Below are 909,030 nucleotides of genomic sequence, written 5' to 3'. Positions count from 1 at the left end.
CGTTCCCCCGCTGGGAGGATCACTCCCGGCCACGGGGGTCGTAGCGTCGATGTCATGACGCAGACCCTGTACGGCCGGATCTACCTGACGGCCTACGACACCCCCGCCCACGACCTCTACGACCGTACGAGGACCGGATTCCTGCTGCGGGCCGCCGTCCTGGCCGAACTGGCGATCCGGGGGAACCTCGTCGCCTCCGACGGCGATGTGTCCGTCGCGACGCCGGGACCGACCGGGGACCCGGTCCTCGACCTGACGCTCGACCATGTCGCGCGCGACCGGCGCGGCTGGAAGTCCTGGATCAGGCACGACCGCAAGGAGACGCTGCACGCGGTCGAGGACCGGCTCGTCGCCCAGGGGGTCATCGCCGTCGAGGAGAAGAGGTCCTTCGGCCGGTCCCGGCGCGAGGTGACGGTGCGGGACGCGTCCGCCGTCACCTCGCTCCAGGCCACGGCGGCCGGGCTCCTGCACGGCACCGAGCCCGCCGCGCGGATCGCGCCCGCCGACGCCGCGCTGGTGGCCCTGGCCGCCGTCGGCGGCATCCGGTCGGTCGTCTCCCGCGCGGACGCCCACGCCCGCAAGGAACGCATCGAGGAACTGACAGGGCGCCTCGACGCCGTGGCCCCCGGCCTGGGCAAGGCGATCGGTGGCCTCGGCATGACGATGGTGGCCGCGCAGGGTGGGATGGGCGGCGGCTGACCCGTCACGCCGGGCGGCCCACGGAGCGCGGCCCGTCGGGCGTCCTACGACTGCGGCGGCTGGTTGATCGAGAGCCGTTCCCCGGCGCGGACGATGTACTTCGCGAGATAGGCCGCCCGGCCGCCGTGCTGGGCGGTCTGGGTGAGGATCAGCAGCGGGGCGGAGGGGGCCAGGGACAGCAGGCGTCCGCGGGTGGCCCCCGCGACGCCCGCCGTCATCGCGCACTCGCCCGGGCCGAAGACGGGGCCCAGCACGTCCGTCATGACGGCGAAGAGGGTGCGGCCCGGATCCTGCGGGTCCCGCAGGCGCTCGGCGAGCAAGGGGCTGATGTCGCGCAGGTCGCGTCCGGCCGGGATGTGTTCCTGGACGAGCGCCACCGGCTCGCCGTCGCGCGTGAGGCGGGTCTCCCAGAACCACGTGTTGGCATCGGGGTCCAGCTTGAGACCGCCCGCCACGAAGTCCGTCGCGTGCTGGATGGTCGCCTGAAGGTTCTCCACACCGACCGTCTGGCCCTGGGAGGCGAGCACCTCTTCGAAGGGCCGCAGCCGTTCGAGGCCCGCGCGGGGCAACTCGGGTGCCACGAAACGGCCGACACCGCGCCGCGTGTGGATGAGCCCGTCCTCCTCCAGGAGCATCAGGGCCTCCCTGACGACCGTACGGCTGACGCCGAGGCGGGTGCCGAGGTCGCTCTCCTTCGGCAGGAGCGAGCCGAGCGGGAAGACCTGCGCGCGGATGCCGGCGGCGAGGCGTGAGTAGACCGCCACCCGTCGCGGCTGCCCGAGGGGAACCGTCAGGGGCTGATCGAAGAAGTCGCCGAAGTTGTCGACGGTCGCGACCACTGCACCTCACTAGGCCGTGCTGGCTGGATGGGGCACCAGCGTAGCCCCAGAAATACGGCTCTGGACGCATGTCGGACCGAGAGGTATAACATCACACATCAACCGGACGGCGACGCTACGAAATCAAGGTGTCCAGCATGGTTACTCACGGTGTGCAGAACAGAGAGAGCGCCGGCCCCGCGGCCGCGTCCGACGCGCCGCCCCTGCGCGGCGCGCGGGTCGTGGGCCTGGTCGCCACACTGCTGCTCGGTGTGATCTCGTTCCAGCTCAACGCGAGCATGGTCACGCCCGCCCTGCCCGACATGGCCGAGCGGCTCGGCGGCAGCGTGGACGGCATAGCCCAGGTGTCCTCGCTGTTCTTCCTGGCCGGCGCCATCGGCGGTGTCGTCCTCAGCCGGATCAGCGACTTCGTGGGACGGCGCAAGGTCCTCGTCGCGGTGCTCGCCGTGACGGCCGTCGGCACCCTGATCTGCTTCCTGGCGCCCAACCTGCCGGTCCTGCTCATCGGCCGGGTCCTCCAGGGCGCGTCGAGTGCCGCCTTCCAGATCGCGTACGTGATCCTCAACGAACGCCTGAGCGCGAAGGTCTTCGGCACCGCACTCGGAGTCCTCACCGCCATCAACGGCGGTGTCGGCGGTGTCGACGGATTCTTCGGCGGCGCACTCTCCGACCGCTACGGGTTCCGCGCGATCTTCGCCGTCATCCTCGTGGTGGGTGTCCTCGCGGCCGTGTGCGTCGCGGTGTTCATCCCCAAGGACCGGCCGTCGGTCACCGCGGGCCGCATGGACTGGTGGGGCGCGGGCGCACTGTCCGTCGCGCTGTACTGCGTCACGTACTTCGTCTCGCACGGCTCGTCCGACGGATGGACGAGCCCGAGCACCCTCGGCTACCTCGCCGGAACCCTTGTCTCCGCCCTCGCCTTCGGCCTCGTCGAGCGCGGCCGGGCCACCCCGCTGGTCTCCCTGACCCACCTCAAGTCCCGCCGCATGTGGCCCCTCGTCACGACGACGGTGCTCGTCCTGTCCGGCGTCTTCGCCGTCATCAACTTCACCGTCGTCGTCATCAGCCAGAACCCCGACACCGGCTTCGGCCTCTCCGCGACCGACTCCGCGCTGCTCTTCCTCACCCCGGCCGCGCTCATCGGCCTCGGGGCCGCGCCGATGGCCGGGTGGCTCGCGGGCAAGCGGGGCTGGCTCACCACGCTGCGCGCCGGCCTCGTCCTGAGCGTCGTGGCCCTCTGCGCCGTCGCGGCCTTCCCGCTCGACAAGTGGCTCGTCCTCGCGGCGGTCGCGTTCCTCGGCATCACGTACAACGGCCTGGTCCTCACGACGCTCAACGGTCTCGGTGTCCTCCTCTCCCCGAAGGACGCGCCCGCGGCGCTCCCCGGGCTGAACGGCGCCGCGTTCGGCATCGGCGCGGGCCTCGGCATCGGCATCGTCGCCCCGTACGCGGCCCGCGCCACGGCCGGCGGCTACGCCACCGCCCTGTGGATCTCGGTCGCCATCACCGTGCTCGCCCTCGGGACCAGCCTGTTCATCGCGGCGCCCCGCACCGACCACCCCTGACGTCCTCACCCCGCCGAACTCCCCACGTACACAAGAAAGTCGAGAACCCCCATGAACAACGCACCGCAGCCGCTCTACTTCGACTGCGACACCGGCATCGACGACTCGATGGCCCTCGCCTATCTCCTGGCCTCGCCCGAGATCTCCCTCGTCGGCATCGGCACGGTCAGCGGCAACGTCGACTCGACGCAGGCCGCCCGCAACACCCTCGCGCTCCTCGAACTGGCGGGACGGCCCGAGATACCCGTCGCCGTCGGCGAGCACGACCCGCTCGCCGGCACCTTCCCCGGCGGCGTCCCCCACATCCACGGCGTGAACGGCATCGGCGACATCGAGGTGGCCGACGCCCAGGCCGCCCCCGAGGCCGAGAGCGGCCCCGAGATGATCGTCCGCCTCGCCCACGCCCACGGCGGCCGCCTGCGGCTCCTGACCACCGGCCCCCTCACCAACATCGCGGCCGCCCTCAAGCTCGACCCCGAACTCCCCTCGCTGGTCCAGGACATCACCGTCATGGGCGGCGCCGGACTCGTCTCCGGGAACGTCACGCCCGTCGCCGAGGCGAACATCTACAACGACCCCGAGGCGGCCAACGCCGTCCTCGCCGCGCCGTGGGACATCACCCTCGTCCCCCTCGACGTGACCCTCTCGCACACCCTCGAGGAGTCGCACCGCACGCAACTGCTGGAGTCGGAACGCCCCCTGGCGCGCGCACTCGGCGAGATGCTCGATCTCTACTTCGCCTTCTACGTCCAGACGTTCGGCCGCCCGTGCTGCGCCGCGCACGACCCGCTGGCCGCCGCCGTCGCCACCGGCGGAGTCGCGGCGAGCCTCGCCCCCCGCGTGCACGTGACGGTGGACGACACCGACGGCCCCGGCCGCGGTCAGACCATCTGCGACCTGCGCGGCGCCCACCAGGGCTTCCCGGACCAGCCCGGCGCCCGCTGCCGCGTCGTCCTCGCCACGGACACCGACGTGGCGGCCCATCTGACCGAGCGCATGCTCGCGCTCTGATCACGACGGGGTACACCATGCTGATCAACCTGCACACCCACCTGGAGGGGCGGGTCCGCCCGTCCACCGCGGCCGAACTCGCCGGGCGCGCCGGCCTCGTGGAACCCGAGCAGGGCTGGGAGACGGCCATCCGGCTCGACGGCCCCGCCGACCTCACCGTCTACCTCGCCAAGGTGGCGGCGACGTACCCCTTCTTCGACACCGGCGAGACTCTGGCCCGTATCACCCGCGAGGCCGTCGAGGACGCGGCGGCCGACGGCCAGGACTATCTGGAACTGCGCTTCGGGCCCGCCACCCACGTCCGGCCCGGCTTCGGCCTCGACGACGTGATCGCGGCCGCCTGCCAGGGGCTGCACGAGGGCGTCGCCGCCACCGGGATGCCCGCCGGTATCGTCGTCGCGGCCCTGCGCCACCACGGGGCAGAGCTCAACGAGGACGTGGCCCGCGGCGCGGCCCGCCGGGCCGGCGACGGTGTCGTCGGCCTCGACCTGGCCGGGGACGAGGCGCTCCACCCCGACGTACGCGCCCACGCGGGGGCGTTCGCCCTCGCGGGCGCGGCCGGTCTCGGGCTGACCTGCCACGCCGCCGAGGCGGGCCCGGCCTCCGCCGCGCGGGAGGCGGTCGAGCAACTCGGCGTCACCCGCATCGGTCACGGAACTCACATCGCGGACGACGCCGAGACGATGGCGTGGGCCGCGGACACCGGCCTCACCGTCGAGGTCTGTCCCACCTCCAACTGGTACACCGGAGCGACGAGTTCACTCCACGACCACCCCGCGCCCCGCTTCCGCCGTGCCGGTGTGCGCGTCGTCCTCGGCGACGACAACCCCATGCAGACCCGCTCGCTCCTGAGCGACGAGTACCGGCTCCTCGCGCGTGACCTCGGCTTCGACGCACCCGCGCTCGAGGCCCTCGACCTGGCGGCTGTCGAGGCCGGATTCATGGACGACGGGACGCGCGCCGCACTGCGCCGACGTGCCTCCTCAAGTCGTGCGGCCTGAGGAGGCCTCCCCGCGTCACAGGCCGTGACGCCGGCTGCCGAGAACCCGCTCGGACACCCGGCGTTCGGCCTCCGGGGAGAAGCCGGAGACGTCTGAGACATCGGAGACGTCCGAGGCATCGGAGAAGTCGGCGCGCCGCGCCTCGACGGCGGCCCGGGTCTCCGCCGCCATCAGATCCGCGTTGATGGCCGCGGCCGCGCGCAGCCCCGCGGCGGCCGAGCCGATGACCTGCTCGGTGAGCTCGGTGACGTTGCCCGCCGCCCACACGCCCGGCACCGCCGTCTGACCGGTGGGACCGGCGGGGATGCGCGTGCCGATCACCATGCCGTTCATCTCCTGCTCGGAGGCATCGAGTCCCAAGGAGCCGAGGAAGCCGGCGCGCGCGGTGAACCGGGGCGCGACCACCAGCGCCTGGACCGGCACGAGCGTCCCGCGCTCCAGGCGCGCCCCGGCCAGCCGGCCGTTCTCGCTCTCCAGCGCGCTCACCGTTCCGTCGACCACGCTGATGCCGCGGGCGGCGAGCTGCTCGTATTTCTCGTCGGACGGCTCGGGCGCCGTGTGCAGGAGGAGGGTGACGCTCTTGGTCCACTGCCGCCACATCAGGGCCTGGTGCACCGCGGCCGGTCCCGTTCCGAGGACGCCGACCGCCTGGTCGCGGACCTCCCAGCCGTGGCAGTACGGGCAGTGCAGGACGTCCGAGCCCCACAGTCCCGCCAAGCCGGGCACCTCCGGCAGCTCGTCCACCAGGCCCGTCGTGACCAGCAGGCGGGCGGCCCGCACCTCGCCGCCGTCGTCGAGGACGACCCGGAATCCGTCGCCGTCGCGCTCGGCCGTGACGACGCGGCCCGCCACGATCTCCCCGCCGTACCGGAGCATCTCCCCGCGGCCGGTGGCAAGCAGCTCGCCGGGGGGTGTGCCCTCGTGGCCCAGGTAGTTGTGCACGCCGTCGGCCGGGGCGTTGCGCGGCTCGCCCGCGTCGATCACGAGGACCGAGCGGCGTGCCCGGCCCAGGGTCAGGGCCCCGCTCAGCCCGGCGGCTCCACCGCCGATCACCACGACGTCGTAGCGCCGCTCGTCCTGCGAAGGGTGAACGCTCATCGTCGTCTCCATCTGCTGCCTCGTCCGCCGGCCGGCCTGCTCGTTCAGGTGATTACTCATGGGGATTGCCTCCATTCGTCACCGAGACTGCGCCGACCCCGCCCCGATTGACAAAGTTCTTTGCCGTAAGAGCAAAATCGAGGCATGAGCGAAGACGAGTTCACCCCGGTCCTGGCCGGCGTGGGGCCGCGACTGCGCGCCCTGCGGCACGAGCGCGGGACGACCCTGGCCCAGCTGAGCGAGGAGACCGGGATCTCGCTGAGCACCCTCTCGCGCCTGGAGTCAGGGCAGCGCAAGCCCACGCTGGAACTGCTGCTGCCGCTGGCCAAGGCCCACCACGTGGCGCTCGACGAGCTGGTCGGTGCTCCCGACACGGGCGACCCCCGGATCCACCCGCGCCCCATCACCCGCCACGGCCACACCTTCATCCCGCTGACCCGGCACCTCGGCGGCCTGCACGCCTACAAACAGATCATGCCGGTGCGCGAACTCGGCGAGGGCGTGCGCCCCGAACAGAAGACGCACGAGGGCTACGAGTGGCTCTACGTGCTCACCGGCCGCCTGCATCTGGCTCTCGGTGAGCACGACCTCGTCCTGACGGCAGGCGAGGCCGCCGAATTCGACACGCGCACCCCGCACGGCTTCGCCAACGCCGGGACGTACCCCGTCGAGTTCCTCTCCCTGTTCGGCCCCCAGGGGGAACGGCTTCACGTGCGGGCGCGGCCCAGCGAGGGATGAGTTCCTACGCGGGCTTCGCGTCGTCGGCGCCGAACCGGGCGTAGTACACCAACACCGGGCGCAGGCCGCGGCGTTCGTAGAGGCGCTGCGCCCCGGTGTTCGCGGCCAGTGTGCCGATGAGCAGGTCGGCGACGCCCATGCGGTCCAGTTCGGCGTCGACCAGGTCGAGCAGGAGCGTGCCGATGCCGTGGCCGCGCTCGGCGGGAAGGACGGACAGCGTCTGGAGCTCGGCGATGCGGGTGCCGGTCACCCAGGTGTCGTCGGGGCCTTCCTCGATCTGTACGAAGGCGTAGCCGACGGGCTGTCCGTCCCGTTCGGCGAGCAGGACGAACGAGCCCTCGTCGAGGATCCAGCGCCGGTAGCAGTCGCGGCGCAGCTCCCAGGAACTCCCGTCGGGGAAGTAGGTGAACCCGGGCTGGACGGACTGGTGATGGGCGTGCAGGGCGAGCCACAGGGGCGCGAGGCGGTCGATGAACTCGCCCGCTCCCTTGCGGACCGTGATGTCGCCGTCGGTGTGCCGGGCCTGGCTCGTGTCCACGGACTTCTCGCCTCTCGTGTGCCGGTGCGGGGCGGACGGGCGCGCCCTTTTCGATGTGAGCGGTTACTACCCGTCAGATCGCCGCCGCCATAGTAAAAGACAGAAACATTCCGAGCCCTCTTGCGAGTGGGTAGCAAACGCTTACATGCTGTCGCGCAGCCCGCACACCACCGAGTACGAGGAGAGACGATGAAGCCGCTACGTCTGGCCACAGCCGCCGGAGCCGCCGTACTGCTCACGCTGGGTGCGGCGGGGGAGAGTTGGGCCTCGACGCCCACCGTCCGCTGGACGACGGGCGCACCGACGCCCGTCACCGAGCTGACCCTGCCCATGTCGTTCGAGTCGGCGCCCGACGCGTCCGGCATCTATTTCGCGTACTACACCACCCTGGAGAGCGGGACCCGCCCGTACGCGGGCTTCCAGCCCAAGCCGGCCGTCAACGGAAAGCCCACCCTCCAGGCCATCTTCAGTTCCTTCAACGCCAACGCCACCACCACGGACAGCCACTGCACATACGGCGCCGACGGAGGCGCGGGCGTCAGCTGCGCCGTCCAGTTCCCCTACACGAAGGGCACGATGTACGCCGTCGAGCTCTCGCGGGTCAGCGACGACGGCACGACGCAGCTGATGAACGGTGAGGTCGTCAACACCGAGACCGGCGCCGACGTCGCGCACATCGGCAGCTTCAGGCTCCCGGTGGCGTCCGGCCGGTTCAAGGCCGCCGACCAGGGGTTCATCGAGCCGTACCTGACGGCGGGCTGCTCGCAGCAGGTCACCGTCACCTACGGAAAGCCCGTGGGGACGGAGGGAGGCGACACGTACACGGGAAGCCTCCCGACCGTCACCGATCCCGCGTCCGGCAGCTGCCTGAGCAGCACGTCGACCGACACGGCGGCCGGACGCCAGGTCACGGTGACGGGTGACAACTTCACGCCCGCCGGCTGAACACGTCACGCGGGCGGGGCGGACATGACCCCCTATCCTGGGGCCATGTCCGCCCCTGAACTGATCCGTATCGTCTCCCGCGACTCGCCCATGGCGCTGGCCCAGGTGGAGCGCGTACGCGCCGAACTGGCCGCCCTGCACCCGGAGATCCGCACCACGGTCGTCCCCGTCAAGACGACCGGCGACAAGTGGATGGGCGACCTGTCCCTGGTCGAGGGGAAGGGGGCGTTCACCAAGGAGGTCGACGCCGCGCTGCTCGCCGGTGAGGCCGACCTCGCGGTGCACTGCGTCAAGGACGTGCCCGCCGACCGCCCCCTGCCCGCCGGAACGGTGTTCGCCGCGTTCCTCAAGCGGGACGACATCAGGGACGCCCTCATCCACCCGGACGGCCTGACGCTCGATCAACTCCCGCCCGGCACGCGGATCGGCACCTCGTCCGTGCGCCGCATCGCCCAGCTCGCCGCCGCGTACCCGCACCTGGAGTGCGTACCGATGCGCGGCAACGCGAACAGGCGCCTGGACAAGCTCGCGGCGGGCGACGCCGACGCGCTCCTCCTTGCCGCCGCCGGCCTCGAACGCATCGGCCGTACGGATGTGATCACGGAGATCCTGTCGGCCGAGGTCATGTGCCCGCCGATCGGCGCCGGGATCCTGGCTCTCCAGTGCCGTGAGGGCGACACCGATCTGATCGACACGATCTCGGCGCTCGGTGACCCCGACGCCCATCGCGAGGCGAGCGCGGAGCGCATGTTCCTCCACGTGCTCCAGGGGCACTGCAACAGCCCCATCGCCGGGTTCGCCAGGGCGGAGCGCAGCGGTGATCTGTCGCTGCGGGCCTGCGTGTTCACCCCCGACGGCAAGACCGTGCTCAACGCGCACGAGTGGGCCGGCCCCCTCGACCCCGCCACCCTCGGCACGTCGGTCGCCGTGGCCCTGCTGCGTCAGGGAGCGCGTGAGCTGATCGACTCGATCGCGCACTGAACACCCGGCCCGTCACTGCCCGGCGAGCCACTCGCCGTACCACGCGAGGGTGTGGTCGAGGGTCTCGCCGAGCGGTGTGGGGCGCGTGCCGAAGGTCGCCCCGAAGGCGGCCGCCCGACGGTCAGGCGGTCTCGGCGGCCGTGTACCGCCAGAAGTCGCGCATCAGCGCGGGCGGGGTCGGGCCGGTCATCTCCACCTGCGTGAGCAGGATGCCGACCGCGCCCGTGGACGGCGTGAGGTGCGCCGAGGTCCCCGTGCCGCCGACCCAGCCGTAGCGGCCCATGACGTTCCACGGATCGACGGGTGCCACGTCGACCGAGCCGCCGAAGCCCCAGCCCTGGCCCTCCGTGAACAGGCCGCTGGCTTCGCGCTGGGCAGTCGTCAGATGATCCGTCGTCATCTGCCGTACCGCGTCGGACGACAGGAGCCGCCGCCCGCCCGCGACCCCCTTCGCGAGCAGCATCCTGGCGAAGGCGTACCAGTCGTCGGCGGTCGAGACGAGCCCGCCCGCGCCGGACGGGAACTCGGGCAGGCTGCTCCACTGTCCGTCCGGCGCGTCCGCCGGTTCGAGGCCGCCCTCCTTGCGCGGGCGGTAGGACGTGGTGAACCGGTCCAGCTTGCCCGCCGGTACCTCGAATCCGGTGTCGGTCATCCCGAGCGGCTCGAAGACGCGCTCGGCGAGGAAGTCCGGCAGGGTGCTCCCCGACACCCGGGAGATCAGCACCCCCTGGATGTCGGAACACGTGTTGTACAGCCACGTCTCACCCGGCTGGTCGAGCAGCGGGATACGGGCCAGATGCTCCATCCACTCGTCGGGCGGCGCGACGAGCTGGGGGGAGAGGCCGCTCTTCTGGAGCCCGAACAGTGCCTGGACCGCCGGCAGCGAGAAGTCGGACGGGAAGCCCCACCCCGCGCGGAACGTCAGCAGATCGGACACCGTGATCGGCCGGGCCACGGGGACCACGTCGTCGACCGGAGCGTCCGGCGTGCGGACCACGACCGGTTTCGCGATCTCGGGCAGCCACCGGTCGACCGGGTCGTCCAGCGCGATCCGTCCCTCGTCGACCAGCATCATCACCGCGGCGGCCGTGAGGGGCTTGGTGATCGAGGCGATCCGGAAGATCGAGTCCCGGGCCATCGGGGAGCCGCCGCCGAGGGCGGCCGTGCCGGCCGTCTCCACCTCGACCCGGTCACCACGGGCCACCAGCGCCACCGCCCCCGGCAGCGAACCGTCACGGACGTGCGGCGCGAAAATGTCCTGCAAGCTGGTCATCGATCCACCTTCTCGAGTGTGGTGTCGAAGGGGAGACTCCCCACGCGGCGCGGAATCATCGGCCGGGGCGCCGCCGACGCACCCGAAAGACGGCGGGGAGGAGGCCGGATGACCGAAGAGGCGACAGCGATGAGGCCCTGGCGGTTCGTGGTCTGGTTCGGCATGGTCAGCCTCCTCGCGGACTTCGTCTACGAGGGTGCCCGCTCGGTGACCGGCCCGCTCCTCGCCTCGCTCGGCGCGTCCGCGGCCGTGGTCGGCGCGGTGACGGGAGCGGGCGAGGCGGCGGCGCTGCTGCTGCGCCTCGGCTCGGGACCGCTTGCCGACCGCAGCGGCCGGTTCTGGGGGTGGGCGATCGCCGGTTACGCGCTGACCGTGGCCAGCGTCCCCCCGCTCGGCGTGACCGGAGTGCTGTGGGCGGCCTGCGCGCTCGTCATCACCGAACGGGTCGGCAAGGCGGTGCGCTCGCCCGCCAAGGACACGCTCCTCTCGCACGCGGCGGCGGCCACCGGGCTCGGCAAGGGGTTCGCGGTGCACGAGGCGCTGGACCAGGTGGGCGCGTTGCTCGGCCCGCTGGCGGTGGCGGGGATGCTGGTTCTGACGGGCGACGACTACGGGCCCACGCTCGCGGTCCTCGCGGTGCCCGGCGTCGCCGTACTCACCCTGCTCGTATGGCTGCGGCGCCAGGTCCCCGACCCGGCGGCCTACGAACGCGCGGCCGCACCCGGGAGCGAGCAGCCGCAACCCGGCGCCCGACTGCCGCGCGACTTCTGGGTGTACGCGTCCTTCACCGCCGCGACGATGACGGGCTTCGCGACGTTCGGCGTGCTCTCCTTCCACCTCGTCGCGCGCGGGCTCGTCCCGACCGCCGCCGTCCCCCTGCTCTACGCGGCCGCCATGGCCGTCGACGCGCTGGCCGCGCTGGCGACCGGGTGGATGTACGACCGGGTCGGGCCACGCGTGCTGATCGTCCTGCCGGTCCTCTCGGCGGCCGTGCCCGCGCTCGCGTTCACCGACTCGCTCACGCCGGTCGTGCTCGGCGCCCTGGTGTGGGGTGCGGCGACCGGTGTGCAGGAGTCCACCCTGCGCGCGGTCGTGGCCGATCTCGTCGCGCCGGGCCGCAGGGCGACGGCCTACGGCGTCTTCGCCGCGGTCGTGGGTGTGGCCGCGTTCGCCGGAGGAGCGCTGACCGGGGTGCTCTACGACATCTCGATCCCTGTGCTGATCGTCGTGGTGGCGGCGATCCAGGCGGCGGCCGTACTCCTGCTGGCCGTCACCGGTTTCAGGGTCCGCCACACGTGACGGTCCGGTCAACACGCTTGTGATGTGCGTCAGTTGAGCCCGAACGCCGGTCGTGGAACCCCGATCCGCGACGCGCGAGGTCCCGATTCGGCCGCACGTCTCGGCGGGCGGAGGGAGTTGCGCATAGGCTTCGCGCCATGCTGCGCCTCGTCGATGCCTGTTCGGGCCTTCCTGTCGCTCCGGTGATGCACCGGAGCGTGGTGCGCATCGGCGTACCCCTGGCCCTTCCCGAGGGCGGCGAGGCGCTTTCCGACGTACGGGCGATGCTCGTCGCCGACGTCCTGACCCGCGTACTGGAACTGTCGGGGACCATCGCGTACACAGGGCTGATCTGCCCGGACGGGGCCGACGCGCGACGGGCGGCGCTCCAGGCGCGGGCCGGCGAACTCGGCATGCACCCGGCCGCCGCCCACGGCGACGAGCGGGGCGTGGAGGGTGAGCTGGGCGGGCCGTTCGCCGTCCGTCTGAGCCGGAGCGAGGAAGCACCGGAGGAGGCGGACGGGGACGTCATCCGGCTCGCTGTCGCCGACGCCCACGCCGCTGACGGTGTCGCGGAGCGGGCCGACGACCCGCTGGCCCTGCGGCTCGCCCTGCTGACCGAACCGCGCACCGAGACGCTGCGCCTCGCTCCCGCGTCGGTGTCCGCCGCCCATCACACACTTCTGCGCTGGCGCCACGCGGTGGCCACCTGGGCGGACAGCCCTTCGCGGCCCATGCCCGGGCCTGCCCGCGACAGCATTCGCGACTGTCTGGAGGACGACCTCGACCTGCCCGGGGTGCTGCGCACGCTGCACCGCCTGGAGCACTCGGGGGACGCCCCGACCGGAGCGCTCTTCGAGACCTTCGCGTACGTGGACCGGGTGCTCGGCCTGGACCTCGTACGCGACGTCGGCAGGGGACCCGCGCCGCCGCGGCCGCTGATGTAGCCGGCCGCCGGCGTCGCGGCTTCTCACATGTTCTCGGCGCCCGCCCTGATGGCCTCGCGGATGCGGGTGTACGTGCCGCAGCGGCAGATGTTGCGGATCTCGTCGAGGTCCGCGTCGGTGATGTCGCGGCCGTCCTCGGCCGCGCGCCGGACCTTGGCGACCGCCGTCATGATCTGGCCCGGCTGGCAGTACCCGCACTGCGCGACGTCGAGGTCGAGCCAGGCCTCCTGCATCGGGTGGAGGTCCTTGCCCACGGTGGCGGGCAGCCCCTCGATGGTGGTCACCTCGTCGTCGGGAGCGATCTTCGACACCGGCACCGAACACGGGTTGAACGCCTTGCCGTTGATGTGCGACGTACAGGCCTGGCACACGCCCAGGCCGCAGCCGTACTTCGGTCCGGTGACGCCGAGCAGGTCGCGCAGGACCCACAGCAGCCGTACGTCGTCCTCGGCCTCGACCGTGATCTGCTCGCCGTTGAGCTTGAAGGTGTGACTGGGCATGGCGGGGCTCCTCAGAAGGCGCGGTCGAGACCGTCGGTGGGGGACTGGGGCGTGGACGGTTCGAGCGGCAGCGGGTCGAAGGAGAGGGTGGCGTGGTTGATCGGGAAGCTCTTCGGCAGCGTGCCCGTGGCACGGGCGTAGGCGCAGGCGATGGCGGCGAACGCGGGCGCGACACCCAGCTCGCCGGCTCCTGACGGCTTGTCACCGGTGGACGGCATGACGATGACGCGCAGGTCGGGCGGGGTGTTCCACTGCCGCGTGTAGAAGTAGTGGTCCCAGCTGCCCTCCAGCGGGATGCCGTCCTTGATGTGCAGGCTGGACGTGAGGGCCATGGCGAGCGCGTCGTTCATCCCACCCATCATCTGGGCTTCCAGACCACGGGGGTTGATGGCGAAGCCGGCGTCGACGACCATCAGGGCGCGGGTCACGCGCGGGCCGGTGACACCGTCCCTGACCTTGCGGTTCACCGTCTCGGGCCGGCAGTCGATCTCGACGAGCGAGGCGACCGCGCCGCGGTACTCGGTGTGCAGGGCGATCCCCTGCGCGACACCGGCGGGCAGCGCCCTGCCCCACTCCCCGGCCTCGGCCGCCTTGTCGAGGACGGCACGCAGCCGTTCCTCCTTGAGGAACTCGCGGCGGAACGCGACGGGGTCCTTGCCCATCTTCGCGGCCAGTTGGTCGACGACGAGTTCACGCGCGCACGCCACATTGGGCGAGTAGATGTTGCGCATGCTGCCGGTGTTGAACTTCAGCGGCACCTCGTTGAGGAGCTGCGTGGTGACACCGAAGTTGTACGGCGTGGACTGGGTCAGCTGGAAGATGGTCTCGGCGAACGTGAGGTTGCCGGCCACGGGCAGCTTCGCCGCCGTCGACGTGATCATCTCTCCGAGCCCGTGCCCGAAGTCGGTCTGCGAACTGGTGTGGCGCTGCTCGTAGCTGACGACATTGCCGAGCGCGTAGGTGGCACGCACCCGCGAGACACACATCGGATGGGTCCTGCCCTGCCGGAAGTTGTCGGTCCGCGACCACGACAGCTTGACCGGCTTGCCCATCTTCTGCGAGATCTCGGCGGCCTCTGCGGCCACGTCGTGGAAGAGGTGCCGCCCGAACGAGCCGCCGCCCTCCACGACATGCACCGTGACGGCGGTCTGCGGCAGCCCGAGCCGGTCGGCGATGTCGCGCTGGGCCACGATGGGGACCTTGAGGCTCGCCCAGATCTCGGCGCGGTCGGAGCGCACGTCGGCTATGGCGTTGTCCGGCTCCAGCGGGCTGTTGCTGGCGAACGCGAAGGTGAACTCGGCGTCGATCTTCTTCGTGAGGAGCGGCGGCACGACCATGGGCAGCGCCGCGGCCCTGAGCTTGGCGAGGACGGTGTCGTCCGACTCCTTGTCCACGGTGCCGGGGCCCCAGGTCACCTCGAGCGCGCGCAGTGCGTCGATGCACTGGCCGAACGTCTCGCCGCGGACCGCGACACCGTGCTCGACGGTGGCGACATCGGTGATGCCCGGCATGTTCCTGACGGCCTCGGCGTTCGCGACGGAGACCACCGTGCCGTTGACCGTGGGCGGCCTGCGCACCATCGTCGGCTTCGCGTCCGGCACGTGAAGGTCCATGCCGAACTTCTTGGCGCCGGTCACGATGTCGCGTGCGTCGACACGGTTCTGCGGCGTGCCCAGGATCGTGAAGTCGGACGTGGACTTGAGGTGGGCGGAGGCGGTGACGGTCCGCGCGCTGGCGGCGGTCTCGGCGAGCGAGCCGTACGTGGCGCTCTTCGCGGCACCGTGCGTGATCACGCCGTCCCGCGTGGTCAGTTCGGACTCCGGTACGCCCCACTGCTGTGCGGCCGTGGCGACGAGCCGCTGCCTGGCGACGGCCGCCGCGGAGCGGACCGGGAGGTAGATGCTGCGCATCGAGTTGGAGCCGCCGGTCAGCTGGTTCATCAGGAGTTCCGGGCGGGCGTCGGCCAGGGACACCCGCACCTTCGCCAGGGGGAGGTCCATCTCCTCGGCGATCATCATGGCGACCGCCGTGGTCATGCCCTGGCCCACCTCGGCGCGCGGGACCGCGAACGACGCCGTCCCGTCCGCGTGCACCTGGACGGAGATGAGACCGGACGTGGGCGCCGCCGCGAGAGTCTGCATGTCACCGAGGTCGAAGAGCTCCTCCGGCTGCGGCAGGGAAGGCACCGCGGCCTCGGCGGAATCGGCGCCCACGGCGTCCAGGCCGAGGCGCGCGCCGACGGCGAGCGTCGGAGCGGCGAGCAGATACGCGAGGACCCTGCGCCGTCCGGGACCCCCGGGACGATCGGGACGTTCAGATGGCGCGGCTTGTGCGGCTTCTTCCACGGGGTCGCGTGGCGAACGGCTCTGTTCTGCCATGGGGGTGCCTCCCGGCGCACGGATTGAGTTGATCAACCGGGGAGCCTAGGGCGCGGGAGGCGGACGGGGCACACGGTGCGGGCAAACTCCACATGACTGCCACACACTCGCGTATGCGAGGCAGTCGAGACGCACGGCTCGCGGGTGCGAGAGGGGCGGGCCGCCGGGACCCGCCCCGCCCGGCCGGGCTCAGCCCAGCGGTACGTCGAGCCGCGCCTTGCGGTGGCTGAACGTCGCGATGGAGTGCGGGCCGTGGTAGTTGCCGAGTCCGCTCTCGCCGACTCCGCCGAACGGCAGCTCGGGGACCCGGAGATGGGCCATCGGCATCCCGAATCCGATGCCGCCGGAGGACGTCTCGTCCGCGAGGCGGCGCCGGGTCTCCTCGCTCTCGGTGAAGCCGTAGAGGGCGAGCGGCTTGTCGCGGTCGTTGATGAACTCGATGGCCTCGTCGAGCCCGGAGACCTCGACGATGGGCAGAATGGGGCCGAAGATCTCCTCCAGCATGACCGGCTCGTCGGGCTTCACGCCGGTGAGGACGGTCGGCGCGATGTAGGTGTCGTCGCGGTCGGTCTGCCCGCCGAAGGCCGTGGTCCCGGAGTCGAGCAGCGCGGACACCCGGTCGAAGTGCCGCTCGTCGACCATGCGGCCGTACGCCTCCGAGGCCTGCGGGTCGATGCCGAACATCGCCTCGACCGCCTTGGCGAGCGCGTCGGCGAGCGCGGGGGCGGTCTCCGGGTCGGTCAGCACGTAGTCGGGGGCGACACATGTCTGCCCGGCGTTGCGGAACTTGGCGCCCGCGAGACGCTCGGCGACACGGTTCAGATTGACGTCACGGTCCACGAACACCGGGGACTTCCCGCCCAGTTCGAGGGTGACCGGGGTGAGGTGCTCGGCGGCGGCGCGCATGACGATGCGGCCGACCACGCCGTTGCCGGTGTAGAAGATGTGGTCCCAGCGCTGGGCAAGCAGCTCGGTCGTCTCCGGGACGCCCCCCTCGACGACGGCGACGGCCTCCTTGTCGAGGTACTCGGGCACCAGACGGGCGATCAGCGCGGACGTCGCCGGAGCGACCTCGCTCGGCTTGAGGACGACGGTGTTGCCGGCCGCGAGCGCGCCCACGAGCGGCACGAGCAGCAACTGCACCGGGTAGTTCCAGGGCGCGATGATCAGGACGGTGCCGAGCGGGTCGTACTGCGTTCCGGCGACCGATCCGTCGGGCAGGCCCGCGAGGGCACCGGACGCCACGGGCCGGGGGCGCAGCCACTCGGCGAGATGGTTCAGGGTGTGGTCGATCTCCCGTACGGGGAAGTCGATTTCGGTGGCGAAGGCTTCGGCGCGCGGCTTGTGCAGATCGGCGTGCAGCGCGTCCGCGATGTCCCCGCGGTGCTCCGTGAACAGGGAGCGCAGCCGGGAGAGCTGCTCCTTCCGCCAGGCGAGCGGCTTGGTGCGGCCACTGGAGAAGGTGGCGTGGAGGCGGGCGACAAGGTCTTCGATGTCGGTCACGAGGGATCTCCTGCGAGGGGGTGCCCGGCGGGTGTCGAGCGGGAGGTCAGGGGTGGGGGAGAGCGCGGCGGTGGCCTGCGGTCGGCACAGTGTGGCCGGTCACGCGGGGTGCGTCGCGGAACCGGACGGCGCCCCGCCGGGCGTTGTCACCCGCGAGGTGCACTCGGACACGGGGCCGGCGAGGAGCCCTGCGAGCAGCGCGTCCGAGGCCGGGGTGAACAACTGCCGCGCGTCGGACACGGACTCCAGGCCGACCACCAGGGCGATGCAGATGCCGGCGGCCTCGGCGGGTTCCACGGCGGCGGGGGTGCCCGCCTCCGTGAACAGGCCGGTCAGCAGCCGGCGCAGATCGGCGGTGAACGTGTGGCAGATGTCGCCGAACAGCCGTGCCTTGGCGTCGAGCAGCTCGGCGGAGTGCGGCGAGTCCCCGGCGAGGCGAAGCACCAGTTCGAGCTTGGCGGCCAGGACACCCCGGACGCGCTCGGCCACCGGGGTGTCCTCGGCGGCGGCCGCCCGCCGCGCCCGCTCCAGCGCCTGCGTGTGCAGACGCTCCGCGAGCCGGCGGAAGGCATCGTCCTTGTTGCGTACGTACTGGTAGACCGCGGACCGGGACACGCCCATCGTGGAAGCGATGTCGTCCATCGTGGTGCGCCGAACGCCATACCTGGTCAGGCAGTCGTAGGCGGCGTCGAGGACCTCGTCGAGCCGGTCGGCGCCCATCGTCAGGCCAGCTTCTCGAGGAGCTCGGCCGCGAGCGGGGCGGCGGAGGACGGGTTCTGGCCGGTGACCAGGTTGCGGTCGACGACGGTCTTCGGGGCCCAAGGCTCGCCCTCCTGGAAGTCCACGCCCGCGTTGACGAGTCGGTCCTGGAGCAGCCACTTCGCCTTGTCGGCGAAGCCGGCCTGGGTCTCCTCGGTGTTGGTGAAGCCGGTCACCTTGTATCCGGCGAAGGCGTTGGTGCCGTCGCCCTTGATCGCGGCGAGCATGGCGGCCGGGGCGTGGCAGACGATGCCGAGCGGCTTGCCCGTCTCCAGGGCGAGGGTGAGGAGCCTGCCCGAGTCGGCGTCGGCGGAGAGGTCCTCCATGGGGCCGTGGCCGCCGGGGTAGAACACCGCCGCGTAGTCGTCGAGGTGTACGTCCTCCAGCCTGACCGGGTGCTGGAGTTCGCCGAAGGAGGCGAGGGCCGCCGCCACCTGGTCCGCGCCCGCCTGACCGCCGTTGAACTCGGGTGCGAGGGAGCCCTTGTCCACGGTCGGGACGACGCCGCCGGGCGTGGCCACGACGATGTCGTGGCCCGCGGCCTTGAAGGCTTCGTACGGGGCGACGGCCTCCTCGGCCCAGAAGCCGGTGGGGTGCAGGGTGCCGTCGGCCAGCGTCCAGTGGGTGGCGCCGGTGACTACGAAAAGGATCTTCGACATGATGATGTGCTCCGAGGGTGCGGGCCCGCGGGCCCGGAGGACGGGTTCGGATCGCGGAACCTCTGACGCTGTGTGCCCAGATCGTCAGTGTGTGGCGACGGCACCGACCGTAGGGCGGGGCTCCCATAGGAATCCAATAGGGTGGCCAATATGAGAAATAGGGATTCGAATGGGTCTCCGGGAATAGGCCGGACGGCGCACACGGGCCCGCTGGACCTGAATCTGCTGCGTACCTTCCTCGCGGTGTACCGGTCGGGTTCCTTCACCGCGGCCGCGCGACTGCTCGCCCTGTCGCAGCCGACGGTCACCACGCAGATCCGCGCGCTGGAGCGCCAACTGGACCGCGAACTGTTCGAGCGGCTGCCGCGCGGCGTCGCTCCCGTCCCCTTCGCGGACGAGCTCGCGTCCCGCGTGGTCGACCCGCTCGACGCCCTCTCGGCCGTCGCCGGACAGGGCGGCGCCGGCACGGACGCCGCCGCCGAGCCCGTCCATCTGGCGGGACCGGCCGAGATGCTGTGCCACTGCGTCCTGCCGGCGCTGGCACCCCTGGTCGAGAAGGGGCTGCGGCTGCGCGTCACCACCGGGCTGACCGGCCCGCTCCTGGAGGAGCTGCGCACCGGCCGGCACGACCTCGTCATCGCCACCACCCGGCCCCGCGGCCGCAATCTGACGTCGGTGCCTCTCGCGGACGAGGAGTTCGTCCTGGTCGCCGCCCCGACCTGGGCGGACCGTATCGGCGGCCCGGACCGGATCGCCGCCGACGGACCCGGGATGCTGCACACCGTCCCGCTCATCACGTACGCGGAGGAACTCCCGATCGTCCGCCGGTACTGGCAGCACGTCTTCGGCAGGCGACTGACCTGCAAGGCCGCCGTCACCGTGCCCGACCTGCGCGGTGTCGTGTCCGCCGTGGCGGCCGGGGCCGGATTCAGCGTGCTGCCCCGCTATCTGTGCCGCGAGCTGCTGGCCGCGGGCGCGCTCGTCCTCCTCCACGCCCCGGAGGACCCGCCGTTCAACACCGGTTACGTCGTCCAGCGCCCCGGAACGCCGGACAACCCGCACATCGCCCTCGTCCGCGACCACCTCCTGGAGGCCGGCCGGGGCTGGTGAGCCCGGCCGGCCCGCACACAAAGGCGGCTACGCGCCCGCGGCCTCCTGCCGGATACGGTCGAACTGCGCCCCCATGGCCTCGGACAGCGCCTCGGCGCCGGACAGGGGGCGCACCATGACGGTGAGATCGTCGATGAGCCCGTCCTCGTCGAGGTGGATGAAGTCGCAGCCGTTGACCTCGCGGTCGCCGACACGGGCGACGAAGACCAGGGCGTGGTCGCGGCCGTCGGCGCTGTTGATCTCCCGTACGTAGCGGAAGTCCTCGAAGACCCGCGTGACGCCCCGCAGGATCGCAGCGGTGATCGCCCTGCCCGGGTACGGGTGGAAGGCGACCGGACTGGTGAACACGACGTTCTCGGCGAGGAGCGCCTCGACGGCGTCGGGGTCGTTCGCTTCCACGGCCTTGCGGAATGCCTGCATGCGCGCGCTCCATAGTCAATTTGTTGAATAGGTGCGGCCGAGATTAATCGTGCCGGTGTTAGCGTGTCCAGATGTCTCTGAAACACGCGGTCCTCGCGGCTCTCCTGGAGGGCGAGGCGTCCGGGTACGACCTGGCCAAGGTGTTCGACGTGGCGGTGGCCAACTTCTGGTCCGCGACCCCGCAGCAGCTCTACCGCGAACTGGAGCGCCTCGCCGGGGACGGCCTGGTCGAGGCGCGGGTCGTGCCGCAGGAACGCAGGCCGAACAAGCGGATGTTCACGCTCACCGACGCGGGGCGCGCCGCCCTGGACGACTTCGCCGTGGCCCCGCCGCGGCCCACCGCCATCCGCGACGAACTCATGGTCAAGATCCAGGCCTCTGACGGCGCGGACCCGGACGCCGTGCGCGCGCTCGTCGAGGAGCGCATGGGGTGGGCGCGCGGCAAACTGGCCCGCTACGAACGCCTACGGGAGCGGCTCCTCGACGGGCGCGACGAGGACACGTACCTGCGCGACGCCGAACGCATCGGCCCGTACCTGACGTTGGTGCGCGGCCGCTCCTTCGAGGAGGAGAACCTCAGGTGGGGCGAGCGTGTCCTGGACATCCTGGCGCTACGCGCCTCACATGCCGGCCGGTCCTGAACTCCCTCACGGATGTAGGTGTCACCTTTTGATCTTGGCCAGTGCTCCGGCGTTCACGCCGGGGGTGAAGGCCCGCTCAGGACTTCTCTGACTTGCGGGTGAGCATGGGTCGGCACTGTTCACCTCGGCCTATGGGGCGCTTCTGGTTCTCGATGTATTGGCGTGCGACGGTCAGGGGCCTACCGCCGCAGCTTCCGGTGAAGTAGGGGCCGGACCAGAAGTGGCGGCCTCACAGGTGGCTGCGGATGTGCGCGTCGTACTCCTGGCGCAGACGCCTGGAGGAGGCGGAGTGGACCAGTTTGGAGAGCTGGACCTTGGGCGGGTAGTGCGCGAGCAGGTGCACGTGGCCCTCCTCGTCGTTGAGCTGCTTGAGTTCGGCCCGGAGTCCGCGCACATCTCCCGGATGATCTCTTCGCAGCGCTTCGGCATCTTGTCCGTGAACGCCTTGCGCCGGTATGTGGTGTCGAACGCCAAGTGGACGTGCAGGTTGTAGACGATGTGCCGGCCGGTTCTGACATCGGGGTTCGGATTCCATCACGGTGACATAGACACACTGTAGGATCATGGTCACCATGGGTGAACTCGGCTTGGAGAAGCGGCAGTTCGGGCACCGCGCCCGACTGGCACTGTCCCCTGCCGAGCATCTCCTCGCCGACGAGCAGGCGCACGCCGCCCGCACGGTGTGGAACTGCCTGCACGCGTGGTGGCAGATGATGCCGAAGGACAAGCGGACTCTGGCGAACGCGGACGCCGCGATACGCCAGGCCCGCAAAGAGATCGATTTCCTCGCCGTCCTTCCTGCGCAGGCCGCGCAAGCGGTGCTCAAGACGTACTTCCATGCCTGGAAGAACTGCTGGGACGGCCGTGCCGGCGCTCCGAACTTCAAGGGCCGGTTCCGGTCCGTGATGAGCGTGGACATCCCGCAGGGCCGTGATCTCCAGATCAAGCGGGTACACCGCCGCTGGGGCATGGCCAACATTCCCAAGGTCGGCCGTGTCCGCTTCCGCTGGACCAAAGATCTCCCCGTGGGCAATAAGGCGAATGCCGACAACCGGATCACCGGGGCACGGCTGGTCAAGGACCACCTGGGATGGCACATCGCCTTCCGTGTGCAGAGCGTCGAAGCCAAGCCCGCATCTCACCAGGGGGCGGAGGTCGGAATTGACGCCGGGGTGAACCTGCCCCTCGCCCTGTCGGACGGCAACCACCAGGATCACGGGCGTGCGCCTCACCTCCCGGATGGCAGCGCCGACCGTGACAAGTGGCTGAACACCGAGGAAAAGGGCAAGCTCCTGCGCCTTGAGCGCCGGGCCGCCCAGCGCAGGACACACCGCAAGCCTGGCGAGCGCACCAGCCGCCGCCTGCACCACACCTATGACCAGATCCGGGGGCTGCGCGCTAAAGCCACGCGGCGGCACCAGGACTGGCAGCACAAGACAACCACCACCCTCGCCCAGAAGTACGGCGTCATGGTGGTCGAAGCACTCACCATCACGAACATGGTCAAGTCCGCTCGGGGCACCATCGCCGAGCCGGGGACGGGCGTCGCGCAGAAGGCCGGACTCAACCGCTCCATCAGTCAGGAGGCATGGGGCAGGACGGTCACGATGCTGACGTACAAGGCCGGCCGGTACGGCGGCACCGTGCACAAGGTGCCCGCCCCGAACACCTCCCGACGCTGTTCCACCTGCGGCTTCATCACGCCCGGCAGCCGGGAGGACCAGGCCACGTTCGTGTGCAAGAACCCGGACTGCGGATGGTCGGGCAACGCCGACCACAACGCGGCCCGGAACATCTTGCACCTGTACCGGATGGGCCACGCGCTCATCCCGGCTGCCGGGAGGGCAGTCGTCAGGCGTGACAAGCGCGTCAAGCCCGCCACCGCAAGGTAGACGGGAATCTCCTTCCTAAGCTTGTGAAGGGAGGAGGGCACTTCAATGCAGGCGCATGTAGGTGTGCGCCGGATCGGCGGGCGCGGTGTGCGGGTCGCCGTCGACCACCACGTCGGCCCGCTCGCGTGTCCCGTCCTGGGCGAAGTGCTCGTCCTCCGCGGCCATCCACGTACGCCACAGCGGCAGCGCGTCCTCACCGTCGCGGTCGAGGCCTCGGCGCAGACGCACCGCGCGTCCCGTCTCGACCCACACGGCGCAGGTGAGACGGTCGGCGACGGCCCGGCGTGCCGTCGACACACCTTCGAGGACGAGGGTGTGGCCGACGGGAACGTCGTGCCACTCGGCGAGTTCGCGCCGTACCCAGTCGTAGCGCTGGAACCGGCCGGCCACCCCGCTCCCCAGCGGCTGGAGCACCTGCTCCTCGAGGCGGGGCCACCAGCCCAGCGGGTCGTCCCACGAGGCGAAGTCGTCCGTGTGCACGATCCGCGCGCTGCCGAGTGCCCCGGCCAGGCGCTCGGCGAACGTGCTCTTGCCCGCCCCCGACGGGCCGTCCACGGCGACGAGCCTGACCGGTCCGCACCGCGGCTCCGCCGCCCGGATGCGGGACGCCAGTGCGGTGTAGGTCTCAGGGGCGGGTGTCATGAGGGTGCACGATAACGGTGGTTGTGCGGTGCCGGGAGCGGATGTCTCAGGCGTTCGCCGGAGCGTCCTTCTTGCCGGCGTCCTCAGGGGTGGCCGCCGGGGCCGGAAGGGCGGTGTAGAACACGGACTTGTTCTGCTTGGTGCGCTCGGCCTGACCGCGGGCGACGAGGGACTCGAGGGTGTTGCGTACGACCGTGCCGCCGGCCTTGCGCTCCGGGTGGGACTCGGCGAGCGTCGTCGTGACCTCGGCTGCCGAGCGCGGCTCGGTGCTCGTGGTGATGAGGTTCAGGACCAGTTCCCGCAGGGTGGGGGAGCCGGGGGTGCGGGGCTGTGCGGTGGCCGCCTTCTTCGCGGCGGGCTTCTTGCCGGCCTCCTTCTTCGCGCGCTGCTTGGGTGCCGCGCTCTCGCCCTTCGGCTTGCGTGCCTTGGGGAGTTCGACGGGGGACTCCGCCTTCGGCGCGACCGGTGCCTCTTCGGCCACCGCCGCCGCGCCTCGACTCGAGAGTGTCTCGCGCATCCCCACCAGCAGGGTGCGGTCGTGGTCCAGCGTCTGGAGCTGCTCCTGAAGTGCGGCCAACTCGGCGGCGACGCGTTCCTGTTCCTTCGCGTTGCGCTCGAGGTCGGCCTCCACCTGGGCGGAGTACTGGGACTTGAGCGTGTTGCTGTCCGACATGACTGCCCGCTTCCTGTTGCTGTGGGGCTGTGTGTGTTGGTGCCGAAGGGTACTCACACCACACACACTTGTGCACGGTTCTTCGGTGCATTGCTCCTGCCCAGTGTTGGTGGGGTGACACCATGTACGGCCGTGCGGGCCGCTTCGGACGGTGTCGGACCCGGATGGGAACACCTCTGCGTGGGATGGCAGTTGGTCGCATCAGGTGGACGTGGCGCCTGTGCGGTGGCCGTCGGCAGTGACATTTGTACCGGCCGGGCGACGACATCTCGCTCTGCCGGGTGCCATCGGCCCCTGACATGCTGAGGTCACCCGCCGGGTCGGCGGCGTCGAGACCGACGGAGGTCATGGTGGCATCGCGAGTGGGAGAACATCCTGTGCCGGAGGCCGGCACGTACGAGATCGATCCGGCGGCGTCGAGCGTGAACTTCCGTATGCGCACGGTCTTCGGGCTGTTCCCGGTGCGGGGGAGCTTCCGGATCACGCGGGGACGGATCGACGTGGCCGGACCTGTCGAGAAGTCCACGGTGGACGTGAGGATCGGAGCGGACACGTTCGAGTCGGGTGTGGCACGGCGCGACGAACACGTACGGTCGGCCGACTACCTCGACGTGGCCACCCATCCCGAGTTCGTGTTCCGTGGTGACGGCGTCGAGGCCGGGTCCGGCGGGACTGTCCTGACGGGGGAGTTGACCGTCCTCGGTGTCAGCCGGCCGGTCGACGTCACCGTCGAGAGCGTGACGGTCGAGGGTCGCGGCCTGACGGTCGTGGCGTCGGCCGTCGTGGACCGCTACGCGTTCGGTGTGACCACCGCGAAGGGGATGACCGGCCGCCGGCTGACCGTGCGCCTGGATGTCAGGGCGACGCGTTGACCTGCCGTGACAGCTGGTGGGGGGTCACGGAACGTCCGTGGTGGACGGCCTGGGTGTGTGCGGCATCCCGTTGATCAGTACCCGCAGGCCCCAGTCGAGGCGGGCCCCGCCCGGCCCGGACAGCAGCTCGTCACCCAGCGCCGCGAGGCGGGGGTGGGTCGTCGCGGACACGTCGCGCAGCGCGGTGGTCAGCGCGTCCCAGTCGCCCTGGGCGTCCTCGTCCCGGTCGCGGGTGGACTGCTCGGCCGCGGTCGAAGTGGCGTACTGCAGAAGGGCGTCCACGCCCCACGCGGCCTGCGCGTCCGGGATGCCGCCCTCGGCGAGCAGCGCGAGGAGGGCTTCGAGCAGATCGAGGTAGTGCTCGCCGGAGGGCATCGCCACCAGCGCCGACCGGGCGAGGCTCGGATGCTCGAACAACACCGCGGTGTACGAGGACAGGATCCGCACGAGGCGGTCCTGCCAGTCACCCGGAGCGGTGGCGGGGGAGAGGTCGACCTCGCCGAGCAGCTCGTCCAGGATGGCCGCGTGCAGCTCGGCGGTGTTGCGCACGTACACGTAGAGCGAGGCCGGGCCCGTGTCGAGCTCCTGCGCCAGGCGGCGCATGGTGACGCGCTTGAGGCCCTCGTCGCGCATGATCGCGACGGCGGCCGCGACGATGCCGTCCCGGGTCAGGGCGGGCTTGGCCGGACGCTCTCGGCGGCTGCGGGGTGCTGCGGGCTGGGGGGACACGTGTTCACCGTAACGAGCCGGGTTCGTGACGAACAAGTTCGTCACGAACCCGTTCCCGCGGCTTCCGCCTCCTCGTGGAAGGACGCGAACATGTCGAGCAGACCCTGCGGGGCGTCGGGGTGGAAGATGACGTCGAGGTTGTCGGCGGACTCGGCCGCGGCGTGCTCGCTGCGGGGGAAGAGTGCCTCCTCGTAGACGGTGAGTGCCTTCTCGGTCTCGCCGGGGTGCGCCAGGATCGCGGCGGCCAGCTCGGCGCCGTCGAGCATCGCCAGATTGGCGCCCTCGCCGGCGAACGGCGACATCAGGTGGGCGGCGTCGCCGAGCAGGGTCACACCCGGGACCCGGTCCCACCGGTGTCCGACGGGCAGGGCGTGGATGGGCCGCGGGAAGAGCGCGCCGTCGGCGTCGCCGATGAGTCCGCGCAGCGCCTCGTCCCAGCCGTCGAAGGACGTGAGGACACGGGCCTTGGCCGCCTCGGTGTCGGTGAAGTCGATGCCGCTGGTGGTGAACCAGTCGGCGGGCACCCTCAGCGCGCAGTAGATGTGCAGCCGTCCGTCGCTCTCGCGGTGGGCGAGGAAGCCCTTCTCGTCCCCGAGCGCGAACAGCGATCCGCCGCCGACGACTTCGGCGCTCTCCGGGTGAAGCGTGTCCGCGTCGTCGAGGTGCGCCTCGACGAACGAGATGCCGGAGTAGGCGGGGCGGGCGTCGGAGAGCAGCGGGCGGACCTTGGACCAGGCGCCGTCGGCGCCGACGAGCAGGTCGGTCGTGAAGGTCTCGCCGGACGCGAGGGTCACCTCGTGGCGGCCCCCGGCCAGCGGGCGGGCGCCGGTGACCTTGGCGCCCCAGCGGATGGTGTCCTGCGGCAGCGAGGCGAGCAGCATGTCGCGCAGATCGTGCCGGCTGACCTCCGGCCGGCCGTCGGTGCCGCCGTCGTCGCCCTCCTCCATGCGCACGGTGCCGTGCTTGTCCAGGATCCGCATGGCCTCGCCACCCGGGTGGATGGCGGCGAGGAACTCCTCGTGGAGGCCCGCGGCGCGCAGTGCGGCCTGGCCGGACTCGACGTGCATGTCGAGCATGCCGCCCTGGGGGCGGGCGGCGGCGGAGGCCTCCAGGTCGTAGACGGCCGCTTCGACGCCGCCGAGGTGCAGGACACGTGAGAGGACGAGGCCACCGAGGCCTCCGCCGACGATCGCGACGGGGTGGTGGGGGGTGGTCATGGCGTGCTCCTTCGGATGGGGGTGGCGCCCCGCCGTCGCGGGGGCCTCCTCGACCAAGGTAACGAACATGTTCGTCACGAACAAGTTTTTAACGAACATGTTCGCCCTGCGTCATCGTCGACCGGGCCCGGGGGATTGCGAAACGTCCCGGCCGCGCCTCGCATAAGCTGCCTCGATGAGCATTCTTGATGACGCCCGCCCGGGTATGAACCCCGAGATCCGGCCGCAGGACGACCTGTTCGGCCACGTCAACGGCCACTGGCTGGACACCGAGCCGATCCCCGAGGACCGCTCGAGCTGGGGCCCCTTCGTGCAGCTCGCCGACACCGCCGAGGAGCAGGTCAAGGCGATCATCGAGGAACTCGCGGCCGGGACCGAGTCGACCTCGGCCGACGCCGGCGAGGCGCACAAGATCGCCGCGCTCTACGCCTCCTTCATGGACGAGCAGGCCATCGAGGCGCTCGGCCTCGCGCCGGCCCGCCCGCTGATCGACGAGGTCGCGGCCATCGCCGACCTCCGGGGCCTCGCGACGTTCCTCGGCCGCTTCGAGCGCGTCGGCGGCTCCGGCCTCTTCGGGTCGTACGTCGACACCGACGACCGCAACTCCGACCGCTACCTCGTCAACGTCGTGCAGGGCGGCCTCGGCCTGCCCGACGAGTCGTACTACCGGGACGACAAGTTCGCCGAGATCCGCGACAAGTACGTCACCTACCTCACCGATCTTCTGACGCTCGCCGAGCACGCCGACCCCGCGGCCGCCGCGCGGACGGTCCTCGCCATCGAGACCAGGCTGGCCGCGGGCCACTGGGAGCGGGCCGAGACCCGTGACGTGCAGAAGACGTACAACCTCACCGCCCTGGACGAACTCAAGTCCCTGACGCCGGAGTTCGACTGGCACGGCTACACCGCCGGGCTCGGTGGCACCGACGCGACCATCGCCGAGACCTGCGTCCGGCAGCCCTCGTACTTCGCCCACCTCTCCCAGGTCCTGACCGAGTTCCCCATCGAGCAGTGGCGCGACTGGGTGCTGGTGCGCGTGCTGCGCGCCGCGGCGCCGTACCTCTCGGACGCCTTCGTCCAGAACAACTTCGACTTCTACGGGCGCACGCTCAACGGCACCCCGGAGCTGCGCGCACGCTGGAAGCGCGGCGTCGCGCTCGTCGAGAGCGCGATGGGCGAGGCCGTCGGCAAGGAGTACGTGGCCCGGCACTTCCCGCCGGCGTCCAAGGCGATGATGGACGAGCTCGTCGCCAACCTCCTGGAGGCCTACCGCCAGTCGATCGCCCAGCTCGACTGGATGACCGACGAGACGAAGGAGCGGGCGTACGAGAAGCTCGCCACGTTCCGCCCCAAGATCGGCTACCCGGACAAGTTCCGCGACTACTCGAAGCTCCAGGTCACCGCGGACGACCTGGTCGCCAACGCGCAGGCGGCCGCGGCGTTCGAGACGGACCGCGAGCTCGCCAAGATCGGCTCGCCGGTCGACCGCGACGAGTGGTTCATGCTGCCGCAGACGGTGAACGCGTACTACAACCCGGGCACCAACGAGATCTGCTTCCCCGCGGGCATCCTGCAGAAGCCGTTCTTCGCGCCCGACGCCGACCCGGCCGAGAACTACGGCGGCATCGGCTCCGTGATCGGCCACGAGATCGGCCACGGCTTCGACGACCAGGGCGCCCAGTACGACGGCGCGGGCAACCTCAACGACTGGTGGACCGCCTCCGACAAGACCTCGTTCGAGGCCAAGTCGAAGGCCCTCATCGAGCAGTACGACGGCTTCTCGCCGCGCAACCTGCCCGGCGAGTCCGTCAACGGCGCGCTCACCGTCGGCGAGAACATCGGCGACCTCGGCGGCCTGACCATCGGCCACAAGGCGTACGTCATCTCGCTCGGCGACACCCCGTCGCCGGAGCACGAGGCCACGACCGGTTCCCAGCGCCTGTTCCTCAACTGGGCCTACTGCTGGCGCACCAAGCGGCGCAAGGAGCAGGAGCAGCAGTACCTGACGATCGACCCGCACTCGCCGCCGGAGTTCCGCGCGAACATCGTGCGCAACCTCGACGAGTTCCACGACGCGTTCGGCACGTCGGACAGCGACGGCCTGTGGCTCGACCCGGCGGACCGCGTGCGCATCTGGTAGCGCGCCCGTGACGCGTGGCCCGTACCTTCCTGGAAGGTACGGGCCACGGCTGGTTCAGGACGGGGTGACGCCGAAATCGGCGTGCAGCCTGCGGGTGTGATCCACCGCCCGCACGGGACCGGTGAGCGTCACCTGCGCGGTCAGCCGGACATCGGTGCTGGACGCCCCGAGCCTCAGCTCCAGTTCGCCCGGCTCGACGATCCGCCGACCGTCCCGCCCGGTGAACGAGGCGAGATCCGCGGGCACCGCCACCCCGACCCGCGCGGCCTGCCCCGGCGCGAGTGCCAGGCGCACGAACCCGACCAGCCGCTGGACGGGCTGCACGACCGAGGCGACCGGGTCGTGCAGATAGAGCTGCACGACCTCGGTCCCGTCCCGCTCACCCGAGTTCCGCACGGTGAAGGCGAGTTCGGCCTCGCCGTCCGTGCCGACCGTCGCGCGCTCCACGGTGAGATCGGACCAGTCGAACGACGTGTACGTCAGACCGTGTCCGAAGCCGAACGCCGGAGTCGGGTCGATGTTCGACACTTCGTTGACCTGCCCGAGCCGCGCCGCCAGATACGTGGACGGCTGGGCCCCCGGGCCGTTCGGGATGCTGACCGGCAGCCGTCCCGACGGGGCGACCCGCCCGCTGAGCACACCGGCGATCGCGGGGGTGCCCTCCTCGCCCGGGAAGAACGACTGGACGACGGCGGCCGACTCCCGTACCGCACGGCCGAGCGCGTACGGGCGCCCTGCCAGGAGCGTCACCACGACCGGTGTGCCGGCGTCCAGGAGCGCGTCGAGGAGCTGCTCCTGCACGCCCGGCAGCGCGAGCGAGTCCGCGTCGCAGCCCTCGCCGCTGGTGCCCCGGCCGAAGAGGCCGGCGCGGTCGCCGAGCGCGAGAATCACGACGTCGGCGCCACGGGCCAGCTCCACGGCCTCGGCGAAACCGTCGGTGCCGGTGTCGTCGATGCCGCACCCGGGCGCGGTGACGACCTCGCTGTCCGGGAACTCGGCCCTCAACGACTCGATCAGGGTGGGCAGTTCGATGCCGGCCGGTACCTCGGGGTGCCTCGCGCCCACGTGCACCGGGAACGCGTAGCAGCCGAGGACGGCCGTCGCGGTGTCGGCGGTCGGGCCGACCACCGCGATCCTGGCGGGCCGGTCCAGGGGGAGTGTGCCGTCGTTGCGGAGCAGCACGACGGCCTGTTCGGCGACCTCCCGGGCGAGGGCGCGGCGGTCCGCGGTGTCGAGGGCCACGGTTCCGCGCAGCGCCCGGGGGTCCCCGAGGTCGGCACCGGCCAGCGCCGGCGGCACCGCGTCCCACCCGCCGTCGAGAAGGCCCAGCTGCGCCTTCTGCACGAGCACGCGGCGCAGCGCGCGGTCCACGACGGCCTCGGACACCCGACCGTCCGCGACCGCGTCGAGGAGCGGCTGCCCGAACGCCTTGACGGTGGGCAGTTCCACGTCCACCCCGGCGCTCAGCGCGGCCCCGGCGGCCTCGCCCCACGTGGCGGCGACACCGTGCAGGGTCTTGAGGAACCCGACACCGAAGTAGTCCGCCACCACCGTCCCCGTGAAGCCCCAGGTGTCCCGCAGCAGCCCCGTGAGCAGTTGTTCGTCGGCAGCTGAAGGGACGCCGTCCGTGTCGGTGTAGGCGTGCATCACCGAGCGGGCTCCGCCCTCCCGCAGCGCCATCTCGAACGGCAGCAGCATCACATCGGCGCGCTCCCTGGGTCCCATGCCGACGGGCGCGAGGTTCCGTCCCGCACGGGAGGCGGAGTAGCCCACGAAGTGCTTCAAGGTGGCGACGATCCCGGCGGACTCCAGGCCCCGGACGTAGGCGGTGCCGAGGGTTCCGACGAGGTACGGATCCTCGCCGATGGTCTCCTCGACGCGGCCCCACCGGGCGTCGCGCACGACGTCGAGCACAGGGGCGAGACCCTGGTGCACACCCACGGAACGCATGTCCTGCCCGATGGCCCCGGCCATGCGCCGCACCAGCGCCGGATCGAACGTCGCGCCCCACGAGAGCGGGACGGGGTAGGCGGTCGCGCCCCAGGCGGCGAAGCCCGCGAGGCACTCCTCGTGGGCCACGGCCGGGATGCCGAAGCGGTTTCCCGCGGCGATGCGGCGCTGGGTGCGCAGCAGGGACAGCGCGCCGAGGGCGGGGTCGACGGGCGCGGTGCCGAAGGGCCTGGTGAGCTGCCCGAGCCCGTGCGGCAGCAGCGCCTCGAGGTCGACCACCTCCTCCATCTCGTGCTGGTACGGGGCGACTTCGCCGCCCTCGTCGGACGCCCCGACCCACACGCCGAACAGCTGGGCGACCTTCTCCTGGAGGGTCATCTCGGCGACGAGGGCGTCGGCGCGCGTCTCGTGGTCGAGGGTCGTGTCGCGCCACAGGGGTGTGGTGGTGGAGTCTGTCGTTACGGCCACGTTGTGGGTCACTTTCCTCCCACGCCCATGAGCCCCTGGACCAGGGTGCGCCGGGCGAACAGGTAGACGAGCAGGACGGGCACCATGGAAAGGACCACGGCGGCCAGCAGCCCCGGGACGTTGATGCCGTACTGGGTGCGGAAGTTGTAGAGCCCCAGGGTGATCACCTTGGTGGAGTCGGACTGGGTGAGCACCAGGGGGAACAGGAAGCCGTTCCACGCCTGAAGGGCGGAGAAGACCGCGATCGTGGACAGCCCGCCCCGCGACAGCGGGAGCACGAGCTGATGGAACACCCGCCAGGACGACGCGCCGTCGATGGCCATGGCCTCGTAGAGATCCGGGGTGATGTCGCGCATCACGCCGGTCAGGACCAGGGCGCACATGGGGAGCGAGAAGGCGGCGGTCGGCAGGATGACGCCGATGAGGTTGTCGTAGAGCCCGGCCTTGCTGATGACGTAGAACATCGGCACGATCACCGCCTGCGCGGGGATGGCGAGACCGAGCAGGAAGAGACGGAAGACGGCGGTCGTGACGCGGCCGCGACTGCGGACGATGGTGTACGACAGCGGCGGCACCACCACGAGGACGATGGCGACCACGCACACGGTCACGATCACCGTGTTGAGGAAGTACCGGCCGAAGCCGGTGGAGAAGTCGTCGAGGTAGTTCCGCAGCGTGAAGTGCCGCGGCAGGCTCAGCGGCCCGCTCGCGCCGTAGTCGGCGCGCGACTGCACCGAGGCCGAGACCAGGACGTAGAGCGGTGCGCCGACGATGATCAGCCAGGCCAGGGAGCCCAGGCCGGCCAGGTAGTTGGGGCGTTGCTTGCTCACAGGCCCTCCACCGAGCTGCGCATCTTGTCGTAGCCCGAGACCCGAACGACGACGAGGGAGATGACCGTCGCGACCACCACCAGAAGCAGTGCGATGGCCGATCCCGCGCCGAAGTCGAAGCTCTTGAAGGCCTTTTGGTACATGTAGTAGGCGCTGATGGTGGTGTCCGTGCCGGGGCCGCCCTGGGTCAGGATCAGGACGGTGTCGAAGGTGGTGAGGCCGCCGACGACCATCAGGATCATCGACGTGATCATGGTGTTGCGCAGTTGCGGCAGCGTGATGTGGAAGAACTGGCGCACCGTGCCCGCCCCGTCGATCTGCGCCGCCTGGTAGAGGACTTGAGGGATGGCCCGCGCCGCGCCCTGGTAGATCAGGGTGTGGAACGGGGTGAACTGCCAGGCGCCCACGAAGACGAGCACCCCGATGGCCCCGCTCTGCATACCGAGCAGATTGCCGTCGCCGAACAGCCACTTGGCCTGCGACGGCACACCGAAGTTGGGGTCGAGCAGGGTGCGCCACAGGACGGAGACCGCGGTGGCGGACAGCAGCAGCGGGACGAAGTAGATCGCGGACAGGATCGCGCGGTTGCGCTGGCGGCCCGCCGCCCAGACGCCGAGCAGGATGCTCAACGGCGTCTGGACGAGCACGCCCAGGACGGTGACCAGCACGCTCAGCCAGAGGCTGTTGAGCATCACCGGGTCGTCGAAGAGCTTGGTCCAGTTGTCGAGCCCGGCGAACCGGGGCGAGCCCAGACCGTTCCAGCTCGTGAACGACAGCACGGCGACGAGGACGAGCGGGATGACGGCGAACAGGACGAAGAACGCGGTGGCGGGCAGCGCCCAGGCGAAACCCGGGCGCCCCACACCCCCCGTGCCCCGCTTCGCGGGCCGCCGTTCCGCCACGACCGCGGCCTTGGAGACAGTGGTGGTCATCTCGGCAGCCGGGCTCACGCGGTGGGCAAGGCCTGCATGGCCTTGATGAAGCCGTCGGTGTCGAGCCCGCCGTTGAAGAACTGCTGGACCGCCTGGTGCATGGGCGTCGAGGCGGACTGGGGGTAGGCCTGGTCCCACGAGAGCTGGAACGACGGGGCCTTCTTCACGAGGTCGAACTGGTACTTCGAGTACGCGGGGCTCGCGGAGGCGCCGAGGAACTTCTCCGTGTTGGTCGTGGTCGGCAGATTGCCGATGCCCAGCTGCGCCTTCACGAACTCGTCGGAGTACTGGAGCTTCAGGAACGCGGCGACGGCCTCGGGATGCTTCGTCTTCTTCATCACGGAGTAAAAGTTGTTGGTGTTGCCGACGAGGTTGCCGGCGTCACCCGTGCCGCCCGCGACCGTCGGGAACGAGGAGTAGCCGAGGTCCTTCTTGGCGAACGCGGGGTGGGAGTCCTGCTGGGTCGAGTACTCCCACGAACCCATGAGCTCGAAGCCGGCCTTGCCGGTGGCGAGCAGCGTGGGCGAGCCCTGGTCGGTGAACTTGACCGAGTCGTAGTTGGTGCCGAAGGCGCCCGCGTCGACGAGCTCCCTGATCATGCCGAGCGCCTTCTTGCTGCCCGCGCTCTCCCAGGCGCTCTTGTCTCCACCGAGCGCCTTCTCGAAGACCTTCGGGCCGGCGACGCGGTCGTAGAGGTACTCGAACCACATCAGCGTCGGCCACTGGTCGCCGCCGCCGAGCGCGATCGGGGTGACGCCCTTGGCCTTGAGCTTCTTCACCGCCCCGATCAGGTCGTCCCAGGTCTTGGGCGGTGTGACACCGGCGTCGGCCAGGACCTTCTTGTTGTTGAAGAGCAGCACCGGCTGTGTGCCGCGCATCGGGACGCCGTACGGCTTCCCGTTCACCGACGCGCTGTCGAAGACCGACGGCAGGAAGCTGGACTTGAGGGCCGGGTCCTCCTTGATGAAGTCGTCGAGCGGCAGCAGCAGGTCGGCGTCGACGAAGGGCTTGATGCTGCCGCCGCCCCAGTTGAAGAAGATGTCGGGGGCCTGCGGGGTGCTGATGATGGTCTGCAGCTTCTGCTGGTAGTCGGCGCCCGGGATGGTGTCGAGGACCGCCTTGACCTTCGACGTCTTGTTGAAGGTGGCTACGAGCTGCTTCTCGACCTTGTTGGCCGCGTCCCCGTACACCAGCACGTGGATCTTGTCGGAGTCTCCGCCGCCTGCCGAGTCGGAGGAGCCGCCGCCACAGGCCGACAGGGTCAGGCCGAGGGCGAGCGCCACACCTGCGGCGACGGCGCGGGAGATCCGTGCGGGTGTCTTCATCTTTGAAGCCTCTCGAAAGTGTCGGTCAAGAGAGCGAAATATGCTGGGCGGTGTGACGGTATGGCGCGCCGAGGGGGCGGTCAACCCTCGGAGTGCGGGTTTCCGAAGCGTTATCGGTGGAGCGCCTGGCAGGGATCGGCCCTTGCGACGAAAGGGCATGACGGCGGGACGGCCCGGTTCCGGCCGCCGAAGGGGTGCGAATGATGCGCGCCGACAGTTTCGAAGATCGCCGCCGGGCGTGAGGGGCGATGAGCGTCGGGGCGGGGGCTAGCGCTCGGCGGGCGCCGCCGTGCTGCTCCGCACGACGAGACGGGTCGCCAGGTCCATGCGCAGCGTCGGGGGCTTCTTGCCCCGTGCCAGGTCGAGGGTCAGCCGTGCGGCCGCCTCGGCCATCTCGACCAAGGGCTGGCGCACGGTGGTCAGCGGCGGACCCACCCAGCGGGCGAGCGGCAGATCGTCGAAGCCCACGACGCTGAGGTCGTCCGGGATCCGCAGGCCCAGTTCACGGGCCGCCTCGTAGAGACCGAGCGCCTGGAGGTCGTTGCCGGCGAACACCGCGGTCGGCCGGTCCGGCAGGCCTAGCAGTTCGAGACCGGCCGCGTGGCCGGACTCGTGGTGGAAGGTCCCCTCGCGGATCAGCGCGGGATCGAACGCCACCCCGGCCGTCTCCAGGGCCGCCCGGTAGCCGTCGATCCGGGCACGGCTGCACATCATCCCCGCCGGGCCGGCGATCACACCGATGCGGCGATGGCCCAGTTCCAGCAGGTGCCGGGTGGCGGCCAGGCCGCCCTGCCAGTTCGTGGCACCGATCGCGGGCACGTCCTCCCCGGGGTCGCCCGCCGGGTCCATGACCACGAACGGGATGTCGCGGCTGGTGAGCTGTGCCCGCTGGGCGGCGTCGAGCCCCGACAGGACGACGATCACTCCGGTGGGGCGGCGGGCCAGGACGCCGTCGACCCAGGACTGGCCGATGCTGAGCTGCCCGGTGTGCTCGGACAGGACCAGGCTGAGCCCCTCCTCGCGGGCGACGTTCTCGACGCCGCGGATCACCTCCATCGACCAGGAGCTGTCCAGCTCGTGGAAGACCAGTTCGAGCAGGGGGATGGCCGTGGTGTTGGCCCTGCGGCGCTGGTAGCCGTGGTGACGGAGCAGTTCCTCGACCCGCTCGCGGGTGCCCGGAGCGACGTCGGCCCGGCCGTTGAGGACCTTCGAAACAGTCGGAGCGGAGACCCCCGCTTCGCGGGCGATCTCGGCAAGTGTCGCCGCGCCGGCCTCGGGGGCCTCCTGGGACGCCGGCCTCTGCTTCTTCTGCACCGCTGAGGAGTTCACGGTACGGATCGTAACTTCTAGGGGGTGAGACGGGGCAAGAGGATCAGTGGACCTCCGCGCCTTGACGCACCGGCAAGATCCTTCTAGTTTTTCGCAACATGCGTCATCGACGTCGAAAGGTGAACGCGAACTCCTTGAGACCGGGGACGTGAAACCCTCAGGGCCTGAGACCTGAGACCTGAACCCCTCGGGACCCGAGACGCGAACCTCTTGAGAACGGACATGCGTATGCCGGCGACCGGTACACCGCTGCGGAACTGGGCGGGAAACGTCACCTTCGGCCCGGCGCGGGTCCACCGTCCGGTGTCGGAGGCCGACCTGCGCCGGACCGTCGCCTCCGCCGAGAAGGTACGGGTCCTCGGCAGCGGACACTCGTTCAACCGCATCGCGGACACGGACGGCGACCTGGTCCTCCTGGACGGGCTCGCGCGCCCGGTGCGGGTGTCCGAGGACCGCGCCACCGTGAGCGTCTCGGCGGGCATGCGGTACGCGGAGGTGGCCTCGGCGCTCCAGGCGCAGGGTCTCGCTCTCGCCAACCTGGCCTCGCTGCCGCACATCTCGGTCGCGGGATCGTGCGCCACCGGCACGCACGGTTCAGGAAACGCACTGCAGGGTCTGGCCTCCGCCGTGACCGGGATCGAGCTGATCGGCCCCGACGGCACGCGGGCGACGCTGAACCGCGCCTCAGACCCGGACCGCTTCCCGGGCGCCGTCGTCAACCTCGGCGCACTCGGTGTCGTCGTCGACATGACCCTCGCCGTGGAGCCCGCGTTCGACGTCGCCCAGTGGGTGTACGACGACGTGCCGCTCGACCGGATCGCCGAGGACTTCGACGCCGTGTTCGGCGCCGCGTACAGCGTCAGCGCGTTCACCGACTGGCGCGCGGACACCGCCACGGTGTGGCTGAAGCGCCGCACCGACCGGCTGCCGACCGGCGCTCCGGAAGACCACTGGATGGGCGGGCGTCTCGCGGACGGCCCGCGCCACCCCGTCCCCGGCATGCCACCGGCCTTCTGCACCGAGCAACTGGGCGTCCCCGGACCGTGGCACGAGCGGCTTCCCCACTTCCGCCCCGACTTCACCCCCAGCAACGGCGAGGAGCTCCAGTCCGAGCTGCTCCTGCCGCGTGAGGCGGCGGCCGACGCGATGGCGGCCCTGCGCGCCCTCGGAGACCGGATCGCCCCGGTGCTCCTCGTCTCCGAGATCCGGACGGTCGCCGCGGACGACCTGTGGCTCAGCCCGAGCCACGGCCGCGCATCCCTCGCCCTCCACTTCACGTGGGTGCGCCGCCCCGACGACGTACTCCCGGTCATCGGCGCCATCGAGGAGCGACTGCTGTCGCTCGGGGCGCGCCCCCACTGGGGAAAGCTGACGGCGACGGCTCCCGGTACCGTCGCCGCGCTCTACGAACGAGCCCCCGACTTCCAGCGGCTACGGCAGGAACTGGACCCGGCGGAGAAGTTCGGCAACGCCTTCGTGACGGAACTCTTCGCCGGTCACTGAACGTGAGCCCATGCCGGGCGCCGCGGGGCTGGTCCGTTCGGCGGCGCCCGGGTCGCTGCGGTCCTGCGCCGAACCTAGCGTTCCCACAGTCAGGGGGGTTTTCTGTCTGGAGGGTCCACTGTGCGTGCCATACGTTTCGCTTCCGCAGCGCTGTTCGGCGCCGCCGCGCTTCTGTCCGTGACCGCGCCGGCGTCCGTGGCGGACGACGGTGGCGACAACACGACCGCTTACGAATCCGACAGCGGCACCCTCTCCGGCGGCGGTATCGACTCCGGTGCCGGTGACTCCGGCGGTAGTGATTCCGGTGGTACCGACACCGGCGTAAAAGACGCTGGTGGTATCGACTCCGGCGTTGAGGAGTCCGGCGTCAAGGACTCTGGTGGTACAGACGCCGGCGTCAAGGACTCCGGTGGTACAGACGCCGGCGTTAAGGACTCAGGTGTTGTCGACCCCGGAATTGAGGACTTCGGTGGTACAGACGCCGGGGTCAAGGACGCTGGTGGTACAGACACCGGGGTCAAGGACACTGGTGGTACAGACACCGGCGTCAAGGACTCCGGTGGCACCGACTCCGGTGTCAAGGACTCCGCCGGTGTCGACCCCGGTGGTGACGGCCGCACCGACAGCGGCGGGCACAACGTCACCTCCTTCGGATACACGGTCTCCCCGACGACCGTGTCTCCCGGCGGGACGGTCACCATCAATGCCACCAAGTGCCAGACGCCGACCGTGCGTGTCACGGCGCCGGTCTTCGACGACGTCACGCTCAATGGGGGCCGTTCGGCGAAGGCCAAGGTCTCCCCCGACGCGAAGCCGGGTGCCCAGTACGACGTGACGTTCGACTGCAAGGGGGAACGGGGCACCGCCAAACTGACGATCTCCGGAGGCGGCGCCCGCCCCACGACGCCGACCACGCCGACCGTGCCGAGGGGCGTGGAGGCCGGTAACGGCGGCAGCCTCTCCAACCTCGACGCCACGCAACTCGTGGCGGGCAGCGCACTGGTGGCGGGCGCTCTGGGCGCGGGTGTGTACACCGCCTGGCGCCGCTCCGGCTCGCGGGGCTGAGACGGGCCGGTCACAACCAGACGGGCCGGTCATAAGCAGACGGACCGGTCACAACCAGGCGGGCCGGTTACGACCACTGCCGCGCCGCCTACGACCAGGCGGGCCGCTTACGGCCGCTCCCGCACCGCTCACGACCTCTGCCGCGCCGGAGTCGCACGGTCGCGTGCCGTCCGGGCGGCCTCGCCCACCGAACCGCGGTGCAACGGGCCGTGCCCGGGCAGCACCATGTCGCCCGACAGCTTCTCGAACACGTCCAGGGAACCGCGGGTGCGGTCGCGGTCCCTGTCGAACATGGTGGGCAGGAGCTGCGGCCCGCGCGTGCGCGAGATCGGGTGGCCGGTGACCAGGCCGTCACCGGAGATGACGATGCCCGCGCCGGGGAGATGGTAGGCGCAGTGGCCGGCGGTGTGTCCGGGGGTGTGGACCGGGACCGGGCGGCCCGGCAGGTCGAGGGCACCCTCAGTGGGGAACGGCTGGGGCCGCTCGACGCGGGCGTCCGTCGTCCCGCCGGAGCGCAGGGCGTGGACGGCCCAGGGCAGGACGCCAGGGCGCCAGCTGTTGCGCAGGACCCGGCCGAGCGAGACCTGGTGCAGGAACTCGCGCCGGGCGTGCGGGACTTCGGCCTCGTGCGCGTACACCGGGGCGTCGAAGGTGCGGCTGAGATACTCCGCGGATCCGAGGTGGTCGTTGTGTGCGTGGGTGAGCAGGATCGCCGTGAGCGCCTCGGGGGAGTGGCCCGCCGCGGCCAGTGAGTCCAGGACCTGCTGCCGGTCGCCGGGGTAGCCGCAGTCGATGAGCGTGACGGCGTCGCCCTCGCTCAGGATGACCCAGTTCGTGTTGCTGCCGTGGACCAGATGAACGCCGGGGGCGGCGTGAACGAGGGTGCCTTCGCGCATGACGGACCGCATCTCTTGAGGTATGCCACTGGGGGCCGGGAAGCAGGGGGAGCTGAGGGTACGGCGGTGACCGGTCTGCTGCAGCGGTCGCAGGCAGGGTAGTTGATCGCCTCTGCCGCCCGGATGCCTTCGACGGGGCATCGAGAAGCCGATGCGTGCAGCATCTCTTGACAGTCATCCGATGAATTTATAGCTTCCGTGGCCAGACGCTCCTCAATTGAGCCAACTGTCCATCAAACATTGGATGTTCGGTCCGTAGATCGATGGTCAATCCCGACCTGCCCGGCCTCAGGAGTCCCCGTGCGTACCGTCCCAGGTTTCCGCAAGAACCGAAGATCCCCGCTTCCCGGTCTGCTCGCCGCGGCGGTGGGTGTCAGTTTGGGGTTCGGCGCCGCCGTCGCGCCCACCGCGTCGGCGGCCGAGGGTGGCAAGACCGTCACCCTCCACGTGGCACCCACCGGCAGCGATCGTGCCAACGGCTCGGCGGCCAGGCCGTTCCGCACGGTGGAGCGCGCCCAGGAAGCCGCCCGCAAGGAAGTGCGCAAGCACCGGGCGCGACCCGTCGACGTCGTGGTGCACGCGGGCACCTACCGCCTGGACCACACCCTGACGTTCGGCCCGAAAGACTCGGGCACGGAGCGCGCCCCGGTCCGCTACCTCGCCGCACCCGGTGAACACGTCGTCATCAGCGGCGGCCGATCGCTGCGGCCCGAGTGGACCTCGTACAACGACACCGTCAAGGTCGCCGACATAGGCGCCGGTCTCGACTTCGACGGTCTCTTCCTGGACGGGGAACGCCAGGTCCTCGCCCGGTACCCCAACTACGACCCCAAGACCGCGATCCTGGGCGGCTACGCGGCCGACGCCATCTCGGCGCAGCGTGTCGCCCGCTGGAAGAACCCCACCACCGCGCTCGTACGCGGCCTGCACCAGGGGGAGTGGGGCGGCAACTCCTACCGGGTCACCGGGCTGAAGGCCGACGGCACCCCGCAACTCGACTGGGTGGGCGACAACAACCGCGGCAGTGGCCTGCACACCACGTACCGCATGGTGGAGAACGTCTTCGAGGAGCTCGACGCCCCCGGCGAGTGGTTCTACGACAAGGCGGCCGGCAAGCTCTACTTCTTCCCGCCGAAGGGCGCCGATCTCGCCTCGGCGCACATCGAGACCGCCGAACTCGACGAACTCATCAGGGTGCAGGGCGGCGGACCGGACGATGCCGTGCACGATCTGAGCCTCTCCGGCTTCACGTTCGCCCGCACCCACCGCACCCTCTTCGACCAGCCGTACGAGAAGCTCCAGCTCGGCGACTGGGCGATCGCGCGCGCCGCGGCGGTCCACCTCAAGAACACCGAGAACGTCGCCGTACGCGACTCGCTCTTCGACCAGGTCGGCGGAAACGCCCTCTTCGTCGACGGCTACAACCGCGAAGACACCGTCTCCGGCAACGAGTTCAGCCACTCGGGCGCCTCCGACGTCGCCGTCGTGGGCAACCGCGACGCGGTACGCGAGCCGTCCACCTGGGACAGCATGCGCAAGACCATCACGGACACCACACCCGGCCCTAAGTCCGAGAACTACCCGCGCGACATCCGCGTCAGCGGCAACTACATGCACGACAACGGGCAGTTCGAGAAGCAGACCTCCGGCGTGCAGATCTCGATGAGCCGGCGCGTCACCGTCGACGGCAACACGATCCACGACGGACCCCGTGCCTGCGTCGACATCAACGACGGCACCTGGGGTGGACACGTCATCGAGAACAACGACATCTTCAACTGCGTCAAGGAGACCTCGGACCACGGGCCGATCAACTCCTGGGGCCGCGACCGGTTCTGGCCGCTGACCGCCGACGACGCGACGAAGAAGTCGTACGCGAAGCTCGACGCGACGGACACCACCGTCATCCGGCACAACCGGATCCGCCACTCCTCGCACTGGGACATCGACCTGGACGACGGAAGCTCGAACTACCTCATCGAGGACAACCTCCTCCTCAACGGCGGGGTGAAGCTCCGCGAGGGCTTCCACCGGACCGTGCGCAACAACATCTTCGTCAACGGCGGCGCCCACTTCCACGTCTGGTACGCGGACAGCGGCGACACGGTGGAGAAGAACATCTTCGTCACCGGCACTCCCTACAGCCTGATCCAGGCCGACATGGCGAAGAGCAGGCCGTCCGTCGACAACAACCTGTTCTGGAACAACGGCAGGCCGGTCACCGGCGTGACCGACGCGTGGCGTGCCCTCGGCCTCGACACGCACTCGGTGACGGCCGACCCCGAGTTCACCGGAGCCTCGCCCTTCACCGACCCGAAGAAGCTCGACTACACGCTCCAGGCGGACTCCCCGGCGCGCGCCCTCGGCTTCCGTCCCTTCGCGATGGACGGCTTCGGAAAGGCCGGCAGCCCCACGCCGCCCCCGCTCGAATGGGTCGACGACACCCCCACCGACACGCTCGACGCGTTCCAGGAGCCACTGCTCGGGGCCTCGGCCACACGTATCTACTCCGACGCGGTCAAGTCGGCGACGGGGCTGACCGACTACGACGGTCTGCATCTGCCCACCGTCCCCACCACGTCGGAGGCGTACCGGCAGGGCCTGCGGACGAACGACGTCATCCGGGAGATCGACGGCAAGAAGGTCACCGGCCGCGACAGCTTCTGGAGCGTCTACAACCGCTCGGCCCCGGGCGCCGACGTCCCGCTGACGATCTGGCGCAACCAGGCCGCCACGCAACTCACCGTCCGCAAGCCCGAGTCGGGCGAACAGATCAACAACACGTCCGGGGTCGTGTACACCGGCTCGGGCTGGGACTGGAAGAACGCCTCGCGCGGCGGCGGGGGCGGCTGGGCCGACGACGTGCACGCCACACAGAACAAGGGCGACTCCTTCGAGCTCACCTTCAACGGCACGGCGATCGACGTCATCACCCAGATCAACAGCGACGAGGGGCAGGTCGACCTGTACGTGGACGGGCAACCGGCGGGCACGATCGACAACTCCAGCCCCACTCGGCAGCATCAGCAGACCGTGTTCACCAGGTCGGGCCTGACGCCGGGCGAGCACACCATCAAGGGCGTGATGAAGACGGGCAGCTATCTGATCGTGGACAGCTTCAAGATCCGCTAGACCCTGTCGGGGGTTCGATCTGCCGCTGGGTGGGAGCAGCGTCCTCGTCGAGCAGGGGGAACAGCCGCGCGACGGCCGCGACCGCCACGGTGTCCGCCGGGCGCGTCGCGGCCCTGTCGTGACGCGCCTGGAACTCTGTCATCAACTGACGCATGGACACGGCCAGTTGGGTCACCTCGTCGGGGCTGAGGCGCAGCGCCGCGCTGAACGAATCATCGTGCCGCCACGCCGCCGGAGCCTGTTCCAGGTGGGCGAGGCGGCGACGGTAGCTCTCGTCCTCGAGGCCGTGGGCCGGCGCGGTGAACTCCACCCCGCCGGCCTGGTCCGTCAGGTGGTCGGCCTCCCAGCGCAACTGCCACGGCCGGGCCCGTCCGTCCGTGGGGGGCGCCTCCTCGATGAGGCCGTAGCGCGCGAGCTGGCGCAGATGGAACGAGCAGAGGCCGGAGCTGTGTCCGAGGCGGGCTGCGGCCTCGGTGGACGTGACCGTGCCGACCTCGGCGAGCAGATCGAGGAGCGCGATCCGGACCGGGTGGTCGGGCAGGGGCCGGCGCGCTCCGTGCTGCGGGACCCACGGGCCGGAGCCGGAGCCGGAGCCGGAGCCGGAGCCGGAGCCGGAGCCGAGGTCAGGGCCGGCGGGCGCTGTGCGTCGTTCCTTGTCGCTCATTTTGCAAAGAGTGCTACTTTGCAAAGTGGTTGGTCAAGTCGGTCAAGTTTGCCGAGCCGGTCCGAGGGCGCGCTCCCGGTCCTCCTTCGGCGTGCTCAGGAGGCGTCAACACCCATGTCTTTTCGGCTGAGTGACGGAACATCACAAGATCTCAGGGTGCGGGTGCAGGGTGTTCCGGTGGACTCCTACCCGGCCCTTCCGCCGGAGGTCGCGCGCGGAACGGTGCGCCGCATCACCGTCGTGGGGGAGGAGATCCTGCACCGCCGCTGCCGTGAGGTGACGGAGTTCGGAACTCCCGAACTGGCGTGCCTGATCGACGACATGTTTGCCACGAACGCTGTCGCGGACGGCGCGGCCATCGCCGCCAACCAGGTCGATGTGGACCTCCAGTTGTTCGTGTGGGACATCACGGACGACTGGGGCGTGCGTCATGTCGGACACATCGCCAACCCCGTCCTCGACGAACTGCCCGCCGCGCAGCGCGTCCTGGCCGAGGAGTCGGAGGGCTGCCTGTCGGTCCCCGGCCCCTACAAGCTCGTGCCCCGGCCGGACCACGCAGTCGTCCGGGGCCGCGACAAGGAGGGAGATCCGCTGGTGATCGAGGGTCGGGGCTACTTCGCACGCTGCCTCCAGCACGAGACGGATCACCTCTACGGCCGCACGTATCTGGACCGGCTTGCCCGACGCGAACGCAAGGCCGCGCTGGGCGAGATGGACGAAGCGAAGGACAGTGTGTTCGCCCGCCGGGTGGCTCGCGCCGCCGAACTGGGCAAGTGACGCACCGGCCGGTCGGCGGAGGGCGGCACTTAGGATCGCGGCCATGGCACTGTTCGTACACCTGACGCCCCAGGCCAACGCGGCGCGCATCAGGCGGGCGGGTATCCGGGCCGCCGGCAAGCGCCACGACGGCAGGCGCGGGGTGTTCTGCTTCCCCGTGCTCGCGTCGTACACGCTCACGCACCAGTGGCTGCGGGAGCTGGCACGGCACGGCGGGCCGCGCGGGCTCGTCGCCGTCCAGGTGCGGCTGCCCGACGACGAGCCCGTCACGGTCGGCCGGTACCACCGCGAACCGCTGGCGACGACGGCCGGCGACGCGGTGCGCCGCCTGGCCGCGATGGACGACCCGCGCGGGTGGGAGGTGTTCGTCCCCCGGGCGGTCGCCAAACGCGAGGTGCAGCGCGTCCGCGCCGTCCGCCAGGTGACCGGCTGGCGTTACTTCCCCGACGCGCACGGCGTCGTGCCGTGCACGTGCGCGGGCTGCCGGGTGCGAGGCGAATACGGGTCCCGGCGGCTGCGTGAACGCAGGCCGCACCCGCACGACGGCCCGCCGCCCCCCGCGCCCGTCCTGCTGCGACGCGTGGAGGCGGCCGGAGATCCGGGCGACGCCACGGCGCTGTGCGAGGCGCTGCACTGGTTCGGCCTGCGCCGGCGGGGCCCGGTGGAACGCCTCTCGCCGCTCGCCGACCACCCGGAGCCGGCGGTGCGCGAGGCTCTCGCCGACGCGGTCGCCGGCTGGTCGACGCCCGGGGTCGACGCGCTCCTCGACCGCCTCGTGGCCGACCCGGACCCCGACGTGCGGGAGCTGGCGGCGGCGGTCGCCGAACGGCGGGAGGAGAGACGCGCGCATCGATGAGCGGTGGTGGGAACACCATGCGTGGCGCGCTCCCCCACCTGCGGAGCCGCGCCGTCCAGGATGGGCGTCATGAACCCACGCATCACCTTGATCACCGGAGCGACCCAGGGCCTGGGCCGTGGCATCGCGCTAGACCTCGCCACGCGCGGCGACACCCTCCTCCTGCATGGCCGCGACACGGGGCGGCTCGAAGCGGTGGCCGCCGATGTGCGGAGGGCCGCACCGGACGCCACGGTCCGTACATACCTCGCCGACCTCTCGGACCTCGACCAGGTGCGTGCCATGGCCGACCGGATCCGCGATGTGGAACCCCGTCTCGACGTGCTGGTCAACAACGCGGTCGCCAGTGCCGGCGCGGAGCCGCTGCGGCGGGAGTTGAGCGCGCAGGGGCACGAACTGCGGTTCGCGGTCAACCACTTGGCCCCGTACGCCCTGATCCGCGGCCTCCTGCCCCTGCTCAGGGCCTCCGCCCCCGCCCGCGTCGTCAACGTCGCGTCCATGGGGCAGGAGCGCATCGACTTCGACGACGTCATGCTGGAGCGGGACTACGAAGGGCTGCGGGCGTACTGCCGCAGCAAGCTCGCCCTGATCATGGCGACGTTCGAGCTGGGCGCGGAACTCGACGGCACGGGTGTCACGGTCAACGCCCTGCACCCGGCCCATCTCATGGACACGGAGGGCGTGCGAGCGTACGGCTTCACCCCGATGACGGGAATCGAGGAGGGCGTAAGGCCGACGGTGCGGCTGATCACGGACCCTGAGCTCGGGTCCACCACAGGCCGGTACTTCGACCGCTTCACGGAGACGCGCGCCCACGAACAGGCCTACGACAAGGAGGCGCGCCGGCGCCTGATGGCGCTGACGGACGAGCTGACGGGGTACGACCCCGCGGCACCGTGAACCAGACGTCGTCGATGTCCCGGGGCGGCGGGTCCGTAGGACACCGGCCGCCCCGGGACATCACCCCCTGTTTACTGGGTGGTGACGTGGACGTAGTCCACGACGAGCTGCTGGGGGAAGCTCGTGCTGCCGTCGGGGTCGCCCGGCCAGTAGCCGCCGACCGCGAGGTTGAGGATCAGGAAGAACGGCTTGTTGAACGCCCATTGGTTGCCGCCGACGTCGGCGGGCGTACGGGTCTGGTAGACGTTCCCGTCGACCGACCATTTGACGGAGTTCGGGGCCCAGTCCACGGCGAACGTGTGGAATCCGTCCGCGAAGGCCTGTCCGCCGGGCAGCGAGTAGGCCGCGCCGATGCCGCCCGAGCCCGAGTATCCGGGGCCGTGCAGCGTGCCGTGGACCGTACCGGGTTCGAAGCCGACGTTCTCCATGACGTCGATCTCGCCGCTCGCCGGCCAGCCGACGCTGCCGATGTCGTCCCCGAGCATCCAGAACGCGGGCCACATGCCCTGTCCGCGCGGCACCTTCATCCGGGCCTCGACATGACCGTAGGCCTGGGTGAACTTGCCCGAGGTGTTGAGACGGGCCGAGGTGTACTCGCAACGCCCGTACCAGCACTGGTAGTTGTTCGGGTTCTCCTTGCGGGCCGTGATGACCAGGTTGCCCTGGCCGTCGAGCGCGGCGTTGCTGTTGCCCGCGGTGTAGTACTGCCGTTCATGGTTGTTGACGTTGTCGCCGGTCTCGATCTGCCACTTGCCGCCGTCGACGGCCGAGCCCGCGGCGCCGTTGAAGTCGTCGGTGAACGTGGCCGCGGCGGCGGCTTTCGCGGTACTGCCGACGGGCGCCGGGGCGGCGGACGCGCCGGTGGGGACCGCCGCCAGGCTCGCGGCACAGCAGGCAAGGGAGGCGGCGTACAGGGAGGCGCGGCGGCGCCAGGATGAGCGCACGGTCATCACATCGCTTCACGGTGGGGGTCGTGTGGGGGGTCGAGTGCATGACAAGAAGGCGAATGAAGCATCTGGAAGTGAACGCCGACGGCGGCCACTTGAGGCACTTCCTTCACTTCTTGATTTAAAGGAGTGGCCGCCGTGGCGTCAAGGCATTGGCATGTACCTAGTGACGGGAGCGGCTCGGCGACACGTTCGAGCGTCGATGCCGACCGGGGCGAGCGGGCAGGCCCTCACGCCTGCGGCAGCCCGCTGATGTCGAGCGGGACCGCCCCCGCGTGGTAACCGCGCTCGTCGAGCAGATGGCCGTTCAGCTTCATCGGCCACAGGGCCACCGCCCGGTCGGCGACGGTCAGCCCCGGCACGCGCTCGGCGAGCCGCACCTCGAAGCGCTGGGCGTCGTCGAGTGAGCGGACCCAGGCGACGAGTTTGAGATTGTGGCGGGCGATCACCGCTGCGCACAGACGTACCTCGCGCATGCCGGTGACCTGGGCGGACACGGCCCGTAGGTCCCCGGGCGCGACCTGGCCCCACAGATACACCGACACGGGCCACTCCGACAGAGGACGCGCCACCTCGCAGCGCGTCTGCACCAGGCCCGCCGCGAAGAGGCGGGCCGTCCGGCGACGGACGGTGTCGGCGCTCACCCCGCAGACGTCCGCGAGAGCGCGATACGTCGCGCGGCCGTCGACCGACAGCGCGGCGACGAGGCGGTGGTCGAGGGAGGTCAGCGGGAATGCCGGCGCGTCGGAACCCGGTACCTCCTCCGCCGCGAGGCGGGAGATCTGGTCCCCGTCGAGCGCGCGCAGCCGCCACCGGCTCCCCTCCGCGTAGACGGTGCTCGCCAGATGAGTGCGGGTGGTGACGATGCCGTCCATCGCGCCGAGCCGGCGGGTCACCCAGCGCGTGAGCGCGACCGGGTCCGGCGCCATGACGGTCAGGAGCAGGTCACGCTCGCCACTGACGTGCGCGACGGCGGACACGTGCCGCTCCTCGGCGAGTTCGCGGGCGACCGACAGCAGGCTCCCGTTCGCGCAGTCGACCTCGACGAACGCCAGACATCCCTGGCCCGACGTGGCCAGGGCCGGAGCGGGGTGGCAGCTGATCCAGGCGGCGCCTGTGTCGGTGAGCCGGCCCCAGCGCCGGGCGACCGTCACCGCGTCCATGCCGAGGGCGGCGCCGATCCGGGCCCAGCCGGCCCGTGGCGCGATCTGGAGCGCGTGCACCAGTGCCTGATCCACATGGTCCAGCGCATGCACGGAATCCTGCGTCATCACGCTGCCTCTGCGTCTTTCCTGGGAGTTTCTGCTCCGAAATGCCTCATGGCGTCAGTCTGACCTCGTTACCGCCGGCACCGTACCAGGAGGTTCATCCAGCATGTCGACCACGGAACGCGCCAAGGAACTCCAGCCCGAACTGGCCGGGCTGCGGCGCTCCCTGCACCGCGAACCCGAGCTCGGACTCCAGCTGCCCCGCACCCAGGAGAAGGTCCTCGCGGCCCTCGACGGTCTTCCGCTGGACATCACCCTCGGCAAGAACCTCAGCTCCGTGACGGCGGTCCTGCGCGGCGGTCGGCCCGGCGGCGCCGTGCTGCTCCGCGGCGACATGGACGCCCTCCCCGTCACCGAGAAGACGGGGGTGGACTACAGGTCGCGGACCCCGGGCGCCATGCACGCCTGCGGTCACGACCTGCACACGGCCGGGCTCGTCGGCGCGGCCATGCTCCTCGCCGAACGCCGTGAACACCTGCGCGGCGACGTGGTGTTCATGTTCCAACCCGGCGAAGAGGGCCACAACGGCGCCGGCGCGATGATCGAGGAGGGTGTACTCGACGCGGCGGGGAAGCCTCTCGACGCGGCCTACGCGCTGCATGTCGCCGCCAACCGGGTCCCCGGCGGCATGATCGCCTCCCGTCCCGGCACCATCACTTCCGCTTCCGACCTGCTCCGGGTGACGGTGCGCGGCAAGGGAGGGCACGGCGCGACCCCGCACAGCGCCAAGGACCCGGTCCCCGTCGCCTGCGAGATCGTCACCGCCCTGCAGAACTGGGTGACCCGCCGCTTCGACATCTTCGATCCGGTGGTCGTCACCGTTGGCAGCTTCCACGCCGGTACGAAGCAGAACGTCATCCCGGAGACGGCCGAGTTCGAGGCCACGGTGCGCAGTTACTCCGAGGGCAATCACGAGCGCCTCATCGAGGGCCTGCCCCGACTGGTCCGCGGCATCGCGGACGCGCACGGCATCGGGGCGGAGGTCCACTACGACGTGGCCTATCCGGTCACCGTCAACGAACCCGGCGAGACCGCCTTCGCCCTCGACACGGCCCGCGACCTGTTCGGCGCCGACCAGGCCTGGCAGGCCCCGCACCCTGCGAACGGCTCGGAGGACTTCGCGTTCGTCCTCCGGCGCACCCCCGGCGCGATGCTCCTCGTCGGCGCGGCCCCCGAGGGCGTGGACCTGGAGGAGGCTCCGATGAACCACTCACCGTACGCCGTCTTCGACGACCGGGTCCTGTACCGCCAGGCCGCGCTCCTCGCGGAGCTCGCCGAGCGTCGCCTCGCGGCGGGTGCGGCGACATGACGGCGCCGGAGAAGCCCGGCGGTTGCCCCACGTCGCGAACCACCTCGCCGTCCGCCCCGGCCAGGGTCACCGCCGTGGTAGGTCTGCTTGTCGCCTTCGAGTTGGTCAGCGGACTGTTGCAGGGCGCCGCGCCGCCACTGATCCCGGAGGTCGAGAAGTGGCAGCACCTCAGCACGGCGCAGGCCCAATGGTTCACGACGGCCCAGTTCCTCGCGGCCGCCGTCAGCGTCCCGGCCTTCGGCCGCCTCGGTGACCTCTACGGCCACCGGCGCCTTGTCCGCGTAGCGCTCGGCTGTGTCGCCGTGGGCACCGTCCTGGTCGCCGTCGCGCCGAACCTGCCGGTCCTGCTGCTCGGCCGGGCACTCATGGGCCCGTTGGCCGCGCTGCTGCCGTTGGAGATCGGCCTGGTGCGCGACCGTCTCGACGTGGACGGCGGCCGCCGCGCCGTCGGGCTCCTGGTCGGGGCGCTCACCCTCGGCTCACTCCTCGGCCATGTGCTGGTGGGTCCGGTCCTCTCGGCCGTCGGCGGGCTGCGTCCCACGCTCGCCGTACTCGCGGCGCTGGCCGTCGGGTGCCTGGTCGTGTCCTTCCTCGCCATCCCCGAGTCGGCCACCCGGGCGACCGGCCGCATGGACTGGGCCGGTGCCGTTCTCCTCGCGGTCGCCCTGGTGACGCTGCTCGGCACGATCTCGCGCGGCACGGCCTGGGGGTGGCTCTCCCCGCGCACACTCGCCGCGGTGGCGCTGTCCTGCGCTCTGCTGTGGTGGTGGACCCGCATCCAACTGGCCCGGCCGCACGCCTTGGTGGACCTCCGGGCGGTGGCCCGTCGCCGAGCGGCTCCCCACTACGCCTCCGGGTTCGTTCTCGGCGCGGTGATGATGGGAGGGCAGGGCGTGGCCGTCAGCTTCCTCGCGGCGTCGCCGGGCGACGAGGGCTACGGATTCGGCCTTGCCACCTGGCAGATCAGTGTCTGGGGCGCGATCCCGCACGTCATGGCCTTCCTGGGGTCGGTGCTGTGCGCGGGAATCGCTGCCCGGATCGGGTACGCGCGCACGCTCCTCGGCGCGTTCGCCCTGATCGCGGTCGGCAACGCCGGGCTGATGGCCGGCCACTCCGCGCTGCCGCTGTTCGTAGGGGCGTACGGGGCGGTGGGCATCGGCATGGGGCTCGCCCTCGGCGGGCTGCCGTCGGTCGTGGTGGAGGGGAGCGCTTCCGACCGCACGGCGAGCGCCGCCGCCGTCTACAACAACCTGAAGACACTCGGCGGCAGCGTCGCAGGGGCGGTGTTCGCGGCGGTCCTCGGCACGTTGGTCGTCGGGACGACGGACACCCCGGCGCTCACCGCGTATCTGACCGTCTGGGGCATAGGGCTCGGCCTGAGCGTCCTGGCCGCGGGCGCACAGCTACTTGCGCGTAGCAGTACGGGGCGACGGGCGGGCACGCTCGCGGAGGCCCGCAGCGCGCCCTCTTGACGGTCCCACTGGGCCCCTGCCCCGACTCTCTCGGTCCCCGTCACGACGGCGGGGACCGAGGTATGTCCGGTACCTGCTACCCACCTCGCTTCGTACGGCCCGTGTCAGGCGCACGCGAACGGACCCCACGGCCGTGAGGCCTGTGGGGTCGTCGGGCGCCGGGTCGCTCGGTCAGGCAAGGAACGCCAAACCCTTGGCGATGCCGTTCTTCTGGATCTCGGACGTGCCGGTCAGGACGCGGAACATCCGGATCTTGCGGAACAGGAACTCGACTTCGTTGCCCTGAGTGAGGCCCTCCTTGCCGTGGATCTGCACGGCCTGGTCGAGAATCCGGAACGCGGACTCCGCGACGAAGAGCTTGCACATGAACGCCTCGGTCCGCACCTGGCCACCTTTGTCCAGGGCGGCCAGGGCCGCGTACGTCATCGAGCGCGCGGCGTAGAACTCCGTCGCCATGTCGGCGACCTTGTGCTGGACGGACTGGAGCGCCAGCAGTGGCTGTCCGCCGGCGGCCTTGCGGTGACGGGTGCGCTCCAGCGTGAGGTCGAGGGCGCGCCGGGTGGCGCCGAGCACGCTCGGGCAGTGCAGCAGCCGATTGGTGGTGACACGGCCCAGCGCGATGCGCATGCCCTCGCCCTCCTCGCCCAGGAGGTTGGCGGCGGGCACGTGGCAGTCCTCCAGGACGATGTCGCTCTCTATGTGCTCGCCGGACATCGGGGTGGCACCGTCCAGGACCTGGCACCCAGGACTGTCCAGATCGACGAGGAACGCGGAGAACGAGGGCTTCGGGTCCGCGTCCCCGCCGGTGTCCGCCATGCGGGCCACCACGATCGCGAAATCGGCGAAGGGGCCGGCCGAGCTGAACACCTTGTGCCCGGTGAGCCGGTAGCCGTCACCGTCCCGTACGGCGGTGGTGCGCATGGAGCGTACGTCGGAACCCGCTTCGGCCTCCGTGAGCGAGAAGCAGCAGGCGCGCTCGCCCCGGACCAACGGCAGGAGATACTTGTGGAGTTGGTGGTCCGTGGCGTGCCGCAGGATGTCACCGGCCCGCAGCGGACCGCCCATGTCGCCGAGCACGCAGTGGCCGAGGGCGCGGCCACTGGCGCCTATCTCCTCCTTGAGGGAGGCCAGTTGGGTGTACGAGAGGGCCTGACCGCCGAACTTCTCGGGCAGGTGGATCCCGTAGAAGCCGAGTTCGCGGCTGCGCCTCCAGACGGGTTCCAGGTCGGCACGGGTCAGCCGGGAGGTGTGGGTGATGCCGCGGTTGCGTTCGTAGTCGGCGAGTTCGCCGTCCAGGTAGTCGCGGAGCGCGTCGACGAGGGCCGCGAGGCGCGGTTCGTCGTAGGTGGGGCGCAGGGAGAACGTCATGTGCGGGGGCCTCGTTCCGAGTTCCGGGTTCTGGGTCCGGGGTCTGGGTTCTGGTTCTGGTTCTGGTTCTGACGTTCTGGGTCAGTTCACGCGGCGGGCTGTGCCGGCCCAGAACGGCTCGCGCACCGCCCTGCGGTCGAGCTTCCCGTTGCGGTTGTGTGGGAGTTCTGCGACAAAGTCCACGGAGCGTGGCTTCTTGAGGCGGTCCAGGCGCTGTGCGCAGAACGCGGTGACCTCCTCCGCGCTGAGGGAATGACCGGGGCGCGTGACGACGACGGCCTTGACCGCCTCGCCCCACGTCTCGTCCGGCACGCCTACGACACAGGCCTCCTGAACGGCGGGATGCTCGTAGAGCGCGGCTTCGACTTCGGTGCAGTAGATGTTGAACCCGCCTGAAATGATCATGTCCTTCTTGCGGTCGACGAGAAACAGATAGCCGTCCTCGCGCATCCATGCCAGGTCGCCGGTGTGCACCCAGCCATCGCGAAAGGTCTCGGCGGACAGCTCGGGCTCGTTCCAGTACGCGCGGACGCAGTCGGGTCCGCGCACGATGATCTCGCCCACCTCGCGCGGCCCGAGCTCGCGGCCCGTGTCGTCCACGATCCGGATCTCCGTGTCGTACACGGCCCGCCCGCAGGACTGCAGGAGTTCGGGGTCACTGGCCACGGCGCGGGCCGTCTCCGCGCTGCTCAGTCCGGCGACCACGCTCGTCGTCTCGCCGAGACCGTAGCCCTGCGCGACCACCGGGCCGAACAGCGCGACGGCATCCCGCAGTCGCCGAGGTGACACCGGCGCGCCGCCGACGCGGACGCTGGTGAGGCTGGAGAGGTCGCGTCCGGCGGCGCCGGGGTGGGCGAGCACCATGTTCAGCATCGCGGGCACGAGGAAGGTGGTGGTGATGCGCTCCTTCTCCACACTGTCCAGGAAGGCCTCGGCGCTCCAGGCGGGGAGAACGTACGCCGTCGAACCCGCGAACACACCCGCGAGCAGCCCCATGCCGGTGGCGTGGGTGATGGGACCGCACGCGAGGTAGCGAGTGGCGGGCCCCGGCCGGGACTCGTCGCTCATCAGCTGCTTGCGCATGTTGGCCAGGCGGTTGCCGACGCTCTGGACGGCCGCCTTGAGCGTTCCGGTCGACCCGGACGTGAAGTTGAGGACGCACGCGTCGTCCTCGGACACGTCGACGGTGACCGCTTCGGTGCTGCCCTCGGCGAGCAGCTCGCGGTACCGGACGGTCCCCGGGGTGTCGGTGGCGGTATCCGCTTCGGTTGATGTGTCGTCCAGGAGGACCGGTACGCAGCCCGTGCCCGCCGCGGCGATCGCCGCCAGAGCGTCCTCGCGGTGCGCGGCGTCGAAGAACAGGACGCGTACGGGCGCGTACCGCAGGATGTGCTCGATCTCGCCGCGGCCGAGCCGGGCGTTGACAGGTGCCCTGGTCAACCCAGCCTTGTAGAGGGCGAATTCGACCTCCACGAGTTCGCCCCGGTTCCAGGCGAGCGAGGCGACCGCGTCCCCGGGGCGCAGGCCCCGTGCGATGAGGGCGGATGCCAGACGGTTGGTCTCGCTGTCGAGTCGCGAGTAGGTCCATGTGTGTTCGCCGCAGACGAGGGCCGTTGCGTCAGGCCAGTAGCGGGCGCTGCGGGAGAGGTAGGTGCCGAGGTTCATCGACGTACTCCAGAGCTGGAAGATCAACACTCTGACCACTGTGATCAGTCTGTTCAATACGAGACAGCTTGTTCATTAACGCATTGACTGTCAAGGCTCTCCTAGACTGGGCGGACGTGAGAGCGGGCCCGGAGACGCCGAGTACGGCGACGGCGGAAGACGTGGAAGGCAGCGATGGCTGAGGACAGAAGGACCAGGCGCACGCGGCGCGCCCTGGCGGACGCGTTGGTGGAACTCGTCCTGGAGCGCGGCTTCAGCGCGCTGAGCGTGGAAGACATCACGGAGCGCGCCGACGTCGGCCGCGCCACCTTCTACAGCCACTTCAAGGACAAGGACGCCCTGTTCGCGCGGGTGACCGCCGACCTCCTCGACGAACTCGGCCGGCGCCTCGCCCCGTCCGTCGCGGGGAGTGCGGTGGGCTTCACGGGGAAGCCCCTTCTGGAGATGCTCCGCCACGCGCGCGACGAGCGTGACCTGTACCGGATCGTGCTGCGCGGCGAGGGTGACGGGAAGCCGCTCCAGATGTTCACGGACGTGTGTGCCGCGAACACCGCGCAGGAGTTCCGCGCACGCGCCGAACGCAACGACGTGAAGCCGCGCATCGACGCGGAACTGCTCGCCCGCGTCTGGGTCGGGGAGCAGGTCGCCGTGCTGCGGTGGTGGGCCGAGAGCGAGACGCCTCCCGCGCCCGCCGAGGAGGTCGTGCGGATGCTGCTCGACCTCGCGCTACGTGGTCGTTACTGGGCGAGCGGGTTCGACGCGCCCGAGTGACCCCGGCGCCGCACGGCGCACCCCGAGACCCTTGTCGGCCCCGCCGCCTCCCCGGGCGACGGGGCCGACTGCTGTCCCGGAGGCGGCGCTCCTCGCCTGCTCTTCCCCGCTCCTCCCTCTTGAGCGGGGCGGCACCTTGACCTACATTGCTGATCTCATCGCAAAATACTGAACAACGTGTCCGGTATCGAAGAGTCGCCCACGGGAAGAGCCCGCATGTCCGTGCCAGAGGTGTTGTCCGTCGTCCTGCTCGTCTCCGCGTTCGGCCTCGCGATGTGGCGCGACGTCAACGTGGGACTCGTCGTGCTGCCGGCGGCGTTCGTGATGTCGGCGATCGCCGGCATCCCCAAGGAGGAAGTGCTCGCCGGGTTCCCCGCAGACCTGGTCGTCCTGATCCTCGGCGTGATGTACATGTTCGGCCACGCCCAGCGCAGCGGCGCGATCGACCGGGTCGTCCGTCTCGTGGTCCGGCTGTCCCGCGGCCGTGACTGGTTCCTGCCCTGGGGCATGTTCCTGGTCGCGGCGGCACTCAGCGCCATCGGGACGCTGCCCAGCGCGACGGTCGCCGTCGTGCTTCCCATGGCGATGCGTATCGCCCGTACCAGAGACGTCGACCCCGTGCTCATGGCCGTGGTGGCGTGCGGCGGAGCCGGTGTCGGGGGGTTCTCGCCGCTGTCGCCCTGGGGCGCGCTCGTCAAGGAGCTCGCCAGGAAGCTCGACGTCACCTACTCGCCCACGGCACTGTTTGCCGGTCTCGCGATCCTCAACCTGCTCCTGGCGCTGGTCGCCTTCTTCGCCCTGGGCGGCCTGCGGCTCGTGCGCGCGTCCCGGGTACGCCGGGCTGCCTCGCGGGACAGTGAGGTGCCGGTCCTGCGAGGCGCCGCGCCGGTCACCCCGTACGAGACCGGTTCGCTCATCGGTTTGAGCGTCTTCGTGGTCGCCGTCCTGGGATTCGGGGTGTCCGTCAGCTTCGTGGCACTCCTGATCGGGCTCTCGCTCCAGCTGGTCTTCCGCCCCGACTCACGGCGGGTCGTCTCCGAACTTCCCTGGTCAGTCGTCCTGTTGACCAGCGGCATCATGGTGTACGTCGGTGTACTGGAGCGGACGGGAACGCTCAAGGCGATCGCCGCGCATCTCGGCGGCATCGACAACACCCTTCTCGCGGTGCTCTCCGTCTCCTACCTCGCCGCGGTCTTCGCGACCGTGGAGTCCTCGACGGTCGCCGTGCTCGGCGTGGTCGTCCCACTGGCCGCCGCGGTGCTGCCGCATGCCGACTCGGCACGGTTCACCGTGCTGCTGATCGCCGTGTGCGCCACCATCGGCGCCGTGGCGATCAGCCCCCTCCACCTGGGTGGCGGCCTGATCCTGGCCAACACCGAGGAGGCGCACGCGCCGCGCGTCTTCCGTCGGCTGATGGCGTGGTCCCTCGGGGCGGCGCTGCTACTGCCCCCGGCTCTTCTCGTTCTACCGCTGGCGACAGGGCTGTGACCTGTCGCCAGCACACCCCGCAGCGTCACCTGACTCTCACCCAAGGAGCGCAAAACTGATGGCAGTCGAGAAACCAGGTTCTGAACGCGTCGAGCAGGCCGAGACACCCGAGACGGCAGATCCTGCCGAAGCCGCTGAGTCCGCCCGCGACGCACACGGCGGACCCCCGGACTGGTCCTTCCTGACCGGCAAGCGCGTGCTCGACCTGTCCCGGCTGCTGCCGGGCCCGTACGCCACCTCGATGCTCGCCGATCTGGGCGCGGACGTCATCAAGATCGAGGAGCCCGACGGCGGGGATCCCGCGCGTTCGGCCCCCGCGCTGTTCGAGGCGCTCAACCGCAACAAGCGCTCCGTCACCCTCGACCTCCGCGACGACACACACCGGACCGAGTTCCTGCGCCTCGTCGGTACCGCCGACGCCGTCGTGGAGAGCTTCCGCCCCGGCGTCCTCGACCGGCTCGGCCTCTCCTATCCCGTCCTGCGCGAGGCGAACCCGCGCATCGTCCTGTGCTCCCTCAGCGGATACGGCCAGACGGGACCGTACGCGAACAGGCCCGGTCACGAACTGAACTTCCTCGGCCTGTCCGGGTTCTTCACCGTCCCCGGGCGCATCGACGGGGCGATCACCCGGCCGGGCGTGCGGGTGGGTGACATGGCGGGCGCGATGCAGGCGGCGTTCGCGCTGACCGTGGCGCTCGCGGGCGCGGCCGCCACGGGACGGGGACAGCACATCGACGTCTCCCTCACCGAATCGATCGCCGGCTGGTGCGCCCTGTTCGCTCTGCCCATGGCCGATGCCGGTGACCCGCTGGAGAGCGGGCTCGTGCAGGGCGACAACGACGTCTTCCGTACGGCCGACGGACGGCTGCTCTCGCTCGCCACGTTCGAGGACAAGTTCTGGCGGGAGTTCCGCACCGCGCTGGGTACGGAGTTCCCGGGTCTGGACACCGACGCGTACGACCGTCGGCCCGCCCGTACGGCCGCCAAGGAGAAGGTCCACGACCTGCTGACCGCGGTGATCGCCACCCACGACTACGCGTGGTGGGAGCGCACGCTGACCGGGATCGGCGCGCCATGGGCACCCGTGCTCACCGCGGCCCGACAACTCCTGGAGGACCCGCATCTGACGGAAAGAGACCTGTTTTCCCAGACGTCCGGTCCGGCGCCGCAGGCACGCTTCCCGGTCCGCTTCGGGTCCGGCCTGAACACCTTCCGCACGCCGGCACCCGAACTGGGCGCGCACACACAGGAGGTGCTGGAAGCCATACCCGCCGCCCCGATCACCGCGGCATCGGGGCCACGGCCTCCAGCGCGTCCACGGAGCCGGACATGACGGTGCGCACGTGCTCGGTGAGGTGTTCGGTGGGCCAGTCCCACCACGCGAGGGCGAGCAGGCGCTCGACGTCCTCGTCGCAGTAGCGGCGGCGGATGAGCTTCGCCGGGTTGCCGCCGACGATCCCGTAGTCGGGCACGTCGTCGACGACCACGGAACCCGAGGCGATGATCGCTCCGTGTCCGATGCGTACGCCGGGCATCACCGTGGTGCGGTAGCCGAACCACACGTCGTTCCCGACGACCGTGTCACCCCGGCCGGGCAGCCCGCTGATGAGATCGAAGTGGTCCGCCCACGAACCGCCCATGATGGGGAAGGGGAACGTCGACGGGCCGTCCATACGGTGGTTGGCCCCGTTCATGATGAACCGCACGCCCTCGCCCAGCGCACAGAACTTCCCGATGACCAGCTTCTCCGGCCCGTAGTGGTACAGCACGTTGCGCGTCTCGAAGGCGGTCGGGTCGTCCGGATCGTCGTAGTACGAGAACTCACCGACCTCGATCAACGGCGACGTGACAAGTGGCTTGAGCAGCACGACCCGCGACTGCCCCGGCATCGGGTGAAGCACGGTCGGATCGGCGGGCACGGATGGCATGACGGGTCGACTTCCTCACGTGGCAACGGGCGATGGACGGGCATGTTCTCAGCCGCGCCGGGTCTCGGACTCCAGCGCGGCCCGCGTCTCGGGACCGTACACACCGGCGTCCTCGTCGATGCCGCGGGCCACCTGATAGCGGTGGACCGCGTCCGCGACGTCGGTCGAGTACGTGCCGTCGGCCGGCCCCGTGTACAAGTTGATCTGCGTCAGCCGTCGTTGGAGGTCTTTGACCTGACCGCCGTGGCTGCCGGTGGACAGGACTCGGCCGCCGGCCACCGGGCGGGCGGCGGAAGACGTCGTGGGCGCGGGCGCGGAAGGCGTCGACGCGGAGGACTTCGCCGAGGCGGACGCGGGTGCGGTCGCCGAGGTGGACGCCGTTCCGGACACGGTCGACGACGGGCTGGGGGAGCGGGTCGCGTCCGCGCCGCCGTTCCCGGGGGAAGGCGCCGCCGACCGCGACGAGACGGATCCGGACGGCGCGGGCATGGCCGAATCGTCCGCCGCCGACACGGTCCGGCTCGGGGCGCTCCCGGAGCTGAAGGCGCCACTGGCCACGGCGATGACGGCGGCCGCCCCGACACCCAACGCCGCGGTACCGGCGATCACCCATCGGCGCCTGCGGCGCCCGGGTGGCCGACGACCACGACCGGCGGTGACGACATGCTCCGACGTGCGGACCGACATGCCCTCGACGGCCGGCCCGCCCCCGACCGGCCCCTCGAAGAGCCGCAGATCCTCCTGAGCCACCGTCCCGGCCGACTGACCGGGTGGGGTCACCTGCCCGAACACCGGGTTGGCAGGCACCGCCGGTGCGGACGTCGCGCAGCCGCAGGCCGGCTGCTGGCCGGCTATCGGTTCGGACCCGCACAAGGGGCATCGCTGTGCACTCACGTGAATGGCCCCTCCTCCGGGCGGCCACAGCATATGCCGATGACCAGGTGAAGTCCGACTTACGTCCTCGCCCGACCGCCACCCGACCGGTGGAGCCCGCCGCGGTCGGCCTGTGACGACTGGATATGCGAAATGGGTATCGCTCGATACAGTCGTCCCTTTACAACTGGTTGTGGGGACAACCGGAGCGCCTTGGGGAGGGCCAGCAACACATGAGTCGACGCTCCAGTGGCCCGGTCGGCGTCTGGGCCGAGATGCAGCGGCAGCAGCAGCGCCAGATGGAGGCCGAAGCCAGACGGCAGAGGCAAGAAGCGCAGCAAGCACGTGCCTATCAACGGCGAGCGATCCAGAACCACCGCGAGTACCGGCAGGCAGAGGCCCTGCGCCGCACTGAGGAACTGGACGCGCAAGTCACGTCGCTGCAAGGCCTTCTCGCCTCGGGTTGTCAGGCTCCGCCGTTCAGGGCGCCCTCTCTCATGCGCCCTGAGGATGTCCAGCCCTTCGCGCCGGGCCCCTTGGCGCAGCCCGTGCCCATGCCGGACTTCCGGCACTACCAGGCACAGAGCGGGTGGACTGCCACGCGGCGGGCCCAGGCGCAGGCCGAGGCCCGGGCGCAGTTCGAGAGGGACTGGCAGTCGGCCCAGGCTGCGGAGGCTCGACGGCAGCAACAACTGGCGTCGTACCAGCGGGAGTACCAGCAGTGGGCCGATGCCCAACTGGCCGATGTACGCCGGCACAACGCAGGCATCCAAGAACTGACCGAAGCGGTCAGGCGCCGCGAACCCGACTCCGTGGTCGAGTACTTCTCCGCCGCTCTCTACGCCTCGACCGCATGGCCGGAGGGATTCCCGCGTCAGGTGGCGGCCGCCTACGACTCGGCGGCTCGCCAGTTGGTGCTGGACTGGGAGCTGCCCGCCTACAGCGTCGTCCCCGAGGTCAAGTCCGTCCGGTACATGTCCGGGTCGGACCAGGACAAGGAGACGGCCCGCCCAGTGGGCCAACGTCGGTCTCTGTACCGGGAAGTCCTCGCGCAGTGCATGCTGCTCGTCCTGCACGAACTCTTCGCCGCGGACGAGATGGGCACCCTCGAGGCGGTGACCCTGAACGGGTTCGTGGACGGGCACGATCCCACGACGGGCCGACCGGGCCACATCTACCTGGCAACCGTCATGACGTCGCGCGCGACGTTTCGCGACCTGTACCTGGCCCAGGTGGACGCCGGCAGCTGCCTGTCCGACGCCTTACGTGGGCAACTCTCCACCCGCCCCGACCAGCTCACGCCGGTACGGCCCAGCCGTCGGCCGCAGGAGGTCGGAAACCGCGTCGTCACGCACGGCAGCGACGAGGAACCCGACCTGTACGACATGGATCCGATCGCCTTCGAGAATCTCGTCGCCGAGCTCTTCAGGGCCATGGGAATGCAAGCGGTCACCACCCAACGTTCGAACGACGGCGGGGTGGACGTCGACGCTCTGGATCCGACACCCATCCGGGGCGGCAAGATCGTCGTGCAGGTGAAGCGCTACCGCAACACGGTGCCGCCCACCGCCGTTCGCGACTTGTACGGAACCGTGCAGGACGCCGGCGCCAACAAGGGTGTCCTCGTGACGACATCAGGGTTCGGCCCGGGCTCGCACACCTTCGCCAACGGCAAGCCGCTGGAACTGATCTCCGGCACCGAACTCGTCGACCTGTTGCATCGGCACGGGCTACGAGGGCGGCTGGGCGATGGCGCCCGCCGCCCGGCAGCGCAGCCGACTCCGACGGTTCCCGACTTTCGGCTGCCCGACGACTACAACATCCTGGGCATGTCGTGGACCGGAGGCGTCGCCCTGGACGTGTGTGCTCTCGTCTGCCGTGGCAGCAGCATCCTCAGTGACGATCACTTCGTCTTCTACAACAACCCGCACACCGCGGACGGATCCGTACGCGTTCTGCCTCCGACCGCACCGGACAAGGCCGCCATCTGCGTCTCCTTCGACGCGTTGCCGGACGAGGCCGACCGGTTCGTGCTCGTGGCCGCGATCGACCCGGAGGTGAACCCGGACGCCGACCTCTCCGGCTTCACGGACGCCTCCATCCGCCTGCTCGACCCGAGTCTGGCCGACCTGGGACGGCTCGAGGTCTCCGACGGCCGCCCCGGCGAAACCGCCTTGGTGCTGGGCTCCTTCCGCCGCAGACCGAACGGGGACTGGGACTTCGTGCTGGGCGGCAAAGGCTACGCGGGGGGCCTGGAACAGCTCGTTCAGGACTTCGGCATCGAGGTGGAGTAGATGAAGCGCGGCCCGGGCCGGGGACGGGGCTTCGCCCGGGGGCGTGACCGCGCCGAGACCCGGGAGGCGCTGGCGTTGCGTATGTGCGTGGGTCCCGGTCGCGGACGTACCGTCGTGCACGTCAGGGCCAGACTCGCCTCTCACCGAAACGGCAGGAACGCTCCATGAGTACCACGCACTACGACGTCGTCGTCCTGGGTGCCGGACCCGGTGGCTACACCGCGGCCGTACGCGCCACCCAGCTGGGCCTTCGTACCGCGGTCGTCGAGGGGAAGTACTGGGGCGGTGTCTGCCTGAACGTGGGCTGCATCCCGTCCAAGGCGCTGCTGCGCAACGCCGAACTCGCGCACATCTTCACGCAGCAGGCCTCGACCTTCGGCATCCACGTCGAGGGACAGGTCAGCTTCGACTACGGTGAGGCCTACCGGCGCAGCCGCAAGGTCGCCGACGGCCGGGTCGCCGGCGTGCACTACCTGATGAAGAAGAACGACATCACCGAGTACGACGGCCGCGGCATGTTCATCGACGACCGCACGCTCCGGATCGACCTCACGGCCGGCGGCACCGAGACCGTCACCTTCGGGAACTGCATCATCGCGACCGGAGCCACCACCCGACTCCTGCCGGGCACGGCCCTCAGCGACCGCGTGGTCACCTACGAGGAGCAGATCCTCTCCGAGAAGCTCCCCGAGTCCATCGTCATCGCCGGTGCCGGAGCGATCGGCGTCGAGTTCGCGTACGTCCTGCACAACTACGGCGTCAAGGTCACCGTCGTCGAGTTCCTGGACCGCATGGTGCCGACCGAGGACGCCGACGTGTCCAAGGAACTCTCCCGCCAGTACCGGAAGTTGGGCATCGAGGTGCACACCGGGACCCGGGTGGAATCCATCGACGACAGCGATCCCGCGGCCAAGGTGCGTGTCACCGTCTCCAAGGACGGGCAGCAGCGCGTGATCGAGGCCGACAAGGTCCTCCAGGCGATCGGCTTCGCGCCCCGCACCACCGGATACGGGCTCGAGAACACCGGCGTACGGCTCACCGAGCGCGGCGCGATCGACGTGGACGGACGCGGGCGCACCAACGTGCCCCACCTGTACGCGATCGGCGACGTCACCGCGAAGCTGATGCTGGCGCACGCGGCGGAGGCCATGGCCGTGATCGCCGCCGAGACGATCGGCGGCGCGGAGACCATGGAGGTCGACTTCACGATGATCCCGCGGGCCACCTACTGCCAGCCGCAGATCGCCAGCTTCGGGTGGACCGAGGCGCAGGCCCGCGAGCTCGGCTTCGATGTGAAGGTGGCGAAGTTCCCGTTCTCCGCGAACGGAAAGGCCCATGGCCTCGGTGAGCCGACGGGCTTCGTCAAGGTCATCAGCGACAACCGGTACGGCGAGCTGCTCGGCGCCCACCTCATCGGCCCCGAAGTCACCGAACTGCTGCCGGAGTTGACGCTGGCTCAGCAGTGGGACCTGACCGTCCACGAGGTGGCGCGCAACGTGCACGCCCACCCGACGCTCGGCGAGGCCGTGAAGGAGGCGGTGCACGGGCTGGCCGGACACATGATCAACATGTGACGGCCGTCCGGGCGGCGCCTCCTCCGGCAGCCATGCTTCTTCGGTCGGGTACCGATCGACGTCCGACCGTCACGCGGTCGCGAGCGAGACCTCGGTCGACTTGATCAGCGCCACGACGGAGGTGCCGGGGGCCAGGGCCAGGTCGGCGACGGCGTCCTTGGTGATCGCGGACGTCAGTTCGCCGCCCGGGACGCTGACCTTGACGGAGGCCATGGCGCCGCCCGTGGCGATGTCGTCGACCGTTCCGGCGAGCTGGTTGCGGATGGACAGCCCCTCGACCTTGCCCGTGGCGAGGGAGATCTCCGTGGACTTGACCAGGGCGCGTACGGCGGAACCCTCGGTGAGGCCGAGGTCCTTGACGGCATCCAGGGTGATCGCCGCGGTGATGTCCTGGCCGCCGTCGAGGCGGACCTTGACCGTCGCCATGGCTTCCCCCGCGGTGATGCCCGTAACGCTGCCGGGAAGCTGATTGCGGATGCTCAGGCTCATGCGGAACGCCGCACAGAAAAGGTATGGAATGTCAGGCTTTGGGCCTGCGTAGGCCTCACCGTAGCCGGGTTGGGCGTGGCTGGTGCGAGGCGCGTCGCATCTGCGAGGAGAAGGGGTGTGGGCGCCTGGCAGGTCGAAGGCGCCCAGTTCGTCACGGGGATGCCGGGGTGTGGCTTGCTGCCGGATGCGGGGACGCGGGGGTGCGGCGTCAGGCGGGGTACGCGTGCGTCTGCGTCGCCTTGACCGTGGCCCAGACGGGAGCGCCCGGGTGCAGGTTCAGCTCCGCGGCGGCGACGGTCGTGAGGTCGGCGGCGAGCGTGAGTTCACCCGTGAGGTCCGCGCGGATCTGGTCCCCGTGCGTCTCGAGCCCGGCGACCTGGCACCGCCACAGATTGCGGGCGCTGGCGCCGGTGGGCCGGTCCCGGTACAGGGTCACGGCGCTCGGCGGGAACGCCACGAAGGCGGGTCCCGACAGTTCCTCGCTGGTCGCGATGTCCGGCCCGGAGTCGATCTGCACCACGTGCCCGTCGGCCTGCCCCTTGTAGAGGTTGAGGCCGACCAGCTGGGCGATGTAGTCCGTACGTGGATGACGGGCGATGTCGGCGGGGGCGCCCTCCTGGACGACGCGGCCGTGCTCGATGACGACGAGTCGGTCGGCGAGCACCATCGCGTCCAGTGGGTCGTGTGTGACCAGTACGGCGACGGCCTCGAAGTCGGCCAGGTGACGCCGGAGTTGGGCGCGTACGTCGAGACGGGTGCGCGCGTCGAGCGCGGCGAGCGGCTCGTCGAGGAGCAGCAGCCGGGGATGAGTCGCCAGGGCGCGGGCCACCGCGACGCGCTGCGCCTGGCCGCCGGACAGCCGGCGCGGCTTGGCGCCGTGATGGTCGGCGAGCCCCATGCGGTCCAGCCACTCCGCGGCCTGCTCACGCGCCTCGGCCTTGGACACGCCGTGGCAGCGCGGGCCGAAGGCGACGTTGTCCAGGGCGCTCAGGTGAGGGAAGAGGAGGTAGTCCTGGAAGACCACGCCGACCGGCCGGGACTCGGGCGCGATGCGGTCCAACGCGACGCCGTCCAGGTGCAGATGACCGCCTGTCAGAGGCGTCAGGCCGGCCAGGGCGCGCAGGGCTGTGGTCTTGCCGGCGCCGTTCGGCCCGAGCAGCGCGACCACGTCGCCGGGGGCGGCGCGCAGCGTGACGTCGAGGCAGAAGGTGCCGCGGTCGACGACGAGGCGGGCGTCCAGGCCGTCGGCGTGGACGTCGTCGGCGGGGACGCCACCGGTGACGTGGTCGAGGTGCGTCATGAGGCGGTCATCCGGTGGTCGGACGGTCCGGCGAGGACCGTGTGGGGGAGGGCAGGGCCGGTCATGATGCCGTCACCCAGCGGTCCCGCAGCCCCGCGAGGACCGCGATCGACACGGCGAGCAGCACCAGGCTGAGGGCGATCGCGGCGGCCGGGTCGTTCTGGAGCGCCAGGTACACGGCCAGCGGCATCGTCTGCGTACGGCCGGGGAAGTTGCCCGCGAACGTGATGGTCGCGCCGAACTCGCCGAGCGCGCGCGCCCAGGCGAGCACGGCACCCGCGGCGATGCCGGGCATGATCAGCGGCAGCGTCACCCTGCGGAACGCCGTGAAGCGGGAGGCGCCCAGCGTCGTGGCGGCCTCCTCGAACCGCGGATCGGCGGCCCGCAGCGTGCCCTCCACGCTGATGACGAGGAACGGCATCGCCACGAACGACTCCGCGACCACGACCCCCGCGGTGGTGAACGGCAGCGTGATCCCGAACCACGAGTCCAGCACCTGTCCGACGACGCCGTTGCGTCCGAGGGCCAGCAGCAGGGCCACACCGCCCACCACCGGGGGCAGTACGAGCGGCAGCGTCACCAGGGCCCGCACGAGGCCGCGCCCGGGGAATTCCGTGCGCGCGAGCAGCCAGGCGAGCGGCACCCCCAGAACCAGGCTCACCGCCGTGGCCGCCGTCGCGCAGATCAGCGACAGCTGGAGGGCCTGCCAGACCTCCGGACTGGTCAGCTGCTCGGGCAGGCTGCGCCAAGGGGCCCGTACGAGCAGGGCGATCAGGGGCAGCAGCAGGAACGCGAGGCCGACGAGGGCGGGCACCAGAAGCGGCAGCGGCACCCCGCGGCGCCGGGCGCCCGGCCGGGCACGCCGACGCCGCGGCCCGGCCCCACGGGTGTCGCCACCCGTGAGGACCTCGGCCGCGGCGCCGGACTTGTCGAGCTCGGTCACGGCTTGAGGAACCCTGCCGCCGTCAGGACCTTCTGGCCCTCGGAGGACTGCACGAGCGCGATGAACTCCTTCGCCGCCTCCGCGTTCGGCGCGTCCTTCAGGAGCGCGATCGGGTAGTCGTTGATGGCGTTCGTGGACTCGGGGAACTCGACGCCCTCCACCTTGCTGCCCGCGGCCTTCACGTCGGTCTTGTAGACGACGGCGGCGTCGGCCTCCTTCAACTCCACCTTCGTCAGGGCGCTCTTGACGTCCTGCTCGTACGAGACCGGGGTGAGCTTCAGCTTGCTGGCGTCCAGCGCCTTCTGCGCGGCGGCGCCGCACGGCACCGTCTTGTCGCAGAGCACGACCTTGAGGCCGGACTTGGTGAGGTCCTTGAGGGAGGCGACCTTGTCGGGGTTGCCCGGCAGGGTCGCGATCTCCAACTGGTTGCGCACGAACGTCGACGGGGCGGTGGCCGCGTCCTTCTTGTCCGTCACGATCGCCATCGTCTTGGGGCTGGCGGCGGCGAACACGTCGGCCGGCGCGCCACCGGTGATGCTCGCGGCGAGGGTGTCACTGCCGCCGAAGCTGAACGTCACCTTCGTACCTGGGTGGGCCTTCTCGAAGTCCTTGCCCAGGGTGGTGAAGCTCTCCTTGAGCGAGGCCGCCGCGAAGACGGTCACCGTGCCCGTGAGCTTCTTGGCGGAGTCCTTGGACGCCGAGGAGGAGTCCTTCTTGGACGACGAGTCCGAGCCGGAGGAGCAGGCGCTGAGCGCCAGCAGCGCGGCGACGCCTACGCCGGTCACCTGCAGGGTCCGGCGGGTCCGGCGCGTGTAACGGGTCATCACGGGGTTACTCCCTAGGGCTCTCTTGGGAAGAATCGGGCTGATTCTCGGCGAAGCGTCCGGCGGACGCTTCAAGGACTTTCGACGACCACGTTGGTCGATTTGATCACGGCGACGGCAGGCACACCGGGTTCCAGCTCCATCTCCTCGGCCGACTCCCGGCTGACCATGGCCACGACCCGGAAGGGTCCGGCCTGGATCTCCACCTGCGCCGACACACCCCCGAGGACCACCTCGGTGACGATGCCGGAAAGGCGGTTGCGCGCCGAGGATCCGTTGTTCGTCCGCTCGGTGCGGTGCAGCTGTCGGGCGAAGGACGCCAGGTCCGCCCCGGGGATGATCCGGCGGCCCAGCTCGTCACGCTCGGCATGCAGCCTCCCGCCGTCGACCCAGCGTCGAAGGGTGTCGGCGCTGACGCCCATCAAGGCGGCCGCCTCCCCGATCCGGTAGGTGCGCATGCACGGATCATACTGCCGCAGATGCGAGGGGGAAGTCTCTTGTTGCATCGCATGAGCTGGATCATGTGCGGATGGGGGTAGGCATGTGCGTTTGTATGAGAGTGCTGTGGCGGCGGCCCGGGTACGGTCATTCGGGAGGTGGTAGTCCGTGCGTCAATCTCTTACGGCCGCCGATCCGGTGGCAGAGCTCGCCCTGACCGGCGATGTCGCTCGCCCGGCCCGGCTGACGGTGCCCGATCTGCTCGAGTGGCCCCAGCACACGGCCCGGGTCAGCTTCGAGTGCGCCACGAGCGGCGTCCAGGAGCACAGCTTCGCGGGCCCGCTGCTGCACGACGTCCTGCGGGACGCCGGGCCCGGCTTCGACCCCGCCCGCCGCAAGGACCGGCTGCGGTTCCTGATCGCGGTGACCGGAGCGGACGGCCATCACGCCCTGCTGTCCTGGGCGGAGATCGACCCGGACTTCGGGCGGGCCCCCGTCCTGCTCGCCGTCACCATCGACGACACGCCCCTCGACCGGGCCGGACCCCAGCTCGTCCTGCCCCAGGACCGCTGCGGGGCGCGGCACATCAGCGGCATCAACGCGATCCGCGTGGACGGCCGCTACGCGCCGTGGGCGTGACACGGCGGGAGCACCACCGGCACACCGGACCCCCCGACCGCCCACGGAGTGCCGAATGCTGCTGCGCCGGCGCGAACACCTCGTCGCGCTCACCCGTGAGCGGCACTTCGCGCGGGCGCATGGCTGCACATGTTCGGCGTACCGGACGGGATGCGGGTGGCGCCGCTGGACGGGCAGGCGCACGGCCCGCGGGTCGGCCTGGGGGTCGCCCGGCACGACCCCGCGTCCGTCCTGGCCGAGGCGCTCCTGAAGGTGGCGCGCGAGGCGGGCTTGCGGGACGCGCTGGGCGACCCGCTGAGGACGTACCTCAAAGACGCGTAACGGCCCGTGCCCTCTCGCGGCGGCCTTGAGGGAATCCTCCTGTCCCGGCATGGCAACGTTCCCTTGGACCGGTCGCGTTCACCGTGAGGATCGTTGAACGGCACCTTGCGGAAACGGGGTTGAGGAGTCCCACGTCATGGCCAGAGTGCTCTGCGCGCGGCACGACGACCCGACCGACGGATACCCGAAGACATACGCCCGCGACGACCTCCCGCGCATCGACCACTACCCCGGCGGCCGGTCCGCCCTCACGCCCGAGGCGATCGAGTTCACGCCCGGCCGGCTGCTCGGCAGGGTCTCGGAGGAGCTGGGCCTGCGCCGGCCTTGCTCGACGGCGGCCCGATCCGTGACGACTACCTGATCGTGGAGGGTGGCGCGCCGGCCGGCGCGGGCGCGCACTCCTGCTCCACGGCGACCGGTGACTCCTGAGGCCGGTGAGACGGCCGCCGCCCGCAGACGTCAGGTGCGGTCGATGTGCACGTTCGTCGACTTCACGCGGGCGGTGGCCTCCGCGCCCACCTCAAGTCCCAGCTCCTCCACGGCCTCACGCGTGAGCAGCGACACCAGCCGGTGAGGGCCCGCCTGAATCTCCACCTGGGCCGCCACGTCACCCAGCTTCACGGCGGTGACGATGCCCGGGAAGGCGTTGCGCGCGGAGGTGTACGAGATGTCGTCCTCGCCACCGGTCCTGGCGACCTCGACCGAGAGGGCGGCCAGGTCCCTGCCGTCGATGAGCCGCCGCCCACCCGCGTCACGATGGGTGGCCACTCTGCCCGCGTCGGCCCATCGACGTGCGGTGTCCGGGCTCACGCCGAGGAGCCGGGCGGCCTGGCCGATCGTGTAGGACTGCATACGCGCCAAGATAGACGAATACTCAGGTGAGCCCGTCCTCGGCGAGTCGCATCGTGAACCAGAGGGCGGGGTCCTCCGGCAGCACGTATCGCTCCACTTCCACGAACCCGTGCTTCTCCGCGAACCGCACCCCGGCCACGTTGGACGCCAGGATGACCGTCTCGATGACGGCGGCGTCCAGGGTGCGCGCGTGCTCCAGGCCGTGCCGGTAGAGGACTTCGCCGAAGCCCTTCCGGCGGTGGTCGGGGAGCACACGGGCGATCACCGTGGCCGTGGCGGTGTCGTCCGTCGGCGGGCGCACCGTCGTGCAGCCCACGAGGGTGTCGCCGAGATAGGCGACCTCCAGATGGTTGCGCCCCACCCGCTCGCGCACGTCGTCGAGGGACAGCGGGTCGGCCGGGATGATCAGGTTGTGGACGTGACGCCAGTCCTCGATCAGGGCGTCGCCCTGCACCTTCTCGATGCGGAGATCAGTCATCGCAGTAGGAAATCGTGCGCATCGCCGCACGTCAACTGCATACCTGCGCACCGTCGTCGGCGATCGGGCGACCTCTTCGCCGACCGGCGTTCCTGGCGCGGCGCTGCTTCAGCGCGTCGTCGCCGGGGGCGGTCCGTCGGCCACGTCGGCCGGTTCGTCCGTCTCCTCGGTGAGGGACTGTTCGGCCCAGATGATCTTCCCGTCGAGGGTGTAGCGCGCTCCCCAGCGCTGGGAGAACTGGGAGACGAGAAACAGGCCGCGCCCGCCCTCGTCGGTGGTGCGGGGGTGCCGCAGATGCGGAGCGCTGGCGCCCGCGTCGGACACCTCGCAGATCAGCGCACGCTCGACGATCAGACGCAGCCGGATCGGCCCGGAGGCGTACCGGATCGCGTTGGTGACGAGTTCGCTGACGACGAGTTCCGAGGTGAAGGCGAGTTCGTCGAGCCCCCACTCGGACAGCTGCCGTGTGACCTTCTTGCGTGCCTCGGCGACGACTGCCGGGTCGCTCTCCAGGTCCCAGGAGGCGACCTGCCCGGCGCCCAGGCGGTGGGTGCGGGCCATCAGCAGGGCCACGTCGTCGTTCGGGCGCGCGGGCACCAGCGCGTCGACGACGGCCACGCAGAGGCCGTCGAGGGAGGGGTCGCACCGCTCCAGGACATCGCGCAGGCGCTCCCGGCCCGCGTCGAGATCGGGCTCGCGGCCGGGTTCCCTCGGGTCGACGGCGAGCAGTCCGTCGGTGTGCAGGGCGAGCACAGTGCCCTCGGCGAGACGGAACTCGGCCGCCTCGAAGGGCAGACCGCCCGTGCCGAGCGCCGGCCCGACCGGCAGGTCGGGGAAGGAGACCGTGCCGTCCGGCGTGACGAGCGCGGGCGGGGGATGCGCGGAGCTCGCCATGGAGCACTGGCCGCTGACCGGGTCGTACACCACGTACAGACAGCTGGAGCCGAGGGCCTCGACCGCGCTGAGGGTGTCGTCCTTCCGCCTGCTGACCAGGTCGTCGAGGTGGGCCAGCACCTCCTCCGGCGGCAGGTCCAGATCGGCGAGCGTCTGGACCGCGGTGCGCAGCCGTCCCATGGCGGCGGCGCCGTCGATGCCGTGGCCGGGGACGTCGCCCACGACGAGGGCCACCCTGGCGCCTGACAGCGGGATGACGTCGAACCAGTCGCCGCCGAGGCCCGTCAGCTCGTCCGCGGGCCGGTAGCAGGCGGTGACGTCCACCGCGTCCTGCTCGGGCAGGTGGCTCGGCAGCAGACTCCGCTGAAGCACGAGTGCGGCGTCGCGTTCGCGTGTGTAGCGGCGGGCGTTGTCCACGCAGATCGCGGCCCGGGCGACGAACTCCTCCGCGAGCGCCAGATCCTCCGCGTCGAACGGGTCGGGGCGGTCGCGCCGGAAGAAGCTGGTGACACCCATCGTGATGCCGCGCGAGCGGATCGGCACGATCATCATCGAGTGCAGCCCGAGCTCGACGAGAGAGACCCCCGGGCGGCCGGGGTCGGTGGCGGTCCAGTCCTCGTCCCCGGGATCAACCTCCTCCGCGTACCAGGACTCGCCACTGGTCAGGACGCGTACGGGGGGTGATTCCGTGCGGTAGCGAGCCGTCTCCCCGATGCGGACGAGGGTCTCGGGGACCCCGGCCCGCACCGACCGGTGGCCCGCGCGCCGCAGCGTGACCATCTCCGAGTCGCTCGGCGGCCCCGCCGTCGGCTCGGCCCCTTCGAGCACCGACTCCAGCAGATCCACGGAGACGAAGTCCGCGAGGCCGGGCACCGCCACGTCCGCCAGTTCCTGCGCGGTCTGTACGACGTCCAGACTCCGGCCGATGTGCTCACCGGCCCGGTCCAGGAGGGCGAGCCGCTGCCGGGCCAGATAGCGGTCGGTGATGTCCATCGCCGTGTAGTACACGCCCAGGGGGTACCCGTTCCCGTCGTTGAGCCGAGAGAACGACATGGCGTGGCAGCTCTGTCGGTGCGGCGTGGACTGCAAGCGGCCCACCTGCTCGTACCCCACGACCGCTTCGCCCGTCTCCAGGACCTCGCGCATCTTCGCCTCGAGCCGCTCGGAGTCGAGCCCCGGCTGGATGTCCGCCAGCCTGCGTCCGAGGCGTTCCTCCGCCGGACCACCGCCGAACTGGGCCAGCGCGTCGTTCGACCACACGTACCTCAGGTCCGTGTCCACGATGGCGATGCCCAGGGGGGAACGCGTGGCCATCTGCTCCAGGACGGAACGGCTCATCTCCCATCCGGGCGTCCGCGCCAGGTCCGTCACGAGCGCGATCCAGCGCTCGGGATCCGGGCACAGCTGTGCCTCGACCACGCGCACCATCAGGGGGACGGGGTGCCCGTCGCGGTGTTTCGCCGTCAGGATCCCCGACCATCCGCCGCCCCGCCTGCACTGCTCGGCGAGCGCGGGAAGACGGGCCGCGTCCTCGGGCGTCAGGAGCTCGGCCACCTTGCGGCCCACCACCTCGGCGGCCGCGTGTCCCAGCAGTCGCTCGCCCCCGCCGGACCAGCCGGACACCACTCCGTGTGTGTCGAGCAGGACCGGCGCGGCGTCCGCCGCGTCGAGGCGCTGCTCGGTGGCATCGCTGTGTTCGCTCGTCCCCACGGCGCCCGGCTCCGTCCTGAGGGTGGTCTGCCCCTCTCGTCCATTCTTCACCTCGTGTGACGATGACGGCGGCTGTTCGCCACGCGCACGCCCCCGCGCCGGGAAAATCAGGGGCGCCCGCCGAGGTTCCTTGCGAGGATGACCGCCCGTCGTGCCCGCTCCGAAGGGAATCCACGTGCCCCGCGCCGTCTCGCTGATCCGCTCGTCCTCGCTGTCCGACGTCGCCGAGTACGCCTACGCGGCCACGGCTCCCGCCGAAGCGCGGCTGATCTTTCTCGCGGGGGCCTGTCCGCTGAACGAGGACGGCTCGACGGCGGCCGTCGGCGACTACGCCGGACAGGCGGCGAAGGCCGTGGAGAACATGCGGACGGCGCTCGCCGAGTCCGGCGCCACCCTCGACGACGTGATCAGCACCCGCGTCCTCGTCGCGTCCACGCGACAGGCGGACCTCGTGACGGCGTGGGAGGTGGTCCGTGACGCGTTCGGCGACCACGACGTCCCCAGCACGTTGATGGGGGTCACCGTGCTGGGGTACCACGACCAGCTCGTGGAGATCGAGGGCGTCGCGGCGGTACTGGACTCCTGACGGGGTGGGCCGATCGCGGACGGCCGCCGGGGCCCGGTTCCGCGGGCGGCGGCAACGCCACTAGAGTGCGTCCATGCCCGGTGAAATGGTGCCAGACCGCCGCGAACTGCGCGCGTCGCACGAGGAGCGCGACCAGGTCGTGGAGCGGCTGACCGTCGCCGCCGGTGACGGCCGGCTGACCGCGGACGAGCTGGACGAGCGGCTCGAGGCCGCTCTGACGGCCCGTACCCACGGTGAGCTGGCGGCCCTGCTCGCCGACCTGCCGGACGCCGGTCCCGCGTGGGCCGCCGGCGTCGCGGCCGCCGCTCCGAAGGATGCGTCGCGGATCGTCGTCGACAGCGCGAGCGCGAAGCGGGACGGCGGCTGGGCCGTCCCGAGGCGTCTGGAGATCGAGTCGAGGAGCGGTTCCGTCGTCCTCGACTTCACCCAGGCCGTCATCGCGGCGCCCACCCTGGAGATCGAGGTCGCGGTGCGCAGCGGGTCGGTGACGCTGCTCGTGCCGCCGGACGTCGTCGCCGACGTCGACGACGTGGCCGTACGCAGCGGCAGTGTGCGCCATCAGGCGCGGCCCGAGCCCGCGACACCGGTCAGACTGCGCATCCAGATGACGGGGGAGGTGCACGGCGGCAGCATCGCGATACGGCCGCCCAGGCCGCCCCGCCGCGGCTTCTGGCAGTGGCTGCTGCGGCGCCCGCGACCGGTGGCTGCGCTCCCTCGCTGACCGGGTCCCCTGCGAGACCTCCGGCTGAGCTTGATCATGGTCCGTCCCCGGGGGCTAAGGTCGGCCCCAGCGTTCGCTGCGCGAGGAGGACCGGCCATGGAAGCCGCCGATGTGAACACCCCTGCCGACGACGGCTCACCAGGACGGGCGGGATACCGGCGGTCGGCCGGGTCGCCGCGCGGCGAGGCCCGGCGGCGGGAGCTCCTCGCCCTCGTCACCGACGACCTAGAGGTCAACGGACTCGTGGACTTCTCGCTCCGGCGCGCGGCGCGCGCGGCCGGCACCACGCACAAGGTGCTGCTCTACCACTTCGACGGGGCCGACGACCTGCTCACGCAGGCGATCGTCCAGCTGCGTGAGCGGCGCATCGCGAAGGCGCTCGCGGCCGCCACCGAGGGCCACGACCGCAGGACGCTGGCGGACTGGGTGCGCGCGGTCTGGCCGATCCTCGTGGGAGCGGAGGCGCGCGTGCTCGACCAGGCCATCGGGCTGGCGATGTACGACCCGGAGCGCCACGCGGCGCTGGGCCGTGAGGCGTCGCAGCAGTATCTGCCCACTCTGCTGTCCGTGTGCCCCGGGCACTGGTCCGACCGTCGCAAGCTCGAGGTCGCCGAGATGGTCCTCGCCACGCTCCGGGGCTTTCTGGTGGACGCGAGGACCAGCGGTGACGCCGAGGGCGTCGCCGCCGGGTTCGAGGCGCTCGCCCGCGCGCTGGAGCGGGAGGAGGCCGCGGAGGCGTGACCCCGGCGCCGGGCCGCATCCGATCCGGCCGGACTCCGTGGCCGGAGTCCGTGGACAGGTTGTGAACCACGTGGTTCACTTTGGTGAGAGTGCTTCTCATCCACTCGGATCCACGCGGGTCCACTCGGAGGCCGGTCATGCGGATGCCCATGGAGCGGGAGAAAGTCCGATTCCCCAGCGGCGGCACCGAATGCGCCGCGTGGCACTACCCGGGGACGAACGGTGCGTGCGTGATCATGGCGCCCGGCGGCGGCGTGACCAAGGAGCCGGGCACCGACCCGTTCGCGGCGCGCTTCCACGGCGCCGGGTTCAGTGTCCTCGCCTTCGACTACCGGCGCTTCGGTGAGAGCGGGGGCGCGCCGCGCCAGATCCTGGACGTCAAGGAACAGCTCGCCGACTGGCGGGCCGCGATCGCGTGCGCCGCGGCCCTGCCGGAGGTCGACCCCGCACGCGTCGCGGCCTGGGGGTTCTCGGCCTCGGGCGGTCACATCTTCCAAATCGCTGCGCGCGCACCGCAGTTGGCTGCGGCGATCGCGCAGACGCCGCTGGCCGACGGGCCCGTGGCGTCGCGAAGGGCGATGGCGTATCAGACGCCATGGGGGATGCTCCGGCTCACCGTGAGGGGTCTCCTCGATGCCGCCGGTGGTCTCGTCGGACGTGAGCCCCGGCTGATGCCGCTCGCCGGTCCGCCCGGGACCGTGGCGATGCTCACCACGCCGGACGGGAACGAGGGCGACCGGGCGCTCAACCCGGGCAACCGCTACCCGGACTGGCAGCAGGAGGTCGCCGCCCGCTCGGCGCTGGGCCTCAGCTTCTACCGGCCGGGCCGCCGGGCGTCCCAGGCTCGGTGTCCCCTGCTGGTCGTCGTCTGCGACCAGGATCGGTCCGCCCTGCCGGGGCCGGCCGTCGACGCGGCGCGGCGAGCACCGCAGGCAGAGGTGGTCCACCTGCCGGGAGGGCACTACGCGCCCTTCATGGAGGCGCACGAGCCGGCCGTCGAGGCCGAACTCGCTTTTCTGCAGCGCCACTTGCTCGGTGAGACGCCACCCGTCGGCCATGGTGCCGCCGTCACCGCTGATCCTTCGGCCCGGAGCAGGTCATGAGGGAGATCGAGCTGACCGCAGGGACCGTCGAGTACGAGGACACGGGAGTGCGGGGCGACGCGGACGCGGACAGCGGTGGCCCCACGGTCGTCCTCCTGCACGGCCTGATGATGGACGCCTCGCTCTGGGACGGGCCGATCGCGGAACTGTCCGGCGAGCACCGGTGCGTGGCGCCGACGCTGCCCCTGGGCGCGCACCGCCGCGCGATGCGCGACGACGCCGATCTGTCGCTGCCCGGGGTCGCCCGACTCGTGGTCGAGTTCCTCGACCGTCTCGACCTGCGCGACGTCACCCTCGTCGGCAACGACACCGGCGGGGCGCTCGTCCAACTGGTCATCGCCGAGGGCGCCGCCGAGCGCGTGGGCCGCGTGGTGCTGGTCTCGTGCGAGGCGTTCGACAACCTTCCGCCGGGGCTGACCGGCAGGACGCTCGCTCTCGCGGGGAAGCTGTCGCCAAGGATGTTCGGGCTGTTCATGCAGCAGATGCGCATCGGCGCGGTGCGGCGGCTGCCGGTCGCGTTCGGGTGGCTGACCAAACGGGGCGGCGCCGCGACCGGCCGGTGGATGAGGCCCGTCATCACACAGCCGGACATCCGCCGCGATGCCGTACGGATGCTGCGCGCGGTCTTCGCCGACACCCGCGTCCTGCTCCGGGCGGCGGAGCGCCTGCCGGTGTTCGACCGGCCCGCGCTCGTCGTCTGGGCGCGCGACGACCGCGTGATGCCGCTCGCCCACGGGCGGCGCCTCGCCGAACTCCTCCCGCAGGGGCAGTTGGTCGAGATCGGGGACAGCTACACCCTCGTTCCCTTGGACCAACCCACTGAACTGGCCTCGGCCGTAAGGGAGTTCACGCGCGTACCCGATCCGGATCCCCGCCGGTGACTCCCGGCCCCGCCCAGCGGGCACCAATCCGCTTGCCATGATCGGCGCGCGGACCGAGGATGACGCCATGCCCGCCTTCACCGCACCCGACGGCACCCGGCTCGCCTACCACGTCGCGGGAGAGGGTGAGCCCCTCATCTGCCTGCCCGGTGGGCCCATGCGCGCCTCCGCCTACCTCGGCGATCTAGGCGGGCTCTCGAAGCGACGGCGCCTCGTGCTGCTCGACCTGCGCGGCACGGGCGACTCCGAAGTCCCGGCGGACCCGTCCACGTACCGCTGCGACCGGCAGGTCGGCGACGTCGAGGCGCTGCGCGTCCGGCTCGGCCTGGAGAGCGTCGATCTGCTCGCGCATTCGGCGGCCGGTGACCTCGCGCTGCTCTACGCGGCCAGGTACCCCCGGCGCGTCCGCACCCTCACGATGGTCGCCGCACGCGCACGCGCCCTAGGCGTCGACTTCACCACGGAGCACCGACTCGAAGCGGCCGCCCTGCGCGCCGGCGAACCGTGGTTCGCCGGCGCGCGTGGGGCGTACGGACGGATCTGGGACGGCACCGCGACCGACGCCGACTTCGACGCGGCGATGCCGTTCTTCTACGGGCGCTGGGACGCGGCCGCCGAGGCGCACGCCGCCGGAGAGGTCGAGCAGACCAACGAGCCGGCGGGGGACGCCTACGCCTCCGCCGGAGCCTTCGACCCCGCCGCGGCACGCGCCGCCCTGGCCGGGTGGGACGCGCGGATCCTGGTCCTGGCGGGCGAGCGGGACGGCGGCCCGCTGCCCCGGGTCGCCGCCGCTGTCGCGGAGCTGCTCCCGCACGCCGAACTGGTCGTCCAGGAAGGCGCGGGCCACTTTCCGTGGGTCGACGACCCCTGTCGCTTCACGGAGGCGGTGGCCTCGTTCCTGGGATAGCCGCTGCCGTGTGTGCCGTGCCTGCCGTGTCAAGATCGGTTTCATGATCTATCGCTGGGCGACCGAGGCCGACGCTCCCGTCATGGCCGCGCTCTTCGCCGCCAATCACCGCGACTCCCTGACGGAACGTCAGCGAAACGAACAGGGCTTCGTGCAAGGGGGGTTCGACGTCGTCGCGCTCCGGTCCATGGCCGCCGCCGGGACGTTGCTGGTCGCCGACGACGACGGGCAGGTGGCGGGTCTCCTCGCCCTCTCGGGCCCCGACGAACTGCCCGCACCGCCGCCACCGGTCGCCGGTCTGCTCGCGGCCCAGGACACGCTGCGCTGGGAGGGCCGGCCGCTGAGCGAGGTGCCCTGGCTGCTCTACGGCCCCGTGGTCGTCGACGCGGCCTACCGGGGGCGCGGGGTGGCGCGCGGCCTGTTCACCATGGCCGTCGAGGCGGCCGCGGCGCGGGCCGACGCGGTGGTCGCGTTCATCGAGTCCACGAACCGGCCCTCCTGGCGCGTCCACGTGGACGGGTTCGGCATGCGGCCCCTGGGCGAGTACGTGGTGGACGGCCGCACCTACAGCGCCGTCGCGGCGGCGGCGCGCGCGCCGGATGGTGCCTGAGGGGACAGGATCCGGGTCTACGGCCGCGCGGCGGAAGACGTCTCCGTCGCCAGGATCAGCGGGACGCCGTCGCACGGCAGCAGGCGCAGCCCGTCGTGGTCCGTGCCCTCCGCCGGTCCGGCCAGTACCGCCGCGAGGTCGGGGCCCTTGCTGAGGGAGCCGACGAGGTGGCGGGGGTCGGTGGAGGCGGCGACGCGGCCGCGCGCGTTCACCAGGCGGGCGGGTCCCGGGAGTCGCTGGAGCAGCGGCATGACGACGGACTCGAAGCGGCGCAGGTAGACGTCGGCGGCGGCCACCCCCATGAAGCGTCCTCCGACCGTCACGGGCGCGGAGAGCGTGAGGCTGTACTCGTCGGAGCAGAGGTAGTCGACGTAGGGGCCCGCGACGGCTCGCTGCCCGGTGTCGCGGGGGAGCGTGAACCAGTCCCAGTGGGTGTAGTCCGAGTACGCGGAGCGCTGCGGGTCCAGGTCGAGCAGTAGCGGCTGCACGGCGCCGTCCGCGGTCCGCTGCCACCACTCCAGCCAGGCGGGTACGTCGTCGAGGAGGCCGGGCGCCGCGACGAAGCCGATTCCCGAGACGAGGTCGTAGCGGTCGAGCCGGGTGTGCAGTCCGGGGCGGAGCGCGGTCAGGTCGTCCGTGACCGGGCGGCGGCCCTTCGCGGCGACGGAGGAGAGCACGGACTCGATGTCCACGGCGGTGGCGCCGACGGCGTCGAAGACCCCTTCGAGCGCGTCACGGACGCGGGCGGCCGCTTCGGCCGCCGGCCGGTCGTCAAGCAGCGCCGATCCGGCGTGTGCGGGGCGGGGGTTGCTGCCCATCGGGGGCCTCCTTCGGACCGGGACCGCTCGCGCCGCCGGCCGGGCCGAGGCGGAGTTCGATCAGGCGCGCCATGGAGGTCTGCACGCATTCCTCGGCCAGGGCCCTGGCGCGGTCGTCCGCCCCATCATGCACGGCCGAGATCACGGCGCGGTGACGGTCCGCGGCGTCCGCGAGGAGTCCGTCGTCGTGCAGCACGAGCCGTAGCAGCGCGCCGACTTCGGTCTGCAGAGTGACCTCTTCCCTGGTCAGACGCGCGGACTGGGCGGCGGCGGCCAGCTCGACATGGAAGCGCCCGTAGATGCGGCTGCGGGCTCCCGAGTCCTTGGCGTCCATCAACTCTCCCAAAGACCTCTGCAGTTGCCGCAGATCGGCGGGCTCCGTGCGCCGGGCCGCGAGACGGGCGGCGGCGCCGGAGACGGCGGCCCAGTGGTCGGCGAGATCGCGCAGTTCCTCGGTGCTCCAGTCGGCGAGGCGGGCGAGGAGCCGGTCCTCGGCGGGGCCGTCGGGGACGGTCACGAAGCTGCCCCCGCCGCGGCCTCTGCGGGTGGTGACCAGGCCGCGCTGCCGCAGCGCCATGAGCGCCTCGCGCAGGGTCACGGTGGAGACGCCGAGCTGGGCGGCGAGGTCGCTCTCGCCGGGCAGCTGCTCACCGTCGGCGAGCAGCCCGAGGTCGATGGCGTCACCGAGCCGCCGCACCACGGCGTCCACGCGGGCGAGCGTGTCGACGGGTGTGAAGACGGCTCTTCGGACGCCGGTTTTGTCTCGGTTCACGGTCACCACCTTGCCACTTGACGCAGCCTTTACCTTAGCGGGGCCTTGAAATTAGAACTATGGCTTCATATGTTTACCGCCAACTCCCGACAGCACCAGAAAGGTTCCCGCCCATGGAGGGAATGGCCATCCGGCTGCAGAGCCTGCGCAAGTCCTTCGGCAGGACGGAGGCCGTGGCCGGGGTCGACCTGGAGATCGCGGACGGCGAGTTCTTCTCGATGCTGGGGCCGTCCGGCTCGGGCAAGACCACGGTGCTCCGGATGATCGCGGGCTTCGAGGCCCCCACCGCCGGAACCATCGAGCTCGCGGGCGCCGACGTCACCCGCCGGGCCCCCTTCGAGCGTGACGTGCACACCGTGTTCCAGGACTACGCGCTGTTCCCGCACATGACCCTGGAGCAGAACGTCGCCTACAGCCTCAAGGTACGCAAGGTGCCCAAGGCCGAGCGCCTCGAACGGGCCAGGGAGGCCCTGGCGAGCGTGCGGCTCGAAGGCTTCGGCGGGCGCCGGCCCTCTCAGCTCTCCGGCGGCCAGCGTCAGCGCGTGGCCCTGGCCCGCGCCCTCGTCGGCCGCCCGAAGGTGCTGCTCCTCGACGAACCGCTGGGCGCCCTCGACCTCAAGCTCCGCGAGCAGATGCAGGTCGAACTCAAGGCGATCCAGCGCGAGATCGGCATCACGTTCGTCTTCGTCACGCACGACCAGGAGGAGGCGCTGACGATGAGCGACCGCATCGCGGTCTTCAACCAGGGCCGGATCGAACAGGTCGGCACCCCGGCCCAGATATACGAGCGTCCCGCCACCCCCTTCGTCGCGGGGTTCGTCGGCACCTCGAACCTGCTGTCCGGTGACGCGGCGGAGCAGGTCGTGGGGGACCGGGCGACGTACAGCATCCGCCCGGAGAAGATCCACGTGCTCAAGGAGTCCGCCGCCGCCGAGCCGGAGCACGCCAGCGCGACCGGCACCGTCGCGGAGGTCGTCTATCTGGGGGACGCGACCCGGTTCCTCGTCGACCTCGACGCCGGGGGCCGGCTCACCGCCCTCCAGCAGAACCTGGAGACCTCGTCCGAGGACGTGGCCGCACTGCGCGGCTCCCGGGTCAGACTCCAGTGGCACCGACGGCACAACTTCCAGGTGCCCGAGGCGAGTTGACTCCCGGACCGCCACGCTCCTGACGCACGCACGCACGCACGCCCGCACGCCCGCACGCCCGCACGTACACGCGCACACGCCACGCATGCGTCGCCGCAGACCCCGTACGACCGTTACCGCCCGTCCGTCCCCTCCCCGTGGAGATCCCCGTGCGACTGACCCGAACGTCCCGAGCGGTGGCCGCGCTCGGCGCCCTGCTCCTCGCCTCCGCCTGCGGTTCCTCGGACACCGCCGGATCCTCGCCCGGCGGCAGCGACTTCACCCCGCCGAAGCTCTCCGCGCAGAAGACCCTCGGCAAGACGGAGGGGCAGGTCAACCTGATCGCCTGGGCCGGCTACGCCGAGGACGGCTCGAACGACCCGAAGGTCGACTGGGTCACCGACTTCGAGAAGCAGACCGGCTGCCAGGTCAACACCAAGACAGCGGGCACGTCCGACGAGATGGTCAACCTGATGAAGACCGGCCAGTACGACGCGGTCTCCGCCTCCGGCGACGCGTCGCTGCGGCTGATCGCCTCGGGTGACGCGGCACCCGTGAACACCAAGCTGGTGCCCAACTACAAGGACGTCTTCGCCGGGCTGAAGAACCAGCAGTGGAACTCGGTCAAGGGTGTCGCCTACGGCATCCCGCACGGCCGCGGCGCCAACCTCCTCATGTACAACACCAAGAAGGTCTCCCCGGCGCCCGACTCCTGGTCCGCGGTCTTCGACAAGGCCTCCGCCCACAAGGGGAAGGTCACCGCGTACGACTCGCCGATCTACCTCGCGGACGCCGCCCTGTACCTGATGAAGTCCAAGCCGTCCCTCGGCATCAAGGACCCGTACGCCCTGGACCAGAAGCAGTTCGACGCGGCGGTCGCCCTGCTCAAGGCGCAGAACTCCAACGTCGGCGAGTACTGGAGCGACTACCTCAAGGAGGTCTCCGCGTTCAAGAGCGGCGACTCCGTCGTCGGTACCAGCTGGCAGGTGATCCTCAACACCGCCCAGGCGGAGAAGGTCCCGGTGAAGGGAGTCCTGCCCAAGGAGGGCGCCACCGGCTGGTCCGACACCTGGATGCTCTCCGCCAAGGCCAAGCACCCCAACTGCGCCTACAAATGGATGAACTGGATCATCTCGCCGAAGGCCAACGCGCAGGTCGCCGAGTACTTCGGCGAGGCGCCTGCCAACGCGAAGGCCTGTGCCCTGACGGCCGACAAGAACCACTGCGCCACGTACCACGCGGCCGACGAGGCGTACTGGAAGAACGTCCACTTCTGGACCACGCCCATCGCCCAGTGCATCGACGGCCGCACGGACACCAAATGCGTCCCGTACGCCAAGTGGGTCCAGGCCTGGACCGAGATCAAGGGCTAGGACCTGCCGCCGATGACCGACACCGCGCCTGCCGCCGGACCCGTCCGGCGGCTCGCCGGGGCCCTGTACCGCCGCCCCCGGCTACAGCTGTCCCTGCTGCTCTCCGCACCGACGGCCTGGCTAGTCCTCGCCTATCTCGGCTCGCTCACCGTCCTGTTCCTGTCCGCGTTCTGGACCACGGACTCCTTCACCTCGAACGTGGTGAAGATCTGGAACACGGACAACTTCACCGCGCTGTTCACCACCGACGTCTACCGGCAGGTGGCCCTGCGCAGCGTCGGCGTCGCTCTCGCGGTCACCGCGCTGTGCGTACTGATCGCGTTCCCGATCGCGTTCTACACGGCTCGCATCGCGAACCCGCGGTGGCGGCCGCTCCTCGTCGTCGCCATCCTCACCCCGCTGTGGGCGAGCTACCTCGTCAAGGCGTACGCCTGGCGGCTCATCCTCGCCCAAGGCGGGCTGCTGGACTGGGTGTTGGGACCGCTCGGCCTCAAGGGACCCGGCTACGGCCTCACCGCCACCGTCCTCGTCCTGACCTATCTGTGGCTGCCGTACATGATCCTTCCGATCCACGCCGGACTCGAACAGCTCCCGGACAGCCTCCTCGACGCCTCCGCCGACCTCGGCGCCCGCACGGGCCGCACCTTCCGGTCCGTCGTCCTGCCGATGATCCTGCCGTCCGTCGCGGCCGGCTCGGTCTTCACCTTCTCGCTCAGCCTCGGTGACTACATCGCCGTACAGATCGTCGGCGGCAAGACCCAGCTGATCGGCAACCTCATCTACTCCAACATCACCCTCGACCTGCCGCTCGCCGCCGCGCTCGGCACCGTGCCCGTGGTGATCATCGTGCTCTATCTGCTCGCGGTACGCCGCACCGGCGCCCTCAGCAGCCTGTGACGTCCGGAGCCCTCCGGTTCCTCCGAAGCCCTGACGACCCGGGCCGCCGCCCGCCCCCGCCGACCCTCCGGATCACGCACAGCGAAGGTCCCTCCGATGAATCTCTCCCGCCCCGCGCGCATCACCCTGCGCATCGCCGCCGCGCTCGGCTTCGCGGTGATCTACGTCCCACTGCTCCTGGTTCTCGTCAACTCCCTTAACCCGGACCGCAGTTCGGGCTGGCCGCCGCCCGGGCTCACCTTCGACTGGTGGGCCGACGCCTGGCACAGCTCCGGCGCCCGCGACGCGCTGTGGACGTCGGTCAGGGCAGGGCTCGGCGCGACCGCCATCGCCCTGGTCCTCGGCACACTCATCGCGTTCGCCTGCCAGCGCTACAGGTTCTTCGGACGCGACGCCATCTCCTTCGTCGTCGTCCTGCCGATCGCGCTGCCCGGCATCGTCACCGGCGTCGCCCTCAACACCGCCTTCCGCACGGTCCTCGAACCGCTCGGCGTGGGCCTCGGTCTGTTCACCGTCATCGTCGGCCACGCCACGTTCTGCGTCGTGGTCGTCTTCAACAACGTCATCGCCCGGCTGCGGCGCATGCCGGGGTCGTACGAAGAGGCCGCGATGGATCTCGGGGCGCACAGCTTCCGCACGTTCGTCGACATCACGTTCCCACTGGTGCGCTCCGCGCTGGTCGCGGGCGGCCTGCTCGCCTTCGCCCTCTCCTTCGACGAGATCGTCGTGACGACCTTCACCGCCGGACCCGGCATCCAGACACTGCCCGTCTGGATCTTCTCGAACATGGCGCGCCCGCAGCAGGCCCCCGTCGTCAACGTCGTCGCCGCCGTCCTCGTCCTGCTGTCCGTCATCCCGATCTACCTCGCCCAGCGTCTGTCCTCGGACACCGCGTCCGGGAGCCGGATCTGACCCCGGCGCCGCGGGCACCCGTTGCCCGCTTGGGAAGGCGCATCGTCCGGCCGTGGTGTTCGATTGCGGTGTGAGGCACAACAAGCCGCCGGACGACCCGCTCGCCGCGCTCCTGGACCGCGTCCGCATCCGGCTGCGCGACCTCACGGAGGGGGAGCCGGCCTCGTACATCCCGGAGCTGAGCAGGGCCGACCCGGACCTGTTCGGACTGAGCCTGTGCGCGCTCGACGGGCAGGTCTACAGCTGCGGCGACAGCGAGGTGCCGTTCACCGTCCAGTCCGTGTCCAAGCCCTTCGTCTTCGCGCTCGCACTCGCCGACCAGGGCCTGGAGGAAGTCCTCGCGCGCGTGGGCGCCGAACCGAGCGGCGAGGGATTCAGCTCGATCCGCCTCGAACCCGGCACCGGGCGCCCGCCCAACCCGATGGTCAACGCCGGTGCCATCGTGACCAGTTCACTGGTGGCCGGAGCGAACCCCGACGAGCGCTTCGCCCGCATCCTGGCCGGCCTGGGAGCCTTCGCGGGCCGGGACCTGACCGTCGACGACGCGGTGTTCGCCTCCGAGCGCGCCACCGGTGACCGCAACCGCGCCCTCGCCTATCTCATGCACAACGCGGGATCGCTCACCGGCGACGTGGAGGAGCAGCTCGCGGTCTACTTCCGCCAGTGCTCCGTGCTCGTGACCTGCGACGACCTCGCCGTGATGCACGCGACCCTGGCCGGCGGCGGCACCAACCCGCTCACCGGCGAACGGGTCGTCGCCTCCCACCACGCCCAGCACGTCCTCGCCGTCATGGCCACCTGCGGGATGTACGACGCCTCCGGGCAGTGGATGCTGCGCGTGGGCCTGCCGGCGAAGAGCGGAGTATCGGGCGGGATCGGCGTCGCGCTGCCCGGCCAGTTCGGCATCGGCGTGTTCAGCCCGCCCCTGGACGAGAAGGGCAACAGCGTCCGCGCCATCGCCGCCTGCCACCTCCTGTCGGAACAGTTCGGGCTGCACCTGATGCGCGCCACCGGCAGCAGCGGCCGTCCGCTGCCGCCGCGCTCCCTCGACCCGGGCCCACTGCGCTCGCTGCGCCACCGCCCGCGCGACCAGCGCGCCGCACTCGACGAACGGCCCGACCGCATCCGCGTCCACGTCCTCCAGGGCGACCTGGACTTCGCCACCGCCGAACAGACCCTGCGCGCGGCCCGCGACCTCCCGAAGGCCGCCCGCTGGTTCGTCCTGGACCTCGCACGGGTCGGCCGCATCGAACCCGTCGCCGCCGACCTCCTGCGCGCTCTCGGCCACGACCTGCGCGAACGCGGGATCCGCATGGTGATCGCCGACCCGTCGGAGCGCCCCGTCACGCACACCAAGGACGAATTCGCCGACCTCGGACGCGCCATCGAGTCCTGCGAGGACGAACTCCTGACCGACCTCGGACTCGACCCCTCCGAGCCCGTTCCCCTGACGGACAGCGACCTCTTCGGGAGGGCCGGCGAGCAGGCGGCGCAGGCCGTCTCCGACTGCTTCGGCACCATGTCCCTGTCCGCCGGCCAGACCGTCGAGCCACCCCGCGCGGAGCCCGTGGTCCTCTGGTACGTGGAGGCGGGGCGCCTGGCCGTGTGCGCCCACAGCTCGCGGCCCACACCCGCGGGCCGCACCTGGTCCGCGGGGCCCGGCGCGGCCCTCACCCCCGCCGATTTCCACGCTCGCCTGGGCCAGCGCGTCATGGCCGAGGAGGACTCGGTGTGCCGCACCCTGACCGCCGCCGGACTGCTGCGTCTGCGCACGGCCGTCCCCGCGGCGGCGGCCTTCCTGGAGCGCAGCCCGCTCGACGGCGCGGAGACGGTCGACCGGCCCGAGGGGGCTTGAGCCGAACGGCGGAGCGCCTGGCCGCCCGCCACCCCGCCGCTCTTCAGCTGTGAGCTCTCAGCTGTCGGCCGTCGTGTCGGCGGGCATCGCGCCGGACTTGTCGACGACGGTGCGGCGCAGGATCGCGTTCGTCCCCGCCAGTTTCATGCCCTTGCCGTCCTTGTCCAGGTACGAGCGTGAGCCGAGGTAGGTGAGGGTCTCGCTGTCGAAGATCCACTCGCTGCGGCTCGCGGACCTGGCGTCCTGGCGCGCGAGGCCGACCCCGTGGCGCCCCGCGGCGTCGACGGCGTCGGGGATCCGCTTGATGCCCGGGATCCGCGCGACGGCCTTGTAGAGCGCCGCGGCGTTCTTCGGCGGCATCACCGTCTCGTCGAGGAGGGACCCGATCTTCTCGAAGACGGCCTGGTCCTTGGACTCGCGGCCCCAGGTCCGGGTCCCGGCGTAGAGCTCGTCGAGGAGCCGGTCCGGGTCGGTGGGCAGCGAGGCCAGCCAGGCGTACGTCGGACGCTCCAGGCCGGGGGCCAGTGCGGTCGTCGACTCGTAGGGGAGGCGCTGACCGGACATCGGGACGCCCTTGCCGGTCTCCCTCATGGCGCCGAGGGTCTTCACCGGCTTGGACGTCTGCGCCGTCCAGACCTCGCGCCGGTGCGGGGCGCCGAGTTCGACGGGCCCGGCGAACGTGCCCTCGTTCGAGCGGACCGTGCTGCGCACGTACACGTACTGGCCGTCCTTGACCGGTGCGGTGTCCGTCCTGAGGGACGCGTCGGCGATCTGGTTCAGCAGGACGGTGGCTCCGCCGTCCGACGCGGGAGCCTGCGCAACGGGCGTCGCTCCGTGGTCGTCGCCGGTGAAGGTGAGGGTGGCGGCCAGCGCGCCCGCGAGCACCAGGGCCGCGACGGGGAGGGCCACCGCGGGGCGCAGGAGACGCCGCCGCGGCGGGGTGGTGGCGGCGCCCGCCCGGCCGCGCGGCGGAGTGGTGGCTGCGACGCTCTCGTGGTGGCGGTCGATGTGCTGCATCAGGATGTCCTTGTGGTGGCGGTGTCGCCCCCGCGGCAGATCCCATTCGGGCGCCTCGGGCAGTAGCCGGGACACCTCCTGGGCCTCCTCGCGGTCACTCCCGGAGGGATGTGCTGCGTTCATCGGGTTTCCTCCCGCAGGGGCAGGGCCGCGAACGCGGCCTCACTCGATACCTCTCCGCGACCGGGGCGCGGTTCCGGTGCTTCCTGCTGACTCAGGCGCTGCAGTTTGGCGCGCGCCCGGGACAGCCGTGAACGGACCGTGCCCACGGGGACGCCCAATGCGTCCGCCGCCTGCGCGTAGTCCAGCCCGGCCCAGACACACAGGGCGATCACCTCCCGCTCGGGGCGCCGCAGTTCTGCCAACGAGCTGTGGATACGGGCGAGTTGGCGGGCGTCGTCGATACGGCCCGCCGTCTCCTCCGCGAAGTCGTCCACGTCGGGTGCGGCGGGCTGGCGGGCCAGGAAGACGAGCCGGCGCCGCAGGCCGCGCCGGGCGTTGTGGGCCTTGTTCGTGGCGATGCCGTAGAGCCAGGGCCCGAGGGGCGCGTCGGCGTCGGGGTCGAGACGCTCCCTGGTCGCCCACGCGGTCAGGAACGTGTCGGACATGACCTCCTCGGCGAGCGACCAGTCGCCGGTCAGGCGCAGGGCGTGGTTGTAGATCGCCCGCGCGTACTCCTCATACAGGTCGGCGAACGCCTCGCGGTCCCCTGCCCGGATCCGTGCACGCATCCGCACTCCTTCTCATCGCGCTTCACATCCGGTACCTCTCCGCACCCCGGTACGCGTTCCGGTGACCTGTGCCACACCGGCAACTCGCGTTGGACGCACGGTCGGTGCTGACGGTGATGGGAGCGGCCGCACTCGCGGCGGCCACCGCGGGGACGGCTGCGGCCGATGCGCGGGCGCGTCGGACGGCCCGTCATATCGTTCATGCGGCTCCCTCACCGGCAGTGGAACGTGGGGCGGATCAGTCATCGACACTGGCATCGAGGGAGCGGCGGCGACAGGCCCCGAACACGATCTCGGACAGCTGCACCTCGTCGACCGTTCACGCCGGGACCCGTGGACCTCGCCCCGGCCGCCGGGCTCCTCCCGCTCGCCCAGGTCGCCCCGTGAACTCATGGTGACCCTCTGGTATCCGGCCCGCTGCCCCACGCACGGCCGCGCACGCGCCCCCTGGCTCCCGCCAGAGGCGGCGGCGCTGTACAAACAGAAAGTGAGCCAACAGCTTCACACGTCCCTGGACACCGTGGATCTGCCGCTCACGCACGCGTACACGAACGCCGCCGTCGAGGAGTACGGCCACGGGCTGCCGGTCGTGCTCTTCTCCCCGGGCTACCGCGCGCAACGCGCCCTCGGCGCCGCGCTGGTCGAGGACCTGGCCAGTCGCGGCCACGCGGTCGTCACCATCGACCACACGCACGAGAGCGACATCGTGGAGTTCCCGGGAGGGCGCCTCGAACCGGGCCGGCAGCCGGGCCGGCCGACCGACGAGGACATCGCGAAGGCGCTGCGGGTCCGCCAGGACGACACCAGGTTCGTGCCGGACGAGCTGGCCGGCCTGAACGCGGGGAGGAATCCCGATGCCGAGGGCCGCCCGCTGCCCCACGGCCTGTGCGGTGCGCTCGGCCTGCGCCGGACCGGCATGTTCGGGCACTCGCTCGGCGGGGACACCGCGGCGGAGGTGATGGCGGCGGATCACCGCGTCATGGCGGGCGCCGACCTGGACGGGAGCATCAACGGGTCTGTCGCCGCCACGGGCCTCGACCGGCCCTTCCTTCTGATGAGCAACGCGAGCCACGGCCGCGAGAACGACCCGTCCTGGGAGGAGTTCTGGTCGCATCTGCGTGGCTGGCGCCGGAGCCTGCGCCTGCGCGCGTCCGGACCAGACCTACACGGACCTGTCCCCGCTGATGCAACAGCTGGACATGGCGGTCCCGCTCCCGCCCGAGGTGGTCGACGCCATGACCGATGCCATCGGCACGATCACCGCGGACCGCGCCGTAGCCGCCGAGCGGGCCTGTCTGGGCGCCTTCTTCGACCTTCACCTGTGGTGCCGGGACCGGGACAGGCGTCTCCTGTCCGGTCCGTCCCCGCGCTTCCCCGAGATCGAGTTCGTGCCCTGACGGACCGGAGGTGAAGCCCGGAGAGATCGGTCAGGTGGGGTGGTCAGGCAGGCCGGTCAGGAACGCTGGTCGCCGGACTGCTCGGCGCGCTGCGCGTTCCGCTCCTTGATACGGACGGCTTCCTTGCGCACCGCGGCCTGGGTGGCACGCTCCTGCTGGAGCCACTCGGGGCTCTCGGTCTTCAGGGTCTCGATCTGCTCCGTGGTGAGCGCCTCGGTGATCCCGCCACGGGCGAGACCCGAGATCGAGATGCCGAGCTTGGACGCGACCACGGGCCGGGGGTGCGGGCCGTTGCGCCGCAGCTCCTGGAGCCACGCGGGCGGATCGGCCTGCAGCGCGTTGAGCTCGCTGCGCGAGACGACACCCTCCTGGAACTCGGCGGGAGTGGCCTCGAGGTACACACCCAGCTTCTTGGCCGCGGTCGCGGGCTTCATGGTCTGGGTGGTCTGGTGCGACGTCATGGTGTCCAGGGTATCGACTGTGTGCGATACCTCCGACCACGACCGGTAACCTGGCGGAGTGACAGGCTCGGATGTACCCCCTTCGTTCCGGCTCGCGTATGTCCCGGGAGTGACGCCCACCAAGTGGGTGCGGATCTGGAACGAGCGGCTGCCCGGCGTTCCGCTGACCCTCCTCGCGACGCCCGCCGGCGAGGCATCCGACGTATTGCGGGACCGTGGGGCGGACGCGGGCCTCGTGCGGCTGCCGGTGGACCGGACCGTGCTCAGCGCGATCCCCCTCTACACCGAGACGACCGTCGTGGTGATCCCCAAGGACCACGTCGTGGCCGCGGTCGACGAGGTGTCCCTGGAGGATCTGGCCGACGAGACCGTGCTGCACCCCCTCGACGACACCCTCGTCTGGGAGCAGCTTCCCGGTGAGCCCGCGTTCGAGCGCCCGGAGACGACGGCTGACGCCGTCGAGCTGGTGGCCGCCGGGATCGGTGTGCTGGTGGTCCCGCAGTCGCTCGCCCGCCTGCACCACCGCAAGGACCTCACCTACCGGCCGGTGACCGACGCCCCCGAGTCCCAGGTCGCGCTGTCGTGGCCGGAGGACGAGACCACCGATCTGGTGGAGGAGTTCATCGGCATCGTCCGCGGGCGGACGGTCAACAGCTCACGTGGCCGCACGGCGACCCCGCCGCAGCCCAAGGCCGCGCGTTCCGACAAGAGCGGGGCGGCTCGGCAGAAGCCGGCCGCCGGGAAGAACCCGCGCGGCGGCGGCGCCAAGGGTGGCGCCAAACCCGGGCCGAAGGGCGCCGCGAAGGGCGGTCCCAAGGGTGGTTCCAAGGGCGGCGCCAAGCGCGGGAAGCCGCGCCGCAGGCCGTAGTCGCCACGGCGTCCGCGGGCACGGATAATCCGTTGCCCCGTACGGCTTCCGGGCGTGATGATCCCTGAATGGCATCGACTCCGAGTCCTTCCGACGGCCGTGCCGGAATCACCGCCGCACTCGTGGAGCGGTTGATCGCCGCCCAGTTCCCCCAGTGGAGCGGCCTCCCTGTGACACCGGTGGAGGTCGACGGATGGGACAACCGGACGTACCGCCTGGGTGACGCGATGACAGCCCGTCTGCCCACCGGAGAGGGCTACGTTCCCGCGGTCGCCAAGGAGAACGAGTGGCTGCCGCGGCTCGCGCCGTCACTGCCCGTGGCCGTCCCGCCCGTCCTGGCCCAGGGCGAGCTCGGCGAGGGATACCCCTTCCCGTGGTCCGTGCGCGGCTGGCTGCACGGAGAGACGGCGGAGAGCGGCCGCATCGACGACATGGCGCAGTTCGCGGTCTCGGTGGCCGAGTTCGTCCTCGCGTTGCAACGCTGCGACCCCACCGGGGGACCGTCGGCCGGGAAGCACAGCTGGTACCGGGGTGCGTCGCTCACTCACTACGACGACGAGACCCGCCGCTGTCTCACGGCGCTGGAGGGCCATGTCGACACGCGCCGGGCGGCCGCCGTGTGGGAGGCCGCGCTCGCGGCGCCGTGGCAGGGGGCGCCGGTGTGGTTCCACGGAGACATCGCCACGGGCAACCTGCTCGTCGCCGACGGCGCACTCACGGCCGTCATCGACTTCGGTACGTCGGGCGTCGGCGACCCCGCCTGTGACCTGGTGATCGCCTGGGGCATGTTCTCCGGAGACAGCCGTGAGGCATTCCGGCGCACCGTCGCCCAGGACGCCGGCACCTGGGCCCGAGCCCGCGGCTGGTCCTTGTGGAAGTCCCTGCTCGTCATGTCGCAGTCCCTCGACGCCGACCCGGAACGCGCCGCGTCCAACCATCGTGTGATCGACGAAGTCCTGGCCGACCACGACCGATTCGGCGGAGCCGGCGACTGACCGCCCGCGCGCGGTCACTGACGTCCGCCACCAGGCCGGGCAGCTCAACTTCTCAACTCTTCTCCCCGATCGGCCGGTTCACCACACAGCCCGGTCCGGCGCCGCAGCCTGCGGTGGGGTGGCCTTCGGGGAGAGGTTCTGGAGCTCGGACACGTCGACGGACTCGTCCTTAGACGGAGTCGCGCTCGGCACCGGCCGGTTGTAGTCCGTGAGTTTCATCGTCGCGCTCAGATCGCCCATCTTCTCGGTGGCACGCACGAGACGGTGCGGATCCTTCGCGGTGATGAACAGGACGACTTCACTGCCGTCGTTCCTGCCGCTCACCGGCACGACGTCCGTGCCGTCCACCTTGGTCTCCTTGCCCTTGGTCAGCTTCTCCGGGGGCGCACTGGAGGAGCCGCCGTTCACCTGGGCCTGGAACGCGTTCAGGTCACATGTGTCACCCAGGCTCTTGAGCAGTCCGTCGTTCGCGTTGCCGTGCACGTAGCGCCCGTTGAAGAGCTGGGCCGCGAGCTCGCCCGCGCCGCCGGTGACCTGGGACTTCCAGAACGTGGTGTCGGGTTTCATCCACAACTCGCCGCCGCGTTTGATGAATTCGACGCTGCCGCCCTTGGCGCCGCCCGTGCCCATGGTCAGTGATCCGGCGCAGTTGCCGTCCTGGTCCAGGGCGAGATCGAGGACCGCGGGGGACCGGGCGTCGGCGGGGCCCGTGGAGTGGTTCGTCAGGAGTATATGGAGGGACTTCGCGTCCAGCAGTTCCTTCTCCGCGTCGTCGGCGAGCTGCTGCGCGCTCAGCTTCGACGCGTCGCCCCCGTCGTCCGCGAACGCGGGAACTCCCGCCAGAGCGGTCACGCAGGCGACGGCTGCGCTCACCGGGAGCAGCGCGGCCTTGCGATGTCTCGACAGACACGACTCCATGGCGTCACCTCGCGAACGGGACCACCCACACGTTGAACGCCATTAAATTGTACATTTCGGACCGATGGCCGTCGCGGCGACGGTACGCTGCGCCCCATGGACGGGACGGGCGGGGTGTACGAGGCCGACGGAGTCGAGATCATCGCCTTTCCGGATGCCGAGGCGTTCGAGAGCTGGCTCGGCGAGCACCACACGCGGCAGGCAGGTGTGTGGGTCAAGGTCGCCAAGAAGAGGTCCGGCATCCCGTCCGTCACCGACGGCGAACTGGTGGACATCGGGCTGTGCTGGGGCTGGATCTCCGGCCGGCGGCGCTCCCTCGACGAGCGGTACTACCTCCAGCTCTATGTGCCGCGCCGGGCCAGGAGCCTGTGGTCCCGGGTGAACGTCGACAAGGTCGCCATGCTGACCGCCGCCGGACGGATGCGCGAGCCCGGTCTCGCCGAGGTGCGCAGGGCGCAGGAGGACGGGCGGTGGGTCGCGGCGTACGAGTCGCAGAAGACGGCGACGGTGCCACCCGACCTCGCTACGGCGCTCGACGCGGAACCCGAGGCCAGGAAGGCGTTCGACGCACTCGACAGGTCGGGGCGCTACCAGACGATCCCGCCGCTGCTCCAGGCCCTCACTCCCGAGGCCCGGCGCGCTCGGCTCCGAAGGGCCGTCGACAAGCTGCTCAACGGCGAGTCCGACTAGCCCGACTCCACTGCTGGACCGGTCACTTGGCGAGTTCACCTGGTGCGCCCCGCGCCCCATGACGAGACCGCCGGGCGGACCTGGTGAGTTCAAGGTCCGCCCGGCGGCGGCAGGCCACGTCACATGTGGTGGCGTGTCAGCAGCTCAGGTTGTCGCCCGGTGTGGTGCCCAGGATCTGGACGAACGCCTTGTACCGGTCGATGCGGCTCTGGACCTGGCCGGGGTTGCCGCCGTTGCACTCCAGGCTGCCGTTGATGGAGCGGATCGTCTCGCCGAAGCCGGCGCCGTTCACCATGGCGTTGTGCGGCGTCATGGTGCCGGGTCCGCTCTGCGTGTTCCAGTACCAAAGGCCCGTCTTCCAGGCCACGGCCGCGTCCTGCTCCACGAGGTACGGGTTGTGGAGGAGGTCGATGCCGAGTGCGTCGCCCGCGGCCTTGTAGTTGAAGTTCCAGCTGAGCTGGATCGGTCCGCGGCCGTAGTACGCGGCGGTGCCCGCCGGGCAGCCGTAGGACTGGCTGCTGTCGCAGTAGTGGGGGTAGTTGGCGGTGTTCTGCTCGACGATGTACACCAGGCCGCCGGTCTCATGGCTGACATTGGCCAGGAACGCCGCGGCCTCCTGGCGCTTGACCGTGTCGCTGCCGGTGTTGGCGAAGCCGGGGTAGGCGCTGAGCGCGGCGGTCAGTCCGCTGTAGGTGTAGAACGGATTCCGGTTCGGGAACATCTGGTTGAACTGGGCCTCGCTGACGACGAAGCCGGACGGCGAAGGGTCACCCGGGTTCGTCTCGCCACCGCCGCAGGCGCCCTGGTCAGCCCAGACGTCGGAGGTGCCCGGGGTCTCGTTCTGGGTCCACCACTTGGCGTTCCAGTTGTGCCCGTTGTACGAGGCGGACCCGCCGCCCGTGTAGACGGACGAGGAGTTCCAGGGGGCGGCGCACTCGGCCGCCGATGCCGTGGTGGCCGGGCCGATGACGACCACGGCACCGACCGCGGCCAGGGTGGCGACAAGACTCGTGACGCGTTTGATCATGCCAACGCTCCTTCGCGCGGCGCGAGTTGGGGAGCTCGGCGCCGCCATGGGGGGGTGCCGGTCACTCAAGCGAACCTGGTCTGGACCTGTCAAGGTCTAGACCAAAAATGGCCGCCGTGGTGGCACGGTTTCGGCCTAGGCTGCGGCGCGGCAGCAACCCGTACCGAAGGAGCAGGATGTTCGCGATACCGCTGGGTGACGACGGCGTCGAGCTGCGGCCCCTGGAGCCGTGGAACGCCGAGGAGTTCCTCGCCCACATGAACCGGGGTCGCGAGCACATCGGCCGGTTCGTCGAACTCCCGGACCACGTGACGGACTTGGTGTCCGCCACGGCGTTCCTCCAGCGCTACGCGGACAAGACGGCTGCCGACGCCGGTCGCCTCTACGGCATCTGGGCCGACGGCACGCTCGTCGGCGGGGTGATGTTCCGGCTCTTCGACACCGCGGCCGGGAACTGTGAGGTCGGCTGCTGGCTGGAGGCGACGATGGTCGGCCGGGGCATCGTCACGCGCGCGATCCGTGTCCTGCTCGACTGGGCCTTCGACGTGCGCGGCATGCACCGCGTCGACTGGGTGGCGGGGGCCGACAACACCGCCAGCCTCAATGTGGCCCGGCGCCTCGGCATGACCCGCGACGCGGTGCTGCGGGAGAGCTACCTGTACCGGGGCGTCCGCCACGACGAGGAGGTCTGGTCGGTCCTGGCCCCGGACTGGCGCAAGCTCGGGGGCGCCTCGGCGAGGTAGTCCACGGTCTCCTGATCTGCGGGAACACGGGCACGCCAGGGTGGCCCACGTCACCCTGGCGCGAAGAGGCGTATGGGATGCGTCAAGGCCGCGCACCCCGCCGTATGAGAGGCGTCAAGGGGGGCCGTTCCGGTCCTGAACGGAGGTTTCCTCTAAGCGTCCGTTCAATTCCGAACCTCATTCAGGAGCTCACGATGGCCGACGTGGCCTTCGTCGTCACCACGATCGCGGTTTTCGCGCTGGTGGCTCTCATCGCCAAGGGGGTCGCAAAGCTGTGACTGCCGAAACCGTCGTCGGCCTGATCGTGGCCGTCGCCCTCCTTGGCTATCTGGTCCTCGCCCTCATCTACCCGGAGAGGTTCTGAGTACCGATATGAGCCCCGTACTCGCTGGTGTGCTCCAGCTCCTCGCCCTGATAGCGGCGCTCGGCCTGGCCTACCGTCCTCTGGGTGATTACATGGCCCGGGTCTACTCCTCCGACAAGCACCTGCGTGTGGAGAAGTGGATCTACAAGGGCATCGGCGCCAATCCGAACGCGGAGATGCGCTGGCCCGCCTATTTGCGGAGTGTGCTTGCCTTCTCCGCGGTGAGTGTTCTCTTCCTGTACTTGTTGCAGCGTGTCCAGGGCAGTCTGCCGGGTTCGCTGGGCTTCAAGTCCATCGACCCGGATCAGGCGTTCAACACGGCTGCTTCGTTCGTGGCGAACACCAACTGGCAGTCGTATTACGGCGAGCAGGCCATGGGCCACGTCGTGCAGACGGCGGGTCTGGCGGTGCAGAACTTCGTCTCCGCGGCGGTCGGTATCGCGGTGGCGGTGGCGCTGGTGCGGGGTTTCGCTCGTTCCCGTACTGGTGAGCTCGGCAACTTCTGGTCGGACCTGGTGCGCGGCACGGTCCGTATCCTGATCCCGATCGCGGTGATCGGCGCACTCGTCCTGGTGGCGTGCGGCGCGATCCAGAACTTCTCCGGGATCCACGAGGTCGGCCAGTTCATGGGCGGCTCGCAGCAGTGGAACGGTGGCGCGGTCGCCTCGCAGGAGGCCATCAAGGAGCTGGGCACCAACGGTGGTGGCTACTTCAACGCCAACAGTGCCCACCCCTTCGAGAACCCGAACGGTTTCACGAACCTCTTCGAGGTCTTCCTGATCCTGGTCATCCCGTTCGCGTTGACGCGCACGTTCGGCCGCATGGTCGGTTCCCTGAAGCAGGGTTACGCGATCCTCGCGACGATGGCCGCGATCTGGATCGGGTTCACGGCGTTGATGATGTGGACGGAGTTCCACCACGGTGGTCCGGCGTTCGATATCGCGGGCGGGGCGATGGAGGGCAAGGAGAACCGGTTCGGGGTCGGCGGTTCGTCGATCTTCGCGGTGGCCACGACCCTCACCTCGACGGGTGCGGTGGACTCGTTCCACTCCTCGTTCACCGGGTTCGGCGGGGGTATCACGATGCTGGGTATGCAGCTGGGTGAGATCGCGCCTGGTGGTACCGGTTCCGGGCTTTACGGGATGCTGATCATGGCGATCATCGCGGTGTTCATCGCGGGTCTGATGGTCGGGCGTACACCGGAGTATCTGGGCAAGAAGATCGGCACGCGTGAGATCAAGTTCGCGGCGTGCTACATCCTCATCACCCCCGCGCTGGTTCTGGTGTTCACGGCGCTGGCGATGGCGCTTCCCACGCCGCCGAACTCGATGCTCAACTCCGGGGCGCACGGGTTCTCGGAGATTCTTTACGCGTATACGTCGGGTGCGAACAACAACGGTTCGGCGTTCGCGGGTCTGAGCGCGGACACGCAGTGGTTCAACACCACGATCGGGCTCGCGATGCTGCTGGGCCGGTTCCTGCCGATGGTGTTCGTCCTCGCCCTGGCCGGCTCGCTCGCAGAGCAGCGGCCCGTCCCCGCCACGGCCGGCACCCTGCGCACCGAGAAGCCGCTGTTCACCGGGCTCCTCGTCGGCACGATCCTGATCATCGCCGGTCTGACGTACTTCCCCGCCCTGGCCCTCGGCCCGCTCGCGGAAGGACTGGCGTCATGACCACCGGAACCAGCAAGTACGACTCGAAGAGGTCACAGGACTCGATGTCCACAGCCACTCCGCCCCGGGCGCCGCACAGCGACGTACCGACCGGGCACAAGGACGAAGGACGTGTCGGCGCGGGTGTCTTCGACCCGAAGCAGCTGTTGAAGTCGCTGCCGGATGCCTGCCGCAAGCTCGATCCGCGGGTCATGGTCAAGTCGCCCGTGATGTTCGTGGTGCTCGTCGGTTCGGTCCTGACGACGGTGTTCTCCTTCAAGGACCCGTCCGACTGGTTCGGCTGGACGATCAGTGCCTGGCTCTGGCTCACCGTGATCTTCGCGAACCTGGCGGAGGCCGTGGCCGAGGGCCGCGGCAAGGCGCAGGCGGACACGCTGCGCAAGGCCAAGACCGACACCGTCGCGCGCCGGCTGTCGAAGGACGGCACCGGCGAGGAGCAGGTGCCGGGCACCGAGCTGCGCATCGGTGACCTGGTGGTGTGCGAGGCGGGTGACATCATCCCCGGCGACGGTGACGTCGTCGAGGGCGTCGCGAGTGTCGACGAGTCGGCCATCACCGGTGAATCGGCTCCCGTGATCCGGGAGTCGGGGGGTGACCGGTCCGCGGTCACGGGCGGTACGAAGGTCCTCTCCGACCGCATCGTCATCAAGATCACGACGAAGCCCGGCGAGACGTTCATCGACCGGATGATCGCTCTGGTCGAGGGCGCGGCCCGCCAGAAGACCCCGAACGAGATCGCGCTCAACATCCTGCTCGCGTCCCTGACGATCGTGTTCCTGCTGGCCGTGGTGACCTTGCCGCCGTTCGCGGACTACGCGGGCAAGCACCTCAGTATGGTCGTGCTGGTGGCCCTGCTCGTCTGCCTCATCCCGACGACGATCGGCGCGCTGCTCTCCGCGATCGGCATCGCGGGCATGGACCGTCTGGTCCAGCGCAACGTCCTCGCCATGTCCGGCCGGGCGGTCGAAGCCGCCGGCGACGTCTCCACCCTGCTGCTCGACAAGACGGGCACCATCACGCTCGGCAACCGTCAGGCCTCCGAGTTCGTGCCGGTGAGCGGTGCCAGAGAGGCCGATGTCGCGGACGCGGCGCAGTTGTCCTCGCTGGCCGACGAGACCCCCGAGGGCCGCTCCATCGTGGTGCTGGCGAAGGAGAAGTACGGGCTGCGCGAACGTCACCAGGGTGAGCTGGCCGGCGCCGATTGGATCGCCTTCACCGCCCAGACCCGCATGTCGGGTGTCGACGTGGACGGCCGCAAGATCCGTAAGGGTGCGGCCGGTTCGGTCATCACCTGGGTGAAGGAACAGGGCGGCACCGTCTCGGATGACGCCGACAGGCTGGCCAACCGGATCTCCGAAGCGGGTGGCACGCCGCTGCTGGTGGCCGTGGACGACGCCGACGGCGCGCGCGTCCTCGGTGTGATCCATCTGAAGGACGTCGTCAAGGACGGTATGCGGGAGCGGTTCGACGAGCTGCGGCGTATGGGTATCAAGACCGTCATGATCACGGGTGACAACCCGCTGACGGCGAAGGCGATCGCGGACGAAGCGGGTGTGGACGACTTCCTCGCGGAGGCCACTCCCGAGGACAAGATGGCCCTCATCAAGCGGGAGCAGGCGGGCGGCAAGCTCGTCGCGATGACCGGCGACGGCACGAACGACGCCCCCGCGCTCGCGCAGGCCGATGTCGGCGTGGCCATGAACACGGGCACGTCGGCCGCGAAAGAGGCCGGCAACATGGTCGACCTCGACTCCAACCCGACCAAGCTCATCGAGATCGTCGAGATCGGCAAGCAACTCCTCATCACCCGGGGCGCGTTGACGACGTTCTCCATCGCCAACGACGTCGCCAAGTACTTCGCGATCATCCCGGCGCTGTTCGCGGCGGTCTACCCGGGCCTGGACAAGCTCAACATCATGCACCTGTCCTCGCCCGACTCCGCGATCCTGTCCGCGGTCGTCTTCAACGCGCTCGTCATCATCGCGCTCGTGCCCCTCGCTCTGAAGGGCGTCCGGTACCGGCCGGTGAGCGCCGACAAGCTGCTGCGGCGCAACCTGGGGATCTACGGGCTCGGCGGTCTGATCGCGCCGTTCATCGGCATCAAGCTCATCGACCTCCTCATCTCTCTCATCCCCGGGATCGGCTGATCACCATGAACAACTCGGTTAAGAACACCGGCCGGTTGCTGTGGGCCGGCCTGCGGGCCCTGCTCGTGCTGACCGTCGTGTGCGGCGTCATCTACCCGCTCGCCGTCACCGGGGTAGCCCAGGCCCTCTTCCACAACAAGGCGAACGGCTCCGAGATCAAGTCCGAGGGCAAGGTCGTCGGCTCGTCCCTCATCGGCCAGCGCTACGACCTGCCGCTGAAGAAGGGCCAGGAGACCGCGGAACCCGACCTCAAGTGGTTCCAGCCGCGCCCCTCCAACGGTCTGGGTACCAACAGCGTCAACACGCAGTACAAGCTGATCCTTTCCGGCGCCACCAACCTGGCCGGCGACAACAAGGACCTCATCGGCCAGGTGGAGGCCGCGCAGAAGGCCGTCATCAAGGACAACTCCACGGCCACGTACAAGGTCAAGAAGTCGGATGTGCCGGCCGACGCCGTCACCTCCTCCGGCTCCGGCCTCGACCCGGACATCTCCCCGGCCTACGCGGACCTCCAGGTCCACCGCATCGCGGAGAAGAACCACCTCTCGGTCGCCCAGGTGCAGAAGCTGGTGGACGAGCACACCGAAGGCCGTATCGTCGGCTTCATGGGTGAGCCTCGCGTCAACGTCCTCGAACTCAACATCGCGCTCAAGGGCTTGGCCGCGAGGAGCTGATCGCGGACCGGACACGACGGAAGCCGGCGGCTCGGGAAGACTTCCCGGTGCCGCCGGCTTCCGTGTGCGCTAGAGCGAGCCTTGCCCGCCGCTGTTCAGCGCGGGGGCGTGCGTCTGCGGCGTCGGCATGGCGCGCGGCAGCGGCGCCGGCATCACCCGTTCCAGATCCCGCAGGGTCTGTTCGGCTGCGGCACGGACCTGGGCGGGGATGTCGCCTCGTTCCTGGATGAGCCGACTGTAGATCGGAGCTTCGTGCTGTGCGGCCCACACGTCGAGACTTCCCTCTTTCCTTGGCTGGCGACGCCCCCGGCACCGGAGGAATCAGCCAACGAGTCTACCGGTGACCTCTCCGGCTTAGGCAAAGTGTCCATATCGGGGGACGCGCGCTCCTGAAGAGGGTATGGATCGTCGGGACGTTTCCGGGCGCAGGCTTCGACGCGGCCCGGGCGAAGAGACTCGACGTGGAGGTTGAGAGTGCGCTACCGCGAGCTGGGCCGCAGCGGAATGTCCGTGTCCGAGATCGGCTACGGCGCCTGGGGCATCGGCGCGTCCGGGTGGGTGGGCGCCACCGAGGACGAGTCCGTACGTGCCCTGCACCGGGCCGTCGACCTCGGGGTGAACTTCATCGACACCGCCCGCGGCTACGGCGAGAGCGAGCGGATCGTGGGCCGGGTCGTGCGCGAACGGGCAGGCGACGAGGTGCTTGTGGCGACCAAGGTGCCGCCGATGAACAGGATCTGGCCCGCGCCCGAGGGCGTCGACCCCGCCGAGGCGTTCCCGGGCGCCCACATACGCGAGAGCGTGGAGACCAGTCTGCGGGTCAGCGGCCTCGACCACTTCGACGTGGTGCAGTTCCACGTCTGGAGTGACGAGTGGGTGGGCCGGGGTGACTGGCTGCAGACGGTCGAGGAGCTGAAGAAGGAGGGGAAGATCCGCCTGTTCGGCGTCTCCATCAACGACCACCAGCCGGACAACGCGCTCGCCCTCGTGCGCAGCGGTGCCGTCGACACCGTTCAGGTGATCTACAACATCTTCGACCAGGCACCCGCCGACGCGTTGCTGCCCGCCTGCGAAGAACACGGCGTCGGCGTCATCGTCCGCGTGGCGCTGGACGAGGGCGGGCTCACGGGCCGGGTCACCGCAGGGGCGACGTTCCCCGAAGGCGACTTCCGCGCACGCTACTTCCGCGACGACCGGCCGGCGCAGGTCGAGCGGAAGGTCGCCGCCATCGTGGCCGACCTCGGCATCGCGCCCGACGAGATCGCCGAGAACGCGCTGCGCTTCGTGCTGAGTTCGCCCGCCGTCTCCACCGTCATCCCCGGCATGCGCACCGTACGCAACGTCGAGCGCAACACGGCCCTGAGCGACGGACGGCCGCTGACCGCCGACCAACTCGCCGTGCTGGCAAGGCACCGCTGGCAGCGCAACTTCTACGGATGATCCCGAGGGAGAGGCTTCACGAGGTGCATCCCGCGACCGACGCCGCCGTCGACACCATCGCAGAAGGGATGGTGCGCGTCGCCGGTGGCACCGTCGACCTACGGGACGACCGGCGCGGCGCTCGCTGGACGACGGACATCGCGCCCTTCCGGATCGGCCGCCACCCCGTCACGGCGGACCTCCTCCGCTCCGCCACCGGCGCCGACACCGCTCCCGCCACGAGCGGTGCCACGAGTGGCGCCTCGCCGGTGACGAACGTCAGTTGGCTCGACGCGATCGACATCTGCAACGCCCTCTCGGCGCGCTCCGGTCTGACCCCGGCCTACACCCGCGAGGCGGACGGCGGCGGGGTGTCGTGCGACTGGGACGCCGACGGCTACCGCCTGCCGACGGAGGCCGAGTGGCAGTACGCGTGCAAGGCGGGAACCGAGGGATACCGGTACGGGGCGATCGACGACATCGCCTGGTACGCGGACAACTCCGGAGGCGGAGTCCACGACGTCGGCGGAAAGGCCCCCAACGCGTGGGGGCTGCACGACATGCTCGGCAACGTCTGGGAGTGGTGCTGGGACCTGTACGACGAGGAGGTCTACGGCTCGTACCGGATCTTCCGCGGTGGTGGCTGGGCCGAGTCGGAGCGGGGCTGCGGGGCCTCCGTGCGCCGCCGCAGCCACCCGACGTTCGCGATCGACGACCTCGGCTTCCGGCTGGCCCGCAGCGGGTGACGGCAGGGGGAAGCCCCCGCGCAGCACGCGCGGGGGCTTCTTCGAGGCTCGGTCAAGAGCCGTCGCGCTGGATGGAGTCGTGGACTCCGCGGGCGCGGTCGTGGGCATCGCCCATCGCCTTCTTGGCCTCGCCCTTCGCCTGGTCGGCGCGGCCCGAGGCCTCCTTGCGGCGATCGCCGGTGACCTTACCGGTCATCTCCTTGGCCTTGCCCTTGACCTTGTCCATGCCGCCCTTGTCAGCCATTACGACTCCTTTGTCTTGTACGGGTCTTGCTCGACCAACGTAGAACGGCGGCACCGAAGCCGCGCGGCGGACGACTACGCTCCGTGAGGCTCGCGGCAATTCGGCAGCTCAGGGGGTGTCCAGTCCGCATGGCGCAGGATCGCGCGGACGGTCACACGTGCCGGGGCCAGGCGAAGTGCGGTGTCGCGCAGGGGGATGGCCAGGGGATGCGTCAGCTGCTGGCCATCCGGCCCGCCCGACGGGCGGCGCGGGCGACGGACCGGCTGCGTGGCCGGCGTTCCCCGTCGTAGTGGGCGAGCGCCGCTTCGACGGTGGGTTCACCGGCGACGGCGGCGGCGAGCACGGCCGCGTCCGCCAGCGTCTGAAAGGCACCTTGGCCGGGGTTCGGCGTCATGGCGTGGGCGGCGTCGCCGAGGAGGGCGACGCGGCCCACCGCGTACGTGGGCAGAGGCGCGACCAACTCGTTGATGTCGTGGTGCAGTACGGCCGCGGGGCGTGTCGCGTCGAGCAGTGCGGGAATCAGGTCGTGCCACCCGGCGAACCGGCGCCGCATCGCCAGTGATCCGGATACCGCACGCCTGCGGGCGAGTTGAGGACGGCGTGCCACTCCGTTCGGCCATCGACGTACTCGCCGAGGACGGCGTGCGGGGCCTGACGCACCGGGCCGTGGACAAAGCGGCCGACATGCCCGCGGGCACCACCTCCGCGTACTGCCGCACGCGGCAGGCGCTGCTCACGGCGCTGGTCCGGCGGCTCGTGGAACGCGACCAGGCCGAGCTCCACGCGGCGGGCAAGGAGCTGACGCCGCTGCGCGACGCGGACCAACTGGCCGGGCTGATCGCGGAGTTCGTCGAGCGGCGGCTCACGGGGGAGGGCCGGCGGCGATCCCTCGCGCGCCATGCCTGTGCCGTCGAGAGCGTGCGCCATCCCGAGCTGCGGGACATCCTCGTCCCGCGCGAGAACGCGGCAGGCGACGCCGTACGCGCCTTCCTGGCCGCGCACGGCGTGGCGGACGCCGAGGACCGCACCCTCACCCTGCCGGCGTGCGTCGACGGGCTGGTCTTCGACCGGCTGCTGTCCGGCGGCCGGGTCTCCGAGCGGGAGATCCGTGGGCTCGTCGAGACGGCTCTGCGGTGGATCCCGTCCGCCGGGGTTCACCGGGATGTGCCCGCGGTCGGTCAGCCGCGGGCTGTTCCGCGAGGGCGTGCGGTCCGGGTCGGACATCAGAAGGCCTGCATCCCTGCCGAGCCGTCGCTGCGCGTGACGGTCGGTCCGCAGGATGGTGCGCCGGGAGCCTCACCTCGTCACGAGCAGGTGGCATGCGCGCCACTGACTCGCGTCCGACCCGGAGGGTGTCCGCCCTCGCTTCCCGATCAGCCGCCCACGTACGCCGCGAGGTGCTCACCGGTCAGGGTGGAGCGGTCCGCGACGAGTTCGGCGGGTGTGCCCTCGAAGACGATCCGTCCGCCGTCGTGACCGGCGCCGGGACCGAGGTCGATGATCCAGTCGGCGTGGGCCATGACCGCCTGGTGGTGCTCGATGACGATGACGGACTTGCCGGAGTCGACGAGCCGGTCGAGCAGGCCGAGCAGCTGCTCGACGTCGGCGAGGTGGAGGCCGGTCGTCGGCTCGTCGAGGACGTAGACCCCGCCCTTCTCGGCCATGTGCGTCGCCAGCTTGAGCCGCTGCCGCTCGCCGCCGGACAGCGTGGTGAGCGGCTGTCCCAGCGTGAGGTAGCCGAGTCCGACGTCGGCCATCCGCTGAAGGATCTTCTGCGCGGCCGGCGTGCGTGACTCCCCGGCGCCGAAGAACTCCTCGGCCTCGGCCACCGACATCGCGAGCACCTCGCTGATGTCGCGCCCGCCGAAGTGGTAGTCGAGGACCGAGGCCTGGAACCGCTTCCCCTCGCACTCGTCGCAGGTGGAGGCCACACCGGCCATCATCGCCAGGTCGGTGTAGATGACGCCCGCGCCGTTGCAGGTGGGGCAGGCGCCCTCGGAGTTCGCGCTGAACAGCGCCGGCTTCACACCGTTGGCCTTGGCGAACGCCTTGCGGATCGGGTCGAGCAGCCCGGTGTACGTCGCCGGATTGCTGCGCCGCGAGCCGCGGATCGCGGCCTGGTCGACCGTGACCACGCCTTCCTGCCCGGACACCGAGCCGTGGATCAGTGAGCTCTTGCCCGAACCCGCGACGCCCGTGACGACGGTCAGTACGCCGAGCGGGATGTCGACGTCGACGTCCTGAAGGTTGTTGGTGCCCGCGCCGCGCACCCCCAACTTCCCCGTCGGCGTCCGGACCGCGGGCTTCAGCGTCGCGCGGTCGTCCAGGTGCTGCCCGGTGAGCGTGTCACTCTTCCGCAACCCCTCGACCGTGCCTTCGAACACCACCTCGCCGCCCTCGGTGCCCGCTCGCGGGCCGAGGTCGACGACGTGGTCGGCGATCGCGATCGCCTCCGGCTTGTGCTCGACGACCAGCACCGTGTTGCCCTTGTCCCGCAGCCGCAGCAGCAGGTCGTTCATCCGCTGGATGTCGTGCGGGTGCAGCCCGATCGTCGGCTCGTCGAAGACGTACGTGACATCGGTCAGGGACGACCCGAGGTGGCGGATCATCTTGACGCGCTGCGCCTCACCGCCCGAGAGCGTGCCCGCCGGGCGGTCGAGGCCGAGGTAGCCGAGCCCGATCTCCACGAACGAGTCGAGGGTGTCCCCGAGCGCCTTCAGAAGCGGGGCCACCGACGGCTCGTTCAGGCCCCGCACCCACTCGGCGAGGTCGCTGATCTGCATCGAGCAGGCGTCGGCGATGCTGATCTTCTTAATCTTCGACGACCGGGCCGCCTCGCTCAGCCGCGTGCCGCCGCAGTCGGGGCAGGACGTGAACGTCATCGCCCGCTCCACGAAGGCGCGGATGTGCGGCTGAAGCGAGTCGATGTCCTTGGACAGCATCGACTTCTGGATCTTCGGGATCAGACCCTCGTACGTCAGGTTGACGCCGTCGACCTTGATCTTGGTCGGCGCCTTGTGGAGCAGGTCGTGCAGTTCCTTCTTGGTGAACTTGCGGATCGGCTTGTCCGGGTCGAAGAAGCCGCAGCCGCGGAAGATCCGGCCGTACCAGCCGTCGACGCTGTAGCCGGGGACGGTGAGCGCGCCCTCGCTGAGCGACTTGCTGTCGTCGTACAGCGCCGTCAGGTCGAAGTCCGTGACCGAACCCCGGCCCTCGCAGCGCGGACACATGCCGCCGACGATGCTGAAGCTGCGTCGCTCCTTCACCTTCTCGCCGCCGCGCTCGACGGTGACCGCACCCGCGCCGCTGATCGAGGCGACGTTGAAGGAGAACGCCTTGGCCGAGCCGATGTGCGGCTTGCCGAGCCGGCTGAAGAGGATGCGCAGCATCGCGTTGGCGTCGGTGGCCGTGCCGACCGTGGAGCGGGCGTCGCCGCCCATCCGCTCCTGGCCGACGATGATCGCCGTCGTCAGACCGTCGAGCACGTCGACCTCGGGCCTGGCCAGCGTCGGCATGAAGCCCTGGACGAACGTGCTGTACGTCTCGTTGATCATCCGCTGCGACTCCGCGGCGATCGTGCCGAAGACCAGCGAACTCTTGCCCGAACCGGAGACACCGGTGAACACCGTCAGCCGGCGCTTCGGGAGCTCGACGCTGACGTCCTTGAGGTTGTTCACGCGCGCACCGTGCACGCGGATCAGATCGTGGCTGTCGGCAGCGTGCAGCGCAGGTGACTGCGCCTGCGTTCCCTTGGCCATGCTCATCGTGTCTCCATCTGTTGCGCGGGACCGCCCTCGCGGGCCCCGTCGGCGTCGCCCGGCTCGATCTAACCAGTTTCGAGCCGTCCGCCTGATGCTGTTCGTCCACTGGCCGGGACCCGGTAGGCCGGGCCGTCCGTCAGCTGTCCTGGAGCAGTCCGAGGACGTTGCCGTCGGCGTCGGTGAAGGTGGCGACGAGGCGGCCGCCGCCGACGTCGTGCGCGGCCTCCTTCACCACGGCACCCGCGGCCGTGACCTCGGCGAGCTTCGCCTCGATGTCGGGTACGTGCCAGTAGGTCACCGGCGAGGTCATGCCACCGCCACCGGGAACGAGCCCGATGTGCTGGCCCGCGACGTCGAAGCCGACGTAGTAGGGAGCGTCGGCCGTCGGCTCCGCGCCGAGCAGGGCGACGTACACCGCCTTGGCCTTCGCCAGGTCGGAGACGGGGTGCAGCACGGTCTTGATCCCCTGGGTGGAAGAGCTGGTCATGATGACTCCTGAAGGTCGTGGGTGTGGTCGCCGTCGTCCGGTGCGAGGCGGCGGGAGAGCTGCCGTGAGGGGCGCTGTCCACGGAGTTCAGGCTAGGCGGGGCTCAGGACCGGCGCTTCTCCAAAACTGCTCACTTCGAGTGGCCTGCGCCCCACCGTGGAGTCGGGCGCGCGTTCGACTGTTCCGCGCGAAGGGTGGACCGTCGCCCGGCGACGACACCCTGGGGCCGCTCAGGCGTTGGGGTTGCCGTGGCGCAAGTGCAGTGACGGTTCTGCACAGACTGGGCGCGGGCTGCGGACGACGGCGGCGGTCGACGGACGAGGGGCAGGAATGTGCGGAGCATGGCGGACGTGTGGACACGCAGGGGCGGCGACAGAACGCCGTCGGCGGAGGACCGCGGCCACGTGCCCGGTCCGCTGGTCGGCCGGGAGCGGGAGTCGCAGGACCTGCGCACGCTCCTGGAGAACCATCGACTGGTGACGGTGGCCGGCGAGGTCGGCGTGGGCAAGAGCCGGCTCGCAGCGGAGGCGGTCGCGGATGTCGTGGCGCTGGGCGCGAGGCCGGGGGAGCGCGTGCTCGGCGTGAGCGAGGGGCGGCTCACAGCGGGTGCGGTCGTGGGCGTCGGCGCGCAGGGGGCCGGGCCGCGCGTCATGGTCGTCCGCTGGTCGGAGGGCGGGCAGGACGCCGGGTCCGGTGCCGGGCCGGGCACGCCCGCCTCGCTTGCCGCCGCCGTCATGGAGGCGGCGGCCGGGATCCACGGGAGGCGCGGAGCGGCCGGTGTCGGCGCCATCGCCGACCAGTTGCGCGCCGCCGACGTGCTGCTCTTCCTCGACGACGTCGATCCGGTCCAGGCCGAGTGCGTGGGGATGGTGCAGACGCTGATGGAGTTCGTGCCGTCGCTGCGCGTCCTGGTGACCGCGCGCCGGCCCCTCGGCCTGGGCGGCGAGGCCGTGCTGCGCCTGGCGCCGCTCAGCTCCGAGCCCGCGGACGGGCGCGGGACCGCGCCTGCCGCGGCGCTGTTCTTCGACCGGTTCCTGGACCGGTCTCTGGAGCAGGCGGGCGCCTTCGACGCCGACGAATCGGAACTGGGCTCGGTGGCGGACATCTGCCGGTACGTGGGCGGGCTTCCGCTCGCGGTCGAGCTGGCCGCGGAGCAGGCCGCCAGAAGCAGCGTGGGGGAAGTCGCGGAACGGCTCAAGGAACACCAGTGCTGGCTGAGCGCACCGGACATGGCCGCTCCCCGGCACCGCTCGCTGCGGGACGCCGTCGCCGCGGTCTACGTGCTGTGCGACCGCGACGAGCGGATCGTGTGGGCACGGGCCAGCATCCTGGCCGGGGACTTCGACGAGTCGACGGCGGCGTTCGTCTGCGCCGGCGGCGGCCTCGCCCCGGCCCGGGTGCCCGCATGCCTGACCCGCCTCGCCGCGGTCGGCGTCCTGACTCCGGTACGCGACCCCGGCGGCATCCGCGAACCCCGCTACCGCATGGCCCCCGCCGCCCACGACTTCGGCGGCGAACGGCTGCGTGAGGCAAAGGAGTTCGAGGTCGCCGCCGAACGCCGCGCGATCCACTTCCACCGGGTGGCCGCCCTCGCCGAGAACCTGTGGAGCCTCGGCAGTCAGCCGCAGGCCGTACGGCTCGTCCTGGACGAGGCCGAGGGGCTCAGGGCGATGCTGGAGTACGCGCCCCGCCAGCCCGAACTCGCGGCGGCGGCCCTGGAGTCCGTACTGAACCTGTGGTTCTGGTGGGCGGTCTACGACGCCGCCGACGAAGGGCGCCGCCATCTGCTGCGGCTGCTTCCGATGTGCCGCTCGGACACCCTCCTGACCGCGCGCGCCCTGTGCCTCGCGGCCTGGCTCACGGCGTACGGCGACCCGTACGGGGCCAGTGAGCTGCTTCAGCACGCGTGGCCGGCCGCGGTCCTGACCGGGGACGACGCGACCGTTGGGCGGATCGCGCACGTCCAGGGCATGCTGGCGCTCCACGAGGGTGACCTCGAACGGGCCACCGAGCAGTTCCAGGAGGCGGCGAGCATGATCCCGCCCCACGTGTCCGGCGGTCTGCCGCCCGCGGTGAGCCTGGCCGCTCTCGCCGTGGCACAGGCGGAGCAGTCGCCGCGGGCGGCGCGGCGGAGCGCCCGCCGCGCCCTGAGCCAGCCCGGCATGCGCGGTGACGCCTGGGCCTGTCTCGTCGCCCGGTACGCCCAGGCGTTCGTCGACCACAGTGACGGCCGCACCGGCAGGGCCCGCCTGCGTGCGCACCGCGCGCTCGCCGCCCTGGACGGCCGGCTGCCGGCACCGCACGGCTGCGCCGCGCTGCGGGACCTGATCACCGACATCGACCGGGGGAGCCGTAGCGGCCTGCCGACGGCGACTGTGCCACGGGGGCTCACGGGGGTGGCGATCCCTGAGCAGCCCGGCAGCGGCATCCTGGGCTGAGCCGGCGCGAGAACGCCTCAGGCCGTCGGCACCCCGGGCACCCGGCGGCTGCCGCCGTTGCGCTCCTGCCACAGCCGGTACACGTCGACGGCGCTGTCCCGCGGCTCGTGGCGCATGGGCAGGCGACGCTCGGTGTAGTCCTTGGCGAACTCGCCGTAGAAGGAGTCGAGTTCGAAGTACCTGCGGTCGTCGACGTAGTGCGGCTCGTACGCGTCGCGGGTGGTGAGGAAGACGACCTCGTCGGGGGAGCAGTAGTACAGCGAACCCAGGCACATCGGGCAGGGGTGGGCGAGTACGTAGATGGTGGCGCCGACCAGGTGCTCGGTGCCGAGCTTGCGGCAGGCGTCGCGGATGGCGAGGATCTCCGCGTGCGCGGTGGGGTCGGAGGTCTGGGCGACCCTGTTGGGGCTCTCGGCGAGGATCTCGCCGTCCTTGACGATGACGGTGGCGAAGGGGCGTCCGCCCTCTTCGACGTTCTGGCGGGCGAGGTCGATGGTGCGCTGGGCGAAGTCCATGGAGGTCCTCCGGGGAATTGCGTGACCGGCTCCGGTTTGTGACCGGCCGTGGTGTCTGTCCTGGCGAAGAATCAGAAAGGCTTTGTGGGCAGGTACTTGCCGTCGAGGGTGATCACGGCGCGCTCGCCGCCCTCGGGGTCGGCGACCTTCTTCACGTCGAGCTTGAAGTTGATCGCGCTGATGATCCCGTCGCCGAACTGCTCGTGGACGAGGGCCTTGAGGGTGGTGCCGTAGACCTGGAGCATCTCGTAGAAGCGGTAGATGGTCGGGTCGGTCGGAATGCCGCCGGGGATCGAACCGCGCGTCGGGATGGTCTGCAGCAGCAGGGCCGCGTCCTCGTCGAGACCGAGGAGTTCCGCGACGGCCTCGGCGGACGGCTGCGGAAGGGCGTGCTGGCCGAGGACGGCCGCGGTGACGAAGGCCGGCGACAGTCCGGCGACGTCGGCGATCTGCTGCCAGGTCAGGTCCTTGCGGGTCTTGGCGTCGACGGCGGCGACGGCGAGGGTCTCGCGGGCGGTGGGGTCGAACTGGGCGTGTGCCATGGGGAGTTCCTCTTTCGGAAGGGTTGGGCGTTTCTTGGTTCCGGTCGGTGCGGTCAGGCCGCGATCGCGGCGGCGTCGACCGGATCGACTGCTCCGGTGGCGATGTCGAACACCCAGCCGTGCAGGGTGAGCGTCCCTTCGGCCAGAGCTCGGGCCACGGAGGGGTGGGTGGCCAGGTTCCGCAGTTGCGCGGACACGTTCGCCCGCACCAGGGCGGCGACCCTGCCGGGACCCGACGCTTCCGGGGCCGCGGCGACCCGGGCCCGCGCGGCGTCCGCGTGCCGCAGCCAGCCGGAGACGACCGGCGCGGCGCCGAGGTCGTGCCCCTCGGCCAGCGCGGTCATCGCCCCGCAGGCCGAGTGACCGCACACGACGACGTCGCTCACGTGCAGCACGGCGACGGCGTACTCGATGCTCGCCGCGACGCCGTCGGGGTCCGAGGAGTAGGCCGGGACCAGGTTGCCCGCGGTGCGGACGACGAACAGCTCGCCGGGTTCGCTCTGTGTGATCAGTTCGGGGACCACGCGGGCGTCCGAGCAGCCGATGAAGAGCGTCGTCGGGCGGTGGGTCGTGGCCAGGTGGGCGAAGAGCCCCGCCTTCGCGGGAAAGACGTCGCGGCGAAAGCGCGCGAGACCGTCCGAGAGGTCATGCATGGGTCACTCCCTTCGATGACTGCCGGCCCGTCGGGCTGACGAGATCCACCATGCATGACCAGCTGCTATAGCGTCCAAGACGCAATGACCATGACTCCTATCGATGACATCTATGATTCGGCCTATAGTCGGGTCATGGGCCCCGAACTTCGTCATCTCCGCTATCTGATCGCGGTGGCCGAGCACGGCAACTTCACCCGTGCGGCCGAGGAGCTGCGTATCTCCCAGCCGACGCTGTCGCAGCAGATCAAACAGATGGAGCGCGTCGTCGGCGTCCAGCTCCTGGACCGCAGTGGCCGCACGGTACGCCCCACCGACGCCGGCGAGGCCTACGTGTACTACGCGAAGCGCGTGCTGAGGGACCTGGCGGCCGCCGACCGCGCCGTGCTCGACGTCGCGGACCTCTCGCGGGGCCACCTCCGGCTCGCCATGACGCCCACGTTCACGGTCTACCTCATCGGCCCGCTCGTGGACACGCTCCGCAGCCGCCACCCCGCAATCACGGTCGACGTAAGGGAGATGACGCAGGATCACATCGAGGCGAGTCTGCTCGCGGACGAACTCGACCTCGGGATCGCCTTCGAGGGGGCGCAACAGACGGGCATCGCGGCCACAGCGCTGTTCACCGAACACCTGAGCCTCGTCGTGAGCGCCGACGGCGATCGGGTCCGGGGCGACCGGCCGCTACCCGTACGCGAGCTTGCCGAGCGCCAACTCGCCCTGCTCAGCGGAGATTTCGCGACCCGAGGCCACATCGACGACTATCTCGCGGCGTGTCGTGTCGATCCGACCGTCGCCGTCGAGGCCAACAGCATCCTGGCGCTCACCGAGATCGTGCGCCGCTCGTCGTCGCTGGCCACCGTGCTCCCCGACGCCATCGCCGACGATCACCCACACCTTCGGCCCGTCCCTCTCGACCCGCCGCTGCCCACCCGTACCGCCGTGCTCCTGCGCAGGGAGAGTGCCTACGAGAGCGCGGCCGGGCGCGCGTTCGCCCGCCTCGCGCACGACCTCGTCGAGGAACGAGGCTACCGGCGGGCCTGACCGCGCCGGGGCGCACGGGGCCTGTCGCCCGTTGCTTACCGGGGGGTAGGCCAACGCGCCCCCTTGTTATACGGTCTGTCTAACAAGCGGGCGGGTGGCCTCTGCAGAGCCCCCGTCCACCTGTGCTGACCTGGTGCCTTCGCGCAGCCCGCGGAGCCGCCAGGCGGCGCCCCGCCGACGGGCCGCGACGGGGCGACGGTCCGTGGCCCCGTGCGTGTGCCCGCACGGTGGCCTCCGCGAGCAGCCCCGCGTACCGCCGGGCGCACTCACGGACGGCGACGGACACGGCAGTGCAACGACAGGGAACGCACACGTCTGATCCAAGGAGCCGCAGCATGGCAAGCAGCACTGTTCGGCCGGAATCGCACGAACTCCCCGACGAGCGCGGCGTCTCGCGGCGGCTGCTGGAGTCGGCTGCCGTGCTGGCGTACGACCCGGCGACCGAGGTGGACTGGGAGACGCCGCTGGACAGGGACTTCCACGGCGCGAGCCCGGAGTGGAGCACGCTCTACGGCACCGCGTACTGGGCGGAGTTGACCGAGGAGCAGCGCAAGGAGCTGACGCGGCAGGAAGCCGCGTCGGTGGCCAGCACCGGCATCTGGTTCGAGATGATCCTCCAGCAGATGGTGCTGCGGGACATGTACGCCAAGGACCCGACGAAGGCCGACTTCCAGTGGGCGCTGACCGAGGTCGCCGAGGAGTGCCGCCACTCGATCATGTTCGCCCGCGGCGCGGAGAAGCTGGGGGCGCCGGCCTACCGGCCGCACCGGCTCGTCATCGAACTGGGCCGCGTCTTCAAGACACTCGCCTTCGGCGAGGCGGCGTACGCCGCGATCCTGGTGGCCGAGGAAGTCCTCGACGTCATGCAGCGCGACTGGATGCGCGACGAGCGGGTCGTGCCGTTCGTCCGCACGATCAACAACATCCATGTCGTCGAGGAGTCGCGGCACATGAAGTTCGCCCGCGACCAGACGCGCAAGCGCCTCGCGGGTGCGGGGCGGATCCGCCGGCACATCAACGCCTTCGTGGTCGCGACCGCGTCCTACTTCATCGTGACGAGCATGGTCCGCCGCCAGGTCTACGAGAGCGCCGGCCTGGACGTGCGGCGCGCCGTGGCCGAGGCGGGGGCCAACGAGCACCACAAGTCCATGATGCGCGCGAGCTGCTCGGGCCTCATGGAGTTCCTGGCCTCCGCACGGCTGCTCACCAAGCCTGCGCTGGCGTTCTACAAGCGTGCCAACCTCATCTGAGCCGACGTGAGTTGACGACATGACGTACGCCATCACCCAGACCTGCTGCAGTGACGCGACCTGTGTCGCCGTGTGTCCGGTCAACTGCATCCACCCCACCCCCGAGGAGCGGGCGTTCGGCAGCACGGAGATGCTGCACATCGACCCGGCGTCCTGCATCGACTGCGGCGCGTGCGCCGACGCCTGCCCGGTCGACGCGATCTTCCCGGTGGACAGGCTGTCCCCGGCGCAGAAGGAGTACGCCGCGATCAACGCCGCGTACTTCGAAGACGGTCACAGGCCTGCGGATTCGGGTGCGGACGCGATCGAGGACGGCCCCAACTTCCATTCCTGGGGAAGCCCTTCGTTCCCGCGTGTCCTGCCGTCCGACCTCGTGCCGCTCCGCATCGCCGTCGTCGGTACCGGACCGGCCGGGATGTACGCGGTGCAGGACCTGCTGCTGCACACCAACGCCGAGGTGACCCTCATCGACCGGCTGCCGGTGGCCGGCGGCCTCGTGCGTTACGGCGTGGCGCCGGACCACCCGGCCACCAAGAAGGTCGGCGAGACCTTCGCCAGGTTCCACACGCATCACCGGGTACGCATGCACCTCGGCCTCGAAGTGGGCGACGACGTCAGTCCGCAGGAGCTGGCCGAGCACCACGACGCGGTCGTCTACGCCGTCGGGGCCGCCGCCGACCGCCGCCTGTCCGTCCCGGGCGAGGACCTCGCCGGCAGCATCTCGGCACGCACCTTCGTCGCCTGGTACAACGCCCATCCGGACGTCGCACACGACGCGATCGACCTCTCCGCCGAACGCGTCGTGGTCGTCGGCAACGGCAACGTCGCCCTCGACGTCGCCCGGATCCTGCTCGCCGACCCGGACGCCCTCGCCCGCACCGACATCGCCGACCACGCCTTGAAGGCGCTGCGCGCGAGCTCCGTGCGCGAAGTGGTCCTGCTCGGGCGCCGTGGCCCCGAGGACGCCGCGTACACCACGCCGGAACTGCTTGCGCTCAAGCACGTGCCGGGCCTGCAACTGCTCGTGGACGACCACGATCCCCGTATCGGCGTGGCCGTCGACGCGGCCGGTCCGAACGACAAGGCCGCCGTCCTGAAGGGGGTTCCCCGAGGCGCCTTCGACACAGACGTGGCACCGCCGCCCGGGCGGCGCATCGTCCTGCGCTTCCACAGCTCGCCAGTAGAGCTGCTCGGATCGGATCAGGTCGAAGCCGTGCGCGCCGAAGGGGCGTCGGGGGAGCGGGTGATCGCGGCCGGCATGGTGCTGCGTGCGATCGGCTACCGCGGAGGACCGCTCGCCGGCCTCCCCTTCGACGAGGTCACCGGCACCGTGCCGCACGAGGGCGGGCGCGTCACCGGCATGCCCGGAACGTATGTCGTGGGCTGGATCAAGCGCGGCCCCAGCGGTGGCATCGGCGCCAACCGCACCTGCGCGGCCGAGACGATCGCCACGCTGCTGGCCGACGCCGTCTCCGGCGCGCTGCCGACGCCACCGCGCGCGCCCAAGGCCTTCCACCGGCTGGCCAGGCGCCGCAACCGGCGCGTCCTCGACGCGAAAGGGCTGGCGGCGATCGAACGGGCCGAGGCCGCGCGGGGGCGCGAGGCCGGCCGGCCACGGGTCAAGCTGGCCACGGTCGATGAACTGGTGGCGAGCGCACGGCGCAGGCGTGTCCTCCGGTGAGGTGAACGGGTGGGCCCGGCGCGGGAGTTGGCTGCGCCGGGCCCCGGCGTGCCCCGGAGGTGGGGTGTCGGGTTACCCGCGCCGGGCCTCGGCGGGCCGGTGCACGCGCATCATGGCGACGTACACGGCAGCGGAGACCAGGATCCCGACCGGCAGGGAGAGGTCCGTGCCGCCCGCCGCCCGGGCGATGGGGCCCGTGTACATCTGTGTGTCGACGCACTGGGACGCGATGCCGGTGGCGACCACCAGGGCGGTCACGCCGGCCCAGTTGACGCCGCCCGCGTACCAGAACGCGCTGCCCCGGGACTCATCGGTCAGTTCCCTGCCGTCGTAGCGGTTGCGGCGCCACAGGATGTCGGTGGCGTAGATCGCGATGCTCGGGCCCATCAGCGCCACCATGAGTTCGAGCATGTTGCTCACGGTGTCGAGGAAGTTGGAGACGAGCAGCGCGTACAGCGTCAGTGCCACACCGAGGGCTCCGTCGAGGGCGACGCTGCGGGACCTGCGGATCCGGACCCCTATGGACTGCAGGGCGAGGCCGGAGCTGTAGGCGGTCATGGCGTTGTTGCAGATCGCGCCGAGGATGACGGCCAGGAGGAACGCCGGCTTGAACCAGCTCGGCAGGATGGTCTCGAGGGCGGTCTGCGGGTCGGACATGTCGAGCGAGGTACCCGCGAGGGCGCCGAGCGAGGTGAACAGGACGCTGGGCACGTACGCGCCGAGGGTGGTCCAGCCGGCGATCGCCCACGGCGAGGTGGTACGGGGCAGGTAGCGGGCGAAGTCGGCGCTGTTGCTGTACGAGAGAGGTGCGGAGGCGACGAGGGTGATGCCGCCTATCATCACGGCCCACAACTCCGTGCCATGGAGCTGGTGTCGGGGCGCGTAGCTCCAGTCGACGTGGCCGAGCACGTACCCGGCCAGGACGACGAAGACCGCGGTCAGGGCCAGGGTGAACGGAAGGTAGAGCTTCACGATGGTCGCGTGGCCGTAGACGCTGATGGCGAGCGTCGCCGCGGCGAGCACCACGATGACGACGACCTTGACGCCCGTCGTGAGCGCGATGCCGGCCTTGTCGACGAGGCTGAACGCGGAGAGCGAGGCCGCGGCCCAGCTGAGAGCCAGATAGCAGACGGACACGAACCAGCCGGTCAGGGCGATGTTCGCCCGATTGCCCCGGATGCCGAACATGGCACGCGTGATCACCTGGCTCGGGGTGCCGGCCGCGGGACCGCTCACGGCGACAAGACCGACCAGCACCCAGCACAGGTTGCCGGCCGCGATCACGCCCAGCGCCTGCCAGAGGCCGAGGCCCATCAGGATGAGGGCGCCGCCGACCACGAGGCTCAGGTAGCTGACGTTGGGCGCCGCCCACACGGCGAACAGCTCGCGGGCGCGGCCGTGCCGTTCGGCTTCGGGGATGAAGTCGATGCCGTGCGCCTCCACCCGCCCGGCCTGGTCGGCAGGGGGTGCGGCAGCTGGTGCCGAGGGGTCTGGGATCGTGGGAGCCATGCAGTCCTCCGAACAGGCGAGCACGGGAGCCGACTTGTCTATTGGCCACGAATCCAATAGTGAGCAGGGGGTGCCGTCAAGCACCCGGCCGAAACGGGTGCGGAAGAATCCGGAGGCCCGCCGCGCCGAGATCGTGTCCGCGGCGGCGGCGATCGCCCTCGCGGAGGGCCTCGAATGCATCACGATGCGCCGGGTCGCCGACGAGCTCGCGGTGCGCCCCGGCCTGATCAGCCACTACTTCCCGGTCGCGGAGGACCTCGTCGCCGAGGCCTTCGGCGTGGCGGCGACGGCCGAGCTGGACGAACTGATTCCCGTGGATCGGCCCGAGGGCGAGACGCTGGAGGACCTGGCCCGCTTCTTCCACCTGACCACGGGGGAGCGCTTCGACGGCATGAGTCGCCTGTGGCTCAACGCCAGGCATCTGAGCCGCTACCGCGACAGGCTCCGCGACCGGGTGGGTCACCAGGAGGCCCAGTGGCGCGCACGCCTGACCCAGCTCATCCGCGACGGTGTAGCGGCCGGAGCCCTGCGTACCGAGAACCCCGAAGTGGCCGCCATCCAGATCCTCGTGGTCCTGGACGGCCTCGGGGCCCACGCCAACACGGAGCGCGCCAACCGTCCCCCGGTGGTGACGGCCATGGCCGTCACCACCGCCGAACGCGAACTGGACGTGCCTGCCGGGACGCTCGCCGAACTGATCGCGGCCCGGCATGATCCAAGCGAGAGGCCTTAGTCGAGCCTGGGCGCCCCCATGTCGTGACCTGACCGTCGCGCGGGGCGGATCAGCCGTGACGGGAGGCGGCGCAGCGCGTGCGCCACTGAGGGTCCGCGGCCAGGCCGAGGCCCGTCCAGGCCATCGCCAGTGCCCCGACCAGTACCACCTCGTCCCCGGCCGCGCCGGATACCTCCTCGGCGAACTGGCGGGTGTGCGGCATGCCTTGGGCGCCCGGCACCCCGATCGCCGGGTGGCTGAGGGACATCGCGTGCGTGATGTTGCCCATGTCCGTGGAACCTCGCGGATCCACGACGTCGAGGGGCGCGGAGTGCACCATCATCGCCACGGTCACGTCGTCGAAGGCGCCGCGTTCCAGCATCAGTACCTTGCCGCCGCCCTCCTCCTCGGCCCGGGTGCCCTGCAGCTTCACCCGGAAGCCCAGCTCGTCGGCGGCCGCCGCCCGCGCCCGCCGCGCAGATGATGTGGTGTCCGCAGGCGTGGCCGATCCGCGGCAGCGCGTCGTACTTCGCGCGCACCCCGACCGTCAGATCGCCGCTGCCGTACGTCGCCGTCGCGGAGTGAGTCCGGGCCGGTGACCGGGGGTGCGGGAGGTCACGGGTTGTTGAGGTGGAGCTGGACCTCGACCTCCTGGTCGCCGGCGACCTTGCCGACCTTCTCGACGGCGAAGGCCGCGTCCAGGGTGCGGCAGAGGCGTTCCACCGCCACCGGGCAGCCCTGGAGATCGGCCGTGACCGTTCCGGCCAGCACGGTGCCGGAGACCTCGGCGGGGGCGTGCTCCACGAGGAAGTGGCCCGTCCACGCGGCGGGGCGCGGCCCCTCGTTCGCGTGAGGGACGGCCTCGCCGCGGTCGGAGTCGAAGTGGTCACCCAGGAAGTGGAAGATCGCGTCGGCGTCCGGCGCGGAGCAGTCGCCGAGCACGACCTCCACCAGGTCCCGGGACGAGGGGGCCTCCGCGGGGAAGGCTGTCGAAGCTGATGTGCCGTTCACGTCGTTCTCCGTGTCTCTAGGTCTCTGGGTCTCTGGGGCTCTGGGTCTCTATGGGAACGGTCTCCGCGGGAAGCGGTGCAGCGGGCCGGCACTGTCATGGCCCACTCGTCGTGGCGCCTCCTTCCCCGTCATCCGGGGCAGGCGGCGTATGCGGCAGTCGTACCGGCGCTAGTGGCCGCATGGCCGGTCCCTGAAGGACCGACCCGTCCGTGGCGAAGCGCGAACCGTGACAGGGGCACTCCCACGTCGTCTCCGCCGCGTTGAACGCCACGATGCAGCCCAGGTGCGTGCAGCGCGCCGAGACGGCGCGGACCGTGCCGTCCTCGGCGCGGTAGACGGCGCACCGGTGCCCGTCCACACGCACCACCGCGCCCGATCCCGGCGGGATCTCGGTGACGGAGTCGACGTGGGCGGTGTGCAGCCGGTCGCGGACGAAGTGCCGGGCGACATCGGCCTGTTGGCGCAGCAGAGCCGGTGCCTCCCGCATCGTGCTCCACAGGCGGCGGGGGTCGTACAGCTCGGCCCAGGGCACCTCGTCGCCGGTGATCAGCCCGCTCAGCAACTGTCCGGCCAGGACGCCGCTGCTCATGCCCCACCCGCCGAAGCCCGTCGCCACATACGCGTGCCGGGCCCCGGGGTGCAGGGGCCCGATCATCGGGATCCCGTCGCCGGAGTCGTTGTCCTGGGCTGCCCAGTGGTACGCGGTGTCCTCGACGGCGAAGTGCTCGCGCATCCACGAGTCGAGCCGTGCGAAGGACGCCGCCGCGTCGCCCGTACCCGGCGTGAAGCTCTCCCCGGTCACGATGAGCAGCCGCTGCCCATCGGAGCCGTACGGAGCGGTGCGCACCGAACGCCTGCCCTCGTCCTCGGTGATGAACATGCCAGGCGGGCCCGGGTCGGAGGCGAGCGGGGCGGCCACGACGAGTTCCCGGCGCGGCTGGAGGCGGGCGAACAGGAGCGCGCGGTCGAAGATCGGGTAATGGGTGGTGACGACGACGGCATGCGCGGTCACCGTGTGCTGCGCCTCGGTGGTCACCGTGCACGGGATGCCGCCGAGCATCTCGGTCACGCGTGACCGCTCGAAGATCACGCAGCCCTGCGCCACCAGATCCTCGGCAAGGGCCAGCAGATACCTGCGGGGGTGGAACTGCGCCTGGTCGTCCACGCGCACCGCCCCCGCGACGGCGAAGGGCAGGCCCGTGTCCTCCGTGTACCGCGCCGGGAGCCCGGCCTCACGGGCGGCCTCGGCCTCGGCGCGCAGGATGTCCGTGCCTTCTTGGCGGACCGAGTAGGTGAAGGCCGGGACGCGCTCCAGGTCGCAGTCGATCGCCACCCCGGCGCAGATCTCGGCCACGCGCTCCACCGCGCCCTGCTGCGACGTCGCGTACAGCCGGGCGGCCTCCTCGCCGTGCGTGCGGCGCAGGCGGTCGTACACGAGCGTGTGCAGCGCGGACACCTTGGCGGTGGTGTAGCCGGTGACTCCGGCGGCGATGCGGTCGGCCTCGAGCACGGCGACGGTCAGGCCTGCGTGCGTCAGTTCCCAGGCCGTGCTGAGCCCGGCGATTCCGCCACCGACCACGACGACGTCGACCTCGACGTCCTCGGTGAGCGGCGGGTAGGTGGTCGTGCCGCTGGTGTGCATCCAGTACGACTCGCCCCGTCCGGGCAGTTGCGGTCTCGGCGCCACGGTCATGGCCTCCTTCCCCCGCGACCCCCTAAAACATGGTGACCGCGATGCCGGTGAGGCGCTCGTCGAGTGCGGGAAGGCGGGAGGCGGGAGGCGGGCGCGAGGACACCGCGGAGGGGAAACGCTCGTCCCCGCGCCCCACGGCCGTCGCCCAAGCCATCCTGGCGGCGGCCGCTCCCCGCCGGCCGCCACCCTTGCTCCCACCGGGAGCCGGGGGCAGGGGGCGGAGTGCAACCCCTGATCCCAGTGTCCTCCCCCTGGCCGTGCAAAGCGCCGGGTGTCAGGCGGCCGGCAGGCCGTCGGCCGCCCCGTACTCCCGCGCCGCCTCCGCGCGTACCCGTGCACAGCTCAGGTGGATGAGCCGGGAGACGTGCATCTGAGAGATGCCGAACTTCTCGGCGATGCGGGCCTGCGTCATGCCCTCGAAGAAGCGGAGGTAGAGGATGGCGCGCTCGCGCTCGGGAAGGTGGCGCAGACCCGTCTTGGCGGCTTCGCGGTCCGTGATGAGGTCGTACGCGGTGTCGGGTGCGCCGAGCGCGTCGGCGAGGCTCTGTCCGTCGTGACCGGACGGGGAGAGCTCCGCGTCGAGGGACAGCGCGCTATAGCTCTCGATCGCCTTGAACCCGTCCCGGACCTCCGCCTCGGTCAGTCCCGTGTACGCCGCGATGGCGCCGATGCCGGGCTCGGGGCTGCCGGGGCACTCGGTGAGGTCGCGGCGGGCCGCGCGGACCTTGTTGCGCAGGTCCTGCACGCGGCGTGGGACGTGCACGTCCCACATCCGGTCCCGGAAGTGCCGGCGCAGTTCGCCGGTGATGGTGGGCACGGCGTAGCACTGGAAGGGGCCGCGCTCGGGCTGGTAGTGGTTGATCGCCTTGACCAGTCCCATGGCCGCGACCTGATCCAGGTCCTCCGTGCTCTCGCCCTTGTTGCGATATCGGCGGGCGATGCGGTGAGCCATGGGCAGCCAGGCCTCGACGAGCTCCTCGCACAGGAGATCTCGCTCGGGTCCCTCGGCGAGACCGGCCACGCGTGCGAAGGCGGCCGTCGTGTCGGGGGCGTCGTGGGCGCGGCGCGAGGTCCGACGGTGGTGGGTGGCGACCGCAGTGATGTTAGTGAGCATCGGGATTCGCTCCTCAACGGTGTGCCGGCGCGGGCCGCGGGAACGGGCGCCGGCATCCATCAGGAGCGGTACGCCGCTCGCAGGTAAGTGCCTCCGGTCCGAAGCATCGACATGCGACTGCACTACGATTCTCCGGCCGCACGTCCCCGGATGCGACTCGGCGGGCGCCGCGTCACGGCAGGTCATCGGAGCTCGGCGGACGGTATTTCCTCCAGGACGTGGTGTGTCGGCCGCGGTGTCACGGGTACCCGGTCGCCGCCAGGGCCCTGACCGAGCCCCCCGGGCGAAAGGGGGCGGCCTTTCATGAGCAGCAAGCTGATCTCCAGAACCGGATCGGAGGAGGCCACGTCGCATCACGCGATCCTCGGCTCTCCCTGCTGGGTGAGCCTCGCGGCGCGTGACCTGTCGGCCGCGGAGTCGTTCTACGGCGCTGTCCTGGGCTGGACGTTCCGCGCGGGCACCCTGGGTGAGCGGTTCGTGGTGGCGCTCGCGCAGGGGCGGGCCGTGGCGGGGATCGGAGCGGTCGCTCCGGCTCTGCAGGTTCCCGTCGCGTGGACGCCCTATTTCGCGGTGGCCGACGCGGACGAGACGGTCGGCCGCGTACAGGAGCGCGGTGGCACGGTCGGCGTCGGTCCGATCGGCTTCCCCACCGGGCGGGCGGCCCTCGTGTCCGACCGCGCCGGCGCCGTCTTCGGGATCTGGGCCGGCGCGCTCGTCCGCAACTTCGGCGCGTGGCGCCGGGACGCCCCCCTGTGGCTGCACCTCGTCACACGTGACGCGTTCGACGCCGCGATCTTCTACGGGGAAGTCCTCGGGTGGACGAGCCCGGGCTGCTGCGACGTGCGGTACGAGGACGAGGAGGTCGTCCTCGTCTGTGCGGGGCAGCCGGTGGCCGCGCTCGGCGGCGGGACGCCGGGATCGGCCCCCGACCCGCAGGTGCGGCCGCACTGGCGGGTCCGCTTCACCGTCCGCGATGCCACGGCGTGCGCGCGTGCCGCCGTGGCACACGGCGGAGCGGTCGTGGGCCGGGACGCGGACAGGACGGGTGACTGCGTGACCCTGCTCGACCCCGAGGGCGCCCGGTTCACGGTCTTCGCACCCCGACCGCACGCGGACAGCGGCGCGGAGCCGACGCCGGAGGAGCCCGCGGACCGTCCGTGACCGACGGTCCGCGTCATCCCCGTAGCGCCGCCCCCAGCCGTCCGAGGCCCTCCCGGATCACCTCCGGCGTCTCGCTGACGAAGCACAGGCGCAGCGTGGCCGGGTCGGGCTCGCCCGCGTAGAAGGGGGCCCCGGGCACGTACGCCACGTCGTGGCTGATGGCCGTGCGGAGCAGAGCCGTGGCGTCCGCGCCCCGCGGCAGCCGCGCCCACAGGAACATCCCGCCCTGCGGACGGCTCCACTCGGCGCCGTCCGGCAGGGCGTCCGGAAGCGCCGCGAGCATCGCGTCGCGCCGCTCCCCGTAGGCCTGCCTGACGGTGGCGATGTGCGCGTCGAGGTCACGGTCCGCGAGATAGCGCGCGGCCGCGAGCTGGGTCACCGTCGGCGTGTGCAGGTCGGCGGCCTGCTTGGCGACGGCGCAGGCACGAAGGAGCTCCGCGGGCGCGCGCAGCCAGCCGATGCGCAGGCCGGGCGCCATCACCTTGGAGAAGCTCCCCATGAGCACGGTCCGGTCCTCGGCCCCTGGGTACGAAGCGATCCAGCCGGTCGCCTCACCCTCGTATCGCAGCTCGCCGTACGGGTCGTCCTCCACGATCCACATCCCGCGCCGGGCCGCGACCTCGGCCACCGACGCGCGCTGTGCGTCGCTCATGGTGCGCCCGGTGGGGTTCTGGAAGTTCGGGACGGTGTAGAAGAACTTCGGCCGCTCGCGCCGGACGATGTCGTCCAGGTCCGCGAGGTCCGGCACGGGCACCACGCGGGCGCCCGCGAAGCCGAAGACCTGGAGCGCGGCCAGGTAGCAGGGGTTCTCCACGAGCACGGCGTCGCCCGGCTCGATCAGCGCGGAGGCGAGCAGCGAGAGTCCCTGCTGGGACCCGGTGGTGACGACGAGGTCGTCGGGGGCGGTCGGCAGCCCGCGCGCGCCGACGCGGGCCGCGACGGCCGTACGCAGACCGGGGTCACCCTCGGTCGTGGAGTACTGGAGCGCAGCCTTCGGCTGCTCGCCCAGGACCGCACGGAACGCCTCGGACACGCCCTCGGTGTCGAAGAGTTCGGGTGCGGGCAGCCCGCCCGCGAAGGAGATCACTTCGGGCCGTGCGGTGAGGGCGAGAATCTCCCGTACGGGCGAGGCCGTGACCGTGGCGGCGCGGGCGGCGAGCTGAGGCGGGAGGACCCGGGTGAGAGCAGGTGACATGTACGCACCCTAGAAAGGCCTGTGGCGTGCGCACCGGCTTTTCCAGCATGCGAGAACGCAGGCGAGAAGGGTGGTGCGGTCCCGGCCTCGGCAGCCATCTCGGGTCCGGGTGCCGCCGTCACCGCGTCCGACGCCGCAGGAAGTTCATCGCGGACAGCGTGAGTACGGTTTCGCCGCGCTGGTTGACCACCTCGATGTCGGTGTGCACGATCCCGCGGTCGGGCTTGGACTGCGAGGGACGTGCGGAGACCACCGTCGTACGGATCGACAGGCTGTCCCCGGGCCGCACAGGGCGGGTCCAGCGCAGCTCGTCGACGCCGGGCGAGGCGAGGCTCGCGACCTTGCTCACGTAGTGGTCGGCGTACATGCGCATCATCAGGGAGGCGGTGTGCCAGCCGCTCGCGATCAGCCCCTTGAAGGGGCCCTGCTCCGCGGCCTCGGGATCCGTGTGGATGTCCTGCGGATCGAACTCGCCGGCGAACCGGAGGATCTCCGCCTCGGTCACGGTGACGCTCCCGAACACATAGCTGGACCCGGGAACATAGTCCTCGAAGTAGCGTTCGTGGATAGGGGTGTTGAAGTCCGTGCCGATCGCTGTAGTGGTCATCGAAGGCACGGTAGCCGACCTCCCGGGTCAGGCGGGGGAGCGCGCGGTGGTGACGCGGCGCAGCCCCCGGTCGAACACCGTCAGGAGCAGGAAGAGCGCGCCGGCGCCGAGCATGAACCACGCGAGCTGGTGCATGCCGCCGGTGTCGGCGTGCTGACCGAACGCGGTCGCGGAGGCGGCGGAGGCGACCATCGAGCCGAGGTAGATGAACGTGCGCAGCAGCCCGGACGAGGTGCCGATGCGCTCCGGATCGGCCTGGTAGTACACCGAGTTCTGCAGGGCGAGGCTGTTCAGTCCCTGGGGCACGCCGAAGATGAGGGCGACGGCGAGGAGCAGCCAGATCGGGCTGGTGCCGCCGAGCCGCAACAGCAGTGTGCAGGCGGCGAGTTGGAAGACGGCTCCGATGAGCAGCTTGCCGCGGATGGCCTGACGGCGGCCGGTGAGGGTGGAGACGGCGATACCCATGAGGAAGATCGGCAGTTGTACGAGGCCGGCCTGGGAGGGCGAGAGCCCACGGCCCTCCTCGGCCCATTGCGTGAAGCCGTAGAGGAAAGCGTACGAGACCACGTAGGCGACCAGGGCCCGGGCGTAGGTGGTGAGCAGCGGGGTGTTGCCGGCGAGCACCCTGAGGTCGATGAACGGTACCGGGGCGCGCAGTTCGCGTACCGCGAATGCCGCGGCCGCCGCGGCGGCGATGACGAGCAAGTACCACGTGTCGGCGTGCAGGTTCATCAGGAACAGCAGGAGCGAGAACAGCAGCGCGGCGAACAGCGCCATTCCGGGCAGGTCGAGTTCGGACGCGATGCTCCGGCCGCCGCTGCGGCGCGGGCGGGCCTGCACCGGCAGGCGGCGTGCGCCGAGGATCAGGGCGGCCGCCGCGAGGGGGATGTTGAGGGCGGACGTGGCGCGCCAGCCTCCCACGTCGATGAGGAGCCCGCCGAGGGAGGGCCCGATGACGGCGATCGTCTGGCCGGACACCGCGAGGGTGGTGAGGATGGCGCCGGGACTGTCGCGGCCGGTCCGTTCCGCCTCGCTGCGCAGCAGGGACATCGAGGCGGGGTAGCCGGCGCAGGTGCCGAAGCCGAGCAGTACGCGTGCGGCGATCAGGGAGCCGAGGTTGGGGGCCAGCGCGCCGGCGATGCCCGCGATGCCGACCAGGGACGTGCTGACCAGGAAGAGGCGGCGCGGTCCGAAGAGGTCGATGAGACGTCCGACGACGGGCTGTCCGAGCGCGGTGGCCAGATAGAGCGCCGAGACGAGCCACGCGGTCTGCGAGGGAGGCGCCCCGAACGCCACCCCGATGGGGACGAGGGCCACGGCGACGATCGTGGAGTTGATCGGGTTCAGGACCGAGCCGATGACCATCGGCGGGATCAGCCTGCGGTCGAAGTGGGGCGCGGGGGTGTCGCGCTCGCCGGGGTCGGAATCCGCCGCCGGTCCGTCGGTCGCCCGAGCGGGTATGTCGGGGTTGCTCATGGGCGGGTCAGCCGCTGGCGGGAGTGCGGCGGGGTCTCGGCGTGCTTACTCATGTCTCCACCGTAGATTCGACAGTTTCACCTGTCCAGTTTGAGCTGAGCAGTTTTACTTCCCTTTTGTGCGACGGGTGGCGGCCCGTGCTCTTCGGGTGGGTGGGGGAACGCCTGGGCGGCGCATCCGTGCCGGGGAGTGATGCGCCCGGTGCGAGCGGTATTCGCGCAGGTCGCAGGGGGTGTGGTGGGCGCCGGAGAGTCGTCCGTGCGACAGGGCGCCGATGCCGCCCGGGTATGAAATTCCCCTGTGAGATCCCGGCGATGGTCGGTGAGCAGCCTCACCCACCACCTGCTTCGCCCGCTCCTCAAGGGCCACCCCATGTTCGCCCGCTTCTCAAGGGCCACCCCATGACGGACCGGGCCGACGCACATCCGACGGAGCGCCGCCGTCGACGGCTCGCAACCGTGGGATCCGAACGGCCCCGGGACGGCCACGACCAGCAGGCTTCGGGCTGCCGACCTGGCCCTGGACCTGGACCGAGACGTGGACTGAGACCTGTACCTGGCCCTGGATCGAGACCTGGATCGAGACCGGGACCGACACCTGGACCTGGCCCCAGCGCGCCGGTGATCCGGCGGGCCATCAGGCGGCCGAGCAGGAGTCCGCTGCGGGTGCGGTGGTGTCGGGCCGGCCGTGCGGCAGTCGGCGTACGGCCTTGGAGGCCAGGGGTATCAGCATGGCCGCGGCGGAGACGGCGCCGGCGAACGCGGTCACCTGGAACGCGCCGAACGCCTCGGCCAGCGGGCCCACGCAGAGCTGTCCGACCGGAATCGCGACGTACGACAGCAGGTCGTCGTACGACGAGACGCGCGACAGCACCTGCGCGGGGACGTGCTCCTGGAGCGAGGTGTCCCACGCGACCGCGGTGACGGAGGAGCCGAGCCCCGCGACGAACGCCGCCGCGATCAGCCACGGGGCGTGCGCCTGTGCCCCCAGCGCGATCAGGGGCAGCGCGCCCAGCACCCCGGCCAGCTGCCCGAACCGCAGCAGATGCCGCACCGTCAGCCGGTACATCAGCACACTCGACACCAGCATGCCGACGCCGCGCACACTGAGCACGAAACCCCAGGTCGTCTCGCCGCTGAGCTGCCGGGTGAGCTGGGGGCCGAGGATCTGCCACGTGCCGGTCTGGACGAGGTTCAGCAGGCAGAAGGACAGCGTGCCGACCCACACCCATCGGATCGCGCGGAACGCGCTCCAGCCGTCACGGATGTCGGCCGGCACGGTGCTGTGCGGTGATGCCTCCGAGGCGCCGGCGCGGGGGAGCCGTGCGAGGAATCCGGCCGCGACGAGATACGTGAGCGCGTCGAACGCGATGGCGGGCCCGCTCCCGACCGTCACGACCAGCACGCCCGACAGGCTCGGACCGAGGATCTTCGTGGCGTTGCGGGCCGACCCGAGGAGCGAATTCGCCTGCCGCAGAAGGGACTTGGCGACGAGCTGAGGAACGACGCCGCGCAGCGCCGGGGTGGTGAAGGCGGCGAGCGCGCCGTTGAGGAACTCGAGGGCGGCCACCAGCGGCAGCGAGTAGTGCACGGTCAGCAGGAGCGCGGCGACGGCGCCCTGCGTGAGCGCGGCCCCCAGATGGGCGGTCACCAGGACGGTCCGGCGCGGGAACCGGTCGGCGACGGCGCCGCCCACGAGTAGGAACGCGAGCAGCGGCAGCATGTGGGCGGCGAGGACGAATCCGAGGTCGTGACCGCTGCCCGAGGCATCGAGGACGGCGAAAGCCAGCGCGACCGGAGCCATCGAGCTGCCGAGCAGGGACACCAGACGTCCGGCGAAGAAGGAGCGGAACGCGGCCTGTTGGAGGAGGGAGGAACGCACCGGCCCGAGTGTGCGGAGTCGTCGGCGCGCACGCTAACGTTTCGGCAGGAGGCGAAAGATGGTGCTGCTGCGGTTGAGCCCGATGGCCCTGTCACAGTCCCGGTTCGCGCTGTCGCCGAGCGCCGAGACGCTGGGGTCGATGAGCGTCCTGATGAAGCCCTGCTCCGACCCGTGGCTCATCCCCTGGTACACCCGCCACCACGACGCCTTCCACGCCACGCTCGACGCGGACCCGTTCGCCAGAGGCCTCGTCGAGCTGATCTGCTCGACCAAGTACCTTCCCGGCTACGTGAGCCGCCCGCCGTCCGGCGGAATGCGCACCACGCTCGCCGACGAACTGAAGGCCGTCGCCGCGGCCCGTGACGACGACGTACGCGCGGACCTCGACGCGGCGGTGGCCCGCAGCTGGAAGCGGCACGACCTGGCGTGGCTGACCGGGCACGGGTGGGGAGCCCGGACCGCCGAACTCTTCCGGCAGGTGTGGACGACGCATGTGTCGCCGGACTGGCCACGCCGCCGTGCCCTGTTGGAGCGGGATGTCACGTACCGGGCGGGGCTGCTCGCCGCGTACGGCTGGCCCAGAGCTCTCCAGCGCATGAACCGGCGCAGTGCGTGGGTCGGCGCCGACGCCATCCGCTTCAGTGACCAGCCGGGTCCCGACTGCATCGTCGGCGAGGGCGGAATGCTGTTCGTCCCGGTCTGTGTGACCAGCGGCACCTGGCTGGCCGAGGCGCCTCCCGACCGGTACGCCCTGGTGTACCCGGCCCGTGGCACGGCCGAGAAGTCCGGGCGGGCGCGAGCGCCGCGGGCTCTCGACCGGCTGATCGGCAGCGGCCGCGCCGCCCTCCTCCGCGAACTCGAACGCCCGGCGACCAGCAGCGAACTCGCGGCGCACCTGGGCCAGTCGCTCGGCACCGTCGGCGGCCACCTGGCCGTCCTGCGCGATGCGGACATGGTCGTCGGTACGAGGGTGGGGCGACGGGTGGTCTACCGGCGCACGGAGGCGGGCGACCGCCTCGCCGGTCGCGCAGACACCCCGGATGACTGACCACGGGATCGACGAGGGAATCGACGAGCCGGTCGACGAGGCCATCGGCGAAGCGATGGTGCGATCGCTGCTCGAGAAGCGGTGTCCGGACCTGGCAGGGCTGGAACTCCACCAGCCGGTGAGGGGCTGGGATGCCCAACTGTGGCGGCTGGGCGTCGAGTTGGCGGTACGTCTGCCACGCACGCCTCGCGCCCCGGACCTGCCGCGCAAGGAATACCGCTGGCCGGCCGGCTGACCCTCGACGTGTGCCGGCCTCGTGCCGAGCGCGACACGTTCGCCGGCGCTCGGTGCGACGGCGCGGTGGCGGGTGCACCAGGGCGACCGGCGCGTCTCGGCCGCCTGCGCCGTCCGCACGGCAGAGTGGACATGTGGACGCAGATGATGTCGCCGAGGAGCTCTACCGCCTGCCGCCCGTACAGTTCACGGCCGCGCGCAACGCGCAGGTCGCCGAGGCGAGACGCGCCGGTGACGCGGCCACCGCGCGGCGCATTGCCGCCTTGCACAAGCCGACTCTCGCCGCCTGGGTGTCGAACCTGCTGGCTCGGCAGAAGGAGGAGGCGCGGCAGCTCCTCGAGCTCGCGGAGGCGCTGCGGGAAGCGCACCGTACGCTCGACCCGGAGCAGTTCCGCACCCTCAGCCATCGGCAGCACGTGGTGATCGCGGGCCTCGCGCGACAGGCGGGTGGCCTCGCCAGGCAGGCCGGCCTGCCGGTGAGCCCGAGCGTTCTGCACGAGGTCGAACAGATCCTCCGTGCGGCGCTGGCCGATCCGGAGGTCGCCGAGCAGTGGGCCACCGGCAGGCTGACGAAGGTCCCTGCCATGTCCACGGACTTCCCCGGTGCGGCGCCTTTGGCACAGGTGTCGACGAAGGGCGCGAAGCCCGAAAAGCCCACCCCGGCTCCCGCGATCAGAAGGGCCCCCGACGCCGCCGAGGAGAAGCGCCGCGCCCGCCTCAAGGAGGCGATGAAGGCGGCCACCGAGGCCGCGGCCGAGTCGAGCCGCCGCGACGACGACGTGCGGCGGGCCGAGGAGGAGCACGAGCAGGCCACCGTCCGCCGGTCCGCGGCGGACGAACGCGTCGCACTCCTGACGGCCCAGCTCGGGGAGGCCGAGGAGGAGCGGCGCACCGCTGCCGAGGCTGCGGACGAGGCGTCCGTACGGGTCCGGGACGCCGCACGCGAACAGAAGGCCGCCCGGCGGAAGTCGGCGAGTGCGTCCCGGGCCGTCGAAAGGCTCTCCGGAGGCGATTCCGGTGGCTGAGCGCGAGGGCGGCCCCCTTCGGATCACGAACTGGTCACGCCACCCACCCGTACCCATGTTCTATTGGATGCTGGCGACCGAGATCACGTCAGGGGATACGTGCTCGCGAAACGGAGTGAGGACATGACCGATCCGGCCGCCGCACCACTGGAACTGACCCACACTCAGATCGACGATGCGTCGCACGGACACGGCGTACCGCTGGTGCGGGCGACGCTCCCGGGGACCACGACCCCCGTGTGGCTGGCCACGCGCTACGACGTGGTGAAGGCGGCGCTCGGCGACACCCGTTTCGTGCGGGACCTGGCGAGGGTTCCGGGTGCGCAGGGCGCAGGTGTGGGCGCGGAACTGCTCGACGACGCGGGGCTGCCGCCGGAGTACCGGCAGTACCTGGAGATCCTCGTGATGGTCGACGGGCCCGAGCACACCCGCCTGCGCACGCACGTGATGCGGGCCTTCGCGCCGCGCCGGATCGCCGCGCTGCGTCCGCGCATCGAGCGCATCGTGCAGGACGTGACCGGTGAACTCGCCTCGAAGGGCGACCAGTTCGACCTCCTGAGTGCCTTCGCGTACCCGGTCATGACGGACGTCATCTGCGAGATCATCGGCGTGGACGTGGCCGACCGGCCGAAGGTGAGCGGCTGGATCAGGGACTACGAGTCCGGTGAGCCGGACCGGTTCCTGCCCGGCATCGACCACCTCGCCGAGTACATCGGCGAACTGCTCGACCTCCGTGGCCCGGCGCCCAGGGAGGACCTGGTCTCCGATCTGCTGCGCTCCAGCGCGACGGTGGCAGAGGGGCAGCGCCTCACGCGCCAGGAGATGATCGCGCTCGTCTTCCTGCTGATCAACACGGGTATCGCGCCGCCCGCGTTCTTCATCACCGACGCGGTCCTCACCCTCCTCGACCACCCGCAGGAGGCGGCCCGGCTGCGGGCGGAGCGCGACCTGCTGCCGCGCGCCGTCCAGGAGTTGCTCCGTCACGTGTCCGCGGTGCGGGTCGGCGCCACCCTGTACGCCACCGAGGACGTGCGACTCGGCGGCGTCCTCGTACGCCAGGGGGAGGGCGTGACGAGCGGTCTGCTCGCCGCCAACCGCGACCCGGGAACCTTCGACGACGCCACGCGGCTCGACCTCACGCGCGAGGTGGCGCGCGGAGCCGGGCACATCGCGTACGGGCACGGCGCGCACCGCTGCATCGGCGCCGCGCTCGCCAACCTCCAGACCGAGGTGATCCTCGACGAGCTGTTCCTGCGCCGGGACGGTCTCAAGCTGGCCGTCGACCGGGACGCCGTCGAGCGTGTCGGATTCGCGGGCGACGGCACCTACCCGATCGCGCTGCCGGTCCGCATCTGAGTCAGGCCCGGACGCGCTCGGGGCGGGACCCGGTCACAGTACGGCGATGCCCAGCGGCCGATGACCTGCGGGCAGCCGGTGGGTGTCCCCGCTCTTCAGGTCCACGACGGTGATCCCGTCCCAGAATCCGTCCCGGGTGAAGCCCCCGGTGACGTAGGCGGTGCGGCCGTCGCGTGACGTGGCGACGTCCTCGTGCGGGCCGTCGAGGGGGACGACGCGCTCCTTCCCGTCGGTGGTGCGGATCGTCAGCGAGGCGTCGTTGTCGCCGGCGCTGATCGGTCCCGTGCCGACGGCGAGCAGGGTGCCGTCGGGGGTGAGCCGGGCGCCGTGCTGGTGCGTGTCGGCGGTCATCGGTTCGACGGCGACCTTGCCGGTGCGCGGGTCGAGTACGGCCAGCTTCTCGCCCTCGAAGGGCAGCAGGAGCTTCCCGTCGTCGCGCACGGCGGCGTAGTGCGGCTTCAGCCACGAGCCGAGTCCGCCCTCCGTGCCGTACGGCGCGACCTCGAACCGGCGCGGGGCGAGCGTGTCGGCGCGTACGGCGGTCACGTCGAACGAGTCGTGGCCGGTGGCGTACACCTCGCCGCCGTCGCGCGAGACGTCGACATCGAAGGGGCGACGGCCGACCGGGACGGTGTCCGTGACCTTCCGTGTCGCCGTGTCGATGACCTCCAACACCCCTTCCTCGTCAGGGACGTTGACGCCCACGTAGACATGCTTTCCATCGGGCGCCAGGGCGATGCCCATGCCGCCGCCGCGGTACTCGCCGGTCGTGGCGGGGCCGGTCTCCGTCGTGTACGGGATGCGGCCGACGTTCTCGCGCGTCTCGGTGTCGACGACGGCCACTCCTTCGGCCGTCGCCACCCAGGCCCGGCCGTCCTTGCCGACGGCGAGCCCGTACGGTGCCGTGCCCACCTTCACCGAGCCGAGTGTGCCGCGCTCCGGATCCACGAACGTGACCGTGTCGCTGCCGAAGTCGGCCACCAGCAAGGTGCCCTGAACGGTGCGCGCGGGCGCCGGCGCCGAGGGGGTGGCGGTGGCGGCCGGGGGCGCGGACGCCGTGGAGCCGGCGGCGCCGGTCGCCGTGCACCCCGCCGCGAGGAGGACGACGGCCATCGCCCCGAGCGCGCCGCGCGCGCGGGCCGTCACGCCGCCGCCCTGAGCAGCGCCGCGAGCGCGTCGAAGCCACGCCGTTCCGCGTGTTCCAGGGCCGTGACGCCGTCCGCGTCCGCGAGGTCCGGGCGGGCGCCCGCCGCGAGCAGCAGCTCCACGATCTCCTGGTGCGCGCGGCCCCCGTCGCCGAGGATCACGGCTTCCAGGAGCGCGGTCCAGCCGAGATCGTTGACGTGGTTGACGTCGATGTCCGTCTCCCGGAGCACCGCCCTCACGTACGCGACGTGACCGCGCTCGCTCGCGGGGATCACCGAGACGCCACCGTAGCGGTTGCGCAGAGTGACATCGGGGGCCGCCGGGAGGAGGACGCGCATCATCGCGACGCTGCCGGTCACGCCGGTGACGAGCCACGGGCTGTCGTGCCGCCGGTCCTGGGCGTCCGGGTCCGCACCGGCCGAGACCAGGACCCGCGCGGCCTGGACGTGATCATTGAGAGCGGCAAGGAGCAGCGGGGAGCGCAGTTCCTCGTCACAGGTCGCCACCGAGGCCCCGGCGTCAAGGGCCGCGCGCACCTCGGCGGCGTCACCGCGCCGGGCGGCCTCCAGGAGTCGGCGGTCGCGGTCGTGCATCTCGGTGCTCCAAGTCCGTAGGGAAGGAACGGGGGCGCCTGCGATGTCCGTTCCGGAGTCCATTCTCCGGCCACGTCCCGCGCTCACCGGTCGGCCTGCCGTCTGCGCCGAGGGACCTCTACGGACGACACCGGGGTCCACCGATCGGCTGATGCCCACGGGGCCGGCCGACGGACGGAACGAAGAGGAAGGCCCCCTCCGTACCCGGCGGGGGAGCGGAGGGGGCCGTGATGGAGGCCCGCCCTCAGGGTGTGCACCGGTTGCCGTCGCCACGACAGGAACCCGAAGACGTCCTCGGGTATCTCAACGAGCCGGCATGTGCCATGTTCTGCCATGGGCGCGCAGGGCACCCGCACGTGGCCGATCGGCGTGTCACGTTGACGCGTTGTGCGGGCTCTGTAGGTTCGGCGGGATTCCTGACCGCGCGGGGCGCGTGATCGATAGGTTGTTCCCCTACATCGGCCGTCATCGAGGACGGTGATGTCCGCAGTGGTGCAACGTGGGAGGTCAGATGCGTTCGCGAGTCTCGGCGTATGCGATCGCTGTCATGGAGGAGCAGTTGCTGCTGACCCAACTCGCGGACAGCTCACCGGTCTTCGAGCCCGGCCTGTGGCACCTGCCCGGTGGCGGGATCGACCCGGGGGAACAGCCGCACGAGACGCTGGGGCGCGAACTGTACGAGGAGACGGGCCTGGAACTCCTGGACGCCCGGCTGGTCGACGCGCGGGCGTACACCGCTCACCGGCTCGGCATCGACTGGCATCTGGTGGGGCTCTTCTACCGCGTCGACCTCAAGCCCGGTCCCGTCCGAGTGACCAAGGCGGACGACTCCACCAGCGCCGTCACCTGGATGCCCCTGTCCGGCTTGCGGGAATCGCTGCTGTCCCCCGCGGCGGTCGACAGTCTGGCGATGATCGGCACCCGATAGATCCACCGGCCCTGCGTGGGTACGGCCCACCAGCAGCGGAGGAAGCGAACATGACCTTCCCCGGGAAAGGGGCATAAAATGCCGTGGGGAGTCTGGAGGCAGCATGGCCGAGAATCTGGACCGCGCCACACGCCGGGGCTCCGGCTGACAACATACTCGTCCTCGATGGAGTCGATGACATCCCGAACCGGGCTGATCTTCTTCAGCCGTCCCTCGGACCCCGGCGATTCTGGGGAGGTGTCTGGATGGATGCGATCGGATCGTCGCGGACGAGCCTGACGGCGGGCACGGTATCCGAGCCCGGCGGCCTTCTGGATGCCCTGGCGGTTGCCGCGGTGATGGTCGACGCCGAGGGCCGGATCAGCCTGTGGAGCCCCCAGGCCGAGGAACTGTTCGGGTTCAGCGCCGACGAGGCGCTCGGGCAGCGGGCCGCCCAGCTCCTGGTCGCCCCGGAGAACGTCGATCTCGTGCTCAGCCTGTTCGCCGAGGTCATGGAGAGCGGCCGGAGCTGGGCAGGTGTCTTCCCCGTACGCCACAAGGACGGCAGCACCCGCCTGGTGGAGTTCCGCAACATGCGGCTCCACGACGAACTCGGGGACGTCTACGCCCTGGGCATCGCCAGCGACCGCGCCCTCCTGCGCAGCGTCGAGCGGGACCTCGCGCTGTCCGTGCAACTCGTGGCCCAGTCACCGATCGGCCTCGCGGTCCTCGACACGAACCTGCGCTACGTGATGGTCAACCCCGCGCTGGAACGGATCAACGCCCTGCCCGCCGAGCAGCACATCGGCCGCGGTGTCGGGGAGGCCCTTCCGTTCCTGGACACCGAAGCCATCACGTCCACCATGCGCCAGGTCCTGGCCACCGGCGTCCCGCTCCTCAACGAGTTCACCGTCGGCCGCCCCGGCGGCGCCACCGACGTGGAACACGCCTGGTCGGTGTCCTACTACCGGCTGGACGACCCGGTCGGCCGGGTCCTCGGCCTCGCGATCTCCGTGGTGGACGTGAGCGAACAGCACCGGGCCTCGCAGGAAGCCGCCCGGGCCCGCCGGCGCCTGGCCGTCATCGCCGACGCGTCCACGACCGTGGGAACCACCCTGGACGTCGAACAGACCGCGCACGAACTGGCGTCGGTGGTCGTCCCCGAGCTGGCCGACCTGGCGGCGGTCGACATCCTCGACGCCGTGCTCCTCGGCCGGCGCCAGGCCACCCCCACTGCAGGAGGACCCGCTCTGTTCCGGGCGCTGGCGGTCACGGCGGCCTACTCCACCAACGCGCTCCACGCCGCCGACACCCCGGGGCAGATCGCCAGCTACGCGGCCGACCGGTACATCACGCAGTGCGTGACGTCAGGGCGGCCGGTGCTGGTGGAGCACGTGAGCGAGGAGGACCTGGAGCGCATCGCCCCCGATCCGGAGGCCGCCCGGGTCCTGTCCCGCGCGGGACTGCACTCCTATCTGGCAGTGCCGCTCATCGCGCGCGGCGAGGTGCTCGGCGCGCTGGACCTGGGCCGCGCCAGGAACGCGCTGCCGTTCGACGAGGACGACGTCGTCCTCGCCGGTGAACTGGCCGCCCGAGCGGCGGTCTGCATCGACAACGCCCGCTCGTACCAGAGCGAACGCCGCACCGCCCTGACCCTCCAGCGCCACCTGCTCCCGCCCAGGCCGCCCCGCAGGCCCGGCCTGGAGATCGCCTACCGCTACCAGCCCGCCCAGTCGGCCAGCGAGATCGGCGGCGACTGGTTCGACACCATCCCGGTGGCCGGGGACAAGACCGCCCTCGTCATCGGCGACGTCATGGGCAGCGGCATAAACGCCGCCGCCACCATGGGCCAACTGCGCACCGCCACCCGCACACTGGCCGACCTCGACCTCGCACCGGCCGAAGTGCTGCGCCATCTCGACCACACCGCCGCCGAACTCGACCCCGCGTTCGCCACGTGCATCTACGCCGTGTACGACCCGCACAGCGGCGAGTGCCGGATCGCCGTCGCGGGCCACCTGCCGCCCATCCTGGTCAAACCGGGCGGGCGCCCCGAACTGCTCGACCTGCCCTCGGGAACACCCCTCGGCGTCGGCGACATCGCCTTCCAGGAGACGACCGTGAGGATGGAGTGCGGCGACCAACTCGTGCTCTACACCGACGGGTTGATCGAGACGCGCTCCGACGCGATAGACGCCCGCATCAACACCCTGCTCGCTCTGCTCTCCGACCCGCAGGGGTCCCTGGACGAGGTCTGCGACCACCTCCTGGTCGCACTGCGCGATCAGGACGACCACGACGACGTGGCCCTCCTGATCGCCCGGGCCCGCCCGCTCGGCACCACGGGGTAGGGGCACGGTGCCCAGCGGTCACAGCAACTGCCGCCTGCGGCCGAGCCACGTCTGCGCGATGACCACGACCGCCAGGAACGCGCCGCTGACGACCTGCTGGTAGGAGGAGTCGAGGGAGCCGATCTGGTTGATGACGTTCTGGATGACCTTCAGGAGCAGTACGCCCACCAGGGAGCCGCTGACATAGCCGAGGCCGCCGGTCAGCAGCGTGCCGCCGATGACGACCGCGGATATGGCCTCCAGTTCCATGCCGTTGCCGAGAATCGTGACGCCGGAGGCCAGCCAGGCGGCGTTGAGCGCGCCGGCCAGGCCCGCGAGGACGCCGGACAGCGTATAGACGATGATCTTGGTGCGGGCCACGGGAGCACCCATGAGAGCGGCCGCGTCCTCGTTGCCGCCGACCGCGTAGACATGCTGGCCGAAGCGGCTGCGGCGAAGGACCACCGCGCCCGCCACGAACAGGACCAGGGTGATCCACACGGGGTTGCCGAGGCCGAGGGTCGTGCCCTGGCCGAGCTCCGCGAGGAACGAGCCCTTGGCGACGAGATAGGTGTCGGCGCCCTCGTCGGTGAGGGACAGCATCAGGCCGCGCGCGCCCAGCATCGCGGCCAGCGTGACGATGAAGGGAGCGAGCCGCGAGCGGGCGATCAGCAGGCCGTTGACCACACCGATGAGACCACAGACCGCCATCGGCAGCAGGAGCGCCACCAAGGTGCCGTACTGCGAACCCCACGCGGCCAGAACGCCGCCCAGAGCAAAGAGGGAGCCGACGGACAGGTCGATGCCGCCGGTGATGATGACGAAGGTCATGCCGAGCGCGACGACCGCCAGGAACGCCGAACTCGTCGCCATGTTGGACAAGTTGTCCCCGGTGGCGAACGAGTCGAAGCTCAGTGACGCCACCGCCGACACGATCACGAGGACCGCCAGCGCGCCGTGCTGCTGGACCAGCGCGCTCAGCCGCTCGGAGCGACTGCTGCCCACGGGATCGGCCGCGTCGAGGAGTTCCTTCTCCGTACGGGCCACGGCCTCTTCCGTCTCCGTCCTGGTCGCCGTCATCGCTTCCCCCGTCCGCGCGCCGCGTACACCGCCAGCACGATCACGATGGCCTGCGCGATCTGCGTCCACGAAGGCGGCAGATCGTGCTTGATGAGGGTGGCGGTGAGCAGCTGGATGAGGACGGCGCCCGCCACCGTTCCGGCGATGTTGACCCTGCCGCCGCTCAGGGGGGTGCCGCCGACCACCACCGCGGTGATCGCGGACAGCTCCATCAGATTGCCCAGCGACGTGGGATCGCTGGCCTGGAGCCGCGCGGTCGCGAGCACACCCGCGACGGCGGCGAGGAGCGCGCACGCCACGTAGACGAGCATCAGGACCCGGCGCACCGGCAGCCCCGCGAGCTTCGCCGCCGCCCGGTTGTCGCCGATGGCGAGCAACTGCCGCCCGAAGGTGGTGCGCCGGATGACGAAGGCCACCAGCAGCGCGAGCGCGGCGGCGATGACGATGAGGTACGGGATGCCGAGGACGTCACCAGAACCGAGCGACGCGAGCGCCGGGTTGTGCAGGTCCTTGAGCTGTGGCAGCAGCACCAGGGCGATGCCGCGGCCGCCGACCATGAGGGCGAGCGTGGCCACGATCGGCTGGACGCCGACCCAGGCGACCAGCGCCCCGTTGGCCAGGCCCACCACGGCGGCGAACACGGCCACCGTGAGCAGGGCCGGCACGAGCCCGTACCCCAGATAGAGGGCCGTGACCGAGGCCGCGAGCGCCATGACGGCGCCCACGGACAGGTCGATGCCCTCGGTGCCGATGGCCAGGGCCATGCCGAGCGCGACGATGATCACGGGCGCGACCTGCACGGCCTGCGTCCGGAAGTTCTCGGCGGACAGGAAGTGCGGGGTGACGGCGACATTGACGACGAGCAGCACGGCCACGCCCGCGTACACGCCGTACGTCTGCATCCACTGCAGGACGCGGGCGCGGTCGAGGCCGGCCGGCCGTATCGCGGCCTCAGCCATGGCGGGTCACCTCCCTGGCGGCATCGGGGGCGGGGCTGCCCGCCGCGATGGTCTGCATCAGCTTGTCCTCCGTGACGTCGTCGCCGGTCAGTTCGCCGACGACCGCGCCGTCCTTCAGCACGACCACGCGGTCGGACCCTTCGATGAGTTCCTCCAGGTCGGAGGAGATGAGCAGGACACCGAGGCCGTCCTCGGCCAGTTCGTCGACCAGCTTCTGCACCTCGGCCTTGGCGCCCACGTCGATACCGCGCGTGGGCTCGTCCAGGAGCAGCACCTTGGGGTTCATGGCCAGCCAGCGGGCCAGGAGCACCTTCTGCTGGTTGCCTCCGGACAGCTCGCCGACCTTCTGGTGCGGCGAGGAGGCCTTGATACGGAGCCTCTTGACGAAGGTGTCCACGATCTTGTCGACCTGGGCCTCGGAGACCAGACCGAAGCGGGAGAGCCTCGGCAGCGCGGCCAGCGCGATGTTCTCGCGCACGGAGAGCCCGGGGACGATGCCCTCGCTCTTGCGGTCCTCGGGCAGCAGGCTGATGCCGGCGCGGATGGCGGCGGGCGTGGATCCCGCGCGCAGCGGGACACCGGCCACCGTGACGCTGCCCGCCTTCGACGCCAGCGCGCCGGAGATCGCCTTCGCGGTCTCCGTGCGCCCCGAACCCAGCAGCCCGCCCAGACCGACGACCTCGCCGGGACGGATGTCCAGCGAGACCCCGTGCAGCTTGTGAGGAACTGTCAGATCCCGTGCGCTGAGAACGGGTTCGGAGTCGGCGGCATGGTGGTCGCCGGTGAACTTGGTCAGGCCCTCACTGCGGACCTCGCCCAGGTCACGCCCCAGCATCGTGGACACCAGGGTGAGACGGTCCAGATCGGCGAGCGGTCCGGTGTGCACGCGGCAGCCGTCCCGCAGCACCGTCACCGTGTCGCACATCGCGTACAGCTCGTCGAGCCGGTGGCTGACGTAGATGACGGCGATCCCGTCTGCGCGCAGCCGGCGGATCACCTCGAACAGGGTCTCCACCTCACGCGGTTCGAGGGAGGAGGTCGGCTCGTCCATGATGACGACACGCGCGTCGGTGGCGACGGCCCGGGCCAGGGCCACCATCTGCTGGGCGCCGACGCCCAGCGTCCGCAGCGGCTGCCGCACGTCCACCCGCACCCCGTACGCGCGCAGCGTCTCCTCGGCCTCGCGGTGCATGCGGCCGAAGTCGAGCAGCCCGAACCGGTTGCGCGGCTCGCGCCCCAGGAAGAGGTTGCGGGCCACGCTCAACAGCGGGATGAGGTTGACCTCTTGGTAGATCGTGGAGATGCCCGCGTGCTGGGCCTCCAGCGGCGTGGCGAAGGAGACCGGGCGGCCCTGGAAGGTGATGTCTCCCGCGTCGGGCCGGTACACACCGGTGAGCACCTTGATGAGCGTCGACTTGCCGGCGCCGTTCTCGCCGATCAGGGCGTGGACCTCACCGGCGTGCAGCGCGAGGTCCACATCGTCCAGGGCCCGGACACCGGGGAACGACTTGCTGAGTCCGCGGACGGTGAGGACTTCGGCGGAGGGAGCCACCTGTGCCTCCAGGGTGGGTGAGGGCTAGGGCAGGGGAGGGGAGTGGATCAGGGGCGGGGGTGGGCCGGTTCGGGCCCACCCTCCGCCCGCCTGAAACTGCGTCAGAAGGCCTTGCCGATGTCCGACTTGGCGTTCTTCGCGTCGTAGGCCCCGTCCTGGATGATGACGTCCTGGGGGACTTCCTTGCCCTGGGTGAACGTGTCGAGGGTCTGGAAGGCGAGCGGGCCGAAGCGCGGGTTGGACTCGATGACACCGCTGATCCAGCCGTCGACGATGCCCTGGACCGCGTTGCGCGTTCCGTCGACCGTCACGATCTTCACGTCACCGGCCTTCTTGCCGGCGCCCTTGAGCGCGGCGACCGCGCCGAGGCCCATCTCGTCGTTCTCGGCGTAGATCCCCTTGATGCCGGGCTTCGACTGGATCAGCTGCTCGGTGACCTGCTGGCCCTTCTCGCGGGCGAAGTCGCCGGTCTGCTGGAAGACGACCTTGAGGTCCGGGGCCTTCTCCTTGATGCGGTCCTTGAAGCCCTTGGTGCGCTCGGTGGTGACGTTGTTGCCCGCGGCGCCGAGCAGGATCGCGACCTCGCCCTTGCCGCCGGTCGCCTCGATCATCTGGTCGGCGGCGCGCTTGCCCTGGTCGACGAAGTCCGACGCGATGAAGCTGACGTAGTCCTTGCACGCCGTGGCGTTGATCTTGCGGTCGATGGTGACGATCGGCACCTTCTTGGCCGCGGCGGCCTTCAACACCGGCTCCCAGCCGTCCGAGTTGAGCGGGGCGATCACCAGCAGGTCGGCGCCCTTGGCGAGAAGGTCCTGCACATCGCTGATCTGCTTGGAGAACTGCGACTGGGCGTTGGCGGTGAGCAGCTTCAGGCCGCGCTTGCTCGCCTCGGCCTTGATCGAGGCCGTCTCCGCGATCCGGAAGGGGTTGGCCTCCTTCTCGGACTGCGAGAAGCCGACCGTGGCGTTCTTGAGGTCGAGCTTCTTCCCGCCGTACGCGTCGATCGTGCAGCCCTTGCTGCCGGGCTTCGGCGTGACGACCTTCTGGCCCGCGTCGGCGGCGGACGCGGAGGAGTCGGACTTGTTCGCGGCGTCGTCCTCGGACTTGGCGCAGCCGGAGGCGGTGAGGGCCATGGCGGCGGCCAGGGCCACGATCACAGGGCGGGCGGTGAGGTGACGGCGGTGGGTGAAGTGCTTCATGGTGACCCCGATCCGGGTGGCGCGGCGACGGAGGGTTGGCAGGAGCAGCGCGGGCGGCGCGTATGCGGCTCGACGAGGCGAGAGCCTCGACTGGTCCGCCCGCAGGAGTTTTTACATCGTTGAAAGGAGGGTGTAAAGCCTTTGTGCGGGACGTGACCGCCCTGTGATTCGGGCGGGCCGTCCGACCGTGGTCAACGTGCGACCGCTGTGAGGTGCGGAAAGCCGAGCACGGTCCGGCTGCGCAGGGCCCGGTCCGGGCGCAGGACGGTGCTCGGATAGTCGGGACGGTTCGGGGAGTCGGGGAAGTGCTGCGTCTCCAGGCACAGGCCCGAGTGGGCGCCCAGCCTGCGCCCCAGCAAGTCGCCGAACGTGCCGTCGAGTTGCTGTCCGGCGTAGACCTGGAGCCCCGGCTCGCTGGTGTGCACTTCGAGCACGCGCCCGCTGCCGGGGTCCTCCAGGCGGGCCGCGCGGCGCAGGCTCAACTCCCTGTCTCCGAAGCCGGGCGAACGGTCGTGGTCGTCGAGCACCCAGCAGTGGTCGTAGCCGCCGGCGCGCGCCAACTGCTCGTCGGGCTCGGTGATCCGCGCGCCGATCCGTCGTGCCCGGGTGAAGTCGAACGGCGAACCGGCCACCGGTGCGGGCGCTCCGGGGAGCGGGAGGCCCGTCTCGTCGATGGGCAGATACGCGGCGGCGTCCACGGTCAGCAGGTGGTCGAGCACCCCTCGGTCCGGGTTGCCGGAGAGGTTGAAGTAGGCGTGGTGCGTCAGATTGACGGGCGTGGGGCGGTCGGTGACGGCGTGGTAGTCGAGCGTCAGGGATCCGTCGGACGCGAGGGTGTAGGTGACGGACACCTGGAGCGAACCGGGAAAGCCCTGGTCGCCGTGCGGACTGTCCAGGCTCAGCCGCACACTCGCGGCGCCGTCGGGCCGTTCGCACGGCTCGGCACGCCACAATCGGCGGTCGAACCCGTCGGCTCCGCCGTGCAGCGAGTTGCCCCGGTCGTTGCCGGGGATGCGGTGCCGCGTTCCGTCGAGGGTGAACGTGCCCGCGGCGATGCGGTTGGCGAACCGCCCCACCACGGCGCCGAGATACGCGCCGTGGGTGGCGTAGTGCTTCACGTCCGGGAGGCTCAGGACGACCTCGGCGGGCGGCCGGCGTTCGGGGCCGGGGACACGCAGGGAGTGCAGTACGGCGCCGTACGTCAGCACGGCGGCCTCAACTCCGCTCGCGCTGCGCAGAGTCCAGCGCTCGACCGGGAGGCCCGAGGGGGTGGCACCGAAGGGTGCCGGGAAAGGGGCGGCGAAGGACATGGGCTCCTCGCGGGGGTGAGGGCCGGGCTCTGTCCGGCGCCGGACGCGGGCGATGCCGACGGGGCGCGGACGGAGCCGGAGACCGGCAGCTGCGGATGCCTGGACATTACAACGTTGTAAGGAGCCGGTACAGGTATCTGCTCAGGTCTTTCGGATATCCGGCGGTCATCGGGCGGCTGCCCGGTCGGGGATTTCGGCGGGAAGTCCCTTTACCGGCCGGCACGGGCACGCGGTCCCGCCGCCCGGCCTACGTGCTCCGCCCGGCCTGCGTGCTGCGCCCCAGCGTGCTCTCGCGCGCGATGAGCCGGTAGTCCGCCCAGACGCGGCGGGGTTCGGGCGCCTGGCCGCTGAGCCGGGCGAGGACCGACTCCACCGCCATCCGCGCGATGGCCTCCTTGTCCGGCGACACGGAGGTGAGCGTGACCGCCCCGAAGTGCCCCTCGACGACGTCGTCGAAGCCGACCACGGCGACGTCCTCGGGCACGCGCATGCCGCGCTCCGACAGCACCCGCATCGCCCCGATGGCGATGGGGTCGTTGTACGCGAACACGGCGTCGGGCCGGCGCCCGGTCTCCAGGATCCGGGTCATCGCCGCCGCGCCGTCCGCGTGCCCCCACCCCTCGGTCGTCGCGATCAGCCCGTCGTCCACCGACAGGCCCGCCGAGAGAAGCTCCTCGCGCCACCCCTGAAGACGCAGGTGGGCGGGTTGGCTCTGGCCGCGGCGGGCGCCGATGAACGCCACCTCGCGGCGCCCCAGATCGATGAGATGGCGGACCGCGGTACGGGCCGCTGCGACGTTGTCCACCGCGATGTGGTCGTAGGGCAGGTCGTAGTGGCGCTCGCCGAGCAGGACCAGAGGCACGTTCTCCGTGCGCTCACGGAGGTCCTCCGCCTCCAGCTCGATGGGGCTGAGGATCAGGCCGTCGATGACGCGGGCGCGGAATCCCTGGCTGACCAGGACCTCCTGCTCGCGCCGGCCGCCCGTGTGGTCCAGGAGCACGATGTAGTCGTGCACGGCGGCGGCGTCGATCACCGCGGCCGCGAGCTCGGCGAAGTACGGGTTGCCCAGCTCGGGCAGGGCGAGGGCGATGATGCCCGTCCGCCCCTGACGCAGGTGCCGCGCGGTGAGGTTGGGCCGGTAGCCGAGCTCGTCGATGGCCTGCTGCACCCGCTCGCGCATCGCGGGGGTGACGTGCTGGTAGTTGTTCACCACATTCGAGACGGTCTTGATCGACACGCCCGCACGCGCGGCGACGTCCTTGAGGCTGACCCGCACAAGATTCCTTCCGGTGGCCTGCCGGGCGCCGGGACCGGTGCGTGCCCGCACGGCGCCGGAGCCATGGCCCCGGCGCAAAGGCTCTGGAGCCGGGCTTGCAACGTTATACGTCCGCATGGTGAAAGGTGGCAAGGGGAACGGATTCACCCGTCACCGGCAGCCGGACCAGCAGGGGAACGGGACCCGGGGGTACGGGACTCTCGCGCACCGGACCCCGGCGTACGGGACTCAGGAGGCACAAGAGCGCCGATGTGCAGGAGTCTCGACGTGTAGGAGTCCCGACGCACACGACCCCCGACGTACGGGACTCACGAGGCACGAGACCACCGAGGTGCAGGACTCCCGGCGTGCACTGCCCCCGACGCGCAGGACCCCGCCACATGCGACCCCCGACGTGCAGGACCCCGCCACACCGCCCCCTGACACACAGGACCCCGGCACCGACACCGTGGCGCGCCGCGGATACCCCCGGCGCGCCACGAACGGTCACGACGTCAGAGCAGCCGCCACAAGTGGTCGTCCGTCCCGTTGTCGTTGAACTGGACGACCTGCGCGCTGTCCGCCGTCGACATCCCGTCCACGCCGAGGACCTTGCCGCTGTTCTTGTTGCGGATCCGGTACCACCCGTCGCCGCTGTCGACGAGCGCCCACAGGTGGTCGGCGGTGCCGTTGTCCTCGTACTGGACGACGTGTGCGCTGTCCGCCGTGGACATCCCGTCGACCCCGAGGACCTTGCCGCTCTGGCCGTTGCGGATCAGATGCCAGCCGTCACCCTTGTCGACGAGCTGCCACGCGTGGTCGCCCGTGCCGGAGTTGGCGAACTGGACGACGCGGGCGCTGTTCTCCGTGGACATGCCGTCGACCGCCAGAACCTTCCCGCTGTGCTTGTTGGCGATGCGCCGGAACGCGGGCTCCGGCGTCCATGCCCTGCCGTCGGGCGAGGCCTGGGGAAACGCCGTGATCCGCAGCCGGGCCGCGCCCATCGGGACGAGTGTCACGGTCTCGACGGGGGCGTCACTGCGGGCCGGTCCGCTCTGCAGGGGCGCGACGACGTGCTCGTCGTCGGCGACCCACTCCTCGATGCGACGGGCGCGCGCGGTGATGTGCACCGGTGTCGTCCCGTGGGTGAACGGGTTGTCCCCGACCGGCCCGTCGTCGCGCCGGAACGAGAGCCCGGCGTCGGGCGACAGACCGTAGTTCCAGGCGGAGGTCGCGTGCACCTCGTAGTGGGGGAACGTGTCGTCGCCCGCATAGCGTTCGTACTGCTCGCCGATCTTCAGGGAGTAGGTGAGCGGTCCGTGGTCGACGCTGACGGCGTCGTGGTTGTCGGGCCAGTGGCGTACGGAGGTGCGCTGCGGCAGGCGCAGCGTCACCACGTCCCCGTCGTGCCAGGTGCGCTCCACCTCGGCCCAGGCCGGACCGTCCTTCGCCGACGTGCGCTTGCCGTTGACGAGGAGCTCGGGCCCGCGGCACCACCCCGGGATACGCAGCTGGAGCGGGAAACGCACCGGCTTCGGGGTGGAGAGCCTGAACTCGACCGTCTCGGTGAAGGGGTAGCCGGTCTCCTCGACGATGGTCACCTCGGTGCCGCCGGCGACCCGCGTACGGACCGTGCACGGGGCGTACATGGCGGCGGCGAGGCCGTCGCCGGGCGTCGCGAGCCACAGCTCCTCGCTGAAGTAGGGCCAGCCCATGCCGTAGTTGTGCGGGCAGCAGCGGTACTGGTCGACGCCGGGCTGCAAGGACTGCATGGCGAAGCCGTTCTGGAACTGCCCCTGTGTCTTCGGGGTGTTGTCCAGGTCGATGCTGTTGGCGCTGGTGACGTAGTGCAGCGACTTGCCCTGCGGGTCGAGTGCCGCGGGCAGCATGTTGAACGCGAGTTCCTCGCAGCGGTCCGCCCACACCGGGTCACCGGTGATGCGGGTGAGCAGTTCATGGCTGGCCATGAATTCGACGATGCCGCAGGTCTCGAAGCCCTGACGGGGGTCGCCGAAGCCGGGACGGTAGTTCTCGTCGCCCGCCATGCCGCCGCCGGGGAACTGGCCGTACGCACCCATCACGGCGTCGTAACCGCGGTAGGTGGCCCGGGTCAGGTCGGCCGAGCCGGTGAGCTGTGCGTACTGTGCCGGCTCACGGAATCCCTGGGCGATGTTCACGTTGTGGCGCGAGGGCGTGCCGCCCGTCCAGTCAGCCCCGAGGGTGTGCATCTTGCCCGCCAGATCGAGGAGGAACTTCTCCCCGGTACGGCGGTACAGCCACACCACGATGTCGAGCCCGTCGCCCCAACGGAAGGAAACCCAGCTGGAGTTGAAGGCTCCGGCCCCCTGCGCGTTCATGAAGCGCAGGAAGCGCGTGACGAACGGGACGACGCGCCGGTCGCGCGTGTACTCCTCGTAGGTCCGCAGCGCCATCAGCAGCGGCAGGAACGGCCAGAAGTCCGGACCGCCGTTGAGTGACGTACGCAGCGCGCGCGGGCCGAAGAAGCCGTCGCTCTCCTGTGTGGCGAGGATCGCGTCGATCCACTCGCGCGAACGGGCGAGGGCATGCTCGTCACCGGTGGCGACGGCGAGCGGGACGTAGCCGCGCAGCCAGTACGGCAGTTCCTCCCATGCGCCCCGCTCGGGGTGCACCCAGCCGGTGTTGTCGAAGTCCAGGAAGTGCGAGAGGTCCTCGTACCGGCCGCACAGCCCGTCGAGCTGGAGCTTCAGCTGTCCGGCGAGCCAGCCGCGGGCGGTGACACTGCCGGAGGGAAGCTTCCGGAACGCGTCCGGGAGCAGCGTGCCGGCCGACGGGCGTGAAGCCGCCGCCGCGGACGTGGCGAACGGGCCGCCGAGGGCCGCGGCGCCCAGGCCCAGGGCGCCGGCACCGAGAAGAGCGCGTCTGCTGACAGGCATGCGGATGCTCCTGTTCGGGGGTACGGGGAGGGGGATGAGAAGGGCCGGCCGCGCTCGCGCAAGAAGGGCGAGCCGCGCCCCGGTCCCCCTTCCGCGCCCTGACGGAGCGCGGAAGGGGGACCGGGCACATGCCGGACCGTGCTCAGCTGCCGGAGCAGCCGGCCACGGTCGCCTGCGAGGCGTCGCGGATCAGCGCGTCCTGCGCCGCCTTCACCCGCTTCACATCCGGCTTGACGATCTTGCGGTCGTACGTCACCAGGCCGTTGAGCTCACCCTCGACGTCCGAGATCTGCGTGTACACGGCGCCGTTGCTGCCCTGGCAGGCCAGCTTGTGCACCTCGGCGAGCCGTGCGAGGTAGTCGTCCGTGTACTTCGCCGGGTCGACGTCCACGTACGACTGCTGCACAGCCCACGCGTGACCGGGTACCGCGAGGCCGAGGCCGCCGTACTCGCCGCTGACCAGGGCGCGCTTGCCGTCGGGATGCGGCGGCAGGGCCGGGCTCGGGTAGCCGTGCTCGTCCATGATGTCGCCGGTTCCGCCGTCCGCCCCGAGGTTGAGGCCCGACATGTTGTTGACCAGCCGCGTCGGGTCCCAGGCCTTGGCCTGCTCGGCGATGCGGCCCACGTCGTACTGGCCCCAGCCCTCGTTGAAGGTGACCCACATGACCACCGAGGGGTGGCTGCTGTGCTGGTCGATCATCGTCTTCATCTCGCGCTCGTACTCGGCGCGCGCGGCCGTGTCCGGCGCCGCGCTCATGGCCGGCATGTCCTGCCACACCATCAGACCCAGCTTGTCCGCCCAGTAGAACCAGCGGTCGGGCTCGACCTTGATGTGCTTGCGGACCGAGTTGAAGCCCATCTGCTTGTGCATCTTCAGGTCGTAGGCCAGCGCCTCGTCCGTCGGCGCGGTGTGCAGCCCGTCGGGCCAGAAACCCTGGTCGAGCGTGGCCATCATGAAGACGGGCTTGCCGTTGAGAAGGGTGCGCGGCGTGCCGTTCACCTTCTCCACGGAGATGGAGCGCATCCCGAAGTAGCTGCCGACGCTGTCCTTGCCGACGTTCACCTTGAGGTTGTAGAGGAACGGGTCGTCGGGCGACCACAGATGCGCCTTGTCGATCTTCAGGGTCAGCGGCGCGCCGGTGACCCCGCTCGCCGTGGCGACCCTGCGCTTGCCGTCGTACGCCGTCGCCGTGACCGGCACGCCGTCCCGTACGCCCTTGGCCTCGACGGTGGCCTGGCCCGCCTTGACGTCCGGGGTGATCTTGAGGTCGGCGGCGTGGTCGGCCGCGACCGGCTCCATCCACACGGTCTGCCAGATGCCGGAGGAGGGGGTGTACCAGATGCCGCTCGGGTCGAGGCGCTGCTTACCGACCGGCGGGTTCTCGCCGCCCTGCGCGTCCGTCGGGTCGTAGACGCCGACGATCAGCTCCTGGGTGCGCCCCGGCTTCAGCGCGTCCGTGATGTCGGCGCTGAACTTGTCGTAGCCGCCCTTGTGGTCGGCGACCTTCTTGCCGTTGACGTACACCTCGGACTGCCAGTCGACGGCGCCGAAGTTCAGCTGGAGGCGCTTGCCGTCGCCGACCTTCCAGCCCTTGGGGACCGTGAACGTGCGGCGGTACCACATGCGGTCCTCGTGGCGCTCGATGCCGGAGAGCTGTGACTCGACCGGGTAGGGCACGAGGATCTTCTCGCCGAGCTGCTTGCCGACCGGCGGCTTGTCACCGGACTTCGCCGCGGCGAACTGCCACTCGCCGTTGAGGTTCTGCCAGGCGTCCCGGGTGAGCTGCGGGCGCGGGTACTCGGGGAGGGCGTTCTTCGGCCCCACCTCGTCGGCCCACTTGGTGCGCAGCTCGTACTCGGAGTCGTTCGGGCCGCTGCTCCAGAACTGGCCGACGGCCTTCTCGCCGGTGCTGGTCAGCCCGCCCTTGCCGTCGTACGTGACATCGGCCTGGCCGGACGCGCCGCCGCCCTTCTTGCCCACGACCGGCTCCTTGAGCCCGACGAGCAGGGTGCGGGGGTCGGCCGGGTCTGCCTTGATCGAGGACAGCGGCCACTGGGCGCCGCCGATCACGGCCTGGAGGTGATCCGCGAGGCCGGCCGGCGGGGCCGCGAGGGACTGCGCGAAGTCGAGCTTGAGGGTACGGCCGTCCTTGAGGACGGTCGTGGATATCGCCCCGTCGTAGTCCCAGCCGTCGGGGAGCCGGAAGGCGGAGGAGGGGATCGCCTCCTTGCTCTCGCCCGGCTCGGTCCAGCGCAGATGGAGGTTCGAGCCGCCGAAGTGCTCGAAGTACTCGACCTTGATGTCGTACGCCTTGCCGGCCGTCAACTCGACGGGCTGGGAGGTCTGTTCCTTGTCCCAGTCGTCGACCCAGTGGTCGATGGCGAGCTTGCCGTCGACCCAGAGCCGGAAGCCGTTGTCGCCGGTGATGGAAAACGTTGTCGCGCCGGTCTTCTCCGGTACGACCTTGCCCGTCCAGCGCACACTGGCGTCGTCGGCCTGGCCGGTGGCCGTCCGCAGCCGCGGCTCGAGGGTGTCGAAGTCGAGTTTCGGGTCGAAGCCGGTGGCCTTGAGCTCGGCGAAGTCGAAGGCTCCGGAGGCGGACTGGGTGTAGTACTCGCCCTTCAGGCCGTGGGGTTCGACCGGGTCGTCGGCCGCTGTCGCCGACGGCGACACGGTGAGTGCCGCGAGGCCCAGTCCCGCGGCCAGCAGCATGGCCAGTCGGCCTCTGAGTCGTTTGGTGCGCACGAATCCTCCTTGACTGAGGAAGGGGGGCGGCTCGTTGCCTGCATCTGTACAACGTTGGAAGGAACGGGCAGTTGGCATGACAGCACGCCCTCAGGTGCGCTGTCCAGGGTCATGACAAGACGACCCTCGGTGACCGCGAGGGGATGGCCGTGCTCAGCGCACGCCGCGCAGCAGCTTGCCCTCGGTCGAGAGATAGCCGGTCCCGTAGTCGTAGCGCGGGGCGGCGGCGAAGATGAGGTAGAGGTACTTCATGTTCTCGGCGAACCAGTACGCGGGAGTCAGGTCTCCGAGCGCCATCGGCGAGACGGTCACGTCCGACGCGATGGTGTAACCCCCGTCGACGCGCAGGTTCTTCATCCCCTGGAAGTACGTCCACGCGGTGTCGCGCCACTCCTGCCGGCCGTTCAGCTGGAAGAGGTTGAACGCCGAGTTCACGTACTCCGGCCTGAGCTGATTGCCCTTCTGCGTCGCCGAGAAGTCGGTGTAGTCGATCTCTTCGGGCAGGACGGCGTAGCGCTGCATCACCGCAGACCAGGACCGCTGGTACGCCTCGCCCTGCGCCTGGTCGCCGCCCATCGCGAGGAGGCCGCCGTAGAAAGAGGCGAGCTCCGAGGCGCGAGTCCCGGTGGTCTTTCCGGTGTTCATGTCGACCTGGCGGAACCACAGATGACCGTCTACGGTCACCGACTGGCGCCGCAGGATCGCGCGCGTGGTCTCGCGGTACCAGTTGAGCAGGTCCCGGTCACCGAACAGCTCCCAGCCGCCCCACAGGTACTCGTAGAACGAGTCCACGGGCGGGTTCGGAGCCGTGTCGGTCCCGTCGGCCCACTTCCCGGTCTCGACGTTCAGCGACGTACCGAGCAGGCCGAGCGGAGAGATCCGTCGCATCGTCTCGCGATAGGCCTTCTTCGCTGCCCGGTAGTACTTCTGATCGCCCGTCAGCTGGGACAGCATCCCGAACTCGAGGATGTTCGTGCCCACTTCGGCGAGCGGCGGCGTGTTCCCCGAGACGGCACCGGTACGCATGTTGACCTGCGTGTACGGAATGCCGGTCGGCGACTTCGTGAACGCCGGGAGCAGCCGGTCCGCCGCCTCTCGGGTCAGCTCCAGGAGCTTCGGCCTGCGGGTCACCAGATAGCCGGACAGCAAGCCGCCGACCACGCGGATGATCGCCTCGAAGACATGGAAGTCGCCGTCGATGTCGAGGTCGAGATGCTTCTCCAGGTAGTCGCAGCTCGACTTCAGCTCGTCGTCGAGCTCCATCACGTAGAGCGTGTCCAGCGCCTCGATCACCGACAGCGCGACGGGACGGCCCGGGACGAAGAACTCGCTGCTCGTGCCGGACACCGGCTTGACCTCGTCGTGCCCCCAGGCGGCCTTCTTGTAGCCGTTCCAGCCGTGGAGGAACTCGGCGCGCACCTGGGCCGCCTTCGCGCGGTCCGCCGGGGGCAGATGGCGGCCGCCCGGACTTGCGGCGGGCCTCGTGGCCGCTCCGGCGAGCGGGGAGCCGAGCAGCCCGGAGGCCGCGGCGGTGGCGCCGATCAGGGCGGAGCCGCGGAGGACACCGCGGCGGCTGAGGCTTTTCCTGTCGGGGGAGGAGGGGGAGGGGAAGGTCGAAGTCATGCGGGGATCTCGCCTTCTGCCCGGCAGTCCAGGGCTGCCGGGGCAATTGATAACGTTGTCACCCGTCACGGGGGCGCTGTTTCCGAACACGGAGGCGCCTCAGGGGGCTGACGGGCTGTCAGAGAAGGTAGCGCTCGGCGCTCTTGTTCGCGGCCTCGACTCGCAGCCGCGCGGACCGCAGGTGCGGAGGCGGTGCTTCACCGCGTGTGCTTTACAACGTTATATGGGCCGGGTGGCCCAGAGGCAAGAGTGCGGTCGCGCCCAATTCCGCCTGGACTATGAGGCCCTGACGGATGGGTGGACACGGTGCCGCACCCGTGTTGTCATGCTCCACGGCGCCGCAACCTCCGATCGAGTGCAACCGGCCGTGTGACAACGATGTCATCTCTACTTCTCCCAAGGAGCAGTGATCGCCGATGGTGTCCCGAAGAAGCCTTCTCCAGGCAAGCGGTGCGGCCCTCGCGGCGGGAGGGCTGGGTGTGGGCCTGCCGAACCCGGCCGGTGCCGCCGAATCCGCCGCCGCCCGCCCTCTCCTGCCGTCCTTCGGTCGCCCCACCCACCTCGACGTCGCGGACGTCAGCACTTTGGACGGCCACGACCAGCTGCTCCTGACTACCCTTCAGGGTGTCGTCAACCGCCGCCGCCCGCGCCTGTACTTCAACTTCGACAGCGGCGACGTGGACCTGCGCTGGCTGCCCGGAACCGGTGCCACCGTCACCCGTCACGACCACGCGACCGACCTCGTGCGCCGCTACCGCGACGACGTGCGCGGAGCCGTCCTCTACGACCCCGACGTCCCGGACTCGGTGAACATCGCCACGACCCTCGCCGGCCTGGAGAACGCCGTCGCCGCCACGGCGGACCGCGCCCGTGACCACGGCCTCGCCACCGTCGCCGACCTGCGCGGCCGGTTCGACGCCGACGACGTACTCGCCACGTACCGCTGGCAGTTGGACCGCCTGTTCCCGCGCTGCACCCACACACTTCTGGCCGGGCTGCCGCCGACGAGGACCGTACGGGCCGACGGCGTGCAGTGGCGCGAAATCGCCCGTGAGACCGAGCGCGTGCGCGACTCGTCGAACCGGCAGGTGCGCACCTTCGACCTGAGCGCGGAACTCACCGGCAAGGACGGCGTCCACCTCCGCTTCCAGGACTCCTACGGAGACGATGGCTGGGGCGCGTCGGTCGGCTCGGTCAAGGTGAAGGCGGACGGGCAGGTGGTCGCCTCCTTCGCGCCCGGCACGGACGCCGAGACCCCGTACCTCTTCGACGGCGTCAACTCCTCGATGGGCGGGGACGCCAACCGGTTCTGCGACGGCGGCGGTTACTTCATCTACCGGTTCACCGCGCCGGCAGGCACCCGGGAACTCGTGGCCGAGGTCGACGTGTGGAACCAGTACCTGGTCACCGCGACGACGACGCCACCCACGCGCGTCGAACCCTTCCCGTACTTCCGGGACTACGCGGTCGCGAGCCGCGCGATGGTCGTATGGCTGCCGCCGTCCGGCGGGACGGGCGAGCTCCTCGACGAGATCTTCAGCCGCGTCGAGCCCACCACCCCGTACGCCGGCTGGTTCTCCAACGACGTGGCGGGGGAATGGGGTGGGGTCGACCGGGCCTCGCAGCACGGCATAGAGGTCGTGCCCGCCGACTTCTACATGAACGGCACCGTGCACGCCGGCGTCCCGGCGAAGGTCTCCGCCAAGATCCGGCCCCGGCAGAAGTCCACCCTCCGCAACCGCGTCTACCTCACCCTCACGTTCGGGGAGGGCGACAACGTCCAGTACTGCCAGCGCCACATGCGTGACATCTGGGACGACCCGAAGCGCGGCGCCGTCCCCGTCAACTGGACGGTCAGCCCCCTGCTCGCCGACATCGGACCCGCACTCCTCGCGTACTACCAGAAGACCGCCACCGGCAACGACCTGCTGATCGCGGGCCCCTCGGGCGCGGGCTACACCTATGCCGGTTCCTGGCCCAAGAAGGCGCTCGACGCGTACACCGCACTCACCGGACGCTTCCTGCGCCGCACCGGCCTGGATCTCGTCTACGCGTACAACCCCCGCAACGCGGCCGGCGACGGATGGGTCCCGTTCGACGAGCGCGTCGTCCGCTCCTACCGGGACCACACGCAATTGCGCGGCATCATCCAGTCCTGGGAGACGGGGGATCTCCGGATCCGGCCCGCGGGGCTGCCGGTGATCGGCAACTTCTTCCCCCAGGGAAAGGCGGCCGAGTACCGGGACGGGCTGCTGAAGCACATCAAGGACTGGGACGGCGGCTCACCGCTGTTCATCGCGGGTGCCGTGAACGCCTGGAGCTGGACCCCGAGTGATGTCGCGGAGCTCGGCGAGCTGCTGGGGGACCCGTTCGAGATCGTCCGCGGTGACGCCTTCTTCGATCTGCTGAACCGGGCCGGAAGCCAGGAGGGCTGAGCCGGTCGGGAGTCCCCTCGGTGGTCCGGCCACGCCGCGTCGTAAGGGTGGACCCTGCCGCCGCGCCACTTCACCCACGCCGAGTCGTCGAACAGCATCTCCGCGTCCGGCAGCCCGGCCCGGTGCAGGAACTCGACGACTTCCAGGCCGCAGTGCGCGAGGCCGAGTATCTGTCCGCGCGTCCTCACCCTGCGCCCACTCGTGGGTGAGGGGCGGTGCACGACTATCGGCGCGACGTCCACAAATGCAGGGTCATCCGAATGCTGGGCGCGTGCATCCGCTGGCCAGGCGTTTTTGCTGGAAGATAGAGACAGAGCCCCGCTCGGCCCACCCCCCCCGGCCGGGCGGGGCTCGCTCTGTGCGAGCCGTGCGGGCTCCCGTAGAGGTTGTGCGTGCGGGCTTCCTCCCAGTGGCTATTCGTCGGCGGCATCACGCAATCCTCTTGCTATTGCAAGTAATGTGCAAGAAGCTGTTCCGGTCCTTACTGCCTGCCCCAGGACGCGGAGCCTCGACATGCCCGTCATGCCCCAGCTGATGCCCGAAGCGGGACCCCGACGCGTCATCGCCGCATCGAACTTCGTCAACACCGTCGGCAGCGGCCTCTACCTGACCGCCGGAGTCCTGTACTTCACCCAGGACGTCCGTCTCCCCGCGACGCAGGTGGGGCTCGGACTCGGTGTCGCCGGCTTCGCCTCGCTCGTCCTGGGCATAGCCGCGGGCCACCTCGCGGACAGGCGTGGAGCGCGCGGCGTCTACGCGGCGACCATCGTCGTGCAGGCGCTGGCGACGGCGGGCTTCGCCCTGGTGGACAGCTTCTGGCCGTTCGTCCTGGCCGTCTGTGCCGCGACCGGGGCGCAAGCGGCGGGGCGGGCCGCACGCAGCCCGCTCATCAGGCACTTCGGCGGGGACCGGCCACAGGAGTACCGCGCCTACCTCCGGGCCGTGACCAACATCGGCATCTCCCTCGGCGCGCTGCTGGCCGGCTGGGCCCTCCAGGTGGGCACCCACACCGCGTACCAGCTCCTCGTGATCGGCAACGCGATCGCCTTCGGCGCCTCCGCGGCCATCCTGCTCCTGCTGCCGCCGGTCGCTCCGGAACCCACGGCCGCCGGACCCCGCTGGATCGCGCTGCGGGACCGGCCCTACCTCCTCCTCACGGCACTCGACGGCATCATGGCGATCCAGTTCAAGGTGCTCACCGTGGCCATTCCGCTGTGGCTGGTCGTCGCCACGAGCGCACCGCACTGGCTCATCTCGGGCACGATGCTCGTCAACACCGTCATCGTCATCGCCCTTCAAGTGCGGGCCAGCCGCACGATCAACTCCCCGGCAGCGGGTGGCGGCGCGTACCGGCGGGCAGGCGTGGCCTTCCTCGTCTCCTGCTCGCTGATCTCGCTGTCCGCGGGTGTCCCGGCGTGGGCCGCCGTGACGCTCCTCATGGTCGCGGTGGTGGTCCACACGGTCGGCGAACTGTGGCACTCCGCCGCGGGGTTCGAGGTGTCCTTCGCCCTCGCCCCCGACCGGGCCACCGGCCAGTACCTCGGCGTGTTCGGTCTGGGCGCGGGCCTGGCGGACGCGCTCGGACCCAGCCTGCTGATCGCGCTCTGCATCACGTGGGGCAGGCCCGGCTGGTACGTCGTCGGCGCCCTGTTCACCGTCACCGGACTGGCGGCCCCCTTCGCCGTCCGCTGGGCTGAACGGCCCGCGCCCGCACGGGAGATGTCTCTCGAAACGGTGCGGCCTGTCTCTCAGGTCTGAAATCCGACCGGGCCGTCCCGTCTGAATTGCGGCCGAGCAATTCCGGTGGGCCGAGTGATCCCGAGGGCGACCGTCTGACCGGCCGGGTGAATCGAATGACTACCTTCCTGGGGCGGAAGCATCCGGGGAGGAAATTCTCCCCCTCACCCGGCGCGCGGCCGGTGCGAGACTGGTGGTCATGACCCGCGACGCACACCTCAATGAGCTGGGTGAGTTCCTCAAGGCCCGGCGCGCAGAGCTCAGCCCCCGCACGGTCGGGCTGCCCGAAAGAGGTGGGCCGCGGCGCGTGGCGGGGCTGCGCAGGGAAGAGGTCGCGCAGCTGGCCTCGATCAGCACCGACTACTACACCCGCCTGGAGCAGGGGCGCATACAGGCGTCGGCGCCCGTCCTCGGCACGCTGGCGCGCGTCCTGCACCTCGACGACGATCAGCGCGACTACCTGTTCGGGCTGGCGGGGAAGAGCCCCGGTCGGACCCGGACGCGCACGCGGCAGAAGGTCCAGCCGCAATTGCAGCGCCTTCTGGACGACCTGAATGCCACCCCGGCCGTTGTGATGGGCCGGCGTATGGACGTTCTCGCGTGGAATGCGCTCGCTGCCGCACTGGTCACGGATTTCGGCCGGATCCCGGAGAAGCAGCGCAATTACGTCCGGATCATTTTCACCGACCCGGCGATGAGGACCTTGTACGCGGACTGGGAGACGGTCGCGCGTACCAGTGTTGCGCAGCTGCGCATGGAAGCCGCCAAGTATCCCGACGATCCGCGGCTGACGGCTCTGGTCGGTGAACTGTCGGTGCAGGACCCGCACTTCCGTCAGTGGTGGGCCGCCCATCACGTCGCCACGCTGCGGGTGGGGACCAAGGTGCTCCACCATCCCGTCGCCGGTGACCTCACGCTCGACTGGGACACCCTGACGGCGAGCACCGACCCCGACCAGCAACTCGTGGTCTGGACTGCCGAGGTCGGCACGCCCAGCCATGACGGATTGCGCATTCTCGCGTCCTGGGCGGCGGATCACCCGGAGGCCGCCTCGGAACGGGCGCGCTGACGGGCGCCCGCCGCCGGGTCAGTCCAGCACTCCGAGCACCCCGTCGGGGTCGCAGTGCGGGCAGGCCGGTACCTGTTCCCACAGCGCGCGGCGCGCTTGGTCGTTCGTGACGCCTCGCGACCGCTTGCCCGCCATGTGGCAGCCGCCGACGTGCACGTACACAGGGGCGCGTCCGCCGAGCCCCATCTCGATCAGCCAGTCGGGGGCCGGTGGCCGGTCCCGTTCGCCGCGCTGCTTCTCGGCCTCCTGCTGCTCCGCCTCCGCGATCTTGCGGCGCACCCTGTCCAGGGACAGCACGAGCCATGTCTCCAGCGTGCGGAGCCTTGGCAGGTCGGGTGGCAGTTCGGACATGTGTTCGAGTCTACGACGGTTTCCGGCCAGGCGGTGCGCCCGGTAAATGGCCCATGCGCAAGGCCAAGAATTGCCCCACAAGGATGGGCCGCCATGCGCGTACCGTCCATGACATGCCGAACCTGCTGCCGCCCGCCGGCCCTCAACGCACCCTCGCCCTGGCCCAGTTGAGCAACTCGCTCGGCGACGGCGCCTACTACGTCACCTCGGCGCTCTACTTCGCTCACGTCGTCGGCCTCGCGCCCGCCAGGATCGGCCTCGGCCTCACCGTCGCCTGGGCGGTCGGCTCGGTCGTCGGGGTGCCGCTCGGCAGGATCGCGGACCGCCGGGGCCCGCGCGGAACGGCGGTGCTGCTCGCTCTCGCGACCGGCGCCGCGGTCGCCTCCTTCCTGGCCGTACGCGATTTCCTCCCCTTCCTCGTGGCCGCCTGCCTCTACGCGAGCGCGCAGTCGGGGCTCGCGGCCGCACGTCAGGCGCTGCTCGCCGGTCTCGTGGCCAAGGAGGACCGCACGGGCGCGCTCGCCCACCTGCAGTCGACACTCAACGCGGGTCTGGCGGTGGGCGCGGCACTCGGCGGCCTCGCACTGTCCGCCGGGACGAGGTCGGCGTATCTCGCGGTCTTCGCGATCGACGCCCTGAGCTTCGTCCTCTGCGCGCTCGTCCTGCTGCGGCTCCCGGCCGTCGCGCCGGCGCCGGCCGTCCGGGGAGCGAAGCTCGAAGTGCTGCGGGACCGGCCCTACGCCGCCGTGACACTCCTCAACACCGTCCTTCTCCTGCGGATGCCGCTGCTCAGCCTCGGGCTCCCGCTGTGGATCAACGAGCGCACCGACGCCCCCACATGGCTCGTCTCCGCGCTCTTCATCCTCAACACCGGTGCCGTGATGCTCTTCCAGGTCCGCACGGCCCGCTCGGTCAGCGGCCTCCCGACGGCGGCCCGCGCCATCCGCCGGTCGGGCGTGCTCATGCTGCTGGCCTGTGCTGTCTTCGCCGCCTCGGCCGCCGGCTCGGTCTGGGCGGCCGTTGCGGCCCTGGTCGTGGGATCGGTGCTCCTGGTCGCCGCCGAGATGCTCCAGTCGGCCGGATCCTGGCAGCTCGGCTTCGACCTCGCCCCGGCCGGACGCATCGGCGAGTACCAGGGCTTCTTCGGTACGGGCGTCACCGTCGCCCGCACGCTGGGCCCGCTACTGCTCACCGCGCTGCTGCTGGGGATGGGCACGACGGGATGGCTGCTGCTCGGCGGCCTGGTCCTGGCGGCGTCGTGCGCGCTCGGGCCGGTGGCGCGGTGGGCGGCGAAAACGCGCCAAGATCCGGCGCCCGTACAGATCGCGGCCTCGACGGCGTGACCTCGACGCTGCTCACGGGTAGGCCCACGTCGTCCGGCGCGGCAGGCGTGACCGGCGCTCCGTCACCGCACAGTCTCCCGAACGCTCTCCCGAAAGGAGACCGGCCCAACCATGACCGAACTCGACTCGCCGATCCCGCGGTTCCACCTGGCCATGCCCGTGGACGACCTGGCCGCCGCCCGGCACTTCTACGGTGAGGTACTCGGCCTCGAGCAGGGCCGCAGCGCCGACACCTGGGTGGACTGGAATCTCCACGGCCACCAGTTCGTCACCCACCTCGCGCCCACCCGCGCCCAGCACGTCCACAACCCTGTCGACGGACACGACGTGCCCGTACCGCACTTCGGCCTGATCCTCGCGATCCCCGCGTTCCAGGAGCTCGCCGAGCGGCTCCGCGCCGCGGGCACGAAGTTCGTCATCGACCCCTACGTACGCTTCGCGGGCGAGCCCGGCGAGCAGTGGACGATGTTCCTGCTCGACCCGGCGGGCAACGCCCTGGAGTTCAAGGCGTTCGCCGACGACTCGCAGGTCTTCGCCACCTGAGAGCGCTATGAGCCTGAGCCGTCACCCGCCTTCGCCTTCACGTCCGCCTCGACGTCGTTCCTGGCGAGGCCTTCGTCCTTGGCGTACTCGGTGACGGCCTCCTGGACGTCGCGGGCCAGGTCGCGCCAGGCACGCCAGGCCGTCTCGTACGTCTGGGTCTGGGACTCGCTCCGCGGCTCGAGCCCCGGCGGTCCGTAGCCGTCCCGCAGTCTCAGGACCTCGTGGTGTGCCGCGTTCGCGGCCTGCTGTCTCTCGACGAGTTCGTCGAAGGTGTGTGCCACGCAGCGGATCCTAGGTCGCCGTGAAGGCGATCCGGGTCAGCGCTCGCGCGGGTGACACGAATGCCGGAGAGGTGTGGGCGAAACGGGTCAGGGGCGGCGCCGTCCGGCGCCGCCCCCGACCCATCCGGCGAGAGCCCTCAGGACTGGGGGCGCTTGCCGTGGTTCGCGGCGTGCTTGCGGCGGGCCTTCTTCTTGCGGCGTCGCTTCGAGGACATTGCTACCTCCCAGGTGTCGCTTCTCTTCGGTCCTGCCTGGATGAGCGCGCCCACCCAGACGATCATCAGGCCGCCTACCCAGGGGCGCGACCGGTAATGACGTGGCCCATGCCACCACTCCCGCCCCCGATCGGCCGGGCGGCGCGCCGCTGCGGCGATCCGCGCTGTGGGCCGTCCTCTCCCTCGCCCACGTTCCCTAAGATGCATGCACATTTGCCTAAAGCTATTAGGCATATGCATACTCGCTTTAGTTGATTGGGGTGCAGGTGATGGTGCGCGTAGGGCTGACCAGGGAACGCCTGATCCGGGCGGGTGCCGAGCTGGCCGACGAGGTCGGGTTCGACAAGGTGACCGTCTCGGCGCTCGCGAGACAGTTCGACGTCAAGGTCGCGAGCCTGTACTCGCACCTGAAGAACTCCCAGGAACTCAAGACCGGGATCGCGCTGCTCGCCCTGGAGGAACTCGCCGACCGGGGAGCGGCGGCGCTGGCCGGGCGCGCGGGCAAGGACGCCCTCGCCGCCTTCGCGAACGTCTACCGGGATTACGCCAGGGAACACCCCGGTCGCTACGCGGCGGCCCAGTTGCGGCTCGACCCGGAGACCGCGGCCGCCAGCGCCGGCGTCAGGCATGCCCAGATGACGCGGGCGATCCTGCGGGGCTACGACCTCACGGAGCCGGACCAGACCCACGCGGTCCGACTCCTGGGCAGCGTCTTCCACGGCTACGTGAGCTTGGAGATGCAGGGAGGGTTCAGCCACAGCGCACCCGACTCGCAGGAGAGCTGGTCGCGGATCCTCGACTCGCTCGACGCCACGCTGCGGAACTGGCCCGCACCCTGACCGCGGCCCCGCGCCGACCGCGGACGCATCGGGGACGGCGGAACGACTCCAGCCACTCAAGCATATTGATCAACAGGTTGAGGCAATGCACATGAACGACAACTGGACGACCACTCGCGTCACCGCGGACCTCGTGCGGGGTGCGTACGAGGTGGAGCACACCGAGCACGGCCTGCTCCCGCACCGGCTGCCCGCGCGGGCCCGCGCACAGGGCTCCGACGCGCAACTGGCCATGGCGGAGGCCCAGCCCTCCGGCGTACGACTGGTGTTCCGCACCCGGGCCACCGTCATCGAGCTGGACGCGCTGCGCACCAAGATGGCCTACAAGGGCGCTCCGCCCCGTCCCGACGGCGTGTACGACCTGCTGGTCGACGGCCGCCTGGCCGCGCAGGCCGGCGTCACCGGCGGCAACGTGCAGACGATCGACATGACCACCGGCACCAGGGAGACCAGGCCCGGCCCCGTCGGGACCGTGCGATTCATCGGGCTGCCCGACAGCATGAAGGACGTCGAGATCTGGCTGCCGTACAACGAGATCACCGAGCTGGTCGCCCTGCGCACCGACGCTCCCGTCGAGTCCGCGCCGGACAGCGGGCGCAAGGTGTGGCTGCACCACGGCAGTTCGATCAGTCACGGCTCGGACGCGGCGAGTCCCAGCACGACCTGGCCGGCGCTGGCCGCCTCCCTCGGTGGGGTGGAGCTGGTGAACCTCGGTCTGGGCGGCAGTGCCCTGCTCGACCCGTTCACCGCGCGTGCCCTGCGGGACACCCCCGCGGACTTGATCAGCGTCAAGATCGGCATCAACATCGTCAATGCCGACCTGATGCGCCTGCGCGCGTTCGCTCCGGCGGTGCACGGCTTCCTCGACACGATCCGTGAGGGGCACCCGACCGTGCCACTGCTGGTCGTGTCGCCGATCTACTGCGCCATCCACGAGGACACTCCGGGCCCCAGCATCCCGGACTTCAGCAACCTCAGTGCGGGCCGGCTCCAGTTCGTGGCCGCCGGTGACCCGGCGGAGCGGGTGGCGGGGAAGCTGACGCTCAACGTCATCCGGGACGAGCTGGCACGCGTCGTGAAGCAGCGGGCGGCGGAGGACCCGCACCTGTACTACCTCGACGGCCGCGACCTCTACGGCGAGGCGGACTTCGCCGAGCTGCCGCTGCCCGACCAGCTCCACCCGGACGCCGCCACCCACCGGCGCATGGGCGACCGCTTCAACACCCTGGCCTTCGGCACGGACGGGCCGCTCGCCCTCCCGGCGGGCGACGGCGCCTGAGGCTCATCCCTGCAGACGGGGGAGCGGCGTCACCTCTGGCGCGCGGAGTCGAGCCTCTGTTCCGTCAGGCGCATCGCGACGCGTACCGCCGCGACCGCGCCTACGGACAGGGCGACGGCGAACCCCGTCATCGTCGCCTCGACGCTCGTGTGCCGGATGATCACGCTGAGCAGGATCGCGGGCAGTCCCATGCCCAGATAGGCGATCGTGAAGAAGACGGCGAGAACGCCTGCCCGTGACGCGGGCACCGCGAGGGCGCCGGCCCACCCGATGCCGCTCTTGAACAGCAGCCCGGCGCCCGCTCCGGCCACTGACACGGCGGAGAGGAAGAGCGGCAGCGTGGGGAAGTAGAGGGACAGTGCGACCAGGCCGAGGCCGAGCGGGAACACCACCGCGCCCGTCGCCGCGAGCCGGCGTGACGGGAGAGCCCCGAGGGCGAGCTGGCCGAGGGCCGAGGCGGCGAACATCAGCGTCGGGGCGAGGCCGCCGATGATGTGCGAGTCGATGCCCAGCTTCGTGCGGACCACGATGGCACCCAGGGCGCTGATGACGCCGAGCAGAGCGAACGCGAAGGTGCCGAGGGCCGAGGCCGCGGCGAAGGCGGCTCCCGTTCCGTGGCGGAGCGCGAAGCGCGGGGGCCGGTCGTCGCCGGCGCCGGCCCGGGCGCTGCGGTCCACCGTCTCCGGCGTGGCCAGCACCAGGACCAGGCTGACCGACAGCGCGACGGCGAACACGGCCTGAGTGGTCGTCAGCGGATCCGGCGCCCACTGCGCGATGAGTCCGGCCGTCAACGGGCCGAGCGCGAGACCGCCGAGGTTGGCTGCCGCGGCGACCGCACCGGGCACGGCGGAGCCGGGGCGGTCCGGGTGTTCCTGCTGGTACAGGTCGTGCAGATACATGGTGGCGGTGGAGGCCATGAGGCCCACGCCGACGCCGTTGAGGAAGCGGCCGACGAGCAGACCGGGCAGCTCGGGCCAGATCAGGTAGACCAGTGCGGCGACGATCGCGACGGCCAGCGCCGGGACGACGATGCGGCGCCGACCCAGCCGGTCCGAGAGGTGGCCGAGGGTGAGGAAACCGGCGGTGGCGCCGACGATCATCATCGCGAACGCCACCGTGACGGTCGTCGTGCCGAACCCGTCACGGGCCTGGTACATCGGCCACAGCGGCGTGGGTTCCGTGCCGAAGGCCATGAGAACGGTGAAGGCCACAGCCGCGAACCAGAAGCCGACACCATGGCCCACGGCGGCCCGCCGTTGCCGGCGCGCCACGGGGGCGCCGTGCCGCTGCGGTCGAAGGGCGGTCGGCGAAGGGGACGGGCCCACAGTCGGCGCGGTGGGCGGAGCACTGGGAGCGGACATGAGATTCCCCCTCTGACGGTCGTCGGCGCCATGTGCTGGTGCGCCGACGACCAGGGTGCGTTCCGGGGGGTATTACGTCCAACGATCTTCCATGCTGGTCATCATCAGAATGACTGATGATGGATCCATGGAACTGCGTCACCTCGAATACTTCGTCGCGGTCGCCGAGGAGCTGAGCTTCACCGGAGCGGCCCGGCGCCTGCACGTCGTCCAGTCCGGAGTCTCGGCCACCATCCGTGACCTGGAGCGCGAGGTGGGGGCCGCACTGTTCGACCGTTCCCCGCAGCGGGTCGAGCTGACGGGCGCGGGCGCGGCCCTCCTCCCCGAGGCGCTGGCCACCCTCGACGCCGCCCGGGGGGCGCTCGACGCCGTACGGGCCAGCCGGGGAGTCGTGCGCGGCACCCTGCACATCGGATACCTCACGGCGGTCCGGCTGCTGGATCTGCCCAGCCTGCTCGAGTCCTTCCACACCGAACATCCGGACGTGGCGCTGCGCCTGCGGGTGTCGCCGAGCGGGTCGGCAGGACTCGCCCGGAGCCTGCTCGCCGGGCGTCTCGACCTCGCGATCCTCTCCCTGCCCGGCGCCCCCGGGAGGCCACCGGCGGGGCTGACGCTGCGGCAGGTGGCCTCGGTGCCGATGGTCCTGGTCGTCCCGGCGGGCCACCGTCTCGCGGCGCGGGATGCCGTCTCGCTCGCCGATCTCGCCGACGAACAGTTCATCGACTTCCCCGTCGGCTACGGCAATCGGGATCTGATCGACCGGGCCTTCGCCACCACCGGCATCGAGCGCCGCGTAGCGCTCGAAGTGACCGACATCAGTGCGGCCTCCGCCTTCGTCCGCCATCGCCTGGGCATTGCTTTCCTGCCCGAGTTCGCGGCGCTGCCCGACGAGGCGGGGGTGCGCGTACTGAGCCTGCTGGACGCACCCCTGCGCTTCGACCTCCATGTCGCCACGGCCACCGCCCGCCGGCCGAGCGCGGCACTGGAAGCGCTGCTTCAGCATGTGGAGCGGCTGCTGTAGGCGGCGGGGAGAGGGCCTGCGGCCTGTGGCCAAGCCGAGCGCTCGCTGAGGGGGAGGGCGATGCGACAGCTGCACGAATGATCATTGTGGTGGCGGTGACCTGGGTTGCTCTGACGGCACTGGTCCTGGCGCCGTCGGCGCTTCCGGCTTCGTGGCAGTACTACCTCTACTCGCCTGCGAGCGTCGGCCTGTGGGCACTCGCCATGTTGTTCGGATCCGTGATCACGGTCTTCGTGAAGTGGAACTGGATCAGGCACGGCTGACCGGGCGGGCGACATTTCAGCCATTGCGTCGGCGGGCGGTTGATACAGCAATTCCACAACCGATGCCCATGGTTTGACGGTCCGTATGCATAATGCTCGGCATGAAGAAGTTGATCTCCGCGGCCCGGGCCCGGTCGGCCCGGGCGCGTCCGCGTCCGCACCCGGACCCCTGACCAGGGGCTGACCGAATCTGGCCGGACAATCGGCGAGCCGCGGGGGGCTCGCGACTCTCTTAGACGTGGAGACAGTTAATCGATGCGCCCCCGGACGCTGTTGCGGGCCTTGCTGACGGAGCGGGGCTGCGGCCACTTCGCTACGTTCGAAGAAGAGTTCACCCGGTCCGCCCAGCTCGCAGCCGCGAAGCTGAACCGCCCCGACCTGGCGACGGTGACCGCCTCCCAGGCCACCTGGAAGCGCTGGCTCTCCGGCGACCAGGTACCCCGCAGTGACGCCGGCGCTGTCCTCGAGTTCATGCTCGGCGTCGACGTCGAGACGCTGCTGCGGCCCGCGGTGGAACGCGGCGTCGTGCTGCCGCAGATCGCACCCAGCGCCGCGCGCGACGCGGCGCGCCTCCTGAACGCCATGTTCGACACGTCCTACCTGGACCCCATGGGCCGGGCGTCCGGCATGGAGGGAGTGTGGCACCTGGACGGTCAGCGGTTCTTCGACGGAACCTCCGTCGCCGTCCAGCTCTACGAGGCCGACGAGCAGGACGGCCGCGTGGTCATCGGAGCCCACCATCACGCGCATGTACGGGCCTTCACGCGGGCCACCCGCCGCGCGCTGGTCCTCGGCACACTCGGTGACGACGGCCTGTATGCCATCGATGCCGCCCACGCCCGCCGTCAATTAGCGGTCACCGCCGAGACGCTGCCGATATCGACCCCGTACAAGATCGACGACCTCACCTACGGGCTGCTGTGGGCGATGCTGAACCTCGACGACAGCCTGCTGGCCAACGACCATGTGCTGCACGCCGAACAGCAGACTTTGGAACCCCTGTGGGCGCAGCGGCGTTCAGCGGTCGCGCGGTCCGCCGTGCCGGATCTGACCAACGTCGGCAGTGCCTGGCTCGGCATGTACTTCTGTGCCGAGCACATCATCCGGCGCCTCGACGAGGGCAGCTCGCCGCCGGTCTTCTGGAGCCCGGTGCGGACGGGGGAGGAGGCCGCGGTGTGGCTGTTCTTCGCGTCGTGGACGCAGTTCCGCCACGCGCTCCAGGAGCGACTCGCCGACGGTGGAGCCGCTCCCGAGCGGGTGTTCTGCATCCCGGCGACGGACGCCGGGGCGAGCCAGCGCTACGAGCGGATCCTGCTGTGGCTGGCCGTGGCGATGATGGAACGCGACGGGCAGACGATCTCGGTGTGCGCCGAGCCGGAGTACAAGCGCATCGACGGCTTCGTGCTCGTGCCCGGACGCCGGGTCATCTCCGCCAACTGGCTCGGCTCCGAAGGCATCTGGCACGTCGACACCACCGACAGTCTGGCCGAGGTCAGTGCCTACGCCCAGGTCGTCGACCACGCTCGCAGCCAGAGCGTCACCAAGGGCGACAGCTCGGAGGAGCGGCTGCGGTCGCTCGCCCACCATCTCGACCTCGACTGGGGCTGGCTGGTGCGGCGCTGCCGAGAGCTGGGCGCGTACGGCATCGCGGGGATGCTGCGCCCGCGCAGCCGCCTCATCTCCGTCGAGGAACTCGAACGAGTACTGCGCTTCGCGGGCGAGTTCGACGACTGAGGGTGACGGTGGCGTCGGGGGACCGGGCCCGCGATCGGGCCCGGTCTGGCCGCCGGGGCGGGCAGGGTCGTTTGCGGGTCGTTGGGCGTGTGCCCCGGGCCCGGGGGAGTGGTGCCGCATCGGGCTACCCGGTGGTAGGTGGGCCGGGCGGGTGTCGGTCTCACACCTGGAAGAGGGAAACGACCCCGGAACGACCCTGGTTTCCCGTAGCTCCGCCCGGGCCGGACCGACAGAGTTGATGTTCGTCGCGGAGGCCGTTTTGCCACGCGACAGCCACCCTGGACAAGATGCACGCGAGTCACAACGAGCCTCCGTCGCAAGGAGGTTCGGACGACCGCGGGCGCGGCCGACACGTACAAGGACGTCGGCGCGCCGGCGCTGCCCCCCGCTCGTCTTGAGGACGCCTATGTCTCACTACTCGTCGGACGCCACCGCATCCGGCGCCCACCGCAGCGGCCGGAGAGCCGGCAAGGCCGCTTCGGCCGACCTGAGGACCGAGCGTGGCCTGCGCCAACGCACCACGATGCTCGGCATGGCCCCCGCCGGAACGGTGGCCGTCCTCGCGGGCGGAGCGTTCGCCGTCTCCGCGGCGGGGGCCTCCGGACCGCTGGTGTGGGGCGCGGGGGTCTCGGCCGGGGTGTGCTGTGCGGCGGTCCTCGCCGTCGCACGGCGGGCCGCGCACAGCACCGCTGACGCGCTCACCCGCCAGCGGGCCGAGAACGACGCGGCGGTCGGTGAGTGGATCAAGCATCTGACGTCGCTCGCCGCCGAAGGGCACCAGAGCGTCGCCCGGACCGCTGAGCAACTGCGCAGCGGCGACCGCCCCGACGCTCCCGTGCCTGTCCCCGAGACGGCCGCGACGCATGCGTTCGGCGCGCTGGAGCAGCACCTGAGGCACTTCCAGCACACTGCGCAGACCGCCGTGATCCACGCGGGCACACGCCAGCAGGTGGACGCCTTCGTCAACATCGCCCGGCGGCTGCAGCTCCTTGTGACGCGCGCGCTGAAGCAACTCGACGACGCCGAGCGGGTCGTCGAGGACCCCGAGCACCTCGACCGGCTCTACACCATCGACCACCTCGTCACCCGCGTGCACCGTGCGGTGGAGAGCCTCGCGGTCCTCGGCGGCGCCGTGCCCCGCCACTTCAGCTCCCCGGTCCCGCTCGCGACGGTGCTGCGCCAGGCCGTCGCGGAGATCGAGCACTACCCCCGTGTCCGCGTGCTGCCGCCGCCGTCCGGCTACGAGGTCCTCGGCCACTCCGCCGTCGAGATCATCCACCTCATCGCCGAACTCGCCGAGAACGCCACCAAGTTCTCGCCGCCCCACACGCAGGTGATGATCCGCGCCCAGATGGCCGCGTCCGGCATGGTCGTGGAGATCGAGGACCGCGGCCTCGGCATGCCTGCCGAGGTGCGGGACGAGATGAACCGCCTCCTGGCCCAGCCCGAACTCTTCGACGTCGACAAGCAGTTGCAGGACGGTCGCACCGGCCTGTTCGTGGTCGCGAAGATAGCCAGGCGGCGAGGTCTCGCCGTACAGCTCCAGGAGAACCTCTACGGAGGTGTCCAAGCGGTGCTGATCCTTTCGCACTCGGTGCTCAGCGAGTCCCGCGCCGGGCAGAAGGCGGCGGCGCAGAAGCCCGCGGCTCCGACGGCCCCCGCCGAGCCGGAGCCGGCCCGCGAGCCCGCCCCGGTCGCGAGCCGCCGGGCGCAGCCGTTGCCCGCAGCCGTGGACCCCGCACGGCCGCACGCACCCCGGGAGGCCACGGCCGTGACCACGCAGCCGCGCCTTCCCCAGCGGCAAGTGCCCGCCGCGCCCGCCGCCCCCGCCGCCGCGCCGACCGAGGACCCCACAGGGCGCCCGGTCCTGGCCCAGCGGAACAAGGAACGCCGCTCACACCTCTCCCCCCAGCTGCGCGAGCAGGGGCCGGCCGCCGACCCCGGCGACGGCGAGTCGATCGACGCAGGCCTGCTTGCCCGCTTCACCGCGGGACTTCAGCGGGCCGAGCAGGACGACGGGGCCACCCCCGGATCCCCGGTGGCACCCACTCAGCGCTATGACTCCCAGGAGTACCGATGACCCAGCCATCATTCGACCAGGACCTGGACTGGCTGCTCGCCGACCTCGCCGCCAGGGTGCCCGCCGTGACAGGCGCGGTCCTGGCCTCCAGCGACGGCGTGATGCGGCACAGCCACGGTCTCGGCTACGACGACGCGGACCGGCTGAGCGCGATCACCACCGGCATGTGCTCGCTCGGCGGCGGTCTCGGCACCATCCAGCGGGCCTTCGGCGGGGTCGAGCAGGTCATCGTGCAGGGCGAGGGCGGCTACCTGTTCGTCTCCCGGGCCGGCGTGAACGGCGTGCTCGGCGTGCTGACCGACAAGAGCGCGGACGTCGGCATGGTCGGCTACGAGATCGCGATGCTCGTGAAGAGCGTCAGGGGCCATCTCGGCACGCCCGCGCGCACCGCACCGGGGCCCTCCGGCGCTCTGGTCGACTAACGGTGCCGGACTTCACCGACGAGCCCTGGCTGGCCGAGGACACCGCTCAGCTGCGGCTCTACGCGCTGACCGGTGGCCGCACCCGCCCGGCCCGTGCCCTGGGACTCGTGTCCCGGGTACGGGCTGCCCCCGGCCTCGCCCCCTCGACCGTGGACAGGCTCGGCCCCGAGAGCGCCCAGGTGCTCGAACTGTGCGGCCGGGAACCGCGGTCGGTCGCCGAGATCGCCGGCCGGCTGGGGGTCCCCGTACAGGTCACCAAGATCCTTCTGTCCGATCTGCTCGACTCCCACGTACTCGTTCCCGCGCTTCCCCCGCGAGAGGCGGACGGAAGCGACCCACTCCTCCTGGAGGCGGCACTTGAAGGCCTTCGAAGCCTCTGACGACATCCCCCTGACCGCGCTGAAGATACTCATCGCCGGCGGGTTCGGCGTGGGCAAGACCACGATGGTCGCCACGGTCAGCGAGATCGAACCGCTGACCACGGAGGAGATCCTCACCACGGCCAGCGCGGCCACCGACAGCCTGGTCGGCGTGGAGAACAAGACCACCACGACCGTGAGCATGGACTTCGGCCGCATCACCCTGTGGCGCCAGCAGTTGCAGCTCCTGCTGTTCGGTACCCCCGGTCAGGACCGCTTCTGGTTCATGTGGGACGACCTGGCCCTCGGCTCCATCGGCGCGGTCGTCCTCGCCGACACCCGCCGCCTCGACGACTGCTTCAGCGCCGTCGAGTTCTTCGAGGACCGCGGCGTGCCCTTCGTCGTGGCCGTCAACGAGTTCGACACCGCCCACCGCTACACGGCGGAGGAGGTGCAGTCCGCGATCGAGCTGAACCCCGACGTCCCCGTCATCATGTTCGACGCGCGCGCCCCGTTCTCCACCCAGCAGGTCCTGATCAGGCTCGTCGAGTACGCGCTCACGCTGTCGCTGCGCTCCTCGCCGGCGTCCGAGCCCGCACTCGAGCCGCCCGCCCCCACCCCTTCACCTTCGTTGCCCTCCGCCTCCGCCGCCTCCTTCGACGGGAACCCTCACCGTGCCCTTTGACGCAGAGACGGGGCTGCACATCGCAGCCCCCGACACCGAACTCGACGCGCGCGTCGAACGCCTCGCCCAGCTCGGCCTGGGCGAGGCGGCCGCCGACCTCGACGCCCTCGCCTCGGAACTCGCCGAGGCGGCGGGCACGCCGTACGCGATGGTCAACCTCATCACCGACCAGCAGTTCTTCGCCGGGCTGCACACGCCGCAGGGCCTGCCCAACACCCTTGGCCCGCACGACGCGACGGGCGGGCCCGAGGTCGGCCGCGTGATGGCCCGTGACCACGGCTACTGCCCCGAGGTCATCAGCCGCCGCATCCCGCTCGTCCTGCCCGACGTGTACGCGGCGCCCCGGTTCGCCGGCAACCCGGTGGTCGACGAACTGGGCATCCGTGTGTACCTCGGGGCGCCGCTCATCGACGAGGAGACCGGCATCGCGCTCGGCACCGTCTGCGCGGTGGGCACCGAGCCCCGCGCCCTGGCGACGGCGCGCGGCTCCCTCGACCTGATCAAGAGGTTCCGCGACCAGGCCATGCTGCGCATCTACGAGCGTGCCGGGCAGCCCCGCCTCTGACGTCGCTACACGGCCGCCGCTTCGGGAACGCGCGGAGCGGCGAGCCGGCTCGACCAGTCGCTGAGGGACGTGCCGAGCGCGACCTCCGCCAGCCGGTACAGCTGGATGTCGGACGTGCCGGCCGGGGCGTACATGTGCGAGGCGTCGCGGGCGAACCGCTCGACGGGCCGGTCGGGGAACAGGCCGCACGCGGCATGGATCTCCATGGCGGCCCGCGCCGAGTCGATGGCGGACTCCACGTTGAGGTACTTGGCGTTCATCAGCTCCGCGTCGCAGGCGATCCCCGAGTCCAGCAGATGCACGGCGTGATAGGCGGCCAGACGGGCGGTCATCAGGCGTGACTGCATCTCGCCCAGCTTCTGACGGATCGTGGGCAGCGCGCTGAGCGGCTTGCCGTAGCGCAGCTGCTCCGACGTGTAGCGGGTCGTCTCCTCCAGCAGCGCCTGATGGATGCCGAGCGACACGGCGGTCAGGTTCGGCCGGCCATAGAGCACGCTGGAGGAGTACGCCACATCGAGGCCCTGCCCCTCGTGGCCCAGCAGGTTCTCGGCGGGGACGCGGCACTCGTCGTAACGGATCTCGCCGAAGCTGAATCCGTGCAGGCCCATCGCGGGCTGGTGCGGGGCCAGCGAGAATCCGGGGCGGTCGGACTCCACGAGGAACGCGGACAGGCCGGTGGATCCCTCGCCGGTGCGCACCACCACGCCGTGCAGGTCGCCGACGTGGCTGTTGCCGACGAAGACCTTGCGCCCGTTGAGGACGTACTCGTCCCCCTCGCGCCGCGCCGTCGACTCCATGCCGAGTACATGCCCGCCGGACTGGGGCTCGGTCACCGCGATCGTGGGCAGGCAGTTGCCGGCCGCGACAGCGGGCAGCCATTTCAGCTTCTGCCGTTCGTCGCCGAAGTGGATGATCTTGGCGACGCCCAACTGCGAGGCCTGCACCATGGCGCCCATCGCGCCGCTGACGCGCGAGAGTTCCTCGATGATGATCGTCTTCGCCAGATGGCCCATGCCCATGCCGCCGTAGCCCTGGTCGATGGTGACACCGAGCCAGCCCTCCTTGGCGATGAGCCGGGACAGTTCGTGCTCGACGGCCCGTGATGCCTCCATGTCCGCTATCCGGGGAGCCACCTTCGCCTCGGCGAAGGCGCGGACCTCGGCCCGCAGTATCTCGTGACGCTCCGTCATGAAGTAGCCGTCCATCTGTAACCCTTCCTTACACGCAGGCCGCTTGGATCCCGGTCCCGCCCCGCGGGCACGTGGCCGGGCCGGCCATCTGGTGGACATACGAAAACGAGGAACAGGAAGACGTGGTGTTCGCGCGCGGTCGATCGGGGCCCGGCCCACCGCGCCAGGCGGCGAAGCCCTGCTGGGACCCTCCGGTCAGGAGGTGAATCGCGCGTTCGCTGATGGGTGGCGGATCGCGGCCGTCCGCCGCCGACACTTCATCCGGAGCACCTCCGCGACAGGAGGGACCGGGCGGGAGCGGGCGGGGGCGTGCCTGTGCGCTCGGCGCGGACATTCGCGTCGACGGCGCGCACCTGGATCACGTATCGCCTCACTTCGCTCCTGTGGTCGGACCGGCACGTTCGACGGACACACCGTGTGACCGCTGCCGGAACAGTCGGACGGTCCCGCTCCTGAGTGCGTCGCTGCACCTCAGAGAAGGACCTGTCTCTACGGTGACGATCTACCGGCCGGTTTTCACTACATGCCCGGGGTCGTTTGAGGGTCGTTCTTTACGAGTGGACGCGGACATGCCGCTTCCGGATCGCGGTGACGGGAGCGGACGGGCTGCACGTACCGCTGTCCCGACCCCTGGTTCGCAGCACGGAATCTCCACCTCTGCGGGGCGGGTCCTTGGATGTTCAACCAAGACCCATATCGCTCTCGCGCTCTGGCATTTACGATGCGATGACTCGCACTCGCCTGGCGAATGTGAGAAACGGGATGCCGCTTTCCTGCGTCCCCGGGTACACAGGGAGTCAGAGCACATGCACATCGAACATCTCCTGAGGGACGAGTCGCTCGGCCTGCGCTTGCTCTGGGCCGACGAACCGCACCTGCGGCAGGAGATCAGCGGCGTGACCGTCACCGACCTCGAGGACCCGGCCCGCTTCGTGCGGCCGGCCGAGGTCGTGCTCAGCGGCCTGGTGTGGTGGACGCAGCGGAGCGGGCGGGCCAAGGCGGACCGGTTCGTCTCCGCGCTGCGCACGGCCGGGGCGGCCGTGCTTCTCGCGGGGGAGGAGACGCACGGCGCCGTCCCGGACGACCTCGTCGAAGCATGCCGCCGCCACGGACTCCCCGTCGCGGCCGTCCCGGCGCACATCATGTTCCGCGCCATCACGGACACGGTGTACCTCCAGCAGTGGGGCGAGCTCAGCCGCCACCACGCCCTGCCCGAGAACGTGCGCACCACGCTGAGTCGGCTCCTGGCGCAGGAGGCGGACCCGGCCGCGATCGTCGACGCCGCGTTCGCCCACCTCGACCGGCCCGTCGCCTACGTCCTCACACCGACGGGACGCACCGTGGCCGCCACCGCCGCCTCGCCCGATCTCCCGACGCGGGACGCCGCCACCCTGATCGCGACAGGCACGTCCCCCGCACAGAGGAACAGCCACAACTCCTCAGGAATCAAAGCCGGTCCCGCGCTCGGCCGGGTGTCCGTCACCGTGCCCGTCCAGGCCGACACCGACACGGTCTCGCCCTACGAGCGCTGGCATCTGCACGTGCCCGACGCCGACGACGCCCCGCCGCGCATGCTGCACGAGATCGCGGAGGTCCTCGGCCGATGCCAGGAAATCCGGGCCCGCCGCCGGGCCGACGGGGACCGCGCGGTGCGCGAACTCGGCACGCTGCTCACCGCGCCCGACACCGACAGGGCGGTGCTCGAAGCCGCGCTGCGCGGTTGCGGGCTACCCGCCGAGGGCCCGTACCGCGTGGTCGTCGCCGAAGTCGGCTCGGGTTTCGAGGACTCGGCGCAGGGCGCGCTGACCGAGGCGGCCGCACATCTCCCGCACACCGGCGCCGCGGCGGGCCGGCTCCCCGACGGCACCGCGTTCGCCCTCATCGCAGGGGCGGACGCCGTGAGCGAAGCGCTGGCCGACATATGGCCGTTGCTCGCGGCCACCGAGCCGTCCGACCCGCTGCACGCGGGCATCGCCACCCCGGCCGCCGAGCCCCGGAACCTGAACGGCGCGCTGGCCGAGGCCCGTTACGCCCTGACCTCGGCCCGCACCACCACGCCCGGCGCCTCGCGGCTGACCGACGCGGCCTCGCTCACCGGCCTGGAAACACTGCTCACCGGCGTACCCGCCGAGGTGCGCGCCGCGTTCAGCCGCACCGTGCTGGGCCCCTTGCTCGACGAGACCAACGCGTCCGCGTCCGCGCTGCTGCAGACCCTGGAGACCTTCCTCGCCTGCGACGGCTCATGGGCGCGTACGGCGGAGGCACTGCACCTGCACGTCAACACCGTCCACTACCGCATCCAGCGCATCGAGCACTTCACCGGCCGTGACCTCTCCCGGCTCTACGACCGCGCCGACCTCCGGGCCGCGCTGCTGAGCCGTGAGACCCCGGCTAGGAACGGTCGACGTGCACGCTCGTCGACTTCACACGAGCGGTGACGGTGACCCCGACGGCGAGGCCCAACTCCTCGACGGCCTCACGCGTCACCATCGACACCATCCGGTGCGGCCCGGCCTGGATCTCCACCTGCGCCACGACGTCGTCGGCCTTGAGCGCCGTCACGATCCCGGTGAACGAGTTGCGCACCGACGTGCGCGGCGCCTCTGCCACGCCCCGATCGGCTTCCGCGGCCCGGCTCTTGGCGAACCGCGCGAGACCGACACCGTCGATCACACGGTTCCCCGTCCCGTCCCGCCCCATCGTCAGGCGGCCGCTGTCGGCCCACCGGCGCACGGTCTCCCCGCTCACCCCGAGCAGGCGCGCGGCCTGGCCAATGCTGTACGACGACACATCGGAACCTTAGCCGTGCCGGGTGCCGGGCTCTCCATGGGGAGGCGGCTCACCGGTGGGGCTTGGCGCGGACGTGCATCCGTTCCCCCTGACGCCCGAAGAGGCTGAGGAGTTCGACGGGCCGGCCGTCCGCGCTGCTGAACCAGTGCGGGACCCGGGTGTCGAACTCGGCGGCCTCGCCCGGTCCGAGGACCAGATCGTGCTCGGCGAGCACGAGCCGCAGCCGGCCGTCCAGCACATACAGCCACTCGTAGCCCTCGTGCGTACGGAGATCCGGCTCGCAGCCCCGGTCGGCGATGACCATCTTGTACGCCTGAAGGGGGCCGGGCGACCGCGTCAGGGGGACGAACGTGCCGCCGCTCGGCATCGGGCGTGGCGTCAGCCGGACGCGGGGATCCCCCACCTCGGGAGCGCCGACCAGCTCGTCCAGAGGCACACCGTACGCACCGGCCAGCGGCAGCAGCAGCTCGAGGCTCGGGCGGCGCTGCCCGGACTCGAGGCGGGAAAGGGTGCTCTTGGAGATGCCGGTGACTTCCGAGAGCGCCGCCAGGGTGAGACCGCGCCGGTCGCGCAGCCGTCTCAGCCGCGGGGCCACCTCGTCGAGGACCGCTTGATAGGGCACCGGTTCGTTCACGTCATTCGTGTCGTCCGTGTCGTCCGTGTCGGCCACGTCATCCACCTTCTCCATGCGGGCATCTCACCCGGCTGTCCCGGAAATGGCAACACAGATTGCCGTTCATGCGCGACGGGTGCACTCTCCTGGCCATGAGCACACACAGCAATCCCGCGCAGAGCCACGGACACGAGAACGGGCATCACGGTCACGGGCATGACCACGGTTCCGACAGCACCGAGATCGACTGGGAGGCCATGGCCGACACGTTGGAGAACAACGGCGACCTGCATCTCCCGGTCCTGCGGCAGACGGCCGCCCGGCTCGCTGACCTGCTCGGCCCGGACAAGGAGGTCCGCCGCATCCTCGACATCGGCAGCGGCCCGGGCGTGATGACCTGTGCGCTCGCCGAGGCCTTCCCGGACGCCGAAGTCGTCGCGGTGGACGGCGCGCCCGCACTCCTCGACCGCGCTCTGGCCCGAGCCGGGCGTCTCGGACTCGGCGACAGGGTGGCGATCCGGCACGCGGAGCTGCCCGGCGACCTGGAGGTCGGCGACGGGCGCGCGGGCGGCGGTCTCGGCGAGGCCGATCTGATCTGGAGCAGCAAGGCCGTGCACCACATCGGTGATCAGCAGGGGGTGCTGGACGCGCTCGCCGGAGCACTGCGGCCCGGCGGCATGCTCGCGGTCGCCGAGGGCGGGCTGCCGATGCGCTGCCTCCCCCGCGACATCGGTATCGGCAAGCCGGGTTTCCAGGCGCGGCTCGACGCCCTCCAGGAGTACTGGTTCGAGCGGATGCGCTCCGAGCTGCCGGGCAGCACGAGCACGGTCGAGGACTGGCCCGCGATGCTCGGCGAGGCGGGACTCACGGACGTCGGCAGCTTCACGTACCTGCTCGACCTGCCGGCGCCCCTGGGGGAGACGGCCCGCACGTTTCTGCACAACCAACTGACCCGGCTGCGCGACGTGATGAGCGAGTCCCTGGACGCCGACGACCGCAAGACGCTCGACATCCTGCTCGACGACGCGGCGCCGGAGGGCATCCTGCGGCGCCCCGACGCGTTCGTGCTCTCGGCCACCACCGTCTTCGCGGGTGTGCGCCGGGCGTCCTGACGGCCGGACGACGGGGTGCTCCGTCTGCGTGGAACGTGAGGGCTCGTTTGTGTGATGCGCCTGTGTGGCTGGCGTGATCCGTGTTCCCGGCTGTGCTTACCGTGGCCTCTCGTCGAGGGTTGGAGCGCGCATGCCCGAGCAGGAACTTGAAGTGGAGACACGGCGGGAACCGTCCGTGCCGTTGGGTGTCGGGGTGCGGCGGGCCACGCTGGACGACGGTCGCGTGGTGACCATCGTGTGCGAGGCGGGGCTGCCCCAGAACGAGGTGAACGCCATCGCCGCCCGCGTGGCCGAGTCGAGCCTGAGACGTTGACACGTCGACGCCGCAACGCCCCCGCGCTTCCGGCGCGAGGGCGTTGCGACGTGCCCGGCAGAGGCACGTGAGCATGAGGCTCGTGAGCACGCGGAGATGTACCCATAGCCGCCCCCGCCCCCGCCTGCGCGGTGCGCCATCTGGAGCAGGACGCGACCGGCGGTTCACCGCGCGCGAGGAGGGAGCCGCGCCGGGCCGGAATCCGGCTGGTGGTCGTGGGGGGTTCTCACCACCATGGGGTGATGACGAGGATCCGTGAGGCTTCCCCCGGTGACATCGACGCCATGGTCCGTCTGAGCGGCATGGTTCAGCGGCTGCACGCACGGCACCGGCCGGACCTGTTCGTCGCCGAGCCTTCGCAGGCAGGGATGACGGAGCGCTTCCGGGGCTGGTTGAGGGACGAGGCCGCGACCCTCCTGGTCGCCGAGTCGGACGAGGGTGAAGTGGTGGCCTACACGTTCTGCCGCGTCGAGCGACGTGAGGCATCCGTGATCACCCTGCCCGCCGCGGTGGTCTCCATGGAACACCTGGCCGTGGACCCCGCCGCCGCTCGGAGCGGGGTCGGTGCGGCGCTGGTGGAAGCCGTCCGTGAAGTGGGACGCCGAGCCGGATGCCGGCGCCTGGTCGCGAGCGTATGGGAGTTCAACGTCGCGGCACGGCCGTTCTACGAGGCCATCGGGCTGCGGCCGATGCAGGTGCGGATGGACCAGCCCCTGTAGGGCGTCCGCGGCGGGACAGGGCCGGTGCCTCACGTCACCCGAGCAGGGCGGTGGGGCGGGACGCGAGCCACCTCTGGACGGCGAGCGCGACGGTGTCGTCGAGGGCGCTGAGCGCGTCGATGGCCTCCATGTCGTCGGGGTGAGGCGGGATCCCGGCGGTGGTAAGCGTGGCGTTCAGGCTGAGGCGGTGCCGGTCCCGGGAGGTCAGGCACGTGGGGGCCGGCGGAGCCAGGTCCAGGCGCTGCGCCGGGTCGGGCAGCGGGAGCAGGAAGTCGGCGCCCGTGTCCAGGTCGGGGGTCGGCAGGACGGTGGCAAAAGAGTTCATGGCACTTCCTCACGACGGTCGGACTGTGTCGGTCTGTGTCGGTCAGGAGGCTGCCGGGCCACCGGTTGGTTGCGTCCTGTCCGCCACAGCACCCGAACGCCGTAATCACCGCACAAAGGCGGACATCAACTGCCAATCGGAGAAGGCGCTTTCGCCGGAGCTCTCACCTGCGCTTTCACCTGCGTCGCCGCCTCCATTTCCGGCGATACGACGCATAGTTCGCGCACCTGTCGCATTGGCCAAAGCGTCCTTCCGCTCTTGTACGGATCCGACGTTGAGTGCGCGGTCCGGGTGCCGCAGCATCCCCCGCAGCCCCTCGCGATCCACCGCGGGGCGTAGGACATCCAGGAGGACGCATGCGCGTGACGGCCCGTCAACTGTGCCGCCGTAAGCCGCTGGAGAGCATGATCGGCGAGGCGGAGAGCGAGGCCTCGGGGCCGGGCGGTCTGCGGCGCAGTATGGGGCTGACGCAGCTGACCCTCCTCGGGATCAGTTCCGTCGTGGGCACCGGCATCTTCTTCGTGCTCGGCACCGCGGTCCCCAAGGCGGGACCGGGCGTGGTGCTCTCCTTCGTCGTCGCGGCGGTGGTCGCGGGACTCGCGGCGCTCTGTTACGTCGAACTGGCCGGCGCGATTCCGGTGGCGGGCAGTACGTACTCGTACACCTATGCCTCCCTCGGTGAGGGGGCGGCGTATCTGGTCGCCTGGTGTCTGATCCTCGAGTACGGCGTCGCGGTGTCCACCGTGGCCGTCAGCTGGGGGCAGTACCTCAACGAACTCACCGACGCGCTCTTCGGGTTCACGCTGCCCGACGCGATCAGCCAGCCGCCCGGGGCCGGGGGAGTGGTGAACATCCCGGCGCTCGTCGTGGTGCTGCTCTGTTCCCTGCTGCTGGCGCGCGGCACGCGCGAGTCCGCACGCCTCAACGCCGTCATGGTGTGCGTCAAGCTGAGCGTCCTCGTGCTGTTCGTCGCCGTGGCGTTCACCGCGTTCCGGGCCGGTCACTTCGCCGACTTCGCGCCGCACGGAGCGTCCGGCATCGGGGTCGCCGCCTCCGCCGTCTTCTTCTCCTACGTCGGCTTCGACACCGTCGCCACGGCGAGCGAGGAGGTCCGCGATCCGCGGCGCACCATCCCGCTCGCGCTGGTCCTGACGCTCGGCGCGGTCACGGTGCTGTACATCCTGGTGTCCCTGGCGGCGGTGGGCGCGCAGCCCGCCGGCCGGTTCGGTGCGCAGGCCGACGCGGGCGAGGCGGTCCTCGCCGAGATCCTGCGCGATGTCACGGGCGCGGGCTGGCCGGTCGTGCTGCTGTCGGCCGGTGCCGTGGTGTCGATCTTCAGCGTGGTGCTGGTGACCCTGTACGGGCAGACGCGCATCCTCTTCTCGATGGCCCGCGACGGGCTCGTCCCCGAGATCTTCCGCCGCGTCGACCGCAAGCGGCACACGCCCGTCGACAACACATGGATCGTGGGCGCCGGCGTCGGAGCGCTGGCCGCGTTCGTGCCGCTCCAGTACCTGGCCGACCTGACCAGCATGGGAACCCTCGTCGCGTTCGTGGCCGTGGCGGCGGCCGTGGTCGTCCTGCGCCGCATCGCCCCCGACGCGCCGCGGCCGTACAAGGTGCCCCTGTATCCCGTCGTGCCGATCGTGTCCGCGGCGTCCTGCCTCTACCTCGCGTGGCTGCTGCCGGGCATCACGTGGGCGCTCTTCGGCGGGTGGCTGGTGCTCGCGGCGGCGCTCTACCTGGTGTTCGGCCGTCGCCACTCCGCCCTGCGCGAGCGGGCCTCGGCCCACGAGCACGGGGAAGCCGACGTCTCGACTACCGCTGCGCGAGCCTGAGTTCGAGCCAGGCGGCAAGCCGCACCTCGCGGTCGTCGAGGTCGAGGCCGAAGAGTTCGCGTACGCGCCGCAGCCGGTAGCGCAGGGTGTTGGGATGCACCCGCAGACCGGCTGCGGCGCTCGCGACGTCGCCGGTCGCGTCCATCCAGGCCGTGACCGTCGCCGCGTAGTCGGTGCCCTGCTCCGCGTCGTGCGCCAGCAGCGCGGCGACCCCGGGCAGCCGCAGCCACGGCTCCCGGCGCAACTCGTCGGCGAGCCGGTTCAGCAGGACGACATGGCGTACGTCCTCCGCGGTGGCCGCGGGCGCGCCGCCCCCGTCGCCGTCGGTGGCCCGGAGAATGTCGTCCGCCTCGCGCCGCAGCGCACCGGCCCGCAGCAGATCCGGGTACGCCCGCGTCACCACGGCCCGCACCGGCGTACCGAGGGCAGCCCGTACGGTCCCCAGCGCACCGTCCGCGAACCTTCGCGCGGCGGCGGGTGAGAGCGAGGTCAGCAGCACGTACACCGCACGTGCCGACGCCGTCACCGTCGCCGACGGGAGATGCGCCGCGCAGTACCGGACCAGGGACGACTCCAGGTGGGCGATGAGGGCGCCGCCCTCGTCCGGGGCGAACGCGGCCAGGCACGCCTTCTCCCCCTGGCCGAGCCCGAGCCGCGCCGCCGCCTCGTCGGCCGGCGGCCCGTACCCCTCCAGGAGCGCGCGCAGGGTGTCCCGGCGCATGCGTTGCTCGGCCTCGGTCGCGTTCAGCGCGCGCAGCAGATGCGGGGCCGCCAGCCGCGCCGCGTCCCGCAATGCCGACTCGGCCTGCTCCGACAGGCCGCCCTCCGGCTCGATCGCCCACAGCGTCCCGAGCGGCAGAGTCCCCGCCCGCACCGCGACCGCCGCGCGCGCCAGTTCGTCGCGCGCTCGTGGGAACCGGACCACACCGTCGGCCGCGAGCACATCGCGGTACTGCTGCCGCTGGCCCGGGTCGTCGGGAACCCGCCGCTCCAGGATGCCGCGCTCGCGCAGACTGTCGATGCGCTGACCGGGGACGTTCGAGTAGGCGACGACATGCTGGTCCAGGTCCTCGACCGCGACCGAGCCACCCACGACGGCGGCCACCGCGTCGGCCAGCGAGAACAGTTCCTCGCTCCCGGCGGGGGCCGACGGGGACAGGTCACCCACTCCGTACGCCGCGAGCGCGCAGCCGATCTCCGCATCCACGTACCGCCACGGCACCGCGTCGCCGGCGGCAAGGACCGCCAGGGAGCACCGCTCGGCCTCGGCCGTCAGCCGATCCGCCTCCTGGCCACGGCATTTGACGACCACCCCCGCGTAACCCTCCGCCGCCGCGCGGCGCAGCACGGTGCCCGTACGTGGATCGGCCACGTCCGCCCCCACGAGCAGCAGCAGCGCCGACGGGGCCGCGGGCAGCGGGTCGCCAGGGTCGTGGATGACCGTGCCGCGCACGGAGACGTCGAGGCCACCGGGCGCTGTGAGTACGCGGAGGGGGCCGGCGGAGCCGACCAGGAAGCGCAAGGAACCCGCCGCCCGTCCGTCGGGGTTTGTCCGATCAGACAATGGGGGCCTCGATTCCTGGGGCGGGACGCCGGTGATGGCGATGGGGGGAGCCGTCAGGATAGGCCCATCGACCAGGGACAGGAGCCATCGCCCATGAGCGCCACGACCACCACCTCAGATATCGTCGGACTCTTCCCGAAGGGGACAGATCTCGCCCCGGACGGCGAGATCGTCGTCGGTGGGTGCCGCCTCGACGACCTCGCCGAGCGTTTCGGAACCCCGGCCGTCATCGTCGACGAAGGTGCTCTCAGGGCCCGCGCGCGCGAGTACACAGACGCCCTGAGTCGCCATTGGCCGAACGGACAAGTCGTCTTCGCGTCGAAGTCCTTCCCGTGCACCGCCGTCGTCCGTGTGATGGTCGAGGAGGGGCTCGGCGTGGACGTCGCCGGCGGCGGGGAACTCGTGGCCGCACTCGCCGCGGGCGCCGACCCGGCCCGGCTCGTCGTCCACGGCAACGCCAAGACCGACGAGGAACTCGGCATGGCGGTCGGCGCCGGAGCCGGCACGATCGTCATCGACAACTTCGACGACATCGACCGCCTGGAGAAGATCGTCACGGACGAGCAGCGCGTCCTGATCCGTGTCATCCCGGACGTCGAGGCCGACACCCACGAGGCGATGGCCACCGGCCACGCCGGTTCCAAGTTCGGCCTCTCCGTGCCCGACGCCGTGCGCGCAGCGGCCCGGATCCGCGCCAGTGACCGGCTCCACCTCGACGGCGTGCACGTCCACGTCGGCTCGCAGCTCCTCGACACCGCCCCGTTCGCCCGTGCCGTCGAGGCCATCGCCTCCCTCGGCGAGCTGGGCGAGCACGCCGTGTACGACCTGGGCGGCGGCCTGGGCGTCCGCTACACCTACGCGGACCGGGCGCCGACGGTCGACGAGTACGTACGGACCCTGACCGACGCCGCCCGCGCCCACCTCCCCGCGAACGCCCGGCTGATCATCGAGCCCGGGCGGTCCCTGGTCGCCGAGTCGGCGCTCACCCTCTACCGCGCGGTCACCGTCAAGCGGGGCCGTCCCCGCGCCCTCGTCGCCGTCGACGGCGGCATGGGCGACAACCTCGAACCGATGCTCTACGGCCAGCGCTTCGAGGCGACCGTCACCTCCCGCGTCGGTGGCGGCGAACCCTGCGACCTGGTCGGCCGCCACTGCGAGTCGGGCGACACCCTCATCCGTGACGTCCCGCTGCGGGCCCCGGCCGTCGGCGACCTGATCGCGGTACCGGTCACCGGCGCGTACTGCTACTCGATCTCCAACAACTACAACGGCGCCCGCCGACCCCCGGTCGTCTTCTGCCGTGACGGCGAGGCCCGCGCGGTGGTCCGCCGCGAGACGTACGAGGACCTGCTGCGCCGCGATCAGTGACGGGGTCCTGATAGGGGGTGGCGCCTGAGGGGGAGTGGTGCCCGACGGCCCCCGCCGCCGGATCCCCGGCTACACCGACCGAGCGACGGCCGCCACCACCTGGGCCGTCGCCAGGCCGAAGGCGCGGACGGAGGCACCGGCAACGCAGCGGCCCGCCGCCGGGTCGTACACGGAGCCGAGCACCCCGGCGTGATCGGTGGCCTGTTCGCTGAGTGCGCAGTCCCAGCCCTGCGCACTCAGCGCTTCGTGCAGTTCCCGCGAGGACTCGACGGAGACGGAGGCGTCCTCCGTGCCGTGCACGAGCCGTACGGGCACGCGTGCCGTGGCGCGCCCGAGCGCCTGGAGGGGCACGGCTCCCGTGGTGCGCGCCGGGCGCCGGTAGCCGCCCGCGATGCCGACGACCGCGGCGGGTCGCCATCCATCGAGCAGTTCCGGGTCCAGGGCCACCCCCAGTGCGGCTCCCGCACCCGCCGACCAGCCGGCGACGACCAGCTGCCGGGAGTCGCCGGCGAAGTCGCGGGCGAACCGCAGCGAATCGGTGAGATGCGCGCGGCCCTCGTCGGGGGTGTCCGAACGCCAGTCGGGGACGAGGACGGTGAGGCCCAGCCCGGCGATGTCCTGGGCCAGCGGGACCATCACATCGCGCTCGTCGGTCCCGATGCCGTGCCACAGAAGAACACAAGGCCCTTCCGTCCGGAGCGAGTTGTGGATGTCGAGCGGCTTGTGCTCACTGCCGGTGGGATAGGACACGGTGCGGATCGTTGCGCTCAAGGCCGTTCCTCCAGGACGCCGGAATGCTGCATGATGACCCCATCCTTGCCGCACCGCCGCAGCGAAGTCTCTCCGGGTGGCCGGGACGGACACAGCGACCTGCCGCAACCGGACAAAGTAGGCTGGATACGCGCATCCGAAGGGACGTCACGTCACCATGAGACTGACCGGACCGGACGGCCGCGGAGTGCAGGAGCGGCTGGGAAAGAACCTCTTCGCCCGTGTCGCGGGCCCGGAGGGGCCGAAGAACCGTGTCCGTATCCACCAGACCCCAGGGCCCCGCTGGTTCGGCCCGGACCGCCCCATCCGCACGGTGCACGGGGACGCGTCCATGTTCATCGGCGGGATCTCGGCCCTGCTGCTCCAGTCGCTCCACCCCCTCGCCATGGCCGCGGTGTCCGCCCACTCGGGCTTCCGCGGCGACCCCTGGGGCAGGCTCCAGCGCACGAGCACCTTCCTGGCGATGACGACATACGGCCCTGCCGACGGTGCCCAAGAGGCCTGCGACCGGGTGCGGGCTGCCCACGCGCGGGTGCGCGGGGTGACCGCCGACGGCGAGGCCTACCGCGCGGGGGACCCGCATCTGCTCGGCTGGGTCCACATCGCGGAGGTCGACAGCTTCCTGCGCGCTCATCAGCGGTACGGCGCCCACCCGCTGACCGGCGACGAGTGCGACGGATACGTCGCCGACGCGGCGCGTGTGGCCACCGCGCTCGGTGTCCTGGACCCGCCGACGAACCGGCAGGAACTCGCCGAGCGGTTCACGGCGTACCGGCGTGAACTGCGTGCGACACCCGAGGCGCGCAGCGCCGCCCGCTTCCTTCTCCTCGACCCGCCGGTGCCATGGGTCGCCCGGCTCCCGTACGGGGTTCTCGCCGCGAACGCCGTTTCCCTGCTGCCCAGTTGGGCGGCGGCGGAACTGCGCCTGCCACGGCTGCCGTTGGTCGACACCGTGGCCGTCCGTCCCCTCGGCCGCGGCGTCACGTCGCTGGTGCGCTGGGCCATGGCGCCCAACCGGCCCCTACCGACCCCACCGGCGGCCTGACTTCGCCTCGGTGGGGCCGGTTCTGGGCGTCCTGCGTCATTGACCCGTGTACACCTCCAGTTCGGAGAGCTGCGCGGCGGGCCACCCGGTGTTGGCGGTGAAGGTCAGCCGCAGGTAGCGGGTCGGTGTTCCGGTCAGCGCGACGTCCGCCGTGTTGTCGCTGTTCGGATCGAAGGTGTAGCCGGCGGACCCCTTGAGCGTGGTGAACGCGGAGTTGTCGGTGCTGCCCGACACGCTCAGCGTCTGCGTGCGGGTCGCCCACGCCGCCGCGGGCGGCAGCTTCAGAACGAGGCGCTTGACCGCCTTGGCGGATCCCAGATCGACGGTGATCGTCTGCGGGAAGGCGTTGTTCGTGCTCTCCCAGTACGAGCCCGCGTCACCGTCCACCGCGTTCGATGCCTTGTAGACGTCGGCGTGTCCGGATTCCGCGACCGGGCGGCCCTTGGCGAGGTTGCCGGGATCGGACGGCGGGTCGGTGGGCGGGTCGGTCGGATCGCCGCCGCCCTGCGGCAGGCCGCCGTTCGTCCACACGGGGTCGGGCCATGTGCCGGTGCAGGCGGGCGGGTCCGCGTACCAGCCGGAGTTGGTGCCGGTGCGGGTGATCTGGAAGCCGCCGCCCACGCAGTTGTGGATCGGATTGCTCTGGGCGATGTGGGTGGCGGTCACGTTCTCGAAGGTGGCGGTGCCCGGTGCCTGGATCTGCAGGGCGTACGTGCCCGCCCCGTCGATGCGGATGTTCTTGAAGTGCAGGCCGTCGGTCGCGCCCTCGATGAGATGGATCGCCGCGTACGAGCTGTCGAGGACCTCGCTGTCGGTGATGTTCAGCGTCGCGTCGACGGGTTCGTTGAGGCCGCTGAACCAGATTGCGCCGACGCCGAAGCGCCAGTTGAAGTCGTTGTTGCCGGCGCGGATCAGAGTGTTGCGCGCCGCGGTGATCGTGCCCGAAACCGCCGTGCCCTGCCCGGAGTTGACGCCCGGATAGCGGTTGGCGATGTGCAGGCCGCCGCCGTTGGTGACGGTGTCGGACATGACGTTGTCCGACAGGACGATGTCCTTGCCGCCGTACGTGACGATGTTGTTCGCCAGGATCGGCAGGATCACGGTGTTGAACGTGAACCTGTCGGCGACGTTGGGCTTCGCCTCCGCCCACATCGCAAGCCCGTCGTCACCCGTGTTGCGGACGAAGGTGTTGGTGACGGTCGAGTTCGTGACCCCTTGGTGGAAGTTCACACCGTCGGCCGTCTGGTCGAGGATGCGGCTGTTCTTGATGGTGAGGTGGTCCATCGGGCCGTCCATCCAGGCGCCGCACTTGGTGTGCTGCATCCAGACGTTGTCGACGGTCGAGTCGGAGAGGGCGCCGCCGATGGCGTTGACCTGGTCGTTGTCGACGCGCTCGCGGATGTCGCCGATGATGGCGAAGTCCTTGAGGGTGACGCCGCTGCTGCCGCCCTGCGCCGCGTACTTGCCGTAGACACCGACCGCCTTGCTGCGGTCCGAGGGGTCGCGTCCGGTGAGGACGCTGTACCAGGGGCCCGCGCCCCGCAGGGTCACCTTGTCCACCACGATGTGGTCGCGCACCTGGAAGGTGCCTTCGGGGATGTAGACCTCCTTGTTCTGCGCCTTTCCCGCGTCGACGGCCGCCTGGATCCTGGCGGTCGAGTCCGCCGCGCCCGTGGGGTCCGCGCCGAAGTCGCCGACGACGTCCAGTGCTCCGGACGGTTTGCCGGCCGGCGCCGCGACCTGCTCGAAGTCCGCGAGGTCGACGGTGAACGAGGGCGAGTCCGCGACCGAGGCGACCTGGAGCCTGATCTTCGTGCCGGCGGGCAGCGTCGAGCCGAGCAGGGTCCGGGTCTCGTCGTAGAAGTGGTGCGGGTTGGTGTCGCCCGGGTTGTTGTTGAAGGGGTAACCCCCGTAGTACCAGCCGTACTTGGAGGTGACGGGGACGCTCTTGAGCTGTGTGCCGTTGACCTTCAGGTCGATCGACGCGTCCCGTCCGGTGCCCGACGCGTTGTCCGGCAGCGAGTAGCGGAACGACATCGCGTTCGCCGGGGCGGTGAGGGTGAACTCGACGTACTCGCCGACGGCGTCCAGCTTCACCGCCTGACGGCCGGACGCCTCCGAGGGCAGCGTGCCGTAGATGCGGTCGGGGCCGATCGACGAGCCGTTGGTGGAGGCGTATTCGGCCTCCTGTTCCTTGAAGGGCACCGCCGCGCCGCGGTCCTTGACGTCCAGGGGGGAGGGGGCCTGGACCGCTTCGGCCCGGGCCGCGGGGGCGGCGGTGGAGAGCGCGACGGCGGTGGCCGTTCCTGACACCGTCAGCGCCATGACTAATGACGTGAGCATGCCACGTCTGAGCGGATGGCTTCTCGAGGGGCTTGGGGGTTGCACCACAGAAGGGGTCCTTGTCGCTCGTGGGAACACTGCGAACGCTCAGAGGCTAGGGCGCGCGATGGGCTGATCGCCATAAGTGCGTGCAAGATTTTGATATGGGCATGAAAATCTGCGACATCGACCGGCAAGAAGGCGCGAGGAGCGCGGGCGCCATGGCCTCGTGGCGTGCGCGATCGCGCGTGCCGCCTACTCTGGTGATCATGAGTGGCGAGAGAGATCTGCGGGCACTGTTGAGCGGCATGCGGCCGGAGCTGAACCCCGGGCGCTACGTCTTCACCACCGTCGACGGCGTGACTCCACCCGGCGTCACCCCCGTGGTGACCGTCGCCGAGCGGGAGGCGCTCACGCTGGTGGTCCCGCTGGAGGAGGCCGACGCGGCAGGTCTCGCCCACGACTACGTGGCGGGGTGGATCACCCTGCGCGTCCACTCGGCGCTGGAGGCCGTGGGTCTGACCGCGGCCGTCGCCCAGGAGCTCGCCGCCGCGGGCCTGAGCTGCAACGTCGTGGCCGGTTTCCACCACGACCACCTCTTCGTCCCGCACGAGCGGGCGGAAGAGGCGGTGGCGCTGCTGGAAGACCTCGCGCGCCGGTCGGCCACCGCGTGACCAAGCCGGGTACGGGTCACCCTGGCCCCGGTCACCCGAGCACGCGGCCCTCAAGTGCCGTGCGCCAGGCGGGCGGTGTCGGTTCCTGGGCCGGGGCGTCGCGGCGACCGCCACGGGCGAAGAAGTCTTCCAGGGGAAGGGTCGCCGCTCCGACGGTGACCGCGTCGGGGCCCAGTTTGCCCAGTTCGATGGTGGCCTTTCCGGCCGGGTAGGACAGGGCGTACTTCGTGGTGTGCTTCCGTACGTCGTCGAGGAAACGGGAGCCGAACTGGAGCCCGGCCCAGCCGCCGATCAGGATGCGCTCCGGCTGGAAGAGGTTGATCAGGTCGGACAGCCCCGCACCCAGGTACTCGGCCGTCTTCGCCATCACCTCGTAGGCCACGGGGTCCGGATCGGCCCCGTCCGTCGGGCACGCGGCAGCGAGCAGCGCCGTCAACTGGGTCTCCTCGTCCACGTCTCGGGGTGGTTGTCCCCCCGCCTCACGCCACCGCTCCAGTACGGACTCGGCCCCCGCGTACGCCTCCAGACAGCCCGGCGCGCCGCAGCGGCACGTCCGCCCGCCGGCCTGGACCGTCAGGTGGCCCCACTCCAGCGCCCGTCCCTTGCCGTCCGCGAAGAGGCAGGCGCCGACCCCGGTGCCGAAGAGGACGATCGCGGCGCTGCGGGCTCCGCGTCCGGCGCCGAACCACATCTCGGCCTGCCCGAGCGTCTTGGCGCCGTTGTCGATGAAGTACGGGACTGTGGACGGGAGTTGGGAGGAGGCTCGCAGCAGCGCCTCCAAGGGGACCGCGTCCCAGCCGATGGTCTGGCAGTGGACCACGGCCCCGGACTCGGGGACCCGCTCGACGACGCCGGGAACGCCTATCCCGATCCCGAGGAGGTCGTCCGCCGGCACGCCGGCCTCGGCGAGCACCCGCTCGATGCCGCTGCGGATGTGTTCCACGATGACGGTGACGTCGTACCCGTCGCCCGTCAACGGGATGTCGGCGCGGGCGAGTTCGGTGAGGGTCACGTCGAAGACCTCCACGCGGACACGGGTCTCGCCGACGTCGATGCCGATCAGGTTGCCGCTGCGCGGGCTGACGCGGAGCAGGATGCGCGGCCGGCCGCCGTCGGATTCCAGGCTGCCTGCCTCCTCCACCAGCCCGTCGGCGGCGAGTTCGGCCACGACGTTGCTGACGGATCCTGAACTCAGACCCGTGAGAGGGCCGAGTGCCTGGCGGCTCGTCGGGCCGTCGAAATACAACTGTTGCAGTATCACTGCTCGGTTGGCTCTGCGCAGGTCACTCACCGTGCGTCTGCTCCGCCGATCCATCTGGGCTCCTTCCTGACCTGCGACAGACGCAAGGTACCCCTGCGGAAACCCTTGACGCGACCTTTCCGTGCGGTTTAACTCACAGCCTAAATTAAGTCGTGGGTGACTTCAGGAACTGAACGCTGAGCATTTCGGCCTGCAGACCCGCGCCCCGGCTTGGACGCTCCTGAGGAAGGGACACCTGGAGCCATGCAAAGAATTCGAGCACTCGCCAGTAGCGCGGTCGTCGTCTCCCTGCTGGCCGCGGCGACCGCCTGCGGCGGGGGTTCATCCAACGAGGGATCGAACGAGTCGCCCAAGACCCTGACGTACTGGGCGTCCAACCAGGGGCCGAACGTCGAGGCCGACAAGAAGATCCTCCAGCCCGAACTCGACAAGTTCGAGAAGCAGACCGGCATCAAGGTCAAGCTGGAGGTCATCCCCTGGTCGGACCTGCTCACCCGCATCCTCACGGCGACCACCTCGGGTGAGGGCCCCGACGTCCTCAACATCGGCAACACCTGGTCGTCCTCGCTCCAGGCGACCGGCGCTCTCCTCCCGTGGGACCAGAAGAACTTCGACAAGGTCGGCGGCAAGGACCGCTTCGTCGAGTCGGCGCTCGGCTCGACGGGCACGCAGGGCAAGGACCCGGCCGCCGTACCGCTCTACTCGATGGCCTACGCGCTCTACTACAACAAGGCGATGTTCAAGGAAGCCGGCATCACCGAGCCGCCGAAGACCTGGGACGAACTCACCGCGGACGGCGCGAAGATATCCAAGGGCGGCAAGTGGGGACTCGGCGCCGAGGGCTCCAACCTGTCCAACAACATCCACCAGGTGTTCGTCCTCGCCAAGCAGCACGGCGGCGACTTCTTCACCGCGGACGGCAAGGCCGACTTCACCAACGACGCCGCGGTCGACGCCGTCAAGCAGTACGTCGACATGATGGCCACCAACAAGATCATCGCGCCCGGCAACGCCGAGTACGCGAAGAACCAGTCCCTCAGCGACTTCTCCAAGGGCAAGACGGCCATGGTGCTGTGGCAGGCCGCGGCCACCACGTTCAAGTCGCAGGGCATGCAGGACGACGAGTGGGGCGTCGCCCCGGTGCCGGTCCAGTCGGGTGCGCCCGGTGCGGGCAAGGCCACCAACTCGATGGTGGCGGGCATCAACCTCGCCGTCTTCAAGAACACCAAGAACATCGACGGCTCCCTGAAGTTCGTGAAGTTCATGACGAGCGACGCCGAGCAGAAGCTGCTCTGCAAGACCTACGGCTCCATCCCGCCGGTCAAGGCCGCCCAGAGCGACCCGGCCTTCGACCGGCCGGAGCTCAAGGTGCTGCGCGAGACCCTCGCGACCAGTGCCACCGCGCTGCCCCAGGTGTCGAACGAGTCCCAGTTCGAGACCTCGGTCGGTACCGCCGTCAAGAACCTCTTCGCCCAGTCGGCGAACGGCAAGCGGCCCTCCACGGCTGACGTCAAGGCCGAGCTCGCCAAGGCTCAGCAGCAGATGGCCAGTCAGTGAGCGATGTGCCCATGACCACCATCGTGAACTCCCCGAAGGGGGATCCGGCGGTGCGTGAGGACACCCCCGGGGCGACGCGCAAGCCGCGCCGCCCCGGGCGCATCCGCCGCCTGGGACTTCCGTACCTGCTGCTGCTCCCCGCGCTGCTGCTCGAGATCCTCGTCCACCTGCTGCCGATCGCCATCGGGTTCGTCATGGCGTTCAAGGAGCTGACCCAGCTCTACCTGCGGGACTGGGGCGCCGCTCCCTGGGCCGGCCTCGGCAACTTCGACGTGGCCGTCGACTTCAACGAACCCGTCGGCAAGGCCCTGCTCCACTCGTTCTGGATCACCTGCGTCTTCACGCTCATGTCGGTCGGCCTGTGCTGGCTCCTCGGCACGGCGGCGGCCGTCTTCATGCAGGAGACGTTCACCGGCCGCGGCTTCCTGCGGACCCTGTTCCTGGTGCCGTACGCGCTGCCCGTCTACGCGGCCGTGATCACCTGGGCGTTCATGTTCCAAAGGGACAACGGCCTGGTCAACCACGTGCTCCACGACCAGCTCGGACTCGCCGACGGTCATCCCTTCTGGCTCATCGGCGACAACAGCTTCTTCGCGCTGCTGACCGTCTCGGTGTGGAAGGGCTGGCCGTTCGCCTTCCTGATCGTGATGGCCGGGCTCCAGAACATCCCCAAGGAGCTCTACGAGGCCGCCGCCATGGACGGCGCGGGCATCTGGCAGCAGATCCGGCGCATCACCATTCCCTCGCTGCGCCCGGTCAACCAGGTGCTCGTACTCGTCCTGTTCCTGTGGACGTTCAACGACTTCAACACACCGTTCGTGCTGTTCGGGCGGGCGGCGCCCGAGGCGGCCGATCTCATCTCCGTGCACATCTACCAGTCGTCCTTCGCCACCTGGAACTTCGGCACCGGCGCGGCCATGTCCGTACTCCTGCTGCTGTTCCTGCTCCTGGTGACGGGGATCTACCTGGTGCTCACCTCACGAGGGAGGAAGGTCTCCCGTGGCTAGCCCCACCGTCCCCCGCGGCGCGCCGCGCTCGCCGATGGCGTCCCCGCGCTCCTTCATCTGGTCCCGCCGGATCTTCCTGACCCTGCTCACGGGCTTCGTCCTGCTGCCCGTCTACGTCATGATCTCCAGCTCGCTCAAACCGCTGGAGGACGTGTCGGGCAAGTTCCGCTGGATGCCCAGCGGGCTCACCATCCAGCCCTACTTCGACATCTGGACGACCGTCCCGCTGGCGAAGTACTTCTGGAACTCGCTGATCGTGGCCGGTGCCGCGACGGTCTGCTCCGTCGTGATCGCCGTCTTCGCCGCCTACGCGGTCAGCCGCTACCAGTTCCGCGGCAAGCGGGTCTTCACGGTGACGGTCCTGTCGACCCAGATGTTTCCCGGCATCCTCTTCCTGCTGCCGTTGTTCCTCATCTACGTCAACATCGGCCAGTCGACCGGGATCGCCCTGTTCGGCTCACGCGGCGGACTGATCCTCACCTACCTCACGTTCTCCCTGCCCTTCTCGATCTGGATGCTCATCGGGTACTTCGAATCGGTCCCCAGGGACCTCGACGAGGCCGCGATGGTGGACGGCTGCGGACCGCTCAAGGCGCTGTTCCGCGTCGTCGTCCCGGCGGCGATCCCCGGCATCGTCGCGGTCGCCGTGTACGCCTTCATGACCGCCTGGGGAGAAGTGCTCTTCGCGTCCGTCCTGACGACCGACGCCACCCGCACCCTCGCCGTCGGCCTCCAGAACTACTCCACCCAGAACGACGTGTACTGGAACCAGATCATGGCCGCCTCACTCGTCGTGAGCATCCCCGTGGTCGCCGGATTCCTGCTGCTCCAGCGCTACCTCGTCGCCGGTCTGACAGCCGGGGCCGTGAAGTGAGCAGTACACCGGACCGTGCCGCCGACCCCTCGCCCGAAAGGACGTCAGTGTCCAAGCCCATCGACTTCGCCGCTCTCCCGAAGGACTTCGCCTGGGGCACGGCCACCTCCGCCTACCAGATCGAGGGAGCCGTCGCCGAGGACGGCCGTGCCCCCTCGATCTGGGACACCTTCTCGCACACCCCCGGCAAGGTCGCGGGCGACGACCACGGGGACGTCGCCTGCGACCACTACCACCGCTGGCGCGAGGACATCGCGCTGATGAAGCAGCTCGGCACCAACGCCTACCGGCTCTCGCTCGCCTGGCCGCGGATCGTGCCCGGCGGCGACGGCCCGGTCAACGCCAAGGGCCTCGACTTCTACGACCAGTTGATCGACGGCCTGCTCGAAGCCGGCATCGAGCCGTCCGTCACCCTCTACCACTGGGACCTCCCGCAGACCCTCCAGGACCGCGGCGGCTGGCCCGAACGGGACACGGCGAACCACTTCGCCGACTACGCCACCGTCGTCGCCGAACGCTTCGGCGACCGTGTCACCCAGTGGGCCACCCTCAACGAACCCCTGTGCTCGGCCTGGATCGGCCACCTCGAAGGCCGCATGGCCCCCGGTTTCACCGACCTGACCGCCGCCGTCCGCGCCTCGTACCACCTGCTGCTCGGCCACGGCCTCGCCACTCGGGCGATCCGCGCCGCGGCGCCCGACGCGCGCATCGGCATCGTCAACAACCTCTCCACCGTCCAGGCCGCCACCGACCGGCCCGAGGACGTCGCGGCGGCCCACCGCATGGACGGCCACACCAACCGCTGGTGGCTCGACCCCATCCACGGCCGCGGCTTCCCCGCCGACATGCGCGAGGTCTACGGCGTCGAACTCCCCGAACAGGCAGGGGACTTGGAGACGATCGCCGCCCCGCTCGACTGGCTCGGCCTGAACTACTACATGCCGGCCGTCGTCGCCGACGACCCCACGGGCCCCGCCCCGTACGCCCGCGAGGTGCGCCGCCTCGGAGTCCCGCGCACCGGCATGGACTGGGAGATCGACGCGAGCGGCATCGAGACCCTGCTCCTGCGCCTCACCCACGAGTACGGCGCCCGCAAGCTCTACGTCACCGAGAACGGCTCCTCCTTCCCCGACGTCGTACGGCCCGACGGTTCCGTCGACGACCCCGGACGCATCGAGTACCTGGAAGACCACCTCGCGGCCTGCGCCTCCGCCGCCCGCAAGGGAGCACCGCTCGCCGGGTACTACGCCTGGTCCCTCCTCGACAACTTCGAGTGGGCCTACGGCTACGACAAGCGCTTCGGCCTCGTCCACGTCGACTACAAGACGCAGCGTCGCACCATCAAGGGCAGCGGCCACCGCTACGCGGACATCGTCCGCAGGCACCGGCAGGGGAGGGGACTCAGGGGTAACGCGGCCTGACACGTTCCCGCGGCTTTTGTGCCCGTACGCTCGCGCATGTCCGCTTGAATGCGTGCCGGATCGCCTCCAGCATGGTCGGGCTGACGAAGCTCGAGGGTGCGGCGGCATGCCGCGAGGAAGGTTTCCCCATTTCTGGAGCGGGCGAGAACCGGAATTTCCTGGCGCGGCGCGGTGCGCGGCGCCGCGCCTGCCTCGGCGCGCTGAGCGGACTGCTGGCCGGTTACGCCGCCCTGGCCGCCGCCGAGCTGGCGGCGGCCGTCGTCCGCCCCCAGGCGAGCCCCGTGGTGGCCGTGGGAGGCGCGGCCATCGACCGCACGCCGACCGCGCTCAAGGACTGGGCGATCCGGAACTTCGGAACGAACGACAAGCTCGTTCTGCAGCTCGGCATCGTCGCCGTGCTGGCCCTCCTCGCGGTGGTCCTGGGCCTCGTCGCCGTCCGCCACCGCCGAGCCGGATCCGCCGGCGTGCTGCTGTTCGGTGTGATCGGCGCACTGGCGGCCACCACGCGCCCCGACTCGACGGGCGCCGCCGACGCCGTGCCGTCCGTGGTCGGCGCGCTGGTGGGTGCCTGGCTCCTGTACGCGCTCAGTGGACGCGCGCGCTCCACGTCGGCCGAGCAGCCACCCGAGGGCAGCACCGAACCCGGATGGGACCGGCGCGGGTTCATCACGCTGGCGACGGCCGCCGCCGCCGTCTCCACCGGCGCCGGGCTGCTGGCCCGGTCGCAGCGCGGCACGCAGGACGTGAACGCCGTGTCCTCACGCAACGGCGTCGAACTGCCCACTCCGGCGTCTCCGGGAAAACCCACTCCGGCGGGCGCCCAGTTGGCGATCCCGGGCATCGGCGCGTTCACCACGTCGAACAAGGACTTCTACCGGGTCGACACCGCTCTGGTGGTGCCGATGGTGGACGCGATGAAGTGGCGGCTGCGGATCCACGGCAAGGGCGTCACCCGCCCCGTCACCCTGACCTTCGAGGACCTGCTGCGAAGGCCGCTCATCGAACGCGCCATCACCCTCACCTGCGTGTCGAACGAGGTCGGCGGCCCCTTGATCGGCAACGCCCGATGGATCGGCGTACCTCTCGCGGACGTGCTCGCCGAGAGCGGCGTCAGGCCCCCGTCGAAGGGCGGCCCCGCGGACCAGCTGGTCGCGCGCTCCGTCGACGGCATGACGATCGGCAGCCCTGTCGAGGACATCATGGACGGGCGCGACTCGATGCTGGCGATGGGGATGAACGGCGAGCCCCTGCCGTTCACGCACGGCTTCCCCGTGCGCATGCTCGTTCCTGGCCTGTACGGCTACGTGTCGGCCTGCAAGTGGATCGAGGACATCGAGCTCACCACCTTCGCCGACTACGACGCGTACTGGGTGAAGCGGGACTGGGCCCAGCAGGCGCCCATCAAGACGGAGTCCCGCATCGACACCCCCAAGCCCTTCGTGAGCCGCAAGGCCGGCACGGTCATGGTCGCGGGCGTGGCCTGGGCACAGCATCGCGGCATCGAGAAGGTCGAGGTCCGTGTCGACGACGGGCCGTGGGAACGGGCGACCCTCGCGGCGGAGGACACCCGCGACACCTGGCGCCAGTGGTCCTACCCGTGGCGGGCGACCTCGGGAGGACACCGCCTCACGGTCCGCGCGACCGACGGCACGGGCCGGACGCAGCCGGCGAAGCGCGCCGACCCCGTCCCGGACGGGGCGAGCGGCTACCACTCGATCCGGGTGGAGATCGGCTGACACCGTGAAGGGCGACGGGCCGTGGTCCGTCGCCCTTCACGGGTGGGTCAGGGGTACGAGACCACCGTCGAGGGCACGGTGGACGTGCCGGACGTGGCGGCGCCGATGTCGTTGATGACGTGCTCGTACTGGCCCTGACCACCCAGGGACACGACGAGCAGGTCGTGGAACTTCACCCCCGACGTATTGGGGGCCGCGAAGCCGTGGTCCTGGCGGATGGTGTTGTCCGACGTGTAGTTGCAGTAGCTGCCCAGTCCCCAACCCTCGTGCGTGGTGACGGAGTCGGCGACCTTGTACGCGGCGAAGCCCTTGACGCTGCCGTCCTGGACGGCAGCCTGGTTCGGGGCGTCGTACGCCTTCTCGTTCTGGAAGAAGATCGTGCGGCCGCGCTGGCCGGCCCAGTACACGTCGTACTTGTTGAAGTGCTCGACGAACAGGCCGGTGGCCAGTACGTCGTCGCCGTTGACGCGCACGCCGTAGTCGGCGCGGTTGGTCTCCCAGCCGACGCCGTCACCGTGGTCGGCGCGCCAGACCCAGGTGTGGTCGATGATCGTGTGTCGGCTGTTGACGACGATGCTGGTGGTGGCCTTGCCGGGGCCCGCGCCGCCGATCCGCACGAAGACGTCCTGGACGGTGATGGGGTTGGCCGAGTGGTCGGCGGACGCGCCGGAAGGCCCGACTTCCAGCAGAGTCTGCGAGTTGACCGCGCCCGCGTCTATCAGGAATCCGGCCAGGCGCACTCCGTCGACGTCGGCGACCTTCACCGCCGTGACGCCGTTGTCCGGGATGAGGGTGGCGTAACCGAGGCCGAGGACCACGGCGTTGGCGCGCTTGACCTCCACGGCCGCGTCGAGGTGGTAGATCCCGGGCGTGAGAAGGAGGTTGAGGCCCTGGTCGAGCGCCGCGTTGAGGGTGGCGGCGGTGACACCGGGCTTCGCCACGTAGAACTGGGTGAGCGCGAGCGAGGTGCCCCGGGGTGTGCCGTTGCCCCAGGTGGTGCCGCGCGCGTCGGTGCGCTTCTCGGGCAGGAAGACCTTGTAGTCGGCGCCGTCGAGGTACAGGAAGGGCTTCTCGCGGGACACCGGCGTCGTGTCGAGCGTGGTGTACGGCGGGTCCGGGAAGGTCTGGGCGGGGGCGCCCTCGACGCCGGAGAACACCATGTTCCAGACGGCGTTGGTCCAGCCGCCGACGGAACTGTCGCGGGTGTACCACTGCTGCTGCGAGTACGGCCCGACGGTGCCGTCGATGCGGCTGTCGGCGATGTAGCCGCCGCTGGCCCAGCCGTAGCCGTCGGGGGCGAGGTTGAGGCCGCCTCTCACGTGCATACGGCGGAACGGCGCGGCCTGGGCGACGGCCCAGCGGTTGGTGCCGTTGACGGGGGTGAGGGCGAGGTTCTCGGCTGAGCGCCAGAAGTTCTGGGTGGCGTTGCCGTTGAACCAGCCGGCGTCGACCGTGACATCGCCGTTGATCGAGGTGTCGTCGGGGGACAGGCCGAGGCCGGCGATCGAGGTGTAGAAGCCGAGCTGGGCGTTCAGGCCGTTGTACGTGCCGGGCTTGAACAGGAACGCGTAGCGGCCGGAGCCGAACTGTGCGGACTCCTGCTGCTTGAAGATCTCGTCCAGCTTGGCCTGGATGCCCGACGTGGAGGGGTCGAACACGATCACGTTCGGGCCCAGGTCACCGCCGCCGGGCAGCGGGTCGGCGGCGGGGGCCGCGGAGGAGGGGGACCCGAGTGCGAGGAGGCCGGGAACGGTGGCCGCGGTCGCCGCCATGACGCCGAGAACGGTCCGGCGCGAGGGGGCGACGGAACCGGCGGTCAGCGAACTGGACGTGGTCGAGGGGTTCGTGGGGGGCGTGAGCACAGGGCGACTCTCCTGGTTCAGTAATTGAACGAATGAGGGGGGTGGGAGCGCTCTCTTGCGGTCGAATGCTTCATCCGCGTGAACGATGCGTCAAGACTTAAATCCAGAATCATTGAAATTGGTGGCGCGCGTGGGGCTGTTGGGGCCCGCGTCGAGTTACTCGTCCACCCTCGATGCTCCAACACTCTTGGAACGGCGCGGTGTTGCCCGTCTCAAGACAGTTTTGCGCCACTGCCGCAACACTCCTGCTCGGAGAGTGCTCCCCCGGCACCCCGTTCTATGAGGGCGTCCGTTCTGCGGGCGGCCGTGCGACGCCGGGCGTACGACCCGGAGCGTCAGGGCCGTTGGTCGTTCAACTCGCAACAGGCCACGCTCCGGCGGTTGGACAAGGCGTTCGCGGCGTTCTTTCGCCGAGTCAAGTCCGGTGAGAAGCCCGGCTATCCGCGCTCTCGTGGGGTGAACTGGTTCGACAGGGTGGAGTTCCCCAAGGACGGGGACGGCTGCCGTTGGGACAGCACGCCGCACGACCCGGTGACTCGCGTCCGCCTTCAAGGGGTCGGACACGTCAAGGTGCACCAGCACCGGCACGTGGCCGGCAGAGTCAAGACCGTCAGCGTCAAGAGTGAGGGCCGTCGGTGGTTCGTCGTACTGACTGCCGAACAGGTCCAGCCCGAACCACTTCCGGCAACCGGCGCGGTGGTGGGCATCGACCTGGGCATAGCCACCTTCCTGGCCGATTCCAGCGGCCAGTGGCGACGCGGAGCGTCGCAGAGTCAGGTCCGGCGGCGCCGGACACCGCAGTTCTTCGCCTGCGGCGCGGAGCGTCGCGAGGGCTTCTCCCGGCAGAAGGCACAGTGACGATCAGTTCTGACCTCCTGCATCTCACCCATGATCCAAGCGATGGCACGCCTCCTCCAGGGACACATCGAGGGCACGCGGACCGAGCCCACGTCCCTGATCTTCGAGCCCGAACTGGTGCTCCGGCAGTCGGCGTAGAACAGCGGGGGAGAGGGGGCCGGGCGCCCCGTCTCCCCCGTGCGACGGTCAGAACTGTGGCGGGGTGAGGAACACCGAGCGGAGCTTGAGGTTGTCGGTGGCCGGCCTGCCGTGCGGACGCAGTGTCCAGGAGTCGCCTTCGCAGTCGGGCCCGGTGAAGACCAGGGCCCACTCGTCCGTGTCGTTGTGCGGGGCGAACGCCGGCTCGGAGGAGCTCGGGTCCGCGACCTCGGGGAGGGTGACGCACTGACGGCTCGGCAGCTCGTGGAGGGTGACCGACTGCGCCTGGCCGTCGAGCCCGACGAACTTGTACGAGAAGTCCCCGGTGGCGGCGTGGGCGGAGGCCGGAAGGGCCAGGGCGAGGGCGAAGGCGGCGAGGGAAGCGGCAACGGCGGAGCGACGGCGCATGGACAGCCTCATCATTCGGTGCTCGGGGAAGGTCCATGGCAGCTTCGCCCATGGGCCCTCCCGTCACGCCGGCGACAGAAGCCGAAAGGATTCGCTGTCGCCCGTTCGGCGGAACGCCCCGAGGCGCCCCTGTCACGTCATGCGTGTGAGAACGCCTACGGTGTACGGCCGTTGAGGGTGAGACGGTCGGCGACGTCGGTGGGGAGCGGCGCGAACCCCAGCAGGCCGCTCACGATCCGGCCGGTCTGGCGGTGCCAGGAACCGGCCTGCCGCAGCATCGCGTGGTCGCCGCCCGGCATCAGCAGCGTGCAGGCCTCGGCGCCCGCGGCAGAGGCCCGGTCTGCGTAGTCGACGGAGGCCGCGGGATCCGTCGTGCGGTCCCGGTCGCCGTGGAGCAGCACCACGCGCCGGCCGCGCAACTGCGTCACCGGCTCACCCTCCGGACACCACGGAGCGAGTCCCACCACGCCTTGGACGAGCCGATGCCCGCCGGCGCGCAGCGCCGCACGTCCGCCCATGGAATGACCGACCAGCACGGTCGGCACGTCCCCGGCGCGTACGGCCAGCTCGTCCAGCGCCCGCAGTGCGTCCCGGAGCGGATCCTCACAGTCACCGTTCCAGCCCCGGCAGCGATAGCGGACGCTCCCCACCAGCAGCCCCCGGCCCTCGCAGGCACGCTCGACGGCCCGGGCGAACGGACGCATGCGCGCACCCGCGAGACTCAACCGCGGCACCGCATCCGTCCCCTCCGAGCGGCCGCCGTGCAGAAGGAGCACCGCGGCCCGCGGCGGTGCGACGGCCACGGGTGCCACGAGTGCCGATCGCGGATCGTCGTCCCATACGAGCACGCTGTCTCCCCTTCGTCGTGCCCCGGCCACGCGGCCCGGCGCTGCGAGGCCATCATGACGAATCCGTGGCCGCGGGCCGAACGGATGGGTGTGAGGCGGCGCGCGTCAACGACGGGCGAGCTGTCGCTCCCCTTTCGTCCCGGGCTCGTACGGCAGTCCGTAGTGCCGGAACAGGGGTTCCTCGTCCTCGGCGGGCAGCACGTCGTCCGTACCGATCGATGGGCACTCCTTCACCAGCGCCTTCGGGTGGGCGACCTTGACGTAGTCCGGCCCGACGACCGCGCCGTCCAGCGGTACGAAGACGAGCCTGTGCCGCGTGGGGAGGCCGATCAGGACAGTGGCCATGGCCGGCTCGTCGGTCCGAGTGTTCACGTAGACCGCCTCGAGCGTGCCGATCTTGCGGCCGTCCGGGTCGACGACGTCGTAGGAGCGCCACTCACGGACATCTGCCGCCTGGATCACGGTGCCCCTTCCTGTCAGGCGAACATGCCTGTTCTGAGCTTGGTGAGGGTGCGGGTCAGGAGCCGGGAGACGTGCATCTGGGACACGCCGATCTCGGCGCCGATCTCCGACTGGGTCATCTCCTGGCCGAACCGCATCTCGAGGATGCGGCGCTCACGGCCGTCGAGTTGTTCCAGGAGCGGCGCCAGCGTGTGGAGGTCCTCGACCGTCTCCATGGCCGGATCCGGCTCGCCGAGCACGTCGGCGAACGTCCTGGAGGCGTCGGTCGGGCGCTCGCCGGGATCGCTGGGCATGTCTATGGACCCGGCGGTGTAACCGTTCGAGGCGACCATGCCCTCGATGACCTCGTCCTCGCTGAGCTCCAGATGCTCGGCGAGCTCCTTGGGAGTCGGCTCGTGGTCCAGGACGGTGGACAGCTCGTCCTTGCCCTTGGCCAGGTCGACGCGCAACTCCTGCAGGCGGCGCGGCACATGGACGGCCCAGCTGGTGTCGCGGAAGAAGCGCTTGATCTCGCCGACGATGTACGGGACGGCGAAGGAGGTGAACTGGACCTCGCGCGACAGGTCGAACCGGTCGATCGCCTTGATCAGGCCGATGGTCCCGACCTGCACGATGTCCTCCATCTCGCCACTGCCACGGTGACGGAAGCGGGACGCCGCGAACTGGACGAGGGACAGGTTCATCTCGATCAGCGTGTTACGGGCGTACTGGTAGTCCTCGGTGCCCTCTTCGAGTACCTGGAGCTGCTCGAAGAACACCTTGGAGAGATCCCGTGCGTCCTTGGGCGCGACCTTGCCGGCGTCTTCGACCCACGGAAGCTCACCCGGGCCGACGGTCTCGCCGGCTTCGTGCGTCGTCGTGGCCTGCGTTCGCGCATCTTCATGAGCGTGCAGCGAAGTTGCCGTCATGTCCCTGCCTTTCGTGTCGGCCCCGTCCTCAGCGTGTGCCCTCGTCCGCTCCGGATATGCCTTCCGTCGCGCGAAGCGGCGTGGATCGGCCGGGACCTGACCTATCTCTGGCCCAGGTAGGCGTGGGACATCTGCTCGGTGAAGTAGTCGCCGTCCTTGGGGCGTCCAGGGGCCCTTCGGTTCGGCTGGTGCGCGGGTTCCAGGTGGGGAATGTGCTTCGAGCAGTGGACGTACGCCTCCTGGACGGTGATGTGTATCCACATCTCGGCCTGCCGCCCCGGGGCCGAATCTCTGGGCAGCGTGGGGGAAATGGCCCGTAGCTCACGATCGCCGACCAGTTGGGCCGATCCGTTCACATGCAGCCCTATGTGGTCATGGGTGAAGTCGATGAAGAGCAGGCCCATATGGGGGTTCTCGGTGATGTTGCCCGCGCTGGCCATGACCCCGTTGCCCCGGTACTCGGGGTAGGCCAGGTGGAGGTCGTCGAGGACGGCGACGAACCCGGGCGGCCCGGCGCGGAAACTGGCGTCGCAGTGACCGCGTGTGTCCGCCGTGGACAGGAACACCATGGTCTGCCGGGCGATGAACTCACTCATCGCCGGCGTCAGACGGGGCTGGACCTGACGGTCGTAGAAGTCGTCGGCGCGCTCGCTCGTACCCATGTGGGCCTGCAGGGCGCGTTCCCCCTGGGAGGGCACGGGGTGGGGGGTGTGGGGGCGGAGGGGCATGCCGTGATCACGTCTCAATCGCCGGGGGTGGACAACGAGCGAGCGTGGCGCCCACTCGAACTGTGGGGCCACGCTAGGCCATTGTCGATCCGCGGACGCGACGGTTCCGCCAGGAACAGGCGTCGGCCGGTGCTACGCGGCGATCACGGCGGCGCCGAGGCGGCCGCCGTCGACGTCCACGACCGTACCGTGGACGAACGCCGACTCGTCCGAGGCAAGCCACACCGCGGCGTGCGCGATGGCCTCGGGCGTGCCGATCGTGCCGAACGGCGTTCCCTTCATCATGATTTCGCCCGGGTGCGGCTCGCCGCCCTCGGGCGCGCGGGGGACGATCACGCCGGGTGAGATGGCGTTCACCCGCACCCCTTGCGGGCCGAACTCCGCCGACCACGCGCGCGTGAGCGTCTCCATGGCTCCCTTGGTGGAGCTGTAGAGCGACCCCACCGGGATGCCCAGGCGGGCGATCCAGGAGCCGAGATTGACGATGACTCCGCCACCGTTCCGTGCCATCTCCGGGGCGACATCCGCGGTCAGGAAGAAGGGCGCCTTCACGTTCACCGCGTAGACCTGGTCGAAGGTCTTCTCGTCGGTCGTGGTGGTGGTCCCGGGCGGGTAGATGCCCGCGTTGTTCACCAGCACGTCGAGTCGCCCGCCCAGCGCCTCGCGGGCCTCCTCCGCGAGGCGGCGGGAGGCGTCCGCGCTGCCGTCGAGGTCGGCCTCGACGAAGTCGGCCCGCCCTCCGGCCGCGCGGATGCCCTCGACGACGTGCTCGCCGCGCTCCCGATTGCGCCCCGACACGACGACGTGGGCCCTCTCGGCGGCGAACGCCTCCGCGATCGCCTTTCCGATGTTGCTCGTTGACCCCGTGACGAGTGCGGTCTTGTCCTGCAGTCGTCCACTCATGGCCGGCTCTCCTCAGTCTCGGTTCTCCCGCTCACCGAGCCGGTCGGGAACTTCGCCCGACCTGGCTCGGCGGTCCCTTCATCCGGACCGTGAGGCCGACTCTGCTCCGATGAAATTGGACCCGCAAGTCCAGATTCTGAGGCTCGGCCGGGCCTACGCCTTGGCCGGTGCGGCAGCTGGTTCGGTGACCGCTTCGACAGGGGTGGCGCGTACGGCCGGGATGACCGCGGCGATCAGCGCGGCGACGAGCGCGACGCCTCCGCCGACCATCAGAGCCGTACGGAAACCGGCCTCGGAGCTGAAGCTGTAGCCGCCCATGGTGGTCGTCATCTGGGAGAGGATCACGCCGATCACCGCGGCGCCGACCGAGGTGCCGAGCGAGCGCATCAGCGTGTTGAAGCCGTTGGCGGCGGCGGTCTCCGAGAGCGGCACCGAGCTCATGATGAGCGCGGGCATGGACCCGTAGGCGAGTCCGACGCCGCTGTTGATGACCATGCAGACCACCATGAGGCCCAGGCCGGAGCCCATCAGCGCGAGCGACAGACCATATCCGGCGGCGATCACCAGGACACCGCAGATGAGCGTGAACTTCGGGCCCCGGGCGTCGGTGAGCTTCCCGCCGAGCGGGGAGACGATCATCATCATGATGCCGCCGGGCGCCATCCACAGGCCGGCCGCGAGCATCGACTGACCCAGGCCGTAGCCGGTGGCCTCGGGGAACTGGAGCAGCTGCGGGATCACGAGCATGCTCGCGTACATGCCGAAGCCGACGAAGATCGAGGCGACGTTCGTGAACAGCACGCGGGGCCGGGCGGTCGTGCGCAGGTCGACCAGAGGGTCCCGGGTGCGCGTCTCCCACCAGCCCCAGCCCAGCAGCACGAGGACGGCCGCGGCGAAGAGTATGAGCGTCGTCGCCGAGCCCCAGCCCCATTCGGCGCCCTTGGAGACCGCGAGGAGAAGGCAGACCAGGCCGACACCGAGGCCGAGCGCGCCGGGTGTGTCGAAGCGCTGACCTTTGGCGCTCGCCGGGACGTCCGGAATGAGGAACCAGATCAGGGCGGCGATCAGTACGGAAAGGACGGCCGAACCCCAGAACAGCACACGCCAGTCGGCGTACTGGGCCACCGCGGCGGCGATGGGCAGGCCGAGGCCGCCGCCGATGCCCATGGACGCGCTGACCAGGGCGATCGAGGAGCTGAGCTTCTCCTTCGCCACCACGTCGCGCAAGAGGGCGATGCCCAGCGGCACCATGCCCATCCCCATGCCCTGCAGGCCGCGTCCGACGATCATCGGCACGACGGACGACGACAGCGCACACACCACGGAGCCCGCCATGAGCGGGACCGAGCACACGAGCAGCATGCGGCGCTTGCCGAGCAGGTCGCCGAGACGTCCGGTGACCGGCACGCACACGGCTCCCACCAGCAGGGTCACGGTGATGACCCACGCGGCGTTCGACGACGTGGTGTGAAGGATCTTGGGCAGCTCCGCGATGAGCGGGGTGACCAGGGTCTGCATGATCGCGGCAGTGGTGCCGGCGAAAGCCAGAGTGGCGACCACGCCGCCGGCGCGTGCCGTCGGCTGGGGGGCGTCCATCAAGGGGCTCCTTGCGTGTCTGCGGGGTTCGGGTGACTGCGGGGTTCGAATGTCTGCCGGTTGTGGGCGTCCGCGGGGATCTGGGCGTCCGCGGGATCAGAGCGTCTGCGGGGCGCCGGCGGTGTGGCCGGTCGGATGCCGGTCGGTATGTCCGTCGGGATGTCCGAGGGGATCGATGTGCATCGTACACATCAAATGCATGGGGCACATTGTGTGGTGGCTACATTTGGCTGTGCGACGATGGTCCGGGGGTGCGCACGACCGCGCGGTGCGACGCCGCGGAACGACAGCAGGAGGCGGCAGACGCATGGCCAGGCCCACGTACGAGCTCGAGTACGAGCAGATGCTGCTCAGCCGGCACGGACTCGTGCACCACAAAGGCGGGCGGCCCGAGAACGGCACCCTTGAGCGCAGCGCCTACATCCTGCTGAGCCGCATTCGCGTGCAGGGGCCCATGTCCATCGGTGAGCTCAGTGACGCGTTCGGGCTCGACGCCTCCACCCTGAACCGGCAGACCGCCGCCGCGATGCGGGCCGGGCTGGTGGAGCGCATTCCCGATCCCGAGGGCGGCATGGCCCGCAAGTTCCGCATCACGGACAAGGGTGCGCGCGTCCTGGACGAGGAACGCGATCACATCGTGGGCAGCCTGGACCGCGTCATGACCGACTGGGCGGACGAAGACATCGCGGCCTTCACCACCTACCTGAGGCGCTTCAACATGGACATCGAGCGCCTGGGCGGCCGGCCGTGGCCTCGGCCGTGAGGTGTGCGCCGGTGAGCCGGACGGAGTGAGGGGGAGCGGTGCGCCCGAACCGCTGATGCCGTGCGCTTGGGGAAGTTGGGGCGTCGGGGCCTTCCCCGGAGGCGTCTGCCGTTAGAATCCGCTCTCATGTCGAACCCTGACGAACTGCTCGTCGACATCGCCGGCATGGTGGAGTCCGAGCAGAGCAATCAGATGTCCCTGACTGTGGTGACCAGCGGTGCTGTGATCACCGGACGCCTCGCCCCCGAGGCCGTGTGGAGGCAGCGCGTCTCGGAGGTCCTGACGGACTCGGACCACCTCGGCTCCTTCTCGGAGATCTTCACCGCCGACGGGAAGCCCGATGAACAGAAGCGGGGCGAGACCGATGACGGCCTCGCACCCACCCATCTGCACTTCCATGTGGCCCGGATCCTTCAGGGCACCGTCGGCATCCCCGAGACGGGCGGCATGTACCGCGTCGCGATCCAGGACGTGAGCGCCTGGACCGTGGGCGACTTCAGCTACTCCGACCACTGACCTACGGAGGGGTGCGTTCGCGTCACTCGTCCGTGGTTCCCAGCATCACGGACGCCTCGGACGCGCTTCTCCGCCTACCCCAAGAAGCCCGCCGTGGCCGTCACGAACCAGTCCGCGTCGTCGAGCCACGGGAAGTGTCCTGCTCCGGGCTGGACGACGAACTCGGCGTCCGGGAACAGCTGCGCGAACTCGGCCATGGTGCGCGGGGGCGCCCCGAGGTCGACCTCGCCTGCCAGCACGAACACCGGAGCCGTGAACCGCGCCAGCGCGGTGCGCGTGGCATCGGGGTCGAAGGCGCCGGCGGCGCCGTAGGCGGCCACCACCTCCATGTTCATCCGCTCGTCCCCGGCGGCCTGATGCGCCTGTGCCGTTTCGTCCCAACGGCCGTACGAGAAGGGGGCGATGGCCTTCCAGTGCTCGTCGGTCGCGTTGCCGGAAGCGACCGCCTGCAAGGCCCGGAACGCCGACGGGAACCACGGTTCGCCCCGACGCAGCCGCGCTGTCTCGGTCCGCAGATCGCCGGAGATCGTGAGGCCGACCGCCCGGACGCTGGGCGTGATCAGCGCGAGCCTGCCGATGCGTTCCGGATGGCGAGCCGCGTACAGGGCGGCCAGATTCGCGCCGCCGCAGTGCGCGAGCAGGTCCATGCGCTCCAGGCCGAGATGCTCGCGCAGGGCCTCGATGTCGTCGACCAGCCGGTCGCAGCGGTACGACGTCGGATCCTCCGGGACGGCCGACAGGCCGGTGCCCCGAAGGTCGAGCCTGATCAACTGCCGGTGCGCGCCCAGGCCTCCGAGATCGCCGAGATACGCGGAGTCCGTGGGCCCGCCGGGCAGGCAGATCAAGGGAGTTCCGTCGCCGAAGGCGTGGTGAGCGAGCTTGGTGCCGTCGTGCGCGGAGAAGGTGGTGACGTCGTCGAGGGGGAACTGTCGCATAGGTTCATGGCCTTTCGGGATGCCTGCGGGCACTCCCGGAGCCACCTATGTCAGGTGAACCGCACCACCGTGCGGGAGGAGAGCACCCAGCCTGATACAGCGTTGACGGGACTCACCTCCTCGGTCGGATACGTGCACGTGACGCTACCAGCCGACCGCGCCTCGCGGGAACAGAATCCGGGGCCGGGCGGCCGGGGGTGATGGCGGTGCGGCGTCACCCGACGGAAGGGCCCTACTCTCGGTCGGCGGCGTGCTCCTTCAGGGACGCGCCCGTGTGAGCCGCGGCCTCTTCCCCGTGGTGGCCGAGGAGTCGCTGCCTGGCCGGGCGATACCCGGGCGGCACTCGGCGGCCGAGGCGACCCATAAGGCCCACCCATGGGAACCCATAAGGCGGCCTTATGGGGTCATAGACCCAGCCCGACTACTAACTAAGGTTTGCCTTAGTTTAGGATTCCCGTTGAGTGCCCATGCCACGAAGGGAACCTGATCATGCCTCGCCCTCTGCGGGTAGCCGTTGTGGGAGCCGGCCCTGCCGGTATCTACGCCGCTGACGCGCTGCTGAAATCCGCGGTGGCCGAAGACCCTGGTGTGTCCATCGACCTCTTCGAGCGGATGCCGGCGCCGTTCGGTCTGATCCGGTACGGCGTCGCGCCGGACCATCCGCGGATCAAGGGCATCATCACGGCCCTTCACCAGGTCCTCGACAAGCCGCAGATCCGTCTCTTCGGCAACGTCGACTACCCGGGCGACATCAGCCTGGACGACCTGCGCTCGTTCTACGACGCCGTGATCTTCTCCACGGGAGCGACGGCCGACCGCGCGCTCGACATACCGGGCATCGACCTCGACGGCTCCTACGGCGCTGCCGACTTCGTCTCCTGGTACGACGGTCACCCCGATGTGCCGCGGACCTGGCCGCTCGAAGCGGAGAAGGTCGCGGTCCTGGGCGTCGGCAACGTCGCGCTCGACGTGGCCCGCATCCTGGCCAAGACCGCGGACGAGCTGCTGCCGACCGAGATCCCGCCGAACGTCTACGACGGCCTCAAGGCGAACAAGGCCCTGGAGGTCCACGTCTTCGGCCGCCGCGGTCCGGCGCAGGCGAAGTTCAGCCCGATGGAGCTGCGGGAGCTCGACCACTCCCCGAACATCGAGGTCATCGTCGACCCCGAGGACATCGACTACGACGACGGCTCGATCGCGACCCGGCGCGGCAACAAGCAGGCCGACATGGTCGCCAAGACGCTCGAGAACTGGGCCATCCGCGACGTCGGCACCCGGCCGCACAAGCTGTTCCTGCACTTCTTCGAGTCCCCGACCGAGATCCTCGGCGAGAACGGCGAAGTGACCGGCCTGCGCACCGAGCGGACCGCCCTCGACGGCACCGGTAACGTCAAGGGAACCGGCGAGTTCAAGGACTGGGACGTCAAGGGCGTCTACCGCGCCGTGGGCTACCTGTCCGACGAACTCCCCAAGCTGCCCTGGGACTTGGCGTCGGGCACCGTTCCGGACAAGGGCGGCCGGGTGATCGAGGAGTCCGGCGAGCACCTGCAGTCGACCTACGTCACCGGCTGGATCCGGCGTGGTCCCGTGGGTCTGATCGGCCACACCAAGGGCGACGCCAACGAGACGGTCGCCAGCCTCCTGGACGACCGCGAGAACGGCCGTCTGAGCACGCCCACCTCGCCCGACCCGGAGGCCGTGGACGCGTTCCTCGACGAGCGGAACGTGCGCTATACGACGTGGGACGGCTGGTACCGGCTGGACGCCGCGGAGAAGGCGCTGGGCGAGCCGGAGGGCCGCGAGCGCGTGAAGATCGTGGAGCGCGAGGACATGCTCAAGGCGAGCGGCGCGTAGTCCTTGGCGACAGCGGTGCCTGCCGTTCTGGCAGGAGGTGGTCAGGAGTAGCTGCTCCGATGGCGTACGGTGGTGTCTACCGACGCGGGGTGGAGCAGCTCGGTAGCTCGCTGGGCTCATAACCCAGAGGTCGCAGGTTCAAATCCTGTCCCCGCTACTGCCGACCAGGGCCCGGATCCATTGGATCCGGGCCCTGGTGCGTTCTGGCTCCGTGCGGCGAGCGTGTTTCAGGGGGTCGTGGGCGCTGCCGCCCGGACGGGCTCCCCGATGATGCGGCTCGCCAGTTCGGCGGCCAGCTCGGGGACGGTGAGGCGCAGTTCGGCCTCCGCCGCGGCCCGTTCGGCCTCGATCAGCGCCTGGCCGTCGGCGAGGAGCGCCTCGCGTTCGCGCAGTCCGTCCTCACGGGCGGCGGCTATCAGCGCCGCGCCTTCCTCGCGTGCCGCCTGCGTGACCCTGGCGGCGTCGCGACGGGCCTCGGCGAGCAGGGCCTGGGCGCCGGCGTGTTCGGCGGAGGCCTCCGCCCGGATCGCCTCGGCGCGTTCCAGGGCGCCTTCGGTGCGGTCGGCGCGCTCGGCCAGCACCTGGTTGATGCGGGGCAGGAGGCGCCTGAACCAGAGGAAGACGATGGTGAAGAGGACGAGGGCGACCATCAGGGCGTCGATCTTGGCGTTGAGTGGTCCGAATTTCGTCGGCAGAAGGTACATGCCCCCTGCCTACCCGCTCACGTGTGCCGCCCCAACGCTCATTTGAGTCAGGTTTGGCGGAATGCCGTCCCTGTGACGCCGTGCGGCACCGAATCGACGGCGTACCTGGTTCGTCAGTCGTGCCCCGTGCCGCGTGACCGGCCCGCACCGGCCGGCGGGCGCTGGGGTTCGCCCCGGCGCACGGAACCGGGTGCCCGACGGGCCGGGTGGTTGGCGTGCGCGGACGAGGTGAGCTGCCAGGGCACGCTCGTCACCATCACCCCGGGCGTGAACAGAAGGCGGCTTTTGAGCCAGAGCGCCGACTGATTGTGGAGCAGGTTCTCCCACCAGCGACCGACCACGTACTCCGGGATGAACACGGCGACGATGTCGCGGGGGCTGTCCCGGCGGATGGCGCGCACATACTCGACGACGGGCCGCGTCACCTCGCGGTACGGGGAGTCGATGACCTTCAGCGGGACGTCGATGCCGTATTCGTCCCAGCTCTTGCGCAGGGTGGCGACCTCGTCGCGGTCGACCGACACGGTCAGCGCCTCCAGCCGGTCGGGGTGGGAGGCCCGCGCGTAGGCCAGGGCACGCATCGTGGGCTTGTGCAGCCTGGAGACCAGGACGATCGCCAAGACCCTTGAGGGGGACACGAGTTCGGCGTGCGGGTCCTCGACGGCCAGCTCGGCGGACGTCGTGTCGTAGTGGCGGCGGATGCCGCGCATCATCAGCCACAGCACCGTAGCGGCGAGAACGGCCAGCCAGGCGCCCTCGGTGAACTTGGTGACGAGCACGATCAGCAGGACGAGGCCGGTGACGCACGCGCCGAGGGAGTTGATGGCGCGTGCGGAGTGGTGGCGGCGGCGCACCGCCGGGTCGTGCTCGGTCGCCAGCTCCTGGTTCCAGTGCCGCACCATGCCCAGCTGGGACAGGGTGAACGAGGTGAACACACCCAGGATGTAGAGGTGGATGAGGCTGGTGACGTTGGCCTTGAAGCCCCAGAGCAGCGCGGCGGCTACGACGGCCAGCGCGAGGATGCCGTTGGAGAACGCAAGCCGGTCGCCCCGGTTGTGCAACTGGTGCGGCAGGAAACGGTCCTTGGCGAGGATCGAGGCCAGCATCGGGAAGCCGTTGAAAGCGGTGTTCGCGGCCAGGATCAGGACCAGAGCCGTGGCGGCCTGGATGAAGAAGAACCCGACGCTGTGCTCACCGCCGAAGACGGCGGCCGCCACCTGCGCGATGACCGTGCGCTGCGTATAGCTCCCGCAGTCGCCGTCGAGCCCGGTCAGCCGGCACGCGTCGTCCGTGATGTGCACCTTGCTGATCAGCGCGAGCGTCGTCACGCCGACGAACATGACGACGGCGATGACGCCCATGGCCACCAAAGTGGCCGCGGCGTTCTTGGACTTGGGCTTGCGAAAGGCCGGTACGCCGTTGGAGATCGCCTCCACGCCGGTCAGCGCCGTACACCCCGAGGAGAAGGCGCGCAGCACGAGCATCACCAGGGCCAGGCCCGCGAGATGTGTGTCGGACTTCTGGGGCGTGATGCCGTACGTGGCGGTCTCGGCGACCGGCGCGTCCCCCAGGGCGTACCGGATCAGGCCGGTGATCACCATGATCAGCACGCCGCCGATGAAGAGGTACGTGGGTGCGGCGAAGGTCTTGCCCGACTCGCGTACGCCCCGCAGATTGATGGCGGTGAGGACGGCGACGAAGCCGACGGCCAGCAGGACGCGGTAGTCGTTGAGTGCCGGGAGCGCCGAGATGATGTTGTCCACACCGGAGGCGACGGACACCGCCACCGTCATCACGTAGTCGACCAGCAGCGAGGCGGCTACCACGAGACCGGCCGAGGACCCCAGGTTGGTGGACGCGACCTCGTAGGAGCCACCGCCGCTCGGATACGCGTACACCACCTGCCGGTACGAGAGCACGACCACCGCCATCAGCGCCACCACGGCCGCGGCGATCCACGGCGTGAAGTGCAGATAGGCGAGTCCGCCCAGGGTGAGGACGAGCAGGATCTCCTGGGTCGCGTACGCCACCGACGAGAGCGGGTCGGAGGCGAAGATCGGCAGGGCGAGGCGCTTGGGCAGCAGTGTCTCGCCCAGCTCCTCGCTGCGCATGGCGCGGCCGATCACCAGGCGTTTGATCAGAGCGGGCATGTTGAACACTGCGTGAGCGTATGGCGGACCGTGGCACCGTTCGAGCCTGCGGACGTGTCGGCGGGCCGGGGTACACAAATGGTCCTACGGTCCGGGGAGGGACGAGCCCCCGCCTCGTATGGGTCAGGGACCGGCGTGCCCCTGGAGCGCGTGCGCGAGGCCGTGTTCGGCGTCGTCCGTCAGGGCGCGGTGGTACGCCGTGTCGTACGCGTTGTCACCGGCCGCCTTCCGGGCCTGCTGTTCCCACTGGTCGCGGATCTCCGAGAGCTCCGGGGTGCCGCGGTTCGGGTGGCCGAGCATGCGCCAGTAGGCGTGGCCGGTGCCGGAGGTGCGGGCGGCTTCGACACCGTTGCCCTGGGCCGCGTTGGCACCGGTCAGCAGGTCGAGGCCGAGTGCGATGCCCAGGTTGTCGTTGAGGTTGTGCTTGCTGGTGAGCATGGCGCGGGCGTGGATCTCGGCCTCGTGCGGGCGGCCCTGGAGGAGGTTGATGAAGGCGAGTTGGTGGTCCGCGTAGGACCGGGCCCAGTGTTCGCCGTACTCATGGCTGAGGCGGCGCAGGCTGGTGGCCTTCTCGTGCGCCTCGTCGAGCCGGCCGAGGGCGGAGAGGGCGAAGGCCCTGATCACCAGGCAGCAGAGCTGGGGGGCGCCGGTCGGCGGTGTGCTGGCGCACGTGTTCAGGGCGTGCTCACTGACGTCGTACGCGTCCTGCGGATGCCCCGTCATGAGGTGCGTGAGGCCGAGGGTGTGGGCGGCGAAGAGCACGGATTCGGGGGTGCCGTCCCGCTGCGCGGCGAGGGCGCACTCCTCACCGACGCGCAGGGCGGTCTGGTGGTCGCCCTGGAGGGTGAGGGTGATGCCGAGCGCCCACAGGGCGCGGGTGCGGGACGGACCTTGGGGCGTGTCGAGCCGCAGGGCGCGTTCCAGATAGTCACGCGACTCGTACAGGTGTCCGCAGCAGGGCCAGAACAGGCCGGTGCGTCCCGCCATTTCGACGGCCGTGTCCGCATCCTGGGTGAAGAGGTGGTCGAGCGCGGCGCGTACGTCGGCGTGACTGTCGGAGATGCGGTTGTACCAGGCGACCTGCCGGTCGCTGAGCCAGCCGGCCTCGGCCTGCTCGACGATGCCGGCGAAATGGGCGGCGTGGCGCTCGGCCAGAGCGTGCTGCTCGCCGAGCTCACGGAGCCACAGGGCGCCGTACTCGCGCACCGTGTCGAGCATCCGGAAGCGGGTGCCGTCCCGTTGCAGGACCGACTGGTCGGCGAGCCGTTCCAGGACCGTGGGGATCTCGTCCGCGCCGAGAGGGCCGCCGGCGCAGACGGACCGGGCGTCCGCCTCGTCGACCGGGCCGTGGAAGACCGAGAGTCTGGCCCACACGAGGCGTTCGAGCGGCGCGCACAGCTCGTGGCTCCAGCCGATCGCGGTGCGCAGGGCGCGGTGGCGCCTGGGCCAGATCGTGTCGTCGACGAGGGTGTCCAGGCGCGACGTCAGCCGCTCGGCGATCTCGTCGAGGCTGCTCTCGCGCAGCCGTGCGCAGGCCAGCTCGACGGCCAGGGGGATGCCTTCGAGACGGCGGCAGATACGGGAGATGGTCTCGGCGGCCTCGGGGGAGTCGAGCGGGACGTCCGGGGCGTCCGTGGCGCACCGCTCGCGGAACAGGCGCACCGCCTCGTCGGGGCCGCCCTCCTCGTCGCCCGTGGACAGAGGGGCCACCTCGATGCAGTGCTCGCCCTGGACCCCGAGGGGCTCCCTGCTGGTGGCGAGGACGGTCAGGTTCGGGGCGACGGTGAGGAGTTCGGTCACCAGCTCCCAGCAGGCGTTGAGGACGCGCTCGCAGCAGTCGAGGACGAGGAGGACGCGGCGCCCGGCCAGCCACTCGCCCAGCGCCTCGATGGGGGCCCGCGGATTGTGGTCCAGAAGACCGAGGGCGTCGGAGACCGTGGCGGTGAACAGCCGGTCGTCGTAGAGATGGGAGAGGTCGGCCCACCAGATCCCGTCCGCGTACGCGCCCCGTACCTCCTCGGCGAAGTGCAGGGCGAGCCGGCTCTTTCCGACACCGCCGCTGCCGGTGAGCGTGACCAGCCGGTGTTCCTCCAAGGACCGCCCGACGGCGGCCAGTTCGCTGTCGCGGCCGACGAAACTGGTCATCATGACGGGGAGATTGCCTACCACGGGCCCATCCTGCCGTGCGGCCGCGCGCGGCCCCACCCCCTCGCGAGAAGCGGTCAAAAACGATCAGTTTCAGTCACCGACCGGTCGGCTGGTGAAAGGGCCGGTGTCGGGTCGGCCGGACTGGGTGCTCCCGACCGACCGTCGACCCGCCGACCGACCCGCCGACCGGTCGCCGCGGGCGCCTCCGGGGATCAGCCGCTGACGGACGCCGCGCCGGTCTCGATGTGGCCCGTGTAGCGGCGGGACCACGTCGTGTCCGTGCTGGACGTGATCGTGAAGTCGTACCAGCCGTTCTGGTTCGCCACGGCGTTGAAGAAGTCCTCCGTCGAGCCGCCGGCGGGGACCGTGTAGTTCCAGGGGCCGTCCGAACGGTAGTTGTTCGACGTGATGGTGAACTGGGCTTCCGCGGAACCCGAGTTGGTCATCCTGAACCAGATGGCCGTCTTGCCGGTGCCGGACTCCACGGCGAACCGGGCGGCGACCTCGATCGCCTTGCCCGCCTTCGTGGCGTCGCCCGTGAAGCGGCGCAGGAAGCGGTTCGGCCCTGCCATCGTGATGTCGTACGCGCCCGCCCCGTAGCCCGCGCCGATGTTGAAGAAGTCCGTGGCCGTGCCGCCCGCGTCGACCGTGTACTGCCACGGCGTCGTGTCACGGTAGGCGTTCGGGTGGATGGAGAGGTGGGCGGCGCTGCGTGCCGGGGAGCCCTGGTTCGCCATGGAGAACCACGCGAGGATCTTGCCGGCGGCACCGAACTCGAAGTGGTCGAGGTTGCCGTTCGGCTGGTAGGGGAGGGCGCGCGCGGGGCGAGTGCCGGGCTCCTGGCTGGGCAGGGCGTTCGTCTGGGGCGCGGGGTTGGGCAGCGGGCCGCAGGTGTCGTACCCGATGACCTCGGTGGCGGGCAGGCCGGACGGCATTCCGTACACGGGCCGGGCGAAGTCGAACACGCCCGTCAGGTCGCCGGTGACCTTGCGGCGCCACGCGCTGATGTTGGGGCAGGTCGCCGGAGTGCCGAGGGCGGTCGTCCAGGTCTCCATGAACCGCAGGACGGACGTGTGGTCGAAGACCTCCGAGGAGACCCAACCACCCCTGGTCCAGGGGGACATGACGACCATCGGGACGCGGAAGCCGAGGCCGAAGGGCGTTCCGTCGAGGAACTCGCCGGGCGTTCCGGCGGGAGGTGACGGCGGCGGTACGTGGTCGAAGAAGCCGTCGTTCTCGTCGTAGTTGAGGAAGAGGACGGTCGAGTCGAACACCTCGGGGGATGCGGCCAGGGCGCGGTGGACGAGGTCCACGAAGTGGGCTCCGTCGCCGGGCGGGGCGTAGGGGTGCTCGGAGAACGCCTGGTTGGCGACGACCCAGGAGACCTGGGGGAGGTTGCCGGCCAGCGCGTCCGCCTTGATCGCGGCGGCGATGTCGTCGGGCGTGGAACCGGTCACCGCGGGGACGGAGGACATGCCGCGGTCGTGCAGCGGGTCACCGGGCTTGGCGCCGGCGATCTTCGAGAAGTAGGCGAGACCGTTGTCGCCGTAGTTGTCATTGGCATTCTGGTAGACCTTCCAGCTGACACCGGCCCGCTGGAGCGCCTCGGCGTACGTCTCCCAGGTCAGCCCCGACTCGTCGCCGCCGTCGTGGCTGGAGCCGTCGACCTTGCCGCTCCACAGGTAGGTGCGGTTGGGTCCGGTGGCGCTGAGGGTGGAGCTGAAGTAGGCGTCGCACACGGTGTAGTTGTCGGCCAGCGCGTAGTGGAACGGTATGTCGCCGCGGTCCAGGTAGCCGAGGCTGCGCACGTTGCCGACACCGGCGACCCAGTGGTCGAGCCGGCCCTTGTTCCACGCGGAGTGCTGGGAGGACCAGCTGTGCGGCAGGTCACCGTTGCACTGGGCGAGCGTCTCGCCGTCCGCGCCGCCCGCGGCCGGGGTGGAGCTGAGTTTCCACGGGTACTGGCGGCCCAGGCCGTTCGGCTGGTTGAAGACGGGCTGCCCGCCGGAGAGTGTGATGCCGCTGCGGTCACCGAACCCGCGGACGCCCTTGAGGCGGCCGAAGTAGTGGTCGAAACTGCGGTTCTCCTGCATGAGGATCACCACGTGCTTGACGTCCTTGACGGTGCCCGTGGTGGCTGCGCCCGCTCTGGTGGCGGGCAGCGCGGCGCCGGCGGCGATCCCGGCGCCCAGTGCGACAAAACCTCTGCGGCTGATCGGTGTCATCGGTTCACCCTTGTCTCACGCGTACGTCCTGACACAACGGGCGCAAGAGTGCCGACATTCAATGGTCTGCGGCTAGACCTCTACAGGGTCGAGTTTGTGAACACCGGGTTCCGGCCGGTGGTCGCCGGCCGGACGCGGTCAGTGAGTGGAGGGGCTGTCGGGCGTCGGTGCCGCTATGACGAGGGCGTCGACCGCGAGGGCTCCTTCCGGTGAGACGCGGACCGGGTTCAGCTCGATCTCGCCGATGTCGCCACGGTCGGCGATCAGCTCGGAGACGGCGACGACGACCGCCGCCAGCGCGTCGACGTCGACCGGCCGTCTGCCACGCCAGCCGGCCAGCAGTGGCCAGGACCGGAGCCGGCGGATCATCTCGCGCGCGGTGTCGTGGGAGCAGGGGGCGAGTTCAAGCGCGAGGTCCTGACTGAGCTCGGCCTGGACTCCGCCGGCGCCTACCACGACGACGGGACCGAACGACGGGTCGCGGCGCGCGGCGACGATCACTTCGACCACGTCGGTGCGCCGGTCCATCTCCTCGACCACGTACCCGTGCGGCCCGAGCCGCGCCACCATGTCGTCGTACGCGGCGCCGAGCGCGGCGGAATCGCCCAGCCCGGTCGCGACACCGCCGTGCTCCGTCTTGTGCTCCAGCCAGTCGGCTTTGAGCACGACCGGTGCCGAGAGGGACCGCATCGCGCCGCCAGGATCCGGCGCACCCGGCGCGATCCCGACCGCGGGCGGGAACGGAACTCCCGCGTCGGCCAGCAGCCGTCGGGCGGCCAGATACCCACTGCCTGGGGGTACTTGACGCTCACGCGCGGGCACGCGGCCTGCGCGCGGGCGGGGTGCCTGAGTGAAGCGGTGCGCCGTCGCCACCGCCCGCAGTGCCGCCTCGACGTCGGCGAAGGTCGGCACCCCCGCCGCGTGCAACTCCCTCACCGTCTCCGTATGTTCGGCCATCGAGTGCACCACGACCGGAATCGCCCGCTCGGCGGCCAGGGAGCCGATGGCCCGCGCGACCCGCGACTCGGCCGTCTGGTGTTCGGGGATGTCGCGACCGTAGCTGCCGAAGTAGCCACTGAGCACGACGGCATCGGTGACCGAGCTGTCGGCGAGGACCGCCGGTGTCGACGCGTACGTGGAGATGTCGTCCTCACCCGCGCCGGCGAGGTCGACGGGGTTCGCGACCGCGGCGTGCGGCGGCAGCCGGTCCGCGAGGCGCTCCTGGAGAGCCGGGGGAAACTCGGCGACGGTCAGGCCGAGCCGTGACGCGGTGTCCGCGCCGACGGCGCCCTGTCCGCCGCTGTCGGCCACGATCGCGACCCGACGCCCCCGCACCGGCGCGCATCGGCTCAACAGCTGTGCCGCGTCGACGAGTTGGGCCGGTGTGTCGACGCGAACGGCGCCGACCGTGCGGCAGGCGGCGTCCACGACGTCGAGGCCTGACGTCATGGCTCCGGTGTGCGAGCGGGCCGCCTGCTGTGCGGCCCTGCTGTCGCCGACCGTCAGCAGGAGCACCGGCTTGCCCGCCTCACGCAGGTGGTCCAGGGCGTCCAGAAGCCGCTCACCGTCGCCGAAGCTCTCCAGATAGACGGCGACGACGCGGGTGGCTTCGTGGTGGGCCAGGTCGGCGAGCAGTTCGGCGGCGCACACGTCGAGCTGGCTGCCGACGGACACGAACCTGGAGACACCGATGCCGGCGCTCGCGGCCATCCCCGCGATCTCCAGGCCCAGCTGTCCGCTCTGCGACACGATCGCGAGGCCGCCGGGTGTGAATCGGCCCCAGGCCAGCTCCAGTTCGCTCGACGCGTCGTAGAGACCGAGGCTGTTCGGCCCGAGGAGCCGGGAGCCGCTCTCCGCGATCACGTCACCGATCGCGGCCTCGTCCTCGACGCCCGCGGTGATCGCGAGCAGACCGGGCACGCCGAGCGCGACGGCCCGGGAGACGCCGTCGGCCAAGGCTGGGGAAGGGACGGCGAAGGCGACCAGATCGGGAACCTCGGGCAGTGCGTCGAGGCCCGGGAGGGTGGCGCGGCCGAGGACCTGGCCGCCGCGCGTGTTGACCAGGTGTACGCGGCGCCGGTGCGCGCCCGCGACGGCGCCGCGGGCGAGCCAGTGGCCCCACTTGGCCGGGTTGTCGGTGGCGCCGACGACGGCGACCGACTCCGGGGCGCGGAAGACGTCGAGAGTGGTCATGACTTCGCGAGCGCCCTGGAGATGACCAGCCGCTGGATGTCGGAGGTGCCTTCCTCGATCTCCTCCAGCTTCGCGTCACGCATCCACTTCTCGGCGAGGAACTCCTGCGAGTAGCCCCAGCCGCCCAGCGTCTGCACGGCGGCCCACGTGTTGAACATGGCGTTCTCCGAGCCGGTCAGCTTCGCCATCGCCGACTCGGCGGTGACCTTCTCGCCCTGGTCGAAGAGGCGTGCCGCGCGCATCGTCACCAGATGGGCGGTGTCGGCGCGGGTCGCCATGTCGGCGAGCCGGAACGCGACCGCCTGGTGCTCGATGATGGGCACGCCGAACTGCACGCGCTCCTGGGCGTACTCCACGGCCAGGTCGAGGGCGGCCCGGCACAGGCCCGCGCAGGACGCGCCGATCAGGATCCGGGAGGCGTCGAAGGTGCGCATCAGCCCGGAGAAACCCTGGCCCTCGGCGCCGAGCCGGTCGGCGGCGGGGACGCGTACGTTGTCGAGGAACACCTCGGCGTTGACGATGGCGCGCTGCCCCATCTTGCGCATCGGCCTGCCCACGGTCAGTCCGGGCGTGTCCCGGTCGATGACGAACGCGGTCACGCCACGCGCGCGGAGCGACGGGTCGACCGTGGCGAACACGACGAACCGCTGTGCGTATGGGGCGTTGGAGATCCACGCCTTCTGGCCGCTGAGCACGTAGTGATCGCCGTCGCGCACCGCGCGGGTGCGGATGCCGGCGGCGTCCGAGCCGTGGTCGGGTTCGGTGACGGCGAGCGCGGTCAACGGGGGTGTGTCGGTGGTGAGGGGCCGCAGCCACCGCTCCTTCTGCGCCTGCGTGCCGAGTTCGAGGACGGGATCGGCGAAGAAGCCGCTGGAGGTCAGGAGGTTCCCGATGCCGATGTCGCCGTGGCACAGCTCCTGCTGTACGAGCACCTGCGTGACCATGTCGGTCACTCCGCCGCCGCCGAACTCCGCGGGGATCATGAAAGCGGCCAGTCCCGTCCTCGCGGCCTTGTCCCACAGGTCCAGCGGAGACTCGGTCTGGGCGTCGTCGACGGCGCGGGCGCGGGGACGGATCTCGGCGGCGGCGAAGTCGCGGGCGAGCCGGATGAAGTCGTGCTGCTCGGCGGAGAGGCCGAGCGCGTCGCGTACGGGGTAGGGCATGGCGAACTCCGTGGTGGGAGGGTTATTGAGGGGCTTTGACACTCACTGGGGGACGCGCTCGTGCGAGGGCGCGTGCTCGGCGACGGCCGCCGTCTCCTGGGGCGTGACGGTGAAGAACCGTGGTGCGATGCGGCCGTACGCCAGCATCAGCAGGTAGCCGAGGAGGAGCGTCCCGACTCCGATGACGAAGACTCCGCCGATGCGCCAGTGGGGTGCGAAGGGGAGAGTCCAGGACGTGTAGCTGTTCACCGGGTCCCAGTCGTTCTTCAGGCTCCACAGCCCGGCCGCGACGAGGGTCAGGCCGCCGATCGCGGGGAGGGTGAGGCGCAGCCAGAAGTCGGCGGCACTGTGTCGCCACTGGGTGCGGTGGGCCCAGGCCGAGGTGAGGCCCGTGAGGCCGTAGTAGAACGCGATCATGAGCCCGCAGGAGGAGACGGCGTCGCCGATGACCTGGCCGTGGCTCAGGAAGTTCATGACGACGTAGCAGACCGCTCCCGCGACTCCGGTGGCGATGGTGCTGAACTGCGGGATCGAGTAGCGCGGGTGGACCTTCGCGAAGATGCGCGGCGCGGCTCCGCGGCCGCCCATGGCCAGGAGGGTGCGCCCCAGGGAGAGCACGGTCGTCTCGGTGGACGCGGCGGCGGAGGACAGCACCATCAGGACGAGCAGATGCCACAGGAAGGAGCCGAGGCCGCTGTCGCCGAAGACGGCCTTGCCGATGGCGGAGAAGACGTCCCCGAAGTTGTCGGGGTTGCCGAGGCCCGCGCCGGTCGTGCCGATGCCGGCGAAGGCCAGGGTCGCCACCGTCGCGACGAGATAGAGCACGAGCAGCATGACCGTGGAGGAGACGGCGGCGACGCCGGGTGTCCGGTGCCGGTCGGTGGTCTCTTCGTTGACGGTGAGCGCGGTCTCCCAGCCCCAATAGATGAACAGCATCAGGACCAGGCCGCTGACGAATGCGCCGGGTGAGGAGATCTCGAACGGGTTGAGCCAGGACCAGTGCGGATGCCGTGCGCCGGCACCGGCGTTCCCCGTGTAGACGCGTACGAGGGCGACGACCGAGAAGACCGCGAGCATGGCGAACTCAAGGAAGAGCAGGGCGCGTTGGACGGCTGCCGCCACCTCGATGCCGCGGTAGCAGACGGCCGTCATGAGGGCGATCCAGCCGAGTCCCACCAGCAGGACCCAAGGGCTGGACGGGTCGGAGCCGATGCCTTTCGCGCCGAAGAGGATGAACACGTACTGGCCCGCGACCTGGGCCAGGCTGGCCATCACCAGGGTGAACGAGGTGATGATGGCCCAGCCGCCCATGAAGCCGACGCGCGGGCCGAGGACGCGGGTGGCCCAGGTGAAGATGGTTCCGCAGTCCGGCTCCTGGCGGTTGAGGGCGGCGTAGCCGAAGGAGACGAACAGGATCGGGACGAAGGCGAGCACGACGATCGACGGCGCCTGGAATCCGACGAAGGCGACGATGAACGCGAGAGTCGCGGCGAGGCTGTAGGCCGGGGCGGCGGATGCCACCGAGAGGATCAGGCTCGTGGTCATGCCGAGGGCACCGGTGCGCAGGCCCTTGTCCTGCGAGCTGTCTGGTGCTGTATCCGAAGTGGTGTCAGGTGACGTTGCCATGGGCGAACCCCCTGTCCGGGGTGGGCGGCGAATCGCAAGATTGATGCGTGGGTCAATGATGCTGTCGGGGGAGGGTGTGTCAAGGCTTCCGGGCAGATTCATCGCAACGATTGACTGATGGATCAGTCTTGCGACATGCTCTGCGGCCATGTGGGAACAGACCGAAATGGACCTGGTCGAATCCGAGGTGGTCGTCGTGGGTGGCGGCTACGCGGGACTGGCCGCAGCTCTTCGACTCCACGACGCGGGCGTCGACTTCACGCTCGTCGAGGCCGCCGACCGGGTGGGCGGCCGCGTGCTCACCGAGATCCGGGCCGACGGCGTCACGCTCGATCACGGCGGCCAGTGGGTCGGCCCGACCCAGACACATCTGCTCGCCCTCGCGGACCGCTTCGGCTGCGCCACCTTCCCGACCTGGGAGACGGGCAAGCACGTCGAGGTGTGGCACGACGGCGGCACCGTCCCCTACCTCGGCGCGGCACCGGCCGACGGCCCCGGCATCGCGGAGTACACCCGCGTCAGCGAAGTCCTCGACGAGCTCGCCCGGACCGTGGACACCCGACAGCCCTGGCGCACGACCCGATTCGCGGAGTGGGACGCCCAGACGGCCGAGTCGTTCTTCCGTGCGCAGACCGACGACCCGGACGCCCGGCGCCGCCTGGCACTCGCCGTGCAGGGTCTGTGGTGCGCGGAGCCGTACGAGATCTCCCTGTTCCACGTGCTGTTCTACATCGCCGCCGCCGGCGGGTACGAGCAGCTCATGGAGACGCGGGACTGCGCCCAGGACAGCCGCTTCGTCACCGGTGCGGCGGGTCCGGCCCGCGCCGTCGCCGACCTCCTCGGCGGGCGCGTCCGACTCGGCGAGCAGGTGCAGTCGATCGAGTACGACGAGGGCGGCGTCCGCGTGAGGACGGCGTCCAAGGTGTTCGAGGCCCGCAGGGCGATCGTCGCGCTGCCGCCCCAGGCGGTCCGCACCGTCCGCTTCACTCCGGGGCTCCCCGTCAGCAGGGACGGATGGCTGTCCCACAGTCCGATGGGACGCGTCGCCAAGGTCCACGCGGTGTACGACGCCCCGTTCTGGCGGGCGGCCGGACTCTCGGGCGTCGCCACGCTCTACGACGACGGGCCGATCGGCGTCGTGTTCGACAATTCACCGGACGACGCCTCCCGGGGCGTGCTCGTCGGCTTCGTGTACGGCGACCGCGTCACGGACTGGAGCGACCTCGACGAGGCCCGCCGCCGCACGGCCGTGCTGGAGAGCTTCACCACCGTCGTCGGGGAGCGCGCGGCACGTCCACTCGACTACACGGAGAAGATCTGGTCGCGGGACACCTTCGCGCGGGGTGGCTACGAGGCGTACGTAACTCCCGGTGGCTGGACGGGATACGGCCGTCGCGGCTGGCGGGAACCCACCGGGACCGTGCACTGGGCCGGAACCGAGACGGCTAGTGTGTGGAACGGCTACATCGACGGTGCCATTGCGTCGGGCCTGCGAGCGGCCGACGAGGTCGTGTCGGCACTCTCATCGCAACCGGAAGGCTGAACGGACCCAGCGCAATGACGTCGATCCAAGGCGGGGCACAGGACATCGCGGACGACACCGCGACCCTCGCGGACCGGGCGCGGCTCGTGGTGCTTTCGGCGCCCATCAGCCAACGGGAGTTCGCCGACCGCGTGGGCATGGATCCCACCGCGCTGTCCAAGGCACTGCGCGGCAACCGCCGCCTCCAGGACCACGAGGTCGCCGCGATCGCGCAGGTCGGCAAGGTGTCGCAGCGGTATCTGCGGACCGGTGCGGGAAGGCCGCCCGTCGCGCGCGGCGGAGCGGGTGGCGGGCAGCCCGCGCGCCGCCGCGCCGACGCCGTGGACGCCGACCTCCGCCGCGCCCAGATCCTGGAAGCCACCGCCCGCCTCATCGCCCGCCGCGGGTTCCACAAGGTGCGGGTCGCCGACATCGCCCGCGCGTGCGGGACCAGCACCGGCACCGTCCATTATCACTTCCCGACGAAGGACGACGCGCTGCGGGCCGCTCTCGTCTTCTACGCCGACCGCTTCCACGCGCGCCTCGAAGAGGAGTTCAGGACGGCCGACACCACCGTCGAGAAGCTGCGCCGGCTGATCGAGGTGCAGCTGACGACCACCGACGAGGACGCCGACGAGTGGTCGGTGTGGGTGCAGTCGTGGAACGAGGCCATCCTCGACCCGACCCTCAGGGAAGGCCAGAAGGGCGTCCACGTCCGCTGGCGCGAAATCGTGCTCGACCTGCTGCGGACCTGCCAGCAGGAGGGGATGGCGCGGGGCGCGGACGCGGAGGCCATGGCCAGCCGCTTCACCAGCATGGTCGACGGCATGGCGATCCAGGTCCTCGCGGGGACGGGCGACATGGACGCGGCACGGATGCGCGAGCTGCTCCTGGACGCCTTCGAGCCGTACATCACGCTGCGCTAGCGGGACTCGACGCAGGACCTCGGGCGTCGCGTCAACTGCCGTCGGCGGCCCGCTCGATCGCGGCGACGACCGCTTCCACCGCGGTGTCGTAGAGGGCCTTCTGGCTGACGGAGCTGAGCTGGTCGATGTGGGCCCGGGTGGCCGGGTACTCGTCCGCGGGCAGATGCGCGTAGACCCGCGTCCACGCGGTGGCGTCCTTCTCCCGCACCTCGGGGTCCAGTGAGCTGAGCGCCGCGGAGTGGGCGCAGAGTCCGAGGGTGGTGTCGACGAAGGTCCTGTAGTACAGGACGGCCGCGGCGGGGGCGAGCCCCGAGCGCGTGAACGTGGCGAGCTGCAGCTCGACCAGCCGGGCCTCGCACGGACCTCCCGTGGTGCGCGCGAAGGTCAGCACGGTGATCGCCGGGAAGCGCGTCTGCACCTGCCAGGTGGCCTCGGCGATCCGGCGCAGCGTGTCCTGCCAGGGCTCGTCGTCGGGCACCTCGCCGATCTCGCCGAGGATGGTCTCGATGGTGCGCTCGCACACGGCGAGGAGCAGCTCGTCCTTGTCACGGAACAGCCGGTAGAGCACGGCCGCGTCGACGTCGAGCTCCTGGCCGAGCCTGCGCATCGTCAGGCCGGCGACACCCTCCCGCTCGGCGAGCGTGAACGCGGCGTTCACCGCCGCCTCCTGCCGCAGGGTCCTGCGCTCCCGCCGCGTGGGCTGCCGCGCGGCGTCGCCCCCGGACCGCTCGGTCGGGGCCGCGGTCGCGGTGTTCTTCGCCATGGCGGAACTTTACCAAGGTTCGTCGGCAGAACTGACAACACCGTTGACAACGTCGTTGCGCATCGGGTTCGGTGTCCCCGTCACACCGATCGGCAGGCCGTCGAGCGGTCGTGCCGGTCCGTCCACCAGAGTCAGGAACCCCATGAGCCGCCACCTACGTCTTGCCCTCGTCCAGGCACCTGCGGAATCCTTCGAGCAGTTCGCCGAGGGCCTGCGGCTGCGCATGAAGTCGCCCAATGCGGCCGACCTCGTCGTCTATCCCGAGGCGCATCTCTACTCGCTGGGCACGGACTCGATGTCCGCCGAGGAGCTGTACGACGCCCACGCGGAGCCGCTGGACGGCCCGCGCGGGAAGGCGCTGGGAGCCCTGGCCCGCGAGCTGGGGATCTGGCTCGTCCCCGGGACGGTCCTCGAACGCGCCGCGGACGGCAGCGTCTACAACACCGCCGTGGTCTACGACCCGGCCGGCGAACTCGTCGCGAGCTACCGGAAGATCTTCACCTGGCGCCCCTACGAACCGGTGTGCGTCGGCCGGGACTTCGTCGTCTTCGACATACCCGGACACGGCCGCGTCGGCCTCTCGATCTGTTACGACAGCTGGTACCCCGAGCTCACCCGCCACCTCGCGTGGATGGGCGCCGAGCTGGTGATCAACGTGGTCCAGACGCCGACCGCGGGACGCGCCCAGGAAATCCCGATCAACCAGGCCAACGCGATCGTCAACCAGGTCTGGGTGGCCAGCGTGAACGGCGCGGGCCCCACGGCCCACGGCCGCAGCCTCCTGGTGGACCCCGAGGGACACGTCCAGGTCGCCGCCGCCGGCATGGAGGACGTCACGCTGACCAGCGTCGTCGACTTCGACCGCGTCGCGGCCGCGCGGAAGTACGGGACCTGTGGCGACTCCTGGCCGTGGGACCACTTCACCGCCGGTGACACCCCGCTGGAGCTGCCGCTCTACAACGGCCTCATCGACCCCGCCACATGGCGGCCCGCCGTCTCCCGCGAAACCCCCGACGACCTGCGCCCCACCGGACACACGGTCTTCGCGCGCCCCGCCGAGGAGTTCGGCGATGAGTGACACCTCCGTGCGCCTCACCCCGAAGCTGTCGCTGACGTCGGTGGTCGCCTTCGGCCTCGCCTACATGGCGCCCAGCATGGTCATGGTGATCTTCGGTGTGATCTCCGCGGCCAGCTCGGGCGCCGCGCCGACCGCGCTCCTCGTCGCCACCGGCGCCATGTTCCTCACCGCGCTGAGCTACGCGAAGATGGCCCGCCACTACCCGACGTCCGGCTCGGCGTACGTCTACACCAGGAACCTGTTCGGGTCACCCGTCGGTTTCCTCGTCGGCTGGGCCGTGCTGCTCGACTACCTGTTCCTGCCGATGGTCGCCTGGCTCGTCCAGTCGATCTACTTGAACGCGCAGTTCCCCAGCATCCCGGTCTGGGTGTGGATGCTCCTCAACGCCGGCCTGACCACGCTCGTCAACGTCATCGGGCTCACCCTGACCGACCGCGTCAACAAGCTCCTGACCGGTCTGGCCGTGTTCATCGTGCTCCTCTTCGTCGCGTACTGCCTGGTCCACCTCGGACACCACGCCCCGAAGTCCTACACGCAGCCGCTGTGGAACAGCGGGAGCAGCCTCGGCGGCATCTCGGCGGCCGCCGCCATCGCGGCCTACTCCTACCTGGGATTCGACGCGGTGACCACGCTCTCCGAAGAGACCCACGACGCGCGGCGCACCATCCCCCGGGCCGTCGTCCTCGTCATCGCGATCGGCGGACTCCTCTTCGCCGCCGTGGCCTACGTCATGCAACTCGTCCACCCGGGCGGCGTGTTCGAGGACCCGGAGGTCGTCTCGTACGCGATGTCCATCGAGGTCGGCGGCCAGACGTTCGCCGACTGGACCAACATGGCCGGCATCGTCGGCGGGTTCGCCTCGGGCCTCGCCGTCCAGCTCAGCTCCAGCCGCCTGCTCTACACCATGGGCCGTGACGGCGTGCTGCCCAAGCGCTTCTTCGGGGCGCTGCACCCGAGGACCAGGACCCCGGTGCTCTGCCTCCTGCTCACCGGCGCCATGTGTGTGCTCGGCCTCGACATCTCCCTCGCGACCGCGACGTCGTTCATCAACTTCGGGGCGTTCCTCGCCTTCACCGCGGTCAACGCCTGTGTGGTCGTCTACTTCGTCCGCCACCGCGGCGAGGGCGGTGTGAAGGTACTGGGCTACGTCGTCGCGCCCGCGCTCGGCGCCTGCGTCACCGTCTACCTGATGACCCAGCTCAGCGCGGTCGCCCTCACCATCGGACTGTGCTGGCTCGCCGCGGGAGGCGCCCACCTGCTGTGGCTCACCCGCGGATTCAGCCGCCCCACACCGGAGTTGAGCATGGGAGAAGGCTCCTAAGGCTCGTCACGTCCGTGGCTAGACCAGGTCGAGGGACAGCTCGCACCACACCGTCTTTCCGTTGCCGCGGGGTTCGATGCCCCAGGCGGTGGCGAGCTCCTCGATGAGCATCATGCCGCGGCCGGAGGTGGCCCTTTCCGGGGCGGCCCGGCGCCGGGGCGACGCCGTCGACGTGTCGCTGACGGCCAGACGCAGGCCCCGGCCGCTGTGCCGTACCGGTCTGGCCGTCAGTGTGGCGCTGCCGTCGGTGTGCACCAGGGCGTTGGTGGCGAGTTCGCAGGCGAGGAGTTCCGCCGTGTCGCTGAGAGCCTCCAACGACCAGCTGTGCAGCGCCTCGCGCAACGCGATCCGCGCGTTGCGCAGGGCGTCGGGATCGCTGGGGGAGATGACCGCCTCCATACGCGGTGCCGGAGACGCCTTCCCCCGGGAACGCTGCAGCACCAGGAGAGCCACGTCGTCCTCCTCACCGGTGTAGGTGGCCATGGTGTCCAGCAGATGGTCGGCGAGAGCGTCGGGCTGCCCAGGCCCGGCCCTCAGCGCGTCGAGGAGCCGCTCTCGCCCCTGGTCGAGGTCCTCGGCGCGCGACTCGATGAGCCCGTCCGTGCACAGCACCAGGGTCGAGCCGGGTTCGACGACGGTCTCGAAGACCGGGTACGCGGGCTGGCCACCCGGCGTGTTGAGACCGAGGGGGAGGCCACCGGGGGTGTCGAGCCAGGCACAGCTTCCGTCCGGGCCGCGCAGCACGGGCTCCGGATGGCCCGCGCGCACCACCGAGGTCATCCCCGTGAGCGGATCGACGAGGGCCATGAGACAGGTGGCGAACCGGTCGGTGTCGAGTTCGGCGAGGAAGGCGGACGCGCGCGCCATGGCCGTGGAGGGCGGATGCCCCTCGGCGGCGTACGCGCGCAGAGCGATGCGCAGCTGCCCCATCACGGCGGCGGCCGTCACATCGTGACCCTGCACGTCGCCGACGACGACGGCGATCCGGCCGTCGGGCAGCGTCAGCGCGTCGTACCAGTCGCCACCGATGCCACCCCGGGCCCGCGTGGGCCGGTAACGGGTCGCGAGGTGCACGCCGGGCACGTGCGGCAGGATCCCGGGCAGCATCGCCGTCTGCAGCCCCGCGGCGAGCTCGTGCTCCTGGTCGTAGAGCAGCGCCCGCTGGAGCGACTGGGCGATGACCTTGCCGAGCGCCGTCAGTACGGTCCGCTCGTCCGGCGGGAAGCTGGCCCGCCCCTCGTACGTGAGCCCGACGGCGCCGATCGGGGTGTCCTGCGCGATCAGCGGCAGGTACACCGCTGCCGCGGCGTCCGGGAACTGCGACATGTACGGCGTCAGCGCCGGAAAGCGGGCGATGAAATCCAGCCTGTTCGTCACGAACACGGCCTCACGGGTGCGAGCCGCCTCCGTCAGTGGCAGCGGCTCACTCAGACGTGCCAGGTGAAAGTCCTGGATGAGGCCCTCGTGGACGCCGTTGGAGCCCACCAGTTCCATGCGGCCGTTGTCGATCAGGCCCAGGAGGACGCTGGAGGCGCCGATCCGCTCCATCAGCCGCGAGTCGGTGAGGGCCTCCGCGACGTCCTCCACGGTCACGGTCGGCACGAGGGCGTCGCTGACGTGGACGACGACGTCGGACGGACGGTGGCGCTCCTCCCGGGCCTGCCGCAGCAGCTCGGTCTGGTCCACCGCCCGCAGTTCCTGGCTCGCGTCACGGATGATCCCGATGACCCGCACCGGACGGCTGTGCTCGTCCCGGACGATGTGACCTTGCGTGTGAGTCCACTGCAGTCGCCCGTCGGGGCGCCGCACCCGGAAGTAGAGGCTGAATCCGGAGCGCTCCCGCAGCGCCCTGTCCACCAGCTCCTCGATGGCCGGCACCTCGCTGGGCACTATCCGCTCGCCCAGACTGGCCAGGCGCCCGTCGAACTCGCCGGGCCGGAACCCCATGACGGCCAGGCCCCCGTCGTCGTACTGGATCAGTCCCGCGTCCACGTCCCACGAGAAGGTGCCCATGCCGTTGACCGCAAGGGCGACGTGGGCGGCGGCCTCGGGATCACTCTGTGTATCGGGCACGCCGCTCGGTTCGAAGGGGCGATCCATGAATCCTCCTGGCCCGTACGCCCTCGGCAACCGAGGGCGCGCCGGTTCACGGCTGCGCCGGGCGTGGCCTCACCTCCTCATTCTGCGCGGAATCGCGGTGGGTCGCCTGTCAGGCCCCGGGCCCCGGGTGCGCGCGGCTCGTCACCTGGTGGAGCGGTTGCGCCTGCGCCGGACAGCCCTGATGAGGAAGGGCACAGAGGCGAGGCTGAGCAGGGCGACGGCCGCTTCCAGGTGGCGGGAGAGGCCGGACGACGCTTTCCCGGACGTGGAAGCCGCGGCGACAGCACCGTGGTGGGCCGAGTCGGGGCGACCTGTCGCGGAGGGCGAGGCCGACCCTCGCAGCTGCCCTGCCGTCAAAGCCTGTGGAGCGGCGTCGAAGCCCCAGTCCAGGAGTTCGCGGCTCTCTTCGTAGACGGCGTTGGCCGAGGTGTCCTGCGGATTCATGATGGTGATCAGGATCGTGCGGTTGTGCCGGGTCGCGGCGGCGACGAGCGTGTTTCCGGCCTCGGACGTGTATCCGTTCTTCACACCGATCAGGCCCGGATAGGGCTCCACGCCGTGGGATCCGACCAGGAGGCGGTTGGTGTTCTGGATGCCGAAGGAGTTGGGGCCGCCCGCGGCCGGGAACTGGGCCGACTTCGTCCCGCAGTAGCGACGGAAGTCCGCGTTCCGCAACCCTGCCCTCGCGAACAGCGACAGGTCGTACGCGGATGAGTACTGGCCTGGGGTGTCGAACCCGTCGAGGGAGCGCACCGCGGTGTCGTGCGCGCCGAGCCGGTCCGCGGTGGCCTGCATCCGCGCGAGCGCGAGATCCGGTCCGCCGTTCAGTCGGGCGAGCGTGTGCACCGCGTCGTTGCCGGAGCTGAGGAAGACACCGCGCCACAGGTCGCCGACGGTGTAGCTGGTTCCCTCGTGCACGCCGACGAGACTGCTGCCGGGAGCGACGTCGTCGATGTCGGCGGTGACGGCCGTGTGCTCTGTGGTGGCGGGCAACTGCGGCAGCAGAGCCAACGCGAACAACGTCTTGAGGGTGCTGGCCGGGGCCAGGCGGAGGTGCGGCTCCTTGGCGGCCAGCAGATTGCCGCTGCCGACGTCGGTGACCGTCCAGGACAGAGCGGACACCTCCGGTGCGTCCGGCGTCCCCGGCGCGTTCTGGACCTGACCGCTCACCCCGTCGGAGCGGGGCACCGCGGCCGCGACGCCGCCGACCGGGCCGACCGCGATCGCCGCACCGGCGAGGGAGGCGACAACTGACTTGGTAATACAGGGGTAAAAGCCTACGAATCGTGCCATGACGGAAACTTAGGATCGCCGCTCTCCCCCTGCCATCGCGCTTACGCCATTCGGCGGGGGCCGGATGACTCCATGTCACATTGCGGGGCTCTCGTCTCACCGGGTGGCGGCGGTGGGTGCGAGGGCGGCCTGTCGCGCGCGTACGCAGTCAGGGTCGCCGCGGGGGCGGTGCCTCGGCTGGACTTCCCGCGCCATCGTGATTTCGCGTACGCGGTACGGGATCTGATGTGCCGTGACAGCTGCGGGGGAGCGCAGCCAGTCGGCAGCGCGGGGTGTACCTGGTCGACCGCCGCACCATGGCGACATGGGTGGCCGGATCGCGACCACTGTGGGAACTGCTGCCCAGGGTCCCGCCGCCGGAGAGACCGTCTGCGCTGTCGCGGCAGCGGCGTCGTGAGGGCGTTGTGACGAGGCGCCGTGCGTGGTGCAACCTGCCGCGGTGACCTGCGAGACTTTGCCGGTGAGCCATTCCCGCCGCCCCTTGGGCACCGGACCGAGCCCCGACGAGGCCACTGAGCCCGCGCGCGCCGTACGAGGCCGCACGGCCGCGGAGCGAGCGGGTGCCGCCCCGCAGCCTTTCGACCCCGAGCCGTCCTCCGCCGACGATGCGGAGCTGACGGACTCCGGCCGGCGCAGACTCGGCGTCGGCCCGTGGTGGCGGGGCGACGATCCGGACGTGTAGAACTATCCGGCCCCGGCGACGGCCGCCGACCTCGGCTTCCGCGAGGGCTTGGTCAGTAACTCTCTTTCGTGGAAAGGGAGTTACAGGTCACGGCTTGCGGGCCAGGCCGCCGTGCTCGGCGATGAGCTGCGGGGCCGGGGAGTCGGATTCCGGGCGCCAGAACGGCACCGAGACCACGCCGGGTTCCAGGAGTTCGAGGCCGTCGAAGAACGCCGTGATCTCGTCGACCGGGCGCAGGAAGTAGGGGACGGCGCCCGAGCTGTTGTAGCCGTCCTGGGCCTGCTCGAAACCGGCGTCGATGCCGCGCGACCCGTCGTTGATGGAGAGGTAGCTGCCCGACGGCAGTCCGTCCATCAGCCGCTTGACGATGGTCCGCGCCTGCTCGTAGTCGCCCATGTGGCCCAGGATGTTGCTGAGGATCAGGGCCGTGGGGCGCGTGAGGTCCAGCGTCTCGGCCGCCGCCGCGAGGATGCGGTCGGGGTCGGCCAGGTTCGCGTCGACGTAGGCGGTCGCACCCTCGGGGGTCGAGGTGAGCAGCGCGCGGGCGTGCGCGAGGACCATCGGGTCGTGGTCGACGTACACGATCTTGGTCTCGGGGGCGATCCGCTGGGCGACCTCGTGGGTGTTGTCCCCGGTCGGCAGGCCGGTGCCGACGTCGAGGAACTGGCGGATGCCCGCCTGGGAGACCAGGTACGAGATGTTGCGGCGGAGGAAGGCGCGGCTGCTGCGGGCGATGGTGGAGATGCCGGGGAACAGTGCGCTGTACGCGTCCCCCGCCTCCTCGTCGACGGGGTAGTTGTCCTTGCCGCCCAGCCAGTAGTTCCAGATCCGGGCCGAGTGCGGAACCGACGTGTCGATCTTCTGGTGAGCCGCAGCTCCGGGCGTCGTCGCGTGGTCCGTCATGGTTACCGTCCGTCTTCCAACCGAGGCGTGAACTGTTTCCACCGCATAACCTACGTCCCAACAAACGCAGTACGCACACCAGTTCATGCGATCGGACGGAAACGGTGCTCGAACCGTCGTCGCGTCGCAGCCGGCATGGGCGCGGCGTGCCCATCGCGGAGTTGATGACTTTCGCAGTCGTCGGACGCGCGGTCACCTTCGGGGCTTCTGGGGTGCTTCTGACGGCGGACGCGGAGCGCTTTCGCGGACGGCCGGGCGGACGCCTCCGGCTGTCAGCGGTTGAAGTGGTGCAGTGTGTCGTTGAGTTGCCCGGGCGTGAGTGCGGGGGAGGGGAGCGGCGGCGTCGGTGCGGCGCGGAGGCTGTCGCAGAGGAGCGCGAGGGGGCGGCGCCAGGCGTCGGGGTTGGTCGCCGTGGCGAGCGCGGGGACCGCGCGGCCGAGCGCGGCCAGGGCGAAGAGCACGTCCTCGGTGGTGACGTCGGGGCGGATGATGCCCTGGTGGCGACCGCGTTCGAGGAGGAGTTCCATGGTGCGGTGGTTGTGGGCGTGTACGGCCTCCAGTGACTCGACGCCCTCGAGGTGGGTGGTCATGAGGTCGTTCGTCCCGCGGTCGGTGGCCAGGACGGTGAAGACGGCCTGGAGGTAGCCGGTCAGCCCGGTCCAGGCGTCGTCGACGGCCCGGGCGCGGTCGCCGGCCTCCATCGTGCCGGTCAGCTGGTCGCGGAAGACCGCGTCGACGAGTGCGGCGCGGTGGGGGAAGTGCCGGTACAGGGTCGCGTTTCCCACGCCGGCGCGCCGGGCGATCACGTCCAGCGGCGCGTTGAGGCCCAGTTCGGTGAACACCTCGTGGGCGGCTTCGATCAGCAGGTCCCTGTTGCGCCGCGCGTCTCGGCGACGGACGGGTGCGCCGGCGCCCGAACCGTCCTTGCCACGGCCAGTTCTGCCGCTGCCGCTGCCGCTGCCGGTGTCCGTGGTTCCGCCCGGGCGGTCCGTGCTGTCTGCCATCTTCATCGCCCTTCACGGTACCGGGGAATGCTCCCCAGTACTGATGCTAACGTCGACGCAAGAAGTGGGGAGTGCTCCCCGTTTACGGTTTCGAGGGGTTGCGACATGAGCGACGTGAGCGACAAGGGCGAGATCGGCGACAAGGGCGACAGGGGCGGCACGGCGCTGGTGTTGGGGGGTGGCGGGCCCGTCGGCGGGGCCTGGATGGCGGGAGTACTGGCCGGTCTCGCCGACGCGGGGATCGATCCCCTGAGTGCCGACGTGGTCATCGGCACGTCGGCAGGTGCGATCTTCGGTGCCCGTTTGGCCTGCGGTGAATCCGCTCGAGAGTTGTACGAGCGGCAGTTGGCCCGAGCGGATCGCATCGACCTGCCGGTCACCGCCGCCCAGACCCTGCGTTATCTCTGGGCGGCACTCGGCTCCCCTGACTCGCAGCGGTCCGTGCAACGGCTGGGACGAGCCGCCCTCGCCGCTCGCACGGCAGCAGAGTCCGACGTCCGTCGCACCATCGCGACCCTGCTGCGGGACGCCACAGCCTGGCCCACGAACACCGATCTGCGGATCACGGCGATCGACGCGCACACCGGATCCCTGGAGGCGTTCGACGCCGCCGGACAGGTCACCCTCGTGGAGGCGGTCACGGCCAGTTGTGCCGTCCCCATCGTCTGGCCTCCGGCGTCGGCGGCCGGGCGCCGCTGGATCGACGGCGGCACCCGCGCCACCGCCAACATCCATCTCGCGCGTGGCTACCGCCGCGTCCTGGCCATTGCTCCGTTGACCTCAGCGCCCGGCCCGCACCCGAGCGCCCGGCAACAGGCGGCCGAACTGGAGGCCGAGGGGACCGACGTCCTGCTGGTGTCCCCGGACCGTGCCGCCCTCCGCGCCATGGGGCGCAACATGGCCGCCGATACGCCCAGGCCCGGTGCCGCACGCGCGGGCCATGCCCAGGCCACGTCGCTCGCAGACGCGGTGTCCCGCCTCTGGAAGGGGTGACGGCGATGGGGAAGCGCACTCAGCCGCCCACGCTCGACGACCTGGCTCCGGAAGGCCACGACATGGCCGCGAACCCCTACCCCGTATACGTGGCCCTACGGGACAAGGGTCCCGTGCACCGCGTCCTCGTCCCGGAGAGCGGGGAGGCGTGGCTGGTCGTCACACGTGACGCGGCACGCGCCGCGTTGACCGATCCGCGCCTGCGCAACGACATCCGGCACTCCTCCTCCTGGCACGGCGACGGCGGACACGCCGTCGGACGCAACATGCTCCAGACCGACCCACCCCAGCACACCCGCCTCCGCCGCCTGGCCGCAGGCCACTTCACCCCGGGGCGCATCGCCGCCCTGCGCCCGCGGATCGAGGCCATCACCACCGACCTGCTCGCCGAACTCCCGCACCACGGGGCCGTCGACCTGGTCAGCGCCTACGCACTGCCCCTGCCCGTCACCGTGATCTGCGACCTCCTGGGCATCCCCGCATCCGACCGAACTGCTTTCCATGCCTGGTCCAACGCGCTGGTCATGCCGGAGAGCTCGGAGCGCGCGACCTCGGCGGCCACCGAACTGACCACCTATCTGGCCGAGTTGATCGAACGCAAACGCCGCGCGCCGGACTCCGCCCTGCTCAGCATCCTCGCCATCGCCGACACCGCGACCGGTGACGCTCCTCTGACCCGCGAAGAACTCCTCGGCATGGTCTTCCTCCTCCTCGTCGCGGGTCACGAGACCACCGTCGACCTCATCTCCGGCACGCTCCACGCCCTGCTCGGCCACCCCGACCAACTCGACCTCCTCAGGGACGAGCCTGAGCTGACCGGCGCGGCCGTCGAGGAATCCCTGCGCTACAACTCACCCGTACACGCGAGCGCGTTCCGTTTCGCCGCCGAACCGCTGGACATCGCCGGAACGCACATCCCTGCGGGCGACGCCGTACTCATCTCCCTCGCCGCCGCTTCCCGGGACCCGCTGCACTTCCCCGACCCGGACCGGTTCGACATACGCCGTGCCCCCAACAGCCACCTCGGCTTCGGTCACGGCCTTCACCACTGCCTGGGCGCGCCCCTGGCCCGCGCCGAAGCCACCGTCGCCCTCCGCCTGCTCCTCCACGACCGCCCCACCCTCGCGTTCGCCACGGACCCCGCCACCCTCACATGGCGCACCAGCACCCTGCTCAGAGGCCTGACCGAACTCCCCCTGCGCGTCGGCTGAACCACCACGGACGACAGCGTTGCCCGCATGTCACTGGTCGGCCCGCTCCACAGGTGTGCGGGCCAGGCGCGGGACGAGGGTCTCGGCGCTGCCCCAGTTGATGGCCTGCGCCCGAGGACGAGCGCCGCGTCCTCGTCAGCCTCACCGCTGAGGGCGCCCGACGACACGAGACGATGCGCCACGAACCGCGGGAGCGCCAGGAGCGGGTGCTGCCGCGCTTCACCCCGCGCGAACGCCGGGCGCTCGCAAGCCGGCTGCACCGCCTGGCCGAGGTCGTCAACGAGGCGCCGACGGAGCGCGGCGAGGCGTAGGGCCGGTTCGACGGCTCCGCATGTCACAGATGACCGCGCCGTCTCGTCTCAGGTGTGAGAGGCCGAATCGGAATCAAGAGGGTGATGGCTGTGCGGGTATTCGTGGCGGGTGGGACCGGGGTTGTGGGGCGGCGGCTGGTACCGCAGCTCGTGGCCCGGGGGCACCAGGTGACGGCTACGACGACGAGCGCGGCCAAACTGGGCCTGCTCGGGGACCTGGGCGCAGAGGCTGTCGTGATGGACGGGCTCGACGCGGTGTCGGTCGGCGAAGCGGTGGCGAAGGCCCGGCCGGACGTCGTCGTGCACCAGATGACCGCGATCGCCGGCAAACCCGACATCAAGCACATGGACCGCTGGTTCGCGACCACCAACCGGCTGCGCACCGAGGGGACGGACCACCTGCTGGCCGCCGCCGAGGCGACCGACGCCCACTTCGTCGCGCAGAGCTACGCCAGCTGGAACGGCGTCCACGAGGGCGGCTGGGTGAAGACCGAGGAGGACCCGCTCGATCTGATGACGGGGACGGCGGCCGGACCGGGCATGGAGGCGATCCGCCATGTCGAGGACGTGGCCGTCCAAGCCGGCGGCGCGGCCCTGCGATACGGCGGACTGTACGGTCCCGGCGCGACCGACGACCAGGTCGAGCTCGTGCGCAAGCGTCAGTTCCCGCTCGTCGGGCGTGGCACCGGCCACAGCTCGTGGGTGCACCTCGACGACGCGGCGAGCGCCACCGTACTGGCCGTCGAACAGAAGGCGACGGGCGTGTTCAACATCGTCGACGACGAACCCGCCCCGGCCGGCGAGTGGCTGCCTCACCTGGCCCGGTGCGCGGGCGCGAAGCCTCCCCTGCGGGTTCCCAGATGGCTGGCCCGCCTGTTGGCCGGGGAAGTCGCGGTGCGGATGATGACCGAGGGCCGCGGCTTCTCCAACGACAAGGCCAAACGGGAGCTCGGCTGGGAGCCGCGCTATCCGTCGTGGCGGCAGGGCTTCCGGGAGGGCCTGGTGTGAACCCGGACGGAGGAGCTGCCCCACCGGGGTGGTCGGTGCGTCACTGCCCTGAGTCAGCCGACCAGCGTCTCGAAACCAACCCGGTCGCAGTACGCGGCCACCCTGACCCCGCTGTCGTGCATGCGGTACACAACGGCCGCCTCAGTGTCACGCAGGATGTGACTGCCGCCCGTGTCCAGGTGCTCCCGGTCCAGTACCTTCGCGGCGTCGATCGCCATCTGACCTGAGACGGAGTCGGCATCAGGTGTGTCGACGTCCTGCTGCCATCGGCCGAACTGGGCGCAGAACCGCTCCTGTTGGGCTGCGGCCCTCTTGGGGTCGGAGCTGTCGCCGAACGAGCACCCGGTGGTCAGGCCCAGGCAGAGCGCCACCGCCCCGGCTACCGCCGCCGCACGTCCGGAATGAGATCCGCCCAGCCGTCCCCGCACCGCAATCCCCCAAGCCGTCCCACCGGCGTGGCATGCCCAGAAGGCAGACTGCCCAGACGGGGGTACTGATCTTTTCGACAAGCCGGGCAGCATAATCGCACAGCGATCGCCCCGACCTGCCCCAGACTCAGACATACCTCGGGCCTAGCTCGGACTCGGACTCACAGGAGAGAACACCACGATGCCTATCTACGCCGTGACCTACACCTACACCGATGACTCCGCGGCCCGCGACGCCGTCCGCCCCGCTCACCGGGAGTTCCTCGGCGTGCTCATCGAGCAGGGGATCAACCTCGTCTCGGGCCCCTTCGCCGAGGCGGAGGCGCCCGGCGCGCTGCTCCTGTTCCGCGCCGCCGACAAGCAGTCGGCCCTGGCCGCCACGGAGAAGGACCCGTTCCGCCTGAACGGGCTCGTCAGCGACGTCTCGGTCCGCGAGTGGACCCCGGTGCTCGGACCGCTCGCCGACCAGCTGTCCTGACGCCGTGTGCGGCCGCCACCGATCTGCGGTGACGGCCGCACTACTCCACCGGCCGGCCCAGCGCGATCCGGGCGGCGACGGGCAGGTGGTCGCTGCCGGTCGCCGGCAGCGTACGGATATGGGTCACGGTCGCCGAGCGGGCCAGCACCTGGTCGATCCGGGCCACCGGGAACGCGGCGGGGAAGCTGAACGCGAAACCGCGTCGCGCCGTGTTCATGCGTGAGGTCAGCGGGGCCAACCCACGGTCGTCGACCGTGCTGTTGAGGTCGCCCAAGAGGATCACCGGCTGCAGCTTCTCGGCGGCGACAACCCGGCCCAACATGCCCGCGCTCTCGTCGCGCCTCGTGGACCCGAGACCGCTCGCCCCGACACGGACCGAGGGCAGGTGCGCGACGTACACCGCGATCTCCCCGCGCGGCGTACGGGCCACGGCTCGCAGTCCACGCTGCCAACTGTCCTTCATTCCCCGGGGTTTGATGTCCACCGTCCGGGAGCCGGTCAGGGGATGCTTCGACCAGAGTCCGACCGTGCCCCGCACCGCGTGGTACGGGTACTGCGGGGCCAACGTCTTCTCGTAGACCGGCAGCGCCGCCGGGACCAGTTCCTCCAGCGCGATGAGATCGGGCTCGGCGTCGGCCAGGGAGCGCGCGGTTCCCGCCGGGTCGGGGTTCTCGTCACTGACGTTGTGCTGCACCACGACCAGGTCGTGTGCGCCGGGTGCCGCCCCCGGCAACAGCAGCCCGCCGCAGAGGTACGTCCATGCCACCACGGGCAGGAACAGGCTGATCAGTGCGAGGGCTGAACGGCGCAGCAGCGCCAGGACCAGCAGCGCCACGACCACCAGGCCCAGCCACGGCAGGAACTGCTCCAGCAAACTGCCCAGGTGCCCCACGGAGTTGGGCACGGCCCGGTGGAAGGCCGGCAGCCCGGCCGTCACCACGGCGAGCCCGGCGAGCACGCGCCCCCGCTCCCAGGCCGACCGATCCCACTTCACCACGGCTTCCCATCTGCTCGGCATCGCCTCTCAGGACGAGCCGTCGGACGGATCGGGTTCCCCGTCCGCCCGTTGTTACGATCTGGTGCATGGACAGCGCGGACACCACCGTCGACGGCGAGGACGTGCGCCGGGTCGTCACTCTGGCCGTGGACGTCCTGCACGGTGCCGATCCACAGGCATGGGAGGCCAAGGCGGGAACACTCGAGTGGACCTGCTGGGAGACGCTGGAGCACTTGGCCGACGACCTGTTCACCTACGCGGCGAGGTTCGGGCTCGCGAAACCGCCGACGGACACGCTGCTGCCGTTCCGGACGAGCAGTGACCGAAACGGTGGGCCGGCGAACGTCGTCTTCGTCGACCGGGCCACGGGCCCCGACGGCCTCCTCACCGTCCTGGAGGCGTGCGGTGGCCTGATGGCGTCAGTCCTGCGCACGGCCCCGTCGACCACCGTTTCCTACCACGTCTTCGGGCCCTCGGACCCGGAAGGCTTTGCGGCGATGGCCGTGGTCGAAACACTCGTGCACACCCACGACATCACTCAGGGACTCAACCGGCAGTGGTCGCCGCCGAGGGAGTTGTGCGAACGCGTCCTGCGGAGGCTCTTCCCCCACGTCACCCTCTGCGGCGACGCCTGGGACAACCTGCTGTGGGCAACCGGACGCATCGCACTGCCCGATCGCCCACGGCTCACCGAGTGGCGCTGGTACGGGACGCGGAGCGAGTAGTCCTCGCGCCGACCACTCGCGTCCCCGCACCGCTCACGACCGTGTCGCGGTTCCGCACTCCGTGTCGTCGGCGCCCTGCATGCGCGCGTTCATCGAGGTGCTCCGGTCGTACGGGTCGACCTCGCGGTCGGCTCCCGGGCCGGTTGCCGTGCGCGCGGAGCGGAACTCCGGGACGTAGAAACCGGTGTCGTTGTCGCAGCCGCCGTTGGTGGTGTCCGACTTGTAGGAGACGAGGGAGAACGTCCCCGGCTCGGTGATCACCTTCGCCGGGTCGTCCCAGCTCATCACCACCTCGCGGCGCACGATCGTGCGCGCGACCTCGTCACTTCGCTCCGCGGCGTGCGCGACCGGGTAGACGTACGTGACGTCGGTGGTCACCTCGACCGCACCGCGCTTGCCCTCCCGGTACGTGATCCGCCCGCGCGTCTTGACCACGTCCCCGACGAGACGCACCTTCTCCGTCGCGAAGCGGCTGAACAGCATCAGAGGATCGGCGTCCTTGCTCGGTGCGCGGAACGCGGTCGCCAGGTAGTCCTGGACGTCCTTCTGCTTGGGATTGATCAACGCGATCGCCTTCTCGGGCGGCTGTCCGAGCAGCACACCGGAATCCAGATTGGACGCGGCGAGAAAGTCCCGGGACCTGTCGAGTGCCTGCGAGACCTGCGCCTCGCTCATCCAGCCGGTCGCCCGGGCCTCGGGGACGGTGATCCCCGCCGTTCCGTCACCCCATCGCGCCGCCGGTGATCCCCTGAACGGTTGCTGGAGGGTGGGCTGTTGGGCCGCCGACTCCGTCGCGGGCGGCTGGTCGGGACGTACCGACTCCGCGGCGAGCGGGGTGTCGCCGCTGCCTCCACCGCTGAACCAATCGGTCACGCGCCCGGGATCCAGCGCCATGAACAGCAGGCCCGCGGCGAGGAGGAGAGCGACCACGTACCAGCCCTTGCCGCGCCGCTGCCGGGCCGGCTGGTGAGTCCGCCACCCCTCGGGCCGGGCGGTCTCCTCCCGCAGCCGTCGCGTCACCATCCGGGCCCTGGCCGACGGTTCCTCGGGCGCACCCTGAGTTCCGGCCTCGGCCTCCCTCTGGAATCGCTCCCACTCCTCGTCCGATATGGACGCCTCACCCTTGCTCACGATCTGCTCCCCGCCCCTTTCGCGGCACTTGACGCGGTGCTCCACCTTCACCGCGTCGAGTCGGCCGAGGGCATGGTTGCCGCCTCGGCGTCGCTGATCTTAAACCGTGTGCACGTGGGGCGGTGTGTCTCGGCGTACCGGTGCCGAGCCGTGGCCCGGCACCGGTACCCGCTCGCTACGGGCGGGGTTGCTGCTGGGTGACGCAGTGGATGCCGCCCCCGCCCGCTCCGAGGCTGTCGATGTTGAGCTGCTCCACGGTGCGGCCCGGGAACAGCCGCTGGAGGGCGGCCTTGGCCCCGGCGTCCGCGCGGGTGTCACCGAACTGGGCCGAGATCACGGCCCCGTTGCACACGTAGTAATTGGCGTACGCGGCGACGAAGTTGACGTCGCTCGACCGGATGCGGGAGTAGTCCGGGCCCTGGATCTTGGTGACCGCCATCGGGGTGCCGTCGGCGGTGGTGGACGTGGAGAGGATCTGGTACTGCTGGCGGGCGTCCTTCGACCAGGCGTCGGTGTCGGTGGCCAGGGGCATCTGGACGAGGCCGTCACCGGCGGCGAGGAAGCGGGAGGTGGCGTCGACGTGGTCGTCGGTGATGTCCCGCCCGGTCACGCCGTTGAACCAGATCACCTTCGACGCCCCGAAGGCGTCGCACATCGCGGCCTCGATCTGCGCGGTGGTCATGCCCGGGTTGCGGTTCTTGTTGACGAGGCTGCTCCTGGTGGCCATGAGCGTGCCGTTGCCGTCGGTCTCCACCGCGCCGCCCTCGCCGACGAAGTCGGCGGTGGTGAGCCGCACCCCGACCTCGGCCGCGATCCGCTCGGCGACCAGCGAGTCCTTCGCGTGGGTCTGCTTGTTGCCCCAGCCGTTGAAGTTCAGGTCCACGGCGTCGAGGCCGCCGACCCCGTCGGTGCGGAAGACCGGCCCGCTGTCACGCATCCAGCAGTCGTCGACCGGGATCGAACCGATCACGGTGACGGCCGATCCGCAGGCGCTCCGGGCCTGCGAGACACTGGCGGAGTTGGCGCACACGGTGACGGGTTCGTACTTGGCGATCGTCTTCGCGATGAGGGCGATGTTCGCCTGGACGCCGGCCAGCTTACGACCCCAGATGGCGGTGCTGTCGGGCCACGCCATCCATGTCCGGGTGTGCGGGACGGTGTCGAGCGGCACGGCGAATCCCGTGCCGGCGGCCGGAACCGGGGTGGCGAGCGCTTGGCCGCCGCCGGTCGCGGCCCAGGCGGCGCCGGCTGCCGCCAGCCCCGTCGCGGCGAGGAAGTTCCTTCTGTTGAGAAGGCGGTGGGCCGGGATCTGTGGTGCGCGGTGGTCGTTCATCTGTGATCTCCGATCTGTTGTGTACGGATCTCTGGACGGTGGTCTCGGAGCCCCCGCGGCTACAGCGCGCGGCGGGCCAGGGCGATGGCCCGCGGGTTCCATCCGGGGCGGGGGATCGACTCCAACAGCAGGCGTGTGTACGGGTGCTGGGGGCCGTCGAGGACCTGGGAGGTCGGTCCTGACTCGACGATCCGGCCCTGGCGCATGACGATCACGTCGTCCGTCACGCAGCGCACGACGCCGAGATCGTGCGTGATGAAGAGGTAGGCGATGCCGGTCTGTTCGCGGATGTCGGCGAGCAGGTTGAGGATCTGGGCCTGCACCGACACGTCCAGGGCGGCGACGGCCTCGTCGAGTACGAGTACGGCCGGTTCGACCGCGAGTGCCCGCGCGATGGCCACCCTCTGGCGCTGTCCACCGGAGAGCTGCCGGGGCAGGGCGCCGGCCGCCCGGCTGCCGAGCCCGACCTGGTCGAGGAGTTCGTCGAGACGGCGCGAGTGGTCCCCGTCGGGAAAGTGGAGCCGCAGCGTTTCGCGCAGCGCCGCGTCGACGGTGATTCTCGGATCGAGGGAGAGGAACGGGTCCTGGAACACCATCTGGACGTCGCGGGCCCGCGCGAGCCGGGCCGCCCGGCCACGCGCCCGTACCGTCCGCGAAACGCCGCGCACCAGGACCTCGCCCGCGTCCGCGTGCTCCAGGCCCACGACGATGCGGGCGGTGGTCGTCTTGCCGGAGCCGGACTCGCCGACGATGCCGAGGGACCCGCCCACGCCGAGGGTGAACGAGACGTCGTCCGCCGCCTGGACGCTGCGGTAGGAGCGGCTCACTCCGGTCACTTCGAGGACGGTCTCACTCATGGCCGGACTTCCCTTCGAGCCGTTCACTGTGGTGGCACGAGACGCGATGCCGCAGCGACCCGTCCTCGTCGCCGACCGGCCGGTCGACGGGCGCCTCGTCCCGGCAGATGTCGGTGGCGTACGCGCACCGTGGCGCGAACGGGCAACCCAGCAATTCCTGTCGCAGATCCGGTGGTTGGCCGTCGATCGCGGCCAGCCGCCCCTGCGGTGCGTCGAGGCGCGGGGTGGCCCCGAGGAGGGCGGCCGTGTACGGGTGCCTCGGCCGGTCGAACAGGGCCTCGGCGGGGCCGGTCTCGGCGATCCGGCCCGCGTACATCACGTAGACCCGGTCGCTGATGGTCGCGGCGAGACCGAGGTCGTGGGTGACGAAGAGCAGGCCGGTGCCGAATTGTTCGCGCAGGTCACCGAGGAGGGCGACGACCTCGGCCTGGGTGGTGACGTCGAGTGCGGTGGTGGCCTCGTCGGCGAGGAGCAGTGCCGGGTCGCCCATCAACGCGGCCGCGATCATGACGCGTTGGAGCATGCCGCCGGACAGCTGGCCCGGGTAGCGGCGCAGGACGTCGGGGGAGAGGCCGACCGCGGCGAGCATCTCCGCGGCGCGCCGGCCGGCGTCCTCGGCGCGCATCCCGGTGTTCAGGCGCAGGCTCTCGGTGAGGAAGTCGCCGATCCGGCGCAGCGGGTTGATGGCGGCGCGGGGGTCCTGGAAGATCATGGCGGCCGTGCCGGTGCGCAGCTCGCGCAGCCGTGGGGGCGTCATGGTGAGGACGTCGTCGCCGGAGACCCGTACGGTCCCCTCGGTCGTGGCCCCCGGCGGCAACAGGCCCAGGACGCTGCGGGAGGTGAGGGACTTCCCGGAGCCGGACTCGCCGACCAGGGCGACGGTCTCCCCGGCGGCGATGGTGAGGTCGACGCCGTCGAGTACCGGTCGTGCGGTGTCCGGGAGTTGGAGCCGGAGCCCCTTGATGTCGAGCACGGGCGGGATGTCGTTCATCTGTCCCTCCTGGCGACCTGGTCGGCCCAGCGTTCGCCGACCACGTTGAAAGCGACGACGGTCAGCACGATCGCGGCGCACGGCAGGAACGCCGACAGGGGGTAGCCCCGCTGGATGGCGGTCTGGCCGTCGAAGACCATCCGGCCCCAGTCGGGCGTCAGCGCGGGCACCCCGAGCCCGAGGAAGGACAGACCTGCGAGATCGATCAGGGCGTAGCCGAAGTTGATGGCGGACTGGGCGAGGACGACGGGCGCGATGTTGGGCAGGACGTGCCGCAGGCAGACCTGGAGCCCGGAGTGCCCCTGCACCGAATAGGCGCTGACGTAGGGGCGTTCGCGCTCGGCCAGCGCCAGGGAGCGGGTGAGCCGGCTGACGTACGGGAGGTAGGCGACGGCGAGCGCGATGACCGGGGCGAAGAGGCCTTCGCCGTACACGGAGACGATCAGGATCGCGAGGAGCATGCCGGGGAACGCGAAGACCAGTTCGGTGCTGCGGGACAGCACGGAGTCGAGCCAGCCGCCCCGCCAGGCGGCCGCGATCCCGATGGCGACTCCGGCGACGGTCGAGAAGGCGACCACGCCGAGCGGGCCGAGCAGGGAGGTCCTCGCGCCGGTGACCAGGCGGGACAGCGTGTCGCGGCCCGAGGCGTCGACGCCGAAGGGGTGGGCGGCGGACGTGCCCGCGAGCGCGTTGCCGAGGTCGGCCGCGTTGGGGTCGGCCGGGGCCAGCCAAGGGGCGAGCAGGGCCGTGAGGACGACCAGACAGACGAAGCCGAGGCAGAGCACGTGGAGGAGTGGACGGCTGGTGCGGAGCCGGGCGAGGCCGGGGCGGCGCAGAACGGCGACGGTCATGCGGCAGACCTCCCCGGGCCGAGGGAAATGCGCGGGTCGACCAGGGGGTGGACGAGGTCGACGACGAGGTTGACCGCCATGAACAGCCCGACCATGGTCAGCGAGATGGCCTGCACAGTGGGGAAGTCCTTGGTGGTGATGGACAGTTCGAGGAGCTGGCCGATGCCGCCGACACCGAAAGCGGACTCCACGAGGACGGTGCACACCAGCAGGGTGGAGACGATCAGCCCGCCGGTGGTGAGCACCGTGCCGAGCGCGTTGCGGAACACATGCCTGCTGATCACATGTCTCTTCGGGACACCCCGGCTGAGGGCCACGGTGACGTGCTCCTGGCCGAGGACGTCGAGCATGGCGCTGCGGGTGACGCGGGCCAGCATGCCGATCAGATACAGGGACAGGGCCACGGCCGGGAGGGTCAGATGCCAGAGCAACTGCCCGAACCCCTCACCGGTTCCTCCGGCGGGAAACCAGTGCAGCCGCACCGCGAACACCCCCTGGAGCACGACCGCGGCGACGAAGGACGGAGTGCCGACGGCGAGAGTGGTGGTGACCAGGATCGTGGCGTCGGTGGCTCCGCCGCGGACCGCGCCGATCCGGCCGAGAGCGAGGCCGATGACCACGACGAGGACCAGTGCCATCGTGACCAGGAGCAGGGTGCTCGGCAGCCGGTCGGCCAGAAGCCGGGACACGTCGGTGCGGTACGTGATCGAGCGGCCGAAGTCGCCGTGCAGCAGCCGGCCGAGCCAGCGGAAGTACCGCACGGCGAACGGGTCGTCGAGGTGGTACTGCTCGTTGACCGCCCGCAGCGCGTCAGGCGAGGCGGACCGCCCCGACAGGAGGAAGCTTGCCGGGCTGCCGGGCGCCAGATACATCGCACCGAAGATCACGAACGAGGCACCGAGCAGGGTGGCGGCCATCTCGGCCAGCCTCCGCAGCGTGAATACGAGGAAGTTCATTGCGCGGCCCCGATGCCGGCGGCCCACGGGGAGTAGAGGTAGGAGATCGTGGTGGGGGCGCCGGTGATCCGCTTGTTGAGGAACAGGGCGGTGGGCCATTCGGCGACCGGGATCCACAGCACCTGATCGGCCGCCTTCCGCTGGAGCTCGGCCTCCGTCGTGAGCCGCTCGACGGGGTCGTAGGTGGCGCGTGCGCGGTCGACGAGGCGGTCGTAGGAGCGGTCGCTGTAGCCGGCGAAGTTCTGGTAGGCGCCCGTCCGGAAGTTGCTGAGCAGGTCCAGCGGATCGGTGATCGAGTCGTAGTACGTCTCGGGGAACATGTCGATGCCCTTGCGCGCCTGCGGGTCAGTGAACAGCGCGGTGAAGGCGTTGGGGGCGACGGTCTTGAGCTTGATGTCGAGCCCGATCTCGCTGCCCGCCGCCTGGACGGCGGTGGCGAGCAGTGAGACGTCCTGCCCGATCGAGCTGGTGGCGACGGTGAGTGTCTTGCCGGTGGCGCCGGCTTCCTTGATGAGCTTTCTGGCCTTGCCGAGGTTCGGCTCGGCCGACGGGAGTCCGTCGAAGGCGGCCTTGCGTACCGACTCGGGGGCGGAGGCCCAAGCGGCCTTGGTGGTCAGGGAGTTGGTGACGGTGCCCGCGCCGCTCAGGCCCGTCTTGAGGAAGCCCCGGCGGTCCAGCGCCAGGGACAGCGCGCGCCGGACCCGGACGTCGCCGAGGGGTCCGCGCATGTTGGTGACATTGACGTTGACGGTGCTGAGGCCCTCGCCGAAGTAGAGGGTCCCGACGCCGCTGGAGCGCAGCGCGCCGTAGCTCTCGGTGGGGATGAGATATCCGCCGTCCACCTCACCGCTGAGCATGGCCTTGGTGCGCGCGGAGGAGTCACTGAGGAAGCGGAACACCGCTTTCGCGGACTTGGCCTTCGTGCCCCGGTAGCGATCGAAGCGCCGCAGCTCGACCGACTGCCCCTTGTCCCACTTGCCGAGCTCGTACGGTCCCGTGCAGGCGAGCCCGCCCGAGGTTCCGTAGTCCCTTCCCGCGGCCTTGACCCCGGACCGGCTCGCCACCACCCCGGCGGCGGTCGCCATGTACTGGGGGAACTGCGAGTCGGGCCGTTTCAGTTTGACGGTGACCTGGAGCGGCCCGGTCCTGTCGAGCGAAGCGACGTTCTCGAAGACCTGCGCCCACGCCGCCCCGTTGTGCGGGTTCATCTGCCGGCCGAGGCTGAACAGAACGTCGTCGGCGGTCATGACGCGCCCGTCGTGGAAGCGCACGCCGTCGCGCAGGTCGTACACCCACGTCAGCGGGTCGGGATTGGACGCCTTCCTGGCAAGGCCCGGCGCCAGTTTCAGGTCGGGCGTCCACCGCATCAGGCTCTCGCACACATTGGAGAGGATCATGTTCTGCGGGTAGTCGAACGCGGAGATGTAGTCGAGCGTCGGGGGCTCCGCGTAGAGCGCCCATGTGAACGAGTCGATCTGGCCCTTCGCCCGTGGCGTGCTCGCGGACAGCCGGAAGTCGGTACCCGCGCCCGAGGCGCCGGTGCCCGGCGGTCCCGCGCACGCGGGGACCAGGAGAAGGGCGGACAGGGCGGCGGCCAGCAGGGCCGGACGGCCGGCCCTGCGTCTTCCCGGCCTGGGTGGTGTGGTGTGCATCGGCGCGGTTCCTCTCCGTACGTACGTCGCCGAGGGTGAGGAACTGTTCAGGCGCGCGGACGCGCCGCGGGGACCTGCTGGGTGATGCAGTGGACGCCGCCGCCGCCGTGGGCGATCACGCGCGCGTTCACGCCGACGACCTTGCGCCCGGGACAGGCCTCCGCGATGACTTCCAGGGCCTGCGCGTCCTGGGGCAGCCCGGCGACCGGTACGACCACGCCGCCGTTGGCCACGTAGAAGTTGAGGTAACCGACCTCGACCGGCGCTCCCCCGACCTCGACGAACGCGCTCTGCGGCAGATCGACGATCTCCAGCGTCCGCCCCGTCGCGTCGGGCGTGGCCTCGAGGACCGCCCGGTTGGCGCGCATCCGCGCGTAGTCGGGGTGCTCGGGATCATCGGGGAGCTGCACGACGACCTTGCCGGGGGCGACGAACGCGCAGACGCCGTCCACGTGACCGTCGGTCTCGGTGTCCAGGAGCCCGCCGTACGGCAGCCAGATCACCTTGGTGACACCGAGCCGGGCCTTCAGCTCCGTCTCGATCTCCGCCCTGGTCAGACCGGGGTTGCGGTTGGGGTGGAGCAGGCACTGCTCGGTGGTGATCAGCGTGCCCTCACCGTCCACGGTGATCGCCCCGCCCTCCAGGATCATCTCGGAGCGGTCGGCCGGAACACCCAGCCGTTCGAGCAGCAGAGCGCTGATCCGGTCGTCGGCGTCGTACGGGTGGTGCTTGCCGCCCCAGGCGTTGAAGCGGAAGTCCACGCCGGCCCGGCGGCCGTCGGGGTCGAGTACGAACAGCGGCGCGGAGTCACGGAACCACGAGTCGTCGGTGGGCAGTTCGATCACCTCGATGTCCTCGCCGCAGCGTTCGCGGGCCTCGGCTGCGTGGCCGGGCGGCGCGACCATGGTCACGGGCTCGAACTCGGCGATGGCGCGGGCCACTTCGGCGTACTCACCCTTGACGGTGTCCAGGACGTCGCCCCACAGGTCGGGGCGGGTCGGCCAGGCCATCAGGCAGCGCTCGTGCTCGGTCCACTCGGCGGGCATACGGAAGGTCATCAGGGTTCTCCCTCTCCGGATTCATCCGGGTTCGCAGTAGATGGAATATGACTGAAAATTCAGTCAGGTCATGGGACCCGAAAGGTCTCGGCGGTTCTGGACTGGTCGGTCTCGGTGCGTTACAGGAAGTACAGGCGGTTGAGCGGCACTTCGGACGCCGGCTCCGAGCGGACCGGTGCCCCGTCCAGCGTGACGAGCCCGCTGTCGGCGTCGACCCGGACCTCGCCCAGGCGCGCGTTGTTCACCATGTCGGCCGGGCCTATCCCGCGGGTGCCGCGCACGGCCACCCGCCGGCGCCGGGTCGCCAGCGCGTCGTACGGCCGGCCGAAGGAGCCGGACTCGGCGGCGGCCCGGCTGACGAACGCCACCGACAGATCCGCCGCGGTCGCCCCGTGTCCGCCGAACAGCGGGCCGAGGACGAGTGGTTCGCACCGGTCGTCGGCCGCATTGGGATCGCCGGTCACCCCGTAGGCGGGGAAGCCCGCCTTGAGGACCATCTGCGGCTTGGCGCCGAACGAGTCGGGCCACCACAGCACGATGTCCGCGAGCTTTCCGCTCTCGATCGAGCCGACCTCGTGGGACAGGCCGTGGGCGATCGCCGGATTGATGGTCAGTTTGGCGATGTAGCGCAGCACGCGCGCGTTGTCGTCGTCGTCTCCGTCGCCCTCCATCGGGCCGAGCTCGGCCTTCATCTTCCCGGCCACGGCGAAGGTGCGGCGCACCGTCTCCCCGGCCCGGCCCATGCCCTGGGCGTCGGACGAGGTGATGCCGATGACCCCGAGGTCGTGCAGCACGTCCTCGGCGCCCATGGTTCCCGCCCGGATCCGGTCCCGCGCCATGGCGGCGTCGCCCGGGAGGTCCGGCTGCAGGGCATGCGCGCTGAAGATCATTCCGTAGTGCTCGGCGACCGCGTCCCTGCCGAAGGGGAGGGTCGGATTGGTCGAGGAACCGATGACATTCCGTACGCCTGCCATCTTCAGCACGTTGGGCACATGACCGCCGCCGCATCCCTCGATGTGGAAGGCGTGAATGGTGCGCCCTTCGAGGACGGCGAGGGTGTCCTCGACCGACAGGCACTCGTTCAGGCCGTCGGTGTGCAGGGCGACCTGGACGTCGTGCTCCTCGGCGACCCGGAGCGCGGTGTCGAGCGCCCTGGTGTGCGCGCCGAGGTCCTCGTGCACCTTGAAGCCGCAGGCGCCGCCCTCGGCGAGCGCCTCCACCAGGGGCGCCGGCTCGGAGGACGAACCCCGGCCCAGGAAGCCGATGTTGACCGGCCAGGCGTCGAAGGCGTTGAACGCGTGCCGCAGAGCCCAGGGCGAGTTGACCCCGACGCCCCAGCTGGGCCCGATCTCCTGGCCGATGATCGTGGTGACGCCGGAGGCGAGCGAAGCCTCCATGATGCGCGGCGACAGCAGGTGCACGTGCGTGTCGATCGCACCCGCCGTGGCGATCATGCCCTCTCCGGAGACGATCGTCGTCCCGGTGCCGACGACGACATCCACGTCGGCCAGGGTGTCCGGGTTGCCCGCGCGGCCGACGGAGGCGATGCGCCCCTCCCGGATGCCGATCGACGTCTTGCGGATGCCCTGCGCCGCGTCGATCACGAGCACGTTGCTGATGACGACGTCGCAGGTCTCACGGACGGCGGCGGCCTTCAGATGCAGTCCGTCGCGGGCGGTCTTGCCGAAGCCGGCCAGGAACTCGTCCCCCGGGGCCTGCGAGTCGGACTCGACCCGTACGACGAGTCCGGTGTCGCCGAGGCGGACCCGGTCGCCGGCGCGCGGGCCGTGCACGGCGGCGTACTCCTGCGGATCGATGGTGGTGCTCACGAGGAGGCCTCCTGGTCGTCGTCCGGCCTGGCGCCGAGATATCCGCAGGCGGCCGCGCGGATCAGAGCGTCGCGACGGGCGCCCGGCGCGTCCAGCGGTCCGTCGACCAGACCGGCGAACCCGATCACGACGCGGTCGCCGCCGATGGGGATGAGCCCGACCTCGCTCTCGGAGCCCGGCGCGAACCGGGTGGACGCTCCGGCCGGCATGGCCAGACGCATCCCGAAGGCGGCGGCCCGGTCGAAGTCCAGGCGGGGGTTGGCTTCGAAGAAGTGGAAGTGCGAGGTGACGCTGATCGGTACGGAGGCGGTGTTGCGGACGGTGACCGTCCGGACCGGAGCGGGCTGCCCGGCCGGTGCCTCCGCCGCGGGCAGGACGGCGCCGGGCGCCTGCGCCCCCAGTCTGCCGCCGCCGAACGGATCGCTGACCACGGCCAGCCGGGTCCCGTCGTCGAAGACCGCCTCGACGTGGATCTCGGTGACCACATCCGGGACGCCGGGCAGGACGTCATCGGGCCCGAGGGCCTCGCGCGCGGCGGCGACGGCCTCCGCGAGGCGTGCGCCGTCACGGGCTGCCTCGCACGCCGTGTCGGCGATGAGCGCGGTCGCCTCGGGCACGTTCAGGCGGAGACCGCGGGCGCGTCGGGCGCGGGCCAGTTCGGCGGCACCGAACAGCAGCAGCCGGTCGCGCTCCGTCGGGGTCAGCCGCATACCGGCGGCTCCGTGGATCTGCCCTGGGCGGGCTCGTGGGCGGTGGCGTCGTCGAAGTGCATGGTGGTGAGTCGCTCTCTGTGGCGGTTCATCTGGTGCTGACCTGAAGATGTCACTGACTGAAAAATCAGTCAAGGTGTCTGACGCGACTTCTGCGAGCATTCGCCGGCTTCTACGAGCATTCGCCGGGCGGGGCCGCGGGACGGCCGGCGCATGCGCGTCGGACGGGTCCAGCAGCCGTTCGTCAGGTGGTCCTGCGGTAGTGACGGACGGAGACCGTCACGGACTCGCTCGTCGTCGGGGCATCGATGAGATGCACGATCGCGATGTCCTTGCCGTTGGCGCCGCGGATGCAGAACGGACGCCATTCCTCCAGGTCATCGAACTTCAGCGTGGTGACCGGCTCGCTGTCGATGCCCTCCTCGCAGCCGCCGGGGGAGAGCGTGTCGTCGTAGGCGATGTAGGCGTCGCTGTCGTCGGGGAACTCGAATGCGTCGGCGGTGCGTGCCAGGTACCAGGCGGCGGTGGACTCGGGGGAGACCGTGCCGTTGCCGAGGTCGAACTCGTAGCTCGGGTCGGGGGAGGTCAGCTCGGTCTCGGCGTACACCTGCCGGTATCCGGCACCTGGCGAGGCGGTCGACTTCGAGGGCGGTGAAGAGTGCGGCCGTGCGGGCGGGGCCGAGCTCCGGTCGCGCCCGCCGGGGCCGTTGGCCTTCGACGGGCCCCCGTGCGAGTCGCTCAGGCGGTAGGCCGTCGCTCCGGCGACCAGGACGGCCACTGTCACCGTCGGCACGACCCAGCGCCGGCGCCTCCTGCGCCGGGCCGGCGCAGGAGGCGGTGCGGGCTGTGCGGTGACGGCGGTGTCCGTGCGGGCCGGGGCCGTGGGGGTGGCCGTGATCGTGGGCTGCGCGTGTGACGGCTGGAGTGGTTCGGGCAGATCGCTGCGGCCGGCTATGTCGGCTCGAATCGGGTGCGGCAGCCAGCCGTCGGTGAACCTCAGTTGCGCGCCCGCGGCCGGATGGTGGCGCACGGCCTCGATCAGGGCGCCGGTCGTGGGCCGATCCTCGGGGTTCTTCGCCAGGCACTGCCACAGCAGGTTCTGCAGTTCGGGCGGTACGTGCGTGAGGTCGGGCTGTTCGTGCACCACGCGGTACAGGGCCGCGGACTCGGGGCCGCTGCCGAAGGGGGGCGCGCCGCAGACCGCGTACACCGCGAGCGCGCCGAGCGCGAAGACGTCCGTCGCGGGTGTGGCGGCTGCGCCCAGGGCCTGCTCGGGGGCCATGAAGGCGGGTGTGCCGATCTGCAGGCCCGCGCTGGTGAGCGCGACGGCGTCGGCGGCTCTGGCGATGCCGAAGTCGATCACCCGTGGGCCGTCGGAGGCCAGCAGTACGTTGGCGGGCTTGAGGTCGCGGTGGACCACGCCGGCGGCGTGGATCGCCTGGAGCGCCTCGGCGATGCCGGCCATGAGCAGCAGCACCGTCGGAACGGGCAGCGGACCGTGCCGGTGGACCACCTCGTGCAGCGAGGGGCCGGGCACGTAGGCGGTGGCCAGCCAAGGTGTCGCGGCGTCGGTGCCGGAGTCGATCACCGGCGCCGTGTACAGGCCGTGGACGCGCTGCGTGTTCGTCACTTCCTGGGCGAACCGGTGGCGGAAGGCGGTGTCCCCGGCGAGCTCCGGGCGTACCGCCTTGAGGGCGACCGGCCGGCCTCCGGGTGTGAAGGCCAGGTAGACGTGGCCCATGCCGCCCGAGCCGAGCCGGGCGCACAGTCGGTAGCCGCCGATCTCGTGCGGATCGTCCGCGGACAGGGCCTGGAAGGCGGGTGGCGCGGCACGTCGGTCGGAGGTCATGCGGTGGCTCTCTCGGGGTGTGACGGACAGGGGGCTGCGTGCGGCGCGCGCGGGATAGGGGAGGGGATGGGACTGCATGGTGCCCGTGACTGAAGTTTCAGTCAATATGAGGTGAGGTTCAGCCGTCGAAAGCGGTTAGGGTAGGAATCGTGGGCGACCGTAGAACAGCGATCATGGAGGCAGCCGCGCGGGTCATCGCCCGCCGCGGAGTGCGCGGGCTGCGGGTGGAGGAGCTGGCCGCCGAGGCCGGGGTGTCCACCGCGCTCATCTACTACCACTTCAAGGACCGCGCCGGGATCCTGCGCCGGACCCTGGAGTTCATCAATGACCGCGCCGAGCGCTACACCACGGAGCGCGACGCGGACGCCGAGCCCTTGACCCCGCGTCAGGAGCTGGAGCGCACCCTTCTCCTGGAGCTCCAGGACGATCCGGTCGTACGCGAGAACAGCACCGCGTGGGGCGAGCTGCGCGCCAGCGCCATCTTCGACCCCGATCTGCGGGAAGACCTGGCCAGGGCGACGTTGGTCTGGGTGCAGGAGATCTCCGAACTGCTCGGTCAGGTACGGCCGATGGCCACCGTCACGACCCTCGCCACCTCCGCCGAGCGGCTGACGCTTCTGGTGGAGGGCATCAGCATGCGCTGGCTCAGCGGCATCCTCCCGCTGGAGCACGCCCGCGAGCTGATGCTCGACGCCGTCGACGCCGAACTGGGGCGGCTGGAACGCCGGTAGGTGTGGCCCGCCCCGGCGGTGTGCGTCGCGCCGGCGCCCTGACCTGCTCGTTACAGTACGGGCGTGAGTACTCGACGCGCCAAGCTGCTGGAAGCCACCTGCCGAGTGATCGCCCTGCGGGGAGTGAGAGGACTGCGGGTCGAGGAGGTCGCCGCCGAGGCCGGTGTGTCCAAGACCCTGATCTACTACCACTTCCGTGACCGGTCGGGCCTGGTCACGAGCGCGCTGGAGTACGTCAACGACCGCGCCGAAGGGTATGCGGGCGTCGCCGACGACGATGACGCCCCCGTCCGTGAGCTGCTGCTCCGGCTGCTGGTCGGGGAGTTCCAGGACGACCGGGCGGTGCGGGAGAACTCCGCGGTGTGGGGCGAGGTGCGAGCGGCGGCCACCTTCGACGAGGGGCTGCGGCCGGTCCTGGCGACGCTGACCGAACGCTGGCTCGTCGAGCTGGCCGAGGTGATCGAGGACGGTCAGGACGAGGGCGACATCCCGGCCTCGGTGGACTCGCGCGCCGCCGCGGTCCGGCTGACCTCACTGGTGGAGGGGCTGAGCGGGCGCTGGCTCGCCGGTCTGCTCACCACCGCCGAGGCCAGGTCACATGTGGCCGCCGCTCTGGAGCGCGAGCTGCTGCCCGATGCGCAGGGCTGATCCGCCGGGCTGATCCGCTGGACTGTACGAAGAGGCGTCGAGCCTCACCGATTCGCTGGGCGCGCGGAGCCCGGCATGGCTCTTTGACTGAAAATCCAGTCAGTGTCACAATGGGGGCATGGTGACACCGAGTCGCTCGGCTCGCTCCCTGCCCGGGTCGCGTCCTGCGCCCCGGGGGATACGGGTGAGTGCGGCAGCCGCCTAGGCGCCGCGGGCCGACGACTCCCGTCGCGACGTGGGGCGATCGGTGATCGCCGTCGAGGCTTCCGGCCCGTCCCATGTGAGGCCCCGGCAGGTTCCCTGTCGCCGACCGCCGCTCTTTGCGACTCCTGCGCCTCAACAGCCGCTCGATACACAGCACTTGATGTGGAGCCCCCCATGAACGAACCTCCCCTGGGCAGGCGTCTGCTCGACGCGGTCTTCGGGGCGAGCCCCTCGCGTCAGGCCGGCTACGACAACACGGCCGATGACGGATGGCACGTACCGGCGGACGACGTCCCGCACGTGCGGACCTGGATGTCCTGGCCGGCGAGCAGATCCATCTGGGGCCGCCAGTTGCGCGGAGTCCAGCAGGACATCGCTCTCATCGCCCGCACGGTCGCCGCCTACGAGCCCGTCATCATGTGTGCCCCGGACGAGGACACCGCCGAGGACGCCCGGACTGCCTGCGGGCGGGACGTGACCGTCATCACCTCGATCCCCACCGATGACCTCTGGATGCGCGACATCTGCGCCGTCTTCCGACGCGACGGCCGGGGAAACCGTGACGCCGTAGGTCTCAACTTCAACGGATGGGGTCACAAGCAGACCCATCGGGACGACGCCGCCGTGGCCGAGTGGGTCGCCGAATTCGATGAACTCGACTTCAAATGGGCGGACTTCGTCGGCGAAGGCGGGTCGATCGAGACCGACGGTGACGGGACGGTGATGGCCACCGAGAGCAGCCTCGTCAACAAGAACCGCAACCGCGGAATGAGCCGGACGGAAATCGAGGAGGCCGTACTGCACGCGTACGGCGCCGAAAAGATGATCTGGGTCCCCGGCGTCCGCGGCCGGGACATCACCGACAACCACATCGACGTCACCTCCCGCTTCATTCGTCCCGGCGTCGTCATGGTGCAGCTGCCGCCCGACGACAGGGGGGACGTCTGGGCCCGCGACGCGCGCGAACAGTTCGCGATCATGTCCGGTGCGACCGACGCCCGGGGGAGAAGACTCCAGGTCATCCAGGTCGACGGCCCCGACACCGTCCGCTCGCGCAGCTCTCAGTTCGTCGACTCGTATCTCAACTTCCATGTCGTCAACGGCGCTGTCGTCACAGCCCAGTTCGGGGACCGGGCGAAAGACCACGCCGCCCGCCAGGCCCTGGCCGACGCGTTCCCGGGGCGCGAAGTGATCCAGCTCGACGTCGACCGCCTCATGGGCGGAGGCGGCGGCATCCATTGCTCCACCATGCACGAACCCGTGCCGTAGCCCCCCATGCACGCAGGTATCCGAAATCGCATCCAGACCACCTGAAAGCGCGCCCAGACAGCCGAAACGGCAACCGGCGTCGGATATTTTCTGTCCCCAGGGCTCCACGATGCAGGATCCAGCAATCCTGAAAGTGGCCCGTCAGCTGAATTCCGGAGTTCTCAGTGCCCCATCCCCCCATGTCCCGTCGCAGCGTCCTGCGATCCTTCGCCGGCCTCGGTGCGCTCGCCCTCGGAGCCGCGGCCTGCAATCCCGGTGACGACCTGACCTCCTCCGCGTCCTCGCCCTCCGGGAGCGGGGCGAAGGCCTCGGGCCGCAGGTTCGGAGCGGAGTGGGACAGCCACACCCGCACGTTCATGTCGTGGCCCGCGCTGGAATCGGTGTGGTTCGAGGATCTGCCCGCCGTGCGTGCGGACATCGCTCGCGTGGCGCGGGCCGTGGCGGAGTACGAGGCGGTGGTGCTCATGGCACGGCCGGAGCAGGTCGACGCCGCCCAGCGGGCCTGCGGTTCCCAGGTCGAGGTCATCCCCCTCGAGGTGGACGACCTGTGGGCGCGCGACATCGTCCCGGTGTTCGTCGATGAGTCCGACGACCGACTGCTGGGTGTCGACTTCAACTTCAACGGCTGGGGCGGCAAGCAGGAGCACCGCAACGACGCGCAGGTCGGCCGGCTCCTGTTGGAGAAGTACGGCATCGCCCGCTCGAAGGCCCCGCTCGTCGCCGAGGGCGGCTCCTTCGAGACCGACGGTGAGGGCACCCTGCTCGTCACCGAGAGCTCGGTGGTCAACAAGAACCGCAACCCCGGGAAGAGCCGCGATCAGATCGAGGCCGAGCTCAAGAGCACTCTGGGCGTCGAGAAGGTGCTCTGGCTGGCCGGAGTCCGCGGACAGGACATCACCGACGCGCACGTCGACAGCCTCGTCAGGTTCACCGCCCCGGGGGTCGTCCTCGTGGACCAGGCGTTTCCCGGCAGCCCGCCGGACGTCTGGTCGCGCTCGGCAGACCAGGCCAGGTCGGTCCTCAAGAAGGCCACGGACGCCCGCGGCAAGCGCCTGGAAGTCATCGACCTGCCCCAGCCGGACCTCGACAGGATCACCGGAACCGGCGACGACTTCGTGTCGACGTACGCGAACTTCTACATCGCCAATGGCGCGGTGTTCATGCCGCGCTTCGGTGACACCCGGGCCGACGACCGTGCGAGGGGGATCCTCCAGGAGCACTTCCCGACGCGCGACATCGTGCCCGTGAAGATCGACACCATCGCGGGTGGCGGCGGCGGAATCCACTGCTCGACCCACGACCAGCCGGGCAAGCCGGCCGCGTAACCCCACGCCACGCACGGGGCCGCCAGGTCGGGGAGCGAGCCGTCGCATGCCGAGCGGCAGACGTCGGCTCGTTCCCTGGCTGGCGGCTCTGGCGGCTGGCGGCTCTCGTGTCTCAGGCCGGTCGGGCGGCGACGGCAGCTTTCGCGGGCGCCTCCGTCGTCGCGGTCCGTGAGGTGTCCTTCGTCCCGCGGGCGTCAGGGCCGAGGCGCCCGTCGGGGTCCGGGCGCGTCCTGAACATGGCGTATCGACGGTGCGGCTGCCGTTGTACCGCGAACGTATTTCCGGTGAACCCTTGACGTCTCGCGACCCTCCGCTATTAGATCTCCCCTATTGGGCATGCGGCCAATAGGGTCGATCGGTCATGCCGTGACGCTTCATGGGAGGACGCGATGGCGACCAGAGACCTGACAGCCACCGCCGGCGGTGACACGGCCACGGCCGTGGAACAGGCCGGACAGCTGGAAGCGCACGGGATCGACTACATCCCGGAGGAGGAGCGGCACGGCCGGCCCCGGGAGCTGTTCGCAGTGTGGGCGGCGCCCAACGTGAGCTACCTGAGCCTCGTCGTGGGCGCGGCGCTGGTCCTGATGGGCCTCACCCTCGGACAGGCGCTGGCGGTGATCGTCGCCGGCAACCTGCTGTGGGCGCTCACCGGAGTCCTCGCCGTCAGCGGGCCGGCCGCGGGCACCACGGGCTCGGTCGTCTCCCGGGCCATGTACGGAGTCCTCGGGAACAAGGCCGTCATCGCGCTCACGGGCTGGCTGATCTCCGCCGCCTATCTGGCGCTGAACTGGTCCGCAGCCTCGGTCGCCGCGTTCGGGCTCGCCCGGCGGCTCGGCGCCCCCGACAGTCCCGTGCTCGACGGCGTCATCATCTGCGCCATCGCCGCGGCCACCCTCGTGGTCAGCGTGTACGGCCACGCCACGATCGTGCGCCTGTACTCCGTGCTGAGCGTCGCCCTCACCGTCGTGTTCGTCGTCGTCAGCGGCTACGTACTGGGACACACCGACTGGTCCTACCGGCCCGCCGAGTCCCTGCACGGCGCGCAGCTCTGGGTGACGCTCGTCGGCGGCTTCGCGATCATCGCGTCCACCCCCCTCTCGTACAGCAACAGTCCTGACCTGGCGCGATACCTGCCGCGCGACAGCAAGCCGATGGCGGTGGCGGGATGGACGGCGCTCGGGGCCTTCCTGCCGAGCGTGCTCTTCACCGGCGTAGGCGCCCTGGCCGCCACCACGCTCGACATGAGCGACCCGGAGGCGGCGCTCGAGGGGATCCTCCCGAGCTGGTTCATCCCGGTGTTCGTCATCGCGGTCGTCCTCAACACCGTCGCCAACAACGGCCTGACCGCGTACAGCGCGGGTCTCACCCTCCAGTCCATCGGCGTGCGTCTCGGCCGGATCCCGGCCGTCCTGATCATCGGCATCCTGGCCACGGCGATGACGCTGTACGCCCTCCTCGTCTTCGACTTCCTGACCAGCGTGAACACCATGCTCGAACTCGTAGTCGTGGTCACTGGGCCCGCGGTCGGCGTGTACGTCGCCGACATCTGGATCTGCCGCAACCGTTACGACGGCCCGCAACTCCTCGACGAGCGGCGCGGCAGCCCGTTCTGGTACGACGCGGGCGTGCACCGGGCGGGAGTGGCGGCGTTCCTCGCCGGTGCTCTCGCCGGAGTCCTGTGCGTGAGTACGAGCTTCTGGACCGGCCCCGTCGCGTCGTCGCTCGGCGGCGCGAACCTGTCCCTCGTCGCGGGACTCGTGGTCTCCGCCGTCGTGTACGGGGTGTTGGGGCGCACCCGGCGTCGCGCGGTGACCCGTGAAGCGGGCGCGTGACCGACGCGCGGCAGCTACATCCCCGCGCCCCGACATCCCCCCACCCTGCGAGGAGAACGCCGTCATGATCGCCCGCCCCGCCGAACGCCTCCACGTCGAGGTCGCGTCGTCCGACCCGTTCGCGCGCGGAGCCGCCCGCGGTGAGCGACTGCGCGACACCCTTCCCGGAGGGATCGCCGCTTACGACCGCTTCTTCCGGCTCGGCGGCATCAGCCCGCAGGAGGTCCGCGACGACGCCGAGCGTGCGCTCGATGTCATCGACGCGTTCCGCCCCCGCGCGCGGGCGGAGATCGAGGGCATCGCACACGGCGCCGGTGCCGACGTCTGGCGCATCGCGGCGCTCAACGCACGCACCGAGATACTCGCTCGCAGCGCCACCGTCCCACCCGGCGAATGCTCGACGATCGTCCGCCGCACGGGTGGCGCAGCCGGCACCGTCGGCACCTTCGGCATCCAGACCTGGGACTGGCATGTCGAGCTCAACCCCTACTGGCACACCCTGGAGTCCCGCGGCGGCACCCACGACGTGGTCGGCCTCACCGAGCACGGCATCCTCGGCAAGATCGGCATCAACAGCGCAGGCCTCGCACTGCACTTCAACATCCTCGGCCACCGCCGAGACGGCGTCGGTGGCGTCCCCATGCACGTCCTGGCCGCCGTCGTCCTGGAGGAAGCCGGGAGCGTGGCGGAGGCCGTGGAGATCGTGCGCGACGCTCCGATCGCCTCGTCGGGATCGTTCGCCCTCTTCGACACCTCCGAGTCCGTACTCCTCGACCTGAGTCCCGAGGGTGTGTTCGCGGTGGATTCCGACCGGGGCACGCTCGTGCGCACCAACCACTTCCTCACGCCGGCCCCTGCGGCCGGGGAGAAGACGTGGCTCTACCAGCCCGATTCCGGCGAGCGCTACGACCTCATCCGCAAGCGCCTGGCGCCCACGGCTCTGCCGCAGTCGCCCGACGACCTTGTCGGTCTCCTCATATCGGGAGAGGGCGAGGCGGCTCTCACCTGCCTGCCCGACATGAAACTTCCCGAGGGGCAGCGGTGGGCGAGCCTGGCCACGGTCATCCTCGAACCGGCCACATGCGCGGCCCGCGTCCTGGACGGCACACCGGCCGATTCGGGTTCACGGCCCTGGCGCCACCTCGCGGCACAGTGTGGTTCGGACACCGCATCCGGTAGGCGGTGAACCCTTCATCGCACTGGACCCTGCTTCTCGCGCTCTTCTGATTGCATGGAGGCCCCGCTCGATGGCCTCCGTGAGGGAAGGGACCGGCAAGCATGGTGAAGACGACAAGCATGGTGAAGGCGAACAGCGCTCTGCTCGTGATGGACATCCAGCGGGACGTCGTCCGCATCGCCGACGACGGATCCGGTTATCTGGCTCGCCTGAAAGGGGCGATCGCGGGCGCCCGCGCGGCGGGCATTCCAGTGATCTACGTGGTCATGCGGCTACGGCCGGGTCAGCCCGAAGTCAGCCCGCGCAACAGAACGCTCGCCACCGTTCTGCAGGCGGGCCTGTTCACCGAGGGGGATCCCGGCACCGAGATCCACGACGACGTGGCGCCCCGGCCGGGCGACATCGTGGTCACCAAGAGACGGGCGAGCGCGTTCTCGGGCAGCGACCTCGACTCGGTGCTCAGGGCTCGCGACATCAACAGCCTTGTCCTGGCGGGCATCGCGACCAGCGCCGTGGTGCTGCACACCCTGTGCCAGGCCAATGACCTGGACTTCGGCCTCACCGTCCTGTCGGACGCCTGCCTCGACCTCGACCCGGAGGTGCACCGGTTCCTCATCGGGAAACTGTTCCCGCAGTGGGCGGAGGTCGTCACCGTCGAGGACTGGGTCGGTTCCCTGGCGCAGAGCGGCTGATGTCGCAGGTCGCATCTCGCTGGTCAACTCGCCGACGGCATCCCGCAGTCGGGCAGATGAAGCCTGTGGGGGTGTCACGCGCTACCGGGCGGTAGGGTGATCATGCTGCCCCGTTCGGGGTGGGCGGACGGACTCGGGGGAGTACGAACATGGCCAAGCCGGTACGCGCGTCGCTGGGGGAGATGTGGATCACCTGCCAGGTCTGCCGCAGCGAACTCTTCCGTGAGCGGGGCATCAAGCTCAACAGCACCGGCATGGAGTTCATGAAGCTGGCGTGGGCGGACGAGACGGCGACGGGCCTGATCTGCTGGAAGTGCGGATACGTGCACCTCTTCGTGAACCGTGAGATCCGGCTTCATCGCGCCGAGGACTGATCCGCCCGGGGAGTCGTACCCCTTCCCGATTTCGAGTCGTGGCCTTTCCCGGTACCAACACGACCGGATCCGTGCGAGATTCGGGCCGGAAGCGGGAACAGACAGCGGGGGCGGACCGTTCTTGGTGACAATGCAGTGTGCCGGCGATGAGGGAGGGCGGTCATGACCCAGGTGTCCCGCCTGTGTGCCCTGGTCCTTGCCCCGTACCGCCAAGTGCACCTGTACACCCGCGCCCACATCGACCTCCAGCGCGTCGCCGGCGCGCTCTGTTGTTCCTGATCGGATTCTTCGCCGTCGCACCCTCCGCCTGAGGGTCGCTCATCTCGTACGGTCGATCAGGAAGGCACCCTTTCGTGTCCTCGTCTTCTTTGCTGCCCTCTTCAACCCCCGTGCTGCACCTCGCCGTTGCCCTCGACGGCGCCGGCTGGCACCCGGCCGCCTGGCGTGAGCAAGTGTCCCGGCCCAGGGAGCTGTTCACCGCCCGCTACTGGGCCGACCTCGTCCAGGAGGCCGAGCGCGGGCTGCTCGACTTCGTGACCATCGAGGACGGACTCGGGCCACAGTCCTCGCACTTCACGGAGCCCGATGCCCGCACCGACCAGGTCCGCGGGCGCCTCGACGCCGTCCTCATCGCCGCCCGCGTCGCCCCGCTGACCCGGCACATAGGTCTCGTCCCGACCGTGGTGGCCACACACACGGAGCCGTTCCACATATCCAAGGCGATCGCCACGCTCGACTATGTGAGCTCCGGGCGCGCGGGACTGCGCGTACAGGTCTCGGCCCGCCGCAACGAGGCCGCGCACTTCGGACGCCGTACGTTTCCCGCCCTCCGTATCGAGGACCTGGACAGCCCGGAGGTGAAGGAGCTGACGGGCGACCTCTTCGACGAGGCGGCCGACCACATCGAAGTGGTGCGGCGGCTGTGGGACAGCTGGGAGGACGACGCGGAGATCCGGGACGTCGCCACCGGCCGCTTCATCGACCGCGACAAGCTGCACTACATCGACTTCGAGGGCAGGCACTTCAGCGTCAAAGGCCCCTCGATCACCCCCAGGCCGCCCCAGGGCCAGCCGGTCGTCAGCGCCCTGGCCCACAAGAGCGTGCCGTTCCAACTCGTCGCGCGTTCCACCGACATCGGATTCGTGACCCCGCACGACGCGGATCAGGCGCGTGCCGTCCTCGACGAGATCCGTACGGCACAGGCCGCGGCCGGACGGGCGGACGAGTCCGTCCACGTCTTCGGGGACCTGGTGGTCTTCCTGGACGACGACCCGGCCGCGGCGGCGGCACGGCGCGAACGGCTCGACGGCCTGGCGGGCTACACGTACACCAGTGACGCCCGCATCTTTGCCGGCACTCCCTCTCAACTGGCCGACCTGTTGCAGGAGTTGCAGCAGGCGGGCCTCACCGGATTCCGGCTGCGTCCCGGCGTCGTCGGCCACGACCTGCCCGCGATCACCCAAGGGCTCGTCCCCGAACTGCAGCGGCGCGGAGCGTTCCGGAGCGCGTACGAGGCCGACACCCTGCGCGGACTCCTCGGGCTCACACGCCCCGCCAACCGCTACGCCGCCACCGCCACCGTCTGAGCCGGAGGGACCACCGACAACATGCCTCGCAAGCAGATCCACCTCGCGGCCCACTTCCCGGGCGTCAACAACACCACCGTATGGAGCGACCCGAAGGCAGGCAGCCACGTCGAGTTCAGCTCCTTCGCGCACTTCGCGCAGACCGCCGAGCGGGCCAAGTTCGACTTCCTGTTCCTGGCCGAGGGCCTGCGCCTGCGTGAACAGGGGGGTGAAATCTATGACTTGGACGTCGTGGGGCGGCCCGACACCTTCACGATCCTCAGCGCCCTCGCCGCGGTCACCGAGCACCTCGGGCTGACCGGCACCATCAACTCCACCTTCAACGAGCCCTACGAGGTCGCCCGCCAGTTCGCCAGCCTCGACCACCTCTCCGACGGGCGTGCCGCGTGGAACGTCGTCACCTCCTGGGACGCTTTCACCGGCGAGAACTTCCGGCGCGGCGGGTTCCTCCCGCAGGACGAGCGGTACTCCCGAGCCAAGGAGTTCCTGACCACCGCGAGCGAGCTGTTCGACTCCTGGCACGGGGACGAGATCGTCGCCGACCGGGAGAGCGGTACCTTCCTGCGCGACGCCCGGGCCGGCGCCTTCGTCCACCAGGGACAGCACTTCGACATCGGCGGGCAGTTCAACGTCCCCCGCAGCCCGCAGGGCCGCCCGGTGATCTTCCAGGCCGGTGATTCCGACGAGGGGCGCGAGTTCGCGGCGTCGAGCGCCGACGCGATCTTCAGCCGGTACAGCACCCTCAAGGAAGGGCAGGCGTTCTACACGGACGTCAAGGGCCGCCTCGCCCGCCACGGCCGTACGCACGACCAGCTCCTGATCCTGCCCGCCGCGACGTTCGTGCTCGGCGAGAGCGACGCGGAGGCGGCGGAGCTGGCCCGTGAGGTGCGCCGCCAGCAGGTCAGCGGCGCCACCGCGATCAAGCACCTGGAGTTCGTCTGGAACCGTGACCTGTCCGGCTACGACCCGGACGGTCCGCTGCCCGACATCGACCCGGACCTCGGTGAGCACACCATCGCACGCGGCCGCGCCCAGGTCCGCATGTACCGTGACCCGCTGGCCACGGCCCGTGAGTGGCGGGAGCGCGCGGCCGCCAACAAGTGGTCGATCCGCGATCTCGTCATCGAGACCGGCAACCGCCAGTCCTTCGTCGGCTCCCCGGCCACGGTCGCCGAGACCATCGACGAGTTCGTCCAGGCGGACGCGGCCGACGGCTTCATCCTCGTCCCGCACATCACCCCCGGCGGCCTCGACGTCTTCGCCGACCAGGTCGTCCCGCTGCTCCAGGAACGCGGGGTGTTCCGCACCGAGTACGAGGGCAGCACCCTGCGCGACCACTTGGGCCTGAAGGAGCCGAGCGCTGTGGAAGCCGGGACCCGGCGAGTGGCGTCGTAACGGCCCGTCCACCACACGACGCGCACCCGTGCCGGAGACGGCGGTGGCCTTCCCGCCGCCGTCTCCGGCGCCGCCCGATACTCTGCACCGCGTGATCAACTCATCTGCGAGTTCTGACGATTCCGTGGTCGCGACAGCCGCCGCGAGTGCCGGTGCCGATGTGGTGCGCAGTCTGTACGGGCGACGCCTCACCCGCATCGACAAGGGCGCGGGGGACTTTGCCACCGCCGCCGATGTGGAAGCCGAGAAGGCAATGGTCGACGTCATCCGCGCCGCCCGCCCCGACGACGCGGTGGTCGGTGAGGAAGGCGGGCAGCAGGGTACGGCCGACGCCGCGCGCCAGTGGCTGGTGGACCCGCTGTGCGGCACGCTGAACTACGCCGCCGGCAGCATGCTCGTTGCCGTCAACGTGGCCCTGCGCGAGGGGGCGGCGGCGGTGGCCGACCCGTTCAGCGGCGAGGTGTTCTTCACGGACGGGGCGAGCGCGTGGGTACGGCGCGACGGGGTGGACGAGCCGCTGACCCCTTCGTCCGCCACCTCGCTCGTGGACGTCAACCTGGACCCGCCGTTCATCAACCAGCCCGGCTTCCGGGCCGTCGACCTACTGGCCCACCCCGCGTTCGTCGAGCGGTTCCGGCCCCGGGTCGTGTCGACGACGCTGGCGCTGGCCTGGGTCGCGGCCGGCAAGCGCGCCGCGTACATCACCGACGGCGCTGACCTCACCGGGAGTGTGCACTTCGCCGCAGGCATCGCCCTGTGCCGGGCCGCCGGCTGCGTCGTCACCGGGATCGACGGCGCCCCGCCCGGGGCCGGGGGGCGGGGACTTGTGGCGGCCGCCGACGCCGAGACCCATGGGCAGTTGATGTCGATGATCCGCAGCTGAGACAAGCCGCCGCCCCGGTGACCGTGGTCACCGGGGCGGCGGGCTTGTGGCGGGGAGTGGTCCCGGACGGGGCCGCACCGCGTGGGATCAGCCGCGTACCGGCTCCAGTTCCCGCTCCTCCTCGTCCTTGTCCCTGCCCTCGTCCTCTGCGGCCCGTGACGACGACGGCGCGAGCGACTTGTGCAGTTTCTCGCCCTCGACGTCCATGTTGGGCAGGAGCTTGTCGAGCCAACGCGGCAGCCACCAGGCCGACTTGCCGAGCAGGGCGAGGACCGCCGGGACGATGGCCATGCGGACGACGAAGGCGTCGAAGAACACCGCGATGGCGAGCCCGAAGCCCATCATCTTGATCATGTCGTCGTTCTCCATGATGAAGCCGGAGAAGACACTGATCATGATGACCGCGGCCGCGCCGACGACCCGTCCGCCGTGCTTGAAGCCGGTGACGACCGCCTCGGCGGGGCGGGCCCCATGGACGTACGCCTCGCGCATCCGCGTCACGAGGAACACCTCGTAGTCCATCGCCAGGCCGAACACCACGCCGATCATGAAGATCGGCATCATCGACATGATGGGGCCCGGCTGGTCGACGCCGACGACGTCCGCGAGCCAGCCCCACTGGAACACGGCGACGACGGCGCCGAGCGCCGCGGCGACCGACAGCAGGAAGCCCAGCGCCGCCTTCAGCGGGACGAGAACCGAGCGGAAGACCAGCATCAGCAGCAGGAAGGCGAGCCCGACGACGAGACCCAAGTAGGGCAGGAGAGCGTCGTCGAGAGTCTGCGAGAAGTCGATGGTCATCGCCGTCTGCCCGGTGACCAGGACATCGGACTTGGTGTCCGCCTCCAGACCGCTCGCCTTCGAGCGGATCGTCCTGACGAGTTCCTCGGTCCTGTGGTCACTCGGGCCCGTGGTCGGGACGACCGTGATGATCGCCGTGTCACCGGCCGGGTTCACCGAGGCGGGCGTGACCGCCGCCACGCCGTCGACCTTGGCGAGGGACGTGCCCACCGTCTTGGCGGCGGCTGCGGCGTCCTTGGTTCCGCCCGTGTCTACGGTGACCATCAGCGGGCCGTTGAAGCCCGCTCCGAACGACTCGGACAGCAAGTCGTACGCCTTGCGCTGTGTGGTGTCCGGCGCCGACGTCCCCTCGTCGGGCAGCCCGAGTTCCAGGCTCGTCGCCGGGACGGCGACCGCGCCCAGACCGAGTACACCGATCAGCAGCACGGTGACGGGGCGGCGCAGCACGAGGCGCGCCCAGCGGGTGCCGAGGTTGGGCTTGGTGCTCTCGGCGTCCGTGGTGCCGTGCGAGGCGCCCGGCTTCGTGAGGCCCCTGTCCTTGCCATCCTTGCTGTCCGCGCGGCTCTTGAGGTTCTTGCGATCCTTGCGGCGCAGGGCGCGCTTGCCCGCGAAGCCGAGCAGCGCGGGGATCATGGTGAGCGCGATGAGCACGGCGATGGCCACCGTGGCCGCGGCCGCGAGGCCCATCTTGGTGAGCATGGGGATGTTGACGACCGACAGACCCGCCAGAGCCACGATCACGGTCAGCCCGGCGAAGACCACCGCGGAGCCCGCGGTTCCGGCGGCCCGGCCCGCCGCTTCCTCCGGTTCTCGGCCCTCGGCGATCTCGGCTCGGTAGCGGGAGACGATGAAGAGGGCGTAGTCGATCCCGACCGCGAGCCCGATCATCATCGCCAGCGTCGAGGTCGTGCCCGAGAGGTTGAGGACGCTGCCCAGGGCGGCGATGCCGGAGACACCGATACCGACGCCGATGATGGCGGTCAGCAGCGGAAGTCCGGCGGCGATCAGCGAGCCGAAGGTGATGACGAGGACGACCGCGGAAACGGCGATGCCGATGAGCTCGGCCGATCCGCCCATCTCCTGCTCGGCCTGGACGGCGTCACCGCCCGTCTCGACCGTGAAGCCCTCCGCGCGGGTCTTGTCGGTGGCGTCCGTCAGCGCGTCATGGGTCTTGTCCGTGAGCTCCGTCGAGATCACCTTGTAGGTGACGGACGCGTACGCGGTGGTGCCGTCCTTGCTGACGGCGTTCGCCTTGTACGGGTCGGCCACGCCGGCGACCTGCGGCCCCTTGCCGAGCGCTGCGACAAGCTGGTTGACCTCCGCCTTCGCGGCGGGGTCGGTTATCTTCTCGCCCTCCGGCGCACGGATGACGACGCGAGCCGTCGCGCCCTCCGCGCTGGCGGCGGGGAAGCGCTCGTCGAGCAGGTCGAAGGCCTTCTGGGAGTCCGTGCCCGGCATGGAGAACGAGTCGGCGGGCGGCGCGGGCGCCGCCGAGGACGCGTATCCGATGCCGCCCAGGAGCAGCACCCACAGGAGCGCCACATAGCGGCGCCGCCTGAAGGAAAGGCGCCCTAGTTTGTAAAGGAAGGTAGCCACGGCGAAAGAGACTCCCGTCGGGTGGAGGCGGAGGCAGGGGCGACCGCCCGGCGGTGCCCGTGGCACGTCAGGGAAGTCAGCAGGATTTCTCCCTCTATCGTCGCCGCATTCCGGAGCCCGGATGTCAGACTCCGGGACGGACTCCGGCCCACGCCTGCGGTAGTCGGACGCGGCCGCCGGTCATCCCCCGGTATGACCGGCGGACCCCTTTTGTAGAGCGATGGGTGCAGGAGGGGGGTGGAGGCGGGGACCTGAGGACGAGTCCGCCGCCGGCTCCGGGCCCGTGAACGACCTCGGTGTCTGCGCAGGTCAGGTGGGCTGTGGAGTCAGGCGCAGGCGAGTGAAAGGATCATGTCCAGCGACAGCGTGCCGTCCGGCCCGGTGAAGGGGCCGACGCGCTGGAACCCGTTCTTCTCGTAGAAGCGCAGCGCCCGAGCGTTGTCGGCGAGGACACCACCCCAGAGGATGACCCGCCTCCTGCCGAGCCGCCGCACGGCATCCATGACGGGCGGCAGGACGAGCGAGCCCACCCCGCTGCCCTGGTACGCGTCGCCCAGCGTGGGGCCGAAGCGGCAGTCGGTCTGCTCGGAGAGGTGGATCCCGGCCGCACGGTAGCGCGCGATGTCGCCGGCGGTGAGCGCGAGGCTCAGCTCGAACAGGCCGACGATGCGCTCGGAGGACCTGTCTTCGAGTACCAGCCGCAATTTGTCTTGACATGCTCCTCGGGTCGAAACGCGAGGATTCTGGCCGTCCCGCGGGTGGCTGTGCCGCTATGCGGCACGGCTTCCTGCCGGGATTCCGTGGCTTCCTGTTTCTTCGCGCTGTGCCAGAACGGGTTCTGGTCTTACCTTCGCTCCGCAGGCCGTTACCGCCAGTCCGGCGGCCGCTTTCACATTCTTGGCGGCGTTGACATCCCGGTCATGCCGGGTGCCGCAGGCGGGGCAGGTCCACTCCCTGACGTGCAGGGGTTTGGACCCGTCGCGGTGTCCGCAGGTCGAGCACACCTGGCTGGTGGGCTCGAACCGACCGATCTTGACAAAGGTCCGCCCGTACCGGGCCGCCTTGTAGGCGAGCATGGTCACGAACTGTGACCAGCCCGCGTCATGGACGGACTTGGCCAGTTTGCTGCGCGCAAGGCCCTTGACCGACAGGTCTTCCACGGCGATCGCTTGGTTCTCGCGGATCAACCGGGTGGAGAGCTGATGGTGGAACTCCTTGCGTGCATCGGCGACCTGCGCATGCGCGCGGGCAACCTTGAGCCGGGCCCTGGCCCGATTCTTCGAGCCCTTCCGCTTGCGGGACAGTTCCCGTCCGGCCTTCTTGAGTTTCTTCTCGGCCCGGCGCAGGAACCGCGGGGAGTCGATTTTCGTGCCGTCGGACAGCACCGCGAAGTGGGTCAGGCCCAGGTCGATGCCGATGGCCTGGTCGGTGGCGGGCATCCGCGCGGCGTCGGCGACCGGGTCGGTGTCGATGACAAAGCTTGCGAAGTACCGGCCCGCCGAGTCTTTGATCACGGTGACCGAGGACGGCACCACGGGCAGAGTGCGGGACCACTTCACCCGCACCTCGCCGATCTTCGGCAGGTTCAGCCGGCCGCCCAGGGTGATCGACCAGCGGGCGTTGGCCGTGAACCGGATCGACTGCCTCGAGTCCTTGCGCGACTTGAACCGCGGCGCACCCACCCTCGCGCCCTTACGCTCACCCTTGAGGGAGGCGAAGAACGCCCGGTAGGCGGCCTCCACATCCCGCAGGGACTGCTGGAGCACCACCGAGGACACCTCGCCCAGCCAAGACCGCTCCACGGTCCGCTTGGCCTGGGTGATCAGGGTCTGGGACAGCTCGGCGGCCTTCGGATACGGCAGACCCGCCGCGTGGGCGTCCTTCCGGGCACGCACCGCATCGTTGAACACGACCCGCGCGCACCCGAACGCCCGGCCCAACGCGAGGCGTTGACCCGATTCCGGGTAGAGCCGGAACGCGTACCGCAGCTGCATGAACGTCACCCTAGGTGCACCCTCACGGGCACCGGCCCAGAAGATCTGAACTGATCACGATCGTCCTCCTGTTTGACGCTCGCGCTCAAGTTCGACCCATCGTGCCCGCCAATGATCACTGGATGCGCGGGGCGAAGGCCGGGCGGGAGGCGAGCCAGGATGCTGCACACCAGCAGTCCACAGGACCACACGTCCCTCCCTGCTCCGCAGGGAGGGACGCCGTGACGCTCCGCGGCGCGATCGCCAGATTCGCTTCACGAGCGGGCTGAAGCCCGATGCACTGCAAATGAATCCCGGTGGCGCGTGATCGCTGCCCACAGTTCTCGGCCGCCGCGAGGTCGTATCCGTCGAAGGTGCTCAGCCGTCTCGACTCCGGGGAGAGTCCCTCGAGGAAGCCGGCCAGGCTCTCGACGTCGGAGTGGACGAGAGGGCGCAGTACGGCCTTCGAACCGTCGCGCAGACGCAGCCGGCTGGTCAGGACCAGCGGGTCCCCGGCGATGTCGGTGAGCGTGAGCACTGAGACATTGTGCTGCCGAGGGGGAGAGTTTCCTCCCAGGATGTTCCTCTCCCAGGACGAAAGTCTCCTCTTTGTGGGCGCGCGCAAGGGTGCCAATCTCGTTCCTGGCGCCACATTCATCGCCGCTATCGGCACCACGAGGAGCACGACATGGCAGAAAGGCAGTCCGCAGCGCGGAAGGCCATCGGCGACATCGCACCCAAGCTTGCCGACCTCACCGACCAGGTGCTGTTCGGCGACATCTGGGAGCGCCCGGGCCTGTCGCCGCGGGACCGCAGCCTGATCACCGTCACCGCTCTGACCGCCCTGTACCGCACCGACCAGCTCGGCTTCCACCTGAAGCTGGCGATGGAGAACGGACTCGGCGAGGACGAGCTGGTCGAGGCGATCACGCACCTCGCCTTCTACGCCGGGTGGCCCAACGCGATGGGCGCGGCCGGGCAGCTGAAGAGCATCGTCGAATCCGCGGCGCAGAGCGCGGACGAGAACTGAAACACCTGGACGTCGCCCACGACTACGTCTGGCCCGCACGACCGGCGCCGTCCGACCCGTACGACCAAGGAGCACGCCCCATGGAACTGCTGAAGCAGCAGGCCACCTTCAAGGCCCCCGGTGACCGGTTCACCGGAGACGTCTGGTTCGACGTCATCTACTCCGGCGAGGAGCCCTCGCGCATGCGCATGAACATGGTGCGCTTCTCGCCCGGTGCCCGCACCGACTGGCACCACCACGCAGTCGGCCAGACCCTGCACGTCGTCTCCGGCACCGCACTGATCGGCACCCGCGGCGGCACGATCCTCGAGGCCCACCCCGGCCAGACCGTCGCGTGCCCGCCCGGCGAGGAGCACTGGCACGGCGCCACCCCGGACCGCTTCATGGAGCACCTCGCACTGTGGGAGGGCGCCGGCGACGGCACCGAGGAGACCACCTGGCTGGAGAAGGTCTCCGACGCGACGTACAACGGCCCGCGCACCAGCGGCCGTTGACCCCCGCAGTCCCTTTGAACGAAGGAGCGCACACATGCCGAGGACGATGACCGCGCTGTTCGGCGGCACCGGCCCGGACTGGGAGTACCGGGAGGTGCCCGTACCCGATCCCGCCCCCGGCCAGGTCCTCGTACGCACCGAGGCGGTGGCGTTCAACAACGCCGACACCGCGATGCTGGACGCGGCCGACCCCGCGAACGGCACGGGCAAGGAGTATGTGGCGGGCTTCGAGTTCGCCGGTGAGATCGCGGCCGTGGGCGAGGGGGTGCACGGTCCGGCCGTCGGCGAGCGGGTGATGGGCACGACAGCGCGGAGCTTCGCGCAGTACGTACTCGCCGATCACCGGCACGTCCTCCCGATTCCCGACGGCGTCGGATACGACGAGGCGGCGGCCCTGCCGACGGGGCTGCTGACCGAGCACGGGGCCCTGAGAGCCGGCTCCTTCCAGGCCGGGCAGTCGGTGCTGATCACCGCGGCCTCGTCCGGCATCGGCCTCATCGGCGTGCAGATCGCCAAGGCGATCGGCGCGGGGACGGTCATCGCCACGACCCGTTCGGCGGCCAGGCGCGAGCTGCTGACGCGGACGGGCGCGGACGTCGTCGTGGTCACCGACGAACAGGATCTGACGCAGACGGTGCTGGAGGCGACCGGGCAGGACGGCGTGGACGTGGTCCTCGACCATGTCGGCGGACAGACCTTCGCCGACTGCCTGCCCGCCACCCGCGTCGACGGCCACGTCGTCAACATCGGCCGGCTGGGTCAGGCGCGGTCCACCATCGACCTGGACGCCCTGTCGTACCGGCACCTGCGCCTGCGCGGGGTGTCGTTCGGCTTCACACGCGCGGCCGAACTCGGTGCGGTCATGGCCGAGTTGACGCCCCAGGTGCTGCCCGCGGTGGCAGAGGGACGTATCCGCCCGGTCATCGACACCACCCTGCCCTTCGACCAGGCCAACACGGCGGCCGCCCGCCTGCGCACGCACCAGGCTCACGGCAAGGTCGTCCTGTCGATGCCCTGAGTCCGGACGCGCAGCGGGGGCCATGTCGGAGCGCGCGGGTCAGGTGTTCGGCTGGAGCTTGCCGAAGCGGCTGACGACCTCCGGGTCACGGTGGTCGAAGAACAGCGACTCACCTGTGTCCATGGCGTCGATGGACGCCATCTGGTCGTCGGTGAGCTCGAAGTCGAAGACGTCGAGGTTCTCCGCCATGCGGTCGGCGCGGACCGACTTGGGAATCACGACCACGCGCCGCTGAATGAGCCAGCGCAGCACGACCTGCGCCACGGATTTGCCGTGCGCGGCGCCGATCCCGCTGAGCACCGGATCGGTGAAGAGGTTGTTGCGGCCTTCGGCGAAGGGTCCCCACGACTCGATCTGGACCCCGCGCTCGCGCATGACTTTCTGGTCGGCGGTACGCCGGTTGAACGGGTGGGTCTCGATCTGATTGACCGCCGGAGTGATCTCGTTGTGGTCGATCAGGTCCACGAGCCGGTCGGGGTAGAAGTTCGAGACGCCGATGGCCCGGACGACGCCCTCGCGGTGCAAGGCCTCCATGGCACGCCAGGAGCCGTAGACGTCGCCGAAGGGCTGGTGGATCAGGTACAGGTCGAGGTTGTCGAGGCCCAGCTTTCGCAGCGACGTGTGGAAGGCGCGCCCGGCGTTCTCCTCGCCGGCGCTGGAGATCCACAGCTTGGTGGTCACGAAAAGGTCCTCGCGCGGGATGCCGCTGGCCTTGATCGCACGGCCTACGGCCTCTTCGTTGCCGTAGGCGGCCGCGGTGTCGAGGGACCGGTAGCCGGCGGCGAGGGCGTCGCTGACCGCCTGCTCGGTCTGCTCGGGCGGGATCTGGTAGACACCGAATCCGAGGATCGGCATCTCGACGCCGTTGTTGAGGAGGACGTTCTGCATGGGGGTTCCTTACGTGGGTGGAATTCCTCTCCTCGCCATTCCCCGGCGCGGCGGGTGCGCGCGCAACCGGAGGCCACGCGGCCGTACGGGGCAATGCCCCGGCACGCTCTGATGGACCTCGGGTCCATCTCGTCGACGACCGCACCTGATGCACGCCGACCGATACGACGGTGTGCCCGAGCCCGCCACGTACGCGGCAGGCTCGGGCACGCACCCCGCGCCGGCGGTCACACCGGCCTCTCCCCGGTCAGGAACTCGTCAGGACGACGAGCTGCTGCGTCGCCCGGGTCATCGCCACATAGCGGTCGACCGCTCCCTCGATACCGTCGCCGAACTCCTCCGGGTCGACGAGGACGACCAGGTCGAACTCGAGGCCCTTCGACAGCTCCGGGGTCAGGGACCGGACGCGTGACGACGCCCGGAAGGCGGGGGCGCCGATGACGCAGGCGATCCCGTCGTCGTGTGCGGCGAGCCACGTGCCGAGGATCGAGTCCAGGTCCGTGACCGGTCCGTGGACGACGGGGACGCCGCTGCTGCGGATGGATGTCGGCACGTTGGCGTCGGGGAGCTCGGCCCGGATGACGGGCTCGGCTTCCGTCATGACCTCTTCCGGAGTGCGGTAGTTGATGGTCAGAGAGGCCTGCTTGATCCGGTCGAGCCCGGCCCGCTCCAGACGTTCCTCCCACGACTCCGTGAACCCGTGCCTCGCCTGGGCGCGGTCACCGACAATGGTGAAGCTCCGGGACGGGCAGCGCAGGAGCAGCATCTGCCACTCCGCGTCGGTCAGTTCCTGCGCCTCGTCCACGACGATGTGCGCGAACGGTCCCGCGAGCCGGTCCGGGTCGGCGGTGGGCAGCGCGCTCTCGTCGATCAGGCTGTCCTGGAGGTCCTTCCCGCGCAGCATCCGCACCGCGCCCTCACTGTCGTCGCCGGCCGAGTTGAAGTCGGCCGCCGAGATGATGTCGTCGATGACGAGGGCCATGCGCTCGCGCTCGGCGGCGACCGCGGCGTCGTGCTGCCGCTTGCGCCGCGCGGCCTCCGGGTCACCGAGCCGCTGCCGCGCCGCGTCCAGGAGCGGCAGGTCGGACACCGTCCAGGCCTGGGGAGCGTCCTTGCGCTGCAGTTTGGCCACGTCGTCGCGGTCGAGCCAGGGGGCACACATGCGCAGGTAGGCGGGGACCGTCCACAGGTCGGAGACCAGGTCGGCGGCCTCGAGCAGCGGCCACGCGCTGTTGAGGGCGGCGACCAGATCCCGGTCCTGCCGCAGTGACCGCAGGAACAGATCGGGGGAGACGCCGTCCTCGTCCTCGTTCATGCCTTGCTTGTCCATGAGGATCGAGGCCAGTTCCTCCCAGACCTGCTCGCGCGCCTCGTTGTGCGGAGCGCCCGGCCCCGGCGCCTTGAAGGCCTCGGCCCAGTCGTCGGCGCTCACCCAGATGTCGGACCAGGCCGTCGTGGCGGTCATGCCCTGGGTGGGCGGCTCCTCGTAGAACCTGACGGCCTTCTCGATCGCTCGCACCATGTCCGCGGAGGACTTCAGGCGGGCCACGTCCGGGTCGGTCTCCACGGTCGCCGCGGCGCCCTCGGCGACGAGGTCCTGCAGGATGCAGGTCTGTACGCCGTCCTCTCCGAGGCTGGGCAGGACATCGGCCACGTAGTCCAGGTAGGGCCGGTGCGGACCGACGAACAGCACACCGCCCCGACGGTGACTGAGGCGCGGGTCGGAATAGAGGAGGTACGCGGAGCGGTGCAGGGCGACGACGGTCTTGCCCGTGCCGGGGCCGCCGTCGACGACGAGGGCGCCGCGCGAACCGGCGCGGATGATGGCGTCCTGGTCGGCCTGGATGGTGCCGAGGACGTCGCGCATACGAGCCGACCGGTTGCTGCCCAGGCTGGCGATGAACGCGGACTGGTCGTCGAGCGCGGCGCGTTGCTCCAGGCCGTCGGCGGTGAACACCTCGTCCCAGTAGTCGCTGATCCGGCCGCCGGTCCAGCGGTACCGGCGGCGGCTGGCCAGGCCCATCGGGTGGGCGTGGGTCGCCCCGAAGAAGGGCTCGGCGGCGGGGGAGCGCCAGTCGACGAGCAGTCGGCGCCCCTAGCTGTCGGTGAGGCCGAGCCGCCCGATGTAAAGGGGCTCGGCGGCGTCCGCGCCGACGACACGGCCCAGGCACAGGTCCAGGCCGAAGCGGCGCAGGGCGCGCAGGCGGCCGGTCAGCCGGTGGATCTTCGAGTCCCGGTCCATGGCCTCGCGGCCGATGCCGCCGGGGGCCCTGCGCAGGGCGTCGAGACGGTCGGAGAGTTCGGTGATCGTCTGGTCGAGGCTGCTCGCGATGGCCGCGAAGTGTGCCTCGTCGCCGGCGATCAGGGTCGCGTCGGCCTTGGAGGCGAGACGCTCGGGGAGTGCGAACGCACTGGTGGTCGTGGAGGTCAATGCCATCAGCTCCGATCCGAGGTCACGTCTGCGAAGTCCGACGGTGCGCACACGCGCACCTCGGCACCGAGCGTCCACACCGGCGACGCGGGTCCCACCACCGGCTCGGCGCCACCGCGCGACCCGTCGATCGACAACAACACATGCACTTCGTTGATCTCCCATTTCCGCAGGTTCGAGCCTCGGCCAGCGATTGTGCGGGATGGTGGGGGCCTTGCCGCAAGCCCCCCAGTGCGCTATAAGTTAAGAGTGGCAAGGAGTGGGAAGACCTCCTTGCCTTTCTTGTTCTCTGCTTTCTTGTTCTCTGAGGGCCTTTCTCGCTCTCCATGGACGAGCATTCCTTCAAGCGGTGGCGACGCGCCACGCAACGCTCCCGCGGCAGCGGTCGAAGCGTGCCGTGGGTGCTCGCGTACGTCACATGGGCGTGCCCGCCTTGATGACATGCCGGAGATGTTCCCGAGGCTTCGTCAGGACCGGGATGTCCTCGAGCGGGCTGCCGCCCTGGGACCAGCAGTAGGCCTGTGCGCCGACGGCGAGTGTGCCCACCCGGCCTTCCTCGCGCAAGAGGCGCGCGGCGGTCGTGGTGGCGGAGCGGATCAGGTCGGCGGCGGGCTGCACCTGGGCACGCAGGTCGAGCCGTTCGTGAAGGCGGCCAGGAGGTGGCGCGGGCCAGGAGCGCCGTCGGGCTGTCGCACCGGGCCACGCCCAGGGCGGGCCCACGAACGCGGCGCCACGGTCTGCGTCCTCACCGATGCTCGTCACGTCCATCGAGGGAGCCGAGGGCACCGTCTCCCTCACCGCCATGGTCGCCGCCACCCAGGCGATCACCGGCGAACTCACCGACACCGAACAGGTCGTGCCTCTCGGCAGGCCCAACAGGCTTGGAACGAACGGGAGAACGGACCTGATGGACAATCTGGCGGAGGTATCGGTTTTACGTACGGCGCCCGCCACCGGCGGGTTCTTGCGTCGAAGATTGCCGGACACAGGTAGTGCGGCAGGACTCACCGTGCGGGCATGCTGGTGCCTTCGGTAGAGACGGGGGAGTCAGTGGAAGCAAGCACAACTCGCAGCGTGGCGCGTGCGCGCGTGGGATCGGGACTGGTGGTGGCTGTCCTTCTGCTGCCCCTCGCCGGCTACGGACTGGCCCGTACCGGTGCAGTCCCCGAAGGGACACCGATCGTGCTCGGCCTGCTGTGCGGGATCATCGGCCCCGTCTTCCTCACCGAACTGTGCGAGGAACGAGCCCCGTTCCGGCACTCGTCATCGCACCTGACCGCACGCACGCTGACCGGCGAACGCTCCGTCGACCTGAACCGGATCACCACCGTCCGCCTGCTCACGACCTTTTCGTACGGCGGCCCGCACCGCACCGTGGTGGTGTGCGACGCCCATGGTGTGCGCCTGGGCATCACGACGACGAGATCCCGCGGGAAGCTGCGCCGAGCGATCGAGAAGGCCGACGCGAACGCCGCGCGAGGAGTCCCCCGCCCCCGGGTGAGCCGAGCAGCCCGGACATACCTGGACCTCGCCCCGGGACGAGGGCTCGTTGTCCACACGGCTCTCGCCTTTCTGCTTCTGACGACGTCCGCGAGCCTGTACGTGGTTGTTGCGGTCCGGCTCGGCGGGCAATGAGAGCTGCGGAGCACCTACGTTCCCCACCGCAAGAAGTGCAGAGACGGCAACTCGGCCCGGAGAAAGCGAGGTTCGCTCCCGAGGACCGGACCGTGCTCGCCGCACGCCTCACACCGCTGCCCCACGAGGTGCTGCACGGCATGCGCCTGCCGGTACGGCCGGACACGGTACTGCGGTGGCCTGTGCACATCTGAACGTCCGTTTTCGTAACCAGCGGAAAACCCCGTCTACCAGGACGCCTCCGGCCGTGGCGTCGTCGAGCCGCGGCTGGGGCCTGGGCCGGCCGCGAACCGGGCAGGCCTGCAGCCTACGAGCGAATCGAGTACCGGGCGTCACGTGGCAGCTGGCAGCTTGCGGCCTTCGCGGAAGCTCCTGATGTCCTATGTCATGATTGCGTCAGCGCTTGAGGAAACCCTTGGAGTGCTCCTTCGCGCCCCGCATCATTCCTCGTGCTTCGAGAGCGGCACCTTTTGCTGCAAGGGTTTCTTTGTGCGCTGCGTGAGCCGCCTTCCGCACGGACTTTCCGACGATCTGTTCGGCTTTTGCCTTGGCTCTCTCTACGGTAGTCATCTCGATACCTCCACGGAGCCTCACTGACCGTGTGCCCGTGAGACAGGGGACAAAAACACAAGCGCCGCGGGGAACAAGAAAGGGGCCAGGTGAGTCGCCCCGTATCATCCGCCCCCGATTATCGGCACGTGATAGTGCACCTTTGCTACCACGAGTTCGCCGCCACCCGGTCGGGGAACCTCACGTCACGAGGGTCGGAGTCACGTCCGCTCGTACGCCTTGACTGGTGAGGATCAGACCGTCGCGGTGGCCGGGATCGATGAGGAACGCCAGGTCTTGGTGGGCCAGTTGGCTGCCGGCGGTCCCAGTTGTATGTGGTGACTCACGAGAATGTCGGCGAGCGCCTGACCCAGTCGCTGCGCCGATGTGAAGACGGGGACGGCCTGCAGGTGTGGTGGTCGTCGATCAGGGGGAGGGGCAGCCGGCCGTCTTCCGGCTGGTCGTGAGTATTGGGCTCAGTCGGTTCAGGAACGAGAATGTCGCAGCCGGCCAGTGTGCCGGCGCGGTCCGGTCGTCGGGGGTTCGGTGGAGGTCGCGTAGGGCGTCCTGGGCGGCGGACGCGAACAGTTCCTTGGGGACGCTGTCGTCGCACGTCGTTGGTCCCCTCGTGGCTCCCGCTGGACCGCGCGGCTTGGGATCGCCGGGTGAGGGCCTGCCGTCCCGCTCTCCAGTGCCCAGGAGTGATTAGGCCATGCGGCATCTCAGTGTGCGGCGATGAGCACAGGCCGTCATGTCGAAGATAGCGGTGTGTGCTCCTCGCGGCGTCTCACCGGCCAACAGGTCGAAGGCCTGGGCCGTGGCCTGCCGCATATCGGCCTGCGGCCCGCTCTCACCGAAACGAGGACGTGAGGACCCGGCGTGTGTCCCACAGGCGTACGGCTGTCTTGTAGGTGGCGGGGGAAGTTCAGCCGTCGCGTCGAGAGGAGAGCCATGAGCATCGAGTTTCGGTAAGGCAGGGGCCTACGCAGCCAACACGCGAACGCCGTTGCCAGCCTGACCATCGGTGTCCGTTGTGCCATGGGTGACGTCGACGAAGGCGGAACCGATGGGCATCGACCAGGCGGACCCGTGGGGGATCTTCGTCGCCACGTGGCCGGCGACATGGTTTGGCCTCGGGCAGGCTCTGACCACGTACGAGTGTGCGCCATGTACGGGCCTGGCAGTGGTGCCCCGGCCCACCGCTTCTTGCAGCGGCACTGCAGGGGCTGAGTGTCCCGATGGCCGGAAGCGGCGACAACCGTCGCACCAACGGCGCCGGATGTACTGCTTGAAGCACCTGCGGTCTCGATGACTCGCCACTTGACGAAGCCGATCACGTCACCGAGGGTCTCGGCGAAGCCTGCAAGCTCGTAGTCCAGCCGGAGCGTGCCAATTTTCCTACACTGCCGACGGTCGTCCACGCGACGCGCTGGTCGGGTATCTGCTCAGTCATCGGCATCGCATTCCCGCTCGACCTCGGCGACCTTCGCCTCCCAACGATTGCCGGCGCAACCCCAACCGGCGATCTCGCAAGCCAGGTTGAAACCGGCTCAGCGTCGTCTACCGCCCGCTTCCGCACACATCAGCCGACATTCCGACGCTTCTCGCTTCCGATCCCACCTGAACCGTAGCCGTTGTTAAAGAATTCGGGGCTGTGAAAAGTCCGTGGAGCATCCGGTTTAAAATTGTATTTTGGGGTGACTCGAGAGATCGAACCTATTTCGAGCGAGGCAGGGTGTGAGTGGCAGTGGCTGGGGACGAGAAGGCTAAGGCTAAGGGCGAGCAGATCAAGGGCAAGGTCAAGAGGGCCGTCGGTGGTGCACTCGGCAACGAGTCCCTGAAGGCCAAGGGACACGCCGAAGAGTCCAAGGGTGACTTGCGTGCGGCCAAGGAGAAGACCAAGGACGCCATCAAGCCCAAGTAGACGCGCCGCTCATGGTTCCGGCAGCCGCCATGGCTGCCGGGGTTGAGGCTGCCCGCACCCGCAGCAGCGTGCTGCGTCGGCCATCCGGAGCGTGTCCTCCCATCCGGCCGGCAGGATCCGGCGATGACGAGAACCTGATTCTGAACGATCAGATACCCGGAGTGGTCGGTGAAGGCATCGGTTGCCGTGCCGACCGCCGACCATGCCCCCCCCGGGACGACATCCACCGCCAATGCACCGGCCAGAAGCACCGCCGGCACGGCGAGCATGCAGCCCGAGATGCCCCTCACTGTGTCTCCGCCTCTTCGTCCTTTCCGTCGTGGTCTGCGAGTCCTCGACCGGGCGGCCCCATCCCAGGAACGAAAGGGCTCTGGGTCAGCAGGGGGACCCAACAGGCGGGTCAGCTGCTACAGCGGCGTGCGTAGCGCGCTGCGCTGATCGCGCCAGGCTCCCAAGAGCTGTCGTCCGAGGCGTTCTTCCAGGAAGACGGTGGCTTGGACGCCGAAGGCGATGTCGGGCTCGAGCATGGGTTCGCTTGTTCGCAGCCCGCCGATGACATCGCGACGCACCACCTGTTCGTGGACCGCGTCGGCCTCCACGTGCTCGTCGTAGAAGCGGGCCGCGGCCGGTCCCGCGCCGGTACGCCGCATGGCCGAGGCCAGTCGCCGCGAGCCGGGGGGCGACGCTACTTCGACAGCGGCGAAGTGCCCCACCAGGGCACCGCGCAGAGCACGGTGGAGGCCGAACAGAGACATGACGTTGACGGTGGCCAGGGCTTCCGCCGGCGCCGTGTCGACATAGTGTCCGTAGGCGGTGCGCAGGCCGAGGTCCGCCATGAGGTCGGCGAAGAGCTGGGCGTGGATGTCCTCCGCGTGTCCCGCGCCGAACTCGTCGAACTCGACGGCCACCATGGCGGCTTTGGCGCGGCCGTGCAGACGAGGGAGAACCCAGGCGTGAGGGTCGGCTTCCTTGAGGTGATACAGCGAGCGCACGGCTGCGTACTCCCTGAGCTGATCCAACGTGCCGTCCCTCTGCAGGTAGTGGCTGACGCTCGACTCGTCGTGACCGACGGGTTCCACCAGAAGCGGGGCGAGGGACTCGTCGGCATCGGTCCGTGGCGGCACGTCAGTGCGCAGCGCCTCGAGGAAGCGCTGTTCGAGCAGACCGCGCAGGGCGAGCAGCGCCGGGTTCCACTCGTGTTCGTCGCTGACGCCGTCGAAGCCTTGGTAGTGCAGTTCGTAGAGAACGTAGAGAGCGAGCTGGAGATCGTCTCCGTATGGGTCGACAGCGCGCGGCAATGCGAGCGGCAGTGGCGTCGTGGCGGCACCGCCGAGCGCTTTGAGCACTGTGGCCGACAAGTCGCCCCGGGGCTGGGGGAGCGGGGGGCTGTGACCGCGTGGCTCCTGGCCGTCCGGATGCATGAGGCGGTCCTTCCTCAGGCCTCGGAGTCCGGTGCGGGCGCGTGGTCGGTCCGGGATTTCGTGCGGCGCCGGTGGCTGGTGTCGCACCACGGGTAGTTGCGGCTTCGCCGGCACGTGCAGATTGCGACGGTGAAGCGGTGCGAGACGCATACGGCGCCGTCGTCACCCACTACCTCTACGGGGCCTTCCACCAGCAAGGGGCCGTCTGGGTCTACGGTGACGTGGCGTGCGCGTTCAGAACTTTTCGGCACGGATGACCACCAGCTCTTCCCAGCTCTCCTCGCCCACAAGTCCTCGGCTGCGCAGCCATTCCGTCCGGGAGCGCAGGACTGGACCGAAGGGGATGCGGGCTCGATCGACGACCACAGGGTGGAGACCTGTGTCGGTGAGCCGCTCGAGCGTGGCCTCGGTGCCGGACAGTGCCGACTGCACGAGCAGCAGCACTCCGCCCGGCCGCAAGGCTGCGGGGGCGGCGTCGCAGATACGGTCCACCAAGGCGCGTCCGTCGGGTCCCGCGTCACACGAGCGGGCCTTGCCTCGACGCGGCAGGCCGACCGAAGGACAGGGCACGTACGGCGGATTGCTGACGATGATGTCGTATGAGCGACCTTGGAGCGCGCTGGTCAGGTCTCCGCGGCGGACGGTGACGTGACGCCGAGACAGGCGTGCGTTGAGACGCGCAGCCCACACAGCACGCCACGAGATGTCGACAGCGGTCACACGGGCACCCATGCGCGCGGCCTGGACGGCGAGCGCGCCGCTACCGGTCCCCAGATCCAGCACACCGGTGGTGGGGCCTATGTTCTCCCCGTGCAGCGCCTGGACGAGTATCTGCGTGTCGCTCTGCGGTGCGTACACCCCGGGCGGCGTGAGTATGCGGGGCGGACACGACGGAACCGGTGCTGACTGGGCCTCTGCGGTCATCGGACTCCACTCCGTGTGGACATTGTGCGTGACTGCTGTGGCACCGGGTGCCCTTTGGGGTGCGATCCACACGTGCGGCCTCTTGTGGCGGATGTGGTTGCTGCCGAAGCGGCGCTGTGCGGACACCCGGAGTAAAGCCCTCGAGCTCAGCCTGGACGGCATCGAGCGCCGCGTCGCCGCGCTGGAGACCAACACGGTGTTGGATGCGGCCACGATGATGATGCCCCGCGTGTACCCGGCGAAGGTGCGCCACGCCGTCCGTCCCGCGCGGCCCCAGGTGCCCCGAGCGCCCTCCGGCAGCAGATCCTGGAACCAGTACCAGTACTTGTCCCCGGAATGCATGAAGAAGAAGGAACAGAACAGGGCGAGCGCCCCTGCGGTGAGGACTTCCACCAGCCGCCCGGCGCCGCTGAGCGCTCTGCTGATGAGTTCCGAACGGTGCTGCGAGACGAACGTGGACACCTTGCCCTGCAGATCCGAGAGCACTGCGTGGTTCACGTGGAAGGGGGCACCCTCCAGCCACCGTTGGATCCGCCCGACCCGCAGCCGTCGCCCACTGCGACCGGAGCGGGGACGCGAGCCGGGCCCGCCCGGCTGCTGCCGCTGCGAACCGTCGGCCACCTGTGTGTCACCGCCTCCCGTCGTCGAGTCGCGCAGCTCCGTGTTCCCCAAGGGGCAGCTTCGAACAACGCCGTCGGAATCACGCGACTTGGCCAAAGTGGAGCGATGACAAGGGGCGACATGGACAGGGTGTGGCTGCAGAAGAGTCGTCGCAAGCCGGGGACGGGGGCGGCCAGCCGCATGCCCGGGCGGCCCGACACCCTCCGCTGACGTTCAGTTGGGCATCGGGCAGCACTGGGGGCCGGGGTCGGCCGCTGCGGCAGGATCAAGGACTTCTCAGCGTGCGTCCTGGGCGAAGGCGGCTTCCGCGGCACGGGCACGAAGGTTCTCGAGGGTGGCCGCCTGGCTGTCGGCCCGCTCCAGAAGGCTGTGCAGTTGGCGGGTCAGGTCTTCAGCGAGGTCGGGGATCATGGCCAGGCCTCGCCACAGGCACGCTTTGCCTTCCACTCCCAGTTGCAGGGATTCCAGCTCGACCAGGGTGTTGAGTCTGGTGCGGCCCAGTGCGCTGCCATGGGGCATGAGGCGGGCGAGTTTCTCGCCGAGCCAGCCGGCGCCGATCTTGTAGTGCTTCACCGGGACGGCCAGCTCGGACATGACGTCCAGGAGGGCGGAACGGTCCTGGTCGATCTCTTGAGCCAGATGGTCCAGCGTCTCGCCGAGGGCGTGCGGCGCCGAGCGCTCGGCCTCGGCCAGGTGGCGGCAGAGCGCCACACCGGCCGTGGCCCCGGCCAGGTGGTCATTGAGGTACAGAGCCAGCAGCGTCTCCCCGTCCTGCTGACCGTGTTCTTGCGGCGTCCCGGATTTGGCGAGGTCATTCACGGCTTCTCCTCTCATGCCAGGGCGTGGCCCGGGGCTTATGCGCACGGTGCTCCGGTGCCCATCTTCCGATCCCCGTGCCGTCGGCGCCCGCCCGAAGCCGCGGAGAGGCCTTCCAGAAAAGAGTCCTTCGCTGTTGTCAGCAAGAACCGGGGAATGACGCCGGTAGATTCTCTCCCTTGAGGTATTACGGTCCTCGGCCGTCGTACCTCGAAAGCGATTCTGGAGAGAAACGAGGCTTGTGCACTCAGGTCGGCCGAGCAGGCCAGACGTCTCCGCCGCCCCGCCTTCCCTCGGTCCGGTCCCGGGACCCGTCTGCCTGACGTTGGCGAAACTTGGCCTGGCCGCTTTGTGGAGTCACGCGGACGGCGGCAGCAATGTACCGAGTGGCCCCAAATCCAGATTGAGGTCTTCCATCGTCAGCCCGTACTCGGCACACAGACCAGCCATGCGTTCGTGAAGGACCAGGAGCGTGGCACCGAGGCGTTCCTCCTGCTCTTCTGTGAGGTCGCCCTGGTCGACCCGGTGGAGCGCCTGGCGTTCCATGAGCTGGCGCAACAGTTCCACAAGGGTGAGAACGAGCCTGACCAGGTCCCGTTCCACGGTGTCAGGGTCGGAGCTGATCCGGTGTGAGGGTGCACGTGCGGACTCGGTCCCCAAGGGGAGGTCACGGGGTGTGGCGGGCAGCATCCGGAAAGCGCGCGCGGCAGCCTCAGCGACCTCGGCCTGCCGCTGCGCGTGCCTACCGCGTTCTTCGGAGGTCATCGCTGTGTCCCGGAGGAGCGGGCGGAGGCCATGGCGCGGGATTGTCCGGGCCGATGGATACGATCAGGGCGCGCAGCGATATGCGCACGAGGTCGATGTCGGCGATGGAGAGCACCACATCCCCGGTGATGACCGCGCCTCCGCTGAGCAGCCGGTCGAGCAGGTCTATGAGGGCGACCTGTCGGTCCGGTAGCGGGGCCACCTCGGACGATCTGCCTGCCGTCATCATGCGCTTGGTCCGTCCACAGGAGGGTCTGACCCGGGAGAGGCCGCCGCGAACGAGTACGGAGCCCATGGGCCGGTGATCTCGACTCTCACTCCTTGAAGTCCCTCGGCAGCCCGTGCGGCCTCGGAGCGGAAGCTCTCAGCGCGGTCCATGGAGACGAGATACGCGTCGTTGAGGACGTTTTCGTCCCCCGTGGTAGCGAGGTCGCCCTGCTGGACACGATGACGTGCACGGCCGACCGCGAACTGGCGCCCGGCTGCTTCCACCCGCTCGGCAGCCTGCTGCGCAGCCCTGTAGACCTGGTCACGGACACCCTTCTGTGCCCTGCGCTGTAGAAGATAGGCCCGGCCCGGCGACAGAGCGCCGGCTTCGGCCGTGGCGGGGGCGGGAGTTGGAGCGGAGGGGTCTGCGTAGATCTTGACACCCCACTCGATGTGACCTGCGAGCCGAGTGAGCTGCTCGTCGAACACCGCCGCTCGATCGTCGAGCACCTCACGGGCGCGCGCGTTGTCGAGATAGACGGTTGCCAGGCGCAGAGGGAGAACGTCGGTTCGGGTCGCGAGGGCGTCGATGACGCTGTGATGGGCGCGGGCGACGGCCTCCAGCCACGCCATGTCCTCCAGATGCCGCTTGAGGGCCGACTCCTGAAAGTCGTCCGCTCCGACGCGGCTCACCACGAGGACAATCGATGCGTCGCGGTCGCTGGTCACGAGTGCGACGCTCTCGCCGACACCAGTGAGGGTGGCCGCGTATTCTGCGAGCCCGTCGGCGTCGCGGGCTACTGCGTAGGCGTAGGTGACCAGTTCACTCATCTGTCCGGCTCCGGGGATTGCGTCTCGCGTGCTGCTGTTCACCCTCGGGGAGCTCGGTGCCCTGGCGCAGGGCAGCGATCTCAGCCCTCAGCCGCCGGTTCTCTTCGGACAGCGACTGCTCCCCTCTGGCTCGGGACGAGAGTGACGGATCGTGCTCCCACCAGTCGATGCCCATCTCCTTCGCCTTGTCGACGGATGCGACCAGCAAGCGAAGTTTGATGGTGAGCAGCTCGATGTCGAGCAGGTTGATCTGGATGTCGCCGGCGATGACGATGCCCTTGTCAAGGACCCGTTCAAGAATGTCCGCGAGATTGGCTGACGAGCCTTGGGCGTAGGCCGGCGCGGCTCGGGTCGGATACGAGCCGAGCCTGTCGACGGGAGAGTCAGTCACAGGAGTGGCCTCGCGTTCTGTGGTGCGGCTAGGGAGCGCCGCGGTCGCGACGGGCTCTGATTTCATCGAGCCGGTCGAGCAGTTCGTCTTCGCGCTCGTCGAAAGTCGCCTCGTCGATCTCCCCGTCGAGCAGCCGACGCTCGAGTTCCGCCAATTCACGGTGGACAGGCGCAGGGTCGTAGTACTTGTCCTCAGCGGCCTCAAGCACACGGTCCGCGACCCAAACAACGCCGCGCACCGGTGCGAGGGGGAGGGTGAGGATTTGGGTGATCAGGCCCATGGTGACTCCTTAGACGAAACTGTAGGGAGGCAGGGGGCCGTTGAGTCGGAAGTGGACGTCCTCACCCAGCTGATTGGCGACGCTCAACTCCGTGGTGAGGAACATCTCCTCCTGATCGTGAGGGACGAGGAACGAGACATTGAGGAAGTCTTCGCCGGTCAGTTGGGACGACTCCCTGTCCCGAGAGTAAGGGCGAAGCGCCTCGACGACCCCGTGGGCGAGTGCCTGCTGGCGCACCTGGACCTCAGCGGCGACCAACTCGCCGAGTCTTACAGGAGCCTCGGGACCGGCGGTTCCGCTGCGGATCTCGTCGTTGAGCTGCCGTGCCTCCTGCGACGAGTCAAGAACCTGTCGTAGCAGAGTGTCTTCGTCCTGGGACACCTTGAGGTTGTACTCCACGGTGTCCTCAAGTGCCTCCAGTCTGGCCGTGTACTCCTCGGCGCGTTCCTCGAGCGCAAGTCGCACTGCCTCGTCGTCCGGGGCCAGAAATCCGAACCTCAGCGGCAGCACCGCACCGTCTCCCATGAGGCGGTCCTGGACCTGGTGATGCGCAGACAGATCACGACGCTTGGGGCGCAAGCCATCCGGCGCATCGCTGACGACGGCGCACAGTGTTCCGCCAATCACGGTACGCAGTTGGGTGGGTGGATCACCCACGCCATCGAGTCCGCCGAGTTGGAGGGGGTGCTGCTTGCTGGTGATCGAGTAGATGTATACGGCCATCGCTCATTCCTTCTTGCGGGACGAGCCTCCGTCGTGACGGGCTGTCCGCCGGGGGGGCCGCCGTCGTCTTTCAACGGGCTTTCTCTCGCGGGTGTCCTCCTCCTCGGGTTCGCTCTCTTCGCTGTCGTCCTCGTCGCCCCCGGTGACGCCTTTGATGGTGTCGGTGACCGCTTCCACGGCGCCGGTCAGAGCGCCTTTGGACTTTCCCTTGGCGCCGCTTTCGACCGTGTCTCCGACGATGTCGGTCAGTTGGGCGGGTGCCTTCCTTCCCGTCTCGAGATCAAGGCGGTTGCAGGCTTCCGCGAAGCGTAGATAGGTGTCGACACTCGCGACCACGATTCGGGCGTCGATCTTGAGGATCTCGATCCCTACCAACGAAACTCGGACGAACACATCGATCACGAGTCCGCGATCAAGAATGAGTTCCAGGACGTCGTAGAGACTCCCTGTGCCGCCTCTGGAAACGCTGTTGCCGCCCTGCGGCACCATGGTCATGGTGCCTCCCTTCACCGGCGGTGCCCTCAGCCCCGACGGTCGATCTGTCCACGTGTATAGCGCCGGACCCTCTCGTAACCCACCAGGTCGCCCTCCTTGTCCAGAGTGACGCGATAGCTGGCCATCACGCTCGTCGTCTCAGGGATGCGCTCGAGCTCCAGTACCTCGACATCCGCCACCCAGCCGTCCTCCGTCGGTTTCACCGCGGAGACCGATTCGGGGCGCCTGCCAAGCAACTCGTACAACTGCTCCGCCGCGGACCGCATGGCCTGCGCCGCGTTGCCCTTGCCGGAGCGGTGCCGAGCGGCACCGCCTCCCTCGCCGGCGCGGGCGCCCGCGCCGGTCTGGCGCTTGGGTGATCGTTCAGCGGGCATGGCGCCACCGTTGGGATAGGAGCAGAAGTCACATTTCATGGATGAACATATGATTCCATGGTATAGGGACATGTATCGCACCGCCGAAGGTGAGCTCCGGTCTGAGCGGCTGGATCGGCGAGTACCCGAGAGTCGTAAGCCGGCAGCGCCCAGTGATGCGTCGTCGTGTAATCCTGCGGTTCAACTGCAGGGCATGCAAAAGGTGTTCGCCTGACACGACGGCGACGCACTTCGCCCGTGGCGCGCCGAGCTTCCACGGACGACGGCCGCAATCTTCCTGCGGACCTATAAGGGAAGGCAGTTGTTGTGGTGGCCCCCGAGGCGGGCAGTTTCCCGTGGACGTCCGATGCGCTCTGCGCATCCATGACCCGACAACTGCGTGAGGCTTTCCTGTGGTGGTGGGGACAGCATGATCGGCAGGTCCCGTACGTGCACACCTCAGGCGTGCCACACCTCGTTCCACACGGCTGCGGCCCTGCCGACGATGCCGATCTCTCCGATGCCCGTCGACCCCATGGCGTTGACATGGGCGTCGCGCTCAGGAAGCCAGTGCGCCTCGATCTCGTCGACGTCAGCATTGGCCGTGATGTGGTGCATCGGCGTGGTCGCAGCCCTTCTTGGGGCTCGTCACGCCCAGCCGTTCGTGGAGAGCGTCGAGCAGCGTCGTGTGCGGTGTCGACGATCAAGCGACGCGGGGCGGCAGAGAGAGAGTGGGCGCGGCGCGAGCCGTGGGGCACCGTGGTGGGTGGCGGCGCCTCTGTCGGGTAGCCAGGAGGTCATCCCACCGACCACATCCGCCTGCGGAAGAACTCGGGTGCCGCAGCGACCGTCACTGGGAGGAGGCTCCCGACTCCGAGGCCGACAGCATGATGTGGTGCTCGCCCGACGGACTCACGGGCCACCACAGACTGGCGGGGGCCTTGCCGATGGTGGCCACCGGATTCGTCCGCAGTGCATCGGTCATGCGGTGGGGACATGTTCATGTGACAGGGCCCTGGTCACGCTGGGTGTGGAGGTCTGCTTCCCAGTCATGAGCGCTTGGTGGGGTGGGGGTCATGTCCGGGGCGGGGCGAGCAGCGCTCGCACGCCTTGGCCGGTGAGGATCACGCCGTCGTGGTGGCCAGGGTCGATGAGGAGCGCCAGGTCGTCGTCGGTGGGCCAGTTGGCTGCCAGCAGTCCAAGTTGGATCTGGTGGCTTGCGGCGATGTCGGGGAGTGCCTGGCCCATTCGCTCTGCTGACGTGAAGACGGGGACGGCACGGAGGCGTGGTGGATCGTCGATCACGGGGAGGGTCAGTCCGTCCTCTTCCGGGTGGTCGTGAGTGTCGAGTTCCGTAGGTTCAGGAACGAGAATGTCGCAGGCGGCCAGTGTGTCCAGCGCGGCCAGGTCGTCGGGTGCTCGGTGGAGGTCGCGCAGGGCGTCCTGGGCGGCGGCCGCGAAAACTTCCTTGGGGATGCTGTCGTCACACATCGTTTGTCCCCTCGTGGCTCCGAGTGGGCCGCCCGGCGCGAGTTCGCCGGGTGGGGGTCTGCCGTCTCCGCTCTCCGGTACCCGGGAGTGATCTAACTATGCGGCACCAGGGTGTCGGCGGCGAGGACGGGCCCGCGTGCCGGAGACGGGGAGGGGTGAGTGCTCTGAGCCGCGGCGATTGTGGTGGCTGCTGAGGCCGACAGCCGGCATCGGCTGCTGCGCGGGCGAGTGCGTACCTGCACTGGGTCACCGTTGGCGACATCGGAGTGAGGCGACGGCGAGTGCGAGGACATGTTCGCCCCACCGACGTCATCGTCGAAGACATTGGTGAGGGCAGCGATATGTGCTCCGGGGCTGCAGCTGCACCGTCGGGTATGTACACGCGCCAGTCTTTCTCGCCGCTCATGGCTCACCGCGCTCACGGGGTCGCGGCCGCCGAGGCCCATCTCGATGAGTCAGTCCCGCTTGTTCGACCACCCGATGAAGGCTGCATTCGCGCGTTGGGAAGTCTTGGCCTGGGTGAGCCAGATGTCGAGGTGGGACTGCGTGAGGCCGGTGAGCTCGATCGTCAATATCAGAGATTAATCATTGGCCTTTTCGTATGCTTCCTTAACGGAAGCGGGAACTCGACCCCGGTCATTCACCTCAAGGCCGTTTTTCTTGGCCCAAGCCCGAATCTGGGCTGTGTCCGAGTGGGCAGAGGGGCCTACGGCTCGACGCCTACCCCTCGTGCCGGCAGTGGTGACGCTGCCACGTACTCGACGGGCCCCCTCGGCGCTCAAGTAGGGGTGCAGAACTTCCAACAGACGATCGTGGCTCTCCGTGGAGAGGTCAATCTCTACCCCAGCCCCGTCGATGAGGATGGTGTGGGTACCGATCTCTTCGGCTTCTTCACCTGTGAGATCGTCCGTATAAGTGATTACTTCTCGCTGAGCCATGCGTTGATTGTAGGGCTAGGGCCTGCGCCGGCCCTCTTCACTCAGAACAGGGCCGGCCCTCGGGCTCAGCTTCGGCAGAATGGAGGTGTCGAACCATGGTTCGCACTTTCATGGCCACCCTGACCGGAATCGCTCACTTCTTTGATTTCAGTGACCGTCAGGCGACCTTTGGTTTTGTCCGAGTGATGCGGGTGATCGTGACGGTAACAGTGACGGTGTCCGCCGTGCCGTGCGTTGTGACCAGGGGGGTGAGGGACGCGCGGGTCCGGTCGTGGACGGTGCGGGCGACGTCTATGGCTCGATGTCCCTCGGCCAGGACGCAGCGCACTTCCACTTGCCAGCCGGAGCCGTCTGGGTCGCGGACGACACGGATGCCCGACAGTGGCGAGGCGAACCTGTTGTCTGCCGCGCCTGGAGTTGCGCGTGAGGCGGCTCGGGCGAGACGGCTGGCGAGGGTGGGCTGCAGGGCGAGGACCCCGCTGACCGCGAGGGCGGCCTCAGCGGCGGTGTGGCGGATGTCGGCAGGGTGACATGCGGTCATGGGATGCCGCCCGGTCCATTGCGGGTGGTGTCTGCGCGGTTCGGTGATACGGGTGCATGGCGCACGTCGATGACCGTGACGTCCACTGCTGTCACTCCCAGGCCCAGGGCATGGTCGGCGGCATCTACTACCGAGCGGCGCACCAGGTCAGCCGTCTCGGGCAGGGGGTGGTCCATGCCGGCAGCCAGGGTGATGCTCACACTTACGCCGGTGCCCTGGTCGGCTCGGGTGAGGCGGCAGCTGGCGGCGGTGACGCCGGGTATCGCGTCTGCTGCGCGCCGTAGCGCGGTGGCCGCGGTGTGTTCGGCGATCTGCAGGGTGCGCGTGGGGTCGTTCAGGGGCAGCATCGACCCCAGTCGTACCTCGTCCCGGACGCTGTCCATGACGCGGGCGATGAGGTTCTGTGTGCTGGGTTTCGTCTGTTCCCGCAGGGCCTGCGTAGCTGTGTCCAGTGCGGCCAGTCCTTCGACGGCGTCGCGGCAGTAGGGGCAGTCGGCGAGGTGGGGGTCGGCGGGCGGACCGGTGTCCCGGGCCTGTTCCCAGGCGTGGCTAAGGGTGCGCCCGCAGGTGAGCAGTTCGTCCCCGGCGTGACGGCGGACCTCGTCGAGAGGTGAGCCGTCTGGCGAGGGCGGTTGGCGTCCGAGCTCGGGAGGCTGGGGGGGATGGTCGTCTAGCGCCATGGGCCCAGTGCCTCCTTCAGGGATCGGCGTGCTCGGTAGAGTCTCCCGCGGACCGTCTGCTCGGTGGTGCCGGTCACGTGGGCGATCTGTTCGTAGGTCAGTCCGTGCAGTTCCCGCAGGATCCAGCAGACCCGCTGCTGCGGTTCCAGCGCGCCGAGCGCGTTGACCAGGGCTTCGGTGAGGGCGTCCTGTTCGGCTGCCTGCGCGGGCGAGCTGCGTGTGCCGGGGGCGGCGGGTTCGGCCACCGAGTTCAACGGTACCGGTGCCGGCCGGCGGCGCAGGGAGTTCAGGCAGCGGTTGACGGTGATGCGGTACATCCATGTGCTGAACGCCGAGGCGTGGCGGAATTCGGGAAGGCTCCTCCAGGCGCTGATGAACGCGTCCTGCACGGCGTCCTCGGCATCTTGGACGTTGCCCAGCGTGTGGGAGGCCAGGGCGAGCAGGGGACGACTGTGGCGCCGCACCAGGATGGCGAAGGCTTCCTCGTCGCCTTCGCCGGCGCGTGTCGCCAGCAGGTCGTCCGGCGCGGTGAGCAGCCCGTCGGCTGTGCCCGGGACAGGGGGGTCCGGGGGTGACCCGGGGCAGGCCGTTCTGCGCGGGGAAGGGCCGGCACTGTGCGTCATGACCGCACCTCCTCCCTGCGGTGTTGTGCCCGGCCTGAGGTATGTGATGCCGGTTCATGGAAATGTGTGACGTTTTGCCTATCGGGGGTGTCTCATCCTTGACGGGCACCGTGCCGGTGCCCGCAGCGACTGATCGAGGCGACTGCCATGACGGACACCACCGACCGTGCGTCCACCGGACAGGACGGCTCTGCCGGGACGGCGACCATGTTGAAGGGGCCGACCGGCGCGGGCACCTCACCCGAAACGAGGGGCCAGACCACCATCGCCGACGGCGTCGTTGCCAAGATCGCGGGAATGGCTGCCCGCGAGGTACCCGGTATCCACAATCTGGGCGCAGGTATGACCCGTGCCATCGGAGCCGTCCGTGAGCGCGTCCCAGGCGGAGGGACCGGCGGTGTCAGCCGCGGAGTGAAGGTAGAGGTAGGCGAGCGTCAGGCTGCATTGGACATCGATGTCGTCGTCGAGTACGGCTTCCCCATCGTCGAGGTGGCGTCGGAAGTGCGCGTCAACGTCATCTCCGCCGTCGAACGCATGACGGGCCTTGAGGTCGTCGAGGTGAACCTCGTCGTCGACGACGTGCACCTAGACGACGAAGACGACGCGGAGCCGAGCGAAGGCCGGGTCCAGTGACCTCCGGATGCGGGCGGTGACACCCGAGGCGGCACAGCACTCTCATGGGACAGGTGAGTAAGCGATGAACACAGCAACAGTGGGTCTGGCAGCCGGAATGGCGCTGGGATTCGCCGCCTACTTCGGCGGATTCTGGGCCTTCCTTCTCGTGGCAGTCCTGGGCGCGGTGGGCTTGGTGCTGGGCCTCGTCCTGCAGGGTGACGTCGACATATTCACCCGGCGGCAGCGGGACCTGTCCAGCCGGCGGCAACAGTGAGCACCACCACCCGCAGCGCCGGATCAGCTGAGAGTCCCCGCGGCGGGTACGACGCCGAGAATCCCCTGCCGCCTGCCGAGCGCGGCGCGACAGTGATACCCGACCGGGTCGTGGCCCGCATCGCCGCACGGGTGGCGAGCACAGCCCTGCACCGGCTCACCCGCCCGTCACCTGCCCACGCGGAGCTGACCGCACCCGGTGCTCGCGCGACGACGTACGACGGGACGGCACAACTGGCACTGACGGTGGATCTTCCCTACCCCACTGACATCGCCGCCACCTGCGGGCAACTGCAGCGTGAGGTCGCCGAGCGGGTGGCCCAGCTGACCGGCCTGGACATCAGCGAGGTGATGCTGACCGTGCGGCGCCTGGTCATCGCGGGCCGGTCGGCTCGCGTCCGCTGATCGCGCTCACCGCCGCAGCGCTGCCTCGCAGGCCGGCCATCAGCCCTGCCGATCCTCACACCAACGACGAAGGACGGCCACCATGACCCTCCCATCCGGGCCTGCCCCGCCTGCTCACGACGAACAGACGCCGGCCAAGGAGGCCCCTGAGACAGGCCACCCCGACATCCGCTCTCCCGCGACGAGGCCACCGCATGACGGCTGGGGGGCGAGGTCGCCCCGCCTGTGGTCCGCACGCCGCATCCCGGCCGCCTTGGTCGCACTGGTGACGCTCTGTGCCGCCGGGGTGCTTCTGTACGACGTGATCGCAGTGCGCGCCGGACATCGGGCCGGGGCATGGCGCATCCGCCTCGCCCACGAGCTGGCCACCCGCCCGGTCAACGACCCTTGGCTGCTGATCGCGGCCGCCGTCGCCGTCATCCTCGGCCTGTGGCTGCTCATCCTCGCCCTCACCCCCGGCCTGCGCCGACTGCTGCCGCTTCGGGCACCCGATGGCTGTGCCGACATGGGGGCCTGGCTGGACCGCAGGAGTGCCGCCCTGGTGTTGCGCGACGCCGCGATGCGTGTGCCTGGAATCAGCGGTGCCCGGGTCCGGGTCGGACGCCACCGCGTCACGACCCGCGCGGACGTCCGCTTCCGCGACCCCGCCACCGTCCGCGACGAGCTCACCCAGGCCCTGCAGGACCAGTGCCGTCAGCTCGCTGTGGCGCACACCCCGCGGCTGGCGATCCGCCTACGACACCGCACTCGTCGTTGACCTCACCCCGGGAGCGCGCCATGAACGGCCGATCCACACTCAACCGTCTCCTCATGGCCCTCAGTGGCCTGGTGCTGCTGGGCGGCGGTCTGCTGATCCTCACCGCAGGCCTCGACCTCTACCGCCGGCTCCACCTGGCCGCGCCCGCCGGCTGGCCCCTGACCACGCCCCACGACGTCCTACTCAACAACGCCGACCGCATCGGGTGGAGCGACCAGGGCTGGTGGTGGTGGCCCGCCGTCATCGCAGGCCTGGTTCTGGCCGCCGTTTTGGCCCTGCTCTGGCTGCTCGCGCAGCTGCGCCGTCGTCGCCCCGCTTCAGTGAACCTGGGCGGCACGCCTCCACCCGAAAGCGTCGAACTGCGGGGCCGCGCCCTCAGCAATGCGGTCACCGCCGAAGCGCGTGCCCTGCCCGGCGTCGAGCAGGCGAGCGCCCATGTCACCGGACGGGCGGCGCGGCCCTGCCTCCACGTGGCCCTCACACTGACGGATCACGGCACGCCCGCCCCCGTCCTGCAGGCGCTGTGCCGCGGCCCCGTGGCGCATGCGCGCGACTGCACCGGGTTGACCCACCTGCCCACCCAGGCACAACTGGACGTTGGCAAGCACAAGGCGCGCCGCGCGGAGTAGAGCGCGGTCAGCGGGTGCAGCGAAGGCCCGCGGATGGGTGCTCTCCCACCGGCGGGCCTGGGTCCCTGCTGGCTACCAGTAGTGGCGTCGTCCTGCGACGGCGTGGCCCATGGCGCCCAGAATCCAGAGAATGGCGCCGATGACGAGCACGATGATGCCGATGGTCCACAGGATCGAGAGGCCGGTCAAGAGCCCGACTACCAGCAGAATCACTCCGAGAATGATCATGGTGTCCTCCAATGAGGCGTGGTGCTATCTCAACTGTGAACCTTCCCGGCCCGGAGAGAAAGCGGGGCGGGCCGAGCCCAGCTGAAGGCCCGCGTTGCTCCTTCACTTCGTGGTGACACCTTCGGGTGAGCCGCCCGCAAGGCCTGACGGGCGCACTCCACGTGCCGAGTCCCGGGCCGTCCGCGCTGCAGTTGTCATGGGAGCCGGTGAATGCGGCGGCGATCGGCGCTCCCCCGGTCGGCAGCAGCGGTCTGCTCACGTTGAGTACCTCCGGGAGCAGGTAGAGCGGCTGCCGCTACCGTCGGTCAGCGAGACGGTCGCTCCCTTGAACACCTCTCAGCGATGCCTGCTTGCCCGATATAACCGCTCCGTCGGTGGATGGGAGAATTGGAAACCACCCGCAAGGCGTGTGCAGGCACCCCCACGGGACAGGCAGGTAGAGGGCATGCCCAAGCAGCCGAAGCCGTCCGAGCCGTCGGTCGCAGAGGCCGCTCACAGCGTCCCAGCGGATCCAGGGACGCCTCCGCGTCGAGTGGGGTGGACCCCCAGGACCCACCCGGCGCACGCAGTAAAGGTTAGGCAGCTCGACGAAACTGGTCGTGATCTTCGTAGTAGCGCGGAGCCCGATGCGCCAAGGAGGTCCTCGGGCGCTGGCACTGCACAAAGGCGCGCTGCTCGATGCCGCCTGACCGGTGCACTGCGCAGCGTGACGCGCGTCCTGAACAACCAACTTCACTGACCGTGACAGACCCTGTATGAGGATGTGTTCGCCCACAGGTTAGGGGCGATGACGATGCTGTCGTAGCCGGGGAGGGTTTTGGGTGTCAGCGGGGCGGCGCCCTCTAGCTCTGCGTGCGTCAGGTGCTGCAGCCGTCGGGCGCTCGCGCGGTAGAAGCGTTGCTGGGTGGGGCGTCCGAAGGCGGCGAATCCGGCGTGGATCAGGGGGTTGGTCAGCGGAGCTCGCCTCGAGTAGCCGGTGATACAGAACTCCACGGCGCCGGTCCGCAGTCGTTTGACGACTTCGTAGGTCAGTTCACCCTGTTCCAGGTGGCCTTCCAGGGTCTGATAGGACCAGCCCCACACGCGCGATTCCGACCCGCCACAGCCGCGCGTCTCATCGATCACGGAGGTCACTCGTACGCCCATGTCGAAGCGGAGCCCGGCGAACCGGCCTTCCAGGAGCATGTCGCGGCCCAGCAGGGCGCCGTCGCCGCTGTAGATGGAGCGCAGGATGGCCGGATCCGCGAACTGGTAGTCGCGGACCAGGCGGCAGGCGATCTCCCAGGCGCCGCCCTGTTCCGGATCGCCGGAGGGTTCGCAGGCGATCGGGTGGCGCAGGGAATCGAGGCTCCAGCACGCCTCCCGGGTGGGGCGGCTGCGGCTCCCGGGCAGAGGCTCATAGTTGACCTGACGGTCGGCCAATTCACGGAGGGCAGCCACGGCCTTCGGTCGGTGGAGCCGTCGCTCGCGCAGCATGTGTGCCTCACCGAGGCGGGGCGTGTACGGCCTGGTCGAGGTCGCGCAGTGACTGTGCCATGAGCCAGAGTGTGGGTGCCCACAGACCGACGAAGAGGGCACGTCTCTCGGCGTTGCCGCGTTCGTCCTGGTCGAAGCTCGCGGCGCGCATCCAGAAGACGGTGCACAGGCCCACTGAGCCCATTGCTGCAAGCTGCAGTTGCGCACTGCGCAACCCCCATCGGTGCATCATCTGTGCGACGTCGGCCATTCAGCCCTCCTGAATCCGCATCAGCATCGAGGACGCGCGGGCGGCGCCTCGAAGCGGCTCCCACCTCGTGCTGTCATGGAGAAATGTCGGGACAAAACGACAGTAGCAGTGTCACCACTCGCGATGGCCAACCTCAGCTCCGCAGACCGCCGCCGAGGCGGCGGCTGGGCACGTTGCTGCGCTTCCCCATGGGGGTACTGCTGGTTTCCTGGGAGTACATGTGGCGGGTTACCGCGCTGCACCGCACCGAGAGCAGCGGCGACGCCGGCGATCTGCCCCCTCCTCTGCCGGCGGCACATGTCGATGCGTTCACCAAGCCGCTGGCCGATGGAGTGGGCCCGATGTTCCATCGGCGCTTCAGCGTCCGAATCGAGGGCGCGGCGATGGGTCCCGAGGAACTGATCGACGCAGTGGCGGCGGATCTGAACGGGCCGGCGCCGTCGACCGTTGCGGTCTTCCACAGGACGCGAGGCAGGCAGGGCAGCTCCGCACGTCCCGGCGACGAGTACCGCGTGCAGATGCCGGGTCCGTGGGACGGTCCTGTCCGCGTGCTCGACCGCGATGCGCTCTCGATCAGGTTGGGCACGCTTCGCGGGCACTTGGAGGCGGGACAGATCCAGTTCTGGGCAGGGGCCGACGACGACGTGCTGGAGTTCGGCGTCGAGGCATGGTCGAGGGCGGGCGACCGCTGGGCCGATGTCCTCTACAGTCGGCTGCGGGTGGCCAAGGAGATCCAGTTCAACATGTGGGTGCATTTCTGCCTCGGTGCCGCCGGCATGGCCGGCGGACGCCCGCGGGGCGGCGTCACCATCGACACGCGTCGTGTTTCGCAGGATCTCTTGTAGACAGCCCGTGTGTCGTATTTCCGAGCGGGACAGGGTTCGCAACAAAGATCGCCAGTGTTGCAAGGAGCTCCGTGTGCTTGTCTACCCGTCAGCATCGACCTGTCGAGCCGGCACAATTCGCTTTCTGGCTGGCCAACTTGCGCTCCTAAGGCGAGAGATCGGTACGCGATGGCGGCGCCTGACGGCTGCCCGCCAAGCCCGGCAATCCGTCTACCGGCTTCGTCGTAGCGCAGGACTGTCCAACGTGCGGCCATCGCAGGTTGGAAAAGGGTCAATGTCGGCGCGGTTGGCTGCCTGAGGGTTGGAGGCGGGGTCCTGACCCCGCCGGAAGCCAACGTCATCCGCGGCGCCGACTCCGTCCTCTCCTCTTCCTGGCAGCGTCTGCCTCCTCGTCCTCGTCTTCCGTTCCCTCCTCGTCTGCGTCCTCGTCTTCGGGCTCGTCCTCCGCCGTCTCCTCGTCCTCGTAGCCGTCTTCGTCTTCAACCTCGTCCTCGTCTTCTTCCTCTTCCTCGTCTTCGTACGCAGAGTCGGCGCCCTCGCTCGCGTCGCCCTCGTCCTCGGGTTCCTCCTGCTCGGCTTCCTCTTCTTCCATGGCGTCCTCGTGCGACACGACGACTTCACCGTCACGGATTTCACCGCGCCAGCCTTCGGGTTCTTCGTTGGTGAGGCTGACGTACCGCTGGAAGTTCTTGAAGTCCAGTCGCATGCGGCGCCCTTGGGCCCGCCATAGGTTGCCGGTCTTCTCGAAGAACCCTGATGGGTAGTACTCCACGACGAGGACGATTCGGGTCAGGGTGGGTGCCAGTTCATGGAAGCTGACCGCGCCGCGAGTGGTGCCTTTGGCTCCTTCGGAGGTCCAGACAATACGGTCGTCGGGAATCTGCTCCTGAACAGTCGCTTTGAAGCTACGCGAGGATGGACCGACTTTGACCTTCCAGTCGCTCCCGACCTCGTCACTCTTCGAGACGTCGCGAACGCCCTTCGCGAAGCTGCTGAATTTGTCGTACTGCGTCCAGTAGTCGTAAGCGTCACGCAGGGGCACCCCTACATCGAGAACCTCGATGATGTTCATGACCTTGCCACCGCTGGACTTGCGCTTTCCCTTGCCTCCACCAAAGGCGTCCTTCACCTTCCCGACGACGTTGTCCTTGACGCCTTTTGCTTTTTCTGAGACGAACGCCTTCAGGGGTGAGTCGCCCTGCAGGATGCGGGATCCTATCGCCGGAAGCGAACCGGACTCGGACGCGTCGGTGAGCTTCTCGGTCACGTCGGTCAGTTTCTCTCCCGCCTTCTCGGCGAGATTTTCCACTTGCGCGGAGAGGAACTTGGACAGCTCTTCGCGGAGCTGGTCCATACCCGAGGCTTCCTCACCCGAAGCTTCTTCTGCGGGTTGGTCTTTCTCCGTCTTGGCCATCACTGACTACCTCCGACGATCGGCTCGCTTGGATGCTGCTCGCTTCGATGACGTCTTCTTCCTGGCCGCGGACTTCTTGGCGGGCGCGGACTTCTTCGCCGGAGTCTTCTTCGCCGCTGATTTACTGGCTGCGGTCTTCTTCCTGGGCGGCGCCTTCTTCGCTGCGGTCTTCTTGGCTGCACGAGGCTTCTCTCTGCCGGCAGAGGCCTTCTTTCCGTGTGCCGGACGGCGCGGCTGCGGCTTCGCTTCCGGCTCCTCTTCCTCCTCTTCCTCTTCTTCCTCTTCTTCCTCGTATTCGTCTTCCGGCTCTTCTTCCTCGGCCTGGTCCTCGTCGTACTCGGCCTCCGGCTTTTCCTCTTCCTCTTCCTCTTCCTCTTCTTCCTCTTCGTCCCCGTCCTCGGCGTCCTCATCGTCGGGGGCGTACTCCTCCTCGTCTCCCTCGCCCTTCTTCGCGCCGATCAGGGCCGTGCGCTCGCTGATAGCGCCGGCAAGCGTGCCCATGCCCCTTTCGGCTGCGGCAGTCATTGCCTTCCGGCCCGCGTCCAGGACCTCCCCCTGCAACTGCTCCTGCAGTTCGGCGACCTGCGGAATCTCCCCCAGCCTGCGCATCCCCTCGGCCGCAAGCTGGCGAGGTTCAAGACCGAACCGCCGACCCGCCAGATAGGTCGCAATGGACAGAGCCATCCGGCCCTTCTTCGTGCGGCCCAGCACATAGCCGCCCACTACAGCAGCTGCCAGAGCCACCTTTTCCTTGTTATCCATGAGGTCACCTTCGATCGTTCGGCGGAGGAACAACCTCGTGCGGTATGCAGCCGCTCGGTCAGCCGCTCCTCTTCTCGTTCGAACTCCTCCAGGCTGATGTCGCGGTCTCCGAGGTCCTGGTTTGGTGCAGCAGGCTGGGCCCGGAGCACTCCTGGATTACGCAACTCACCCTCGGCTGGGATATTCGGCTTCTCCGCCACCCACCCGAGGCCGCAGACCCGTGCCATGGGCAACGTGGGTAAACCGGTTATCAGTCCCATGTCACACTCCAGCAGTTCGAACAGGAGTACCTTCACCGGAGAAGAAGCTGTGGCAAGGCAGCGGACCAGTAAGGCGCAGCTCCACACGGTCAAGGGCCGCGCGAGCGCATTGCTTTGCCTCGCGTCGGGAAGCATTGCTGTCGCCGCGATTGACGAGAAAAGACGCTTGAGCGGGCATCCCCGTACTTCAGGTCCCTAGGCCACTGCTCGGGCCCTTGGTATGAGCCCGCGTCTCTACTGTCATGAACTCCAGTGTGATGGGAATCTGGCGCGTCGCACCTTGAGCGGTTAAGACGGGCACCCCGGGTGTCCCTGCCCGTAACTGTCTCCGTGATCGATTACCTGGTCGGCGGGGCGGGGGCCCGGGTCTCCTCCGTGCGTGTCCCGGCGGGCGGCGCGGGTGATGTCGAGGCCGGGGCCAAGGGTCGCCGGCCTTGTCGGGCATTTCGGTTTGAGGTGGCCGGTCAGGCAGGATGTGTGACCCGCTCCTGTCAACCTCATCCCAGTGCCTGTGCGCGATCACGAACACAGTCGCGACAGGCTTGGATGCCTGGTGATCCCTAGGCGCCGACGCGGAAATGCCGGAGGGGTGCTCTGGCCTGGTGGAGGCTTATGAGCGCCTGTCGGTAGGAGGTGATCAGGCCGGTCTCCAGGTAATCCACGCCCAGTTCCTCGCAGTAGCGCCGGACGAGGGCCCGGGCCTTGTGCAGGTTGGGGCTGGGCATGTTAGGGAACAGGTGATGCTCGACCTGTGGTTCAGCCCGCCCAGCGCGATGTCGGTGAACCAGCCGCCGTTGACGTTGCGTGAGGTCAGTACCTGGCGGCGAAGAAAGCCGGCCGAGCATTCCCTCATCCTTCACCAGCATTGCCTGCACCGGCTCGCGTTCATGGCGGCGGTGAAGTCGTCGGCGGCCACGCACCATGTCCTCGCTGACGCGCTCCTGAAGGTCCACGCCGTGGTGACGGTTCCCCGGTTCGCTGGCTGCGTATGCGCGTGGTCTGTACGGGTTCCTGCGCGAGCTCGATCAGCAGGGGTGCGACGCCGTCCGCCATCTAGAGGAAGGCCGCGGGGGAGTACGAGGTCACGCAGGGCTCTGGAGGCCTGCACGCCACCCAGGTCTGCAGCATCTGAGTGCCGCCCACAGATTCTCACCGACCCCGTCGTGACGTGGTTCGCACCGGTCTCCGGCCGCGGAGGTATCTGCCCGGCCTTCGCTGAACCGTGCCGGTTCATCTGTTCCTCGTATACCCCTGTATCGACGGGCAAAGGAGCGTACCGGCACGCGGCGGCAAGCTCCTTCAATGGAGTGCATTGCGAGCAGGCTGCGCCTGTCCCATGCATGCCTCGGGCAGGACTTTCGGTACAGGCGCCCGGCGGCCGTCGCTCACTGCCTTCGGGGTCGGCCCCGTCTACGAAAGGAGATCCCCATGACCGAAGTCCTCGGTCACAACACTGACCCGGTCAGTGCCCTGATGCATCTGATCAGCGCGGACAACGGACGATGGCTGAAGGACCAGCCACTGTCGAAGCAGAGGGAGATTGCCCGGCGGTATTTCGACACCACGGGCGTAGAGGTGGCCGACGTCATGGGGGGCCTGGCGGACCAGCCGAGCTCGCAGCAGAAGGCCGACCAGCTCATCGAACAAGAGAGGAACGCCGAGCAGGACTAGGGGCGTTTTCGACACCTTTGGGTCAGATGAAGACACCCACGATGGTCCAGTGTGGCCAGGCCAGGCCAGGCCAGGCCAGGCGAGGCCACGCCATCGCTTTAGCTTGATGCTCCGCTACAGAGCTGCCTAGCAGGCAGTTGTCGAAAGCAGGCGTCCTGCCGCCGATCAGCCACGGTTCTTGCATCTGGTGACCTTGTCGGCGTGTGTCGACCTGGCCGAGAAGGTCACCAGATGCTGGTGGTCCGGTTCCCCGGCAGGGGGCGCCTTCGCTCGAGGGGGCTCCTGCCGGGGATGGTGTGTGCGGGTGGTCGTGGCGTCGACGCCGCCCCGGCGTCGGCCTGCACGAGCAGGGATTCGGAACGCTTTCTCCTCTAGTGCCGTCAGCCGGCCACTTGCGCAGCCTGGTTGTGAGTGCCTTCTGCGACCCGAACGTCTTGGTCGGGTAGGCCCAAGACGTCCCTGGGCTGTGGTCGAGGGGCTGTGGTCGAGCGGGAGCGCGTCGATCACCCTTCAGTGTCCCCTCCACCGCCGCAGAGGCGGGAGATCCAGGTATGCCGCCGAGGCGTGCGCAGCGACACTTGACTAGGTCGCCGACGCGCTTCCCAGCGAACCGTTGGCGCCATGTGCTCAGCCCGCCGCCGACCCCTCGATGCGCCTCGTGGCAAAGCCGGGCTTCACCGCGCTTGAGCGGTTCGAGGGTGCGGCGCCAAGTAGTGATGTGCAGGTCACCGTCCGGCTGGGTTTTCTGGTGCCTCAGCTTGCCGTGAATGCGAGCCCATTGGGACCCGATGCGACGGAGATGCGGACAACCGCCCGCGGTCTACCGGTGTCCGCGGCAAACCTGTCGCCTCGTATCAGAGACGGCGATCTCGCTCTTCCTCGATGAGCGGAGCGGACGATGGCACGACGACCCGCCTGCGTTTGGCGATGCTGGTGAATGCCAGTACACCGATGACGCCGACGATCATCATGATCGTGCCGACCACATCGAGGTTGACGCTCCGCATCTGCCAGTCGGTGCCGAATGTGAGAATGGCGCCTGCGCCGATGAGCAGAATGCATCCACCTAGGCCCATGGAATTTCGCCTCCAGTGTCGGATGGTGATCGTGCCGGTCGCCTTCGAGTACCCGCGGCATTCGCCGCCATGCACGATCCTCCGGTCTGTTGACGACTACTCGGACGCGCACATGTGCCGGACCACGAGAGGAACTCCCGTACACCGGAGCAAGGGAGGGCACTGGGGGCGGGCACGCTCGACGCATGGACGTCGATTCAACTCTGTTTCCGCTTCCCTGATTCCAGCTATGTGCGAACGGGTTTGTTTAGCGGCTGGGAGCTCGGACAGTCGGAGGGTGTCGCCGGACAGGGCGCACGGTGCAGTCGGTGCCGCAGGGACGAAAGTGGCTGAAGTACGGAGGCACCACGGTGCACCTTCGACGACGCCCAGCCCTACGCCCGTGAGCGGGGCGCACGACAGGTGATCGCTGGCCCTCAACTGCCGTACTGATGTCGCGGGCACGGTGGTGCGTCATGCCACGTCGCTCGCCCGCACCCTCCGGTCCATGCGGGAGCGGCCGACGGCCGGATCGACATAAGGCTGGGATGGGCTTGAGTGAGCCGCGATCGGCGTGATGAATCAGGACGACCAAGGCCGCGAGCGGTGAAGACGCCAGGCCTCGCCGCTCTCGAACTCCCGCTCCCGCACCTGGCTTTGCCGTGCGCCGGACCGCGTCCCTGCGCGCTCCTCGCCGTCACTGTGGGCACCAGCCGCTCGAAGTTGGGTGTGGCTGGTGCCCGATCTGCTCAGTGCGGAGGCCTTGATGCCGGGAGCCATCCCGCCGGGCGGTCACCGCTCCGGCAACTCGTGTCCGCCGCCACGGCCACGGGAACGAGCCTGCACGCGCTCATTGGGTCGCGGCGACCTGGTCGGCTTCCGTCGGGTGTTCCGCACGGGAGGAGGTGACCACCTCCGAGCGTCGGGTGCCCCGGTCCATGAGGCCTCCGGTGAAGGCGAGGCCCAGGCCGGCCAGGGCGAGAGCCGCCCCGACCAGGTTGGGTGAGGTCCAGCCCCAGCCCGCCGAGATGGCCAGGCCGCCGAGCCAGGCACCGCCCGCGTTGGCGAGGTTGAATGCGGAGTGGTTGGAGGCGGCCGCCATCGTCGGAGCGTTCTGTGCCTTGGCCATGAGCAACATCTGGACGGGCGTGGTGATGAGGGAACCCATCGCACCGATGAAGGCGATCGTCACCAGCGCGGGCACGGTGCTGTGGACGGTGAAGTAGAACGTCACCAGCGCCGCGGCCAGCAGAGCGAGCCCCGCGTACAGGGTCGGCCTGAGGGCGCGGTCCGTGAGCGGGCCTGCGATCACCGTGCCGAGCGTCATGCCGACGCCGTAGAGCGCGAGGACCAGCGTGGTGGAGGAGTCGGAGATGCCCGTCACGTTCGTGAGCATGGGCACCAGGTAGCTGTAGACGGCGAAGAACCCGCCGAACCCGACGACGGCGGTGGCCAGGCCGATCGCGACCTGCTTGTTGCCCATCGCCCGCAGCTCGTGCCGGATGCCGGACTGGCGGCCACGTGGCTGGTGGGGAACGAAGAGGGCCAGGGAGGCGAGGGCGATGATGCCGATGACGGCGACCGCCCAGTAGGCGGACCGCCAGCCCAGGTGCTGCCCGAGGGCTGTACTGGCCGGCACTCCGACGATGTTGGCGATGGTGAGCCCGAGGAACATCTTCGAGACGGCACGTGCGGCTCGTTCGGGGGCGACCAGCCGGGAGGCGACGACGGCGCCCACACCGAACAGCGCTCCGTGCGGCAGACCCGCCAGAAAGCGCGCGGCGAAGAGCAGGCCGAAGTTGGGAGCGAGCGCGGACGCGATGTTGCCGACCACGAACAGTCCGGACAGGAGCAGCAGCAGTCGCTTGTGGGGAACGCGCGCGCCGATGCCCGTCAGTACGGGGGCACCGACGACGACACCGAGCGCGTAGGCCGATACGAGGTTGCCGGCATGCGGCACGGATACGTCGATGCCGTCAGCGATCTGGGGCAGCAGCCCCATCGTGGCGAATTCGGTCGTGCCGATGCCGAACGCGACAACAGCAAGGGCCAGCAGGGCCAGCGGCATGGTGCAGGAGACCTTTCGAAGACAGTGGTCTATGAGCGGATGTGTGTGGCATGGGACCGGGAAGGTCTCCGGCCAGGTGGTCTGTCGTGCTGAGCACCTTGACCCGGCGCCACCTTGGACCAGGGATGGACAGGGGTCTGCCCACAAGGCTCAGCAGTGCGGCGGGACCCGCGCATTCCAAGATCGACCAGAACGTGTCGGTGACCTCCGTCACCCGTTTTCGCCCGTCCTGTCGTACTGCTGCTGAGGCCTGTCACTGTTTGCTTGGCACTCCCTCCCGCGAGGAAGTGCGTGTGCAGGGAGCTGCCGTTTGGGGTCGGGTCAGCGGTGGCACGACACCGCACGGGGTTACCCGCACGAGGTCTACCAGGACGCCTCCGGCCGCAGCGTGGTCGAGCCGTACAGCATTTTACTTGGCATGTCCCTCGGGCAGGCCGTCGACCCCGGCACCGGGGTCACCCAATGCGGCGCGGCCGGCCGGTGCCTGCCGGACGTGAACATCTGTGCCTCGTGCTGGATCGGACACTTGTGGGGCCTCGACGCCACCGACGGCGCTGGTCCCTTGCCCGTTCTGTCCGGGCTCGGCGTCTCCGCCACCACCGACACCTCGGCGTCCTTGTCCTGGACCGCCGTCGACGGTGCGGCTTCCTGTCGGGTCTACGGCGCGGCAGCCAGGTCGGTCGCCTTCCTCGACCTCGTTCACCGACACCGGGCTCGCCTCCGGCGCGACGTACGGCTACACCGTGGCCGCCGTGGACGACTCAGGGGCCGTGGGCGCGTCCTCCACGTCGGCGCAGGCGACCACGACCGGTGCCTCCCATCAGTGCTACACCGAAAACAACTACCACCAGGTCGCCGCCGGACGCGCCCACCGGAGCCTCGGCCAGGCACCGCAGCTCACCTTCCTGCGCCCGGAGTGCGAGGTGTGGAACGTCCCGGCGGCGCCGCGCTCGCTCCGGGACGTCACGCGCAGCGGCATTCCCACGGTCGCCCTCTCGGGCGGGGTTCGACTCCTAGACCGGCGCGGACAACGGGCCGTACGTCGCCCGCACGCTGAGCAGGGCCAAGGTCGTCACCGTCCCTTGCGAACCCCACGTCGTGTTCGCCACGTCGAAGTGCGCGCAGCGGATCGCCGTCTCGTTCTTCGACGCCCCGACCGCCCCGAACACCGCAGGCCTCAAAGGCCTCAAGCCACCCCGCTTCGAGACCGGCCCTTGAAGGCCGAGGGCCCGCATCTTCCCCTGCTCACAGCAGCTCAAGGGCGGCGACCGGCCGCGGTGTGATGTCACGGGGGAGGCCGTCGGCGACGGCGCGGCCGTGGAGTGCGTGGCAGGGCCGGTCGGCGTTCTTCTCGTCCACAACGGAGATCAGTGATGGGCCTCGATCGGGGGCGAGGAGTCCGGGGAGTTTGTGCTCGGACGTGAGGCGGGCCGCTTGCGTGGCGTCGCTGTCGGCGTTCCCCGATGCGTGGGCGACTGCGAGGTCTCGTGCGCGCACGACCGCTCCTGTGTCGCGTGGTGTCGGGTTCAGAGGCGTGCTGCGAGGGCGTTGCCGCCAGAGCCTTGATGGACATGCGCGGGGCGTGCCCTGCCGTTCGCGCAGCTGCGGCCCTGCCCTCGACCGGAGCGGTGGGGCATTTGTGCGGGCCTTGTCCGCGGACCTCATGCGCGCAGCGTGGGCCTGGCGGGCGGGCGAACCGCCACGGCGACGAGCCTCTTGACCGGTGACCTTGTTGATATCGAGTGAGGGTTGCCGTGGCGCGAAATCTATAGCATTCTTTCGATCGAGCGCAGTTCCTATATGAAATGGATGGGCCGTGGGTGTGAGTGGAAGCGAGCCGACCGGTCCGGAACCGGTCGCGATCGTCGGGCCGGGAGCTGTCGGCCTGGCACTGGCGGCACGGCTGGCCCTGGAGGGGCATCCGGTCACACTGTGCGGGCGATCCGGCTCGGCTGCCGTAGCCGAAATCGAGCTGACCGATGATCAAGGCGTCCGGACCGTGGCGGTCGACTGGCAGGACGATCCGGCGCGGGTGAACTCCTTTCGCCGGGTCGTCGTGGCGACCAAGCTGCATCAGCGCGACGCGGCGCGTGCCTGGCTGGAAGGGCTGGTCGATCGCGACACGGTGGTGGTCGTCGCGCAGAACGGTGTCGAGCACCGGGACTGGGTGTCGCCGCACTCCACGGGCGATCAAGTGGCCCCCGCCCTGGTCCACTTCAACGCCGAGCGGCTGGGAAGGGGCCGGGTGGAGGTCCGGCAGGACGGGGCGGGTCTGGTGGTCGGTGACGACGCTCCCGGGCGGCGGGCTCATCCGCTCCTCGAACGGACCGGGCTCGGCGTGCAGATGGTCGCCGACTTCACCACGGCGGCCTGGCACAAGCTCATGGTGAACGCTGTCGCCAACCCCCTCACCGCCCTCACCTCCCGTCGCGTCGAGGTCTTCCGGGACTCGTCCGTACGGGACCTGGCGGCCGCCATGCTCGGTGAAGTGGCCGCCGTGGGCCGGGCCGAAGGCGCTCGGCAGCCCGACGACGCCGTCGACGACGTCCTGGCATGGATCGACGCCCGTCCGCCCGGGGTCGGTTCGTCGATGCTCGCCGACCGCCTCGCCGGCCGGCCGATGGAGTACGACGGGCTCCTCGGGGCCGTGGTCCGCAAGGCACGCACACACGGGATCGCGGTCCCACTGTGCGCCGCGGTCCTGGCGCTCGTCGCGGCGCTGGACGGCGCGGACCGCTGAGCCGCATCGCGCCATGAGGGCGGGCAGGGGCCCCGCTCAGCCGTCGCCTGCCGAACGGGACCACCCCGGCGACGCGACACAACGACTTCAAGTGACCTTATGTACAAGGCTGGAGAGCAGCAGTGGCGAAAGTGATCAAGGCGGAGGCCTACCTCGTCGACATCGAGGTGGAGACGGTGCGCACCGACGCGTCCCAGGCCTTCCTCAAGCAGGAGACGCTCTTCGTCGGAGTGACGACGGACGACGGCCTGACCGGCACCGGGTACTCGTACACGATCGGCACCGGCGGCCGGGCGGTGCTCGCGATGCTGCGCGACCACCTGTTGCCCTCGCTCATCGGCCACGACTCCCGCGAGGTCGAGGGAGCCTGGCGGACGATGTACGACAGCACGCGCGCCACGATGGTCGGCGCGATCACCGCACTCGGCCTGGCCGCGGTGGACCTCGCCCTGTGGGACCTGCGTTGCCTGCGGGCCGGGGAGCCGCTGTGGCGCGTGGCCGGCGGGCACCGGTCGGCCACGCCGGTGTACGACACCGAGCGCGGCTGGCTCCAACTCGACGAGGACGAGTTGGTCGCGGGCGCCCTTGAGGCTCGTGACCAGGGGTTCTCGGGCGTGAAGATCAAGGTGGGCAAGCCGTCGGCGGGGGAGGACGCGGCCCGCATCCGAGCCGTGCGTGAGGCCGTCGGGCCCGGCATGGACATCATGGTGGACGCCAACCAGGCCTTCACCGCCGCCGAAGCCGTGCGCCGCGCGGCGCACCTCGAACCGTACGACGTGGGCTGGTTCGAGGAGCCGCTGCCCGCCGACGACGTGGCTGGGCACGAGCGCCTGGCTGCCTCGACGACCGTGCCGGTCGCTGTCGGCGAGTCCATGTACTCCCTCGGCCACTTCCGTGAGTACCTCCAGCGCGGGGCCGCCGGGATCGTGCAGCCCGACGTGTCCCGGATCGGCGGCATCACCCCGTGGCTCAAGGTCGCCCATCTCGCGGAGGCCTTCGGTGTGGAGGTCTGCCCGCACTTCCTGATGGAGATCCACGTCAGCCTCACTGCTGCCATACCCAACGCCCGTTACGTCGAGTACATCCCGCAACTGCGTGCGGTGACGAACCGTCAGGTACACATCGCCGACGGGCTCGCCCATGCCCCCTCCGAGCCCGGTCTCGGCATCGCCTGGAACCGCGACGCCATCGACGACCGGCGAGTCGCCTGACCCGCATTGCCCCGTATCGCCGCTCCCCCCACGCCCAGCACGCCACCGGTCCCATCCCGCTGTCCGCTTCAGCACACCGGAGGACGACGATGTCCATCCTGACCACAGTCAAGCCCGCCCACACGGCTGTTGCGCACCGCCGCAGAGTCCTGTTGGCCTCGCTCGTGGGCTCCGCCCTCGAGTGGTACGACTTCTACCTCTACGGCACAGCCGCCGCGCTCGTCTTCAACAAGATCATTTTCCCGTCCTTCGACGCCACGGCATCGCTCCTCGCCTCGTTCGGCACGCTGGCCATCGGCTACTTCGTACGACCCCTCGGTGGCGTCATCTTCGGCCGCCTGGGCGACCTGTTCGGCCGCAAACGCGTCCTGGTCCTCACCCTGCTGGTGATGGGAGCCTCGACCGTCGGCATGGCGCTCGTCCCGACGTACGGGCAAGCGGGCGTGCTCGCCCCGATCCTGCTGGTCGTCCTGCGCGCCATCCAGGGCCTCGGCGCCGGCGCCGAGTACGGCGGAGCCGCCGTACTGGCCGCGGAGTTCTCCGAACCGCGACGGCGCGGCCTGTTCGGGGCGGCGCCCAGCATCGGCGTCTACATAGGAATTCTCATGGCGTCGGGCGCCTTCGCGCTGGTCACCCAGCTTCCCGAGGACCAGTTCCTCGCCTGGGGCTGGCGGCTCCCCTTCGCCGCCAGCGTGCTGGTCATCGGCGTGGCTCTGGTCATCCGGCTGCGCCTGACGGAGAGCCCCGCGTTCGAGGCGGCGCAGGAGCGCTCCGAGGCGTCGGAGGTCTCGCCGGTGCGGGACGTCGTGCGCAAGGAGTGGAAGGCCGGCCTGGTCGTCTTCGGCCTGCAGACCGCGCAGAACGTCGTCGCGTACCTGAACCTGACGTTCCTGGCCGCCTACCTCACGGGCACCCTCAAGCTGTCCAGCTCCACCGGACCCGTCGCGGTCACGGTGGGGACGGCGGTGACGGCCCTGTCCCTGCCGTTCTTCGGCTGGCTCACCGACCGCGTCGGGCGCAAGCCGGTGGCCCTGGCCGGCACCCTCTTCTCCGCCGCCTTCGCCTTCCCGTACTTCTGGGTCATCGACCACGTGCACACCTCGCTCGCCGTCACCCTCGTCGTCGTGGTGAGCATGGGCATCGGCGTGGGCTGCATGTTCGCCCCGCAGGCCGCCTACTACAGCGAGCTGTTCACGGCGCGCTCCCGCTTCACCGGCCTTGCCCTGTACCGGGAGCTGGCCGGCGCCGTCACGGGCGGACTGACCCCGCTCATCGCCGTCGCCCTGGTCGCCGCCGCGGGGGACCGCTCCTGGGGCGTCGCCCTGTTCGTCGTCGGCTCCTGCCTCGTCGGGGGCGCCGCAGTGGCCCTCGGACCCGAGACACGGGGCCGCGACCTGGCCGCCACAAGCGTCACCGAACTCCGTGCCTCGACCGGCACCTACCGCTGAACCCACTCTCATCAAAGCCGTCCTGGAAGGCTCCCAGGGAGCCTTCCAGGACGGCTTTCAGGAAAGGCATCATGCGTATCGCCCGCCTCGGCCGCCCAGGCCACGAGATTCCCGTCGTCCTCGACGGCGACCGCGTACTCGATCTGCGCGGTGTGACCGCGGACGTGACGCCGGAGTTCCTCGAACACGGCCTGCCCACGCTCGACGTGACCACCCTGCCCGAACTCCCGGAGCCCGCAGGCCTGCGCTTCGGCCCGCCGGTCACCCGCCCCACCGCGGTCGTCTGCGTCGGCATGAACTACGCCAAGCACGCGGCGGAGTCCGGCGCCGAACCGCCCACCGAGCCGGTCGTGTTCCTCAAGCACCCCAACACGGTGGTCGGCCCGCACGACCCGGTCACCATCCCCCGGGGCAGCACCATGACGGACTGGGAGGTGGAGCTCGGCGTCGTGATCGCAAGGCGCACCAGCTACCTCGACTCGCCCGCCGACGCCGCCGCCCACATCGCCGGGTACGTCCTCGTCAACGACGTGTCCGAGCGGGAGCTGCAGCTGCACACCTCGGGCGGCCAGTGGTCCAAGGGCAAGTGTGCGCCCACCTTCACGCCGGTCGGGCCGTGGCTGGTCACCGCTGACGCACTGGATCCGGCGACCGTACAGCTGCGCAGCCGGGTCAACGGGGAGAAGCGCCAGGACTCCAGCACCGCCGACCTGATCTTCTCCGTGCCCGAAATCCTGTACCGGCTCAGCCAGTTCATGACTCTGGAGCCCGGCGACCTGATTCTCACCGGCACTCCCGAGGGCGTCGCCCTGTCCGGACGCTTCCCCTACCTGAGCGCCGGGGACGTCGTGGAGCTGGAAGGCGAAGGGCTCGGACAGCAGCGCCAGACCATGGCCGCGGAAGGAAACCGATGACCGACGAGAGCACACCGATGACAGCGCCGACGCCGCACACCCCCGAATACGCCGGCCTGGTCGCCGTGGTGACAGGCGGGGCATCCGGGATCGGCCTGGCCACCGCGCGTGAACTGCGCGCGCGGGGCGCCGAGGTGGCCGTGCTCGACCTGGCCGAGTCGGACGAGCCGTTCCTGCACGTGCGCTGCGACGTGACGGACGACGCGGCCGTGCGCGCGGCCATCGACACGGTGACGGACCGCCTGGGCGGAGTGAACGTCCTGGTCAACAACGCCGGCATGGGCGCCCAGGGCACCGTCGAGGACAACGCCCCCGACGAGTGGCACCGGGTGCTCGACGTCAACGTCGTCGGCGTCGCCCGCGTGACAGCGGCCGCCCTGCCCGCCCTGCGCAAGGCGGCCGCCGGGGGAGAGGGACACGCGGCGATCGTCAACATGTGCTCGATCGCCGCGACTGCCGGACTGCCCCAGCGCGCGCTCTACTCCGCGAGCAAGGGCGCGGTCCTGGCCCTGACGCGGGCGATGGCCGCCGACCACCTGCGCGAGGGCATCCGCGTCACCTGCGTGAACCCCGGCACGGTGGACACGCCCTGGGTTAACCGTCTGCTGTCCGCGGCGGACGACCCGGAGGCGGAACGCGCCGCCCTGGCCGCCCGCCAGCCCAGCGGCCGACTGGTCAGCGCCGCCGAAGTCGCCCACGCAGTCGCCTACTTGGCGAGCCCGTTCTCCGGCGCCACGACCGGGACCGACCTGGCGGTGGACGGCGGCATGCAGGGACTGCGGCTGCGCCCGCGCCAGTGACATCCGGCAATCCCGCGGGCGTGCGCCTCGCCCGGCACGTGTCCTTTGCGAGCGTGCTTCAGGAGGTGCGCCCCCGCGGGTGCTGGGACGAGGTGTCCGGCCGGTGCCGTACGCGGCTGGAGCGCAGATGCGCCGCCATCGCCTCCGCGGCTCGTTCCGGATTGCGCCGCACCAGCGCATCCAGGATCTGCTCGTGCTCATCGATCGTGGTGCCGGCCGCCCCCGGCGCGCTCGTGAGGCGGAACAGGTGCAGATGGGCATGGAGACGAGTCACCGCGTCCGCGAGCAACGGCCGCCCCGCAGCCCGCGCGAGCGTGTCATGAAACTCCTGGTCCAGCAGGGCGAAGCGGTGGTAGACCGCGTAGCTCTCGCCGGTGTCGGGGTGGTGGCGCATCTTCTCGACGATGTCGCGCAGCAACTCAAGGTCCGCATTGGTCGCGTTCTCCGCGGCGAGCGACGCGGCTCGCGGCTCCAGAAGCAGCCGCATCTCGAACAGGTCGCGCAGGGCGTCCGGGTCGAGAAGGTCGGTCGCGCGGTAGCCGGCGTTCGGCCGTTTGACCACGAGACCCTCCGACTCGAGGCGTGCCAGAGCTTCCCGTACCGGTGTCGCCGACACATCGAGCTGACGGGCCAGCGCCTCGATGCCCACGCGGGCCCCCGGGGCGATGCCATGGTCCATGACCATCGCCTTGATGGCCTCATAGACCCGGCCGGTCGGCACATCCTGTTGAATCTTCTTCCCCATGCCCCCAATCATAGAGAATCCGCAGATCAAGGGCGACGTCTTGCCAGCCGGACTGAACCGACCGGCCCGACCGAAGCGCCCATGTACGTAATCCGTAGCCGAACGCATCCGTGACTGATCACATGCGCAACGAGACGAAGGGGCCGCGATGCGTGTCGCACTGTTCCTGACGTGTGTCAACGACACGCTCTATCCGGACACCGGCCGTGCGGTGGTGAAACTGCTGACCAGACTGGGTGTCGACATCGACTTCCCGATGGGGCAGACCTGTTGCGGGCAGGCGCACTACAACACCGGCTATCGCCATGAGGCGGAGCCGCTCGCCCGGAAGTTCTCCGATGTATTCGGTGAGTACGACGCGATCGTGACGCCGTCGGGGTCGTGTGGGGCGATGGTGCGCGAGCTGTACCCGCGCATGGGTGAGCGCGCCCGCGCGGAGGGCCGCGGCGACGGGCTCGCGGCCACTCTCGCGCCGGTCGTGCCGAAGACGTACGAGCTCACCGAGTTCCTCGTGGACGTGCTCGGTGTGACGGACGTGGGCGCGTACTACCCGCACACCGTGACGTACCACCCGACGTGCCACGGCCTGCGCTCCCTCGGGCTCGGCGACCGGCCCTACCAACTGCTCAGGGCGGTCAAGGGACTTGACCTCAAGGAGCTGCCGGGTGCCCAGGAGTGCTGCGGGTTCGGCGGCACCTTCGCCGTCAAGAACTCCGATGTCTCGGCGGCCATGGCCGAGGACAAGGTCCGCAACGCCGGCTCGACCGGCGCCGACGTCCTGTGCGCGGCGGACAACTCCTGCCTGATGCACCTCGGCGGCACGATGTCCCGCCTGCACACGGCGATGCGCCCCGTCCACATCGCGGAGATCCTGGCGAGCACGCAAGAGGAGCCCCTGTCATGAGCGGCACGTTCGTCGGCATGCCCGCCTTCCCGAAGGCCGCCCACGAGGCCGTCGGCAACACCACCCTGCGCGCGAACCTGCGGCACGCCACGCACACCATCCGCGACAAGCGTGCCAAGGCCGTCGCGGAGCTGGACGACTGGGCGCTCCTGCGCGAGGCCGGCAAGCAGATCAAGGACCACACCCTGCGCCATCTCGACACCTATCTCGTGCAGTTGGAGGAGGCCGTCACCGCGGCGGGCGGCGTCGTCCACTGGGCCGCCGACGCCGACGAGGCCAACCGGATCGTGACGCGCCTGGTCAAGGAGACCGGCGAGTCCGAAGTGGTCAAGGTCAAGTCGATGGCCACCCAGGAGATCGGGCTCAACGAAGCACTCGAAGCAGCCGGGATCGCCGCCTACGAGACCGACCTCGCCGAACTCATCGTCCAGCTCGGCCACGACCGCCCCTCCCACATCCTCGTCCCGGCCATCCACCGCAACCGCGGCGAGATCCGCGACATCTTCACCAAGGAGATGGGCGCGTGGGGCCGCCCGGCCCCCGAGGGCCTGACGGACACCCCCGCGGAGCTGGCCGAGGCCGCGCGCCTGCACCTGCGCGAGAAGTTCCTGCGTGCCAAGGTCGGCATCTCCGGGGCGAACTTCATGGTCGCCGCCACCGGCACCCTGGTCGTCGTCGAGTCCGAGGGCAACGGCCGCATGTGCCTCACCCTGCCCGAGACCCTGATCTCGGTCGTCGGCATCGAGAAGATCGTCCCCACCTGGCGCGACCTCGAGGTCTTCCTCCAGACGCTCCCCCGCTCCTCGACGGCCGAACGCATGAACCCGTACACGTCGATGTGGACCGGCACCAGCGACAGTGACGGCCCACAGACGTTCCATCTGGTGCTGATCGACAACGGCCGCACCGACACCCTCGCCGACGAGGTCGGCCGCCAGGCCCTGCGCTGCATCCGCTGCTCCGCCTGCCTCAACGTCTGCCCGGTCTACGAGCGGGCCGGCGGCCACGCCTACGGCTCCGTCTATCCCGGCCCCATCGGCGCCATCCTCAGCCCCCAACTGCGGGGCACGGCAAGCGAGATCGACGCCTCACTGCCCTACGCCTCCAGCCTCTGCGGCGCCTGCTACGAAGTCTGCCCCGTCGCCATCGACATCCCCGAAGTCCTCGTCCATCTACGCGAGCGAGTCGTGCAGGGAGGTGAAGTGACCAGGCGCGGCGCCAAGGTCACGCTCAAACCTGCCAAGGGACACGCTGGCGAACGCGCCGCGATGCGCGCCGCCCGCTGGGCCTTTACCCACCCGGCCGCCCTCGCCACCGGCCAGCGCCTGGCCGCACGCACCCGCCGCTTCCACCCGCGTATGCTGCCCGGCCCCGGCAGGGCCTGGAGCGCGACGCGGGATCTGCCGCAGGTCCCGGCGGAATCCTTCCGCGACTGGTGGCAGCGCACCCACGGCTCGAAGGAGAGCGGCAAGTGAGCAGCAGGGACATCATCCTGGCCCGGATACGGAGAGCGCTCGGCGCCCCGGCCGGTGCCCCGACGGCGTACGACACGGACATCGACCGCGACTACCTGCACGAACACGGCGACCGCACCACCTCACAGACCGTGGAGCTCCTCGCCGAGAACCTCGCCGACTACCGGGCGAACGTCCACCGCTGCAGCGATGGCGAACTGGCCGCGACCGTGGCCCGGCTGCTCGCCGAGCACGGCTCCCGGTCGGTGGTGGTCCCAGGTGGGCTGCACGAGGAGTGGCTGGCGCAGACCGCCCTGGCAACCGTGGCCGACGACGCGGAGAGCACCCCCGCCGCCCTCGACCAGGTCGACAGCGTCGTCACCGCCTGCGCCGTCGCCATCGCCGAGACCGGCACCATCGTCCTCGACGGCAGCCCGGACCAGGGCCGCCGCCGCATCACCCTGATCCCCGACCACCACATCTGCGTCGTCCGCGTCCCGGACCAGGTCGTCTCCTCCGTTCCCCAGGCCCTGGAGCGGCTCGACCCGACCCGCCCGCTGACGTGGATCTCGGGACCCTCCGCGACCAGCGACATCGAACTCGACCGCGTCGAAGGGGTACACGGACCACGCACCCTTGAAGTGATCCTGTTGAGCGAGTGAGGGAAGAGAGCGGAGCCGGATGAACTCAGGCCGGCCGATCGACCAGTCGACCGATCTACCGATCGGGGCAGAGCGTGAACGAGTGGTCCGCAGCAGGGAGCGCCGGGCTCACCGGTTTCCTCAGGAGCGGCCGAGATCCCGCAGACGCGCTGCGCCGTGCCCGACCCTCACCTACCGCCGCTCGCCCTCGGTGAAGGTGGGGGGCGGGTGGCGGACACGACATCGTCGTACCTTGCGGCGAGCGTGCTCACCAGCCGGCCGGAGCTGAACATGACTCGCCGTGGGCCGCACGCCCCGATGATCGACGGACAGGAGCGTGGCTGTTGTCGAGCGTCATCACAAGCTCGGGCAGGCGGTTGTCGTAGGCCGCCTCCGGTCGGGCCCGCGCGATCGCAGGACATCGAGGCTGATCCGGGCGGCCACCGTGGTCAGCCGGCCTGCGAGGTGTGGATGGTCGCTGTGTCCTGGCGGGAGAGGCGCAGTCAGGCCCCCTGGACCACGGCCTCGGCGTCGGCGCGCGATCTCCGGGCATGCAGTGGGCGATCGCTCCTGTGACTGGACGTACACTCCACACATGGGTCGCACATGCGGAGTGAGGGAGTGCCTGTTCCAGGCCGCTCGTGCCCTGTGCCCGTCCGCCGCATGCGCGTCGGCTGTCGGCCCGGTGAACGCACCGGCGGTTCGCTGTCGCGCGTTGCACGGCCACGGCTAGCGATTCCGGGCATTCTCTGTATTTCCCAGATCATTCCGCCCCTGCGGGCGGATCATCTTCTGCGTCTCCCCTCTGCGTCTCTGTAGCCGCGCGGCGACGGTCCTCGCTGCAATTTCGTGCCTTGTCATCCTTTGGCGCCCTTGGCGCCGCTTGCGCACCGACCGCCCGACGACTGGCAGTCGGGGCATCTTCGAGAGGACCCTTGTGAAGTTGAGTGAGCTGCTCGCCGGGCACGATCATGAAGTTATCGAGGGTGATCCAGAGACGAGGATCACCGGAGGCACCTGCCTCGACGCCCACCGTGCCGCTCCGGGATCGCTGTTCATCGCGGTACCCGGTCATCGCGAGGGCGGCCCTGAGTCCGTCGGACCGGCTCTCGCGCGCGGCGCGGTGGCTGTACTGATCGACTCCGCGACGGCGCAACTTCCGGTCGCGACCTGGGCGTCGGCCGCTGATGTATGCGTCGTAGCCGTCGCGGACACGCGCAAGGCCGCCGCGGTCGTCGCCTCCCGCTACCACGGGGAGCCAGGCCGGCAGATGAAGCTGGTGGCCGTCACGGGCACCAACGGGAAGACGTCGGTTTCCTCCATGGTGGAGTCGGTGCTGAGGGGTGCCGAGCACGCCAAGGTGGGGGTCATCGGGACGGGCGGCAGCCGGATCGGCGACGAACCGATCCCGATGCCGAGATCGGTACTGTCCACGCCGGAGTCGCCGGACTTCCAGTATCTGCTCGGGTACATGCGTGACCGCGGTGTCGGCACCGTGGCGCTCGAAGCCACGTCGATGGGCCTGCTGACCCACCGCCTCGACCACTCGTTCATCGACGTAGGGGTGTTCACCAACCTGACGCAGGATCACCTGGACGATCACGGCACCATGGAGAACTACCGGGATGCCAAACTGCGTCTGTTCCAGGGGCTGTGCCGGCGTGCGGTGGTCAACGCCGACGACCCGGTCGGAGCCGGCATCGCGGCGATGATGCCCGGCGCAGTCGTCACGTACGGCATCGACGCGGAGGCGGACTACCGGGCGACCGACCTCAGCATGGACGCCATCGGCACCCGCTTCACCCTGCACCACGCCGGCCACAAGTATCCGGCGGCAATCCCTGTGCCTGGACGATTCTCCGTCTCCAACGCACTGGCCACTGTCGCAGCCTGCCACCTCATCAGGCACAATCTGGCCGGCCTCGTCGCCGCACTTGAGCAGATGCCCCCGATCCCGGGAAGGTTCGAGCGCTACGAGACCCCGGACGGCACCTCCGTCATCGTGGACTATGCGCACTCCCCGGACTCACTGGAGAAGGTGCTGACCACCATCCGCGGCTTCGCCTCTGGCCGGGTCGTCACGGTCTTCGGCTGCGGCGGGGACCGTGACGTCACCAAACGCGCCCGGATGGGGGAGATCGCCGGCACCTACTCCGATTTGTGCGTGCTCACTTCGGACAATCCCCGGAACGAAGACCCGCGGGCGATCATGGATCAGATCGTGCCGGGCCTGCTCGCGAGCGGCACCCCTTTCGAGCGGTTCGCCGACCGCCGCCGCGCCATCTCCTTCGCCCTGGCCGCCGCGGGGCACGGCGACGTGATCCTGATCGCGGGCAAGGGCAGCGAGCCCTACCAAATCGTCAACGAGGAACTGCTGCCGTTCAGTGACATGGCGACGGTACGCGAACTCGCCACTCGGTAGGCGCACCGCGATGGTGATCCAACTCGTGGAGTCCGCCCAGGCCCGCGGACCAGCCGTGAACGCACCAGACCTTGTGGGCCGGTGCCCGGCTCGAACGCGGCCACCTCGTCGAACGCCACGAAGCCCTCGCAGACCGAAGCAGGTCAATGGCCCACAGAACCTGGCCGCTTCGGCGGTGACTGCCTCGGCAGGGCCTCACCCCGGATCCCGCAGGTCCATCAGCGCGAGCTTCGCCAGGACTGCACCACATCCCGGTCGAACGTCGCGGTCAGCGGCCGGCTCGCGGGGCAACGAGTCCTTGGACTACATCGTGGTGGACGGCCTGCCGGCGCCAGGTGGCAGCGCCAACGGCAACGACTGCCTGAAGGTCAACGTGAGCCAGGGACCACCGGCGGCGGCGCCGGATTCGGTGTCTGCCGCGTCAACACCGGCAAACCGCCCTCAAACTCTGAGTTCTGACGCACCCGACTGATGCTCGCCACCGCCAGCGGTGGCGAGCATCAGCGCTGTCACACGGCCGGCTTCGTGTGGACGTACTCCTCCATGCCCATCAGGGAGTCCAGGGCGCTGCTGCGTAGGCACAGGGACCGATGGCGTTCAGGCGTAGGCGTCCTCGACAGCGGCTCGTCGCACCGTCCGCAGCGTCGACTGGAGGCGTTCCATGTCGGTGGAGCCCAGCGCGAGGCGGATCGCCTGCGGTGTGTGGGTCGTGGTGGTGAAGGGCTCGGCTGTGGATACCGAGATGTGATGGCGCGCGAGGGTGGCGGTCAGGCGATCGGCGCGTGCGTCGTCGGGCAGCGGCAGCCATGTGAAGTAGGACGAGGGGTGGCTGATGAGTGGTAGGCCTGTCAGCTCTTGTTTCGTGAGTGCTTGGCGGGCCTTGGCGTCGTCTCGTTTCTGCGCTTCCAAGTGGTCCACCGTGCCGTCCTCGAGCCAGCGGCAGGCGATCGCGGTGGTGAGGGCCGGGGTGTTCCAGGTGGTTGCCCGAATCGCGCGTTCGAGCGACGGCACCGCGGATGGCGGCGCGACGACGAAGCCGACCCGGAGGCCGGTGGCGACGCTCTTGGACAGCCCCGAGACGTAGACGGTGATATCCGGCGCGGTTGCAGCCAGAGGCGGTGGAGGGTCCTCCACCAGGTAGGCGTAGGAGGCGTCTTCGATGATGAGAGAACTGTGCTGTCGGGCGATCTCGATGAGGCGGGTTCGCTCAGTTGCCGGCATGACCCAGCCCAGAGGGTTGTGCAGGGTGGGCATGGTGTAGATCGCGCGCACTGGGCGGGTCGCGCACAGCTTCTCGAGGGCCTCGAGATCCGGCCCGTCGGCCGTTACGGGTATGGGCTCCAGGTCGAGATGAAACGCATGCGCGAGGACCTTGAAACCCGGGTAGGTGAGTGCGTCGACCGCGACGATGTCGCCGGCGCTGAGCGCGGCCATGACGGTGATGGCCAGGCCGTGCTGCGCACCGTTGACGATGAGGACCTGATCCGCGTCGGTGGTGATTCCTCGACGCCTCAGGTGCCGTGCGATCGAGGCTCTGTCCTGGGGACGCCCTCGATGCGGTTGGTAGCGCAGCAGCGAGTCGATATCACCAGAGGTGGCCACTTCTCGCAGGGCCTGTCGAAGGAGTTCAGCTTGCCCGGGCAGCGACGGGTAGTTGAAGTTGAGGTCGACTGCATCCGTAGCGACGACCTGCTGATCGATGCCGTGACCGGCGGGAACCGCGATGTCACGCACGAAGGTGCCGCGGCCCTGTTCCCGGCTCACCAGGCCCATCGTTTCCAGCTCGGCGTACACCCGAGTCGCGGTCACCACAGCAATGCCCTCACGGGCGGCGAGCCCACGGTGTGTCGGCAGGCGTACGCCTGCGGCGAGCCGCCCCGTCCGGATGTCGGAGGCGAGCGCGTCGACCAGCATTTTGTACCGCGGGGCTGCCATGGCGCGGATTGTACGCATGACAATTCTTTGGCTGTCCTGTTCGTGGGTCCTTACCGTCGAGATCCACCCGCCGACCTCCCCGGAAGGGCAGCCGCTGTGCACATCGCCATCCTCACCTTCGACGGCTACAACGAACTCGACTCCCTGATCGCGCTCGGTGTGCTCAACCGGATCAAGTCCGACGACTGGCGTGTCACCATCGCCACCCCCAGCCCCAAGGTGACGTCGATGAACGGGGTGGTCATCGAGCGGATGTCCACTCTCGAGGAGGCGTGCGCCGCCGACGCCGTCATCGTCGGCAGTGGCGTCGCCACACGCGAGGTCGTCGAAGACCCAGCGATCATGAACACCCTGCGTCGCCTGGACCCCTCCCGCCAACTCATTGCGGCGCAGTGCTCCGGTGCACTCGTGCTGGCCAAGCTCGGCCTGCTCAACGACATCCCCGCCTGCACCGACCTGACCACCAAGCCCTGGGTCATCGCCGCTGGCGTCGACGTACTCAATCAGCCCTTCTATGCCAAGGACAGCATTGCCACGGCCGGCGGCTGTCTCGCCTCGCACTACCTTGCCGCATGGATCATCGCCCGCCTCAAGGGCAACGACGCCGCCGAAGCCGCTCTGCACTATGTCGCCCCCGTCGGCGAGAAGGAGGAATACATCAAGCGCGCCTGGCGCAACGTCACGCCCTACCTGCCCGCTCCCGCCCCTGCGCTCGCCTGAACAAGCGTGTGCAATCGGCGACCTTCGCCGGGAAGCCACGCCCCCGGAGGCGTGGCTGGTCGTCCGACGCCCCAACACACACATGATTCGGCGCCTCGACACTCGCCGTGAGATCGGCAACCTGGACCCGCCGGATCAGGAGCGTGTCCAGAGCGGGCAGGGTGACCTCATTCCCGCTTGCACCGCGGTCACTGCTGCCGACTAGAGTTCTTGATCGCGTAGGCGGCGGATCTGCCTTCGCGCGCAGGATGTGGAACGCGGGGGAGGACGCGGAGATGGGCTACACGATCCCGGGATGACTGGACGACGTTCTGGACTTCATCGGGATCAACTTCCCGAATGTCTATGAGGACGGCTACTGCGAAATGGCTGATGCCATGCGGGAGTTTGCAGAGAAGTTCGATGGTCGTGGCGGTGACGCGCCCAAGGCGGTCTCTCGGATCCTGTCCTCTTCCGAGGGCTGGGCTGGGCTGCCGATGGCGAGGGCCGAGGTCCTCAAGGACGAAGCGCGGATGACCCCCGAACAGGGCCCCAAGTGCAAGCTCTCCAGCGGGCGTTGGTACTCCGCCTATGACGATCAGTACATCGACGGGCCGTCCGGCCTCGACGTCGACCAACGCGTCCCGCTCGCCAAGGCCTGGGATTCCGGTGCCTCCGCCTGGAGTGTGGCTGAACGGCAGGCGTACGCCAACGATCTCGGCGACGAGCGCTCCCTCATCGCAGTGTCGGCGAAGTCGGACCGCTCCAAGGCCGACCAGGACACCTGCGCCACGGTCCGGTGATCCTCATCGGCCGCGAGGCGACGCAGCCTGCTCGCCCGCCGCGGTGTCACCTTCCAGCACACCAAGACCTGGAAGGAATCCCGCCGACCCGGACTGCGAGGCACAGCAGCCCGGATGGCGCCTCGATCTACGTCATCCTGGACACCTGTCCGCTCATCAAGGCGCCGACATCCGCCGCTGGACGAAGCAGCACAAGGTCGAGCTGTGCTTCACCCCGACCTACGCCTCGTGGGCAAACCCGATCGAGGCGCACTTCGGACCGCTGAGGCAGTTCACCATCGCCAACTCGAACCATCCCAACCACACCGTGCAGACCTGGGCCCTGCACGCCTACCTGTGCCGGCGCAACGCCAACATCCCCCACCGCGACGTCCTGGCCGTCGAACGCGAGGAACACGCCCATATTCGCAGCGAGAAGAGCATCCGCCGGGGCGGACGCCCTCCTCGCAGCCGCAGCCTGAACTCGAGTGAGCCCTCGCGTCACCTTCGCCAGAACAGGTGGTGCGTCACGCCGCTCGGGCTGGGCACGACCTCCAGGTGAAACCGGTCGAGGAGCTCATCGGGCGACTCCCACAGCCGTAGTCCGGACCCGAGCTTTACTGGCGAGACCGCCACATGCATGGTGTCGACGAGGTCGGCGTCGAGGAACTGCCGGATGGTGGTGACCCCGCCGCCGAGCCGGACATCCTTGCCCTGTGCCGCTTCCCGTGCCCGTTCGAGGACCGTGGCCGCATCGCTGTCGACGAAGTGGAACGTGGTGTCCGACAGCGTGAACGACGGACGCATGTGGTGGGTCATGACGAACACCGGAGTGCGGAACGGGGGCTCCTCCCCCCACCAGCCGAGCCATTCATGGTCCGTCCAGGGCCCGCGCTGGGGTCCGAACTTGTTGCGACCCATGATCTCGGCGCCGATGTTGCGCGCGAAGTCCCGCGTGAAGTAGTCGTCGAGACCCCGACTCCCCCCGGCATCCGTGCGCATGGGCCAGCTCGCCGTGGCCCCGGCCCATGCGAACAGCCTCTCGGGATGGTCATAGCCGAACGGCCGCTCGAGACTCTGGTGCTCACCGGCACCGATTCCATCACTCGAGACGTTGAAGTTCATGACTCTCAGCAGTTGATCCACGTGTTTCCTCGTCAGGTCCGGTCGCGCCATTGTGCGGCGAGGCGCCGCACATCATGACGTCGAACGGGACGTGGCCGGATCGACAGCCGGCCCACAATCTTTTCCAGCACGTGTCAGGAAGCGGCCCACGCGTCGCGCCTGACGTCACCGCCCATCCAACCGCTCCAACTGCTGGAAGCGGTACGAGAAACGACAGAAGGCTCAGAACCCACTCTCACGAGCCTCTGCCAAGTGCACCACTAGCCGTTCAGTCGGCGCACGGCCGAGATCAGGCCGCCGGGCCGTTCCTCCCGCTGGGGTCGCCGTCCGCCGCAGAGCCCCTGGCCCCCTGCCCAGGGGCCTCGCCATCTTTCCCGGCTCACCTGCGGCGATGCCCCAAGGTCCCGTCCCCGCCTCGTCCACGGCCCCGACACAGGCGACTTCGGGCGGCCTCTGGCTGCACACAAGCTAAGACCCCGGCCTCAGTGTTTCCCGCTGGTGACGGGCTCTTTGAGTACCTGATCCAAGGTACCCCCGCGGGATTCGAACTTGCGTTCACGCCCCGGAGGCCCCTTTGAGCCTGTGGCGTCGCTGCTGGCCGCAGGGCGCTTCTGCGTACTCGACGGCTGCCTGCCCGCGGATAGTCCACGGCACTGAGCCGACTCGCATGTGCCGACCGGTGCTGCTGGAGGAGTCGGGGCGGGGGCTGATGGTGGTGGAGGTATTCGCGGAGAGGCCGATCGTAGGGGAGGGCGAACTCGACGGGATTCAACGTCGTTGTTTCCCTATATAAGGTGTCCTTTGCATGCTGTCGGCCGCATAAGCACCCGCGGCTGGCCGAGATCCACGATCCGCTCGATGTCGACCGCAGGGATCTGGGCCCGCACACCGGTGTCGTGCAGGAGTTCAATGCCCGCCGGGTGCTGGACATCGCATGCAGGGACGGGTACGCGACACCCGCTATAGGAGTTCGATCAACCGGGAGCTACTGCACGTCGCGGTGAGGAGTGCGGTGGCGTTGCGGACTGCTGGTGACCGTGGACGTACGCCGTCGCTGATGTCAGCTGTGGATGTCAGACAGTCCGAGGAACGATGCTCACCGCGCGGTAGTCGTACCCGTCCTGCTTGAAGCCAGGGGCTTCCCATGTGAGGTCGACCTGCTGGCCGGCCGACAGCGTGCGGAAGCCGGTCGCCTGGATGTCGGCGTAGTGGCCGAAGCAGCCGCCGGGGGTCTCGGGTGAGTCGAGAACACCCCACCCTTCCTCGTCGTCCCACTCGCGGACAGTCGCAGTCACCATGGACGGAACCCTACGGCTTCCGCTGTGCAGACGCGTCTGGCACCTGAGCTTGGGAATCAGCGGTTCTCGAACGACTGAATTGGCTCTGACCTGCATGTTTGGTTGAGACGTGCGCGGTTGGAGTGGTCTCCGGGCCCCGTACATGACCGCTGTTGTCCGCTCCGCTGGGCACGGATGGGGCACGGGTGGCGACAGTGCACCAGAACCTGCTGAGGTTCATGCTCCGGGTGGCCTGGAGGGTCAGAGAGGGATGATACGGACCTGGCTGCCGCAGAGCTTGGTCATGTCGTCGCTGTCGGGGGTCAGCAGGGCGACGGGTTCGGCTGGCGCAGGGCGTCCTCGGCGTCGATGGCGTACTTGTGCCCGTACAGCCCAGCGGCCGCCACTCTCCGTGACGCTAGCCACACAAAGTGGCTGGGTGTCGCATGCCGCGACGTTGCCTCCCCTCCGGCCTCGATGTGCGGTGCGAAGCTGTATGAACAAGCTCCTGTCTACCCGGTGCGGTTGAGCCGTAGCTCACGGCTGGTTGGAGGACTGTGGGGGCCCAGCGGAGTCGCGGTGGTCGATTGGCCGTCGCCACCATTCCGTAGATTTGAAACAGCCCATCAGCCAATGCGCTTCCGCGATGTCAAGGATGACGTTGCCGACCCACGGGATTGGCTCGAAATGGAGCATCCCCTCCTGGATGCGCACCGGCTCCCAATCCAGGTCGTGGTGCAGGAGGACCGCATACGGCTCACCGCGACGCTGCCAGAAGACCATGGGTTCGTGGACTTCGTTCTCGAAGGGTTTGACGATGTCGTCCGGAGCGAACTCCACGTTCGCCATGTCCGCCCACTTGCCGACTCCCTCGCGTTCCCGTGCTAGATAGCACCGCATGACCTGTACGAACGCATCAAGGCTCGCGTCGTCAAGTACGGATTCCCGGGAGACGACGATCGATTTCACTTTCTTGCGTAGCGCCTTGCCCCGGCGGAGCTGACGAGTCGCATGAGCCCAGAAAAGCCCGCCGCGCTCGGGATCGTGGACCACGCAGAGAACGGGAAGGCTGCCATCGCGCCAGTTGTCCCCGTGATCGCCGACCGGTACGCGGTGCCCGCGTCTGGTTCGGGTCGAGATGCCTCCCTTCACCTGCACGGTCAGGGAATCCTCCGTACGCAGTCCGTTCTCGACGAAGGTGATGTGCAGATCCTCGCCGTGGTCGTTGCCGCCGTCTATCTCCTGCACGATGTGGCCGTGTCGTTCCAGCAGCGAACGCACCTCATTCACTGCCATGCGTCCGATACGCCTACTTTCGGGCACCTTCGGCATATAGCCCCCCTCACGAATATGCGGGGACCAGATTAGGGCCAGGCACTGACACGCATGTCGCCTTCGGAGAATGTGGCGGGACGTGCAGCCTCGTGGTTACCGAATCAGCTGCTGTCATCGTGGGAAGCCGTGTGAGCCGGGACGACAGAGCTTGGTCATGTCGTCGCTGCCGGAGAAGAGGTGGGTGACCGGTTTCAGCTGGCGGAGCGCGTCCTCGGCGACCGTGGCGTCGAGGACGCGATGGTGTTCACCCCGATGACGAGGTCAGCTCCCTTGCCGTGGAACACCTGCAGCATGGCGAGGAGCTTCTGTCCCTTCGCAAGGGGAGAGGCTTTCCGAGTCCAGGACGACGGTCTCGACACGCTCGCTCACCTGCCGCCTGCGCGCTTGTAGGGGCCGACACAGCCGAAGATCTTCGCGCGGCCCTCGTCGAGTTCCTTGTCGCTGAGGGGCCCGTCCCTCTCCTCGCGATAGCGGAGGGCGTCGCCCCGATTTCTAGGCAAGGATGGCTCGGAACCGGATGGAGGCTCAGTTGGAACCCACGATGCTGTTAGTTGGCCCTTCACGGGTATGAGGCCCGTCCGGGCTCACGATGCGTGACAGGGAAGATGGCACGGGCGGCGGGGGAGCCGCGGAGACTTGCTCGTCAGCCCCCGTCGAATCCCTCTGCTCCCTTGCCAAACCGTCGACCTGGGCCAAGAGATTTATTGTCGGAGTCCATTTGGCCAGGAGATCCATCAGGTCGGGCAGAGAAGCAGCGTAGGTGGTGAGTATGGATCCGTAGGTGTTGCCCGTCAGCACGATGACGAATCGGGGCACACGCGAGTGCCTCTCGTGCACGACCAAGTTCAGCGGCACATGACGATCGTGGGCGTATCGGCTGTCGGCCTTGTCCGCGAATCCGTCTGCGGCGAGCCAAGGATAGAATTCCGCCGCGCGGAGATCGTCATAGAAGTCGCCGGTGCCCGCGTCCGGTACAGGATCGTAAGCCAGGTCGACCCACTCCCCGCAGGAGTACATCTGTTCATGCGCCCCAAGCCTGGCTCCGTTCCGGACCGGAATCTGGCCTTCTCCAAACTGAACCTGACCCCCATGATCACAGGGCCGTGGAAGGTACCGCCGCTGGCCTCGTTGTTGGTTTGAGATAGCGTACTTTGCCGCCAGTGGTTGCGGTCTGCGCGGTGCTCTTCCACCACTCCACTTCCGTTCGCATCGTTCGAGACGACTATCGTGCATCAGGAGTGTCGGGGCGCGTGCGCGATTCGCCGCAAGATGTGAGGGACGCGACGGACCAGGCAGGGTGGCGGTACGTAGTCCCGCACCATGCCGTCACGGCGGGCATCGTGGTGAGCCCGATCCGTCTACCTGCGATCCGGCTTCTCAGTCCCGCGGGTCATGTGGAAGGTGAGGTTGGAGAAGTCGCGGCCTTGGAGCACCAGACCGTTCTGCGTGCCTCCCGAGACGCTGTTGTGCACCTCGCCACCGGCTGGCTGTGCCCTCTGCCACCACTCTTCGAGGCGGACGCGGAATTTTTCGTCTAGGCACTGTTTCTCGGATCTCCTGACATGAGTGGGGAGTTGGAGCCAGGCTGGCGGTATGGGCCGTGGAGATCTGACGAACGCGGAATGGGATCGGCTGGAGTCGCTCTTACCTCGTGGTGGTACTCGTGGGGGCAGGTGGAGCGATCACCGTCGGGTGATCAACGGGGGCCTCTACCGGGTGCGGACGGGTGTGCAGTGGCGGGACCTGCCGGAGCAGTTCGGGCCGTGGGAGACCGTCTATAGACGACATCGCCGCTGGTCAGCTGATGGAACGTGGGCGATGTTGCTGTCGAGGGTTCAGGCCGCTGAGGACCACGCGGGTCGGATCGACTGGGATGTGTCGGTGGACTCAACCGCGGTGCGGGCCCACCAGCACGCCGCCGGCGCCAGGAAGGCGCCGCCGGCCGTGGTGGTTCAAAAGGGGGCCGCCCGGGGGACGAACCAGGCCGATCCGGTGCTGCGGAAACTGGCCGACCGGCTGGAGGAGGTGGTCAGATCGGCGAATGCCTGGGACGCTCCCGCGGAGGATTCACCACCAAAATCCACCTCGCTGCCGAGGGACGATGCCGACCCCTCGCCCTCGCCCTGACACCCGGACACTACGGTGACGGCCCCCAGCTCGAGCGTGTGCTGGAGCAGATCTCCGTGCCCCGTACCGGAGTCGGACGGCCGCGCACCCGTCCCGATCGTGTCTTGGCAGACAAGGCCTACACGTCCCGGAGCAACCGCCGTTACCTGCGACGACGCGGAATCCGGCACACCATCCCCGAACGTCTCGACCAGCAGCAACACCGCCGCAACCGCGGCTCCCGAGGCGGTCGACCTGCCGGGTTCGACGGCGAGCGCTACAAGAAGCGCAACACCGTCGAACGCGCCATCAACCGGCTGAAGGGATTCCGAGCCGTCGCCACCCGCTACGAGAAACGCGCCTACATCTACCTCGGCACCGTCACACTTGCAGCACTCCTGATCTGGCTCCGCACATGATCCGAGAAACAGTGCCTAGAGCCGCCCGTACGTGAAGGGCTGTCACAAGTGCCTGCGCCCGGTTCAGATCGGTGCTGTCTTCCTGTAGCGCGGCGAGCTCCAGTTCGCCGGAGCTGGCCCGGGGCGGCCCATTCCCAGCCGGCTCCGGAACCGTCCTGCGCTGGAACGGGCGTCGCACCATGGCAGCCAGCCCTGCCCAAGCCTGGCGGCCGACCTCACTTCCCGCGCTCCCTGCCAGTGCTGCCGAAACAGGAAGGTCGGACGACCTATGGCTAGGGACTTTCCCGCCTCCATGCGGATCGCCGACACCGATCCGCTGTGGGTCTACGCCGTCAAACACGAAGTCGCCGAGATCTTCAAGGCCGCCTTGAAGCAGTAACGCGCCCCACAGCAACAACACGGGACACATCGCCAGACGCAACCTAGAAGCACCACCGGCGCCCCGCAATCAAGCGGGACGATGGCGGGCACCTCGGCACTGCCCCGGCTTGCAACGACGTCCTCGACGGCATCCGATCCGTGTCGACCGCCCTCGACTCCGGGCTGATGCGTATCCACCGCCCATGCACCGGGCTGCTCGACGAGCTACCGGGCTACGCATGGGACCCCGCAGCATCCGACCGCGACGAGGACCAGCCGATCAAGCGTGACGACCACAGCGCCGACGCGCTGCGCTACGTCGTGCACTCCAATGCGCACGAGTGACGCCACCGGCTCACCACATCCACCGATGCCGGGGAACTGGGATAGTCCGCCCCGCCCGGGCCCTCCACAAGAGCACGGAGCAGTGGACCCAGCCGAACAGGGAGATCAGCCCAAACAGAATACCCAAGGCGGCAACGAGCGCAGCGGAGGGAAACACGCGCAGATACCCCAGCGCCACGGCCAGACCCTCAACCAACAGCAACCACAAGTTCCAACGTCGCTTCCTGCGAATGACCCTGACGTAGTCTTCAAACCTGCGCTGCTCTGCCGCCTCTTTGGCGGTCTCTTCATCGAGGATGCGCCGCTGACGTTCGCTCCAACGTCGTTGCGTCTCCACTGCCTCCGGGTCCACCGGCGCGGCGGGCGAAGTGAACACAACGTCGCCGTGAATAGCACCGGACTGCACGACGTGGCCCCCGACGCTTCCACTCAACTCGTTGCGTATGGATGGCTGTTCGCTCATGAGGCGGAAGATACGCGCTTGACGCGCAAGATCACCATCGAAGCGGCCGATGCCAATGCCCGTGAACACACTTGGTGACCGCCCCCTTCGCCTTCCCGGAGAGCGGCGTACCGTGGCCGTCGCCGGCGTGGGCCCCGTACTGCCGCCAGGCTCAGGTCTGACCGAAAGGTGTCCCGAAGCTCAGCGAGCCCACGTTGCCAGCCTGAATCACTGGGCCGTGCTGCACGCCCCCGCTGATCGTGTTATGGACATCCGCGACCTGTTGATCACCCTTTGGGGGCGCCAAGTCATCAATCATTGACCGCAGTTCGGCAGCCGCGGCCGGATTTGCCAGCAAAGTGCGCCGCAATCGTGTACGCCACTCCGCCTGGACGTCCAAGGCGGTCTGTTCGTCGCTGGCCTCCATTGCCGCCGCCAGTTCTCCGCGCGAGGTCTCCAGCTCCCCCTCGATCACGTCTTCCTCACCACCACCGCGACGCGAGAAGAACGACACCATCCGGTCACGAGCTTGTGCCCAGGAATCCATCGCCATCTGCTGAACCAATGTCGTAGCGCCTGCGGCAGCAAGTGCCACCAACTCCGCTTCCATCGAACCACCTTTGCAGCATCTGAGGCAGCCACCGTACCCCCTGACACTCGACGACCACAGCGTCGACGCCCTGTGCTATGCCGTCCATGCCACGGCACACGATTGGCGCCACCTGCTCGCCCATCAGCTATGCAGGATTGGCCTCTTGTACCTTCCTGGTTTCGTCCCAGAACCTCGGCAACCGTTCGTACAACCCCTCTCGAAAGCGCTCGTGGTTCGACCGTCCAGCCTGCTGGAGATCAAAACCTGCAGCGCGTACCAGCTCGATGAGTGGCTCGCCGGTGTGCCGGACGAGCCGACGCCGAAAATGCAGTGGTACCTCGCTGTGGCCGGGTATGAGCAGGCGCACGTCGCTGCACTGCTCGGCGGGAACCGGCTGGTTGTGCACCGTGTCGACCTGCGTTCGTGGCACATCCGGCTCGACGACAACCCGAGCCTCTCCGCGGCCTACATCGACGCGCTGCGGGCCGAGTACGTCGGACTCTGGCGCCGCCGGATGATCGAGGGCACCTGGGTGATCGCCGAGGGCGCGGTCTACGACATGTTCGACGAGCAGCGGCACGTCGTCGACGAACTGCCGCCGATGCGCCGGTGCTGGGTCGCCATCGACTACGGAACCGCGAACCAGTTCTCGGCGATCCTGTACGGTCTCGGCGCCAACGACCGGCTGTACGCGGTCAACGAGTGGCGCCGCAACTCGTGAGCCGCACACCGACAGATGACCGACGCGCAGTTCAGCCGCGCCGTGAGCGCACGGTTCGACGAGCAGCAGGTCGTTCCCGAGTGGACGTTTATTGACCCGTCCGCGACGAGCTTTTCCACTCAGTTGTGGACAGACAGGCATCCCGTCGTCGCCCTTGCGAACAACGAGGTGCTCAACGGCATCGGCAGCGTGTCGACCGCGCTCGGCTCGGGGCTGTTGCGCGTACATCACTCATGCCGGGGACTCCTCGACGAGCTGCCCGGTTATGCCTGGCCAGAAGAGGCCACAGCACGCGGCGAGGACAAGCCGATCAAGTGCCACGACCACTCCTGCGACGGGCTTCGGTACGTGATCCACTCGACTGCGCACGTGTGGCGCCAAGTGTCAGACGTATTGAAGGACAGCGGTTGATCAGCTGCTCAATCCGGGACTCAGCGGTAGCGTCGAAGAGCCAACCAGTGCTTCGCCAGGAATCCGAAACCGATCACCACGTCGAACCACCCAATCGACGCCCACATCACTCGCGTGCTGTCGCCCCCGGATCCGTGACCACCGACAACCAGGAACAGGCCGAAAAGGATCCATACGACAGACCCGTAGATTCCACGACGTGCCTTCTTGAGGAATCTCTGTCTTTGAAACTGAGACTGGGCGTAGCGTGCTGCACGTTCTGCATCTTCGGCGTCCAGGATTCGTTTCGTGCGTGCCGACCAGCGAGCACGTAACTCTGCCTCCTCTGGGCTCGGCGTAGCAGGCAGGATCACATTGCCGTTGATGGATCCAGCCTGGACCACGGGCCCGTTGACATGGCCGCTCACGTCGTTACTTACGTTGTTGGTGACGTCCCGTCCCTCTCCCATGTTCCAGAAGGTACGGGAGGGCGCCACCACTCTCAATCGACTCATGTTGATCCATGCCTGGCTCGCTTGGTACGCGGAGAAGACCCCGGGCGGGTTGTTGTTCGTGGGCGAGCGGGGCAAGCCATTCCGTCGTTCGACCTTCGGCGGGGAGTGGCGCAAGGCCCGTAGCATGGTCGGACTGCCGGCCGATGTCCGGTTCTACGATCTTCGTCACACCGGACACACCCTGACCACCCGATTGGGCGCGACGCTCAAGGACACGGTGGTGCGTGTCGGCAGTCCACGGAGAGGGCCGCGCTCATCTATCAACACTCGGACACCGAGCGCCAACGTGAGGTCGCTTCCGGGCTCGACTCCCTGATGCAGGCCGAACGTCGGAAGGCTGCGGCCAAGGCCGATGAACAGGCATCGGGCACGGAGCGGGCACGAGACACCTAGACGGGTCTAGACAACAAACAGGCCCAAGTCGCTGACTTGGGCTTTCGTTGTGAAGCGGGTGACGAGAATCGAACTCGCGCTCTGAGCTTGGGAAGCTCGTGTGCTTGAGCCTTCGCTGCCTTGCTGACCCGAGGTGGAGCCGTCCCCCGGGCGGTCGGCCGCTGGCATCTTTTCCGTTGTTCCCCGCAATATCTGGCACGCCCGTGGCTGGCTCCGTGGCTGCGCTCTAGGGCCTGTCCGATGGGTTGCGTGACTGCTGAGCCCGCTGATCGTTCCGGTCGGCGTGGGGCGGGGTGACTTATCGAACGAAGGATGGGCTCGGCTGGGCCCTGCTTGCCGAAGAACGTTGGCCGGGACGGACGTTGGAAGAATCATCGCCAGGTGATCAACGGGATCCTGTTCCGTCTGAGAACCGGCATCCCATGGTGGGATCTGCCGACTCGATTCGGGAAGTGGAAGACTGTACACGACAGGCATCGCCGCTGGTCGGCGGATGGTACGTGGGACAGGATTCTGCGAGTCGTCCAGGGCGATGCCGACGCGGAAGGCCGCATCGACTGGTCGATGGTGAGTGTGGACTCCACCGTGTGCCGTGCTCACCAGCACGCCGCCGGCGCACGCAAGCAGGCGCCGCGAAAAGTCGGGAAGCGTCGACCCCAGCCCGCCCAACACCGTGCAGATGAAGCCCTCGGCCGCTCACGCGACGGGCTGTCGACGAAGATCCACCTGGCCGGTGAGGGCGGACTGCGGCCGTCAGCCATGCTGATCACACCCGGACAATGGGGCGACGCCCCGCAGATGATCCCCGTCCCGGAACGCATTCACGTGCCCCGTCCGGCCGGCGGCCATCCCCGCGCCCGGCCGGACCACCTAAATGGCGACAAAGCGTACTCGTCACGCCGCAACCGCCGTTACCTGAGGCGTCGACAGATCAAGCACACGATTCCGGAGCGGAAGGATCAGCGGGCCAACCGCCAACGCCGAGGCAGCGCGGGCGGCCGACCTACCGGTTTCGACCAAGCGATCTACAAGCGTCGCAATGAAGTTGAGCGAACGATCAATGCCCTCAAGGGGTTCCGGGCCGTGGCCACCCGCTTCGACAAGCGAGCGTACGTTTTCCATGGAACGGTGACCGTTGCCACTTTGCGTCTTTGGCTCCGCTCGTGACCTAAGGGCTGTCCCGCAAGTCGGGGCTTCTTCCCAGCGACTGGGCCTCGGTCGATATCCCCAGGCCCTGTAACCGCGTGCTGTGGCAGCCTGCCGTCATGCCAGCAGAGCTGAGAGAACATGCAGGACGCCACTACGCCATCCAGTTCCACTACGCCTTGCCCGACGACTCCTGGGCTGTGGAGCTGAGCGAGGCTGTGCCTGCGCCAGCCGCGTGGGCTGAGACGCCCAACGCGGCGACACATCTGCCCGGGCCGGCATTCCTGGTGGCGCTCATTCCCGACGAGGACCCTGATCTAGAGCCGACCGTCCGCGTCTATAGCCCTGCCGAGCACGTCATCCCCTACGAGATCATGCAATGGTTCATGGAGCAGGTCGCTGACCAGGTGGAACGCTGCCGCATCGCGTTCAAGCAGAGCGAACCCGATAGGAGTGGAATGATCACGCAGTGGCTGGTGTGATCACGGCGTCGGCGCCGTCCTGGATAGGTCCGTTTACCGGGCTGAGCCCGCGACAGTTCGGGAACCTGGTGACCGTACTGCGGCGTGAGGGTGCGGATGTGGTTCGCAAGGGCCGGCCGTGGAGCCTTCCGTTGGAGGACCGGGCACTCCTTATCGCGGTGTACTGGCGCACGAACTTGACGATGCGCCAGCTCGCCCCGCTGTTCGGGGTGTCCAAGTCGGCCGCAGGCCGCATCATCGAACGCCTCGGGCCGATGCTCGCGCTCCAACCCCGCAAACGGTTCGCCACGGACACCGTGCTCATTGTGGATGGCACTCTGGTCCCCACCCGCGACCACACCGTGGCCGAGCAGTCCAAGAACTACAGGTACTCCACGAACCACCAGGTCGTCATCGATGCCGACACCCGCTTGGTCGTCGTCGTGGGTCGGCCTCTCGCCGGAAACCGCAACGACTGCAAGGCATGGGAGGAATCTGGCGCCAAAGCTGCCGTCGGCACGACCATGACAATCGCCGACGGCGGCTATCCCGGCACCGGGCTCGTCATGCCCCACCGCCGACGCAAGGGCGAAGATTTGCCCGACTGGAAACAGGAACACAACAAGTCCCACAAGCAAGTCCGCGCCCGTGTCGAGCACGTCTTCGCCCGCATGAAGACCTGGAAGATCCTCCGCGACTGCCGCCTCAAAGGGGACGGCGTCCACTACGCCATGCACGGCATCGCACGCCTGCACAATCTCACGCTCGCCGGATAGTCCAGCGACCGCACAGCAACCGGACCCTGTCCTGGGGGACTCATAGATCATTTGCGGGACAGCCCTTAGAGGCCCTAACAAAGGCGTTGGACGTGACGGTGGGTGATGAGGCAGGTGGCGAGTCCGAGGAAGGCTTCATGGATGTCGTCGCGCCTTTCCCAGCGGATGCGTAAGCGGCGGAAGCCGTGCAGCCAGGAGATCGTCCGCTCGACGACCCAACGAAAGACGCCTAGACCGGTGCCGTGCGGCTGGCCGCGTTCGGCGATCACGGGGCGGATGCCACGTGCCCGCACCATACGCCGGTACTTGTCGTGGTCGTAGCCGCGGTCAGCAAAGAGCAGGTCGGGTCGATGCCGTGGCCGGCCGACGACGCCGCCGACGGCGGGGATCTTGTCGAGCAGGGGCAGCAACTGCGTGACGTCATTGCGGTTTCCACCGGTCAGCGACACCGCGAGTGGGATGCCCTGCCCATCGGTGATGACATGGTGCTTGCTGCCCGGACGTGCGCGGTCGACCGGGCTGGGACCGCTTTTGGGCCCCGCCGGGCCGCCCGGACGTGGGAAGAGTCGATCACCGCCCTCGACCAGTCCAGCTGGTTCTTCGACCGCAGTTCCTTCAGCAGCACCGCGTGGAGTTGGTCCCACACGCCGGCCTCGTTCCAGGCGGCCAGACGCCGCCAGCAGGTCATGCCTGACCCGAAGCCCAACTCCTGAGGCAGGTACTCCCATTGGATGCCGGTATGCAGGACGAACAGGATCCCGCACAACGCTTGCCGATCCGGCACCCGCGGGCGGCCCTCGACCAGCTTCGGGCCCGGCTTGGGCAGTAACGGCTCGATGAGCGACCACAGTTCGTCCGACACGATCCACGGCCGCGACTGACGCTTCCCCATGAACAGACCAACGAGCCGACAAGCCAACAGTCCCATGATCAACAGCTTTTGTTAGAGCCAGTTAGGGGACACTGTTAGGGATCTGGTTCGTACGAGCCCTGGCTATCGCGTCCGGCGGATCTGCTTGATCTTGATGTGGCCGGCTCGCGGGTGTCCGACGATTCTGAGGGTCGGGGAGGTCGGATCCTCTGGCGCGGTGGCCTTGTTGCTGATGTGAGCGGTATTGGTGCTCGACCCGTCGATCCGTACTGCCCAGCCCCGCGGGACGATCAACTGAATGGTGCCGGTTCCGCAACGTGCCTCGACGGTGACGTCCCGGTGAGCACAGACCGCCTCGGTGAAGTCGATCACGATGCTTAGCATTTTGCATTCGGCGATGATCTTCCGGGGAACTGTCCAGCGGCCGTTCTGTTTGATGTTGCTCAGGCTGGTCTTGAGGACGAGCGTTTCCTCGGCAGCGCCGGAACGCGAACCAGAAGGCTGCTCCTGCGTCAGGTCGGCCACCAACACGTCGAGTTCGCCGTAGGTCTTCGCGGCGTAAGCCCGATCGAGCCTCTCCTCCAACTCGGTAAGGTCGATCCGGCCTTCACCTGCGGCGACCCGCAGTTGCTCAGCAACCGACTCCCGGTCGGCGTCTCCTGCCCGCAGCTCCACTATGCCCTGCGACGTCAACTCCGGCCCCCGCTCCCCATCAGTCATGGTGCGACTGTATCCGCAGGGGCGAAGCACCTCCCGACCTGGCCTTGAGACGGGCATGGGGGCCATCGGACAGGCCCTAGCAGTCGTAGCGGTGCGCGTAGGGGAGTTCGGGACACTGGCGGCAGAGGAAGACATAGATACCTCCGAGGTCACCCATGACCATGTCGAGATCTTCCTCAGGGGTGACGCTGAGCAGGTGCTCCATGTGGTGGCCGCGCTGGCAGGCTGGCCAGTCGGGCGACTGGTTCCAGGCTGGATACCCCCCGACCTTGTTCTGCAGCGCACACGCCAACCGCGTGTATTCCATACCGAAGCGCTCTTCGAGCTCGTCGATACGGGGCTGCAAGGTCTGTCGAAGCTCCTGCGGCAGGTCCCAGTTCGGGTACTCCCTCACCGAGGTGGGGGACACTGTGCACGGACTGGGCATGAACTCTTCTTCGTACTCACTCTCCTGCGGGGCGGGGATGTCCCGGAGCACGCCGGTGGCGAGCACGTTCGTCCCGCTGCGCCAGTAGAGCTTCGGCAGTGCGGCGCCGGCCGGGTCTTGAGGGTGGATCAACGGGCACCAGACCAGCTGGAGTACGTCCATGCCTTCCGGGAACTGAAGCTCGGGTACGTCGCGTGCGAAGAGCTGTATCACCGGCACCATGGGGATCGTCCCGGCCGGGCTCTTCTCGTTGGGCCATGCCCAGTGTCCCGGTTGTCCGCAGGAGGGCCAAGGCTCGTCAACCGGCCAGAGCATGGGGCCGCCAAGAGAACTCTCCTGGACGCTGGGAGACCCGCTCTTCGGCAACAACAGCGTCGTCCGCCGGCCGAGAGCCGCGAGCTCGGGGATCAGGTCATCCAGGTCGAACGGTGGACCTGCAAAACTCTGCGCCACGGGCGGGCCTCCTCGGGTCAACAGCTCCAGCTTTTGGGCAAGCTACCTTCCGCCGCTCGAACCGATCGCTATGGGCTGCCTATCCACCGAGCGCTCCTTCTTGCCCTGGGCGTTCGATCCAGGCTTGCCGAGATTCCCTGCGCGGATGTTGGCCCTGAGCGTCGCGTAGGCATCGCGGGTCTTCTTGACCGACATAACGAGTCGAGTTGTCGATGTGTGTTAACGCCAGTCGCCGTCATTGGCGGCGTGCCCGCGTTGCGGTCGGGCACCTCTGCCCTCGAGGATCAGTAGGCTCAAGGGCATTGGCAGCCAGGTCATCAAAATTCAGCACGAGTTGGCCCGCCCTACCAGCACACTGGACGACATGGATGGACTGTATGTGGTCAGGCATGAGCCGACCTGGCGCGAGGAGCCGGAGTCGGACGACGAGTACGACAACGGCACGGATCACAAGACCCTGTATGCCCTCTTCGGGCTAGCCATCTACAAGGCCAACGTCCTCGAACACTCTCTCGTCAATGCTCTCGCGCTCACCAAGCTTGTCACGGCGAGGGAGCAGGGAGAGCAGCTCATGCGCGACCCCTGGGCTCAAGGCTTCAAGGACATGATGGGGAAACTCATCAAACGCGTCGAGGCGCACACCAGCGCCTACCCGGAGGTCGGCAATGACCTCACCAGGAGCTTGAAGCGGCGTAACGACCTGGTTCACAATTTTTGGCGCGAGCGCATCCAAGAGACGATCACCGAGGCGAGCCGGGCCAAGCTGTGCGCAGACCTGAAAACTGACTGCCAACTGTTCACTCAGACGGATGAACGCTTCAGCGAGAGGGTCCTCAACCCCATCATGGCGAAGATCGGGGTCACGCCCGAGGACGTCGAAGCCCAGTACTTAAAGGAGCGCCGCGAGGCGATGGCGCGCTACGAGACCGAGGCGTTCACGGCCGACGAGAACCCGACCTGACCTCGCGCTCCGCTCGCCCGACTCATCGGGCCGCCGAGTTGGTGGTGTGCGGCATCCAGCAGGCGTGCGTAGTCGGTCTCGGTGAAGCCCTTGGCGGGGCCGCGGTCGAGGTGGATGCGATAGATCAGCCGGGGCCGGTGGCCGGACTTGGTGCAGATCAGCGCGGCCATGGAGACGCGTTTGGTGCCTGCGGCGGTGACGCGCACGACGGGTGTGTGGCCTCGTCGGCCCCAGGTGCGGCCTTTGGGCGGCCTCAGCCCCTGGCCGGCTTCGTCCTCGAAGCAGAGCCAAGCGCCGAGGTCCGCCGCCGTCTTTTCATGACGGGCCATAGCTCGTCCTTCCGCGTGGCGATCTTCGCCTCGTCGCGCTCGGTGGCCTTGCGGGAGGGGGCCTGCACGCTCCAGCCGATGCGGTGCAGCAGCAGATCCAGCCCGGCCAGGATGTACTCCACCCTGAACCGGCGATGCACGACCTCCGCAATCCTTGCCAGGGTCCAGCACTGATCGCTCCAGCCCACAGCGACCGGGCCGGCATCCAACACGGCTACCAGCGTGTGTAGTTGACTCGCATCGAGTTTGCAGCGGGCGCCGCCGGGACCCTTGGAGACCAGGGCCTGACGCCCGCCCGCAGCCAACGCCCGCCGCCAGCGGTTCGCCGACAGCCGCATCACTCTGAACTGCCGGGCCACCTCCCGGTCACTGGCTCCCGCTTCGATCAGATCAGCGGCCGCCAACCGGACCCGCTCACGCCGAACCCGCTCCTCAGTCGTGAGCCCTCCGCCATCGGGATACCTCCTCCCTCCGGCATAGCGCAGCCCGCGACAGCCGTCACGCTCCCACGTAACCCACACCCTTAAAGATCTCTAGAGGCGACGTGCAAGGCCGGTCGGGCGCGGAAAGGTCCGGTGGGGGAGCATCGTCTGCGATGGGCTGTGGTCAATCGGTTGATCGGGATCTCGTTCACGATCTCGCAGCGGGCAGCGGGCAGCGGGCAGCGGGCAGCGGGCAGCGGGCAGCGGGCAGCGGGCACCACGATGTGCGCTCGCGGACGCTTGTTCCTTGTGGCCAGGCCAAACGACGTCAGCAAGTCACCAGTTGTCGAAGAGTTGATGAAGGCCAGTGACCACCTGTCGCAACCAGAGCTTCATCCACTGTGGCCAGAGGCCGGAAGGTCGTGGATGGTCGTTGTTGGTCGCTCTGAGCCAACCGTTGACGGCTCAGTGACGGCCCGGGGAACACAGGCGCTGCAGGAGGACAGCGCCGCTCCTCAGGCCCGTCGTTGAGTGTTGGCTACCTATCCATCGGCCGCTACATGCGCAAGATCGTGCAGCGGCCAGCCCTCCTGGCTACTCTGGGAATACGGGTACCTGAACGCCTCCGCCTCGGCCACGTTCACGAACGTCGCCTTCTACGACGCGAGCAAGAGTCCGGGATCCGTCCCGGGCGACAGGTTCTACGCGGGCCTGGTTGACGCGTTCGGCCGCTGGATGAACTCGTAAGCCGCTTTGGGTGGCGCCCCGTCGCCGGGGCGAACTGGCTCCTGCCTGGCGGGCGATCACGTTAACGGGTTCTCTTCGGTGCGCCTGTGACAGAGGCCGGCCGGTAGGGGCTGGCGCCGTCCTGAGACGTCACTGCACGATGCGGGCGGTGCGGGCGGCGGCCAGCCAGTCGGGGAATTCGTGGAGCAGTTGGTCGAAGAGCCGGTGGTCGGCAGTGGCCTTCGGGGCGCGGCCGGCGTGGAAAAAGCCGGCGTTGTCGACGACGCGGCAGGCCGGCACGGCGAGAGCATCCAGCTTCCGCAAGAACGTGAACTCGTTGCTGTCAGGGTCACCGAAGCCGACGAACTGCCAGAACAGGGGGAGGCGTGCTGCCTTGCATAGGTAGCGTTCGGCGGCGGGCTTGCTGGTGGGCCCGCCGTCGGTCTGGAAGATGACCAGGGCGGGGGAGCGGCGGCCGGACTTCGTGTAGTGGTCGATGACCTCGTCCATGGCCCAGTGGTAGTTGGTGCGCCCCATATGACCGAGGTTCTCGTGCAGCTTGTTGATGCGGCCGCGGTGCCCGCCGAGCGCCAGGTCAGTGGACCCGTCGACATCCGTGGAGAAGAACACCACCGGCACGATCCCGTCGTCGTCGAGATGAGCCGACAGCGACAGAACCTGCTCAGCCAGATGCTGCATGGTCCCGTCCCGGTAGTAGGGCCGCATCGACCCCGACCGGTCCAGCACGAGGTACACCGCGGCCCGCACACCCTCCAGCTCATGCCCGCGGATGCTGTCGCCCGCGGCCTTGTACAGGCTGACCAGGTCGGGCGCACGTTCTTGCACCTTGGACAGGCTGATGGCTGGTGCTCGCTGCGTGCCGTTCGTCGCGGTCATCCCCTCATGGTGACGCCTCGCTGCTGACCAAAAGCGGCGTTTACCCAATGCGAGCGTTGCAATCGAGATGAAGTGGCTCCGAGTACTGCCTGCCGACCCGCCTGATCTGGAGCCCATGGTGTCCTTGCCCGATCCTCCCCATCCTTTTACCGAACGGCTCCGTGCTCTTGTCACCGCCGCGGGCTCCGTCGCGGACCTGCGCCGTTACTTCGGCATGGACCGACCTCCAGGGGCCGCTGCTTTCACAGGAGCCCGATTCGAGGCCCTGGGCGGTGGAGGCGACCACCCAGCAGTCGCCGACACGGTCACTGCTGAGGACCTCATCGCAGTGCAGACCCTGTCAGTCACCGTTCCCGCGGCTGCCGCATTAGATCTTCTGGAAGGCCACGCTGGGACACAGCTTTCCACGCTGCTTCGTGCCATTCCCCGGGACCTGGACATGGCCGACGCCACGGAAGCCGACCTGGATCCGGACTCGCCGGCACACAAGGCATGGGACCTACTCCGTGACCAGCCAGGCATCGGATGGGTCACCGCCGGTAAACTCCTCGCTCGCAAGCGACCCCGGCTACTGCCCGTCTACGACCGCGTCGTGCGCTGCGCCGTTGGCCGGCCACGCTCCTTCTGGCACGCCATGCACAGCGCCTTACGCGCCGACGACTACGCCCTCCGACATGAGCTGCTCATCCTGAAGCAGGCTGCCGGACTACCCGAGGCGGTCAGCGTGCTGCGGGTTTGCGATGTCGTGGTCTGGATGCGGCATCACACCGATCACCAAGACGTCGGCTGCACCTGGGACTGATCGCGGCGGGCCAGGGCTATTCAATCCGGATCGAAGCCCCATCCGTTCGCCCGTGCCCCTTCAGGAGTACCTCCAGCGCCACGCGTTCGCGCTGTATGCGCACTTGATTCGCGCACCGCTGACGGTGGTCGTCAGGGTTCCATAATCGCTGATCCGGCAGAATTGTCTCGCCTCGTAGCCGTTGCCCGGGTGGGAGACGATGGACAGCCTGCCGCTGCTGCCAAGGCTGTTGTTGGCCCTGGTGGACTGGGGGCCTGGGGGACGGTGACGGTCGGGACAGGCGTCTGGACGGTCCTGGACTTGCGACCGTGAGTGAGGCCTCGAGCCGTGAACCGCACGGCTGGTACGGGGAACCCCTACGGCCTGGTTCTCAAGGGCGTTTGGTATTGCAGCAGTGCTGGCGCGGTGGGGACCTACCGGGTGTCGTCGATCCTCCGCTTGGGCTTCGGGGAGGACGGCTTCGGGCGTCTCGACGGTTGAGTGGGGCTGGTTACTCGATGTCGACTCCGTGTGCGCGGGCGAGTCCGTCGAGGCCGTCAGCCCAGCCTTGCCCGTCAGCCCGTAGTTTCCAGATGGGTTGGCCGTTTGTGCGGTGGTGGTAGAGCTCAGTGATGACCATGGCGCGGATGTTGGGATCCGCTGGGGGCCGGAAGGTCCAGGCGGCGCCGGTGGCACAGTCCATGTAGAGCTCCGCGTGCGTGAGGGCGGCACAGGTCAGGCCGGCATCCACGTCCATGTTGATGGAGACGACTACGCATTGGACGTGTTCCGGCAGTGCGGTGAGGTGTACGGCAGCCTTCTCGGTGACGTGAGGGCCTTCGGTCTGCTTGCCCAGGAGGCGGGGCGCGCCGTTGGCGGCAGAGGGCTGGTTGTAGAAGACGAAGTCCTGGTCGTCGGACACGCGGCCGTCCGGGCCGGTAAGGAAGAGGGTCAGGTCGGCGTCCGCGCCGGCGAAGGTGAACGCGATGACATGCAACGAGCACTGCGCCCAGAGTTCGTACGCGACCCGCTGCCCGAGGAGCACCCTGGCAGCGGAACGTCGTTCGGAACGGGCACTCTTCCCCCACTCTCAGTCAGCGCAGCAGTGACGGAGGCCGCGAGGCCAGGATTGCCTCGGCCTCTTCACTGATCGTCCGGACCACGTCCGCGGCAGGGCGGACGGCGTCGACGAAGGTCGCCGACTGGCCGTAGAGGATCTCGCTCGTGTCGGGGTCGGGTGTGGCCTCGAAGGGGTTGCTGTCTTCATCGGGCGCGAACTCCTCTTTGCGGTCCCGCAGTGTTGCCTCGCGTCCTGACCACTCATCGGTGAACCGATTGCGGTGGACGCGTGTACCGATGGTCGCCGGCCAGGGCAGCCCCGACGCGATGTCGTAGGTCCGCGTCCATACGGTGTCGCCGCCATCGCTCTCGACGATCAGGCGCTTGTGGACGTCGTGTACCTCGACTGCCTCTGGCGTGGCGAGAAACGCCGTGCCCAGCCAGGCGCCGTCCGCGCCGGCGGTGAGGACCGCCGCGAGTGTTCGGCCGTCGGCAATGCCCCCTGCGGCCAGTACCGGTACGTCCGGATAACGTCTTACGATCCCGGCCAGGAACGGCAGCAGGCCCATCGTTCCGGTGTGGCCACCGGCCTCGGTGCCCTGCACAACGAGGACATCGGTGCCCGCGGCGACAGCCGTCTCCGCGTCGTCGTAGGTCTGGACTTGGCACATCACCCGGGCTCCCGCGTCCTTGGCGCGAGCAAGCCACGGCTGGGGGTTGGCGAACGACAGCGCGATGATCTCTGGTCGCTCCTCCAGCGCGGCGTTGAAATGCGGCTCGCTGAATGAGAGGAACGGCGTGATGAAGCCGACCCCGAACGGTCGGTCCGTCGTGGCGCGAATGGTCGCGATCTGCGCGCGGATCCAGTCAGGTCCCTTCCAGGGATGCGTACCCCCGAAGGAGCCGATCCCTCCGGCGGCGGAAACCGCGGCGGCGAGAGTCCCGCCGCTGTGCAAGCTCATGGGAGCTGCCATCACCGGGTAGGCGATACCGAACATTTCGGTGAATCGGGTATGCAACACGGGCTTACGTTAGCGAACATGGCGATCCTGGCCAACGGGCAATGCGGCGGGCAGCCCGCCGGCTTGGCCCGCAGCGCTCGCTGGCGCTCCCCACTCCCTTGAAAACCGGACCGAGTGCGGCGGCGCCTCAAGAGGGACCGCTCATGATCCTTTGACGAGCTCTCAGGGAACCTGACTCTGCTTCAGGGGTAACTCGGGGAACCTCTTTTCGATACCCGGACGTAAGGAGTTCGGTGACCTGCGGGAAGCGCGGCGCCTGGCATGTTGACCCCTGGCTGTCCTTCGCGATGCCCTTTCGTAGCCTTCGAGATGACCAGGATTCCGCGCGGACTGGCCTGCGACACTTCATCTCCGTCGCGCCGTCACAGCTGACTACCAGGGTCCCGCGGTGCCTTTCGAACGACGCACCATAGTCAAGCCCAGGACCTCCTCACCTCGATCCGGCTCCTGAACGTCCTCGATGGCGCCCGCCCCAAGTGCGGAGTCACGGCAGCAAGCGTCCGACTGTGTGACTGTCCCTGCCTGGGCGGATCTTTGGCGGCCTGGCTCGATGAGGCCGGCTTCACCGTCGAGACTCACCCCGCGCTCACGTCGGCCGCGCGCCCCATCCCCTAGCGGAGTGCTCCTGGCCCGCCACTAGGGGATGGGGCGCTAGGGGGATGCCCGCGGTGAAGCTCTGGCCCGCAGGGGCGTGGACCGGACGGTAGCGATCACGTGCTGGCTCTGGCGGCTTCCTCGATCAGCCTTGCGGTGGTCTTCGGGTGACTGATCATCACGACGTGGGACGAGGTCGGCACTTCGACGACCTTGCGGAAGTTTGCTCGGCTGTACATCCAGCGTTCGGCTGCGGGCGGGATCGCCTTGTCCCGGCCGGCGACCAGCCCCCACGAGGGGATCGTCCGCCACGCGGCGGCCCTGGTCGGGTAGGTGAAGGAGTCCGCGTCGAAGGGCCGCTGGGTGGCCTGCAGGAGTCGGAAGTCAGCTGTGGACACGTCGGCGGCGAAGGCCGCTTGGCCGTCCTTGCTCAGGTAGAGGTCGGTTCCGGTGGTGCCGTCGGGCTTGGTGTACGGGACCGGCACGCTCACGGGCAGGACCTCGCTGCCCGGGAACTTGCCGATGAGTTCGCCCTGGGTCTCGCCCACATCGGGTGCGAACGCCGCGATGTAGACCAGCGCTTTGACGTTGCTCTTCCCGGCAGCGGCATTCGTGATGACGGTTCCACCCATGGAATGTGCGACCAGCACGACCGGCCCGCTGATGGAGTCCAGCAGGCTCCCGATGTACGGGGCGTCGGTGGGGATGCCCCGCAGCGGGTTCGATCCTGCGATCGTGGTGTAGCCCTTGCCCTGGAGCTCCCGGATGACTCCGTTCCAGCACGACGAGTCGGCGTAGCCGCCGTGGACCAGCACGATGGTCGGCTTGGCGCCCGGCGCGGGGCGGCTGCCGGTGGCGGCCGTGGCGCTGCTCGGGGTGAGGAGCGCGGCCGATGCCGCGGCGGCGGCGCCGGTGGCGATGACTCTTCGGCGGGTGAGGTCCGGTCCCATGAATACTCCTGACGTGATTGGGGCGCGGTGGTGAGGCCGGCCGCTGGGGCGACGGGATGGGCCGCGGCGGCCGGCTGGGCCCATCCCGTCCGGCCGCGGCGGCCGGCGGGGTTGTGCCCGTCTACGCCTGGCCGTTGAGTCCCTGGGCGGCCTGGGCGATGACCGCGGCAACGACGGCCGGGCGGGAGACGTAGACGGCGTGGCTGCCGGGGGTCTCGCTCACGGTCGCCCCGGCGCGCTCGGACATGGCGCGCTGGGCGGGCGGCGGGATCATGTGGTCGTCGGCTGCGACCAGGTACCACGACGGCTTGGTCTGCCAGGCCGGCTCGGAGACGGCCCCTTCCAGGGCCTCGACGCCCCAGGGGACCTGGGAGTCCGCCATGAACGCGGCCAGCTTCTCGGGAACGTCAGCGGCGAAGGACGCCGCGAACTTGTCCCGGTCCAGGAACAGGAACCCGTCCCTCGGCGGCAGGATCGGCGGGACCGGCGCGCCGGGCGGCGGGTCGGCGATCAGGGAGCTGACCGACTCGCCCTTGTCCGGTGCGAACGCGGTGATGTAGGCGAGGGCCGCGACGTTGGGGTGAGTGCCCGCTTCGGTGATGACGACCCCGCCGTAGGAGTGCCCGACCAGCACGGCGGGACCGTCGAGGCTGTCGAGGATCTGGTGGGTGGCGGCTACGTCACCGGCCAGGGACTGAGTCGGGTTCTGTACGACAGCCACCCGGTAGCCGTCGGCGGTGAGGTGCTCGTGCACGCCCTGCCAGCCTGATCCGTCCACGAAACCGCCGTGGACGAGCACGATGTTCCTGATGGTTGCCATGATCCCTGTCCCATCTGGAGAGACAGGCCCGGTGCCTGTCCGCCGGGCCCCATACAAGCCGGGCCAAAAGCGGCTGAACATGCGGAACAGCAGGCAGAGTTGCGAGGTGCCGGTATTCCACCACTCAAGGTTCGCCGGGCTCAGGGAACGGCGGTGGCCAGGGAGTGGCAGCGGTCGTGGGCTTCGGTGTCACCGATGGCCGCATTCACTCGCGCTGCCTGCGCGTAGGTGCGGCGGCTTTCGTCCCTGCGGCCCTCTTCGGCGAGCAGGACTGCCAGCCTCTCCAGGGCACCCGCGTGCAGATAGTTGGGATCGAAGTGCTCCATGAGGTCGGTCGCCTCGCTGAGGGAGGCGACCGCTTCTGCGCTCCGGCCGAGCAGCTCCTGGCACTGGCCGATGTGCGCGAGCGTGTAGGGCCGTAAGTGTGCGGCGATGCTCGGCGTCATCCCGGATGCCTCGTCGTTAACCAGGGCAAGTGCGCGGTGGTACTGCTCCAGGGCCTCGGCAGGGCGTCCAGCGTCGCGTAGGCAGAGGCCGAGGTTGGTGGCACAGGTGTAGGCGATGTGCGCGTCCTTGAGGGAATGGGTCAACTCGGTTGCCCGCGCGGCGGATTCGGTGGCCTCGTCGAGTCGGCCCAGGAGGCGGAGTGCGTGAGCGGCATACAGGTAGGCCCACACGACCTGTTCCGTGGCGTCGCTGCGGGTGGCCAGGTCCCTCGCTTCGGCCGCGCAGCGAAGCGCCGCTGTGTGGTCCGTCGGGGGCTGGCCGTGCACCCAGGCCAGATAGTTGAGCTGGGTCGCCTGCTGGGCCAGGTCGCCCAGGCAAGCGGCGGCTTGCGCACCCAGAGTGAAGACCTCGCGCCAGTGCGAGCCGTGGATCCACCTGTCGGAGAACCAGTGCATCGACTCGGCGCAGTCGAGGACGGCCGCGTGCCGGCCGTTGTCCGCCGCGGCGCGCAGTGCGCCCGTCCAGTTGTCCACATGGCTGCGCAACCACCGGTCGGCGTCCCGCTCGTCGGCCAGTACGGTGAGATCGGGGTCGGGCTGTACGGGCCGCCCGTAGCCGGGTTCGAACCAGCGTCCGGCCATCGTGGTCATGCGCAACAGCCACGACGTCACCGTGGCGGTCGCCGCCTCGCGTTCGGCCGGGGTCTCCTCTTCCTGAAGCCGGTCACGTGCGAACAGCCGGACCAGGTCGTGCAGACGGTAGCGGCCCGCAGACGAGTCCTGCAGGAGGCCGAGGTCCACGAGGTCGTCCAGTGCCTCCCAGGTGTCCCCGATCGGCATGCCGCCGGCGACCGCCGTGAGAACCGCGTCGAAGTCACGGCCGGGAATGACGGCCAGTCGCCGGAACATTCGCCGTGCCGCGGAAGGCAGTTGCTCGTACGACATGCCGAACGCGTTCGCGATCTTCAGATCCCCGGCCTTGAACTGCCCCAGACGGCTCTCCTCGCTCTCGAGCCGGGCGGCGAGTTCGGCCGGGTCCCAGTCGGGTCTGCTGGTCAGCCGGTTGCCAATGATCCGCAGCGCAAGAGGCAACCCCCCGCACAGCTCGGCGAGCCGGACCATGGACGGCTCCTGGTCGGATGCGCGACGCTCACCCACGATCCCGGCCAGCAGCGTCGTCGAGTCCGGCAGGGACAACGGACCGAGGGCGAGCCTGCGTACACCCTCCAGACCTGCCAGTAACCGACGCGTGGTGATCAGGACCCGGCCCGCACCCCCGCCCGGCAATAGCGGCCGCACCTGCTCCTCGGACGTGGCATTGTCGAGTACGACCAAGGCCCGCCTGTCGCGCAACAGCGATCGGTACAGCACGGCCCGCTCCTGGACATCACCCGGAATGTTCTGGTCCGCGACACCGAGCGCGCGCAACAGCAGGCGCAGCGCGTCACCGGCGGCCGCCGGTCGCTGGGACATGCCGAAGAGATCAACGAAGAACACTCCGCCGGGAAAGCTCGGACGCACGCTGTGAGCAGCTCGTACGGCAAAGGAGGTCTTCCCCAGCCCCGCCGACCCGGTGACGAGCCCCACCATGCCCACACCCGGCGCGCTCTCGACGTACACCAGCTGACTCATCCAGACCAGTTCCGCACTGCGACCGGTGAAGTCCTCGACCGTGGGCGGCAGTTCGCACAACCCCGACGGCCGCGCCCAGTGGTCACGCAGCCTGCCGTCGCGTGCCAGTTCGATCAGGTGTCGACGCGCATCCTCGTCCAGCGCGAGCGCATTCACCACCGCCGTCACAGTGCCCTGTTGAGGCCCCTTGCTGCGCCCCCGCTCCATGTCCGACAACGTCCGGACACCGACCCCGGACGACTCGGCCAACTGCTCCAGCGTCAGACGCGCCGCACGGCGATGAGCGCGCAGCACCTCCCCGAACCCGAGTTGTTCCGTCATGGGTCCCCACCCCTCCCAGCAGTCAACCCACGCTCCGCCCACCCAGCCCCCACCGCTGCTCGGCCCCAGCCGAAGACGGCGTGATGGAAGGCTACGGCGACAGCTCGGCCCGCATCCGCTAAACGGATAGATTCGTCCACTTAACCTACGCTGAGTGTCTACAGACGCCGGCCATGCACGACGAGGAGTCCGCATGCCCCGCAGAATCCGGCTCTCCCATGGGGTCGATCATCCTGCTGCTGAACGCAGCGCAATGGGTGGTCCTCGAAGCGCTCACCGCGGCGGCCTGGACCCGCTCGCCCTACAGCTAGGCCACGAACTACATCAGCGATCTCGGCGTACCCGTCTGCGGCACCCGGTTCCAGGGGCACGACCTCTGCTCCCCGCGGCATGCGCTGATGAGCACCTCGTTCATGCTCGAGGGGATCCTGTGCGCGACCGCAGGGGTACTGCTGGCTTGCCTGGTCGAGGGCCGCGTCCATCGGGTGATCATCAGCCTCGCGATCCCGCACGGCGTGGGCATGGTGCTGGTCGGCTTGTTCCACGGCTCTGCGGACGGCGCGGACCTCAGTCTGGCCCTGCACGTGGGGGCGCGGCGGTCGGCATTGTCTGCGCGAACACGATCGCGATCATCGCGGGATCGCTGCGCGGTCTCCGACTCCCCCTGGCCTACCGGGTCTTCAGCATCGCGGTCGGCGCCCTCGGCCTGCTCAGCGAGCTCCTTGTGGGCATGTCGGCGAGCACAGCAGGGATCTTCGAGCGCGGCGGTGTCTACTCCTGGCTACTGTGGAGCGTCGCAACGGGCGCCCTGCTCCTGGTCTGGCAAGTGGGCCGCCCGACGACGGTGGAGAATGTCTGATCGTGACCGGGGACACGCAACGCCCGCTGCGAGCGGACGCCGAACGAAACCGCCGCCTCATCATGCAGACGGCCGACCAGATGTTTGCGCAGCGCGGCGCCACCGTCACGCTCAACGAGATCGCCCGCGAGGCCGGTCTCGGGGTCGCCACGGTCTACCGCCGCTTCCCTGACCTCCAGACCCTGATCGATGCCCTGTTCACGGAACGCTTCACCACGTTTTTGCACCTCGCCAAGACGGCGGAACAACAGGAGGACCCTGGACAGGCACTGCGCCACTACCTGCTCGAAGCTGCCCAGTGGCGGGCCCGCGACCGCTCGCTGGAGTTCATCCTCGCCGCCACAAGCATCGAAACGAAGCCCATCGCCGAGATGCGCGACCGCCTCGGCACCCATGTGGACGGCCTGGTGGAACGGGCGCTGGCAGCGGGCGCCGTCCGGGGCGACTTCGCGAGCTCCGACGTCTACGCCTTTCTGTACATGATCGGTGCCGTCGCCGACCGCACCCACGACATCGCCCCCGAAGCCTGGCGCCGCTACGCCGATGTCTTCCTGCGCGGCTTCGGCCTGGGCCAGACCCCCGCGGCGCGGACGCCCGCGATGACCGACGCCGAGATCCGGCGGACCTGGCCCACACCGCAAGACGGATAGGGACGCGGAAGCGGATCAGGTGGACGCGGGCGCTTCCCCGGTCGCCGTCCATCTGACCTATTCCGCCATCTGACTTATTCCGCGCGGACCGGTGCCGGTGCGCTGGACGACGGATGCGGAGCGTTGCCGGGCCGCCGGGGTCCCCGAGGACACAGACTTCGCGACGAACGGCCCTGCGTCAGTGGTCTTTTAGTCCGTCAGGCCCTCGATGGCCACGGGCAGATGGCGCGGGCCGCGCAGCACGGCGTTGGCACGGTAGGGCGGTGGGTCCTCGAGCAGCCGGGAGAAATTGACCCGGCGGAAGAGTTCGGGCACAGCCACATGGAGTTCTATGCGGGCGAGCGGGGCGCCGAAGCAGTAGTGGATGCCGGTGTAGAAGCCCAGGTGCTCGTTGTCCTTGCGGTCGGGATCGAACCGGTCGGGGTCCTCGAAGCGCCGGGGATCGCGGTTGGCCGCGGCCAGCATGAGCCAGACCGGCGAGCCCTTGGGGATCGTGGTGCCGGCGACGTCGATGTCGGCCAGGGCGGTGGTCCACGGGACGAACTGGACCGGGGGCTCGTACCGCAGCACTTCCTCGACGAGGGGGACGGCCAGCTCCGGGTCCTTCTGGAACCGCTCGAGGATGTCGGGGTGGCGCAGCAGGGTGAGGGTTGTATTGGTGATCGCATTGACGGTGGTCTCGTGGCCCGCGACCAGGAGCAGCACTGCGGTGGCCTCCAGGTCTGCCGGTGTCATGTCGGGGGCGAGCGCGCTGAGAATCCCGGCGCCGGGGTGCCGGCGTTTGGTCTCGATCAGATCGGCCAGATAGGCGCCCAGCTCCTGGCGTGCCCGCTGTGCCTTTTCCGGGCCGCCGTCGTCGCCGGAGTGGGGATCGACTGACGACGCCAGGGCATCGGCCCAGGCGTGGAAGAGCGGTTCGTCCTCGCGCGGCACGCCCAGGACCTTGCAGATGGCGGTGACGGGAAGCGGGTAGGCGAAGTCTTCGACGATGTCGACCCGGTCCTTGCCTTCGAAGGCGTCGAGCAGCTCGGTGACGACCTTGGCCAGCTCTCCGCGCAGGCCGTCGAGGAATCTGGGGCTGTGCGGGGGACCGAACGGCCGGTTGATCGTGTCGCGCAGCCGGTCGTGCACGGGCGGGTCGGTGAAGATGAAGCTGGGCGGCAGGCCACTGTCCGCCGCCGGTTGCCCGGGGCGGCCATGGCCGGCGGGGCGGTTGCTCGTGTCGTTGCTCAGCCGTGGGTCGTTGGCCAGGCTCCGCACCTCGTAGTAGGTGCTGACCAGGTAGGTGCCGTCGTCCTCCCGTCTGACCGGAGTCTTGCGCAGCTCCGCGTAGAGCGGGTACGGATCGGCCCGATTGGCGTAGTCGGTGATCTGAGCGACGATGCTGCCGGACGTCATGGTGACTCCTGAGGGCTCCGCGGTACAGGGCCGGTGATCAGGCATGCGACGGAACGAACGTGACACGCCGCTCGCTCGGCGAGTGACCCGTCAGCGTGACCGTGGCCCCATGGGTGGGCAGATGAGGGTCGGGGAAGGCCGGGTCGATCGGATGCAGCGTCTCGGTCCGGCGGTCGACCGCGCGGTACTCGGGAGGGAAGGGGGCGCCGGACGCGATCTGCTGCTCGTAGAACCCCAGCCACTTGGCTCCGTCGAAGGCGACCGCGGCGATGACGCGGCCGCGGTACCCGTACACCGCGACGAACCGCTCCTCGGCGAGCGCCCCTTGGGCGACGACCAGCTGGTCGCCCAGCGTGGGAACACCCACCGACTTGATGTTGACGCCGAACTGGGTGGACCAGAACATCGGCAGCCACAGGTGCGGACGGCGATCCGGACCAGCACAGATCATGTTGTGGGCGGCGATCTCGGCCTGTTCGACCGCGTTACCCCAGTGCTCCAGCGCCAGGAACTGGTAGTCGAACAGCGGGTGGGGGCTGCGCGCGACATCACCGGCGGCGTAGATGTCGTCGGTGACGATGCCGTTGACGTCGAACACCCGGCACCCGGCGTCGCACGCGATGCCCCGGGGACCCGCGGCGACTCCCGAGCCGGCGAGCCATTCCGTGTTCCGCATGGCCCCGAGCGAGACGACCGCCACCTCCACGTCGATCACCGCACCGTCTGACAGATGGGCGCGCCTGAGCCGTCCCACATCGTCGCCTTCGAGGGCGGTGACGCTGACCCCACAGCGCAGGTCGACTCCGTGCTTGCGCTGCAGCCGATCCGCGACCGCGCCAATGACTCCGCCGAGTGCGCCCACCAGCGGCGCCGGACCGCGTTCGGCGACCGTGACCTCGAGGCCGCGCTCCCGGCAGCCGGAGGCGACCTCGGAGCCCGTGAAACCGGCGCCAATCACGAGCACCCGGGACACACCTGCGGTCAGCTTCCGGAGCAGGCGGGCGGAGTCGTCGCGGGTACGCAGCACGAACACCCCGTCCAGCGCGGCCTCTTCCGGGTGGAACCAAGGCCGCGCTCTGGTCCCGGTGGTGATCAGCAGGCGGTCGTAGGGGACGATGTCGCCGTTCGTCAGACGTACCTGCTTGGCGTCCCGGTCCAGGCTCTCGGCGGCGACGCCCAGACGCCACTCGGCGTCGATGTCCCGCCGCCGCGGAAGCGCGGTGTCCTCGGGCCGGGCCCGCCCGAGCAGTGCCTGCTTGGACAGCGGCGGCCGGTCATAGGGCTCGTACGGCTCGTCGCCGATCATGGTCAGCGATCCGGTGAAGCCCTGCTCGCGCAAGGTCTCCGCCGCGCGCAGACCGGCCAGCGAGGCACCGACCACGACAACGCGGCCCTCGCGCCGCAGGACTTCGACGTCCGTGTCAGCCGACATGGGGCTCCACCCGCTTCGTCGGCTCATCGGAGTAGTCGACGAGGATGGCCTGGACCGGGCAGGCGGCAGCAGCCTTCTCCACCCGGTCACGCTGTGCCTCGTCGAAGCGAGGAGAGAACAGCAGCGCCTCTTCCCCGTGCAGAGCGAAGACGTCCGGGGCGAGGAAGACGCACTGCGCGAACCCCTGGCACCGGTTGAGATCGACGACAAGCCTCATTGGAATCCGCTCCCTGCACGGGCCGCGGTCGCCGAGTCCCGCAGCCGTCTGCGCTCGGTCCATGTGGTCAGTAGGCACGCCTCATCTCCAGGTTCAACCCACCGCCCAGGTCTCGCAAGGCGAGGCGGCGCTCATCAGGTCCGCGACGTCTGACCGGCCCGTCATCCGCGATCCCGGCTTGATGCCCGCCTGGTCACTCCCCACGGAAGAGAACGTGTCAATGGGGTGGGCGGCGTCGGAACGTCAGCTGAGCCGGTAGTCCCACGAGCCGGCGCCCCGAGCGCGCCGAACGATCCCGGCCTCCTCGAGACGGCGCAGCTGGTACAGCGCCGACGAGGGGCTGGCCAGGCCGACAGCCGCGGCAATCTCTCGCACCGTGAGGGCCTCGCCGTTGTCGCTGGCCGTCCGCACCCCTGTGGACGATCTACACGATGAGATACGCGAAGCCGCCGCCGTGCGTGGGCACATGCAAGCGGCACGCATCCTGCGCCGGCGACTGCCGATGCTGTCTCCATCGCAGGCCCTCGAGTACGTGAGTGCGTTGCTGCAGGCCGATGCCCCGGCCCACCTTGGCTGTCGCCGTGGAACAACTCATCGAACCCATGAACCCAGTGCTCACTGTGCAGACCATCCACCAGGGAAGGCTCGGCTAGTGGATCTGACTTACGGCGGGTTGACTTCTCCATTGGGAAGCCAGTGAGCGCGACACCTGGCCGGTGGCGACCGGCAACCATGCGGCGCCGAGCGCCACACACCCCGCGTTTCCGTGTCCCGGTCACGACACGTAGCCTGACGCCGCTGAGCCGCGAAAAAAAGGGGGGCCTGACGGGTGGCAGGTGGTGCAGCGATCATCCCGCTCCTGTGGTTCGTTCTAGCCATTCCGCTGACGGCGCTGTCGTACGCGGTCGGCAAAAAGACGTCCCCGAAGCTGGGCCTGCTGTTCGCCTCGGTCTTGGTCGGCCTGCCTACGGTGCTGCTGATCGCCCCGCTCATCAGTCGAGGCGGCACCTCCGGACTGTCGCCCCGCATCATCTACGGGAACCCGTACGAGCCCGGCTCGATCGCGGACGCCGAATACAAGCGCGGCTACGACTTCGCCGCCGCTCTCGCCAAGCAAGGGGACCCGGCAACCGGCATGGCGGACGACGTCTCTCGCTGGTGCAAGGACCGGCTGACGCCAGCAGCAGGCTTCAAGGGCAAGGTCACTACGGCGACGATGCAGGGCTGTATCTGGGGATCCAAGCCGCGCTCCGCACCTCCGTCGAATGAGCCGTAAGACCAACTAAGGCGTTCAGTCCCATCGTGTGACTCGAAGCCTAACCATCATGCGCAACGTCGTTTTCGCAGGTCAGGTAGGCGAAGCGCCTACCGGGTCGCCGACAGGGCGCTTCCCGCGAAAGCCACGCAACAGCGAGGCAAACGAGCTACCGGTGCAGGTCGGACGGGGCGGCCAACTGTGATGCTCAGGTTGGCCACTTAAAGCGCTCAGTAACAGGTGTGAAGCGCCTTTGTCCTGTGCCGCTGAGCGTTAATCCTTGCCGCCGAAGTCTGACGGTCATCGGAATCGTGTCCATGAACTTGATTGGCACGAGTTCCTGGTCGTCAGGGCCGGCAGCAGCCGACGACACTGACCCTTTCCGCCGCCCGGTGCGCGCAGGGGGAGGTCGGTGTAGACAGGAGTCATGCCGCAGCGCCTCGGAGGACTTCGACGGCCGGTGCGAGCGGGTGGGGCGTTGCTCGCCATCCCGATCGCGTGGATTGTTGCGGTGTCCGTGATCGACATTCTTGCCCCGCCCGACATTCATCTGGGTCCGCTGCTCGTCGCGGCCCCGGCGATCACGCCGTTGTTCGGGGGGCCCTGGTCGGTGGGCCTGGTCTCTGCACTGGCGGTGATCGCGCAGACGGTCATCGGACTGGTTCGCGATTCCGACGCGATGCTGTCGTCCAACCACCAGGCGCAGATCATCGCCCTGGTGCTGGTCGGCACGAGCCTGGTGATCTTCTGTGTATTCCGGGAGCGTCGCGCAAAAGAGCTGGCGCAAGTGCGGTACGTGTCCGAGGCCGCCCAGCGTGTGGTCCTGCCGCCGCTGCCCAAGGAGAGCGGGCCGCTGCGCGTGGCTTCCCTCTACCTTGCGGCAGAGGCCGAGGCCCAGATCGGCGGGGATCTGTACGCGGCGGCGCGCACCACCTCCGGCACCCGGCTGATTGTCGGCGACGTGCGAGGCAAGGGGATGACCGCGGTCAATGACGCTGCCTTGCTGCTCGGAGCGTTCCGCGTCGCTGCCCACCGCCAGGCGAGCCTGGGCGAGCTGGTGAGCTACCTCGACCGGAGCGTGTGCTGGGACCTGATGGAGCCGGGCGAGACGGGCTGCTTCGGGGAAACATTCATCACCGCCAACATCCTGGACATCCCCGACCAGGACGGCCTGGTCCAGATGGTTGCCTGCGGGCATCCGCCGCCGGTCGTCCTGCGCAACGGCCGACCGGCGACGATGGACGCCCTTCATCCGGCACCTCCACTGGGCCTGGGTGCACTGGCGCATCCGCGCTACCACGTCGACAGCTTCCCGTTCGAGGCGGGAGATCTGCTGCTGTTGTACACCGACGGCGTCACCGAGGCCCGGGACTCCACCGGCACGTTCTACCCGCTCGCCGAGCGCATCACCGGCTGGACCGGGAACGACCCCGACGCCTTCCTCGGCCGCTTCCGTCGCGACCTGATGCACCACGTCGGCGGACACCTCAACGACGACGCCGCCATGATCGCCATAAAGCGCACCACCACGCCCCGGACCTGATCATCCCGCCCTCACCTGCACTACTCAGACTCCGGCGGCATGCACTCAAGGTTTGCTGTCACCGGGCAGACGAACAGAAGGAGTAATGGGCGTCACCTGCTACGGCGCGGCGGGCCGCACTTGCTCGGCGCTCTCCTGCGGGTCCACCATGCGCATGACCTGGCCGGGCTCGCTCAAGGTGTGTTCCTCGACAGTGTAGAAGCGCACCTCGTGGCCGTCGGGATCATGCACCAGTGGCAGCAGCCATCCGCGCAGGCCGCGCCAGACGCCGCCGTGCGCTTCACCAAGGCCCTCAAGGCGGGCGGCGAGCGCCTGGATCGCGGCGCTGTCGGGCACCGCGATCGCGAAGTAGTCGAAGCCTGCGGCGGCCTCGGCCCGGCCGGGGGCGAGCCGCAGCGCCAGGTGCGGTCCGCCGGCCGGATGGCTCAGCACGACTTCGATCAACACCCCCTTCTCGATGAACTCGGCTGCCCGCCGGTAGCCGAGCGTGCGCATGTACCACGCCTCGGAGCGGGCGAGATCGCGTACCGGTAGCTTCAGGTGGTGGACGCCGGCAAGGCTCGGGATGTCAGCTTCCACGTTCAAGGCTCACCTCGGGGCGGCTTGGCTCGGCACTTACGAGTCGCGGTCGATCGCGACCAGCTTGTCCCTCTTGTCCAGCGTCCGCACCCGCTGCAGCCTCGTGTCACCGACGAGTGCCTCCCGAAGTCGAAGTCGTGAACTTCGGCCTGACGCTGGTTGTCTCGTGGCTCCGCCAGCACGATGGGGCCCTGGAGGCATGGCCTCCAGGGCCCGGGGCATCATCGCCGTGAGCGGTCCGGATTCGTGATCCTGAACCGGGCTATGTGATGCTCGGTCACACCGACACGGCGATGGCGGCACACGGCGACGCCCCGAAGAACTCCCCGGCCGATGTCGCGGTGTCCATCGTCCGCGGGATCGAGGTCAGGCAAGCTGCCGAATTTTTGGATGCCTTTCCCAAACGAGGGGTTGTTTTGTAGCGCGCAGGACTGCAGCCAGTTAGCCCCTCGCTATTTGCCTCGGCGTGTCCCTCATGGAGGCATGCACCGGGGCTGTTTGACTCGACATATGACTAAGCGTGACAACGCGGAACTGTTCGGCAACAGATTCTTGACCGTGCCCGCTCCCTCGGAGACCATCCCCGAGGAAGGCATGGCTGCGACTGACGCAATGAGGCTGCTGGATGTGGATCTCGCCATGGAGGGCGACCCGCAGCGCAACCTCGCCACGTTTGTCACCACTTGGATGGAGCCGCAGGCGCAACGGATCATCGCCGAGAATCTCCACCGCAATTTCATCGACCATGCGGAGTACCCGATTTCCGCCGAGATCGAGCAGCGTTGCGTGCGCATGCTCGCCAACCTCTTCAACGCTCCGGGCAAGACGACCGGATGTCGGACCCAGGGCTCGTCCGAGGCGATCATGCTCGGGGCGCTGTCGCTGAAGTGGAAGTGGCGGGAGCGCCGCCAGGCGGCCAATCTGTCGGTCGACCGACCCAACTTGATCTTCGGTGGCGACGTCCACGTCGTGTGGGAGAAGTTCTGCCGCTACTTCGACGTCGAGCCGCGGATCGTGCCGCTTGCCGAGGGCAAGTACACGATCGGCCCGGAGGACGTGGAGCCTCACCTCGACGGGAACACGATCGGCGTCGTCGCTGTCCTCGGCACCACGTTCACCGGCCACAAGGATGACGTTGTCGGTATCGACAAGCTCCTGCGGGACGTTCGCAAGGAGCGGGACCTCGACATTCCGATCCACGTGGACGGGGCCAGTGGCGCATTTGTGTGGCCCTTCCTCTACCCGGACTCGAAATGGGACTTCCGGCTCGAGCAGGTCCGTTCGATCAACGTCTCGGGACACAAATACGGCCTGGTCTACCCCGGCATCGGCTGGCTGGTCTTCCGCGAGGAGTCCGACCTGCCCAAGGATCTTGTGTTCCATGAGAACTACTTGGGCAAGACTGACGCGACGTTCACGCTGAACTTCTCTACCGGCGCGGCGATGGTGCTCGCGCAGTACTACAACTTCGTCCGGCTCGGTCGCCAGGGCTACACCTACGTCATGAAGATGTTGCAGGAGAACGCCCACGCGTTGGCGGACAACCTGCGTAGCAGCGGTCGCTTCGAAGTGATCGGGAGTGACCTCGAGCAATTGCCGTTGGTGGCTTTCCGTCTCGACGGCAAGCACGCTTACGACGAGTCCGACGTCGCTTGGCAACTCGCGGCCGAGCGCGGTTGGATGGTGCCGGCGTACACGCTGCCGCCCAACGCGGAGCGGGTGAAGATCATGCGTGCCCTGGTCAAGGAGACCCTGAGCCGTGAGCAGATCGATCGCCTGAGCCAGGACATTGAGGACGCGTGCCGCACGTTGGACGACAAGGGCGCGACCCATGAGACCGAGCGGGCCCAGGTCAAGCGCGGCACCGGCTACTGACGCACCTCTGCTACCCGGTTGCACGCGCGCCGACTTTGAGAGCGTCTCACCGCGAACCCCTCGGGAAGGTCTGCTGCGTCTGGAGGTGAGGATGCCGGCCGTCACCGAGCAGTTTCAGGCCGAGCACGAAGAACAGGACCGCCATCACCGCGACATTGTGCTGAGCTGCCCAGTCCTTCCAATTGCCCAGCATGGACGGGCGGGTTCTTCCTCTTCGGTACTGCCTGGCGCATACTCGGCGCGCTGGGCGTCCTCGGTCCCTGAAGACAGGATCGGCAAGAGTCACGCCAGCTTCAGAGCAAGTGTCTGACTGCGTGACAACGCCGACGGACAGCGGCGTACGAGTGCGGATACCTGCGGACCATCGCAGCAGGTGAGAGACACCGCCACCCGTGGGAGAGCGCTGCGGCGAGTTGCTTCGGGACGAAAAAGTCCCCGTGCCACATCGTGCGGTCTGCCACGGTCAACGACGACTCGCCACGGGCGAGATGCGCTGATGGCCTGTATTGCCGCTGCATCCGGACTGGCCTGGGCTCCCCAACTTCCCGGTGAGAGTCAGGGAGTGGCAGGTGGTCCCGATTGCACGAGTCCCGACTGGTAGGCAGCAACGACGAGTTGGGCTCGGCCGCGAGCGTGGAGTTTGGTCATGGCGCGTTGGATGTGGCTGCGGACGGTCAGTGGGCTCAGGCAGAGGGTGTCCGCGATGTCTGTGTTGGACATACCGCGGGCGGCCGTGATCATTACTTCTCGTTCGCGTGCGGTGATAGAGCTGATTTGGTCGGGCAGCTCTGTGTCGGAGGCCGGCTCGGGCGTGACGAGAAAGCGGCTGACGAGCATTTTGGTGGAGGCCGGAGACAGCAGGGCGTCGCCGTCCGCGACGGTGCGGATCGCGTCGAGGAGGACGTCCGCTGTGACGTCTTTGCCGAGGAACCCGCTCGCTCCGGCGCGCAGCGCGCGGGCGACGTACTCGTCGGTCTCGAACGTGGTGAGGATGAGGATGCGTACGTCCGAGAGGGAGGGGTCGCCGCAGATGGCGGTCGTGGCGGCAAGGCCATCGGTGCCGGGCATACGGATGTCCATGATGACGATGTCGGGGTGGAGTGTTTCCGCGAGGGTGATGGCTTCCGCGCCGTCGGACGCTTGACCGACGACTTCCAGGTCGTCGGCGGAGTTGATCAGGATGCGGAAGGTGTCCCTGAGGAGGGCGTGATCGTCTGCGAGGAGCACTCGGATGGTCATAAGGTTCCCGGATCAGAAGTTGAGGGGGAGCTCGGCGGTGGCGGTGTATCCACCGTCGGGGCGGGGGCCTGCGGTGAACCGGCCTCCGGCGGACAGGGCGCGTTCGCGCATGCTGATGAGCTGGGCCGCCTCTGGACCGTGAAGGGTTGACCAACGGCGACAGAGGTCACCGGAGGGTGACAGGTCCCTCGTCCATCCGACCTGGGCGGCGCCAAACGATCTGCGATACCGGAAGCGTTATGCCTGCATCCGGAGATTGCTCATCGCTCGTGCTGCGACCGCATACCTTCGCCGGGTTGGGCGGGTGTGGGGCCATTAATGCCAGCTACCTGGCCGAGGCATCCGCCTATGCTCAGCTCGTGCAGCCGCTTTCCGACCGCAGTAATCCGTTGATCACGGCGTTCCCAGCCGAGCTTGCAAGCGATGCCGAGGCGGTCCTGGCGGTGATGCCTGATTCTCGGCTCCAGCCGCATGCCTCGTTCTCGGTCGCTGTCGAGCGCCAGCAGGTTTTGATCCCCGAGCGCCTCTACAACGACGAGCCGTCAACGGGCAGGGTGGCGTCGCTTTCGTCGCGCCAACAACAGCTTCTGCACTGCCTGTACTCAAGGCACAGCGACGGCATGGTCAGGCAGCGCCACCTGGAGAAGGTTGTTGGTTCCATGGACCCATGGGTGGTCCCCTTCGTCGTGCAGCTGGTTGGCGAGTACGTCTTGGAGATCCTGGTCGTCATCTGCGATGAGCTCCGTGATCTCGCCACGCCCGGCACCTGCGGCCACCTCGCTTACGGGGAGTTCCTCGTGGACAATCCTGCTTTCTTCGCACGCACTCAACGGCGGGTCGTGAGCTACTGGAGCTGCTACTACCGGGGCGCCTACGCGAGTTTTCGGGGCTACCCGGGGTGCACGATTCTTGACCTCCTACGGTCCGCTGCCTCCGACAGAGCACGGCATCCCTGGCCCAACCTCACTCCAGCCGGTGCCCGGGTGGACGGCTACTGCTAGGAGCCCGCCGGGCAAAGTCGCCGGGCTGGTCAAGCGGCATCGACGAGGGGACGTCCGCCCCATCGGATGCCCTTCTCGCTGCGGATGCGAGCGCGCTGGCGGCGCTGGGCTGCGAGCATGTCGGGGTGTCGGGGTGTCGGGGTGTCGGGGTGACGGGGTCAGAGCACTAGGCATACTCAGCGAGGAACTCCGGGCGGTACGTGGCTTGGTAGTCGTCGAGCGCCCGGCGAAGCATGGCGGCCCCGAGGGGAACGCCGACCGCGAGCTGATCCCAGCCGAGAAAGCGCACATGATCTGGGATGCTGACCAGTCCGGTGACTGCGTCCCAGAAGGCATCCCAGTTCATGCCATAGAACTCCGGGAAATCCAGCTCCCGCATCAGAAGCAGGTGGAGAGAGCGCTCGTCGCTCACCTCGCTGACATCGATGGTGATCACGGCGACATGCTTACACGGAGTTGCACCGTTCTGACATCCACGAGTGCCATCAACGACAGCGGACGGCGGCGGCAACCAGCAGTCGCGTGCGACACCGGCCCACGAGGCGGCCCCAGTTGGTCCGGGGCATTGACATCAACGCGGGTGGTCACTGACGACCGCGCCGCGTTCTGAGCAGCCGATTCATGTGACTCATGGCCTCGTGCTGGGTGTCCAGCGCATCAACAGGGGCCGACTGGCACGCGAGTGGCTGGCCGAGATCTACGCGATCCGGCTCCTTGACTCTCTCGACGGCGCGGGCCCGCACGTGCGACGCCATGACGGCAAGCGTCTGACGCCAGCGCGGTGGAACTTTTCCCCACTTCATCAAGGCCCGCGCACGGCGCCTGGGGGATGCAGGGGGCTCCATTTCCGGCCGCGGGTGCATCGTGGCGTGCGTTGAGGGCTTCCATCCCGTGCACCGTCGCCCCAGGCAGAGCCGAGCAGACGCGGCCTATGGCGTCCAGGTCGTTCCTACAGTGGCGCGCTCCACCTGGACGCCCTGAACCACGTCCGCTCCACGGTGTGTGGGTCGACTGCGTACGAGATGGGAGCTGGGGTGATTGAGGCGTGCGCGTGTGGACTGCCTCAAACACACAGCCAGCCGAGGCTCACGAACTGATCCTAGGCGTGCCGCCGAAGCCTCCGGCGCCCTCGTGGCCACCGCGGGCTTCGTTGTACCCGGCACGCAGTCACCTCGATCTGCGCCCACGCAGCGATCGTCAAGCAACCGCGAGTACGCTATGCCGGTTCGGGCAGGTGCCTCCCTCTGTTTATGTCGATCCGAACCGCCAGCAACCCTGATGGATCATGACTGCCGTTGAGAACAACCCCTCGCGCCGGACTGCGCAGTGGTGGGAGCGCCTCGGCGCCACACTCAGTGGTCCATGGGCTCCGCGGGCACGGCCCGGCGGTGGGTACGTCCACTGCGAACCTGACTGGTCCTGGCATCTTGTCCTTTCCGACCACGATCTGTGGTGCGTTCTGGACGGAGTCGGACGTGCCCGGCTCAACGGCCGCGATATCACTCTCACCGCCGGTTGCGTGCTGATGCTGCGGCCGGGGGACGAGATAGATGCCCATCACGACCCTCGCAATCCCCTGACCGTCGCTTACCAGCACTACTCCCACGACGATGCCGGCCAGGGCGCGGCGGTCGACGACGGTCCACCCGACCCGTTGCTCCCGCGCCAGGTGCACCTGGACGACCTGCCTGAGGTCCGACGCCACCTCGACGGCCTCGCGCGTATCAGGCGCCGCCCCGGCCCGGACACCTCCGCGCGGAGCACTGCTGCACTGGTGGCGTTGCTGCTGGAGATCCAAGCCCAGGCCGCCCGAGCCGTCGGCGACCTGCCTCCGCTGATGGACCGGCGCGTACACGACGTCGTGGAGTGGTTGGCTCGCCACCCGACCCGCCGCCTGGACCTGCATGCAGCTGCCGCGTCGGCCGAACTGTCGGCGGATCAGTTCTCCCGCCTCTTCCGCCGCGAGACCGGGCAGTCCTTCCGTGCCTACCAGGTCACGGTCCGGATCGATCGCGCCCGCGAACTCCTGGCCGAAAGCGGGATGACGGTGAGCCAGGTGGCAAGGGTCCTGGGCTATGCCGATCACCGCCTGTTCGTCCGCCAGTTCAAGGCCCGCACCGGCACCGCCCCGGGCATCTGGAAACGCTCCGCCTGAACGGACGCCTTCCAGACCGGTCCAGTGCCCGCAATCCACGACTCGCGCCCTCCCCGGCCGCCTTCCCCCGGGCCTACCGTCGGCCCATGACCTACACCGTTCCCGCCGACCTGTATCGCGCCGACCGCCTCGCTCCGCTGCTGGACTCGATCAACGACATCGGTGCCGCGGAGACCGGCGCCTACCGCGATCTCGGCTTCCTGGCCGTGCGCGGTCTCCTCACCGACCGCGAAGTGCGGGGAGTCCTGGACGGCCTCGCTGTCGTAGCCCGCCCGCCGTCCCCCGCAAGAGTGGAATTCGAGGAGTGGGCGCACCCGGAAAAACGGAACCGCGACGAGCTGCTGGACGGCGTCCGCAAGCTCCAGCATTTCTGCGCGCACGAGCCGCGCCTGGCCGAACTCGCCCGCCATCCCGCGATCCTGGCCACCGTCGCTCGGTTCTTGGAGGCCGAGCCCGTCCTCATCCAGGACATGGCCCTTCTCAAGCCGCCGGGCGGGGGACGGGAGAAACCCTGGCACCAGGACAAAGCCTTCTTCGACATCCCGCTGGGAACCCCCATCGTGGGTGTGTGGATCGCCCTCGACGAGGCCACGATCGACAACGGGTGCATGCATGTCCTGCCCGGCACCCACACCGAAGGCCCGGTGGTCCACTTCGCTCGCCGTGACTTCCAGATCTGCGACACCGAAGTCCAGACCCACCGCGACACCGCTGTCCCGCTGCCGCCCGGCGGCGCCCTGTTCTTCGACGGGCTGCTGCACCACGGCACCCCGCCCAATCTGACGGACACTCGCCGCCGCGCCGTGCAGCTGCATTACGTGCCGGCCGGAACTGTGCGGACTCCGCAGAAGGACCGCCTGGAGGCCTTCGGTGCAGACGGCAAGGATGCCACCTGCTGAGCTGCGCACGACGTCCGGTGTTCCGCCGCTGGCTGTCGTCGGGGTCACAGAAGTGCACCGTCACCTGGTTGAGTGGCCAGCCGAGTTGCTTCGGGAGAAGCGGCCCGGCTCCGCTGCGCGCTGCGCTCCTGCCTTGGGCCCGCCCCGCCCCGGCTAGGCCGACGCCCGCCCCCACATGGATAGGCCCGGATAGCATGAGTCGAGCGCCCGACGTACACGGCCACCGGTCACAGACGATGCCTCCGGCGGGGGATCGGCCGGCACTGGGATGGAGAGGGCGCCGTCCCCGGCCGCGGGCACATCGTGGCGTGCGTTGGGGGCTCCCATCCCGTCCACCGTCGCCCCAGGCAGAGCCGAGCAGACACGGCCCCTGGCGTCCAGGTCGTTCCTACAGTGGCGCGCTCCACCTGGACGCCCTGAACCACGCCCGCTCCACGGCGTGTGGGTCGGCAGCGTACGAGATGGGAGCTGAGGACGGTGGTGGGTAAAGGTAGGTGGAGGGGTGCGGCTCAGTCCACGGCCTGTTCACTGGCCGGGGCACAGCGCTGTCAGACTGCTCATGTGTCGACTTCTGCGCAAGGCGCTACTCGGGCTCGGATCGTCGCGGCGTTCCTGCGCGACGGCAACAGGGTGTTGTTGTGTCACCGATCTCCCCAGCGCCGCTGGTACCCGGACGTGTGGGACCTACCCGGTGGACATGTGGAACCCGGAGAGCTTCCCGGTGCGGCACTTGCCAGGGAGCTGCACGAGGAGCTCGGGATCGAGGTCGCGGTGCCTGCAGGCCCACCCATGCAGCAGATCCATACCGACGCTTTCGACATGCAGATCTGGCTGATCGAAAGTTGGACGGGAGCTCCGGTCAATGCCGCGTTGGACGAACACGATGCCATCGCGTGGTTCCAGGAAAACGAACTCGGAGAACTGCGCCTCGCTCACGACAGCTATCTTGTGATGTTCACCGAGGCACTCGCCGTGCGCTGAGCTTGACCGCCACCCCAGCGCACTACAGCAGCGAAGTCACAGCCCGTGCTAGATCCGTGTCAGGTTGGTCGGGGAGCCACGGGGAAGGGCGGGCAACGGGGGATCAGCGGCGAGGGCCCGGCGAGCTGTTCCCTCGCAGGTCGGGTGCCCAATTCCCCCTGGATCAGCCAGGCTTCCCAGGCTCAGCTGTTTCAACGTCAGGTCCGGGTGTCAGTTTCCATCGCTTCGGGGCGATCAGGAGGGGTAATTGTCGTGGGGGCTTCGAGTTGGAATTGCTCCGTTCCGTACCAGGAAGACCTGGATGCTGCTCTACAGATGTTGCGGCGAGAGGTGTTCCAGGCGGGGATTACTACTGGGTCAAGGGTGCCGACTGGCGGCCGGTAGAGGAGCGTGAGCCTCGGCCTCCGACGTTGGAGCAGTTGTGGCAGGACGAGTTGGTCCAACAGGCAGGAACCCATTCGATCCTGGACGTCTTCCAGGTACTGGGGCCTGACGACACCCCGGACTACAACACCGTGGAGCCTGTGACGGCTGCGGAGGCGCGCGAGCTGCTGGGGACGGACAAGCTGACCCATGCCCACATCGAGGATTTTGGCGTCTTCCCGAGGTCGCGGTGGGTGGGCCGATGCGCGGTACTGCATGACGATCAGGGAGCGCCTCACGAGATCTACTTCTGGGGTCACTCGGGCGATTGAAGGTGGGGAACGTCAACGGCGGATGTCCAGCCCACTCACCGGTTCCACACCCGCTGGAACTCTTCGGCCGGGATGGCCTCCAGCGGGTCCTCTTCAGGGGCGACCGCTTGATCTGTCAAGAAGCCGTGCTCGTCCTCCAAGTGCTCCCAGCTGTACCGGTGGAGCTGGCCGGCCGACGTCAGCTCGGCTTGCTTGAGGACGACCAACTCGCCACGGTCGGGGACCGCCTCGATGTACCAGTGGCCGCCCTCCTCGTCCTCGTGGCGGAAGTAGTGCCGTAGGGTGGCGCGCTTGTCGAGTGCTCGGTAGTACGCCACGATCTCCGCGATGCGCTCCAGGCCAGCCACGGAACCATCGTGCCAGCGTGCGACACATGGTTGCGCCGTTCTGACATCTACGACTGACATCAGCGCCAATGGTGCAGAGTCTGACGCGAGGTGCCGTGCCGGGCCGAGACCTAATCGATCGGAGGCCCGCCGAGCATCTCGCGGACGGCCCGGTAGCGGTACGTGGCCAACTGGTGCACGTCCACAGCCACCGACGGAAGCACCCCTGCCTTACGGTGGCCGCGAAATGACGGACGTTCAGCCGAACGTGTCAACCATGTTCAGAGCTCCTGAGATCTCACACCGACGGCCTGACACCCAGCAAGGAAGGGCCAGGCGCGTCCGGTGCATGGGCGAAGGCCCGCAGCCTGATGGGCGCGGGGCGGGAAGGCTTCGGCCACAGTGGGGCATTCCGGATGGGTCGGAGATTTGGCCGCTGCGGCAGGAACCTACGCATGGGGAAGGTGATGTTCAGGGATCGGTCGGGCAGGTACTCCCGGGCAGACCGCTGTGAGCCCTCCCCAGCCGCCGCCTGGAAGTCCTCCTCCGGATGCTCGGGGAGAGGGCTGCCTTGCGAGATACACGGAGGGAGGAAGCCGTTTTGCGAGGCAGCCTGCGACCGGGAAGGCAATGCGTCTGGGAGTGACAGCCTCCGGCCGGGTCCGTCTTGCCCGGGCCGCGGGGGTGAGCGTGTATGGAACGGTGGTCGGCGCTGAGGTTGATCATGACCGTGGCCGGTTGTTCGCGCTCCTAGAATTGCGAGGGTGACGGCAAGAATCAGAGACATTGAGAAGGCGGCCGGTGTGCTGCGCGGCGGCGGCCTGGTGGCTCTCCCGACCGAAACCGTCTACGGTCTGGGCGCCAACGCCGAGGATCCCGCCGCCGTTGCGCGCATCTTCCAGGTCAAGGGGCGTCCGCCCTCCCACCCGCTGATCGTGCACATCGGTGGCGCGGAGCAGTTGGACGACTGGGTCGAGGACGTGTCCGAGACGGCGCGCCTGCTGGCCGAATGCTTCTGGCCGGGACCACTCACGCTGGTCCTGCGGCGCGGTCCCCGCGTGCCCCTCGAAGCGACCGGCGGTTTGGACACGGTGGCTGTGCGCGTGCCCGACCACCCCGTTGCGCTCGCGCTCCTGTCGGCCTTCGGCGGTGGTGTCACGGCCCCGTCCGCGAACCGTTTCGGCTCGGTCAGTCCCACGACGGCGGATCACGTCCGTGCCGAGCTCGGCGATGCGGTCGACTTCGTGCTGGACGGCGGTGCCTGCGAGGTCGGTGTCGAGTCGACCATCATCGATGTCACGGGCGATGCCCCGAGCATCCTTCGGCCGGGAGGGGTGACGCGGGAGGACCTCGAAGCGGTACTGGGGTGCCCGCTTACTGTGCCCTCGGCAAGTCGTGTTCGGGTGCCGGGCCAGCATCCGTCGCACTACGCGCCGCGTGCGAGGGTCATTCTCGTCGAGCCGGAGAAGGTCGTCTCCGAAGCGGAGCTGGCGCAGGAGCTGGGGCACCGGGTGGGCGTCTTTCTGCCTCCATCCTTCTCCGACGCGCCCCTGAAGCTCCACGCCGTGGTGACGGTCCCCGGATCGCTGGCTGCGTATGCGCGTGGTCTGTACGGATTCCTGCGCGAGCTCGATCAGCAGGGGTGCGACCTGATCTTCGCGTCCGTGCCCGTGGAGGAGGGCCTAGGACTGGCGATCGCCAACCGGCTCGGCCGCGCCGCGGGGCCCAGGCCCACCGTGTGACCGGCCCCGGCACTGTGCCCTTTGCTGCTCCCACGCTGTTGTCCTTCACCCGGAGCGGCTGAATCCCGGCGAACGCTCACAGGCGCCCCGTCACGCCTGGCAGGCTTGTGCGCATCCCGGCGTGACTGCGTGCGCGCCCTGCACCGTGCACGGTGCAGGGCGCAGGGGTGTGGCCTCGCCAGGCGGCGGCCCATCCGCGTGATCATCGAGAACTGGATCATCGCCTCGCTGGTCACGGGCAGTGTCCCGTAATCCCTTGCCAGACACCTCGAATGCATCAGCCAGCTCTGGGTGTGCTCAACCACCCACCGTCTCGGCAACATCACGAACCCCGCCCGATCGTCCGTGCGTTTGACGACCTGAACGGTCAGGGCGAGCGTTTCGCGGGCCCCCGGCGGATGAGGGCGCCGGTCGGCAGCCCAGATGACGCAGATGTCCCGGTGCAGCTCCGCCGGGTCAGCAGGCCGGTGGCCACGTCCCGTTCACCGATGTTCACGGCCGTCACGGTCACGACCAGCAGCAGGCCCAGACAGGCGGTCACGATGTGCCGCTTCCTGCCGTTGATCAACTTGCCGCGTCGAAGCCGCGTGACGCGGCTGGCTCCATCGCGGCGGCCTTCACCGACTGCGCGTCGATGATCCCCGCGGTAACTGTTCCACCAAGAAGACCGAAGGGCGGCGCCTGCACCACCTGCGGCATGGCGAGGCCGGCGCACCCGTCGTCCTGTGACATCAGCCACACAGGCTTTTGGCTCTGAGGCCATCGCTTAGTAGATCGAGGCTCGACGGCACGGCGCGTTTTATCCGCCTTGATGCAGAAATACTGCGAGCCAGATCGAGCGGTATTCGACCCGCTCCACGCTTTCGCCCGTTCGTGCGGCGAACAACCGCTTCTGACGGACCGACAGACTTCTTCGCCACCCCAGGAGCCCGACCAGCACGTCTGCGCGCCCGTTTCAAGAGCCGTCCATGGCTACGGGCCGGGGTAGTACTGCCGCCTGTTGCCGCACCCCGACAGCAGTTCCAAGAATGTCGGCCGCAAGGCGTCTCCGCGGCCCAGGTCAAGAACTGGGCAGAGCCGGACCCGCTGGAGGCGCTCCGCGATCACTGAGCGAGGTCACGCATGAGGAAGCACCGCAGGAAGACGAACTACCGGCCGATAGCCATCGCTGCCATCGCCGTAGGAGCCGTGGGTGTGCCCTCCGCCGCCATGGCCTGCCTGGGAACTCAGGGTGATGCGGGCGGTCGCCCCTCCGGCCACTGGGAGAAGGTGAGCGCCCACCAGAGGTGGTCGGGCTCGTCCTGGGGCCATGAGCCGGCTGCGGGAGCGTCGAAGAGTGCCACTGCGACTCCCAGTGAGCGGCAGGCCACTGCGACTCCCCGTGCACGCCAGACCACGGCGACTCCCCGTGCACGCCAGACCACGGCGACTCCCCGTGCACGCCAGACCAAGGCGACTCCCCGTGCGCGGCAGACCACTACCTCTCCCAGTGCACCCGCTACGACCGCACCGGCATCCGGGGACACGGCCCGCGTACTGACGCTCGTCAACAACGAGCGCAGCAAGGCCGGATGCTCTCCGCTGACCATGAACGCGAAGCTGACCAAGGCCGCTCAGGATCACAGCAAGGACATGGCATCCCACCAGAACATGTCCCACACGGGCTCCGACGGGTCGTCGCCCGATGACCGGATCACGCGTGCCGGTTACAGCTGGAGCTCCTACGGCGAGAACGTCGCCTACGGATACTCGACCCCCGAGAAGGTCATGGCGGCGTGGATGTCCAGCCCGGGCCACAAGCGCAACATCCTCGACTGCTCGTTCAAGGAGATCGGCATCGGCCTCGCGCAGCCTGACAGCTACTGGACCCAGGACTTCGGCACGGCCCGTTAGGGACACTGCAGGGATGGGCGAAGGACGACTTCGATGGCGACAACCCCTACGAAGTCGGCCAGACCGGTCTGATCGGCCATCCGGCCGCCGCGCACTCGATGGACGGAGCGGGCACCCTGTTGCTGCTCGGCACCGACTTTCCGCACCGGTACTGGTACCCACAGGGCAAGAAGGTCGTCCAGGTCGATCGGGCCCGTGCCAGGGGGCCCTTGCCGGCTCGACCCGCACATGTTCCGCCACCCGGACAGAGTCATGGTGACGCACCGCGAGCACCGGCGCCCGATCGGCGTGTCCCATCACAACAGGGCAGACGCTGCCTGATATGGCGCTAGGTGCCCGCAGATGTCATGGCGCGATGCGGTTTCGATGCCGCCGGTCCCGTGTCCGGCGGGCGCGCGGTGGCACACCTCAACCTCATGGAAATCTTCGCAGGGTCACGTTCGGTGTATGCCGGCCCTCGTCGAACCGGTGACGGCAGGCGGTCCGGCTGGTCGCCACCGCCTTGCGTTGATCGCGGGCATGATTGCCCGTCGAAACAGAGGTACTGCGAGTGGGGTATAGCCGGAAGGGAGCTTCGCTCTGCCTCGCAGCGCGCACCAGGCGCTGCACCTCCAACTGCCTTATCTCGGCGGCCGATCACAGGTCAGCGAACTCCTGCTGATCATCTGGTCGACGTGAACCGCCCCGGCGGCACTGTGGGGATGCCCATTGTGCCGCCGGGACGCAGAATCGGAGAACCTACTACCGTTGCCGGCTGGGCCGCAGTCCACTGGACCGGTCGTGCGCTATGGCAGTGGAAGGAACGGCAGGGGAACCCGTGGTCTCCACGCAGCACGGATCCACGCGGTATCGCTCAGAAACGCTTGGTGAGCTGGTCACGCTGGTCGAAGCCGCGCACGCCCCCGGCATGTGGACGAACCTGACTTTCGACCTGTCAGATCCGCAGCGCCAGCGGAACGTCAGCGTCACGCCAGACCTGCGAAGGATTGAAGTCCGGTTCTACGGAGCCGACACGACCTGGGTCTACGGACAGGACGCCCGACTGCGGGAATTGCTGCGCGATGAGGAACAGCCCGCGCCCTCCCTCATCGGTGGTACGGGCGTGGCACAGGCGCGGCGAGGTGCTACTGGCGTCCGCCACCTCGCAGGTCAGCACGTCCTGCCGGATCGGCCGGAGCCGGATGGGCTCTGCCCCGTAGCAGATGGCGTTGATGACCAGCTCGCTGAGCACCACTTCCGTAGTGAATTGCAGCTGCTCCAGGCTCCAGTCGGCGCGAGCCTGCGGACGGCCAGTGCGCGGGAGTCGGCGACGACGGCCGGGTCGCAGGCCAGATTCCAGGAGGCGACCTGGCCTGCGTCCAGGCCGTGGGTGCGGGCCAGGAGCAGGGCGCCGTCGTCGTCGGACGGTGGACCGGTGAGCAGGGCGCCCGTCACGTTCTCGCAGACGTCCTCCGACGTCGGGGCCGGGGCGGCCAGGGCCTCGGCGAGGCAATTCAGCCCGGGGTCGACGTCCCGGTCGCCAGCCCCGATGAGACCGTTGGTAAACAGAGTGAGGAGCGTGCCATCGGGCAGTTCCAGCTCGGCGGACTCAAACGGCAGGAACCCCAGGCCTGGCGGTGGCCCGGTTGGCAGTCGGGGGAGACGACAGTGCCGTCAGCCGCAACGGTGGCAGGTGGCAGGTGGCAGGTGGCAGGTGGCAGGTGGCAGGTGGCAGGTGACCGGCCCGGGCCAGCGTGCACCGCCGGGTGACCGGGTCGTAGACGGCGTACAGGCAAGTCGCTCCCAGCACGGAGCTGGCCACGGCCGGAGTGTTCGGGAGGACCGTGCGGCCAATCCTTCCGAGCCATCCACACCCGCCACCATGCACACGCGGTCCTCCCGGACCGCCAACCATTGTTAGGGACGCGCCATTGACTCCGCCCAACGCGCGACAGGCCGGAGCCTCCATCGCGCCCGGAGCGATTCAACCGCGCCAAGGACGCCGAGGTCCTGTCGCTGCGTCACCAGATCAAACGGCATGACGCGGCCTCCGCCGTTGACCTGACGCCCAGTCAGCGGTGTGGCGATCCGAACCGCCACAGGACGTGCACGACACGCAGCACCGCAAGAACGCCGCCCAAGACAGTCCCCGTAGCCAGCAACAACTGTTCAACGGCGCGAGGGAGGTGCCAGACGACGGTGGGACCGGCGATGGTCCCGAACGCGACACCACCGAGGAAGCACGCGCTGACCAGCGCATAGCCGATCTCGACGGTGATCGCGTCCCGCTCGGCCTGGCTGCGCCGCTTCGACCCCATGGGGGAAGCATCGCAGCCGGACCGACGGGCGGCCACGTACGTGCAGCTCTTCAGGTCGTGTCCGACAAATGATCTCTGCGACACCTCGGTGTCCGAGGTGTCGCAGAGTGTGGCCCATGGAGGCCCCTCAGTTCGTGGCCGCTGATGCCTCGACGTCCGACGCAGTGTGGCCGGCCTCGCTCTCGTTCGCGCCCTGCCGGGGATCGGTGGGGCGTGTGTCCCACGTGGCGAGGTCGACCACCTGGCCGTCCGGGAACAGGGCACAGGTGCGGTCCTCGGCGACGAAGACGCTGGACGGCTCGGCCCCCAGAACGGACGCGGCGACGAACGCGCCGACGATGCGGGGGAAGTCGCAGACCGCGCCGATCCGGAACAGCGACTGCGAGTCCGTCGTGACCTCGTCGCTTCCGGCGCGCAGGATGATCCGCTGGTCGGGGGCGACGGCCCGGGCCGCGACAGCGACAGCCATGTTCGCCAGACTGTCCGAGCCGACCGCGGCAAGACCGCGGGCCCGCAGGACGGAGAGGCGTTCGAGCAGGAAGCGGTCGCCGCCCCGGCCGAGGACGACGGGGATGTTCAGGGAGCGGGCCAGGGGCAGGCACGCCGCCTGGGGGTTGCGTTCCACGGCGACGACCTTGATGCCGAGGTCCTTCAGCCGCGCGGACAGCCGCAGGCCCACCTGTCCGAGGCCGACGACGATGACGTGGCCGCGGCGCGGGATGGAGCGGGCGCCCAGGATGCTCGTCATGCGGTGCCCGGTGAACCGGTCGACGACGCTCGCGGTGAAGATGGCCGCCAGCACCAGGACCGCGAGCATGGAGACGGCGGACAGGACCTTGTACCAGCCGGGTCCGTGCTCGGCCGCCGGCGAGGAGCCGATCGTGGTGAGGGCGCGGGCGGCGTTCCACACGGAGTCGGTCCAGTGCTCGTGCAGGACGAGGATGCCGAGCGCGATGTCCACCGAGAAGGCCACCGACAGAGCGGCCAGACTCGCGATGAGCGCCTTGGCCGAGGTCCCGAGGGAGCGCAGCCACGCACGGAAGGACGCCCGGGGGTGAACGGGTGCGTGGGCCGCGAGAGCACGTCCGTGCAGGTGCTCGACGGAAGTGGTCCCGTCTTCCCGCCGGACCGCGATGACGCCGCCGCCGTCGGGCTGGAGCATGGCGTAGCTCGGAGCGAGGCACTCGGCCAGGAGGCTCGGCACGATGGCATCGGTCATGCTCAGAACGGTGCAGTTGGGGACCGTACGGGAGACCTCGTCGGCGACCGTGCGGTCGAAGAGGGTCACGACCAACCGGATGCCCGGCTTGAGGTGTTCGGCCAGCAGGGCATAGCGCAAGGCGACGATGTCGTCGCGGGAGACGACGGCGACGGCGTCGACGGACTGATCGAGGTGCTCGCTCAGCGTGTCGTCATCGGGCCGCGGCAGGCGGTGCACCGTGCCGTACCAGCGGCCGATGTGGGCGGCGGCGGAGCGACCCAGTGCCTCGTCGTCCTCGATGATCACAATGCGCTGACCCGGCGGGGGTATGTGGGGAGGTGCCTCGTCCTGAAATGTCTGCGGGTTCAAACCGTCGGCCTTTCTGCACGGGTGGGGGCTGCTCTGAGCCGCCTGTTGATCAGTGCGCCCGGCATGCCTGGTCGAGGCTCGGTGCGGGGGCTTCGGCGCGGGCCGGTCCGGCCGGCACATCTGTCTCGTGAGCCGTGTCCGATGAGTGAGGCACGGTCGGGAGGAGCCGAAGACGTGTTCTTTGTACCAGGGGGTGAGTGGTTCGTATCTCGCTCCACAGGGGCGTCGGTTCCCCGGCCTGTCCGACAATGTGTACAAGAAGTCGAAGTCCTTTGTGCGGTACGGGAGTCACTCTTGTCCGGGACGGTGACCTGGCGAAGAAGTCGCAAACGTGGAGCAGTGTTTCCGGCGCGGTCGCGCGGCCCTCCGTCCGGGTTGGGCGCGGCCGTGGCTTAACCACTCGTGAGGCGATCCTCAAGCCCGCCTTAAGGATCAGTGTGAAGGCTCTGACCTGGCCTTCTTCACCCCTTCCCACCCCTACTGTGGCTGCGTGACGACCGAGGCCGCCAGCACATCCGAACTCTCCAGGTACCCCGCACTGAACGCGTACCTGCGCCACGTCGAGGGGCCGGGCGCGGAACTCCCGCCCGTACCCCCGCGGCCCACTCGCCGGCCCCGCATCGGCCGCCCCGCCGCGCCCCTGCGCATCTCGCCCCGCGCGCTGCGCGCCGGCATCGTCGTGGGCGGCATCGGCGTCGGCGCCCTCTGGGCCGTGCAGGCCGAACCGTCGGCGCGCCTGGACGCGCTCTTCGCGACCGGCGCTCATCTCACTGGACTGCTCGCCGGCTACGGCGTCCTCGTCATGCTCTTCCTCATGGCGCGCATCCCCGCGGTCGAGCACGGTGTCGGCGCCGACCGCCTCGCCCGCCGTCACGCCACCGGGGGCCGTCATGTCCTGGAGCTGTGCGCGGCCCATCTGGTCCTCGCGGTGTGCGGATACGCCACCCACGCCGGCACCGACCTCGTGTCCACCGTCGTGGATCTCCTCGGCTACCCGGCCATCGCGGCCGCGTTCGCCGGTACGGGCCTGCTCGTCGCCGTGGGCGTGAGCAGCGCTCGTGCGGTGCGCCGCCGCGTCACCCACGAGACGTGGCGGGCCCTGCATCTGCTCACCTACCTGGGCGCCGCGCTGGGCTTCGTGCATCAACTCGCGGGCCCGGACGTCGCAAGCGACGTCCTCACGCGGTGGCTGTGGGCCCTCCTGCACGCGGCCGTCGCCGTACTGCTCGTCTGGTACCGGCTGGTCGTGCCCGTCCACCAGGCGCTACGGCACAGCCTGCGCGTGGTCGCCGTCCATGGTGAAGGGCCTGGCGTCTTCTCCGTCGTCATGCAGGGCATCGGGCTCGACGGACTGCGTGCCGAGCCCGGCCAGTTCTTCCGCTGGCGATTCCTCAGGGGCGGGCTCTGGCACACGTCGCTCCCGTTCTCCCTCTCGGCGCCGGTGCGCGGCGACGCACTGCGTATCACCGTCAAGGCACTTGGCCGGCACACGCGCCGCGTCCGCAGGATCGCGCCGGGCACGCGCGTCCTGGCCACCGGCCCGTTCGGCGCGCTCACCGCGCACCGCCGCACCCGGCGCAAGGTGCTGCTCCTGGCGGGCGGCGTCGGCATCACACCCCTGCGGGCCCTGTTCGAGACGCTGCCCGGGGCGCCGGGCGACCTCACTCTCCTCTACCGCGCGAGCACGGCCGAACATCTCCTCCTGAGTGGGGAGTTGGAGGCGATCGCCCGCAGCAGGCAGGCGGCCCTGCACTATCTGCTCGGCCCGTCGGACGCCTCGTTCGACCCGCTCGCACCGCAGGCCCTGCGCAATCTCGTACCCGAACTCGCCGAGCACGACGTGTACGTGTGCGGGCCGCCCGGCATGACCTCCGCGGCCACGACGGCGCTGGTCCGGGCCGGGGTGCCCGAGGATCACATCCACGCAGAGTGCTTCACGTTCTGACCCGGCCCGGACCGAAACAGAGAGACCGACCATGGGACGCCACCGCAAGCCCGCAGGCCCCACGCCTCTCCCCACTCTCACGACCCGCCGCCGTCTTGCGGCGGGGCTCGCGGGGGCCAGCGCGCTCGTCGCGACGTTCCTCGTCCTCACCGTCGACCCGGCGGCCCCGCCCGCCCCCGACCGGACCACGGCGACGGCGCCGTAGCCACATGGCCGGAGGGAAGGAGGGGATCAGCTCGCCTGCCGGTACCGGTCGGTGATCGCGGTGCGCAGCTCCGGGGCCGAGGCGCCGAGCGCCGACAGCACCGAAGGCACGAGGCCGCTGGTCATGGTGACGAGGCTGAGGCCGAGGTGCTCGACGCCGATGTGACTGTCGTGCCGGGCCTGTGCCTCGCGGACGGTGTTCGCAAGGCTCTCCTTGGCGCGAGGGGAGAACCGGATGTGCCCGCTGGGGCGAGCGCCGGCTGCTTGGTACAGGCCCGTGGGGGCGGCGGCCGGTGCCGTGAGGACGGGGCGTCGGGCGGCGCGTCGGCGTCGCCAGTGGCGGGCGAGGGCCGTGGGCACCGCGCGACGCGGGCCGCGCCTCGACGGGCGGCGCCCATCGTGGACGGCACTGCCGGCGCGCGCGAGGGCTTCCGGTCCGAAGGACTCCTCGATCCTGGCGCGTACCGCGTCGATGTCGATCCCCACGGACGCCAGCGCGTCCCGGTCGAGGGTGCCGAACAGGCGGGACCCGCCCCCGAGTCCGACCAGACGCACGATCTCGTCCTCCACGCCCTGCGGCGTCACGCCGTGCTCGCGCAGTACGGCGCTCGCGGGCTGGTCCATGGAGACGAGGGCGAGCAGGAGATGCTCCGGGCCGACGTGGTGGTGGCCGAGCCGGCGGGCGTGTTCCTGGGTGTGGACCACCACGGTGCGGGCGTCCGGGCTGAAGCGTTCGAACATCATCGACTCCCCATCATGCGGCCGTACTTGCGGTGCACGGTCTGCTTGGTGACGCCGAGCCGCTCAGCGATGTCCTGCCAGGACCATCCCAGCTTGCGGGCGTTCTCCACCTGGAGGATCTCCAGTCGTTCGGTGAGTTCTCGTAGGGCGGCCACCGCGCGGAGCCCGGTGTCCGGGTCGCTGCTGGCTGCGCCCTCGGCGATTTCGAGTGTGCTCTCCATGGCCGTCAGCATATGCTGACGGCCGGGCTGGCGTCAACATATGCTGACGCCGGCCCGGGGTGAGCGAATCGAACGGACCACCAGATCAGGCCGGGACGCTCCGGGTCTTCCTAGCATCGGCATGTGGAACACCTCGCACCGGAGCAGACGACGGCCCGGCCGCCCGCCGCGGCCTACCGCAACCTGGCCGTGGCCACCGTCGGGTTCGCCCTCACCTTCTGGGCGTGGGCGCTCCTCGCGCCGCTGGGTGGCGACTTCAAAGACCGTCTGAACCTGAGCTCGTTCCATCAGTCGTTCCTCGTCGCGGTGCCCGTCATCGTGGGCTCCCTCGGCCGCGTCCCGGTCGGCGCGCTGACCGACCGCTACGGCGCCAAGCTGATGTTCCCGCTGGTCTCCGCCCTGACGATCATCCCCGTGCTCCTGGTCATCCCCGCCAAGAACTCCTTCGTCGCGATGCTCGGTGTCGGCTTCCTGCTCGGTATCGGCGGCACCACGTTCGCCATCGGCATCCCGCTCGTGAACTCGTGGTTCCCGCCGGCCCGCCGGGGGTTCGCGCTCGGCATCTTCGGTATGGGCATGGGCGGTGTGGCCCTGTCCGGCTATTTCACGCCGCGCATCTCCAAACACGGTGAGAACCTGCCGTTCCTCGTCGTGGCCGTCGCGCTGGCCGTGTACGCGCTGCTCGCTCTGTTCCTCATCACCGACCGCCCCGACCGGCCGATCCCCAGCAGCCCCCTCGCCACCCGGCTCGGGCAGGCGGGACGTCTGAGGGTGACATGGGAGCTGTCGGGCCTCTATGCGATCGGGTTCGGCGGCATCGTCGCCTTCGGCGTCTACCTGCCCACGTATCTGAAGACCTGGTACGAGCTCGACCCCACCGACGCGGGCACCAAGGCGGCCGGATTCGCGCTGGTCACGGTCGTCTTCAGGCCCATCGGTGGCTGGCTGTCCGACCGGATCCACCCCGCCACCGTCACCGCCTGCGCCCTCGCCGTCGTCGCGCTCTTCGCGATCATCCAGGCCTTCGACCCGCAGCTGAACCCGACAGGCACGGTCTGCTTCCTGCTGATGGCCGCCGGACTCGGCACGGCCAGCGGCAGCGTCTTCGCGCTCGTCTCCCAGGTCACTCCGCAACCGCAGGTCGGCTCCGTCACCGGCATCGTCGGCGCGATGGGTGGCCTCGGCGGGTTCGTGCCACCGCTCGTCATGGGTGCGGTCTACAGCGCCAAGAACTCGTACTCCATCGGATTCATGCTGCTGTCCGACCTCGCTCTCGCCGGCTGCGTCTACGCGTACGGCCGCATGCGGAACATCGGGGCGGAACGGCCATAGGGCGTGCGTCCCGCCGACACGTCACTCATGCGCCTCCCAGAACGGGCAAAACTCGTATAAAACTCCCTATCGTAGGCCGGGTGACTGAGCCACCCGCACCCCCCGTCGCCGACACCCTGGACGCGTCACCGCCCGCCGGCGCGGCCCGCAGGCCCGGACCGCGTTCGGTCGCGGGGCGGGCCACGCTCGCCGGCGTCATCGTGTCCGTACTCCTCATCCTGGCCATCGTGTTCGGCAGCCGGCTGCTCAAGGACTTCGACTCGGCACTCCTGCCGTACGCCGTCGCCACCGTGTTCCTGGCCTTCGGCGTCGCCTACCGGTACACCGTGTGGATCTCCGCCCCCGGCGCCCGCCGTCTGTTCAAGCAGGGCTGGCGCAGCCTGTTGTCGGTCGACAACTTCCGCAAGGCACCCACCGCGCTGCCGGGGATGATCGCCACCTACCTCGGCTTCCAGAAGTTCCTCGGCGCCCGCTCGCACGCCCGCTGGGCCGCCCACCAGCTGATCTTCTGGGGCTGCATCCTGGCCGCCCTGATCACCTTCCCGCTGACCTGGGGGTGGTTCACGTTCACCTCCCCGTCCGGCGCGGGCCCCGGCTACGCGATGCGGATCTGGGGCATCAAGGTCATCGGCTTCGACTCGCTGAACATCCTCGGCTGGCTGATGTTCCACGGCCTGGACATCGCAGCCGTCCTGGTGATCCCCGGCGCCTCGTACTTCCTGTGGCGGCGCATGAAGGACCGCGGCGCCATGACCGGCCAGCGTTTCGCCTACGACCTGGTCCCGCTGATCGCTCTGATCGTCATCTCGGTGACGGGCCTGCTCCTCACCTTCTCGTCGATCTTCCTGCACGGCGGTGGCTACGAGTTCCTGGCGATCCTGCACATGGTGTCGGTGGTCTTCACCCTCATCTACATCCCGTTCGGGAAGTTCTTCCACATCGTGCAGCGGCCGGCCGCCGTCGGCATGCAGCTGTTCAAGTACACGGCCCGCCAGGACCAACAGCTCTTCCACTGCAAGCGCTGCGGTCAGCTGATCGACACCGCCCCGTACGTCGAGAACCTCCAGGGCACCATGCGCGACCTCAAGCTCGACTTCGACACCTGGACCGAGTACTGCCCGCGCTGCAAGCGGGTGCTGCGCGGCACCGCATACCTCAGCGACGTGAAGAGGGGCTTCAAGTGACCCGGCAGTACATCCCGCTTGACCCCTCCATCGCACCGCCCGGCACCCGCAACTTCCGCGACGCGGGCGGTATCCCGGCCGACCAGTGGCACGCCGACCAGAACGGCGAGACCCTCGTCCCCACACACTGCTGCTTCTGCGGCGTGCAGTGCGGGATGTATCTGCGCGTCGACAAGGGCGGCAAGGTGTTCGGCGTCGAGCCCCGCAACCACGACATCAACCGGATGCGGCTCTGCCCCAAGGGCATCAACGCCTACCAGCAGATCAACCACCCGGACCGGCTGACCGCCCCCCTCATGCGCCGCTCCCGCGACGAACCCTTCCGCGAGGCGACCTGGGAGGAAGCCCTCGACTTCACCGTCTCCGAGATCCGCCGCATCCAGTCCGCCCACGGCAACGACGCGTTCGGGCTGCTCGGCGGGGCGAGCCTGTTCTCCGAGAAGACTTATCTGGTCGGCAAGTTCGCGCGCGTCGCCCTCAAGACGAAGCACGTCGACTACAACGGCCGCCTGTGCATGGTCTCCGCCGCCGGAGCCAACAAGCTCTCCTTCGGCATCGACCGGGCCGGCAACCCGTTCTCCGACATCCTCCTCTCCGACTGCCTGCTGATCGCCGGGTCGAACGTGGGGGAGTGCTTCCCGGTGATGACCCAGTACGTGTGGGGCGCCCGCGACCGGGGCGCCGTCCTCATCGTCATCGACCCGCGCGAGACGTCCATCGCCCGCACGGCCGACATCCACGTCGCCCTCAAACCGGGCACCGACTCCGCGTTCTTCAACGCCGTACTGAACGTCGTCATCCGCGAGAACCTCGTCGACGAGGAGTACGTGGCCGCACACACCACCGGCTGGGACGAGGTCAAGGCCACCGTCGCGACGTACACCCCGGATCGGGCCGCCGAGATCTGCGGGATCCCCGCCGCACAGGTCGTCCAGGTCGCCAGGGCCTTCGCGGGCGCCGACAACGCCATGGCCTGGCACGCCCGGGGCATCGAGCACCACTCGCAGGGCGTCGAGAACTGCCTCACCGTCATCAACCTCTGCGTGGCCACCGGCAACATCGGCAAGCCCGGCGCCGGCTACGGCACCATCACCGGCCAGGGCAACGGCCAGGGCGGCCGCGAACACGGCCAGAAGGCCGACCTGCTGCCCGGCGGGCGCTCCATCCTGAACCCTGACCACCGACGGCAGATCTGCGAGATCTGGGGCATCGAGGAGTCCGAACTCCCCGCCGCCGGCACATCGATGATGGAAATGGTCTGGCAGATGCAGCGCCAGGAGATCCGCGGCCTGATCGGCATCTGCAACAACCCGTTCGTCTCCCTGCCCAACTACAAGACGGTCAAGGACGGTTACGACACCCTCGAGTTTCACGCCCAGTTCGACTTCTTCCTCTCCGAGACGGCGGACAACGCCCACGTCGTCTTCCCCGTCACCACCTGGGCCGAGGACGAAGGCGTGATGGCCAACGCCGAGGCCAGGGTCGTCAAGCACAACAAGGCCCAGGAACCGCCGGAGGGCGTACGCACCGACACCTGGGTCATGTGCCAGCTCGCCCAACGCCTCGGCGTGGGCGACAAGTTCGACTATCCCGGCTCCCGCGAGGTCTTCGAGGAACTGCGCATCGCGTCGGCCGGCACGGTCATCGACTACTACGGAATCACCTACGACCGCCTGGAAGAGACCGGGGGCATCGCCTGGCCGTGCCCCTCCACCGACCACCCCGGCACCCCCCGCCTCTTCGAGGACGGCAAGTCGTACCACCCCGACGGCAAGATCCACCTCCAGACCGTGGAGTGGCACCCGCCGATGGACCCGTACGACGACGACCACCCCATGTCGCTCACCACCGGCCGCACCGTCGCCCACTTCCTGTCCGGCAACCAGACGCGCCGACTCGCCGGCCTCGTCGAACAGACCCCGCGCCCATGGGCGGAAGTACACCCCTCGCACGGCTTCAAGAACGGTGAACCGGTACGCGTCGTGACGCGCCGCGGCAGTGAGGTCTTCCCCGCCCTGGTCACCGAGGCGATCCGCCCCGACACCGTCTTCGTGCCCTACCACTGGCCGTACCCCACCGCCGCCAACGCGCTCACCATCGACGCCCTCGACCCCCGTTCCAAGATCCCCGAGTACAAGGTCTGCGCCTGCCGCATCGAGGCCGCCGAACAGATCGACGAGGTGCCTGCGCCCCCGACCGCGCCGGGCCAGGCCGCGTACCCGGAAGCCCAGGTGTCCCGCACCGACCCCCTGCCGCCCACGGCCCCGCAGGGCCGTGGCACCGCCGAGAGGAGCTGAGGTCACGCCATGATGGGCAGAACGATCTTCATCGACCCGGGCCGGTGCATCGGCTGCCAGGCGTGTGTGTCCGCCTGCCGGGAGTGCGACTCTCACCGCGGCAAATCCATGATTCACCTCGACTACCCCGACGAAGGCCACTCCGTGGCCTCCCTTCCCACGGTGTGCATGCACTGCGAGGACCCCGTCGCCCCCTGCGCCGAGGTGTGTCCCGCCGACGCGATCCTGGTCACCGCCGACGGTGTGGTGCAGCAGGCCGACACCACCCGCTGCATCGGCTGCGCCAACTGCGTCAACGCCTGCCCCTTCGGCGTACCGAAGATCGACCTCCAGGCCAAACTGCAGATGAAGTGCAACCTCTGCTACGACCGCACCGCCTACGGACTAGCCCCCATGTGCGCCACGGTCTGCCCCACCGGCGCGCTCTTCTACGGCACGCTCGAGGACCTCCAGGCCGAGCGGCCGGGCGTCCAGGTCGCGGACTCCTTCACGTTCGGCGACGTCGTCGTCAACACCGGCGTGGCGATGGTCGTCCCCGCCGACAAGGTCCAGTGGCCGGTGCCCGGAGGACTGCCGATCGTCCAGGTCAACGGGAAGGACGTGACCCGATGAGCGTCACCGAGCAGCCCCCGGTCCCCGAACACGGCACCGACGACAACACTGCCCAGGCGGCACTCGAGGACCGCATCTCCGCCGACTCCCTCACCACGCGCCGCGACTACCTCCGTATCGTCGCCACCGTCTCCGGCGGCCTGGCCGTCGGAGGCATCGCCGTCGCCGGGGGAGTGCTGCACCGGCACGGCGACATCGACAGCGCACCGGACGCCAAGCGGATCACGGACCGCCTCGCCCCCGGCGAGTCCATCGCCTTCCGCTATCCCGGCGAGGACGACCGCGCCGTCGCCGTCCGCCTCACGGACGGCAGCCTCGTCGGCTACTCCGCCGTCTGTACGCACCTGGCCTGCGGCGTGCTCTGGCGCAAGGACCGCGGCAGCGAGGGCGAGCTGTACTGCCCCTGCCACGAAGGCATTTTCGACGCCCGCACCGGCGAAGTCACCGCCGGCCCGCCACCGCGCGGCCTGCCCAAGGTGCTGCTCGTGGAACAGCCCGACGGCAGCGTCTGGGCGGTCGCCACGGCCCGCTCAGGAGAGAGCCCCCAGGACGCGGTGTGCCGCGAGTTCGCCGACGTGGGGCCTGAGGCGAGAGCCCAGATGGGCTGCCCCGTCGCGAACGGCGCCAACGGGGAGAGGAAGCAGCAGACATGAGCACCGAACAGCCCGAAGGCGTCCCCCCGAGGCCCCACTACACCCCTGGCAGCGCCCAGCCGCGCCTCAACCGCCCCGTCAAGGAGCGCTACCCGCAGATCCGCCCGACCAGCGGCTACGGCGACCCCAGGATCCGGCACACGGGTCCGGGGCCCGGCGCAGGCACCGACCAGGAGCCGGAACGCTCCTCGAAACTCACCGCCCGCCTCGTCCTGGCGATGACCGTGGTCATCGGCCAGCTCTGGGGCCTCAGTGTGATCGTCAACGAGTGGATGATGGGCGAGACCGGCACGGCCTGGTGGGGCGCGGGCTTCCTGTGCCTGTCGTTCCTGGTGGTCCTGGGGCTGTGGCTGCTCGACCCGAAGGACCGCTGAACTCCCGGCCAAGCGGGCTCGGTTACGGCCCACAGGTCCGGCCTGGACCCCGGCGGACGGGTGTCACTTACGGCACCCCTAGGTCTGGCCTGAACCCCGGCGGACCGGTGTCAGCCACGGCCCATAGGTCCGGCCTGTCCCCCGGTGGACCGGCGTCGCTCACGACTCCAGGTAGCGCAGTACGGCCAGCACGCGCCGGTTCGCGTCCTCCGACGCGGGCAGGCCCAGCTTGCCGAAGATGGCCGCGACGTGCTTCTCGACCGTGCCCGCCGACACCACCAGCGCCTGCGCGATCGCGGCGTTCGTTCTCCCCTCGGCCATCAGCGCCAGCACCTCACGCTCGCGTGCCGTCAGCGACTCCAGGTCGTCCCCACGACGGCTCGCACCGGCCAACTGCGTGACCACTTCCGGGTCGAGAGCGGTGCCACCGGCGGCGACGCGGGACAGGGCGTCGGTGAACTCGGCGACGTTCGCCACTCGGTCCTTGAGCAGGTAGCCGACCCCGGCCGAGCCCGCGGCGAGCAGCCTGGTCGCGTACTTCGTCTCGATGTACTGGGAGAACAGCAGCACACCCGTGCCCGGGTGCTCGCGCCGGATGCCGATCGCGGCTCGCAGGCCCTCGTCGGTGTGGGTCGGCGGCATCCGGATGTCGACAACGGTGACGTCGGGCCGGTGCTCGGCGACGGCGGCGAGGAGTGCGTCGCCGTCGGGCACGGCCGCGCACACCTCGTGGCCACGCTCGGTGAGCATCTGGGCCAGCAACTCCCGCAACACGGCGGCATCTTCGGCGATCACGATGCGCATGGGGGCATGCTCTCACGGGTCCGATCGGGGGACGACAGGCGCCGACGTGCTGCGCGAGACCCGTCCACGAGGTCACTCGCCTTGTCATCCATGCCTTCACTCACCGTGTGACTCAAGCGTGGAGCGGCAGTTCCACCGTCACCGCGGTCGGCCCGCCGCTCGGGCTCGACACGTCAAGGCGCCCGTCCACCGTCCGCACCCGCTGCTGAAGGCCCGTCAACCCGCTTCCGCCGCCGAGTATCGCCCCGCCGCGGCCGTCGTCCGTGACCCGCAGCCGCAGCAACCCGTCCTCCTGCGCCACCCGCAGCACCGCCCGGCGCGCGCCGCTGTGCTTGATGACGTTGGTGAGCAGCTCCGCCGCGCAGAAGTAGGCGATCGTCTCGATCGCCGGCGTCGGCCGCCGCGTCACGTCCACCGAGAGCTCCACCGGCACGGTGCTCCGCGCGGCCAGTGTCGACAGTGCGTCGGGCAGGCCGTCGTCGAGGGCCGGGGGGTGGATGCCACGCGCCAGGTCCCGCAGCTCGGCGAGGGCCTCGGTGGCGTTGCGGTGTGCGGTGTCCACGAGTTGCCGTACCCGGGCCGGGTCCGCGACCGGTTCTCCCTCCCCGCCCAGCCGCTCCTTCGCCATGTCGAGGCTCATCGCCAACGCGACCAGCCGGACCTGCGCCCCGTCGTGCAGATCGCGCTCCAGGCGGCGCAGCAAGGCCGCCGAGTCGTCGACGGCGAGAGCGCGGCTCTCCTCCAAACTCCGCACACGTTCGGCGAGTTGGCCCGGTCCGAGCAGCGCCCGGATGAGCCAGCGGTCCACGGCGACGACGCCACGCGTGAACCAGGGCGCCGCCAGCAGCGTCACCGCGCCGATCGCCGCCGCCGCGAAGGTCCCGGCGAAACTCGTACTGTGCGGGGCGCCACCGCCGAAGGGGATCGGCGTGATCGTCGGCATCCCCGCCTCGCCGGCGGCCGGGCGCTGGTGGAAGGCCGCCCAGCGCAGTGGTGCGGAGAGATTGAGCAGGGCGGTCAGCCACCAGCCGACGGCGTACAGGCCGAAGGCGGCGACGGGCAGCTTCACCAGGACGTACGCCACCGAACGCCACCCCGCCGCATCGCGCAGCCGAGCGTCCAGCCGCGCGAACGCCTTCCCCGTCGGTCGCAGCCGCGGCGGCGCCTCCACCCGCTCGCCCAGCAATCCCTGGGCGAGCCGACGATGCACGGCGGCGCAGCAGCGCGCGAGGCCGACCGCCGAGACGACGAGCGCAAGCCCGAGGACGGCGCCGACGAGGGAGGCGGTGAGACCGGCGCCGAGGGCGAGCAGGACGAGCACGAGGACGGTGCCGACGACGGCCAGGGGGAAGCCGATCAGACAGTACGCGGCCTCGGCCCAGGCCCGAGCCATGAACGGCGCGCGCAGGACAGTGCCCAGGGAGACCCGACGTAAGGGCTCGGCCCGCGCGCCTTCCGGCGGCCGGTCCCCGGCTGACTCGTACATGGCTCAAGTCTCCTGTACGTAAGCACCGATGCGCGTATGTCTTTGCTGAACGTCGCTGCCGTACGTCGCTGCCGTACGTCGGTGCTGTACGTCCCTGTCGTATGTCTTTGGTGGATGCCTTCATGCCCCGACGCTAGGCGCGCCTACGTCCCCTCCATAACGCGGTTGGCCTCCGTCTTGAGCTGGGGGATTTCCCCCAGGGGAGGGGTGTCCACTGCTGCGTGGTGAGGGCTTCAGTCGTGTCCCTCCGCGCGATGGAGAAGCATCAGCGTGCGCTCGAGGAGCTTGCCCACGTTCTGAATGCCCAGTTGAAGGTTCCGCTGGTGGACGAAGACGGTGAGGTCGAGGGCGACCTGGGCGAAGCAGTAGGCCAGAACACCGGGTCCGGCCACTTGCTCGCCGGCGTCGAACAGCAGCTCAAGGGCTTCGGGGGCGAAGTCGTGGGCGCTCAGGAGTGTCGCGTAGTCGAAGACTCTGGTGCCGCTGCCCAGTGCCTCGATGTCGATGACGCCACTGACGCGGTCCGCGTCGAACAGGATGTTGCCGGGGCGGAAGTCGCCGTGGACCAGGTCCTCCGTGGGCAAGGCGACGGGTCCGTGAGCGGCGAGAAGCCGCTCGCAGGCGTGGACGAGGTCCTGTCCGGTCGGTCCGGTCCCGGCCGTCTGCCGCCACAGGTCCTCACCGGTCATGCGCGTGGTCACGAACTCCGACCAGCATCGCTGCGGGTCGGGATCGAGACCGGCGTGCATCTCCAGGACGCCGATCAGCAACCGGGCCTCGGTCGCGGTCACTTGTGGTGCGGTGTGACCGGGTGCGAGTTCCTGGATCTGGTATCCGAAGCCGTCGGTGCTGGTGCCGACGGCGAGCCAGGCGGGGGTCGGATATCCGGCAGCGCGGATCTTGGCGACGCCCGCGGCGGCCCGTTCGATCTGAGGGGCCCAGGAGCGGTCCGGGCTCCACTTCAGTACGGCTTGGCGGCCGGTGTCGTGGGTGAGGAGCCAGGCTCCTGACTGGACCCCGTCGTCGAACCGTTGCAGTAGTCGGAACTGCTCGCCATGCACGTGGTTGGCCTCGCGCAGGACCGCCTGGGCGGTGCGCGTGTCACTTTCGCCGGACATGGTGTTCCCGGGCACGGGGACCTCCTGGTCAAGCCGAATACCGAAGGTGCGCAGGGGACACTACGAGGGACGCTCTCCGGAGCGCACCTCGTTTACCGGCTGTGGATGCCACCGGTCACCCTCAGCGCGGCGACCGCGGATGTGGCGTCTTCGGCGTAGAAACGGAAGGCGTGCGCTTCGGCGGGCTTGCCCAGGGCGCGTACGTACCGGACCGGTTCGGTGAGCTCGACCGTGATGGTCGTCTGGCCGCCGACGGCCAGGTCGGCGACGCCCTTCTCATCCACGGCGGCCAGCCTGCTCGTAGGGAACTTACGGTCCTGGCGGACAGAAGCTATGCGGTCGGCAGGGATGCGGATGTCCAGCAGTGCGCCGTAACGCAGGTGCAGCGAGCCGTCGGCCCCGACAACGTGCGGGCGCACCACGCACGAGGCGTGCAGGGCGATGACGAAGTAGCAGCCCCAGACGTCGAGTACGAGCGTGACGGCGTGCACCACAGGCCAGGGGATCAGGAACGCGAGGGCGACGGTCTCGACGATGCTGACGAAGAGGAAGCCGTACATGAAGGACGTCTGGCCGGGGGCGTAGGGGACGGGCACGTCGCCGTCGCCCACGCCGTGCGGGCCGCGGCGGGCGACCCAGCGCACGAAGCTGGTGGAGAGGGCGATCTCGTGGGCGGTCAGCTTGCGCACGGGTGCCGGTACGGAATCGGCGACCGCGGCGAGGAAGGCGCCGCGGCGGTCGAGACCGGTGCGGTGGTGCCGGAGGTAGTCGAGGCAGAGCAGGGCGGTCGCTGTTGCCATGAGCGCGAGCGCCGCCAGCTCCACGGTCGTCCGGGCGGCCGGGGGCGGCCGCACCCCGCCTGCCAGGCACAGGACGAGTGCGAGCTCGCCCGGTACGAGTGCGGCGAAGGACCAGCGCACGGCCCGTCTCAGCGCCTTCACCGCGCACGCTCCTGCAGCAGCTGGATGGCGCGGCGTACCGCGGCGGCCTGGGCGGGGGCGAAGTCCGAGAAGAGGGCGTCCGCGAAGCCGCCGCCCTCGCCCACGTCGCCCTCGGCAGGGATGTTCATCGCTTGTGCCGCCGCCTCGGGGATGCTGTCGACGATGGCCCGGGCCGCATCCTCCACCCGCGCGTCGTCCTCGGAGGCCTCGGCCAGCTCGTCCAGCTGGGCGTAGACCTCGTAGGCGCGTCGCATGGCGTCCGGGTCGGCGTTGAGGGTGTGCACCATGGCCTCGAGCCAGCTGCGGTCTCCGCCCGGCGAACCGGTTTCCAGCAGGGCGAGCAGTTGCCGTTCCTTGGCTGCCATCGCGGGCTCCGGCCCGGGCAGGCGCGCCGAGGCGCGGGCCATGTCCTCGAAGAGGGCGGCGAGTTCGGGGGAGACGGGGGCCTCGGAGGGCAACTGTCCGGTGTGCGCGGCCTGTTCGAGCAGCAGTCGCAGGCGGTCACGGCGCAGGCGGATGGCCTTCTCCTGGCGTGCCAGGTCGGCGTCCAGCTCGGTGAGGATCTCGACGAGGTCCTTGCCCACGTCGTCGGCCAGCACGTCCTTGACCTCGTCGAGGCTCAGGCCGAGCTCGGTCAGCCGGCGGATCCGCGCCAGCTCGACGGCGTCCCGCAGGGAGTACTCGCGGTACCCGTTGGGCTGCCGTGGAGGCTCGGGCAGCAGCCCGATGCGGTGGTAGTGCCGCACGGCGCGGGTGGTGATGCCGGCCATGCCGGCGAGCTCTCCGATTCGCATGGCACCAGTAGAAACGTTGTCGTTGCGACAAGGTCAAGCGGCGGACGGTTCTACGGCTGGTGGTCAGCCGTACGGGCGGCTGGGGCGGGCTGCGGGTGCTTGTCGAGACGTTGCTCCCGGAGATGGAATGCACGGCGAGCGGGGCATGAAAGTGATCTAGCATGCACATGACACGCGCCGCGCGATCGTCACGAGGTGGGGGACTCGTCGCGCTTCAGTCGCGCTCCCCTGGCACATCCATCAGGGGGGAAGACACATCATGCAGCGCCACTCGCGGGCCCTTTCCGGGGTCCTGGCCACCGTACTCGGACTCGCACTCACCGCCTGCGGTGGCAGCGGGCACCGGGACGAGTCGGGCGGCTCCAAGGAGCGCCGTGCGCACAGTGGGAGCGACCTGACGAGTGGCGGCCGCAAGAAGAGTCCGCGAAAGCCCGTGGAGTGGACTCCCGCGCTGACGATGGGCCAACCGCCCCGAAGCTGTTCGAGCCCGAGGTCTCCGGCGGCGGGCAGTTCCAGGTGGCCGCCACGAAGATCGTGAAGGGCACCATGGAGCAGATGCGCGAGGGTCACTACAGCGACGACGAACTGGGCGGCGGTACCCCGTACTTCGTGTTCGTGGCGTACACCCTCAAGTCGGGGTGCCGACAACTCCAATCCCGACCTCAACGCCAACGCCGCGATCCTCGACAATGACGGTGAACCCGCCGCGGAGCGTCCGGTCGTCCACGCGGGCACGGTCGAAGGTGGCTGCCCCGTGGGAGACGTTTACATGGGCTGGGATGTCGGTGAGACACACACGCTGTGCTCCGTCTTCATCGGCGACCCGTCGAAGCAGCCTGCCCGACTGGCCCGGAGCACGGACGCGGACACCCCCGACGAGTACAAGGAGGGCTCCTCCTGGGAGTGGGTCATTCAGTGATCGCACCTCTGGCCTCCGGTGTCCACCTGTCCTGAACGGTTCAGGGAACACCGGAGTGACACGACGTCAGCGTGTGGTCGTGCACTCGTGCACGACGTGAGGCAGCGGGCTGAGGACGGTCGTGCTGTGGTCGACATCTCCGACGTCGGTCAGCTCGAAGTGGGCCCCGCGCCGCAGCAGCCCGGGGATACTCGGCCCATGGCAAACCGGTGGGTGGGAGTGACCGTCGACTGCATCGACGTCGAACGGGTGTCAGCGTTCTGGAGCGTGCTGCTGGACCGCCCACGGGGACCGTCCGAGCCCGGCTGGGTCTATCTCGGCCGTCGCGACGACCCGCAGCCGCGCCTGGTCTTCCAGCCCGTGACCGAGCCGAGGGCCGGAAAGGTGCGCCTGCACCTGGACGTCTCGGTCGACGACATCGATCAGGGCATCGCCCAAGTGATAGGCCTTGGAGGCCGGTTCACCGGCGAGCGGCACGACTACGACGAGGGAGTGGTCGTCGTGATGACCGACCCGGAGGGGCACGAGTTCTGCCTGTCCCAGTTCTACTGATTCTCCGTGTCGAGCTGGTGGTCGGCCCACACGTAGGTTTCGGGCAGCAGGTCGGCGACGGGAACGCTCCGGAGGCGGTCGCCCGCACCGACGATGACCTTGAGGTCCGGGAAGTAGTCGAGGAGAACCTGGCGGCACCGGCCGCACGGGGGGACGACTCCGCGGTCGCGGTCGCCCACGGCGACGATCGTGTCCAGCTCGTAGGCGCCCTGGCCGGCCGCCGCGCCGATGACGACCAGCTCGGCACAGGGGCCTCCGGTGAAGTGGTAGGCGTTCACCGCGGTGACGATCCGGCCGTCCTGGGCGCGGGCCGCGGCTGCCATGGTGTGGTTGTCGCCCCGGCAGCGCGTGCGCGCGACATGGGCCGCGGCCTCGATGAGTTCGTGGTCGACGTGCTCGGTCTGCGTGGTCAATTTCCCTGCCTTCGTGAGGTGTTGGCCTGTGGTGCGGTCGGTCGGGACCGTCGGTGTTCAGGTTCGCCGTCATGCGGTGCGCCGCGGCGGACCGGCCTTGCTTGCGGTAGAGGGTCAGGGCGGTGGTCCACGCCTCGCGGGCATGAGCATCTTCGCCGCGCTCGGCGTGGATGTCTCCGAGCTCGGGCCATGTGTCGGCACGCTGAACCGGTGGAACACCTGGCGTCCACCGGCGCGGGGGCGACCGCATTCGGGACCAGCGACCTCGGTTCCGAATGCGGTCCGCGCGAGTGAAGCGGCGACACTCGGTGGCTACGGCGATGAGTGGCTAAAGGATGTTCTTGACGACGGCGCCGTTGCGCATGATGAGCAGCAGCCTGCGCTCGGGTTCGGTGAGCAGGGCGATGTCCTCCAGCGGGTTGCCGTCGACCACCAGCAGATCGGCGAAGGCGCCGGGCACGATCTCGCCGATGTGCCCCGTCATCCCGGCGATCTCGGCGCCGGTGACCGTGGCCGCGCGCAGGATGTCCGCGGGCTTCTGCACCTGGGCCCGCAGGGTGAATTCGGTCAGCTGTCGGTCGTGCAGCGCGCCGTGCAGATCAGTGCCGTAGCCGATCTTGAGCCCGGCGCGGTCGGCCAGCTCCAGCGCACGCAGCCCCGCGTCGATCACGTCGTGCAGCTTGCGCCGGCTCTCGTCGGACAGGGCGTGTGCGGCGCCCTGCTGCGCGAGTGCGAAGTACGTCGCCAGCGTGGGCACGTAGAAAGCCTCGTGCTGTTCGAAGAGTTCGACGCTGGCCTCGTCGATGAGGTTGCCGTGTTCGATGGTGCGTACGCCGCAGCGCAGAGCGCGGTTGACCGCTTCGGCCGTGTAGGCGTGACCGGCGACGTAACGCCGGGCCAGGCTCGCCTCGTCGACCGCGGCACGGATCTCCTGCTCCGAGTAGCCGAGCGAGTCCACGCGCATCGTGGAGATGATGCCACCGCTGAGCGTGAGCTTCACATGGTGCGCGCCGAGTGCCATCTGTTCGCGGATCGCGCGCCGCAGTTCGGTCTCGCCGTCGCAGATCCGGGTGAGGCTGTGGCCGCCTGTCGGCGCGATGATGGGCCCGCCGAACAGCACGCGCGGGCCGTCGAACAGCCCTTCCTCCACGGCGCGCGCGACGCCGTGGTCGGCGCCGCCCATGTCCCGGACGGTGGTGAAGCCGCGCAGCAGCATCTCGCGCAACACCTGGGAGACCCGTGCCGCGCTGTAGTACGGCGACCACGAGCGCAGCTCGGCGAAGTCGGCGCTCGCCTGCGTGGCATGCACGTGCGAGTCGATGAGACCGGGCATCAGAGTGCGGCCGCGCAGATCGATCGTGACGGCGTCCTTGGCTCGCACCCTGGTGTCGGTGACCTCCTCGATATTGCCGCCCCGAATCACCACCGAACGGTCGGGCAGCAGCGTGCCCGCGCGGGGATCGAGCACGGACGCGTTGAGCAGGATGGTCGGGTTCACGGGCGCGGCTCCTTCGCTCGGGCGTCGTCACTCTCGACAGCCCTGTGTTCGTCGGTGGTGGTGTGTCGTTCGGTCAGTTCCTCCAGCGTCCGGCCGCTGGTGTTCACGCCGAAGAGGAGAACGGCGGCGGCGCCCACGACGAGCGCGCCGGTCACCATCGTGAACACCCCGCTGAAGCCGACCGTGGCGTACAGCACGCCGATCGTGATCGGCGCCGCGATGCCGCCGATACGACCGAACGCGGAGGCCGCACCGGTGCCGGTAGCGCGGATCGCGGTCGGGTACGCCTCGGGGCTGTAGGCGTAGAGCGCTGCGTAGGTGCCGTTCATGAAGACCCGCCCGATGACCGTCCTGACGGATCGCGCCTACTCGTCCGGCGCGATCCGTGGACACCTTCGGCGTCGAGGCATCCGGGCTGTCATCCCGCAGCCCGGTGACCAGATCGGTCACCGTTTACGGCGCGGTCGCGCCGGAGCCGCCCGCCCGGCTTTGACTCCGAGGAATACAAGGAGCGCAATGCCGTCGAGCGGTGCATCGCCCGACTCAGGCAGTGGCGCGGCCTGGCCCTACGGACGGACAGACTCGCCATCACCTACCAGGCCGCACTACACGTCGCATCCATCTAGATCTGGGGTCCGGTGCTGAGCAGGTCGCTGGACCCTGACATTCGGATCGTCAGTTGCTGAGTGCCAGCCTGACACCGAAGACGCCGATGACGGTGCCGGTGATCCGGTCGAGCAGTCGGCGAGCCTGGGGCTTGCGGAGCCACCCCTGCAGGACGCGAGCGAAGCCGATGAGGACGGCAGACCAGAGCAGACCGATCAAGATGTGCACCGTGGTGAGCAGGAGGCCCATGGTGAAGTGGCCGGTGCCTGGGGGGATGAACTGAGGCAGGACGGCGACGTAGAAGGCGCCCATCTTCGGGTTCAGGAGGTTGGTGAGCGTCCCCTGCCGCCAGCCGCCGCTGACCGAGTCCGCGCCGGCGGCCAGAACAGAATCGTCCGTGTCTGCCGTAGGCAGCCCCCGGAAGGTGTCCCGGAGCATGCGGAACCCCATCCAGATCAGGTAAGCGGCGCCGATCCAGCGCAACGCGGTGTAAGCGAGATGGGAGGCCGTGAGAAGCGCGGTCACTCCGAGGGAGGTGAACGCACCCCACACCAGGGTGCCGGTCTGGATTCCGAGGACGACGCCCCAGGCTCTCCTGCGCCGGCCGAGGGCCGACGTGCGCAAGATCAGCGCTGTGTCGAGTCCGGGAGTCAGAGTGAGAAGCCCTACAACCAGGGCGAAGGACCACAGGGCCGAGCTTATTGCCATGGAATGCCAGCTTACCCCGCCAGATCACCTGCTTTGGTGGCGGGTCTGGTGGATCTTGAGCTGCTCGGCCACTACTCCAAAGAGACAGGCCCTGGCCGACGGCAGGGGTGCCCCGGTCGACTCGGTACGGAACGGCCTCAAGGCTTCCTGCTGTCAGTCGGACACGATGTGGAGGATTGCCGTGCCGTCCTCGCCGGTGGTCGCCTGGATCACGACCGCGTCGGGCTGAGGGCTCGGTCGGGTGGCGGCGTCCAGGCCACCGCAGGAGTTGCCTCCGCCGTTGCTGCGGAGGACCGTGACGCAACCTTGGCCCGGGCCGGTCGCGCCGCCCTTGGACCGGTCATTGCCCGACTTCACCGTGTACTCCACCTTGTTCGGGCCGACCTCGGTGACGGACAGGGTTGCCGGACCGGCCGGGCCCTTGAAGCGGAACGTCACCGGGCCGGTCACCGCGATCTCGCAGTTGCCGTCCGCGCAGGCGCGGACATCGCGTCCGTCCGCCGCCGACACGGAGGGCTGCGCGGAGGAGGGCGGCGCCGGTGCGGGCTTCGAGGTCTGACGACTGGGTGAAGACGTGTCATCGGCGTTGTCTGTACTGCCGCAGCCGCCCGCCGCCAAGGCGACCATCGCGGCGAACGCAAGCCCCGCCACCCGCCGATGACGCGAACGCCCTGCCCGCAGCCGCCCTGCTGATGCCGTCGCGGCCATGAAGTTCCTCCCTGTTCCAGCCTGCGTGCGTTTCGGTGTCCGGCAGCCATTCTTCCCTTTCGCCACGCGCTGCGCCGCCGGGGCGGATACCGTCCTCACGCGAACGTCAGTCGGAACAGTGCCCCTCCTCCCTGTGCCTGCTCTGCCGTCAGGTCCGCGCCGTGGGCCCGGGCGATCTGGCGGGCCATGGCCAGACCGAGGCCCGAACCGGGCAGGGCGCGGGCCGTTTCCGCGCGGTAGAAGCGGTCGAAGACATACGGCAGGTCCTCCGTGGTGATCCCGGGGCCGTGGTCGCGGACCGTCAGTTCGAGACGCTCGCCCGACCTCGACCTCGACCTCGACCTCGGCCCCGACCCCGATTCCGACCCCGACCCCGACCCCGCGTGCCGGGACGCGGTGAGTTCCACCTCCACCGGGAGCCCTTCCGGGCTGAACTTCGCCGCGTTGTCCAGCAAGTTCGTCAGCAGCCTGGTCAGTCGGGCGGGAACCCCCGGCCGTACGGTCTCGGCGGCATCCGGGGCGATGTGCAGGGTGAAGGGGGTGCTGGGCCAGTGCGCGCGGGCGGCCGCCACCGCGTGTTCGGCAAGCGCGGCGATCCGCACCTCTTCGAGCAGTGGCGTGGGCTCCTCGTCCCTGGCCAGTTCGATCAAGTCGTTCACCAGGCCCGTCACTTCGCGCAGCTGCCGTGCCAGCGCGCCCGCCGCCCGGTCGCGCTGCGCGTCGGTCAACCGGTCGGCGCGGGCGAGGAGTTCCGCGTTCGTGCGCAGCGCGGTGAGTGGTGTGCGAAGCTCGTGCGAGGCGTCCGCGACCAGGCGGCGCTGTGCCGTCACCGACTGCTCGAGTTCGCCCAGCATCGTGTTGAAGCTCGCGGCGAGGCGGGTCACCTCGTCCTGACGGCCCGGTGGGCCCGGTGGCAGTTCGATGCGGTGGCGCGGGTCGCGGGTCGACGCGATGCGTTCGGCGGTCGCGGTCAGCCTGGCGACCGGCGCGAGTCCGGTCCTGGACACCCAGTAGCCGAGCCCGGCCGCCAGCAGGACGCCCGCCGCACCGATCACGGCCAGCAGCCCGGCCGCCTGGCGCACCCCCTTCTCGACGCTGTCCGAACGGAGCGCGACCTGAAGGGCCTTGTCGTCGCCGAGGCGGGTCGTCAGCATCCGCATGGGCTTGCCGGAGAGCGTGATGTTGCTGAAGTACGGGGCACGATCGCCCGTGGCCACCTCGCGGACCGGCGCCGAGACGGGCAGGAGATAGGGGTGGGCAGGGTCCTCGGCCGGCAGGGCCGGCGCGATCTGCGCGCAGGCCGGCGCCGACAGGTAGCGGCACTCTCCCGCCACGACCTGTGGTCCGGCGTCCCGGTTCTCCTGGATCACCCGCGTCGCCGACTGTGTCAGGTTCAGGTCGAGCTGGTGAAACATCTCGTACCGGATCACGAAGAACGCCGCCGTGCACACGCCGACCGCGACCAGCGCCACCGCCGCCGAGGCCGCAACCGTGAGGCGGGTGCGCAGCGGCCGTTGCCGCCGCCAGCGGTGCCCGAGCCTGCGCACGCCGCTCATGCCACGTCCAGCCGGTATCCGATGCCGTGGACGGTGTGGACGAGGCGCGGTTCGCCACCGGCCTCCAGCTTCCGGCGAAGATAACCGACGTATACGGCAAGGGAGTTGGAGTCGGGGCCGAAGTCGCGGCCCCATACGAGTTCCAGGATCAGCTCGCGCGGCAGGACCTGTCCGGGGTGGCGCATCAGCAGTTCGAGGAGTGCCGCTTCGGTGCGGCTGAACTCCAGCGGGCGGCCGGCTCGCCGACCCGTACGGGTGTCGGGGTCGAGGACCAGGTCCGCGTACTCCAGCCCGCCCGCGGTGGGGGTCGGTGCGGTCCGCCGCAGCAGCGCACGTACCCGCGCCACCAGTTCGTCGAGCGCGAACGGCTTCACCAGGTAGTCGTCCGCGCCCGCGTCCAGGCCGTCGACGCGCTCGCTCACCGAGTCGAGCGCCGTGAGGACGAGTACGGGCGTACGGTCGCCCATCGCCCGCAGCTGACGGCACACCCCGAGCCCGTCCAGGACCGGCATCATCACATCGAGGACGAGCGCGTCGGGCTGCCAGGACGAGACCGCCGAGAGCGCTTCGAGGCCGTCGCGCGCGCCGCGCACCTCGTATCCCTCGACGGCCAGTCCGTCCTCGACGGCTGCCCGCACTTCCGGCTCGTCATCGACTACGAGGATCTTGGTCATGCCGCAAAGACTGCCAAACGGGACTCTTAGAACCCTCTTAAACCGCCCCACGAGTGTGGCCGCCATGCGCACACCACTCTCCGTCGTGATCGGTGCGGGCGGCACCGGCGGCCACATCTACCCCGGGCTGGCGCTCGCCGAAGCGCTGCGCCGGGCCGACCCGGACGCGGTGATCTCCTTCGTCGGCACCGAGCGGGGCCTGGAGACCAAGCTGATCCCGGGCGCCGGATTCCGCCTGCACACCGTAGACATGATCCCCTTCGACCCGGCCCTCGGCGCCAAGCGTTACCTGCTGCCCGCGGCCCTGATCCGGTCCGGGGCCCAGTGCCGCGGCATTCTGCGAGCCCAGAGTGCCCAGGTGGCCGTCGGCATGGGCGGCTATCCGAGTGCCCCCGTCATCGTCGGCGCACGCATGGCGGGCCTGCCGAGCGTGATCCACGAGTCCAACGCGGTGCCGGGCCGCGCCAACCAGTTCGCCGCGCGGCTCACCCCGCACATCACCGTCGCCTTCGACCGCAGCCGCGCGCACCTGTCCGGCGGCCAGGACGCCGACACCGTCGGCATGCCCATCGCCGCACAGCTCGCCACCCTCGACCGGACCGCCCTGCGCGCCGAGGCCCGGCAGGCTTTCGGGATACCCGACGGCGCGCGGGTCGTGCTGTTCAACGGCGGCAGCCTCGGCGCGGCGCGGCTCACCGAGGCCGCCGTCGGGCTCGCCGCGCGCTGGCGGCACCGCCCTGACGTCCATCTGCTGATCAAGACAGGACCCGCCGCGCTCGACGAGACCAGGCGGCGGCTCGGGGATTCGCCGGTCGCGCGGGCCGTGCCCTACCTCGACCGCATGGATCTGGCGTACGCGGTCGCCGACCTCGTCGTCTGCCGGGCAGGCTCGGCGACCGTCGCCGAACTCGCCACCACCCGAGTGCCCGCCGTCCTCGTGCCGTACCCGCACGCCCCCGGCGACCACCAGACGCACAACGCCCGCGTCCTGTCCGACGCGGGCGCCGCCCACCTCGTACCCGACGGCGAAACGACCGCCGAGAGGCTCGCGGCCCTCGTCGAGCCGCTGCTCGCCGACCCGTCCCGGCTCGCCGCGATGGGCCGGGCCGCGGACCCCGGAAACCACGCCCACGCGGCGGACCTGCTCGCCGCGAAAGTGATCAGGCTCGCCAGGACCCCCAACTCACCCGTCCACGAAATGGAGTTCACCTCATGACCGACCACAGCCACTGGAACAACCGCACCGTCCTCGTCACCGGCGCCGAGGGATTCATCGGCTCGACACTCGTCGACATGCTCGTGGAGCGAGGGGCGAGGGTCCGCGCGATGGTGCACTACAAGCCGTACGCGGAGAAGGGCAATCTGGCGCGCTACCTGAGCGACCCGCACAGCCCCGTCGAGATGATCGCGGGCGACGTACGCGACGCGGGCCGCGTGATGGACGCCGTGTCCGGCTGCGACACGGTGTTCCACCTGGCCGCGCTCATCGGCATCCCGTACAGCTACGACTCGCCCGGCGCCTACGTCCAGACGAACGTCGTCGGCACCGAGAACATCACCGAGGCCTGCCGCCGCCACTCCGTCCGCCGCCTGCTGCACACCTCCACCAGCGAGGTGTACGGGACCGCGCTGACCGCCCCCATCAGCGAGACGCATCCGCTCCAGCCGCAGTCCCCCTACTCCGCCTCCAAGATCGGCGCGGACATGATGGCGCTGTCGCACTGGCACGCCTTCGAACTGCCGGTGACGGTGGTGCGGCCGTTCAACACCTACGGTCCGCGGCAGTCCGCGCGTGCCGTGATACCGACAATTCTGTCCCAACTGCACGCGGGTGCAACGGAGATCAGGCTCGGCTCTCTCACCCCGACCCGTGACTTCACCTACGTCACCGACACCGCGGCCGGTTTCCTGGCGCTCGCGGACTGCGACCGGGCGCTCGGCGAGGCGGTCAACCTCGGTACCGGGCGGGAGATCTCCGTCGGGGACCTGGCGACGGCGCTGATCGCCGCGTCCGGCCGCGACGCGAAGGTGGTCGTGGACCCGGCGCGCCTGCGGCCGTCAGGCAGCGAGGTGGAGCGCCTGCTGTCCGACAACGCGAGGGCACGCGAGTGGGCGGGGTGGCAGCCCGAAGTGTCCCTGGAGGACGGGCTGAAGCGGACGTCGCAGTGGGTGGCCGAGAACATCGCGCTGTTCGCGCCGGGCCGGTATCAAGTCTGAGTCAGGGGGCCGGTATGCGGGCCTGAGCCAGGGGCCGGTGCCCAGGTCTGGGCCAGGGTGTGGGGGTGCGGTGTGTCCGGCGGTTGGGGGAGGAGGACTGCTCGTCGGGTGACCCGCCGCGTGAGGCGCGCAAGGCCGTGATCCCTTGCGCAGGAGGCCGTCGGGCAAGGGATCTTCTTGCGTCATAGGCAAGGCCTTATGCGCGGAACGAAATGGCGCGTACGGTCGATGTCATGACGCACCCCACGCCCGCACCGCACGGTTCCCCCGCACACTCCCAGCCGCACGGGCAGGGGTCCCACGAGAACGGCCACGGCGCCCATGACTCCCATGGTCACGGCACACATGCGCATGAAGGCCACGGCACCCATACGCATGAGCATGAGCAGGACGGCCTCGCGGAACTGCTCGACCTCGATGCCGAACTGTTCGCGCCCTACCTCGCTGCCTCGATGCGTTCCATCGCCGAAGCGGCCGGGGACGACGTCAAGCGGATCGTGGACCTCGGTGCCGGTAGCGGCACCGGGACGTTCGCCCTGCTGAAGCAGTTCCCCTCCGCCCAGGTGACGGCCGTGGACAGCTCCGCCCACATGCTGGAACAGCTGACCCGAACCGCCGCCGCCAAGAACCTGGACTCGCGCGTCCACCCGCTGGAAGCGGACGCCGGTACGAGCCTTCCGGGCGTCGCTGACGCGGACCTCGTATGGGCCTCCGCCTCCATGCACCACATGGACGACCCCACGGCGACCCTCGGCATCATCTTCGAGGCGCTGCGCCCGGGCGGAGTTCTGGCCATCGCCGAACTGGACGGGATGCCACGTTTCCTCGCCGACGACGCGGTACCGGAGCGCCCCGGACTGGAAGGCCGCTGCCGCGAAGCCCTCACGACGCTGCACGACGAAGAGCTACCCCACATGGGAGCCGACTGGGGCGCACTGCTGGCATCGGCCGGATTCACCCTGGAGGACGAACGCACGGAGAGTCTCGAACTGCGCCCGGAGCCGGGCGGCAGCGCCGGGCTCTACGCGCACGGCACGCTCAGCCGCATCCGCGGCCCACTGGCCGGCCGCATCGACCCGGCCGACCTGGAAGCGCTGGACACTCTGGTGAACGGGGGCCCCGCGGACGTACGCCGTCGCGACGACCTGGTGGTGCGCTCCACGCGCCAGCTGTGGATCGCGCATCGCCCCACGGACAGCGGCTCGTAGCGACCCGGAGGAGCGGGCGACGTGGTTGGCTGAACAGGTCGAATCACGCGATGCCGCTCCGACGTCTCTACTGGAGGCCACGGCCGATGGGAGCGGACGTGGCACGGAAGGTGCGAGCCGTTCGGAGGTATGGCCATGCAGACACTCACCGTCGATGTGTTCGTCTCGGTTGACGGGTATGCCGGCAGCGCGACATCGCCCGCCTACTTCGGCTACGACGGGCCCATGCTCGAGGAGTGGATCCGCGAGGAACTGGCCGGGCCGCAGCTGGTGCTCATGGGGCGGCGCACCTACGAGGCCCTCGCGGGCCTCTCCGGGGAGACGGATGGCGCGGGCACGGACCCGGTGCCCGGAGTGGACAAGGTCGTCTTCTCGTCGACGCTGAACACGGTCTCATGGCAGGACACACGCGTGTGCCACGACGACCTGATCGCCGAGGTCACCCGGCTCAAGAGCGAGGGCCATGTGCCCCTGCGGACCATGGGCAGTCTGTCCGTGGTCCGGCAACTCCTCGAAGCGGGCCTCGTGGACCGCCTGAGGCTGACGACCTTTCCACTGCTCGTGGGGGAGTCGGGCCGCGAGCCGTTGTTCGAGGGTGTGGGGTCGGCCGACCTGGAGCTGGTGAGCCATCATGACCTGGACGGCAGGGTGCTGGTGATGGAGTACCGACCCACGGGACGCGCCATTCCGCGGGCCTGACAGGCAGCCGATCCGACCGTGGCCATCCGACCCTGGCCATCCGGCCGTGGAGAGGTCGTCAGAGGTTGTGGGCCGTTTCGTGGCGCGGCTGGTAGAGGCCCAGCTCGCCGCCGCCCGGCAGCCGGATCCCGGTCTTGAGGCCCCAGCCGGCGTTCGTGACCGGGGCGCAGGTGACCCCTTTCGCCGAGAGCTCATCGACCGTCGCGTTGACGTCATCGCACATCAGGTACAGCTCGTGTGACGGTGCGTCGGAGGGGTGGACCGCCACCTCGGCCGGAGGCAGCTTGAAGATGAGCCAGCCGTCGCCGGCATCGACGTGCGGATACCCCAGAACATCCCTGAAGAAGGCGCGGTCCGCCTCCGCGTTCTGGCTGTAGATGATGACGTGAGCGCCGTTGATCATGCGTGCAGGGTACTTACCGCCGGGGACGGAGCCCGGATATGACGCCGTGTCCGCGACGGCGATGTTGGGGCGGAGGGAGATGCGGCCGGGGGCGGGAGCTCCCGCTACGCGGCGCTCCGGGCCCGGCGGCCGACGAGCCCGGCCAGCGGGCCATCGTCGTGCGCGGCGGCTGTCGCAGGTCGCGGTCCGGGCGCAGGACCGTACGGAACGCGACCCAGGCGCGTGCCCCGAGGGTGAACCCGTAGCAGGCGACCAGCCCGTGGCCGTTCTCCTGGGTGAGCCACATCGCCGGCCCGAGCACGGGCACGGCGAGCGCGAGCAGGCGGTTCTTACCGGCGGGCGTGCGGGCGGTCTTGCGAGCGATCCGGCGGGACGAGCCCTCGTCGGCTGAGCCCTAGGCGTCGGGTCCCGCGCCTTGGGAACCCTTGTCGGGCACCTCGTCGGCGCCACCACGCAGCAGCAGCGCCGCGGCGAGCGTCGCGCCCAGGAAGTACGTCGCGCCCGAGCTGCCCGCGAAGATACGAGGGTCGGTGCTGCGGGAGGTCTCGCCCCACAGCGCGTCGACCCGCTCGGGCAGCAGAATGCCCGCCGCGAACAGACAGAGCGTCAGCGGCTCACCCCAGAACCACTCGGCGAAGCCCGCGACGGCGGCGAGGGTCGCGATGTTCCACGCCGCCCCGCCGAAGCCTCCGTTCTGCATGAAGACCGAGGTGATCCCACAGCACATGACGTGGAGACGCAGGTCACATGCGGCCATGTCACAGCGCGCGGAGCCGTTTCGTCATAGGGGTGTAGACATCGGCAACGACGGAGGAGTTCACGATGAACGCCCGTTTGAACATGTTCGGCAACCCGACGGCCATGAAGATCTGGAAGCACATCATCGCGGCGAACCAGGTACTCGCCGAGTCTTCGGTGCCGCACGCGACGCTGGAACTGGTGAAGATCCGCGCCAGCCAGATCAACGGGTGCGGCGGCTGCCTCGACATGCACACCAAGGACGCCGCTGCCGCCGGTGAGACCTCGACGCGCCTCAACCTGGTCGCGGCGTGGAGGGAGGCCACGGTCTACACCGAGGCCGAGCGCGCGGCGCTGGAGCTGACGGAGCAGGGGACCCGCCTCGCCGATGCGGCCGGTGGTGTCCCGGACGAGGTCTGGGCGAATGCCGCCAAGTACTACGACGAGGACCAGCTCGTCGCCCTGGTGTCGCAGATCGCCATCATCAACGCGTTCAACCGTGGGAACGTCATCGTCCAGACGCCGGCCGGCGACTACCAGCCCGGCCAGCTGGGATAACCCGGTCTGGACGGACGATGAGGTGTGCCTGGCCCGGCGGTGCTCCCCGGACGACCGCCGGGCCGGACGACCGCTGGGCCGGACGACCGCCGGGCCCGCTGGCCGGCCCGATCCGGTTGGCCGGCCCGATCCGGCCGACCTGTCCGTCCAAGTGGCTGCCCGTTTCTGGTGACCTTGCTCGCAGGCCGAATGAGGACGACTGCGAGATGACGCGGGACATGATGGTGGAGAGTGTCCGCATGGAGTTCTTCTGCTACCACCGCGATCGTCTCGACTCCCTTGCGCTACGCCAAGAGTTGCTGGAAGAGCACTGGTCCTACATGGACCAGTACGCCAAAGAGCTGATCGCGCGAGGCCCGACGCTCAGCGGCGACGGTGAGGAGCCGACGGGGAGTGTGCACATCGTCGACCTGCCGGACACCGCCGCGGCACGCGCGTTCGCGTTCGACGAACCCGGCTATCAGGCCGGCGTGTACCGGGACGTGATGCTGCGCCGATGGGACAACAGGCTCGGGCGCACCATGTGGGACTACCCCGGCGGGCCGACCGAAGGCAACCGTTACCTGGTGCTCGGCCTTGGTGCGGGGCAGTCCGCCGACCTCGATGTGCCTGCCGAACAGGACGACTTGATCGCGTACGGGCCTCTGCTGTCCGACGACGGCGTCACCTGGCTGGGCACGGCGGCACTGGTCCGGGCGCCGGACCCCGACACGGCATGCGCGGTGCTGACCGTGGGTCTCTACGCCGAGATCGAAGTCCACAACTGGCAGTTCGGTGGCAGGCGGTGATGACGGCCGTCGCCCCGCCCCAGGAGTGGAAGATGGGCGAGTCGTGCAACGGTTCCGGCCCGGCGCGCGTCAGTTGTCCAAGAGCTCACTTCGATAATTGAGGGACGTAGATGCAACGCGAGTGTGTCTTCGGTGTCGCCGGGGCCGTGCTGTTGGCCACAGCCGGCATCACCGCCTGTCAGAGCGACGCCTCGGCCGCGCCGGCCGGGGCGTCGCGGGTCGTCAAGGACACCGATGACGAGGCGGTCGTCGAACTGTCCGACGGACGCCGCGTCTCCCTGCGCTACCAGGCCGGTAGGGGCCTGCTCGAACGGCACCGGAGCGCCGGCGGAAAGCCCTGGTCCAAGTCGAAGACGGTCTACACCACCAAGGCCGACCCCTGCCGAGGCATCGACCTGAAGGCAGAACGCACCACCGTCACCGTCCGCGCCAACTTCGGACAGTATTGCCGGGACGGCGAGCCGCCGACGGAGAGCGTCGCCGCCGTCGGCACCGGGGGACTGGGGAAGTGGGACACCCACATGGCCAAGAACTGGGACGGCTGGGACCGGGTCGACATCGCCCGGAACGGGAAGTCGGCGACGTTCTCGACCAAGTCATGGGCCGGCACGACGACGCTCGACTGGCGCGCGGGCAAGGGTTTCGGCGAGGTCGCGACCACGTACAAGAAGCTCGGCGAACGGTTCCTCGGCACCTGGCGCGCCGAGGACGGCAGCCACCAGGTGACCTTCCGGCAGAGCAGGCTCAACGTGCCCGCGTCGGCCACGGTCGAGATGCTCAAGGGTCCCCCGTGCAAGGTCCGCATGGACTTGATCAACATCTGGGAGGACCGCGTACAGCCCAGGGGAGCCAAGCTCCTGGAGGGCGAGAAGACCACGTACTGCCCGCCCGAGGAGTTCAATTCCGAGTACGTGGTGGCGACCGCGGACGCGCCGATGGAGCTCAGGAACCTCGGTGACGCCACACCGCTGGTGACGTACCGGAAGTCGTGACGTAGGCGCCAACTCGTGACGTAGGCGCCGACGGCCTCGTCCGTTTCCTGGCCCCCTGCCGGGCTTGCGTACCGGTGACGGGGAAGGCGAGGATCACCGGCATGGTCAAAGGTGTGATGTTCGATTTTTCCGGGACGCTTTTCCGTATCGAGTCGGTTGCGGAGTGGCTGGGAGCGGTGGTCGCCGAGGCCGGACTCGATATGAGTGCGGACGAACTCGCCGCGTGTGCCGGTCGATTGACCGAGGCGGGGGCTCTGCCCGGAGGCGGTCCGCCTCGCGCGCTGCCGTCGCATCTCGAGGGGCTGTGGCGTGAACGGGACCTCAGCGCCGAGCAACACCGTGCTGCGTTCACCGCTCTCGCCCGCGAGGCGTCCCTCCCGTCGGCGGAACTGGCCGAGGCGCTGTACGACCGGCACCGCGCTGCGGCCGCATGGCGCCCCTATCCGGACACCGAGGTGACTCTACGTGCTCTGCGCGGGCGGGGCGTTCCGGTCGCCGTGGTGAGCAATATCGGCTGGGACCTGCGGCCCGTCTTCCGCGACCACGGTGTCGACGGCCTCGTCGACGCGTACGTCCTGTCCTTCGAACACGGGATGCAGAAGCCGGATCCGGGGCTCTTCCAAGTGGCCTGCGACAAGCTCGGACTGCCGCCCGAGGAGGTCCTCATGGTCGGCGACGATCGCGTCGCGGACATCGGGGCCGCGGCGCTCGGGTGTCCCGTTCATCTGGTCGACCACCTGCCCGTCGATCGACGCCCGAACGCACTGCGGGCCGTTCTCGACCTCGTCTAGCACGTCCAGCTCGTCTGGAGGGCGCGTGGTCAGCGCCGACGGAGTGGCCGCGGTCCGGCTGTCCGCGGATCGCTGTCCGCGTTTCGTGCGGGATGACGGCTCGTAGGGGTGAGAGTGACCCGGGATCACTAGACTGGGTGCGCATGCTGAAGTCGCGACGAGGGGTAGGGCATGGCGAGCAGGGAACGCGACGAGGACTGGCTGGACCTGGCTGACGCCATCGAGGTGTTGCGTTCCCAGCTGTCGGAGGCGCAACGCCGCGGCCAGGGCTCGGAGTTGCGCTTCGTGCTGGGCGAGATCACCGCGGAGTTCGAGATCGAGCTGGTGCGCACGCGAAATGGCGGCGGGGCCCTGCGGTTCGGCGTAGCGGAGGCCAACGGCCGCCAGGAGCGGTCGAAGCGCTCCGCCCAGCGCGTGACCCTGCGTCTGAACCCGGAGCGCCGCGGCGGTGGAGACGTGGCCGTGGGCGACGTCGACTAGTACGGCGGTGGGCTGATGGAGGAGGAACAGGTCGTTCTTGTCCGCGGCGCCGGCATCGGCAGTGGCTATCTGATCGCGCCGCGGCTCGTCCTGACCGCCGCGCATCTGTTGCCGCCGCCGGAAGTGCGGGCCGACGTCACTGTTGCGCTGCGGGATTCGGCGCCGTTCCCGGTGGTGGTGCGGTGGCGACGGCTTGACGAGGCCGTGGACGCCGCCCTGTTGGAGGTCCCGGCCGATCACCCGGAGTGGTCCACGCCCACGACACTGCGCGGCGCCCTCGGCCGTCGCCCGCAACGCTGGGGCTGGTGCGTGACGGGCGGTTCCGAGCTGCGGGTCGCCGCCACGGGATTCCCCCGGCAGCAGCGTTCCGCGGACGGCGGCCGGAACCGCGAGCAACTGCTCGGCCGGGTCAGGCCGCACGGCGGCAGGACCTCCGAAATCATCGACGACGCGGGCCTGTTGGGATTCGACACCGCTGGGCTCGATCACGAGACCGCCGTGAACATCACCCCGTGGTCCGGGATGTCGGGCGCGGCCCTCTTCCAGGAGCGCGGGAAGCTGCTGCTCGGAGTGGTGCGCGCGGACCGCCGGCCGCGCCACGGCACCCGGCTGACGTACACCCGCAGCGAGGACCTGCTGGCCTGCGACGACTTCCGCGCCGTGGTCAGGGAGGCGACCTCCGTCGACCCGCAGCCCGAACCGGCCGAGCTCGCCGACCTGTTGGAGTCGGCGCCCAAACGGGAGGTGACGTCCCCCACCATGCTGTTGCGGGCCGACACCGAGGTCGTGTCGTTCCACGGCAGGGAGGACACCCTCGCCGACCTGGAGCAGTGGTGCCTGGCGGATTCCGACGGCGTAACCGCTGTCCGCGTGATCACCGCCCCGGGCGGGCAGGGCAAGACCCGACTGGCGCGGCAGGTGATGGCGCGGCTGAGGAACCGCGGCTGGGTGGCCGGGCAGGTACGTCATAAGCCACGCGGCCTGGACGCGCTGCGCACCGTCCAGCACCCCCTGCTCCTCGTCGTCGACTACGCCGAGACCCGGCCCGAGCTGGTCAGGGAGCTGCGGGAGCAGACCGAGGAGGCCAGACATCCGGTACGCCTGTTGCTTCTCGCCCGCTCCCTCGGTTCCTGGCGGACCAGGGCGACCGGCGCTCTCCCCGAGACCCGGCTGCACGCCCTCAGCACGGGTGCCGTGGACCGGGAGCTCGCCTTTCGGACGGCGGCCCGCGACCTCTCCGGCCACCTGGCCGAGGTGACCGGTGAGACGGACGTCGACTGGGCCCGGCTCCCCGACGCCCTCCCGGCAGCGGTCCGAGGTGCGGGCCCGCGGGTCGAGACGGCGCTGACCGTTCAGATGGCGGCCCTTGCCGCGCTGCTGCGCCACGTACGGGTCGTCCCCCAGCCGGCCGGGGACGCGCTGGAGTCCCAACTCCTTTGGCACGAGCAGAAGTACTGGCAGGACTCCGCCGAGGAGTGGGGCATGGGCCGGCGGGCGCAGCGGCTGCAGGCGCGGGCCGTGGCGGCGGCCGTGCTGTGTCCCGCGCAGGACGAGGGGGAAGCCCGTGCCACCATCGCCCGGCTGCTGCCCGACGAACCAGCGTGGCTGACCGCGGACATCGCCGCCTGGCTGCGCGACCTGTATCCGCCGCCCGAGGGCCGCTACTGGGGTCAGCTCGAACCGGACCGGCTGGCGGAGTACCAGGCCTCCGAGCAGGTCATCGACGATGCGGGGCTCCTCGGCAGGCTGCTCGCCGGAGCCCCGGACCATCAACAGGTGCAGGCGCTCACCGTACTGGCCCGGTCTGCCGTCGCTCACGTCAACGAGGGCCGCACGCGCGAGGCCCGCATCATCATCGACCGGCTCCGCGAGGCGGTGCGCCCGGCTCCCGACGGCGAGCCACACACCACCAGCGGGCCGACCTCCGACGCACCGCTGACAGTCGCGGCCCTGCGCGCGCACTCCGACGCACTGCCGGAACAGTCCCATGTGCTGCGCGAGTACGCCCTTGACGTCGCCCGCGAACTGAGCCGCCTGTGCCGAGCCACGGGCGACAGCCCCCAGGAGCTGCGCGACCGCGCGTGGGCGCTGCACAACCTGGCGGAGCGGCACATGGCGGTCGGTGACTGGGAGGAAGCCAGGGTGGCGGCCGACGACGCGGCCGCGATCCGCAGGAAGCAGGCGGACGACGGGGCGAGCACGCACCGAACGGAGTGGGCCGACTCGCTGCTGGCGCTCTCGCAAGCCCGGCGCATGACAAGGCACCTGATGGAGGCTCACGACGCCGGGGACCAGGCGCTGGATCTCTTCCGCACGCTCGCGGCAGAGGGCGGCGAGGACGGGGAGAAACGCGAGCGCGGTCTGGTGCGGGCGCTCATCAACCAGTCACAGGTGGCCTGGCGGCTCGACCCGAGCGCGATTCCCTTCGACCAGATCGCCAGGTCCGACGACCACACGGACGAGGCCGTCCGACGCGCCCGCACCCTGATGGCCCGGCACCCCGATCTGGATCCCCTCCTGCTCACCAAGGCGCTGGCGGAGCGAGGGGCGAACCTGTGGCGCCTCCAGCGGCATTCGGAGGCGCTGTCGCTGAGTGAGGAGGCGGCCGAGACCGCGCGCCGGTTGGCCAGGGAGAACCCCGACGCCTACACCGCCGACCTCGCGAGCGCGCTGATGGGCCTCGCGGTCGACTACAGCAACGCCACCCGGCCACCCGGCGAGGCCATGGCGCTGGTACGGGAAGCGATCGAACTGCTGCGCCCGCTGGCCGGGGATCTCCCCGGCGTCCACCGCTCCACTCTGGCGCAGATGCTGCACAACCTGGCCTGGGAACAGTCCGACGCGGGGGACGCCGCGGCGGCACGGGAGTCCATCGCAGAGGCTGTCGAGCACCGCCGGGCCCTGACGCGCCAACCGTACGGGACACCGGTTCCCGCTCTGGCCCAGTCGGTGAGCGCGCTCGCGACCTACCATGCGAGCGCGGGCGACCACCGGGCGGCGGTGGAGGGTTTCGAGGAGGCCCTGGCGACGTACGAGCTCACTGAACTCCCGCTCAGTGCGAGCGACTTGAAGAATCAGTCCGGGACGGCGCTCAGACTCGCCCACTCCTACGATGCCCTTGGCCGCTCGGCGGACGCGCTCACCGCTTTGAACCAGGCTCTCGCCGTCCGGCACCGCCTCGGGGAGTACGCCCCCAGCCTCTACACGGAGGGGTATGCCACTGCCCTCCATGACCTCTCCGACCTGTACCGCAAGTACGACCGTCCGGTCGCGGAGCGCATCCTGCTGCGGCAGGCGCAACCCCTCTACCGCCGGCTGTCCCGCGTCACCGAGGAGGGGCGCGAGGGGCTGGCCTGGTGTCTGCACGACCTCGGCACGAGCTACGCCACCTCCGTGGTGACGGCCGACCGCGCCGTGACGTCCCTGCGGGAGGCGTACGAGCTGCGCGTACGGCTCTCGGCCGGCGACGCGAGACATGAGGAGGACCTGGCCGCCACCTGCGCGCAGCTGGCCCGCGTCCTGCTGATGACGAGCACCTTCCACGAGGCCGTCCGTATCGCGGAGCACGAGGTGAGCCTTCGCAGCCGCCTGCTCGTCACGAACCCGGACCGCCACGAACGCCCGCTGTGCTTCGCGCTCCTACGGTTGGCCGAGGCGCGGGCCTCGACGGGGAACGAGGCCGAGGCATGGCGCACCGCGCTACAGGCGGAGCAGGCCTGCCTGACGCTGGTGGACCGTCCCGGCGAACCGCCGGCCCAGCGCGCGCTGCTCCTGTGCCGACTGGCCAGAGCGCTGAGCCTGTGCGGTCGCCGCGACTGGCGCCGGGCCGCCCGTGCGGAGCAACCGGCGCGGCGGGCCGTCCGCATCTACCGCCGCCTCGTGGACCAGGACCCGAGCACGCGCCAGGCCGACCTGACCGGGGCCCTCAACACGCTCACCAGAGTCCTGGAACGCCTTGGCCGCCATGCCGAGGCAATCGACGTACAGCTGCGAAAGGGAGCATGACGCCGTGACAACATCACCGCCCGACGGGGAGAGGGACGAGTCGCTCGAGGACATCCGGATGGACGAGGAGAGCGCCACCCGGCCGGCAGAGCTGTACTACCCGAACGTGGCCGAGTTCGTGGCCGACCGGTTCATCTATTTCGTCCCCCGGCCCACCCCCGAATCCGGGCGGGTGTGGTGCCCGAGCTGGTTCAGGCACGCTCAGGCGCTGTCCCGGCTGGACTCCATGTGGCGCGCCTGGGAGACATTGCGGTGGGACGGTGCGCTGGGAATGTCGAACTGGTGGCTCCACCATGTCGACCCGCATCTGAGCGCCCTGCTGGACCCGGTCACGGGACCGTTCGCCGGTTGCGCCGACGGCCACCGGACGAGCGAACCCCTGCCGATCGAGCAGGTGCCGGACGGGCTGTTCGCTCCACACGCGACACCGTCGGCGAAGGACCCGTTCTCCCTGGACTGACCGGGCCCGTCAGGTGTCCCGCCGAGAACCTCTCATCCGCCCGGCAACGGAGTCGTCGGACCCCATGAAGCGAACGAACAGTCGGCAGCATCAAAGGCGTTCGCGACTACGCTCGTATGTCGTGAACGCCTACTTCACGACGGAACAGTGCCCCAGCTGCGGCTGCCACACCGACGGCCTGTCCAACAGATTCGCCTGCACTTCCTGCGACACGGTATGGACGTCGGGCGATCCGGACTCGGTCGTGAGTCCTCGCGCGAGCGTCATGTGACGGTCGGGCAGCGCAGGTCGGCCGAACCCTAAGGATTGGGCCGGGCGAGCCGGGCAGGCCCGCTCTTGTCGAGCTGGTCGGCCAGGTCGTCCAAGCCGTCGGCGTAGAGGTCGAATCGGTCCGCGGCGGTGGGCGGGTCGCCGACGGGGCGGGTGACGTAGGCGGTGCGCAGGCCGATGGTCCGGGCCGCACGCAGGTCCCAGGCGTGGGTGGCGACCATCAGCAGCCGCTCGGGCGGTCGTCCGGAGACCGTGACGGCCAACTGGTAGACCGCTGGGTCCGGCTTGTAGGTGCGGGCGTCCTCGGCGGACAGCGCCTGGTGCCAGCGCAGGCCGGCGTGGGCGTTGACTTCCAGCAGCGCCGTCCGGCTCGCGTTGGAGAGCCCGATCAGCGGGTGCCGTTCCGCGAGTCGGGCGAGGCCGGTCACGGTGTCGGGCCACGGCGGAAGCCGTCGGCCCGACCGGGCAAGCGCCGCGATGGCGGCCGGGTCGCCGACTCCGGCGGCGTCGGCGACGAGCCGGGCGGTCTCTCGGTCGAGCGCGTCACTGGTGACGTAGGGCCGACCGCCGTCGAGGATGCGACGCTGCTCGCGCTCGATGTGCTGCTGCCACAGCGAGAAGAGCCGTTCGACACCGAGGTCGTCGAGCGACGGGTCGAGTTCACGAATGCCGTTACGGATACCGGCGGGCTCGTCGACGAGGGTGCCGAGTACGTCGAAGACGACGGCATCGATCTCCAGCTGCGACATGGGCGAGGTCTCCATGCGAGGGGTGAAACGCCTGATGGTCGAACGTAGCGGGAGGGTCACAAGCGCGGCAAGCCGCGTTGGACGCCTACGCCTGGATGGCGGGGCCCGCTTCAGGAGGGCGGGTGACGGGTGTCGTACGCCGGGTGGCAGCGGCGTGGGGATGGTGAGAGTTCGCAGGTGCCGGAGTGCGGCGTCGCTTGCCGTCCTGGACAACTAAAGGCGAAGGCAGGGGAGTTGGGCCACGATCGTGTGTCGCAGGGGAGTAGTGGCCGGAACCGGTGAACGGCTCGATAGGTTGAGCGGATGTCTATGCTGCCTTCGATCCTGCTGCTGTCCGGAAGCCTGCGCGCCGGTTCCTCCAACGAGGCCGTGCTGCGCACCGCGCAGGCCCTGGCCTCCCCTCGGGCGCGCACGGTCATGTACGACGGACTGGCGGCGCTTCCGCATTTCAACCCCGACGATGACGCCGACCCGTTGCCGGTCCCCGTGGCCGCGTTGCGCGCGGCGATCGCGGAGGCGACGGCGATCCTGATCTGCACGCCGGAGTACGCGGGCACTCTGCCGGGTTCGTTCAAGAACCTGCTGGACTGGACGGTCGGCGGCACCGAGATCTGCGACAAGCCCGTGGCCTTCGTGAACGCGGCTGCCCCGGGCCGGGGCGAGGGCGCCGCGGCGACCCTGCGCACCGTACTCGGCTACACGGGCGCCGACATCGTGGAGTCGGCCTGCACGAGGATCCCCGTGGAGCGCCGGATGATCGGCCCGGACGGAGTGATCACCGATCCGACGGCGCGGGAGCAGCTCGGCAACGTCCTTGGCCTGCTTGCCGAGTTCCACGCACTGGCCGCGAAGCCCGACGAGGCGTAGTACCGGCCGGCGGCCTCCCGCGCGGTCGGTCGCCTACTCCGGCTTCGTCGCGATCTGGATCAGGTTGCCGCACGTGTCGTCGAAGACGGCGGTGGTGACGGGGCCCATCTCCACGGGTTCCTGGGTGAAGACCACGCCGAGGGCGCGCAGACGCTCGTACTCCGCCCTGACGTCGTCGACGGCGAACTGGGCGAGAGGGATGCCGTCCGCGACGAGCGTGTCGCGGTAGGGCTTGACGGCCGGGTGGCCGGCCGGCTCCAGGAGGAGTTCGGTGCCGCCCGGCTCGTCGGGCGAGACGACGGTCAGCCAGCGGTCCTTCTCGCCCACCGGGACGTCGTGCTTCTTCACGAAGCCGAGGACCTCGGTGTAGAAGTGCTCGGCCTTGGCCTGGTCGTCGACGAAGATGCTGGTCAGGTGGATCTTCATGAGGTGCTCTCCTCCGGTCCGGATGTGTCGGGCACGGGCCATCGTTCGGCGATGTGGCGCAACGGCGCCGTGTTGAGGTCATGGAACTTGTAGCGGCCCTCCCGCCTGGTCTCGACGAGTCCGGCGGCCTCCAGTACGGCGAGGTGCTGGGAGACGCCCTGGCGTGAGATGCCGAGCTGGTGCTTCATGCTCAGTCGCCCACAGATCTCGAACAGTGTCTGTCCGGACTGCTCCGCGAGCTCGTCGAGGATGGTGCGGCGGGTGGGGTCGGCCAAGGCTTTGAAGAGATCGTCGGCCATGGCCGCAGCATAGGCAACTCATCGCTTGCCTATCAAGTCGAGGTGCTCCGTGTCCTGTGTCCTGTCGGCGGCCTGCGCCCCAGTTCGGCCAGTTCGGCCAGTTCGGCCAGTTGATCCAGTTGCTCCGGTTCAGCCAGTTCGGTTGGGCGGCGGCGCAGGTCCATTTATCGCAGCGCTGTTATATTAGCGCTGTGACATCCACTGATCCCACGGCGCTGCCCGATCCCTGGCAGTCGCTGCACCAGCTGCTGGCCGCCATGGACGCCGAGATCGAGCAGGTCTACGTCGAGCGTGGCATCGAGGGGGTGCGGCCGCGGTTCGCGTATCCGCTGATCCGGCTCGCCCACACCGGACCCCTGACCATCCGCGAACTCGCGGAGTCCCTGAACCGCTCGCACTCCGCAATCAGCCAGACCATTGCCGCCATGCGCAAGGAGGATCTGGTCACCTCCGAACCGGGGCCCGACGCCCGCACCCGGCGGATCAACCTGACCGAGCGCGGACGTTCGCTGGTGCCTTTCCTCGAGGCCGAGTGGCGGGCCACGCACGCGACGGTCGCCGAGCTGGACGGCGAGATCCCGCATGCGATGACCGCTGTCGTCGACGAGGTGCGGCGGGCACTGGAGCACCGGTCGATGCGGGAACGGATCCTCCACCACCTCACGGAGCCACCACAGTGACCAGGCGTGTCCGGTTCCTCGACACCCGCCCGCTGCTCAGCAGTCGCCCCTTCCGCGACCTGTGGATCGGCACCTCGGCCTCCCAACTCGGCGGCCAGATGGCGACGGTGGCGGTGCTCGCCCAGGTCTGGGACCTGACCGGCAGCACGGTGGGCACCGGCGCCATCGGGCTCGCCACCGGCCTGCCGATGGTGCTGTTCGGGCTGCTCGGCGGCACGTTGGCCGACAGCGTCGACCGCCGGGCGCTCGTGCGGGCCACTACGGCAGGTCAACTGCTGGTCGCCGCAGGGCTGTGTGCTCAAGCCGCGGCGGGCAACCGGAACGTCTTCCTGCTGCTCGCCCTGGTTGCCGCCGGGACCGCTTGCGGCGCACTGGGTGCCCCTGCCCGGCGCACCTTCCCCGTCCGGCTGCTTCCGGCCGACCAGGTCGCGGCCGGTCTCGCGCTGACGAACATCTCGTTCCAGGTGGCGATGCTGGCCGGGCCCGCGCTGGCCGGGCTGATCATCGCCCGCTGGGACCTCCCTGCCGCATACGCCGCCCAGGCCGTGGCGACGGTGGCGTCGGTGCTCGCGGTGATCCGGCTCCCGGCCATGAAGCCAGAGGTCACCGACGCGACGGTCGCCGGGCGACGCCCGGAGCGCGGAGGATGGCGGATCGTCCTGCGCCGCCCGACACTGTGGGGCTCGATGGCCACCGACCTGTCCGCGACGCTGCTCGCCATGCCGATCGCGCTCTTCCCGCTGGTCAACGAGATCCGCTTCGGCGGCAACCCACAGACGCTCGGCCTGTTCCTCTCGGCCGTCGCGGTCGGCGGGATCGCGGCCGGCCTTGTCTCCGGCACGGTGACGCGCCGTCGCCGTGGCGGCCTGGTCCAGCTGTGCGCGGCCGCCGTCTGGGGCCTCGCGCTGGCGGGCTTCGGCCTGGCCGGGCCGCTGTGGTCGGCGCTCGGATGCCTGGCCGTGGCCGGCGCCGCCGACACCGTTTCCGTCATCACCCGCAGTGCGCTGGTCCAGCTGGAGACCCCGGACGCGTACCGGGGGAGGGTCTCCTCGGTGGAGCACGTCATCGGCGTTGCGGGCCCCGAACTCGGCAACTTCCGGGGCGGGTTGATGGCATCGGCCACCTCCGCCCCCTTCGCCCTGGTCACCGGCGGCCTCTCCGCCGCGCTGGCAGTCGCTGCGGTGGCGGCGACGAATGCCTCCCTCCGTGCGTACCGCACGCCGCCGACCCCCGACGAGCCGGCCGCGTCCGAGACCGTGGACGCGGCGACAGCCACTGGGTAGCCGATCATGGTGGACCTGGTCTGCCGTCTGTCCACGCCATGACCTCCGCGGCGCCTGTACGGACAGCTGCTACTGGATCCCGACCGAGCTGTCCGCAGACCGTTGCGACGCCCGGCGCACTGTCCGGCCCCACGAGCGCGTCATGCACTCCGGTCTCCAGCCAGTCGGCCTGGTTGTCGTCAGCCTCGGCAACCGCGAGAGCGAGGAGCCTGACAGAGGCCGTCGTTCCCACGCGGGCGAGGGCCTCTGCCGTCTGCCGGGTGACCGCCGTGTCCTCGACGTCCAGCAGCAGCCCCACCAACGCTTCCGCAGCCTCGGGAACATGGGCGAGCGATGCGAGGTCACGCCCGGCCCGAACACGTTGTGACCACGAAGGAGAGCAGGCCTCGACCAAGGCCGGCTCCAACCGGCTCGACATCTCTGACACACCCGGAGACTCTCACGCTCACGAGGAAGCCTGGACCCGGCCCCGAAGCCCGCTCGCGCCGGCGGCATCGGGGGCAGAATGAACAGAGTGAAGTACGTGCTGCTCATCTGCGACGACGAGAAGGTTTCGCCCAGCAACGAGGAACTCGAGGCGGACCCCGTACATCAGGCCTGGCTCGCGGATCTCGACCGGCGGGGCGCCATGCTCGTCGGTGCGCGGCTGCGTCCGGTGGTGGACGCGACCACGGTCCGGGTCCGGGACGGTGAAACCCTGGTGTCGGACGGCCCGTTCGCGGAGACCAAGGACTTCGTCGGCGGCTTCGTGATCGTCGAGTGCGCGGACCTGGACGAGGCGATCGCGATCGCCGAAGGCCATCCCTACGCGCGCTGGGGCGGCGTCGAGATCCGCCCGGTCTGGGGATGACCACGCCGGACGACCGGGTCCGGAAGGCCGTCGACGCGGCGTTCCGGGACGAGTGGGGCCAGGTGGTCGCGACCTTGATCGGGATGACGGGCGACTGGGACCTGGCGGAGGACTGCGCGCAGGACGCGTTCGCCGCCGCGCTGACGACCTGGACACGAGACGGCGTGCCGCGCCTCCCGGGCGCATGGCTCACCACCACCGCCCGCAACCGCGCGACCGACCGGCTGCGGCGCGACGCCGTCGGCGCGGCCAAGCTGCGCCGGCTCGCCGTGACCACCCCCGATCAGGGTGAACCGCCGGTGGAGGACATCCCGGACGAGCGGTTGCGGCTGATCTTCACCTGCTGCCATCCGGCGCTTCCCTTCCCGGCCCGGGTCGCGCTCACCCTGCGTACGCTGGCCGGGCTGAGCACGGCCGAGATCGCCCGGGCCTTTCTGACGGCCGAACCGACGATGGCGCAGCGCCTGGTCCGCGCCAAGCGCAAGATCGCCGAGGCCGGCATCCCCTACCGCGTGCCACCCGCCGACCTGCTCCCGCAGCGACTCGCCTCGGTCCTCGCGGTGCTCTACCTGATCTTCAACGAGGGGTACGACGACGTGGGCGAGGACGCCCGCCGGGCGCTGACCGCCGAGGCGATCCGGCTGGCCCGGGTCCTGATCCGGCTGATGCCCGGCGAGCCCGAGCCGCGCGGACTGCTCGCTCTGATGCTGCTGCACGAGGCGCGCCGCATGACCCGTACATCCGACGGCGTCCTCGTCACGCTGGAGAAGCAGGACCGGCGCAGATGGGATCAGGGGCTGATCGCCGAGGGCGTGGAGATGCTCGACCAGGCGCTGGCCGGACGGCGTACCGGGCCGTACCAGGTCCAGGCCGCGATCGCCGCCTGCCATGCCACCGCGCCCGACGCGGCGAGCACGGACTGGCCGCAGATCGCGGTGCTGTACGCGGAGCTGGCCCGGTTGGCCCCGTCCCCGGTCGTCGAGCTGAACCGTGCGGTGGCGGTCGCGATGGCGGACGGAATCCCGGCCGGTCTGGCGCTGGTCGACGAACTGGCGGCATCCGGGCGGCTCGACGGCTACCACCTGCTGCCCGCGACCCGGGCCGACCTGCTCCGACGCTCCGGCCGGAGGGCCGAGGCCGGGCAGGCGTACGAGGAAGCCCTGAAACTGGCGCCCACCGAGGCCGAGCGTCGCTACCTGACCAGTCGCATCAGCGAGCTGACCAGCGGAGACGGGGAGCTCTGACGACCTTTGCGCACATTCCGCGAACTTTTTCGCTCCCGATGTCGATCCGGCGGGGCGGCATTCGTCGGTGGGGTGACAGTCGCTCTGGAGATGAGCCAGAGAAGAGTCGGAGGAGATCCTCCGGACAGGCCCCCTGCGGACGGGCCCCTGCGGACGGGCTCCCTCCGGACAGCACGACATGAAGGGATGAATTCTCATGAGCACCAAAACGACCGCTCCGGCCCCCGAGGCCGTCGACCGAGCCGCCTACCAGGCGGAACTGGACGCGCTGCGGATCCGGGAGAAGGCGTACACCCGCGAAGGCGACGCGATCGCGGCGGCCCGTCGCCGGCTGCCCATGGTGGAAGTGGACGCCGGCACCCCACTGACCGGCCCGTCCGGTCAGGTCACGCTGCTGGACGCATTCGAGGGCCGTACGCAGCTCATCGCGTACTTCCAGATGTGGCACGCCGACCACCCCGCCGCCGAGCAGTGCGAGGGCTGCACGTTCTTCAACAGCCAGGTCCGCGAGCTGTCCTACCTGCACTCCCGTGACGTCACCTACGCGACGCTGTGCCAGGGCCCGTACGCGGAGAGCGTCCGCTACCGCGACTTCATGGGCTGGGACGTGCCCTGGTACTCGGCCCGGGAGTCGATCGACACGCTGATGGCGGGGCGTGGCCCGTTCATGCTGGCGTGCTACCTGCGCCAGGGAGACCGGGTGTTCGAGACGTACTGGACCACCGGCCGCGGTGTCGAGGCGATGGACCAGACGTACGGCCTGCTGGACCGGACGGCGTACGGGCGGCAGGAGCCGTGGGAGGACTCGCCCGCCGGCTGGCCGCGGATCAGCGACACCTACATGAGCACCGACGGACGGCCCACCGCCCAGTGGCCCCGTCTGCGGGCGGGACGCTCCGACGACCTCGAAGCCGCCGAGCGCTAGTCACCCGACTGGCTGATGGAGCAAGGGAATTCAGATCCATCCCCGGCGCGCCGCGATCACTCCCGCCTGGAAGCGGTTCGCGGCGCCCAGCTCCTCGTGCAGGCGGCTGATCCGGCGCCGCATCGTCCGTACCGACCAGCCCAACTGGCGGGCTATCGCCTCGTCCTTGAGGCCGCCGACGAGGAGGGTCAGCATCTGGCGGTCCTCCTCGCCGAGGGGGTCGTCCTCGGCGGGGGCACCCAGCGGGGTCGCGGTGCGCCAGCAGAGTTCCCAGTAGTCGATGAGGCCGTCGAGCAGGGCTGACGGGCGGATGACGGCGGCGCGCACCTCCGTGGTGAAGTCGAGGGTGAGCGGCATCAGGGCGAGGCGGCGGTCGGAGATGGCCAGCTTGATGCGCAGGCCCGGCAGTACGCGGGCCTGCTCGCCGTGCGCCACCAGCTCGCGGATGTCGCCCAGGACTCCGGGCCACTCCAGCGCCTCGGGGGCGTAGACGGCGCGGTAGCGGACGCCCCGGGTGAGGGCGGTCGCCTCGACCGGGTTGGACGTGGTCAGCGCGTACGGCGGGCGGTCCAGGGTGATGACCTCGTCGCGCGCTTCCTGCTGAAGCTGTACGAACCAGCGGCCCAACGCCTCGCCGCCGGTGATTACTTCGACCTGTTCGGAGCCGCCCTGCCGGGCCGCGGCGAACAGCCGTGACAGCTCGCCGGCCGCCGCCCGTACGCCGTCGAGATCCGCGGTCCGGGAGCGGACCAGTGACTCCAGGGCCGCGCCCGGCTCAATGGCCGCGTACCGGCGGCGGGTTCCGGCGAGCCGTCCGACCAGGCCGTTCTCGCGCAGTCGGTCGAGGGCGCGGGCGACCCGTTCGGTGGAGCAGGACAGGTCGCCCGCGAGGTCGGCGGGCGCGGCGGTGTGTCGGACGAGGATCGCGCGGTAGACGCTCTCGTCGAAGGCTTCGATTCCTGCGGCGGTCAGTTGGGGCATGTCCGGATCTTGGCCCGTGTGTGCCAGCGGCAGCAATGGGCCAGGCAAAAGCGTTGTCTGGACCACGCGCGTCCGATTAATTCGTCTGGCATGACCCCTCGAAGAACGTTCACCGCCGGGCTCACGGCCGCCGTCATCGGCGGCCTGCTGTCCGCGGTGCCCCAGTCCGCCACCGCGGACCCACACCAGGACCCCGAGCAGCGCGTCATCGTGACGCTGTCCGGGGCTGCCGCCGCGACGGGAAAGGGCACGTTGCGGTCCGCCGACGCCAGCGAGATCGGCGCCGACCGCGCCTCCCTCTCAGCCCGGCAGAAAACGTTCCTCGGTGATGCGAAGGACGCCGGTCTGCACACCGGCTCCCCGCGCAGGCTGAACCTGTTGCTCAACGCGGTCGCCGTGACCGTGAAGGCCTCTGAGGTCGCCGAGTTGAAGCAACTGCCCGGGGTGGCCTCCGTGGTCCCCGACGCCAAGATGCACATCCTCACCGACGACAGCGTGCCGCTGATCAACGCCCCACAGGTCTGGCGGCGCAAGGACCCGTCGGGCAACGGCGCCGACGGCAAGGGCGTCACCGTCGCCGTCCTCGACAGCGGCGTCGACTACAGCCACCCGGACCTGGGCGGTGCCCTCGGCAAGGGCCACAAGGTCGTCGGCGGCTACGACTTCGTCAACCGCGACGCCGACCCGACGGACGACAACGGCCACGGCACCCATGTCGCCGGCATCATCGCGGGCAGGGCCGCCGAGAAGGGCGGCGTCACCGGAGTGGCCCCGGGCGCGAACCTCCTTGCGTACAAGGTCATGGACGACGCGGGCGAGGGTTACACCTCCGACATCGTCGCCGGTATCGAGGCCGCGATCGACCCGGCCAATCCGCACCGCGCCGATGTCATCAACATGAGCCTCGGCGGCTACGGAGACGGCCGCGATCCGCTCGGCACAGCCGCAACCGCCGCCACCAAGGCGGGAGTTGTCGTCGTCGCCTCGGCCGGCAACGATGGCCCGGGAAGCGGCACCGTCGGCACCCCGGCCGCCGCCGACGGCGTCATCGCGGTCGGGGCCTCGGTCAGCGGGCTGCGCATACCCGCCGCCACCTACAAGGGCGGCGGGAAGATCCAGACGTACCGCGGCGTGATCTCCGCCAACCCGCCCGCGGCCCCGGTCACCACCGAGGTCGTCGACCTCGGCCAGGGCACCCCGGAGGACTGGGAGCGGGCCGGAGACGTCAAGGGCAAGGCCGTCCGCATCGACATGCTCGTCGCGGACACCCAGGAGCATCTGTCCGCCTGGGAGATCGAGATGGCCCGCGAGGCGGAGCGCCACGGAGCGCTCGCCATCATCGGAGGGAAGAGCGCGGGCGGCGGTCCGGTGCTCGCGGCGCAGCCGGATACCGGGGGACAGCCGCGCGCTGCGGGCCCGCCGGACACCGCGGGTCAGCCGCCCGCGAAGGCGGACGGCACCGTACCGCTCGCCCCGGCCACCTCCGTCAAGGAGTCCGGCGACTCGCTGCGCATGGACACCATGGTCATGCTGGGCGTCGACTCGACCCAGTACGCCGAGCTCGGCCGCCGCCTTGCGGACGGCAAGGTCGAGGTGACGATCAGCGGCACGGACGTCACCGACAAGATCGCCTCCTTCTCCTCGCGCGGCCCCGACCTGAACTGGGACCTCAAGCCGGACCTGGTCGCACCGGGATACGACATCCGCTCCACGATCCCCAAGTCTCTGTACGCGCCCGGCTATTACCGCCTCTCCGGTACGTCGATGGCGGGACCGCACGTCGCGGGAGCCGCGGCCCTGCTGCGCCAGCTCCACCCCGGTGAGACCCCGACGAAGGTCACTTCCGAACTCGTGGGCAGCACCAAGCAGTTGAAGGAGTACGAGGCAACGACCACTGGTTCCGGCCGACTCGACGTCGCCGCGGCCGCGGACCGGGCGGACGCCGCCATCACCACCACTCCGGCCACACTCTCGTACGGGCTCGCGGACCTCGCCAAGCACACCGTGGGCGGCAGCGAGAAGCTCACCGTCAACAACTCCGGCACGCGCACCCGCACCGTCCGTCTGAAGGTGAGCGGCGAGGCCCGGGTCAGCCCGCGCACCCTGCGCATCCCGGCGGGCGGGAGCGCCACCGCGACCGTCACGCTCGGCGCCGACCGCCCCGCGGGCGAGGCCGAGATCAGCGGCACGGTCACCGTCACCCCTGAGGGCGGCGCGGCCCTGCGCGTCCCGTATCTCCTGGTGGTGCGACAGCTGTTCGTCCAGGCGGGCCCCGACCCGAGCGACGGCAGGTCCACGGCGGTCGTCTTCACGCCGGCCCCGCTGGCGAAGCCGCCGGTCCTCACCGTGACCCCGCCGCGCGGCAGGCCGTACACGGTCACGACCAAACTCCGCTCCGGGAACGTCTACCAGGCGGAGATCACCGGCCGCGGTGTCGGCGCCCATCTGGTCTCGGTGACCGGTCGGACCACCGACGGCAAGACCCTGACGAGCAACCGCGACGGATTCGAGGTGACCCCCGAGGACAGCCGCGACTCCCGCTGGCAGCCCGTCGGACCGAACTCGGAGAGCGGCGACATCAGCACCGCGCAGAGCGACCCCGGGGCCGCCGTCCTCACTCAGTACAACAAGGCCGGTCCCTGGTCGACCGAGGACAAGGGTGCGACCTGGAAGCAGCACACCAGGTTGCCGCTCGGCAATGTGTCGGGCCAGGCCTTCACTGTCATCGACCCGACGAACGCCAAGCGCTGGTGGTACGCCGCGAACAGCGCCTCCGGCATCCCCCGCACCGGCTCGATCCTGCGCACGGAGGACGCCGGCCGCAGCTGGAAGACCCTGAACACCCCCGACACCCCCATCTACGACTTCCTCGCCGACGAGGCGACGAAGACCCTCGTCGCCCGCACCGCCACCGACCTGCTGATCAGCAGGGACGGTGGCGACACCTGGGCGGCCGAGCCCATCGGCCTTCCCGCCGACCACGTCTACGACCTGGCGATCGGCGGTGACAGCCTCTACCTCTCGGCGGGCACGTCCCTCTGGAAGCGCGACGGCCTCTCCACCGGCACGCTCGGCGCAGCCGTCAAGGTCCACGACTCGGTGGACGGCGGCGTCTCCGTCAATGTGGTCGCGGACAGCCAGGTCGTGGCGATCTACGAGATCGGCTCGGGCGTCGTCGGATCCTTCGACGGCGGCAAGACCTGGGCGGCGCTGGACAATCACGGATACGGCGCTTCCGGGATGACCCTCACCGGCGGCGACCTGTACGTCAGCTACGGCCGTGACACCCGGGTCGGCCGCAACCACGGCCGCGAGTGGACCACCATCCCCGGCGTCAACCGCGCCTCGACCGTCTCCGACTTCGACCGCTGGGCCGACGGCTCACTGACCGTCTCCGCGGACGCGGCCGGGGTGTACCGGGGCACGGCGGACGGCAAGGACTACCGGCGCCTGGGCGTCCAGGGCGGCACCGTCAACTCCCTGGCGGTCAGCGGCGACCAGGTGCTCGCGGCCGGCCGGCAGGGCACTCACCGCTCCCAGCTCCCGGTCTCCGGGGCCGAATGGGGCACCACCGGGGGCGAGGGCAGGATAGGCGTCGAGACCCGGCTGCTGCAGACCTCCCCCAAGGACTCGCGGATCGTCTGGCGAGTGCAGTACAACGCCTGGGGCGGCTTCCGCGTGGAGCGCAGCGGCGACTCCGGCGCCACCTGGCAGAAGAAGGGCGAGAGCGGCGGCACCGTGTTCGCGCTGGCCGTGCACCCGGCCGACCCCGACCGCGTGTATGTCTCGTACGGCAACTTGCTGGGCGTGGGCCTGTTCTCCACCGAGGACGGGGGAGCCAACTGGAAGAACCTGCTCAACGACCAGACGTACTTCACCGCGGTCGCGGGTGACCCGAAGAACCCGGACAGGCTGTGGCTCGGCGCCCCCGACGGCCTCTATCGCTCGGACAATGGTGGCGACGACATCACCAAGGTCGCCGACGGCCGCGTCGACACCATCGAGTTCACCGGTTCGCGCATGCTGACCGGCGGTGACGCCATCAAGGTCTCGACGGACGGTGGAAAGACCTTCCGCACCGGCGACACCGGCAAGCTGCCGACGCGGGTGAGCGACCTGCTCCAGGTGGGTGGCACGCTGTACGCGGCGACCACCAGCTACTGGGAGACGGCCCTGCCGCGCGGCGGCCGCGGAGTGCTGCGCTCCACGGACGGTGGCCTGACCTGGCAGAACATCTCCACCGGCCTGCAGAACCTCGACGCGACGAGTCTCGCGGCCCATGGCGGCCTGCTGTACGTGGGCACGGTCCAGGGAGGTGTGCACCGCCTGAAGCTCTGACCCTCTCCCGAATACGCGCCGCACGTGCCCCTGGGGTGGGGTCGCGTGCGGCGCTTCGTGGTGGCTAGGGGCGTTCGCCGACATCCGCAACAGGGCTTTCCTGTGGCGTCAGTTGTCGTGGGAGGGGAGCGGCGTCGATCTCGCCGCCCGCGTGCCGAGGCAGCAGGAAGGCCGGAATCAGACCGAGGAGAGCGAGGATGGCCAGGGGCAGCAGGCTGCTGCTCATCGTGGAGGCGGAGACGGAGGCGGCGGTCGAACGGGTCGCTCCCGCAGCGCCCGTCGCGCCGGCGGCGACGGCGATGCCGAGCGACGGGCCGATGTTCATCGCCGTCTGCTTGAGCCCTCCGACGACTCCGGCATACCCCGGCGGCGCGTCACCGACGACCGTCCCGGTGGCGGTGACCATCACCGTGGCGAACCCGGCGCCGAGCGCGGCGAAGGCGGCTGTCATGGACGGCCACGGGCCGGCCGGACCGAGCGACGACAGCTGGGCGATGCCCACCACGACGAGAGCCGTGCCCGCGATGGCGGTGCGCCGTGGACCGTACCGGCGCAGCGCGGCGCCGGCCACGGGCGCGCCGAGCACCATCAGCGCGGTGAGCGGAAGGACGCGCAGACCCGTGGCGAGCGGGGCGAGGCGCAGGGTGTCCTGGAGGTAGAACGTGGCCCTGAACAGGGCGCCGAACAGGCCCGCGCTGATGACCAGGAGGAGTGCCATGGCCGCGGTCACAGGGACGGACCGGGCCACGGCACGCGGCACGATCGGGTGTGCGGCGTGGCGCTCGTGCAGGACGAGAACCGCCGACAAGGCCAGGCCGGCGGCGAGTTCGAGCAGCGTCGCCCCAGCGGTCCAGCCGCGCCCCGGCACGCCGGCCAGAGTGTGGACGAGCACCGCGAGTGCCGCCGTGAGCAGGGCCGTGCCGGTGAGGTCCAGCCGTTGTGAACCGGTGCGTTCAGGCATCGGCGTACGGACGGCGAGGGTGAGCGCGGCGATCACCAGCGCGGCAGGCACGTTGACCCAGAACACCGCACGCCATCCGAGGTGTTGCACCAGGATCCCGCCGAGGACCGGGCCGAGGCCGGCGGCCACCGCGATCGCGCTGGTGCGGACGGCGATGGGCGTGCCGAGACGGTCGGGCGGGTACGTGAGCCGCAGCAGGGCGAGTGTCGCGGGCTGGAGGAGCGCGCCGAAGACGCCCTGGGCGGCGCGCAGTGCGATCACCCAGCCGATCGTGGGTGCGAGCGCGATGCCGGCCGACGCGACCCCGAACCCGAGGACGCCCACGAAGAGGAGCCGCGCGTGTCCGTACCGGTCGCCGAGGCGACCGGCGACGACGAGAAGCGTGGCGACGGCGATCAGATAGCTGGTGCTCGTCCACTGGACCTGGGCCACGCTCGCGTCGAGATCATGCCGGAGGCTGGGCTGCGCCACGAGCAGGATGGTCCCGTCCAGCGCCACGATCATCGCCCCGGACACGGAGGCCAGGAGGGCGAAGGGCCGCCGTGCGGCAGGGCTCATGCCGTCACCGGACCGAGGTGGGCGTCCAGGACTGCCGTCACGAGCCGGTCGCGTTCCTGATCACCGGGCGGGGGAGTGGCGAGGGCCAGTTGCAGGCTGCCCCAGGTCCACAGCTGGGCGATGCCGTGCAGCCCGGACCACAGGGCGGCGGCGGTCACCGCGGGAGGTACGGCCGAACCGCCGGGCGGGCCGGGCCGATGCACGGTGTCCGGATCCTCCCGGCACCGGCCGACCAGGGCGACCATCCGCTCGAACAGCGGGAGCGTGGAGGTGCGCAACTGAGGCCTGCCGCCGTCCTGTTGCGCACCGTCGAGCAGGTCGTGGCGGAACATCAGCTCGAACATGCCGCCGCACTCCAGCGCGTACCCGACGTAGGTCTTGGCAAGCCGCTCCAGCTGTACGCGTGGTGGAGCCGCGGGGTCCACGACGGTCTCGAAACGGGCCGCGAGGTCCTCGAAGCCGCGCCGCGCGATGGCCGAGAGCAGGGCGTGGTGCGTGGCGAAGTACCGGCGCGGGGCCCCGTGCGACACCCCGGCCCGCCGGGCGATCTCCCGTAGCCCCACGGACGCGGAACCTTCGGTGAGGACCAGGTCCACGCCGACGTCGATCAGCCGCTCGCGAAGAGAGTTCTCATCAGCCATAGACACTGTCTACCACTGGTGCGTAGACAGTGTCTATGTGTGGGTGAGTGTCTATGCGCGAAGGAGGGCAGGCGGGTCCCGGTCGTCAACGGGTCTGGGGCACCCGGAACCTGCGGCGGTACTCCGTCGGTGTCGTGTTCAGCCGTCGCCGGAACGCCCGCACCAGGGTGTCCGTCGTGCCGAACCCGCAGGTGGACGCGATGCGTTCGAGGGTGGCGTCGGAGGATTCGAGGTCGTGGCGCGCCTTCTCGACTCGGACGGATTCGATGTAGGCGTGAGGGGTCATGCCCAGTTCGGTCTTGAAGAGCCGGGTCAGGTGCCGGTCGCTGACATGCGCGTACTCGGCCAGGTCCACGACGGTCAGCGGCCGGCTGATGTTGCGCATGATGTGGTGGCGGAGATCCTCGATGCGCCGTGTCGTGGAGAGCTGTTCCAGGGGAACGCTGAACTGACTCTGCCCGCTCGGCCGCTTCAGGTACATCACGAGCTGCCGGGCGACGCGCAGCGCGACGGCCTCGCCGAGGTCGTCGGCGATCAGCGCGAGCGACAGGTCGAGACAGGCGCTGATGCCGGCTCCGGTCCAGACATCGCCTTCGCGGATGAAGATCGGATCGGCGTCGACCTTCACCGCCGGGTGGTCCGCGGCCAGTTGGGGCGCGGTCGACCAATGCGTCGTCGCCCGCTTGCCGTCGAGGAGCCCGGCCGCGGCGAGGAGGTGCGCGCCGACACATACGGACGTGACCCGGTGCGTCCGGCCGGCGAGGATCTTCACCCAGCTGACCAGCTCGGGGTCGACGAGCGCGCGTACGCGGCGCTCGCTGTCGACCTCCACCGAGCCAGGCACGATGAGGGTGTCGATGCCTCCCTCGGCGGCTTCCCGGAAGGTGATGTCCGGGAGGATGCGGACTCCGGCGGACGTGGTCACCGGGTCCATGTTCTCGGCGGCGAGGACGACGTGATAGCCCGCCGCGTCCTCGGTCTCGCGCCGGGCCAGGGAGAACACTTCCGGTGGTCCGGTGACGTCGAGCAGGTCGACGCCTTCGAAGAGGACGATGACGATGAGCCGTCTGGCGATGTCCTGCATGAGTCCCCCTGGCCGGCGCTCGGTACTCGGAGCTCGGAGCTCGGAGCTCGGCGATTGACGGTTGGCAGCTGACAGTTGGCAGTGGCGATCGATGCTGCGCCAGCTGCATGTCGGTATCTGCATGTTAGACGTCATTGTCGACACGCCTGCCGGGTCATAGCGTTCTAGTCGCAGCCCACCGCATCCCTCGGGCTGCCAACCTCACGCGAAGACCGAAGGCGGTACACCCATGTCCAGAACCACGCTGCGCGAGCTCAACGGCTTCGACGAGACGCCCGCGAAGCTGGCCGACTCGACGCTGATCCTGATCGACTTCCAGAACACCTACACCCAGGGCGTGATGGAACTCGACGGATGGGAGGCCTCGCTCGACGCCGCCGCGCAGCTGCTGGCACGGGCCCGCCAGGAGGGCACGAAGGTCGTGCACGTCATCAACGACGGCGGCGAGGGCACCCCGTACGACATCCGGGCCGAGATCGGCCAGATTCACCCCCGTGTCGCGCCGGTCGAGGGCGAGGCCGTCGTCGTCAAGCAGGTCCCGAACGCGTTCGTCGACACCGACCTGGGCACACACGTCCCGGACGGACAGGACGTCGTCATCGCCGGCTGGATGACGCACATGTGCGTGGCGTTCACCGCGCAGGGCGCGTTCCTGCGCGGCAACCGTCCCACCATCGTCGCCGATGCCACCGCCACCCGCTCGCTGCCGGTGGCCGGTACCGACCTCGACGCCTGCCAGGTGCACTACAGCGCCCTCGCCACCATCGCCGACCTGTACGGCGTCGTCGTACCGACCCAGAAGGAGATCGTCTGATGAAGCCGCTGCGTTCAGCCGCCGCGCTGAGCCTCGCCGCCGTTCTCGCGGCCACCGCCACGGCGTGCGGAGGAAGCTCCGAAGCCGCCGCGCGCACCGACCGCAAGCCGTCGCCCGCCGTGGACAACGCCGGTGGGAACGCCGGGGAGAAGAACGTCGCGAAGGACACGACGACGCTGCGGCAGCTCAACAAGCTGGACGAGACCCCGGCGAAGCTCTCCGACGCGACGCTGATCCTCGTCGACTACCAGAACACCTACACCCAGGGTGTGATGGAACTCGACGGGTGGCACTCCGCGGTGAACAACGCCGAAGCCCTGCTGAAGCGCGCCCGTGCGGCGGGAACGCCGGTCATCCACATCGTCGACAAGGGGTACGACCTGAAGTCGAAGGCGGGCCAGATCATTCCGGCACTCAAGCCGGCGAAGGGCGAGCCCGTCGTCGAGAAGACCGTCCCCAACGGCTTCCACCACACCGATCTCGCCGAAGAGGTCAAGAAGGCCGGGCGCAAGAACGTCATCATCGCCGGATTCATGACCAACATGTGCACCCTGTTCACGACCCAGGGCGCGTTCCTCAACGGCAACAACCCGACCGTGGTGGGCGACGCCTCCGCGACCCGGCCGCTGCCGCTCAAGGGCAACCCTAACGGCATCCCCGCGAAGCAGGTTCACGAGGCCGCGCTCGCCACGGTCCAGGACCTCTACGGAGTCGTGGTCCCCAAGCAGAGCTCGCTCAAGTAGCCGGCACTCGACCAGTACTCGCCTCTCTCGGAGTTCGGAGTTGTGAGTTCTGAGTTGTGAGTTCGGCGTTCGGCGTTCGGAGGGGGAAGGGATGCGCATTCCTTCCCCCTCCGCCCCCTGTGATCCCCCGAAGAGAAGAACCCCCACCCCCTAAGAGAAGAACCCCCACAAGTTAAGGCCCCCCACAAATGACTCACCCAACCAATGGACTTCCCCCCATGTCCCACATGCCCCCCATGCAGATGGTCCCCCCACTCACTCAACATTCGCGCACCGAACCGCTACGGAGAAAACGAAGATGGCTACGCGCAGAGGATTTATAGGCAGCGCTTCCGGTATCAGCACCGCGGCGCTGTTGGGTTACTCGGCGTCCCCGAGTGCCGCGGACTCTCCGCTGACGGACACGACGAGCGCGGCCGCGGCGTCGGTGACCCAGCAGCAGGCGAAGGACTCGATCTTCGCAGTCAACGCCGGAATGCGCTCCAACTACGCCACTCTCAAGGCGGAGTTGGTCAAGCACCTGTCACCGGTGATCGTGGTGCAGAACGACGCGAAGGGCGGCAGGTTCACCCTCGTGACGGCGAACGGCCAGGAGTCCGTCAATCCCGTGGCGGAGACGTTCGAGCTGGCGAAGTCCATCGCCCACGTTCCGCTCGGCTGCTTCTCCGTGATCGCCTCGTACCTCGCGGACAAGATCCCGAACCTGCCGAACGCCGATCGCATCGACCCGCACGACCTCCTGCTGGTCGCGTTCAACGACGACAAGTCCACCGCGTGGATCGAACCTCTTCAGGCCTACGCCGCCACTCTCACCACGGCGCGCAAGAACCTTCCCGCCGCCGGCCTGCCGGCCGCGCTGACCACGTCGTGCGGCAACATCCTCGACGCCGCGCTGAAGTTCATCAACGCCTCGGTCCAGGCGAAGGTGTTCGACATGAAGTCCTTCGAGGACTTCTCCGGGAGCGTCTACCCCGACATCCGCGTCAACATGGAGCACGCAGCGCAGGCCCAGATCAAGGGCGTGCAGGACACCATGAAGACCTGGCGCGCGAAGGTCGGCGAGGCGGCATGGGCGGACCTGTACTGCGTGGTGCTGTCGCAGTGGACGACCAGCGTGCTCAACCAGAACACCATCATCATCAAGGACTGCATGAACGCGGCGAAGGTCGCCACGCACCTGATCGACCTGCCGGGCCTCGAGACGCCGAAGGACCCGATCTTCACCGCGCTCGACAACCTCGCCCGGATCGTGCAGGACAACATCGCCGCGGAGATGGTGTTCCCGAAGGACACGAAGGTCGCCGACGCCCTGAAGGGCAAGGAGGACCTGCTGTCCGACGAGATCCTCATCCAACTCGGCGGCAGCGCGGCGACGACGCTGAGCGCGCCCACGTACAACACCCTCTCCGAGGGGATGTGCCCGGTCAGGAAGTAGCCGCGGGCACGGAGATGCGTCTATCTGTTGACCCATAGAACGCGCAGGTCAGGCGGCTCCTCCCGTTGACAACGACGAGCCGTGGGGGAGCCGCTCACAGCCTGTTCGCTGCCGTTCGCCGACGACAGCGGCACGACGTCTGCGCGACGCCCGTCAGTTGTGACCAGTGTCGATGACGCAGAAGCGGTTGCCGTCCGGATCGGCGAGCACAATGAAGTCGGCGTCGTCCGGATAGAGGTCCCAGCTAACCCGCTGTGCGCCCAGAGACACCAACCGCTCGACCTCGGCAGCCTGGTCGGGCGCGTCCCCGGCGTACAGATCCAGATGGATCCGCGGATGCTCCTGGACCGGCGTCTCGCTGAGGCCGAGCGACAGCTGGACCCCGGCGCCTTGTGCCGGCACCAACACCACCCAGTCGTCCTCCATCGCCTCGCGCGGGACGTATCCCAGGGCCTCCGTCCAGAACGCGGTCGCGCGTGGCACGTCCGAGACACCCAGCACAACCGATCCGATTCTCAGCATGCGCAGATTCTGGCGGACTACGGCACACCGCCGGCGTAGGCGACGCGCCGGAGTCACCTCGTGGGGAGCCTGGCGGCACTGCCCCCGGAGGGGAGTAGCACCGCCCGGCGAGGTCGGCCCTGCGCGTCAGAAGACGAACGGACCGGGTGCCTGGGCGGATGTGGCGTTGCAGGTCACGGTGATACCCATGACCACGACCTTCAGAGACTTGGCCTCCAGGCTGTCCCCGGCGGCGACGGTCCCGTTCAGCGGCCCGGTGGACACGGGGCTGCCGGCCGGGATCGCCGGGTTGGAGTTGCCCGTGAACGTCGATGTCCCGGTGCCGTTGTTGGTGAGTGTGAGCGTCGAGTCGACCGAGCCCGCCGCGACGTCGACGGGCGCCGAAATGGCCGGGGTCGACACACTGATCGTCACGGCCGTGCCGTCCTGGGTGGCCGTGAGCGTCGCCGTGCCCGACCCGTAGATTCCGCAGTCGAACGAGATGGTGGCCGCTCCGCAGGAGTCCGTTTCCTCCCCTGCTTGAAGGCCTGGACTGGCTGACCAATGAGTCGTTCACCCGCGCCGAACTGCACGGGATGTGCGTCGGTGCGCTGAAGGGGGCGTTGGGCGCTGTGCTCGATCTCGATGCGCTGACCGGTGCGGAGGGTGGTCGGTGACCTGGCGCGGACGGCGCGGCGTGATCGGTCGTTGCGTACGATTCGGCGCGTCGAGGTAAGCGGATTCGAATGTCGAAGTACGCAGGGGAGGCCCCATGGACGCCGGGCACCGGCACGCCGACAAAGGCGCCATGCTGGCCCGCTTCGCGGCCCGCATCCTCGTGGTGTGCCCCCGCTGCTCAGCGCGCGCCGTGGTCGTACCTCGGCCCGGAGGGCCCGAACTCCGTTACTCCGTAGACCTGTTGTTCCTGCCCAGGCGGCTGGCCTGCGCGCGCTGCGGGGTCACGGCCGAGTGGGAGCCGGAGCGGCGCGGCAACGCACGCATCGGCGCGACACTCGGCGGTCCGGCCGAGCCGTTCTTCGGCCGGCCGTTGTGGTTGCAGACACGCTGCGCGGGCCGGCTGCTGTGGGCGTACGACATCGAGCACGTGGACGCGCTCACGGCGTACATCGGTGCGCGCCTGAGGGAGCGGGGGAGTCCGTCGTCGTCTCTGGCGATGATCCCGAGGCTGCCCGACTGGATGACTTCGGCAGCCAACCGCAGTGAGGTCGTCGCGGGGCTCGCCGCGCTGCGTGCGCGGGCCGAACGCTCGGCGCCCGAGAGTCGCCCCGACACCGCCGACGGGAGCGCGGCCCGGTCGCAGCAGCGACGCGCGACGTACTAGCCCGAACCACGTCTCGGCCCCAACTCCCCATTGGTCCATACCCATTGACGAAAGGTCTGGACCTCTCTACCGTGCGTCGTGCTCACGCCAACCCCCACTCGCCCGGCGATCCTGCGGAGGCCCCCCATGTCCCGTCGCAGTCGTACCTCCCGTCTCCTCGGCGCAGCCCTCGCGGCGGCCGCGTCCCTCTCCACCGTCCTCGTCGCGGCGCCCGCCGCCCCCGCCGCCGACACCTGCGCGACCAAATCGCGACCGGCCGGCAAGGTCCTCCAGGGCTACTGGGAGAACTGGGACGGTGCGTCCAACGGCGTGCACCCGCCCTTCGGCTGGACCCCCATCACCAACCCCGAGATGGCACAGCACGGCTACAACGTCATCAACGCGGCCTTCCCGGTGATCCGCTCCGACGGCACCGCACTGTGGGAGGACGGCATGGACACGAACGTGAAGGTCGCGACCCCCGCCGAGATGTGTCAGGCCAAGGCATCGGGCCAGACCATCCTCATGTCCATCGGCGGCGCGGCGGCGGGCATCGACCTCAACTCGACCGCCGTCGCCGACCACTTCGTCGAGACGATCGTCCCGATCCTGAAGAAGTACAACTTCGACGGCATCGACATCGACATCGAGACAGGCCTCACCGGCAGCGGCAACATCAGCCAACTCTCCACGTCGCAGGCCAACTTGATCCGCATCATCGACGGCATCCTCGCCCAGATGCCCGCCGGGTTCGGACTGACGATGGCCCCCGAGACGGCGTACGTCACCGGCGGCAGCGTCACCTACGGCTCGATCTGGGGCGCCTACCTCCCCGTCATCAAGAAGTACGCCGACAACGGCCGCCTGTGGTGGCTCAACATGCAGTACTACAACGGCAGCATGTACGGCTGCTCCGGCGACTCCTACGAGGCCGGAACCGTCCAGGGCTTCACCGCCCAGACCGACTGCCTGAACAAGGGCCTCGTGGTCCAGGGCACCACCATCAAGGTCCCCTACGACAAGCAGGTCCCCGGCCTGCCCGCCCAGCCCGGCGCGGGCGGAGGCTACATGTCGCCGAGCCTGGTCTCGCAGGCATGGAACACGTACGGCGACGGCCTCAAAGGACTGATGACCTGGTCGATCAACTGGGACGGATCGAAGGGCTGGACGTTCGGGGACAACGTGAAGGGCCTGGAACAGTAGCCGAACCGAGTCGTGGGCATGCCCCCTTCACCCCACTGGGGTGAGATCCGGCCCTGCCGGTCAGGATCGGAGAAGCGCAGTCCGCCGGGCCGACACTAACGTGGTGCCATGGACATCACCATTCACACCACCTCGCTCCCGCACGACGACCCGGACGCTTCCCTGGCCTTCTACCGCGACGTCCTCGGTTTCGAGGTCCGCAGCGACGTGGGCCAGGGCAAGATGCGCTGGATCACGGTCGGTCCCGTCGGCCAGCCCGGCACGTCCATCCTCCTCGCGCCGCCGGCCGCGGACCCCAGCATCAGCGAGGACGAGCGCCGCACCATCGCCGAGATGATGGCCAAGGGCACCTACGGCTGGATCCTGCTGGCCACCCGGGACCTGGACGGGACGTTCGAGAAGGTGCAGGCAGCCGACGTGGACGTCGTCCAGGAGCCGACCGACCAGCCGTACGGCGTCCGCGACTGCGCCTTCCGTGACCCCGCGGGCAACATGGTCCGCATCCAGGAACTTCGCTGAGCCCCGCCGCGCCAGGTGGCCCCGGGTCACCTGGCGCGCGCGGACACCCATGAAGGTAGGTGTCGTATGTGCCATCCCGCCTGGGGGCGCGCGCTCGCCCAGGACCAGCGACTCAAAGACCTGGTGCGACTGCGCCGTGTCCGTGACCGGATCGACCGGGCGCACGCGCAGCCGCTGAACGTGGAAGCGCTCGCCCGTGGGGTGAACTGGCCGGCCGGACATCTCAGTCGGCAGTTCCGGCTCGCGTACGGCCAGTCGCCGTACGGCTTCTTGATGACGCGTCGTGTCGAGCGGGCGAAGGCGTTGCTGCGCGGTGGCGACCTCACGGTCATCGAGGTCGGTCTCCTGGTCGGATACGCGTCGCAGGGTGTCTTCCGCGCCCGCTTCACAGAGCTGGCCGGCGTGACGCCCGCCGCGTACCGGTGTGGTGCGGCGGCGGCCGCGACAGGGGCGCCGCCGATACCGGTCAGGAATGGAGAAGCATTCCTCACCGAGCCACAACTAGCGTGATGTCCATGACCTCCATCGAGTCCATCACCCTCGAGGTGGCCGACCCCACGGCCGCCCAGCGCTTCTACTCCGCCGCCTTCGGCCTGGACACTCAGGTCGGACTCAGCGCCTCGCAGGCGCCGACGGCCGGCTTCCGCGGTTTCTCGCTGTCGCTCACCGTGTCCCAGCCGGCCGACGTCAAGGCACTCATCGGCACCGCCCTCGACGCCGGCGCCACACCGCTCAAGCCCGTCACGAAGTCCCTGTGGGGGTACGGCGGCGTCGTCCAGGCACCGGACGGGACGATCTGGAAGGTCGCCACGTCCGCGCGGAAGGACAAGGGCCCGGCGACCCGGCAGATCGACAGCATCGTGCTCCTGCTGGGAGTGGCGGACGTGGCCGCGAGCAGGCAGTTCTACGTCGACCGTGGTCTCACCGTGGCGAAGAGCTTCGGCCGCAAGTACGTCGAGTTCGACACACCCTCCAGCCCGGTCAAGCTGGCTCTCTACGGGCGCCGCGCGCTGGCCAAGGATGTCGGCGTCCCCGTCGACGGCAGCGGATCGCACCGGCTCGTACTCGGCGGCGACGCCGGGACCTTCACCGACCCGGACGACTTCGCCTGGCAGGCCACCACGGTCGCGTCCGCGGCCTGACCCGAAGCCATCCTCGTCCCGCTCGTCCCGACCACGCGTTGCCCGAGAGGAACCTGCCATGACGAACACGCAGAGGACCACGAAGAGCGCCACGAAGAGTGCCAGGAGCACCACCGGTACCGCCGCGGCCGACAAGACGTACGACGGGTTCACCGAGGAGGAACGAGGCGCGATGAAGGAGCGCGCCAAGGAACTCAAGGCGTCCTCTCGTCGCGGATCGCGCACGGCCAAGGCGGACGGCGACAGCGAGGTGCGCGCCAAGATCTCCGAGATGCCGGAAGCGGACCGCGTCATCGCCGAGCGCATCCACGAGATCGTCAGGACCAGCGCCCCGGACCTGGCCCCGAAGCTCTGGTACGGCATGCCCGCGTACGCCAGGGACGGCAAGGTCGTCTGCTTCTTCCAGAGCGCACAGAAGTTCAAGAGCAGGTACGCCACGCTCGGCTTCAGCGACCTGGCGAAGCTCGACGACGGCACCATGTGGCCGTCCGCGTACGCCCTGACCGAGTTGAACGCCGACGGCGAGGCGCGGATCGGCGAGCTCATCAAGCGCGCGGCCGGCTGAGACCCGCCCGCCGCAAGGCCGGCGCCCGCCCCGTCTCCTTCATTTCGACACCCCTCAATCGCCTGACCCCACCGGGGACAAGCGTGACTTCGCCGTCCGCTACGCCGGGTCGCTCGGCCTTGCGCCTCAAGACCGCGCCGCCATCGGTGACAGCCGCTCGGATCTGCCACTGTTCCGGGAAGTGGGGCTGAGCATCGCGTTCAACGCCGACCAGCAGGCACGTGAGACAGCCGGAGTCTGTGTGGACGGTGAGGACGTCCGAGCCGTGATCCCCCTGCTGGAGGACTGGCTCAAGGTGCGTGGAAGCAGCCCAAAGTAACTTCTGGCCGCGGTGGTCTGCCGGTCACGCCGTGGGTGCGCGGCCCAGTCGTCTGCCGCTCAAACCGCGGGTGCGCGGCCCACGAGCCGTGAGCACGTGGGCAGTTGGTCCGTCAGCGGCGGCCCGCGCGGGTCAGTGCTTCCTCCGTCTGGGCGGCCAGGGTGGGGACGAGGCCGGCTGCCGAGGGGAGGTCGGTGATGAGGTCGACGGCTTCGCCGGCCCAGACCGGCAGCGGGGGCACCGTACCGCGTGCCACGTCGTCCTGGTAGTTCTGACGGGCCTGGGGGTCGGCGGCGAGTTCCGCCTCGCGGCCGCGCCAGTGGTCGAGATACGGGTGGCCGAGGGTGCGGGCGGGGTACTTCGCGGGCCATCGGGAGCCGCGGGCAATGTCCAGTACCGAGCTGCGCTCGGTGTCCCGGCCGCGTCCTTCGATGATCGCCTTGGTGATCGAGGGGTCGACCAGGGCCTCTGCGGTGGCCTGGAAGCGGGTGCCGATGAGCGCTCCGGCAGCGCCCAGCGCGAGTGCGGCCGCCACGCCGCGGCCGTCGGCGATCCCGCCGGCCGCCAGTACGGGCACCGGGTCCACGAGATCCACGACCGCCGGCACGAACGGCAAGGTGGAGCGCCCGCGCCGGGCTCCGTGCCCACCGCTCTCGGTTCCCTGGGCCACGATCACGTCGGCGCCCAGGTCCGCGGCCCGCTCGGCCTCCTCCAGATCCGTGACCTGAAGGATCAACAGCGCCCCCGCTCGGCGGACACGCTCCACGTATGGGCTGGGGTCGCCGAACGACAGCATCACGGCTCTCGGCCCGTACTCCAGAGCCCGTTCCACGGCGGCGACGTCGATTCCCCAGGTCAGGAATCCGACGCCCCACGGACTGCCGGTGTCCGCGACGATCGGCACCTCGCGCGCCAGCCACTCCGCGTCCCCGAACGCGCCGCCCAGCAATCCGAACCCGCCGCCGCGTGCGACAGCCGCGGCCAGCGCGCCGCCGGCCGACCCACCCATCGGCGCCAGCGCGATCGGGTGCCGCACGCCGAACATCTCCGTGAACGCTGTCTCTAACGCCATGGCCCCATGATGGCTCCCGTCGAGACCCTTCCGAGGTCGCGCCCAGCCGAGCCCGTCAAGAGCCTCGGGCCCGCGCGATTCCCGGTTCGTCACCAGGAGATCCACGCCGCCCGAATGTCCGCACAACGCCTGGTTGTGTTCTCATGGCGGGTCGGTTGTTTGATCTCGTCGTCTGCTCCTCGCTTTGATGTCGGTGGTCAGCGTGTGGTTGTCGGGGGCGGCGAGAGGTGCGGTGGGCGTGAAGGGCAGACGGGCGCTGGGGCGGCGGTTCGGGTGGTTGTGGGCGGCGTTCGCGGTCAGCTCGTACGGCACGGGGTTCGGGTTCGGCGCGTTCCCTCTGATCGCGATCCTCGTACTGCACTCCGGGCCGACGCAGGTGGCGGCGCTGGCCGCCGCGGGGCGGGCCGTGGGGGCCGTGGTCGCGGTGCCGCTCGGGCCGTGGATGGAGTTCCGGCGTAAGCGGCCCGTCATGATCGCCATGGACCTGATCCGGTTCGCGGCGCTGATGAGCATCCCCGCCGCATTCGCGTTCGGCTGGCTCAGCTTCGCCCAGCTCCTCGTCGTCTCCGTCGTCGTCGCCGCGGCCGACATCGCCTTCAAGGCGGCCAGCGGCGCGTATTTGAAGTCGCTCGTGCCGCCGGAGGACCTGCTCGTCGCGAACGGCCGGTTCGAGTCCACGACGTGGACCTCGATCGTGGTCGGGCCGCCGCTCGGCGGGGCCGCGATCGGGATGTTCGGCCCGGTGACGACGGTGATCGCCGACGCGGTCAGCTACCTGCTCTCGGCGCTCGGCATCCGTGCCATCGGAGGGACGGAAGCGCGCCCCGCGCGGGCCGCCGCACCACGGCTGCGCGCCGGTGATCTGCTCGAAGGGTGGCGCTACATCCTCGGCCACCGCACGCTGCGCCCGCTGTTCCTCAACTCGATCGTCGTCAACGGCCTCATCATGGCCTCCGAGCCGCTGATCGCCGTGCTCATGCTGAGCCGGCTCGGCTTCGCGCCCTGGCAGTACGGTCTCGCGTTCGCGGCCCCCTGCATCGGTGGACTCATCGGCTCACGTATGGCGCACCCGCTCGTGGCGCGGTTCGGGCAGCGCAAGGTGATGCTGACCGTCGGAGCCCTGCGTGCGTGCTGGCCCATCGGGCTGGCGTTCGTCCAGCCCGGGGTTCCCGGGATCGTGCTCGTCATCGCCGTCCAGCTCGGCCTGGTGACCTGCTGCGGCCTGTTCAACCCGGTGCTCGCGACCTACCGGCTGGAACACAGTGACCCCGACCGGGTCGCCCGCACGCTGTCCGCGTGGTCAGTGAGCAGCAGCCTGTCCATCGCGGCGCTGACCGCCGTGTGGGGTGTGATCGCCGCGGTCACCGGCCCTCGCACCGCGATCGCGATCGCCGGAGTCGTCCTCCTGGCCACCCCGCTGCTGCTCCCGCGCCGGGAGAAGGCGCCCCGGAACACGGGGGAGCAGGCCGCCGCCGGCATCACCTGACAGGCTCGTCCGTGGCGTCCGTGGCGTCCGTGGCGTCCGTGGCGTCCGTGGCGTCCGTGGCGTCCGTGGCGTCCGTGGCGTCCGTGGCGTCCGTGGCGTCCGTGGCGTTCTCGGTGTCCTCGACGTCCCCGACGTTCTCGGTGTTCTCGGTTTTCAGTACGGTCGCGCGGAAGGACGTGACGACCGGGCGCAGATCGATCTGGTGCCAGGCGGCCCAGAGGCGTACCGACCTTTGGAACCAGGGGAGTTCACGGACCGTGACGCCTGGGGTGTCGCCCCGCAGCATGCTCTCCTGGACCAGCGTCATGCCGAGGCCGGATGCGGCCAGGCCGAGCGCGGTCAGGGGTTCGGGGGCTTCGAGCCGGATGTCCGGGGTGAACCCGGCCGCCGCACAGGAGGCGACGAAGTCGTCGCGCCAGGCCGGCTGTTGGCTGTTCTCGATGGCGATCCACGGCTGACCGTCGAGGTCTTCCGGCAGGATCGCCGCCCTCCCGGCCAGCGGGTGGCTGCTCGGCACGGCCAGGAGCAGCGGGTCTTCCAGGAGGAGGGCGCCGCGCAGGTCGGGGTCTGCCGCGGGGGGCGCCTCCGGCACGAGGGCGATGTCCAGGCTGCGCTGGCGCAGGCCCTCGAACTGCTGGGCCGCGGTCAGGTCGTACAGGGCCACGTGGATGCCGGGCCGCTCGTCGTGCAGGGCGCGCAGGGCCTGCGGCAGGATCCCGGTGTGCATGGCATCGCCGACGTAACCCACGCACAGTCCGCCTTCCTCGCCGCGCCCCAGGCGGCGGCCGAGGTTCTCGAGCCGGTCCGCGTGCCGCAGCAGGGCCGTGGCCTCGGTGAGGAAGACGCGGCCGTCGGAGGTGAGGCGCAGGCGCTGCTGGCTGCGCTCGAACAGGGTCAGGCCCAGGTTCTTCTCCAGCTGGGCGATCTGCCGGCTCAGCGGCGACTGGGAGATGTGCAGGCGATCGGCGGCCCGGCCGACGTGTTCCTCCTCGGCCACGGCCACGAAATAGCGAAGTTGTCGCAGGTCAAGCATGTAAGACCTCTAGGGACTCAAGTGTGTCCAAGCAAGTCTTGGACAGTCTGACTCCTCGATCCTAACCTCGACAGAGCAAGAGCCGCGGAGCAGGGGAAACCATCCTGAGCTTCGCATCACCAGACAGACAGGAAGATTTCACTCATGGGTATCAAGTCCCTCCTGCCGGGATCCCTCGGCTTCGGCACCGCCCCGCTGGGCAACATGTTCCGCAGCATCCCCGACGAGGAGGCCGCCGCCACCGTCGAGGCAGCCTGGGACCAGGGCATCCGCTACTTCGACACCGCGCCCTTCTACGGTGCGGGCCTGTCCGAGCTGCGCCTCGGCGAGGTGCTGGCCGAGCGGCCGCGTGACGAGTACGTGCTCAGCACCAAGGTCGGCCGCGTCATCCTGGACGAGCTGGAGGACCCCGCCGACCGCGACCTGGGCGAGAAGGGCGGTCTCTTCGAGCACGGCCGCGCGAACAAGATGGTCGACCTCTACACCGCGGACGCCACCCTGCGTTCCATCGAGGACAGCCTCAAGCGCCTGAAGACGGACCGGCTCGACATCGTCTGGGTGCACGACGTCGCCCAGGACTTCCACGGCGACGACTGGCTCGCCGTCTACGAGACGGCCCGCACCGGCGCCTTCCGTGTCCTGCAGAACCTCCGCGACGAGGGCGTCATCAAGGCCTGGGGCCTCGGCGTCAACCGTGTGGAGCCGATCGAGCTCACCCTCGACCTGGACGAGCCCAAGCCCGACGCGTTCCTCCTGGCCGGCCGCTACACCCTGCTCGACCACAACCGCTCCCTGCAGCGCCTGCTGCCCGCCGCCACCGAGCAGAACGTCGACATGGTCGTCGGCGGCCCCTACAGCTCAGGCATCCTCGCCGGTGGGCAGCACTTCGAGTACCAGAAGGCCCCCGCGGACATCATCGCCAAGGTCGAGAGGATCAAGGCACTCGCCGCCGGGCACGGTGTCAGCATCAAGGCCGCCGCCCTGCAGTTCGCCCTGGCGCACCCGGCCACGGCCGCCGTCGTCCCCGGCGCCACCCGGCCCAGCCGTATCGCCGAAGACGTCGCCGCCCTCAAGGAGAACGTCCCGGCCGCCTTCTGGACCGCGCTCCGCGACGAACAGCTCATCGCCGCCGACGCCCCCACTCCCACCGCCTGAGCGCCGGCTTCACGACACCCGAAAGGAACAGCACATGGCCACCACCGCCACCGCCACCATCGACCTCCCCCGATCCGCCGACGACGTCTGGCAGCTCATCGGCGGCTTCGACTCCCTGCCCGACTGGCTCCCGTACATCCCCGAGAGCGAGCTGAGCGAGGGCGGGCGCGTACGCCGTCTGACGAATCAGGACGGCGGCGTCATCGTCGAACGCCTCAAGGCCTTCGACGACGACAAGCGCACCTACTCGTACGCCATCGAGCAGGCGCCGTTCCCCGTCACCGGCTACCTCTCCACGCTGACGGTGCGCGACGTACCCGGCACGCCCGGAACGTCGCGGGTGGAATGGACGGGCTCCTTCACGCCCGTCGGAGTCAGCGAGGCCCACGTCGAGGAGCTCTTCCACGGCATCTACGCGGACGGCCTCGCGGCGCTGCTCAAGACCCTCAACTCCTGAGGCCGACGCCGGTGATGGGCCGGTCACGTGAGGCGTCGGCCACCGTCACGTTGTTCATCCTGGGAGCCCCCGGCAGCCTTTGGGGGCTCCGGCAGTCCCGTCAGGTGCCGATGATTTTCGGGAGCGGGACCGGTCAAGAATGGTGGACGAGCCACCGTTCAGAAGGAGGCGCGGCATGCGCACCCTGGCGATCACCCAGAACATCACCGTCGACGGCTGTGTCGAGATGCTCACCGATTGGTTCGAACCGCAGGCCCAGGGCAGCGCGGACATGGCCGATGTCCTGGAGGAGGGCCGTCGTCAGGACAGCCGGTCGGACGCGCTGCTCGTGGGCCGGCGCACCTTCGAGGACTTCCGCGGCTACTGGCCCGGGCTGACCGACGACACCACAGGCATCTCCGACTATCTCGACCAGGTGCGGAAGTACGTGGTGTCCAGCTCGATCGAGGACCCGCGGTGGGAGAACTCGACCGTGCTGTCCGGCGACGCGGTCAAGGAGGTCACGGCGCTGAAGGCGCTGGAGGGCGGCAAGGACATCGTGCTCACCGGCAGCATCACCTTGGCCCATACGCTGATCGAGGCGGGCCTCGTCGACGAGTACCGCCTCTTCGTGTACCCGGTCGTCCAGGGCCGTGGCAGGCGGCTCTTCCCCGATGGTTACGAGGTCCCGCGACTGCGCCTCGTGGAATCGAAGCCGTTCCGGAGCGGGATCGTGCTGCTGCGCTATGTCCCGGCCTGACGGTGGGGAAGGCCTTACCGGCTGGGATCGGGCCGGCCGCTCCGTCGTTGTCGGGTCAGCCGGTGACGCTGACCAGCGCGATCGTGACGTTGTCGGGACCGCCTGCGGCCATTGCGGCCTTCCACAGCTCGAAGACGGCCCGGCCCCCGTCGTGCGCCCGAAGGATGTCGTCGATCTCGTCGTCGAGTACGGGGTCGGTCAGTCCGTCGCTGCACACCAGCATGCGTGTACCCGGGGTGAGCGGAGACGTGCTGACGTGCGGCGTGATCGCGCTGAACGCCGGTGCACCACCGAGCGCCTGAGTGATGATCGACGTGGTGCGCCGGCCCTGCGGGAGGGCCGGGCTGTCGTCCACGCTCAGCTGGTGGAGCGTGTCGTCCGTGGCGGCCCTGACACCGGCGGGGCCGTCGCTGCCGTCACCGGCCGGCCCCACTTCGATCACCCTGCTGTCGCCGACGTTGAACACGAGCAGTTCCTGTTCGAGGACCACGACACCCGCGACGGTCGTCCCCATCGTGGAGAGCTCGGGGGCGCGGTCGGCCGCCGCGTACACGGCGTGATTGCACATCCCCAGCGCGTCACGCACCGCTTCCTCGCCGTCCAGCGCAGGCCCGAACAGGGCGAGCCGGCGGACGACGAGGCTGCTGGCCACCTCGCCGGCAGGCTGCCCGCCGATGCCGTCGGCGACAGCGACCACGAGGGGACGGCCGAGCGGGAACGCCATCGTCTGCGGATTCTCGGTCACCGTTCCGCACAGTGTCCACGGGCCGACGACCAGGCTGTCCTCGTTGTGCTCGCGCCTGAGGCCGGGGTGGCTCAGCGCAGTGACCGATATGTACGGCATAGCCGGTGCCGCCTCTCCGCGAAGGAGCGCATCATCCGCACCACCATTGTCGCGCCGGAGAGCGGCTCGGGTCGCGCGGTGCACGCGTCCCGAGTTGCGCGGTGCCGCGAACGGGGTTAGCCCGGAGGTAAGGGCAGAGGCATCCCTGCCGTCATCTGTGAGGGGCTCCGAGAGGGGCGAGCGCCGTGCGGTTCACGGATCGTACTGATGCCGGGCGGCGGCTTGCCGCAGCGGTGCAGCATCTGCGAGATGAGGAGCCGGTCGTCCTCGGGCTGCCGCGGGGCGGTGTTCCGGTGGCCTTCGAGGTGGCGCGTGCGCTGGGCGCCCCGCTCGATGTGATCGTGGTCCGCAAACTCGGCGTCCCTTACCAGCCGGAACTGGCCTTCGGCGCGATCGGCGAGGGCGGCGTGCGGGTCCTCAACGACGACGTCGTGCGCCACTGCGGGATCGAACCGGACCACATCGCGGCCGTCGAGCGCGCGGAGCGACAGGAGCTGGAGCGGCGGGCACGCCGGTACCGCGCCGGGCGGCCTGCGTCGGCCGACGAGGACCGAACGGTGGTGAGGGGTGAGGCTCCCACGGCGATCGGCGAGGCCCATACGGTGATCGTGGTGGACGACGGGATCGCGACCGGCGCGACGGCGGCGGCCGCATGCCAGGTCGTACGGGCGCAGGGCGCCGCCCGCGTGGTCCTTGCCGTGCCGGTCGCGCCGCCCGACGCAGTGCGCCGACTGAGCGCGGTGGCCGACGACGTGGTGTGCCTCTCCGTACCGCCCCTGTTCGGTTCCGTCGGTGAGTGGTACAGCGACTTCTCGCAGACCACGGACGAGGAAGTGGCCGCATGCCTGGCGCGGGCCGTGGCCGATCCCGCACGCGTCCGGCCCGCACCGGTCACGACCGGCGTCGAGGTGGAGGCCGCCGGAGTCCGGCTGGCCGGGGACCTCGCGCGGCCGGAAGGGGCCGCGGGCCTGGTGATGTTCGCCCATGGCTCCGGCAGCAGCCGGCACAGCCCGCGCAATCGTGCGGTGGCGGAGGTGTTGCAGGAAGCGGGCCTCGGCACGCTGCTGTTCGACCTGCTCACGCCCGCCGAGGAGGCCGACAGGCACAACGTCTTCGACATCGGCACGCTCGCCGGCAGGCTGGCGGGAGCCACCCGCTGGCTGCGCGACCGCGAGTCGGCGCCGATCGGATACTTCGGTGCCAGCACCGGAGCCGCGGCGGCGCTCCGTGCGGCCGCCGACGACCCGGACATCGGCGCCGTGGTGTCCCGCGGCGGACGCCCCGACCTCGCCGGCCCGTGCCTCGACGACGTACGAGCGCCGACCCTGCTCATCGTCGGCGGGGCCGACACGATGGTGCTCGACCTCAACCGTGCCGCCCAGGCCCAACTCCGCTGCGAGAACAGGCTGGAGATCGTGCCGGGAGCCACCCATCTCTTCGAGGAACCCGGAGCGCTCGACCGGGTCGCCGACCTCGCGAGGCAGTGGTTCACCACGCACCTGACGGCAGGCAGCGACCCCCCGACGTCGGCGCACCGGGCGCCACATCACTGAGCGGCCCCTCACCGGGGCCGGAGAAGCGGAGCCGGGCACGTGCACGACGAGCCCGGCTTGCCTACTTGCTGATCCCCGTCTACCGGTTGCTCACGGCGAAACGCATCAGCGCCCGCTCGTCGCCCTGCTTGATCTTCCCGGTCTCGTTCAGCACCTCGAGCTTCCAACTGCCGTCGACCCGGATCGCCTTGGCGACACGGCAGCCGTTGTCGTTGGTGAGCAGACTCGGCCAGATGTCGGCGACCTGCTGAGAACTGCCACCGGTCGCGTCGTACACCTTAAAGCTGATGTTCCGCGCCTTCTGGAAGGAGCTGGACTTCTTGTACGCGGCGGCCACGAACACGATCGACGTGATGTTCGTCGGGATGCGGCCGAACTCGACGGTCACGGTCTCGTCGTCCCCGTCACCGCGCCCCGTCTGGTTGTCGCCGCTGTGCACCAAGGAGCCGTTGCCCAGCGGGTCCAGGGAGTCGAGGCCTGCGAGCCGTACCGGGTCCGCGCCCTGCAGCGCGATGGCGATGAGGTCGAGGTCCGTGCCGACGTTCCGGCGGAGCTTGCCCATCAGCCCGCCGCTGCTGCCGGCGGTGGGGTCCCAGGACACCCCGATCGACAGGTGGGTCACACCGTCGAGATCTGCCGGTCCGTCTTCCTTGGTGAGCGTGATCATGTGAATCCCTCGTGATGGTGGAGTGCAATGCATGAAGTCTGCCGATATCACTCGCCGCTCGATACACCAGGTCCGAAATTGGCGACGGCAAGGGCCCTTCGACAGACGTGGCCCCCGCCCGAACCGGGCAGGGGCCACATCGCGATTCCCGCTCCGGTGAGCCGGATCTCCACGTGTCAGAGGTACTTCTTCAGCTCGCGCCGGGCCAGCGAGCGCTGGTGGACCTCATCGGGACCGTCCGCGAGGCGCAGGGTGCGCGCGGCCGCCCACAGCTCGGCCAGCGGGAAGTCCTGGCTGACGCCGCCCGCTCCGTGCAGCTGCACGGCCTGGTCGATGATGCCGACGACCGTGCGCGGGGTGGCGATCTTGATGGACTGGATCTCCGTGTGGGCGCCCTTGTTGCCGACGGTGTCCATCAGCCAGGCCGTCTTGAGGACGAGCAGGCGCAGCTGCTCCACCGCGACCCGCGCGTCCGCGATCCACTCCTGCACGACGCCCTGCTGGGCCAGCGGCTTGCCGAACGCGGTACGCGCCACGGCCCGCTTGCACATCAGCTCGATGGCCCGCTCGGCCATGCCGATCAGCCGCATGCAGTGGTGGATACGGCCCGGGCCGAGCCGCGCCTGGGCGATGGCGAAGCCGCCGCCCTCCTCGCCGATCAGGTTGCTCGCCGGGACGCGGACCCGGTCGAAGACGACCTCGGCGTGACCGCCGTGATAGTGGTCCTCATACCCGTACACCTGCATGGCGCGACGGATCTCGAGGCCAGGGGCGTCGCGGGGGACGAGCACCATGGACTGCTGGCGGCGGATGTCGGAGCCCTCGGGGTCCGTCTTGCCCATCACGATGAAGATCTTGCAGTCCGGGTTCATCGCCCCGGAGATGTACCACTTGCGGCCGGTGATGACGTAGTCGTCGCCGTCACGCTCGATGAGCGTGGTGATGTTCGTGGCGTCGGAGGAGGCCACCTCCGGCTCGGTCATCGCGAACGCCGAGCGGATCTCACCGGCGAGCAGGGGCTCCAGCCACTGCTTCTTCTGCCGCTCGTCGCCGAACTGGGTCAGCACCTCCATGTTGCCGGTGTCGGGGGCCGCGCAGTTGAGGGCCGTGGGCGCCAACTGCGGGCTGCGGCCGGTGATCTCGGCCAGCGGCGCGTACTGGAGGTTGGTCAGCCCGGCGCCGTACTGAGCGTCGGGCAGGAACAGGTTCCACAGACCTTGCCGCCTGGCCTCGGCCTTCAGCTCCTCGACGACGGGCGGGGTGTCCCACGGGGAGGCGAGCTGCGCGCGCTGCTCGTCCGCGACGGCCTCGGCCGGGTACACGTGCTCGTCCATGAAGGCGAGGAGTTTCGCCCGCAGTTCCTCGGTGCGCGCGTCGAATGCGAAGTCCATTGCGGGTCAGCCTTTCTGAAGGGTCGTCAGGCCGTGGTCGATGAAGACGGGCACGAGCTCACCGATACGGTCGAAGCCGGCGCCGACGGTCTGGCCGAGGGTGTAGCGGTAGTGAATGCCTTCGAGGATCACGGCGAGCTTGAACCACGCGAAGGCCGTGTACCAGGAGACGGCGGACACGTCGCGCCCCGAGCGCGCGGCGTACCGCTCGATGATCTCGGCGGGGTCGGGGTGTCCGGCGGCCGCGGAGGTCGTGGAGACGGGGGAGTCGGGCACCTCCAGCTTCGCGCTGTACATCACCAGCAGGCCCAGGTCGGTGAGCGGGTCGCCGAGCGTGGACATCTCCCAGTCGAGGACGGCCTTGATCCGGTCGACGCCGTCGGCGTCCTCGTTGATCAGGACGTTGTCGAGGCGGTAGTCGCCGTGCACGATCGTGGGGGCGGGCGAGGTGGGCAGCGAGCGGCCCAGCGCCGCGTGCAGCTCGTCGACGCCGGCCAGCTCGCGGTTCCTGGACGCGTCGAGCTGCTTGCCCCAGCGCCGCAGCTGCCGGTCCAGGAATCCCTCGGGCCGCCCGAAGTCCGCGAGGCCCACTTCGGCGGGGTCCACGGCGTGCAGGTCGACGAGGGTGTCCACGAGGCTCAGCACGGCGGCGCGGGTGCGCTCGGGGCCCAGCTGCGCGAGCTGGTCGGTGGTGCGGTAGGGCGTGCCCGCCACGTACTCCATCACGTAGAACGGCGCGCCGAGCACGCTGTCGTCCTCGCACATCAGCAGCGCCTCGGGCACCGGCACGGACGTCGGGTTCAGGGCGCTGATCACCCGGTACTCGCGCTTCATGTCGTGCGCGGTGGCGAGCACATGGCCCAGCGGCGGACGCCGGACCACCCAGGTCGAAGAGCCGTCGCCGACGATGTACGTCAGGTTCGACCGGCCGCCCTCGACGACCCGTCCGGAGAGCGGACCGGCCACGAGCCCCGGGCGCTCCCGGTCGAGGTGGCCGCGCAACTGGTCGAGATCGAGACCTGGAGGGTGGCCGGCACTCATCTTTGCTCCTACGGGACGTCTGAACTGGACTGACTCATCATCCTGACTAGTCGGTATGTCGTCCAGTGGGCGCCACTAAAGTGATCGGAGTCTCAGCCGGTTTCGGACCTCCAGGGGCGTTGCCGCGGGTGGCTGAGGGCCTCGGCCGCACTCAGGGCCCCGAGGTTCTGGAGGCCATGCCCGACCAGGCGGGCGCGCTGCGCACCGCCGAGGCGCGCGGCGAGGTCCCGGCCGCCGTGAAGCGGGCGCTGACGTGCACCGCGGCCCGGACGGCAAGGGCTCAGGCCGCGCTGTTCCGCATCTCCGCCAGGCTGTCCTTGGTCAGGTGTCGGGGTGTGCTGTCGGGGTCGACGAGGACGACCGTGCAGGTGGCGGAGTGGGTGAGGGCGGTGGTGAGGCTGCCGTCGGCGAACTGGGTGACGGGGCCGCGCGGTGAGCGTCCGATGGCCACGGTGCGGGCGTGCACCTCCGCCGCGTGGTGGGCGAGGGCTCGGCCGGCGGCGGCGTGGTCGCCCACGCTCGTCAGGATCTGGCCGGTGGCGGCGATGCCGTCGGCGCTGAGGCGGTCGAGGTGGGCGGTCACGGCGGCGCGTGCCTGTTCGTCCGTCTCGGTGTCGACGGCCTGTTCCTCGACCACCGCGGTCTGCTGGACGTGGACGACCTCCAGTGGGCTGCCGGTGTCGCGGGCGAGCCGGGCCGCGGCGTCGACGATCGAGGCGGCCCTGTCGTGGGCGCCCACGGCGACGATCACGGGCGGTGCGTCCGTCGCGGTGGCCGTGCCGCCGACGGGGGTGAGTGACGGGGTGACGGGCTCACCCTCGCCCAGGTTCGCCTCGGCTTTGCGCAGCAGACCGTGGCCACTGGCCAGGACGGGGATGGCGAGGAGGAAGGTGGCGGCGCCCAGGTAGAAGGGGACGCTCAGGTCGGTGGCGTCGGCGAGCTTGCCCGCGACGAAGGGGGCCAGGCCACCGCCGATGAAGCGCAGGAACCCGTAGGCGGATGAGGCCACGGGGCGCTCGACGGGGGAGACGAGCATGACGGCCTGGGTGGTCAGGGTGTTGTTGATGCCGATGAAGGCGCCGCTGACGATGACGGCGACGATGACGACCGTGGGGGTGGCGACGCCGGCGGCGATGATCGCCATCACGATGCCGAGGCCGAGCAGGTTCGCGTACAGGACGGGGGCGGTGCCGAAGCGGGCCTGCAGGCGCGGGGCGAAGAAGACGCTGAAGGCGGCCACCAGCAGGCCCCAGCCGGTGAAGACCAGACCGAGTTCGTGCGCGTTCAGCTTCATCGGGTACGGGGCGTAGCCGAGCATCGTGAAGAAGCCCCAGTTGTACAGCAGGGCCATGATGCCCATGGTCAGCAGGCCGCGGTGGCGCAGTGCCTTGAGCGGTGCGATCGGTGAGGTGGGGCGCTTCGGCTTGGGCAGTGAGGGCACGAAGGCGAGGGTCGCGACCAGCGCGATGGCCATCAGGACGGCGACACCGAAGAACGGACCGCGCCAGCTGATCCCGCCCAACTCCCCGCCCAGCAGCGGGCCGACGGCGATGCCGAGGCCGAGCGCGGTCTCGTACAGAATGATCGCGCCGCCGAAGCCGCCGCTCGCGGAGGCGACGATGACGGCGAGGGAGGTGGCGATGAACATCGCGTTGCCCAGGCCCCAGCCGGCCCGCATGCCGACGATGCCGTTGACGGAGCCGGCCATGCCGGCCAGGGCGGCGAAGACGACGATGACGACCAGGCCCACCACCAGGGTGCGCTTGGCGCCGATACGGCTGGATATCCAGCCGACGAAGAGCATGGCGACCGCGGTCACGATCAGGTAGCTGCTGAAGAGCAGGGAGACCTGGCTGGGCGAGGCGTGCAGGTTCTCGGCCAGGGCGGGCAGGATCGGGTCGACCAGGCCGATGCCCATGAACGAGATCACGCAGGCGAACGCCACGGCCCAGACGGCCTTGGGCTGCTTGAACGGGCTGGCGGCCTTTCCATGCGATGCACTCATGTGCGGTTCTCTCCTAAGCGTCGAGAAGAGGGGGCGGTGACGGGTGAGCGGACAGGGGTCGGTGGGGGCGGTGGAAGGGCTGGCGGTGGTCAGTCGCGGGACTTGCGGGCCTGGCGGTCCTGGATGGCGCGGGCCAGAGCGGGCAGCGCGGTGCGCACCGCCTGCTGCTCCGGTTCGGTCAGCTCCTCGATGAGTAGGTCGAGGGCATGGGTTCGCTCGGCGCGCCGCTGCCGGAAGACCTCGAGGCCGCTGTCCGTGGCTTCCACGAGGACGGCCCTGCCGTCGTTGTGGTCAGCCACACGGCGTACCAGGCCCGAGCGTTCCATGCGGGTGACGAGCTGGGTCATGTTCGGCTGGGAGACGCCTTCGGCCCTGGCCAGTTCGCTCAGTCGGCAGGGGCCTTCGCGGACGAGCCGGCCGATCGCGGACGAGGCCGCTGTGCTCAGGCCGCCGGCGACGGCGCTCTGCCGCACGTAGCGGACCATCTGCTCCACGGCGATCATCAGGGCTTCGGCCCGGGCGTCGACTTCCATAACCCGCTTATCCATAAGCGCATTATGCATCTACGTGTAGCGTGAATCAATGACATGCGGGCGGGGCGATTGTGTCCTCGGGCAGTGCTTGTTCTGGACGTGTATCGACTTGGATGGACGTCGTCCGGGACGCAAGTCGCCCATTTGCGGCATGCGGCGTGTGCCGGTGTCGTGCGAATGTCGGAGGTGTGGTCGATCAAGGCGGGTCGGTCACCGACCACTCCGCGAGCACCTGACCGCCTGACCAGAGGAGAAGAAGCACATGCCCCACTCCTTCGATCCCTACAGCGTCCTGCCCTCAGTGCCCGCGTTCGGCTTGCACAGCACGGATATCGCGGACGGAAAGTCCCTCGATGTGGCGCAGTGCAGCAGCCTCTTCGGCGACCCGGGCGAGGACCGCTCCCCTCAGCTGTCCTGGGAGGGGTTCCCGGCCGACACGCAGAGCTTCGCGGTGACCTGCTTCGACCCGGATGCACCTACGGTGAGTGGCTTCTGGCACTGGGCGGTGTACGACATCCCCGCTTCGGTACACGAACTGGAGGCCGGTGCCGGGGCGCCGGGCGGAAAGTACCTTCCCGTCGGCGCGAAGATGCTGGCCAACGACGCGGGCGGGCACAGTTTCCTCGGCGCCGCACCCCCGCCCGGGCACGGTCCGCACCGTTACATCTACGCCGTCCATGCGCTGGACACGGCCGAGCTGGATGTGCCGCCGGCGGCTTCCCCGGCGTGGCTGGGCTTCCAGCTCTTCACCCATGCGGTGGCGAGGGCCATGATCACCCCGATTTTTGAGACTCCGGCCTGAGCGCACCGGGCCGCACGCCCGAAAGCCCAGGAGGTCGACCTGTCCTCCTGGGCTTTCAGCTCCGGCTCGTGGGTCGATGGGCGGCGACGCTCACCGTGAGCTCAGGACGCCGGACCCAGCGCGTTCCACAGGCCGTCTCAGTCCTTGATCTCGCAGATGGTGGCGCCGGAGGTGATGGAGGCGCCGATCTCGGCGTTGAGGCCCTTGATGATGCCGGTGCGGTGGGCGTTGAGGGGCTGTTCCATCTTCATGGCTTCGAGGACGACGACGAGGTCGCCTTCCTTGACTTCCTGGCCTTCCTCGACGGCGATCTTGACGATGGTGCCCTGCATGGGGGAGGCGAGGGTGTCGCCGGAGGCGGCCGGTCCGGACTTCTTCGCGGCGCGTCGTTTGGGCTTGGCGCCGGCGGCGAGGCCGGTGCGGGCCAGGGACATGCCGAGGGAGACGGGCAGGGACACCTCGAGGCGTTTGCCGCCGACCTCGACGACGACGGTCTCGCGGCCGGCTTCCTCGTCGGTGTCGGTGTCGGGGGTGGCCGCGAACGGTTTGATCTCGTTGACGAACTCGGTCTCGATCCAGCGGGTGTGGATGGTGAACGGGTCGCTGGTGAAGGCCGGGTCGGTGACGACGGCGCGGTGGAAGGGGATGGCGGTGGCCATGCCTTCGACCTCGAACTCGGCCAGGGCGCGGGCGGCGCGCTGCAGGGCCTGTTCGCGGGTGGCGCCGGTGACGATCAGTTTGGCGAGCAGGGAGTCCCAGGCGGGGCCGATGACGCTGCCGGTCTCGACGCCGGCGTCCAGGCGCACGCCGGGGCCGGTGGGCGGGGCGAAGCGGGTGACGGTGCCGGGGGCGGGCAGGAAGCCGCGGCCGGGGTCCTCGCCGTTGATGCGGAACTCGAAGGAGTGGCCGCGCAGGGCGGGGTCGTCGTAGCCGAGTTCCTCGCCGTCGGCGATGCGGAACATCTCGCGCACGAGGTCGATGCCGGCGACTTCTTCGGTGACGGGGTGTTCGACCTGGAGGCGGGTGTTGACCTCGAGGAAGGAGATGGTGCCGTCGAGGCCGACGAGGAACTCGACGGTGCCGGCGCCGACGTAGCCGGCTTCCTTGAGGATGGCTTTGGAGGCGGTGTAGAGCTGCTCGTTCTGCGCCGGGGTCAGGAAGGGGGCGGGTGCCTCTTCCACGAGTTTTTGGTGGCGGCGCTGCAGGGAGCAGTCGCGGGTGGAGACGACGACCACGTTGCCGTGGGTGTCGGCCAGGCACTGGGTCTCCACGTGGCGGGGCTTGTCGAGGTAGCGCTCGACGAAGCATTCGCCGCGGCCGAACGCTGCGACGGCTTCGCGTACGGCGGAGTCGTAGAGCTCGGGGACCTCTTCGAGGGTGCGGGCGACCTTGAGGCCGCGGCCGCCGCCGCCGAAGGCGGCCTTGATGGCGATGGGCAGGCCGTGTTCGCGGGCGAACGCGACGACCTCGTCGGAGCCCGATACGGGGTCCGGGGTGCCGGCGACCAGCGGGGCGCCGGCGCGCTGGGCGATGTGGCGGGCGGCGACCTTGTCGCCCAGGTCGCGGATGGCCTGCGGGGGCGGGCCGATCCAGATCAGTCCGGCGTCCAGGACGGCCTGGGCGAACTCCGCGTTCTCCGACAGGAATCCGTAGCCGGGGTGGATGGCGTCCGCGCCCGAGTCCTTGGCGGCCTGCAGCACCTTCGCCATGTCGAGATAGCTGGTGGCCGGGGTGTCACCGCCCAACGCGAACGCCTCGTCCGCCGCCCGGACATGCGAAGCGTCCCGGTCCGGTTCCGCGTAAACGGCAACGCTCGCGATACCGGCATCCCGGCACGCCCGGGCCACGCGGACAGCGATTTCGCCACGGTTGGCGATGAGGACTTTCTTCAGCATGCCGGCTCCAGCGCGGGGTGCGTGGTGGTCTCAGTGATGGCGGTCGTGTCAGTTGTGGTCAGCAGGCGGTCGACGGTCTCGACGATGCCGCCGATGCCCGCGCCGGGGGTGAACACGGCGTGGACGCCCAGTGCTTCGAGGGCTGCGATGTCGGCGTCGGGAATGATCCCGCCGACCAGGATGCGGACGTCGCCGGCATCCTCTTCGGCCAGCAGCTGGAGCACTCTCTCGACGATCGTCAGGTGGGCACCCGACAGTACGGAGAGGCCGAGGAGCGGCGCGTCCTCGGCGATGACGGTCGCGACGATCTGCTCGGGGGTCTGGTGCAGGCCGGTGTAGATCACCTCGTAGCCCGCGTCGCGCAGCGCCCGCGCGATGACCTTGGCGCCACGGTCGTGGCCGTCGAGGCCGGGCTTGGCGATCACCACGCGGGCGCGCGGGGCCGGTGCGTGACCGGCGCGACGCGCCCCCTGTTGCACGGTGTTCATGAATCTCCGTTCGGATGGTTGTTCAGCGCGGCCAATAGGTGCGCGCCCAGGCCGCGGGCCCGTGCTGAGGCAGGGAGTTGATGCGTGAGGGGTCGGCCCATGCGTCGCGGGTGTGTGCCGCGCCGGGCGGGGTGGTGGCCACCGCCGCGGCGCGGGCCTGGACCACCGCCAGTGCGGCGGCCAGCTCCTCGGGGGTCGGGTTGCCCCGTACGACCTTGATCATCATGACGGCTCCGGTGGGCTCTGCAACGGTTTCTAGAGCGGGATGTTGCCGTGCTTCTTGGGCGGGAGGGTTTCGCGCTTGGTGCGGAGTTGGCGCAGGCCGCGGACGATGTGGGCGCGGGTGTCGGAGGGCATGATGACGGCGTCGATGTAGCCGCGTTCGGCCGCGGTGTAGGGGTTGAGGAGGGTGTCCTCGTATTCCTGGATGAGGCGGGTGCGGGTGGCTTCCCGTTCGGTGTCGGGGGCGGCGGCGATGGTGCGGCGGTGCAGGATGTTGACCGCTCCCTGGGCGCCCATGACGGCGATCTGGGAGGTGGGCCAGGCCAGGTTGAGGTCGGCGCCCAGGTGCTTGGAGCCCATGACGTCGTAGGCGCCGCCGAACGCCTTGCGGGTGATGACCGTGATCAGGGGGACGGTGGCTTCGGCGTAGGCGTAGATGAGCTTGGCGCCGCGGCGGATGATGCCGGTGTGTTCCTGGTCGACGCCCGGCAGGAAGCCGGGGACGTCGACGAAGGTCAGGACGGGGACGTTGAAGGCGTCGCAGGTCCGTACGAAGCGGGCGGCCTTCTCGGAGGCGTCGATGTCGAGGCAGCCGGCGAACTGCATGGGCTGGTTGGCGACGATGCCGACCGGGCGGCCCTCGACGCGGCCGAAGCCGGTGAGGATGTTCGGCGCGAACAGCGGCTGTGTCTCGAAGAACTCGGCGTCGTCCAGGACGTGCTCGATCACGGTGTGCATGTCGTAGGGCTGGTTCGCGCTGTCCGGGACGAGGGTGTCGAGCTCGTCGTCGTCCGCGGTGCGGGCCAGGTCCGCTTCCTCGGGGAACGCCGGGGGCTCGGACAGGTTGTTCGAGGGGAGGTAGGACAGGAGGGTTTTGACGTATTCGATGGCGTCTTTTTCGTCGCCGGCCATGTGGTGCGCGACGCCGGAGTTGGTGTTGTGGGTGCGGGCGCCGCCGAGTTCTTCGAAGCCGACGTCCTCGCCGGTGACGGTCTTGATGACGTCGGGGCCGGTGATGAACATGTGGGAGGTCTGGTCGACCATGATCGTGAAGTCGGTGATGGCGGGGGAGTAGACCGCGCCGCCCGCGCAGGGGCCGACCACGAGGCTGATCTGGGGGATGACGCCGGAGGCGTGGGTGTTGCGGCGGAAGATCTCGCCGTACATGCCGAGCGCCATGACGCCTTCCTGGATGCGGGCGCCGCCGGAGTCGTTGATGCCGATGACGGGGCAGCCCGTTTTGAGGGCGAAGTCCATCACCTTGATGATCTTCTGGCCGTAGACCTCGCCGAGGGCTCCGCCGAAGACGGTGAAGTCCTGGGAGAAGACGGCTACCGGGCGTCCTTCGACGGTGCCGTAGCCGGTGACCACGCCGTCGCCGTAGGGCTTGTTGTCCTGCAGGCCGAAGGCGGTGGAGCGGTGGCGGGCGAATTCGTCGAGTTCCACGAACGAGCTGTCGTCCAGGAGCAGTTCGATGCGCTCACGGGCCGTCAGTTTGCCCTTCGCGTGCTGCTTCTCCACCGCGCGTGCGGAGCCGGCGTGGGTGGCCTCGTCGATCCGGCGCTGCAGGTCCGCGAGCTTTCCCGCGGTCGTGTGGATGTCGATTTCGTTCACTGAGTGCTCCACCGGGGCTGACTGGTCATCGGAATTATCGGACGGATCGGACGGATCGAAGGGGACAGGAGGAAGGATCAGAACGTGTCGTGGGGGACGTGAACGCCCCACACGTCGCGCAGAGCGTGCGAGACCTCGCCGACCGTGGCGCGCAGGCGCAGGGCCTCGCGCATCGGGGGAAGGACGTTGTCGGTGCCGCGCGCCGCGTCGCGCAGCGCTTCGAGGGCTCGCTCGACGGCGTCGTTGTCGCGATCCTCGCGCAGGGCCGCGAGACGTTCGCACTGGTCGATCTCGATCTGGGGGTCGACCCGCAGCGGCTCGTACGGCTCCTCCTCGTCGAGGGCGTACTTGTTGACGCCGACCACGGTGCGTTCCTGGTGGTCGATCTCCAGCGCGATCCGGTACGCGGACTTCTCGATCTCGGACTTCTGGAAGCCCTGCTCGATCGCCGCCACCGCGCCTCCGCGGTCCTCGACGGCCTGGATCAGTTCGAGGGCCGCCGCCTCGACGTCGTCCGTCATCGACTCCATGACGTAGGACCCGGCGAACGGGTCGACGGTCTTGGTCACGTCGGTCTCGTAGGCGATGACCTGCTGGGTGCGCAGGGCGAGCCGCGCCGCCTTCTGCGTGGGCAGGGCGATGGCCTCGTCGTAGGAGTTGGTGTGCAGGGACTGCGTACCACCGAGGACCGCGCCGAGGCCCTGAAGGGCGACCCGTACGAGGTTGACCTCGGGCTGCTGCGCGGTCAGCTGCACCCCGGCGGTCTGGGTGTGGAAGCGCAGCATCTGCGACTTGGGGTTCTTGGCCTTGAACTCGTCGCGCATGATGCGGGCCCAGATGCGGCGGGCGGCGCGGAACTTCGCGATTTCCTCGAGGAGCGTGGTCCGGGCGACGAAGAAGAATGACAGGCGCGGCGCGAAGTCGTCGACGTCGAGGCCGGCGGCGATCGCGGCGCGCACGTACTCCTTCGCGTTGGCGAGGGTGAAGGCGATCTCCTGCGCGGGCGTGGCACCCGCCTCGGCCATGTGGTAGCCCGAGATGGAGATCGTGTTCCAGCGGGGCAGCTCCTTGTGGCAGTACGCGAAGATGTCGCTGATCAGCCGGAGGGACTGCTTCGGCGGGAAGATGTACGTGCCGCGGGCGATGTACTCCTTGAGCACGTCGTTCTGGATGGTGCCGGTCAGCTGGTCACCGGAGATGCCCTGCTCGGCCGCGACGAGTTGGTAGAGCAGGAGCAGCGTCGAGGCGGGGGCGTTGATCGTCATCGACGTGGACACCTTGTCCAGCGGCAGGCCCTGGAACAGCGTGCGCATGTCCTCGATCGAGTCGATGGCCACGCCGACCTTGCCCACCTCGCCGCGGGCGATCGACTCGTCGGAGTCGTAGCCCATCTGCGTCGGCAGGTCGAAGGCGACGCTCAGGCCGCCCGTGCCGGCGCCGACCAGCTCGTGGTAGCGCTCGTTGGACTCCTTCGCCGTGCCGAATCCGGCGTACTGCCGCATCGTCCACGGTCGGCCGGTGTACATCGACGGGTACACGCCACGCGTGTACGGAAACGTTCCCGGGGCGCCCAGCTTGGCGTCCGCGTCGAAATCCGTCAGCGACCAGCCGTCGTAGAGCGGCTGGATGGGCAGGCCGGACTCGCTCTGTGCCGCGGAACCCATACCGGACCTCCTTCGGTACTCGATGTCCTATTGACGGTACTCAGTACCATCGACTCAGGCAAGTGGCTTCCGGGCAGCGACACAGGGAAGGATGGGCGGTCATGAGTGAGGATGGGTGGTCATGAGTAAGCCAACCGCGCGGATCCGCCTCGCGGACGCCGCCTTCGCGCTCTTCGACGAGCGTGGATACGAGCAGACCACCGTCGACGAGATCGCCGAGCGGGCCGGAGCAGGACGCACGACGTTCTTCCGGCACTACCGGTCGAAGGAAGACGTGATCTTCCCCGACCATGACCGGCTGCTCGCGCTGATCAAGGACAGGCTGGACACCTCCAGTCACAGCACGGGCCTGATCGCGGTGTCCGACGCGGTCCGTCTGGTGCTGCTGCACTACATCGACGAGGGTGACCTCGCGCGGCGGCGGTACAGGCTGACCAGCAAGGTCGCGGTCCTGCGGGACCGGGAGATCGCCAGCGTGGCCAGGTACCAGCGACTGTTCCGCGAGTTCATCGCGGAGTGGATGGGCGACCCGACGGAGTCGGCGTCGCTGCGGGCCGAACTGATGGCGGCGGCCGTGGTCGCGGCCCACAACCACGTACTGCGCCGCTGGCTCCGGGGTGAGACCTCCGATCCGGTGGCCGAGATGGACGAGGCGATGAGCGACGTGCTCGCGCTCTTCCCCGCGCCCTCCGGCACCGGTGATTCCGGCGACGGCGGCACCACCGTCGTGGCCTTCCGGACCGGACAGGACCTCGACGCGCTGCTCCCCTCGCTGAGGCGACTCGTCGAGGACGGCGCGGGGCGCTGAGCGCTCGCGGGGCGTGGGGGATTTCCCCCAACTCGATGGTCTGGCCTGTCGGATGGTGACGTGGGCGGGCCACCGGTGAAGCTTGCGGCATGGACACCAACGGCGACACCAAGACCAAGATGACGAGCAGGCGCCGCGTGCTGGCCGCGTCCGCGCTCGGCCTCGCCTGGGCGGCGACGGGCGGGCCCGGCGCGGCAGCGACGGCAGTGGCAGCGGACAGTACGCCCCTCACGGCACGTATGAAGCTGCCCGCGCCGACCGGGCCGTACGGCGTGGGGACGGTGTCACTGCGCCTGGTGGACCGGCGGCGTTCGGATCCATGGGTGGCCGGTCGCAGGCGTGAGCTGATGGTGGATGTGCGGTATCCGGCCCGGTCGGTCGTGTCGCACCCGCGCGTGCCGCAGATGACGAAAGGGGAGGCGGCCGGCTTCGACCGTGTGAACAACTTCGGCGACCTGCCGAAGGGCCGCGTCGACTGGAGCGGGACGGAGACCTTCGCCCACCTCGGCGCGCCGCCGGACCGGCGCGGCCCGCGGCCGGTGGTGCTGTATTCGCCGGGAGTGGGTGACCCGCGCACCCTGGGCACGACGCTGACGGACGAGCTGGCGTCGCACGGATACGTGGTGGTGGCGATCGACCACACCTACGACGCGTCGGCGGTGGAGTTCCCCGGGGGGCGGGTGGAGGCGACTCTGCTTCCGCAGGAGTTCGAACGGGCGCTGAAGGAGGGGCCAGCAGCGGTCGTCGCCCTGATGCGGAAGACCTCTGCGGTACGGGTGGCCGATACGCGGTTCGTACTGGACGAGGTGGAGCGGGCGTTCGCCACGGGCCGCCTGGAGCGTGCGCCGATCGGCATGTTCGGGCAGTCGGCGGGCGGCTTCGCGGCGCTGCAGACGATGCATGACGACGGACGCATCGCGGCGGCGGCGAATCTGGACGGGGTGCTCGCCTACGTGTCGGACGACCATGACGAGGGGGAGCTGTCCTCGGTGGCCCGCGACGGGGTGGACGGGCCGTTCCTCCTCATGGGAATGGACGGCGACGACCGTACGAACGTGCCGTCCTGGCGCGCGCTGTGGGAGCACAGCGACGGCTGGCACCGGGACCTGGTGCTGCGGGGCGCCCAGCACGCGACGTACACCGACGCGGCGTCGCTGATCCCGCAGATCGCCCGGCAGTTGGGGCTGCCGAAGGAGACGGTGACCGGCCTGGTGGGAACGGTGCCGGCGGCGCGGGCGATTGCCGCGCAGCGGGCGTATGTGACGGCGTTCTTCGACCGCTGGCTTCGTGGGCGCGCCGGCGGTCACTTCCTGGACGGACCCTCGTCGAAGTATCCGGAGGTGCGGTTCGTGTAGGACGCGGGGGCGCGAGGGTTGTGGGCGTTTTGTGATGTTCGCGGCAAGCGTCTGGGTGCGTGCGTGAACTTGCCGACCCGACGTGGCCCGTGCAGGCTCGGCCGAGAGTGCCCCTGCCGCGATGAGTTCCGGCCGTGTCGCGAGTCTTCTCCGGTGACCGTCGTAGAACGCCCTATGGCGCTGCCCCGCAAGAGACACCACGGAGGACACCATGACGACCACGCCGAGCGACCCGGCCGCCGAGCTGCCCGGCCGCCCGCCCATCGTCGACCTGGCCACCTGGCAGGCCGCCCGTGACGAGCTGCTGGTCCGCGAGAAGGCCCACACCCGCGAGGGCGATGCCATCGCCGCGGCCCGCCGCAGGCTGCCGATGGTGGAGTTCGACGGCAAGGTCGAGGTCGTCGGACCCGACGGCCCGGTCCCGTTCCTGGACCTGTTCCAGGGCCGCGACGAGCTCGTGGTCTACAAGCACATGTGGCACGACGGCGCACCGCCCCAGGGGCAGTGCGAGGGCTGCACCACCACGGCCTGGTCCATGAAGGACGCCGTCTACCTCAACGCCCGCGGCGTCTCGTTCGCCATCCTGACGACCGGCCCGTGGGACGAGGTGGCCTCCTTCGTCGAGTTCATGGGCTACACCCAGCCCTGGTACTCGGTGCGTGACGTGGCGGGGCCTGCCGGCGGACAGATGGGTTACGTCACCTGCTTCCTGCGCGACGGCGACCGCGTGTTTCTCACTTACTCCACGACGGGCCGTGGCAACGAGAGGGTCAACGGGTCCCTCGGCCTGCTCGACATGACGCCCTACGGCCGTCGCGAGGGGTGGGAGGACAACCCCGAGGGCTGGCCCGCGGCCGCCGAGGCCGGCTCGCCGGTGGGTGGGCATGGCGCGCCGATCTGCTGGTACTGGCGCTCGGACGCGGACGGGAACGCCACCTGGGGCCCGACCAGCCGCCCCGTGCCGCAGTGGACCCGCCCCGGCGCGACCCCCGTGGAGACGCTGGGGCGTCACGGCCGGCACCACTGACGCGCCTTCGCCGACGGGGTGGGGCGGTCCGCGGTACCTCCACCCCGCGGACCGCCTCATCGCTTACGCCCGGCTGGGCCGGCCCCGACCGCCAGGAAGGTCACCCCACGTCGGGCAGTCGGTCGCCCCCGGGAGGCGGAGCCGGTTCCTGGCGCCGAGCCTTCCGCTTGTTCTCGTCCCGCAGTGTCGTCAGCCAAGGCCACAGATCGGGCAGTCTCTGCCCGGCGCAGGCCAGCCGGTGCTCGATCCGGCACCGCTGTGTCCCGTCGACGGGACACACGCCGTACACAGCAACCCTGCCGTCGGACAGCTCGATCCACCGATGCTCGGCCGGCACCAGGTGTGCCGGCACCCGCATCCCGGGCTCCAGGAGCACCCAGTCGTGCTCGAGCGTCGCCACCCGATCCTGTGGCAGCCCGCACTGCGGACACCGGAACTGCCCGCCGTCGATCCTCGCGACCCCCCTGCCAGAACCCCTCATACTGCGAGCCTGCGGTCCACGGCGCCCCAACACACGTACGACTTAGGACGGGACACCTGCGCCCAGTGAGGCACCACATGCCACACGAGGCGACACCCGCCACGCCAGGCCGATCGCGCCCCAGAGGGTGAGGCCGGACAGGCGCCGTAGACAGGCAGCGTCTGAAGCACACGTCCCCGTTGGAACCAAACGCAACCCAGATGACTCGACGTATGGGGAGGATCAGTCGGACCGGACAGCGCGTCGTCGTGATGATGCGCAGGACACGAAAACGGGGAGATCGTGATGTTCCGAAGCAGGTTGCTGTGCCTGACCGTGCTGGCGGGCGTGGGCGTGGGCTTGCTGGCCGGGTGTGGCGAGGAGAAGCCGCCACCCCGGGTCAAGTTCGGGGCCGCCGAGCCCGCCGGAGACAAGCTCGGTCTTCAGCCGGAGCCGGGTGCCGCGGTCGCGCTCTCGAAGTGGCCGGACGCCTGCAAGCTGGTGACCGATGCGGAGCTTCGCGCGTTCCTGCCCCAGTCGAAGAGCGTGCAGCACAAGCCGGTCAAGGTGACCATCCTCAACTTCGATCCGCTCGCCGATGCCGCACCCGGCACCACGGGTGATGTGCCGCGCGGTGGCTGCGAGTTCGAGTTCAGCCTTCCGGGGAATGGCGGCGATGACGTGACGAACAGCAACTTCACCGTCACCGTGACCGCCCTCGCGGATCCCGCCCTCGTCGGACGCAAGTACCGTGAGGACAGAGGGAACGACGACTCGGAGAAGGGTTTCAAGGACCTGGCCGGCACGTGGGGCGCCCAGGACTGCTACTCCGTCGACGGCGTGCTCGGGGCCGAAGTGACGTGCATGCAGGGACCGTACGAGTTCGAGCTGCGCGGCTCGAGTCACGCCGAGGGTCTCGTCCCGCAGCCCGGCTCGGATGCGAAGCCGTCCGAGAATCTCGCGGCCGCGGCGAAGAGGGAACGGCTCTGGACGGACAAGGTCCTGTCCCAGGTCGCGCGTACCGTCGGCGCCCGCATGTCGTGATCCAATTCGGCACATGGCCTCACCTCAAAGCACTTTGACGCACTGTCACATGTCATATGGTGGGCTGCCGATACCAACGGCATCGACGACATACTGGCCCCGCTCGACCCCATCGATCCGCGCGAGACAGCCGGCTACCGGCTCCTCGCGCGGCTCGGTGAAGGCGGCATGGGCACCGTGTACCTCTCGCACACGCGGGGCGGGCAACCCGTGGCTTTCAAGGTGATCCGACGCGAGTACGGCCAGGACCCGACTTCCGGCGCCGATTCGAGCAGGAGGTGCGAGCCGCCCGCCGGGTGCAGGGCTACCACCTCGTACCCGTCGTCGACCACGACACCGTGGGCGCACTGCCCTGGATCGCCTCGGCATTCGTGCCCGGCCTCTCGCTCGTCGACGCCCTCGCCGCGTACGGGCCGCTGCCCCTGCCCGCCGTATTCCAGCTGGTGGGTTGCACGGCCCGGGCCCTCGGCTCCATCCACGCGGCGGACGTCGTCCACCGCGACCTGAAGCCCGGCAACATCCTGCTCGGCTCGACCGGTCCCTACGTCATCGACTTCGGCATCGCACAGGCCGCCGACGCCACCCAGCTCACCCGCAGCGGCGGGGTCATCGGCACGCCGCAGTACATGTCGCCCGAACACGCGCTGGGTGAACCGGTCACCGCGGCCACCGATCTGTTCTCGCTCGGCCTCATCGCGGCGGTCGCGGCGACCGGACGGCATCCGTACGGCGAGGGCGGCGCGACCGCCCTCGGGGTGCGCATCGCCAACACCGAGCGCACACCCCCGGACCTGAGCGGATACCCGGCGCCACTGCGGACGTTGCTGGAGCGCTGTCTCACCGCCGAACCCGCGGCCCGCATCACGACGGACGAACTCGCCGAGCTGTGCGAGCGGGAGGCCGGTCGGCCACTGCGGACGTTCGACGGCTGGCTGCCGGCGCCGCTCATGGAGCGCATCGCACGCCGGGAGGCGGCTGCCGCGCGGCCCCCTGCGCCCACGCCGACACCCACGGCCACGCCCACCCAGCCGGATGCCGCCGCGCACCTGGCCGGCCAGCCCACCGTGTCCGCCCCGCCGCCCCCGTCGATGCCCCCGCCCGGCCCGGCTCATGCGCCGTGGTCGACGAACACGCCGTCGCCCACGCCTCCCAAGCGCACCCGCACCCCGCTGCCGGCAGCCGCCGGCGTCGTCGCCGTGGCCCTTGCCGTGATCGTCACGTGGGCGATCGCGAGGCCCGACGGCGGTACGGACGGCGCAAGCGGCACCGGCGCGGACGGAAAGCACACCGGTACGCCGACCGACACCTCGTCACCGTCGACCTCGTCCTCTCCCTCGCCGCAGGACGCGTACACGCTCGTCTTCAAGGACAAGCCCCTCACCCTCCGGGCTCCGGCCTACAACACCGGCACACACGTGGACCTGGACGCGCCGAAACTGTTCCCCGACGGCGAGATCGGCCAGGACGACGGCATGGAACTCACCTACCAGGACTGGGGCGACTCCGACCTGCGCTTCCTCACCCCCATGGGCAGGAGCACCGGCACGACGCCCGAGGCATGCAGCAGCGGCGTGGACACCGACGCGCTCCCGGCCGCGATCTCCGCCGACGACCTGGACGCGGGGAAGACCCTGACCAAGGGCATGGTGTTGTGCACCGTCACCAGCGACGACAACCTGGCGATGCTCCGTATCACCGACGTCGTACCCGACACCAAGCAGGGTTTGTCCAGCGACATGCCCGACTACGTCACCACGCTGACCCTCTGGAAGAGCAACAAGTAGGGCCAGGCGCTCAGCGGGAGCCCGAGGCCAGCCGTTCGAGGAGGTCGGGGAGCGCGGCGAAGGAGTCGAGCACATGGTCCGGTGTGCCCTCGGCCGAACGGTGGGTCTCCGGAAGGTACTTGCCTGTCTTGACGAGGGCGCCGGTGATGCCGCTGCGCTGGGCGGCGAGCACGTCGGACTCGATGTCGTCGCCCACCATGAGCGTCGCGGACGCATCGGCCCCCAGGTGCGCGAGCGCGGCGGCGAAGAAGCCCTCGGACGGTTTGCCGGTGATGCTTGCCTCGACCCGGGCGGCCCGCTCGAGTCCGAGGAGGAAGGCGCCCGTGTCGAGGTCGAGCCCGTCGGCCGTGCGCCAGTAGAGGTTCCGGTGCATGGCCACGAGGTGCGCTCCGCGCTGCAGGTGGTGGAAGAGGCGGTTGAGGGCCTCGTAGCCGAACTCGTCCCCTGCGCCACCGACCACTACGACGTCCACGTCCGTCTCCGTGAGCGGATCTGCGTCGTCCTCCTGCTCGACAAGCGTCACGCCCGTCAGATCGTCGTTGATGTCACCGGCGTTGAGCAGCAGGCAGCGTGCGTCCGGGTGGTGCTCCCGAAGGTAGACGGCGGTGACGGCCGGGGCGGTGAGGATGTCGTCGACGGTGACGGGGAATCCCGCCTCCACAAGGCGTGAGCAGATGGAGGCGCGTGTACGCGAGGTCGTGTTGGTGACCAGCGCGAGCGGGAGCCCCGCGGCGCGCAGCCGCTCCATGGCCTCGACGGCACCGGGGAGAGGCTCCCAGGACACCGTGAGGACGCCGTCGATGTCGATGAGGACTGCGCGGATCGCGCCGGTTCGCTCTCGCTCCATAGGGCGACGGTAGTCGCGGCCCCGCCGGAATCAGGGGTGTCGGCCGTCCGAGTCGCGCGATCCCTCCCGCTCGGCGTGGGCCAGGGCCCGGCCCCACGGCCTGCGTCCTTCATGACATCTGGGCAGTCCGCGACGGCGGCGGTCGATGACCGCCGACGTGTCCGGTCGATCGCTCATTCGCTCTGCTCTGCCGGGCTCCCACTCCGTGGGCTTCGTGGTGATTCCATGCGGGCGATGATGCCGAGGGCCAGCTCCGTGGCCTGTGCCGTGTCGTGTCGCTCTATCGCGGTGTAGAGGGCTTCGTGCTCGTCCGTTCCCTGGCCCATCGCAGTGCCCAGGGTGTCGCGGAAGGGCACGTTGAGACTCTCGTAGAGGTCTGCGAGGAGCTCATTGTGCGAGGCGCGGGCCACCGACATGTGGAACTGGAAGTCCGCCTCGACGAAGGCTTCGAGGTCACCGTTGTCCGCGCCTCGCTTGCGTTGGTCGAGAGCCGCGCGCATGGCCGTGAGATCGGCCTCGGTGCGCCGTGCGGCCGCCAGCGGCACCGCTGATGCGTCCAGCCCGCGGCGGACTTCGAGCACTTCCGTGGTCTTGCTGCTGCTGACCCTGCGGTTGAGGGCGACCGCGGTCTCGTCCACCGCGACGACGTAGGTGCCGTCGCCCTGCCGCACAGCCAGCAGCCCTGCGTGCACCAGAGCCCGTGTGGCTTCCCGCAGTGAAGCGCGGCTGATGCCGAGTGTTTTGGTGAGTTCGGCCTCGGAAGGCAGCCGGTCGCCGGGGACCCAACGGCCCTCGCGGATCTGCGTGATGAACTCGTTGATGATCGCGTCGACTGCCGAGACCCGGTTGACCTTCAGCATGTCCATAGTCGCCCCTCCCTGTCGAATGCACTGCCTGGGTTCACGCTCAAGGTAGAGGGAACTGTCATCGTCCCTGCCGCGATCGCCGTGATCCGAGCGGCGGGTGGCCGCAGGGTGTGCTGCGGGACGGTGCCGGCGAAGGCGCCTGCCACCTGCTCGTTCCGGAGCGGACGCCGGTTCGCGAGGAGGTCTCGCCGCCTCACGGTTCGAGCAGGTGCCGGTGTCACCGACAGGTCCTGTGGACCCACGCGCCCTGGGCCGGCCGAGGCCTGCCGCGGTAGGCGCCCGGCGTGAAGCTTCTCCAACGCGACCCCTTCCGCAAACATCAGACGACTGATAATCCTAACGCATGACGACTACGACGTCGAAGGTGAACTCCAGCTCTCCTCAGGCCAGTTGCGGTCGATCCGAGCAGGTCGGCGCGGGTGATCGCCGTTTGAGGGTGGGGACGATGTGCGGCCGGCCGCAGGGGTTCGACGACGGAACCCCGGAGCAGGCCCTGCGGTTCGCCCATGCGCGTGGCTTCGAGGGGGTGCTGTTCGCCACGCCGCTGGCGATCAGTCCGGATCTCGACGAGACCGCGCTCAAGGCCACCGCCGAACTCGCCGCGGCACTCGGCCTCTATGTAGAGACGGGTATCGGCTGTCTCGGCCCCTTCGGTGATCGGGACACGCGGCTTGCCGAGCTCACGGCCCTGATCAAAGCCGCCACAGCGGTCGGCTGCCGGCAGTTCTTCGGCTACACCAGAACTGTCCGGGGGCCAGGCGAGGTTGCTCACGACCGGCAACTCGCCGTCGTTCGGCAGACCATCGAAGACCTGGTGCCGCTGCTGCGCGGCGAAGGACTGCGGCTGAACCTCAAGACGCACGAGGACCTCTCCTCGCACGAGGTCCTCGGCCTGGTCGAGGCCGGCGGCCCGGATGTCATGGGCGTGAGCCTGGACGTGGCCAACCTCGTGGTCCGCGGCGAGGATCCGGCGGAGGCGACCGAGCGGCTGGCACCCCACATCCGCCAGACACACCTCGAAGACGTGGCGCTCTACTTCGTAGAGCGGGGTCTCAGGCGAAAACTGCGACCGTGCGGGGCGGGGATCCTGGACTGGCACCGCATCCTGACGACGCTCATGGAGAAGTCACCGGTCGAAAACCTGACGCTCGAACAGCACCTGGGCCAGTTCGATGCGGACATCTTCGATCCGCGGTGGTTCTCCTTCGAACCGCATGTGACGGCACCCGAGTTGGCCGCCCTCGTGCAGGGCGCCGTGAGGTGCGAGATGCAGGTGCGGCAAGGCGAGATGCCTTCCCTCCAAGAGCTTGCGGACGACCCCGGTCCGCAGGCCCGCCGCGCCCAGCTCGATGACAGCGCGGCGTTCCTGCGCCGCACCCTGGCAACGGTCTCAGGAGGTTCCAGTGGCAGCGACAGCTGAAGCAGTACCCGTACCGACCTCGCGCCGGCGGCTGACGAACCGCGACCCGGTGCTCATCGCGGCGCTGACCGGGCTCGCCCTCCTGGTGGTCGTCCTGCTCGTCGGCCCCTGGCTGTGGGGACACGACCCCAACTCCGTCACCTTGGGCCAGCAGCTCAGGTCGCCTTCCGCCGCACATCCCCTCGGTACTGACAACCTCGGCAGAGACATGCTGGCGCGCGTCCTCAGCGGCGCCCGGACCTCCCTGGGGGCCGGACTGATCGTGGTGGTCGCCGGCGCGCTGCTCGGATGTATCACCGGCCTGCTCGCCGGAGCGCTGGGCGGATGCGTGGACACAGTGCTGACCTGGTTGACCAACTCCATCCTGTGCTTCCCCGCGATCATGCTCGCCATGGCCTTCGTCATGGCGCTCGAACCGGGCGTCACGGCGGTCGTCATCGGTCTGGCCATCCACTCCTTCCCCTGGTACATGCGCACCCTGCGTGGTGAGGTGCTGCGGATCTCCTCGCTGGACTTCGTGAAGTCTGCCGGTGCCATCGGCGCGTCACGCACGCGGACCCTGATCCACCACATCCTGCCGCACCTGATCTCGACCATCGTGCTGCAGATGGCCGCCGTCTTCGGCGCCTCCGTGCTGTCGCTGGCAGCCCTGGGCTTCCTGGGCATGGGCGCACAGCCACCCACGGCCGAGCTCGGGGCCATGATCACCGACGGTCAGCAGTTCTTCCTCACCGGGCAGTGGTGGCTCGCCGCGTTCCCCGGACTGGTGCTGCTGGTCGCGGTCACCCTGACCACCATCGTCGCCGACCGGGCACGTGAGCTGCTCGACCCCCGCGGCGAGTACGTCGCCGCGGACTGACAGGAGTCGCACATGCTCAATGTGATAGCGAAACGTCTCGGCGTGGCTGCCGCCACCGTCCTCGGAGCCTCGGTCTTCTCGTTCTTCCTCCTGCGGAAGCTCCCCGGCGATCCAGCGCGTCTGATCGGCGGAGAGCTCGCCGACGCCGCCACCATCGACAAGCTCCGAGCTTCCATGGGACTGAACCAGTCCCTCCCCGCGCAGTTCTGGCACTACCTCGCCGGCTTCGCGCAGGGACACCTCGGATTCTCCTACAGCAACGGGCAGCCGGTCACCGACCTGGTTCGCACGCGCCTGCCGGCGACCATGGAACTGGGCATCGCCGGCGTGGTCAGCGCCGTCCTCCTGGCCACCGTCTCCGCCGCCGTCGCGGTGTACACCAGGAAACGCGGAGCCGACATCGCGCTGCGCTCGGCGTCCTCCCTGGCGATGGGATCGCCGCCCTTCTGGCTGGCGCTGGTGGCCATCCTTCTGCTCTCCGTCAAGTTCGGTGTCTTTCCCGGGCCCGAAGGGCGCCTTTCCCCCGAGATCCCGCCACCGCCCGGTGTCACCGGCCTCTACACCGTGGACGCGCTCATGGCCGGGCAGTTCGGCACCTTCCTGGACGCCGCATGGCACCTGGTCCTGCCCGCGCTCATCATCGCGGTCGGCCCCTTCGCCTTCCTCAGCAGGCTGTTCCGCTCCCAACTGCGCAACACACTGCGGGAGCCGTTCATCACGGTGGCGCGAAGCCGCGGCATCACCAGGGGATCGGTCTTCCTGCGCCACGCGGTGCCGAACTCCATGCTATCGCTGGTGGCGGCCACCTCCATGCTGCTCGCCGAACTCCTCACCGGCAGCGTGCTGGTGGAGAAGGTCTTCGGGTGGCCAGGCATCGGCTCGCTGACCGTGGACTCGATCCTCCAGAAGGACTTCTCGGTGGTCCAGGGCGTCATCCTGCTCAGCGCCGTGCTCTACGTGTGCGTGAGCCTCCTCGCCGACATCGTCTACATGGCCGTCGACCCTCGCATCCGCGCAGGAGTGAAGTGACATGAAGGACGTGAAGGAAACCAGTGCGAGCACGACGACCGTGCCAGGGCGCGAACAGCCGCACACCGCGTCGGAGACGCTGCTGGACGTCCGAGGTCTGCGGACCGAGTTCGTCACCCCGACGGGACGGGTCGCAGCCGTCCGCGATGTGAGTTTCTCGATCCGCCGCCGCCAGCGACTCGCCATCGTGGGGGAGTCGGGCTCGGGCAAGTCGGCCATGGCCATGTCCGTCGTCGGCCTCATCCAGCCGCCAGGGCGGGTGAGCAGCGGCGAGATCCTGCTCGACGGCCAGAACCTGCGAGGCTTGTCGGACAAGGAGATGTCCCGGGTGCGTGGACGGCGCATTTCCCTGGTGTTCCAGGACCCGATGAGCGCCTTCGATCCCATCCGCACCATCGGCGCCCAACTCGTGGAGAGCATCCGGGCCCACCAGTCGGTGAGCAGGCGGATCGCCCGGCGACAGGCCGCGGACCTCCTCGGAGAGGTCGGGGTCGTCGACGCCGCGAACCGGCTGTCCGACTACCCGCACCAGTACTCGGGCGGCATGCGCCAGCGCGTTCTGATCGCCATGGCGCTGGCGAACTCACCCGAGCTCGTCATCGCCGACGAGCCCACAACGGCGCTCGACGTCACCACCCAGGCCCAGGTGCTGGAGCTGCTCGACCGCCTGGTCACCGACCGCGGTGCGGCGCTCATGATGATCACGCACAACCTCGGGATCGTCGCCGGCTTCTGCGACAGCGTCAAAGTGATGTACGCCGGGCAACTGATCGAGGAGAGCCACAGCGCGGAGCTGTTCCGCTCGGCCGCGCATCCCTACTCGCGCGAGCTCCTCAAGTGCGTGCTGCGCACGGACCGCCGACAGCAGGGCCTGCTCTCCACCATCCCCGGAGCCCTTCCGGACCCCACCAAGCCGATCCACGGCTGCTCTTTCGAACCTCGCTGCCCTCTGGGCAAGGGCAACTCCCGGTGTCGAAGCACCGAGCCGGACCTCATCGAGGTGACCACCCCTGACGGCCGGCAGCTCGCCAAGTGCCACTTCGCGGGCGCTCACGATCTGGAGGAGACCAAGTGACCACGGAGCCGGCGAAACCAGCGGAGCCCGAACGACCCCTGCTCGAAGTGCGCGACCTGTCGAAGTCCTATCGGGCCAAGGGCGCCGGCCTGCGCATGCGCCGCCGACCGGAGGTGACCGCGTTGCGCAACGTCTCCTTCGACATCATGCGCGGGGAGACCGTCGGGCTGGTCGGGGAGTCCGGGTCGGGCAAGTCCACCGCGGCCTCCTGCCTGTTGCGACTGATCGAGCCCGACTCCGGCTCCGTCCGTTTCGACGGCATCGACGTGCGCGGCCTGCCCCGAGCCGACCTCCGACGCCTGCGCGCCCGGATGCAGATGGTCTTCCAGGACCCCTACGGGTCCCTCGACCCCCGCTTCTCGGTGTGTGAACTCGTCGAGGAGCCCCTCCTGGTGCACGGCGAGCGCGACAAGGAGACCCGCCGGGCACGGGCCCTGCAGATGCTGGAGCGGGTCGGTCTGTCGGCCGAGCAGGCGGAACGCAACGCGCACGCCTTCTCCGGCGGCCAGCGCCAGCGCATCGCCATCGCGCGGGCCCTCGTGCTCCAGCCGGAGCTCGTGGCCCTGGACGAGCCGGTCACCGCACTGGACGTGTCGGTGCAGGCCCAGGTGCTCAACCTGCTCACCTCGTTGCAGCAGGAGCTGAACCTGACGTATCTGTTCATCGTCCACGACCTCGCCCAGTACCTCTGCCACCGGATCGCGGTCATGTACCTGGGAGAGATCGTCGAGTTGGCGAACTCCCATGAGCTCTTCGAGAACCCTCTGCACCCCTACACGGTCACCTTGCTGATGGCAGCGCCCGTGCCGGATCCCGACGTGATGGAAGCCCGGCGCACCGCTTTCCAGGACATGCCCGCCGTCGGCGGAGGGCGGACCGACCAGGGATGTCCCTTGCGGCAGCGCTGCCCCGTCGGCCGCCGGCGTCCCGAGTGCGCCGCCACCCGCCCGGTCCTGCGCGAGGTCACCGAAGGCCATCTGGCCGCCTGCCACTTCCCCGGCGAGATGCGCGCGTCGGTGGCCGTGCCCCTGTCCACCACCCCAGGCAGCATCTGAGAGAGGAACACTGATGCCGCGTCACACATCACGACGCCGGCCCGCCGGTCGGCGCACCGTCCTCGCCGTGGGGCTCGCCGCCCTGACCGCCGCCCTTGCCGCCTGCAGCGTCCCGGATCAGCCCGGCTCGGTCGGAACCACCAACCGGCCGTTCACCGTGAACTGGGCCAGCAGCATCAGCAGTCTCGACCCCGCTTTCGCCTGCCCCGGTGACGACAACAGCCTCGCCGCCAACTTCTACGGGCGCCTGGTCAAGCCGTCGACCACCGCGGACCAGGACGGCTTCACCACGGCCAACCCCGACCCCAGCAAGGTCGAGCCCGATCTGGCCACCGGCTGGAAGGTCTCGGACGGTGGCAAGACGTACACCTTCAAGCTCCGGCCCGGAGAGAAGTTCGCCGACGGCGACCCGCTGGACGCCGCCGCCGTCAAGTACTCGATCGACCGAACGCTGACGATGGGTGCCTGCGGCTCACTCTCGATGCAACTGGGCATGACGAAGCCGCCGCTGATCGTCGGCGTCGACGCACCCGACAGCACCACCGTGGTCGTACGGCTGCGTCAGCCGTACCCGGCGATCCTGTACAGCCTCGCCCAGAGCAGGGGCTCGATCTACGACCCGAAAGAGGTCGAAGCCCACGGCGGAGTGCAGCCCAACACCCCCAACAAATGGCTCCAGAGCCATACCGCCGGCAGCAGCGGCCCCTACGTCCTCGCCGAGTACCTGCCGAACAACCACGCCATCCTCAAACGCAACCCCAACTACTACGGGAAACCGGCGATCGAGCCCGTCGTGCGGGTCAACTTCGTCTCGTCGGTGTCCAGCCTGCTGGTGCAGGCCGAGAGCCGTCAGGCCGACGTGACCCTCGGGCTGCCCCCGCAGAGCGTGAGCCAACTGAGCAAGAAGGCTTCCTGCTGCAAGGTCGTCACCGCGGCCAGCGCCACCCCGGTGGCCGTCTCGATGAACTACCGGGGCAAGGTGACCGGCAACGCCAAGTTCCGTGAGGCCCTCACCTACGCGGTCCCCTACCAGGACATCATCAACAAGGTCGCCTACGGCTACGGCGACTCCTACTACGGCCCCGTCGTGCCGGGGATGGCCGGGTACAAAGCGGGGTTGGAACCCCCACGCCCCTACGACCCGAACAAGGCGAAACAGCTTCTGGCCGCTTCCGGAGTGAAGTCCCCGACACTGGAACTGATGGTCAACCCGACGGCGCCGGGGGTCTCCGACGTCGCCACCCTGCTGCAGTCCGCATGGCAGGCCATCGGGGTCAAGGTCACCATTGCGGCCAAGCCCCCTACGGACTTCTCCACGCTCTTCAACGACGGCAAGTACCAGGCGGCCCTTCTCTTCGAGAACAGCACTCCGATCGGCAGCTACGAGCTGCGCAAGAAGATGACCTGCGGCAGCCCGTTCAACAACCAGCACATCTGCATCCCGGGCACCACACCGCTGCTGCACAAGCTCGACAACACGGCCGACGTCGCCCAGCAGCAGCCCATCCTGGACGACCTGGTCCGCACATGGCTGCAGCAGTCTCCGACCGTCATTCTCTACCGGGCCCGGTTCACCGCCGTCGTCAGCCCGGACGTCAAGCACTTCGGATACGCGCCGAACCTGCCCTTCTCCGAGTGGGGACGGTGACCGTCGCGCCGCGGCAGGCCGGACCTCCCCTTTCCCACGCGACTGCAAGCACCCGAGCCGTCGGTGACGACGGCACCAAAGGAGCAGACATGAAGATCGGTGTAGATGGCCGCAAGATCCCCGGAGCCGGCGAGCGCACGCCTCTGGAGATCCTCGACCACGCACAGAGCCTCGGTATGGAAGGCGTCTACTTCCGCACCGTGCTCGACATCACCCCCACCCTCGACCGCGGCGTGCTCAGGGAACTGCGCCAGCACGCCGATCGCCTCGGCCTGTACCTCCAGATGGGACTCGCCAAGGTCAATCCCTACGCCGCCGCGGAAGCGCCCGAGATCCGCGTTCTGGGCGACGGCGACTACACCCGCGGCATGCTCAAGATGATCGAGGCGTGCCGGGAGGGCGCCGACTGCGGTGAGCTCTGGGTGGCCTGCGGCAGCTACAAGCCGGATCTGCCCGGCTACTACGCAATCGACCGGTTCCGCACCGATGCGCCCTGGCCGGACCAGCTGGTGGCCATCGAGAAGTTCCTGCGACAGTTGGCCCCCGCCGCGCGCGAGTACGACTGTCACCTCAACATCGAGACTCACGAGGAGATCACCAGCACCGAGGTCGTCCGCCTCGTCGAAGCAGTGGGCCCCGACGCGCTCGGCATCACCTTCGACTCGGCCAACGTGCTGGTACGTGGCGAGGAGCCCGTGGCGGCCGCACGGCGTGTCGCCCCCTACGTGCGGGCCACGCATCTGCGCGACTCGATCCTCGCACTCACCGACTACGGACTGACCCGCACCTTCTCCCCGTGCGGACTCGGAGTCATGGACTGGGCCGGAGTGCTGGAAGCGCTGGGCGCGGAGAACCCGGACCTGTGCGCCTCGATCGAACCCGCCGGGCCGACACTCGCGGTTCCCATCGGGCTGTCCGACGACACCTGGCTGGAGCTCCACCCCGACCTCGTCGATGCCGAGAAGCAGGAACTGCTCCGGGCGGCCCGGCGGTACGCCGAACGTGCGGAACGGGGCGAGGTCCCCACCATCGAGCAGTTCCGCTCCGAACCCTACGACGGCGAAGAGTTCGTCAAGCGCAGCGCCGACCACCTGCGGGCCACCCTCGCGGACCTCGGCACCCGCACGACGACCGTCGTGTAAGCCACAGCACCGTCGGCGGCCACGAATGCGGACAGCGTTGTGGCCGCCGACAGTGCGCGCCCGGTCGCAAAGCCGACTCCCATCCGCCGCCTGACGCGGCGGTCCGTGCCGACTGTCGAAAGACCTACCTGTCGAAAGGCCGACCCGTCGAAAGGCAGGACGATCCATCGTGAGAACTGCTCTGCACGCCCAGTGGATTCTGGGCTTCGAAGACGGCGACCATGTTCTCCACCGGGACGCGGACGTCGTGTACGAGGACGACCGGATCATCCATGTCGGCCCGGGCTGGCGTGGTGAGACCGACCTACGGCTCGACATGGGAGCAGCCTTGATCAGCCCCGGGTTCATCGACCTGGACGCTTTGGCCGACATCGACCACGCCCTCCTCGACTCGTGGGCCGAGCCCGGCCTCAAAGAGGGCCACCAGTGGTCCGAGGAGTATTTCGGCACCCGTCGACGAGACGTGTTCACCCTTGAGGAACGGCGCTTCATCCGCGAGTACGCACTGGCCCAACTGCTGCTGCACGGCATCACCACGGCCATGCCCATCGCCTCGGAGGTCCACAGCTCCTGGGCCGAAACCTATGAGGACGCCCTCGCCATCGCCGAGGCGGCCTCGCGCCTCGGCATCCGCACCTACGCCGGCCCCAGCTACCGGTCCGGGGTGAACCTCGTCCGTACCAGCGGTCGGCGAGACGTGCTCTGGGACCACGACCGCGGTGTGCAGGGCCTGGCCGACGCGCGGCGTTTCCTCGAGTACGCGGCCGACACGGCGAACCCGCTGGTTCACGGGGCGTTGCTCCCTTGCCGCATCGAGACCATGTCGATGGACCTGTTGCGCGCGACCGCCCGGCTGGCCCGCGAACACGACGTGCCCGTCCGGATCCACAGCATGCAGGGAACGCTGGAACTGCAACTCCTCCGACAGCGGTACGACGCGACGCCGCTGGAGATCCTGGAACGCACGGGACTGCTCGACTGCCGCCTGTTCATTCCGCATGCCATCTTCGGCGGGGACGAGGCGAACGGCTCGCCGCCCACCGATCGCGAGCTCAAGAAACTCGCCGAGGCCGGCGTCACCGTCGTGCACTGCCCGCTGACGTCGCTGCGCTACGGGATGGCCTTGAGGTCCTTCGACCGATACCGCGATGCCGGAATCACCATCGCCCTGGGCACGGACAGCTATCCGCCGGATCTGATCCGCGGCATGGATGTGGGCGGCAACATCGCCAAGGTCGTGGACGGCCGGATGGAGGCGGGCCGCGCAGCCGACTACTTCCGGTCCGCCACGCTCAACGCGGCTACGTCTCTGGGCCGTTGCGACATCGGAAGGCTGGCGACGGGGGCACAGGCCGACCTCGTCGTGCTCGACCTGAAAGACTTCAGGCTGGGCGTCGTGGACGATCCGCTGCGCACACTCCTGATGGCCGGTTCGGCCCGCGACGTGAGCATGACGGTGGTCGCCGGCCGGACGGTCGCGGCTGACGGCATGATCCCGGGACTCGACCTGATGTCCATGAGGGCCAGAGCGCAAGAGCTCTTCGAGCGCATGCGCTCGGCATACACGGAGCGCGATCTGCACCGACGTGCGCCCGATGCGCTGTTCCCGCCGATCTTTCCCGACGCGGGCTGAAGGGCCCGCCTCCGGTCGTGGTCCGATGCGACCTCCGGTGTGACCGAGCTCCGGCGTGTGCAGAATAATGCCGGCGTGAACCCTCTTCAGCTTCCCAATACCCCTGCTCCACAACATGCTTCGGTGGTCGTGGTGGGCGCCGGTCCCGCCGGGCTGACCGTCGCGAACATCCTCAGACGCGCCGGGGTCGGCTGCGTGGTCCTCGAGACCGAGACGCGGGAGTTCATCGAGCAGCGGCCGCGCGCCGGAGTCATCGAAGAGTGGGCGGTTCGCGCCCTGGAGGAACGGGGTCTCGCCGAGAACCTGCTGCGGAAGGCGCAGCGGCACACCGCGTGTGAGTTCCGGTTCGACGGCCGTCAACACCGCTTCTCCTACAGTGAATTGACGGGGCGACACCACTACGTCTACCCGCAGCCGTCGCTCGTCGCGGACCTGGTGCGCGAGTACGCAGACGTGCGGGGCGGCGACATCAGGTTCGGCGTCCGGGACGTGCAGGTGCACGACATCGACACCGATCAGCCATCGGTTTCGTACACATGCCCCCTCTCCGGTCAACGGCAGTTGGTCCATTGCGACTTCATCGCAGGGTGTGACGGAGCGCGTGGGGTGACTCGGCGCGCACTGCCCGCCGATCGATTCCCGGTCGCGCGCCACGACTACGGCATAGGTTGGCTGTCCCTGCTGGCCGAGGCGCCGCCTTCCTCCGACTGTGTGCTCTTCGGTATCCATCAGGACGGGTTCGCCGGACAGATGCCTCGCAGTCCCGAGGTGACCCGTTACTACCTCCAGTGCGCGCCCGGCGACGACCCGGAGAACTGGTCGCACGAGCGCGTATGGGCCGAGCTGCGCCGGCGGCTCGCTGCGGACGGTGCCCCCGAGTTGGTCGAGGGGCGGCTGATCGAGAAGCGGATGCTCGACATGCACGACTATGTCGTCGAGCCGATGTCTTCCGGGCGCCTGTTCCTGGCCGGTGACGCGGCCCACCTCGTGGCGCCGATCGCGGCGAAGGGCATGAACCTCGCTCTCCACGACGCCTTCCGGCTCGGGGACGCACTGGTCGCCCACCTCACGCAGGAAGCCGACGGCAACAGCGGAGGCCTGGAGGGCTATTCGGAGGCCTGCCTGCGTCGCGTGTGGGACTACCAGGAGTTCTCGCAGTGGCTGTCCGAGGTCTACCACGGGTCCGCCACGGGGGAGCCGTTCCGGACCGGTACCACGCTCGCCCGGCTGCGACGCCTGTTCACCTCGCCGGTCGCGGCGGCCGCCTTCGCCGAGCAGTACCTCGGCACGGCCGAGCGCTACTGACGAGCCGCCGCCGGATCCGCCGGATCCGGCGGCGGCTCGGTACGCGTACTGAGCCGTGTGTCGCTGCTCCGGAGGATCTTCGGTGGATCCATGGCCAGGGGCGTTCGCCGGCGCCCGTGCGCAATCCCTTGACCACCTACCGACTGGACGGTATGCCTGGGTCCGCAAGGGACCACCCGGGAAGATCCTCAAGAAGGAGCTGCGCTGATGGCCATGGTGGAGACCGTCCGGGGGCCGGTGGATTCGGCCGCGCTGGAGCGCACCTACATGCACGAGCACATCTTCGTGCTGACCCCGGACGTGCAGCAGAACTACCCGGGGGAGTGGGGCGACGAGGACGCCCGGATCGCCGACGCGGTGGACAAGCTCGGCGCGCTCAGTGCCCAGGGCGTCCGCACCATCGTCGACCCGACGGTGATCGGCCTCGGCCGGTACATTCCACGGATCCAGCGCGTCGCCGAGCAGCTTCCCGACCTCAACATCGTCGTGGCGACGGGCTGTTACACGTACGAGGAGGTGCCGTTCTTCTTTCACCACCGCGGTCCGGCGTTGAACGAGGCCGCGGGAACGGAGGTGCCGGACCCGATGGTGGACATGTTCGTCGGCGACATCGAGGACGGCATCGCCGGCACCGGCGTCAAGGCCGGCCTGCTCAAGTGCGCCATCGACCGGCAGGGCCTCACGCCGGGTGTGGAGCGGGTCATGCGTGCGGTGGCCAGGGCGCATCTGCGCACCGGCACCCCGATCACCGTGCACACCCACCCAGGGGCGCACACCGGGTCGGAGGTCAAGCGTGTGCTGTGCGACGAGGAGGGCGTGGACCCGGGCCGGGTCGTGCTCGGGCACAGCGGCGACACCACTGACGTGGACCACCTCGGCGAACTGGCCGAAGCCGGGTTCGTACTCGGGATGGACCGGTTCGGGATCAACCTCGAGACCACCTTCGAGGCCCGGGCCGAGACGGTGGTGGAGATGTGCCGACGCGGGTACGCCGACCGGATGGTGCTCTCGCAGGACGCCTCCTGCTACATCGACTGGATCGACCCGGCCGTCATGCCGCTGCTGCCGCAGTGGAACTACCTGCACATCGCGGACGAGGTGCTGCCGTACCTCGAACGGCGCGGGGTCGCCAAGGAGCAGATCGACACCATGCTCGTCGACGTACCCCGCCGCTACTTCGAGGCCGGCGCGAAGGACTAGAAGTCCAGCGGTCCAGCCGGTCAGCCCATCGTCTTGGCCCCGTCGAGGGACTCCCGGATGATGTCGGCGTGGCCGGCGTGCTGGGCGGTCTCCGCGACGATGTGCATGAGGACCCGGCGGGTCGACCACTGAGCGCCCGGCTCGAACCACGGGGCCTTCGGCAGCGGCCACGCGGCATCCAGGTCGGGCAGATCGGCGACCACGTCGTCGGTGCGGCGGGCCACCTCGGCGTAAGCGGCCAGCACACCGGCCAGCGTCTCGTCGGGCAGGAGCCGGAACCCGTCCTCGCGACGGGCCCAGTCGGCCTCGGTCATGGCGGCGAAGTCGGCCGTGGGGGAGGGGCCGTTGAGGATGAAGTCGACCCAGCTCCGCTCGACCTCGGTGACGTGCTTGATGAGACCGCCCAGGCAGAGCGCGCTCGTGGTGGTCCGCTTCCGGGCCTGCTCGTCGGTGAGGTCACGGGTGGTGAAGCGCAGGAAGTTGCGGTGCTTGTCCAGCACCTCCAGCCACTCGGCTCGCTCGCCGCTGACGGCCGGTGCCCCTGCAAGGTCTTGGGTGTCCAGCTCGTTCGCAGCCATGGTTTCCGCCTCCACGTGTTTCTGTTCCGTCGGACAAGAAACACGTTATGAGGCATTGAGGTCAGTTGCTGTCCTACATACGCCGGTGACGGGTAAAGACCCTGCCGAAACCGCCCGACCCAGTGACGCGTGGGCCCCGGGCCGGTCGCAGTGCGACCGGCCCGGGGCCCACGCCTTGAGAGATGCCGGTGCCGCAGTGGAACTCCCTCCCGGCATCTCTCAGTGACGCACAGGTCGGGCGCCGGGCGTCAGGCGAGTTCGATCAGCAGGTCGCCGCCCTCCACCTGCTGGATCGCGTTGATGGCGCGCCGGGACACCGTGCCGGCCTTCGGGGCCGTGATGGAGGCCTCCATCTTCATCGCCTCGATCGTGGCCACCGTCGCACCGGCCTCCACCGTGTCGCCCTCGGCCACCGCCAGCGTGACGACACCCGCGAACGGCGCGGCGACGTGGTTCGAGTTGGCTTTGTCGGCCTTCTCGGTCACCGGGACGTCGGATGCCACGGAGTGGTCCCGTACCTGGATCGGCCGCAGTTGACCGTTCAGCGTGGCCATCACGGTGCGCACGCCGCGCTCGTCCGCCTCGCCGATGGCCTCCAGCTCGATGAGCAGCCGGACGCCGGGTTCCAGGTCCACGGAGTACTCGCGCCCGGGGCTGATGCCGTAGAAGAAGTCCTTGCTCGCCAGCACGCTGGTGTCGCCGTAGGCCTGCCGGTGGTTCTCGAATTCCTTGGTGGGGCCGGGGAACAGCAGTTGGTTCAGCGTCGCCCGCGGGTCCTTCGCCAGGCCGGCGCGCTCCTCGGCGGACAGCTCGCGCATCGGCTCGGGGCCCGCGCGTCCCTGCAGCGCCTTGGTGCGGAACGGCTCCGGCCACCCGCCGGGCGGCAGACCCAGCTCGCCGTGCAGGAAGCCGATGACCGAGGACGGGAGGTCGAACGAGTTCGGTTCGGCCTCGAAGTCCTCGGGCGACACCCCGGCCCCCACGAGGTGCAGCGCGAGGTCACCGACCACCTTGGACGAAGGGGTGACCTTCACGAGGTGGCCGAGGATCCGGTCGGCGGCGGCGTACATCGCCTCGATGTCCTCGAACCGGTCGCCGAGCCCGAGCGCGATGGCCTGCGTCCGGAGATTGGAGAGCTGGCCGCCCGGGATCTCGTGGTGGTAGACGCGGCCGGTCGGTGAGGACAGCCCCGCCTCGAACGGCGCGTAGATCTTGCGCACGCTCTCCCAGTACGGCTCCAGATCGCAGACCGCCTGAAGATCGAGACCGGTCGGCCGTTCCGAGTGGTTGGTGGCGGCGACGATCGCCGAGAGCGACGGCTGCGAGGTGGTGCCCGCCATCGACGCCACCGCTCCGTCCACCGCGTCGGCGCCCGCCTGGATCGCCGCGAGATAGGTGGCCAGCTGGCCGCCCGCGGTGTCGTGCGTGTGGATGTGCACGGGCAGGTCGAACTCCCTGCGCAGCGCGGAGACGAGCTTTGCCGCCGCGGGAGCGCGCAGCAGCCCCGCCATGTCCTTGACCGCGAGCACATGGGCGCCCGCGTCCACGATCTGCTCCGCGAGACGCAGGTAGTAGTCGAGCGTGTAGAGCTTCTCCGACGGGTCGGACAGGTCGGAGGTGTAGCACAGGGCGACCTCCGCGACCGCCGAGCCGGTCTCACGCACGGCGTCGATGGCGGGCCGCATCTGACCCACGTCGTTCAGGGCGTCGAAGATCCGGAAGATGTCGATGCCGGTGGCGGCCGCCTCTTCCACGAAGGCGTTGGTGACCTCGGTGGGGTACGGCGTGTAGCCGACGGTGTTACGGCCGCGCAGGAGCATCTGCAGGCAGATGTTGGGCACGGCCGCGCGCAGTTCGGCGAGCCGGTCCCACGGGTCCTCGGCGAGGAAGCGCAGCGCGACGTCGTAGGTCGCGCCGCCCCAGCACTCCAGCGAGAGCAGCTGCGGAACCGTCTGCGCCACGGCCGGCGCCGCGGCGAGCAGGTCCTTGGTGCGGACCCGGGTGGCGAGCAGCGACTGATGCGCGTCCCGGAACGTGGTGTCGGTGACACCGATGGTGGGCGAGGCGCGCAGCCACCGGGCGAAGCCCTCGGGGCCGAGCTCGGTCAGCTTCTGCTTGGAGCCGGCGGGCGGTGCGCCTTCGGGCAGCCGCGGCAGCTTGGTCGCCGCGTCGATCAGCGGGGGCCGCTCGCCGTGCGGCTTGTTGACCGTGACGTCGGCGAGGTAGGTGAGCAACTTCGACCCGCGGTCCGCCGAGTGACGAGCGGTCAGCAGATGGGGCCGCTTCTCGATGAACGAGGTGGTGATGCGTCCGGCGGCGAAGTCGGGATCGTCGAGAACGGCCTGGAGGAAGGGGATGTTCGTCGACACACCACGGATGCGGAACTCGGCGACGGCCCGCCGGGCCCGGCCGACCGCCGTCTCGAAGTCCCTTCCCCGGCACGTGAGTTTGACCAGCATCGAGTCGAAGTGGGCGCTGATCTCCGTACCGGCGTGGGTGGTGCCGCCGTCCAGCCGGATGCCGGAGCCGCCCGGGGAACGGTAGGCGCTGATCTTGCCGGTGTCGGGGCGGAAACCGTTGGCCGGGTCCTCGGTGGTGATCCGGCACTGCAGCGCGGCGCCGCGGAGGCGGACGGTGTCCTGGGACAGGCCGAGGTCGTCCAGCGTCTCACCGGCGGCGATCCGCAGCTGCGCCTGGACGAGGTCCACATCGGTGACTTCCTCGGTCACCGTGTGCTCGACCTGGATCCGCGGATTCATCTCGATGAACACATGCTGTCCGGCGGGGTCGAGGAGGAACTCGACGGTGCCCGCGTTGCGGTAGCCGATCTGCCGGGCGAACTTCACGGCGTCGGCGCAGATCCGCTCGCGTACCTCGGGGTCGAGGTTCGGCGCGGGGGCCAGCTCGATCACCTTCTGGTGGCGTCGCTGCAAGGAGCAGTCGCGCTCGAAGAGATGGATGACGCGGCCCTCGCCGTCGGCGAGGATCTGCACCTCGATGTGCCGGGGCTCGACAACGGCCTTCTCCAGGAAGACGGTCGGGTCGCCGAACGCCGACTCGGCCTCACGGGCCGCCGCCTCGATCGACTCGCGCAGCGTCGCCGCGTCCTCGACGCGTCGCATGCCGCGTCCGCCGCCTCCGGCCACGGCCTTCACGAAGAGCGGGAAACCGAGATCGTCGGCGGCCCGGACCAGTTCGTCGACGTCGGTGGAGGGCTGCGAGGAGCCGAGGACGGGGACGCCGGCCGCGCGGGCCGCGGCCACAGCACGTGCCTTGTTCCCGGTCAGTTCGAGCGTCTCCGCGCTCGGCCCGACGAACGTGATGCCGGAACGCTCGCAGGCGAGGGCCAGTTCGGGGTTCTCGGAAAGGAAGCCGTACCCGGGATAGATGGCGTCGGCGCCTGCCCTGCGCGCGGCGCGGATGATCTCCTCGACGGAGAGATAGGCCCGCACGGGGTGCCCGGCCTCGCCGATCTCGTAGGCTTCGTCCGCCTTCATCCGGTGCAGGGAGTTGCGGTCCTCATGGGGGAACACCGCGACGGTTCGAGCCCCTAGCTCAAAGCCGGCGCGGAACGCCCGGATCGCGATCTCTCCGCGGTTGGCGACGAGCACCTTACGGAACATGCGCATGTCCTTCCGTCGCCCGGAATGGGCGAACTGTCGGGTTGCGGGGCGTCACGCTCCCGGATCATGCCACCTCTGCACTCCAGACATCCAGGTGCACTACGTCACACGCCGCAGCGTCGGGTGACGTCGCCCGGCGGCCCGCGGGCACGCAACGGACAGGGCGGCTGCCTGCGGCGTCAGGGGTGCCCCGACTCGGCGGAAACGCGGGGCTTCACGGGCGCCGAAACGGTTGGTACTGCTTATGAGTTGGCCCTCGAAGAAGATCGCCGAATCTAGCCATACCCCGTAACGTGAACAGTAAGCGAGGTATTCACATGAAGGCATCACGAGGAACACACGAAATGGGCACACTGGCGCGGGGTATTCGCCGGTGAAATGGATCCCCGGCTCACATATTTAGGCAAGTTGCCGATCACCTGACCATATTTGGGATATTCCGATGGCCGAGTAACGCGACGGAGGTTGCGTGACGCAGAGTTGTACAGGCCCCCCGCGACGCCTTGTGCGCGTGGTGCGGCAGGCGATTGCCTGAGAGAGCCAGAGGTGATGTCCGCCCCTGCCTCGGCCTGCGAGAGACGCGTCAGATTGGATTCCCGTGAGCTATAACGACCCGATGGCCGGACCGCCTCACCCCTACGACCAGTACCAGCAGCCCCCACAGCCACCTCAGCGCCCTGAGCGGCGCGAGGGCGGTGCCCGGCGGGCGGGGCTGGTCATCCACAGCATCGCTGACATAGCCGCGGTGTTCCTGGGTCTGTGGATTCTGCTCTATCTGCTCGAGGCCAACCAGGGCAACGTCTTCGTCGGATTCGTGCACGGAGCGGCCGACTGGCTGGCCTGGTGGTCACAGGATGTTTTCACCATGGACACAGAAGGCCTTCGCGTTCTCCTCAATTACGGTCTGCCGGCTGTGATTTACCTGCTGGTCGGGCATGGGATCGCCGCGCGACTCAACCGCGTGTGACCGCGATCGAGCCCGTATTACCGCACGGCCGCCCCAGATACCGAGAAGGACCAGCCCTGTGAATCACAGCTCAACCGGAAACGACCATCTGCCGGTCTACGAGAGCCTGGTGCGTGAACGCGGTGACGTCGTGGCGGAGGCCCGCTTGGTGGCCGCTGAGGCGCAGTACCAGGCGGCCGCTGCGCTCAACGGTCACGGTGGTGTCCGGCCGGCGCCCGGTCCGGCCGGACACCCCGCGGGACCGCACGGGCACGTCGGTGGCGCATAGGCGGTGAGGGCGTCGGCACGCCCCTGATTCAGCTCACGAATTCCCTGTCGCCGTAGTGCACTTGGGCCGCCTGCCAGTCGACACCGAGCTTGGCGGTGAACTCCCGGGCCAGTGGCAGGTCGGCGAGCGGGGCGATGAGGACGAGCCGGCCGTCGACGGTGACCGAGCCGCCGCCGAGTTTGTCGCGGGCCACCGGGTCCGCGACCAGCTCGTCGTGCAGCCGGTTCGCGCTGACGCCGGGCGCCTCGATCTCGAGTGCGTCCGTCTCCGGCGACGTGCGCGGCAGGCAGCGGAAGGTGAGCACGGACTCCTGACGGTACGTCTTGGCGATGACACCGGCGATGTGGTGGAGCCCGTCTCGGCCGACCCTGTTGATGTCGAACGCGCGTGAGCGCTCATAGGTGGCCTGCTTGAGATCGCCGGACCAGAAGACTCCCTCCAGGAGCGTCGAGGCGACGGGCGTGGCCCCGTTGGCGCGGATGATCCCGCGCACTTCGTGGTCGAAGCGTGTGAGACGGGTGAGGAGTCTGGGGTCGTTCGGGTCAGTGATGACCGCGGTGTTGTTGGTGGCGAAGAGTTCCGCCGTGGGGCAATGAGCTGCGGCGGAGCTCGCGGCCGGCGCGCTTACGGCGCCCGTAAGTCCCAGTGCCAGGGCGGCGACTGCTGCAGCCATGAGGCGCAGCTGTCGCCGCGCGATGGTGATCTTCATGGGTTGATCAACGACGCGGGCGGGGCTTCGATGCGCCGGCTGCCGCCCCATCACGCAGGGCGCAGACGCTACGGGGCAGGGCGCGCGTGCTCAGGTGTCGTACGACGCATCCGCCGGACCAGGTAGACACCCGCGGTCGACACCAGGACCGCCATGACCGCGATGAACACGAGCCCGGCACCTTCCAGGCCGATCGGCCCGGTCAGCAGTCCGACACCGATGACCGGCACGGAGATGCCCGTGTACGCCACCACGAACAGCGTGGAGATCACCGACGCGCGATGGTCCGGGGGAGACGCCTCGGCCACCGCGCCGAGCGCCGCACGAAATGCCAGCCCCTGCCCGATACCCCCGACGAGCGCGCTCAGCACCACCAGGAGCATCAGGTCCCATCGCAACGCTCCCGCGAGCAGCGCCAGACCGGCGAGGAGTCCGGCGGAGCCCAGCGGCAGTGACCGCTCCATCCCGACCCGGGTGACGGCCAGTTGCCCCGCGGTCGAGGAGAAGAAGGCGAGCGCGACGACCAGGCCGCTCACGGCGTGGTTGTCCACGTCCAGGGACTCGGCGAGGAACGCCGGACTGACCGAGGTGAACACCCCGAACAACGCGAACCCCACGAACGAGGCGATCGCGGCGGGCACGAACACCGGCCGCACCTGCGGGGGCAGGCTGGGCCGCTGCGGCCGTACGGTACTCAGTGCCCGCCGCTCGGCCACGGTCTCCGGCAGCCACAGCAGCACGGCGGCCGAGGCGACCACCAGCGCGAGGTGCACGGCGAAGGGCAGGTACAGCGGCCAGGCGGCGTACTGGGCGAGCAGTCCGGCGAGCAGCGGACCGCAGCCCAGCCCGCCCATGTTGGCGGCGGTCGCCACGAACGTGGCGCGGGGGACGCCGCCGTGCGGCGCCAGCTCGATCACGTACACGGTGGCGGCCCCGGTGAACAGCCCGGCGGCGAATCCGGAGAGCAGCCGCCCCGCGTACAGCCACTCCAGTCCGGTGGCGCTGAGGAAGCAGACGGCGCTGGCAGCCGCGAACCCCAGGCCCCACAACAGCACCGGCCGCCGCCCGACAGCGTCTGACGCGTTGCCGGCCAGCAACAGCACACCGATGACCCCGAAGGCGTACACCGCATAGACGACGGTCACCGTCAGCTCGGAGAACCCGAACTTGTCCTGGTAGAGCCCGTAGAGCGGGGTCGGCAGGGTGGTCCCGGCCATACACACGGCAAACACCGCGCCGGCAAGAGAACACTTACGCCATGTTCCGCGATCACCGTCCATGCGGTCGACAGTAGTTCCGCAGGCTGTCCCGCCCCGGTACGGCGTGCGCCGACGCGCCGCGGGCACGGGCGGCACGGTGCGCGCAGGGGGTGGTGTCGTCGCCTGCGTGGGGCCTTTGGAGGTGGGGTGCGGTGTCCCACCCCCCCGGGCTGTGATCAGGCCAGCGTGAGGAAGAGTTTTTCCAGCTCGGCCTCGTTCATGGCGGGGGTGCCGCCGTCCTCGGTGGCGGTCAGGCACTCGCGCATCCGGCCCGCGATGATTTTGAAGCCGGCGCGGTCCAGCGCGCGGCTCACGGCGGCGAGCTGGGTGACGACGTCCCGGCAGTCGCGGCCTTCCTCGACCATCGTGATGACTCCTGCCAACTGCCCCTGGGCGCGGCGCAGGCGGTTGAGCACGGCGCGCACGGAGGCTTCGTCGTGAGCGGTGGTCGCAGTGTCCTTGGGGGCCGGGTTCGGCACGGTCGGGGTCATCCGTTGGGCTCCTTGGTGAGTTGGACGAGCGCGTGGTCCAGTCTGCCCGCTGCCTCGTTCGCGGCCGGGGCACGGTGTCCGTACTCCCCGAGTCCGTATGAACGGGGCGAAATCTCCTCCGAGTATACCCCCGGGGGTAATCTGTTACGGTGACATCAATACCCGGGGGGGTATTCATCTGAGGAAGTGAACGGCACATGTTCTTCGTCGACACCATCGAGATCGAGGGTCTGGGCAATCGGCACTACCTGGCCGGGGGAGCCCGGGCCGCGGTGGCGGTCGATCCGCCGCGTGACATCGACCAGGTGATCGCGGCGGCCGCGCGCCGCGGCGTGCGCATCACGCACGTCGTTGAGACGCACATCCACAACGACTACGTGACGGGCGGCCTGGAACTGGCCCGGGTCACCGGCGCCGCCTACCTGGTGCCCGCCGCCGCGCAGGTCGCCTTCTCCCGTGTTCCGGTCCACGACGGCGACGTCATCGAGATCGACGAGGAACTGTCCTTGCGGGCCCTGGCGACCCCCGGCCATACCCCGCACCACACCGCGTACGTCCTGGAGGAAGCCGGGACGCCGGTCGCCGCGTTCACCGGCGGATCCCTGCTCATGGGCACCGTGGGCCGCCCCGACCTGGTCGAACCGCGCCTCACGGAGAACCTGGCCCGCGCCCAGCACGCCTCCGCGCACCGGCTCGCCACCGAGCTGCCCGATGACACCTCGATCCTGCCCACCCATGGCTTCGGCAGCTTCTGTTCCTCCGGGCAGGCCGCGGGCGAGGCGAGCACCATCGGCCGGGAGAAGGCCGTGAACGCGGCCCTGATCCAGGACGTCGACTCCTTCGTCGCCGGTCTGCTCGCCGGCCTGGAGGACGTCCCCGCCTATTACGCGCACATGGGCCCGGCCAATTCCGCCGGTCCGGACCCCGTCGACCTGACCGCCCCCCGGCGCGCGGACGCCGCAGAGATCGGTGTGCGGCTCGCGGCCGGCGAATGGGTCGTGGACCTGCGCAACCGCGTCGCGTTCGCCCAGGGGCATGTCGCGGGCTCGTTCAACTTCGAGGCCGACGGCAAGATCGCCACCTACCTCGCGTGGATGATCCCGTGGGGCAAGCCCGTCACCCTGCTCGCCGAAACGCCCCAGCAGCTCGCCGACGCCCAGCGTGAACTGGTCCGGGTCGGGATCGACCACCCCGCGGCCGCCGCCACCGGCAGCCCGTCCGACTGGCTGCGGCCCGGCGAGGTCCCGGCGTCGTTCCGCCGTGCCGCCTTCGCCGACCTGGCCGCCGAGCTGTCCCGGGCAGAGGTGCCGCCGGTGGTCCTGGATGTGCGCCGCGACTCCGAGCGCGCCGACGGGTACGTCGAGGGCTCGGTCCACATTCCCGTACACGCACTGCACCAGCGGATCGACGAGGTGCCCGCCGGGCAGGTGTGGGTGCACTGCGCCGGCGGTATGCGGGCCGGGATCGCGGCCTCGCTGCTGGACGCGGCCGGGCGCGACGTGGTCGCCGTCGACGACGGCTTCGACCGGGCGGCAGAGGCCGGCCTGACCGTCCGCGCTGCCGCCTGAGCCCCTTGATCGACACCAGTAGGAGTCCTGGTCCCGCCATGTCCCTTTTCTGTCCGGGCCTCAGCCCCCGTCCCGGCCTCGGTCCCGATGCCGGCCCCGACCCCCGTCCCGATCACATATGAGCGTGCTCATCCTTGCCCTGGTGGCAGGCGCGGTGGTCGGTCTGGCGCTGGGCGGACTCGGCGGGGGCGGCAGCGTCCTGGCCGTGCCCGCACTGATCTACCTGCTCGGCTTCACCCCCGTCGCCGCCACCACCGCGAGCCTGATCATCGTCACCCTGACATCCATCAGCTCACTGGCCGCTCACGCCCGGGACGGCAACGTCCGCTGGCGGTCCGGACTGATGTTCGCCGCCGCGGGCATCGGCCCCGCCATGCTCGGCGGCCTCGCGGCAGGCCACATCCCCGCCACCGCACTGACCATCGCCTTCTCGGTGATAGCCGCACTCGCCGCCTGGCGAATGCTCCGTCCCGGCCGCCCAGCACAAGACGGCCCCGTACAAGGCAGTCCCGCAGATGGCGACGCCGTACACGACAGTCCCGCGGAAGACCGCCCCGTGCGCCCGCCCAGAGCGGCAGGATCCGGAGCCGGGCTCGGCGCCGTCACGGGGGTGCTCGGCGTCGGCGGGGGGTTCCTCGCCGTACCCGCCCTGGTCGGCGTCCTCGGCCTGCGAATGAAGACCGCCGTCGGCACCAGCCTCCTGGTCATCGTCATCAATTCGCTCGCCGCACTGGCCACCCGCACCGGCACCGCCGACGGCCTCGACTGGGCCGTCATCGCCCCCTTCACCGCAGCCGCGATCCTCGGCGCCTGGGACGGCAAGCGCCTCGCGGCGAAGATCTCCGGCAACCGCCTGCAGCACGTCTTCGCCTACGTCCTGCTGGCCGTTGCCGCCTTCATGCTCCTCGACAGCCTCATCTGACCCAGCCCCGCCGAACCGAAGGACAGAAACCCATGAATACGACCACCCTCACCGCCGGCACCGTCCGGGAACGTCTGCACACCCTGGTAGTCATCGACGTACGCACCCCCGGCGAGTACGCCGGCGGACACCTGCCCGGCGCCCACAACATCCCTCTCGACGACCTCGAACACGCACTGCCCACCCTCCGCGAGGTGGCCGACCGCAGCGACCTGCTCGTGGTCTGCGCTTCCGGCGCCCGCTCGCAGAACGCGAGCGTCACCCTGTCCCGTAGCGGCATACCCGCCGCCGACCTCGAAGGCGGAACCGCCGCCTGGGTCTCGGCGGGAGGGGACCTGCAGCGCCCCGCCGCCACCGCGGCACCGAAGTGGGCCATGAACCGCCAGGTCCGTCTGACCGCAGGTTCTGTCGTCCTCCTCGGCCTGCTCCTGGGCCTGGTGATCCACCCCGCCTTCCAGCTGCTCTCCGCAGGCATCGCCGCCGGCCTCGTCTACTCCGCGCTCTCCAACAGCTGCGCCATGGCCACCCTGCTCGGGAAGCTCCCCTACAACCGCACGGACCGCACGGACCTGAACGCCACCCTCGCCGCCCTGCGAAACAACTGACCCGACGGGCGGCGTCGGATCGGCCCAGGGCACGGGAGCCGTCGTTCACCGGGCCCACCCACGAGAAGCAGAAAAGAATTCTCGGCCGCGATGTCGAGAATCCGTGGCCCGCTCCGTCCCTGGGGTGAACGCGACCACAATGGGGCGCACCACCACCGAGGAGAACACGATGGCCAAGTACCTGCTGCTGAAGCACTACCGGGGAGCTCCGGCCGCGGTCAACGACGTCCCGATGGAGAAGTGGACGCCCGAGGAGATCTCGGCGCACATGCAGTACATGCGGGACTTCGCGGACCGGCTCGAGAAGACCGGCGAGTTCGTCGACGGCCAGGCGCTCGCACCCGAAGGCGCGTGGGTGCGGTACGACGGTGAGGGGCGCCCGCCGGTCACCGACGGACCGTTCGCCGAGACCAAGGACGTCATCGCCGGCTGGATGGTGATCGACGTCGACACCTACGAGCGCGCCGTCGAGCTGGCCGGGGAACTGTCGGCCGCCCCCGGGGCGGGCGGGAGGCCGATCCACGAGTGGCTCGAGCTGCGCCCGTTCCTGACCGAGCCGCCCACCATCACGGAGTGACCTCCCACGTGACCTCTCAGGTGAACGAGGCCCTGATCCGGAGCCTCACGCCGAGCGTGCTCGCGATCCTCGTCCGCCGCGGAGCCGACTTCGCGGCGGCCGAGGACGCCGTGCAGGACGCGCTGGTCGAGGCGGTCCGCGTCTGGCCCGGCGAGCAGCCGCGGGACCCGAAGGGCTGGCTGGTCACCGTGGCCTGGCGCAAGTTCCTCGACGCGACCCGGTCGGACGCCGCCCGCCGCCGGCGTGAGGACCTCGTCGACGAGGAACCGGCGCCCGGCCCCGTGCCCGCGGCCGACGACACGCTCCAGCTCTACTTCCTGTGCGCCCACCCGTCGCTGACGGCGTCCTCCGCCGTCGCGCTCACCCTGCGCGCCGTCGGAGGGCTCACCACCCGCCAGATCGCCCAGGCCTACCTGGTGCCCGAGGCGACGATGGCGCAGCGCATCAGCCGGGCCAAGCGCACCGTTTCCGGCGTGCGGTTCGACCGGCACGGCGATGTCGCCACCGTGCTGCGCGTCCTCTACCTGGTCTTCAACGAGGGTTACTCCGGTGATGTGGACCTCGCCGCCGAGGCCATCCGCCTCACCCGGCAGCTGGCGGCCGCGATCGACCACCCCGAGGTGAGAGGGCTGCTCGCGCTCATGCTGCTCCACCACGCCCGGCGCGCCGCCCGCACGGCGCCCGACGGCAGCCTGGTGCCGCTGGCCGAGCAGGACCGCGCCCGCTGGGACACCGAGTCGATCGCCGAGGGGGTCGTGATCCTCCAGGCGGCCCTTGCCCGCGACCGTCTGGGCGAGTTCCAGGCCCAGGCCGCCATCGCGGCGCTCCATGCCGACGCGCCGGCAGCCGAGGAGACCGACTGGGTACAGATCGTCGAGTGGTACGACGAGCTCGCGCGCTTGACGGACAGCCCGGTCGTCCGGCTCAACCGCGCAGTGGCCGTCGGCGAGGCCGACGGACCACGCGCCGGTCTGGCGGCGCTCGCGGAGCTGAACGACTCGCTGCCGCGCCACACCGCGGTGGCGGCGTATCTCCACGAGCGCGCGGGCGACCTGGCGACGGCGGCACGGCTGTACGCGGAGGCGGCCAGGAAGGCACCCAACCTCGCCGAACGTGACCACCTCACACGCCAGGCCGCGAGGCTGAACGCATCTCGGCTGAAGCGGCTGGAGGGGGACACGTAGCGGTCCGGGGCGAGTTGGGCTGCCAGGTGTGCGGGGTCCGGTCCTGGGGGCGATCGGCTGCGCCCCGGCTCACGGCGGCCGGTGCGAACGGGCTGGTCCGCACGGGCAGTCGTGGCCTCGTACCACCAACGCCCGCTCCCCGGCCGCCGTCCTCACCCGCACGGTCCGCTCTCACATGCGGCGGACGCCCGCCTCACCGATGGTCGGAAGAGCATGATCCGGCGCGGAACAGGGGGACGGTGTGGGACAGGCGGGCACGCTCATCCTCATCATGGCGGCCGCTGTCCTGGCACCGCTGCTGGCGCACGGCGTCGGCCGGTGGGTCCGCATCCCCGTGGTCATCTTCGAGATCGTGCTGGGGATCCTCATCGGTCCGGACGTACTCGACTGGGCGCACGGAGGAGAGGTCATCGACGTCCTCTCGGACCTCGGCCTGTCGATGCTCATCTTTCTGGCCGGGTACGAGATCCAGTTCGCCGCCATCCGAGGCGACACGCTGCGCCGATCCGTATGGGCCTGGGTGGTCTCCCTGGCTCTGGGGCTGGGCGTGGCGCTGGCCCTGACGGGCCTGGACTGGGCGCGCGCCGTCATCATCGGCACCGCGCTGACCAGTACGGCGCTGGGCACGGTGCTGCCGATCCTGCGGGACAGCGGGGATCTGGAGGGCCGGTTCGGCACGGTGATGATGGCGTTCGGGGCGGTCGGCGAGTTCGGGCCCGTCATCGCCATGGCGGTGCTGCTCAGCGGCCGCAGACCAGGGGCGGCCACGGCGGTTCTCGCCGTCTTCGCCGCCATCACGGCCGGCGCCGTGTTCCTGGCGATGCGCCCGCGCCGGCCGTGGTTCAGCCGGATCATCCGCAGCACCCTGCACACCAGCGCGCAGTTCGCGGTCCGGTTCGTGATGCTCCTGCTGGTGGCGATGCTGGCGCTGTCGCAGGAACTCGGCCTCGACGTGCTCCTCGGCGCCTTCGCCGCCGGACTCCTCACCCGGCTCGTGCTCCAGGGCTCGGCGCCGGAGAGCAGCGAGGAGATTCTGACCAGGGTGGAGGCGATGGGTTTCGGTTTCCTCGTCCCCCTCTTCTTCATCGTCACGGGCATCGAGTTCGACCTCGCGTCGCTCCTCGACGGCGGTCGCGCACTCCTGCTGGTGCCGGTCTTCCTCGTTCTCTTCGTGGTCGTACGGGGACTGCCGACGTACGGACTCGCGCCGCGTGACCTGTCACCGCTCGGCCGCCGGGCGCTGACGATCTACTCCTCCACCTGCCTTCCGCTCGTCGTGGCCGTCACGGCGATCGGCGTGGACGACGGTGTCGTGAAGAAGAGCGAGGCGGCGGCCCTGGTCGGCGCGGCGATGATCTCGGTCCTCGTCTTCCCGCTGCTCGCCCTGCGCCTGCGGGCCCGGGAGCGTGACATCACACCCCGCCTGCCGCAGGCGCCCGAGACGGAGGCCTGGTGATCGGAACGTGCTCAGCCGCGCAGGGCCGACGCGAAGATGCCCGGCAGCCTGCTCGCCCTCGGGTCGGTGGCGTAGGCCGTGAGGCGTGCCATCGTCGTGCGTCCGGTGCGGTTGGTGACGAAGTACGGCGGGCGCGGCGACAGTGAGGGCGAGCCGGTGAACAGGCCCCGCGGAGCAGGTGCGAAGGGGGCCCGCAGCACGGTCTTCTCGACGTCCTCCAGGAGGAACGCGTTGTGCACGAACCCGATGCCGCTGCCGATGTCCTGGCGGGTGTGTCCGGGGTGGGCGCCCCAAGGTGTGTAGCCCAGGAGGAAGCCGAACGCCGACCAGCAGTTGACGCCGAGCGTGCCGTAGCGCAGCGCGGCGACGGCCTCGTCGACGGCGGCGCCGTGGGCGCGTTCGGTACGGGGGTGCACGAGCAGGGTGGCGCCGAGTGTGCCGGGCAGCTTGTCGTTGGCGAACGCGGTGGCGGCGCGCAGGAACTGGGGTGCGTCGTCGCCCGGCAGGCGCACCACGCCCAGGGCGCTGGCGAACACCTCGTCCGTGAGCATCGGGTCGTCGGCGTCGGTGATGTCGGGAACGAGGAGGCGGCACGTGTCGTCGTAGGCCTCGGCCTCCGGGTGGGCGCCGGTCACCGAACCGAGGCGGTCGGCAGCGCCGGGGTAGTAGTCGCCGCGCTGCGGCAGTTCACGCAGGACGTGCCGGATCTCGGTGAGCAGCCGCTCCGTCCCGCTCCAGTGGCGGGGCACGAGCAGAATCTGGCTCGCGACGCAGTTGTGGCCGGAGTTGTTCAGCTTGCTGGTCACGATGTGCTCGGCCTGGAACCGGAAGTCCGCTGCGCTCCACGGGCCCGGCGTCACGATGCAGGGGCTGACGCCGCCCAGCTCGCTGGTGAACGGCTTGTCGTTGAGCGGGGTGTCGGCGCGCCGCCGCTCCTCGGCCTGCGCGCCGGTGCCCCACACGATGGCGTCATGGGTGCGTTCGCTGCCGGTGACGTGGATGGTGTCGACTTCCTCGTGGGTCGTGAGGTACGCGCCTTCGGCCGCGCCTCCGTCGACGAAGCGGACCCAGCCACGCTCCACGAACTCGGCGAACACCTTCTCGAAGTGCGGGCGGAGATAGGCGTTGACCGGGTTCATCTTGGCGAGGACGACCTGGCCCTGCGCGTACAGCTTGTGCAGGATGTCGAGCGGTGTGATCGCCGCGACGTTCCCGGCGCCGAGCACCAGCGCGACGGCCGGCTCGCCCGGCCGCCCGCGGTACTCGCCGGCCGCGCGGGCCAGGACCTGCTCGCGGGTCGTACCCGGCAGGGTCCACACCTCGGCGGTGAAGCCGTTGAGCAGCAGGCGGTCCGTGGCCGTGGCGGGGAAGACGTCGACGACGGTACGGCCCTCGCGGGTGCGGACGGACTGGGCGGGCACCGGGGCGTGCCCGGCGGCCAGGCGGCGCAGCACATGCAGGTACGCGCCCACGGTCTGCGCCAGTGCCCAGGGTGCGGCGACCCAGTCCTCGGCGGCCCAGTCGGAGTCTGCTTCGTACCCCTTGGCGCGGGCGGCGTCGGCGACCATGCCGGGCGCCCCGTCGGCGATCCGCGGAAGCATCCGCTCCAGCAGGGCGATCCGCTCGGGCAGCGGAACGGCGGTCCAGGAGGCGGCGCTCTCGCGCAGGTCGCCGATGGCGAGGTCGAGAGGTGCGGCGTCGAGTGCGGGTGCGGCGGTCAAGGGTCAACTCCTGTGAGAGCGTGTGCGGTTGGGGTGGGTGCCTCGCGTCAGCCGGTCAGCCGTGGGATGTCACGCGCGGGGTCGACGAGCAGGAAGGAGGCGGCGGCTCCGACGGCCAGGAGCAGTCCGGACAGCAGCACGGAGTGCTGGTAGCCGTCGGTGCCCTGCGCATCGACGAGGGCGCCGACGACGGCCGGCGCGCCCAGACCGGCCGCCGTCACGACCGCGTTCATCGTGCCCAGGGCGCCTCCGTTGCGGGAGAGCGGGGCGAGCTCGGCGACGGTGGTCGCCGCGATCGTGGCGTACGAGCCCCCGAGGCCGAAGCCGAGGGCTATCAGGACGGTCTTCGCGCCCGAGCCGTCGACCAGTGGCAGGGCCAGACAGCAGGTGGCGCCCAGGGCGAGCAGCCAGCCGCCCACCCAGCCGCGGGCGCGGCGGCTGCCGGCGCCGCGCCGCATCAGCCGGCCGGTGATGCCGGCCTGTGCGAGGAGAGCCACGGCACCGATCGTCCACGGCGCGACGACGAGGGTGCCCGCCGCATGGGCCGAGTATCCGAGGGCGTTGCGCAGGTAGGACGGCAGCCAGACCAGCATGAGAGCCACGGTCCAGTAGCTGGTGAAGTAGGCGAGGGTGGCGCCGATCCAGGTGCGGCTGGCGAAGATCCTCCGGTACGGGACGGGCGCCCGCGTCTCCTGCGGTCGCGCCCCGGTGGCCGGAACGACACCGTGGCGCCCGTCGGCACCGAGTACCGCCCAGGCCACCGCCCACACGAGACCCGCGCCCGCGAGCACCCACAGCGCCGATCGCCACCCGTGGTGCTGGATCACCCACGACAGGCCGGGCGCCGAGACGATCACGCCGAGGGTGACGCCGAGCGTGATCAGCGCCCCGGGCAGATTGCGCCGGTGGTCGGGGAACCAGGCCAGCGTGGCCTGTTGGGCGACGGGGAAGGCGGGTCCCTCGGCCGCCCCGAGGAAGACGCGCGAGGCGACCAGGACGGCGAGGCCGCCGCCGATCGCCGCGGGCACCTGGGCGACCGACCACAGGACGGCCATCAGCAGGAGCAGCAGTTTCGGCGACATCCGGTCGGCGGCGAGCCCGACCACGATCGCGGCCACGGAGAACAGCAGGAAGAACGCGCTGTTGGCCAGACCGAACTGAGTGGCACTCAGATGGAGGTCCGCGCGGATCTCGTCGGCGGCCAGGCCGAGGACGGACTTGTCCGCGAAGTTGACCATCATGAAGACCACCAGCAGCACGGTCACCGTCCACGCGCGCCGGCTGCTGCCGGTGGCTCCGGTGGTCCGTGTCGGGTGCTGGGGCACGGTCGGTACCGCGGTCATGCGTACTCCTGAGGGAGAAGGGGGAGAGCCGTTCAGGACAGCGGGACACCGGCGATGGCGATGCGCTCCATCACCCGGCGCTGCGGGAAGTAGTCGTTGACCGCGTAGTGCTGGACCGCGATGTTGTCCCAGACGGCGATCGAGTCGGGCTCCCAGCGGAAGCGGATCTGGAACTCGGGGATGCGCGCCTGGAGGACCAGGATGTCGAGCAGCTCACGGTTCTCCGCCTCGGACAGGCCCTTGATGTAGCGGGTGAACGGCTCGTTCACGTACAGGGTCCTGCGGCCGCTGCGGGGGTGGCGCACGACGACGGGGTGCTCGACCTGCGGCCAGCTCTCGCGGAAGGACGCCTTCTGCTCGTCGTTCATGAGCGCGCCCCAGCTGGCCTCCCAGTCGTGGACGGCGGTGAGGCTCTCGATGCGCTCCTTGAGGCCATCGGGCAGGTTGTCGTAGGCGGCGCCCATGTCCGCCCACATCGTGTCGCCGCCCGCGGCGGGCACCTCCACGGCGCGCAGGACGGCGCCGAGCGAGGGGTTGACCATGAACGAGTGGTCGCTGTGCCAGATGTTCTTGTTGCCCGCGGCCTTGGCGTCCTTGGCGAGCCGGGAGATGCCCGGGGTCCCGGTCTGCGCGAAGAACGGGTTCGCCTCGGGCGGGCCCCAGACGCCCGACAGCGCGAGCTGGTGCTCGGCGGTGAAGCCGGTCTGGCCGCGGAAGAAGATCACCTTCCACTCCAGCAGCGCCTGCCGCAGCTCCGTGGCGAGCTCGTCGGAGATCGGCCGGGTCAGGTCGACGCCGCCGAGCACGGCGCCGAAGTGCGGGGTGAGCGGGTCGATGTCGATCAGCCGGTACGCGGACTGCTCGGCGCCGGGGGCGAGTCGGTCCAGGACGCGGCGGCCGTAGTGCATGAGGGGCTTGTCCATCACGGGCTCGGGGTTGGCCACGTGGGTCGACGCGACGGCCTGCATGCGGTTCCTCCTGACGGTGAACACTAATTACGTAACCGGCAGTATCGATATTGAATCGCGCCGGTGCAAGAGGTTCGGAGGTGTTGTCTTTTCCGGTGCCGGCTGAGGGAGTCCGGGGCCGTCGAACCGGCATCCGGGCATGGCGAAGTGCGCGCGGGCACGACGAAGTGCCCTGCGCGCAGGGGGCGACAGGACGTCAGTCCACGGTCAGGGCCGGGCGTCGACCGCCCGGCCGATCAGGTCCACCACCGACTCGACGAGCGACTCGTCCGGCATCTGCTGCTCGCCGACCATCCGGAAGACCAGCGACGCCGCCACGAGCGTCGAGGCGGCGGACACATCGACGTCCGGCCTGACGTCGCCGCGCGCGACACCGCGCTCCAGCAGGTGCCGCGTCTCGCTCATCACGCGGGCCGTGTAGGCGCGATAGGCCCCCGGCTCCGCTCCCGCCTCGGCCGCGGAACCGATCACCCCGGCCAGCAGCCGGTCGATCCCCGGCTGCCGGTAGGCCTCCATGCGTGCCGTCAGGACGGCCCGCAGCTCGGCCCGGAAGTCCCCCATGTCGGGCACGGTCAGCGGCCCGATCCGTGACTCCGCGGCAGCGATGACCAGGTCCTGTTTGGTGGACCAGCGCCGGTACATGGCCGGCTTGCTCACCCCGGCGCGGGCCGCGACGGCGTCCATCGTGAGGGCTGCCATGCCGCTCTCCGCCACCAGGTCGACGACGGCGTCGAGCACGGCTCGCGTGACGTGTTCCTGGCGAGGCCGCCCCGGACCCCGGCGTGCCCGCTCCACCTGTTCCTCCGCCATGCGGCGACCCTACGCGGACCGTGACGCGTGACGCGCACGGGCCCGCGGTGCGCGGACGCTCAGCCGCTCACCGCCCGCGCCGGCTCGACGGATTCGGTCAGCTGGGCCCGCAGCACATGCTTGGTGATCTTCCCCGACGGCGTACGCGGCAGCTCGCGGCGCAGCACCAGTTCGCGCGGGATCTTGTAGCGGGCGATCCGCGACTCGAGCCACGTGCGCACGCCCGCCACGTCCAGGTCCGCCCCGTCGCGCGGGACCACGACGGCCACCACGGTCTCGCCCCACTGCGGGTGCGGGCGGCCCACGACGGCGACGTCGAGCACGTCCGGATGGCCGCGCAGCACGCCTTCCACCTCCTGCGAGGCGACGTTCTCGCCGCCGGTGATGATCACGTCCTTCATCCGGTCCACGATCGTGACGAAGCCGTCCTCGTCGACCCGGCCGAGGTCGCCGCTGCGGTACCAGTCGCCCGCGAACACCTCGGCGGTGGCGGCCTCGTCGTCGAGGTAGCCGACCATGCGCGTCTCCGAGCGCAGCCAGATCTCCCCGGTCTCGTCCGGACCGGCGTCCGTGCCGTCGGGGCGTACGACCCGCAGATCGACACCGGGCATGCCGCGGGACCCGATCGATCCGGCCTTCGTCACCTGCTCGGCGGGGGAGAGCGAGGTCCCCGCGGGGCCCATCTCGCTCATCCCGTACACCTGGTGGAAGTCCTGTGAACCGTATGCCTTCATCAGCCGGCGCGCGGTGTCCGCGTCCAGGGGTCCGGCGCCGTAGATCCAGGCGCGTACGGACGTCAGGTCGAAGTCGGCGAAGTCGGCGACGGCCTGCACCGGGGCGATGAGCGCGATCGGCGCCCCGAACATCGCGGTGACCCGCTCGCGCTGGATCGTCTCCAGCATGCCGCGCGGGTCGTACTCGCGCTGCAGCACGACCGTGGCCCCGCGCAGCAGCGTGCCCAGAGTCCAGTTGTTGAGAGGGGACGCGTGCCAGATCGGCATGCAGATCAGGAACCGGTCGTCGTGGACGAGGGGGATCGTGTCCGCGGTGTGCCCGGCCGTCAGGGCGATGCCGCGGTGCGTGTGCACACAGCCCTTGGGGGTCCCGGAGGTGCCCGACGTGTAGAGGATCTGCGCGATGTCGCTGTCCGGGCCCGGCTCTGCGCGCCATGGCGCGGCGCGCGCCACAAGGGACTCGAAGCAGTCCGCCGGGCGCGTGTGCGCGTCCGCGTCGGGATGGCTGACCAGCCACGGCACCTCCACGTCGGCCGCGGTCGCGCGCTCGCCGATCTCCGCGTCGACGAGCGCCAGCCGGGCCCCGCAGTGCCGCAGCTGGCGCGTCACCTCGGCCGTCTGCAGTTTGTGGTTCACGGGCACCAGGGTGGCGCCCGCGTACCAGGCGCCGAACGCCGCGAACAGGAAGGCGGGAGTGTTGTACGTCATCACCGCGACACGGTCGCCCGGCCGCAGCCCGGCCTCGCTCAGTACCGTCGCGGCGCGCCGGGCGGCTTCGTCGAACTCCCGGTAGCTCCACCGCTGTTCGCGGTAGACGACCGCTTCCTTGTCGCCGGCCGAGCGAACCACGCTGTCCAGCAGGGCACTGAGGTGCATCACGTTCTCCTGACGAGCCGGGCCGGGGAAGCCAACCGTGGCGGGAAACTCTGAATCATGGTTCACTTCTTTCATGGCCTACCGCAAGACCCCAGCCGAAATCAGTCGGCTCGAAGCCGCGAGAGAGCGCCTCATCTCCTGCGCGACCTCGGTCGTGGCGGAAGTGGGCTGGTCACAGGCGTCCGTGACCGCCGTCGCCGACTCGGCGGGCATCGCGGCAGGCTCCGTGTACCAGCACTTCCCGTCCAAGGCGGCGCTCGCCGTGGAGGTGTTCCGGCGCGCCGCGGGACGCGAGGTCGACGTCCTGGGCGAGGTGCTGCACGGTCCGGGAGACCCCGTCGAACGGCTCCGCCGCGGCGTCGAGGTCTTCGCCCGCCGCGCCCTGGAGAACCGCGGCCTCGCCTACGCCCTGCTCGCCGCCCCCGCCGAACCCGCGGTCGGCGCCGAGCGGCTCGACTTCCGCCGCCGCTACCGCGCGCTGTGGGCCGAGGTGGTGCGCGAGGGTACGGACACGGGCCGGCTGCCCCCGCAGAACGCCGAGATCACCGCGGCCGCCCTGACCGGAGCCATCGGCGAAGTGCTCGTCGACCCGCTCGGCACCCCCGACGAGAACGCCACCGAGGAACTCCTCGCAGACCTCGCCGCCGCAGCGCTGCGCTGTGCGGGCGCCCCGACCGTCTGATTCCCACGCTTTCCCCTGGAGGAGGCCCCATGCCCAGCAATCCCACCGCCGTGACGCACGAAGTGACCAACCAGGTACCGCCGTTGGCCGGCCACGACATCGCCGACGACCCGGTCCTCCTGGAGGGTGTGCGCCGCGAGGGTGCCGCATGGTCTCTCGACGACCTCCACCGGATCGGCCGCCGCGCGGGCAGCGAGGAGGTGCAGCGCTGGGCGGACGAGGCCAACCGCTTCGAGCCGGTGCTGCGCACCCACGACCGCTACGGCAACCGCATCGACGAGGTCGACTTCCACCCCTCCTACCACGCGCTGATGGACGTGGCGGTCGGCGAGGGCCTGGCCGGCAGCGCGTGGGCGGACGAACGGCCCGGCGCGCATGTGGCGCGGGCCGCCGCCTTCATGGTGTGGAGCAGCACCGAGGCCGGACACGGCTGCCCCGTCTCCATGACGTACGCCGTCGTCCCCGCCCTGCGCCACGCCCCCGACCTGGCCAAGATCTACGAACCCCTGCTCACCAGCCGTGTCTACGAACCCGGTCTGCACACTCCGGGCGGCAAGCGGGGCCTGCTCGCCGGCATGGGGATGACGGAGAAACAGGGCGGCACCGACGTGCGCGCCAACACCACCTCCGCCACCGAACAGGCCGACGGCACCTGGCGTCTGCGCGGACACAAGTGGTTCACCAGCGCCCCGATGAACGACCTTTTCCTCGTGCTCGCCCAGGCACCAGGCGGCCTGTCCTGCTTCCTGGTCCCGCGCGTCCTGCCCGACGGCAGCCGCAACACCTTCCGCATCCAGCGCCTCAAGGACAAGCTCGGCAACCGCTCCAACGCGTCGAGCGAGCCCGAGTTCGACGACACCGTGGCCTGGCTCGTCGGCGCCGAGGGCAAGGGCGTGCGCACCATCATCGACATGGTGACGATGACACGGCTCGACTGCGTACTCGGCTCCGCGGCCGGCACCCGCGCCGCCCTTGCCCAGGCCGCCCACCACGCCCGCCACCGCTCGGTGTTCGGCGCCAAGCTCATCGACCAGCCGCTCATGCGCAACGTACTGGCCGACCTCGCGGTGGAGTCCGAGGCCGCCACCACGCTCGCGCTGCGCCTGGCCGGCGCCGCCGACCGCGCCCAGCGCGGCGACGAAGGTGAGCGCGCCTTCCTGCGCCTCGCCACGGCGGTCGGTAAGTACTGGGTGTGCAAGCGGCAGCCCGTAGCGGTGGCGGAGGCCCTGGAATGCCTCGGCGGCAACGGATATGACGAGGCATCAGGCATGCCGCGCCTGTACCGCGATGCCCCGCTCAACGGCATCTGGGAGGGCTCCGGCAACGTCAACGCCCTGGACATGCTGCGTGCGTTGGCCCGTGAGCCCGAGTCCCTGGAGGCCTTCCGTACGGAGATCGAGGCAGCGGCGGGCCGCGACGAGCGGCTCGACACGGCCTGGCAGGAGCTGCAGGGCGAACTCGTCCTCACCGAGGACGCGCCGCTGCGCGCCCGCCGGGTCATCGAACGCGCGGCTCTCGTGCTGCAGGGTGCGCTCCTGGTCCGGCACGCCCCGGCCGCCGTCGCGGACGCGTTCTGCGCTTCGCGGCTCGCCGGGGACCGCGGACTCGCCTTCGGAACGCTGCCGCCGGACACCGATTTCGCGGCGCTGCTGGAGCGACTGCCTGCATGACGCTCGCAGGCCTCCGCCCGTGCTGAGCGAACGCACGGGCGGGGGTGGCCTGCACCGGGTGGCCGCGTCGAACAACAGCTTCGCGGCCACCGTCGCCCCGTCGATTCGGACTGACTGCAACCTGGCGCCGTATCCGCTGTGCGTGCCGGGCAGGCCGCACCGCTGATCCCCTCACGCCCTTGGGCTGCGTGCGTCCTCTCGATAGAGGTCGGCCAGCAGGGCTACGGCGGCGTGGGTGGCGGGATGCGGGCTCTGCTGGGGCCAGATGAGGTGGACGGGGACGGGTTCGGTGTCGCGCAGAAGGCGATAGGCGATGCCGTCGCGGCGGTACTGGGTGGCGGTCGACTGCGGAGTGATGCCGACGCAGCGGCCGGTGGCGATGGCGGCGAGCCAGTCGTCGACGTCCTGGATGTACTCCACGTCGGGGCCGGCCCCTTCGGGCCACAGGTCCAGGGTGGTGGTGCCGGTGCGGCGGTCCACCACGAGCGTGCGCTCGCGGATCTCCGACAGGCGGATGCCGCGGCGCCTGGCCCACGGGTCGTCGGAGGCGAGGGCGACGTAGCGGCGCTCGTGCCCGACCAGGGCGTGAGCGTAGCGCCGGGTGTCGATGGCGGTCCGGATGACGGCCATGTCGCACAGGCCCTCGGCGAGCCCGCCTGTGGGGGTGTTGTGGCGAATCAGGTGGAGTGCGACGTCGGGGTAGCGGTCGCGCCACCGACGCTGGAACTCGGCGGTGTGCCGCCCCATCGCGGACCAGGCGTGGCCGATCCGCAGACGCGTGTGACCGGTGGTGGCCCGGCGGACCAGCTCGTCGGCATCGGCGAGCATGTGCCGGGCGCGGGCCAGGACCTCCACGCCGGCGGTGGTGGGGGAGACGGTCCGGCTCGTGCGGTGCAGCAGCTGTACGCCGAGGATCCGCTCCAAGGCCAGCAGGGTGCGGGACACGGACGCCTGGGACACGCCCAGTTCGATCGCGGCGTCGGTGAAACTTCCGGTGGCGACGATCGCGACCAGGCAACGCAGGTGCCGCAGCTCCAGACCTGTAGAACCATCCATACGTCCAGCGTATAGGTCCGGCGTCGAATGCATTTTGCGTATGAGCCCGTCAGGCGGAGGGTCGCGGCATGAAAACCGATGCTCGCCCGGAGCCGACCCTGTCGACCGCACCGCGGGTCGCCTCACCTCGCTGGTCCGGGGTGGCCCTGATGCTGGGCAGCGGCCTGTCCAACCAGCTCGGAGCGTCCGTCGCCGCACTCGCCTTCCCGGTCCTGGGGCCGGCGGGTGTGGTCGCGGTGCGCCAATGGGTGGCCGCCGGCGTGCTGTTGAGTGCCGGTCGGCCGAATCTGCGTGGATTCACCGCGAAACAGTGGCGGCCGGTGTTGGGACTGGCCGTGGTGTTCGCGACGATGAACCTGACGCTGTACACGGCGATCGACCGGATCGGGCTCGGCCTGGCCGTCACCCTGGAGTTCCTCGGGCCGCTCACCGTCGCGCTGACGGGCTCCCGCCGTCGCGTCGACCTGGTCTGCGCGCTCGTCGCCTGCGCGGCCGTACTGGTCCTCACCCGGCCCCGGCCCAGCACCGACTACCTGGGCATCGCACTGGCTCTGCTCGCCGCCGTGTGCTGGGGCTGCTACATCCTGCTCAACCGCACCGTGGGGCAGCGCCTGCCCGGGATCGAAGGATCGGCGGCCGCCGCACTCGTCTCCGGCGCCCTCTATGTGCCGGTCGGCATCGCCGCATTGTGGCTGCACCGGCCCACCGCGACCGCACTCCTGTGTGCGCTGACAGCCGGAGTGCTGTCCTCCGCGGTGCCCTTCCTCACCGACCTGCTCGCGCTGCGACGCGTCCCCGCCCACTTCTTCGGAATCTTCATGAGCGTCAACCCGGTGTGCGCGGCACTGGTGGGCCTCCTGATACTCGGCCAGCACCTCGGCCCGGAATCCTGGACGGCCATCGCCGTGATCGTCGCCGCCAACGCCGTGGCCGTGGGCACTGCCGCGCACCGCCCTGCGGCCCCTCACGGCCACCCGGATGCTGGGTGAATAGAGTGGGCGGGTGGATCTCAACGCTGTGCGCACCTTCGTCGCGGCTGCGGACGCAGGCCAGTTCCAGGAAGCCGCCGCCGCACTGTCGATCACCCAGCAAGCCGTCTCCAAGCGCATCGCCGTGCTGGAGAAGGATCTGGGAGTGCGCCTGTTCACGCGCACCCCGCGCGGCGCCGAGCTCACCATCGACGGGCAGGCGCTCCTGCCCCACGCCCGCGAACTCCTCCGTGCCGAAGACCGGGCCGACGCCTCCGTGCGCCCCGGCCGGCGCCCCCTACGCGTCGACGTCCTCAACCGGCGGATCGCTCCGGCCGTGCTCCTCCAGGACTTCTACCGTACGCGTCCCGAGATCGAGCTCGACGTCGTCACCCTGAACGCCGACGTCGACACAGCGATGGCCGCCGTCGAAGCCGGGACGATCGACGCCACGTTCCACGCGATCACCGTCCCCGAGCATCACCTGCCGGCCTCGATCAAGACCGCCCGAGTGATCGACGACCCGCACGAGCTGCTCGTCGGGCCTTCCCACGCGCTGGCCGACGCCGACAGCGTCACGCCCGCCCAACTCGCCGGACACCGCATCTGGATGCCCGGCATGGCACCCGGCACCGAGTGGGCCGACTACTACGACGAGTTCGCCGCCGCGTTCGGGCTCACGATCGACGTCGTCGGGCCCGTCTTCGGGAACGAGGCGCTGCTGGACGAGATCGCCGACTCGGCCGACCTGGCGACCCTCGTGGGCGAAGGATCGCGCTATCTCTGGCCCGACAGCTACGACCTGAGGCGCATCCCGGTGCGGAACCCGACGCCGGTCTACCCGATGTCACTGATCTGGCGCGGCGACAATCGGCATCCGGTGCTCGACGCGTTCCGCGCCCACCTGGAGGCGACACGAGAGCGAACCCCGGACGTCGAGGTGTGGGAACCGACGTGGAGGCAGCGGACAGCCAGAAGGTCGTGAGCCCCACGGCAGGTGGCCGGCTCTCAGCAGCCGTGCCCCTCTGCCCCTCTGCCCCTCGCACCTCCGCCCCTCAGCGGAGCACCACCGTGCGTCTCCCCTGGACGAACACCCGGCCTTCGCAGTGCCAGCGGACGGCCCGGGCCAGGGCCGCCGATTCCGCGTCGCGGCCGATCGCGGCCAGGTCCTCGGGGGTGTGGCTGTGGTCGGCGCTGATGACCTCCTGGGCGATGATCGGGCCTTCGTCGAGGTCGGCGGTGACGTAGTGGGCCGTCGCGCCGACGAGCTTGACGCCGCGGTCGTGGGCCTGGTGGTAGGGCTTGGCGCCCTTGAAGCTCGGCAGGAACGAGTGGTGGATGTTGATCAGCCGGCCGGGCAGCCGGGTGCACAGGTCGTCGGAGAGCACCTGCATGTAGCGGGCGAGGACGACCAGGTCGACGTCGAACGAGTCGATGAGGCCGAGGAGTTGAGCCTCGGCCTGGGGCTTGGTCGTGGCGGTGACCGGCACGTGGAAGAAGGGGATGCCGTGCCAGGTGACGAGTGCCTCGTGGTCGCGGTGGTTGGAGACGACGGCCACCACGTCGATGGGCAGGTCACCACTGCGGGTGCGGAAGAGCAGGTCGTTGAGGCAGTGGTCGTAGCGGGACACCATGATCAGCACGCGTCGGCGGGTGCCGACCGGTTCGAGGTGCCATCGCATGGCGAAGAGGGCTGCCACGGCGGCGAAGTCGTCGCGCATGGCCTGGGTGGTGTTCTCGCCGCCGGCTGCGGCGAAGTGCACCCGCATGAAGAAGTGGCCGTCCCGGCGGTCGCCGAACTGCTGGTTGTCGATGATGTCGCTGCCGTGGTCGACGAGGAACCGCGAGACGGCGTGGACGATGCCGGGCGCCTCGGGGCAGTCGAGGGTGAGGACGTGCTCGACCGGCGCTGGGGCGGGGCCGGTCGGCGAGAGGGCGGAGGACGCGGCGGAAGCCGGGGAATCAGCCATGGTGTCAGCTCAGCATTCGGTGACGTGGACGGCGAGGCAGCCGCGGGCGGCGGCCTCCTGGCATGTGGCCTTCATGTCCCGGCCGGTGTCGCGCATGGTTCGTGGTCACGCAAGGTCGTGATGACCTTGGCGAGGCTGTCCGTGTACGTGGGGTGACCGGCCCGGCGACTGGCGAAGCGCCGGGCCGCCCGCATCCGCCCCACCGTGCGTGAGGAGGGGCCGACGCGGGCCGACTGCGGGCCGAACGCGCCCGGCGCGGTCAAGGCAGCTCGGGGCCGCGGTATTCGCTCATCGCGTCGATGAGCCAGCGCGCCAGGTAATCGGCGAACGACGACCGCGGCAGCAGCCGGTACGTCGGCTCGTCGTCGACCTGCCAGAGCAGGACCGCGATCGGTCCCACCGTGGTCGACACGGCCCGGCCCGGACCGAAGACCCGAGGATGCAGGTCCAGCGGGCAGCCCTTCTCCAGCACCTGCCGGGCGACCGGGCCGCTCAGTTCGAGAGTGGTGCGGTTCGCCGAGACATCGACGACCGAACCCGGATCCGCGGCGAGCGCGGCCCTCAACTCGGCGACCACAGAGCCCACTTCGGCCTGGGACAGCACGAGCCACTCGTCGGGGCCGAGCCAGCACACCGTGTGGCCGCCGGAGGTGGTGGTCTCGCCGTGTTCGCGGGGGAGTGGTGCTCCCAGGGTCTTCTCGATGCGGGTCGCCGCCGCGGAGGCGGGGTCGACGCGCACGTTCACCATGCTGACAAAGGGCCACTCGGTCAGCGTGACGCCGCGGGCCCCGGTGACGGCCGCGTCCCGCATCCGCTCCGCGAGATGCGCCAGAGGGCTCACGCGCCATGCCGACAGGCCGGTGCGCGCGTCGTTCGTGGTCTCAGCCATCGCGCTTGGTCCCTTCCGGGTCGTAGAGGACGGAGTCGGTGACCTCGACGGGCACCAGGTCGTCGCCCACCGGGGCGAGCAGGGTCGAGCCGATCCTGGCCCGCCCGCCGGCGACGAGGGCGAGGGCGAAGGGGCGGCCGAGTGCGGCGCTGTGGTAGCTGGAGGTGACGTGGCCGAGCATGGGAACCGGCCCGGTCTCGGGGGTCAACGGCGTTTCCTGCGCGATGAGTTGGGAGCCCTCCGGCAGTCGCGTCGTGCGGTCGGTGGGCAGCAGGCCGACCAGCTGCTTGCGGTCGGCGCGCGTCGTGTCGGCGCGGGAGTAGGACCGGTTCCCGATGAAGTCCTTGCGCTTGGAGACCACCCAGTCCATGTTCGCGTCCTGCGGGGTGACGGTGCCGTCGGTGTCCTGGCCGACGATGATGAATCCCTTCTCGGCGCGCAGGACGTGCATCGTCTCGGTGCCGTAGGGAGTGATGTCGTACGGCTTCCCGGCCTCGTACACCTGCTCCCAGACGGCTCGGCCGTACCAGGAGGAGACGTTGATTTCGAAGGCGAGCTCGCCGGAGAAGGAGATCCGGCAGACGCGGGCCGGGATGCCCGAGGCCAGCGTCGTCTCGCGGAAGGCCATGAAAGGGAACGCCTCGGCGGAGACGTCGAGTTCGGGGGCGAGCTTCGCGATGACGTCACGTGACTTCGGGCCGACGACGGCGACCGTCGCCCACTGTTCGGTCACCGAGGTGCAGTGGACGTCGAGCTCGGGCCACTCGGTCTGCAGCCACTCCTCCAGCCAGTCCAGGACCCCGGCGGCGCCACCCGTCGTGGTGGTCATGAAGTAGCGGTTCTCGTCGAGGCGCAGCGTCACGCCGTCGTCGAAGATCATGCCGTCGGGCTTGCACATCACGCCGTAGCGGGCCATGCCGGGCTTGAGCTTCCTGAAGGCGTTGGTGTAGACGCGGTTGAGGAACTCGCCCGCGTCCGCGCCCCAGATCTCGATCTTGCCGAGGGTGGTGGCGTCCATGAACGCCACGCCTTCGCGGGCCGCGCGGCACTCGCGTGCGACGGCCGCGTCCATGTCCTCGCCGGGCCGGGGGTAGTACCAGGGCCGCTTCCACTGCCCGACGTCCTCGAACTCGGCGCCGTGGGCGACGTGCCAGCTGTGGATGGGCGTGGTGCGCTCCGGGTCGAAGAGGTCCCCGCGCTCACGCCCGGCGAGGGCGGCGAAGGCCACCGGCGTGTAGGGCGCCCGGTAGGCGGTGGTGCCGATCTCGCCGGGTGACGCGCCCGCGCCGAGGGCCTCGGCGATCACGCCGATGGCGTTGACGCCGGACGTCTTACCCTGGTCGTTCGCCGTGCCGAGGGAGGTGTAGCGCTTGACGTGCTCGACGCCGCGCATGCCGGCGCCGGTGGACCGCCAGACGTCGGCGACGGTGACGTCGCGCTGGAGATCGACGAAGTGGGTGTCCCAGGTGCCGGGTTCGCCGGTGGGGGAGGGCACCAGCCACAGGGCGCGGACGTCGGGCCGTGGGTCTTCGGACGGTGCGGCGGGCACCGGAACGGGGAATCCCGCCTTGGTCGCTGCCAGCGCACCGGCTCGCGCGCCTTCGGCCAGAGCCCCGCCGAGACCGTACGTCCCACGCGCCGCGCCGACGATCTGCTGGTCCCGCACTGTGCCGTCGGGTACGAACGCGACCAGGTCGTCGTCCCAGCGCAGCTTGCCCTGGCGCTGGCTGTGCAGGTGGACGACCGGACTCCAGCCGCCCGAGACGGCGAGCAGGTCGCAGTCGAGCTCCTTGACCTCGCCGGTGAGTCGGCTGTCCGCGTCGAGAGTCTGGACGGTCACGCCGGTGATCCGGGACTCGCCCGTGGTGTCGACCACTGCGCGGCCCGGTAGCACCCGTACCCCGGTCGCCGTGGCGATCTCGGCGGCCCGCTGCGACAGTTCGGGCCGTGCGTCCACGACGGCGGCGATGTCGATCCCGGCTGCGCGCAGATCGGCGACCGTTTCGTACGCGCTGTCGTTGGTGGTGGCTACCACGGCTCGCCTGCCCGGGGCCACGCCGTACCGGTTGACGTACGTGCGTACGGACGCGGCGAGCATCACGCCGGGGCGGTCGTTGCCGGCGAACGTCAGGGGACGCTCGTGCGCTCCGGTCGCCAGGACCACCTGGCGGGCGCGGATGTGCCACAGCCGTTGGCGCGAGACACCCGAGGAAGGGTCGGGTGCGTCGGCTCCGAGGTGGTCGGTGCGCCGCTCCAGGGCGAGGACGTAGTTGTCGTCGTACGACCCGAATGCCGTGGTGCGCGTCAGGACAGTGACTTCGGGGGCCGTGTCGAGCGCCGCGCGGACCTCGGCCACCCACTCCGGCCGCGTGCGTTCGGAGAGCAGTGCGCCACCCAGTTCAGGCTGGTCGTCCACCAGGATCACGCGCGCGCCGGACTCGGCTGCCGCGGCGGCAGCCGTGAGCCCGGCCGGGCCCGCGCCGACGACCAGGACGTCGGTGTGGACGTACTTCTTGTCGTAGACGGCGGGGTCGGGGGTCGGGTCGAGTCGTCCCATGCCGGACAGCGTGGTCGCGGACAGGCCGTCGTACAGCTCCACCGTCGTCGCCGGGAGCATGCCCTCCGAGCATGAACCGCCGAGCTGTACCAGGGCGTTGGCCTCCTCGACGCCCGCCGAGACGATGCCGCGCGGGCGGCCGCGGTAGAGCGACGGGGCGGCCTCCACGATGCCGTTCGCCAGCATGGCGGAGGCGAGGGTGTCGCCGGGGTGGCCGGTCAACTCCCTTCCGTCCAGGGTGAAGTGGAGGAAGGTGGTGCGGTCGACGCGGCCTTCGTCGCCGAGCCGGAACTGCTGGTCGGTCATCGCTGGTCTCCGGCCGGGTCGGTGACGCGGGGTTCGGGGCGCGGCTCGTCGAGCCGGTAGGTGGCGAGCACCTCGTAACTGACGGTGTCGCGCAGGGCGTTGAACCAGCGGCGGCATCCGTGGCTGTGCATCCACCGCTCGGCGAAGGGGCCCTTCGGGTTGTCCCGGTAGAAGACGTACTCGGCCCACTGCCGGTCGTCGAGGTCGGCGGGGTTCTCGGGGTACGGGACGTGGGCCTGGCCCCCGTAGTGGTATTCGCTCTCGTTGTGGGGACCGCACCATGGGCAGTCGATCAGCAGCATCGCAGCAGCGTCCTCTCAGTGGGCCACGGCCGCGGCGCCGTGTTCGTCGATCAGTGCGCCCGTCGTGAAGCGGTCGAGGGCGAAGGGGGCGTTGAGCGGGTGCGCCTCACCCGTCGCGATGGTGTGCGCGAAGGTCCAGCCGGCGGCCGGGGTGGCCTTGAAACCGCCGGTGCCCCAGCCGCAGTTGACGAAGAGGTTCTCCACGGGAGTGGCGCTGATGATCGGCGAGGCGTCCGGGGTGACGTCGACGATGCCGCCCCAGGTCCGCAGTACGTGCGCCCGCGCGAAGATCGGGAACAGTTCGACGGCCGCGGCCATCTGCTCCTCGATCACATGGAAGGAGCCGCGCTGCCCGTAGCCGTTGTACGAGTCGACGCCCGCGCCCATCACCAGTTCGCCCTTGTGTGCCTGGGAGACGTAGACATGGACGTGGTTCGACATGACGACGGTGGGGTGGACGGGCTCGTGGAGCTCGGAGACGAGCGCCTGGAGCGGGTGGGACTGGACGGGGAGGCGGACTCCGGCCCGCTCGGCGAGCACGCTGCTGTGCCCGGCGGCCGCGAGGCCGACCCGGCCGGCGTTGATGCGGCCGAGGTTGGTCTCGACTCCCACGATCCTCTCGCCGTCCTTGACGAAGCCGGTGACCTCGCAGCCCTGGATCAGGTCGACGCCCATCTCGTCGGCGCGGCGGGCGAGCGCCCAGGCGACGTGGTCGTGCTTGGCGATGCCCGCGCGGGGCTGGAAGGTGCCGCCGAGCACCGGGTACCGGGTGTGCGGGGAGACGTTGAGGATGGGGCAGACCTCGGCGACCTGGTCCGGGTCGAGCCATTCGGCGTCGACGCCGTTGAGCCGGTTGGCATTGGCGCGGCGCATGCCCTCGCGCACGTCCTGGAGGGTGTGCGCGAGGTTGAGGACGCCGCGCTGGCTGAACAGGAAGTCGTAGTCCAGCTCCTCCGGGAGTCCTTCCCACAGCTTGAGCGCGTGCTCGTAGATCGCCGCGCTCTCGTCCCACAGGTAGTTGGAGCGGATGATGGTGGTGTTGCGGGCCATGTTGCCACCGGCCAGCCAGCCCTTCTCCAGGACCGCGACATTGGTGATGCCGTGTTCCTTCGCGAGGTAGTAGGCGGTCGCCAGGCCGTGGCCGCCCGCGCCGACGATGACGACGTCGTACGAGGAGCGCGGTGCGGGGTTGCGCCAGAGGAAGTCCGGGTGTTCCGGCAGCGGCTGCTGCGGCTGGGCGGTCATGCCGCGTCTCCGTTCAGGCGAGGCAGGTGGGGGTACAGGGGGAACGCGTCGGCGAGCTTCCCGACCCGGTCGCGCAGCAGGCTCGCCTGCTCCTCGCCGAGGTGTTCGGGCGTGAGCGTCCCGGCGATGATGTCGGCGACCTCGCGGAACTCCTCGGTGCCGAAGCCGCGCGTGGCCAGCGCCGGCGTGCCGATCCGCAGGCCGGACGAGACCATCGGCGGGCGCGGGTCGAACGGCACCGCGTTGCGGTTGACGGTGATGCCGACGCGGTGCAGGCGGTCCTCGGCCTGCCGCCCGTCGAGCGCGGAGTTCCGCAGGTCGACGAGGACCAGGTGGACCTCGGTGCCGCCGGTGAGCACGGTGATCCCGGCCTCGGCCACATCGTCGCTGAGCAGTCGCCCGGCCAGGATGCGGGCGCCGTCCAGGGTGCGCTGCTGGCGCTCCTTGAACTCCTCGCTCGCCGCCACCTTGAAGGCCACCGCCTTCGCCGCGATGACGTGCTCGAGGGGCCCGCCCTGCTGTCCGGGGAAGACCGCGGAGTTGATCTTCTTGGCGAGGCAGGCCCGGCTGAGGATCACTCCGCCGCGCGGACCGCCGAGGGTCTTGTGGGTGGTGGTCGTGACAACGTCCGCGTAAGGAACGGGACTTGGGTGCAGGCCGGCCGCGACGAGCCCGGCGAAGTGCGCCATGTCCACCATCAGATAGGCGCCCACCTCGTCGGCGATCCGCCGGAACGCGGCGAAGTCGAGGCGGCGGGGGTAGGCCGACCAGCCGGCGACGATCAGCTTGGGCCGGTGCTCGCGCGCGAGCCGCTCGACCTCGTCCATGTCGATACGCAGGTCGGACTCGCCTACGTGGTACGGCACGACGTTGTAGAGCTTGCCGGAGAAGTTGATGCGCATGCCGTGGGTGAGGTGGCCGCCGTGTGCCAGGTCGAGGCCGAGGATCGTGTCGCCCGGGCTGAGGAGTGCGAACATCGCGGCGGCGTTGGCCTGGGCGCCCGAGTGCGGCTGTACGTTCGCGGCCTCGGCGCCGAACAGGTCCTTGACCCGGTCGATGGCCAACTGCTCGATGACGTCCACGTGTTCGCAGCCGCCGTAGTAGCGGCGGCCGGGGTAGCCCTCGGCGTACTTGTTGGTGAGGACCGACCCCTGGGCCTCCATGACGGCGGCCGGGGCGAAGTTCTCCGACGCGATCATCTCCAGCGTCGACTGCTGGCGGTGCAGCTCGGCGTCGACGGCGGCGGCGATGTCCGGGTCGAGCTCGCTGAGCGCAAGGGTGTGGAGCGAAGCGGGGGTCGTAGGCGCGGTGATCGACTGGGCGTCCGTTGCCATCTGCACACCATTCTGAGAGCCGACTAATGAGCAACTGATATATCAGTCTGTGCGGTAAGGTATGGGACCTCGATGGACGGGTCAAGGGGGCCTCATGCAGCACGTGGCGACCGAGCCGACGGTCGGTGGCGAGGAGCTGTCGCTCGCCGAGCGCGCCTACCGCGCCATCCGCGACCAGCTCGTGATGCTCGACATTCGCCCGGGCGCGCCCATCAACGAGGACCAGCTCGCCCAGTCCCTCGGGGTCGGCCGCACTCCGGTGCGCGAGGCTCTCAAGCGGCTCCAGTACGAGCGCCTCGTCACGACCTACCCCAGGCGCGGCACCTTCGCGACCGAAGTGAACATCACCGACCTCGCCCATATCTCCGAAGTCCGCCTGGAACTCGAGCCCTTGGCCGCCGCCCGTGCGGCGAGGCGGGCCACGGCCGAGGATCGTGCGGCCCTGGCGGCCGTGCGGCGTGAGCTGGCAGGCGTGGATCCCCGGCACGGCGACGCGGCCGAGCTGATGCACCTGGACCTCAAGGTCCACCGTGCCGTGTACGCCGCCACGCACAATCCGTACCTGGAAGACACCCTCATCCGGCACGACAACCTGGCCACGCGGATCTGGTGCCTGTTCATCGACCGGCTCGCCGACATGGCCGGCCACGTCGAGGAGCACGGACCCCTGATCGACGCGATCGTCGCCGGTGAGCCGGATGCGGCGGCCCAGATCGCCCGCGCGCATGTCGAGGGCTTCGAACGGGCCGTGCGCGACGCCATCTGACCATGGCCCGTGGCCCTGGCCGCGGGTCCAACTCATGTGTCAGGGCAGCGAGTCGACGAATTCCTGACGCGCCGGAGGCTCTCCGCCCGGTGGGTCGGCGCGCGGCGCCCGGCGAGGTCTTGGGGTGTAGCCGGGGCCTGCACGCGACCTGCGAGGACATCGCCCGGGCGGTCGCCGCCAGGAGCTCTTGGGCCCGGCCGGGCCCCACGGGTGCCCGCCTTGCCGGGCAGTGGGGCGTGGACATGACCCCCGTAGCCGGCAAGGGAGGGATGCCGAAGTCTCACCCTAAAGTTGAGGTAGAGGGAACGCTCGATGAGAGGGAGTGGCCAGGGCGCCACCACTCACCGCTCGGCCCTGTTCACCCGGATCAGTGTCTGCTGCCCGTTGGCCACGAGCTTGCGGGTGCCGTCGTCCTGGGCCGCGAAAACCTCCAGTTGGCACACGGTCAGGGTCCGTCCGGCCTTGAGGACGGTTCCCACGGCCTCGAGGTGGTTCCCGAGGGCGGGTGCGAGCAGGTTGATCTTGTATTCGACCGTGAGCACCTCGGTGTTCTCGGGGAACAGCGTGAAGGCCGCGTAGCCGCCGGCGCTGTCGGCGACGGAACTGGTGGCACCGGCGTGGAAGTAGCCGTGCTGCTGGGTCACTTCGGGCCGGGCCGGGAGCACGATGTGCACGACGCCCGGTGCGATGCGCGTGAGCCGCGCACCGAGGTGGGCCATCAGTCCCTGTCGGTCGAAGCTGGCCCGCACGCGCTCCCGCACCTCGGTGCTCGCCTGTTCCTGCTGCTCGTTGCCTTCCACGTGTTCTCCTTCGTCGGACATCGGGTTCTGTGGGTGAGCGCTGTGAGGCCGCCTTCGTCAGACGGCCAGGCGTTCGGCCAGAAGGAAGCCGCCGATGACGATCATCATGGCGCCGGAGGCGCGGGTGACGGCCCGGGCTGCCGAAGGCCGGGTCCTCAGGACGGTACGGGCGAGAACACCGACCGAGAGGTAGACGACGCCGCACGCCGTCATGTGGAGTGCGCTGAGCAGCCCCGTCTGCGCGGCGACCGGCCAGCCGTCCGCGGGGTGGACGAACTGCGGGAACAGCGAGAAGTACAGCAGCAGCGCCTTGGGGTTGAGCCCGCTGATCCCGGCGCCCTTGAGCATGATCTGCCCGCGTGAGGTGGCCATCGGCTCGGTGGACGCGCCCAGCGCCGCCGGCCTGCGCAGAACGCCCCAGCCCAGCCACATCAGATAGACGGCGCCGGAGATGGTGAGCGTGGTGAGGACGGTCGCCGAACTCGCCACGATCGCCACCAGCCCCACGGCGGCGAGCAACGTGTAGCCCACGTATCCGGCTATCAGCCCGGTGACCGCCGGGACGACCGACCGGTCCCGAAGGCCGGCCGAGATCGCGTAGGCCCAGTCCGCGCCCGGTGTGAACACCAGCAGAAGATCGACCGCCAGAAATGCCGCCACCGTTGTCGTGTCCATCAGTCGATCCCTCTCGCTTTCCGTGCTTGAGAGGGAAGATTAGGTGCGATGTGTCCGAAAGTGTTTCTGCCTTTACTCCATGATCGCGCGATCTGGGGGAGAATCTTCTCCATGGACGCCATGGACCGGAAAATTCTTACCGAGCTGCAGCTGGACGGCCGCCTGACCATCACCGAGCTGGCCGCCCGCGTGCAGCTGAGCGTCTCGCCCTGCCATCGTCGGTTGCGGGACCTCGAACGTGAGGGCGCCATCCGCGGCTATCGCGCCGTCGTCGACCCTGCGGCCGTCGGCCTGGATTTCGAAGCCCTTGTCTTCGCCACCCTGCGCTGGGAGAACCGCGACACCGTCACCGCCTTCGAGGAGGCCGTGACCGCGATCCCTCACGTCATCCAGGCGCAACGCCTCTTCGGTGATCCGGATTACCTGCTGCGCGTGGCCACCGCGGACCTCGCCGCCTACCAGCAGCTCTACGACCGGCAACTGGCCCAGCTGCCCGGCGTGCAGCGCCTGACCTCCACCCTCGTCATGAAGAACGTGGTGCAGGACCGGCCCCTGCCCGAGTAGCCCTACAGGTGAGGCGGGACCACGGCGTCGATCAGATGGGGGCCCGGTTCCGCGAACGCGCGGCGGAGCTGCTCGGCGAGTTCCTCGCAGCTGGTCGCCCGTGACGACGGGACACCCATCCCTTCCGCGATCTTGGCGAAGTTCAGGTCGGGCGAGGAGAGGTCGAGCAGTGTCTTCGCGGCAGGGCCCGAGAGGTCGGCGCCGACCCGGAGCATTTCGAGACGCAGTACGGCGTAGGCGCTGTTGTTCAGGATGACGGTGGTGACGTCGAGGTTCTCGCGTGCCTGGGTCCACAGGGCCGAGATCGTGTACATCGCGCTGCCGTCGGCCTCCAGGTTGACGACCGGCCGGTCCGGTGCCGCGATCGCAGCACCGGTGGCCACCGGGATGCCCTGCCCGATGGCGCCGCCGGTCAGCGTGAGGACGTCGTGCCGGGGCGCGCCGGCCGTCGCCGCCGGCAGGGCCGCGCCGGAGGTGTTCGCCTCGTCCGAGATGATCGCGCCGGCGGGCAGCAGGGCGCCGACGACTTCGGCCCAGTTGTTCGCGGTGAGGGGGCCGCTCGGGAGCGACGGGAGGGCGGGCTCGGCCAGGGTCGGGGGCGTGTCCGCGGCCACCTGCTCGGCCAGCGCCTCCAGGGCGGCCACCACGTCCTGGGACGGATCGGCGAGGGTGTGCACCTGGGCGCCCTCCGGTACCAGGTCGCTCGGCTTACCGGGGTAGGCGAAGAACGACACCGGGGAACGGGTGCCCGCCACGATCAGGTGCTTGACGCCGTCGAGTTGGCGGACGGCCTGCTCGGCGAGGTAGCGGAGGCGCTCGATGGCGGGCAGGCCCGCGCCGCGCTCCAGTCGGGCGGGGAAGGTCTCCGCCAGTGCGCGCACGCCGGTGGCGTTCGCGATCCGGCTGGTCGCGAGGAGGCCGGGCTCGCGGCAGGCCGGACCGCCGATCAGCAGCGCGGCGGGTTCGCCGCTGCGCAGGATGTCGGCGATGGACGACACCGTCTGCGGGTCGGGGGCCGCGGGGGCGGGCGAGGGCAGTGGTTCGGCGACCTGACCGCCCTCGTCCCAGGACGCGTCGGCGGGCAGGATCAGCGTCGCGACCTGTCCCGGCGCCTCCGTCGAGGCCGCCACCGCGGCCGCGGCGTCGGCCCCGACCTCGGCGACCCGGTCGCTGCGCCGCACCCAGCCGCTCACCGAACCGGCCACCGGATCGATGTCGGACTCCAGCGGAGCGTCGTACTTCTTGTGATGGGTGGCGTGGTCACCCACCACGTTCACGACGGGGGTGTGGGCTCGCCGCGCGTTGTGGAGATTGGCCAGCCCGTTGCCGAGGCCGGGGCCCAGATGCAGCAGCGTGGCGGCCGGCTTCCCTGCGATACGCGCGTATCCGTCGGCGGCCCCGGTGACGGCACCCTCGAACAGGCCGAGCACGCCCCGCATTTCGGGTACGGCGTCGAGCGCGGCGACGAAGTGCATCTCCGATGTGCCGGGGTTGGCGAAGCACACGTCGACACCGGTACGGACGAGAGTTCGGATCAGCGACTGCGCGCCGTTCATGGGCGGCCTCTCCGTCGTGGCCGTCCGCGCTGATTGCCAGGGCTGACGGCCGGCGACTGTCTGTCGTGGGATACGCGAGGGTTGCCTACGCTGCCTGCGGATACTAAGCGGTCGGTAACCTCGTGTCGAGGGATCGGCCTTGGCCCCGCGCGCCCATCGCCCTCGTCGAAGCGCGGCAAGGAGGCAAGGAGGCAAGGAGGACGCTCCGGCACCGGACCGGACCGATCAGGTGGCCGCCCAGGCCCCGTTGGCGGACTCCAGGAGCGTTTGCTGCTCCTTCAGTGCCTGCTCGGTGAACACGCGGTAGCCGGTCTCCGGCCGGTATCCGTGGATCTCCCGGGTGTCGAGAGCCCGCATGTAGTCCAGTACGGCGTCGTTGACGACCTGACCGGGGACCAGCACGGGGAATCCGGGCGGGTACGGCGTCACGAAGGTGGCCGAGACGACGTCCCGGCCACCGGTCATGGCCTCGGTGACCTCGTCCGCGGACAGGTACTCGCACTGGGTCTCGTCGTAGGCCAGGTAGAAGGCCCGGCGGATGTCCCCCTCGGGCGTACGGCCTCCCGGTCGGAAGGCGGGATGGAAGGAGCTGAAGTTGGGCAGGGCGACGACGGTGTCCCGGGCAGTGTCGGCGTCTTGCCGGCGCAGCGCCGGCGGGCCCAACTCGTCCTTGCGGTCCTCCAGTTCCTCGACGATCTTGAGGAGTACCTCGATGAGGTAGGCGACGGCGCTGCGGGTGGTGCCGATGTTCGTCATGAACAGCAGCGTGTTGCGGGTGCTCTTGTTGACCTGCACCCCGTAGCGGTCCATCAGGTGCTCGTGCTTGAACGTGTCCCCGTCGATGCCCGTGAGGCCGATGTGCAGGGTCGCCCGGGTCGGGTCGAGCACGAACTCGTCGTCCTCCCACGCGGTCGACATCCGCGCCAGGCCCGTCCGCAACGGCTGTTCCACGCCGGAGGCCCGGAACTCGCCAGGGATCAGGTCGGGCGTCGTCAGGAAGCGCAAGTACCGGCTGAGCACGGGGTGTTGGTCGATCGCGTCGCGCAGTACCCCTGCCTGTTCGAGCTGCTTCTGCACCAGTTCGAACCCCTCCAGCGCGGCCTGTCTTCGGCCCAGGTCGAGGGAGGCGAGGATCTGGTAGTTGGGGGAGGTGGAGGTGTGCGTCATGTACGCCTCGCGGAACGTCTCCGCCGTGCGGTGGCTGAAGTCCTGGTCGAAGACGTGGATCATGGAGCCCTGGCGCAGCGACGTGAGCGTCTTGTGCGTCGACTGTGTGGCGTACACCCGGATCCGGGCCTCGGCGGGGTCGGGGACGAGTCGGCGGTCGAGGAGTGTCTCGTCGTCGGGGTCGTCGCCCAACTCCTGCTGCTGTAGGGCGTATCGCTCGGCGAGCTCCTGGCCGCGCAGGCCCTCCGTGAGCGTGCGGGCCGCCGCCATGGCGGTGCGCCGGCGGTAGACCGGGTGGAAGCGGGCGAAGGCGAACCACGCCTCGTCCCACAGGAACGCCAGATCGGGCTTGAGCGCCAGGCACTCCTCCATCACCCGCGTCGGGTTGTACACGATGCCGTCGAAGGTGCAGTTGGTCAGCATCAGCATCTTGACGCGGTCGAGGAGACCGGCCCGCCGCAGCTCCAGCAGCTTGCGCTTGATCTCCTTCACCGGCACGGCGCCGTACATGCCGTAGCGGTCCAGGGGATAGGCGTCGAGGTAGACCACCTGGGCGCCCGCGAGCATCAGCCCGTAGTGGTGGGACTTGTGGCAGTTGCGGTCCACCAGGACGATGTCGCCCGGCCGCACCAGGGCCTGTACGACCACCTTGTTGGCCGTGGAAGTGCCGTTGGTGACGAAGTACGACTGGCGCGCTCCGAACGTCTTCGCGGCGAGGTCCTGGGCCTCCCGCAGCGGGCCCGTCGGCTCCAGCAAGGAGTCGAGGCCGCCCGAGGTGGCGGACGTCTCGGCGAGGAAGATGTTCAGCCCGTAGAACTCGACCATCTCGGGGATCCAGTGCGAGGTCAGCAGCGATGTTCCACGGGAGATGGGCAGCGCGTGGAAGACACCCGTCGGACGTCTGCTGTGCGCTCTGAGCGCGGTGAAGAACGGTGCGCGGAAGCGTTCGCGGACGCCGTGCAGAATCGACAGGTGGAGTTCGAGCAGCCCTTCGCGCGCGTGGAAGACCCGGGCGAATCCGCTGCTGAGCACACCGGCGATCCGCTCCACCGAGCCGTCGGTCATGAGATAGAGGTCCATCTCGGGTCGCAGTTCGAGCAGCCGCGCACCGAGTGCCTGCGCCCGCTGCTCGTAGGGCCCGTCCTGCGTCGACGGGTCGGCCTGCGGCTCTTCGACGAGACCCGCGACGACACTCAGGTCGTACGGGGAACGGTCGGCGAACCTCCGGTGGATGACCACGGCTTGAAGGCCGGGGTTGACCAGGACCGCCATCACCGCGTCCTCGAAGCTGGGCGCGACGACGATCTCGTACACGAACTCGTCCTCGGCGCGGCGCCGGCCGCGCAGCGAGATGCGCAACGCCTCCTCCTCCGCCGCGGTCAGTTCGCCGACGACGAGGACCTCGAAGTACGGCTTGGGCGTCGTCCCGCCCGGAAGCGGTTCCTCCCCGGCCGGAGCGGTCGGTTCGGCCTTGCGGGGTGTCGCGCTGCGGTACGACTCCGTGCCCAGGGCGCGATGCAGCTCCTCCGTGCGCCGGGCCAGGCCGTACCGGTCCTCGGCCGTGCGCAGGCGGCGCAGCTCCGTGAAGGCGGACCTGCCGGGGAAGGCCCAGCAGTTCTCGATCGGCAGCAACTGACGGAAGAGTTCGTCCAGCCGCTCCTGCGTCGCCTGCCGGCGGGCCGCGCTCGAGGTGTCGGACGCCCACCGGCGCGCGAGTTCGGTCAGTGAGCTCCAGGCGTCGGCACGCAGCTGACGGACGCTGCTGTAGACGCCGGCAGGCGGATTGGCGGGTGTGTCACCCATCGTGTGGCTTCCTCGTTTGTGACGTCGTGTCTCGGGAGGGCGGTGGTCGAACGGGGGTGGCGCGCGTACGGGGCGGCGCGTGGCATTTCTCAGGCGGTCCGGCCGGTGCGCCAGGAGTGCGAGTCGACGCACCCGGGACCGGCCGCCCGGCCCTGGGCGTCGAAGCTGCGGTCGGTCGCGGGCGCCTCTGCTCCAGGGCCCACCCAGGCGCCGTCGGTGCCGGAGATGACCAGCGCGGTGTCGGTGATCAGGCCGAGCGGCCCCGTCCCGCGCGTGGCGTCGTTGGTGACCAGGGCGCCGATGTTCGTGATGAGCGTGGAGGCGCCGGGCAGTTCGGCACCTGCGCGACCGGCTTCGGCGAGGGGCTGGGGGACTGGCATGTGAATCTCTCCGTGGATGCTGCGGCCAGGTCCTGGCGGCGCGGCGTGATCCGTGGGCACACGGCCGGGCAGCGGATGAGTGAGTGCCCCGGTGCGGACGGCGTTCCGTCGCGCGTCAGCACCGGGGGCTTCCATCAAGCACCAGATGCCGTGGGCGGTGCCAGGGCCGCCGCTCGCATTGCGTCTCGTATCCCAGACTTCGTACGGGTGGTCCGTGGCGGGACCGACGGGCGGACGTAACCTCCCGGTATGTCTCCCGTTCCCGCCGCCGCCCAGGTGCTGGCCATCCTCCGCTATCTCGCGGGCCAGGCAGGGCCCGTTCCCGCCGCGGCGATCAGCCGTGACGTCGGGCTTCCCCGTTCGACGACGTACCACCTGCTCGACACCCTGGCGCGCGAGGGCTTCGTCGTGCACCTGCTGGAGGAGCGACGCTACGGACTGGGCGTCGGCGCCTTCGAACTCGCCTCCGGATACAGCAGGCAGGCGCCCTTCCAGCGCCTGGCACGTGTGCCGCTGGCGAAGCTCGTCGACAGCACGGGCCACAACGCGCACCTCGCTGTACTCCATGGCCGCGAGGTCATCTACGTGATCGAGGAACGGGCGCCCGGACGTTCGCCCCTGGTGACCGAGGTGGGGGTGCGGCTGCCGGCCCACCTCACCGCCAGCGGCCGGGCGGTCCTGGCCCGGCTGCCGCAGGCGCAGGTGCGGGCCCTGTTCCCCGACGCGTCGGCCTTCGTCCTGCTCAACGAGTCCGGTCCCGGTTCGCTGACCGCGCTGCGCCAACTCCTCGTGGAAGCACGCCGACGCGGGTACGCCACGGAGGACGGCGAGGTGACGCCCGGCTTCGCGTCCGTGGCGGCCGCCGTCCTCGACCACGGCGCACACCCTGTCGCCGGTGTGGCGGTCACCTTTCCCGGCGACGAGGTCGGGGCCGAGCAACAGCGGCGGATCGCCGCGCAGGTGACCCGCACGGCGAACCAACTGAGCCGGCGCATCGGCGGGGTGGCCGACGCCCAGGCGCATACGCGGACGGCGGGACACCTCACCTAGAAGCAGTGCGCGTGCGCGTACGCCTCACGCAGAAGCCGAACTCCCGCCGCCGGACGGACCGGCGGCGGGAGTTCGGCTTACTCGGACCAGGCCCGAACGGTCACGGGAACCAGGTGCGAACGGTTACAAGGACCGGGCCCGATCGGTTCAGCCCAGCGGGCCGGTCACCGACTCGGCGGCCGCGAGGGCGCCGCCGGTGGCCACGAACTGCACGGCGGCCTCGATCTCGGGAGCGAGGTACCGGTCGGTGCCGGGGCCCTCGACATCGCGGCGCAGTCCGGCCAGGACGGCCGCCGTGGCGGGCGCCGGGGCCAGGGGGCCACGGAGGTCGAGCGCGCGGGCCGCGGTGAGGATCTCGACGGCGACCACGCGGGTCAGGCCGTCGATGGCGCGGCGCAGCTTGCGGGCCGCGGCCCACCCCATGGAGACGTGGTCCTCCTGCATGGCGCTGGAGGGGATGGAGTCGACCGAGGCGGGCGCGGCGAGGCGCTTGAGCTCGGAGACGATGCCCGCCTGGGTGTACTGGGCGATCATGTGGCCGGAGTCCACGCCCGGGTCGTCGGCGAGGAACGCGTTCAGGCCGTGGTTGCGCGCGACGTCGAGGAAGCGGTCGGTACGCCGCTCACTGACGGAGGCCACGTCGGCGACGGAGATGGCCAGGAAGTCCAGGACACAGGCCACGGGCGCGCCGTGGAAGTTGCCGTTGGACTCGACGCGGCCGTCCGGCGTGACGACGGGGTTGTCGATGGCGCTGGCCAGCTCACGCGCGGCGACCGTCTCGGCGTGCGCCAGCGTGTCGCGGGCGGCGCCGTGGACCTGCGGGGTGCAGCGCAACGAGTACGCGTCCTGGACCCGAGTGCACTCCGGACCGCGGTGGCTCGCGACGATCTCCGAACCCTTCAGAAGGGCGGTGAGGTTGGCGGCACTCGAACCCTGGCCCGGGTGCGGGCGCAGGGCCTGGAGGTCGGCGGCGAACACGGCGTCCGTGCCGAGCTGGCCCTCGACGCTCATGGCGGCGGCGATGTCGGCGGTGCGCAGCAGCATCTGCAAGTCGTGCGCGGCCATGACGAGTTGGCCGAGCATGCCGTCGGTGCCGTTGATGAGGGCCAGGCCCTCCTTCTCGTGCAGCGTGACGGGGGAGAGGCCGGCGGCGGCGAGCGCGTCCGCGGCGGGCATCAGGTCGCCCTTCGCGTCACGCACCTGGCCCTCGCCCATGACGGCGAGGGCGCAGTGGGCGAGCGGCGCGAGGTCGCCGGAGCAGCCGAGCGAGCCGTACTCGTGGACGACCGGGGTGATGCCGGCGTTGAGCAGGTCGGCGTAGGCCTGGGCGGTGTCGGGGCGCACACCGGTGCGGCCGGTGGCGAGCGTCGACAGACGCAGGAGCATGAGGGCGCGGACGACCTCGCGCTCGACCTCGGCGCCGGAGCCGGCGGCGTGCGAGCGCACGAGGCTGCGCTGGAGCTGCGCGCGCAGCTCCAGCGGGATGTGGCGGGTGGCCAGGGCACCGAAGCCCGTGGAGACGCCGTAGTGGGGCACGACGTCGTTGGCGAGGTTCTCGACCACCTTGCGGCTCTGGGCTATCTCGCCCAGGGCTTCGTGGGTGAGGGTCACGCGGGCCCCGTGCCGGGCGACGGACACGACATCGGCGACGGAGAGGGGGCCGACCCCTACGAAGGTTTCGTTCATGACTCCATGAAGCCCGAAAACGGAACGTCTTCGTCAGTGGCTGCGGAGGGTTACTGTCTGGGATCCCAGACAGTTGCGCATGCAGCGGGATCTCGCCCTGATCACGGGCTCGGCGGCGGCCTCCGCCTCACGCAGAAAGGGCCGGCGGAACCGTCGCTCTCGCGGTTCCGCCGGCCCTTTCTGTCGCCGTTATCGCTGGTGCACGGGCTCCGTCCCGGCCCTGGCGTCATCCTCGTCCGAGGGCTCCCGGCCTTCGGCGGACTCGTTCTCGTACGGGACCTGCGGTGCGGTGTCGGCCGCTGCCGCCCGGCGGGCCCGGGGGCGCAGCCAGAGGTAGTACACGCACGTCATCAGGGCCAGCCACACCCCGCCGACGACCAGCGCGATCCGGGTGCTGTCCGAGAACGCGAGGAGCACCACGACGCAGACCATGAAGGTGATGGTGATGATCTGGCCGTAGGGCCAGAACGGCGCCGGGTACTTCAGCGCGGCGACCTCCTGCGCGGACATCCTGCGGCGCGCGCTGACCTGGGACAGCAGGATCATCAGCCAGACCCACACCGTGGCGAAGGTCGCGATCGAGGCGATGACGAGGAACACCCGCTCGGGCATGAGGTAGTTCAGGAGCACGCCGAAGAGGAGTGCGCCGATCATGATGACGACGGTCATCCACGGCACGCCGTTGCGGGACAGGCGGCGCATGACGGACGGCGCCTGGTTGCGCTCGGCCATGCCGTACATGATGCGTCCGGCGGCGAAGATGTTGCTGTTGATCGCGGACAGGGCCGCGATGATGACCACGACGTTCAGCACGGTGGCCGCGGAGGCGACGCCGATGCCGGCGAAGATCTCGACGAACGGGCTGCCCTTCGCGCCGATGTGCTCCCACGGGTTGAGCGACATGAGGACCGCGAGCGTCAGCACGTAGAAGAGCACGATGCGGATCGGGATGGAGTTCACGGCGCTCGGAATGGTCTTCTCCGGGTTCTGCGCCTCGCCGGCGGTGACGCCGATGATCTCCGTGCCACCGAAGGCGAACATCACCACGGCGAAGGACAGGACCAGGCCCCGGACGTCGTTGGGCATGAACCCGCCGTTGCTCCACAGGTTCGAGACGCCCGCGTCGCCGTTGCCGCCGAAGCCGAAGACGATGATCGCAAGGCCGGCGAGGATCATCGCGATGATGGCGACGACCTTGGCGAAGGAGAGCCAGAACTCCAGCTCACCGAAGACCTTGACGCTGAACAGGTTCATCGCGCCGATGATGCCGACGGCCGCGAGGAGCCAGATCCACCGTGGCACGTCCGGGAACCAGAAGCTCATGTAGACGCCGAGCGCCGTGATGTCCGCGAGACAGACGAAGACCATTTCGAGGGCGTACGTCCAGCCGGTGAGGAAACCCGGCAGCGGTCCGAGGTACTTTGTGGCGTATTCGCCGAAGGATCCGGCGCACGGGCTGCTCACCGCCATCTCGCCCAGCGAGCGCAGGACGAGGAAGACCGCGGCGCCACCGATCAGATAGGCCAGCAGGACGGCGGGCCCCGCCGCCTTGATGGACTCCGAGGAGCCGTAGAACAGGCCGGTCCCGATGGCGGAACCCAGGGCGATGAAGCGTATGTGCCGGGACTTGAGTCCGCGTTGCAGGGACGTGGTGTCGGTGGACAAAACAGGTCCTCCTTGGGAACGCCGGGTTCCGGGTGAGGTGGCGGGGCTGAATCACATGCCGGTCGACGGCGTTCGTCAGCACTCCCGCATGACGAAGGCCCTTGTATATTCCTGTATATACAGATGAGTCAAGAGGTGGACCAATGGGTGAACGGACAACGGCGTCCAGTGCCTCGCCCGCCGTCGGACGCGCGCTGGACATCCTGCTGCACCTCGCCGGACGCTCGGGTCCCGTCCAGGCCGCGGCCCTGGCCCGCGAACTCGACATCCCCAGATCGTCCGCGTACCACGTCCTCTCGGTCCTGGTGGACCGCGGCTTCGTCACCTACCTCCCCAAGGAGCAGGCGTACGGTCTCGGGGTCGCGTCCTTCGAGATCGGCTCGGCCTATCTGCGCCACGAACCGCTGGAGCGCCTCGCGCGCCCCATCCTGCGCACCGCCTCGGCACGTCTGGGCCAGACCGTGCACCTGGGCATCGTCCACGGCGCGGAGACCGTCTACCTGCTCAAGGAACGGCCGCCGTCGAACCGGTCCGGTGACGCGGACATCTCCCTCGTCACCGACGTCGGCGTCCGGCTGCCCGCCCACCTGACGGCCAACGGGCGCGCCCTTCTCGCCCACGTGTCCCCGGCACAGGTGCGGGCTCTCTTCCCCCGGCAGGCGGATCTCATCACGCGTACCGGCAAAGGACCCCGCTCGCTGTCGGAACTCCTCGACCTGCTGGCCCGCGACCGCGCCCGCGGCTGGTCGGAGGAGGTCGAGCTGGTCTCCGAGGGCTTCTGGTCGCTGGGCGTCGCGGCCTTCGACCACAACGAACGGCCCGTCGCCGCACTCAGCAGCACCTGGCAACGGCACTACAGCAGGCACGACACCGACCACGTCCGCGAGGTCCTGGAGCAGGGGGCCGCACGACTGACGGCCGCGATGTCCGGCCGACGCCCGACCGCGAAACCAGCCCCCACCCGGGCACGTTGACGGCAGCCCGGCTCAGTGGGCGTCGAACGTCCCCACCAGGCGGTACCGGGACCCGGGGTGGATCAGCCGGGCGACGCTCACGACGGCATCCCCGGACCAGGTGCGGCGCTGGATGAGCAGACACGGTTCGGACGGGCCGATGCCGAGGATCTCGCACTCCTCGGCGGACGGCAGGACCGCCTCGACGATGTGCTCGCCCTTGCCCAGCGGGGCGACCTCGGACAGGAACGTGAACGGCGTACCCGCGGTGAAGTCCTGGTCGAGATAGCCGGGGGCGAAGTCCGGGTGGACGTAGCGGTCCTCCAACTGGACCGCCGCACCGTCCTCCAGGTGCACGACGCGTGAGCGGAACGCGCTGCGCCGCCCGTCGAGGCCGAGCTGTGCGCTGATCTCGGGGTCGGGGAGCTCCTCGCGCAGGGACAGCACCCTGGCCGAGTAGCCATGCCCGCGGTCCCGGACCTCGTCGGCGATGTTGTGCACCCCGGCCAGCGCGGAACTGCTCTTGCGCCGCGCCACGAACGTGCCCACGCCCATGACGCGTCGGAGCAGCCCGTCGGCGCTCAGCTCGCGCAGGGCGCGGTTGACCGTCATACGGGACAGGCCCAGCGACTCGACGAACTGGCTCTCCGAGGGAAGCGCCTCACCCTCGCGCCAGCGCCCACCCGCGATCTCCGCGGCCACGAGGTCCTTGATCCGCTGATAGGCCGGGGCGGAACCGGGCGTCTGCCGCGCATAGAGCCGGGCGATCTCCGCAGCCTCCACGACCAAGCCGTCCACCGTCCTCGTACCCCATGGATCCGTCGCGCCACATTCGCGAACACCACGGCAATCCTAGGCGAGGCGGCCCGCACGGAACCCGCGCCCCTGAGCGCCCCACGTCACCGGCAATCAGTGACGTTCTCGGATCCGAGAATGTCGGCGGCCGCTGCTGGAACGCGTCCGGCGCCTCGCCTGTCATGGAACACGCAACCGCTCCGCCATCGACCAGGAGAGAACATGACCGGCGTTTCCCCCGAGTCCCGCCACATCCGCGCCCCCCGTGGCAGTGAACTCAACTGCCTCGGCTGGCAGCAGGAGGGCGCCCTGCGCATGCTCATGAACAACCTCGACCCCGAGGTCGCCGAGCACCCCGAAGACCTGGTCGTCTACGGCGGAACCGGCAAGGCCGCACGCGACTGGGCGTCCTTCGATGCGATCGTGCGCACCCTCAAGACGCTCAAGGACGACGAGACGATGCTGGTGCAGTCCGGCAAGCCCGTCGGCGTCATGCGCACCAGCGAGTGGGCGCCGCGCGTCCTGCTCGCCAACTCCAACCTGGTCGGCGACTGGGCCAACTGGGAGGAGTTCCGCTCCCTCGAGGCCCGCGGCCTGACCATGTACGGGCAGATGACCGCCGGCTCGTGGATCTACATCGGCAGCCAGGGCATCCTGCAGGGCACCTACGAGACCTTCGGCGCGGTCGCCCGCAAGAAGTTCAACGGCACCCTCGCGGGCACCATCACCCTGACCGCCGGTCTCGGCGGCATGGGCGGCGCCCAGCCCCTCGCGGTGACGATGAACGACGGCGTCGCGATCTGCGTCGACGTCGACCCCACCCGCATCGAGCGCCGCATCGCCCACCGCTACCTCGACGTCGCCGCCGACGACCTGGACCACGCGCTGAGCCTCGCCATCGAGGCCAAGGAGGCCCGCCGCCCGCTGTCCATCGGCCTCACCGGCAACGCCGCCGAGGTGTTCCCCCAGCTCCTCGAGAGGGGCGCGCCGATCGACATCGTGACCGACCAGACCTCCGCGCACGACCCGCTGGCCTACCTCCCCGTGGGCGTCAGCGTCGAGGAGTGGCACGAGCAGGCCCGCAAGGACCCCGCCGACTTCACCCGCCGTTCCCGCGAGTCGATGGCCCGCCACGTCGAGGCCATGGTCGGCTTCCTCGACGCCGGAGCCGAGGTATTCGACTACGGCAACTCGATCCGCGACGAGGCCCGCAAGGCCGGCTACCAGCGCGCCTTCGACTTCCCCGGCTTCGTCCCCGCCCACATCCGGCCGCTGTTCGAAGAGGGCCTCGGCCCCTTCCGGTGGGCGGCCCTGTCCGGTGACCCCAAGGACATCGAGGCCACCGACCGCGCGATCATGGAGCTCTTCCCCGAGAACCAGCACCTGCACCGCTGGCTCAAGATGGCCGCCGAGCGTGTCGAGTTCGAGGGCCTGCCCGCCCGCATCTGCTGGCTGGGCTACGGCGAACGCCACCGCGCCGGCGTCAAGTTCAACGAGATGGTCGCGAGCGGCGAGCTGTCCGCCCCGCTCGCCATCGGCCGCGACCACCTCGACTCCGGCTCGGTCGCCTCGCCGTACCGCGAGACCGAGTCGATGCTCGACGGCTCCGACGCCATCGCCGACTGGCCGCTGCTCAACGCCCTGGTGAACACCTCCTCCGGCGCCTCCTGGGTGTCCATCCACCACGGCGGCGGCGTCGGCATGGGCCGCTCCATCCACGCGGGTCAGGTCTGCATCGCCGACGGCACCGAACTCGCCGCGCAGAAGCTGTCGCGCGTGCTCACCAACGACCCCGGCATGGGCGTCATCCGCCACGTCGACGCCGGCTACGAGCATGCCGCCTCCGTGGCACAGGACCGCGGCGTGCGCATCCCTATGGCCGAGGGGGACGACCCCCGGTGAGTGCTGTCGCCGCGGTCGAACTCACGGTGGACGTGCCTCCCGAACGCTGGCACGGCCGGGACGACGGCCCCGGGAGCGAGCACCTGCGCTGGCACCACGCGATCAGCACCGGCACCGGCGCCCCGGGGCCGTGGGACGCCGCGTTCGTCGGCTTCCGCTCCGACGAGGGCGTACGCCGCAACAAGGGCCGCCAGGGCGCGGCGAACGGTCCACGCGAACTGCGGGCCGCCCTCGCCTCGATGGCCCTGCCCGCCCCGCTGACCGCGCTCGACGCCGGAGACATCGAAGTCAGCGACGGAGAACTGGAGTTGGGCCACCACCGCCTCGGGCAGGTCGTCGGCCCCCTCGTCGACCGAGGTGTTCCCGTCGTGATCCTCGGCGGCGGCCACGAGGTGGCGTACGGCACGTACCTGGGCCTCGTCTCCACCCGGGCCGTCCAGGCCGGCGGGCGGCTCGGAGTGCTCAACCTCGACGCGCACTTCGACCTCCGTGACGACGTGCGCGCGAGCTCGGGAACGCCGTTCCTGCAGATGGCGCAGAGCGAGGAACGGCGCGGACACCGGCTCAACTACCGGGTCCTCGGCATCAGCCAGCCGAGCAACACCGCGCATCTGTTCCACACCGCCGACCGGCTCGGCGTGCGCTACCTGCCGGACACCGAGTGCGGTGTGCTCAACCTCCCGGCGGTCGACGCCTTCACGGACGAGTTCATCGACAGCCATGACGTGCTGCACCTCAGCATCGACCTCGATGTGCTCCCGGCCGCAGTGGCCCCCGGCGTCAGCGCCCCGGCCGCCCACGGCGTGCAGATGGAGATCATCGAGCACGTCTGCGCCAAGGTGGCGGCAAGCGCAAAGCCGCTCGTGGTCGACGTCGCGGAACTCAACCCGGACCTCGACACCGACCACCGCACCGCCCGAGCGGGCGCCCGCCTGATCCACCGCATCCTGACGACACACCACGCGAGGACCACGAAGGTCTGACGACACACATCACCGACCGCACGGCCAGGGCCCGTGGCAGGGGGAGCATTGCGCACCCTCGGCCATGGGCCATGGGCCACGGGCCAGGGGTGCTGGGCGCGAGGGGTCGGTGTGCGGTGTGGAGGGCATCGACACCGCCAATATCCGGCGGCCGATATTCCACATGCGCGGCGACACTCGATGCTGGGAAGATCCCGGCATGCCACTTGTCGAAGTCTCGCCCGGAATGTCCCTCGCGTACGAGACGTTCGGTGATCCCGCCGACCCGCCCGTCCTGCTGGTGATGGGGTTCGGCGCCCAGATGATCGCCTGGCACGAGGACTTCTGCCGTGCGCTGGCCGACCGGGGCCGTTACGTGATCCGCTACGACAACCGCGACTGCGGGCTGTCCACCACGTTCGACGAGCACCCCGTGGACATGGGCCGGTTCATCGCGGCTGTGAGCTCGGGAGACATTGCCTCCGCGCTCGCCATGATCCCGTACACGTTGACGGACATGGCAGCCGACGGCCTCGACCTGCTCACCGCGCTCGGCATCGAAGGCGCCCACGTGGTCGGGACCTCGATGGGCGGAATGATCGCCCAGAAGATGGCCATCACCCAGCCCACCCGGGTCCTGACCCTGACGTCGATGATGTCCTCGACCGGCGAACCGAATACGGCCGGTCCGACCCCGAGGCCCAAGCGGTACTCCTGAGCCCGAAGCCGGCGGACCGCGAGGGATACGTCGCAGCGGCGGATCGCGAACTGGTGTGGGCGTCCAGGCGATACGGCGACGCCGCACTCCTTCGCGAGCTGGCTGCCGAAAGTTATGACCGCGCCTACTGTCCGGCGGGTGTCGGGCGCCAACTCGGAGCGATGATCCTCGACGGCTCGCGTACGGAGGCGCTCCGGACCCTGGGGGTGCCAACCCTGGTGATCCACGGCTTGGACGACACGCTGATCGCCCCGAGCGGAGGCGAACGCACCGCGGAACTCGTACCCGGAGCGAAGCTCCTGCTGATCCCCGACATGGGCCACGACCGCCCGCGCGAACTCTGGCCCGAGATCATCGACGCGGTGGAGGCGCACACGGCCTGAGCGCCGCGGACTGGCGCCTCGAACAGGGGCCCGGGCGCTTCCCGGGGTCGGGAGACCGGAAGGCTTGTGCCGTCTCCCGCTCTGTCATCCATCCTGGGCCCGCCCAGGGCCCGGTCCCGTCGGCCCGGGCCTCAGCTCCGCCGTCGCCCGAATCCTGATCCGGCAGACCGGCGAGTACCGTCCGGCGATGTTCCAGCCGCCACCGCACGGAATGCGCCAGGCGAGCGAGTGGGGATGTCCGCCTCTGGACAGCCCTCTCAGGTGGCACGGCGTATCGGCACTGAGTGACCGATGGCTTCAACAATCGCGACAGGTCCAAGATGCATCCCTTGGGCCGTCGGCGTTTACTGATGTCCACTGCCCCAGAACCGGCTGATCGCTGGAGGACGAGCGTGGCCCCGCTGACCGTTTCGAAGTTCGACGCGTCCCGCAGCGCCGAAGCGGTCGAGGCCACGCTGCTGCGGTTGCGGAAGCAAGAACTGACCAAGGTTCGAGACGCGACGGTCGTCAGCCGGCCGCAGGACGCGATGAAACCGAAACCACCCCGTGCCAGACTCGCGATCAGTACCCCCTGACACCGCTCCGGGGCTGTCGCCCGCACGGTGGCTCCTCAGGGCGACACTCCACGATCCGGAGTGCCTTCCCGAGACCCTGGCCGCCTTCGCGGTGCGGCGGTTCGGGCCGACCGCCGCTCGCTCGGTCGCCCGTATCAAGAAGGACCACCCGGACATGGATGCGACGGGGCTCCGCGCACTGGTGATTGCCAAGGGGTGGCGTGCCACCGTGTCCGAGGGCGCCTTCGTCGGAGGACCGTTCCTGATTTTCGTACCGGTCGCGTTCTGCGCCGCGCTGCTCCGCCAGGCCCGTACGGTTCTGGAGCTGGCCGCGCTGAAAGGCGGCGATCCCACGGCCGACGACCGCGCCGCCGAACTCCTCGTCCTCCAAGGCGTGCACGAGAACGTCGGCCAGGCCCGGGACGCCCTCGCGGCCTGTCACCGGAAACCGGCGGCGACCGGCAAGCGATCCGCGCTACGGCGTCCCGCTGTGCTGTGGTACCTGACCCTGCGCATGGCTCGCGTGCTGGGACTGCTCACCGCGTCCGAGCGCACCGGCTGGTCACACAGGCTGGTGCAGGCATGTCGATGGGTCCTGTTGGGGCTGGTGTTCGTGGTGGGGATCGTCGCCCCCCTGATCTGGATGCCCTACATGGCGATGTCGTACCACCAGGCCACCACCCGACTGACAGACCGGGCCACAGCCTTCTACTTCACCGATTCCGCGCCGGTCTCCCGGCGGCGGCCGCACCTCGACCCCTCCCTGATCGCCGGCGCCGCCCGCACCCTTCTCTCTCTGCTGGTGCCGGTCGTCCTGGTCGTGGCCACCCTCTTGACGGGCGTGCGGATCGCCGACAGCAGCTGGCCGGTCGTGGGCATCGTCCTGTTCATCGCTTCCGTCGCGGTCGGCGCGGTGTGGCACTGGCGCCGGCGCGGCCGCAGGAAATCCGGCGGATGACAGAGGGCGGGAAGCCGTCCTGAGCGCACTGGTCCTGGCTTCTCTTCGGACGCCGACCGAAGCCTCAGCCGCGTGCGCGGAGGTACGCCTCCAGCTCTGCGGCTCCGGTCAGCATGGCCCGCCCGCGGGCTGACAGCCGGCCGTGCCAGTCACGCAGTGCGGCCTCCAGCGGCTCAAGTCCGCCGGCCGCCCGAACCTGGGCGATCAACGGGGCGATCTGCTCCAGCAGGTAGCCGCCCCGCCTGAGTTGATGGGCGAGGCGGGCGTCCCGTACGTCGGCGTCGTCGTAGACGCGGTATCCGGTTCGCGGGTCGCGGCGCGGGCGCACCAGCCCCGCGCCCTCCCACTTGCGCAACGTCGCGGGGCGGATTCCCAGCTTCCCGGCCAGCGGCCCGATGAACGTGCCGTCGGGCCCGGATACCGCGGCCGACTCGGAACCCGCACCGGGCCCGGGCGCCGTGGTGGGCTCCAGGTCGCCCAGTGCGCGTTTCACGGCCTGGAGGGTCCGGCGGTCGTCGAGGAGCTGGGCGTGGCTCTCGTCGATGAGGCGGAACGCCTCCTCGTCCGTGCCCTGATTCACCGCCCGCATGATCGACGTCGCCGTCCGGTGGCCGTGGCCGGGCAGCAGGGCCAGGAACGCGCGCAGGGCTCCCGCGTGCAGTGACGTGTAGGTGCGGTAGCCGTGAGGTGTGCGACGGGCGGCCGGAAGGATGCCGGCCTCCTCGTAGTTCCTGATCGCCTGTGTGGACAGACCGTGCTCGCGTGCCAGATCGACCGGCCTGAGCCGCACACGGCTTTGAAGGTTCGGTCCCATGAGCCCGCCAGCTCCTGCAGATATCGCGGAAAAGTTTCAATCGGAAGTACAACGATAGCGTTTAAGGCATGGCTACTGACATCAAGGACACCGCCCACCCCCTGGAGGCGACTGCCCTCATGGGGCTGCTCCCGGCCCGGCCGCGGATGCTCGCTCTGGGGGAGCCCACCCACGGTGAGGACGCGCTGCTCGACCTGCGCAACGAGCTCTTCCGGCAACTCGTGGAGCAGGAGGGCTACCGGACGATCGCGATCGAGAGCGACTGCATGATGGGCCTGGTCGTGGACGACTACGTCACCACGGGCCGGGGCACCCTCGACGAAGTCATGGAGCACGGCTTCAGCCACGGCTGGGGCGCGTCAGCGGCCAACCGCGAGCTCGTACGCTGGATGCGCGCCCACAACGACGGCCGGCCCGCGGCCGAGCGGCTCCGCTTCGCCGGCTTCGACGGCCCGCTGGAGATCACCGGCGCCGCGAGCCCCCGGCAGGCCCTCACCGCACTGCACGGCTGCCTTTCGGCCCGGGTGGAAGGCGACCTGCTTCCGTGCACGGCGGAAACGCTCGACCGCCTGCTCGGCGCCGACGACCGGTGGACCAGTCCCGCGGCGATGATGGACCCGGCCGAGTCAGTGGGGCGGTCTGCCGAGGCGAAGGAGCTGCGGCTGCTCGCCGACGATCTGGTGGCGCTGCTCGACGAGCAGACGCCGCACATCATCACGGCGACATCGAAAGACGACTGGGACCGGGCGCGCCTGTACGGTCGCACCGCAACGGGCCTGCTGCGCTACCACTTCTGGATGGCCGACACCTCACCGAGCCGCATGACACGGCTCGTCGGCCTGCGGGATTCGATGATGGCCGCCAACCTCCTCGCCCTCGCCGAACGGGACCCGGCACTGATCCACGCCCACAACGGCCACCTTCAGCGGGACAAGAGCTCGATGCGGATGGGCGGCCGGCCGGTGGAGTGGTGGAGCGCCGGCGCGCTCGTGAGCTCTCGTCTGGGTGAGGGGTACGCCTTCGTGGCCACGGCCCTCGGCACGATCCGGCACCAAGGGGTGGACACCCCGCCCACGGACACCGTCGAAGGTCACCTCTACGCGCTTCCCGAGGATCGCTACGTCGTCGACGCCCACCGGCTGGCCGCCGCCCTCGGCGACACACAGCCGGCCCCCCGCGTGTCCCCCTACTACGGCTACGCCCCACTCGACCCCGCCCACCTGGCCGCATACGACGGGATCGTGTACGTCAGGGACGTCCCGCAGAGCTGACGTCAGCAACGACAGGGCCGGCGTCAGCACGGACCCGATCGAGGCGGCGGCGCCGACAGTCGGTTCGGACGCCTCGAACGCGGCATGAACGGCCGGTTCGAACTCGGCCTGACTGCACGGCCGGTGGCGATGACCACGGCACGTTGCCCTGAAACAGGGCCACTGCGGCCACCGTGTGCCCGGAACCGGCCCGTGTCACCCCAGCGCGGTCAGCTGATGGTGGACCGCCGCGGTGGTGCGCGCGGTCTCGCCCGTGGCGAGCAGGTCCAGCATCGCGCCCCGCAGGACTGCGAGTACGACCGTGCGCTGGGTGCGAGCGGCCTCGGTGTCACGTAGCGCGGCGGCTTGGCCGGAGGCGAGCAGGGCCAGCCAGTCGCTGACCGTGTCGCGGGCGAAACCGGCCCACGGCCCGTCGGGTTCGATGAGGGAACGGGCGTAGCTCTCGACCCACAGCGTCAGGAGTCCTCGGTGGGCCTCGTCGGAAAGCCATCGCCACAGCTCCCGGGCGATCGGCTGGAGCCCCACGGACTCGTCCCGCGACTCGGCGACCTGCTGCATGTGTGCCAGTTCGTCGGCTCTGGCCCGGGCGAGCAGGGCGCGGATCAGGCCGTCCTTGCTGCCGAACAGGTAGAGCAGTACGCGCGGGCTGGAGTGGATCTCTTCGGCCAGCGGACGCAGGGACAGCTCGCCCAGGCCGCTGCGCAGGGCATAGGCGTACGCCGCTTCCAGCAGTTCCTGCCGGCGCGGGGAGGGGGTTGGTTCGGATCGGCTCACCGGGTTAGTCTACTGAAACAGTCGTTTCAGTCGGCGAAGGTACCGGGAGTGGGTCGACATGGCAGAGCATGAAGTGGCGATCCGGCCGCTGGACCGACCCGGCGACCTGGGCTGGGTGGTGATGGCGCACGGCGAGTTCTACAACCGGGAGTTCGGCTGGGACACCGGCTTCGAGGCGCTGGTCAGCCGGATCGTCGCCGACTACGCCGAGGGGAAGGAACCCGGTCCGCAGGCGGCCTGGATCGCCGAGGTCGACGGGGTGCGGGCCGGCTGCGTCTTCTGCGTCCGCCACGACGACCGGACGGCGAAGCTGCGCCTGCTGCTCGTCGACCCGAACGCGCGCGGCCTCGGGCTGGGAGCCCGCCTGGTCGATGAGTGCCTGCAGTTCGCGCGGGAAGCCGGATACGAGGCGATCACCCTGTGGACCAACGACGTGCTCGGGTCGGCCCGGCGCATCTACCAGAAGCACGGCTTCGAACTCGTCGCCGAAGAGCCCCATCGCAGCTTCGGCCAGGACCTGGTCGGCCAGACCTGGCAGCGCGGTCTGTAGGAAGGCGTCAGGGGTTGGACTTGGCGTTCTTCATGGTGAGGTGGGATTCGAGCCGGAGAACGCAAGGCAGGCCGCTGAGCTTGCCGGTGAGGAAGCCTTCGTAGGCGGCGTGGTCGGCCACGGCGACGCGGAGGAAGTAGTCGGGGCGGCCGAACAGGCGCCGGAACTCGATGACTTCCTCATACCACGAGCCGGTCTCCTCGAACTCCTCGAACGTCTTGTGGTCGGTGGCGCTGACCTCCACGTCGACGAGGACTTCCAGCCCGCGGCCGAGCGCTACGGGGTCGATGACGGCCCGGTATCCGCTGATGACGCCGGCCTCCTCCAGCCGCTTGACCCGGCGCGGGCGCGGGGTGGGGTCAGGCGTCATGGCCGCGGTCCTCGGCGGCTTCGCCGCCATCGCCGCAGCCGGCACCCTCGTCCTGACCGTCCTCGACCGTCGACGTGAGGTGGGTCTGCCTCGGTTGTCCGGCACCACCCGGGGCCAGGTGCGGAACATGATGCGCTGGGAAGCGCTCCTGGTGGCCGCCACCGGTCTCCTGCTCGGCGCGCCGGCATCGCCTGGACCACGCTCACCCCTCACCCGCGGCCCCTCCGGCGCCCGCACTTCGTATCCCCGCCGGCGCGGCGGTCGCCTTGGTGGCAGGCACCGTCCTCCTCGGCCTGGCCGCCACCGGTCTGCCCACGCGTGCGCTGCTTCGCAGCCACTCCACGGAAGTTGGCGGGCCGGACGCCAGTAGCCGCTCACGTTCGGCCCGGGGCAGCCGCGTTGCTCCGGGCCGGGTTCGTCGGCGTGCATGAACAGGCCGCCACGGATTCGTCGGCATGGACCAACAGAGGTGCCTGATCCCTCTCCTAGGGTCGCACTGGAGACCAGCTGGTACTCCGGTGCGTCCTCGACGAGGAGACGAAAGCATGCAGACACTTTTGCGTGGCGGCCGTGTCATTGATCCGGGAACAGGGTTCGACGGCATCGCCGACGTCCTCGTGTCCGACGGCGTGGTGAGGGCTGTCGCCGCGGGGCTCGACGCGCCACCGGGATGCGAGGTCATTGACGTCACGGGGTTGGTCGTCGGTCCGGGCTTCGTCGACCTGCACAGCCACGTGCACTCCATCGCGGGGCAGCGGCTGCAGGCCATGGACGGTGTGACGACGGCCCTCGACCTGGAATCGGGCCTCATGCCCATCGGGCGTGCGTACGCCGAGGCCGCCGCGGACGGACGCCCGCTGCACTACGGCTTCTCCGCCTCTTGGGGTGGCGCCCGGGCCCAGGTGCTCGCCGGCATCCAGCCCGACGCACAGATCGGGAGCGGCCTCGCGGTGCTTGGAAACCACGCATGGCAGCGCTCCTCCACCGATCGTGAACTCGCCGCGTGGCTGGACCTGATCGAGGGTGAACTGGCCGCCGGAGCGCTCGGTATCGGAGTCCTCCTCGGGTACGCGCCGCACAGTGAGCCGGCCGAGTTCCTCGCCGTCGCCCGGCTTGCCGCGAAGGCCGGTGTGCCGACGTACACCCACGTCCGTGAGCTGGTCGAGGTGGATCCCGGCACTCCGGCAGACGGCTCCGAGGAGATCGTCATCGCCGCGGCCGAGACCGGCGCCGCGATGCACCACTGCCATGTCAACAGCACGTCGGGCCACCACATCGACCGGGTACTCCGAGCGTTGGACGGTTCACGGCGGTCGGGATCCCGTGTGACGGTCGAGGCCTACCCGTACGGGGCGGGCAGCACGGCGATCGGTGCGGCCTTCCTCGACGCCGAACGGCTGCGGATGAAGGGCCTGTCCCCGTCCAGCGTCGTGATGCTCGAATCGGGGGAACGCATCGCCGACGCGGGGCGCCTACGGCAGTTGCGCAACAGTGACCCCGGAGCGCCCTGCATTCTGGAGTTCCTCGACGAGGGCAACCCGCGCGATCTCGCGATGCTGCACCAGGCGTTGACCTTCCCGGACGCCATCGTCGCCAGTGACGCGATGCCGGTCTACTGGCCCGACGGCAGCAACGACACCACCGAGTGGCCGCTGCCGCCCGGGGGAACGACGCACCCGCGCACCGCGGGAACGTTCACCAAGACGCTGCGCGTGATGGTGCGGGAGAGCGGCGCCTGGGACTGGCCGGAGGCGTTCCGGCGCTGTGCCCACCTGCCGGCGCGAGTCCTCGACGACGTGGCGCCGGGCGCTCGGGCGAAGGGACACCTCGGCGTCGGCGCGGACGCGGACATTGTCGTACTCGATCCGGTGACGATCACCGATTGCGCGACCTATTTCGACTCCACGCGGCCGTCCGTGGGCGTGCGGCACTTGTTCGTCGGTGGTGTCCCGGTGGTCAGCGCGGGGGAGCTTCAGGCCGACGCGCTTGCCGGACAGCCGCTGCGAGGTGAGCCGCGATGACGGCGACGCGTGCCGAAGCGACGGTGGAGGCGCTCCTCGCCGACGTCGAGACCCTGGTGCGGTGCGAGTCGCCGTCGTCCGACCACGAAGCCGTCGCTCGCAGCGCAGACGTCGTGGCGGCGCTGGGGCGCAGGCTGCTGGACGCGGAACCGGATCGCGTGGTGATCGACGGGTGTACGCATCTGAGGTGGCGGTTCGGCGAGGCGCCGCGTGTGCTGCTGCTGGGCCACCACGACACCGTGTGGCCCACCGGATCGCTGGAGACGCACCCGTATTCCGTCCTGGACGGAGTGCTGCGCGGGCCGGGCTGCTTCGACATGAAGGCGGGCATCGTGATGGCGTTGCACGCCGCCGCGGCCGCCGGGAACCGGTCGGGTCTTTCGGTCCTCGTCACCGGTGACGAGGAGATCGGCTCCCCGTCGTCGCGGCGCCTGATCGAGGAAGAGGCTCGCGGCTGCGACGCGGTCTTCGTGCTGGAGGCATCGGCCGACGGCGGAGCGCTCAAGTGCCGTCGCAAGGGTGTCTCCCTGTACCGGATTGACGTGGACGGCCGGGCCGCGCACGCCGGGCTCGAGCCGGAGAAGGGTGTGAACGCCGGGGTGGAGGTGGCGCACCAGATCCTCGCCGTCGCCGCACTCGCCGATCCCGAACGGGGTACGACCGTCGTGCCGACGGCCCTGTCCGCCGGCACCACGACCAACACCGTTCCCGCCCATGCCGGCGTGGCGGTCGACGTACGTGTGTGGTACGAGGCGGAACAGCGGCGGGTCGATCAGGCCGTGCGGGACCTCCGGCCCGTACTCGACGGCTCGCGGATCCGGATCTCGGGTGGAATCAACCGCCCGCCGCTGCAGGAGGACGCGTCCTCGGGGCTGTTCGACCTCGCCGCGACGCTCGCCGGCGAACTCGGCCTCGGAACCCTCACCGCCGCCGCTGTCGGCGGTGCCTCGGACGGAAACTTCACCGCAGGCCTTGGGGTCCCCACCCTCGACGGCCTCGGCGCCGTGGGCGGCGGCGCGCACGCGGACGACGAACACGTCGTCGTCGCCGAACTGCCGAGGCGCACCGCCCTGCTGACCGCCCTGATCGACGCCGTGTTGGCGAAATGAGCTCCGTGCGCCACGACGAACGCGGCGGACCACCCTGGTGCGGCACCACGGTGGCCCGCCCGGTAAGCCCGGAAAGGACAGTCCCGTGACCGATCTTGCGACACATGAGTCAGGTCTGGTTTCCCCGGCCGTGAGCGCAGCCGCGCTGGGCGCCGCGTCCGCCGCGGCCGCCGCCTCACATGTGGACATCCGGGCCCTGACCGAGGTGTCGGACCTGACCGAGGTCTGCCGGCTCTTCGCCTCGATCTGGCAGCCGGGCGCCGGTGCCCAACCGGTGACGACCGAGCTGCTGCGGGCGATGGCCGCGGCAGGGAACTACGTCGCGGGGGCGTATGAAGGAGACGAGCTTCTGGGAGCCTGCCTCGGCTTCTTCGGCAGCCCGGCCAAGGCGAGCCTGCACAGCCACATCGCCGGGGTCGCGCCGCGAGGTCTCGGCCGGGGGATCGGGTTTGCCCTCAAACTGCACCAGCGCGCCTGGGCGTTGCGCCAGCACGTCTCGCTGATCACCTGGACTTTCGATCCCCTGGTGCGGCGGAACGCGCATTTCAACCTGGCCAAGCTCGGCGCCGATCCGGCGCGCTACCTGCCCGACTTCTACGGGCCGATGCGCGATGGCATCAACGGCGCCGGTGACACCGACCGGCTGATGGTCCGTTGGAACCTTCCGGGCCCGGCGGCCTCCGCCGCTTCGCTCGGCGAGCCCGCCCGGCTCGACGCCGCCGCGCTGCGAGAGCGCGGTGCGGCAGCCGCCCTGTCGGTCGCACCTGACGGGGGACCGCTGACCGCAGTGGCGGACGGACCGGTCGTGCTGGTCGGCGTGCCGCCGGACATCGAGACACTCCGGCGTACGGACCCGAGTCAGGGCCAGGCGTGGCGCGTGGCGCTGCGGGAGGTGTTGGGAGGCCTGATGGCGGAGGAAGCCAGGGTCATCGGATTCGATCGTGCCGGATGGTACGTGGTCTCAAGGGAGAAGTCGTCATGAAGCCCAGTGGTGTGGAACTTCTGCGTGTCCAGATGCCGTTGGTGGCACCGTTCCGGACGTCGTTCGGTACGCAGAACGTACGGGAACTGCTGCTCGTACGCGTCGTGACGCCGAACGGTGAGGGCTGGGGCGAGTGCGTCACCATGGGAGGGCCGCTCTACTCCTCGGAATACGTCGACGGCGCCGAACACGTGCTGCGGAACTTCCTGGTCCCGGCCCTGATGGAGGTGGGTGAGGTCACCGCGAGCCGAGTCGCGCCCCTTTTGGCCAGATTCAAGGGTCACCGGATGGCGAAGGCCGCGCTCGAAATGGCCGTGCTCGACGCCGAACTGCGAGCGCACGACCTGTCCTTCGCCGCCGCGCTCGGGTCCACACGGGACTCCGTTCCATGCGGGGTCTCGGTCGGCATCATGGACTCAGTACCCCAACTCCTGGACGTCGTAGGCGGCTATCTCGACGCCGGCTATGTGCGGATCAAGCTGAAGATCGAACCCGGTTGGGACGTCGAGCCGGTGCGAGCGGTGAGGGAGCGCTTCGGCGACGATGTGCTGCTTCAGGTCGACGCCAACACGGCGTACACCCTGTCCGACGTGTCCCAGCTCGCCCGTCTGGACCCCTTCGAGCTCCTTCTCATCGAGCAGCCCCTGGACGAGGAGGACCTCCTGGGCCACGCCGAGCTGGCTCGTCGCATCCGCACGCCGGTCTGCCTCGACGAGTCGATCGTGTCCGCCCGTTCTGCTGCCGACGCGATCACGCTCGGCGCCTGTCGCATCGTGAACATCAAGCCCGGCCGGGTCGGCGGATACCTCGAGGCACGGCGGGTGCACGACGTCTGCGCCGCCCACGGGATCCCCGTGTGGTGCGGTGGCATGATCGAGACCGGGCTCGGGCGGGCGGCCAACGTCGCGCTCGCCTCGCTGCCCGGGTTCACCCTGCCCGGAGACACCTCGGCGTCGGACCGGTTCTACAAGACCGACATCACCGAACCGTTCGTCCTGCAGGACGGACACTTGCCGGTGCCCCAGGGGCCGGGTCTCGGTGTCACGCCGATTCCCGACCTACTGGCGGAGGTCACCACCTCGACGGTGTGGCTCGGTTCGTAGTACGCGACGAATTCGCCGTGAAATCCGGTCGGATCGGACCAACAGGTTCCGGTGCGACCGGAGTTACCTTTGTGCGGTGCTGACACCGACGTCTGGCAAGCCACACACAAGCCTGGCGCGCGTTCTCGAGGACCTCGGGGACGTGTTGCTGGAGTCGATCGCCGGCGGCGGGAGCACGCGCCGGCAACTGAGCGGCGTAGTCATCCACGACCCGCTCGACGAGGCGCAGTTCCCCGCGCAGGCCGTCGTCCTCGGTGTGGGGATCCACGAACCGGACGACGTGGTCCGCCTCCTGTACGACCTCGGCCGCAAGGGCGCGGCGGCGCTCGTCGTCCGGTCACCGTTCACAGCGACCGTGGAAATCCGGCGGGCCGCCGACGAGTCCGGCGTCGCCCTGCTCGGACTCACCCGCGGAGCCTCCTGGGCGCAGGTCGCCGCCATGCTCCGCACCCTGCTCGTCGAGGGAGACATCGGCGACATCTCACCGCAGACGCTGGGCGGCATGCCGTCCGGCGATCTGTTCGCGCTGGCCAATGCCGTGGCCGCGCTGCTGGACGCGCCGGTCACCATCGAGGACCGCAGCTCACGGGTGCTCGCCTTCTCCGGCCGCCAGGACGAGGCCGACCAGTCCCGCGTGGAGACGATCCTGGGCCGCCAGGTCCCGGAACGGTTCACCCTCGGCCTGGCGCGCAACGGCGTCTTCGACCGACTTCATCGCGGCCATGCGCCCGTGTACGTCGATCCGCTCCACGACGAGTCGATGACCGTGCCCCGGGTGGCGCTCGCGGTACGGGCCGGCGACGAGATCCTCGGCTCGATCTGGGCGGCCGTGCCCGGGCCCTTGTCCAAGGAGCGGACGCAGGCCCTGATCGACGCCGGCAAGCTGGTCGCACTCCACATGCTGCGTCTGCGCGCGGGCGCCGACGTCGAACGCCGACTGCGGGCCGACCTGGTGAGCACCGCACTCGAAGGCGGCAAGGGAGCACCGGAGGCGATTGCGCGGCTCGGGCTCGTGGGACAGCCCGCGATCGTTCTGGCCCTGGGGCTGTTCGGCGGTTCGGACGCCGATCCGTCGACGGAGGACGGTCTGCGCCGGGTCGCGGACCGCCAGCGGGTCGCGGACGCGCTGGCCATGCACCTGAGTGCGGTCCAGGCGCGCTCGGCCGTGGCACTGGTGGGCGACGTGGCCTACGGCATCGTGCCGATGCCGGGGAGCCAGGCGGACTGCCAGGAACGGTCGATCCGCGTCGCGTCGACCTTCCTCGAACGCACCGGGCAGCGCGTGGACGCGGCGATCGGCATCGGCCCGCCCGCTCTCGACGGCTCCGTGCTCAGCCGCTCGCGTGACGGCGCGGACCGGGCACTGAGAGTGCTGCTCGCCCACGGGGGCGCCCGGCGCGTGGCCACGGCGGAGGAGGTCCACGTCGACGCACTCATGCTGGACCTCGCCGATCTGGCCGCCGCGCGCGGGGACGTGGCGACCGGGCCCGTCGCCCGCCTGCTCGACTACGACGCCCGCCACCAGTCGCAGCTCGTCCACACACTCTCGTGCTGGCTGGACGCCTTCGGTGACGTGGCCGCCGCGTCCGCCGCGGCCTACGTGCACCCCAACACTTTCCGGTACCGGCTGCGACGGGTCGCGGAGGTCGGTGAGATCAATCTGGACGACCCCGGTGAGCGGTTCGCGGCGATGCTGCAACTCCGGCTCCACCCGGCCCACCACTGCGAGTAGAAGCCGGACACCGCAACGGGACAACGTTCGTCCGCCTCGCCCGAACACCACCTCAAGGTTTGTGGAACTCCACGAACCCGCTGCGTCACCTGATGTCCAGGATGGGCCATCAAACCCGACGCAGCCGTACGGAGGTAACCATGACCGCGGTGGTCACCGAGGACACCTGGACACCTAAGCGCGTCAACCGGACAGCAACGATCACGATGGTGGTCATGCTGTGCGCCTGGTCGATCGACTACATCGACCGCTTCTCCATCAGCATGGCTCTGCCGTCGATCGGAGAGGAGTTCCATCTCGGCAAGACCGCGCAGGGCTCGCTGGTCACCGTCTTCGCGCTGGTCTACATGATCTGCCAGATACCGGCAGGCTACCTGGCCGACCGGTACGGCTCCCGCAGACCGATGCTGATCACGCTTTTGCTGTGGTCGCTGTTCACCGCGCTGACCGGGATGGCCGGCACCTTCGGTCTGCTCCTGCTGTTCCGTGGCCTGTTCGGTGCCTGTCAGGGCGCCTTCCCGGCGGCGTCGTTCAAAGCCATCGCGGAACGGACGACACCGGAGAGACGGGGGACCGCCACGAGTGTGATGCTGTCCGCCAGTGGGATCGCCGGCCTTGCGCCCCTGCTCGTCGCCCCGCTGCTGACGGGCATCGGCTGGCGGCACACCTTCCTGTGGATGGCGGGTTGCGGCGCGGCCATCGGCATCGGTCTGTGGGCGCTCCTGCCCAAGGCGTTGCCGGACCGGCTCAGCCGGCTCCCGCGAACGACGGTGACGACGCCCGAAGTCTCGCGTGGACAAGTACTCAAATCCTCGGCGGTGTGGAAGTTCGCGGTGCTGTTCTGCGCGATGAACATGCTCAGCTACGGCCTCGTCACCTGGGTGCCCAGCTATCTGCTCGAGGCCAGACACCTGTCGCTGAACGAGACCGGGGTGCTGTCGGCGATCCCGAGTCTGGTGGGCTTCGCGACGACCATCTTCGGCGGCTGGCTGTTCGACCGGTACTTCCATGACAAGGCCAGGTGGTACCTGGTGTCCATCGCGACGGTGACCGCGGTCCTGCTCGTCCTGATGGTGTCGGCGGACAGCGCGGTGACGTTCACTCTCTACGAGACCTTGGCCGTCGGAGTGTTCGGGATGGCGACGATGTGCGTCTTCGGCCTTCCGCTGCGCGTGCTTCCCACGGCGGTGGCCGGCCTGGGCTCCGGGATGACGAACTTCGGCGGCCAGGTCGCCGGCGTGATCGCGCCGCTGGCGATGGGCTGGCTGGCGGACGCGTTCTCCTACACCGCCGCGTTCGGCTTCCTGATCTGCACCACGCTGCTCACCGCGGTGATCGCGTTCTGGGTCCCGCAGCGAGCCGAACAGTTCAACTTCCCGCCGACCGCCACGAAGTAGCCGGCCGGCGCACCCGACGGACAGATCCAGTCCGGACAGAAACTCCACCCTCGACAGACAGAAGGTATCGCCCCATGGTCACCGAATCGGAACTGGTCGGGACAATCACCGGCCGGGCGGCGGAAGTCGGCGTCCAGGTCCGGCTGCACGCGGCGGATCTGGACAGCCCACGACAGGTGGGCATCGACGCCGACGAGCCGGTGGTCACCGCGTCCGTGTTCAAGGTCCCCGTAGCGGTGGAACTTGCCCGGCAGGCGGCCGACGGTGAACTCGACCTCGCCGAGCGGATCACGGTGCCGCCAGGACATCCGACCGCCAGTCCGTACGGCCTCGCGACGTTCCTCCACGACGTCACGATGTCCTGGTACGACCTGGCCGTCCTGATGATCGGCATCAGCGACAACGTCGCCACGGACCTGATCCTCGGGAAGGTGGGAAAGGCCGCGGTGGCCGAGACGCTGCGTCGACTCGGCCTCCCGCAGACGGCCGTCCCCCATGACTGCGGGGACCTGTTGCGCACGATCGGGGAGGACCTCGGGATCGACTACCAGGACGACGAACGGATCCTGGCCGCGATGCCTGCCGAACAACTCGCCAAGCTGCGCGCGTTGACACCCGAAGAGACCTGCCGGACCACCGCCGCGGAGAGCACCCGCCTGCTGGGCCTGATCTGGCGTGACGAAGCGGCGCCCGCGGCGGCATGCGCCGACGTCCGGCGCTGGCTGGAACTGCAGGTGTGGCCGCACCGGCTGCGCTCCGGCTTCGCGGACGACGACGTCACGATCAGCGGCAAGACCGGCACGCTGCCCTCACTGCGCAACGAGATCGGCGTGGTGGAGTACCCGGACGGTGGCCGGTACGCGGTCGGCGTCTTCACCAGGGCCGTCGACGCCCGTTCGAGGGTTCCCGAGCGTGACGCCTTCATCGGGTTCGCGGCCGCCCAGGCGGTGGACTGGCTCAGGCGGTAACCGATACCGGCGGCCCGGTGTTTCGTCGGCCACGATGAAGGTTTCGCCAGTTCTCGTCGTTTCTCACGAATCGGCCATGAGCGCGCAGGTCATACCCTCCCGGAATCACCCGTTCTCCCTCGCCGAGACAAGAGGTGCACATGTCCGAACTCAATGAACTCTGTGGCTGGTTGGAAAGTCGCCTTCCCGAGTTGCTGGCCGAACACAAGGTGCCGGCCGCGTCGATCGCCGTATACGCGCACGGCGAGACGATCGACCGTGCGGCCGGGGTGCTGAACAAGAACACCGGTGTGGAGGCCACTGCGGACTCCGTCTTCCAGATCGGTTCGATCACCAAGGTCTGGACGACCACGCTGGCGATGCAGCTCGTCGACGAGGGCGCGCTCGACATCGACGCCCCGGTCCGGGCGTACCTGCCCGCATTCGCCGTTGGTGACGAGACGGCCTCCGCGCAGATCACCGTCCGCCAACTGATGTGCCACACCTCGGGGTTCGAGGGCGACATCTTCCTCGACACCGGACGCGGGGACGACGCGGTGCACAAGCTCGTCAGCCTCCTCGGCGATGTGCCCCAGCTGTTCGCGCCGGGCGAGATGTTCTCGTACAACAACGCCGCCTTCTGCGTACTCGGTCGCATCGTCGAGGTGCTGCGCGACACGTCGTACGACGACTGCCTGCGCGACCACCTGTTCACGCTGCTGGGGCTGACCCACGTCGCCCCCAGCCCGTACGAGGCCGTCAGGTTCCGTGCCGCGTCGGGGCACCTCACGCCGGAGCAGGGCGTCGAGCCGCAGCCCGCGCACGTCTGGGCACTGCCCCGGTCGAACGCGCCCGCCGGATCGATGCTGGCGATGCGGCCGCGGGACCTGGTGACATTCGCGCGGATGCATCTCGACGGGGGCAGGGGGCCCGACGGGACGGCGGTGCTCGCGCCGGAGAGCGCGCTCGCCATGAGGCACCGCGAGGTGGAACTGCCGGATCTCGGTCTGATGGGCGACGCCTGGGGACTGGGCTGGTCGCTCTTCGACTGGCCCGGCGGCGCGGTGGTCGGCCACGACGGAGGCACGCTCGGCCAGTCGGCCTTCCTGCGCGTGGCTCCCGAACACGACATCGCGGTGGCACTGCTGACCAACGGCGGCAACCCGCTCCCGCTGTACGTCGAACTCGTCGGACGCGTGCTGCGCGAGCTGGCCGGAATAGAAATGCCGGCGCTCCCGGTGCCGGACGCCAACGCCCCATGTGTCGAGACAGCGAGGTTCGTGGGCGCGTACTCGTCGTCCGTCAGCGACACCGTCGTCAGCGAGGACGCCGACGGCCGGCTGTGGGTCGAGCGGACCCCGAAGGGAGTGTTCGCCGAGCTCGACGGCGGTCCGCCGGAAAGGATCGAACTGGTCGCGTACGACGGCGACAAGCTGATCCCGGTGAAGCCGCAGCACGGCATGCACCCGGTGCACGCGTTCGTCGGAGACGATGGGACCGGGCGGGCGCAGTTCCTGCACACCGGCCGGGCCGATCGGCGGGTGAGCCGGTGAACGCCATCGCTGACGAGATCGCCGCGGTCTTCGCCGAGGCAGGTGCGCAAGGGTTCCTGCACGCCCGTGAAGTCGGCGTGACCGACGGCCCCGAGGTCGCCGTCGGCGCGGACGCCCCGGTGGTCCTGGCGTCGGTCTTCAAGATCCCGGTCGCGGTCGCCTACGCCCGCGAGGTGGCCGCCGGACGGCTGGACGAGACCGAACGGACACGGGTCACCGCGCGCTACCGCATCGGCGGGATCGGCTCGGCCGGGTGCGCCGACGACGTGGAGATGAGTTGGCGCGACCTGGCGCTGTTCATGCTGACCATGAGCGACAACGCCGCCACCGACGTCGTGTTCCACCGGATCGGGCAGGACGCCGTGGACCGCGTGCTCACCGACCTCGGACTGTCCCGCACGCGTATCCGCGGCTGCTGCGAGGACCTGTTCGCGTCGTTGCTGTCCGACCTCGGTGTCGGTGAGGACGACGACGTGGAGGCCGCGCTCGCCGCGGCCGCCCCGGAACAGCTGTGGAAGCTGGCGGTGCTCGACCCGGCCAGGACGACGTCGTCGACCCCGCGGGAGATCACCCGGCTGCTCGACGCGATCTGGACCGACCGCGCGGCCGATCCTGAAGCTTGCGCGAAGGTCCGCGCGATCATGGGACGGCAGATCTGGCCGCACCGGATCTCGTCCGGCCTCGACACCGGGGTCCAGGTGGCGGCCAAGACGGGCACGCTACCCGCGGTCCGCAACGAAGCAGGGGTGCTGACCTACCCGGACGGTCGGCAGTACGCCGTCGCGGTGTTCACCCGCGCGGACTCCCTGGAGGACCGCAGGCCCGCTGTCGACACCTCGATCGGCAGGGCCGCCCGGCTCGCCGTGGACCATCTCCGCCACGGAGTGACGTCATGAGGCGCCGGGTCGTGCTGCTCGGCGCGCTGGCGCTGACGGTGAGCGCGTGCGGGGGAGTCTCGCAGTCCACGCAGGGGCGGACCGCACACCAGAAACTGGTGGAAGGCAGGACCTTCACGCAGGCGATCGCGTCCGACCCCGGAAGCCTCGACCCGCAGATGACTGTCCTCTCGGTCGCCATCCAGACCGACCGCTACCTCTATGACTCGCTGCTCAACGTCGACCCGGCCGGAAAGCCGGTGACGGGTCTGGCGGACAAGTGGCACGCCACGACGACGAAAGCCACCTTCAGCCTGCGGCACGGCATCACCTGTGCCGACGGCTCGCCGCTGACCGCCGCGGACGTCGCGGCGAACATCAACTTCGTGGGTGACCCGGCGAACAAGTCCCCGTTCGCGGGGGTGACCATCGCGCCCGGAACGAAGGCGACCGGCGACAACGCGAGCCGCACCGTCACTGTCACCAGCGGAGCGCCGGACGCGTTCCTGCTGCGCAACGCGGGCCGGCTGCCGATGGTGTGCGCCGCGGGCCTGCGGGACCGTTCGCTGCTGGCCAAGGGCGGGGCGGGCACCGGCATGTTCACCGTCACCGAGGCCGTACCCAACGACCACTACACGCTCACTCGGCGCAAGGACTACACGTGGGGGCCGGGCGCGTGGAAGACGAACCAGCCGGGGCTGCCCGACAAGGTGGTCGTGCGGGTGGTTCCGAACGCCACCACCTCGGCGAACCTGCTGCTGTCCGGCGGCCTCAACGCCGCCGCCACGGTCGGGCCCGACAAGAAGCGGCTCGCCGCCCAGAAGCTGTTCCACGCCGACTACCTGGCCCCGATGGGGGAGTTGTTCTTCAACGAGGCTCCCGGCCGGGCCGTCCAGGACGAAGGCGTCCGCCGCGCCCTGGTCCAGGCACTTGACCTGACGCAGCTCGGCAAGGTGCTCACCAGCGGCACCGGCACACCGGCCACGGGGATGGTCACGGCCGAACCCCGGGCCTGTACGGGCGACACCGTGAAGGGCAACCTTCCCGCGCACGACCTCGCCGCGGCCAGAGCTGCGCTCGACGCGGCGGGCTGGCGCGTGGGCCCGAGTGGCGTGCGCGTCAAGGACGGCAAGCGGCTCGCCCTCACCATGATCTACGCGACGCAACTCGGGCCGACCATGGCGCCCACCGCCGAGCTGGCGCAGCAGACCTGGAAGAGCATCGGAGTCGACGTCAGGCTGAAGGGCGTCGACAGCTCCGGGCTCAACCAGGCGCTGTTCACCACCGGAGCGTGGGATGTCTCGATGGCGCCGTTCGGCTTCGAACTGCCGAGCCAGGCAGTGCGGTTCGTGTCGGGCAAGGCGCCGCCGCAGGGCACCAACTTCGCGCACGTCGAGAACGCCGGGTACGAGTCTCAGGTGCGTCGGGCGGCGGGGCTGGTCGGCGACGACAGCTGCCGCGCTTGGGTCGCGGCCGAGACGTCCCTGATCAAGCGCGTCGACGTCGTCCCCTACGTCCACTCGGTCGTCCCGTTCTTCGGCACTGGAGCGCGGTTCGAGGTCAGCGCTGGTTCCATCACGCCGTCTTCGATACGGATGTACGGCTGATGGCCACCGCTGCAGTGCCGGCCGCCCTGCGTGCCGGAATCCGGGGCGGCCCGTGGCTGCCGTTCGCACGGCGCAGGCTGCGGCGATTCCTCGTCGCGCTGTGGGTGCTGCTGACCACGGCATTCCTGATGATCCACCTGGTCCCGGGCGACCCGGTCCGGGCGGCGCTGGGAATGACCGCACCCAACGAGCTGGTCGAGGCCCGGCGCCAAGCACTCGGCCTGAACGACCCCTTGTGGGTGCAGTACGGCCACTACCTCGGCAACCTGTTCACCGGCGACTTCGGTACGTCGATGACGAGCAACCTGCCGGTGGCGCAGGTGATCGGCGACCGTCTGCCCGCGACGCTCGCGCTGGCCGTGCCGGCGTTCGTGGTGGTGGCCGCCCTGGCGATTCCGCTCGGCGTGCTGTTCGCGGTGTTGACCAGGGGCGGCGGACGGCGGGGCGTCGAGCTGGGATTCACCTCGGTGAGCGTGTTCCTGGCCGCCGTCCCTGAGTTCCTCGTCGCCGTCGGCCTTGTCGCGTTCTTCGCCGTGCGCCTCGGCTGGTTCCCGGTCGCCGGGAGCGGCGGCGCGAGCACGTTCGTGCTGCCGGTGACGGCACTGGCGACCGGGGCGACGGCGGTGCTGGCGCGGATCGTACGGGTGGAGACGCTGTCTGTGCTCGGCGACGACTTCGTCCGCACCGCCCGGGCGAAGCGGCTGCCCGCCCGGCTCGTGTACGTCCGGCACGCCCTGCCGAGCGCGCTGACCGCCACGCTGACGTTGGGCGGGCTGATGCTCACCGCGATGGTCGCCGGGACGGTGCTGGTGGAGAACGTCTTCGCCTGGCCCGGGCTCGGCTCGACGATCGTGCAGTCGATTCTGGCGAAGGACTATCCGACGGTGCAGGGCATCGTGCTCGTCTACGGCATCGGGGTGCTGCTGGTGAACCTGGCGGTCGACGTGCTGCTGGCGCTGCTCGACCCGCGCTCGACCATCCGGGAGAGCTGATGACGTCGACATCGCAGTGGAGAAGGCGCGGCTCGGCCTGGTCGGCGGCCGCGCGCACCCCGATGGGGGCGTGCTCACTGGCGCTGTTGGTCGCGTTGGCCGCACTCGCCATCCTGGGACCGGTGCTGTGGGGCGAGCAGGCGGCCGCGGTCGACACGAACGCGATCGGCCAAGGCCCCTCCGGGGCACACCTGTTGGGCACCGACTCGCTCGGCCGCGACATCTTCTACCGCACGCTCGTGGCCACCCGGTTCTCGGTCGAACTCGCGGTGATCGCCACGGCGCTCGGCGTCACGGTCGGTCTCCTGCTGGGTACCTTGCCGTCGGTGCTGCCGCGCCGGGCCGGCAGGCTGATCACCTCCGCAGTGGACATCGCGGTGGCGTTCCCGGGGCTGCTTCTTGCGTTGTTCTTCGCGGTCATCTTCGGCGTGGGCACCCGAGGCGCGGTCCTTGCGATCGCGTTCGCGACGGCGCCGGGCTTCGCCAGGCTGGCGCAGACCCTCGCCGCGTCGGTGGCAGGGCGGGACTACGTATCGGCGGCGCGCATCGCGGGCGTCGGCCGGCTCCGGTTGCTCGTCCGGCACGTCCTGCCCAACATCGGCGAACCGCTGATGGTGAACGCCACCATCAGCGCGGGCGGCGCACTGCTCGCGTTCGCCTCGCTCTCCTTCCTCGGCATCGGCGTCCAGGCACCCCGATACGACTGGGGGCGGCTCCTGGGCGAGGGACTGGACGGCATCTACGTGAATCCGGCGGCCGCGCTCGCTCCCGGTGCGGCAGTGGTGCTCGCCGGTCTCGCGTTCAACCTGGTGGGGGAGACCGTCGCCGCGGTGGTCGGCGTGCGCACCCCGACCGCGCGGATCCCCGCCCGGCCGGCGCCGCCCGCCCGTCCCGCCGCGGCCGAGGAACCCACGGCGAAGCCGGTGCTGTTGGTGGAGAACCTGCATGTGGCGTTCCCGCGTGCGGACGGGTGGACGGTCCCGGTGCGCGGCGTGAGTTTCACCGTGCGCGACGGTGAGGCGATCGGTGTGGTCGGGGAATCCGGATCGGGCAAGAGCCTGACCGGACTGGCGGTTTCGCGGCTGATCGAGACGCCGGGTGTCGTGACCGCGGACCGGCTTGAGTTCGCGGGGACTCCGCTCCTGACGACCCCGGAGCGGGAGTTGCGCGAGTTGCTCGGCACGTCGCTGGCGATGGTCTTCCAGGATCCGACGAGCTCGTTCAGCCCGACCCGGCGGATCGGCCGCCAGCTGGCTGAGGCATCGGAGCAGCACCACGGCCTCAACAGGCGCGAAGCCTTCGCCAGAGCCGTGGACCGGTTGCGCGAGGTGCGTATTCCCGCCGCGGAACGACGTGCCCGGCAGTACCCGCACCAGTTCTCCGGCGGGATGCGGCAGCGCGCGATGATCGGCATGGGGCTGATGGGCGAGCCGAAACTGATCATCGCCGACGAGCCGACGACGGCGCTGGACGTCACAGTGCAGCGCCAGGTGCTGCGCCTCCTCGCGCGGACCAGGGAGAGGGAGAACGCGGCGATCATCCTGATCAGCCATGACATCGCGGTCGTCGCGCAGACCTGCGACCGGATGCTCGTCATGTACGCAGGGCGCGTCGTCGAGGACCTCCCTACCGCCGACCTCACGTCCGTACCGAGACACCCCTACACCCGGGCGTTGCTGGCCGCGACGCTGGAACTGGACACCGACCGCGACGAGCCGCTGGCCGTGATCCCCGGCCGCCCGCCCGAGCCGGACCAGGTGCCCGAGGGGTGCGCGTTCGCCGCCCGCTGCCCGGCGGCGACGGACCGGTGTCGGAGCGAGGACCCGGTCCTGGAGCGGGTCGACCGGGCACACCGGGTCGCCTGCTGGCATCCGAACGGCGCCGTCGCGCCGGCGTCCGGCCGGGAAGCCGCCTACGGAGGTGCCGAATGAGCGCGCTGGTGTTTGACGAGGTGAGCGTGCGCTACGGCGCCCGACGCGGCGGCCTGACCGCGGTGGACCAGGTCAGCCTGACCGTGCCCAAGGGACAGGTGGTCGGGCTGGTCGGGGAGTCGGGATCAGGCAAGTCGACGCTGGCACGGGCCGCGGTGGGCCTTGTACCGGTCGCCGCGGGCCGCGTCCTGCTCGGCGGCGTGGACGTGAAATGCCTGCCGCGAAGGCGTCCGCTCCAGATGGTGTTCCAGGACCCGTACTCCTCGCTGGACCCGCGGATGAGCATCGGTGAGTCGATCACCGAGGCCCTGCCACGCGGTGCGCACGCCGGGGCGGCGGGCAGACGGGCCGAGGTGGCGAGGCTGCTCGAACTGGTCAACCTCGACCCGGACCGGGCGGGGATGCTGCCGAAGCACCTGTCCGGCGGGCAGCGGCAACGTGTCGCGCTCGCCCGCGCGTTGGCCGGGGAGCCGCAGGTACTGATCGCCGACGAGATCACGTCCGCGCTCGACGTGTCGGTGCAGGGCGCCGTGCTCAACCTGGTCCGCACACTGCAGCGGCGACTGGATCTGTCGATGCTCCTCATCTCGCACAACCTGGCCGTGGTGCGCTATCTCAGCGACGTGATCGCCGTGATGTATCTCGGCCGCATCGTGGAGACGGGCCCCGCCCAGCACGTCCTCAACGACCCGCAACACCCCTACACGCGCGACCTGCTCGCCGCGGCCCCGTCCGTCCGTACCGGCCTGTTCGACGTCTCCGGTGACGGCATCGGCGACACGGAACCGCCCGACCCGCACCACCCACCCACCGGTTGCCGCTACCACCCCCGCTGCCCGATCGGCCCGCTCACGCACACCGAGCGCACCGTCTGCCTCAGCTCCGACCCGGCCGGCGACGCGGTGACCCGCCGGCACCGAGCGGCCTGCCACTTCTCCCCGAGCGTCAGCGAACAGCCCGCAATCCCACGAGGAGGCCTCCTGCGATGACCCGACGCCTTGGCATTGATGATCTGTACGAGTTGACAGTCCCCGAGCAGCCGAGCGTTTCGCCGGACGGAAGCCGGATCGTGTACGTGCTGCGCGCCGCCGACCGTGACGGCGACCGGGACGTGCGGGCGCTCTGGCAGGTCGCCGCCGCGGGCGGCGAGGCGCGGCAGCTCACCCGGGGCACGACCGACACAGCACCGACATGGTCGCCCGACGGCACGCGTATCGCGTTCCTGCGTGCCCGGGACTCGGCCCCGCAACTGTGGTTCCTGCCCACCGCCGGGGGCGAGGCCGAGCAGGTGACACAACTCCCGCTGGGCGCCGGCGCGCCAGCCTGGAGCCCGGACGGCAGCAAGATCGCCTTCGCGGCGCCGGTCGACCTCGCCGCGGCGGACGGCGAGGACGCAACCGCACGCGCACGCCGGGCGCATGCCCCGGTCGTGGCGGACAGGCTGGACTTCAAAGCCGATGGCACGGGCCTGCTGCGGACTGTGCGCAAGCACGTGCACGTCCTCGACGTGGGCACACGGGAGATCCGGCAGGTCACGTCGGGGGACTGGAACGCGGGCGATCCTGCCTGGTCACCCGATGGCACCCGGCTGGCGTTCCCCGGCGCCCGAGAGCCCGACGCAGACCTCACGCTGCGGTCAGCCGCTTACGTCCTCGACCTGACCGAGCGCGCCGCCGAGCCGCAGCTGACGGGCTCCGGCGACGGCATAGCAGCCACGGTCACATGGACTCCTGACGGTCAGACACTGCTGGTCGTCGGGCGGGGGGACACCGAGATCGGGCACACCAAATTGCTGCTGGTGCCGCTGGACGGCGGTGACACCGTCGACCTGACGGCTGCTCTTGACCGGAACGTGATGCCGGGCGGCCCCGGCTATCCCGGCGCGGCGCCGTGCCCGACAGCGGACGGCCGGGTGCTGTTCTGCGTGCGCGAGCGCGGCTGCACCCACCTCTACTCGGTCGGTCTCGACGGCAAAGCGCCGCGGCCGGTCGTGGGAGGCGCGGGGAACACCGTCGGCGACCTGGCCGTCGCGGGGGACACCGTGGCGATCCTCCTCGCCACGCCGTCCTCGTTCGGCGAGATCACGACGGTCGACCTCGCCGACGGGACGGTCGAGCCGCGCACACACCACGGCGAGAGCGTCGCCGACGCCGAGCTGTTCGCCCGTGAGGAGCGGGAGTTCACGATCTCCGACGGCACCGTGGTCCATGGCTGGCTGGTGCGCGACCCGGCCCGCACCGGTCCTTCGCCTCTGCTGCTGGACATCCACGGCGGCCCGCACAACGCATGGAACGGCACGGCCGACGCCACCCACCTCTACCACCAGGTGCTGGCCGCGCGCGGCTGGGCGGTGCTGCTGCTCAACCCACGCGGCAGCGACGGCTACGGCGAGAAGTTCCTCACCGCGGCGCTCGGCGCGTGGGGCCAGGCGGACGCGCCGGACTTCCTCGAACCACTGGATCACCTCGTCGCCGAGGGAATCGCCGACGCCGACCGGCTGGCCGTGTCCGGTTACAGCTACGGCGGCTTCATGACCTGCTACCTGACGAGCCGCGACAACCGGTTCGCGGCTGCGGTCGCGGGCGGGGTGGTCAGCGATCTGACCAGCATGGCGGGCACCTCGGACGCCGGTCACTACATGGGCGTGCGCGAACTGGGCGGCACCCCGTGGGCCAGGGAACAGCAGTACACGAAGCAGTCGCCACTTACCCACGTCGACCAGGTCCAGGTACCGACGCTCATCGTGCAGGGCGCCGACGACGTGCGCTGTCCCATCGGGCAGGCGGAACAGTGGTTCACCGCGCTGCGCGAGCGGGGCGTCCCGGCCCGGCTGGTGCTGTACCCCGGCAGCTCGCACCTGTTCATCCTTGACGGCAGGCCGTCGCACCGGGCGGACTTCAACCGACGCGTCGTCGACTGGGTGGAACGGCACGCAGGGCACAAGAAGAGCGTGGCGGGGGTGCCGATAGACGCCGCGCACTGGCAGCGGCGGCTGAGCGAACTGGCGTGCGCACATCGCGTACCCGGAGCGGCGCTCGGCATCCTGCGCACCGGCCCCGACGGCGCTGACGAGCTGGTGCAGGCGAGCCACGGCGTCCTGAGCACGAACACCGGCGTCGACGTCACCGACGACTCGCTGTTCCAGATCGGCTCGATCACCAAGGTGTGGACGACGACCGTCGTGATGCAACTGGTCGACGAAGGGCTGCTCGACCTCGACGCGCCGATAGCGGACGTCCTGCCCGAGCTGCGACTGGCCGATCCGGATGTGGCGAGGCAGGTGACCATGCGCCATCTGCTGACCCACACCAGCGGCATCGACGGCGACGTGTTCACCGACACCGGCCGTGGCGACGACTGCCTGGAGCGCTACGTCGACCAGCTCGCGGGAGTCGGACAGAACCACCCGCTCGCGGCGACCTTCTCCTACTGCAACTCGGGATTCGTCCTCGTCGGCCGGGTCATCGAGAAACTGACCGGCAAGACCTGGGACAGCGCGATGCGCGAACGGTTGTTCACCCCGCTCGGCCTGAGCCACACGGTCACGCTCCCCGAGGAAGCACTGTTGTTCCGCGCGGCGGTCGGCCATCTCTCGCCCGGTGGCGGCGAGCCGACGTCCGCTCCCGTCTGGGGGCTGCCGCGCTCGGTCGGTCCCGCCGGTCTGGTCGGCGCGGCGACCGCGGACGTCCTGGCGTTCGCCCGGCTGCATCTGACCGGCGGGCTGGCACCGAACGGCGAGCGCGTGCTCGCCCGGGCGTCGGTGGACGCGATGGCCGACAAGCAGACCGACCTGCCCGACCCGCACAGCATCGGCGACTCATGGGGCCTGGGCTGGATACGATTCGATTGGGGCGGGCACGAGGTCATCGGCCACGACGGCGGCACGATCGGCCAGGCGGCGTTCCTGCGGCTGCTCCCCGAGCAAGGACTCGCGGTGGTGCTGCTCACCAACGGCGGCAGTCCACGCGACCTGTACGAGGGGCTGTACCGGGAGATCTTCGCGGAACTGGCCGGAGTGGCCGTGTCGCGCCCGCTCGAACCGGCCGCCGAACCTCCCGTCGTGGACGCGCGGCGGCACGCCGGTGTGTACGAGCGGGCCGGGGTACGCGCCGAGGTTCTGCTGACCGGGGAAAGGCTGCGCCTGCGCCAGACTCTCACCGGTCCACTGGCCGAACTCACCCCGGATCCGACCCAGGAGTACGACCTGGTACCCGTCTCCGACAGCCTGTTCGTCTTCCGCGCGCCGGAATCCCGGACCTGGACCCCGGTCACGTTCTACACGCTGCCCACCGGCGAGCCGTACGTGCACTACGGGGTGCGGGCGGCCCCGAAGGTGTCCTGAACGGTTCGCGGCCGGCGTCTCCGGCTGCGGTGGGGAAGGGCCCGCTCGACCAGCCGTCCGATCAACTGGTCGAGCGGGCCCGCGCGTTCGGCCCGGGATGGGAACTCATGGAGAGTCCGCTCGCACGATGCGGAGTTCGAGCATCGCGGCGAAGCGCTTCTCGGGGTCGTTCAGGTCCATCCCGGTGATCTCCGCGGCCCGCCGCAGCCGGTACCGGAAGGTATTCGGATGCACATCGAGAGAGGTGGAGGCGCTCAGAACATTTCCGAGACTGTCCAGCCAAGCGGACAGCGTGTCGACCAGGGTGGTGCCGTTCTCCTGGTCGTAGGTGCGCAGATGCTGGATCGGCCCGTCGAGAAGGCCGCCCTCGTTGTGCAGCAGATCCCCGAGTTCCAACAGCAGTGCGTCGACCTGGACTTCGGAGTACCGGGCGACACGACGTCCGGGGCGCCGGCGGAGCACTCGCAGGGTCCGGTCGGCGTCGTGTCGGGACCGGGCCAGGTCAGCGGGGCCGGCCGAATCGACGGCGCGACCGATGCCGAGAACCACACCTGTCAGCCCGTCCGAGGTCCGACGCAGGAAGTCCCGCACAGCCGACTGCGCCTTCTCGGGCAGATCGTCGGAGTCGGCGTCCGGTGCGGAACTGGGGACGATCGCGTAGCACACGTCACCGACCAGGGCTGCCACGGATCCCGGGGTCACGACCGAGAGATGGGACGAGAGCGCGTCGGCAGTTCGTTCCAGCAGTTGGCGGCTCGTCGGTGCGCCCGCAGCGGAGTCGGCGGTCATCTCGGAGACGGCCATGGCCATCACGGTGACCCGTCGGCGCGCGAGCCGAAGACGCTCGATCGCCTCCGGCGCCGCGGGGCCTTCGGCGAGAGCCGTGGCGATGAGATCCGCGCGAACCTGCCGATCCACATCGACACCCACCCGATGACGGAGCAGGTGAAGCGCCACGACTTTCGCCGCGTCGACGAGCATTTGCTCTTTCTCGGGATTGAGAGGGCTCGGCACCGCCACCCAGATCGAACCCAGCACCTGATCACCGGCACGCACGGCCATCGCTACGCGTGGCAGCCCCGCCACTCCTTCGATGAGTGGTGTGTCGACGAATATCGGCTTCTCGCTGGCGTAGAGGCGTTTGAACACCCCGGCACGCTCCTGGGCATGCCGGGCATGCTGGGGCACGACGCGCCCCAGGACCGTCTGGATGCGGGTTTGATCGGCTTCGTCCTGGCGGCCGGAGAACGCCAACACCTGCGAGTCCCGGTCCTCGATGGTGATCGGTGCGTCGAGAAGTGCACCGATCGCGTTGGCCAGGGCGAATGAATCCCCTGCGGGAAACCCCGCGAGCAGTTCCGCGCCGGCCCCGCCGATGCTGCTGCTGGACAGCAACGACCGCAGGAGCACCACGAGTTGTGCCCAGCTTGCCCCACGCGTCAGGGCGAGCAGGACGAGCCCGCTGTTCTCGACAGCCCCGCGGGCTCCTTCATCGAGGTCGAGCGGTCCACGCAGGACCACGGCGGCGGCCCCGCCTGCGACTGCTCGCTCGATCAGCGCCGGAACATCTCCCGCGTCGGCGCCGGCGCACAGCAGTACGGCCCCGGGTCGAAGTGGGTCGTCCCCATGGCGCTCATCGATGACGACGTCGGTGACGACGACTGCCGGATCGACGCGCCCCGCCACTTCCTCCAGCAGCGTGCCGCCAAGGTTGCTCAGGATGCTGTCGAGCCGGGCTCCGTGGCCATTCATACATCGAAACCGTTCAGTTAGGTCAGGGACGGGAGAGACAGGCATTCGCCGCACCCTCATTCCCAGCCTATCCCGGATCGGTTCGCACTTCTGAACGAAGTCGCCGGGTGAAACTGGTACGGAATGACGATGAATTCCCAGGTGATGTTCATGAGGATTGCCGTCGGAGTTTCGATGTGACCGAACTCCGGCAGTTTTCGCCGAGGCCTGGCCGTACGCGGGACAGTGCACCGATCTCAAGGAATTCTCGTGGTCTCAGCCGCATATCCTCAATTGCGCCTCGACGCCGAAGCCGTCGATCACAACATTCGCGTCATGGCCGCCTGGTGCAGGTCCCGAGACGTGGAACTCGCCCCCCATGTCAAAACAACGATGTCCGCACCCGTCATCGAGCGGCAGCTCGCCGCGGGTGCTTCAGGAGTCACGGTCGCGACGGTGGACCAAGCGCAGACGATCTTGGGCTGGGGGCACGGCTCGGTGCTCATCGCCAACCAGGTCGTCGACCGTTTCGGGCTGCGGCGTCTGAAGTGCTTGCTGGAGGAGGATCCGGCCAGAGAGATCCGATGCTTCGTCGACTCGACGGAAGGTGTCATCGCGGCGGAGCAGATCTTCGCCGGGCACGGGCCCGCCCTCAAGGTTCTTCTCGACGTCGGAACGCCTGGCGGTCGCACGGGGATCCGCGATCCCGGGGACGCACGCCGGCTGGCAAGGCTGGTCAGCCAGGCGCCAGGCCTCAGCTTGGTGGGAGTGGCCGGATACGAAGGCGTTGCCCCCAACACCCGGAGCGACGACACGATTGCGGCCGTCGACGAACACTGTCGCCGGGTGCGCGACGTCTATCTCGACGTCGCCGATCTCTTCGAGACCGACACCCCCGTGTACTCGATGGGAGGGTCGGCCTTCCCGGACCGAGTTGTCGAGTTCCTGCCGACCACGAGCGACGTCGCCGGCACCGTGCGGCTCCTTCGGTCCGGCTGCTACGTGACCCACGATCACGGCGCCTATCAGCGGGTGAGTCCCATTCCGCAGCTCATTCCGGCCGTGTCGATCCGAGCCGTCGTCCTGTCCGTTCCCGAGACCGGGGCGGCTGTCGTCGGAGCCGGAAAGCGTGACCTGCCCTACGACGCCGACCTGCCGGTACTTCTCTCGGCCCACAGTCCCGGCGGATCTCCGAGGCACGACATCTCAGGGCAGTTCCGCAGCCTGTACGACCACCACGCCGTCCTCACCGGAGCAACCGGCCTCGAGGTCGCCGACCTGGTCGATGTCGGAATCTCGCACCCCTGCTCCGCCTTCGACCGCTGGCCCGACTACTTCGTCACCGACAAGACAGGCGAGGTGATCGACGTGTGGCAGACGGACTTCCGTCGAGCCTCGATCGCGGGCGCCGGCCGGTCCCGCTGAGCGCGCTGCCCACCCTTCGTACCTGTCCACCCTTCGTACCTGTCCAACGCGTCGGTCGACGCCCATCGAGCGAGGGCCGACCGGGCACGGCTCGGGTGATCGCCGCTTCGGCCTGTCCGGCCCAACTCACCTCTCGAAATCGGAAGCAAGCAAGCAATGTTCACCAAACTCGCTGCTGCCACCCAGCGCCTGGGCAGCTCACGCCGACTGCGGACCCGAGCGGCGGTCGTCGTCGCGGCACCGACCGTGGCCGCTGTCACGCTGCCGGCGTGCACCACCGGATCCGGGCATCGATCAAGCTCGCCTTCGCCGAGCGCTGCTGGGGTGAGCTGCTGATCAACAAACGCGACCGGTTCGTGGAGTTGCTCAACCGCTTGCTGGATCATCACGCCGGGCCCTCCTGACCGCGCGTGGCAGGGGGAACTCCCGGGATGCCAGCGGTCCGCTGCCGTGGTCCCCGGGCATCGCGGCATAGCCTTCTCGTCAGGCGGAGCCCGCCGGGCTCCCTTCAGCGGAGGAGTTCGCCATCTCCGAGTACATTCCGGCCGCGCCAGTGCTGGAGCAGGCCGCCGCGGAGTTCGCGGCCGCGACCGCGAAGCCGCCGTTCCTCTTCGACCTCGGCCCCGAGGAGGGCCGCAAGACGGTCGACGAGGTCCAGTCCGGCGAGATTGCCAAGCCCGCGGTCGACGAGGAGTGGATCACCGTCCCCGGCGGCCCCACCGGCTCCGTGCGCGTCCGGATCGTCAGGCCCGCCGGCGCCACCGGCACCCTGCCCGTCATCCTCTACATCCACGGCGCGGGCTGGGTCTTCGGCAACGCCCACACGCACGACCGCCTCGTCCGCGAACTCGCCGTCGGCGCGAACGCCGCCGTGGTCTTCCCCGAGTACGACCTCTCGCCCGAGGCCCGCTACCCGGTCGCGATCGAGCAGAACTACGCGGTCGCCCACTGGGTGACCACCGACGGAGCGGGCAAGGGCCTGATGGCCACCCGCATCGCGGTGGCCGGCGACAGCGTGGGTGGCAACATGTCCGCCGCACTGACACTGATGGCCAAGGAGCGCGGGGGTGTCCAACTGCTCGGGCAGGTGCTGTTCTACCCGGTCACCGACGCGAGCTTCGACACCGCCTCCTACCACCAGTTCGCGGAGGGGTACTTCCTGCGACGCGACGCCATGCGGTGGTTCTGGGACCAGTACACCGCCGACGCCGCCCAGCGGGCCGAGACCACCGCGTCGCCGCTGCGCGCCACCGTCGACCAGCTCCGCGGCCTGCCGCCGGCCCTCGTCATCACCGGTGAAGCGGACGTGCTGCGCGACGAGGGCGAGGCGTACGCGAACAAGCTCCGCGAGGCCGGAGTTCCGGTGACGGCCGTTCGCTACCAGGGCGTCATCCACGACTTCGTGATGCTCAACGCGCTGCGCGGCACCCAGGCCGCCGAGGCCGCCATCACGCAGGCCGTCACGTTCCTGGCCGGCGTCCTCGGCACCAACTGATCCATCGTCAACTCAACACGTCAGAGGCGCACTTGCTCAGTGGTGGGCGACGTGCCCGGTGGTCGTACGGAATCAGACGATGCCCTGGGCGAGCATCGCGTCGGCGACGCGGATGAATCCCGCGATGGCCGCTCCGGCGACGTAGTCGTCCGGGTCACCCGTGTACGCCTCGGCGGTGGCGCGGCTGTGGGCGTGGATGTCGCTCATGATGCTCTCCAGCCGGTCCGTGACCTCGTCCCGGCTCCACGCCGCCCGCGCGGCGTTCTGGCTCATCTCCAGGGCCGAGGTCGCGACACCGCCCGCGTTCGCGGCCTTGCCGGGGCCGAACAGCACCCCGGCCTCACGGAAGCGGGCCACAGCACCGGGGGTGCAGGGCATGTTGGCGCCCTCCGCGACCGCCAGCACCCCGTTGCGGATCAGCGCGCCGGCGTGGTCCTCGCCCAACTCGTTCTGGGTGGCGCAGGGAAGCACCACGTCGCAGGGCACGTCGTAGACCGATCCGAATGCGTGGTGTTCGGCGGACGGCCGCTCGGCGGCGTAGGCACTCAGCCGCTCCCGTCGCACCTCCTTGATCTCCCGCAGGAGGGCGACGTCGATGCCGTCAGGATCCACGACATGGCCGGCGGAGTCCGAGCAGGCGACGACCTTCGCGCCGAGGCGGTGGGCCTGCTCGATCGCGTAGATCGCCACATTGCCCGAACCGGACACCACGACGGTGCGGCCCGTCAGGTCCTGGCCGCGGGTGGCGAGCATGTCCCGGGCGAAGAACACGGTGCCGTACCCGGTCGCTTCGGTCCGGCCCTGTGAGCCGCCCCATCCGACGCCCTTCCCGGTCAGCACCCCGGCCTCGTGGCGGTTCACGATCCGCTTGTACTGGCCGAACATGTAGCCGATCTCGCGGCCGCCCACGCCGATGTCACCGGCCGGCACATCGGTGTGTTCGCCCAGGTGCCGGTAGAGCTCGGTGATGAACGACTGGCAGAAGCGCATGACTTCGGCGTCGCTGCGGCCGGCGGGGTCGAAGTCCGCGCCGCCCTTGCCCGCCCCGATGCCCTGGCCGGTGAGCGCGTTCTTGAAGATCTGCTCGAAGCCGAGGAACTTGATGACGGACAGATCGACGGTCGGGTGGAAGCGCAGGCCGCCCTTGTAGGGGCCGAGGGCGCTGGAGAATTCCACGCGGTAGCCGCGGTTGACCTGAATCCGGCCGCGGTCGTCGACCCAGGGAACCCGGAACATGATCTGCCGTTCGGGTTCGCAGAGGCGCTCGAGGATGTGCGCGTCGGCGTACTCGGGATGCCGGTCGAGGACCGGGCCGAGCGTGTGCAGGACTTCCTCGACGGCCTGTTGGAACACGACTTCGCCTGGGCTGCGACGGCGGACCGAGTCGAGGACGTCGTCCAGATGCGAGGGAACGGCTGAGGGCGAAACGGTGGTCATCATCTTCCTCTGGCGGGGGAGCGGACTTGGTAGGGAGGAATCGGACGGCACGGTTACGTTGTGTCTGGTCAAGTGGGAAGGGCCGAAGTAGTACGCAGTGCCATGCGGCCCACTTGGCGGCGATGCGTGGCGCTGGGACGAGCCGACGGGCGGCTCATCAGCGTTGATCCAGATCGACACTACGGCAATTGGACCGCACGGCGCTTCGCCGGGGCGGCGATGCCCAACAGGTGGAACACCGCTGTCGCTGCCTGCCGATCCAGCCCAGCGGGCAGCGGCGGTCCGAATGAGCATCACCGGGTTCGGAACCCTCCGTCCACGACCAGTTCGGTGTGTGCGTGCCGGATCCCGGCATCGGTGGGGCGTCACCTTGCCTGCGGGGCGATCACTTCGCCTCGGCGAGCCGGACCGCGTCGGGGCGGGCCGGGAACCGCAGTTGGCCGGTTGTGTCGTGCTTCGAGGCTTGTACGTACATGGCGGGACCATTGCGCAGCACGATTCCCAGGCGCGCGAGGACCGTGCAAGTGCGAGAGGGCATCGCTCTACGTCTCCGCAGGCCAGGGGGGCTGGACCGGGTGACGGTTCCTCGGTGGGCAGCCAGGTTCCGTGCAGGCCCGGCGGGACCCGTACCGGGATGCAGACCTGTGCCACGGGGCCGGACGCCGGGTCGTCCGCCGGGATGACGAGGAACCAACTGGTCCCGTCCGTACGGTCGGTGGCGAAGGTGAGCCAGTGCCCTAGCCGTCGCGCCGTCCCGTGTGGGCGCGAACACCGGTTCCCCGACGGGCAGATCGCCGGCCGGCCACAGCTCGTTGCCCCTCGCCCGCGACGTCGTACCAGCGCGGGGTGTCGTGTTCGCCGGGAAGCAGGTCCCGTGCGCCCGACCCCGACCCCGACGCCGCGGCCGGCCGCCGGTGATGGTGCCCGATGAGCCGGTCGTCGATCCTCGCCAACTTGATGGCGGCGTCGTCGAGCTCGCCGGGTCACGGTCTCGTAGAGCGGCTCGCCTTTCGCGCTCGGCCACGAGCGCGTGGCCCGAGCGGCCGATGCCGGTCAGACGCCGACGCGGCTTCGGCGGCCGGGACGCCACGTGCGGTAGTGGCGAGCGATCGCGTGGACCGCTCTCTCGGCTCAGGTGACGGAGTCGGCGCGCAGGGCGAGGTCGAGGAGGCCGGGGAAGCGGTCGTCGAACTCCTCCCGGCGCAGCCGGTTGAGCCGCTTGGGGCCCTGATCGCGCTGTTCGACCAGGCCGGCGTCGCGCAGGACGGAGAAGTGATGGCTCTTGGCGGCCCGGCCGACCGGCACGTCGAAGTTGCTGCAGCTGAGCGTCCAGTCGGGTTGACCGGCGAGATCGCGAATCAGCTGGATGCGTACGGGGTCCGCCAGCGCGGAAAGGGCGGTCAGGAGTGGAACGTCGTCGGGGTGCGTGTGCACGGGTGCCGGACGGTACCCCGCACCCGCACGTTCTGACTTTGCCGCCATCCCGATTCCTCCCGGCGCCCCATGTGTCCGCGTCTCCGCTTGCCAAGTGTTCGATGTTCATCTTACAGTCCGAGTGTTCGCTTCTCGTTGAACACTCGCGGAGGGCAGGTTCACTTATGCGTGCGGTCGAGTTCCAGGAGTACGGCGGCCCCGAAGTGCTGCGGCTCGTACAGGCCGATGCGCCCGAGCCGGGGCCGGGCCAGGTGAGCGTTGATGCCGCATGGGCGGGAGTGAACTTCGCGGACATCAAGGCGCGCGCGGACGGGTACCGGGTGGCCTCGCTGCCCTACCGGCCTGGCCTGGAAGTGTCCGGACGGGTCCGGGCGGTCGGCGAGGGCGTCGAAGGGCTGACCGTCGGGCAGGAGGTCGCCGCGCTCGTCGACGGGGGTGGCTACGCCGAGGTCGTGCTCGCCGAGGCCGCGTCCGTCTTCCCGCTGCCCGGCGGGCTGGACCTGCGTACCGCGGCCACGCTGCCCACGGTGCTGCCGACCGCTTACGGCCTGATCCACGAAGTGGGGCGTCTTCGGGCGGGAGAGAGCGTCCTCGTCCACAGTGCGGCGGGAGGCATCGGCACGGTGGCCGGGCAACTGGCCCGGGCGGCCGGTGCCGGCGCGGTGTACGGCGTGGCGTCCACCGGCGCCAAGGCCGAGTACGCCCTCCAGCACGGCTACGACCAGGTCTTTCCGACCGAGACCTTCGACGAGGACGTCCGAAGTGCCACCGGCGGCAGGGGCGTCGACCTGATCCTCGACCCGGTGGGCGGCGACACGCTGCGCCGCGGTCTCGACGCTCTGGCGGTCTTCGGGCGCCTGGTGTCCTTCGGCAACGCCGGCGGGCAGCAGCCGTGGCAGGTCGGGCAGCCCGATCTGTACGCGATGGGCCGCACTGTCGCGGGCTTCTCCATTCTGGCGCTCGCGAAGGCAGCCCCCCAGGTGGTGCGCACGCTGACCGAGCGCGCCCTGCGCACCGTCGCCGACGGCACGGTGTCGCTGCCGGTCACCGCGGAGTTCCCGCTCGCGGACGCCGCCGGCGCTCACCGGCTCGTCGACTCACGCACGTCAACGGGCAAGCTGCTGCTGCGCATCGGCGACTGACCGCCACCAACGGCATCGGCGCAGTCGCGTGGCTCGGTCACCACGGCATGGATGGGTCCGACGGTCGCCGGACAGCGCCGTGCCACGGCGACACCGTCGGCGACCGCCGCTCGGGCCTGCCTCTCTTCAGGTCTTCAGGGAGGCAGGCCTGACCCTCACGGCAGCAGCCGAGGCCGTCGCTTCGCCGCGACGTCCTCCACCCATCCCACCAGCGGGATCGCCACGGCGATCAGCACCCAGCCGACACCGAACATGAACCACTGGCTCTCCAGCGGCAGGTACTGCGCGAACGCGGGCACGTTCCAGAACTGGTCGATCAGCGGCACCGCGAGGATCAGCGCGATCTCGTGCCAGAGGTAGATCGTCATCGCCCTCGCGTTGAAGACCGACACGGTCCGGTCGAGCCGTCTGAAGCGGGCCAGCCACGCGAAGTCGACCTTGAAGTACGCCTTCGAGTACATCAGCAGCGTCACGAACCCGGCCGACCAGAAGGCCTGCGCCATCGGGATGTCGTCCAGGTCGTAACTCCCGTACTCCGCCTGGTGGGTGAGAGCGAACCAGGCACCGTAGGCCAGGGCCACGAGAGACAGCACGACGACGGGTCCCGGACGAAACCGGGCCAGGACGCCCTCACGGTGCGCGATGCCCACGAGCCAGCAGAACAGGAACGTGGCGAAGTCGAGGAGGCAGCTGCCGAACCGGTTGTCCGGCGCCTGCCACACGAACTGGAGCACCACGATCGGCGCGAGCGAGGCGAGAAGCACCGCCAGTGGCGCCAGCCGGAACACCTTCAGCAGCAGCGGCGACAGGAGCACGAACCACAGGTAGGCGCGCAGGTACCAGAGGATCTCCCAGGCCTGCATGCCCCAGCTGTTGCCCGGCGGGTCGCCGAGGGGCACCACCCAGTAGACGACCTGCCACCCCGGCATCCAGCCGTGCAGCAGCATCGCGAGGACGACGAACAGCCCCCAGAGCCAGAAGGGCGGCAGCAGCCGTCGTATCCGGCTTCTGATCACCGAAACGGCGGGCCGTTCAAGTGACTTGGCCATCAGTGACCCGGCGAGCGCGAACATGACGCCCATGGAGGGGAAGACGAGGCCCGCCCACATCCAGCCGAACGTGTGGTAGGCCACGACGCGAATCAGCGCGAGGGCACGAAGCGTGTCGAAGTACCGGTCGCGCCCGCCTGTCCGGGCTGTCGGAGCCTCGGGCACGGGCTCTCGGTCCCGCCCGATCACCCGGAGAGGCGTGGTGTCCTGATCCAGGCCCTGCATGCCTGCCGTACTCGGCGTTCCTGGCGTACCAGGTGTTCCGCGCGTTCGCCGAGCGGCTCCGTGACGATTCCCCTGTGCCTCCGAGGTCACCGCCCCACCCCCGTCGGCGTCCCGACCTCGCCGGTGCGCTTGAGCTTCTGCCAGCGCAGCCGGCCGCCCGTGAGGGCGGTGATGGAGGAGTGGATGAGGACCAGGTACATCATCTGGCGGTAGGCGATCTGCTGGAGCGGGAGCATCCACAGGTAGCGGTACTTCTCGCCGTCGAGGCGGAACGCGTAGGCGGCGCACACGAGTTGGACGGCGAGCACGGCCAGCCACGCGAGCAGGGACGCCTTGAGGTCCACGAAGATCATCGAGTAGACGGTGAAGAGGTCGATCAGCGGTGCGAAGACCGGCGTGACGATCTGGAAGAGCACCACGAGCGGCATGCCCACCCGCCCGAAGCGGCCCGAAGGCCCCTTGTCCACGAGGGACTTGCGGTGCTTCCACAGTGCCTGCATGGTGCCGTACGACCACCGGTAGCGCTGGCTCCACAGCTGCTTGAGCGAGGCCGGTGCCTCCGTCCAGGCCCGCGCATGCTCCTGGTACACCACGCGCCATCCGGCGCGGTGCATGGCGACGGTGATGTCGGTGTCCTCGGCGAGGGTGTCCTCGCTCATGCCACCGACCTCGAGGACGGCCTGACGCCGGAACGCTCCGATCGCTCCGGGGATGGTGGGCATACAACGCAGGAGGTCGTACATGCGGCGATCCAGGTTGAAGCCCATCACGTACTCGATGTGCTGCCAGGCGCCGATGACCGTGTTGCGGTTGCCGACCTTGGCGTTGCCCGCGACCGCGCCGATCTCCGAGGCGGCGAACGGCTGCACCAGCTGCCGGACGGTGTCCGGCTCGAAGACCGTGTCACCGTCCATCATCACGACGATGTCGTAACTGGCATTGCGCACACCGTTGTTCAGCGCCGCCGGCTTTCCGGCGTTCTCCTGACGGATCACCCGCACGTTGGGCAGGCCGAGAGATTCGGCGATCTCCTTCGTGCCGTCCGTCGAGCCGTCGTCCACGACGATGATCTCGATGGGATGCGTGCTCTGTGCAAGGGAGTTGAGGGTGTTGGCGATGCACTCCTTCTCGTTGTACGCGGGCACGATCACGCTCACCGGCCTGGTCACGGGCGGTCCCCAGCTGAAGCGACGCTTGTTCCGCTGCCTGTAGTGGCGCCGCGCGAGGACCAGCATCATCGCGAATCGCGCCATGACCGCGACGCCGACGACCGCGAGGAAGACGGCCAGCGTCGGCACCGTCCACTCGGCGATCGCGACCGCCGCGATGAGAGCCTTGCCTTCGTAGAGGATGGTGCCGGTGGCTTTGGAGTGGGCTGCCTGGCCGACGTTCTGAGCGCCGCCGCCCGGAGCGTTCGTGCCGGAGGAAGGAGGGGTCCCCTGTGGGGCTGCCGCGCCACCCGGCGCCTGATCGGACCTCTGCGCCCCACCGGCCTGAGCGCCGGCGTCCTGAGTCCCGCCGGCCTGCGCGCCGCTGTCCTGCGCCGATCCGTTCTGGGCGGATCCGTTCTGCGCCGAGCCGCGCTGCGCCGCGGACTTGGCCATGGCGCCGCTGACCGTCGTGAAGGTGTAGCCCTTCGCCTTCATCTTCTTGATGTACTTCGGCAGCGCCCTGAGCGTCTGGTCACGGTTGCCGCCGGCGTCGTGGAAGAGCACCGACGCGCCCTTGTTCTTCTTCGGCGTCGCCCACTGGACGATCTTCGAGACGCCCGGCTTCTTCCAGTCGTCGCTGTCGGTGTCGACGAAGACGCTGGTGTAGCCCATGGCGCCGAGCTTCTTGTAGACCGGCCAGCTGTAGTTGTCGATCGCGGAGGCCTCGGACGAATAGGGCGCTCGCACCAGCTTCGTGGTGATGCCGGCCGCTCCCGCCAGGGCCAGCTGGGTCTGTGTGAGTTCACGCTTGACCCGGGCGTCACTCTGGTAGGAGAGGTCGACGTGGGTGAAGGTGTGCAGGCCGACCTCGTTCCCCTGGGCGACCATGTCCTTCACGATGCCGGGGTGCCGGGCGATCATGGACCCCACGAGGAAGAACGTGCCGTCCACATCGTTGTCCGCGAGGATCTCGAGGACCTTCTCGGTGTACGTGGCGTCGGGACCGTCGTCGAAGGTGAGCACGACGGTCTTCTTCGGAACGGACTGCGTTCGCATGGAACCGTTGGTCGAGGTCAGAATCGGGCCGCCGTCGAGGATGCGCTGCGGCACCTTGTCGTAGGCCGCGTCGGTGCGGACGCGGTGGTCGCCCAGGACCTCGGCCCGCAGATATCCGTCGAGCAGCATCACGCTGACGAGTCCCAGGACGAGAACGAGCGCGAGGACGACGCGCGGCCGCTGCAGAGCGGCGGCTCGGCGCCCGGCGCGTTCGAAGCGGGAGGGAGCGGCGCGGCGACGGCGCCGCGCGGAGGCGTTGCGAGTCATGGTTTCCCTTTACTGCGCGTCAGTGGCGTCGGCGGTGGCCGACGCAGAGGGGGCGGGCAGCGAAGGGCTGGGCGAGAGGGAGGGGCGGGTGGCCGGAAACGTTCCCTGCCGGCCGGCGCCGCCAGGGACGCCGTACCCGGCGTCGGCCGGACCACGACCCGTGCCGGCACCGCCAGCTCCACCACCGAAGGGCAGCAGGTCGGTCGTGCTCACGGACACACCCCACCCCATGAACGACAGGCCGAGGACGACCGCGTAGCCCAGACAGGCGACGACCACGGTGAGGCCGAACCTGCGCAGCAGCTTGGCGCGCCGCCCGGAGCTGTCGACGAAGACGGGGCCCTCATCGGCCCCTTTTCCACGCTTGCGGTGGCTTCCGCGCCCACTGGCACGGTTTTCGACGGAGGAATCGAAATGCATTCTCGGGACGCTATGGGATCTTCATGTGGCAACTCACAGTCATTCCTGTGCGCACCCTGAGAAGGCCCTCAGTTCGCTGTGATTTGCCTTATGACACCTGGATCACAGGCTTCCGTGTTTCAGTTCCGGGACGGGACCGACAAGAAATGGGTGCATGCGCGATGAGGAATCTTCTGGGGAGGCCGGCCGCCGCGATCGTGTCGCTGGTGGCGGTAGCGACCTGCGCGGGGTGCTCATCGGGGAGCCCGGGACCGGGCGCGGACTCGGCGGCCGCGTCACCCCACGGAGCACCCTCGCCGGCTGCGACGGCATCCGCGTCGTCGAGGCCGTTCGCCCCCTACGCCAGCGCCACGGACGCTTCGGACCTGGACGCGGCCGCGTCCCCCTCCACGTACAACCTTGCCTTCACCATCGCGGACGGCAGCTCCTGCACGCCCACGTGGAACGGCACGCACGGCATCGGTGACGCGACGGTGAAGAAGCGGATCTCGGCACTCAAGGCGTCCGGCGCGACCGTGCGCGTCTCCTTCGGCGGGGCGTCCGGCAAGGAACTGGCCGAGACATGCGGCAGCGCGTCCGCGCTGGCCGACGCCTACGCAGCCGCGCTCGACGCCGCCGGCGCCACCCAGGCCGACTTCGACATCGAGGGCGATGCGCTCAAGGACTCAGACTCGGTGACCCTGCGCTCGAAGGCGATCGCCCTGTTGCAGAAGAAGCGCACCGACCTCACGGTGTCCTTCACCCTTCCCGTGATGCCGTCGGGCCTGGACTCGGACAGCGTGGCGCTTTTGGAGTCGGCCAACGACCAAGGTGTGAAGGTGTCCAGCGTCAACATCATGACGATGAACTACGGCACGTCCTACACCGGCGACATGGGTGATTACGCCATCACGTCGGCCAAGGCGGCCCACGCCCAACTCGCGGACATTTTCGGGCTGTCGGACAGGAATGCCTGGCGTGGACTCGCCGTGACGCCGATGCTCGGCACGAACGACGTCGACAACGAGACGTTCACCCTTTCCGACGCCGCCCGACTGCGTGCGTTCGCGGAGAAGAACGGCCTTGCGTGGGTCTCCATGTGGTCCACGTTCCGCGACCAGCAGTGCTCCTCCGCGGACACTTCGGCGGACGACGCGCTCAGCAATTGCAGTGGGGTTCAGCAGAGTTCGGGAGCCTTCGGCAAGGCTCTGTCCGGCTGAGGCGACGTGTTCGGGGACAGGGGTGATGCTGACGCCTGGGCCCGCGACTGCGTCGTGACGCGCGCGAGGGGGAGAGCGAGAGCGACAGCGAGACCCGCGAGAGCAGCAGCGACCGTGATCGACGCACCTCAGGCGCCGGTCCCGCGTCAGTCAGCTCGACGCGCACCCATGCGGCATCATGCTCAGCATGAGCGACTCCCACCACACCCACAGTGCCGGCGGCAACCTGGCGCACAGTCGGGTGCCGATGACCGGCCGCGATCCGGAAGAACCCGGTCGGGTCTCCTCGCCGCTGGAGCTGCTGTTCGACCTGACGTTTGTGGTCGCGGTGGGAACCGCCGCCTCCCAGTTCGCCGACATGGTCTCCGAGGGGCATCCCGGACAGGCCGTCACCGCGTTCGTCCTGGCGATGTTCGCGATCAGTGTCGCGTGGATCAGCTTCAGCTGGTTCGCGTCGGCGTTCGGTACGGACGACTGGCTCTACCGGGCTCTGACGATGGTGCAGATGACCGGCGTCGTCGTGTTCTCGCTCGGCCTGCCCGCGATGTTCCACTCGGTCGACGAGGGCGGCCACCTCGATCTGAGGGTGATGGTCCTCGGGTATGTGGTGATACGGATCGCGATGGTGCTGCAGTGGTGGCGCGCCGCGCGGGAGTCCCCCGAATTCCGGGACGTCGGCATGGCGAACATCCGCTGGACGGTGATCGTCCAGGCCGGTTGGGTCGCGGTCGGGTTCGCGCATCTGCCACTCACCGCGGCGTTCGTCGCCTTCATCGTGCTCGGCGCGCTCGAACTCGTACTGCCTGTCCTCACCCAGGGCGGCGCGGGCGGCACTCCCTGGCACCCTCACCATGTCGCCGAGCGGTACGGCCTGTTCGCCATCATCGTTCTAGGGGAGGGTGTCGTCGGGACCGTCGCGTCCTCCGGCGACCTTCTCGGCGGTGAGGCCGGGACCCAATGGAGCGGTAACGCGATCGCCGTGGTCGTCGCCGGCGTCGGACTGACCTTCGGCATGTGGTGGGTGTACTTCTCCACCCCCTTCGGTGACATCCTCGTGCACCGCCGCAGCCGCGGCTACCTCTTCGGCTACGGGCACATCCCGCTCTTCATCGGAGTGGCCGGCGCCGGAGCCGGTCTGCACGTCGCCGGCCTGCACCTGGAGCACCACTCGGAGATCAGTGACGTCGCCGTCGTGCTGTCCCTGGCGATCCCGGTCGGCCTGTACCTGCTGATGGTGTATCTCCTGCACACGCTGTTGCTGTCCGCGGCCGACTCCTTCCACGTGCTGCTGATCTCGCTCACGCTGGCGGTACTGCTCGCGGCGGTGCTCCTGTCCGCGGCCGGCGTCGCCACCGCGGCGTGCCTCCTCATCGTGATGCTGGCCCCCTTCGTCACCGTGGTCGGGTACGAGACGATCGGCCACCGCCACCAGCGACGGATGCTGGATGGGCTCGGCAAACGCAGAACCCCTGACAACTCCCTTGGGTGCAGGGGAGATGGGCATGGGCCGGACGATGCGGAGCCCGTTCAGTACAGGGGACATGGCATGCGCCGGACGATGCGGAACCCGTTCAGCCCACTCAGTCCCCGGGGCGCGAGTCGTACTGGACGATGGCGCCGCGGCTGAAGTTCGCGTCGCCGTGTGCCTCCACTGTCAGGGAGCCGACGCCCCAGACCCGGTCGGTGCCGGGGATGGCTGTGATCTCCACCAGCCGGAGCTTCTGCTTGCGGTCGGCGGCGGTGACTTTGCCGCTTCGGCCCGCGGCGGCCGGCGGGAGGCCGATCCTACGGGGCTCGCCGTGCGTGGCGCGGTGGCGAATCGAGCTGAGCAGCATGCCGCTCCCGGCGTTGTCCCCTTCCATCCCCTCGGCCGTGATGACGCCGTCACCGGCAGGGACCCCACAGCGGCGACAGGCATCTCCCTTCCCACCTCCGCAACCGGCGACGACAAGTGCCATCGCCGGCGCCGAGATTGCCGCATGCCACCGCCGCATCCCGATTTCCCCTCCGCTTCGTGACCGGGGCCCTACAGGCCTGGCGTGGCCCTCCGGGAGGCAGCGCTCGACGGTGCATGGGTTGAATTCCCAAGACCACGTTGGGTGATTGGAGGGTCGCCCGGCCGGCTTCTTCGTGTCATCTGCCAGTACGGCGGCCGGTACAGGGCGGAGGAGACTCTCTGCCACAGCGGCGACCCGGCGAGCCTCTGAATCCCGAGGGCCGGCGTTGCCACATACAGGACGAAGCGCAGAAGGGGGACGCACATGACTGTGCAGCAGTACGACGAGATCGGCGAGGCATTCGAGGGGTTCAAGTCCCTGCCGCTGATGCGTTACGGGGAAGTGCCGAGCTTCCTGGAAACGGTCGGGGACGTGAGCGGCAAGTCGGTTCTCGACCTGGCGTGCGGCACCGGTTTCTACAGCAGGGAGTTCAGGCGGCGCGGTGCCACGGATGTCTTCGGCGTCGACATCTCCGGCGAGATGATCGCCGCCGGGCGGGAGAGCGAGCGGCGTGAGCCGCTGGGTGTGCGCTACGAGGTCGGTGACGTGGCCGAACTGGCGCCACTCGACCGGCGGTTCGACATCGCGCTGGGAGTTCAGTGCCTCAACTATGCTGCGGACATCCCGGAGATGGAGCGGATGTGCCGCAACATCCACCGGAGTCTGCTGCCGGGCGGAGAATTCTTCGTGCTCGCCCAGAAGCCCGACTACGGGTTCGACTGCGCATCCCTGGACAAGTACGGATTCCGCTGCGAGCCGACGGGCGAGGAGACCGAGACGGGTCCGCGTGTGCGGGTCACGGCTCTCCTCGACCCTCAGCCGATCACCATCGTCACCACGGCCCCGCGCCGCGAGGTCTACGAGGTGTGTCTGCGGGCGGCCGGGTTCAGCGCGGTGGAGTGGGTTCCGCTGCAGGTGTCCGAGGCCGGCATCCGTGAGTACGGAGAGGGCTTCTGGGCGGACCTCCTCGCGAACCCGCCGCTGGAGATGCTGCGCTGCCGCGCCTGAAGCGTCGCCGCGTGACGTGGCGGGTGACCGCGTCACGCGGCGGAACTCCCGCGCTCTGTCAGCCGGTGTGGAGGATCCGGAAGCGATCGGATGCCGCCGGATCCCGGTCGACGACTTGCACCGGCGTCCAAGCCCATTGCCAGACGCTGATGCCCGGCGTGCGGGAGAACTGGATCTGTCCACGGGTGCCTTCGACTGCCACCCGCGACCAGGATTCGGCGATGTGTGCCCGGTCCGTGCCGTGAGAGCGCAGCACATCGGCGAGGACGGTGACCGTGTCGTAACCCTCGAAGGCCACGAAGGAGGGCGCTTCGCCCAGACGCTCACGCAGGGCCGTCCCGACTCGGGCGCCGAGTGGGCTGAGGCGCTCGGGCAGATAGCGCAGGAAGGGGATCGCGGCGCCGTCCTCGCCCAGCGACTTCGCCCATTCGGTGAACTCCGGCTGCCCGGCCGGAGCGCCGATCAATACCTCGGCGAGGCGCCGGTCGTGGCGGACGGACTTGACGATCGACACCGCCGGTTCCGGGTGGCCGGTCAGAAGAAGGAGGGCTGTCGCGCGATTCTCGACCAGTCGGTCGCACACGGTCGCGGGGTCGAGCTCACCCATGTCGAGTTCGATGACGGTGCCACCGCGCGCAGCGAGGCAGTCCCGCAGAATGCGGGTCCCGGATGCCCAGTAGACACTCGGCTGCGTCGCTACGGCGATGCGGTTGTGGCCGGCGCCGAGGAGGAAGTCCGCGTAGATCTGCCAGCCGTGGGACTGCGCCGGGGCGAGACGCGCGACCCATTCCGTCGGCTGGTCGGTGAGCGCGTCGAGAACCGCCGACGAGCAGAGGAACGGCAGGCCGAGGGCGTCGGCCCTGGCGGCAGCGGCCCGGGCGACGACGCTGTGATACTCGCCCGCCAGGGCCGCCACGCCCATACGAGTCAGTTCATCGACCGCCGCCGCGGCCTTCTGTGGATCGGCTGCGGTGTCCCGGACGACCAGCTCGAGTGGGCGTCCGCCGATCCCGTCGGCGTCATTGACTTCGCGAACGGCCAACTCGAGTCCGGCGAGCAGGTGTTGGCCTGCCTCGACCCAGCCGGGCCGGGTCAGCGGTGCGAGGGCGCCGATCCGGACGGATGACCGGTTGGACGATCCGCCAGTCCGTTCCACGGCAAGTGGCGATGGTGGCGTATGCATGTGCTGGCGTCTCCTGAGTAAGGTGCGGTGGCACTTTGTCCGGATCGACGGATCGCAGAGTGATCACCAGTGGCGCCGAGACTAGCCGAGCAGAGTACGGACACCTTCGGCGCCCCATCTGGGTACGGGCCCACCCCCGCTCTCCCCGGGGAGTCTCCGCCAGCGGGACGGAGTTGCCAACTGTGGCAACGATGACAACGGGTGGACCGTGCTCCACCGCGGGAAGTGACGGGAGCCGATGAGTCTTCGTCAGTACGAGTACGCCCTGGCCAGTGCCGAGGCGTACTCGGTGACGGCGGCTACGGAGCTTTGGACGTCGCTCAACCGTCGGTGTCCCGGCAGATCCGAGGCCTGGAGCGGGAACTCGGCGTGGAATGTTCGCCCGCAGGCCGACCGGACTCGTGCTCACTGTGGTCGGCCGCGCGTTCCTGCGGGAGGCGGAGGTCGCGGTGAGCGCGTCGCGGCGGGCCAGGGCGACGGCGCGAGCCGGCGCCGGTGAGCTGGTGGGCGAGCTGGTCGTCGCGGTGCGGATGGGTTTCGGTACGCGGCAGCTGCCGGGCGCTCTTGGCGCGGTGCGGCGCCGCTTCCCGCGGCTTGAGGTCACCGTCTTCGAGGAGCCGAGCTCCGCCGACCTGGAGCGGCTGTGCCGCCGGGGCGTCCTCGACCTCGCCCTGATGACGGTGTGCGAGCGGAGCCCTGCCGATGCCCACCACCTCGGCGACGAGGAGTTCGCCGCAGTGCCGGCCGACGGGCATCGACAGCTCGCTGCGGACCGGGTCGAGCTGCGTGCACAGGGAATTCCTATGGCGTCCCGGCCCTACGTGCCGAGCGCCGGGCCCCCCGCGAAGTACCGGTCCTGTACTTGTTCGGGACCGGCCCGACCTGGCAGCCGCGCACTCCAACGACGGTTCGCCGTACCGAAGTTCGGGGCGGCGAGCCGTCGTTCGGTCGACCCCGTCAGTGGTGGTGGCCGTAGGCGCCGGCGTGGTCACCATCACCACTGTGGTGGTGGTGGTCGTCGTCGCCGACGATCGTCCACGGGCGCATCAGGTCGTCGTCTTCGTGTTCGAGGATGTGGCAGTGCTGGACGTACGTCGCCGGCAGCTCGGTGCCGCTTCCCGGCAGCCCCGCGATCCTTTCCGTCGGCGGGTCGAATTCATTGATGACGATTCTGGTCACCGTCTCCGGATAGGACTTGACCGTGTCTTTGCGGGACAGTGCCTCATCCGGGTCCGGCGGAATCGGCGGACCGGTGAGATAGTTCGCCAACACCGGCTTGTCCTCCGGTTTACGGCCCCCGGAAATCCACTTCTCGTATTGTTCCTGGTAGCCGGCCGCGTCGATCGGCTGCCTGTTCAACACCTGGAAGTTGACGAGGTGGACATGCATCGGGTGGCCGTCGTGATTGGGATTGATGTACTCCCAGATCTCTGTCGAGCCCGCCTTGACGAAGTCCTCGGACGGCTCCATGAACGGCACCGCGTTGAACGTCATGGTGCCGAAGAGTTGGTGCTGGTAGAGGACCCATTCCCGCCGGCGGGTGTGCGCCGTCACCTTGATGGGTTCGACCTTCGGCAGCTCGAGCTTCATGGGCGGCGTCGTCCTGTCGCCACCACCGGACGGCCGTTTCGTGACATGGAATTCCATGACTTCCGAGATTTCCGGACCGTCGCCGCCGGGGAAGTGCACGGGCGCGTTGTAGTTCGTCAGCGTGACCTTCGTGCCCATGGGCACCTTGCTGAAGTCGACGATCAGGTCGTACCGCTCGGCCGGCGAGATCAGGAAGTTCAGCATCTGCAACGGGGTGCGGAGACCGCCGTCGGTGCCGATCAGCCAGAACGGCAGGACGGGCTGAGGCATTACTTTCTCGGGAACGTCGAACCTCAGCCGCCAGAAGCGCTCGTTCGAAGCGTTGAGAACGCGCAACCGGTAGCGTCGCCGCTCGACCTCCAGGAAGGGGTATGCCTTCCCGTTGACGACCGGGGTGTCCTCGCCTTGCTGCAAGGTCATGGTGTAGGCGAGCGAGCCGTCCGGGTGGAAGGTCCGGTCCTGCAGGATCAGGGGGACCTCGAATTCGCCTCGCGGCAGTCCGAGCCGATCGTCGGCGGGGTCACCGACGCGGTAGAGACCGGCCAGGCCCGCGTAGACGTTGACGCTGGTCATCCCCATGCCGTGGTCGTGATACCAGAGCATGCACGAACGGTCGTGGTTGGTGTAGGCGCAGATCTGCTCGTTGGGTTCGACCCGGCTCGGGTCCAGGCTGCTGTAGGACTCGGCGTGGATGCCGTCCGGGCTGAACGACTGCAGAGGCATGCCGTCGGACTGTGGCGCGGTGAAACCGCCGTGCTGGTGTACGACGTTCCACACGTTGACGTTCGCGGGAAACGGCTGCACGGGCTTGTAGGGGGGCGGAGGGGTCGGGGTGAGCTGCGGGTCCCCATTGCGAATCTTGTTGATCACGAACTGGAACAGGTGGGTGGTCGGCAGGTGGTTGCGGTACTTGACGACCGTCGGATGGTCTCTGGTCACGTCGAGGGTCGGCCCCAGGTAGCCCATGCCGATCGGCTTGCGAGGGTCGTGCGGGTTCGCGGCCCAGTAGCCCCACACCTTGGCCGGCCCGAGGTCGCGGTGGAAGTGCCATGTGCCCGGCCGCATCGTGATCTCGTAGTAGTCGGCGCCCGGATAGACGGAGGGATCCGAGATGGCTGTCCTCGGAATGGGCAGCGGGTCGACGAACTTCGTCAGCTTGGGGGTGTGCGGAATCTTCGTGTTCGCGGACGCCGACCCATGACCGTGACCGTCCGCTGCGTATGCCTGCTCTCCCGCACTCCGTGGAAGCATGGCCGCACCGCCCATGGCACCGGCCATGAGGAATCTCCGTCGCCCAACCATCGTCTTCAGCCCTTCGTCGTCTCGCGTGACGTTGAAGAGATACAGGGCTGGTCAGAGCCGTGGACGCAGCGCGCCGGTCCAATTCGGGAAAGGCACTCATTGAGTCGATCTCGGCAGTAATTCGGAAGGTATCGGTATCGGGATCGAATTATCACCGCCGATCCGAAAGTGCGGTTCGCCGCTTTTCTGTGTGGCGAATTGAGACTATTGCACATATTCAATACTGTGGCCCGTTCGGGGCACGGAGGTGGGCGCTCAGTGCCGCGCCGACAGCCTCGGGCTGCTCGACCGCGAGATGCCCGATGTCGCATGCCTCCAGGGTGGCGTCGGCGATCCCGTCCGCGAGTTCCCGGGCGTGATCGAGAGGGGTGGCGAGGTCGAGTGAGCCGCCGACGACGAGAGTGGGAGCGGTGATGCGGGCCAGGTCCGGTCGCAGGTCGTAGGCGGCGAGTGCGTCGCAGCAGGCCGCGTAGCCGACCGGATCGGTTGCGGCGAGGTCCCGCAACAGAGCGCCGAACAGCCGGAGCGCCTGAGCACGCCCCTCGCCGAACTCCTGGCGAGCGGACGCGAGATCGCCGAGGCGGACAACCGCAGCGCCCTCTCGTTCCGCCACCGGGCGCGCACCGAGACCCTCTCCCTGCTCACCGACGTGGACGCCATCCTCGGCCCGGCCGCACCCGCCGCGGCCCCGAAGGGACTCACGGCGACGGGCTCACCCACTCTCAGCCGCCCGTGGCAGCTCCGGGGACTCCCGGCCCTCACCGTCCTGGGCCGGACGAACGACCAGGACATGCCGCTCGGCCTCCAACTCATCGGTCAACCGCACCGGTTGGACCATCCCTTCGAGTTCGGCCGTGCCCTTGAGGCAGCCGCACGTGCGCGGCGGGCGGACCGATCGCCAGGGACGGAGGACACATGACCTGGGAGTGGCCGTCGAAGAGGGAACTCAACGGATGCCGCGGATCCGGTACCCGCCCGCCAGCGCGGCGATGCTCAGGGCTGCGACAGCCATCAGGTAATAGCTCGGCGAGATCTGCGAGCCGGTGGCTGTGACCAGTGCCGCGGCGATCGTGGGAGCGAACCCTCCGAAGACGGCGACCGTCGTGTTGTAACTGAACGCCAGCCCGGTCGCGCGCGCCTCTGCCGGGAACACGTCGGACATCACCGACGGCAGCGCGCCGAAGTACGTGGCCTTGAGCATGCCCAGGACCGTCATGCACAGCGCGAGTGTCAGGAAGGACGGTGATGTGGTCAGCCAGAGGAACAGCGGGACGGCGCACACGCCGATCGACGCCGCGGCCGGGATCATGATCTTCAACCGGCCGAACCGGTCCGCGAGCAGACCGACCACCGGGGTGCCGAGGGTCAGGATGACACCGGTGATGAGCAGCGCGGCGAACGACAGTGAGTCGTCCACCCCGAGGTCCTTGATGGCGAAGGTGGGCAGGTACTGCAGGAGGAAGTTGAGTGCGGTCGAGACCACCATGGCTCCGCTCGCGATCAGCAGCCCGCCCCAGTGGTCCCGGAACACCGACCGGATCGGCGAGGGCTTCTCCTCGCGGTTCCCCGACGCGGCCGCCCGAGTCGTAGCCGGCGCCTCTTCGGCGTAGCGGCGGATCAGGTAGCCGGCCGGGCCGACCAGGAGGCCGAACACGAACGGCACCCGCCAGCCCCAGGAGGTCATCTGCTCCTCGGACAGCGTCGCGGTCAGACCGGTGGCGAACCCGGAGGCCATCAGCGTCGCGAGCCCCTGACTGGCGAACTGGAAGCTGCCGAGGAAGCTCTTGCGCCGTTCGTTCTGCTCGACCAGGAAGGAGGTGGCGGCGCCGAACTCTCCGCCGGCTCCGAAGCCCTGGATCAGTCGCGCTATCACGACTCCCACCGGCGCGACGAACCCGAGCGTCGAGTAGCCCGGCATGAAAGCGATCATGAAGGTGCCGAGGACCATCAGCCAGATCGTCAGCATCAGGGCCTTCTTGCGCCCGTGCCGGTCGGCGTACGAGCCGATCAGCAGGCCGCTGAGGGGCCGGATCAGATACGTCACGCCGAACACCGCGTACGCCTCGACCAGTTGGACGCCGGGATTGTCGGCGGGGAAGAATGTCCGACCGATGTAGACCGCCATCAGGGCATAGACCGCGAGGTCGAAGAATTCGAGTGCGTTGCCTATGGTCGCCGCCGCGACCGCTCGCTTGGTGGACACCCGTCTCGGGGGTGGGGGTGCTTCGGTCGAGTTCCCTTGCGGGGTGTGCTGACGCGAGATGGCCGTCATCGCGGGGTTCCTTCCGGTGGGCGCGGGGCTGGTGGGCGTCAGGCGGAGTGGTCGGCGGGGACAGGCTGGTCGAGCCCGGCGCGTGCGGGGAGCGGACGATCGGCCGAGGGATGGCCGAGGGCGTGGAACAAGGTGGCCGCCAGAACGACGCCTTCGCGGGCGATCGAGGAGAGCATGTGCTCGTCGGGCGCGTGCTGGAGGCACCCCGGGTACGAGTGCGGCAGCCACAGGGTCGGCAGGCCGAGGATGTCCGTGAAGACGTGGTTGGGCAGGGAGCCGCCGATGTTCGGAAGGACGGCGACCGGCTTGTCGGTGACCTGTTCGAGCGCTCCCTTGGCCCAGCGCAGCCACGGGTCGTCCAGCGCTGTCCGGCTGGCGGCGAAGCTGCCGAGGACGGTCACGTCGACCATCGGGTATCCGTGGTCGGAGAGATGCTCGGCGACGATCTCCCGGGCTCGGCTCACATCGGTACCCGCGACGTACCGCAATTGCAGGACGGCGCGTGCGCGGCCGGGGATCGCGTTGACGGGGCGGTCGATGTCGGCCGCACCCAGTGACAGGACCTCAAGGGTGTTCCAGCCGTAGAGCCGCTCGGCAGCGGTCAGCGTGGTGTCACCCCAGCCCTCGTCAGGCGCGGGGTCACCGGGGCTGCCCGCGACCACGACATCGGTGAGCGCCTCGCGGACGGGGGCCGGGAGTTCGGACGGCAGCAGCGCGGGTACCTGGATGCGGCCATGTCCGTCGACGAGGCTCGCGATCGCGCCGGCCAGGGTGGTGGCGGGATTGCGGATGACACCACCCCAGTTGCCCGAGTGGTACGCGTCGGGGCGCAGGTCGACGTCGAGCATGATGCCGACGCCTCCGCGCGACCCGAGGAACAGCGTCGGCGTCGTGGCGTCCAGACGTGGACCGTCCGAGGCGATCAGGACATCGGCCCGCAGCTCCGCGCGGTGCGCGGCGGCGAATTCGGCGAGTCCGGGCGAGCCGATCTCCTCGCCGGTCTCGAACAGGAAGGTCAGGTTGAAGCCGAGCGACCCCTGCTCGGCGAGCAGCAGTCGCAGTGCCGCGATGTTGGCAAGGTGCTGCCCCTTGTTGTCGGCTGACCCGCGGCCGTACCACCGGTCGCCCTCCGCGGTCAGGGTCCACGGATCCCGGCCCTCGCTCCACCGGCCGGCCTGGCCGTCCACCACGTCCGCGTGGCCGTAGCACAGCACTGTCGGGAGTTCGGGGGACTCGACGCGTGTGCCGACGAGGAACGGGCCGCCGGAGGAGTCCGGATTGGCGTACTCGGTGACGGAGCAACCGAGTTCGGTCAGGGCTGGTACGAGAACCTCATCCAGGTATGCCTTAATGGCAACGTGGCCCTCAGGTCGGCTGCTCTCGGTGGGGTAGGCGACCATCGCGCTCAGGTCGGTGAAGTAGACGCCCGAGTCGACGTACTCCTCGGCCTTCTCGACCAGGCTGTTGGGAATCACTGAGGCTTCTCCTGATGGTGGGGCGGATGAGGGTTGATGTGCTGGCTCAGGAGCGTAGGGCGGTTTCCGGGCGGCGACTATTGCCGTTTGTGGCACCCTGCGTTCTATTCTTGGCAAACCGGCGTCCACGTCAAAGGGTGCGGCGCCACCCAGCTGTCCTGGAGGAACGATGCAGCTCATGCCGGTGAGCCTCGCGTACTTTCTCGAGGTCGCCCGGACGGGATCGGTGACCGAGGCCGCCCAGAAGCTGCAGGTTGCTCCCTCCGCGATCAGCAGGCAGATCGCCAAGCTCGAGTCCGGGACGGGAGTGGCTCTCTTCGTCCGGCATCCCCGAGGGATGACGATGACCGACGCGGGATCCCGGCTCCTGGCCCACGCCCGCCGCAGCGAAGCCGAATCCGCCGCGCTCGTCGACGAGTTGAGGACCGGACGCGGGGCCGATGCCCATCACATCAACGTGGTCTGTTCGGAGGGATTCGGGCGTCGTCTCCTGCCGCGCGCGATGGCATCCTTCCGACAGGACCACCCGGACGTGACCTTCCGACTCGACGTCGTACCCCGGCAGGAGGCGACCCGCCGCGTGGTCGAGGGCATCGCCGACGTAGCCGCCACCTACACGATGGGCCCGCAACATGACGTACGAGTGGAATGCGCCGTCGTGATACCCCTGGCCGCTGTCGTACCCCTGGACCACGCACTGGCCGGGCGGGATCGGATCAGCCTGGCGGAACTGTGCGAGTATCCCCTCGGTATCGGTTCGGTCGGAACCAGTCAGCGTGAACTCTTCGACATCGGAGTGCAGTTGGAGGGCCTGACGGCTCGTCCGGCGCTGGTGTGTGACGGACTCGCGCCGCAGTATGAATTCGTCCGCTCCGGAGGTGGCGTCGCACTGGTCGGCGACCTCGGCGACCTGTACCAGGACGCGGTGACGGAGGGGGTCACCCATGTACGCGTCGATCACCCGGTCTTCCGCCAGCGTGAGGCGCAGGTGCAGACCATGCTGGGCCGACGGCTGCCGTGGGCGGCAATGGAGTTCACCGGATTGCTGGTGTCACTCTTGGACCCGCCGAAGCCGCGGGGCTGACCGTCGCCCGACGTGCACAAGCCCGCGACGCGGGGTCGGCCGAGGCCCATCCGCCGGTGGGCAATGGGTGGATCCACGGCTACGAAGCCGAGCGGTCTGCCACCGTGTGAACGGCGACAACGCCGACGAGCAGGAGGAGCCGCTCCATGTCCGCGCCGCAGAACGCAGTAGATCCCTCAGGACATCACACCGTTGGTCATTCCGACTGCCCTCCCACGGCCGGGCCCCAAGACCAGGCCCAAGGCGGTTCCGAAGACCGCACCGTCGTGCCGGAGCAACAGTGCCAGGTAGCGGACGAGTTGATGGATACAGTCCTGGCGTCGTTCCGTGACACGCCGGACCGGCGTCTCAAGGAGCTGATGGAGTCACTGGTCCGGCACCTGCACGGCTTCATCCGTGACGTGCGGCTGACGGAGGCCGAATGGCAGCAGGCCGTCGACTTCCTCACCGCGGCCGGGCGCATCACCACCGACCGGCGTCAGGAGTTCGTGCTCCTGTCCGACGTGCTCGGGGCCTCCATGCAGACCATCAACGTCAACCACGAGGCCGCCGGGAGCGCGACCGAGGCGACGGTGGTCGGCCCGTTCTTCGTGGACGGCGCCCCGGAGATCCCCGTCGGCGGCGACCTGGCGGGCGGAGCCCCGGGAGAGCCCTGCTGGGTCGAGGGCACCGTCACCGACACCGACGGAAAACCGGTCGCGCGAGCCCGACTCGACGTATGGGAAGCCGACGAGGACGGCCTCTACGACGTGCAGTACGGGCCGGACCGCACAGCGGGCCGCGGCCATCTCTTCACCGATGACCAGGGGCGTTACGCGTTCTGGGGACTCACCCCCACCCCGTACTCGATCCCGCACGACGGGCCGGTCGGTGAGCTCCTGGAGAAGACCGGACGCTCCCCCCTCCGCGCGTCCCATCTGCACTTCAAGGCGACCGCCCCCGGCCACCGCGCAGTGGTCACTCACATCTTCGTCGAAGGCGACCAACTCCTCGCGCAGGACGCGGTGTTCGGCGTCAAGGACTCCCTCGTCAAGAGGTTCGACCGGCAGGCACCCGGCACCCCCACTCCCGACGGCCGTGCCCTCACCCACCTGAGCTGGACCCGCGTCCGCTTCGACATCGTATTGCGGCGCGCGTGACGCGACCGTCGGAGCAGGAATCGAAGCGGGATGCGGAGCAGGAATCGGAACCAGAAGGGGAACGACCCATGCGATTCGAGCACGAGACGCTGCCGCAGCGCGTCCACTTCGCCCCCGGCGACGCACGCGCGGCCGTGCGCACCGAGGTCGAACAGCTCAGCGGCACCCGCGTGATGGTCATCGCGACGTCACGCGAAGCCGAACGGGCCAAGTCCGTCACCGCCGACGTCCCGGTGGTCGTGCACCACGACGACGTGGCGATGCACGTCCCGCTCGCCACAGCCGAACGGGCCCGGGAGGCAGCGGCCCGGCACGATGCGGACGTGCTGGTCTGTGTCGGAGGCGGCTCGACGACCGGCCTGGCCAAGGCCGTCGCGCTCACGACCGGGCTGCCGATCGTGGCCGTACCCACCACGTACGCGGGGTCGGAAGCGACCAGCGTGTGGGGACTCACCGAGGGCGGCCGCAAGACGACGGGCGTCGACGCCCGCGTGCTGCCGCGCGCGATCGTCTACGACGCGACCCTCACCCTCACCCTTCCCGCGCCGATGAGTGTCGCATCCGGCCTCAACGCCCTGGCCCACTGCGTCGATTCGATGTGGGCCCCGCGCGCCGACCCGGTCGACCGGACGCTGGCCGGGGAAGGTATCAGAGCGCTCGCCGCCGGACTGCCCGCAATCGTCACCGACCCCTCCTGCATCGAGGGCCGCGAGCAACTGCTGTACGGGGCGTACCTGTCAGCGGTCGCGTTCTCGTCGGCGGGGTCGGGCCTGCACCACAAGATCTGCCATGTACTCGGCGGCCGCTATGCCCTGCCACACGCCCAGACACACGCCGTCGTCCTGCCGTACGTGCTCGCCTTCAACGCCCCCGCCGCACCGCACGCCGAGCGCAGGATCGCGGAGGCCTTCGGCACGGGCTCGGCGCTCGAAGGGCTGCGGCGGTTGCGCCGGGCCGTGGACGCACCGACGGCATTGCGGGACTACGGCCTCACCGAGCCGGACATCGACGACGCGGTGCCGGCGATCCTGGAGGCGGCGCCGGCGGACAATCCGCGTCCGGTCACAGCCGACGCCCTACGAGGGTTGCTGCGCGCGGCATGGAAGGGCGCGGATCCGGCGACAGTGGGCGAGTGACCTTGGTCAAGACACACAGGCGCCCCTGAGCGACCGGGAGTTCCCGACCCCCGAATCGAATAGGGCACTTCGATGAAGAAATTCCGAAATGAGCTAGTCTGTCGGCATTATCGACTTGGCCCGTGGCTGGCGGAGCGCTGAGCGTGAGAGGTGGTCGCCCATGGTGATCCATGTCCTGGTCGCCGACGACAGCGAGATCGTCCGCCGGGGACTGAGCGACATTCTTTCCTCCGCGGACGACATCCACGTGGTGGACCAGGCGTGGGACGGACGCAGCGCCGTCGACGCGGCGCGCCGCCTCCGCCCTGATGTGGCGCTTCTCGACATTCGGATGCCGGGCATGGACGGCATCGCCGCCACCCGCGAGCTTCAGGCGCTCCCGGATCCGCCCCGGGTTCTCATTCTCACCATGTTCGCGGAAGACGAGTACGTGGATGAGGCGGTGAGCGCGGGAGCCAGCGGATTTCTGCTCAAGGACACGCCCCCCGAGGAGTTGCTGCGGTCGGTGCGTCTTGTGGCCGCCGGCAAGTCGACCCTCGACCCCTCGGTCACAGGGCGCGTCATGGAGCAGCTCGCCCAGCACGCAGTCCGGCTGACGACTCGGGAACAGCGGGCCCTCGACTCGTTGACCGCGCGGGAGCGGGAGATCCTCGGCCTCATCGGACGGGGCATGTCCAATGCGGACATCGGCAAGGAACTCCACGCCAGCGAAGGAACCGTGAAGAACCAGGTGAGCCGCATCCTGTCGAAGATCGGGGCGGACAACCGGGTCCAGGCGGCCCGCCTGGCGTACCGGGCGGGAATGGAGCGCTGAACAGCACGTCCGGGCGGGCGGCGCGGAGGGAGCAGGGCCCCGTGCCCAGGTCCGTGTGGCAGGATGCGACGCCGTCGTCCTTGCGGCGGACGGACGCGACGGTGGCGGCAGTCGCCGCGGTCGTGGGGTTCGGAAACAGCTGGGTCAAGCCCTCGAACGGCCTTCTCACGGGGGCTCCCACCGTGACGGTCGCATTGCTCTCCGGCGCCGTCGGACTCCTGCTGTGGTGGAGACACAAGCGGACCGTCGTGATCGGGTGGCTCGTCGTACTGTGCCACCTCCTTCTCTTCACCCCCACGGCCCTTGCCGTCGCGTTGTACACAGTGGGATCCACGTACCCGAACCGATGGAGGCTGCTCGCCTGGTTCGCCGGCCTGGGTTGTCTGTCGGACGCAGGAGCCCTGTGGCTCGGTGGAGCGTGGGACTTCCGGGGAGCCGCGTACTCGCTGGCGCTGGTCGTCGGGCCGCTGGTCGTCGGCTACGCCGTCGCCCTCCGCCGCGACCTGGCCGTGGCCGCGCAGGCCGAGCTCGCCACGAGGGAGCGCGAGCACGTGCTGCTGGTCGAGCAGGCGCGGGTCAACGAACGGAGCCGTATCGCCCGGGACATGCACGACGTGGTGGCCCACCGGGTCGGGCACATCGTGCTGCTGGCCGCAGCGCTGCGCGTAGGAGCCGGGTCGGCGAACCGCGAAGTCGCGGACGACGCGGAACAGATCCGGTACGAGGGGCGTCGTGCCCTTGAGGAGTTGCGCGCGATTCTCGGAGTGCTCACCCCCGACCGTGCGGGTCGGTCCACACCGCGCGCTCCGCAGGTGGACGCCGGCGACCTCGACGACCTGGTGCGCAGCGCCCGACGGGCCGGGCTGCACGCTGACCTCAGCATGGAGGGGGAGCCGGGGTCGCTGCCCACGCTGGTGCAGCAGACCCTCTACCGGACTCTTCAGGAGTCGCTCACCAATGCGGCCAAGTACGCTCCGGGAGCGGAGGTCGGGATCGAATTGAGGTGCGGTCCTGACACGGTGGACCTCACGGTGACCAACGGTCCGGCTTCCGGGCCGCCCGCCGACGAACTCCCCAGCGGCGGCAACGGCCTGCTCGGCCTTGACGAACGTGCGTCCTTGCTCGGAGGGGAACTGACCGCCGGCCCTGAGGGCGAGGGATTCCGGGTGGAACTCCACCTGCCCATCGCCCCGCCCGACACCATGTGACGGCTCCGATGCGGCCGTTGCTCCGTTGCAACCGTCGTCCCGCCTCGCCAGGAGTGTGGCGAGGGCGGCCCTGGGGGTCATGTCGCGGGGACCTGGAACCACACCCACTTGCCGCGGTCTCCCGCCGTCGCGACGCCCCACGCCTGTGAGGCGGCGTCCAGGAGGTCGAGCCCGCGTCCGGACTCCATGTCCTGGTCTTCGTCGGCGAGGCCGGCCCGGTCGCCCGAGGTCATCCCGGGTTCCCTGTCGAAGACAGCACCAGTGATCACGTCGGCGGAGGGGTCGAAGCCGACAGCTACCCTGATCGCCGTTCCCTTGCCATGGCGGACGGCGTTCGAGACCACCTCGGTCAGCAGGAGGGCTGCCGTGTCCGCCCCGGAGGAACCGGTGGGTGCTATCTCGTGCAGCGCGGTTCGGGCCTCGGCGGCTGCGCGAGGATGTCGGTACAGAATGGCGATGCCGCTGGATGCGTGCATGGGATCTCCGTTTGTCTATTTTCCGGCGAATGCAAGCCCCTGCCTACGTAATCCAGGGTGACCCTGAAAAAGGGCCGAATCCGTATGCCTTTTCTCCGCACTCCCATGTCCCGGACGTCACCGGACCGAGTGACGATCGTCATGGGTCGACCGCTGCGTACGGGGAGGGCCGCGCCCGGAAGCGAGCAGTCGGCAGCGAAATGCGACGCGACACCATGTTTTTTCGGAGGGGTGGGACGGTGTCGCGCCGCATATCCATGATGCGACCCTGATGGGCTCGAATTCGGTGGAGATCTTCCCTTGGCGCTACGACTGAAGGGACCGTCGATTTTGAAAGAGAAGGAGCGATCTCCGTGACGGGTACCGAGCCGTCGCCCTCTGCGTGATGGGTGAGGAGGAGAGTGTCCAGCCGGCGTCGCTGAGCGCTGCGCCCGCAGATTCGGCGGCGCAGTGCGCCGTCCGCAGGGGGTTGTCCGTCCCCGTTCGTAGGATCACCGCATGCCTGACGCCTTCACCGTGCTCTGGACCCATGACACGTGCCGTGCCCTGCGCAAGGCCGACCGCGTGGGTGAGCGGCCGCCGGTCGCATTCAGCGGCATCCATACCTCCCTCCCTTCCTGGTCGGCTGCCCGTGCCGGGGACGAGGTGTTCGCGGTGCATGTCCATCGCGGGGAGGTGTTCGTGGTGAGCCGATTGAAGGTGCTCGACATGGAGCGGAGGGCCTGCTGCGGCACTGCACCCGTGACGTGGCAGGACCCGGCGTTCCCCGGGCACGGAGACTGGTCTGCGCTTGGGGCGGGCGGCTGTGGTGCCTCGGCGGTGCACGTGGACGCGACGCCCGTCCGCTTCGATACACCGATCCCCGGCGAACTTCTGACGGTGCTCACCTGGCGCAACCGCCGAGGGCGGACCCGGAATCTGAAACACGTGGTGGACGGCCGACTCGAGCGCTCGATCGGCCTCCAGGGGTTCTACCGTCTCACCCCGGAGTCCGCCGGGGAGTTGGCGCAGGTCGTGCACAACGCCGGGTAGGCACCCTGGGAACCAGGGGTAGGTCCCATCCAGAGGTGCAGCGGGCGATGGTGTGGTGCCTGCCCGCCCGATCGCCCGTCCTGGCAAGATGGCGGCATGGAACGTGTGCTTGGTATCGGTGGGTATTTCTTGCGGGCCGGCGACCCGGCGGCCCTGAGCGCTTGGTATCGCGACTGTCTGGGCCTGGACGCCGATGAGCACGGCCTGTGGCGTCAGGGAGCCGGGCCCACGGTGTTCGCGGCGTTCGAGTCGGGGACCGACTACTTCGGGTCCCGCACTCAGCAGACCATGCTCAACTTCCGGGTGCGCGACCTGGATGCGATGCTCGCGCAATTGCGCGCCAAGGGCGCGGACGTGGCCGAGGGAACGCAGGACATGGAGGGTGTCGGTCGATTCGGCTGGGTCACCGATCCTGAGGGCAATCGGGTCGAGCTGTGGCAGCCGGCCTGATCACGTCTTCGCGCAGCTGGTGACACAGGGGTGGACCAGGGTGTCCTGACCTCGATCCGGAGGGCTCGGGTTCCTTCATGGTGGGGGAGTGAGCGGGGCGAGGGCGCTGGGTTGTATCGCATGGGCCGCGGTGGACCCGCGGAGTAGTTCGGTCAGGTCATGGGGTTGTGCTTGCTCGCCGGTTGAGGTGGCGGCTGTGATGCGGTCGAGTCGGAAGCCTCGGCCGGCTTGCCGGGTGCGGCACCAACCGATGAGGTACCAGTGGCCGCTGGCGGTGAGCAGTCCGGCGGGTTCGACTGCGCGGAGACTTTTGTGTCCGGCGGCGTCGGTATAGGTCAGCTGCAGCACCGTGTTGGTGGTGAGGGCTTGTTCGACGGCGGTGCGGACCGTGGTGTCGGTGGGGGCCGGGAGTGTGACGATGCGTGCGGCGAGTTCCTGGGCTGCCGTCGAGGTGGGGCCGGTCATGGTCGCGGCGATCTTCTGGGCTGCCGCGCGGGCCGCGCCCGCGTAGGGGGCGGTGGCGTCGGCTGAGGCAAGGGCCACGGCCAGAGCCGCGGCCTCGGCGGTGGTGAACCGGATCGGGGGAAGAGTCATCTGCGGGTCGATCGACCAGCCGCCGCCGCGCCCGGGTATGGCCCGTACGGGGACGCCGGTCTGCATCAGGACCTGAAGGTCGCGCTGCACGGTGCGTGTGCTCGTCTCGAACCGTGCGGCGAGCGCGGCGACCGTCAGCGGCCTGGGCGCCGCCGCGCGGAGCTCTTCCACCAGTGCGTAGAGCCGTGCAGTGCGGTTCATGACGTCGACGCTACCGTCCCGCTGTGGTCAGGAAGTCCCGCTGGCGGCGCAGTTCCCGTTCGGTGATGGTCAGGGGGAAGAGGGTGAAGCCGTGCATCGCGCCGGCGACGACACCGAGTTCCACGGCGGCCCCGGCCGCCTGCCAGCGCGCGGCAAGAAACAGTGAGTCGTCCAGCAGCGGATCCTCGGTGCCGACCACGATCCGGGCGGGTGGCAGACCGGCCAGATCTGCGAACAGGGGCGAGATCTGTGGGTCGCGGCGTTGCTCCGTTTCCATCCCCGGTGTGAACAACTCGTAACTGCCCCGAATTGTTTCGGAGTTGCTCAGCAGGGGTCGGGGGCCAAACGACCGCTGGCTTGGTGTCATCGACAGGTCGTAGGGGCCGAAGAGCAGGTGGGCGGCCCGGAATGCGCCGGTGATGTGGTGCCGGTCGCGCAGGCGCAGCAGTGTCATGACACTCAGGTGGGCGCCGGCCGATTCGCCGCCGATCAGCAATCGCCCGCTACCGAACTCGGCTGCGGCGTGGTCCACCAGCCACCGTGCAGCGGCTTCGCAGTCGTCGGGCCCTGCGGGAAAGGGGTGTTCGGGGGCAAGGCGGTACTCCACGCTCACGACGGCCAGCCGCGCCTGCTCGGCCAGCTGCCACAGCCTCTCGTCCTGGCCGCCCGCTGAGCCGAACGCCCAGCCTCCTCCGTGGATGTGCAGGTATACGCCATCGACGTGGTCGGGCACGAACGTCCGAACTCTCACCCCGCCCGCAACGACATGGTCCTGCCCCTGCGGCAGCCTCACCGCAGGCGCGTCGCCGCCGAGCCGATTGCGCCGCAGGGTTTCCAGCATGGCAGCGTCGGGCGTTCGCCCGCGGGACGGGCGGCTCGCGGCAGCGGCCTCGAACTGCTCGTTGAAGGCCAGGGTCTCGGCGAGGCAGTCCTCATCTGTGGTCGTCATGCCGACGACCGTCGCAGCAGACCGCGACAACCCCATGTCACCGTTTCCTGGTGAACTGGGTCACAGGCCGGTCGCCCTACCCACCGTTCACCCATCCCTACTGATCAAAGGCTGACCGACGCATCGGCCCCAGTCGCAGTCATTCACTCCTACGACCTGATCCGGAGTCAGGCGCGGATCGTCGCCAGTACCTCGTCTCGCAGGGCGCACATCGCCGACTGCGTCGGGGCTTCCACGTTGAGTCGCAGCAGCGGCTCTGTGTTCGAGGGGCGGACGTTGAACCACCAGTCGGTTCCGCTGACGGTCAGGCCGTCGAGGTCGTCGAGCGTCACGTCCGGGTGCGTGTTCCACGCCGCCCGCACCGCCATGGTGCGCGCGCTCGGGTCGTCGACGGTGGAGTTGATCTCGCCGGAGGCGGCGTAGCGCTCGAAGCCGCTGGTCAGGTCGGACAGCGGGGCGCTCTGTGTGCCCAGGGAGGCGAGGACGTGGAGGGCCGCGAGCATGCCGGTGTCGGCGTTCCAGAAGTCGCGGAAGTAGTAGTGGGCGGAGTGCTCGCCGCCGAAGACGGCGCCGGCGCGGGCCATTTCCCGCTTGATGAAGGAGTGGCCGACGCGGGTGCGGACCGGTGTGCCGCCCGCTTCGCGGATCACCTCCGGCACCGCGTGGGAGGTGATGAGGTTGTGGATGACGGTGGCCCCGGGGTGCCGCGCAAGTTCGCGTGAGGCGACGAGCGCGGTGACCGCGGAGGGCGAGACGGGGTCGCCGTGCTCGTCGACGACGAAGCAGCGGTCCGCGTCGCCGTCGAAGGCGAGGCCGATGTCGGCGCCCTCGGCGCGTACGCGTGCCTGCAGGTCGACGATGTTGGCGGGGTCCAGCGGATTGGCCTCGTGGTTCGGGAACGTGCCGTCCAGCTCGAAGTACATCGGGACGACGTCCAGCGGCAGACCGGAGAGGACCGTCGGCACGGTGTGTCCGCCCATGCCGTTGCCCGCGTCGACCACGACCTTGAGCGGGCGGATCGCCGACAGGTCCACGAGGGAGCGCAGATACGTCGCGTAGTCGGCGAGGGTGTCCCTGGTGGTGACGGCGCCCGTTCGGTCGGCCCTCGCCGGGGCGCCGTTGTCCGTCCACTCTTCGACCAATGTGCGGATCTCGGCGAGGCCCGTGTCCTGGCCGACCGGTTCGGCGCCGGCGCGGCACAGCTTGATGCCGTTGTACCGGGCCGGGTTGTGCGAGGCCGTGAACATCGCGCCGGGGAGGCCGAAGGAGCCGGAGGCGTAGTACAGCTGGTCCGTGGAGCAGAGGCCGATCTCGGTGACGTCGGCGCCCTGCGTGGTCGCGCCGCGGGCGAAGGCGCGGGCGAGGCCGGGGGACGAGGGGCGCATGTCATGGCCCGTCACGATCGCGTCCGCGCCGGTGACCTGGACGAACGCGGCGCCGAAGAGCTCCGCCGTCGTTTCGTCCCATTGGTCGGGGACCACGCCGCGCACGTCGTACGCCTTGACGAGTCCGGACAGGTCGGTGCGGTGCGTCGCGTCAGTCGCGCGTGTCATCGGTGTCGCTTTCGGCGAGATGGGCGGGGGCGGTCGGGTCGAGGGGCCACAGCGCGGTGTCGGGCGGCAACGTGTCGCCGTCGAGCGGTCCGCTGCCGAGCGTCGGCCGGCCGGGCAGGCCAAGGGGGGCGAGTCGCAGGGGTTCGGCGCCCAGGTTCACGACGCAGACCAGCGCGCCGCGGCGGAAGGCGAGGTAAGGGGCGTCGGGTGAGGACAGCCAGGTCGGCGGGGCCGCCGGGTCCGGTGCCGGATGGGCGCGGCGAAGGCGCAGGGCCGCCCGGTACAGGGCGAGCGTCGAGTCGGGGTCCCGCCGCTGTGCGGCGACCGTCAGGCCCGACCAGTCCTCCGGCTGTGGCAGCCAGGTGCGGTCGGGCGCCACGGTGCTGAATCCGTACGGTGCGTGCTCACCGGTCCATGGCAGCGGCACACGTGCGCCGTCGCGGCCGCGCTCCGTGTGGCCCGAGCGTTCCCACAGCGGGTCGAGGATGCGGTCGATGGGCACGTCGACCTGCGGCAGTCCCAGTTCCTCGCCCTGAAAGAGGTACGCGGAGCCGGGCAGGGCCAGCATCAGCAGGGCGGCCGCACGGGCGCGCGCCACGGAGCCGTACCGGGTGACCGGGCGGACCGCGTCGTGGCTGGAGAGCAGCCAGGTGACGGCGCTGCCCGGCACGGAGAAGGAGCCGTCGACGACCCGGCGCAGCTCCGCCGTCTCCCAAGGTGCTTCCAGGAAGGCGAAGTTGAAGGCCTGGTGCATCTCGTCGGGCCGGATGTAGCGGCTGAGGCGGGCCGGGTCGAAGACGGCGGACTCGGCGACCATCACCCGGTCCAGGGGTGACACCGCACCGGCGGGTGCGGGATGAGTGTCGAGCAGGGCCCGCCATTCGCGGTAGAGCGGGTGCAGCTCCTCCTGGTCGTAGTACGGCATCAGGTGGTTGCGCAGGGGGTCGGTGTGCTGGCCGGGGCCCGCGTCGGGCAGCCCTTCCGCCTTGAACAGGGCGTGGGCGACGTCCACGCGGAAGCCGTCCACGCCACGGTCGAGCCAGTACCGCAGTACCTCGGTGAAGGCACCCTGCACCTTGGGATTGCGCCAGTTGAGGTCGGGCTGCTCGGCGGCGTGGAGGTGGCAGTACCACTCGCCGTCCGCCACCTGGGTCCAGGCGGGGCCGCCGAACGCCGACTGCCAGTCGTTGGGCGGCAGTTCGCCGTCCGCGCCCCGGCCGGGCCGGAACAGGTACATCTCCCGCTCCGCCGAACCGGGCCCCGCGGCCAGCGCCTCCTGGAACCAGGGGTGCTGGTCGGAGGTGTGGTTCGGCACCAGGTCGATGATGAATTTGAGGCCCAACTCATGTGCGCGCGCGGTCAGTTGGGTGGCGTCGTTGTCTGTCCCCAGATCCGCGGCCACACCGGTGTGGTCCGCGATGTCGTAGCCGCCGTCGGCCAGCGGTGACGGGTAGAACGGGGTGCACCACACGGCGTCCGCGCCCAGATCCTTGATGTGCTCAAGGCGTGCGGTCAGGCCCGGCAGGTCGCCGATCCCGTCGCCGTCCGAGTCGGCGAAGGCGCGCGGATACACCTCGTAGCAGACCATGTCCTGCCACCAGCTCATGCGGAGGCTCCCTCGGAGACGGCCAGGTCGGGGGAGGGGACACGCTGTTCGGTGCCGGTCGAGGCGGCGAGGGTGGCCGCCTCGGCCACGGCGACCGCCGCGAATCCGCTGACGGCGTCCGCGACCGGCGGCGTGCCCTCACGGACAGCCCGGGTCAGGTCGGCCATCGCGGCGCGCACGCTCTGTGCGTACACGTACGGTTTGCGGGCCTCGCCGCCCAGGTCGAGCACGGCGGTGACGTGGTGCGGGACCGTGCGCTGCTCGCCGCGCCCGCGGGCCGGGGTGGCGGGGCCGGCGTCCCGCTCGACGCGGACGGTGATCCGCTCCTCGCCGTGCGGCCGGAAGCCGTCGACGGACAGCAACTCGCTCAATTCCTCCGGTAGTTGCTCCCAGCGGCGGGCGCCCGCCTCGTCGGTCCACGCCGAGATCTCCGCCCGCACAGGGATCCAGCCGCTGACCCGCGTTTCGGCGAACCCGTGGTCCAGACGCATGAGTTGACGTTCGGCGCGGTGGGCGTGCGTGAAGGAGTGCAGGTGGGAGGCGAGGGCGCCGCCGGGGTGGACGACGTCGGCGCTGACCATGTCGACCGGGCCTCCCGGCCGGGCCACGGCGGTCGCCCTCACGGTGAGCGGGTCCGAGCCCAGGAGTGCGCGGGCGGCGTCGAAGAAGTGGACGCCGTGCTCGACGAAGATGCCGCCGCTGTGCGCCGGGTCCCAGAACCAGTGGCCGGGGTCCAGGTCTTCGTCGGAGGCGTCGTTCTCGAACAGGAACCGGCGCGGGGGCGCGAGCAGCCCTCGCTCGGTGAGGTGCCGCACGGCCCGCAGCAGCGGGTTGTAGCGCAGCACGTGGTCCACGACCAGGACGCGCCCGGCGAGCCGGGCCTCGTGGGCGACCGCCGAGGCGTCCTCGGCCGTGGTGGCGAGAGGCTTCTCGCAGAAGACATGGCGCCCCGCACGCAGCGCGGTGATGGCCATCGCGGCGTGGGTGGCCGGCGGCGTGGCGATCAGCACGGCCGCCACGTCGTCCCGTTCGAGGAGCTCGTCGAGGGAGGCGAGCGCCGGGACGCCGTGCCGCGCGCCGAGCCGCTCGGCGCGTGCGCGCGAGGGGTCGGCGACGGCCGCGAGGCGCAGGCCTGGCAGGCCCGCGACGGCGTCCAGGACGAACTCGGCGAAACCGCCGCAGCCGACCAGGCCGACTCCGAGGGGTGCGAGGGCGCCGCCGGTCATGCCGTGCGCTCCAGGAGGGCGACGCCGATGTGCGCGTCGGCCATGCCGTAGAAGACGTAGAGCCGGCCGTCGATCTCCTCGATCGCCGTCGGGAAGACGACGTTCGGGACGGTGCCCGAGATCTCCTCCTCGGTCTCCGGGGCCATGAGCGGCTTGTCGGAGCGCGCGAGCACCTTCGACGGGTCGGCAGGGTCGAGGATCATCGCGCCGGCGGCGTACGACACCTTCTGGTTCTGCGCCCACGGGTCCTCGATGGAGCCGGAGACACCGTGGTGGATGAGCAGCCAGCCCTCGGGCACGCGGATGGGGGCCGGGCCGCCGCCGATCTTCAGCGACTCCCACGGGAACTCGGACAGGGCCAGCAGACGGTGGTCGCGCGGGCGGGTCAGGGCGCGGATGTCGGCCTCGACCTCGGCGACCGGCACGTACGAGATCCAGATGCCGGGACGCTCGTCGGTGACACCGGCGGGCAGGTGCACGCCCTCGCCCGGACGGAACCAGCCCAGGTCCCACATCGGGCGGTGCAGCATCGCGTACGCCATCTCGCCGTCCGGGCCCGGGACGGGCTCGGGGAAGTGGACGACGTCCTTGTTCGGGAAGAGGTTGAGGTCGGTGTCCAGGTCGGCCTGGTACTGGAACTGGATCGGCCCGAGGCGGGTCCAGTCGGTGAGGTTCTCGGAGACGGCGAGCGCCGGCTTCGGACCGAGCGGGCCGTAGGCCACGTACGACATGACGTGCTTGCCGAGCGAGGGGACCCAGGTGATGCGGGGGTCCTCGACGCCGGCGTTGTTCTTGCCGCGCTCCCAGCCCTCGTCGGGGGAGAGGACGACGCCACGGCGCTCGACGGCGCTGGGCACGCCCGTCTCGTCGAAGGTGAGCTCGGCGAGGCCGACGCGGGAGACGTTGCCCTCGGCGACCAGGCGCGGCAGCAGGTGCAGCGTGCCGTCCGGGGTGCGGCCGGAGGCGGGGTTCAGGACGCCCTCGACCTCGTTCGCCTCACCGGCCAGGGGGGACATGACCACGCCCTTGCGCACCATGCGGTAGGGGATGTCGGTGGCGACGGTGGTGTTGCTCATGGCGATCAGCCCTTTACTCCGGAGTCGATGTCGGTAGAGGTGAAGTGGCGCTGGAACAGGAGGAACAGGGCCACGGCGGGGACGGCCAGCACGCATGCGCCGGCCAGCAGGGCACCGGCCGGGTTGGCGACCGTGCCCTGAAGGTTGGAGAGGAAGCTGGCCAGTGAGACGGCCAGCGGCTGCATGTCGGCGTTCTTGGTGACCAGGAACGGCCACAGGAACTCGTTCCACGGCCCGATGAACGTCAGCAGCAGCGCGGTCAGCACCGCCGGACGTGCCATCGGCAGCGCGATCTGCCACAGGATCCGCAGCTCGCTCGCCCCGTCGATCCGCGCCGCCTCGAAGAGGGACTGCGGCAGCTGGGAGAAGAACTGGCGGAAGAGGAACACGGCCGTCGAGTTGATCGCGAACGGCAGGATCATGCCGAGGTAGTTGTCGCCGAGCCCGTAGTCGCGGACGACGAGCACGTACAGCGGCAGCGTGAGCAGCTGGAACGGGATCATCTGTACGAGGAGCAGCGCGGCGAAGACCGCGGCTTTGCCGCGGAAGCGCAGCTGGGCGAGCGCGTATCCGGCGAGTACGCCGAAGACGAGCGTGCAGACCAGGACGCCGATGGTCATGATCCCCGAGTTGAGCAGGGAACGGCCCAGCGAGATCGCGCCGTTGACGGCCGTGTAGTTGGCGCCGGTCAGGCCGGACGGGACCGCGGCGGACAGGTCACCGACCGTCGTCCCGCGCAGCGAGCCGACGACCATGTAGTAGAAGGGGAACAGGAAGGCGACCGCACCGAGCGACAGCAGGATGTAGCGGACCGCGCTCCCGCCGCGGTGGCGGTTCTCCGGGGTGTCACTCATGTCAGTTGCCCCTCTCGGTGAGCTTGCGGGCGGCGAGCGAGACGACCATGACGAACGCGACCAGGACGACGCCGAGCGCGGCCGCGAAGTCGGGGTGCCCCTGCTCGATGCCCTTCTGGTACATCAGCAGTACCGGCGAGGTGGAGGCGTGGTCGGGACCGCCGCCCCCGGTCAGCAGATAGGGCTCGCTGAACAGGTTGGCGCCGGTGATGATCGCGTAGATCACGACGAGCGTCGTCGCCGGGCGCACCCCGGGCACGGTCACCGAGAAGAACTGCCGCACGCGGCCCGCGCCGTCCATGGCGGACGCCTCGTACAGCTCCTTGCCGACGTTCTGCAGCGAAGCCAGGTACAGCATCACGAAGAAGCCGAGCTGCTTCCAGGTCACGAAGACGGCGATCATCGGCATCGCGAGATGCGAGTTCACGAGCCACGACGGGTCGGGAGCGTGCGAGCCCAGCAGGTGGTTGACGAACCCGTCCGAGCCGAACAGGAACTGCCACACCGCGACCAGGGCGACGCTCGCGGTCACGTACGGGAGGTAGAACGCGGCGCGGAAGAACGCGCGGCCCCGTATCTTCGCGTTCAGTGCCGTGGCCAGGACCAGCGAGACGCCCACGGTGAGCGGCACGTTGATCACCAGGAAGATCACGATGTTGAGGAACGCCCGGCCGACCACGGGATCGGTGAAGACGTCCTTGTAGTTCGACAGGCCCACCCAGGGCGAGTCGACGTCGGTGCCCGGAGCCGTGAAGTAGAAGCGGTGGAAGGAGATCCACACCGTGTAGACCAGCGGGACGGCGAAGACCACCACGAGGAACAGCACATAGGGCGACACGAACAGCGCGCCGACACGGGACCGGCCACGGGCCTTGCGCGGGCCCTCCCGCCGGGCGGGAGCGCTGTCCCTGACGGCGGCGGGCGCTGACTGGAGATTCACGCTCATGACGGGTCCCCGTACTCGTTCAGCAGGTCGGTGATCTCGGACGAGGCGTTGCGCAGACCCGCCCGCGTGGACTCCCGGCCGAAGACGACCGACTTCGTCCACTCGTCGCGGAAGGTCTGCCAGATGTCGATGGAGCCCGGCACGTTGGGCACCTCGACGACGCGCTCCGCCTGGTCGGCGAAGGCCTTGTACGTAGGGTGCGCCTTGAAGTAGCCGGCGTACTTCTCGGTCAGGTGCTCGCGCATCGGCATCTGCCCGGTCGTCTCGAGGAACTTCCCGTCCTGGCCGGCGGAGCTCGCGAATTTGAGCACGTCCCAGGCCGTGGCCCGGTTCTTGCAGGAGCTGAACATCGCCGCGGACTTCTCGTCGCTGAACGAGTGCTTGTCCGAGCCGCCGTCCGCGGTCGGCACCGGCGCGACACCGATGTCCACGCTGTTCTTGTACGCGGCGAGCGCCCAGGGGCCGACCGTGGCCATCGCAGCCTTGCCGTCGTTGAGCGAATCGCCCGGGTAGGCCTCCTGCGGCGCCAGCTTCTCGGCGTAGAGCTTGCGCCAGAACGCCGCTACCTGGCGGCCCGCGGACGAGTCGAACTGCGGCTTGCCGTCCTCGATCAGCTGCCTGCCGCCGCTCTGCGCGGCGAAGGCCGGGTAGAGCGGCGCTGCCGCCGCTCTGCGCGGCGAAGGCCGGGTAGAAGTCGTACCAGGGCTGGAAGAAGTCGCTGCTGGGAGACGGCCAGATCGCCGCCTTCGCGGCGCCGCTGTGCACGAGCTTGCGCGACGTGTCGAGGAACTCCTCGTACGTCGCGAGCTTCGGGTGCTCCGGATCCAGACCGGCCTTCGCGAAGAGCTTCTTGTTGTAGAGGATCATGACGGGGTTGCTCTTCCAGGGCAGCTGGTAGAACTTGCCGTCCGTCGACCGGTACTGGTTCGTGAGGGCGCCGCCGCGCTCGGTGATGTACTTCTCGCCGTCGGGGAAGTCGCTGAGGGACACGAGCCCGTTCTGCTTCTGGAACGTCGGCACCGCCGCGGGCGAGGTGTTGAAGGCGAGACAGGCCGTCGTCCCCGCGATGATCGAAGCGCTGATGGCCTCCTCGGACGTCTTGCCGGCCGGGATCTGCTGCGCGGTCACGTGCTGGTCGGGATGGCGCGCGTTCCACGAGGCGACCATGGCCTTGCCCCACTGGACCTCTTGCGCGTTGTTGGAAAGCCAGACCGTGATCGGACCGCGCGCGTCAGCGGCGGCGGCCGGATCCGGAGCCGACCGGCCGCAGGCTGTCGCCGTGCCCGCGAGTGCGAGCACGAGCAGCGCGTACGCCGTTCTCCTCAGCATGATTGATCTCCGAACTGTTCACGCGCGGCCTCGTCGCCGAGCGGAATTTCCGGTCGGCGCCAGCGCGACCGGTGCTTGGTCCCTGCGTGCGGGGGTGCGGTCCCCGCGTCACCCGCGGGGCGCGGGCCCGATCGACGCGCGGGGCACGAACTGGGCGGGCGGCAGCTCCACGTGCGCCGCGCTGCCGACGGCGATCACCGCGTCCAGGGCGCGGGCCGCCGCCTCTCCCCAGCCGCGGGCGTCCGCGCGTGCGGAGGCGAGCGGCGGGTAGCTGTATCGCGTCAGGGGAGCGTCGTCGTAGCCGACCACCGACAGCTGATCGGGGACGCGGACGCCCAGCTCCTGGGCGACCGAGAGCCCGGCCATCGCGGCGAGGTCGTTGCCGTAGACGATCGCGGTCGGGGGCTCGGGGAGCGTGAGCAGCTCCCGCGTGGCCCGGGCGCCGCCGTCGGGGCTGAAGCCGCCGGGCAGCACCGGGCCGTCGGGCAGACCGAGCGTGCGCAGGGTCTGCTCCCAGGCCGTCCGGCGCCGGTGGGCGTGCCGCAGTTCCTGAGGGCCCTCGACGTGGGCGATGCGCCGGTGTCCGAGGTCCGCGAGCCGGCGGATCGCGGCGGCGTAGGCGGGTTCGTCGTCCAGGCTCACCGCCGTCAGGCCGCCGCCCCACTCGGGCTGGCCCACCACGACGGCGGGCAGACCGAGTTCGCGCATGAGCGGGGGGCGCGGGTCGTCGCGGCGCAGGTCGGTCAGGAGGACACCGTCCACCTGCCGCTGCGCGGCAAGGCGTTCGTACACGCGCTGCTCATGCTCGGGCGTGGTCAGATGCACCATGAGCCCGTCGCCACGCTGCCCGATGACGGCTTCGACGCCGGCGATGAACGCAGGGAAGAACGGGTCCGCCCCGATCTGCTCCGCCTCGCGGGCCAGGACCAGGCCGAAGGCTCCGGCCTTGCCCAGCGAGAGACCGCGTGCCTGGTGGCTCGGCGTCCAGCCGAGATCGGCGGCGGCCGCGAGAACCCTGGCCTTGGTCTCCTCCGCGATGCCGGGCCGGTCGTTGAGCGCGAAGGAGACGGTGGCGCGCGAGACGCCCGCACGCTGTGCGACATCCGCGATGGTGGGCTTGCGTGCCATGGTGCTGGACTCCCTGGGTGCGGCCTTGGACGAGCCGGAGCGCGACGAACCGTCCAGCCGACACGGAACGTGAAGGTCCGTAACCAGTCCTTAAACCGGTTTGAATCGCTGAACGACGCCGACTAAACCGGTTTGAACGTCGGAGGTCAAGGGGTCGGCGGGTGTGATCTGTGTCGTTCCTCCGGGCTCTCGCGCTGCCTCTGGAGCGCAAGCCGTCCCGGCGACCGTCCTCGCGTACGCGTCCGTCGCGGGGTCACACTCCGCGGAACGCTCCCGGGGTCATGCCCGTCCGCAGCCGGAAGAACTTCGTGAAGTCGCTCGCGTCCGTGAACCCGAGCCGGACGGTGACCTCCTTCGCTGTGAGGCCACTGTGCCGCAACAGGCGCTTGGCCTCCAGAAGGACCCGGTCGTCGACGTACTGCTTGGCCGTACGTCCCGTCGCGGCGAGCGTGGCCCGGGTCAGCGTCCGCGGGCTGTAACCGAGCGCCGCCGCGTAGTCCTCGACGCGCCGGGTCACCGCGTGGTCCCGCTCGACGGCCGCGTGAAAGCGACGGAACGTCTCCGACGCGGCGGTCGGCCGCGGCGCTGGACCGCGTGCCTGCGCGAGCCGCACCACGAGGACGGACAGCAGCGCGCGCAGCACCTCGGTGTGGGCCCGGAGAGGGAGCGAGGCCATCGCCCCGTACTCGTACACGAGATGGTCGAGTGCCCGGCGCACGCCTTCCGCGTCCGGGCCCTCGAGGACCGACGGGCGCTGTTCGTACGGCGGATCCATGTGTGCCAGCGAAACGGTCGCCGGTGGCAGGAAACCGGGCTGGAACAGCACGATCACCCCGTCCGCCGCCACCAGGTCGGGGCCGAACCGCTGCACCTGCCCCGGCCGGATCCACAGCCACGACCCGGGCCTCAGCTCGTGCTCGACGAAGTCGACCCACATGCGCAGCGGCCGTTCGCGGGCGCCGATCAGCTGGTGGAAGGCGGGGCGCAGGGGCGCGTACGGGTCATTGCCGTGGCGCCGCGAGCGTTCGAGCAGGTCGGCGAGTTCCATCACCTCGACTCCGGCCGGTGCGCCCACGGCCGGGGTGTACTCCAGGTCCCTGACATCGGGGCGCCTTGCAGGGTGTCCGTTTTTCCCCATCGATGGTCCCGAGGGTACCGCTGCCGCGTCCAGATCGCTCCGTAGCGTGAAAGCACAGGTCAGCGACGTGTTTGAGGTGGTCCTATGCGGTTGGTCGTGGGAATGACCGGGGCGACGGGTGCTCCGTTCGGTGTCCGTCTGCTGGAGAATCTGCGCGAGCTGCCGGGTGTGGAGACGCATCTCGTCCTGTCCCGCTGGGCGCGCACCACCATCGAGCTGGAGACGGGCCTGTCCGTGGCCGAGGTGTCCGCCCTCGCGGACGTCACGCACCATCCCGAGGACCAGGGCGCCACCATCTCCTCCGGTTCGTTCCGCACCGACGGCATGGTGATTGTGCCGTGCTCCATGAAGACCCTCGCCGGGATCAGGACCGGATACGCCGAAGGGCTCGTCGCCCGGGCCGCCGACGTGGTCCTCAAGGAGCGACGCAGGCTCGTCCTCGTCCCGCGCGAGACACCGCTGAACGAGATCCACCTCCAGAACATGCTCGAACTCGCCCGCATGGGTGTGCAACTGGTGCCGCCCATGCCCGCCTTCTACAACAACCCGCAGACCGTCGACGACATCGTCGACCACGTGGTGGCCCGCATCCTCGACCAGTTCGACCTGCCCGCGCCCGCCGCCCGGCGCTGGGCCGGGATGCGCGCCGCCCGTGCCGCTTCCCGATCCTTCGGCGACGCCGCCTGAAGTCCCCTGCCCCGTAAAGGAATTCACCATGGCCTACGACGACTTGCGCAGCTTCCTCGACACCTTGGACAAGGAGGGGCAGCTGCTGCGCATCACCGACGAGGTACTGCCCGAGCCGGATCTCGCGGCCGCCGCCAACGCGACGGGCCGCATCGGCGAGAACGCCCCCGCCCTGCACTTCGACAACGTCAAGGGCTTCACCGACGCCCGGATCGCGATGAACGTGCACGGCTCCTGGGCCAACCACGCGCTCGCGCTCGGGCTGCCGAAGAACACGCCGGTCAAGGAGCAGGTGGAGGAGTTCGCGCGGCGCTGGGACGCCTTCCCCGTCGCGCCCGAGCGCCGCGAGGACGCCCCCTGGCGCGAGAACACCCAGGAGGGCGAGAACGTGGACCTGTTCTCGGTGCTTCCCCTCTTCCGCCTCAACGACGGAGACGGTGGTTTCTATCTCGACAAGGCCGCCGTCGTCTCCCGCGACCCGGAGGACCCGGACGACTTCGGCAAGCAGAACGTCGGCACGTACCGCATTCAGGTCATCGGCACCAACCGGCTCGCCTTCCAGCCCGTGCCCATGCACGACGTGGCCCAGCATCTGCGCAAGGCCGAGGAGAAGGGCGAGGACCTCCCCATCGCCATCACCCTCGGCAACGACCCCGTGATGGCGATCGTGGCCGGGATGCCGATGGCGTACGACCAGAGCGAGTACGAGATGGCGGGCGCCCTGCGCGGCGCGCCCGCGCCGATCGCCACCGCGCCGCTCACCGGCTTCGATGTGCCCTGGGGGAGCGAGGTCGTCATCGAGGGCGTCATCGAGTCCCGCAAGCGCCAGATCGAGGGACCCTTCGGCGAGTTCACCGGTCACTACTCGGGCGGCCGCCGCATGCCCGTCATCCGCGTGGACCGCGTCTCGTACCGCACGAACCCGGTCTTCGAGTCCCTCTACCTCGGCATGCCGTGGACCGAGTGCGACTACCTCGTCGGACCCAACACATGCGTGCCGCTGCTCAAGCAGCTGCGCGCCGAGTTCCCCGAGGTGCAGGCCGTCAACGCCATGTACACGCACGGCCTGATGGTGATCATCTCCACGGCCAAGCGGTACGGCGGCTTCGCCAAGGCCGTCGGCATGCGCGCCATGACGACGCCGCACGGGCTCGGCTACGTGGCCCAGGTGATCCTCGTCGACGAGGACGTCGACCCGTTCAACCTGCCGCAGGTCATGTGGGCGATGTCCGCCAAGGTCAACCCGAAGGACGACGTCGTCGTCATCCCCAACCTGTCGGTCCTGGAACTCGCGCCCGCCGCTCAGCCCGCGGGCATCAGCAGCAAGATGATCATCGATGCGACGACGCCGGTCGCCCCGGACGTCCGCGGCAACTTCTCCACTCCGGCCAAGGACCTGCCCGAGACCGCCGAGTGGGCCGCCCGCCTGCAGCGCCTCATCGCTGCCCGCGGCTGACGCCCACCGATCCTCGTCGAAAGGACAACTCCCGTGAACCACCTGCCCGTTGAATGCCCTCGCTGCGCCTTTGAGGAGATCTCCCTGCTTGCCACGTCCCCCGTCCCGGGCGTGTGGGACGTGGTCCAGTGCGGTCGCTGCCTCTACACCTGGCGCACCATCGAACCCGCCCGCCGCACCCGGCGTGACGCCTACCCGGACAGCTTCAAGCTGACGGCGCAGGACATCGAGAACGCCATCGAGGTGCCCGCGGTGCCGCCGCTGCTCAAGTGACATACCTGGCACGCCCGGAGGACGCGTCCGCCCGAACCTGAACGGGCCCGGCGTGGAGCTGCCGGCAGGGGAGCGAGGGTAGATGATGCCCAACTTCCCCTCATATGAACGTAGTTGATTTCCCACTCGCGCTCCATCTCGCGCAGGGAACGTAGAAAATGTTCGGTAGTAGGTAGTGCAACGCAACTCATTAACGCGCTACCTTTCGCCTGCCCCGTCACGGCAGGCACACCAACGGTGTTGGGCCCCGTCCGCTGACCGGGTCGAAGGCGCACAGTCCTGTCCAACCCAGAGACTGAATCTGGAGTGCCATGACACCGCTCCGTTCCTCGCGTGCGCGACTGCGCAGCGCAACCACCGTTCTGGCCGTGCTCGCGACACTGGGCACATCTGCCGCGGTCGCCGCCGCGTCGCCGGCCGCCACCAAGGACGTCTCGTTTCGCGGCTATCACGTACGCGTGCCCGTCAGTTGGCCCGTCGTCGACCTGGCCGCGAACCCCGACACCTGCGTGCGCTTCGACCGGCACGCGGTCTATGTCGGTCATCCCTCCGATGCCGGGCAGGCCACCTGCCCGCCCGGCATCGTCGGCCGCACCGAGGCGTTGGTCATCGAGCCTCTCGACGCCAAGAGCCGTCAGAGGATGGACAGTTCGACGCGCGTGGCGCCCAAGGGCTCCGCGACGGCTGCTGCCGACGGGACGAAGAGAGAGTCCCCCGGGCGCATACGTGAGGCGGTACCCGCCGCAGGAGTACTCGTGACCGCCTCCGTCGGCGCTCACGAGAGCACCGTGCAGGGCATTCTGGACAGTGCCCGTCTGGACGACGACGCGAAGGCGACGGCCACCACACCGGACACTGCCGGCTCCGGTCAGGAGACAACCTCGGCCGCGGCAGCTGTGGCGGCGCAGCCGGGCACATACACAGGGCTGGGATTCGACCCCTGCGCCGCACCCTCCTCCTCGCAGATGTCCGCATGGTCCGCCTCGCCCTTCCGGGCCGTCGGGGTGTACATCAGCGGTATCAGCGCGGCGTGCGACCAGCCGAACCTGACGGCGTCGTGGGTCCAGACGCAGACGTCGGCGGGCTGGCACATCATCCCCATCCACGTGGGCCTCCAAGCGCCGTGTAACAACTTCAGCCACAAGGTGTCGTACACCCTGTCCACCGCCGCCGGTCAGGGACGCAGCGAGGCGCAGGAGTCCATGGCGGCCGCCGCGTCGCTGGGGCTGCCCGCGGGCAGCGTGCTCTACAACGACATGGAGGCCTACGACCAGACCAACACCGCATGCAGCGATGCGGTGATGACGTTCCTGAGCGCGTGGACCGAGGAACTGCACGCGGGCGGCTATCTGGCCGGTGTGTACTCCTCCGCCGCGTCCGGAATGGTCGACCTGGCCGGGGAGTACACGGCAGGTACGTACACCATGCCCGACCACATCTGGTTCGCCCGCTGGAACGGCGCCGCCGACACCGACGCCACCCCCTACGTGCCCGACGCGTACTGGGCCGACCACCAGCGCATCCACCAGCTCTCCGGGGACACCGACGAGACCTGGGGCGGCGTGACCATCAACATCGACCGGGACTACCTGGACGTGGACACGGGGCCGTTCGCCGGATCCTGCTCCGCGAACCTCGACTTCTCGCAGTACACGTCGATCTCCGCCGGCTCCTCCGGCGGACTGGTCAGCGCGGCGCAGTGCCTGCTGCTGCGTCAGGGACGCTACAACGGCGCGGTGGACGGCGTGTTCGGTTCGGCCACCACGACCGCGGTGCAGTCGCTCCAGGGTGCCGTGTCCCTCCCGGTCACCGGCACGGTGGACTCCCACACGTGGACCGCGCTGCTGTCGGCCGGCTCCAAGCCGACTCTTCAGTCCGGCTCCACCGGTGCCGACGTCAAGCGGCTGCAGCGGGCGCTGATCGCGGCCCGAGGGCAGAGCCTCACCATCGACGGCGACTTCGGTCCCGCGACCACCTCGGCCGTCAAGGCCTACCAGACCGCCCAGGGCCTCACCTCCGACGGGATCGTCGGGAACGCGACCTGGTCGGCCCTGCAAGCCGGCAAGTGACCCCCGGTCCACGACGAACCAAGGGAGAACCATGCCTGTGCACTACAGACGTCACCGGGCCGTCCGCGGCCTGGGGGTTGCCCTGGCGGCGGGACTGCTCGCGCTCGGCACTCTCGTGCCCGCGGCAGCGGCGACCGCGCCCGCGCGCATCATTCTGGTCTCGTCCGACTGCCCCAACACCGTTCAGCAGGGGCAGGTGAGCGGATGCGTCACGGAACTCCAGACCCTGCTCAACGCCCACGGCGCCTCGCTGACGGTCGACGGCGACTTCGGGCCGGCCACCACCACGGCGGTCAAGGCGTACCAGACCTCCCAGGGGCTCACCTCCGACGGCCTGGTCGGGCCCGCCACCAAGTCCGCGCTGTACTACGAGGATCCGGCCGTGCCGATCGACCTGCGCTCACTGCGCTGCCCCGTGCAGCTGGAGGCGGGCGAGAACGACGGCTGCGTCACGGAGCTGCAGAACAAGCTCAACTCCAACGGGGCCGGTCTGACCGTGGACCACGATCTGGGCTCCGCCACCGTCACCGCGGTGCGCACCTACCAGTCGTCGCACGGCCTGGCGGCCACCGGGCTGGTGGACCCGCCGACCAAGGCCAAGCTGTATGGCGATGCGGCGCCGCAGCAGCCGGCCGATCTCGGCTCGGGACGCTACGCCGCGGTCGTCAGCTACGCGCAGCAGGCCACCGGCCAGAACATCCAGTACGTCTGGGGCGGCGGTCACGAGGACGGCGCGTTCTCGTTCGGCCCGTCGATCGGCATCTGCGACGACTACGGCGGCTCGATCCAGCCGTGCCCGGCGGACCGGGAAGTGGGTCTGGACTGCTCGGGCTTCACGCGGTGGCTGTACTGGCGTGCGGGAGCCGGCGACATCGGCCAGACCACACGGGACCAGGTGGTCAACCCGAAACTGGCACAGGTCGGCGCGGCCGGCGCGATCCCGGGCGACCTGGTGTACTTCGGTGACTCGGCGTCGACGGTGCATCATGTCGGGGTCTACATCGGCAACGGATTGATGATCAACGCCTCGCACACCGGAACCTACGTGCGGCAGGACACCATCGCCTCGCACACCGACCTGCTCGGCTACTACCACGTCACCGGTGTCACCTCGGCGGCCCTCGCCGACTCGCTGGCCGGTGCGGCACCGCACAACGCGGGCTGATCGCCGACGGATGAAACCGAACGGCTGCCGGAGTCCCGACAGGGGCTCCGGCAGCCGCATTTGGCGCCCGCGCAACCGGAAAGTCGTCAGACGCCCGCCGGCTGGATCTCCACACCGACCACGCGTCGTGGTGTGGGGTGGAAGCAGGCGTGGTGCCGGCCGGCGTCCCCGAGCGGTTCGAGTGCCGGTCGGGCGGCGGCGCACCGCTCATCGGCGAAGGGGCAGCGAGGAGCGAAGAGGCAGCCGTCCGCCTGAGCCTTCTCGTCCAGCGGGGCGAGCGGCTCCAGCCGGTCGGGGCCGGGCTCCTCGCGTCCGCGCATGATGGGGACGGCGGACAGCAGACACTGGGTGTAGGGGTGCACGGGCGCCTGGATGACGTCGTCGGTCGGTCCCCGTTCGATCACCTGGCCCCGGTAGATGACGTGCAGTTCGCCCCCTGCGCCGATGTAGCGCGCGGTGGCCACGTCGTGGGTGATGAAGACCAGGGAGATCCCCAGCCGGGTGCGCAGATCGTGCAGCAGGGCGAGGATGCCGAGCCGCAAGGACACATCGATCATCGACACGGCTTCGTCGGCGATGAGCACTTCCGGGTCCACGGTCAGCGCGCGGGCGATGACGACGCGCTGCCGCTGGCCGCCGGACAGCTGGTGGGGGTACTTGGACAGGACGCCGTCGGGTTCCAGGCCGACCAGTTCCAGCAGTTCCGCGGCCCGCCCACGGACCCCCGACGGCGCGGCACCGGTCACCTTCGCGCGCATCCGCAGCGGGTCGCCGAGGATCTGGTCGATGGTGCGGGTGGGGTTGAGGGCGGAGTACGGATCCTGGTGGATCATCTGGACACGGCGGAAGTACGGCGCGCGCCTGCGCGGCGACAGCTTCGACAACTCCCTTCCGTCGATGAGGAGTTCCCCGCCGTCGAAGGTCTCGATCCCGGTGAGGATCTTGCCGAGCGTGGTCTTGCCGCAGCCCGACTCGCCGATGAAGGAGACGGCTCCGCCCTTCGGCAGGGTGAAGTCCACCGCTCGCAGGGCGTGGACGGTGCGCTCTCCGGTGAAGGAGCCGCGGGTGCGGTAGGTGCGGGTGAGGCCGCGTGCCTCGATCACGACGCGTCTCCCTTCGGGGTGGCGGGGGCTGAGCGGACGAGGGCCACGTCGGCATGGCATGCCCGACGGTGGCCGGACCGGAACTCCTCCAACTGCGGCTCCGAGTCGGTGCACACGTCCGTGGCGAACGCGCAGCGCTCGCGGAACACGCAGCCCGTCTTCGGGATGGTCGTCAGGTCCGGCGGCCGGCCGGGCAGCGCCCGGGCGCTCGCGAGGTCGCCGGTGATCCTTGCCGTGGCCCGGATGAGGGCTTTCGTGTACGGGTGGGAGGGGGCGCGCAGCAGTTCCAGTGCCGGGCCGTGCTCAACGATGCGGCCGCCGTACATCACGGCGAGGTTGTCCGCGATCTCCGACACGACGCCCATGTCGTGGGTGACGATCAGGGTGCTGAGGTGGTTCTCCTCGTGCACCTCGCGGATGATCTTCAGGACGGCGGCCTGGGAGAGCACGTCCAGGGCAGTGGTCGGTTCGTCGAGGATGAGGACCTTCGCGTTGAGGACGAGGGCGAAGACGATGCCCAGGCGCTGACGCATGCCGCCGGAGAGTTCGTGCTGGTAGGAGTCGAGGACGCGCTTGCCGTCCAGGCCCATGCGCTCGGCCAGTTCGCGAGCGCGGTGGAGGAGGGCGGGGAGGTCCTTGACGTCGTGGGAGCGGCCGAGGTCCAGGATCTGCCGGCCGATGGTGCGCAGCGGGTTCATGGAGTTCTGGGACGCCTGGAACACGTAGCCGAGTGCCGAGCCGCGTACGGCGCGAAGCTGCTTGGGGGAGAGAGCGGTGACCTCGCCCACGCCGTCGACGTGGACGGTGCCGCCGCTCACCCGGCCCGGTTCGGAGATGGCGTTCATGAGGGCGAGGGCGAGCGTGGACTTGCCGGAGCCGGACTCGCCGACGAGGCCGGTGATCCGGCCGCGGGGCAGGTCGAGCGTGACGCCCGCGATGGCCGGGTACTCGATGCCCTCGATGCGGTAGTGAACGGTCAGGTCGCGCACCCGGACCTCTGCCTCGGCGGTCGCCGTGGGGGTGTTGTGGGTCATCAGCGCTCCCTCAGACGCGGGTTGAACAGCTCGTCGATCGCGTCGAGGAACAGCACGACGCCGGTGATCAGCAGCAGGATGCAGACCAGCGGGGCGAGGAGGTAGACCAGCGCCTCCGGGCTCTGCAGCGCGCCGCCGGAGAACACCGCCTGGTTGATCATCACGCCCCAGTTGGTGGACGTGAACGGCACGATGCCCAGGAAGAACAGGCCGACCTGTGCCTCGACGAAGCTGACGACGGCCAGCAGCAGGTTCATCGCCACGTACGGGGCGAGGTTGGGCAGGAGTTCCTTGACGAGGATGTGACGGTTGGGCAGGCCGAGGCTCCGGGCGGCTTCGAGGAAGCCGCGCTCGCGCAGGCTGAGCGTCTGGGAGCGCACGGCGCGGGCGATGCCGCCCCAGCCGACGATGCCGAGCACCAGGCCCATCTCCAGCGGGCTGCCGAAGGCCCACACGGTGGAGAGCACGACCAGCACCGGCAGGCCCGGGATGGTGAGGATGAAGTCGGTGGCGCGCATCAGCAGCGAGTCGGCAAGGCCGCGGTGGAAGCCGGCCAGCAGGCCGACGGCGGTGCCGGTGCCGACGGCGAACAGTCCGGCGATCGCGCAGGTCAACAGGACGTAGCGGGAGCCGACGACCAGGGCCTGGAAGACGTCGGACCCGGCGAAGTCGGTACCCAGCCAGTGCTCGGCGCTCGGCGGAGCGTAGACGGCGTTCGGGTCGACGGCGAGGTTGTCGGAGTAGAGCATCGGGCCGAAGACGCCCATCAGGGTGAAGAACACCAGGATGACCAGACCGGCGACCCGGCCCGGTTTGCGGGTGAGTACGCGTCGGATGCCGGTCCAGTAGCGGCGGCGCGGCGAGACGACGGCGGGGCGCGGTTCGGCGGTGAGAGGTGCGGTTGTCATCGTCTCAGCGCCTCACTCGGGGGTCGATCACGGAGTAGAGCAGGTCCGCGAGGATGTTGGCGAGCACGACGGCGATGGTGATGATGAGGAACGCGCCGGTCATCAGCGGGTAGTCGCGGGAGCCGATGCTCTGCAGCAGCAGTCGGCCCAGACCTGGGTAGTTGAAGGCGTTCTCGATCAGGATCGCGCCGCCGAAGAGATAGCCGCAGGCGATCGCCAGGGTGGTGAACAGCGGCAGGATGGCGTTGCGGCCGATGTAGCGCAGCCGGGTGCGGGGGGCGATGCCGCGCAGTTCGGAGGCGAGGATGAAGTCGTCGCCGAGGACGGAGGCGACCGAGGAGCGCATGGAGAGCATCCAGCCGCCGTAGGAGATGAGTACGTAGGTGGCGACGGGCAGGATCGCGTAGTAGGCGACGGAGCCGATGTACGCGGCGCTCCAGCCGGACTCCACCCAGGGGTCATTGGTCTCGCCGTACGGCAACCAGCCGAGCTGGGTGTGGAAGACGGTGGTGAGCAGGATCGCGAGGACGAAGGACGGGATGCCGGCGATCAGTGAGGCGGACAGGCTGAGTGCGCCGCCCCAGCGGGAGGAGCGTTTGACCGCCGCCACCACGCCCGCGGTGGTACCGATGGCGAAGCTGATCAGCAGGCCGCTGAGGATGGGGATCAGCGTCCACGGCAGGGCATTGCCGATCACTTGGGAGACCGGGACGCCGCTGTAGGAGATCGAGAGGCCGAGGTTGCCGTGCACCAGGTCGGACACGTAGTTCACGTACTGGGTGGCCAGCGGGTCCTGCGAGGTGTAGCCGTAGATCACGGCGACCTTGGCCATGGCCTCGTCGGGGGACATGCCCTGGCTGAGGTAGCCCTCGTAGGCAACCTTGCCCGGGCTGCCCGGCAGCGCGTGGACGAGGAAGAACGTGAACGAGGCCACGACCCAGACCATCACCGCGCCACCGGCCAGCTTGGTCAGGACGGCGCGGACGAGTCCCTTCACGTTCATCACCTCCTTTCCGGGGGTGTGATGGGGTGGGTGGACGACACAGGCGGACAGGGCGGCGGCTGTGCGGCTGCCGCCCTGTCCGATCGGCTGGGATCGCCTACTTCTTGGGCTGGATGTAGCCCTGCGCCATCCACATGCCGGGGAAGTTGCCCAGCAGGTCGTCCTGCCCGTTCTTGGGGAAGTTCGTGAAGTTCTTCTCGTTGTAGAACTTCACGTTGGTGTAGTCCCAGATCGGGATGACCGGAACTTCCTGCGCGGTGACCTGGGCGAGCTGGTTGATGATCGGCTTGGCCGACTCGTTGTCCAGGCCGGCCAACTGGGCGGTCAGGGCACCGGGGTTGACGCGCTTGCCGCCCACGGTGACGTTCACCGGGCCGTGCATCCAGTTGCCCGCGCCCTTCTTGTCGGTGTGGGAGACCTTGTCACCGTTGGCGGTGAACCCGTCGGACTCGCCGTACAGGCGCTGGAAGTCGCCGCGCGCGGTGGAACCGACGGCGGTGAGCCACCACCCCACGTCGAACTTCTCCGCGGCCATGTCCTCCTGGTACTTGCCGAAGTCGGCGGACAGTTGCGGCTTGGTGTCGATGCCGGCCGAGGAGAGCTGGTTGGCGATGACGGTGGAGGCGGAGATCCAGTCGCTGAAGCCGTTGACGGTCTGCAGCGTCATCTTCCACTGCTTGCCGTTGGCCAGGTACCACTTGCCGCCCTTCTTGGTCAGGCCGGCCTTCCTGAACAGCGCCTCGGCCTTGGCCGTGTCGTGGGCGTAGGGCTCCAGGGCGGAGGACTGGTCCTTCGTCAGCCAGGCCTGGGTCATCTGGCCGACCATGCCGGTCGGCGCCGCGGCGGCCTCTCCGCCTACCGGCTGGCCCACCTTGGTGGCCGCTGAGCGGTCGAGGAGGTACGCCAGTCCCTGGCGCACCTCCTTCTTGTCATAGGGGGCGCGGCTCTGGTTGAAGGCGAGCGACGCCTGGACGTAGCTGACGCTCTCGGTGCGCTGGTAGCCCTTGCTCTCGATCTGCTTGAGCACGTTCTCGGGGATGGCGGTGAACGGCGCGGCGTCCAGCTCGCCGTTCTTCATGAAGCCCCAGATCTGTTCGTTGCCCGAGTAGTGGCGCACGACGACCTGGCTGGGGCCCACCTTCTTCGCGGCGTAGAAGTTCTTGTTCTTGTCGAGGATGACCGAGCCGGGGTTGAGCTTGCGCACCACGAACGGGCCCGCCGAGATGTCCTTCTGGGGGGCGAAGGCCGAGACCTGCTTGCCTATCCCGGTCAGTTTGGCGGCCGCGTCCTTCACGCTCTTCGCCTTGGCCGGATCGACCTGCTGGCTCGCGTGGATGATGTCCCACATGTCGGCGGGGACCAGGTGGCCGTAGACCTTGGCGTTGACGATGACCTGGCCCAGGATCTGCTTGGTGAAGGTCACGTTCTTGGTGCCGGGAGCCTGCTTGAACTCGAAGGCGCCTGCGCCGGCGGACTCCACCGAGGCCACGTTGAGACCCTCGGTGAGACCGCGGGCCCCGACCGCGGCAGCGCTCTGGGTGTAGCCGAGGGCCATCGACAGCCTGAGGTCGTCGAGGCTCACCGGGGTGCCGTCGGACCACTTGGCGCCGTCCTGGAGGTGGACGATCAGGGAGTCGCCCTTCATCTCCCAGCTCTTGGCCAGGCCGGGGAAGTTGTCGTTGGGGTTGAGCGGGTTCTTCTTGTCCCACCCGAGGCGCATCGTGTTGAAGCTGACGAAGCTGTTGCCGTTGGCGTTGTAAGGGTTCATCGGCGCGCCGGGCGTGATGGGGTTGTTGGCGTCGATCGTGGTGAAGACGCCGCCCCGGGCGCCGTTCTTGGCACCGGAGTCCGGTGCGCAGGCGGCGAGCGTTCCGAGCGTCGCCAGTGCGGCGGAGGCTGCGACGAAGTGCTTGAACCGGACCATACGCGTGGTCTCCGATCGGATGACAGAACAAGGCGGAAGGAAGGCCCTGAAGGTGAGCAGACCGTAGGAGCGACCATGTGGGCATGTCAATAATTTGCGTTGGCTGAATTCAGTTCGTAACTTCCCGCCCTTTGCGCCGCACTGACGGGTCGTCCGGAGTGACCGCCGAGGCTGATGGGCGATGCGGGAGACGCTTACGTGAAAAAGTTACGTACAGCTGGCAACCCTTGTGGCAAAGTTGCGCCGCGCTGATCCCCCGCTCGCTGACCGAGAGGACTCCACGATGCGCCCGCCGCGTGCCGAACGTGTCAACGCTCCTACAGAGACCCGGAATCCCCGCACCCGTGAGATCGACGACATCCCCACCCTGGAGGCGTTGCGCCTGCTCAACGCCGAGGACCGGATCCCGGCCCAGGCCGTCGCCGCCGTGCTGCCCGACCTGGCCGGACTGGTCGACGAGACGGCACGGCGGATCCGGGCAGGCGGCCGCTTGCACTATTTCGGCGCGGGAACGTCGGGCCGGCTCGCTGTGATGGACGCGGCCGAGCTGATCCCCACGTTCGGCATGCCGCCCGACGTCGTCGTGGCCCATCACGCGGGAGGGCCCCGCGCGTTGGTCGAGCCCGTCGAGGGCGTGGAGGACAGCCCGGACGCCGGCGCGAGCGATGCGGCGCAGGTGGGCGCCGGGGACGTCGCCATCGGCGTGGCAGCGAGCGGCCGCACCCCCTACGTCGGCGGAGCCCTGCGCGTCGCGCGGGCGGCCGGTGCCTTCACCGCCCTGGTCAGTGCCAACCCCGCGGCGGAACTCGCCGATGAGGTGGACGTCCACCTGGGAGTGGACACCGGACCCGAGGCCATCGCGGGCTCCACCCGGCTGAAGGCGGCGACCGCGCACAAGCTGGTCCTCAACAGCCTGTCCACGATGGTGATGGTCGCGCTGGGCCGGACGTACTCGAACCTGATGGTCGATGTGACCGCCACCAACGGCAAGTTGCGCGGTCGCCTCATCACCATCCTGGTGGAGGCCACCGGACTGGATGAGGAGACGTGCGCCGCCGCTCTCGCCGCCTCGGACGGGGAGCTGAAGACCGCTCTGGTCGGCCTGCTCGCCGCGTGCTCACCGCAGCAGGCACGAGCGGCGTTGGCGGACAGCGGCGGACGCGTGCGTGCGGCGCTGCGTCTCCTGGGCTGAGGCCCGCGCGTCACACCGGACGTTCCCGCCGGGCCGGACCGGCGGGAATGCCCCGTTCACCCCTTCGAGCGCCGCCGGTGCACCGCGCTGTACGTGCGTTCCAGCGCGCGCGTCGTGCGGCTGCTGTTGTGCTGGGCCACGCCGACGAACAGGCAGTCCACCAGCGTCAGCGCGGCGATCCGGCTGGACATCGCGCCGGTCCTGAAGGTGGTCTCGCGCGCCGCGGTGACGAGGACGTGATCGGCGACCTGGGCGATCTCGGAGCGCGGGAAGTTGGTGATCGCGATGGTGGTGGCGCCGTTGTCCGACGCCTCCCGCATGGCCGTCACGGTGTCGGCGGACTCGCCGGTGTGCGAGATGCCGATCGCCAGATCGCCCCGCCCGAGCAGGGCCGCCGACGTGACGGCACCATCCCGGTCCGGCCACGCGGTCGCTCGGTGTCCGATGCGGTGCAGCTTCTGCTGGAGGTCCAGCGCGATGAGCGCGCTGGCACCGACCCCGTACAGGTCCAGGGCGCTGGCGCTGACGACAGCGTCGATGGCCCGCTCCAGGACGTCCAGGTCGATCTGGGCGATGGTCTCCTCCACCGCCCGGGCGTCGGCGAACCCCAGCTTGCTCACCACGTTGGCCAAGGAGTCGTCGGGCTCGATCTCGCTGCCGGCACTCGACCAGACCCGAGCGCCGTCCTTGCTCCCCGCGGCCGTGGCCAGCGCGATGCGCAGATCCGGGTACCCCTTGAGGCCCACGGCCCGGCAGAACCGGATGACCGTCGTCTCGGATGTCCGGCATTCCGCGGCGAGTTCGCTGATGGTCCGCCCGGCCACTCCCACCGGATCGGCGATCGCCGCCTCGGCGACGCGCTGCTCCGACGGCGGCAACGAGGGCAGGAGCGCACGGATCTGCACCAGCACGGACTGTGTGGGTGCGGTGCGTTCCGCGCTGGGGGCACGACGAAGGTTGTCGCCTCGTACGTGGTTCCGGGGACGTGAAGCAGCCATGTGGGAATCCTACGGTTTCGGTGAGGGACGGGGAGCGGGCCGAGGGATTCGTCTGTCGGAGTCGGGTTCGTCCGCTGCGTGCACGGCTGGTGCGACGGGGGCGTCACGGCAGTCAACTGCCGTGGGAAAGGGCCGACTCGGTCCGGGCGACGGCCTCGTGGACGGCGCTGCGCAGCGTCTTCGCCCGCGCGCCGCGTCCGAAGTGCACGGCGTTGGTCAGCAGCACCACCCAGATGCCGCTGACCGGGTCGAGTGCCAGGCTGGTCCCGGTGAACCCGGTGTGCCCGGCACCGGACGTGGGCCAGTGCGGGGACATGTGGTCCCAGTGATCACCGGGCAGCGTCCAGCCCAGGCCCCGGGCGCCGTTCAGACCGGGGGTCTGGAGGTTCAGTGCCTCGGTGCGCATCCGGCGCGAGAGCACCGATTCCTCGGAGAGCCAGCAGGCTCTCAGGTAGTGCGCGAGGTCGGGCGCGGTGCCGAACAGGCCCGCGTGTCCGGCGACACCTCCCAGACTCTCGGCGTTCTCGTCGTGGACGATGCCCCTCTTGGGCTCACCGCCGGGCGGGGCCTCGGTCGCAGCGGTGTGCGCACGCCACTCGGCGGGTGGCAGGTAGCCGACGGTGCCCAGGCCGAGCGGGTCGAGCACCAGGTCCCGTACGGCGCTGTCGAGCGGATCGTCGGCGACTCGGGCGACGATCTCACCGAGCAGGATGAACCCCACGTCGGAATACTGCACGACCTTGCCCGGCGCGTGCTCGAGTGGCTCGCGCAGCACGGCGCTCAACCGGTCGGCAGGATCGCCGGGAAGCCGCCAGTAGTCCCGGTGTGGGGGCAACCCCGAGGTGTGCGACAGCAGATGACGAATCGTCACCTGTTCCTTGCCCGCCCCGTCGAAGTGCGGAAGGTGACGGCTGACCGGGTCGTCGAGGTCCAGGTCCCCGCGATCGGCGAGCCGCAACACGGCCGGCAGGGTGGCCACCACCTTGGTCAGCGAGGCCAGGTCGAAGAAGGTACCGGCGGTGACCGGACGGCCCGAGGGTCCTGAGGCCGTGACGCCGTAGGCAGAGGTGTGCACCTCACCCCCGGCCCCTCGCCCCGTGATCAGGACGGCGCCGGGCACCGTACCGTCCTCCACGGCACGCCGTACGAGGTCCGACGGAGCGGTGCTGTCTGCGACGCGTTCAGCAGCGGGCATCTTGGTCCTGCCTTCCGGTTGGGTACGGGGGGCTGACAGGCCGATCATCCCGCTGGTAATTTTTCGCCGCAACAACGAACTCAAACGTTATTGATTTACGTGCGGTGTCTCCACCGACCCCCGAGGTGAGCAGCGATGACGAACCCTCACTCCATCAGGACCGCAAGCGAGAGCGACCTCCCGGCGCTGCGTACACTCGTCCAGGCAGCGCTCGTGCACGATCAGGACGCCGCTGACGTGCTCGACCTTCTGTGGACGCAGGCCGCGTCCCGGCCTCAGCTCCGGCTCCTGGCCGAGGCCGACGGGCAACCCGTCGGCCTCGTCGTCGGCGCGCTGGGACCGGCAACCGCAGACGCCCCCGCCACCGGACACATCGACCTGATCGCCGTACACCCCCAGGCGCAGAGCCGGGGCATCGGACGGACCCTGCTCGCCCGCGCCGAGGAACTCGTCACCGCCGCCGGTGCCACCCGGTTGATGATGCGAGGCAGACCGCCGTACTACGCCTGGCCCGGCATCGACATCCGCTACACGCGCGCCGTCTGCCTCGCCGAGTCCAGCGGCTACACCCGTGGCCGCGAAGGCCTCAACATGAGCGTCGACCTGCGCACCGCGCCGCTGGACACGGCCGCCGACGAAGCGCGTCTGGCCGCCGCCGGAGTGCAGGTCCGCCGCCTCACCGCGCAGGACGAGAAGCCGTTCCTCGCGTGGATGACCCGGTGGGGCGGATCCTGGGACGGCGAGGCCGCACGCGCCCTCACCTATGATCCGCCGCGCGGCCATGTCGCCGTCCGGGAGGGTGCCGACGGAGTCGAATACGTGGGGTTCGCCTGTCACGGCGTCAACCGCCGCTCCTGGTTCGGCCCGATGGGCACCGACTCCGCCCTGCGCGGCATGGGGGTCGGCACCGTACTGCTGCGGCGCTGCCTCGCCGACCAGCTCGCGGCCGGGCTCGACGAGGCCGAGATCGGCTGGACCGCACCCATCCACTTCTACGCGCGCGGTGTGGAAGCGCGGCTCGGCCGGGTCTTCTGGACGTACTCCAAAGACATCTGAGCCCCACGACCAGACCCGAGAGGATCCGTCATGCCGTCCGTCCGCACCGGCCAGCCCTCCAGCACGCTGCTGACCCTCGCCGACCAGGTGCTGCAGCCCGGCTTCCACGGCACCACCGCCCCCGACTGGATCCGCCGTCGGCTCGGCGACGGGCTGCGCTCGCTCCTCCTGTTCGGCCCCAACATCCGGGACCGCGCGCAGACCGCCGCGCTCACCGACGACCTACGGGCCGAAAACCCCGACGTACTGATCGCCGTCGACGAGGAAGGCGGCGACATCACCCGCCTCGAAGCGACGACCGGCTCCTCCTACCCGGGCAACCTCGCCCTCGGCACCATCGACGACACCGCAGTGACCACTGCCGTCGCCCGCTCGATCGGCGCCGAACTACGCGCCGTCGGCATCGACATCGACTACGCACCCGACGCCGACGTCAACTCCAACCCCGACAACCCGGTCATCGGCACCCGATCCTTCGGCGCGGACCCGGCACTGGCCGCCCGGCACACCGCCGCCTGGATCCGCGGACTGCAGAGCGCGGGAACCGCCGCGTGCGCGAAGCACTTCCCCGGCCACGGAGACACCGACAAGGACTCCCACACCGACCTGCCCGTCGTCGCCATGGACGCCGACCGGATCGCCGAACTGGCCCTGCCCCCCTTCCGCGCCGCCCTGGCCGCCGGCGCCCGTGCGGTGATGACCGCTCACCTCCTCATCCCCGCCCACGACGCCGAACACCCCGCCACCGTGAGCCCGCGCCTGGTCACGGGACTGCTCCGCGAAGAGCTGGGATTCGACGGACTCGTCGTCAGCGACGCCGTCGAAATGCAGGCCGTCCGCGCCCGCTACGGACTGACCGGCGCCGCCGTCCGCGCGCTGGTTGCGGGCGTGGACCTCATCTGCCTCGGCAACACATCGGGCGACGCCGAGTTCACCGCCCTGCGCGCCGCCATCGCGCAGGCCGCGGCGCGCGGCGAGCTCTCGGAGGACCGCCTGGCCGAAGCCGCCCAGCGCACGGCCGACTTCACCGCCTGGCAACGCGACCTCGCCAAGACCGCTGCCCTCGTGCCGCCGGACCGGGAACTGGGCCTGGCGGCCGCCCGCCGCGCCCTGCGCGTCACCCCACCCGACGCGCCCGTACTGCCCCTGGAGAAGGCCCCGGTCCTGGTCGAGTTCGGCATCCCCGGCACCGTCGTCCAAGGAGACGGCGTTCCGTGGGGCCTGGGACCCGCCCTCTCCTCGCTCCTGCCCGGGACGGTGCGCGTCGCCCTGCCCGCAGACGCCCCGTACGACGCGGCCCGGACCCATTCGATCGTCGCCCAGGCCGCAGGGCGGCCGCTGGTCATCGCCGTTCGCGACGCACACCGCCGCCCCGCCGTGGGCGACTGGCTGCGCGCGCTGCTCACCCGCCGTCCTGACGCGATCACCGTGGAACTCGGCTTCCCACGCCCCGGCTCGGACGGAGCCGTCCGCATCGACACGCACGGAGCCGCCAGGGTCTGCGGACAGGCCGCCGCGGAGGCCCTCGCCGGACGGACACTGACCTACGCCTGATCGGCCGACGGCGCGGCGACCGGGACGCGACCTGACAGCGGACTGCCCGTACCCCTCAGCGAAGAGATTCCACCGAGCGTTCGCCCTGGTGGCTGGAGACCTCGACCTCGACATCCTCCGGGCTGGAGCCTTCCCAGACCCGGCAGTCGACCTTGTTGCCCACCTTGACCTCGACGGAGACCGGGCAGGTCACGCCCTGAACGGACGCCTGCTTCCAGCCGCGGACCTCCTCGGCCACCTGCCGCTCCGGCGCGTCCTGGTTCAACACCCGAGGGTGTTCGACGGCCATGACGTCGGTGGCCATCACCTTGAGCGTCACCGCCACCGCGCAGCAGGCGATGACGGCCGAGGAGATCGTCAGGACGGTATGCGCGAAGTGTCGTCGATCTGCCACGCGGACAGTCCTGTCGATCAGGCAAAGAGCTGACAAGGCCTTCCGCTCCTGCGCCAGTTGCCATGGGGAAGCCCGGTGGGGCCGTTCGTGACCATCGCGCCGTCATCGACCCGGCCTCGGGTCGTGGCTAGCATCACGACCATGCCATCCGACACGGATCCGTCGATCACGAACCCGCTCGAACAGTTGACGATCGACCAGCTGCGGGCCCGGACCAGCATGAAGTGGACCACCTTCCCGGCCGACGTCCTGCCGCTCTGGGTGGCCGAGATGGACGTGCCGCTCGCCCAGCCGGTCGCGGCCAGGCTGCACGAGGCGATCGATGCCGGTGACACCGGCTATCCCAGCGGCCGCGCCTACGCCCGCGCCCTGCAGTCGTTCGCCGCGGACCGCTGGGGATGGCGGGACTTCGAGGTCGAGCAGACCGCCATCGTCCCCGACGTCATGATGGGCATCGTCGAGGCGCTGCGGCTGATCACGTCTTCGGGCGACGCCGTGGTGGTGTGCCCGCCCGTCTACCCGCCGTTCTACGCCTTCGTCACCCACGCCGACAGGAAAGTGATCGAAGCGCCGCTCGGAGCCGACGGGCGGCTCGACATGGAGACGCTCAGGGCGGCGTTCGCCTCGGCCCAACACGTCGCGGCACGAACCGTCCTGCTGCTGGCCAATCCCCACAACCCCACCGGAACGGTGCACACAAGGGCCGAACTCGTGGCGGTTGCCTCTCTGGCCAGGTCCTTCGGAGTGCGAGTCGTCTCGGACGAGATCCACGCACCCGTGGTCCTGCCCGGTGCGGAGTTCGTCCCCTACCTGACCGTCCCCGGCGCCGGGGACGCGTTCGCCCTGCACTCCGCGTCGAAGGCATGGAATCTCGCCGGTCTGAAGGCGGCCCTGCTGGTAGCCGGACCGAACGCCGTCGACGACCTGAACCGACTTCCGGAGGAGGTCAGCCACGGACCCAGCCACGTCGGCATCCTCGCCCACACCGCCGCCTTCGAGGACGGACGGCCCTGGCTGGACGCGCTGCTGCGTGGCCTCGACACCAACCGGGCCCTCCTCGCCGACCTCGTGGCCGAGCGACTTCCCGGGTTCTCCCTGATGTGGCCGGAGGCGACGTATCTGGCCTGGCTCGACTGCCGCAGCCTCCGTCTCCATACGACGTCCCCGACGGCTGCCGTTCCGGTCGTCAGTGACATCGCCGGACCCGCCCGGCTGTTCCTCGACCGGGCGCGCGTCGCGTTGAGCTCAGGGCACGCGTTCGGCAGCGGGGGCGCCGGATTCGTACGGATCAACTACGCCACCTCATCGGCGATCCTCCGCGAGGCGGTGGACCGCATGTCCGCGGCGGTGTCCGGCCTCGAAGCCCCCTGACCAGCCGGGAAAGCACCACATGCCCAGGTCCGTGACCGACGGCGAGAAGTCGGCCACGGTGCCGGCTGGAAGACCGCACTGTCCGTCAGAGAACTGTCAGGGTGCCGCGGGCCTGCGCCGTCGAACTCGTCCCCGCGTACACGTCGACGCGGCCGCGCTCCAGGAGGTACGTCCCCGCCGGGTCGTTCGTCCAGAAGCCGAGGTCCTCGGCGCCGAGCCGGAAGCGGACCGTGGTGCTCTCGCCCGGCTCCAGCGTCACCCGCTCGAAGCCGCGCAGCCGGCGTACCGGCTGGGCGATGCTCGCCGCGACGTCGTGGATGTAGAGCTGGACGACCTCGTCGCCGACGCGGTCGCCGGTGTTGGTGACCGTCACCGTGACCTCGAGCGTCTCGCCCGCCGCCAGCTCGTCGCGGGTGATCGCTTCGCGCCCCAGCTCCGGGGCGCCGGTGGTGAACGTCGTGTAGCTCAGGCCGTATCCGAACGGGAGCTGCGGAGTCTCGTCCAGGTCCAGGTACTTCGAGACGAACTTCGGGTCGGCGCCGGGGGCATGGGCGGGGCGGCCGGTGTTCTCGTGGTTGTAGTAGACCGGGATCTGGCCCACGGCCCGCGGGAAGGACACGGGCAGCTTGCCGCCGGGGTTGACCGTGCCGAACAGCACGTCCGCCACGGCGTGCCCCGCCTCGATGCCCGGGTGCCACGCCTCGAGGACCGACGGCGCGGTGTCCAGCCAGCCGCCGATCGTCAGGGGCCTGCCGTTCAGGAGCACCACGGCGTACGGCTTGCCGGTCGCGGCGACGGCGGCGATCAGCTCCTCCTGCCCGCAGGGCAGTGAGATGTCGCTGCGCACGGCCGCCTCGCCGCTGAGCGCGGGGGGTTCGCCGACCACGACGACGGTGACCTCGGCCTCCTGCGCCGCGGCGACCGCGGCCGCGATGTCGTCATCGGCGTGGGAGACGCGGGCGCCGGGCGCCGCGGCGCGCACCGCGTCCAGGATGCTCACGGACGGGAGGTGGAAGCCGCCGGGACCGGCCCACGTGCCGTGCAGGTCAGTGGAGTTCGCGAGCGGGCCGACCACCGCGATCGAGGGCGTGGTGCGCTCCAGGGGGAGAACACCGTCGTCGTTCTTGAGCAGCACCATCGACCGGGCGCCCGCGGCTCGCGCCGCCTCCCGCGCGGCCGGCGTCGGGCCGGCGATCTCGGCGGCCTCGTCGGTGTACGGCTGGTCGAACAGTCCGAGGGCGAACTTGAGGCGCAGGATGCGCGTGACCGCGTCGTCGAGGCGGGACTCGCCGATCAGGCCGTCGGCCACGAGCCGCTCGCCGTGCTCGGTCACGTTGGTGGAGACCATCTCCATGTCGAGCCCGGCGTTGAAGGCGAGGCGAGCCGCGTCGGCGCCGTCCTCGGCGAAGCCGTGCGCGATCAGTTCCTCGACACCCGTGTAGTCACTGACGACGAAGCCGTCGAAACCCCACTCCTCCTTGAGGATCGTGTTCATGGTGTGCGGATTGCCGTGCGCCGGCACGCCCGCCACCGTGTTGAACGCGGCCATCACGGTGGCCGCGCCCGCGTCCACGGCGGCCTTGAAGGGCGGCAGGTAGTGGTTGCGCAGCCGCTGCTCGGAGACATCGACCGTGTTGTAGTCGCGGCCGCCCTCCGCCCCGCCGTACGCGACGAAGTGCTTGGCACACGCGGCGATGCGCTCCGCGTCCGTCAACTCGCTGCCGTCGTCCGCGCCTTGGTAGCCGCGGACCTTGGCCACCGCGAAGGCGGCGTTGACGTACGGATCCTCGCCGCAGCCCTCCGCGATGCGGCCCCAGCGCGGCTCGTGGGTGACGTCCATCATCGGTGAGAACGTCCAGCGCACACCGTTGGAGCGGGTCTCCGCCGCGGACACCTCGGCGTCCCGGCGGGCCACCTCCGGGTCGAAGGACGCCGCCTGGGCCAGCGGGATCGGGAACGTGGTCCAGAAGCCGTGGATGACGTCCAGGCCGAACAGCAGCGGGATGCCGAGCCGGGACTCCTCGACGGCCATCCGCTGCAGCGCGTTGGTGTGCGCCGCGCCGTGGATGTTGAGCACCGAGCCGAGCAGGCCGGCGCGCGCCGCGGCCTCGATGTGCGCGGTCTGGCCGCCGCCGGGCCCTGTGTCACCGGTCCAGGTCAGCTGCTGCAGCTGCCCCAGCTTCTCGGCGGTCGTCATCTGGTCGAGAAGTACCTTGACCTGGTCCTCATACCGTCGAAGCATGCGAGCCCCTCACCGCTCTATTGCCGCATCGCCCATGCGAAGTTAACGTGTGCGCCAGTCATGTAAGCGCATTCAGGAAGCGCATACAAGTGGGTGGAGGTTTCTGATGGCCGACCTCGGGATTCCGACGGCCCGGGACGGACTGCACGTCATGAGTTTCAACCTGCAGGTCCACTGGGACAACCCGCCCCACACCTGGCCCGAGCGCAGACAGACGGTCGCCGACCTGCTGTGTCGTGCGCGTCCCCACCTCATCGGCACCCAGGAGGGCCTGCGGCACCAAGTGCGCGATGTCGAGGCCGCCTTGGGCGAGTACGGTGGAGACTACGGCTGGATCGGCGAGGGCCGGGAGGGCGGTGACGACGGCGAGTTCATGGCCATCTTCTACGACCGTCGGCGCCTGGTACCCCTGACACACGGTCACTTCTGGCTCTCCGGCACACCGGACGTCCCGGCCTCCAACACTTGGGGCGGCGGCTGCCCCCGCATGGTCACCTGGGTCCACTTCCGCGACCTGGCCACGGGCGGAGAGCTGTACGCCGCCAACACCCACTTCGACCATGCGAGCGCCCACGCCCGGGAACGGTCCGCGGCCCTGCTCGCCGAGCGGCTGAGTACTCTCGCGCCGGACGTCCAGGCCATCGTCACCGGCGACTTCAACACCCCGGCGGGACCGAACAGTCCGCCCTACACCCGCCTGCTCGCCGACGCGGCGCTCGTGGACACCTGGGACGCGGCCGAGGAACGCGGCCCGGACCTGGGCACCTTCCACGACTACCGGCCCCCGGTCCCCGACGGCGAGCGCATCGACTGGATTCTCGTCTCACACGGCGTCCGGGTCCGCTCGGCACACGCCAACACCTTCGCGCCCGGCGGCCGCTTCCCCAGCGACCACCTGCCGATCGAGGCTGTCCTGCACACCGCACCCCGACCGTCCTCGGAGGACCCCACCCCATGACCCCTCGCCGCCCCGCCACCGAATGGCTCGCCGACGCCGTCCTCTACCAGATCTACCCGCAGTCCTTCGCCGACTCCGACGGCGACGGCATCGGCGACTTCGCCGGTGCCGAGGCCAAGCTGGACCACCTGGCCTGGCTCGGCGTGAACACCGTCTGGTTCAACCCGTGCTTCGCCTCGCCGTTCCGCGACGCGGGCTACGACGTCAGTGACTACCTCACCGTCGCCCCGCGCTACGGCACCAACGACGACTTGGCCAACCTCGTCGACGCCGCCCGGAGCCGCGGCATCCGCGTGCTGCTCGACCTGGTCGCGGGCCACACCTCCGACGAACACGCCTGGTTCAAGGCATCGGCGGACGACCCCGCCGACCAGCGCTACATCTGGGCCGACACCGAAACGGCGCCCCCCGGCTTCGTCGCCTCGCCCGGCACCCGCCCCGGCTTCTACCAGCCCAACTTCTTCGAGTCGCAGCCCGCCCTCAACTTCGGCCACGCCCGCACAAACGCGGACGAGCCCTGGCGCCTGCCCGTCGACGCCGAAGGACCCCGAGCCAACCGCCGCGCCCTGCGCGACATCATGGACCACTGGCTCTCCCTCGGCCTCTCCGGCTTCCGTGTCGACATGGCCGCATCCCTGGTCAAGGACGACCCGGGCCACGTCGAAACCGCCAAACTCTGGCGCGAGCTGCGCGGCTGGCTCGACGACAGCCACCCGCACGCGGCACTCCTGTCCGAGTGGGGCGACCCGGCGGTCTCCGTCCCGGCCGGCTTCCACGCCGACTTCTTCCTCCAGTTCGGCTCCCAGAACGACGGCCTGTACCTGCGCTCCCTGTGGAACAACTTCGCCGGCACGGTCAGCGAGCCCTGGACGCCGCAGACCCCGTACTTCGACGCGTCGGGCGAAGGCTCCGCGCGGACCTTCCTCGATGGCTGGAGCGCGGCCCGCGACGCCATCGGCGACGCCGGTTTCATCGCCCTGCCCACCGCCAACCACGACTTCTCCCGCCTGGCCTGCGGTCCGCGCACCGCCGAGCAGCTGCCCGCCGCCTTCGCGTTCCAGCTCACCTGGCCCACGCTGCCCGCGATCTACTACGGCGACGAGATCGGCATGCGCTACGTCCCCGGCCTGCCCGACCACGAGGGCAGCCGCCTCGGCCCCCGCTACAACCGGGCCGGCTCACGCACCCCCATGCAATGGGACGACACGCCCAACGCGGGCTTCTCCACCGCCCCGGCCGACCGGCTCTACCTGCCCGTCGACCCCGACGCGAACCGGCCCACGGTCGCCGCCCAGCAGGCCGACCCCGACTCCCTGCTGAACCTGGTCCGCCGCCTCATCGCACTGCGCAGCGCCACCCCGGACCTCGGCCCCGCGGGCAGCACCGAGGTCCTGCACGACGGCTACCCACTGGCCTACGTCCGCGGCGGCCGCTACCTCGTCGTCGTCAACCCGCGCGGCGAACACGCGGACACGGCCGCACCGAAGGACACCGCCACCCCGGTGGTGACCTCCGGGGTCACGGTGAGCGGGGGCAGGATCAGCGCCGACGGCTTCGGCTACGGCATCTTCGAGCTGTAGCCCGACCTTCGACCGGTGACCCACACCACAGGGGCCGCACCGCCGTCCGGCGGTGCGGCCCTCGTGCGTCGACGGCGTCAGCCCTCGCGGACCGTGAACTCCCGACGTCGTACCCGCAGGATCGTGCGCCCACCCTCGTACGAGGACTTGGCGCCCTCGCACCGCGCCCGGCCATCGACAGCCACGACCGCCTCGTCGCCGAGAGAGCGGAAGGTGACCCTGCCGTCGGCGATGCCGGTGATCTCGGCGGTCGCGTACGCGATGTGCAGACCGCCCGCCGCCAGGCCGAGCGGCAGCATCGCCGCGCTCGCCCCCGCCAGGTACAGCCGCTCACCGCCGAACAGCGCCTTGCCCCTCTCGGCGACCGTGCACGACTCGGCGTAGCCGGAAGTGACGTTGAAGGCGTGCAGCAGACGGCCGCCGTGCTCGTCCTTCGTGGTGAGCATGAACACGCCCGCGTCGGTCGAGCTGTGGGTGATCGCCGGCGCCGCGCCCAGGACCTTGAACGCACTGAGCCAGAAGTCGAGGTCGCAGCGGTACGCCGTAGTGATCACGACCGCCCGCCCCTTGCCCACAGGAATGTCGAAGCCGCAGCCGTCGCCCGTGGACACCTCGCGCAGCACCGTCTCGCCCCGGCTCGCCGAGCACAACTGGGCCTTGGGGACCCGGATCTCGGCCCGCGGCGCCGCCCACCCGTGCGCGGTCGCGGACAGCCAGAACTGGTTCGCGTCCGTGAGGGTCTTGCCCGGCGTCAGGCCCAGCGCGTCCCGCAGCACCGTGCAGGACGCGCCCGTCATGTCCTTGCCCGGCACCTGACCCGACAACAGCAGCCGTCCGCCCGCCCGCAGGTACCGCACAAGTCGCTCCTGCACCACGCGTGCCAGGTACTGCCCCGTGGCCAGCGCGAGAACCGGCTGCTTCGCCGGATCCAGGTCCCCGGCCTGCAGATCGACGCTCCGGTACCGGAAGCCGCCGAGCAGCATGGCCCGCGAGAGTGCGCCACGCGGGCCGAAGCCGCGAGTGCCCGTCACGTCGTCGACCACGGCCTGCACGGCGTCGCTGTCCGGCGGCCGGTACTCGGTGAGGTAGTGGTCGGGCACGAAGCCGAGCACCACGTCGTCGTACTCCGCCCTCATCGGCGCCAGCGCCGCGGCAAGCCCGCGGACGGCCTGCGCCGTCTCCTTGGTGGGGGCGAAGCTCACGCCGCGCCTGCCCTCGGGGTCGACGGGCGCGGCGAAGCCATGACGTTCGCCGGTGATGCCGATGCGGTCGTTGCCGTCGCCGACCGGCTTGTCGAGCTTCGGGTTGAAGCCCCCCGCGAACAGGTAGTAGTTGATCATCTTCGCGCCCTGGGCGACACAGAGCCGCGTCTTGAGCCCGACCGCCCCACGCCCTGTCTCATTGCTCAGGTCGTCCCCGTAGTCGGCGTGCCCGGCATCGAACTCCAGGGCCGTCAACGGCTGATCACCATCATTGACCGCGTCCATGAAGGCATTGACCAGATACAGGTCCGTCACGTTGCCGAGGGTCAGATCGCCGAGGTAGAAGTCCGCGCCGGAGATCATCCCGGGCTTGCCCGCGTAGGACTCCATCAACTGGCTGACACCGATCGGGAAGTTCTCCGCGCTCCCGCCGCCCGTGCCATGGATGTTGATCAGGAACGGGATGCCGCGGACCCCGCCCGCCTCCGCGTACGCGCGCAGCCGTGCCGCGTAGTCGGCGATGACGCCGCGCATGTACGTCCCCAGGTCGTGCATGAGGGCGGATGCGTAGCCGTCTTTCGGGGCCCGGATCGCGGCGTCGCGTTCACCGGCGCTGCCACCCGCGAACGGATAGCGCTCGGCCAGACCCTTCCCGTACGTCGTGTCCAGCCAGGCGTTGAAGTCCCGCAGACAACGATCGGTCAGGATGGGCCCGTTGCTCACCCAGGGCAGCATGCCGATCTCGTTGTCGAGCTGGCAGGCGATCACGCCGGGCCTGCCCCTGCGGTGCAGACGCTCGGCGATGACCGGCATCACCGCGTCGTACCAGCGCCTGGCCTCCTCGAGGTACGCGGGGGCCAGGTAGTCGACGGCGGCCGTGGTGGCCTTGTCGCCGTTCCAGCCCGTCGGCACGACCTCCGGATGGTCCGTGCGCACCCGCTGCGGGACGCCCTCGCCCTTGAGCTCGGCCATGGTGAACGGTCCTGGCCTGGCGATGACATGGAAACCGTTGTCCCGGCACAGATCGAGAAACGCGCCCAGGTCCCGCTCGGGCCTCGTCCGGCCGGTGACGTCGATCGAGCCGTCCGCCGTCTCGTGCCACATCCACGGGATGTACGTGGCGATGGCGTTGAGCCCGGCTTCCTTCGCCCTGTCGAGCCGCGACTGCCAGTCGGCGCGCTTGAGGCGGAAGTAGTGGATCTCACCGGCGAGGACCACGGCCGGTTCACCGTCGATGAGGATCTGTTTGTCGCGACAGGTGACGGAGGCGGGGGAGTCGTCGCTCGACGACGACGTCTCACCGGTCGCCGCCGCGGAGTTCAGCGACCCGGAGACCGCCGCCAGGGCCACCCCCGCGCCCAGGCCGCCCAGGACGGTTCTGCGCCGCGGAGCGGAGGCGGTGGTGGTGACCGGCTCGGACTGCTGAGTCATCGCGGCTCCTCGGTGCTCACGTGCTCCGGTGTGTCCAGGTAGTGCAGTTGCAGCGCGGTGAGCCGCGCTGTGAGGTCCTCGACGACCTGCGCGTACTCGGGGTCGTCGTACCGGTTGTGCAACTCGTCGGGATCCCGTTCCAGATCGAACAGCTCCCACTGAGGCGCGCGGATCTGCGGCGACGCCCCCACCTGCCCCGAACCGTGGCCCGGGTAATGGATCAGCTTGTGCGTCCGGGTACGGATCCCGTAGTTGGCCTGCACGCCGTGGCACACGTCCAGATGCTCGAAGTAGCGGTAGTAGACCGCGTCACGCCAGTCGTCCGGCCGCTCACCCCGCAGCAGCGGCCGCAGACTCCTGCCCTGCATCCGCTCGTGCGCCGGCACGTCGGCCAGGTCGAGGATCGTCTGCGCATAGTCGACGTTCGCCACCAGCTCGTCGCACGACGACCCCGCCTCCACCACCCCCGGCCAGCGTACGACCAACGGGATCCGCAGCGACGGCTCATACATGAACCGCTTGTCGAACCAGCCGTGTTCACCCAGATAGAAACCGTGGTCGGAGGTGTACGCGACCACGGTGTCGTCGGTCAGCCCGCCGACATCGAGATAGTGCAGGACACGGCCCACGTTCTCGTCGAGCCCCGCGATCACCCGCAGGTACTCCTTGATGTAGCGCTGATAGCGCCACTCCCGCTCCTCCCGCTCCGAAAGCCCCTCGGGCACCGGCACCTTGAGGTCCGACGGCAGCAGATCCGACATCCGCATCCGCGCCTCGGCCGCCGCGCCCGCCCGGTTCGCGTAGTCGTCGTGAAGCGTGGCCGGAGCCGGAATCTCCTCGTGCTCGTACAGATGACGATGACGCTCGGCCGGCTCGAAGGCGCGGTGCGGCGCCTTGTGCTGGATCAGCAGCGCGAACGGCCGCTCCGGATCCCGCCGGTCCAGCCAGTTCAGGGCCAGGTCGGTGATGATGTCGGTGACGTAGCCGCTGTACTCATGCTCACCGTCGGCGGTCAGGAAGGTGGGGTCGTGGTACTGGCCGTGCTCCGGCAGGATCTCCCAGTGGTCGAAGCCGCACGGGTCGCTGACGCCACCGTGCCCCAGATGCCACTTGCCGACGATCGCCGTCTGGTAGCCCGCCGCCTGCAACATCTCGGGGAACGACGGCTGACGTGCGTCGAACTTCTGCCCGGACTGCTCCAGCGTCGTCATGCCGTGCACATGGCTGTACGCGCCGGTGAGGAGCGTCGCACGGGCGGGCGAGCAGATCGAGTTCGTACAAAAGGCGCTGTCGAACCGCATGCCTTCGGCCGCGAGCCGGTCCACCGCCGGGGTCCGGTTGATGACACTGCCGTACGCGCCGATGGCCGGCACGGCATGGTCGTCGGTCATGATCAGGATGATGTTGGGGCGCCGGACGGGGCGGCGGCCCTGTCCGTGTCCAATGTCCGTCATATCGCGAAGTTCTCCTTCGCCAGCAGCGGCCGCACGCGCCGCGCGAACCCTCCGCTGCGGAACGGGCGCTGCAGCAGCCCCGGCTTGAGCACTTGGGCGAGTGCCGCCGCGATCATGCCCTGGTCCAGCGCGAGCACGTGGTCGCTGACCCGGCCCGTGTTCACGTCGACCGAGTCACGGAAGCCCAGGCCGTCCTCGTACGCCCCGAAGTCCTGGGCGATGCGCCGCAGGTTGGTGACCGCCTCGTCGCGTGCGAACGGCATCGCGAGGAAGGACGCGTGCGGAGTGACCACGCCCCCGGACGTGTAGCCGTCGACCGCCATGCCGAGGGCGTCCACGCCGTATGTGGCATAGCCGCCCGCCGGGACGTCGGCAGGGGAGAAGCCCCAGTAACCGTACGCCGCCTCGACCATGCCGTGCTCGATCTGACTGCGTACGTAGCGCTGGTGGTTGAGCCCCCAGGCGCCGGGCGACCACGCCGCCTCGGGAACGAACAGAGGCACCATCAGCGCCTCGAACATCGACCCGCCCCAGGAGGGGACGATCTTGCGGCCTCGGTATGTGTAGTGCCCGCGCCACAGCCGCACACCGTCGACCGTGACCCACTCGCCCTCGGGCTGCTGGTCCTGCTCGGCGCCCGGCTCCAGGGTGCGGAAGGTGTGCCAGTAGTGCTCGCCGGGCAGCGAGCCGTCGGTGATACCGAGGTAACTGGCCATGCGCGGCTCGGTGTTGAGCGCTCCGTACCAGTGCGAGGTGAAGGAGTCGGTGGCCGTGGAGTAACCGCCGTGCAGTTGGCCGGGGCCCGCCGCCGGGTCCGCGGCGTCGTACGGCGTGTAGTAGAACGACCAGTCGGCGTCCGCGAGCAGTCGCGCCACGCGGGGGCGCAGTTCCGCGTCGGCGTCGGCTGCGATTCTCAGGCCCGTGACCAGCCAGGCGTTGTCGACGGACGACAGGAACGGATCGACCGGGTCGCCGCTTCCCGGCCAGGTCGTGAGGGTCTCGCCGGTGTAGGCGTCGTACCAGTTGAACCAGAAGCCGTGGGCGCGCTCCAGCCGCTCGACGGCGGTGACGGTGCGGGCGAGGCGGCGGTGCATCGTCGTGGCGTCGATGACCCCGAGTCCGCCGGCCGCGACCGTCGCCCACAGCCCGCAACCGATGTTGGTCGGCGAGGTGTTGACGGACGGTGTGAGTCTGCTCGCGGTGACGTCCATGGTGTCCGCGGCCAGCCCGAAGTCCGTGGTCAGGGCTTCGATGGAGCGGTACGTGTCGCGGAACCAGCGGCGCAGCAGGGCGTCCGTGTCGGCGCCGGTGGCCGTCGTGGCGGTGCCGAGAGCGAGGGCGGTGGAGGCGCCCGCGGCGGTGGTGAGGAAGGTGCGGCGTTTCATCCGGTTTCTTTCCCTTGAGGTGGGGGGTGGTCAGATACGGGACAGGCGGAGCGAACGCAGGCCAGGCAACGGGACGTCGAGGGACAGGGACGCGGTGCCGTCCGGTGTCGTCGTCAGCGGCGGGAGCGGCTCGTGGGGAAGTGGGCTGCTGCATGTGCCGGGGGTCGCGAGCAGGGCGTCGCCGCGTGCGCCGCAGGCCCTCTCGGTGTCGGTGGCAACGGTGTCCGAGCCGTGCAGTGAGGCTGCGTACGAGGTGTCCGGGGCGAGGCCGGTCACCCGCACCACGGCCGTGCGGTCGAGTGCCGGCGACCCCGACGACGTACCGGTGCGGTCGGCGGCGGCGTTCCACACCACGACGTGCACGTGCGCGCCGTCGTCCGTGTGCCTGGCAGCGGCGCGGACCAGGGCCTGGGCGCCGTCGCCGGTGACGAGCGGGGGTGCGGTACCGGTGGCGTCGACCATGACGGTCACGGTCGCGAGGGCGATACCCCGTGCCTTGGCGCACCCGGGAACGGGCGTCGGGGTCGGCGCGCCGGGGCCGCCGTCGGCCCGGGCCGCGACCTTGTACCAGTAGCCCCGGCCGGGCTCCACCCGGGTGTCGGCGTACGAAGGGTGAGAGAGAGGCCCCCCGGGCAAGGGCGTGTAAGGGCCCTCTGCGAACGGTGAGCGGTGCACCACGTAACCATCGGCGCCCGGCACCGGCTCCCAGGTCAGGAGCACATGGCCGGTGCCGTCCTCGGCGCGCAGTCCGGCGGGCGGTGGCAGGGTGACGTCCTGTGCCGGGTGCGAGGTCCGGTGGGGGGCGTGCCGCGTGGCGATCCTCGGTGGCATGGTGGTCCGCCTTTCGAATGGATGCGCATACATTCTTGGCGTACGGGTCCACCGGTCCCCGCCCCCGTGGCACGGGGCGGGAACCGGCCGATGGGAAGGGCTACTTCAGCCCGGCGGTCGCGATGCCCTGGGTGAAGAAGCGCTGGAGCAGGACGAACACGAGCAGCACCGGCAGCACCACGAGGAACGCCCCTGCCATCAGGACGCCGTTGGAACCGTCCGCCTGGGTCGGGTCCGTGGCGAACGTGGCGAGTGCGACCGGGAGCGTGTACTTGCCCGGGTCGTTGGTGGCGACCAGCGGCCACAGGAAGTTGTTCCAGGAACCGAGGAACACGAAGATCGACAGCGTCGCCAGTGCCGGCTTGACCAGCGGCAGCACGATCCGCCAGAAGATGTACCACTCGCGGGCGCCGTCCATCCGCGCCGCCTCGAGCAGCTCGTCCGGGATGGCCTGGATGAACTGCCGCATGAGGAAGACGCCGAAGGCCCCGGCCGCGAACGGCAGGATCAGTGCGGCGTAGCTGTCGATCAGCCCCATCGCGCTCATCATCACGAACATGGGCAGCAGCATGAGGTTGCCGGGCACCATCAGCGCGCCGAGCACGATGCCGAAGATCGGCCGCTTCCCGGCGAAGTTCAGCTTCGCCAGGGCGTAGCCGAGCATCGAGCAGAACAGCAGATTGCAGACGGTCACGAACACGGCCACGAGCAGGGAGTTGAAGAGTGCCTGCCCCACGTCCATCCGGTCGAGCAGTTCCCGGAAGTTGCCCAGGGTCCACTCGGACGGCCACCACACCGGCGGGCTCGCACCCAGCTCCCGCTGCGTCTTGAACGACGAGAGTGCCATCCACAGGAACGGCGCGACCGTCACGATCAGTCCGGCGGTGAGCAGGACGTAGACGAGTGTCCGACGGGCCCTGGCCGCCGGGTCCCGCCGCGCCTTGCTCGCCGGGGCCGCGAGCGGGGCCCGGGTCTCAGTCGTGCTCATGACGTCTTGTCCTTCAGGAGGCGGAGCTGGAGCGTGGTGATCGCGAGGACGATCACGAACAGGACGTACGCCATGGCGCTGGCGTAGCCCATGTGGAAGAAGTCGAAGCCCTCGCGGTACATGTGCAGCGAGATCGTCAGGGTGCTGTCGTTCGGACCGCCGTCGGTCATCACGAACGGCTCCTCGAAGACGTTGAGGAAGCCGATCGTGGTCATGACGGCGACGTAGAGCATGGTGGGCCGCAGCAGCGGCACCGTGATCCTGCGGAACTCCTGGAAGATCCCCGCGCCGTCGATCCGTGCCGCCTCCCGCACCTCCGTCGGAATGGCCTGCAGACCGGCGAGGAAGAGGACCATCGCCGAGCCCATGTTGCGCCAGACCGCCATCATGATCAGTGAGGGCATCGCGAGCGTCTCGGAGCCGAGGAAGTCCGGTGTCTGGATGCCGAGTTGGTGGCCGAGGCCCGCGATCAGGCCCTCACTGGGGTCGAGGACGAAGCGCCAGATGACGGCGACGGCCACGATGGCGGTGACGACCGGCGCGTAGAAACCGACGCGGAAGAAGGTGCGCAGCCGGTCGATGCCCGAGTTGAGCAGCACGGCGGCGGCCAGGCCGCTGCCGATGGTGAGCGGCACGCCGAGGATCACGAAGTACCCGGTGTTGAAGAGCGCCTTGACGAACTTGTCGTCCTGGAACAGCTTCGTGTAGTTGTCCAGGCCCACGAACTGCGCCGACAGCGGATCAGTGACGTTGCGCAGACCGAAGTCGGTGAAGCTCATCAAGAGCGTGGCCACGATCGGGAACGCCATGAAGGTGAGGAACAGGACCAGGAACGGCGTGGAGAACAGCCAGCCGGCGAGATTGTGGCGGGACAGTCGGTCCCGGCGGCGCCGGTCGGGCCCGGCGCCGTCGTCCTGGGCCTTCGGCACCACTGCGTCCTGTCCGGCACCAGGCGTACCGGCCTGTGCGGTGGTGGTGCTCATGGGGTCAGCCCACCAGCCCCTCGGCCGTCTTCTGCAGCGTCTTCGCGGTCGCCGCAGGGTCCGCGCCCTGCGAGATCTTCGACAGGGCGCCCTCGACGGCCGCGGCGAACTCGTTCCACTTCTCCAGCGGCGGGATCGCCTTCGCCGTGTCGAGCGAGGTCTTGAAGGTGGCGAGCGAATCGCCGCCGCCCTTGAGGGCGGGCTCGTCCCAGGCGGCCTTGTTGGCCGGCAGCGCCTTGTCCGCCTCGTACCACTTGGCCTGCGTCTTCGGCGTGGTGAGGTACTGGGTCAGCTCCTCGGCCGCCGCCTTGTGCGCGCTGTTCTTGAACGTGACGAGGGACGCGCCGCCGACCCAGGAGGTCGAGGTCTTGTCCGCCGGGACGGGCACGACCTTGTACTTGCCCTTGATCTGCGGCTGCTGGTCGTCGATGTTCGCGACCATCCACGGGCCGGACTGGAACATCGGCCGCTTGCCGGAGCCGAAGTCCTTGGTGACGTCGTATCCGGGCGTGAAGGTCTTCTTGGCCAGCCCCTTCTTGAAGTAGCTGGCCCACTGGGTGAACGCCCGTATCGCCGCGGGGGAGTCGAGGGCCGGCTTGCCGTCCTTGCCGATCAGTTCGCCGCCGGCCGAGTACAGGTACTGCACCCAGCTCTGCCAGGCGCCGGTGCTGCTGGGCTGCAGGTCCGTGCCCCACTCGGCGCCCGCCTTCTGGTAGGCGGCGGCGAGGGCCTGCTGGTCCTTCCACGTGGTGGGGGCCTTGTCGACGCCGGCCTTCTCGGCGAGGTCGGTGCGGTAGTAGAGCGCGCGGGTGTCGGCGTACCAGGGAACGCCGTACGCGGTGCCGTCCTTGACGTTGCTGTCCCAGGTGGCGGGGAAGAAGTCGGACTTCTTGAACGTCTTGGTGTCCACCGGCTCCAGGGCGTCCAGGGCGATGAACTCGCCCATCATCGTGGAGCCCATCTGTGCCATGTCCGGCGTCTTCTTGGCGGCGATGGCGGACACCAGCTTCTGGTGCACGACGTCCCAGCCCACCGGGGTCACCTTGACGGTGATGTTCGGGTGCTGCTTGGTGAACTCGTCGGTGACCGCCTTGAGGCGGGTGCCCTCCTCGCCCATGGCCCACACCGTGAGCGTTTGCTTCTTGTCCGCTGCCACCCGCTCGCCCCCGCTGCTTCCGCAGGAGGTCAGGGCGAGCGCCGTCACCACCACGGTCGCGGCGACGCTGACGGACTTGGTGCGTGTCATGGGGCCCTCCAACACATTCATGTATGCGCTGTACGTAAGCGCATACATGACCTTGTAGTACGAGACGGAGCGACTCAAGGGGTCTGGAGGTAACGCTTCCGTAAACGTGCGGAAATCCGCGAACGCGTAGCCGGCGAAAGGCGGTTACGCCCCGCTCAAACCGGGCCTTCCTCCGCGCATCCGCAACTTGCCCTGCGCGTCACCGTCACCGGCAGCACGCGTACCTCGGCCGCCCGGTCGCGCTGATGGAGCCGGGCGATCAGCAGTTCCACGGCCACCTCGCCCAGGAGCCCGGTCGGCTGCCGTACGGTCGTCAGCGTCGGCCGCACCAGACGACTCAGGGGGATCCCGTCGAAGCCGGTCACGGCGATGTCGTCCGGGACGGCGACACCCCGCGCCTCCAGGGCGTGCAGCGCGCCCACCGCCATCTGGTCGTTGGCGAACACCAGGCCGTCAGGCAGGGTCTCGTCCCGGTCGAGGAGCTCCAGCGCGGCCTTGCGGCCCGCGGCCTGGGTGAGGTCACCTCTGGTGTCGGGCGCTTTCGGCAACGGCAGCCCGGCCTCCAGATGGGCGGCCTGGAAACCGCGGAAGCGCGCCTCGCCGTCAGGTGAGTCGGCCGGTCCGCCGGCGAAGGCGAGACGGCGCAGCCCGTGGTCGACGATCAGATGCCGCGTCAGCTCCAACTGGCCGTCGAAGTTGGCCACTTCGGCATGGTCGTAGCCGGTGTGCCGCTCCCCGGCCAGCAGGACGACGGGCTGCCGACGCCCCACGACGTCGAGATCCTCTTCGGTCAGCGACTGCGCGAGCACGGCCAGACCGTCCACGCGCCCCGCCACCTCGGCGAGTTGCCGGCCGGCTTGGTCGGCGTGCGCGGCCGAGATCAGCAGCGCGTAGCCCTGGCGCCGCGCCGCGCGTTCCATGCCGCGGATGACCTGGTCCGAGTAGAGGACCAGCTCGGCGTCCTCGGCGCCCGGCGCGTGCTCCGCCTCGGTGTCGTGGAAGTCGGGGAAGCAGAGCCCCAGCACACCCGTCGCGCGGCTGGCGAGCCCGCGGGCGCTGCCGCTCGGCACATAGCCGAGTTCGCGCGCCGCGGCCAGGACCTTGTCGCGGGTCGCCGCCCGGACCGCGTCGGGGCTGCGGTAGACACGCGACACGGTCGCGATGGAGACGCCCGCCTGTTCGGCTACGTCGTACACCGTGGGAGTGGTCATCTTGCTGTCTCGCCTCGCCCCTTCGCCCGGCACTCTGTGGTGTGCCCGGCTGCCCGCTGTCGTTGCTGAAAGCGCATTCAGCCTACGGTCGGGCCGGGTGCCGGGGCAACATACCAGGTGCTGGTGCTGGTGCTGGTGCTGGTGCTGGTGCTGGTACTGGTCTGGTGACGGTGGCGGTAGGGACGGTAGATGGTGGCTGGCCGGTGGCGACGGCCGCCGGCCAGGGTGCCTGTGGGTGCGGTGGCGTCAGTGGCGCGCGTCGAAGAGCACGGGGTTGAGCCGAGTGTCCGGGACCTGGCCGATCGCGGTCCCGGGCATCCAGCCGCGGTCCGCGGCCTGGTGGTCGTTCGTGGGCTCGGCGACGCGGATGTCGGCGTCCATGTAGATCACCGTCATGACGCGGCGCGGGACGGCGGCGTGGTTGGGCCCCGCGTGGTGGAAGGTCCACCCCCGGTGAAAGCTCGCGTCGCCGAGCGCGAACGGCTCCACGACGTCCTCGAAGTCCTGCTCGCTGACGGCCTGCTTGAGACGGGCCTCGGACTCGTCGGAGATGGGCAGGTCGCGGCCGTACGCGAAGTGGTGGCTGCCGCGGGCGAAGGCGAGCGGGCCCATCTCCATGGGGGTTTCCTGCAGCGGCAGCCAGACGGTCAGGCAGCGGTCGGAGGACAGCGGCCAGTAGTACTGGTCGGCGTGCCAGGGCGTGATGCCGCCGTTCGGCTCCTTGTACAGCGCCTGGTCGTGGTAGAGCCGCACCGCGTGCACGCCGAGCAGCTCGGCGGCGATCCGCGCGAGACGCCGGGAGAACACCAACTCCTTCACCTTCTCGTTGTGCTCCCACAGGTTCGTCACCTGAAGGAACGCCTTGCCGTAGGTGTCACGCTCCGCCAGCGGCAGGTCCTGGGTGTTGAGCCGGATCACCTCCGAGGTGATCGTCGGCTCGTACGCGGCGATCGTCTCGGGCGTGAGCACGTTCCGCAGATGCGCGAACCCGTCCCGGTCGAAGTCCGCCACGGCGTTCGACGGTAGGCCGTCGTAGGGGCGGTCGAGTTCCGGGATCGGCGACGTCGCCGTAACGGTCATGGCGGACTTCTCCTCGCTGTGTCGGCGTGGCGCTGGTTCTGCGGGAGGCGGGTCTCCACCGTCGCAGCGGAGGCTCGCGGGGGCTACGCCGCCGATGCCCCGTTCCGGTACTCAGTTGCCCCGTAAGCGCGGGCCCGCCTGCGTTAGCCTGCACGCCGTGAAACCGCGCCACGAACAATGGAGTCTCCCCGAGGACACCACCTTCAAGAGCTTCATCCGGCGTGAGAGCGCCTTCGGCTTCGGCTGGCACTATCACGCCGAGTACGAACTGGTACTGATGACCGAGGGATCGGGCACGCGCTACGTGGGTACCACCGTCGGGCCGTACGCGCCCGGGGACCTGATGCTGATCGGCCCCGACGTGCCCCACACCTTCGTCGCCCGGCCGCACCCCGACGGCGTCGCCGAGGCAGCCGTCGCCCAATTCCGCTACGACTTCCTGGGCCCGGACTTCTTCGCGCTGCCGCAGTTCCGCGCCGTGAGCGCGCTGCTGGAGCGATCCGCCCGCGGCCTCCTGTTCACCCGGACCTCCGACGCCGTGCGCGCGCGGCTCACCGGCCTGCCGGAACGGCACGACAGCGCGGCGGCCACGGTCGCCCTGCTCGACGTCCTGGGCCGCCTCGCCCACCAGGCCGACGACGCCGCCCCGCTGACGAGACCGGGGTACGCACCCGCTCCCGACACCGAGGCGCGCCGCCGCGTCGACGACGTATGCCGCCACCTCCAGCGGGCCCACACCCGACCGATCGAGCTCGCCGAGATCGCCGCGATCGCACACATGGCACCGACCTCGTTCAGCCGCTTCTTCCGCCGCACCATGGGCCGCACCCTCACCGACTACGTCAATCAGCTCCGCACGGAGACCGCTTGCCGACTGCTGGCGACGACCGAGTTGCCGGTCACGGAGGTGGCGACCCGCAGCGGATATCAGAACCTCTCCAACTTCAACCGCCGCTTCCTGGAGCTTCAACACATGCGGCCCAGCGAGTACCGGGCGGCGCATCTGCCCAGGTGAGCCGAGTGCTGGCTTCCCGACGAGAGGGTCAGGCACCTTCCGCCAGCGTGACGACTCCGGGGCCGTGGAGATCGTCGAGTCCCACCCGGCGCCCCATCACGGCGAGCAGGAGGGAAAGCGCAGGCCCCTTGACCTCTGGCCCGGATCCGATCGTCAAGTCGGCGTCCGTCGCCATGAGTTGAATGCGTGTCACCAGCTCCTTGGCGCCGCCGAAGGACCCCGGGGTGCGTGTCTGCAGGCGGAGTGACCTGACGACGGCCTGCGCGGGGTAGGTACGGGTGAGGCCGAGAGGTCGGCGGATGTCCTCGCCGTGGACGATCTCCTCGACGAGCCGGCTGTCGAGGGGCGCCGGAGGAGTCGATGTGCGCGATGCCACCTGACGGAACCGCTCCAGGGTCTCCTGCGGTGTGCTCCGGCGTTCGCGTTCCACGCCACGGGCGTTCTGACGATCGAAGTCGAACCGTGCGAGGGCCAGATCCTTCACGAAGCCGAGGCGCGTTGTGCGGGCCGTGTCGACCAGATGGGCGAGCACGTCGTGCACGGTCCATCCGTCACAGAGCGACGGCTTCAGCCACTGATCGTCCGCGAGGTGCGAGCGCGCGAGGTCGTCGATCAGCGCCGCACGCTCGGCGTGCACGATTGCCCAGACATCGTCCGTCACGGCTTCTCCTTCATCGGCCCGGCGTTTTCATCGGCCCGAGGTTCGTTCATCGGCCCAGCGTCTGCAGCTAGGACTTCCGGGACAGCGGGAACTCATCGTCCGGCGTGCAGGGCATCCGTTCCGCGACGAACGCCCCTGCGGTGTGTCCCGTCCCCCTCTGCTCGCAGGTGCTGTCCCGGCGGCTATTCTCTGACTAAAGTCAGAGGTATGGACGGGACGCAGGTCGACGCGGTGCGGCGGTTCAACCGCACGGTCACTGAACGTGTGGGCGTGCTGCACGACCACTACCTGGGCCTCGACCGGCCCGTAGCCGAGGCGCGGTTGCTCTGGGAGATCGGCGTACAGGGCCGAGACGTACGGTGGCTGCGCGCGCGCCTCGGGCTCGACTCCGGGTACGTCAGCCGGCTGCTGCGCTCCTTGGAGACGGACGGCCTGGTGACGGTGGAGCCACAGCCCCAGGACAGGCGGGTGCGGACCGTACGTCTGACCGATGCGGGCCGCGCGGAGTTCGCCGTGCTCGACCGGCGCAGCGACGAACTGGCCGGCTCTCTCCTGGAGCCGCTCAACACCGACCAGCGCGCCCGGCTGGTCGCGGCCATGGCTGAGGTCGACCGGCTGCTGACGGCCGGGACGGTCACGCTGGACGTGGTCGACCCGGACCGCCCGGACGCCCAGCACTGCCTGCGGTCCTACTTCGCCGAAATGCGGGAACGCTTCGAGAGCGGATTCGACCCCGCGCGGAGCCTGCTGCCCGACGCGGGCGAACTCCGGCCGCCGCACGGCCTGTTCCTGGTCGCCCGGCTGCACGGCGAGCCTGTCGGCTGTGCAGGTCTGAAGCTTCCGGCGGGCGCCCCGGCCGAGATCAAGCGCATGTGGGTCGATCCCCGCACCCGGGGCCTCGGTCTCGGCCGCCGGTTCCTGGCCGAGTTGGAGGCGAGCGCCGCCCGGCACGGCTGCGAGGTACTGCGCCTGGACACCAACAAGGCGCTCACCGTCGCGATCGGCCTGTACCACGCCTGCGGCTTCCAGGAGGTCGCCGCCTTCAACGACGAGCCGTACGCCCACCACTGGTTCGAGAAGCGGATCAGCACACCGCGATCGGGTTGAGGGCTCCGGCGAGCCGGCAGCCGGCGGGCTGACGGATTGCGTGCCGGAAGTGGAAAGCGCCTGGTGCGCGCGAGCAACTGCGACGTCTGGGCCAACCGGGCGTCTGCCGGTTGTAGCCTCGCTCCCATGAGCTGGCTCCCGGATGACTTCGTCCACCCCGTCCATGTGCCTGTGCCCTTTACCGCACTGCACCTGCGGCCGATCCGCGAGGCGGACACCGCAATCGACTACCCGGCTGTGATGGGCTCCCAGAAGCGGCTGTGGGAGATCTTCGGTCCGGCCTGGGCATGGCCGAACGAGACGATGACCTACGAAGAGGACCGCGTCGATCTGTTGCGCCACGAGAAAGAGATAGCCGCGCACCAGTCCTTCAACTACGCGCTGCTGGACGAAGAAGAGACGGCGGTCCTCGGCTGCGTCTACATCGACCCGCCCGAGCGCACCGGCTCCGACGGCGAGATCTCCTGGTGGGTGGTGGACGATCTCGTAGGCAGCGAGGCGGAGCGCGCGCTCGACGCGCTCGTGCCCGAGTGGATCGCCACCGACTGGCCCTTCCGGAAGCCCCGCTGTCTGGGCCGGGACATCACCTGGCAGGAGTGGCTGTCTCTGCCGCCCGCCACTTGACCGACCTGATGGTCCAAAGCGGTCCGGATCGCTCGGGGGGACTGCTTCAGGGAGGCCGGCGAGGGAACCGGACAGCCGCGTACGGGGCGAGCCATTGCCCGGCCCCGACGCCGACCAGGCGCAAGGGAAGGCGGGTGTGGCTGGTCAGGAGTTGGACGACTGTTGTGCCAGACGTCGGTGCAACTCCTTGACGGCGGGCACGAGTTCGTCGACGGGGCCCTCCACCTCGACCGAGGGGGCTACCTCCTGGATGCTCAGGCTGCGCACGGGTGCCTGAGGGCGGCCCCATTCGGCGAGCCACCCGGACAACTGGACCGAAGACGCCACGTACACGATGCGGCCCAGCCCGACCCAGGCGTGCGCGGCCGAGCACATCGGGCAGTGTTCACCCGAGGTGTAGACGGTGGCGGCGGCTCGCTCCTGAGCCGAGAGGTTCCCGGCTGCCCAGCGGGCGAGTTCGAACTCGGGGTGGCGGGTGGCGTCGCCGTCCGCGACGCGGTTGCGGTCCTCGGCGCGGACGGTACCGGAACCGTCCACGAGCACCGAGCCGAAAGGCTCGTCCCCGGCCTCCAGCGCCTCGGCAGCCAACTCGACGCACCGGCGCAAATGGTCCAGCTCACGTGTGTCCATCAAAGCCCTTCCGGCGCTCGACACCGATATGCGCACGCCATGCTCACACAGACCCCGGAGCGAGGCCCGCACCGGTGCCGCACTCGGCGGGTCCGCGGGTCCGCGGGTGCGCGGCGGGCCACCGAGCGACAGATGCAGCGCCGTCGTCGGCACGGAGCGGGGAGGACGTCAGGCACGGTGGGGGTGGCAAAGAACGGGTAGAGGACCAGGGGGATTCCCGCCTGGACACCGAAGACCATCAGCAGCGTGACCGAGCGGCCGGCCAGGCCACGTTCAGGCCGGACACCGAGGCGATGACGGCCATCAGAGCGATCGAGACGGCGATCAGGATCGCGCGCAACTGACCTGCGTCGGGGGTGCCGTGGTCGCGGGCGCCGTCGCTCCTTTCGGCGGTGGCCACCTGGGGAGGCCGGTTCACCGTCATGGATTCCTCTCAAAAAAGGCATACGGGATTGGTGAAGGGCAGGTCGAGTCGGCGCCGGAGCATGGTCAGTCGCCGGGTGTGCGGGGGTGGTCGCGAGGCTGCCGGGCGCAGCCCTTGATGTGCGGGGGCCCCTGCGGGCCCCGGGTGTCAGGCGGTGATGGGGGCGCCGCCCTGTGCTGCCTGTGCTGCCTGTGCTGCGGCGAAGGCCGCGTCGGTGTCGGCGGTGGCCAGGTGGGCGTTGATATGGGCGCCGGCCAGGGCGCCCGCCGCGGCGGAGGCACCGACCTTGGCCGTCAGATCGGTGGCGTTGCCGGCCACCCACACGCCCGGCACCTCGGTGGTGCCGGCCGTGCCGGAGGCGAAGTGGCGGCCCATGTTGTCGGGCAGGTCCTCCATCGGCAGCTTCAGGCCGTCGAGGCCCTCGGTGCGGGCCTGCATCCTGGTGGCGACCGCGAGGACGCGGCGGGCCGCGAACGTGCCGTCGGTCAGGCGCACTCCGGCGATGCCGCCGTCCTCGCTCTTCACGACGTCCTGCACCGGGGTGTCGACGATGAGGATGGCGCGGGCGGCGAAGCGCGCGCGGGTGTCCTCGTCCAGCTCGTTGCCGCGGGTGAAGTAGACCAGGTCGTCGGTGAGTTGACGGAACAGCAGAGCATGGTGCACCGAGGCGGGGCCGACGGCGAGGATGCCGATGGGTTCGTCGCGCACCTCCCAGCCGTGGCAGTACGGGCAGTGCACGACGCCGCGCCCCCAGTGCTCGGCGAGGCCGGGCACGTCGGGCAGCACGTCCCGCAACCCGGTGGCCACCAGCACGCGACGCGCCGTCAGGGTGCGGCCGTCGGCCAGGGTGAGTGTGAAGCGCGGATCGCCCCCGCCGTCGGGGGTGGCAGGCTCGGCGGAGGTCACCTCGCCGAAGACGACCCGCCCGCCGTAGTGGCGCACCTGCTCCCGGCCCTGCTCGAGCAACTCGGCGGGCGGCATGCCGTCCAGCACGATGAAGCCGTGCATGGCCTCGGCGGGCGCGTTGCGGGGTGTGCCGCTGTCGATCACGACGACCGAGCGGCGGGAGCGGGCGAGCATCAGCGCACCGTTCAGACCCGCGGCACCGCCGCCGATCACCACGGCGTCGACAGTCGTCCGGGGCAGGGCGTCGGTCGCGTACGCAAAAGCCGTCACAGTCATGTTCTCGCGCCCTTTCGCTCATGCGGTGACCCCACCTGTTCCGGGTCACCGCATGAGCGAACGTAACCCCTGCTTGCATAACAGGCATACGATGTTGCCTATGACGCAAAATGATGGCGAGCTGGACAGCCTCGTACGCAAACGGATCCGCGCCCTGCGCGTGGCACAGGGCTGGTCCCTGGAGGAGCTGGCCACCCGCGCCAACGTCAGCCAGTCCACGCTCTCCCGCATCGAGAACGGCCAGCGCCGCCTCGCTCTGGACCAGCTGGTCACGCTCGCCCGCGTGCTCGACACGTCTTTGGACCAGCTCGTGGAGACCGCGTCCGACGACGTCATCATCAGCCCGAGGACCGACGCGGCCCACGGCCTGATGCGCTGGCCCGTCAAAGGCGACCCGGGAATGAGCGTCATGCGTCAGCGGATGACCGAACCGCCCCCGGACAACCCCTCACGCATGCGCGCGCACCCCGGCCGGGAATGGCTCGTCGTCCTGTCCGGCACCGCGACCCTCATGCTGGGTCACCGCCGCTTCCGGATCGAGACCAACCAGGCCGCGGAGTTCCCCACCATGCTCCCGCACGCCATCGGCGCCGAAGGCGGCCCCTGCGAGATCCTGGGCATCTTCGACCGTGACGCCCGCCGCGGACACCAGCGCGACAGCGACAGCGATGGCAAAAGCGACAGCGGCAGCAAAGGCGTCGGCGACGACTGAGGATCTGATGGCCCCTGCCCCTGACCTTGCGCCGCGGTGGGAGATCCGTTGCCTCTCCCACCAGCGATGTCGTCCTCAAGATGACGTGTGGCGGATACGGAGTAGCGTTACCAATGAGAGCCGCAACCCGGGACGCGTCACCTTGGCGAAGTCTTCTCGCGGTGGGCAGCGCGACTGCTGCTGCGGGGCTCGCGCGTGGAGCCGGACACACCCGGCACGGCCACTGTAGGCCACGGCGCGTATCTCAATTTCCAAAGCGGTGTCTTATCGACCGTGCGCCCTGACCTTCTTGCGTGCGCGGCCATCCACCTCGCGCTCGGGTGCGCGAGACGATGGAAGGGAGAGAGGTCTCATGCGAGCTCTTCGTGTGAAGCGCATCTTCGCGGTGACTGCTACTGGCGTTCTGATGGCCGGTGGCGCCGCGATCGGCGCGGCCGGGACGGCGTCGGCGAACTCGGGCAACCACTCGAGCCGCCACGACTCCGGCTACAGCGACTGCAACAACAACCGCTGGGGTTGGTACAACAACGGCGATTGGTACAGGGGCCACAACTACAGGCACCATGACCGCGGTTACGACCGCGGTTACTTCGGACGGGGCTACGACCGCGGTTTCGACCGTGGTGACCACGGACGCGGCTACGACCGTGGTGACTTCGGGCGTGGATTCGACTACGGCGGCGGTCGTGGAGGCCGATGACCGTCTGTGTGCCTGACAGCGGGGTGTGCGGACCCGGCCATCGCCGGGACCGCACACCCCGTCACGCGCAGCACACCCGGCCTGACGTGACGGGGCGCCGGGGCGTTGCGGATTCGCCTTAGCGCTCCGCCTTCGCCCATGGTCTTACCCCGAGCTTTCCGGTGGTTCCGAGGTCGAGGTGCGGGGTTACGGTCACGGGGTCGGCACCGGCCTTCGCCCGGACTCGCACATGGGGGACGTTCACTGCCGTACCGGCCTCGGTGGTGTTGCGCCACACCAGGCTTGCGGTTGCCGACTCGCCGGGCTCGAGCGTGACGTGCCGTGGCGGCTCGTCGGGCCCGGCGCCAGTGGTGATGCCGCCGCTGCCGTCGAGGATTTCGATGCCGTCCACGGGGTCGAGGCCGTCGTCCAGGAGTTCCAGCAGCGGGTAGCCGTCGACGGTGTAGTCGCGCTTGCCGCAGTTGTCGAGGTGCAGGCCCACGACGCGCAGTCCCATGGCCGCGTCGCCCTTGTCGGCGCTGACCCGGATGCCGGAGGCGGGGCACGTGCCCGGCTCCGCCGGCGCCTCGCCCGCGGGGACCGTGGTCGCTTCGAGGACCTTGGCCTGCGTCACCCGCGGGGCGGCGGGAGGTAGTTCACCCGCGTGGACCGTGCCCCGCACGGTCTTCCCCGGGCCGACGTCACGCACCGTCGTGGTCTGGTTGGCCACCGCTCCGCCGTCACTGCTCATGAACGTGAACACGACCGAGTAAGTCAGGCTTTTGGCAGTGTTGTTGGTGACCTCGTAGGCGGCAAGGATCCCCGAGTCCGCGGGCAAGCTGTCGGCGGAGACTGACGTGGTGCGCCTGGGGGAGGGGGAGGCCGAGGGGAGCGTCAGCGATGTGATGCGTACGCCGTTCTTGCCCGGGTCGTCGACCTGCTTGCGGGGCGGCGGTTCCGCCGCGTCTGCGGTGGGGTTCCCGGGGCCGGCGTGCTGCGTCCCGCAGGCCGTGAGGAGCAGCGCGGTCGCGGCCAGAACAGGCAGAAGGCTAGCGGGTCTTCGCATCTGATCACCTCAGCAGGGCGTGGACCATCCGTGTGTGACGGAGGCCATAGTTCCAGTCACGAAAGTGCTACAAGTGGGCTCTAGCTGAAGCATTGTTCTACGGCGTCGCAGGCCGCCGTTCAGTCGGCGACGGGGCGGTGCGCCCGCCGCGGGATGCAGAAGAGCGCAAGGATGGCGGCCGTCAGGTACGCGGCAGCACCGATGGCCATGCTGGTTCGCAGCCCGGTGGTGAAGTTGCCTGCGGCGGCCAGCAGGGAGCCTCCCAGCGCGACGCCTGCGGCACTGCCGACCTGACGGGTGGTGTTGAACAGGGCGGAGGCGGTGCCGGAGTAGTCGTCCGGGGCGGCTGCCATCACGGTGCTGGTCGCCCCGGTGAGGGCGAAGGACGTGCCGAAGCCCGCCGCCATCATCGGCGCCACGAGCAATGCGTAGTCCGGGTTCTGGCCGGCCGCGGCCCAGCCGGCCAGCCCCGCCGCTCCCACGAGCATGCCGGTCACCACGAGTGGGCGGTGCCCGGTACGGGGTGCCAGCCGCCCGGACAGGACAGAGGCGAACATCGTCATGGCCACCGCCGGGAAGAGGGCGAACCCGGTGCGCAGCGCCGTCAGGCCGCGCTGATGCTGGAAGTACAGGCTGGCGGTGAAGATCATGCCGTAGAAGGCGAAGTTGAACAGCAGGCCGATGACCGCTCCGCCGCTCATCGGGCGGGAGCGCAGCAGCCGCAGGGGCAGCACGGGGGTGCGGGCCAGGTGCTCGCGCAGGACGAACGCGGCGGCTGCCAGCAGGCACAGGCCGGCCCCGGCCAGAATCAGCGGGTCCGTCCAGCCACGTCGTCCGGCCTCGTTCAGCACGGCGGTCAGCAGGGCCACCGTCGTGATGATCGCGCACTGGGCCGGCCAGTCCACGGGGCGGTCCGTGCGCCGGACCGAAGGGGGCACGCGGCGCAGTGTGAGCAGCAGGCAGACGCATCCGACGGGCAGGTTGATGAAGAACACCCAGCGCCAGCCCACGGTCGTGACCAGGAGGCCGCCCAGGAGGGGGCCGGCAGAGGCGGCGATGCCTGCCATCGAGCCCCACAGACCGAAGGCCCGGGAGCGCTCGGCGGGTGAGGGGTACGCCTGTTGGAGGAGAGCGAGGGAGGCGGGCACGATGAGTGCCGCGCCGAGTCCTTCGACCAGCCGGGCGGCGATCAGGGTCCCGGTGCTCTGGGCCAGTCCGCAGCCGGCCGAGGCGGCGGTGAACACCACCACACCCGTGCAGAAGATCCGGCGGTTGCCCAGCCGGTCTCCCAGCGCGCCGCCGGTGAGCAGCAGGCCGGCGAAGATCAGGGTGTAGCTGTTGGTGATCCACTGGATCCCGGTCAGCGAGGCCGAGAGTTCCCGCCCCATCACCGGAACGGCGACGTTGATGACGGTCACGTCCAGGATGACCATGAAGTAGCCCGCACAGACCGCGAGCAGCGGGGCCAGGGACCGGCGCGAATCCGCGGACCCGTCCGAACCACAGGCCTTGGGACCACCGGCACGCACCATGGCAACACGTTAGTTCAGGAACACGTCTCCCTCGGGAGCCCGGCGCCGTGTCAAGCTTTCACGCTGAACTGCGCCCCGCATCGGACCACGATCCACCCGATGCGGCCCGCAGACGGACCGCAGGCAGAGTTACGCCATGCCGCATCAGAGCCCAGGTTCCCTCACGCGGGCTTGTTCCCCGCAGGGCCCTTGACGCACTGGGCCGCAGGCCCCAAAGTCGGGCAGTGGCTCCGCCCGGACGCAGCGACGCCAGGATCCCCGGCGTCCCGGGCCGGGCCGTGTGACGCCCGCGTCGAGGCGTCCCCCACCGGTACACACCACTCCGCCGGGGCCTTCGACCTGTCGGCGCCGACCCCATCCATGAGCCCCGGTTCCGTCCGGCCTGCGTGCATGGGGACCTTCACCATCGATCCGCGCAGCCCGGGGACCCGCGACGGCTGACGTCGTCCCGCGCGCCCTACGTGGGCCGGTCACTCGTTCCTGACCGTGGAGCACCGTCTCCGCGCCTGCCGGCGCGCGTACTCCTCACTTCCCGTTCCGCTCATTCCCCCTGGAGAAAAGGTGGTATCAGGGCATGACCGGTCAACAACCCGCCCCCGTCACCCGCACACCTGGACCCGCAGCACCGTGACCGCGTCTTCCGGCGCATCGTCCTGCGGATCGTCCCGTTCATCGGTTTCCTCCGTGGATACCCCTGGCTTCAGCCAGGGGAGGATTCGGACTCCTGCGGAGCAGGGCAACGGGCTGCGATTCGCCCGCAGGGCTGATCGCAGTGCTCTGACCGGCAGATTTGGGCTTGCCTATTGGCAGCGCTAGTTTGTGTGCATGACCGGGGGGCATGTGAAGCGGGCGTTCAAGTACCGCTTCTATCCGACGGATGCGCAGGCAGCGGAGCTGTTGCGTACGTTCGGATGCGTGCGGAAGGTCTACAACCTGGCTCTTGCGGCGCGCACGGAAGCGTGGGCGCGTCAGGAGCGGGTCAGCTACAACCAGACGTCGGCGATGTTGACCGTGTGGAAGAAGACCGAGGAACTGGCCTACCTTTCCGAGGTGTCGTCGGTTCCGCTCCAGCAGACGCTCCGGCATTTGCAGGTGGCGTTCACGAACTTCTTTGCCAAGCGGGCCAAGTACCCGCGCTTCAAATCCCGGAAGAAGTCCCGGAAGTCCGCCGAGTACACCACCTCGGGTTTCCGGTTCCGGAGCGGGGAGCTGACGCTGGCGAAGATGTCCGGGCCTTTGGACGTCGTATGGTCGCGCCCCCTTCCTGAAGGGGTATCGCCCTCCACGGTGACCGTGTCCCAGGACAGTGCGGGCCGATGGTTCGTCTCCCTGCTGTGCGAGGACCCGGCCGTGAAGCCGCTTCCCGCCACGGACACGGCGATTGGCATCGACGCCGGCCTGGACCACCTGCTGACCCTCTCCACCGGTGAGAAGATCGCCAACCCCCGGCACGAACGCCAAGATCGCGCCCGTCTCGCCCTGGCCCAGCGCCGTCTGGCGAAGAAAGCCAGGGGTGAGGGAGCCAATCGGGCCAAGGCGCGCCGCAAGGTCGCCAGGATCCACGCCCGGATCGCCGACCGCCGCCGCGACTACCTGCACAAGCTGACCACTCGACTCGTGCGCGAAAACCAAACGCTCGTGATCGAGGACCTGACCGTGCGCAACATGGTCAAGAACCACAGTCTGGCCCGGGCCATCTCGGACGCCGGGTGGCGCGACATGCGCGCCATGCTGGAGTACAAGGCCGCCTGGTACGGGCGCAACCTCGTGGTCGTGGACCGCTGGTTCCCCTCCTCCAAGCTGTGCTCCCACTGCGGCATGCTGGCATCCAAGATGCCTCTCGACGTTCGCACTTGGACGTGCGAGGGCTGCGGTACGGGTCATGATCGGGACATGAACGCGGCACGCAACGTGAAGGCCGCCGGGCTGGCGGTGACAGTCTGTGGAGCTGGTGTAAGACCTCAACGGAGAACTCCGGGCGGGCAGCCGGCGACGAAACAGAAACCCCCACGGCGCGAGCCGTGAGAATCCCCTTCCTTCAGGAGGGGGAGAAGTCAACACCGTCGTATATGTCATCGCGTGGATGGACCGGGTCAACGTCGGATTCGCGAAGCTGACCATGCTGGACGACCTCTCGTGGAGCGAGACGGTCTATGGCGCAGGCGCCGGAATCTTCTTCCTCGGTTACTTCCTGTTCGAGGTGCCGAGCAACCTCCTTCTGGAGAGGATCGGCGCACGCAGGACCATCATGAGGATCGCCGTGGGCTGGGGCGTGGTCTCCGTGCTCATGGCCTGGGTCTCCCAGCCGTGGCACTTCTACGCCCTGCGCTTCCTGCAAGGCGCGTTCGAGGCCGGACTGCACCCCGGCATCATCCTGTACCTGACGTACTGGCTCCCGGCGCACCGCCGGGGCAAGGCCGTGGCAATCTGCATGTCCGCGTCGCCGCTGGCCATGCTGGTCGGCAGCCCTCTGGCCGGATTCCTCATGAAGCACACCGACGGGCTGCTCGGAAAGGCCGACTGGCAGTGGCTGTTCATCATCGAGGGGATCCCGTCTGTCGACCTGGGCCTTCTCGCGTTCTTCCTCCTGACGGACCGGCCGCAGGATGCGAAGTGGCTGAGCGGGGAGGAACGGGCCTACGTGGAAGCAGAGTTGAGCCAGGAATCCTCCCAGCTCAGCGGCCGCGAACACTCCCTTCGGGCCATCCTGCGTCTACGGACGACATGGGTTCTCATCCTGAGCCTGTTCTGCATCATCACCGGGAACGCGACGCTCTCCTTCTACGGGCCCAGCCTCGTCGCCGAAGCGGGCTTCACCGACCTGGCCGACCTCGGCTGGGTCATGTCGGGCATCTTCGCGCTCGGCTGGGTCGGCATGCTCGTCAACGGCTGGTGGTCCGATCGTCGGCGCGAAGCGCGCCGGCACACGGCGTGGGCCGCGGCGGTGGGGGCACTGGGCCTGATCCTGGCCGCGGTCGCGCAGCAGGCGGGCAGCTCGCTCGGTCTCCTCGCGGCCCTGGCCCTCTCGGCGGCCGGAACCATGGGATCGATCCCCGTGTTCTGGAGCCTCCCGCCGCGCTTCATGTCGGGAGCCGCGCTCGCCGCGGGCGTCGCGCTCATCAACTCCTGTGCGAATCTTGCCGGTTACTTCGCACCGCAGTTCCTCGGCGGCATGAAGGAGAGCACGGGCTCCTACGCCCTCGGGCTGTTCGTCATCGCCGGCGTGGAACTCATCGGCGTAGGCCTCATCTTCGTGTTCATCCGGAAGGAGCCGTCGGCGGTCGTCGCTACCGCGTCGGACTCCGGGAAGGCCGACGCCGCACTGTCCTGAAGTGACGTACACGGGGCGCTTGTTGAGGTAACGGGAGTGCCGGGCTGCGGTATACCGAAAATGGGATCCCAAGTATTGACCCTCTCGATCCCGCCGGAGCAAGATGGGATCCCAAGCGGGGTCGGAATGCTGCTTCCACACCGCGGAACGGTTGTGTTCAGCGAGCCGGGCAACCCCTGGCCGCTCCACACCAGGACCACCCCCTTCGACGGCTCCGGGCTCACGGCATCGCTGAACAGGCCGCCCGGAGCCCAAGGTTCGCGACACACGACTCGTGCCCGGCGCTCAAAGGAGTTCGCCATGACGCACTTCCGCTCGGAACCAGAACCACCCGTAGGTATCCCCCCGTCGAGCACACCGGCCCGGCGACAACCCGGGAGGCCCCCGCGCCTCCCACCGGCCATGCGCCGGTGAACGACCAGCGCACGGCGCAGCTTCTCCTGGCCTCGGTCATGGACCGCATCGGCACCAACCGATGTCACAAGGTGATCCTCGCGATCGTCGTCTTCGGCGCGTTCTTCGACGTCATCGAGCAGAACACCGTGGGGATCGTCGGACCCTTCCTCAAGGAGCAGTGGGGGGTCTCGTCGACCGGCATCGGCTTCCTCGCATCGGCCACCTTCGGGTCGATGTACGTGGGCGCCGCACTCGCGGGGTGGCTCAGCGACCTCAAGGGCCGCAAGACCATGTTCAACTTCAACCTCGCGCTGTACAGCCTGGGCGCCCTGGTCTGTGCCCTCGCCCCGAACTTCGAGGTGCTCGTCACAGGACGCGTCATCGTCGGACTCGGGCTGGGCGGCGAGTTCGTCGTCGGTCTCACCTTGCTCGCGGAGATGACCTCGACACAGTTCCGCGGCACCGCCATCTCCCTCCTTCAGGTGGGGGCCGGCGGCCTCGGCAATCCGGCCGCCTACCTGTTCGGCTGGGTGACCGTCGGGATCGTAGGCCCGCATCTGCCGCAGTTCCTGGGCGGTCCGGACGCCGGCTGGCGATGGGTCTTCGTCCTGCTGTGCCTGCCGGCCCTGCTCGTCCTCTACACACGCCGCCACATGCCGGAGACCCCGCGGTACCTCGTGTCCAAGGCGCGTACCACGGACGCCAACCGGTCGCTCAGCGTCCTCGCGTCCGGCCGGATGAACCCGCGCGGCCTCGTGGTGACCGACTACCTGCCCGACGGTCTGCGGCTGACCGAGGAGAAGGCCCGCTGGACCGAGATCCTCAAAGGCCGGCTGGGGCGCAACTCGGCCGTGCTCGGCTCCTGCACCGCCGCGCTCTTCGGCGCCCAGTTCGTGCTGCTGACCTTCTGGCCGACGATCCTGGTGGACCGGGGCTACCCGGTCGCCACCAGCCTCGCCTTCACCATGATTATCTTCACCGGCGCCGTCACCGGAACCCTCTTCGCGACGTTCCTGAACACCAGGTGCCGCCGCCGGCCGACGATCGCCGTGGCCGCCGCGCTGTCCTGCGCCTCCGCACTGGCCTTCCCTTTCCTGGCCAACGGGGCGACAGCCATCCTCGTCCTCGGCTTTCTCTTCGAGTTCTTCTCCTGGTGGGCCAACTGCTCGATCTCCACATGGTGCCCCGAGCTGTACCCGACGCGCGTACGCGCCTTCGGTATCGGCGTCATCTCGAACCTCGGCATGATCGGCGGCGCGCTCCTGCCGCCGGTGGCGGGCGCCCTGCTCGGCTCCATGGGCTCCACCGCCCTGCTGAGCCTCGTGGCCGTCATGTGCGCGGTCGTCCTCGTGGCGGTCCCCTTCGGCCCCGAGACCTTCGGCCGCTCGCTGGAGGAGCTGCACGACGAGAACTGACGGACACGCGGCCACGTTCCCGGCAACGCGGCCCGACGCATCGATCGACGACCACCGGATTGGACGTGACTGTGCGCATCGGAATTGACGGACTGAAGATTCCGGAGTCCGCGAAGCGGGGCCCCGGCGGCACCCTCGCCCACGCCAGGGAACTTGGCCTGGAAGGTGTCTTCTTCCGCTCCGTCCTCGGGCTGAGCCCCACCCTCGACCCGGTCGAGCTCCGCACCGTGCGGGCCCGGGCCGACGACATGGGGATGTACCTGGAGACCGGCCTCGGCAAGGTCAACCCCTTCGCCATCCCGGAGGCTCCCGAGCTGCGGGCCGTGGGGGACGGCGACACCCTCCTCGGATTCCGCCGGATGATGGAGGCATGCGCGGCGATCGACTGCCGCGAGCTGTGGGCCTCGACGGCGATGGTCAAGCCGATGTTTGCGGGCCGGCTCGCCTGGGACCGCTTCCGGACCGACGTCACCTGGGAGGAACAGCTCGTCGCCATCGAGCGCTTCCTCGGCCGTCTTGCACCGTACGCCCGCGACCTCGGCATCCACATCAACCTCGAAACCCACGAGGAGATCACCTCCTTCGAGCTGGTGCGCCTGGTGGAAGCCGTCGGCCCCGACGTCATCGGGATCGTCTACGACACGGCCAACGCCCTGCACCGCGTCGAGCACCCCGTGTGGACGGCCCGTCGCGTGGCCCCCTACGTCCGCCAGACCCACATCAAGGACGCCCATGTCGCACATGGCGAGGACGGGCTGTACTACCAGCTCAGGCCGTGCGGCACCGGCGTCGTCGACTTCACCCAGGTCATCCCGATCATCACCGGAGCGAACGCACGGGTGAACCTGACCCTGCAGACCTACGAGTCGTACGAGGACCGCCCCCGCAACCCCGAGAAGTGGCTCCTGGAGATCTACGACGAGGAGTTCCTCCGGGCCCACCCCGACCTGACCACCGCCGAGTTCGCGGCTTACCTCAAGACGGTCCGCGACTACGAGCAGCGCATCGCCGCCGGTGAGCTGCCGGACCTGGACACCTACGCGCGAGCGCCCTTCGGGTACGCCGAAGCGGTCCGCTACATCAAGGACAGCGCCGCCCACATCCGCGAGATCTGCGCGGCAGGGTCGACCAACCGAGCTCATCCGCACGAGAACTGACTGTCCCTCACGTACTTCCTCCCTCACCCCTCTCCACACGACAAGGAGTCATCCAAGTGACCGCTCTGTACGAGACGTCCGACGACAGGTCGATGGAACTTCCCGACGAGCTGCTCCGTGGGACGAGCGACGTGCACGTCCACAGCGGACCGTGGCTCAAGTCGTGCCCCGGCCGTCTGGACCCGTTCCAGATCGCCGAACAGGCCAAGGCCGCGGGCATGAAGTCCCTCGTGTACTACGACCACACCATGGGCATCAGCAACGGCACGTCGATGCTCGTGAGCCGGCAGGTCCCCGGGATCCAGATCTTCGGTGGGATCATCATGACCTCCGTCCTCGGCGGCCTCAACCCACGCGCCGTCAAGACCGCGCTGCACTACGGGGCCGGGGCCAAGTTCGTGCACTTCGGCGCGCACTGCACCCACTTCATGGCCAGCCACGAGGGGAGCTACGTCGACGGCAAGCCGGTTCCGTTCAAGGATCAGTACCCGAAGTTCGCCGAGCAGGAGCTCTCCCGTTCCATCCGCATCCCGCTGGACGGCCCGGTTCCCGACGCCCTCGCGGAGATCCTGGGACTGATCGCCGAGCGGCCCGACGTCCACCTCAACACCGGGCACCTGTCGGTCGAGGAGGCCTTCAGGCTGGTGGACCTCGCCATCGACGCCGGGATCAGGAAGATCGTCGTGGCGCACCCCTGCCGGGGACGCATGACGACCGAGCAGCAGAAGCAGCTCGCGGCCAAGGGCGTGCTCCTCGAGGGCGCGGTCAGCGACTGGATGTTCCACCGCGGCCTGCCGAGGACCAACTACTACGTCGAGCGCGAGTGGGCGGACGAGATCGCAGGCATCGCCAACGCGCCCGAGTTCAGCGGCATCATGCCGTGGGCCAGGCAGATCCGGGAGATCGGCATCGAGCACTTCATCCTCGGCACCGACTACGGCATCCGGTCCGGCCCGACGCCGGTCGAGGGGATGCGCACCCTCATCAGCTCGCTCCTCGATCTCGAGTTCAAGCCCGAGGAGATCACCACCATGATCAAGGGAACCCCGGGGCGCCTGCTCGACCTCGAGTCGTAAACCACGCCGCGCCTCGGAGGCCGGGCCGGGCTCGTCGCCCGTGCCGGGCCCGGCCTCCCTGCTCGCGACCGACATCATGGAACACGCACGACCAGAGACGCCTGAGCGCGCTCGGGCACACAACGAAAGGGCCCAGCTGGTGCCCCAGCCTTTGCCGAACACCGGAACCCGGACCGTCGTCCTCGTCAACCCCAACACGAACCGGGGCACGACGGCGATGATGGCCGAGCTGGCGCGGAAGCACCTGACGCCCGCGGGACTGACGGTCGAGAGCCTCACCGTCGGGCAAGGCCCCTCGATGATCGTCGACCCCGTCACACTCAAGGAATCCGCACAGCACGTCGTCGACGTGGTGCGACGGCGGCTCGCCGAGCGGTGCTCCGCGCCGGTCGCCGCGGTGGTCGTCGCCGCCATAGGGGACCCGGCGCGCGAACAGCTCGCCGTCGACCTGGACATCCCCGTCATCGGCATCGGCCAGGCGTCGATCGTCACGGCCGCCGCCGAAGGCCGCCGTTTCGGCATGGCCACCAGCACCCCGCACCTGGTCGACTCCCTGACGGAACTCGTCGAGCGGCACGGAGCCTCCGACACCTTCACCGGCGTACGGCTCACGCCCTCGGACCCGCTCGTCCTCGCCGCCTCGGCCGAACGGCAGTACAGGGAACTGGCCGCGGCGGTACGGGCCTGCCTCGACAGGGACGGGGCAGAAGCCGTCATCATCGCGGGCGGCCCGCTGAGCAGCACCGCCCGACGTCTCGCCGCCCTCGATCTGGTCGAGATCGTCGAACCCGTCCCCAGCGCCGCCACACTCGTCATCGACGCTCTCCGTGAGACCGCACCGGAAGACCCGCCCGGCTGACCTCCGGTCGCGGCCTGGCGAAGAGGTGCCCGTCAGGCCCAGACTGGCCCTTCCACCCGGTCCGTCGAACGAGCGTGAGCAGAGACCCGTGACGACATCGTCCTCCAGGCTGTACCGCAACAAGAAGCCCCTGCGAGACATCGTCGGCGAGCACCTTCGCACCAGCATCTACGACGGCACGCTCCCGCCCGGCACCCGCCTCGTCGAGCAGGAGCTCGCCCAGCAGTACGCGGTGTCCCGGCTGCCGGTCCGCGAAGCCCTTCGCATCCTGCACAACGAGGGCCTCGTCGAGCACCTGCCCACCCGCGGGGTGGTCGTGCGCACGCTGGACCGCCGGCAGGTGTCCGAGTTGTACGACCTACGAGAGGCACTCGAAATCCTGGCCGCCCGGCAGGCCGCCGAACGTGTCGCCGAGGGCGCGGAGAACCATCTCGCCGCCACGATGAGGCGAGCCGGCGAGGCCGCCGGTGCCGGCGACGCGGCGGCCGTGCACGCGGCCAACTCCAGCCTGCACGACGAGATCACGGCGCTCTCGGGCAACGTGCTGCTGGCCGAGACGCTGGAGCCGATCGTGGGCCGGGTCGACTGGCTGCGCCGCAAGATCGAGGACTTCACCCTCATCCACGCGGAGCACGAGGCCCTGGCCGAGGCGATCGCCAACGGTGACCCCGACGCAGCCGCCACCGCGGCCCGCCACCACGTACGCGCTTCCCGGGAGCGCACGCTCAGGGGGCTCTTTGGCTGAGAGGGCCGCGGCGAACGTCTTTGGGCACCTGTCGGCGTCGTCGGTACCGGGACGATGAGGCCGAGTTCACCGCGCTGCGGCAGAAGGCAACCGGGCTGTGTGCACCGGCTCGCAGGCGGGTCCTGAACACTCTCAGCGACACGTGCCTGGCGCGGAACGCGAACGACCGCGTCACCGTCGCGAAGTGCGCCGTGGGCGGCCCCCGGCGCTGGACGGCCCTGCTGGGTGCAGCGCGTGCCCAACCGGCGCTTCGTCAGGGGCGCGTCCCGACCGTCATGACTGCTGCCGCGGCAGACTCGTGGCGGCCTTTGCCCACCGGCGGACGCTGAGGCATCCATCGGCCGACGTGCGGGCGAGGCGTGAGGGCGGATGTCGACGTCACCAACTGGCAGACGAATTGCCCGCGTTGTAAGCCCGCGCGGCGTATGGCGGCAGCGTCCGTCCTTGTACCTGAACTCTTGCGGACGACCTGGTTAAGGTCGCTCGATCTTGGCTCGGGTCTGACAAATTCTGACTAGTCTCCGCTGCTATGAAACAAATACGCGCAGCAGGCGGGCTCTGTCTCGTACTGCTGTTCCTCGTGCTGGGCGCCGGCGCCCAGCCTGCCATGGCGCATGTCTCGCGCGAGCATGCCGAACTCGTCGTCTCCACCGGTGTTAACGTCACCAGCGGTCGTCTCATCGTGCACCGCGACGTGGTGTCCGCCGCCGATGCCGGTGCCTGGGCGTCCAGGGTGCTGCCGGCCGGCTGCCCGGCCACCGGCTCGGGTGTGCCCGGTGACGACGGTGGGGTTCCCGGCGGTGTCGTGGTCGAGATGGCGTGGAGCTGCCATCTCGACCGGCTCGACCTGAGCACGCTGCTGAAGAAGGGCGGACTGAGCCAGGTCGTCGTCGAGTTCGACGGCACCGCGGTCGACGCCTCCGCCGCCACACCCCTCGTGGATGCCAAGGGCGCACACGCGCCTCCGCAGTTCCCCTGGCGCACCGTCGCACTCGTGGCGGCAGGCGGTGTCGCCCTCGTACTCGCCGCCCGCTCGTGGCCGTCCCTGCTCCGTGGCCTGCGTGCAGGCCGCCGACTCCGCGTTGCGACCGCCGGAGCCGTGGCCCTGTCCTGCCTCGCGCCCCAGGCCGCCTTCGCCGACGACGCGGCACCACCCACCGTCACCGTGAATGGCGCCGTTTTCAGGGACGGCAACGCCAACGGCAAGCGGGACAAGGGTGAGCGGGCCATGCCCGGCGTCGATGTCACCGACGGTGCCGCGTGGACGACGACCCGCGCCGACGGCTCCTACACCCTGGAGATCGATCCGGCGCGACGCGAGACGGACCTCGTCAGCATCGTCTCGCCCGACGGATACACCCCCGCTCTGCGCAAGGACTACATCCCGCAGTTCTTCCACAAGGTCCCCGAGACCGGTGGCAGTGGCGTCGACTTCGCGCTCGTACCGGACCGCAACGCCTCCCGGCCCACCGAGAAGTGGGTGATGAACTCCGATCCCGAGGTCGGCAACCGCACCGACGCCGAGGCCCGCACGGCACTGCCCCAGTGGACCGGCCAGGTGCGGGCGATGTCGGAGGTCGACGGTGCGACGATGCAGATCGCGACCGGGGACCTGACTGTCACGGACTACGCGGAGGAGCCACGCCGTCAGGGCGCGTACGACTTGTTCAGCAAGGGACTTGAGGAGGGGCGGCTCGGGCATCCCTTCTACCCCGTGATGGGCAACCATGATGTCGGCGGCACGGCCACGTCCAAGGGTTACGCGGGCAGCCTGGAGTACTACCGCCGCAACCTCGCCCCCGAGTGGTACAGCTTCGACCGCAACGGCCGTCACGTGGTGGTGCTGGAGGACAACTACGACGCGAGCGGGCTCGCACCGCAGCTGGAGTGGCTGCGCAGGGACCTGGCCCAGCACGCGGTCGGCAAGCAGGTGTTGGTCTTCGCGCACCGCTCGCTGTTCACCCAGTGGGGCCCTGGCGCGGGCATGCAGCCGACCATCGACGAGCTGGCCAAGTACGACGTACGGATGGTCGCGGCCGGGCACAACCAGCAGGCGGAGTTCCGGCGCGGCGCCTTCAAGCGGGCGGTCGAGATCAACAATCAGGGCACGTACGGCATCGACGGCGCCCACCCCGACTACAAGGTGCTCGACTTCAGCGGGATCACCGACGATCCGCGTACGAGCCGCAACGAGGACACCGGTCATGTGAAGGGTATTCACCGGCAGTTCGACATCGATGACGACTCAGCCCTGGTCAGCCCCGGGCAGGGCAGCGTTCACGGTACGAGGGCCGGGGTGCCCGTCGAGGTGTACGCGGAGGACGACGGCCGTACCCCCGCGAAGGCCACGCTGACCGTGCGGGACGGCCGGGGTCACGTCGTGAAGCGGGCGAACGCGCGGTTCGGTACGGGTGCCGCCAAGCCCGCCGTCCAGAACTGCTACACCCCGCCCGGCGGCCAGGCCGAGCCCTGCCCCGCAGTGCGCGGGGCGTGGACCCGGGCGAGCGGCGCGCCGCTGCGCGGGCTGCGGCCCGGCACCTACACCGCCGAGGCGACGGCGTACGACACCAAGGGCAAGGCGTTCCCGGTGCAGAAGAGCACCTTCGACGTCGTCCCCGATTCCGAGGTGACCAAGCCGAAGACCGGGCAGGACTGGCTCAGGCAGGGCGGTGACGAGGCGGGACGTTCCGCGAGCGGCGACGACCCGGGCGACCGGCTCGACCTCCGGTGGACCCGGCACACAGGAGAGCAGTTCAACCTGAACGGCTCGGTGATCGCGGACGGCAGACTGATCGTCTCCTCCCGCGCCTTCGACTCGCCGTACAGCATGATGCTCGCGTACGACATCGCATCCGGACGGGAACTCTGGCGTACCTACCTGGACGGCGACGCCGAATCGGCGCCGACCCTCCACGGGGGACGGGTCTATCTGACGACCGGCGTCGGACGGGTCTACGCCCTGGACGCCAAGGACGGGCATGTCGCCTGGGAGTCGATCGACCGCGAGGAGACCCACGGCGACACCGTGCGCCGCTACGGACGCGCGGGCGGACCGGTGAGCGTCTTCGCTCTCACCGGCCAGGACCGTACGGTCGCCGTCTACCAGGACGCGAACATGATCCGCTGCCGGGACGCCAAGACCGGCGTGTTGTCTCCGGGCGGCTTCGCGGCCGCGTTCTCCTGGGGCCAGGCGCACAGCACCGCCATCCGCGAGCCCGGCTCCGACACGGCCTATCTGCACTCCATGTCCAGCAACACCGTCATCGCGATGGACCTCGCGAAGTGCACCCAGCTCTGGGCGAAGGACACCGCGGGCGACATCGACAGCCACTCCTCGCCGGTGCTGACGCACCCAGCGTCGGGCCCGGCGAAGCTGGTGACGTTCACGGCGTACGGCGTCCGCGGACACGACCCGGAGACGGGCGCGGTGACCTGGGAGTCCAAGGTCGGCGGCGGCAGCGTCTGCGAGCCCGGCCGGGCCCCGCTCACCAGCCCCGCCGCGTGGGGGGACATCGCCTATGTCGCGGGCCGCGACGGTGTGGTGCGCGCCTACGACACGAGCGCGTCCGATCCGTCGAAGCCGGTGTGGGAGACCAAGGCCGGATATCTGCCGGGCAAGAGCCCGCTGGACGACCCCTGGCGGGTCGCCATGGGCTGCTCGGCCGGCACAGGATCACCCACGATGCACCCCTTGGTGACGAAGTCCACGGTGTACGTGGGGACATGGGACGGCCGTCTGCTGGTTCTCGACCGTGCCACCGGCAAGCAGCAGGCCGCGTACGACCTCGGCGGGGGAGTGGCTTCGGCGCTCTCCGTCAGCGGTGACTGGGTCTTCGCCCTCACGGACGACGGCACGGTCCACGCGCTGGCCGCCCGCCGGGACTGAGAGGAAGCACCATCGTGCCATCACTCCGCACCGGGGTGCTGCTCCTGCTGGCCGCCGTCCCCGTGCTGCTCTTCGGCAGCGCGGGGACGGCGCAGGCGCACCCCTTCGGCACCCCGCCCGTCGTCAGGATCGAGGTGAGCGGCCGTGTCGTGGACGCGGCCTGGTCGGCGCAGAAGGACGACATCGCCGTCGTGAAGAAACATTCTGGCGGCGACGTGTCCCGCTATCTGCGCTCCCACATAGTCGTACGGCAGGACGGTTCCCCCTGCCGCGTCGCAAAGGCGGACGGCATGAACCTCCGCTTCGCCTGCCCCCATCCGGTGGACCGCGTCAGCCTGACGATCACCGCGCTGACGGACGTCAACCCCGCCTACCGCACGCTCTCCGTGACAGACCGGGGCGGCGGCGGACTGCACACGGCGAAGGAGCCGACGCGGGAGCTCTCCCTCGTAACCGGCGAATCGGGTTCAGGCACCGGCTCGTCGGCTCCGGGCGGGACGTGGACGACCGACCTGGCGTCGCTGCTGGACCATGGCGCGGCGCTTCCGACGGCGCTGCTCGTGGCTGCGGCCGTGGGCGCGCTCCATGCCTGTGCGCCCGGCCACGGCAAGTCGCTGGCCGCCGGGTATCTCGTGGGCGGCCGGGGCCGGCCCCGCGACGCGATGTGGCTCGGCGGGGTCGTCGCTGTGATGCACACGTTCTCGGTGGCGGTCCTGGCGGTCGGCTGGTGGCTGATGGCGAAACGCACTCCGGACGTGGCGGCGCTCACGGGATGGCTGCAACTGGTGGCGGCGCTGGTGGTGGTGGGGGTTGGTGTGCGTCTGCTGCACACGCATCGACGCCACCGCAGGCAGAGCGATGTGCATGCGGAGGCGCATCGCGAACGCGGGCACGGTGGTGGTCATGGCCACGGGCGCGGACAGGGGCATGGGCATGGCGATGGTCATGATCACGGGCACAGTCACCACATCCCCGACGCTCCGTCCCTGCTCACGTGGCGGGGGCTCCTCCTGCTCGGCGCGGCCGGCGGTCTTCTGCCCTCGCCCTCCGCGTTCCTCGTTCTGCTGGCCGGGCTGCTCACCGGCAAGGTGGCTGTCGCCCTTGCGATGGTGGCAGCGTTCGGCGTCGGTATGGCTCTGACCCTCACCGGCGTCGGAGTGCTTGTGCTGCGCAGCCGCGACGCCCTGCTCGACCGCCTCCTCCGCTCACGGGCCCTGCGCACCTGGACCCTGAGGGTTCCGGTGTTCGCGGCCTCGGCAGTGGTGGTCGGCGGCACGGTGGCGTCAGCATTGGCGGTGGGCCAACTGCCGTCCCCCTGAGTCCCGTTCGAGCGCCCCGTCCAGCCCGCTGCTGGGCGGGGCGCTCTCTTGCGTGGCATGCCGCCCCGGCGACGGCTTCGCCAACTCCGAGTGCTTCCGCGTAGTTGAGGAATCGCAGCCGGGCTGCCGCCGCGACGATCGCCGGCTTCTCCGGCGCAGGAGCACGGGGTATGGACGCTGCGGGTTCGGGTCCTGTGCCAGGGGCGGTGGACAACCACGTTCAGGGTCGTCGGTGTTGGCGGGTCATCGCGCCCCCTCCTCGGGTTTCCATCCCCACGCCGTGAGCATGCCGGCCGACAGAGCGGCGCATTCGTCGGAGTCCAGGTACCGGACCGCCGAGTCGACGGCCGCGTCATCGACCAGACCGGTGGCGAGCATCGCCGCCCTGCTGCGCTCCCAAGTGTCCGCCCAGAAGCGGCTGATGGGGCTGCCCGGCACCAGGGGCGGCACATGAATCTCGGCGGCGACGGAGCCGAACCCGGCCCCGCGCAGCAGCTGCGGGTACGACGGAACCCAGGTGATGTCGGTCCCGATGGTGGCCCGAAGGCCCTGCCACATCGCCCGCATCAACGTGGTGTACGGCGTGTCGGGCGTCCGGTCACTCGTCAGATCGACGGCGTCGCTGAGTACCAGCACACCGCCGGGCGCGACGAGTTCGGCCAATGCCGTGATCAAGCGGTCGTGCTCGGGCAGATGCATCAGCACGAAGCGCGCGTGGACGAGGCGGAACCGGCCGGGGGCGAAGTCCGGTGCGGTGATGTCGGCCTCCAGCAAGTCGAGCCCGGGCACGGGCCGTGCGCTGAGAAACCGCACGTCGCGGTCCACGGCGAGCACACTTGTCACCCCGGCCTCGTCCAGCAGCCGGCGGGACACCGTGCCCGTGCCCGCACCCACGTCGAGGCAGCGCCACCCCGGGCCGACCCCGAGTGCCCGAAGCCGCGCCATGGTGATGTCGTCGTAGGCGAGCGCACCGAAGTCGATGCGCTCGCCCTCGCCCGCCTGTTCGGGACGGAAGACGGCCTCGCCGTACCGACTGCCGTCCGGCACGTCTTCGCGCGGAGTGGCGCTCATGTCGCGGTGGTGGGTGAGATGTCGAGGGTGCGGTCTTTGACGCGTTCCAGTGCCCGGTCGGCGGGGGACCGGAACGGCGGGTCGTCGAGCAGCTTCATGGCCGGGCCTCTTTGTCGGTGGGGCGGCGGTGCCGGGCGACCCGTCCCGAGGTCGCCGCGCCATCGATCCTCCACCGGCGGCCACCGACAGGCCCGAGGCGCGCCGTGCCGCCTGAGCCAACCGGCCCAAGGGCGCTGACCACGAAGCAGCCGAGCCGGCGAATGGCGCCGACTCGGCTGCGGGACCACGGCAACGAGTGGTGCCGACTCGGCTGCAGGCCTGCGCGAGCCCCGAGGTGCGTTGCCTACAGGTTGTGTGATGTCGTCGTGGCGGCCGGCGCACGACGTCACCTCGTTCCCCGCGATCAACACGCGGGTGGCTGTTGCGTCTCCCCGGGCGCGGTCACGTTGCCGTTGAAGCCTTCCGCGCGGCGTCAAACGGCGTCCGGTCGAAGATGATCCGCAGGTGGGTGATCGTGCCGTCGTGGACGGTCAGGCACTCGGCGGCCGGTGCGCTGGCGACCGGCTTGGTGCTGGTGTCGTACATCAGCAGCGCGGTCGACTCGTCACCGAAGGAGGCGATCAGGGTCGAGCCGGTGAGGAGCTGGACGAAGGGACCCATGAAGCTCCGGAAGGCTTCGGCGCCCTCCAGGAGCCCGACTGGGGCCTGACAGACGATGTCCTCGGCGATGTACGTCATGGCCTGCTCGAAGTCGCCTCCGGTCCAGGCCCGGTGGTAGGCGAGCGCGGTCTGGAGGGCCGGGCTGGGCGTCTGGGTCATCAGCGGCATTCCTTCCATGTCAGCCGGCGGCCGTCACCGCGTGGCGAGGCCGGTCACGAACTCCCGTGCTTCCGCCAGGTAGGCCAGGCACTGCTCGGCATCGGCCGGGGTGAGGCGGACCCACTGTCGCATCGGCCGTCCCGGGCGGGGAGCGCACGGCAGACCGGTGCCGGCCTCGATCAGTTCGACGACACGCGCGGCGGACAACTTGACCACGAGGTCGTTGCCGGTGGCGAAGGCGTAGAACATGCCGGAGGTCTTGAGGCCGGGCGACTGCAGCATGCGGCCCCGCTCGTCACCGGGATGCTCCTCGAGCAGCGTCCGGCTGGCATCTTCGAAGACGGCCGCTTCCATGCCTCTCCTGCCCGGCTGGTTCAGAGATCCGCCGGGCCGGACGAAGCGGTCCGCAGCGGACACCTCGTCCAAGCCTGCCCTGCGGGTCATGGCCCCGCCACCGGGCACCGCGCACCGGAGAGCACACCGGAGCCGGGCTCATCCGAACAGCGCCTGTCAGGGGCGCGGGCAGGCCGGGACCAAGGTCAAGGCCAAGGCCGGGACCAAGGTCAAGGCCAGGTCCAACGCCAGGACAAAGGCCAAGGCCGGGAGCAAGGCCAGGACCAAACCTCGGCCGGCGGGTCACTCGCCCCGTCACCCCCGCCGTTTCGGTCGCAGCAGTTGTTCCCGCAGTGCCGTGAGCTGGTGGGAGGAGTCCACCGCGCGGGACTCGTCGAGGGTGGCGAGGGCGAGGAGGAGCGCGTCGGCGACGAGGAGGCCGGTCAGTGACTCCGCCGTGATGCCGGTCGGGGTGTGCGGCGCCGTCAGGACCGCTTCGACCTGGTCCTCGTAGGTCTCGCCCAGTTCGTCCGTCACCAGGACGACCTTGGCGCCGACCGCGCGGGCCCGCTCCATCATCACGGTGAGTTCGACGAGTTGGCGTCCGGGCTGGAAGATGACCACCGCGTCGCCCTGCCCGAGGGCGAGGAGCCGGTCGGCCAGGGCGAAGCCGGTCTCGGAGACGAATCGGGCCCGGCGGCCGATGCGGCCGAGTGCGAGGGCCAGGTGGCGGGCGCCCGGCTCCGAGGCGGCGATTCCGTAGCAGAAGACTTCGTGCGCTTCGGCGAGTGCGGTCACCGCGCGCTTGAGGGCGTCCGGTTCGGTGAGGCGCTGGGTCTGGTCGATGCGCTCGCGGGCCTCGTCGAAGACGTCGGTCCAGATGGACGCGAGGTCACGGCCCACGTGCGCGATGCGCTGCTTGAGGCGGACCTCGGGGGCGACGGCGGAGGTGAAGTCGTTGGCCAGTTCGCGCTTGAGGGCGGGCAGGCCCGCGTAGCCGAGGCGCTGGAGTGCCCGGACGACAGTGGCGTTACTGGTGGAGCTCGCCGTACCCAGCTCCTGTGCGCTGGCGAAGAGCAGCTGCTCGACCGGCGCGCCGGCGAGGTACTGCGCCACGGCACGCTCAGAGGTGGACAGTTCCTCCCATTGGTCGCGAATCGCCGCCCGGAGCCGCGTCGCGCCGGTTCCGTCCTCTGTAATTTCCATTACGACCATTGACTTCCGTGTGGTTGGCGTTACTGTCCTGGGCAGAACGTTCCAAGTGGGGCTCTTTCTGAAATCGACATTACAGGATCCTCCGGTCCTCCGCCGTCGTTCGGGAGCGCTCCGTCGCGAGGAGAAGAATGACACCCCGTTCCACGGAATCCGCCCCCACCCGGGTCCTTCCGGTCATCGAGATCTCCGGCAGCCCGCTCGAGCGGGGCCGGCAGTACGGCGAGGCCGTGCGGCCCCAACTGCGCGCCGCTCTCGCCTACTACGAGGAGGCCTTCGGCCAGTCAGCCGGGCTGACCTGGGACCGCGTCACCGCCCGCGCCGCCCGCTGGCTGGAACCCGTACGCGACTACGCACCCCACCTCGTCGACGAGATGCGGGGCATCGCGGACGGCGCGGGAGTCGACCTGCTCGACGTCCTCGCCCTGAACGCGCGGGGCGAGGTCATCTACGACAAGTCCTTCGCGCAGATGGGGGCCGACGGCCGGGCCCCCGAGGAGGAGCCCGCCGAGGGCTGCACCTCCTTCGCCGCCTACGGCGAGGCCAGCGGCGACGGGCACGTCTACGCGGGGCAGAACTGGGACTGGCGCGCCGGGGTCGCGGACACCGTCGTCATGATCCGGATCGTCCAGCCCCCCGAACCCACCCTGATCATGCAGGTCGAGGCCGGCCAGATCGGCCGCCAGGGCGCCAACTCCGCCGGGATCGCCTTCAACGCCAACGGGCTCGGCGGCCGCTTCGACGACACGATCGGCCTGCCGCAGACCGTCGTGCGCCGCAGCGTCCTGGACCAGAGCAACATCACCGACGCCCTCGACGTGCTCTGCCGCACCCGCGCCCACATCGCCAGCAACGCCCTGCTGACCTGCCGCGAGGGCTTCGCCATCGACCTGGAGACCACCCCGGCGGGACACGGCTGGATGTATCCGACCGACGGCCTGCTGGTGCACGGCAACCACTACCAGGCAGGCGTCCCGGCCCAGTTGGCCGCCGCCGGCTACCGGCCCATGTCGTCCGACTCCCTGGTCCGCGTGCCGCGCGCCGAGCAGGGGCTCAGGGCGTTGCGCGGCTCCACGGGGCCCGACGAATCCCGCAAGATCATCCGCCACGCCATGTCGGACCACCTCGGTCTCCCCGAGTCCCTGTGCACCCACCCCGACCCCCGGCAGCCGGCCGTCAAGCACTGGACGACGCTCGTCTCCTCCCTGGCCGACCTGACCACCGGCGACTACCACGTGACCGCCGGAACCCCCTGCGACCGCGAGTACCAGCACCTCCCCTGGAACCTCTACGACGGCCCGTACGGCCAGAACTGACAGGAAATCAGCGATGACCCACACCAGTTCCAGCAGAAGGGCGGCCGTGGCCGCAGGCCTCGTCGCCGCGACGATCGCCGCGGCCGCGGGCTGTAGCGGAGCCACCCGGAACACCGCGGGCGGCTCCGCGACCGCCGACGCCGCCAAGCTCACCCTCCACCCCACGACCACCGCCGCCAAGGGCGAACTGGCCAACGCCGACTGGCTCCTGGAGGACGAGCCGGACTCGCTCGACCTGGACACCCAGGGCACCAGCGCGGGCCGCGTCGTCCTCACCAACGTCTGCGAACGTCTCTACCAACTGCAGCCGGACATGTCGACGAAGCCCCTCCTCGCCGAGAAGGCGGAGACGCCGGACGACAAGACCCTCGTCCTGACCCTGCGCTCCGGCGTCACCTTCCACGACGGCACCCCGATGACCGCCGACGACGTGCTGTGGAGCCTGAAGCGGCACGCCGACCCCGACATGGAACAGGGCGACGAGTTCGGCAACATCGCCGCGATGAAGAAGACCGGCGCCCGCCAGGTCACGATCACCTTCAAGGCGCCGGACGCCATGTTCTTCAAGGCACTCGCGGGCGACGCGGGCATCGTGTGGAACAAGGAGCAGGTCGAGAAGGCCGGCAAGGACTTCGGCACACCCGGACAGCCCGACGCCTGCACCGGGCCGTACGAGCTGAGCAGTTGGAAGTCCGGCGACTCCATCACCATCCGCCGCTACGACTCCTACTGGGGCAAGAAGCCGCTGACGAAGCAGGTCACCTTCCGCTGGGCCGCCGACAGCGCCCTCGTCAACGCCCTGACGACCGGCGCGGCCGACGGCGCGTACGCCGAATCGCCCAACACCGCCGCTGCCCTCCAGGGCAAGAAGGGCATCGAGCAGCACTACGGCCCCTCCACCGCGTCGCTCGTCCTCATCCCCACCGAACGCGGCGGACTGAAGGACGCCAAGGTCCGCCGGGCGCTGTCCCTCGCGCTCGACCGCAAGGGCATCGCCGCGTCCGGCTACGGCGGCATGGTCCAGCCCTGGGGCACCCCGGTCGGCTCCGGCGCCTGGGGCTACGAGAAGCCCGTCTTCGAAGCCGCCCAGAAGGCCGTCGACTACGCGCCCGCCAGCCCTTCGGCCGACGATCTCGCCACGGCCAAGCAGCTGGTGAAGGACTCCGGGGCCGATGCCGCCACCCCGATCGTGATCGGTACCGACGCCAGCCAGGGCCGCACCGTCATCGCCAACGCGGTCCGCGCGGCCCTCCAGCGGATCGGCCTCACGGGACAGATCAAGACCGTCCCGACCTCGCAGTTCGAGCAGTTCTACAGCGACCCGCAGGCCCGCGCCGACATCGACGTCCTGGCCGGCGACTGGTACATCTCCAAGGCCGACCCGATGGGCTTCTACGACAACGCCCTGTCCGACTCCTCGAACAACTGGGTCGGCTTCAAGGACGCGGCGTACGACACCGAGGTGAAGAAGGCACTCGCCACCCTCGACGACGCCCAGCGGGCCAAGCTCGCGGTCGACGTCCAGAAGAAGTTCACCGACGCCGCCGTGTGGATCTCCGTCGCCCAGGTCCCCTCCGTCCTCGTCCTCAACACGAAGCTCACCGGACCGCCCGCCTCCATGGCGTACCTCTACTACCCGTGGGCCGCCGAACTCGGCGCGAAGAAGGGCTGACCACCGATGCTTGCCCGGATCTCCCGGCGCCTCGCCGGACTGCTCGCCACCCTCGTCGCCGCGTCCTTCGTCATCTTTGCCGCGGTGTACGCCGCACCCGGCGACCCCGCCGTCTTCCTGGCCGGCGGCCGCGACAAACTCACCCCCGAAAAGCTCGACCTGGTGCGCGCGCAGTACCACCTCGACGAGCCGCTCGTCGTGCAGTACGGGCGCTGGCTCGGCGACTGTCTCCACTTCGACCTCGGCCGCTCCTTCAAGTACGGCGACCAGGTCGCCGACCTGGTCGCCGCTCGCTTCCCGACGACACTCGCCCTTGTCGCCTACGCGACCCTGCTCTTCGTCGTCCTCGGTGTCGGCGCGGGAATCCTCGCCGCCGTGCGCCGCGGCACCTGGATCGACTCGGCGGTCGTCGGCGGCACGACGCTCGCCGCGTCGGTGCCCTCGTTCGTCTCGGCCATCGCCCTGGTCGCCCTGTTCGGCGTACAGCTGGGCTGGTTCCCGGTGTCCGGCAGCGGCGAGGGCTTCGCCGGCGGCCTGCACCATCTGACCCTGCCCGCCCTCTCGCTCGCGCTCGGCGCGCTCGCCCTCATCAGCCGCGTCACCCGGCAGTCGATGGTCGACGCGGGCGCCGCCGACCACGTGGAGGCCGCCCGGGCCTCAGGCATCCCCGAACGCGAGATCGTGCTCCGGCACATCCTGCGCAACGCCCTCGGCCCGATCGTCACCATGTGCGGCCTCGTCATGGCGGGCATGCTCGCCGGCACCGTCGTCGTCGAGACCGCGTTCGGGATCAGCGGCGTCGGATCCCTGCTCGTCGGCGCGATCAACACCCACGACTTCCCGGTCGCGCAGGCCGTACTCCTCCTCATGGTCACCGGCTACATCGTGGTCACCACCCTCGTCGACCTGGTCCACCCGCTGCTCGACCCGCGGGTGAAGGAGGCCGCCGCATGAGCGCCCAGACCCTCGCACCCATCGGCCTGAAACCCGCGAAGGAACGGCGCCCCTTCGGCGTCGTCGTCGCGGGCGGCGTGATGACCCTCGTCGTGCTCGCCGCAGTCCTCGCACCCCTGCTCGCCCCGTACGCACCCGACACGATCGACCTCTCGGCGTCCCTCGTCGGCACGAGCGGCGACCACCTCCTCGGGACCGACTCCTCCGGGCAGGACCTGCTCTCCCGCGTCCTGTACGGAGCCCGCACCAGCCTCATCGCCCCGATCCTGCTGCTGGCCATCGCCGCACTCCTCGGCGTCACCCTCGGCACGCTCGCCGCCTGGCGCGGCGGCTGGGTGGACACCCTCGTCTCCCGCCTCACCGACGTCATGTACGCCTTCCCCGGGCTCCTGTTCACCGTCCTGATCATCGCCGTCTTCGGCTCCGGCATGACGACATCGGTGCTGGCGCTCGGACTCGCGTACACCCCGACCGTCGCCAAGTACACCCGCTCAGTGGCCCTCGCCGAGCGCCGCAAGCCGTACATCGACGCCTACCGGGTCCTGGGCATGGGCGGCGCAAGGATCTGTGCCCGCTTCCTCGTCCCCAACCTCGGCCGGGCCGTCGTCGGCTATCTCGTGGTCCTCTTCGGCGAGGCCCTGATGTCCCTGGCCACGCTCTCCTACCTGGGCTTCGGCGCCCAGCCGCCCAGCTCCGACTGGGGACTGATGGTCCAGGAAGGACAGGCCGCCGTCGTCCAGGGCGCGCTCCTGCCCGCCCTGGTACCGGGCTTCGCCATCGCCCTCGTCGTGGTGTCCTTCAACGTCGTCGGGGTCTGGGCCGCCGACCGACTCGGCAGCAGGAAGTAGCCATGCTCCTCGACATCGACAACCTCACCCTCCAACTGCCAGGCACCGCCCGGCCCGTACTCAACGGCGTCTCCCTCCAGGTGGCGAGCGGCGAAGTGGTCGGCCTGGTGGGCGAGTCCGGCTCGGGCAAGTCCACCACCGCCAAGGCGGCCCTGCGCACGCTGCCCGACGGAACAGCCATATCCGGATCCGTACGCGTCGACGGCACGGACGTCCTCGCCCTGACCGGCGACGACCTGCGCCGCCACCGCTCCCGTACGGTCGCCATGGTCCACCAGGACCCGCGCTCCGCCCTCAACCCGGTCCGCCGCGTCGGCGACTTCCTCGTCGAACGGCTGACGGGAACCGGCCTCGACAAGAAGACGGCCCGCACCCGGGCCGTCGAGCTCCTCGACACCGTCGGCCTCTCCGACCCCGAACGCCGCGCCCGCCAGCGCCCGCACGAACTGTCCGGAGGCATGCTCCAGCGCGTCGTCATCGCCGGCGCCCTCGCCGCCGACCCCAGGCTGTTGCTCGCCGACGAGGCGACCAGCGCCCTGGACGTCACCACCCAGGCGGAAATCCTCTCGCTCCTGCGCACCCTGCGCGCCGACCTGAGCCTCGGACTCCTGTTCATCACGCACGACCTCCACCTCGCCGCCGCGTACTGCGACCGCGTGTACGTCATGTACGCGGGCCGGGTTGTCGAACAACAGCCCGCCACCCAGCTCTTCGACCGGCCACGCCACCCCTACACGAAGGGACTGCTCGCCTGCTCGCCGACGCTGGGGGAGGGGCGGCGCGACCTGCGCCCGATCCCCGGGCGCCCGCCGTCCCTCGCGGACACGTTCGGCGGCTGCGAGTTCGCGGACCGCTGTGCCGACGCGGAACCCGCGTGCTCGACCTGGTCGCCCGCGCCGTCACCCCTGACCGGCGGGGGCAGCGCGACCTGCCGCCGACTGCCCGAACCCACCGGCCCGGGCCCGGGCCCACTGAAGAGGAGCGCCCGATGACCACCGAAGTACCGCAGGACGCCCCGCTGTTGGCAGTGAAAGGACTGCACAAGACATACGGTCTGCCCGGCGGAGGGCGTCTCACCGCGGCCGACAACGTCACCTTCACCGTCCCGGCGGGCGGCTCACTCGGCATCGTCGGCGAGTCCGGATCCGGCAAGACGACCGTCGCGCGCATGCTCGTGGGCCTCGTACAGCCTGACGCCGGCACCGTCTCCGTTTCCGGCCACACCCGCACCCCACGCACCCCGCGCGGCAGCCGGGCACGCCTCGCGCGGGCCCGCGAGATCCAGATGGTCTTCCAGGACCCGTACGTTTCCCTGGACCCCCGGCTCACGTCCCGCCAGTGCCTGACCACGGCCCTGCGCCTGCACGGTCGGGACGAGTCCCTCGCCGACGCACTCCTGGAACAAGTAGGCCTCGGCGCACGTGAGTCGGGGGCCCGGCCGCACGGCCTGTCCGGCGGCCAGCGTCAGCGACTCGCCATCGCGCGGGCGCTGGCGGTCGACCCCAAGGTGCTGGTCCTCGACGAGGCGGTGGCCGCGCTCGACGTGTCGATCCAGGCACAGATCCTGCACCTGCTCGAAGAGATCCGCCGCGACACCGGGGTTGCCCTCGTCTTCGTCAGCCACGACCTGGCGGTCGTCCAGCACATCACGGACGAGGCCGTGGTCATGCGCCGAGGCACCGTGGTCGAACAGGGCCCGACGGCCGATGTCCTGGCCGCCCCGCAGAACCCGTACACGCGGCTCCTGCTCGCCTCGGTGCCGCGCGCGGGCTGGGACCCGGCGGACGCGGTCAGGGCGCGGGCGGCCACGGTGTGAACGTTCTGATCGGCTGAGCCCAGTCGCGTGGGCCGTGGGGCGGCACCCCGCCGACAGCCCACGCGACTGGGCCCGTCGGCAGGGTGCCCTGTGGAAGCAACCAGGTCAGGACAGTGGCTCCACCCACACATCCCGGAATCGCACCTTGTTCCCGTGGTCCTGGAGCCGGATCGCCCCGGCCGCCGCGGACTCGGGGTCGCCCGCGCCCGTCGGGCCGTCGACCGCCACGTTGTCGTGGACCTTCTTGCCGTTCCACACCACCGTGACCCTGGCGTCGGACGTCTTCTTGCCGTCCGCGTCGAAGCGGGCCGCGCGGAACGTGATGTCGTACGTCTGCCAAGTCTCCGGCGCGGTGGACGCGTTGAGGTCGGCGGCCTTCTTCTGGTAGATCGCCCCCGCCTCGTTGTCCGCGAGCTTCTCCACGCCGAACGAGTCGAGGATCTGCACCTCGTAACGCTCCTGGAGATAGACCCCGCTGTTGCCCCGGTTCTGTCCGGTCACGTCGTCCGGCAGCTTCGGCACCCGGAACTCGACATGCAGCTTGAAGTCCTCGAAGTGCTGCTTCGTGCGCAGGTCGCCGCAGCAGACCTCCATGGACTTCTCGGCTGTGTGCGGCCATTCCGCGCTGCGGCCGTCCGAGTGCTGCCAGGCGGTGGAGATGCTCCCGCCGGAGAACAGGTCGATCCGGGCGCCGGGCCGGCGCACGTCGAGCGCGTCGAGATTCACATGACCGGTGTCACCGGCCCCGACGGCGTACGTGATCGTGTTGCGGCCCTTGCGCAGTGCGAGCCGCTCGGTCTTGGTGGACCAGCGGCTCCACTCGCCCGTGGACGGCAGGCTCGTCTGCTTCGGGTCACCGCCGTTGACCGTGACACTGATCGTCTTGGTGCCCGGTGCGGGGTGCGGGCCGTTCGCGTACCGCAGGCCCACGTCGTAGGTGCCCTTCTTGTCGACCACGACGTCGAAGCTCGCCTTCGCCCCCTGCTCGCCGAAGCCGTCGACGAAGCCCCCGCCGGTGTAGCCGACGTGCTCGGTGTCGATGCCGGCACTGCCGGAGAGCTTTGCCGACTCGGCGTCGTAGGTGGTGACCGGCTCCTCGGGACCAGGCTTGGCGTTGAGCGTGTACCAAGCCTCGGTGGACCACAACTGCTCGCCCTCGGACGACGAGAACGGGCGGGGCGACCGCACGTGCACCACGCGGTCCGCCTTCAGGCCCGGGATGGCGAGCCGGACCTTGCGGCGGTCGTCGGAGAGCTTCGCCGACACGACCGGCAGCGACTCCTCGTCGACCTTCGGGCCGCCGTACGCGGGTGTCGGCACGTAGCGCCACTGCTCGACGGAGTACGCGCCCTTGGTCAGCTTAGTCGCGGTCTCCTCGGACAGAGCCTTGGTGTAGGTGAGCTCGAAGCCGTCGCGGGTGGCGCGCATCGTCTTGATGTCGAAGGCGGTCTTCCCGGTCGGCGTCAGCTTCTGCAGCCCGAAGCGGAGCTTGCCCTCCTGGCCCCAGTTGCCGTCGGCGCCGAGCCCGCCGGTGTAGATCGCGCCGTCGGGCCCGGTGCTGATCCGGGTGATACCGGTCTCGAGTCCCTGCGTGTGCCGGAACACCGCACCCTGGTACTCGCCGGCGACCTTCTCCAGGTCGGCCCGCTGGAGCCCGCCGTACGTCACGTCACCGAAGACCATCTGCCCGGCGAACGGCCCCTTCTTCAACTGCATCGGCGTACTGGGCGAGTTGGCGATCTCGTTCTGCGGCAGCCAGAGCGCCGGCTTCGTGACGGGCTGGTCGTCGAAGGGACCGTCCGGGTTCATGTAGTGATTGAAGAACCGGTCCTGCTTGATGTGCACCAGCTTGGACGCGGGCAGCCAGCCACCCTGGTTGTCCGCGACGAACAGATCATTGCCCGGGCCGCGCCCGATCCCGTTCGGGGTACGCAGACCGCCGGCGAGGTAACTGACCTTGCCCGTAGCCTTGTTGACCTTGATGGTCGTACCGCGGTTCGGCGCGGGCTGCGGATCCGTGCTCGCTCCGCCGTAGTTGATCGCGACCGAAAGATTCAGATAGAAGTCGCCCTTGTCGTAGAGCAGCCCGAAGGCGAACTCGTGGAAGTTCCCGCCATACGGCCACTCGGCGATCTTCCGCTTCTCGTCAATGACGTCGTCGCCGTCGGTGTCGTCGAGCTCGGTCAGCTGATGCTTCTCGGAGACGTACAGCTTCCCGTCCACGTACTTGATCCCCATCGGCTCCTTGAGCCCCTCGGCGATCTTCTTGTACGTGACCTTGTCGGGCCCGGTGTCCCCGGTGACGTGGTCGAGGAGGTACACCTCGCCCTTCGTCTCGGTGCTGCCGCCCCAGGTGGTGATCGCAAGGCGGTCGTCGGGCAGCCAGTCCATCGCGGAGACCTGCGGCTCGAAGCCCTTGGGCCGCAGATCGGTCAGCTTGTAGCCGGGGTTGACCTCGGTCAGTGGCAGCCCGTCACCGGGGGTGTCGTACGTCCCCTCGCACTCCTTGCGGCCGGGCGCCGTCACTCGTACGACACCGGCGTCCGTACTCAGCACGGAGTTCGGCACGGTGGTGAACTCACTCTTTCCCGGCGGCTTCCACTGCAGGGTGACCTGCTGGCCACCGCCCGCGTCGAAGTGGTCGATGCGCAGCGACTGGTAGCCGGCATTGAGCGTGATCTCGCCGTCCTTGGGCTCGGCTCCGTGCAGCCCGTCGTGATCGATGACCTGCTGTCCGCCGAGGAAGAGCCGCGAACCGTCGTCACTGATGAGCCGGAATCCGTACGAGCCGGCTTCCGGCACGTTCAGATTGCCGATGATCTGCGAGACGAAGTTGTTCTCGAACCCGAAGCCGTCGGTGGACGTCCAGTCGGCGGTGGGGATCAGCTTGTCGACGTTCGGGGTCTGCGCGGGCTTCAGATCGCACAGCTTGCTCAGTGGTGACTGGATGTCGAAGACGCGCAGGGTCACCCCCGGTTCCTGCGGGGGCAGATCCGCGAACGGCCGTGGATGGTCATCGGCCGAGGCAGGCGCCGGGGCGACCAGACCGGCACCGAGGAGAGCGGTGAGCAGCAGCCCGGTGGCTCTTCGGGCGCCGCGACGTCTGGGGCGGGACATGTGCACGGGGCGTGGCGTCACTCTTCCTCCTGCGTGGTTCCGCTGTGGGTAACGCAGACTTCTGTGGCCGAGCGACGCTCAGCGTAGGGATGAGGTCGCGGAGCGTCCACACTTTGTCCACAGAAAAGAAGAACGGACGGGGAGTTGGCCGAGGACCTGCCATGGCATGACCGAACGGTGACGCCGATCCGGCAACCGTGCGCGATCGCTCGCGCCCTCACCCACGTCTACAGACTCGTTACATCGGACGACCCGTAAGGCTCGTCCCGCAACTGACGGGCCCTCCCCACCTGATGAGGGCATCGCCACACGACCCCGCAGGGGGATTGCCGCTCAGCGGTAACCAGAGCGTGCGGTTGAGGCTGAGCCGCGGGCAAAGTTGTGGTGATCCTGGCGTGGCTGGCGTGGCTGGCGTGGCTGGCGTGATCACGGCGTCGGAGCCTTCCCCCGTCCACCGTTCACCGGGCTGAGCCCGCGCCGTCTCAGCGAGCTGGTGACCGTACCGCTTCGCGTGAAGGTTCTCAGTTCCATCGCACGGCAAAGGCGCACAGGCAATGGAAAAGACAAAGGCAAGGAGAGAACTCTCCTTGCCACTCTCAACTTATAGCGCGTTGGGGGGCTTGCCGCAAGGCCCGGGTCATGGCGCAGAATCGTCCGCCGACGCCACAACCTGCGGAGACGCGGGCACGACGTGTGTGTTGGTGTCGACGTAGGGGGCGCGGTGACGTCGAACCGCTGGGGGACAGGCAATGGGGTTGCGGGGGGTGCGGGCCGCCCGACCGGGTGGAGTGGTCGGCCGGCTCTGCAGAGGAAACACAAGCAGGGATGAGGACGTGCGCGACAAGAAGTTCGACAGAGTGGGAGGTGCCGGTGATCCGACCGGCCACCGCAGTGCGACGCAGCACGGCTGCCTCGGAGGTAACGCAGTGATTGAGCAGTACGTGTTGGATCTTGAAGACGTCGACGGGACACAGGTCTCGGTCGTCGGCGGCAAGGGCGCGCACCTGGGCGGGCTGTCGCGGATCGAAGGCGTCCGCGTGCCGGGTGGCTTCTGCGTGACGACGGACGCTTTCCGGCGGATCATGGCGGAAGCACCGTCGATCGACGATCAGCTCGACCAGCTGTCGCGCCTGCACCCGGACGACCGGGAGGCCATCCGCAGGCTCAGCGCGCAGATTCGCCGGACCATCGAAGGGATCGCCGTCCCGGGCGATCTCGCCGCGGCGATCACCCGCGCGCTCGCCCAGCTCGGCGAGCAGGCCCCCTACGCCGTCCGATCCAGCGCCACGGCCGAGGACCTGCCGACGGCCTCCTTCGCCGGCCAGCAGGACACGTACCTGAACGTCGTGGGACCGACGGCGATCCTCCAGCACATCAGCCGTTGCTGGGCCTCGCTGTTCACCGAGCGGGCCGTGACCTACCGCCAGCGGAACGGCATCGACCACCGCACGGTCCACATGGCCGTGGTCGTGCAGCGCATGGTCTTCCCGCATGCGTCCGGCATCCTGTTCACGGCCGACCCCGTCACCGGCAACCGGAAGGTCGCCACCGTGGACGCCGGCTTCGGCCTCGGCGAGGCCCTGGTCTCCGGTCTGGTGAACCCGGACGTCTTCAAGGTGCGGGACGGCGAAGTCGTCGACAAGGCGATCGCCGCCAAACAGCGCGCCGTTCACGCCCTTCCGGCCGGCGGGACGCAGGAAGTCACGATCGACTCGCAGCAGCAGGAGCAGCCCGCGCTGACGGATGCGCAGGCCGTGCGGCTCGCGCAGCTCGGGCGGCGGATCGAAGCGCACTTCGGCCGCCCGCAGGACATCGAATGGTGCCTGGTCGACGACGGCTTCCAGATCGTGCAGAGCCGGCCGATCACGACGCTGTTCCCCATTCCCGAGAGCGGAGACCAGGACAACCACGTCTACGTCTCTGTCGGCCATGGGCAGATGATGACCGACCCCATGAAGCCCCTCGGGTTCTCCATGTGGCAGCTCACGGCCATGGTGCCGATGCACGAGGCCGGCGGCAGACTGTTCGTCGACGTCACCCGGCGCCTGGCCTCGCCCGCGAGCCGCGCCGGCCTCCTTGAGGCGATGGGCAAGGGCGATCCGCTGATCAGGCACGCTCTGGAGACCGTCCTCGACCGCGACGGTTTCGTCCCGACGCTCCCGGACGCGGGCCCCGGCGGGCCGCCGGCCGGCGGCCCGCCCGCCCCGATCGACACCGATCCGGCCGTCGTCACCGAGCTCATCGAGCGCAGCCGGGCATCCATCGCCGCCTTGGAGCGCGACATTCGGACGAAGACCGGACCGGCGCTGTTCGACTTCCTGCTGGAGGCCTTCGAGGAGCACAAGCGAGTGCTCAGTGATCCGCTGAGCATTCAGGCGATCATGGCCGGGATGGAGGCGACGTGGTGGCTCAACGACAAGCTGCAGGAGTGGCTCGGCGAGAAGAACGTGGCTGACACGCTGACGCTGTCCGCCCCCGACAACATCACCTCGGAGATGGGACTGGCACTGCTCGACGTCGCGGACGTGATCCGCCCGCAGCCGGAAGTGGTGGCGTTCCTGCAAGGCGTCGACGGCGATGACTTCCTGGACGACCTGGCGAAGCTCGCGGGCGGGACCGAGGCGCGCGACGCGATCGAGGCCTACCTCGACCGGTACGGCATGCGCTGCGTCGGCGAGATCGACATCACGAGGCCACGCTGGCGCGAGCGCCCCAGCACGCTGGTGCCCGTGATCCTCGACAACGTCAGGAACTTCGAGCCGGGCGCCGCCGAGCGGCGCTTCGAGCAAGGGCGGCAGAAGGCCCAGAAGAAGGAACAGGACGTGCTGTCACGCTTGCGCGCCCTGCCGGACGGGGACCGGAAAGCCGACGAGGTCAAGGGGATGATCGACCGGGTCAGAACCTTCATCGGCTATCGGGAGTACCCCAAGTACGGCATCATCAGCCGCTACTTCGTCTACAAGCAGGCTCTGCTGGCGGAGGCCGAGCTCCTCGTGCAGGCCGACGTGCTTCCTGAGAAGGAGGACGTCTTCTACCTCACCTTCCAGGAACTCCACGACGTCGTGCGCTCGCACCAGGTGGACGAAGAGCTCATCCAGCAGCGCAAGGAGGCGTTCCGTTCGTTCCACGCGCTCACGCCACCCCGGGTGCTCACCTCGGACGGCGAAGCCCTCACCGGGGCGTACCGGCGCGACGACGCGCCGGCAGGCGCCCTGATCGGCGTACCGGTTTCCGCCGGGACCATCGAGGGGCGGGCCCGCGTCATCCTCGACATGGCGGACGCCGATCTCGAAGCGGGCGACATCCTGGTCACGGCCTTCACGGACCCCAGCTGGTCTCCGCTGTTCGTCGGAATCGCGGGCCTGGTGACGGAGGTGGGTGGCCTGATGACCCATGGTGCGGTGATCGCCCGGGAGTACGGCCTGCCGGCCGTCGTGGGCGTGGAGCAGGCCACCCGGCTGATCCGGGACGGGCAGCGGATCCGCGTGCACGGAACCGACGGGTACGTCGAGATCCTGTCTTGACGGGCGATCACCCACCGGACAGCGCCCCTGATGAAGGTCCGAGGCTGAGCCGCGCCGGAGCCTCGGCCGGGCTTTCGGTGGTCGAGGAGGTCAGCAGCCCCGCTTGAGGCGTACGACGACGGGGGCGCCGAAGGGGTCACCGGACTGATTGACCTGGACGTGTCCGGCACCGAGCCATTCGTCGGTGCCGGGCACCTGGTGGATCTCCTCCAGCCACAAGGACTGGTTCGACGCTTTGCGGGCGCCGGTGGACACGGGGAGACGGTGGCGCTTGATCTTCACGCATGTGCCGCCGTCGGTGAGGTACCAATTGCCGTCCAGGAAAAGGCCGTTGTCGTCCTGGCCGACCGGCCTGCGCAGAGCGCAACCGCCCGGCGCGGGCTCCTGCTCGACCCACTTGGAGCCGTCCCAGCGCAGCCGGAGGAACTGGTCCGCGGGCTCGTCGTCGACCTCGCCGTGGTTGAAGGTGTTGATGCCGTACGCGCGGATCTCACCGCTGTCGAGGGCGAAGACCTGACTGAGGTCGGCGCCGGGTTCCGGTGGGACGGGGTCCTTGAAGTGCGCTTGTGGGGTGTCCACCGGTTTCCAGGACGTACCGTCCCAGTGCATCGAGGCGGGCTGGCTGTAGCCCTCGCCGGTGCCCAGTTCGGTGCCCGGCCCCGTTGACCGGCTGCCGACCGCCCAGGCGTCGTCCCGTCCAACGATTGCCAGGTCGGAGGTTCCGTAGGGCAGGCGGGTCGTGGTCCAGCGGGTGCCGTTCCAGTGCTGTGCCGTCTGCTTGGCGGCGTCGAGGGTCCAGATGTCGTCCGGGCCTGTGGCCTCGAAGTCACCGGCACTGCCTGGCGGAGGGTTCGGCACCGGCGACCAGCGCATGCCGTCCCACTGTGCCCAGCGGTTCATGGCGGAGGCATCTTCTGTGGTCTGCGACTGCGTCTGCGGCCGCAGCCACAACGTTTTCTCACCGACCTCTTCGAGGGAGGGTGGGTAGAGGCTGGTGCCGAGGGCTTCGGGCAGGGGCTCACGCTTCCACTGCGTGCCGTCGTAGTGCAGGAGGTGAGCATTTGAGTTGCCGTTGTTCTCGGTCGCCACCGCCCAGACGTCGTCCTTGGCCAGGGCGGCGACATCGGTGATCTTTCCGCTGAAGTCCGCGATGTGCTCGAACTCCCAGGTGAGGGAGCCGGCAGAGGTCTTCGGCGGGATGTTTTTGCTACTGGAGTCCGCCGTGCCACCGGAGTCCGAGGCGCATCCCGCGCCGGTGAGGAGGGTGGCAAGCACGGCGACGGTGACCATGCCGCTGCCGCTGCCGCTGCCGCTGCCGCTGTGACTGTGCCTGATGCCTGGCGCTCCGCGCATATCGCACCCCTCCTCGCTCCTCCCCGGAGCGACTCTCTGACGGGAGTCCCACCAACGCCGCGCGCATCTCCTCGCCCAGCCAGGACCCCTCACGGCCCGCCCGCCATTGGACGACGCTGGTGTCCCCTTCTCTCTCGTCCACCACGTCGGCGAGATCCACCTCTCGTGCGGCCAGAGTAATGACCTATTCCGCGTGGCCGAGTCTTTCCGTCGCGGCTACGGTTCTGCCCGTGAGTGTGGGAACGGAAGAGACCCGGCTGGTTGTGGTCCGCGGGAACTCGGCTTCCGGCAAGTCATCGGTGGCGGCCGGGATCCGGGACCGCTTCGGGAGGGGCCTGGCGCTGGTGGGGCAGGACAACCTGCGTCGGATCGTGCTGCGCGAGCGGGACGTGCCCGGCGGTGCCAACATCGGCCTGATCGACACGGTCGCCCGCTACGCGCTCGACGCCGGATACCACGTGGTGGTCGAGGGAATCCTGTACGCCGACCGCTACGGCGACATGGTCGCCGGCCTGGTCGGGGCCCATCGTGGTGTCTCCCGCTGCTACTACCTCGACATCTCGATCGAGGAGACGCTGGTGCGGCACGCGTCGAAGGCCGATCACGAGTATCTGGCCCAGGTCACTGAGCAGCACCTGCGTGACTGGTACCGGGAGCGGGACCTGCTTCCCGGCGGCCTGGAGTCGGTGATCGGTGCCGACAGCCGGCTTGATGCCACGGTCGAGCGCATCATGAACGAAACCGGCCTCGCGCACCTTCCTGCCTTGGACAGATAGCAGACAGCCGCACTTGAGGCGTGTCGTACCTGTGGTGCCGCCCTCTCCATGTCTGCGCCAGCACTATGATCGTCGCGGATCAGCCCCCAGCCGCAGGAGGCCATGATGTCCCACCCCTCCGTCCTCGCCGCGCTGACGTCCGCGTTGCGCAGTGGCTCGATCGAGGTCGTCGACCTGACGGCGCCGTTGTCGTCGTCCACGCCGGTGCTCCAACTGCCCGCCCAGTTCGGCCAGACCGCGGTCTTCGAACTGGAGGAGATCAGCCGCTACGACGACCGGGGACCCGCCTGGTACTGGAACAACTTCCGCAGCGGCGAGCACACCGGCACGCATTTCGACGCGCCCAATCACTGGATCACGGGGCAGGCGCTCGCCGACGTGGCATCCGTGCCCGCGCAGCAACTGATCGCTCCGGCAGCCGTGTTGGACTTCTCCGCCGAGGCGGCCGCGAACCCCGACTTCCTGGTCGAGATCGACCACGTCAAGGCGTGGGAAGCGAAGTACGGGCCACTGCCCGACGCGGGCTGGCTGCTGCTGCGCACAGGTTGGGACGACCGCTCGCACGCTCAGCAGGAGTTCCTCAACGCCGACGAGAACGGCCCGCACACTCCGGGACTCTCGGCGGAGTGCGCCCGTTGGGTCGCCGAGGAGTCGCCCGTGATCGGTCTCGGTGTTGAGACGGTGGGTACCGACGCCGGTCAGGCATCGGGCTTCGATCCGGCCTTCCCGTGCCATTCCTTCCTGATGGGCAGCGGCAAGTACGGCCTGACGCAGCTGCAGAACCTCGCCGCGCTGCCGCCGACCGGTGCCGTCGTCCTGGCCGGACCGCTGCCGATCGTCACCGGCTCCGGTGCCCCTGCCCGCGTGCTCGCGCTGGTGGAGCACGGATGAAGGTCGCAGAAGCGGTCGGCCGGGCACTGGCCGCGGCCGGCGTCGACCACGTCTTCGGCGTGGTCGGCTCGGGCAACTTCCATGTGACCAACGCTTTGGTCGCGGCCGGCGCCCGGTTCGTCGCGGCCCGCCATGAAGGCGGGGCGGCCACCATGGCCGATGCCTATGCCCGCATGAGCGGCACGGTGGCGGCGCTGTCGGTGCACCAGGGGTGCGGGCTGACCAATGCGCTCACCGGCGTCGCCGAGGCCGCCAAGAGCCGCACCCCGCTGCTCGTCCTCGCGGCGGAGACCACCGAGACCAACTCGAACTTCTACGTCGACCAGGACGCGCTGGCGCACTCGGTGGGCGCGGTCAGCGCGCGGGTGACCTCGGCCGAGGACGCGGTCGAGCAGGCATGCGCCGCCGTGCGCCGTGCCCTGCACGAGCGCCGTACCGTACTGCTCAATCTCCCGTTGGAGATCCAGGCCCTGGACGTCCCCACCAGTACTCCGGTCTCCCCGCCTCCCGAACGGATCCCGGTCGAGCCCGAGTCGGACGCCGTCGCCGAACTGGTGCAGACCCTCGAACGCGCGGAGCGCCCTGTCTTCGTCGCCGGCCGGGGAGCGCGCACGCCCCACGGGCGCGACGCCCTGGTCGAGCTCGCCGAGAGGCACGGCGCGCTCCTGGCCACCTCTGCTGTCGCCCGCGGGCTGTTCCACGACAATCCGTGGTCGCTCGACGTGTCCGGCGGCTTCTCCTCGCCCCTGACCGCCGAACTGGTACAGGGCGCGGATCTGATCGTGGGCTGGGGCTGCGCGCTGAACATGTGGACGATGCGGCACGGCCGGCTGATCGCCGCGGACGCCACTGTCGTCCAGGTCGACGACGACCCCGCCGCCCTCGGCCGGCACCGCACCATCCACCTCGGCATCACCGGGGATGTCGAACGCACCGCACGGCGCGCCCTCGAGACGAGCGGAGGCCAACGGCCCGGCTACCACACCCTCGCCATCAGAGAGGCCATCGCCGCACACGTGCGCTGGCGGGACGTGTCCTACAAGGACGAGAGCAGCCATGAGCGCATCGACCCACGCACGCTGAGCATCGCGCTGGACGACCTGCTGCCCGCGGAGCGCGTGATGGGAGTGGACTCAGGGAACTTCATGGGCTACCCCTCCATGTTCCTGTCCGTGCCCGACCACAACAGCCTGTGTTTCACCCAGGCGTTCCAATCCATCGGCCTTGGCCTTTCGACGGCGATCGGTGCTGCGCTGGCCCGGCCCGACCGGCTGCCCGTCGCCGCCCTCGGGGACGGCGGCGCGCTGATGAGCGCCGTAGAACTGGACACGGTCCGCCGCCTGGGCCTGCCGATGGTGGTCGTCGTCTACAACGACGACGCTTATGGGGCCGAGGTCCATCACTTCGGCCCCGGCGAATTCCCCCTGGACACAGTCGTGTTCCCGCCCACGGACATCGCCGCCGTCGCCCGGGGCTACGGCTTCGAAGCGGTCACCGTCCGCGCCCTCGCCGACCTCGAACCGGTCCGGGACTGGGTCGCCGGGCCGCGCTCCACACCCCTGCTCATCGACGCCAAGGTCACCGCCGAGCATCCGTCCTGGTGGCTGGAGGAGGCTTTCAAGGGTCACTGACAGACGGCGAAAGGCCCTGTCTATTCGTGCGTTCCGGCAGCCGACCGGCCATCGAATGGGCCGTGGGCGGCGACCTTTGCCCACACCGATGGCGGCATCGACGACGACGGCAGCGGAAGCGAAGGTGTCGGTGAACTTCCCGACACGGTCCGGCAGCGGAGCGGTGTGCCTCTTCGTATGCTCGCCGGCGTCGGCCGAGCGGTTCGCCGCGGATACGTTCGTAGCCTCACGGCGAACAGTCATGGGCCGGCGGACCGGCAACCGCGGCTGGGCCGTGACCGGTGACGGCACGCATGAGGTCCGGGCCTGTCATCGCCTGCCGCCCCGTGTGCGCAGGACGAGTGCGCCGGCCACGGCGAGGCCGCCCACACTGAGTGCGGTGAGTGTGCCGCGCGAGCCGAGCGCGCGGCGCGGGCCGGCGGTCAGCAGGGACCATCGGGCCTGGACGGACAGCACGCTTCCGATGCTCTGAAGAGACCCGTACGACACCAGCGACATTGCGGACCCGATCGAGCCGACGGACAGTGCGGAGCCGATCGATCCGATGGACAGCGCGCTGCCCACCGATCCGATGGACAGCACGGATCCCACGGAGCCGATCGACAGGAAGGAGTCCCTGGACCACAAGGAGAGCGGCGATCCTCCGACTGCGCGGGAAGCGAAGTGCGTCATGGGGGCATTGTGCCGTGGGAAGGGGCGGTTCGCGCTGTCGACGCCGGCATCGCCTCCGCGAGCGCAAGGCCGAGCACTTCCCTGTGTTCGCAGTCGTTGCCGCCGGACTCATCCGGCCGCCGTCGCCTCGTCGGTGCGGACGGGCGGCACCGGTCAGTGTGAGACGGTTCCGACGCTGGTGACCCAGACGGGGAAGGGGCTGACATCTTGCCCGGCCGCGGTGCGTTCCGCGTTCTTTCCGGCATCCGGATTCGACCAGGTGACGACGCCCGGCTGACGGCCGGCGAGGAATCCCTCGATGACCGGTCCGAGATCACCGGAATGCACGTAGGAGCCAGCGAACGGCAACTCATTCGGGGGCACCGATCCGGTTGAGCACCGGAGCTGCCCAGCCTGTTCGTCGTGCCAGACGTAGAACGTCGCCACACCGTGAAAGTCCAGGTCGCGAATGCGGGACCGGATGGCGGAAGCGGTCCGCTCGAAGGCAGCCACCACCTCGGGGACGGACAACGACATCCTGTCCTCGTCCTCCGCACCGAGCCGCCAGGTGTTGGTCTCCCATTCCACCTGCCGGTCATCCGGCTCCAGCACCAGAGGTTCGGCCGCCACCTCGGCGATCCATGTCAACAGCACCACAGGAGTATCCCTGCACAGTTCAGTTCCAGGAACCGCCATGGGGAGCGGCGTCCAAGGACGACAGTGACCAGTGGGGACTGCGACTTGTCCTGTGGGGGTCCGGTGCGGTCGACTCATGGGTCCGGGGCTCCTGTTCGTGGACCGTGCCGCCGATCCGATTCAGGCGTAGCGGTCGAAGAGGGCTTGCACGTAACCCTCCAACCTTCCGGTCAGTACCGTGGGCGTCAGATCAGCGCGGTCCAGCTCACGCCAAGGGGCGGCGACTTTCTCGGCGTCCGGAGCAAACGCCAGGGCGTTCAGCAGCCGCCAGTAGAGATGGGCGGCCGGGTCTTCGGCCAGCATCCCACCCGCCTCCGCGTATCGGTCGGCGAAGTCCATGCCGGTCGGCACCCCGTGCAGCAAGGCCAGGGCCGTCGAGCAGTGGGCCACGTCCAGGTCAGCCGGCCCCCAGGAAGTCTCCACCCAGTCGACGACGCCGCTGATCTGCAGACCGTCGCCCATGCCGGTGAACAGGACGTTGCCGGGATGGAAGTCGCGGTGCAGGAAGCAGGCCCGGTGGCCCGGGGGCTCCCGTCGGATGGCATCCACGGCCCGTCGCCACAGCTCAGGCCGCTCGGTGTTTTGAGGTGGACTCACCCGCTCGGGAGAAGTCCACGCCTGATAGGTACGAGGCTGTGCCCTTGCGGTCACCCGCAGCAGGTGGATACGCAGCAATTGACGGGCCAGCAGTACGGAACGCTGGTCAACTCCTTCGTCTCCCAGGCGCACGCTTCCGGGCAGCAGGGACATCAGCAAGGAGGGGTGGTCGCAGTGCTGCGCCGTTGCATCCACGGCCACCAGTGTGGCCGCAGGCACGTCCGTATCGCCGAGCAGACGCAGAATGGCCGCCTCGCGAGTCAGCAGACCCTCTGCGTGTCGGAGAAAGAAGGGCTTGACGAAGGACCGCAGGACCAGTGAGCGTCGACCGCCCGGCCCGTAGATGCCCAGGCGGCGCATCTCTGACGTCCAGCCGCCACGTAACCGGGAGACATCTTCGATGCGCTCCGTCTCGGACAGCTCCTTCTCCACCCACGCGCGCGTCGCACACCAGTCCTGGCCCTCAAGTTCTGCACCGATGCGCTCGACACCCTCGCCCGTAGCCATGGGGGCAGGCTATCCACCTCGCCAACGGACGCGCCCCTTGGTCAACCCACCCGCCACTTTTGACCGTTACTCCGGGAGGGGGCCTGGTGGGCCGCGAGTGTCCCGGGTATGCCGAACAGTTCACTGAGGACCCGGATGGGCGAGGGTGGGTGAACTGCGTCCGGAGATCCATGGGCTTCCTCCCGTCGGGAGAACAACTGCAACGTCTCGACGCGGAGTTCGTCGGTCAGCGCGACAACGCGGGGGAGTCGAGTCCCAGCGTCCGCATCCGGCGTGCGGTCAAGGAGTGCGCGAGTGGGATTCGCAGGCGACGGCGGTGGGTGGGTGCCCGTCGCGGTGGTGATGTTCTGCACGGTCACCAACGGCGTCAGTGGCCGGGGAACAGGAATCTCTCCGCCCGCCAAGCATCCCCACAGGGCATGGAGGCTCTGAGCCGGGAGGCGGCTTCCGATCGTGTTGTGGGTGCCGGACGCAGCACCTGGTGCGGGCAGGCGATCGGGCGTCAAACGCCGTTGTCAGTGCCTCCGCATAGAGTGAAAACATCACTTGGGGAGCCTTGGAGGGGGAGCAGAAACATGTCCGCAAACAAGATCAAGCACAAGGTGAATCACGTCGCGCTGGTCGTTGATTGTTCCGGTTCCATGCGCCCGCACCAGAATCAACTCATCCGCGTAGTGGACGAGTTCGTGGCCGGCCTGAAGGCCGAATCGGACAGCCTCGGACATGAGACCCGGATCAGTCTCTACTCTTTCGATCACCGGGTGGAGAATCTCGTCTGGGACATGGACGTGAAGCATCTGCCGTCCATGCGGGGTCTGTACCAGGTCAACAATGGGGCTACGGCCCTCATCGAGGCTTCCTTGAAGTCTCTGGACGACCTGGGCCACATCTGGGAGGAATACGGCGAGCACAGCTTTCTCCAGATCGTGGTGACGGACGGCGAGGAGAACGCCTCCGGCGGCGACAGGCGGCACGACGGCGATCCGACCATCCTCGGCCCCTGGCTCGACAGGATCACAGCGACGATGGGCGGGCTTCCGGGGCACTGGACTTCCGCGATCCTCGTTCCGAACTCCCTGGCCAAGCGCACCGCGCAGAACTACGGGTTCCCGGCCGGAAACATCGCCATCTGGGATGCGGACTCCCAGAAGGGCGTCGAGGAGGCGATCGGCACCGTGCGCGCCGCCGCGACCAGCTTCCTCCGGGGCCGCGAGCAGGGAGTGCGCGGCACGAAGAACCTGTTCGCCGTCGGTCAGGACATATCGGTCGACGAGGTGCGGGCGAACCTCGAACCCGTTCCGGCCGACAAGTACCGGCTCCTGAAGGTCGACAAGGAGATCGAGATTCGCCCCTTCGTCGATTCGCATCCGGGAGTGACGTACGAACGTGGAGCGTGTTACTACCAGCTGGGCGCCCGGGCTCAGGTTCAGCAGAACAAGGAAGTCATCGTGGTCGAGAAGGACACCGACCGCGCCTATACGGGCGACGCGGCGCGCAGTCTTCTGTTCGGTACGGGGATCCAGGGAACTGTCTCGGTGAAGGCGGGGAACAATCCCAAGTTGGAGGTGTACGTGCAGAGTCGTTCGGTGAACAGGAAGCTCAAGCCGAATACACGTCTGCTCATCATGCTCTGATGGAAAGTTCAAGCCGTCCGGGCTGAGTCGCGAAAATCCGAGACGGTCATAGGCGAACGCTGTGAGCCGATCGACGGGCTCATGGGCGGGCAGGGCGGTGGAGTCGCGGCGCCGACACGGCGGCTCCACCGCCCTGCCGGGGATTGGTAGGGGATCAAGCCGTAGTCCGGTGCATCTGTCAGGAGTCGGCCGAGGGGGTGCCGCCGCGGCTGCCTTGTACGGGCCGTAGATGTACGCGCTGGTGTTGGTGCGTGCCCGTGCCGGGTTCAGGGGATGCGAACGGGGCACCCCCGCACGGCTGCGTGCACGGGGTCGAGGCGCAGTCGGCGACCGACTTGTAGCACTCGCCGAAGCCGAAGCCGAAGCCGAAGCCGAAGCCGAAGCCGAAGCCGAAGCCGAAGCCGAAGCCGAAGCCGAAGCCGAAGCCGCTCGGCTTGAGGCTTCCGGCTGAGGAGCATGCGGGCCAAGTTCCCGTGCTTGTAGGGGTGTTGGTCGTGGAGTTGACCACGTAACCGGTCCAGGTGTCAGTCCGGTCGGGGCCCGGCCGTGCTGCCGAACCAGAAGTGGGAAGTGGGCTCCGGTCGCTTCGGTCCGGGGGCGTTTGCCGCCCTTCCCTCCGAAGTGGGTCCCAAGGTGGTGGTTGTCTGTCTGGCTGCAGGGGAGCACGCGCGGCTCGAAACGGCACGCCCCACCGAGCAGTTGGACAAGGCCGTCAACCGCTGGGTCGCCGACATCCTCGCCTGTGCCCCCACGTCATTGCGAGCCATCAAGCAGATGGTCCAGCGGGGCAGCGGGCTCTCGCCGCAGGACGCCCACAAGCTGCGTACGCCGGCGCTGATGGCGGCGCTCGACAGTGAGGACGGCAAGGAGGGCGTGCTCGCCTTCCAGCAGAAGCGGCCGCCGGTCTGGCCGGGACGATGAGGGGAGCGGGGAGCCCACGGATGCCCGAGAAGCTCGCACCCGGCGTGTGGGGCGTGGTCGCCACACCCTTCCTCGGATCCGCTCTTGAGGTGGACGAGCCGAGCCTGACCAGGCTGGTGAAGCACTACGAACAGATCGGCACCACCGGTCTGACCGTGCTCGGCGTCTTCGGCGAGGCCGCCCGGCTCTCCGCCGGGGAGCGCCGCACGGTGCTGGAGACGGTGGTCGACACGGTGAGCCTGCCGCTGGTCGTCGGTGTGACCGGGCTCGCCACGGCACCGGTGCTCGAGGAGGCCCGGCTGGTTCGCGAAGTGGTCGGAGACCGCCTCGCCGGACTGATGGTGCAGGTCAACTCGCCTGATCCGCAGGTGGTCGCGGCCCACCTCAACGCGGTCCACGACGCCACCGGCGCCGGGATCGTGGTCCAGGACTACCCGGAGACCAGCCGGGTCGCCATCCGCACCGCCGACCTGGTCCGTGCCGTCCGGGCGGTTCCCTCGGCGGTGGCGGTGAAGGCCGAGGCGCCGCCCACTCCGGCTGCCGTCGCCAGACTCACTGCCGAACTCGACGTGCCGGTCTTCGGCGGCCTGGGCGGGCTGGGCCTGCTCGACGAACTGGCGGCCGGCGCCGCCGGGGCGATGACCGGCTTCTCCTGCCCCGAGGGCCTGATCGCCTGCGTCGAGGCCTGGCGCAGCGGCGGACACGACGCGGCCCGGGAGGCCTACCTGCCGTATCTGCCGCTCGTGAACTTCGAGGCCCAGGTCGGGATCGGGCTGGCGCTGCGCAAGGAGGCCATCCGGCGGCGCGGCCTGATCACGGAGTCGGGGGTGCGGCCGCCGGCCCCGCGGCTGCCCGAGGCCTTGGTCCCGCAGCTGGAACGGCACCTCGCCGCGCTGCCCAAGGAGGTGCGCTGATGGATCTCGGTATCCGCGGCCGTGTCGCACTGGTCGCCGCCTCCACCGGCGGCCTGGGCCGGGCGGTCGCCGAAGCGCTGGCCGACGAAGGGGCCTCGGTCGTGGTGGCCGGGCGACGTGGCGAGCTCGCCCAGCAGATCGCGGCCACGTTGCCCGAAGCGGTAGCGGTGCAGGCCGACCTGTCCGCCCCGGACGGGCCGCAGGCGCTGGTCGAGGCGGCCCGCGAAGCGTACGGCGACCCGGACATCCTGGTCCTCAACGGACCGGGCCCCCGGCCAGGCGCCGCTGCGGACCTGGACACCGGCGACATCGCCGCGGCCGTGGACTCGCTCCTGCTGGCCCAACAGCGGCTGGTGGCACTGGCCTTGCCCGCGATGCGGCGTCGAGCCTGGGGCCGCATCCTGGCGATCGGCTCCAGCGGAATCGCCGCGCCACTGGCCGGGCTCGCCCTCTCCAACGCCGGACGGGCCGCCCTGGCCGCGTACCTGAAGACCCTCGCCACCGAGGTGGCGGCGGACGGCGTCACCGTCAACCTGCTGCTGCCCGGGCGGATCGCCACCGACCGGGTGGCGGCGCTGGACGCCGCACGGGCCGAACGCGAGCAGCGTCCCGTCACCGAGATCGAGGCCGCCTCCAAGGCCACGATCCCCGCGGGCCGGTACGGCACTCCTGCCGAGTTCGGGGCGTCCGCCGCCTTCCTGTGCGGCGTCCCTGCCTCGTACATCACCGGGACCGCGCTGCGCTGCGACGGGGGTTTGGTCCGCAGCCTGTGAACGGATCTGCGGCGCCCTGACCGCTCTCAGCCTTCCTGGCACATGTGCACCTCAAGTTCGCTCTGTGCTTGGCCAGTTACGTCAACGGCGGCGCGGCGAGGAGCGTTTCGTCAGGTCGGGAGGTATCCGGTCAGTGCGGGTCTCAGGGGCGGGGCAACGCGGCCAGGTACGCGCGCCAGCCGCCGTATGAGGTGATCTCATGGGCGCCCTCGACGGCCTGGGGCTCGCAGAGGAAGCCGGTCACGAAGCTTCCGTCCGAGAGTTCCACGCTTCCGAGCGCCATCGGGCGGGGCAACGCGGCGAGGAACTTACCCAGTCCCTCGGCGGGCAGTTGCCACACCTCGGCCTCGATCGTGCCTCCGCCTCCGCTTGTGCCGACCCGGACCAGTCCCGGCTTCGGAGGCAGGGTGTCCAGCGCGTACAGCCGGTAGGCCTGCGCGGTCGTGGTGCTACGCACCAGTCGCCCGCCCACTGCGAGGAGTTGGCCGTTCAGGGGCTGTCCGGACAGATGCGCGCCGATCACCGCGAGCCGCACGGGCGGGTCGGCGAGCAGCCCGGCGATGCGGACGAGCCGCTCGTCCGTGAAGGCCGGGCCGATCAGCATGACACCGAACGGCAGCCCGTTCACGTTGCCCGCGGGCACGGCGACCGCCGCCAGGTCGAAGAGATTGGTGGAGTTGGTGAATCGGCCGAGGCGGGCATTGGCGCCCAGCGGGTCGGCCGCGACCTCGGCGACGGTCGGGTGGCCCGGCGCGGTCGGCAGGAGCAGTGCGTCCGCGTCGCCCAGGGTGGCCAGGGCCCGGGTGCGGAGAGACGCAAGCTTCTGCTGGTCGGCGTAGAGCTGGTGGGCCGGGATGTCCTTGGCCCGGGAGATGATTCCGGCCACGGTCGGGTCGAGGTCCGGCGAGTCCGTGTGCGCGTCGATGAAGGCGCCGACGGCGGTGTAGCGCTCGGCGACGAACGCGCCCTCGTACAGCATCGCCGCCGCCTCCGTGAACGGCGCGAGGTCGACGGGCAGGAGCTCGGCGCCCGCGTCGGCGAGCCGCTGCGCCGCCGCTTCGAACGCCTCGGTCCAGCCGGTGTCCAGCCGGCCCAGTTGCCCGGCTTCCGGGACGGCGATCCGCCACGGACCGGGGCGGCGCGGGGCCGGAGCCGACGGTGGCCGCCCGGACGGCGCTGCCATGAGGGACAGCGCCTGCTCGGCTTCGGGGAGCGTGCGGGCGAAGACCGTGAGGCAGTCGAGCGAGGCACAGGCCGGGACGACGCCCTCGGCCGGGATCACCCCGAAGGTCGGCTTGAGACCGACGATGCCGTTGAAGGCCGCCGGGACACGGCCCGAGCCCGCGGTGTCCGTGCCGAGCGCGATGTCGGCGATACCGAGCGCGACGGCGACCGCGGATCCGGACGAGGAACCGCCGGACACGTGCTCCGGGGAGAGGGCGTTGCGGACCGCGCCGTACGGGCTGCGGGTGCCGACCAGGCCGGTCGCGAACTGGTCGAGGTTCGTGGTGCCGAGGACCACGGCGCCCGCAGCCTTCAGACGCGCCACGGCCGGGGCGTCGGTGTCCGGCTCGTAGGCGTAGGCGGGGCAGCCGGCGGTGGTCGGCAGTCCGGCCACGTCGATGTTGCCCTTGACCGCCAGCACCGCCCCGGCCAGCGGCAGCCGGTCACCGGCGGCGACCTTCGCGTCGACCGCGGCGGCGTCCGACTCCGCAGCGGCCTGCGGGCGCAGACCGATCCACACCTCGGGCCGGTCCACCTGCGCGATGCGTGCGTAGGCGGCCCGCACCCGTTCCACTGCGGTGATCACGCGGCTGCCTCCACGGTGTCGACGGGAGCGAGGACGACGAGGGCGGTGCCCGCCTCGACCTGGCTGCCCGGCTTGGTCAGGATCTTGGTGACGATACCGTCGGCGGGGGCCGGCACCCGGGACTCCATCTTCATCGCCTCCAGCGCGAGGAGCGGCTGTCCGGCCGAAACACGGTCGCCGATCTCGACGTTGACCTGCCAGACGGAGGCGGTGAACTCGGCTTCGATCACGTGGCCGCCGTCGGGGACCTCGACGTCGGTGGCCGGCGGGGCGGCCTCGGTGGCCACTTGCTCGCGGGTGAACTCGCCGGCCGCTTCCCAGGCGTCGCGCTCCGCGCGGAACGCCGCGCTCTGCCCGGCCCGGAACTCGGCGATCGACTCCGCGTTCTCGACGAGGAACCTCTGGTACTCGGCGAGCGAGAAGGAACCCTCCTCGATCCTCGGTACGAACCGGCCGGACATGATGTCCGCGCGCAGTTCCAGGAGTTCCTCCGCCTCGACCGGATACCACCTGATCCGGTCGAAGAAGCGCAGCAGCCAGGGCCTGCCCGGCTCGAAGGCGCCGCGCTGCTGCCAGCCCGACCACACCTGTGTGGTGCGGCCGACGAACTGGTAGCCGCCGGGGCCCTCCATGCCGTAGACGCACAGGTACGCGCCGCCGATGCCCACCGAGTTCTCCGCGGTCCAGGTACGGGCCGGGTTGTACTTGGTCGTGACCAGCCGGTGCCGCGGGTCCAGCGGGGTGGCGACCGGCGCGCCCAGGTACACGTCCCCGAGCCCCATCACCAGGTACTCGGCATCGAAGACGGTGCGGTACACGTCCTCCACGGTCTCCAGGCCGTTGACGCGGCGGATGAACTCGATGTTCCAGGGACACCAGGGGGCGTCGTCGCGCACGCCCGCCATGTAGCGGGCGATGGCCTCGCGGGTCGCCGGATCGTCCCAGGACAGCGGGAGGTGGACGATGCGGCTGGGTACCACCAGCTCGTCGGGGGCGGGGAGTTCCTCCTCCACGCGCCGGGCGATCTCGAGGAGCTTCTCCTGAGGCAGGACGTCGGGATCCGTACGGACCTGGAGGGAACGGATGCCCGGGGTCAGGTCGTCGACGCCGTCGAGTCCTTGCTCGGCCAGCGCCTGCGCGAGTGCGTGGATCCGCATGCGCAGGGCCAGGTCGAGCTGCATCGGTCCGTACTCGATGAGGAGGTTGTCGTCGCCGCTGCGCCGGTAGGTGACCGACGGGCGGGTCCCGGTCTGTGGCAGGCGGGCGAGGATGCCGCCGTCGACGACCGTCTCCCGATCGGCGCGCGGTACCGCGGCCGGGTTCCGCCGCAGTCCGGCGGCGGCCTCGGTGGTCACCGGGACGAAGCGGACCGTGTCGCCGGGACGGAGCTGGCCGAGCTTCCAGCGCTGTCCGGTCACGATCGTCGCCGGGCAGACGAAGCCGCCCAGGGAGGGCCCGTCGGGGCCGAGCATGACGGGCATGTCGCCGGTGTAGTCGACGGCGCCGACGGAGTACGGCGTGTCGTGGATGTTGGACGGGTGCAGGCCGGCCTCGCCGCCGTCCGTGCGCGCCCAGCGCGGCCTGGGGCCGACGAGGCGCACACCGGTGCGCGCCGAGTTGAAGTGCACCTTCCAGTGCGCTGTGTAGAAGTCGCGGATGTCGTCCTCGGTGAAGAACTCGGGAGCGGCGTGCGGGCCTTCGACCGCGCCGATGTGCCACGCTCCGCCGAAGGCCGGGCGCCGGTCGAGGGGCACGACGGACGTCTCCGGGCGCTGCTCACCGCCGTGCAGGACATCGCCCGCACGCAGGGCGCGACCGCCGTGTCCGCCGAACCGGCCGAGGGTGAACGTGGCTGCGCTGCCCAGGAACTCCGGTATGTCCAGGCCGCCCGCGAACAGCACGTAGGTGCGCAGGCCGTGCTCGTCGGGTGACCCGACGGCCAGTGTCCGCCCGGCTTCGACGGTGACCGGCTCCCACTGCGGTACGGCGACGCCGTCGATGGTCACCGGTGCGGGGGCGCCGGTGACGCACACCGTCGTCGGGTGGGTGAAGCGGAGGGAGGGGCCCTGCAAGGTGCACTCGAGGCCGGGTGCGCCCTCGGTGTTGCCGAGGGCGGTGTTGCCGAGCCGGAAGGAGAGGTCGTCCATCGGTCCGCACGGGGGGACGCCGACCTGCCAGTGGCCGGTGCGTCCGGGCCAGTCCTGCACGGTGGTCAAGGTGCCCGCCGCGACGACCTCGACGCGCGGCGTCGGATCGCTGATCGTGGCGAGCGAAGCGGTGGAGTGGGCCGCTCGGCGCACGTCGGCGTCCTGGAGCGCGGCGCGCACCAGACCGAGGTTGGTCTCGATGCCGTCGAGGCGGGTCGCGGCAAGAGCGGTGTCCAGCTTGTCGAGTGCCTCGGCGCGGTCGCTGCCGTGCGCGACGACCTTGGCGAGCATCGGGTCGTAGGAGGTGGTGACCTCGGTGCCGGTCTCCACCCAGGTGTCGACGCGGACGCTCTCGGGGAAGGCGACGCGGGTCAACAGGCCGGCGCTCGGCCGGTGGCCGCGGGAGGGGTCCTCGGCGTAGACGCGTGCCTCGACAGCGTGGCCCTTCGGTGTCAGCGGCATGGTGACGACCTTGGTGTCGCCCTGCGCGAGGCGCAGCATCCACTCCACGAGGTCGACGCCGTAGATCTCCTCGGTGACCGGGTGCTCGACCTGGAGTCGGGTGTTGACCTCGAGGAAGTACGCCTCCTCGCGGGCGGCGTCGTACACGAACTCGACCGTGCCGGCAGAGCGGTAGTTCACGGACGCGCACAAGTCCCGTGCCGAGGTTGCCAGTTGCTTGCGTACCGCGTCCGGGAGACCCGGGGCGGGTGCCTCCTCCAGGACTTTCTGGTTGCGGCGCTGCAGTGAACAGTCGCGGTCGCCGAGGGTGGCGACGCGGCCCTCGCCGTCGCCGAAGACCTGCACCTCGACGTGGCGGGCGCGCTCGACGAGCCGTTCCAGGAAGACGCCGGCGGAGGAGAAGGAGGCGGCGGCCACGCGCTGCACCCGTTCCCAGGCGTCTTCGAGGGCGTCGGCGTCGTGGCACGCCTGCATGCCGATCCCGCCGCCCCCGCCGGTCGCTTTGAGCATGACCGGGTAGCCGATCCCCTCGGCCGCCGCGAGGGCGGCAGCCACGTCGGGCAGCAGCCCGGTGCCCGGGGCGAGCGGCACGCCCGCCTCATGAGCGGCGGCGCGTGCGGTGTGCTTGGCGCCGAACAGCTCCAGTTGTTCAGGGGTGGGGCCGACGAAGATCAGGCCCGCTGCGGCGCAGCGGCGGGCGAAGTCGGCGTCCTCGGACAGGAAGCCGTAGCCGGGGTGGACGGCGCCGGCTCCGGTGTCCTGGGCGGCCTTGAGGATCAGAGCGGCGTCGAGGTAGGAGTCCTTGGCGGGGGCCGGGCCGAGCCGTACGGCCTCGTCGGCCAGACGAACGTGCTCGGCCCCGCGGTCCGGGTCGGAGTAGACCGCGACGGTGCGCAGGCCGAGCCGGCGAGCGGTGCGGATGATGCGTGACGCGATCTCGCCGCGGTTGGCGACCAACAGGGTGTCGAACGTCATGGGCTTCAGCTCTCGTCCGGCTCGGTGATCGTCGTCTGCAGGGCGCTCGGGTGGAATCCGTTGCAGGGGTTGTTGATCTGCGGGCAGTTGGACAGCAGCGCGATGACGTCGGTCTCGGCGCGCAGGACGACTTTCAGGCCCGGGGCCGAGATGCCGTCGACGATGCCGAGGGTGCCGTCCGTCTCGACGGGCACGTTCATGTACCAGTTGATGTTGGACACCAGGTCGCGCTTGTCCAGTCCGTGCTTGCTGCCTTCGGCGAGGAAGTTCTCCACGCAGGCGTGCTGCGACCAGGTGTGGTGCCCGTAGCGGAGGGTGTTGGACTCCTTGGAACAGGCGCCGCCGACGGTGTCGTGCCGACCGCAGGTGTCCTCGACGACGGTCATCAGCGGGGTGTGCTCGTTGGATAGCAGCACCGAGCCGGTCGTCAGGAAGATGTTGCCCTGGGCCTGGATGGTGTCGGGGGCGCTGTAGCGCACGGAGGTGTCGTGGGCGTCGTAGACGAGGAAGTCCGCGGCCTGGTTCCCGTGCAGGTCGGTGATGGTCAGCAGTTGGCCCGCGCGTACGACGGCGGACCAGGCGGAGCGTGCGGGGACGGTCCGGTCGCAGACGACGCGGCCCGCAGGGGCGGTGGTGACGGTCATGCGATCCCCCTGGCGTCGAGGTGTTCGGCGGTGTTGAGGAAGGCGCGGCGGCCCTCGGGCGTGGCGTCCCACAGCGCGTCGCCGGGAGCGGTCGGTGCGGCCCGGTACGCGAGGACCTCGAGCGGTCCGCAGGTGTACGTGGGCCGAGGGTCCAGTGGGTGGGGGACGTTGGCGATGAGTACGGTCAGCGGCTGCTCGGCGCGCAGTGTGACGGACGTGCCGGCGCCCGCGGAGCCGGTGAAGCAGGCGGTGCCGTCCTCGCTGATCCGTACGCCCTGGAAGAAGGAGACCGACGGCGGGATGTCCCGCGGGCCGAGGCCGTTCTTGAGGGCGGCGAGCTTGAACAGTTCGCGTCCGGCCGGCGTGGCCGACTGGGGAGTTCCGTCCCCGTACCGTTCGGTGTTGCGGACGAGGGTGGAGGTGCCGCCGAGGGCGTCGTGTCGGCCGGAGGTGTCCTCGGTGACGGAGGCGAGGACGCGGCCCTGGTCGGACAGGAGCAGGTGTCCCTCGCCGAGGTAGGCGTTCCAGGACACCTTGACCGTGTCGGCGGCGTTCAGCCGCTCCCAGGGGCGGTCGGCGCTGTACAGCAGGACGTGTGCGCACCCGTCGCCGGTGAGGTCGGTCAGGTACAACTCGGTGCCACGGGCCAGGACTTTGTGGGTGTAGTTGCCGCCTGCCACGGTCTCGGCCCACACGAGATCCTCGGCTGCGATGCCCTCGGGGGGCGACGGCCAACGGCTCGCGGGGAGTACGGGCATGGTGTCGGACTGTGTGCCGTCCTGGGCGCGGGCGTGATCGCGTGCACCATAGGCCGACGCTGTTGCTGAGGCTGTCGCCACGGCTGAACCTCCGGCTCGACGCTATTTCTGTCGTGCGACAGAAATTAGGTGCAGGGCGAGTCGGGGCCGTTGCCCGGGCATTTCGGCGTGGTAACCGGCACCTCACTTCGGCAGCTCGGCCCGCGGGGAACTCGCGGCCCTGTGCGAGGATCACGGAGTGAGCCCGCCCACCAGCAGAAAAGTCGGCCGCCCGCGCGCCCAGGAGCGTCCCGCCAGCGGGCTGGAGCCGCGCGAAGAGGTGCTGGCCGCCGCGGCCGAGCTGTTCACCACGCACGGCTACACCGCGACCTCCACCCGGGCGGTCGCCGAGCGGGCCGGTCTGCGACAGGCCTCGCTCTACCACTACTTCGACGGCAAGGAAGCGATCCTTGCGACGCTGCTCGAAGGGACCGTCCGGCCCTCGCTGGAGATCGCCCGCGACCTCGTGGCCCGCACAGGAGCGGCCGCCGAGTCGAGACTGTGGGCCCTGTGCCACTCCGATGTCAGGCTGCTGTGCCGTGGCCCGCACAACCTCGGGGCCCTGTACCTTCTGCCCGAGGTGCAGACGGAGCGATTCGGCGTCTTCCGCCAGGTGCGGACCGAACTGAAGGCGTCCTACGGGGAGTTGCTGGCCGATACGGAGCCGGGTGCCGCGCTCGGCGCCGAGGAGCTGGCGCTCCGTACGGACCTCCTCTTCGGCCTCACCGAGAGCGTGATCCTCATCCGGCGTGCCGATCCGGCCCGCGACCGGGCGGCCCTCGCCGTGGCGACGGCCGACGCGGCACTACGGATCGCGGGTGTACCGCAGCGTTCCCTGGCACGGCTGCGCCGCGAGGGGCAACAGCTCCTCGCGGCGCAGTAGAGACGACCCGGCCGGGCCCGTGCCCGGTCAGATACGCGCGGCCTCGGCCGGTTCCTTGCGGCCCTGACCCCTGACCGCCGGGGCAGCCCCCGCCCGGCTCCGGTAGACCGCACCGACGGCCACCGTGGTGCCGACGAACAGGACGGTGAACCACTGGAAGTACCAGTGGCCCCCTGCCGGGTCGTACACCTGCGCGCGGGGCCAGGACAGGTTGACTGTCATGAACAGCCCGTAGACGACCGCGAGCGCGTTGACGGGCAGACCCCAGCGGCCGAGGGAGAACAGGGGCTTGCCCAGCTCGTCGCGGTCTCCGAAATCCGTCGCGGGCCACTGGCCCTTGAGCCGGCGGACCAGCATCGGTACCGTCACCCCGGCGTACGCGAGGTACAGCATCGCGATGCACGTGGTGCCGATGGCCACGAACGCCTCCGGGGAGGCGAGGTTGAGCAGGGCGAGCGCCGCGGCCAGCCCGCCCACCACCAGCGCCGGGACGAAGGGCATGCCCGTACGTGGCGACACCTTCGCCAGACGTGTGGAGAAGGGCAGCATCCCGTCGCGTGCCATCGAGAACAGCATCCGGCTTCCGGCGGTCTGGATGGCGAGCGTGGCCACGGAGATGGCCACCGCCACGTCCGCGAGGAGCATCTTGCCCACGCCGTCGCCGAGGCTGCTGGTGAGGACGTAGCTCAATCCCTCGGTGGCGAGGCGGCCGTCGGTGAGGCTGGGTGCTGCGAGAAGGCCGCCGAGCAGCAGCAGGCCGCCCAGGGCGCCCGCCGTGGCGAGGGCGCTGAGGATGGTGCGGGGAGCGGTGCGACGTGGGTTGCGGGTCTCCTCGCTCATCTCGCCCGCACTGTCGAAGCCGATGAGGACGTATGCCGCGGTGAACGAGCCCACCAGCAGCGCCGCAACCGTGCCGTCCTGGCCACCTGTCCTCAACGTCACGCCGGCACCGCGCTCGACGTGGGTGAACAGCAGCACGACGATGAGGATCGCGCCGATGATCTCGGCGGTGACGCCGATCCGGTTGACGGCCGACATGACGCGGTTGTCGAGCACGTTCACCGCCGTGGTCAGCGCCAGCAGGACGAGAGCCAGAAGGGCCGCGTTGGCCGCCCCGGTCGCCGTGCTGGGCGCCGGGTCGCCGCCGACGAGCTGGAATCCGGACCAGATCGGGGGCAGGACGACCTGCAGCGCGAGTGCCGCGGCGGCGACCACGACCACTTGACCGATCACCATGATCCAGCCCGTGAACCAGCCGAGGGCCGGGCGGCTCAGGCGGGTCGACCACTGGAAGATCGCCCCGGAGATGGGGTAACGGGCGGCGAGTTCGGCGAAGCACGCGGCGACCAGCAGTTGGCCGATGAGCACGGCGGGCCACGTCCAGAGGAACAGTGGCCCGCCGAAGGAGTAGCCCAGGGAGAAGAACTGGAAGACCGTGGTCAGGACGGAGATGAAGGAGAACCCGGCGGCGAAGGACGCGTACCGCCCCATCTGCCGCCTCAGCTCCTGGCGGTAGCCGAAGGCGGCCAGCGTGCCGTCGTCCGTGACGCCGGCCGGCGGAGGGGGAGAGGGTGTTGTGGAATCTGTGGTCACGGTCATGGCGGTCCCCTGTCGCGGAGGCGTGATCCTGCGGAGTTCCTGTCGTGCGACAGAAATTAGGGACCACCCGTTTCTGCGGGGTGTCACAGCCGTGTCCGCTCCGTTAGTGACTCCTCTCTGTGGCGGGATGCCGCTCAGAGGCGGGCGATCGCGCCCGGCCACACCATGTGAGGACTCCCATGGCGGCTCAGTGGATCCCCGTAAGGCGTATGTCTGACGTGGGCGAAGAAAATGGGGCCCATTGCGGCGCCTCGCCACGTGGGGCACCGGCCCTTGGGTGGCGTCAGGGAGTGGTGGGCCCGACAGGCGCCGAGCCGATGGACGTCGACGTCGTCGGTCAGTAGAAAGGGCCTTGACGGCGCGCTCATCGACGACGGCGCGGCCTGAACCAGAATCACCACTCGTGAAGAGCCACCTCGTCGACCGTGACGGCGAGTTGGGTCGCGAGTGGCACTCGATCGAGACGATCAGCGAAAGCCGGTGCTGACCCGCCACCTGTGAAGGAGCCCGGAACCTCACAGTTGCGGCCCTCACAAGTGGTGGGTCAGCACCGGCTCCTCGTTCACTCCCCGTCGGCCAGCCAGGTGCGGGCGGCGCCCAGCAGGGCCCGTACGCCCAGTTCGATCGTCGGGTCCTGGAGCGGCGCGTACAGCGGCGAGTGGTTCATGGGGAGCTTCGCCGGGAGGCCGCGTGTGGCGAGGACGTCGGGGTCGAGCCCCTCGAACGCGGCCGGGTCGGCGCCGCCGAAGTGCCAGAACACCGACGGCGCGCCCAACTCGGTGCCGAACAGGCCGAAGTCCTCACTGCCGTTGATCGGCTGCGGGAGCGTCAGCACGGCCTGCTCGCCGAGGACGTCACGCAGCCCGTCGATCGTGGTCGCGGTGGCGTCCGCGGTGTTCACGGTGAGCGGGAAGGCGTTCAGCGGGGCGATCTCCGGGTCCTTGGGCGCACCCGACGCCGCCGCCTCCGCCTGCACGATCCGGCGCACCGCGGCGAGGACCTTCTCGCGTACGGCGGGGTCCACGGAGCGGATGTTGAGCTTCAGCTCCGCCTCGTCCGGGATGATGTTCTCCTTCGTGCCGGCGTGGATCGAGCCCACCGTCACGACAGCCGCCTGCGAGGCGCCGACCTCGCGCGAGACGACCGTCTGAAGGCGCAGCACCACGGCCGCGGCCATCACCACCGGGTCCACCGTCGACTCGGGCGACGAGCCGTGCCCGCCGCGGCCGAACAGGCGCACCCGATAGCTGTCGGACGCCGCCATGAGCGGCCCCGGGCGCGTCACCGCGACGCCCGTCGGGAACGGACCCACGTGCTGGCCGAGGCAGATGTCGGGCTTCGGGAAGCGCTCCGCGAAGCCGTCGTCGAGCATGTTCCGCGCGCCTTCGGCGGTTTCCTCGGCGGGCTGGAACACGGCGAGGACGGTGCCGCGCCAGGCTCCTCGGTGCTGAGCGAGCAGCGCGGTCACCCCGAGCAGGCAGGTGACGTGCATGTCGTGGCCGCAGGCGTGCATCGTCGGTACATCGTTGCCGTCGCGGTCCATGGCGCGGTCCACTGAGGCGTATGGCAGGCCCGTCGCCTCCAGGACCGGCAGGCCGTCCATGTCGGCACGCAGCAGCACGGTGGGCCCGTCGCCGTTGCGCAGTACCCCGACGATGCCGGTGCCGCCGACGCCCTCGGTGACCTCCCAGCCGGACTGCTCGCGCAGCCGGGCCGCGGCGACGGCGGCCGTGCGGGTCTCCTGGAGCGACAGTTCGGGGTGGGCGTGCAGGTCCCGGTACAGCTCACGCAGGCCGGGCAGCAGCGCGTCGAGGCCGTCGGTGAGGGCGGTGGGAGAGACGGTGGTCATGCGTGCTCGCTTTCTACGGGGCGGGGGTTGGGGATGCCGTCGGCGGGTTGGGGCAGCCGCAGCGAACGGCGGAAGGAGACGGTGTCCTGCGGGGTGACGACGGCGACGACGCCGGCCAGGACGGCGCCGAGCACCAGGAAGCCGAAGGCGGCGCCGAAGCCCATCGAGTCCGCGAGCAGGCCCATCGCGGTGGGCGCGATCACGCCGGCGAACTGGCCGCCGAAGGTGATCAGCCCGGCACCGGCGCCGGTGAGTTCGGGCGGCAGGCTGCGCAGCGGTACCGCGTAGACCGGCATGTACGACAGGGACGAGGAGGCGGTGGCCACCGTCATCCACATGATGAAGGCACCCGTGCTGGACGCCGTCGCCATCAGGACCAGGGCGACGCCGGCCACGCTCATCGACGGCACCACGATCTTGCGGTGGTGTCCCTCGAGCCGGTCCGCGAGCCGCCCGCCGACGATCACGGCCCCGGCCGCCGCGGCCGCCGGGATGACGGCGAGCGCCCCGGCCGAGGTCAGCGAGATGCCCCGCTCCTGGCTCAGATACGACGGCACCCATGTGTTCAGGCCCCACACGATGATGTCGTAGCCGAAGAACATCGCGGCGAAGCCCCACATGGCGGGGGAGCGCAGCACGATGCGGGCGCCGCCGCGCACGGCGGGAGCGGAGTGCTCGGTGTCCTGTGCGAGCGGCTCGGGCAGCCACAGCCGGACCGCCGCGTACACGAACACGCCGACACCGGCGACCGTGAAGAACGCCGAGCGCCAGCCGAAGTGTGTGATCAGCGGGGCGGCGATCAGAGGTGCGGCGACCGCGCCGATCGCGTTCGCGGACTGCACGATGCCGTTGGCGCCCATGCGCTGCCCCGGAGTGGTCCGCTCGGTGATCGCCTTCATCGAGGCGCCGGGGAAGATCCCCTCCGCGGCCCCGAACAGGAACCGCACCACCAGCAGGATCGCGAACGACCCGGCGAACCCGGTCAGTGCCGTGAACGCCGACCAGATCAGCAGTGCCCAGCAGGTCACCCGCCGGGCGCCGAACCGGTCGGCGAGCATCCCGCCGGGAATCTGGCAGGCCGCGTACGCGAGGAAGAACGCCGAGACGGCGAGGCCCTGCTCCGCGCGGCTGAGGTCGAACTCCTTGCCGATCGAGGGGAGCGCGAGATTGATGACGAGCCGGTCGACGTAGTCGATCAGCCAGGCGCCGAAGAGCAGCGCGACGGTGATCCTCGCGCCTCGGTCGAGGCGCTCTCTGCTGCGGGCCGGGGACGGTGGAGCCACGGGCACTCCTTCTAGAGTGGGCGTGTGATGGTGGTGGTGCGGCTCGGAAGTGGGGACAGATTCCGGCCGCCGTACGAAACGGGGGCTGAATTGCAGGAAAACGGCAGAGGGACGGTTCTGGATCCGGATTCCGCCGGGACTCTGGAGGGGATCGAGAGTGCAGGCGGCCCTGGGGGGATCGAGACCTTCGAGGAGACCGACCTCGCGCTCGTCGACGCCCTGCAGACGGATCCGCGCGCCCCTTGGTCCCGGATCGGCCCGGCCGTCGGCGTCGATGCCACCACCGCGGCCCGCCGCTGGGCACGCCTGGAAAGGGCGGGCCTGGCCTGGGTCACGGCGCACGCCGGGCCCGCCACCGGGACCGTCGGCTATGTGGAGGTCACCTGTCGGCCGCGGCGTCTCGCCGAACTGAGTGAGCGGCTCACCGCCCTGCCGTGGGTGGCCAGCGTCGAGCACGTCGTCGGTGACTTCGACCTGTTCCTCACCGTCGTCGCCGCAGACCTCCCCGCGCTGGGCCGCCGCATCGGCACCGACCTCGGGATGCTGCCGGGCGTGCGCTCCACCCGCACCCGGCTCGGCGTGCGGATCTACCAGGAGGGCAGCGGTTGGAAGGTGCGGGCTCTGGAACCGGCCGGTCGCGCCAGGCTCGCCGTGCCGCGCGCGGCCGGCAGCCCCGGCGGCGGCCCGTTCGCGCACGGGCCCCGCAGCGACGTCGATCGCCGGCTCCTGGAGGCGCTCGGCGCGGACGGCCGCGTCGGCTGGGCCGAACTCGCCGCCCGCACCGGTCTGAGCGAGTCCACGGTGCGCCGCCGCCTCACACGCGAGCTGCGCGACCGCGACATCCTGGTGCGCTGCGACATCGCCCAGCAGACGGCCGGATGGCCGGGCATCGCCACGTACCGTGCGGTCGTGCCCCACGGTGAGCTCGACGCCACCGGCGGCGCGTTGGCGCGGCTGCCGCAGATCCGGCTGTGCGCTTCCGTGACCGGCTCGTGCAACCTGCTCTTCTCGGTGTGGCTGCGCGACCTCGACGGGATCACGACCCTGGAGTCACTGCTCGACGAGCGGTTCCCCCATCTGACCGTCCAGGACCGCACCGTCACACTGCGCACCGCCAAGCGCATGGGCCGCCTCCTGGGGGAGGACGGGCGCGCGGTGGGGCACGTGGCGCTGGGGTTCTAGCGCCGGAGCTGATCGGTACGGGTGCCGTTGACCGCGCCGGGTTCACCCGCGGGCAGGATGTCGATGGTGCGGAGCGTGGAGAGCTGCCACTGGAGAGAGCGTTTGGCGCTCCAATGCGGACGGATTCACGACAGGGTGGACGGATTCACGACAGGACGTGGGACCAGAAGCGGGCCTTGTAGAATTTTGCGCCGGTTCGGACCGAATCGGCCCGGCCGGAGAATCCGACCGTGTTGTTCCACCAGGTCGCCGCACTGGGGGCGTCGACCCAGAATTCCGTCCCATCGGGGAGCCTGCTGAAGGACTTCGTGAAGTACCAGTCGTACAGCCTGGACGGAGAGGCGAAGGCCCACGTGGCGGTGGCGCTGTCGTACGTGAGACGGGTCTTCCATATGCCGTGGTCGGGGTTACCGGCGTCTCCGCCGACGGTGTACAGGATGTCGGGGGAGGCGTAGTCCGGCTGCAGGTCGTGCCCTGTGCCGCTGAAGGTCAGCGTCGCCACCTTCGAGAGGCCGGTGATGATGCCGCCGCTGGTCGTCACCAGGCGGTAGGTGCGCAGTTCGTTGTCGCCGATTGCCAACAGACATTCGTTGGAGTCGTCCCACAGCACGCCGTGGGCCCCCGGGAACCCAGTGCTGATGCTGTCGGCGAACGAGGTCGGCGGCAGGCCGCCGTGTGTGCTGGGCACGAAGAGGTTGATGCCGCCGCCGTTCTCGTAACTGTCGCCGGTGGACCTCTGCTTGGCGGAGGCGGTGACGATCGCGCCGTGTCCGTCGATCCGCTCCACCGAGTGAGGATTGCCCGGGACGACCGCTGTCCAGACGACTGACTTGTCGCTCTCGCGGACCATGGCGGCGCGCCCACCCGTACTCGCGGTGCCGTTCGCGCAGCACACCAGGACATCGTCCCAGTTGGCCGTGAGCCGGCGCTTGGCGTCGGCCAGATATCTCCAGGTCTCCGTGCTCGGCGCGCTCCAGTACCACTCGGGGGAGCCGTTCCAGTCGGTGATGCCGTTGCTGAAGCGTTGGATCTGGTTGGCGGCCTGTTCGACGACGACGATCAGGTAGTCCGTGGCGGCGGCCGCCGACCGGACGTTGGCCGCGCCGGCTGCCGCCGCTACTCCTGTGGTCACCGCTGCCCGCAACAGCGATCTCCGCTTCAACTTCCACCCTTCGGCCGCCCCGTGAGAGAAGCGATCATCCTCGCACGGTGCAATCGGAGGCAACAGCCTTCGTTCGTAAGGTAGTTGAGCAAGAGAGCGCGGCGGGGAGCATTCCAGGGCAGGCGCAGGTACAGCTACAGGCGCGCGGGTCGACGATGGGGGAGGGCTTCGCCGGCAAGTATCCCCACCCCAGGACAACCTGCCCCGGTAATCAAGGCACCGCCTCGGCCCACTCCCTCTAGTATCAGCGCGTGGTTCCCGGGGGAAGGCTGGCAAGTGTGAGTGGGGAGTTGACGGGGCGGCTGCTGCGGCTGCGTGACGCGACCGGGCGGAGTCCGCGCGAGCTCGCCCGCGACGTTCGCGTCAGCAGGTCCTCACAGTCGCGCTACTTCTCCGGACAGGCCGTTCCGCCCTGGCCGAAGGTGGTGGCGCTCTGCAAGGCAGCCGGTCATGACCCCAGGACACTGCGCGAGGTGTGGGAGCGGGCCATGGACGGGCCCCGGACCAGCGCGACTGCCCCGACGCCGGTGCGCAACGACCTGCTGCACGACATCACCGCATTCACCGGACGCCGGGCGGAGTTGGACGCGCTCCTGGGCGCCTCGCGCAACACGTCGGTGGTGGCGATCGACGGCATGGGCGGGGTGGGCAAGTCGGCGTTGGCCGTACACGGCGCCCATCGGCTGACCGCCGACTTGGCGGCGGCGCTGTTCGTCGAATCCGCGGGCGGGGCTCGTCCTGGTGATGTCGGCGGCCTACCACGCCGAGTTCGCCGGGCCGGTGGAGCCGCTGGAGATCCAGGTGGCCCGGGACCGGTCCAGGGTGGCGGTGCGGAGCTGGAACACCGGGGTGCACGCCGTCACCGCCTGCCCCGCAGGCACCCGGGTGACCCACCGCGTCCACCGGGTCCTTCCCGGCCATCCGGGATTCGCCGCCGGGATCGCCGAGATCGGGCTTCGGGTCGGCATGGCACGCGATCTGCGGCACGTGCTGGATGTGATCGCCGACCGGCTCGGCTTCTGACCACCCGCTCGCTCATTCTCAGTCAAAGGAGCACACCACCATGTCGAACAGCGGCTTCTCCAAGGCAGGGCTGCACAGAGTGCACGACGTGCTGGCCCGGCACGTCGACTCGGGGAAGATTCCCGGGGTGGTCGCCCTCTTCAGCAAGGGCGACGACACACATGTCGAAACGATCGGGACGATGCGTCACGACGGCGGCGCCCCGATGCGCCGCGACACGATCTTCCGGATGGCCTCGACGTCCAAGCCGGTCTCGATCGCGGCGGCGATGGTCCTGCTCGACGAGTGCAGGCTGCGCCTCGACGACGCGGTGGAGCGCTGGCTGCCGGAACTGGCCGACCGCCAGGTACTGAAACGGCTCGACGGCCCGCTGGACGAGACCGTGCCGGCGCGGCGGCCGATCACCGTACGGGACGTGCTCACCTCCACGTTCGGGCTCGGCATGGATATGACGGTCATCGGCACTCCGATCATGAACGCGGTCTTCGAGCAGGGGATCACCCCCAACATGCCGACGCCGATGCCCGAGCAGGACGAGTGGATGCGCCGTCTCGGCACGCTTCCGCTGATGCACCAGCCCGGGGAGCGCTGGCAGTACCAGATCAGCAGCGACCTGCTCGGCGTGCTCGTCTCCAGGGTCGCGGGCCAGTCGTTCGAGTCGTTCCTGCGCGAGCGGATCTTCGAGCCGCTCGGTATGAAGGACACCGGGTTCCATGTCCCCGGGGACCAGCTCGACCGGCTGCCGCCCCTCTACGCCCCCGACCCGGGGACCGGAGAGTTCCAGGTGTGGGACGAGGCCGCGACGGGTCGCCACAGCACGCCTCCCGCGTTCCAGGGCGGCGGTGGCGGACTGAACTCCACCGCCGACGACTACCACGCCTACTTCCGCATGCTGCTGAACCACGGGATGCACGAGGGCGAGCGGATCCTGTCCCGGCCCGCCGTCGAGCTGATGACCACCAACCGGCTCTCGCCCGAACAGCAGGCCGCCCGGCACGAGTTGGCCGTCAACAACGTCCATGTGTCCTTCGGCCAAGGGCAGCACGGAGGCTGGGGCTTCGGGATGGCGGTGCGTACCTATCGCGGCGACTACGCGCCCGTCGGCCAGTTCGGCTGGGACGGCGGAAGCGGCACCTCGACCTACGCCGACCCGGTCAACCAGCTCACCGGGATCCTGCTCACCCAGGTCGGAGCGTCCGTCCCGGACCCGGTGCATCTCATGCTCGACTTCTGGACGGCGCTCTACCAGGCGATCGACGACTGACACCGATCCCACCCACCGAGGCGGGCCACCACCGCATGCCCCTGCTGAGAGGTCCTGGCAGGGGCACCCCATGCCCCGGCCCGGCCGCGATGTCCCTCATGGAAGACCGTCCGAGCCTCACGTCCCGGCGCCGGCTCTTCGGCTGACTGGAGGTGCGCACCCGGCGCGTTGTGCACATGGACGCGTGGACCCATCTCTGAGGGATCCCTCCACCGTCAGCTGACGTGGCGGAGGGACCAGCTCAACCGGGGCCTGTCCGGCGCAACTTGCCGGACAGGCCCCGGGTTTGAGGAGGGCTCAGCGTTTGAGCGTGAACGTGAAGTCGCCGGAGAGCTTGCTGCTCAGCCGGACCGCCGAGACGAGCTGCCCTTCCGTGATCAGTCTCCCGACCTCGGCTCGCGAAAGACCGCAACCTTCAGCGATCAGTCGCTCCGGCCGGACAGGGATTCGCGCCGCGAAGCGGACCGAGACGTCGATCACCTCGCGGTCCAGGTGATCCGATCCGCCGGTGTCGAGGCGCCAGGCGTTGCCCCAGTCGAGGGCGATGCGATTGCGGCGCCGCACGACCGGATCCTGGAGCAACTCAGCTGCCAGGACAGGGTCGTTGTCATGAAGCCGGTCCAGCAGCTCAGGTCGTACGGAGCGCACGTTCATCCGCTCCAGGACCGAGAGCTTTGTCGTTTCCCCGCAAACGGTACAGAGCACGAGGAGCCAGGCGTCGAGGAGCTTGTGGTTTGCGTTGACGCGAAACTTGCCGTCTGCCCGGAATCGCTCGGACGCGCACGTGTGGCAACGACGGAGAACGAGCGGCAGGCAGGTGGGCATGACAACCCAGGTATTGAGCACAGAAGTACACCGGTTTCAGTGAGAAGTCCGCAGCAAAAGGCAGCGCGGCGCAGCAAGCGCGACGCGCGACGAATCAGCACTCGGGAGGTCTCACACGGTGTACAACGGGACGTCCTTGCCTGGGCGACTTGGTCAGGCAGCACGGTAATGGTGCGCAGCGGCGCTGTTCCACTGGTTTTCCAACGTCTGACCGCCAGGTTCTGTCCGGCGGATCACGGACCGAACAAGAGCCGGATGGCGGCGACGGCGAGGCCGCCCCACCGTACGGGTGCGCCTGGACGGTGCCGTCATCCTGGACCTGCCGCTCGCCGGCGGGGAAATCTCGCTGCCCGGTGTCGGCGGCCTTGGAGGATCACCACGTTACGCATTCCTGGGAAGACACCTCGGCTCCTGAGTCGTTGAAGGCGATGGCCCGGCCGGCGGGCGACAACCGGCGCGTGAACGTCCAGGGACCATCCGAACGACGAAAAGCGGTGACCACGTCATGAAGGCAGTGCGGTTCCACGAGTACGGCGAGATCGATGTGCTGCGGGTGGAGGAGGTGGAGCGTCCGGCGCCCGGCCCCGGGCAGGTACTGGTCGAGGTCCGCGCGGCCGGTATCCAGCCCGGCGAGGTGATGATCCGCAAGGGCGCGCGGCACGAGCGCTGGCCGGCGACGTTCCCCTCCGGGCAGGGCAGCGACCTGGCCGGCGTCGTGGTGGGGCTCGGCGCGCAGGCCCGCGGCTTCGCGGTGGGCGACGAGGTCCTGGGCTTCACCCACAACAGAGCGAGCCACGCGGAGTTCGTCGTGGTCGACGACGTGAACGTGGTCTCCCGTCCGGAAGGGCTGTCCTGGGACGCGGCCGGGTCGCTGTACGTGGCCGGCACGACGGCATACGCCACCGTGTTCGCGGTGGACCCCGGACCGGCCGACACAGTCGTGGTGTCCGGCGCGGCGGGCGGCGTCGGGTCGCTCGCCGCGCAACTCGCGCGGCGGCGCGGCGCCACGGTGATCGGCCTGGCGAGCGAGCGCAACCACGCGTGGCTGAAGGACCGTGGTGTCGTCCCGGTCGAGTACGGGGAAGGCGCGGCCGAGCGGATCCGGCAGGCCGCCGGAGGGAACGTCGACGCCTTCATCGACACATTCGGCGACGGCTACGTGGAGCTGGCAGTGGAGTTGGGCGTGCGGCCCGAGAGGATCAACACGATCCGTGATTGGCAGGCTGCGGCCAGGGTCGGTGCGCGGACCTACGGAGAAGGCTCGGCGGCATGCGCGGTCGTGCTCGGCGAGCTGGCCCGGCTGGCAGCGCGCGGGGAGGTGGAGGTGCCGATCGCCCGTACCTACCCGCTGGAGCGGGTGCGAGACGCGTTCCGCGAGCTGGAGCGAGGGCACACTCACGGCAAGATCGTGCTCCGTCCGTAGCGCCGTTCACCCCGAGGCGACCAGTGAGTCGAGCGGTGCCCCCAAACCATCAACGCACTGACCCCGCCGGCAGTCAGATGACTTCCCGTCAAGTGGCCCCCGGCGGGGAAGGCGGTGCAGGTCACCACCGCAGCAAGCGCCAGGAGCGGCGAGAAGCTGCTGCTAAATTCGTCCACCATGCGATCACGTGAGTACGACCTCGACTTCCGCGACCGGGCCAGTCGGATACGCGCCTGGGGTGTCGGCCTGCTGGCCTTGGCGGCGCTTCTGTGGACATGGTGTGCCGTGCTCCTCCTCGTTCCGTACAAGGTCGATGAGGAGCCGGGAGACCGTTACCCCCGCGAGTGCGAATCACGGTTGTTGACGGAGCGCGGTACGGCCAACGAAGGCCTGCAGAACGGTGATTGGTGTCAGGACGAGCGAGACTGGCCCGAGGCTCTGGCCGTACTCGGGTTGTCCATACCGGTGTCGGCCGCCGGCGTGGCACTGTTCACGAGCGGCAGTCTCAGCAGGCGCATGAGCGCTCACGCCGAAGCGATGCGCGAACTGGACAGGATCGCCGACGCGCGGAAGGCGTAGCCTGCGGTCGGTGGAACCGGGACCGAACACAGATGACTGGCTGGCGGATACGCGGACGTCTTACGACACCGTGGCTGCGAGTTACGCGGAGCTGACACGTCACCTCTTGGACGAGACACCTGAAGAACGGGCGGTCTTGGCTCTGTTCGCCGACCTGGTGCGTGCCCAAGGCAGCGGGCCGGTCGTGGACGTGGGGTGCGGGACGGGCAGGATCACGAGCCACCTGCACAAGCTCGGCTCGGACGCGTTCGGCATCGATCTGTCACCGGGAATGATCGATGTGGCCCGTCGTGATCACCCCGGTGTGCGCTTCGATCTCGGCTCGATGACGGACCTCGCCCTGGCCGACGCCTCGGTGACCGGCCTGGTCGCCTGGTACTCACTGATCCACATTCCTGACGACGACATCAGCTCGGTTCTCACGCACTTCCGTCGAGTGCTTCGGCCCGGTGGGCCGCTCCTGCTCAGCTTCCATGTCGGCGACGAGTCGAACGTGAAGACCGAAGGCTATGGCGGGCACCCGATGAAGGTCTATGTCCATCGCCGGCAGCATGACCAGATGATCGAGTGGCTCGACGAAGCCGGCTTCGCCGTCGAGACGCACAAGACGCTCACCTCCGCCGAGAGCACGCTGGGAGGGATCATCCTCGCGCGTCGCCGGCCCTGAGCAACTCCGCAACCGCCTCGACGATGACGTCCCCGGCGTCGAACGGCCCGTCGGTCCACGACCGCCTGTCGGTTCGGTGGCTGGGGCCGTTCGTGAAGACGAGGTGGCCGATGCTGAGCCCGCTTCCACGCCCACAGCACAGCCCCGTGGCGGCCGGTGTACGTACGGGCTCGGGCGGTGTACGCGGGACCGGGTTCCGTGGTCCGGACGTCCAGGAGCGAGACCCGCCGGGGTCCTCCAGATGGCGCACAGAGCCCAGCCGGCCCGCCGTCCCGTGAGGGCAAGGAGCACACAGCGATGTCCTCAACGTCTCGCCGTCTCCGCGGCTCAGATCGCTTCCGAGGGCCGACTCACCTCAGCCGTGACTGAACCTCAGTAACGAGGTCGAAGCTATCTCTGACGACGGTGAGTCCCGCTGCTTCGTATCCGTCAATGCGTTCGACGCGGAGCGGGAGGTCGCAGGGTGCCGGGACGTGAGTGAGCAGGCGAGGTACGACTGATCGACGGAACATGGGAGGAGCGGGCAAGGGCTGAGTGCGCCGAGTAGACGGGAGTGCCGCAGGTGGGTGGCGGGCGCGAGTACGGCAATTCCGAGGAGTACGACGTCGAGGTGCGCCAGGTTGCGACTCTCAACCGTTTGGCGGGCCCGACCATCGACGGAACCGGCAAGGTGTCCGAGCGGATGCGCCACCGCGGAGCCGACCTGCTCGTGACGGGGCACGCCCTGGCGCAGGCCACCTCCCTCGGGGAGGCGCTCACCCTGATCTCCCAGCTGGCCGACGCCACCCTGCCGCTGTGCGGTCAGGCGGTGTTCCGGTCGGACCGCGAGTTCCTGAAGTGCGTGGGTCAGGTCGGCTTCCGCGACGGCGAGGTCGACGGGCTGCGACTGCCTCTCGGCACGATTCATCCGGCCGCGCAGGTGGCCCGGACCGGACGCCCCGTCTTCCTCGCCTCCCCGCAGGAGTATCGCGATCGCTTCCCGTCCGCCTGGCAGCTCGACGGACAGAGGGGGTATGAGGCCTGGGCCTACCTGCCCCTGACGACGTACAGCCAGCTCACGGGCGTATGGATGGTGGCCTTCGACGCTCCGGTACGGATGACCGACGGGCTGGGCCCCTTGCTGGTGACCATGGCCCGCTTGCTCAGCCAGAGCATCGAGCAGTCGTACGACGGCCAGGCGGACCGCGCGCTCTCCCAGAGCCTGCGCAGCAGCATGAGCCGGATCGATCCCGGTGTCGACGGCCTCACTGTTGCCGCCCGGTACGTGCCCACCGGCGGGGGGCTCATGGTCGGCGGTGACTGGTTCGACAGCATTCTCCTGCCCAGCGGGCGCCTCGGTGTGGTCATCGGCGATGTCCAGGGCCACGATGTGCAGGCCGCCGGGCTGATGTCGCAACTGCGCACGGCCATCCACGCCTACGCCGCCGAGGGCCACGGCCCGGACGCCGTCCTGGTACGCGCGTCCCGCTTCCTGACGTCACTGGGCGAAGGCCGCTTCGCCACCTGCATCTACCTGGAGGCCGACCCCGCCACCGGCATCCTGCGCATCGCCCGGGCCGGGCACCCGCATCCTGTCCTGCGTCTGCCGGACGGCACCAGTCTGCTCAAGCACGTGCGGGGAGGCCTGCCCCTCGGGCTCGACCTCGGAGAGGACGACTACCCCGTCAGCGTCGTCTCCCTGCGCGAGAACGAGATCCTCATGCTCTGCACCGACGGTCTCATCGAGTCCGGTGGCCACGACATGTACTCCGGTTGGCTCCGCGTGCGCAATGCGCTGGCTCCGGGTGGTCCCGAAGACCTCGACGGCATGGCGGACCGGCTTGTGAACGCGGTCGTGGCCCCGTCCCCCTCACAAGCGGGCGACCAGCCCGGCGCCTCCTTCACGGAGGACGACATCGCGATGCTGCTCCTGCGCCGAGACCCGTCGGGTGTGCATGCGAGTCGGACCGGGCGGCACCTGCGCTTCACCCTCGAACAGGATCAGGCCCAGGGACTCGCCGACGCACGGATCGAATTCCAGGGCCTGCTCCACGACTGGGCACGGCCCGAGCAGGTCGACACGGTCCTCCTGCTCGTCTCCGAACTCCTCGGGAACGTACTGATCCACACCGACCATGCCGCCGTCCTTCGGGCCGAAATCAGCGGCGCCGCCCAAGGCCGGCGCCGACTGCGCGTGGAGGTCACCGACCGCAGCGACGAGGTCCCGCACCGGCGCGCTCCCGGCGAACTCTCCTCCTCCGGTCGGGGCCTCGTCCTCCTCGATCTGTTGGCCCACCGGTGGAACATCCGCCCCGAACCTGAGGGGAAGACGGTCTGGTTCGAAATCGACGAGGAGGGCCCGGAAGAGCCCTGATCAGCGGTCGGTCGAGCGTCTCCGCCGTTCTCTCTGCCGCGTCCGTGAGCCGAACGAGCCCCGCGCCCGTGGCCGCGACGGCGAGCGTGGGACGGGCAAGGGAGTCGACCGCGAAGGCGGTGGTGACCGGGGGCGCGTTCACCGCGCGGGCATCACCCTCCTGCGCGGTGCGAGTGGGTGATCAGAGAGAGACTGGAAGGGACGTCTGTGCCGGGTGGGTCGGGTCGAGGCCGCAGACTGACCGTGCGCAGCGGCTGGAAGGAGGTTGAGGCTTGGTCGTGCTGCGACTTGAGGAGTGCCAACCGTGCCAGCCGCCGATGTGTCGTCAGGCCGTGATGAGCGCCGCCGTCATGAGCGCCGAGAGGAAGAGGACATGACCGCCTCCTACGAAACCATCAGCACCAGGTTGGATGGAAACGTCCTGTGCGCCACCTTCAACGCCCCGCCGATCAACCTCATCGGTCCCGAGGTCGTGCGCGATCTGGTCGCACTGCTCGAGGAGCTATCCCGACCGGCGACTGCACGGGTAGTGGTCTTCGACAGTGCGGACCCCGACTTCTTCTTCCCGCACGTAGACCTGACCAAAGTCCCCGAGTACACCGCTGAAGCCGCGAAAGCCGGAGGACCGGGCGACGCATCCCTGGGGATGCTGTTCCGCCGGCTCAGCGAGACCCCGGCCGTCACCATTGCCAAGCTGCGCGGCCGGGCACGGGGGGCGGGCAGCGAGTTCCTCCTCGCCTGCGACATGCGCTTCGCCTCCCGGGAGAACGCTGTTCTGTGCCAGCCCGAAGTCGGCATCGGCACCCCGCCCGGCGCGGGAGCGATCCAGCACCTGACTCGCCTGCTGGGCCGGGGTCGAGCCCTCGAAGCCGTACTGACGTCGGCCGACTTCGATGCCGAACTCGCCGAACGCTACGGCTGGATCAACCGCGCGGTGCCCGAGGCCGAACTGGACGAGTTCGTAGCCGACCTTGCTGCGCGAATGGGGAACTTCCCGCGTGATGCGCTGGTTGCCGCGAAGTCGGCCATCAATGCCATCAGCCTGGCAACTCCCGCTGATGTACGCGCAGATGCTGCTCTGTTCCAGCAACTCGTTCGGAGTGAGGCAACACAGCGACGTACAGCAGAGCTTTTCAAACAGGGCTTCCAGACCCGTGGTCGTACCGAGCTCGACCTCGGTGACGCGCTGGGTGACTTGAAGCCCGTCGACTGACGCTGATGTCGGAACCAGCCTCCGACTCGGGCCTCGCATGTACCCCGATCCGGGGATAGACGTTGACCAGCGGGCCACGCGAAAGGGCGCACCGGCACCGACACGGCGTCCAAACAGCAGCTGCCTCTGACCAACACGTCGTGGGCTCGGTACACCTCGACCTGAGAGTCGGAGGCGGCGCGACGTCCCGTTGGCGGTCCGCACGCAGCGGGGCACCACCGCAGTGGAAGGACTGATCGAAGCGGGCGCCAGTGTGCTTCGGACCACGGATGAGCCGGACATGCGGGCACTCCGCCGTCGTGCTGCGGGACCCGGAGGGCAACGAGGTCTGCGTTGTCCAGGAGTGGTTCGGCCGCGTTGCGCGCAGCCACCTGGTGATTTGTTTGTGGCCGGAGGGACATTGTGAGTGCTGACGTATTCAACCCGTTGCGCTTGGCAACATTTTGTGGCTTTATCGAGCGGTCGATACGGTCGATTTCATGGATGGGAACTTTGGGACGGCCGAGGATCTCCTGGCCGCATTGCGTGCTGGTGAAGTGACTTCGGCGGAGCTCACTGACGAGGCGATCGCTCGTATTGGGCGGGATGACAAGGCGATCAACGCGGTCTGTGTGCCGGATTTCGACCGTGCGCGGGTGGCCGCACGCGGCGCCGACGAGGCGCGCGCTCGCGGTGAGGACCGACCGTTGCTTGGTCTTCCGGTGACGGTCAAGGAGTCCTTCAACATCGCTGGACTGCCCACGACTTGGGGCATGCCGCCCCACCGGGACTTCGTGCCGACCGACGATGCGGTGCAGGTGTCGCGGCTCAAGGCCGCCGGCGCGGTGGTGCTCGGCAAGACCAATGTGCCCTTGGGGCTACAGGACATCCAGAGCTTCAACGAGATCTACGGCACCACCAACAACCCGTGGGACCACGGCCGCACGTCGGGCGGATCCTCCGGCGGATCAGCGGCGGCCCTGGCGTGCGGATTCGGCGCGCTGTCCATCGGCTCCGACATCGCCGGTTCGTTGCGCACCCCCGCGCATTTCTGCGGTGTCTACGCACACAAGCCGACACTCGGGCTGGCGGCCAACCGCGGTATGGTCCCGCCGTCCGCACCGGCCTTGCCGGTCGACCTCGACCTCGCCGTCGTCGGTCCGATGGCACGCACCGCCCGCGATCTCACGCTCCTGCTCGACGTCATGGCCGGACCGGATCCGTTGACGCTCGGCGTGGCGCACCACTTGAGGTTGCCGCCCGCGCGCCACGAACGGCTCCGCGACTTCCGGGTCCTGATCCTCGACGAACATCCGCTCATTCGAACAGGGTCGGCGGTGCGGGCGGGCGTGAACCGAGTCGCCGACGCGCTTGTCGACGGCGGCGCCCACGTCGAACGGCACAGTCCGCTGCTACCCGATCTGGCCGAGGCCGGGACCCTCTACAGCCAGCTGCTGGTTTCGGGCTCCGTCGCACGATTTCCCGTCGAATCGTACGACCAGCTGCGGACCCGGGTCGCCGGACTGAGCGTGGACGACCAGAGTCTCGACTCGGCACGGCTGCGCGCCATGGTGTTCAGCCACCGCGACTGGCTCGAGGCGGACAACCGCCGCGAACTGCACCGCCACGGCTGGCGGCAACTGTTCGCCGAGTTCGATGCCGTGGTGTGCCCGATCACGCCCACTCCCGCGTTCCCGCACGACCACAACCCCAATCCGCTGGAACGCCGGATCGACGTCGACGGCGTCGAGTACCCGTACTTCGACCAGCTCGTCTGGGCCGGCCTGGCCACCATGCCCGGTCTGCCCGCCACCGCCATACCGGCCGGCCGGTCTCCCGAGGGTCTGCCGGTGGGGGTGCAGCTCATCGGCCCGATGTTCGAGGACCGCACCCCGCTGAAGCTGGCCGAACTGCTCGAGCAGGAGATCGGTGGCTTCCAGGCACCGAAGTAGTGGACACGCGTCCCGTGGTGAGGCTGCGTCGATGCGGCAGGCGAAGCCTTTCGCGCTGCGGGCGGGTGCAGGACTGCGCAGCACGGCGCCGTGCTGTCCGGCTCCCGCACGGCGGGACGGTGTACTTCCTGCCAGGCGGTGCGGTGGGGGCCAGCAGTTCGGTCAGACGCTGGCCCCAGCGTGTCCACTGGGAGTCGGCAGCGCGGACGGCGACGGCCACGGACATGGCGTGCAGGCCTTGGCGGCGGTAGCTGCCCTGGCCCTCACTTCCTGCACTACCTCCGTCAGCCGGGCGAGCGGCTCTGCCTCGGTCACGCCGCGATGGTCGGCATCGCCGGGCTCCACATTCTCGCCCGCGTGGAATAACTCCGGCCCCACACGGGCCCGCCTTTGAGGAAGGCCCGAGGGGGGACGGCTCCTTACGTTGCCAGCTCGGAGGAAGCTCAGTCGAGACAGAACTCGTTGCCCTCGATGTCCTGCATCGAGATGCACGACTCGTTGTCCTCATCGGCACGCAGTACTTGCACGCATACCGCGCCGAGCGCGACCAGCCGTGCGCATTCGGCTTCGAGGGTGGCGAGGCGTTCTTCCCCTACGAGCCCGGTGCCGACCCGCACGTCAAGATGCACCCGATTCTTGACGACCTTGCCCTCGGGAACTCGCTGAAAGAACAGACGCGGGCCCACACCCGAGGGATCACTGCATGCGAACCATGCCCCCCGATCCTCAGGCGGCCGCGAGCGATCGAAATCGTCCCAGGTGTCAAACCCCTTCGGTGGCGGCGATACGACGTACCCCAACACCTCGCACCAGAAACGAGCGACGCGCTCAGGTTCCGCGCAGTCGAAGGTGACTTGGAACTGCTTGATCGATGACATCGGCGCACCATAGCAGGGGGACTGTGCTGCTCATCTTCCGGTAGGCGTATGCCTGTTGAGGGGGATGCTCGTTTGGAGCCAGCCGCTGTCGTGCGGTCGCAGAGGGGCGTCCCAGCCGCTTCGGGGGCGTGGTGGGTGCGCGATCTGAGGGTGGGCTACCGGCCGAGGAGTCTTGCCTTCTGCGCCTCGAACTCTGCGGGATTCAAGATCCTTCGGTCCCGGAGCTCACAGAGTTTTCCAGGGCTGCGGTCATGTATTTCCCAAGGCCTGCTGGCCGCCGGGCCGGCCCTCGCGGGCAGCTGTCCGGCCCGGAGCGGTGATAAACCGTTCGCCGTACCGGGCCGGACGCGTCATGATCGGCACTCGTGACTACGCCGAAGCAGCTCCTGGTCCGGGCCGCCGCCCGCAACAACGCCGAGTGGTGCGCAGCGATGGGCCGATCGCACGGCTTGGCGGGCGAGTTCGGACCCCAAGCGTGGGCCGCTCCGGCTCGTACGCCGCTCTACTATCCCGACGCGGTGACGCTGGTGCCGGATGCTGACCTGGCCGCGCTGGCGGCCCGGATCGACACCGTGGCACCGGGCGCCTCCGTCAAGGACAGTTTCGCCGACCTCGACCTGACGGAGGCCGGGTTTGAGGTGCTCTTCGAGGCGCAGTGGATACACCGCCCGGCGAGTGCGCCCGCCCTTGCCGCGGATCTTGACTGGTACGTGGTGGGCTCCCCGGACGGGCTGCGCGCGTGGGCCGTCGCCTGGGACGGCGGAGAAGGCAACGCGGACCTCTTCCGGCCCGAACTGCTCGACGACCCGGCTGTGTTCGTGCTCGCCGGGCAGTCCGCCGGCGGCCGGGTGGTCGCCGGAGCGGTGGCCGGCCGCAGCGACCACGTGGTCGGAATCTCCAATGTCTTCGCGCTGGACGGCGGCCCTGACAAAGCCTGGCCGGTCGTGCTGGGCGCGGTGCATCGGCTGTTCCCCAGCCTCCCCGTAGTCGGCTACGAGCAGGGCGACGACCTGGCGGTCGCCATCCGCCATGGCTTCGAGCCCGTGGGTCCGCTGCGGATCTGGCTGCACGGCTCGTAGACGGATCAGCTCCGGGACCGCCCGCGCTCCCTCCTTTCGCCTTGTGCTGTTCTTGACCCGCCCATTCCTGGGGAGGGCGGAGCTGCCGGCGCGCAGGCAGCGATCGGAACGCAAGCAGCTATCGGGGTCACAGCAGCTATCGGCGTAACCCGGCCGATCACCATCCGGGCTTGACTCTGACGCCGCTGGAGACTTGACGATCGCACCGTAAGCGAGAAGCGGATTGCTACCGGAGGTGCAAGGCATGCGAGGCAAGGGCATCCACTACGACACCGGCACGTTTCCCAACGGCGATACCTCCCGGCCGCTCTTCGACGCCGATGCCGTCGCGCGGGACATGCAGGTCATCGCCGAGGACCTGCACTGCACCGCGATCCGCATCACGGGCGGCGACCTGGACCGGATCGAGACCACCGCGCGGCACGCCGCGGCAGTCGGGCTGGAGGTCTGGTTCTCGCCGTTCCCCTGCGAGATGACCGACGAACAGATGCTTCCGTACTTCGCCGACAGTGCGGAGCGAGCCGAACGACTGCGTCAAGAGGGCGCTGACGTCGTTCTGGTCACCGGCTGCGAACTGAGCCTGTTCGCCCGCGGGTACCTGCCCGGCGACACCTTTGACGACCGCGTCCCGGTTCTGGCGGGCCCCGACCGTGAAGCCGCACTCCAGCCCGTCCCCGACAAGGTCAACGCTTTCCTCGGTGACGTCGTCCGCACCGTCCGCACCCTCTTCGCCGGCCCGGTCAGCTACGCCTCGTGCCCCCTGGACGGGGTGGACTGGAGCCCCTTCGACATCATCGGTCTGGATGCCTTCCGGGGCCTGCGTAACGCCGCCACGTACCGTGACGACCTGCGCAAGGAGTTCGCCCACGGCAAGCCGGTCGCCATCATGGAGGTCGGCTGCTGCACCTTCCGAGGGGCGGGCGACTACGGCGGCGCGGGCTGGTACGTGGCCATGGAGCCGGACGGCGTCACCCCCAAGCCGGACCTGGTGCGCGACGAGAGCGAGCAGGTCCGCTATCTCGACGACCTCATGCCCATCTTCGAAGAGGAAGGCGTCGACTCCGTCTTCTGGTTCAGCTTCGCCGGCTACGGCACCCCCCACCGTTTGTCCGGACCGGACCCCGACCTCGCCTCCTACGGCATCGTCAAGATCCTCGACGAGCACAGCGACTACCCCACAAACGCGCGTACCTACCAGGACATGCCCTGGGAACCCAAGGAGGCGTTCCACGCCCTCGCCAACCGCTACCACGCCCTCAAGCAGCCAGGAGCCTTCGACCAGCAGTAACCGCTTCCTCCCGCAGGATCACTGAAGATCGGAACGGGGCGCTCCTTCTCCACCATCTGACAAGTAGTAGACAGGAGCGCCCCTTCTCATCGTGTGAGGACGTGTCCTCCGGACCTTGCCGGGAACGGCTCACGCGCTGCTGTTCGGCGCGGCCTCATGGGGGGCCCGCGACGTTGACACTCGTGCCGCGCGAGGGCGTCGGGCAGTTGACCACGGGGGTTTGCGGGTTGGAGCCGATCTCAAGATGGTGTGTCTAGTAGGGCACCGTGGTGCAGTAGGTCTCCGCCCAGGCAGAGGCGCCGTACTTGTTGGCCGCGCGTACCGAAAGGCAGATCTCGTCACCGGAGTACGGCCCAGTGATCGTGTAGCTGGTGTTGCCGGTCGAATGGATGGTGTCGACGTTCTTCTCGGTGTACTGGCTGCCCTTGTTTGTGTAGTGGACGTCGTAGCGGGTCGCTCGGGAGATCGCCGGCCAGCTCACGAGGATCGGCATGGAGCATGCGCCGACGCAGGAGTTCGTGTACTTGGCGCTGTAGCTCTTCAACGCGGGCGGCGGGGAGCCGGTGGACGAGCCGCCGGCGCCGGACGAACCGCCGCCGCCCGAGGCCGAAGAGCCGGAACCGCTACTGGTGGCGCCGCTGTCGGAGCGGCCGTTTGTGTCGGAGCCGCCGGCGCCGTCGGGCGACGTCGAACTCCCGGTGCTCTCCTTGGGTTTCGCCGCGCTCTGCCCGGCTTTGTCGCCTTGCTGCTCCTTGCTGTCTTTCCCATCCTTCCCGTTGCCCTTCCCGGAAGGTGAACTGCCCGCCTCGCTCGGCGCCTTGCTCCCGTCAGCAGTGGCGCTCGCGCTGCTCCGGGGCGACGTGGCATGTGCTCCGTCCCCGCTGCCGCCCCCAAAGGGCTGGAGCAGGGTGACCGCACCGCCGCCGACCGTGATGACGGCGATGATGGGCAGGACGATCAGCGTGCGGCGCCGCCGGGCGGGCCGCTGTTCGGGCTTCGGCGTCGTGGAACCACCCGCCGTGGGGACGGTTTCCGGTGGGCCGGGCTGCGACCGCAGCCCGACGGTCGACCGGTCCACGGGCTCCGCCCGGTGCGGCGCAGCCTCGGCGTCGAGCAGCCGCGCGGACTGCTGCGCGAGGTGAGCGACGACGTCGGCGGGCAGCAGGGTGGCCTTGGCCGCGACCGTCTTCACCAGTTCCGGATCGGCCAACAGCGCGTGTACGTCCGGCCGTTGCTCGGGGTCTTTCGTCAGGCACCGCGAGATGAGCGCCCGCAGCGCGGGGTCGTCGACCCCGTCCAGGTCGGGCTCGTCCTGCACGATCTGGAACATGACCGCGTGCTGATTGCTGGCCTCGTGCCCGAAGGGCAGCCGCCCCGTGGCCGCGTACATGAGCACGCTCCCCAGGGTGAACACATCGCTCTTCGGCCCCACGCGCTGCGCCTGGATCTGCTCCGGAGACATGAAGCCGGGCGAGCCCACGGCCATCCCTGTACTGGTCAGCGGCGACTCTGCGGACGTCTCCAGGGCCCGCGCGATGCCGAAGTCGATGACCTTTGTCCCGTCCACGGTCAGCATCACGTTGGACGGCTTCAGATCGCGGTGCACGATCCCCGCCTCGTGGATGTCCTTCAGAGCGCGCAGCAGCCCGTCCGCGACGGCGCGCACGGACGCGGTGGGCAACGGTCCGTGCCGCCGCACGACCTGGTCGAGGGTGAGCCCGGGAACATACCCGGTGGCGACCCACGGCGGATCGTCGTCGGGGCCGGAGTCCAGGACGGGAGCGGTGTGGCGCTCCCCGACGCGCTGCGCCGCGTCGATCTCCCGCCGGAACCGTGCGCGAAACCGCTCGTCGGACACATGCTCTTCGTGCACCACTTTCACGGCGACGGTGCGCCCGCTCTCGGACCGGGCGAGGAAGACCCGTCCCATGCCGCCCGCACCGAGCCGACCGAGCAGGAGATACGGCCCGATGCGCACCGGGTCGAAGGCCGCGAGGGGTTTGATGCCCCCATCGGCGGAGTCATCCTGCTCGTCCCTGTTGGTGCTGCTCATCGCGATCCGGCTCCCCGCTCTTGTGCCCTGGTCATGGGTGTAACTCAGGTGAGAATAAAGGTTGTTGATGTACCTGGTGCTGGCGAGGACGTGCCGTGCGACCGGCATGGTTCTGGTTCGCACGAGATCTTGAGCTCTGACCACGTATGTCGGAGGCGGCATTCCGCCGGCGGTCCGGGCGGAGCCGGTCGGGAACGGTTTCGCCCTCTCCGTGCGCCTGATTCCGAACGACGGCGACAGGCGCGGCTGCGGGGAAGCGAGTGAGGGCCGCTCGCCGGGTGCTCCCGCACGGACGGCGGGGGCGTTGGTGATCCGCTCATCCACTGCCGGCAGGGGGTCGATCCGCCCAGAACCGCGCACGTGGTCTGTGTGAGTACGACGACCAGGGCGTTGCCGTACGCGAGCGCCGGCCGTCCGCCCAACGACGAACCCCCGCCCTTCCGCGCTGGAAGGACGGGGGTTTGCGGTGGGGGTGTTCGCAGGTCGCGATGGCCGACCAGGGCGGTGCGGTGCGGTGCTGTGCGGATCAACCGATATCCGCCGCAGACCGGGTGGCGCCAGTCGTTTCCACGCCCGCGCCGGGGGCACGTCATCCGCCCGCGGCGTCCTCGGCCTCCCAGCGCAGCAGGTCGCCCGGCTGGCACTTGAGCACCTCGCAGAGCGCGGCGAGCGTCGCGAAGCGCACTGCCTTGGCGCGGCCGTTCTTGAGTACGGCCAGGTTGGCCGGCGTGATCCCTACGCGGTCCGCGAGCTCGCCCACGGACATCTTCCGCCTGGCCAGCATCACGTCGATGTCGACTGTGATCGGCATCAGATCACCTCGTCCAACTCGGCCTGCATGTGCGCCGCTTCGACGTCGCGCGCGACAGCCTGGGCGAGCAGCATCCGTAGCACGAGCACGATCAGCGCGACCCCCAGGATGGCCAGACCGATCCCGCCCATGATGAGAGTGACGCCCGGGTCGTCCCGCTGGCCCGGCGCATTGACGGCTGTGACCGCGAACCACAGGAGGGAAGCCGCCACGATCGCGCCGATCACGGCGTCCACGTACCGGAAGGCGGCGTGGGAGAACACGGTTCCGCGTCGCACCATCGTCACCAGCCGCCATACGCAGACCAGGGCGACCTGAGCCGACACCATGCCCAGGATCGTGATCACGCGCAGCGGGGTCAGCGGGATCGACCCGTCCTCCGGGTCGCTCCCGCTGACCAACACCCACACCATCGATGCCTGTACGAACACGGTGCCGGCGAGCACCACCGCGAGCACGACGCGCAATGCGCGCACTGCCAGCTTTCCCATGACCGATCCTTCCATCGAGTTACGATGAGAATCTATCGAATTTCGATAGGTGAAGCAAGGTGTGGTGTGGAGGGTTGGGGGGTGGGGGACGGGGGTTTCGCACCTGTCGGAACGCCCCGTGCGTGGCATGAAGGTGGTGCGAATCGCCTTGATCTTGTCGAAGTCGGCCTCGCGTGAGCGCAAATCGGACACCATCCGACTGCGCCCAACCCTGCCCGATCAGTACATGCCGTTCGGGAGGCGCCTCCATGGGCGACGCCCTGTGGAACCCGCAGCAGCATTCGTGCTGGTGGGAGAGCCGAGACGGGGCCAGGCGCAGCGGCCGCCGAAGTAGAGCTGCCCCGACGCCGTCGCGGCCCGGCCCAGGGGCGAGTGACCGGTGACGGGAAGCACGGCACTGCGGTCAGCGAGACTGCGGCGATCACTGGGCGACCGGGTCCCCTGTGGCCTGCCCGCGTCAGGAGGATGCGTGGCGGTTGAATCCTGAGGTCCGCCACTGTCGGCCGTCGGGCAGGATCGCGAGGGCTTCGTAGCCGGGCAGGGTCTCCAGCCAGTCCCGGGCGCCGTCGCCCCGGGCGAAGGCGGCGGTGGCGTAGGTGTCGGTCAAGGTCAGGCGCGGGCCGATGACAGTGAGGGAGGCGAACGTGGTGACGGGCGTGCCGTGGTGCGGGTCGAGGATGTGGGAGCCGCGTTCGGCGGTGCCGGAGGTGGCGACGGCCAGGTCGTCGTGGGCAGTGATGACGGTGGCGAGTTCGCCCGGGCGCAGTGGGTGGGCGATACCGATGCGCCATGGGGTGGCAGGGGCCGCCTGGCCGCGGATTTGGAGGTCGCCGCCGCCGTTGACGCAGGTGTGGCGGGCGCCCGCTGCGTGGAGGAGCTGGGAGGCGGCTTCGGTGGCCCAGCCTTTGACCAGGCCGGAGGGGTCGAGGGTGCCGGCGGGAGTGATGCTGAAGTAGCCGTCGCTGTCGCGGGTGGCCCGGGCACAGAGCGACAGGACTTCGTGGACTTCCGGCGGGCAGTCGGCCAGGCGGATGTCGCCGCGGCCGAGACGGCTGATGTGGCTGTCGGGCCGGTAGGTGGAGAACACGGCGTCCACTCGGTGGAGTTGGCGTACGGCCTCGGCGAGGGCGCGGTGGACGGCGGGGGTGGGCTCGTCGCGGATGTCGAAGGAGAAGGCCGTGCCCATCACGTGCTCGACGTGACGCAGTCCGTGTGCGGTGTCAGGCATGGGCCTGGTCCAGCGCGCTCTGCAGGGACTGCATGTAGCCCTGGCTTGTGTAGCTGGCACCGGAGACCGCGTCGATGTGGGCGCTCTGGGCGCCGAGCGCCTCCTCGGTGAGGCGGGGCAGCGCGTATGCGGCGATCTCCTGGTCGCGGCCGTTTTGATTCGGAGCCTGAAGGATCTTCACCGCGGTGATCTTCCCCTTGGTGAGGGTGGCGGCGACCTGCACGGTTCCGTACTGGGTGTCGACGGGGTCGCCGGTGAACGTGCCTGTCCCCGTGGACGCACCCGATGCGGTGCCCGTGGGCGTGGCGCGCGGGGACGACGAGGAGGCCGAAGGCGTGCGCGATCCGCCGCCGAGAGCGGGTAGTTGATGAGGCTTGAGGGCCAGCAGCGTGACGACCAGGGCGCTGATCCCGGTGGTGGCGACGACGGCTCGGCGCATGACGGGTTCTCCTCAGAACGCGAACGACTCGTGGTGGATGCGGTGCGACGGGACACCGGCCTCCCGGAGGGCTTCGGTTGCCGCCTGCGTCATGCCGGGCGGACCGCACAGGAAGACATCGTGCGCGGCCAGGTCGGGAACGAGGGTGCTCAGGCCCTGGGCGGTCAGGGGTGAGGAGTAGCCGGCCGGTTCGTCGACGACGTGGTGGACGGTGGCCCGTCGGTGGGCGGCTATCGCGTCGATCTCACCGCGCAGGGCGAGGTCTTCGACGCTGCGGGCCCGGTAGACGAGGGTGACCTGTCCCGGCAGCGTCTCGAAGAGCGTACGCAGCGGGGTGATGCCGACGCCGCCGGCCAGCAGCAGAACCTTGGCGGCTGAGCGACGGTTCGCCGTGAAGGCGCCGTAGGGTCCCTCGGCCCACACCCGGGTGCCGGGGGCCAGCCGGGCGAGCGCGGCACTGTGTCCGCCCGCTGCCTTCACCGTGATCCGCAGGTGACGGGGGTTCGCCGGGGCGGAGAGGGAGTACGGATTGGCGGTCCACCACAGCCCACGGGCCATGAAGCGCCAGCGCAGGAACTGTCCCGGCTCGCCGCCCAGTTCGTCCAGGTGGTCGCCGGTGACGTAGACGGAGACCACGCCCGGTGCCTCGGGACGGATCGCGGCCACCCGCATCCGGTGGCGCAGTGCGCGCCGGACGGGAACAGCGAAGCGGAACCAGACGACCAGGACGGCGACGCCGAGGAACAGTGCGTACCAGGCGGCCTGGGCGAGACGGTTGCCGACGAAGTCGGCCCCGTTGGAGAGCTGGTGGCCGAAGGTGAGGAAGACGGCCAGGTAGGTGGCGAAGTGCAGATAGTGCCAGGTCTCGTAGCTCATCCTGCGGCGGGCCGCGCGGGCCGACAGGACTCCGGTGGCCAGGAACAGCAGGAATCCGATCGTGCCCTTGAGCAGCTCGGGGTAATGGAAGACGAGTGTGGTCGTCTGGGTGACCACGTCGGTGTGCGAGGTCAGGGAGTAGCCCCAGATGACGAGCAGGGTGTGGGCCAGGGCCAGCGAGACCGTGCAGCGCCCGCCGAGGGCGTGCCAGCGGGCGAGCCGGTCGGTGCCGATCGTGTGGTCCAGAAGCGGTGTGCGGGCCATCAGGGCCAGCAGTACCGCGCAGGCGTAGCCGGCCAGCAGCCCGGTGATGCGCCCGGCGCCGGTGAGCCAGCCCGCCGGGCCGACCACCGCGTTCGTGTCGCTCCACCACAGTGCCAGCACTCCCGCCGCGCCGCCCCAGATGACCAGCTGAGCCAGAAACGGCACAGGACTGCGGCGCGAACGGCGGCGGTGACGGACCCCGCGGCCCGCGTACGGCGTGCTGGTGAACGTGGTGGTCATAGGGCACCTTCGAGTAGGGCTCGCTGCGGCGACGGACGGCCAGACTCACAGCCCAAGCTCTGTGAACCTTCTGAAACAGCCCCGCAGGCCGCCCTCAGCGCTGATTCACAGGGAACTCAGAGACACGGCGAGCCCTGCGGCGCCCCGTGCCGGGGGATGCTGGAGGGACCATGGACGAGCCACGCGCCACACCACCACTGCACCGCCCCGACGGAGACCCGGTCCGGATCCTCGTCGTCGACGACGAACCCGACGTCACCGATGTCCTGGCCACCGTGCTGACCGACGAGGGCATGCAGGTCCGAACAGCCGCCGACGGCGCGAGCGCCCTGGCGGCGGGCCGCTACTTCCGGCCCGACGCGGTGGTCCTGGACTGGATGCTGCCCGACCTCGACGGCCTGCAGGTGCTGCGCGCCCTCCGACGCGAGGCGCCCCGCGTGTGCGTGCTGTTCCTGACCGCCCGGGACGCGGTCGAGGACCGCATCGCCGGCATCACCGCCGGCGGCGACGACTACGTCACCAAGCCCTACAGCCTGGAAGAGGTCCTGGCCCGGCTCCGCGGGCTCCTGCGACGAGCCGGGATGACCGCCGAACCGGGTACGAGCCAGCTCATCGTCGGCGACCTCACCATGGACGAGGAAGCCAGGGAAGTACGCCGTGCGGGATCAGTGGTGGAGCTGTCGCGCACCGAGTTCGAACTGCTGCGGTTCTTGATGCGCAACCCGCGCCGGGTGCTGTCCAAGGACCAGATCCTCGACCGGGTCTGGGCCTACGACTTCGGAGGCCGCTCCCACGTCGTGGAGCTGTACATCAGTTACCTGCGTAAGAAGATCGACGCCGGACGCACCCCGATGATCCACACGGTGCGCGGCGTCGGCTACGTACTCAAGGCGGACTCCCTGTGAGACGTCCGCCGCCCCGCACCCTGCGCGGCCAGCTCACCGTCGGACTGGTCGCCCTGCTAGCCCTCGCCTGCCTCGCCGTCGGGATCATCACCGCCCTCGCTCTGCGGGGGTTCCTGATGGGGCGCCTGGACGAGCAACTCGCCACTTCAGGCGGCCGGTTCCCCGCGAGCCTGGAGCACGAGGCCGAGCCCGACTCCGACAACCGCCCCGACACCCGCGGCCAGGCCGACCACACCTTCGGCGCCCGCCTCCTGGCCGGCACCGTCACCCAGGCCGCCGTCGTCGACAACGCCACCGATCGCCCCGTCCACCTCACCTCCGAGGACCGTCGCACCCTGGCGGCGGTCCCCACCGACGGGGGAGGGCACAGCATCCGCCTCTCCACGCTGCGTAGTTACCGCGTCATGGCGTTCCCGGGCGACGACCAGGACACGCTGATCACCGGCCTGTCCCTGCACCCCGTGGAGGCGACCGTTCACCGCCTCGAAGCGGTCGAGACGGTGCTGTTCGGCGCCGCCCTGGTGATCACGGGCATCGCCGGCGCCGTATGGGTACGGATCTCTCTGCGTCCCCTCCAACGGGTCACAGCCCGGGCGGCGGAGGTGGCCGGACTGCCGCTCGCCAGCGGCGAGATCGCCATGCCGGGGCCCCTTCCCGACACTGACCCGCGCACCGAGGTCGGCCAGGTCGGCTCCGCGCTCAACCACATGCTCGGCCACGTCGAGGACGCCCTCACCCGCCGCCAGGCCAGCGAGGAGCGACTCCGCCACTTCGCCGCCGACGCCAGCCACGAACTGCGCACCCCCGTCGCCAACATCCGCGGTCACGCCGAACTCGCCCTGCGTCACTCCGGCCCCGTCCCCACCGAAGTCCGACACGCTCTGGAGCGCATCGACGGCGAATCGCAGCGCATGACCCGCCTCGTCGACGACCTGCTTCTCCTCGCCCGCCTGGACGCCGGACGTCCCCTCGAACACGAGCCGGTCGACCTGACTCTGCTGATCCTCGATGCCACGGACGACGCCCGTGCCGCGGGCCCCGCCCACCGCTGGCTCCTCGACCTCCCCGAGGAACCCGTCATCGTCACCGGCGACGCCCACCGGCTTCAGCAGGCCATCGGCAACCTCCTCGCCAACGCCCGCACCCACACCCCTCCCGGCTCCGAAGTGACCATCACCCTCGACACCGACCAGGCCGAGGCATCCCTCGCCGTGAGCGACAACGGGCCCGGTATCCCCGAAGACCTCCAACCGGAGGTCTTCGGCCGCTTCGTCCGCGCCGATCACGCACGCTCCCGCAGCACAGGAAGCACCGGCCTCGGCCTCGCCATCGTCCACGCCGTCACCACCGCGCACGGTGGAACAGTCAGCCTCACCAGCCGCCCCGGGCGCACGACCTTCCGTCTGACACTGCCCCTTTGATGATGCTGGGGGCGAAGGCCGGGTGAGGGCGCGGACGGCGTGTGCGTACCAAGGGGTGGCCGTGCCGTGGGGCCCTGGTGCGCGCCCTTCCGGGAAGGCGGTGGCCGGGCACTGCCTGACGGCGGCGCGGGGAGCGTGGCCTGCGGGCGGACGGTGACGGCGTGGGCGTCATCAGCTGTTCAGGCTGAAGTGAGCCGGCCCTCCCGGTGTCGCCGAGCCGATGCATCTGCTCGGTGGCTCCAAACCTCCTTCGTCATGACGTCCTCGGCGAAGCTCCGGTCGGAGGCCACGGCACGTTCCTCAGCGGGAGTCCTCGAGCAGTTGGCCGCTGCCGTTGGAGGCGAACATGGCGAGCAGGCGGTTGCGGGAAGCCGACAGCCTGCGGGCGATCACCGCGGCGACGCCGATCGACACCTCGCGGCCGACCCCGGAGTCCTCGGCGCACAGCTCACGTACTGCCTGCGCATCGAATTCCAGGGCCTGGACCGGGTGCGTGGCCGTGGCACCTAGGGAATGTTTTAGAACTGGCTTCGTGGCCACGCCTCGTGCCGTGATGATCTCGGTGTGGGGCGTGGGGATCTCTCAGATGGCCAGTGGACAGTGCTGGAGCCGCTGTTGCCGGTCGCGGTGGTCGGCAGACCCTCAGTCTGTCGGCGGAAGCTGATCGACGGAATCCGCTGGCGGGTGCGAACCGGTGCTCCCTGGCGGGATCTGCCTGTGGAGTACGGGCCGTGGCAGACGGTCTATGGGCTCTTTCGTCGCTGGCAGCGAGATGGTGTGTGGTCGGCGGTGCTGACCGGTTTGCAGGCTCGTGCCGATGCGGCCGGGCTGATCACGTGGGAAGTGAACGTCGACTCCACGATCTGCCGGGCTCATCAGCATGCGGCTGGTGCCCGCAAGGACGGGCAGGCCCAGAAGGAGCCGCCGGGCGGGATCCGGACCGAGCCCGACGACCACGGCTTGGGCCGGTCCCGGGGCGGCTGGACCACCAAGATTCATCTGGCCTGTGAACAGGGCCAACGGCCGTTATCGCTTGTGGTCACCGCCGGGCAGGCGGGCGACAGCCCGCAATTCGTGGCTGTCCTGGAAGCAATCCGGATACCCCGGCTGGGGCTCGGGCGTCCCCGCAGACGGCCGCTGCGGGTGCGGGGCGACAAGGCCTATTCCTCGCGCACCAATCGTGCCTACCTCCGCAGGCGCGGGATCCGCTGCACCATCCCGGAACCGGCCGACCAGGCCGGCCACCGCAAGCGCCGTGGGGCAAGTGGCGGGCGCCCACCGGCCTTCGATCGCGAGGATTACAAGGCCCGGCACGCGGTCGAGTGCGGCATTAACCGGCTCAAGCGCAATCGGGCGGTGGCCATGCGGTTCGACAAGCTCGCCGTCCGCTTTGAAGCCACCGTCCACATCGCCGCAATCAACGAATGGCTGTGACCTGGCGACGGTGTCGGCCCAGCATGCCATGCTGACGGCGGTCACAGCTCTGCGTGTTGAAGGGGACAGGTCCGATGGGGGCTCGGTACTACTGCGCCGACAGCGAGAACGGCGACCACATCGACGACCCGTCCGAGGACGCGGTGTTCATGCTGATCGACGACCTCAACGACGCGGACAACACCTTCGTCGTCATCCAGCCCGACGAAGACGACCCGGCTTGGTTCGCCTCAGTCGCCGTCCTGGACGAGGGCGGTTATGAGGTCGTCCGCCGTGACACCACCCGCCGCGAGCACGAGGTCACCACCGACACCAGTATCGACAGGATCTCGAACGACCTCACCATCTGGATGGCCGCCCGCAACCTCGCCGGACAGCCGACCAAGCAGATCAGCGACTTCTAAAACACGGCCTAGGTGCCACAGGTAGGGCGGGACCATCCAGGACCAGCCGAGCAGGTCGCCGAATCCGAGGGTCTCCACGACCGCGGCTTTGTGCCCAGGAACATGCATGTCGAGCTCGACGGTGCCGTTCTCGATGATCCAGAACCGGTCGGCGCACCTGTGCTCGTCGAAGATGCGGGTTCCCGAGGGGAAGTCCACGCGGTGGGAGCGGGCGAGCAGGGCCTCGCGTGCGTCGGGTGACATCTCACTGAGCAGGGTCCGCATGGTGGTCATGGTGTGCCTCCAACCCTTCCCTCTCAGGGTCACGCCTCCGGCAGTGGTTCCAGGAGGGCCTCGTGGTGCCTGCGCAGGGGCCGACCGGCCCGGTTCACCGGACCAGGACGCCCTTCCCCGCGCGGGGTACGACGGCCGTCCAGCCCGGTTCACGGTCGATGCGGTCCCCGGAGGGGGCCGGTCGCCGTCTCCTTCACCATCCGCCCTGGATCGCGATGCCGGGAGGGTCCGTCAGGCCTTGGCCGGGGACCGTCCGGCCCATGCGCACCGCGTACCCGCCGGGCCAGCCTGAGGGTGACCCTTACTGGAAGAGACAGGAACAGAGGGGCGACGTCATGAAGGCACTCGTCTTCCACGGCCCGGGACAGACCACCTGGCAGGACGTTCCGGATCCGAGTATCAAGGAAGCCGCCGACGCGGTGGTCCGCGTCGACGCCGTCACCATCTGCGGCACCGACCTGCACATCGTCAAGGGTGACGTGCCCGAGGTGGCCCCCGGCCGCATCCTGGGCCATGAGGCGGTGGGCACCGTCGTCGAGACCGGCGACGACGTCCGCAGCGTCCGACCCGGCGACCGGGTCCTGGTCTCCTGCATCACCCCTTGCGGCCGCTGCCGGTTCTGCCGGGAAGGCCACTACGGCCAGTGCCGCGGGGGCGGCGGCTGGGTATTGGGCCACACCATCGACGGCACCCAGGCCGAGTACGTCGCCGTGCCCTTCGCGGACCTATCCGTGCACCTGCTCCCCAGCGCCGTCGACAGCTGCGACGCCGTACTGCTCGCCGACATTTTCCCCACCTCCTACGAGGTGGGCGTGCTGAACGGCAGGGTCCAGCCCGGCGACACGGTCGTCGTGGTCGGCGCCGGCCCCATCGGCCTGGCCGCCATCGCCACCGCGCAGCTCTACAGCCCCGGCCGGATCATCGCCGTCGACCTCGCCGAATCCCGGCTGGCCGCCGCCCGCGCGCTCGGCGCGGACGCCACGGCGAGCGCGGACGAGGAGCCCGAGCTGCTGGTCGAGGATCTGACCGACGGGCTCGGAGCCGACGTGGTCATCGAGGCTGTCGGCGTGCCCGAAGCCTTCGAGACGTGCACGCGGATGGTCCGCCCCGGTGGCCATGTCGCCAACATCGGAGTCCACGGCAAGCCGGCGACCCTCCATCTCGAAGACCTCTGGATCAAGGACATCACCCTCACCACCGGGCTCGTCGACACCTACTCGACGCCCATGCTGCTGAAAATGATGGCCGCCGGTCGGCTCCCCGCCGGTTCGCTGGTCACCCACCGCTTCGAACTCGGGCAGATGGAGGAGGCCTACGACGTCTTCTCCCGCGCCGCCGAGACCGGAGCCCTCAAGGTGGTGCTGGGCGGACCTCAGCACAACGCCGTGACCGTGCAGACCGCGGGGAAGTGAACGTCATGCCCAGCACAACACCCAAGCCCGCCGAGCAAGCCGGAATCACGGACCTGGGCCGACGCATCGCCGCCAGACGAGCAGCGCTCGGGCTCACCCGGGAGCAAGTGGGCAACCGCTGTGGGGCGGACGCCTCGTACATCGCCTATCTGGAAGAGCGGTCCGCCAACCCCGGAATCGGCTCGCTGGTCCGGATCGCCGACGCGCTCGAGACCACCGTGACCGAGCTGGTCGGCGCCACGGCCGACCGACCGCCTGGCAGGGGCAGCGCACACCGGGACTCCGAACTGGTCACGCTGAACCCGGAGGAGTGCCGTCGGCTGCTGTCGACCCACGGCATCGGACGCGTCGCGGTCTTCACTCCGGAGGGCCCCGCGGTCCTCCCGGTCAACTACGTCGTGGCCGGTGAAGACATCGCCTTCCGGACCTCCGGTGAAGCGCTGCTGATCCGGTCCGCAGGGACGGAGGTGGCCTTCGAGGTCGATCACATCGATGACGTGATGAAGCAGGGCTGGAGTGTCCTGACGGTCGGTGAACTCACGGGCGTCACCGACGGCGAAACCATCCGGCGACTGGAGACCGTCGCGCGCTCCCTGCCCTGGGCGGGTGGGAACCGCACGCACTGGATGTCGGTCACACCCGTCCGCATGAGCGGCCGGCGCGTGGTGCACCGGTGAATCCGGTTCGCGCCGTCGTCTTCGACACCGACGGAGTGCTCCTCGATTCCGCGGTGCTGCACGCGAGCGCGTGGAAGACCGCCTTCGACGGTTGCCTTGACGCGTGGGCCGTCGGCGGCACCGAGCCGCGCCCCTTCGACGCGGATCGTGAGTACCGGGAGCTGGTCGACGGGAAGCCTCGCTACGACGGGGCCCTGGCCTTCCTGAGCGCCCGGGGGATCGGTCTGCCACCAGGTGCGCGCGGGAACGCGCCGGGATGCGGCACGGTCTGGGCGGTCGCCGCGCGCAAGGAGCAGATTTTCTCCGAGTCCCTCACCACCCGGGCTGTCGAGGTGTTCGCCGATGTCCGTCCTGCCCTCGGCGAGCTGAAGGCGCGGGGCGTGCGTTCTGCGGCCGCGTCCGCGTCCCGGCACGCCCGTGCACTGCTGGAGTCCGCCGCCCTGGTGGGTCTCTTCGACGCGCTGGTCGACGGTGAGGACGCGGCGCGTCTCGGCCTGGCCGGCAAGCCCGATCCCGCGCTCTTTCTCGAAGCGGCTGCGCAACTGGGTACGGTCCCCGCGGACACGGCGGTCGTGGAGGATGCGATCGCCGGAGTCGGGGCAGGCAGGCGGGGCGGTTTCGGCCTGGTCGTCGGCATCGACCGGTCGCCCGACGCGCACATGGCCGACTCCCTGCGCGTGGGAGGCGCGGACCTTGTGCTGTCCGACCTCGGCGCACTGCCCGCCGTACTCCGCGGACACCGGCCATGACCACCTCGTGGGCATGGGAGTTCAGCAGCTACGACCCCAAGACGGAACGGGTCGTCGAGAGCCTGTGCACCCTCGGCAACGGACGGTTCGCCACACGGGGATCAGCACCCGAGACCGTTCCCGACGCGGTCCACGCCCCGGGCACCTACCTCGCAGGCTGTTACGACCGACTCGTCTCGTCCGTGGAAGGCGCCCGGATCACCAACGAGGACATGGTCAGGTTGCCCGACTGGACGGCATTGCGTTATCGCTGTCTGCCGGAGGGCGGATCACCGGGCGAGTGGCTGACACCCGACGACGCCGCCCTGCGCCACTACACGGTCTCCCTCGACCTACGCCGCGGCACCCTTGTGCGCCGCATGCTGTTCCAGGACGCGCACGGCCGTCGCCTGGGCGTCACGCACACGCGACTCGTCCACATGAGCGACCCGTTCTTGGCCGCCCAGCGGACGGTGTTCCATGCCTACGGATGGCGAGGCACTCTCGTCGTCGAATCCGCCCTCGACGGAGACATCGCGAATTGCGGTGTTGAACGCTACCGCGATCTCGACGGCCATCATCTGACCGGTCATCAGGCCGGTGTGGAACCGGAAGGAGTGGCGTGGCTGGGTTGTACGACAACCTCGTCCCGGATCCGGATCGGAGTCGCGGTACGCGTCTCCTCGCGGCCCGTCGGCCCCGTCGCGGTGTCCTGCACCCGCACGGCCGCCGTCCACACACTCAGGCTGCCGATCTCCCGGGAAAGGCCCGTTGTGGTGGTGAAGACCGCTGCCCTGCGGACATCGCTGGACCGGCCCGCGCAAGAGCCCCTGCGCGAGGCCGTCGACCAGGCCTCGCGAGCATCGCGTTTCCCCGCGCTGCTCACCACACATCAGGCTGCGTGGGAACGGCTGTGGGCCGAGGGGGAGCTGGAGGTTCCCGGAGAGACGGGACATATCCTGCGTCTGCACGCCTTCCATCTCCTCCAGACGCTCTCCCCGCTCACCACCGAGCTCGACGTGGGCGTGCCCGCCCGGGGACTGCACGGGGAGGCCTACCGGGGGCACGTCTTCTGGGACGAGCTCTTCGTCCTGCCCTACGTCACCCTGCACTTCCCGGAGGTCGCGCGCTCCCTGCTCATGTATCGCCACCGCCGACTGCCGGCGGCCCGCGACACTGCGCTCCGGGCCGGTTTCGCCGGCGCCATGTTCCCCTGGCAGAGCGGAGGTTCGGGCCGCGAGGAGACACAGACGCTGCACCTCAATCCCCGATCCGGCAGATGGCTGCCCGACCACTCCCGTCTGCAGCGCCACGTCGGATCGGCCATCGCCTGGAACGTCTGGCGTTACGGCCAGACCACGGGCGACACCGGGTTCACGCACGGGCCCGGCGCCGAACTCCTCCTGCACATCGCCCGATACTGGGCCAGTGCCGCCGCGTACGATCCCGGTCTGCGGCGCTACCGGCTCCGGGGCGTCCTGGGCCCCGACGAGTACCACGACGCCTACCCGGACGCCACCACACCCGGGATCGACGACAACGCCTACACCAACGTCACCGCAGCCTGGGTGCTCGCCCGTGCCCTCGACCTGTACGAGGAGCTGCCGCCCGTCCGTCGCAGTGAGCTGCTCACGGAGTTGGGCCTCGGCCGTGAGGATCTCGACCGGTGGCGGGAGATCTCACAGCGGATGTACGTGCCCTTCCACAGCGGAGTCATCAGCCAGTTCGAAGGTTACGGGGACCTGGCCGAACTCGACTGGGACGCCTACCGGGCCCGCTATCACGACATCCGCCGCCTGGACCGCATCCTCGAAGCCGAGGCCGACACGGTCAATCGCTACCAGGCCTCCAAACAGGCCGACACCCTCATGCTCGGCTACCTGTTCCGGCCTGCCGAGCTGTACGGGATCTTCGCACGGCTCGGTTATCCCCTCGACGACGAGACCTGGCGTGCGACCGTCTCCTACTACCTGGCACGGACCAGCCACGGTTCGACTCTCAGTAGTCTCGTGCACGGCTGGGTCCTCGCCCGGCAGAGGGGCGCGGACGCCTGGCCCCTCTGCCAGGAGGCCCTGCTGAGCGATGTCACCGACATCCAGGGCGGCACGACCGGCGAAGGCATCCATCTGGGAGCCATGGGCGGCACCCTCGACCTGGTCGAGCGCGTCGTCGTGGGCCTGGAGGCCTGCGAGGACGGACTCCATATAGACCCCGTTCCGCTCGGCGAAGTACCCCGCTCGGCCTTCACCTTCTGCTATCGCGGGCATCGGGGCATTCGCGTCCGGTTCCTGCCGGGCCGGTTCGGGATCAGCGTGCCCTCTTCGCCGCACGGACCGCCCGTCGAGCTCGTACTGCCGGGCGACCGAACGGCGAGCGTGGCCCCGGGACAGCAGCGATGGTTCCGGCTGTCGCCGGGCCAGGCTTGCTGACCCGCACTGGGCAGAGAGTGGCCGGGCCGCCGAGACGGGAAGCATCCCTCAGCCTTTGTGGATGCGGACCGCCCCGGCGACGGAGTCGCCTGCGTACATCCGCGACCAGGGTCTTCAGCCGCTCGGAGCGCCCCGAAGGCCAGGTGGGCCGGTCAGGCCCTGACAGCCTCGTGAACGCAGACACCGCCTGCGGGCGCAGGCCAACAGTCCATGCGAAGCAGGGTCCCAGCGCCGGGCACGAGGTCCTGATTCCGAGGTCAGGCCCCAGGGCGGAACAGTCGCGGGATGCGGCATGGATCGTTCAGTTCGATGCCCTATCGTCTGCGCGGACCGCCGGACACGAACCCGCGGCCAGAGCAGTCGAGGAGTGACGGCGTTGAGCGGCACAGCCCCACACGTCCACGGGGTACAGGACCAACTCGAACGTCGCCTCGGGGTTTCGGACGCGGTGCTGATCGGTCTGGGGTCGATGATCGGCGCCGGGATCTTCGCCTCCCTGGCACCGGCTGCCCGCGCCGCCGGTTCCGGCGTGTTGATCGGTCTCGCTCTCGCCGCCGCCGTCGCGTACTGCAACGCGACGTCCTCCGCGCGACTGGCCGCCCTCTACCCGGCCTCGGGCGGCACCTACGTGTACGGCCGCGAGCGGCTCGGCGAGCTCTGGGGCTACCTGGCCGGCTGGGCGTTCGTGGTGGGCAAGACCGCCTCCTGCGCGGCCATGGCCCTGACCGTCGGTGCCTACACCTGGCCGGGTCAGGCCCACGCGGTCGCCGCCGCGGCCGTGGTGGCGCTGACAGCGGTCAACTACGCCGGTGTGCAGAAGTCTGCCCGCCTGACTCGGGTCATCGTGGCCCTCGTCCTCGCGGTGCTCACCGCCGTCGTGGTCGCTTCCCTCACCTCGGGAAGGGTGGACGCCGCTCGCCTGGGCGTCGGCCCGGACGCCACGTTCGGCGGGGTTCTCCAGGCCGCGGGACTGCTGTTCTTCGCGTTCGCCGGGTACGCGCGTATCGCCACGCTGGGCGAGGAGGTCCGCGATCCGGCCCGTACGATTCCGCGCGCCATCCCCCTGGCCCTGGGCATCACTCTCATCGTCTACACGGCCGTTGCCGTGTCCGTGCTGCTCGTGCTCGGTCCGTCCGGACTGGCTGCCTCCGGGGCACCGTTGACGGAGGCGGCCCGCGCGGCGGGCGTCGACCGGCTCGTACCTGTCGTGCGGGTAGGCGCGGCACTGGCCGCGCTCGGCTCCCTGCTCGCCCTGATCCTCGGCGTCTCGCGGACCACGCTTGCCATGGCCCGCGACCATCACCTGCCGCACTGGCTCGCCGCGGTGCACTCGAAGTTCAAGATCCCCCACCGGGCCGAACTCCTTATCGGCGCAGTCGTCGCCACGTCGGCCGCCACCGCGGACGTCCGCGACGCGATCGGCTTCTCCTCCTTCGGCGTCCTTGCCTACTACGCCGTCGCCAACGCCTCAGCGCTCACGCTTGACCCCGCCGAAGGTCGCCCCGCCCGGATCATCCCTGTCCTCGGCCTGGCCGGCTGCCTCGTCCTGGCCTTCGCCCTCCCTCCGAGCTCCGCCATCACCGGCTCCGCGGTACTCGCCGTGGGCGCCGCCGCCTACGGAATACGCCGCGCCCACGCCCGCAGGACATGACCGGCGCACCCGAGACCGGACCAATGAGTTCATCGTCGACTGAATTCGGGATCGTCTGCCGTCCTCAGACCACTGTGAGCACGTCCTGCGCGGGCCGCCGGGGGGTCGCCGGGCCCTGGGGGCCGTAGCCGAGACGGATGACCATGTGGACGTAGCCCATCGCGTCGCTCGGGTCGCGGACCGCCCAGCGCAGTTCGGGCCACTCCAGGGGCTGGGAGGTCATCGAGGCGACGAGGCCGTCCAAAGTGGCCTGGAGCAGGATGCGCTGCAGGGCCTGGCCGGCCTTCATCCAGTCCGTCGGGGTGTCACCCGAGGTGCCGAGCAGGGCGATGTGCGGATGCTTCTCGAAGACAGCGGAGTCGCGCGCCATGACGGGGCGCCATGCGCCGAAGTCTCTTACGGGGGCACTCATCCCGGACTGGCGGGGACCGAAGGCATACGCGGGGATGCCTTCCGTGACCGGGCCTTCGCCCGGCGCGCCGGTGCCGGTCCAGGCAGCGGTCTCCCCACGCACCCCGGGACTTGATTCCTCTCGGTTCTCGGAGTCGTGGACGAGATCGAGGACGGCCTCGGTGTGCCAGGCGTCCGGCAGCATCAGCTTGCACTCTTCGAGGAGGGCGGCTGCCCGCAGGCCGTCCAGGATCGGGGCCGGGATCTCCTCGTCCGTGAAGGGGAAGCGGCTGGTGTGCCGGCCGCGCAGGGCGGGGTGGAACAGTGCGAGTTGAGCGTCGAGGCCTCCGGTCGGTTCCCGGAGGTGTACCTCGGCCAGGAACCACGGGTCGCGCGGATCGGGCAGGAGGCGGACGACCGGCTCCCGTCCCGCTCGGACGGCCGCCACCCGCAGATTGAACAGGGCGGCGGCGCAGCCCAGATGGAGCGCCCGGTGGTTCGGGTCGCTGTGCGGCATGGTGCGTGTGGAGTCGCCGTACAGCTCGACCGTGCCGCTGCTCGGCCGGAAGACGAACCTCCAGGGCTGGGCGTTGTGCATGGAGGGCGCGGTGACGGCGTCCTCTGTCAGCGATACGACGACTGCCGTGTCGAGGGGCTGAGCGGACATGGCAGGGTCCCGTCTGTACGTGCCTCAGTCGTGGGCGATGACCGCGACCGGGGCGGCGGAGTGGTGCAGAACGGCGTGGGTGATCGCGCCGATCTGGGTGCCGAACGCGGCGGCTTCGCGGATGCGCAGGCCGACGACGACCAGGGCGGCGTCGGAGGCGGCGTCGAGTACCTGGATGGCGGGCCGGCCCATGCGGTGGGTCGGGTTCACCTCCACCGAGGGGTACTTGTCGCGCCAGGGGCTCAGCATCTCGTCCATGACGATGGCGATACCGTGCCTGATCTGCCCTTGGATACCGGGCGTGAGTGCCCGCGCCTGGCTGTAGACCAGCGTCGTGGACCATCCCCGGGCAGCCCGGCGGGCGGCGGTGGCGCTCTCGCCCGAGCCGTCCAGACCGACGGTGATGCGGGTGGTCGTCATGCTGGTCGTCTCCTCGGAGGGAGGTGCGGTGATCTCACCCTCCGCTGGGTGGCGTGTTCCGGGCAGGGGCCAGGAGGGGCTCTCGCGGGGCCGACCGGTCCGCTCCAAGGACCGACCGGACCAGCCTGACCCAGTGCCGACCGGCGCCGGACCGCACACGGGACCTTTGGGCCCTGGACGGACCCCTGCGGCCCTCTCCTCACCGATGTCCCTGGTGCCAACGTGAGGACCGAACCCCGATGTGTCTCGGTGAGGAGGCGTCATGGAAGTCAACGTGACCGGTCCGCAACGGGGCTCCGTCATCGTCGGGATCGACGGCTCCAAGCCCGCATACAGGGCGGCACTGTGGGCCGCGGAGGAAGCGTCGCGCCGGGGGACCGCTCTGCACCTCGTCCACGGGGCCGACACGGACAGCCGGGCACTGTACGCCTCGGTGGAGACGATCGAGCGCGTCCGCCGGACGGGGCGTGAACTCCTCGACGACACGGCCCGGGCCGTGACCGAGCGGCATCCGGGCCTGCGCGTGACCAAAGAATTCAGTCGCAGCGGCCCGGTCCCCAGTCTGCACAGGGCCGCTGCCCGCTACGGCACCATCGTCGTCGGCAGCCGCGGCCTCGGCGGGTTCAACTCCCTCATGCTCGGCTCCGTCGGTCTCAAGGTCGCAGCCGAGGCGACGACGCCTGTGATCGTCGTCCGGGGTGCGGAGGGTCAGGCCGATACGGGTGTGGTGCTCGTCGGCGTCCGCGACGAACACGACCTGGACTGTGCCCTTTACGGCGCGCGCGAGGCGGAGCTTCGCAAGGCATCGCTGCGACTGCTCCACGTGTGGAACGTGCTCCAGTCCGTCGGGAGCGTCGTGACGATGCTCGACGACATCGAAGACATCGCGGGCGAGCACGAGCGCAGCCTGACCGCCGTCGCCGAGGAGGTGCGCCACGAGTTCCCGGACCTGCACGTGGAGGCGGACGCGGCGAAGAGCATGTCCGCGTCCGGGGTGCTGGTCGAGGCCTCGCGCCACGCCGACCTGCTGGTCATGGGCGGGCGACGCAAGCCCGGCTACATCGGTCGCACGCTGGGGCGGGCCACCCACAACCTTGTGCACCACGCGGAGTGCCCGGTCCTGCTCATCCCGCGGAACGGCACCAAGAACGGGGGCGAGTCATGACGAACACCGCCGAAGCCCGAGAGATCCTCGTCGGTATCGACCCGGCAAGGGACTGCCACATGCAGCTGGCCTGGGCAGCCGACGACGCCCACCGCCGCAGGCGTCCACTCCGGCTCCTCGTCGCAGTACCCGCACCGCACCACGTCCAGCACGTCGACGCCTCCACCCGCATGAAGGCGCAGCTGCGAGAGGGAGAGCGGGCCCTGGCGGCGGCCGCCTCCTGGGTGCGCGAGCGCCATGATGACGTCGAAGTGGCGACGGACGTGCTCGACGGACACCCGGCCCATGTCCTGATCCGGCAGTCGGGCCGGGCACGGATGATCGTGCTCGGATCGCGGCATCTCAGCCGCACCGAGGAGTTCCTCAGCGCGGGCTCCCTCGTGGTGCCGGTATCGGCACAGGCTCGCTGCCCGGTCGCGGTGGTGGGCGACGCCGAGCACGTGACCCAGGAAACCCCGTACCTCGTCGTGGGCGTCGATGGCAGCGAGTCCTCGGGTGCGGCCCTGGCACTGGCCTTCGAAGAGGCCAGTCTGCGAGGTGCCACCCTGCGCGCCCTCTGGGTGTGGCAGCCGCCTGTCCTCTTCTCCCTGAAGGACGAGCCGACGCTCGTGCAGATCCAGCGGAGTCTGCTGTCCGAAACCGTGGCCGGCTGGGCGGAGAAGTACCCGGACGTCGCGCTCACGCACGAAGTGCCGGTCGGACACCCGGTCGAGGAGCTGGCCCGGGCTGCCGAGCACGCCTTGGCCGTGGTCGTGGGCCGCAGGGGCAACGGCGGCTACATGGGGATGCGGCTGGGATCGGTGGTGCACGGACTGCTGCACCGTGCCCACTGCCCGGTCATCACCGTCCCTGTCACGTGAAGCCGTCGCGGCCACCGCACCGCGTTCCACAAGGAGGAAGGATCATCAAGGACCAGAACCAACTGAGTCGCGCGCTCCGCGTCCGTCGCCTGCCGGGTGGCCGTGTCCGACCGGAACAGGCTGGAACCGGAAGCTACCGTGAAGGGTGCGGGCTGGCTCCGCAACCCGCAGGGTAGCCGGAGGTGCTGATGGGCGGGGATGGTCCTGACGTTTCGGGCCCGCAGGTTCCGAGACTGCGGCTGGACGAGTTGCTCGACGAACTCCAGGCCCGCATGGACGAGGTCCGCGGCACGCGGGACCGGCTGAAGGGGCTGCTCGAAGCGGTCATGTCGGTGGGCCGGGAACTCGACCTGCCCCAGGTGCTGCGCGGCATCGTCGAGGCGGCCGTGACCCTCGTGGACGCGGGGTACGGCGCCCTGGGTGTGATCGGTGACGACAAGAAGCTCGCGGAGTTCCTCACGGTGGGCATCAGCGACGAGCTCCGCGCGCAGATCGGGGAACTGCCCTCGGGGCACGGCATCCTGGGCGAGCTGATCCGCCATCCTGAACCACTGAGGCTGGCGGAGCTGTCCGAGCACCCCGCTTCGTACGGGTTCCCGCGCCGTCACCCTCCGATGCACTCCTTCCTGGGCGTACCCATCCGGGTCCGGGACGACGTGTTCGGCAACCTCTACATGACCGAGAAGAGGGGCGGGTCGGACTTCGACGCAGAGGACGAAGCCGTCCTGTCGACGCTTGCCGTCGCAGCGGGCATCGCCATCGAGAACGCCCGCCTCTTCGAAGAGGTCAGGCTCAGGGAACGCTGGCGGGCCGCCATTTCGGACTTCACCAGCGCGCTGCTCTCGGGCTCCGCGGAGTCCCAGGTGCTCGAGGGAATGCTGGAACGGTCCCGTGACATCACCGGAGCCGACATGGGCGCTTTCTATCTCGTCGGCCAGAACGGCGAACTGCGGGGCTCCCTGGCCCTGGGAGAGGGAGCCGACGCGCACCGGGGCATCGTCCTGCCCAGCACGGCGGGCACCCTCGCCGGCGTGGCGCTCGCCGAGGACGGACTGGTCACGGTGCCGGACGTCGAGGCCGACCAGCGGGTCACGGTACAGGCGGAGCGCTGGACCGGCTTCGGACCGGCTGTGGCGGTCACCGTCGGTACCAAAGAGAGGCTGAGCGGCGTCCTCATGCTGGCCCGGCGTCGGGGCTGTCCGCCGTTCGTGGCCGCTGAGGTCGCCGAGCTGTCGGGCTTCGCCGGCCAGGCGGCCCTCGCACTGGAACTGGCCGACCGGCGGCGCGACGCGGAGCAGATGAGTCTGCTCGAAGACCATGACCGCATCGCCCGTGACCTGCACGATCTGGCGATCCAGCGGCTCTTCGCCACCGGTATGACCCTGCAGAGCGCCCAGCGCCTCGTCGAGCACCCGCAGGCGGCCGAGCGACTGGCGCGGGCGATCGACGACCTGGACGCCACCATCAAGATCATCCGCTCGACGATCTTCGGCCTGCGTGAGCGCGAGGTACCGGGGGAGGCGCCGAAGCTGAGGCTGCGAGCCGTACGGGCCTTGGACGAGGCGGGTGCTGTGCTCGGGTTCACCCCTGCCTTGCGTATGGAAGGCCTCATCGACACGGAGGTGTCGCCCACCGTGGCCGAAGAGGTCCTCGCCGTGATCGGGGAGGCCCTGGCCAATGTGGCCCGCCACGCCCGTGCCACCTCCGTCGAGGTGGCCATCGCAGCCACGGACGGCGTACTGACCGTGTCGGTGAGCGATGACGGAATCGGCATCCCCAAGGGCGGCGGGCGCAGCGGGCTGCGCAACCTCTCCGAACGCGCCGAGCGGCTCGGCGGCGAGCTGTCGATCTCGACGCGAGATCAGGGAAACGGGGGCACCAGGCTGGAGTGGAGGGTTCCGCTCACCGGGCCGGCGGACTGAGGCGGGCGATCAACCAGGCCGTGCAGTGAGCCGGACGGCCGCCCAAGCCTTCAGTGCTCGCTCTTGTCGTGTTCGCGTACCTCTGCCGCGATGACGGCCGCCTGCACACGCCGCTCGACGCCCAGCTTGCCCAGCAGCCGCGAAATGTGGTTCTTGACCGTCTTCTCGGACAGATAGAGCTCCTTCGCGATCTGCCGGTTGGTGAGCCCGTCACCGATGAGTTCCAGGACCGAGCGCTCCCGCTCGGTGAGCCCCTCCAGCCGTGCGTCCTCCGGCGGCTTCACGGTCTGCGGATCCCGCAGCGAGTGAATCAGCCTGGCCGTCGTCGCCGGGTCGAGCATCGACTGGCCCGAGGCGACCGTCCGAACCGCCGACACCAGGTCGGAGCCCTTGATCTGCTTGAGGACGTACCCGGCCGCGCCGGCCATGATCGCGTCAAGGAGGGCCTCCTCGTCGTCGAACGACGTCAGCATCAGGCAGGCCAGCTCCGGCATGCGCGAGCGAAGCTCCCGGCAGACGCTGATGCCGTCGCTGTCGGGCAGCCTTACATCGAGCACGGCCACATGGGGGCGGAGCGCGGGACCACGGGTCAGCGCCTGCTCGGCGGTGGACGCCTCACCGACCACCTCGATGTCGGGCTCGGCGTCCAGGAGGTCGTGCAGACCACGGCGTACGACCTCGTGGTCGTCCAGGATGAAGACCCGGATGGGCGTCTCGGTGGAGGTGCTCGCCGGCCTCGCTGCCTCGGACATGTGCGCCCCTGTGCTCGGTCCGCTCTTGCCTTGCCCATATGAATTGTCTCAAGAGGGGGACGAAGGCACCTGGCAGCGGGCCGCGTGTCAGGCCGCCGAGCCGACAGCCACCTCATCCGGCGCCAGGCCTACGTCCCCCTGGCCGGACGGCCCACGGCGACCGCACAGTGCGACATGACATCACTGACGGTGTACCGGGACGCGGGCATGATCGGCTCCGGGCCGCATCGGGTGGGGAAGTGGCAGCTCAGACCGCGCTGCCGCTGCCGTACGGGGCGTAGAGGTCGAGCAGTCGAACGCGCGTCGCCTGGAGTCGGTGGGCGAGCACCTGGCTCACCCAGTGCCCGACGACGGAGCCGAACGCGGCATCGGCGTCCATCAGCATCCGCACGGTCAATGCGTCGAACTCGTGTGTTCGTAGGGGCGTTGTTGCTCTTGCCCCCATATGCCAGCGGTACGGCTTGAACATCCATGACCAGCCGACCAGTTCACCGGGGCCCAGGTTCTCGATGACGGCCGGCTGCCTGCCGGGCACGTGCAAGTCCATGGCGACGGCTCCGGACCGGATGATCCAGAACCTGTCCGCGTGCCCGCCTTCGCTGAAGAGGCGTTCTCCTTCCGGGAAGCTGACGTCGCGGGCGTGTTCCATCAGCCGGGAGCGGTACTCCGGGGGCAGGGCGGTGATTTGGGTGGGAAATGGTGTGCGCATGGACGACTCCGTTCCATTCCGCTTTCAGTCTGCGGCGTTGCCAGGCCCGTCGCGCATGGGCCGACCGGCCCCGCTCGTAGCCCGACCGGCCCATGACTGCCGGGTGGCTGGGGGCGACAGTGGCAGACACCGGGACTCCGTCGGAGGACACACCGGCCGGCAGCGAGGACGAGTCCCGACGCCGCCTGACGGCCCTGACCACGAGCCAAGCCGGCGGCAACGGCGCGAGGTGCCGAGCAGAAGGGCCGGACGATGGAACGCAAGGACACAGGACGATCCGCAGGCCAGGACAGCGTCACGCAGCAGGACCGGCGTGTGCGGAACCTGGACCGCGATGAGGCTCTTCGGCTGCTCGCCACCGTATCGATGGGACGCCTCGTCTTCACCCAGCGTGCCCTGCCGGCCGTTCGCCCGGTGACCCACCTGGTGGAGGGCGAGGACATCGTGGTGCGGCTCGACGAAGGATCAGCCCTCTCCCTGGTCACAGATCCCGGCACGCCCGGCGTCGTCGTCGCCTACGAAGCCGACGTCATCGATCCCGAATCGCACCTCGGATGGAGCGTGGTCGTCACCGGGTTTGCGTACCTGGTGGCCGATGCCGAGGAGGGCCATGGCTCCGCGGAACGGCTGCGCCCTTGGGCGGGACGATCGACCCACAGCGCCGTGCGCATCCAGCCCGACGTCGTCAACGGCTTCCGCCTCGAGGCAGAGCCTCCTGAGGCGGCGCCGTAGGGGTGAACGCGGATCAGGTGCTTCCGGGCCGAGAGGGCGTGTGCGTGAGGCACGCCGGCGCGTGAGGCTGCTGAGCCAGGGGTTCACGGGGCGGGAGGTGCCTGGGATCAGCGACCACGCAGCTGAGAGTGAACGCCTGAGATCTCACTTACGTGACCGGGCGGCCAACGCGCGCGGTCACCACCTGCAACGGGTGCTCCCCCTGGGACGGTCCCGTCGTTCCAGGGCCCTGCCTGGCCGCCCGGAACCGGCGAACGCCGGAACACGGGCGAAGCCGGTTCTCCCTGCTCCGAGTGCCTGGTTCCCCCCGAACGGCCCCGCGTGGCCTGCCGATGGGGACCACGTGGCCCATGTGGGGTGCGTCAGACGAAGGCACCCTGGAATCACGAGACTGCTCCGCCTGGCAGGAAGAAGTGAAGAGCCATGTCCGAACAGGCACCGCGGCATGCGGGAGCCGTACCGGTGGGTGGCCCACAGGGCGACATCGGGCGCTGTATAGCTCAACGACGTGAGGAACTCGGTCTCACCCGTGAGGAGCTGGCCGCCAAGGTGGGCACCGCCCCGGCATACATCCGGTACCTGGAGGAGAAGTCCACCGTCGCGCCGGGCATCGGCGTCCTGATCCGGCTCGCGAACGCTCTGAACATGCGCGTCTCGGCCCTGCGCGGTGGCGATGCGGACCTCCCACCCGGCATAGGGAGGGCAGCCCGCCACCCCGAGTTGATCGAACTGAGCGAGGAGGAGTGCTGGGCGCGACTGTCGACGCACGGTGTCGGCCGGGCAGCCGTCAACGCCCCGGAGGGGCCGGTCATCGTGCCCCTGAACTACAGCGTCGTCGATGGCGCGATTGCCTACAGGACGGCACCTGACGCGACGCCCGCTACCGCCGTCGGCACCCGCGTGGCCTTCGAGGTCGACCAGATCGACGAAGCTCTCAGCCAAGGCTGGAGCGTGCTGCTGCAGGGGCACGCCCGGGCCGTGTCGGATCCCGGCACCGTGCGACGACTGAACGCCCTGGCCTGCAGCGGCCCTTGGGCCGGCGGTGAGCGTGACATGTGGGTACGCATCGATCCGGACAGCCTCAGCGGGCGCCGGATCGTCGTGCGCCGAGAGCGATGAAGCCGTCGGCGCCGGCAGAGGTCCGCGCCTCTGCGGGTGCGGACCGACGAGAGGCAAACCGCCGCTTCCGTTCCGGCGGGACGAGGCACGCGGCAGTTGTGCCGAGGGAGAGTTGACCGGTGATGTATCCCATGTACGGAGTCCGGGAAATCGACCGGCGGGAATGCCTGCGGCTCCTGGCCACGGCACCCGTCGGCCGAATCGTGCACACGTGCCACGCCCTTCCCGCGGTACTGCCCGTCCCTTTCTGCCTGGATGCCGATTCCGCGGTGGTGGTGCGGACCTCCGCAACGTCACAGCTCGTGAGCGCGATCGATCGTGCAGTGGTCGCCTTCCAGGCGGACGAAGTCGATCCGGCCGTTCGCTCCGGATGGAGTGTGGTGGTCACCGGACGCGCCAGCGTGGTGACCGACCCCGCTGAGTACGAGAGGCTGCGCGGGTCCGGTCCACGTTCCTGGAGGACGTCGCGCCACGACGTCTTCTTCCGTATCGAGCCAGAGCTGGTCACCGGCACTGAACTCGGCGAACGGCGCAGGGTCCACGAGGCGCGTCGCACGCCGGGAAACGTGATGTGAAAGGCAGTGGAGGACATGCAATTGCCCCTGATCGTTGGTGTTGACGGATCGGAGTCGAGCCTTCTGGCCATCGACTGGGCGGTCGACGAAGCGGCCCGGTTCGGGGTGCCTCTGCGGCTCGTGCACGCTTCCATGTGGGAGCGCTATGAAGGCGCCGTTGTGCCGGACACCGTGGATCGGCCGCCCTCCGAACAGGTGATGGAGCAGGACATCGTCGGATTCGCCGCGGAGCGGGCCCGGCAACGCAACCCGGATGTCGAGGTCTCGGCCGAGTCGTTGCCGGAAGAGGCCGTGTTCGCGTTGGTGCGCGAAGGCCGACACGCGACGGCGCTGGTGACGGGTTCACGCGGCCGCGGTGAACTGGTGGGCCTCCTTCTCGGGTCCGTCGGCCTGGGGGTGGCGGCTCGCGCCGACTGTCCGGTGATCGTGGTTCGCGGCGACCAGGCCGGTCTTCACGGCCGGCACGAGCGGATCCTGCTCGGCGTGGGCGATCCCACCACAGGTGCGGAGGCGGTGCGCTTCGCCTTCCGCGAGGCCGAGGCACGGAGGTGCACCCTCGATGCCCTACGCGCCTGGCGCTGCCCCGCGCACGAGACCACGGACCACCCCGGGCTCGCCGACGAACCGGAGCGTTACCACGAGGAACAGGCATCGGCTCGGATCGACGCCGTGCTCCAGGAGGCCATGGCGGACCACCCGGACGTCAAGGTGTGTCCGGCGACCGTCGAGGGGACGGCCCGGAAGGTGCTCGTGCAACGCTCCGCCGCTGCGGACCTTGTGATCATCGGAGCCCGGCGCCGGCACGGACACTTCGGCCTCCAGCTCAGCCGCGTGGGCCACACCTTGCTCCATCACGCGGACTGCCCGGTGGCGGTCGTGCCGCAACGCGCGTGATGGAGCACCGCCCTGGTCTTCGAGTGGCGGAACGCGTCCGTGTTCGGCGGGTCCTTGCGGGCCAGACGTTTCCTGGCGTTCCCGCCGCGCGGCGTCAGCAGCACGTCGCGGGCCCGGCCCTCGGGAGCCCCGTCCACTACGCGGTCTGGCGCGCGAGGTCGAACCGCACGTCGACGACGCCCTCGACGGACCGCACCAGGCGCGCGGCTATGGGGACGAGGCTGGTGTCGTGGATGCGGCCTGTCAGGGTGGCCACTCCGTCATGGACCTCCACGTGAATGGCCGAGGCCGGGGGTGGGAAGAGGCGGGACACAATCTCGTGCCGGACTTCCTCGGCGATCTTGTCGTCGCCACGCAGAAAGACCTTGAGTAGATCGGCACGGCTGACGACGCCCGCCAGCAGACCCACCTCATCCACCACGGGCAGCCTCTTGACCCCTTCTTGCGCCATGGTGCGTGCAGCCTCGGCGAGCGTGGCGTCGGCGCGGATCGTGACGGCGGGGGAGGACATGAGGTCTCCGGCGCTCAGGGCATCGGCCTTCGCCACGTCGACTGGCTGACGTAGCTGGAGGTAGGCGGCGTCAGGGTCGTCACGGAGTTCCTCCCTGGTCAGCAGGTCGGCTTCGGAGACCACGCCGACCACTCGTCCCTCACCCTCGATCACGGGGAGAGCGCTGATCCGCCACTCCTGCATCAGATGGACGATGTCTTTGAAGGGGGCCCGTCGGCCGACGGTGGCGACCGTGTGCGTCATGACATCGCTGACGATGTGCGGGGTGCCATACATGATGACTCCGTAAGTGTGCGTCGGTCCTGCCACTTTCAGCCTGCGCCGGTGAGGGCGGGGTGGCCAGGGGCCACCTGGTCCTTCGGGTGGGCCGCACGGCTACAGGCGGACGCGACCGCAGTGAGGGCGTTCCCGCCGCACCCTCCACCTTGCGGTACAGCAGTGGATCAGTCGCAGGGCATCAACGGCGGCAGCTGCTTGCCGCGCAGCCTTACGCCTCGTCGCCTGCGGTGAGCAGGCAGTCCAGGCCGACGATGCCCTCGACGCCCCGAACCAGGCGCGCGGCGAGCGGAATCCGGGTCGCGTCCTGCACCCGCCCGGTCAGGGTCGCGACGCCGTCGACCACAGTGATGTGCACGGGCTCCACAGGAGCCGGGAACAGGACATCGAGGACGTCCCGCCGTATCTCGTCGGCCAGGTCGTTGTCCGGGCGCAGGAAAACCTTGAGCAGGTCGCCTCGGCTGACGACGCCTTCGAGCACGCCCTCGGCGTTCACGACGGGCAGCCGCTTGACGTGCCGGAGCGCCATGATGCGTGCCGCCTCGGCGAGCGTGGCGTCGGCATGGACGGTGACGGCCGGAGTGCTCATCAGCTCCTCGGCGCACACGGCCCCGGCCTTGGCCATGTCGGCCAGACGGTGAAGTTGGGTGACCCGGTCCGGATCGACGTCCCGGAACTCCTCCTTGGGCAACAGATCGGCCTCGGACACGACTCCGATCACCCGGCCGTCGCCCTCCAGCACGGGAACGGCACTTACCTTCCACCGTTCCATGCGTTCGACGAGGTCCTTGAACAGAGCTTTGCGGCCCACGGCGACCACGGCGCGTGTCATCACGTCACTCACATGGTGGGGGCTGGTGTCCATGTTCTCCTCCTTGGGACGCCCACGTGGGGTCACGGTCGTCATGCCGGACCACCACTGTCGTGCGGGGCGCAGAGGTCGAGCATCCGGGTGCCCGATGCGTGCAGCCGATCGGCGACCACGAGCCCGACCCAGAGCGCGATTGCGAAGCCGAACGCGGGGTCCTCGGCGCGCCCGCGCGCACGGCCTCGACGTCGAACCCCCAGGTTCGTACCGGGCTCATCGCCTCGGCGTCCGAGTGCCAGATGCATGGCGGGAACTGCGAGGACCAGCCGACCAGTTCGCGGTGCCGGAGCGTCTCGATGGCAGCGGGGCAACGGCTGGGTCCGTGCAGGTCCGGGGCTACGGCGATGGTCCGCACGATTCGGAAGCGGTCGGCGCGCCTTCCCTCCTTGAACAGGCAGGCTCCGGCGCCCGGCCTCGAAGGAGACTTCCTGAGCGAACTGCGTCGGCCTTTCGCGGTGCCTGGCGGGGAGGGCCGCGTTCATGGAGGTGACGGTTGTCATCGCACAGGCCCCCTTCATCGTTCCTGTTCCCAGCGTGGGTGCTCCGGGCACGCGGCACCACGGGCCACACGGGTCCGATCGGGGGTCCTTTCGGCCCGGCTGCACATCCATGGCTCGTCGAGGGGACGCGGGAGTTGTCGGGCCGCTGGGCGAGGCGGGGGTGTGGGGTCGTTGGCCTGCGCAGAAGCCATACGGCGGCCTCCCGGTGATCGCGCCTGCCCCTTAACGATCCCGTCTTGGCGGCCCGCCGCCTTCATAGTGAGCGGGGACCTCGGCGCGCCGTGGAGGGCCGTTCCGGTCTCCGGAGAGGATTTGGTCATGAGCGACGCGACGAAAGCAGTCCTCGAAGGTGGCCCTGACGATCTTCCTGAGCGGATCGTTTTCGTGCTGACGCCCGGGCTCGACATCAAGGTCGCGTTGCGTGGCGGGTACGAGCACTTCAGGGCCACGACGCGTCAGCAGGCGACCTCGCAAGGCCTATCGCCCGTCTACGAGTGGTGGGAGCGCACGGAGCTTCCGGGATAGACGCCCCGTGCGGAGCGTGACGTGACGGAACAGGCGAAGGTTGCTCCCTCCTTGGGTCCTGGTCGAGGGCCGGGTCATAGGGGTGACACCGGGTGCAGGCCAGGTGTCCTCCACTGCTGAAAGGGGAGAACGTCACAACCGCCTTCGTTTTCAGGCATGCAGTTGTTGGCTGCACAGAGACTGCAAGTGCCTAGTAGTGCTTTCCACGGCGCGGATGCACGTCGACCCCGATGCCGGGCACCCACAGTTCGCCGTCGTCACCGGCGCTGATGTCCCAGGCGGTCACTTCGTCCGGGCACGTGGTGCCGCGGGCCCGCAGATCGGTGACGACCACTCGCGCGAGTGCGGCGGCAGCCGTCGGGTCCGTCTCGGGCAGTGTGGTGCGCCACCATCGGTGCTCGTCCACGTTTTGCCAGCCCCTCGCACGCATCTCCGCTGCACGCTCGGGCGTCTGCTCGTGATCTCGGTCCTCGATGGCGACGTGGAACTCGCAGTTCGTGTCCGACGGATTGAAGGAAACGATCATGGTGCGTCCCCGGTCCCGGGACGCCCAGAGCTTGAAGCCCGCCCAGTCGCCGGGGGCCTGTATGGGCATGTGCTCCGCCCAGGATGCGAGTATCCCTGCCAGTTGCTCCTCGCCAGACGTCCAGTCGTCTGCTGCCGCGTGTCCCTTGAAGGTCCAGCCGTGGTCGTGGCCGGGGCCGTGGCGGTCCAGCTGCCACGCGTATGGCTGGCGACCCGAGTCGAAGCTCCAGAACTCGTCCTGGGCGAACGAATCCGCCTGGTGCGCGGACAGCGTCGTTTTGCCGTGGTCACCGGACAGCAGGAGTGTCCGCTCACGGTTGCTCCACCGCACGCTGGGCCCATGTGCGGTGCCGCCCAGCAACGTGGGCCGGCCGACGCGCGCCACGATGGCCTCGTAGATCGGCAGCAGGGCCTCACGGCGTGCGACCAGGCCGCTTCCCGTTTCGTGCATCAGGATCGTGAACGCCCGATCGAGCTCGGCATCGTCGTAGGTGAGAAGGCTCTCTGCGAGATCCGCCGCGTCCTGGTGGACCACGCCCGTGGTGTGAGTCATGACGATCATCCTGGCAGTCGCCGCTGACATCGCCGTCGGCCAGTGGCGATCAGGGACTGGAGGAGGCCTGGAGCGCTGACGCCCTGTCCACCATGTCCGGAGGGTTGGGTTACGACACTTCGTGCATCATGTGGTCGAGGTCGAGGTCGAGGTCGAGGTCGAGGTCGGCACGGCGTGCCCCGAGCTCGGGTGGCGACGGGCTAGGCCAGATACTCCCGCCGGCCGGCATACGGTGGCGATGTCGTCGGCGTGGCACGTACCGGAACCGGTCAGGCCGCCGGCTCCCCTTGCCGGGCGCTGCGGCACAGCGGGTGCCGACGGCGGGCGGCCACCTCGTGGCCGGGCGTTCCGAGCGTTCCGGGCGCCCGCCGGCCCGACACCCAAGTACGGCGGTTGCCGTCACGGCCGTGACGATCTTGGGACATTCCGGGAGGTTGCGAGGGGGCATTGGACATAGCGACCATGGTTCCGTTGGAGAGCACCCGCGGGGCCATCGAGCTAGGCAAGGATTGCTCATGCGTACCAACCACAAGACCGCCGTCGCCTTCGCCGCCGTGCTGATTGCCACCGCGGCCCCCGCAGTTGCGCAGGCTTCCCCCTCGACCGAAAGCGGCACCGCCCCCTCGGCATGCCGTCCGGCCAACCACACCGCGAAGATCACCGAGGCGCCCGCCAGCGCGGGGCACCACCACTACCGCGTCACCCTGAGGGCGCCGCGCGGGTACGACCCCTGCGAACTGGCCGGCTCGCCGAACGACGTGCGGTTCTCCCACCACGGCTCGCGGACCCGGATCACCGCCGGCCATTACGGTGACCAGCGCGCTGCGGTGACCTTCGGCCCCGGCCACCCGGTGCACTTCGACATCCAGGTCCCCAACCAGGCCCGCCAGCTCTCCGCGGATGAGGCATCCTTCACGCTCCAGGCCCCGGGCGGACAGATCCCCGGCACGTCCTTCGCCCAAGGCAAGCTGAAGGTCGCCGCCGGCACACTCATCGGACCGGTGCAGCGAGGGGCCTGACCGCCCCTGCGCACCCCCGAGGGAACGACGACACCGCCGCTCTCGACATCTGCGCGACCCTGTCCCGGGGCGACGTCACGCCGTAGCCTCTGGCGTTGCCGCGGCAGGGCGGGTGTGAGTGTGCTCAAAGGGGAGTCACACCCCGGAGATGGGCCTGTGTCCCGTCGAGATATGTCGACCTCCAGGTCGACTCGGACCTCGACATGGCCCCCGCCTCAGCGGGTGGTCGGGTGACGCTACATGGCCGGCGCCTTCGCGGCACCGGCCATGTTCGAGGAGGGGACGACGGATCTGTCCGGGCCGTCGCGGTTACTGCGCGTCCGACTTCGCGAGCGTGTACGTCACTGAACGCTGCTGCCTGTGGCGCCGGATGCGGCCCCTGGCTACGAGAGCCTCCAGGGTGTTGCGGACCACCTGCGGGGTCGGTGTCCGGTCCGGGTGCTTCTCCAGCAGTTCGTCGCGGAGTTCCTTCGCCAGACGGGGCTCGTCGGATGCTGCGAGCAGCTCCGTCAGGAGCTCTCCGAGCAGGGGCTGGCGCTGCTTCTCCGGGGTGCCCGCCTTGCCGGAGCTCTTGGCCGACCGCGTCGTGGCAGGGCGACGGGCCTTGCCGCCAGCAGCGGTCGCGGGTGCGCCGGAGGAGCGCCCGCGCGTGAACGTGGCTTCGTCCTGGGCCGGTTCCGGCAGTGCTGATGCCTCCGCGAGGTCGTGGAGGCGCTCCGTGAGGCTCAGAATGTCGGTCAGGAGCGCTTCCTCCTGCTTCAGCATTTTGAGCTTCTCGGACAGTTCCTTTTGCCGGCGACGGTTCTCCTTCAGGTCCGATGCGGCCTGCTCGACATACCGCAACCGGAGCGTCTCGGCTGATTGGCTGGGCACAACCGCTTCACTCTCCCTTGGGTTGAATTGGGTGGCACACATGCTACTCAGGGCAGTGACGGCCACCGAAGTCTGCGCGAGGCTGCCTTCTTCACTGTCCTGGGGTACGCCCTCACTGCCGAACACATTCGTGTGCGGCGAGAGATGTCGACGTCGGCTCGGCGGCTATGTGTCTGTCTCTGGTTCCCGTGCGCTGAGCTGCCTACTGACCCGAACGTACCTGTCGGGCTAGTCAGGCGCAGCGGGTGGAGCAGGTGAATCCTTGAGGTCTTCGGTGCTGCCGGGAGCGCGTGTTCGGGGGTGAGCGCGCCCGGCGGCACTGAGGAGGCGGAGCTGGGAAGGCGCGAGGCTGGCGCCCCGTCGGCTCCTTCGGACCCATCCGGAAGCAGCCGCCCGCACGATGGAGAAACACACATGTGACTTGACGCCGAGCTCCCTCGCCTGCGAAACATGTGGCATATGTGTTCCGCGGCGCATGTGACGACGGCCGGCCGGGTCCGGCGTCCGTCAACGGCATCCAGAGAGTTCGGGACGGTTCGGAAGACCGCAAAGCGTACGTGCGCAGGGAAGTGGTGAAAGCCCGTACGAGGATTCGTCGTCCCGGCACCATGTCGTCGACAGGGTGGACGATTCCCGCGTCACCGGCTCGCTTCTGCCCGGACTGTCACCGGGGCTCGTGTGGCCCTTGTCCACATCTACGTGATCTACCTGCGCGGCCGGACCATCCGCGAAACTGCCGGCATTCGCGGAGCGCCGACGGGTACGGCCAGGTCCTTCGGCGCGCCGCGCTCCGTAGACTGCGCGCTGCCTCGGGCGTGACCCGTGTGGATCGCCCGAGAATTGCGGGGAGCTGCCCCGGGGCATTGCATATTCGGCAGTCACCGGTCAATATGGTGACGTGAACCATGCATTCCCTTGTGGGACGCTCCCACTCGACTTCGTCGGCACTCTGCGTGCGCGCCGCAATGCCGCACCGGCAGAGAAGCTTGCCACGCCCGACCTGCTCGACGACTGGTTTGTCGAGTCCAAGATGCTCGATGCGGCTCCTGAGGCAGACGAGGTCGACCTGGAGACCGCGATCGATCTGCGTGAGGTGATCTACTCGCTGGTGGCGGCGCGCCTCGCGGCCGAGCCCCTGCCCGCCGCCGATGTCGCCGAGCTGAACCGGCACGCCGCGGGCCTGCCGGTGAAGGCACAGCTCGGGCCCGACGGAGTGATGCACACGGGGTCCGTCTCCCAGGGCCTCGCGGCCCTCGCGCGGGAGACGGTCGAGATTCTCGGCGGTGACGAAGGTGCGCTGCTGCGGGAGTGCGCCCGCCCCGAGTGCACCCAGGTCTACCTCGACCGTTCGCGCGGCCACCGGCGCGAGTGGTGCGCCATGAGGACCTGCGGCAACCGCGTCAAGGCCGCCGCCTACCGGGCGCGCCAGAGCGGCGCCACGGCCTGACGGCGACTGCCCGGCCGGGCTCACGTGGAGCCGGCCGCTGTGTCGCGCTGCCTCAGGCGGTTCGCTCGCGCAGCCGGTGCGGGTGCGCCGGGTAGACGCCGAGGACGCGGACCTCCGAGGAGAAGAAGCGCAGCTCCTGCAGGGCGAGCGCGACACCGGGCTCGTCGGGGTGTCCCTCGACTTCGACGTAGAAGCAGCTGGGGTTGAGGCCCGCGCCCATCTGGTAGCTCTCGATCTTGGTCAGGTTCACCGCGTTGCTGGCGAAGCCGCCAAGGGCCTTGTAGAGGGCGCTGGGGATGTTCCGTACGGCGAAGAACAGGCTCGTCATCGTCGGCTCGCCCGTGAGCGGGGCGAAGACCGCGTCGCGGGAGAGGATGACGAAGCGCGTGGTGTTCTCCGGGTCGTCCTCGACTCCCGCCTGCAGTACTTCCAGACCGTAGTGTCGTGCCGCGGCGGGCGGGGCGAGCGCCGCGTGCCGGGCGTCGCCCAGCTCCGCCACTTCCCGGGCCGCGCCCGCCGTGTCGTCGGTGACGAACGTGCGCCAGGCACCCGTGCGCAGCACCTTCCGGCACTGGCCGAGCGCGTGCACATGACTGCGGACGCACTCGACCTGGTCGAGCGAGGCCCCGGGGACGCCCACGAGGTCGAAGTGGATGGCGAGGAAGTACTCGGCGATGACGAAGAGGCCCGACTCCGGGAGTAGATGGTGCACGTCGGCGACGCGTCCGGCGGCCGAGTTGTCGACGGGGATCACCGCCACGTCGGCGGTGCCGAGCGTCACCGCGTCCAGAGCCTGCTCGAAGCTCGTGCAGGGAAGCTCGGTGCATCCGGGGAACAGGTTCTGGGCAGCCGTCGCCGAGTTGGATGCGTATTCGCCCTGGTATGCGACTCGCGTCACGGGATGTCACCTTCGGTGGGAGAGCTGGCGCCGTCGGTCAGCGGGAGATCCACCGTAGACGGAACGTGCTGAAGCGCCGCGAGCTGTCCACGACGAGAGACTCGAGAGGGTGGAACCTTGCCTCGTTCGTCGGGGGAATCGCGAGCGCGTGCTCATGTGCCTCCGTAACGACGCCGTGGACCAGAGCGGCGGCCAGCCGTGTGCACTCGTGTAAGGGGACACGAGCGCGAAGGGATCAGCTGCCTTCGCCGGCACCGATGCACAAGAGGTCCGCGGTGAACCCGGGCCGCTCGTGACGTAGCAGCGCCAGCGGGTCGGTCGCCACGGCGCACGGCTCATGGCGCACGGCGCACGGCGGTGGAGCGGGGCGGTAGGACAAGAAGGGGCGGGTCGGGGCCGTTGTCCACTCGGTCCCGACCCGCCCCTTATGCGTGGGCGATGCTACGGGTCAGTGGTACGAGCGGACGCAGCGGAAGCTGCTCGCGTCCGCGAGATCGCCGTTGCCCTTGTATTGCGGAACCCGCGGGTAGAGGCACAGGTCACGGGTGACCGTCTTGCCCGAGGCGTCCTTCACGGAGGCGCTCAGCGTCTGCGGGGCCTTGCCCTGCTCGACCCACTTCGTCAGCGCGCCGAGCGCGTCGGTCGGCGCGGGACCCGTATTGCCCGGACCGGCGCAGTGGTTGACACCCGGAGCCAGGAACAGCCGGTAGAAGTCGTCGACCCGCTGCGCGCCGCCCAGCTTCTTCTCGACCCGCTCCCGGTAGTCCACCGTGCCCTGGGTGGGGATCAGCTGGTCGGCCTGGCCGTGCCACGTCAGGAGCTTGCCACCGGACTTGCGGAAGCCGGACAGGTCCGGGTCGTCCGAACCGATGACGTCGTCGAACTCGGCCTGGGACTGACGGAACAGCTTCTCGAACTCGCTGTAGCCGGCGGTGGAGACGTCGTAGGCGGGCTGCTTCTTGACGAACGTCGAGACCCACGCGGCGGGCACCAGGAACGGTGCACCCACGGAGGTGCCGTCGTCACCGGTCTTGGAGCCGGCCAGCACGGTGAGGTCGGAGCCGACCGTGGGGCCGTACCAGAGCTGCTTGCCCGACGTGGTGCGCGGACCGTCCCAGATCTTGCGGACCACGGCGGCGTCCGCAGCCGTGAAGGTGACCTGCTTGCCCTCGCACTCGAGCGTCGTGCCGATCAGGCGGCGCGGGTCGTAGTTGCAAGTGGCAGGGTCGCCGATGAGCCCGTCCACGGCGCCGTCCAGCTTGTCGCACGCCTTGACGGCGGACTCGGTCGCCAGGGTGAGTTCGCACTTGGTGGGGTAGGTGTGCTCCTCGTTCATCACCACCTGCGGCCAGACCGTGGCGACCTCGAACTCGTCCCAGTTGATGCCGGGCGCGTTGGCGAGGATGCCGTCGTAGTCGCCGGGATGGTTCTGGGCCTCGGCGTAGCCCTGACGGCCGCCCGTGGAACAGCCGTTGAAGTAGGAGTACGAAGCGGACCGGCCGTAGACACCGTTGACGACCTGCTTGGCGACGACCGCGGCCTCGTGCTCGGATCGCGAGGCGAAGTTCTTCAGCGAGGTCTTGTTGATGTTGCCCTTGCTGTCCAGGGCCCAGCTGACGTCTAGGTAGCTGCTGACACCTGCGTCGGTGGTCGCGACGGCGTAGCCGTTCTTGACGGCGTCGGCCAGCGCTGAACCGTAGTCGCCGGCTGCGAAGGCACTGCCACCGACCGCCTGGAACCGGCCGTTCCAGCCGCTTTCGGGCAACCACACCTGCACCTTGGCGCGATCGCCGGCCCCCGGGTGGCCGACTGTGGCGGTCACCTCGCAATGGGCCGGGACGTCCGGGATCGTCGCCCCGGGCAGCGGTGGGACGGGAGGAGCCTCAACGGTCCCTGTCGGCCGGCTCACCGCGGTCAAGGACTCGATCTTGGTGCCGGCCGGCGCCTTGAGAGGGATGGAGGTGGACGTGCACCGGAAGGTGCTGGAGGCGGAACTCTCGGGTTCCGCCGCGGCAGACGGCAGATACACCGCTGCAGTCACCAGCGGCACGGCAGCCGCGAGGACGGTCAGAAGTCGTCTCATTGGATTCCTTGTCAATCGAGTGTCCGCCGACGACGGCGACACATGTGTGCGTACAGCCGGTGTGCGTCCCTGTATGTGGCGGCGAGGTGGGTGCATCAGTCACATGGCGGTCCGTTCAGAGGGGTGTGTCCTCCACGTGCCAGGGGCAGCAGCCCGGACTGCCGCGACGTCCACCTGCGACGCGGCGCCCAGGGCTCTCTCGCAACTGCGTTGCAAGCAGGGCGTGTTGGAGACCCTGGTCGCTCCTGCCGCGAGGGTGGCGAGCATGGCCCGCCGAGCCATGTGACGGGCCACCCTCGCTGTCGCAGTGCCGGCTCGCCCCCGCCATGCCTGTCCCCGCCCTCACCCATGCGGTCACCGGTCTGAGTGGTTAGTAGCCTGGCATGGCGTCAGTAACCTGTCAATGCGGTGACGCGATTTCGTTGAAGGGGTCGTCACATGTTCCTGGGCGGAGCCATGGCGTAGGCGAAGGCGTCCCGGGCGGTGTCCTGGGCCGCGAAGTAGATGGAGAGGGGCGACCCGTCCCGCGCCGGATCCGAGGGTGGACAGCAGGAGCGGCCCCGCGATGTCGAGCAGCATGCCGACGACGAGGATGAGGTGGAGCCACACGGCATGTGTGGCCCAACGCCCGGCCGGGGAAGGGCTCATGACGAAGCCAAGCGCCAGAGGAGGCGTGTGGACGCCGGACAGCGTGGCCGATGCACCTTCGACGTGGAGATACGTGGGCAGGTGGACCGGGAGGCTGAAACATGGCCGCGTTGGCGACGAACCCGATCGGCGAGGTGAGGATCATGCTGCGGGACGTGAGCATGCTCGGCGGGACGGCGGGGGCCGCCGCGTGGCGCTCGTCCGGGACCACGAGCGCGGTGAGTGCGACGGCGGCGACGAACAGGCCGAGGACTCCCGGCGAGGTCCACCCCCAGTACTGACCGAACGAGGTGGTCAGGACGAGGCCGGTGACCATGCCGGACAGGAACAGCGCGCCGAGGTGGTCGATCCGGGTGGCCGTGGCGCTGCGCCCGCAGGTGGGCAGGCGTGACCGCAGGGGCGACGATGTGGCCGACCAGGGCGAACGTCGGCATGATCATGCATCTCCGCCCTCCTCGTGCAGGATGCGGGCGGTCAGGAGCAGAGGCGGATCAGCCGCGACGCCGTACCGGACGGAGGCGATGAGGGAGGTGCCGGTGGCGGAGAGGTAAGGGCGCCTCGCTCGTACCTGTTGCTGAGCTTGCCGCGTGGCGGTGTGACCGTCACAGGGTGACGGTCTGGTATTCGGTGTAGGTGCCGAGGCCGACGGCCCCGTACTCGCGGCCGATGCCGCTGTTCTTGAAGCCGCCGAAGGGGCCGTCGAAACCGATGGGGGCGCCGTTCACGGTGACGGTACCGGTGCGGAGACGCCGTGCGAAGGCGAGGGCGTGGCCCTCGTCGGCGGACCACACTCCGCCGGAGAGGCCGTACTCGGAGTCGTTGGCGATTCGCGCGGCCTCGTCCTCGTCGTCGTACGCGATGACGACAAGGACCGGGCCGAAGACCTCTTCCTGCGCGATGCGCATGGAGTTGGTCACGTCGGCGAAGACGGTCGGGGTGACGTAGTTGCCGCCCTCCAGGCCCTCGGGGATCTGCGGGCCGCCGGTGACGAGGCGGGCGCCTTCCTTGATGCCGATTTCGATGTAGTTGCGTACGCGCTGCTGCTGGTCGGGGCGGATCATGGGGCCGATGAAGGTGTCGGGGTCGTCGGGGGCGCCGACCTTCAGTGACTCGACCAGGTCCTTGAGGCCGGCGACGACCTCCTCGTACTTCTCGCGCGGAGCCAGGATGCGGGTCTGTGCGATGCACGACTCACCGTTGTTGAGCAGTGAGCCGAACTTCAGTCCCTGCACTGCCTTGTCCACGTCCGCGTCGGGCAGGATGACCGCCGCCGACTTGCCGCCCAGTTCCAGGCTGACTCGCTTCAACTGCTCGCCCGCGATGGCGGCGATCCGGCGACCCGCGCGGGTCGAGCCGGTGAAGGCGATCTTGTCGACGTCCGGGTGCGACACCAGGTACTCGCTGGTCTCCCGGTCGGCGGGCAGGATGCTGAGCACGCCTTCGGGCAGACCCAGTTGCTCCACGAGCTCGGCCAGGAAACCCATGCTCAGCGAGTTCTCCGGCGAGACCTTCAGCACCACCGAGTTGCCCGCCAGCAGAGCAGGAATGATTTTTGAAGTGGCGGACGAGAACGGGGAGTTCCAGGGGATCACCGCGGCCACCACTCCCACGGCCTCGCGGCGCACCACGCTGCGCACCGGCGATGCCGGGTCGGAGGGAACCAGTGTCTCCTCCCAGCCGAACTCCTCCGCCGCCTTGAGATAGGCGTTCGCCTGCCGCGTCAGTCCCGGCTGGCCGGCGAGGGTGAACCAGCCGGCCGAGCCGTTCTCGGCGGAGATCAGGGAAGCGATCTTCTCGGCGTTCGCCTCGCGCAGTGCGTTGAATCGCCGCAGTATCGCCACGCGCTCCAGCGGCGCTGTCGTGCGCCAGGTCCCCTTCTCGAACGCGGCACGGGCCGCGGCCACGGCGCAGTCGACGTCGGCGGGCTGGGCCTGGGCAGCTCGGCCGATGACGGACCGGTCGTGCGGGGAGCGGATGTCGAGCAGTTCGGGGTTGCTCGGCGCGGTCCAGGAGCCGGCGACGTAGAGGTGGTCGTAGACGTACATGGGTGCACTCCTTAAGGAGAGGTTCTGAACCATCTGAGCTATCTGTCACTTTACTGTAGCATTTAGATATTTTAATGGCACGTAGGTGAGGCTCTACGGCGAGAGTGATCCATCGCTCGGACGCACGCAGCACGCTGCGAACCATGACCAACATGTCTCGATACGTGTCGACAGCGGCGCTCGCGCTCGTCACCGGCCTCACGCCGGACTTCCTCGCCTCATGTCGGATCCGGTGTCGCGCTCAAGGAGTTCGGTGCCGTACGGCACTCACTCGGATCTCCTGGTGGCTGCGCAGCTCCACGCGCGGGGTGCTGACGGTCACCGCTGCGACGGCTTCGCGGCCCGGCAGTGCGGCTGGGTATTCGATGTCAACGCCTGCGAAAGTGGCTTCATCATCGGTGCGGGCGCGATCTACCGCACGGTCCCAGTATCGGATCGCCAACCTTGACGTGCGCCGTACCGTACGGGCCGGCATCCTGCGGGGTGCTGTGGTCAACGGACTTGAAAGGGCTGGCCTGTTGCGTGAGGCGGAGGCGCCGGAGGGTGCGCGGCCTTGTTTCTATGCTCCGCCTGGATCGGTGTAGTCCGACGTCGGCGGGTGAGGTGCCCGATGTGTCAACGACGTCGGGGCGTGGCAGGCGGTCGAGCCGGCGGATGGCTTCATCTCGAAGGCACTCTTCGCCCTCTCGCTCACGAAGTCTCACACGAAGGCGCTGCTGCCCAGGCCATAGCCGAACATGACCGCGGACTCGGAGCATGACCAGACCTGCGCCAAGGCGGGCCACGAGCCGAAGCCGGTCTGCATCGGGAGTTCGGCGTGGGTGGGGTGGGTCTTCTCCGCTGACTCGTCAATGCCGTGTGCGGGAACCATGCTGAACTTGCCTGTTCGGGGGTTTCTGGGTGATGGCTTCGAGCTTGGTTGCATTGTTCGTAACCTGTCGAGCCGGTTATAGGGGAGATCGAGTCGTCTGAAGTGGCATCGCCGGGTTCCCCGTCGCGCCGTGGCTAACTACGCGGCGGCCTTCAACGGGCCGGAGAAGGACTTGCGAAGGGTTGACGGGCCGACCAGGGGGAGCAGGGAGGCGAGCATCTTCCCCTTCAGTGCGCGGGGCGTGCGGGTGAGTTCGACGTCGATGCGTGTGCCGTCGCCCTCAGGCGTGAACTCGAAGACCCAACCGCCGCCCGCCCCGAAGAGCTTCGAGTCCAATGTGGTGATGGTGACCTTGGAGTCGTCCCACTCGTAGTGCGCTCGCTCCCATGCGGCACTGGTTCCCTCGGTCACTTCGGCCCAGGACGGGCCGAGTTCGTGAACGGTGAAGTGGTCGGCGTCGATGCTGGGCCAGACCTTGGCGCGGGAGGGGGTGAAGTCAGTCAGTACCGCCAGTGCCTCCTCGGGGCGAAGGGATGACACGAGGTGGAAGCGGACGATGGCCATAGGAATCCCCTTACGTCAGAACTGCTGTGGATGTGGCCTTCACTGACAGGCGTGAAGTAACCGGCTTGACTGGTTATTACTTTCCCGTGTCCTGCGTAACCTGTCAAGGTGGTTATTGATGGAGGGGGTCGTGATCCGTCTACGGGCGGCGCAGATCCGTCGTCCGAACCCCGACAAGAGGGCGTGGGTGTTCCTCTGGCTTGGGCTGCCGACCCTGCGGTGCGCATCCCGTGGACTGGGAAATCTGTGGGTACCGGGATCTCCTGGCCGTCAGCTGACCGACCTCAGGAGCGCGTCACGGGAACCGCATCGAACTCGTGCCTGGGGGAGTGCAGTGAGAACACCGCGCAGGCCCTGGTGGTGCTGATGGGGGCCGGATCCGGGCTCACGCACGTCGAGATGCGGCAGCTGGGCAGCGTGTTCGACCGAGAGCCGGCGCGAGGCAGATGCGGTGCCGTCGCAGGGCGTGCCGTTCGCGTATTCGGGGTTCGCGGTGGGCGGTCCCCTGTAAGCGGAGAATCTGGAGGCGGAGCGGGGGGTGTGGCCGGTTCGCGCCGTGGCCGTGGCCGTGGCCGTGGCCGTGAGTCGCGGGTCGTGGAGTGGCGGATGGTGAACTTCCCGTCACCGGGTGAGGCGACCGCCCCCGGGGGAGTCCGGTCCGCCTACGGCCCGGAACGGCATGCCGGGCTCGCCGCGGTGAATGAGTAGTACGAGGGGGCCAACCTCGTCCGCTTCACCCCGACCACCGGGGCCGCCTGATCAGGCCGGCCCGACACCCTTCACCAGGGTGTCGACAACGAGATCGGCCGCCTGCCCGTCGCTTAGATCAGGCATCTGCCGAACCACCAGGTGCATCAGCTGCGGCAGGAGGGCGCTGGCCCATCCCTCCGGCAGCTCTGCGCGGAGCAACCCCTCGTCGACGGCACGTTGAAGGAAGGCGTCGACGTCCCGGACCGAGGCGTTCCGCCGCTCGCGGACCGCATCGTCGGTCAGCATGCGGGTCAGGTCCACGGGCCACTTGCGGTTCACCGCGATGATGCTCTCCACGTACCGGTGCAGGGCGACGGTGACGGGGGCCTCTTTCATGCGTGCGTCGGAGATGGCCCGCTCGACAGCTTCCAGCCGGGATTCGTAGATTGTCGCGAGCAGCTCCTCGCGGGAGGCGAACCGTCGGTAGACGGTCCGCCGGTCCACACCGGCCTCGGCGGCGATGCTCGCGATGCTCGCCGTGGGGTCAGCGGCGAGCATGCGCGCTCCGGTGGTCAGCACGGCTTCCAGGTTGCGTGCAGCGTCGGCCCTCATGGCGGAGAGTCTACAGCTCTGTGCATATTTGGATGATAAAGGTCGCAGTGCTGAGCGTACGGGTAGGGTAATTGCCACTCTGACGTGACGGTAGCCGACGCTAGGACAGGGGAAACCGGCGATGTCAGGGGTGACGCTCGCGGCGATATCCGGCGGGACGAACGGTCCGCGGCGGGGTCGAACTCCTCCGGGATGGTGCTGCCCTGGCCGCTGTAGCCGACGACCGGGTCCACCGCCGCTGAGTTGCGATCGCCGATCGCCCACGCGGTCATGTTCCCGCCGGGCATGTCGAGCCCTGTTCGTGGGAGCGGGATCTGTATGAGCGGGGCTGTCCGTGCACGGCCCGGTCCCTGGCTCTCCGTCAGAAGTGGTCCACGTCGACGACGGCCTGGGCGAACGCCGTCGGTGCCTCCTGCGGCACGTTGTGTCCGACGGCCAGCGTGCGGTGCTCGTACTTCCCGGTGAACTTGTTGCGGTACCCCGTTCCGTCGCCGGGCGCGGTGAACGGGTCGTACTGGGCGTCGATGGTGAGGGTGGGTACCGCGATGGTGGGCGCCTGCGCCAGCTTGTCCTCGTAGATGTCGTAGCGCCGCTCGCCCTCGGTCAGGTCGAGGCGCCAGCGGTAGTTGTGGATGACGATCGCGGCGTAGTCGGGGTTCTCGAAGGCGGCTTCGGTGCGCTCGAAGGTGGCGTCGTCGAAGTTCCAGGTCGGCGAGACGGTCTGCCACACCAGCTTGGTCAGGTCATGGCGGAGGTCTTGTCGCTCCATGGCCTTCTTGCCGCGCTCGGTGGCGAAGTAGTACTGGTACCACCAGGTGTGCTCGGCGGCCGGTGCGATCGGTTCCAGCTGCGCCTTGCGGTTGGTGATGAGGTAACCGCTCACCGAGACCAGGGCCTTGACCCGCTCGGGCCACAGGGCGGCGAGGATGTCGCCGGTCCGCGAGCCCCAGTCGAAGCCGGCGACCACGGCCTTGTCGATCTTGAGGGCGTCCATCAGCGCGATGATGTCCAGGGCGATCACCGACTGCTGCGCGTTGCGGAACGTTCGGGAGGAACGGAAGCGCGTCGTGCCGTGGCCCCGGAGGTAGGGGACGATCACGCGGTAGCCCTGGTCGGCCAGCAGCGGTGCGACATCGACGTAGCTGTGGATGTCGTAGGGCCAGCCGTGCAGGCAGATGACGGCCGGCCCGTGGGCGGGTCCGAGCTCGGCGTAACCGACGTTCAGCAGACCGGCCTTGATCTGCTTCAGCGCGGGGAAGGAGGTGTGCGCGCCCGGGGTCACGGACGGCACGACGGGAACCTTGCCGCCATTGTCCGGGGTGCTGCCAGCGGCGTGGGAAACGCCCTGCAGACCGGCCAGGGAGACTGCCGCCGCTCCGGTGCCCAGGCCCATCGCCGTGTTGAAGGTACGCCTGTTGATCATGTGAAACCCCTCCATACGTTCCGGTGAGAAATACGTCCGTGCCGTTCACGACGGCCAACGTGTGGCTTGACTCTGACAGGTCTCGCGTCACCGGTCAAGCAGGTGACGCATGCATCGGGAAGTGACACCCTCACCCTTCCCTGTGCGCCTCGCGCGCTCCAGCCGCCCGGCGCCCTTGGTTGCCGTGGAGGGGGCTTCGAAGTGGTGGTGGATTCGGCGGCGCCGGTGGCGTGGGCCGGTGCGCCGACGCGACGCCCTCGGTCTGTGTGGTCGCCCTGCGAAACAATCGTCACCTGCTTGACCGGTGATGATTGGTCTGGCAGGTTATTTGTCACCAGTCAGACCAGTGATGCCATTACTCGGTGGATCAATGCACTTCTGGAGAGGGTTTCCCATGTCCAACGTCAAGCGTGCGAGCAAGAGGCGGATTCTCACCGGCGTCGGGGCGGCCGTGGCGGCCGGTATCGCGGTCGGGGCGTTCGCGCTCGTCGGCCCCGCCACCGCCACCGCCACCGCCGATGCCGATCGGTCGGTCAGCAGGGGGCAGGCCAAGCCCACCATCGTGCTGGAGCACGGCGCCTTCGCCGACGCCTCCAGTTGGAACGGTGTGATCGCCCGGCTGCACGCCGACGGCTATCCCGTCGTCGCGGCAGCGAACCCCCTGCGCGGTCCGCACGCCGACGCCACCGTCCTGCGCAGCGTCCTCGACCACGTCAAAGGCCCAAAGATCCTCGTCGGTCACTCCTATGGCGGCTCGGTGATCAGCGAGGCCGCCGCGAACGACCCCGAGGTCAAGGGGCTCGTCTACGTGGCGGCGTTCCTGCCCGCGCCAGGAGAGTCGGCTTTGGAGCTGACCGACCAGTACCCCGGCTCCACCCTGCCCGACGCCCTCGACCCGGTTCCCGTCTCCAACCCCGACGGAAGCAAGGGCACCGAGCTCTACATCCAACAGGACAAGTTTCGCCACCAGTTCGCCGCGGACGTCTCCAACGCGAAGGCCGCGCTCGCCGCCGCAGGCCAGCGTCCCATCGCCCAGTCCGCGTTGGAGGAGAAGGCCACCGTCGCCGCCTGGAAGACCATCCCCAGCTGGGACATCGTCACCACGCAGGATCTGAACATCCCGGCCGCCGCGCAGCGCTTCATGGCCAAGCGTGCCCACGCCCGCACCACCGAGGTCGCGGCATCCCATTCCGTCGCCGTCTCCCACCCAAGCGTCGTCACTCGCGTCATCGAGGAAGCGGCCCGCGCCGCCCGGTAGCGACCACTGGCCGGCAGTTGCCGTCAGGTTTCGAAGCGAGATCACCGATCACCGCCATGGGCCTGAAGTAGGGTTCTGGCCCGGCTGGAGGCCTTCGCGGGCGATCTGATGGCCGAGTGTCTGCGGGAGGCGGGGGGAATGGTGCTTCGGTGCCCCCGTTTCCCGCGCCGTGCAAGATGCGGGGCCGGACGGCATCGGCCGGGTCGCTTGGCACCCGCCATCCGCCATGACCACCATCCACCGTGACCACCGCGGACCACGACCACGCACCACAGGAGTTCCGTCATGACCTACCGCAAGGGCCTCGTCCTCGACTTCGGCGGAGTGCTGACCACGCCGCTGATCCCGGCCGCGCTCGCCTTCGAGAAACGTGAGGGGCTCCCGGAGGGCACCTTGCTCAAGGCCCTCTACCTGGACGAGGAGATGGTCCGGCGGACCGAGCAACTGGAACGTGGCACGATCACCCAGAGCCGGTGGAACACCGAGGCCGCTGAGCGGCTCGGTGTCGCGCCGGAGAACCTGATGGGCCGCATCTTCGCCGACCTGCGTCCGGAGGCCTCGGTCGTCGCCGCTGCCGCCGCCGCACGCAGGGCGGGAGTGAAGGTCGCGATCCTCTCCAACTCGGTCGGCACGACGCCGTGGAACCTCTACGCCGGATACGACCTGGAGGACTACGACGCCGTGGTGATCTCGGAGGACCATGGCCTGCGCAAGCCGGAACCGGAGATCTTCCGCCTCGTGCTCGGAATGCTCGAACTGGCCGCCGATCAGTGTGTGTTCGTCGACGACAGCCCGCAGCACCTCCCGACGGCGGCGGAACTGGGCTTCGCCACGGTGTACGCGAAGGACTCGCCGCAGACGATCGCCGAACTGGAGGATCTCCTCGGGGTGTCGCTGACGGAGGAGGGCTGACCGGCCCCTGTCAGCCTCTCCGTACGCCCGCGATGAAGCGGCCCGCCATGTCAAGGCGTTCGTCGAGGGACGCGGGCGATTGCCCCAGATCGATGAAGAGTTCGTGCACGCCCGCTTCGGCAGCGGCACGTGCGTAGTCGATGTACTGGCCGAGCGTTCCGGACCGGGGGAACTGTTCTGCCTCGGTCTCGATGTCGGTCAGGGCCGGGTTGACCCTTAGCGCCATGCGCAAACCGCCGGGGTCGCGGTCCGCCGACTCCGCCTCTTCGGCGATCGTCTTCCACATGCCCATGAGGTGGGGGAGCGGCATCGCCACGGGTAGCCAGCCGCTGGCCCGCCGGGCGACCCTACGCAGCCCGGCGGGGCTGAACGCGGCGAGCAGGACGGGCGGTCCGGGCCGCTGCTCGGGCTTCAGCCCGACAACTGTCTCCGGAACGGTGAACAGTGGCCCCCGGTGGGCGAACTCGTCCTCGGCCCAGTACGTCTCCAGGATGTCGAGCGTCTCGTCGAGGCGGGCGCCCCTGCCTTCCCAGGGCACCCCCACGGCCGCGTACTCGTCGGGCATCCAGCCGAGACCGAATCCGACGTCGAGCCGGCCGCGGCTGAGTACGTCGAGGGTGGTCAACGACCGGGCGAGCATCAGGGGAGGGTGCCACAGGCCGTTGAGCGTGCTGGTGCCCAGCCGGACGCGGCTGGTGTGGGCGGCGGCGAAGGCCAGACTCGTCAGCGGGTCCATATGGTTCTCGTGGATCCGCGGCATCACCCCGTCCTGGCTCGGATAGGGCCTGCTCGGCGAGCGGGGGGCGAGCACCCGGTCCCCCGTCCACAGAGAGTCGTACCCGAGATCCTCTGCGGTGCGGCTGACGGTGATGACACCGTCCGCGTGGGCGTCGGTACCGAAAGTGGGGAGGGCCAGACCCAGACGCATGTTCTCTCTTCCTCCGGAGTGTCAGACGGCAGTGGCGTTGATGATGACGGGGATGTTGTTGCGTGTCGCCTTGGAGTAGGGGCAGAGCTGGTGGGCGGCGTGGGCGAGGTCGTTGGCGCTGGACTGGTCGACGCCCCCGAGCTCGACGTTGAGGACGGCGCTGAGGTTGAACTCACCGTCCTCGCCGTGGGTGAGTGTGGTGTTGACCGTGATGGCCGTGCTCTTGAGGGCGATCTTGCGCTGGGCGGCGGCGCGGCGGACGGCGCCGAGGAAGCACGCGCCCCAGCCCGCGGCGAAGAGCTGCTCGGGGTTGGTGGCGCCGCCGGCACCGCCGAATTCCTTGGGAATCGCGAGAGAGGCGTCGAGCTCTCCGTCGCTGGAGCGGACGTGGCCTCCGTTGCGGCCCTCGCCGGTGACGGTGACGGTTCCGGTGTAGCTGACTGACACGGTTGCTGTCTCCTCGCGGGGTGGAAGTTCGATGCCTTACAGCAGGTCACCGGTTGGAACGGTTACAAGCCTGGCCACACCGTGCGCTCCTGTCAAGGGCGGAATGGAATAAGTAACCCTCTTGACAGGTTACGAGGAGGGAAGCAGTCTGGGAGTCATCCAGACAGTGCACGAGGTCACGATCGACGACTCACGAGATGGAGACGGACCATGAGCAAGGTAGTCGCGATGGACACGGAGGCCGCTACGGCGGCACGGCATGCGCGGTACGGCAAGCTCCCCGCGCGTATCCGCTTCGAGGACATGACCGAGGAGGTGGAGGCCGAGGCGAACGCCGGGGCGAGCGCGGCGTACGACCCTGAGCGCTCGTGGAACTACTACTCGTGCCTGGCCTTGGATCTTGGGCTCTAGGTCAGGGGAGGGGTGCACCGTCACCCTGGACATGTGTGTACCGAGAGTGGGATCTCATCGCCTATCGGTGTGGTGACGCTTGGCAGGCGTGTGCCGCGACGTATGTGCCGGACGGAAGGCGAGAGGGGCATCGTGATCAGCAGACGCAGGGTGGCGGTGGCGATGACGGCAGGTGCGGTGGGCCCTTCCGGGGCGGGGCGGGCATCAGCTCTCGCCCGCGGCCGGACCTCCGCGGTGCCGGTGGGTGAGGCGCCGTCGAGTGGTTCGGCCTCGCCGGCGTACCGCTCGGCGCGGCGTTCCTGGCCCTGGACTTCGAACAGATCGAGGACGGCATCGCCTACGGTGCCCCGCGGGACGACTCCTGGTTCGCGGCCTTCGGCCTCACCACCACGCTGGTGTGGATCTACCTCGAAGGGCTCCGGGTGCTGTCGATCCTGCAGAGCGACAACTGACCGGCGTGCCGACATCGAGCGCGCGAGGATGAGGAACATGAATCCGGTGCCTGAGCCCCGCACACTCGGGGCCTTCCTGAAAGCACGCAGAGCGCAGTTGACGCCGGGGGAGTGCGGCCTTTCCGGCGCGGACACACCTCGCAAGGTCGCGGGACTGCGCCGCGAGGAAGTCGCCCAGCTGGCCGCGATCAGCGTCGACTACTACACGCGTCTGGAACAGGGCCGGGTCCGGGCGTCCGCGTCGGTCCTGGAAACCCTGGTCCGCGCGCTATGCCTAGACGAGGACCAACAGGCGTACTTGTACGAGATCGCAGGGCGGACCGACGCACGGCCCCGACACCGGAGACCCGCGCAGCGTCCGAGGCCCGCGATGCGACGCCTGCTCGATCAACTGACGGAGACGCCTGCCCTCGTCCTCGGCAAGCGCCTGGACATCCTGGCTTGGAACCCGGCCGCGGCAGCCCTGTACACGGACTTCTCGGCGGTGCGGCCGGCCCGCCGCAACTACGTGCACCTGCTCTTCACGGACCCCGTGTTCCGTGCCCTGTACCTGGACTGGAAGAGGGAAGCTCGCGATGCGGTGGCCGCACTGCGCATGGAGGCCGCGACCGACCCGGACGACCCCGAACTCGCCCGCCTTGTAGGGGAGCTGTCGCTCCAGGACGCGGACTTCCGGTCCTGGTGGGCCGAACACCGCGTGATCAGTGCCAGCTACGGCACCAAGCGCTACCGGCACCCGCTGGTCGGCGACCTCACCCTCGACTGCGACACCTGGGCCTGCCCCGACGGATCGGGCCAGCGACTCATGGTCCTCACCGCCGAACCAGACAGCCCGTCGCACGACGGGTTGCGGATCCTCGCCTCATGGAAGGCCGAGCCGGCCGATGGCCCGGCGCCGGATCAGCCCTTCAACACGTAATTGGCCCTTCCACGCGTGGTCAGTGCTTCAGGGCGTGATCAGTGCTGCAACGCGTAGAAGCGCAACTGCGAGTGCGGCTCGAAGCCGATCCGGGGGTACACCGGCGCGCCGGCGGTCGCGTGGAGCGTCGCGCGGGTCAGGCCAGTGGCCCGCGCCCCCTCGTTCGGCGCCTTGCGGGTGATCGCCTCACCGTAGCCGCGGCGCTCACAGGCCGGAGCGGTGACGACGAGCGCTACGAAGAGGCGGCCCTCGGCCTCCATCGTGGCGGCGCACGTCACCGGAACACCGTCCCGTAACCCTGGGTACGCGTACACCTGGTCCCGCCACATCGTGGAGCCGGCCGGACAGTGCCGCGCGGAATCAGGCAGTTCGCATGCAGCTTGCCCGCGCCCACCCACGGGCCGGGTGTCAACGGTGCACAGGTGAGGGGGCAGGTTCTTTCCCCGGCAGAAACCTGTCTCTTTTCGCTTCGCGGATCTGCGGTGATGGTTGAGATGTCCGCCGAATCAGGCCGACGGGCCCTATGAACGCCACATCATCAAGGAGCCTTCCATGGCGAAAAGCAGTGTCACCTTCGACGGCGCCGGTATCCGGATCGCCGCACACCTCTACACCCCCGACACCCCGGCAGTGGGCCCGCGTCCGGCGCTGGTGGTCGGTCATCCCGGCACCAGCGTGAAGGAGCAGACGTCCGGCATCTACGCGCGGCGGATGGCTGAGCACGGATTCATCACGCTTGCCTTCGACGCCGCGCACCAGGGCGAATCCGGCGGCCTGCCGCGCGGGCTGGAGGATCCGGCGCGGCGCGTGGAGGACTTCAAGGGCGCCGTCTCGTATCTGACCACCCGGGACGACGTGGACGCCGAAGCCATCGGTCTCCTGGGTGTCTGCGCTTCCGGCGGCTACTCGCTGGCCGCGGCCGGCGGCGACCACCGTGTCAGGGCCGTGGCCACGGTCAGCGGTGTCGATGTCGCCCGCCAGTTCCGCCTCGGGGCCGACGGCACCCAGGATCCGGCCGTGTTCCAGAGCCTGCTCGACGCCGCGGCCCAGTCCCGCACAGCGGCGGCCCGCGGCGCGGAGTCCGGCGTCATGACGATGTTCCCCGAGACCGCCGAGCAGGCCCGTTCGCTCGGTGGCGAGCACGGTGCGGAGGGCTACGAGTACTACTGCACGCCGCGTGGTCAGCACGAGCGGTCGGCGAAGTTCCTGGCCTGGGAGAGCCTGGACAAGCTCGCCTTCTTCGATGCCTTCCACGCTGTCCCGCTCATCGGCCCGCGCCCCCTGCTCCAGATCGTCGGGTCCCGCGCCGTCACGTCCTGGATGGCCGTCGACGTCCACCAACGGGCCAAGGGCTTCGCCGAGTTGTACGTGATCGACGGCGCGAGCCACGTCGACCTGTACGACAAGAAGGAGTACCTCGACGTCGCCGTCGACAAGCTCGCCGACTTCTACACCGCCAACCTGACGTGAGGGGAGCGGTCAGCGCATGTGGTGGCTGATGTCGCCCACCAGATGGATCGTGATCAGGCGTTCCGCGAACCGCCACTGACCGTCCTCGCGCACGAAGCGGTCCCGGTAGCGGCCCGCCGCGATCGGCTGGAGCGGCAGTCCGTCGACCGCTTGGAAGATCGTCACGTAGGACCGACCCGTGGCCGTGCCGGCCTCCTGGTCGACTTCGATGTGGACGTTGGTGGTGACGTGATGGGTGCGCGGCGTGCCGTCGCTGTAGAGGATCACGCGGTCCCGGAGCATCCCCTCGACGGCCCCGGCGCCCTCGAACCGGGTGCCGTCGCTCCCGACGAAAGCGCCCTCTGAGAAGAGCCGGCCCACACCGGCGAGATCACCGGTGTCGACCCGTTCCGCGTACTCGGCGATCAGATTCTCGATGTCACGGGTGACGGGCGAGGAAAACATAGGTGGCCCCTTCATAGGTAAGTGGCTGGGAAAGAGGCGGTGAGGGGTGAGGAGTGAGCAGTGAGCGGTGACAGGGCTACGGGAGGTTGGATTCGTTGACGAGTCAGGAGTCGAGAGTCAGGAGTGGGGGGTTACGGGGCTCGGGCAGCCGGCCAGTGACGAGGCGAGGTGAGTGCCCTCGTCCGGCGCCTGCGCGCTCAGCAGGACGAGGAGTTCCCCGACGGCTCTGCCACCCGGCACGACGCCCAGGCTGGCCGGTACTTCGCGAACTGACCGAAGAGGGCGGCGATCGCGTGCTGCGCGACGTGCCTGGCAGTCCGCTGCGCGGCGATCTTACTCTTGCCGACACTGCCCTTCCCCGCGTCGATCAGGACGGAGTTCGGCGGCGGCTCGGTGGGGGGTAACTCCTCTTTCGGCAAAGCCTGTTGGCCTCCATCGCCGTAGGAACGGACCTCGGTTGAGGCACCCGCCAAGGAGCTCACCTCACGGGAGAAGGCCTGCCTCCCGCAGACTCTGCTCAGCTGCTGATCTTAGGACGGCGTGCGGACGGCAGCGCTGGTTCCCGGACCCAGCCTTGGCCGTTGACGCAGGTCGTACGCGAAAGACGTCCCACTCGAGCCCGGAAACACGCCGGGCCGGGGTTCACGAACAAGCCGGCCGACGTCGGATGACCAGTTGTCGCTCTGTTCCGGAAGCAAAAGGACGGCGACGAAGCCTGCGACGCTGAGGTCGATGACTGTGGAGACGCCCTCCACGAACGCGGGAACGGCACCGCCGCAGGCGACCCTGCGCGGCAGCCGGACGACAGTATCGGGGCAGCGTGAGCGGGGGTCAGCTCGATCGGCTTGTTGTGGTCGGCGTCGTGGCCGGGGCTGTCATGTCGAGCAGGAGCAGCGCGTCATGATCGGGGGTGCCGGGTTCGGCGGTGTAGACGCCGATGCGCTGCCCGGGGGTGCCTTCCACCTGCAGCGACTGCGAAGTGAGGGTGACCCTGCCGACTTGGGGGTGATGAAACGTCTTGTGCGCGGGCTTGCGCCCGGTCACTTCGTAGCGTTCCCACAGGCCCGCGAAGTCCGGACTCTTCAGGAGGAGTTCGCCGACGAGGCTGGTGAGGTCGGGGGCGTCCGGGGCGGTGCCGGCGATGGCGCGCAGGCGGGCGACGCACGCGGTGATCTGCCGGTCCCAGTCGGTGAACAGGTCGCGGGCCGCGGGGTGCAGGAACAGGTAGCGGGCGAGGTTGCGCTGTTTGACGGGCCAGTCGTCCAGGCCTGCGTAGAGGGCGAGGCCGCCGGGGTTCCAGGCGAGCATGTCCATGCTGCGGCTGATGACGTAGGCCGGGTTCGGGCGCAGTGATTCGAGCAGCAGCTTGAGGTGGGGGCGCACAGTGCGGCTGGGGGCCGGTGCGGGTTCGGGGGCGTAGCGGGCGGCGCGGGCGGCGAGCTCACGCAGGTGCTGGTGCTCCTGGTCGTCCATGTGCAGGGCGCGGGCGAGCGCGTCGAGGACGGCGGGGCTGGGGCGGGTCTCTTTGCCGCGTTCCAGGCGGACGTAGTAGTCGATGCTGATGCCGGCGAGAGTGGCCAGCTCCTCGCGGCGCAGGCCGGGGGTGCGGCGGATGCCGGTGCCGACGGTGAGGCCGACGTGTTCGGGGCTGGTCTGGGTGCGGCGGGCGCGCAGGTAGCGGCCCAGCTCGGCGCCCTCGCTGTGCGCTCTCTCGGATGCCATGCCTCCAGTCTCACCCGCTGGTCCGCCGACGTGCGGGCGAGAGGGGGGCCCTGTCATTACCCCCGAAGAGCCCGCCCTGCCACGGGGGCCCAATGCAGGCGAAGGTGGAGGAGCAAGACGCCGGTACCCCGGCCGCCGCCAGAGCTGCCGCAGGCACGACAGCCGCCGCAGGCAACCTCTGGCCGGTCAGGCGAGAGCGAGGGTGCCGGGCGACGTCACAGACCGGAGAGGGCGAAATGCGCTACATCAAGCTGCGTGACCTGGAGGTTTCCCGGATCGGGCTGGGGGCGATGGGGATGTCCCACGGCTACACCGGTTCCGGCACCGACGAGGCGGAGTCGATCAGGACCGTGCACCGGGCGCTGGAGCTGGGCGTCACGCTCATCGACACCGCCGAGATCTACGGTCCCTACACCAACGAGGAACTGCTGGGCCGGGCTCTGAAGGGGCGACGTGACCAAGCGGTACTGGCGACGAAGTTCGGTCTGGTCTCCCACGCCGGGGACGGGGCCTGGAACCTGGACTCCGGTCCGTCCAACATCCGCATCGCCGTCGAGGGCTCCCTGAAGCGGCTGGGTACCGATCACATCGATCTCTACTACCAGCACCGGGTGGATCCCAACACGCCGATCGAGGAGACCGCCGGCGCCGTCGGCGAGCTGATCACCGAGGGAAAGGTGCGCGCGTTCGGGCTCTCGGAGGCCGGCCCGGACACGATCCGCCGCGCGCACGCCGTCCAGCCGGTCACCGCGGTGCAGTCGGAGTACTCGCTGTGGACCCGGGGGATCGAGCAGCGCGTCCTGCCGGTGCTGCGGGAGCTGAACATCGGCCTGGTGCCGTTCTCCCCGCTGGGCCGCGGATTCCTGACGGGCACCGTCCGCTCCACCGACCAGTTCGACGCCTCCGACTTCCGGCGGGACAATCCGCGCTTCTCCGGCGAGAACTTCCAGCGCAACCTGGCGATCGCCGACGAGGTGCAGGCCCTGGCCACCCAGGTCGGCGCCACGCCCGCGCAGGTGGCACTGGCCTGGCTCCTGGCCCAGGGTGACGACATCGCCCCGATTCCCGGCACCAAGCGGGTCAGCCGCGTGGAGGAGAACACCGCCGCCGACGCGATCACGCTGACGGACGAGCAGCTCGACAAGCTCAGCAGCCTGCCGCCCGCCGCAGGCGACACACACACCGAGGCACAGGCGCAGATGCTCGAGCGCTGATCCTGCCCCCGCCCCCGTTACGCCGCGCCCCTCGTAGCGCCAGCCGTCCTAGTTTGGAGTGACACCTTTCATGCGTGCAGCCGTGATGTACGGAGCCGGAGACGTCCGCGTCGACGACCGGCCCGACCCGAAGATCGTCAAACCGACCGACGTGGTGGTGCGCACGCTGGCCGCATGTGTGTGCGGCAGCGACCTGTGGCCGTACGGGGCGATGCCCGCCGGCGACACAGGCCGCCCGATGGGACATGAGTTCCTCGGCGTCGTCGAGGAGGCCGGCGCGGACGTGACCGGGCTCAAGGCCGGCGACCTGGTCGTCGCGCCGTTCACTTATAGCGACAACACCTGCGACTACTGCGCCAAGGGCCTGTACATCTCGTGCCGCAACGGCGGCCGGTACGGGTTCGACGGCGTCGACGGCGGACAGGGCGAAGCCGTCCGTGTCCCGTACGCGGACGGCACTCTGGTGAAACTCCCAGTGGCCGCCGACTCCGCGCTGTTGCCGTCGCTGCTGGCGCTGTCCGACGTGATGACCACCGGGCACCACGGCGCGGTCACCGCCGGCGTCGCGCGCGGGGACGCGGTGCTGGTCGTCGGTGACGGCGCGGTCGGCCTGTGTGCGGTGATCGCCGCCAAGAGGCTCGGTGCTGAGCGGATCGTCCTTGCCGGCCGCCATGAGGCGCGCACCGGTCTGGGCCGCGAGTTCGGTGCCACGGACGTGGTGGCCGAGCGCGGTGAGGAGGGCATCGCCCACATCCGCGAGCTGACCGGCGGCGTGGACAAGGTGATCGAGGCCGTCGGCACGCGCCAGGCCCTCGACACCGCCCTGGGTGCGGTCCGGGACGGCGGCAACGTCAGCCGCCTGGGCGTCCCGCAGTACGAGCAGGGGCCGATCGGACCCGCCGCATTCATGCGCAACATCACCCTCACCGGCGGCGCCAGCCCTGCCCGCGCCTACATCGAGCAACTGCTGCCCGACGTCCTGGACGGCACCATCGCCCCCGGCCGCGTCTTCGACCAGACGTTCACCTTCGATCAAACCCCGGACGCCTACCGGGCCATGGCCGACCGCCAGGTCCTCAAGGCCCTCATCACCGCGTGAGCGACCCAGCGCCGCCGCCTTGAGCCGGGCCAGCCGGCGCCGACGCGGCGGACAGGCCGACGGCGCGCCACTGACCAGAGCGGTCGGAGACCGTCTGCCAGGCCCCGAACTCCTCGGGCAGCCCTCAGCATTGGCTGCCAGCGCCGAACTGCCGGACAACGCCCTCGAACTGTCGCGCCGGCGCTACGCCCCAGCGTCCCGGTCCCCGCGTGGCCTGCTGCCGTCAGATGTGCGGAATCTCGGCCCTATCGCTGTCATCCCTGGCTGCACCGCGGCCTCGCCTGGACCCAGACCCTGGCGCCATGTCAGAAAACTCCGAGATATGCACCAAATGCAGGGACACCACTCGATCAGCAGCCTGATGTCACACCTTGAGTTGCTCCGAAATGACAGCTGATCGGCTGATTATTACGGTCGTTGCAGGTCGGCTGTCCAGCTGGCATCTCTGAGACAGGAAGGAGTGACATGCCCACGCGAATCTTCGCCGTGTCTGCCGCCATGGTCGGCGCAGCGGTCCTTGCCACCGGCATCACCTATGCCGCGCAATCAGAATCGACCCAGGCCGCCCCGCCGGCCAAACAAGCCGCAGCACCGGTCAAACAAGACGCAGCGCCGGTCAAGCGGGCCGCCCCGCCCGTCAAGCAGGCCGCCCCAGAGGCGGCTCCCCTCGGTGCCGACAGCACTGGCGGCAGGGGGGACGAGGGCCGTGACCACGGGGGCCGCAACCACGAGGGCCGTGGCTACGGCGGCAGGGAGGAGGGAAGGATCCACTTCAACGAACGCACGTTCTCCGCCAACACGGAAGGCTGCGTCCCCGCTGCCAGTGGGCTGGGCTCAACGAGTTTCAGCATCTACAACGACAGCGACGCGACCGTTGAGGTCTACCGCGGGTTCAACTGCGACAACGGTTCGCCGGTGGCCACGGTCGGCCCCTACGGCGCCACTCATGGTGTCGTGACCCAGACCGGCCACGGGAGTGGCCAGGGAGGCGTCTTCGTTCAGGACGGGGTCGTGGGCAGTTTCCGGGTGATCCGCGACCACGGCGAGTGGTGACACCACCATCCGGAGCATGCGCCATCGCCGGCCCGTCGGAATCGGGCCGGCGATGGCGGCCTTGTGCCACAGGCGTCGGACAGCCGCTGCGGACCGGCTCAGGACGCGGGGCCCGTGCGGTTCCCACGCCGTAGTTCCATAAACCGGTCGTTGATTGACGGGTGGGCCGAGTCCACCGCTCTGCTCGGGGGCAAGGAGTCGTCAGCTGAACCAGCAGACGAGACGCACGTTGGAAGCACCGTGAAGGTCGCTCAGTGTCCGCATAACGCTCCATGCGGGAGCCCAGTGCGAGGCGTCACCAGCTACCTGCGCCCGGCTGCGGGCGCCGGAGCGGTCCGTCTCGCGCCAGTCGGCCGAGAGCAGCTCGGCCCAGGTGATCCATGTGGCGCCGTGTACGTCGGGCCCGTAAGCCACGTAACCGGAGGTCAGGGCGTCGGAGGCGTCGGTGGGGAGCCCACGGTTCTCGGTGAGCGGCAGGAAGCCGAACGAGTTTCGGATCCCGAAGAGGCAGGCAAGCGCGTCGTAGGCGTTGCCGATGTTGAGCAGCCACAAATCGATGGCGGCGTGCCATACAGAGTCTTCGTCGTCAGGGCCCCAGAGACGGGCACCCGGCCGGCACTCGATCAACCCGCTGAGCTCAGTGGACATGCTGCGATCCTGCCTGCTGCGCCGACGCCGGAGCGCCTCCTTTTTCTGCGGCAGGGCGCAACGTACAACGACCCACATGCCGATTGAAGCCCGTGAGCGGCGTGGAGGGATGCCGATCCGCGATTCCCAGCAGGACAGAAATGCCCGTGCGTCCATGAAGGTCCTGAGACATCATCCCTGGGGTGATCACTGTCCGACCTGTCCTCGAAATCCCCAACCGCGTGGGCTTTGACCTCTGGCCGGTCTCAGCTGCCGAGCCCTACACGTTCCTGGCGCTCGATGGACATCTGACGCCGGACGAGGTCGGTACGGCGGTGATGGCTCTGGCCGCTTGCAATGACATTGACCCCACAGACGACCGTCCGCCACGTCCTGACGACCCACTCGGGAGCTTCCTCCATGGGCTCCTGACCATGGACCCACTGTTTGCGGCGGGCGGGCTGCAGGTGGTCGACTCCGATACCGGCACCCGTGTGGTGCCGGGGTGTTGTAGCGGCCTGGAGGACCGAGGCGACTGGTGGGAAGTTCTCGACGGGGGTGCTTCCGCAGCGTGGTTTGGCCATGATCCCTCGCCTGCCGCCGAACTCCACGGCTCCATCGTCCGCCTTACCGCTGACGCCGACGCCGACAACGGTCAATGGATCGAGGTTTCCACAAGCGAGCTTCGTCGCCTATTGGCAGGCGCAGAAAGGGATCTTGTCGACTTCCTTGGCCTGGCCGCTGGTTGGGTCACCGAGCATCTGCCGGATCACTCGGAGCGCGTCGCCGATGCGCTTGTTCAGGCCTTGGCACTGCCCCCGCGGAACTGAGCGTGCACTTGGCCGCCAGTCGGGCCATCTACAGCGCTCGGTGGATTGCCCATGAGGCACGGCTGTTGGACGATGATCCCGCGCAATATCTGACTCGGCATTTCGGCGGTTTCTGCGACTTCTACCGAGTCGCGGGCCCGACGGCACCTTCTCCTCGCGCTTTGGTGGGATTGATGCTTGAGGTCGCCTGCGTTTCCGGCACTGCCGCACTGAGTGCTGTTCGCGGAAAGTTCGCCGGGCAGGCTTCGGAGCTGTCAGGTCAGCCTGGTGCCGGTTGGGTCTCCTGACTGAGCAGCATGGCTATCGCCTCCATTAAAACTTTCGCGCGTGTCGCCGTCCGGATGACGAGGTGGCACGGTGACCAACGACGACGAGGCGGCGGCTGTGCGACCGTTGACACTGCCTTGGGTGAGCCGGCACCTGGAGGTCGGCGAACGGATCGTCAGAACTGAGGCGTTGCACGGCGGCATCACTGCCGAAATGCGGAGACTGACCATTGGTAAGAGGGACGGAGGTACCCGTGACCTGGTGCTGCGGACCTTCGTCAACGTGGAGGACGCCGAGGACTGGCTGAGCAGAGAGGCTGGCGCCCTGACCCGGCTCCCAGGGACTGGGGTGCTGGCTCCCGGACTGGTCGCGGTTGATCCGACCGCCGCGCATTGCGAGTATCCATTGCTCCTCATGACACATCTGGCGGGCCGGACGGTCCTCGACGATGAGGGATTGGAGACGCGGGTCCCTCTGTGCGAGACCCCTTCGCCACGCGGGCCATGTACGCGGCTCCCCAGAAGAGATCTGTCACTGTGCGTCGCGTCGTTGCAGGAGGTACGCCGCGGTCAGCGCAACGGCACGGTCCGCGTCACGGGACAGTTCCACGAGGGCATGTGACGCCCTGGTCCCCGAGATGCCCGCCAGCGCCTGGGTCAGCCGCCCGCGTGCAGGCGCCTGCGTGGTGTCATGGGCGAGGCGGTCGACGAGCCTGGCTGCGATCTGATCCGTCGTCGCGGTGTCGCTCGCCAGCACGCTCAGTGCATCGGCTGCGTCGGTGTCGTTCCTTCCCGCCACGATCATGTCGATGAGCGTCGGGACCGCATCAGCCTCACCACGTGCCCCAAGTGCCAAAGCCGCATGCCCGCGGACCACGACATCGGGGTTCGCGAGCGCATCCCGCAGCTGCTCGGTGGCCTCGTCACCGGGCAGCTCGGCGAGGGACTGAACGGCACGCTCCCGCACCGCGGCCACCGGTGAGCCGAGGCCCTCCGCCAGCAGTGCCGGGCCGCGGCCGCCCGATCGCGCCAGCGCCCATCGAAGGGCCCCGGCGACGTTCGGATCCGCTTCGCTCAGCGCTGCCTCGACCAGGGCCTCGACCGGCACCGGAACCTCGTCGACCGAGGAAAGAGCGGCGCGCTGACGCGCGTTGGCGCTCTTCGACCCCAGTGCCTGGAGGAGCGCAACGATCTGGAGGACGTCCTGCCAGCCGGACGGGTCCGCGGCATCGATCCGGCGTAGCCGTGTGAGCAACTCGGTCTCCGCCGCGATACGTTCGCGCGTCTGACGGATGAGGTCGACGACGAGCGTCGAGGGCGTGAAGCCGGGATCGTCGAGCGCGCGCCCGATCTCACGCAGCGACAAACCCAGCGACCGCAGGCTCTCGATATGGAAGATCCGCCGGACGTCCTCGCCGGAGTACTCCCGATAGCCGGAGCCCGTACGCCCCGAAGGACGCACCAGACCGAGCGACTCGTAATGCCTGAGCATGCGGGCACTGACCCCGGACCGTCGCGCCACCTCACCGATCAACACGTTCTAGTGTCCCTCCTGGCCGGACCCGCCGAGGGCCACTACGCGCTTCGCCTCCTCGATCGCGCACTCGAATCCGGTGTCCGGCTCGTGCAGCAGCCGTTGTGTGGCGAGCGCGTGTGCGCGCACACGCGGGTCAGGGGCCGTTGTCGCAGCAAGCAGAGCCGGCACAATCACGTCCCCCAGTGCGACCAGCGCCCTGCTGAGGCTCAGATGCGTCTGCCGCCCACCGCGCCCGAGCTGCGTCGCCAATACCGTGGCCAACGCGGATTCCTCCCCTTCGGGGACGAGTACGACCGCGGCCCGCCAGGCGCTGCGCGCCACCTCGTCGTCGGCGTCGGACAGGAGCGTCCGTGTGATGGCCGGCCACGCCTGCCGGTCCCCGACCTTGGACAGTGTGTGCAGCGCTTGGCTCCGTGCCTGCGTCTGCTCCGAGCGGACTTCGCGCAGCAGCGCGGGAAGCGTCATGGATACCGGGTGGCGGGTGAGCGCCCAAGTCAGCATGTCGCGGACGAAGAACTCGGGCTCGATCGCGCATCGCTCGATCAGCTTGTTGATGAAGCGAGGGTCAGGCGTCGTGCCGACCGCCAGGGCAGCCCGCAGCCGCACGGACGAACGATCGTCCTCCAACCCCTCAAGCGCCCCTGTCGCGTCCGTGTCCTGTCTCGTGATCGTCATCGAGACCACCTCCTTGGCGAGCAGTTAAGGCCTTGTCACCGTGTCAAGGTCAAACAAGATCCGCTGGGCGAGCACCAGCCGGCAAAGGTGGCAAGAAGCGTGACCGTGTACTTCCCATCGATCTGACGGCGCCGGCCGTGGGGGAGTACGGGCATCCCGGTGCCCGTCAAGGTCCGCGATGAGGTTTGACGGGCGGACCCCCGAGTCCGGGGGCCGGGCAAGTGGCTCGCGGCCACGCCAAGCCCGACAAGGTGGCGCGCACCGTGGACCTGCGCGCCACCTGTGGTTCAGAGGTCGCCGTGGCGCAGGAGCTCGTCGTCGAGGAGCCGCATGTCGACGGTGTGGTGTCGTACGGACTCGACCCACGCGGCCACGAGGCCTCCGAATTCGACCATCCTCTGCGTGTCCAGGCGCTCGTCGACCATGAGCAGCGTCAGCAACTCGTCTGCCGCAGGCCGGCCCTGATCGCAGGCCGGGCACAGTTCCGCCATGCGGATACCGGAAACGATCTCCCCGGAGGCGTTCTTCCATGAATAGCTGAAGCGAGCCCTGAGCAGTGCGTCATTGACGCAGCGCGTGCACGGGGGCACGTCGTCGAGGTTGAGGAGGATGTCTTCATCACGGGAGTTGGTCACGTGACGCCCTGCCATGTGTCCTGACCGAACGTGCCCTTGATGTCGGACGCGATCGATCCTGCGTCGACGGTGTCCTGGAGTACGTAGACCGTCGTCTTGCGTGGTCCCTGAATGCTCAGGCGGACAGGATTGGGCCCGGGGTGCGCATGAAGGATGCGCTTCAGCTCGCGTACGGATGGGTCGTTGACCCGGTGGTACGGCAGATGGAGTTGGATCGGGGCGACACCGCTGCGTTCGGCGGAGGTCACGTCGAGGACCTGGAGCTCCTGACCGGCCAGGTTGATCGTGCCGTCCCGGTCGTTGATGCGGCCCTGGACGGAGATCACGCTGTCCTCGACGAGTGCGCCCATGACGAGCGTGTACGTCGCGGGGAAGAAAAGTACTTCCAGTTGGCCGTCGCGGTCAGCCAAGTTGACGATCGCCCAGGGGTTTCCCTGCTTGGTCATCTTGGGCTGCACGCTGGTGATGAGTCCGGCGAGGCGTACGACGCCTTCGGTGCGGCCGGAGGCGATCAGTTCGGGGATCGTGGTGTCCCGGTTGGCGGCCAGGATGTTCTCGGTGCCGTCCAGCGGGTGCGCGGAGACGTACATGCCGAGCATCTCCCGCTCCGTCGACAGGAGTTGCTTGCGGGGCCATTCGCTTTCGTCGAGCTTGATGTCGACGCCGAAGGTCTGGCTGTCGTCGCCGTCTTCGCCCTGGCCGGCGAACAGATCGTCCTGCCCGTACGCCGCGGCCTTCTTCACGGGTACGACCGCGTCGATGGCGTACTCGTGGGCCGCGGAGAGGCCCTTACGGCTGTGGCCGAGCGAGTCGAAGGCACCGGCCTTGATCAGAGACTCGATGGCGCGCTTGTTGAGCGCGGGCAGGTCGACCTTGTCCAGGAAGTCGGCGAAGTTGCTGAACTTCCCGCCGGCCTTACGTCCTGCGATGACCGACTCGATGACGTTGTCGCCGACGTTGCGGACCGACCGCAGGCCGAAGCGGACGTCGTCGCCGATGGCCGCGAACTCGGCGACCGATTCGTTGACGTCCGGCTGCAGGACGGTGACGCCCATCTTGCGGGCGTCCGCCAGATAGATACCGGCCTTGTCTTTGTCGTCCCCGACGGAGGTGAGCAGCGCGGCCATGTACTCGGCCGGATAGTTGGCCTTCAGGTAGGCCGTCCAGTAGGAGACAAGCCCGTATCCGGCGGTGTGGGACTTGTTGAACGCATAGCCGGAGAACGGGAGCATGACGTCCCACAGGGCTTTGATGGACTCCTCGGAGTAGTCGTTGCCCCGCATGCCGGCGTGGAACTTCTCCCACTCGGCGGCCAGCACCTCTGGCTTCTTCTTGCCCATCGCGCGGCGCAGCAGGTCGGCGCCGCCGAGCGTGTATCCGGCGAGTTGCCGGGCGATCGCCATGATCTGCTCTTGGTAGATGAGCAGGTGGAACGTGTTGCCGAGGATCGGCTCCAGGGCTTCCTCGAGTTCAGGGTGAATCGGCTGGATTTCCTGGCGCCCCGTTTTGCGGTGCGCGTAGTTCATGTGTGCGTTCGCGGCCATCGGGCCAGGGCGGTACAGCGCGAGGGCGGCCGCGATGTCTTCGAACCGGGTCGGCTCCATCGCCTTGAGCAGGGTCCGCATGCCCCCGCCGTCGAGCTGGAAGACGCCGAAGGTATCGCCGGAGGCCAGGAGCTCGTAGGTGGTCTTGTCGTCGAGCGGGATGACGACCTGGCTCGTGTCGCCGTTGCCCGGGTCGACGGTTGCCAGGTGAACAGCGCGGTTCTCGCGGATGTTCTGGATGGCGTGGTCGATGACTCCCAGGTTCCGTAGCCCCAGGAAGTCCATCTTCACCAAGCCCATGTCTTCGCAGCTTGGGTAGTCGAACCCGGTGATCTTGACGCCGTCCTTGGCCCGCATGTGCAGCGGGATCCGGTCGGTCAGCTTGGTCTTGGACAGAATGACCGCGGCCGCGTGCACGCCGGTGCCGCGGGTCAGGCCCTCGACGCCCTTGGCCGTGTCGACGACCTTCTTGACGTCCGGCTCGTTCTCGTACATCTGCCGGATCTCGCCGCACTCGCCGTAGCGGGGGTGTGAGGAGTCGAAGATTCCGTCCAGCGGGATGGACTTGCCCATGATGTCGTCGGGCAGGGCTTTGGTGATGCGCTCGCCGTGCTGGAAGGGGTAGCCGAGGATGCGCGAGCTGTCCTTGATCGCGTTCTTGGCCTTGATCTTGCCGAAGGTGTTGACCATGGCGGTGTACTCGTCGCCGTACTTCTCGACGACGTAGCGGACCATGAAGTCGCGCTGGCGGTCGTCGAAGTCGAGGTCCACATCCGGCGGGTTGATGCGCTCGGGGTTGAGGAACCGCTCGAACAGCAGGCCGTGTTCCAGGGGACACAGCTCGGTGATGCGCGTCGCATACGCCACGATCGATCCGGTGGCCGATCCACGGCCCGGCCCCACAGGCACCTTGTTGTCGCGCGCGTACTTGCAGATGTCGGCGACGACGAGGAAGTACGAGGAGAACCCCATCGGGCCGATGACCGTCATCTCGGTCTCGAAACGCTCGAGGACCTCGGCCGGGACGGGGTCGCCGTAGCGCATGACGAGGCCCTTCATGACCTCTTTGCGCAGCCACGACTCCTGCGTCTCCCCTTCGGGGACGTCAGGGAACTGCGGCATCTCGTCGATGTTGTCGAAGACCTCGTCGTACGACTCGACGCGCTCCGCGATCAGGAGCGTGTTGTCGCAGGCCTCCGGCATCTCGGAGAAGAGATCGCGCATCTGCTCCGCGGTCTTCAGGTAGTAGTCGTTACCGGAGAACCGGAAGCGTTTCTCGTCGGCCTTGTTCTTGCCGACGCCGATGCACAGCAGGTTGTCGTGTGCGTCGGCCTGGTCCGCGTGGATGTAGTGGGCGTCGTTGGTGGCAAGGAGTGGGATCTTCAAGTCCTTGGCCAGGCGCAGCAATCCGTCGCGGACGTCCCGCTCGATGGACAGGCCGTGATCCATCAGCTCGAGGAAGTAGTTCTCCCGGCCGAAAATGTCCTGGTACGCGGCTGCGACCTCGCGCGCCTCGTCGTACTGCTTCAGACGCAGCCGGGTCTGGATCGCACCGGACGGACATCCGGTCGTCGCGATGATTCCCTCGGCGTGCTCGCTGATCAGCTCCCTGTCCATGCGCGGCTTGCCGGCCGGGAACTGGCCCGAATACGAGGCCTCGGTGGACAGGTAGAACAGATTGCGCAGACCGGCCACGTTCTGCGCCCACATCGTCATGTGCGTGAAGCGCCCGCCGCCGCTGACGTCCTTCGAGCCTTCGCCGCCGTCCGACATGGCCCGCTGCCCGCCGGGCCCCCAGAACTCCTGCTTCCGATTACGCCGCGAGGAAGGGGCGACGTACGCCTCGATCCCGATGATCGGCTTGACGCCGTTGAAGCCCGTGGACACCTTGTGGAACTCGTACGCACCGAACATGTTTCCGTGGTCACTCATGGCGACCGCGGGCATGCCCTGCCGCTCGACTTCGGCGAACATCGGCTTCAGCTTCTGAGCGCCGTCGAGCATCGAGTATTCGGTGTGATTGTGCAGGTGAACAAAGCTATCGGCCACCGGGCGGACACCTCCGAAGCAGGTCGCGGGAAGCCCTCACTCTATGCCTCTGGGGAGATCAGATTGCTTGCTTGACGCACCCCATGAGGGGCCGGAATCGAGGCACGCCGATGACCTCTCGCTATGGCCCAGAACCGTCGCGACACGCGACTCGCAACACGCGGTCGACAGTCGTATCCCCCCACCGCGGACGGGGGTTCTCCAGCGGCAGGCTCTACGGCCTACCCCTGCGGACCATGCTCGTTCCAGGCAGGAGCCGGAGCGGCCGTGCTGCGTCGGGATGAGACCAGTTGGCGCCGCCCGACTGGAGTCGCATCCGCAGGTTGCGGCTTCGGCCGCCGCGCCACTGCCCTCCAGGAACCTCGGGGAGTGGCAGACGGGTCGGCGCGTCATGAAGGAGCCGGTCGGGCCTGCGGGGAAGATCTGGTCATGGTCGACGCGAAAGCAGTTCTCGAGGGCGGTCCTGACGATCTTCCTGAGCGGATCGTCTCCGTCTCCACACCTGGAATCGACATCAAAGTGCCCTTCCGCGGGGGGTACGAGCACTTCAAGGTCACGACACGTCAGGAGGAGACCTCGCAGGGTCTGTTGCCCGTGTACGAGTGGTGGGAGCGCACGGAACTGCCTGGGTAGGGTTCGCGCTCGCAGGGTGCGGCCCGTGTGCGGCGGGTGCCGACCAGTACTTACGACCGACGCGACATGCGTCCCTCTGCAAGTGACTTCGAGTTGGGCATGTGCCGGGCGGTGACCCCTGTGAGGTCAGGCGCCCGTGTGGTGCACGATGTGAGTGGGGACGACCGTCCTGCGGGGCGGCTGCTGTGGCGTGGCCGGGTTCTCGCCGATGCGGTCGAGCAGCAGACGGGCGGCGCGGCGTCCTACTTCGTCGGCGTCATAGGCGACGACGGTGACCGGCACGTCCAGCAGGTCTGCCATCTCGAAGTCGTCGAATGCGGCAAGTGCGGTGCCGCTGCGCAGGCCCCGCACGGCACGGTAGGCGCCGAGAGTGATGCGGTTGTTCGTGCAGAACAGCGCTGTCGGTGCGTCCGTGCGGTCGAGGAGTTGACGCGCCGCCGCCTCGGCCCCGGGGATGTCGTACGAGCCCTTGCTGATCCATTCCTCGCGGGGGGTCAGTCCGGCCTCCTCGTGGGCCGCCCGGTAGCCTCGGAAGCGCTCCGCGCCGGTGAACAGAGCGGGTGGATTGCCGACGAAGCCGATGGAGCGGTGACCGTCGGCGATCAGCCGGGCGGTGGCCGCGTGAGCCCCTCCGAAGTCGTCGACGAGGACGGTGTCGGCCTCGATACCGGCGGGCGGGCGACCCGCGAGGACGACCGGGGTGGGGCCGAGCACTTCCGGGGCGAGGTGGCGTTGTGAGGCGCCGGCCGGGACGACGATCATGCCGTCCACCCGTCGGGACACCAGGTCCTCGACCAACTCCTGCTCGCGCTTGACCTGTTCGGCGGTGTTGCCGAGGACGAGACGCAGGCCGTGTTCCTCCGCGACCTGTTCGGCGCCCAGGGCGAGGCGGGAGTAGAAGGGGTTCGCCAGGTTGGTGACGACGAGTCCGATCATGCCGCTGTGCTTGCCGAGACGAAGGTTGCGGGCCACCTCGTTGCGCCGGTAGCCGAGCTCTTCCACCGCCGTGAGCACCTTGGCCCGGGTAGCGGGGCTCACGCGCTCGTCGTCCTTGAGGACGCGCGAGACCGTCATGGCGCTCACCTGGGCCCGTGCGGCGACGTCCCGCATCGTGGGCGGTGTGGTGCCGGGGCGGGCCGGACTGCCGGGCTGGGGCACTGCGGTTCGCACTCTCTTCACGTCTCCTGGGCGCGGATGCGCCCGCCGATCGAGGCGGGCGGCGGCCCGCGCCCTCATCCTAGGTCTGGTGGACGGACGTCACGGACTGCCGACGTAACGGATCGTCGATGTCACGGTCGGCCCTCGCGCCCACCACGCGGCGCCCAGGCGTGGTCACCGATTCCGAAGGGTGCACCCGTCGTTGAGGAACCGCGGCGCGCCTGGCTCCGGGGTCAGGCGGTGTTGCAGTTCGGTGCGGAGGGCGATCCCGTAGAGCGACTCGAACGTGCCGACGCCCTCGAAGCTCAGCTCAGCTCAGCCCCGCCCGGGGCCGTCGCGTCGTCCAGCGCGGGGCGGTTCGAAGAACAGCGAGGGGCAGTGCCGTCGACCTTCGGCCGCTCTATGGCGCCCGAAGTGCTGCGGACTGCCCCTCACCGTTCTCTGTCATCACTCCGGGACCGGCGTCACCGTTCCACCGACCACCACAGGCCTGGGGCCACTCGCTCGGCGCCGCGTTGCGGGGCTCACACGCGGCCCGACCGGTCGGGACTGAGTTCCGCGTCCCGTTCTGATGTCGACGTCTTCTCGGCGGAGGCGAAGCGGCTGTTGTGGCGGCCCCAAAGGAAATAGATGGCCAGACCGGCGGCCATCCAGGCCAGGAACCGGGCCCACGTGATGGTCGGAAGACTGAGGATCAGCACCACGCAGAGCACGGTGCCCAGAACGGGGACGAACGGTACCCAGGGGGTGCGGAAGCCTCGGGGCAGGGAGGGTTGGGTGCGCCTGAGTCGTAGGACGCCGAGGCAGACGATGATGAAGGAGAAGAGCATCCCGATATTGCCCAGTTCGGCAAGGTCGTTGATGGGTAGCAGCGCGGTCATGAGCGCCACCGCGATACCCAGGGGCCAGACGATCCGGCGGGGGCTGCGGGTGACCGGGTGCACGTGCGCGAACCATTCCGGAAGCAGACGGTCGCGGCTCATGGCCAGGAAGACCCGGGACTGACCCAGCATCATGATCATGACGACGGTGGTGAGTCCGCAGATCGCGCCCAGGCCGATGATCCGGGTCGCCCAGTGGGCGCCCACCGCCTGCAGCGCACCGGTGATGGGCGCGGCGTTGTCGAGCTTGGTGTAGTTCTGCATGCCCGTGACGACCAGCGCGACGGCCACGTAGAGCAGCGCGCACACCGCGACCGTGGCGCTGAGCGCGCGGGGCATGGTGCGGCGCGGGTCGCGGGCCTCTTCCGCGCCGGACGCCATGATGTCGAAGCCGGAGTAGGCGCCGAAGATGATGGCCCCGCCCGTGAGCACGCCCGCCGCGCCGAAGCTGGCGTTCAACCCGAGGCCGAGCCTGCTCAGGATCGGCTCCTGCCAGAATCCTCCGCTCTCGGCGGCTGACTTGGCGGCCGGGATGAACGGCGACCAGTTCGCGGCGTCCAGGTGCTGCACCCCGATGACCAGGAACAGGGCCACGGCGGCCAGTTTCACCAGCGTCATGGCCATGTTGATCCGCGCGGTGGTGCGGATGCCCGAGGCCAGGATCGCGGTGAGGACGAGTATGACGAGCACCGCGGGAACGTTCACGGTCGCGGTCGGCCCGGCGATGGCCGATGGCAGGTGCACCCCGAAGGTGCCCAGGAAGTCGGTGAAGTACTGGGACCAGCCGGTGGCCACCGCTCCGGCGCCCATGGTCATGTCCAGGATCAGGTCCCAGCCGATGATCCAGGCGACGAGTTCGCCGAGTGAGACGTAGGCATAGGTGTAGGCACTGCCTGCGACCGGGACCGTACTGGCGAACTCGGTGTAGCACAGCGCGACCAGGAAGGTGGCCACGGCGCCGAGCAGGTAGGACAGCACGATGCCCGGCCCGGCGTAGCGGGCGGCGGCGGTGCCGGTGAGGACGAAAATTCCGGCTCCCACGGTGACGCCGATACCCATCAGCGTCATCTGGAGCGGGCCGAGTGCGCGGGTGAGCCGGGTGGTGCCGGCGCCGGCTTCGGCCATGGTGGCTTCGATCGACTTTCTGCGCGTCATGGCGTCCCTGTGGGGGTGAAGTGGTGCACGGTCTGGGGGGCGTCAGGGGTGGAGCACGTCGCAGCGGTCGGCGAAGTCCTGGTAGTCGGCAGGGGTGTTGTACAGATGGGCCGACAGGCGAAGGAACCCACGGCCGCGCCAGGTGGTGACGGATGTGGCGCAGGCGTGGCGGTCGGCGATGGCGTGCTGCAGCGCGTGTGCGGCGTCCTGGTCGGCGGCGATGCCGTGGGGGAGTGGGACCAGTCGCATGGTGGGAGCTGGTTCAGGGGGAAGCCCGTCGAGGCTGACACCCCATCGCTCTGCGAGGTACCGCTGGGCGTAGTCGGCGAGAGTGGACATGTGGGTCCGGGCTGCGTCCCAGCCGTAGCGGTCCTCGATGAGGTCCAGCGCGTGGGGGGTGGCCAGCCAGGCGGCCAGGTCCAGTGTGCCTTGCTGGTCGAAGCGCTGCGGGTAGTCGTCCGGGGCGCCCCAGGAGTCGATCGGTGGGTGCAGCCGCTGCCGATCGGCGGAATCGGCAGGCTGAGCGACCAGCGCTGCGGTACCGCGCGGGGCGCAGGGCCATTTGTGCAGGTTCCCGACCCAGTACGTGCCCTCAAGGCCCCGCAGCGGCTCGGCGAGCATGCCGGGTGCGTGCGCGCCGTCGATCAGCAGTGCGATGCCGCGTTCGAGGCAGTCCGCGGCGATCTGCTGAACCGGCATCAGTCGGGCGGTGGCGGAGGTGATGTGGTCCACCACGACCAGGGTCGTACGGTCGTGTGCGTCCACCGCCGCGCGCATCAGTGCCGCGCTCTGCTCGGCGTCCGCGTCCAGCGGGATGTGCACGGTGTCGACCTTGGCGCCGGCCCGTGCCGCATGTCGCCGCACCGCCATGTCGACGGCGCCGTAGGCGTGGTCGGTGACCACGATCCGTTCACCCGCGCGCAGCGGCAGCGAGGACAGCACGGCCGTGACGCCCGCACTCGCGTTGGGGACCAGCGCCGTCGCCTCCTGCGGTGCGTGCAGCCAGTCGGCGATGGCGCTCCGGGCCTGCGCCACGCGTGCAGGCAGGTGGCGGAACCATGCGACCGGGTCGCGCTCGGCCTCCTCGCGCAGTTCCTGCTGCCGGGCCCCGGTCGCCGACGGCACCGCACCGAAGGATCCGTGGTTGAGGTGTCGTACCGCTGGGTCGAGTGACCAGTCGTCCAGCGCCGGGAGGCCGTCCGGCCGGAGTACCGGTTCCGGCGCGAGGGGACGGAGGTCCGCCTGAGGCATGTCGAGGTTCCCTCAAAGTTGTCCGATGAGTTCTCTGGGCAGTGGGAAAGTAGCAGCATCGATACGCGCGATGGAATGGATATGGCGCAGAGTCATACGATGACTTGGGGGCGATAGTCTCGCCACGCAGAGAAACGGGGGAGCGGATGGCTGCCAAACAGGACGTAGTTGCCCAGCTCAGGGGGCTGATCGCCTCCGGAGAGCTGACGCCCGGTCAGAAGCTGCCCGCGGAACCCGCGCTCTGCGATCAGCTCGGAGCCTCCCGCGGCTCGCTGCGCGAGGCCGTCCGCGAGCTCGAGGCGCTCGGCGTGCTTCAGGCCCGGCACGGCTCCGGCACCTACGTCTCCCAATTGCGCCCGGCCGAGATGATGCGAGGCTTCGCCGCCACCGTGGACCTGGTCCCGCTGGACGGCCTCCTCGAACTCGTCGAGATCCGCCGCGTCCTGGAGTCCCACGCGGCCGGGCAGGCCGCAGCGCGCGCCACGGCCGAACTCGACGTCGAGCTGGCCGAGTTGCTCGCAGCCATGGAGCGCGAGACCGACCACACCGCGCTGAGCGATCTGGACGCCCGCTTCCACCAGCGGATCTGCGACGCGGGCGGGAACGAGTCACTTGCCGCACTGGTCGAGGTGTTCCGCTCGCGCGGAAGTCACTACGACATTTACTCGATCGAGGAGGTCCGCCGGGACAGCGACAAGGGCCACCGGGCTATCGCGGCGGCCATCGCGGCACGCGACCCCATGGCGGCCGCGCTCGCCGCGGGAGCGCACATCACCCACACCCAGGACTGGCTGCGCCGCTTCCGTCCCCGGCCGCACTGACCGCTCGCCGTGCGGTCGACACCTGCCCTCTGAACGGTCGGCAACTCCGGCAGATGCGGTCGGATCCGGCACGCCGTCTTGAGCGTCGGCGCTGCAGAGATAGCGCGCAACGGCCCGGCTCGCCGCGATCACAAGGTGATCCGGGCTGTCCTGGGGGGAGGGGCCGTCAATGATGCTCGCGGGCTGATGCATGATCACATCCCCGCCGCGGAGAGATGATTGCTGATAGGGCGCACGGCGCCCACTGGGTGGTCCTGCCATCGGCTCAGGCCAGAACCAGCAGTGGCTGTCGGGCGTCCACCCGGTCGCCGATGTGGACCAGCAGCTCTCGACGGTGCCGTCTGCGGGTGCCTCGATGTGGTGGCCCACGCCTGGCACGGCGCCTTGCCGTACTGCCGCGTTCCGCCGCGCCGGTCGAGCGCTCACGACGAGGACGGTGCGGCGTTCTGCAATGTGCCGCGCCGCGTTACGTCCTCCGGCTGATCCGCATGAGCAGACGGGCCCGGGCCTGGGGGGCAGTTCCGGCAGGAGGGGTTGTGGGCGGCCGACGAGCAGTATTACGATCCGAACCGGTTCGGATCGTAATGACGGCGTCCACCGAGGGGACCTCACATGCATGTCACCGGCTTTGATCATCTCGTGCTCAACGTCGCCGACGTCGAGCGGTCGCTCGCCTTCTACTGCGGCCCACTCGGGCTCGCCGGAGAGCGAGTCGAGGAGTGGCGTGCCAAGAAGGCGCCGTTCCCGTCGGTGCGAGTGAGCGCCGGGACCGTCATCGATCTCGTCCAGCGAACAGAGGGGGCGGTGGGAAGGGCGGCCAACGTGGACCATATCTGCCTGGTCGTGGAGCCGCTCGACTGGCAGGAAGTCGTCGACTCGGGGACGTTCACCGTCTTGGAGGGTCCCGTGCCGCGCTGGGGCGCCCGCGGCTCCGCGCAGTCCGTGTACGTGCGGGACCCGGACGACAACACTGTCGAGCTGCGCTGGTACCCGCAGGACGACCGGCGGTGAGCCCCACCGGCGGCCGGCCGCGCGACCCGTCGATCGGGGCGGCGGTGCTGGCCGCCACCATCGAGCTGCTGGGCGAGGACGGCTACACGCGCTTCTCCTTGGAGAAGGCCGCCATCCGGGCCGGCACCACCAAAGCGGCCATCCGGCGCCGCTGGCCGGTGCGGCAGCGGCTGGTCATCGACGCCCTCGCCTCGGTACTCGTCACCCCGCCCACCCCCGACACCCACTGCACCCGCTGCGACCTCCAGCAGAGCGTCGAACTCCTTGCCGAGGCACTGGACACCAGACTGCCGCCGGGCGTCCTCGCCCCCCTGGTCGCGGAATGTGCCGCCGACCTGGAGCTCCACCGCCATCTGCTGACCGCCCTGGTGGAACCCAGTCGATCCGCCGCCGAGGTCGCGGTCCGACGCGCCGTCGACCGGGGCGACCTGCGCCCCGACACCGACCCCGGCCTCGTGGTGGACCTGCTCGCGTCCGCCGTCTACCAGCGGGCTCTGCTCGGCACCGCCCCTCTGGACCGGGCGGCCGCCCGCCTGCTGACCGACCTGCTGCTGCGCGGTGTCGCCGTCGACTTCGACCGGCTCGTCGAGATCAGCCGGATGCCAGCCGCCCACCGCCATCCCCACTGAACCCGGCCCCATCAAGAGCGGTGCCTCAGCAGGCTGCCCTGCATCGCCCGCCTTTCGCGGTGGCGAGAGCCCTTCCACGCTGTCCGATGCGGCGCCTCTGGCCTTCTGAGACGCGGGCGAGTCGGCACACGTGAGCTCCGCGATCGGTGCGAGATCAAGGCGAGTTGGGTTACGCGCGCGAAGCTCGGGTTGAGGTTGAGGTTGAAACTGCGGGCGGGGAGGGGCAGGACCGGACACGTGAGGGAGCAGGACATGGGAAGCAATCGGCTCGGGAAGACCGAAGTGCATGTCACGGAGCTCGGCTTCGGTGGAGGTCCACTCGGTGGGCTCTACACGCCGTTGGACGACGAGACCGCCGCGAGCGCCCTGGAAGCGGCCTGGGACGGCGGGATCCGCTACTTCGACACCTCGCCGCACTACGGAATCGGGCACTCCGAGCGCCGCACCGGCGATCTGCTCCGCCACAAGCCGCGCGAGCAGTTCACGCTGTCGACGAAGGTCGGCCGACTGTTGGAGTTGTATGCGAAAGCTCGGCGGCGGTCCTGCTCCCACCGGCCAGTTGCCCTGCCCTGAAGAGCGTGCACCGGCCGGTCGTTGGATGAGGCTGGAGCAGAGAACGGCACGGGCCTGGAGTATCCGGATCGGCCCGAACAGGGCCGGTACCACGCCGAATTGAACTCCGAGCTCGGGTGGTTGACGGCTAACGTGTCCAACGCCCGGGGAACTGCGCGGAATCGGAGAGCGTGTTGACGGAACGGTCTAACGGACATCGCCCCACACTTGAGGACGTAGCGCGCCGGGCAGGGGTGTCGAAGTCCACGGTGTCGCGTGCGATCAACGGCGAGCCCAAAGTGCGCGCCTCGGTCGCGGAACGCATCCGACAGGCAGTGGACGAACTCGGCTACGTGCCCAACCAAGCCGCCCGAAGCCTGGTCACCCGCCGGAACAACGCCGTCGCCGTCGTGGTCACCGAACCGCAGAACCGGCTCTTCGTCGACCCGTATTTCGACTCCCACCTGCGCGGCATCCGGCAGGAACTCGTCCACCAGGGCGCGCAGCCAGTGCTGTTGTTCATCGAGGAGCCGGACGACTATCCGCGCGTCGGAAACTTCCTGGGCGGCGGCCACGTAGATGGCGCCCTGCTGTTCTCGCTGCGCACCGACGATCCTTTGCCCGCCATGGTCGAGCACATGGGCCTGCCCGCTGTCTTCGGCGGACGCCCCGCGATCGGCTCCGGCCACCGCAGTCACACCTACGTCGACGCCGACAACCGCGGCGGAGCCAGGGAAGCCGTCCGGCATCTCGTATCGCTGGGACGCCGACGGATAGGAACCATCACGGGCCCGCTCAACCAAGCCTCCGCGATCGACCGCCTCGACGGCTACCGGGACGTCCTCCTCGACGCCTCACCCCAACTCATGGCCGAGGGCGACTTCACGTTGCAGGGCGGTGCCGAGGCCATGGCCGTGCTCCTCGACCGGTGCCCGGACCTGGACGCGGTCTTCGTCGCATCGGACCTCATGGCCTCCGGAGCCCTGCGCGAACTGCGGGGACGCGGGCGCCGCGTACCCGATGACGTCGCTGTCGTCGGCTTCGACGACCTGACGACCATCGCCGAGGCAACGGAGCCGCCGCTGACCACGGTGCACCAGGACATTGAGGACATGGGCCGCCTGATGGCTCGGCTGCTGTTCAAGCGAACATCGGGCGAGCTCGAGTCGCGAGACGGAAGCCATCCGCTGTCTTCCGTGGTCACTCCGACGCGCTTGGTCGTGCGGAAGTCCGCTTGACTGATCGTCTAGTGCCGCATCAGGCAACATTCGCACCGTAGTTGGGCCCCTGCCTGTCGATGGCTTCGGACGCTGGCGATAATCAAGCGATGAGCGCCATCGATCGTCCTATGCCGCCCCTGAACGCCGACGAGCGCACGACGCTGGAAAGCTGGCTCGACTTTCACCGCACCACACTCGCCATGAAGTGCGAGGGGCTGGACGATGAGCAGGCCGCCGTCGCATCCGTGCCGCCGTCCGGCTTCACATTGACCGGCCTGGTCCAGCACATGGCGGAGGTGGAACGGAATTGGTTCCGTCGCGTGTTCGCCGGGGAGCATGCTCCGCCCATCTACGACCCGCAGGCCGACCCGGATGGCCCCGACGGTGGTTTCGATGTGGCTGCGGGCGCCACCCTGAGCGACGCCCTCGCCACCTGGCACGCGGAGATCGCCCGTGCCCGTGAGCACTGCGCCGGCCGTGCACTGGCCGATACGGGTCGCTTCATGGAGCAGGACGTCAACCTGCGCTGGATCTACGCCCACATGATCGAGGAGTACGCCCGCCACAACGGCCACGCCGACCTGGTCCGGGAACGCATCGATGGCACCACTGGCGTGTAGTGCAGGTTCACAGGCAGCGCTGGCCCTGGCGACGACGGCGCGTAGACGCTGGTCGTCGGCGTGGCGGTTTCGCCAGATCCCCTGCTGCTACGCGGCGGGAGGCGAGGTCGCGGTCCGTTGGCCCGTGTCCGGGAGGCCTCTGGCCGGTCAGCCGCGGTTCTTGCGGCGCTGGGCGGCCGAGGGGGCCTGGGAGCGCAGACGGTCGCGGATGGCGGTGAGGCTGGTGGCGAGGGCGTCGAGTTGATGATCGTCGAGGACGGAGAGCATGCCCTTGTCGACGACATCGAGGTGGCCGGGCAGACCGCGAGCGAACGTGTCGCGTCCCGCGTCGGTGATGACGGCGATCACGGATCGTTCGTCGTCGGGGGAGGGACGCGCTGGATGAGTCCCGCTTTCTCCAACTGTCCGGCCTGGTAGGTCAGGCCGCTTCGGCTGTGGACGGTGCTGTCGGCCCTTGTGCTGCTCGAACGTGACCCATCGTGAGGGCGCGCTCCAGAGTTGTTGCGAGCTGCCGCACGCACTGCGGCGCCGGCCGGCCCGTTCTGGATGATCACTCGCAAACTGTCGTGCGGCGGGCCGTCGGCTGGGGCGTTGCCGGGTAGCTCATGGCTTCGGGGCGGGCCAAGAGGGTCTCGTGGTCGTGGGTGAGGCGGTCTGCTCGACCTGGTCGAACAGGTAGAGCGGCTGGGTGCCGGACACAGGGTCTGGAGGCTGACTGCGGTGACCGGCGCCGCAATGAGGGCGCCGGCCGTGTCGATCGCGATGCTGCGGTTGCGTCCCATGATCTTCTTGCCCGCGTCCGTGCCCTGGCTCATGAGTGGGGGCTGTGGGTGAGTTAGAGGCTGCGGGCGGTGATGTCGCCGTGGGCGGTGGTGGCCTGGATGTTCAGGCCGGCGGTGGCGCCGTCGGTGTTCTTCAGGGTGTTGTGGATGCGTCCGTAGGCGGTGCCGGCGTCTAGGGTGGCGGAGGTGCCGTTGGCGGCGCCGATGGTGATGTCACCGGACTCGGTGCGCAGTTCGACGGTGCCGGTGGTGGCTTCGGTGATGTTCAGGTCGCCCTTTTGGGTGCTGATGTGTGCGGGGCCGGTCAGGCGGCCGACGTGGATGTTTCCGGCCTGGAGGGTGATGCGGGCGCTCGCGGTCTCGTCGAGCTTGACCGGTCCCTGCGCGCCGTCGAAGGTGACGTCGCCGAGGCGCCCCACACCGCGCAGTTCGGTGGCGGCGGTCTTCGCCTCGATGTGGGAGCCGGCGGGCAGCTGGACGGTCACTTCGACGGATCCGGAGTTGCCGAGGATCCGGTTCTTCGCGGCGGCTGCCTCGATGCGCAGGACTCCGTCGGCGTAGGCGACCGTGACCTGTTCGGCGGCCTTGATGTCGCGGGTCTTGGACTTGTCGGTGGGCAGGATCTCGACGCATGTGTCGGTGCGGTCGGCGGCGATGAACTGGATGCGTCCGGCGGGGATGTCGAGGACGGCGGTGACGGGGGAGGGGGTGTCGAACTTCTGCATGGTGTGCTCCTTGAATCCGTTGTTTCTGATGGGCGAAACGCTACGTTGCATTCAAGGATCGAGCAACAGTCTTGTTGTGTAAGAACCCTATAACTGCAGGTGATTGCCGAGATTTCATTGCAATGGCCTGGACTCTAACGCAACATCCCGCCTCCTTATTGTTGCAATGGAATGGGAGTGAACGCTATGGGTGTCACGTCAGACACCGACCCGAGCGTCAGACAGTCGAACGCGAGTGTCGGGTACGGACGCCGGGGGCGATGCGGAAACCGAAAGGACAGGGAGAGTGGAGGGCCGGGGACGGGCCCACACAGCTAGGGCTTCCGCCCTGTAGTCATCCGGTTCGACAAGGGGGCGTACGTCTTCCACGGCACCGTGACCGCCGGTGCGATGGCACCGTGACCGCCGCTGCGATCCCCCTCTGGCTTCGGCCGCGACCTGCCGGACAGTCGCGCAGTCGCGCCAAAGGCTCCTCGTCCTGGTGCCTTGCATTCGCGAAGGTTTGCGTTGATCGATCGTCAACGGAACGTTGATCGCAGCTGCCTAGCGTTTCTGGCGCATTGATCTCCGACAAGCGGCGAGGTGAAGTACGCATGCTGTTCCGCACGCGAGGCAAAGACAAGGTCTCTTCCTTATCCACCGGGGCGGACGCGCCCCGGCGGAGGACCGCGGTCATGGCCGGGGTGCTCGTGAGTGTGTCCGTGGTGGCGTTGGGGACCGCTGCCGCGGCATCGCAGGGTTCGGGGGAGCCGACGAAGCCCGCTGCGCATGCGGCTCCGAGGGCCGACTCGGCGCGTGAGCACTGGCAACCGCCGACGGTCCGGAGCGATGGCTCCGAGGACCCGCATCCAGGCGAGATCAACACCGCCTACCTGATCAGTGAAGTATCCCCGGCTCAGTTCAGGGGCTACTGGTACCAGTCCCATGTCAAGGGGGTCAGCGTCACGTGGGTGGCGCCCTCGGGACGGGACCCGTACAACGGCTGGGACTGGATCGAGATCCAGGACAGCAACGGCAAGCGCGTCACGTGGGACTGGGCCTGCGGCAACGCCAACTGCGGCGCGTACGGCTCGACCCTGATCGACGCGAACCTGACGAAGGGCGCGGAGTACAAGGCCCTTTACTACAGCGACGGGGGCCGGGTCACCAAGGGCACCCTGCAGGCCGAGTTCGAGTTCTGGGCCTGACATGGGAGGCGCGGACGAGATGACGCGAAGGATGGAACGGACCGAGCGGACCGAGCGGACCGAGTGGACCGAGCGGACCGAACGGCCTGAACGCGGCACGGTGCGGCGGCGGTTGGTCAGCGCGGCTGTGGTGGTTTCGGTACTGGCGGGCACCCTGGGTGCGGGAGGGGCGGTCACCTATGGCGCACCGGCCCGGACCGAGCAGGACCACAGCGCTCGGGTCCAGCCGCAGCCCCAGGGGCAGGCGCAGCCGCGAGCAGTGACGGATGACGAGGATTTCGCCGACATCTACACCCGCACGGTCGCGAACATCCGCAACGCGTTGCTGGGGGACGAGAGCGTCCGTCGGCCCGGCGCCGGTCACCTGATCCAGAACCCCGACCCAAACGCCTTCCAGTCGATCAACATCGGACGGTTCACCGAGGACGAGTTCATCCTGGGCGGTATGGTCCGAGCGGTCTTCCGCCGGTCCGACAGCTATCTGCTGGGGTTCTACGTGGAGAACAGGGACGCGAGCCGTCGGGTCTTCTACACGTTCACCGAGCAGGTGGATGGCCGCACGAGGGACATGGTCCCGGGCAGCGTCTACCCGGGCACCCGCAGGGAGCACTTCGGCTGGGGTGTCAACTACGGGAATCTCGCCGGAACCACGATCAGCCGGAGCCGCCTGCGGAATGCGGTGCGCGACATCTACCATCATGACCCGAACACGAGCACCCACACGCTGGAGACCGGAGTCGAGGCGCTGGCCGTGGCCTTGGCCGAAGGGGCACGGTTCCAGGCGATTCCCGCGTACATCGCTCAGGCAATCCGTGGCGGGAGGGACTGGGAGGTACGCCGCCACGCGGACGAGATCACGAGCTGGGACCAAGACTCCCAGGTTGTCATTCGGGCACGCGCCGCTGATCCGACGGGTAATCAGGAGGTGTGGCAGCAACGCCGTGAATACGCCTGGAACGGGGCCCGCGTGCTGCTGAGCGCGCTGGATCTGGCCCGTCGGCTCTACCTGATCAAGCCGCCGACGAGGAAGAGCTGACCTTCGCGGCACCACACAAGGTGCTCACCGGGAGCGGCTGCCGCCGTGCTCCACCGCGTGCCCGAAAATGTGCTGGTGCCACTGGGCCAGTGTCTCGCAGCGCACCGTGAGCATGTCGAACCGCGCGGACACCGTCCGGTTGCTCATACGGCACCCAACGGGACTCGTCGGGTCGTGGATGAGACCCGACGAGTCCCGTTGGATGCTAGGCCGCCGCGTCCTCCGGGAACTTCACCGGGTAGGCCTCGGCGAAGTCCGCGGACCGTCCGACGGCGCTCCACTTCTCGTCCTGCGCCAGCAGCCGCCGGTCCTGGGCGATTGACCCCTCCGACGCCATCGTGCCGAGGGCGAGGTTGGTCGGGATGTCGCGGCGCTTCGCCATCTGCACCAGGATCTCCGCAGCGCGCACCGGGTCGCCGGCCGGGCCCTCGGCGCTCTGCCTGATGCGTCGGTTGATGGCGCCGACGGTGCCGTCGTAGCCCTCGGGGACGTCGTGCACGGTCATCGAGGGGCCGGCCCAGTCGGTGCGGAACCCGCTCGGCTCGACGACCAGAACCCGGACGCCGAACGGCGCAGTCTCCACACGCAGTACCCGGCTGAAGCCGTCGATCGCGAACTTCGCCGCCTGGTAGGAGGCGATGCCCGGGGAGCCGCCGACGCGGCCGCCCATGGAGGAGAACTGGATGACCAGACCGCCGCCCTGCTCGCGCAGCAGGGGGATGGCCGCCTTGGTGACGTTGTAGACGCCCCAGAAGTTCGTCTCGAACTGGGCGCGGAAGTCCTCGTCGTCGGTGGTCTCGATCGGGGAGACGTTGGCGTAGCCGGCGTTGTTGACGAGCACGTCGATCCGTCCGAAGCGCTTCCTGGCCTCCTCCAGCGCCGCCTTCGCGGCCCCGGGGTCGGTCACGTCGAGCGCGATCGGGGAGATCCGGTCGCCGAACTCGGCGGCCAGGTCGTCGAGCTGTTCGGGCCGGCGGGCCGTCGCCGCCACGGTGTCGCCGGCCTCCAGGGCGGCACGGACGAGGGCGCGGCCGAAGCCGCGGGAGCAGCCGGTGATGAACCAGGTCTGCTGCGTGTTCTCGGTCGTGTTCTCTGTCATGCCATTTAGCGAAACACGGTTTCGTTAATAGTGCAACTCTGTTGCGCTAGCATGGGGCCCGTGGACACCACCGACTTCCAGCGCGCCCGGTCCCCGCAGGCCAAGCAGCAGCGGGAGGCCGCGATCTTGGACGCCGCGCGGGCCCTGGGCGCCGAGCACGGCATCCGGCAGGTCACGCTGACCGACATCGCCGCGGCCGTGGGCATGCACAAATCCGCGCTGCTGCGCTACTTCGAGACGCGGGAGGAGATCTTCCTGCGCCTGACCGCGGCCGACTGGCAGGAGTGGGCGCCGGTCCTGTGCGCCGAGATCGGCCGTGTCGCCGTCGGCGACGCGGCGGGCGTGGCCGCGGCCTTCGCCCGCACCCTCGCGGCCCGCGGCATGTTCTGCGACCTGCTCGCGCAGGCTCCGATGAACCTCGAGCGCAACGTCTCGGTCGGGGCGGTGCACGAGTTCAAGCTGGTGACCCTGACCGCGGTCGACGCGATCGTCACCGCGGTCCGCGCGCGGCTGCCGGAGCTGATCGAGGCCGACGGCGTGGACCTGATGGCCGCCGCGACGTCGATGGCCGGCTCGTTCTGGCAGATCGCGACGCCGGGGCCGGAGATCGCGGCGCTGTATCGCGGCGATCCTCGGCTGGCGCACGCGATCGTGGACGTGGAGCCGCGGTTGGCGCGGATTCTGACGGCGATGTTGGAGGGCATCGTCGCGGGGCGCTGAGGTGGGGCCTCGTGGTGGGTCGAGGAGGCCAGGCCGGCGGTGCCCACAAACGCTGCATCACCCACGCCCACTGGCTCGGCGGTCTCCTGTTGGCCCCGGCACGGTCAAGAGGGCGCAGGCGGCTTCTCGGCGTTCCTGGTGTCCGCTGGTGCCCGGAACGGGGACCTGGCCAGTGACCTGGATGGACGGGCATGCCGATGCGCGGGTCGCCGAGAGACGTCTGACCGGCCTGAGGGTGGACGGCCACGCACGCGTGTCTCGTCTCGAAGCTCCGCAGCGACCGGTTGTGTCTGCGCACCCCTGGAAAACGAGGCGACGAAAACGGAGTTCACCTGGGTTCCCTGAGACGTACCGCGGTCGCATCAACGCAAGTACGCAGGTAGTCGCCCTTGCGCCGGGCGAGTCGGCAAGCGCACAAGATTTTCGCGCTGACGGGCAGATGGTGCGAACTGATCCGGGTGTTGCCCGTGACCGCGAGAACCTGGACGGCACGCGTCAGTCGACCCAATCCTCAGAGTGTCGATGCCGGTCCAACCCCACGGTTGAGAACTCGTCCATTCCAGCGCTTGCCACTACCCCCAATCGCCGCAGTGCTTGAGAGATGGGACTGCCGTCCACCGGAAGGGGCTGACACTCCGCCACATGGAGCGGTCCCAGCACGATGGTGCCGCCATCCCACACGGCAGCCCGCTGCTCGCCCACGCCGCCGAAGTATTCAGCTTCCACGTAGGCCACCGGCCCAGCGGCTGACCAGGCAGCGAGGGTCTTCTCGAACCCTCCCGGCAACCGCCAGAACCCCAAATCGCCTGCACCGCTGCCGTCTGCGACGGAATCGAACAGGTCGTCCGTCATCGGCATCAGGGACAAACCCTGTCTGATCGACGTCAGCTGAGCCGCGGGCAGGTCTCTCGCCGCGACACTCAGCGCCCTCGCGTCGGCGATCACTGCTTTGAGGTCGTAACCCATCCCCGTACCCCCTCCAGATCAGAGATCCCATCTTGGCGCACAGGACGAAGGTGCAGCCTGTGCGCACCGCCGTCCTGTACCGCCAGGCCTCCAGTGGGTTCTCGCCGGAGCATCATTTCGATCCATCGAACCTGCTGAGAACGACGCGACGGCATCCACGAACCCCCTCGGCTGCCCACCTGCTTCATCACTCACCACTGACCGCCATGCCGTACGTCTTTGTCAGAAACCCATAGGCGGCCGTCTGTTGTGCTGCAGACCTCCCGCGCCGACGCCCTGCGCCCGTATTGGAGGAGCGTGATGAGGCAGTTGCTGCAGCGAGGGATCGTGAGGTGACCGTTCTGCCGCCTGGATGGCATGCGTGCGAGTGGCCGGTCAGGGCCGGTTGTCGGGAGTCGGGCAGGGCAGTTGCTGGATCATTTCGAGGGTGGATACGGTGCCTGGTGTTGTGCTCCTGCGAGGCAACCGCTCTGCCATTCGTCCAGGTACGGGGCTTGGTAGAAGAGTTCACCGCAGGTCTCCCGGGCGTCGTCGGACGTCATCGTCTTGCCCGCGCCGGGGACTTTCTGCCCTGCCAGGTATCCGTCCCGGTAGACATCAGTGCGGCTTTCGCCATGGTTGGCTTTGCTGTGGCCGCTCGTGGCTGTTGCGTTGCCGACGCCGTAGCCCGCCGCGAAGACAACGAGGACTGCTGTGGCCGCGCCGATCGCGAGCCGGACTCTGGGTGTCGTGAATGGGCGGCTTGGTGCATCGTCCTTCGCGGGCATTCGGTCTCCTCGGGTGGCGCCGCTGGGTTGATCAGTAGTCTGACGGCGGGCTCCGCGCGTGTCTGCTGCTTTTGCACTCCGCTGGTTCCTGAGGGCGGTGTTCGGGCCTCGGTGACCGGGGCCGGAGGGAGTTCGGAGCTGGTCGTTGAACGACAAGCCGGCGGTGCGGGTGGCGGCGGCCGTGACTGGATCCCCTTGGAACGGGGAGCCTGGGGGCCGGTTCGGGGTTGCCGTTCGGGCGGGGCTTGTTCGTCCGTTTCGGCCGGGTCCGAGGGGAGTGACCTGGTCAGTGAGGGTGAAGTGTGTCCAGTTCGGGTGCTCGGGTGTGCTTCGCCTTCTTTGGGCCGAAGGCCGTACCGCAATCGGCTGATCGAGCCCGTCGGACGACGGCGAGCAGATCCGGCGAGAGCGATGACGGCCGCTACGCTGTGCGGGTTTCGCGGCCGCCTGCACAGTTCTGCTCACGCCGGATGGCCATCGCCCGGCTTCGTCCTGGATGCTCTTGCAAGGCGGAGCGAAAGGACGGCCATGATGCGCGTGCTGACGTGGAATCTGTGGTGGCGATTTGGCCCTTGGGAACAACGCCGCAAGGCCATTCTTTCGGTGCTGGGCGATGTCCGACCCGACGTCATCGGTCTGCAGGAGGTATGGGCCTGCGGTGGAGAGAACCTTGCAGGGTGGCTGGCGGAGGACCTTGGCATGCAGTGGATTTGGGCACCGTCACGTGCGCCGTATCGGTGGCAGAGACGGCTCGGCGATTCAACGGTCGGTATCGGCAACGCTGTTCTGAGTCGTTGGCCCATCGTGGAGCAAGACACGGTGGAGTTACCTGCCGAGGAAGGCGACGATGACGGCCGCGTGGCTCTCTATGCACGTATAGATGCCCCCACACACCAGGTGCCGTTCTTCACTACCCACCTCACCTCGGCCGTCCATGCTTCGGCGTTGCGCTGCCGGCAGGTCAATGTGCTTGCCGAGTTCGTCACGGGGCATCTTGGTGGCACTGGCTTTCCGCCCGTTGTCACGGGAGATTTCAATGCATGGCCGGACTCGGACGAGGTACGGCGGTTCGGTGGCTACAAGACGGCTCCCGCCGTCCCCGGCCAGGTCTTCTTTGACGCGTGGGAGTACGCGGATCCGGCACAGCCGTCAGCTACCTGGAACGCGGCCAATCCGTTCGTCGCGGCCGGATTCGAGCCAAGCGTCCGGGTTGACTACATCCACATCGGCATGCCAGGACCTGATGGTCTTGGCTCGGTCAGCTCTGTGCGGCGCGTTGGTGACGAACCTGTGGACGGTGTCTGGCCTTCCGACCATGCCGCGGTCCTCGCAGATCTGAGAGGTCCCGCAGACCTGCATGGTGTGTCCTGACGGGCATGACGGGACGGCCCTTTAACCCTGTATCGGGCAGTGGGTTGATAGCGCCCTACGTTTTTTCTACGGGCCGATCGAGCCACTCGTATGGTTCTGTCACCCGGGGGCGCTGGGTGTGGCTGTGATGGCGCTGCCGCTTGCGTGGCTGAAAGAGCTTGGCCGCTCAGCGCCCCGCGACGACTCGACCGCTCATTGGGATGCGCGAACAAGATCGCTGGGTAGGGCCACGACGGCGAGGTCGTCTGCGGGACAGCTGCACATCGAGCTCGCGGAGGAACCATGAGCCCTGTCTGGGCTGGCGTTGACGCAGGTAAGACACATCATCACTGCGTCGTAATAGGCAGTGACGGCGACAGGATCCTGTCGCGCCGAGTCCTGAACGACGAGCCAGAGCTCATGCAGCTCCTCGCCGACGTGCAGGCCCTGGCCGACGAAGTCACATGGGCGGTGGACCTTGCAGACGGCGGCGCAGCCCTGCTCATCGCGCTACTGATCAACCACGACCAGCACCTCCTCTACATTCCTGGCCGCACGGTTCATCGTGCTGCTGGCGGATACCGAGGTGAAGGCAAGACGGACGCCAAGGATGCGGCGATCATCGCCGACCAGGCCCGGATGCGACATGACCTTCACCCCATGCGCGTCAGGGACGAGATCTCCGCCGAGCTCAATCTGCTCTGCGCGCGCCGTGCCGACCTGGTGGCCGATCGCACCCGAACCGTCAACCGGCTGCGAGGACTGCTGACCGGCATGTTTCCTGCGCTGGAACGCGAGTTGGAGCTCACCAACACTGGTCCACTCATGCTGTTGACCGGCTATCAGATTCCGGCAGCATTGCGCCGAATCGGAGAGAAACGCCTGACCAGCTGGTTACGGAATCGAAAGGTCTACAAGGCCGAGGACCTAGCTCGGGCCGCGGTGAGTGCTGCAGAGCGGCAACACACGGCGCTCCCTGGAGAGAAGATCACTGCCTCGCTCGTACACACTCTCGCCACCGAAGTGTTGTCCCTGAACACGCAGGTCAAAGACGTCGATCGGCAGATCGAAGCCACCTTTCGTCGCCACGAGCAAGCCGAGGTAATCGTCAGTCTGCCAGGCATCGGCCCGCTCCTCGGAGCCGAGTTCCTCGCGATCACCGGGGGTGACATGGGCTCGTTCGGAAGCGCGGATCGGCTGGCAGGCGTCGCCGGCCTGGCTCCAGCGCCACGAGATTCGGGCCGCGTCAGCGGTAACCTCCATCGGCCCCGGCGCTATCACCGAGGACTCCAACGCGTCTTCTACATGTCGGCGCTCAGTAGCCTACGTTCCTGCGACGAATCAAGACGCTTCTACGAACGCAAGCGCGCCGAGGGCAAGCGGCATACACAGGCCGTGCTGGCTCTCGCTCGCCGACGCGTCAATGTCCTGTGGGCTCTATTGCGTGACAGAAGGCGCTACGAACCAGCTGCCACTCAACTCGCTCTCACAGCTTGACAATTCCTATTGGGAAGCTCTTTGAATCTGATCCCGAGTACGCGGCCATGCCCGCGCTCATCGACTCCACTGGACGCGTGCCCGACGGCAACAACCACGGCTGAGCGATCCGCTTCGACGCCGACGGGCTGCCGCCGGTAGCGGCCTGCTGGTCGGGCAGGCTCTACACGCTGCCGGACCGCCGTTTACTCCGATAGACCGTGTCTGTGAGGGAGATGAACGGCACGGGGTGGGGTCGGGGCGTTCGCTGACGTGAGCTGACCGGAGGCGCCGTTGCCGTGCTCCTGGTCGCCGAGTGGGAGTTGGGTCCGTCGTTTCCGTGGTTGGCGAGCGGCCTGCTGGAGCATGAGCGAGCGTCCGTTGTGGGAGGACTTTCCTATATGAGGGGGGAGAGGTCACGCTGGCCGGAAGTGGGTGCGGATGTCTGGGACGGCAAGGCGCCCCATCCCGGAGAAGACCGACAGCCAGGCCGCTGGCCTGCGCACGGGTTCGCACGGCGGATGCGTGCTGCGTCGATCTCGGTCGTCAGGCAGACGGCGCGACCGTTCGGGGCTTGCTCGTCATCACTGCAACCGTGCGGCGCAGGGGAACCATGAACGCGACGACGAACAATCCGAAGAAGGTGATGGGTAACAGCCAGACAAGCTTCGCGGGATCGTCCTGCAGCCAGTGCCGGTTGGCCCACCAGTTCCCGCTGACATCCAGCACCATCACGGCGCCTGCCAGCCGGCCCCCTTCCCGCCGCACCAGTCCCACCAGCACGGCAACCAGCGGATCGAGGAACACCAAGCTGACGAAGAACACCTGCAGGGGACCTGGAAATGATGCGTAGGCATGGATGCCGCCACGGGCCAGGTCGAGAACGTGGGCGCAGAATCCTTCGAGGAATCCGATCAAGTGGACCGCGCGAACCCATCTCGCCCACAACGGCTGTCCGCCCCACCGCCGCCGCAGTTCAAACCCCACGACGCCACCCTAGACGAGTCCCACACCTTCGGGGCCCCCGAGACGGCCTCCCGACCGGCAGGGGAGTGAGGCCAGTCTTCTGCTGTCAGAACATGGCTGGGGGATTGCGAAGTGAGGCCAACTCGGGCTGTTCTCGCGGCGCGCCGACAGAAGCGAGTGAGGCTCTCTCTCGACGGCAGGGCTCGATACGGCCTCCTTCGACTCAGACCTCCCCCGTCCCCGCCCGGTCCGAAACCGGACTTGCGGCGGGCCCAGGTCCACCCCCCTAAGTACGGTCCGCATCTCCCGCCGCGGAGACGGCTGTTGCCGCCGCGAAACTCACGAAGCCTCCCTGCGCGCTGCGGGCGCCGGCTCCCGCACTTGCCTTTCGGGCTCGTCCGACGACCTGACGGCCCTGATCGCCCTGGCACCGGAGCCCGCGAACAGGGAGACAGTTGCTTCTGTCGTCGTCATTGACTGGGGCACATGGGTGAGCACAGAAGCGGAACCCGCCCCGGCGGCGCGGGAAGTCGGGTGCGGGCGTCTGTGATGGGGCTATGTGCCATTACTGCGGTTGCCGTGAGATTCCGCTGATCAAGGAGTTCATCGCCGAACATGAGCGGGTCACCGATGCTGCCGGGGACGCGGTGCGGGCTCTGGGACGTGGTGATACGTCGTCCGCGCGGGAGCTGGTCGACGTGATGTCACGGGAGCTGGCCACGCACTGGCAGGGCGAGGAGGACGGTCTGTTCGCGGTGATGCGGGACGATCCGGAGTACACGGACTACATCGATGCGCTGGTCGCCGAGCACCGTGAGCTGGCCGCGCTGCTGCCCGCCTTGGATCTCGCGGACCCCACTGATGTACACCGATTCAGGGTGGCGGCCGACGAGTTGCACCGCCACATCGCCAAGGAGGAGGACGGCCTCTTCCCAGCGTCGCTGACGGCGTTGTCCGGCGACGAATGGGACGCGTCGATGGCAGCGTGGCGTGCTGCTCATCCTTAGCAGAACCAGGGGTGGACCCGGCGTCGAGGTGAGTGTCGCCCACCGGCGCGTACAGCTGAGCCGCGCTGCGTGGAGCGGAGACGATGAGGGGGTACCGGCTCGCTGCCCCCACCCGCTGAACGCAATTGACGAACCTCGCCGTGGACCTTACGGCTCCTGGGCGCTCCGGGTCGTGACGTGGGGACTTCGCCGGCGGTCCGGCCACCGGCGGCGTGGCTCCGCTCGCCGCGCATCGTCCGCGGTGTCGTCCGGCTCGCTGAACGCGATCAAGCCTGGTGTGGGGCTCGCGGCAGGAAGCGCCTGTCATCCGGTTGCCGATGACACATCTCGTCCGAGGTGGGTTCTGGCCTCGACGGCGATGAGGAGAATTCGGTCGAAGGTGCGAGTCGCCCTGTCGGCGTAACCCTCCGATAATGGATGGTATGTCTCAGAAGACCGCAAAGAATGCACATGGGCCGTCGAAGGTGACGGTCAAGGGGCGGGACATGCGGTTGCGTACCATCGGATTCGTGGTACTAGCGGCCGTGGTGGTCTGGTTCATCGCGGCCAACACGGCTTCGGTCACGGTCCGCATGTGGATCCCGAGGGTGACGCTCCCGCTGTGGACCGTCCTCACCGTCACGCTCGTGGTGGGTGTGCTCCTCGGCCTGATCATCGCCCGCCGCCGCGCGAGGCGGTCCTGACCGCCGGTGGCGGGCGGCCGCCCCGTGATGTGTCGGGGTCGGTGCCGTGTCGGCTTTCTGCGCAGGCGGCGTGGCTGCTCGGGATGAGTTCGGAGACCGCCTCGGCCTGGCGGTCTGCCGGATCACCCGCCGCCACGTCCAAGATCTTTGTCGGGACCTCTAGGCCTCTGCCACGGAGGGCCCCTTCGAGGGCGCGCCCTTCGGGTACCGGACGAAGAGGACGCCCTGGACCTCGCCGTCCGGTGCGCTGTAGAAGTGCGGGGCGTCGGCCGGCCAGTGGGCGTGGCCGCCGGGGCCGGCCGTCTGTGGTGCGTCCGGCAGCCCGACGACCGCTGTTCCGGAGAGCACCATCAGGCTCTCCGTGGTGTGCGGGACATGCGAGGCCGACTCCTGGGTCGCGCCGTGGGCGATGGTGACGCGGAAGACGTCGGTGGCCGCGGCCTCGTCCTCGTACCGCTCAAGGAGGACCGCGGTGACGGCGCTGCCGGAGACTCCGCCCGCGCCCGCCGCGACTCCGGGCGGGGGGTCGTCGAGGACGGCGCTGACCGGGCGGCCGAGCGCGGTGGTCAGGGCGTAGAGCGTTTCCAGGGTGGGGTTGCGCCGACCCGTCTCGAGTTCGGAGAGCGTGCCCTTGCCGACGCCTGAGCGGCGGGCGAGCTCCGACAGTGACAGGCCGGCGTCGTGCCGCAGCCGTTTCAGCCTGCGGCCCACCTCGTCATTCAGACCCATCTGCCCGGTTCCGTCCGTTTCTGTGCCCACCGGCGCTTTGACGTGCCGCCACCTGCGTCCTTAGTGTTCCATAAACGGAACGTTCCGTTTATGGAACGCCCGGAATCCGCTCTGCCACACCCCTTTCCGGAAGTGATGCCCGCATGTCCCCGCTCGCCCGTATACGCGCCACCGCACCGCCCTCGGCTGTGGCGGCGGGGCTCATCGCGGTCACCGTCGGCGTGACCAGTGCCGCCGCCATCGTGTTCACGGCGGCCCGGGCCGCCGGGGCGGACGCCCGCGAGGTGTCCTCGTGGATGCTGGCGCTCGGCGTCGGGATCGCCGTGACCTGCGTGGGCCTGTCGCTGCGGCACAAGGTCCCGATCGTCACCTCGTGGTCGACGCCGGGAGCCGCGCTCCTCGCCACGAGCCTGAGCGGGGTGTCCATGGAGAAGGCCGTGGGCGCGTTCGTGTTCAGCGCCGTGCTGATCATGGTGAGTGGTCTGACGGGGTGGTTCGCGCGGATCATGGACCGGATCCCGGTGCCGCTGGCATCGGCGCTGCTCGGCGGTGTGCTGCTCGACTTCGGGACGGGGCTCTTCTCCCAGATGGGTGGCAGTTTCGCGATCGCGTTCCCGGTGTTCGTGCTCTATCTCCTCGCGCGTCGGCTGCTGCCCCGCTATGCGGTCCTCATCGCGCTCGGCGGCGGCGTCGTCGCTTCCGTCCTCACCGGGGGATGGCATCTGGAGCGGATCCAACTGTCGCTCGCGGAGCCGGTCTTCACGGCTCCCGAGTTCGACTGGAAGGTGCTGGTCAGCGTCGGCGTGCCGCTGTTCGTCGTCACCATGGCCTCGCAGAATCTGCCGGGGGTCGCCGTGCTGCGCGGGTCCGGCTACGAGGTGCCCGTCTCGCCCGTCCTGACGTGGACGGGTGCCGTGCAGGCGGTGCTCGCGCCGTTCGGGGCGTTCGGCATCAACCTGGCGGCGATGACTGCCGCGATCTGCACCGGCGACGGGGCCCATCCCGACCGCCGGCGGCGCTATCTCGCGGCCGTGTGGGCGGGCGTCTTCTACCTGTGCGTCGGCCTGCTCGGCGCGACCGTCGCCTCGCTGCTCACCGCGATGCCGCACGCCCTCGTCCTGGCCGTCGCCGGGGTCGGCATGCTCGCCACGATCGAGGCGTCCTTGGCCAGCGCACTGTCCGACCCCGGATCCAGGGAGGCGGCCGTCGTCACCTTCCTTGCCACGGCCTCCGGTGTGACGCTGCTCGGCATCGGGTCCGCGTTCTGGGGGCTGCTCGCAGGCGTGCTCACCAGCGTCATCGTGTCGGTAGGACGGCGGCGCGGGGCCGCCGCGTCCGCGCCCGCCCCGAAACCGGTCACGGCAGCCTCGCGCACACCTGAGCGAACCTCCGCGTGAACACCGACCACGCCCCGACCGCCGCGCTCTCGTCGGCCATGGCCTCGGCGTGCAGCCGGTCCCTGTCGAAGCCCTGCCGGGCCAGCCGCTCCCGGTCCCACCCGGCTATCCGGTCGGCCTCCGCCTCAGGGTGAAACTGCACGCCCCAGGCTCGCTCCCCGACCCGGAACGCCTGGTGGGGGCAGGCCGCGCTGGAAGCCAACCAGGCGGCGTCCGGCGGGAGTTCGGTGATCGCGTCGACGTGCCGTTCGATCGCGGGCGCCGTTTCTCCGAGCCCGTACAGCAGCGGATCGTCGGCGGCTTCGGGGCGCAGCCGGATCTGTGTGCTGCCGAACTCGGGCTGCCCGTGATTCGCCCGTACGCCGCCGCCGGCGACCTGTGCGAGCAATTGGCCACCGAGGCAGATGCCGAGCACGGGCGAGCCGTCGTCCAGCGCCTGCGCGACGAGCCGGCGCGTGGCCGGGAGCCAGGGTGCGCGCTCGTCGTCGTCCGGCAGGAAGCCACCGCCGAGCACCAGGAGCGGCCTGCCGTCGAGCGCCTCGGGCAGGGCCTCGCCCTCGTAGGGACGCAGCACTTCGAGGCCGATTCCCGCCTTGCTCAGCCAGGCCCCGACCCGGCCGGGACCGCCGCTCCTGGTGTTCTGCACGACCCATGCGGTCTGCGGTCCCGGTGCGTACGTGGGCGTCATCGCCTCAGCTCCCTGCTCGGCATCTGCATTCGCTGCGTTGACCTCTACGTTGATCAAGGCAGCAGATCAGGGGGCGACGCGCGACGTCAACGGTCCGTGGGCCGCCCTGCTTCGAGGGCCACGTCCCACCTCGCAGCCGCCGCGACCCGCAACAGCCGAGCGCCACCTGTCGGCGCACCTCGGAGCGGTCACCCCGCATCGGACTTTCTTGCCTTGTCGGCACAGCCGCATCCCTTGTCAGCTGACGCCGATGGGCAGCCCCGCTCATCAGGAGGCTCTCACCCCGAACTGACACACATCTGAGCCGGCCGACAGCACTCGCTCCAGCCCGAAGAAGCGACGCCCAGGACCGGTTCAGGTGTCTCACGTGCCCTCGGTCCAGGGAGAACGGGATCCGCAGTCCTGGCAGTTGGTGACTGCCGTCCTCTGCGATGGCTCAGGGAATATTGCGAAGTCTTGTGCCGACTTCGGTCTGCGTCCGGTCAGCGGGCTGTTGGGCGGTTTGGTGGGCGCCGACACTGATCAGGCCTGTCTCGTAGGCGACGATGACCGCCTGGACACGGTCACGGAGTCCGAGCTTGGCAAGGATGCGGGCGACGTGTGTCTTGACGGTTGCCTCGGCCAGGTGGAGGCGGGTGGCGAGTTCGGCGTTGCTCAGTCCTCGGGCCAGCAGACCGAGAACCTCCAGTTCGCGCGGGGTGAGCGAGGCGAGGTCGCGGTGGAGGGCGGTGGTGTCGCTGCCGTGCTGGGTGAACCGCTGCACGAGACGGCGGGTGATGGCGGGCGCGAGGAGAGCGTCGCCGGTACGGACCGTGCGGACGGCCGCGGTCAGTTGCTCGGGGGTGACGTCCTTGAGGAGGAAGCCGCTGGCCCCGGCGGACAGTGCTGCGTACACGTACCGGTCGAGGTCGAAGGTGGTGAGGATGATGACCCGGGGATTGTCGGTGGCGCCGCTGAGGATGCGGCGGGTGGCCTCCAGGCCGTCCATCTCGGGCATCCGGATGTCCATCAGGACCACGTCGGGACGGGTGCGGCGGACCGCTTCGACCGCTTCGGTTCCGTTGGTGGCCTCGGCGACGACGTCGATTCCGTCGGCGCCGAGAATCAACCGGAATCCGGTACGGACCAGGGTCTGGTCGTCGGCGAGGAGCACACGCAGCGGCTCGGTCACGGTGCCTCCAAGGGGATCAGGGCTTCCACACGGTAGCCGCCGGTCAGGCGTCGGCCGGTGTTGAGGGTTCCGTCGTAGACAGCGAGGCGCTCGCGCAGCCCGATCAGACCCCGGCCACTTCCGGCATGCGCGCCCGCGCCCGGTTGCCCACCGGCGTCGGTGACTTCCACCCGGAGCTGTTCCGGGCCGTATTCGATGGTCACGGCCGCGGTGGCGCCGGACGCGTGTTTCACCGTGTTGGTCAGAGCTTCCTGGACCACGCGGTAGGCGGCGAGTTCGAGGCCGGGCGGGAGAGGGCGCGTCGGGCCCGTCACGGTCAGGTCAACGGGCAGTCCTGTGTCCCGGACTCGTCCGACCAGTGTTTCCAGTTGACCCAGGCCGGGTTGCGGGGCCAGCTCCGCCGCCGTGTCGGCCAGGTCCGCGCCTGCGTTTCTCGTGTCGCCGTCGTCGGCCATGGTGAGCAGTCCCATGACGTGGCGCAGCTCGGTCATGGCCGCCCGTCCGCCCGCCTCGACGGCGAGCAGCGCCTCGCCGGCCTGCTCGGGGGAGGTCTTCATGATGGTGCGCGCGGCGCCCGCCTGGATGACCATCACGCTGACGTTGTGCGTCACGACGTCGTGCAGTTCCCTGGCGATCCTGGCTCGCTCATGCTCGACTGCCCGGCGCAGCGCCTCCGCCTGTTCGCGTTCCAGGGCGGACAGCTGGGTGCGGCCCTCATCGGTTCGGAGTTTCCAGGTACGCAGGCCGACGGCGGCCATGGCCATCGGGGCCAGGATGAGCAAGGCGATGTATTCGTTGGGGACGATCGGTGTCACCGAGTCCCCCGAGGTGCCGACCAGCACGACCGCCACCGGTAGCGCCGCCAGGGTCGCCACCCGGTACGGGCTGTACACGGCAGCGCTGTAGACGGCGATGACGAACGCGTAGAAGGTCAGTCTGAGGACACTCTGCGGTGTCGCCAGCGTCGCGGCCGTCACCACGCACAGGACGGCGAGCGGGTAGCGGCGGCGCAGCGCCAGGGCCCCCGAGGCGATCACCGCGAGGGTCACCATGAAGGCCATGCCGCCGGGGCCGGACGGGCGCGGCACGACACCCTCCACACCTGGTGCGATCTCACGCACCACGACGTTGTCGGCGTTGTCGATGCCGTAGTAGACGGTGGTGATTCCGAGTGTGAGTGCCACCAGAGCGTCGAACTGCCGGGCGCGCCGAATGGGCCGCAGAGGTGGACCGCTCGGCAGCCTCGCGTCGCGGACGGTGCGGCGAGCGACATCCCGCAGCCGCTCCGCCGTCGTACGTGCGTTCATCACGGGTTCATTGTCGTCGCCGCGCGGACCCGCGGAGTCCGTCTTGACGGCCATTGCCACCGCACCGGATACATCACTCGCCTACATCGCAGGGATGACGTTCTCGGGACTCATCCCAGCGCGGTACCGCAATGGGTTCGGGCGGGCGACGCGTGCGGGCCGGGTCCGCTCCTAGCGTTCACGCAGCCAACTGCCTGTATCCAAGGAGCCTTTCATGACCATGCCGGTGATCGAACTGCGCGAGGTGTGCCGTCGATACGACGACGGCCCGCCCGCTCTGCACGAGGTGTCACTGACTGTGCGGCGCGGCGAGGCCGTCGCGATCGTCGGCCCGTCCGGCAGCGGCAAGTCCACGCTGCTCAATCTGATCGCGGGCCTGGACCGGCCCGATACGGGGACCGTCACCGTGGACGGGGTGCGGGTGGACGGGCTGGGCGAAGCCGGATCGGCGCTCTACCGGCGGTCGAAGATCGGCATGGTCTTCCAGTTCTTCAACCTGCTCGACGATCTGACCGTCACCGACAATGTCGTCCTGCCCGCGCGCCTCGCGCGTACGGCACGTGGCGTGGCCGATCGCCGGGCAGCGGAACTCCTCGAACTGCTGGGCATCGACCGGCACGCCCGCGCCTACCCGGGGCGGCTGTCCGGCGGAGAGCGGCAGCGCGTCGCGGTGGCCCGGGCGTTGATGAACCGGCCGGCGCTGCTCCTGGCCGACGAGCCGACCGGGGCCCTGGACACGGCCGCCGGACAGGACGTCAGCAAGCTGCTCAGCGACCTCAACGCGGAGGGCCAGACCATCGTCGTTGTCACCCACGACCTGGCTTTGGCCCGGTCCTGCACGAACCGTACGGTCCGGATCGCCGATGGCCGGATCACGGAAGACGCCCCGTCGCCGGCCGTCGCCCCGGAGGCCGTCCGATGAGCGCGCTCGGCAAGGTGGTGCGCTCGGGGGTGGGACGACGCCGGGTGCAGACGCTGGTGATCGGGCTCGCCACGATGATGGCGGTGGCCGCCTCCGTCCTCGGCGGATCACTGCTCGTGGTTTCCGGCGCGCCCTTCGACGACGCCTTCGCCAGGCAGCACGGCTCCCACCTGTCCGTGCAGTTCGACGCGGGCAGGGTCAGTGCCGGGCTGTTGTCGAGGTCCAGGGACACCGAGGGGGTCAGGGGCGCGGCCGGGCCGTTTCGCACGGCAACGGTCACCCCGCGAGGGGACGAGGCGGGCCCCGGGTGGCCGATGACCGTGGTAGGTCGGGGCGATCCCGGCCGGGACGTGGACGAGGTGAAGCTGCTCAACGGGCGGTGGCCCACCCGTTCCGGCGAGATCGCGCTGTCCGCCGACTCCGCACTCATCCCGACCTTGGGCAAGCGGATCGACTTCCCCGGTCTGCCTGACGGTCCCACACTGACGGTGGTCGGTGTAGCCCGCTCGGTCACGCAGACCGCCGACGCCTGGGTGGTTCCGTCCCAGATGCCGGCGCTCACGGCGCCCGGCCGCGGCGGCTATCAGATGCTCTACCGCTTCACCACCGCGGGCACCGCCGGGCAGATCACCGTGGCCCGCAAGGCCGTTACACAATCCCTGCCCCCTCGAGTGGTCGTCGGTGACCAGTCCTGGCTCACCGTCAAGAAGACCGCTGAGCGAGACACCGCCCTCTATGTCCCCTTCCTCATCGCGTTCGGCGCCCTGGGCCTGGTCATGTCGGTGCTCATCGTCGGCAACGTCGTGGCCTCGGCCGTCGGCGCGGGAACGCGCCGCATCGGCATCCTCAAAGCCGTCGGCTTCACCCCGGCCCAGGCTGTGCGCGCCTACGTCGGTCAGGCGCTGATCCCGGCCGCCGCCGGCACGGCCCTCGGAGTCCTCGCCGGCCACCTGCTCGCCGTCCCCGTGATGGCCGAGACCGAAGAGGTCTACGGCACCTCGTCCCTGGCCCCCGCTCCCTGGGTCGACGTCGCGGTGATCGCCGGGGTGCTCGGCCTGGTGGCGGCGACCGCGTGGGCGGGTGCCTGGCGCGCCGGCCGGATGCGTACGGTCGATGCGCTCGCCGTCGGGCGCGCCGCTTCGGCGGGGGGCGGCCGGTGGGTGGCCCGCCTGGCCGGACGGCTGCCGTTGCCGCAGCCGGTCGCCCTGGGCCTGGCCCGGCCCTTCGCGCGGCCCGCCCGCGCGCTGGCCATGGGCACGGCGATCCTGTTCGGCACCATCGCCGTCACGTTCACCGTGGGGATGGGCGCCTCGCTCGGCCAGGTGATGAAAGCCAAGGCCCACGACGCCGCCGACGTCGTCGTGCCCGCGCCCATGCCGGACTTCGGACCTCAGGGCCCCGGCCCCGAGAAGCAGCCCAAGGCCGATCCGGCCGCAGTCGCCGCGGCGGTCCGGGCTGCCGCCGGAACCGGGAAGTACTACCGCGCCACGACGGTACGGGCGACCGTGTCGGGTCTGAACGGCACCACCGATGTGATCGCCTTCACCGGCGACGCTTCCTGGGGCGGCTACACCATGGTCTCGGGCCGCTGGATCGACAGGCCCGGTGAGGCCGTGGTCCCCACCCCCTTCCTGGCCGCCACCGGTACCCACATCGGCGACACCATCACCCTGAACGGGCTGGCCCAGCCGGTCACGATCCGGATCGTCGGCGAGGTACTCGACCCCCGCAACGACGGCATGCAGGTCTTCACCGACGTCGCCACCCTCACGGCCGCGCATCCCGACCCGACGGAGACGAGCCATCACGTCGCGGTCGCGCCGGGCACCGACGTGACCAGGTACGTCGACATGCTGAACAAGGACCTGGCACCGCTGGGGGTCACGGCTCAGGCCGGCGGGCTCGGCACCGGAAGCGACATGGTCGTCACGCTCAACGCGCTGTCCGCGACCCTCACACTGATGCTCGTCGCCGTCGCCGCGCTCGGTGTGCTCAACGGCGTGCTCCTCGACACCCGCGAACGCGTCCGGGAGATCGGTGTGCACAAGGCACTCGGCATGACCCCCCGGCAGACCGTCGCGATGGTCATCACCTCGGTGGTCGTGACCGGACTGGTCGCCGGCGCTCTGGGCGTGCCGCTCGGCGTAGCTCTGCATGGCTGGGTCTTGCCCGCGATGGGCGACAGCGTGGGGCTCCGTCTCCCCGACTCCGTCATCGCCGTCTACGACGCAGCCGAAGTGCTCCCGCTCGCACTCGGCGGCCTGCTCATCGCCACCCTGGGTGCATTCCTTCCCGCCGGCTGGGCCGCCAGGGCCCGGACCGCCACGGCTCTGCGTACCGAATAGGAGTCATGGACAGAGCTGAGCGGTCCTGACGGTTCTCGGAGACCCGCGTGTGCCGTCGCCGGCTGCATCCGCATCTGAGGACAGCCGGCGCCGACCCCGATGCCCATCGCCGTCGCGTCCGCGACGGCCTGAGCGACCGCGAGGGGGTTCTCTCCCCGCGAGCGGTCGGCGACGGTTGTGCAGTCTCGTTCGCCCGGACGTGCCGTCGTGAGCAAGGGGAACGAGGGGCGCAGTGGTGGATGTGACGGGACGTGTGACAGGCGACGTAACGCGTGCGTGGCAGGCCCATGAAGGGGGCGTTGCAGCATGATGCCGGTCAACTGACCTCTCTTGACCGGCATTTGGAGCGTGGATAGCTTCGTGGTCATGTGGATCAGCCAGCGACTCCGGAAGCGACGGGCCATCGATCTGATGCGCGTCGCCACCGCGGCGTGTAGCTGACACTCCTCTCTGCGCCGAGCCGGGTCTCGCCGAGTCCTGCCGCGCCGTTTCTCTTCGCCTTGATTCTCTTTTCGCGCCTCCTCTTTCACCCTGCGCAGAGGCGTGCCCCTTCGTCCCGTGAAGGCACGAATGATTCCACGTACCGTCATGCCCATATCCCTGCGCGTCGGCTCGATGGCCGCCGTCGCTGCGTCCCTCTTGCTGACCTCGTGCGCAAACACCGCACAGTCCACGGTGGCCAGTGAGAATGTCGCGGCGAAGAAGATCCCGGCAAAGGTGTCCGCGGACACCTCGATCACCGTGGGTGCGCCCGACTTCAAGGTCGCACTCGAACTGTCGGGGCAGATGGACAAACTGCCTTTCAAAGTGAAGTGGGCCAATATCAGCGGCGGTCCGCAGTGCTCCGAAGCGTTTCGGGCCAAGGCGCTCGACATCTGCTCGGCCGCGGAGATTCCGTCGATCAACGCCCACTGGACGGGCCTGGACACCAAGCTCGTGGCGGCGAAGTTCCGCAAGGACCCGATCGCGAACCCGATCTACGAGCTGGGGATCGCGCCGGGCGCACACATCAAGTCCCTCGCGGACCTGCGGGGGAAGAAGATCGCCTACAGCCCCGGGCAGGCGCAGGGGGCGCTCGTGCTGCGGATCCTGAAGAAGGCCCATCTCACCCAGCAGGACGTCGAACTCGTCGAACTGGCCAGCACCGGTGACGTCTATCCCACGGCCCTGGGGAACCGTCAGGTGGACGCCGCGCCCATCGCCGACGTCAACATCAAGCGCTATCTGACGAAATACGGCAGGGACGGCGGAACGACCATCCGGCACGGTCTCCGCGACGACCCGGGGCACTTGTGGGCGCTCACCGATTCCGTGAGCAACGCGCAGAAGTCCGCCGCCGTGCGAGAGCTCATCAAGTTCTGGGCGCGAGCGCAGGTCTGGATCGACGAACACCCGAAGGAATGGATCGACGGCTATTACGTCAAGGACCAGGGCCTGAGCCGCGCGGACGGCGAGTACCTCGTCAAAAGGTCCGGTCACCCGGACTTCCCGGCGGACTGGACGGGCGCCATCGAGCGCCAGCAGCAGACCGTCGACCTGTTGGCCAAAGAGCAGAAACGCAAGGACTTCGACGCGGGGATCCTCTTCGACCGCCGATATGAACGCGTCGCGGCCGACGCGACAGCCGGTGAAGGGAAGACGCCATGAGCAGCACGGCTTTCGACGAAAGGGTGGCGGCCGCGACCGCGACGAACGCAGCCGCGGGCCCGGTTCCGCGTACCCGCGTACGAGTGCGCAAGAAGCTCGGGCCGGGCAGGCCCATCCCGTACGGCTGGGCGCTGGGACCCCTGCTGCTCCTGGCGGTGTGGGCGGCCGGCTCCGGCGTGGGGCTCATCGACGCGCGCAGTCTGCCTGCCCCCTGGACCATCGCCGCTACCGCGGGCGATCTCATCGCCGACGGCAGACTGCAGTCCAACTTCGCGACCTCCGCCCAACGCGCCCTGCTCGGCCTGGTCTTCGGGACAGGCGCGGGTCTGCTGCTCGCGCTCGTCTCCGGCCTGAGCCGGCTCGGTGAAGGGCTCGTCGACGGACCGGTGCAGATCAAGCGGGCGATCCCCTCGCTCGCACTGATCCCTCTTCTCGTCCTCTGGTTCGGCATCGGCGAGACGATGAAGGTCATCACGATCGCGCTCGGCGTCTTCGTCCCGATCTACATCCACACCCACAACGGACTGCGCACCATCGACAACCGCTACGCCGAACTCGCGGAGACGGTGCGCCTCAGCAGGGTCAAGTTCGTCCGCCATGTCGTCCTGCCGGGGGCCCTGCCCGGATTCCTGCTGGGACTGCGGTTCGGGGTGACCGCCGCCTGGCTGGCGCTGGTCGTCGTCGAGCAGGTCAACGCCACCAGCGGCATCGGCTACATGATGGAGCTCGCGCGGACCTACGGACAGACCGACGTCATCATCGTCGGCCTCGTCGTCTACGGACTCCTCGGGCTCGTCTCCGACGCCCTAGTGCGGCTCGTGGAGAGGAGGACCCTGTCATGGCGGCGGACACTGGCGGGCTGACCGTCACCGGCGGCCCGACCGCGACCGAGGACCGCACGACGGTCCGCATCGACCATCTGGTGCGCACCCTTGGTGGGCGCCGCGTGCTCGACGACCTCGAACTCGCCATCGCGCCAGGGGAGTTCGTGGCGCTGCTCGGGCACAGTGGATCGGGCAAGAGCACGCTGCTGCGGGCGCTCGCCCGCCTCGACCACGACGTGACGGGCAGCGGCGAGCTGACCGCCCCTGACGACGTGTCGGTGGTCTTCCAGGACGCACGGCTGCTGCCGTGGAAGCGGCTCCTCGACAACGTCGTCCTCGGCCTGTCCGGCCCGGACGCCGAGGACAGGGGGCGCACCGCCCTCGCCGAGGTCGGCCTCGAGGGCCGGGAGCTGGCCTGGCCCGTAGAGCTGTCCGGCGGCGAACAGCAACGCGTGTCCCTCGCCCGGTCCCTCGTCCGCGAACCCCAACTCCTGCTCGCGGACGAACCGTTCGGTGCCCTCGACGCCCTCACCCGCATCCGGATGCACACGCTGTTGCGGCAGCTGTGCGAGCGGCACCGGCCCGCCGTGCTGCTGGTGACCCACGACGTCGACGAGGCCATCGCCCTGGCCGACCGGGTGGCCGTCCTCGAAGAGGGCCGGATCGCGGTCGACATCCCGGTGGAACTCCCGTCGCCACGTCGCCACGGCACACCCCAATACGCCGCTTTGCGGGATCGCCTGCTCGCACGCCTCGGCGTGGAGGCGACCCGTTGACCGGCCCCGGCGAAAACAGCCGGGCACTTCTCACCCCCGCACGACCCGCACGACCCGCGCGACCCGCACCGCACAAGGAGGAGAGGAAGACATGACCACCGTCGCCCCTTTCGACATCGTCAGGACAGGACCGCGCTTCGGCGCGGAGATCACGGGCATCGACCTGACCGCCCCCGTCGACGACACCACCGCCGACGCACTGCGGCAGGCATTCAGGGACCACAAGGTGCTGGTGTTCCGCGGCCAGCATCTGACACCTGATCAGCATGTGGCCGCCGTACGGGTTTTCGCCACGCCCTTCGACCACCCGACGGCCACGAAGGACCCGGCCAATCCGCTCGTCTACCCGTACAACGTGCGGCAGACCGGCAAGGCCAGCACCTGGCACATCGGCGGTCTGTGGCGCGACCCGGTCTTCGCGATCGAGTCGCTGACGTACGAGGTGGTGCCCGAGCTGGGCGGCCACACGCTGTGGGCCGATCTGCAGGCCGCGTACGACGACTTGTCGGAGCCGTTCAAGGAACTCCTGGAGTCTGTGAGCGCGGTGTACGACGGCAACGCGGAGAACTACGCGCAGGGCAGTAGGAAGACCGCGAGCGGACCGGCGATCGAGCATCCCGTCGTCCTGACGCACCCAGCCACCGGGCGCAAGGGCCTGTTCATCAGCACCTCGGCGACCGGCCTCACCGGCGTGACCCCCGCCGAGAGCAAGGTCCTGCTCGACCACCTTCTGCGGCACGCCTCTTCGCCGAACTACACGATCCGCTTCGGCTGGCAGCCCGGTGACTTCGTCCTCTGGGACAACCGCGCCACCTGGCACTACGCCGTCGACGACTACGGCGACGGGGCCCGCGTCTATCGCAAGGTGATCGGCGTGGAGCCGGAGGCGGGCCTCGTGCCGGAGGCGCGTTCCTGAATGCTCCCGGGAGAAGACCGCGCCGCCCGGCGCACCCTGCTCGTCTGCCTGGCCGCGGGCGCGACGACTCTGCTGGACCAGGCAGTCCTGAACATCGCCGTGCCGAGCATGCGGCAGTCGCTCGGGGCCGGCGCCGGGGACGTGCAGTGGATCGTGGCCGGATACTCGCTGGCCTTCGGTCTGGCACTCGTTCCGGGCGGCAGCCTCGGTGACGCGTACGGGCGCAAGCGGTTCTTCCTCCTGGGCGTGGCCGCCTTCCTCCTCGCGGGGACGGCGGCCGCGACCGGCCGCGGGCCGGGCACACTGATCGCCGCCCGCCTGGTGCAGGGAGCCGCGGCGGGGCTCGTCAACTCCCAGGTGATCGGCACCGTTCAGGACGTCTTCCACGGCCAGGACCGGGGCCGCGCCCTGGGCCTGTACGCGGTGACGGCCGGCGTGGCCGCGGCCCTGGGCCCACCACTCGGCGGCGCGCTCGTCGCGACCCTCGGCCCCGAACTGGGGTGGCGCTGCTGCCTCTTGCTCAGCGCGCCGTGCGCGATCCTCACGGTGACCCTGGCGGCGCGGTGGCTGCCGCCACCCCGGCGCACCGCTCGCGACCCTCGCCTCGACATCCTCGGACTCGCCCTGGCGTGCGCCTGCACGCTGACCTTGATGGTGCCGTTCATCCGCACACCGGGCAGCGGGGGAGAGGCACTCCTGTGGGCGGCCGCGGTGGCAGCTCTCGCGGTCACCCTGATTGGGCAACAGCGACAGCGCGTGCGACGCGGACGCCGGCCTCTGCTGCACCCCGCCCTCAGGACGTCAAAACCGTACCTGCTGGGCACCGCGGTCGCGATGGCCCAGTTCGGCGCCTCACTCGCCTCGTCGCTGGTGCTCACCGTCTTCCTCCAGGAAGGACTCGGCCTGTCCGCCCTGTGCACCGCGGCCGTCACCCTCCCCTCGGCGCTCGCGATGGGCGTCGCCTCCGCGCTCGCGTGGCGAGTGGTACGCCGCATCGGCCCGCGTACGGTGACCCTGGGCCTCAGCCTGGGCATCGGCGCCGCCTTGTCCGGGAGCGCCATCGCGCTCAGCGTGCCTGCGGCAGCGCTCCCCTTGGCCTGCGCCGGGGTGCAGTTACTGACCGGCGCCGCCGCGGGGTTCACGGTCTCGCCGAACCAGACCCAGGTCCTGCGCCACGCTCCGGCCGAAGCGGCGGGGGTGGCCGGCGGCATCCTGCAGATGGCGCAGCGCATCTCGGCGGCGGTCTGCCTGAGCGCGGTCTCCGCGGTCTATCTGCGCTCCGCCACGACGCCGCCGGAAGGCAGCGGCCCCCGATCCGCGTACGCCCTCGCTTCGTGTGTCTGTGCAGGCCTGCTCGCGGTGGCCCTGGTGCTGTCACGCCTGCGCACTCCCGTGCCCGAACGACAACCCGCACGCCCGATGACCGAGGCGGCGAACGGCCCCGCCGCACGCGAACCCGCCACACCCCAGAACCACTTGTCCCCGGATACCGGCACCGCCCGATTCCCCGCTGCCCCACCCGAGCCCGACCGACGATCGGACGCATCATGAGCCCGCAATTCCTCTGGTACATCCCCAACACCGTCCAGCCGGGACACCGCGGTGACGACACGACATCCGGCTGGGGATCCATCGAGTACTCGACCGAGCTCGCCCGCACGGCAGAGGACCACGGCTGGGGCGGCGCCTTGCTCGGCACCGGGTGGGGACGCCCGGACACGTTCACCCTCGCCACCGCCCTGGCCGCGCGCACCACCACGTTCAAGCCTTTGGTCGCCGTCCGTCCCGGCTACTGGCAACCCGCGAACTTCGCCAGCGCCGCCGCCACCCTCGACCAGCTCAGCCGCGGCCGCGTCCTGGTCAACATCGTCAGCGGCCTCGACAGTCCGGCCGCCTACGGCGACACCACCGTCGACCCCGCCTCACGCTACGCCCGCACACGAGAGTTCCTGCATCTCGTACGGCGCCTGTGGACCGAGGAGAACGTGACGTTCAACGGTGAGTACTTCCAGGTCACCGGCTCCACGGTGAGCCCGCCTCCGTACGTCACCGGCGAGCGGACCCATCCGACCCTCTACTTCGGCGGCGCGTCCGAGGCCGCCGAACGCGTCTCGGCGGCCGAGGCCGACGTCCAGCTCTTCTGGGGTGAACCGCTGGAGGGAATCGCCGAACGCATCGCCAGGCTCAAGGGCTTGAGTGAGCAGGTGGGACGCCGGCATGAGTCACTGGAGTACGGACTGCGGATCACCACCGTCGTCCGTGACACCACCGAGGAGGCGTGGCGCGCGGCGGAGGAGAAGGTCGCGAAGATGGCGGCCGAGGCCGGCGAGATCGGCACGTGGATGGGTAACCGCAGGACAGCGGTCGGCCAGCGCCGGCTCCTCGACCTCGCCGAGCGCGGAGAGGTCCTCGACACCTGCCTCTACACCGCCCCCGGCCGGTTCGGCGGCGGGGGAGCGGCGACGACCTGGCTCGTCGGCTCCCCCGACGACGTGGCCGCCGCACTCAACGCCTACCGTGCGCTGGGCATCACGCACTTCGTGCTGTCCGACACCCCCTACAAGGAGGAGACCCGCCGGATCGGCGACCAACTGCTGCCCAGGTTGCGGGAGGACCGGGTCGTGGGTGCTGCGCCTTCACTTTGACGCGCGGTGGCCTTCCCCGGACCCGTCCGGCATGCCTCCGCCTGGGCTCACCGGCCGGTGCCGGTCGTGGGAGAGGACCTGGTCAGCGACCACACGATGAGGAGATCGAGGGCCATGATGGTGATGGACCAAGCGGGGTAGTACGGAATGAACATGAACTGGGTGATGAGGCTGATCGCCGCCACGGCGATGCCGGCCCCGCGACCCCAGGACTGGCCGGCCGCAACCCCTAGGCCGGCGACGACGAGGGCGACGCCGAGCAAGAGATGAAGCCAGCCCCACGCGGTCAGATCAAACCGGTAGGTGTACCGGGACGCCGCGAACACGGTGTCGCCTGCGATGCCGGATGCGCCCATCAGAATGCTCAGCGGCCCGCTCACCAGCAGGGCCACACAGGCGAACAGGCTCGCTCCGGTGATCGCTCCGCTGCTGTCGGGGCTCTCCGTGTTTCTTGGACCCTTGTTGGGCATTGCTGCCATGCCGTGGCCTTCCTGTCCGGCGCGGCGACTGAGGGACACCGCCCGTGCGAGGCCGGCCGCGCTCCCGTGCCATCTTCACCTCAGTCCTGCGGCGTCGCGACTGCAAGCCGCCATGCGCGGACGCCGGGCTCCTGCCCGCCGGTGCTCGGCCTCGGCCGGGAGCCGGGAGCGGCCACGGCCGGCGCAGCCGTCCAGGGCCCTTCGACCTCGGCGAATGGGGCGAACAGGCGGTGGATCGTGACGCCGGAGGCGCTTTGCGGACGCCGTCGTGCAGTGAGCAGTTCGTGCGTGGGCGCCCTGCGCTGCCGCCCAGTCCTGTGGCAGGGACGCGTCGGCGGGGTCAGGCTGGGAGCAGGGGGCCGAGACAATCATGGGAGGCGCCGTGGGCAACCTGGTCGTCGTGGGGGTGGATGGTTCGCCGTCCAGCCTCGCAGCGGTGGAGGTGGCGGCTCGAGAAGCGCGATGGCGGCGTGCCGAGCTTCGAGTCGTGTATGCCCTCTGGCCAGTGATCACGCCCGGGCCCGAGCCGACGGCTGCTGCGCCCTTCGGCCCACCCGAGGGAGTGTTGCCGGACGAGGTCGAGAGCGCGCTGACCGAGGCGCTGCATCGTGCCGCCAGCGTGGCACCTCAGGTGGAGATCAACCATGATGCGGTGGCGGGTGAGGCACTGACGGTGCTGGAGGCTCAGTCCCGAGATGCGGATCTGGTGGTCATCGGATCCCGGGGCAGGGGAGGCTTCGTCGGGATGCTGATGGGATCGACGGCGGTGTACCTGACTGCCCACGGCCACTGCCCAGTGATGGTGGTGCGAGGGGAACCGGACGCCGCCGGGCCGATCGTGCTGGGCGTCGACGGGTCGCGGGCCGGCGAGGAAGCGGTCGATTTCGCGTTCGCCGAGGCCGCGCTGAGGGGCGCTGAAATCGTCGCCCTGCACGCATGGACGCCGGACAATGTGCCCCTGCCGCTGGCTCCGCCGCAGTTGGCGGACGTGCCCCAGGCGGGCGCGGTCGCCGAGAGTGAGGAACGTCTGTTGGCCCAGGCACTCGCGGGTCGTCAGGAGAAGTATCCGCAGGTCCCGGTCAAGCACGAACTGGTGCTCGGCGTGACCCATGAGGCGTTGATCGAGGCGAGCAGGACCGCCCAGCTCGTGGTCGTCGGGGCCAGGGGGCGGGGTGGCTTCACCGGGTTGCTCCTGGGGTCGGTCAGCCAGGCACTGCTGCAACAGGCTCACTGTCCTGTCACCGTCGTCCGCGGCAAGGAGTGACGAGCTTCCTCTGAATCGGCCCATCGCCACGGAAACTCCTGTCGGCCGCAGCGAACAGCTACACGCCACGGTCGAGCAGTGGGCGGATCTCGTCGCGCCGGACCGGGGCACGAGCCGTCGGCCGAGTGGCGCGCCTGCCTCATCCGCCTCAACCTGACCCGACCCGACTCGGAGACCGTTCCTACGACGGACGCGCCCGGCCGCCGCTCGGCCGCTCGGATCCCCAGTCCCGCCCTCGGCGCTCTCGTGGCGCCCTCCCGTTCGCGCCGGCCCGGCAGTCGGGCTGACCGACCGATCCTCGCCCTCTCCCGAGACATCAACTGTTCACAATTCAGGGGGAATTGACCCCGCACGTGATCCCGTTGTTCCGACATGACTGTGGGAGTGACACTCGACACGACAGGCAACGACCTCCTCATCGACGACGCGGTGCGCCAAGCGCGCGAAGCTCGCGCCAGTGGCCTGACATCCCTCTGGTTGGGGCAGACCTTCGGATACGACTCGCCGACGCTCGCCGCGCTCATCGGCCGCGAGGTTCCCGACATCCAGGTGGGCTCCTCCGCGCTGCCCGTCTTCGGCCGCCACCCGTTGCTGGTCGCGGGCCAGGCCCAGACCGCGCAGGCCGCCACCGGCGGGCGCTACAACCTGGGGCTCGCGCTCGGCACGAAAATGTTCACCGAGGGCGCCTTCGGCCTGCCCTTCGAGCGCCCCGTCGCGCGGCTGCGCGAATTCCTCACCGCGCTAAGGCAGTTGCTGGAGACCGGTCACGCCGACTACGAGGGCGAGCTGATCACCGCGCGGACCCCGAAGCCCGCCACCGTGCCCGGCGCCGAGCCGACCGTTCCGGTCCTCGTCGCCGCCATGGGTCCGCAGGCGCTGCGCGTCACCGGTCGCCTCGCCGACGGGATCCTGCCCTACCTCGCGGGCCCTCGGGCCCTGGAGGAGCACATCGTGCCCGAACTCACCCGCGCCGCCGAGGAAGTGGGCCGCCCCGCCCCGCGCGTCGTCGCCTTCGTCCCGGGCGTCGTCACCCAGCGCCCCGACGCCCTGCGCGCCAAGGTTCACGAGGCATTCGCCTTCTACGACCAGATTCCGTCCTACGCCCGTGTCATCGAGCTGTCCGGCCACCGCCACGCCGCCGACCTGGCCGTCTTCGGCGATGAGAAGAAGCTCGCCGAGACGGTGCGCCGCTACCGCGACGCGGGCGCCACGGACGTCGTCGTCTCCGGCTCCGAACTCGACGGTGACGACGCGCGGTTGCGCACCTGGGAGGTGCTGGGCGAACTGGCCTGACCGTGCCTGCACGACCACGCCACCCGGTCATTATCCTGTGCGGAGGACTTCCCGCAGCTCCACTGCGTCGAAGCGCTTCGACAGACTTATGGACAGGCGTCCGTTGATCCCCATAGGGTCGACAGGTCGAACGGTCACGGGCAACCCGCGCCCGTCGAAGCGCTTCGCTTCGACGTCCCCTCGTCACGGCTCAGGAGAACGACATGGTCACGCTCGCAGAGGTAGCCCGGCACGCCGGAGTCTCCGCCAGCACCGTGAGCTACGTCCTCAGCGGCAAGCGGTCCATCTCCGCGGCCACCCGCGAGCGCGTCGAGAGCAGCGTCCGCAAGCTGGGGTACCACCCGAACGCGGGAGCCCGGGCGCTGGCCAGCAGCAAGGCGAACATCATCGCCCTGATGGTGCCGCTGCGCACCGACATGTACGTGCCGGTGATGATGGAGATCGCCATGGCCGTCGCCACCGCCGCCCGCAGCCATGGCTACGACATCCTGCTGCTCACCGGCGAGGAGGGTGCCGAGGCGGTGCGCCGCATAGAGGGCAGCGCGCTCGCCGACGCCATGATCGTGATGGACGTCGAGCTGGACGACGAGCGGCTGCCGCTCCTGCGTGCCGCGAACCGGCCCGCCGTCCTCATCGGTTTGCCGTCCGACACCGCCGGACTGAATTGTGTGGACCTCGACTTCGCCGCCGCCGGTGCGGTGTGCGCCGAGCACCTCGCCGAACTCGGGCACCGTGAGATCGCGGTCATCGGCGAGGCCGCCGCCGTGTACGAGCGGCACACCGGATTCGCCGAGCGCACCCTGGCGGGCCTGCGGGAGCGCAGCGCCGAGCTGGGCCTGCGACTGCTCCACCGCCCCTGCGAAGGCAGCTACGCCTCGGTCTCCGCAACGTTGTCGCGGGTCTTCGACGAGCGCCCCGGCACGACCGCCTTCGTCGTGCAGAACGAGGCGGCCACCGACCCGCTGCTCGCCCTGCTTCGCCAGTCGGGCCGCGCCGTCCCCGAGGACGTCTCCGTCGTCGCCGTCTGCCCGGAACAGGTCGCCGCGCACGCGTCGGTGCCGCTCACCTCGGTCGCGGTGCCCGCGCAGGAGATGGGGCGGCGCGCCGTGGAGCAGGTCATCGCGAAAATCGAGGGGCGTGGCTCGGACGAGGAAGTCGTGCTGCTGGCACCGGAGTTGACGGTGCGCGAGAGCGCGGCCCAGGCGCCCGCCGGAGCCTGAGCCGCGCGTCCTTCTGCGTGCGGGGTCAGCCGCTGGAGACGTTGAAGCTGTTGGTGGTGAAGTCGAGACCGCCGGCCGACGACGTGATCTCGTAGCCGAACTGCACGTCACCGATGGTCTCGTCGCCCCACCAGCCCTTGGTGTCCTTGATCCACTTGAGGATCGGCAGGATGTTCACCGTGCCGGAGGTCGAGTCCGAGGTACGAAGGAACGAGTAGACCTCGTTGGCTCCGTTGTTGCCCTTGTAGACGGTCCAGGTGTGCCCACCCAGGGTGACATCGCCTTGGGAGGTCCCGAGCGGGCCTACGGCTCCGTTGTGGTTGACCCAGAGCATGACCTCATGGCCGTAGTCGCTGTCCCAGATGTCGTACGACGTGTTGTACGCGCCGGACGACGGCACGGTGACGTTGTAGCCGCTGGTGAGAGAGGACAGGGCACTGATCGATTTGTTCACGACCTTCTTCGCGTTCGGGTAGGACTTGATGCCGCCCGTGTTGGGGTGGTCGGCCCAAACGCCCCAGTTCGACGCGGAGTTGGCCCAGATCGTCTGTGCACCCGCGCCCGAGCCCCAGATGTTGTTGTAAAGGGTGTAGCCGTCCGAGGTGGTGTAGTTGCCCCACTGGTCGGAGGAGGACCAGATCGCCGCCTGTGCGGGGGAGGTGGCGAGGGCGAGCAGTGCGCCGCCCGCGAGGACGGAGCCGAGGAGCGTGCGGCGGCGCAGTGAGCGTCTTGCTGTGGGTGCCGTGGTGTCCCTTTCCATGGTCGGAGGAGCCCCCGGTGGGCCCCGGTGGGGGGAACTAGCGCGTCCTCATGGTGAGTTCGCGGTCCTCGCCGGCGGTCAGCCGCAGCAGCCCCTGACCGCCGGCAGGGGTCTTGAGGTCGATGTGCACGTCACGCTCCGGGCGCACGACGGCCGTGCAGTTGCCGCCCGTCCACGTCAGGTCGACGCGGGCGCCGAACCGGGTGCGCAGGCCGCGCACGGCGCCGTGCCGCCAGGCCGGAGGCAGCGCGGGCAGCAGTACAAGGCGGTCGGGCGTGGACTGCACGAGTGCCTCGGTGAGCAGGGCCGGCAGGGTGTGCGCGGCGTCGGCGTTGTAGACGTCGCGGCCCGGGTAGTGCGAGCTCATCAGCGAGTGGTGGAAGTAGTCGCCGGTCAGGACCCGGTGCAGCGCTGCGGCCACCCGGTGAGGGTCGCGCAGTCGGGCCGCGATCAGGGCATGGTGCAGATGGCCGTGTGCAGAGTGGTTCTCGGCGCCGCGCAGTTCGAGCGCGCGGTGCGCCGCCTTCGCCAGATCCGGGGTGTCGTAGGGGGTGATGTCGTGGTGCGGCCACACCGGGTAGAGGTGGCTGAGGTGCCGGTGGTCGTAGACGTCGTCGAGGCCGGGCCAGGCCCATTCGGCAAGGGCGCCGTCGGAGTTGACCCGGTAGTCGGGCAGCCGGTCCGCGAGCGCGTTCCAGCGGTCGCTGTCCGGCCCCGGGTGCCAGGCGGCGGCGGTGCGCAGGGCGTGTCGGGCCGCCGCGATGTCCATGGTGGCGTTGAGCGTGCCCCAGCTCGCGTTCGCGGGCCGGTTCTCCGGAGAGTACGACGGCACGACCACGAGGCGCCCGTCCGGTCCTGTGCGGGTGAGGAAGTCCTCGTAGAAAACGGCGAGTTCGGTGAGCGCGGCGGCCAGCCACGCGGGCCGCACCCCGGTCGTCTCGGCCTGCTCGACGAGCGGGGTGAGCAGCCAGTCGGCGCCTGCCGTCCACAGGTGCATCGGCCACTCGCTGGAAGTGGTACGTGTGCCCCGACTCGCCGTCGGTGTGGGCGGGCGCGACGATGCCCCGCGCTCCGAAGATCTCCCGCGCGTTGTCCCGCCAGTCGGCCAACTGCTTCTGAATCAGGGCGCCTTGCGCCTGGGCCACCTCGGGAAGGTCGCAGGCGGCGGCAGAAGCCGTTTGGAGATTGAGGTTGGCGTCCGTGGTGAACGCTCCCGACCAGGCTGTGTCCCACTCGCCGGTCCACAGTCCGGTGAGTCGAGGCGGCAGCGCGCCGGACGCGCTCAGCAGGTGGTAGCGGCCCGCCGCGAACAGGCGCTCCAGCAGGGCCGGGCTGTCGATCCGTTCGAGCAGCGCGGAGCCCGGCAGGCCGCGTTCGGAGCGTGGCGCGTCGAGGGTGAACGTGACGCGTTCATAGGCGGCTCGGTGCGGGGCCTCGTGCCGGGCGAGCAGGGTCTCGTAGGTGTCCTCCAGCTCCGGGCCCGCCAGTGAGGTGAGGGCCGCCGCCTCGGCGCTCGCGTCCAGTTCCCCGAGATGGCGCCGCACCCGCGTGAGCAGCAGCAGCCCGGTCGCGCCCTCGATGCGTAGCCCCGCGGTGCCCACCGAACGACTTCCGCCGTGCACCAGCGCGACCGTCACCCCGGTGTACGCCAGATCGCTGTCCGGGTAGCGGCAGCGCAATGTCAGCCGGGCTCCCTGGGGCGCCAGGACGATGCTGTGGCCGACCCCGAGCTCGGCCGGTACACCGGCGAGGCGGGGGTCCAGGGACACTTCGCCGTCGAGCCCGGGCCCGGTGACGTACTGCACGACGACATCGTCGGCCCGCGACACGAACACCCGCCCGCGCCACCCGCTGCACTGCGCCTCGGTCACCCCCGTCGCGAAGGCGACCGCGCGCCGGTAGCCGCGCCACACCACGCTGTCCCGCACGAACCGCACCTGGAACGCCGGATGGAACGCCTGTACCCAGCGCAGCGCCCGGCCGTCCGTGAACTGCTCGGCCGCCGTGACGTCGCCGGCGAGCAGCTGTTCCTGGACATGGGGGAGGTGGGTGGCGAGCGCAGGTGGCCGTGGGGGCGGGCCGCCGTCGGGACGGACCAGCGTGTGATGAGTGATGATGACCCGGTCGTCGTGCGGGTCGCCGAACGCGAGAGCGCCGTGGGTGCCGTTGCCGCTGAGGAAGGCGTCCTCCCAGCGCGTGGCCGGCGCCGGCTCCCAGGTGCCGTGCGGATGGTCAGGCAGCACTGTGGCCCCGCGCCGTCGTCCCGGGCGCGAGAACCGCGACACCGAACCGCCCGAGCGTCACCGAACCGGAGTGCCCGGCCCCCGTCAGCAGGTCCCGGTACGTCGTGTCGTCCGGCAAGGCGACGGTCACCTCGTCCCGTCCATGGTGCAGCAGGAACAGCAGCTCGCCGCGGCATACGGCCTCCACACCTGCGGGGAGGCCGGACAGCGGAGGCCGTACGCCCGCCCCGGCCGCCACGTCCGCGAGCAGTGAGCGCAGCGCCGGGGGTTCGGGAAGTGTCGACAGGTATCGGGCCCGCCCGCGCCGCAACGCGGCCGGCAGTCCGTCGAGCTCGCCGCCGCGGTACACGGCACTGACCTCGGTGCCGGGCTCGGCCGTCAGTTCCTCCGACCACAGGGTGCCGGTGAACTCTCCGCAGTCCACGGTCTCGTCGGGATCCAGCGGCCACCACTCATGCACCGTACGGATCCCGAACAGGGCGCGCAGCCGCGCGTCCATGCCGCCGGGCCGCACCCGGTCGTCCGCGTCGGCGACCCCGGTGAAGAACCCGGACACGAGGGTGCCGCCACCGCGCACATACGCCAGGAGATTCTCGATCGCCGCGTCCGTGAGCAGGTACAGGTGTGGCACGACCACCACCTTGTAGGCGGAAAGGTCGTGTTCGGGGTGTGCGAAATCGGTGGTGAGGTGGGCTTCCCACAGGGCACGGTGCCAGGCCCGTACGACGTCCTCGTACGCGACGTGTGCCGACGGCCTGCCGTCCTGGCGGCCGGCCCACCAGGAGTGCCAGTCGTGCAGCACGGCGACATCGGCGGTGATGCGTGTGCCCGGCACCTGCGACCCCAGCTCCGCCAGTTCCGCGCCGATCTGCTTCACCTCGGCGAACCCGCGGCCCTCCTCGCCCGCGTGGCCGAGCATTCCCGAGTGGAACTTCTCGGCGCCCTGCCGGGACTGCCGCCACTGGAAGTAGCAGACGGCGTCGGCACCGCGCGCCACGGTCTGCAGTGACCAGAGCCGGTTGAGGCCGCGCGGCTTGGGGTGGTTCACGCCGCGCCAGTTGACCGGCCCCGCCGCCTGCTCCATCACCATCCAGGGTCCGCGTGCCTGGCCGCGTGTCATATCGGCGATCATCGCGTTGTACTGACCGCCCAGCGGGTCCCGTGGATCCGGGTACACGTCGACCGACACCACGTCCTCCCGCTCCGCCCACGCCCACCCGTCCTGGCCGATCCAGAACGGCATGAAGTTGGTGGTGACCGGGACGTGGGCGGGGGAGTGCCGTCGGACGATGTCTCGCTCGGCGGTGTAGCACTCCAGCAGCGCGTCCGAGGTGAAGCGGCGGAAGTCGAGGACCTGCGCCGGATTGTGCAGGTACTGGGCGCGGCGCGGTGGGATCACGTCAGCCCACGTCTGCACGTGCTGGCTCCAAAAGGCTGTGCCCCAGGCCTCGTTGAGTGCGTCGAGCGTGCCGTACTTGGTGCGCAGCCAGTCGCGGAAGGCGCGTGCCGCCTCGTCGCCGTGGTCGAACGTGCAGTACTCGTTGTTGATGTGCCACATGCGCAGGGCGGGGTGGCGGCCGTAGCGGATCGCGAGGTCCTCGGTGATCGCGGCGGCGTAGCGGCGGTAGGTGCCGGAGGAGTGCGCGAACTGCTGGCGTGAGCCCCACCAGACGGTCTGCCCGTTCTCGTCGCGCGGCAGCGTCTCCGGGTGCAGCCGCCCCAGCCACGGCGGCGGTGACGCGGTCGGGGTCGCGAGCACGACACCGATGTCGTGTGCGTGCATGAGGTCCATCAGCCGGTCCAGCCAGCCGAACTCCCTCTCGCCCGGGGTCGGTTCGAGCTTCGCCCAGGAGAAGACGCCGAGTGTGACCGACGTCACGCCGGCCTCCTTCATCAGCCGGACATCGTCGGCCCACACCTCCTCGGGCCACTGCTCGGGGTTGTAGTCGCCGCCGTACAGCAGGCGGCCGTCGTGTGCGATGGTCACCCCTTCACCGCCCCCGTGAGCATGCCCTTCTTGAAGTGGCGCTGGACGAAGGGGGAGGCGATGGCGACCGGGACGAGGGCGAGGACCATGACGGCCATCTGCAGACCGAGCGCGGAGAGTTCACCCGTGCGGACCGCTTGCTGCAGCCCGGTCGGTGCCTCCGTGTGTTTCTGGACCAACTGGATGAGGACGTTCTGCAGCGGCATCATCTGCTGGTCGGTGAGGTAGATGGAGGCGTTGAACCAGGCGCTCCAGTACCCCACCGCGTAGAACAGGGAGATCACGGCGAGCACGGCCCGCGACAGCGGCATGATGATAGTGAGCAGGATGCGCAGGTCGCCGGCTCCGTCGATGCGGGCGGCCTCGGTGAGTTCGGGGGAGATTCCCATGAAGAACCCGCGCAGCACCAGGATGTTGAAGACGCTGACGGCACTCGGCAGGATCAGCGACAGATAGGTGTCCGTCAGGCCGAGCGACTGCACCAGCAGATACGTCGGGATGAGTCCCGCCCCGAAGAACATGGTCGCCATCAGGGTCATCAGGATGACCCGGTGCCCGAGACTCCCCGGCCGCGACAGACCGTAGGCCGCGAGGACCGAGACCGTCATCGAGAACAGGGTGCCGACGAGGGTGACACCGAACGACACCATGAGGGCCCGGCTCACCTGCCCGCCGCCGAGGAGCTCGGTGTAGTTGACGAGGGTGATGCCCTCGGGGACGACGACGAGACCGCCGGCGCGGTCGATCACGGGCTTCGGGGAGAGGCTGGTGACGATCACGATCCACAGAGGGGCGAGCACCCCGAGGCAGCACAGGACGAGGAGGCCGCCCTTCACGGTGAGCCCGGTCCTGCTCGGCGCCTCTTCCCACGCGGGGCGAGGCGGCGCCTGCAAGCTGCGGATCAGCTGCGTGTTGAGGCTCATTTCTTGTACACCCCCTGCTCACCGAGCAGATGAGCGAACTTGTTCGCACCGAGCACCAGACAGATGCCGATGATTCCCTTGATCAGCCCGACCGCGGCCGCGTAACTGAAGTCGCCGAACTGGATACCGACGTTCCACACATAGGTGTCGAGGACCTCACTGGCCCCGCGGCCGACGGCGTCGCGCTGGAGCAGGAACTGCTCGAAGCCGACGGAGAGCGCGTCGCCCACCCGCAGGACCAGGAGAAGCGCGATCACCGGGCGCAGCGCGGGAAGCGTCACGTGCCACGTGCGGCGCCAGCGCCCCGCGCCGTCCATGGCGGCGGCCTCGTACAGATCGGTGGGGACGGCGGCGAGCGCCGCGAGGAACACGATGATCCCCCAGCCGGCGTCCTTCCACACGGACTGCGCGGTCACCAGGAACTTGAAAAGGGACGCGTTGGTCATCAGGTCGAAGCCGCCCCAGCCGTGCTGCTCCATGGTCTGCGCGATGATGCCCGCGCCACCGAAGATCTGCTGGAAGACGGTGACGACGAGGACCCACGAGAAGAAGTGCGGCAGATACATGATCGCCTGCGCCACGGCTCGCACCCGGGGCCGGATCACACTGTTGATGAGCAGCGCGAGGGCGATGGGAATCGGGAAGAACAGCACCAGTTGGAGCAGGAACAGCACGATGGTGTTCTTCACCGCGGTCCAGAACTCCGGGTCGTCGAGCATGCGGGAGAACTGCTCGATGCCGACCCATGAACTGTGGAAGATAGCGGTGATGCCGTTGCTGGAGGCGTACGGGTCGTAGTCCTGGAAGGCGACCACGTTGCCGAGCAGCGGTACGTAGTTGAAGAGCAGGAGCAGTCCGATGGCGGGCAGCGTCATCAGGATGAGCGCGCGGTCGCGGCGCAGCCGGATGCGCCAGGGGACCTTGCCGGCCACGTGCTTCCTGGGAACCGCCTTCGGGGCGAGGGCGGCCGCCGGTTCCTCGACGGCCGCCGCGGGACGTGTCCCGTCGGGCCTGCTCCCGGCCGTGAGAGACATCAGTTGCCGCTGCCGTTCTTTTCGATGAGCTTCTTGTACCAGTCGCGCAGCTTGTCGCCGCCGCCGGACTTCCAGGTGGAGATGGCCTGCTGCAGGTCGGACAGCTTCTTGTTGCCGCGTACGTAGTCGATCTCCAGCTGCTCGAACGGCGAGCCCAGGTTCGCGTAGCGGGACGGTTCGACGATGTTCATGCCGTACGTGGAGGTCTTCTTCGTGAACGCGCCCATCCGCTGCTCCCACTCCACCTGCTTGCGGGTGACGCCCGGGAGGTCGGGATGGGCCATGTAGGGGGCGGGGGCGGCGAGCATCACCCAGGCGTTGATGGCCTCCTGGTTGCCCTGGTCCGTCTTGACGGGCAGGCCGTCCTTGACCGTGTAGTGGGTGCCCTCGACGCCGTAGTCGACGAGCATCCGTTCCTTCGTACCGTAGGGAGCCGCCGCGAAGTTGGCGGCGGCCAGCGCGTTCTCGACGGTGGCCTTGGGGGCACCCTTGCGGACGAACGACCAGATGGTGGCGGGCTGGCTGGCATACAGCGTCGGGTCGCCGCCGTCGGGGCCGAAGATGTCGATGGCGTCGCAGACGAAGTCCGGGTTGGCCTTGGCCTGTTCGGCGCTCTTCACGTACCAGTTGGAGATGTCGTTGTTGTAGACGAGGATCTGGCCCGCGGTGAAGCGCTGGCCGGCGTCGCCCGTGCGGGCCTTGTCGTCGGGGTGTACGACGCCCGCTGAGAACAGCTTGCGGGTCCACTCCAGCGCTTCCAGGTATTCGGGCTGCTCGATGCGGTACGTCAGCTTGCCGTCGTCCCCGATGTGCCAGCCGAGCGATCCCGAGGCGCGGACGCCGAAGATGTTGAAGGCGGTCCAGGACATGTCGCCGCAGGCGTACACCTTGGCCTTGGCGCTCGTGGCGTCCTTGGCCCAACTGGTGAACTCGTCAGGTGACTTGGGGACGTCGTAGCCCTTCTTGTCGAAGAGGTCCTTGCGGTAGTAGGGCACGATGAAGGTGGCCCTGGCGCTCGGCATCGGGATGCCGCGCAGGTCACCGCCGAAGATGCTCATGCGCCAGGAGTCCGAGGGGATCGCGGCGAGGTTCGGGTACTTCTTGACCTTGTCGCCCGCCAGGTAGGGGCCGAGGTCCATGAACTTCGCCGCGACCGCGTTCGGGATCTTGCCCGTCAGCTCCCAGCTCGGCACCACCACCATGTCGGGTATGGAGCTGCTCGCAAGGACGGCGCCGAGCTTCTCGCCGTAGGTGGTGCCGTCCTGGTTCTGCCAGGTGACCTTTGTGCCCGCCGCCTTGTCGACCGCCTTGTAGTAGGCGCAGTCGCCCTTCGGGGCCGTGCCCCAGAGCGGCGACATGATCTTGATGGGCGCGCCGGTGCCGAGCTTGTCCGGCGCCGAGATGACCAGCGCCGACAGGTCCACCTTCCCGGTGTAGCCGGATGCCGAGCCGTTCTTCGACGGCACGTCGGGCTGGGCGAACTTGCTGGCGACGAAGGTCGGCAGCAACTTGTCGGCGGCCTTCCCGGAGGTCGTGCCTTCCCGGTCCTTGTTCTCCGATCCGCCGCACGCGGTGAGCAGCGGCATCCCGCCGGCCACCGCTGCGGCGGCCACGGCGGTGGAGGCGAGGAAACTTCTCCGGCTGGGAGCGGAGGCGGAGGGCGAGTGCGGCGTCATTGCGGTAACCCTTCGGGGAACGCGTCGCGTATTTGTCGAAGCGCTTCGATGTTGCAGCGAGGTTAAGGGAGCGCTTCCACGGTCACAAGAGCGGGGCGCAGAATTCCTGAACGTACTTTCCCTGTCGGCCACTTGACACCTGACAACCTGACTACGGAGCATCGAAGCGCTTCGAAGATTCACTGACCTCTTTCGCCAAGGGACCCGCACGTGACCGAAAGAATCCCGCTCCACCCGGACGCGGCACCGCCCACGGACAAGCGCGTCGACGACCTGTTGTCCCGGCTCACGCTCGACGAACGCATCGCGCTGCTGCACCAGTTCACACCGGGTGCCGAGCGGGTCGGCCTCGCCGCGTTCCGCACCGGGCAGGAGGCACTGCACGGCGTCGCGTGGATGGGCCCGGCCACCGTGTTCCCGCAGTCCGTCGGGCTCGGCGCGACCTGGAACGACGACCTGGTGCGGCGGATCGGCGACGCCGTCTCCGCCGAGGTACGCGCGATGCGCGAGCGCGACGACCGGATCGGCCTCAACGTCTGGGCACCCACGGTCAACCTCCTCCGCCACCCGCTGTGGGGCCGGAACGAGGAGGGCTACTCCGAGGACCCGCACCTCACCGCCGTCATCGCCACCGCCTACACGCGCGGCCTGCGCGGCACCCACCCCACGTACTGGCGCACCGCCCCCGTCCTCAAGCACTGGCTCGCCCACAACAACGAGACGCTCAGGGACACGTCGAACTCCTCCGTCCGCCCCCGCGTCCTGCACGAATACGACCTCAAGGCCTTCCGCGCCCCCGTCGAGGCGGGCGCCGTCGCCGGCGTCATGCCCGCCTACAACCTGGTCAACGGCCGGCCCAACCACGTATCGCCCTATCTGCGCGAGCAGTTGCGGACCTGGACCGACCAAGAACTCCTCGTCTGCTCGGACGCGGGCGCGCCCAGCAACCTCGTCGACTCCGAGCACTACTTCGACACCCACGAGGAGGCCACCGCCGCCGCCCTCGTCGCGGGCGTCGACAGCTTCACCGACCACGGCACCGACTCCTCGACGATCACCGGGCGGATCCGCCGCGCCCTCGACCAGGGCCTGATCTCCGAGTCGGACATCGACACCGCCGTGCGCAGACAGCTCGATGTGCGGCTACGCCTGGGCGAGTTCGAGGACCGCGACCCCTTCGACGGCGCCGGAGCCTTCGACACGGACGAACACCGCGCCCTCGCGCAGGAGGCCGCCGAGCAGGCGGTCGTGCTGCTCAAGAACGACGATCTGCTGCCGCTGCCCGACACCGCCCACATCGCCCTGGTCGGCCTGCTCGCCGACGAGTGCAAGACGGACTGGTACAGCGGCACCCTCATTCACCGCTCCACCCCCCTCGACGGTCTCCGTGAGCGGTTCGGCACCGAGCACGTCACCTTCACGGAGGGCGTGGACCGGGTGCGTCTGCGGTGCGACGCCGGATGGCTGTACGTGCCCGAGAGTGACGCCGACGTGAGCGCGCGCGGTGCCGAGGGCGCCCTCGACCCCGCCCTGCTCGCCGGCCGCACCGACCTCCCGCCGCTCACCACCGCCACCGATTCGGGCACCGAACTCGCCCTCGTCGACTGGGGGAACGACGTCCTCACCCTGCGCGCACCCGACGGCCGCTACCTTTCCGTCGCCGAGGACGGCTTCGTGCGGGCATCCGCCGAACAGCCCGGCGGCTGGGTCGTCCAGGAGACGTACACCCTGGAACGGCACGAAGACGCTCACCTCCTGAGGCACACGGGCACGGGCCGGTACGTCGCTGTCGCAGCGGACGGCGTGAAGGTGGCCGAGCAGGGCACGGCCTTCGAGGTGGAATACGTGGAGCGCGGCGCGGACGCCGTGGCACGGGCAGCCGCCGACGCCGACGTGGTGATCGTCGTCGCGGGCAACGACCCGCACATCAACGGCCGCGAGACCGAGGACCGCACCACCCTCGCGCTCCCCGCCCACCAGGACCGGCTGTGGCGAGCGGCCCGCGCCGCCAACCCGAACACCGCCCTGGCCCTGGTCGGCGCCTACCCCTACGCCGTGCCCGACGCGGACACCGAACTCCCCGCCCTCCTCTGGACCGCCCATGGGGGACAGGCCGCGGGCCGCGCCCTCGCCCGGGTCCTCGCGGGCGACGTCAGCCCCGCCGGACGCCTCCCGCAGACCTGGTACGCCGCCGACAGCGACCTGCCCGACCTGCTCGACTACGACGTCATCGGCTCCCGCCAGACCTACCTCTACTTCGAGGGCACGCCGCTGTACCCCTTCGGACACGGCCTGTCCTATGCCTCGTTCACCTACGACGGCCTCTTCGCACACCGCGGCACCGACACGCTGGAGTGCACCTTCACCGTCACCAACGTAGGCACCACCCTGGCAGACGAAGTCCCGCAGCTGTACGTCCGCCCGCTCGACATGCCCGTGCCGCGCCCGCGCCGCCAGCTCCTCGCGCACCGTCGCATCGCCCTGGCGCCGGGGGCGTCCGAGCGCGTCACGTTCTCCGTGCCCGTCGCCGACCTCGGCCACTGGAACGTCGCCCGCGGTCGCTGGAGCGTCACCTCGGGCACGTACGAGCTGCACGTCGGCGCCTCCAGCGAGGACATCCGCCTCACCACGCACCTGACCCTCGACGGCGACGAGCCCGCGCCCCGGCGTGTCCTCGTCGACGGCCTGGACGCCGTGTCGTACGACGAACAGCGCGGCACGGCGATCGTCGACCGCACGAAGACGTCCGGCGACGCCGTCACCGCGACCGGGCCCGACGCCGAACTCCTCTACAACGCCTGCGACCTGGGCACCGACGGAGTCCGCGCCGTGCGCCTGACGGTCGCGGGCGCCGGCACCGTCGAGATCGAGGACGGCGAAACGGTCACCGTCCCGGCAACCGGCGGCCCGTACAACTACGTCACGCTGGGCGCCGATTTCACCGCCGGCGGAGTACGTGACCTGCGCGTGCGGCTCGGCGGCGAGGTCCGTCTGGCCCGGCTCACCTTCATCCCACGGGGGACCACCGCATGAAGTTCACCGACGGTTTCTGGCTGATGCGCGACGGGGTCCACGCCGCGTACGCCACCGAGGTCCGCCAGATCCTGGCCGCCGACGACCGGTTCACCGCGTACGCCGCCGTCCGGCACGTCCGCGACCGCGGCGACACCCTCAACCAGCCTCTGATCACCATCGACTGCTTCGCCCCGGCCGAGGGCGTCATCGGCGTCCGCTTCACCCACCACGCGGGCAAGCGGCACCGGGGCCCCGACTTCGAGCTGCTGCCCTCCGAAGGGGGCGCCGGCGCACAGGTGACCCGCGAGGGCACGGTCACCGAGCTGAGCACGGGCCCGCTCACCGTCCGCCTGGACACGGCAGGGGAGTGGGGACTGGAGTTCCTCGACTCCTCAACAGGACGCCAAATGACCGCTGTTGGACGTAAGGGCACCGCCTTCGCCACCACCCCCGACGGCGCCCACCACATGGTCGCCCAGCTCGCGCTCGGCGTCGGAGAGCACATCTACGGCCTCGGCGAACGCTTCACCCCGTTCGTCAAGAACGGCCAGACGGTGGACATCTGGCAGGCCGACGGCGGCACCAGCAGCGAACAGGCATACAAGAACGTCCCGTTCCACCTCTCATCCCGCGGCTACGGCGTCCTCGTCAACCACCCCGGGAAGGTCGGCTACGAGATCGGCACGGAGTCCGTCGGCCAGCTCCAGTTCAGCGTCGAGGACCAGTCGATCGAGTTCTACGTCGTCGCGGGCCCGACCCCGAAAGACGTGCTGCGCCGCTACACCGCCCTCACCGGCCGCCCCGCCCTCCCGCCGGCCTGGTCGTTCGGCCTGTGGCTCACCACCTCGTTCTGCACCGAGTACGACGAGGAGACGGTCACGTCGTTCGTCGACGGCATGGCCGAGCGCGACATCCCGCTCACCGTCTTCCACTTCGACTGCTTCTGGATGCGCGAGTACCAGTGGTCCGACTTCACCTGGGACCCGGACGTCTTCCCCGACCCGGTCGGCATGCTGAGCCGCCTCAAGGAGCGCGGCCTGCGCATCAGCATGTGGATCAACCCGTACATCGCCCAGAAGTCCCCGCTCTTCGACGAGGGACTGGCATTGGGCCACCTGGTCCGCAAGCCGAACGGCGACGTCTGGCAGTGGGACCTGTGGCAGCCCGGCATGGCACTCGTCGACTTCACCGACCCCGGCGCGCGCGACTGGTACGCGGGCAAGCTGCGCGGCCTGCTCGACATGGGCGTCGACAGCTTCAAGACGGACTTCGGAGAGCGCGTTCCGACCGACGTCGTCTGGCACGACGGCTCCGACCCCGAGCGCATGCACAACTACTACGCACACCTCTACAACCGCACCGTCTTCGAGCTGTTGGAGAAGGAGCGCGGCAGCGGAGAGGCGGTCGTCTTCGCCCGCTCGGCGACGGCCGGCGGCCAGCAGTTCCCGGTGCACTGGGGCGGTGACTGCTTCGCCTCGTTCACGGCGATGGCGGAGTCGCTGCGCGGCGGCCTCTCCCTGTCCCTGTCGGGCTTCGGCTTCTGGTCGCACGACATCGGCGGCTTCGAGGGCACCCCCGACCCGGCCGTCTTCAAGCGCTGGCTCGCCTTCGGCCTGCTCTCCTCGCACAGCCGCCTGCACGGCAACGTCTCGTACCGCGTGCCGTGGGCATTCGGCGAGGAAGCGGTGGACGTGGCACGACAGTTCACGCGCCTCAAGCACCGCCTCATGCCGTACCTGTACGGGGCGGCGGTCGAGGCGCACCGCACCGGCGTCCCCGTGATGCGCCCGATGCTCCTCGACTTCCCGGACGACCCCACGTGCCGGGTCCTGGACCGCCAGTACATGCTCGGCTCCGACCTGCTGGTCGCGCCGGTGTTCTCGGCGGACGGCGATGTCGAGTTCTATCTGCCCGAGGGCACGTGGACGCGGCTGCTGACGGGGGAGCGGGTCGAGGGCGGGCGCTGGCTGCGCGAGACCCACGGCTTCGACAGCCTGCCGCTGTTCGTCCGTCCCGGCGCGGTCGTCCCGCTCGGCGCGGACGACCTGCGTCCCGACGGCGACTGGACCGACGGCGTCACCCTGCTCGTCGCGCCGGGCGCGCGAGACGTGACCGTGACGGTGCCGGACCACGACGGGAGCCCCGCCGCCGAGTACCGGGTGCGCCGGGACGCCGCCGACGGGGCGGTCACCGTGGGGGTGGCGGGAACAGAACTTCCCTACGAGATAAGGGAGTTGTAGGGCGATCGGTGGTCTGGGTCAGCGGTCGGGTTCAGATGGCGAGCGGCTCGTAGCGAAACCAGTCGAAGTGGGCGGTGCCGGTCGCGGCGTACAGGCCGATGACGCGACCGGTGAACCCGCCGGCCACCTCGGTCGACAGATAGCGGCCGTCGAGGGTCGCGAGTGCGGTGAAGGTGCCGTGCGGATCCTCGACGCCGAAGGCGAGCGTGTCGGGGCCGGTGCGTGCGTCGAGTGGGGTGTGGGTGGGGGTCACGTCGACGCCGATCACGAGCGGCCCGCCGGCCGTCGCCCGGGGCGTGGAGGCCACCACGGTGCGCAGCGGTCCGACGCGGGCGATCACCCGTACCTCGGCGGCGTCGGCCTCGATCTCGTAGTGATGCCGTTCGTCGAGCCGGACCGCAAGGCCGCCGGTGCCGTCCGCCGGGTCGAGGTGGGCGCGGACGCGGCAGGACAGGTGCTGCTGCCGGTGGCCGACGAAGGTGACGTCGGCGGCGTCGGGGCCGCCCCCGAGGGCGTGGAGCGTCAGCCGGCCCGGCCGTTCCTTCGTCGTGCAGTGCCGGGGGGACCGGTGGCGGAGCGAGATCCAGGAGGGCCGCAGATCGGCGTCGTCGAAGTCGTCCGTGAAGGGTTCGGCGGAGACGGAGGCGGGCCCGGCCGTCACCGGCGGTCCGACGACCGGCCAGCCGTCCTCCCAGGTGACCGGCGCGAGGAAGGTCTCGCGGCCGAGCACGTGCCAGCCAGGGGTGCCGCCGCGCGGCCGCACCCCGAGGAACACCATCCACCACGTGCCGTCGGGCGCTTGCACCAGATCGGCGTGGCCGGTGTTCTGGACGGATTCGTCGGTGCTGCGGTGGGTCAGGACAGGATTGGCCGGGCACGGTTCGAAGGGGCCGGTGGGCGCGGGGCCGCGGGCCACGGAGACGGCATGCCCGCGCTCGGTGCCGCCCTCGGCGATCAGCAGGTACCAATGGTCGCCCACGTGGTACAGGTGCGGCGCCTCCGGGGCCTTGGCGCCCGGCGTGCCGGACCACAGAGGGCGCGGTTCGCCGAACGTCTCGCCGGTGTACGGGTCGATACGGACCTGGGAGATCCCGGCGACCGTGACCCAGCACACGCCGTCCTCGTCCCAGGCGAGATCCGGGTCGATGCCGGGGACACCGGGCAGGGGGACCGGGTCCGACCAGGGGCCCGCCGGGTCGGTGGCGGAGACGAGCAGGTTGCCGCCGCCCTCGCTCACATTGGTGGTGATCAGCCAGAAGCGGCCGTCGTGGTGGCGCAGCGTCGGCGCGTAGATCCCGGCCGAGGAGGGTGTGTCCCAGGGCAGCCGCAGCTGGCCGGGCCGGTCGAGGACGTTGCCGATCTGCCGCCAGTGCACCAGATCGCGGCTGTGGAAGAGCGGCACCCCGGGCACGTACTCGAAGCTCGAGCACGCCAGGTAGTAGTCGTCGCCGACGCGGCAGACGCTGGGGTCCGGGTGGAACCCGGGGATGACCGGGTGTGGGTCTGCCATGCTGTCTCTCTCTCCGTGGCGTCGAAGCGCTTCGACTCGCCGGGAGGATATGCACGGGGGTGATGGCGCGCAAGGGGTTGGACAGGACACAAAAGTGGCCCTGAAGTCCCTTCGTGCTTACGGGACTTCAGGGCCACACATCATCGATGCGCTTCAACCGGCATTGCTGGGCTTCCGCTCAGGCGGAGTGAACCGAGGGGTCCTCCGTGCTGAGCGGGAGGGAGCCCGAACCGACTGTCAGTACGCGCCGTTCACGTTGTCGATCGAGCCGTACTTGTCGGCCGCGTAGTTGCATGCGGCGGTGATGTTGGCGACCGGGTCGTAGCTGTTCATCGAGGTGCCGGGCACGTGGTAGGCGATGAACGTGGGGTCGATGACCTGCAGGAGTCCCTTGGACGGGGTTCCCGCGACAGCGTTGGAGTCCCAGTTGTTGATGGCCAGCGGGTTGCCGGAGGACTCGCGCATGATGTTGCGGTGGATGCCCTCGTAGGTGCCGGGAATCTTGTGCTGGGCCATGATGTCGAGCGACTCCTTGATCCAGCCGTCGAGGTCGTTGGTGTAGGACTTCTTCGCCGGGGCAGCGGCGAGAGTGGTCCGGACCTCGGAGCGGTCGGCCCGCTCGGCGTACGCCCTGGTGTCCGCGGGCTTGGCGGGGCTCTTCTTGCCGAGCGTGAGCTTGGCACCGGGGTAGATCAGCCCCGGGTTGTCACCGATGGTGGCTCGGTTGTCCTGGTACAGCTTCTTCCAGCCGCCGCTCAGAGAGTGCTCTCGGGCGATCTTGCTGAGGGTGTCGCCCGCGGTGACGACGTACGTCGCGGGGGCCGCGGCGCTCTTCGCGGCCGGGGCGGCCTGCGCCGCGCTGGCGGTGGTCGCGCCGAGCACCGGGAGAGCGAGCACGGCCGCGCCCGTGCCCGCGGCGGCGAGCCCTCGGGTGAGCGAGATGGACTTGATGCGGCGGTGCTTTCCCTTTGAGGGCATGACGAATTCCTCTCCGTCGCCTGCGAGGTGAGCTGTCGGGTTCGGACGGGAGATGTCCGGTCGCACAATGTGTGCGACTTCACCCCGAGCCGTTCCGGAAACCGGATCGGCGGCTTACCTGGGTCCCCCGCTCCTGCCGTGCGTATCCGTGTGGGTGGGAGGGATTCCGGACAGCGGCAGGATTCGGCGTTCCATCCGGATTGACGGTGACATTAGGCGAGAAGGCGCGGAAGGAACAAGACCGGAATTGCGATCGCGAAATGTGAGAGCCCTGTGTGCGGCGATCGGAACCCGCCGCCCTCTTTGATCGAAAAGCCCAATCCTCTTCGCGCAGAAGGGAAGCAGGGCATCAGCAGAGCTCGGGGCCGGCGTCCGTTCGTGTGACACGGTTCACTGAAGGGGGTGCGGGTTGGAATGCAGCCCGATCACCTATCAGAGCGCAATATTTCGCATGAATGACGCTCGATGCACGCTTAACTGCCTATGGGGCGCCAATAATGTTAAAAGGCATTTTTAGTCGCAAAGATGGACATAGCGCCACGCCGCTTTTCCTGCCTAAAGGGACATATCGGCACCAGTGCCGACCCGGTTGTGCGACCCGAGGGTCGCCCCCGCCGCACTTCATGGGCGGGCCTCGATCGGGGTGGTGCCTGGACGTGGCCTTGCGCGGTTCGGCTGAGGGGCGACTGAGGATCGACTGAGGTGAGGCCGGCGGGCTCCGTCGTCGGAGTGCACTTCCTGCCCCGACCTGCCGGGCGCGCGGGGTGCCTGGGGTGGGCAGGTGAGGGATCCGGCTTTGCACCCGAAGATCTTGCCGGCGCAGGATTTGCGTGAGCTCAGGAGAGGCCTGAGTGTGATGGGAAGTCAGTTTCCGATCGCTACTCGTATGTCAGTGAAGTCCTCGGCCCGGATCCGGAGGAGCCTGCTGAAATCCTCTGCCGACTCGCGAGCCGAAGGCCCGCCGCGAAGAAGCGCAGTAACAGAGGGAGCTACTCGGGCGCACGGAACATGACGGTGATTCGTCAGGCGCGCGGGATGTATCAGACCTTCATCCGGGCGAAGGCGTTCTGCACACGAGCGCGAACGGGCTTATGGGGGCGGCGCGTTCCTGTCTTGAGGCAGGAAGCGCCGCGTCGTGGTGGGCCGTGGGACGGGCCGCTTCCTCGGGTGCCGATGAGCGGTGGGCTGGCGGGAGGCGGGAGGCGGGAGGCGGGCGGCTGGTGCCGGGGTGTGCGGGCGCTCGATGCGTGCACGGCATCTGACCGACGCCGGGGCGAGGTGGCCCGCTTCCCTACGGGTGGCGTTACCGGTGCTCCGGGTTCTCGTAGTCGTGGCGGCAGCCGGCGTCCCAGGCGGTGCGCTGGTTGCCGTAGGCGGGGATGCCACCGAGATCCTTCAATGCCCGGGCCAGGTGCAGCAGGTTCCAGGTCATGAACGTGGTGTTGCGGTTGGTGAAGTCGTTCTCGGGGCCGCCGGAGCCCGGGTCGAGGTAGGAGGGGCCGGGGCCGGCCTCACCGATCCATCCGGCGTCGGCCTGGGGAGGGATGGTGTATCCCAGGTGTTGCAGGCTGTAGAGGACGTTCATCGCACAGTGTTTGACGCCGTCCTCGTTGCCGGTGATCAGGCAGCCGCCGACGCGGCCGTAGTAGGCGTACTGTCCTGCGTCGTTGAGGAGGCTGGAACAGGCGTAGAGACGTTCGATGACCTGCTTCGTCACGGAGCCGTTGTCGCCCAGCCAGATCGGGCCGGCCAGCACGAGGATGTCGGCGGCCATGACCTGCCGGTAGAGGTCCGGCCAGGCGTCGGTCTCCCAGCCGTGCTCCGTCATGTCGGGCCACACGCCCGTGGCGATGTCGTGGTCGACGGCCCGGATCACGTCGACGTGGACGCCCTGGGCTTCCATGATCGCGGTGCTGCGGTCGATCAGGCCCTGGGTGTTGCTCGTCTCCGGCGAGCGTTTGAGGGTGCAGTTGATCACCATCGCCCGCAGGTCGTCGTACCGGGCCGGAGGCGCGTCGGTGGCGGGTGACGAAGCGGTCATGCGGTCCTCCCAGAGTCCTGTCGCCACCTGCTGCCCGGTGACATGTCCACTCTGCCCAGCGCGGAGCCCGGCCGACGGCAGCCACCACACCAGGGCCTCCGAATGGCCCTGGTCGTCTGCACATGCGGTCGGCTGATCCCGAGTGGACGCTGCGTGGCCTGCTGGTTCGGATCGCGGGGTGCCCACGGCGAGGTCCTCGAGCATGGCCGGATGAATGGCACGCTCGCATGGCCCCACGCTCGTATGGCCCCTGGCCCCTGGCCCCTGGCCCCTGGCCCTTGGCCCCTGGTCCCCAGATTTCGGAGAGCGTTCCTGCCAAGCTCTGTGGCGATCCCGCGCTTCCGCAGGGGTTCCCCGCCGCAGGCCCGGTGGCGAGGTGGGTGGCGGTGCGCACTCGCCGGAGAATCCACACCCACCTGGCGAATCGAAGCGGATGAAACGGGCAGAGCCGCCTGGGAACATCGATCAGATGCTCTCCTACTCCAACGCGTGAACCGCCGCGGAGAACACCGGTGGCATCCGGGATGCCACCGGGACGATGAGGCGGGCGGTGCCGGGACGGCGGCCCGCGGCCAGGAGGGCGCCGGTCAGCAGCCGATGGCGCCGGGTCAGCCGCGTCCAGGCGCGCTCGTACTCCAGCGGTCGTCCGGCGGCCAGGCAACGGACGGCCGCCCGAGCGGTCGCAAGGCCGAGAGCGATGCCCTCGCCGGTGAGGGCATCCAGGTAGCCCGCGGCGTCGCCGACGAGCAGGACACGGCCGGCGACTCTGCGCCGTGCGCGCTGCCGCAGCGGTCCAGCGCCACGTACGTCGGTCGCGGCCGCACCGCGGAGCGACGCCGTGAGGGCGGGAAAGCCGGCGAGGTGCTGGTCGTAGCTGCGGCGGCAGCGGCTGAGGATCGCGACGCCCACCAGGTCCTCGCCGACCGGTGTCACATAGGCCTCGCCCTCACGGGACCAGTGGACCTCCACGAAGTCGGTCCATGGCTCGACGCGGAAGTGCCGGCGAAGTCCGTAGCGGCCGTCTTTGACGCCAGGCATCTCCAGTCCCACCGTCCGCCGCACGGGGGAGTGCAGGCCGTCGGCGGCGATCAGCCAGCGGGCTGTCGTGCCCGCCGCGGTGACCGAGTCGGCACTCTGGCGCACTTCGCCGACCTTGCCCGTCACCATCCGCACGCCGAGATCGAGAACGCGCCGGTGAAGCGCGGCGTGCAGCGTCGTACGGCGGATTCCCAGCCCGCTACGGTCGCGGAAACACGCTTCGGCGCGTGCCCTGCCGTCCACGTAGCGGATGCCGCGCAGTTCGTGGCCGGTGACCTGGATGCCCAGTCCTCGCAGTGCGGCGACACCGCTCGGCATGACGCCCTCTCCGCAGGCCTTGTCCACGGGCGCGGTGCGGGGTTCGACGACGACTGTCTCCAGGCCGGCGAGCGCCGCGTGGATGGCGGCGGCCAGACCGGCCGGCCCGCCGCCCGCCACCAGTACGTCGATCACGCCGCAGCGGGCGTGGTCGAGGCGGCCAGGGCCCGGTTCTCGCAGCGAATGCGGACCGTGAGCAGAGCGGCGTTGAGCAGGGTGAACAGGGTCGCAGTGGCCCAGGCGGTGTGGATCAGCGGAAGGGCCACGCCCTCGGCGACGACGGCCACATAGTTGGGGTGCCGCAGCCAGCGGTACGGGCCTCCTGTCACCAGAGGCAGTCCGGGTACGACGATCACCCGGGTGTTCCAGCGGGGCCCGAGCGTGCTGACACACCACCACCGCAGCGCCTGGGCAGCCGCGAACAGGACCAGCATCGGCCAGGCCAGTGCCGGCAGAAACGGACGGTCGGCCAGCCATACCTCGCAGAGGCAGCCACCCAGCAGCCCGGTGTGGAGCGCGACCATCGCCGGGTAGTGGCCCTGCCCGGAGGCGGTCGCCCCGCGGGCTGCGCTCCACCGTTCGTTGCGACGGGCGACGACGAGTTCGGCGACGCGCTCGCCCGCGACGGCGGCCACCAGCAGTCCGTACCAGATCATGTGTCCTCTGTCCTCCGAGATCCGAACTACCAGCGCAGCAAGACGAGTTCGCAAGCGAAGCCGGGCCCCATCGCAAGCAGCACACCCGGTGTGCCCGGCGGCGGACGGCGGTCGGCCAGGGTGTCGCGCAGCACGTGGAGTACCGACGACGAGGACAGGTTGCCCACCTCGGCCAAGTGGCGCCAGGTCACATCGAGTGCGTCACAGGGCAGGTCGAGGGCTTCGGCGACAGCCTCCAGCACCTTGGGGCCGCCGGGGTGGCACACCCACGCGGTCACGTCCTTCGTCTTCAGCCCGTGGTCTCCGAGGAACCCCTCGACGTCATCGGCGAGGTGACGGCGTATGACGTCGGGGACCCGAGGATCGAGGACGACGCGGAAGCCGGAGTCCCCTACATCCCAGCCCAGGAGGCGCCCGGTGTCCGGATAGAGATGGCTGCGGGTGTCCACGATCGTCGGGCCGGCGGTCTCGGCCGGGCGGTGTGCCCCGAACCCGACGACTGCGGCGGCCCCGTCGCCGAACAGCCCGGTGGCGACCAGGTTGGCCATGGTGGCGTCATTGCGCTGGAACGTGAGCGAGCACAGTTCGACCGACAGGAGCACCGCCACGTGGTCGGGCCGGCCGACGAGGTAGTCGTGCATGCGTGCCAGACCGGCGGCGCCGCCGGCACAGCCCAGTCCGAACATGGGCAGTCTTCTGACGTCCCGCCGCAGTCCGAGGCGCACCGCGAGCCGGGCATCGATCGACGGGGTGGAGATGCCGCTGACAGAGGTGAAGATCAGCAGGTCCACGTCCGCAGCCGACAGCCCGGCCATGCGCAGGGCGTCGCGGACGGCACGGCCGCCCAGGTCGGTGGCGGAAGCGATGAAGACGTCGTTGGCGGCGCCGAACCCGTCCAGTTCCTCGTACTGGTCGAGGGGCAGCGTCATGTGACGTGAGTCGACCCTGGCGCTGCGGTGCAGCCGGTCCAGGACCCCGCGGTCGGTGCCCTCCGGCAGGCACGCGCGGGCCACCATGTCCGTGATCTCGGACTGGGCGCGACGGTGCGGTGCGAGGGCGCCGTGAACGGCAGCGATCCGCGTCATGAGTTTCCGTCCGAAGACCGACTGGGCTGGCTTGCTCTCCACCTGTTCCCCATGCCGAGGGCTCGCCACCAGGGATCGCCCGTCCGGCCGTTCGACCCCGGGCACGTGATCGGGCCGGGCGGGGCCCGGGCGTCTACGATCGGCCGGTGGGCACTCCCGAGCATGCGGCGGCCGACGGCGCGACCGCGAGTTGGGCGGGCCGGGCGGTCGGGCTGGCCGGTTCGTGCCACCCCGCACCCGTGGCGGTGGTCACCGCTCTGACGGCCGTGATGGCCGTGACCTCCGGCCAGGGCACCGCGCGTCTCGTTCTCACGACGGTCGCCGTTCTGGCAGGTCAGCTGTCCATCGGATGGTGCAACGACGCCTTCGACGCACGCCGGGACATCGCCGCCGGCCGACATGGCAAACCTGTCGTCGACGGTTCCGTCGAGGTGAGGCACGTGTGGGTGGCCGCATACATCGCGCTGGCGCTGTGCGTACCGCTGTCGCTGGCCTGTGGTGTGCGGGCGGGCACGGTTCACCTCGTGGGCGTGGCGGCGGCGTGGGCGTACGACCTACGACTCAAGGCGACAGCATGGTCCTGGGTGCCGTACGCGGTGGGTTTCGCCACGCTCCCGTCGTTCGTGGCGCTGGGACTGCCGGGGCAACCGTGGCCGCCCTGGTGGGTCGTCACCGCCGGCGCGCTCCTGGGAGTCGGAGCCCATCTGGGCGATGTGCTGCCGGACATCCGCTCGGACCTGGCGCTGGGCGTACGGGGATGGCCGCACCGATTCGGCCCTGACGGTGCGCGCCTGCTGCTCCCGGTCCCGCTGGTGGCCGCGACGGCGGTTCTGGCACTGGGCCCCGCCGGCCCACCCGACAGATGGGGAGCGATGGCCCTCGCGGTGGCCGTCCTCGTCGCGGCGACGGGGACGGCCATGGGGCGCCGCCGGGAGCGGACGGCGTTCGGCGCAGCCGTGGTCGTGGCGGCGGTGGACGTGGCGCTGCTCGTGCTGCGGGGGACTGGGGTCAGGTGATGGTCGGGCGGCCTTCTCCGGGACCGGTTCTGACGGGAAGGCATAATGCGCCCATGAATCATGGATCAGCGCGGGTGTTCGTCGATTCCTGGGTGACGGCGTGGAACGCGCACGACTTGGACGCTTTGCTGTCGCACTTCGCTGACGACGTGACGTTCCGGTCGCCGGTGGCCGCTCAACTGATCGGCAATGACGGGGTCATACGCGGCAAGGACGAGCTGCGCGCCTACTGGGCGGAGGGCCTGCGGCGCATCCCGGATCTGCGGTTCGAGGTCGTCGGATCCTACGTCGGGGTGGACTGCCTGGTCATCAACTACCGTAACCAGAAGGGCGGACTGGTCAACGAAGTGCTGATCTTCGAGGGCCCGCTCGTCACCGAGGGATACGGAACCTACCTGGGCGAGGACGCCAACCCCGCTGGGGCACGCTGAGCTTGCCGTGAGGCGCACTTTTCGGGCCGGGGCGGTGGGTTCGGGGTTCAGATACCGCCCCTCTTCAGGGTGGATGCGCGGGTGAGTCGTCGGCCTCCCCGGGCTCGCGCACGAGAGCGGGAAGGAGAGGGACTTCTCCGCTCCCTGAGCCGCCTGTGTCGATCAACTACAACTTCCGGCTGATCGACTGCGGGGCCAACGTCCCGGGCGTTGGACTGCCTGCAGTCTCGGTGATTGATTCTGCTTGGAGCGGCATGCTTACGAGCATGTATTGACACGCCTCGAGCGGGGCGCCATAGTCTTCCGCAGGCAATTGGGCCGCGGAGTTTTGACGAACGAAGAACGTGCCTACTGGTGCGACAGGTGGCGCTCCAGTGTTCCTTCGGGGGCAAGTGACGGCACGTGCGAGCGGATTGAGTTTGCTGATTTTGTCAGGTGCATGCAGATCTCTGGTCGGTGGTGGTCTTCCCCCTCGCTCCACGTCGATTGGAGAGAACTCGGCACGGGGGCACCGGTGCTCGGATTGCGCGTAGAAGTGGGAGAAGGGGTGGCGCCGGCCCAGGAGTTGGGGCGACAGAGCTACCTCAGTTGTCTCGCGGGCTCCTCGGCGCAGTCGTTTCCGCTCGGAGTGCTCATGCGAGAAGGCGGTGCCCAGACGTTCACGGCCCTGCTCACCTTCAACCCCCCCATGAGGAGCATCAGATGAAACGAGCGTTGACACGCATTGCGGTAGCGGCCCTCGCCGCACTCGTCCCGTTCATCGCGGCACCTGGCGCACAGGCGCAGACCTTCGGCGGGAACGAACTACTGTCGTGGACGGTGAGCGGGGCTCCCAGTGAGGGACTGACATCCCTCAACTTCCCGATCACCGTGAACACCGGCACCGCCCACGTGTCCGGGACCTACTTCGCGATGCAGTACGGGTTCACCGGGCAGAGCGACATCGGGTACGCGGGACTGCAGCCGCGGCCGGACGCGAACGGGCACCAGCGCCTGCGTGGGGTGTTCTCCTCCTTCATCAGCGGTACGACGAGCACCCACGCCAACTGTTCGGACGGGGCTGACGGCGGCGCCGGAGTCAGCTGCGGAGTGGACTTCGACGCCGTGTACGGCCACACCTTCCGCGTCGAGATCGCTCAGGTCGGCACGGACACCTGGTCGGGCACCGTCGTCGACACCAACAACGGACAGCGGATCCCCGTCGGCACCTACAAGTTGCCGGCCGGCTCCGGCAACCTGAAGGCTTCCCAGGCGGGATTCATCGAGTACTACAACGTGCCCAGCTGTGACCAGCAGCCGCGGTACGACGTCACGTTCGGCGGACCGTCCTCCGGATCCCTGTCCGGTTCAACCAAGTGGGTCAAGGAGTATGGAGAGTGCGCCGGTTATGGCAGCACCCAAGTGACGACGGTCGGCGCAGGTGTGCACGTGACCCGCGGTAGCGCGGGTTAGCACGCCAGGGGCAGGGCTTTGGTGTCGGCCCTTGGGGGCGATGTCGCAACTGCTGGATCGACCTCGGGCTGATGGCTTGCCAGGGGCGGCCTCCCGGAGGCCGCCCCTTGGTCACGCGCCGGAAGGGCTCATCGAGCCGGCCTGCCGCGGAGCTCCGGCGTCGTGGAAGGCCACCCGTCAACCGGACCAAGGCGCCCAATGGGCAGAGGCGCGGCAGGTGTACGCCGGTGCCGGCTTCGCGCATCTGTGGATGTGGCTCCTTCCCGTCTGACCGGGCAAGCTCGAGAAGGTCGTCTTCGACGTCGCGCCGGACGAAGAGGGCGCGGAGCCCTTCGAGCGCATCGACTGACCCTCGTGACTGCTCACCCTTCCCAGAAGGGTGAGCAGTTCGCCTCGACATGCGAAGGGCCCGCCCCCCCAATCGGTGGCGGGCCCTTCGCATGTCGAACTGTCAGCTGGGCGGGGTGTAGCGTCCGTCGATCGCCGTCCAGCCTCCGTCCACGAAGAGCTGGCTCCCCGTCACGAAGGACGACGCGTCCGACGCCAGATAGACGACGGCGCCGGCCAGTTCGTCGGGCCGGGACCAGCGGCCCAGGGCGCTCTTGGACGCGTAGGCCTCCGACCACTCCGGTACGGACCTGATCTGCGCGGTCAGCGGTGTGTCCACGACGCCCGGAGCGACGGCGTTGACCCGCACGCCCGACGGGCCCAGCTCGGCCGCCGCGGTGCGCAGCAGTTGGACGAGGCCGGCCTTCGTGGCCGCGTACACGCCCTGGCCCGGCTCGACGGCCACCGAACGGATCGAGCTGAAGCCGATGATGCTCCCGCGGCCGCGTTCGGCCATGCCGCGGCCGAACGCCCTTACGAGGTCGAAGGAGGCGCGCAGATTGAGCGACACGACCCGGTCGAACTCGTCCGTCGTGTAGTCGAGCAGGTGCTTGCGCACGTTCGTCGCGGCGGTGAAGACGAGCACGTCGACGGCGCCGAGCTCCTCGGCGGCGCGCGCGACCGCCTCGCCGTCCAGCACGTCAAGGGCGTACGCCGACATCTCCTTGCCCATCGACGCCGTTTCCGTGGCGGCCTTCAGATCACGGTCGGCGCACACCACCGTGGCGCCGTGCGCGGCGAGCGCCAGGGCGCTCTCGCGGCCGATTCCGCTGCCGGCGCCCACCACGACGGCCTTGCGGCCGTCGAGCCGGAACAGACGGGAGTAGGTGTCCACCGCATCGGTGTGGTCGTTGTCCTGCATGGTCCTCACGGCTTCTTCGTCGTCGGGCGGATCACTGCCATACGGGTCACGGTGAGCTCTTCGATGGCGAACCTCGGGCCTTCCCGCCCGGCCCCGGAGTCCTTCACACCGCCGTACGGCATGACGTCGGAGCGGAAGCCGGGAACTTCGTTGACGACCACTCCGCCCACCTCCAGGCGGTCGAGAGCGGCGAACGCGGTGTCGAGGGCGCTGGTGTAGACGCTCGCGTGCAGTCCGTAGCGCGAGTCGTTGACCAGGTCGAAGGCGGTCTCGAGATCGGGGACCGAGCGGATCGCGACGACAGGGCCGAAGACCTCCTCGTCCCACAGGGGGAGGCCGCGGTCCACGTCGAGCAGCACGGCGGGCTCGATCACCCCGTCGGTGACCTTGCCCCCGGCCAGCAGCGTCGCGCCCGCGGCCACCGCCTCCTCCAGCCACGCGCACACCCGCTCGGTCGACCGCTCGTCGATGAGGGCCGAGACACGTGTCTGCGGATCGCGCGGGTCGCCTACGGTCACCTCGGCCACCCGCTCCGTCACGCGGGCCACGAACTCCTCGCGCACGGCGTCCACCACGACGACCCGCTGCACGCTGATGCAGGCCTGGCCCGACGCGTAGAAGCCGCCGCGCACCACCGCGTCGGCGGCGGCGTCGAGGTCGGCGTCGGCGGCCACCACCAGGGCGGCGTTGGAGCCGAGTTCGAGGAGCGCCTTGGTGGGGGCCGCGTCCTTCGCGATCCGGTGGCCCACGGCGGCGGAGCCGGTGAAGGAGACCGCTCCGATCCGGCGGTCGGTGGTCAGCGTGGCGCCGACCTCAGGGCCGCCGGTCACCAGCTGCACCGCGGCCTGCGGCGCGCCGCAGGCGTGCAGGGCCTCGCGCAGGAGGTGCACCAGCCACAGGGTGGCCAGCGGTGTCTGCGGCGCGGGCTTGACGATGATCGGGCAGCCCGCGGCGAGAGCGGGCGCGATCTTGTGCGTGGCGAGCAGCAGCGGGTAGTTGAAGCCCGCGATGCCCACCACGACGCCGATCGGCTTGCGGGTCCAGAACCCGAGCAGCCCCTCGCCCGACGGCAGCAGGTCGAGCGGCACCGTCTCCCCGTGCAGCCGGGCCACTTCCTCGGCCGCGGTCAGCAGGGTCAGCAAGGTGCGGTCCACCTCGACACGGCAGTCGACCAGCGGCTTGCCGGTCTCCCGGACCAGGAGCCGCTCGAAGTCGTCGCGGCGGGCGGTGACCGCTTCGTGCGTCGCGAGCAGCGCCGCCCGGCGCGTGTGCGAGGGGAGCCGGCCGACCTGGTGGCGGACCGCGACCGCCGCGTCGAGGGCCCGGCGGGCGAGGTCGGTGTCCCCGACCGGCGCCGAGGCGACAAGGGTTCCGTCGTAGGGGAAGCGAACGTCCTCGGCGGCGGTGGCCGCCACCCAGCTGTCGCCGACGGGAAGGCCCTCGGGGAACTCCTTCGCCAACGGGCCTTCGTCGCTGGTGGGTTTGACGTGCGTAGTCACGGTCGGTACTCCTGGTTGAGGTCGGCCGCCGTCACTCCGGACAGTGCCTTGCCCAGAGTCGGCACGGCGGCGATCAGCCTGCGTGTGTAGGGGTGTTGGGGATCCTCGTAGACCTTCTGCGTGGCCCCGGACTCCACGATCTGCCCGTCGTGCATGACCGCTACGCGGTCGCACACATGACGCACCACGGACAGATCGTGGGAGACGAAGACCAGCGTCAGGGACAGCTCGTCGACGAGGTCGGCGATGAGGTTGAGCACCTGGGCCCGTACGGACACGTCGAGGGCGCTCACGGGCTCGTCGGCCACGATGATCTTCGGGCGGGGGGCGAGGGCGCGCGCTATCGAGATGCGCTGGCGCTGGCCGCCGGAGAACTGGTGCGGATACCGGTCGGCCGCGTCCGCCCGCAGGCCGACCGCCTCGAGCAGCTCGGCCACTCGCTCCCGGCGGTTCCCGTGCCCCTGCGCGACGAGCGGCTCGGCCACGATGTCGCCCACGCGCATCCGTGGGTCGAGGGCGCTCATCGGGTCCTGGAAGACGAGTTGGAGCCGCTCGCGGACGAACCGGAGCTGTCTCTCCCGGAGCTTGGTGATGTCCCGGCCGTCGATCTCTACGCTGCCGCTGGTGGGACGGTCGAGCCCGGCCAGGATCCGTAGCAGGGTCGACTTGCCGCAGCCCGACTCGCCCACGATGCCGAAGCGTTGCCCCTGTGGGACGGTGAAGCTGACGCCGCGCAGGGCGTGCACCGGTGGGCTCGGGTGGCGCAGCGAGGTGCGGGGCCGCCGGTAGTCGCGAGTGACGTCGCGGACGCTGATGGCGTCCACGGGGCCGGACTCGGATGCGGGGGAGAGGGGCGCGTCGGTCAGTTGCTCAGCCAAGGCCGGCCTCCTGGTTCGTGGGTACGCCGGTCGTGTGCGCGTCGCTCTCGGACACCGGGTGGAAGCACGCGTAGCCGGAGTCCGGCCCGGTCGCGACCCAGTCCGGCCTGGTGGCGCACACGTCGGTGGCCTGGGCGCACCTGTTCCTGAACACGCATCCGGCGGGGAACTGTCCCGCCGACGGAACCGAGCCGCCGATCGTGGCCAGCCGACCGCGGTCGTCGACCACGGTCAGGTCCGACGCGCCGATCAGGCCCTGGGTGTACCGGTGCCGGGGGCGTGTGAACACCTCGCGGACCGGTCCCGACTCGACCACCCGCCCGCCGTACATGACCATGACGCGCTCGCAGACGGTGGCCACCACGGCCAGGTCGTGGGTGATGAAGAGCATGGCCGACCTGCGGTCCTGCACGCCGCGCACGATCAGGTCAAGGACCCGTGCCTGCACGGTGACGTCGAGTGCGGTGGTGGGTTCGTCGCAGACCAGGAGCGCGGGGTCGTTCGCGAGGGCGATGGCCAGCACCACGCGCTGGCGCTGGCCGCCGGAGAGCTGGTGCGGATAGGCGTGCGCGGCGGCCGCGGGGTCGGGCAGTCCCACCTGGACGAGGAGCTCCACGGCGGCTGCCTGGGCGGAGGCGCGGTCGGGCCTGGTCCGGTGGATCAGCAGCACCTCGGCGATCTGCCGGCCGACCCGCATCGTGGGGTTGAGCGCGGTCATGGGCTCCTGGAAGACCATGGCGATCTCCTTGCCCCGGATCCGGGACATCCGCGCCTCGTCGGCACCGACCAGGTCGTGGTCGACTCCGGCGAGCCGCACCGATCCCGTGGCCCGCAGCCCTTCGGGGAGCAGTCCCATGACGCTCAGCGAGGTCAGCGACTTGCCGGACCCCGACTCACCGATCAGGCCGACGCGTTCGCCGGCCCGGATGGTGAAGTCGACGCTGTCGATGAGCTTGCGGCCGCCCACCGTCACGTCGAGATCGCGTACGGCCAGGACGTCCCGGACATCGTCGGATTCGGGTGCCGCGGTCATCGGCGGTCCTCCAGCTTGGGGTCGAAACGGTCGCGAAGGCCGTCACCGAGCAGATTGAATCCGAGCACCGCCACCGCGATCGCGACGCCCGGGTACACGGCGAGTCGGGGAGCGGACGCCAGCAGCTCCTGGCTCTCCTGCAGCATCCGGCCCCAGGACGGTGTCGGGGGCGGGGTGCCGAAGCCCAGGAAGGACAGCGCCGCCTCGGCGAGCACGGCGATGGCGAAACCGACCGACGCCTGCACGATGACGAGACTGCTGACGTTGGGCAGGACGTGCCGCAGGCCGATCGCGAACGGTCCGCGGCCCGCCGCACGCGCGGCGGTGACGTACTCGGTCTGCATGACCTGCAGCGTGCCGCCGCGTATCAGCCGGGCGAACGTGGGGATGGACGCGATGCCGATGGCGATCATCGCGACCAGCGTGCCCGCGCCGTACACGGCGGCGAACATGATGGCCAACAGGAGCGCGGGGAAGGCGAGGAGCAGGTCGTTGCCGCGCATCAGCAGCTCGCCGAACCAGCGGGGCGCCATCCCGGCGACGATGCCGAGAGGAACGCCGATCACGGCGGCGACCCCCACGGCCACGAAGCCGACGAACAGCGTGGTGCGCGAGCCCACCAGGATCTGGCTGAACACGTCGCGGCCGAACTTGTCCGTGCCGAACCAGTACTCCGGCGACGGCTTCTGCAGCCGTACCGAGGCGTCCACCAGGGTCGGATCGTGCGGGGTCCACACGAAGGACAGCAGTGCCGTGCCGATCACCAGGGCGACGATGACACCGCCCACCAGGAGGCTGCCCGTGATCGGGCGGCGGCGCCGCCGACGGTCGGGCGCCGCGGTGGCGACGGCGGCTTCCGGGTCCAGAACACTCATGACGCACCCACCCTGAGTCGCGGGTCGATCAACAGATAGACCATGTCCACCAGGAAGTTCACGAGCAGCACCGCGATGGCGATGATCATGACCACGTCCTGCACCATGGTGAGATCCCGGCCGGCGACGCTGTCCAGGAGAAGGCTCCCGAGCCCGGGGATGACGAAGACCCGCTCGATGACGACGGAGCCCACCAGCAACGTGGCGAGCTGCAGTGCCAGGACGGTGACCACGGGCACCGATGCGTTGCGAAGACCGTGCCGCAGCAGGGCCTGGGTCGGGCGAAGTCCCTTGGCGCGAGCGGTGCGCAGATAGTCCTCGCGCAGGACGTCGAGCACGGCACTGCGGACGTAGCGGGTGAGCACGGCCGCCTGCACGATGCCGAGGGACAGCGCGGGCATGACCAGCTGTTTGAGGAAGAGGACCGGATCCTGCACCGGTGGTGTCCAGCCGTTCGCCGGCAGCCATCCGAGACCCACCGCGAACACGGTGATCATGAGGATGCCCGCGAGGAAGGCCGGGACGGCGACGCCGATCTGGGACACGGCGGAGAGCATGAGCCCGGACGGCTTGCGGTGCCGCACGGCCATGATCGTGCCCATGGGGATCGCCAGGATGCAGGCGATCACCATCCCGGTGCCGACGAGCCACAGGGTGACCAGGAGGCGGTCGGCGAGCTGCGGGCCGATCGGCATGTGGGAGATGTAGGAGTTGCCCGGGTCGAAGGTGACCAGGCCGTGGATCCAGCTGAAGTACTGGGCCACCAGCGGCCGGTCGAGCCCGAACTCCGTTCGCAGTTGCGCCACCGCCGAGTCCGACGCGCTGACGCCGAGGGCGACGCGGGCCGGATCCCCCGGCAGCACCGCCATGAACGCGAAGACCAGGACGGAGCAGACGACGAGGCTGGCCAGGAGGACCGCGATCCGCTGCACGAGACGGACGATCATGGGATGAGGCCGCCTTTCATGATGATGGGGCCGCCTTTCACGACCGGCCCAGGCCGGTGAGGTCCAGTGATTCGGAGATGGAGTTCTTGGGCAGGCCGGTGATGTCCGCGTCCGCCACCATCAGGTTCGGCAGCAGGAACAGCCAGTCGGCCGCGGCGTCCTTCGACAGCAGCCGGGCAGCCGCCCGCATGGACGTGACCTGCTGTTCCTGGGTTCCCTCGTCCGCCTTCTTCAACAGGGCACGGAACTCAGGGCTGTTGTAGCGGGTGTAGTACGTCTTGGATCCGAACACCGCCTGGATGTCACGGGGTTCGGCATGGGAGATGATGGACATGTCGTAGTCGGCGTTCTTGAACACCGTGGTCAGCCAGGTGGCAGGGAACTCCAGCTGATCGAGCCTCACCTTGAACCCGGCCTGTTCCAGCTGGCTCTTCACGACCGTGCCGCACGCGACGGCGTAGGGCAGTGTCGGAATCCGCAGCCGCAGCGTACGGCCGGCCTCACCGGACTCCTTGAGCAGCTTCCTGGCCTTGTCGCGGTCGTACGGATACAGGTCCGTGAGGTCCTGGTACCAGGGGTCGGTCGGCGGGACCATGCTGCCGATGAGCTTGCCGCGGCCTGCCCAGCAGGTGTCCAGCAGGGCTTTGTGGTCGATGGCGTGACGGACCGCCTGGCGGGCCTGGGGATTGCGCAGCGGGCCCGAGCCGTTGTTGAGGGAGAGGAGCACCTCGCCGTTGGTCGAACCCTCGATGACCTTGTACTTCGGGTTGTTCTCGAACCGGTACAGGGAGTCCGGGGACTGCATCGCGCCGATCACGTTGATGGTGCCGGTGAGCAGCGCGTTGTTCAGGGCCGTCGGATCCTTGAAGTACTTGAGGGCGACCGTCTTGAAGTGCGGCGCGCGGCCCCAGTAGTCGGCCCTGCGGGCCAGCGTGATCGAGTCGCCGCGGTTCCACCGCTTCACCACGTACGGTCCGGTCCCCACCGGTTCGGTGGCCAGCTTCTGCACGCCGGTCCGGCTGAACATCGCGCCGATGCGGGTGGTCATCCGGTACAGCCAGTCGTTGCTCGGCGTCTTGAGAGTGACCTTCAGTTCGTCGGGTGCCACCGCCCGTACCGTGTCGACGACACCCATCTGGGACTTCTGCGCCACCGTCCAGCCGGACGCGACGCGCTCGATGGAGAACTTGGCGTCCGCCGCCGTGAACCGGGCGCCATTGCTGAACCTGGCGTCCTTCACCAGATGGAACGTGTAGGTCTTACGGTCCTTGGACCGGCTCCACGACGTGGCCAGACCGGGCTCGATCCTCCCGGACTGGTCCAGCTTCACCAGGTTCTCGTAGACGTTGTAGAGCAGCGCCTGCGGGATGGCGGCACCCTCGGTCTTGGTGAAGTCGAGATTGGCGGGCTCGGCGGTGAGGCCGATGCTCAACGTGGTCTCGGGGTCGCCGATGCTGCCTCCGGCAGCCAGGGAGCCGGCCGAACAGGCAGTCAGCAGCAGGCAGGTGAGTGTGGCCGCGATCGTCCGGGCTCGCCGCGCCGGCGGTGTGTGGTGCCTCATCCGCGCTGTCCCTGGCCTTCCATCGCGCGCAGCACGGCGGCAGCCACGTCCGCTGTGGTGGCGGTGCCGCCGAGGTCGGCCGTGTGGTTCCGGGTATCGCGCAGGGCGTTCGCCACCGCGTCGCGGATACGGGCGGCCGCGCCGGCAGGCATCGCCGCGCCCTCTCGGAGGAACCGCTCGCCGCCCCAGTCGAGTTCGATCACGTCGAGCCGGTGGCCGTCGGCCTCCAGGGCGGCCCGGAGCGTGGGCACGGTCGCCGCGACGACCTCGGGGCCGATTCCGTCGCCCGGAATGACGGCGAGCCGAACCGTCCTGGTGTCTCGCGTCATGCACGCCACCCTTTCGCTCTAACTGGCCTGACCAGTAAGCTCACTTGCCAGGTACCGTGACGATTGAAACTGTCGTTGTCAAGGGTTCGCCTACCTCAGGCATCGCGAGCGAAGGAGAGTGCGGGTGCTCATGGAACAGAGCCTGGCCGCCATGTCGGCAGTCGAGATGGTGGCCGGATTCGCAGACCGCACGTTGTCGCCGGTCGAGGTCCACGACGCCGTCCAGTCGGTGATCGAGGCACGTGAGGGCGTGCTCAACGCGTTCTGGGTACGGGACCCGGACGAGTCCCGCAAGGCGGCCCAGGCCAGCGAGGCGCGATGGTCGGCGGGCGAACCGCTCGGGCCCATCGACGGTGTCCCCGTGACGCTCAAGGAGAACGTCGCACGCAAGGGCGTACCCATGTCCGCGGGCAACGCCGGGGCCGAACCGGTCGTCCCCGACGCGGACGCGCCCATCACCGCTCGGGTCCTCGAATCGGGCGGAGTGGTCCTCGGATCGACCGTCATGCCCGACTGGGGCATGCTCTCCTCGGGCGTCTCCAGTCGGCACGGCATCACCCGCAGCGCCTGGAACTCCGGCTGGACGACGGGCGGTTCGAGCTCCGGCGCGGGCGCCGCGGCCGCCGGGGGATACGGACCGCTGCACGTCGGCACCGACATCGGCGGATCGATCCGGCTGCCGGGCACCTGGCTGGGACTTGCCACGCTCAAACCCAGCTACGGGCGGATCCCGCTGGACGCCCCGTACCAGGGGCGCTGCGCCGGCCCCCTGACGCGCACCGTGGCGGACGCCGCCCTGCTCATGCGGGTCCTGAGCCAACCGGATCCCCGGGACTGGTCGAGCCTGCCGCCGCAGGACATCGACTGGTCGGCCCTGGACGTCGACGTCCGCGGACTGCGCGTGGGGGTGCACCTGGACGCAGGGTGCGGGGAGCCGGCCGACGCGGAGACCGTCGCCGCGGTGCGGCGTGCCGCCGAGGTCTTCGAGGCGGCGGGAGCCGTCGTGGAGCCGGTCGAGCCGTTCATGACCCAGGATCTCCTCGACGACCTGGACCTGTTCTGGCGCGTACGGTCCTGGAACGACTTCCGGGCGCTGACGCCCGAAGCCCGCCGGCGGGTCCTGCCCTACATCGTCCAGTGGTGCCAGGAAGGCGCGGACGTGCCGGGCACGAAGGTGCTCCAGTGCTACCAGCAGATCATGCGGATCCAGGAGCAGACCGTGGCGGCGACACTCCCGTACGATCTGGTGCTCTCGCCGACCGCTCCGGTGGCGGCGTTCCCCGCTGATCAGCCGATGCCGTTCATGGGGGAGGGGAAGACGATGCACCACATCGGATTCACCGCGCCGTACAACATGTCGGGGCAACCTGCCGCGACCGTCAACTGTGGCTTCACGACGGACCGTCGGCCCATCGGGGTGCAGATCTCGGGTCGCCGCTTCGACGATCTCGGAGTTCTGAGAGCGGCGGCGTGGTACGAACGGAACCGTCCTGCCGGGGCGGTTCCGCACTGGCCGGACAGCGTCCCCGGGACGCCCACGGGGGAGAGGACGACATGAACCAGGCTCGAGGGGAAACAGCCGTGAGCAACGGGGCACAGTTCCGGCAGGTGGCGCCGGTACGGCTCTACCAGCGCATCGTGGAGCAGATCGAGCAGGCCATCACGCGAGGTGACCTGAAGCCCGGTCAACGGCTGCCGAGCGAACGGGAGCTGGTGACACAGTTCGGGGCGAGCCGGCCCACCGTGCGCGAGGCCTTGCGTGTACTGGAGAGCAACGGGCTCGTCCGCTCGCGCCCGGGCGACCCGAACGGCCCGGAGATCCTGCCGTTCTCGCCGGCCGGCCTGACCAAGGAGATGACCCGGCTCGTCCAGTTCGACAACGTGTCGATGGCCGAGTTGATCTCGTTCCGCATGATGCTCGACGGGTCGGCGAGCCAGCTGGCGGCCCGGCTGCGGTCCGACGAGGAGCTGTCCGCCATGGAGCGGACGCTCGCCGTCATGTCGGACGCCATCGAGGAAGGCTACGAAGAGTTCAGCAAGGCCGATGTCGCCTTCCACGAGGCGGTGGCCGTGGCCAGCCGCAACTCCCTCATCGAGGTGTGCAACCAGGTCGTCAGGGGCGCCGTCCTCTCGCTCATCTCGGACAAGGTCGCCCACGCGAGCAACAGCAAGGCACTCATGCGGGAGTCGCTCCAACACCACCAGGAGGTGCTGGAGGCGATCCGCGTACAGGACGGCCTGGCGGCGGCACGCCTCTCACGGCGCTCGCTCCACGACTACTACGCCGGCTACGTCCCCGAGGACGAACAAGGGCTGCTGATCGCGCTCGTGGACGACGAAGACGCCTGAGTTCGCCTTCGTCCCGCCCGCCCCCCCGGAGAGCGTCTCCGGGGGCGCGGGCGTTTATTGTCTCTGGACATGAGATGCGCCGAGGCTGCGCTCAGGGCACGGGAGTTCCCCGATGCCACGAGGCGATGACGATCAGCGTCTTCGTCTGCAGCACGCCCACACCCTTGCGGCGCAGGCGATTCACCACCTTCTGCAGCTCGTCGACATTGTCGACGTGCAGTCGGACGAGTGCGTCCACGTCACCGGTGAGCGTCAGTACCTCGTCGACCTCCGGCAGGGTCGACGCGAACTCCACGATGTCGTGGATGTCGGTGTCGCCCGTGAATCGCAGCTCGGTGACCGCCTGAAGGCCCGGACCGAGCTTGGCCTGATCCGTGGTGATCGTGTAACCGGTGATGACTCCCGACTCCTCGAGGTGCCGTATGCGCCGGCGGACCGGCGCCGGCGACAGCTTCACCAGACGGGCGATGTCGCGGACGGTGCGCCGCCCGTCGGCTCGCAACAACTCCAGGATCTGCAGGTCGACCGAGTCGAGATGTACCGGCGCTGGCATTCCACAAGTGTACGTAGCAGTTACCTCATTGCCCACTTCCTACCTGGTTGGACTTCCCGAAAGGAGCGTGATCCGCATCGCTGTGCGCACTTGTGTTGTGGACGGATCGGGCGCTTGGAACCGTGTCCTTCATGCCAGCCGCCACAGAGACACCAACACGCCCTGTTCCTCCCGTCGTTGAGACACCACGTGCACACCAACTGGGCGCCGTGCTGCGTATCGACGTCGTCGCCATGCCCTTGGCGATCACCCGGGTCGCGTCGATCATGGCGCAGCGCCAGTTCGACGTGGTCACCATGGACGTCGCAGCACCCGTCGACGGGCTGCGCAGGATCACCGTCGAGGTCGACACGGCGGACGAGATCAGGCTGGACCGGCTCGTCAAGTTCCTGAACCGTTCGCCCGACGTCGTCAAGGTCGTACACCTCTCCGACGAAAGGTCGCACACTCGGCGGGAGGTGTTCGTCACGGCAACCGGCGGAGAAGGACAGAATCCTCGCCCTTCAGGGCAAGGAGCATGTCAATAGGAGGCATCCGTGACCACACACAATTCAGGCGACTGTGAAAGCCGCTTCAAGACAGCCACATCCGATGGCGTCGCGGGCTGGCAGGTACGCGTGTACTCGCTGTCGCGTTGCCTGCACACCCCGTCCCGAAGTCTCCTTCGAGGAGTAGGAAGCCTGTGCGGCGACCACCGCGCCGCTCGCCGAGGGAGGCTTCGACATCGAGCGGGCGACCGGCGGGCTTCCCACCGCGTTCACCGCGACTGTGGGCAGTGGTGAGCTGACCGTCTCGGGCTCTGCCTCGAGTACGACGCGCTGCCCGAGAAAGGCCATGCTCGCGGGCACAACCTCATCGCCGGCGCCTCGGTGGCCGCCGCGCTGGCGCTGGCCCCGCACGACGACGAACTGGGCATCACGCTGAAGGCCATCGGCACTCCGGCCGAGGAGCACGGCGGCGGCGAGTCGTTGCTGCTAAGCGCGGGGCACTGCCCCTGGCCGAGCGGTCCTACCGCTTCCTCACCCGCCGCCGCTCGGACAAAGCGGCCGCGAAGATGCCGGCCGCGTCAGAGGCTCCCGACCAGCTCGCCTCCGCCCGCGAGGACGAGGAGCGCGCCGCCGCTGCGACCGCGCCTTCCGGGAGGACGTCGCGGCGTCCTCGGGCGAGATCAAGCTCCCGCTCTGGCTCTCGCTCGGTGCACTGACGGTGCTCGGCCTCGGCACCGCCTTCGTCGCATCCAAGAAGGGAGCTGGGACATCGTCGGCGGATACGCGGTGCTGCTGGCCCTCGTGCTCCTCGGCCTGCTCCTGGCCAAGGTCAGCCGGAAGATCTCCGCCATCGTGTGGATCACCACGGTGGGCGCGTACGTCTCCAGCCCCTGGTTCTTCGCATCCGATGCCCTGAATCGCCTGGTCGGTTCGGTGGACTTCCTCTCCATCGCCACGATCATGCTGACCCTCGCGGGGCTCTCCCTGGGCAAGGACCTCCCGTTGCTGCGCCGCATCGGCTGGAAGATCGTCCCGGTCGGGCTCGTCGCGATCACTGCTTCGTTCCTGCTCTCGGGGGTCATCGCCGAGTTCACCCTCGGAGCCTGGGGCTGAGGCCCGAGCGCGGACCGAAACGAAGAACCAAATGAGGACCGGTGGGTCCCGCCCGTTCGGAGGGGCGGGACCCACCGGCTGTCCGGGCGCGGGTTGCGGCGGGACCGCGTTTCCTTCGAAGTTCTCAAGCCGTTCCTGTTCCCTCCCGGTGCCCTCCCAGTTCCTGCCCAGGGCGAACTGCAGGACCACTCCGCCCACGCCCGGCCGCGACATGCGGCCCTTGGCCAGGTCTGCAGTGCGGCAGGGTGAATCGTTGGCACTGTCTGAGTAGTGGTTGGCGGTATGAAGGCTGGGTACTCGGGGTGCACGTGAAGGGCGACGAGGCAGAGAGCCGCCCGGCGGCGTACGCAGATTCCGGTGAGGAAGGCCGTCCCTGAGATCAACCGCTCAACCCAGTCCTACTCATTGGCGGCCTGCGGTGATCGCGGCGGGCGCCTTCTCGACTGGGCCGGCGCGGCTGCGTATCCCCTCGGCCTCTGGGGCTACGAGGGGCAATGCCCGCGCGGCATCCAGCGGCCACCCGCTCCCCGGATGGGAAGGCGGATTCGAACGATGGCACGGATTCTCGTTGATGGCGACGACTTGGTCGTGCATCTCTCATGGCGGGAAAAGGCAGTCGCACGCCACGGCAATGTACGCGCGCCGCTGACCGCAGTGAGCCGGGTGACGGTCGAACCCGACTGGTGGCGAGCCTTGCGCGGAGTCCCACACAAAGGCGTATGGATTCCAGACACCTGGTGCATCGGCACGCGCAGCAACCAAGCCGGGATGGATTTCGTGGCCATACGGTCCGGCAGGCCTGTGGTGTGTGTCGAACTGCGGACATCTGCCTCTTCCCCCTTCAGCCTCCTCGGCGTCTCTGTTCCCACACACGCGGACGCCACGAACACGGCACAGGCCATCAGCGAAAAGGCACCGGAGATCGACACATCCACGCCCTGGCGGCAGCCGCTTCCGGTCCCCGAGGAGGACTCTGCCTGACCAGTGGACGGCCGGTTGCCGGAAAGAAGTTGCCGATGAGTTCGTCGACGCTCAACTCGTCGCAGTAGGCGCGAGTCTCGCAGTATCGGGTGCGGCCACGTGTTGCACATGGGGCCTTTGCGTTGGCCAGGCGTGCGCCGAGCAGGTCCTCATTTCTTGTGATTCGTCGAAAGCAGCCATCGCCAGCGCAGACGTTGTGTGACGAGGCTCGCGGTGGCCAGCAGCGAAACGAGGACTGCTGCCCAGACGGGCCAGATCAGTCACGCGGAAACTTCGGCTGCGCCGAACTGAAGCAGTACCAGCAGGATCGTGACCGAGCCCGGCACCGGGACGAGTACCTGCGCCTTGTCGCCCGGGGTGGCGAAGATGGCGCCCGCAAGAAGTCCGCCCCGGCCTTCGATGCCTTCGACCTGTCGGCGGGGGAGAACAACGAGTTCGGCGCGGGCGCCACCCAGTCCCGCCACTTCACGGAGTACAGCCTCAAGAACGACACAACAGGTGTCACCGGCACGCGGCTTGAGAGCGACATCCCCGAGAAGCTCGACCTGATGAACCCGATGTACCACCTCGAGAAGAAGAACCCGGGCCGCGCCAGGCACTGGTGGATCCGCCTCGGCACCAAGGACAGCGACACCTCGCTCACCGTCTCCGCCAACCTCACCGCGGCGCTGGACAACCTGGGCGACAAGGTCAACCACCGCTACTACTGGGACGAGGGCCACGGCGCGAACATCGACGCCGCCGACTTCATCAGGTGGATCGCCAAGGTGACGGGGCGCAGGGCGAAGTAGCCACTCGGCCGCGGGGCGGCCCGCCGGGGAGTTGCACGCTCGCGGCCATGGGCGGTGTCACGAGAAGGGGAGTCACGTCAGCGACGCGATGTCCCGGTCTCGGCAGCGGCGTGCGCGCTCGGCGGGCCGGTGTCGCGGCTTGCAGGCCCGCTGGCATCTGTGTCCGGCTCAGCGAGCGAACTTCTCGATGGCGGCCGGGGTGACCGGGGTGAAGAAGTTGACGAGGTTGCCGTCGGGGTCGCGGAAGAGCAGCGCGCGGTTGCCCCAGGGCATCGTGGTGGGCTCGTTGACGAAGTCGGTGCCAAGGCCGGTCAGGTTCTCGTGCACGCGGTCCACGTCGTCGACGAGGAACTCGATGATCACGCTGTGGTTGTCCGCAGGACGGGCGGAACCGGGAGCGAACAGTGGGACGGTGCGGGTGCCGGCGATCGCGAGGGTGGCGCTGGGGGTCTTGAGTTCGGCGAAGTCCTCGGTGGCCCAGGTCGCCGGTACCCCTGTGGCCTTCTCGTAGAACTCGACGAGGCGTGCGACGTCGCTGGTGATGATGCGGATCGAGACGAAGTCCATGGTGTTCTCCCAGGTTGGTGGAGCCGCTGTCCTACGCAGGCTAGGACGAATAGAGGACAGAATCGGCCCAGTATTCGCGCTAGGTTCTGAACCATGTCCCGACCTACCGTGCGTGTGCTGACTCTCCTGGAACTGCTGCAGTCGGGCGGCGTCCGGACGGTGGCCGAACTCGCCGACCGGCTCGGCGTCGACGGGCGGACCGTGCGGCGGTATGTGGACCAGCTGAACGACCTCGACGTGCCGGTGGAGGCGGTGCGGGGCCGCTACGGCGGATACCGGCTCGCCGCCGGATACCGCTTGCCTCCGCTCATGCTCAGCGACGACGAGGCTCTCGCCGTCCTGCTCGGCCTGGTCGCCGGCCGCCGAGGCGGGCTGACGACGGCGGACACGGCGAGCGAGACGGCAGCGGCCAAGATCCGCAGGGTGCTTCCCGAGCGCTTGGCCCGCAGGCTCGACACGGTCCTGGAATCCCTCGCGTTCACCGCTTCGCCCGGCCAGTTCGCAACCCCGGACGCCGAGGTCCTGCTCACCGTCGCCGATGCGGTACGCCACCGACGACCGCTCTCGATCAGATACACCGACCGCGACGGCCGACGCAGCGAACGCCCGCTCCACGCCTACGGGATCGTCGCCCATTCGGGCCGGTGGTACGTCACGGGCGCGGACCCCGAGATCGGGGAGGACCGGACGTTCCGGCTCGATCGCATCGCGGTCGCGAGGACCCTTCCCGGCTCGTTCGAGGTCCCCGACGGGCTTGATCCGGCGCAGCGCGTGTTGTCCGGGTTCGCCACGGCTGAGTACCGGTACGCGGTGGCCCTGCGGATCCACGGGACGCTCGATCAGATCCGCGCCCGCCTTCCGGCCGCCGTCGCGAGCGTGCAGGAGACTGTGCCCACGGCACGCGTGGATCCGGGTGCCGAGCGTTGGCTGCGAGTCGAGCTCCGGGTGGAAACCCTCGAGTGGTTGCCGCCGGTGCTCGCCTCGCTTGACCGGCCGTTCGTCATCGAGCGCCCCGATGAACTTCGCGACCTCGTCATCACTCTCGCCGACCGTCTCTCGTCCTACGCCCGTCAAGCCTGACAGCAGGTCCGAGAGGGCGGGTACCTGTCGGTCAACCGACTGCGGGACGGGTCCGTTCACGACTGGCGAGCCGCGCCTCGCCGCGACACGGTCGGACCTCATGTCTGTTGATCGGCATGGTAGTTGTGCAGATCCGTCTCGTGAACGAAGGGCGGCCGACCATCGCGCTCACCCCGCCTCGGGCTCCGGCCACCCTCCCGTGCCGGAGACCCGAGGGACGTACCAGAGGTGGTGGTCGGCAGGTCGAGTCAGGGATCTCATCACCGGCGAGACCGCGAGCGGGGTGGGGGATCCCGCGACAGCCTGGGCGGCGTCTCTCCTCGGCGAGTTGAGGTGTGCCCCGCCGCTACCTGACGGGCGGTGGCGCCGTGCTCTGCCTCACCACGAGTCGTGTGGGCACGAGTGTGGTGCCGCGCTCGGTCTCGCTCTGGCGGACCTGCCGCAACACCCCTTCCACGCAGAGACGTCCCACCTCGGCGAAGTCCTGGTGGACGGTGGTCAGGGGCGGCAGGAACGAGCCGGACTCCGGGATGTCGTCGAAGCCGATGACGGACACGTCGTCCGGCACCTTGCGGCCGCGCTCCTGAAGTGCCCTCAGCAGGCCGAGGGCCATTTGATCGTTGGCGACGAACACGGCTGTGCAGTCGTCCTGTTCGGCGAGTCGGAGGCCGGCGCGGTAGCCGGAATCCGCCGACCAGTCGCCGCGTACGAGCGGCGGCGTCTCGCGTCTCGCGTCGGTCAGTGCCGCGCGCCAGGCGTCGGTCCTGCGCTGTGCGGCGTACGACTCCGCGGGTCCCGCGAGGTGCCACACCGTGCGGTGGCCGAGGCCGAGCAGGTGTTCCACGGCGTCGCGTGAGCCGCCCGCCTGGTCGGTGTCGACGACGGTGTAGCGGTCGCCGGCGTCCGAGTCCGCCACTACGACGTTGACGTGCGGCGGCAGGGGCAGGCGGGCCGCGTCGAGGAGGTGGACCTCCATGATGACGATGACGGCGTCGACGGCGAGTTCCCCGAGCCGGGAGAAGGCGCCGCGGACCTCGTCCTGCGTGGGCACGGCGACGGGGAGCAGGGTGACGGCGTACCCCTCTTGCGCCGCCGAGGTGGCGATGGCTTCCAGGGTGCGGATGTTGCCCGTCGTGGAGAGCGTGAACGTGATGACGCCGATGGTGCGGAACTCGCCGCGTTTGAGGGCGCGTGCGGCGCTGTTGGGGCGGTAGCCGAGCTCCTTCATGGCGGCGAGCACCTGCTCCCGGGTCTCCTCGTTCACGCCGGGAAAGCCGTTCGAGACGCGGGACACGGTCTGCGACGAGACTCCGGCGACGCGGGCGACGTCCGCCATGGACACGCTCTGCTTCCTGCGGGAAGACCTGCGGGCAGACCGGTCCGTCGTCCTTGCCCCGGATTCCGCCACGCCCTGCGGCGAGGTGCTGTCCTCTGGTGTCACCGTTGCCCTCTCCCACCGCGTCGTACGGGCCGGCTCTTGACCGTCGCCATGGGGGCAGTGTAGACATTCCGCCACCCGATGTTTACGCAAACATAACACTCCGCGGTCTCGTGCCGTGCGTCATGTTTACGCAAACATCTCGACCCTGCGCGGCGCACGGCGCCGGTTTCGCGATGGACGAGCGAGGAACAACATGACGACGCTTCACCCGTCGGCGGCCGCTCGGCGGCGCCCGGCACAGCCGTCGGCGAGACGGCAACGCCGGTCCTGGACCGGCTGGGGCTTCATCGGCCCGTTCGCGGTGGTGTTCGCCCTGGTGTTCCTGGCCCCCCTCGCCTACTCCGTCTACCTGAGTCTCTTCCGGACCCAGCTCATCGGCGGGACCCACTTCGTGGGCCTCGACAACTACCAACAGGCGTTGCAGGACAGTCAGTTCTGGGGCGGCGTGGCACGCGTCGGCCTGTTCCTGCTCGTCCAGGTGCCGGTCATGCTGGGCATCGCCCTGCTCGTCGCGCTCGCCCTGGACAGCGGACGCCTGTACGGCAAGGACTTCTTCCGGATATCCGTCTTCCTGCCGTACGCCGTGCCGGCCGTCGTCGCCTCCCTGATGTGGGGGTTCATGTACGGCACCCGCTTCGGCCTCGTCGGCGACATCAACGACGCGTTCGGCATCTCGCTGCCCGACCCGCTCTCGTCCGGTCTGATCCTCGCGTCGATCGGCAACATCGTCACCTGGGAGTTCGTCGGTTACAACATGCTGATCTTCTACTCCGCGCTGCGCGTCGTCCCGCACTCCCTCTACGAGGCGGCCGAGATCGACGGCGCGGGCCAGTGGCGCGTCATATCGGCGATCAAGCTGCCGGCGATACGCGGCGCCCTCGTCATCGCCACGATCTTCTCGATCATCGGCAGCTTCCAGCTGTTCAACGAGCCCGCGATTCTCCAGAAGCTCGCGCCCAACGACATCACCACCGACTACACCCCGAACTACTACACGTACTCGCTGTCCTTCTCCGGCCAACAGCACAACTACTCCGCGACCGTCGCCATCGTCATGGGCGTGATCACGATGGTCGTCGCCTACGTCGTCCAGCTGCGCGGCATGCGCAAGGGAGCGTGACCCCGATGACGGAGCTGACAGAGCTGACTGCGGCGACCACCACCGCGTCCGGGCCCGCGCCGCTGAAGACGAGTGCCCCGCGCCTGCGCACCACCCGCCGCCTCCCCACACCAGGGCGCCCCAAGCGCAGTGTCCTGCTGACGGTGCTCACCGCCGTCGTCCTGATCTACAGCCTCCTCCCACTGGTGTGGCTGCTCATCAGCGCCACCAAGACCCAGAACGGCCTCGCCCGGTCCTTCGGCCTCTGGTTCGACGGGGACTTCGCCCTGTGGGACAACATCAGCCAGACGCTGACGTACCACGACGGCGTCTTCCTCCGCTGGCTCCTCAACACTCTGCTCTACGTGCTGGCGGGCGCGGGGGGTGCCACCCTTCTGGCGGTCCTCGGCGGTTACGCGCTGGCCAAGTTCGACTTCCCCGGAAAGCGTGCCGTGTTCGCGGTCGTCATCGGTGCCGTGGCCGTACCGGGCACCGCCCTCGCCGTCCCGACCTTCCTGATGTTCAGCAAGATGGGCCTGACCGACACCCCGTGGGCGGTCATCATCCCCTCGCTCATCTCGCCGTTCGGTCTCTACTTGATGTGGGTGTTCGCCGGCGAGGCGATCCCCACCGAACTCATGGAGGCCGCCCGCATCGACGGCGCGGGCGAGCTGCGGACCTTCTTCCAGGTCGCGCTGCCGCTCCTCGCACCCGGCACGGTCACCGTCCTCCTCTTCACCACGGTCGCCACCTGGAACAACTACTTCCTCCCGCTGATCATGCTGAAGGACCCCGACTGGTACCCGCTCACCCTCGGCCTCGACAGCTGGAACAAGCAGGCGTCCACGGCGGGCGGCGACGCCGTCTTCAACCTGGTCGTCACCGGGTCGCTGCTCACCATCGTGCCGCTGGTCGCGGCCTTCCTGCTGCTCCAGAAGTACTGGCAGTCCGGTCTCGCCGCCGGAAGCGTCAAGGAGTAGCCGCCGCTGTAGGGCAGTTCCCGCATCACCTCTGAGAAATCCCTCCGTAGGACCACGTAGAAGTGGACACATCGCCATGCCCAAGCACACCCGCCGCCTGCTGCGCGGCACCGGAATTCTCTGCGCCCTCGTCCTCGGGGCGACCGCCTGCGGCGGTTCCGACGATGACAGCTCCAGTGGGAAGCAGGTCTCCTCGGCCGACCTCCGGGCGGCTCTGAAAAAGGGCGGCACCGTCACGGTGTGGGCATGGGAGCCCACCCTCAAGCAGGTCGCCGCCGACTTCGAGAAGAAGTATCCGAAGGTCGACATCAAACTGGTCAACGCCGGCACCAACAACGACCAGTACAAGGCCCTGCAGAACGCCATCTCCGCGAAGAAGGGCGTCCCGGACGTCGCGCAGCTCGAGTACTACGCGCTCAGCCAGTACGCCCTGACCAAGTCCGTCACCGACCTGAAGCCCTACGGCGCCGGTAAGCTCGCCGGCTCCTACTCGCCCGGGCCCTGGAACTCCGTGAAGTCCGGGAACGGGATCTACGGCCTGCCGATGGACTCGGGCCCGATGGCGCTCTTCTACAACAAGAGGGTCTTCGACAAGTACAAGATCGCTGTGCCGACGACGTGGGACGAGTACGTGGAGGCCGCCCGCAAGCTCCACAAGGCCGACCCGAAGGCGTACATCACCAGCGACCTGGGCGACGCCGGCCTGACCACGAGCCTTCTGTGGCAGGCGGGTTCGCACCCGTACAAGGTCGACGGCACCAAGGTCGGCATCGACTTCACCGACGCCGGGGCGAAGAAGTACACCGAGACATGGCAGAAGCTCATAGACGAGAAGCTCGTCGCGCCCGTCGTCGGCTGGAGCGACGACTGGTACAAGGGCCTCGGCGACGGCACCATCGCCACCCTGCCCACCGGCGCATGGATGCCTGCCAACTTCGCGTCAGGTGTGAAGAGTGCCGCCGGTGACTGGCGCGCCGCCCCGATGCCCCAGTGGACGAAGGGCGCGAACAGCAGCGCCGAGAACGGCGGCAGCTCGCTCGCCCTGCCTCAGCTCGGCAAGAACAAGGAACTCGCCTACGCCTTCGTCGAGTACGCGAACTCCGGCGCGGGCGTGCAGACCCGCATCAAGAACGGCGCGTTCCCCGCCACGACCGAGGACCTGAACTCTCCGGCGTTCCAGAACACCGAGTTCCCGTACTTCGGCGGCCAGAAGGCCAACCAGATCTTCGCCGAGTCCGCCAAGAACGTCCCCGCCGACTGGAAGTACCTGCCCTACCAGGTGTACGCCAACTCGATCTTCAACGACACCGTCGGCAAGGCGTACATCTCCGGAACGAAGCTGTCGCAGGGCCTCACCGCGTGGCAGGACGCCTCCGTCAAGTACGGCACGGAGCAGGGCTTCACCGTCCAGAAGTAGCACCCGTCCCGCTCGCCGCACCCGCTCCACGGAAGGACCCGCATGACCGCCCCTCGTCCGTCCCGCTTCCCGTACGCACCGGGCAGCGACGGCATCCCACACCTCGTGTACGGCGCCGACTACAACCCCGAGCAGTGGCCGCGCGAGGTGTGGGAGGAGGACGTCCGGCTGATGCGCGAGGCCGGCGTGAACACCGTCTCCCTGGCGATCTTCTCCTGGGCGCACCTCCAACCTGCCGAGGACACCTGGGACTTCGCATGGCTCGACGAGCTCATGGACCTCCTGCACGCGGGCGGCATCGGCGTCGACCTGGCCACCGCCACCGCGTCCCCGCCGCCCTGGCTCACCACCGCACACCCGGAGATCCTGCCGGTGACCGCGTCCGGTGAGACGGTGTGGCCGGGGGCGCGTCAGCACTGGCGACCCACCTCGCCCGTCTTCCGCGCCCATGCACTGCGCCTCGTACGCGAAATGGCGACACGCTACGCGACCCACCCCGCGCTGGTGGCATGGCATGTCAACAACGAGCTGGGCTGCCACAACATCTACGACTACTCCGATGACGCGGCCCGCGCCTTCCGCACGTGGCTCCGCCGGCGCTACACCACCCTCGACGCCCTCAACCACGCCTGGGGCACGGCCTTCTGGTCGCAGCGCTACAGCGCCTGGGAGCAGATCCTGCCGCCACGCCTGGCGGCGTCGCACCCCAACCCCACCCAGCAGCTGGACTTCAAGCGGTTCTCGTCCGACGCGCTCAAGGACCACTTGTGCGCGGAGCGGGACGTGCTGCGCGAGATCACCCCGGACACCCCGGTCACCAGCAATTTCATGGTGATGGGCGGCACCAAGGGCATGAACTACGGCGACTGGGCGGCCGAGGTCGACTTCGTCTCCAACGACCACTACACACAACCTGGTTCTCAGGACCGTGACGAGCTGTCGTTCTCCGCGAACCTCACCAGTGGTGTCGCCGGGCACCGGCCGTGGTTCCTCATGGAGCACTCCACCAGTGCCGTCAACTGGCAGCCGGTCAACCTCGCCAAGAAGCCGGGGGAGTTGGCGCGCGACTCACTGCTGCACGTCGCGCACGGCGCCGACGCCGTGTGCTTCTTCCAGTGGCGCCAGTCGGCCGCCGGGGCCGAGAAGTACCACTCGGCGATGGTCCCGCACGCCGGTCCCGACAGTGAGGTGTTCCGCGCGGTTACCGAACTTGGGCGGACGTTGGCATCGCTGGCCCCCCTCGCGGGCGCCGCGCGCGAGCCGGCCCGGGTCGGCATCCTCTTCGACTGGGACTCGTGGTGGGCGAGCGAACAGGACTCGCACCCCACCTCCCGTCTCGACTACCGCCAGGAGGGCCTCGACTGGTACTCCGCCATGCTCGCCCTCGGTATCCGGGCCGACGTCGTCACGCCGGAGGCCGACCTCGGCACGTACGACCTGCTGATCGCGCCTGTCCTGCATGTGGTTCCGGCGCCCCTCGCCAAGGAGCTCACGCGCTACGTCGAGACCGGCGGCCACCTCGTCACCACGTATTTCTCCGGTGTCGTCGACGAGAACGACCACGTCTGGCTGGGCGGCTACCCGGGCGCCCTCCGCGAACTGCTGGGCATACGCATCGAGGAGTTCGGCCCTCTGCTGGACGGCGACACCGTCGACCTCGACAACTCGACCACCGGCAGCCTGTGGACCGACCGGATCACCGTCGGCGGCCCCGACGTGGAGGTCCTCGCCAGTTACCGCACCGGCACCTACGCGCACCGCCCCGCCGTCACCCGACGGACGGTGTGCCAGGGCTCGGCGACGTACGTCTCCACCCGCCTCGGGACCGACGGCCTCACCACACTGCTGCCCGAACTCCTCGCCACAGCAGGCGTGGAGAGCGAACTTCCCGAACCTGCCAGAGGACGTGTCGAGCTGGCCGTCCGGCGCGACGCCGGGAGCCGCTACCTGTTCCTCGTCAACCGGACGGACGAACCCGTGCCGCTGCCCGGCCTCAGAGGGGACCTCCTGGCGGGCGAAGCCGAGCGGGACGCCGGGGGAGAACTGCTGCTCCCCCCGCGAGACGTCACGGTGCTGCGCACACCCACGACCGTCTGACCCACGCTTCCGCTCCTCCGCGCCTGGGGCGGCTGTCTGGTCGGCGACATCCGGTCGCCGACCAGAGCGGCCGTGAGTCAGGAACAGGGTGAAGGGCCGAACGAAGGCAACTAGGCAGTGGGAGGCGACCAGTTCACGCTCACACGGCGGGCCCGGATCGCCACTCACGGACCGCCCGGCTCCCGGCCGGTCCCCGACGCGCTCACGTTCGCGGACGACGTGGCCGCGCGGGGCATCCGGCGTAGCGGGCCTCGTTGTGCCGCACAGCGCGGGGACCGGCGGGGCGTACGAGTGGGGGAGCGCACGGAACTGCCTGGGTAGGCTTCCGCTTGCGGCGCGCGGCCCGAGCGCGGCGGGTGCCGACCACCTCTGCTCCCGGCCGGTTCCGGGCCGCGTAGAGCCAGCCCGTCAAGCCGCTCGACCATGTCTCGGCAGCTCCCTCGCGGTGCGCTGGTGCCACGTGGAGGGCGAGTTCGAGAACCGAGCGTTCGTCGGTTCCCTGGAAAGGACTGCACAGCGGGCGGCCGCAGTGCGGCCCCTGTTGGGAGGGGCCGCAGCCGACCATGTCAGTTCTGGCCGATGGCGGGCGGGGCGGTGTTGACGCCCCAGGTCGAGGGCTTGTCGGAAAGACCGATCTTGATCGTGCCGGAGCGGAGCAGATCCTTGTGGGAGAGCCAGCTCTGCTTCAACGTGCCCTTGCCCGTGTTCACGGAGGATATGTACTGGAGCTTCGACGCGTCGGCACCCGGCGCCTCGATGTTGATCTTGCGTCCGTGTTCGGGCCGGATCTCGACCTTATCGAACATGGGCGCAGTGACGATGTAGTTGGCGGAGCCGGGCTGTGCCTCAAACACGCCGGCCATGGCGAAGACCAGCAACGACGACGTGGCGCCGAGGTCGTCGTTGCCAGGCATCCCGTACACATCGTCGGTGAAGAGTGTCCGCATCGCACGCAGCACCGCGGACGTCTTCCACGGGGCGCCGGTCCACGAGTACATCCACGGAGTGTGGAAGTCGGGCTCGTTGTTGGGGTTGAAGGCGAAGTTGTTGTGGTAGTCGTACGCGCCGCGCACCCACGATTCCGAAGCGGCCTTCGCCGGGTCGGTGAGGACGGTCGGCATGTCGAAGAACTTGTCCAGCCGCTGCTCCGCAGCCGCCTGGCCGCCCATGAGGCCGAAGAGGGTCTGCGGGTCCTGCTGGGCGAGCCACTGGTACTGCCAGGCGGTGCCCTCGTGGAACGCGCCGGACTGAGTGGGGTCGGGATCGCCGGCGACGGTGCCGTCCTCGTTCTTCGCGACGGGGAACCCTGAGAAACCCTGCGACGTGACGTTCGGGTCCCACAGCTTGGCGAAGTTGTCGCAACGCGAGGCGAGCGTCGCGGCCTTGTCCTGGTAGCCCAGGTCGTCGGCCATCGTGGACAAGCCACAGTCGCCGAGTGCGTACTCGAGCGTGGCCGAGCCCGACTGGCGGCTGTCGCCGTACAGGTAGCCGGGCAGGTTCTGGTACCCGACCCAGCCGTTCTTGACGTACGACGGATTGCCGTCACGGCCACGGAAGATCGACTGGTCGGCGGGGACCTCGTCGGCGTTCTTCCACAGGGCGTCGAAGAGCTGGCGCGAGGTGTGCTTGTCGAGCAGCCCACGCTGGTAGATGTCGACGATCCACGGGGTGATGGGATCGCCGCTCATCACGTTGGTCTCACCGTTGCCGAGCCCCCAGCGCGGCAGCCAGCCACCGTCCTGGGAGATGTGCAGCAGGGACTTGGCCATGTCGGTGGCCTTGTCCGGGTTGAGCAGGGCCACCAGCTGGTTCTGCGAGCGGTAGGTGTCCCAGAGCGAGAACATCTGGTAGTACGTGGAATCCGCCCGGTGCACCTTGTCGTCGAAGCCGCGGTAGCGGTTGTCGACGTCGGAACCGATCGACGGGTGCAGCAGCGAGTGGTAGAGCGCGCTGTAGTACGTGCGCTGGTCGGCGGTGCTGCCGCCGGCGACGCGCATCCGGTTCAGCTCGCTGCGCCAGGCGTCGTGCGCGCCGGCGCGGGCCTTGTCGAACGACTTGGGCTGCTCGGTCGTGCGGTTGAGGCGCGCGCCGTCGATCGAGGTGTAGGAGAGGCCCACCGACGTGCCGACCTGGCCGCCCTTGGCCGGGTCGAACGTCAGCCAGGCACCGGCGCGCTTGGTGCCGCGCGATGCCTCACGCTGGTTCGGCGTGAGGGTGCCGTCGGTCCAGGTGCCGAACTTCGAGAACGTCCGGTCGAACTTGGCGCTGAAGTAGACCCGGTAGCGCTCCTTGCCGGTCTCGCCACAGAAGTTGCCGCCCTGGACCCAGCCTTCCACGGTGTCGTCGCCGACCACCTTGATGTCGCCGGCGTAGGTGCTGCCGTTGCTCTCGCCGGCCTCGATGAGCACGTTCTCGGAGCCTGATCCGGCGGGGTAGGTGTAACGGTGCTGGCCGGTCCGCTGCGTGGCGGAGAGCTCGGCCTTGATGCCGTTGTCGAACTTCACACCGTAGTAGCCGGGCGCGCGGGTCTCGTTGTCATGGCTGAACTTCGCACCGTTCCGCGCCGGGTCGGACGAAGTGACCGCACCGGTGGTCGGCATGAACCGGATGTTGCCCATGGTCTGGCAGCCGACGCCCGAGAGGTGTGTGTGACTGAAGCCGAGGATCGTGTCCTGCGCGTAGTCGTACGAGGCGTACTTGTTCAGCTGCGTGTCAGGACTCAGCTGCACCATGCCGAACGGAGCGGCCGCGCCCGGGAACGTGGTCCCGTCGCCGTTGTTGCCGATCGACGTGTCGACCAGCGTGGTGGGGTCATCAGCGAACTTCGGCGCCTGCTCCTTGGCGTTCGCGACGCCGGAGGTTGCGGAAGCCGCGGCCATGGTGGTGACGATCAACAAGGTGGTGAATACGCGTTTCAGCGCTCTCATCGTGATCCTCTCGTGCGACAACGTTGTCAAAAGAATGCCTGTCGATCTTTGCCCTTCCGGTGTCGTTCCGTCAATCCATCGTCCTCCGCAGCCGGTTGGGTGGAGGAGGGGCCCTTGTCCTTGCCTGCGTGGCCTCTTGTGGGCGTGCCGGTTCTGGGGGAGTGGTGCGGTTGAGCCCCCCCCGGCTGGCCGGGGCGGCAGCAGTGTCATGGGTGGGCCGTTTGCGCAGGCAGGCGCGAGTGACCGTCAGCGCGGGGTGAGGAGTTGGAGCCGGCCCGCGACTGTGTCTGGCGTCCGGGGCCGTGTGCTCGGCCTGCCGCACCAGCTGTTCACAGTCGGACACGCGCGTGGGAGCCCGTCTTCGGGTGGTCGCGCAGGTGGAACAGCAACGTGCCGCCCAGCCCGAGGGCGTGGTCGCACGGCAACACCGAACGCACCGAGCTGAACGCCTGCCACAGCCCCAGCCCCGAGGGGATCCTCGGCGAGTTGCGCTCGCGCCGCTGCCGCTGCCCGGAAGGCATCACCGGAGACTTGCGCCAGCGCCGCAGTCAGGCCTCGACCCCGCGGCCCATCGTGGTCAGGGTGCCTTGAAGAGAGCGGGAAAGCGCGGAGCGAGCCAGGGCTTGCGCCCCCTGACCAGGATGCGGCCCTGAGCGAGGGCGCCCCACTGGCCGCGGCGCCCGAGCGCCATGAGGAGGAAGGTGACCGGCTCGATGAGGATGGTGCAGTCCGCGCGCCCCGGCAGTTGCTCGCCGACCGACACCGCGCCCTCGGCCACCCGCACGTCGAACCGGCCGCCACCCCACAGGCGGATCGCGTAGGAGACGCTCAGTCCGGCGGTTCCGGACTTGTCGGTCACCCGTGGCATCGCCGTCAGCATGAAGGGCAGCGTGAGCCGCACCCTCTCTCGGTCGATCATGTGCGCACGTCTCAGCGCGCGGGCGAGATCGTATCCGTGTCCCAGCATGTGCGTGAGCAGATACGAGCCGAGCACATCCGGTCCCATGGGACCCAGCGGGCTGACCACGGATCCCTCCGTACGCCGCTCCTCCAGCGCCCTCAGACACGCGGCGGCCTGCTCTACGATCATCCCGGCCAGCGGCTCGGCCTCCCGCTCACTGAACGCGGCGAGCGCCTGTTCATTGGCCGAGGCAAGACTCTGCGGTGTGCCGTCTCCGTAACTGCGCGCGCGTCCCGCCGCGATGTCCGCCATCAGTTCGTTGGCCAGCGCCAGATGCGCGGCCGCCTCCCCGACGCTCCACTGCGACCCCGGCACCCGAAGGCCCATGTCGGCGCCCGCGCGCAACAAGGCGGCTATCTCCTCGGCCGTACCTCGTATGGCCGCACCGAGCCCCTCGGGCATCGCGCTCCGCACGTCCGGCCCTGCCAATGGTTCCATGCCGTCCCGTCCTCATCTGCGTCCCCGCACCCGGTAGTCCGCCCGCAGACTCTCACGGATCACCTGGCGCACCGTAGCCCCGGAGCACTGTGCGGCTCTGGCTCGAGTTGTAGCGGGACCGGCAATCGGAGCTGGGGGAGAGTCCCGAAGGGGACGGCTCCTTGAGTGCTGTGCTCGCACAGGCGTAATTCTTTTCCCTGTGGGGCACATGGACGACGAAGGCGCTGGCCCTTGGTTCGGAGAACCCAGGGCAGAGGGGAAAAAGAGCAATGCTCAAGACCAGTGGGCCAACCTGGCGGATGCTGGTCGCCGCGCTGGAAGCCGAAGTCAACACCTATATAGCCGAACTGGCTGATCAGCGGGACGAGCCCGGGCGGCGTCTGGTCGTGCGCAACGGCTTCCGCCAGCCGCGGAAGGTCACGACCGCGGTCGGGGCGATCGAGGTCCAGGCCCCGCGGGTCAATGACAAGCGCGTCGACGGGTCCACCGGGGAGGGCAAGCGGTTCTCCTCGGCGATTCTGCCGCCCTGGGCCCGAAAGTCCCCGAAGATCAGCGAGGTGCTGCCCCTGCTTTACCTGCACGGCCTGTCATCGGGGGACTTCGTGCCTGCTCTGGAGCAGTTCCTCGGCTCCTCCGCCGGCCTCTCGCCCGCCACGGTCACCCGGCTGACGACGCAGTGGCAGGCCGATCACAAGGCATTCGGCGAGCGCGACCTGTCGGCTAGGGACTACGTCTACGTGTGGGCCGACAGCATCCACCTTCGGATCCGCCTGGCCGAGGCGAAGTCCTGCGTGCTGGTCGTCATGGGCGTGCGCGCGGACGGCACCAAGGAGCTGATCGCGATGGCCGGCGGCTACCGCGAGTCCGCCGAGTCCTGGGCCGATCTGCTGCGTGATTGCGCACGGCGCGGGATGCGAGCTCCTGTCCTCGCGGTCGGCGACGGAGCATTGGGCTTCTGGAAGGACCTGGCCGAGGTGTTCCCCGAGGCCCGCCATCAACGGTGCTGGGTTCACAAAACAGCCAATGTGCTCAACACGATCCCGACGTCGGCCCAGTCCAGCGCGCGAAAGGCGCTGCAGGACGTCTACAACGCCGAGGACCGCGAGCACGCGGTCAAAGCCGTCGCCGCATTCGAGAAGACCTACGGCGCGAAGTGGCCCAAGGCCGTCAAGAAGATCACCGACGATGTCGACGAACTGCTGGCGTTCTACGACTTCCCGGCCGAGCACTGGGTTCACCTGCGCACGACGAATCCCATCGAATCGACCTTCGCGACGGTGCGGCTGAGGACCAAGGTCACCAAGGGCGCCGGCAGCGCGGCCGCCGCGCTTGCCATGGTCTTCAAGCTCGTCGAGTCCGCCCAGGCGCGCTGGAGGGCGGTCAACGCACCCCACCTCGTCGCCCTCGTCCGCGCCGGAGCCCGCTTCGAACGCGGCCACCTCGTCGAACGCCCCGAGGCCGTGGCAGCGTGACCATCTTTCCCCGAAACGCCCATGGGAGGCATCCGCCGTGTCCGACCTCGACAGCCAGACCGCTTACTGGGACGCCGCCGCGACCACGAAGCGATTCACGCACCCGCTGCACACACCGTGGCTGGACAACGTCGAACGAAGCGCCGCGATCCTCGACTACGGCTGCGGCTACGGCCGAATCCTGGACGCGCTTCACCAGCAGGGCTTCGACAATCTCTCTGGGGTCGACCCCTCACCGGGGATGATCGCCCGGGCTCGCAGCCTGCACCCCACGATGCGCTTCGCGGTGCTGGACACGCCGCCGACAGTGGCCTGCCCGGACGCGAGCATCGACGTGGTCGTGCTCTTTGCGGTGCTGACCTGCATCCCGAGCGACGACGCACAGCGGCTGCTGATCGGCGAGCTGCACCGCGTGCTCAAGCCCGGCGCACTGCTCTACCTCAGCGACCTGCCGCTACAAGACAGCCAGCGCAACCGCGACCGCTACGCGAGGTTCGCCGAGTCCTACGGCACCTACGGGGTGTTCGAGACCGGCGACGGCGCCGTGTGCCGCCACCACCCGAGGGGCTGGTTCACCTCCCTGCTCGCCGGTTTCGAGACCATCGACACCCGACGAACCACCGTGACCACCATGAACGGCAACACATCAGCGGGCCTTCAGATCCTGGCCCGCAAACCGGCCCCACGTCACCAGACCCCTACCCACTGACGCTGTGGCCGGACAACGCACCCACAGGTATTGACAATTACTCGGGGAAATAGGTGGTGATCGTCTAGGCACCACAATTGAAGTGGCTGAACACCGCCGACAAGCCTGACAGCCCGTCCGGTTCTGGTAGAGGGTCGCGTTCGCGAGCTTCCGGAGATCGCGGGCGCCGAGTCCCCTATCGCCGACTGTTCCACGCGGTCCTGCTTCCAGGCCGCGGTTGACGCCCACGGCGTAGCTGACAGCCTCGATTGAACCAACCGGCAGCGGATTCGCCACCAGCACGCGGAGTGCGGGGGAGTGCATCGTGGTGAAGGACCGCTGAGGGCGAACCGGTCTACGGAGGGGAACCTGGCCGGAGGTCGCGACCAGCGGCCCGGACGCGACGACGGCGGGACGGTAGGTTGAAACGGACACACGTGCAGGTCTGGGTGTGCACCGTCCCCGAGGCGCGCCACATCGGGGGCGGCACGGATCGAGCGGCGTCGACTGCTTGCCGAGGGCGGCGCGTCTGCTCTCGTGGGCGCCGGTACGAGACCTAGGATCGGCCCTGGCGCACAGATCGCAGCGCCATGAGGGGCTGCACAGGCGGGCCCACCCGGCAGGAGGTCCGCAATGGCGACGCTGCTGTCCGTCAACACGGGTATGCCCAAGGACATGTCCTGGCAGGGCAGGACGGTCCACACCGGAGCCTGGAAGGCCCCCGTGCAAGGCCCCCGCATGGTCCGGCGGCTGAACGTCGATGGGGACGGTCAAGGAGACCTGGCTGGGCACGGCGGCGAAATCCGAGCCGTCCTCGTCTACCAACTGCAGTCCTACCAGTACTGGCAGAAGCACCTCGGCCGCGACGACCTGACTTTCGGGATCTTCGGGGAGAACTTCACCGTCGACGGTCTTCCCGACGACGAAGTATGCATCGGCGACCGGTACCGTATCGGCGAAGCCGAATTCGAAGTAACCCAACCCCGCGTCACCTGCTACCGCGTCGGGATGCGTCTGGGTGAACCCACGATGGCCTCCCTCCTGGTCGCCCACCACCGCCCCGGCTTCTACCTGCGCGTGATCAAAGAAGGACGCGTCCAGGCCGGCGATGGAATCACCTTGACCCGCAAGGGCCCCGAGGAACTCAGCGTCGCCGACACCGACGCACTGCTCTACCTCCCCGACCGCGACCCCGCCACGCTGCGCAAGGCACTGAACATCCCCGCGCTCAGCCCCGGCTGGCAGCAGTCCTTCCGTGAACTCGCCGCCGCCCAGCAGCCCCAGCAGGAACCGGGATGGCCAGGCGAGCGCGCCGGCACCCAGCAACCCAGAGAAGAACCGGGATGGGCCGGCTTCAAGACCATGCGCGTCGCCCGCATCGTCCCCGAGACCCCCTCCATCTCGTCGGTCTACCTCAGCGCCACCGACGGCGCCCCGCTACCCGAGGCACGCCCAGGCCAGTACCTCTCCCTTCGCCTCACCGTCGGCGAAGCCGCCCCTGCAGTGCGCAGCTACTCCCTGTCCTGCGCGCCCACAATCGGCACCTACCGCATCAGCGTCAAGCACGAGCCCCACGGGAAAGTCAGCAGCTACATCCACGCCACGCTCCACCCTGGTGACCTCGTGGACGTCGCCAGCCCCCGCGGAACCTTCGTACTCGAAGGAGGCACCCGACCGATCGTCCTCCTCTCCGCAGGCATCGGTGTGACCCCCGTGCTCGCCATGCTCCACCAACTCGCCGCCACACGAGACCCGCGCCCCATCTGGTGGATCCACACCGCCCATGACCGCACCCATCACGCCTTCGCGGAAGAGACCAAGGCGCTCCTGGCCCAACTCCCCAACGCACACAAGCACATCTACTACACCGCCGAGAATCCGCGTCCCGACGAGCCCCACATCAGCCGGGGCCACCCGACCGACCGATCACTCAGCGCCACGGGCATCCCCACGGACGCCGACGCCTACGTCTGCGGACCACCCGCCTTCATGGACGACCTCGGCGGCTTCCTGCGCGATCACGGTCTGCGCCCCGAGCGGATCCATACGGAACAGTTCAGTGCTCTCCCCGCCATCAACCCCGGCGTCACACCCACCGCCGCGATCCGGCCGCACCAACCACCCGGTCCTGCAGGCACCGGCCCTCTCGTCACCTTCGCCCGCAGCGGCATCACTGCTCCGTGGTCACCGGCTCACGCATCCCTCCTCGACTTCGCCGAAGCGTGCGACGTCCCCACCCGCTGGTCGTGCCGCACCGGCGTCTGCCACACCTGCACCACCCACCTCGTCTCAGGCGACATCACCTACACCACCCCACCCAACTCCCCGAGCCCAGCACCATCCTCGTCTGTTGCAGCCAACCGGCCACCGAAGTCGTTCTCGACCTCTGATCGGCGTCAACGGCCCGTCACCGGGGAACGCGGCATCCGTGGACGCGCCAAGCAAGAACACCACCGAGAGATGGCGCAGGCGGGAGTGCTTCGGCGTAAGGGCGTTGCGGGTGGAGTGGGTGTGTCCGCGGCCGGGTGGCGGGGCCTATCGGATCTCGTAGGTGCCGTCGAGGCGGGCCCGGCCGAGGAGGTCGTTGGCGGCGAGGGCGGTGGTGACCTGGGCCAGGGAGGGGGACTCGGGGAGGCCCAACGGCTGTTCCAGGGCGAAGAGTTGAAAGACGTATGTGTGGGGTCCGTGGGAGCGGACGGGCAGGGGGCCCGCCCAGCCGCGGCGGCCGAGGGGGCCTTTGCCGTGGCGGACGCCGGGGACGGGGCTGGGGTGGACCAGGGCGTTGTCGGACAGGGAGCCCAGGGCGGGGTCGATGCCGAGTACCAAGGCGTGGGTGGCCGGCTTGCCGATCGGGACGTCGGGGTCCTGGACGACCAGGACCAGCTCGGTGGTGCCGGGCGGGGGCTCTGTCCACGCCAGGGCGGGCGAGACGTCGGCGCCGAAGATGTGGCCGCGGTAGCGGTCCGGGATGGGTGTGCCGTGCTCGAAGGCAGGGCTGGTGAGGGTGAAGTTCTGGGGGGCCTGGAAATCGGCGGATGCCCAGGCGAGCAGGTGCTGGCCTGCGCGGCGGTTGCGCAGCGCGACGCCGAGGGGGTTTGCGGGCATGGTTCCACCGCGTCCTTAGATATTCGGGTGTGTCTATTTAGGTATACGAAAGAATTCTTTAGGTACACTAACTTGCCATGGAGACCGATGCAAGGGACGACGGCGGGGACGACCTCGGCGCGGAGGTGCGCACGGCTGTGGGCCTCCTCTACCGCCGTTTCCGCAGCGAACGTCCCGCGGGTGAGCTGGGCGACGTGGCCCTGGAGGTCCTCACTTACCTGCACAAGCGGGGACCGCAGACGCTCACCCGGCTCAGCGAGGTCGGCCGAGTCGCCCCCGCGTCCATGAGCCAGACCGTGAACCGGCTGACTGCGGCCGGCTATGCCGTGCGTACCCCGGACCCGACCGACGGCCGCAAGGTCCTGTTCACCCCCACCCCCGAAGGCCACACCGTCGCCGGGGACGCCATGGATACGCGCAACGCCTGGCTGGACGGCCGGCTGCGCGCCCTCAGCGCCGAGGACCGCGCGGTGATCGCCCGCGCCGCCGCCCTGCTCACCTCCATCGCCGAATCCTGAACGGACCGGATGGGGGCCGAAGACCGGGCGCCGTCAAAGGGCTGTCGTGGAGGCCGCAGCCGTGCCACCAGAGGAGTACGACAGGGGAGCGATGCTCGCATCGCTGCTGCGGGAGGCCTGTCGCGTGGACGAAGCGCTCGCTGTACTGCGCTCGTCTGCCGCGTCCGATAGACGCCGAGCGCCGGCAGCGTTCCTGATGAGGGAAGGCCGGCCCACCGAGGCCATCGCGTCCCTTCCTTCGGCATCCGCTCACTGCGAAGCCGCGGGAGGCTCGGAGCCGACGCACCACACCCGACACCGAACCGTTCGGCTGACGGCCAGCTCGCAACGTGACCACGGCGCAGGCAATCCAGAGCTGAGCCAAGAGCTGGCGGTGCCAAGTCGAGCGCTCAGCCACATGAGCGCCGGGGTGATTGGGCGCGGTAGTTGGCCCGTGAGCGTTGCATTTGGCCTGGGCCAGCACGCCAGGCGGCCTGCAGGGTAGTGATGTTGGTGCCGTCTTGCAGTGAGCTGCGGGTGGTCCCCCTCGCCCCGATTGAAAGGGAAGCGCGTGATCCGCGTTCTGATCGTTGATGCCCAGAGCCTCATCCGTTCCGGCCTGGGCTCGGCGCTGGAGGCTGCGGACGGAATCGAGGTCGTCGGCGAAGCCGCTGACGGTTCTCAGGCCGTCAGTGCCACCAGGGAGTACCGTCCCGACGTCGTCATCATGGACCTGCACTTGCCCCATGGCGGAGGGGTGGAAGCCATTGTCCAGCTGGTGCGGATGGAGGAGTCTCCCCGGGTTCTGGCGCTGACCCCGTTCAGCACCGACGACCTCGTCCTCCAGGCGCTCAACGCCGGAGCTGGGGGCTTCCTTCAGAAGGACCTCATTGCTGGGGAACTGGCTGCCGCAGTGCGGACCTTGGCGGCCGGGGGCCTCGTTCTATCGCCTGGGATCATGAAGAAGCTGGTCAGTCAGGGGCCGGCGCGTGGTGCCGGCTTCCTGGGGGAGAAGATCCGTACCCTCACGGACTCCGAGCGCGATGTCCTGGCCCTCATCGGTGCAGGGCACCCCAACCAGAGCATCGCTGAAACTCTTCACCTGTCCCTGGCCAGCGTGAAGACGTATGTCGCCCGGATGCTCGCCCGGCTCGGCCTCGAAAACCGGACCCAGGCCGCAATCCTCGCCCATGAGGCCGATCTGGTCGGTGCCTGACGCGTCCGGTGCCACGGGGGCTGAGCGCTGTGCTTGGAGGGGCGGACCAAGTGCGGTGCTCAGCCACGGCTGTTTGTTGCGGAACGCTTCAGTCGGCACTTGCGCGTCTGTCGCATCGAAGCAGTCGGTTTCGCACGCGTTCCCATGTGCGCCGGCGGACGATCAATGCCCCACTCGCGGTGGTCTCACGCGCCATGGGGCCCGTGTAAGCGGCATTGGCTTCCTGCTGGCTGCTGGCCACAGAGCGGTGGGTCACGTGTGGGGTCGGCTGGTGATCCCGTCCAAGACGGTGGTCAGGTTGTGGTTGAAGGTTTCCTCGGCATTGAGGTGGGCGCCGTCGATCACGAGCCGGGCGATGGTGGGGTACCTGCCGGTATTCAACATGCGTGTGAGGTAGGGGCCGAGGCTGGCCTGGAAGGCGGCTTCATCGGTGCCGGTGGAACGGGCGGTGCGTCGCTCGGTGACCTCTCTGCGGACCGCTCCGATGATGAAGGAGTTGAGGGCGCCGAGTGCCCGCTGGAGCTCGTCGATGTCGCGCATGCCGAGGGCCTGCATCAGCGCCGCCGCGGTCGCCTCGCCCACAGCGAGCGCGTGAGGTCCCAAGTGCGGCCTTCCGCCGAGCAGGTCGGAAAACCACTCATGTTCAAGGGCCGCTTCGCGGGTCGCGTGGGCGATGGCCAGTACCGTGTCGCGCCACGCGGAGTGCTGACTCACCTCGGCGATCCGGGCATAGACGACGTCGACCATCAGATCGAGCAGTTCGGATCTGTTGATCACGTAGTCGTAGAGCCGCATCGGACCGACACCGAGTTCTTTGGCGATCTTGCGAACCGACAGGCCGTCGAGGCCGTGCGCGTCGGCAACCCGGATCGCCGCTGCGGCGATCTTCTCGCGGCTCAACGGCACTGGTGCCGCCCGCGGCTGAGGTTCGGGCCGTTCCCAAACGGGCAGCGCTTCGTTACCGTACGGTGTATCCACAAATACAGTGTACGGTAAAGGAGCGAGAATGCGAATCGCGATCGCTGGTGGCGGCCTTGGCGGCCTGACGTTGGCACGGATCCTGCACCAGCACGGCATCGATGCGGTGGTGTACGAGCGCGAGGCAAGCCGATCCGCGCGACCGCAGGGCGGCGCGCTCGACCTGCACCCGGAGTCCGGGCAGCAGGCCCTGGCCGAGGCGGGTCTCGTCGGCCGGTTCCAGTCGGAGGCGCGGCCCGAGGGCGAGGAACATCGCATCCTCGACCCGACCGGACGGACCCTGGTGCACCATGAGCCGGAACCTGGCTCCTTCTCCGGACGTCCCGAGATCGACCGGAGCGCACTGCGTGATCTCCTGCTCGATTCCCTCCCCGGCGACACGGTTGTCTGGCAGCGCAGGCTTGTCGCGGCGACCCCGCGACCTGGCGGGGGCTGGGAACTGGCTTTCCACGGCGGCCACCGGACCGGCTGCGACATCCTCATCGGCGCGGACGGTGCGCGCTCGATCGTCCGGTCACTGCTGGCGGACGTCCAACTGTCCTACGTGGCCACCCTCGTAGAGCTGAGCATCGAAGACGTCGACCGGCGCCATCCGGATCTCGCCGAGCTGGTCGGCGCCGGGAACCTGTGGTGCGTCGGCGTGAATCAGATCCTGGCAGCACAACGCCTCAGCGACGGCAGCCTCCGTGTAGGGATCTCACTGCGCGCAGAAGATCGCCCCATCGAGACATACCGCAGTAAGCGCGCTCTGCTGGACATGTTCAGTGGCTGGGACCCACGCCTCACCGCACTCATCGAGGCCGACGGCAGCGCGCCGACGCCGCGCCTGATCGAAGCGATGCCCACCGATACGCGCTGGTCCAGCCGGCCGGGCGTCACCCTCATCGGCGACGCCGCGCACCTCATGCCGCCGGTCGGCGAGGGCGCCAACCAGGCCATGCTCGACGCCGCCGAACTCGCGAGCCGACTCGCCGCCAACCCCGCAGACCCGGACTCGGCGATCCGGACGTACGAGGAGGCGATGTTCACCAGGATTCACCCGATCGCCGAAATGTCCGCACGAGTCCAGGCGATGATGCTGTCCCCAACCGCGGCCGAAGACATCGTCCGCTTCTTCACGGCCCGGCCCGCCGAACCGGCACCCGCAGACTGAGAACGCCCGTGCGACCGATCGATGTCGAAGCGCGCGAACCCTGCCCTCTACAGGCATCCGCAACTGGTCAGATCGCCGCCCAGATCGGGCGGCCCCGACTTTAGAAGAGCAGATGTGCGCTCACCGGGAAATCCGGACGCCGTCGCGGCAGCTCGCCGTCACTGCGTGTAGTCACTGGACTCGTGTGGTCGCTCCAGCGCTCCCATGGATGTCGATCGCTGCTGCGTTCGCCCTGGCGTACGCCGCTCTGCACCCATAGTGGTACGCCGACAGCACGTTCAGAGGCTGCCATATCCGGTGATGGGTGACATTCTGTGAGGCCTGGGTTCGTGCAACGTGCCTCAGTAGGGTGGCGCGTCGAACAGAGGAGCGCTGCGCATGAACTATCGCCTGAAGGCGATCACCCGCGACGAACATCTGGCTTTCGTCGCAGCCCAGCCGTCGGTGAGTCACATGCAGGTTCCGGCCTGGGCGGATGTGAAGCCGGACTGGCGGGGGGAGAGCCTGGGCTGGTTCGACGACGGCGGCAAACTTGTTGGCGCCGGGCTGGTGCTGCTTCGGCCGTTGCCGAAGTTGAAGAAGTACCTCGCCTACCTGCCTGAGGGCCCTGTCATCGACTGGACAGCGGAGGATCTGGACCAGTGGCTTCAGCCGATGCTCGCGCACTTGAAAGCACAGGGCGTCTTCTCCGTGAAGATGGGGCCGCCCGTGGTCCAACGCCGATGGAGTGCCGAGGCGGTCAAGGACGCGATCGCTGACCCGCAAGCCACAAAGTTGCGGGATGCGCAGGCCACCATGCACGAGCCGCAGGCCTTCGACCTGGCCGACCGGCTGCGCCGGATGGGCTGGCAGCAGACAGAGTCCGGCGCTGAGGACGGCTTCGCCGCGGGCCAGCCGCGCTACGTCTTCCAAGTTCCTTTCAAGGGACGGCCGTTGGAAGAAATCCAGCGCGATCTCAACCAGCAGTGGCGACGCAACATCAAGAAGGCAGAGAAGGCCGGCGTCAAAGTGGTCCAGGGCGACTACGACGACCTGCCCGCCTTCCACGCAATCTACGTCGAGACCGCTGAACGGGACCAGTTCATCCCGCGCCCACTGGGCTACTTCCAGCGCATGTGGACCGCGTTGCAGGCCGAGGACGACAACCGCATGCGCCTCTACCTCGCCCACCACGACGGAGAGGTACTCGCGGCCGCCACGATGCTGACCGTCGGCGAGCACGTCTGGTACTCCTACGGGGCCTCCACCAGCCGTAAGCGTGAGGTCCAGCCCAACAACGCCATCCAGTGGCGAATGATGTCCGATGCCTACGAACTCGGAGCCGCCATCTACGACTTCCGTGGCATCACCGACACGCTGGAGGAGGGCAACCACCACCTCGGCCTGCTCCGGTTCAAGGTCGGAACCGGCGGACAGGCCGTTGAATACCTTGGGGAATGGGACTTCCCACTCAACAAGGTGCTGCACAAGGCATTCAACCTCTACATGTCCCGCCGCTGACATCGCCCCACGCCGCAAGCCGACCCCGGATCCCTGACGCCCATCGGCCCCAGACGGCTCGGAGTTCAGCTCTGGCCCGAACAGGCTCCGTCTCCAACCTGCAGGGAGCGGCATGCCCTGCACCTCGAACCTTCCCCTGGCCTGGGCGGTTCCGTGAGGGTGGAGGACGGAAGGACCGTGCGCGTCGACCGCAGAGGTCACCGTCGAAGGCGCTGGCCGGTCCGATCCGCTGTTCTTCGAGGACGCCGTCGAGCCTATCCACCTGACCAGCTGGGGCATGCCCCGCTCCGTCATCAACTTCGTCCGGCAGTCCCCCCACATCGCCCGGTCCGCCGCGTTCGCTGAGGAGAAGAGATCGTGGAGGAGTCCTGTACCCGCCTCCCTGTCACCGGGTCGCACGCGACAGCGTGACCACCCATCCTTGTCGATCAGGTGGCAGCGGCCCGCAGATCCCCGGCCGTCAGCAACGACAGCAGTCCGATGCCCTTGGCCGCGAGGGCGTCGGCACCCCCTTGCTCACGGTCAATCACGCACAAAGCCTCCTGCACCTCAGCACCCAGACCACGCAAGTCCGCCGTCGACAGCAGGATCTGTCCTCCGCTGGTGACCACATCCTCAACGACCAGCACCCGGCGCCCCTCGACGTCAGCGCCCTCGGCGAGACGGCAGGTGCCATAGGGCTTGGCCTGCTTGCGCACGAACGCGCAGGGCAGACCTGTGTGTCGGCCGAGCGCGGTCACGACCGGGATGCCGCCCATCTCCAGACCGGCCAGGACCTCGGTGCCAGAGGGAACCAGCGCAGCCGTCTGTCTGGCGATCTCATCGAGCAGGACCGGGTCGCCCTCGAACCGGTACTTGTCAAAGTACTCCGTGGCAGTTCGTCCCGATCGAAGCGTGAAATGCCCAGTCAGGTGAGCGGCCGCATGGATACGGCGAGCAAGATCAGAATGTCTCACAGGCGTCCCGTCTTCGAGCCTCTTGCCCCAGCCACGACACCGGCTCGTTCCCGGGCCTCCCAATATGGACCGTTGATCTCCTCGGCGACGCCGTGAACACGAAACCGACACCATGAGCACCAAGAACCCTCGCGGCCTACTGCCGCAAGGGTTCTTTCACGCCCGCACGTCATCAACAACAGTGGCCGCGTCGTGCTCATCCAGCACGTCGCGCGAGGACCCGTTCTGGTTCGTGCAGCCGGGCTACGACCTCGAAGCGGGAGCGCTGGGACTCGCTGTCGTGGCGGACCCTTGAGGCGGCGGCCGACGCCGGTGTCCGGCGGGGTCGGCCTCAGGTGCTCGGAACGCTCCAGGTTTCGCCGGCTCACGCCCACTTCTGGTTGGCGTGAGCCGGCACCGTCTGCGCGGACTCAGGTGTCCATCAGCGGTAGACCGGGGAGCACCTTCTCGATGGTGATGGGGAAGTCGCGCACGCGGACGCCGGTGGCGTTGAACACCGCGTTCGCGATGGACGCACCGGCCCCGCAGATGCCCAGCTCGCCGACGCCCTTCGCGCCCAGGGCATTGGCCTTGTCGTCGTAGCTGTCAAGGACGACCGCGTCGACGTCGGGGATGTCGGCGTGGACCGGCACCAGGTATTGCGCGAAGTCCCGGTTGACGAAGGCGCCGGATCGCAGGTCGACCACGGCCTCTTCTTCGAGGGCCGCGCCGGCTCCCCAGATCATGCCGCCGATCAGCTGCGAGCGAGCTGTTTTGGCGTTGAGCACGCGGCCCACCGAGAACACGCCGAGCATCCGCCGCAGACGGATCTCGGCGGTGTCCGCATCGACTCCCACTTCAGCGAAATGGGCCCCGTAGGTGTTGATCGAGTAGTCCGTGTAGTTCGGATCGTCGCCCATGAAGCGGGTACCGCCCTCCGCTTCGAACCCTTCCGGCCGGTTGCGTGCGACGATCTCGCTCAGCGCCTCGGACGCGCCGCCGATAGCCACGTTGCCATCCGAGAACACGGCGTCCGCCGGGTCCAGGCCGTGCAGCGGCGAATCCGTGTCGCCGCGCGCCGCGGCCAGGAGCTGCTCACGCAGGGCCATACACGCGCCATGCACCGCATTGCTCGAACTGGCGGCGCCCCACGAGCCGCCGGACCCCCAGCTGGTGGGAAACTCGGAACGCCCGAGCTCGATCCGCACCCGATCGGGCGGCAGTCCGAGCCCGTCGGCCGCGACCTGAGTCAGGACGGTGTACGTGCCCGTGCCGAGATCGGTCATGTCCGTCTGAACGACGGCGGTGCCGTCGGCCTCCAACCGCACCCGCGCCGCTGTCGGCCCTTGGAAGTGCCCACGGATGGCGGCCGACATGCCGTAGCCCACCAACCATCGCCCGTCGCGCACGCTCGCCGGGGTGGCGGGGCGGTGCTCCCAGCCGAACCGGCGCGCGCCTTCGCGCAGGCAGTCGACCAGGTGCCTGTCGCTGTACGGGACGTCTCGCTCGGGATCGACGGTGGGCTCGTTGAGGATCCGCAGCTCGACCGGGTTCATCCCGAGCGCATGGGCCAGCTCGTCCATCGCCGACTCGACCGCCAGCATGCCCGGAGCTTCGCCCGGTGCGCGGACGTCCGTCCCCGGCGGCAGATCGAGCGGCGCGAGCCGGTGACTGGTCAACCGGTGGGGCGCGGCGTAGAGACTGCGGGTCGTGGCGGCGGTCTGCTCGGCGTACTCCCGGTCGGGGTTGGTGTGCATGGTGACGTCATGGGCGATCGCGGTGAGCCGTCCGTCCTGCTCCGCGCCCAGGCGAACCCGCTGGCTGGTCGTGGGACGGTTGCCGACGAGCTGGAAGATCTGCTGCCTGGTCATCGCGACCTTGACCGGTTGGCGCAACTCGCGAGCGGCGAGCGCCGCCAGGATCGTCTCGGAATGGATGCCCAGCTTGGAGCCGAAGCCCCCGCCGACGAAGGGGGTGACGACGTGAACCCGCTCCGGGTCGAGCCGAAGGGTGGAGGCGACGGAGGCCCGCGCCGCGTCGACGATCTGGCAGCTGACGTAGACGACGATGTCCTCGTCGCGCGGTTCCGCCAGACACGCATGCGGTTCCATCGGCATCGAGAGCTCGTACGGCGTCGTGTACTCCTGGTCGAGCTTGACCGCCGCGCTGTCGAAACCGGCATCGAAATCGCCGACCGCGGTGTCGGTAGGGAGACCGGCGTTGACGACTTTCGGGATGTACACCTCGTCTTCCTGCTCGGCAAAGTTGAAACGTCCGCGCCCGTCGGCGTATTCGACTTCGACCAGATCGGCGGCCGCTCGGGCCTGCTCGAGGGCCGTGGCGACGACGAATGCCACTGGCTCGCCGTAATAGTGGATGTCGGGACCGGTCAGCACAGGCTGGGCGCGCCAGTATTCGGCCGGAACGGACTCATCACGGGCACCCTGCTCGGGGGCATTGTGATAGGTCATCACCATCTGTACGCCAGGTGCGCGTTCGGCATTCTCTGTGTCGATCCGGGTGATGCGGCCTTTGCCGATCGTCGCCCCGACGATGAATCCGTAGAGAGGTTGGCCGGCCCCCCACTGCTCGTAGGCGTAAGTGGCTTGGCCGGCGACCTTCAACGGGCCGTCGACGCGGTTCAGCGCTTGCCCGATCATCTTGTCTCCTCAACTCGCCTGAGCCGCTTGTGCCAGCGTGCGGCACAGCGTGCGCTTGGCCAGCTCGATCTTGAAGTCGTTGTGCCCCTGCCCCACGGCGTCGCGCATCGCGGCCTCGGCGGCGGCGCGATAGGTGGCCATCGTGGCGGGACGGCTGATCAACGCGGCCTCGGCCTCGATGGACCGCCAGGGCTTGTGCGCCACACCGCCGAAGGCCACCCGCGCCTCACTGATCGCCCCCTGATCGGTCGAGACGACAGCCGCCACGGAGACCAGCGCGAACTCGTACGACGCCCGGTCTCGCACCTTGCGGTAGATCTGCCGGCCCGACGGGGGCGGGGGAAGGACCACGCTCGTGATCATCTCGCCAGGACCCAGCACGGTCTCGATGTGCGGCGTATCGGCCGGCAGCCGGTAGAAGTCTGCGACGCCGACGCGGCGCACCGACCCGTCGGCGTCGAGCCGCTCGACCTCCGCCTCCAGCACGGTCATCGCGACGGCCATGTCCGAGGGGTGGGTGGCGATGCAGGAGTCGCTGGCGCCGAGGACGGCGTGAATCCGGTTGAACCCGCCGATCGCCGAGCATCCGGTGCCGGGATCCCGTTTGTTGCAGCCCGCAGCTGTGTCGTAGAAGTAGGGGCAGCGAGTGCGCTGCAACAGGTTTCCCCCGGTGGACGCCTTGTTGCGCAGTTGGCCCGAGGCACCGGCCACCAGTGCTTCCGCCAGTACCGGGTAGCGGGTACGCACTCGGTCATCGGCGGCCACGTCGGAATTCGCCGCCTGGGCCCCGATACGCAGTCCGCCGTCCGGGAGCTCCTCGATCTCCCGCAACGGAAGGCGGCTGATGTCGACCAGATGGCTGGGCTTCTCGATGTCGAGCTTCATCAGGTCGAGCAGGTTGGTGCCGCCGCTGATGAACTTCGCCCCGGTTCTGGACACGGCTGCGACGGCGGCCTGGGCGTCCGTAGCTCGTTCGTACGTGAAAGATCTCATTCCGGGCCTCCGTCCGCGATGCCACGGATGGCCGCGACGATGTTGGGATAGGCGGCGCACCGACAGATGTTGCCGCTCATCCGCTCGCGGATCTCCTCATCGGTCAGCGCGATCCGCGTCGATGTCACGTCAGTGGTGGCGTGGCTGGGCCAGCCCGCCTCCACCTCGGCGAGCATGCCGACGGCCGAACAGATCTGGCCGGGCGTGCAGTAGCCACACTGGAAGCTGTCACGCTCGACGAAGGCACGTTGCATGGGGTGCAGGCCATCGGGAGCGCCCAGGCCTTCGATCGTCACGATCTCGTCGTCCTCGTGCATCACGGCGAGCGTCAAACAGGAGTTCACGCGCCGGCCGTTGATCAGCACCGTGCAGGCGCCGCACTGCCCGTGATCGCACCCCTTCTTGGTCCCGCTCAGGCGCAGGTGCTCGCGCAGCGCGTCGAGCAGCGAGGTCCGTGGATCCACCTCAAGCCGTCGCACCTGATCGTTGACGTTCAACTCGATCGCCGAGAGTTGGGCCATCTCACCCTGGCTCCGCCCCGCGGCGCCTGTATCCGATTCACTCACCACGGCCGGCCTTCCTCGCTGGGTGTGGGTGTCACCCTGGATATGCGTCGCCACTGTGGGGCGCCCTCCTCAAGGTCTCGCAAAAACCGATGCACCGCTCGTCGGAAGGCGCGCAACCGCGCCCGTCTCACTCGGCCGGGCGCTTTTCCGCGGCGACCGGGCGCGCATCCCGCGCAGCCACCGCGAGAGCTGGCACCGGGTGGCGAAGGAGGGCCGCTGCCGGCAGGCAGTGGCCAGGATGTGCCCGCGCTCGTCATCCCTGGGTGGTGCTCACTGGCTGGGAGAGGCGTGCCGACCGGAAGTGTTTTGAGATGCGGGGAGGTCGTCCGTCGGTGTGGGCTGGGCCAATCGCCCGGACAGCACTGGCCACCCCGGAATGCGGCGACCTATGGCGGAATCTCGGCCGGCGCAGGTGGTTGGGGCACCGCACGACACTTCCCAGGGCGATCGACTCTTGACCTCAAGTTTGGTCGAGCTTCTACCGTCATGGTCATCAGCTGCAGTCGACCGAGGAGGCACTCCCGATGGCCACGACCAATGTTCCCGAGACCTATCGCAACGCCGTCATTGCCCACGTCATGGTCGACGGGGCCGCGACCGCGATCGACTTCTACGCCAAGGCGTTCGGGGCCGAAGAGCTGTTCCGTATCGACGGCCCGGACGGACGCGTCCTGCACGCCGAGGTCAGTGTGCAAGGGGCCACCATGATGCTCGGCGACGCCGAAGGCCCTCTCTTCAGCGCACCAACCGCCCTTGGCGGTACCACTGTGGGGCTGCATGTGTTCGTCGATGACGTCGATGCCCTCGCGGAACGGGCTGTCGCGGCCGGTGCTGAGCTGCTGCAGCCGCCGGCCGATCAGTTCCACGGCGATCGCACGTCCATCCTGCGGGACCCCTACGGACACGTCTGGATCTTCCTTACGCACCTGGAAGACCTGACGCCGCATGAGATTGCTCGCCGGGCCCAACAACTCTTCAGCTGAACATGGTTCACCGGACGGTCCCTACGCCGGCCCAGTTCGCGGGCGGGGCGTGTGCGACCAGCACAGGTGGATGACCGTCAGCTGGTTCCTGGCTTTTCCGAACCAGACCGTCGCGCCGGCTTGCGGGAGTCGCTTCGGACCGTTGCTGCGCATGTGGCTCCTGGCGTCATGAGCGGGCCCTTGACCCTCACGTGGCGTCAGGCTGCATAGTCGATGCCGTGGAGGATCACTGGACTGTGGGACGTGTGGCCGAGTTGGCCGGCGTGAGCGTCCGCACGCTGCATCACTATGACGAGATCAGGCTCGTTCGGCCGTCGGGTCGGACCGCGGCCGGGTACCGGGCCTATTCGGCGGGCGATGTGGAGCGGCTGCGGGAGGTGCTGGCCTATCGGCGGTTGGGTTTCGGGCTGCGGGAGGTCGCGGAGCTGGTCGGTGACCCGTCCACCGACGCGGTCGCGCACCTGCGCCGACTTCGCGGCCTGTTGCTGGAGCGGCGTGATCGCGCTGACGCCATGGTGGCGGCCATTGACAGAGAACTCGAGGCACGGGGGAAAGGACTGATGGTGACACCGGAGGAACAACTGGAGATGCTCGGTGCACGGCTGTACGACGCGATCGGCGGCGCTTACACCGCGACACGGCGTACCGACCCGCGGATCGCCGCGCAGATCTGGGACGCGCTCGGCGACGCGCAGACGGTGCTGAACGTCGGGGCCGGCACCGGTTCCTACGAGCCTGCTGATCGGGACGTGATTGCGGTGGAGCCATCGGCGGTGATGCGGGGGCAGCGGCCCGCTGGTTCGGCGCCGTGTGTGGCTGCCGCTGCGGAGAGTCTGCCTTTTGAGGACCGGTCCTTCGACGTGGCGATGGCCGTCTCCACCGTTCACCACTGGGGGGACCCGATCGCGGGGCTGCGTGAGATGCGGCGCGTGGCACGACGCGTGGTGGTGCTCACGTTCGACACCGACGAGTCCGGATGGCAGGACCGGTTCTGGCTTACCCGCGACTACCTGCCCGAGTTCGCCGCCGTCCTCGCGGAGTTTCCCTCGCTTGCTGGGATGGCCGACGCGATCGACGCCCGCGCCGAACCGGTGCCCATCCCGTGGGACTGCGCCGACGGCCTGTTCGAGGCGTACTGGCGCCGGCCGGGGGCGTATCTGGAGGATCACGTGCGCCGTGCGATGTCGGTGTGGACGAGGGTCGGGGCGGAGGCCGAGCAGAGGGCGGTGCGAAGCCTTGGCGACGACCTCGACTCGGGCCGGTGGGCCGAGCGCAACGGTGACCTTGCCGACCTCGAGGCGGCAGATCTCGGCCTTCGCCTGCTCTTGGCCTGAATCGCGCACCAGGTTCAGCGCCATGGCGGCTGGGACCGGCCGGCACGAAGCTGGGGGAGTCTCGCAGGGGACACGGGGCGCCGGTGGATCCCGCGGACGGTCAGACGCTGTCCCGTCTGCGCTCGCCGGCCACGATGGCCGCGGTGCCGGCTGCGAGCGCTGCCCACAGCGTCCACCACAGCCACGCGGGCCCGACATCGGCCGCGGTCAGAAGGATGACCATGACCAGGCTCGCTGTGGTAGACACGATCAGCGCCTTCACGGAGGTGTGCATCCTGCCTCCCTTCCTTGCGTAGGAGCAGCGCCGCCACGATCGGCTCGACCATCGCCTGGTGCGGAACTCTCGTCGGCCTGCTCGCGCTGGCCGCCCGGCTGGGGGTGCGCACCACCCTCATCCCCACCGCTGACAAGCCCTAAGCCACACCACGGGCACGGGCCGTCACCGGCGCGCGCGGCTGACCGACAGTGTGGTGAGCTCACCGAGGTGACGGGAGCCGCTCGCGCAGTGTGGCGGCGAACTCCTCGGCGCGGGCGAGCTGGGTGCGCAGGTCGTCGGCGACTCGCTGCTGGGCGGCTTCGGCGGTGCCCCCTACGTCGAGCCGTCCCTCATGTGCCTCACCGACCGATCCGCCGTGGCACGGGCGTGCGCGCGGTGGGTGGCGTGCCAGGGCGGCACCCACCCGGGCCGCCGTACGCGCGCTGTGAGCCGACCTCACGGCCCGGTCCGCCGCCGCAGTGGGCCTCGGCGAGTGCGGGGCGCGTGAGCATGCGGGTCCTGGTCCGGGTGCTCCTCTCGTTCCCGGTCCCCGGTGTGTGCGCCTGCGGGGTGGCGGGGCCGCAGGCGCTGGAGGCGGCACGCGTCGATGACGCACGACCGCTCCTTGACGACTCGCCGGAAGCGGTGGTCCGGCAGGCGACCGCGGCCTTGTTGCCGTGTGCCGACCACGTACCGCAGGGAGCTGTTGTGCGGGCTCCTGGCCGACATCCGTCCGCGCCACCGGCGGGTCGCGACGGTCCGGTTACTGCGGGCCGGCGGGGTGCAAGCCTAAGGTTGCCGCGTGGCGGCTCTGAGCTGATCCGCCGGACAGGCCCTGACTGGCATACGGATACGCACGAGCCGCGCCACGTGTCCCGATGACCAGACCGACCGTTGGGGAAGCCGTGAGCAGTACCGCACTCCATGATCCGGCGACAGTCGACTGGGCCGCGCTGCGCGGCCGCCGAGTGGTACTTGACGACCGTTGGATGAGCGACGACGAGCGCCCGGCCCGCGAGACGCGGCACCAGGGCGTGGTCAGCAACGTCGACTTCGGCGACGCCCGCGAGATCGAGCTGACGTTGACCCGGTACGACGGCAGCACCCGACTGCTACGGCCCGTCGGCCAGTTCACCGTGACCGACAACGACACAGATCACGTGCTCTACACGCCGGAAAAGCGAGCTCCGCGCGAGATCCCCATGGCGTTCATCGACGCGGTCCGAAGCCTCGCGCCCGACCGGTGGGTGGACCTGGAGCGGGTGATGCGGACGACGCCAGGCGGCCGGCTCCCGCAGCGCGATGCCACGGAACTGGTCGACATGGCGGCCCACGTCGAGTGGGAGTGCACCCGCGAGCGAGACGTCCTCGACGATCCCGCGTCACCAGCCCTGACATATGCGCAGGCCGCACGCTCCGTAGTCGAAATGTGGGAGGCAGACGCCGGCCCCGTCCCCTTGTGACGGCCGACAGCGAAGGCCCCCGGCCAGTTGCCGGGGAGGGGGGCAGGCCGTCCGTCGGGCGCGGACTGGCGGACTGGCGGACTGTACGAGGAGGAGCTGGATTGCGCCATCTCCGGAGCCAACCACCAGCTGCCCCTCGAAGTACGACATCTTGTCGGTCGGCACTGTTCCTCGCGTGGCCGCTTCGCGGGGTCGCGGTTCGTGTCAATTCCTTTTGGCGCTCGCAGAGTTGTCGACTACTCGAAGTGACGGTCCATCAGTTACTCCGTTCCGCGCGCGGTGGCGATCCGGCCGATCCGGGGCACCGATCAGTGACGGTCCGTCAAGGGCGGCTTCAGGTCGATCGATGAGCCGGCCGCCGTTGCGACTGATCGGCGTGCTTTGTGCGCTAGTTGACAGACTGTTTCTCGCCAGCACCACCAGCGTCGGCGGGGACCTCCCTCGAGGCGTTCCCGCGCGAGCGAGCGGTGAAGATCCGCTTCCGCGGGTCGTGACGTGGATCGCACGCCCCCCACCAGCATCTACCGCGCCGTGCGCACCAACACGATCCACCGGACAGGCCCCCGGGCGCGGCCAGTTGGCAGTGTCAGGACGGACCCGCATTGCCGGTGTCGGCGGACCGGGGAACCTTCGTCATCACAGGTCACGCGGAATATCGTCCTCATCGACACACCCGCAGGTGGCGACCGGTTCGTGGACCCTCCTTCAAATCTTGTCCACCAATTCCCCACATCCCTATCTGCAGTTGAGCCTCGATGGTCTAGATTGACCGTGCTTCACATGGTGGGACACCAGGCGACAAATGATGATCTATTGGTCTGGCGCTACGGACGACAGTGACTGCGACTCCGGCGTCGGACATGGGGGTGATCAACTTTTGGAGCCCGCGAGGGGGCTTTGGATGCGGGCAGCATCCGAGGTTCCGGCGGGTTTCTGGCAGGCCAGGTGGGTCTGCTGTCGCCGGGGTGGGTTGTTCGACCAGCGCTGAAACAGCAGGAATGCCATGCGCGGGAGGCGGGGGCCTCCCGGGGGGACGAACAGCGCGGCGCGGGAGGCGTGGCCTCCCGAGGTGAAGGACTGTGAGGAGGCGGGGGCCTTCTGGGGGGAGGGGCAAGTGTTGGGCGAGCATGTCGAACCACTGGACCGGGGGGGTTCTGTGCGGCAGGGGGGATTGGTCGGCCCTTTTCCGTCGGCGCGGGGGCATCTGGCGAACGGAGCCTTGAGACAGCCGGCGAGCGACTGGGAGCAGCGCTATCGCCGTACCGTGATCACCAGCGACACCGTGGCCACCGCCTTGGTGGTGGCGTCGATCGGAAATTTCTTCGGGGCCCGGGACGCGGCAAACTGGCACGAGAAGTGGGGAATCCTCGCATTCGGCACCGAGTTGCTGGTGCTGGGAGCGCTTGCGGTGATCCGGTCCTGGGCTCCGGCCGTACTCGGCCAGGGCGCCGAGGAGTTCCGCAGACTCGGGCGCGCACTGTTCACGGCGACCGTCGTCCTGGCGCTCGGCGGGATCGCTCTGACCTCGCGCAACATCAAGCTCTGGATCTTCGTCGCCATACCGGCCATTGCGTTCGTGACCATGACCGAGCGGTATGTGCTCCGCCTCTGGCTGCACAAGCAGCGCAAGGAGGGTGAGTGCCTGCGACCGGTGCTCGCCGCGGGGAGTCCGGCCACCGTCCGCGACCTGATCACGCGAACCCGTAAGTTCCCGCATCTCGGCTGGCGGGTGGACGCGGTGTGCACGATGGATGGTCTTGGGCTCGACGGTGACCAACTGGACGGAGTTCCGGTCGTCGGTCAACTGACGGACGTCGCAAGCCATGTGCGCCGCGACGGCTACCGCGTCGTCGCCGTCACGCCGGACGCGTACTGGTCTCCGGACCGGCTGCAGAGGCTGGCCTGGAACCTCGAAGGCAGCGACGCCGAGATGGTCGTGGCTCCCGTGCTGATGGAGGTGGCAGGCCCGCGGTTGCACATCGACGCGGTGCTCGGGATCCCACTGCTGCGGGTCAGCATGCCGACCTTCACCGGGGGCCGGCGGGCGGTCAAGGGAGTCGTCGACCGGATGGGCGCGGCGCTCCTGCTGATCCTGTTCGCGCCGCTGATGGTGCTCGTCGGGCTGCTCGTACTGGCGGACAGTCGCGGCGGTGCCCTGTACCGCCAGCGCAGAGTCGGCAAGGACGGCCGCGAGTTCACCATCTTCAAGTTCCGCACCATGGTCGTCGGGGCCCACGGCGCCCGGGCCCAGTTGGCCGACCGCAACGAGGGTGCAGGCCTGCTGTTCAAGCTCCGCCGGGATCCGCGGGTGACCCGGGTCGGAGCGGTGCTGCGCAGGTACTCGATCGACGAACTCCCGCAGCTGTTCAACGTATTGACCGGATCGATGTCGCTGGTCGGGCCGCGGCCTCCGTTACCGGAGGAGTCCGCTGCGTACGGGCCGGACATTCGGCGGCGCCTCCTCGTCAAGCCCGGGCTCACCGGACTGTGGCAGATCAGCGGGCGCAGCGACCTGCCGTGGCAGGAGGCTGTCCGCCTCGACCTGCGGTACGTGGAGGACTGGTCGCTCGCCCTGGACACAGTGATCTTGTGGAAGACGCTGCGTGCGGTGCTCCAGGGGCAGGGGGCTTACTGAGGCGCGGGGGCGCCGTCCAGTAGCGAACGGAAGGCAGGCCGCAAGGGCCTGGGGGGAGGGACGGGTAATGAGAATCAGTGTATTAGGGCTCGGTTACGTGGGCTGCGTATCGGCCGCGTGCCTGGCCAGCCTGGGCCACGAGGTCATCGGCGTGGACGTGAACCAGGTGAAGGTCGACATGGTCAACGCCGGCAAGGCGCCGGTCGTCGAGGAGCGGATCGGCGAGCTCACCGCCGAGGTCGTGCGGACGGGGGCATTGCGCGCCACCACCGACGTCCGTGAGGCGATCATGGGCAGCGAGGTGTCGCTGGTGTGTGTGGGCACGCCGTCGGAGCCCAACGGCAGTCTGTGCACCACGTATCTGGAGCGGGTCACCGAGCAGATCGGTGCCGCGGTGGCCGAGCGGGGTGGGCGGCAGACCGTCGTGTTCCGCAGCACCATGCTTCCGGGCACCTGCCTGAACCTGCTGGTGCCGATCCTGGAGAAGTTCGTCGGCGGCACGGCCGGCGTGGACTTCGGGGTCGCGGTCAACCCGGAGTTCCTGCGCGAGGGCACGAGCGTGCGGGACTTCTTCGACCCGCCCAAGACCGTCATCGGCGAGCTCGATGCGGCGAGCGGCGACGTGGTGGCGTCCCTGTACGAAGGCCTGCCCGGCGAGGTGTTCCGGGTGCCGATCCCGGCGGCCGAGGCGATCAAGTACGCGGACAACGCGTTCCACGGCCTCAAGGTCGGCTTCGCGAACGAGCTGGGCGCGGTGTGCCAGGCACTCGGGGTGGACTCGCACGAGGTGATGGACGTGTTCCTGGCCGACCGCAAGCTGAACATCAGCCCCGCCTATCTGCGGCCAGGCTTCGCCTTCGGCGGTTCCTGCCTGCCCAAGGACCTGCGCAGCCTGGTGTACGCGGCGCAGCGGGCCGACGTCTCGGTGCCCATCCTCGCCCACGTGCTGACCTCCAACTCCGAACACCTGCAGCGTGCCGTGGACCTGGTCGAGCGCACCGGCAAGCGCCGGGTGGGCCTGTTCGGTCTCTCCTTCAAACCCGGCACCGACGACCTCCGCGAGAGCCCGCTCGTCGAGCTGGCGGAGAGGCTCTTCGGCAAGGGGTACGACCTGAAGATCTACGACGCCAACGTGAGCCTGTCCCGGCTGCTCGGCGCGAACCGCGAGTACATCGAGACCCGGCTGCCGCACCTCGCGCAGCTGCTCGCCGACTCCGTCGACGAGGTGCTCGAGCATGCCGAGGTATGCCTGGTCGGGACCAAGGACCCTGCCGTGGTGTCGGTGCTGCCCCATGGCGAGGGACCCGTGATCGTCGACCTCATCCGCCTTCCCGACGCCGCGGTGCGCCGGGCCGAACCGGGGTACGTGGGCCTTGCTTGGTGACGCGAGCAGTGGCGACCGGGCTGACCGGCGCGCGCTGATTCTGGTGGAGAACCTGTCGGTGCCGTTCGACCGGCGGGTGTGGCAGGAGTGCACGACGCTGCGCGACGCGGGCTGGGAAGTGCACGTCATCTGTCCCCGGGGGGAGAAGCGGGACACGGAGCCGGAGGCGGTGATCGACCGGGTGCGGATCCACCGCTACCCGCTGCGCGCGGCCACCGGTGGACCGTCCGGCTATCTGCGCGAGTACGGATCGGCGTTGTGGCACACCGTCCGGCTGGCCCGCAAGGTCGGCCCGGTCGACGTGGTGCACGCCTGCAACCCGCCGGACCTGTTGTTCCTGCCGGCGCTGATGCTGAAGCGGCAGGGCGCACGGTTCGTGTTCGACCAGCACGACCTGGTGCCCGAGCTGTACCTCTCCCGGTTCGACCGCGGCAAGGACCTTCTCTACCGCGCCGTGTGCGCGCTGGAGCGGCGGACCTACCGGGCCGCGGACATCGTGCTCGCCACGAACGAGAGCTACCGGGACGTGGCGGTCCGCCGTGGCGGCCGACGGCCGGAGGACGTGTTCGTGGTGCGCAGCGCGCCCGACATCGACCGGTTCCACCCGGTGCCGGCCGAGCCGGAGTTGAAGCGCGGCAAGCCCCATCTGCTGTGCTACCTCGGCGTCATGGGCCCGCAGGACGGCGTCGACTACGCGTTGCGCGCTCTCGCGAAGCTGCGTGACGAACTCGGACGTAGCGACTGGCACGCGGTGTTCGTCGGCGCAGGCGACGCGTTCGACGCGATGGTGGACCTTTCCCGGCAGCTCGGGCTCTCGGAGCAGGTGCAGTTCACCGGACGCATCCCGGACGCCGATCTGGTGCGCTACCTGTCCACCGCGGACGTGTGCCTTTCCCCCGACCCGCGCAACCCCCTCAACGACGTGTCGACCATGAACAAGGTCCTGGAATACATGGTGATGGGCCGGCCGATCGTCTCGTTCGACCTCCGGGAGGCGAGAGTCTCCGCCGGTGAAGCTGCCGTGTACGCGCCCGCCAACGACGAGGCCGCGTTCGCCAAACTCATCACGGTGCTCCTCGACGATCCGGAGCAGAGGGCCCGTATGGGCAAGATCGGCCAGGAACGGATCAGCGGGCAGCTCTCCTGGCGGAACTCACAGGCGTCGCTGCTCGCCGCCTACGCCGCCGCCTGCCGTGACCACACTCCGGTCTCGACGGGCGGCCCGGTGCGGGCACGGGGGAGGCGGCGTCCTTGAGCGATGACACGATTCGCCTGGCCATGATCGGGCAGATCCTCCGCCGACGCTGGCGGCTGCTGGCCGTCCTCACCCTGGTGGGCGCGCTCGTCGGTTACGGCACCTCGGTGGTGCTGTTCCCGCCGCGCTACACGGCGTCGACATCGGTACTGCTGCCGGGGCAGTGGGAAGAGCGCGAGTTGCTGACCCAGGTCGACATCGCGACCAGTTCGTCGGTGGTCGACCCCGTGGCCTCCCAGCTCGGCTGGAACGGTGTCAGTGGCGCCGACCTGCGGGATCGAGTGACCGCCAAGGCCGCCGACGGGAACATCATCAAAATCTCCGGAACGGCCGACACCCCGAAGCACGCTCAGCAGCTCTCGGACCGGTTGGCCCAGCAGTTCGTCAGGTTCGCCGCGCGAATCGCCGGCGGCAACACGGACGCGGCAACGGTGCCCGAGACGCTGCGGAAGCAGGTCGTGGAGACCAACCGCCGCATCACCGAACTGGCCGATGCGGCCGATCCCGGGCAGAGCGTGGAGAGCGTGCAGGCCCGCACCGAGCTCGAGAAGCTGCGCACCTCACTGGAAGAGGCCATGACGAAGCTGGACCAGGCCGACCCGGCGAACAACAAGGGCGGCATGGTCGTCATGGGGTCGGCCGCCCGGCCGACCGGCGAGGCGCCACCGACGAGGACGCAGCTCATCGCCGCCGGGGCGGTGCTGTTCTTCCTGTTCGCGGTCATCGGCCACCTCGCCGCCGCGCGGCGAAATCGCCGACTGCGCTCCGAACCGGAGATCGCCGCTGCGCTGGGCTCGACGCTCATCGGCACTGTCGACGTGGCGGGCGAACGGCCCGCGCACCGGCCGGAAGACCGGGCCCCGGGCAACCGGATCCGGCGGCTGCTCGGTGTCGACACCCGATGGGACCTGCCGACCCCGCAGCGGTCCGGCGACGAGGCCGGCATGCGGCTTCGCTACCGGCGGGTGTGCACCCGGCTCCGCGACCAACTGCCCGCACCCCGCGAGCTGTTGGTCGTCGTTCCGGACGGCGACGAGATCGCCCGCCGGGCCGCCGGGTACCTCGTGACCGAGGCCAAGGGGGATCCGGCCCTGCGCGTGGTGGAAGTCTCCGTGGACCGGCCGATGGTGCCGGACCGCGTCAGCGAGTCCGGGGCGCTCGTCGTGCTCAGCGCGGGCAGCTGGACCGCGGGGGAGCTCGCGGGCGTCGCCGAGGCGTGTGCGGACGGCCGGCATGAGGTCGTCGGCATCGTCGTCGCCGGTGCGGTCCGGGGCCGTCCGACACGGTCTGCCGAGCAGCTCCCGGACGATGCCGCTCTGGCGCTCTCGGTGGGCGGCCACGTGAGGGGAGGTTCCGCGTGACGACGAGCACGACTTCGGAGTCGTCGGCATCCGTGCACCTGCTGGACCTGCAGGCATTGGTGGTGGCGGTGCGCAGGCGCCGTCGCCTGTGGTGCTCCCTGGCGCTGGTGGGGCTGCTGATCGGCGCGGCGGTGGCAGTCCTGCGGCCGCCGGCGCCGGCCGCGGCGACCAAGGTGCTGGTTGCGCATCAGGCGGACCAGCCGAACGACACCGGGACGCTGATCCGCACGGACGTGGAGCTGCTGCGGACCACACGGATCGCGGACAAGGCCCTGCAGTCCCTCAAGTCCTCGGAACGGCCTGAGGACTTCATGAAGGACTACCGGGTGACCGGGCTGACCAACAACGTGCTGCAGATCGATGTGACAGGTGACAGCGACGCGCAGGCGGTGGCCCGGGCCAAGGCCTTGGCGGACGCGTTCGTCGCGGATCATGTGCGGCGGATGAAGGCGTCCGCGCAGGCGGAGGCCAAGGCCCTGAGCGACCAGGGTGACCGCATGCGGCACGAGCTCGCGGGCGTCAACAAGGAGATCGGGGACAGGTCGCCGGACAGCGACCCGAAGGCGTCGGCGAGTATCGAGTCGCTCTTCGCCCGCCGGGCGGAGCTCAACTCGCGGATCGCCGACTTCGACCAGCGCGCCGAGGAGGCGCGCATGGGTACGCCCCAGATCGTCGCCGGTACGCAGATCGTGGACGCCCCGCGCGCGGTGCGGCACTCCCTGCCCAGATCCGCGGCCACCAACGCCGCGATCGGGCTCGTCCTCGGGCTCGTCCTCGGGCTCGCGGTGGCCGCGGTCGGCACGGTGGTGGCGGACCGCCCCGTGCTGCGCCGGGACATCGCGGCGAACCTGGGCGCTTCGGTCGTCGCGGAACTGCGCGGTGTGCGCCGTCGGCGGGTCAGGCTGTGGCAGCGCAGACGGACCCGGGCGGCACGCGAACGGCTCACGGCGACCCTGGCCCGCACGGTGCGTGGCTCCGCGGAACCGTTGTCGCTGCTGGAACTGGGCTGTGCGGACAGCGCGAGCGTGATCGCCCTCGACCTCGCCAGGGCCATGGCGGCGGACGGACCGGTCGTCGTCGTCGACGGCCTGCCGGGTCTGCGGCGCGCCCAGCGCGGCCAGAAGCCGGGAGGCCCGGAGGTGGTCGGCGTCGAGGGTGTCGCGGCCGTGCCGCGCGAGGTGCGCCGGCTCGGTGTCGGCTCGGTCGCTCCCGGTACGGCGTGGACGGGCCTGCCGGACCTCGGTACGCAGACGGTACTCGTCGTGCGAGCCGGGCACGCGAGCGCCGCGTGGCTGCACACGGTGGCGCGGCAGCTCGCGGATCTGCTCATTCCGGTGATCGGTGTGGTGCTGATCGACCCCGATCAGCGGGACCGGACCGACGGCACCCTGTGGGACGGGCTGGACACCGCGCTGCGCGGCCACAACGAGCGGCTGGCCCGCGAGAAAGTGACGGGCCGACGGTCAACGGAGCGGCCGTCGTGGGCGGTTCGAGTCCCGGAAAGCGACCAGGAGGCGCGGTAGTACATGTGTGGCATCGCAGGCACTTACCGGTGGCCGGACGGAAAAGCCGTGACCGACCGGCTCACCGAGACCCTCGCCCACCGCGGTCCGGACGGGGCGGGCCGCTACAGCCACCCCGCCGGTGACGGGGAAGTGCACCTCGGGCACCGCAGGCTGTCCATCATCGACCTGTCCGAGACCGGCGCCCAGCCGATGGTCTCGGGGGGCCTCGTCCTCACGTACAACGGAGAGCTGTACAACGCGCCCGAGCTGCGCGCCGAGTTGGCGGCGACCGGGGTGCGCTTTCGCGGCACCTCCGACACCGAGGTGGTCCTGGAGGCCTGGCGACGCTGGGGCACGGACTGCCTGCCCCGGCTGCGCGGTATGTTCGCGTTCGGGGTCTTCGACGAGCGCACCGGTGAACTGGTGCTCGCCCGCGACCAGTTGGGCATCAAGCCGCTCTTCCTGCTCCGGCGCGGCCAGGGCCTGATGTTCGCCTCCGAGCTCAAGGCGCTCGCCGCCGCCACCGGCGGATCGCTGGAGGTGGATCACGCGGCACTGGTGGCTTCGCTCCTCTACTACTGGGTGCCGGACTCGCGGTGCGCGTTCCGTGAGGCGGAGAAGCTGCCGCCGGGGAGCTGGCTGCGGTGCCGGCCCGACGGCCGGGTGGAGCGTGGCCGTTACTGGAACCTGAAGGACGTCGCCGCCGAGGGCCGGGACCGTGCCCGCAGCGGCGAACTGCCGGACCTGGCCGCCATCGTCGAGGAGTCGACCCGGCGGCACCTGCTCTCCGACGTACCGGTGGCGACCTTCCTCTCCGGCGGCCTCGACTCCAGCTACCTGACCGCTCTCGCGTCCCGCCACCAGCCCGGGATCTCCGCCTACACGATCGGGTTCCGCGCCGAGGACGCCAAGTTCGAGGCGATGCCCGACGACCTGCGCTACGCCCGGCAGGTGGCCGCGCGGTTCGGCGTCGATCTGCACGAGATCGAGATCGCGCCGAACGTGCTCGACCTGCTGCCCCAGATGACGTACCACCTGGACGAGCCGATCGGCGACCCTGCCGCGATCAACACGTTCCTGATCTGCTCGGCCGCCCGGGAGGCCGGGGTCAAGGTGATGCTCTCGGGGATGGGTGCCGACGAGCTGTTCGCCGGGTACCGCAAGCACCTGGCCAACCTGATCGCACTGCGCTACCAGCGCATTCCGCGGCCTCTGCGGCGCGGGGTGTCCAGGGCGGTGGACCGGCTGCCGGTCGCCACGGCCCGCCGGGGGTACCGGTCGGTGCGCTTCGCGAAACGGTTCCTCTCCTTCGCCGACCTGCCGGAGGAGACCGCCTTCCGGCGCAGCTACACCATGTACGACCAGGACGAGCTGCTTGCCCTGGTCGATCCGGACCTGGCCGGGACGGTCGACGACGTACTGACCGAGCACGCGGACATCTATCAGGACAACGAGCTCGACGACTTCGTCAACCGCATGTGCCTGGGCGACTCACGGATGTTCCTGCCGGGCCTCAACCTCGCTTACACGGACCGCTCCAGCATGGCGGCCTCGACCGAGGTGCGGGTGCCGTACGTGGACGTCGAGGTGGTCAAGGCGGCGTTCGCCGTGCCCGGCGACCGCAAGATCGTCGGCCGGCAGGGCAAGGCCGTCCTCAAGGAGGCGGCCACCTCGGTCCTGCCCCGGGAGATCGTGTACCGGCCCAAGGGCCTGTTCAGCGCCCCGCTGCGGGCCTGGATGAGCCGGGATCTGGCACCGCTGGTGCGCGAGGTGGTCAACGACGGCGTGCTCGTCAACTCCGGGCTGCTGCGCCGCGACGCGCTGGCGCGCATGGTCGCCGAGGACGCGGCCGGGCAGCGGGACTTCTCCAAGCATCTGTGGCATGTGCTGACCCTCGAGTACTGGTACCGCGACGCGACCTCCGGGTCCGGCCGGAGCACTCGCTCGGCAGCGTAGAAGACAGCTTAGAAACAAGGGGACTTCGGTGAAACAGGTCGTTCAGAACTACAAGAGCGGCGAGCTCGCGGTGCTCGACGTGCCGGTGCCGGGATGCAAGCCGGGCGGGGTGCTGGTCCGCACCGCCTACTCGCTGATTTCCACCGGGACCGAACTCATGAAGGTGTCCGAGGCCGGCATGTCGATGCTGGGCAAGGCCCGCTCCCGGCCCGACCAGGTCGCCAAGGTCATGCAGAGCGTGGCCACCAACGGCGTGGGCCCCACCTATCAAAAGGTGATGGGCAAGCTGGACTCCTACACCCCGCTGGGCTACTCGCTGTGCGGCGTGGTCGAGCAGGTCGGCCCCGGGATCGACGACGTGAAGGTCGGCGACCTCGTGGCCTGCGCCGGCAACGAGCACGCGCTGCACGCCGAGCTGAACTGGGTGCCGAAGAACCTCTATGCCCCGGTACCGGACGGCCTCGCGTCGCGGCACGCGGCCTTCGGCACCGTCGGGTCGATCGCGATGCAGGGCGTCCGCCGCGGCGAGCCCCAACTCGGCGACGTGGCCCTGGTCATCGGCCTCGGCCTGATCGGGCAACTGGTGGTGCAGCTGCTCGCCGCCTCGGGGGCCCGCGTGGTCGGGGTCGACCCCGACCCGGCGCGCTGTGAGCTCGCCGAGCGCCTGGGCGCCGCGGCCTGCGGCGATCCCGAGTCCGCGGCCGTGGAAGCCGCCGTCGCCGAACTCACCGACGGGCACGGCGTGGACCAGGTGTACCTGGCCGCCGGTGGCGGCAGCAACCAGCCCGTCGAGCTGGCCGCCCGGCTGTGCCGGGACCGCGGCCGGGTCGTCGACATCGGCAAGTGCCGCCTCGACCTGCCGTGGAACGCGTACTACGAGAAGGAGCTCGACGTCCGGTTCTCCCGCTCCTACGGTCCCGGACGCTACGACCCGGAGTACGAACTCGACGGACGGGACTACCCGATCGGCTATGTGCGCTGGACAGAGCGCCGCAACCTCGCGTGCTTTCTCGATCTCGTCGCCCGCGGCAGCGTCGACGTGGAGCCCCTGGTGTCCCACGTCGCCGACCTCGACGACGCCGTCGAGACGTATCAGAGCCTGAAGGACGGCGAACTCAAGGCCGTCGCCGTGCTGTTCCGGTACGCCGAACACAAGGGTGAGGCTCAGGCTCCGGCGGTGACCGTGCCCACGGTGAACGCGCAGCGGGGCCCGGCCCGGGCCGGGCATGCGCCGGTGCGCCTCGCGTTCGTCGGCGCGGGGAACTACGCGACGTCGATGCTGCTCCCGCACCTGGCCCAGCGCGACGGTGTCACGCTGTCGACCGTGGTCACCACGACGGCGCTGTCCGCGACCAACGCGCAGCGGAAGTTCGGCTTCGCCGAGGCGACCACCGACCTCGACGCCGTGCTCGGCGACAAGTCCATCGACGCGGTGTTCGTGGTCACCCGGCACAGCTCGCACGCCGAACTGACCCGCCGAGCGCTCCTCGCGGGCAAGACGGTGTTCGTGGAGAAGCCCCTGGCCCTGACCGAGGACGAGCTGGCCGGCGTGCTCGCGGCGGTGGAGGAGTCCGGCAACGACCGGCTGCAGGTCGGTTTCAACCGCCGCTTCGCGCCGCTGCTGCAGGACGCCAAGCAGCGGTTCGGCGCCCGGACAGGACCGGCGAGCCTGCGCTACCTGGTCAACGCGGGCCGGCTGCAGCACGGCAGCTGGTACCTCCAACAGGGCACCGAGGGCTCGCGCTTCGCCGGCGAGGGCGGACACTTCATCGACACGGCGAGCTGGCTGCTCGATGCCGACCCGGTCTCCGTGTACGCGACCGCCCCGTCCGGCAACGAGGACCTGCAGGTCGTACTGCACTACCCGGACGGATCCACCGCCACCATCAGCTACGTCACCACCGGCGCGCCCAGCTTCCCCAAGGAGACGCTGGATCTCGTCGCGGACGGCAAGGTGCTGCGCCTCGACGACTTCGTCCGTGCCTCGGTGTACGGCCGTAAGCGGTGGGTCAGTTCGCGGCTTCCCAAGGCCCGGGACAAGGGCCAGAACGCCGAGCTCGCCGCGTTCGTCAAGGCCGTACGGACCGGCGGGCCGATGCCGGTGCCGCTGGAGTCGCTGGTCGCCACCACGTCGGCCACCCTCGCCGTGCAGGCCGGCCTGGCCGCCGGCGCGCCGGTGACGCTGGCGAGGCCGCGATGACCATGAGCGCGGGCTGGTACCTGCGACGCCTTTCCCGGATGGGTCCGCGGGAGGTCGGCGGCCGGGTGGGCGACGCGGTGCGCAGGCGGCGCTGGCGATCGGCACGCCCCGACTGCCCGAGCGTGACCGGTGCCCGGTTCACCGCGGTTCTGCCGGCCGGGACGATCGCGCAGATCCCCGCGGACGCCGCGAAGCGTCTCGTCGCCGAGGCGGACCGGCTGCTGTACGGACACGTCGAGTACTTCGGGGTGGTCCGCGACGACCTGGACGACCCGGACTGGTGGAGCGACCCGAAGACCGGGCGCCGGGCTCCGTGGGGCTACGCCTTCGACGTGCCGTACCGGAACGAGGAAGCGGTCGGGGACATCAAGCAGATCTGGGAGCTGTCCCGGCACCAGTACCTCACCGTGCTCGCCGCCGCCTACGCGGTCACCGGGAACGAGCGGTACGCCGAGCGCGTGGCCGAGCATCTGCGCTCGTGGTGGAAGGCCAACCCGCCGCTGCGCGGCGTGCATTGGATCAGCGGCATCGAGCTGGGCATCCGTCTCCTTTCCTGGGTGTGGATCCGCCGGCTGCTCGACGGCTGGCCGGGCGTGGGCGAGCTGTTCGAGAACAACCCGGTGGCGGTGAGCCAGATCTGGCACCACCAGCGCTGGCTGGCCGCGTTCCCCAGCCGGGGTTCTTCGGCGAACAACCACGTCATCGCGGAGGCCGCCGGGCAGTTGGCCGGGGCCTGCGCGTTCGACTGGTTCTCCACCTCGGCGCGTTGGCGGGCCGGCGCGCTCAAGTCGCTGGACCAGCACCTGCGGAGCAACACCTTCGGCTCCGGCCTCAACCGCGAGCTGGCCACCGAGTATCACGGACTCGTCCTGGAGCTCGGCCTGGCCGCGGTGGCCGAGGCCGACGCCGCCGGCGTGCCGGTCCCCGCGTCGACCCGGCTGGTGCTGCTGCGGATGACCGACGCGCTCGCGGCCGTCGTGGACAGCCGGTTGCGTCCGCCACGCCAGGGCGACGCCGACGACGGGCACGGTCTCGTCGTCGACGGTGCGGGCACCGACCGCTGGGCGTCGCTCCTTGCCACCGGGGACGCCGTGTTCGGCCGGCTCGGCTGGTGGCCGGCGGCGACCGGAAGCGACGTACGCACTCCGCTCCTCGCCGCGCTCATCCGGCCGTACGGGAAGAGTGAGACCGCATCGGCCATGAACCGGCCGGCACGTCGACCGGCCCATTTCGCCGACGCGGGCATGACCATCCTGCGCAGTGCGGCAGAGAGCGGGCCGGAGGAGATCTGGTGCCGCTGCGACGGCGGCCCGCACGGCTTCCTGTCCATCGCCGCACACGCCCACGCGGACGCGCTGTCCGTCGAGGTCCGCCACGACGGGGTCGAGGTGCTCGCCGACCCGGGCACGTACTGCTACCACGGGCAGCCCGAGTGGCGGCAGTACTTCCGGTCGACTCTCGGCCACAACACCCTGCAACTGGACGGCACCGACCAGTCCGTCTCCGGCGGCCCGTTCCTGTGGACCCGGCATGCCCACACCCGCGTCCTGACCGCGGGCACCTCTCAGCAGGGCGTGGCCCGCTGGTGCGCCGAGCACGACGGCTACCAGGGCTCGGTCCACCGCCGAAGGGTCGAACTGGAGGCTGCGAGCCGGGAGTTGAAAGTCGTCGACGAGGTGCGAGGCTCGCGCAGGGCCGAGGTGCGCCTGGCGTTCCACCTCGGCCCGGCGATCGCCGCGGACCTGACGGGCAACCGCGCCGAGCTCACCTGGATCCGGGACGGCGAGGACCGCTCCGCCGTGCTCGACCTGCCCGGGCAGCTGTCCTGGCGCGCGCACCACGGCGAGACCCAGCCGCCGCTCGGCTGGTACTCCGCCGGATTCGGGCGCAAGGAACCCACCACCACGCTGGTCGGCACCGGCTTCACCGACGGCGTGGTGGAGTTCACCACCGCGCTCAGGTTCGGCTAGGGGGGCGCGTGGGGATCAAGAGGCGGCACTGGGCGCTGGGGGTGGCACCCCTGGCGCTGGCCCTGCTGGCGACGACCGGCTGTGAGAGCTCGGGAGGCACGGAGGCGAAGCCGGCCGCCGTGCCGACCACGGCTGCGCCGTCCACGCCCGTGGCCCGGGTGTGCGCCAAGCCCGCGGCCGGGCCGGCGAAGGCGCCGGCGGGCGCGGTGACCGTCGACCCCGCGGTGGTCGGTGACCTGGCGGCGAAGACCAAGAGCAGCCCGCCGCACACCACGTTCTGGCTTCGGCCCGGCAAACACAGACTTGAAGCGGACCGCTATGCCCAGGTCATCCCCAAGGAAGGGGACCGCTACCTCGGGGCGCCGGGCGCGGTGCTCGACGGCGGGAAGAAGAACCAGTACGCGTTCGGCGGCAGGGCCCGCGATGTGGCCATCCGGTATCTGACGGTGCAGCGTTTCGTGGCGCCGCCGGACGAGGGTGTGGTCAACCACGACTCGGCCGACGGATGGGTGATCGAGCACGCGACGATCCAGCTCAACTCCGGCGCCGGGCTGATGGCGGGCGCCCATCAGAAGGTCCGCTCCAGTTGCCTGCGCGAGAACGGCCAGTACGGCATGAACGCGTACAAGGCCAACGGCCGCATCAGCGGTCTGGTGGTCGAGGGCAATGAGATCGTGGGCAACAACACCGGCGACTGGGAGCGGCGGCGCGAGGGCTGCGGCTGCACCGGCGGCATCAAGTTCTGGGCCGTCAACGGCGCCGACATCCGCGGCAACTGGGTGCACGACAACCGCGGGACCGGGCTGTGGGCGGACACCAACAACAACGACTTCCGCATCGACAACAACGTGCTCGAGGACAACGACGGTGCCGCGCTGATCTACGAGACCAGTTACAACGCGGTCATCCGCAAGAACACGATTCGGCGGAACAACTGGGTCGAGGGCCGCAGGGAGGCCAAGAAGGGTGACAGCTTCCCGTACGCGACCGTCTACCTCTCCGAGTCCGGTGGCGAGCCACGGATCCCGGCCCGCACCGACAAGATCGAGGTCGACGGGAACGTCCTGGAGAACAACTGGTCCGGGATCACCCTGTGGGAGAACGCCGACCGGTTCTGCAACAGCCCGGCCAACACCTCGTCCGGTGACTGCACGTTGCTCGTGAAGAAGACGAACCGCTGCGCGAAACCGGCGATCGTCACCGCACCGCTCTATGCCGACTGCCGGTGGAAGACCCAGCGGGTGGACATCCACGACAACCGCTTCGTGCTGGACAAGGCCGTCGTCAAGTGCACGGCGAAGTGCGACCGCATGGCGCTCCTCGCCAATTACGGCACCTATCCGGACTGGTCGCCGTACAAGGGTGAGCGGGTGGCCGAGGCGATCACCGCCAAGCAGCACAACCGCTGGTACGACAACGTCTACGTCGGAGCATGGAGTTTCGTCGCCAAGGATCAGAGTCAGGTGCTCGACTTCGGGGAGTGGCAGGGTGCGCCCTACCGGCAGGACACGGGCAGCACGCTCCGTCCACGGGACGGTGGTTGAGGTGGCCGAAGCACGCGCTGCGGGAACACCGAGGATCGTCGGGGTCATCTGGGCCCTGCTGATCCTCAACACGCTCGGCTCGGCCGGGGCGGAGACCATCGTCCCGCTGCCCCGCTCCCTCATCCAGATGGCCACCATGGGCGCGCTGGTCGCCGCGTTCGCACTGGCACTCGCGGTCAATCTCGGGCTGCGCATCCGATCCAGCGCCTTCGTGCTGCTGCTGACCCTGCTCCTGGTGCCGAGCGTGATCTCCAGCGTGGATATGGAGTCCGGGTTCGGCGCGCTGTTCCGCTGTGCCCGCCTCGCGCTCTTCATCGGCACCCTGTGGCTGCTCACCCGCTGGTGGGACGGCGGCATGACGTTCGTCCGGCACCACATCCGGATGTACTTCGCGGTGCTCGGGTTGGTGGCCGCCGGCCTGGTCATCTCACCGGGCGCGGCCCTGCCGGACCTCTACGGCGGCCGCCTCGTCGGCGCGCTCTGGCCGCTCACGCCGCCGCAGATCGGACAGTACGCCGCGGTGATCATCGGGCTCACCGTGCTGCTCGTCCTGGGCCGCCGGACCGACAGGACCGCCGCAGCGGTGATCATCGTGCCGTCGTTCGTCCTGCTGCTGTTGACCCACACCCGGACGGCCACGCTCGGCCTGTTCATCGGGCTTGCGTTGGCGATCGGCTCGCTCCTCCTGACCAGCGCCGCCGCCCGCCGGTTCTTCACCTGGACCGTGGTGTGCGCCACGGTGGCCGCGGTCGGGTTCAGCTCCGCGCTCCAGGCGTGGTTCCTGCGCGGGCAGAGCCAGGAGAACTTCGCCAATCTCACCGGCCGGGCCAAGGTCTGGGACGCCCTCCTCGCGGCGCCCCGGACGACCACGGAGCAGCTGTTCGGCATGGGCCTGGGCGACAAGTCGTTCGACGGGCTGCCCATTGACAACAGCTGGCTGGCCGTCTACCAGGAGCAGGGGCTGGTCGGCGCCGCCGTCGTGGCGGCGATCATCCTGGTCCTCGGCGGTGTCGCGTTGCTGCGGCCGCCGTCGCTGCAGCGGGCCTGCGCGATCTTCCTGATCAGCTACTGCGCGATCGCCTCGTACACCGAGGCGGGCCTGGGCGACGCCTCCCCGTATCTGCTCCATCTGGCCGTGGCCGCCTCGCTGTTGGCGACACCTGCCCAGACCGCGGTCCTGCCGACGCTTCCAGCCCCTCGACGGCACATCCCGCGATGGGCCCGGAGATCGGAGATGACCTGAGCATGCACGGCATGAACGTCTTGGTGGTGCACAACCGCTACGCCTCGGCGCAGCCGAGTGGGGAGAACAAGGTCGTCGACCAGGAGGTGGAGCTGCTGCGCGCGGCAGGACACCGGGCCGAGGTGTTCGAACGGCGCAGCGACACCATCGCCGGCCGGTCCCTGCCCGGCAAGGTCGCGGTGCCGCTGCTGGTTCCGTGGAACCCGGCGGTGCGTAAGGAACTCGCCGCCCGTCTTCGCGCGGAGCGGCCGGACGTGGTCCACGTCCACAACGTCTTTCCGCTGCTGTCGCCCGCGGTCCTTGCCGCCTGCGCCGACGCGGGCGTCCCCGCCGTGGCCACGCTGCACAACTACACGCAGGTCTGCCCGCCCGGCACGCTGCAGCGGGACGGCCGGCCCTGCACCGAGTGCGTCGGGAGGGGACCGCTGCCCGCGGTCCGGCACGGCTGCTACCGCGACTCCCGCCTTGCGACGGTGCCGCTCGCGGTGAGCCTGTCGGTGAACCGGAGGCGCTGGTGGTCCGGGGTGGAGCGGTTCTTCTGCATCTCCGCGTCGCAGCGCGACACCCTGGTGCGGGCCGGCATGCCGGCCGAACGGCTGGCGGTGAAGCACAACTTCGTGCCGGAGCCGGGCGTCCGCCGCGCGGGCGACGGCGAGCATCTGCTCTATCTCGGCCGGCTCGCGGAGGCCAAGGGCGTACGGCTGCTCATGGCCGCGTGGGACGAGATCGCCGCGGACGGCGGGGTGGGCGTACCGCTGGTGATCGCCGGCACGGGACCGCTGGAGCCAGAGGTCACCGCCTGGGCGGCGGACCGGAAGGACGTCCGGTACGTCGGCCTGTACGACACGGCCCAGTGCCGGGAGGCCGTCGCGCGGTCGGTGGCCGTGGTGGCTCCCTCGACGTGGCTGGAGGCGTTCGGCCTGGTGGTCGTGGAGGCGATGGCGGCGGGGGTCCCGACCGTCGCCGCCGGACACGGCGCCTTCGTCGAACTCGTCGAGGACGGGGTGACCGGGCTGCTGCACCGGCCGGGCGAGGCGGCCTCGCTCGCGGACCGCATACGCCGGATCGCGGCCGACACGGCCCGCAACCGGGAGATGGGCCAGGCGGCCCGGCGCCGTTACGAGCAGGGCTTCAGCCCGGCCGTCGGCCTGGAGCGCCTGGTGGAGGGGTACCGCACCGCGATCGCGGGGCGGTCAGCACTGGCTCGCGGCGGGGACACCCGTGCGAGCAGGGGGGATGGGGACAGAACATGACACGATGCCGACTCTGCGGCTCGGCGACGCTGGCCAGCGTCGTCGACCTGGGGGCAACGCCGCCGTGCGAGAGCTTTCTCGCCGCGGACCAACTCGACCGGGCAGAGCCCGCGTACCCGCTGCACCTGCGGGTCTGCACCGACTGCTGGCTCGCACAGATACCGCCGCTGATCACGCCGGAGGAGACGTTCAGCGAGTACGCGTACTTCTCCTCCTTCTCGACCTCCTGGGTGGAGCACGCGCGCACGTTCGTCGCCGACGCCGTACAGCGCCTGGACCTCGGCCCCGACGCTTTCGTCGTCGAGGTCGCGAGCAACGACGGGTACCTGCTGAAGCACGTGGCGGACCGGGGGATCCGCTGCCTCGGCATCGAGCCATCGGTCAACGTCGGCGCCGCGGCGCGCGACGCGGGTGTGCCCACGCTCACGGAGTTCCTGTCCCCGGACACCGGTTCGGCCGTCCGCGCCGAGCACGGCCCGGCGGACCTGGTCGTCGCCAACAACGTGTACGCGCACATCCCCGACGTGGTCGGCTTCACCGAGGGCCTGCGCGCCCTGGTCGCCGACGACGGCTGGGTCTCCATCGAGGTGCAGCACCTGCTGACCCTGATCGAGGAGAACCAGTACGACACGATCTACCACGAGCACTTCCAGTACTACACGGTCGCGTCCGCGATCCGAGCCCTTGCCAGCGGTGGACTCACGCTCGTGGACGTCGAGTTGCTGCCCACGCACGGCGGCTCCATCCGGCTGTGGGCCCGTCCGGCCGAGGTCGCCGGCGAGCCGACCGAGCGCGTGACCGACGCACTGGACCGGGAGAAGGCCGCCGGGCTGCAGGAGCTGTCCGGGTACACCGAGTTCTCCGCCCGGGTGGCCAAGGTGCGCCGAGACCTCCTGAAGTTCCTCATCGGGGCGGCCGAACGCGGTGAGACGGTCGTCGGGTACGGCGCACCGGGCAAGGGCAACACCCTGCTCAACCACTGCGGCATCCGGCCCGACCTGCTCGCGTACACGGTCGACCGCAACCCCTACAAGCACGGCAGGTTCACGCCGGGCACCCGCATCCCGATCCTGCCGCCCGAGCAGATCAGCAGCGACAGGCCCGACTACGTCCTCGTCCTCCCGTGGAATCTGCGGGACGAGCTGGTCGAGCAACTGTCCTTCATCCACGAGTGGGGCGGCCGCCTGGTCTTCCCCATCCCGGAACTGAGCATCGTCGAGGTCGGCGTCATGAAAGAGGTCACAGCATGAAGGTCGTCCTCTTCTGCGGCGGATACGGGATGCGGATGCGCAGCGGCGCAGCCGACGACGTTCCCAAGCCGATGGCGATGGTCGGCCCCAGGCCGCTGATCTGGCACGTCATGCGCTACTACGCGCACTTCGGGCACACGGAGTTCATCCTGTGCCTCGGGTACGGGGCGCATCACATCAAGAACTTCTTCCTCAACTACGAGGAGACGACGTCCAACGACTTCGTGCTGCGGGGCGGCAGGACTGAGCTGCTGTCCACCGACATATCCGACTGGACGATCACGTTCGCGCAGACCGGCATCGAGTCGCCGATCGGGGAGCGGCTGCGCCGGGTGCGCCACCACCTGGACGGCGACGAGATGTTCCTCGCCAACTACGCCGACGTGCTCACCGACGCTCCGCTGCCGGAGATGATCGAGAAGTTCGCCCGCCGCGACGCCGGTGCGTCGATGATGGTGGTGCCGCCGCAGTCGTCGTTCCACTGCGTGGACCTGGGCGAGGACGGCCTGGTGGGAGGCATCACCGCGGTGAGCGACATGCCGCTGTGGGAGAACGGCGGCTACTTCGTGCTGCGCCAGGAGGTCTTCGACCACATACCCGAGAACGGCGACCTGGTCGCCGACGGATGTGGCCAACTGGCCAAGCAGGGACGGCTGGTGGCGCATCAGCACCGCGGCTTCTGGAAGCCGACCGACACCGTGAAGGAGCGGGCCGCGCTCGACGCCGCCTACGCCCGCGGTGACCGCCCGTGGGCCGTGTGGGAGCGCGACGGCGCGGGGGTGGGCGCATGATCCGGCTCGGGGCCGGGCGCCGCCTGGACCGGATCGTCGCGGTCGGCGCGCACTGCGACGACATCGCCATCGGCGCGGGCGGTACTTTGCTGGCGATGTGCCGGGCGCAGCCCGGAATCCGTGTCGACGCGCTGGTGCTCTCCGGCGGCGGCAGCGAGCGGGAGGACGAGGAGCGGGCCGCGCTCGCCGCCTTCTGCCCGGGAGCCGAACTGCGCCTGACCGTACTCAAGTTGCCGGACGGGCGGATGCCCGCGTACTGGGAGGAGGCCAAGTCCGCCGTCGAGGAGCTGCGCGCGCAGACCGATCCTGACCTGGTCCTCGCACCGCGTACCGACGACGCGCACCAGGACCACCGCGGCCTGGCGCAGTTGATGACCACCGCGTTCCGCGACCACCTCGTGCTCGGCTACGAGATCGTCAAGTGGGACGGCGATCTCGGCCGCCCGGCGGCGTACCAGCCGCTGTCGCAGGAGACCGCCGAACAGAAGGTGACGCTGCTGCAGGAGCACTATCCCTCGCAGCGCCACCGGCCCTGGTACGACCGGGAGGCCTTCCTCGGCCTCGCCCGGATCCGCGGCATCGAATGCCACGCGCGTTACGCCGAGGCGTTCGCCGTCACCAAACTCACGCTCGACCTGGGGGACTGAAACTTGCGCGTACTGCTCACCGGACACCACGGCTACCTCGGCACCGTCATGGCCCCGGTCCTCACGGCCGCCGGACACGAGGTCGTCGGCCTCGACGCCGGCCTGTTCACCGACTGCGTGCTCGGCCCGCAGCCCGCGGACCCCGAGGGACATCGGGTGGACCTGCGCGATGTCACGGCTGAACACGTGGCCGGGGTGGATGCCGTGATCCACCTGGCCGCGCTGTCCAACGACCCGCTGGGGTCCCTGGCGCCCGAGCTCACCTACGACATCAACCACCACGCCTCCGTCCGCCTTGCCCGGCTGGCTCGCGAGGCCGGAGTGCGGCGCTTCCTGTACGCGTCCACCTGCTCCGTCTACGGCGCCGCGGGCGGTGACGACCTGGTCGGCGAGGACGCCCCGCTGCGCCCGGTGACCCCGTACGCGGAGTCGAAGGTGCGGGTGGAGGACGACCTGCACGCGCTCGCCGACGACGACTTCAGCCCGGTGTACATGCGCAACGCCACCGCCTTCGGCTTCTCGCCCCGGCTGCGCGCCGACATCGTCCTGAACAACCTGGTGGGCCACGCACTCCTGTCCGGCGAGGTCCTGGTGATGTCCGACGGCACCCCCTGGCGCCCGCTCGTGCACGCCGCCGACATCGCGAAGGCCTTCACGGCCGCGCTGACCGCGCCGCGCGAAGCGGTGCACGACCGGGCGTTCAACATCGGCAGCGAGGTCAACAACGTCACGGTCGCCGAGATCGCCGATCAGGTCGCCGAGGCGGTGACCGGCTCGAAGGTGGTGATCACGGGGGAGACCGGGGCCGATCCGCGCTCCTACCGGGTCGACTTCTCCCGCTTCCGCGCCGCGATCCCCGGCTTCGACTGCGAGTGGACGGTGAAGCAGGGCGCGCTCGAACTCGCCGACGCCTACCGCAAGTTCGACCTGACCCGGGAGGACTTCGAGCGACGCTTCACCCGCCTCGCCGTGCTGCGCGCGGCGTCCGAGGCCGGTGCCGTCGACGACACCCTGCGGTGGAGCCGATGACCTCGCCCGGCGCGCAGATGCACGAGCTGGTGGAGCGGTTGTACCCGCTGTGCCGGAGCATCACCGGCGACGGTGTGCGCGCCACCCTGGACATCGTCAACGAGTACGTCCCGCTGCAGATGCACGAGGTACCGACGGGGACCCAGGTCCTCGACTGGACGGTGCCGCAGGAGTGGAACATCCGGGACGCGTACGTCGCCGACCCC

821 protein-coding genes, 1 tRNA gene, 34 pseudogenes and 1 riboswitch (1 of these 857 cut by a window edge) are annotated in these 909,030 nt (G+C 69.7%); of the genes and pseudogenes, 442 read left to right on the top strand and 414 right to left on the bottom strand.

The genetic code is table 11. The features are described from left to right. Positions 1–54 precede the first annotated feature (54 nt). Positions 55–699, top strand: coding sequence for a GOLPH3/VPS74 family protein (locus LGI35_RS07340; RefSeq protein ID WP_227293087.1), 645 nt, complete (start codon positions 55–57; stop codon positions 697–699). 44 nt (positions 700–743) lie between these two features. Here the strand turns inward: LGI35_RS07340 and LGI35_RS07335 are convergent, their stop codons facing one another. Continuing rightward, the gene (locus LGI35_RS07335; protein WP_227293086.1) at positions 744–1,538 is read right to left on the bottom strand and encodes a GntR family transcriptional regulator; all 795 of its coding nucleotides are present in this window, start codon (positions 1,536–1,538) and stop codon (positions 744–746) included. Between the two features lie 137 nt (positions 1,539–1,675). Between LGI35_RS07335 and LGI35_RS07330 the strand changes: the two genes are divergently transcribed. From LGI35_RS07330 to add, 3 genes are read left to right on the top strand one after another with little or no spacing between them, the layout of a single operon-like run. After that, positions 1,676–3,103, top strand: a complete 1,428-nt coding sequence (locus LGI35_RS07330; protein WP_227293085.1) for an MFS transporter — start codon at positions 1,676–1,678, stop codon at positions 3,101–3,103. A gap of 51 nt (positions 3,104–3,154) precedes the next feature. Continuing rightward, entirely contained in the window at positions 3,155–4,114 is a 960-nt protein-coding gene (locus LGI35_RS07325; protein WP_227293084.1) for a nucleoside hydrolase, read from the top strand. A 17-nt stretch (positions 4,115–4,131) separates the two neighbouring features. Beyond that, positions 4,132–5,115, top strand: coding sequence for an adenosine deaminase (gene add, locus LGI35_RS07320; protein ID WP_227293083.1), 984 nt, complete (start codon positions 4,132–4,134; stop codon positions 5,113–5,115). 15 nt (positions 5,116–5,130) lie between these two features. Here add and LGI35_RS07315 read toward each other — a convergent pair whose 3' ends face one another. After that, positions 5,131–6,213: an NAD(P)/FAD-dependent oxidoreductase gene (locus LGI35_RS07315; protein ID WP_227300228.1), complete on the bottom strand. Its 1,083-nt coding sequence runs from the start codon at positions 6,211–6,213 to the stop codon at positions 5,131–5,133. Positions 6,214–6,357: 144 nt separating this feature from the next. Between LGI35_RS07315 and LGI35_RS07310 the strand changes: the two genes are divergently transcribed. After that, entirely contained in the window at positions 6,358–6,951 is a 594-nt protein-coding gene (locus tag LGI35_RS07310; RefSeq protein ID WP_227293082.1) for a helix-turn-helix domain-containing protein, read from the top strand. Between the two features lie 4 nt (positions 6,952–6,955). Here LGI35_RS07310 and LGI35_RS07305 read toward each other — a convergent pair whose 3' ends face one another. Then, a complete protein-coding gene (locus LGI35_RS07305) occupies positions 6,956–7,489 on the bottom strand; it encodes a GNAT family N-acetyltransferase (RefSeq protein WP_227293081.1) in 534 nt (177 codons plus the stop codon). A 189-nt stretch (positions 7,490–7,678) separates the two neighbouring features. Between LGI35_RS07305 and LGI35_RS07300 the strand changes: the two genes are divergently transcribed. Both LGI35_RS07300 and hemC read left to right on the top strand, forming a co-directional pair. Next, positions 7,679–8,434 (top strand): hypothetical protein, encoded by a 756-nt coding sequence (locus tag LGI35_RS07300; RefSeq protein ID WP_227293080.1) that lies wholly within the window; start codon positions 7,679–7,681, stop codon positions 8,432–8,434. A 45-nt stretch (positions 8,435–8,479) separates the two neighbouring features. After that, the gene (gene hemC / locus LGI35_RS07295) at positions 8,480–9,415 is read left to right on the top strand and encodes a hydroxymethylbilane synthase (RefSeq protein ID WP_227293079.1); all 936 of its coding nucleotides are present in this window, start codon (positions 8,480–8,482) and stop codon (positions 9,413–9,415) included. A gap of 121 nt (positions 9,416–9,536) precedes the next feature. On the opposite strand, the gene LGI35_RS07290 is transcribed toward hemC, so the two are convergent. After that, positions 9,537–10,688: a serine hydrolase domain-containing protein gene (locus tag LGI35_RS07290; protein WP_227293078.1), complete on the bottom strand. Its 1,152-nt coding sequence runs from the start codon at positions 10,686–10,688 to the stop codon at positions 9,537–9,539. A 108-nt stretch (positions 10,689–10,796) separates the two neighbouring features. On the opposite strand from LGI35_RS07290, the gene LGI35_RS07285 reads away from it, so the two are divergent. Both LGI35_RS07285 and LGI35_RS07280 read left to right on the top strand, forming a co-directional pair. Further along, positions 10,797–11,987 carry an MFS transporter gene (locus tag LGI35_RS07285; RefSeq protein ID WP_227293077.1) on the top strand — a complete coding sequence of 397 codons (1,191 nt, stop codon included), beginning with the start codon at positions 10,797–10,799 and terminating at the stop codon, positions 11,985–11,987. A 137-nt stretch (positions 11,988–12,124) separates the two neighbouring features. After that, the gene (locus tag LGI35_RS07280; protein ID WP_227293076.1) at positions 12,125–12,913 is read left to right on the top strand and encodes a hypothetical protein; all 789 of its coding nucleotides are present in this window, start codon (positions 12,125–12,127) and stop codon (positions 12,911–12,913) included. Between the two features lie 23 nt (positions 12,914–12,936). On the opposite strand, the gene LGI35_RS07275 is transcribed toward LGI35_RS07280, so the two are convergent. The 5 genes from LGI35_RS07275 to LGI35_RS07255 all read right to left on the bottom strand — a co-directional run bounded on the left by LGI35_RS07275 (position 12,937) and on the right by LGI35_RS07255 (position 18,712). Next, on the bottom strand, positions 12,937–13,413 hold the full coding sequence (locus tag LGI35_RS07275; RefSeq protein WP_227293075.1) for a (2Fe-2S)-binding protein: 477 nt from the start codon (positions 13,411–13,413) through the stop codon (positions 12,937–12,939). Positions 13,414–13,424: 11 nt separating this feature from the next. Next, positions 13,425–15,791 carry a molybdopterin cofactor-binding domain-containing protein gene (locus tag LGI35_RS07270; RefSeq protein WP_227293074.1) on the bottom strand — a complete coding sequence of 789 codons (2,367 nt, stop codon included), beginning with the start codon at positions 15,789–15,791 and terminating at the stop codon, positions 13,425–13,427. Positions 15,792–15,980: 189 nt separating this feature from the next. Next, positions 15,981–17,294, bottom strand: coding sequence for an aldehyde dehydrogenase family protein (locus LGI35_RS07265; protein WP_227293073.1), 1,314 nt, complete (start codon positions 17,292–17,294; stop codon positions 15,981–15,983). Between the two features lie 99 nt (positions 17,295–17,393). Beyond that, positions 17,394–18,014, bottom strand: a complete 621-nt coding sequence (locus LGI35_RS07260; protein ID WP_227293072.1) for a TetR/AcrR family transcriptional regulator — start codon at positions 18,012–18,014, stop codon at positions 17,394–17,396. Between the two features lie 2 nt (positions 18,015–18,016). After that, positions 18,017–18,712: a type 1 glutamine amidotransferase domain-containing protein gene (locus LGI35_RS07255; protein WP_227293071.1), complete on the bottom strand. Its 696-nt coding sequence runs from the start codon at positions 18,710–18,712 to the stop codon at positions 18,017–18,019. Positions 18,713–18,862: 150 nt separating this feature from the next. Between LGI35_RS07255 and LGI35_RS07250 the strand changes: the two genes are divergently transcribed. Beyond that, positions 18,863–19,822, top strand: a complete 960-nt coding sequence (locus LGI35_RS07250; protein ID WP_227293070.1) for a LysR family transcriptional regulator — start codon at positions 18,863–18,865, stop codon at positions 19,820–19,822. A 27-nt stretch (positions 19,823–19,849) separates the two neighbouring features. On the opposite strand, the gene LGI35_RS07245 is transcribed toward LGI35_RS07250, so the two are convergent. Continuing rightward, complete coding sequence (locus LGI35_RS07245; protein ID WP_227293069.1) at positions 19,850–20,242, bottom strand: nuclear transport factor 2 family protein; 393 nt, start codon at positions 20,240–20,242, stop codon at positions 19,850–19,852. A 71-nt stretch (positions 20,243–20,313) separates the two neighbouring features. Here LGI35_RS07245 and LGI35_RS07240 point away from each other — a divergent pair, with 71 nt between their 5' ends. Beyond that, positions 20,314–20,883: a PadR family transcriptional regulator gene (locus LGI35_RS07240; RefSeq protein WP_227293068.1), complete on the top strand. Its 570-nt coding sequence runs from the start codon at positions 20,314–20,316 to the stop codon at positions 20,881–20,883. A gap of 76 nt (positions 20,884–20,959) precedes the next feature. On the opposite strand, the pseudogene tnpA reads toward LGI35_RS07240, so the two are convergent. Beyond that, positions 20,960–21,381 (bottom strand): annotated as a pseudogene (gene tnpA / locus LGI35_RS07235) (IS200/IS605 family transposase). 74 nt (positions 21,382–21,455) lie between these two features. Between tnpA and LGI35_RS07230 the strand changes: the two are divergent. Continuing rightward, positions 21,456–22,775, top strand: coding sequence for an RNA-guided endonuclease InsQ/TnpB family protein (locus LGI35_RS07230; RefSeq protein WP_227300227.1), 1,320 nt, complete (start codon positions 21,456–21,458; stop codon positions 22,773–22,775). A gap of 42 nt (positions 22,776–22,817) precedes the next feature. On the opposite strand, the gene LGI35_RS07225 is transcribed toward LGI35_RS07230, so the two are convergent. Further along, positions 22,818–23,417 (bottom strand): uridine kinase family protein, encoded by a 600-nt coding sequence (locus tag LGI35_RS07225; protein WP_227293067.1) that lies wholly within the window; start codon positions 23,415–23,417, stop codon positions 22,818–22,820. Positions 23,418–23,463: 46 nt separating this feature from the next. Next, a complete protein-coding gene (locus tag LGI35_RS07220) occupies positions 23,464–24,090 on the bottom strand; it encodes a hypothetical protein (RefSeq protein ID WP_227293066.1) in 627 nt (208 codons plus the stop codon). 362 nt (positions 24,091–24,452) lie between these two features. On the opposite strand from LGI35_RS07220, the gene LGI35_RS07215 reads away from it, so the two are divergent. Then, entirely contained in the window at positions 24,453–24,962 is a 510-nt protein-coding gene (locus LGI35_RS07215; protein WP_227293065.1) for a YceI family protein, read from the top strand. 24 nt (positions 24,963–24,986) lie between these two features. Here LGI35_RS07215 and LGI35_RS07210 read toward each other — a convergent pair whose 3' ends face one another. Both LGI35_RS07210 and LGI35_RS07205 read right to left on the bottom strand, forming a co-directional pair. After that, on the bottom strand, positions 24,987–25,691 hold the full coding sequence (locus tag LGI35_RS07210) for a TetR/AcrR family transcriptional regulator (protein ID WP_227293064.1): 705 nt from the start codon (positions 25,689–25,691) through the stop codon (positions 24,987–24,989). Between the two features lie 41 nt (positions 25,692–25,732). Continuing rightward, entirely contained in the window at positions 25,733–26,908 is a 1,176-nt protein-coding gene (locus tag LGI35_RS07205) for an FAD-dependent oxidoreductase (protein WP_227293063.1), read from the bottom strand. Between the two features lie 175 nt (positions 26,909–27,083). Between LGI35_RS07205 and LGI35_RS07200 the strand changes: the two genes are divergently transcribed. Next, positions 27,084–29,048, top strand: coding sequence for a M13 family metallopeptidase (locus LGI35_RS07200; RefSeq protein WP_227293062.1), 1,965 nt, complete (start codon positions 27,084–27,086; stop codon positions 29,046–29,048). Between the two features lie 54 nt (positions 29,049–29,102). Here LGI35_RS07200 and LGI35_RS07195 read toward each other — a convergent pair whose 3' ends face one another. The 5 genes from LGI35_RS07195 to LGI35_RS07175 all read right to left on the bottom strand — a co-directional run bounded on the left by LGI35_RS07195 (position 29,103) and on the right by LGI35_RS07175 (position 35,867). Further along, a complete protein-coding gene (locus tag LGI35_RS07195; protein ID WP_227293061.1) occupies positions 29,103–31,478 on the bottom strand; it encodes a beta-xylosidase/alpha-l-arabinosidase in 2,376 nt (791 codons plus the stop codon). Continuing rightward, positions 31,475–32,296, bottom strand: coding sequence for a carbohydrate ABC transporter permease (locus tag LGI35_RS07190; RefSeq protein ID WP_227293060.1), 822 nt, complete (start codon positions 32,294–32,296; stop codon positions 31,475–31,477). Before LGI35_RS07190 ends, LGI35_RS07195 begins: the two co-directional genes overlap by 4 nt. Then, positions 32,293–33,228 carry a carbohydrate ABC transporter permease gene (locus tag LGI35_RS07185; protein ID WP_227293059.1) on the bottom strand — a complete coding sequence of 312 codons (936 nt, stop codon included), beginning with the start codon at positions 33,226–33,228 and terminating at the stop codon, positions 32,293–32,295. Before LGI35_RS07185 ends, LGI35_RS07190 begins: the two co-directional genes overlap by 4 nt. A 14-nt stretch (positions 33,229–33,242) precedes the next feature. After that, complete coding sequence (locus tag LGI35_RS07180) at positions 33,243–34,553, bottom strand: ABC transporter substrate-binding protein (RefSeq protein WP_227293058.1); 1,311 nt, start codon at positions 34,551–34,553, stop codon at positions 33,243–33,245. A gap of 267 nt (positions 34,554–34,820) precedes the next feature. Next, a complete protein-coding gene (locus LGI35_RS07175) occupies positions 34,821–35,867 on the bottom strand; it encodes a LacI family DNA-binding transcriptional regulator (RefSeq protein ID WP_227300226.1) in 1,047 nt (348 codons plus the stop codon). A gap of 243 nt (positions 35,868–36,110) precedes the next feature. Between LGI35_RS07175 and LGI35_RS07170 the strand changes: the two genes are divergently transcribed. Continuing rightward, the gene (locus tag LGI35_RS07170) at positions 36,111–37,385 is read left to right on the top strand and encodes a D-arabinono-1,4-lactone oxidase (protein WP_227293057.1); all 1,275 of its coding nucleotides are present in this window, start codon (positions 36,111–36,113) and stop codon (positions 37,383–37,385) included. 120 nt (positions 37,386–37,505) lie between these two features. Then, entirely contained in the window at positions 37,506–38,450 is a 945-nt protein-coding gene (locus LGI35_RS07165; protein ID WP_227293056.1) for a hypothetical protein, read from the top strand. 128 nt (positions 38,451–38,578) lie between these two features. On the opposite strand, the gene LGI35_RS07160 is transcribed toward LGI35_RS07165, so the two are convergent. Next, positions 38,579–39,346 (bottom strand): MBL fold metallo-hydrolase, encoded by a 768-nt coding sequence (locus LGI35_RS07160; protein WP_376568422.1) that lies wholly within the window; start codon positions 39,344–39,346, stop codon positions 38,579–38,581. Between the two features lie 300 nt (positions 39,347–39,646). Here LGI35_RS07160 and LGI35_RS07155 point away from each other — a divergent pair, with 300 nt between their 5' ends. Then, complete coding sequence (locus LGI35_RS07155) at positions 39,647–42,478, top strand: right-handed parallel beta-helix repeat-containing protein (RefSeq protein ID WP_227293054.1); 2,832 nt, start codon at positions 39,647–39,649, stop codon at positions 42,476–42,478. On the opposite strand, the gene LGI35_RS07150 is transcribed toward LGI35_RS07155, so the two are convergent. Then, a complete protein-coding gene (locus tag LGI35_RS07150) occupies positions 42,465–43,142 on the bottom strand; it encodes a winged helix-turn-helix domain-containing protein (RefSeq protein WP_227293053.1) in 678 nt (225 codons plus the stop codon). The genes LGI35_RS07155 and LGI35_RS07150 overlap by 14 nt on opposite strands. Positions 43,143–43,256: 114 nt before the next feature. Here LGI35_RS07150 and LGI35_RS07145 point away from each other — a divergent pair, with 114 nt between their 5' ends. The 3 genes from LGI35_RS07145 (at position 43,257) to LGI35_RS07135 (ending at position 45,675) form a co-directional block, all read left to right on the top strand. Further along, entirely contained in the window at positions 43,257–43,919 is a 663-nt protein-coding gene (locus LGI35_RS07145; RefSeq protein ID WP_227293052.1) for a peptide deformylase, read from the top strand. A 43-nt stretch (positions 43,920–43,962) separates the two neighbouring features. Beyond that, positions 43,963–44,775 carry a HEAT repeat domain-containing protein gene (locus tag LGI35_RS07140; RefSeq protein WP_227293051.1) on the top strand — a complete coding sequence of 271 codons (813 nt, stop codon included), beginning with the start codon at positions 43,963–43,965 and terminating at the stop codon, positions 44,773–44,775. Between the two features lie 69 nt (positions 44,776–44,844). Continuing rightward, positions 44,845–45,675: an SDR family NAD(P)-dependent oxidoreductase gene (locus LGI35_RS07135; protein WP_227293050.1), complete on the top strand. Its 831-nt coding sequence runs from the start codon at positions 44,845–44,847 to the stop codon at positions 45,673–45,675. A 71-nt stretch (positions 45,676–45,746) separates the two neighbouring features. Here LGI35_RS07135 and LGI35_RS07130 read toward each other — a convergent pair whose 3' ends face one another. Both LGI35_RS07130 and LGI35_RS07125 read right to left on the bottom strand, forming a co-directional pair. Then, positions 45,747–46,625, bottom strand: a complete 879-nt coding sequence (locus LGI35_RS07130) for a glycoside hydrolase family 16 protein (protein ID WP_227293049.1) — start codon at positions 46,623–46,625, stop codon at positions 45,747–45,749. A 227-nt stretch (positions 46,626–46,852) separates the two neighbouring features. Beyond that, a complete protein-coding gene (locus tag LGI35_RS07125; protein ID WP_227293048.1) occupies positions 46,853–47,893 on the bottom strand; it encodes an Lrp/AsnC family transcriptional regulator in 1,041 nt (346 codons plus the stop codon). 103 nt (positions 47,894–47,996) lie between these two features. Here LGI35_RS07125 and LGI35_RS07120 point away from each other — a divergent pair, with 103 nt between their 5' ends. Both LGI35_RS07120 and LGI35_RS07115 read left to right on the top strand, forming a co-directional pair. Then, positions 47,997–49,199, top strand: coding sequence for a M20 metallopeptidase family protein (locus LGI35_RS07120; protein WP_227293047.1), 1,203 nt, complete (start codon positions 47,997–47,999; stop codon positions 49,197–49,199). Positions 49,200–49,273: 74 nt separating this feature from the next. Then, entirely contained in the window at positions 49,274–50,671 is a 1,398-nt protein-coding gene (locus LGI35_RS07115) for an MFS transporter (protein ID WP_227293046.1), read from the top strand. 171 nt (positions 50,672–50,842) lie between these two features. Here the strand turns inward: LGI35_RS07115 and LGI35_RS07110 are convergent, their stop codons facing one another. Together LGI35_RS07110 and LGI35_RS07105 are read right to left on the bottom strand one after the other, a co-directional pair. Next, the gene (locus LGI35_RS07110; protein WP_227293045.1) at positions 50,843–52,039 is read right to left on the bottom strand and encodes an acyl-CoA dehydrogenase family protein; all 1,197 of its coding nucleotides are present in this window, start codon (positions 52,037–52,039) and stop codon (positions 50,843–50,845) included. An 81-nt stretch (positions 52,040–52,120) separates the two neighbouring features. Beyond that, the gene (locus tag LGI35_RS07105; RefSeq protein WP_227293044.1) at positions 52,121–53,743 is read right to left on the bottom strand and encodes a class I adenylate-forming enzyme family protein; all 1,623 of its coding nucleotides are present in this window, start codon (positions 53,741–53,743) and stop codon (positions 52,121–52,123) included. Positions 53,744–53,878: 135 nt separating this feature from the next. Between LGI35_RS07105 and LGI35_RS07100 the strand changes: the two genes are divergently transcribed. The 3 genes from LGI35_RS07100 (at position 53,879) to LGI35_RS07090 (ending at position 57,296) form a co-directional block, all read left to right on the top strand. After that, positions 53,879–54,475, top strand: coding sequence for a TetR/AcrR family transcriptional regulator (locus LGI35_RS07100; RefSeq protein ID WP_227293043.1), 597 nt, complete (start codon positions 53,879–53,881; stop codon positions 54,473–54,475). A gap of 216 nt (positions 54,476–54,691) precedes the next feature. Next, positions 54,692–55,963, top strand: a complete 1,272-nt coding sequence (locus LGI35_RS07095) for an SLC13 family permease (protein WP_227293042.1) — start codon at positions 54,692–54,694, stop codon at positions 55,961–55,963. A gap of 58 nt (positions 55,964–56,021) precedes the next feature. Next, complete coding sequence (locus LGI35_RS07090; protein ID WP_227293041.1) at positions 56,022–57,296, top strand: CaiB/BaiF CoA transferase family protein; 1,275 nt, start codon at positions 56,022–56,024, stop codon at positions 57,294–57,296. Here the strand turns inward: LGI35_RS07090 and LGI35_RS07085 are convergent. Then, the gene (locus tag LGI35_RS07085; protein ID WP_227293040.1) at positions 57,244–57,891 is read right to left on the bottom strand and encodes a CatB-related O-acetyltransferase; all 648 of its coding nucleotides are present in this window, start codon (positions 57,889–57,891) and stop codon (positions 57,244–57,246) included. The two genes, LGI35_RS07090 and LGI35_RS07085, sit on opposite strands and share 53 nt — an antisense overlap. 48 nt (positions 57,892–57,939) lie before the next feature. Then, positions 57,940–58,170 carry a peptidoglycan-binding domain-containing protein gene (locus LGI35_RS07080; protein ID WP_227293039.1) on the bottom strand — a complete coding sequence of 77 codons (231 nt, stop codon included), beginning with the start codon at positions 58,168–58,170 and terminating at the stop codon, positions 57,940–57,942. A gap of 22 nt (positions 58,171–58,192) precedes the next feature. Between LGI35_RS07080 and LGI35_RS07075 the strand changes: the two genes are divergently transcribed. The 3 genes from LGI35_RS07075 to lpdA all read left to right on the top strand — a co-directional run bounded on the left by LGI35_RS07075 (position 58,193) and on the right by lpdA (position 62,632). Continuing rightward, positions 58,193–58,636: a hypothetical protein gene (locus tag LGI35_RS07075; RefSeq protein WP_227293038.1), complete on the top strand. Its 444-nt coding sequence runs from the start codon at positions 58,193–58,195 to the stop codon at positions 58,634–58,636. A gap of 361 nt (positions 58,637–58,997) precedes the next feature. Then, positions 58,998–61,058: a restriction endonuclease gene (locus tag LGI35_RS07070; protein WP_227293037.1), complete on the top strand. Its 2,061-nt coding sequence runs from the start codon at positions 58,998–59,000 to the stop codon at positions 61,056–61,058. Positions 61,059–61,222: 164 nt separating this feature from the next. Further along, the gene (gene lpdA, locus LGI35_RS07065; protein WP_227293036.1) at positions 61,223–62,632 is read left to right on the top strand and encodes a dihydrolipoyl dehydrogenase; all 1,410 of its coding nucleotides are present in this window, start codon (positions 61,223–61,225) and stop codon (positions 62,630–62,632) included. Between the two features lie 69 nt (positions 62,633–62,701). On the opposite strand, the gene LGI35_RS07060 is transcribed toward lpdA, so the two are convergent. From LGI35_RS07060 to LGI35_RS07040, 5 genes are all read right to left on the bottom strand, one after another. Continuing rightward, positions 62,702–63,121, bottom strand: coding sequence for a TOBE domain-containing protein (locus tag LGI35_RS07060; RefSeq protein WP_227293035.1), 420 nt, complete (start codon positions 63,119–63,121; stop codon positions 62,702–62,704). A 208-nt stretch (positions 63,122–63,329) separates the two neighbouring features. Next, positions 63,330–64,421: an ABC transporter ATP-binding protein gene (locus LGI35_RS07055; RefSeq protein ID WP_227293034.1), complete on the bottom strand. Its 1,092-nt coding sequence runs from the start codon at positions 64,419–64,421 to the stop codon at positions 63,330–63,332. A 61-nt stretch (positions 64,422–64,482) separates the two neighbouring features. After that, on the bottom strand, positions 64,483–65,364 hold the full coding sequence (gene modB / locus LGI35_RS07050; protein WP_227293033.1) for a molybdate ABC transporter permease subunit: 882 nt from the start codon (positions 65,362–65,364) through the stop codon (positions 64,483–64,485). Next, the gene (modA, locus tag LGI35_RS07045) at positions 65,361–66,188 is read right to left on the bottom strand and encodes a molybdate ABC transporter substrate-binding protein (protein ID WP_227293032.1); all 828 of its coding nucleotides are present in this window, start codon (positions 66,186–66,188) and stop codon (positions 65,361–65,363) included. Before modA ends, modB begins: the two co-directional genes overlap by 4 nt. 71 nt (positions 66,189–66,259) lie before the next feature. Then, positions 66,260–66,646: a TOBE domain-containing protein gene (locus LGI35_RS07040; RefSeq protein WP_227293031.1), complete on the bottom strand. Its 387-nt coding sequence runs from the start codon at positions 66,644–66,646 to the stop codon at positions 66,260–66,262. A gap of 148 nt (positions 66,647–66,794) precedes the next feature. Here LGI35_RS07040 and LGI35_RS07035 point away from each other — a divergent pair, with 148 nt between their 5' ends. The 3 genes from LGI35_RS07035 to LGI35_RS07025 all read left to right on the top strand — a co-directional run bounded on the left by LGI35_RS07035 (position 66,795) and on the right by LGI35_RS07025 (position 67,947). After that, a complete protein-coding gene (locus LGI35_RS07035; protein ID WP_227293030.1) occupies positions 66,795–67,265 on the top strand; it encodes a molybdopterin-dependent oxidoreductase in 471 nt (156 codons plus the stop codon). Positions 67,266–67,394: 129 nt separating this feature from the next. After that, on the top strand, positions 67,395–67,586 hold the full coding sequence (locus tag LGI35_RS07030; RefSeq protein ID WP_227293029.1) for a hypothetical protein: 192 nt from the start codon (positions 67,395–67,397) through the stop codon (positions 67,584–67,586). Between the two features lie 136 nt (positions 67,587–67,722). Next, positions 67,723–67,947, top strand: coding sequence for a hypothetical protein (locus LGI35_RS07025; RefSeq protein ID WP_227293028.1), 225 nt, complete (start codon positions 67,723–67,725; stop codon positions 67,945–67,947). 98 nt (positions 67,948–68,045) lie between these two features. Here the strand turns inward: LGI35_RS07025 and LGI35_RS07020 are convergent, their stop codons facing one another. From LGI35_RS07020 to LGI35_RS07010, 3 genes are all read right to left on the bottom strand, one after another. Continuing rightward, positions 68,046–68,438, bottom strand: a complete 393-nt coding sequence (locus LGI35_RS07020; RefSeq protein ID WP_100594555.1) for a TOBE domain-containing protein — start codon at positions 68,436–68,438, stop codon at positions 68,046–68,048. Positions 68,439–68,460: 22 nt separating this feature from the next. Then, a complete protein-coding gene (locus LGI35_RS07015; protein WP_227293027.1) occupies positions 68,461–68,916 on the bottom strand; it encodes a GNAT family N-acetyltransferase in 456 nt (151 codons plus the stop codon). 108 nt (positions 68,917–69,024) lie between these two features. Further along, entirely contained in the window at positions 69,025–71,520 is a 2,496-nt protein-coding gene (locus LGI35_RS07010; RefSeq protein ID WP_227300225.1) for a SpoIIE family protein phosphatase, read from the bottom strand. A 175-nt stretch (positions 71,521–71,695) separates the two neighbouring features. On the opposite strand from LGI35_RS07010, the gene LGI35_RS07005 reads away from it, so the two are divergent. The 7 genes from LGI35_RS07005 to LGI35_RS06975 all read left to right on the top strand — a co-directional run bounded on the left by LGI35_RS07005 (position 71,696) and on the right by LGI35_RS06975 (position 77,069). Beyond that, complete coding sequence (locus tag LGI35_RS07005; protein WP_227300224.1) at positions 71,696–72,106, top strand: RidA family protein; 411 nt, start codon at positions 71,696–71,698, stop codon at positions 72,104–72,106. A gap of 73 nt (positions 72,107–72,179) precedes the next feature. Then, positions 72,180–72,827 (top strand): DUF1707 SHOCT-like domain-containing protein, encoded by a 648-nt coding sequence (locus LGI35_RS07000; RefSeq protein WP_227293026.1) that lies wholly within the window; start codon positions 72,180–72,182, stop codon positions 72,825–72,827. 96 nt (positions 72,828–72,923) lie between these two features. Beyond that, positions 72,924–73,568 carry a TetR/AcrR family transcriptional regulator gene (locus LGI35_RS06995; protein WP_227293025.1) on the top strand — a complete coding sequence of 215 codons (645 nt, stop codon included), beginning with the start codon at positions 72,924–72,926 and terminating at the stop codon, positions 73,566–73,568. A 137-nt stretch (positions 73,569–73,705) separates the two neighbouring features. Then, positions 73,706–74,671: an alpha/beta hydrolase gene (locus tag LGI35_RS06990; RefSeq protein ID WP_227293024.1), complete on the top strand. Its 966-nt coding sequence runs from the start codon at positions 73,706–73,708 to the stop codon at positions 74,669–74,671. Then, positions 74,668–75,552: an alpha/beta fold hydrolase gene (locus LGI35_RS06985; protein WP_227293023.1), complete on the top strand. Its 885-nt coding sequence runs from the start codon at positions 74,668–74,670 to the stop codon at positions 75,550–75,552. Before LGI35_RS06990 ends, LGI35_RS06985 begins: the two co-directional genes overlap by 4 nt. Before the next feature lie 67 nt (positions 75,553–75,619). After that, the gene (locus tag LGI35_RS06980) at positions 75,620–76,459 is read left to right on the top strand and encodes an alpha/beta fold hydrolase (protein WP_227293022.1); all 840 of its coding nucleotides are present in this window, start codon (positions 75,620–75,622) and stop codon (positions 76,457–76,459) included. Between the two features lie 43 nt (positions 76,460–76,502). Next, positions 76,503–77,069, top strand: a complete 567-nt coding sequence (locus LGI35_RS06975) for a GNAT family N-acetyltransferase (protein WP_227293021.1) — start codon at positions 76,503–76,505, stop codon at positions 77,067–77,069. Positions 77,070–77,086: 17 nt separating this feature from the next. Here the strand turns inward: LGI35_RS06975 and LGI35_RS06970 are convergent, their stop codons facing one another. Together LGI35_RS06970 and LGI35_RS06965 are read right to left on the bottom strand one after the other, a co-directional pair. Beyond that, positions 77,087–77,887 carry a cache domain-containing protein gene (locus tag LGI35_RS06970; RefSeq protein ID WP_227293020.1) on the bottom strand — a complete coding sequence of 267 codons (801 nt, stop codon included), beginning with the start codon at positions 77,885–77,887 and terminating at the stop codon, positions 77,087–77,089. Further along, positions 77,841–78,665: a FadR/GntR family transcriptional regulator gene (locus tag LGI35_RS06965; protein ID WP_376223185.1), complete on the bottom strand. Its 825-nt coding sequence runs from the start codon at positions 78,663–78,665 to the stop codon at positions 77,841–77,843. Before LGI35_RS06965 ends, LGI35_RS06970 begins: the two co-directional genes overlap by 47 nt. 107 nt (positions 78,666–78,772) lie before the next feature. Here LGI35_RS06965 and LGI35_RS06960 point away from each other — a divergent pair, with 107 nt between their 5' ends. The 5 genes from LGI35_RS06960 (at position 78,773) to glsA (ending at position 84,823) form a co-directional block, all read left to right on the top strand. Further along, positions 78,773–79,807 carry an ABC transporter ATP-binding protein gene (locus LGI35_RS06960; RefSeq protein WP_227293018.1) on the top strand — a complete coding sequence of 345 codons (1,035 nt, stop codon included), beginning with the start codon at positions 78,773–78,775 and terminating at the stop codon, positions 79,805–79,807. A gap of 149 nt (positions 79,808–79,956) precedes the next feature. Then, positions 79,957–81,159 carry an ABC transporter substrate-binding protein gene (locus LGI35_RS06955; protein WP_227293017.1) on the top strand — a complete coding sequence of 401 codons (1,203 nt, stop codon included), beginning with the start codon at positions 79,957–79,959 and terminating at the stop codon, positions 81,157–81,159. Positions 81,160–81,171: 12 nt separating this feature from the next. Further along, entirely contained in the window at positions 81,172–82,056 is an 885-nt protein-coding gene (locus tag LGI35_RS06950; protein ID WP_227293016.1) for an ABC transporter permease, read from the top strand. Between the two features lie 96 nt (positions 82,057–82,152). Further along, positions 82,153–82,968, top strand: coding sequence for an ABC transporter permease (locus LGI35_RS06945; RefSeq protein WP_227293015.1), 816 nt, complete (start codon positions 82,153–82,155; stop codon positions 82,966–82,968). A gap of 70 nt (positions 82,969–83,038) precedes the next feature. Continuing rightward, positions 83,039–84,823 carry a glutaminase A gene (gene glsA / locus LGI35_RS06940; protein WP_227293014.1) on the top strand — a complete coding sequence of 595 codons (1,785 nt, stop codon included), beginning with the start codon at positions 83,039–83,041 and terminating at the stop codon, positions 84,821–84,823. A 57-nt stretch (positions 84,824–84,880) separates the two neighbouring features. On the opposite strand, the gene LGI35_RS06935 is transcribed toward glsA, so the two are convergent. Next, a complete protein-coding gene (locus LGI35_RS06935; RefSeq protein WP_227293013.1) occupies positions 84,881–85,963 on the bottom strand; it encodes a CU044_5270 family protein in 1,083 nt (360 codons plus the stop codon). After that, positions 85,960–86,571, bottom strand: a complete 612-nt coding sequence (locus LGI35_RS06930) for an RNA polymerase sigma factor (protein WP_227293012.1) — start codon at positions 86,569–86,571, stop codon at positions 85,960–85,962. Before LGI35_RS06930 ends, LGI35_RS06935 begins: the two co-directional genes overlap by 4 nt. Positions 86,572–86,962: 391 nt before the next feature. Here LGI35_RS06930 and LGI35_RS06925 point away from each other — a divergent pair, with 391 nt between their 5' ends. After that, a complete protein-coding gene (locus LGI35_RS06925; RefSeq protein ID WP_227293011.1) occupies positions 86,963–87,982 on the top strand; it encodes an alpha/beta hydrolase in 1,020 nt (339 codons plus the stop codon). Between the two features lie 42 nt (positions 87,983–88,024). On the opposite strand, the gene LGI35_RS06920 is transcribed toward LGI35_RS06925, so the two are convergent. Then, a complete protein-coding gene (locus LGI35_RS06920) occupies positions 88,025–88,429 on the bottom strand; it encodes a DUF5997 family protein (RefSeq protein ID WP_227293010.1) in 405 nt (134 codons plus the stop codon). 58 nt (positions 88,430–88,487) lie between these two features. On the opposite strand from LGI35_RS06920, the gene LGI35_RS06915 reads away from it, so the two are divergent. Continuing rightward, complete coding sequence (locus LGI35_RS06915; protein ID WP_227293009.1) at positions 88,488–89,297, top strand: LysR family substrate-binding domain-containing protein; 810 nt, start codon at positions 88,488–88,490, stop codon at positions 89,295–89,297. Between the two features lie 68 nt (positions 89,298–89,365). After that, on the top strand, positions 89,366–90,292 hold the full coding sequence (locus tag LGI35_RS06910) for an aminoglycoside phosphotransferase family protein (RefSeq protein WP_227293008.1): 927 nt from the start codon (positions 89,366–89,368) through the stop codon (positions 90,290–90,292). 78 nt (positions 90,293–90,370) lie between these two features. Here LGI35_RS06910 and LGI35_RS06905 read toward each other — a convergent pair whose 3' ends face one another. Further along, complete coding sequence (locus LGI35_RS06905) at positions 90,371–91,210, bottom strand: LolA-like protein (protein WP_227293007.1); 840 nt, start codon at positions 91,208–91,210, stop codon at positions 90,371–90,373. Between the two features lie 96 nt (positions 91,211–91,306). On the opposite strand from LGI35_RS06905, the gene LGI35_RS06900 reads away from it, so the two are divergent. Continuing rightward, entirely contained in the window at positions 91,307–91,900 is a 594-nt protein-coding gene (locus LGI35_RS06900; protein WP_227293006.1) for a YdeI/OmpD-associated family protein, read from the top strand. Between the two features lie 136 nt (positions 91,901–92,036). Here LGI35_RS06900 and LGI35_RS06895 read toward each other — a convergent pair whose 3' ends face one another. Next, positions 92,037–92,927, bottom strand: coding sequence for a glycoside hydrolase family 19 protein (locus LGI35_RS06895; RefSeq protein ID WP_227293005.1), 891 nt, complete (start codon positions 92,925–92,927; stop codon positions 92,037–92,039). Between the two features lie 176 nt (positions 92,928–93,103). On the opposite strand from LGI35_RS06895, the gene LGI35_RS06890 reads away from it, so the two are divergent. From LGI35_RS06890 to LGI35_RS06870, 5 genes are all read left to right on the top strand, one after another. Further along, complete coding sequence (locus LGI35_RS06890) at positions 93,104–93,670, top strand: GNAT family N-acetyltransferase (protein ID WP_227293004.1); 567 nt, start codon at positions 93,104–93,106, stop codon at positions 93,668–93,670. A gap of 274 nt (positions 93,671–93,944) precedes the next feature. Further along, positions 93,945–94,034, top strand: a complete 90-nt coding sequence (kdpF, locus tag LGI35_RS06885; RefSeq protein WP_227293003.1) for a K(+)-transporting ATPase subunit F — start codon at positions 93,945–93,947, stop codon at positions 94,032–94,034. An 8-nt stretch (positions 94,035–94,042) separates the two neighbouring features. Then, positions 94,043–95,707: a potassium-transporting ATPase subunit KdpA gene (gene kdpA / locus LGI35_RS06880; protein WP_227293002.1), complete on the top strand. Its 1,665-nt coding sequence runs from the start codon at positions 94,043–94,045 to the stop codon at positions 95,705–95,707. A 44-nt stretch (positions 95,708–95,751) separates the two neighbouring features. Continuing rightward, complete coding sequence (gene kdpB / locus LGI35_RS06875) at positions 95,752–97,854, top strand: potassium-transporting ATPase subunit KdpB (protein ID WP_376566343.1); 2,103 nt, start codon at positions 95,752–95,754, stop codon at positions 97,852–97,854. Between the two features lie 5 nt (positions 97,855–97,859). Then, positions 97,860–98,528 (top strand): potassium-transporting ATPase subunit C, encoded by a 669-nt coding sequence (locus tag LGI35_RS06870; protein WP_227293000.1) that lies wholly within the window; start codon positions 97,860–97,862, stop codon positions 98,526–98,528. Between the two features lie 69 nt (positions 98,529–98,597). Here the strand turns inward: LGI35_RS06870 and LGI35_RS06865 are convergent, their stop codons facing one another. Next, a complete protein-coding gene (locus LGI35_RS06865; protein ID WP_227292999.1) occupies positions 98,598–98,798 on the bottom strand; it encodes a hypothetical protein in 201 nt (66 codons plus the stop codon). A gap of 204 nt (positions 98,799–99,002) precedes the next feature. On the opposite strand from LGI35_RS06865, the gene LGI35_RS06860 reads away from it, so the two are divergent. Continuing rightward, the gene (locus tag LGI35_RS06860; protein ID WP_227292998.1) at positions 99,003–99,968 is read left to right on the top strand and encodes an aldo/keto reductase; all 966 of its coding nucleotides are present in this window, start codon (positions 99,003–99,005) and stop codon (positions 99,966–99,968) included. Between the two features lie 68 nt (positions 99,969–100,036). Next, positions 100,037–100,693, top strand: a complete 657-nt coding sequence (locus LGI35_RS06855; RefSeq protein WP_227300223.1) for a formylglycine-generating enzyme family protein — start codon at positions 100,037–100,039, stop codon at positions 100,691–100,693. A 52-nt stretch (positions 100,694–100,745) separates the two neighbouring features. Here the strand turns inward: LGI35_RS06855 and LGI35_RS06850 are convergent, their stop codons facing one another. Together LGI35_RS06850 and LGI35_RS06845 are read right to left on the bottom strand one after the other, a co-directional pair. Further along, complete coding sequence (locus tag LGI35_RS06850) at positions 100,746–100,937, bottom strand: CsbD family protein (protein WP_227292997.1); 192 nt, start codon at positions 100,935–100,937, stop codon at positions 100,746–100,748. Positions 100,938–101,011: 74 nt separating this feature from the next. Next, positions 101,012–101,558, bottom strand: a pseudogene (locus LGI35_RS06845) (FAD-dependent monooxygenase); the annotation flags it as partial. Positions 101,559–101,579: 21 nt separating this feature from the next. On the opposite strand from LGI35_RS06845, the pseudogene LGI35_RS06840 reads away from it, so the two are divergent. Beyond that, positions 101,580–102,071, top strand: a pseudogene (locus LGI35_RS06840) (TetR/AcrR family transcriptional regulator); the annotation flags it as partial. Positions 102,072–102,310: 239 nt separating this feature from the next. Here LGI35_RS06840 and LGI35_RS06835 read toward each other — a convergent pair. Together LGI35_RS06835 and LGI35_RS06830 are read right to left on the bottom strand one after the other, a co-directional pair. Further along, positions 102,311–104,701: an ATP-binding cassette domain-containing protein gene (locus LGI35_RS06835; protein ID WP_227292996.1), complete on the bottom strand. Its 2,391-nt coding sequence runs from the start codon at positions 104,699–104,701 to the stop codon at positions 102,311–102,313. Between the two features lie 133 nt (positions 104,702–104,834). Continuing rightward, the gene (locus tag LGI35_RS06830) at positions 104,835–105,185 is read right to left on the bottom strand and encodes a VOC family protein (RefSeq protein ID WP_116500730.1); all 351 of its coding nucleotides are present in this window, start codon (positions 105,183–105,185) and stop codon (positions 104,835–104,837) included. Between the two features lie 341 nt (positions 105,186–105,526). Here LGI35_RS06830 and LGI35_RS06825 point away from each other — a divergent pair, with 341 nt between their 5' ends. Beyond that, entirely contained in the window at positions 105,527–107,623 is a 2,097-nt protein-coding gene (locus LGI35_RS06825) for a hypothetical protein (protein ID WP_227292995.1), read from the top strand. Positions 107,624–107,640: 17 nt separating this feature from the next. Here LGI35_RS06825 and LGI35_RS06820 read toward each other — a convergent pair whose 3' ends face one another. The 3 genes from LGI35_RS06820 to LGI35_RS06810 form a co-directional block, all read right to left on the bottom strand. Continuing rightward, positions 107,641–108,138 carry a nucleoside deaminase gene (locus LGI35_RS06820; protein ID WP_227292994.1) on the bottom strand — a complete coding sequence of 166 codons (498 nt, stop codon included), beginning with the start codon at positions 108,136–108,138 and terminating at the stop codon, positions 107,641–107,643. Between the two features lie 71 nt (positions 108,139–108,209). Then, positions 108,210–108,680, bottom strand: coding sequence for a cyanase (gene cynS / locus LGI35_RS06815; RefSeq protein ID WP_227292993.1), 471 nt, complete (start codon positions 108,678–108,680; stop codon positions 108,210–108,212). 53 nt (positions 108,681–108,733) lie between these two features. Beyond that, a complete protein-coding gene (locus tag LGI35_RS06810; protein ID WP_227292992.1) occupies positions 108,734–109,333 on the bottom strand; it encodes a carbonic anhydrase in 600 nt (199 codons plus the stop codon). A 135-nt stretch (positions 109,334–109,468) separates the two neighbouring features. Between LGI35_RS06810 and cynR the strand changes: the two genes are divergently transcribed. From cynR to LGI35_RS06795, 3 genes are all read left to right on the top strand, one after another. Further along, positions 109,469–110,377 (top strand): transcriptional regulator CynR, encoded by a 909-nt coding sequence (gene cynR, locus LGI35_RS06805; RefSeq protein WP_227292991.1) that lies wholly within the window; start codon positions 109,469–109,471, stop codon positions 110,375–110,377. Between the two features lie 335 nt (positions 110,378–110,712). Beyond that, positions 110,713–111,627 carry an AurF N-oxygenase family protein gene (locus LGI35_RS06800; RefSeq protein WP_227292990.1) on the top strand — a complete coding sequence of 305 codons (915 nt, stop codon included), beginning with the start codon at positions 110,713–110,715 and terminating at the stop codon, positions 111,625–111,627. A gap of 19 nt (positions 111,628–111,646) precedes the next feature. Further along, positions 111,647–113,308, top strand: a complete 1,662-nt coding sequence (locus LGI35_RS06795; RefSeq protein ID WP_227292989.1) for an FAD-dependent oxidoreductase — start codon at positions 111,647–111,649, stop codon at positions 113,306–113,308. A gap of 72 nt (positions 113,309–113,380) precedes the next feature. On the opposite strand, the gene LGI35_RS06790 is transcribed toward LGI35_RS06795, so the two are convergent. Further along, positions 113,381–114,817, bottom strand: a complete 1,437-nt coding sequence (locus tag LGI35_RS06790; RefSeq protein WP_227292988.1) for a purine-cytosine permease family protein — start codon at positions 114,815–114,817, stop codon at positions 113,381–113,383. A gap of 70 nt (positions 114,818–114,887) precedes the next feature. Here LGI35_RS06790 and LGI35_RS06785 point away from each other — a divergent pair, with 70 nt between their 5' ends. Further along, positions 114,888–115,550, top strand: coding sequence for a TetR/AcrR family transcriptional regulator (locus tag LGI35_RS06785; RefSeq protein WP_227292987.1), 663 nt, complete (start codon positions 114,888–114,890; stop codon positions 115,548–115,550). 49 nt (positions 115,551–115,599) lie between these two features. On the opposite strand, the gene LGI35_RS06780 is transcribed toward LGI35_RS06785, so the two are convergent. The 4 genes from LGI35_RS06780 to LGI35_RS06765 form a co-directional block, all read right to left on the bottom strand. Beyond that, a complete protein-coding gene (locus LGI35_RS06780; RefSeq protein WP_227292986.1) occupies positions 115,600–115,962 on the bottom strand; it encodes a hypothetical protein in 363 nt (120 codons plus the stop codon). Between the two features lie 182 nt (positions 115,963–116,144). Then, entirely contained in the window at positions 116,145–116,540 is a 396-nt protein-coding gene (locus LGI35_RS06775) for a hypothetical protein (protein WP_227292985.1), read from the bottom strand. Between the two features lie 94 nt (positions 116,541–116,634). After that, entirely contained in the window at positions 116,635–118,233 is a 1,599-nt protein-coding gene (locus LGI35_RS06770; RefSeq protein WP_376221019.1) for an FAD-dependent oxidoreductase, read from the bottom strand. A 274-nt stretch (positions 118,234–118,507) separates the two neighbouring features. Continuing rightward, positions 118,508–119,347 carry a SigB/SigF/SigG family RNA polymerase sigma factor gene (locus LGI35_RS06765; RefSeq protein WP_227292984.1) on the bottom strand — a complete coding sequence of 280 codons (840 nt, stop codon included), beginning with the start codon at positions 119,345–119,347 and terminating at the stop codon, positions 118,508–118,510. Positions 119,348–119,650: 303 nt separating this feature from the next. Here LGI35_RS06765 and LGI35_RS06760 point away from each other — a divergent pair, with 303 nt between their 5' ends. Then, a complete protein-coding gene (locus tag LGI35_RS06760; RefSeq protein WP_227292983.1) occupies positions 119,651–120,508 on the top strand; it encodes a VOC family protein in 858 nt (285 codons plus the stop codon). 13 nt (positions 120,509–120,521) lie between these two features. Here LGI35_RS06760 and LGI35_RS06755 read toward each other — a convergent pair whose 3' ends face one another. The 4 genes from LGI35_RS06755 to LGI35_RS06740 form a co-directional block, all read right to left on the bottom strand. After that, positions 120,522–121,703: an aminotransferase-like domain-containing protein gene (locus LGI35_RS06755; RefSeq protein ID WP_227292982.1), complete on the bottom strand. Its 1,182-nt coding sequence runs from the start codon at positions 121,701–121,703 to the stop codon at positions 120,522–120,524. 118 nt (positions 121,704–121,821) lie between these two features. Further along, complete coding sequence (locus LGI35_RS06750) at positions 121,822–122,310, bottom strand: MaoC family dehydratase (protein WP_227292981.1); 489 nt, start codon at positions 122,308–122,310, stop codon at positions 121,822–121,824. Positions 122,311–122,337: 27 nt separating this feature from the next. After that, entirely contained in the window at positions 122,338–123,675 is a 1,338-nt protein-coding gene (locus tag LGI35_RS06745) for an MFS transporter (RefSeq protein WP_227300221.1), read from the bottom strand. 747 nt (positions 123,676–124,422) lie between these two features. Next, a complete protein-coding gene (locus tag LGI35_RS06740) occupies positions 124,423–125,667 on the bottom strand; it encodes an MFS transporter (RefSeq protein ID WP_227292980.1) in 1,245 nt (414 codons plus the stop codon). 58 nt (positions 125,668–125,725) lie between these two features. Here LGI35_RS06740 and LGI35_RS06735 point away from each other — a divergent pair, with 58 nt between their 5' ends. The 4 genes from LGI35_RS06735 to LGI35_RS06720 all read left to right on the top strand — a co-directional run bounded on the left by LGI35_RS06735 (position 125,726) and on the right by LGI35_RS06720 (position 129,330). Then, a complete protein-coding gene (locus LGI35_RS06735; RefSeq protein WP_227292979.1) occupies positions 125,726–126,715 on the top strand; it encodes a helix-turn-helix domain-containing protein in 990 nt (329 codons plus the stop codon). Then, positions 126,708–126,950 carry a hypothetical protein gene (locus tag LGI35_RS06730; RefSeq protein WP_341483349.1) on the top strand — a complete coding sequence of 81 codons (243 nt, stop codon included), beginning with the start codon at positions 126,708–126,710 and terminating at the stop codon, positions 126,948–126,950. The genes LGI35_RS06735 and LGI35_RS06730 overlap by 8 nt, the downstream gene beginning before the upstream one ends. Positions 126,951–127,083: 133 nt before the next feature. Then, a complete protein-coding gene (locus LGI35_RS06725; protein ID WP_227292978.1) occupies positions 127,084–127,974 on the top strand; it encodes a hypothetical protein in 891 nt (296 codons plus the stop codon). A gap of 123 nt (positions 127,975–128,097) precedes the next feature. Beyond that, a complete protein-coding gene (locus LGI35_RS06720) occupies positions 128,098–129,330 on the top strand; it encodes a cytochrome P450 (RefSeq protein WP_227292977.1) in 1,233 nt (410 codons plus the stop codon). Between the two features lie 33 nt (positions 129,331–129,363). Here the strand turns inward: LGI35_RS06720 and LGI35_RS06715 are convergent, their stop codons facing one another. Both LGI35_RS06715 and LGI35_RS06710 read right to left on the bottom strand, forming a co-directional pair. Then, positions 129,364–130,443, bottom strand: a complete 1,080-nt coding sequence (locus LGI35_RS06715) for a YncE family protein (RefSeq protein ID WP_227300220.1) — start codon at positions 130,441–130,443, stop codon at positions 129,364–129,366. 29 nt (positions 130,444–130,472) lie between these two features. Further along, entirely contained in the window at positions 130,473–131,069 is a 597-nt protein-coding gene (locus tag LGI35_RS06710; RefSeq protein WP_227292976.1) for an ankyrin repeat domain-containing protein, read from the bottom strand. A 511-nt stretch (positions 131,070–131,580) separates the two neighbouring features. Here LGI35_RS06710 and LGI35_RS06705 point away from each other — a divergent pair. Both LGI35_RS06705 and LGI35_RS06700 read left to right on the top strand, forming a co-directional pair. After that, a complete protein-coding gene (locus LGI35_RS06705; protein ID WP_227292975.1) occupies positions 131,581–131,997 on the top strand; it encodes an NUDIX domain-containing protein in 417 nt (138 codons plus the stop codon). Positions 131,998–132,242: 245 nt separating this feature from the next. Next, positions 132,243–134,327, top strand: coding sequence for a SpoIIE family protein phosphatase (locus LGI35_RS06700; protein WP_227292974.1), 2,085 nt, complete (start codon positions 132,243–132,245; stop codon positions 134,325–134,327). A gap of 18 nt (positions 134,328–134,345) precedes the next feature. Here LGI35_RS06700 and LGI35_RS06695 read toward each other — a convergent pair whose 3' ends face one another. The 9 genes from LGI35_RS06695 to LGI35_RS06655 form a co-directional block, all read right to left on the bottom strand. Next, entirely contained in the window at positions 134,346–135,386 is a 1,041-nt protein-coding gene (locus LGI35_RS06695) for an ABC transporter permease (RefSeq protein ID WP_227292973.1), read from the bottom strand. Next, positions 135,383–136,345, bottom strand: coding sequence for an ABC transporter permease (locus tag LGI35_RS06690; protein ID WP_227292972.1), 963 nt, complete (start codon positions 136,343–136,345; stop codon positions 135,383–135,385). The genes LGI35_RS06695 and LGI35_RS06690 overlap by 4 nt, the downstream gene beginning before the upstream one ends. After that, the gene (locus LGI35_RS06685; protein ID WP_227292971.1) at positions 136,338–137,897 is read right to left on the bottom strand and encodes a sugar ABC transporter ATP-binding protein; all 1,560 of its coding nucleotides are present in this window, start codon (positions 137,895–137,897) and stop codon (positions 136,338–136,340) included. Before LGI35_RS06685 ends, LGI35_RS06690 begins: the two co-directional genes overlap by 8 nt. A gap of 101 nt (positions 137,898–137,998) precedes the next feature. Further along, positions 137,999–139,096: an ABC transporter substrate-binding protein gene (locus tag LGI35_RS06680; RefSeq protein ID WP_227292970.1), complete on the bottom strand. Its 1,098-nt coding sequence runs from the start codon at positions 139,094–139,096 to the stop codon at positions 137,999–138,001. Between the two features lie 191 nt (positions 139,097–139,287). Then, the gene (locus LGI35_RS06675; protein ID WP_227292969.1) at positions 139,288–140,406 is read right to left on the bottom strand and encodes an aldose epimerase family protein; all 1,119 of its coding nucleotides are present in this window, start codon (positions 140,404–140,406) and stop codon (positions 139,288–139,290) included. 247 nt (positions 140,407–140,653) lie between these two features. Continuing rightward, complete coding sequence (locus tag LGI35_RS06670) at positions 140,654–141,682, bottom strand: LacI family DNA-binding transcriptional regulator (RefSeq protein WP_227300219.1); 1,029 nt, start codon at positions 141,680–141,682, stop codon at positions 140,654–140,656. Positions 141,683–142,176: 494 nt separating this feature from the next. Beyond that, the gene (locus LGI35_RS06665; protein ID WP_227292968.1) at positions 142,177–144,576 is read right to left on the bottom strand and encodes a beta-L-arabinofuranosidase domain-containing protein; all 2,400 of its coding nucleotides are present in this window, start codon (positions 144,574–144,576) and stop codon (positions 142,177–142,179) included. Between the two features lie 142 nt (positions 144,577–144,718). Further along, positions 144,719–147,322 carry a PA14 domain-containing protein gene (locus LGI35_RS06660; protein WP_227292967.1) on the bottom strand — a complete coding sequence of 868 codons (2,604 nt, stop codon included), beginning with the start codon at positions 147,320–147,322 and terminating at the stop codon, positions 144,719–144,721. A 153-nt stretch (positions 147,323–147,475) separates the two neighbouring features. Beyond that, the gene (locus tag LGI35_RS06655) at positions 147,476–148,945 is read right to left on the bottom strand and encodes a glycoside hydrolase family 47 protein (protein ID WP_227292966.1); all 1,470 of its coding nucleotides are present in this window, start codon (positions 148,943–148,945) and stop codon (positions 147,476–147,478) included. 416 nt (positions 148,946–149,361) lie between these two features. On the opposite strand from LGI35_RS06655, the gene LGI35_RS06650 reads away from it, so the two are divergent. Continuing rightward, positions 149,362–151,380: a GxGYxYP domain-containing protein gene (locus LGI35_RS06650; RefSeq protein ID WP_227292965.1), complete on the top strand. Its 2,019-nt coding sequence runs from the start codon at positions 149,362–149,364 to the stop codon at positions 151,378–151,380. Positions 151,381–151,412: 32 nt separating this feature from the next. Here LGI35_RS06650 and LGI35_RS06645 read toward each other — a convergent pair. Continuing rightward, a pseudogene (locus LGI35_RS06645) lies at positions 151,413–151,622 on the bottom strand (hypothetical protein); the annotation flags it as partial. A 271-nt stretch (positions 151,623–151,893) separates the two neighbouring features. Between LGI35_RS06645 and LGI35_RS06640 the strand changes: the two are divergent. Both LGI35_RS06640 and LGI35_RS06635 read left to right on the top strand, forming a co-directional pair. Beyond that, positions 151,894–153,138 (top strand): MFS transporter, encoded by a 1,245-nt coding sequence (locus LGI35_RS06640; protein WP_279348621.1) that lies wholly within the window; start codon positions 151,894–151,896, stop codon positions 153,136–153,138. Positions 153,139–153,316: 178 nt separating this feature from the next. Then, complete coding sequence (locus tag LGI35_RS06635) at positions 153,317–154,186, top strand: helix-turn-helix domain-containing protein (RefSeq protein WP_227292964.1); 870 nt, start codon at positions 153,317–153,319, stop codon at positions 154,184–154,186. Between the two features lie 18 nt (positions 154,187–154,204). Here the strand turns inward: LGI35_RS06635 and LGI35_RS06630 are convergent, their stop codons facing one another. Then, on the bottom strand, positions 154,205–154,537 hold the full coding sequence (locus LGI35_RS06630; RefSeq protein WP_227292963.1) for a DUF6233 domain-containing protein: 333 nt from the start codon (positions 154,535–154,537) through the stop codon (positions 154,205–154,207). A 113-nt stretch (positions 154,538–154,650) separates the two neighbouring features. On the opposite strand from LGI35_RS06630, the gene LGI35_RS06625 reads away from it, so the two are divergent. Together LGI35_RS06625 and LGI35_RS06620 are read left to right on the top strand one after the other, a co-directional pair. Then, the gene (locus LGI35_RS06625; protein ID WP_227292962.1) at positions 154,651–155,880 is read left to right on the top strand and encodes an MFS transporter; all 1,230 of its coding nucleotides are present in this window, start codon (positions 154,651–154,653) and stop codon (positions 155,878–155,880) included. Positions 155,881–155,991: 111 nt separating this feature from the next. Then, entirely contained in the window at positions 155,992–156,423 is a 432-nt protein-coding gene (locus tag LGI35_RS06620; protein WP_227292961.1) for a VOC family protein, read from the top strand. A 5-nt stretch (positions 156,424–156,428) separates the two neighbouring features. Here LGI35_RS06620 and LGI35_RS06615 read toward each other — a convergent pair whose 3' ends face one another. Continuing rightward, the gene (locus tag LGI35_RS06615) at positions 156,429–156,704 is read right to left on the bottom strand and encodes a hypothetical protein (protein WP_116500773.1); all 276 of its coding nucleotides are present in this window, start codon (positions 156,702–156,704) and stop codon (positions 156,429–156,431) included. A 137-nt stretch (positions 156,705–156,841) separates the two neighbouring features. Then, positions 156,842–156,985, bottom strand: coding sequence for a 50S ribosomal protein bL37 (locus LGI35_RS06610; RefSeq protein ID WP_227292960.1), 144 nt, complete (start codon positions 156,983–156,985; stop codon positions 156,842–156,844). Positions 156,986–157,188: 203 nt separating this feature from the next. Here LGI35_RS06610 and LGI35_RS06605 point away from each other — a divergent pair, with 203 nt between their 5' ends. Then, positions 157,189–157,758: a TetR/AcrR family transcriptional regulator gene (locus LGI35_RS06605; protein WP_227292959.1), complete on the top strand. Its 570-nt coding sequence runs from the start codon at positions 157,189–157,191 to the stop codon at positions 157,756–157,758. 85 nt (positions 157,759–157,843) lie between these two features. Then, the gene (locus tag LGI35_RS06600; protein ID WP_227292958.1) at positions 157,844–159,037 is read left to right on the top strand and encodes a GDSL-type esterase/lipase family protein; all 1,194 of its coding nucleotides are present in this window, start codon (positions 157,844–157,846) and stop codon (positions 159,035–159,037) included. A 29-nt stretch (positions 159,038–159,066) separates the two neighbouring features. On the opposite strand, the gene LGI35_RS06595 is transcribed toward LGI35_RS06600, so the two are convergent. Continuing rightward, complete coding sequence (locus tag LGI35_RS06595; protein ID WP_227292957.1) at positions 159,067–160,398, bottom strand: MFS transporter; 1,332 nt, start codon at positions 160,396–160,398, stop codon at positions 159,067–159,069. A gap of 127 nt (positions 160,399–160,525) precedes the next feature. Here LGI35_RS06595 and LGI35_RS06590 point away from each other — a divergent pair, with 127 nt between their 5' ends. The 8 genes from LGI35_RS06590 to LGI35_RS06555 all read left to right on the top strand — a co-directional run bounded on the left by LGI35_RS06590 (position 160,526) and on the right by LGI35_RS06555 (position 167,527). Then, positions 160,526–161,419 (top strand): LysR family transcriptional regulator, encoded by an 894-nt coding sequence (locus tag LGI35_RS06590; protein ID WP_227292956.1) that lies wholly within the window; start codon positions 160,526–160,528, stop codon positions 161,417–161,419. Between the two features lie 95 nt (positions 161,420–161,514). Then, positions 161,515–161,682, top strand: a complete 168-nt coding sequence (locus tag LGI35_RS06585; protein ID WP_227292955.1) for a hypothetical protein — start codon at positions 161,515–161,517, stop codon at positions 161,680–161,682. Between the two features lie 255 nt (positions 161,683–161,937). Next, the gene (locus tag LGI35_RS06580; protein WP_227292954.1) at positions 161,938–163,416 is read left to right on the top strand and encodes a hypothetical protein; all 1,479 of its coding nucleotides are present in this window, start codon (positions 161,938–161,940) and stop codon (positions 163,414–163,416) included. A 406-nt stretch (positions 163,417–163,822) separates the two neighbouring features. Then, on the top strand, positions 163,823–165,496 hold the full coding sequence (locus tag LGI35_RS06575) for a sensor histidine kinase (protein ID WP_227292953.1): 1,674 nt from the start codon (positions 163,823–163,825) through the stop codon (positions 165,494–165,496). After that, the gene (locus tag LGI35_RS06570) at positions 165,493–165,918 is read left to right on the top strand and encodes a roadblock/LC7 domain-containing protein (RefSeq protein WP_116500781.1); all 426 of its coding nucleotides are present in this window, start codon (positions 165,493–165,495) and stop codon (positions 165,916–165,918) included. The genes LGI35_RS06575 and LGI35_RS06570 overlap by 4 nt, the downstream gene beginning before the upstream one ends. Before the next feature lie 2 nt (positions 165,919–165,920). Continuing rightward, on the top strand, positions 165,921–166,298 hold the full coding sequence (locus LGI35_RS06565; RefSeq protein WP_116500782.1) for a DUF742 domain-containing protein: 378 nt from the start codon (positions 165,921–165,923) through the stop codon (positions 166,296–166,298). Beyond that, positions 166,276–166,962: a GTP-binding protein gene (locus LGI35_RS06560; RefSeq protein ID WP_227292952.1), complete on the top strand. Its 687-nt coding sequence runs from the start codon at positions 166,276–166,278 to the stop codon at positions 166,960–166,962. Before LGI35_RS06565 ends, LGI35_RS06560 begins: the two co-directional genes overlap by 23 nt. After that, a complete protein-coding gene (locus tag LGI35_RS06555; RefSeq protein ID WP_227292951.1) occupies positions 166,952–167,527 on the top strand; it encodes a GAF domain-containing protein in 576 nt (191 codons plus the stop codon). The genes LGI35_RS06560 and LGI35_RS06555 overlap by 11 nt, the downstream gene beginning before the upstream one ends. Before the next feature lie 5 nt (positions 167,528–167,532). On the opposite strand, the gene LGI35_RS06550 is transcribed toward LGI35_RS06555, so the two are convergent. Then, the gene (locus LGI35_RS06550; RefSeq protein WP_227292950.1) at positions 167,533–168,732 is read right to left on the bottom strand and encodes an acyl-CoA dehydrogenase family protein; all 1,200 of its coding nucleotides are present in this window, start codon (positions 168,730–168,732) and stop codon (positions 167,533–167,535) included. Positions 168,733–169,523: 791 nt separating this feature from the next. Between LGI35_RS06550 and LGI35_RS06545 the strand changes: the two genes are divergently transcribed. Next, positions 169,524–171,155, top strand: a complete 1,632-nt coding sequence (locus LGI35_RS06545) for a PucR family transcriptional regulator (RefSeq protein ID WP_227292949.1) — start codon at positions 169,524–169,526, stop codon at positions 171,153–171,155. On the opposite strand, the gene LGI35_RS06540 is transcribed toward LGI35_RS06545, so the two are convergent. Further along, positions 171,109–171,507: a TOBE domain-containing protein gene (locus LGI35_RS06540; RefSeq protein ID WP_227292948.1), complete on the bottom strand. Its 399-nt coding sequence runs from the start codon at positions 171,505–171,507 to the stop codon at positions 171,109–171,111. The genes LGI35_RS06545 and LGI35_RS06540 overlap by 47 nt on opposite strands. 49 nt (positions 171,508–171,556) lie before the next feature. Further along, on the bottom strand, positions 171,557–172,195 hold the full coding sequence (locus LGI35_RS06535; RefSeq protein WP_227292947.1) for a helix-turn-helix domain-containing protein: 639 nt from the start codon (positions 172,193–172,195) through the stop codon (positions 171,557–171,559). 77 nt (positions 172,196–172,272) lie between these two features. On the opposite strand from LGI35_RS06535, the gene LGI35_RS06530 reads away from it, so the two are divergent. The 3 genes from LGI35_RS06530 (at position 172,273) to LGI35_RS06520 (ending at position 174,264) form a co-directional block, all read left to right on the top strand. Further along, positions 172,273–173,232, top strand: a complete 960-nt coding sequence (locus LGI35_RS06530; protein WP_227292946.1) for a class I SAM-dependent methyltransferase — start codon at positions 172,273–172,275, stop codon at positions 173,230–173,232. 130 nt (positions 173,233–173,362) lie between these two features. Next, positions 173,363–173,545 (top strand): hypothetical protein, encoded by a 183-nt coding sequence (locus LGI35_RS06525; protein ID WP_133305482.1) that lies wholly within the window; start codon positions 173,363–173,365, stop codon positions 173,543–173,545. Between the two features lie 242 nt (positions 173,546–173,787). Then, complete coding sequence (locus tag LGI35_RS06520) at positions 173,788–174,264, top strand: GNAT family N-acetyltransferase (RefSeq protein WP_227292945.1); 477 nt, start codon at positions 173,788–173,790, stop codon at positions 174,262–174,264. A gap of 34 nt (positions 174,265–174,298) precedes the next feature. Here the strand turns inward: LGI35_RS06520 and LGI35_RS06515 are convergent, their stop codons facing one another. Beyond that, complete coding sequence (locus LGI35_RS06515; RefSeq protein WP_227292944.1) at positions 174,299–174,589, bottom strand: hypothetical protein; 291 nt, start codon at positions 174,587–174,589, stop codon at positions 174,299–174,301. A 356-nt stretch (positions 174,590–174,945) separates the two neighbouring features. Between LGI35_RS06515 and LGI35_RS06510 the strand changes: the two genes are divergently transcribed. Next, complete coding sequence (locus LGI35_RS06510) at positions 174,946–176,427, top strand: APC family permease (RefSeq protein WP_227292943.1); 1,482 nt, start codon at positions 174,946–174,948, stop codon at positions 176,425–176,427. Here the strand turns inward: LGI35_RS06510 and LGI35_RS06505 are convergent. Continuing rightward, on the bottom strand, positions 176,408–177,991 hold the full coding sequence (locus LGI35_RS06505) for a PucR family transcriptional regulator (RefSeq protein WP_227292942.1): 1,584 nt from the start codon (positions 177,989–177,991) through the stop codon (positions 176,408–176,410). The genes LGI35_RS06510 and LGI35_RS06505 overlap by 20 nt on opposite strands. Before the next feature lie 93 nt (positions 177,992–178,084). Between LGI35_RS06505 and lysA the strand changes: the two genes are divergently transcribed. Continuing rightward, positions 178,085–179,359: a diaminopimelate decarboxylase gene (lysA, locus tag LGI35_RS06500; RefSeq protein WP_227292941.1), complete on the top strand. Its 1,275-nt coding sequence runs from the start codon at positions 178,085–178,087 to the stop codon at positions 179,357–179,359. Between the two features lie 69 nt (positions 179,360–179,428). Here the strand turns inward: lysA and LGI35_RS06495 are convergent, their stop codons facing one another. Continuing rightward, positions 179,429–180,130 carry an alpha/beta hydrolase gene (locus tag LGI35_RS06495; protein ID WP_227292940.1) on the bottom strand — a complete coding sequence of 234 codons (702 nt, stop codon included), beginning with the start codon at positions 180,128–180,130 and terminating at the stop codon, positions 179,429–179,431. A 157-nt stretch (positions 180,131–180,287) separates the two neighbouring features. Here LGI35_RS06495 and LGI35_RS06490 point away from each other — a divergent pair, with 157 nt between their 5' ends. After that, a complete protein-coding gene (locus LGI35_RS06490) occupies positions 180,288–181,175 on the top strand; it encodes an oxygenase MpaB family protein (protein WP_227292939.1) in 888 nt (295 codons plus the stop codon). A 36-nt stretch (positions 181,176–181,211) separates the two neighbouring features. Here the strand turns inward: LGI35_RS06490 and LGI35_RS06485 are convergent, their stop codons facing one another. Beyond that, the gene (locus LGI35_RS06485; protein WP_227292938.1) at positions 181,212–183,500 is read right to left on the bottom strand and encodes a discoidin domain-containing protein; all 2,289 of its coding nucleotides are present in this window, start codon (positions 183,498–183,500) and stop codon (positions 181,212–181,214) included. 266 nt (positions 183,501–183,766) lie between these two features. On the opposite strand from LGI35_RS06485, the gene LGI35_RS06480 reads away from it, so the two are divergent. Next, positions 183,767–184,171, top strand: a complete 405-nt coding sequence (locus tag LGI35_RS06480) for an ACT domain-containing protein (RefSeq protein WP_227292937.1) — start codon at positions 183,767–183,769, stop codon at positions 184,169–184,171. Positions 184,172–184,202: 31 nt separating this feature from the next. Here LGI35_RS06480 and LGI35_RS06475 read toward each other — a convergent pair whose 3' ends face one another. Then, on the bottom strand, positions 184,203–185,486 hold the full coding sequence (locus tag LGI35_RS06475; RefSeq protein ID WP_227292936.1) for an ROK family transcriptional regulator: 1,284 nt from the start codon (positions 185,484–185,486) through the stop codon (positions 184,203–184,205). Between the two features lie 189 nt (positions 185,487–185,675). Between LGI35_RS06475 and LGI35_RS06470 the strand changes: the two genes are divergently transcribed. The 5 genes from LGI35_RS06470 to LGI35_RS06450 all read left to right on the top strand — a co-directional run bounded on the left by LGI35_RS06470 (position 185,676) and on the right by LGI35_RS06450 (position 192,027). Further along, positions 185,676–186,989, top strand: a complete 1,314-nt coding sequence (locus LGI35_RS06470) for an ABC transporter substrate-binding protein (RefSeq protein ID WP_227292935.1) — start codon at positions 185,676–185,678, stop codon at positions 186,987–186,989. An 11-nt stretch (positions 186,990–187,000) separates the two neighbouring features. After that, positions 187,001–187,996 (top strand): carbohydrate ABC transporter permease, encoded by a 996-nt coding sequence (locus LGI35_RS06465; RefSeq protein WP_227292934.1) that lies wholly within the window; start codon positions 187,001–187,003, stop codon positions 187,994–187,996. 34 nt (positions 187,997–188,030) lie between these two features. Then, positions 188,031–188,870 (top strand): carbohydrate ABC transporter permease, encoded by an 840-nt coding sequence (locus LGI35_RS06460; protein ID WP_227300217.1) that lies wholly within the window; start codon positions 188,031–188,033, stop codon positions 188,868–188,870. A 47-nt stretch (positions 188,871–188,917) separates the two neighbouring features. After that, positions 188,918–190,291 carry a GH1 family beta-glucosidase gene (locus tag LGI35_RS06455; protein ID WP_227292933.1) on the top strand — a complete coding sequence of 458 codons (1,374 nt, stop codon included), beginning with the start codon at positions 188,918–188,920 and terminating at the stop codon, positions 190,289–190,291. A 71-nt stretch (positions 190,292–190,362) separates the two neighbouring features. Further along, positions 190,363–192,027, top strand: coding sequence for a sulfite oxidase (locus LGI35_RS06450; protein ID WP_227292932.1), 1,665 nt, complete (start codon positions 190,363–190,365; stop codon positions 192,025–192,027). Positions 192,028–192,074: 47 nt separating this feature from the next. Here LGI35_RS06450 and LGI35_RS06445 read toward each other — a convergent pair whose 3' ends face one another. Beyond that, complete coding sequence (locus LGI35_RS06445; RefSeq protein WP_227300216.1) at positions 192,075–193,799, bottom strand: coagulation factor 5/8 type domain-containing protein; 1,725 nt, start codon at positions 193,797–193,799, stop codon at positions 192,075–192,077. Positions 193,800–194,204: 405 nt separating this feature from the next. Here LGI35_RS06445 and LGI35_RS06440 point away from each other — a divergent pair. Then, a pseudogene (locus tag LGI35_RS06440) lies at positions 194,205–194,636 on the top strand (RNA-guided endonuclease TnpB family protein); the annotation flags it as partial. Positions 194,637–194,933: 297 nt separating this feature from the next. Here the strand turns inward: LGI35_RS06440 and LGI35_RS06435 are convergent. From LGI35_RS06435 to LGI35_RS06405, 7 genes are all read right to left on the bottom strand, one after another. Next, positions 194,934–195,293 (bottom strand): hypothetical protein, encoded by a 360-nt coding sequence (locus tag LGI35_RS06435; protein WP_227292931.1) that lies wholly within the window; start codon positions 195,291–195,293, stop codon positions 194,934–194,936. A gap of 155 nt (positions 195,294–195,448) precedes the next feature. Beyond that, entirely contained in the window at positions 195,449–196,141 is a 693-nt protein-coding gene (locus LGI35_RS06430; protein WP_227292930.1) for an alpha/beta hydrolase, read from the bottom strand. 105 nt (positions 196,142–196,246) lie between these two features. Beyond that, positions 196,247–196,603: a PRC-barrel domain-containing protein gene (locus LGI35_RS06425; RefSeq protein WP_227292929.1), complete on the bottom strand. Its 357-nt coding sequence runs from the start codon at positions 196,601–196,603 to the stop codon at positions 196,247–196,249. 14 nt (positions 196,604–196,617) lie between these two features. Beyond that, entirely contained in the window at positions 196,618–197,511 is an 894-nt protein-coding gene (locus LGI35_RS06420; RefSeq protein WP_227292928.1) for an RNA polymerase sigma factor SigF, read from the bottom strand. 101 nt (positions 197,512–197,612) lie between these two features. Next, a complete protein-coding gene (locus LGI35_RS06415) occupies positions 197,613–198,239 on the bottom strand; it encodes a pyridoxamine 5'-phosphate oxidase family protein (protein WP_227292927.1) in 627 nt (208 codons plus the stop codon). A 132-nt stretch (positions 198,240–198,371) separates the two neighbouring features. Further along, positions 198,372–199,142 carry an SDR family NAD(P)-dependent oxidoreductase gene (locus tag LGI35_RS06410; RefSeq protein ID WP_227292926.1) on the bottom strand — a complete coding sequence of 257 codons (771 nt, stop codon included), beginning with the start codon at positions 199,140–199,142 and terminating at the stop codon, positions 198,372–198,374. Between the two features lie 153 nt (positions 199,143–199,295). Beyond that, entirely contained in the window at positions 199,296–200,738 is a 1,443-nt protein-coding gene (locus tag LGI35_RS06405) for an MFS transporter (RefSeq protein WP_227292925.1), read from the bottom strand. A 307-nt stretch (positions 200,739–201,045) separates the two neighbouring features. Here LGI35_RS06405 and LGI35_RS06400 point away from each other — a divergent pair, with 307 nt between their 5' ends. Both LGI35_RS06400 and LGI35_RS06395 read left to right on the top strand, forming a co-directional pair. Further along, positions 201,046–201,501: a MarR family winged helix-turn-helix transcriptional regulator gene (locus LGI35_RS06400; RefSeq protein WP_227292924.1), complete on the top strand. Its 456-nt coding sequence runs from the start codon at positions 201,046–201,048 to the stop codon at positions 201,499–201,501. Positions 201,502–201,627: 126 nt separating this feature from the next. Then, entirely contained in the window at positions 201,628–202,017 is a 390-nt protein-coding gene (locus LGI35_RS06395) for a hypothetical protein (RefSeq protein WP_227292923.1), read from the top strand. A 74-nt stretch (positions 202,018–202,091) separates the two neighbouring features. Here the strand turns inward: LGI35_RS06395 and LGI35_RS06390 are convergent, their stop codons facing one another. Further along, a complete protein-coding gene (locus LGI35_RS06390; RefSeq protein ID WP_227292922.1) occupies positions 202,092–202,952 on the bottom strand; it encodes an alpha/beta fold hydrolase in 861 nt (286 codons plus the stop codon). Between the two features lie 489 nt (positions 202,953–203,441). Here LGI35_RS06390 and LGI35_RS06385 point away from each other — a divergent pair, with 489 nt between their 5' ends. Then, entirely contained in the window at positions 203,442–204,806 is a 1,365-nt protein-coding gene (locus LGI35_RS06385; protein ID WP_227292921.1) for an FAD-dependent oxidoreductase, read from the top strand. 83 nt (positions 204,807–204,889) lie between these two features. Beyond that, positions 204,890–204,963: transfer RNA gene (locus tag LGI35_RS06380), tRNA-Met, on the top strand. 70 nt (positions 204,964–205,033) lie between these two features. Here the strand turns inward: LGI35_RS06380 and LGI35_RS06375 are convergent. The 7 genes from LGI35_RS06375 to LGI35_RS06345 form a co-directional block, all read right to left on the bottom strand. Continuing rightward, a complete protein-coding gene (locus tag LGI35_RS06375) occupies positions 205,034–205,510 on the bottom strand; it encodes a F0F1 ATP synthase subunit B family protein (RefSeq protein ID WP_227292920.1) in 477 nt (158 codons plus the stop codon). A gap of 113 nt (positions 205,511–205,623) precedes the next feature. Next, positions 205,624–207,660: an APC family permease gene (locus tag LGI35_RS06370; RefSeq protein ID WP_227292919.1), complete on the bottom strand. Its 2,037-nt coding sequence runs from the start codon at positions 207,658–207,660 to the stop codon at positions 205,624–205,626. A 123-nt stretch (positions 207,661–207,783) separates the two neighbouring features. Continuing rightward, entirely contained in the window at positions 207,784–209,808 is a 2,025-nt protein-coding gene (locus LGI35_RS06365; protein ID WP_227292918.1) for an ATP-binding protein, read from the bottom strand. 212 nt (positions 209,809–210,020) lie between these two features. Then, positions 210,021–212,033 carry a phosphocholine-specific phospholipase C gene (locus LGI35_RS06360; protein ID WP_227292917.1) on the bottom strand — a complete coding sequence of 671 codons (2,013 nt, stop codon included), beginning with the start codon at positions 212,031–212,033 and terminating at the stop codon, positions 210,021–210,023. 138 nt (positions 212,034–212,171) lie between these two features. After that, a complete protein-coding gene (locus LGI35_RS06355; RefSeq protein WP_227292916.1) occupies positions 212,172–214,226 on the bottom strand; it encodes an acetate--CoA ligase family protein in 2,055 nt (684 codons plus the stop codon). Further along, positions 214,223–215,389, bottom strand: coding sequence for an acyl-CoA dehydrogenase family protein (locus tag LGI35_RS06350; protein WP_227292915.1), 1,167 nt, complete (start codon positions 215,387–215,389; stop codon positions 214,223–214,225). Before LGI35_RS06350 ends, LGI35_RS06355 begins: the two co-directional genes overlap by 4 nt. A 42-nt stretch (positions 215,390–215,431) precedes the next feature. After that, a complete protein-coding gene (locus tag LGI35_RS06345; RefSeq protein ID WP_227292914.1) occupies positions 215,432–217,015 on the bottom strand; it encodes an APC family permease in 1,584 nt (527 codons plus the stop codon). A gap of 148 nt (positions 217,016–217,163) precedes the next feature. Here LGI35_RS06345 and LGI35_RS06340 point away from each other — a divergent pair, with 148 nt between their 5' ends. Both LGI35_RS06340 and LGI35_RS06335 read left to right on the top strand, forming a co-directional pair. Then, a complete protein-coding gene (locus tag LGI35_RS06340) occupies positions 217,164–218,558 on the top strand; it encodes a flavin monoamine oxidase family protein (protein ID WP_227292913.1) in 1,395 nt (464 codons plus the stop codon). A gap of 14 nt (positions 218,559–218,572) precedes the next feature. Beyond that, positions 218,573–219,463, top strand: a complete 891-nt coding sequence (locus LGI35_RS06335; protein WP_227292912.1) for a TetR/AcrR family transcriptional regulator — start codon at positions 218,573–218,575, stop codon at positions 219,461–219,463. Positions 219,464–219,494: 31 nt separating this feature from the next. On the opposite strand, the gene LGI35_RS06330 is transcribed toward LGI35_RS06335, so the two are convergent. Then, complete coding sequence (locus LGI35_RS06330) at positions 219,495–220,226, bottom strand: TetR/AcrR family transcriptional regulator (RefSeq protein ID WP_227292911.1); 732 nt, start codon at positions 220,224–220,226, stop codon at positions 219,495–219,497. A 142-nt stretch (positions 220,227–220,368) separates the two neighbouring features. Here LGI35_RS06330 and LGI35_RS06325 point away from each other — a divergent pair, with 142 nt between their 5' ends. Together LGI35_RS06325 and LGI35_RS06320 are read left to right on the top strand one after the other, a co-directional pair. Then, positions 220,369–221,304, top strand: a complete 936-nt coding sequence (locus tag LGI35_RS06325) for a carbon-nitrogen hydrolase family protein (RefSeq protein WP_227292910.1) — start codon at positions 220,369–220,371, stop codon at positions 221,302–221,304. Beyond that, positions 221,297–222,625, top strand: a complete 1,329-nt coding sequence (locus LGI35_RS06320; RefSeq protein WP_227292909.1) for an APC family permease — start codon at positions 221,297–221,299, stop codon at positions 222,623–222,625. Before LGI35_RS06325 ends, LGI35_RS06320 begins: the two co-directional genes overlap by 8 nt. An 18-nt stretch (positions 222,626–222,643) precedes the next feature. Here the strand turns inward: LGI35_RS06320 and LGI35_RS06315 are convergent, their stop codons facing one another. Together LGI35_RS06315 and LGI35_RS06310 are read right to left on the bottom strand one after the other, a co-directional pair. After that, positions 222,644–224,725, bottom strand: a complete 2,082-nt coding sequence (locus tag LGI35_RS06315) for a SpoIIE family protein phosphatase (protein WP_227292908.1) — start codon at positions 224,723–224,725, stop codon at positions 222,644–222,646. Between the two features lie 141 nt (positions 224,726–224,866). Then, complete coding sequence (locus LGI35_RS06310; RefSeq protein WP_227292907.1) at positions 224,867–226,018, bottom strand: D-alanyl-D-alanine carboxypeptidase family protein; 1,152 nt, start codon at positions 226,016–226,018, stop codon at positions 224,867–224,869. Between the two features lie 275 nt (positions 226,019–226,293). On the opposite strand from LGI35_RS06310, the pseudogene LGI35_RS46570 reads away from it, so the two are divergent. After that, positions 226,294–226,398, top strand: a pseudogene (locus LGI35_RS46570) (restriction endonuclease); the annotation flags it as partial. A gap of 80 nt (positions 226,399–226,478) precedes the next feature. After that, a complete protein-coding gene (locus LGI35_RS06300; RefSeq protein WP_227292906.1) occupies positions 226,479–226,700 on the top strand; it encodes a hypothetical protein in 222 nt (73 codons plus the stop codon). 87 nt (positions 226,701–226,787) lie between these two features. On the opposite strand, the gene LGI35_RS06295 is transcribed toward LGI35_RS06300, so the two are convergent. Both LGI35_RS06295 and LGI35_RS06290 read right to left on the bottom strand, forming a co-directional pair. Continuing rightward, a complete protein-coding gene (locus LGI35_RS06295) occupies positions 226,788–227,603 on the bottom strand; it encodes an SAM-dependent methyltransferase (RefSeq protein WP_227292905.1) in 816 nt (271 codons plus the stop codon). Between the two features lie 272 nt (positions 227,604–227,875). Then, a complete protein-coding gene (locus tag LGI35_RS06290) occupies positions 227,876–228,613 on the bottom strand; it encodes a TetR/AcrR family transcriptional regulator (protein WP_227292904.1) in 738 nt (245 codons plus the stop codon). A gap of 99 nt (positions 228,614–228,712) precedes the next feature. On the opposite strand from LGI35_RS06290, the gene LGI35_RS06285 reads away from it, so the two are divergent. The 4 genes from LGI35_RS06285 (at position 228,713) to LGI35_RS06270 (ending at position 232,130) form a co-directional block, all read left to right on the top strand. After that, entirely contained in the window at positions 228,713–229,600 is an 888-nt protein-coding gene (locus tag LGI35_RS06285) for a patatin-like phospholipase family protein (protein ID WP_227292903.1), read from the top strand. Positions 229,601–229,605: 5 nt separating this feature from the next. Beyond that, positions 229,606–230,811 (top strand): cytochrome P450 family protein, encoded by a 1,206-nt coding sequence (locus tag LGI35_RS06280; protein WP_423835684.1) that lies wholly within the window; start codon positions 229,606–229,608, stop codon positions 230,809–230,811. 173 nt (positions 230,812–230,984) lie between these two features. Beyond that, positions 230,985–231,122 carry a hypothetical protein gene (locus tag LGI35_RS06275; RefSeq protein ID WP_227292902.1) on the top strand — a complete coding sequence of 46 codons (138 nt, stop codon included), beginning with the start codon at positions 230,985–230,987 and terminating at the stop codon, positions 231,120–231,122. A gap of 84 nt (positions 231,123–231,206) precedes the next feature. Further along, the gene (locus LGI35_RS06270) at positions 231,207–232,130 is read left to right on the top strand and encodes an NAD-dependent epimerase/dehydratase family protein (protein WP_227292901.1); all 924 of its coding nucleotides are present in this window, start codon (positions 231,207–231,209) and stop codon (positions 232,128–232,130) included. 53 nt (positions 232,131–232,183) lie between these two features. Here the strand turns inward: LGI35_RS06270 and LGI35_RS06265 are convergent, their stop codons facing one another. Continuing rightward, positions 232,184–232,501, bottom strand: a complete 318-nt coding sequence (locus LGI35_RS06265; protein WP_227292900.1) for a hypothetical protein — start codon at positions 232,499–232,501, stop codon at positions 232,184–232,186. 238 nt (positions 232,502–232,739) lie between these two features. On the opposite strand from LGI35_RS06265, the gene LGI35_RS06260 reads away from it, so the two are divergent. Then, positions 232,740–233,036 carry a YciI family protein gene (locus LGI35_RS06260; protein ID WP_227292899.1) on the top strand — a complete coding sequence of 99 codons (297 nt, stop codon included), beginning with the start codon at positions 232,740–232,742 and terminating at the stop codon, positions 233,034–233,036. 40 nt (positions 233,037–233,076) lie between these two features. Here the strand turns inward: LGI35_RS06260 and LGI35_RS06255 are convergent, their stop codons facing one another. Further along, the gene (locus LGI35_RS06255) at positions 233,077–234,030 is read right to left on the bottom strand and encodes an endonuclease/exonuclease/phosphatase family protein (protein ID WP_376226181.1); all 954 of its coding nucleotides are present in this window, start codon (positions 234,028–234,030) and stop codon (positions 233,077–233,079) included. 89 nt (positions 234,031–234,119) lie between these two features. Between LGI35_RS06255 and LGI35_RS06250 the strand changes: the two genes are divergently transcribed. Continuing rightward, positions 234,120–234,758, top strand: a complete 639-nt coding sequence (locus LGI35_RS06250) for a DinB family protein (protein ID WP_227292898.1) — start codon at positions 234,120–234,122, stop codon at positions 234,756–234,758. A gap of 33 nt (positions 234,759–234,791) precedes the next feature. On the opposite strand, the gene LGI35_RS06245 is transcribed toward LGI35_RS06250, so the two are convergent. The 11 genes from LGI35_RS06245 to LGI35_RS06195 all read right to left on the bottom strand — a co-directional run bounded on the left by LGI35_RS06245 (position 234,792) and on the right by LGI35_RS06195 (position 247,975). Continuing rightward, complete coding sequence (locus tag LGI35_RS06245; RefSeq protein ID WP_227292897.1) at positions 234,792–235,889, bottom strand: hypothetical protein; 1,098 nt, start codon at positions 235,887–235,889, stop codon at positions 234,792–234,794. 175 nt (positions 235,890–236,064) lie between these two features. Beyond that, complete coding sequence (locus LGI35_RS06240; RefSeq protein WP_227292896.1) at positions 236,065–237,222, bottom strand: agmatine deiminase family protein; 1,158 nt, start codon at positions 237,220–237,222, stop codon at positions 236,065–236,067. 59 nt (positions 237,223–237,281) lie between these two features. Continuing rightward, positions 237,282–238,079 carry an ABC transporter ATP-binding protein gene (locus tag LGI35_RS06235; RefSeq protein WP_227292895.1) on the bottom strand — a complete coding sequence of 266 codons (798 nt, stop codon included), beginning with the start codon at positions 238,077–238,079 and terminating at the stop codon, positions 237,282–237,284. Then, positions 238,072–239,070 carry an ABC transporter ATP-binding protein gene (locus tag LGI35_RS06230; RefSeq protein WP_227292894.1) on the bottom strand — a complete coding sequence of 333 codons (999 nt, stop codon included), beginning with the start codon at positions 239,068–239,070 and terminating at the stop codon, positions 238,072–238,074. Before LGI35_RS06230 ends, LGI35_RS06235 begins: the two co-directional genes overlap by 8 nt. Next, entirely contained in the window at positions 239,067–239,921 is an 855-nt protein-coding gene (locus LGI35_RS06225) for an ABC transporter permease (RefSeq protein WP_227292893.1), read from the bottom strand. Before LGI35_RS06225 ends, LGI35_RS06230 begins: the two co-directional genes overlap by 4 nt. Further along, positions 239,918–240,877, bottom strand: coding sequence for an ABC transporter permease (locus tag LGI35_RS06220; RefSeq protein ID WP_227292892.1), 960 nt, complete (start codon positions 240,875–240,877; stop codon positions 239,918–239,920). The genes LGI35_RS06225 and LGI35_RS06220 overlap by 4 nt, the downstream gene beginning before the upstream one ends. Further along, positions 240,874–242,529 (bottom strand): ABC transporter substrate-binding protein, encoded by a 1,656-nt coding sequence (locus LGI35_RS06215; RefSeq protein ID WP_227292891.1) that lies wholly within the window; start codon positions 242,527–242,529, stop codon positions 240,874–240,876. The genes LGI35_RS06220 and LGI35_RS06215 overlap by 4 nt, the downstream gene beginning before the upstream one ends. A gap of 47 nt (positions 242,530–242,576) precedes the next feature. Next, positions 242,577–243,587, bottom strand: coding sequence for an agmatine deiminase family protein (locus LGI35_RS06210; RefSeq protein ID WP_227292890.1), 1,011 nt, complete (start codon positions 243,585–243,587; stop codon positions 242,577–242,579). Positions 243,588–243,706: 119 nt separating this feature from the next. After that, positions 243,707–245,416, bottom strand: a complete 1,710-nt coding sequence (locus LGI35_RS06205) for an urease subunit alpha (protein ID WP_227292889.1) — start codon at positions 245,414–245,416, stop codon at positions 243,707–243,709. After that, on the bottom strand, positions 245,413–246,126 hold the full coding sequence (gene ureA, locus LGI35_RS06200) for an urease subunit gamma (RefSeq protein ID WP_227292888.1): 714 nt from the start codon (positions 246,124–246,126) through the stop codon (positions 245,413–245,415). Before ureA ends, LGI35_RS06205 begins: the two co-directional genes overlap by 4 nt. A gap of 244 nt (positions 246,127–246,370) precedes the next feature. Beyond that, complete coding sequence (locus LGI35_RS06195) at positions 246,371–247,975, bottom strand: serine/threonine-protein kinase (protein WP_227292887.1); 1,605 nt, start codon at positions 247,973–247,975, stop codon at positions 246,371–246,373. A 173-nt stretch (positions 247,976–248,148) separates the two neighbouring features. On the opposite strand from LGI35_RS06195, the gene LGI35_RS06190 reads away from it, so the two are divergent. The 12 genes from LGI35_RS06190 (at position 248,149) to LGI35_RS06140 (ending at position 260,094) form a co-directional block, all read left to right on the top strand. Beyond that, positions 248,149–248,706, top strand: a complete 558-nt coding sequence (locus LGI35_RS06190) for a TetR/AcrR family transcriptional regulator (protein WP_227300213.1) — start codon at positions 248,149–248,151, stop codon at positions 248,704–248,706. A gap of 63 nt (positions 248,707–248,769) precedes the next feature. After that, positions 248,770–249,354, top strand: coding sequence for a TetR/AcrR family transcriptional regulator (locus tag LGI35_RS06185; protein ID WP_227292886.1), 585 nt, complete (start codon positions 248,770–248,772; stop codon positions 249,352–249,354). 378 nt (positions 249,355–249,732) lie between these two features. Further along, the gene (locus LGI35_RS06180; protein WP_227292885.1) at positions 249,733–250,827 is read left to right on the top strand and encodes an agmatine deiminase family protein; all 1,095 of its coding nucleotides are present in this window, start codon (positions 249,733–249,735) and stop codon (positions 250,825–250,827) included. A 179-nt stretch (positions 250,828–251,006) separates the two neighbouring features. After that, on the top strand, positions 251,007–252,152 hold the full coding sequence (locus LGI35_RS06175; RefSeq protein ID WP_227292884.1) for an agmatine deiminase family protein: 1,146 nt from the start codon (positions 251,007–251,009) through the stop codon (positions 252,150–252,152). A gap of 389 nt (positions 252,153–252,541) precedes the next feature. Next, entirely contained in the window at positions 252,542–253,987 is a 1,446-nt protein-coding gene (locus LGI35_RS06170; protein ID WP_227292883.1) for a purine-cytosine permease family protein, read from the top strand. 64 nt (positions 253,988–254,051) lie between these two features. Beyond that, positions 254,052–255,173: a C45 family autoproteolytic acyltransferase/hydrolase gene (locus LGI35_RS06165; RefSeq protein ID WP_227292882.1), complete on the top strand. Its 1,122-nt coding sequence runs from the start codon at positions 254,052–254,054 to the stop codon at positions 255,171–255,173. Positions 255,174–255,265: 92 nt separating this feature from the next. Further along, on the top strand, positions 255,266–255,856 hold the full coding sequence (locus tag LGI35_RS06160; RefSeq protein ID WP_227292881.1) for a cysteine hydrolase family protein: 591 nt from the start codon (positions 255,266–255,268) through the stop codon (positions 255,854–255,856). Positions 255,857–256,005: 149 nt separating this feature from the next. Next, a complete protein-coding gene (locus tag LGI35_RS06155) occupies positions 256,006–256,230 on the top strand; it encodes a hypothetical protein (RefSeq protein WP_100594425.1) in 225 nt (74 codons plus the stop codon). Between the two features lie 162 nt (positions 256,231–256,392). Then, positions 256,393–256,509 (top strand): putative leader peptide, encoded by a 117-nt coding sequence (locus tag LGI35_RS46370; RefSeq protein WP_324903494.1) that lies wholly within the window; start codon positions 256,393–256,395, stop codon positions 256,507–256,509. A gap of 74 nt (positions 256,510–256,583) precedes the next feature. Then, entirely contained in the window at positions 256,584–257,816 is a 1,233-nt protein-coding gene (locus LGI35_RS06150) for an LLM class flavin-dependent oxidoreductase (RefSeq protein WP_227292880.1), read from the top strand. Positions 257,817–257,837: 21 nt separating this feature from the next. Continuing rightward, on the top strand, positions 257,838–259,211 hold the full coding sequence (locus LGI35_RS06145) for an NtaA/DmoA family FMN-dependent monooxygenase (RefSeq protein WP_227292879.1): 1,374 nt from the start codon (positions 257,838–257,840) through the stop codon (positions 259,209–259,211). 91 nt (positions 259,212–259,302) lie between these two features. Next, positions 259,303–260,094: an inositol monophosphatase family protein gene (locus LGI35_RS06140; RefSeq protein ID WP_227292878.1), complete on the top strand. Its 792-nt coding sequence runs from the start codon at positions 259,303–259,305 to the stop codon at positions 260,092–260,094. A gap of 87 nt (positions 260,095–260,181) precedes the next feature. On the opposite strand, the gene LGI35_RS06135 is transcribed toward LGI35_RS06140, so the two are convergent. From LGI35_RS06135 to LGI35_RS06120, 4 genes are all read right to left on the bottom strand, one after another. Then, positions 260,182–262,491 (bottom strand): MMPL family transporter, encoded by a 2,310-nt coding sequence (locus LGI35_RS06135; RefSeq protein ID WP_227292877.1) that lies wholly within the window; start codon positions 262,489–262,491, stop codon positions 260,182–260,184. Positions 262,492–262,817: 326 nt separating this feature from the next. Beyond that, entirely contained in the window at positions 262,818–263,195 is a 378-nt protein-coding gene (locus tag LGI35_RS06130) for a GNAT family N-acetyltransferase (RefSeq protein WP_227292876.1), read from the bottom strand. A 66-nt stretch (positions 263,196–263,261) separates the two neighbouring features. Continuing rightward, on the bottom strand, positions 263,262–264,485 hold the full coding sequence (locus tag LGI35_RS06125; RefSeq protein WP_227300212.1) for an RNA-guided endonuclease InsQ/TnpB family protein: 1,224 nt from the start codon (positions 264,483–264,485) through the stop codon (positions 263,262–263,264). Positions 264,486–264,600: 115 nt separating this feature from the next. After that, entirely contained in the window at positions 264,601–265,002 is a 402-nt protein-coding gene (locus LGI35_RS06120; RefSeq protein WP_227292875.1) for a hypothetical protein, read from the bottom strand. Between the two features lie 150 nt (positions 265,003–265,152). Between LGI35_RS06120 and LGI35_RS06115 the strand changes: the two genes are divergently transcribed. The 3 genes from LGI35_RS06115 (at position 265,153) to LGI35_RS06105 (ending at position 267,006) form a co-directional block, all read left to right on the top strand. Next, the gene (locus tag LGI35_RS06115; protein WP_227292874.1) at positions 265,153–265,494 is read left to right on the top strand and encodes a carboxymuconolactone decarboxylase family protein; all 342 of its coding nucleotides are present in this window, start codon (positions 265,153–265,155) and stop codon (positions 265,492–265,494) included. An 80-nt stretch (positions 265,495–265,574) separates the two neighbouring features. Then, a complete protein-coding gene (locus LGI35_RS06110; RefSeq protein ID WP_227292873.1) occupies positions 265,575–265,988 on the top strand; it encodes a (R)-mandelonitrile lyase in 414 nt (137 codons plus the stop codon). Positions 265,989–266,022: 34 nt separating this feature from the next. Beyond that, positions 266,023–267,006 (top strand): quinone oxidoreductase family protein, encoded by a 984-nt coding sequence (locus tag LGI35_RS06105; RefSeq protein WP_227292872.1) that lies wholly within the window; start codon positions 266,023–266,025, stop codon positions 267,004–267,006. A 39-nt stretch (positions 267,007–267,045) separates the two neighbouring features. Here LGI35_RS06105 and LGI35_RS06100 read toward each other — a convergent pair whose 3' ends face one another. The 3 genes and pseudogenes from LGI35_RS06100 to LGI35_RS06090 form a co-directional block, all read right to left on the bottom strand. Beyond that, on the bottom strand, positions 267,046–267,894 hold the full coding sequence (locus tag LGI35_RS06100; protein ID WP_227292871.1) for an aldo/keto reductase: 849 nt from the start codon (positions 267,892–267,894) through the stop codon (positions 267,046–267,048). A 247-nt stretch (positions 267,895–268,141) separates the two neighbouring features. Then, positions 268,142–270,325, bottom strand: a pseudogene (helR, locus tag LGI35_RS06095) (RNA polymerase recycling motor ATPase HelR). A 414-nt stretch (positions 270,326–270,739) separates the two neighbouring features. After that, on the bottom strand, positions 270,740–271,171 hold the full coding sequence (locus LGI35_RS06090) for a hypothetical protein (protein ID WP_227292870.1): 432 nt from the start codon (positions 271,169–271,171) through the stop codon (positions 270,740–270,742). 258 nt (positions 271,172–271,429) lie between these two features. Between LGI35_RS06090 and LGI35_RS06085 the strand changes: the two genes are divergently transcribed. After that, positions 271,430–271,960 (top strand): hypothetical protein, encoded by a 531-nt coding sequence (locus tag LGI35_RS06085; RefSeq protein WP_227292869.1) that lies wholly within the window; start codon positions 271,430–271,432, stop codon positions 271,958–271,960. Between the two features lie 396 nt (positions 271,961–272,356). Here the strand turns inward: LGI35_RS06085 and LGI35_RS06080 are convergent, their stop codons facing one another. Then, positions 272,357–272,530, bottom strand: a complete 174-nt coding sequence (locus tag LGI35_RS06080; RefSeq protein ID WP_227292868.1) for a hypothetical protein — start codon at positions 272,528–272,530, stop codon at positions 272,357–272,359. Positions 272,531–274,256: 1,726 nt separating this feature from the next. Between LGI35_RS06080 and LGI35_RS06075 the strand changes: the two genes are divergently transcribed. Beyond that, positions 274,257–274,433 (top strand): CsbD family protein, encoded by a 177-nt coding sequence (locus tag LGI35_RS06075; RefSeq protein ID WP_227292867.1) that lies wholly within the window; start codon positions 274,257–274,259, stop codon positions 274,431–274,433. 407 nt (positions 274,434–274,840) lie between these two features. Here LGI35_RS06075 and LGI35_RS06070 read toward each other — a convergent pair whose 3' ends face one another. The 18 genes from LGI35_RS06070 to LGI35_RS05990 all read right to left on the bottom strand — a co-directional run bounded on the left by LGI35_RS06070 (position 274,841) and on the right by LGI35_RS05990 (position 286,533). Further along, on the bottom strand, positions 274,841–275,854 hold the full coding sequence (locus LGI35_RS06070; protein ID WP_227292866.1) for an iron-containing redox enzyme family protein: 1,014 nt from the start codon (positions 275,852–275,854) through the stop codon (positions 274,841–274,843). Between the two features lie 14 nt (positions 275,855–275,868). Beyond that, positions 275,869–276,024, bottom strand: a complete 156-nt coding sequence (locus LGI35_RS06065) for a CDGSH iron-sulfur domain-containing protein (RefSeq protein WP_323182738.1) — start codon at positions 276,022–276,024, stop codon at positions 275,869–275,871. Between the two features lie 64 nt (positions 276,025–276,088). Beyond that, complete coding sequence (locus LGI35_RS06060) at positions 276,089–276,778, bottom strand: HemK2/MTQ2 family protein methyltransferase (RefSeq protein WP_227300211.1); 690 nt, start codon at positions 276,776–276,778, stop codon at positions 276,089–276,091. A gap of 897 nt (positions 276,779–277,675) precedes the next feature. Then, positions 277,676–278,218 (bottom strand): hypothetical protein, encoded by a 543-nt coding sequence (locus tag LGI35_RS06055; RefSeq protein WP_227292864.1) that lies wholly within the window; start codon positions 278,216–278,218, stop codon positions 277,676–277,678. Between the two features lie 354 nt (positions 278,219–278,572). Continuing rightward, positions 278,573–278,980 (bottom strand): gas vesicle protein K, encoded by a 408-nt coding sequence (locus LGI35_RS06050; RefSeq protein ID WP_227292863.1) that lies wholly within the window; start codon positions 278,978–278,980, stop codon positions 278,573–278,575. Further along, the gene (locus LGI35_RS06045) at positions 278,958–279,206 is read right to left on the bottom strand and encodes a gas vesicle protein (protein WP_227292862.1); all 249 of its coding nucleotides are present in this window, start codon (positions 279,204–279,206) and stop codon (positions 278,958–278,960) included. Before LGI35_RS06045 ends, LGI35_RS06050 begins: the two co-directional genes overlap by 23 nt. Then, entirely contained in the window at positions 279,206–280,018 is an 813-nt protein-coding gene (locus LGI35_RS06040; RefSeq protein WP_227292861.1) for a GvpL/GvpF family gas vesicle protein, read from the bottom strand. The genes LGI35_RS06045 and LGI35_RS06040 overlap by 1 nt, the downstream gene beginning before the upstream one ends. Then, positions 280,011–280,409 carry a gas vesicle protein gene (locus tag LGI35_RS06035; RefSeq protein WP_227292860.1) on the bottom strand — a complete coding sequence of 133 codons (399 nt, stop codon included), beginning with the start codon at positions 280,407–280,409 and terminating at the stop codon, positions 280,011–280,013. The genes LGI35_RS06040 and LGI35_RS06035 overlap by 8 nt, the downstream gene beginning before the upstream one ends. 28 nt (positions 280,410–280,437) lie before the next feature. Then, complete coding sequence (locus LGI35_RS06030) at positions 280,438–280,689, bottom strand: gas vesicle protein GvpG (protein ID WP_227292859.1); 252 nt, start codon at positions 280,687–280,689, stop codon at positions 280,438–280,440. Between the two features lie 9 nt (positions 280,690–280,698). Continuing rightward, positions 280,699–281,412: a GvpL/GvpF family gas vesicle protein gene (locus LGI35_RS06025; RefSeq protein WP_227292858.1), complete on the bottom strand. Its 714-nt coding sequence runs from the start codon at positions 281,410–281,412 to the stop codon at positions 280,699–280,701. A gap of 3 nt (positions 281,413–281,415) precedes the next feature. Further along, on the bottom strand, positions 281,416–281,907 hold the full coding sequence (locus tag LGI35_RS06020) for a gas vesicle structural protein GvpA (protein WP_227292857.1): 492 nt from the start codon (positions 281,905–281,907) through the stop codon (positions 281,416–281,418). 26 nt (positions 281,908–281,933) lie between these two features. Then, positions 281,934–282,281: a gas vesicle protein GvpO gene (locus LGI35_RS06015; protein ID WP_227292856.1), complete on the bottom strand. Its 348-nt coding sequence runs from the start codon at positions 282,279–282,281 to the stop codon at positions 281,934–281,936. 438 nt (positions 282,282–282,719) lie between these two features. Further along, positions 282,720–282,878: a hypothetical protein gene (locus LGI35_RS06010; RefSeq protein WP_341483348.1), complete on the bottom strand. Its 159-nt coding sequence runs from the start codon at positions 282,876–282,878 to the stop codon at positions 282,720–282,722. 232 nt (positions 282,879–283,110) lie between these two features. After that, positions 283,111–283,245, bottom strand: coding sequence for a hypothetical protein (locus LGI35_RS46080; RefSeq protein WP_264484668.1), 135 nt, complete (start codon positions 283,243–283,245; stop codon positions 283,111–283,113). 89 nt (positions 283,246–283,334) lie between these two features. Beyond that, the gene (locus LGI35_RS06005; protein ID WP_227292855.1) at positions 283,335–283,751 is read right to left on the bottom strand and encodes an SseB family protein; all 417 of its coding nucleotides are present in this window, start codon (positions 283,749–283,751) and stop codon (positions 283,335–283,337) included. A gap of 581 nt (positions 283,752–284,332) precedes the next feature. Further along, positions 284,333–284,689, bottom strand: a complete 357-nt coding sequence (locus LGI35_RS06000) for a histone-like nucleoid-structuring protein Lsr2 (protein WP_227292854.1) — start codon at positions 284,687–284,689, stop codon at positions 284,333–284,335. A 537-nt stretch (positions 284,690–285,226) separates the two neighbouring features. Continuing rightward, complete coding sequence (locus LGI35_RS05995; protein ID WP_227292853.1) at positions 285,227–285,910, bottom strand: Asp23/Gls24 family envelope stress response protein; 684 nt, start codon at positions 285,908–285,910, stop codon at positions 285,227–285,229. Next, positions 285,901–286,533, bottom strand: coding sequence for an RNA polymerase sigma factor (locus tag LGI35_RS05990; RefSeq protein WP_227292852.1), 633 nt, complete (start codon positions 286,531–286,533; stop codon positions 285,901–285,903). The genes LGI35_RS05995 and LGI35_RS05990 overlap by 10 nt, the downstream gene beginning before the upstream one ends. A 147-nt stretch (positions 286,534–286,680) precedes the next feature. Here LGI35_RS05990 and LGI35_RS05985 point away from each other — a divergent pair, with 147 nt between their 5' ends. The 5 genes from LGI35_RS05985 (at position 286,681) to LGI35_RS05965 (ending at position 289,212) form a co-directional block, all read left to right on the top strand. Next, the gene (locus LGI35_RS05985; RefSeq protein WP_227292851.1) at positions 286,681–287,166 is read left to right on the top strand and encodes an Asp23/Gls24 family envelope stress response protein; all 486 of its coding nucleotides are present in this window, start codon (positions 286,681–286,683) and stop codon (positions 287,164–287,166) included. Between the two features lie 64 nt (positions 287,167–287,230). Next, entirely contained in the window at positions 287,231–287,422 is a 192-nt protein-coding gene (locus LGI35_RS05980) for a mechanosensitive ion channel family protein (RefSeq protein WP_227292850.1), read from the top strand. Then, a complete protein-coding gene (locus LGI35_RS05975; RefSeq protein WP_227292849.1) occupies positions 287,419–287,826 on the top strand; it encodes an Asp23/Gls24 family envelope stress response protein in 408 nt (135 codons plus the stop codon). Before LGI35_RS05980 ends, LGI35_RS05975 begins: the two co-directional genes overlap by 4 nt. Before the next feature lie 253 nt (positions 287,827–288,079). Further along, positions 288,080–288,583: a DUF6286 domain-containing protein gene (locus LGI35_RS05970; protein WP_227292848.1), complete on the top strand. Its 504-nt coding sequence runs from the start codon at positions 288,080–288,082 to the stop codon at positions 288,581–288,583. A 20-nt stretch (positions 288,584–288,603) separates the two neighbouring features. Further along, the gene (locus tag LGI35_RS05965; protein ID WP_227292847.1) at positions 288,604–289,212 is read left to right on the top strand and encodes an alkaline shock response membrane anchor protein AmaP; all 609 of its coding nucleotides are present in this window, start codon (positions 288,604–288,606) and stop codon (positions 289,210–289,212) included. Between the two features lie 72 nt (positions 289,213–289,284). Here LGI35_RS05965 and LGI35_RS05960 read toward each other — a convergent pair whose 3' ends face one another. The 3 genes from LGI35_RS05960 to LGI35_RS05950 all read right to left on the bottom strand — a co-directional run bounded on the left by LGI35_RS05960 (position 289,285) and on the right by LGI35_RS05950 (position 291,100). Continuing rightward, on the bottom strand, positions 289,285–289,440 hold the full coding sequence (locus LGI35_RS05960) for a DUF6131 family protein (RefSeq protein WP_165914575.1): 156 nt from the start codon (positions 289,438–289,440) through the stop codon (positions 289,285–289,287). Between the two features lie 732 nt (positions 289,441–290,172). After that, complete coding sequence (locus LGI35_RS05955) at positions 290,173–290,862, bottom strand: DUF1990 family protein (protein ID WP_227292846.1); 690 nt, start codon at positions 290,860–290,862, stop codon at positions 290,173–290,175. A 61-nt stretch (positions 290,863–290,923) separates the two neighbouring features. Then, entirely contained in the window at positions 290,924–291,100 is a 177-nt protein-coding gene (locus LGI35_RS05950; RefSeq protein ID WP_227292845.1) for a hypothetical protein, read from the bottom strand. 254 nt (positions 291,101–291,354) lie between these two features. Between LGI35_RS05950 and LGI35_RS05945 the strand changes: the two genes are divergently transcribed. Beyond that, the gene (locus tag LGI35_RS05945) at positions 291,355–292,011 is read left to right on the top strand and encodes a DUF1990 family protein (RefSeq protein WP_227292844.1); all 657 of its coding nucleotides are present in this window, start codon (positions 291,355–291,357) and stop codon (positions 292,009–292,011) included. 337 nt (positions 292,012–292,348) lie between these two features. Here LGI35_RS05945 and LGI35_RS05940 read toward each other — a convergent pair whose 3' ends face one another. The 5 genes and pseudogenes from LGI35_RS05940 to LGI35_RS05920 all read right to left on the bottom strand — a co-directional run. After that, the gene (locus LGI35_RS05940) at positions 292,349–293,425 is read right to left on the bottom strand and encodes an SRPBCC family protein (RefSeq protein WP_227292843.1); all 1,077 of its coding nucleotides are present in this window, start codon (positions 293,423–293,425) and stop codon (positions 292,349–292,351) included. A gap of 6 nt (positions 293,426–293,431) precedes the next feature. After that, entirely contained in the window at positions 293,432–294,187 is a 756-nt protein-coding gene (locus LGI35_RS05935) for a histone protein (RefSeq protein ID WP_227292842.1), read from the bottom strand. Next, positions 294,148–294,414, bottom strand: coding sequence for a gas vesicle protein GvpG (locus LGI35_RS05930; RefSeq protein ID WP_227300210.1), 267 nt, complete (start codon positions 294,412–294,414; stop codon positions 294,148–294,150). Before LGI35_RS05930 ends, LGI35_RS05935 begins: the two co-directional genes overlap by 40 nt. 34 nt (positions 294,415–294,448) lie before the next feature. Beyond that, a complete protein-coding gene (locus LGI35_RS46565; protein WP_227292841.1) occupies positions 294,449–294,625 on the bottom strand; it encodes a GvpL/GvpF family gas vesicle protein in 177 nt (58 codons plus the stop codon). A 382-nt stretch (positions 294,626–295,007) separates the two neighbouring features. Next, positions 295,008–295,279 (bottom strand): annotated as a pseudogene (locus tag LGI35_RS05920) (fatty acid desaturase); the annotation flags it as partial. Between the two features lie 100 nt (positions 295,280–295,379). Here LGI35_RS05920 and LGI35_RS46560 point away from each other — a divergent pair. Further along, positions 295,380–295,614 (top strand): annotated as a pseudogene (locus LGI35_RS46560) (hypothetical protein); the annotation flags it as partial. Positions 295,615–295,875: 261 nt separating this feature from the next. Then, a complete protein-coding gene (locus LGI35_RS05915) occupies positions 295,876–296,118 on the top strand; it encodes a hypothetical protein (protein WP_227292840.1) in 243 nt (80 codons plus the stop codon). Positions 296,119–296,972: 854 nt separating this feature from the next. Here LGI35_RS05915 and LGI35_RS05905 read toward each other — a convergent pair. From LGI35_RS05905 to LGI35_RS05890, 4 genes are all read right to left on the bottom strand, one after another. Next, positions 296,973–297,194 (bottom strand): hypothetical protein, encoded by a 222-nt coding sequence (locus LGI35_RS05905; protein ID WP_227300209.1) that lies wholly within the window; start codon positions 297,192–297,194, stop codon positions 296,973–296,975. An 829-nt stretch (positions 297,195–298,023) separates the two neighbouring features. Continuing rightward, positions 298,024–299,241 carry an MFS transporter gene (locus LGI35_RS05900; RefSeq protein ID WP_227292839.1) on the bottom strand — a complete coding sequence of 406 codons (1,218 nt, stop codon included), beginning with the start codon at positions 299,239–299,241 and terminating at the stop codon, positions 298,024–298,026. Positions 299,242–300,254: 1,013 nt separating this feature from the next. Then, positions 300,255–300,410 (bottom strand): hypothetical protein, encoded by a 156-nt coding sequence (locus LGI35_RS46555; protein ID WP_423835683.1) that lies wholly within the window; start codon positions 300,408–300,410, stop codon positions 300,255–300,257. Between the two features lie 76 nt (positions 300,411–300,486). Further along, a complete protein-coding gene (locus LGI35_RS05890; protein WP_227292838.1) occupies positions 300,487–300,738 on the bottom strand; it encodes a CBS domain-containing protein in 252 nt (83 codons plus the stop codon). A 325-nt stretch (positions 300,739–301,063) separates the two neighbouring features. Between LGI35_RS05890 and LGI35_RS05885 the strand changes: the two genes are divergently transcribed. From LGI35_RS05885 to LGI35_RS05865, 5 genes are all read left to right on the top strand, one after another. Beyond that, the gene (locus LGI35_RS05885; protein ID WP_227292837.1) at positions 301,064–301,981 is read left to right on the top strand and encodes a 2-dehydropantoate 2-reductase; all 918 of its coding nucleotides are present in this window, start codon (positions 301,064–301,066) and stop codon (positions 301,979–301,981) included. A gap of 122 nt (positions 301,982–302,103) precedes the next feature. Further along, the gene (locus tag LGI35_RS05880; RefSeq protein ID WP_227292836.1) at positions 302,104–303,192 is read left to right on the top strand and encodes a mandelate racemase/muconate lactonizing enzyme family protein; all 1,089 of its coding nucleotides are present in this window, start codon (positions 302,104–302,106) and stop codon (positions 303,190–303,192) included. A gap of 89 nt (positions 303,193–303,281) precedes the next feature. Beyond that, complete coding sequence (locus LGI35_RS05875; protein ID WP_227292835.1) at positions 303,282–304,640, top strand: MFS transporter; 1,359 nt, start codon at positions 303,282–303,284, stop codon at positions 304,638–304,640. A gap of 71 nt (positions 304,641–304,711) precedes the next feature. Beyond that, positions 304,712–305,554 (top strand): fumarylacetoacetate hydrolase family protein, encoded by an 843-nt coding sequence (locus LGI35_RS05870; protein WP_227292834.1) that lies wholly within the window; start codon positions 304,712–304,714, stop codon positions 305,552–305,554. Then, positions 305,551–306,354, top strand: coding sequence for an SDR family NAD(P)-dependent oxidoreductase (locus LGI35_RS05865; protein ID WP_423835682.1), 804 nt, complete (start codon positions 305,551–305,553; stop codon positions 306,352–306,354). The genes LGI35_RS05870 and LGI35_RS05865 overlap by 4 nt, the downstream gene beginning before the upstream one ends. Positions 306,355–306,412: 58 nt before the next feature. Here LGI35_RS05865 and LGI35_RS05860 read toward each other — a convergent pair whose 3' ends face one another. After that, positions 306,413–307,099 (bottom strand): GntR family transcriptional regulator, encoded by a 687-nt coding sequence (locus LGI35_RS05860; RefSeq protein ID WP_227292833.1) that lies wholly within the window; start codon positions 307,097–307,099, stop codon positions 306,413–306,415. A 148-nt stretch (positions 307,100–307,247) separates the two neighbouring features. On the opposite strand from LGI35_RS05860, the gene LGI35_RS05855 reads away from it, so the two are divergent. The 4 genes from LGI35_RS05855 to LGI35_RS05840 all read left to right on the top strand — a co-directional run bounded on the left by LGI35_RS05855 (position 307,248) and on the right by LGI35_RS05840 (position 312,520). After that, positions 307,248–308,003, top strand: a complete 756-nt coding sequence (locus LGI35_RS05855) for a (Fe-S)-binding protein (protein ID WP_227292832.1) — start codon at positions 307,248–307,250, stop codon at positions 308,001–308,003. Continuing rightward, positions 308,000–309,478 (top strand): LutB/LldF family L-lactate oxidation iron-sulfur protein, encoded by a 1,479-nt coding sequence (locus tag LGI35_RS05850; protein ID WP_227292831.1) that lies wholly within the window; start codon positions 308,000–308,002, stop codon positions 309,476–309,478. Before LGI35_RS05855 ends, LGI35_RS05850 begins: the two co-directional genes overlap by 4 nt. Continuing rightward, the gene (locus tag LGI35_RS05845) at positions 309,475–310,119 is read left to right on the top strand and encodes a LutC/YkgG family protein (protein WP_227292830.1); all 645 of its coding nucleotides are present in this window, start codon (positions 309,475–309,477) and stop codon (positions 310,117–310,119) included. The genes LGI35_RS05850 and LGI35_RS05845 overlap by 4 nt, the downstream gene beginning before the upstream one ends. 916 nt (positions 310,120–311,035) lie before the next feature. Continuing rightward, complete coding sequence (locus tag LGI35_RS05840) at positions 311,036–312,520, top strand: UDP-N-acetylmuramoyl-L-alanyl-D-glutamate--2,6-diaminopimelate ligase (protein WP_227292829.1); 1,485 nt, start codon at positions 311,036–311,038, stop codon at positions 312,518–312,520. Positions 312,521–313,117: 597 nt separating this feature from the next. Here LGI35_RS05840 and LGI35_RS05835 read toward each other — a convergent pair. Further along, positions 313,118–314,455, bottom strand: a complete 1,338-nt coding sequence (locus tag LGI35_RS05835; protein WP_227292828.1) for an aminotransferase-like domain-containing protein — start codon at positions 314,453–314,455, stop codon at positions 313,118–313,120. Between the two features lie 96 nt (positions 314,456–314,551). On the opposite strand from LGI35_RS05835, the gene LGI35_RS05830 reads away from it, so the two are divergent. The 3 genes and pseudogenes from LGI35_RS05830 to LGI35_RS05820 form a co-directional block, all read left to right on the top strand. Next, positions 314,552–315,175: a DJ-1/PfpI family protein gene (locus LGI35_RS05830; RefSeq protein WP_227292827.1), complete on the top strand. Its 624-nt coding sequence runs from the start codon at positions 314,552–314,554 to the stop codon at positions 315,173–315,175. A 482-nt stretch (positions 315,176–315,657) separates the two neighbouring features. Beyond that, a pseudogene (locus LGI35_RS05825) lies at positions 315,658–315,936 on the top strand (HNH endonuclease); the annotation flags it as partial. 125 nt (positions 315,937–316,061) lie between these two features. Next, positions 316,062–316,399: pseudogene (locus LGI35_RS05820) on the top strand (transposase); the annotation flags it as partial. 38 nt (positions 316,400–316,437) lie between these two features. On the opposite strand, the gene LGI35_RS05815 reads toward LGI35_RS05820, so the two are convergent. The 6 genes and pseudogenes from LGI35_RS05815 to LGI35_RS46075 all read right to left on the bottom strand — a co-directional run bounded on the left by LGI35_RS05815 (position 316,438) and on the right by LGI35_RS46075 (position 320,173). Continuing rightward, positions 316,438–317,082: a dihydrofolate reductase family protein gene (locus LGI35_RS05815; RefSeq protein WP_227292826.1), complete on the bottom strand. Its 645-nt coding sequence runs from the start codon at positions 317,080–317,082 to the stop codon at positions 316,438–316,440. Positions 317,083–318,134: 1,052 nt separating this feature from the next. After that, positions 318,135–318,359 carry a S1 domain-containing protein gene (locus LGI35_RS05810; protein ID WP_227292825.1) on the bottom strand — a complete coding sequence of 75 codons (225 nt, stop codon included), beginning with the start codon at positions 318,357–318,359 and terminating at the stop codon, positions 318,135–318,137. A gap of 240 nt (positions 318,360–318,599) precedes the next feature. Continuing rightward, positions 318,600–318,739, bottom strand: a pseudogene (locus LGI35_RS05805) (DNA-binding protein); the annotation flags it as partial. Between the two features lie 136 nt (positions 318,740–318,875). Beyond that, on the bottom strand, positions 318,876–319,634 hold the full coding sequence (locus LGI35_RS05800; RefSeq protein ID WP_227292824.1) for a DUF4365 domain-containing protein: 759 nt from the start codon (positions 319,632–319,634) through the stop codon (positions 318,876–318,878). A gap of 150 nt (positions 319,635–319,784) precedes the next feature. Then, positions 319,785–320,042 (bottom strand): annotated as a pseudogene (locus LGI35_RS05795) (hypothetical protein). After that, positions 320,039–320,173 carry a hypothetical protein gene (locus LGI35_RS46075; RefSeq protein ID WP_264484667.1) on the bottom strand — a complete coding sequence of 45 codons (135 nt, stop codon included), beginning with the start codon at positions 320,171–320,173 and terminating at the stop codon, positions 320,039–320,041. Before LGI35_RS46075 ends, LGI35_RS05795 begins: the two are co-directional and overlap by 4 nt. A 355-nt stretch (positions 320,174–320,528) precedes the next feature. On the opposite strand from LGI35_RS46075, the gene LGI35_RS05790 reads away from it, so the two are divergent. From LGI35_RS05790 to LGI35_RS05780, 3 genes and pseudogenes are all read left to right on the top strand, one after another. Then, entirely contained in the window at positions 320,529–320,813 is a 285-nt protein-coding gene (locus tag LGI35_RS05790; RefSeq protein WP_227292823.1) for a hypothetical protein, read from the top strand. A 453-nt stretch (positions 320,814–321,266) separates the two neighbouring features. Beyond that, positions 321,267–322,198: pseudogene (locus LGI35_RS05785) on the top strand (IS5 family transposase). 519 nt (positions 322,199–322,717) lie between these two features. Continuing rightward, complete coding sequence (locus LGI35_RS05780; RefSeq protein ID WP_069171768.1) at positions 322,718–322,903, top strand: hypothetical protein; 186 nt, start codon at positions 322,718–322,720, stop codon at positions 322,901–322,903. Positions 322,904–322,913: 10 nt separating this feature from the next. Here the strand turns inward: LGI35_RS05780 and LGI35_RS05775 are convergent, their stop codons facing one another. Next, positions 322,914–323,366 carry a hypothetical protein gene (locus tag LGI35_RS05775; RefSeq protein ID WP_227292822.1) on the bottom strand — a complete coding sequence of 151 codons (453 nt, stop codon included), beginning with the start codon at positions 323,364–323,366 and terminating at the stop codon, positions 322,914–322,916. Between the two features lie 151 nt (positions 323,367–323,517). Continuing rightward, the gene (locus LGI35_RS05770; protein ID WP_227292821.1) at positions 323,518–323,955 is read right to left on the bottom strand and encodes a hypothetical protein; all 438 of its coding nucleotides are present in this window, start codon (positions 323,953–323,955) and stop codon (positions 323,518–323,520) included. Positions 323,956–324,166: 211 nt separating this feature from the next. Here LGI35_RS05770 and LGI35_RS05765 point away from each other — a divergent pair, with 211 nt between their 5' ends. Continuing rightward, positions 324,167–324,658, top strand: coding sequence for a hypothetical protein (locus LGI35_RS05765; protein ID WP_227292820.1), 492 nt, complete (start codon positions 324,167–324,169; stop codon positions 324,656–324,658). A 15-nt stretch (positions 324,659–324,673) separates the two neighbouring features. Beyond that, a complete protein-coding gene (locus LGI35_RS05760; RefSeq protein WP_227292819.1) occupies positions 324,674–325,069 on the top strand; it encodes a hypothetical protein in 396 nt (131 codons plus the stop codon). A 20-nt stretch (positions 325,070–325,089) separates the two neighbouring features. Here LGI35_RS05760 and LGI35_RS05755 read toward each other — a convergent pair whose 3' ends face one another. After that, positions 325,090–325,518: a hypothetical protein gene (locus LGI35_RS05755; protein WP_139131396.1), complete on the bottom strand. Its 429-nt coding sequence runs from the start codon at positions 325,516–325,518 to the stop codon at positions 325,090–325,092. A gap of 61 nt (positions 325,519–325,579) precedes the next feature. Here LGI35_RS05755 and LGI35_RS05750 point away from each other — a divergent pair. From LGI35_RS05750 to LGI35_RS05735, 4 genes and pseudogenes are all read left to right on the top strand, one after another. Then, positions 325,580–325,956, top strand: a pseudogene (locus LGI35_RS05750) (tyrosine-type recombinase/integrase); the annotation flags it as partial. Positions 325,957–326,239: 283 nt separating this feature from the next. After that, a protein-coding gene (locus tag LGI35_RS05745) for an IS5 family transposase (protein ID WP_227292818.1) occupies positions 326,240–327,123 on the top strand; the annotation gives its coding sequence in 2 pieces (ribosomal slippage) (positions 326,240–326,288 and positions 326,288–327,123; 885 coding nt in all). Positions 327,124–327,221: 98 nt separating this feature from the next. After that, positions 327,222–327,584, top strand: a complete 363-nt coding sequence (locus tag LGI35_RS05740; protein WP_227292817.1) for a hypothetical protein — start codon at positions 327,222–327,224, stop codon at positions 327,582–327,584. Then, positions 327,572–328,339, top strand: coding sequence for a transposase (locus tag LGI35_RS05735; RefSeq protein ID WP_227292816.1), 768 nt, complete (start codon positions 327,572–327,574; stop codon positions 328,337–328,339). Before LGI35_RS05740 ends, LGI35_RS05735 begins: the two co-directional genes overlap by 13 nt. Before the next feature lie 74 nt (positions 328,340–328,413). On the opposite strand, the gene LGI35_RS05730 is transcribed toward LGI35_RS05735, so the two are convergent. The 3 genes from LGI35_RS05730 to LGI35_RS05720 form a co-directional block, all read right to left on the bottom strand. After that, a protein-coding gene (locus LGI35_RS05730; RefSeq protein ID WP_227300207.1) for an IS5 family transposase occupies positions 328,414–329,231 on the bottom strand; the annotation gives its coding sequence in 2 pieces (ribosomal slippage) (positions 328,414–328,880 and positions 328,880–329,231; 819 coding nt in all). A 102-nt stretch (positions 329,232–329,333) separates the two neighbouring features. Beyond that, entirely contained in the window at positions 329,334–329,930 is a 597-nt protein-coding gene (locus LGI35_RS05725) for a DUF1707 SHOCT-like domain-containing protein (RefSeq protein WP_227292815.1), read from the bottom strand. A gap of 76 nt (positions 329,931–330,006) precedes the next feature. Further along, the gene (locus LGI35_RS05720) at positions 330,007–330,810 is read right to left on the bottom strand and encodes a DUF1963 domain-containing protein (protein ID WP_227292814.1); all 804 of its coding nucleotides are present in this window, start codon (positions 330,808–330,810) and stop codon (positions 330,007–330,009) included. Between the two features lie 364 nt (positions 330,811–331,174). Here LGI35_RS05720 and LGI35_RS05715 point away from each other — a divergent pair, with 364 nt between their 5' ends. Continuing rightward, a complete protein-coding gene (locus LGI35_RS05715; RefSeq protein ID WP_227292813.1) occupies positions 331,175–331,771 on the top strand; it encodes a hypothetical protein in 597 nt (198 codons plus the stop codon). A 23-nt stretch (positions 331,772–331,794) separates the two neighbouring features. Here LGI35_RS05715 and LGI35_RS46550 read toward each other — a convergent pair. Then, positions 331,795–332,585: pseudogene (locus tag LGI35_RS46550) on the bottom strand (winged helix-turn-helix domain-containing protein); the annotation flags it as partial. Positions 332,586–333,398: 813 nt separating this feature from the next. After that, entirely contained in the window at positions 333,399–334,145 is a 747-nt protein-coding gene (locus LGI35_RS05700) for a vWA domain-containing protein (RefSeq protein WP_227292810.1), read from the bottom strand. A 67-nt stretch (positions 334,146–334,212) separates the two neighbouring features. On the opposite strand from LGI35_RS05700, the gene LGI35_RS05695 reads away from it, so the two are divergent. Then, positions 334,213–334,947, top strand: coding sequence for a DUF6308 family protein (locus LGI35_RS05695; protein ID WP_341483347.1), 735 nt, complete (start codon positions 334,213–334,215; stop codon positions 334,945–334,947). Between the two features lie 490 nt (positions 334,948–335,437). Here LGI35_RS05695 and LGI35_RS05690 read toward each other — a convergent pair whose 3' ends face one another. The 5 genes from LGI35_RS05690 to LGI35_RS05670 form a co-directional block, all read right to left on the bottom strand. Next, on the bottom strand, positions 335,438–335,971 hold the full coding sequence (locus tag LGI35_RS05690) for a TerD family protein (protein WP_227292808.1): 534 nt from the start codon (positions 335,969–335,971) through the stop codon (positions 335,438–335,440). A gap of 49 nt (positions 335,972–336,020) precedes the next feature. Further along, entirely contained in the window at positions 336,021–337,007 is a 987-nt protein-coding gene (locus LGI35_RS05685) for an NAD(P)H-dependent flavin oxidoreductase (protein WP_227292807.1), read from the bottom strand. 710 nt (positions 337,008–337,717) lie between these two features. Beyond that, a complete protein-coding gene (locus LGI35_RS05680) occupies positions 337,718–338,551 on the bottom strand; it encodes an alpha/beta fold hydrolase (protein ID WP_227292806.1) in 834 nt (277 codons plus the stop codon). Positions 338,552–338,672: 121 nt separating this feature from the next. Further along, positions 338,673–339,371, bottom strand: coding sequence for an alpha/beta fold hydrolase (locus LGI35_RS05675; protein WP_227292805.1), 699 nt, complete (start codon positions 339,369–339,371; stop codon positions 338,673–338,675). Between the two features lie 140 nt (positions 339,372–339,511). Then, positions 339,512–341,770: an XRE family transcriptional regulator gene (locus tag LGI35_RS05670; protein ID WP_227292804.1), complete on the bottom strand. Its 2,259-nt coding sequence runs from the start codon at positions 341,768–341,770 to the stop codon at positions 339,512–339,514. Between the two features lie 173 nt (positions 341,771–341,943). Here LGI35_RS05670 and LGI35_RS05665 point away from each other — a divergent pair, with 173 nt between their 5' ends. The 3 genes from LGI35_RS05665 (at position 341,944) to LGI35_RS05660 (ending at position 343,279) form a co-directional block, all read left to right on the top strand. Then, positions 341,944–342,081, top strand: a complete 138-nt coding sequence (locus LGI35_RS05665) for a hypothetical protein (RefSeq protein ID WP_227292803.1) — start codon at positions 341,944–341,946, stop codon at positions 342,079–342,081. Between the two features lie 419 nt (positions 342,082–342,500). After that, the gene (locus LGI35_RS46070) at positions 342,501–342,629 is read left to right on the top strand and encodes a hypothetical protein (protein ID WP_264484666.1); all 129 of its coding nucleotides are present in this window, start codon (positions 342,501–342,503) and stop codon (positions 342,627–342,629) included. Between the two features lie 2 nt (positions 342,630–342,631). After that, positions 342,632–343,279: a TetR/AcrR family transcriptional regulator gene (locus tag LGI35_RS05660; protein ID WP_227292802.1), complete on the top strand. Its 648-nt coding sequence runs from the start codon at positions 342,632–342,634 to the stop codon at positions 343,277–343,279. A gap of 189 nt (positions 343,280–343,468) precedes the next feature. On the opposite strand, the gene LGI35_RS05655 is transcribed toward LGI35_RS05660, so the two are convergent. The 4 genes from LGI35_RS05655 to LGI35_RS05640 form a co-directional block, all read right to left on the bottom strand. Continuing rightward, a complete protein-coding gene (locus LGI35_RS05655; protein WP_227292801.1) occupies positions 343,469–344,677 on the bottom strand; it encodes a cytochrome P450 in 1,209 nt (402 codons plus the stop codon). 37 nt (positions 344,678–344,714) lie between these two features. Then, on the bottom strand, positions 344,715–346,109 hold the full coding sequence (locus tag LGI35_RS05650; protein WP_227292800.1) for an NAD(P)/FAD-dependent oxidoreductase: 1,395 nt from the start codon (positions 346,107–346,109) through the stop codon (positions 344,715–344,717). After that, positions 346,099–346,326 carry a ferredoxin gene (locus tag LGI35_RS05645; protein ID WP_168527920.1) on the bottom strand — a complete coding sequence of 76 codons (228 nt, stop codon included), beginning with the start codon at positions 346,324–346,326 and terminating at the stop codon, positions 346,099–346,101. Before LGI35_RS05645 ends, LGI35_RS05650 begins: the two co-directional genes overlap by 11 nt. A gap of 243 nt (positions 346,327–346,569) precedes the next feature. After that, positions 346,570–346,737 (bottom strand): LexA family protein, encoded by a 168-nt coding sequence (locus LGI35_RS05640; RefSeq protein ID WP_227292799.1) that lies wholly within the window; start codon positions 346,735–346,737, stop codon positions 346,570–346,572. A 418-nt stretch (positions 346,738–347,155) separates the two neighbouring features. Here LGI35_RS05640 and LGI35_RS05635 point away from each other — a divergent pair, with 418 nt between their 5' ends. Together LGI35_RS05635 and LGI35_RS05630 are read left to right on the top strand one after the other, a co-directional pair. Next, positions 347,156–347,602, top strand: coding sequence for a hypothetical protein (locus tag LGI35_RS05635; protein WP_227292798.1), 447 nt, complete (start codon positions 347,156–347,158; stop codon positions 347,600–347,602). A gap of 406 nt (positions 347,603–348,008) precedes the next feature. Beyond that, on the top strand, positions 348,009–349,124 hold the full coding sequence (locus LGI35_RS05630) for a PP2C family protein-serine/threonine phosphatase (protein WP_227292797.1): 1,116 nt from the start codon (positions 348,009–348,011) through the stop codon (positions 349,122–349,124). A gap of 99 nt (positions 349,125–349,223) precedes the next feature. On the opposite strand, the gene LGI35_RS05625 is transcribed toward LGI35_RS05630, so the two are convergent. Then, entirely contained in the window at positions 349,224–349,703 is a 480-nt protein-coding gene (locus LGI35_RS05625) for a VOC family protein (RefSeq protein WP_227292796.1), read from the bottom strand. 510 nt (positions 349,704–350,213) lie between these two features. Here LGI35_RS05625 and gad point away from each other — a divergent pair. Next, on the top strand, positions 350,214–351,578 hold the full coding sequence (gad, locus tag LGI35_RS05620; protein WP_227292795.1) for a glutamate decarboxylase: 1,365 nt from the start codon (positions 350,214–350,216) through the stop codon (positions 351,576–351,578). 46 nt (positions 351,579–351,624) lie between these two features. Here the strand turns inward: gad and LGI35_RS05615 are convergent, their stop codons facing one another. Together LGI35_RS05615 and LGI35_RS05610 are read right to left on the bottom strand one after the other, a co-directional pair. Continuing rightward, a complete protein-coding gene (locus LGI35_RS05615; RefSeq protein WP_227292794.1) occupies positions 351,625–351,771 on the bottom strand; it encodes a GAP family protein in 147 nt (48 codons plus the stop codon). Positions 351,772–352,133: 362 nt separating this feature from the next. Next, positions 352,134–352,817: a response regulator transcription factor gene (locus LGI35_RS05610; protein ID WP_227292793.1), complete on the bottom strand. Its 684-nt coding sequence runs from the start codon at positions 352,815–352,817 to the stop codon at positions 352,134–352,136. A gap of 359 nt (positions 352,818–353,176) precedes the next feature. Here LGI35_RS05610 and LGI35_RS05605 point away from each other — a divergent pair, with 359 nt between their 5' ends. Beyond that, positions 353,177–353,818: a hypothetical protein gene (locus LGI35_RS05605; protein WP_227292792.1), complete on the top strand. Its 642-nt coding sequence runs from the start codon at positions 353,177–353,179 to the stop codon at positions 353,816–353,818. Between the two features lie 166 nt (positions 353,819–353,984). On the opposite strand, the gene LGI35_RS05595 is transcribed toward LGI35_RS05605, so the two are convergent. Further along, on the bottom strand, positions 353,985–354,254 hold the full coding sequence (locus tag LGI35_RS05595; protein ID WP_227292791.1) for a barstar family protein: 270 nt from the start codon (positions 354,252–354,254) through the stop codon (positions 353,985–353,987). A gap of 244 nt (positions 354,255–354,498) precedes the next feature. On the opposite strand from LGI35_RS05595, the pseudogene LGI35_RS05590 reads away from it, so the two are divergent. The 5 genes and pseudogenes from LGI35_RS05590 to LGI35_RS05570 all read left to right on the top strand — a co-directional run. After that, positions 354,499–354,597: pseudogene (locus tag LGI35_RS05590) on the top strand (NUDIX hydrolase); the annotation flags it as partial. A gap of 506 nt (positions 354,598–355,103) precedes the next feature. Further along, positions 355,104–355,973: a helix-turn-helix domain-containing protein gene (locus LGI35_RS05585; RefSeq protein ID WP_227292790.1), complete on the top strand. Its 870-nt coding sequence runs from the start codon at positions 355,104–355,106 to the stop codon at positions 355,971–355,973. Between the two features lie 86 nt (positions 355,974–356,059). Beyond that, positions 356,060–356,872 (top strand): phytanoyl-CoA dioxygenase family protein, encoded by an 813-nt coding sequence (locus LGI35_RS05580; RefSeq protein ID WP_227292789.1) that lies wholly within the window; start codon positions 356,060–356,062, stop codon positions 356,870–356,872. Positions 356,873–357,433: 561 nt separating this feature from the next. Beyond that, positions 357,434–357,853: an NUDIX domain-containing protein gene (locus tag LGI35_RS05575; protein WP_227292788.1), complete on the top strand. Its 420-nt coding sequence runs from the start codon at positions 357,434–357,436 to the stop codon at positions 357,851–357,853. A 410-nt stretch (positions 357,854–358,263) separates the two neighbouring features. Further along, positions 358,264–358,548 (top strand): hypothetical protein, encoded by a 285-nt coding sequence (locus LGI35_RS05570; RefSeq protein WP_227292787.1) that lies wholly within the window; start codon positions 358,264–358,266, stop codon positions 358,546–358,548. A gap of 35 nt (positions 358,549–358,583) precedes the next feature. Here the strand turns inward: LGI35_RS05570 and LGI35_RS05565 are convergent, their stop codons facing one another. Further along, positions 358,584–358,895 carry a hypothetical protein gene (locus tag LGI35_RS05565; protein ID WP_227292786.1) on the bottom strand — a complete coding sequence of 104 codons (312 nt, stop codon included), beginning with the start codon at positions 358,893–358,895 and terminating at the stop codon, positions 358,584–358,586. 743 nt (positions 358,896–359,638) lie between these two features. Here LGI35_RS05565 and LGI35_RS05560 point away from each other — a divergent pair. Then, on the top strand, positions 359,639–360,616 hold the full coding sequence (locus tag LGI35_RS05560; protein WP_227292785.1) for an L-threonylcarbamoyladenylate synthase: 978 nt from the start codon (positions 359,639–359,641) through the stop codon (positions 360,614–360,616). 367 nt (positions 360,617–360,983) lie between these two features. On the opposite strand, the gene LGI35_RS05555 is transcribed toward LGI35_RS05560, so the two are convergent. Both LGI35_RS05555 and LGI35_RS05550 read right to left on the bottom strand, forming a co-directional pair. Next, positions 360,984–361,157, bottom strand: coding sequence for a hypothetical protein (locus LGI35_RS05555; protein WP_227292784.1), 174 nt, complete (start codon positions 361,155–361,157; stop codon positions 360,984–360,986). 23 nt (positions 361,158–361,180) lie between these two features. Beyond that, positions 361,181–361,348 (bottom strand): hypothetical protein, encoded by a 168-nt coding sequence (locus LGI35_RS05550; protein WP_227292783.1) that lies wholly within the window; start codon positions 361,346–361,348, stop codon positions 361,181–361,183. Between the two features lie 390 nt (positions 361,349–361,738). On the opposite strand from LGI35_RS05550, the gene LGI35_RS05545 reads away from it, so the two are divergent. Both LGI35_RS05545 and LGI35_RS05540 read left to right on the top strand, forming a co-directional pair. Beyond that, positions 361,739–362,509, top strand: a complete 771-nt coding sequence (locus LGI35_RS05545) for a CAP domain-containing protein (protein ID WP_227292782.1) — start codon at positions 361,739–361,741, stop codon at positions 362,507–362,509. Between the two features lie 17 nt (positions 362,510–362,526). Continuing rightward, positions 362,527–362,700: pseudogene (locus tag LGI35_RS05540) on the top strand (thiamine pyrophosphate-dependent enzyme); the annotation flags it as partial. Positions 362,701–363,443: 743 nt separating this feature from the next. Here LGI35_RS05540 and LGI35_RS05535 read toward each other — a convergent pair. The 5 genes from LGI35_RS05535 to LGI35_RS05520 all read right to left on the bottom strand — a co-directional run bounded on the left by LGI35_RS05535 (position 363,444) and on the right by LGI35_RS05520 (position 366,313). Then, positions 363,444–363,743, bottom strand: coding sequence for an ATP-binding protein (locus tag LGI35_RS05535; RefSeq protein WP_227300770.1), 300 nt, complete (start codon positions 363,741–363,743; stop codon positions 363,444–363,446). Then, positions 363,659–364,108, bottom strand: a complete 450-nt coding sequence (locus tag LGI35_RS46065) for a serine/threonine-protein phosphatase (RefSeq protein ID WP_264484719.1) — start codon at positions 364,106–364,108, stop codon at positions 363,659–363,661. The genes LGI35_RS05535 and LGI35_RS46065 overlap by 85 nt, the downstream gene beginning before the upstream one ends. After that, on the bottom strand, positions 364,098–364,403 hold the full coding sequence (locus tag LGI35_RS46060) for a serine/threonine-protein phosphatase (RefSeq protein WP_264484665.1): 306 nt from the start codon (positions 364,401–364,403) through the stop codon (positions 364,098–364,100). Before LGI35_RS46060 ends, LGI35_RS46065 begins: the two co-directional genes overlap by 11 nt. A 157-nt stretch (positions 364,404–364,560) precedes the next feature. Then, complete coding sequence (locus LGI35_RS05525; RefSeq protein ID WP_227292781.1) at positions 364,561–364,806, bottom strand: DUF6332 family protein; 246 nt, start codon at positions 364,804–364,806, stop codon at positions 364,561–364,563. 127 nt (positions 364,807–364,933) lie between these two features. Further along, on the bottom strand, positions 364,934–366,313 hold the full coding sequence (locus LGI35_RS05520; RefSeq protein WP_227292780.1) for an NAD-binding protein: 1,380 nt from the start codon (positions 366,311–366,313) through the stop codon (positions 364,934–364,936). A gap of 553 nt (positions 366,314–366,866) precedes the next feature. On the opposite strand from LGI35_RS05520, the gene LGI35_RS05515 reads away from it, so the two are divergent. Both LGI35_RS05515 and LGI35_RS05510 read left to right on the top strand, forming a co-directional pair. Beyond that, positions 366,867–368,321 (top strand): ferredoxin reductase family protein, encoded by a 1,455-nt coding sequence (locus LGI35_RS05515; protein WP_227292779.1) that lies wholly within the window; start codon positions 366,867–366,869, stop codon positions 368,319–368,321. Positions 368,322–368,352: 31 nt separating this feature from the next. Next, complete coding sequence (locus LGI35_RS05510) at positions 368,353–368,526, top strand: hypothetical protein (protein ID WP_227292778.1); 174 nt, start codon at positions 368,353–368,355, stop codon at positions 368,524–368,526. A gap of 26 nt (positions 368,527–368,552) precedes the next feature. On the opposite strand, the gene LGI35_RS05505 is transcribed toward LGI35_RS05510, so the two are convergent. Next, positions 368,553–369,269: a Clp protease N-terminal domain-containing protein gene (locus LGI35_RS05505; protein ID WP_227292777.1), complete on the bottom strand. Its 717-nt coding sequence runs from the start codon at positions 369,267–369,269 to the stop codon at positions 368,553–368,555. Beyond that, complete coding sequence (locus LGI35_RS05500; protein WP_227292776.1) at positions 369,266–369,487, bottom strand: AsnC family protein; 222 nt, start codon at positions 369,485–369,487, stop codon at positions 369,266–369,268. Before LGI35_RS05500 ends, LGI35_RS05505 begins: the two co-directional genes overlap by 4 nt. 123 nt (positions 369,488–369,610) lie before the next feature. On the opposite strand from LGI35_RS05500, the gene LGI35_RS05495 reads away from it, so the two are divergent. The 6 genes from LGI35_RS05495 (at position 369,611) to LGI35_RS05470 (ending at position 375,939) form a co-directional block, all read left to right on the top strand. Beyond that, complete coding sequence (locus tag LGI35_RS05495; RefSeq protein ID WP_227292775.1) at positions 369,611–370,819, top strand: nitrate/nitrite transporter; 1,209 nt, start codon at positions 369,611–369,613, stop codon at positions 370,817–370,819. A gap of 80 nt (positions 370,820–370,899) precedes the next feature. Then, the gene (locus LGI35_RS05490) at positions 370,900–372,003 is read left to right on the top strand and encodes an MFS transporter (RefSeq protein WP_376600953.1); all 1,104 of its coding nucleotides are present in this window, start codon (positions 370,900–370,902) and stop codon (positions 372,001–372,003) included. Then, complete coding sequence (locus LGI35_RS05485; protein WP_227292774.1) at positions 372,000–374,300, top strand: molybdopterin oxidoreductase family protein; 2,301 nt, start codon at positions 372,000–372,002, stop codon at positions 374,298–374,300. Before LGI35_RS05490 ends, LGI35_RS05485 begins: the two co-directional genes overlap by 4 nt. A 9-nt stretch (positions 374,301–374,309) precedes the next feature. Next, entirely contained in the window at positions 374,310–374,912 is a 603-nt protein-coding gene (locus LGI35_RS05480) for a 4Fe-4S dicluster domain-containing protein (protein WP_100594407.1), read from the top strand. Beyond that, positions 374,909–375,565 carry a QcrA and Rieske domain-containing protein gene (locus tag LGI35_RS05475; RefSeq protein WP_227292773.1) on the top strand — a complete coding sequence of 219 codons (657 nt, stop codon included), beginning with the start codon at positions 374,909–374,911 and terminating at the stop codon, positions 375,563–375,565. The genes LGI35_RS05480 and LGI35_RS05475 overlap by 4 nt, the downstream gene beginning before the upstream one ends. Continuing rightward, entirely contained in the window at positions 375,562–375,939 is a 378-nt protein-coding gene (locus LGI35_RS05470; protein WP_227292772.1) for a hypothetical protein, read from the top strand. The genes LGI35_RS05475 and LGI35_RS05470 overlap by 4 nt, the downstream gene beginning before the upstream one ends. Positions 375,940–376,098: 159 nt before the next feature. Here the strand turns inward: LGI35_RS05470 and LGI35_RS05465 are convergent, their stop codons facing one another. The 5 genes from LGI35_RS05465 to LGI35_RS05445 all read right to left on the bottom strand — a co-directional run bounded on the left by LGI35_RS05465 (position 376,099) and on the right by LGI35_RS05445 (position 381,082). Beyond that, on the bottom strand, positions 376,099–376,743 hold the full coding sequence (locus LGI35_RS05465; protein ID WP_227292771.1) for a response regulator transcription factor: 645 nt from the start codon (positions 376,741–376,743) through the stop codon (positions 376,099–376,101). 112 nt (positions 376,744–376,855) lie between these two features. Further along, positions 376,856–378,229 carry a sensor histidine kinase gene (locus LGI35_RS05460; RefSeq protein ID WP_227292770.1) on the bottom strand — a complete coding sequence of 458 codons (1,374 nt, stop codon included), beginning with the start codon at positions 378,227–378,229 and terminating at the stop codon, positions 376,856–376,858. A 233-nt stretch (positions 378,230–378,462) separates the two neighbouring features. After that, the gene (locus LGI35_RS05455) at positions 378,463–379,362 is read right to left on the bottom strand and encodes an aminoglycoside phosphotransferase family protein (RefSeq protein ID WP_227292769.1); all 900 of its coding nucleotides are present in this window, start codon (positions 379,360–379,362) and stop codon (positions 378,463–378,465) included. 77 nt (positions 379,363–379,439) lie between these two features. Further along, positions 379,440–380,288, bottom strand: coding sequence for a hypothetical protein (locus LGI35_RS05450; RefSeq protein ID WP_227292768.1), 849 nt, complete (start codon positions 380,286–380,288; stop codon positions 379,440–379,442). Then, positions 380,285–381,082: a MerR family transcriptional regulator gene (locus tag LGI35_RS05445; protein WP_227292767.1), complete on the bottom strand. Its 798-nt coding sequence runs from the start codon at positions 381,080–381,082 to the stop codon at positions 380,285–380,287. The genes LGI35_RS05450 and LGI35_RS05445 overlap by 4 nt, the downstream gene beginning before the upstream one ends. A 438-nt stretch (positions 381,083–381,520) precedes the next feature. On the opposite strand from LGI35_RS05445, the gene LGI35_RS05440 reads away from it, so the two are divergent. The 3 genes from LGI35_RS05440 to LGI35_RS05430 all read left to right on the top strand — a co-directional run bounded on the left by LGI35_RS05440 (position 381,521) and on the right by LGI35_RS05430 (position 382,553). After that, a complete protein-coding gene (locus LGI35_RS05440) occupies positions 381,521–381,775 on the top strand; it encodes a hypothetical protein (protein WP_227292766.1) in 255 nt (84 codons plus the stop codon). Positions 381,776–381,836: 61 nt separating this feature from the next. Next, positions 381,837–382,001, top strand: coding sequence for a hypothetical protein (locus tag LGI35_RS05435; RefSeq protein WP_227292765.1), 165 nt, complete (start codon positions 381,837–381,839; stop codon positions 381,999–382,001). A 198-nt stretch (positions 382,002–382,199) separates the two neighbouring features. Further along, the gene (locus LGI35_RS05430; RefSeq protein ID WP_227292764.1) at positions 382,200–382,553 is read left to right on the top strand and encodes a VOC family protein; all 354 of its coding nucleotides are present in this window, start codon (positions 382,200–382,202) and stop codon (positions 382,551–382,553) included. On the opposite strand, the gene LGI35_RS05425 is transcribed toward LGI35_RS05430, so the two are convergent. The 3 genes from LGI35_RS05425 to LGI35_RS05415 all read right to left on the bottom strand — a co-directional run bounded on the left by LGI35_RS05425 (position 382,547) and on the right by LGI35_RS05415 (position 384,793). Next, the gene (locus LGI35_RS05425; protein WP_227292763.1) at positions 382,547–382,966 is read right to left on the bottom strand and encodes a cytidine/deoxycytidylate deaminase family protein; all 420 of its coding nucleotides are present in this window, start codon (positions 382,964–382,966) and stop codon (positions 382,547–382,549) included. The two genes, LGI35_RS05430 and LGI35_RS05425, sit on opposite strands and share 7 nt — an antisense overlap. A 328-nt stretch (positions 382,967–383,294) precedes the next feature. Beyond that, on the bottom strand, positions 383,295–384,464 hold the full coding sequence (locus LGI35_RS05420) for a metal-dependent hydrolase family protein (protein WP_227292762.1): 1,170 nt from the start codon (positions 384,462–384,464) through the stop codon (positions 383,295–383,297). After that, complete coding sequence (locus LGI35_RS05415; protein ID WP_227292761.1) at positions 384,461–384,793, bottom strand: MFS transporter; 333 nt, start codon at positions 384,791–384,793, stop codon at positions 384,461–384,463. Before LGI35_RS05415 ends, LGI35_RS05420 begins: the two co-directional genes overlap by 4 nt. 1 nt (position 384,794) lies before the next feature. Here LGI35_RS05415 and LGI35_RS05410 point away from each other — a divergent pair. Beyond that, a pseudogene (locus LGI35_RS05410) lies at positions 384,795–385,090 on the top strand (transposase); the annotation flags it as partial. Positions 385,091–385,139: 49 nt separating this feature from the next. On the opposite strand, the gene LGI35_RS05405 reads toward LGI35_RS05410, so the two are convergent. The 4 genes from LGI35_RS05405 to LGI35_RS05390 all read right to left on the bottom strand — a co-directional run bounded on the left by LGI35_RS05405 (position 385,140) and on the right by LGI35_RS05390 (position 388,716). Next, on the bottom strand, positions 385,140–385,778 hold the full coding sequence (locus LGI35_RS05405) for a LysE family translocator (RefSeq protein WP_227292760.1): 639 nt from the start codon (positions 385,776–385,778) through the stop codon (positions 385,140–385,142). Positions 385,779–385,931: 153 nt separating this feature from the next. Next, positions 385,932–386,486 carry a hypothetical protein gene (locus tag LGI35_RS05400; protein ID WP_227292759.1) on the bottom strand — a complete coding sequence of 185 codons (555 nt, stop codon included), beginning with the start codon at positions 386,484–386,486 and terminating at the stop codon, positions 385,932–385,934. Positions 386,487–386,581: 95 nt separating this feature from the next. Next, positions 386,582–388,042 (bottom strand): HAMP domain-containing sensor histidine kinase, encoded by a 1,461-nt coding sequence (locus LGI35_RS05395; RefSeq protein WP_227292758.1) that lies wholly within the window; start codon positions 388,040–388,042, stop codon positions 386,582–386,584. After that, the gene (locus LGI35_RS05390; protein ID WP_227292757.1) at positions 388,039–388,716 is read right to left on the bottom strand and encodes a response regulator transcription factor; all 678 of its coding nucleotides are present in this window, start codon (positions 388,714–388,716) and stop codon (positions 388,039–388,041) included. The genes LGI35_RS05395 and LGI35_RS05390 overlap by 4 nt, the downstream gene beginning before the upstream one ends. A 64-nt stretch (positions 388,717–388,780) precedes the next feature. On the opposite strand from LGI35_RS05390, the gene LGI35_RS05385 reads away from it, so the two are divergent. From LGI35_RS05385 to LGI35_RS05370, 4 genes are all read left to right on the top strand, one after another. Further along, positions 388,781–389,932, top strand: coding sequence for a UDP-N-acetylglucosamine--N-acetylmuramyl-(pentapeptide) pyrophosphoryl-undecaprenol N-acetylglucosamine transferase (locus tag LGI35_RS05385; RefSeq protein ID WP_227292756.1), 1,152 nt, complete (start codon positions 388,781–388,783; stop codon positions 389,930–389,932). Next, complete coding sequence (locus LGI35_RS05380; RefSeq protein WP_227292755.1) at positions 389,929–390,933, top strand: SDR family NAD(P)-dependent oxidoreductase; 1,005 nt, start codon at positions 389,929–389,931, stop codon at positions 390,931–390,933. The genes LGI35_RS05385 and LGI35_RS05380 overlap by 4 nt, the downstream gene beginning before the upstream one ends. A gap of 233 nt (positions 390,934–391,166) precedes the next feature. Beyond that, positions 391,167–392,141, top strand: a complete 975-nt coding sequence (locus LGI35_RS05375) for a class I SAM-dependent methyltransferase (protein WP_227292754.1) — start codon at positions 391,167–391,169, stop codon at positions 392,139–392,141. Positions 392,142–392,276: 135 nt separating this feature from the next. Next, entirely contained in the window at positions 392,277–392,840 is a 564-nt protein-coding gene (locus tag LGI35_RS05370; protein ID WP_227292753.1) for a dihydrofolate reductase family protein, read from the top strand. A gap of 58 nt (positions 392,841–392,898) precedes the next feature. Here LGI35_RS05370 and LGI35_RS05365 read toward each other — a convergent pair whose 3' ends face one another. After that, the gene (locus tag LGI35_RS05365; protein WP_227292752.1) at positions 392,899–393,243 is read right to left on the bottom strand and encodes a VOC family protein; all 345 of its coding nucleotides are present in this window, start codon (positions 393,241–393,243) and stop codon (positions 392,899–392,901) included. A gap of 394 nt (positions 393,244–393,637) precedes the next feature. Beyond that, positions 393,638–393,943, bottom strand: a complete 306-nt coding sequence (locus tag LGI35_RS05360) for a hypothetical protein (protein WP_227292751.1) — start codon at positions 393,941–393,943, stop codon at positions 393,638–393,640. Between the two features lie 122 nt (positions 393,944–394,065). Between LGI35_RS05360 and LGI35_RS05355 the strand changes: the two genes are divergently transcribed. From LGI35_RS05355 to LGI35_RS05325, 7 genes are all read left to right on the top strand, one after another. After that, positions 394,066–394,539, top strand: a complete 474-nt coding sequence (locus LGI35_RS05355) for a carboxymuconolactone decarboxylase family protein (RefSeq protein ID WP_227292750.1) — start codon at positions 394,066–394,068, stop codon at positions 394,537–394,539. Positions 394,540–394,778: 239 nt separating this feature from the next. Further along, complete coding sequence (locus LGI35_RS05350; RefSeq protein ID WP_227300205.1) at positions 394,779–395,327, top strand: YciI family protein; 549 nt, start codon at positions 394,779–394,781, stop codon at positions 395,325–395,327. Positions 395,328–395,437: 110 nt separating this feature from the next. Then, entirely contained in the window at positions 395,438–396,319 is an 882-nt protein-coding gene (locus LGI35_RS05345; RefSeq protein WP_227292749.1) for a hypothetical protein, read from the top strand. Positions 396,320–396,420: 101 nt separating this feature from the next. Next, positions 396,421–397,110, top strand: a complete 690-nt coding sequence (locus LGI35_RS05340; RefSeq protein ID WP_227292748.1) for an HAD family hydrolase — start codon at positions 396,421–396,423, stop codon at positions 397,108–397,110. A 171-nt stretch (positions 397,111–397,281) separates the two neighbouring features. Further along, positions 397,282–397,590 (top strand): trypco2 family protein, encoded by a 309-nt coding sequence (locus LGI35_RS05335; RefSeq protein WP_227292747.1) that lies wholly within the window; start codon positions 397,282–397,284, stop codon positions 397,588–397,590. A 15-nt stretch (positions 397,591–397,605) separates the two neighbouring features. Further along, positions 397,606–401,595: a serine protease gene (locus tag LGI35_RS05330; protein ID WP_227292746.1), complete on the top strand. Its 3,990-nt coding sequence runs from the start codon at positions 397,606–397,608 to the stop codon at positions 401,593–401,595. A 4-nt stretch (positions 401,596–401,599) separates the two neighbouring features. Continuing rightward, on the top strand, positions 401,600–402,055 hold the full coding sequence (locus tag LGI35_RS05325; protein WP_227292745.1) for a DUF4913 domain-containing protein: 456 nt from the start codon (positions 401,600–401,602) through the stop codon (positions 402,053–402,055). 299 nt (positions 402,056–402,354) lie between these two features. On the opposite strand, the gene LGI35_RS05320 is transcribed toward LGI35_RS05325, so the two are convergent. After that, entirely contained in the window at positions 402,355–403,074 is a 720-nt protein-coding gene (locus tag LGI35_RS05320; protein WP_227292744.1) for a haloacid dehalogenase type II, read from the bottom strand. 303 nt (positions 403,075–403,377) lie between these two features. On the opposite strand from LGI35_RS05320, the gene LGI35_RS05315 reads away from it, so the two are divergent. Further along, positions 403,378–403,941 carry an NADPH-dependent FMN reductase gene (locus tag LGI35_RS05315; RefSeq protein WP_227292743.1) on the top strand — a complete coding sequence of 188 codons (564 nt, stop codon included), beginning with the start codon at positions 403,378–403,380 and terminating at the stop codon, positions 403,939–403,941. A gap of 33 nt (positions 403,942–403,974) precedes the next feature. Here the strand turns inward: LGI35_RS05315 and LGI35_RS05310 are convergent, their stop codons facing one another. Continuing rightward, positions 403,975–404,367, bottom strand: a complete 393-nt coding sequence (locus LGI35_RS05310; protein WP_227292742.1) for a VOC family protein — start codon at positions 404,365–404,367, stop codon at positions 403,975–403,977. Then, positions 404,364–404,666, bottom strand: coding sequence for an ArsR/SmtB family transcription factor (locus LGI35_RS05305; RefSeq protein WP_227292741.1), 303 nt, complete (start codon positions 404,664–404,666; stop codon positions 404,364–404,366). The genes LGI35_RS05310 and LGI35_RS05305 overlap by 4 nt, the downstream gene beginning before the upstream one ends. Positions 404,667–404,857: 191 nt before the next feature. On the opposite strand from LGI35_RS05305, the gene LGI35_RS05300 reads away from it, so the two are divergent. The 5 genes from LGI35_RS05300 (at position 404,858) to LGI35_RS05275 (ending at position 409,648) form a co-directional block, all read left to right on the top strand. Further along, positions 404,858–405,346, top strand: a complete 489-nt coding sequence (locus tag LGI35_RS05300) for a MarR family winged helix-turn-helix transcriptional regulator (RefSeq protein ID WP_227292740.1) — start codon at positions 404,858–404,860, stop codon at positions 405,344–405,346. Next, positions 405,343–406,629, top strand: a complete 1,287-nt coding sequence (locus tag LGI35_RS05295; protein ID WP_227292739.1) for an MFS transporter — start codon at positions 405,343–405,345, stop codon at positions 406,627–406,629. Before LGI35_RS05300 ends, LGI35_RS05295 begins: the two co-directional genes overlap by 4 nt. Before the next feature lie 514 nt (positions 406,630–407,143). Next, on the top strand, positions 407,144–407,479 hold the full coding sequence (locus tag LGI35_RS05285; protein WP_227292738.1) for a YciI family protein: 336 nt from the start codon (positions 407,144–407,146) through the stop codon (positions 407,477–407,479). Further along, on the top strand, positions 407,476–408,723 hold the full coding sequence (locus LGI35_RS05280; protein ID WP_227292737.1) for an RNA polymerase sigma factor: 1,248 nt from the start codon (positions 407,476–407,478) through the stop codon (positions 408,721–408,723). Before LGI35_RS05285 ends, LGI35_RS05280 begins: the two co-directional genes overlap by 4 nt. Before the next feature lie 196 nt (positions 408,724–408,919). Then, positions 408,920–409,648, top strand: a complete 729-nt coding sequence (locus LGI35_RS05275; protein WP_227292736.1) for a DUF899 family protein — start codon at positions 408,920–408,922, stop codon at positions 409,646–409,648. 30 nt (positions 409,649–409,678) lie between these two features. Here the strand turns inward: LGI35_RS05275 and LGI35_RS05270 are convergent, their stop codons facing one another. Next, positions 409,679–410,629 carry a helix-turn-helix domain-containing protein gene (locus LGI35_RS05270; RefSeq protein WP_227292735.1) on the bottom strand — a complete coding sequence of 317 codons (951 nt, stop codon included), beginning with the start codon at positions 410,627–410,629 and terminating at the stop codon, positions 409,679–409,681. A gap of 90 nt (positions 410,630–410,719) precedes the next feature. Here LGI35_RS05270 and LGI35_RS46055 point away from each other — a divergent pair, with 90 nt between their 5' ends. Beyond that, positions 410,720–414,967: a S8 family serine peptidase gene (locus tag LGI35_RS46055; protein WP_279348619.1), complete on the top strand. Its 4,248-nt coding sequence runs from the start codon at positions 410,720–410,722 to the stop codon at positions 414,965–414,967. Positions 414,968–415,031: 64 nt separating this feature from the next. Here the strand turns inward: LGI35_RS46055 and LGI35_RS05260 are convergent, their stop codons facing one another. The 3 genes from LGI35_RS05260 to LGI35_RS05250 all read right to left on the bottom strand — a co-directional run bounded on the left by LGI35_RS05260 (position 415,032) and on the right by LGI35_RS05250 (position 418,211). Beyond that, positions 415,032–416,486 carry an MFS transporter gene (locus LGI35_RS05260; RefSeq protein ID WP_227292734.1) on the bottom strand — a complete coding sequence of 485 codons (1,455 nt, stop codon included), beginning with the start codon at positions 416,484–416,486 and terminating at the stop codon, positions 415,032–415,034. Continuing rightward, the gene (locus tag LGI35_RS05255; RefSeq protein ID WP_227292733.1) at positions 416,483–417,127 is read right to left on the bottom strand and encodes a TetR/AcrR family transcriptional regulator; all 645 of its coding nucleotides are present in this window, start codon (positions 417,125–417,127) and stop codon (positions 416,483–416,485) included. The genes LGI35_RS05260 and LGI35_RS05255 overlap by 4 nt, the downstream gene beginning before the upstream one ends. A gap of 85 nt (positions 417,128–417,212) precedes the next feature. Then, positions 417,213–418,211, bottom strand: a complete 999-nt coding sequence (locus LGI35_RS05250) for a GlxA family transcriptional regulator (protein ID WP_227292732.1) — start codon at positions 418,209–418,211, stop codon at positions 417,213–417,215. Positions 418,212–418,440: 229 nt separating this feature from the next. Between LGI35_RS05250 and LGI35_RS05245 the strand changes: the two genes are divergently transcribed. From LGI35_RS05245 to LGI35_RS05235, 3 genes are all read left to right on the top strand, one after another. Beyond that, positions 418,441–419,025, top strand: a complete 585-nt coding sequence (locus LGI35_RS05245; protein WP_227292731.1) for an isochorismatase family protein — start codon at positions 418,441–418,443, stop codon at positions 419,023–419,025. Then, positions 419,025–419,768 (top strand): cysteine hydrolase family protein, encoded by a 744-nt coding sequence (locus tag LGI35_RS05240; protein WP_227292730.1) that lies wholly within the window; start codon positions 419,025–419,027, stop codon positions 419,766–419,768. The genes LGI35_RS05245 and LGI35_RS05240 overlap by 1 nt, the downstream gene beginning before the upstream one ends. Positions 419,769–420,066: 298 nt before the next feature. Continuing rightward, positions 420,067–421,203, top strand: a complete 1,137-nt coding sequence (locus LGI35_RS05235; RefSeq protein ID WP_227292729.1) for a hypothetical protein — start codon at positions 420,067–420,069, stop codon at positions 421,201–421,203. Between the two features lie 153 nt (positions 421,204–421,356). Here LGI35_RS05235 and LGI35_RS05230 read toward each other — a convergent pair whose 3' ends face one another. Both LGI35_RS05230 and LGI35_RS05225 read right to left on the bottom strand, forming a co-directional pair. Then, entirely contained in the window at positions 421,357–421,725 is a 369-nt protein-coding gene (locus tag LGI35_RS05230) for a VOC family protein (protein WP_227292728.1), read from the bottom strand. A gap of 126 nt (positions 421,726–421,851) precedes the next feature. Further along, positions 421,852–422,214: pseudogene (locus LGI35_RS05225) on the bottom strand (hypothetical protein); the annotation flags it as partial. Positions 422,215–422,476: 262 nt separating this feature from the next. On the opposite strand from LGI35_RS05225, the gene LGI35_RS05220 reads away from it, so the two are divergent. The 7 genes and pseudogenes from LGI35_RS05220 to LGI35_RS46790 form a co-directional block, all read left to right on the top strand. Beyond that, complete coding sequence (locus LGI35_RS05220) at positions 422,477–423,046, top strand: hypothetical protein (protein WP_227292727.1); 570 nt, start codon at positions 422,477–422,479, stop codon at positions 423,044–423,046. A 126-nt stretch (positions 423,047–423,172) separates the two neighbouring features. Further along, positions 423,173–424,228: a chitinase gene (locus LGI35_RS05215; RefSeq protein ID WP_227292726.1), complete on the top strand. Its 1,056-nt coding sequence runs from the start codon at positions 423,173–423,175 to the stop codon at positions 424,226–424,228. Between the two features lie 108 nt (positions 424,229–424,336). Then, a complete protein-coding gene (locus LGI35_RS05210; RefSeq protein ID WP_227292725.1) occupies positions 424,337–424,747 on the top strand; it encodes a VOC family protein in 411 nt (136 codons plus the stop codon). A 66-nt stretch (positions 424,748–424,813) separates the two neighbouring features. After that, positions 424,814–425,257, top strand: coding sequence for a helix-turn-helix transcriptional regulator (locus tag LGI35_RS05205; RefSeq protein WP_227292724.1), 444 nt, complete (start codon positions 424,814–424,816; stop codon positions 425,255–425,257). A gap of 5 nt (positions 425,258–425,262) precedes the next feature. Next, positions 425,263–425,889 carry a VOC family protein gene (locus LGI35_RS05200; RefSeq protein WP_227292723.1) on the top strand — a complete coding sequence of 209 codons (627 nt, stop codon included), beginning with the start codon at positions 425,263–425,265 and terminating at the stop codon, positions 425,887–425,889. Positions 425,890–426,061: 172 nt separating this feature from the next. Then, complete coding sequence (locus LGI35_RS05195; protein ID WP_376567947.1) at positions 426,062–426,454, top strand: iron chaperone; 393 nt, start codon at positions 426,062–426,064, stop codon at positions 426,452–426,454. Between the two features lie 88 nt (positions 426,455–426,542). After that, positions 426,543–426,773 (top strand): annotated as a pseudogene (locus LGI35_RS46790) (HAD hydrolase family protein); the annotation flags it as partial. A gap of 112 nt (positions 426,774–426,885) precedes the next feature. On the opposite strand, the gene LGI35_RS05190 reads toward LGI35_RS46790, so the two are convergent. Continuing rightward, positions 426,886–427,845, bottom strand: coding sequence for an NAD(P)H-dependent flavin oxidoreductase (locus tag LGI35_RS05190; protein WP_227292721.1), 960 nt, complete (start codon positions 427,843–427,845; stop codon positions 426,886–426,888). Positions 427,846–428,083: 238 nt separating this feature from the next. Between LGI35_RS05190 and LGI35_RS05185 the strand changes: the two genes are divergently transcribed. Beyond that, the gene (locus LGI35_RS05185; RefSeq protein WP_227292720.1) at positions 428,084–429,331 is read left to right on the top strand and encodes an MFS transporter; all 1,248 of its coding nucleotides are present in this window, start codon (positions 428,084–428,086) and stop codon (positions 429,329–429,331) included. On the opposite strand, the gene LGI35_RS05180 is transcribed toward LGI35_RS05185, so the two are convergent. Then, the gene (locus tag LGI35_RS05180) at positions 429,324–430,364 is read right to left on the bottom strand and encodes a LysR substrate-binding domain-containing protein (protein ID WP_227292719.1); all 1,041 of its coding nucleotides are present in this window, start codon (positions 430,362–430,364) and stop codon (positions 429,324–429,326) included. The two genes, LGI35_RS05185 and LGI35_RS05180, sit on opposite strands and share 8 nt — an antisense overlap. Positions 430,365–430,508: 144 nt before the next feature. Here LGI35_RS05180 and LGI35_RS05175 point away from each other — a divergent pair, with 144 nt between their 5' ends. The 3 genes from LGI35_RS05175 to LGI35_RS05165 all read left to right on the top strand — a co-directional run bounded on the left by LGI35_RS05175 (position 430,509) and on the right by LGI35_RS05165 (position 432,715). After that, on the top strand, positions 430,509–431,519 hold the full coding sequence (locus LGI35_RS05175; RefSeq protein ID WP_227292718.1) for an aldo/keto reductase: 1,011 nt from the start codon (positions 430,509–430,511) through the stop codon (positions 431,517–431,519). Positions 431,520–431,553: 34 nt separating this feature from the next. Then, the gene (locus LGI35_RS05170; RefSeq protein WP_227292717.1) at positions 431,554–431,976 is read left to right on the top strand and encodes an SRPBCC family protein; all 423 of its coding nucleotides are present in this window, start codon (positions 431,554–431,556) and stop codon (positions 431,974–431,976) included. A 175-nt stretch (positions 431,977–432,151) separates the two neighbouring features. Next, positions 432,152–432,715 (top strand): dihydrofolate reductase family protein, encoded by a 564-nt coding sequence (locus LGI35_RS05165; RefSeq protein ID WP_227292716.1) that lies wholly within the window; start codon positions 432,152–432,154, stop codon positions 432,713–432,715. A gap of 55 nt (positions 432,716–432,770) precedes the next feature. Here LGI35_RS05165 and LGI35_RS05160 read toward each other — a convergent pair whose 3' ends face one another. Beyond that, positions 432,771–433,559 (bottom strand): PP2C family protein-serine/threonine phosphatase, encoded by a 789-nt coding sequence (locus LGI35_RS05160; RefSeq protein ID WP_227292715.1) that lies wholly within the window; start codon positions 433,557–433,559, stop codon positions 432,771–432,773. Between the two features lie 185 nt (positions 433,560–433,744). Between LGI35_RS05160 and LGI35_RS05155 the strand changes: the two genes are divergently transcribed. After that, positions 433,745–435,112, top strand: coding sequence for a phosphoribosyltransferase family protein (locus tag LGI35_RS05155; RefSeq protein WP_227292714.1), 1,368 nt, complete (start codon positions 433,745–433,747; stop codon positions 435,110–435,112). A gap of 79 nt (positions 435,113–435,191) precedes the next feature. Here the strand turns inward: LGI35_RS05155 and LGI35_RS05150 are convergent, their stop codons facing one another. The 5 genes from LGI35_RS05150 to LGI35_RS05130 all read right to left on the bottom strand — a co-directional run bounded on the left by LGI35_RS05150 (position 435,192) and on the right by LGI35_RS05130 (position 440,764). Next, positions 435,192–435,779: a TerD family protein gene (locus LGI35_RS05150; protein WP_227292713.1), complete on the bottom strand. Its 588-nt coding sequence runs from the start codon at positions 435,777–435,779 to the stop codon at positions 435,192–435,194. Positions 435,780–435,955: 176 nt separating this feature from the next. Continuing rightward, the gene (locus LGI35_RS05145; RefSeq protein WP_227292712.1) at positions 435,956–437,170 is read right to left on the bottom strand and encodes an acyl-CoA dehydrogenase family protein; all 1,215 of its coding nucleotides are present in this window, start codon (positions 437,168–437,170) and stop codon (positions 435,956–435,958) included. Positions 437,171–437,176: 6 nt separating this feature from the next. Continuing rightward, positions 437,177–438,211 carry a phosphotransferase family protein gene (locus LGI35_RS05140; RefSeq protein WP_227292711.1) on the bottom strand — a complete coding sequence of 345 codons (1,035 nt, stop codon included), beginning with the start codon at positions 438,209–438,211 and terminating at the stop codon, positions 437,177–437,179. Positions 438,212–438,491: 280 nt separating this feature from the next. Then, the gene (locus tag LGI35_RS05135) at positions 438,492–440,216 is read right to left on the bottom strand and encodes an MFS transporter (RefSeq protein ID WP_227292710.1); all 1,725 of its coding nucleotides are present in this window, start codon (positions 440,214–440,216) and stop codon (positions 438,492–438,494) included. An 89-nt stretch (positions 440,217–440,305) separates the two neighbouring features. Further along, a complete protein-coding gene (locus LGI35_RS05130; protein WP_227292709.1) occupies positions 440,306–440,764 on the bottom strand; it encodes a MarR family winged helix-turn-helix transcriptional regulator in 459 nt (152 codons plus the stop codon). Between the two features lie 247 nt (positions 440,765–441,011). Between LGI35_RS05130 and LGI35_RS05125 the strand changes: the two genes are divergently transcribed. Then, a complete protein-coding gene (locus LGI35_RS05125) occupies positions 441,012–441,551 on the top strand; it encodes a YbhB/YbcL family Raf kinase inhibitor-like protein (protein ID WP_227292708.1) in 540 nt (179 codons plus the stop codon). Between the two features lie 137 nt (positions 441,552–441,688). On the opposite strand, the gene LGI35_RS05120 is transcribed toward LGI35_RS05125, so the two are convergent. From LGI35_RS05120 to LGI35_RS05100, 5 genes are all read right to left on the bottom strand, one after another. After that, on the bottom strand, positions 441,689–443,443 hold the full coding sequence (locus LGI35_RS05120; RefSeq protein WP_227300203.1) for an acetyl/propionyl/methylcrotonyl-CoA carboxylase subunit alpha: 1,755 nt from the start codon (positions 443,441–443,443) through the stop codon (positions 441,689–441,691). Beyond that, a complete protein-coding gene (locus LGI35_RS05115) occupies positions 443,440–443,934 on the bottom strand; it encodes a cobalamin B12-binding domain-containing protein (RefSeq protein ID WP_227292707.1) in 495 nt (164 codons plus the stop codon). Before LGI35_RS05115 ends, LGI35_RS05120 begins: the two co-directional genes overlap by 4 nt. A 22-nt stretch (positions 443,935–443,956) precedes the next feature. After that, on the bottom strand, positions 443,957–444,160 hold the full coding sequence (locus LGI35_RS05110; RefSeq protein ID WP_227292706.1) for an acyl-CoA carboxylase epsilon subunit: 204 nt from the start codon (positions 444,158–444,160) through the stop codon (positions 443,957–443,959). A 29-nt stretch (positions 444,161–444,189) separates the two neighbouring features. After that, complete coding sequence (locus tag LGI35_RS05105; RefSeq protein ID WP_227292705.1) at positions 444,190–445,770, bottom strand: acyl-CoA carboxylase subunit beta; 1,581 nt, start codon at positions 445,768–445,770, stop codon at positions 444,190–444,192. A 77-nt stretch (positions 445,771–445,847) separates the two neighbouring features. Further along, positions 445,848–447,434, bottom strand: a complete 1,587-nt coding sequence (locus LGI35_RS05100) for an acyl-CoA mutase large subunit family protein (protein WP_227292704.1) — start codon at positions 447,432–447,434, stop codon at positions 445,848–445,850. A gap of 121 nt (positions 447,435–447,555) precedes the next feature. Between LGI35_RS05100 and LGI35_RS05095 the strand changes: the two genes are divergently transcribed. The 3 genes from LGI35_RS05095 (at position 447,556) to LGI35_RS05085 (ending at position 450,624) form a co-directional block, all read left to right on the top strand. After that, a complete protein-coding gene (locus LGI35_RS05095; RefSeq protein WP_227292703.1) occupies positions 447,556–448,242 on the top strand; it encodes a TetR/AcrR family transcriptional regulator in 687 nt (228 codons plus the stop codon). A gap of 89 nt (positions 448,243–448,331) precedes the next feature. Continuing rightward, positions 448,332–449,597 (top strand): alpha/beta hydrolase family protein, encoded by a 1,266-nt coding sequence (locus tag LGI35_RS05090; RefSeq protein WP_227292702.1) that lies wholly within the window; start codon positions 448,332–448,334, stop codon positions 449,595–449,597. Positions 449,598–449,808: 211 nt separating this feature from the next. After that, positions 449,809–450,624 carry a DUF899 family protein gene (locus tag LGI35_RS05085; RefSeq protein WP_227292701.1) on the top strand — a complete coding sequence of 272 codons (816 nt, stop codon included), beginning with the start codon at positions 449,809–449,811 and terminating at the stop codon, positions 450,622–450,624. Positions 450,625–450,724: 100 nt separating this feature from the next. Here the strand turns inward: LGI35_RS05085 and LGI35_RS05080 are convergent, their stop codons facing one another. Then, positions 450,725–451,105, bottom strand: a complete 381-nt coding sequence (locus tag LGI35_RS05080) for a DUF6083 domain-containing protein (protein WP_227292700.1) — start codon at positions 451,103–451,105, stop codon at positions 450,725–450,727. 285 nt (positions 451,106–451,390) lie between these two features. On the opposite strand from LGI35_RS05080, the gene LGI35_RS05075 reads away from it, so the two are divergent. Beyond that, positions 451,391–452,128 carry a hypothetical protein gene (locus LGI35_RS05075; protein ID WP_227292699.1) on the top strand — a complete coding sequence of 246 codons (738 nt, stop codon included), beginning with the start codon at positions 451,391–451,393 and terminating at the stop codon, positions 452,126–452,128. 278 nt (positions 452,129–452,406) lie between these two features. Beyond that, positions 452,407–453,912 carry a serine/threonine-protein kinase gene (locus tag LGI35_RS05070; protein WP_227292698.1) on the top strand — a complete coding sequence of 502 codons (1,506 nt, stop codon included), beginning with the start codon at positions 452,407–452,409 and terminating at the stop codon, positions 453,910–453,912. Positions 453,913–453,922: 10 nt separating this feature from the next. On the opposite strand, the gene LGI35_RS05065 is transcribed toward LGI35_RS05070, so the two are convergent. Together LGI35_RS05065 and LGI35_RS05060 are read right to left on the bottom strand one after the other, a co-directional pair. Further along, on the bottom strand, positions 453,923–454,759 hold the full coding sequence (locus LGI35_RS05065) for an HAD-IIA family hydrolase (protein ID WP_227292697.1): 837 nt from the start codon (positions 454,757–454,759) through the stop codon (positions 453,923–453,925). 173 nt (positions 454,760–454,932) lie between these two features. Then, a complete protein-coding gene (locus LGI35_RS05060) occupies positions 454,933–455,625 on the bottom strand; it encodes a FadR/GntR family transcriptional regulator (protein WP_227292696.1) in 693 nt (230 codons plus the stop codon). Positions 455,626–455,968: 343 nt separating this feature from the next. On the opposite strand from LGI35_RS05060, the gene LGI35_RS05055 reads away from it, so the two are divergent. The 10 genes from LGI35_RS05055 (at position 455,969) to LGI35_RS05010 (ending at position 467,991) form a co-directional block, all read left to right on the top strand. After that, a complete protein-coding gene (locus LGI35_RS05055; RefSeq protein WP_341483346.1) occupies positions 455,969–457,045 on the top strand; it encodes a sugar phosphate isomerase/epimerase family protein in 1,077 nt (358 codons plus the stop codon). After that, positions 457,029–457,904 (top strand): ABC transporter permease, encoded by an 876-nt coding sequence (locus LGI35_RS05050; RefSeq protein ID WP_227292695.1) that lies wholly within the window; start codon positions 457,029–457,031, stop codon positions 457,902–457,904. Before LGI35_RS05055 ends, LGI35_RS05050 begins: the two co-directional genes overlap by 17 nt. Positions 457,905–457,916: 12 nt before the next feature. Continuing rightward, positions 457,917–458,933: an ABC transporter permease gene (locus LGI35_RS05045; protein ID WP_227292694.1), complete on the top strand. Its 1,017-nt coding sequence runs from the start codon at positions 457,917–457,919 to the stop codon at positions 458,931–458,933. Between the two features lies 1 nt (position 458,934). Further along, entirely contained in the window at positions 458,935–460,008 is a 1,074-nt protein-coding gene (locus tag LGI35_RS05040; protein WP_227292693.1) for an ABC transporter ATP-binding protein, read from the top strand. Further along, on the top strand, positions 460,005–461,063 hold the full coding sequence (locus tag LGI35_RS05035) for an ABC transporter ATP-binding protein (protein WP_227292692.1): 1,059 nt from the start codon (positions 460,005–460,007) through the stop codon (positions 461,061–461,063). The genes LGI35_RS05040 and LGI35_RS05035 overlap by 4 nt, the downstream gene beginning before the upstream one ends. 13 nt (positions 461,064–461,076) lie before the next feature. Next, positions 461,077–462,711: an ABC transporter substrate-binding protein gene (locus LGI35_RS05030; RefSeq protein WP_227292691.1), complete on the top strand. Its 1,635-nt coding sequence runs from the start codon at positions 461,077–461,079 to the stop codon at positions 462,709–462,711. Between the two features lie 89 nt (positions 462,712–462,800). Then, positions 462,801–463,853, top strand: coding sequence for a sugar phosphate isomerase/epimerase family protein (locus tag LGI35_RS05025; RefSeq protein ID WP_227292690.1), 1,053 nt, complete (start codon positions 462,801–462,803; stop codon positions 463,851–463,853). Between the two features lie 169 nt (positions 463,854–464,022). Continuing rightward, positions 464,023–465,486 carry a chlorohydrolase family protein gene (locus tag LGI35_RS05020; RefSeq protein WP_227292689.1) on the top strand — a complete coding sequence of 488 codons (1,464 nt, stop codon included), beginning with the start codon at positions 464,023–464,025 and terminating at the stop codon, positions 465,484–465,486. 123 nt (positions 465,487–465,609) lie between these two features. Next, positions 465,610–466,791: a 4-hydroxybenzoate 3-monooxygenase gene (locus LGI35_RS05015; RefSeq protein WP_227292688.1), complete on the top strand. Its 1,182-nt coding sequence runs from the start codon at positions 465,610–465,612 to the stop codon at positions 466,789–466,791. Positions 466,792–466,998: 207 nt separating this feature from the next. Continuing rightward, positions 466,999–467,991 carry a phosphotriesterase family protein gene (locus tag LGI35_RS05010; protein ID WP_227292687.1) on the top strand — a complete coding sequence of 331 codons (993 nt, stop codon included), beginning with the start codon at positions 466,999–467,001 and terminating at the stop codon, positions 467,989–467,991. A 20-nt stretch (positions 467,992–468,011) separates the two neighbouring features. On the opposite strand, the gene LGI35_RS05005 is transcribed toward LGI35_RS05010, so the two are convergent. Together LGI35_RS05005 and LGI35_RS05000 are read right to left on the bottom strand one after the other, a co-directional pair. Continuing rightward, positions 468,012–468,569, bottom strand: coding sequence for a DinB family protein (locus tag LGI35_RS05005; RefSeq protein ID WP_227292686.1), 558 nt, complete (start codon positions 468,567–468,569; stop codon positions 468,012–468,014). A gap of 248 nt (positions 468,570–468,817) precedes the next feature. Next, complete coding sequence (locus LGI35_RS05000) at positions 468,818–472,192, bottom strand: pyruvate carboxylase (RefSeq protein WP_227292685.1); 3,375 nt, start codon at positions 472,190–472,192, stop codon at positions 468,818–468,820. A 616-nt stretch (positions 472,193–472,808) separates the two neighbouring features. Between LGI35_RS05000 and LGI35_RS04995 the strand changes: the two genes are divergently transcribed. Together LGI35_RS04995 and LGI35_RS04990 are read left to right on the top strand one after the other, a co-directional pair. Further along, positions 472,809–473,159, top strand: coding sequence for a hypothetical protein (locus LGI35_RS04995; RefSeq protein ID WP_376229958.1), 351 nt, complete (start codon positions 472,809–472,811; stop codon positions 473,157–473,159). A gap of 58 nt (positions 473,160–473,217) precedes the next feature. Next, positions 473,218–473,427, top strand: a complete 210-nt coding sequence (locus LGI35_RS04990) for a hypothetical protein (protein WP_227292683.1) — start codon at positions 473,218–473,220, stop codon at positions 473,425–473,427. A 28-nt stretch (positions 473,428–473,455) separates the two neighbouring features. Here LGI35_RS04990 and LGI35_RS04985 read toward each other — a convergent pair whose 3' ends face one another. From LGI35_RS04985 to LGI35_RS04975, 3 genes are all read right to left on the bottom strand, one after another. Further along, a complete protein-coding gene (locus LGI35_RS04985) occupies positions 473,456–474,136 on the bottom strand; it encodes a hypothetical protein (RefSeq protein ID WP_227292682.1) in 681 nt (226 codons plus the stop codon). Between the two features lie 68 nt (positions 474,137–474,204). Beyond that, entirely contained in the window at positions 474,205–475,416 is a 1,212-nt protein-coding gene (locus LGI35_RS04980) for an MFS transporter (protein WP_227292681.1), read from the bottom strand. A 155-nt stretch (positions 475,417–475,571) separates the two neighbouring features. Further along, positions 475,572–475,886, bottom strand: coding sequence for a metal-sensitive transcriptional regulator (locus LGI35_RS04975; RefSeq protein ID WP_227292680.1), 315 nt, complete (start codon positions 475,884–475,886; stop codon positions 475,572–475,574). A gap of 197 nt (positions 475,887–476,083) precedes the next feature. Between LGI35_RS04975 and LGI35_RS04970 the strand changes: the two genes are divergently transcribed. From LGI35_RS04970 to LGI35_RS04945, 6 genes are all read left to right on the top strand, one after another. Continuing rightward, entirely contained in the window at positions 476,084–477,454 is a 1,371-nt protein-coding gene (locus LGI35_RS04970) for an MBL fold metallo-hydrolase (protein WP_227292679.1), read from the top strand. Between the two features lie 118 nt (positions 477,455–477,572). After that, positions 477,573–478,376 carry a sulfite exporter TauE/SafE family protein gene (locus LGI35_RS04965; protein ID WP_227292678.1) on the top strand — a complete coding sequence of 268 codons (804 nt, stop codon included), beginning with the start codon at positions 477,573–477,575 and terminating at the stop codon, positions 478,374–478,376. A gap of 32 nt (positions 478,377–478,408) precedes the next feature. Then, the gene (locus tag LGI35_RS04960; RefSeq protein ID WP_227292677.1) at positions 478,409–478,981 is read left to right on the top strand and encodes a rhodanese-like domain-containing protein; all 573 of its coding nucleotides are present in this window, start codon (positions 478,409–478,411) and stop codon (positions 478,979–478,981) included. 169 nt (positions 478,982–479,150) lie between these two features. Beyond that, a complete protein-coding gene (locus LGI35_RS04955; protein WP_227300201.1) occupies positions 479,151–479,558 on the top strand; it encodes a YciI family protein in 408 nt (135 codons plus the stop codon). A gap of 20 nt (positions 479,559–479,578) precedes the next feature. Beyond that, positions 479,579–480,742 (top strand): RNA polymerase sigma factor, encoded by a 1,164-nt coding sequence (locus LGI35_RS04950; RefSeq protein WP_227300200.1) that lies wholly within the window; start codon positions 479,579–479,581, stop codon positions 480,740–480,742. A gap of 241 nt (positions 480,743–480,983) precedes the next feature. After that, positions 480,984–482,198 (top strand): cation:proton antiporter, encoded by a 1,215-nt coding sequence (locus LGI35_RS04945; protein WP_227292676.1) that lies wholly within the window; start codon positions 480,984–480,986, stop codon positions 482,196–482,198. 11 nt (positions 482,199–482,209) lie between these two features. On the opposite strand, the gene LGI35_RS04940 is transcribed toward LGI35_RS04945, so the two are convergent. The 5 genes from LGI35_RS04940 to LGI35_RS04920 all read right to left on the bottom strand — a co-directional run bounded on the left by LGI35_RS04940 (position 482,210) and on the right by LGI35_RS04920 (position 488,650). Next, positions 482,210–483,919 (bottom strand): aldehyde dehydrogenase family protein, encoded by a 1,710-nt coding sequence (locus tag LGI35_RS04940; RefSeq protein ID WP_227292675.1) that lies wholly within the window; start codon positions 483,917–483,919, stop codon positions 482,210–482,212. 47 nt (positions 483,920–483,966) lie between these two features. Then, positions 483,967–485,262 (bottom strand): MFS transporter, encoded by a 1,296-nt coding sequence (locus LGI35_RS04935; RefSeq protein WP_227292674.1) that lies wholly within the window; start codon positions 485,260–485,262, stop codon positions 483,967–483,969. 32 nt (positions 485,263–485,294) lie between these two features. Next, positions 485,295–486,230, bottom strand: coding sequence for a TauD/TfdA dioxygenase family protein (locus tag LGI35_RS04930; protein ID WP_227292673.1), 936 nt, complete (start codon positions 486,228–486,230; stop codon positions 485,295–485,297). A gap of 207 nt (positions 486,231–486,437) precedes the next feature. After that, positions 486,438–487,040 (bottom strand): TetR/AcrR family transcriptional regulator, encoded by a 603-nt coding sequence (locus LGI35_RS04925; protein ID WP_227292672.1) that lies wholly within the window; start codon positions 487,038–487,040, stop codon positions 486,438–486,440. 59 nt (positions 487,041–487,099) lie between these two features. Continuing rightward, the gene (locus LGI35_RS04920; RefSeq protein WP_227292671.1) at positions 487,100–488,650 is read right to left on the bottom strand and encodes a class I adenylate-forming enzyme family protein; all 1,551 of its coding nucleotides are present in this window, start codon (positions 488,648–488,650) and stop codon (positions 487,100–487,102) included. Between the two features lie 73 nt (positions 488,651–488,723). On the opposite strand from LGI35_RS04920, the gene LGI35_RS04915 reads away from it, so the two are divergent. Then, positions 488,724–489,332, top strand: coding sequence for a TetR/AcrR family transcriptional regulator (locus tag LGI35_RS04915; RefSeq protein WP_227292670.1), 609 nt, complete (start codon positions 488,724–488,726; stop codon positions 489,330–489,332). A 29-nt stretch (positions 489,333–489,361) separates the two neighbouring features. Further along, positions 489,362–491,002 carry an acyl-CoA dehydrogenase family protein gene (locus tag LGI35_RS04910; RefSeq protein ID WP_227292669.1) on the top strand — a complete coding sequence of 547 codons (1,641 nt, stop codon included), beginning with the start codon at positions 489,362–489,364 and terminating at the stop codon, positions 491,000–491,002. A 171-nt stretch (positions 491,003–491,173) separates the two neighbouring features. Here the strand turns inward: LGI35_RS04910 and LGI35_RS04905 are convergent, their stop codons facing one another. Then, complete coding sequence (locus LGI35_RS04905) at positions 491,174–492,058, bottom strand: LysR family transcriptional regulator (protein ID WP_227292668.1); 885 nt, start codon at positions 492,056–492,058, stop codon at positions 491,174–491,176. Between the two features lie 68 nt (positions 492,059–492,126). Between LGI35_RS04905 and LGI35_RS04900 the strand changes: the two genes are divergently transcribed. Continuing rightward, the gene (locus LGI35_RS04900) at positions 492,127–493,047 is read left to right on the top strand and encodes an EamA family transporter (protein WP_227292667.1); all 921 of its coding nucleotides are present in this window, start codon (positions 492,127–492,129) and stop codon (positions 493,045–493,047) included. Positions 493,048–493,060: 13 nt separating this feature from the next. After that, complete coding sequence (locus LGI35_RS04895; RefSeq protein ID WP_227292666.1) at positions 493,061–494,011, top strand: LysR family transcriptional regulator; 951 nt, start codon at positions 493,061–493,063, stop codon at positions 494,009–494,011. A gap of 70 nt (positions 494,012–494,081) precedes the next feature. Here the strand turns inward: LGI35_RS04895 and purU are convergent, their stop codons facing one another. The 6 genes from purU to glyA all read right to left on the bottom strand — a co-directional run bounded on the left by purU (position 494,082) and on the right by glyA (position 501,629). Further along, the gene (gene purU, locus LGI35_RS04890; protein WP_227292665.1) at positions 494,082–494,996 is read right to left on the bottom strand and encodes a formyltetrahydrofolate deformylase; all 915 of its coding nucleotides are present in this window, start codon (positions 494,994–494,996) and stop codon (positions 494,082–494,084) included. 259 nt (positions 494,997–495,255) lie between these two features. Further along, on the bottom strand, positions 495,256–495,885 hold the full coding sequence (locus LGI35_RS04885; RefSeq protein WP_227292664.1) for a sarcosine oxidase subunit gamma: 630 nt from the start codon (positions 495,883–495,885) through the stop codon (positions 495,256–495,258). Continuing rightward, a complete protein-coding gene (locus LGI35_RS04880; protein ID WP_227292663.1) occupies positions 495,878–498,748 on the bottom strand; it encodes a sarcosine oxidase subunit alpha family protein in 2,871 nt (956 codons plus the stop codon). The genes LGI35_RS04885 and LGI35_RS04880 overlap by 8 nt, the downstream gene beginning before the upstream one ends. Further along, positions 498,745–499,050 carry a sarcosine oxidase subunit delta gene (locus LGI35_RS04875; RefSeq protein ID WP_227292662.1) on the bottom strand — a complete coding sequence of 102 codons (306 nt, stop codon included), beginning with the start codon at positions 499,048–499,050 and terminating at the stop codon, positions 498,745–498,747. Before LGI35_RS04875 ends, LGI35_RS04880 begins: the two co-directional genes overlap by 4 nt. A gap of 15 nt (positions 499,051–499,065) precedes the next feature. After that, positions 499,066–500,295: a sarcosine oxidase subunit beta family protein gene (locus tag LGI35_RS04870; RefSeq protein ID WP_227292661.1), complete on the bottom strand. Its 1,230-nt coding sequence runs from the start codon at positions 500,293–500,295 to the stop codon at positions 499,066–499,068. Beyond that, complete coding sequence (gene glyA, locus LGI35_RS04865) at positions 500,292–501,629, bottom strand: serine hydroxymethyltransferase (protein ID WP_227292660.1); 1,338 nt, start codon at positions 501,627–501,629, stop codon at positions 500,292–500,294. The genes LGI35_RS04870 and glyA overlap by 4 nt, the downstream gene beginning before the upstream one ends. 94 nt (positions 501,630–501,723) lie before the next feature. Between glyA and LGI35_RS04860 the strand changes: the two genes are divergently transcribed. Then, the gene (locus LGI35_RS04860; RefSeq protein ID WP_227292659.1) at positions 501,724–502,395 is read left to right on the top strand and encodes a GntR family transcriptional regulator; all 672 of its coding nucleotides are present in this window, start codon (positions 501,724–501,726) and stop codon (positions 502,393–502,395) included. Between the two features lie 341 nt (positions 502,396–502,736). Here LGI35_RS04860 and LGI35_RS04855 read toward each other — a convergent pair whose 3' ends face one another. Beyond that, positions 502,737–503,216, bottom strand: a complete 480-nt coding sequence (locus LGI35_RS04855) for a PaaI family thioesterase (RefSeq protein WP_227292658.1) — start codon at positions 503,214–503,216, stop codon at positions 502,737–502,739. A gap of 36 nt (positions 503,217–503,252) precedes the next feature. Beyond that, on the bottom strand, positions 503,253–503,870 hold the full coding sequence (locus LGI35_RS04850) for a LysE family translocator (protein WP_227292657.1): 618 nt from the start codon (positions 503,868–503,870) through the stop codon (positions 503,253–503,255). Between the two features lie 111 nt (positions 503,871–503,981). Here LGI35_RS04850 and LGI35_RS04845 point away from each other — a divergent pair, with 111 nt between their 5' ends. Next, entirely contained in the window at positions 503,982–504,434 is a 453-nt protein-coding gene (locus LGI35_RS04845) for an Lrp/AsnC family transcriptional regulator (RefSeq protein WP_227292656.1), read from the top strand. A gap of 2 nt (positions 504,435–504,436) precedes the next feature. On the opposite strand, the gene LGI35_RS04840 is transcribed toward LGI35_RS04845, so the two are convergent. From LGI35_RS04840 to LGI35_RS04830, 3 genes are all read right to left on the bottom strand, one after another. Then, a complete protein-coding gene (locus LGI35_RS04840) occupies positions 504,437–505,990 on the bottom strand; it encodes an acetolactate synthase large subunit (protein ID WP_227292655.1) in 1,554 nt (517 codons plus the stop codon). Positions 505,991–506,215: 225 nt separating this feature from the next. After that, a complete protein-coding gene (locus LGI35_RS04835; protein ID WP_227292654.1) occupies positions 506,216–508,960 on the bottom strand; it encodes an aminotransferase class I/II-fold pyridoxal phosphate-dependent enzyme in 2,745 nt (914 codons plus the stop codon). 89 nt (positions 508,961–509,049) lie between these two features. Further along, a complete protein-coding gene (locus LGI35_RS04830; protein ID WP_376693958.1) occupies positions 509,050–509,340 on the bottom strand; it encodes a hypothetical protein in 291 nt (96 codons plus the stop codon). 249 nt (positions 509,341–509,589) lie between these two features. On the opposite strand from LGI35_RS04830, the gene LGI35_RS04825 reads away from it, so the two are divergent. Then, positions 509,590–510,390, top strand: a complete 801-nt coding sequence (locus LGI35_RS04825; protein ID WP_227292653.1) for an IclR family transcriptional regulator — start codon at positions 509,590–509,592, stop codon at positions 510,388–510,390. A gap of 147 nt (positions 510,391–510,537) precedes the next feature. Here LGI35_RS04825 and hutH read toward each other — a convergent pair whose 3' ends face one another. Continuing rightward, positions 510,538–512,076, bottom strand: coding sequence for a histidine ammonia-lyase (gene hutH / locus LGI35_RS04820; RefSeq protein WP_227292652.1), 1,539 nt, complete (start codon positions 512,074–512,076; stop codon positions 510,538–510,540). A gap of 189 nt (positions 512,077–512,265) precedes the next feature. Next, on the bottom strand, positions 512,266–513,741 hold the full coding sequence (locus LGI35_RS04815) for an amino acid permease (protein ID WP_227292651.1): 1,476 nt from the start codon (positions 513,739–513,741) through the stop codon (positions 512,266–512,268). Between the two features lie 143 nt (positions 513,742–513,884). On the opposite strand from LGI35_RS04815, the gene LGI35_RS04810 reads away from it, so the two are divergent. Then, positions 513,885–514,715, top strand: coding sequence for an IclR family transcriptional regulator (locus tag LGI35_RS04810; protein WP_227292650.1), 831 nt, complete (start codon positions 513,885–513,887; stop codon positions 514,713–514,715). Positions 514,716–514,727: 12 nt separating this feature from the next. Here the strand turns inward: LGI35_RS04810 and hutC are convergent, their stop codons facing one another. Next, positions 514,728–515,477 carry a histidine utilization repressor gene (gene hutC, locus LGI35_RS04805; RefSeq protein WP_227300199.1) on the bottom strand — a complete coding sequence of 250 codons (750 nt, stop codon included), beginning with the start codon at positions 515,475–515,477 and terminating at the stop codon, positions 514,728–514,730. Between the two features lie 234 nt (positions 515,478–515,711). Between hutC and hutU the strand changes: the two genes are divergently transcribed. From hutU to LGI35_RS04780, 5 genes and pseudogenes are all read left to right on the top strand, one after another. Further along, positions 515,712–517,391, top strand: coding sequence for a urocanate hydratase (gene hutU / locus LGI35_RS04800; protein ID WP_227292649.1), 1,680 nt, complete (start codon positions 515,712–515,714; stop codon positions 517,389–517,391). Next, the gene (gene hutG / locus LGI35_RS04795) at positions 517,388–518,374 is read left to right on the top strand and encodes a formimidoylglutamase (RefSeq protein ID WP_227292648.1); all 987 of its coding nucleotides are present in this window, start codon (positions 517,388–517,390) and stop codon (positions 518,372–518,374) included. The genes hutU and hutG overlap by 4 nt, the downstream gene beginning before the upstream one ends. A gap of 199 nt (positions 518,375–518,573) precedes the next feature. After that, positions 518,574–519,454 (top strand): annotated as a pseudogene (locus LGI35_RS04790) (alpha/beta fold hydrolase). A 392-nt stretch (positions 519,455–519,846) separates the two neighbouring features. Further along, entirely contained in the window at positions 519,847–520,029 is a 183-nt protein-coding gene (locus LGI35_RS04785) for a hypothetical protein (RefSeq protein ID WP_227292647.1), read from the top strand. A 154-nt stretch (positions 520,030–520,183) separates the two neighbouring features. Continuing rightward, complete coding sequence (locus LGI35_RS04780; protein WP_227292646.1) at positions 520,184–520,966, top strand: hypothetical protein; 783 nt, start codon at positions 520,184–520,186, stop codon at positions 520,964–520,966. Positions 520,967–521,030: 64 nt separating this feature from the next. Here LGI35_RS04780 and LGI35_RS04775 read toward each other — a convergent pair whose 3' ends face one another. Continuing rightward, on the bottom strand, positions 521,031–521,780 hold the full coding sequence (locus LGI35_RS04775; protein ID WP_227292645.1) for a TioE family transcriptional regulator: 750 nt from the start codon (positions 521,778–521,780) through the stop codon (positions 521,031–521,033). A 68-nt stretch (positions 521,781–521,848) separates the two neighbouring features. On the opposite strand from LGI35_RS04775, the gene LGI35_RS04770 reads away from it, so the two are divergent. Further along, the gene (locus LGI35_RS04770) at positions 521,849–523,051 is read left to right on the top strand and encodes an erythromycin esterase family protein (protein WP_227292644.1); all 1,203 of its coding nucleotides are present in this window, start codon (positions 521,849–521,851) and stop codon (positions 523,049–523,051) included. A 195-nt stretch (positions 523,052–523,246) separates the two neighbouring features. On the opposite strand, the gene LGI35_RS04765 is transcribed toward LGI35_RS04770, so the two are convergent. Next, entirely contained in the window at positions 523,247–523,825 is a 579-nt protein-coding gene (locus tag LGI35_RS04765; RefSeq protein ID WP_227292643.1) for a TetR/AcrR family transcriptional regulator, read from the bottom strand. 46 nt (positions 523,826–523,871) lie between these two features. On the opposite strand from LGI35_RS04765, the pseudogene LGI35_RS04760 reads away from it, so the two are divergent. Continuing rightward, positions 523,872–524,375 (top strand): annotated as a pseudogene (locus LGI35_RS04760) (GNAT family N-acetyltransferase); the annotation flags it as partial. A gap of 7 nt (positions 524,376–524,382) precedes the next feature. On the opposite strand, the gene LGI35_RS04755 reads toward LGI35_RS04760, so the two are convergent. Further along, positions 524,383–524,745, bottom strand: a complete 363-nt coding sequence (locus tag LGI35_RS04755) for an Lrp/AsnC family transcriptional regulator (protein ID WP_227292641.1) — start codon at positions 524,743–524,745, stop codon at positions 524,383–524,385. Between LGI35_RS04755 and LGI35_RS46365 the strand changes: the two genes are divergently transcribed. From LGI35_RS46365 to LGI35_RS04685, 15 genes are all read left to right on the top strand, one after another. After that, positions 524,663–525,115 (top strand): ABC transporter permease, encoded by a 453-nt coding sequence (locus tag LGI35_RS46365; protein WP_323182979.1) that lies wholly within the window; start codon positions 524,663–524,665, stop codon positions 525,113–525,115. The genes LGI35_RS04755 and LGI35_RS46365 overlap by 83 nt on opposite strands. 175 nt (positions 525,116–525,290) lie before the next feature. Beyond that, positions 525,291–526,766 carry an amidohydrolase family protein gene (locus tag LGI35_RS04750; protein WP_264484664.1) on the top strand — a complete coding sequence of 492 codons (1,476 nt, stop codon included), beginning with the start codon at positions 525,291–525,293 and terminating at the stop codon, positions 526,764–526,766. Continuing rightward, positions 526,763–527,875: a M20 family metallopeptidase gene (locus LGI35_RS04745; protein WP_227292639.1), complete on the top strand. Its 1,113-nt coding sequence runs from the start codon at positions 526,763–526,765 to the stop codon at positions 527,873–527,875. Before LGI35_RS04750 ends, LGI35_RS04745 begins: the two co-directional genes overlap by 4 nt. Positions 527,876–528,056: 181 nt before the next feature. Continuing rightward, on the top strand, positions 528,057–528,857 hold the full coding sequence (locus tag LGI35_RS04740; protein WP_227292638.1) for a GNAT family N-acetyltransferase: 801 nt from the start codon (positions 528,057–528,059) through the stop codon (positions 528,855–528,857). Then, positions 528,854–529,960 (top strand): o-succinylbenzoate synthase, encoded by a 1,107-nt coding sequence (gene menC, locus LGI35_RS04735; RefSeq protein ID WP_227292637.1) that lies wholly within the window; start codon positions 528,854–528,856, stop codon positions 529,958–529,960. Before LGI35_RS04740 ends, menC begins: the two co-directional genes overlap by 4 nt. A 142-nt stretch (positions 529,961–530,102) precedes the next feature. After that, the gene (locus tag LGI35_RS04730; protein WP_227292636.1) at positions 530,103–531,692 is read left to right on the top strand and encodes a PucR family transcriptional regulator; all 1,590 of its coding nucleotides are present in this window, start codon (positions 530,103–530,105) and stop codon (positions 531,690–531,692) included. 140 nt (positions 531,693–531,832) lie between these two features. Beyond that, positions 531,833–533,089 (top strand): MFS transporter, encoded by a 1,257-nt coding sequence (locus LGI35_RS04725; RefSeq protein WP_227292635.1) that lies wholly within the window; start codon positions 531,833–531,835, stop codon positions 533,087–533,089. 74 nt (positions 533,090–533,163) lie between these two features. Beyond that, complete coding sequence (locus tag LGI35_RS04720) at positions 533,164–534,057, top strand: serine hydrolase (protein ID WP_227292634.1); 894 nt, start codon at positions 533,164–533,166, stop codon at positions 534,055–534,057. Positions 534,058–534,197: 140 nt separating this feature from the next. Next, a complete protein-coding gene (locus LGI35_RS04715) occupies positions 534,198–535,589 on the top strand; it encodes a serine hydrolase domain-containing protein (protein ID WP_227292633.1) in 1,392 nt (463 codons plus the stop codon). Further along, positions 535,586–536,485, top strand: a complete 900-nt coding sequence (locus LGI35_RS04710; protein WP_227292632.1) for a serine hydrolase — start codon at positions 535,586–535,588, stop codon at positions 536,483–536,485. Before LGI35_RS04715 ends, LGI35_RS04710 begins: the two co-directional genes overlap by 4 nt. Next, entirely contained in the window at positions 536,482–538,071 is a 1,590-nt protein-coding gene (locus tag LGI35_RS04705) for an ABC transporter substrate-binding protein (protein WP_227292631.1), read from the top strand. The genes LGI35_RS04710 and LGI35_RS04705 overlap by 4 nt, the downstream gene beginning before the upstream one ends. Then, entirely contained in the window at positions 538,071–539,063 is a 993-nt protein-coding gene (locus tag LGI35_RS04700; protein ID WP_227292630.1) for an ABC transporter permease, read from the top strand. Before LGI35_RS04705 ends, LGI35_RS04700 begins: the two co-directional genes overlap by 1 nt. Next, entirely contained in the window at positions 539,063–540,994 is a 1,932-nt protein-coding gene (locus tag LGI35_RS04695; protein WP_227292629.1) for a dipeptide/oligopeptide/nickel ABC transporter permease/ATP-binding protein, read from the top strand. The genes LGI35_RS04700 and LGI35_RS04695 overlap by 1 nt, the downstream gene beginning before the upstream one ends. Further along, positions 540,991–541,983 carry an ABC transporter ATP-binding protein gene (locus LGI35_RS04690; protein ID WP_227292628.1) on the top strand — a complete coding sequence of 331 codons (993 nt, stop codon included), beginning with the start codon at positions 540,991–540,993 and terminating at the stop codon, positions 541,981–541,983. Before LGI35_RS04695 ends, LGI35_RS04690 begins: the two co-directional genes overlap by 4 nt. Then, entirely contained in the window at positions 541,980–545,336 is a 3,357-nt protein-coding gene (locus tag LGI35_RS04685) for a serine hydrolase (RefSeq protein ID WP_227292627.1), read from the top strand. The genes LGI35_RS04690 and LGI35_RS04685 overlap by 4 nt, the downstream gene beginning before the upstream one ends. A gap of 105 nt (positions 545,337–545,441) precedes the next feature. Here the strand turns inward: LGI35_RS04685 and LGI35_RS04680 are convergent, their stop codons facing one another. Continuing rightward, entirely contained in the window at positions 545,442–547,088 is a 1,647-nt protein-coding gene (locus LGI35_RS04680) for a PucR family transcriptional regulator (protein WP_227292626.1), read from the bottom strand. A gap of 225 nt (positions 547,089–547,313) precedes the next feature. Here LGI35_RS04680 and LGI35_RS04675 point away from each other — a divergent pair, with 225 nt between their 5' ends. The 3 genes from LGI35_RS04675 to LGI35_RS04670 all read left to right on the top strand — a co-directional run bounded on the left by LGI35_RS04675 (position 547,314) and on the right by LGI35_RS04670 (position 549,987). Further along, positions 547,314–548,492: an alanine racemase gene (locus LGI35_RS04675; protein ID WP_341483345.1), complete on the top strand. Its 1,179-nt coding sequence runs from the start codon at positions 547,314–547,316 to the stop codon at positions 548,490–548,492. Between the two features lie 269 nt (positions 548,493–548,761). Then, entirely contained in the window at positions 548,762–548,896 is a 135-nt protein-coding gene (locus LGI35_RS46050; protein ID WP_264484663.1) for a hypothetical protein, read from the top strand. Positions 548,897–549,018: 122 nt separating this feature from the next. Further along, entirely contained in the window at positions 549,019–549,987 is a 969-nt protein-coding gene (locus LGI35_RS04670; protein ID WP_227300198.1) for an alpha/beta hydrolase, read from the top strand. A 72-nt stretch (positions 549,988–550,059) separates the two neighbouring features. Here the strand turns inward: LGI35_RS04670 and gdhA are convergent, their stop codons facing one another. The 4 genes and pseudogenes from gdhA to LGI35_RS04650 all read right to left on the bottom strand — a co-directional run bounded on the left by gdhA (position 550,060) and on the right by LGI35_RS04650 (position 552,906). Continuing rightward, the gene (gdhA, locus tag LGI35_RS04665; RefSeq protein WP_227292624.1) at positions 550,060–551,424 is read right to left on the bottom strand and encodes an NADP-specific glutamate dehydrogenase; all 1,365 of its coding nucleotides are present in this window, start codon (positions 551,422–551,424) and stop codon (positions 550,060–550,062) included. A 385-nt stretch (positions 551,425–551,809) separates the two neighbouring features. Then, entirely contained in the window at positions 551,810–551,962 is a 153-nt protein-coding gene (locus LGI35_RS04660) for a hypothetical protein (protein WP_227292623.1), read from the bottom strand. Positions 551,963–552,006: 44 nt separating this feature from the next. Then, positions 552,007–552,398: pseudogene (locus LGI35_RS04655) on the bottom strand (carotenoid oxygenase family protein); the annotation flags it as partial. Between the two features lie 157 nt (positions 552,399–552,555). After that, complete coding sequence (locus tag LGI35_RS04650; protein WP_227292622.1) at positions 552,556–552,906, bottom strand: ArsR/SmtB family transcription factor; 351 nt, start codon at positions 552,904–552,906, stop codon at positions 552,556–552,558. A gap of 116 nt (positions 552,907–553,022) precedes the next feature. On the opposite strand from LGI35_RS04650, the gene LGI35_RS04645 reads away from it, so the two are divergent. Continuing rightward, the gene (locus tag LGI35_RS04645; RefSeq protein ID WP_227292621.1) at positions 553,023–554,000 is read left to right on the top strand and encodes a quinone oxidoreductase family protein; all 978 of its coding nucleotides are present in this window, start codon (positions 553,023–553,025) and stop codon (positions 553,998–554,000) included. 155 nt (positions 554,001–554,155) lie between these two features. Here LGI35_RS04645 and LGI35_RS04640 read toward each other — a convergent pair whose 3' ends face one another. From LGI35_RS04640 to LGI35_RS04630, 3 genes are read right to left on the bottom strand one after another with little or no spacing between them, the layout of a single operon-like run. Continuing rightward, positions 554,156–555,418: an acyltransferase family protein gene (locus LGI35_RS04640; protein WP_376690280.1), complete on the bottom strand. Its 1,263-nt coding sequence runs from the start codon at positions 555,416–555,418 to the stop codon at positions 554,156–554,158. After that, complete coding sequence (locus LGI35_RS04635) at positions 555,361–557,748, bottom strand: bifunctional polysaccharide deacetylase/glycosyltransferase family 2 protein (protein WP_227292619.1); 2,388 nt, start codon at positions 557,746–557,748, stop codon at positions 555,361–555,363. The genes LGI35_RS04640 and LGI35_RS04635 overlap by 58 nt, the downstream gene beginning before the upstream one ends. Before the next feature lie 9 nt (positions 557,749–557,757). Next, entirely contained in the window at positions 557,758–558,168 is a 411-nt protein-coding gene (locus LGI35_RS04630; RefSeq protein ID WP_227292618.1) for a hypothetical protein, read from the bottom strand. Positions 558,169–558,329: 161 nt separating this feature from the next. Between LGI35_RS04630 and LGI35_RS04625 the strand changes: the two genes are divergently transcribed. Both LGI35_RS04625 and LGI35_RS04620 read left to right on the top strand, forming a co-directional pair. Further along, positions 558,330–559,367, top strand: a complete 1,038-nt coding sequence (locus LGI35_RS04625; RefSeq protein ID WP_227292617.1) for a chitinase — start codon at positions 558,330–558,332, stop codon at positions 559,365–559,367. A gap of 187 nt (positions 559,368–559,554) precedes the next feature. Then, a complete protein-coding gene (locus tag LGI35_RS04620; RefSeq protein WP_227292616.1) occupies positions 559,555–560,994 on the top strand; it encodes a low temperature requirement protein A in 1,440 nt (479 codons plus the stop codon). Here LGI35_RS04620 and LGI35_RS04615 read toward each other — a convergent pair. Further along, on the bottom strand, positions 560,948–561,229 hold the full coding sequence (locus LGI35_RS04615) for a hypothetical protein (RefSeq protein WP_227292615.1): 282 nt from the start codon (positions 561,227–561,229) through the stop codon (positions 560,948–560,950). The genes LGI35_RS04620 and LGI35_RS04615 overlap by 47 nt on opposite strands. 399 nt (positions 561,230–561,628) lie before the next feature. Here LGI35_RS04615 and LGI35_RS04610 point away from each other — a divergent pair, with 399 nt between their 5' ends. Beyond that, a complete protein-coding gene (locus tag LGI35_RS04610; RefSeq protein WP_227292614.1) occupies positions 561,629–562,372 on the top strand; it encodes a class I SAM-dependent methyltransferase in 744 nt (247 codons plus the stop codon). A 58-nt stretch (positions 562,373–562,430) separates the two neighbouring features. On the opposite strand, the gene LGI35_RS04605 is transcribed toward LGI35_RS04610, so the two are convergent. After that, positions 562,431–563,555: an ABC transporter substrate-binding protein gene (locus LGI35_RS04605; RefSeq protein ID WP_227292613.1), complete on the bottom strand. Its 1,125-nt coding sequence runs from the start codon at positions 563,553–563,555 to the stop codon at positions 562,431–562,433. A 374-nt stretch (positions 563,556–563,929) separates the two neighbouring features. On the opposite strand from LGI35_RS04605, the pseudogene LGI35_RS46545 reads away from it, so the two are divergent. Next, positions 563,930–564,280: pseudogene (locus LGI35_RS46545) on the top strand (LysR substrate-binding domain-containing protein); the annotation flags it as partial. A gap of 232 nt (positions 564,281–564,512) precedes the next feature. Here LGI35_RS46545 and LGI35_RS04595 read toward each other — a convergent pair. Continuing rightward, positions 564,513–566,396: a multicopper oxidase family protein gene (locus LGI35_RS04595; RefSeq protein ID WP_227292612.1), complete on the bottom strand. Its 1,884-nt coding sequence runs from the start codon at positions 566,394–566,396 to the stop codon at positions 564,513–564,515. 268 nt (positions 566,397–566,664) lie between these two features. Continuing rightward, positions 566,665–567,060, bottom strand: coding sequence for an alpha/beta hydrolase (locus LGI35_RS04590; RefSeq protein ID WP_423835679.1), 396 nt, complete (start codon positions 567,058–567,060; stop codon positions 566,665–566,667). Between LGI35_RS04590 and LGI35_RS46355 the strand changes: the two genes are divergently transcribed. After that, a complete protein-coding gene (locus LGI35_RS46355; RefSeq protein WP_423835768.1) occupies positions 566,977–567,366 on the top strand; it encodes an amidase family protein in 390 nt (129 codons plus the stop codon). The two genes, LGI35_RS04590 and LGI35_RS46355, sit on opposite strands and share 84 nt — an antisense overlap. A 27-nt stretch (positions 567,367–567,393) precedes the next feature. Here LGI35_RS46355 and LGI35_RS04580 read toward each other — a convergent pair whose 3' ends face one another. Next, the gene (locus LGI35_RS04580) at positions 567,394–568,719 is read right to left on the bottom strand and encodes an MFS transporter (RefSeq protein WP_227292611.1); all 1,326 of its coding nucleotides are present in this window, start codon (positions 568,717–568,719) and stop codon (positions 567,394–567,396) included. Between the two features lie 38 nt (positions 568,720–568,757). After that, positions 568,758–570,194, bottom strand: a complete 1,437-nt coding sequence (locus LGI35_RS04575; RefSeq protein ID WP_227292610.1) for a M20 family metallopeptidase — start codon at positions 570,192–570,194, stop codon at positions 568,758–568,760. A 169-nt stretch (positions 570,195–570,363) separates the two neighbouring features. Here LGI35_RS04575 and LGI35_RS04570 point away from each other — a divergent pair, with 169 nt between their 5' ends. From LGI35_RS04570 to LGI35_RS04550, 5 genes are all read left to right on the top strand, one after another. After that, positions 570,364–571,278: a LysR family transcriptional regulator gene (locus tag LGI35_RS04570; protein WP_227292609.1), complete on the top strand. Its 915-nt coding sequence runs from the start codon at positions 570,364–570,366 to the stop codon at positions 571,276–571,278. Positions 571,279–571,580: 302 nt separating this feature from the next. Next, positions 571,581–572,417: a dioxygenase family protein gene (locus tag LGI35_RS04565; protein WP_227292608.1), complete on the top strand. Its 837-nt coding sequence runs from the start codon at positions 571,581–571,583 to the stop codon at positions 572,415–572,417. 68 nt (positions 572,418–572,485) lie between these two features. Next, on the top strand, positions 572,486–573,553 hold the full coding sequence (locus LGI35_RS04560) for a maleylacetate reductase (RefSeq protein ID WP_227292607.1): 1,068 nt from the start codon (positions 572,486–572,488) through the stop codon (positions 573,551–573,553). Between the two features lie 160 nt (positions 573,554–573,713). Then, positions 573,714–574,367, top strand: coding sequence for a response regulator (locus LGI35_RS04555; RefSeq protein WP_376568192.1), 654 nt, complete (start codon positions 573,714–573,716; stop codon positions 574,365–574,367). Between the two features lie 41 nt (positions 574,368–574,408). Continuing rightward, complete coding sequence (locus LGI35_RS04550; RefSeq protein WP_227292606.1) at positions 574,409–575,575, top strand: sensor histidine kinase; 1,167 nt, start codon at positions 574,409–574,411, stop codon at positions 575,573–575,575. A gap of 77 nt (positions 575,576–575,652) precedes the next feature. Here LGI35_RS04550 and LGI35_RS04545 read toward each other — a convergent pair whose 3' ends face one another. Continuing rightward, positions 575,653–576,051, bottom strand: a complete 399-nt coding sequence (locus LGI35_RS04545; RefSeq protein ID WP_227292605.1) for an ATP-binding protein — start codon at positions 576,049–576,051, stop codon at positions 575,653–575,655. A gap of 498 nt (positions 576,052–576,549) precedes the next feature. On the opposite strand from LGI35_RS04545, the gene LGI35_RS04540 reads away from it, so the two are divergent. Then, a complete protein-coding gene (locus tag LGI35_RS04540) occupies positions 576,550–577,083 on the top strand; it encodes a hypothetical protein (RefSeq protein WP_227292604.1) in 534 nt (177 codons plus the stop codon). 96 nt (positions 577,084–577,179) lie between these two features. Further along, complete coding sequence (locus tag LGI35_RS04535; protein ID WP_227292603.1) at positions 577,180–577,533, top strand: VOC family protein; 354 nt, start codon at positions 577,180–577,182, stop codon at positions 577,531–577,533. A gap of 75 nt (positions 577,534–577,608) precedes the next feature. Here LGI35_RS04535 and LGI35_RS04530 read toward each other — a convergent pair whose 3' ends face one another. From LGI35_RS04530 to LGI35_RS04480, 12 genes and pseudogenes are all read right to left on the bottom strand, one after another. Then, entirely contained in the window at positions 577,609–578,328 is a 720-nt protein-coding gene (locus LGI35_RS04530; RefSeq protein WP_227292602.1) for a helix-turn-helix transcriptional regulator, read from the bottom strand. Between the two features lie 10 nt (positions 578,329–578,338). Then, a complete protein-coding gene (locus tag LGI35_RS04525) occupies positions 578,339–579,277 on the bottom strand; it encodes an alpha/beta hydrolase (RefSeq protein WP_227292601.1) in 939 nt (312 codons plus the stop codon). A 167-nt stretch (positions 579,278–579,444) separates the two neighbouring features. Continuing rightward, positions 579,445–580,830, bottom strand: coding sequence for a phosphomannomutase/phosphoglucomutase (locus tag LGI35_RS04520; protein WP_227292600.1), 1,386 nt, complete (start codon positions 580,828–580,830; stop codon positions 579,445–579,447). After that, a complete protein-coding gene (locus LGI35_RS04515) occupies positions 580,814–582,436 on the bottom strand; it encodes a glycoside hydrolase family 13 protein (protein ID WP_227292599.1) in 1,623 nt (540 codons plus the stop codon). The genes LGI35_RS04520 and LGI35_RS04515 overlap by 17 nt, the downstream gene beginning before the upstream one ends. Next, the gene (locus LGI35_RS04510) at positions 582,433–583,662 is read right to left on the bottom strand and encodes a Gfo/Idh/MocA family protein (protein ID WP_227292598.1); all 1,230 of its coding nucleotides are present in this window, start codon (positions 583,660–583,662) and stop codon (positions 582,433–582,435) included. The genes LGI35_RS04515 and LGI35_RS04510 overlap by 4 nt, the downstream gene beginning before the upstream one ends. Then, positions 583,659–584,738: a glycoside hydrolase family 130 protein gene (locus tag LGI35_RS04505; RefSeq protein WP_227292597.1), complete on the bottom strand. Its 1,080-nt coding sequence runs from the start codon at positions 584,736–584,738 to the stop codon at positions 583,659–583,661. Before LGI35_RS04505 ends, LGI35_RS04510 begins: the two co-directional genes overlap by 4 nt. A 5-nt stretch (positions 584,739–584,743) precedes the next feature. Then, the gene (locus LGI35_RS04500) at positions 584,744–585,592 is read right to left on the bottom strand and encodes a carbohydrate ABC transporter permease (RefSeq protein ID WP_227292596.1); all 849 of its coding nucleotides are present in this window, start codon (positions 585,590–585,592) and stop codon (positions 584,744–584,746) included. A gap of 1 nt (position 585,593) precedes the next feature. Further along, positions 585,594–586,538, bottom strand: coding sequence for a carbohydrate ABC transporter permease (locus LGI35_RS04495; RefSeq protein ID WP_227292595.1), 945 nt, complete (start codon positions 586,536–586,538; stop codon positions 585,594–585,596). Continuing rightward, entirely contained in the window at positions 586,535–587,149 is a 615-nt protein-coding gene (locus LGI35_RS46040) for an extracellular solute-binding protein (protein ID WP_264484716.1), read from the bottom strand. The genes LGI35_RS04495 and LGI35_RS46040 overlap by 4 nt, the downstream gene beginning before the upstream one ends. A gap of 142 nt (positions 587,150–587,291) precedes the next feature. Next, positions 587,292–587,705: pseudogene (locus LGI35_RS46035) on the bottom strand (ABC transporter substrate-binding protein); the annotation flags it as partial. Positions 587,706–587,975: 270 nt separating this feature from the next. After that, a complete protein-coding gene (locus tag LGI35_RS04485; protein WP_227292594.1) occupies positions 587,976–588,995 on the bottom strand; it encodes a LacI family DNA-binding transcriptional regulator in 1,020 nt (339 codons plus the stop codon). A 253-nt stretch (positions 588,996–589,248) separates the two neighbouring features. Beyond that, positions 589,249–590,070: a helix-turn-helix transcriptional regulator gene (locus LGI35_RS04480; RefSeq protein ID WP_341483344.1), complete on the bottom strand. Its 822-nt coding sequence runs from the start codon at positions 590,068–590,070 to the stop codon at positions 589,249–589,251. Between the two features lie 147 nt (positions 590,071–590,217). On the opposite strand from LGI35_RS04480, the gene vdcB reads away from it, so the two are divergent. From vdcB to LGI35_RS04455, 5 genes are all read left to right on the top strand, one after another. Next, complete coding sequence (gene vdcB / locus LGI35_RS04475) at positions 590,218–590,820, top strand: non-oxidative vanillic acid decarboxylases subunit B (protein WP_100596746.1); 603 nt, start codon at positions 590,218–590,220, stop codon at positions 590,818–590,820. Positions 590,821–590,848: 28 nt separating this feature from the next. After that, entirely contained in the window at positions 590,849–592,276 is a 1,428-nt protein-coding gene (vdcC, locus tag LGI35_RS04470; RefSeq protein WP_227292592.1) for a non-oxidative vanillic acid decarboxylases subunit C, read from the top strand. Between the two features lie 33 nt (positions 592,277–592,309). Beyond that, positions 592,310–592,549 (top strand): non-oxidative vanillic acid decarboxylases subunit D, encoded by a 240-nt coding sequence (gene vdcD / locus LGI35_RS04465; RefSeq protein WP_264484662.1) that lies wholly within the window; start codon positions 592,310–592,312, stop codon positions 592,547–592,549. Between the two features lie 368 nt (positions 592,550–592,917). Continuing rightward, the gene (locus LGI35_RS04460; protein ID WP_227292591.1) at positions 592,918–594,618 is read left to right on the top strand and encodes a glycoside hydrolase domain-containing protein; all 1,701 of its coding nucleotides are present in this window, start codon (positions 592,918–592,920) and stop codon (positions 594,616–594,618) included. A 37-nt stretch (positions 594,619–594,655) separates the two neighbouring features. Further along, complete coding sequence (locus tag LGI35_RS04455) at positions 594,656–595,783, top strand: C40 family peptidase (RefSeq protein ID WP_227292590.1); 1,128 nt, start codon at positions 594,656–594,658, stop codon at positions 595,781–595,783. 86 nt (positions 595,784–595,869) lie between these two features. Here the strand turns inward: LGI35_RS04455 and LGI35_RS04450 are convergent, their stop codons facing one another. From LGI35_RS04450 to LGI35_RS04430, 5 genes are all read right to left on the bottom strand, one after another. Continuing rightward, positions 595,870–596,886: an ABC transporter ATP-binding protein gene (locus LGI35_RS04450; RefSeq protein WP_227292589.1), complete on the bottom strand. Its 1,017-nt coding sequence runs from the start codon at positions 596,884–596,886 to the stop codon at positions 595,870–595,872. After that, positions 596,883–597,920 carry an ABC transporter ATP-binding protein gene (locus LGI35_RS04445; RefSeq protein WP_227292588.1) on the bottom strand — a complete coding sequence of 346 codons (1,038 nt, stop codon included), beginning with the start codon at positions 597,918–597,920 and terminating at the stop codon, positions 596,883–596,885. The genes LGI35_RS04450 and LGI35_RS04445 overlap by 4 nt, the downstream gene beginning before the upstream one ends. Next, positions 597,920–598,828, bottom strand: coding sequence for an ABC transporter permease (locus LGI35_RS04440; protein ID WP_227292587.1), 909 nt, complete (start codon positions 598,826–598,828; stop codon positions 597,920–597,922). Before LGI35_RS04440 ends, LGI35_RS04445 begins: the two co-directional genes overlap by 1 nt. Positions 598,829–598,832: 4 nt before the next feature. Next, a complete protein-coding gene (locus LGI35_RS04435; RefSeq protein WP_227292586.1) occupies positions 598,833–599,831 on the bottom strand; it encodes an ABC transporter permease in 999 nt (332 codons plus the stop codon). A gap of 97 nt (positions 599,832–599,928) precedes the next feature. Further along, the gene (locus LGI35_RS04430) at positions 599,929–601,755 is read right to left on the bottom strand and encodes an ABC transporter substrate-binding protein (RefSeq protein ID WP_227292585.1); all 1,827 of its coding nucleotides are present in this window, start codon (positions 601,753–601,755) and stop codon (positions 599,929–599,931) included. Between the two features lie 283 nt (positions 601,756–602,038). Here LGI35_RS04430 and murQ point away from each other — a divergent pair, with 283 nt between their 5' ends. Continuing rightward, complete coding sequence (gene murQ, locus LGI35_RS04425; protein WP_227292584.1) at positions 602,039–602,947, top strand: N-acetylmuramic acid 6-phosphate etherase; 909 nt, start codon at positions 602,039–602,041, stop codon at positions 602,945–602,947. Between the two features lie 56 nt (positions 602,948–603,003). Here the strand turns inward: murQ and LGI35_RS04420 are convergent, their stop codons facing one another. Together LGI35_RS04420 and LGI35_RS04415 are read right to left on the bottom strand one after the other, a co-directional pair. After that, positions 603,004–603,945: a MurR/RpiR family transcriptional regulator gene (locus LGI35_RS04420; RefSeq protein ID WP_227292583.1), complete on the bottom strand. Its 942-nt coding sequence runs from the start codon at positions 603,943–603,945 to the stop codon at positions 603,004–603,006. Positions 603,946–604,057: 112 nt separating this feature from the next. Further along, entirely contained in the window at positions 604,058–605,140 is a 1,083-nt protein-coding gene (locus LGI35_RS04415) for a serine hydrolase domain-containing protein (RefSeq protein WP_227292582.1), read from the bottom strand. A gap of 135 nt (positions 605,141–605,275) precedes the next feature. Here LGI35_RS04415 and LGI35_RS04410 point away from each other — a divergent pair, with 135 nt between their 5' ends. Then, positions 605,276–606,196 (top strand): GNAT family N-acetyltransferase, encoded by a 921-nt coding sequence (locus tag LGI35_RS04410; RefSeq protein WP_227292581.1) that lies wholly within the window; start codon positions 605,276–605,278, stop codon positions 606,194–606,196. A 30-nt stretch (positions 606,197–606,226) separates the two neighbouring features. Continuing rightward, positions 606,227–607,750, top strand: a complete 1,524-nt coding sequence (locus LGI35_RS04405; protein ID WP_227292580.1) for a glycoside hydrolase family 3 protein — start codon at positions 606,227–606,229, stop codon at positions 607,748–607,750. Positions 607,751–607,805: 55 nt separating this feature from the next. On the opposite strand, the gene LGI35_RS04400 is transcribed toward LGI35_RS04405, so the two are convergent. Continuing rightward, the gene (locus LGI35_RS04400; protein ID WP_227292579.1) at positions 607,806–608,144 is read right to left on the bottom strand and encodes a DUF4333 domain-containing protein; all 339 of its coding nucleotides are present in this window, start codon (positions 608,142–608,144) and stop codon (positions 607,806–607,808) included. Between the two features lie 132 nt (positions 608,145–608,276). On the opposite strand from LGI35_RS04400, the gene LGI35_RS04395 reads away from it, so the two are divergent. Further along, positions 608,277–609,515 (top strand): MalY/PatB family protein, encoded by a 1,239-nt coding sequence (locus LGI35_RS04395; RefSeq protein ID WP_376599793.1) that lies wholly within the window; start codon positions 608,277–608,279, stop codon positions 609,513–609,515. Positions 609,516–609,600: 85 nt separating this feature from the next. On the opposite strand, the gene LGI35_RS04390 is transcribed toward LGI35_RS04395, so the two are convergent. Beyond that, positions 609,601–611,757: a glycoside hydrolase family 3 N-terminal domain-containing protein gene (locus LGI35_RS04390; RefSeq protein WP_227292577.1), complete on the bottom strand. Its 2,157-nt coding sequence runs from the start codon at positions 611,755–611,757 to the stop codon at positions 609,601–609,603. A 106-nt stretch (positions 611,758–611,863) separates the two neighbouring features. On the opposite strand from LGI35_RS04390, the gene LGI35_RS04385 reads away from it, so the two are divergent. Both LGI35_RS04385 and LGI35_RS04380 read left to right on the top strand, forming a co-directional pair. Further along, positions 611,864–612,715, top strand: coding sequence for an endonuclease/exonuclease/phosphatase family protein (locus LGI35_RS04385; RefSeq protein ID WP_227292576.1), 852 nt, complete (start codon positions 611,864–611,866; stop codon positions 612,713–612,715). After that, complete coding sequence (locus tag LGI35_RS04380) at positions 612,712–614,295, top strand: alpha-amylase family glycosyl hydrolase (protein ID WP_227292575.1); 1,584 nt, start codon at positions 612,712–612,714, stop codon at positions 614,293–614,295. Before LGI35_RS04385 ends, LGI35_RS04380 begins: the two co-directional genes overlap by 4 nt. A 77-nt stretch (positions 614,296–614,372) precedes the next feature. Here LGI35_RS04380 and LGI35_RS04375 read toward each other — a convergent pair whose 3' ends face one another. The 9 genes from LGI35_RS04375 to LGI35_RS04335 form a co-directional block, all read right to left on the bottom strand. After that, on the bottom strand, positions 614,373–616,928 hold the full coding sequence (locus LGI35_RS04375) for a beta-galactosidase (protein WP_227292574.1): 2,556 nt from the start codon (positions 616,926–616,928) through the stop codon (positions 614,373–614,375). Next, entirely contained in the window at positions 616,925–618,382 is a 1,458-nt protein-coding gene (locus tag LGI35_RS04370; RefSeq protein WP_227292573.1) for a sulfatase family protein, read from the bottom strand. The genes LGI35_RS04375 and LGI35_RS04370 overlap by 4 nt, the downstream gene beginning before the upstream one ends. Then, positions 618,379–619,767, bottom strand: a complete 1,389-nt coding sequence (locus LGI35_RS04365) for a glucoamylase family protein (RefSeq protein ID WP_227292572.1) — start codon at positions 619,765–619,767, stop codon at positions 618,379–618,381. Before LGI35_RS04365 ends, LGI35_RS04370 begins: the two co-directional genes overlap by 4 nt. A gap of 30 nt (positions 619,768–619,797) precedes the next feature. Continuing rightward, entirely contained in the window at positions 619,798–620,598 is an 801-nt protein-coding gene (locus tag LGI35_RS04360) for a fibronectin type III domain-containing protein (protein ID WP_227292571.1), read from the bottom strand. 100 nt (positions 620,599–620,698) lie between these two features. Next, positions 620,699–621,586 carry a carbohydrate ABC transporter permease gene (locus LGI35_RS04355; RefSeq protein WP_227292570.1) on the bottom strand — a complete coding sequence of 296 codons (888 nt, stop codon included), beginning with the start codon at positions 621,584–621,586 and terminating at the stop codon, positions 620,699–620,701. Further along, entirely contained in the window at positions 621,583–622,569 is a 987-nt protein-coding gene (locus LGI35_RS04350) for a carbohydrate ABC transporter permease (RefSeq protein WP_227292569.1), read from the bottom strand. Before LGI35_RS04350 ends, LGI35_RS04355 begins: the two co-directional genes overlap by 4 nt. Before the next feature lie 4 nt (positions 622,570–622,573). After that, a complete protein-coding gene (locus tag LGI35_RS04345) occupies positions 622,574–623,815 on the bottom strand; it encodes an extracellular solute-binding protein (protein WP_227292568.1) in 1,242 nt (413 codons plus the stop codon). Positions 623,816–623,970: 155 nt separating this feature from the next. Beyond that, entirely contained in the window at positions 623,971–625,026 is a 1,056-nt protein-coding gene (locus LGI35_RS04340) for a LacI family DNA-binding transcriptional regulator (RefSeq protein WP_227292567.1), read from the bottom strand. Positions 625,027–625,272: 246 nt separating this feature from the next. Further along, on the bottom strand, positions 625,273–626,106 hold the full coding sequence (locus tag LGI35_RS04335) for a phytanoyl-CoA dioxygenase family protein (RefSeq protein ID WP_227292566.1): 834 nt from the start codon (positions 626,104–626,106) through the stop codon (positions 625,273–625,275). A gap of 157 nt (positions 626,107–626,263) precedes the next feature. Between LGI35_RS04335 and LGI35_RS04330 the strand changes: the two genes are divergently transcribed. Further along, positions 626,264–627,121, top strand: a complete 858-nt coding sequence (locus LGI35_RS04330) for an AraC family transcriptional regulator (RefSeq protein WP_227292565.1) — start codon at positions 626,264–626,266, stop codon at positions 627,119–627,121. 28 nt (positions 627,122–627,149) lie between these two features. On the opposite strand, the gene LGI35_RS04325 is transcribed toward LGI35_RS04330, so the two are convergent. Beyond that, the gene (locus LGI35_RS04325; RefSeq protein ID WP_227292564.1) at positions 627,150–627,782 is read right to left on the bottom strand and encodes a maleylpyruvate isomerase family mycothiol-dependent enzyme; all 633 of its coding nucleotides are present in this window, start codon (positions 627,780–627,782) and stop codon (positions 627,150–627,152) included. Between the two features lie 207 nt (positions 627,783–627,989). Between LGI35_RS04325 and LGI35_RS04320 the strand changes: the two genes are divergently transcribed. Both LGI35_RS04320 and LGI35_RS04315 read left to right on the top strand, forming a co-directional pair. Beyond that, a complete protein-coding gene (locus tag LGI35_RS04320) occupies positions 627,990–628,889 on the top strand; it encodes a bifunctional helix-turn-helix transcriptional regulator/GNAT family N-acetyltransferase (RefSeq protein ID WP_227292563.1) in 900 nt (299 codons plus the stop codon). A 126-nt stretch (positions 628,890–629,015) separates the two neighbouring features. Further along, on the top strand, positions 629,016–629,513 hold the full coding sequence (locus LGI35_RS04315; protein WP_227292562.1) for a GNAT family N-acetyltransferase: 498 nt from the start codon (positions 629,016–629,018) through the stop codon (positions 629,511–629,513). Positions 629,514–629,657: 144 nt separating this feature from the next. Here the strand turns inward: LGI35_RS04315 and LGI35_RS04310 are convergent, their stop codons facing one another. The 3 genes and pseudogenes from LGI35_RS04310 to LGI35_RS04300 form a co-directional block, all read right to left on the bottom strand. Beyond that, positions 629,658–630,143 carry a nucleoside deaminase gene (locus LGI35_RS04310; protein WP_227292561.1) on the bottom strand — a complete coding sequence of 162 codons (486 nt, stop codon included), beginning with the start codon at positions 630,141–630,143 and terminating at the stop codon, positions 629,658–629,660. Positions 630,144–630,408: 265 nt separating this feature from the next. Then, positions 630,409–630,567: pseudogene (locus LGI35_RS04305) on the bottom strand (MFS transporter); the annotation flags it as partial. 147 nt (positions 630,568–630,714) lie between these two features. Beyond that, positions 630,715–631,749 (bottom strand): NAD(P)/FAD-dependent oxidoreductase, encoded by a 1,035-nt coding sequence (locus tag LGI35_RS04300; RefSeq protein ID WP_227292560.1) that lies wholly within the window; start codon positions 631,747–631,749, stop codon positions 630,715–630,717. 100 nt (positions 631,750–631,849) lie between these two features. Here LGI35_RS04300 and LGI35_RS04295 point away from each other — a divergent pair, with 100 nt between their 5' ends. Further along, on the top strand, positions 631,850–632,461 hold the full coding sequence (locus tag LGI35_RS04295) for a helix-turn-helix domain-containing protein (RefSeq protein ID WP_227292559.1): 612 nt from the start codon (positions 631,850–631,852) through the stop codon (positions 632,459–632,461). Between the two features lie 352 nt (positions 632,462–632,813). Further along, positions 632,814–633,161, top strand: coding sequence for a hypothetical protein (locus LGI35_RS04290; RefSeq protein ID WP_227292558.1), 348 nt, complete (start codon positions 632,814–632,816; stop codon positions 633,159–633,161). 118 nt (positions 633,162–633,279) lie between these two features. Here LGI35_RS04290 and LGI35_RS04285 read toward each other — a convergent pair whose 3' ends face one another. Together LGI35_RS04285 and LGI35_RS04280 are read right to left on the bottom strand one after the other, a co-directional pair. Beyond that, positions 633,280–634,206: a DUF4232 domain-containing protein gene (locus tag LGI35_RS04285; RefSeq protein ID WP_227292557.1), complete on the bottom strand. Its 927-nt coding sequence runs from the start codon at positions 634,204–634,206 to the stop codon at positions 633,280–633,282. Between the two features lie 119 nt (positions 634,207–634,325). Continuing rightward, positions 634,326–635,738 carry an MFS transporter gene (locus LGI35_RS04280; protein ID WP_227292556.1) on the bottom strand — a complete coding sequence of 471 codons (1,413 nt, stop codon included), beginning with the start codon at positions 635,736–635,738 and terminating at the stop codon, positions 634,326–634,328. Positions 635,739–636,563: 825 nt separating this feature from the next. On the opposite strand from LGI35_RS04280, the gene LGI35_RS04275 reads away from it, so the two are divergent. The 9 genes from LGI35_RS04275 to LGI35_RS04235 all read left to right on the top strand — a co-directional run bounded on the left by LGI35_RS04275 (position 636,564) and on the right by LGI35_RS04235 (position 649,922). Continuing rightward, a complete protein-coding gene (locus tag LGI35_RS04275) occupies positions 636,564–637,763 on the top strand; it encodes an RNA-guided endonuclease InsQ/TnpB family protein (RefSeq protein WP_227292555.1) in 1,200 nt (399 codons plus the stop codon). Between the two features lie 49 nt (positions 637,764–637,812). Continuing rightward, entirely contained in the window at positions 637,813–639,069 is a 1,257-nt protein-coding gene (locus tag LGI35_RS04270; protein ID WP_227300194.1) for an MFS transporter, read from the top strand. A 410-nt stretch (positions 639,070–639,479) separates the two neighbouring features. After that, complete coding sequence (locus tag LGI35_RS04265; RefSeq protein ID WP_227292554.1) at positions 639,480–640,880, top strand: MFS transporter; 1,401 nt, start codon at positions 639,480–639,482, stop codon at positions 640,878–640,880. Positions 640,881–640,945: 65 nt separating this feature from the next. Further along, complete coding sequence (locus LGI35_RS04260; protein ID WP_227292553.1) at positions 640,946–642,037, top strand: sugar phosphate isomerase/epimerase family protein; 1,092 nt, start codon at positions 640,946–640,948, stop codon at positions 642,035–642,037. A gap of 56 nt (positions 642,038–642,093) precedes the next feature. After that, positions 642,094–643,113 carry a DUF6282 family protein gene (locus LGI35_RS04255; RefSeq protein ID WP_227292552.1) on the top strand — a complete coding sequence of 340 codons (1,020 nt, stop codon included), beginning with the start codon at positions 642,094–642,096 and terminating at the stop codon, positions 643,111–643,113. Positions 643,114–643,252: 139 nt separating this feature from the next. Beyond that, positions 643,253–643,972, top strand: coding sequence for an aspartate/glutamate racemase family protein (locus LGI35_RS04250; protein WP_227292551.1), 720 nt, complete (start codon positions 643,253–643,255; stop codon positions 643,970–643,972). An 88-nt stretch (positions 643,973–644,060) separates the two neighbouring features. Beyond that, complete coding sequence (locus tag LGI35_RS04245; protein ID WP_227292550.1) at positions 644,061–644,717, top strand: GntR family transcriptional regulator; 657 nt, start codon at positions 644,061–644,063, stop codon at positions 644,715–644,717. A gap of 529 nt (positions 644,718–645,246) precedes the next feature. Further along, positions 645,247–648,603, top strand: a complete 3,357-nt coding sequence (locus LGI35_RS04240) for an outer membrane protein assembly factor BamB family protein (RefSeq protein WP_227292549.1) — start codon at positions 645,247–645,249, stop codon at positions 648,601–648,603. Between the two features lie 14 nt (positions 648,604–648,617). Next, entirely contained in the window at positions 648,618–649,922 is a 1,305-nt protein-coding gene (locus tag LGI35_RS04235) for a hypothetical protein (RefSeq protein WP_227292548.1), read from the top strand. 243 nt (positions 649,923–650,165) lie between these two features. On the opposite strand, the gene LGI35_RS04230 is transcribed toward LGI35_RS04235, so the two are convergent. The 4 genes from LGI35_RS04230 to LGI35_RS04215 all read right to left on the bottom strand — a co-directional run bounded on the left by LGI35_RS04230 (position 650,166) and on the right by LGI35_RS04215 (position 653,351). Then, the gene (locus LGI35_RS04230; RefSeq protein WP_227292547.1) at positions 650,166–650,993 is read right to left on the bottom strand and encodes a class I SAM-dependent methyltransferase; all 828 of its coding nucleotides are present in this window, start codon (positions 650,991–650,993) and stop codon (positions 650,166–650,168) included. Between the two features lie 441 nt (positions 650,994–651,434). Next, positions 651,435–651,812, bottom strand: coding sequence for a nuclear transport factor 2 family protein (locus tag LGI35_RS04225; protein ID WP_227292546.1), 378 nt, complete (start codon positions 651,810–651,812; stop codon positions 651,435–651,437). A 33-nt stretch (positions 651,813–651,845) separates the two neighbouring features. Further along, positions 651,846–652,166 carry a hypothetical protein gene (locus tag LGI35_RS04220; RefSeq protein WP_227292545.1) on the bottom strand — a complete coding sequence of 107 codons (321 nt, stop codon included), beginning with the start codon at positions 652,164–652,166 and terminating at the stop codon, positions 651,846–651,848. A 294-nt stretch (positions 652,167–652,460) separates the two neighbouring features. Beyond that, positions 652,461–653,351 (bottom strand): MurR/RpiR family transcriptional regulator, encoded by an 891-nt coding sequence (locus LGI35_RS04215; protein WP_227292544.1) that lies wholly within the window; start codon positions 653,349–653,351, stop codon positions 652,461–652,463. 137 nt (positions 653,352–653,488) lie between these two features. Between LGI35_RS04215 and LGI35_RS04210 the strand changes: the two genes are divergently transcribed. The 6 genes from LGI35_RS04210 to LGI35_RS04185 are packed head-to-tail and all read left to right on the top strand — an operon-like array spanning position 653,489 to position 659,963. After that, on the top strand, positions 653,489–654,673 hold the full coding sequence (locus LGI35_RS04210) for a C45 family autoproteolytic acyltransferase/hydrolase (RefSeq protein WP_227292543.1): 1,185 nt from the start codon (positions 653,489–653,491) through the stop codon (positions 654,671–654,673). A 13-nt stretch (positions 654,674–654,686) separates the two neighbouring features. Further along, entirely contained in the window at positions 654,687–656,345 is a 1,659-nt protein-coding gene (locus LGI35_RS04205) for an ABC transporter substrate-binding protein (protein ID WP_227292542.1), read from the top strand. A gap of 6 nt (positions 656,346–656,351) precedes the next feature. Then, on the top strand, positions 656,352–657,299 hold the full coding sequence (locus LGI35_RS04200) for an ABC transporter permease (protein WP_227292541.1): 948 nt from the start codon (positions 656,352–656,354) through the stop codon (positions 657,297–657,299). After that, positions 657,296–658,147 carry an ABC transporter permease gene (locus LGI35_RS04195; RefSeq protein WP_227292540.1) on the top strand — a complete coding sequence of 284 codons (852 nt, stop codon included), beginning with the start codon at positions 657,296–657,298 and terminating at the stop codon, positions 658,145–658,147. The genes LGI35_RS04200 and LGI35_RS04195 overlap by 4 nt, the downstream gene beginning before the upstream one ends. A 2-nt stretch (positions 658,148–658,149) precedes the next feature. Beyond that, on the top strand, positions 658,150–659,139 hold the full coding sequence (locus LGI35_RS04190; RefSeq protein WP_227292539.1) for an ABC transporter ATP-binding protein: 990 nt from the start codon (positions 658,150–658,152) through the stop codon (positions 659,137–659,139). Next, positions 659,136–659,963 carry an ABC transporter ATP-binding protein gene (locus LGI35_RS04185; RefSeq protein ID WP_227292538.1) on the top strand — a complete coding sequence of 276 codons (828 nt, stop codon included), beginning with the start codon at positions 659,136–659,138 and terminating at the stop codon, positions 659,961–659,963. Before LGI35_RS04190 ends, LGI35_RS04185 begins: the two co-directional genes overlap by 4 nt. 105 nt (positions 659,964–660,068) lie before the next feature. Here the strand turns inward: LGI35_RS04185 and LGI35_RS04180 are convergent, their stop codons facing one another. After that, complete coding sequence (locus tag LGI35_RS04180) at positions 660,069–663,080, bottom strand: 3-keto-alpha-glucoside-1,2-lyase-like domain-containing protein (protein WP_227300193.1); 3,012 nt, start codon at positions 663,078–663,080, stop codon at positions 660,069–660,071. Positions 663,081–664,006: 926 nt separating this feature from the next. Here LGI35_RS04180 and rph point away from each other — a divergent pair. Next, positions 664,007–666,604 (top strand): rifamycin-inactivating phosphotransferase, encoded by a 2,598-nt coding sequence (gene rph, locus LGI35_RS04175; protein ID WP_227292537.1) that lies wholly within the window; start codon positions 664,007–664,009, stop codon positions 666,602–666,604. A gap of 90 nt (positions 666,605–666,694) precedes the next feature. Here the strand turns inward: rph and LGI35_RS04170 are convergent, their stop codons facing one another. After that, entirely contained in the window at positions 666,695–667,957 is a 1,263-nt protein-coding gene (locus LGI35_RS04170; protein WP_227292536.1) for a hypothetical protein, read from the bottom strand. Positions 667,958–668,136: 179 nt separating this feature from the next. On the opposite strand from LGI35_RS04170, the gene LGI35_RS04160 reads away from it, so the two are divergent. From LGI35_RS04160 to LGI35_RS04150, 3 genes are all read left to right on the top strand, one after another. Beyond that, positions 668,137–668,733, top strand: a complete 597-nt coding sequence (locus LGI35_RS04160) for a P-loop NTPase family protein (protein WP_227300192.1) — start codon at positions 668,137–668,139, stop codon at positions 668,731–668,733. Positions 668,734–668,838: 105 nt separating this feature from the next. Then, positions 668,839–669,624, top strand: a complete 786-nt coding sequence (locus LGI35_RS04155) for a cyclase family protein (RefSeq protein ID WP_227292535.1) — start codon at positions 668,839–668,841, stop codon at positions 669,622–669,624. Beyond that, positions 669,621–671,255: a thiamine pyrophosphate-binding protein gene (locus tag LGI35_RS04150; RefSeq protein WP_227292534.1), complete on the top strand. Its 1,635-nt coding sequence runs from the start codon at positions 669,621–669,623 to the stop codon at positions 671,253–671,255. Before LGI35_RS04155 ends, LGI35_RS04150 begins: the two co-directional genes overlap by 4 nt. Before the next feature lie 309 nt (positions 671,256–671,564). Here the strand turns inward: LGI35_RS04150 and LGI35_RS04145 are convergent, their stop codons facing one another. The 3 genes from LGI35_RS04145 to LGI35_RS04135 all read right to left on the bottom strand — a co-directional run bounded on the left by LGI35_RS04145 (position 671,565) and on the right by LGI35_RS04135 (position 673,706). Continuing rightward, positions 671,565–671,927, bottom strand: a complete 363-nt coding sequence (locus tag LGI35_RS04145; protein ID WP_227292533.1) for a hypothetical protein — start codon at positions 671,925–671,927, stop codon at positions 671,565–671,567. Between the two features lie 153 nt (positions 671,928–672,080). Next, positions 672,081–672,563, bottom strand: a complete 483-nt coding sequence (locus LGI35_RS04140) for a hypothetical protein (RefSeq protein WP_227292532.1) — start codon at positions 672,561–672,563, stop codon at positions 672,081–672,083. Positions 672,564–672,722: 159 nt separating this feature from the next. Next, positions 672,723–673,706, bottom strand: coding sequence for a phosphotransferase family protein (locus tag LGI35_RS04135; protein ID WP_227292531.1), 984 nt, complete (start codon positions 673,704–673,706; stop codon positions 672,723–672,725). 575 nt (positions 673,707–674,281) lie between these two features. On the opposite strand from LGI35_RS04135, the gene LGI35_RS04130 reads away from it, so the two are divergent. Then, positions 674,282–675,340 (top strand): vWA domain-containing protein, encoded by a 1,059-nt coding sequence (locus LGI35_RS04130; RefSeq protein WP_227292530.1) that lies wholly within the window; start codon positions 674,282–674,284, stop codon positions 675,338–675,340. A 178-nt stretch (positions 675,341–675,518) separates the two neighbouring features. Here the strand turns inward: LGI35_RS04130 and LGI35_RS04125 are convergent, their stop codons facing one another. Further along, a complete protein-coding gene (locus tag LGI35_RS04125; RefSeq protein ID WP_227292529.1) occupies positions 675,519–675,848 on the bottom strand; it encodes a hypothetical protein in 330 nt (109 codons plus the stop codon). A gap of 38 nt (positions 675,849–675,886) precedes the next feature. Between LGI35_RS04125 and LGI35_RS04120 the strand changes: the two genes are divergently transcribed. Genes LGI35_RS04120 through LGI35_RS04110 form a run of 3 tightly spaced genes read left to right on the top strand, consistent with a single transcriptional unit; the run spans position 675,887 to position 677,948 of the window. Continuing rightward, positions 675,887–676,261, top strand: coding sequence for a Clp protease/crotonase-like domain-containing protein (locus tag LGI35_RS04120; RefSeq protein WP_227292528.1), 375 nt, complete (start codon positions 675,887–675,889; stop codon positions 676,259–676,261). 20 nt (positions 676,262–676,281) lie between these two features. Beyond that, positions 676,282–677,175, top strand: a complete 894-nt coding sequence (locus tag LGI35_RS04115; RefSeq protein ID WP_227292527.1) for a dihydrodipicolinate synthase family protein — start codon at positions 676,282–676,284, stop codon at positions 677,173–677,175. Further along, positions 677,175–677,948 (top strand): SDR family oxidoreductase, encoded by a 774-nt coding sequence (locus LGI35_RS04110; protein WP_227292526.1) that lies wholly within the window; start codon positions 677,175–677,177, stop codon positions 677,946–677,948. The genes LGI35_RS04115 and LGI35_RS04110 overlap by 1 nt, the downstream gene beginning before the upstream one ends. A gap of 142 nt (positions 677,949–678,090) precedes the next feature. On the opposite strand, the gene atzF is transcribed toward LGI35_RS04110, so the two are convergent. The 4 genes from atzF to LGI35_RS04090 are packed head-to-tail and all read right to left on the bottom strand — an operon-like array spanning position 678,091 to position 684,744. Then, entirely contained in the window at positions 678,091–679,758 is a 1,668-nt protein-coding gene (gene atzF, locus LGI35_RS04105) for an allophanate hydrolase (protein WP_227292525.1), read from the bottom strand. Next, complete coding sequence (gene uca, locus LGI35_RS04100) at positions 679,755–683,342, bottom strand: urea carboxylase (protein WP_227292524.1); 3,588 nt, start codon at positions 683,340–683,342, stop codon at positions 679,755–679,757. The genes atzF and uca overlap by 4 nt, the downstream gene beginning before the upstream one ends. 5 nt (positions 683,343–683,347) lie before the next feature. Next, the gene (locus LGI35_RS04095) at positions 683,348–683,986 is read right to left on the bottom strand and encodes an urea amidolyase associated protein UAAP2 (RefSeq protein ID WP_227292523.1); all 639 of its coding nucleotides are present in this window, start codon (positions 683,984–683,986) and stop codon (positions 683,348–683,350) included. Then, positions 683,983–684,744 (bottom strand): urea amidolyase associated protein UAAP1, encoded by a 762-nt coding sequence (locus LGI35_RS04090; protein ID WP_227292521.1) that lies wholly within the window; start codon positions 684,742–684,744, stop codon positions 683,983–683,985. The genes LGI35_RS04095 and LGI35_RS04090 overlap by 4 nt, the downstream gene beginning before the upstream one ends. A gap of 238 nt (positions 684,745–684,982) precedes the next feature. Between LGI35_RS04090 and LGI35_RS04085 the strand changes: the two genes are divergently transcribed. After that, the gene (locus LGI35_RS04085) at positions 684,983–685,666 is read left to right on the top strand and encodes a TetR/AcrR family transcriptional regulator (RefSeq protein WP_227292520.1); all 684 of its coding nucleotides are present in this window, start codon (positions 684,983–684,985) and stop codon (positions 685,664–685,666) included. Between the two features lie 27 nt (positions 685,667–685,693). Here the strand turns inward: LGI35_RS04085 and LGI35_RS04080 are convergent, their stop codons facing one another. The 3 genes from LGI35_RS04080 to LGI35_RS04070 form a co-directional block, all read right to left on the bottom strand. Continuing rightward, positions 685,694–687,265 (bottom strand): amino acid permease, encoded by a 1,572-nt coding sequence (locus LGI35_RS04080; RefSeq protein WP_227292518.1) that lies wholly within the window; start codon positions 687,263–687,265, stop codon positions 685,694–685,696. Positions 687,266–687,827: 562 nt separating this feature from the next. Further along, entirely contained in the window at positions 687,828–689,114 is a 1,287-nt protein-coding gene (locus LGI35_RS04075) for an amidohydrolase (protein WP_227292516.1), read from the bottom strand. Next, complete coding sequence (locus LGI35_RS04070) at positions 689,111–690,397, bottom strand: MFS transporter (protein ID WP_227292514.1); 1,287 nt, start codon at positions 690,395–690,397, stop codon at positions 689,111–689,113. Before LGI35_RS04070 ends, LGI35_RS04075 begins: the two co-directional genes overlap by 4 nt. Positions 690,398–690,487: 90 nt before the next feature. Here LGI35_RS04070 and LGI35_RS04065 point away from each other — a divergent pair, with 90 nt between their 5' ends. Further along, a complete protein-coding gene (locus tag LGI35_RS04065) occupies positions 690,488–691,579 on the top strand; it encodes an Lrp/AsnC family transcriptional regulator (protein WP_227292512.1) in 1,092 nt (363 codons plus the stop codon). 145 nt (positions 691,580–691,724) lie between these two features. Here the strand turns inward: LGI35_RS04065 and LGI35_RS04060 are convergent, their stop codons facing one another. Beyond that, positions 691,725–692,711: a DUF6528 family protein gene (locus tag LGI35_RS04060; protein ID WP_227292509.1), complete on the bottom strand. Its 987-nt coding sequence runs from the start codon at positions 692,709–692,711 to the stop codon at positions 691,725–691,727. A 281-nt stretch (positions 692,712–692,992) separates the two neighbouring features. Between LGI35_RS04060 and LGI35_RS04055 the strand changes: the two are divergent. The 3 genes and pseudogenes from LGI35_RS04055 to LGI35_RS04045 all read left to right on the top strand — a co-directional run. Then, positions 692,993–693,202 (top strand): annotated as a pseudogene (locus LGI35_RS04055) (helix-turn-helix domain-containing protein); the annotation flags it as partial. A gap of 283 nt (positions 693,203–693,485) precedes the next feature. Beyond that, complete coding sequence (locus tag LGI35_RS04050) at positions 693,486–693,764, top strand: hypothetical protein (RefSeq protein WP_227292507.1); 279 nt, start codon at positions 693,486–693,488, stop codon at positions 693,762–693,764. A gap of 40 nt (positions 693,765–693,804) precedes the next feature. Beyond that, on the top strand, positions 693,805–695,028 hold the full coding sequence (locus LGI35_RS04045) for a serine hydrolase domain-containing protein (RefSeq protein ID WP_227292505.1): 1,224 nt from the start codon (positions 693,805–693,807) through the stop codon (positions 695,026–695,028). A gap of 297 nt (positions 695,029–695,325) precedes the next feature. Here the strand turns inward: LGI35_RS04045 and LGI35_RS04040 are convergent, their stop codons facing one another. Then, entirely contained in the window at positions 695,326–695,853 is a 528-nt protein-coding gene (locus LGI35_RS04040; protein WP_227292495.1) for a DUF1062 domain-containing protein, read from the bottom strand. A 505-nt stretch (positions 695,854–696,358) separates the two neighbouring features. Here LGI35_RS04040 and LGI35_RS04035 point away from each other — a divergent pair. The 6 genes from LGI35_RS04035 to LGI35_RS04010 all read left to right on the top strand — a co-directional run bounded on the left by LGI35_RS04035 (position 696,359) and on the right by LGI35_RS04010 (position 704,019). Beyond that, a complete protein-coding gene (locus LGI35_RS04035; protein WP_227292493.1) occupies positions 696,359–697,276 on the top strand; it encodes an NADP-dependent oxidoreductase in 918 nt (305 codons plus the stop codon). A 177-nt stretch (positions 697,277–697,453) separates the two neighbouring features. After that, a complete protein-coding gene (locus LGI35_RS04030; protein WP_227300191.1) occupies positions 697,454–697,855 on the top strand; it encodes a hypothetical protein in 402 nt (133 codons plus the stop codon). Positions 697,856–697,865: 10 nt separating this feature from the next. Next, positions 697,866–698,522: a class I SAM-dependent DNA methyltransferase gene (locus tag LGI35_RS04025; protein ID WP_227292491.1), complete on the top strand. Its 657-nt coding sequence runs from the start codon at positions 697,866–697,868 to the stop codon at positions 698,520–698,522. A 562-nt stretch (positions 698,523–699,084) separates the two neighbouring features. Further along, the gene (locus tag LGI35_RS04020) at positions 699,085–700,875 is read left to right on the top strand and encodes a SpoIIE family protein phosphatase (RefSeq protein WP_227292489.1); all 1,791 of its coding nucleotides are present in this window, start codon (positions 699,085–699,087) and stop codon (positions 700,873–700,875) included. Between the two features lie 373 nt (positions 700,876–701,248). After that, positions 701,249–702,088, top strand: a complete 840-nt coding sequence (locus LGI35_RS04015; RefSeq protein ID WP_227292487.1) for an enoyl-CoA hydratase/isomerase family protein — start codon at positions 701,249–701,251, stop codon at positions 702,086–702,088. A gap of 479 nt (positions 702,089–702,567) precedes the next feature. Continuing rightward, positions 702,568–704,019, top strand: coding sequence for an amidase (locus LGI35_RS04010; protein ID WP_227300190.1), 1,452 nt, complete (start codon positions 702,568–702,570; stop codon positions 704,017–704,019). 443 nt (positions 704,020–704,462) lie between these two features. On the opposite strand, the gene LGI35_RS04005 is transcribed toward LGI35_RS04010, so the two are convergent. Then, positions 704,463–704,897, bottom strand: coding sequence for a VOC family protein (locus LGI35_RS04005; protein WP_227292486.1), 435 nt, complete (start codon positions 704,895–704,897; stop codon positions 704,463–704,465). A gap of 365 nt (positions 704,898–705,262) precedes the next feature. On the opposite strand from LGI35_RS04005, the gene LGI35_RS04000 reads away from it, so the two are divergent. Both LGI35_RS04000 and LGI35_RS03995 read left to right on the top strand, forming a co-directional pair. Next, positions 705,263–705,976 (top strand): hypothetical protein, encoded by a 714-nt coding sequence (locus LGI35_RS04000; protein ID WP_227292482.1) that lies wholly within the window; start codon positions 705,263–705,265, stop codon positions 705,974–705,976. Between the two features lie 244 nt (positions 705,977–706,220). Next, complete coding sequence (locus tag LGI35_RS03995) at positions 706,221–707,264, top strand: hypothetical protein (protein ID WP_227292481.1); 1,044 nt, start codon at positions 706,221–706,223, stop codon at positions 707,262–707,264. Positions 707,265–707,517: 253 nt separating this feature from the next. On the opposite strand, the gene LGI35_RS03990 is transcribed toward LGI35_RS03995, so the two are convergent. From LGI35_RS03990 to LGI35_RS03965, 6 genes are all read right to left on the bottom strand, one after another. Continuing rightward, positions 707,518–709,317: a protein kinase domain-containing protein gene (locus LGI35_RS03990; protein WP_227292479.1), complete on the bottom strand. Its 1,800-nt coding sequence runs from the start codon at positions 709,315–709,317 to the stop codon at positions 707,518–707,520. Between the two features lie 589 nt (positions 709,318–709,906). Beyond that, complete coding sequence (locus LGI35_RS03985; protein WP_030609318.1) at positions 709,907–710,128, bottom strand: helix-turn-helix domain-containing protein; 222 nt, start codon at positions 710,126–710,128, stop codon at positions 709,907–709,909. After that, positions 710,128–710,619, bottom strand: a complete 492-nt coding sequence (locus tag LGI35_RS03980; protein ID WP_227292477.1) for a DUF2975 domain-containing protein — start codon at positions 710,617–710,619, stop codon at positions 710,128–710,130. The genes LGI35_RS03985 and LGI35_RS03980 overlap by 1 nt, the downstream gene beginning before the upstream one ends. 457 nt (positions 710,620–711,076) lie before the next feature. Next, the gene (locus LGI35_RS03975) at positions 711,077–711,847 is read right to left on the bottom strand and encodes an FAD:protein FMN transferase (protein WP_227292475.1); all 771 of its coding nucleotides are present in this window, start codon (positions 711,845–711,847) and stop codon (positions 711,077–711,079) included. Next, a complete protein-coding gene (locus LGI35_RS03970; RefSeq protein ID WP_227292473.1) occupies positions 711,840–712,286 on the bottom strand; it encodes an FMN-binding protein in 447 nt (148 codons plus the stop codon). Before LGI35_RS03970 ends, LGI35_RS03975 begins: the two co-directional genes overlap by 8 nt. 12 nt (positions 712,287–712,298) lie before the next feature. Next, positions 712,299–713,666, bottom strand: a complete 1,368-nt coding sequence (locus tag LGI35_RS03965; RefSeq protein ID WP_227292472.1) for a ferredoxin reductase family protein — start codon at positions 713,664–713,666, stop codon at positions 712,299–712,301. A gap of 170 nt (positions 713,667–713,836) precedes the next feature. Between LGI35_RS03965 and LGI35_RS03960 the strand changes: the two genes are divergently transcribed. Continuing rightward, positions 713,837–714,571 (top strand): response regulator transcription factor, encoded by a 735-nt coding sequence (locus LGI35_RS03960; protein WP_279348618.1) that lies wholly within the window; start codon positions 713,837–713,839, stop codon positions 714,569–714,571. Next, positions 714,568–715,992, top strand: a complete 1,425-nt coding sequence (locus LGI35_RS03955) for a sensor histidine kinase (RefSeq protein ID WP_227292470.1) — start codon at positions 714,568–714,570, stop codon at positions 715,990–715,992. Before LGI35_RS03960 ends, LGI35_RS03955 begins: the two co-directional genes overlap by 4 nt. Before the next feature lie 300 nt (positions 715,993–716,292). Here LGI35_RS03955 and LGI35_RS03950 read toward each other — a convergent pair whose 3' ends face one another. Next, positions 716,293–716,532 carry a hypothetical protein gene (locus tag LGI35_RS03950; protein ID WP_227292468.1) on the bottom strand — a complete coding sequence of 80 codons (240 nt, stop codon included), beginning with the start codon at positions 716,530–716,532 and terminating at the stop codon, positions 716,293–716,295. Positions 716,533–716,556: 24 nt separating this feature from the next. Here LGI35_RS03950 and LGI35_RS03945 point away from each other — a divergent pair, with 24 nt between their 5' ends. From LGI35_RS03945 to LGI35_RS03915, 7 genes are all read left to right on the top strand, one after another. Continuing rightward, positions 716,557–717,426: an IS5 family transposase gene (locus tag LGI35_RS03945; protein ID WP_227292466.1), complete on the top strand. Its 870-nt coding sequence runs from the start codon at positions 716,557–716,559 to the stop codon at positions 717,424–717,426. A 74-nt stretch (positions 717,427–717,500) separates the two neighbouring features. Next, positions 717,501–717,830 (top strand): hypothetical protein, encoded by a 330-nt coding sequence (locus LGI35_RS03940; protein ID WP_227292464.1) that lies wholly within the window; start codon positions 717,501–717,503, stop codon positions 717,828–717,830. A 608-nt stretch (positions 717,831–718,438) separates the two neighbouring features. Continuing rightward, positions 718,439–719,515 carry a zinc-dependent alcohol dehydrogenase family protein gene (locus LGI35_RS03935; RefSeq protein ID WP_227292461.1) on the top strand — a complete coding sequence of 359 codons (1,077 nt, stop codon included), beginning with the start codon at positions 718,439–718,441 and terminating at the stop codon, positions 719,513–719,515. 5 nt (positions 719,516–719,520) lie between these two features. Next, positions 719,521–720,192, top strand: a complete 672-nt coding sequence (locus LGI35_RS03930) for a helix-turn-helix domain-containing protein (protein ID WP_227292458.1) — start codon at positions 719,521–719,523, stop codon at positions 720,190–720,192. Continuing rightward, entirely contained in the window at positions 720,189–720,941 is a 753-nt protein-coding gene (locus LGI35_RS03925; RefSeq protein ID WP_227292456.1) for an HAD family hydrolase, read from the top strand. Before LGI35_RS03930 ends, LGI35_RS03925 begins: the two co-directional genes overlap by 4 nt. Beyond that, positions 720,938–723,349: a glycoside hydrolase family 65 protein gene (locus tag LGI35_RS03920; RefSeq protein ID WP_227292453.1), complete on the top strand. Its 2,412-nt coding sequence runs from the start codon at positions 720,938–720,940 to the stop codon at positions 723,347–723,349. The genes LGI35_RS03925 and LGI35_RS03920 overlap by 4 nt, the downstream gene beginning before the upstream one ends. Before the next feature lie 376 nt (positions 723,350–723,725). Continuing rightward, a complete protein-coding gene (locus tag LGI35_RS03915) occupies positions 723,726–725,000 on the top strand; it encodes an APC family permease (RefSeq protein WP_227292450.1) in 1,275 nt (424 codons plus the stop codon). Between the two features lie 64 nt (positions 725,001–725,064). On the opposite strand, the gene LGI35_RS03910 is transcribed toward LGI35_RS03915, so the two are convergent. Together LGI35_RS03910 and LGI35_RS03905 are read right to left on the bottom strand one after the other, a co-directional pair. After that, positions 725,065–726,057: an Acg family FMN-binding oxidoreductase gene (locus LGI35_RS03910; RefSeq protein ID WP_227292447.1), complete on the bottom strand. Its 993-nt coding sequence runs from the start codon at positions 726,055–726,057 to the stop codon at positions 725,065–725,067. Between the two features lie 24 nt (positions 726,058–726,081). Then, positions 726,082–726,477: a universal stress protein gene (locus LGI35_RS03905; RefSeq protein WP_227292445.1), complete on the bottom strand. Its 396-nt coding sequence runs from the start codon at positions 726,475–726,477 to the stop codon at positions 726,082–726,084. A gap of 262 nt (positions 726,478–726,739) precedes the next feature. On the opposite strand from LGI35_RS03905, the gene LGI35_RS03900 reads away from it, so the two are divergent. From LGI35_RS03900 to LGI35_RS03890, 3 genes are all read left to right on the top strand, one after another. Continuing rightward, a complete protein-coding gene (locus LGI35_RS03900) occupies positions 726,740–727,642 on the top strand; it encodes a universal stress protein (protein ID WP_227292441.1) in 903 nt (300 codons plus the stop codon). After that, positions 727,639–728,502 (top strand): universal stress protein, encoded by an 864-nt coding sequence (locus LGI35_RS03895; RefSeq protein WP_227292438.1) that lies wholly within the window; start codon positions 727,639–727,641, stop codon positions 728,500–728,502. The genes LGI35_RS03900 and LGI35_RS03895 overlap by 4 nt, the downstream gene beginning before the upstream one ends. A 188-nt stretch (positions 728,503–728,690) precedes the next feature. After that, the gene (locus LGI35_RS03890) at positions 728,691–730,424 is read left to right on the top strand and encodes a sensor histidine kinase (RefSeq protein WP_227292436.1); all 1,734 of its coding nucleotides are present in this window, start codon (positions 728,691–728,693) and stop codon (positions 730,422–730,424) included. A gap of 50 nt (positions 730,425–730,474) precedes the next feature. On the opposite strand, the gene LGI35_RS03885 is transcribed toward LGI35_RS03890, so the two are convergent. Both LGI35_RS03885 and LGI35_RS03880 read right to left on the bottom strand, forming a co-directional pair. Then, positions 730,475–731,176 carry a response regulator gene (locus LGI35_RS03885; RefSeq protein WP_227292433.1) on the bottom strand — a complete coding sequence of 234 codons (702 nt, stop codon included), beginning with the start codon at positions 731,174–731,176 and terminating at the stop codon, positions 730,475–730,477. A 247-nt stretch (positions 731,177–731,423) separates the two neighbouring features. Next, positions 731,424–731,885, bottom strand: a complete 462-nt coding sequence (locus LGI35_RS03880) for a cyclic nucleotide-binding domain-containing protein (protein WP_227292429.1) — start codon at positions 731,883–731,885, stop codon at positions 731,424–731,426. 252 nt (positions 731,886–732,137) lie between these two features. Here LGI35_RS03880 and LGI35_RS03875 point away from each other — a divergent pair, with 252 nt between their 5' ends. The 4 genes from LGI35_RS03875 (at position 732,138) to LGI35_RS03860 (ending at position 735,205) form a co-directional block, all read left to right on the top strand. Further along, complete coding sequence (locus tag LGI35_RS03875) at positions 732,138–732,617, top strand: pyridoxamine 5'-phosphate oxidase family protein (RefSeq protein ID WP_227292426.1); 480 nt, start codon at positions 732,138–732,140, stop codon at positions 732,615–732,617. Positions 732,618–733,040: 423 nt separating this feature from the next. Further along, positions 733,041–733,736, top strand: coding sequence for a helix-turn-helix domain-containing protein (locus LGI35_RS03870; RefSeq protein WP_227292423.1), 696 nt, complete (start codon positions 733,041–733,043; stop codon positions 733,734–733,736). A 122-nt stretch (positions 733,737–733,858) separates the two neighbouring features. Next, on the top strand, positions 733,859–734,311 hold the full coding sequence (locus tag LGI35_RS03865; RefSeq protein WP_227292420.1) for a pyridoxamine 5'-phosphate oxidase family protein: 453 nt from the start codon (positions 733,859–733,861) through the stop codon (positions 734,309–734,311). A 15-nt stretch (positions 734,312–734,326) separates the two neighbouring features. Beyond that, the gene (locus LGI35_RS03860; protein WP_227292419.1) at positions 734,327–735,205 is read left to right on the top strand and encodes a universal stress protein; all 879 of its coding nucleotides are present in this window, start codon (positions 734,327–734,329) and stop codon (positions 735,203–735,205) included. 136 nt (positions 735,206–735,341) lie between these two features. Here the strand turns inward: LGI35_RS03860 and LGI35_RS03855 are convergent, their stop codons facing one another. Together LGI35_RS03855 and LGI35_RS03850 are read right to left on the bottom strand one after the other, a co-directional pair. After that, complete coding sequence (locus LGI35_RS03855; RefSeq protein ID WP_227292415.1) at positions 735,342–735,992, bottom strand: CBS domain-containing protein; 651 nt, start codon at positions 735,990–735,992, stop codon at positions 735,342–735,344. 211 nt (positions 735,993–736,203) lie between these two features. After that, complete coding sequence (locus LGI35_RS03850; RefSeq protein WP_227292394.1) at positions 736,204–736,857, bottom strand: CBS domain-containing protein; 654 nt, start codon at positions 736,855–736,857, stop codon at positions 736,204–736,206. Positions 736,858–737,678: 821 nt separating this feature from the next. On the opposite strand from LGI35_RS03850, the gene LGI35_RS03840 reads away from it, so the two are divergent. Beyond that, a complete protein-coding gene (locus tag LGI35_RS03840; protein ID WP_227292392.1) occupies positions 737,679–737,885 on the top strand; it encodes a DUF5988 family protein in 207 nt (68 codons plus the stop codon). Between the two features lie 190 nt (positions 737,886–738,075). Here the strand turns inward: LGI35_RS03840 and LGI35_RS03835 are convergent, their stop codons facing one another. Next, positions 738,076–738,963, bottom strand: coding sequence for a hypothetical protein (locus LGI35_RS03835; protein ID WP_227292390.1), 888 nt, complete (start codon positions 738,961–738,963; stop codon positions 738,076–738,078). A 515-nt stretch (positions 738,964–739,478) separates the two neighbouring features. On the opposite strand from LGI35_RS03835, the gene LGI35_RS03830 reads away from it, so the two are divergent. Next, the gene (locus LGI35_RS03830) at positions 739,479–739,982 is read left to right on the top strand and encodes a DUF4232 domain-containing protein (protein ID WP_227292387.1); all 504 of its coding nucleotides are present in this window, start codon (positions 739,479–739,481) and stop codon (positions 739,980–739,982) included. A 309-nt stretch (positions 739,983–740,291) separates the two neighbouring features. On the opposite strand, the gene LGI35_RS03825 is transcribed toward LGI35_RS03830, so the two are convergent. Then, complete coding sequence (locus LGI35_RS03825) at positions 740,292–740,855, bottom strand: ATP-binding cassette domain-containing protein (protein ID WP_227292385.1); 564 nt, start codon at positions 740,853–740,855, stop codon at positions 740,292–740,294. Between the two features lie 898 nt (positions 740,856–741,753). On the opposite strand from LGI35_RS03825, the gene LGI35_RS03820 reads away from it, so the two are divergent. After that, positions 741,754–742,302: a CGNR zinc finger domain-containing protein gene (locus tag LGI35_RS03820; RefSeq protein WP_227292382.1), complete on the top strand. Its 549-nt coding sequence runs from the start codon at positions 741,754–741,756 to the stop codon at positions 742,300–742,302. 52 nt (positions 742,303–742,354) lie between these two features. On the opposite strand, the gene LGI35_RS03815 is transcribed toward LGI35_RS03820, so the two are convergent. Further along, positions 742,355–743,200, bottom strand: a complete 846-nt coding sequence (locus tag LGI35_RS03815) for a prephenate dehydratase (RefSeq protein WP_227292369.1) — start codon at positions 743,198–743,200, stop codon at positions 742,355–742,357. Positions 743,201–743,648: 448 nt separating this feature from the next. Continuing rightward, the gene (locus tag LGI35_RS03810; protein WP_227292367.1) at positions 743,649–745,283 is read right to left on the bottom strand and encodes a DUF6351 family protein; all 1,635 of its coding nucleotides are present in this window, start codon (positions 745,281–745,283) and stop codon (positions 743,649–743,651) included. A 749-nt stretch (positions 745,284–746,032) separates the two neighbouring features. Between LGI35_RS03810 and LGI35_RS03805 the strand changes: the two genes are divergently transcribed. Further along, a complete protein-coding gene (locus tag LGI35_RS03805; protein ID WP_227292365.1) occupies positions 746,033–746,212 on the top strand; it encodes a hypothetical protein in 180 nt (59 codons plus the stop codon). 321 nt (positions 746,213–746,533) lie between these two features. Here the strand turns inward: LGI35_RS03805 and LGI35_RS03800 are convergent, their stop codons facing one another. The 5 genes from LGI35_RS03800 to LGI35_RS03780 form a co-directional block, all read right to left on the bottom strand. After that, on the bottom strand, positions 746,534–747,976 hold the full coding sequence (locus LGI35_RS03800) for an aldehyde dehydrogenase (RefSeq protein WP_227292364.1): 1,443 nt from the start codon (positions 747,974–747,976) through the stop codon (positions 746,534–746,536). A gap of 700 nt (positions 747,977–748,676) precedes the next feature. After that, complete coding sequence (locus LGI35_RS03795; RefSeq protein WP_227292362.1) at positions 748,677–748,847, bottom strand: hypothetical protein; 171 nt, start codon at positions 748,845–748,847, stop codon at positions 748,677–748,679. 138 nt (positions 748,848–748,985) lie between these two features. Further along, positions 748,986–749,411, bottom strand: a complete 426-nt coding sequence (locus tag LGI35_RS03790; RefSeq protein WP_227292360.1) for an SRPBCC family protein — start codon at positions 749,409–749,411, stop codon at positions 748,986–748,988. A 759-nt stretch (positions 749,412–750,170) separates the two neighbouring features. Continuing rightward, complete coding sequence (locus LGI35_RS03785) at positions 750,171–750,659, bottom strand: TetR/AcrR family transcriptional regulator (protein WP_227300188.1); 489 nt, start codon at positions 750,657–750,659, stop codon at positions 750,171–750,173. A gap of 415 nt (positions 750,660–751,074) precedes the next feature. Next, entirely contained in the window at positions 751,075–752,136 is a 1,062-nt protein-coding gene (locus LGI35_RS03780) for an alpha/beta fold hydrolase (RefSeq protein ID WP_227292359.1), read from the bottom strand. 394 nt (positions 752,137–752,530) lie between these two features. Between LGI35_RS03780 and LGI35_RS03775 the strand changes: the two genes are divergently transcribed. Continuing rightward, entirely contained in the window at positions 752,531–753,394 is an 864-nt protein-coding gene (locus LGI35_RS03775; RefSeq protein WP_227292357.1) for an alpha/beta fold hydrolase, read from the top strand. Between the two features lie 285 nt (positions 753,395–753,679). Beyond that, positions 753,680–754,306, top strand: a complete 627-nt coding sequence (locus LGI35_RS03770) for an HAD-IA family hydrolase (RefSeq protein WP_227292355.1) — start codon at positions 753,680–753,682, stop codon at positions 754,304–754,306. Positions 754,307–754,316: 10 nt separating this feature from the next. On the opposite strand, the gene LGI35_RS03765 is transcribed toward LGI35_RS03770, so the two are convergent. Then, a complete protein-coding gene (locus LGI35_RS03765; RefSeq protein WP_227292353.1) occupies positions 754,317–755,234 on the bottom strand; it encodes a TIGR03619 family F420-dependent LLM class oxidoreductase in 918 nt (305 codons plus the stop codon). A gap of 21 nt (positions 755,235–755,255) precedes the next feature. After that, positions 755,256–755,681 (bottom strand): organic hydroperoxide resistance protein, encoded by a 426-nt coding sequence (locus LGI35_RS03760; protein WP_227292351.1) that lies wholly within the window; start codon positions 755,679–755,681, stop codon positions 755,256–755,258. 210 nt (positions 755,682–755,891) lie between these two features. Here LGI35_RS03760 and LGI35_RS03755 point away from each other — a divergent pair, with 210 nt between their 5' ends. The 3 genes and pseudogenes from LGI35_RS03755 to LGI35_RS03745 all read left to right on the top strand — a co-directional run bounded on the left by LGI35_RS03755 (position 755,892) and on the right by LGI35_RS03745 (position 757,463). Further along, complete coding sequence (locus LGI35_RS03755) at positions 755,892–756,092, top strand: hypothetical protein (protein WP_227292349.1); 201 nt, start codon at positions 755,892–755,894, stop codon at positions 756,090–756,092. Between the two features lie 263 nt (positions 756,093–756,355). Continuing rightward, positions 756,356–756,544, top strand: a pseudogene (locus LGI35_RS03750) (Bax inhibitor-1/YccA family membrane protein); the annotation flags it as partial. 37 nt (positions 756,545–756,581) lie between these two features. Beyond that, positions 756,582–757,463 carry a helix-turn-helix domain-containing protein gene (locus tag LGI35_RS03745; protein WP_227292347.1) on the top strand — a complete coding sequence of 294 codons (882 nt, stop codon included), beginning with the start codon at positions 756,582–756,584 and terminating at the stop codon, positions 757,461–757,463. A gap of 38 nt (positions 757,464–757,501) precedes the next feature. Here LGI35_RS03745 and LGI35_RS03740 read toward each other — a convergent pair. Further along, a pseudogene (locus tag LGI35_RS03740) lies at positions 757,502–757,801 on the bottom strand (GNAT family N-acetyltransferase); the annotation flags it as partial. A gap of 214 nt (positions 757,802–758,015) precedes the next feature. Here LGI35_RS03740 and LGI35_RS03735 point away from each other — a divergent pair. Next, positions 758,016–758,933 (top strand): alpha/beta hydrolase, encoded by a 918-nt coding sequence (locus LGI35_RS03735; RefSeq protein WP_227292346.1) that lies wholly within the window; start codon positions 758,016–758,018, stop codon positions 758,931–758,933. A gap of 9 nt (positions 758,934–758,942) precedes the next feature. Here LGI35_RS03735 and LGI35_RS03730 read toward each other — a convergent pair whose 3' ends face one another. Continuing rightward, the gene (locus LGI35_RS03730) at positions 758,943–759,377 is read right to left on the bottom strand and encodes a nuclear transport factor 2 family protein (protein WP_227292344.1); all 435 of its coding nucleotides are present in this window, start codon (positions 759,375–759,377) and stop codon (positions 758,943–758,945) included. 831 nt (positions 759,378–760,208) lie between these two features. Further along, positions 760,209–761,099, bottom strand: a complete 891-nt coding sequence (locus LGI35_RS03725) for a helix-turn-helix transcriptional regulator (protein ID WP_227292342.1) — start codon at positions 761,097–761,099, stop codon at positions 760,209–760,211. A 236-nt stretch (positions 761,100–761,335) separates the two neighbouring features. On the opposite strand from LGI35_RS03725, the gene LGI35_RS03720 reads away from it, so the two are divergent. From LGI35_RS03720 to LGI35_RS03710, 3 genes are all read left to right on the top strand, one after another. Continuing rightward, a complete protein-coding gene (locus LGI35_RS03720; protein WP_227292340.1) occupies positions 761,336–762,313 on the top strand; it encodes an aldo/keto reductase in 978 nt (325 codons plus the stop codon). Positions 762,314–762,383: 70 nt separating this feature from the next. Further along, positions 762,384–763,412 (top strand): zinc-binding dehydrogenase, encoded by a 1,029-nt coding sequence (locus LGI35_RS03715; RefSeq protein ID WP_227292338.1) that lies wholly within the window; start codon positions 762,384–762,386, stop codon positions 763,410–763,412. Positions 763,413–763,877: 465 nt separating this feature from the next. Beyond that, on the top strand, positions 763,878–764,465 hold the full coding sequence (locus tag LGI35_RS03710) for a hypothetical protein (RefSeq protein WP_227292336.1): 588 nt from the start codon (positions 763,878–763,880) through the stop codon (positions 764,463–764,465). A 201-nt stretch (positions 764,466–764,666) separates the two neighbouring features. On the opposite strand, the gene LGI35_RS03705 is transcribed toward LGI35_RS03710, so the two are convergent. After that, complete coding sequence (locus LGI35_RS03705) at positions 764,667–765,113, bottom strand: hypothetical protein (protein WP_227292334.1); 447 nt, start codon at positions 765,111–765,113, stop codon at positions 764,667–764,669. A gap of 182 nt (positions 765,114–765,295) precedes the next feature. Here LGI35_RS03705 and LGI35_RS03700 point away from each other — a divergent pair, with 182 nt between their 5' ends. Next, positions 765,296–765,922: a hypothetical protein gene (locus LGI35_RS03700; protein WP_227292332.1), complete on the top strand. Its 627-nt coding sequence runs from the start codon at positions 765,296–765,298 to the stop codon at positions 765,920–765,922. A gap of 357 nt (positions 765,923–766,279) precedes the next feature. Continuing rightward, positions 766,280–766,666, top strand: a pseudogene (locus tag LGI35_RS03695) (aminoglycoside phosphotransferase family protein); the annotation flags it as partial. A 54-nt stretch (positions 766,667–766,720) separates the two neighbouring features. Here LGI35_RS03695 and LGI35_RS03690 read toward each other — a convergent pair. The 4 genes from LGI35_RS03690 to dnaE all read right to left on the bottom strand — a co-directional run bounded on the left by LGI35_RS03690 (position 766,721) and on the right by dnaE (position 772,628). Further along, the gene (locus tag LGI35_RS03690) at positions 766,721–767,725 is read right to left on the bottom strand and encodes a MerR family transcriptional regulator (protein ID WP_227292330.1); all 1,005 of its coding nucleotides are present in this window, start codon (positions 767,723–767,725) and stop codon (positions 766,721–766,723) included. Positions 767,726–767,728: 3 nt separating this feature from the next. Continuing rightward, positions 767,729–768,400, bottom strand: coding sequence for a HEAT repeat domain-containing protein (locus LGI35_RS03685; RefSeq protein ID WP_227292328.1), 672 nt, complete (start codon positions 768,398–768,400; stop codon positions 767,729–767,731). 287 nt (positions 768,401–768,687) lie between these two features. Further along, a complete protein-coding gene (locus tag LGI35_RS03680; RefSeq protein ID WP_227292327.1) occupies positions 768,688–769,035 on the bottom strand; it encodes a DUF6300 family protein in 348 nt (115 codons plus the stop codon). Continuing rightward, complete coding sequence (gene dnaE / locus LGI35_RS03675) at positions 769,032–772,628, bottom strand: DNA polymerase III subunit alpha (protein WP_227292316.1); 3,597 nt, start codon at positions 772,626–772,628, stop codon at positions 769,032–769,034. The genes LGI35_RS03680 and dnaE overlap by 4 nt, the downstream gene beginning before the upstream one ends. Positions 772,629–773,057: 429 nt before the next feature. Here dnaE and LGI35_RS03670 point away from each other — a divergent pair, with 429 nt between their 5' ends. Beyond that, the gene (locus LGI35_RS03670; protein WP_227292314.1) at positions 773,058–773,261 is read left to right on the top strand and encodes a DUF5988 family protein; all 204 of its coding nucleotides are present in this window, start codon (positions 773,058–773,060) and stop codon (positions 773,259–773,261) included. Between the two features lie 126 nt (positions 773,262–773,387). On the opposite strand, the gene LGI35_RS03665 is transcribed toward LGI35_RS03670, so the two are convergent. The 3 genes from LGI35_RS03665 to LGI35_RS03655 all read right to left on the bottom strand — a co-directional run bounded on the left by LGI35_RS03665 (position 773,388) and on the right by LGI35_RS03655 (position 777,706). After that, positions 773,388–774,371, bottom strand: a complete 984-nt coding sequence (locus tag LGI35_RS03665; RefSeq protein WP_227300187.1) for a LacI family DNA-binding transcriptional regulator — start codon at positions 774,369–774,371, stop codon at positions 773,388–773,390. A 572-nt stretch (positions 774,372–774,943) separates the two neighbouring features. Then, positions 774,944–776,455, bottom strand: a complete 1,512-nt coding sequence (locus LGI35_RS03660; protein WP_227292312.1) for an amino acid permease — start codon at positions 776,453–776,455, stop codon at positions 774,944–774,946. Positions 776,456–776,497: 42 nt separating this feature from the next. Beyond that, positions 776,498–777,706 (bottom strand): aminotransferase class V-fold PLP-dependent enzyme, encoded by a 1,209-nt coding sequence (locus LGI35_RS03655; protein WP_227292310.1) that lies wholly within the window; start codon positions 777,704–777,706, stop codon positions 776,498–776,500. A 146-nt stretch (positions 777,707–777,852) separates the two neighbouring features. Between LGI35_RS03655 and LGI35_RS03650 the strand changes: the two genes are divergently transcribed. The 6 genes from LGI35_RS03650 to LGI35_RS03625 all read left to right on the top strand — a co-directional run bounded on the left by LGI35_RS03650 (position 777,853) and on the right by LGI35_RS03625 (position 782,559). Beyond that, the gene (locus tag LGI35_RS03650; RefSeq protein ID WP_227292309.1) at positions 777,853–778,527 is read left to right on the top strand and encodes a FadR/GntR family transcriptional regulator; all 675 of its coding nucleotides are present in this window, start codon (positions 777,853–777,855) and stop codon (positions 778,525–778,527) included. Positions 778,528–779,139: 612 nt separating this feature from the next. Next, the gene (locus tag LGI35_RS03645) at positions 779,140–779,538 is read left to right on the top strand and encodes a VOC family protein (RefSeq protein ID WP_227292307.1); all 399 of its coding nucleotides are present in this window, start codon (positions 779,140–779,142) and stop codon (positions 779,536–779,538) included. Further along, a complete protein-coding gene (locus tag LGI35_RS03640) occupies positions 779,535–780,167 on the top strand; it encodes a TetR-like C-terminal domain-containing protein (protein WP_227292305.1) in 633 nt (210 codons plus the stop codon). The genes LGI35_RS03645 and LGI35_RS03640 overlap by 4 nt, the downstream gene beginning before the upstream one ends. 252 nt (positions 780,168–780,419) lie before the next feature. After that, positions 780,420–780,740, top strand: coding sequence for an aldo/keto reductase (locus LGI35_RS03635; RefSeq protein WP_341483342.1), 321 nt, complete (start codon positions 780,420–780,422; stop codon positions 780,738–780,740). A 173-nt stretch (positions 780,741–780,913) separates the two neighbouring features. After that, positions 780,914–781,957, top strand: coding sequence for a LacI family DNA-binding transcriptional regulator (locus LGI35_RS03630; RefSeq protein WP_227292303.1), 1,044 nt, complete (start codon positions 780,914–780,916; stop codon positions 781,955–781,957). Between the two features lie 89 nt (positions 781,958–782,046). After that, a complete protein-coding gene (locus tag LGI35_RS03625; protein ID WP_227292301.1) occupies positions 782,047–782,559 on the top strand; it encodes a DinB family protein in 513 nt (170 codons plus the stop codon). A gap of 147 nt (positions 782,560–782,706) precedes the next feature. Here the strand turns inward: LGI35_RS03625 and LGI35_RS03620 are convergent, their stop codons facing one another. After that, positions 782,707–782,907: a hypothetical protein gene (locus LGI35_RS03620; protein WP_227292299.1), complete on the bottom strand. Its 201-nt coding sequence runs from the start codon at positions 782,905–782,907 to the stop codon at positions 782,707–782,709. Positions 782,908–783,394: 487 nt separating this feature from the next. Further along, on the bottom strand, positions 783,395–784,066 hold the full coding sequence (locus LGI35_RS03615) for a DUF4097 family beta strand repeat-containing protein (protein WP_227292298.1): 672 nt from the start codon (positions 784,064–784,066) through the stop codon (positions 783,395–783,397). Positions 784,067–784,740: 674 nt separating this feature from the next. Here LGI35_RS03615 and LGI35_RS03610 point away from each other — a divergent pair. Next, positions 784,741–785,253: a hypothetical protein gene (locus tag LGI35_RS03610; protein ID WP_227292296.1), complete on the top strand. Its 513-nt coding sequence runs from the start codon at positions 784,741–784,743 to the stop codon at positions 785,251–785,253. A gap of 31 nt (positions 785,254–785,284) precedes the next feature. Further along, the gene (locus tag LGI35_RS03605) at positions 785,285–786,289 is read left to right on the top strand and encodes a ribosome-inactivating family protein (protein ID WP_227292295.1); all 1,005 of its coding nucleotides are present in this window, start codon (positions 785,285–785,287) and stop codon (positions 786,287–786,289) included. Between the two features lie 24 nt (positions 786,290–786,313). Here LGI35_RS03605 and LGI35_RS46030 read toward each other — a convergent pair whose 3' ends face one another. Together LGI35_RS46030 and LGI35_RS03600 are read right to left on the bottom strand one after the other, a co-directional pair. Then, a complete protein-coding gene (locus tag LGI35_RS46030; RefSeq protein WP_264484661.1) occupies positions 786,314–786,436 on the bottom strand; it encodes a hypothetical protein in 123 nt (40 codons plus the stop codon). A 58-nt stretch (positions 786,437–786,494) separates the two neighbouring features. Continuing rightward, entirely contained in the window at positions 786,495–787,388 is an 894-nt protein-coding gene (locus tag LGI35_RS03600) for an SDR family NAD(P)-dependent oxidoreductase (RefSeq protein ID WP_227292293.1), read from the bottom strand. Positions 787,389–787,439: 51 nt separating this feature from the next. Here LGI35_RS03600 and LGI35_RS03595 point away from each other — a divergent pair, with 51 nt between their 5' ends. Beyond that, positions 787,440–788,108 carry a TetR/AcrR family transcriptional regulator gene (locus LGI35_RS03595; protein WP_423835678.1) on the top strand — a complete coding sequence of 223 codons (669 nt, stop codon included), beginning with the start codon at positions 787,440–787,442 and terminating at the stop codon, positions 788,106–788,108. A gap of 495 nt (positions 788,109–788,603) precedes the next feature. Here the strand turns inward: LGI35_RS03595 and LGI35_RS03590 are convergent, their stop codons facing one another. Together LGI35_RS03590 and LGI35_RS03585 are read right to left on the bottom strand one after the other, a co-directional pair. Continuing rightward, positions 788,604–789,074 carry a hypothetical protein gene (locus LGI35_RS03590; protein WP_227292288.1) on the bottom strand — a complete coding sequence of 157 codons (471 nt, stop codon included), beginning with the start codon at positions 789,072–789,074 and terminating at the stop codon, positions 788,604–788,606. A 416-nt stretch (positions 789,075–789,490) separates the two neighbouring features. Further along, a complete protein-coding gene (locus LGI35_RS03585) occupies positions 789,491–789,841 on the bottom strand; it encodes a hypothetical protein (protein ID WP_227292287.1) in 351 nt (116 codons plus the stop codon). A 531-nt stretch (positions 789,842–790,372) separates the two neighbouring features. Here LGI35_RS03585 and LGI35_RS03580 point away from each other — a divergent pair. Further along, a complete protein-coding gene (locus LGI35_RS03580) occupies positions 790,373–791,212 on the top strand; it encodes an endonuclease/exonuclease/phosphatase family protein (RefSeq protein WP_227300186.1) in 840 nt (279 codons plus the stop codon). Positions 791,213–791,494: 282 nt separating this feature from the next. Further along, positions 791,495–792,688: an IS110 family RNA-guided transposase gene (locus tag LGI35_RS03575; protein ID WP_227292286.1), complete on the top strand. Its 1,194-nt coding sequence runs from the start codon at positions 791,495–791,497 to the stop codon at positions 792,686–792,688. 525 nt (positions 792,689–793,213) lie between these two features. Here the strand turns inward: LGI35_RS03575 and LGI35_RS03570 are convergent. Continuing rightward, positions 793,214–793,654: a hypothetical protein gene (locus LGI35_RS03570; protein WP_227292283.1), complete on the bottom strand. Its 441-nt coding sequence runs from the start codon at positions 793,652–793,654 to the stop codon at positions 793,214–793,216. A gap of 536 nt (positions 793,655–794,190) precedes the next feature. Here LGI35_RS03570 and LGI35_RS03565 point away from each other — a divergent pair. Together LGI35_RS03565 and LGI35_RS03560 are read left to right on the top strand one after the other, a co-directional pair. Continuing rightward, entirely contained in the window at positions 794,191–794,640 is a 450-nt protein-coding gene (locus LGI35_RS03565) for a hemerythrin domain-containing protein (protein ID WP_227292282.1), read from the top strand. 485 nt (positions 794,641–795,125) lie between these two features. Continuing rightward, positions 795,126–795,323, top strand: coding sequence for a lipopolysaccharide assembly protein LapA domain-containing protein (locus LGI35_RS03560; RefSeq protein WP_227292280.1), 198 nt, complete (start codon positions 795,126–795,128; stop codon positions 795,321–795,323). Between the two features lie 159 nt (positions 795,324–795,482). On the opposite strand, the gene LGI35_RS03555 is transcribed toward LGI35_RS03560, so the two are convergent. Beyond that, positions 795,483–796,052, bottom strand: coding sequence for a helix-turn-helix domain-containing protein (locus tag LGI35_RS03555; protein ID WP_227292278.1), 570 nt, complete (start codon positions 796,050–796,052; stop codon positions 795,483–795,485). Positions 796,053–796,195: 143 nt separating this feature from the next. On the opposite strand from LGI35_RS03555, the gene LGI35_RS03550 reads away from it, so the two are divergent. Next, positions 796,196–797,449, top strand: a complete 1,254-nt coding sequence (locus tag LGI35_RS03550; protein WP_227292276.1) for a benzoate/H(+) symporter BenE family transporter — start codon at positions 796,196–796,198, stop codon at positions 797,447–797,449. Here LGI35_RS03550 and LGI35_RS03545 read toward each other — a convergent pair. The 3 genes from LGI35_RS03545 to LGI35_RS03535 form a co-directional block, all read right to left on the bottom strand. Next, on the bottom strand, positions 797,409–798,137 hold the full coding sequence (locus tag LGI35_RS03545) for a type 1 glutamine amidotransferase (RefSeq protein ID WP_227292274.1): 729 nt from the start codon (positions 798,135–798,137) through the stop codon (positions 797,409–797,411). The two genes, LGI35_RS03550 and LGI35_RS03545, sit on opposite strands and share 41 nt — an antisense overlap. A 436-nt stretch (positions 798,138–798,573) precedes the next feature. Further along, the gene (locus tag LGI35_RS03540; RefSeq protein ID WP_227292273.1) at positions 798,574–799,308 is read right to left on the bottom strand and encodes a response regulator; all 735 of its coding nucleotides are present in this window, start codon (positions 799,306–799,308) and stop codon (positions 798,574–798,576) included. Continuing rightward, on the bottom strand, positions 799,305–800,615 hold the full coding sequence (locus tag LGI35_RS03535) for a sensor histidine kinase (protein ID WP_227292271.1): 1,311 nt from the start codon (positions 800,613–800,615) through the stop codon (positions 799,305–799,307). Before LGI35_RS03535 ends, LGI35_RS03540 begins: the two co-directional genes overlap by 4 nt. 214 nt (positions 800,616–800,829) lie before the next feature. On the opposite strand from LGI35_RS03535, the gene LGI35_RS03530 reads away from it, so the two are divergent. The 8 genes from LGI35_RS03530 (at position 800,830) to LGI35_RS03495 (ending at position 810,690) form a co-directional block, all read left to right on the top strand. Continuing rightward, complete coding sequence (locus LGI35_RS03530) at positions 800,830–801,537, top strand: ABC transporter ATP-binding protein (protein WP_227292269.1); 708 nt, start codon at positions 800,830–800,832, stop codon at positions 801,535–801,537. Further along, a complete protein-coding gene (locus LGI35_RS03525) occupies positions 801,534–803,882 on the top strand; it encodes an ABC transporter permease (RefSeq protein ID WP_227292267.1) in 2,349 nt (782 codons plus the stop codon). The genes LGI35_RS03530 and LGI35_RS03525 overlap by 4 nt, the downstream gene beginning before the upstream one ends. Positions 803,883–804,470: 588 nt before the next feature. Beyond that, the gene (locus tag LGI35_RS03520; RefSeq protein WP_227292265.1) at positions 804,471–805,529 is read left to right on the top strand and encodes an ABC transporter substrate-binding protein; all 1,059 of its coding nucleotides are present in this window, start codon (positions 804,471–804,473) and stop codon (positions 805,527–805,529) included. Next, positions 805,526–806,392: an ABC transporter permease gene (locus LGI35_RS03515; RefSeq protein ID WP_227292254.1), complete on the top strand. Its 867-nt coding sequence runs from the start codon at positions 805,526–805,528 to the stop codon at positions 806,390–806,392. Before LGI35_RS03520 ends, LGI35_RS03515 begins: the two co-directional genes overlap by 4 nt. Next, on the top strand, positions 806,368–807,129 hold the full coding sequence (locus LGI35_RS03510) for an ABC transporter ATP-binding protein (protein WP_227292252.1): 762 nt from the start codon (positions 806,368–806,370) through the stop codon (positions 807,127–807,129). Before LGI35_RS03515 ends, LGI35_RS03510 begins: the two co-directional genes overlap by 25 nt. Before the next feature lie 91 nt (positions 807,130–807,220). Then, positions 807,221–808,045, top strand: coding sequence for a TauD/TfdA dioxygenase family protein (locus tag LGI35_RS03505; RefSeq protein WP_227292250.1), 825 nt, complete (start codon positions 807,221–807,223; stop codon positions 808,043–808,045). After that, a complete protein-coding gene (locus LGI35_RS03500; RefSeq protein WP_227292247.1) occupies positions 808,046–809,596 on the top strand; it encodes an MFS transporter in 1,551 nt (516 codons plus the stop codon). Then, complete coding sequence (locus LGI35_RS03495) at positions 809,593–810,690, top strand: LLM class flavin-dependent oxidoreductase (RefSeq protein ID WP_227292246.1); 1,098 nt, start codon at positions 809,593–809,595, stop codon at positions 810,688–810,690. The genes LGI35_RS03500 and LGI35_RS03495 overlap by 4 nt, the downstream gene beginning before the upstream one ends. A gap of 47 nt (positions 810,691–810,737) precedes the next feature. Here LGI35_RS03495 and LGI35_RS03490 read toward each other — a convergent pair whose 3' ends face one another. Continuing rightward, positions 810,738–811,169 (bottom strand): DUF7144 family membrane protein, encoded by a 432-nt coding sequence (locus LGI35_RS03490; protein ID WP_227292244.1) that lies wholly within the window; start codon positions 811,167–811,169, stop codon positions 810,738–810,740. 382 nt (positions 811,170–811,551) lie between these two features. Between LGI35_RS03490 and LGI35_RS03485 the strand changes: the two genes are divergently transcribed. The 3 genes from LGI35_RS03485 (at position 811,552) to LGI35_RS03475 (ending at position 814,946) form a co-directional block, all read left to right on the top strand. Continuing rightward, a complete protein-coding gene (locus LGI35_RS03485) occupies positions 811,552–812,433 on the top strand; it encodes a universal stress protein (protein WP_227292243.1) in 882 nt (293 codons plus the stop codon). A 372-nt stretch (positions 812,434–812,805) separates the two neighbouring features. Beyond that, positions 812,806–813,726, top strand: coding sequence for a TIGR03564 family F420-dependent LLM class oxidoreductase (locus tag LGI35_RS03480; RefSeq protein WP_227292242.1), 921 nt, complete (start codon positions 812,806–812,808; stop codon positions 813,724–813,726). A gap of 203 nt (positions 813,727–813,929) precedes the next feature. Beyond that, positions 813,930–814,946 carry a LacI family DNA-binding transcriptional regulator gene (locus LGI35_RS03475; protein WP_227292241.1) on the top strand — a complete coding sequence of 339 codons (1,017 nt, stop codon included), beginning with the start codon at positions 813,930–813,932 and terminating at the stop codon, positions 814,944–814,946. Between the two features lie 25 nt (positions 814,947–814,971). Here LGI35_RS03475 and LGI35_RS03470 read toward each other — a convergent pair whose 3' ends face one another. The 6 genes and pseudogenes from LGI35_RS03470 to LGI35_RS03445 all read right to left on the bottom strand — a co-directional run bounded on the left by LGI35_RS03470 (position 814,972) and on the right by LGI35_RS03445 (position 823,569). Further along, positions 814,972–815,706 carry a glycoside hydrolase family 12 protein gene (locus tag LGI35_RS03470; RefSeq protein WP_227292239.1) on the bottom strand — a complete coding sequence of 245 codons (735 nt, stop codon included), beginning with the start codon at positions 815,704–815,706 and terminating at the stop codon, positions 814,972–814,974. Positions 815,707–815,743: 37 nt separating this feature from the next. Beyond that, positions 815,744–817,949 (bottom strand): annotated as a pseudogene (locus LGI35_RS03465) (glycosyl hydrolase family 95 catalytic domain-containing protein). Next, positions 817,939–819,936: a beta-galactosidase gene (locus LGI35_RS03460; protein WP_227292237.1), complete on the bottom strand. Its 1,998-nt coding sequence runs from the start codon at positions 819,934–819,936 to the stop codon at positions 817,939–817,941. Before LGI35_RS03460 ends, LGI35_RS03465 begins: the two are co-directional and overlap by 11 nt. Next, entirely contained in the window at positions 819,933–820,859 is a 927-nt protein-coding gene (locus tag LGI35_RS03455) for a carbohydrate ABC transporter permease (protein WP_227292235.1), read from the bottom strand. Before LGI35_RS03455 ends, LGI35_RS03460 begins: the two co-directional genes overlap by 4 nt. After that, positions 820,856–821,893, bottom strand: coding sequence for an ABC transporter permease (locus tag LGI35_RS03450; RefSeq protein ID WP_227292233.1), 1,038 nt, complete (start codon positions 821,891–821,893; stop codon positions 820,856–820,858). Before LGI35_RS03450 ends, LGI35_RS03455 begins: the two co-directional genes overlap by 4 nt. After that, positions 821,893–823,569 (bottom strand): extracellular solute-binding protein, encoded by a 1,677-nt coding sequence (locus LGI35_RS03445; protein ID WP_227292231.1) that lies wholly within the window; start codon positions 823,567–823,569, stop codon positions 821,893–821,895. The genes LGI35_RS03450 and LGI35_RS03445 overlap by 1 nt, the downstream gene beginning before the upstream one ends. Positions 823,570–823,779: 210 nt before the next feature. Here LGI35_RS03445 and LGI35_RS03440 point away from each other — a divergent pair, with 210 nt between their 5' ends. Both LGI35_RS03440 and yicI read left to right on the top strand, forming a co-directional pair. Then, a complete protein-coding gene (locus tag LGI35_RS03440; RefSeq protein ID WP_227292229.1) occupies positions 823,780–826,602 on the top strand; it encodes a glycoside hydrolase family 3 protein in 2,823 nt (940 codons plus the stop codon). Beyond that, positions 826,599–828,824 (top strand): alpha-xylosidase, encoded by a 2,226-nt coding sequence (yicI, locus tag LGI35_RS03435; RefSeq protein ID WP_227292227.1) that lies wholly within the window; start codon positions 826,599–826,601, stop codon positions 828,822–828,824. Before LGI35_RS03440 ends, yicI begins: the two co-directional genes overlap by 4 nt. A gap of 31 nt (positions 828,825–828,855) precedes the next feature. Here the strand turns inward: yicI and LGI35_RS03430 are convergent, their stop codons facing one another. From LGI35_RS03430 to LGI35_RS03405, 6 genes are all read right to left on the bottom strand, one after another. Continuing rightward, positions 828,856–830,334 (bottom strand): glycoside hydrolase family 43 protein, encoded by a 1,479-nt coding sequence (locus tag LGI35_RS03430; protein WP_227292223.1) that lies wholly within the window; start codon positions 830,332–830,334, stop codon positions 828,856–828,858. A 237-nt stretch (positions 830,335–830,571) separates the two neighbouring features. Further along, on the bottom strand, positions 830,572–831,312 hold the full coding sequence (locus tag LGI35_RS03425) for a transglycosylase SLT domain-containing protein (RefSeq protein ID WP_227292220.1): 741 nt from the start codon (positions 831,310–831,312) through the stop codon (positions 830,572–830,574). Positions 831,313–831,314: 2 nt separating this feature from the next. Further along, positions 831,315–831,479: riboswitch (cyclic di-AMP (ydaO/yuaA leader) on the bottom strand. A 1,136-nt stretch (positions 831,480–832,615) separates the two neighbouring features. Next, positions 832,616–833,353, bottom strand: a complete 738-nt coding sequence (locus tag LGI35_RS03420; protein WP_227292218.1) for a flavodoxin family protein — start codon at positions 833,351–833,353, stop codon at positions 832,616–832,618. A 477-nt stretch (positions 833,354–833,830) separates the two neighbouring features. Beyond that, positions 833,831–834,844 carry an NAD(P)/FAD-dependent oxidoreductase gene (locus tag LGI35_RS03415; RefSeq protein WP_227292217.1) on the bottom strand — a complete coding sequence of 338 codons (1,014 nt, stop codon included), beginning with the start codon at positions 834,842–834,844 and terminating at the stop codon, positions 833,831–833,833. Beyond that, entirely contained in the window at positions 834,841–835,365 is a 525-nt protein-coding gene (locus tag LGI35_RS03410) for an isoprenylcysteine carboxyl methyltransferase family protein (protein WP_227292215.1), read from the bottom strand. The genes LGI35_RS03415 and LGI35_RS03410 overlap by 4 nt, the downstream gene beginning before the upstream one ends. Before the next feature lie 26 nt (positions 835,366–835,391). Continuing rightward, on the bottom strand, positions 835,392–836,450 hold the full coding sequence (locus LGI35_RS03405; RefSeq protein WP_227292212.1) for a type III polyketide synthase: 1,059 nt from the start codon (positions 836,448–836,450) through the stop codon (positions 835,392–835,394). Between the two features lie 146 nt (positions 836,451–836,596). Between LGI35_RS03405 and LGI35_RS03400 the strand changes: the two genes are divergently transcribed. The 3 genes from LGI35_RS03400 (at position 836,597) to LGI35_RS03390 (ending at position 839,349) form a co-directional block, all read left to right on the top strand. Continuing rightward, complete coding sequence (locus LGI35_RS03400; protein ID WP_227292209.1) at positions 836,597–837,466, top strand: UbiA family prenyltransferase; 870 nt, start codon at positions 836,597–836,599, stop codon at positions 837,464–837,466. A gap of 53 nt (positions 837,467–837,519) precedes the next feature. After that, positions 837,520–837,897: a nuclear transport factor 2 family protein gene (locus LGI35_RS03395; protein ID WP_227292207.1), complete on the top strand. Its 378-nt coding sequence runs from the start codon at positions 837,520–837,522 to the stop codon at positions 837,895–837,897. A 702-nt stretch (positions 837,898–838,599) separates the two neighbouring features. Beyond that, complete coding sequence (locus LGI35_RS03390; protein ID WP_227292206.1) at positions 838,600–839,349, top strand: hypothetical protein; 750 nt, start codon at positions 838,600–838,602, stop codon at positions 839,347–839,349. 451 nt (positions 839,350–839,800) lie between these two features. Here LGI35_RS03390 and LGI35_RS03385 read toward each other — a convergent pair whose 3' ends face one another. The 8 genes from LGI35_RS03385 to LGI35_RS03350 are packed head-to-tail and all read right to left on the bottom strand — an operon-like array spanning position 839,801 to position 847,720. Beyond that, the gene (locus LGI35_RS03385) at positions 839,801–840,598 is read right to left on the bottom strand and encodes an SDR family NAD(P)-dependent oxidoreductase (protein WP_227292204.1); all 798 of its coding nucleotides are present in this window, start codon (positions 840,596–840,598) and stop codon (positions 839,801–839,803) included. A 5-nt stretch (positions 840,599–840,603) separates the two neighbouring features. Further along, positions 840,604–842,097 carry an aldehyde dehydrogenase family protein gene (locus tag LGI35_RS03380; protein WP_227292202.1) on the bottom strand — a complete coding sequence of 498 codons (1,494 nt, stop codon included), beginning with the start codon at positions 842,095–842,097 and terminating at the stop codon, positions 840,604–840,606. Continuing rightward, positions 842,094–842,975 carry an ATP-binding cassette domain-containing protein gene (locus LGI35_RS03375; RefSeq protein WP_227292200.1) on the bottom strand — a complete coding sequence of 294 codons (882 nt, stop codon included), beginning with the start codon at positions 842,973–842,975 and terminating at the stop codon, positions 842,094–842,096. Before LGI35_RS03375 ends, LGI35_RS03380 begins: the two co-directional genes overlap by 4 nt. Continuing rightward, positions 842,968–844,008 (bottom strand): ABC transporter ATP-binding protein, encoded by a 1,041-nt coding sequence (locus LGI35_RS03370; protein ID WP_227292193.1) that lies wholly within the window; start codon positions 844,006–844,008, stop codon positions 842,968–842,970. The genes LGI35_RS03375 and LGI35_RS03370 overlap by 8 nt, the downstream gene beginning before the upstream one ends. Then, on the bottom strand, positions 844,005–844,883 hold the full coding sequence (locus tag LGI35_RS03365; RefSeq protein ID WP_227292191.1) for an ABC transporter permease: 879 nt from the start codon (positions 844,881–844,883) through the stop codon (positions 844,005–844,007). The genes LGI35_RS03370 and LGI35_RS03365 overlap by 4 nt, the downstream gene beginning before the upstream one ends. Beyond that, positions 844,880–845,830 (bottom strand): ABC transporter permease, encoded by a 951-nt coding sequence (locus tag LGI35_RS03360; RefSeq protein WP_227292189.1) that lies wholly within the window; start codon positions 845,828–845,830, stop codon positions 844,880–844,882. Before LGI35_RS03360 ends, LGI35_RS03365 begins: the two co-directional genes overlap by 4 nt. Positions 845,831–845,867: 37 nt before the next feature. Then, positions 845,868–847,391, bottom strand: coding sequence for an ABC transporter substrate-binding protein (locus LGI35_RS03355; RefSeq protein WP_227292188.1), 1,524 nt, complete (start codon positions 847,389–847,391; stop codon positions 845,868–845,870). Next, positions 847,388–847,720 (bottom strand): isocitrate/isopropylmalate family dehydrogenase, encoded by a 333-nt coding sequence (locus LGI35_RS03350; RefSeq protein ID WP_227292187.1) that lies wholly within the window; start codon positions 847,718–847,720, stop codon positions 847,388–847,390. The genes LGI35_RS03355 and LGI35_RS03350 overlap by 4 nt, the downstream gene beginning before the upstream one ends. A gap of 130 nt (positions 847,721–847,850) precedes the next feature. On the opposite strand from LGI35_RS03350, the gene LGI35_RS03345 reads away from it, so the two are divergent. Together LGI35_RS03345 and LGI35_RS03340 are read left to right on the top strand one after the other, a co-directional pair. Next, positions 847,851–849,278, top strand: a complete 1,428-nt coding sequence (locus tag LGI35_RS03345; protein WP_227292186.1) for an amidase — start codon at positions 847,851–847,853, stop codon at positions 849,276–849,278. Between the two features lie 23 nt (positions 849,279–849,301). Beyond that, positions 849,302–850,069, top strand: coding sequence for a FadR/GntR family transcriptional regulator (locus LGI35_RS03340; RefSeq protein WP_227292182.1), 768 nt, complete (start codon positions 849,302–849,304; stop codon positions 850,067–850,069). Between the two features lie 91 nt (positions 850,070–850,160). On the opposite strand, the gene LGI35_RS03335 is transcribed toward LGI35_RS03340, so the two are convergent. Continuing rightward, entirely contained in the window at positions 850,161–850,622 is a 462-nt protein-coding gene (locus tag LGI35_RS03335) for an Lrp/AsnC family transcriptional regulator (protein WP_227292180.1), read from the bottom strand. A 209-nt stretch (positions 850,623–850,831) separates the two neighbouring features. On the opposite strand from LGI35_RS03335, the gene LGI35_RS03330 reads away from it, so the two are divergent. The 4 genes and pseudogenes from LGI35_RS03330 to LGI35_RS03315 form a co-directional block, all read left to right on the top strand. Further along, positions 850,832–851,149 carry an acetolactate synthase small subunit gene (locus LGI35_RS03330; RefSeq protein WP_227292179.1) on the top strand — a complete coding sequence of 106 codons (318 nt, stop codon included), beginning with the start codon at positions 850,832–850,834 and terminating at the stop codon, positions 851,147–851,149. A 747-nt stretch (positions 851,150–851,896) separates the two neighbouring features. Beyond that, a complete protein-coding gene (locus LGI35_RS03325) occupies positions 851,897–852,223 on the top strand; it encodes a hypothetical protein (RefSeq protein ID WP_227292178.1) in 327 nt (108 codons plus the stop codon). Positions 852,224–852,775: 552 nt separating this feature from the next. Next, the gene (locus tag LGI35_RS03320) at positions 852,776–853,204 is read left to right on the top strand and encodes a hypothetical protein (protein ID WP_227292177.1); all 429 of its coding nucleotides are present in this window, start codon (positions 852,776–852,778) and stop codon (positions 853,202–853,204) included. Positions 853,205–853,572: 368 nt separating this feature from the next. Further along, positions 853,573–853,995, top strand: a pseudogene (locus LGI35_RS03315) (subtype B tannase); the annotation flags it as partial. Between the two features lie 168 nt (positions 853,996–854,163). Here the strand turns inward: LGI35_RS03315 and LGI35_RS03310 are convergent. Continuing rightward, positions 854,164–854,562: a VOC family protein gene (locus LGI35_RS03310; RefSeq protein ID WP_227292175.1), complete on the bottom strand. Its 399-nt coding sequence runs from the start codon at positions 854,560–854,562 to the stop codon at positions 854,164–854,166. Positions 854,563–854,655: 93 nt separating this feature from the next. Between LGI35_RS03310 and LGI35_RS03305 the strand changes: the two genes are divergently transcribed. Then, entirely contained in the window at positions 854,656–855,642 is a 987-nt protein-coding gene (locus LGI35_RS03305; RefSeq protein ID WP_227292173.1) for a helix-turn-helix transcriptional regulator, read from the top strand. Between the two features lie 346 nt (positions 855,643–855,988). Here LGI35_RS03305 and LGI35_RS03300 read toward each other — a convergent pair whose 3' ends face one another. Further along, on the bottom strand, positions 855,989–856,978 hold the full coding sequence (locus LGI35_RS03300; protein ID WP_227300185.1) for a LacI family DNA-binding transcriptional regulator: 990 nt from the start codon (positions 856,976–856,978) through the stop codon (positions 855,989–855,991). A gap of 298 nt (positions 856,979–857,276) precedes the next feature. On the opposite strand from LGI35_RS03300, the gene LGI35_RS03295 reads away from it, so the two are divergent. The 4 genes from LGI35_RS03295 to LGI35_RS03280 all read left to right on the top strand — a co-directional run bounded on the left by LGI35_RS03295 (position 857,277) and on the right by LGI35_RS03280 (position 862,676). After that, positions 857,277–858,203 carry a carbohydrate ABC transporter permease gene (locus tag LGI35_RS03295; RefSeq protein ID WP_227292171.1) on the top strand — a complete coding sequence of 309 codons (927 nt, stop codon included), beginning with the start codon at positions 857,277–857,279 and terminating at the stop codon, positions 858,201–858,203. A 5-nt stretch (positions 858,204–858,208) separates the two neighbouring features. Then, a complete protein-coding gene (locus tag LGI35_RS03290; protein WP_227292168.1) occupies positions 858,209–859,162 on the top strand; it encodes a carbohydrate ABC transporter permease in 954 nt (317 codons plus the stop codon). Between the two features lie 76 nt (positions 859,163–859,238). Next, complete coding sequence (locus LGI35_RS03285; protein WP_227292166.1) at positions 859,239–860,579, top strand: ABC transporter substrate-binding protein; 1,341 nt, start codon at positions 859,239–859,241, stop codon at positions 860,577–860,579. Positions 860,580–860,621: 42 nt separating this feature from the next. Beyond that, the gene (locus tag LGI35_RS03280) at positions 860,622–862,676 is read left to right on the top strand and encodes a beta-galactosidase (protein ID WP_227292156.1); all 2,055 of its coding nucleotides are present in this window, start codon (positions 860,622–860,624) and stop codon (positions 862,674–862,676) included. Positions 862,677–863,242: 566 nt separating this feature from the next. Here the strand turns inward: LGI35_RS03280 and LGI35_RS03275 are convergent. The 3 genes from LGI35_RS03275 to LGI35_RS03265 all read right to left on the bottom strand — a co-directional run bounded on the left by LGI35_RS03275 (position 863,243) and on the right by LGI35_RS03265 (position 867,002). Next, positions 863,243–865,603, bottom strand: coding sequence for a GH92 family glycosyl hydrolase (locus LGI35_RS03275; protein ID WP_227292154.1), 2,361 nt, complete (start codon positions 865,601–865,603; stop codon positions 863,243–863,245). A 329-nt stretch (positions 865,604–865,932) separates the two neighbouring features. After that, complete coding sequence (locus LGI35_RS03270) at positions 865,933–866,124, bottom strand: hypothetical protein (protein ID WP_227292152.1); 192 nt, start codon at positions 866,122–866,124, stop codon at positions 865,933–865,935. 56 nt (positions 866,125–866,180) lie between these two features. Next, positions 866,181–867,002 (bottom strand): maleylpyruvate isomerase family mycothiol-dependent enzyme, encoded by an 822-nt coding sequence (locus tag LGI35_RS03265; protein ID WP_227292150.1) that lies wholly within the window; start codon positions 867,000–867,002, stop codon positions 866,181–866,183. 269 nt (positions 867,003–867,271) lie between these two features. On the opposite strand from LGI35_RS03265, the gene LGI35_RS03260 reads away from it, so the two are divergent. The 3 genes and pseudogenes from LGI35_RS03260 to LGI35_RS46025 all read left to right on the top strand — a co-directional run. Beyond that, positions 867,272–868,474, top strand: coding sequence for an IS256 family transposase (locus LGI35_RS03260; RefSeq protein ID WP_227292148.1), 1,203 nt, complete (start codon positions 867,272–867,274; stop codon positions 868,472–868,474). Positions 868,475–868,511: 37 nt separating this feature from the next. Next, on the top strand, positions 868,512–869,183 hold the full coding sequence (locus LGI35_RS03255; protein ID WP_227292146.1) for a class I SAM-dependent methyltransferase: 672 nt from the start codon (positions 868,512–868,514) through the stop codon (positions 869,181–869,183). A gap of 612 nt (positions 869,184–869,795) precedes the next feature. Continuing rightward, positions 869,796–871,409, top strand: a pseudogene (locus tag LGI35_RS46025) (MOSC domain-containing protein); the annotation flags it as partial. 288 nt (positions 871,410–871,697) lie between these two features. Here LGI35_RS46025 and LGI35_RS03240 read toward each other — a convergent pair. Continuing rightward, on the bottom strand, positions 871,698–872,267 hold the full coding sequence (locus LGI35_RS03240) for a YbhB/YbcL family Raf kinase inhibitor-like protein (RefSeq protein ID WP_227292139.1): 570 nt from the start codon (positions 872,265–872,267) through the stop codon (positions 871,698–871,700). 77 nt (positions 872,268–872,344) lie between these two features. Between LGI35_RS03240 and LGI35_RS03235 the strand changes: the two genes are divergently transcribed. Continuing rightward, positions 872,345–872,785, top strand: a complete 441-nt coding sequence (locus LGI35_RS03235) for a MarR family winged helix-turn-helix transcriptional regulator (RefSeq protein ID WP_227292138.1) — start codon at positions 872,345–872,347, stop codon at positions 872,783–872,785. A gap of 550 nt (positions 872,786–873,335) precedes the next feature. Further along, positions 873,336–873,980 carry a response regulator gene (locus LGI35_RS03230; protein WP_227292137.1) on the top strand — a complete coding sequence of 215 codons (645 nt, stop codon included), beginning with the start codon at positions 873,336–873,338 and terminating at the stop codon, positions 873,978–873,980. Between the two features lie 252 nt (positions 873,981–874,232). Here the strand turns inward: LGI35_RS03230 and LGI35_RS03225 are convergent, their stop codons facing one another. After that, the gene (locus tag LGI35_RS03225) at positions 874,233–874,958 is read right to left on the bottom strand and encodes a TetR/AcrR family transcriptional regulator (RefSeq protein ID WP_227292135.1); all 726 of its coding nucleotides are present in this window, start codon (positions 874,956–874,958) and stop codon (positions 874,233–874,235) included. A gap of 28 nt (positions 874,959–874,986) precedes the next feature. Between LGI35_RS03225 and LGI35_RS03220 the strand changes: the two genes are divergently transcribed. Beyond that, a complete protein-coding gene (locus LGI35_RS03220; protein WP_227292133.1) occupies positions 874,987–876,111 on the top strand; it encodes an FAD-dependent oxidoreductase in 1,125 nt (374 codons plus the stop codon). A gap of 378 nt (positions 876,112–876,489) precedes the next feature. Next, positions 876,490–877,611, top strand: a complete 1,122-nt coding sequence (locus tag LGI35_RS03215) for a lipid II:glycine glycyltransferase FemX (RefSeq protein WP_227292131.1) — start codon at positions 876,490–876,492, stop codon at positions 877,609–877,611. 428 nt (positions 877,612–878,039) lie between these two features. Here LGI35_RS03215 and pyrE read toward each other — a convergent pair whose 3' ends face one another. The 4 genes from pyrE to LGI35_RS03195 form a co-directional block, all read right to left on the bottom strand. Next, positions 878,040–878,567: an orotate phosphoribosyltransferase gene (gene pyrE, locus LGI35_RS03210; RefSeq protein WP_227292129.1), complete on the bottom strand. Its 528-nt coding sequence runs from the start codon at positions 878,565–878,567 to the stop codon at positions 878,040–878,042. A gap of 410 nt (positions 878,568–878,977) precedes the next feature. After that, entirely contained in the window at positions 878,978–881,206 is a 2,229-nt protein-coding gene (locus tag LGI35_RS03205) for a xanthine dehydrogenase family protein molybdopterin-binding subunit (protein WP_227292127.1), read from the bottom strand. A 9-nt stretch (positions 881,207–881,215) separates the two neighbouring features. Continuing rightward, positions 881,216–882,199, bottom strand: coding sequence for an FAD binding domain-containing protein (locus LGI35_RS03200; protein ID WP_227292125.1), 984 nt, complete (start codon positions 882,197–882,199; stop codon positions 881,216–881,218). After that, complete coding sequence (locus LGI35_RS03195; protein WP_227300184.1) at positions 882,196–882,720, bottom strand: 2Fe-2S iron-sulfur cluster-binding protein; 525 nt, start codon at positions 882,718–882,720, stop codon at positions 882,196–882,198. Before LGI35_RS03195 ends, LGI35_RS03200 begins: the two co-directional genes overlap by 4 nt. A 569-nt stretch (positions 882,721–883,289) precedes the next feature. Here LGI35_RS03195 and LGI35_RS03190 point away from each other — a divergent pair. Next, positions 883,290–883,748: a VOC family protein gene (locus tag LGI35_RS03190; protein ID WP_227292123.1), complete on the top strand. Its 459-nt coding sequence runs from the start codon at positions 883,290–883,292 to the stop codon at positions 883,746–883,748. A 236-nt stretch (positions 883,749–883,984) separates the two neighbouring features. Continuing rightward, positions 883,985–885,082: a MerR family transcriptional regulator gene (locus LGI35_RS03185; RefSeq protein ID WP_227300183.1), complete on the top strand. Its 1,098-nt coding sequence runs from the start codon at positions 883,985–883,987 to the stop codon at positions 885,080–885,082. Positions 885,083–885,182: 100 nt separating this feature from the next. On the opposite strand, the gene LGI35_RS03180 is transcribed toward LGI35_RS03185, so the two are convergent. After that, a complete protein-coding gene (locus tag LGI35_RS03180; RefSeq protein ID WP_227292121.1) occupies positions 885,183–885,329 on the bottom strand; it encodes a hypothetical protein in 147 nt (48 codons plus the stop codon). 41 nt (positions 885,330–885,370) lie between these two features. Here LGI35_RS03180 and LGI35_RS46020 point away from each other — a divergent pair, with 41 nt between their 5' ends. Further along, on the top strand, positions 885,371–885,499 hold the full coding sequence (locus LGI35_RS46020) for a hypothetical protein (protein WP_264484660.1): 129 nt from the start codon (positions 885,371–885,373) through the stop codon (positions 885,497–885,499). 59 nt (positions 885,500–885,558) lie between these two features. Here the strand turns inward: LGI35_RS46020 and LGI35_RS03175 are convergent, their stop codons facing one another. Then, positions 885,559–885,798, bottom strand: a complete 240-nt coding sequence (locus LGI35_RS03175) for a hypothetical protein (protein ID WP_227292119.1) — start codon at positions 885,796–885,798, stop codon at positions 885,559–885,561. Positions 885,799–886,243: 445 nt separating this feature from the next. Here LGI35_RS03175 and LGI35_RS03170 point away from each other — a divergent pair, with 445 nt between their 5' ends. The 17 genes from LGI35_RS03170 to LGI35_RS03090 form a co-directional block, all read left to right on the top strand. After that, entirely contained in the window at positions 886,244–886,801 is a 558-nt protein-coding gene (locus LGI35_RS03170) for a hypothetical protein (RefSeq protein WP_227292117.1), read from the top strand. Between the two features lie 1,156 nt (positions 886,802–887,957). Next, the gene (locus tag LGI35_RS03165) at positions 887,958–889,436 is read left to right on the top strand and encodes a sugar transferase (protein WP_279348617.1); all 1,479 of its coding nucleotides are present in this window, start codon (positions 887,958–887,960) and stop codon (positions 889,434–889,436) included. A 67-nt stretch (positions 889,437–889,503) separates the two neighbouring features. Beyond that, complete coding sequence (locus LGI35_RS03160; RefSeq protein ID WP_227292114.1) at positions 889,504–890,820, top strand: nucleotide sugar dehydrogenase; 1,317 nt, start codon at positions 889,504–889,506, stop codon at positions 890,818–890,820. Continuing rightward, complete coding sequence (locus LGI35_RS03155; RefSeq protein WP_227292102.1) at positions 890,810–892,075, top strand: glycosyltransferase family 4 protein; 1,266 nt, start codon at positions 890,810–890,812, stop codon at positions 892,073–892,075. Before LGI35_RS03160 ends, LGI35_RS03155 begins: the two co-directional genes overlap by 11 nt. Further along, the gene (locus LGI35_RS03150; RefSeq protein WP_227292100.1) at positions 892,072–893,436 is read left to right on the top strand and encodes a Wzz/FepE/Etk N-terminal domain-containing protein; all 1,365 of its coding nucleotides are present in this window, start codon (positions 892,072–892,074) and stop codon (positions 893,434–893,436) included. Before LGI35_RS03155 ends, LGI35_RS03150 begins: the two co-directional genes overlap by 4 nt. Then, positions 893,433–894,959, top strand: a complete 1,527-nt coding sequence (locus LGI35_RS03145) for a Wzz/FepE/Etk N-terminal domain-containing protein (RefSeq protein ID WP_227292097.1) — start codon at positions 893,433–893,435, stop codon at positions 894,957–894,959. The genes LGI35_RS03150 and LGI35_RS03145 overlap by 4 nt, the downstream gene beginning before the upstream one ends. Positions 894,960–894,962: 3 nt before the next feature. After that, positions 894,963–896,897, top strand: coding sequence for an asparagine synthase (glutamine-hydrolyzing) (gene asnB, locus LGI35_RS03140; RefSeq protein ID WP_227292095.1), 1,935 nt, complete (start codon positions 894,963–894,965; stop codon positions 896,895–896,897). 28 nt (positions 896,898–896,925) lie between these two features. Further along, positions 896,926–899,097: a bi-domain-containing oxidoreductase gene (locus LGI35_RS03135; RefSeq protein ID WP_227292086.1), complete on the top strand. Its 2,172-nt coding sequence runs from the start codon at positions 896,926–896,928 to the stop codon at positions 899,095–899,097. Next, complete coding sequence (locus LGI35_RS03130) at positions 899,094–901,067, top strand: heparinase II/III family protein (RefSeq protein ID WP_227292085.1); 1,974 nt, start codon at positions 899,094–899,096, stop codon at positions 901,065–901,067. The genes LGI35_RS03135 and LGI35_RS03130 overlap by 4 nt, the downstream gene beginning before the upstream one ends. An 8-nt stretch (positions 901,068–901,075) precedes the next feature. Further along, complete coding sequence (locus LGI35_RS03125) at positions 901,076–902,611, top strand: right-handed parallel beta-helix repeat-containing protein (RefSeq protein WP_227292084.1); 1,536 nt, start codon at positions 901,076–901,078, stop codon at positions 902,609–902,611. A gap of 1 nt (position 902,612) precedes the next feature. Next, complete coding sequence (locus tag LGI35_RS03120; protein WP_227292082.1) at positions 902,613–903,854, top strand: O-antigen ligase domain-containing protein; 1,242 nt, start codon at positions 902,613–902,615, stop codon at positions 903,852–903,854. A gap of 11 nt (positions 903,855–903,865) precedes the next feature. Continuing rightward, the gene (locus tag LGI35_RS03115) at positions 903,866–905,107 is read left to right on the top strand and encodes a glycosyltransferase (protein ID WP_227292080.1); all 1,242 of its coding nucleotides are present in this window, start codon (positions 903,866–903,868) and stop codon (positions 905,105–905,107) included. Continuing rightward, positions 905,104–906,357: a class I SAM-dependent methyltransferase gene (locus tag LGI35_RS03110; protein WP_227292077.1), complete on the top strand. Its 1,254-nt coding sequence runs from the start codon at positions 905,104–905,106 to the stop codon at positions 906,355–906,357. Before LGI35_RS03115 ends, LGI35_RS03110 begins: the two co-directional genes overlap by 4 nt. Beyond that, positions 906,354–907,148, top strand: coding sequence for a glycosyltransferase family protein (locus tag LGI35_RS03105; protein WP_227292075.1), 795 nt, complete (start codon positions 906,354–906,356; stop codon positions 907,146–907,148). Before LGI35_RS03110 ends, LGI35_RS03105 begins: the two co-directional genes overlap by 4 nt. Next, positions 907,145–907,795 (top strand): PIG-L deacetylase family protein, encoded by a 651-nt coding sequence (locus LGI35_RS03100; RefSeq protein WP_227292074.1) that lies wholly within the window; start codon positions 907,145–907,147, stop codon positions 907,793–907,795. Before LGI35_RS03105 ends, LGI35_RS03100 begins: the two co-directional genes overlap by 4 nt. Before the next feature lie 3 nt (positions 907,796–907,798). Beyond that, a complete protein-coding gene (locus LGI35_RS03095) occupies positions 907,799–908,824 on the top strand; it encodes an NAD-dependent epimerase/dehydratase family protein (RefSeq protein WP_227292072.1) in 1,026 nt (341 codons plus the stop codon). Continuing rightward, positions 908,821–909,030, top strand: partial view of a DUF4910 domain-containing protein gene (locus tag LGI35_RS03090; RefSeq protein ID WP_227292070.1) — the beginning only. It continues 1,065 nt past the right edge of the window; the window shows 210 of its 1,275 coding nt (coding positions 1–210); it begins with the start codon at positions 908,821–908,823; its stop codon lies beyond the right edge, outside the window. The genes LGI35_RS03095 and LGI35_RS03090 overlap by 4 nt, the downstream gene beginning before the upstream one ends.

Origin of the sequence: Streptomyces longhuiensis (assembly GCF_020616555.1) — a bacterium.
GTDB classification, from domain to species: Bacteria; Actinomycetota; Actinomycetes; order Streptomycetales; family Streptomycetaceae; genus Streptomyces; species Streptomyces longhuiensis.
This window is presented reverse-complemented; position numbering and strand designations above follow the sequence as displayed.

What these genes read in the sequence shown, in the direction of transcription:
- LGI35_RS03800 (WP_227292364.1), bottom strand. Translation starts at nt 747,976, where the DNA reads ATGTACGTCTACGACCACCTCTACGTCGCCGGCTCCTGGACCGCGCCG.
- LGI35_RS03665 (WP_227300187.1), bottom strand. Translation starts at nt 774,371, where the DNA reads ATGCGGGACGTCGCCGCACGGGCCCAGGTGAGCGCCATGACGGTCTCG.
- LGI35_RS06710 (WP_227292976.1), bottom strand. Translation starts at nt 131,069, where the DNA reads ATGCACGACCGCGACCGCCGACTCCTGGAGGCCGCCCGGCGCGGTGAC.
- LGI35_RS04195 (WP_227292540.1), top strand. Translation starts at nt 657,296, where the DNA reads ATGAGCGCCCAGACCCTCGCACCCATCGGCCTGAAACCCGCGAAGGAA.
- LGI35_RS04690 (WP_227292628.1), top strand. Translation starts at nt 540,991, where the DNA reads ATGAGCGCGCTGGTGTTTGACGAGGTGAGCGTGCGCTACGGCGCCCGA.
- LGI35_RS05670 (WP_227292804.1), bottom strand. Translation starts at nt 341,770, where the DNA reads ATGACGGAACAACTCGGGTTCGGGGAGGTGCTGCGCGCTCATCGCCGT.
- LGI35_RS03300 (WP_227300185.1), bottom strand. Translation starts at nt 856,978, where the DNA reads ATGGCGGACGTCGCCCGCGTCGCCGGAGTCTCGTCGCAGACCGTGTCC.
- LGI35_RS06510 (WP_227292943.1), top strand. Translation starts at nt 174,946, where the DNA reads ATGCGCGTGACGGCCCGTCAACTGTGCCGCCGTAAGCCGCTGGAGAGC.
- LGI35_RS03615 (WP_227292298.1), bottom strand. Translation starts at nt 784,066, where the DNA reads ATGCAGAAGTTCGACACCCCCTCCCCCGTCACCGCCGTCCTCGACATC.
- LGI35_RS04215 (WP_227292544.1), bottom strand. Translation starts at nt 653,351, where the DNA reads ATGGAAATTACAGAGGACGGAACCGGCGCGACGCGGCTCCGGGCGGCG.
- LGI35_RS05345 (WP_227292749.1), top strand. Translation starts at nt 395,438, where the DNA reads ATGCAACGCGAGTGTGTCTTCGGTGTCGCCGGGGCCGTGCTGTTGGCC.
- LGI35_RS06935 (WP_227293013.1), bottom strand. Translation starts at nt 85,963, where the DNA reads ATGAACGCAGCACATCCCTCCGGGAGTGACCGCGAGGAGGCCCAGGAG.
- LGI35_RS03195 (WP_227300184.1), bottom strand. Translation starts at nt 882,720, where the DNA reads ATGGCCCAACTCTCGGCGATCGAGTTGAACGTCAACGATCAGGTGCGA.
- LGI35_RS04375 (WP_227292574.1), bottom strand. Translation starts at nt 616,928, where the DNA reads ATGACTCAGCAGTCCGAGCCGGTCACCACCACCGCCTCCGCTCCGCGG.
- LGI35_RS03835 (WP_227292390.1), bottom strand. Translation starts at nt 738,963, where the DNA reads ATGACTCACACCACGGGCGTGGTCCACCAGGACGCGGCGGATCTCGCA.
- LGI35_RS06040 (WP_227292861.1), bottom strand. Translation starts at nt 280,018, where the DNA reads ATGAGTGAACTGGTCACCTACGCCTACGCAGTAGCCCGCGACGCCGAC.
- LGI35_RS05940 (WP_227292843.1), bottom strand. Translation starts at nt 293,425, where the DNA reads ATGGCCAAGACGGAGAAAGACCAACCCGCAGAAGAAGCTTCGGGTGAG.
- LGI35_RS03940 (WP_227292464.1), top strand. Translation starts at nt 717,501, where the DNA reads ATGGGGGCTCGGTACTACTGCGCCGACAGCGAGAACGGCGACCACATC.
- LGI35_RS06900 (WP_227293006.1), top strand. Translation starts at nt 91,307, where the DNA reads ATGGACGGGACGGGCGGGGTGTACGAGGCCGACGGAGTCGAGATCATC.
- LGI35_RS03105 (WP_227292075.1), top strand. Translation starts at nt 906,354, where the DNA reads ATGAAGGTCGTCCTCTTCTGCGGCGGATACGGGATGCGGATGCGCAGC.
- LGI35_RS05065 (WP_227292697.1), bottom strand. Translation starts at nt 454,759, where the DNA reads ATGGAGCGAGAGCGAACCGGCGCGATCCGCGCAGTCCTCATCGACATC.
- LGI35_RS05610 (WP_227292793.1), bottom strand. Translation starts at nt 352,817, where the DNA reads ATGACCATCCGAGTGCTCCTCGCAGACGATCACGCCCTCCTCAGGGAC.
- purU (WP_227292665.1), bottom strand. Translation starts at nt 494,996, where the DNA reads ATGGCTGATTCCCCGGCTTCCGCCGCGTCCTCCGCCCTCTCGCCGACC.
- LGI35_RS06010 (WP_341483348.1), bottom strand. Translation starts at nt 282,878, where the DNA reads ATGCACCACATCACGGCCAATGCTGACGTCGACGAGATCGAGGCGCAC.
- LGI35_RS03490 (WP_227292244.1), bottom strand. Translation starts at nt 811,169, where the DNA reads ATGGCAGCAATGCCCAACAAGGGTCCAAGAAACACGGAGAGCCCCGAC.
- LGI35_RS06100 (WP_227292871.1), bottom strand. Translation starts at nt 267,894, where the DNA reads ATGCAGAACGTCCTCCTCAACAACGGCGTCGAGATGCCGATCCTCGGA.
- LGI35_RS04505 (WP_227292597.1), bottom strand. Translation starts at nt 584,738, where the DNA reads ATGAGCAACACCACCGTCGCCACCGACATCCCCTACCGCATGGTGCGC.
- LGI35_RS03500 (WP_227292247.1), top strand. Translation starts at nt 808,046, where the DNA reads ATGCTCCCGGGAGAAGACCGCGCCGCCCGGCGCACCCTGCTCGTCTGC.
- LGI35_RS07270 (WP_227293074.1), bottom strand. Translation starts at nt 15,791, where the DNA reads ATGGCAGAACAGAGCCGTTCGCCACGCGACCCCGTGGAAGAAGCCGCA.
- LGI35_RS03350 (WP_227292187.1), bottom strand. Translation starts at nt 847,720, where the DNA reads ATGACGCGAGACACCAGGACGGTTCGGCTCGCCGTCATTCCGGGCGAC.
- LGI35_RS06570 (WP_116500781.1), top strand. Translation starts at nt 165,493, where the DNA reads ATGACCCAGCCATCATTCGACCAGGACCTGGACTGGCTGCTCGCCGAC.
- LGI35_RS03595 (WP_423835678.1), top strand. Translation starts at nt 787,440, where the DNA reads ATGGGGCCCGTGGACACCACCGACTTCCAGCGCGCCCGGTCCCCGCAG.
- LGI35_RS06025 (WP_227292858.1), bottom strand. Translation starts at nt 281,412, where the DNA reads ATGGCCGTATACATCTACTCGATCACCAGCAAGCAGCACCCCCTCCAA.
- LGI35_RS06635 (WP_227292964.1), top strand. Translation starts at nt 153,317, where the DNA reads ATGACCCGCGACGCACACCTCAATGAGCTGGGTGAGTTCCTCAAGGCC.
- LGI35_RS03890 (WP_227292436.1), top strand. Translation starts at nt 728,691, where the DNA reads ATGGGCGGGGATGGTCCTGACGTTTCGGGCCCGCAGGTTCCGAGACTG.
- LGI35_RS03565 (WP_227292282.1), top strand. Translation starts at nt 794,191, where the DNA reads ATGTGCCATTACTGCGGTTGCCGTGAGATTCCGCTGATCAAGGAGTTC.
- LGI35_RS05865 (WP_423835682.1), top strand. Translation starts at nt 305,551, where the DNA reads ATGACCGACGAGAGCACACCGATGACAGCGCCGACGCCGCACACCCCC.
- LGI35_RS03310 (WP_227292175.1), bottom strand. Translation starts at nt 854,562, where the DNA reads ATGGACTTCGTCTCGATCCGCATCATCACCAGCGACGTCGCACGCCTC.
- LGI35_RS06280 (WP_423835684.1), top strand. Translation starts at nt 229,606, where the DNA reads ATGGGGAAGCGCACTCAGCCGCCCACGCTCGACGACCTGGCTCCGGAA.
- LGI35_RS07185 (WP_227293059.1), bottom strand. Translation starts at nt 33,228, where the DNA reads ATGACCACCACTGTCTCCAAGGCCGCGGTCGTGGCGGAACGGCGGCCC.
- LGI35_RS03590 (WP_227292288.1), bottom strand. Translation starts at nt 789,074, where the DNA reads ATGGGTTACGACCTCAAAGCAGTGATCGCCGACGCGAGGGCGCTGAGT.
- LGI35_RS06270 (WP_227292901.1), top strand. Translation starts at nt 231,207, where the DNA reads ATGGCTGTGCGGGTATTCGTGGCGGGTGGGACCGGGGTTGTGGGGCGG.
- LGI35_RS07040 (WP_227293031.1), bottom strand. Translation starts at nt 66,646, where the DNA reads ATGCGCACCTACCGGATCGGGGAGGCGGCCGCCTTGATGGGCGTCAGC.
- LGI35_RS03270 (WP_227292152.1), bottom strand. Translation starts at nt 866,124, where the DNA reads ATGCCTTCCGGGCAGCGGCAGCGGCGCGAGCGCAACTCGCCGAGGATC.
- LGI35_RS05630 (WP_227292797.1), top strand. Translation starts at nt 348,009, where the DNA reads ATGCCGCAGCGCCTCGGAGGACTTCGACGGCCGGTGCGAGCGGGTGGG.
- LGI35_RS05775 (WP_227292822.1), bottom strand. Translation starts at nt 323,366, where the DNA reads ATGAGCGAACAGCCATCCATACGCAACGAGTTGAGTGGAAGCGTCGGG.
- LGI35_RS05850 (WP_227292831.1), top strand. Translation starts at nt 308,000, where the DNA reads ATGAGCGGCACGTTCGTCGGCATGCCCGCCTTCCCGAAGGCCGCCCAC.
- LGI35_RS05005 (WP_227292686.1), bottom strand. Translation starts at nt 468,569, where the DNA reads ATGGCTGCGAACGAGCTGGACACCCAAGACCTTGCAGGGGCACCGGCC.
- LGI35_RS03370 (WP_227292193.1), bottom strand. Translation starts at nt 844,008, where the DNA reads ATGACCGCGGCACCCGAATCCGACGATGTCCGGGACGTCCTGGCCGTA.
- LGI35_RS05215 (WP_227292726.1), top strand. Translation starts at nt 423,173, where the DNA reads ATGTCCCGTCGCAGTCGTACCTCCCGTCTCCTCGGCGCAGCCCTCGCG.
- LGI35_RS03990 (WP_227292479.1), bottom strand. Translation starts at nt 709,317, where the DNA reads ATGAGCAGCACCAACAGGGACGAGCAGGATGACTCCGCCGATGGGGGC.
- LGI35_RS04610 (WP_227292614.1), top strand. Translation starts at nt 561,629, where the DNA reads ATGACTGTGCAGCAGTACGACGAGATCGGCGAGGCATTCGAGGGGTTC.
- LGI35_RS04205 (WP_227292542.1), top strand. Translation starts at nt 654,687, where the DNA reads ATGACCCACACCAGTTCCAGCAGAAGGGCGGCCGTGGCCGCAGGCCTC.
- LGI35_RS04365 (WP_227292572.1), bottom strand. Translation starts at nt 619,767, where the DNA reads ATGAAACGCCGCACCTTCCTCACCACCGCCGCGGGCGCCTCCACCGCC.
- LGI35_RS04420 (WP_227292583.1), bottom strand. Translation starts at nt 603,945, where the DNA reads ATGGCTGCTTCACGTCCCCGGAACCACGTACGAGGCGACAACCTTCGT.
- LGI35_RS04440 (WP_227292587.1), bottom strand. Translation starts at nt 598,828, where the DNA reads ATGACAACCGCACCTCTCACCGCCGAACCGCGCCCCGCCGTCGTCTCG.
- LGI35_RS05055 (WP_341483346.1), top strand. Translation starts at nt 455,969, where the DNA reads ATGACGACTACGACGTCGAAGGTGAACTCCAGCTCTCCTCAGGCCAGT.
- LGI35_RS07110 (WP_227293045.1), bottom strand. Translation starts at nt 52,039, where the DNA reads ATGACGTTCTCCCTGCGCCCCACCTACGACGAACCGCGCCTCGCGGCC.
- LGI35_RS07160 (WP_376568422.1), bottom strand. Translation starts at nt 39,346, where the DNA reads ATGCGCGAAGGCACCCTCGTTCACGCCGCCCCCGGCGTTCATCTGGTC.
- LGI35_RS06705 (WP_227292975.1), top strand. Translation starts at nt 131,581, where the DNA reads ATGCGTTCGCGAGTCTCGGCGTATGCGATCGCTGTCATGGAGGAGCAG.
- LGI35_RS05695 (WP_341483347.1), top strand. Translation starts at nt 334,213, where the DNA reads ATGAAGTGGCTCCGAGTACTGCCTGCCGACCCGCCTGATCTGGAGCCC.
- LGI35_RS04300 (WP_227292560.1), bottom strand. Translation starts at nt 631,749, where the DNA reads ATGACTGTGACGGCTTTTGCGTACGCGACCGACGCCCTGCCCCGGACG.
- LGI35_RS04190 (WP_227292539.1), top strand. Translation starts at nt 658,150, where the DNA reads ATGCTCCTCGACATCGACAACCTCACCCTCCAACTGCCAGGCACCGCC.
- LGI35_RS04745 (WP_227292639.1), top strand. Translation starts at nt 526,763, where the DNA reads ATGACGGCGACGCGTGCCGAAGCGACGGTGGAGGCGCTCCTCGCCGAC.
- LGI35_RS04075 (WP_227292516.1), bottom strand. Translation starts at nt 689,114, where the DNA reads ATGACCACCGTCTCTCCCACCGCCCTCACCGACGGCCTCGACGCGCTG.
- LGI35_RS03930 (WP_227292458.1), top strand. Translation starts at nt 719,521, where the DNA reads ATGCCCAGCACAACACCCAAGCCCGCCGAGCAAGCCGGAATCACGGAC.
- LGI35_RS06930 (WP_227293012.1), bottom strand. Translation starts at nt 86,571, where the DNA reads ATGCGTGCACGGATCCGGGCAGGGGACCGCGAGGCGTTCGCCGACCTG.
- add (WP_227293083.1), top strand. Translation starts at nt 4,132, where the DNA reads ATGCTGATCAACCTGCACACCCACCTGGAGGGGCGGGTCCGCCCGTCC.
- yicI (WP_227292227.1), top strand. Translation starts at nt 826,599, where the DNA reads ATGAAGTTCACCGACGGTTTCTGGCTGATGCGCGACGGGGTCCACGCC.
- LGI35_RS05200 (WP_227292723.1), top strand. Translation starts at nt 425,263, where the DNA reads ATGACCTCCATCGAGTCCATCACCCTCGAGGTGGCCGACCCCACGGCC.
- LGI35_RS06235 (WP_227292895.1), bottom strand. Translation starts at nt 238,079, where the DNA reads ATGAGTGAGACCGTCCTCGAAGTGACCGGAGTGAGCCGCTCCTACCGC.
- LGI35_RS07000 (WP_227293026.1), top strand. Translation starts at nt 72,180, where the DNA reads ATGCCCGGTGAAATGGTGCCAGACCGCCGCGAACTGCGCGCGTCGCAC.
- LGI35_RS04185 (WP_227292538.1), top strand. Translation starts at nt 659,136, where the DNA reads ATGACCACCGAAGTACCGCAGGACGCCCCGCTGTTGGCAGTGAAAGGA.
- LGI35_RS06340 (WP_227292913.1), top strand. Translation starts at nt 217,164, where the DNA reads ATGTGGGAACAGACCGAAATGGACCTGGTCGAATCCGAGGTGGTCGTC.
- LGI35_RS05860 (WP_227292833.1), bottom strand. Translation starts at nt 307,099, where the DNA reads ATGGGGAAGAAGATTCAACAGGATGTGCCGACCGGCCGGGTCTATGAG.
- LGI35_RS06925 (WP_227293011.1), top strand. Translation starts at nt 86,963, where the DNA reads ATGGTGACCCTCTGGTATCCGGCCCGCTGCCCCACGCACGGCCGCGCA.
- LGI35_RS07020 (WP_100594555.1), bottom strand. Translation starts at nt 68,438, where the DNA reads ATGCAGTCCTACACGATCGGCCAGGCCGCCCGGCTCCTCGGCGTGAGC.
- hemC (WP_227293079.1), top strand. Translation starts at nt 8,480, where the DNA reads ATGTCCGCCCCTGAACTGATCCGTATCGTCTCCCGCGACTCGCCCATG.
- LGI35_RS03965 (WP_227292472.1), bottom strand. Translation starts at nt 713,666, where the DNA reads ATGACCACCACGTTCACCAGCACGCCGTACGCGGGCCGCGGGGTCCGT.
- LGI35_RS06215 (WP_227292891.1), bottom strand. Translation starts at nt 242,529, where the DNA reads ATGCACACCACACCACCCAGGCCGGGAAGACGCAGGGCCGGCCGTCCG.
- LGI35_RS03995 (WP_227292481.1), top strand. Translation starts at nt 706,221, where the DNA reads ATGCGAGGCAAGGGCATCCACTACGACACCGGCACGTTTCCCAACGGC.
- LGI35_RS03580 (WP_227300186.1), top strand. Translation starts at nt 790,373, where the DNA reads ATGCGCGTGCTGACGTGGAATCTGTGGTGGCGATTTGGCCCTTGGGAA.
- LGI35_RS04010 (WP_227300190.1), top strand. Translation starts at nt 702,568, where the DNA reads ATGGATGGGAACTTTGGGACGGCCGAGGATCTCCTGGCCGCATTGCGT.
- LGI35_RS05395 (WP_227292758.1), bottom strand. Translation starts at nt 388,042, where the DNA reads ATGAGCGGCGTGCGCAGGCTCGGGCACCGCTGGCGGCGGCAACGGCCG.
- LGI35_RS06835 (WP_227292996.1), bottom strand. Translation starts at nt 104,701, where the DNA reads ATGAGCATGGCCAAGGGAACGCAGGCGCAGTCACCTGCGCTGCACGCT.
- LGI35_RS05030 (WP_227292691.1), top strand. Translation starts at nt 461,077, where the DNA reads ATGCCGCGTCACACATCACGACGCCGGCCCGCCGGTCGGCGCACCGTC.
- LGI35_RS06995 (WP_227293025.1), top strand. Translation starts at nt 72,924, where the DNA reads ATGGAAGCCGCCGATGTGAACACCCCTGCCGACGACGGCTCACCAGGA.
- LGI35_RS04770 (WP_227292644.1), top strand. Translation starts at nt 521,849, where the DNA reads ATGGCTACTGACATCAAGGACACCGCCCACCCCCTGGAGGCGACTGCC.
- LGI35_RS05100 (WP_227292704.1), bottom strand. Translation starts at nt 447,434, where the DNA reads ATGGGTTCCGCGGCACAGAGCGAGTCCGGCCTGCCCATCCAGCCGCTC.
- LGI35_RS03785 (WP_227300188.1), bottom strand. Translation starts at nt 750,659, where the DNA reads ATGCTCGCCGCTGACCCCACGGCGAGCATCGCGAGCATCGCCGCCGAG.
- LGI35_RS06160 (WP_227292881.1), top strand. Translation starts at nt 255,266, where the DNA reads ATGGTGAAGACGACAAGCATGGTGAAGGCGAACAGCGCTCTGCTCGTG.
- LGI35_RS04230 (WP_227292547.1), bottom strand. Translation starts at nt 650,993, where the DNA reads ATGAGCGCCACTCCGCGCGAAGACGTGCCGGACGGCAGTCGGTACGGC.
- LGI35_RS07090 (WP_227293041.1), top strand. Translation starts at nt 56,022, where the DNA reads ATGGCAGTCGAGAAACCAGGTTCTGAACGCGTCGAGCAGGCCGAGACA.
- LGI35_RS04635 (WP_227292619.1), bottom strand. Translation starts at nt 557,748, where the DNA reads ATGACTCGCAACGCCTCCGCGCGGCGCCGTCGCCGCGCCGCTCCCTCC.
- LGI35_RS04160 (WP_227300192.1), top strand. Translation starts at nt 668,137, where the DNA reads ATGACCTATTCCGCGTGGCCGAGTCTTTCCGTCGCGGCTACGGTTCTG.
- LGI35_RS46030 (WP_264484661.1), bottom strand. Translation starts at nt 786,436, where the DNA reads ATGAGCAACCGGACGGTGTCCGCGCGGTTCGACATGCTCACGGTGCGC.
- LGI35_RS05950 (WP_227292845.1), bottom strand. Translation starts at nt 291,100, where the DNA reads ATGGGCTCAGTGGGCCTGTGCACCGTCTTCTGGATGCGCGCCGCGAGC.
- LGI35_RS04405 (WP_227292580.1), top strand. Translation starts at nt 606,227, where the DNA reads ATGCCGTCCGTCCGCACCGGCCAGCCCTCCAGCACGCTGCTGACCCTC.
- LGI35_RS03450 (WP_227292233.1), bottom strand. Translation starts at nt 821,893, where the DNA reads ATGTCTCTCACGGCCGGGAGCAGGCCCGACGGGACACGTCCCGCGGCG.
- LGI35_RS05390 (WP_227292757.1), bottom strand. Translation starts at nt 388,716, where the DNA reads ATGACCAAGATCCTCGTAGTCGATGACGAGCCGGAAGTGCGGGCAGCC.
- LGI35_RS06355 (WP_227292916.1), bottom strand. Translation starts at nt 214,226, where the DNA reads ATGACCACTCTCGACGTCTTCCGCGCCCCGGAGTCGGTCGCCGTCGTC.
- LGI35_RS06870 (WP_227293000.1), top strand. Translation starts at nt 97,860, where the DNA reads ATGAACAACTCGGTTAAGAACACCGGCCGGTTGCTGTGGGCCGGCCTG.
- LGI35_RS06695 (WP_227292973.1), bottom strand. Translation starts at nt 135,386, where the DNA reads ATGACGGCGACCAGGACGGAGACGGAAGAGGCCGTGGCCCGTACGGAG.
- LGI35_RS04515 (WP_227292599.1), bottom strand. Translation starts at nt 582,436, where the DNA reads ATGAGCTGGTGGCAGGACATGGTCTGCTACGAGGTGTATCCGCGCGCC.
- LGI35_RS03425 (WP_227292220.1), bottom strand. Translation starts at nt 831,312, where the DNA reads ATGCCCTCAAAGGGAAAGCACCGCCGCATCAAGTCCATCTCGCTCACC.
- LGI35_RS05650 (WP_227292800.1), bottom strand. Translation starts at nt 346,109, where the DNA reads ATGTCGGCTGACACGGACGTCGAAGTCCTGCGGCGCGAGGGCCGCGTT.
- LGI35_RS06285 (WP_227292903.1), top strand. Translation starts at nt 228,713, where the DNA reads ATGAGCGACGTGAGCGACAAGGGCGAGATCGGCGACAAGGGCGACAGG.
- LGI35_RS04860 (WP_227292659.1), top strand. Translation starts at nt 501,724, where the DNA reads ATGCAGCACGTGGCGACCGAGCCGACGGTCGGTGGCGAGGAGCTGTCG.
- LGI35_RS06475 (WP_227292936.1), bottom strand. Translation starts at nt 185,486, where the DNA reads ATGGATCGGCGGAGCAGACGCACGGTGAGTGACCTGCGCAGAGCCAAC.
- LGI35_RS04170 (WP_227292536.1), bottom strand. Translation starts at nt 667,957, where the DNA reads ATGCGCGGAGCGCCAGGCATCAGGCACAGTCACAGCGGCAGCGGCAGC.
- LGI35_RS03235 (WP_227292138.1), top strand. Translation starts at nt 872,345, where the DNA reads ATGGAGACCGATGCAAGGGACGACGGCGGGGACGACCTCGGCGCGGAG.
- LGI35_RS04555 (WP_376568192.1), top strand. Translation starts at nt 573,714, where the DNA reads ATGGTGATCCATGTCCTGGTCGCCGACGACAGCGAGATCGTCCGCCGG.
- LGI35_RS06490 (WP_227292939.1), top strand. Translation starts at nt 180,288, where the DNA reads ATGAGACTGACCGGACCGGACGGCCGCGGAGTGCAGGAGCGGCTGGGA.
- LGI35_RS46080 (WP_264484668.1), bottom strand. Translation starts at nt 283,245, where the DNA reads ATGACCGATGCACTGCGGACGAATCCGGTGGCCACCATCGGCAAGGCC.
- LGI35_RS04150 (WP_227292534.1), top strand. Translation starts at nt 669,621, where the DNA reads ATGAAGGTCGCAGAAGCGGTCGGCCGGGCACTGGCCGCGGCCGGCGTC.
- LGI35_RS05510 (WP_227292778.1), top strand. Translation starts at nt 368,353, where the DNA reads ATGGGACGCCACCGCAAGCCCGCAGGCCCCACGCCTCTCCCCACTCTC.
- LGI35_RS06765 (WP_227292984.1), bottom strand. Translation starts at nt 119,347, where the DNA reads ATGCTCACTAACATCACTGCGGTCGCCACCCACCACCGTCGGACCTCG.
- LGI35_RS03320 (WP_227292177.1), top strand. Translation starts at nt 852,776, where the DNA reads ATGGCACGGATTCTCGTTGATGGCGACGACTTGGTCGTGCATCTCTCA.
- LGI35_RS06820 (WP_227292994.1), bottom strand. Translation starts at nt 108,138, where the DNA reads ATGGACTTCGCCCAGCGCACCATCGACCTCGCCCGCCAGAACGTCGAA.
- LGI35_RS07220 (WP_227293066.1), bottom strand. Translation starts at nt 24,090, where the DNA reads ATGTCGGACAGCAACACGCTCAAGTCCCAGTACTCCGCCCAGGTGGAG.
- LGI35_RS03510 (WP_227292252.1), top strand. Translation starts at nt 806,368, where the DNA reads ATGGCGGCGGACACTGGCGGGCTGACCGTCACCGGCGGCCCGACCGCG.
- LGI35_RS05700 (WP_227292810.1), bottom strand. Translation starts at nt 334,145, where the DNA reads ATGACCGCGACGAACGGCACGCAGCGAGCACCAGCCATCAGCCTGTCC.
- LGI35_RS06910 (WP_227293008.1), top strand. Translation starts at nt 89,366, where the DNA reads ATGGCATCGACTCCGAGTCCTTCCGACGGCCGTGCCGGAATCACCGCC.
- LGI35_RS05095 (WP_227292703.1), top strand. Translation starts at nt 447,556, where the DNA reads ATGAGTAAGCCAACCGCGCGGATCCGCCTCGCGGACGCCGCCTTCGCG.
- LGI35_RS05175 (WP_227292718.1), top strand. Translation starts at nt 430,509, where the DNA reads ATGGGTATCAAGTCCCTCCTGCCGGGATCCCTCGGCTTCGGCACCGCC.
- LGI35_RS05405 (WP_227292760.1), bottom strand. Translation starts at nt 385,778, where the DNA reads ATGGCAATAAGCTCGGCCCTGTGGTCCTTCGCCCTGGTTGTAGGGCTT.
- LGI35_RS04295 (WP_227292559.1), top strand. Translation starts at nt 631,850, where the DNA reads ATGACGCAAAATGATGGCGAGCTGGACAGCCTCGTACGCAAACGGATC.
- LGI35_RS03555 (WP_227292278.1), bottom strand. Translation starts at nt 796,052, where the DNA reads ATGGGTCTGAATGACGAGGTGGGCCGCAGGCTGAAACGGCTGCGGCAC.
- LGI35_RS04220 (WP_227292545.1), bottom strand. Translation starts at nt 652,166, where the DNA reads ATGGAAGCGGCCGTCTTCGAAGATGCCAGCCGGACGCTGCTCGAGGAG.
- asnB (WP_227292095.1), top strand. Translation starts at nt 894,963, where the DNA reads ATGTGTGGCATCGCAGGCACTTACCGGTGGCCGGACGGAAAAGCCGTG.
- LGI35_RS06405 (WP_227292925.1), bottom strand. Translation starts at nt 200,738, where the DNA reads ATGGACGCCCCCCAGCCGACGGCACGCGCCGGCGGCGTGGTCGCCACT.
- LGI35_RS04845 (WP_227292656.1), top strand. Translation starts at nt 503,982, where the DNA reads ATGGACGCCATGGACCGGAAAATTCTTACCGAGCTGCAGCTGGACGGC.
- LGI35_RS06330 (WP_227292911.1), bottom strand. Translation starts at nt 220,226, where the DNA reads ATGGCGAAGAACACCGCGACCGCGGCCCCGACCGAGCGGTCCGGGGGC.
- LGI35_RS03190 (WP_227292123.1), top strand. Translation starts at nt 883,290, where the DNA reads ATGGCCACGACCAATGTTCCCGAGACCTATCGCAACGCCGTCATTGCC.
- LGI35_RS06465 (WP_227292934.1), top strand. Translation starts at nt 187,001, where the DNA reads ATGACCACCATCGTGAACTCCCCGAAGGGGGATCCGGCGGTGCGTGAG.
- LGI35_RS04870 (WP_227292661.1), bottom strand. Translation starts at nt 500,295, where the DNA reads ATGACCGCCCAGCCGCAGCAGCCGCTGCCGGAACACCCGGACTTCCTC.
- LGI35_RS07260 (WP_227293072.1), bottom strand. Translation starts at nt 18,014, where the DNA reads ATGGGCGCCGACCGGCTCGACGAGGTCCTCGACGCCGCCTACGACTGC.
- LGI35_RS04995 (WP_376229958.1), top strand. Translation starts at nt 472,809, where the DNA reads ATGGCCGGACCGCCTCACCCCTACGACCAGTACCAGCAGCCCCCACAG.
- gdhA (WP_227292624.1), bottom strand. Translation starts at nt 551,424, where the DNA reads ATGACCACCGTTTCGCCCTCAGCCGTTCCCTCGCATCTGGACGACGTC.
- LGI35_RS04115 (WP_227292527.1), top strand. Translation starts at nt 676,282, where the DNA reads ATGCCCGAGAAGCTCGCACCCGGCGTGTGGGGCGTGGTCGCCACACCC.
- LGI35_RS05340 (WP_227292748.1), top strand. Translation starts at nt 396,421, where the DNA reads ATGGTCAAAGGTGTGATGTTCGATTTTTCCGGGACGCTTTTCCGTATC.
- LGI35_RS06960 (WP_227293018.1), top strand. Translation starts at nt 78,773, where the DNA reads ATGGAGGGAATGGCCATCCGGCTGCAGAGCCTGCGCAAGTCCTTCGGC.
- LGI35_RS46365 (WP_323182979.1), top strand. Translation starts at nt 524,663, where the DNA reads ATGACGGCCCGGTATCCGCTGATGACGCCGGCCTCCTCCAGCCGCTTG.
- LGI35_RS03535 (WP_227292271.1), bottom strand. Translation starts at nt 800,615, where the DNA reads ATGAACGCACGTACGACGGCGGAGCGGCTGCGGGATGTCGCTCGCCGC.
- LGI35_RS06770 (WP_376221019.1), bottom strand. Translation starts at nt 118,233, where the DNA reads ATGACCGTGGCGCCGAGACCGCAACTGCCCGGACGGGGCGAGTCGTAC.
- LGI35_RS06400 (WP_227292924.1), top strand. Translation starts at nt 201,046, where the DNA reads ATGGCCAGGCCCACGTACGAGCTCGAGTACGAGCAGATGCTGCTCAGC.
- LGI35_RS07240 (WP_227293068.1), top strand. Translation starts at nt 20,314, where the DNA reads ATGTCTCTGAAACACGCGGTCCTCGCGGCTCTCCTGGAGGGCGAGGCG.
- LGI35_RS03860 (WP_227292419.1), top strand. Translation starts at nt 734,327, where the DNA reads ATGCAATTGCCCCTGATCGTTGGTGTTGACGGATCGGAGTCGAGCCTT.
- LGI35_RS05900 (WP_227292839.1), bottom strand. Translation starts at nt 299,241, where the DNA reads ATGCCGCTGGCCCTGCTGGCCCTTGCTGTTGTCGCGTTCGGCATCGGC.
- menC (WP_227292637.1), top strand. Translation starts at nt 528,854, where the DNA reads ATGAAGCCCAGTGGTGTGGAACTTCTGCGTGTCCAGATGCCGTTGGTG.
- LGI35_RS05475 (WP_227292773.1), top strand. Translation starts at nt 374,909, where the DNA reads ATGAGCGTCACCGAGCAGCCCCCGGTCCCCGAACACGGCACCGACGAC.
- LGI35_RS06360 (WP_227292917.1), bottom strand. Translation starts at nt 212,033, where the DNA reads ATGACACCGATCAGCCGCAGAGGTTTTGTCGCACTGGGCGCCGGGATC.
- LGI35_RS04955 (WP_227300201.1), top strand. Translation starts at nt 479,151, where the DNA reads ATGGCCAAGTACCTGCTGCTGAAGCACTACCGGGGAGCTCCGGCCGCG.
- LGI35_RS06320 (WP_227292909.1), top strand. Translation starts at nt 221,297, where the DNA reads ATGAGTGACACCTCCGTGCGCCTCACCCCGAAGCTGTCGCTGACGTCG.
- LGI35_RS05550 (WP_227292783.1), bottom strand. Translation starts at nt 361,348, where the DNA reads ATGTCACAGGACGACGGGTGCGCCGGCCTCGCCATGCCGCAGGTGGTG.
- LGI35_RS06385 (WP_227292921.1), top strand. Translation starts at nt 203,442, where the DNA reads ATGCCTCGCCCTCTGCGGGTAGCCGTTGTGGGAGCCGGCCCTGCCGGT.
- LGI35_RS06420 (WP_227292928.1), bottom strand. Translation starts at nt 197,511, where the DNA reads ATGACGGCAACTTCGCTGCACGCTCATGAAGATGCGCGAACGCAGGCC.
- LGI35_RS05430 (WP_227292764.1), top strand. Translation starts at nt 382,200, where the DNA reads ATGGCAAACCGGTGGGTGGGAGTGACCGTCGACTGCATCGACGTCGAA.
- LGI35_RS05870 (WP_227292834.1), top strand. Translation starts at nt 304,712, where the DNA reads ATGCGTATCGCCCGCCTCGGCCGCCCAGGCCACGAGATTCCCGTCGTC.
- LGI35_RS04155 (WP_227292535.1), top strand. Translation starts at nt 668,839, where the DNA reads ATGTCCCACCCCTCCGTCCTCGCCGCGCTGACGTCCGCGTTGCGCAGT.
- LGI35_RS04530 (WP_227292602.1), bottom strand. Translation starts at nt 578,328, where the DNA reads ATGAACCGCACTGCACGGCTCTACGCACTGGTGGAAGAGCTCCGCGCG.
- LGI35_RS03395 (WP_227292207.1), top strand. Translation starts at nt 837,520, where the DNA reads ATGAATCATGGATCAGCGCGGGTGTTCGTCGATTCCTGGGTGACGGCG.
- LGI35_RS06975 (WP_227293021.1), top strand. Translation starts at nt 76,503, where the DNA reads ATGATCTATCGCTGGGCGACCGAGGCCGACGCTCCCGTCATGGCCGCG.
- LGI35_RS07280 (WP_227293076.1), top strand. Translation starts at nt 12,125, where the DNA reads ATGCTGCGCCTCGTCGATGCCTGTTCGGGCCTTCCTGTCGCTCCGGTG.
- LGI35_RS07140 (WP_227293051.1), top strand. Translation starts at nt 43,963, where the DNA reads ATGGCACTGTTCGTACACCTGACGCCCCAGGCCAACGCGGCGCGCATC.
- LGI35_RS04320 (WP_227292563.1), top strand. Translation starts at nt 627,990, where the DNA reads ATGGACGGGACGCAGGTCGACGCGGTGCGGCGGTTCAACCGCACGGTC.
- LGI35_RS04960 (WP_227292677.1), top strand. Translation starts at nt 478,409, where the DNA reads ATGAATACGACCACCCTCACCGCCGGCACCGTCCGGGAACGTCTGCAC.
- LGI35_RS05255 (WP_227292733.1), bottom strand. Translation starts at nt 417,127, where the DNA reads ATGGCTGATGAGAACTCTCTTCGCGAGCGGCTGATCGACGTCGGCGTG.
- LGI35_RS05725 (WP_227292815.1), bottom strand. Translation starts at nt 329,930, where the DNA reads ATGACTGATGGGGAGCGGGGGCCGGAGTTGACGTCGCAGGGCATAGTG.
- LGI35_RS05140 (WP_227292711.1), bottom strand. Translation starts at nt 438,211, where the DNA reads ATGAGTGCCGGCCACCCTCCAGGTCTCGATCTCGACCAGTTGCGCGGC.
- modA (WP_227293032.1), bottom strand. Translation starts at nt 66,188, where the DNA reads ATGACCCGTTACACGCGCCGGACCCGCCGGACCCTGCAGGTGACCGGC.
- LGI35_RS03670 (WP_227292314.1), top strand. Translation starts at nt 773,058, where the DNA reads ATGGTCGACGCGAAAGCAGTTCTCGAGGGCGGTCCTGACGATCTTCCT.
- LGI35_RS03715 (WP_227292338.1), top strand. Translation starts at nt 762,384, where the DNA reads ATGCGTGCAGCCGTGATGTACGGAGCCGGAGACGTCCGCGTCGACGAC.
- LGI35_RS03480 (WP_227292242.1), top strand. Translation starts at nt 812,806, where the DNA reads ATGACTGTGGGAGTGACACTCGACACGACAGGCAACGACCTCCTCATC.
- LGI35_RS04210 (WP_227292543.1), top strand. Translation starts at nt 653,489, where the DNA reads ATGACACCCCGTTCCACGGAATCCGCCCCCACCCGGGTCCTTCCGGTC.
- cynR (WP_227292991.1), top strand. Translation starts at nt 109,469, where the DNA reads ATGGGCCCCGAACTTCGTCATCTCCGCTATCTGATCGCGGTGGCCGAG.
- LGI35_RS06575 (WP_227292953.1), top strand. Translation starts at nt 163,823, where the DNA reads ATGTCTCACTACTCGTCGGACGCCACCGCATCCGGCGCCCACCGCAGC.
- LGI35_RS06015 (WP_227292856.1), bottom strand. Translation starts at nt 282,281, where the DNA reads ATGCCCGCTGAACGATCACCCAAGCGCCAGACCGGCGCGGGCGCCCGC.
- LGI35_RS03935 (WP_227292461.1), top strand. Translation starts at nt 718,439, where the DNA reads ATGAAGGCACTCGTCTTCCACGGCCCGGGACAGACCACCTGGCAGGAC.
- LGI35_RS06030 (WP_227292859.1), bottom strand. Translation starts at nt 280,689, where the DNA reads ATGGGCCTGATCACCCAAATCCTCACCCTCCCCCTCGCACCGGTGCGC.
- LGI35_RS03755 (WP_227292349.1), top strand. Translation starts at nt 755,892, where the DNA reads ATGAGCAAGGTAGTCGCGATGGACACGGAGGCCGCTACGGCGGCACGG.
- LGI35_RS06620 (WP_227292961.1), top strand. Translation starts at nt 155,992, where the DNA reads ATGACCGAACTCGACTCGCCGATCCCGCGGTTCCACCTGGCCATGCCC.
- LGI35_RS04520 (WP_227292600.1), bottom strand. Translation starts at nt 580,830, where the DNA reads ATGACACGCGCGACTGACGCGACGCACCGCACCGACCTGTCCGGACTC.
- LGI35_RS05270 (WP_227292735.1), bottom strand. Translation starts at nt 410,629, where the DNA reads ATGCCCCAACTGACCGCCGCAGGAATCGAAGCCTTCGACGAGAGCGTC.
- LGI35_RS03960 (WP_279348618.1), top strand. Translation starts at nt 713,837, where the DNA reads ATGGACGAGCCACGCGCCACACCACCACTGCACCGCCCCGACGGAGAC.
- LGI35_RS07315 (WP_227300228.1), bottom strand. Translation starts at nt 6,213, where the DNA reads ATGAGCGTTCACCCTTCGCAGGACGAGCGGCGCTACGACGTCGTGGTG.
- LGI35_RS03655 (WP_227292310.1), bottom strand. Translation starts at nt 777,706, where the DNA reads ATGCCTCAGGCGGACCTCCGTCCCCTCGCGCCGGAACCGGTACTCCGG.
- LGI35_RS04965 (WP_227292678.1), top strand. Translation starts at nt 477,573, where the DNA reads ATGAGCGTGCTCATCCTTGCCCTGGTGGCAGGCGCGGTGGTCGGTCTG.
- LGI35_RS04625 (WP_227292617.1), top strand. Translation starts at nt 558,330, where the DNA reads ATGAGGAATCTTCTGGGGAGGCCGGCCGCCGCGATCGTGTCGCTGGTG.
- LGI35_RS03885 (WP_227292433.1), bottom strand. Translation starts at nt 731,176, where the DNA reads ATGTCCGAGGCAGCGAGGCCGGCGAGCACCTCCACCGAGACGCCCATC.
- LGI35_RS04825 (WP_227292653.1), top strand. Translation starts at nt 509,590, where the DNA reads ATGTCTCCCGTTCCCGCCGCCGCCCAGGTGCTGGCCATCCTCCGCTAT.
- LGI35_RS06220 (WP_227292892.1), bottom strand. Translation starts at nt 240,877, where the DNA reads ATGAACTTCCTCGTATTCACGCTGCGGAGGCTGGCCGAGATGGCCGCC.
- LGI35_RS03305 (WP_227292173.1), top strand. Translation starts at nt 854,656, where the DNA reads ATGTCCCGACCTACCGTGCGTGTGCTGACTCTCCTGGAACTGCTGCAG.
- LGI35_RS03360 (WP_227292189.1), bottom strand. Translation starts at nt 845,830, where the DNA reads ATGATCGTCCGTCTCGTGCAGCGGATCGCGGTCCTCCTGGCCAGCCTC.
- LGI35_RS05810 (WP_227292825.1), bottom strand. Translation starts at nt 318,359, where the DNA reads ATGGTGACTGCGACTGTCCGCGAGTGGGACGACGAGGAAGGGTGGGGT.
- LGI35_RS06745 (WP_227300221.1), bottom strand. Translation starts at nt 123,675, where the DNA reads ATGGTCATCGGCTCGGTCCTGAACCCGATCAACTCCACGATCGTCGCC.
- LGI35_RS06665 (WP_227292968.1), bottom strand. Translation starts at nt 144,576, where the DNA reads ATGCCTGTCAGCAGACGCGCTCTTCTCGGTGCCGGCGCCCTGGGCCTG.
- LGI35_RS05080 (WP_227292700.1), bottom strand. Translation starts at nt 451,105, where the DNA reads ATGAGGGGTTCTGGCAGGGGGGTCGCGAGGATCGACGGCGGGCAGTTC.
- LGI35_RS06755 (WP_227292982.1), bottom strand. Translation starts at nt 121,703, where the DNA reads ATGTCACCTGCTCTCACCCGGGTCCTCCCGCCTCAGCTCGCCGCCCGC.
- LGI35_RS04780 (WP_227292646.1), top strand. Translation starts at nt 520,184, where the DNA reads ATGGATGCGACGGGGCTCCGCGCACTGGTGATTGCCAAGGGGTGGCGT.
- LGI35_RS03840 (WP_227292392.1), top strand. Translation starts at nt 737,679, where the DNA reads ATGAGCGACGCGACGAAAGCAGTCCTCGAAGGTGGCCCTGACGATCTT.
- LGI35_RS06180 (WP_227292885.1), top strand. Translation starts at nt 249,733, where the DNA reads ATGAACGAACCTCCCCTGGGCAGGCGTCTGCTCGACGCGGTCTTCGGG.
- lysA (WP_227292941.1), top strand. Translation starts at nt 178,085, where the DNA reads ATGAGCGCCACGACCACCACCTCAGATATCGTCGGACTCTTCCCGAAG.
- LGI35_RS05360 (WP_227292751.1), bottom strand. Translation starts at nt 393,943, where the DNA reads ATGCAGAACGGAGGCTTCGGCGGGGCGGCGTGGAACATCGCGACCCTC.
- LGI35_RS05165 (WP_227292716.1), top strand. Translation starts at nt 432,152, where the DNA reads ATGCGCACCCTGGCGATCACCCAGAACATCACCGTCGACGGCTGTGTC.
- LGI35_RS04495 (WP_227292595.1), bottom strand. Translation starts at nt 586,538, where the DNA reads ATGAGCGTGAATCTCCAGTCAGCGCCCGCCGCCGTCAGGGACAGCGCT.
- LGI35_RS04130 (WP_227292530.1), top strand. Translation starts at nt 674,282, where the DNA reads ATGTCCGCAAACAAGATCAAGCACAAGGTGAATCACGTCGCGCTGGTC.
- LGI35_RS04485 (WP_227292594.1), bottom strand. Translation starts at nt 588,995, where the DNA reads ATGGCACGCAAGCCCACCATCGCGGATGTCGCACAGCGTGCGGGCGTC.
- LGI35_RS05190 (WP_227292721.1), bottom strand. Translation starts at nt 427,845, where the DNA reads ATGGCGTTAGAGACAGCGTTCACGGAGATGTTCGGCGTGCGGCACCCG.
- LGI35_RS04680 (WP_227292626.1), bottom strand. Translation starts at nt 547,088, where the DNA reads ATGAATGGCCACGGAGCCCGGCTCGACAGCATCCTGAGCAACCTTGGC.
- LGI35_RS05800 (WP_227292824.1), bottom strand. Translation starts at nt 319,634, where the DNA reads ATGGCAGTGAATGAGGTGCGTTCGCTGCTGGAACGACACGGCCACATC.
- LGI35_RS05180 (WP_227292719.1), bottom strand. Translation starts at nt 430,364, where the DNA reads ATGCTTGACCTGCGACAACTTCGCTATTTCGTGGCCGTGGCCGAGGAG.
- LGI35_RS06445 (WP_227300216.1), bottom strand. Translation starts at nt 193,799, where the DNA reads ATGGCGGCGACCGCGGCCACCGTTCCCGGCCTCCTCGCACTCGGGTCC.
- LGI35_RS03265 (WP_227292150.1), bottom strand. Translation starts at nt 867,002, where the DNA reads ATGGAACCATTGGCAGGGCCGGACGTGCGGAGCGCGATGCCCGAGGGG.
- LGI35_RS05250 (WP_227292732.1), bottom strand. Translation starts at nt 418,211, where the DNA reads ATGCAGGACATCGCCAGACGGCTCATCGTCATCGTCCTCTTCGAAGGC.
- LGI35_RS06260 (WP_227292899.1), top strand. Translation starts at nt 232,740, where the DNA reads ATGCCTATCTACGCCGTGACCTACACCTACACCGATGACTCCGCGGCC.
- LGI35_RS07330 (WP_227293085.1), top strand. Translation starts at nt 1,676, where the DNA reads ATGGTTACTCACGGTGTGCAGAACAGAGAGAGCGCCGGCCCCGCGGCC.
- LGI35_RS06240 (WP_227292896.1), bottom strand. Translation starts at nt 237,222, where the DNA reads ATGAACGACCACCGCGCACCACAGATCCCGGCCCACCGCCTTCTCAAC.
- LGI35_RS04030 (WP_227300191.1), top strand. Translation starts at nt 697,454, where the DNA reads ATGCGATCACGTGAGTACGACCTCGACTTCCGCGACCGGGCCAGTCGG.
- LGI35_RS03720 (WP_227292340.1), top strand. Translation starts at nt 761,336, where the DNA reads ATGCGCTACATCAAGCTGCGTGACCTGGAGGTTTCCCGGATCGGGCTG.
- LGI35_RS03495 (WP_227292246.1), top strand. Translation starts at nt 809,593, where the DNA reads ATGAGCCCGCAATTCCTCTGGTACATCCCCAACACCGTCCAGCCGGGA.
- LGI35_RS04925 (WP_227292672.1), bottom strand. Translation starts at nt 487,040, where the DNA reads ATGGCGGAGGAACAGGTGGAGCGGGCACGCCGGGGTCCGGGGCGGCCT.
- LGI35_RS04315 (WP_227292562.1), top strand. Translation starts at nt 629,016, where the DNA reads ATGAGCTGGCTCCCGGATGACTTCGTCCACCCCGTCCATGTGCCTGTG.
- LGI35_RS05460 (WP_227292770.1), bottom strand. Translation starts at nt 378,229, where the DNA reads ATGTACGAGTCAGCCGGGGACCGGCCGCCGGAAGGCGCGCGGGCCGAG.
- LGI35_RS04545 (WP_227292605.1), bottom strand. Translation starts at nt 576,051, where the DNA reads ATGCACGCATCCAGCGGCATCGCCATTCTGTACCGACATCCTCGCGCA.
- LGI35_RS03830 (WP_227292387.1), top strand. Translation starts at nt 739,479, where the DNA reads ATGCGTACCAACCACAAGACCGCCGTCGCCTTCGCCGCCGTGCTGATT.
- LGI35_RS04035 (WP_227292493.1), top strand. Translation starts at nt 696,359, where the DNA reads ATGAAGGCAGTGCGGTTCCACGAGTACGGCGAGATCGATGTGCTGCGG.
- LGI35_RS04430 (WP_227292585.1), bottom strand. Translation starts at nt 601,755, where the DNA reads ATGGTCCGGTTCAAGCACTTCGTCGCAGCCTCCGCCGCACTGGCGACG.
- LGI35_RS06690 (WP_227292972.1), bottom strand. Translation starts at nt 136,345, where the DNA reads ATGGCTGAGGCCGCGATACGGCCGGCCGGCCTCGACCGCGCCCGCGTC.
- LGI35_RS03775 (WP_227292357.1), top strand. Translation starts at nt 752,531, where the DNA reads ATGTCCAACGTCAAGCGTGCGAGCAAGAGGCGGATTCTCACCGGCGTC.
- LGI35_RS04145 (WP_227292533.1), bottom strand. Translation starts at nt 671,927, where the DNA reads ATGACGCACTTCGCTTCCCGCGCAGTCGGAGGATCGCCGCTCTCCTTG.
- LGI35_RS04595 (WP_227292612.1), bottom strand. Translation starts at nt 566,396, where the DNA reads ATGCTTCCACGGAGTGCGGGAGAGCAGGCATACGCAGCGGACGGTCAC.
- LGI35_RS06590 (WP_227292956.1), top strand. Translation starts at nt 160,526, where the DNA reads ATGGAACTGCGTCACCTCGAATACTTCGTCGCGGTCGCCGAGGAGCTG.
- LGI35_RS06530 (WP_227292946.1), top strand. Translation starts at nt 172,273, where the DNA reads ATGAGCACACACAGCAATCCCGCGCAGAGCCACGGACACGAGAACGGG.
- LGI35_RS04345 (WP_227292568.1), bottom strand. Translation starts at nt 623,815, where the DNA reads ATGACACGCACCAAGTCCGTCAGCGTCGCCGCGACCGTGGTGGTGACG.
- LGI35_RS05385 (WP_227292756.1), top strand. Translation starts at nt 388,781, where the DNA reads ATGCGCACACCACTCTCCGTCGTGATCGGTGCGGGCGGCACCGGCGGC.
- LGI35_RS03410 (WP_227292215.1), bottom strand. Translation starts at nt 835,365, where the DNA reads ATGATCTGGTACGGACTGCTGGTGGCCGCCGTCGCGGGCGAGCGCGTC.
- LGI35_RS04435 (WP_227292586.1), bottom strand. Translation starts at nt 599,831, where the DNA reads ATGAACGTGAAGGGACTCGTCCGCGCCGTCCTGACCAAGCTGGCCGGT.
- LGI35_RS06335 (WP_227292912.1), top strand. Translation starts at nt 218,573, where the DNA reads ATGACGTCGATCCAAGGCGGGGCACAGGACATCGCGGACGACACCGCG.
- LGI35_RS05875 (WP_227292835.1), top strand. Translation starts at nt 303,282, where the DNA reads ATGTCCATCCTGACCACAGTCAAGCCCGCCCACACGGCTGTTGCGCAC.
- LGI35_RS06450 (WP_227292932.1), top strand. Translation starts at nt 190,363, where the DNA reads ATGGTCGGGCTGACGAAGCTCGAGGGTGCGGCGGCATGCCGCGAGGAA.
- LGI35_RS04935 (WP_227292674.1), bottom strand. Translation starts at nt 485,262, where the DNA reads ATGACCGCGGTACCGACCGTGCCCCAGCACCCGACACGGACCACCGGA.
- LGI35_RS04615 (WP_227292615.1), bottom strand. Translation starts at nt 561,229, where the DNA reads ATGGAAGGGGACAACGCCGGGAGCGGCATGCTGCTCAGCTCGATTCGC.
- LGI35_RS04525 (WP_227292601.1), bottom strand. Translation starts at nt 579,277, where the DNA reads ATGACGACCACAGATGAGGACTGCCTCGCCGAGACCCTGGCCTTCAAC.
- LGI35_RS05930 (WP_227300210.1), bottom strand. Translation starts at nt 294,414, where the DNA reads ATGGCACGGGTCTGCGGCCTCGGGTGGGTGGCGGAGAAGCCGAATATC.
- LGI35_RS05025 (WP_227292690.1), top strand. Translation starts at nt 462,801, where the DNA reads ATGAAGATCGGTGTAGATGGCCGCAAGATCCCCGGAGCCGGCGAGCGC.
- LGI35_RS03545 (WP_227292274.1), bottom strand. Translation starts at nt 798,137, where the DNA reads ATGACGCCCACGTACGCACCGGGACCGCAGACCGCATGGGTCGTGCAG.
- LGI35_RS04500 (WP_227292596.1), bottom strand. Translation starts at nt 585,592, where the DNA reads ATGAGTGACACCCCGGAGAACCGCCACCGCGGCGGGAGCGCGGTCCGC.
- LGI35_RS04580 (WP_227292611.1), bottom strand. Translation starts at nt 568,719, where the DNA reads ATGACGGCCATCTCGCGTCAGCACACCCCGCAAGGGAACTCGACCGAA.
- LGI35_RS05585 (WP_227292790.1), top strand. Translation starts at nt 355,104, where the DNA reads ATGACTGCCGTTGAGAACAACCCCTCGCGCCGGACTGCGCAGTGGTGG.
- LGI35_RS04110 (WP_227292526.1), top strand. Translation starts at nt 677,175, where the DNA reads ATGGATCTCGGTATCCGCGGCCGTGTCGCACTGGTCGCCGCCTCCACC.
- LGI35_RS05445 (WP_227292767.1), bottom strand. Translation starts at nt 381,082, where the DNA reads ATGCGAATCGGAGAGCTCGCCGGCATGGCCGGCATCACCACCCGCGCC.
- LGI35_RS03220 (WP_227292133.1), top strand. Translation starts at nt 874,987, where the DNA reads ATGCGAATCGCGATCGCTGGTGGCGGCCTTGGCGGCCTGACGTTGGCA.
- LGI35_RS04840 (WP_227292655.1), bottom strand. Translation starts at nt 505,990, where the DNA reads ATGAACGGCGCGCAGTCGCTGATCCGAACTCTCGTCCGTACCGGTGTC.
- LGI35_RS06790 (WP_227292988.1), bottom strand. Translation starts at nt 114,817, where the DNA reads ATGGCTCCCACGATCCCAGACCCCTCGGCACCAGCTGCCGCACCCCCT.
- LGI35_RS06190 (WP_227300213.1), top strand. Translation starts at nt 248,149, where the DNA reads ATGGAGGCAGCCGCGCGGGTCATCGCCCGCCGCGGAGTGCGCGGGCTG.
- LGI35_RS03790 (WP_227292360.1), bottom strand. Translation starts at nt 749,411, where the DNA reads ATGGCCATCGTCCGCTTCCACCTCGTGTCATCCCTTCGCCCCGAGGAG.
- LGI35_RS03240 (WP_227292139.1), bottom strand. Translation starts at nt 872,267, where the DNA reads ATGCCCGCAAACCCCCTCGGCGTCGCGCTGCGCAACCGCCGCGCAGGC.
- LGI35_RS06485 (WP_227292938.1), bottom strand. Translation starts at nt 183,500, where the DNA reads ATGGCGCTGACGGTGTCAGGAACGGCCACCGCCGTCGCGCTCTCCACC.
- LGI35_RS03645 (WP_227292307.1), top strand. Translation starts at nt 779,140, where the DNA reads ATGCATGTCACCGGCTTTGATCATCTCGTGCTCAACGTCGCCGACGTC.
- LGI35_RS04275 (WP_227292555.1), top strand. Translation starts at nt 636,564, where the DNA reads ATGACCGGGGGGCATGTGAAGCGGGCGTTCAAGTACCGCTTCTATCCG.
- LGI35_RS05210 (WP_227292725.1), top strand. Translation starts at nt 424,337, where the DNA reads ATGGACATCACCATTCACACCACCTCGCTCCCGCACGACGACCCGGAC.
- LGI35_RS05855 (WP_227292832.1), top strand. Translation starts at nt 307,248, where the DNA reads ATGCGTGTCGCACTGTTCCTGACGTGTGTCAACGACACGCTCTATCCG.
- LGI35_RS03405 (WP_227292212.1), bottom strand. Translation starts at nt 836,450, where the DNA reads ATGACGCGGATCGCTGCCGTTCACGGCGCCCTCGCACCGCACCGTCGC.
- LGI35_RS04240 (WP_227292549.1), top strand. Translation starts at nt 645,247, where the DNA reads ATGAAACAAATACGCGCAGCAGGCGGGCTCTGTCTCGTACTGCTGTTC.
- LGI35_RS05090 (WP_227292702.1), top strand. Translation starts at nt 448,332, where the DNA reads ATGGACACCAACGGCGACACCAAGACCAAGATGACGAGCAGGCGCCGC.
- LGI35_RS07120 (WP_227293047.1), top strand. Translation starts at nt 47,997, where the DNA reads ATGTCGACCACGGAACGCGCCAAGGAACTCCAGCCCGAACTGGCCGGG.
- LGI35_RS06675 (WP_227292969.1), bottom strand. Translation starts at nt 140,406, where the DNA reads ATGTCCTTCGCCGCCCCTTTCCCGGCACCCTTCGGTGCCACCCCCTCG.
- LGI35_RS03875 (WP_227292426.1), top strand. Translation starts at nt 732,138, where the DNA reads ATGGAACGCAAGGACACAGGACGATCCGCAGGCCAGGACAGCGTCACG.
- LGI35_RS03805 (WP_227292365.1), top strand. Translation starts at nt 746,033, where the DNA reads ATGGCCGCGTTGGCGACGAACCCGATCGGCGAGGTGAGGATCATGCTG.
- LGI35_RS06950 (WP_227293016.1), top strand. Translation starts at nt 81,172, where the DNA reads ATGACCGACACCGCGCCTGCCGCCGGACCCGTCCGGCGGCTCGCCGGG.
- LGI35_RS06905 (WP_227293007.1), bottom strand. Translation starts at nt 91,210, where the DNA reads ATGGAGTCGTGTCTGTCGAGACATCGCAAGGCCGCGCTGCTCCCGGTG.
- LGI35_RS07275 (WP_227293075.1), bottom strand. Translation starts at nt 13,413, where the DNA reads ATGCCCAGTCACACCTTCAAGCTCAACGGCGAGCAGATCACGGTCGAG.
- LGI35_RS04560 (WP_227292607.1), top strand. Translation starts at nt 572,486, where the DNA reads ATGCGATTCGAGCACGAGACGCTGCCGCAGCGCGTCCACTTCGCCCCC.
- LGI35_RS07085 (WP_227293040.1), bottom strand. Translation starts at nt 57,891, where the DNA reads ATGCCATCCGTGCCCGCCGATCCGACCGTGCTTCACCCGATGCCGGGG.
- LGI35_RS05945 (WP_227292844.1), top strand. Translation starts at nt 291,355, where the DNA reads ATGGGGGTACTGCTGGTTTCCTGGGAGTACATGTGGCGGGTTACCGCG.
- LGI35_RS06750 (WP_227292981.1), bottom strand. Translation starts at nt 122,310, where the DNA reads ATGACCACTACAGCGATCGGCACGGACTTCAACACCCCTATCCACGAA.
- LGI35_RS03730 (WP_227292344.1), bottom strand. Translation starts at nt 759,377, where the DNA reads ATGTTTTCCTCGCCCGTCACCCGTGACATCGAGAATCTGATCGCCGAG.
- LGI35_RS07070 (WP_227293037.1), top strand. Translation starts at nt 58,998, where the DNA reads ATGAGTCGACGCTCCAGTGGCCCGGTCGGCGTCTGGGCCGAGATGCAG.
- LGI35_RS03475 (WP_227292241.1), top strand. Translation starts at nt 813,930, where the DNA reads ATGGTCACGCTCGCAGAGGTAGCCCGGCACGCCGGAGTCTCCGCCAGC.
- kdpA (WP_227293002.1), top strand. Translation starts at nt 94,043, where the DNA reads ATGAGCCCCGTACTCGCTGGTGTGCTCCAGCTCCTCGCCCTGATAGCG.
- LGI35_RS04910 (WP_227292669.1), top strand. Translation starts at nt 489,362, where the DNA reads ATGCCCAGCAATCCCACCGCCGTGACGCACGAAGTGACCAACCAGGTA.
- LGI35_RS06580 (WP_227292954.1), top strand. Translation starts at nt 161,938, where the DNA reads ATGCGCCCCCGGACGCTGTTGCGGGCCTTGCTGACGGAGCGGGGCTGC.
- LGI35_RS04390 (WP_227292577.1), bottom strand. Translation starts at nt 611,757, where the DNA reads ATGCTTCGACGGTATGAGGACCAGGTCAAGGTACTTCTCGACCAGATG.
- LGI35_RS06920 (WP_227293010.1), bottom strand. Translation starts at nt 88,429, where the DNA reads ATGACGTCGCACCAGACCACCCAGACCATGAAGCCCGCGACCGCGGCC.
- LGI35_RS04445 (WP_227292588.1), bottom strand. Translation starts at nt 597,920, where the DNA reads ATGACCCACAACACCCCCACGGCGACCGCCGAGGCAGAGGTCCGGGTG.
- LGI35_RS03430 (WP_227292223.1), bottom strand. Translation starts at nt 830,334, where the DNA reads ATGGCAGACCCACACCCGGTCATCCCCGGGTTCCACCCGGACCCCAGC.
- LGI35_RS04775 (WP_227292645.1), bottom strand. Translation starts at nt 521,780, where the DNA reads ATGGGACCGAACCTTCAAAGCCGTGTGCGGCTCAGGCCGGTCGATCTG.
- LGI35_RS07225 (WP_227293067.1), bottom strand. Translation starts at nt 23,417, where the DNA reads ATGACACCCGCCCCTGAGACCTACACCGCACTGGCGTCCCGCATCCGG.
- LGI35_RS03200 (WP_227292125.1), bottom strand. Translation starts at nt 882,199, where the DNA reads ATGAGATCTTTCACGTACGAACGAGCTACGGACGCCCAGGCCGCCGTC.
- LGI35_RS04985 (WP_227292682.1), bottom strand. Translation starts at nt 474,136, where the DNA reads ATGAAGATCACCATCGCGCGGCGACAGCTGCGCCTCATGGCTGCAGCA.
- LGI35_RS04385 (WP_227292576.1), top strand. Translation starts at nt 611,864, where the DNA reads ATGGCCGACCTCGGGATTCCGACGGCCCGGGACGGACTGCACGTCATG.
- LGI35_RS06480 (WP_227292937.1), top strand. Translation starts at nt 183,767, where the DNA reads ATGAGTGGCGAGAGAGATCTGCGGGCACTGTTGAGCGGCATGCGGCCG.
- LGI35_RS03780 (WP_227292359.1), bottom strand. Translation starts at nt 752,136, where the DNA reads ATGATCAACAGGCGTACCTTCAACACGGCGATGGGCCTGGGCACCGGA.
- LGI35_RS05545 (WP_227292782.1), top strand. Translation starts at nt 361,739, where the DNA reads ATGAGGAAGCACCGCAGGAAGACGAACTACCGGCCGATAGCCATCGCT.
- LGI35_RS04700 (WP_227292630.1), top strand. Translation starts at nt 538,071, where the DNA reads ATGGCCACCGCTGCAGTGCCGGCCGCCCTGCGTGCCGGAATCCGGGGC.
- LGI35_RS05115 (WP_227292707.1), bottom strand. Translation starts at nt 443,934, where the DNA reads ATGAACACCGTGCAACAGGGGGCGCGTCGCGCCGGTCACGCACCGGCC.
- LGI35_RS03650 (WP_227292309.1), top strand. Translation starts at nt 777,853, where the DNA reads ATGGCTGCCAAACAGGACGTAGTTGCCCAGCTCAGGGGGCTGATCGCC.
- LGI35_RS06375 (WP_227292920.1), bottom strand. Translation starts at nt 205,510, where the DNA reads ATGTACCTTCTGCCGACGAAATTCGGACCACTCAACGCCAAGATCGAC.
- LGI35_RS05130 (WP_227292709.1), bottom strand. Translation starts at nt 440,764, where the DNA reads ATGGATAAGCGGGTTATGGAAGTCGACGCCCGGGCCGAAGCCCTGATG.
- LGI35_RS06625 (WP_227292962.1), top strand. Translation starts at nt 154,651, where the DNA reads ATGCCGAACCTGCTGCCGCCCGCCGGCCCTCAACGCACCCTCGCCCTG.
- cynS (WP_227292993.1), bottom strand. Translation starts at nt 108,680, where the DNA reads ATGGCACACGCCCAGTTCGACCCCACCGCCCGCGAGACCCTCGCCGTC.
- LGI35_RS04650 (WP_227292622.1), bottom strand. Translation starts at nt 552,906, where the DNA reads ATGGCGGCAAAGTCAGAACGTGCGGGTGCGGGGTACCGTCCGGCACCC.
- LGI35_RS05770 (WP_227292821.1), bottom strand. Translation starts at nt 323,955, where the DNA reads ATGGAAGCGGAGTTGGTGGCACTTGCTGCCGCAGGCGCTACGACATTG.
- LGI35_RS03205 (WP_227292127.1), bottom strand. Translation starts at nt 881,206, where the DNA reads ATGATCGGGCAAGCGCTGAACCGCGTCGACGGCCCGTTGAAGGTCGCC.
- LGI35_RS03390 (WP_227292206.1), top strand. Translation starts at nt 838,600, where the DNA reads ATGAAACGAGCGTTGACACGCATTGCGGTAGCGGCCCTCGCCGCACTC.
- LGI35_RS04620 (WP_227292616.1), top strand. Translation starts at nt 559,555, where the DNA reads ATGAGCGACTCCCACCACACCCACAGTGCCGGCGGCAACCTGGCGCAC.
- LGI35_RS07310 (WP_227293082.1), top strand. Translation starts at nt 6,358, where the DNA reads ATGAGCGAAGACGAGTTCACCCCGGTCCTGGCCGGCGTGGGGCCGCGA.
- LGI35_RS05280 (WP_227292737.1), top strand. Translation starts at nt 407,476, where the DNA reads ATGACCACGCCGGACGACCGGGTCCGGAAGGCCGTCGACGCGGCGTTC.
- LGI35_RS04970 (WP_227292679.1), top strand. Translation starts at nt 476,084, where the DNA reads ATGTTCTTCGTCGACACCATCGAGATCGAGGGTCTGGGCAATCGGCAC.
- LGI35_RS05085 (WP_227292701.1), top strand. Translation starts at nt 449,809, where the DNA reads ATGACGACCACGCCGAGCGACCCGGCCGCCGAGCTGCCCGGCCGCCCG.
- LGI35_RS06680 (WP_227292970.1), bottom strand. Translation starts at nt 139,096, where the DNA reads ATGAAGCACTTCACCCACCGCCGTCACCTCACCGCCCGCCCTGTGATC.
- LGI35_RS05500 (WP_227292776.1), bottom strand. Translation starts at nt 369,487, where the DNA reads ATGGAGAGCACACTCGAAATCGCCGAGGGCGCAGCCAGCAGCGACCCG.
- LGI35_RS06715 (WP_227300220.1), bottom strand. Translation starts at nt 130,443, where the DNA reads ATGGCCGTCGTCCTCCTCGCGGCGGGGTGCACGGCGACCGGCGCCGCC.
- LGI35_RS06650 (WP_227292965.1), top strand. Translation starts at nt 149,362, where the DNA reads ATGGTGTCCCGAAGAAGCCTTCTCCAGGCAAGCGGTGCGGCCCTCGCG.
- LGI35_RS06250 (WP_227292898.1), top strand. Translation starts at nt 234,120, where the DNA reads ATGGACAGCGCGGACACCACCGTCGACGGCGAGGACGTGCGCCGGGTC.
- LGI35_RS05350 (WP_227300205.1), top strand. Translation starts at nt 394,779, where the DNA reads ATGGAGTTCTTCTGCTACCACCGCGATCGTCTCGACTCCCTTGCGCTA.
- LGI35_RS05145 (WP_227292712.1), bottom strand. Translation starts at nt 437,170, where the DNA reads ATGGACTTCGCATTCGACGCGCGCACCGAGGAACTGCGGGCGAAACTC.
- LGI35_RS06175 (WP_227292884.1), top strand. Translation starts at nt 251,007, where the DNA reads ATGTCCCGTCGCAGCGTCCTGCGATCCTTCGCCGGCCTCGGTGCGCTC.
- LGI35_RS05960 (WP_165914575.1), bottom strand. Translation starts at nt 289,440, where the DNA reads ATGATCATTCTCGGAGTGATTCTGCTGGTAGTCGGGCTCTTGACCGGC.
- LGI35_RS03625 (WP_227292301.1), top strand. Translation starts at nt 782,047, where the DNA reads ATGAGCGCCATCGATCGTCCTATGCCGCCCCTGAACGCCGACGAGCGC.
- LGI35_RS07205 (WP_227293063.1), bottom strand. Translation starts at nt 26,908, where the DNA reads ATGACCACCCCCCACCACCCCGTCGCGATCGTCGGCGGAGGCCTCGGT.
- LGI35_RS04835 (WP_227292654.1), bottom strand. Translation starts at nt 508,960, where the DNA reads ATGGGTGACACACCCGCCAATCCGCCTGCCGGCGTCTACAGCAGCGTC.
- LGI35_RS05995 (WP_227292853.1), bottom strand. Translation starts at nt 285,910, where the DNA reads ATGGCGCTAGACGACCATCCCCCCCAGCCTCCCGAGCTCGGACGCCAA.
- LGI35_RS05505 (WP_227292777.1), bottom strand. Translation starts at nt 369,269, where the DNA reads ATGATGTTCGAACGCTTCAGCCCGGACGCCCGCACCGTGGTGGTCCAC.
- LGI35_RS03735 (WP_227292346.1), top strand. Translation starts at nt 758,016, where the DNA reads ATGGCGAAAAGCAGTGTCACCTTCGACGGCGCCGGTATCCGGATCGCC.
- LGI35_RS07150 (WP_227293053.1), bottom strand. Translation starts at nt 43,142, where the DNA reads ATGAGCGACAAGGAACGACGCACAGCGCCCGCCGGCCCTGACCTCGGC.
- LGI35_RS05980 (WP_227292850.1), top strand. Translation starts at nt 287,231, where the DNA reads ATGAACACAGCAACAGTGGGTCTGGCAGCCGGAATGGCGCTGGGATTC.
- LGI35_RS06060 (WP_227300211.1), bottom strand. Translation starts at nt 276,778, where the DNA reads ATGACCGCAGAGGCCCAGTCAGCACCGGTTCCGTCGTGTCCGCCCCGC.
- LGI35_RS07100 (WP_227293043.1), top strand. Translation starts at nt 53,879, where the DNA reads ATGGCTGAGGACAGAAGGACCAGGCGCACGCGGCGCGCCCTGGCGGAC.
- LGI35_RS04720 (WP_227292634.1), top strand. Translation starts at nt 533,164, where the DNA reads ATGGTCACCGAATCGGAACTGGTCGGGACAATCACCGGCCGGGCGGCG.
- LGI35_RS04705 (WP_227292631.1), top strand. Translation starts at nt 536,482, where the DNA reads ATGAGGCGCCGGGTCGTGCTGCTCGGCGCGCTGGCGCTGACGGTGAGC.
- LGI35_RS05645 (WP_168527920.1), bottom strand. Translation starts at nt 346,326, where the DNA reads ATGAGGCTTGTCGTCGATCTCAACCGGTGCCAGGGGTTCGCGCAGTGC.
- LGI35_RS07025 (WP_227293028.1), top strand. Translation starts at nt 67,723, where the DNA reads ATGGCCAGAGTGCTCTGCGCGCGGCACGACGACCCGACCGACGGATAC.
- LGI35_RS03445 (WP_227292231.1), bottom strand. Translation starts at nt 823,569, where the DNA reads ATGACGCCGCACTCGCCCTCCGCCTCCGCTCCCAGCCGGAGAAGTTTC.
- LGI35_RS03850 (WP_227292394.1), bottom strand. Translation starts at nt 736,857, where the DNA reads ATGGACACCAGCCCCCACCATGTGAGTGACGTGATGACACGCGCCGTG.
- LGI35_RS04285 (WP_227292557.1), bottom strand. Translation starts at nt 634,206, where the DNA reads ATGCGAAGACCCGCTAGCCTTCTGCCTGTTCTGGCCGCGACCGCGCTG.
- LGI35_RS06230 (WP_227292894.1), bottom strand. Translation starts at nt 239,070, where the DNA reads ATGAACGACATCCCGCCCGTGCTCGACATCAAGGGGCTCCGGCTCCAA.
- LGI35_RS03605 (WP_227292295.1), top strand. Translation starts at nt 785,285, where the DNA reads ATGGAACGGACCGAGCGGACCGAGCGGACCGAGTGGACCGAGCGGACC.
- LGI35_RS06980 (WP_227293022.1), top strand. Translation starts at nt 75,620, where the DNA reads ATGCCCGCCTTCACCGCACCCGACGGCACCCGGCTCGCCTACCACGTC.
- hutH (WP_227292652.1), bottom strand. Translation starts at nt 512,076, where the DNA reads ATGAACGAAACCTTCGTAGGGGTCGGCCCCCTCTCCGTCGCCGATGTC.
- LGI35_RS07095 (WP_227293042.1), top strand. Translation starts at nt 54,692, where the DNA reads ATGTCCGTGCCAGAGGTGTTGTCCGTCGTCCTGCTCGTCTCCGCGTTC.
- LGI35_RS04715 (WP_227292633.1), top strand. Translation starts at nt 534,198, where the DNA reads ATGTCCGAACTCAATGAACTCTGTGGCTGGTTGGAAAGTCGCCTTCCC.
- LGI35_RS05715 (WP_227292813.1), top strand. Translation starts at nt 331,175, where the DNA reads ATGGATGGACTGTATGTGGTCAGGCATGAGCCGACCTGGCGCGAGGAG.
- LGI35_RS06020 (WP_227292857.1), bottom strand. Translation starts at nt 281,907, where the DNA reads ATGACCATGGTGCCGCAGGGCGGCAACAGCGTTTCCAGAGGCGGCACA.
- LGI35_RS06110 (WP_227292873.1), top strand. Translation starts at nt 265,575, where the DNA reads ATGGAACTGCTGAAGCAGCAGGCCACCTTCAAGGCCCCCGGTGACCGG.
- LGI35_RS05965 (WP_227292847.1), top strand. Translation starts at nt 288,604, where the DNA reads ATGAACGGCCGATCCACACTCAACCGTCTCCTCATGGCCCTCAGTGGC.
- vdcB (WP_100596746.1), top strand. Translation starts at nt 590,218, where the DNA reads ATGCGGTTGGTCGTGGGAATGACCGGGGCGACGGGTGCTCCGTTCGGT.
- LGI35_RS07055 (WP_227293034.1), bottom strand. Translation starts at nt 64,421, where the DNA reads ATGACGCACCTCGACCACGTCACCGGTGGCGTCCCCGCCGACGACGTC.
- LGI35_RS06105 (WP_227292872.1), top strand. Translation starts at nt 266,023, where the DNA reads ATGCCGAGGACGATGACCGCGCTGTTCGGCGGCACCGGCCCGGACTGG.
- LGI35_RS06730 (WP_341483349.1), top strand. Translation starts at nt 126,708, where the DNA reads ATGACTGACCACGGGATCGACGAGGGAATCGACGAGCCGGTCGACGAG.
- LGI35_RS04040 (WP_227292495.1), bottom strand. Translation starts at nt 695,853, where the DNA reads ATGCCCACCTGCCTGCCGCTCGTTCTCCGTCGTTGCCACACGTGCGCG.
- LGI35_RS04850 (WP_227292657.1), bottom strand. Translation starts at nt 503,870, where the DNA reads ATGGACACGACAACGGTGGCGGCATTTCTGGCGGTCGATCTTCTGCTG.
- LGI35_RS06045 (WP_227292862.1), bottom strand. Translation starts at nt 279,206, where the DNA reads ATGACGGCAGGCAGATCGTCCGAGGTGGCCCCGCTACCGGACCGACAG.
- LGI35_RS03765 (WP_227292353.1), bottom strand. Translation starts at nt 755,234, where the DNA reads ATGCGTCTGGGTCTGGCCCTCCCCACTTTCGGTACCGACGCCCACGCG.
- LGI35_RS05000 (WP_227292685.1), bottom strand. Translation starts at nt 472,192, where the DNA reads ATGTTCCGTAAGGTGCTCGTCGCCAACCGCGGAGAGATCGCGATCCGG.
- LGI35_RS07290 (WP_227293078.1), bottom strand. Translation starts at nt 10,688, where the DNA reads ATGACCAGCTTGCAGGACATTTTCGCGCCGCACGTCCGTGACGGTTCG.
- LGI35_RS04905 (WP_227292668.1), bottom strand. Translation starts at nt 492,058, where the DNA reads ATGGATGGTTCTACAGGTCTGGAGCTGCGGCACCTGCGTTGCCTGGTC.
- LGI35_RS06990 (WP_227293024.1), top strand. Translation starts at nt 73,706, where the DNA reads ATGCGGATGCCCATGGAGCGGGAGAAAGTCCGATTCCCCAGCGGCGGC.
- LGI35_RS05310 (WP_227292742.1), bottom strand. Translation starts at nt 404,367, where the DNA reads ATGAAGATCCACCTGACCAGCATCTTCGTCGACGACCAGGCCAAGGCC.
- LGI35_RS03115 (WP_227292080.1), top strand. Translation starts at nt 903,866, where the DNA reads ATGAACGTCTTGGTGGTGCACAACCGCTACGCCTCGGCGCAGCCGAGT.
- LGI35_RS06165 (WP_227292882.1), top strand. Translation starts at nt 254,052, where the DNA reads ATGATCGCCCGCCCCGCCGAACGCCTCCACGTCGAGGTCGCGTCGTCC.
- LGI35_RS05330 (WP_227292746.1), top strand. Translation starts at nt 397,606, where the DNA reads ATGGAGGAGGAACAGGTCGTTCTTGTCCGCGGCGCCGGCATCGGCAGT.
- LGI35_RS05205 (WP_227292724.1), top strand. Translation starts at nt 424,814, where the DNA reads ATGTGCCATCCCGCCTGGGGGCGCGCGCTCGCCCAGGACCAGCGACTC.
- LGI35_RS03895 (WP_227292438.1), top strand. Translation starts at nt 727,639, where the DNA reads ATGACGAACACCGCCGAAGCCCGAGAGATCCTCGTCGGTATCGACCCG.
- LGI35_RS04605 (WP_227292613.1), bottom strand. Translation starts at nt 563,555, where the DNA reads ATGCATACGCCACCATCGCCACTTGCCGTGGAACGGACTGGCGGATCG.
- LGI35_RS03725 (WP_227292342.1), bottom strand. Translation starts at nt 761,099, where the DNA reads ATGGCATCCGAGAGAGCGCACAGCGAGGGCGCCGAGCTGGGCCGCTAC.
- LGI35_RS05335 (WP_227292747.1), top strand. Translation starts at nt 397,282, where the DNA reads ATGGCGAGCAGGGAACGCGACGAGGACTGGCTGGACCTGGCTGACGCC.
- LGI35_RS03280 (WP_227292156.1), top strand. Translation starts at nt 860,622, where the DNA reads ATGACCGCCCCTCGTCCGTCCCGCTTCCCGTACGCACCGGGCAGCGAC.
- LGI35_RS06985 (WP_227293023.1), top strand. Translation starts at nt 74,668, where the DNA reads ATGAGGGAGATCGAGCTGACCGCAGGGACCGTCGAGTACGAGGACACG.
- LGI35_RS04135 (WP_227292531.1), bottom strand. Translation starts at nt 673,706, where the DNA reads ATGGCTACGGGCGAGGGTGTCGAGCGCATCGGTGCAGAACTTGAGGGC.
- LGI35_RS07285 (WP_227293077.1), top strand. Translation starts at nt 10,797, where the DNA reads ATGACCGAAGAGGCGACAGCGATGAGGCCCTGGCGGTTCGTGGTCTGG.
- LGI35_RS05305 (WP_227292741.1), bottom strand. Translation starts at nt 404,666, where the DNA reads ATGGCCGACGATCTCTTCAAAGCCTTGGCCGACCCCACCCGCCGCACC.
- LGI35_RS04810 (WP_227292650.1), top strand. Translation starts at nt 513,885, where the DNA reads ATGGGTGAACGGACAACGGCGTCCAGTGCCTCGCCCGCCGTCGGACGC.
- LGI35_RS04410 (WP_227292581.1), top strand. Translation starts at nt 605,276, where the DNA reads ATGACGAACCCTCACTCCATCAGGACCGCAAGCGAGAGCGACCTCCCG.
- LGI35_RS03855 (WP_227292415.1), bottom strand. Translation starts at nt 735,992, where the DNA reads ATGTATGGCACCCCGCACATCGTCAGCGATGTCATGACGCACACGGTC.
- LGI35_RS05675 (WP_227292805.1), bottom strand. Translation starts at nt 339,371, where the DNA reads ATGGCAACCATCAGGAACATCGTGCTCGTCCACGGCGGTTTCGTGGAC.
- hutU (WP_227292649.1), top strand. Translation starts at nt 515,712, where the DNA reads ATGACCGGCGTTTCCCCCGAGTCCCGCCACATCCGCGCCCCCCGTGGC.
- LGI35_RS06850 (WP_227292997.1), bottom strand. Translation starts at nt 100,937, where the DNA reads ATGGCTGACAAGGGCGGCATGGACAAGGTCAAGGGCAAGGCCAAGGAG.
- LGI35_RS05790 (WP_227292823.1), top strand. Translation starts at nt 320,529, where the DNA reads ATGACGATCGTGGGCGTATCGGCTGTCGGCCTTGTCCGCGAATCCGTC.
- LGI35_RS03705 (WP_227292334.1), bottom strand. Translation starts at nt 765,113, where the DNA reads ATGTCCACTGAGCTCAGCGGGTTGATCGAGTGCCGGCCGGGTGCCCGT.
- LGI35_RS06800 (WP_227292990.1), top strand. Translation starts at nt 110,713, where the DNA reads ATGGCAAGCAGCACTGTTCGGCCGGAATCGCACGAACTCCCCGACGAG.
- LGI35_RS03980 (WP_227292477.1), bottom strand. Translation starts at nt 710,619, where the DNA reads ATGGGAAAGCTGGCAGTGCGCGCATTGCGCGTCGTGCTCGCGGTGGTG.
- LGI35_RS07015 (WP_227293027.1), bottom strand. Translation starts at nt 68,916, where the DNA reads ATGACTGATCTCCGCATCGAGAAGGTGCAGGGCGACGCCCTGATCGAG.
- LGI35_RS04855 (WP_227292658.1), bottom strand. Translation starts at nt 503,216, where the DNA reads ATGTCCGACGAAGGAGAACACGTGGAAGGCAACGAGCAGCAGGAACAG.
- LGI35_RS03385 (WP_227292204.1), bottom strand. Translation starts at nt 840,598, where the DNA reads ATGCAGGACAACGACCACACCGATGCGGTGGACACCTACTCCCGTCTG.
- LGI35_RS06605 (WP_227292959.1), top strand. Translation starts at nt 157,189, where the DNA reads ATGGTGCGCGTAGGGCTGACCAGGGAACGCCTGATCCGGGCGGGTGCC.
- LGI35_RS04570 (WP_227292609.1), top strand. Translation starts at nt 570,364, where the DNA reads ATGCAGCTCATGCCGGTGAGCCTCGCGTACTTTCTCGAGGTCGCCCGG.
- LGI35_RS03560 (WP_227292280.1), top strand. Translation starts at nt 795,126, where the DNA reads ATGCGGTTGCGTACCATCGGATTCGTGGTACTAGCGGCCGTGGTGGTC.
- LGI35_RS03295 (WP_227292171.1), top strand. Translation starts at nt 857,277, where the DNA reads ATGACGACGCTTCACCCGTCGGCGGCCGCTCGGCGGCGCCCGGCACAG.
- LGI35_RS04340 (WP_227292567.1), bottom strand. Translation starts at nt 625,026, where the DNA reads ATGACCACTCCCACGGTGTACGACGTAGCCGAACAGGCGGGCGTCTCC.
- LGI35_RS07145 (WP_227293052.1), top strand. Translation starts at nt 43,257, where the DNA reads ATGTCTTTTCGGCTGAGTGACGGAACATCACAAGATCTCAGGGTGCGG.
- LGI35_RS03970 (WP_227292473.1), bottom strand. Translation starts at nt 712,286, where the DNA reads ATGCGCCGAGCCGTCGTCGCCACCACCGGGATCAGCGCCCTGGTCGTC.
- LGI35_RS06390 (WP_227292922.1), bottom strand. Translation starts at nt 202,952, where the DNA reads ATGCGACAGTTCCCCCTCGACGACGTCACCACCTTCTCCGCGCACGAC.
- LGI35_RS03810 (WP_227292367.1), bottom strand. Translation starts at nt 745,283, where the DNA reads ATGAGACGACTTCTGACCGTCCTCGCGGCTGCCGTGCCGCTGGTGACT.
- LGI35_RS04540 (WP_227292604.1), top strand. Translation starts at nt 576,550, where the DNA reads ATGCCTGACGCCTTCACCGTGCTCTGGACCCATGACACGTGCCGTGCC.
- LGI35_RS06460 (WP_227300217.1), top strand. Translation starts at nt 188,031, where the DNA reads ATGGCGTCCCCGCGCTCCTTCATCTGGTCCCGCCGGATCTTCCTGACC.
- LGI35_RS05615 (WP_227292794.1), bottom strand. Translation starts at nt 351,771, where the DNA reads ATGCTGGGCAATTGGAAGGACTGGGCAGCTCAGCACAATGTCGCGGTG.
- LGI35_RS03505 (WP_227292250.1), top strand. Translation starts at nt 807,221, where the DNA reads ATGACCACCGTCGCCCCTTTCGACATCGTCAGGACAGGACCGCGCTTC.
- LGI35_RS04830 (WP_376693958.1), bottom strand. Translation starts at nt 509,340, where the DNA reads ATGCCAGTCCCCCAGCCCCTCGCCGAAGCCGGTCGCGCAGGTGCCGAA.
- LGI35_RS06125 (WP_227300212.1), bottom strand. Translation starts at nt 264,485, where the DNA reads ATGCAGCTGCGGTACGCGTTCCGGCTCTACCCGGAATCGGGTCAACGC.
- LGI35_RS06410 (WP_227292926.1), bottom strand. Translation starts at nt 199,142, where the DNA reads ATGAGTGGACGACTGCAGGACAAGACCGCACTCGTCACGGGGTCAACG.
- LGI35_RS03985 (WP_030609318.1), bottom strand. Translation starts at nt 710,128, where the DNA reads ATGCCGATCACAGTCGACATCGACGTGATGCTGGCCAGGCGGAAGATG.
- LGI35_RS06970 (WP_227293020.1), bottom strand. Translation starts at nt 77,887, where the DNA reads ATGGGCAGCAACCCCCGCCCCGCACACGCCGGATCGGCGCTGCTTGAC.
- LGI35_RS46370 (WP_324903494.1), top strand. Translation starts at nt 256,393, where the DNA reads ATGACCCAGGTGTCCCGCCTGTGTGCCCTGGTCCTTGCCCCGTACCGC.
- LGI35_RS03130 (WP_227292085.1), top strand. Translation starts at nt 899,094, where the DNA reads ATGACCATGAGCGCGGGCTGGTACCTGCGACGCCTTTCCCGGATGGGT.
- LGI35_RS05755 (WP_139131396.1), bottom strand. Translation starts at nt 325,518, where the DNA reads ATGGGAGAGGGACGGGACGTCACCAACAACGTAAGTAACGACGTGAGC.
- LGI35_RS46070 (WP_264484666.1), top strand. Translation starts at nt 342,501, where the DNA reads ATGTCGGCGAGCACAGCAGGGATCTTCGAGCGCGGCGGTGTCTACTCC.
- LGI35_RS05835 (WP_227292828.1), bottom strand. Translation starts at nt 314,455, where the DNA reads ATGGCAGCCCCGCGGTACAAAATGCTGGTCGACGCGCTCGCCTCCGAC.
- LGI35_RS03345 (WP_227292186.1), top strand. Translation starts at nt 847,851, where the DNA reads ATGGAACAGAGCCTGGCCGCCATGTCGGCAGTCGAGATGGTGGCCGGA.
- LGI35_RS07250 (WP_227293070.1), top strand. Translation starts at nt 18,863, where the DNA reads ATGAGAAATAGGGATTCGAATGGGTCTCCGGGAATAGGCCGGACGGCG.
- LGI35_RS05470 (WP_227292772.1), top strand. Translation starts at nt 375,562, where the DNA reads ATGAGCACCGAACAGCCCGAAGGCGTCCCCCCGAGGCCCCACTACACC.
- LGI35_RS06435 (WP_227292931.1), bottom strand. Translation starts at nt 195,293, where the DNA reads ATGCGCCGTCGCTCCGCCGTTGCCGCTTCCCTCGCCGCCTTCGCCCTC.
- LGI35_RS04750 (WP_264484664.1), top strand. Translation starts at nt 525,291, where the DNA reads ATGCAGACACTTTTGCGTGGCGGCCGTGTCATTGATCCGGGAACAGGG.
- LGI35_RS03600 (WP_227292293.1), bottom strand. Translation starts at nt 787,388, where the DNA reads ATGACAGAGAACACGACCGAGAACACGCAGCAGACCTGGTTCATCACC.
- LGI35_RS05170 (WP_227292717.1), top strand. Translation starts at nt 431,554, where the DNA reads ATGGCCACCACCGCCACCGCCACCATCGACCTCCCCCGATCCGCCGAC.
- LGI35_RS04280 (WP_227292556.1), bottom strand. Translation starts at nt 635,738, where the DNA reads ATGGTGCGTGCCGGTGGTCCCAAGGCCTGTGGTTCGGACGGGTCCGCG.
- LGI35_RS07030 (WP_227293029.1), top strand. Translation starts at nt 67,395, where the DNA reads ATGTTCGGCGTACCGGACGGGATGCGGGTGGCGCCGCTGGACGGGCAG.
- LGI35_RS04630 (WP_227292618.1), bottom strand. Translation starts at nt 558,168, where the DNA reads ATGCATTTCGATTCCTCCGTCGAAAACCGTGCCAGTGGGCGCGGAAGC.
- LGI35_RS06830 (WP_116500730.1), bottom strand. Translation starts at nt 105,185, where the DNA reads ATGACCAGCTCTTCCACCCAGGGGATCAAGACCGTGCTGCACCCCGTC.
- LGI35_RS03365 (WP_227292191.1), bottom strand. Translation starts at nt 844,883, where the DNA reads ATGAGTGTTCTGGACCCGGAAGCCGCCGTCGCCACCGCGGCGCCCGAC.
- LGI35_RS04880 (WP_227292663.1), bottom strand. Translation starts at nt 498,748, where the DNA reads ATGACCGACCAGCAGTTCCGGCTCGGCGACGAAGGCCGCGTCGACCGC.
- LGI35_RS06155 (WP_100594425.1), top strand. Translation starts at nt 256,006, where the DNA reads ATGGCCAAGCCGGTACGCGCGTCGCTGGGGGAGATGTGGATCACCTGC.
- LGI35_RS05375 (WP_227292754.1), top strand. Translation starts at nt 391,167, where the DNA reads ATGACGCACCCCACGCCCGCACCGCACGGTTCCCCCGCACACTCCCAG.
- LGI35_RS05275 (WP_227292736.1), top strand. Translation starts at nt 408,920, where the DNA reads ATGAGCACCAAAACGACCGCTCCGGCCCCCGAGGCCGTCGACCGAGCC.
- LGI35_RS04930 (WP_227292673.1), bottom strand. Translation starts at nt 486,230, where the DNA reads ATGCAGGCCGTCGCGTCGACCCACGTGGCCAACCCCGAGCCCGTGATG.
- LGI35_RS05935 (WP_227292842.1), bottom strand. Translation starts at nt 294,187, where the DNA reads ATGGATAACAAGGAAAAGGTGGCTCTGGCAGCTGCTGTAGTGGGCGGC.
- LGI35_RS05260 (WP_227292734.1), bottom strand. Translation starts at nt 416,486, where the DNA reads ATGAGCCCTGCCGCACGGCGGCCCTTCGCCCTCCTGGCCTCCGTGTCC.
- LGI35_RS06070 (WP_227292866.1), bottom strand. Translation starts at nt 275,854, where the DNA reads ATGCATCCGGACGGCCAGGAGCCACGCGGTCACAGCCCCCCGCTCCCC.
- LGI35_RS04415 (WP_227292582.1), bottom strand. Translation starts at nt 605,140, where the DNA reads ATGCCCGCTGCTGAACGCGTCGCAGACAGCACCGCTCCGTCGGACCTC.
- LGI35_RS06595 (WP_227292957.1), bottom strand. Translation starts at nt 160,398, where the DNA reads ATGTCCGCTCCCAGTGCTCCGCCCACCGCGCCGACTGTGGGCCCGTCC.
- LGI35_RS04015 (WP_227292487.1), top strand. Translation starts at nt 701,249, where the DNA reads ATGACCGCCTCCTACGAAACCATCAGCACCAGGTTGGATGGAAACGTC.
- LGI35_RS06655 (WP_227292966.1), bottom strand. Translation starts at nt 148,945, where the DNA reads ATGACTTCGACCTTCCCCTCCCCCTCCTCCCCCGACAGGAAAAGCCTC.
- LGI35_RS06370 (WP_227292919.1), bottom strand. Translation starts at nt 207,660, where the DNA reads ATGCCCGCTCTGATCAAACGCCTGGTGATCGGCCGCGCCATGCGCAGC.
- LGI35_RS03770 (WP_227292355.1), top strand. Translation starts at nt 753,680, where the DNA reads ATGACCTACCGCAAGGGCCTCGTCCTCGACTTCGGCGGAGTGCTGACC.
- LGI35_RS05150 (WP_227292713.1), bottom strand. Translation starts at nt 435,779, where the DNA reads ATGATCACGCTCACCAAGGAAGACGGACCGGCAGATCTCGACGGTGTG.
- LGI35_RS07255 (WP_227293071.1), bottom strand. Translation starts at nt 18,712, where the DNA reads ATGTCGAAGATCCTTTTCGTAGTCACCGGCGCCACCCACTGGACGCTG.
- LGI35_RS04535 (WP_227292603.1), top strand. Translation starts at nt 577,180, where the DNA reads ATGGAACGTGTGCTTGGTATCGGTGGGTATTTCTTGCGGGCCGGCGAC.
- LGI35_RS06600 (WP_227292958.1), top strand. Translation starts at nt 157,844, where the DNA reads ATGCACATGAACGACAACTGGACGACCACTCGCGTCACCGCGGACCTC.
- LGI35_RS04335 (WP_227292566.1), bottom strand. Translation starts at nt 626,106, where the DNA reads ATGACCGTTACGGCGACGTCGCCGATCCCGGAACTCGACCGCCCCTAC.
- LGI35_RS03260 (WP_227292148.1), top strand. Translation starts at nt 867,272, where the DNA reads ATGCTCAAGACCAGTGGGCCAACCTGGCGGATGCTGGTCGCCGCGCTG.
- LGI35_RS04725 (WP_227292635.1), top strand. Translation starts at nt 531,833, where the DNA reads ATGACCGCGGTGGTCACCGAGGACACCTGGACACCTAAGCGCGTCAAC.
- LGI35_RS07130 (WP_227293049.1), bottom strand. Translation starts at nt 46,625, where the DNA reads ATGACCGTGCGCTCATCCTGGCGCCGCCGCGCCTCCCTGTACGCCGCC.
- LGI35_RS05110 (WP_227292706.1), bottom strand. Translation starts at nt 444,160, where the DNA reads ATGATGATCAAGGTCGTACGGGGCAACCCGACCCCCGAGGAGCTGGCC.
- LGI35_RS07200 (WP_227293062.1), top strand. Translation starts at nt 27,084, where the DNA reads ATGAGCATTCTTGATGACGCCCGCCCGGGTATGAACCCCGAGATCCGG.
- LGI35_RS06720 (WP_227292977.1), top strand. Translation starts at nt 128,098, where the DNA reads ATGACCGATCCGGCCGCCGCACCACTGGAACTGACCCACACTCAGATC.
- LGI35_RS05465 (WP_227292771.1), bottom strand. Translation starts at nt 376,743, where the DNA reads ATGCGCATCGTGATCGCCGAAGATGCCGCCGTGTTGCGGGAGTTGCTG.
- LGI35_RS03420 (WP_227292218.1), bottom strand. Translation starts at nt 833,353, where the DNA reads ATGACCGCTTCGTCACCCGCCACCGACGCGCCTCCGGCCCGGTACGAC.
- LGI35_RS04370 (WP_227292573.1), bottom strand. Translation starts at nt 618,382, where the DNA reads ATGACGGACATTGGACACGGACAGGGCCGCCGCCCCGTCCGGCGCCCC.
- LGI35_RS03215 (WP_227292131.1), top strand. Translation starts at nt 876,490, where the DNA reads ATGAACTATCGCCTGAAGGCGATCACCCGCGACGAACATCTGGCTTTC.
- LGI35_RS04565 (WP_227292608.1), top strand. Translation starts at nt 571,581, where the DNA reads ATGGATACAGTCCTGGCGTCGTTCCGTGACACGCCGGACCGGCGTCTC.
- LGI35_RS03290 (WP_227292168.1), top strand. Translation starts at nt 858,209, where the DNA reads ATGACGGAGCTGACAGAGCTGACTGCGGCGACCACCACCGCGTCCGGG.
- LGI35_RS04095 (WP_227292523.1), bottom strand. Translation starts at nt 683,986, where the DNA reads ATGACCGTCACCACCGCCCCTGCGGGCCGCGTCGTCTGCGACCGGACC.
- LGI35_RS03880 (WP_227292429.1), bottom strand. Translation starts at nt 731,885, where the DNA reads ATGCGCACACCATTTCCCACCCAAATCACCGCCCTGCCCCCGGAGTAC.
- LGI35_RS06810 (WP_227292992.1), bottom strand. Translation starts at nt 109,333, where the DNA reads ATGCATGACCTCTCGGACGGTCTCGCGCGCTTTCGCCGCGACGTCTTT.
- LGI35_RS03900 (WP_227292441.1), top strand. Translation starts at nt 726,740, where the DNA reads ATGGAAGTCAACGTGACCGGTCCGCAACGGGGCTCCGTCATCGTCGGG.
- LGI35_RS05010 (WP_227292687.1), top strand. Translation starts at nt 466,999, where the DNA reads ATGGCCATGGTGGAGACCGTCCGGGGGCCGGTGGATTCGGCCGCGCTG.
- LGI35_RS05740 (WP_227292817.1), top strand. Translation starts at nt 327,222, where the DNA reads ATGCCAGCAGAGCTGAGAGAACATGCAGGACGCCACTACGCCATCCAG.
- LGI35_RS03660 (WP_227292312.1), bottom strand. Translation starts at nt 776,455, where the DNA reads ATGACGCGCAGAAAGTCGATCGAAGCCACCATGGCCGAAGCCGGCGCC.
- LGI35_RS06195 (WP_227292887.1), bottom strand. Translation starts at nt 247,975, where the DNA reads ATGACCTCCGACCGACGTGCCGCGCCACCCGCCTTCCAGGCCCTGTCC.
- LGI35_RS04180 (WP_227300193.1), bottom strand. Translation starts at nt 663,080, where the DNA reads ATGTCCCGCCCCAGACGTCGCGGCGCCCGAAGAGCCACCGGGCTGCTG.
- LGI35_RS06760 (WP_227292983.1), top strand. Translation starts at nt 119,651, where the DNA reads ATGAGCAGCAAGCTGATCTCCAGAACCGGATCGGAGGAGGCCACGTCG.
- LGI35_RS03355 (WP_227292188.1), bottom strand. Translation starts at nt 847,391, where the DNA reads ATGAGGCACCACACACCGCCGGCGCGGCGAGCCCGGACGATCGCGGCC.
- LGI35_RS06640 (WP_279348621.1), top strand. Translation starts at nt 151,894, where the DNA reads ATGCCCGTCATGCCCCAGCTGATGCCCGAAGCGGGACCCCGACGCGTC.
- LGI35_RS04980 (WP_227292681.1), bottom strand. Translation starts at nt 475,416, where the DNA reads ATGGACGGTGATCGCGGAACATGGCGTAAGTGTTCTCTTGCCGGCGCG.
- LGI35_RS06080 (WP_227292868.1), bottom strand. Translation starts at nt 272,530, where the DNA reads ATGACTACCGTAGAGAGAGCCAAGGCAAAAGCCGAACAGATCGTCGGA.
- LGI35_RS04900 (WP_227292667.1), top strand. Translation starts at nt 492,127, where the DNA reads ATGAAAACCGATGCTCGCCCGGAGCCGACCCTGTCGACCGCACCGCGG.
- vdcC (WP_227292592.1), top strand. Translation starts at nt 590,849, where the DNA reads ATGGCCTACGACGACTTGCGCAGCTTCCTCGACACCTTGGACAAGGAG.
- LGI35_RS06350 (WP_227292915.1), bottom strand. Translation starts at nt 215,389, where the DNA reads ATGCCCTACCCCGTACGCGACGCGCTCGGCCTCTCCGCCGAGCAGCAC.
- LGI35_RS06295 (WP_227292905.1), bottom strand. Translation starts at nt 227,603, where the DNA reads ATGACGGACCACGCGACGACGCCCGGAGCTGCGGCTCACCAGAAGATC.
- LGI35_RS03745 (WP_227292347.1), top strand. Translation starts at nt 756,582, where the DNA reads ATGAATCCGGTGCCTGAGCCCCGCACACTCGGGGCCTTCCTGAAAGCA.
- LGI35_RS06735 (WP_227292979.1), top strand. Translation starts at nt 125,726, where the DNA reads ATGGTGCTGCTGCGGTTGAGCCCGATGGCCCTGTCACAGTCCCGGTTC.
- LGI35_RS05380 (WP_227292755.1), top strand. Translation starts at nt 389,929, where the DNA reads ATGACCGACCACAGCCACTGGAACAACCGCACCGTCCTCGTCACCGGC.
- LGI35_RS04510 (WP_227292598.1), bottom strand. Translation starts at nt 583,662, where the DNA reads ATGACCGGCGGCGCCCTCGCACCCCTCGGAGTCGGCCTGGTCGGCTGC.
- LGI35_RS04360 (WP_227292571.1), bottom strand. Translation starts at nt 620,598, where the DNA reads ATGCCACCGAGGATCGCCACGCGGCACGCCCCCCACCGGACCTCGCAC.
- LGI35_RS03275 (WP_227292154.1), bottom strand. Translation starts at nt 865,603, where the DNA reads ATGAGAGCGCTGAAACGCGTATTCACCACCTTGTTGATCGTCACCACC.
- LGI35_RS06855 (WP_227300223.1), top strand. Translation starts at nt 100,037, where the DNA reads ATGGTGCGCGTCGCCGGTGGCACCGTCGACCTACGGGACGACCGGCGC.
- LGI35_RS03550 (WP_227292276.1), top strand. Translation starts at nt 796,196, where the DNA reads ATGTCCCCGCTCGCCCGTATACGCGCCACCGCACCGCCCTCGGCTGTG.
- LGI35_RS05320 (WP_227292744.1), bottom strand. Translation starts at nt 403,074, where the DNA reads ATGTCGCAGCTGGAGATCGATGCCGTCGTCTTCGACGTACTCGGCACC.
- LGI35_RS05245 (WP_227292731.1), top strand. Translation starts at nt 418,441, where the DNA reads ATGTCCAGAACCACGCTGCGCGAGCTCAACGGCTTCGACGAGACGCCC.
- LGI35_RS04915 (WP_227292670.1), top strand. Translation starts at nt 488,724, where the DNA reads ATGGCCTACCGCAAGACCCCAGCCGAAATCAGTCGGCTCGAAGCCGCG.
- LGI35_RS03710 (WP_227292336.1), top strand. Translation starts at nt 763,878, where the DNA reads ATGCCCACGCGAATCTTCGCCGTGTCTGCCGCCATGGTCGGCGCAGCG.
- LGI35_RS03975 (WP_227292475.1), bottom strand. Translation starts at nt 711,847, where the DNA reads ATGCCTGACACCGCACACGGACTGCGTCACGTCGAGCACGTGATGGGC.
- LGI35_RS06525 (WP_133305482.1), top strand. Translation starts at nt 173,363, where the DNA reads ATGCCCGAGCAGGAACTTGAAGTGGAGACACGGCGGGAACCGTCCGTG.
- LGI35_RS05525 (WP_227292781.1), bottom strand. Translation starts at nt 364,806, where the DNA reads ATGGGGTCGAAGCGGCGCAGCCAGGCCGAGCGGGACGCGATCACCGTC.
- LGI35_RS04005 (WP_227292486.1), bottom strand. Translation starts at nt 704,897, where the DNA reads ATGTCATCGATCAAGCAGTTCCAAGTCACCTTCGACTGCGCGGAACCT.
- LGI35_RS04290 (WP_227292558.1), top strand. Translation starts at nt 632,814, where the DNA reads ATGCGAGCTCTTCGTGTGAAGCGCATCTTCGCGGTGACTGCTACTGGC.
- LGI35_RS06310 (WP_227292907.1), bottom strand. Translation starts at nt 226,018, where the DNA reads ATGGCACGATTCGTAGGCTTTTACCCCTGTATTACCAAGTCAGTTGTC.
- LGI35_RS04975 (WP_227292680.1), bottom strand. Translation starts at nt 475,886, where the DNA reads ATGACCCCGACCGTGCCGAACCCGGCCCCCAAGGACACTGCGACCACC.
- LGI35_RS07300 (WP_227293080.1), top strand. Translation starts at nt 7,679, where the DNA reads ATGAAGCCGCTACGTCTGGCCACAGCCGCCGGAGCCGCCGTACTGCTC.
- LGI35_RS05415 (WP_227292761.1), bottom strand. Translation starts at nt 384,793, where the DNA reads ATGAACGGCACCTACGCAGCGCTCTACGCCTACAGCCCCGAGGCGTAC.
- LGI35_RS46055 (WP_279348619.1), top strand. Translation starts at nt 410,720, where the DNA reads ATGACCCCTCGAAGAACGTTCACCGCCGGGCTCACGGCCGCCGTCATC.
- LGI35_RS06115 (WP_227292874.1), top strand. Translation starts at nt 265,153, where the DNA reads ATGGCAGAAAGGCAGTCCGCAGCGCGGAAGGCCATCGGCGACATCGCA.
- LGI35_RS04885 (WP_227292664.1), bottom strand. Translation starts at nt 495,885, where the DNA reads ATGGCTGAGACCACGAACGACGCGCGCACCGGCCTGTCGGCATGGCGC.
- LGI35_RS07180 (WP_227293058.1), bottom strand. Translation starts at nt 34,553, where the DNA reads ATGAAGACACCCGCACGGATCTCCCGCGCCGTCGCCGCAGGTGTGGCG.
- LGI35_RS05075 (WP_227292699.1), top strand. Translation starts at nt 451,391, where the DNA reads ATGTTCCGAAGCAGGTTGCTGTGCCTGACCGTGCTGGCGGGCGTGGGC.
- LGI35_RS04090 (WP_227292521.1), bottom strand. Translation starts at nt 684,744, where the DNA reads ATGCCCGTACTCCCCGCGAGCCGTTGGCCGTCGCCCCCCGAGGGCATC.
- LGI35_RS04310 (WP_227292561.1), bottom strand. Translation starts at nt 630,143, where the DNA reads ATGGACACACGTGAGCTGGACCATTTGCGCCGGTGCGTCGAGTTGGCT.
- LGI35_RS07060 (WP_227293035.1), bottom strand. Translation starts at nt 63,121, where the DNA reads ATGAGCCTGAGCATCCGCAATCAGCTTCCCGGCAGCGTTACGGGCATC.
- glyA (WP_227292660.1), bottom strand. Translation starts at nt 501,629, where the DNA reads ATGGCAACGGACGCCCAGTCGATCACCGCGCCTACGACCCCCGCTTCG.
- LGI35_RS05235 (WP_227292729.1), top strand. Translation starts at nt 420,067, where the DNA reads ATGGCTACGCGCAGAGGATTTATAGGCAGCGCTTCCGGTATCAGCACC.
- LGI35_RS06630 (WP_227292963.1), bottom strand. Translation starts at nt 154,537, where the DNA reads ATGTCCGAACTGCCACCCGACCTGCCAAGGCTCCGCACGCTGGAGACA.
- LGI35_RS03865 (WP_227292420.1), top strand. Translation starts at nt 733,859, where the DNA reads ATGTATCCCATGTACGGAGTCCGGGAAATCGACCGGCGGGAATGCCTG.
- LGI35_RS07340 (WP_227293087.1), top strand. Translation starts at nt 55, where the DNA reads ATGACGCAGACCCTGTACGGCCGGATCTACCTGACGGCCTACGACACC.
- uca (WP_227292524.1), bottom strand. Translation starts at nt 683,342, where the DNA reads ATGACGTTCGACACCCTGTTGGTCGCCAACCGCGGCGAGATCGCGTCA.
- murQ (WP_227292584.1), top strand. Translation starts at nt 602,039, where the DNA reads ATGCGCCCGCCGCGTGCCGAACGTGTCAACGCTCCTACAGAGACCCGG.
- LGI35_RS05355 (WP_227292750.1), top strand. Translation starts at nt 394,066, where the DNA reads ATGAACGCCCGTTTGAACATGTTCGGCAACCCGACGGCCATGAAGATC.
- LGI35_RS05655 (WP_227292801.1), bottom strand. Translation starts at nt 344,677, where the DNA reads ATGACGTCCGGCAGCATCGTCGCTCAGATCACCGACTACGCCAATCGG.
- lpdA (WP_227293036.1), top strand. Translation starts at nt 61,223, where the DNA reads ATGAGTACCACGCACTACGACGTCGTCGTCCTGGGTGCCGGACCCGGT.
- LGI35_RS03470 (WP_227292239.1), bottom strand. Translation starts at nt 815,706, where the DNA reads ATGGAAAGGGACACCACGGCACCCACAGCAAGACGCTCACTGCGCCGC.
- LGI35_RS03610 (WP_227292296.1), top strand. Translation starts at nt 784,741, where the DNA reads ATGGCCGGGGTGCTCGTGAGTGTGTCCGTGGTGGCGTTGGGGACCGCT.
- kdpB (WP_376566343.1), top strand. Translation starts at nt 95,752, where the DNA reads ATGTCCACAGCCACTCCGCCCCGGGCGCCGCACAGCGACGTACCGACC.
- LGI35_RS06535 (WP_227292947.1), bottom strand. Translation starts at nt 172,195, where the DNA reads ATGGAGAAGGTGGATGACGTGGCCGACACGGACGACACGGACGACACG.
- LGI35_RS03100 (WP_227292074.1), top strand. Translation starts at nt 907,145, where the DNA reads ATGATCCGGCTCGGGGCCGGGCGCCGCCTGGACCGGATCGTCGCGGTC.
- LGI35_RS05680 (WP_227292806.1), bottom strand. Translation starts at nt 338,551, where the DNA reads ATGGGACCGGACCTCACCCGCCGAAGAGTCATCGCCACCGGCGCCGCC.
- LGI35_RS03575 (WP_227292286.1), top strand. Translation starts at nt 791,495, where the DNA reads ATGAGCCCTGTCTGGGCTGGCGTTGACGCAGGTAAGACACATCATCAC.
- LGI35_RS05400 (WP_227292759.1), bottom strand. Translation starts at nt 386,486, where the DNA reads ATGGCCGCGACGGCATCAGCAGGGCGGCTGCGGGCAGGGCGTTCGCGT.
- LGI35_RS05160 (WP_227292715.1), bottom strand. Translation starts at nt 433,559, where the DNA reads ATGCCGTACATATCGGTCACTGCGCTGAGCCACCCCGGCCTCAGGCGC.
- LGI35_RS05915 (WP_227292840.1), top strand. Translation starts at nt 295,876, where the DNA reads ATGACCGAAGTCCTCGGTCACAACACTGACCCGGTCAGTGCCCTGATG.
- LGI35_RS04875 (WP_227292662.1), bottom strand. Translation starts at nt 499,050, where the DNA reads ATGCTGCTGATCGACTGCCCATGGTGCGGTCCCCACAACGAGAGCGAA.
- LGI35_RS06515 (WP_227292944.1), bottom strand. Translation starts at nt 174,589, where the DNA reads ATGAACTCTTTTGCCACCGTCCTGCCGACCCCCGACCTGGACACGGGC.
- LGI35_RS06315 (WP_227292908.1), bottom strand. Translation starts at nt 224,725, where the DNA reads ATGGATCGCCCCTTCGAACCGAGCGGCGTGCCCGATACACAGAGTGAT.
- LGI35_RS03905 (WP_227292445.1), bottom strand. Translation starts at nt 726,477, where the DNA reads ATGACGACCACCCGCATCACCGTCGGTCTGGACGGCTCGGGCGAGAGC.
- LGI35_RS06000 (WP_227292854.1), bottom strand. Translation starts at nt 284,689, where the DNA reads ATGGCTCAGCGAGAAGTAATCACTTATACGGACGATCTCACAGGTGAA.
- LGI35_RS06825 (WP_227292995.1), top strand. Translation starts at nt 105,527, where the DNA reads ATGGCGGACGTGTGGACACGCAGGGGCGGCGACAGAACGCCGTCGGCG.
- LGI35_RS06895 (WP_227293005.1), bottom strand. Translation starts at nt 92,927, where the DNA reads ATGATCAAACGCGTCACGAGTCTTGTCGCCACCCTGGCCGCGGTCGGT.
- LGI35_RS04645 (WP_227292621.1), top strand. Translation starts at nt 553,023, where the DNA reads ATGCGTGCGGTCGAGTTCCAGGAGTACGGCGGCCCCGAAGTGCTGCGG.
- LGI35_RS07135 (WP_227293050.1), top strand. Translation starts at nt 44,845, where the DNA reads ATGAACCCACGCATCACCTTGATCACCGGAGCGACCCAGGGCCTGGGC.
- LGI35_RS03870 (WP_227292423.1), top strand. Translation starts at nt 733,041, where the DNA reads ATGTCCGAACAGGCACCGCGGCATGCGGGAGCCGTACCGGTGGGTGGC.
- LGI35_RS03635 (WP_341483342.1), top strand. Translation starts at nt 780,420, where the DNA reads ATGGGAAGCAATCGGCTCGGGAAGACCGAAGTGCATGTCACGGAGCTC.
- LGI35_RS04080 (WP_227292518.1), bottom strand. Translation starts at nt 687,265, where the DNA reads ATGACCGTGACCACAGATTCCACAACACCCTCTCCCCCTCCGCCGGCC.
- LGI35_RS06290 (WP_227292904.1), bottom strand. Translation starts at nt 228,613, where the DNA reads ATGAAGATGGCAGACAGCACGGACCGCCCGGGCGGAACCACGGACACC.
- LGI35_RS04685 (WP_227292627.1), top strand. Translation starts at nt 541,980, where the DNA reads ATGACCCGACGCCTTGGCATTGATGATCTGTACGAGTTGACAGTCCCC.
- LGI35_RS05125 (WP_227292708.1), top strand. Translation starts at nt 441,012, where the DNA reads ATGCCCCACTCCTTCGATCCCTACAGCGTCCTGCCCTCAGTGCCCGCG.
- LGI35_RS06325 (WP_227292910.1), top strand. Translation starts at nt 220,369, where the DNA reads ATGAGCCGCCACCTACGTCTTGCCCTCGTCCAGGCACCTGCGGAATCC.
- LGI35_RS05480 (WP_100594407.1), top strand. Translation starts at nt 374,310, where the DNA reads ATGATGGGCAGAACGATCTTCATCGACCCGGGCCGGTGCATCGGCTGC.
- LGI35_RS06890 (WP_227293004.1), top strand. Translation starts at nt 93,104, where the DNA reads ATGTTCGCGATACCGCTGGGTGACGACGGCGTCGAGCTGCGGCCCCTG.
- LGI35_RS06170 (WP_227292883.1), top strand. Translation starts at nt 252,542, where the DNA reads ATGGCGACCAGAGACCTGACAGCCACCGCCGGCGGTGACACGGCCACG.
- LGI35_RS05045 (WP_227292694.1), top strand. Translation starts at nt 457,917, where the DNA reads ATGCTCAATGTGATAGCGAAACGTCTCGGCGTGGCTGCCGCCACCGTC.
- LGI35_RS06005 (WP_227292855.1), bottom strand. Translation starts at nt 283,751, where the DNA reads ATGTGTGACGACAGCATCCCCAAGGAAGTTTTCGCGGCCGCCGCCCAG.
- LGI35_RS06945 (WP_227293015.1), top strand. Translation starts at nt 82,153, where the DNA reads ATGAATCTCTCCCGCCCCGCGCGCATCACCCTGCGCATCGCCGCCGCG.
- LGI35_RS05985 (WP_227292851.1), top strand. Translation starts at nt 286,681, where the DNA reads ATGACGGACACCACCGACCGTGCGTCCACCGGACAGGACGGCTCTGCC.
- LGI35_RS03285 (WP_227292166.1), top strand. Translation starts at nt 859,239, where the DNA reads ATGCCCAAGCACACCCGCCGCCTGCTGCGCGGCACCGGAATTCTCTGC.
- LGI35_RS07325 (WP_227293084.1), top strand. Translation starts at nt 3,155, where the DNA reads ATGAACAACGCACCGCAGCCGCTCTACTTCGACTGCGACACCGGCATC.
- LGI35_RS06700 (WP_227292974.1), top strand. Translation starts at nt 132,243, where the DNA reads ATGGATGCGATCGGATCGTCGCGGACGAGCCTGACGGCGGGCACGGTA.
- LGI35_RS04755 (WP_227292641.1), bottom strand. Translation starts at nt 524,745, where the DNA reads ATGACGCCTGACCCCACCCCGCGCCCGCGCCGGGTCAAGCGGCTGGAG.
- LGI35_RS06795 (WP_227292989.1), top strand. Translation starts at nt 111,647, where the DNA reads ATGACGTACGCCATCACCCAGACCTGCTGCAGTGACGCGACCTGTGTC.
- LGI35_RS03920 (WP_227292453.1), top strand. Translation starts at nt 720,938, where the DNA reads ATGACCACCTCGTGGGCATGGGAGTTCAGCAGCTACGACCCCAAGACG.
- LGI35_RS05040 (WP_227292693.1), top strand. Translation starts at nt 458,935, where the DNA reads ATGAAGGACGTGAAGGAAACCAGTGCGAGCACGACGACCGTGCCAGGG.
- gad (WP_227292795.1), top strand. Translation starts at nt 350,214, where the DNA reads ATGACTAAGCGTGACAACGCGGAACTGTTCGGCAACAGATTCTTGACC.
- LGI35_RS07170 (WP_227293057.1), top strand. Translation starts at nt 36,111, where the DNA reads ATGCCGGCGACCGGTACACCGCTGCGGAACTGGGCGGGAAACGTCACC.
- LGI35_RS04380 (WP_227292575.1), top strand. Translation starts at nt 612,712, where the DNA reads ATGACCCCTCGCCGCCCCGCCACCGAATGGCTCGCCGACGCCGTCCTC.
- LGI35_RS04920 (WP_227292671.1), bottom strand. Translation starts at nt 488,650, where the DNA reads ATGCACCTCAGTGCCCTGCTGGACAGCGTGGTTCGCTCGGCCGGCGAC.
- LGI35_RS46565 (WP_227292841.1), bottom strand. Translation starts at nt 294,625, where the DNA reads ATGCCCGCTCAAGCGTCTTTTCTCGTCAATCGCGGCGACAGCAATGCT.
- LGI35_RS05990 (WP_227292852.1), bottom strand. Translation starts at nt 286,533, where the DNA reads ATGACGCACAGTGCCGGCCCTTCCCCGCGCAGAACGGCCTGCCCCGGG.
- LGI35_RS03335 (WP_227292180.1), bottom strand. Translation starts at nt 850,622, where the DNA reads ATGCCAGCGCCGGTACATCTCGACTCGGTCGACCTGCAGATCCTGGAG.
- LGI35_RS03585 (WP_227292287.1), bottom strand. Translation starts at nt 789,841, where the DNA reads ATGCCCGCGAAGGACGATGCACCAAGCCGCCCATTCACGACACCCAGA.
- LGI35_RS06395 (WP_227292923.1), top strand. Translation starts at nt 201,628, where the DNA reads ATGTCGAACCCTGACGAACTGCTCGTCGACATCGCCGGCATGGTGGAG.
- LGI35_RS06470 (WP_227292935.1), top strand. Translation starts at nt 185,676, where the DNA reads ATGCAAAGAATTCGAGCACTCGCCAGTAGCGCGGTCGTCGTCTCCCTG.
- LGI35_RS06365 (WP_227292918.1), bottom strand. Translation starts at nt 209,808, where the DNA reads ATGATGACCAGTTTCGTCGGCCGCGACAGCGAACTGGCCGCCGTCGGG.
- LGI35_RS04695 (WP_227292629.1), top strand. Translation starts at nt 539,063, where the DNA reads ATGACGTCGACATCGCAGTGGAGAAGGCGCGGCTCGGCCTGGTCGGCG.
- LGI35_RS05365 (WP_227292752.1), bottom strand. Translation starts at nt 393,243, where the DNA reads ATGATCAACGGCGCTCACGTCATCATCTACAGCCAGAACGCGGAGGCG.
- LGI35_RS06225 (WP_227292893.1), bottom strand. Translation starts at nt 239,921, where the DNA reads ATGACCGTCGCCGTTCTGCGCCGCCCCGGCCTCGCCCGGCTCCGCACC.
- LGI35_RS04660 (WP_227292623.1), bottom strand. Translation starts at nt 551,962, where the DNA reads ATGCCCTCTCGCACTTGCACGGTCCTCGCGCGCCTGGGAATCGTGCTG.
- LGI35_RS05060 (WP_227292696.1), bottom strand. Translation starts at nt 455,625, where the DNA reads ATGGACATGCTGAAGGTCAACCGGGTCTCGGCAGTCGACGCGATCATC.
- LGI35_RS05240 (WP_227292730.1), top strand. Translation starts at nt 419,025, where the DNA reads ATGAAGCCGCTGCGTTCAGCCGCCGCGCTGAGCCTCGCCGCCGTTCTC.
- ureA (WP_227292888.1), bottom strand. Translation starts at nt 246,126, where the DNA reads ATGCGGCTGACCCCGACGGAGCGCGACCGGCTGCTGCTGTTCGGTGCC.
- LGI35_RS05230 (WP_227292728.1), bottom strand. Translation starts at nt 421,725, where the DNA reads ATGCTGAGAATCGGATCGGTTGTGCTGGGTGTCTCGGACGTGCCACGC.
- LGI35_RS03455 (WP_227292235.1), bottom strand. Translation starts at nt 820,859, where the DNA reads ATGAGCCTCAACACGCAGCTGATCCGCAGCTTGCAGGCGCCGCCTCGC.
- LGI35_RS03530 (WP_227292269.1), top strand. Translation starts at nt 800,830, where the DNA reads ATGACCATGCCGGTGATCGAACTGCGCGAGGTGTGCCGTCGATACGAC.
- LGI35_RS07245 (WP_227293069.1), bottom strand. Translation starts at nt 20,242, where the DNA reads ATGCAGGCATTCCGCAAGGCCGTGGAAGCGAACGACCCCGACGCCGTC.
- LGI35_RS05905 (WP_227300209.1), bottom strand. Translation starts at nt 297,194, where the DNA reads ATGGGCCTAGGTGGATGCATTCTGCTCATCGGCGCAGGCGCCATTCTC.
- LGI35_RS04225 (WP_227292546.1), bottom strand. Translation starts at nt 651,812, where the DNA reads ATGACCCAGACGCCCAGCCCGGCCCTCCAGACCGCGCTCGCCTACCAC.
- LGI35_RS03520 (WP_227292265.1), top strand. Translation starts at nt 804,471, where the DNA reads ATGCCCATATCCCTGCGCGTCGGCTCGATGGCCGCCGTCGCTGCGTCC.
- LGI35_RS03910 (WP_227292447.1), bottom strand. Translation starts at nt 726,057, where the DNA reads ATGTCCGCTCAGCCCCTCGACACGGCAGTCGTCGTATCGCTGACAGAG.
- LGI35_RS06415 (WP_227292927.1), bottom strand. Translation starts at nt 198,239, where the DNA reads ATGCCCCTCCGCCCCCACACCCCCCACCCCGTGCCCTCCCAGGGGGAA.
- LGI35_RS05665 (WP_227292803.1), top strand. Translation starts at nt 341,944, where the DNA reads ATGCACGACGAGGAGTCCGCATGCCCCGCAGAATCCGGCTCTCCCATG.
- LGI35_RS05760 (WP_227292819.1), top strand. Translation starts at nt 324,674, where the DNA reads ATGACCGACGCGCAGTTCAGCCGCGCCGTGAGCGCACGGTTCGACGAG.
- LGI35_RS06545 (WP_227292949.1), top strand. Translation starts at nt 169,524, where the DNA reads ATGCACATCGAACATCTCCTGAGGGACGAGTCGCTCGGCCTGCGCTTG.
- LGI35_RS04355 (WP_227292570.1), bottom strand. Translation starts at nt 621,586, where the DNA reads ATGAGCACGACTGAGACCCGGGCCCCGCTCGCGGCCCCGGCGAGCAAG.
- LGI35_RS04350 (WP_227292569.1), bottom strand. Translation starts at nt 622,569, where the DNA reads ATGAGCACCACCACCGCACAGGCCGGTACGCCTGGTGCCGGACAGGAC.
- LGI35_RS06520 (WP_227292945.1), top strand. Translation starts at nt 173,788, where the DNA reads ATGACGAGGATCCGTGAGGCTTCCCCCGGTGACATCGACGCCATGGTC.
- LGI35_RS06050 (WP_227292863.1), bottom strand. Translation starts at nt 278,980, where the DNA reads ATGACCTCCGAAGAACGCGGTAGGCACGCGCAGCGGCAGGCCGAGGTC.
- LGI35_RS04045 (WP_227292505.1), top strand. Translation starts at nt 693,805, where the DNA reads ATGTCGAACAGCGGCTTCTCCAAGGCAGGGCTGCACAGAGTGCACGAC.
- LGI35_RS07230 (WP_227300227.1), top strand. Translation starts at nt 21,456, where the DNA reads ATGGGTGAACTCGGCTTGGAGAAGCGGCAGTTCGGGCACCGCGCCCGA.
- LGI35_RS04050 (WP_227292507.1), top strand. Translation starts at nt 693,486, where the DNA reads ATGTCGGCGGCCTACCACGCCGAGTTCGCCGGGCCGGTGGAGCCGCTG.
- LGI35_RS05370 (WP_227292753.1), top strand. Translation starts at nt 392,277, where the DNA reads ATGCAGACACTCACCGTCGATGTGTTCGTCTCGGTTGACGGGTATGCC.
- LGI35_RS03110 (WP_227292077.1), top strand. Translation starts at nt 905,104, where the DNA reads ATGACACGATGCCGACTCTGCGGCTCGGCGACGCTGGCCAGCGTCGTC.
- LGI35_RS06145 (WP_227292879.1), top strand. Translation starts at nt 257,838, where the DNA reads ATGCCTCGCAAGCAGATCCACCTCGCGGCCCACTTCCCGGGCGTCAAC.
- LGI35_RS06345 (WP_227292914.1), bottom strand. Translation starts at nt 217,015, where the DNA reads ATGGCAACGTCACCTGACACCACTTCGGATACAGCACCAGACAGCTCG.
- LGI35_RS06210 (WP_227292890.1), bottom strand. Translation starts at nt 243,587, where the DNA reads ATGACCTTCCGTATGCCCGCCGAGTGGACCGAGCACGAGCGCTGCCTG.
- LGI35_RS07125 (WP_227293048.1), bottom strand. Translation starts at nt 47,893, where the DNA reads ATGACGCAGGATTCCGTGCATGCGCTGGACCATGTGGATCAGGCACTG.
- LGI35_RS05315 (WP_227292743.1), top strand. Translation starts at nt 403,378, where the DNA reads ATGTCTATGCTGCCTTCGATCCTGCTGCTGTCCGGAAGCCTGCGCGCC.
- LGI35_RS04200 (WP_227292541.1), top strand. Translation starts at nt 656,352, where the DNA reads ATGCTTGCCCGGATCTCCCGGCGCCTCGCCGGACTGCTCGCCACCCTC.
- LGI35_RS03160 (WP_227292114.1), top strand. Translation starts at nt 889,504, where the DNA reads ATGAGAATCAGTGTATTAGGGCTCGGTTACGTGGGCTGCGTATCGGCC.
- LGI35_RS05580 (WP_227292789.1), top strand. Translation starts at nt 356,060, where the DNA reads ATGACCTACACCGTTCCCGCCGACCTGTATCGCGCCGACCGCCTCGCT.
- LGI35_RS05195 (WP_376567947.1), top strand. Translation starts at nt 426,062, where the DNA reads ATGAAGGAGCGCGCCAAGGAACTCAAGGCGTCCTCTCGTCGCGGATCG.
- LGI35_RS06275 (WP_227292902.1), top strand. Translation starts at nt 230,985, where the DNA reads ATGCGCCACGAACCGCGGGAGCGCCAGGAGCGGGTGCTGCCGCGCTTC.
- LGI35_RS46060 (WP_264484665.1), bottom strand. Translation starts at nt 364,403, where the DNA reads ATGGTTGGCGGTCCGGGAGGACCGCGTGTGCATGGTGGCGGGTGTGGA.
- LGI35_RS05220 (WP_227292727.1), top strand. Translation starts at nt 422,477, where the DNA reads ATGGACGCCGGGCACCGGCACGCCGACAAAGGCGCCATGCTGGCCCGC.
- LGI35_RS06610 (WP_227292960.1), bottom strand. Translation starts at nt 156,985, where the DNA reads ATGATCGTCTGGGTGGGCGCGCTCATCCAGGCAGGACCGAAGAGAAGC.
- LGI35_RS03685 (WP_227292328.1), bottom strand. Translation starts at nt 768,400, where the DNA reads ATGACGATCACGAGACAGGACACGGACGCGACAGGGGCGCTTGAGGGG.
- LGI35_RS05135 (WP_227292710.1), bottom strand. Translation starts at nt 440,216, where the DNA reads ATGAGTGCATCGCATGGAAAGGCCGCCAGCCCGTTCAAGCAGCCCAAG.
- LGI35_RS06550 (WP_227292950.1), bottom strand. Translation starts at nt 168,732, where the DNA reads ATGGACGGCTACTTCATGACGGAGCGTCACGAGATACTGCGGGCCGAG.
- LGI35_RS03525 (WP_227292267.1), top strand. Translation starts at nt 801,534, where the DNA reads ATGAGCGCGCTCGGCAAGGTGGTGCGCTCGGGGGTGGGACGACGCCGG.
- LGI35_RS03795 (WP_227292362.1), bottom strand. Translation starts at nt 748,847, where the DNA reads ATGGTTCCCGCACACGGCATTGACGAGTCAGCGGAGAAGACCCACCCC.
- LGI35_RS03515 (WP_227292254.1), top strand. Translation starts at nt 805,526, where the DNA reads ATGAGCAGCACGGCTTTCGACGAAAGGGTGGCGGCCGCGACCGCGACG.